Raw genomic sequence first — 922,746 nt, 5'->3', positions numbered from 1 at the left:
CGCTCAATTTAAAGATGAATATAGCCAAGAGGATTTTCATATGATTCTCTCTAATGAGATTCCTTCTAATCAACTATCAAGATGGGAAGACAAGTTTGACCTAATATTAGAAGAAAGAAGGTATGGGGATCTTCCATACACAAATGAAGACACAACGCTTCGGTTATTTTCGCTAACGAATGAGATCAATATCTCGTATGCTTCAGAGGGAGCGTTGCCACAAGAAGCTGGAGAAGTGGCATTATCTCCTGTCTTTGCAAAAGCACAAAACATCGAGGTAGGAGATGAAATCGAAGTAAACGGAGATGCACTGGAAGTAACAGGGTTCGTTTATCTCCCTGACTACATCTATATACTAGAGCGAGAAAGCGATCTTCTTAGTGATCCGAGTACATTTGGGATCGGCGTTACGACAGAACGTACACTCTTATCAGTTGCTGATCAGACCGTCACGCAAGTATTAGGAGATGGTGCTTCTGTTCAAGCAAGAGATTCGTTCAAATCAACCGTTACAGAAGATTACTCCTTACTGAAATGGTTAAATCAAGAGGAGAATCCTCGAATTCAATTTGTAGAATCGGAAATTGAAAGCTCGCAAAAGTTGATTACAACTCTACCTTTATTTATATTAGCTTTATCGGTTCTAATGGTACTTATGATTATGAAGCGCCGTTTAGAAATGCAAAGAAAAGAGATCGGGACGTTAAAAGCACTAGGCTATCGTAATCGTGAACTCATTCGTCATTATATGATGTATGCAGCCTTTATTGGATTGCTAGGCTCTTTGCTCGGTGTGGCAGCAGGTGCTGGATTGTCCATTCCAATAACAGATCTATATTCCAATTACTTTAACTTACCAAGCATTTCTTATTTCGATTGGGACCCTAAAGTCCTTGTCATTGGTTTTGTAATTCCAAATGTTATATTACTCCTTATGACTTACTTTGTGATCCGTAAGCCCTTGCAACAATCCCCCCTTGATCTGTTGCGACCAAAGGATACGGCTGCTGGGAAGAAGTCCATGTTAGAAAGGCTGCCGCTACTCAATAAGGGAAGCTTTATGACACGGTTTCGCACTCGTTTGTTAGCCAGGAGTAAAGCGAGAGCTGTTTATATTTTGTTAGGGGTTATGTTTTCTAGTATTCTTTTAATCTTTGGGGCAACGATGTACAAAGGTATGGATGGTATTGTAGATGCAACCTATAAAGAAATCTTGACCTACAATTACGCTGCTCACTATAAAACATTGCAAGAAGAAACACCGTCCCAAGGGGAAAGCCCATTTACTGCAGCAGAAGCAGAGATTAGCGAAGTGAATGGAGAAAAAATCGATTCAATTGACCAGCAGTCGATGATCTATGGATTAGAGCCTGACACAGACCAAATTCACCTTAAAACTGAAGAAGGTAAGCTGCTCAATTCCAAACTTAAAGAAGGTGTTATCCTGAGCGAACCCTTTGCGAGCGCACTCGGTTTGGCGGAAGGGGATACGATTACTCTAACGAATGCTTACAACTCAAACACCCTTAAGAAAAAAGTACAAGGAATCGCGAGTGTTTATATTGGCTTTTCCATTTATGATGAACGTGGTGAGGTAAATAAGTTTTTAGGGTATCCAGAAGAGGTTTATACAGGAAAATGGACAAATAAAGAGCCGGAAAACTCAGAAAACGTCTTATTTATTGAGAATAAACAAGACATCATTGAAAATTTTGAATCCACATCTGCTTTAACACGGTACTCTGTATTTGGCATTGCGGGCTTCGCATTCTTAATAGGGGTAATTGTCCTAACCCTCATTACGAATCTAATCGTGGAAGAGAATTCACCGTCAATTTCCCTGTTTAAAGTCATGGGCTATACGGATAAAGAAGTTTCTAAGCTTATTATAAATGTCTATACACCAATCGTCTTGATTGGGTTTATCCTGTCTGTCCCAATTGGAATCTTAAGCATTGATCAACTCATGAATTCACTCGTTGAACAGACCGGTTTCGCTATGCCTGTTCACCTGAGTCCCTTAATGATTGGCATGAGTTTGGTTACGATCTTATTCACCTATTACGTATCTTTAACTCTCTCAAGAAGGAAACTAAAAAAGGTTTCCTTACAAGAAGCCCTGAAAAAACAGCAAGATTAATTGCTTTAGCGAGATAAAGGGTGCCAGACACCCTTTTACTAATTAAAGAATGGTTTACAAGGGTGGGGGAGTTTGGTAATATTATAGAAATTATTAAAAGGCTGTGAAGAGAAGAGTAAATCAGCATCATTTCCTAAAGAGAGCTCCGGTTGGTGAAAAGGGGCGGACGTGACTGGTTGAACCAAACCTCTAGAGCTGCGCATGGGAACATTCAGTTGGGATCGTGCGCCAGGTGCTCCTGTTACAGAGCTAGGGTATATGCATTCATACATGTCGTACCCGAAAAGGTTAATATGGAGACATATTAATAAACTGGGGTGGCACCGCGGATTAATTATCGCCCCCAAGATGAGAAATCTTGGGGGTGTTTTTTATGTGCAAAAGTAAACAGATTCATTCTTCCTGAATAATGGTTAGTAGCTTACAACAGGAGGAAATCAAATGAATCACGTCTATCGAAAGCAACGAAAGCACGCTTCTATCATCTTATTAGCAGCGCTTGGAATCTCTGCACTAGGGGATTGGGTTTACCTTATTGCATTAAATCTCATGGTGTTAGACAAAACAGGATCACCGCTTGCTGTTACCTTTTTATATATAGCAAGACCAATTGCTGTTATTGCCACAAATTTATGGGCCGGCAGTATAATTGATCGTATCAATCAGAGAAATATGATGATTGGATTAGACTTTATACGGGGGTTGCTGGTATTGTTGATCCCTTTAACGAACAACCTAACAATAGTCTACGGACTGGTACTAATTATTTATATGGCCAGTGCTATGAGCGAACCGACAGCTTTGTCGTATATAACGAACCTGATTCCGTCAGAGAAGAGGAAACATTTTAATGGATGGAGAAGCTTGCTGGACTCTGGTGGATTTGTGTTAGGACCAGCTATTGCAGGAGCATTATTAGTGGTAGGAGGCTATAAAATTTCGATTATCTTGAATGGAGTTTCTTTTTTGATCGCAGCGTTGCTTATTTTTTATCTCCCTAAACCGAATAAAGAGAGGGATAGTCTCGAAAAACCTTCTTATGAAATGTTTAAAAGAGACTGGAAAGATGTGTGGTCCTTTTCAAGAAACCATCGTTTTATGATGCTAACCTACTTCTTAGTTGGCGTTATAATGGTGTTCGTGGCAGCTATTGATTCTTTGGAAGCTGCTTTCTCTACAAATATAATCATGCTTTCTGAAATAAAATATGGCCTTTTAGTAAGTATTGCTGGGGCTGGGTATGTGATGGGTTCCTTAGTTCTCATCGCGATTTCCCATTTCATTAGTTTTCGAATGATGATTGGTTTAGGAGCTATATTCGTTGGGGCAGGTTATGTGGTGTATAGTTTTTCAAGTGTAATGGGTCAAGCAGCTACTGGATTCTTTATCCTTTCCTTCTTCATGGCTTGGATGCAAACGGGTTTTAATACGTTCGTACAACATTCTATCCCGCCAGATAGAATCGGAAGGGTATCCAGTATATACGGTTGGTTAGAAGCACTCCTCACTATTATGGCAACGATTGTAATTGGCTTTACTGCTGAATTTCTTACGCTACAAGGCTCTGTAATTGTAGCAAGCGTGATATTAGCTGGCCTTTCAACCATTCTTTTCAGTTTGTCTGTGCTTCAGGATAAAAGAAGAAGGGTCTCTCTTTTATATCATTAAACAAAAAGGCTCTCAGTCATGAGAGCCTTTTTGTTTTGGAGAAGGAAGTTCAAATCGTTTCCCGATCGTTATTCCATCCACTAAAGGGATGTCTTGATTCATAATTTTACCTATCGTTTCATTTGTTAAATCGCCTGACTTTTGAACGGTTATACTTCTCGTTAAATAGGTAACCTGTTCCGCACCAATACTTAATGGAGGGTGGGTGCCTATTTTATTGCGAGTGATATAGCTCGGATAAATAAGGGTGACGAAGCGTTCTGATTTTGTTTGATTTCTTATTTCAAGATTAATTGTAAAGGTAACTTTTTCTTCATTTTCGTTTGTAACATGATAAGAAAAGTCTTTAATAGCAATTGGCTCATCAGATTCTTCAACCGCTGAACAAGAAGTAAGGACAACGGCGAAAAGGATGAGTGCCCACAACCATTTTGTGTGCATACATTTAGACTCCAATCATTTGATTCGGTATATTTTGCTCTTTAAGAGCAGCCCGTGTAGCTTATTTATTCATATGAAGTTATGCATCATTTTAAACCGCCATCCTCCCCTGTTTTTATAAGGGAGAGTGAAGCGTAAGTTCAACCTTAGAGAATAGTAAGGAATGAGTCAAGGTTAACGCTATTCTTGGTACATTTTTGTTAGTTTGCACTTCTTATCATAGACAAATCAAGTGCGTCTCATACCAGGTGAAGGCTAGCTCAGAAGTTATTAGAAATTAAGGTTTCCTTGCAAGTAGTATAGGTTGATAATAACCTGTCTCTTTAGCGCTCTTCCAATTGATATTATAGAAGCCGGCTTCTTCTAATAAAGCGGTCAATTCATCTTGTAAGATTGCACGATAATCTGTTGAAAACTGTTTTGTATGCCAGGTGTCTTGCGTTTTATTCATAATAAAGTGGTGGAGGGTATACGTGCGTCCGTCCTCTTTCCAATCCCACAGTTGGAAGACAATTCGATTCCCTTCATTAAGAGACTTAGGAGGAGTAGAGGCAGGCTTTTCTTTTAACAGTTCGTCATAGTTTCTCATTGTAATAACGAGCCATCCCCCTGTCTTCACTTTCTGATAGAATTGTGAAGCTGCCAAACGTAAATCCTCTTCATTTAAGAGATGGGGTAGCGAATTGTCCGCTGAGAGGAGAATGTCAAAGGTACCCTTAATATCTTGATTTAAACGTCGGAAATCAGATATCCCAAAAGAGATAGACGCGTCTCGAGTGAAGGCCTCTTGTTTTGCCCGCTCCACTGCTGCTCTACTAATGTCCGTTGCGGTAACATTATAACCGGAGAGGGCAAGACCAATCGACTGAGTACCGATCCCACACGAACAATCTAATAAGGATGTATCTTTACGATCTTTGATAATCAGTGATGTAAGAAGTTTGCTTAAGGTTTCTCCCTGGTATTGAATGGCTTCATCCCAATCCTTAAAAATCATATGGTAATGTTCTGCTAGTTGATTGTAAAAATCTTCAGCGGATGGGTTCACTGTGCTCACTCCTACTATAAGTTCTTTTGCCATACTCTTTATAGCTTCCACTTAAATTGTAGCATAGTAAAAAGGGGAGTAAATCTATATAGGTTGTTCAGTCATTTTAATAGGCATAAATAAAGGCTTAAAGCATTCCTGCTCTAAGCCTTTTTTGAGTATCTTTCTTAGATATATAGATTTATAGAAGCTGATGCGTTTTTCGGTTCGTTTTCTGGAAGATATGCACAAGGTCCTCGAGCATTCCGCTTGCAGTTGTGGAGGCTCCAGCACCAGGGCCTGCCAATGTGAGCGGTCCAGCCAAGTCGGTATGAATGACCACGCCATTTTGCTCATGGTCAATGGCATAAAGGGGATGATGATGGGTAAGGGCGATAGGCTGAATGGAAGCACGAACATCACCGTCTTTCCATTCAATGGTCGCAATATGCTTTATTTTCTTACCCATGAATGAGGCTTCTTCTATATGATCAGAGCGGATAACATCGATCCCTTCTACAAATACCTCATTCCAGTTTGGCTGTTTGCCATAAATGAGCTCACTGACAATCATAAGTTTATAAAAAGCATCGCGCCCATTTATGTCGTTTGATGGATCGGCCTCTGCGTACCCTTTGTCCTTTGCTTCTTGCAGAGCCTGGTCAAAGGATACCTTGTTTTCTTTCATCCTCGTTAAGATGAAATTTGACGTCCCATTTAGAATCCCTTCAAACCGTTCTACACGATTGACCTGGAGCAGTTGGGAGAGTGTACGAATAATTGGCGTCCCTGCAACTGTGGTAGATTCATATCCTAAGGAAACATCGCATTTTTCTGCTAACTTCTTTAAAGTCTTTCCATGTTTAGCAAACATTTGTTTATTTGCCGTTATTACATGTTTACCACTCTCTATTGCTTTCTTACAGTAACTAAACGCGGGCTCTTCTCCAACGATCGCATCGATCACAACATCAATATCTTGAAGAAAAAGCTCGTTGAAATCTGTTGTAACTAAACTAGAGTGAGGAAACTCCCGTTTTTTAGTTGGATTTTTAACAAGAATACTAGCAATTTCAACAGGTTCTCCTTCTAAAAGATTCTGCAGCCTTTCCTGATGCGATTGAATGGTTTCGGCAAATCCCTTTCCAACTGTTCCGTAGCCGAGCAATCCAACTCGAATTGTCATGATGTACCTCCTTTACTATGCTTTGTTTGATCTGGGAGGATCTTAGGCTTTAACAGGCTCTTCTATATAATTAGGTATACGAACACCGATGGCATCTCTGTATAAATTTTCAGTGCTTAGTAACGTAAGGTTTTGTTCTCTTAGGTAAGTGAGCTGCTCTTCCGTTAATGTCCCTTTGCGATAAGCTACAAGCTTTGTAATGGGACTAATTTGAACCTGACCTTCTTGTTTCTCGGTTACATAGACAATATCAGCTTCAGTACCTGGCCCATCAGTTAGTTTAAACCCAAGACGTGATAGCTTCGAAGATTCATCTTTTGAATTCGGATTCCCTAAAAAGACGATTTTTTTAGGTCGGACGGCTGTTTCATCACGGTATAAACTTGATTGTAAGTAGGAAGAGGCCCCGGATGCTTGAGGGTCCTGGCTTGAGACTCCTGTTGCTTTATAAATCGCTTGTTCTAAATCTTCAATTAGATCCTTCGTTGATTCAATTCCAACTGATAGGCGTATTAAATCTTCTGTAACACCGGTTTTCACTAAATTCTCGTTATTCAATTGCTGATGTGTAGTTGAAGCAGGATGAATGATAAGTGATTTTGCATCTCCTACATTGGCTACATGGGACCACAACTTGATGTGATCAATAGCGCGTTTTCCTTCTTCAAGTCCTCCTTTTATCCCGAATACAACCATCGAGCCTGCGCCCTGATTTAAGTACTTCTGAGCAAGTGAATGGGATGGGTGTGATGGAAGGCCAGGGTAAGAAACCCAACTCACACCAGGATGATTCTCAAGGTAAAGAGCAATTTCTTTTGCATTTTGAACATGACGCTCTATCCGTAAATGTAAGGTTTCTAGTCCTTGTAATAGATGAAAGGCATTGTGTGGACTTAAGCATGCTCCGATATCTCGTAATAATTGAACCCTTAATTTTACCGCGAAGCCTGCTGGACCAACATCTGACCCATATCTAAGTCCATGATAACTTTCATCCGGTTCAGTAAAGCCGGGGAACAATTCATGATTCCAGTCGAAACGTCCTCCATCTACAACTACTCCTCCAATGGATGTTCCATGACCTCCAATCCATTTCGTCGCAGAGTGAACGACAATGTCTGCTCCAAAAGATAAAGGCTTACAAAGGATCGGTGTTGCAAAGGTACTATCCACGATAAGGGGGATGTGATAGTCGTGAGCGATGTCGGCCACTGATTCGATATCTAGTACATGTAAACTTGGGTTTCCAATCACTTCTGCAAAGATGGCTTTTGTTTTTGAAGTAATCGCATCTCGAAATTGCTCTGGGTCTGTACTGTCAACAAAGGTGACATTGATTCCGTATTTCGGGAGAGTGACGGCAAATAAATTGTAAGTACCACCGTATAGGTTCGTGGAGGCAACGATTTCATCACCAGCGCTTGCGATGTTTAAGATAGCAAGGGTGATCGCAGACATACCAGATGAAGTAGCAACGGCTGCTACGCCGTCCTCTAGAAGTGCAACCCTTTGTTCAAATACATCTACTGTTGGATTGCCAAGACGAGTGTAGATGTTTCCGGGTTCTGCAAGGGAAAATAGATTTTTGGCATGTTCTGTGTCGTTAAAGACATAAGAGGTGGTTTGGTAAATGGGAACCGCACGTGAACCTGTCGCTTTATCAGGATGCTGGCCACCGTGTAAACTTACTGTTTCGTTTTCAAATAGATGAGATTTTTGAGTCATAACAATTCCTCCTTGTTTAAGTAAAAGTCTAGGAAAAATTGCCATACAGGTGAGGGGAAGAAGAGGGCATATAAAAACCCTCTTCATAAGAAGAGGGTGTATGTACATTCCTCATCTTATCTTCCAGATCCACAGACCTGTAGGATGTAGCACCACTCAAGCAATATGCTTGAAGGTTGCCGGGCTTCGCAGGGCCTAGTCCCTCCGCCACTCTAGATAAGATATTCGCTTTGTTTTTTAAGCTATGAGCTTGATATGGATTATAGAACAAATCTAAATAAAGGTCAATAAAAATTCGGAACATTTGATTTCTTCTGTTTTTATCCTTTCCTGAACATGAGTCTGCCCTAAAGGGAACAATAGCTTAGTCTGTTCTTTTATGCTTTCCCTTGCTACAATAGGACATAATTCTAAATAGAGTAGGTGAGCCAATTGGGAAAAACGATTTTATTTGATGTAGATGGGGTTTTGTTAAGTGAACATCGATATTTTGATGCTTCGGCATTAACCGTGTGGGAACTTATACATAGTGAGAATTATTTGGGTCTTCAATCAGACCGTTTTCATACAGACGTAACCGAAAGTGAAGTAGGCGATTTGCGCGCAGAAGTTTTCCAGGAAGATGAGGTATTGTACTTAATTAAATCAAAAGGAATCAATGCAAACTGGGACATGGTCTATTTAACATTTTCCTTTCAACTGATTCGTTTGTTAGCTCAGCTAAATGAAGTGAAACCGAAGTACGTTGAGAAAGTGTTCCAAGATATGACGCTTGACCGGCAAGCACTTCAAGAAATTGGGGGAGAGTTGTATAAGGCTGGTATAGAACCAGATTATAAAACATTTGTCCCAGTTATGAAAGATGTTGAAGCGATGCGAGGTGAGTTGCTTACCCATTTAAACCAAATCGCATATGAAATGACAGGTATTGAGACGATGGCTTTCACAAGAAACAGTGCTCTTTGGGAGTTAGGAAGAGAAACCTTCCAGGAATGGTATGTGGGTGAGGACCTAACAGAGAAATCAATCGGAAGGCCACCGTATCAACAAGGGAAAGGTGGATTTGTCCATATTGAAACGCCTCTTGCGACTATGGAGGAATTGGATAACCTGTTTACGAAATTAAAAGATGATGGGTATACGCTCGGAATTGGTACAGGTCGTCCAGCACTAGAAACGGTAGAACCACTTGAAAACTTAGGCATTCTCTCTTACTTTGACCGGAATCGCATGGCTACTGCTTCTGACGTCCTGGAAGCGGAAAAGAAATACGGTGACAAAGCTCCACTCGCGAAGCCGAATCCATTCACCTATATGTTTGCCTGGTTAGGACGGTCGAGTATAGAAGAGGCGCTTGACTATTCATTTACTGAAGAAGAGAAAGATTCAGTGATTATTGTAGGAGATTCCCTCGCAGACGGTCTTGCAGCCCAAAGTCTTGGTTGTCATTTCGTCGCTGTTCTGACAGGATTATCAGGTCAAAAAGCAAGAAAAGAGTTTGAGCAAAATGATCAACACACCATTATAGATAACATTAAAGACCTTCACAAAGTCCTTTAAGATTGGTCTAGAGATCAACTCTTTAGCCCGGTAGAGAATGAACGCGTGCCAGACACCCTTTACTTATTTAACTTAGTAAAGGGTGTCTTTTTTAGTTTATAGATCAACTAGGGGCATGGCCGATTTTAGTTATAGGGAGTGGATGTTGACCATAGGATAGTAGAGGAGGGGATTTGATGGTAGAACTTTTCTTTTGGGCATTGGCAAGCTTTATTATTGTCATGGTGAGTGGAGCATTTGGAATGAGGGAATTGTTTGTCCGTGAACGCTGGTGGTGGCCTTCTGTCACTCTATTATGTGTGGCCCTAATACTTGGAGGGCTATCGGGGTTGATGAGTCTTTTCACTTCACAACTCATAGAATTAGACAAGCCTGCAGTTAGTTTATATTATGCGATACGCACCATATGTATATTAAGTAGTCTAAGTCTCGTAGCTTTCATCATCCTATGGATGAGAGAGGAGAGAGAACGACTGACGTTACCTAAGGGGTTAAGATTAGTAGAGAATAGAAGGCAAAAGAAAGAAGGTGCATCTCAATAGGATGCACCTTCTTTTTTAACAATATTCGTCGTAGGCTTTCGTTAAGTTTGCCACAATCTCTTCCACCTCGTGATCTTCAATCTCTTCACGTGGAATAAAGTGAACGACTTGTCCCTTTTTCATAACGGCCATTGAAGGGGAAGTGGGCTCGTACCCTTCAAAGTACTCTCTCATACGATTTGTGGCTTCACGGTCTTGACCAGCGAAAACCGTTACAATATGGTCAGGGCGTTTCGTGTTTTGTAGAGATTCTTTTGCAGAAGGTCGGGCCAGACCGGCTGCACATCCACAAACTGAATTTACAACGACAAGAGCTGTTCCTTCCATTTCACTTACGAAGGAATCAACCTCTTCAGGGGTAGTCAATTCGGTAAAACCAGCACCCGTAAGTTCGTCTCTCATCGGCTGTGCTACTTGTTTCATGTATTCTTCATATGCGTTCATGTTTAAATTCCTCCTTAAGGTATTCTTACTTCTTTCTTGCCTGAGTCATTTGATGCCACACAGAACCTTTGGCTTCTTCTCCGCCTTCAATACGACGAAGAGCCATTTTGGCTTGCATGCGTACTTCAAATTCTGAATCCTGAATGGCTACTTGTAAAGCAGGAATGGCTGATTCATCACCAAGTTCATATAAAAACATGGCTGCTCGCCAACGGACTAGCTTATTCTTGTCAGATAAAGACTGAATCATCTCTGGCATAGCTTCCTTGAACCCCAAATCTGATAAACAGTCACCAGCTGTACGGCGGACTGTGGTTGATTTATCGTTTAACGCTTTGTATAAATAGGGAAGGACTTCAGGTTCTTCAATCATTCCAAGATAAGCTGTGGCAAGGCGTCGAATCGATGCCTTCTCATCCTCTAATGCTTTATCCAAAACAGGAAGGTCGTTATAGGTTGGGTGCATACGGTCAAGGGCTGCGTAGCGTACTTTCCAATCAGGATGATCTAATGTTTCAAGCGTTACTTGTTTTGCTTCTTCATGACCTGTTTGAAGATCACCTGCACCTTCATCAAAAGCTTGTTCTACTAATGAGGCTAGTCTGTCTTCATCATAACTTGCCGAAAGTTCTTCTGCCACTTCTTGCCCCACTTCTTCTGGGTCTCCGTAACGTGGGTTCTGTTCAACCCATTTACGTTCCATAACCATGTTAGGAGAAGAGGGTGAAGCTTTCATGGCTGCGTTCATAAAGCGTTCAGGCAGGCCAACCCGTTGCTCATTTTCACCTTCTTGTAGTTTAACCTGCATTGGAATTCCGCGGAACATTTGTACATAAACGTTCACTTCTCCAAATGCTTCGGTATTTTGGGCTGTTTCTTCAGTTTGTTCCATCGTTGGTTGTTCTGATGAACCAAATACCGAACGTACTTCAGGTAATATGTTTTCCCAAGGATGTTTCGGATTTCGGTCTAATGCAATAAAGTCCGAAACGTGATATAAACTTTTAACCCCTTCAATTTCGAAAAGTTGCTGAATGTAATCGGGAGCTTCAGATCGATCGTCGTTTCTTTTATAATTACGTGATTCTCCGTCGGCTAGTTGCTCATTCAAATTAATCTTCATTGAATTGGGGCTTGGTGTCGGTTCAATTGACACAATATTCATTTTGTTGTCCCCCTTACACGTATACTCTTTGTTGATTTTAACAAACACGAGCGATGACTTCCATTGTTGCGATTGATTCTTTGAAAACGTCGAATGTTCAATGGGGGAGGAATTTGGGCAAAGAGCGTCGGGAAAAGCAGTACTACATAAAAAAAGAGCTGTTCTAGAAGAATATCCATGTACTCTTCTAGAACAGCTTCTTCACACCAAACCTATAAATCTATGTTTTTAGCTGAGTGGATGTGGTCCACTTGTAGTAATTCGCCTAACACATCTTCAGAAAGGGCTCGATCGATGGTTAACATCATAATCGCTTGACCACCAGCTTGTTTGCGACCTACTTGCATGGTTGCGATGTTGATTTCGTGTTTCCCTAGCAGACTACCAACATGGCCGATAATCCCAGGAACGTCAGTATGCTGGATGTAGAGAAGACGGTCAGTTGGTGCAATATCAATTGTGTACTGATTAACATGAACGATACGCGGTCCAAGCCCATCAAATAGAGTACCAGCTGCACTGTATTCTCCTTCGTCTGTTGTTAAGGAAACGCTTATGAGGCCAGAGTACCCCATACTAGCTGTTGTATTCTCCACAGAGTAGCTTAGACCGTACTGTTTGGCGAGGTGAGTCGCATTGACAATATTCACTTTTTCGCCGAGGTAATGGCTGAGCAATCCTTTTACAAATGTACGGGTTACAAGCTCTGTGTTGAAATCGGTTAAAGTACCTGCATAGCTAATTTTAATATGTTTCGGAGCTTTTTTAGCAAGCTGGATCATCATTTCTCCGAGTTTCTCGCTTAATAGGTAATAAGGTTCTAATGTTCGTCTTGTTTCATCATTCACAGCCGGCATATTAACCGCATTATGGAAAGGTTGATCAGCTAGAACATTTAGAATCTCTTGACTCACATCTTCTGCAACATAAAGTTGTGCTTCAGATGTTGATGCTCCTAAGTGAGGCGTTACAATAACCTCAGGTTTCCCAACAAGGGGGTTATTTGTAGGTGGTTCTTCCTCAAACACATCTAAAGCGGCTCTAGCAACAATTCCTTCGTCAATTGCTTCAAGGAGTGCTTCTTCATCAATAATGCCACCACGGGCACAGTTTACGATGCGCACGCCTTTTTTCATTTTTTGGAATGCGCTTTTATTAATTAAATGATGCGTTTCTTTTATGAGAGGAGTATGCACGGTAATGAAATCAGCATTCTCATAAACGGTATCAAGATCGCCTTTGGTAATTCCGATTTGAGAAGCACGTTCCTCTGTTAGGAAAGGATCATAGCCAATCACACTCATTTGAAAGGCTTTGGCTCTTTTAGCTACTTCTGTACCGATCCGTCCCATTCCGACGATTCCGAGTGTTTTTCCTTTTAGTTCTACACCCTTATAAGTCTTCCGGTCCCAGGTTCCTTCCGTTAATGTCTTGTGAGCTTGGGGAATATTTCTGGCTGAAGCCATTAGCATGGCAAATGTGTGCTCACAAGTTGAAATCGTATTTCCGTTAGGGGCGTTTACGACGATTACACCATGCTCTGTCGCTGCTTCTAAGTCGATTGTGTCCACGCCAACGCCTGCTCGGCCAATCACTTTTAGTTTCGTAGCCCTTTCTAGAATTTCTTTTGTGACTTTTGTTTGGGAACGTACAATCAAGCCATCATATTCTGGAATCGTTTCCTTCAATGCCTCAGGTGAGAGGTCGGTTTTCTGATCGACTTGGACTTGATCTGAATCAAGCAATGCTTTAATTCCATCTTCACTTATTGGATCACTTACTAATACTTTAAACATTTTGTACATACACCTCCTGGGCAGCTTTAACACCTTTACCTAATTCTATTTCGACACCTAGTTGTTTTAATCCCATTTCAATCATGGATAGAGTGGTTAAAATATCTACGGGAGAACAGTAGCCCATATGGCCAATTCTGAATATTTTTCCTTTTAGTTCTTTTTGACCTCCTGCAAGCGTCAACCCAAACTGTTTGGAGAGCAAGCTTCTTAGTTCATCTGGTTTAAACTCAGCCGTTTCTTTAACGGATGTTACAGTAGGGGAAGCATCTTCCTCGCTAGTCAAGAGTGGTAATCCAAGTGCTTTTATACCTGCACGGGTCATATCTTTCATAAGGTGATGGCGTTCGAAGACGTGGTCAAGCGTTTCTTCTTTCATCATCTCACTAACTTCCTTTACTCCTTGGATAAGTGAAACGGCAGGAGTGTAAGGAGTCATACTATTTTCAAGTTGTTTTTGATAAGCTTTTAGATTTAAGTAGAAGGATGGATTTCCATCTGTCAGTTTCGCTTCAGCCCGTTTACTTAAGGAAACGAAAGATAATCCTGGTGGCAGCATCATTGCTTTTTGAGATCCTGTTACAAGGACGTCCAGGTTCCAGTGATCCATGTTTCCTGGGACACCACCAATGCAGCTCACACCATCGACTAAAACGAGCGCTTCACTGTATTGATGAACCTTTTCAGACAGTTCTCCAATAGGGTGCATCACACCAGTTGATGTTTCATTGTACGTTAATAGAACAGCTTTAGCATCAGGATGTTCCTGTAAGGTGTTCTTGAGGTCTTCAGGTGAAACAGAGCGCCCCCATTCAACCTCTAATCGATGGGTAGGATAGCCATTATGCTCACAAATATTTGCGAAGCGGTCACCAAACGCCCCGGCTACGACTACAATTACTTTTTCTCCTTTAGGAACAGTATTGGTCACAGCGGCTTCAAGGGCTGCTGTCCCGCTAGCTGTAAGGGTGTAGACAGGTTGCGTGGTTCCAAAGATTGGTTTTAGACGTTCACTTGTGTCAGCAAAAAGTTGAGCAAATGAGGGGGAGCGATGTCCAATCATTGGTTCGTTCATAGCGTGCTTAACGCGATCTGGTACGGGTGTTGGTCCTGGAGCTCGTAAAAACGTTTGATCTTGTAGCATTTGAAAATCCCTCCTGTATGAATAAAAGAAATAAAAAACGCCCCTTGCTAACAAAATGCTAGCAAGGGGCGTTTGTATAAACGCGGTACCACCCTTTATTAAACGACACTCGTCGTTCTCTCATTGGTAAGATTACCAGTCTGATAACGGTCGACGCCGAGTGTGCCTACTGTAAATTCGGACACTAGTTTAGAAGGGCTACCCATAAATCATGCCGTCGATTTCCACCTGCCACCGACTCTCTGAGGGTCATGAATGTATGTTGGTCTTCATCATTACTTTTCCTTATTTTTTAGAAGTTTAGCACGTTAAATCATTCATGTAAACAGAAAAGTTTTACGATTTTACTTTATTCAGGAGGTTTTGATATAGGAGCGCCCATGTCCTGTGCTAGTAACACAAGGGATTGGTTAATGCGCCAGATGTAGTAGAGTTTATACACAAATATTCGTTTAGATAAATCGTTGTTCTGGTCCGGATATCGCTCAATGCGCTCTCTGTCTTGTTCTAAATCATAAATGATTTGATGTCGTTTTGATTTTAGCATCTCATTAATCGCAGCAATATTATGGGTAACATGAGCCTGGATATGATCAATGGTTTCTTTTAATTCAGCATCCATTTCAGGTTCATTTTCCCTCGTTGCATTCAGATGTTTCGCATAGTAATTCGTAGCTACCAAGATGGTCAGCCACCGTTCTACATCAGATCTTGAGAAGCGTGCCGGGCGTTTACGGATGGATTCGGAATCAACTTTGAATTGGTGAAGAGACTGATCAAGGTCAAAAGCTATTTCAGCAAGGTTATCTGTTGTGCCTTTTCCTTTCAGGCTCATCAAATAGCTTTCGATGTATTGAGATAGCAATTCCAGAAATTCGATGGTGGTATCTGTTACTTTCTCCCGTGTCTTCTTAGGGAATACAAGAGCAGCTGCTGAGAATCCAATATAAGCTCCTAAAAAGGTATCCAACACTCGGGCAAATAATAACTGATAGGTAATGCCCCCAAGTAGTAAATCATAAAGCATGGCAATAATCATCGTAATCCAGAACATAGCCAATGAATAGGAAACGTTAAACAAGTAAAACGCCATAAAGATACATAAAAAGATAAAAGCGACTTGCCATGTGCTATGACCACTTAAAAATAAGGATACTAAAAAGCCTACGATAGCGCCGGCTATAGTTCCGATCGTGCGATCATTTGCTTTTATGAAGGTTCTTCCAACTGTGTCAGTACCCATAAATACTATAAACGCTGATAGTAATATCCAGTACTGATGGGTTGGCGTTAAGGCGTACCCAAGAGCAATCGCAAGGGACCCTGCTAATAACGCTTGAAGAGCTTTCTTCGTGGTTGGCTCAAGTCCTTTAGCTTTCTCTTTCTCTGTTGAATCTTCGGCTGCCTCTTCATCTGCTTCTTGTGGTTGTTCTATGTTTTGATGACGTACTTCATGAAGCTCAAAAGCTCCTTCAATGACATGGTTTGCCATTGTGTTGAGTCGTCGCAACAGGAAAAGCCACTCATCATTTTCCTTTTGATTTACATGTTGAGTTACAGTCCGAAGTTTCTGTACATTTTTTTCTGCTTCTCGGAGTTGTTCTAAAACATGTTGATGTCTGAGAACTTTAACATCTCTTGTAGATTGAATCAGTTGTACTAAGGCATCTTGTACACTACTATGATCAAGCGCTTTATGCTCTTTTAGTTGCTCAATTGTAGGAGTTAACGTTTCCATAAGCATTTGAACATCAAATACGTACAAACGAAGCTGGTTTGCTGTGATTCCTTCCCAAACATCATACGGATTCACATCACCGAGTTGAGCTGAGATATTCCGAGCATATTCATTTAACTTTAATACGTTACGATTTAAATACCTAAGTTCTTTTTCATCTTCATAAGGATGTTGAACAATGTGAATGACCCTGGTGAGGATTAAATTCGTTTGGACGTGGAAGGAAGTCATGCTTCTTTTTAAGATTGTTTCAGGTTTGTTTTTTAATAAGACAAACTTATAGAAGTATGCATAAAATACCCCGATTGCGATCCCGATGAAATAGATTGGTAAATCACCAAATTGCACTCCCAGAATTGTGGAGAAATAGATCGAGATAAAACCAATCATGTTTAATGAGAAATAGCGGGAGCCATAACGAGATAGGTAAAAAGCTAAAAAGACAACGCATAAGATCGCAACATCAGATAGGTGGAAATACGATGAGGTCCAAGCTCCAATGCTAAGCGTCACACTACTTGAAAGAGCGAGGAGGAGCGTTGTAACCTTTTGCTTTTGACTCGTATCGTCAAACACAGCAAAGACACCTAAAAGCCCTACAATTCCCGAGAAGATAGGGACAGTAATTAAACTGTAATCGAGCCAATCCAGTAGGAGGTTTGTAGTGAGTACAGAGGAAATAACGCTTAGGGTGGCCTTTACTGCATTGACTAGTCTCGTCAGACCTGGATCTGCCGCTGTAATTCGTGCAAGCCAATGTAGTAAGGTTTTATAAACTGTCTGTTTCATTTTCATAATGTAATCATAAACGATTCCTAGCGCTTCATCCAATCCAAATGCCTAAAATAGTAGAATTCTATCTATTCTGTGAATTCATTCAAGCTTAAGACTAGGCTGTTACACATAAAACACAAAAAGACATTGAATTGTACAATGTCTTTTTGTGTAAAACCTTTTCGTTAGTCTTCGTCAATTGTAGTCTGAGTTGGATGAGTAGCTTTTTTCATTTCCTCTTTAGACATTACGTTATCTTGCGCTGTAAGGGCATCACTAAAAGGTTTCCCCTTTTGGCTCCCTTGCTTTTTCCCTTGTTTATTCTTGTTTGACATCATGACCACTCCTTTACGCTTATTAGTGTATCTCCTGCTGGGTCGATTATGCTTCAAAGTATAGGTGGTAATGAAAGGCACACCCTTCATTCCATGGATGTTGACAAGTACGACAGAGAAAAGGTGCGTTTAAATACGTTTGTATAGAAAACTCTGACCCGCAATGGCCGCAAAGAATAGCTTTATGGGTGAATAAGGTAGCAGGCCACCGTTTTATTGCATGGTTACAAGCGTTATTATGGCATTGATAGCAAGGATAATAGGTATCACAACAATAGAACTTAATTGCAATCACGTCTTTATCAGAATGGTAATGGACACACCTTGTTTCATGATCGATCACTTGTCCGAATACAGTGGGGGAATCGTTCATTGCGAACATCTCCTTTTTGTTCTAGTGTACTGGAGAGATGGGTTTTTGAAAATCTTTCATCACTACCTTGCATTGTTCACTAGTGTGGAGTATGATGAGTGTAGACGAATAGGAAACATTTTCCTAACTAGTGAATATAATTCAGTACTGAATGTTACTCAGTAGGAGGTGGATCGGTGAACGTTCAATTTAAGAAAGGAGCACTAGAATTATGCGTGCTTGTTATGATTGCATCGAAAGATCAATATGGATATGAACTTGCTCAAAATATATCTACAAAAATTCAAATTGCAGAAGGAACCCTCTATCCTTTACTGCGACGCCTCACCAAAGAAGAGTACTTAAGCACCTACTTTGCCGCTTCTTCAGAAGGACCATCCAGAAAATATTATTCCTTAACACCGAAAGGCTCAGACTACAAAGATTCCCTCATCCAAGATTGGAACGTTTTCACAAGTGCTGTCACAGAGTTAATTGAGGAGGAGAGTAAAAGTGAATAAAGAACAGTTTCTAGAAAAATTAGAAGCACCTCTTAAAAGACTTCCGGATGAAGATCGAAATGAACTTCTTTATGATTATGAAGAACATTTTGAAACAGGAATCATGAAAGGGTATTCGGAAGAAGAGTTGGCGAATCAATTAGGAGATCCAAAGAAGCTTGGGAGAGATTTATTAGCGGAGTATAGAATTGATCAGGCAGAAGATGAGAAATCGGTTAAACATATTTTACAAGCGATCTTCGCCACGATGAGTGTGAGTTTTCTAAATATCATACTCGTTCTTGGTCCTGCTATAGGAGTTTTCAGCCTATATGTTGGTTTATGCTCGGTGGCAATCGGATTGTCAGTAGCACCGCTGCTTTTTATTGGAAGTATGTTCATTGGTAGTGTTGAACCTTTCTTCGTGAACCTATTCCTTTCGATCACACTTGGTAGTGGTGGATTACTGATGGGAATAGCTCTTTTCTATGTTGGAAAATGGCTCTATCAGGCCACACTTTCCTATATTCGTTTTAATATAAGAATTGTAAAGGGGGAGAAAGCAGCGTGAGAACCTTTCTAAGATGGGTGATTCTACTGTTTATCATTGGAATTGTAGGAACCGTTGCGTCGCTTCAAGTTACAGGCGCTTTTACAAAAGAAACCATAGAAGTGTTTGAAGAGAAGTCTTTTAATGGAAGTACGATTGACACATTTCATGTGGATACTTCATCTGCGGATATTTATATTGAACCAAGTGAAGATCAATCCATTTACGTTCAGTGGGGCGGGCATGCAAGTAAAGGGGTGTGGGAAGATTACGAGTTAACGACGAAGGAAGAAGGCAATGAGCTTTCTATTAAGCTTCGCCAAAAAGATCTACTAGGCTTCCAATTTGGTCTGTTACAAAGAGATTTAAAGCTTACCGTAAAAGTACCAGAGAAACTGTATGAAACGATAAATGGATCCTCTTCTTCTGGTGATGTTGTGGTTCTTAAACAGCAAGCGAAACGGTTACAGCTAAAGACAAGTTCAGGAGATATTGAACTTAAAGAAATTACGTCTTCTGAGAAACTTGTTACACGTTCATCAAGCGGGAGCATTTATTTAACAAAGGTGAGTGCCGATCGAATAGATACGGATACAAGCAGCGGGGATGTAATGGGTAAAGGTGTAAATGTGGTAGATATCATCGGAGACTCTTCATCTGGAACGATCGATTATCGCGTTTTAACATTGAAAGGTGATCTTATCCTCAAAACATCAAGTGGGGATGTACATTTAGATTTTGAACAAGTACCGAATTCCTATTCTATAGAGTATCAATCCAGTTCTGGTGATGAACGTGTGAACCTTGATGGGGTTGAATACGATCGTAAGGCAGAACACGAAGTTGTTGGACAAAAAGGAAATGGAGATCAGCGCATTGAAATACACACGAGTTCAGGAGATTTCAGCGCTCAATAACATTAAAATGAATGTGGAAGAAAGAATGGTTAATGATCATAAGAAGATCCTACATGGGACATTTACAGTGGGTTCGAATGTATATGAAAGTGAAATAGGGATAAAAAAGGGCTGACCTTCTTGTTCGACCATCCTTTCTAAGATTCTATCATTCAAGAAGCGGTGAGCCTGATGAAGGATTTATTTTACATTATGAACACTATCTATGTTCGAGCAAACTTTATATCGTGAGCATTGTAACAGGTGATTCCGATCGCCTGTTTTTTTATGAAAATTTTTAGTGAGATTTTAATCTATAGGTTTCTAAAGAAGCTATTTAGGTAAAACAAAAGTTAGGCTGAGACAATCCAGGTCAATTGAAAGTTAGGCACTTTTAGCAACAATAGGACGTTGGCTTATGGCTTTTAGGATCGATAACTTATCCTGAGGGGTTAACATGTTCCAACTAGCAGCTTTAATTTTCATATTGATTCTCCTCCTTTTTGATTGAAAAACAAACAAAAGCAAGGGAAACGATTCAACAGTGCATAAACAACTCTGGTCATTTAGTAGTTTATACCGTCATTTAAACAGAATTAAACAACAAAAATTTCTACAAATTTTGCGACAAAATGGGATTAGCGTCCCAAAAAAGGAGGAATTATATGTGGTTTAAACATCCATTTTTTAAGTACGCAACAGGAACCGTAATTGTTTTGATTGGTCTTTACATCCTTGAACTGTTAGGTTTTTTTGGTCCAATTAAGACGATACTTAAATCGCTCTTTTACCCTATACTCATTGCAGGATTCTTATTTTATATTTTAAGACCGATTGTGTCGAAATTAACGAAAACCAGAATTATGAATAAAACAACTGCTATACTTACTGTGTTTTTATCTATTGCAACCGCTCTTTACGCTTCAATTTATTTCCTTGCTGGTACGATTCAAGAACAGATCAAGAACATCAGCTCTAAGCTTCCGAAGCAGTTAAAGAAATCTGCTGAAGAAGCTCAAAAGACAATCGAAAAGAATGATATGGGTATGGTCTCTGTAGAAAACATACGACAAAAAGTAAGTAGTGGAGCATCCGAAGTCCTTCAATCACTAGGTGATAATGTGATGCAGGTGATCTCAGCTATAACAGGAGCCACTACAGTTTTAGTTATCGTACCTTTCGTCTTATTCTATTTCTTAAAAGATGATCATAAGTTCATACCTTATCTACTACAGTTTATACCTGATCGGCATAATCCTAAGGGGAAAGAAGTGCTGAGAAGAATTAGTGAGACGGTGTCAGCTTATATTACAGGTCAAGTTATTGTAGCACTAGTAGATGGTATTTTGATGTATATTAGTTATTTGATTCTTGGACTTGACTATGCACTAATTCTTGCTATTTTTGTTTCCCTTACAGCGGTTGTTCCTTTCTTCGGTCCGATTATTGGGGTTTTACCAGCTCTTATCGTATCGCTAACTCAGGATCCGGCAATGGCCTTATATGTTATTATTGCTCTTGTAGTTGTTCAGCAATTAGAAGGGAACCTTGTCGCTCCCCTTGTCCTCGGTAAGCGACTTAATATTCACCCGATTACCATTATTTTATTACTCGTTGTAGCTTCAGCCTTATACGGTTTTATTGGAATGCTGATCGCCATACCGCTTTATTCCGTCATTAAAGTCATTTTTAAAACCGTGTCTGAAGAAGTCGACACGGAGTGGTTATTCCGGGATGTTTTTAAAACGAAAAAGTCTTAATCGAAACCAGTCCTTAAAGGGGCTGGTTTTTTTGTGATTAGGTCTCTAGGCCCATCCTCATAAGGTCAATAAATATTTTTCATAATCTAACGTATTCGAGTATCTTGGCACCGAGATAACAGGAAAGGTGCTCGATTTGACCCACAAATTCCCTGTTAGGATTTTACCAGACAAAAAAGTCGAAAATAGTAGTATTTTCCTGATTTTCGGGCATTTTCAAGTAAAATCTTTGGTAATTTGTTATATTCTTATCGAACCATTTAGCGATATTTGACAGAAATGTATAAAAGACTGTTATAGGAAATGGAGGAGGCTTCTTGAATAAAATACAGCTTATTTTGGTCGACACAAATCTTGAATATGCCAATTATATCTCCAGATATGTTCGAACATCAGAAATACATGACAAAGTGAACCTAAGAACCTTTACATCGAAGGAGACGTTAAATCAATTTCTGAAGAAAGACCCGGTCATTCATATTGGGCTTGTGTCTGAAGATGTGTATGCGAAATGGGGGAGCGATTCTTTCGTCCATCAAGCTGATCTCCTTTTCCTTTTAGAGGAAGATACAAGAAACCCTGTAGGGGAACGAGGAGTTTATAAATACCAACCGACTCATCACTTATTCTCCTACATCTTGTCTGTTTATTTCGAGGAGTTCCAGACAAGCTTATCAGCAGGTCATCAGAAAGCGAAGTTACTTTCCTTTCATTCAGCTCTTGGAGGAACAGGCAAAACATCACTTTCAGTTAATCTAAGCAGGCAGCTGACGTTACTAGGTTATAAGGTTTTTTATTTCAATCTAGAACTTGTTAATGGAACTTCGCTCTTTTTTCAATCTCCAGAAGATGAGCATACGATTCAGCTCTATTATTATGCTAAGGAAAAGCCAGAGCTTCTTGGCTCAAAACTTGACCACTTAATTAAACGTGATCCTTATAATGGAGTCGATTATTTCGATGTTGCGGTGAACCCTTTGGAGGTCAAGGAACTGACAGGGGATCATGTCCAAACGATTCTCGATTCTCTCGTGCATTCAGACCGCTATGATTTTATCGTGATGGATCTTGATTCACAGCTTCAATCTCACACAAAAAAGGCGATAGAGGTTTCTGATTTGCTTCTTTGGGTATTAAATATTGATGTTAAAGATTTCCACAAAACAAATCACTCTCTAACCTTTTCTTCACAGCTATATGGAGAGAAGGTCAACCTCGAGGAGAAAACATTTTTCATTCTGAATGGCTATAGTCGTGAATTGCCGGTCGAGTTTGAACGGTTTAATGTCCCTGTTCATGTCAAACTTCCAGAAATGAAAGGATGGAAGAACCTAACGTCAGGACGCCCGGTGACGACAACTTCTATATTTCCACAACACATTCTCCAGCTTATTGTTGAACAGGACGTAGAGGATGGTGTGAGGCTTGGTTGATGAGAAGGTCGTGAAACAACTGATAGTAGAGCTTCGAGAAACGCTTGATTTAATGCACTCCATCTCAAATGAAGAGCTAGTAGAGTACATTGAACAAGCTGTTTTCCAATATGCTCACAAAGAATATATAAAAACAGAAGATATGAAGTGGCTTGTAGACCGTATCTATCATGCTTTCAGAGGATATGATGTTCTTCAGCCTTATATCAATGATCCGACGATTACAGAGATTATGGTAAATAACCATAAAGAAATTTTCATCGAACGGGGCGGGGAGACCGAGAAAGTCGAGACGGCCTTTGAAAGCGAGCAAAAACTTGAAGATATCATTCAAGCGATCGTATCGAAGGTGGACCGTGTGGTTAATGAATCTTCTCCGATTGTCGATGCCAGGCTACAAGATGGGTCCCGTGTTAATGTCGTTTTACCGCCAATTGCATTGGCAGGACCTGTGATGACTATACGTAAATTCCCTGCTAAGCCGCTGACGATTGATGATTTGATTGAGTATGACTCTATTTCCGTTGAGGCATCAGAATTTCTCCATAAGCTTGTCGCCTCTAAATACAATATTTTCATTGGTGGAGGTACAGGGTCTGGTAAAACAACTTTCTTAAATGTGTTATCAAACTTTGTTCCAAAAGAAGAACGTATTATTACAATCGAGGATTCTGCAGAGCTGCAAGTTCAAAGCGTCCCGAACTTAGTAAGTCTAGAAACTCGAAATGCGAATACGGAGGGGCGTGGTGAAATATCAATCAGAGATTTAATTAAAACATCGCTCCGAATGAGGCCGGACCGAATTGTAGTGGGGGAGGTTCGTGGTGCTGAAGCACTTGATATGCTACAGGCCATGAACACAGGCCATGATGGCTCGATCTCTACCGGGCATGCCAACTCAACGAAAGATATGTTAAGCAGGCTCGAGACGATGGTATTAAGCGGAGCTCATCTCCCTGTTGAAGTGATTCGGAAACAAATCAGTTCAGCGATTGATATTATGATTCACCTCGCCCGTCTGAGGGATCATTCCAGGAAAGTTGTCGCGATTAGTGAAATGATAGGGGTTCAAGACGGAGAAATTGTATTAAACCCTTTATATGAATTTATCGAGGAATCAGAAGGACCAGATGGTGAGGTTATAGGTTCTTTACAGCCAACGGGTAATGTGCTTCACAGTGAATCTAAGTTGAAATTAGCCGGGGTTTCCTTGTAATGAGTCACAGGAGGTGAAGTCATGAAGGTTGATAGTATTCTCGTCATTCTACTAATTGCCCTTGTTGGCATCTATATTTGGAAGGTTACGAGTCGTAAACGAAAAGAAAGACAAAATGCCCAGGAAGAAAAACGGCGGAATCAGGAAGAAGAAGCTCTGAAAGAGAAGAAATTTAAGACGCTATTTTATAGTCTGGAGAAGTTTAAACAAGAAGATGATGTTGAATCTAGTCACTTGATTGACTATTCCAAGTACAAACTAAGTCTTAAAGAATTCATCTTTTTCGGTGTACTTGCGTCAATAGTATTCGGAATATTGGGAAAATTGTTCTACGACAGCTATATCATGACTATTTTTTTGGGGGCTTTTGGTCTGGTTTATCCTTTCGCGCAGAAAAAAAAGCTCCTCAGAAAACGTAAAGACAAACTGAGTCTTCAGTTTAAAGAGGCAATTGCAAGCTTATCGTCCTCTTTAGCAGCGGGTCGATCGATTGAGAATAGTTTTATTGAAGTTGTAAATGATTTGAAATTGTTATACCCAGATCCTAACACCTATATCATCCATGAATTTGAAGTGATTAACAGGCGTGTCGAGAATGGAGAAACCATTGAGCGAGCAATTCAGGATTTTAGTAGAAGGTCAGACATCGAAGATATTCAGAATTTCTCAGATATCTTTATTACTTGTAAACGAACGGGTGGAAACCTGGTTGAGGTGATTCGGCGAACCTCAGATATTATTTCAGAGAAGATTGACATTCAACAAGAAGTATCCGTAATGGTAGCGCAGAAGCGGTTTGAGTCGAGGGTATTGAGTATCGCTCCAATTGGAATGATTCTGTTATTGAAATATAGCGCTGGTGACTATATGAAACCCTTATATGAGTGGGAGAATATGGGGCCGATCGTCATGACTGTATGCTTAGGATTATTAGTTCTCTCTTATTGGCTCAGCCAAAAGATAATGAATATTAAGGTGTGAGTCTATGATTGGATTTGGTATAGCGACGCTCGTCATTATAATGATGTATTTTGTTCTTTCCTTGAAAGCTGGCAAGCGGTACAACCGGTTTGTAGAGCAATTTGGAACAGACTTTCAGCTAAATTTTATGGCTCCTGTTTCTTTATATTTGATCGATTACTTTCAAATTATGGAGAGGATGTATGGGCAAATCTCTTTTATCCAGAAGCGGATGATCAGTATACACGGTCATAGACAAGCGCTGATGTATACGAAAATGTATCTGGCCCAGCTTATATCTACCGTTTTGGTTTGCTTATTAGGGAGCACCCTTGTCGCACTCCTTGCTAATGGAGATTTGACACTTTTCATTGCAGGGATGGTCTTTACGATTATGATCCCTTTTGTCCTTGTTCAAAAGCTTAGTAACGAAGAGAAAGAACGGAAGGATCAAATTTTAACCGAACTCCCGGAAGTGGTGAACAAAATTATCCTCCTCGTAAATGCCGGTGAAACGGTTCAGCGAGCGCTCGTTCATTGTGTCTCAAGCACCAAAGATAAAAACTCACCTCTCTATAAAGAATTAAGAGACACCGTAAACAAGTTAACGAGTAATGAACCATTTCATCAGGTGATGAATGATTTGAGTAAGAAGGTCGGGATCCAGGAGGTTTCTATATTCACGACAACGATTCTATTAAACTACCGAAAAGGTGGACAAGATTTAATTCTAGCGCTGCGTGAACTCTCTCAAGACCTGTGGGAGAAAAGGAAAAACATCTCAAAAACAAAAGGGGAGGAAGCTTCTTCTAAATTAGTCTTTCCCCTAATTCTTATATTTATCGCTGTCATGATTATAGTCGGCTATCCGGCGATTACAATCTTGTAGACAGTTAAATTATTTGAAAACATTTAGGAGGTATATACATGGAAACTTTAATGAAATGGGTAACGCAATTTAAAGATGATGAAGAAGGGCTACAGACGCTTGAGATTATGTTGATTATCGCTGTTATTGTCGTGATCGCTCTCTTATTCAGGGATAGCATTATGGGATGGGTCAATGACCTAATCAACTTCGGTGATGAGAACATCAGTGATTTCCAACAAGAATAATAACCTGCTTATCTTGGAGGGATGGTATGAAGAAAGTTATGAAACAGATCCAAACCTTTAAGAAAGACAGGTCGGGAAGTTTCACGATAGAAGCATCTATTATCTTCCCGACGCTTCTTATCCTAACCCTTTGCCTAATTTTTTTCAGTCTAGTGATCTACCAGAAGGCAATGATGCATTACAGCGCTACTACAATAGCTGAGCGAATTGCTTATACGTGGGATAACAGTAAGAAGGATTGGGTGACGGGTGAATTTAAAGCGAGTGATTACACGACTTATGATCCAGGGGATGATGGGCTATATTGGCGCTTTACGGGAAATGACTTCTTAGAACAATTTGGAATTTCTCTTGAAATAGGGGATGGTGGGGTAAAGGCTAAAAAAATTGACCCAGCTCGTATCGGAACCGTGCCCTTTGGAGATCGTCCTTCAATCACTTACGAAAATGGCTTAACTGGTAACTTTGTCAAAGTGAGGCTGATTAGTCCTCTTAATATTCCCTCTTTCACGAAGGATTTATTTGGTATTGATCAGCTTGATGTAACCGCCAAGCGGCGAGTGAATGAGCCGGTGGAATTTATGAGGAATGTGGATTTTGCAGTTTATGCAGTTAACCAAATTAAAAATACTCCAAACTTTAGATCGTTATTCAGTAACTTTAGAAATCAATCTAGTCGGTAATAAAGAGGTGAGAAGACAGTGAGAAGAACATTGCTTCATTTAAAACGAAAGTTCATAAGAGATGAAAGCGGAGCTGTCTCCATCTACTTAATCATAGTAGTCCTGCTGTTATTTATTTTCAATGCAGTTTTTATCGACTTTGCTCGAATAATGGTTGCGGAGCACCAAACAGAGGTAGCTGCAAAAAAATCATTGCGCTCTACATTTTCAGCTTATGATACTGAATTACAGAAGATGGGGATGTACGCCTTTCATGAAGAGAGTGTTTCAGAAGAAGATATTTTTGAAGAAGTATTTAAAAGTAATTTAAACGCTGAAGGGGACTATTTTCACTTTATAGATAATCAATTAGAAGAATATACATTGGAAAGTGACCCCGATAGAACGCTTAGAAACGTCGATGTATTTAAGCATCAGATCTTGGAAGATATGAAATACACGGCCCCTGTGGAATACGGAAAACTTATAACAGAACAGCTTAACCCCGTAGCATGTGCGATGGAGAAAACATCAGAATTTGTGAATATCGCTAGTGAAGTTGATCCGGAATTCACAAAGAGAAGTACAGCAATTAATGACTTAAAAGAAGAACTACGTAAGGCGAACGAAGCACTTTTCCGCATCAAAGACAAAGTAAACGGAAATAAAAGGAGTTATCCTTCTGCATCAGACCTTCAAGATATCCTTGTGAATTTTGATGACTATGAGGATGATACTGAAGGGGAAGATCGACCAGATTTTGAGTCAAACTCAAAAAGTACTGTCAATACAATTGAGAAACAACTGAATATAGCGACTAAATCGTTAAAGAAGGCACAGGACGATTTAGAAGAAGTTATAAAGTTGAATGAAAAAATAGAAAAAGAGATTGATGGATTTAAAGAGAAGAATGACGCCAAGTACGAACGGATGAGATCGAAATGTGCTAGTGCGGATACACAAGGTATGCAAGAGGCAAGTAACAGTGTGGATCAATATGTGATAAAGAAGGCTCCTTTAACGACCTTAGAAGGCAAGATCAAAGATGCACACCAGTATATAGGAGATAAGACTTCCTCTTCAGCACTAGACCGCATCCGCCATCTTGAAGATGTTATGAAGGAAGCATTTCAATCAGAGAGCAAACCACCAAACCTTGCTTCTCTTATAAAAAGTATTAGAGATCCTTATGGAAAATGGAGAAAGACAGTTAATACTATTAATCAAGACTTTACTACCTATATTCCAAAAGAGTATTTTACAGAAAATGATATTGCTGCTGGTAAAAAAGAGAAAGCTAAGGATAAATTTAAGCTAGCAAAAGATATCTTTGAACAAGGGAAAGCAACGTATAAGGATAAAGGAGAATATGATGAATTACAAACTTTATTAGGGAATTACACAGGGTCTAATGCAATTAGCGTTGATGAAATGACTAGCGCTGAGGGGACTTCAAAGGCTGCGGTAAATCAAATGGATGATCTATTTGGTAACTTGAGTGAAATCCTTACAGGTGTGAGGGATGAGGCATATATAAATGAATACATTATGACTAGATTTAAAAGTGTTCAAAATCCAAGTGAATTATCTAGTTGTGGTAACCAAACACCAATGTACAAATGTTTACCAGAAGCATACCTTTATTCCAATAGAGAAGTAGAATACATCATTTATGGATCCCACCAACCTGGGATTAATTATGGTTATGCTTTGACGGAACTATTTTTAACGCGTCTCGCTTTGAACTTGGCGGGGGAATTTTCAAATAATGAAACAGTAAAATTAATCCCTCATCCATGGGCGAAATTTTGGTATGCATTAAGCGTGGCGTTGGAAAAAACTCTGGACAATATGGAAGTTTTAACCTCTGGAGGAGAAGTTTCTTTTGTGGATCTAAACGGTTATAAACCTGATTATTCTATGCTTACTGATTACAAATTTTATTTGAGGATGTTTCTTTTCTTACATCCAGAAGGTAAGAAAATTGCAAGAATACAGGCATCAGTAGATAAGTCTACAAATTCAGATATGTCTAAATTACCTACCTATATAAAGGCTAATGTTGAATCTTCTGTTGATTTATGGTTCTTGCCTGGGATTACCAAATTATTGGGTAGAGCTAATATTGTAAACGGAGATGTTTCAAACGGTAGGTATTATATTGAAACAAAAATTGTTTACTCGTATTAAATGACTAATGGAGGGTTAAATGATGAAAAAGACTATAAAAATAATCGTACTACTGGTATTAATAGCAGTTCTTTCTGCATGTAATAATCAATCTGAAAATGAAACTACAAGTGACGCAAAAGATTCTTCTGATCAAACAACCACACAACCTGATAATGAAGAAAGCAATCAATTAATCGAGATTGGAGAAACCCATAATTTTGAAACCACACTTGGTAGCTACAAAATGAATCTTAAAAATGTCGTCGAAAAAAAAGTAGTGGATAGTGAAGAATCTATGAATGGTGAGTTTATTATTCCTGAATTTAGTATTGAGAACACCGGGGATAAGGCAGTAAAAGTAGAATCTATATTCTCTACTTTTGATATAAAAACACCTTTAATAATGATCAGCCAGACAAGAGTTATTGGAGATCAAAAGGATTGGTGGACTAAGGAAATTCAACCTGGCGAAACTTTGAACGGGAAAGTTTATTATGATATGAAAGCTGGAAAAACCTATGAAATAAAATCCAGATATGTGACAGCGGATATGGAAGGTACTAAAACGCTAGGTTGGAAATTTTCCAATGAGGAAGTAGAAAAGGATGCGGAATAGTTCTTATTAATGTACTTATCTAAGCAAAGGAGGGGGGAGGTCTAATGTTTCGAAATGTGAAAGGAAGTATTACGTTAGAAGCTGCAATGATCTTACCCTTTTTTCTCTTGTTTGTCGTTTTTTTAGCCACCCTTATACGTATTTCTATTGCAGAAATTGGACTCGAAGAATCAGTATCCTCCACTACCCAAACGATAGCAACTCATGCTTACCCGGCGACGTATGTTACTGAAACACCAGCTTCTATCATAGATGACCGTATTAAAGGAGCTACTATGGACTTAATTTCTCTTGAGAATGTTGAAAAATGGTCAGGAAAGTCTTTAAGTGATTTTGGTGTTGGGGAAACGGGCTTGAATGTTATTGAACAGCTTTCACAAGGAGCTATTGAATCTTCGGTTCAAGAGAGTTTTAGAGAGAATGTGCCAGGTTCATTTTTTAATCCAGATGATATAAAAGCTACTGTAGAACTTCCTGCTGATATAAAAGGTATGGTAAGTATTACAGCAGAATACAAGTTGGATATTGTTCTGCCATTTGTCGATCGGACGATTATTCTAAAGAAGAGAGCAACAGAAAGGCTCTGGACTGGAGGCTAATACCTTAAGGAACTAATACATAGATTGGAAGTTTTCGAATAAAGAAGGAAAATAAAGAAAGGTGGGAGTTCATGCGAACCGTTGTCAAAACCTTAATTTTTAGTATGGTTCTAGCTATTCTAGCTTCTGGTTGTAGTGATACGTCAAAAAAAGAGAACGACAATAGCAGTCAAGCGAACCAACAACAAGATAACTCAGAAAAAGTCTCCTCAAGTGAAGACGTTTACTATTCGGTGGGGGAAACCCATCATTTTAAGACGCCGATTGGAAATTATAAAATGACCCTAGATGAGGTAGAGATCACCGATCAAGTAAATGGTGAAAAAGCTGAAACGGGTCGCTTTGTTATTCCTACTTTTACGATTGAAAATACTGGAGATTCAACTATTACTGTAGAAGATGCATTTTCAACATTTGATCTGTTAACGAAAGTTAGTAAGAAAAGCTCAACTATTCAGGTTGGAAATGAGCAATTATTGGCCGGTAACATCGAGTCTGGTGAGACAGAAACTGGCAGAATTTATTATGTTATTAAAGGTGATTCCTATACCTTACAATCGGATTACATTACATCAGATATGAAGAATAGAAGAGTAGGATGGGAATTTACAAACGTTGAAAAAGAAAAGTAATTGTAGGTGAACTCGTTTCCTACCCATCTATTCAAATAAGGAAAGAGCATACAAGCTGGGGTGAGATGATTAGTGGGGATGTATGATGCACTGTTTATAGCATTTATTATTGTAGCGTTTATATGGGATGTGAACTATCACAAACTACCCAACTGGCTAACGGCTATAGGAATGGTGACTGGTTTAATGTATCACCTTCTGACAGGAGGGATTAACGGATTTCTTTTCTCAGGTCTTGGGCTGTTGGTATCTGGGGGCATCTTTTTGCTACTTTATATGTTTAAAGCGATCGGGGCAGGTGATGTAAAGCTATTTGCTGCGATTGGGGCGATTATGGGAATTGAATTTACGCTTTATTTGATGATGTATTCTGTCGTTTACGCAGGTGTCATTGGAATTGTGATCTTGCTCGTGGTCAGGACCCCAATGCAAAGGGTTTTTATACGTTTATATGAAAGAACGATGCGAGTACTACAAAGAAATCCTTCTCAGTTAGATGCCTTTAAGCAAAACAAAAGAACAAGGTTTCCCTTTATGTATGCAGTATTACCAGCTGTTTTAACTACCTATTATTATTTTTTATAAAGCTAATTAAAAGAGAGAACGGAGGGAATAGGTTGAATTCTACGATTTTTGGATACTCGTTTGATTTTAGACAACAAAATGGTCTCCAGTTAGTGTGCTTGGGGAAAGAGGGTCGTCATTTGAAGGAGGAGGACCTGAATGCCCTGCAGATGAAAATGATGCAGTCCAACACTGTCCCTCGTTTATTGCCGGTCAAGGTAGATGAAATGGATCTGCAGTTACGTCTTCACTATGACCTTTCCTCAAAACGGATGCTCACCCCCTATCTACGTGAGAAACGGTTATCATGGAATGATTTCGCCCATCTTTTTATTCATATTATTGAAGCGATCGAAGCGAGTTCTTTATATATGCTTAATCACAACCAGTTTGTTCTTGAACGAGACTTCATCTTTATCGGAAGGGATGTAGGAGACGTTTATCTGACTTATCTTCCTATGAAAGAGTTAGATAGGGAAGGAGATATTTCGGATGATCTTCGTTCCTTATTAAATGAACTGCTTGAAGAATATGAGCATCTTCAGGGTGAAAAACAAGAAGAAGTAAGCCAGTATGTGGCAAGTCCCTCCTATAACTTACAGGGTTTAAAAGAACTCCTGATGTCTATGTCTGTCTATCATGCATTTGATGAAGCGAGAGCTCAAGAATCTAATCATCCATTACAAGATGCTTCCATGAAAGATGGAGAACCAATGAAACCTGAAGATATGAATGAGGTTCATACCGATCGAGATAAAAAGGAGAAGGGGAAGAAAGAAGCATCCAACGTTTCTGACCGTGAGAAGGTGTACTTGTTTGCTGGTTCTGCTTTAGCTATTGCGTTATTTTGGAAGGTTTATCAATCTACTGGTACTTCCCTTTGGTTTTATATAAGCACAATTTCTACGATTCTCATTCCAATACTTGATGGTAGTTATCTCGCATGGCGAAAAGGAATTTTTCAAAGATCTAAAAAAACAAAGAATCCTAAGAAGCCTTCAGAACTTCAGAATGAAGAGGAGCTCTCGGTTCCTTCTATCAGAGAAACAAAGTCTGTTTCGGATGAAAGAGTGGAAGAAGAATTTCAGACAAATCCATTAGGAGAAGAGAATGGGGGATCATACGCTTACCAATCTATTAAAGGCGACATCGTTCCATTCTTAACCGTCCGTCGTAACAATGAAACAGAATCAGTCAATATCAATCGTGATCATTTCGTGATCGGGAGACATCATGAAATGGTTCATCACGTAGAAGATGTTGAGGGTGTTTCGCGTGTCCACGCTGAATTTACAAAGGTAGGAGATCACTACGGGGTGAAAGACTTAGGATCTAAGAATGGAACCTATGTGAATGAGAATCCATTAATTCCTTATAAGGTATATGAATTAAAAGATAACGACAAAGTGATCATTGGAAATAGCACGTTGACCTTCCATCATCCGGAACCTGCGCATGTATGACAATCAAGTGGGTTCTTATAAACGAATCAAGGAATTTAAGAATGAAAGCTCAGCCTCTGTCTCATTAGTCCACACCCCTAATCGGCCAGGGCGCTTCATCCTGAAAATAATGAAAAAAAATCACCCTCTCTCTAAGCAGCTTATAAACGAAGCTGAGAAACTTATCACCATGGATACTCCAGCTATTCCTTCTTTTTACCATATTGATATTGATAAGAGTACAGGGTGGGTTGAAACCCTTCAGGAATACAAAGAGGGAAGCACCCTTTCATCATTTATGAAAGATGCTTCCAGTGATGAACTACTTCAGATTTGCAGGACTTTATGTAAGATTCTTCATGATCTCCATTGTCGCGATCGCCCTATTGTGCATAGAGATCTTTCTCCTTCAAATATTATTGTTTACTCACCAAAAGAGGTATCGCTTATTGATTTTGGGATTAGTGTATTTGAGGAAGAGGACGCTTTCCCTATTGGGACGGAAGGTTTCGCGGCCCCGGAGCAATATGTAAGATCTCAAGGAGACGTTAGAACCGACTTATATGGATTTGGTGCGCTTCTTTGTTATTTGAATGACAAAAGGCTAAAGAATCCAGAAATTCATGCATGGAGCAAGAGATTAACAAGTCCAATAGAAGCACGGTCGGTTTCTCTATGTGAGATTGAGGCTGACCTTCACCGTATTCAAAAGAAAGGAGGGGAGGGCCTGTGGAAGAGCCTATTCAGCTTCAACAAGACGAAAAGAATCGATTCTTAACCGCAATCGTGTTGAAAGAAGATACACATATTGTAGAAACAGAACAGTTAGAAGAACTTAAACGAGGCCTTCCACTATTTCTGCGAGTGGGTGAGATCTATATGGAAGAGGACAGGCTAAAGATAGCGTATGAGACCGATCCAGCTTTTGTCCCACTGAGCTCTAAGCACTCGTCATCAACAGAAGAGAAAAAGGCATCATTAGCCCACCTTTTTCAATTACGAAGGTTAGAGGGATCGCCTTACATCCCTTACATGGACCCAGATAATCTTTTTGTCCATCCTGAACATGGTCTAAAGATTGGTCACAGAGGATTAAGAGAAGTTCTTCCCCCTTCAAACGACGAGGAAGGAGAGCTATTTAAAGCTTTTCAAGCCTGCCTTTTATCCATGTTTTCCTCTTATTCGTTTCATCATATTTTAAGAAAAGGGAGCTCACATCTTACTTGGGATGAATCTAGACTCGCCCAAAGAATGGCTCAAGCAAAACGCCTCGATGAATTAGAAGAGCTTATTAGCCCACCACCTAACTCTAAAGATGATCCTAAACGATCTTCAAAGATAAATCCGTTTATTCTTGCTGGCTCTATGCTTGTGCTAGGATTAGGGATCGGATTCAGCGGAGGCACTTCTGCAGATCAAGACGATAGCAAATCACTAGAATATAGAGAAGAGGTGGAAGAGCTGAAGGGACAGCTTGCTTCACAACAAGCACGTGCCGCTGCTTATCAAGCTTCCTTGCAGAATGACCATGAAAAGGCTATCCGATTATTAGAAGGCTTGCAGAATGTGAACGGGGAAACAGAGGCTCTTCTAGACGGAACCATTAAGTCATTGAGGGAAGCAAATACATTAAAAGATTCTTTAAAAGAAGCTGTCGTAGAGAATTTAGTTTCGCTTCAAACACAAGAGGCCAATCAGGTTATTCTTCAAATAGAGTCCAAATCCCCTAGAGTTATGATGGAAAAGGCATGGATCAATGACGATTATGAAAAGGTGTTAGAGCTTCATAAAAAAGTTAATGGGACGCGCTCAACTTGGCTCGCTGCCAATAGCCATTTCCAATTGAATGAGTATGATCAAGCTGTATCATTAGCGAAAGAAGTAAATGAAGCGGACTTTGCTATTAGGGTTTTAAAAGCTAAAAAGGACCAGGTAGAGTCCGATGAAGGTTTAAGTGAAGAAGAGAAAGAGGAACAACTTTCAAGGATCAATCAACAAATTGAAAACCTTCAATCATGAAAAAAATAAGAGGAAGATCTTCCTCTTATTTTTTATGTCCGCCTTGTAAGCCGTGTTTTGAATTTCGATTTGCACCTCGTTGCATATCTTCCTGACTCTTCGTTTCATCTGTTAATTCCACATTTGTCATACTTTCTGTAGGTGTGGAATTGTTTTTTAAAGCTGCATCTCTAGCTACTTTTCGTTTCGTCATCAGTGTACCCTCCCTTCCTGTCTTTATAGTTTTTACGTTTCCTTATAGATCATTCATTGATTTCAGAACGAATCTTTTTCATCATTTGTTCGTATTGTTCAGGATGGACAAAAACCTCTTTATTCCAATTTTGCTCCACCCATGACACTAACTCTTGCTGAGAATTAAATACTTGCCCACTAGTGTCTGCTGTCCTTATCGTATATACTCCGTTATCTGGGTCCACTGTAACTTGGTTGGGAAAAGCACCTTCATAGGTATGCAGTTCGAATTCCATAGAGAATCCCTCCTTTACTATTAGAAGCGAGTTGGCGATTGAATATTTCAATTTATATAATGAATAGGGGAGATTTTGTTCCGAACAATATTTGTGGTTAAGATCTCCCTAATCAGGGAAACGTTTAATAGAAGCATTATACAACAGGAGGTTAGATCATATGAGTGATAAAAAGCGAAATAGTGAAGATCATCAAATGTCAGAAGCTTTTACAGCGAATAGTAAGTTAAGTCAAGCATTCAATGGTGAAGATCACGAAGATAGAGGGATGGAAGGGGAGAATCTTTCCCAATATTATATGAACAACAATACACCTGCCATTGATATTGATCCTCTAGAGGATAGAGACCACGATACAGAAGATCAGGTTAAGAATAAAGAGTAAAAGCCTCGCCCAATGGCAAGGCTTTTTTTATTCCTCTGTATAGGTATCTCCTTCATGATAAGGAATGTCCCCTAGAATGGACATCATTCCGTCTTCATCTAAGTCTTCTTCATACTCTTCATGTGCTTCATTTGGATAGACTTTGATATTTTTGCCATATAGATCATTTCCTGTGAAGTTTTCGTAATCCTCTACATAACTGATAGGTTCATCTGAATTAATGAACGTATCATCATAATCAGAAATGTCCTGTCCGGAAAAATCGGACGGGGTATCTGAAGTTCCATAACGGGCCACATCTTGCCATGAATCTTCAGAGTCATAAAAGTTAGTCACGGCAGCTTCATCAGAATGCCTTCTAAAGCCAGGTTGAAGAATTTCTTCTTCCACGGGTCTTTCTTCATGTTCTTGTTGACTAGGGCTGTGTTCAATGCAAAATGTTGTGGTAGGTAAAGCATCCAAACGTGCTTGTGGTATATCCTTTCCACAGGCCTCGCATTGCCCATAACGCCCTTCCTCTATTCTCTCTAGAGCATGGTCAATATCTTTAAGCTCTTGTTCTGCATGCTCATTTAAAGCAATATCCTTCTCTCGTTCATAAAGAAACGTAGCTGTATCTCCAGGGTGGTTATCATAGTTGGAGAGTTCGGAGACGGATTCATGATCCGACTCTGATTCTAGATCGTAATGATCATTGTGTTCTAAATGCGTTTCTAACTCTTCTCGTTGTTTCATCAATCTTTTCTGAAATGTATGTTGATCTTCTGATGAAAGCATACGATCCCTCCTAACAAGCGTTATGAGGTTTAGTATTTACGCCTCGATAAGAAATCATGCTGTATATATGTGGGGATTAGAAGAACGCTACGGTATATATGAAAGCGGTCTATAAACTGAAAATTCCGAATTTATGTTTTTTCCTTAACAAATAAGGGTTCAAGGTCTATACTTGTATCCATCAAGAGAAAACGGTTGTTCACCTGAGGAGGACAAAACATGAAAATAGGATTATTACCACGACTTTTAATTGGCATTGCACTAGGAATTATTAGTGGATTAGTACTTCCTCAAACGGGAATAGAATTGTTCGCTACGTTTAATGGTTTGTTTGGGAACTTTCTAAACTTTATTATCCCGCTTATTATCTTATCCTTTATCGCACCTGGAATTGGTGAGTTAGGGAAGGGAGCCGGGAAGCTTGTTGGTTTGACAGCAGGCGTTGCGTATGGTTCTACGATTATTGCTGGTTTATTAGCCTTTGTTGTAGGCAGTAACGTTTTTCCTAACATTTTAACAGTTGGAAGCCTGGACGGGAACTTTGAAAACCCGGAAGAATTTTTAGTAGAAGGATTTTTCACTGTTGATATGCCACCTGTTATGAGTGTAATGACGGCTTTAATACTTGCGTTCGTAATTGGTATAGGACTTGCTTCTATTAAGGGAGATACGCTTCAAAAAGGGTTTGAAGATCTGAGAAGTATTATTGAAAAGGTCATTCAATATGTGATCATTCCATTATTGCCGGTTCACATCTTCGGGATCTTTGCGAATATGACCTATGGTGGGCAAGTAGCAACAATTATGTCTACATTTATTAAAGTATTTGCTATTATTATTGTCTTACACCTTGTCATGCTTACATTACAATATACAGCAGCATCGGCGATTTCGAAGAAAAATGTTGTTACTTCAATTAAAAATATGGTGCCTGCTTACTTCACAGCTCTTGGAACACAATCATCTGCATCAACCATTCCAGTAACACTTCGTCAAACGAAGAAAAACAATGTAAAAGACAAGATTGCAGAATTTGTTGTTCCGCTATGTGCGAATATCCATCTCTCTGGTAGTACGATTACCATTGTAAGTGCTGCTATGGCTGTCATGTTTCTGAACGGGATGGAAGTGACCTTCGCAGAGATCTTCCCATTCATTCTGGCACTTGGACTTACTATGATCGCCGCTCCAGGTGTTCCAGGCGGGGCAGTCATGTCAGCGATTGGTCTTCTTCAGTCTATGCTTGGGTTCAATGATGCTATGCTTTCTCTTATGATTGCACTTTACTTGACTCAAGACAGCTTCGGTACTGCTACAAATGTAACAGGTGATGGGGCTATATCAATTATTGTTGATAAATTGATGGGCAATCAAGTTGAAGACACTCAAACAAACGAACAAAAATCAGCTTAATTATTATAGAAGAAAAAGGTGAAATCAGATCTGATTTCACCTTTTTTTATATCCTCTTTGCTATTTTTTATGATAAGTGAATGGATCTTTACGACTATTTCTCTTAAAGGTAGGAAAGACCTGAGAAGGGAATATGCATCTAATAGGGGACGTGAATGTATCTGAGATTTGCTACACTTAATGTAGAACATAAGGGGGGCGGGAGAATTGATTTTAAATAGTGACCTTATACGAGCTGAAGTGTTAAATCAAGAATTTCATTTATTAAATAGTGGAGCTATTAAAGATTGGTTGCTAAATCAGGACCTTTTATCACAGCGTGATATCGAAGTAACGATCTATTCTTCTGAGTCATTCATAAAGGAACGGGATACTGGTTTTGATGGAACAGCCATTCATTTCTACAGTCCGTCTGCTAGTATAAATGAGTTGTATACGATCTTTAGAGGCAGTGAACATAGGGAAGTGTCAGATTGGAGGCCAAAAGATTGGGTGTATAACTTACTTGGGATCTTTACAGGGCTAGGAAAGACCCAATATGAGGCAGCAAGAGCCTTTAATGAAGAGGTGACCAATCATATCCTAAACCAAACAATCCCACCTCTAAGAAAAATCGGGATGGGATTCTCTTTAGGAGGAAATCTTGTTCAGACTCTTCAACTCATTGAAGCGCCATTTGAGATCGTTTTTACTTATAATGACGCGAAGCCAAGTGTGTATCAATTAGCCTATATTGATACTACCTTTCAACATGAAATCGAACTTCATACGAATCAAGTTTTAGACCCTTTTTCGCTCATTTACCAAATTCCTATAGAGGGCCTTGAGAAACTAGCCCATCGGATATATCCAACCGAAAAAGAATTCATTTATAAACTAAACGTAAACAGCGATCTTTTGTACGCTTTTCATATAGTACCTGGGTTTATGGATGTTGGACATGAGTGTCTATTGAGGGTGAGGAAGGGGCAGCGTTTAAGGGAAGTTTTAGAAGATATCCCTCCAACTTTTTTCAGAACCATCAGAGAAGGTCTTGCCACATATAGCCTCCTTTACGAAACGGAAGGGTTCGACGCTTTATGGGAAGAGATTACGGGTCTAGATGCTAAGACCATCGAAGCTATATTTCGCTCCATTGTTGATTACAGGGAAGATGGATTTCATCCAGGGCTACTAAAAGAATGGTGGAAGATTTACACTCATTTATTTGGAAGTATGGATGAATTATACAATCGTTTACCATTATTTACAACTTTGTTAAGTAGAGTTTGGGAGCATGCTCCTACTTTCCTTCGACTTCTGATGAGTAATAACTATTTAACGGTAGAGGAATACAAACAATGGAATGAAAGTCTTACTGTCATTAGGGGGCATATGGGAGGGGACCTTGATCATGGAATTTTGGAACAAGATCTTTGGCTATCACTTCTTACCTCTTTTAGGCTACTTAAGAAAGTAATGATCCTTTTGTTTGAAGATGTTGTAGCAGGTGTGCAAGCTCATGATTTAGATTCATTAATTTATTACATTAGAAAGTATGATAAAATTTTTTTGTGAAAAGAGTAGATAACTATTGCTAAATGGAAGAATTTACGATACTATTTGATTCATAAGTTGCGAAAACGTTTGCACAAAACGTTTTCATTTTTTACATAATTGTGAAAACGATTCCAGATAGTAGAACTAAGGGGAGTGGGAATATGTCAAAAATAAAGCAATTGCCGATCTTTTCATTTGATTTCTGGCAAAAGTTTGGGAAAGCATTAATGGTTGTAGTGGCTGTAATGCCAGCAGCTGGTATTATGATCTCATTAGGGAAAGCACTTGATATGGTGGTAGATGACCTTGCTTTTATGCAAGCGTTTGCGCGAATTATGGAAGATATCGGTTGGTCCATTATTGGCAACCTGCATATCTTATTTGCAGTTGCAATAGGTGGGTCCTGGGCTAAGGAACGGGCAGGTGGAGCGTTCGCAGCCCTTCTTGCTTTTATCTTTATAAACAGAATTACAGGAGCTATATTTGGTGTTAACTCCGCTATGTTAATTGATGGGGAGCAAACTGTAACATCATTTTTAGGTACAGAAATGCCTGTTGGGGATTATTTTATTAATGTATTAGGTGCTCCTGCACTCAATATGGGAGTATTTGTAGGGATCATTTCAGGTTTCTTAGGGGCTAGTCTTTTTAATAAGTATTATGCATTTGATAAATTGCCTGATGCGTTAGGATTCTTTAATGGGAAACGGTTTGTACCGTTTGTGGTTATGTTAGGGTCAGTTTTTGTTTCATTAGCAATGGCGCTCGTGTGGCCTCCCATTCAAACGGTTCTTAATAACTTTGGTGAATGGATCGCAACATCGAGAGATTCAGCACCAATATTAGCTCCATTTGTTTATGGAGCCATGGAGCGTCTTATGCTACCGTTTGGTTTGCATCACATGTTGACGGTTCCTATAAATTACACCGAATTAGGTGGAACTTACATTATTCAAACGGGTAAAAATATTGGACAGGCTGTAGCAGGTCAGGACCCGTTATGGTTAGCTTGGGCAACTGATTTATACAACTACATGTCTCAAGGAAATATGGAAGCTTATAACGAATTGAAGGAGAATGTGACTCCTGCGAGGTTTAAAGCAGGGCAGGTTGTTACATCAACTGCAGCACTTATCGGAATTGCTCTTGCGATGTACAAAAACGTCGATCAGGATAAGAAAAGTAAGTATAAATCCGTCTTCCTCTCAGCAGGTCTCGCCGTCTTTTTAACAGGCGTAACGGAACCGATTGAATTTATGTTCATGTTCGCTGCACCTCTATTATATGTTGTGTACGCGATTATGACAGGATTGGCTTTTGCTGTAGTGGATCTTGTGGACTTGCGTGTTCACGCATTTGGTATGGTGGAATTGATTACCCGTACACCACTAATGATTAATGCAGGAATTGGGAGAGACCTTATTAACTTTGCTGTGACGTGTCTTGTCTTCTTCGGACTGAATTTCACGATTGCAAATGTTATGATTAAAAAGATGAAATTACCAACTCCTGGACGTAAAGGAAATTATATTGATGACAACCCAGAAGAAAGCAGCGCTAGCTCAGCTGAAGGGGAAGAAGGAGAAGATCTTTCTCAATCAGGTCAAGTCATTGCTTTACTCGGTGGAAAAGAAAATATTTATGAAGTAGATGCGTGTATGACTCGTTTACGTGTAACTGTTAATGATTTAGAGAAAGTGGCAGAAGAGGATCAATGGAAACGAAACGGAGCAATGGGCCTCGTTGTAAAAGATAGAGGTGTACAGGCCATTTACGGTCCTAAAGCGGACGTATTAAAATCTGAGATTCAAACAAAATTAGGAGCTTAATCTATGAAATTACTGACCATTAATGTTCACGCATGGCAAGAAGAGAACCCTCACATGAAGATAAAACAACTTGCATCAAAAATCCATAACAGTAGGTATGATGCGATTGCCCTGCAGGAAGTGAGTCAGCATAAAGAGGCCCCGTATCTTTACAATGATATACGGAGCGACAATTATGGATATTTACTTCAACAAGAGCTCCATAAATTAGGGAGTAAGGATTATGAGCTCGTGTGGGATGTTTCTCATTATGGGTATGATGTGTATGAAGAAGGGATTGCCCTTCTTCTGAGACATCCTATCAATTATTCCGACTCTTTTTACGTTACTGAATCGGAATCGATTGACTATTGGAAATCGCGAAAGATTGTTTCTGTATCATGCACAATAGAAGGCGTGCCAATGACGTTATTTTCTTGTCATCTTGGTTGGTGGGGCGATGAAGAAGAGTCCTATGTTTCACAAGTAGATTCACTATTAAGTTATGTCCAAGGTGACCGCTTAACCTTTTTACTGGGGGATTTTAATGCGTCAGATATGAAACGTGGCGAGGGATATGACTACATAAAGAAATATGGGTGGATCGATACACATGAAGAGGCCGTGGATCAACTTGGGAATGCCACAGTTGAAGGAAATATTGCCGGCTGGGACCACAATAAAGAAGGTATTAAGATTGACCATATCTTCTGTAATCAACCTATTGAAGTACTAAGGTCTGAGATTGTGCTAGATGGAGGCAAAAGCCCGGTCGTGTCTGATCACTTTGGTTTGGAGATCACATGTACGATTGGTAAGGGAAAGAGGGATAAATAATGGAACGAGTATGGTGGAAAGAAGCTGTAGGATATCAGGTTTATCCAAGGAGTTTTCAAGATTCAAACGGCGATGGTATCGGAGACTTAAAAGGGATGATGAGTCGTCTCGATTATTTAAAGGAATTAGGTATTGATTTCATTTGGATTTGTCCAATGTATAAATCTCCTAAAGATGATAACGGTTATGATATATCAGACTACCAGGACATATTGGAAGAATTCGGGACAATGGAAGACTTTGATCAGCTATTACAAGAAGTCCATAAACGTGATATGAAGTTAATTATAGACCTGGTGCTGAATCATACAAGTGACGAACACCCATGGTTTATTGAATCGAAGTCCTCCAAAGATCACCCAAAACGTGACTGGTATATATGGAGAGATCCAAAAGACGGTGCCGAGCCTAATAATTGGGAGAGTATCTTTGGTGGTTCTGCATGGGAGTTCGACGAAGCAACGGGTCAATACTATATGCATTTGTTCTCAAAGAAACAACCGGACCTTAACTGGGAGAATGAAGAAGTGCGTGAAGTCTTATATGATACGGTCAATTGGTGGCTTGATAAAGGGATTGATGGGTTCCGCATTGATGCGATTAGTCACATTAAGAAGCGTACAGGTCTTCCTGATCTTCCGAACCCAGATCATGAAAAGTATGTCTCTTCCTTTGATATGCATATGAATCAGGACGGCATTCATGAATTTCTTCAAGAGTTCAAAGATCGCACTTATAGAAATTATGATGTCATGACGGTAGGCGAAGCAAATGGTGTCAGTGCCGATGAAGCTCATTTATGGGTTGGGGATGAAGGAAAGATGGACATGGTCTTTCAGTTCGAACATTTAGACCTTTGGGATCAAGACGCTGAAGAAAAGTTGGATGTACTTGCGTTAAAAGATGCCTTAACCCGTTGGCAAAAAGGTCTTGAGGGAGATGGATGGAATGCTCTCTTCATTGAAAACCATGATAAGGCCCGAAGTGTTTCTACCTGGGGAAATGATAGTCGTTATTGGCGAGAAAGTGCTACTTCCTTAGCGACCATGTATTTCTTTATGCAAGGCACACCGTTCATTTATCAAGGACAAGAGATTGGTATGACTAATTTCCAGTTTCCTTCTATTGAAGACTTTGATGATGTAGCCGCTAAAAATATGTATCACAATATGATCGAAGAAGGTAAAACCGAACAGGAAGTGATGGATATCCTGTGGAATACCTCACGTGATAATAGCCGGACGCCGATGCAGTGGAGCTCTGAATTAAATGCAGGTTTCACGAGTGGGAGTCCATGGATGAAGATTAATCCAAACTATGAATTGGTTAATGTGGATACCCAAAGGAAAGATCCGGACTCAATTCTGAATTATTATAAAAAGATGATCCAATTGAAGAAGAAGTATGACTTGTTTACGTATGGCACATATGATTTAGTCAATGAGGAAGACCCTCAAATTTATGCCTACACAAGAACGCTAGGGGATGACTACGCGTTAGTTATTGCAAATCTAACAGAAGCCGAAGTCTCTTTTATTCCTCCTATAGCAGTTAATGAAGAAGCTTTGATTCTTAGTAATTATAAATCCGTTCAACATACAGATCAAAACCTCTTGAACTTATCGCCATATGAAGCTCGAGTTTATATTCTCTCTAATTAAATATGGAGCTAGTGAACAAAAGCCTGAAGAAAAAAATTGAATAAACGAAAAAATGAGCGCTCTGATTCCTATCAGAGCGCTCGTTTTCGTTTTATTGATAGATCGTTTTTAAAAGTTCTTCTTTTAGTGGGTCAAATTCATTCTCTTTATGAGTATTTCTTGATACAGATTCTAGGTTGTTAATAAGATAATAGCAATCATTCTCAAATAAGCTACATCCATTCAGACCTTTTACGGTTTGGTAGGCAAACTCCCAAATATCCGGAAGGAATCTTTCGTCCATTCCTTTAGCTAATAAGGATAGCATGGATAAGATTTCAGTAATAATCGTGACGTTGTGATGACTATATTCTCTTATATTAGCGAAGCCTTTGTGTAAGTAAAATTTGAAATCTTCCTGGCAAAGCATCAGACGTAAATGCCCATCCTTATCGTATAGATAAGGAGAGAAATCTGTGACGCTTCCTACTTCTTGCAATAATTCTGTTATCTGGTGAAGGGTATTGGTGACCGTTAAAGGATCATCATTCCCAAGAGCGCGTATAGCAACTTCAGCAAGTTTATTTACGCCGTATTCAAGATCTTGAATTTCCGTTTGTTTTTTACCTAATTCGACTAACTTTAAATAGGTTTTCTTATTAAACTTTTCTTCATCTCCCCAATAGGTGAACAGAGGGGTATTGCACAGCACAAACTCTCCGATACGAGGTTGAAGTGATATAACTAAATCATCTTCTTTCGCTTGGTATATAAGTTTTTGAAAATCGGCTAATTGCAGGTAACCAGAACTTTCGGCAAGAATTACATTTCCTTCTTCAGTAGGTTTTTGAGCTAATGTTTCGTCTGTTGTTTTCCGAAAAGGTTCAATTTCTTTCATTAGCGAACTTTGAATAATCTTCTTAGAATTCTCTTTCATCCGTGAGGTGATGTTATGCACCTGCAGCCAAGTTGTAGTGTGATTAATGAAATAAACGAACGTAATAGCTGCAAGAAAAACGGTTGCAATCGAAAGGAAAGGTATAGCTAAGAGATACTCTACATCATCGTTTGAGACATAGAGGAAGTTTAATAAGACGTATATGAAGCTTCCGTTAAAGATTCCCATTACATGTTGAGTGTTTCTGTCACTTATGTAATTCAATAGCATTTTAGACGAGAATTGTCCGCTGAACGTAGTCAGAGCTACCAGAATAGAGTTAATGGTAAAGGCACTAAGTGTTAACACCCCTCCGACTAATGATCCTAAAAGTGTCTGAGTTGTACTTGCGCTAAATGCTATAAGCTTAGGAAAGTAAGCAGCTAAGTCTAGTTTATAGTCCAGGAAAAAGGTTAAAGCGGATAGGCAGATTGATGCGATAATATACCACATTGGCATAAACCAGAGGGTAGACTGTAGTTCATTCTTTCTTTCGCGTTTAGACATCGTTGCATAACGTTTTATTTGATAGAACATAAATTTAAACTCCTTTAATGGTTATATGTATTCTTTCCTTTATTTCTGCCCAGTTAATCTAAAAAATTTATGTTTGTCTTAAAATATTATAATTATGGAAAAGGTGGAGGGAACCACTAGGTTACAGAATCCATCAAATGTCGCAGTACAAATGATGGACATCTGAATATCTTCTAAATTATTGAATAATCAAACAATTAGGGTATTGAAAAACAAGACCTTTCCATAATCTTCATAAAACCTCTTGAGAAGAAATCAGCAGCCTTGAGACGCCACATTGAGTGAATAAGGACGAATGGAACCGTTTACATAAACTATTTCGCCTCTTTACGCCCCACTTATCCGAAAGCCCTTGCATATATTTTTTGGAATGTTACGATAATCATCGTTGTTACAAAAGCCAAAAGGGAGCGTGTTAAAGTAGTGGCACAAACGATTGCTTTTTTAGGAGCAGGATCTATGGCTGAAGCTATGATCTCAGGAATGGTTCAGTCTAAGCAGGTCACTCCGAATCAAATTATCGTATCAAACCGTAGTAATACCAACCGTTTAAACGAGTTGAAGTATAAATATGGCATTCAAGCCAAGAAACGTGAACAGTTAGATTTTGAAAAGATTGACCTATTTATATTAGCGATGAAACCAAAAGATATTGATTCTGTACTAGAATCATTAAAGCCTCATTTAAACCCACAACAAACCATCATTTCTGTATTAGCAGGAATTTCAACTTCATACATGGAGGATCACTTACCAGAGAAACAACAAGTGATTCGAGTCATGCCAAACACTTCTAGCATGATCGGGGAATCAGCCACGGCTATCGCACCTGGTGCCTATGCCCCTAAAGATCGAATAACCTTCACTAAGACATTAATGGAATCCTTTGGCGAAGCTTACGTCATTGATGAGGATCAAATGGATATTTTCACTGGAATTGCAGGCAGTGGCCCTGCGTACTTCTATAATCTCATGGAACACATTGAACAGGCGGGCCTAGAAGCTGGATTAGATAGTGAAATAGCGAGGTCTATTGGTGCTCAAACCATTCTCGGAGCTGCCAAGATGATTCAGGAAAGAGATGAATCCCCAACTGAATTAAGAGAAAACGTCACATCTCCAAATGGAACAACGGCTGCTGGATTGAAAGCGCTCGACAAGCACAGAGGGGGAGAAGCGATTACGGCTGCCATTAAAGGAGCGGCAACTCGTTCTAAAGAGATGGCGAAACAAATGGAAAAGCCCCCGCTCGCAACCCACTAAAACTGAAACAAACTAAATTGCAGGAGGAACTTATGATCACCGACACCGAATCGAAACGTATTGTCATTAAAATTGGAAGCAGTTCTTTAACAAGTATGCACGGAGAGATTAGTCGCCGAAAACTAGAGAAAATCGTGGATGAAGTCGTCCGTTTGAAAGATGAAGGCCATGAAGTGTTACTAGTATCATCTGGCGCAGTTGCTGCTGGTTATCGGAAACTTGGCTGCTTAGAGCGTCCGACAGATCTTGCTGAGAAGCAGGCTGCAGCATCCATTGGTCAGGGACTTCTCATTGAATCTTATTCTGACTTATTTCTTTCACACGGTTATGTGGGAAGTCAAATTCTAATTACTAGAAGCGACTTCTCTGATGAGGACCGTTATAATAACGCAAGAAGTACAATTAATGTCCTGCTTGATCGAGGGATTATACCAATTGTTAATGAAAACGATACGATTACGATGGATTTTCTTAAATTCGGAGATAACGACACATTATCTGCCAAAGTAGCTGGTTTAGTTGATGCTGATCAACTTATTATTCTTTCAGATATTGATGGACTTTATGATGAAAATCCGAATGATAACCCACATGCAAAACTTGTATCACAAGTTCAGGAAATAACAGATGAAATTGAAGCCTCTGCTGGAGGGTCAGGAAGTTCAGTTGGAACAGGAGGTATGAAATCTAAAATAGATGCCTTTAAGATTGCGATGGCTTCTGGGATCTCTTCATTCCTAGGTAAAGCGTCAACGCAAAATATTGTTTATGACGCGGTTCACCAACAAGCAAAAGGAACGTACTTCACCTCTAAACCAGATACAACAAATCTGGATCAAAAGAAACAATGGATTGCTTTTAATTCAGGACCAGAAGGTGAAGTTATCATAGATATGGTGACGAAGGATACCATTGTGCAGCAAAAGGATAGTTTACATCCCGCTCACATTACGAACGTACAAGGTGATTTTGATAAAGGCGCTGTCGTTCGAGTTATGGATAGTGACGGAGAGGAAGTAGGCCTTGGGGTTGTAAATTATTCTTCGGCAACATTCAAATCTTTCATTGGCCAGCCTATTGATCAGCTTTCTAAATATAAACAACCAGCCGTTGAACGTGAAGACTTCGTATGTCATCTTGATTTTGCCTTACCAGTAAGTGTCTAATAAGCGAGGAGGAATGGATCTATGATTACCAAAGAACAAACGAATGTGGAAGCTCAGGCGATTCAAGCCAAGAAAGCGTCTAAAACGCTCTCTGTATTAACTACAGAGGAAAAAAATAAAGCTTTGTACGCGATTGCTGAACAATTAGAAACAGAATGGCAAGAGATATTAAAAGCAAACGAACGTGATCTTATCAAGGGTCGGGAGAAAGGGTATGAAGATGCTTTTATGGATCGTCTTACTCTCACAAAAGAGCGCATTACAGATTTCGCTAATGGCCTACGTGAAGTTGCTGAGCTTGAGGACCCAACTGGCATTGTTCAATCGGACTGGACACTTGATAACGGTCTTCAGGTACAGAAAGTGACCGTTCCCCTTGGCGTTATCGGAATGATTTATGAAGCCCGTCCAAATGTGACCGTGGATGCTACCGGCCTTGCTTTAAAATCTGGAAATGCCATTGTCCTTAAAGGAGGCTCTTCAGCCCTTGAATCGAACAAAAAGATTGTTGAAGTGATGCAAGAAGGCCTTCAAGATACAAGAATTCCTAGGGACGCTATTCAATTTATTGCAAGTACAGACCGCAAGGCGACGAATGCTTTATTTACAATGAAAGAATATATTGATGTATTAATTCCTCGCGGTGGGGGCTCTTTAATTCAAGCTGTTGTGAACAATGCTACTGTTCCTGTCTTAGAAACTGGGGTTGGGAATTGTCATATTTATATTGATGAAACAGCAGATGTTGAAAAAGCCATTTCCATTCTTATTAATGCTAAAACGGATCGACCTGCTGTGTGTAATGCTGCCGAAACCGTTATTATTCATGAGAACTGGCTTAACAATCATAAAGAGGCACTTGTAGCCTCATTAGAAGAGCATGGCATTGTGGTTCATGGAGATAAATTAGCTGTTGAAGCGATTCCTGGTGCTTCAGAAGCTGTCGAAAAGGACTGGGCTGAAGAATATTTGAGTAAGCACATAGCGATGAAAGTCGTTCGTGATGTTACAGAAGCCATTGAGCACATTGAGATTTACGGCACGAAACACTCTGAAGCGATCATTTCTGAAGATCTTCAAAATGTGGATCTATTTATGAAGCTAGTAGACGCAAGCGCGCTTTATCACAATGCATCAACTCGCTTCACAGATGGAGGCGCACTTGGATTTGGAGCAGAGATTGGTATTTCTACTCAGAAACTCCATGCTCGTGGTCCAATGGGGCTTCCTGCCTTAACGACTATTAAGTACCAAATGAAAGGTACGGGGCAGATTCGTTAAATACTGTTAGCCTTAAGTTTGAGGAAGGGGATCCATTGACCGCAATTGTATTCCCTTTTTGTAAATAACTAATTCTATATGTCCTATTCATTTATAAGATAAATGTTTTCCGTTAACACTATCCTTAAGACAAACGTATGGAGGGATAGGTGTTGAATGGACGATTGATGTACCAAGCACCATGGCATGATATTTGTACAGGTGGGTATAAAATTCGAAAGAAAAATAAAAGACTGATTTCATCTGCCAGGTTCACGAATGAGAACCCAATTTTTCAGACAGACCTTTCCAAATTTCATTATAAGTCGTAAAAAAAGCTAGCCATTAGGTTAGCTTTTTTTTATTTTACCTGTGGGGTCCACCATGACTGTAAGAAAGATCGATCAAAGAAAACGTATTCATAAAATAGATGTAAGAAAATTCAGCCTTTACAAAAAGCGAGAATGGGTCTATTCTTTCTTATTAAGACCGTTTAAAGGAGGAACGACATGAAGCAATTTACATATTCTAAAACGCTCGAACGTCTGCCTGAACAGTTCTTTGCTAAGCTAGTAGATAAAGTGAAAAGAGCAGAAGAAGGTGGTCAGGAAATGATCAATTTAGGCCAGGGAAATCCTGATCAGCCGACTCCTTCATTTGTGACAGAGGCTTTGAAACGTGCGGCGGATAATGAGACCTACCATAAATATTCTCCCTTTAGAGGGTTTTCATTTTTAAAGGAATCGGTAGCCAATTTTTATAAACGCGAGTATGATGTAGACCTTGATCCTGAGAAAGAGGTAGCGGTTCTGTTTGGTAGCAAAACAGGACTTGTGGAGATCAGTCAATGTTTCCTTGATGAAGGGGATACCGCGCTCGTTCCTGATCCTGGTTACCCTGATTATTTGTCAGGGGTGGCGATGGCCAATGCACACACTGAGAGGATGCCGCTCTTAAAGGAAAATGATTTTCTTCCTCGATATGATCAGATTGGGGAGGATACGTTTCATAAAGCGAAGTTGATGTTTTTGAATTACCCTAACAATCCTACATCAGCTACCGCAACAGAATCGTTCTTTGAAGATACAATTGAAATAGCGAACAAGCATGATATATGTGTCGTACACGATTTCGCCTATGGCGCGATTGGATTTGATGGAGAGAAACCACTCAGTTTCTTGCAGGTACCTGGTGCTAAAGACGTGGGTGTAGAAATGTATACGATGAGTAAGACATTTAATATGGCAGGCTGGCGTGTGGCATTCGCTGTTGGGAATCAAAGTGTGATTAGAGCACTTGAACTTGTCCAGGATCACTATTATGTGAGTTTATTTGGTGCGGTGCAAGAGGCTGCTGCAGAAGCACTAGAAAACGGTCAAGAATCAGTAGAGCAATTAGTAAAGCTATATGAAAGTAGAAGGGATTATCTTGTTAAAGGACTGCGGGATATTGGATGGCGAGTTACAGCACCAGAGGGCTCATTCTTTATGTGGCTAGAGGTGCCAAGTGAATTTACTTCTGAATCTTTTGCAGATTACCTTATCGATCAAGTTGGAATCGTTGTAGCTCCAGGGATAGGGTTTGGAGAGAAGGGAGAAGGTTTTGTACGAATAGGGTTGTTAGAAACTGAAGACCGCTTAAAAGAAGCTGTTAAACGCCTCAATACTCTCCCATTTACAAATAATGATTGATGAAACATGCTCACACCCATTTGTGTGAGCATGTTTATGGCTAGTTGATCTTTTAGAAACTTAGTAGCAACTCCGAAAGTTAAATAACCACAAAAAGAAAAACCCTCTTTACGGTAAGGGGTTTCGGGAGTGGCGTTTTTTAACTCGTTTTTTGAACTGTTCTACTTTCTTTTGACATATTCTCAGTTCTTTCCAAGTCTCTGCTCTGTCTAAAAGGTCACGGAGCTTCCTATACTCGATTGATTCTTCATGTGTTAATTTGATTTTAGGCTTCGGGAAAGGGATAACATCTCCCATACTCACATCACCTCACTTCAAGGTTGTCCCTTTAGTGTATGAGGGAGAAGGGAGGAAATATGCTAGGTATTCATACAAAAAAGCAGCCATCATTATCATGGTGGCTGCTTTATGTACTAGTTATGGATGTATCGCTCGAAGATGTTTCCGAAATCTTTAACTGTATATTTTTGTTTACTCTCTACTAACCAGTTAAAAGCAAGCTGATTGATGGATTTGAATTCTTCGAATACGCGGTTATCTTTAATGTCTGTTCGGTTCAACGTGTTAGATGCGTAATCTAGGCTTTGCTTGGTAAACTCATAATAAGTTTCGTTCTCACTCATCACTTCACTGATTTTAAGGAGAGCCTTATATAGGTCTTTTAGTTCTTCAATGTTCTTCTTGTGCACATCAATAGAAAAGGATTGATTCCCCATTGAAAACTTAATCTCAACATCTAAATCTACTGTTCCTGCGGTTTCTAGTGCTACATTTGAAATGGCATGTTTATAATAATCATACCGATGAAGCATTCGTTTCTTGCTGGTCGCACTAGTGCCATCTAAATGAATGAGAGCTTTGTTTGTAAAGCAGTATTCGTCAGCCGCAGATTTAATTAGGAAAAATATTTTTTCATCGTCTTCATGCATGACATAATCGTCTGCATCTACTTTGTCATAATCTTCAGGGGTAATGACCTTTCCGACATCACTTAAACCTAAGGCATCAGATGCTACTTTTTTAAACATCGTTTCACTCCTCTTTCTTATGTCTCTTGCTTTAGTAGCCTACTTCAACAGAAGCATTTACGATATACATGAGGTCGTTTTTGTCCTCTTTTTCTTCTAAATGTATACCACTTGTTGTAAGCATTCCACCGTCCATTACCTCAACGGTGACAGTTCCATAAGGGATAGCGTTGCGAATCTGTTCAAGGTCTAGCTTTTCCTTATCACAAGGGACAGCTAACTTTATATTGACCACCATATTGTCTAAAGATTGTTCTGGTAGAATATTTTTAATGCCCGGCATAGAGTTCGTATGTATGGCGTTTTTAACAGCGCGTACAGATGCTTTTGTTACGTTTTGGCCATGAACATCAACACCCATGCCCGTTTCTATAAACACAAGTTGATTCATAATTATCGCTCCTTTCTTGCTATTAATTTCATTTTAGCACATACGAGCTTCTTTGTGGTCAATCTTACTTTTATGCGATCTGGCTGAATGGAATATGAAAAAGCCGAGCGGTATACCGCTCGGCTGTTAAACAGTGGAATGCGTATAAATTAAGTAGCTCGAAGCTAAATAAATAATTACAATCAAAACGGAAGGGAACATATACGAAAAGGTATTCAAAGGTTTTTTTCTTAAAATGGCATAGAGCGTTAAAGCGATTAAAAGCATTGAACCGATAATTGAGTATACATGCGCTTCATTCCCAGCTTGAAGAAGGGGGCCGTTACGGAAGAATAAGTCTGTACCAGCAAGGATGAGTAAATTGAATAGATTACTACCAAGGATTCCGTTCATCATTAATGAATAGTTGCGTAACCGAATTGCGATAAAGGATGAAACTGCCTCAGGCAGAGATGTACTTGCTGCAATAAGCAAGGAACCGACAAATGTAGAACCGAGTCCACTAATCTTTGCAATTTGATCACCTGTTACAGTGAGAAGACTACCTGCAAGGATTGTACCAATAGCCGCTAGTGCAAAATATAAGATCGCTTGCTGTAAACTAGTAGTTTGAATCCTTTGTACGTGTCTTGCATTTGCTTCTTCAACCGGCTGATTGGCTTCATTAGAGGTGAACTGAGAGATAATTCTAATACCAACAAGGTAAAAGACAATGATGATTAAAGAATCAAGACCAACGCCAAAGAAAGAGTAGGGGAGAGAGATGACGAAAGATAATAAGATGACCATCGACATCAACAGACCAAGGCCTGCTGTAGCTGCGTGCTCGTTTGTAGAGTAACCGAGTAGACGAGACCTACGATAATATAGATCGAATAGGGCTAATATAAGCACATTAAAAAGGTTACTCCCCAATAGGTTACCAAGAGCAAGGTCAGGATTATCAATCGTGACAGCTGTGATACTTGTTGTAATTTCTGGCAAGGATGTTGCCGCACCGAGCAAGAGACCGATCATAGCACCTGTTGCAGCCGATTTCTTTTCAATGATGTCTGCATAAGTCGATAAGTTAACAGCTAGCAAAAATGTTACTAGGGCTGCTATTGTAAATAAAATATAGGTCAATGTAGAGTACACTCCCGTATTGATGATCTAAATTCAAATTAAGAAAGGTGGCTGATATCGTTATAGGTGTTTATTTGCCACATCTCATTCAGATGTTCAATATTGCTAATACATGCGTTCATTAATTTCGTTTTGCCTGAACCGATTTCTCCCTCTGATAGGACGGATAGAATTGCATTGATTACAGCTCCATGTGCAACTAAAAGAACTTTTTGATCTTTATAGTGTTTCTGAATGTCATGTAAGCCATCAAAAATTCTCTTCTGAAATGGATTCCACTCTTCTTGACCTTTGTAGTCCCGGTTGGGGTAGAGAGTGCGAATTTCCTCAAACGTCAATCCTGATCCTTCTCCAAATGCACGTTCCTTAAAATGATCCATCTCCACAAGGCGAATGGACTCATCCATTTGTTCTGAAATAATAGTGGCCGTTTCTTTGGCTCTTGAAAGAGGGCTTGTTATGAACACATCCCATTCCATTCCTTTAAGGTGCAAACCAGCTTCTTTCGCCTGTTTACGTCCTGTGTCGTTTAATGGGATATCCTCTTGGCCCTGGAGGCGAGATTCTTTATTCCAATCTGTTTCACCGTGTCGAACAAGGCATACTGTAGTCAATATATCTAAGTCCCTTCTATAATAAAACTGCTTTCATTGCTTCGTTTAATAGAGTCACTCTTATTGTACAGAAGCGCTCCTTTAGTAGCAATGGAAAACACTCTTGTAAAGAAGGTCAGATAATTTCTCCCTTATAAGTATTTGAAGGAAGTGTTTGGAAATCATAGGCGATTAAGTCTTCTAATGAGTATACAAAGGCTCTACCTGATTCTGCAATCATAAGATTCATTATTGTATCTTTTTCTGTATAGACGATGATTGGAATTCTGTTTGCGTAGGCAAATCCTATTTCCCACATTGTTCCAGAGTCTGGGTAGGGTTTATTCCCGCTATCATGGATCGCAACCATGACGTCGGATTCCAATATATGAATGACATCATTTGAAAACACAGCCTTTTTCCATAGGGGTTCTCCAAATTCGAGTGGTTTGAATTGATTTTTCATGGGAATAAAAACTTCTAAGCCTTTTACATCTTGTAGCACTGCAGCAATATCACGAACTCGTTTACGTTCTTCCTTATTAAAGAATGGGCCTGCGAGAAAAACTTTCATAATATAACCACCTTTAAGAGAGGATTGAAGACATGAGAATAATTGTTGTCTCAGATACACATATGCCGAAAAAAGGGAACGCATTCCCCGAATCCATAAAAGAAGAGTTAAGTAATTCAGACCTTATTATCCATGCTGGTGATTGGAGTAGTTTGGAAGTATACGATCAGCTAGCTTCGTATGGAAAGGTACAAGGGGTCCAGGGAAATATTGAAGAAGAGGAGGTACGAGATCGACTGCCGGAGAAATTAGTTTTGGAGCTCGATGGTTATAAAATTGGAGTTGTACATGGACACGGAGATAAGAAGACAACCGAGAAAAGGGTTGTCGAGGCATTTGAAGGAGAAGAAGTGGATCTTATTATATTTGGTCACTCCCATTTACCTCTAACAAGATGGGTTAAGAAGACTTTATTGTTCAATCCAGGATCTTTAATGGACAAACGTAAACTTCCCTATACCTCCTATGGGATTATTGATACGACTCATGGTCTTGACTGTATGCATAGGTATATTCTATAGAAGATATTACTTAATTTGAATAACGCCCCCCACATAAGGGGGGGCTCGGACTTATTTAAGAAGTTTCTTAATGAGTTTTAACCCATGCTTACGTCCAGGATAGCGAATGGAAAGGTCAAATTTAGTCGTTTGCTTGACAATTCCTTTCGAATGAGTAAAGGCATCAAAGCTTGCTTTGCCATGATAGGTACCAACGCCGCTTTGACCAACACCACCAAATGGTAGGTGGGGGTTAGCAACATGGAAAAGAGTGTCATTGATACAACCTCCGCCAAACGATAGCTTCTCTAAAATCTCTTCTTGTTTTTGTTCATTCTTAGAAAAATAATAAAGAGCCAATGGCTTTTCATGATTTCTCACTTCGTCAATCACTTCATCTAACTGATCAAAGGTTAAGACAGGTAAAATAGGACCAAAAATCTCTTCCTGCATAATGGAATCATCCCATGAAATATGATCTAAGATGGTCGGTTCAATGGCATTTAAATCTGCGTCATGTTCACCGCCTGTTAAAAGCTCGCCGTCGTGTAGATAGTTACATAATCTCTCGTAGTGACGTCGGTTTACAATATGGCTATATTCTTCATTATAAAGAGGGTCCTCACCGTATAGATCCTTAATTGCAGCTTTTAATTTACTCATTAATTCAGGTTTTACAGAGCGATGAACGTATAGGTAATCGGGTGCTATACACGTTTGTCCTGCGTTTGTATATTTCCCCCAGGCGATTCGTTTCGCAGCAAGATCTAAATTCGCATCCTCATCAACAATAGTTGGGCTCTTCCCTCCAAGCTCCAACAGTACAGGAGTTAAGTGCTGGCTTGCTTTTTCCATAACAATCTTTCCAACAGGAACACTTCCCGTAAAGAATATAAGGTCGAAACGCTGCTCGAGTAGTTCCTGACTTACCTCCGCGTCACCTTCTACTACTGTAAAGATAGATGCATCAAACCATTTGCTTACCATTTTCTTTAGAAGGATAGACGTTTCAGGGGTAAGCTCAGAAGGTTTCAGGATAACCGTATTTCCACCTGCAAGGGCTCCAATAACAGGAGCAAGAGCCAATTGAAATGGATAGTTCCATGGAGCGATGATAAGGGTAACACCGTATGGTTCTTTATATAAGTAGCTTTTGGATCCTGCATGTGTAAGAGGTGTTTTGACCTTTTGAGGTTTCATCCAGTCTTTTAAATTTTTTATGGTAGAGGTGATTTCACTATATAAAAACCCAATTTCTGTCGTATAACTTTCAAACTCTGACTTGTGAAGGTCTTTATAGAGCGCCCCGATAATAGCTTCTTCATTTTCTGCAATCATGTTTCTAAGGTTTGTTAACTGTTCTTTCCGAAATGAAAAAGGCTTCGTAGATTCTGTGTAATAAAATGTTCGTTGGTGATGAACCAGTTCTTCGGTATTCATCTTTTCCCTCCTTAATCACGTACTTTAAATTGTTTTAAATCTGCAGCGATGTCTGTATTAGAAAAATAGGTTCTGGCTTCATTTAATAACGAGTTCACGTCTTCATCTTGGTAGCGAGATGAAATGTGGGTCATGATGAGTTGTTTGACCCCACCTTCTTGAGCAATGCGAGCAGCTTGAGCAGTTGTGGAATGATAGTAATTATAAGCTAGTGTTTCCTCGTTTTCAGAGAATGTCGCTTCATGTACTAACACATCAGCATCTTTTACAAATGGAATAAACCGCTCATGAAAGCGTGTGTCGCCAAAGACGCACACTTTCCTGCCTTTTTTAGGAGGGCCTACATAGTCTTCTCGCTCGATCATGGTTCCATCCTCTAACATGACTCTAGGATTGTCTTTGATCTGCTGATAAATGGGGCCTGGTTGAATGCCTGATTTTTGTAATTGTTTAACTAGCAGTTCTCCAGGTTTGTCCTTCTCTTCAAAAGAGTACCCATAGCTTAAAATGCCGTGATCTAATTTTTTACAGGTAATCGTAAATTGATCATCTTCATAAATTTTACCTTCATCTATTTCATGAATCTGCAAGTCATAGGTTAAGCGAGTTGAACTAATAGAAAGGGCGGTTTCTATGAATGCTTTGATACCCCGAGGTCCGTATATTTCTAAAGGAGTTGTTCCCCCTTGAAAAGACCGGCTCCCCAATAGACCTGGTAAACCGAATATATGGTCTCCGTGTAAATGGGTAATAAATATTTTTTCGATCCTTCTCGGTCGTATGGAAGTATTTAAGATTTGGTGTTGAGTAGCTTCTCCGCAATCTATTAACCAGGTTGCGCCTCTTTCTTGCAACAATTGTAAAGCGATACTTGTAACATTTCGTTTCTTAGAGGGTACACCAGCACCTGTTCCTAAAAATATAAATTCCATGATCTTCCTCCTACTCTATACAATGCTTCTCAACCTCTGTTATGAGTTGTTTTAATAGATCAATTCTGTCCTCGATAGTCAGGAAATAATAGCGCTTTGTTCCTTCTTTCTCTATGGATACAATGCCCGCATCTCGCAAGATCTTTAAATGATGGGAGACAGCGGGGCGTGAAAGAGGAGACTTTTCCGCAATTTCATTGACGCTTAATCGTTTAAATTGATCCAGCAGTAAAATAATATCTTGTCTGGCCGTATCTCCTAACGCATGAAAGGTTAGGGTATTCAGGCGAAACAGCTGTTCAAAGTGGGTAGACATATTTCGATTCCTTCTTTCTGTTCGTTAGTTTAAAAGTTTAAACGAAACAGAATACAGAAGCAAGTTTTTTGGAGGTTAGGATTAGCCCGATCCGGTTGTGGAGAATCGCTATCACATTTAAAAAAAGAATTCAAAAATGTTGAATCGTTTCTATGGGGAAGTTCGTCTAATCTATAGAGGAAAATGTAGTAAGGGTGATGGAAGTGAAGAAGTGGTGGTCTATAGGGGTTTTAATCGGTTTATTGTTGCTTTTATCTGCGTGTGGGGATCAAACGTCTTCTGAAAATCTCGCACAATTAAAAGAACACTATCCTACTTTAAAGAATCAATTGAATGAACTGTCACAAGAGCAGTTGGAGCAAATTAAAGTACCTGATTATATTCCTTTTGAAGTGACAGATGTACAAGCAATCACAAGCTCTGAAAATCCTTCTCATATTGAAATTATCTTCACAAATGGTCAACTAAATTTACATGTGATGACAATGAGTCACCAAGGTGAATTGTATACAAGTGATACGGGAATTGACCTTCAGAATGGCGCCCATGCAAAATTCAAAATGAATGAGTTTGGAAACGAATTGCAATGGAGTAAAGAGAGTGAGAGCAGAGCTTATATCGTGAAGTTGATGGCATATCCTCCGAGTCAGCCACAGCAATTCACGAAAGAAGATGTAATTAAAATTGCTAATTCAATGTATAAAATGTAGGTTTGAAAGAAAAAGGAGTATGAAACTAAGTTTCATACTCCTTTTTTACGTAAACGTGAGAGTGGTGATTACAGCCATCCTCTTTTGTATTGCTCAGGACCTTCTAACTCCACACCAAGTTCATCAGCAGCGGCTTTTGGCCAGTATGGGTTGCGAAGCATGGCGCGAGCTACGAAGATTAAATCAGCTCTTTTGTTCCGGATTGCTTCCTCTGCTTGAAGGCCAGAAGTAATCATGCCGACTGCGCCTGTTGCGATATCCGCCTGATTCCGGATTTGGTCTGCATATTGCAACTGATATCCAGGGTAGACCTCAGGTCGAACAGGTACTACACCGCCAGAACTACAGTCAATTAATTCAACTCCAAGTACTTTCATACGTTCAGCATAATAAAGGAAATCTTCCATTTGATTCCCATTTACATCGTGCTCATTCGCAGAAATCCGAACAAATATGGGTCCATCCCAAGTGGTTTTGACTTCTTCGATCACTTCTTCTAAGAATCGAAAACGAGACGCTCGATCTCCACCATACTCATCTGTACGTTTATTTGTGAGAGGGGAAAGAAACTGACTAATTAAATAGCCGTGCGCTCCGTGAAGCTCAATAATATCGAAATGCGCTTCTTTAGAACGTCTCGCTGCTTCTTTAAATGCCTGTATTGTACGTTTAATATCAGAGGTGGTCATTTCATTTGGGGTTTCCATGTCTTCTTTGAAAGGAATCGGACTTGGAGCATATATGTCTTCATCCAAGATCGCTTTTCTTCCTGCGTGCCCTAATTGAATCGCTGATCTGGCTCCGTGACGATGGATCCCTTCATTAATTTGTTGCAAACCTGAAACATGGTCATCACTCCAAATTCCTAAATCCTGAGGGGAGATCCGTCCTTCAGGGAGTATGGCGGTCGCTTCAATCATAATGAGCCCGGCCTGACCAGCAGCGCGGCTCTCGTAGTGGGCTAAATGAAACGGTGCTACAACCCCATCTTCAGTATGAGAAGAGTACATACACATAGGGGACATAGCAATCCGGTTTTTTAATGTAACTTTTCCGAATGTTATGGGGGAAAATAAACTGGATTCCATAGGTAATCCTCCTTTTTGAAAATACAGAACGAGTTCATTATTTCATAATCAAATGATTTTTACATTTTTATTGCTTCGTGCTTTTCCTTTTTCCTCTTAAATCTTTTAAAGAGTAGAACGTTCCCCTCCATTCAATTCCACCGTTCTTAATCGTAATAGTGAGCGCGCGTACGATCGTGTATATAAACAATAAAGCAGAGTAGGGAAGGGTGAGTGCGTATAAGGAATGGTAATGGGTTAGTTTCCTTGTTGTCATCACCATTAATGCAAGCATTAAAAAGATGGCTATTGCACTTAAGCTTCTGTGATCGTTGGATCCTACAATGAATATAACGAAAGGGAGAACTTGAGAAATAAACGTTCCTGAAACAGCAATAAAGCTTAAGGAGTAAGAATAATTCAATCCGGCAAATGTATTCTTTTCAAGTCCTTTTATCGCAGTACTTAAAGAAGGATACCATTCAACAGATAGTTCATCCATTCCAGTCACAAGCCGTTGTCTGTATCCTGAGGATTTCACCAGTTGTCCGAGATAAAGGTCATCGTCCGGCCTGAGTGAAAAAGACTTATGAGTTCCAATTGCCTCGTAAGTGGAGCGGTTCAGCATATTGAATGCTCCGATGCCCATACCTCCTTTATTAGAATAATCCTTGTTTGCTGTCCACGGCCTTTTAAAGAAGCCAAACCCAAACGTGGTCCACTTGATCCGCTTCAAAGAATGAAAGGGCCTGGTTAATAGCGTTGTTAGAAAAGTAAATGTCTCCATCCGTGAATAGTAGAACATCTCCTTTTGCGTGCCTGTACCCTGGTATAGAGCGTGGTTTTTCCCTAACCAGTCTGCAGGCAGTACCTCAATATGAATAGCTTTTATGCGGGAAGGATTGCTTTTTGCCCATTTGTTTATGATAGAACCTGTTTGATCTTGAGAACGATCATTTACCGCTATGATTTCAAAGGGCTCATGAGTTTGATTTATCAAGGATTGTAATGTTTGATCAATCGCCTTTTCTTCATCTTTAGCAGCCAGAATGATGGAGACAAACTGATTTGAATGATGATCCTGGACCTCTTTAAGAGCTTTTATAGATTTCAAGCCTCTCCATCCATCGATTAGGGCATACGTCCAAAAAGCGATCGTCATGATTAAAAGAATTGTCATGTGCCAGCCTCCGATCTATAGATTAAAATCTATCATACTTCTTGGACAATCACGATGCCTGGATCCTCTCTTAGAGCGTATTGGCATTACTTTTCCCAAAATATCCCCTTTTGTATCCAAGAGGTAAAACAAGCTATAATAAGATCGTCAATACAATTACTTAAAAGCGGTGGTAAGAATGATCGTAATGATCGATAACTATGATTCATTTACATATAATTTATTCCAATATATACAGATGGGAGGGTATGAGGTAGTGGTCTATCGAAACGACCAGATCTCTATTGAAGAAATCGAAGCTTTAGAACCAGAAGCAATCGTATTGTCACCAGGCCCTGGTTCTCCTCAAGAAGCCGGGATTTGTACAGATGTTGTTAAACATTTCTTTAGAGTGGTTCCTATTCTTGGGATCTGCCTTGGGCACCAGGTGATCGTAGAAGCTTTCGGAGGGGAAGTAAAAAAAGGAGAACGTCCAATGCATGGTAAAGTCTCTCTTGTATTTCATGATGGAAATGGCATCTATGATGGCATTTCGTCTCCTACTACTGTTACAAGGTATCACTCTTTAGTAGCTCTTGAGGACAGGCTCCCTAAAGAATTAGTAGTGACCTCGCGCTCAAAAGACGGAGCTATTATGGGAGTGCGACACAACGTTTATCCGGTTGAAGGAATTCAATTCCATCCTGAAGCGATCTTAACAAAGAATGGGTACGAAATGTTACAGAACTTTTTTGATGTAAAGGAGGTAGCTCCTTCATGATTAATTTACAATTCGACTTTGAGAATAAAGAAGGTGTCGTCACCCCATCTGTGTTTACGGAGCCTGAATCTGTCATTGAGGCACACACCATTGAAGAAATTGAAGCAGCCTTCTGTAGAATTGAAGAGGCAATTGAAAAAGGTAAATATGTGGCGGGATATATGTCTTATGAAGCAGCGCCAGCTTTTGACAAGCGATTTAAGGTTTCCCTTAATTCTGAGATGCCACTTCTAATGATGGGAGTATTCTCAAAAAAAAGCGAAGTTCCTCTTGAGAGTGGAAGCCTTCAATATAATGTAGCTGAGTGGAAACTCCAATCGGATTACGAGGAATACCAACGTGGTATCCGAACCATTCATGAAGCGATTGAAAAGGGAGATACCTATCAGGTGAACTATACGGCTCGGTTGAAATCACAATTTAATGGAGATGATCTCGCACTTTACCATGTGCTTGCTAAGAATCAACAATCCTCCTATAGTGCTTATTTGCAATTTGACCGTTATTCGATTCTTTCTGCCTCTCCGGAGCTATTCTTCAGAAAAGACAATGAACATATAACCACCAAGCCCATGAAAGGAACTATTAAAAGAGGAAAGACAATGGCTGAAGATCATCAGCTTAAGAGGACACTATCTCAATCAGAGAAAGACCGATCTGAAAATGTAATGATTGTGGACTTGCTACGAAACGACCTGGGGCGGATTGCCACACCTGGTACTGTCAAAGTACCTCGTTTGTTTGATGTAGAAACCTATCCGACAGTCCATCAAATGACCTCTACTATTCAAGGGGAGGTGCCTCGCGATTTACCTTTCTTTGAAATATTCCGTGCTCTGTTTCCGTGTGGTTCCATTACAGGAGCCCCTAAGATTCGTACGATGGATTACATCTCAGCTCTAGAACAATCACCAAGAGACGTATATTGCGGAGCTATTGGAATGTTCACGCCTGAACGGGAAGCCATTTTTAACGTCCCAATCCGCACGGTTTGGATCGATCGTGAAGAGGGGACAGCTACATATGGCGCTGGTGGCGGAATTACTTGGGAGTCTACTTCAAAAGGGGAATTTGACGAACTCTGGGTGAAAGCAAAATTGTTAACAGAGAAGCGGCCTTCCTTTCAACTGCTCGAAACCATTCGGTTAGAAGAGGGAGAGTATTTTTTGATGGACCACCATCTGAAGCGAATGAAAGATAGTGCGATCTATTTTCAATACCCTTGGCCCGAAAGAGAGGTCTCTGAAAAACTTGCAGAAATTAAGGAGTTTAATGGGCGGGGGCTTTATAAGGTAAGGCTTTTAGTCAGTGATGCTGGGGATATAACAGCAGAGGCTGTTCAGGAAGAGGTTATTGAAGCGGTGATGAAGTGTAAGCTAGCTAGCTCGTCTATTAATGAGGAAGATCCGTTCCTTTATCATAAAACAACTCACAGAAGTATGTACAATAAGCATAAGGATCAAGACTTTTTCTCTGTTCTTCTATGGAACACAAAAGGGGAGTTGACTGAATTTCTAATCGGCAATCTCGTGCTCTTTATAGATGGTGAATACGTCACTCCCCCTGTTGAAAGTGGATTACTAGCTGGTACTTATCGGGAATATTTATTAGAAGAAGGCATGATTGGTACCCAGACTCTCTATATGGAAGATTTGAAACGTGCAGATGAGGTCTGGATGATTAATGGTTTGAAAAAATGGGTACAAGTGGAACTTGTTCGATAAAATCTAAGAGATTCTTTATGTTTTTATGGAACAAGATTTCTAATAGACAGGAGTGTGCATATGGATATTATTTGGTGGCTTATTATTGTCATTAGTTTTATTTTTAGTTATGTGGGGTTACTTTACCCTGTATTGCCGAGTCCACTATTTTTATGGATTAGTGTGCTGGTTTATCAATTTGCAATAAATAGCAATGAACTAGGTATCTGGTATTGGATAACGATGGGGGTATTAACCGTGGTGCTCCTCATTTCAGATATTATCATTAACAGTAAAGCGGTCAAACATTACGGAGGGACAAAATGGGGAGAACGAATGGCAGCTATTGGTGTGATTATCGGTTCCTTTATATTCCCTCCGTTTGGCGTCATTCTTGTGCCATTTGTATTCGTTTTTATTACTGAGTATATTCAAAAAGAAGATTTACAAGAAGCGCTTCAATCCTCTAAGGGAGCTATTATTGGATTTCTCGGAGGTACTTTGGCGAAGTTTATCATTCAAACGTTTATTATTGGGTGGTTCGTCTTAAATGTCACCCTGTTCTAAAGGAACTTATCTCATTTGAATTAAGTGTCGTTAACCTATAATATAAAAAATCCTCCCTCCTAACTAAAGAGGTGAGGATTTTTTATATTATATTAGCTTGAGGTAAACAAACCTCCGTTAACATGAATAAATTGACCAGTCATATAAGATGAGTCATCAGAAGCTAGAAGGACGTAGCTTCCTACATGCTCAACAGGTTGCCCGGGACGGCCCATTAAGGTATTGGTGCCAAACTGATCTACTTCTTCTTCAGGGAAAGTGGCTGGTATAAGAGGCGTCCAAATTGGACCTGGTGCAACTCCATTAACGCGTATGCCACGGTTGACAAGTTGTTGAGCCATGGAGCGAGTAAATGCTACAACAGCTCCTTTTGTGGCTGTATAATCAACAAGCTCAGCGTTCCCTGTATACGGATTTATAGAAGCAGTATTAATAATAGCGCTCCCTTGTTTTAAGTGTGGCAGAGCTGCTTTTACCATATGGAACATAGAAAAGATATTGGTCTTAAATGTACTTTCTAATTGTTCTACTGAAATATCTTCAATGTTATCTTTTGGATGTTGTTCAGCTGCATTATTTACTAAAATATCAAGTTGACCAAAAGTATCGACCGTTTTGGCTACAATATCACGACATGTAGCATCATCCCCAACATCTCCAGGTAGTAGCAAAGCTTTAGTACCTTCTGCTTCTACTTTCTTCTTCGTTTCTTCCGCATCCTCGTGCTCATCTAAGTAAGAAATAGCAACATGGGCGCCTTCTTTTGCATAACCAATAGCTACAGATCGACCAATCCCGCTATCTCCGCCTGTTATGAGAGCCACTTTACCTTTTAATTTATTTCCACTCTGATAGTCTTCATCAGCTTGAAGGGGGGAAGGATTCATTTGTGATTCAAACCCTGGCTGGCGTTGTTGTTCTTGTTTGCGAGGGCCATCTTGCATTAAATTATCGCGATTCATATCGGTTCCTCCTTATTATGTTGCTAAACTTTTTTAGGTTCGGAGGTACTATTCCACATGTATCCAGATTCAAACTCTGATAACGGTATCATTTTTTATGAATATGTATGAGGGTGGACCGTCATAGAAAAAAGAAGGCTAAATCTATCATGATTTAGCCTTCTTCAATTAATTCTTAACCCGTGGTGCCCTGTTTAGTAACCTCCGTAACCGTATCCTCCATATCCTCCATATCCCCCATATCCCCCGTAATAAGGGCCAGGGCCATAACCATATCCGTAATACGGTGGATAGTATGGGTATGGACGATAAAATGGGGAAAAGAGCGCACTACCTACGAGACCTCCGACAAGTCCCCCGACAAAAGGTCCTCCAAAAAATGGGCGACCGAATCCAAATGGTCGTCTTCCGACAAAAATTCTTTCATCTGATCTGTATAAATTGTGGTTCCCTTGTGGAAGCACAGGATAAGCATATCCGTTATGATGCATACTACTTCCTCCTCCTTGTTATTTCCTGATTATGATATGCGCCTGATGAGATTTTTGGGTCTTTATTCTAATGGGAAACCTGAAAATAGGCAGATGTCTATGTGTTACACTGGAGACATTCGAGTGGAGGTGGAAGCGGTGAGAGACTTTCATTGTTGTGCTACATGTGTGCATTTTACTGTAGCTAAGGAAAAGGGGAGAGTTAAACGTTTTTGTAAGCGTCTAGGTTACGAAACAGATCCGAGGTGGAAGTTTGATTGCTGGACCCCGAAAGATCATGTTCTGAGGTTAATGAAAAAAGAAGAAAGTAAGAAAGGGATATAAAGAAAGCTCAGAGTTACAGGGTAACTCTGAGCTTTTATTTATCATCATTTGGAGTATGGAATTACATGTTGATAACAGTAACTTTGTCACGTACAACGGAAAGAAGGCTCTCACGGATGCCTTGTACACCAAGACCAGAGGCTTTCACACCTAAGAATGGGAAGTGGTCTGGTCCACGGGATGTTTTACCGTTTAGCTGAACTGTTCCAACTTCTAGTTTATCAGCGATGCTCATCGCGTTGTCGATATTCTTCGTAAAGATACTCGCCTGTAAACCATACTCAGATTCATTAGCGATTTGAATAGCTTCAGACTGACTAGAAACGCGGATAATTGGAAGAACAGGACCAAATGGTTCCTCCCATGCTACACGCATATCTGTTGATACATGATCAAGAAGAGTTGGGTGAAGAAGATTACCTTCACGTGTGTCACCAGAAATAACTGTCGCACCTTGATCTTTCGCATCATCAATAAGACTTTGTACGTAATCAGCGCTCTTATCATCGATTAAAGGGGTCACATCTTTATTATCTTCTGGCATACCTACAGACAGGCTCTTCACTTTATGAGCGATACGATCTACTAGCTCATCAGCTACTTCATCTTGAACAAGTACACGTTTAATCGCTGTACAACGTTGACCAGAGTAACTGTATGCTCCGGCTACAATCTCTTTTGCAGCTTTATCTAGGTCTGCATCTTCAAGGACAATCGCAGGGTCCTTACCGCCTAGTTCAAGTACTAAAGGTACCATTGAGGATAGTTGAGCGATGTGACGACCTGTAGCTGTTCCACCTGTGAAAGAAATCATATCTACTTTAGGGTGTTGAACAAGGAAGTCACCGATCACAGAGCCACGTCCTGTTGCTACGGTTATAAGTTCTTTAGGAAGGCCAGCATCAATTAGAGCTTCTACCATTTTTATACCGCTAATCGCACCTTGAGTGGCTGGTTTAAACACAACGCTATTACCTTGAACAAGGGCTGGTGCAATTTTAGAAGCTGAAAGGTTAACTGGGTAATTGAATGGTCCAATAGCTAAGATTGTTCCAAGCGGTGCTTTTTCAGCTAAACCAACTTTAGAGCGTGAGCCTCCTTTGAAGCCATCTCCGCGCTTCACTTCACCATTTAATCGATAAGCATCTTCGACTGTGTGACGGATATAGTCTACAGTACGCTCTACTTCAGAAACAGAAGATTTTTTGTTTTTTGCAACTTCTTTCATAATTGCTGTACCAATTTCTTCTTTTCGTTCTTCTAGAAGATCAGCCCATTTATTAAGGATTTCTCCACGTTCTTGCACAGAACGTTCAGCCCATTCAGTTTGAGCCTTAGCTGTTGTTTCAATCGAAGTATTTAATTCTTCCTGAGATAAGGAAGGTACGCTCCCGACAAGTTCTTTATTAGAAGGAGAATAAATATCTACTGTCGCTTTTGACTCGCTTACATTCCATTCTCCGTTTAGAAGTGTTTTAATCATTTCATTTGTTGTTGTACTCACGTGTAAAACTCCTTTATGGTTCAGTGTTTACTTCAAATAGTTAAAAAAATTAATAAATCTTTATTAAGATGCTTCACTGTAAGTCATTTTATAATTGATTAAGGAATATTGCAAAACATATACACTGATATATCAATGAAAATGCTTTCTTTTGGGTTTTTGTTAGTAAAATATGTAACATCATTCTAATAAATGTATTGAATGCGTTTTCTGTGGATTTTATAAAAAATTAAAAATAATTAACAAAATGGTTGTAGAGATTTTATACGGAGAGAATGAATGAAATATAAAAATGAGTAAGCCCAAAAAAGGACTCACTCATTAGGATTTGTGTTTATGTAGATATAATTCTTTGTATTCTATAGCAGAATGGGGAACATCTGTAAAAATGCCATCAAGGTTAAGTTTGTAAGAACGCATCAATCTGGAGGGGCGATTGATTGTATAGGTTCTGACTGGAAGCTGTAAACGATCGGCTTCTTTTAATAAACCTTTTGTTAGGGCGGTGTATTTAATGTGTAAAGCATTAGCTTTGGAGTCTTGTATGAGTTGCTGTAGATCTTTAGGGCGTCTGCTTGTTAGACAAGCACATTCTATCTCTTTTGAGATCCGTCTAAACCGTCTGATGCTTTTTGGGTTAAAGCTTGAGATAATCGTTCTGTGCTCGAGTTTATAATGGGTAATCAAGTTGAAAACCTTTTGTTCAATATCTTTATAATCAATGAGGTTGTTCTTTAACTCAATATTCATTACAAGGTTGGTTGATGCGATCCATTGAAGAAATTCCTCTAAGCTAAGAAGCTGTTCTCCTTTATATTTTTCACTAAACCAACTTCCGGCATCAAGTCTTTTTAATTCTTCAAACGTGTAATCTTTTACATATCCAGTACCATCTGTTGTGCGGTGAAGGGTCTCGTCATGAATGAGGACGGGGATATGATCTTTCGTTAGCTGTACATCTGTTTCAACCCCGTCTGCTCCCATCTTTTGTGCCAGTATAAAAGCAGCCATCGTATTTTCCGGAGCCAATCTGCTTGCACCCCTGTGAGCGAATATAAACGTCTTCACATTAGCACCTCCTGAAATAGAGTCCATCTTGATTGTGTTCCATCCCGATATAAAAGTCAATTTAGTTTCTGTAAAAGAATGTATTGTGATAAGATAGCGTAAATATCTGAATAATACATCAATTATAACCCAAGCAGGAATAGGAGTGGGATCATGTCAGATTGGAAAACTAAGAAACAGCTTGTCGATCTGCTCTGCCAATTAGTTGAATACCCAAGTATTACAGGAAGCGAAGCAGAAATTGCGCTAGCTGAACATATTCACCAACGATTTATGGAAAAAGATTATTTTAAAAACCATCCCGACCACGTTAAGCTTCATCCGTTACCTGATGGTAGGCAGCTCGTGACAGCACTTGTAAAACAAGATGAAGCTCAAGATACGGTAATCTTATTAAGTCACTTTGATGTGGTAGGGGTTGATGATTTCGGTTCTAAAAAGCCTCTTGCTTTTTATCCGAGGGGATTAACTGAAGAATATGAGCGAATACGAGAAGAACTCCCCGATGCTATTCAACAAGATATGAAAAGCGGGGAATGGCTGTTTGGGCGAGGAATTATGGATATGAAAGCAGGACTTACGGTTCATATGTCCATGCTAGAGCGTGCTATGGAAGGTGAATTTAAAGGGAATTTACTTCTCTTAACGGTACCTGACGAAGAGGTTAACTCCCTTGGTATGCTTCAAGCTCTCCCAGCCCTTCAAGAAATCAAAAAGCAGGAGAACCTCAACTATAGGGCATGTTTAAACGGAGAACCGATGTTTAGCCAGTATCCTGGTGACCCAGGACAATATGTATATTCAGGCTCAATCGGGAAATTGCTCCCTGGTTTCTTATGTTATGGAAAAGAGACCCATGTGGGAGAACCGTTTGCAGGACTAAACGCTAATTTAATGGTAAGTTACTTATCACAAGAACTGGAGTTAAATGAAGCTTTCATCGAAACAGTGGGGGAAGAAACCACACCACCGCCGATCTCTTTAATGCAGAGAGACTTGAAGGAGGAGTACTCCGTTCAGACACCTCAAGCGGCTGTAGCCATGTATAATGTTCTTTACTTGAAGCAGTCCACGAAAGAGATTCATAAGAAGCTTCTTGAAGCAGCGAATCGAGCAAGTAGCCAGACGACAAAACACTTCAATGCGAAGGCGCGTGCCTTTCTGAATGAAAAGCCGGGCATTCATATACCAGAATTTCCTGTACGTGTCTTTACTTATGATGAATTATATAATGAAGCAGTGGAGCGATACGGGGGAGAAGAGGTTGAGAGGAGGAGGAATCTTCTCATAAGTCAAAGAGAGAAAGGAGACCGAGAGTTTTCAACCCTTCTTGTACAAGAGCTTGCATCGCTATGTAAAGACCTTGCGCCTATGATTGTTCTATTTTACAGTCCACCGTTCTATCCATCTGTCTCGTCTAAAGAAGATGACTATGTTAAGGATACGCTGCAACACGTTAAAGATTACACGAAAGATCAGTTCCAGATTACTCTTGAGGAAGTAGAATTTTTCCCTGGTCTATCAGATCTTAGCTTTATTGGTCCGCCAACCTCAGAGACTAAATTAAATACGTTGTTAGAGAATATGCCGCTTTATGGCAATGGATTTGAATTATCAGATGAACGACTGTCAATGTTTCAAATGCCCATTTTAAACGTCGGGCCAAGAGGGAAAGACCCCCATCAGTGGTCTGAACGACTAGAACTCTCTTATAGCTTCGAACAGCTACCAGAAATCATTTCTGAAACCATTCATACTTTATTGAAAACGCGAAGTTAAAACAATTTTGTGAGGGATGGGGCTCTTACGGATAACGATCTAAGCTTTAAAGAAGCATAAAAAAAGTCCAGCTCAAGCGAGCTGGACTTTAAGTTTATTTCCATAGGTTTCCATCAAAGTAGATGCCTGTGTCTGGACCGATTGGGATACCGGCAACGACCCAAATGATAAGCATGATCAGCCATGCAATGAAGAATGCAATCGAGTATGGAAGCATAGTGGAAATTAAAGTTCCGATTCCAACTCGTTTATCATATTTTTGGGCAAAGGCAATTACAATGGCGAAATACGTCATAAGTGGTGAAATAACGTTTGTCGTTGAATCTGCAATACGATAGATCAAAGTTGTAAATTCCGGGCTGTAGCCGATACGCATCATAATAGGTACGAATACAGGAGCCATAATAGCCCACTTGGCTGATGCGCTACCCATTACTAAGTTGATAAGAGAAGCGACAATAATGAACAGAATCACAACACGGAAATCGTTAATGCCTGTACTATCTAGGAATTCGGCACCTTTAATAGCTAAGATGCGTCCAAGGTTTGTTTTGGCAAAGAATCCAACAAACTGTGCAGCGAAGAACGATAGGACAATAAAGGAACCCATTGTTTCCATCGTTTCATTTAGTTGGTTGGCTACATCTTTATCGTTCTTAATGTTCTTTGTAACAATCCCGTATACAAGTCCTGGAATAAAGAAAGCCAGGAAGATACTTGGTACTAGGTTAAAGAAGAATGGAGACATCAATACATCTTCATTATTTCGTAGTGGAGACCACTCAAATGCGATAAGTAAAGATAGTAAACCTAATGTAACAAGAAGAGAAAGGAATGAAAGAAGAAGTCCTTTTTTCTCGGCCTTTGTTAAGTAGTTAATTTCTTCTTCCACTTCGCCTTTATAATCACCAAGACGAGGTTCAACGAATCGATTCGTTACCCATGTACCTACTACTGTTAATAAAGCAACAGAGGCTAGCATAAAGAAGTAGTTCATAGTGTATTGAATTTCCCCTGCATATTCAGGAAAAGCAGAGTTCTTTACTGCTTCAATGGTTAAATCAGCAAGTAAAGGATCTAGAGCTGTTAATGATAAGTTCGCACTAAAACCTGCAGATACACCCGCGAAGGCGGCTGCTAAACCTGCTAATGGGTGTCGTCCAAGTCCTGCATATAGAACTGCACCTAAAGGCACAAGTACAACGTAACCTGCATCAGCTGCCATACTTGACATAATACCAGCAAACACAAGGGCTGCTGTAATCATTGAACTAGGAACAGAGGTAACAAGTCCACGAAGCATAGCGCTAATTAAGCCAGAGCGCTCTGCTACGCCAATTCCTAGCATTGTTACAAGTACCGTTCCGAGTGGGGCGAAGCCTGTGAAGTTTGTAACGAAGTTTTCAAAGATATATTTTATACCCTCAGACGACATTAAGTTAAAGACAGAAACCGTCTCTCCCTTAATGGGGTCTTCAACCGTAACTCCAAGGGCTGCCATAATCCCTGAGAGGATGATGATCAATCCTGCTAGTATGGCAAAAAGGGTTGCTGGGTGGGGAAGCTTATTCCCGACGCGCTCGATGACGTCAAGCGCCTTCGTAACCCAACCGCGCTTTTGAGTATCCTCCATAGTTGGATCTCCCTTTCTTTTTCTTATGATTTTTCAAACAATTTGCATCGTTAAGAGTACTACAGAATTATAGAAAAACTTCGACAAGATTTAAAGGTTTATTGTAAAATGCGCAATTTGTCGAATATTATAAATAGTGTTAAAAAAGATTTTTCATATTTATGGAAATGAAATATTCCACACCAGGTGTACAAAGAAAAGAAAAGATATGTACTTTAACACGCCAACGTGTTGGTGTGTTAGAGTTTTTCAGCGATGGCTTTTCTTCATTTTTATCGCACTCAAATGGACATATTAAAAACCAGGGGCAAGGCAACGACCGGGAAAATATTTTTATCTTTTCTTTCTTTAACCCTCTTCTAGTCTTTCAAAAAGAGGAGATGTTCATTCCTTTTTTCGTTCTTGATTCATGACAAACTCCATAGAAAGGAGTACAATAGAAGAAAAACTGAATGATCATTCAGTGTTTGGGGGTTCACTATGGTTCAAACAACAGATAAGATCTATCAACTGTCCATTCCAACGCCATTTGCAGTGGGGGATGTGCATACGTATTTACTAAAGGGAGAAACGCTATCTCTAATTGATGCGGGCGTAAAAACAGAAGAAGCTTGGAAAGCGTTAGAATCCCAATTACACGCGATTGGTTACAGTCCTAACGATATTAAACAAGTGATTCTGACACATCACCATCCTGATCACATAGGTTTAGTTGATCGCTTTGAACAATTAGAAGGAGTATATGGTCATGAGGACAATAAAAGATGGCTTGAGAGAGATGAGACGTTTTTAAATCGTTTTCAAACGTTTTTCTATACGTTATATAAGCAGTTTGGGGTAGATCATACTCATGAAGCCTTCTTTAAACATTTGCGTGATCCTCTTAAATATGTGGCGGAGGGCACACTAACTGGCTCGTTAAAAGAAGGAGATCAAATTCCAGGGCATCCAGATTGGTCGGTTATGGAAACCCCTGGGCATGCCGAGAGTCATTTATCGTTTTACAGATCTCTTGACCAGTCGATGTTGTCGGGGGATCATTTGCTTTACCACATTTCTTCCAATCCTTTGTTAGAGCCACCTCGCCTACCTGGTGGTCCGCGTCCTAGGCCGCTTGTCACTTATCAAAAAACATTGGATAAGTGTTTACATATGGATATACGAGAAGTTTATCCTGGTCACGGCCCGGTTTTCACGAATCCTAACGAGTTAATTAAAGAACGTATGAAAAAGCAGGAATACCGGTCTAATAAGGTATATCACATGTTGGAAGAGGGACCTCTCACTCCATTTCAAGTGTGTAAACAGCTATTTCCAAAACACATTGAAAAACAATTTGGTTTAACGATGTCAGAAACCGTCGGGCAACTTGATGTATTGGAAGAGGAAGGGCGCGTTCATGTACACTTAGAAGATGGAGTTTATTATTATGAAGCAAAATAGGTGATAAGTTTGACGCATGTATTAACGAATAAGAAAGTGGTTATTACGGGAGCATCGAGTGGTATTGGAGAACGCATAGCCTGGCATGTAGCTAAAAAGGGTGGTCTACCGATCCTTTTAGCCAGACGAGGAGAACGTTTGAATGAACTCATTGACAGTATAGAGAAGAGCACCGGTGTGAGGGGTTATGCCGCTTCATGTGATTTGGCTAAACGCTCAGATATTGAACGGGCTTTTTCAATGATAAAGGAAAGATTCGGAGTTGTAGATGCCTTAATTAACAATGCAGGGTTTGGTATATTTGAGTCGGTAGAAGAGACGAGTATAGAGCAGTATGAAGCAATGTTTCAAGTGAATGTGTTTGGTCTCATTCAATGTGTGAAAGTAGTGCTTCCTGATTTTGTTGCACAAGGGGGGCATATTGTGAACATCGCCTCTCAGGCTGGTAAGATGTCTACTCCGAAAGCATCTGGCTATGCGGCTTCGAAGCATGCGGTTCTAGGTTTCACAAACGCTCTTCGCTTAGAAGTAAAACCAAAAGGGGTTTATGTAACAGGGGTGAATCTGGGCCCTGTTCGAACAAACTTTTTCGATCAGGCTGATCCTGATGGAGCTTATCAAAAGTCCGTTGAGCGCTTCATGTTAGATCCTGATGTTGTAGCTCAAAAAGTGATCAAGCATTTGTTTACATCTAAGAGAGAAATTAATTTGCCTTCTTGGATGGAAGCCGGTTCAAAGCTTTATCAACTTATGCCTGGACTTACAGAGAAAGTGATGCGCAAACAATTTGAGAAGAAATAAATCCTCACAACTCGTGAGGATTTTTGTTTTATATAAGAAGGGAACTATGTGATGAAGAGTAAATGTCGAAAAAAGGAAAACATCGCCACTTGAAAATGGGAACGAACATTCGCATAATAAGGATAATAGATCATGCGAACAAACATTCGTATTTCGCGGGAGGGTAACTTATGAATGCGGTGATTGATTATCAGTCGTTCCCGGAACGTAGTATTTTGTGTGTGGATATGAAAAGTTTTTATGCTAGTTGCGCCGCCATCATGAAAGGGCTAGATCCAATGAGGGCCCATCTTGCTGTGGTAGCAGATTTAAAGCGCCCGGGAAGTGTGGTGTTGGCAGCTTCGCCAGCGTTAAAGAAAGATTTCGGTATTAAGACAGGGAGTCGTTTATTTGAGATCCCAGATGATCCGAGAATCCATTTAGTGTCTGCACAAATGAGGATTTATCTGCACATCTCAACTGAAATTACCCGCCTTTTTAATCGTTATGTTCCAAAAGAAGCGATTCACACGTACAGTGTTGACGAAAGTTTTCTGGATGTAACGGGAACGGAGAGATTATGGGGAGACGCTAAAGAGGTTGCTCGAATGATCCAACAAGAGTTGTTTGAGACGTTTCACCTCCAATGTGCAATTGGAATCGGGCCAAATATGCTTCTGTCTAAATTATGCCTCGACCTGGAAGCTAAGAAAAATGGGATTGCTCAATGGGAGTATGAAGATGTAAAGAAAAAATTGTGGCCTGTTTCGCCGTTAAGCGAAATGTGGGGGATTGGTTCGCGGATGGAGAAACGGTTAAATCGGTTAGGCATTACAAACGTTGGACAGCTTGCTACATTTCCTCTCGAACAGCTGGAGAAACGCTTTGGGGTGATGGGGAATCAGCTCTACTATCACGCCAATGGGGTAGATCTCTCTGAGCTTGGTGCTCCCATTATGGAAGGGCAGATCAGCTTTGGGAAGAGTCAAATTCTTATGAGGGATTACCCGAACCCGGAAGAAGTGCGCTATGTCATTTTGGAAATGTGTGAAGAGGTGGCAAAGCGTGCACGTGCGTCTCAAAAAGCAGGGCGAACGATTAGTCTTGGGATTGGATATAGTAAAGTTGAGAATGGCGGTGGGTTTCACCGTTCAAGATCCGTCGCATCCCCTACGAATATTACAACAGAGTTATACGATGTATGTATGCAAATTTTTAACGAATTTTATTCTCATCAGACCGTTCGGAAGATTTCGATAAGCCTATCTAATATTACAGAAGACAAAGCGATGCAACTTAGTTTATTTGAACAAGACCGTGATAAAAAGCGTGATCTTGGTTATGTGATGGATGAAATCCGAAACAAATACGGGAACGATGCTCTTCTTAGGGCCGTTTCCTATACGAAGGCTGGTACAGCGAAGCATCGAAGTAAGTTGGTTGGCGGGCATTATGCGGAATAGAGGCGATTCCTTGCTGGATGATACTCCAGCAAGAAACGCATTCTTGTCCTCAATGACTTATGCTTCTATAAAAAGCTGTTTTTCAATAAGCGTTTGCTTAATGGCGGTTTCGTTCCCGCCTTGGACATCGAGTTCTACTGTTTGTCCAGGCTGTAGAGAGACTGCTAACACTCCTAAAAGACTTTTAGCATCCACGACCCAGTGATCTTTTTTTAACAGCACCGTATCCTCGTACTCACTCATTGTGTTTACAAAGAGACTAGCAGATTCGGCGAAAATCGGTTTCTGTACTTGCAGTTTCATTTTTATTCCTCCTCTTGATTCTTAATCGTTTCATTATCATATTTATGCGTTTACCTGGAGATTTCCTTCTTATAAAAGAGTATGATTCAGAGTTTGTACAAGACGCACAATGATTGGTCAATGAATGTGGGCACTTTATACAGATTAGTCAGAAAGGTTGCTCGAGCGGTTATGATTTTATAAGATAGATAAGACAGAAGGTGGTATGATCATGAAATTAACAATTATGAATGAAGCATTAAATCAATTGCGTCAGTTGCAGATGGACCATAAGCCTTATCTGCGCCTTTACTATGACATAGAAGGATGCGGATGTGGTGTGAACGGCGTACGCATTTTGTATTTTACAGATGAAGTGACACAATACGATGAAGTGGTGGAAAATGATAATTATAAGATCATAATAGATGAACAGCAAAAAACCTTTTTCGAACCAGACATGAAGCTAGAATGGACAGGGCGTTTATTCCGCCTTAAAAGTCCAAATGGGATGCTGAATGCTTCATTATCTTCTAGGGTTATTCAAAAAGGAGTGGAGTTTGTTGGGTAAGAAACGTAAACAAGAGGAAGAAGGCACGTTAAAAGATCTGTTACAAGATGATCTTGTAAAACAACTTCAATCGAAGAAAGCGGATTTGAAAAAGCAAGAAGAGCAGCGAAAAGAAGAAGAAAAGCAAAAGCGGATAGAAGAGCGTAAAAAAAGGGAAGCAAACAAAAGTTTTGAGGAATTGCTAAATGAAAGTGAACTTGATTGGAAGAGTTTCAAAAAGTAAAAGGTAAATAAGTGTTTTCATTTGTCAAGATGTGGTATCCTATACGTAGAAAGCATATAATAAAAAACGACCACAGCTGCAACTGTGGTCGTGTGATCTACGTTCTCTCTACTTAAGAGGATCGGCCCATATGAAATAGACCTCTCCTGCATAATCGTGTGAAGGGAGGTCTATTTTTTATGCTTTAAGAGCTCTGTCACAATCTTCACAACAAAGCTAAGAAGCGAAAGGACGAACATACCAAACGAAAACATTACCATAATGACTTGATATGCGTCGATAGGCATCACCCCCTTTCGGATAGGGGTTAGCCGACCACCCTTTTGATGTAGAGAGACAAGATCTTTCCTAATTATACCATACATCCGTCAGTAGTCGTTAGGACATAAGAACGCATGTCTTTTACATCTAAATGGGTCAAAGGAACTTATTCTCGCTAGGAATCCAGTTGAATAGGGGAGAGCTGGTCGGTTTGATCTCCTAATAGGTAAGGATTGGTTTGAATTCAAGGGAAAATGGATAAAACAAGAGAGCAGACTATTTCTGAGGAGGATAACAATGACGACATCATTCACTCAACAATATATAAATGGAACATGGAAACAAGGTTCCAGTGAGAAAATGGTAGAAAATTATAATCCATATTCAAATGAATTACTACAAACCATTCAGTCAGCAAATGAAAAAGATTTAAATGAAGCATATGAGTATGCTGAGAAGGCGCAATCATCCTGGGCTGACGTAAGCCCTGCTGAAAAACAAGCCTACTTCGACCGTTTGCTTCAGGTTATGAATGAAAGAAAAGATGAGATTGTCGACTGGCTTGTAAAAGAATCCGGAAGTACAAAGGTGAAATCACAAGTAGAATTCCAAGCAGCCATGGCGATTGTGAAGGAAGCGAGTTCTTTCCCAACACGCATGGAGGGGACAATCTTACCTTCAAATGTTCCTGGGAAAAACAACTATGTACATCGTTCAGCAAAAGGAGTCATTGGCGTGATTGGCCCTTGGAATTTCCCGTTCCATTTAGCGCTTCGATCTATAGCACCCGCAATTGCCACAGGGAATACAGTTGTCGTGAAACCCGCTTCTGATACACCTGTCACTTCTGGTTTACTTATAGCAGATTTATTCCACGAAGCTGGATTCCCAGAAGGCGTTATCAACGTATTAGTTGGACGAGGATCTGAAATAGGGGATGCATTTGTGGAACATCCGGCAGCTAAATTAATTTCTTTCACAGGCTCAACTGAGGTTGGAAGTCACATCGGAGAATTAGCCGGCAAACATTTGAAAGATACAGCTTTAGAATTAGGAGGCAACAATGCCATGTTAGTGTTGAAAGACGCTGATATTGATCGAGCTGTTCAGGCAGCGGCCTTTGGTAAGTTCTTGCATCAGGGCCAGATTTGCATGTCTCTTAACCGAATTATCATTCACGAAAGCATTTATGATAAATTTACAGAAGCTTTTAAGAATAAAGTGGAGAGTCTAAAAGCAGGAAACCCTGCTGATGACGATACAGTTGTCGGTCCTGTTATTAACGAGGAAGCGATCAAGCGTATTCAGCAAGATGTAGATGAGAGTGTCAGCCAGGGGGCTAAGAAGTTGCTTGGAGGAAAGGTAGAAGGAAATCTGATGCATCCAGTGGTCTTATCTCATGTAACAAACGATATGCCAATCGCTAAGAATGAGATATTTGGTCCAGTGGCGGCTCTTATTAAAGTGAAGGATGAAGAAGAAGCTATTCAAATTGCCAACGATTCTCCTTATGGCTTAAGCGGGTCGATCTTTACAACAGACCGCTATCACGGTATGGAAGTTGCGAAGCGGATTGAAACCGGTATGATTCACATTAATGATCAATCTGTAAACGATGAAGCCCATGTTGCCTTCGGTGGCGAGAAGCAATCAGGTATTGGTCGCTTTGGCGGCGAATGGGCAATTGACAAATTCACAACCGTTAAATGGATCAGTGTCCAATCCGAATATAGAGAATATCCATTTTAACGAAAGTTGAGGATACTACACTAGTTAGTGTCCGCTCCAATTTGCGTTCAACTTCAAATGTTCAGCACTCCTCAAGACCTGCCGCTAATCGGCAGGTCTTATTTTAATGGGGTTAAATGAATATACGGTGGTTTAGGGTGAAGGAAGTGAAACGAGTGTCCAGTGTTAAGAAAGAATTAAGGTAACAAATTCTTGAAATCCCAATTTATTGTAGTAGTATGGGAAGTAAATTGCCCATTGGCAAAATACATAAAAGTTTCTTTATTTTTGAAATAAACGGAACTTTTTGCAACCTGTCCCGTAAATAGGGATAGGAAATCTATTACATTATGAAAATGGAAAGGGATGGAATGATGACAAAACAAACCAAAAAGATGTTTGCAAAAGTTGGAGGAACTACAGTAGCAGCTACTCTATTAACAGCAGGTCTTGCGACGCCTACATACGCTGCAGAGGCTGATCAAAGTCAAGAAGCTATGGACTTGTATTTAGATGCGCAGCAAAACACAAATGATATCCGATGGGAACAAATGCTTAAATACAGTGAAACATCGATTGAGCTTCAAGATCGCTTATTGCGTGAGGCTTACAAGTCTAATTCAAGCTTTTCAATGGGCTTTGACGCAGAAGGGGATGCTGTACAACCTTTCCTTCCGCAAGTACAAATGGCTAAAAATGTTCTTTCAAAGCTAGAATTCGAAACGAAATCAAAAATCGATCCATCGACAAACGAGGCATATGGAGATGTTGACGTAAACTTGAATAACTTTAACATTGCCAGTGCTTACATGTATCAAAATGAAGAGAAGACAGCCCTTAAAGTTCCAAGTCTATATAGGAAGTATTTCAGCTTCCAAAATGACAAGTATGGGGAACTGATTGAGCGATTAGATGGAATGAGTGGAATGCCTGCTCAGGAAACACCTGGTGCGCCCGCAATGGATACGACAGGAATGATGACTTCCTTCCCTAACATTGTTAAAGCGAATGAAACGAATTTCACATTCAATGAGCTAAAGACAATGGGGCAAGATTATTTAAACGTTATTACGGATGAACTTGAAGGGGCGGAATTCTCCCTTGAAGAAGGCGTAGATTATGACGGAGAAACGTATGACAAAGTTTCTGTTCAAATTGATGAAGAAAAAGCTCAGGAAATGATTAAAGCATTGCTAGAAGAACTAAAATCTGATGAGACGTTCTGGAATGCTGTAATGCAACAAATGGAAATGCAAGGCATGCCATCTGATATGAATTCAGAAGAAATGATTATGGCGGATCTTGAGAGAGCCATTGAAAACGTAGACAAATTATCTCTCCCTGAAGGGATTTCAATCGAAGCTTATATCCAGGATAACGTTGTAGAACATGAAATGATTACAATGGACCTGAAAGCAGAAGGTTCTGAAGAAGCCGTAACAGTTGATATGATCGGCAGCTTTAACAAAGAGGGAGAAGATTACGAAGCAAGCGGAGAAATTTCCTTCGGACAAGCTGGTCAAGAGGAAGGGTTTACACTTAGTTATACAGAAGACGGCACATCTCAAACAGATGGACTAGCTGTTGATAATGAATTCCGCTTTGTTGTAGATGCAGTAGAAGATGCGAATGATCTGACGGTAGGACTTAACGTACAGAGCGAGTACACGGAAACAACTTCAAATTCTACATTTGATGTGGTGCTTGAAGGAGACATGTTTGAAGGACAACCAATCCCTGAAATTGGCGGCTATGTAAATACGACGTTAACTAAGGGAAGCGAAGATGAGTATAGTCAAGATACTGACTTAGGACTAGACCTTAACTTTGACAATACTCAAATGGGAAGTGTGATGGCATCTGTTGATTTCAATATGGAGCAAGATGTGACATTCACAGATGACCTTGAGTTCCCTGAAGTAGTTGAGGGGGACAATGCAGTCAATTTAAATGAAGTATCTGATGAAGAACTTCAGAAGATTGGTCAAGATATTCAAAAGAATATGAAGCGTTACAGCAACTTATTTATGCAAATTTTTGGCGAGACTCTTTTTGCTCCTAAAAAGTAATGTATTATAGGGAAAGCTCCTCACATCATGTGAGGAGCTTTTTGTGATTAGCGATGTTTTTGATAAACAATTGGTCGTGTGATTTGCTGTAGTTGAGAATAAACATCTTCTGTTAAAGGGGGAGCTTCTAACATGGATAGGTTTCTTTCCAATTGTTCTACTGAACTAGCTCCAAACACAGCGGTTGCAACAGCTGGGTCTTTCAGAACATATTGCAGTGCTAGGGCTTGAAGAGAACGATCTTCAGAAGAATACCCTAAACTATGTTCAATCATGTGCTTAACTTCATCATGGGAATAGGATAAGTAACCATCAGTGGCTTTCTCCTGTACTTTTTGGAGACCATTGTCACTTAGCATCCCTTTAGCTAATGGGCCCCTGGCAAGTACGCTGATTCTATTTTCGTTAAGCAATTCTAGTATTTCTTCTTCTGGACGACGGTCGAGTAAACTATATTGCATCATAACACTTACGATATTAGATCGTTTTACATATTCTTTAATAACATTTGGTCGAATAGAGGAGATCCCGTAGTAACGGACTAGCCCTTCTTGGACTAATTCGTCAAACGCTGCTATGGTTTCATCAATAGGGTCATCAATTGTCCCGCCGTGAAGTTGATACAGGTCAATGTAATCTGTTCCGAGACGGTGTAAGCTATTCTTAACTGCTTCCTTTATATAGGTTTTAGAAGGGTCCCAATACCAGTCTTCTTGTTCTTTGTTAAAGTGATTCCCTCCCTTTGTTCCGAGTATGACTTGATCACGTCGACCTTTAATTGCTTTTCCAACAATTTCTTCATTGCGGCCGAAGTTATATAAATCTGCTGTATCTAAGTAATTAATTCCTGCATCCAGGGCACGGTCTACAATTTCTGTAGCTTTTGTTTCATCTGTTCCTAGAGTCATGCATCCTAAACCGATCTCTGATACCATCAAATCGGAAGAGCCAAGTTGTCGCTTGTTCAAAATCTATCATCCTTTCTGGCTAGGGTACTTTCATTGTAAAATGGTCTTATGAAAGACTCAACTGTTACACTTTTCCCTAAAATAGGGTAAGTTAAAAGAGAATGTGAATTATATACTATTGGAGGAAATCGATATGAAAAAATTCGAAGAAAAAACGATACATACGGATTCTATTTATAAAGGAAAGGTAATCTCTCTTCAAGTCGACGATGTTTCTTTACCTGATGGGAATACATCAAAAAGGGAATTAATTAAACATCCAGGTGCCGTTGCTATAATTCCTGTTACACAAGAAGGGAAATTGGTCATGGTGGAGCAATACAGAAAGGCGCTAGAGCGCTCACTCGTTGAGATCCCAGCAGGAAAGCTTGAACCAGGAGAAGGTCCTGAGGAAACAGCTAAACGAGAGTTGGAAGAGGAAACAGGTTACACAACAGATAAACTAGAGTTCGTCACTTCTTTCTCTACTTCTCCAGGCTTTGCAGATGAAATTGTTCATGTGTATTTAGCGACAGATCTTAAAAAGGCAGAATCTAAGTTAGACGGAGATGACGATGAATTTGTTGAATTGCTAGAAGTTTCATTAGAAGAAGCTGAACAAATGGAAAGAGATCAAAGAATCTGGGATGCAAAAACAGCTTATGCGCTTCTTTATGTGAAATTAAAAGGATTGATGGTGTAATGAACGCCTATTTTGCAGATCTTCATATACACATCGGAAGAACGATTCATGGAGACCCTGTCAAAATAACGGCATCTGACGAGCTTACTCTCACAAATATTGTCGACCACGCAGCTTACCAAAAAGGGCTGGACATGGTTGGCGTGATTGATAGCCACGTCCCTGCTGTACAATCGGAAATCTTACAGTTGATTGAAGAAGGGAAAGCAGAGGAGCTTTCTGGAGGGGGGATTCGTTATGGCCCTCTTACTCTTATATTAGGTTGCGAAGTAGAGGTGTATGATGAGTATTGTCAGGGGCCTCTTCACGTGTTGTGCTATTTCCCAACACTCGAAGCTATGCAGCGTTTTACCGTATGGCAGAGCGAACGTGTAACAAATATCACATTAAGTTCTCAGCGGATGTATGGGAGTGCACAAGAATTACAGCGCTTTGTAAAGGATGAGGGAGGAATTTTTATTCCGGCCCATATCTTTATTCCTTTCAAAAGCCTATATGGAAAAGGGGTGAAAACATCTCTTGAAGAGGTGTTTGATCCTAAGCTTATTGATGGAGTTGAGCTTGGCCTTAGTGCGGATACGAACATGGCTGAAGGGATTCCAGAACTTGCAGCCTATTCATTTGTTACAAATTCAGATGCTCATTCATTACCAAAGATTGCACGCGAGTACCAGGAAATTTTAATGGAAGATTGTTGTTTTCAAGAATTGGTCTTCGCCCTTCATGAACAAGATGGTAGAAGAATCATTGGCAACTACGGTATGAACCCACTGCTTGGTAAGTATTATACAACGGTTTGTCATATGTGCTTAAAGTCACCGGAACAATGTCTTTGTGAGGAAGCTGTAATGGTGAAGGGAGTAGCTGATCGCATACATGAATTATCGGACGAATATGAAGGACGAAGGAAAAGGCCTCCGTATATTCATCAAATACCACTCGAGTATTTGCCGAAAATTGGTCCTAAAACATTACGTAAGCTAATAGAAGCATTTGGTACAGAAATGACTATCATTCATCATACCTCAATAAATCAATTGAAAGATGTTGTTCCATTGTCAGTAGCTGAGATGATCGTAAAGAATCGTTCTGGAGACGTGAGTGTTGATGCGGGCGGGGGAGGCATGTATGGTCGTATAAAAGTCAGGAAGTAAAAGAAGCGAACGGAGTGGTCTATTTTAAGAGAACCCTTCATAGAATATCTAGTAAATAGAACAGATTGCTAGAAACGGAGGGTTCTCATGTACGCTAAAGGACACGCTGCCTCTCAACATCTTCGGGAAAATGCTAGTATTTATGTCTTTACTAGCTTGTTATTTTTAATAGGAATTGTTTTTGGAGCTGTCATTGTTAATAGTATGAATGTGATCCAGAAGCAGGACTTATTCTTTTATCTAGATCAGTTTTTTGAACAAATGATGGGCGGAACGGTAAGTGATGCTGTGAGTCTGTTGAAGAGCAGTTTCTTTTATCATATGAAATATTTACTTTTAATCTTTATCTTAGGGATGTCCGTTATTGGAATGCCTATCATATGGATTTTGCTATTTATGAAAGGGATTGTCGTTGGTTTCTCAGTAGGGTTTCTGGTGAATCAAATGGGTTGGAAAGGTCTGTTTATGGCAGCAGCCTCTATTGCTCCGCAGAACCTCATAATTATACCTGTTTACATCATGGCAGGTAGCATAGCGATGATTTTTTCATTTACTTTACTTCAAAAACTAATGGCTAAGAAAGGGCATCAACCTCTACTGCCCCCTTTCATGAAATATAGTGCTTTATTTGTCATATTATTTGCTGTATTAAGTGTGGCGTCCATTATTGAATCGTACGTATCTCCGGGGGCGTTAAAAGCTGTGGTTGAGTTTATTTATGGATCATAATATTTTTAGGTGATAATCATTATAAATAATAGATTGTAATGAATATAATTTGACACTTTCTCTATATCTGCTTATAATGAAAGATGGATATACGAGGGAGGGACCAGTCATGGAACAACGCATAGAGAAAATTAAAAAACAGCTCCATTCCCAGAGCTACAAGCTAACGCCACAGCGAGAAGCAACCGTTCGCGTTTTGCTCGAACATGAAGAGGATCATTTGAGTGCAGAAGACGTTTACCTCCTCGTAAAAGAAAAAGCACCTGAAATAGGGCTTGCTACCGTTTATCGTACATTAGAATTACTATCTGAATTAAAGATCGTCGATAAAATCAACTTTGGAGATGGAGTGTCTCGCTACGATTTACGAAAAGAAGGAGCAGAACATTTTCATCATCACTTAGTTTGTGTGGAATGTGGTGCTGTTGAAGAAATTGAAGAAGATCTATTAATTGATGTGGAAAAGCAGGTGGAAAGTGATTGGGGCTTCCAAGTGAAAGATCACAGGCTTACATTTCACGGCATCTGCAAAAAATGCCAGGTCGTTACAGTAAAATCATAACGCGAAAATGCCTTTTTTCCAGTCGGAAGAAAGGTTTTTATTTTGTTAGATTTCTTGATTACCAAGTTTTGTTAAGGATAAGAGAAAAGAGGGTTTCTCAAGCTTGATGTATGCTTGAGAATGAACATGCTCCGTTTTTTTAGAAAACCATGATAATCCGTTCATATCTATTTACAAATGATAAGAAATCGGTTACTTTTATCATGTGTTTCTCTTTTAAACTTTTTCGTATATTTTAGAGAAATTCTGGCATATCTTGTACTAAAGGACATAAGCACTAAAGGAGATGTGCGGATGCATTTAGTACAGTTAATTAAGGATACAATAAAAATCTTTGTGATTTTTACAGCCTGTACCTTGTTATTTTATTTTGGTTTACGGATGATGAATGAGGAATACGAACAAATTCATCGGTACGATGAACCGGAGGGGAAAGCTGTTAAAGTATTTCAATGGGAAGAAGAACAAATTATAGACCGATTATCGATCTTTTTCCGGTTAGGAGAGTAATGGGTCATGGAAAACGAAAAGAAAGATTTTCTTCATTATCTACAAATTGAGCGAGGACTGTCTCGTAACACCCTTATGTCTTACGAAAGAGACCTTACTCAATATGTTACTTTTTTAAAAAATAAAACAGCTCTTTCGGATGTTCGTAAGATTGCTCGTACGCACATTATGCAATACTTACATCATCTAAATGATTTAAATCGTTCTCAATCTACCATTGCTCGCACACTTTCATCGATTAGGGCTTTCCATCAATTTCTTATCCGAGAACAAATCACTCAAGCGGATCCGAGCTTACATATCGAAACGCCTAAGAAAGAAAGAAAGCTTCCTAAGACCTTATCTATGAAAGATGTAGAAGCCTTATTGTCAATGAGAGCAGATGATGCCCTGTCAATTCGAAATAAAGCTATGTTAGAGATGCTCTATGCTACAGGTCTACGAGTTACAGAACTTGTGTCCTTAAAAGTAAGCGACCTTCATTTGACTATGGGGTTTGTGCGCTGTCTTGGTAAAGGTTCAAAAGAGCGCATTATCCCTCTAGGAAACATGGCTAAAAAGTCAATTGAAATCTATCTATCTAGTTCAAGGTCTGAGCTAGTAAAGCAAAACCAAACAGATGAATTGTTCGTCAACCACCATGGGCGACCATTATCAAGACAAGGGTTTTGGAAGATATTGAAAGCGGTTGCGAAGGAAGTGGGAGTCGAAAAAGAGATTACACCTCACACATTGCGTCATTCATTCGCGACACACCTATTAGAAAATGGGGCTGACCTCAGGGCTGTACAAGAAATGCTTGGACATGCTGACATCTCTACCACACAGATATACACACATGTTTCAAAAGCAAGGTTAACAGACATTTATCGCTCTTATCACCCAAGAGCGTAATTTTTTCCAAAAAAATGATGTCTGACATCATACCACCCCTATTGTACTGCATAGATCCGTGCAATAAGGGAATGTAAACATTATAGGAGGGATCGAAGTTATGGAACAATATAAACGTGTATTTTTAATTGTATTAGACTCAGTTGGGATTGGAGAAGCACCTGATGCAGAACAATTTAATGACAAAGGTGCAGATACTTTAGGCCATATCGCTGAGCATATGAAAGGCCTGAGCATGCCGAATATGGGGGGGCTTGGTCTTAGTAATATTCGACCACTTCAAGGTATTGAACCGGCTGAAAAACCAATGGCTCATTACACGAAGATGCAGGAAGCATCTAATGGGAAAGATACGATGACGGGTCATTGGGAAATCATGGGCCTTTACATTGATACACCATTCCGTACATTTGAAGAATTTCCGAAAGAATTGATTAATGAGATTGAAGAAAGAAGCGGACGTAAGGTCATTGGTAATAAACCGGCTTCTGGAACTGCTATTTTAGACGAACTTGGTCCTGAACATTTGGAAACGGGAGCCTTAATTGTTTATACATCTGCTGATTCTGTTATTCAGATTGCAGCTCACGAAGAAGTTGTACCAGTTGATGAGTTGTACGAAATCTGTGAAATGGTTCGTGAATTAACGAAAGACGAAAAGTATATGATTGGACGTGTCATTGCTCGTCCGTTTGTAGGTAAAGAAGGAAACTTTGAAAGAACATCTAACCGCCATGATTACGCATTAAAACCATTTGGTCGCACAGTCATGAATGAGTTGAAAGATGAGAACTATGATGTCATTGCCCTTGGTAAGATCTCAGACATCTATGATGGAGAAGGGGTAACCGAAGAGATTCGTACTAAAGATAACATGGATGGTATGGACAAACTCGTTCAATCTATGGATAAAGACTTTACAGGTCTTAATTTCTTAAATCTTGTGGATTTCGACGCAAAATATGGACACCGCCGCGACCCTCAAGGTTATGGTGAAGCATTAGAAGCTTTTGACCAACGTCTGCCGGAAGTATTAGATAAACTGAACGAAGATGATTTATTAATGATTACAGCAGACCACGGAAATGATCCCATTCACCATGGCACAGATCACACACGTGAACTTGTTCCGCTACTTGTTTACAATAAACAATTTAATGAAGGAAAAGAGCTACCACTTCGTGAAACATTCTCTGATATTGGTGCAACAGTTGCAGAGAACTTTAATATTAAAATGCCTGAATATGGCAAGAGTTTTTTGAAAGACTTAAAGTAAGGGGAGGACATAAGCATGAACGCAGCACAAACAAAAGAAGCAGCACAATTTATTAACGAACAATTATCAAACCAACCAACTTTAGGCATGATCCTAGGTTCAGGGCTAGGAGTATTAGCAGATGAAATTGAAAATGCCGTTACAATTCCTTATAGTGAGATTCCTCATTTCCCCCAATCGACTGTCGCAGGTCACAAGGGACAACTAGTGATTGGTCAACTAGAAGGTAAACAAGTGATCGCTATGCAGGGGCGTTTCCATTACTATGAAGGCTATAATATGAAGCAAGTCACTTTCCCAGTTCGCGTTATGAAAGAACTTGGAGTTAAGTCTTTATTTGTAACAAATGCTGCTGGTGGTATTAATGAAAGCTTTAAGCCAGGGGACCTTATGATTATTACTGACCACATTAACAATATGGGAGATAACCCTCTGATTGGTAAGAATGATGACGAACTTGGCGCTCGTTTCCCTGATATGTCGAAAGCCTATGATGTAGAGCTTACGAATCATGCTAAAGCTTGTGCTGATCGTCTTGGGCTTAAGGTACAAGAGGGCGTCTATGTGGGGAACACAGGTCCATCCTATGAAACCGGCGCAGAGGTTCGTATGCTACGTACTATGGGTGGAGATGCTGTTGGCATGTCCACTGTACCAGAAGTCATTGTAGCGAATCATGCCGGAATGAATGTACTCGGAATCTCTTGTATTTCTAATATGGCAGCGGGCATTTTAGATCAACCTCTAACACACGATGAAGTTATTGAAACTACACAACAAGTAAGAGAAGACTTTTTAAACTTCGTAAAAGAAATTACAAAATCACTTTAAAAGTGTCATGAATACAGGGGGAATTGAAACATGAGAATGTATGATATTATTACTAAAAAACGAGATGGAAAAGCGTTAACACCAGAAGAAATCACATTTTTTATTGAAGGATATACCAATGGTGACATTCCGGACTACCAGGCAAGTGCTTTATGCATGGCTATCTTCTTCCAAGATATGAATGATGAGGAACGTGCCAACCTAACGATGGAAATGGTGAAGAGTGGAGATACCATTGATCTATCTGCTATTGAAGGCATTAAAGTAGATAAGCACTCTACAGGTGGTGTGGGTGATACAACGACACTCATTCTAGGACCACTTGTTGCCTCATTAGATGTACCTGTAGCTAAGATGAGTGGACGAGGACTTGGACATACCGGCGGTACAATTGACAAACTAGAAGCTGTGCCAGGTTTTCATGTGGAAATTGATAAGAGCGAGTTCATTGAACTTGTCAACAAAAATAAAGTATCTGTTATCGGACAAACAGGTAATTTAACACCAGCTGATAAGAAGCTTTATGGTCTTCGCGATGTAACAGCAACCGTTAACTCGATCCCTCTTATCGCAAGTTCCATTATGAGTAAGAAGATCGCTGCTGGTGCAGACGCGATCGTATTAGATGTTAAAACGGGCGCCGGTGCTTTCATGAAGACGTTTGAAGACTCAAAAGCCTTAGCTGAAGCGATGGTGGCAATCGGAAATCGTGTAGGTCGAAACACAATGGCAGTTATTTCTGATATGAGCCAGCCTCTCGGTCGTGCAATCGGAAATGCTTTAGAAGTTCAAGAAGCTATTGATACTCTTAAAGGCCATGGTCCGGAAGATCTGACTGAACTTTGTTTAACCCTTGGTAGCCAAATGGTGGTATTAGCAGGTAAAGCGGATTCTCTAGATGAAGCACGTGAGAAACTTCAAGAGAATATGAATAACGGCAAAGCCCTTGAGAAATTTGCTACTTTCCTTCAATCTCAAGGTGGCGATTCTCGTGTCGTAGAAGATCCTAGCGTAATGGAAGAGGCTACTTATAAAGTAGAGCTTGAAGCGAAGGAATCTGGATATGTAGAAGAAATTGTTGCCGATGAGCTAGGGACCGCGGCTATGATGCTTGGAGCTGGCCGTGCCACGAAAGAATCTGTCATTGATCTTGCGGTAGGCCTTTACTTAAATAAAAAGGTCGGAGACTATGTAGAAGCAGGTGAATCCCTTCTTACGATCCATGCTAATCAAGAGGATATTGAAGATGTGAAGCAAAAACTATATGAGAACATCACCATCTCATCAAATAAAGTTGACGCTCCCACTCTTGTCCACGATATGGTAACAGAGAAGTAAAAAATTATGAAAAGCCCACTGCTGAGGGAGTCATCCCTCCGCAGTGGGCTTTTTTGTGCTTTGCTCTAGTAAAGAGAAGAAGGGTGTCTGACACCATTTAGTTCTTTACTGGGGTAAAGCTTTATTTTTTTGGTTTTCTTGTTATATATTTTCTTGCCTTGGAAAAAATAGCTAACATAAAGATTGGAGGGACCTCTATGAAAAAAATAGGTGTCTGGTTCATGTTGATGACAATGATAATGACAATGTTTGCACCTGCCTCTTATGCGAAAGAAGAGTCAGGTCCTGAGTTAGTAGAAAGTGCGAAGTCCGCTATTCTGTTGGAGCGAGATACAGGCGAGATCCTTTATGAGAAGAACTCTGAGGAGTCACTTCCACCAGCTAGTATGACGAAGATTATGACAATGATCCTTGTAATGGAAGCTCTTGATGAAGGGAAGCTAAAGCTTAATGAGAAAGTCCGTGCGAGTGAATATGCTGCTTCCATGGGAGGATCTCAAATTTTCTTAGAGCCTGGGGAAGAAATGACCGTTGAGGAGCTCTTAAAAGGGGTGGCGGTGGCCTCTGGAAATGATGCCTCTGTAGCATTAGCAGAACGAATTGCTGGAAGTGAATCCGCATTTGTTAAACAAATGAATCAAAAAGTAAAAGAACTAGGACTTAAACATACGAAATTCCAAAACACCACTGGTTTACCAGCTAAAGACCATTACAGTACAGCACATGATATGGCAGTAATGGCAAAAGAATTACTTAAGCACGAAGGGATTACGAAGTACACAAGCATTTACGAAGATTATTTACGTAAAGGAACCGATAATGAGTTTTGGCTAGTAAATACAAATAAACTTGTAAAGTTTTATAACGGTGTGGATGGCCTTAAGACAGGTTTTACAAGAGAAGCCATGTACTGCTTAACAGCAACTGCTAAAAAGGACGATATGAGGGTTATTGCAGTGGTAATGGGAGCAGAAACACCAAAGGACCGGAATTCGGATGTTTCAGCTATGCTTGATTATGCCTTTAACCATTACGAAACAGAATCCCTATATAAACGCCATCAGGCAGTAGATCAGTTGACAAATATACGGGCGGCTAAAACGACAGTGGATGTAGTGACAAGTGAATCCGTCAGTGTATTAAAGAAAAAGGGCCAAAAGATTGAAAATGTTGAGAAGAACCTGGTCTATAAAAAAGATCTAACACTACCGATTCAAAAAGGTGATACCGTTGGAACGCTTACCATTACAAGCAATGGAAAGCCACTCTCTAAAACAGATATTGTGGTAAATGAAACGGTCGAAGAAGCCGGAATATGGACGCTATTTAAACGATCCATGAGCGAGATGGTGAAACAGCGCTAAATTTAAGACCTTTACTCGAAATGCGACTAGTTTTGTCAGGGTGCAGGAAATAGGCATAAAAAAGAAGAAAGACTCATTAACCCATTAACAAGGAGGAAACCCCAGTGAGTCTTTCAGTTCACTTTGAAACAAAACAGCACGTTTTATTGGTTCGCCTGTCTGGCGAACTTGATCATCATGAAGCAGAGAATTTACGTAATGACTGGCAGGACATTTTATCGCGGCAGAACCTGAAGCATGTGATTCTAAATTTAGAATCGTTAAGCTTTATGGATAGTTCAGGACTAGGCGTGATTCTAGGTAGATATAAAGAAGTCAAGCAACAGGGAGGAGAAATGGTGGTTTGTTCCATTTCACCTGCTGTACAAAGGTTATTTGAAATGTCAGGGTTATTCAAAATTATTCGTTTAGAAGAAAACGAGGCGTTTGCACTTGAAACGTTGGGGGTGGCTTCCTAATGAAGAATGAAATGCATATCCAATTCTCGGCCTTAAGTGAAAATGAATCCTTTGCACGTGTTACCGTAGCAGCTTTTATTACACAACTAGACCCTACAATGGATGAACTCACTGAAATTAAAACGGTAGTGTCAGAAGCAGTGACCAACGCCATTATCCATGGTTATGATGGCTATCCAGAAGGACTTGTCCATATTGACTGTGAGATTGCTGAAGGAACCGTTTCGATCTCCATTTGGGATGAGGGTATGGGAATTGAAAACGTAGATGAAGCTAAACAGCCTTTATATACATCAAAGCCAGAGTTAGAGCGATCTGGAATGGGCTTTACCATCATGGAGAACTTTATGGATGAAGTGGATATCACATCAATTCCCGGGGAAGGCACGACAGTTCGATTAGTCAAACACCTAAAAAAAAGCAAAACCTTATGTAATTAAGGGGTCATGCGTATGGATGTGGAACTAAAACAAAACAAAAAACAAGAGCAACTTTCTGATCAACAAGTCAAAGCGTATATTGAATTAAGTCAACAAGGTGATCAAGAGTCACGGAATATCCTTGTTGAAAAGAATATGCGATTAGTTTGGTCCGTTGTACAGCGGTTTCTAAATCGGGGTTATGATCCTGATGACTTATTTCAGATTGGTTGTATTGGTTTATTAAAGTCGGTAGATAAGTTTGATCTTTCCTATGATGTGAAGTTTTCCACTTATGCTGTTCCTATGATTATCGGTGAAATTCAAAGGTTTATACGAGATGATGGTAGTGTTAAGGTCAGCCGTAGTCTCAAGGAAACTGGAAATAAGATTCGTAAGAAAAAAGATGAACTTACCAAAGTATATGGCCGTGCCCCAACTGTTCAAGAACTTGCGAAAGAATTAGATATTTCAGCAGAAGATGTTGTTTTAGCCCAAGAAGCTTCCAAAGCGCCACACTCGATTCATGAAACCGTTTATGAAAATGACGGTGACCCAATCACTCTTTTGGACCAAATCGCTGATCAAGATACAAAGTGGTTTGACAAAATGGCATTAGAAGAAGCAATTCGGTCCTTAGATGAGAGAGAACGTCTCATTATATACTTACGGTATTTTAAAGATCAAACGCAGTCTGACGTAGCAGATAGGCTGGGTATATCACAAGTTCAAGTATCTCGACTTGAGAAAAAAATTCTGGCCTTCATCAAAAATCAGATGAACGAGTAAAAAGGTGTCTCCTCAATATGAGGAGGCACCTTTTTTATGGAAAGTATTTTACAAAAGATGTAAACGCATGATTCGAGGACATGAAACTCATACTATTTATAAACATTTCTTGTTGAGGAGGATGCGAGATGAGCGAGGTCGTTTATATAAGAATGAAGCAAAAAATAAACGGATATCGTCATCAAGTTATTTATTTGTCTGATATTGCGCTCATTTCTGCAAGTACGCGGTTGACAGAGAAATTAAATAACGTCGTCATCCATACCGTTTCAACACAAGATAAAAACATTGTCATTATTGACGTATTTCGTGTGATTTATGAACTTAGTCAAACGTTTAAAGAGCTTGAGTTTCAACCGATGGGGCCTAATCAAACCATCGTCATGATTCCTTCTAAGCGAAAAAAACCTGCGCTACTCTATGTCGTTCTCATCTGGCTTTTACTATTTATAGGAGCTGGTATGGCTATTATGAACTTTCACTTCGATGTCAGTATGGAAGAAGTCCATCAGCACTTGCATTTCTTATTGACAGGGGAACGCATAAAACATCCGCTCTGGCTGCAAGTCCCTTATTCCATTGGTTTAGGGATCGGCATGATTTTATTCTTTAACCACTTATTTAAGAAACGAATTAATGAAGAGCCAAGTCCTCTTGAAATAGAAATGCACAAATACCAGCAAGACTTGGACCAGTACGTTTCTTATCATGAGAACCAAATCAATCAGGATCATAAGAAACATGATTCCACTGATTGAACTATTTGTTGGCCTTGCTGGTGGGCTGGCTGTAGGAGCAGGTTTTGTTGCATTTTTAACAGTGCTTGGTATTATACCGAGACTTATACAATTGAGTAAGAGTGCTATCTATACAAAATGGTATGAAGGAAGCGTTGTATTGGGGGTCTTATCAGGCACATTTTTATCATTTAATGATAGTCCCTTTGGATTTCCAACATTCTTGAGTTCTATATGGGGATTGTTCCATGGGATCTTCATAGGAATGCTGGCGGCAGCACTGACAGAAGTATTAAATGTCTTTCCGATTCTGGCGAGGCGTATTGGAGTAGAACGAAGTCTTTTGTGGTTTCTTATGGCTATTGTTTTAGGGAAAATTACAGGATCATTATTTCAATGGACGATTTTTGTTAAATAAATGAGGTGACCAAAATGAGTGAGAAATTTAATCAACAGCAATACAACAACACGATCAAGGAATACCAGCCAAAGCCAGCGTTATTCAGTAATTGTTTGAAGGCTTTTTTAGTTGGGGGTCTGATTTGTGCATTTGGCCAAGTTCTTACGGAGCTTTATATGAACGTGATGGATGTTTCTGAAAAGGATGCAGGAAACTATACGGTTACAACGCTAATCCTTATTGCATCCCTCCTTACCGGATTTGGTATTTATGATAAGATTGGGCAATTTGCAGGTGCAGGATCCGCTGTACCAGTAACAGGGTTTGCTAATTCGATAACAAGTGCTGCGCTTGAACATAAAAGTGAAGGAATTGTGCTTGGGATTGCAACAAACTTATTTAAATTAGCAGGGTCTGTCATTGTGTTTGGAGTGGTAGCAGCCTATGTTGTAGGGATTGTGCGTTACGTATTTAAACTCATTCTATAGGAGGTGACCTTCATGCGAAAGCAAGGGAAACAATCTTGGGTATATGAAAACCCCATTTATATTAATGCTACGGGTACAGCTGTCGGTCCGAGGGAAGCAAAAGGACCTTTAGCCGGTACTTTTGATAAGAGTTTTGAGAATCTTCATTGTGATGAGGGCAATTGGGAGTTAGCTGAACGAAAACTAATGGAAACAGCCGTACAGTCTTGTCTCAACAAAGGCGAGCTTACGAAGGAACAGGTTGATCTGTTCTTAGCAGGTGATTTGTTAAATCAGAATGTTACCTCTAACTATCTAGCCCGTTCTTTATCCATTCCATTTCTTTGTATGTTCGGTGCTTGTTCAACTTCAATGGAAACGTTAGCTGTAGGAAGTGCTCTTGTAGACGGTGGATTTGCTAATCATGTTGTGGCTGCTGTGAGTAGTCATAATGCAACAGCTGAAAGACAGTTTCGCTATCCAACGGAGTATGGAGGCCAAAAACCAAAGACAGCTACCTCTACAGTAACTGGTGCAGGTGCTGCTCTTGTGAGTAAGAAAAAGTCAAGCATTCGTGTTGAAGCGGCTACTATTGGTAAAGTAATGGATTATGGAGCTAAAGACCCGTTCGATATGGGATCGGCTATGGCTCCTGCGGCTTATGACACCATTAAGACACACTTTGAAGATATGGGCAGACTACCGACGGATTATGACTTGATTGTAACAGGAGACCTATCAGGTGTTGGAAGTCCAATTGTAAAGGACATGTTAAAAGAAGATGGGTACAATATGGAACAAGTTCATAACGATTGTGGACTCATGATTTACAACAGCGATCAGGAAGTTTTTGCTGGAGGAAGTGGTTGTGCATGCTCAGCCGTTGTGACATATGGCCATTTAATTCAGGCACTTGAAAAAGGAAAATATAAGCGCATATTAGTTGTAGCAACTGGAGCCCTAATGAGTCCTACCATGGTTCAACAAAAGGAATCGATTCCAACAATAGCTCACGGCGTCGTATTAATGCGAGAGGAGGAACAATAATGGATTATGTGTGGGCGTTTGTAGTAGGAGGGGCCATTTGTGTTATTGGTCAAATCTTATTAGATGTATTTAAATTAACCCCAGCGCACGTTATGGCTTCCTTTGTAGTATCTGGTGCTGTTCTCGATGGTTTTAATATATACGATAAACTAATTGAATTTGCAGGAGCGGGGGCTACCGTACCGATTACGAGCTTTGGTCATTCCTTGTTACATGGAGCTATGGAACAAGCAGATAAGAATGGGCTGCTTGGTATTGGAATTGGGATCTTTCATTTAACATCCGTTGGAATCGCATCAGCCATTTTGTTTGGCTTCCTTGTCGCCCTTGTATTCAAACCGAAAGGATAGATGCATATGCTTTCAAAACAAGTCATTGTCATTACAGACGGAGATGAATATGCCAGGAACGCTATAGATTATTTGGCAAGAGAAATCGGAGGAACTTCTCTTGCTGAATATTCCGCTAATCCGACGACAGCGTCTTCTGGGGAAATTATTAAAGCGGTTAATAGAGCCAAGGCTGAACCCGTTTATGTTTTATTAGATGACGCAGGAATCCAAGGGGTTGGGCCAGGGGAGCGAGTGTTATTAGATTTAGCCAAGGAGCCTTCGATTGATATTATCGGAGCGATAGCAGTAGCTTCTCATACTCGTTTCCGTGAGTGGTCAAGATTTACATTCGCTATCGATCGGAAAGGGGAAATTGTTGCAGAAGGGGTCGACAAAGAAGGGGAAAGAGAAATGGAAATTGGTCGAATTAGTGGGGATACGGTCTATTCCCTTGATGAATTGGATATTCCTACTGTAGTTGCCATTGGAGATATCGGTAAAATGTATGGCCAAGACGACTTAAAAAAGGGAGTGCCAATAACAAGGAAGGCGATTGAACTGATTTTGGAAAGGGCTGATAAAAATGAAAAAGGGGAGTAGTCAACCGATCTCTTCCAAAATAAAAGAAAATGAGCAATTTCTTAAAGATCGCGTCGGGGTAGGAGTATCATTTGATCTAGGTTTTAGAAAGATTAAAGTATTTGAAAAAGACATTGATATTTACTACTTAACAGGCATGTGTGATACTCAATACATTATTGAACTAATGAAGAAGTTAATTGAGATCAATGATGTTGAACGACATAATAAATCTAAATTATTCTCCATTGTAGAGAATCGATTAGTCCATCAACAAGTGTCAAAAGTAAAAGATCTAGGTGAAGCAACAACCCAGCTGCTGTCAGGATTAATTATCGTATTTATTGATGGATATAGTGAAGCGTTTATAGTAGATGTCCGTATGTACCCTGGACGAACACCTAGTGAGCCTGACACAGAAAAGGTTGTCCGAGGTTCACGGGATGGGTATACAGAGAATATCATCGAGAATACATCACTAACACGCCGACGGGTGAGAGATGAGCGGCTTCGCCACGAAATCTTTCAGGTTGGCGAACGCTCCAAGACCGACGTTTGTATTTCATACTTACAAGATGTTGCTGATCAAGGTTTAATTAAACTTATTAAAGAGGAAATTCAAAGCATTGATATAGATGGGTTATCGATGGCGGATAAAACTGTTGAAGAGTATTTGGTAAGCCAGGGGAAAAATCCTTTCCCGCTTGTACGCTATACAGAAAGACCTGACGTAGCATCTGCTCATTTGTTTGAGGGCCACGTGTTAATTATGGTGGATACATCACCAAGTATGATTATCACACCTACAACATTTTTTCATCATGTGCAACATGCAGAGGAATACCGTCAAGCTCCCATCGTAGGATCATTCGTTCGCTGGATTCGTTATTTGGGAATCTTTATGTCTGTATTCTTATTACCTTTTTGGCTACTCATGGTCGATGATCCAACGTTATTGCCCCAATCGTTAAAGTTTATAGGTCCACACGATGAGAGTAACATCCCTGTATTTGCTCAGTTGTTAATCGCAGATATAGGAATTGAATTTTTGAGGATTGCAGCGATTCACACGCCGACCCCGCTCTCGACGGCAATGGGTCTAATTGCTGCTGTATTGATTGGACAAATTGCCATTGACGTAGGATTGTTTATCCCTGAAGTTATCTTATATGTTTCGATGAGTGCTATTGGCTCATTTGCTACACCTAGTTATGAGCTTAGTGTGGCAAATAAGATCAGTCGAATCACATTATTGTTAATCACAGCTCTATTTGGTATTAAAGGATTTGTTATCGGATTTACCCTCTATGTACTGTTGTTAACAAGAACGAACTCTTTAAATACCCCGTATTTTTGGCCGTTTTTACCGTTTAACTTTGGAGCGCTCATGCAAATCCTTTTCCGTGTAGCTGTTCCTTTAGCGAAGAATCGTCCAAGTATCGTCAAGCCTCAAAACGATTATCGTCAGTCGTAGTTGTTTATTGAATAACAACTTATGATGTGGTAAATTTATTTTAATCTTCTAACGAATGAAAGAAGGCAGCATCATTCTGTCTTCTTTTTCATGGTTTGACGTAGAACGGGAGTGACTTAAATGGAACAGGAAATGAATGAACCCGGACACTTAATGATCGGCGGTGTGGATGCGGTTGAACTTGCTTCAACCTATGGTACACCTTTATTTGTATATGATGTAAATCAAATTAGACGAAATGCTCGGAACTTTGTGGATACCTTCAAGGAGTTAGGAGTTGAAGCTCAGGTCGCGTATGCTTCAAAAGCATTTTCCTCCATAGCCATGCTTCAAGTGGCGAAAGATGAAGGACTTAGTCTAGATGTGGTTTCGCAAGGAGAATTATACACAGCATTAGAAGCATCGTTTCCTCCAGAACGCATTCATTTACATGGAAATAACAAGAGCATTCAGGAATTAGAAATGGCAATCGATCAACAAATCGGTTGCATTGTAATCGACAACTTCTTTGAAATGGAGCTATTACAAGGTTTGTTGGCTGAAAGAAATGCTTCTATGGATGTATTGCTCCGCGTGACTCCAGGAATCGAGGCGCATACACATGATTATATTCTTACTGGGCAAGAAGATTCAAAATTTGGATTTGACTTATGGAACGGTCAAGCTGACAAAGCGGTTCAGTATCTTCTGAAAGATCAAGAACATATGAGCTTAAAAGGGCTACACTGCCATATAGGTTCGCAAATCTTCGAGACAGATGGCTTTATTATGGCTATTAGAAAATTATATGAAGCCTTAGGTGCCTGGAAAGAAACGTATGGCTTTCATCCGGAAGTTCTTAATTTAGGTGGTGGATTCGGCATTAAGTACACAGATTCCGATGAGCCACTCCCATTATCTCATTATGTACATAGATTAGTTAAAGAGGTAAAAGTCCAAGTAGATTCCTATAATTTCACTTTTCCTGAGATTTGGATTGAACCAGGTCGAGCAATAGTTGGTGATGCTGGAGTTACTTTGTATACAATTGGGTCAATAAAGAATATCCCAAATGTACGGACGTATGTGGCTGTCGATGGGGGAATGACCGACAATTTACGACCGGCTCTGTATTCTGCTAAATATGAAGCAGTGGTAGCAAATAAGGTCAATCAAGAGAAACAAACAACGGTTTCTATTGCAGGGAAGTGCTGTGAGTCTGGAGATATGTTAATATGGGATATAGATGTTCCTATAGTGGAGAGTGGAGACCTGCTAGCTACATTTAGCACGGGAGCTTATGGGTATTCCATGAGTAACCATTACAATCGATTTCCTAAATCGGCTGTTGTTTTTGTAGAGGATGGTCATCATCAATTGGTTATTAAACGAGAATCTTATCAGGAAATGACCCGGTTAGATTTGCCATACACTCCCCCCGAAAACGTCTAAAAAACGAAAACATAGAGTAAACAGGAGGAACCATACATGATGAATAAAGGTTCAATTACATTCGAAAACGGTGAAGTGATTCATTTCGATCTATACCCAAATGAAGCACCAGGTACAGTTGAAAACTTTGCCAAATTAGCTAACGAAGGATTTTATAATGGGTTAACATTCCACCGTGTCATTCCAGGGTTCGTAGCTCAAGGAGGCTGTCCTAAAGGAAATGGAACAGGTGGTCCTGGCTACACAATTAAATGTGAGACAGAAGGAAATCCTCACACTCATCAGGCAGGTTCTCTTTCCATGGCGCATGCTGGTAAGGATACAGGCGGAAGCCAGTTCTTTATCGTTCATGAACCACAACCGCATCTAAACGGTGCTCATACTGTGTTTGGTCAAGTAACAGAAGGAATGGATACCGTTTTACGTATTCATCCTGGTGATGTTATGCAAGAAGTGAAAGTTTGGGAAGATTAAGTAGTGGAAAAACTGTTCCATAAAAATGGAACAGTTTTTTTAATGAACTTATATTGTCAACTGCCGCGTTAGTTAATAAACATACTTGCAATCTCTTTAGATGAAAGAGAAAATATGTATAGATTTGGATAGAAGGGGTCTTTTTTAATGGTTGTGTTTTTCAGTTTACTATTCCTCATAGCTCCTTTATGCTTACTTCTCCATGAATGCGGTCATGCCCTATTGGCACGAAGCGCGGGTGCGGAACGTGTAGAGGTTTTTCTAGGGGTGGGGCCGGCTTACCAAATGCAAGTCCATCCTTCATTCTCTATACATATTGCTTCTTTATACTTCTTAGGTGCTATGGCTTCTTATGATAAACAAGATGTTTTTAAGCCTGGTGAACGAATTGCGATTTCTCTAGGTGGACCTCTTTTTAGTTTAGGAGGAGCTGTGCTTTCGTGGGGGAGCTATCTATATTTCCCTCATCCGATTTTATCGTTTATGATCATTTTTAACCTATGGCTTTTTGCTGTGAACTTAATCCCGTTTAAAATTCGAGGTAAACGCTCAGATGGATCTCTGATTCTTCAAGATCTTATAGGGATTCTGAGAAAGAGTTCATAACCTAAGAGATAAAATGGGAAGGGCTTGCATATTTAACGAATGTCGTTATAATAAGGGAGGAGTAAAAAATTGAAGAAAAAGAATTGGATCCTTTTCTCAATTTTACTCGGAGTGAGTTTAATATGGGGCGTGATTTACTGGATCCTATTTGTAATCCAGTAAGTAAAGTTTAGATCGTTGACTAAGCGTTGCCTTTCAAGTAGATTGATAGATTGCTTTTGTTCTTGATTGAATAATACAAGAACAAAAGAGATGAAAAATGAACTTAGTTATTGATGTATTGTACTTTTTTGGATATCAATGATTGGGAAGTTATTTTCATAATGAGGGGTTCATATGTTAATTCGATATAAAAAGAGTTTTGAAAAGATTGCCATGGGTTTGTTATCTTTCATGCCAGAGGAAAAGGACGTAAAGAAATTATTACAAACAATCCGGGAATATGAAAGTAACGACAACTGGCAGTTGTATTTGTGGAAAGAGGAGGACATCTTGGGTGCCATTGGCATTCAATTTGATGACCAATCAAAAGCGGTTATTCAACACTTAACCGTTAATCCTTCTCATCGTAATACCGGGATTGGTAAACAAATGGTGGATGCTGTCAAATATCAGTTAGGGGAACGTTATCATGTGTGTTCTAATGAATACACAGAAACCTTTGTAGACCATTGTGATGCATAATCCGGAAGGAAGCATAAAAAGCCAGCTCCTCTCTTTTTGAGGAAACTGGCTTTTTTCATCGTTTATGATGGAATACCATCTTGCTTATAAATAAAGGGTGGGTATCATTCCTGGATATTGCTACTGACTTGAGCGTCTTTGTGATAAAGCCTCTAAACGTTCATTAATAACATCTGTACGATCTCTCATACTATGTCGATGGATGATTGTCTCATCATGCAGGTCGCTTGGTGTGTTGTATGAGATTCCCCATTCTTTACAACGAAGAGAAGCTGCTTTCTTTAATTCATCAGACATGAGTGGGATCTCCATGCTTTGATAGGGTTGTTCATGTTCAATGCGATAACGAATGGTATCAATCATAGAAAGTAAGGCTTTAGCATCTAATCCATATTCACCTAATTCACCGTAATGATCTGTCAGGATTGCTTCTGCTTTTTGGATCGTTCGTTTAGCACCATTAAAGTTTTCACGTCTATGATGATAAAGGGATACAGCTAACTGGATGAGGCCTACCCATAGTGCGTTTTTATCAAGAGGTTTATCTTCTTTCCAACGTTCTTCAAGTAATTCATGACATTCAAAATAGTCTCTAGTGCCATGGAAATGTGCTAGATAATCAATATAGGCTTGTTCAAACAAAGGGTAGACTCCTTTCAAAAGTGTACATAGCATAAGTGTATCATAGGTGGAAAGGCAGAAGAAAATGAGAAGAATAAGGAAAGAGAGAGCCAACATCTAGCTCCCTCATGAAACGATTAATTAATATAACCAGCTAGCACCAACAATGATCAATAGAATAAACAACACAACGATTAACGCAAATCCGCCACCATAACCGTAACTCATATTGAATTCCTCCTTATTTTCTGTTAACGGATAAATGTTTTTTTGATAACATTTATCTTACGGTATACCTTATGAGAAAATGCCTTATTCTGTATGGGCGTTTGTACCGGTCTCGGAGAATTTTTTCATAATCCAATAAAATGGGGTACTTTGTACGTAATAGAGAGGATTACAATATGAATACAAGCTACACAGTAAAAATTGATGCCTTCGAAGGTCCTCTGGATCTTTTGCTTCATTTGATAAACCGATATGAAATTGATATTTATGATATACCTGTTGCGACCATTACCGAACAGTACATGGCTTATATCCATACCATGCAAAAATTAGAATTGGATGTAGCCAGTGAATATCTTGTAATGGCTGCTACGCTTTTAGCAATTAAAAGTCAGATGCTTCTGCCTAACCAGGAACTTGAAGTAGAAGACGAGGAGTATGAGGAAGAGGACCCACGTGAAGAATTAATGAGACGTTTAATTGAGTACCGAAAATATAAAGAAGCTGCCGATGAATTAAAAGAACGGGAATTAGAAGCCACGCAGATCTATACTCGTCCCCCAATGAATATGGAAGGAGAACAGGAGGAGCAGCAACCCGTGAGCAATTCAGGGAACGTTTCCATTTATGATATGATTGGAGCTATGCAGAAATTGTTTCAACGTAAGAAATGGGAACAGCCATTAGAAACTCGCATACAAAGACAAGAAATTCCGATACAAGATCGTATGAATGAAGTGCGTGATGTGATTACACATTCTCGTGGAGGGGTACGTTTCTTTGAAATGTTCCCATTTCCTACGCGGACTCACATTGTTGTAACCTTTATAGCAATCTTAGAACTTATGAAAAGCAGAGAAGTTTATTGTGAACAATCCAACCACTTCGACGAACTCGTGTTATACAAGATGGAGGAATAGCAACATGGAAATGAATGAATTAAAAGCGATTGTAGAAGGACTTTTATTTGCAGCAGGAGATGAAGGAATGACAAAGAAACAACTTGCTGAAATTATTGATACTGACCCTAATACTGTCGATACGATATTAGAACATCTTAAAGAGGACTACGACCAGCCATCTAGAGGAATATCACTAATGAAGTCCAAAGCTTTCTTTCATCTAACAACGAAACCTGAGCACTCTGCGTATTTTCAACGCCTGAAGGATGCTCCCCACTCTTCTCGCTTATCACAGGCAGCTTTAGAAGCATTAGCCATCATTGCTTATCAACAGCCAATTACCCGAACTGAGGTAGAAGAAATCAGGGGTGTGAAGAGTGAGCGTCCTATTCAAACATTAATTAACCGTTCACTAATTGAAGAACGGGGAAGGAAAGAGGGGAGTGGCCGTGCGATCCTTTATGGTACGACCACCGATTTCTTAACGTATTTTGGTTTAACTTCTATAGAAGAACTCCCGCCACTGCCAGAAGGTGCGGAGCAACTAGATATGGAAGATGAAGCAGACCTATTCTTCGAGTCTTTCCAAGAAACATTTGATGATTCATCTGAACCTTCCTGAACTTAGGAAGGTTCTTTTTTATATAGTTTATTCCTATTACTGGACTTATCCTTTTGAAAATAAGGGGGAGGCAACATAACCTGAGAATCTAGTTAGAAAAAAGGACATTGCATGGGAGTTGTCGAATAAGTATGTACCATAGAAAAACGCTTATTTATTTCTCTATGGGGATGTATTTTTCAGGAATGACCTAAATAAAGGAGGTCTTTACATGAGTAATCAGATGGTTCGTGCACAGATGGAAGAGGTAAAAGATATCTTACAGCAATCTGTAACTGACACGAACGACTACTTAAATCAACAATCCATGGGTGCTATGCTCCTCGAAGAGGGCAGTCATCATAAGGAGTATTATAAGTTACTATTAAAAGCGTTAAGGCGTTTAGAAGTTTTTTGCGATGAAGCTTATGATGCTGTGCAAGTTATTTTAAAATCTGAAAGCTTTCGTAAACCAGCTGCTGAGCGAACGCTTTATGGCATCTATCATCAATGTGTGATGGAGTTTTTCTCACCCAAAGGGGACATATGGTACGAAGATAGCCGCGCTGCATATACGGGGAACAATGCTATAAAATATCATCATGAACCCCCGCAATCCTTTAAGAAGTTAATTGTGAAATTAGAGAAATCATTCCAACAAATGCGAGAAGATCTAGCGTATTATGAAACAGATTATCATACCAAGATGGTAATGAATGAAGACCAAAGAAGCTCCTCTTAACTTAGAGGAGCTTTTCACTTTTTCTGGGCGTGGGGCATACGATACGACGAGGTGATTCGTATGCAAGAGGAAAGAAGACAATACTTACGCTCATTGCTTAATTGGGCAAATGAAGTAGAAAAAAACCTGAAAGAAGCTCCCATTGAAAAAGAAAAGCTTGAGGGATGGATGGATGATTTTGATCAATGGAAGAACATGATTCAAAAAACACTTCAAAAAAATGAAATTACTAAAGAGGATGTAGAGGACGTGGTGCTTGAAGGGGAACGAATCATGTATCATCTTGAGGATCATGTTGAGGATACAAGGCAAAGAGAGCGTGTGCCAATAGGGAAACACAAATTACCTCCTCTTCCTTATGCCTACAACGCCCTTGAACCCTATATCTCAAAAGAAATCATGCGTCTTCATCATGATGTCCATCACAAATCTTATGTAGATGGATTAAATAAAGCAGAAATTGAGTTAGAAAAGCTTCGTAAAAACGGAAAAGATACATTAATTAAGCACTGGCTGAGGGAACAGTCATTTAATGGGTCGGGCCATTTTTTACACACGATCTTTTGGTTTAACATGTCTCCAAATGGAGGAGGAAAGCCTGAAGGGGAACTGTTAAAACAGATTAATCGTGACTTTGGAAGTTTTAAGACTTTTAAGAAGCAATTTACTGATGCTGCTAAATCGGTCGAGGGCGTTGGTTGGGCCTTGTTGGTTTGGGAATTGCGATCAGGAAGATTAGCTATCCAGACAGTAGAAAAACATCAGAACGTATCTCTGTGGGATGTCATTCCGATATTGGCGCTCGATGTATGGGAACATGCTTATTATTTGCAATACCAGAATAAACGAGCTGACTATATTGATAGTTGGTGGAATGTAGTGAATTGGAAGGATGCTTCCAAACGATTTCAGTCCGTGAAAGATTTAAAGTGGAAATTATATTAATTCAAAGTGCTAAGGAGCCAGGAGTAACCTGGCTCTTTTTTTGATTTAGCAATGATTGGGATGCTGAAATGATTCATATGCTTGTCACGCTCGCATATGTTAATACAAAGTTTATGGAATGGGAGGATTCCCCTTGAAGTTAACGAGGATTCTGTTACTTAGTATATGTTTAAGTTTGTTATTATCTCCATTACAAGTGAAGGCGAAACCCTCCGTTTCAGCACGCAATGCCGTGCTAATGGAGCAAGAAACTGGACGAGTTCTTTATGAGAAACAAGCTCATGAAAAAAGGAATATTGCAAGTATTACAAAGATCATGACCGCTATTATTGCAATTGAGTCAGGTATGATGGAAGACACGGTTAAGACATCAAAACGAGCTGTCTATACGGAAGGGTCTTCTATTTATTTAGAAGAAGGTGAAAAGATGAAGCTTGAAGACCTCGTGTATGGTCTTATGCTTCGTTCTGGCAACGATGCTGCCATGGCTATTGCAGAACATGTAGGAGGGAGTATGGAAGGGTTTGTGTACCTTATGAATCAAAAAGCAGAATGGATTGGAATGAAAAATTCTCACTTTGCAAATCCTCATGGGCTAGATGCGGAGGGACATTATTCCACAGCTTATGATATGGCTTTATTAACCAGGTACGCAATGGATAATGAGGTCTATCGAGAGATCGCTGGAACGACTACCTACAAGTCGGATACAAGAACGTATGCTTGGGGGAATAAGAATAAGCTGCTCACAAAGCTTTACGACCATAGTACAGGTGGTAAAACCGGCTTTACGAAGACGGCAGGTCGTACTCTTGTATCAACAGCAGAAAAGAACGGCATGAATTTAATTATGGTTACATTAAATGGACCAGATGATTGGAATGATCACATCCATACGTTTAATTGGGGTTTTGATACTTACAAAATGCGAGATTTGAAAAAAGAAGGAGAGCAATCACTCGGCTCAGATGATAAAATGACGGGCTACATTTGGGATTCTATTAAAGCACCATTGACCGATGAAGAATTTAATGAAGTAAAAGCAACCACTCATATTCAAAAACCTACCGATTATCAGTCTGTTACTCCTATACTAGGTCACACGATCTTTGAAGTGAATGGTGAAGTCATTGCAGAAGCTTCTGTTATGGCTAATCCAGCACCTGAACCAGGGAACAAGGATTTTGCAAGCTCTGTTTTTTCCTTCTTTAAAAACCTAATAGGGGCGAACTAGATGGTTAATCTAATATGGGTTTTTATGGCGGCAGGAGGTATTATCTTCGCAATGTTTAATGGAACAATGACTGATGTGAATGAGGCATTGTTTCAAACAGCTGATGACGCTGTTATGTTAAGCATTAGCTTAATGAGTGTGATGATCTTTTGGCTAGGGCTCATGAAAATTGCTGAAAAGGCGGGGTTACTTGATATGTTATCCCGCTTGTTCCGCCCTCTAATTAAAAGGCTTTTTCCTGATATTCCTGCTGAACACCCTGCTATGGGATATATACTGTCTAATATCTCTGCGAATTTATTCGGTCTTGGGAATGCAGCTACACCTATGGGGATCAAAGCAATGGAAGAGATGAAGAAGTTGCAGCCTGGCAGCGATGAAGCGAGTCGTTCGATGATTACTTTTCTAGCTATTAATACATCCTCTGTAACGTTAATCCCGACTACTGTCATTGCCATACGGATGAAATATGAATCTGTTGCTCCTACTGAAATTGTGGCCACGACGATTGTAGCCACTTTGATTTCTACACTGGGAGCTGTATTGGTGGATCGCTTTTTTTATACGTTACGTGAGAGGAGGGCCAAGTAATGCAGTGGTTAACAACTGTCAGTACATGGATGATCCCCTTGCTCATCTTACTTGTTTTAATTGTTGGGACAATTAAGCAAGTCCCAACCTATGAAACATTCGTAGAAGGAGGGAAAGAGGGGATTAAAATGGCTATTAGTCTTCTACCATTTCTATTAGGAATGATGGTGGCTATAGCTATCTTTAGAGCTTCAGGTGCGATGGAATCGATCGTAGCGCTATTTTCCCCTTTATTACAGCTTGTTGGTGTTCCTTCAGAAATTGTCCCCTTAGCCATGGTGAGGCCTATATCGGGTACAGCAGCTCTTGGGATGACAACTGAAATTATAGGAACACATGGTCCTGATTCTTTCTTGGGGCGACTTGCCTCTACAATGCAAGGAAGTACAGATACAACGCTTTACATTATTACGGTATATTTTGGGGCTGTAGGGATTAAGCGTATGGGGGATGCATTGAAAGTTGGACTAATCGCGGATTTTATTGGTATAATTGCCTCTATCATCGTTGTGTCGATTGTATTTGGCTCATAAAAGCGTTAAGATGAAAATGCGTTAACATCTTCATGTTAGCGCATTTGTTGTGCATTATAAGTCTACATAGTTAGATTGAAAAGGAGTTTGAAAATGGCAGATCATCAAGAAAGATTGCAAAAAGTTATTGCAAAAAGTGGAGTAACTTCAAGAAGAAAAGCAGAAGTTTATATTACAGATGGAAGAGTTAAAGTAAATGGGAAAGTTGTAAGTGAGCTTGGAACCAAAGTAGGGCCTAATGATACGGTAGAAGTAGATGGGGTCCCTCTCGAGAAAGAAGTTCCTGTTTATTACTTGTTATATAAACCTAGAGGCGTAATTTCTAGTGTTAGTGATGACAAAGATCGTAAAGTAGTTACAGACTTTTTACCTGAGGTAAATGAACGCGTGTACCCAGTTGGAAGGCTTGATTATGATACATCTGGGCTGATTATCCTTACAAATGATGGATCATTTGCGCAGTCTCTTATGCACCCTAAGCATCAAATCGATAAAGTATATGTAGCGAAGGTAAAAGGTATACCGACTAAAGAAGAATTGCAGAGTTTAAAACAAGGAATTAAATCAGACGGAGAGTATTTAAAAGCCATTCACACAAAAATGATATCTAGTGATCGAAAGAAAAATACATCGATTATTCAGATGATTCTTCACGAAGGGAAGAACCGTCAAATCCGTCGTATGTTTGAGGCGTTAGGATATCCTGTTGATAAATTGAAGCGTGAACGGTATGGCTTTTTAACAACTCAAGGTCTTCAACCAGGCGAATGCCGGGAACTCACTCCCCATGAAGTGAAATTACTAAAAAAAGCATCAGAATAAAATTGTAACTAAATTTTCAAAGTTTACCACTATGTAAAATGGTATAATGTGCGGGAGGAGTGACAAACATGGCAGATAAGAAGAAAAAAAGACTGATTTTTCGTAGTATCATTTTAGTCGTGCTGGCGATTGCCGTTGGGTTTGCGCTCTATTCCTCCTTTACAGATGGTGAAAAGGCCGTTTTAAAAGAAGGAGACACGGCTCCAAATTTTAAATTGAAAACGGTTAATCATGAAACGGCCGATGCTCTTGCACTTTCTGACTTTAAAGGCAAGGGTGTTATGGTGAACTTTTGGGCTACATACTGTGAACCTTGTAAAGAAGAAATGCCTTATATGGAAGAGTTATATAAGAAATACAAGGATAAAGATGTAGAGATTCTGGCAGTTAATCTCGATCAAAGTGAACTCGTCGTTAAGCGATTCTTAAATGAATACGGAATCACATTTCCAATCGTTCATGATAAAAAAGGCCAAGTTATGGGGGAGTATGGGGTAGGCTACCTACCGGCTAGTTATTTTATTAATCCAGACGGTACCATTGAAAAGAAAATCATTGGACCATTAACGCTCGATCGTCTGGAGGGTTATTTACAAGACATAACACCTGAGTCTTAAACGAGCCAAGGGATAGAGAGGTTTTTACATGAACAAAATCAAATGTGAGTGCGGACACATTAACCCTGAAGGGACCGTTCTCTGTGAAGCTTGTGGGAAACCAGTAGAAGAAAATCAGCACATTGATGGGAATAACAAAAGCAAACTTTTGAACATGAGATATGATGGAAGTGCGAGACGTTCTAAAACATACAACAAAACAATTGTTGATAAGATTTGGAATTTCTTCTCTTCTGTAAAAGTAGGGGTCTGGCTAATTGCCATTACATTAATTGCTTCATCCATTGGAACAATTTTTCCACAGGCGATGAACAATCAGTCTCCTTTACCTCCTGAACAATATTATGAACAGAATTATGGGATGGCAGGCCAGATTTATTACCAGCTTGGGTTTCATGATTTATATGGTTCATGGTGGTATATGATTTTAATAGCCTCGATAGGGGTTTCACTTGTTATCTGTAGTATTGATCGTGTCGTACCCTTATATCGTGCTTTAAAGAAGCAGAAACCAAAACGACACGAAACGTTTTTAAAGAGGCAACGCGTATTTGGAGAAGCAGAGGATGCTTCGAATGAGGACTACCATAGTATTGTAGAAAATTTAAAAAAACGCCGATATAAGGTAACAGAAGAGAACGGGCATGTCCTTGCTGAAAAGGGTCGGTTCTCAAGATGGGGACCTTATGTCAATCACATAGGGTTAATCATTTTCCTTCTAGGTGCCTTACTGCGGTTTGTTCCTTCTATGTATGTCGATGCCAACGTATGGGTTCGAGAAGGCGAAACCAAAATGCTTGAGGGAACTGAAGGCGAGTACTATATCAAGAATGAGGATTTCATTGTTGAGATGTATGATGAAGATGATGAGAGGTATAAAGAAGCCATCAAAAAACAAGGTGGAGCTGTACCGAAAAACTATCAGACAAATGCTGTATTATATGAACGTACAGACGAAGCTCTCCCTGGTGTGGACCCTGAATTGAAAGAAGTAAAGAATGGGGAAATCCGGGTTAATGAACCGTTAAAAATAAATGGATATGCCATTTATCAAACAACTTATCAGTTAAATGAATTTAAAACGATGACCTTTAAATTACATGAGAGAAATGATCCGGAAGAGAAATCTCTTGGAGAGTTTACAGTGGATTTAGTGGATCCGGAACCAGAATATACACTGGATAATGGCTACAGAGTGGAGCTTTATGATTACTACCCTGAGTTCGAAATGAAAGACGGGGTCCCAAGCTCTTTCTCCAAATACCCTAAAGATCCTGCTTTTGTGTTCCATGTTTACCCACCTGGAGAAGATGAACCAGAAGTGAACTTTCTTGCAATAGGGTCTAATTTAGATCCTGGTGGAGAAAATCAATATAAACTTGGAATTGCTGATTTAGAAGTACGAGACGTAACAGGGTTAACCATACGTAAAGACTACACTTTGCCTTTATTAGGTATTGGTGGTGCGATCTTTATGATTGGCGTTATCCAAGGAATGTATTGGAATCATAGACGAATATGGATTCACAGGAGAGAAAAGGGATTTTGGATTGCAGGTCACACGAATAAAAACTGGTTTGGTCTTAAGAAAGATATAGAAAAAGTCTTAGATGGGACGAATGTTAAAGAACCAGAGGACCAGCAGGAGTTAAAAGAGGAGCCCCATAATGGTTCAAAGGGTAAGGAGGAATAAAGTTGGAACTAAGCACAATAAGTAGTAATTTACTCTATGCCGCCTTTTTTCTTTATCTAATCGCTACTTTCTTTTTCGGAGGTACGATTCGTGAGAAAGACGTTAAACAGAAGGTGTCAAAGGCGGGTACTATAGGAATTGGAATAACCATCGTTGGCTTTGTGGCTCAAGTGGGCTACTTTATTACTCGCTGGATTGCTAGCCATCATGCCCCACTTAGTAACTTATTTGAATACACAACGTTCTTCGGCATGATGCTAGTGCTAGCTTTTATTGTTATCTATTTTATCTACCGTTTAAATATTTTAGGGCTATTTGTATTACCAGTAGCTTTATTAGTTATCGCTTATGCAAGCATGTTTCCTAGTGAAATTTCGCCTTTAATTCCAGCGCTTAATACCCACTGGCTGTATATTCATGTTTCTACTGTATCACTTGGACAGGCTATTTTAGCTGTCAGTTTTGCAGCTGGCTTATTGTACTTAATCAAAACCATTGATCAAACCGAAAAGACGAAGAAAACGTCATGGTTAGAATTTATTATTTACACGATCTTTGCCGTAATTGGATTTATTGTGATAACAAGTGGATTCAGATTAGCTGGTTATGAAGCTGCATTTGATGTTCCTCCTAAAGAAGGAATGACTGAAGTAAGCACAGTAGAATATACACTCCCTCCGATTGTAGGTCCTAAAGATGGTACCTTACAAAATAACGGAGGAAGCGGACCTTTATTTGAAGCTCCTTCTTGGATGAAAGGAGAGAAGGCTGCAAGAAAGTTAAATACTATGATTTGGTCCCTTCTTGTAGGCTTAGCCTTATATTGGTTAACAAGGCTATTGTTAAGGAAGCGGGTTGCTGCAGCCATTCAGCCTAAATTAACTCGTGTGAAGCCTTCATTAGTCGATGAAGTGTCCTATCGAGCAGTAGCCATTGGATTTCCTGTCTTTACATTAGGTGGACTGATCTTTGCGATGATCTGGGCGCAAATTGCGTGGAACCGTTTCTGGGGATGGGACCCTAAAGAAGTATGGGCTCTTATAACGTGGTTGTTCTATGCAGTATTCTTACATCTACGTTTAGGTGCAGGTTGGCATGGCGAGAAATCTGCATGGTTAGCCGTAATCGGATTTGCCATTATTATGTTTAACCTAATTGCTGTTAACCTGGTGTTAGCAGGTCTACATTCATACGCTTAAATTGACAAAGGCTGCTAATCATTAAGATTTGTAGCCTTTGTTGTAACACAGATTGAGAGGGGAGAACCATTTATGGACCAAGGTGGAAAAATTTTAGTAGTAGATGATGAGGAACGCATCCGTCGATTAATTAGAATGTATTTAGAAAGAGAAGAATATGAAGTGGTCGAGGCTGAAGACGGAGAAGAAGCCTTAGAGATGGCTGATAAAGATGATTTCGATTTGATCCTTCTTGATTTGATGATGCCTGGAAAAGATGGGATTGAAGTGTGTCAAGAAATTCGAGAGAAAAAGGCCACACCCATAATCATGTTAACCGCTAAAGGGGAAGAGTCCAATCGTGTACAAGGGTTTGAGGCTGGAACAGATGATTATATTGTAAAACCGTTTAGTCCAAGAGAAGTTGTACTACGTGTAAAAGCACTGTTAAGACGCTCTTCTTCCACGAAATTTCTTCAAACGGAAACAGGTGCAAGAGACGTGTTGGTTTTCGATCATTTAACCATTGATAATGATGCTCACCGCGTGAAAGCCGACGGGAAAGATGTGAGTTTGACTCCAAAAGAATATGAACTACTCCTATTCCTTGCGCAGGCACCTGATAAAGTATTTGATCGTGAGCAGCTTTTAAAAGAAGTTTGGCAGTATGAGTTTTTTGGTGATTTGAGAACAGTTGATACTCATGTGAAACGCCTTCGTGAGAAACTAAGTAAAGTATCTAAAGATGCCGCTAAAATGATTGTTACTGTATGGGGCGTCGGATACAAATTTGAGGTAGTTGGTGACTAATGTTTTGGAGGAGTGTAGTAGGTAAGCTTTGGTTTACTATACTACTTTTAGTATCTTTTGTTTTATTTATTTTAACGGTACTGTTACTTGAATTTTTTGAAAGTTATCATGTCTATCAAGCAGAACAAGAATTAATGCAAACCGCTGAAAAGGTTGAGGATATTCTTGATGAATATGAAGAGAGACCTTTGGCTTTATCCATTGCTGAGAAAATTATAGACCCTTCAAGCAGAATTGTTGTGGCTTTTGATGATAAGGATCAATGGATTTCACCTACCTATAAAGAGGACGTGCCAGTTGTTCCGATCAAATGGTTATACGAGGATGAATCGTTATCTACTGTATTTGCATCTAATGAGACAGTTATGAAGGAGGACATTATTCCTGGAACTGACACCCACGTTATGATTGTGGGGATCCCTTTATCAAATGAAGGAGCTGGAATATTTGTTTATCAGTCTCTGGCTTTTGTTGAACAGACTACCTCTCAAACGACGAAAATCATTTTCCTTGGAGCAGGGATAGCTATTATTTTAACTACAATCTTTGCTTTCTTCCTATCGACTCGAATTACCTCGCCTCTTATAAAAATGAGAGAAGGGGCATTTGAATTAGCTAGGGGAGAATTTAATACGAAAGTTCCCATTTTAACGCACGATGAGATTGGGGAACTGGCTATGGCATTTAATCGAATGGGAAGGCAATTAAAATTCCATATTAATGCTTTGAACCAAGAGAAGGAGCAATTATCAGGGATTCTTCGATCGATGGCTGATGGGGTCATCACATTGAACCGTAAAGGGCATATGCTTGTTACAAATCCTCCGGCTGATCAATTTATCGATTCTTGGTTTTATGAACATGAAAATGGACTGCCTAATCATGATCTCTTACCTGGCGAGTTACAGGAAATGCTTGAGGAAGTTATTACGAAAGAAAAAGAGATTATGACCGAGCTCGTCGTACAAGGCCGTAGTTTTGTTGTCATCATGACTCCGCTTTATGACAAAACATATGTCCGGGGTGCAGTGGCTGTTATCCGTGACATGACTGAAGAAAGAAGACTCGATAAACTAAGGAAAGACTTTATAGCGAATGTGTCTCATGAGCTCCGTACACCTATATCCATGTTGCAGGGGTATAGTGAAGCCATTGTGGATGATATTGCGGAATCAAAAGAGGACAAGAATGAATTAGCGCAGATCATTTATGATGAATCCTTGCGAATAGGTAGACTCGTGAATGAGCTTTTAGATTTGGCTCGCATGGAAGCTGGTCATATTCAGTTAAACCGTGAGCTAGTTGATCTCCATGACTACATTGAGCGAATTGTGAAAAAGTTTACAGGTCTTGCGAATGATAAGAACATTACCATTCAAGTTCAGGTAGATGAGGACTTGGGACAAGTCTACTTTGATTACGACCGTATTGAGCAGGTGTTAACAAACCTCCTCGATAATGCCATCCGCCATACCGATCATGATAAGTTAGTCTTTGTAGATGTAGAAAAAGAAGAAGAGGACGTGCAATTTTCAATTCGCGACCAGGGGATTGGTATAGCTGAAGAAGATCTACCATTTGTGTTTGAACGTTTTTATAAAGCGGATAAATCGCGTAAAAGAAGCGAAGGCGGAAAAACGGGGACTGGATTAGGCCTAGCGATTGCCAAAAATATTGTGGAGGCTCATAAAGGTTCTATTTCCGTTCACAGTAAACAAGGGGAAGGAACAACCTTCTTGTTTAGACTTCCAAATATCAACGAATCCTGATTAGAATAGATAGGTTCACCTAAATATTAGACTTCCTTTTTCTAGAATACTGTGCTACGATACAAGCAGATGATAATTTCATATTTTTAATTATGGTGCTCTCACTAGAGAGCTGAATAGGGAATCTGGTTAGAATCCAGAACTGTCCTCGCAACTGTACGTGTGGACGAAAGAGAAATGCCACTTTATATGTTAGATGTAAGGGAAGGCTCTCGAGTAGATCGATACACAAGTCAGTAGACCTGCCATAGTTAACGGTTTCAAAGCTTCGAGGATTGAGCGTTTGAGAGACCTTTCTTGTCTATTGTATAAATAACGAGATTTGTCATGCTCAAAGACTCTTCCAATAAAAGGGAGAGTCTTTTTTATTACGTTTTATGGATTAGGTCACTTCGAAGCTAAGGAACCTCTACATACTAATTCAGAGAGGTTGAGGGTAAAGTGAAACAACTGTTACAACTATTTTTGGTGTCCTTTTTTGTACTAGGAGGTCTTGCAGCATGTGGACAATCCACAGAAGGTGGAAGCAATGGAGATGCAGATAACCAGTCCACGCAAGAAGAACAAGAGCAACAAGTAGAAGTTAAAATCACCAAAAATAACGGGGAAGAAGTTATAAGTGAAAAAGAGGTTGAAATTGAAGACGGTATGACGGTTATGGAAGTCATGGAAGCTAATTTTAATTTAGAGGCTGGAAATGACGGCTTTATCACTGCTATTGAAGGAGTTAGCCCTGAAGATGGAGAGAAAAAGGCTTGGTTTTATACTGTAAATGGGGAAGAAGCAATGGTTGGAGCGAAGGATTATAAATTAGAGGCTGGGGATTCTGTGACATTTGATTTTCATAGCTGGGAGTAAGAAACGATGAACTTATACAGGTTAACGCTGCTTTCATTGCTTGCTTCTCTTGCCACTGTAGGTCGATTTTTATTCAGCTTTTATCCGAATGTCCAGCCTGTGACCGCAATCATTATTATATGTGGAATTTGGTTAGGTCCTTCTTATTCCGTTATCCTTGCCATTTTGACTACAATCTTATCGAATATGTTGCTTGGTATGGGAATATGGACGTTGCCTCAAATTGTGAGTTGGTCTCTTATTGGACTTCTCGCGGGTTTACTAGGGAAATATCGTCATAAGATTCCATTGTATGGATTTGCCTTCTTTGCGGGTATGAGTGGGTATTTCTTTGGATTTATAATGGCCGTTACATATGGCCAGATCGGAAACCATTTCTTTGCCTATTGGTTAACGAGTCTCCCTTTTGATACGTATCATGCGGTTGGAAATGTCGTTTTTATGGTCATCTTGTATCCTGTCTTATCCCGTTTGTTTCAATTATACGAAAAGAAAAATTTTAAATCTTTTAGCAGACCCAATCAGACTTTGAACTGATTGGGTTTTTTATGATTATCGAATTGTTTCGGGAAGACTTTCTTAATTTTTGTTTTATTTGGAAAAAACCTTTGGATTGGGATAATATGGTCTATTCAAAACCTAGAAAATAATTTATAGTATGGTACGGGTGTAACGTATTTACATAAATAACGACTATTGTTATGAACGGGAGGTTCGTGAATGGATTCCGTATTTCAAGATCTTTATGAGAAATATCATAAAGATGTGTTTCAATTTATATTTTATATGGTTAAAAACCGGGAACAAGCTGAGGATCTCGTTCAAGAAGTCTATATAAAAGTAATGAATTCCTATGACCGTTTCAATGGGGATAGTAGTGAAAAGACATGGATGTTTTCAATAGCACGCCATGTTACGATTGATTTCTTCAGAAAGCAAAAGAGAAAGAGAAATCGAATTTTAGAATTCTTTGACTGGGGAGAAAAAGGTCATCTTATTGAAGACGGACAACCAATCCCTGAGGAAATTGCTCTTCAAAATGAAGAAATTCAAAAAATGTATCATTGCTTAGAAAAGTGTACAATGGACCAGAAGACGGTGATTATCTTACGATTTATTCAATCCATGTCCATACAGGAGACTGCTGATATATTAGGGATGACGGTTAGCAAAGTAAAGACCACACAACACAGAGGGATGAAGGCGCTACAATCCCTTATGAATGAGGAATATGAGGAGGGGATCCAGCGTGAAACGAAATAACCATCACAACGATGATTCCATTCAAGATCTCCTGAACCGGATGCCGAGTGTAGAAGACCGGCAAAGCAGTGAAGAATTGTACAGAAAGATATCAACGAAGCGGTTTCAGCATGTACAGAAACGATCCAAACGCAAGAAGGCCCTAACAGCTTGGGGAGCAGGAATAGCTTCACTAGCAGCCATTATTCTCTTTTTCGTCGTTGCTTTCCCTTCTATGCAAATGGATAATGCTCAACACGATACGGCTTCATCTAATGAGTCAATGGACGCAAGTGCTGACCAATCGACAAGTGAAGCTCATGAGTATAAAGAGGCAAAGCTTCAAGAAACAGAAGAGAGCCATCAGTCAAGTGATCAGTCAAAATCAGATATGGGTAACGATAGTGAACAAGGATTTGTTGCCACTGACAGTGCGTTAAGCTCTCAGGTCGTGTATAGAGAGGATAATAAGAAATATGCGACTTTGCCTTTTGCGGATGTGCAAGGACAATATATTATTCCTTTTACATTTCAGTCCGTAAATGATACTCAAACCGTTGAGCAGTTATACAATTCTCTTTCCCCTTCTATTCAAGAAGATTGGGGCGTAATGGAGTATCAGTTTTCCTCTGTTTCGTTTAATATTAACCAAAAAGAACGAATAGTGGTGGCGGGTTTTCCTGAAGATTACGAATTTCCAGGTTCCTCAGCTCAGGAAAACATCTTTTTAAAGTCTTTAAAAGCCATGTTTCGGCCTCTAAACATTCAAACCATTGATCTTCAAACGAATGGTGAACCTGGTGTAGACCTTGGAAATAATTCAGGTCTAAAGCAGATAAAATTGGATGGGATATCTGTATATAAACGGTTTAACTCACCAAATGGGTTGCAGTTGTTTGTGCAGGTACCTATCAATCAAAGTGCGACAGTTGAAGAGGCGTTAAATAAGCTGAAAGTAGATGAACCTAACTTTAATGTGGAAGGAACGATTCCTAAAGAGGTAGAGGTAATGGCAGTAGAAACTACCGGTGATACACTTGAGGTCAACGTTAATGGTGTTGAAGGCTTGGAACAGGCCCGCTACACCTTGTGGATGATTGAATCCATTCTTATGACCGCAAAGGAATTTGGGTACCAAGAGGTCAAGTTTAATGGTTTTCCTTTTGAACGTTTAGGAACATATAACTTCACTAAGTCTCTGCAAGTTCCATTTAGTGTGAATCCCATGCCTGCAAATCAAAGTTACTCTAAATAAAAAAGCTCGCCAAAAGGCGAGCTTTTTTTTATTTATTTTCTTCGTAGCGTGCTAGACAGTCATCAATCAGTTTGTTAGCGGCTTCTACACCTTCATACTCTCCGATTTCAGTTTTCTTACCTTGTAGGTCTTTGTACGTTTGGAAGAAATGAGAAATCTCTGTAAGCTTGTGCTGAGGAAGATCATCTAGTGTATGAATATCTTTAAAGCGAGGATCTTCAGTAGGCACAGCGATCAGTTTCTGATCTTCTTCACCATCATCAATCATGTTTAAGAAACCTAGAATGCGGGATTCAATTACACACCCTGGGAAAGTAGGATTAGTAACGAGAACAAGAGCATCTAGAGGATCACCATCTAATGCTAAAGTGTCATCAATATACCCGTATTCAGCTGGGTAGAACTGTGATGAGAATAGTACTCGATCAAGTTTAAATACACCTTTTTCTTTATCAAATTCATATTTGTTCTGACTTCCTGTTGGAATTTCAATAAACACGTCAATTACTTTATTTTCAGCCATATGAATGCCTCCTTATTCGACAATAGTATGTAAGTTGTTACAGATTTATATTATATCAACATTTAGCTAGGAAGGAAAGGATAGAACGTGTTAAAATAAAGGTATCGACGTATGTTAGGACTGATGATAAATGGACCAACACTCTTTAGTTGAGCAACTTTCACCCAAAGTCAAGCTTGTTCGTGTCGAAAAAGGCTACACACAAGAACGTATGTCTATGATACTCGGTGTATCAAAGAAGACGCTAGTCCAAATTGAAAAAGGACGTATTGAGGCGAGTTGGACAACTTTAGTAGCGATGGTTGCTTTATTCAGAGATAGTGAGGTTATTCAGCATACACTTGGAGATGACCCGCTTGAGGTATTAGAAACGATTGCTCATGATTCAGTAACTAGGTCAAAGCAGCGTACACTCGGAGGGAAAGTATGGTGGACAACTATAGAGGAACACAATAGCTATGTGATACAGCAGAACGTTCTAAGCCAACACTACCGCATTATTGACGAAAGGCACTACCGTTATTTTAGTAGCTTTGATCTTGAGGAAACACGTCAGAAGTTAGCTGAGCTAGGAGAATCCAAATAAAAGATCCCTCCAATAAAGGAAGGGATCTTTTAGGGCAGAAACTATTCGAACTTAAGCGGGTCACCATCAAATGGCTCGTCTTCTACTTTGATGGAGTCTGTTGGGCAACCTTCAAATGCATCTTCCATATCTTCATGAAGGTCCTCCGGAATTTCCGCAGTACCTTTATTGTCGTCTAATATGACAAATGCGATGCCTTCATCATCATAATCATAGATGTCTGGAGCTGCAGCCCCACATGCACCACATGCAATGCACGTTTCTTTGTCAACAATTGTATACTTAGCCATGTCACATACCCTCCTAAAAATTCAAGACCCTGGTATGGATCTTTCTATTACATATATAAGTATCCTTATTTGGAAACATTTTCGCCTCATATCATATTGTAAAGCTACTTTCTTAACATTTCAACAAAAAATCGGCTATTTCACGAGGCAACCTGCGTTTGACTCATCCCTCGACTGAGCGTTTGAATGGGAACTGAAAGGGGATTTCATGTTTACTACTTTATTACTTCACAGCATCCATCAATTAAAAGGGGAAAGAAGTACTTCGGCAATTTTACATATGCTCACTGGGAAGAAATCTTCCCAAACATTTCAGGATGTTTATGCGTATGGCTTATCAACTTTTTTTGGCATTTATCGTACCATAACGCGTGAAGAATTGATGGCCGAATTGAAATCCTTACAAGCAAATCATTATATAGAGACTAAAGGGAAAGAGATCCACTTAACAACGGCTGGAATATCTCATCTCCAAACACATCCTATAGAAAAAACCCCTCTATACTGGTTAAATGGCGCAGAATTTCAACACATGGATCAGTTATTTTGGGGTCGGTTATTAGTATTCGTTCAGACAGCTTCTAATATTGCTTCAGGTCAGCATCAATTTATTCCAGTAGAGGACCATAGTGATATATTGAAATGGGTGAAAATGAAATATCGATCCATCCAAGGGAATTTAAATGAAAATCTGACATTTCTCTATGAAGAGCTTTATGCGTTATTGAAAGAACTTCCAGAATGGGTGGCTGAGTGCACCACCTTAAGATTCTCAAGCCATCACCGATATGGTATGAGTAAAGAACAACTAGCTATTCGATATGACCTTAAGATCCATGATATAACAATTGTGCTGCAAGCTGTAATTCATTATCTTTTACGGCAAATTCTAAAACATCAAGAGCGTTATCCGTATTTATATGGGATATGTGAAGATTTAATTGTTACTTTACCTCTTACACAATCGGCTCAAAAGACATTAGAATGGATTAATAAAGGTCACTCGCTTGATCGGATATCTAAAATTCGAAATTTAAAGATGAGCACGATCCAGGACCATATTGTTGAGATTGCCTTAGTGAATCCGCTATTTAAGATAGATGAATATGTTTCAAAAGAAGCGGCACAGAACATTTCCCACACAGCTAAGGAATTAAACACGAATCGTTTGAAAGCGATTAGAGACCATCTTGATGGAATCTACTCATATTTTGAGATCAGGCTTGTACTAGCCGCTGCACAAGGAGCGTCAAAACATGCAGGACAGACCACTTGAAAAAACACTATATAAACACTTTGGTTATGAGCAATTTAGAGAAGGGCAAAAGGAAATTATTGAGGAATTACTAAATGGCAATGATGTCTTAGGGATATTGCCGACTGGCACTGGTAAATCGATGTGTTATCAATTACCATCTCTTTTATTGGAAGGTACAGTTATTGTTGTAAGCCCCTTAATTTCTTTAATGGTGGATCAAGTTAAGCAGTTAAAACAACAAGGAATGAAACGTGTGGTTGCTATTAATAGCTTTTTAACTCCAATGCAAAAGCAACAGGTTTATGATCACATCAATCACTATAAGTTAATCTATTGTTCACCCGAGATGCTTCAGAATGCTCAGTTTATGCAGACCTTGAAAGAAAAAGTTTCTGTATCCCTATTCGTTGTAGATGAAGCCCATTGCATTTCTCAATGGGGTCATGAATTTCGAACAGATTACTTGAAGCTAGATGATACGCTTAAACAGTTAAATAACCCAACTGTATTGGCTTTAAGTGCTACAGCTCCGGTTCATGTCCAAAACGATATTATGAGACAAATAAACAGACCCGATATGCAGAAACATATCTTTCCTATGGACCGTGAGAATATCGCATTTACAGTTGAACATGTAACTGGAATGGAGGAAAAAATTGAGCGGATTGCTTCTGTTTTAAAGACTCACCCAGTTCCTACAATGATTTACTTCTCCAGTCGTCAGTGGACGGAGAAAGCGGCTTACGAATTAACTCAAGCTACAAGCGGATTAAGGGTTGCCTATTATCATGGTGGAATGGAACAAACAGATCGTTTATTAATCCAACAGCAGTTTATGAATGATCAACTTGATGTTATTTGCTGTACAAGTGCCTTTGGTATGGGGGTTAACAAAAGTAATATACGTCTTGTTATTCATGCTCATATCCCCTCTCAAGTGGAATCCTTCCTTCAGGAAGTGGGACGCGCGGGAAGGGATGGGGAACAAAGTGTGAGCTTAACCTTTTATAGTCCTGGTGATGGGGAAATTCCTAAACGTTTTATAGAATCAGAACTGCCTTCAGCTGAGCTCGTTTCAGATGCTATTCAGTATTTACAAAACATTGCTCAAAATGGCCGTCTGCTTCCTTTGCAACCAGAAGAAATTGAGGAAAGCCTTCAGATTAGCGAAGTTCAATGGCGCTTCTTGGCGTATCAGTTTGAGAAAAACGGTGTAATCAAAGGCAGGAAAGTTGTACATCAAGCAAATTGGGGAGAAGCTTATCATTCTATTGTGGCTTTTATTAAAGAAAGAACCAATATCAAGCAAAATAAGCTAACGGAACTTTTAAATTGGGTTCATTCTAAAGATTGTTTAAGGGCTAGCTTATATCAGTCTTTTCAGTCTTCCTATAAGACTCCAGTTGGTTTTTGTTGTGACCGTTGCGATTTTTCATTTAATTTATGGGAAACAAGCGAAACTCCTGATCGAATGGAACTATTAGGATGGGAAAAGGAGTTGCAGAAGGTCTTTTTGCAAGGAGAATATCAATGAAACAAGCTGAACTAATTCAGAATATGACCGACCGTCAAGTTGTTACTCAACTTTATATTACACAATTGTTGATATTGCTGGTTTCTTTGGGAAGTAGCTTGTATTTGTTCGATGGATATACAGACTGGTATGAATTATTCCAATGGGATCTAAAGGATATTTTCTACTACGGAGGTTCCGCTGCACTTTTTATTTTATTGTTGGATGTTTTACTTATGAAGATCATGCCCAAACGATTTTATGATGACGGAGGCATTAACGAGAAAGTGTTCAGAAATCTTCCCTTAATGGAGATATTTGCACTCACATTTTTCGTAGCTTGCGCAGAAGAGTTGCTCTTTAGAGGCATCATTCAAACAGAGTTTGGCTATTTGGCTGCAAGTATTATTTTTGCCCTTGTGCATATTCGATACCTAAATAAACCGGTATTATTTGTATCTGTTTTAGCTATAAGCTTTTATATTGGATGGATGTATGAGATCACAGGAAATCTATGGGTAACCATATTCGCCCATTTCTTAATCGATCTCGTTTTAGGTATAATGATTCGATATCGTGTAATGAGGTGATTGGGATGGAAGATTCCTTTAGACATAATGATCAGGCGAAAGCTTTGCGGAATAGGATGGACATTGAACGAACAGGCTTTGATAAAGGGCAGTTAGAAGAAACCTCACTAAGTGATACATTGCCCTCAAGGAGTGAAGTACACAAGGGGAAAGCTAAACGTACAAAATGGAGAATGCGTTATCCACTCATACGCTTATTAGTGGTTCTCTTTATTATCATGCTACTCCTTTTGCCGTTATATTATCTCCGGGGGGATACGAGTGAGGATCATCAACTATCTATAAGTACAACAGCAAGAGCTGTGCACAATGTTGAACTTAAAGGACGTTCATCTTTTGATAATCAAGTAGTATATGAAGTGAAGAGCGGAGATACGTTAGAATCGATTGCAGAGAAGTTTTTCGGGGACAAGAGTAAAGTTAGTCTTATTCTTCACGCAAACAAAATGGAAACAGATGATATAGCCCCTGGGTTGAAGATAACCATTCCTAAATAATAAAGGTTCAGAGCTCATCATCTCTGAACCTTTATTTATATTCGTTGACAAAAGAATTGGTAAATGGGGAAGTATTAAAAGAATATTTGTCGATCACGCTCTTCTTTTAAGATTTCCACAGCTTCACGGAATCTTTGAGAATGGATAATTTCTCTTTCACGAAGATACTTTAAGCCATCGTTTAAATCTGGATCATCAGATAAATTAATAATCCATTGGTAAGTAGCCCGTGCTTTTTCCTCTGCTGCAATATCCTCATATAAATCGGCAATTGGGTCACCCTTAGCTGCAATATAGGTTGCTGTCCAAGCAGAACCAGCTGCATTTTCATAATATAGTGCATTTTCGTGATTCGAATAATGGGCTCCTAAACCCGCCGCTTTCATCTGTTCTGGGGTTGCATCTTTCGTTAGTTTATAAACCATTGTTGCAATCATTTCTAAATGAGCAAACTCTTCAGTCCCGATATCTGTTAAGAGACCAACCACTTTGTCTGGAATGGTGTAGCGCTGATTTAAATATCTCAATGCTGCAGAAAGTTCTCCATCTGCTCCTCCGTATTGTTCAATCAAATATTTAGCAAGTTGAGGATTGCAAGTGCTTACTCTAACCGGATATTGTAATTTCTTCTCATAATACCACATGGTGATCCCTCCTTCTTTGTATTAAACCTGCCACGGCCATGGTGCGTTTTTCCAGTTCCATGGATAGCCTGAATAGCTCTCACCATATTGTCTTAACGGTCCATATTGCTGTTCGTATTGTTTTTTTAGGTTTTTGCTTTGTTTTGCAAATTGGTTAAATTGATTAATGGCTTCATAATCGTCGGGGTGAGTATCTAAATACAATGTAAGTTCTACTAAGACAAAGTCCACAGCTTGAATTTCTTCTAGCAACTCATAATAAGCAGGGGGGAGTGGCTGGTTCATTCGTTTTCACTCCTCCCGTCAGGATTGGGGTAAGGACTGTAAAAGGCAGGCCAAAGCGTACCGCAATAAAGTGCTTGCTTAGGACTAAACTGCTCTAAGTTTGGTGGTTGGAAACCAATATAAAGTTGAGGTGGGGTTTGATAGCTTTTAACCCGTATAGGCGGGCAAGGGTCATATGGGCTGATGTATGGCTGATAGTATTTTACCTGGGTGAACATGGTTTTTTCTCCTTTCGATAAGCTGTATTTCATACCATTACTATCTATGGATATTGTGTGAACACTTGTCCTATGACTGAGTTAATCCTCTATGGGAAAGAGGAATTATTGTTTTCCATCTAGAATAAGGATAGTGAGTCATTATTTAAATACATATAGAGGTGAAGCCAATGTTTGTAAAGGGAATTATGAAAGAGGCGCATCAATGCTGGACAGCATCAATGGAAACACCGTTAAAAGACGTCATCAGTAAACTCAATCAACATGATATTCAAGGCATGCCTGTGGTCGTGGAAGGAATCTTTAAAGGAATGGTTTCTAAAGAATTAATTTACAAAAGCTTTTTTGAGAGTAGTTTAACGAAAGAAACCTTTTTAGAGCAGCACAAAGTTGGAGATGTAATGGCTCATGAGGATCTTTACATCACAGAAAGCGATGTTTTTGAGCAAACTCTTACCACTTTTAAAGGATTCCCGATTGTAGCTGTCATTGGACCCAATTCGAAGTTTTTAGGTATTGTTACGAGATATGACATACTAGAACAATTTGAGAGTGCATTTGGAATGAAGAAGAAGGGTGTAAGGATTGCCTTTACATCAGAAGAATCAGAAGGGCGTATTGCTCGATTAGCTGAAATCGTTAAACAATATCATGAAAACATTATCTCTCTTGCTACATTCGATGAAACAGCTAAACTAGCTCGAAGAATTGTCTTAAAAATAGAGAAGAAAGATAATATAGATAAATTTGCAAAAAAACTCGAAAGATCTGGATTTAGAATTCTTGATATAAAAGAAGATTCATAAGGACTAGACCCCTCCTCTTATCCATATACTAGGAAAGAGGAGGGGTTAAATTGTTTGGGGCCATTGTGATAAGTGGAATCGCTTGGATCGCTACGTTTTTTGCAATATATTGGTTGCCATTTGCTAGAATACCGTTTTCATCTGACTTCTTTTTACGTTCCATTTTAGCTCCAGTAGAATTTTTATTAGGGAGTCTATGTTTATTCGTTGCTTGTATGACACACGGATTACTATTTCGGGTCATTTTCACACCAAATGGAAGGAAAGGCATAAAAATATTGTCTTTTTTAGGTTGGTTAAGTCCTCTTATGCTTCTTATCTTTTCTGTGAAAGTCGTCATCCTTCTTTTTAGTATCTCTATCATTTATGGTATCCTTTCTACAGAGCGAACGAAGGAAAAGAAGGCTTACGATCAACAAAGGTCTTTATAATACTCCTTATCTTTTGTGCAAAACATATCCAAAACCCATACATAGTTTACACAACAAAGGTTTTTACTTATAATAAAGGCAAATAGTTTATTGGGGGATAAGGTATGTCCAGCACTCAAGGAAAATACAACATCAAAGCCGTATCAACAATGCTCGGAATCCAATCAGGTACACTTCGAGCTTGGGAGCGGAGATATAAAATGATACGTCCAACGCGCAATGAGGCTGGTCATCGATTATATACAGATGAACATATTAAAGTCCTTAAATGGCTGATTGATAAAGTGAATAGAGGATTTACTATATCCCAGGCCGTTTCATTGCTAGAGAGCAACCAAAGCCAGCAGACGACTATTTCAGAGGAAAATACAACCACAAATGAAAGCCATGTGGAATCAGTATCGGACGAATTATTGGATGCTCTTCTTCGCTTTAATGAGAGGGAAGCCCAAATGAAACTTGATCATGCGTTCAGCCTCTTTACTCCTGAAAAAGTGGCTATCGATATTGTAGGTCCAATTCTAGTGAAAATAGGTGATCTTTGGGAATCGAATGAAATCTCGAGTGTTCATGAGCATTTCGCAAGCAATTTCCTACGATCTAGACTTGGAATGATGTTAGTCTCTATGCCGGCTAACCATATGCAACCTAAAGCCGTTTGTGTGTGTGGACCTAATGAGAGACATGAATTAGGTATCTTGATTTTCAGCCTTTATCTTAAACGTCAGGGGTACGATGTGGTTTATCTTGGTCAAAGTATTGCACCAGGGGACGTGGAAGTAATCGTAAACGAGCTTAAGCCTAAATATCTTTTCTTGTCTTGTACAATGAAAAAGAACATACCCTCGACCGTCCATATTGCAGATGCATTAAAGGAGCGCTATCCTGATTTAGAAATTGGACTTGGTGGCTTTGCCTTGGATACATTACCACATAAAGATAAAGAGCCAGTTAAGCCCTATATTATCGGAAGTACGAGTACAGAATGGGAAGAATGGTTGTCTAATCATTCATAACGACCCGCGTGGATACGCGGGTCTTTTTGTTGCGAGCTTTGAAATGAATAAAATTGTTGTACACTTATCCATTCCAATTTATACTTTAAAAATAGTACCAAAATCAAAGAAAAAACATATACTAATGTAAGGCATCGCACATGCATTCAAAGGGGGACGAATGAATGCGTCTTGAAAGATTATCAAGTAATAAATTTAAAATATTTTTAACCTTTGATGATTTACTCGATCGCGGTATTTCCAAAGAGGATCTGTGGCACGACCTCCCTGCAGTCCATGCATTGTTTCATGATATGATGTATGAGGCTACAGATGAGTTAGGGATTGAACTTGAGGGAACACTTTTGGTTCAGGTTTATCTTATGCAAGCTCAAGGTATGCTGATTGTTGTTACTCAAAGTGACCAGACAGATGAAAATTACGATGAGGACTATATCGAAATGAAAGTAACGCTCGATGAGAGTAAGGAAATGATGTTCACCTTTCACTCATTCGAAGACATTATCCAAGTAGCTCACCATTTATCTCAGTTAGGCATAGAAGGGGGATCAGTCTACTTCATGGATCGTTACTTTATGCAATTAAATGATGAAGATATGGATGAATTGAATCGAGAAGATTTAATCGCGATTCTTTCTGAATTCGGATCCCCAAGTACTGTGACCAGCTATCGTCTTCACGAATATGGAACAACGATTCTTAGAGGCAATGCGGTTCAGGAGATTACAACGTATTTTCAGTAAATGAAAAGATCGGTCCATTAAAGAGGACGGTCTTTTTTTTGTAGATTAGTGAATCCATTAGTGAGTCCTGAGTAGAAAAGTAAAAAATATTTAAGTAAATATTAGAAGGATTCATATGAACATGTTACGATAAAACAGAATAGTAAATATAGGGGGCTCACATAAAGATGTTATTGCAAGAATTCCGAAACCCCCTTATAATGAAATCGCTTACATTATAAAAGGTTTAGTTTTGACCAAAATATTCATTTTCGTGTTTCCATAAGTGCTAAGAAGTTGTATACTAATTTCTGAAGAAATGGAATGTACATTGACTGAACCGAATTTTCATGGGAGGTAAGTTCATGGTAGCCGATAAAGCAGCAGATTCTGCGAATGAAAATCATGACAAATTAGACGTATTAAAATCAACTCAAACTGTAGTGAATAAGGCACTTGATAAATTGGGATATCCGTCCGAAGTGTTTGAATTGCTTAAAGAACCTGTAAGAATGATGACTGTCCGTATACCAGTTCGAATGGACGATGGTTCCATTAAGATCTTTACAGGATACAGAGCACAACATAATGATGCGGTAGGCCCTACTAAAGGTGGCGTGAGATTCCACCCGGATGTAACTGAAAAAGAAGTCAAGGCCCTATCAATCTGGATGAGTTTAAAGGCTGGGATTGTAGACCTTCCGTATGGCGGAGGTAAAGGCGGAATTGTTTGCGATCCACGTGAAATGTCTTTCCGTGAACTAGAAGGACTTAGTCGCGGTTATGTACGAGCTATTAGCCAAATTGTTGGTCCTACTAAAGATATTCCTGCACCTGATGTCTTTACAAATTCTCAAATTATGGCTTGGATGATGGATGAGTATAGTCGTATTGATGAATTTAATAACCCAGGATTTATTACAGGAAAACCTCTTGTTTTAGGTGGATCACATGGTCGTGAATCTGCTACTGCCAAAGGTGTTACAATTTGTATTGAAGAAGCAGCCAAAAAGAAAGATATCGATATCCAAGGAGCGCGTGTCGTCATTCAAGGCTTTGGTAATGCCGGAAGCTTTTTAGCGAAATTTATGCATGATAAAGGTGCAAAAGTTATTGGTATCTCTGATGCTAATGGTGCACTTCATGATCCTGAAGGTCTTGATATAGATTATCTTCTTGATCGTAGAGATAGCTTTGGAACAGTAACGAATCTATTTAAAAATACAATCACGAATCAGCAGTTGCTAGAGTTAGATTGTGATATTCTAGTGCCAGCTGCAATTGAAAACCAGATTACTGAAGAGAATGCATCCAACATTAAAGCAAGCATTGTAGTTGAAGCGGCGAATGGTCCAACTACTTTAGATGGAACACGTATTTTATCAGAACGTGGCATTCTCTTAGTGCCTGATGTGTTAGCTTCTGCTGGAGGCGTGACGGTTTCTTACTTTGAATGGGTACAGAATAACCAAGGGTATTACTGGACAGAAGAGGAAGTAGAAGAGAAGCTTCACAAAGTAATCGTAAAAGGTTTTAATGCAGTGTATAACACTGCTGAAACTCGTCGTATTGATATGCGACTTGCCTCTTATATGGTTGGTGTTAGAAAAATGGCGGAGGCTTCACGCTTCCGTGGATGGATATAGGTTGAATCTTTTGCAAGCATCTCCTATCATTATGTGGGTAGGAGATGTTTTTTTGTTTTGGAAACATGTTAAAGATTATATACGAAAGAACCTTATGATACTTATGTTACGATGATCTGTGTTGTAGATAGAGGAGTGAAGGAAACGTGCAGAAAGAAGATGTAATAATTGTAGGAGCAGGACCATGTGGTTTGTCCACTGCTATTGAGCTTCAAGAAAAAGGGATGAACCCGCTTATTATTGAGAAAGGGAATGTAGTAAATGCCATCTATAATTATCCCACTCACCAAACCTTTTTTAGCTCGAGCGAGAAGTTAGAGATTGGGCGTATGCCATTTATAACAGAGATGAAGAAACCAGTCCGTAATCAAGCATTGGCGTATTATCGGGCAGTTGCTAAACGAAAGGATCTTCGAGTCAATGCATATGAAAAAGTGTTAAACGTGACGAAAGACGATCATACATTTACGCTCTGTTCAAAGCGAAATAATGGAGAAGAAGTTACTTATCAGGCGAATCACATTGTGATTGCTACAGGGTACTACGACCACCCAAATTATATGGGGATACCTGGGGAATCATTAAACAAGGTAAGCCATTATTTCAAAGAGTCTCATCCTTACTTTGATAAGAATGTAGTGGTCATTGGCGGGAAGAACTCTGCTGTAGATGCTACATTAGAACTTGTTAAAGCTGGCGCAAATGTAACGGTGTTATATCGACAGGCCGATTATTCCAAAAGTGTTAAGCCATGGATCCTACCCGAATTTGAAGCTCTTGTGAACAAAGAAGTCATTCAAATGGAATTCAATGCGAACGTAACCGAGATCACGCATGATAAAGTATACTATGAGGTTCATGGACAACAAAAAGATGTGAAGAATGACTTTGTTTTTGCTATGACTGGTTATCACCCTGATCATAGTTTCTTGCGTGAAATGGGTATTACGATTGAAGAAGAGACGGGTCGTCCGGCCTTTAATGAAGAAACAATGGAAACAAATGTGCCTGGCATTTATATTGCAGGAGTAATTGCAGCAGGCTACAACAACAATGAAATTTTCATTGAAAACGGTCGACATCATGGCGAAACAATTGCCGCAGCTATTTGCGGGAAATAATAAAACTAGAAAAGGTTCTGCGAGGTTAGTCGCAGAACCTTTTTATGTATTTGCCTATCATATAGAGTGAATTGCCATCAATCATCTCAAAGACTTTGACTTTTCGCGCAGCTATGAAAAAATATGTACCAATTCTGAGGCATTCTGTGTCATTTCTAAGGCGATCATTAATTTAATGCGTGCTTTTGGTCCTGTTAAACCGTTTGAAAAGACAATTCCCATTTCCTTAAGCCTGCGTCCCCCGCCTTCATATCCATACACATCTTGAGCTATTCCCTGGTAGCACCTCGATACAAGCACAACTGGTATTCCATCATTGATCATTCCTTTTAAAGGTTCAACAATTTGGGGTGGAACATTTCCTTGCCCTAACGCTTCGATCACTAGCCCATCTGGATTTGTTTGGCGAATCGCTTCTACTGTTTCCCGGTCCATACCAGCATAAGTTTTTATAAGTGAGACACGTTTTGTGATTTGTTGGATTGGATACGACTCATGAGATGTTAAGGTATGGTGAAACATGATCCCTGTTTTCGTTACAATACCAATTGGGCCGTATTGCGGACTTTGAAAAGTAGCTACATTACTTGTTGAGGTCTTTGTCACATTCTTTGCGCTATGGATTTCATCGTTCATGACAACCAGTACACCTTTATCTTGTGCTTCGTCAGAGCATGCTACTCGAACGGATGTTAATAAATTATAAAGCCCGTCAGAACCAATTTCATTTGAAGAACGCATCGCTCCAGTCACAATTATGGGTTTACGAGTCTGCAAATAAAGATCTAAAAAATATGCTGTTTCCTCAAGTGTATCTGTTCCGTGAGTAATGACGATGCCATGAATTTCTTCATTCGCTAAACGTTCATGAATCCTTTGCCCTAACTTCAACATGTGTGCAGGAGTCATGTGAGGAGAAGGTAAATGAAAGACGACCTCATCTTCGATTTCGGCTGAAGTGGCTAAGGAAGGAAGCATATCATATAATGGGTGATCTTGTTCTGGCGCCACAGTCCCTGTGTCTTTATCTTCTTTCATGGATATGGTTCCGCCTGTATGTAATACTACAATTTTTTTCAATATGTACACCTTCTTATTTCAAGTATTTTCTTTCCATTATGTTCATGATACGATGAAATAGATTGAATTGAAAGAGGAGGAACGGTCGTGTTTACTATACTCTCAGCAGCAATGGCACCGGGCTTTGCGCTCATGTCGTTTTTTTATTTGAAAGACCGTTTTGACTCTAAGCCTTTTTCGATTGTATTCAGAACGTTCATAATGGGAGCGTTACTAGTGTTCCCAATCATGTTTATTCAGTACGCTTTTGAGACAGAAGGCGTCTTACAATATCCGTTAACAAAGTCCTTTCTCCTATCAGCAGGACTTGAAGAGTTCTTTAAATGGTTTATTTTCTTATATGCTGTCTATAAGCAAGATCACTTTGAAGGTCGCTATGATGGCATCGTTTATGGTGTTTCGATAAGCCTTGGATTTGCGACGGTAGAGAATATTTTGTACTTACTCGCCAATGGGGTTGAACTCGCGTTTTTACGCGCCCTTTATCCCGTCTCCTCCCATGCTTTATTTGGAGTGATTATGGGATATTATATGGGGAAAGGAAAAACGGACATCCACAAGAAATCAATGTATATCATATGGCTTGCCTTAGTGACGCCTGTCTTCCTTCATGGCCTGTACGATTATATCCTAGAAGCTTGGAAATCCACATGGTTATATACGCTTACCCCTTTCATGATTATTTTATGGATGATCGCAATAAGGAAAGTTAAGCAAGCCAATATGGCTTCTGCAGATATTATCCCTATTGAACAAAATAAATGGAAAGCATAACCGAACCCGTTCTATATAGAGCGGGTTTTATTTTTTTCTGCGTAAGTTTAGTGATGTTCAAGTACTTATATGGAACATATTTAAAGGCAACCGCTGACTTTAATGGTCTCTTATGCATAAAAAGCCGATAGTTTCGGAAACTACAGTGCATAAAGACTATTGTTCAGGAGGATATACGAGATATGAAATGGTTGCGAGTGATGTCTATATTATTGATCGCTTTGATATTAACGGTTTCCGTATCATCGAGTGTGGATCAAACATCTCATGCGTTCAGTCCAAGAATCTTGCAAAAGGGGTCAACTGGAGATGATGTGATTGAGTTGCAAGCACGGCTTCAGTATATCGGCTTTTATGAGGGGAAGATTGACGGAGTTTTTGGATGGGGAACTTATTGGGCTCTTCGAAACTTTCAGAAGGAATTCGGTTTAGAGATTGATGGTTTAGCTGGGCAAGAAGTAAAGCAAAAATTGAGAGATGCGACTCAGTATGATAAGCAGTATGTTAAAAAGCAAATTAATTCTGGTAAAGACTTTACGTATTATGGTGGTACTCCGAAGGAACAGCAAACCCAACCTTCTCCGCAGGGAGGTCAGGAAGCAGAAGATACACAGTCTGAACCTACCGCAGTGAATGTTCCATCAGGATATTCACAGAACGATATTCAATTAATGGCGAATGCCGTACATGGTGAAGCACGCGGGGAACCTTATGTAGGGCAAGTGGCTGTTGCGGCAGTTATTTTAAACCGCGTAGAAAGTTCCACTTTCCCAAATAGTGTATCGGGAGTTATTTTTGAACCTAGGGCATTCACGGCTGTGAGTGATGGCCAAATTTGGTTAGAACCTGATGAGACATCTAAAAAAGCGGTTATGGATGCAATGAATGGGTGGGACCCATCACAAAATGCTCTTTATTACTTTAATCCAAATACGGCTACATCCGGTTGGATCTGGAGTCGGCCTCAAATTAAGAAGATTGGTAAACATATCTTTGCTAAATAGTGAAAGGGTGAAACTGATATGATCCGTTGGCTCCTTATTGGGGTGTTAGCTGTTGGGGTGACGGGTACTGCCGTTTGGGGGTACCAGGAACACCAGGAGAAGAATGCTATACTCGTCCAGGCAGAGAACTCCTATCAACGCGCTTTCCACGATTTATCTTATCATACAAATTTATTGCACGATAAAATTGGAACAGTTTTGGCGATGAATACACAAAAGCAGCTATCTCCGCAGTTAGCTGATATTTGGAGAATTACTTCAGAAGCGCATAATGATGTTGGGCAACTCCCTCTAGCATTGCTTCCTTTTAATAAAACAGAAGAATTTCTTGCAAATATTGGAGAGTTTAGTTACAGAACAGCTATAAGGGATTTAAATAAAAATCCACTTACAGATGAAGAGGTAAAGTTGTTAGAAAACCTTTATAAGCAATCAGGCAAAATTGAAAAAGAGCTTCGAAAAGTTCAATACATGGTTCTTAACGATAATCTTCGCTGGATGGATGTCCAGTTAGCATTAGCAAACGATGATAAAGCGGATAATACTATAATTGATGGGTTTAAAACAGTCGAGAAGAATATGGAAGGGTATTCAGAAGGCGACCTTGGCCCAACTTTTACTGGGGCATCTAAAGAAAATCATGAATACCAGTTTTTAAAAGGTGAAAATTTATCTGAAGAGAAAGCCAGAGAAAAGACTAAAAATATTTTCGAAATTCCAAAGGGTGCAAAGGTTACGATGACAAAGAGTGGTGAAGGAGCAGAGGTGCCAACCTATAGTTTATCGTATCGGGGCGATCAGAAGAATGGCTATATGGATATGTCAGTTAAAGGGGGACATCCCATTAGTATACTGGTTGAGAGAAAACTAAAAGAAGCAGAGTTAGGGCTTTATGATGGCGCTGAAAAAGCTAAAGAGTTTCTAGCGCAATACAAATATACAAACATGGAGAATTTCCAGAGTACTCAATACAATCAAGTAGGGGTTTATAATTTCTTGTATGTGCAGGATGGAGTTCGCATTTACCCTGATTCGTTACAAGTTAAAGTAGCCTTAGATAACGGGGATATTCTTGGATTATCTGCACGTGATTTTCTTATGAATCATCATAAGCGTGACTTGGGAGAACCAAAAATATCAGAGAAAGAAGCTAGAAATAGTGTGAATCCGAATGTAGATATTCAAGAGCAGCATATGGCCATAATTGAAAATGACCTGAATGAAGAAGTGCTCTGCTACGAATTTCTTGGTACATTAGGAGAAAGTACCTATCGTATCTTTATTAATGCCAATGATGGAGTAGAAGAAAAGGTTGAAAAATTAAAGCAAGCCGAAATGAAATTTGAATAAAGATGAAGGGAAAGATAGCGTATCTATCTTTCCCTTTTTTATATTTTTTGCCATAATGTGTTATATAAGACCTTAGAACCAGGATTAGGGGAGAGAGGGACATATTTTGATTAAAATAGGCATGCCTTTAACGTTAGAGCCAAAACAAGATAGTGATGAAGAGCCTGAATCATTTCGTTGTAAGCTGGTAGAACAAGATGATCATATGTTCTACATAGATTACCCTATTAATGAGAAAACAGGTCGAACGGGATTTTTCTTCGAAGGCACTCAATTTAAAATCACGTTTGTAGGAGAAGATCAATCCGTATATATGTTTCATACAGAAGTAAAAGAACGCAAGAAACTAAAAATCCCTGTTTTAGCGTTACATAATCCAGGGAAAAAGCACATGATTCGGATTCAACGGCGCCAATATGTTCGAGTAGAAACCGCTGTAGATGTAAGTGTACAAGGGATTAAAGGAAGACAAGATCCATTTACTACCATTAGCTTGGATGTTAGTGGGGGTGGGGCTGCAGTTATCCCTCCTGCAGATCATTCTCTAAAAGAGGACGATCTTGTAGAAACGTGGTTTGTCATACCTCTTTCTTCCGGTGAAACGCACTATATTCAATCAACTTCTAGAATAGTGCGAATCGTTCAGGATAAAGAAACAAAGCGGGATCAACTTTCCCTCGAGTTTATTGATGTTGAGAATCGTGATCGAGAAATCTTAATTCGTTTTTGTTTTGAGCGCCAATTGTTGTTAAGAAGAAGTAAGGTGCAGTAACGTATAAACTCATTGTGAGCGGATACGCTAATATCAAAAAGAGGTCATAGCTCGTGAAACGTTTTGAACAATGGCTCCTAACCCTTGTAGTATTTCATGCTTTCTTATTAATCATCGTTCAAGCTTTAATGCTACATACAGACTTTTCTTTGTATGTTCAGCCTGTTTATGAATATTTTGGGATTGGAAAAAGCCTTGAGACCAATATTGTAGAAACAATAGACCGGATCTTCAGTGATGTGTTATCCTTTTGAAGGATAACTTGCGGTTACATATTATAAGTTCAGGTTTTTTAGCTTTGAGTTTATGCAAGAACAAGAATGCTTTCCTTTTTTAGAGGGGAGCTGTTTTGTATTTTAGCAATTGAAAGAGGGATTAGGATGAAACAAAATATTGCAATAGCTATTGATGGACCAGCGGCTGCCGGAAAGAGTACGGTTGCCAAAATTATAGCTGAGAAATTAACATACGTTTATATAGATACCGGGGCCATGTATCGGGCTCTTACATTTAAAGCGATCCAAGAGGGGATTCCCTTGGAAGAAGAGGAAGCTTTAATGGATCTTCTTGAAAAGACAGTCATCGATCTTCAACAATCAACAGCTGGGCAACAAGTTCTTTTAGACGGGGAAGAAGTTACGTTAGATATTCGAACAGAACAAGTGACAAACCAGGTATCCATTGTAGCGAAGCATGGGAAAGTACGCCATGAAATGGTGAAACGACAAAGAGAGCTAGCTGCCAAACGTGGAGTCGTGATGGATGGTCGAGATATAGGTTCCCACGTTATTCCTGATGCAGAAGTTAAGATCTTTTTAATCGCGTCAGTTCAGGAAAGAGCCGAGCGACGTCATAAAGAAAACAAGGAAAAAGGATTTTCCTCAGATCTGGAGAAATTAAAAGAGGAGATCAGGAGACGCGATCAAATAGATTCTGAACGTGAGGTTTCTCCACTTGTGAAAGCCGACGATGCAGTAGAAATTGATACCACCTCTTTATCTATTAAAGAAGTCGCCGAAAAAATCTTACGTGTTGTTCACGATAAATTAGACAGAGGTGAATAATCATGAGTTTATATGGGGTAGCTAAATCAATTTGCGCAACTATTTTTTATCCTCGCTACCGAATAAAAGTAGAGGGGAAAGAGAACATTCCTGATAAAGGTGCCGTAGTTATATGTTCGAATCATATTTCTAATTTAGATCCTATAATTGTAGGGATTACATCTCCAAGAGATATTTATTTTATGGCCAAAGAGGAATTATTTAAAAATAAAGTTATAGGTGGATTATTAAAACGTATTCATGCTTTTCCAGTCAAAAGAGGCATGAAAGATCGTCAAGCCTTACGTCAAGCAATGGGTGTACTAGACGATAACGAGGTTTTAGGATTGTTCCCAGAGGGGACAAGAAGTAAAACCGGAGAGTTGAAGAAAGGACTAGCAGGGGCTGGTTTTTTCGCTCTTCGTTCCCAGGCAACCGTCATTCCATGTGCGATTGTAGGGTCATATAAAGGGAAAGAACCTTTAAGGGTTATTTACGGGAAACCAGTGCCTATGGCTGAATTAAGAGAGCGAAAGGCTTCATCTCAAGAGGTGACAGATGTTATAATGGGAGATATTCAGAAGCTTTTAGACAAAAAGCGCTAGAGTGCGCCTTTCACTTGACAAAAAGCTTCAAATATTAGAAGTTAGAACCAAGGATTAATTAATGGTTGGTTGTGGCGGAACTGAAGGAGGTCTTTTTAATGGATGAAATGAACCAAGAAATGTCAGAAATGCCGAACGTTTCAGTCGGCGATGTACTCACAGGTAAGGTTGTAAAAGTAGAGGACAAGCAAGTTCTTGTCGATATCGGTTACAAAGTTGAAGGCATCGTTCCCATTAGTGAGCTTTCTAGTTTACATGTAGAGAAAGCCTCTGATGTGGTATCAGAAGGTGACGAGTTAACGCTAAAAGTGAAGAAAATGGATGATGAAGAAATTGTCTTATCTAAGCGTGCGGTAGATGCTGAATCAGCTTGGGAAGACCTTGAAGCAAAATTAGAAAGTGGAGAAATATTCGAAGCTGAAGTTAAAGACATCGTAAAAGGTGGACTTGTAGTTGATGTAGGTCTTCGAGGATTTATTCCTGCTTCTCTTGTTGAAACTTATTACGTGGAAGACTTTAATGATTACAAAGGCAAAACTCTTGCCCTTAAAGTAATTGAGCTTGATCGAGAACAAAACCGCGTAATCCTTTCTCATAGTGCTGTAGTCGAAGATGAAAACGACGCACGCAAGCATGCTTTACTTCAGGACCTTGAAGCAGGTCAAGTATTAGACGGTACTGTTCAGAGACTTACAGATTTCGGAGCTTTCGTTGATATTGGTGGAGTGGATGGCCTTGTCCATATCTCTCAACTTGCCCATGAACACGTGGATAAAGCTTCCGATGTCGTTGAAGAAGGACAACAAATCCAAGTACGTGTTCTTTCTGTAGACCGTGATAATGAAAGAATTTCACTGTCCCTTAAAGATACTCTTCCAGGACCGTGGGATCAGGTTGGAGAAAAAATTAGACCTGGTGACATTCTTGAAGGCAAAGTGCGCCGCTTAGTAAACTTTGGTGCATTCGTTGAGCTTCTTCCTGGTGTAGAGGGGCTAGTGCATATTTCTCAAATATCTAAGCACCATATTGGTACACCACAAGAGGTTCTTGAAGAAGGCCAAGATGTAAAAGTGAAGGTGCTAGACGTAAATGAAGATGAAAAACGTATTTCCCTTAGCATTAAAGAAATCGAAGCTGATCAAGATCGTCAAGAAGTAGAACAGTATACAAAAGATGATGACGGTGGTTTCCAATTAGGGGACTTTATCGGAGATAAACTAAACAAACTAAAATAAACTAAAAATTCGGTGATGTTATTGAGTCGATCAAAAAGAAAATTAGAGCATATCAGACATGCCCTATCTCGTGAAGATCTGGGGATTAATAGCTTTGATGAGATGGAAATTATCCATCAAAGTCTAACAGATATCCATTGGGATGATATCTCATTGCAGACTCAATTAGGCGAACTTACTCTAAGTTCGCCTCTTTTTGTCAATGCGATGACAGGAGGTGGCGGAGAGAAAACGGAGGCGATTAACCGAGACCTTGCTATTGCTGCAAAGGAGACGGGAATTGCACTTGCCGTAGGCTCACAGATGTCTGCCCTTAAAGATGAACGTGAAATGAAAAGTTATCAAGTTGTGAGAGAAGAAAATCCAGATGGGATTGTGTTTGCTAATGTGGGCAGTGAAGCAACGCTTGAACAAGCGAAGCGTGCTGTAGATATGTTAGAAGCCAATGCATTGCAAATTCACTTGAATGTATTGCAGGAACTCATCATGCCTGAAGGAGACCGTGACTTTACTACCCGCTTACAACAAATTGAGGAAATCGTTAAATCGGTCGGGGTCCCTGTCATATTAAAAGAAGTCGGATTTGGTATTTCTCAAGAAACCACGCGTCAATTGAAGGAAATTGGTGTTTCGTATATAGATGTAGGCGGTAAAGGCGGAACTAATTTCTCAAATGTGGAGAATAAACGTAGGAAACAACCTCTTGAATCGTATAATGGTTGGGGAATTCCAACGGTTACTTCTATTAAAGAGGTAAAAAGTGTATTTCCTGAATGTAATGTAATTGCTTCTGGAGGAATGCGTAATGGTTTAGATGGTGCGAAGTCATTCGTTTTAGGCGCAAATGCCTTTGGTATGGCAGGCCAGCTTCTTAGAACTCTAATGAAAGATGATCTAGAAACACTAATTAAAAAAGTGGATCACGTTCATGAGGAGTTTAGGATTGCCATGATGCTACTAGGAGCAAAAGAAACGTATCAATTGGATGGAAAACCTCATATTTATACCGGTTCTACGAAGACATGGCTCGAACAAAGGATTACAACATTTTAATAAAATCATGACCCATTGCCCTATAGGGCAATGGGTTTTTTTATAGCTTTTGATCTTTTCTTGCTTGTTCTGGTGTATCTAAGTACGTACTGCCCTTCGGATGAGTCTCTGTGTCCCGATCACTTTCAACACGTTTTTCTTTCTTTAGCTTCTTTTGCTGACGGTCTTTACCCATGAAAACACCTCCTCTTGGAATGTAGTATTTTCCCTTGCAGAAGAGTTATGCATGATTAGAAATCATGCAAATGACCCATAATGAAAGGAGGGAAGGTGGAAGTCATGGGAGAAGGGCTGATCTTTTATTTTGTAAGCTGGTGCGTTTGGGTGGTGGTTACATTCCTTATGGCTAAGACACGGGAACGTTTTCTTGCTGGTTTATTTCTATTGGTCTTAATTATTAGTTCTAATGAGTCTGTAGCCATTTTTCATTTCCGTTTCAGTCTAACTGCCATCATTATTACTTGCGTTTGCATAGCTATTCTGATTAATAGGAAGAAAGTGGTTTATCCAACCTTTGCTTCTATAATCGTTAGTATTGGATATGCAGGTATGCTTTTATGGGAGACTGTTGTGCCTGTATGGGTAGTGATGCCAAGATTAATTCTATTGTCGCTGTTATGTTATATACTCCTTTATTTTTTAGTGGAGTCCATGATGGTCCGGTTAGCTATTTGGGGGTTTGGTTCAGTGTTTGGAGAGTTTATCTATTCTATGGTTGTGATGGGATACAATGTCAGTGCCCCCATTGGAGATGCAGGTTATTTGGATGTGCTTAGTCTTGTTTCTGTGATCGTAATGTTGAACTCTGCGGTGGCTTCGGTTGCAAGAACATTTGAACAGGCAGTATTGAATCGTGTGAGAAGAAAGGCGGGATTTCGTTCATGAATGAATATACTTATCCCATTATATTTGGGTTAATTATTGGAGTGGGAGTTCGACTCGTGATGTTACGTGCAGATTATCGTCAATACCCTACTTATTTACATGGGAAAGTCATACACATTTCACTCGGGTTTATTGCAGCATCTCTTGGGACTATTGCTGTACCTGCTATTATGGAAATGGAATTTACTGCAGTAACGTTTTTAACGATTGCAGCTTCTCAGTTTAGGGAAGTGAGAAATATGGAGAGGAATACATTGACTGAATTAGATTCTTATGAATTGGTCCCGAGGGGAAATACATATATAGAAGGAATTGCCATTGCTTTTGAAGCCAGGAACTACCTCGTCATCTTTACTTCTTTATTAGCAACGCTTAGCTTCCTTGTATGGAACATATGGGTAGCTCTTTTTGTTTCTCTGATTTGTTATTTCATCGTTCGCAAATTCATGAGTGGGAAGACATTAAAGGATATAGTAGATATCGAATATGTAGACCCTCATTTTGAGGGTGCAGGGTTGTATGTTGATAATATTTATATCATGAACATTGGTCTTCCTCAGAGGCAAAAGGAAATTGGTGAGTACGGGATGGGGTTCGTGTTAACACCTAAAAACTTTAATGTTCGATCCACTATAGCGAATCTTGGCCAACGACAAGCCATTCTACACGATATCTCCATTTCAATGGGCGTTTTCAGAGACAGTGGTACACCGGCACTGGTTCCGTTAATTAAGAGGGATCTGGACGATGGCCGAATCGGAGTTTTTGTTTTACCACAAGAGAGGGATAAAGAAAAAGCAGTAAAAATTATTGGAGCTGTTCCTGTGCTTGAAAATGCTATACGGATGCCGTCAGAATCTAAAGCCAATAAAGAGGAGGGAGATCTTCAATGAAAGTCGAAAAAATGGTGCTCGCAGCCATTACGACGAGTCGTGATAAAGTCGATGGAGGTGCTCCAATCTTTATTTGTGATTCTAAGGAAGAAATGGATAAAGTGGCCGCAAACCTTGAAGCGATACTGGATGGCATCTCTCATGCATTGAGTGACGAGCTCTATATTATCGTTAAACATTAATGAAGTGCTCGGAAGGTGCTCTAATTGTGCTAGAAAAGGATTGTTAGTTTCAAATCCTTCTGCTAAAATGAAAAAGTTAAGAGTAAACCCTTCTTACTTGACAAGAGGGGTTTGCTTCTTCATTTGCAATCGTCGAATTTCAAAGAGCGTTAAGCGTGAAACGCGTTTAAGAAAGACATTGTAAAAATAAGAATATGATAAGAAAGGGTGAACCTTTCATGCGAAAATCTGTAGTAGCTGTAGTCGGTAGACCGAATGTTGGGAAATCCACCATTTTTAACCGATTAGTTGGAGAGCGTATTTCGATTGTTGAAGATACGCCTGGTGTAACACGAGACCGTATTTATGCAGAAGCAGAATGGTTAAATACCACGTTTAATATAATTGATACAGGTGGAATAGAGCAAGGAGACGAGCCTTTACTAGTCAAAATGAGAGGACAAGCTGAGGTTGCAATTGATGAAGCTGATGTTATTGTCTTTATGGTAAATGGCCGTGATGGAATTACAGGGGCAGATGAAGAGGTAGCTAAGCTACTTTATAAATCTAATAAGCCTGTAGTGCTTGCTGTTAATAAAATTGATAATCCTGAGATGAGAGAAAAGATTTATGAATTCTATTCTTTAGGATTCGGTGAGCCATATCCAATCTCTGGTACACACGGACTTGGGCTTGGAGACATGCTTGATGAAGTTGTTAATCATTTCCCTGAACGTGTAGAGGAAGATGAAGATGATGATACAATTCGGTTCAGCTTAATCGGCCGACCGAATGTAGGAAAGTCTTCTCTTGTCAACACAATGCTAGGTGAGGAACGCGTCATCGTAAGCGACATCGAAGGAACAACAAGAGATGCAATTGACACATCCTTTACAAAGGATGATCGCGATTATATCATCATCGATACGGCGGGAATGCGTAAGCGCGGTAAAGTGTATGAAACGACTGAAAAGTATAGTGTAATGAGAGCCCTCAAAGCAATTGAGCGCTCCGATGTAGTCCTTGTAGTTCTAGATGGCGAATCTGGAATTATCGAGCAGGACAAACGCATTGCTGGTTATGCCCATGAAGCAGGTAAAGCTGTTGTCATTGTGGTAAATAAATGGGATGCCGTCGAGCGTGACGATAAAACGATGAAGAAATTTGAGGATAAAGTGCGTCAGGAATTTCAGTTCCTTGATTATGCACCTATCGTCTTCTTATCTGCTAAAACAAAAAAGCGTGTCCATACTTTATTACCTAGTATTTTACAAGCTAGTGAGAATCACACCAAACGCGTACAGACTAATGTGCTGAATGAAGTAATCATGGATGCTTTAGCAATGAATCCGGCACCTTCCTTAAAGGGGCAGAAATTAAAAGTCTTTTACATGTCTCAAGTAGCAGTATCACCGCCAACTTTTGTGGTATTTGTAAATGATCCGGATCTATTGCACTTCTCATATGAACGTTTCTTAGAGAACCGAATTCGTGATGCGTTTGGTTTTGAAGGTACGCCGGTTAAGATTTATGCACGTAGACGAAAATAAGGGGAGAGTGAAGGCATGGCAAATGTAGCCGTATTAGGTGCAGGCAGTTGGGGAACAGCCTTGTCCATTGTGTTAGCCGATAACCACCATGATGTTCGTTTATGGACTCATCGCCCGGAGCAGGCCAATGAAATAAACGACTTACACCAGAATAAGAACTACTTGCAAGAAGTCACCTTACCTGAATCCATTGTGGCTTATACCGACTTAAAGGAAGCTGTTAAAGACGTTACTGCTGTTGTAATGGTCGTTCCTACTAAAGCGATCAGGGACGTTTGTCAACAGTTACAATCCGTTCTTGATCATAAAGTAACGCTTATTCATGCTACTAAGGGAATTGATCCAGATTCTCTAAAGCGGGTCTCTGAAATGATCACAGAAGAGATGAGCGGGGAATACTATGATGATGTCGTTGTTCTTAGTGGTCCATCTCATGCTGAGGAAGTGGGGCTACGACAGCCAACTACTGTAACGGTTTCCTCTGAAACCATGAAAACAGCCGAATTAGCACAAGATTTATTTATAAACGAGAACTTTCGTGTATACACAAATCCGGATGTAGTTGGAGTTGAGTTGGGAGGAGCACTAAAGAATATTATTGCTTTAGGTGCAGGAATCTCAGATGGATTAGGGTACGGCGATAATGCAAAAGCTGCCCTTATAACAAGAGGGCTTGCTGAAATAGCGCGTCTAGGCACATCTATGGGATCAAGTCCTTTAACTTTCGCAGGTTTAACAGGGGTTGGGGATCTTATTGTAACCTGTACGAGCCAGCATAGTCGTAATTACCGTGCTGGATATTTATTAGGTCAAGGTAAAGATCTTGATGATGTATTAGAGCACATGGGAATGGTTGTTGAAGGCGTTCGTACAACAAATGCGGCTTATAAACTATCTCAGCAGCAAGGTGTTGAAATGCCAATTACAGCTGGAATTGAGCAAATTCTATTCCAAGATGCTGAGGCTAAAGATGTTGTCGATCAATTAATGACAAGAGGACGTCGACACGAAATGGAAGACTTATCAAATGTGTTAGGTGATTAATTTCTTATGAATACATCACGCTTACACTTCCTTCGCATATACTGTGTTTGAAAGTTTATTATAAGGAGGAAGTTACGTGAGCGGATTTCAAAAGAAAGCATTTGAGCATCTTCAAAATAAAGCCAACATCTCTCCGGATGAAATTATGAAAGTTGCTGATTCTGTAAAGAATGCAAACTTTAAAGATGAGAAAACTGTTCGTAATCTTGTGAAGCAGTTATCTAAAATGGCGGGCAAGCCTGTCTCTAAAGAAAAAGAAGACAAAATTGTTAAAGCTATTACGAACAATAACATGGATATGAACCAATTAAATCAAATGTTTAAAAAATAGTCACAAATAGGCACTTGAGGATACCAATACATGAATGATTGCATACTATAAAACGCAGCAGGATTTCAACTAGGGTTGTATGTAAAGGGTACTATTTAGTCAAACCGAGGTGAACTCGCCCCATTCACCTCGGTTTTTTGGTGTATAAAAGAATGAAAAGGGTTTCTTGCTAGCATATGGTAAGCTTGTAAGTTGTGGTATAATAAATTTCGTGAAAGTTGACACATGCAAAAGGAGTTGAATTCGTTGTCAAAATCGATGTTAAATATGTATATTTCTTTTGCTGGTATTATATTTATGTTCCTCTCCATTGGCTTGATTTTACTTAGTCGTCATAAGTTAAAGGGGATTTTAAGTGGAATCACTGCATTTTTAGCATACATATTTATGATAGTAGCAGGACTCATTATATTTTATATCGTCTTTAGTGGACCTACATCTTAAGAAGTGGAGGTATGAAGTATGTACATAAAGAAAATGGCGGTGCTCTTGCTGGCAGCGTTCATTTTAACTGGTTGTTTATATCCGGACGATCGTCTTTCTAAGAACCAAACACCAAACCAAGTTCAACTAGAGTCTCTCCAAGCAGCTGTGGATGAATTTAAGAAGAACAACCCTTACGCATTACCAATTAAGACGAGAGACCAAGATACGAATATTTTTCAAAAGTATCCCATTGACTATAAACGCTTGCGAGAAGAAAATCTTATCTCAGAAGCTCCAGGTAATTCGTTTGAACGCGGAGGCGTTTATCAATATGTCATCATTTATGCCGAAGAAGATCCGACTGTGAAAGTGATGGATTTAAGAGCAACGCAAGAACTACAAAAAATTAATAATCGTATCACAGCGTATAGAAATGAGCATCAGTATGCCCCTTACGGAGAACGGATTGCAAAAGATGTTTATAAAATTGATTATGAAAAGATTGGATTAAAACAAAACCCTACTATAAAAAGTCCGTATTCTGAAACTCAACTTCCCGTAGTAATGGATGCAAAAGGAAAAATATATTTAGACTATCGACAAGAACTCTACCAAGCTTTACAGGAGAACGATCACTCTTTCTCAAGTGGTGACGATATTCGATACTTACTTGTACAAGATTCTCCTATCGTGCCGTCCCATTCCCTTCCATATACTGTTAAAAATGGAGAACCAGTCTTTAATGGTGTCGACATAAACAATCCATCTTAAGAAATGAGACCTTTCAACTTGGTTGAAAGGTTTTTTTGTGTTCCTAATGTTGAATGACTTGGCAACTTCTCCGACTCATCCTCTGCTGGGATCATAATCTATAAAATATCTGATCAAAAATACCGTAAAATTTTTGCTTAGCTTTAAAACTATAGCATAATCATCCTTCCGTTTTTATATAGTAACAATAGTAGTAGGTCAAAAGGGATTAACCTTTGGCTGGACTAGATTCTATAGAAGAGGTTTTAAAAACAAGTCATAAAACAGTAGGACAACATCATAGACTTGTAATGCAAAGATTCGTTAGCAATCATCATTTGTTTGTCCAAGCGAAGTAAATGGATCGGGAGGGGATCACTTGGAAAGAGTTGATGTTTTTAAAGATATTTCTAAACGGACAGATGGAGATATTTATTTAGGTGTTGTAGGAGCGGTGAGAACAGGGAAATCCACATTTATCAAAAAGTTTATGGAGCTTGTTGTCCTTCCAAACATCCAAGATGAAGGTGAACGTGCAAGAGCTCAGGATGAACTTCCTCAATCTGCAGCAGGTAAGACGATCATGACAACGGAGCCGAAGTTTGTACCAAATCAGGCCGTTCAAGTACATGTGGACGATGGCTTAGATGTTAATTTTAGAGTTGTAGATTGTGTTGGATATACGGTTGATGGTGCTAAAGGTTATGAAGATGAGAATGGACCAAGAATGATTAATACCCCTTGGTATGAAGAACCCATTCCATTTCACGATGCTGCTGAAATTGGAACAAGAAAAGTTATTACAGAACATTCCACAATCGGTGTAGTTGTAACAACAGATGGGACAATTGGTGAGATTCCAAGAGCAGACTATGTTGAAGCGGAAGAACGTGTTGTGGAAGAATTAAGAGAAGTAGGAAAACCATTTATTATGATTATTAACTCTGTTCGCCCACACCACCAAGATACAGAGGTATTAAGACAAAAACTTCAAGAGAAATATGATATTCCTGTGATATCAATGAGTGTGGAAGGCATGAGAGAAAGTGATGTTTATAATGTGCTTCGAGAAGCATTATATGAATTCCCTGTCCTTGAAGTTAATGTGAATTTACCAAGCTGGGTTATGGTTTTAAACGAAGGTCATTGGCTTCGCAAAAACTACCAAGATGCGATTCAAGATACTGTGAAAGACATTAAAAGATTAAGAGACGTGGACCGAGTAGTCGGACAGTTCTCAGACTACGACTACATTGATAAAGCACAGTTAGCTGGTATGGAAATGGGAGAAGGAGTGGCTGAGATAGATCTCCAAGCTCCTGACTATTTGTACGATCAAGTTCTAAAAGAGATTGTAGGAGAAGAAATTAGAGGGAAAGACCATTTGCTTCAGCTTATGCAAGATTTTGCCCATGCAAAACGTGAGTATGATCAGGTGTCTGAAGCCCTTCAGATGGTAAAACAAACAGGATATGGTATTGCAGCGCCAGCCCTTGAAGACATGTTCTTAGATGAACCGGAAATTATACGTCAAGGATCAAGGTTTGGCGTTCGTCTTAAGGCTGTAGCTCCATCTATTCATATGGTGAAGGTAGATGTTGAGTCTGAATTCGCCCCTATTATTGGAACCGAGAAGCAAAGTGAAGAACTTGTTCGGTACCTGATGCAGGACTTTGAAGAAGACCCACTATCCATTTGGAACTCTGATATATTCGGGCGTTCACTAAGTTCTATTGTGAGGGAAGGTATTGGTGCGAAGCTTGCTTTAATGCCAGAGAATGCTCGATATAAACTTAAAGAAACCCTCGAAAGAATCATCAATGAGGGCAGTGGAGGGCTTATTGCCATCATTTTATAAGCGGTTAACCACCGCTTTTTTTATTTTTTTTAAGAAATTTTTTAGAGGGATTTCATTTCCCTAATACATGTAAAATAGAAATCTTATCCATATGCCCAAAACCCTTTCATATCAAGGGTTTTGGGTTTTGTTTAATAATTCAGAAAAAACAAGGTGGAAGGGAGAAAATGGGCTCGAAGACTTGATGTATCAGCCTTTTTGTTGAAGAAAGTTTGTTGTTTTTATTGAAATCACTCGCATCATCGTTTAATATAAGGCTTGTCATCAAGTTTTCTTGATGCACACACGTATAAAACGTTAAAAAATTGTGCACAAATGTATGTAACATCATGTTACGATCTTGGCACAAAATGATGCGTAACCATTTCCTGGGAGGAGGTGAATAGCATGAACAAGACAGATCTAATCAATGCAGTTGCAGAGAAAAGTGATCTTTCTAAAAAAGATGCTACAAAAGCTGTAGATGCAGTTTTTGATTCAATCACTGAAACACTTAAAGACGGTGATAAAGTACAACTAATTGGTTTTGGTAACTTTGAAGTACGTGAACGTGCGGCTCGTAAAGGTCGTAACCCACAAACTGGTAAAGAAATCGAAATTTCTGCTAGCAAAGTACCAGCATTCAAACCAGGTAAAGCCCTTAAGGATTCCGTTAAGTAATTACATAAAGGGCATAATGAGTAAGGCTGACTCAAGTTATGGGTCAGCCTTATTTTCACATTTATGTAGGAAAAGCTGTTCCTTAACAGTGTTAATGAATTGACACACATGGCAATTTAAGAGATATTAAATAAAGATTAGCTCTAGGAGGATTGAGATGAGCAACCAAAAGTCTAGCGGAGATTTTTTTGTAATAAAGGCTCTTGAAGATGGAGTGAATGTGATTGGCCTTACCAGAGGTACTGATACTCGATTCCATCACTCAGAGAAGCTTGATACCGGAGAAGTCATGATAGCCCAGTTTACAGAGCATACCTCGGCGGTTAAAGTAAGGGGAAAAGCACAGATTCAAACAAGTCACGGCGAGATGAATTCCGAGGCAGAGTGACCTGAACGCTCTGCTTTTTCTTTTATACATATAATCATTTTTAAATAATGGGCACACTATAGTTATTCAAAAATGTGTTGATCCGACCGGATATGCTATAATAGACGACAGTAAGCCGAGATACGGCACGAAAGGCTTTGGGTGATGTCAGTGAAGAATACAAACGTGAATATCGAACATTTAAGAACTAGTATTGAACATCAAATCCAACATCCTTATTTAGCCAAATTTATACCTGAACCCGTAATTTGTGAAGATAAACTAATGTTTCTTACGTCTTTACTAAAAGATACAGACCTTAGTGAAGATAAACAGAAACAATATATAATCTCAACGATGCTAGTACAAATAGCTCTAGATACGCATGAACTTGTGAATTCATCCAAAACGAATGAAGAAGACCATGTAACAAAGAGTCGACAGTTGACCGTATTAGCTGGAGACTATTACAGTGGGCTGTACTATTACCTTTTGTCTAAAATTGAGGATTTACCAATGATTCATACACTAGCTTCTGCTATTAAAGAAATTAATGAATTAAAAATGAAGATTTACAATCAGGATTTTCCATCGATAGCTCAAGTAATGGATGCTTTAAAACAAGTCGAATCATTATTGATTCAACGGGTAGCGGAATTTGTAAATCAACCTGTGATGAATGAGGTGGCGGGGGATTGGTTATTAGCCAAACGATTACAAGATGAAGACCGTCGTTTTCGTAAGCGTGAGAACTCCCCTTTAATTGAATTGTTAATTAAAAGCACGCTCGTTCACCAAAACGGTGCACAAGCTCTCCGAACGATAGAAAAATATATGAAGAAGCAAATGGTTTCAGTTGAGCAGTCTTTAGCACAGTTGCCAGGGAGCTTCAGTTCACTTAAAACGTACCTCCAACATCATATCTATCATTCATTTTATCTGAAACATCAAGCTGTGGAGGAAGGGTAATCAATGGACCAACAAACAAAATCACAACGTGTTCATCATGTATTTGAAAAAATCTATAATCGATATGACGTTATGAATTCCATCATATCGTTTCAGCGTCATAAAGCTTGGCGTAAAGATGTTATGAGTCGTATGAATGTTCAAAAGGGAGAAACAGCTATCGATGTTTGCTGCGGAACAGGAGACTGGACCATTGCTCTTGCTGATAAAGTAAAGGAATCAGGTAAAGTCGTAGGTCTTGATTTTAGCCAGAATATGCTTAGTGTAGGCAAAGAAAAGAAAAATGATCTTAATCTTGATTACGTAGATTTTATTCATGGAGATGCTATGGAACTTCCATATGAAGATAATAGCTTTGATTATGCAACAATCGGGTTTGGATTGCGAAATGTTCCAGACTATTTGCAAGTCCTTAAAGAAATGACTCGAGTTGTTAAACCAGGAGGTATTGTAGTCTGTCTTGAGACTTCTCAGCCTACTGCGTTTGGATTTAGGCAAGCTTACTACTTCTACTTCCAATATATCATGCCAGTTCTTGGTCGTTTATTTGCTAAAAGCTATAACGAATATGCTTGGCTCCATGAATCTGCAAAGGACTTTCCAGGAAGAGTAGAGTTAAAGCGTTTGTTCGAACAAGCAGGATTGAAAGATGTTGAAGTTAAAGGATACACTGGTGGCGTAGCTGCCATGCATCTTGGAACAAAACCATTGAAGTAAGAAAATGATATAAAGGTGACTCCGATGAAATTAGCGATGATCTATCCACACTTAAAACAAGATATTGATAAAATAGAAAAGTCTCTCAACACGACAATTCAAGCTGATCATAGCATCTTAAGAGAAGCTTCTACCCAATTGTTACAAGCAGGAGGAAAACGTATCCGTCCTGTTTTTGTTTTATTAGCAGCTAAGTTTGGTCATTATGATATCGAGAGAATTAAGCATGTAGCAGTAGCGCTAGAGCTTATTCATATGGCATCACTTGTTCATGATGATGTGATTGATGACGCTGAGCTCAGACGGGGCGAGCAGACAATTAAAGCTAAATGGGACAATCGTGTGGCAATGTATACAGGAGACTATATCTTTGCCAGAGCAATTGAGAGCTTATCGACTTTAGAAGACGCTAAAGCCCATCAAATCCTATCCAAAACAATTGTAGAGGTCTGTGTGGGTGAAATAGAGCAAATTAAAGATAAATTTGATTGGGATCAAAACCTCCGTACTTATCTACGTAGAATTAAAAGAAAAACAGCTCTTTTAATTGCTGTAAGCTGTCGCCTTGGTGCAGTAGCAGCTGGAGCTGACGAAAAAGTTGAAAGAGCTTTATTTAAGTATGGCTATTATGTAGGCATGTCTTATCAGATCATCGACGATGTATTAGATTTTACAGCGACAGAAAAGGAATTAGGGAAGCCTGCAGGGAGCGACTTAATGCAAGGGAATATTACACTCCCCGTTCTTTATGCGATGGATCAAGATGAAAGGTTTAAGCAAGAAGTACAAAGCTTATTCCAAAAAGAAGAGGTTACAAAGACTGATATGGCATGGGTAATCGAGAAAATTAAAGAATCTGGAGCGATTGACCAGTCGTTTGCTTTAAGTGAACGTTACCTCAACAAAGCATATGAGGCGCTAGATATCCTTCCCAATCAAAAAGAGAAACAAACCCTTATGAAAATTGCCAAATACATAGGAAAACGTAAATCATAAGAAAACGTTTGCTACTTTTCCGAAAATTTGATAGAATTTCATCTGGTTAAACATTTAAACGCTTTCATAATTCTACATAACTAAGAGGTGGAGAAAATGGAAAAAACGTTCATTATGGTCAAACCAGACGGAGTTCAAAGAAATTTAATCGGGGACATTGTAAGTAGATTTGAAAGAAAAGGATTTAAATTAGCTGGTGGGAAGCTAATGCAAATTCCTTCAAGTCTAGCAGAGGAACATTATGGCGAGCACAAAGAAAAGCCTTTCTTTGGTGAGTTGGTCGAATTCATCACATCTGGTCCTGTTTTTGCAATGGTATGGGAAGGTGAAAACGTAATCGCGACGTCTCGTCAAATGATGGGGAAAACAAATCCATCAGAAGCCTTGCCAGGTACTGTAAGAGGAGACTTTGGTCTTACAGTAGGCAAGAATGTTATACACGGTTCTGACTCTCCGGAGAGCGCTCAGCGCGAGATTGGTCTTTTCTTTAAGGATCAAGAACTTGTTTCTTATGAAAAGAACGATCAGAACTGGCTTTATTAGAATTATCGGTCGATGAAAGTATGATTAAAAAGGGCGTAACCACCTAAGGTTGCGCCTTTTTTTATTCCTTTTAGGGATGACTGAAAGAATGTGTTTACTAGTAGCAGCGGCGAAAGATTGTTTACATTGACATGGCCATTTATTAAGATTAAGAAGATTCATATACATGGGCAATAATGGAGAAGAGGAGAAATATAGGAAATGGCAGAGGACTATCAAGGATTTATTAATCAAGTTAAACGTAAGACTGGGATTGATCTTTCGTTGTATAAAGAAGCACAAATGAAACGCAGGTTAACGACCCTTCGGGATAAACGAGGTTATAAGAGTTTCGATCGTTATTTTCAAGCTCTATCAAAAGATGATGAATTGTTTTTTGAATTTCTTGATCGGATGACGATTAATGTGTCTGAATTCTATCGGAATCAAAAGCGTTGGGAAGTGCTAGAATCAAAATTATTGCCAGATCTAGTCAAAGGTAAGAAATCTTTAAAAGTCTGGAGTGCTGCTTGTTCCACTGGCGAAGAGCCTTATACACTTGCTATGGTATTGAGTCAATTTTTCCCTTTGAAAGACATTCATATATTGGCTACAGATATTGATGAAAATGTAATGTACAGAGCTAAACAAGGAATATATCCTGAACGTTCTTTAAAGGAGGTTCCTCCTCACATTAAATCTAAATATTTTAAGCCAAAAGGCAACTTATTTGAAGTTTCAGAAGACATCAAAAGGGTTGTAACGTTTAAAAAACACAATTTGTTATCTGATGAATATGAATCCCATTTTGACCTGATTATTTGTAGAAATGTTTTGATTTACTTTACTGAGGCAGCTAAAAGTGAAGTGTATAAACGTTTTAGTCATGCCTTAAATAAAGATGGTATTTTATTTGTAGGAAGTACAGAACAAATATTTAATGCACATACATATAATTTCGAGATAGCGGATACGTTTTTTTATAAAAAGAGTTAAGAAAGAGAGAGAAGACGTTTTGAGCTGTAATAAAAAATTCAGACTTTTTTGGATATTTAGATAGATCATACAATTTTTTAATAATGATGAACACAGCACCTATAGGATATGATATAGTAAGACAAAATTCATAAAGTTTAGCTGAGAAAAGGAGAGTTTAGATGAGATATTTAACTGCAGGCGAATCACATGGAAAACAACTTACAACAATCGTAGAAGGGATCCCTTCTCTTATGCCACTACTTTCTGAGGATATAAATGAATCCTTAATACGTAGACAAGGTGGCTATGGGCGTGGTCGCCGTATGCAGATTGAAAAGGACTTGATTAACATTACGGGTGGGGTTAGACATGGTTACACCCTGGGATCCCCTATATCCCTTGTTTTGACGAATGATGATTTCACTCATTGGAGAAACATCATGGGAGAAGACCCAATAGGGGATGATGAAGAAGTTCGTCGTACAATTAGTCGCCCTCGACCTGGCCATGCCGATCTGAATGGAGCTTTAAAGTACGGACACCGAGATATGCGTAATGTGTTAGAACGTTCTTCTGCACGAGAAACAGCTGCTCGAGTAGCTGCGGGTGCTATTGCGAAGAAGCTCCTCGCCGAACTCGACATTAAAATAACAGGTTATGTAAATACAATTGGTGGTATCACAGCTTCTTACGATGAAACACTGTCTATAGAAGAACGACAAGAGATATCTGAAGCTTCTCCTGTAAGAACACTTGATAAAGATGCCGAAGAGAAAATGATGAAGGCAATCGATACAGCCAAGCAAGAAGGAGATTCAATTGGAGGAGTCGTAGAAGTAATGGTAGAAGGTATGCCTGCTGGTATAGGCTCATACGTTCAGTACGATCGGAAAATTGATTCACGTATTGCTGGGAGCGTTGTAAGCATTAATGCCTTTAAGGGTGTTGAATTTGGAGTAGGCTTCCAAGCTGGACACATGAATGGAAGTGAAGTTCATGATGAAATTGCTTGGTCTGAAGATAGAGGATATTACCGTAAGACGAATCGCTTAGGAGGATTTGAAGGCGGTATGACTACAGGTATGCCTTTAATTGTAAAAGGTGTGATGAAACCAATCCCAACACTATATAAACCATTACAAAGTGTTGATATTGATTCAAAAGAGCCGTTTAAAGCTAGTATTGAGCGTTCCGATTCTTGCGCGGTTCCAGCTGCTGCAGTCGTTATGGAACATGTTGTAGCTTGGGAACTTGCTCGCGCATTAACAGAACAATTCCCTCATGATCAGTTCCCTAAATTAAAAGAAAGTTTAGATCAATACAGAGAAGAAATTAGGTGCTTCTAATGGAGCAGTTACATGTTAAACATGAACATGGAAGCTACACCGTTTCTATTGGATCTGGGCTACGCCATACAATATCCGAACACTTGCCTAAATCATATAGGCAAGTGTTCATAATTACAGATAGTAATGTTGCTCCTTTATATATGGATGATGTGAAACAGAGCTTTCCTGAAACTACAGTGGTTACTACTTACGTCGTACCTGCAGGTGAGGAGTCAAAAAGTCTATCTGTATTTTATGATTGTCATACAAAAGCTATTGAATATGGCGTTGATCGTCAATCTTCAATTGTGGCGCTAGGTGGTGGCGTGATTGGAGACCTTGCTGGGTATGTGGCAGCTAGCTATATGAGGGGTGTAGATTATGTGCAAGTCCCAACAACGCTGTTAGCGCATGATAGTAGTGTAGGTGGAAAAGTTGCTATTAACCATGCTCTTGGGAAGAATTTAATAGGCCACTTTTATCAGCCTGTAGCTGTCATATATGATACGGCATCACTTAACACTCTCTCAAAAACAGAGTGGAGATCAGGGATGGCGGAAGTCATAAAACATGCTTGGATTGCACATGATCAAGCATTTTTGGATCAGTGCTACTCCATTGATCATTTTGAAGATGTAGACAAGGATTTATTGAATTCCCTCATTTTGCAAGGAATAGCTGTTAAAGCTAGAATTGTAACAGAGGATGAACGTGAACAAGGTAATCGTCGATTTCTGAATTTTGGCCACACTTTAGCGCACGCCATTGAAGCTGAAATGGGCTATGGGGAGATCACTCACGGGGAAGCCGTGGCCATAGGGATGGATTTCGCTTTAAAAGTGAGTGAGTCTTATTTTGATTGCTCATTGAACCGTATGAATTTCAGAAATTGGATAATGGCTCATGGTTACCCTATTTCCGTCATAAATCACTTAGATCAACATGAATTGTTACATAGAATGACAAGAGATAAGAAGAATGTTAACTCAGAGATAAGAATGGTATTGTTATCCAAACAAGGAAATCCTCAAGTTGTTTCCTTTACAAAAGACGAGATAAGAAATGAATTGAAAGAGTATCACAAAGAGGTGAGTCAAGTTTGATTAGAGGAGTTAGAGGAGCTACAACAGTAAAGCAGAATAGAGCAGAGGAAATTGTGAATCATACTCATTCATTGTTAGAGGAAATGATTGATGAAAATGGAATTGATCCAGAGCAGGTGGCGTCTATTCAAATTTCCACTACAGAAGATTTAAATGCGACATTTCCAGCTAAAGCAGTGCGTAAGATTGAAGGATGGACGTTTGTTCCGGTTATGTGCATGAGGGAAATACCGGTACCCCAATCACTTGAACGATGCATTCGTGTTATGATGCATGTTAATACTGAAATGAATCAAAAAGAGATTCGTCATATCTATCAACATGAAGCAAAACAATTACGTCCGGATCTTATTCAAGAAGAAGGGAAGGGTTTATCATGAGAACAAAACCTATTTTTAACCAATTAAAGCCTTACGTGCCAGGCAAGACAATCGATGAAGTGAAGGAAGCTTACGGATTAGACAGAATTATAAAGTTGGCTTCTAATGAAAATCCATTTGGTTTCTCAAGTCATGTGCAGAAACACCTTGCCGAAGCGGTTACAAATCTCGAGATTTATCCTGATGGATACGCTAGAAAGTTAAGAACAAAACTAGCTGCAGATCTTCAGGTTGATGAAACGAAGTTGATCTTTGGTAATGGGTCTGATGAAATTATGCAAATCATTTGTCGTACGTATCTAGAACCAGGTGCAAATACGGTGATGGCTACCCCAACCTTTCCTCAATACCGACATAATGCGTTGATTGAAGGTGCCGAAGTTCGTGAAGTCCCTCTAATTAACGGGTATCATGACCTGCAAGAAATGCTGAACGTAATAGATGAAGAGACACGTGTCGTTTGGTTATGTAACCCTAACAATCCTACAGGAAACATCTTCACTCAAGATGAGTTCGATACGTTTATGGAGAGATGTCCGGCCCATGTGTTAGTGGTACTCGATGAAGCTTATATGGAGTATGTTTCAAATGAAGCATTTCCAAATGCAGTAGATTCTCTTGGAAAATATGAAAACCTTATAGTTACACGAACATTTTCAAAGGCTTATGGACTTGCTGCTTTAAGGATCGGATATGGAATAGCACGTGAATCTATTATCACAAAGCTAGAGCCGGCTCGTGAACCATTTAATACATCTGTAATAGCTCAGCACGCTGCGATCCTTGCTTTGGAAGATCAGAATTTTATAGAGACTACCTTTGAGCAAAATGTTGAGACTAAGCAAGAGCTAGAAGCCTTTTGCGATAGACTAGGTTTAGAATATTATCCATCTGAAACGAACTTTTTACTCATACACTTACCTATAACAGGAGATGAAATGACAGAGCATCTATTACAGAATGGATTTATTGTCCGTTCCGGCGAAGCTCTTGGAATTCCTCAATCAATTCGCTTAACCATTGGTAAGAAAGAACACATGCAGGAAGTTATGGAAGCAATGGAACGGAAATTAGTGAAGGTGCAAAATAGCTGAGTTATGGAGCATACTACAATCTTTGTAGTAGGTTTAGGGTTAATCGGAGGTTCGATTGCCCTAAACTTACAAAATAATAAGCATTCAACTGTTATCGGCTTTGATGGTAACGCCAAAACACTAGATTACGCCATGCAAAATCAGATTATAGATCAGCAAGTAACATCTTTCGAAGAAGGTGTAAGCCTTGCTGATATCGTTTTCCTAGCTACGCCAACTTCCATCACGCGTTCTTATATCCAACAACTTGAGCAGATGAAATTAAAAAAAGAACTAATTGTTACGGATGTTTGTTCAGTAAAAAAACCTGTTATGGAGACTGCGGAGTCTCTTACCAATCAAAAAGTCGTTTTTGTTGGAGGGCACCCGATGGCTGGGTCGCACAAAAATGGGATTGAAGCTGCTAAAGCCCATCTGTTCGAAAATGCCTATTATTTATTTATTCCAGGCACGCACGCTTGTGAGGAACATGTGTCTAAACTTGAGAAGTTACTAAGCTCAACAAGGAGCTATTTCGTTACTGTCGATGTGGAAGCACATGATCAAATGACAGGAGTCATCTCACATTTTCCGCATTTAATTGCGTCTGCACTAGTGCATCAGGCTCGATCTTGGCATGATACTCATCCTTTTTTACATGAATTAGCTGCTGGAGGGTTTCGAGACATTACACGAATTGCTTCAAGTCATCCGAAAATGTGGAATGATATCTTTTTCCAGAATCGTGAAACGATGATTTCACTCCTTTCTGATTGGATTCACGAGATGGACCACCTAAAATCTTTAGTCGAGACACTAGAACATGATGAACTACATACGTATTTAGAACAGGCGAAGCAGTACCGAGATGGTTTGCCTGTTAAGCAAAAAGGTGCCATCCCTTCCTTTTATGATCTGTACGTAGATATTCATGATCAGCCTGGAGCCCTGTCTGAGGTTACCCATATTGTAGCCCAGGAAACGATTAGTATCGTAAATATCCAAATTCTTGAGATCAGAGAAGGAATTTCAGGAGCGTTACGCTTGAGTTTTCAAACAGCGAAAGACCAAAAACACGCTCAAATGCTCTTGCAATCTAACGGATATGAAGTAACCATTGAATAACAAAGGTAGTGAATATATGAATCAGATGGAAATTAAACCAAGGCCCCATTCTTTAAGGGGAACCCTAAGGGTACCCGGAGACAAGTCCATTTCACATCGGTCTATTATGCTTGGCTCTTTAGCGGAGGGCAAAACCACGGTTAAACATTTCTTAACAGGTGAAGATTGCATAACAACCATTAATGTATTTCGCGCTATGGGGGTCCAAATTCAGCAGAACGATGACGAAGTAACCATTGTTGGAAAAGGGTTGAACGGTCTGTCAGAGGCTGTGGAGCCATTAAATTTAGGGAATTCAGGTACAACCACACGCCTCCTTCTAGGGATACTGGCTGGAATACCGAATCATTATAGTTTATTTGGAGACACTTCTTTGTCTAAACGACCAATGAACCGGGTAGTTGATCCCTTGCGCGAAATGGGTGCAACCATTGATGGTAGAGAACACGGAAATCTCTTGCCTCTAAGTATTAGAGGACAAGCTTTAAAGCCAATCCATTATCGTCTTCCTGTTAATAGTGCTCAAGTGAAGTCAGCCGTCTTACTAGCTGGATTGTTTGCAGAAGGAACAACCACCGTGATGGAACCTGTTAAAACGAGGGATCATACTGAACGTTTATTAGAAGCATTTGGTGTTAAGGTGGTCCGTGAAGATGATTTAATTCATCTTGAGGGAGGTCAAACGTTAACAGGAGTAGACATTGAAGTGCCTGGTGATATCTCATCTGCTGCTTTCTTTATGTGTGCAGCAGCATTGAAAAAAGATAGTGAAGTAACGTTAAAAGATGTAGGATTAAACCCTACACGAACTGGAATTATAGATGTCTTAAAAGATATGGGTGTATCCATGGAGATTAATACTACCCGACACATTGGTGATGAACCGGTTGGCGATATTACCGTAAAGGGCGGAACGTTAAACGGAGCCACTTTGTCTGGGGAACTCATTCCGCGTTTAATAGATGAACTTCCTATCATTGCTCTTCTTGCTTCAAGAGCAGAAGGGAAGACGATTATTAAAGATGCAGAAGAACTGCGGTATAAAGAAACAGACCGAATTAAAGCTGTTGTAGATACACTCAATCAAATGGGAGTTAAAGCAGATGCTACTCAAGATGGCATGGTTATAGAAGGCTCCTCAAATCCTCTTAAGGGTGGCGTGTTTTCTTCTTATCATGATCATCGTATTGGAATGATGGTGGCTGTAGCCTCTTTAGTATGTGAAGAAGAGATCATTTTAGAGAATCCATCTTGTATTTCTATATCCTATCCCAATTTCTTTGAAGATTTAGATTCTCTTTACGTGCAAGCATAATGTAGAAAGTCATAACAACCAATTTGCCTTCATACCTTGTACCAAAAGCTAGTAAAGGGGACAAGTCGTATGGAGGCTTATTGTATAGAGGCAAACCAATGCTTTGCTCAAGGAAAATGGAAACAAGCGTCATTAGGGGTGAGGGATGGGAAATGGATACAACCCTATAAATTAAACAGGGAAACGATGACTATAAATATGGATCGTTTTTGGATCTCCCCTGGTAAGGTTCATATAGACTTACAATTCCCTCTTTATCAAACTGAATTTCAATCGGCTCTTGTCCGGCGTTATATGTTTAGAGGTACCACCTTGCTTATTGTCCAGTGTCCGATTTCATCTTCAAGAAATATGGCTAAAGAATTTCAAATGATGAAGCACCGCTTAGATGGTCTTGGGATCGATTATATGATTGCGCCACTTGTTTCTGTAAATAAACTAACCCCTGAAATGATTCGCTTTTTTGGCAATGAACGAGTTCCTTTTGTGTTGTTTCAAGCAGAGACAAAAGAGGATATTTTAAACAAAATGTGGGGGTGGATTGCGCAGGCTCAGGATCCTTCTTTTATCCCTGTTACACCAGTCGTGAAAAACGAAGGTCCTCTTTCCTATTCGAAATGGCTTCAACTAGCGGAGCATCATAATGTTCGTACATTACCACGCGTATTAGGGGAGTGCCCTTTGACAAAAGAAAATTTAAGGGCGACAGGAATTTACCCATATAAGGGAGAATTTATGTATTCAGGTGATGCAGATTATAACCTTTTTCGTCTTCATACTGAAACACAAATTGATACACCTGATCAAATGTTTTATCATAAAGCTATCCCATGTGTTACAGTGTTACGTGGTCAAATTATTCGTTCTCACACAGAAGTGAACGATCTGGAGGGATATGGAAGGTATTTTAAAGCTTCCATACCGAACCATTTTATGAGTTGATGAAAGGGTGTAGACATGCAAGGCATAGAACAAGCCATTCAATATATGAATGCAGGAAAAACCGAGCAAGCTGTAGAAACATTACGTACGGAGTTATCTCGTGCTGGAGATGAGGAAAAATATACAATAGCAGAAATGTTCATGCAATGGGGAATGGTTGAAGAAGCAAAAGATGTACTAGAAGAACTTAAGCAACGTTACCCAGGAGAACATGAATTAACACTCTTACTTGCAGAGATTTATGTAGACCAAGAAGATGATGAGAAAGCCATCGATCTCTTAAATCAAATTCCAGAAGATAACGAAGAATATTTAGGAGCACTCGTTCAGCTTGCTGACCTTTATCAAGCTCAAGGTCTATTTGAAGTAGCTGAACAAAAGTTACTATTAGCAAAGAATATTTCTCCAAATGAACCAGTTATCGATTTCGCTTTAGGTGAATTGGCGTTCTCAGTGGGGGAATATCAAAAGAGTATTCCATACTACGAGAAAGCTTTACGACGTGATCAGAAGATGGGGGAAACAGATATTACATTACGCCTCGCTGAGGCCTTTGCTATTGAAGGTGACTTTGATCAAGCTCTTGACTATTTCCAAGCTGCTGACGAAATGACACCTGATATTTTATTCCGCTACGGTTTTACGGCTTATCAAGCGAATCGTATTGATATTGCTATTCGAGTATGGAACAAACTTATTGAAGAAGATCCTTTCTATCAATCTGCATATCCGTTGCTTGCTGAGGCCTACGAGGCTGAAGGGATGATTGAAGAGGCATATGATATAGCAAATAAAGGACTTAAGAAAGACGAATTCAATAAGGATCTATTTTATCTAGCAGGTACTTTAGCCTTCAGACTTACGAAGAAACAAGAAGGGTATCAACATATCAGACAATCCTTGTCTATTGACCCTGGTTTTAAAGAAGCTGCTCTATTCTTAGTAGAGCGACTGAAAGAAGATGGGGACTTTGAGGCCATTAAGGATATTTTAGAATATCTCAGTGAAATGAATGAAGAGGAACCTCTTTATAAGTGGTATTTAGCTCAGGCTAATAATGAATTAGAACACTTTAAAGAGGCATTAAATGACTACCAGGAAGCATATAATACCTTTAAAGATGACAGTGACTTCCTGAAAGAGTATGGATATTTCCTTGTAGAAGAAGGAAGAGTGAAGGAAGCACAAAGCGTATTCGAACGTTATCTCACCATTGAACCAACTGATGAAGAAGTAGAAACATTTATGGCCCGTTTGCAGTCTGGTAACGAGGAATAGTATTTCTCTGTTTAAAAAGGAGGGCATAAAAGTGAAAATGCCGGTCTCGGTTGAGGATAAGAAGGAATTTGTTCGTTGGTTTTTGAATCATTTTCAGTTAAAGCGCAGAGAAAGTGTATGGATTTTAAACTATCTGATCAATCATGATTCGATTATGGAGCATGTACACTTTGTGGAAGAAGCAAGATTTTGCCCTAGAGGTATTGTTATATCAACCCATTGTGTTGATGAAGTTCCATTCCGCTTTTATAAGGATCAGATTATGACAACGGATGCAGAGAAATCGTTTCATGATATTCGTTTGAATCGAAATGAACCTGTTTATATCCAACTAAATTTCAGAAATTCTCACCAGAGCGCTCCTTATGCAGCGGTTTTAGAAGAGAACCCTTTTATGCCTCAAGATTACTTTATCACTGAAAAAGATCAGGAATTAGCTGAATTAGTATTGGAAACATCTATATCGAACTACCAAACTCAAAGTTTAAGAACCAAAATTGACCGAGCTTTGGACTGTGGTGATAAAGAAACATTTGAGCGATTGAGTGAGCAATTAAACAATCTTAAAAAAAATGTAACTCCCTAATTTATTAGGGGGTTCTTTTTTTTTAACAAGAATAAATTCTGAAAACATCGACAAATTTGACCATTATGACTTTCGATTTCCTTTACCAAAGTCTATAATGAGGGGGAAGATTCTTCGGAAAGGAGGGATAGCAATGAAATGGAATGGACAGGATGCAATGTTATATTCTCAATCTAAAGAATTTGTCGATACCTGGATTGTACCTTTAATCCCTTATTCTTTAGCAGGTTCAGAGAATGAACTTAAAATGCTTGCAAATCAATCTGAATTGTTAACGTTATTTATGAAGGAAGTTGAAGAAGAATATAGGGGGAGAATTTTTCTATCGCCATCCTATACCTACTTAAAAGAAACACCTGTCTCTAAGGAAATCGAGCGAATAAATGAGTGGACAACAGAAATGAAAGAGCGAGGCTTTAAACATGTCTTGTTCTTTACGTTTGATCAACAGTGGAAAAAGGTAGAGAAGGACTTAGAATCTTCATTAATATGGATGCCTCTTCCTAAAGTCGACGATATACATAATGAAGAGGCTCAAAAAGTTCTTCGATCTCAAATTGAACAAGTAACCGAATTAATTACAGCATATTGGCAAGAATAATTTCTAAAGCGATTTCAATTCCAATATTGACCGTCTAAATAGTTTGCGCTATCATTATAATGTCCTAGTAAACTGTGTGAATATTTACCATGAATGTTGGATCATATTGGATAGAGGGGGGAAAACAATGAGCGATAAAAAACAACCAGTATCCCGCCGTCAGTTTCTGAACTACACGCTAACAGGTGTAGGAGGGTTTATGGCAGCGGCTATGCTTTCGCCGATGGTTCGAATGGCAGTAGATCCAGTTCTTAAACCGAAAGAAGCTGGGGAATTTCACGCAACAGGTACTGAAGTAGCAAACATTACAAAGGAACCGACACGCGTAGATTTCTCTTTCGAACAAAAAGATGCATGGTATGTATCTGAAGTGTCGAAAACAGCATGGGTTTACAAGAATGAAGATGGCGATGTGATTGCGCTTTCACCGATTTGTAAACACTTGGGATGTATTGTGAAGTGGGAAGGTGGCTCGGGACATGAAAACAGGTATTACTGTCCTTGTCACGGGGGTCTTTATGAGAAAAGTGGAGAAAACGTACCTGGTACGCCTCCATTAGCTCCGCTAGATCAATACAAAATCAAAATTCAAGATGGCATGCTGTACTTAGGAGAAATCATTCCAAATAAGGTGGTGTAATTCATGCTTCAAAAACTTTACGATTGGGTGGACGAGCGTGTCGATATTACACCTTTATGGCGTGATATTGCGGATCACGAGGTTCCTGAACACGTGAACCCTGCTCATCACTTTTCAGCATTCGTTTATTGTTTTGGAGGACTCACGTTCTTCGTTACAGTTATTCAAGTTCTATCTGGTATGTTCTTAACCATGTATTATGTGCCAGACATTGAAAACGCATGGGAGTCTGTTTATTACCTTCAAAAAGAGGTAGCTTACGGTCAAATTGTACGCGGTATGCACCACTGGGGTGCTAGTCTCGTAATCGTGATGATGTTCTTACATACATTGCGCGTATTCTTCCAGGGAGCTTATAAAAAGCCTCGTGAATTGAACTGGGTAGTAGGGGTACTTATTTTCTTTGTTATGCTCGGTCTAGGTTTCACAGGTTATCTGCTTCCATGGGATAACAAGGCGTTCTTCGCTACTCAAGTAGGTCTTCAAATTGCTGAACAAACGCCGCTTATCGGTACAGAAGTGAAGACATTACTGGCTGGTGACCCGGATATTGTAGGTGCACAAACGTTAACTCGTTTCTTTGCTATCCACGTATTCTTCCTGCCAGCTGCATTATTCGGATTAATGGCAGCACACTTTGTTATGATTCGTAAACAAGGAATTTCTGGTCCACTATAGGACTTGATTGATGTAAAGGAGGGATCGCTGTGCATAGGGGAAAAGGTATGAAGTTTGTCGGTGACTCACGTGTCCCGGCTGAGAAAAAACCTAATATACCAAAAGACTATTCGGAATACCCGGGTAAAACAGAGGCTTTCTGGCCGAACTTCTTATTGAAAGAATGGCTGGTTGGTGCTGTTTTCCTTATTGGATTTTTAACATTAACGGTTGTAGCTCCATCACCACTTGAGAAATTGGCAGATCCAACAGATGCTGGTTACATTCCGTTGCCAGACTGGTACTTTTTATTCCTTTACCAGTTCTTGAAATACGAATTTGCAAGTGGACCCTATATCGTATTAGGGGCATTTGTAATTCCAGGTCTTGCTTTTGGCGGTCTATTGTTAGCGCCTTTCTTAGACACAGGCAAAGGACGTCGTCCATTTGAGCGCCCAATTGCAAATGCTTTAATGCTAATTGGTTTAGCTGCTACAGTTTTCCTAACTTGGGAAGCAGCAGACCACGTAGATTGGGAACAACGTGCTAAGTCAGGTCAAATTGTTGAAGATGTTGAAATTGACAAATCCGCTGAAGGATACAAGATTTACAGTCAGAACTGTGCGTCTTGTCACGGTGATAATTTAGAAGGTGGAAATGGTCCAACGTTAATCGGTGTTGAGAAATCTGTAGATGAGATTAAAGACATCGCTCAAAACGGAATTGGCGGCATGCCAGCCAACATCTTCCAAGGTTCTGATGAAGAGTTAGATAAACTTGCTAAGTTCATTAAAGGTGTTGGAAATGAAGGAAGCGAATAAATACCTAGTGAGAGGGAGCTGGCTTTTAAGTCAGCTTCTTTTTCTGTTGTGAAGGAGGGAAGACGTGTTTCGATTTTTGTTGACTTATAAACCCTTTGTTTTGTTGCTCTTGGTCATTAATGTATTTGGAACTATTTATGGGTATTGGTGGTATGAAAGCCAAATTGCGATAACTCCTACGATTTTTATACCTTTTGTACCCGATAGTCCAACGGCAAGTTTGTTCTTTTGTATCTTCTTATTCTTTTTCCTGTTGAATAAGAATGTACCTTTAGTAGAGGCGTTAGCGATCATTACCTTATTCAAATATGGTGTGTGGGCAGTCGTTATGAACATTTTGACATTAGTAGTGACTGGTTTTCTACCGTGGCAAGGATATATGTTAATTGCTTCTCATGGAGCAATGGCTATTCAAGGTTTACTTTATGCACCTTACTATAAGATCAAAGTTAGCCACCTAATCATTGCTGGGATCTGGACGTTACACAACGATATCATTGATTATGTATTTGACATGATGCCTATTTATTCACAATTAAATGATTATAGCCAAGAAATTGGCTATTTCACTTTTTGGCTCAGCCTTATTTCAATTGGCATCGCATATGTATTAACGGTACGTAAGAAGCAAAACCCTCGTCATTCCATATAACTACTTGTACTATTTATCTCTACCTTCTCATACATTGAAGCAAGAGTGCTTTTGAGAGGGGATCGTTATGAAACAGATACAAAAGAAAATAGTATGGGGATTACTGATCTGCCTGGGGTTTAGCTTATCTTACTTTGGATCTGCAAATGCTTCCTCTTATTCAGAAGAGTTGAAAGAAACAACGTATCGCTTTTTGCAGTATGTTGAAGAAGGAAGATATGAAGCGGCAGAAGCCACATTAACTAAACTTAGAAGAGAATACAATGTTGATGATACAGAACATATAAGTGTGTTCCAAACCGCTTTAAATGAAGCACAAAGCGCTTTAACAGATCCAAACACTGCTGCTACGGAGAAATACCATAGAAGCCTTACAGTCGTCTTACTATATGAGGCGATGTGGAACAAAGTTGATCCACTCTGGTTAGCATGGAAGGATCATTTGTTAGAGGAAATGAAAGATGGATCAGGAAATTCTGTTTCATGGACAAAAAGCCATCTTGAAGACGTATACCTTTTGTATGAACGTATACTACCTGCTGCAAAAGTTGCGGGGACTGATGAAAGTGTGCGAATTTTAGAATCCCACATGAAAGAACTTCTTACAATGCAGTCTATAACGGAAGAAGAACTTCTCGGTGACCAGCTAAGTGTGTTTGCTCAGGAGGTTAATGAAATTGGGGTGAAGCGTAAAAAGAGCTTGACTGAAGAACCTGGTTTTATTTGGCTAATGGGTTCTGTAGGGAGTTTAATTTCTTTCACATTAATGTATGTAGGTTGGAGAAAATATAAAGGAGAAAAGACGGACTACACCGTTAAAGAAAAAGAGCGGGATAGTTGACTTTCGCGTTACTTTTGACTAAAATTGACCTTAATAAGATCTTTTTGTTAAGGTCGATTACATTAGTGGAGGAATGAAGGATGGGTCAATATTTAATTTATTTGGCTTTAATCATTATCATCCCAATTTGGGCACAAATGAGGGTGAAAAACACCTACAAGCGTTACTCGAAAGTAAGAAATGAATCCAATATGACCGGTGCAGAAGTAGCCCGAAAGATATTAGATGAAAATGGTCTCTATAATGTACAAGTTGAAGAAGTTAAAGGGATGCTTTCAGATCATTATGATCCAAGAAGCAAAGTCGTTCGTTTGTCTTCAGGCAACTATCATGAGCCATCTGCTGCTGCACAGGCAGTAGCTGCACACGAAGTGGGCCATGCTATTCAAGATGCTGAAGCCTACGCGTTCTTAAGGTTTAGACATGCATTAGTTCCAGTGGCAAGTTTCGGTTCAAATGCATCCATCTTTTTAATTATTGCCGGTGCTTTCTTTAGTCAATTCCTTTTAGGTGTTGGAATTGCCTTCTTCGCATTAGCTGTTTTATTCCAATTCGTGACCTTACCAGTTGAGTTTAATGCCTCAAGTCGTGCCATGAATCAACTTGTATCGACAGGGATTATTCGAAATAATGAAGAGCGTCAAACAAAAAAAGTCTTAAATGCAGCAGCATGGACTTATGTAGCGAGTGCTTTAGTTGCACTACTTGAACTACTTCGCCTTGTCTTATTATTCACTGGGATGAATGAAGAATAGGCTGTTCTCAAAAAGCTTGGAGCTTCTGCTCTAAGCTTTTAATTTTAATCTAAGATTGAATAGATCAAAAGCCAGTTGAATGCAAAAAAGGGCGCCAATAAACTTATTGGCGCCCTTTTTGTTATTAACGTTCAATTGGGTTTTTATTTTCATCTAAGGTGAATCCTTCTCCAAGAACATCATGAACAGATGTCACAGCGACAAATGCATGTGGGTCGATAGAGTTAATAATATTTTTCAAACGGACAATTTCATTACGAGCTACAACGCAATAGAGAACATCACGACTTTCTCCTGTGAAGCTTCCTTTTCCAACTAGAATAGTTACACCGCGGTCCATATCTTTCATGATTTTCTCAGATACATCATTAGACCGTTCTGAGATAATTGTAGCTCCTCTGGCAGCATAAGCCCCTTCTTGAATGAAGTCAATTACCCTTGCTCCTACAAATACGGCTACGAGGGTATACATCCCTTGTATGTAATCCAAATAAATTAATACAGAAGACAAGATGACACAAGCGTCAAAAAGGAACATCGTACGTCCCATGCTCCAACCAGCATATTTATGTACGAGTCGCGCAATAATGTCAACACCACCTGTAGTGCCTCCGCTTCTAAAGATAATTCCAAGCCCTACACCAATAAAGACACCCGCCATTAGAGAGGCGATAATCATTTCATCTTGTAAGGCGAATTCTATGTTTTTCGTGAAAATAGGAAGCTCGAACACCCATAAGAATAGGGATACGGCGAATGTGCCAACCAGTGAATAGATTAGAGTAGTTCTCCCGAGGAGTTTCCAACCTAAGAAAAATACAGGTATATTTAAGACCAAGTTCATAATTGCAATATTTAGACCAAAGTGGTCAAGAATAAGTAAGATCCCGGTAAAGCCACCTTCAGCGAGGTCATTTGCCATATTAAAATAGAGGACTCCAAAACTAAAAATTGCTGAACCAAGTAAAATCAATAAGATGTTTTTAATATTAATTACCATCTTCAAATTGTTGCCCCTCCTTTCGTCACACTCCATCCATTATAGACAAACAGTGATAAAGGAGCAATAATAGTGAAAAAAATTTGTCAAAAGCCCGCCTTTTAGCTAACATGAGAAGAGATTACATATGAAAGTACCAGAAATGAGGGTTCACATGAAATTTAACCATAATGCATTAACCACTCAAGAGATGCAAGAACGTGTTGATGCTTATATATCTCAATTTAAAGAAGGGTATTTTTCCCCTTTAAGTATGATGGCCAGGATGACAGAGGAAGTGGGAGAGCTAGCTCGCGAAGTCAATCATTACTACGGGGAAAAGCCGAAAAAAGACTCAGAAGAAAAAAATACAATGGAGGAAGAACTTGGCGATTTGTTATTTGTAATGATGTGCTTTGCTAACTCCTTAGACATTGATATGACCAATAGTTTTGAAACGGTAATGAATAAATTTGAGACAAGAGACCAAAATCGTTGGACGAAAAAGGACCTAGAGGAGGAACATAAAGATGACTAATACATCCGTTATAGTAGCTGGACCAAGAGGGAAAATGGGAAGAGAAGCTGTCAAAATGATTCACAACACAGAGCATTTTACTTTAGTGGCCTGTGTAGATCATAAAAATGGGGGTTTAAAAGTTAAAGATCTAGATGGTTTACCTGATATAGAAGCTCCGATCTTTGAAGATATTGAACAGTGCTTTAATGAAGTAAAAGCTGATGTATTAGTGGACCTTACAACGCCCGAGTTTGGTTATAAACATACAAAATTAGCCTTAGAGAATGGAATTAGACCCGTTGTGGGCACAACTGGATTTACTAAAGAGCAACTTCAAGAATTAGAACAACTCACAGAAGAGAAAGAACTAGGTGTTGTAATTGCCCCGAATTTTGCATTAGGAGCTGTACTTATGATGCAATTCTCTAAATGGGCAGCGAAGTACTTCCCAGATGTGGAAATTATTGAACGCCACCATGATCAAAAGTTAGATGCTCCAAGTGGTACAGCGGTTAAAACAGCCGAATTGATCCAAGAAGTACGTGATAAGAAGCCTCAAGGGCATGAGAATGAAAAGGAAACGCTAGAAGGTGCTCGTGGTGCAGATGTAGACGGTATGCACATTCATAGCGTTCGTTTACCTGGACTTGTCGCTCATCAAGAAGTTATGTTTGGTTCAAGCGGGGAAACATTAACAATTAAACACGACTCTATTAATCGTGAATCCTTTATGACGGGTGTAAAATTATCGATTGAGAAAGTCATGGAACTTAACGCATTTATTTATGGTCTTGAAAACTTATTGGAATAAGGAGTGGGACACTTTGAATATTGCACTAATTGCACATGACCAAAAGAAAGAAGATATGGTTCAATTTACTACGGCCTACCAGCATGTATTAGAAAAACATCAACTATTCGCTACAGGTACAACTGGAACTAAAATAACAGAGGCTACAGGACTATCTCTTCATCGCTTTCAATCGGGGCCACTTGGAGGGGACCAACAAATTGGTGCGTATGTTGCGCAAAACGATATGGATGTCATTATATTTTTCCGTGATCCATTAACCGCTCAGCCTCACGAACCAGACGTGAGCGCGTTGATGAGGTTATGTGATGTTTACCAGATCCCACTTGCAACCAATTTGGCTGCTGCAGAGATTATGGTTAGAGCGATTGAACATGGTGACTTCCATTGGAGAGAAATTATTCACAAGAATAAGCAGCAAGGGTGAAAGATATATGGAAAGAACGAAAATCGGAATTACCTGCTACCCCACGGTAGGTGGATCTGGGGTAATTGCCACAGAGCTTGCAAAACTTTTAGCCGAAAGAGGATATGAGATTCACTTTATCACTTCAAATATCCCCTTTCGACTAAAACGTATTTATCCTAATATTTATTATCACGAAGTGGAAATGACGCATTATCCTGTCTTTCAATATCCACCTTACGATTTGGCTTTAGCGAATAAAATGGCTGAAGTCATTAATCGTGAGAAAATTGATATTTTACATGTACATTACGCTATGCCTCATGCAATCTGTGCCATATTAGCAAAAGAAATGATTAATCATGATGTTAAGATAGTTACAACCCTGCACGGTACAGATATTACGGTTCTAGGTGTAGACCCAAGCTTACAAAACATGATTCGTTTCGGAATTGAGCGATCTGACCGAGTAACAGCTGTGTCGGAGAGTCTTGTGAATCAAACAAAAGATATGCTTCACGTGGAAAGAGATATGGATGTCATTTACAACTTTGTAGATGAACGTGAGTATAGACGGCGAGATGAATCCCACTTAAGAGAAGAATACGGCATTGACGAAGATGATAAAGTCATTATACATATTTCAAATTTTCGCCAAGTAAAACGGGTTCCAGATGTGATCCAATCGTTTAAAACGATACGAGAGCATTCTAAAGCTAAATTACTTTTAGTAGGGGACGGACCTGATTACTATAAAACATGTCAGCTTGTAAATGAACTAGGTCTTAAAGATGATGTATTATTCTTAGGCAAACAAGAAAATGTTTCCGAGCTATTGTCCATTTCTCACTTGAAGCTTCTCTTATCTGAAAAAGAAAGCTTTGGCCTAGTCTTATTAGAGGCTATGGCATGTGGGGTTCCCTGTATTGGAACGAATATTGGTGGAATTCCTGAGGTTATTGTACACAATGAAACAGGTTACATTTGTGAGGTAGGAGATACCGAAGAAATTGCTGATTACGCTATCAGGTTATTATCTAGCAATGAACAGTGGGATAAATTTTCAAAAAATGGGCTAGAACGAGTTCGTGATGAATTTCATTCAGAGACCATCGTAAAGCAATATGAACAAGTATACGCAGATTTAATAGTGGATCGTCTATGAGGAGAAAGTTAGAACAACCCTTTCTAAAGGCACTGCCCGTATTATTTGCTTTAATGAAGCAAGGATATGAAGCCTATTTTGTCGGGGGTTCTGTAAGGGATCATATAATGGGGAGAACGATTGGAGACATTGATATCGCAACGTCTGCTCGTCCGGAACAAGTGCAAGCCTTGTTTGAAAAGGTTATTCCAATTGGAATTGAACATGGCACAGTCGTCGTTCAGTATAAAGGGGATTCTTATGAGGTTACGACTTACCGAGTAGACGGAGACTACAATGATTTTCGTCATCCTGATGAAGTCACCTATGTAGCGACTATAGAGGAGGACCTTTCCAGGAGGGACTTTACAATGAATGCAATGGCTATGGATTTCAATGGGGAAATCATTGACCCCTATAACGGTCAAGATGCCATTCATAACTCTATCATCGAAACAGTCGGAGAGGCTCCAGTTCGCTTTCAGGAAGACCCCCTTCGAATGATGAGAGCTCTTCGTTTTTCAAGCCAACTCGGTTTCACAATTAGTGAAATGACCTTGAATGCCATTATAGAATCTGCCTATTTGCTGGAAAAAATAGCTGTAGAACGAATAGCAATAGAGTTTGATAAACTTGTTAAAGGAGAAAATATCCATTCTTCTTTCGCTCTATTAATTGAGTCCACTTTGGTCTACTACTTGCCAGTATTTAAGAACATCCCATCTCTAACAAAAGTGATCAATAAGCTTCCCTTTCAGCCACTAAAAGGGATCGAGGAAGCAATTGCTATATTTGTGCTCTCTAAACCAGAAGTTGTGGTTTCTACATTTACAACAGAGTGGAAGTGCTCCAATAAAGTAAAAAAGGAAGCAGAACAGCTTGTTAATATCTATATGAAGCGGCATTTCAAACCATTTAAGTGGATCGTCTATCAACTCGGAGAGGATCATTTAGATTCATACCAGAGGCTTTTATCTATTATAGACAATGAAGATGTGTCACTAGAAGTGTTAAAAGAGAATTTTCAGGATCTCCCAATCCATTCTAAGCGTGAGCTTGCCTTATCTGGAAATGATTTAAAAAGCTGGTTCCCCAATTGTAAACCAGGTCCATGGTTAAAAACGTACATGAATCAGATTGAAGAGGACGTTGTGTTAGGAAATGTCCAAAATGATAAAGAAGCGATTGAAATGTGGGTGAAGAAATGGAAACAACACGAGGAAAGCTGATTGAGATATTATCAAATCATCCTGATCAATACCTTTCAGGACAAAAGCTTTCAGAACAATTGAATATTAGTCGACCAGCTGTTTGGAAACATATGAAAGAACTTGAGAAAGATGGTTATGGTATAGAAGCGGCCCCGAGAAAGGGATATAAGATTGTGAACTATCCAGATAAAGTAAGTGAGAATACGTTGTCATGGGGACTTAATACAGCTTGGCTTGGACAGGAAATGATCCATAAACAAAGTGTTACATCGACGCAATTGATTGCTCACCAAGAAGCTCAATTAGGGGCGGCTCATGGTACGCTTATTATTGCTGACGAGCAAACAAGAGGGCGTGGCCGATTAAATCGAACGTGGCATTCTCAAAAAGGGGATGGGATATGGATGAGTATGATTTTGCGTCCGAAATTTGAACCTCACAAGTCCCCTCAAATTACACTTTTAGCTGCAACTGTTTTAGCCGAAGTTTTTAAAAAGCATTGTGGTATAGCCCCTCAGATTAAGTGGCCCAATGATATCCTCACAGAAGGAAAAAAGCTGTCCGGTATTTTGACAGAACTTCAAGCAGAGCATGATCAGATAAATTATATTGTGCTTGGGATCGGGATTAACGTAAATCATAGCTCTGATCAGTTCCCTGAAGATTTAAAAGATCAAGCGACTTCCCTTAAAGTTGAAACGGGACAGGAGTGGGAATTGAAGTCATTGATTCAAAACCTACTAAGTACATTCGAAAAGCGGTACGAAGAGTTTGTGGAAGAAGGCTTTAGAAGTGTGAAACTTCGTTGGGAAGCTTTTGGTTATCGAATTGGGGAGTATGTGACCATCACGACTCATCAGCATGAATGGAATGCTTTAATTATGGGGATCGAACATGATGGAGCCTTAAAAGTGCGAGATGAGGATGGAAAAGAACATGTTCTTTATTCAGCAGAAATTAAGTGGAGAAGGGGAGAAAAGTGATGCTTACCCATACTAAGCTTAAGAAAATGAAAGAAGAAAAGGACCCTATTGTTATGCTGACGGCTTATGATTACCCTTCAGCAAAGTTAGCTGAATCTTCTGGTGTTGACATGATTTTAGTTGGAGATTCTCTTGGGATGGTTGTGCTTGGATATGATTCTACGATCCCTGTTACAGTAGAAGATATGGTTCACCATGGAAAAGCAGTACGTAGAGGCGCTAAGGAAACTTATATGGTGGTGGACATGCCCTTTATGTCCTATCATTCATCCTTATCTGAGACGATGGATAATGCCAAACGACTAATGCAAGAAACGGGTGCTCAAAGTCTAAAACTTGAAGGCGCTGGAGATGTACTACCGGTCATTCACAAACTTACTAAGTCAGGAGTTCCGGTAGTAGCTCATTTAGGATTAACTCCTCAATCGGTAAATGTGTTGGGAGGGTATCGTGTGCAAGGGAAAGATCTAGAAACTGCTGAAACTCTTCTACAGGAAGCAAGGCAGGTAGAAGAGAATGGAGCTATTGCTCTTGTATTGGAATGTGTCCCTCAACAACTAGCCAGAAGGATCCAAGAAGAATTATCAATTCCTGTCATTGGGATAGGGGCAGGTGTGGGCACAGATGGACAGGTGCTGGTCTATCATGATGTAGTGGAATATGGAGTAGAACGTTTGCCGAAATTCGTTAAATCCTATGCTGATCTTAACACTACCATTACAGTTGCGCTAACTTCTTATGTGGAGGATGTGAAAAAGAAGGAATTTCCTGCTGATTCACATAGTTTTCAAATGAAAGAAGAGCTTATTCCGTCTTTATATGGGGGAAGCGGTTCATGAAAGTGATTGAGAAGATAGGTGATATGCAATCTCTTATCAAGGATGAGAAGCTTAAAGGGAACGTGGTAGGGTTTGTTCCAACTATGGGCTACCTTCATGAAGGCCATCAGCAGCTGATGAGAAAAGCTCGTGAAGAGTGCGACATCGTCGTGACAAGTATCTTTGTAAACCCTTTGCAATTCGGGCCTAATGAAGATTTTGATCGATATCCAAGAGATGAAAGACGAGACAAACGTATAGCTGATGAAGAACAAAACGATGTATTGTTTTTTCCCCATGTAAGAGAAATGTATCCAACAAATCAGTCTGTAAAAATGACTGTTCACAGAAGAGTAAACGTAATGTGTGGGAAATCTCGTGAAGGGCATTTTGATGGGGTCGTAACCGTATTAGCTAAGCTTTTTAACATTGTGATGCCTGATCGAGTTTATATGGGAATGAAAGATGCTCAACAAGTTGCAGTGGTGGATGCGTTAATTGAAGATTATAATTTTCCGATTAAGCTCATACCAGTGGAAACGGTTAGAGAAGTAGACCAACTAGCAAAGAGTAGTCGTAATGTATATTTAAGCCCTACAGAGAGGAAAGAAGCTCCTTATCTTTATCAAGCTCTTCTCCATGGGAAATCTCTGATTGAAGAAGGGGAGAGTTCCCCACAAGCTGTTATTGAGGCTGTTTCGTACTTCATTAAAACGAATACCCATGGTAAAATAGACTATGTTGATGTCTTGTCATACCCACAACTTGAACCATTAGATGAGTGTGGGGGAGAGATGATTTTAGCCTTGGCTGTTAATTTTGAAAAAGCTAGGCTAATTGATAATGTTTTAGTGTCAATTCATTAGAGATAATAGGGGGAGAAGAGATGCTTCGCACCATGATGAAATCGAAAATTCATCGGGCCCGTGTTACTGAGGCAAACCTAAACTATGTAGGTAGTATCACAATTGATCAACATATTTTAGATGAAGTTGGAATATTGCCACATGAGCAAGTGCAAATTGTGAATAATAATAATGGAGCTCGTTTAGAGACTTATGTGATACCTGGTGAAAGGCACAGTGGAGTGATCTGTTTAAATGGAGCTGCTGCTCGACTAGTGCAGCCAGGGGATATCGTAATTATCGTATCGTATGGACTTTTAAGTGAAGAAGAATTGGAAACCTTTCAACCCAAAGTGGCCATTATGAATGAGCAGAATGAAATTGAAGAAATGATCGAACAAGAATCGCCATTAACGATCATATAGAGGGTGTCCTGTTCAAGAGGAATGCTCTCCTATACTAGTAGCCCATTTGTACTTCCGATGATCTGGCTACGTATAGGGGCCATCTTCATTTGAATGGGACAGCCTCTTTCTTTTCGATCATAGGAATTCCTTATCTCCTTATAGTGAAAATATAAGATAAGTGACGATGTATTTATTTCAAGTCCTAAAGTAGTTAAGTATATGGAAACATACAAAGGCGCTATATAGAAAGTTTAAGCATGCAGCAAAGTAGGTGAACCAATGGCTAAGTTTGTAGTTGTTGATTTGGAAACAACAGGTCATAGCCCTAAAAAAGGGGATAAAATAATTGAAATTGGTATGGTTACAATTGAAGATGGCGTCATAACTGATCAATATAAATCCTTCATCCATCCTGAACAACCCATACCGAGTTTTATCAGTCAACTAACTGGGATCCAAGATAAGGATGTTCAGGGGGCTCCTTTATTCGATGAAATTGTTGATGATGTGATGTCCAGACTAGAGGGGGCTTATTTTGTTGCCCACCATGTAGAATTTGATCTTGGATTTTTAAATTATGCGATTCAAGAGGTGACAGGTAAGCAGCTGACCATGCCAGTGCTTGATACGGTGGAACTAGCGCGTATCCTTATGCCGCAAGCACCTGGGTACAAATTGGGGCAGTTAGCTGAATATTTTAAAGTCTCACATAAAGACCCACATAGGGCTCTCGCAGATGCTTTTGTTACCGGAGAAATCCTTCTGAAGTTATTACATAAAGCCAAAGGATTGCCGTATGAGACTTTGTCCCACTTACTTCAACTAGAAGGGAAACTGAAAAGCGACGTCAGTGAATTATTACAAGGTGTCGTGAATGAGAAAGCCTTTTCTGTACATGATGATTCTGAAATGGACCTTTATAGAGGAATTGCGGTCAGAAAGCAAGAAGACCCAAATGAAAATAATGATGAACCCCAAGAAGGTTTTGCTCCCTTTTTAGAGCACACATTTAAAGAGAACGGTTACTTGCACAAGTATATGGAGCGGTATGAGGACCGTGAAGGCCAAAGAGAAATGGCTACAACCATTTATGATGCCTTTCAGTCTCATTCTCATGCGTTAATTGAAGCAGAGACAGGAACCGGTAAATCGCTTGGTTATTTAATACCATCTCTTTATGAAGCAGTCATGACAGGAGAAAGAATAGTTGTTAGTACACATACGACTCAATTACAATCTCAGTTAATTGAAAAGGAACTCCCTTTTCTTCAGAAATCTATGCCTTTTTCGTTTAAAGCGGCTCTTTTAAAAGGAAAGCAACATTATCTTAGTTTGAAGAAATTTGAGCATGAGCTTTTTTCACCAACAGCGGATAACTACGATGTGGTGTTAACAAAAGCCATGATTCTAGTGTGGTTAACCGAGACGACAACAGGGGATCGGGATGAGATCCAATTGCCTTCAAGCGGACAGATATTTTGGAGGAAAGTGTCTGCTGAAGCAGAAAATGTTGATCCAAAGTCTTCGTGGTACCGTCTTTCCTTCTATCAACGAGCCAAGAAAAGAGCTCAAAAAGCAAATATTATCGTAACCAACCATTCATTACTGTGTACGGATATTATCCGTTCGAATGGATTGATTTCATCCTATAAAAAAATTATCGTTGATGAGGCTCATCACCTTGAAGCTTCTGCAGCAAAACATTTTGGCTTGAGATTAGACTATATAACCATCCAATATTTAATTAATGAAATGGGCGGAAACCAAAAAGGGGATTGGATGTACAACATGTTATCATCCTACCCAGAGCTATCTATGCGACTTGATTTATCCAAATGGGATCAGTATATGCAAAACATTCGAGAAGAGGCTGATGAACTGTTCCGATATATTTTCTCTTATGTCATTCAGAAGCATAATGCTGAAATTTCTTTAAATGATGTAGGTCGCTTTCAGTATCGATACCAAAAAGAACAAGAAGATCCATCAGCCTGGAGAACGATTGAGGAGATGACTCACCGGGTTTCGTTTTATCTTCGTGATGCCATACAGTTTCTTCATCACTGTAAGCAGTACATTACAATGGCTGAAACGAGTAATGAAGCGATGAGGTGGACAGAAGATATTTCGATGTATATGGAGCGCTTAGAGACAATTATAGACGGGTTACGCATACTGTTGATAGAAGATCAAGCAAACCTTGTGAAATGGATTGAATTAGAAGCTTATGGCGCAAAAAATGCTGTGTTCTTGTACAGTGAACCGATTGAAATAGCTTCTATGTTGGCTGAACATTTCTTTAATAAGAAAGAAAGTGTCATTCTTACTAGTGCTACACTTACGATGAAAGATTCTTTCTCCTTTATGTTAAAACGGTTAGGTTTATCAAAGGAAGAAACCATTCAATATAAAATTCCTTCTCCATTTAAGTATGAGGAACAAGTGCAGCTTCTTATCCCAAATGATTTTCCTAGTGTTAAATATGGGGATCAAGAATCATTTATACACGCGACGTGTGAGGCTATTTATTCTCTCGCTACTGTCACTGAGGGGCGTATGCTTGTATTGTTTACATCCTATGACATGTTGAAGAAGACCTATTATGTGATGAAGGAATTAATGGAACAAGAAGAATTTATGCTAATCGCACAAGGGATATCCAGTGGCAGTCGAACCCGCTTAAAAAAGAATTTTCAAGCATTTGATCGGTCCATTCTATTTGGTACGAGCTCCTTTTGGGAAGGGGTGGATATACCAGGGGAAGATTTAACATCACTTGTCATTGTGCGCCTTCCATTCCAGCCACCTGACCATCCTGTGTATGAAGCTAAGTCTCAAGCTTTAAAAGAATCAGGAAAGAATGCATTCATGGAACTTTCCTTACCAAATGCTGTTCTTCGATTTAAGCAAGGGTTTGGTAGACTAATTCGTTCAAGTTCTGATCGAGGAATTGTATTGGTATGTGACGACCGAATTATGAAAGCGAAATATGGAAAATACTTTTTGGACTCCATTCCTGATTTACCTGTGCATTTCGAAAGTACAACAACGTTGATGAAGAAAGCACAAGACTGGCTATAATAGACTGACGGAAAAAAGCACATCCTAAAGGTGTAGTTTACGTAAGGGTGTGACTAGTATGAGAAGATTACTTATCATGTTCTTCGTCATTTTCTCTATTCATGGACAGCAGGTTGACGCTGAACGGATGATACTGGATAAGAATGAAGCTATATTCGTTTTTCTTTCTCTTCCCGATGGAGAGGCCATGCTTATCCAAACTGGCAGAGGGAAGGATTTTTTGGTTAATACAGCTTCAAAAGCAAGTGAAGAGAAACTATTGGAACAGTTGGCCAATATTGGTGTTGACCAGTTAGACTCCATAATCCTAACGAATCAAGAACCTTCTACATGTGGAAATACTTCAAGAATTGTAGAGAGATATCATGTGGATGCTGTGATTCATGGAATGAGCGAAAAGAAGCTGTGTGCAGAATCAAGTAATCATGCTAAAGAAGTGATTTGGAAAGAGGGAGAGCTGCATGAACTGAATCCTGGATTGTCTGTTCGTGTTTTACCTTCAATAGACGGTAGTGATATGAGCTTATTCTTTATGTATGGGAAGACTTCGCTCATGTATTTAGCCAGCGGAGATATGGAATTAGAGCAAAAAATTGCGAATAGTTATCCGTTAAAAGCAGAGGTTATTAAGATAGCTGATTATGCACGTACACAATCACCAACCCTTCATTTCCTCGAAGAAGTGGATCCTCATGTGGCTATGGTCTATCCGCTTAAAGGGGCACGCCCTAATGAAGGTCTTTTAGAGCGATTACATGAATCGTGGATTGAAGTATATCAATTAAAGAAGACAGGAACGACGACAATTTTTTGTAATCTTGAGGACTATGAAGTATTGTCTTAGAAAAGGCTCACAATAGGTGAGCTTTTTCCCTTTAAATAATGTATTTGTAAAGCCAATGTAACCAGCACATATAAAAGGTAAAAGCCTTCAAAACCTAAAAAAAACTGCACGAATAACTTCGTGCAGCAAGAATGGGTTAGGAAGAAATTTTGAAAAAATGTGTAGCTTATCATCAAATTGTCAATGGATCATTGTTATAATAAAAAGGTGCTTTCCATTGGTGTACCTTTATGATGTGCACTTTCATGGAGAAATATGTGATCCAAAATTTGATAAGCACTAGAAAGAACGATTGACAGACGGAGGGTTATTATGGAGGAACAAAGAGTAGAAGTCATGTCTACGGTTCGGGTTGAGAAATCAAATGACCTGTATAAGATCGTGGATTCATTAAATCGTACTTTAAAAGACCAAAATTTAATGTTTGGATTAGCATTGGATGAGAATGATGAGAATACGGCTGTATTTACCATCTATAGAACATAAGTCGGGCAAACTCCTTTTAGCTTCTGTAATTATTATTACGTTAGTGTTGGGGTATTTAGGATATCTGTATTATGTCATTCAAGATGATAAAACAGCATCTTTTAACCCTTCAAAGGAAATAGCTCAAGCAGAAACATCCTTAACATCCGTAAATTCTGTTTCCCGCTACCATGGAATGCATCAATATGATATAGTAGCAGGCGTGGATGACAATGGAGAGAAGGGTATGGCCTTTATCCCTGTTACAGAAGGAAATGAAAAAGAAGAAGTAATTTATGTAACCGGGCAGGAAATAACTTCTAAGGAGACCATGCAACGACTTTGGAGTGATCAATGCATGAGTTGTACCTTTATTGAAATCAAGCCTGCCATTCATCAGGATGTTCCATTATGGGAGATAACCTATAAAGATGAAGACAACCGTTATGTATTTGACTACTATAAAATGGAGAATGGGAAGCGTTATGAAGTTTTCCGTTTAAAATAACAGACGTATATGAGGAGGGCTTATCGAAATGGAATTGGCAAAACGCGTTCAGACAATAACACCTTCAAGTACACTGGCAATAACAGCAAAAGCTAATGAGCTAAAGGCACAAGGCCATGATGTGATTGGACTTGGTGCAGGTGAGCCTGATTTTAATACACCAGAGCATATCTTACATGCAGCGAGTAAAGCAATGTTTGATGGGAAGACGAAATATACCCCTTCTGGCGGCATCAAAGAACTAAAGCAGGCCATTGTAAACAAGTTTCAGCACGATCAGGGTCTTACATATGAACTTGATCAGGTTATTGTCACTACTGGGGCCAAACACGCCTTATATACACTATTTCAAGTCTTACTAAACGAGGGCGATGAAGTTATTGTTCCAGCTCCTTATTGGGTAAGTTATCCTGAACAAATTAAGTTAGCTGGTGGCAAGCCTGTTATCGTTTCAGCTAAGGAGGAGAATCAATTTAAATTGACTCCGGATGAATTAGAGCAAGCGATTACAGATAAGACAAAGGCCGTCATTATTAATTCCCCGTCTAACCCAACTGGTATGGTTTATTCCAAAGGTGAATTAGAAGCACTTGGGGAAGTATGTGAGCGCCGTGATATCACGATTGTATCAGACGAGATCTATGAAACGCTCATATATGGAGATGAATCTCATACATCAGTAGCACAATTATCTCAAGAATTAAAAGACCGAACAATCATTATTAACGGTGTATCGAAATCACATGCTATGACCGGTTGGAGAATTGGATATGCTGTAGGAAGTAAAAAAGTCATTAAAGCTATGACAAATCTCGCTTCCCATTCAACATCTAATCCTACCTCAGTAGCCCAATACGCAGCTTTAGCAGCCTATACTTCATCTCAAGATGAAGTGGTAAACATGAAAAAGGCTTTTAGTGAACGTTTAGAAAAGCTTTACGGTTGGATAACAGCTATTCCTGGTATAACATGTGTTAAACCGCAGGGAGCGTTTTATTTGTTCCCGAATGTATCAGAAGCTGTTCAAGCTAATGGTTACGATTCAGTAGATGATTGGGTAAAAGCGATTCTAGAAGAAGAAAAAGTTGCACTTGTTCCAGGATCAGGGTTCGGGGCAGACCAAAACGTGCGTTTATCATATGCAACTTCTCTTGATCAATTAGAAGAAGCAGCGAAACGGATTCATCGATTTGTTAAAAAGCATCAATCATAAGTTTTTTGGAGGGAAAGATAGTGAAAACAACAATTTCAGAAGCACATAAACACGTCAATGAAGAAGTTACCATTGGCGCATGGCTAGCAAACAAACGCTCAAGTGGTAAGATTGCCTTCTTACAACTACGCGATGGAACAGGTTTTATACAAGGCGTTGTGGTTAAAGCAGACGTTGAAGAAGAAGCATTTAACCTCGCTAAAAGTGTTACACAAGAGTCATCTTTATACGTTACAGGAAAGATCGTAGAAGATACTCGTTCACCTTTTGGGTACGAAATGCAAGTAAGCTCTTTAGAAATTATTCATGAAGCGGTTGATTATCCAATTACACCGAAAAATCATGGTCCAGAATTCCTTCTAGATCATCGTCATTTATGGTTACGTTCGAAGAAACAACATGCCATTATGAAAGTACGTAACGAAATCATTCGTTCTACTTATGAGTTCTTTAACAATAATGGATACACTAAGATCGATCCACCGATTTTGACTGGGTCATCAGCAGAAGGAACAACAGAGCTATTCCATACGAAATATTTTGAAGAAGATGCTTACCTATCTCAAAGTGGTCAGTTATACATGGAAGCTGCCGCGATGGCATTTGGGAAAGTATTCTCATTTGGTCCTACATTCCGAGCAGAAAAGTCTAAGACGCGTCGTCACTTAATTGAATTTTGGATGATCGAACCTGAAATGGCGTTTATGGACCATAATGATAGCCTTGAAGTACAAGAACAATACGTCTCTCATGTCGTACAGTCCGTTCTTGAAAATTGTAAATTAGAACTTCAGGCTCTTGAGAGAGATACGGAGAAACTTGAAAAAATTCAAGCACCGTTCCCTCGTATTACGTATGATGATGCTATTCAATTACTGAAAGAAAAAGGCTTTGATGATATTGAATGGGGCGAAGATTTCGGAGCTCCTCACGAAACAGCTATAGCAGAAAGCTATGACAAGCCTGTATTCATTACTCATTATCCATTAGATATTAAAGCCTTCTATATGAAACCAGACCCAGAGCGTCAAGACGTTGCGTTGTGCGCTGATCTAATCGCTCCTGAAGGGTACGGTGAAATCATTGGCGGAAGTCAACGTATTGATGATTTAGAGCTTATGGAACAGCGTTATGAAGAACATGGTCTTACAGGTGACGCTTATCAGTGGTATTTAGAGCTTCGTAAATACGGTAGCGTACCTCATTCCGGTTTCGGTCTTGGTTTGGAGCGAACAGTTGCGTGGATTACAGGGATCGAGCACGTTCGAGAAACGATTCCATTCCCTCGCTTATTAAACCGTCTATATCCATAAGGCAATAAGCATACTATTGCGAAAGCTCCCAAACTTTGGGAGCTTTTTCATTCATTGGCTGTCGGTTTAGTGAATAAATCATGTTACAATCAGTGAATGAATCATATCGGTGTAAATAAAGGTAGAGGTGAGCAGGATATTATGAACGGAATTGCAACACTAATGAAAGACCAACTAGCATTGCCTAAACGGTTGTTAACGAATTATAGACAATTGGGTTTAACAGAGAGCGATGTAATGGTGTTGTTACACATTCATCGCTTCCAATCAGAGGGGAATGATTTCCCAACACCTTCAGAACTGTCTGATTTCCTTTCTATCAATGAATACGAGTGTTCCCAGGTGCTAAGGAAATTAATACAAAAAGGGTATTTGAGTATTGAGCAAAGCACTGATGAGCAAGTGCTTAATGAAGTTTATTCATTATACGGTTTATGGGAATCACTTGTTGAAGAGCAAGGGGAAGCCTATCGAACCCAAAATGAGGAACCTGAACAACCAAATATGTTTGTGTTATTTGAACAAGAGTTTGGTCGAGCGTTATCACCGTTTGAAATTGAAACCATTAACATTTGGATTGATGAAGACGCACAGGAACCAGCCCTTATAAAAGCTGCTTTAAGAGAAGCAGTTCTCATGGGGAAATTAAATTTTAAATACATTGACCGTATTTTACGGGAATGGAAGAAAAAAGGGATTCGCTCAGTCCAAGATGCGAGGGAAGCAAGTAAGTCATTCAGGGGTCAGCAAAGTAAACAGAATCAAAATAGTGAGCAAAATAACCAACAAAGAGATGTTTCTATTTATTACAACTGGTTGGATGATGACGCATAGATGGAAGGGGAGAGGATATGCTGAATCAAACGCAGATTAAGACGGTGTTACGAACATTAGAAGATATGTTCCCGCATGCTGATTGTGAACTTGAGCATGACAATCCCTTTGAGTTATTGGTTGCAGTGGTTTTGTCAGCTCAATGTACGGATGCATTGGTGAATAAAGTAACAAAAGACTTGTTCCAAAAATACAAAACTCCAGAAGATTATGTGAACGTCTCGCTTGAAGAACTCCAGCAAGATATTCGTTCCATCGGGCTTTATCGAAATAAGTCTAAAAATATCAGAAAGCTAAGTCAAATGCTGATTGATGAATATGGTGGAGAGGTCCCCCAAACGAAAGAAGAGCTTGAGAAACTTGCAGGCGTTGGAAGGAAAACAGCAAACGTGGTAAGCGCTGTTGCCTTTGGAGAACCCGCTATTGCAGTAGACACACATGTTGAACGTGTATCCAAGCGACTTGGGATTTGTAGGTGGAAGGATTCAGTTCTTGAGGTGGAAAAGACCCTCATGCGTAAAGTACCAAAAGAACAATGGAGCCCGACGCACCACCGCATGATATTCTTTGGGAGATATCATTGTAAAGCTCAGAACCCTCAATGTGAGGTTTGTCCACTGTTAGAACTTTGCAGGGAAGGGCAAAAGAGAATGAAAAAGGCCAATAAAATAAATTCTTAAAAAAAGATCGATCCGTTAGGATCGATCTTTTTGTTACCCATTATTTTCGTTATTTGTTTCTCCTTCATCAGGTTGGTCATCTGTCTGATCTGTATTCGTTTCTTCATCTGAATTCGTTTCTTGATTAGGGTTTTGATCGGATCCACCACCGGATTGACCACCTTCTGTGTCCTCACTCTCTCCTTCATTTTCTTCATTATTACCATTACCATTACCGTTATTGTTTTCATTTCCATTGCCGTTACCGTTACCGTTACCGTTCTCATTATTATTACCATTACCGTTTCCATTATTGTCGTTATTCTCATCGTCATTTCCGTCCAAGCCGTCTAGGAGGTCATTTTCATCCTCATCTGTTGGAATCTCTATTTGCACAGATTGAGGTGAACTAGTGTTTCCATCATTTCGTTCACTGACTGCTATGACTTCAAATGAGTAGGTTTCCCCAGGCTGCGCATTAGGGATATCAATTTTAGTTTCTTTTATGCCTTCTGTAATTGTTTGAGGCTGCGCTCCTTGAGTAGCTCCATTAACCGTAAAGGTAACCGGACGTTTCTTATCTTGTTTATATTTCCATGATAGTGTAATGCTTTGTTTACCTTGATCATAGTTCGCTTGTAAGTTTTGGACAGGGTCTAATTGATCATAAGCTTGAGAGGTATTCGTTGGCTCTGTCCCTTTAACAAATAGCTCGTAGCGAATAAGATTGCTTGGGGTATAATCACTAGGGAGTTTCCCAGGATTAGTACCTGCCTCAACTTTTGATTCTACAACAGATGCTGGCTTTTTAAAGTCAGCGGTTTCCTTACCTTGAGAGATATGACTCATCAATTGTTTAAAGTACTTTTGTGGGATCTTTGTGTCTGGAACTTCTCTTTCCTCTGTTCCATACCCCGTCCATACCGCTATGGTGTAGTTGGTTGTATAACCGGCGAACCATGCGTTCTTATCGTCGTTCGTTGTACCTGTTTTACCGGCGACAGGAAGACCTGGTATGTTAGCAGCAGTACCGGTTCCTGAGGTTACAACATCTTTCATCATATCTGTCACCATATAGGCCGTGTAATCTTTCATAGCAACATTTGATTCTGATTTAAATTCAATCGGCTCACTGCCATCCTGAAATTCAATCCGTTTAACAGAATATGCTTCATTGTGAACCCCTTCGTTCCCGAAGGCACTGTAAGCTTCTGCAAGTTCAAGAGGGGTAACGGTTTGCCCACCCCCGATAGCGTTTGATTCATAAAAGGCTGGTTGAGTAAAGTCAATTCCTAAGCCTTCAGCAAAGGACTGCGCTTTATCAAATCCTACCGCATTTAATGTTTTTACAGCGGGAACGTTAATGGAGTCCGCCAAGGCTTTTCGAATCGACATTTGACCTCTGTGCCCTGTGTAATAGTTTTTAACCTCTTTACTTGAATCGGTCTGATAATAATATTTCTCATCCACTAGCTGGTGGTGAGTGGACCATTTAAGATATTCAATGGCAGGTCCATAATCAATAATCGGTTTAAAGGTTGAACCAGGCTGCGATCCACCATCAATGGCATAATTAAATGTGGCATTGATTCCTTCTGTATTACGTCCACCTGCGATCGCTCTGATGGCGCCCGTTTTCGTGTCTATAACAGCACCGGCTGTTTGCAGTTCTTTATCAGGAAATTTAATTCCATCCTTAAGGAGTTGCTCTGCTTTTTGTTGTGCATTGGGATCTAGTGTTGTGTAAACTTTAAGTCCATCTTCATAAACATTGACATCATCCACTTTCGCTTGAACCTCTTTTAAGACTTGCTCAATGAACGCATCATATGGAATGTTGGTCTCAGTTTGTTTTGAAAGCATGGACTCTACTGTAACGTCTTGGGCTTTCTTAGCTTCTTCTTCTGTTATTTTCTCATGTTGAACCATTAGGTCCAGTACAATATTTTTACGTTTCTGAGCGGCTTCTGGATGCTTATAAGGGTCATAAGCTGCTGGTCGCTGTGGTAGCCCGGCTAATAGTGCTGCCTCTGGTAATGTAAGTTCATTCAGGTCTTTATTAAAATAAAGTTTTGCAGCACTTGCAACTCCATAAGCATTATTAGCATAGTAGATCTTATTTAAATACATCGAAAGGATTTGTTGTTTCGAGTACTTTTGTTCTAGCTTAAGTGCAAGCCATTGTTCCTGTACCTTACGTTCAATCGATTTCTTTGGACTTAGGAAGGAACGCTTTACGACTTGTTGGGTGATCGTACTGGCTCCTTGTGCTCCGAAGCCTTCCGTAATATTAGCATAAATGGCTCCGCCAATTCGCTGAAGATCGATACCAAAATGATCATAAAATCGAACATCTTCTGTTGCGAGGACTGCATTTTCTAATACTTCAGGAATATCTTCATAAGAAATTTTTGTTCGCTTCTGTGTTCCAAGTTCAGCAAACAATTCGTTATTTACATCATATAGCTTAGTAGAATACGGATCTGATAATTTCGCTTCATCTAAATCAGGAGCGCCTTGTACATAGTAAACAAAAAGACCGCCTCCTAGTACAGCTCCTACGATTCCTATGATGAGCAATGTTGTGAATATACGTTTAAATAAGGATTTCTTTCCAGTTTGTTTACTTTGCTTTTGTTGTTTCTTTCTTGCAGCTCGAGATTGGCTATTTTCGGCCATGTCCCATCTTCCTCCGTTCTAAAAGTATAAGTCATCCAACACCTGTAAATAATCTACGCGGATTTTGAACTTAAGTGGAATGATATACCCATGTGTTACGATCTCTTGATAGGGGATCGATTTCCTTCCCCCATCTTTTTGACGTTCCCAATAAGGGAAAAGTTTCTCTGCTGGGAGTAAATAGGTTTCTTCTAACGTAGTAAATCGAATAATTAAAAAACAAATGCCATTATGTTCACAAACTTGTTTCATATGGTCTATTTGATGCTTGTGAATATTTGCGAGTGGGAAGGATGTCTTGTTTTTAGTTTCCTTCGCTTCAAAATCAATATACCTACCCTTGTAAATTCCATTATAGTCCGTTGTTGATGCCTGTTTGAAATACGCTTCTTTGATGACAGCTGCACTTCGTTTTGGGAAATCTACATTAACAATTTGAACAGGTGTAGGTTTTTTGTGAATGACAGCCCGATTTAACGTTAAATACGCTTTATTTGTTTGATTAATGTCTTCTTCTAATGTCATGCCACGATTAGAGAAGTCCGGTTTGGATGAAGGGCGTTTCCTGTTTGAGGAAGAAACGTCGCCTTTTTTTCCGTTTGGATAATTCATGAAATGTGCCCTCCCTGTGCATGATAGTATCATATCAGAAATGATAAAAAAATGAGAACAAAAATGTGAAAAAATCCGTAAATCTCGCTTTTTACCATCTTAAAGAGAGGTGATTCTTTGAATCAAGTGACAACCCCTGCCTTTATCCGATTTATCTTAAATGAAACAAAAGAAGGGAATAAAGATAACATATCCAGGTCAAAGTGCTATCAAAATTTTTACATGGACAATAGGGAGATTCACTGGGCATTCCTTGCGAGCATGGTGTCTAGAAATGCTGGATGGAATATGACTGATTTAAACGTATACCCTATGAGAGGGCTTTTACATGAAGACGTTCGCAAGCAGTTGTTTTTAACGTTTGAAAGAGCGAATTGGCTTATTTTCTCCGATGCCTACCCTCAACTACTTCTCTATAAGAAGTCTAAAGAATGTGGGGAGCCGTTATTTCACTACTTATCCTTACTTGGCGTTTCCCGGTTCATGATTCATGAGTGGACACACTTTTGGCATAATAGAGATAAAGTACGCCTTGTAAAAGCCCTTATTATTAATGAACAAAACGTGATACAAAAGCCTATAATTCAGCACCCATTTTTTAAGAAAAAAGTTTTCCATCAAGTTCCTTATTTATCACAAGATTTTTTCCATTTAAGTGCAGTTTTATTTCCAACTACGAAAGGAAATCTATACGGTGCTTCCGTACATGACTTTACACAGCTCACTAAACGAATATCGCTTGGAAAGAAGCTATATGGATTATTGTTTCATCCTAACTTTTATCCTTTATTTCATCAATTTGCTGTACAAACAGAACCTATAGGCTCAAGGATGGAATATGAGCAATATTTTCTTATGCCTATGTCTAAGACACCCATGCTCCGAACGATGTATCCAATCATCGAACACAAGGATAATATTCGTCAAGATTGGTACATTTCAGGGCGTTCTGTGAAGAAAAAGTGGTGGAAAGAAGAGCACTATAAGATGGGGGCAGATGTTAGTCATCGCTTTTATGCGAAGAAATACGCCCTGTTAGCATATCAGCAGTTAAAGCACCCGCAATAAGAAAAGAGCACCCAAGTAGAGGATGCTCTTTCTTTTTGACGTATTTTATTAAGTAGCTGGACGATTTTCACCGTCTAGTTTTGGGTTGCCGTCACCTTTAAAGTTTTCATTGCGTTGTTTTGGTTCACCATTTTTTAAAGGTTTTTGTGCTTGAGTATTGCGTCCTTTTTTACCCATGCTATCCCTCCTCGACAATAGTTTGTGCGGGATGCTCAAAAACATACGAATGAGGGGGGATTTTGGCGAAAGTCACTTTCTTTGTAGCTTTTCTTCTACTTTTGTCAGACAGAAAGGGATCTTTCTGTGAAAAGAGAATGTCTATATAAACATTCCTTGAGGAGGGTGCCACATGGCGGTAGCGGCTAAGAAAATTGAAATGTTTCAAAAAGGAGTATCAAAGTTTGAATTTGAACAAAATTGGGTTGAACTAATGGACCGTATCGAAATGGTGGACGAGAAGGTTTCGAGAAAAGCTGATGAGGTTGTAATGACAATGGTATTGGCCCATCGTCACGAAATTGAAGATCTTCAGTCTGAATTATATCGTCTGCAAGGTGAAGTAAAGAAACTTCAAAAGGAACAAAAAGGCTCATTATCCGTTCAAAGTGAAACTGGACAAGTTTCTAAACCGGGAAGTTTTTGGCGCCGAATTTTCAAGTGATTGTTGCTCCTTTTCATGTTAGAGTGGATAGGGGAGTGAGACAAAAGTGAATTCGCAATTATTGAAAGATATTTTAAAAATAAAAGAAGAACTTGAAAAACTAAAAGAACAGTTTTTACAATCTGAAAAGCCTGCTCAGAAAAAGGATCGTGCCTTATTTGAACGCGTGAAGACTGAGACATCGCCTCTGTTTAACTTAAATGAACAGTGGGCAACTAAGGCTGAACAATACTTAAAGGAACATCCAGGTGGTGCTGTTCATCCATTACAATTAAAAAATACTCGAGAAAATATAGAACTTGTTATTCTTCACAGTTACTACATTGATGTACCGAAAAAACGTTTCATGGAATTATACAATTCCATTCATTATGTATTAGATCAACTAGTTGAGGGACTAAGAAAAGAAAGCACCGAATAATCGGTGCTCTCTAAAGAGAAGGTGAAGCTATTCTTTAATGGCTCCACCTTTTTTTGTGTGCATATCCATTGCCTTGTCTTCGCCTACTTCCGCGAAACGTTTCGCTGTAAGAGGCTTTTCGTTCTCATGATTCTGGCGTTTTACTTTATAACCTTTACCTCGTCCCATCTTTGTTAACCTCCCTTCGTATTTCATACTTTATTATTTCTAAGGGAACGATGAACTATGCTAGAGGTGTGCAGATCAGAATAAAAAATAAAATCTAATTGAACGAATGAACCGGGGTACACGTTTCATCTATGAAGGGCGAAAAGGGGAGTGGTTATGGACGAAGATATTCTAAGAAAAATAAAGAACAAAGATCAACAAGCCCTCACACAACTATTACAAGATCATTATCAATTTCTTTATAAATATACGGTTCAGTTGACGGGAAATCCTGAAGATGCGAAGGACGTTACTCAAGAAACAATGGTGAAAGTAATCCGGTCGATTCACACTTATGAAAAGAAAGCCAAATTTTCAACTTGGCTCATTCGAATTGCTACGAACGTTTTCTTGGATATGAAGCGTAAGGAAAAAAGAAGAGAACACTATAAGAATGAACGACATGAGGAGGCCTGCTACCAACACAAAGGTATAGAATGGTCCGATACGTTAGAGGTTCTTTCTTCTCTTGAAGATGGTTATCGCATTCCTATTCTGTTAAAGCATTTATATGGTTACGAATATAAAGAAATCGGGAAGATAATGGGGCTAAAGGGTGGCACCGTTAAGTCTAGAGTACATTATGGCATTGAGATCCTCAGAAAGGAGTTGCAAGAAGATGACTAAGAATAGGGAGGGTTCTACTTTTCAACACAGATTGATCCATGAACTCCACGAATATCATGAATCCATAGAAGTGGAGGAGCCTGAGTTTGATCACCTCTTGCATCTTGTGCAAACAGAACAAGAAAAATGGCAGGAACGTATTTGGATAGAGTTGATGTTATTATGGGGGATCTCTGCATTTATTTTAACTTTACTTGCTCTGACATATGTTTATACTCCTCTTATATTTGGCTTATTTCAAGTCGCTGCTATTACCGGCCTTGCTATTTATTTTTATAAAGAAAAAGTAAAGGAGATGCGATATGACCCAAGTTGAACCAACAGAAGTTCCGGTCTTCATGTGGTGTTTAATCGTTCTTCTATTAGTGAGTCAAAGTACGTTTTTGTTCATTCAGGCAAAAAAAATCCATAAGACGCCTTGGTTTTGGGCGATCGTTGGACTTATTCAAGTTCCTATGCCAACTGTTGCTTTTTATTTAATGAAGAAATTGATTTGGGAGAAGAAAAGGTGAGAACTTGATTAATATGATTACGAGCATATCATACAATGCATAGGATGATTGGGGTATTTATCCATATATATAAAGGCACAGAGACCCTTCATGTCTCTGTGCCTTTTCTTACGTTTTTATTTTTCATTTTAATTTAAGATAGTGACTTTTTGCCATTTCGAATTCTGTACAGAATGAGATAAAACGCTGGTAGTAAAAGAAGTGTCAAAATGGTAGAGAATGCAAGACCCGCTACAATGGATACTGCCAGAGGTCTGAATAACACATCTCCACTTACGATAATTGGCACTAAGGCTGCGATTGATGTAAGCGTAGTTAAAATAATCGGACGTATACGAGCTCTACCTGCCTCAATGACAGCAGTGATGATAGACTCTGACGCACGGTAGTTCTGTTCAATGAATTCAATAAGAATGACAGAGTTACGCACTACAATTCCTGATAACGACACAATACCAAGAACAGCCAGGAAGCTCAGTGGCTGATTAGAAATAAAGAGGCCGATAATGGCTCCTGTAATCGCCAAGAACACAGTACTTGTAATCAGTAGTGGCATAAGCAATGAATTGAACTGAATGGCGATCACTAAATAGATTAAGAATAAGATGATCACAAACAGTTTAGATACTTCAATGAAGAATTCCTGCTGAGCATTTGCCTGCCCGCTTGTTGTAAAGGAATAGCCATTAGGCAATGTTTCCTCAAAGTCTGAGACAATTTGATTGGCGTCCTTTTGGAAATCATTTGAACCTTCTTCACCGTAAGCCTTTAAAGTGAGCGTTCTTTCTCCATCCAAATGAGGAATACTTCCGATTTGTTCGGTCTTTTCTTCGGAGATTAATTCATCTAAAGAAACAATTTCTGGTGCTCCATTTTGGTTCGCGGAAGGAGCGGCAATTTGTAAATTACTTAAATTAACTCCTGCTTCATCTCCATCATCTAACAGCACTTTCATAAAATATTTCTCCACTCCGTTGTCGAAAGTGGTTAACGGAATACCGGCACTAGCTGCTTGAATTTGGGAAGATATTTGATCTACGGATAAATTCAAATCTGCCATTTTCTCACGGTCAAGATTATATTCAATATAAGGTTGCTGATCATTCATGTTTAATGTAACGAGTTCAGCTCCATCAAGATCATTAATCTTTCCTTTCAGTTCATTTGATAAACTGAGCAGCTCTTCAATCTCTTCACCCTGAATCTTTACTTCAACAGGTGGACTAGGAGGAGGACCTGAAACAATCGTTTCTAAGAATATCTCAGCATCAGGATATTCCTCGCGTAACGGTTGTTCCCACTCGTTAATAAAACTTGATGCACTTGTTTGACTCTTGTCGACCCTTACTAAGATTTGCCCTGTGTATTCACCGCTTTGTTGTAATCCTGAACTAAATAGATTTGGCATACCGCTTCCAGCGAATACAGCTGTTTCATCAATTTTATTGCTTTTTTCTTGAATGAACTGTTCCATATCATTTAACTGTTCCTGAGTATTATCTAAAGTGGTTTCTTGAGGGTATGTTACCGATATTGTAACTTCCTGTCGATCTGCTTCAGGGAAAAACTCGAATGGAATACGAGTTACGAGTAAGGCTAGGAGGACACATACAAGAAGTCCTGAAAAACCAATGATGAATGGTCGTTTAGTTACTCGTGGAAGAATCCGATTTGCATACGTATCCTCTATACCATTAAATAAGGAGCCTAAAAGTCCCACCTTTTTTGGAGGTTTTTCTTGGTCTTTTCGCTTCCTTCGAATATATTGAACCGTCGGAATAAGTGTTAACGCCATAATAGTTGACGCAATAATGGTTGTAATAAGAGTGGTTGGTAAGGCTCTGATGAAATCTCCGTTTGAACCAGATATGAATGTTAATGGGAAGAAACTAAATATGATCATAAGAGTAGAAGTTATAATTGATACCCTTACTTCTTTCACCCCTTGAATAGTTCCTTGCCACGCACTATCCCCGAGTTGAAATCTCCGTTGGATATTATCATTTACCACAATCGCATCATCAACTAATATACCGATTGCAATAATTATCCCAATAATCGAAATTTGATTTAAGTCTACTCCAACATAAGGGAGTGGAATTAAACCAATTATAACGGAAATTGGAATTGAAATTGACACAAGTATCGCGGATGATACTGGTAATCCAAACAACATAATGATTAATACAGCGACTACAGAAATAGCAAAAGATGTCACGAGGCTTGTAAATACCTCTTCAATAATCGTGCTTTGTGTATAAAAACGATCCACATCTATGTTTGAAGGTAGATCATCGGATAAGAGATTTACTTCTTTAGTAATCTTATCTTGTAAGGCTGATATATTTTGACCTTCATTCGCCAAAATTGTTAGAGAAAGGGAAGGTTTCTCCTTATACGTAATAAGGTCTTCGGTTTCTTTTAAATTAAGAGAGATCGAGCCTACATCACTTAAAAACAGAGGGTCTCCATTACGCTTCTTACCTACTGATAAGGATTCTAGTTCTTTCCAATCCTCTGTCTTATTTAATAGAAGTTGATATTGCTCTCCGTTTTCTTCAGTTGTACCAATAGCGCCTGGAGAAAGCTCCTGGCTTAACGTTTGTGTAATTTGGAATGGAGATAATCCTTGATCGTTAAGGGCTTCTGAATCAAGTTCAACGAGTAATTGTTGCTCTGGTAGCCCTTTTACTTGAACCTGATCCACCCCTGCAATTCCTTCTAATGATTCCTTCCAGCTCTGAACAGAGCCACGAATGTCATAAAGTTCGTTGAAATCTTCAGCAGTCAGGTGGTAGGACGCCACAGCTGACATACGGAAATCGGTTTGAACACTAGGGTCCTGTACATTATCGGGGAATGTCCTCGATACATCAGATACAGTTTGGCGTATCTTTGAAAATACGGTTTGTCGGTTAGCGTCACCGGTTAAAGTGAGAGTAACAGATGAAAATCCAGTTGAAGAAACTGATTCGACACTATCAATTCCAGCTATATCCTCTACACCATCCTCAAAAGGATTAGTAATGGTGCTTTCTACCTCTTTTGGGGTGGCACCAGGGTAAACAGTAGAAATGGTAGCAATGTTTACATTGATCTCAGGTATCTCCCTTTTTGGCAACTGTACATATGTAAAGATGCCTGTAAATACTAATAAAAGTATAAATATCCATACAATCTTACGATATTTTAGTATCCAGTTCATACATTTCCTCCTCATTCTTTTGTCTTAATATATATTACAATATTAACATATGCGACCTCATCCTGTAGGTCAATTGTGAATCGGCTCATTCATGATTTATTTCATGGAAACGCTTTACACCTCGAGGAATATCTCATATAATGATTATCCATTTATCAATTCTTCACACTAGAAAGGGCTGTCGTTTCAGATGAATACAGAACAATTAATTGAACGCGCAAAAGAAGTGAGAAATAAAGCTTATGTGCCATATTCTAAGTTCCCAGTAGGTGCTGCCATTCGAATGAAATCAGGGAAAGTATATGAGGGTTGTAATATTGAGAATGCTGCTTACCCTGTAACGTGTTGTGCTGAACGTGTAGCTATTTTCAAAGCTATTTCAGAAGGGGAAACAGAGTTTGAGGAGCTTGTTGTGGTAGCAGATACCAACAGACCTGTACCACCATGTGGATCTTGTCGCCAAGTCATCAGCGAGTTCTTTACACAGGACACCAATGTTCATACAACAAACTTGGATGGGGAAGTTAAAACGCTAACTGTAGGTGAATTATTACCTTATTCATTTAATCAAGATGACCTAACTAAATAATGGCTCACAAGGAGAGGTTCTTTTTAGAGAACACTCTCCTTTTTAGTATGGTGAGGGTCTATATTAACTGAACTTATGAAAGCTGTGGTTAAATAGGTCAGAAGTAAGGTTTGAAAATTTAGGCTTGTTTATAAAGAGTGTTTAGACAGAATTAGGTATCTGTCATAGTACATGTCTCTCCTTTTTGACATAGGTTATTAGTGAACCTAAGATAAAGAAAGGAGAAATGATTATGCATCACAAGAAAATGTGTCATCCTTGCCAACCTTCAATGGTGAGTCCGGCAAAAACGAATGTTTTTCCTACAAAGCAGTGTGTGAAACACAACTTTTATCAACAAGAGGTAAATAACGTTTATCCAACCCACACAACGAACGTAAATCATGTGAATACAGTCAACAAAAACTTCTTCCCTCAAACTCAGTCAGATGTATTCGAATTTACGGAGCAAAGTGTTAATATGGGTCCAACTTCTCCAACGGGTCCTCAGGGGCCTGGTGGTCAAGTAATGGGCGCTTCAACAGGTCCAATGGGTCAACAAGGACCTGGTGGTCAAGTAATGGGTGCTTCTACTGGGCCGATGGGTCCTGGTATGCAAGGGCCTGGTATGGGTCCAGGTATGGGAATGGGTCCTAAAGGGCCTGGCTGCTGGAGAGATTAATGATCAAATGAGCTGGTTTTCCAGCTCATTCTACATATTAAAGGAGTTGTAGTATGAGAGTGTTGACCGTAACAGGCTATAAACCTATGGAGATGGGGATATTCAAGGTAGATGATCCTAATATTGCCTTTGTTAAGGAAACCTTACGGCGAAGGTTAATCCCTCTGATTGAGGATGGAATTGAGTGGGTTCTGGTCTCTGGACAAATGGGGGTCGAACTCTGGGTATGTGATGTTTTATTTACATTAAAAGAAGAGTATAATGTGCATGTGGGGATATTTCCACCTTTTAATAACCAGGAACAAAGGTGGCCAGAACCACAGCAAGAAGAGTATCGTGTTTTATGTGATCAAGCTGATCATTTTCAACCCCTTTATAACAAAGATTATGAGGGTCCCTATCAGTTTAGAGCCAAAGATCAATGGATGTTAGATAAAAGTGATGGATGTATGATTTTATACGATGAAGAAACAGGCGGAAGTCCGGGATATTTTTTAGAAAAAGCGAAAAACTATCAACAAGATCATGATTACCCAATTTATTATGTAACTCCTTTTGACATTGACGATACTGTACGTGAAATGCAAATGGAAGACCCGAATTACTGGAATCCTTCTTAAAGATTAAATTGACATACATGGTATCATCTGCAAGAATTATGATAAGTGTATAAATCTGAGGTGAGAGAGATGGGTTTAGATCGTATTCAATTGTCAGGAAAAGAAATATTGGATAAAGATTTTAAAACAGGTATACGTGGGTATAATCAAGATGAGGTAGATCAATTCTTAGACGTTATTATCCAAGATTATGAAGCTTTTCATCAGGAGATTGAACGGTTAAAACAAGAAAATGCAAAGCTGAAAAAGCAAGGGGATGTTCCTAAACAACGTGTACGTTCCTCTGAATCAGCACCTGCACAAACAAGACAGACAGGCCAGGTTAACTATGATGTATTGCAACGGTTATCAAACTTAGAAAAGGCTGTTTTTGGGAAGAAGTATGCAGACTCATAGGAATTGGAAAAATATACTTGATGAAGTTCGCAATATTTCATGGTATACTAATTGCAGAAACAGATTGACGTAATGATTAAATCATATTAAGATAATTGAGCGGTTGATGAATGCTTGGGTAATCGCTGCATGACTAATCATGTAGAGGAAAGTCCATGCTCGCACAAGCTGAGATGCTTGTAGTGATCGTGCTTGACGAAACCATAAGTCAAGGTAGTGTTCACACTAACGGCAGGGAAAACACCTACGTCATTAAGATATGGTGTAACTACTTTGAAAGTGCCACAGTGACGAAGTTTGATTGGAAACAATCAAAGTGGAACGAGGTAAACCCCACGAGCGAGCAACCCAAAATTAGGTAGGGGCACTCTTCTGAGGAAATTCAACCAATACGAAGAGACAAGCTTTAAGCTTGTAGATAGATGATTACCACCTTATGTACGAGGTTGACCACCGATTGTAGTACAAAGGTACAGAACATGGCTTACAAAGCATTCATCAGGTCATTCATGTTTATCACAAAACCCTTTCTAAAGCTCGAGCTTAGAAAGGGTTTTTTTATTACGATAAAGGAGTGCTTACGCATGCCGAAACCCAAAAAAATAACGCTGATCGCCACTACTGCGATGGGACTAGAGTCCATTGTTGCTAAAGAAGTAAAGGCGCTAGGCTATGAAGATGTTACAGTAGAAAACGGCCGTGTTCGTTACGAAGCGGATGTAGCTGCTATACCAAGAAGTAACCTATGGTTACGCAGTGCAGATCGTGTGAAATTAGTAATTGGAGAATTTGAAGCGAAAACATTCGATAATTTATTTGAACAAACGAAAGCTCTTCCATGGGAAGATTACATTCCAGAAGATGGATCTGTACCAGTGATTGGTAAATCAGTCAAATCAACCTTATACTCAGTAAGAGATTGTCAGTCAATAGTGAAGAAAGCGATCGTTGAGAGAATGAGGAAAATGTATGGTCTTGCTTCCCGCATTGAGGAATCCGGACCTGAGCATAAAGTCGAGATTGCCATTCATAAAGATCAGGCTCTTCTTACGTTGGATACAAGTGGAGCAGGTCTGCATAAACGGGGTTACAGAACCGGACAGGGTGAAGCTCCACTGAAAGAAACTATGGCTGCTGCATTAGTTCAATTAACGAATTGGCATCCAAATGAGCCTTTTGTCGATCCATTCTGTGGCTCAGGAACCATTCCAATTGAAGCAGCATTAATCGGTCAAAACATCGCACCAGGTTTTAACAGAGAATTTGCCTCGGAATCTTGGGATTTTATCCCCTATAGTCTTTGGGAAAAAGCGTTTAATGAAGCAGAAGAAGCAGCCAATTATGATCAAGAGTTAAACATTACCGGTTTAGACGTTGATGGACGAATGATTGAAACGGCTAAAGCGAATGCTATTGAAGCAGGTCTTGGTGATTTAATTTCGTGGAAACAAATGCAGGTAAAAGATTTCAAACCAAAAGAAAAGAATGGGTACGTTGTTGGGAACCCTCCTTATGGAGAGCGATTAGGGGACAAAGAAGAAGTGGAACAGATGTACAAAGACTTCGGTGTGATTATGCGTGATCATCCTTCTTGGAGTGTTTATGTCATCACATCAAATGAGAAATTCGAGAAACTATATGGTCTTCCTGCCACAAAGAGACGTAAGTTGTATAACGGTTACATTAAAATTGATTATTATCAGTACTTCGGAAAGAAAGAAAGATAAGTATATTTATGTCAGGCTACGCTTAAAAAAGCAAGCCTGGCTTTTTTTAGTAGAGGAGCGTATTTGTTGAAGTTTACTGAATTATTAGTATAATTGTAGGAGATCTACGTTTAGGAAACGGGGAAGAGGAGGAAGGAAATGAGCACAGTACAAACAGAATTACAACCAACTGAGCAACAATTTATGGACTATGTTAAAGAAATTGCCCAATTAGGTGAAGCAATAGGACTGATGGGGTGGGATTTACGTACATACGCACCGAAGAAGGGTGTAGAAGGACGATCAGAGGTCATCGCCACTCTCTCATCAAAAATCCATGAAATGCAAACCTCAGATAAAATGAAAGAGTATATCGATTCTTTAAAAGGCCAAACGGCAAATGATATTGTACAAAAGTCAGTAGAAGAATGTGAGAAGAACTACAATCAAGCAAGAAAGATCCCAACCGACGAATATAAGGAATATGTAGCTTTGCAATCGAAAGCTGAATCAGTCTGGGAAGAAGCTAAAGACAAAAATGATTTCGAGATGTTTAAGCCATATTTAGAAAAAATTGTTGAATTTAACAAGCGATTTGCTGAGTATTGGGGCTATGAAAAACATATTTACAATGCACTGTTAGACAATTTTGAACCTGGAGTTACCGTTGATGTTCTTGATGAAGTATTTCCAGCTGTTCGAAAATCGTTAACTGATTTACTTCAAAAGGTCCAGCAATCAAGTGTAGAAGTGGATGCCTCTGTATTACAAGGTCATTTTCCAAAGGAAAAGCAGCAGGCTTTCAGTCTAGAAATATTAAAGCGTATGGGATATGATTTTGATGCAGGGCGCCTTGATGAGACGGTACACCCATTTGCTACAGGCCTTAATCAGGGAGATGTTCGCGTTACGACGAAATATGACGAAAAAGATTTCCGTACAGCTGTATTTGGTACCATCCATGAAGGTGGTCATGCTTTGTATGAACAAAATATAAGTTCTGAACTGGCCTACACAGCGCTTCAGGGTGGTACATCTATGGGGATCCATGAGTCTCAATCTTTATTCTGGGAGAACTTTGTCTCAAGAACGAAAGCTTTTTGGGAAAATCATTATGACTTATTCCTTGAATATGCACCGGAATCTTTTAAAAATGTTAACTTTGAAGATTTCTTTGCCGCAGTGAACGAGGTTAAGGCTTCATTTATACGGATTGAAGCGGATGAACTAACATATTGTCTTCATATTATGATTCGTTATGAACTTGAGAAAGCTTTAATTAGTGGGGAGATTGAAGTTTCTGATCTTCCTGAACTCTGGAATGACAAGATGGAAGAATACCTAGGTGTTCGACCAACAAGTAATAAAGTTGGGGTACTTCAAGATGTTCATTGGGCAGGGGGCATGTTTGGTTACTTCCCTTCATATGCTTTAGGTTATATGTACGCAGCTCAGTTCCATAACACAATGAAGGATGAAATTGATGTAGAGGGCTCGATTCAAAAAGGTGACTTTACGGTTATTAAGAATTGGCTTACTGAAAATATTCATCAGTACGGTAAAATGAAAAAACCATTAGAGATTCTAGAAGATGTAACGGGTGAAAAGTTAAACGCTGATCATTTAGTTCAGCATCTGTCTGATAAATATAGTAAAGTTTATAATTTCTAATATCTAGCTTTTAATAAAGTTACGTGTGGTTTAGGGTTGATAAACATTTTAAATAATCTAGTGTGACTGGGGAAAATAATGAACCACTCACGCCTAATAAAAAACGGAGGCCTGTGATGGGCCTCCGTTTTTTAATTAGGAATTTCCGATTAATCCTTTAAAGGTTGGTGATCCTGGCGGTGAGTTCTGGATGATATCAATGAAAGGAATTGTATAAGCAAAAGCAATCAGTACGACTGCTATTCCGATCCATAAACGCCAGTTCTCGAAAATCATAGGAGTAGGTTCAGCACCTTCAGCTGTTTCGGCAATAGGGAATTCTTCTACACCTTTAGGAGCGAAGAATGTCATGTAAATAAAGGTGTAAATCATAATGATGATTCCGATAAACAGAATAGTGCCTCCGATCGCTTGACCGTATTGATAACCTATCCATTCTGTAACCTGCTCACTACCGTTATACTCAGAGAAAGCGGAGCGGCGAGGTGCTCCAAGCAAACCTGCAATATGCATAGAACCAGACATGAAAAACATTCCCACTGCCCAAACAATGGTTTGAATAATACCCAACCGGTTCGTTTTTTCATCTAATGTTCTTCCTGTGAGCACAGGAACGAGCCAGTATGAAATACCGAAGAATGTAAGGATAACCGTGGTGGCTAAGGTTAAATGAAAATGACCGGTGACCCAAATCGTATTGTGCACAACAAGGTTTAATTGATTCGAAGCATTGACTAGTCCGCCAGCTCCAGCTGGGATAAAAGCGATCATTCCAATCATTGGAGCAAAGAAGCGAACATCTTTCCAAGGGAGTGCTTTAAACCAACCAAAAAGCGTTGTGAATCCTTTGGCTCTACCTGCTGTTTCAAACGTAGCAAACATACTAAAAGCAGTAAGTAAAGAAGGGATAGCGACAGCGAATGTCAACACTACTTGTATATATTTCCAAAAAGGATCAATACCAGGTTCTAGTAATTGGTGGTGAAATCCTACAGGAATTGAGAACAACAAGAATAAGATGAATGCTAATCGAGCTAAACCGTCACTAAAAATTTTCCCACCGATAATTTTAGGGATGATGCCGTACCAGGCCATATATGCTGGTAATAACCAGAAGTAAACTAATGGGTGACCGAAATACCAAAACAATGTACGACTTAATAGGATATTTATGTCATCTACAATACCTAGTGACCATGGGATAAACTGAATAAGAACAGTTGCTGCAACCCCGATGGTACTGATGAACCAGATTAACATATTAATTACGACCATAAAGGCCAATAGAGGAGATTTTGCTCCTTTATTTGCTTTTTTCCAAGCATACAGTTGATGAAAGTTAACAAAACAAGCAATCCAAGTACCTACTATTACAAGAGTGAGTCCAATATAAAAGATAGGGTGTGCTGCAAGCGGAGCATAAAATGTATATAAGACACTCGCCTTACCCAGAAGGATCATTGTAGCAGCTGCAATTGTTCCGACGACCATGACCCAGAAGGCAATCCAAGCCCAAGCTCTTTCTTTATTACTCATACCGACTGTTTTGCTCATTAAAGAAAATTGGAAACCTATAATAAAGAATGTGGTTAAAACAAGAGCTAAAATAACTCCGTGTACAGTAAGGATTTGGTAATAATCAATTCCGAAGGGTAAAGTGAACTTTCCGGTTCTGACTAAGGTTTGTAATAAACCCATCAAGCCCCCGATTAGAAGAGAAATAAAAGCGACCCACATATGAGCCATGGAAAGTTTTGAATCTTTTTTTGTTAATTGATTTGCGATCATTCGTCATACACCTCCACAGTAGCGGTCATATAATGATGACCGGTTCCACAATATTCATTACATACGAATGTATAAGTACCTGGTTTGTTAAAGGTGGTTTCTACTGTATTGATATAACCAGGTTCTAGCATCATGTTTGCATTTGTTCCAGCTAGTTCAAACCCGTGAACGACATCCTTACTTGTGCCTTGGAACATAACTTCGGATCCAGTTGGGATGCGAATCGTACGGACGACGTTTCCTTCTTCGTCTGTTCCAAAATCATAATTAAAGGCTGAAGCAATTACGTTTACCACGTATTGGTGATCATCTAGCTTTTGTAAACCTAAATTTTCTGTTTTAAATGAGTCGTGAGCTTCTACATTTTGAGGATCAATGGTTGTTAAACAACTAGGAGGCTTTGTACCTTGATAAAAAGCTCCTACTCCTAACATAATTAAAAAGATTAATAATGCTCCTCCTCCAATCAACATCCACATCTTTTCGTATTTGTGTAAATGCATTTTGTTTCCCCCCTTAAACTAGTTAATGTAGCCTTACCGGTTGACGAAGATCCCCCAAACACTAAACCAAGTAACAACTAAGAACGCACCTACAAATAAGACTGCGATAAAAGTACCTTTTAGATCGGATTCCTCAGTTTGTGTTTTCGTTTGTGTATTTGGGTTGTTCAATTGAGTTTTGGCCATTTCTCATTCACTCCTTCCAATTTCCTCCTGATTACTTTTACAGTTTTATCATACTGTATTTTTTTCATTTAGAAACAAGGGAGCGGGGCATTTCACAAATAGTTCAAAACTCTTAAAAAAACCACTTATATCAGCAAGTTTGGCTAAGTTTGTCAATTGTATGGCAGCGATTTCATGAACAATCAGTGACAAAATGACTAGATGATCATGTTTATAAGGCTAAATGGTGATTCGTATTTTAAAATGAACTTTCCTTTTCCACTACGATGGTAGTGGAAAATGGCGTATCTACTTTTGGAAATGTTATACTAATGTGCAGTTATTTAAGAAAGGGAGAGGATTTATGTTTTTGCCAAATTTCCATCTTGAAGGTAAGCTTGCAGCCGTAACAGGAGCAACAAAAGGAATCGGGTATGCGATCGCGATTGCCTATGCTGAAGCGGGTGCAGATCTTATTGTCATTTCTAGAACAGAAGAAGATGTACATAGAGTTTGTCGCGAAATTGAACAATTGGGCAGGAAGGCCTATCCAATTATAGGGAATGTGCAGGATTATAAGGACATTATTAAACAAGTGAAAGAAACTACTCCCTATCAAGACATTCATATCTGGGTCAATAATGCAGGGGTGAACATCCGGAGTGAAGCTTTCGCGGTTACAGAATCAGAATGGGACCAAATCATCCAGACCAACATGAAGAGCGCTTTTTTCCTTGCACAGTTCGCAGGAGAGCAAATGAAAGAAAGAGGAGAAGGTAAAATTGTAAATGTATCCTCTGTTGCAGGCCATGTAGCGCTCCGTACTGGGGTGGTTTATGGGATGACAAAGGCTGCCTTGATTCAAATGACTAAGACACTATCATTAGAGTGGGGGAAGCACAACATCCATGTTAATGCCATTGGCCCTTGGTATTTCCCGACAGCACTAACGGAGAAGCTTCTCGAAGATGAACAATATGTTAAAGAAATTAAAGAGCGTACTCCAATGAGAAGGATTGGTGAGTTAAAAGAACTCGCAGGAGCTGCCGTGTTTTTAGCTTCAGAAGGAAGTAACTATATGACTGGTCAAACCCTGTTTGTAGACGGAGGTATGAGCATTTACGGGTTTTAAATGATAATGTGAAGCGCTAAGAGATGTATCTCTTAGCGCTTTTTTGTCTATGAAATATCCACCTTCATTTGATCATTAAGCAAAGTTTAATTAAGAAGGAAAAGCCACATAAAAAGCGAGTAAATATACGAGCAGGAGGCATGCTAAAAGAAAAATGGAAGAGGGATAATATGGCATGGATCACATCGGTGGGTGTTAGCATTCCGGAATATGAAATTGCACAACGAGATATACAGTCCTTTGTGAAAGAAGTTTTTCCACGTTCTGAACGGGAGATTACCAGACTTTTACCTGTATTTGAAAACGCTGCGGTTGATAAGAGACAATTTGTAGTCCCTAAAGAATGGTTTGGACAACCACATACTTTCCAAGAGCGAAATGAACTGTATGAGGAGAAAGCATTGTCTTATTCCCTAGAAGCTATTGATGATTGCTTAAAAAATAAAACTTTTTTACAAGAGCCAGTCCCCTATGAAGCAATTGACTATATCATTTACGTATCAAGTACCGGGGTTGCCACACCAACCATTGATGCTCGTATAATGAATGAGCGTGAATTTAGAGAAGATGTAAAGCGAGTTCCTTTATGGGGGTTAGGTTGTGCTGGGGGAGGGGCAGGACTTGCGCGAGCTATGGATTTTGCCCACCTCTATCCAGAATCCAATATTTTAGTGGTCTGTGTGGAATTATGTGGTTTGACTTTTCAAAAGAATGATCGAAGAAAAAGTAATTTCATAGGTACTGCGCTATTTGGAGATGGTATCGCTGCTGCATTAGTCGTTGGTGAAAAATCACCTTATGCGTCTAATCGAATCTCTACAGCGCCTCAAATGAATCAATCAAGTTCTAAATTAAAAAAGCACGCTTTGGATGTAATGGGATGGAACGTCAACGAAGATGGCTTTCAAGTCGTATTTGCTAAAAGCATCCCAGTTCTAGTTGAAACTTTTTGGAAAGGCCATGTTGAACAGTTTTTAAGTACAATCCATAAGAAAGAAAGTGATCTCTCCTTCTTTGTTGCTCATCCAGGTGGACAAAAAGTATTGCAAGCGTATCAGGAAGTTTTAAATAGCTCAGAGAAAAAGTTCAGTCACTCATATGAAGTCTTAAAGCAGCATGGAAATATGTCTTCTGCGACCGTCATTCATGTGCTGAAGCGTTGGATGGAAGAATTTCCAAAAGAAGGTACAGCTAGTATTCTGGCTGCATTAGGGCCTGGGTTTAGCTCAGAATTAGTCAGTTTGGAGTGGTTAAAATGAGCGGATGGTTTGTCGTATTATTCGTATTTATCATTGCACAACGACTTATTGAGGTTGCTGTTGCGAAGCGGAATGAAAAGTGGATGTTGCGAAATGGTGCAGTAGAAGTCGCTAGTGATCATTACAAATGGATTGTGGCTGTACATGTTTTATTTTTTGTATCAGTTGGATTAGAAGCGTATGGTAAGGATTTAGTATTATCTGATTGGAAAGGGTTTTTGTTGGGGGCGTTTTTTGTAACGCAGGGATTACGAATCTGGTGTTTAACATCCCTTGGTAGGTTCTGGAACACAAAGATTATTATTTTACCTGGGTCACAGTTAGTAGCAAGAGGTCCCTACAAATGGATGAAGCATCCAAATTACGTAGTAGTTGGTTTGGAATTTATCATTATTCCGCTCCTTTTTAACGCCTATATGTCTGCGGTTTTATTCCCGTTGCTCCATTTAGGTTTAATGAAAATTCGGATTCCTCACGAAGAAAGGGCTCTCACCAAACTTTCAGAATGATTGAAAATATTTCTCATTCTCATTGAAAACTTTTCTAAAGATTGCTATAATCTATTTAGAAATGAAAATCATTATCACTGGAAGTGAGGGGCTAAGATGGTTTTTCTAATAATGGGGATTGTAGTGATTTATTCAATACTAATGGTTGGCATTCTGGCCAAACTTCGTGATGAAAAAGCGTTATACTTAGTTGATTTAATTAAAGGAAAACATACATTACGTTCTGCTGAAGCAAAACAAAGAAAATACGAAGATATACTATCAGCCAGGTAAAGTGCCTGGCTTTTTTATTGTCTCCAATTATTCATAAGGAAAAGTTGAGGCAGCTATATGTTGAGCTAGTGATGATATTTAGATCACATCGTTTTCAAGTGTTATAATAATTTGTATACTATACATATTGAACAAGATAAAAGGAGGGAGATAATTGAATAGTATTTGTTCTATCCATTGGGTAAAGGAACAATCTGCTTCCATACGTTTTGTGGACTGTCGTTTTCACCTCCAGCACCCACAAAAGGGGAAGCAAGAATATGAGCATAGTCATATTCCTAGTGCTATTTATATGGATCTTGAAAAAGATTTGAGTAGTCCCATTCAAGACACAGGGGGGCGACATCCCTTACCGAGTTTAATTGACTTTCAAACTGTTATTCAAAACGCAGGACTTAAGCAGAACGATATAATTGTGGCTTATGATGACCAAAACCACGCCATGGCGTCACGATTCATCTGGATGATGAAATACATGGGTCATAAGCATTCGTATGTATTAAACGGGGGTTGGAATGCCTGGTTAGAAACTGGAATGGAAGTATCCAGAGAAGTGCCAAATTATCCAGTGTCGTCCTTTGAAAGAAACGTTCAAAGAGATATGATAGCTGATCAGGAGTATGTAACGAAGCATATGCATGAACCTAACACCATTATCTTGGACTCCAGGAGCTATGCACGCTATGCGGGGATTGAAGAACCAATAGATAAGAAAGCAGGACACATCCCGTCTGCCCTCAATTCAGAATGGACCAATATTATGAAACCAAATGGAAAGTGGAAATCTAAAGACGAATTGATTGCTCATTTCTCTCAATTTGGAGACCCTGAGAAATGGATCGTTTACTGTGGTTCTGGTGTAACTGCTGTACCAAACGTATTAGCTTTGTATGAAGCTGGATTTCAAGATGTTCACCTTTACGTAGGAAGTTGGAGTGATTGGATAACAAATAGTAATAATCCAATTGAGGCCTGTTAATTAGAATATACATAAAGGATGTAGTACATGCCGCTATCGAAATCGCTTGGGTATTTTATAGAAGATCTTTGGTCAAAAGGTTTTCGATTATCAGATCAAGATATTCACTTTATATATTTCGGCAAAAATTATACAAACTCTGAAGATTGGCTCGTCATCTTTGCTTTAACGGTTACCATTCAGTTTCAAATGAAATTTGATGGAAGTTTTTTTATCGGAGTTTTGGAGTTTTTACATGAAAACCATCCTCGATCAAAGCGAGAAGCTTGGAAGCTAATAGAACAAAAAGGCTTGAATAAAAGGAAAACCCCGCACTCTATCAGCAGATAGGAGTGCGGGGTTTTAGTTTTCGTGTATAGCGGCACGTGCAAGCTCATCCGCTCGCTTATTCTGTTTCTCAGGAATCCATTTTATAAAGAATAAAGGAAATTGACTTCCAAGCTGTTCAGCTTCACGTAATAGTGGCAAGAAACGCTCTTGCTTTGTTTTAGAGTGCTCAATGCAATCAACCACAAGCTTTGAATCAGAACGGACACTAATTATCTCTTCAGGAAACTGTTTAAGGCATATTTCTAAAGCTTTAATGAGCGCTGTGAATTCTGCTTCATGATTAGAGGTTAAGCCAATCGGAAGTGAGTAAGCGTAATGATCTTTACCATTTTTAATGAAGATACCTACACCGCTTGGTCCAGGATCTCCTTTTGAAGCCCCGTCCACGTATACTTCAAGCATAAAAGTCCCTCCATTTCAGAATGACTATTTATGAAATCGCTTTGCGATATAAAGAAAAGGCGTATCGAGCATAGCGACTACAAATTTAATGACATAGGTGGTAGTAAAGATCTCAACCCAAATATTAGTCGGTACCTCTCCTAAGAAAGCAATTAAGGTAAATACTAATGAATCAAGTAGTTGGCTGATCATCGTACTACCATTATTTCGTACCCAAAGAAAACGGTCGTCTGAGAACATACTTTTTAATTTAGAATAAATGAAAACGTCAATATATTGACTGACAATGTATGCGACCAGACTCCCTGCGGCCACCCGTGGTAATAAACCAAAGATGGTTTCTAAAGCTGCCTGAACCTCGCCTCCAACTGGAGTAAACCACTTGACCGCTATTTGCATCATAACCGTCATACTAATAAGCGTGAAAAAACCTAACCATACTGCTTTTTTCGCTTCCTCTTTTCCATACTTCTCATTTAATATATCTGTAGCTAAGAAAACTGTCCCATAAATAATATTACCTAAGGTAGCGGTCAAACCAAACATTTCTATTGTTTTTGTAACCTGAATGTTTGCTACAACAGTAGCCATTCCAATCCAAACAAATAGGCCTTGTTTACCGAATCCCTTATAGATCAGTGTAAGCATGGAAAAATTAATGATAGCAAAAACAATCCATAATAATTCGTTCATATCTTCAATCCTTTCTAGTTTTGATCTCGCAGGAAGTTTCGAACTGCGCTATGCACAACGGTAAACAATTATACGGGTTGTAGAACCGTTTTTCAATATAGGAAGGTGTATCCATTACCAGTTATGGTCTGCGCCTTTTGGATTTTTACCCATAAAAAAGCGACAACTCGTATGAGTTGTCGCTATATTTCATGCGTTTTTGGTTAATTTAGTTTTTTACAACGTTAGCAGCTTGAGGGCCACGGTCGCCTTCTACGATTTCGAAAGAAACGCTTTGACCTTCTTCAAGTGTTTTGAAACCTTCTTCTTGGATTGCAGAGAAGTGTACGAATACATCGTTTCCACCTTCTACTTGGATGAAACCATAACCTTTTTCTGCGTTAAACCATTTTACTGTACCGTTTTGCATTGTAAAATCCTCCTAAAACATTCACGTTTAAACGTGAGACGTGATAATACAAAGTTGATGTAAGAAATACATAAAAAAGGGTAACTCCAGTAGAAATGTAGGATCATCAAATCCCGACCACTTCTATTGAAGTTACCTCGTCTTTCATGATTCCACATCTTCTTTGCTTAGGTCTAATATAGCTTATATTTATAAAGGAAGTCAAGGAGTAATAAGAATTTTTAAAACAAATTGTATTTTCTCAATTCGTTTACCAACTAATTGAATGCTTTCCTTTATTAGAATACCCGTTCTTTGCATTTTTAGTACCATTTCATCTAAACTATAAAAGTATTTACGAAAGGAGTATTATAATGAAAAAAGATATAGAAATTGCGCAAGAAGCTACTATGAAACCAATCGAAGACATCACAAATCAATTAGATCTGGATTACGAAGACTGGGAGCCATATGGTCGATATAAAGCCAAGTTATCAGAATCTCTATTACATAAATTATCCGATCGAAAAGATGGAAAGGTAGTCCTTGTGACAGCGATAAACCCTACACCCGCCGGGGAAGGTAAATCGACTGTTACTGTGGGACTAGGTCAAGCAATGAATCAGTTAAACAAAAGGACTGTTATTGCACTAAGAGAGCCATCTCTTGGGCCGACAATGGGTTTAAAGGGAGGGGCAGCAGGTGGCGGCTACTCCCAAGTATTGCCGATGGAAGATATTAATTTACACTTTACGGGAGACATTCACGCAATTACGAGTGCTAACAATGCGCTGTCAGCCTTTATCGATAATCATATTCACCGAGGGAACGAATTGAACATCGATCCTAGAAAGATTGGTTGGAAGAGAGTTCTTGACCTAAATGATCGAGCATTACGGGAAGTTGTTGTCGGTTTAGGAGGGCCTTTAAAAGGAGTTCCGAGGGAAGATGGATTCAATATTAGTGTAGCTTCAGAAATCATGGCTATTTTATGTCTTGCTTCTGATTTGGAAGATTTGAAGAACCGTTTGGCTCGAATTGTATTTGGTTACACCTATGAAGACAAGCCTGTTACGGTACAACAGCTAGGAATGGAAGGAGCATTAACGCTACTTCTTAAAGAAGCCATTAAACCAAATCTTGTGCAAACTATCGAGAATACGCCTGCTATTGTCCATGGGGGACCTTTTGCAAACATTGCCCACGGTTGTAATAGTGTTATGGCTACTACAATTGCTTCTAAACTAGGTGAATACGTTATCACAGAAGCCGGTTTTGGTGCTGATTTGGGAGCAGAGAAGTTCCTTAATATCAAAACACGAGCTGGGGACTTCACGCCGGATGCGGTCGTTATAGTCGCTACTGTTCGAGCTTTGAAAATGCATGGTGGTGTTCCAAAAGAGGGATTAGGAGAAGAGAATGTTAACGCACTACAAGAGGGAATGTCTAATTTAAAAAAACATATGGAAACGATTGAATCCTTTGGTCTTCCTTTTGTGGTCGCCATTAATCGTTTTCCAACTGATACAGAAGAAGAATTAAATTTTGTAGAGAAGTGGTGTGAAGAGCAGAACGTTCGGGTAGCTCTTACTGAAGTTCATGCTAAAGGTGGCACAGGTGGTCTCGATCTTGCTCGGGCTGTCATGGATACTGTTGATAAGGAGGCTCGTTCCTTCACTTATACGTATGAACTTGAAGATCCGATTGATGAGAAGGTGAGGAAAATTGCCCGGACTGTTTACGGGGCTAAAGATGTCGAGTTTTCCAACCAGGCGAAGAAACAAATGAAATTGTATGATCAGTTGGGTTGGGGGAACCTACCGATCTGTATGGCTAAAACGCAGTATTCTCTTTCTGATGACCCTGCATTACTTGGTCGGCCATCTGACTTTACCATTACCATCAGGGAATTCAGTCCTTCTATTGGAGCGGGCTTTATAGTGGCTCTAACAGGAGATGTTATGACGATGCCTGGTTTACCTAAAGAACCGGCCGCTCTAAAGATGGATGTTGATGCGTCTGGAAAAGCAAAAGGGTTATTTTAATACCCATAATAGAACAACTTCCTGAGATTGTCCCTATACGGGGCAATCTCTTTTCCTTTACAGCTTAAAGAGCCCTTCGTAAAATGAAAATAGAATAGGAGTGAGGGGAATGATGAATGTTTCGATTGGCGTTACGGGTTGGGGAGACCATGATCAACTTTATCCTACAGGTACGAAAAATCATGAGAAATTATCTGCCTATGCTTCGCATTTTCCTGTAGTGGAAATTGATAGTGCGTTTTATGCTATTCAACCTAGACGTAATTACGAGAAATGGGTTAAGGAAACTCCTGATGGTTTCTCATTTGTTGTAAAAGCCTATAATAAAATGACAGGGCATCATAAAGAGAAACTATCGTCAGAAGAAGTACGTGATATGTTTATCGCGTATAAAGATTCCATTCAACCGTTAGTAGATGCCGGGAAACTAAGGTTTGTATTGTTTCAATTTCCACCATGGTTTTCTGTGTCGAAAGAAAATGTTCAGAAACTCCGTGTTATTCGTGAGCTCATGGGAGATTTACCAGTTGCTTTAGAATTTAGAAACCAGACGTGGTACTCTAGTTCTTATAGAGAACAGACACTATCGTTTATGGATGAAAATAATTGGATTCATGGTGTAGTGGATGAACCTCAAGCTGGAGAAGGTTCTGCTCCTACTGTTCTTAGAGCCACACATTCTGAGGAGACACTTGTTCGATTACATGGTCGAAATGTACATGGCTGGAATAAAAATGGCCGAGAAGATTGGAGAGAAGTTCGTTTCTTATACAGATATAACGAAGAAGAGTTGAGCGAATGGAAGAGAAATGTGAAAACATTGTTAGAACAGTGTGAACACGTAACGGTTCTGTTTAATAACAATTCCGGTGGAGACGCTGCTGATAATGCTAAACAATTTATAGATCTGTGCGAGGTCAATTATGACAATTTAAATCCGAGACAAATGGATTTATTCCAGGATTAGGGGGGCTTATGAAGAAGAACACTTTGGAGCAATTATCATCATTTATTTATAATCGTTTTACACATGACGCTACAGGACATGATTATTATCATATGAAGCGGGTTGCTATAACAGGAAAGAGATTAGCTTTACAGGAAGGCGCAGACCCGGTTGTATGTGAGATAGCAGGTTGGTTACATGACGTTATGGATCCGAAGCTGACAGATGACCCTGATCGAGAAAGACAGGTTATAATTGATTTACTTCGATCAATGTACGTTTCCTCAGAGGTTCAAGATCAAATTTTTATAGCGATGGAGAACGTTTCATTTAAAACAGGTCACCAAGTTCCAACCTCACTAGAGGGAAGAATTGTTCAGGATGCAGACCGGTTAGATGCAATGGGAGCGATAGGAGTTGCGCGCGCGTTTGCATATGGAGGGGCAAAGGGACAAGCTATACATAATGAAACATCAGAAAAAACAACAATTCAGCATTTTTATGAGAAGCTTTTAACGTTACAAAGCCTCCTGAATACTGACTCTGCTAGAAAGATCGGTCAACAAAGGCATGATTTTTTAAAATGTTACTTAGACCAATTCTACGAAGAATGGGAATGTAAAAATTAAAAAAAGATGGTTCCTTTTAGCGAATTTGAATTTTGTTTTGAGGCTAATAAAATTGAGGATATATGATATAATGTCTCGGAATAGTTTTAGAGAGAACGAGGTGTCAGTTTTGGAAACAAATGAAAAAGCATACTTAGATATGTGTCGATATATTTTAGAACATGGGGCTCATAAAGGTGACCGTACCGGTACAGGGACCCTGTCCACTTTCGGTTATCAGATGCGCTTTGATCTATCAAAAGGGTTTCCGCTCTTGACGACAAAGCAAGTTCCTTTTCGTCTTATTAAAAGCGAACTTTTATGGTTCTTAAAAGGAGACACGAATATTCGTTATCTCCTCAAGCATAACAATAACATTTGGAACGAATGGCCATTTAAACAGTGGGTAGAAAGTGATGACTACACAGGACCTGATATGACGAATTTTGGTCTGCGAAGTCAACAGGACGATGACTTCCATGAACAGTACAAAGAGCAAATGAATCGTTTCAAAGAACGCATTTTAGAAGATGGTACCTTTGCTGATACATACGGAGATCTTGGGAATGTGTATGGTAAGCAATGGCGTAACTGGGAGTCCTCTCAAGGTCATACGATAGATCAGATTAAGCAGGTCATTCATGATATAAAAACATCCCCTGATTCAAGAAGACTAATTGTATCTGCATGGAACCCTGAAGATATCACGCCAGATCGTGCAGCCTTACCTCCTTGTCATATATTATTCCAGTTCTATGTGGTAAATGGGAAGTTAAGCTGCCAGCTATACCAGCGGAGTGGTGATGTTTTCTTAGGCATTCCTTTTAATATTGCAAGCTACGCCCTACTTACTCATTTAATAGCTGAAGAGTGCGGTCTTGAGGTTGGGGAGTTTATCCATACGATTGGGGATGCTCATATTTATACCAATCACATTGAGCAGATTAAAACTCAACTCTCTCGCGAGATGAGACCACTTCCTTCTTTGAAAATTGAAAAAGAAGGGAAATCGATTTTTGATGTAGAGATCGAAGATATTACACTAGACGGATACGACCCGCACCCCCGTATTAAAGCACCTGTTGCTGTCTAGTTGCTGAGAAGGAGGAAGAACAAATGCTCTCATTTTTAGTCGCAATGGATCGAAATCGCTTAATAGGAAGAGATAATGATTTACCTTGGAGATTGCCTAATGACTTGAAATTTTTTAAATCGGTTTCAACTGGAAAGACCATAATAATGGGTAGGAAAACATTTGAGTCAATGAATGGACCGTTGCCTAATCGAGAAAATGTGGTTCTGACACGAGATGAGGACTTTAAAGCTGAGGGTTGCAAAGTAATCCATAGCTTGGATCCAGTATTTGAATGGAATAAACAAAACCCTGATAAAGAGTACCTCATCATAGGAGGAAGTCACATCTTTGAACAAACTCTTGGTGAGGCAGATCGGATGTATATTACACGAATTGAGGAAGACTTCGTTGGTGACACTTACTTCCCTCCATTTAATAAAGATGAATGGATACTTACGAAAAAAGAGCAAGGTAAACAGGACGATAAGAATCCATACGAATATTACTTCTGTCAATATGACCGAAAGTAAGAATGAAACTCATGCAGGTTGTTGCATGAGTTTTTTTATAAGGAAGAGATCTTTAGTGGACATAAAGGAAGAACGTCTATCTAGAATTATAGATGAAACATAGACAAAACATATAAAAAGGCTTACAATCGAAGACGAAAGACATATTTTTCCCGTGGATATTAGAAATAATTTATCATGGATCTGTTTAGAGTACGGATGTTTGTGAGAAACTTAAAATAATAGATCCAATTAGAAAAAATGCGCAGTTAGAATGACTGCCATTTGGACAAGGGACGGTGAGGACATGTTATCAACAATTGGTATTCCAGGGTTAATCCTGATCCTTGCAATTACACTTATCATTTTTGGGCCCAAAAAGTTACCTGAAATTGGTAAGGCAACAGGGCAGACATTAAAGGAATTTAAGAAATCAGCCCGGGAATTGACGAATGATGAAGATGATCAGACGATCATTGAATCTAAAGGAAATTCTTCTAATCAAGATCAAACATCCCCTAACACTCAACAATAATAAAGACATGGAGTGGTGATTATGTTAGGCTCAATTGGCGTACCTGGTCTTATACTTATTTTAGTGATTGCTCTTGTCATTTTTGGACCTTCTAAACTTCCTGAGGTTGGTAAAGCTGTTGGTAGTTCACTACGTGAATTTAAAAAAGCAACATCAGACCTCACTAGTGGTGATTCTGAAGATTCCAAGAAGATTGATCAAAAGCAAGACAAAAATGCTTAAAGTGTTTGTATAAGGAGATGTAAGGGGCAAAGTCTCTTACATCTTCTTTCATGAAAATGGAATCGACGCTCCCATTTGGAGGTGCAGCAATGGAACACGGACATAATAATTTAGATAAAGAAATGAATGTAACGGAGCACTTAGGGGAACTTCGGAAGCGATTAATTATTACCATCAGTGTTTTTATTCTCTTTTTTATTGGCGGTTTTATTTTTATAGAAGAGATCTTCCAATTCTTTAAACTAGGATTCGAGCAGCGACTGCAGGAGTTAGATAATCAGAACACCACCCTGACCGTTTTAGGGCCATTTGATATATTATGGGTTTATTTAACGTTAGCAAGTGTGATTGCTATCGCCGGTACACTGCCTGTTCTCTGCTTACAAGTGTGGTTGTTTATTAAACCTGCCTTAACACCTAAAGAACAGAAGGTGTCTCTAGCCTATATCCCGGCTATTTTCCTCCTCTTTATTGGAGGATTATGCTTCGGATATTTCATGATTCAACCTTTAATATTTAATTTCCTGGTTTCTTTAGGGGATAACATGTTCACTATGATGTTTACAGCAGATAAGTATTTTAAATTCTTATTAAGAATCACATTACCTTTCGCCATTTTCTTTGAAATTCCAATCATTATGATGTTCTTAACAAGTCTTGGAATTGTTCAACCTGGTTTACTGCGAAAGGTGCGTAAATACGCGTACTTTGTACTCATTATTATAGGAACTATGATTTCTCCTCCGGACTTTATTCTTCAAATTGTAGTGGCAATTCCACTCATTGTTCTCTATGAGGTATCCATCATTCTATCGGGTATCGTAGCTAGAAAACAAGCAAGGAAAACAGAAGAATTCACAACAGAATCATAACAGAAGAAAAGGATACCTTGAGGGTATCTTTTTTCTTTCTAGATTGCTTTTTACAAGACTTCATGTTACAAAAGTAAAAAGCATGATATAGCAAGGGGGAAGAGAATGCGATCGTTTTACCATTTTATGATGACTTTTCGCGGTAAGTTAGTACCTGATGATAAGAGTGGGTTAGCGGACTGGATGTTTGAAGATGCTAACTTCCCGAAACATTCCCATTCTTATGATGAGATAAGCCGTTACTTAGAGTGGAATATACCATTTCCAACTGCATTAAGTGTTTTTGATGAACTGTGGGAAGAGTATCAAATGAATGAAGCAATTTAACGTTTAACGTATAAAAAAACCGCCTTTTGGCGGTTTTTTGCATTAATAAAGGAATGTAGCACCAACAATAATTAACAAAATAAATAAGACAACGATTAGTACGAAATTATTTCCATAGCCACAGCTCATGTGAGGCCCCCCTTTTTCATGGATAGTATTACAATATGGTGAAATAGCGGAGAATGTATGGGCGAATGCGGAGAAAAGGAAATTAATTTGTATTACAATGGAATAGGAAGTGGTTGACGTTACCTCTTCCATTATAATCTTTGAGATGACACTTGATTATTTAGCTCAGTGATATAGAATTTGGTACGATAGTGCAAAGGGAGGTTCATCTATGAAAATTATTCATACTGCGGACTGGCATCTAGGGAAGCTTGTCCATCAATTACATATGACAGAAGACCAAGAATACATTCTTGATCAATTTATAGAGATCGTAAAAAATGAGAAACCAGATGCGGTTATTATTGCAGGAGATTTATATGACCGGGCTGTACCGCCAAAAGAAGCGGTTGATTTATTAAACCGCACACTCATTACGTTAATCTTTGATTTAAATATACCCGTATTAGCGATATCGGGAAACCATGACAGTCCTGACCGTTTAAATTTCGGAAGCCAACTTTTTAAACGACAGCAATTTTATTTGCAAGCAAGATTAGAGGATGCTTTTACACCAGTTCGCCTTTCAGATGAATATGGCGAAGTAAATTTTCATTTAATCCCTTACGTCGAACCTGCAGATGTTAGGAAAGTTCTAGAAGACGATACAATTGAGACCCACCAGCAAGCTATGAAAGCGATTATTGATCATATAACAGAAGATCAGCAGCAAGAAGAACGCCATATATTTGTGGGTCACGCGTTTTTAGCGGGTGGGATGGAATCAGAATCTGAGGAAAGACTGTCCATGCTTGGAGGTGCCCCTTATATTCAGGCTGAGCTCTTCCGAGACTTCTCCTATGTAGCACTTGGACACCTGCATCAACCTCAAAGAGTTCAAGATGAATCGATTCGTTATTCAGGTTCTATATTAAAGTATTCCTTCTCAGAGGCCCGCCATAAAAAAGGGGTAACAGTTGTGGAATTAGACCATGATGGTGTCTCTTCTATCAGACAAGAACCCTTGGTTCCTAAACGAGATATGAGGGTGAAAGAAGGGTATTTACATGATCTTCTTGACGAACATGAAGAAGGTATGGAGGATTACCTGCATATTAAACTGCTTGATGAAGGTCAAATTCTCGATCCTATGGGGAAGCTCAGGAAGAAATATCCTAATGTATTAAGTCTAGAACGCGTAGGGTTAATTGGTAAGGCACATACTGATCAATTATCCAATGTTCAAGAGAGAAAGCAAATGTCTCATATGGAGTTGTTTGAATCCTTCTATAAAGAAGTAAAAGGTAGTGAGATGGATCATCAGAGAAAAGAAGCCATTTCTACTATTATTAACGAAATTCAGGAACAAGAAAGGAACCAATAGTATGCGAGCGATTCAACTAACAATTGAAGCATTTGGGCCATATTCTGATCGGCAGGTGGTCGATTTCACCCAATTAGGTCAAGAAACGGTGTTTCTTATTACAGGGCCTACCGGTGCCGGAAAGACGAGTATATTTGATGCGATGGTTTATGCATTATACGGTCGTGCAAGCGGTAGTGACCGAGATCAAGATACATTAAGAAGTCATTTTGCAGAAGAGGACCAGCAGACGGAAGTTCAGTTTCGCTTCGAACTAAAACAGAACATGTATGAGGTGAAGAGAACCCCTCGGCAATTAAAGAAAAAAGAAAAAGGTGAAGGGTTTACCGAGCAACCCCCGAAAGCTGAATTATATCGAATAAAAGAGGGAGAACATGAGCTTCTTGCTTCGAAGATCAGAGAAGTAAATGAGTCTATTGAAAATATGCTTCATTTAGACTATGAACAATTTCGAAAGATGATTATGATCCCACAGGGTGAGTTTAGACGCCTGATATCAGAGAACAGTAAAGAACGAGAAGAGATCTTACAGAAAATCTTTCAAACGTACGTTTATGAACAAATGACTGATCGTTTAAAAGAGGAGTCAAGAGAGTTAAAAAATGTAATAGAATCCATAGAGGCAAGGGAACAAGAAGAACTCAATCGTTTAGATTGGGATGAGGAAACACGTGATTCTCTATCATCTTCATCTGATGTGCTAACAAAGCTTCAACAAGATATAGAATCTGACGAACGGCACCATCATCATAATAGAGAGATGATTGAGAAAGAACGAAACACGTTAACATCCGCTCGAGAAACTTTTTATGAAAAGAAACAGTTAAAACAATCCTTCCAGAAATTGGTTCAACAAGAGCAAGAAGTCAAACAGCTGGAAAAACAAAAGCCTGAGATGGAAAAGGTCGAGCAAGAAATTGGGGCTGCGATTAAGGCCAGTCGGGTTAAGCCCTATGAAGAACAAGTTGTTCAAAGAAAAGAAGAAAAGAAAAAGCAGCAAGATCAACTCTTTCAAAAAGAAAAAGCACTCCAAAGCCTCAATGAACGCTACCAACAAACCAAAAAAGACTATGAATCCGCCATTTCTAAAGAGGATGAATTAGAGTCATTAAACTTAACCATCCAACAAAAGAAAAAAGATTATGAGAAGCTAGAACATTTTAAAACATTGCAAGAAGATGAGAAATCTCTCAAGAAATCGAAAGAGCAAGTGGAAGCTTCGGTTAAGAAATTAGAAGAACAAATGAAAGAATTAAATGAGAAGTGGCAGAACCTTTCAAAAGAAACAGCCGATTCACAAGGTTTAACGAAGCGGTATTATGAAGTAGAAAATCAGGAAAAAGAATACAAAAATCGACTAGAACAGTTACAAAACCTGATAAATGAAGAAAAAAAGATCCAAACGATGATTCAGTCTTATCACCAATCAAAAAAACGACTCGAGGATGCAAAAAAGGATATTGAGCGTTCAAAAGCTAATTTGAAACAATTAGAACAGACTAACCAACAGAATCAAGCTGTTCGATTGGCGAGCCACTTAAAGAACGGAGAAGCATGTCCAGTTTGTGGATCCTTAGAGCATCCGGATAAAGCAACTACACATAAGACACCCATTTCTGATGAAGAACTTGAGCGAGCGAGTAAACAGCTAGAAGAAGCCGAAGAAAAGCATAGTAAAGAGCAAGAATCATATATTCAAATTAAATCTGATGGACAAACTCAGCGCCAAATAACGGATCAGCTCTCGAATGATCTCGTGGAACATTTAAAAGAGGACCTTATAGACAATAATACTCGGCAAGAACAGTTTCAATTTTGGCAAGAGAAGCAAAAAACTTTACGTTTGGAGAAGGAGTCACTTTCCCGTCAGATTCAACAAATTGAGGGTGCTCGTAAAGAAATGGACGAAGTAAGCCAAATGATTAGTAAGGTGAGTGAAACACTAGAAAGCAGCCGTAAACAACTCTCATCACAACATGATCAGTGGCTAACGGCATCTACAAAGCGAGCTCAAATTGAAGAAGAAGTGTCTGGTATGACTGCTGATATTGAAAGTTTCAAACGTGAGCTATCCAATATGGAGGAAGAGTATCTGAAGAAGCAAAAAGCTTTAAAGGAAACTACGGAAGCTTATCAAAAAGAAAGAGAACAAAAGCAAAAGTTAGAAACAGAAATAGAAGGGCAAAAAAGTTTTTTACAAGAAACAGATCATCATGTCCAAGCAGCTACAGAGTCCTTTGAGAAGTTCTTAATAGAGATGGGCTTTCATTCCGTTGAAGATTATACTCATGCCAAAATGGACACTCACATCGTTGAACAAAAACAAAAAGAAGTAGAGAATTTCCATTCATCCTATAAATCTCTATTAGAAGGTTATGAGACGCTTAAAAAGCAACTTGATCACGAAGTTGAGCCAGACCTTTCTTATTACGAGGAACAGGTAACCTATTCAGAGAAAAGACTTCAGCAACTTAACGAGAGTCAACAAGTATTGCATCTGAAGATTAAGGAACAGAAGAGGATCCATAGTAAATTACAGGACTTACTAGATGAGAAACTAAAGAGTGAACAAAGATATTATTATATTGGAGAGCTATCACAATTAGCTAGAGGTGATAATTCTTATAAATTGTCATTTGAGCGCTATGTACTTTCGGCGTTTTTAGATGAAATTATTCTTCAAGCTAATCTTCGGCTTGATGCAATGACAGAACACCGTTATCAATTGGAACGTAGCAAGGAAAGAGCAAAAGGCGGGGCGCAGAGTGGTCTTGACCTTGAAGTGCTTGACCACTATACCGGCCAAAAACGGTCTGTCAAAACATTATCTGGAGGGGAAGGATTTAAAGCTGCCTTAAGTCTTGCGCTTGGAATGGCGGATGTTGTACAAGCCCATGCAGGGGGTGTTCAATTGGATACCTTATTTATTGATGAAGGCTTTGGCACTCTTGATGAAGTTTCCTTAGAACAGGCGATTGACTGTCTGAAAGATCTCCAAAAAGGAAATCGAATGCTAGGTATTATCTCGCACGTACCTCAGTTAAAACAAGAAATCCCTGCTAAATTACAAATACTTCCTTCTCCTAAAGGGTCTACGTGCCAATTTATCTTCCATTAAATAACTGGAAGTATTTACATCTTAAATTCTGACAATTTCGCGTGATATAGTAATGGATAGAATTAATATTAATCTATTTCCATTATCATTATACGAAATGACAGCGTGAGTACGTTGAGGAGGCCTTTATAATCATGAGAATTGTCACAGCATCAACCCCTGAACAGCATAAGTATGTAAAAGAAATGGTTACATATTTTTTTGAATCCCTCTTTCCTTTTTTCTTCTCTAGTTCTTATAGAGAGGATTTAAAGAACTTCGGAGTCCTTGAGTTAAAAGATCTAGAAGAGTTTTCCCTTAAAGAAATACTAGAGATCACCGCTGCTCTTCAGACATTACAGAGTCTTATGGAATGTATGTCTGAAGAAGGTTCGGAGATGAAACATTCCAAGCAGTTTGAACGAAATACTAAAATTCTGACTAAGCATTCGATTTATTTCCCATTCAACTATGATGACTTCTCGTCAGCCGACGGCGAGTCTCTCTATATGGCAGGTAAGGCTTATAATCAATGGATCATATAGAAATGACTTGTCAAGCACCCGACTCTAAAGTAGGATAAAGGAAAAAGGATAGGGATGGAGGGGATGAGGATGTCTATGCCTCTTTCATTAGAAACAAGGATTATTACTTTTGGTGATGAAAAAAGAGTAGAGGAAAAAGAAAACGTATTTGAACTCTATCTCGATCGGTATTGTTTATTTCCTGTAGATGAATTAGTAGAGGTTTTACGAACTGAGGACTCAGAGCAGACCGGCACGGCTAAAATTGTCGAAATGACTTGGGCCAATGGTCAAACACGATTAGTCTACCGATTAATTTCGTTATATAGCGTCAATTAATGACAGGAAACAAAAACTCATGTAGAATGTTGCGCTTGCCCGGGAAATAGAAAGCATTTCCCTTATGAATTTTCATGAATTTGCCATAAGTCATTCATTCCAGAGGGACTTCTTTCGCTTATACTGAAAGTAGACCAATCATAAATGAGGAGAAAGAAGGGATTCCTATGATGACGGCTATGGTTTTTGGACTGATTCTAAGTGGTAGTTTTGCTCTCATAATCGCGGGAGAGCTAACAACAGATTGAACGATTCCGACATTGAATGCTATACTTCAAAAACAGGTACCCTTATGGTACCTGTTTTTATTTATCTACATAATGCCCGAGGAGAATGGATATGGAAATTTTAAAAAACGATTGGAAAGATGTTTTAGATAGCCAATTTAGACAAGAGTATTATCAGCATTTAAGGGAATTTTTGAAGAGTGAGTATGCCAATAAAATGATTCATCCTCCTATGCATGATATCTTTAATGCTTTGCACTATACGTCCTATAAGGATACAAAGGTCGTCCTATTAGGGCAGGATCCTTATCACGGAGTTGATCAAGCTCACGGATTTAGTTTTTCGGTTAATCCTGGAGTAGCAATCCCTCCCTCTCTCCGTAATATTTATAAAGAGTTAAAGGAGGATGTTGAGATCACCCCTCCAAATCATGGGCACTTACTACATTGGGCTGAACAAGGCGTCCTTCTATTGAATACGGTATTAACTGTAAGGGAAGGTCAAGCTCACTCTCATAAAGGGAAAGGATGGGAAAAGTTTACGAACGCTGTAATTGAAGCGATTAATCAGCGTGAATCCCCGGTTGTGTTTTTATTATGGGGGAAACCTGCTCAACAGAAAATGAATATGATCGATACAACTAAGCATTTGTGTTTAACGGCACCTCACCCGAGTCCTCTGTCTGCCTATAGAGGCTTTTTTGGAAGTCACCATTTCTCTCGAACAAATGAATTTTTAGTACGACAAGGCCTCGATCCTATTGATTGGCAACTTCCACATGATCCCTATTCATCATAATACTGTATGCACTCCTCTAACCATTCTAAACGATTGATTAGAGGAGTTTTTAGTTCTGAATTTATTGAAGGATTGTAGAAACGATTGGCGATCCGACTAAAATTATTAGATTCGCCTACACCTTCCATCCCTTCTTTACGTACATTAGAAGTAGTGAATATAAAAAGGAGGGGAGCCAATGAATCAAGGTATGAGATCATTTGGTCCCGGTAATATACCCCAAGCAGGAAGAATGTTTAATCAAGGCCCTAGATTACCACAAATGCCCCAAAGGTTTGGACCCCAAGGATTTCAAAATCCACTTCCTCGTAATTTTACGGGGTTCAATGGATTTGGAGGCATGCAAGGGTTTCCTGGTATGTCGAATATGGGAGTTCAAGAAGTCGCTAGCCAAGCGCGTGGAGGAGGCGGCCTTCTCTCAAAACTCTTTTCCTCTGGAGGGGGAGGGGGACTTCCGTCATTAGGCGGAGCAGCTCAAGGATTAGCGGGAACTGGCGGTGGAGCTACTGGGATGTTGAATAATGTACAACAAGTGCTGAAAATGGCTCAATCAGCCATGCCAATGGTCCAAGAATATGGGCCGATGGTACGTAACATTCCGACGATGTTTAAGTTAATGAAGATTATGAACGAACCAGATGATGGTGATGAAACAGTAGAATCAGATGACCAACAAGAATCTGATGTTACTCTTAATAAAGAGAATAAAACGAAAAAAGAACCATCTAGCACGGTAGCTAGTCACACTTCCCAAAAAAACTCTAATAAGAAAGAGCCTATTTCAAAACCGTTGTCAGAAGGAAACGGGCCTTCTAAGCCAAGAATGTATATCTAAATAAGCAATTTTCTTGATTTTTCACCTCTTAAAGGAAACAATATAGGATACGATCTATTTGTTTTGATTAGAGGAGGAATGCATCGTGACGAGCAACAATCTTGAGATTGCGACATTTGCGGGTGGCTGTTTTTGGTGTATGGTAGAACCATTTGATCAGCGTCCAGGTATTCATAAAGTGGTCTCCGGTTATACAGGAGGTCACATGGAAAATCCTACGTACATGGATGTTGTTACGGATACAACAGGCCATGTAGAAGCTGTGCAGATTACGTTTGATCCTGAGATATTCCCTTATGAACATCTTTTGCAAGTGTTCTGGCAGCAAATTGATCCAACTGATGCAGGTGGACAGTTTGCAGACCGTGGAGAATCGTATTCAACTGCTATTTTCTATCATAATGAAAGACAGAAAGAATTAGCGTTGAAGTCTAAACATGAATTACAAGAGAGCGGAAAGTTTAAAGCTCCTATTGTAACAGAGATTTTGCCTGCTTCTACTTTCTATACAGCTGAGGAAAAGCACCAAGATTATTATAAAAAACAGCCTTATCACTATAAACGTTATAAACAAGGATCTGGCCGTAAAGATTTTATCGAGACTCATTGGAAGATGGAGAAAGACCCTAACCAACTAAAAGAAACACTCTCACCTATGCAGTATAAAGTGACACAAGAAAATGGAACTGAACCTCCTTTTAGAAATGAGTACTATGATCATGAAGAGGAAGGAATTTATGTCGAAGTTGTCTCTGGTGAACCTTTATTCAGCTCCCGTGACAAATACGATGCTGGTTGTGGTTGGCCAAGTTTTACACGCCCGATTGATTCCTACTTTGTAGAAGAGAACATGGATACTACTCATGGTATGATCCGAACTGAGGTGAGAAGCCGAGCAGGTGATTCACACCTAGGGCATGTTTTTGATGACGGTCCAAAAGAAGAAGGTGGCTTGCGCTATTGTATTAACTCTGCAGCCTTGAAGTTTATTCCAAAACACGAATTAGAACAAAATGGCTATGGATATTTACAATTTCTGTTTAATTAATAGGAACTATAAACCCTCTTTGATTAATATCAGGGAGGGTTTTTGAATAGGGATTTATTGTGCATTGCTCATTTCAGAAAAATGAGTAGTTATTGACATTATCTCGAAATCGAGATAAAATTTTAGTAGATCATGATGGAAAACCATAATTATATTATGTAAACTTAAAGGGTGGGATATGAAAATGAAACATTTATTTAAACAAGGGGAACAAGGGAAGCCGGTTTTTCTTCTTTTACATGGGACAGGTGGAACTGAAGAGGATTTACTTCCTATAGCTGATATGATCGATCCTAAAGCATCTGTGTTATCCGTTAGAGGGCAGGTTAATGAAAATGGGATGTCACGTTTTTTCAAACGTCTACGTGAGGGCGTTTTTGATGAGGAAGACCTTGTCTACCGGACAAATGAGTTGTATCGTTTCCTGGATTGGGCTGCAGAGAAGTATGAATTTGACCGTAAACATGTTGTAGCGATCGGCTATTCAAACGGTGCTAATATAGCGGGGAGTTTACTCTTTCATTATAAGCAAGTTTTATTAGGAGCTATCCTCTTTCATCCTATGGTTCCGCGTAGAGGTGTATCACTTCCGGACATGAGTAATTTACCCATTTTTATTGGAGCAGGAACAAATGACCCTTTATGTAAACCTGAAGAAACAAAAGACCTTAAAGACCTATTAGAAGGGGCTTATGCGAGGGTTCACCTTTATTGGGAGAATAATGGTCACCAGCTGACAGAAGCGGAAGTTTATGAAGCTAAGAAGTGGTATACTAGCATATGAGAGACTTGAGGGTGATGGTTGAAGCTCCAAGGCATTCTTTTTTTGGGGGGTAGTAAATTCATGTTCATTCCTTTTCATCAGCCACTTTACGAAGCTACATTCGTAGAACGACCAAACCGATTTATTCTTCATTGCCGCCTAAGACATTCAAAAGAAGTCGTTAAAGTGCATCTCCCTGATCCTGGCCGATTGAAAGAAGTGCTTCGAGATGAAGCCACGATCTATGTCCAATATAGTGATAAGAAAGACCGCAAAACAAGTTGGTCAGCTGTATTGGCTCAAGACCCCGTTGATGGTGCTCTCATTTCCTTGCAAACAACACTAGCCAATCATCTGATAGAAAAGGCTCTGAAAGAAGAAATGATTGAGCCATTCAAGTCGTTCCTATTTAAGGCTAGAGAATTTACTAAAGGTCATTCAAGGTGGGATTTCTATGTTTCTAAAGGAAATCAACATCATTTAATTGAGGTCAAGAGTGTGTCCTTAGGTTACAAGGGGGAAGGGTTTTTCCCTGATGCCGTTACTAAACGTGGGACGAAGCACGTTACCGAATTAACTTCTATCATTGAAGAAAACGATTGGCATGGGACGATTCTCTTTGTTTGCCAACGGAATGGACTTCATTCTGTGCGTCCTGCTGAACATATTGATCCTTCGTTTACGAAAGCGCTTAAAAATGCTCGTGATAAAGGGGTTCATCTCTTAGCTTATTCTACAACGATTACCCTTGAAGGGATTTATCTGTCAGAAGAGGTACCTGTATTCATATAGGAAAAGATTGAATCAATTGATTGATCTATAGTAAGATAAGAATAGTTGTACATAAAGGAGTTGTCGAAATGATTCATAAAACTTGGTACGAAACAGAAACCATAAAAAAAGTGGAATGCGTGCATGCGGATGCAGAAAAGTACATTGTAGACCGCGTGCTCACACCTGGGAAAATATATGATGTTAAGAATGAAACAGAAGAGTTTATCTTCATTATTGATAATACAGGTCGTATGGGCGGTTTTAAGAAAGACTATTTTAAAGAAGTATAAAAAAAGGACCTCGTTTCGAGGTCCTTTTTTTGTGCCTTTTTTAAGAAGCTTTCAGGTTCACACAAATATTCCAAACAAAAGCTATAATGCCTAAGACCGTTACCGTTGAACCGATAGCTGCTCCCATTCCAAAAGCATCGTTTTCAAGGTAAAGTAATAAGAATAAGGAAATCATCATAATTGGCAATCCAATGTTATGGAGCCAAAAATGAATTTTTCCAGATAGCGATTGCCCTAGTGCCGGAAAATGATAATATAAGATACCTGCTAGTGTTAATGAGGTCCAACCTAATAAGTTCATGTGTACATGTACGGGAGTGAAACGGTAATCATGAGTAATGGACATGATTAATCCTAATACTACTGAGATTAAAAAGTATAAGGCAGAAATCTTTATCAATTTAATAGCCATGTAGCTTCCTCCTTTCTTCTCATACTACTCTATGCCTATGTTGAAGTAGGTCATAATATCCATTTACGTTTTAGGATTTTAAAGAAGGGTAGAGTACTTTTGGAATCACTTAATAGGAGGGATAGCATGATTATAGAAAATGTTCGTATTTATACACCAGATCAGTCCTTTGATCATTCAAAAACGTATTCTTTACATATTGAAAATGGAGTATTTACAAAGATTGAAGAAGGACTAAATGGAGATCCGGATGCAATAGATGGTGAAGGAAAAACGATAGTAGCTGGATTTATTGATTCCCATATGCATTTATTACGCTTTGGATTATTAAAGAAAGAGTTAGATCTTACAGAAGTGACATCTTGGAAAGAGATGAAAAAAGAAGTAGAACAGCATTATAAATCTCTTGAAGACAAAAATTGGATCTTCGGAAAAGGATTTGATGATGCTCAGTTCTCTGATATTGATGATCTTCTTACATCAGATGACCTTAATGAAATTGAAATTGATAAATATATGTACTTTATGCATCATGACCAGCATGAATGTGTTATTAGCCATAAGCTTTTAGAAAGACTTCAAGAGGAAGAGGATTTTTATAAACAACCTGAAGTATTTAAAGAAAGAGATGAAGAAGGTAATCTTACCGGTCGATTTAAGGATACCATGGTACACTTTATTAACTATCACCTCTGGGAACGTTCTATTGAGGACACAAAGAATGCTTTATGTGAAGCGATCCCTTATCTGGTTTCTAACGGGATCACGTCTGTTCATACCGATGACCGAAGCTTTGTCGGTTCATATGATACACTTTGGAAAGCATATGAAGAGGTAGAGGAGCAAGGGGAGCTGCCTATTGAAGCATTCTTGCACCATTACGTATACGATGAGAAAGATCTTGATGATTTTATCAAAGACACCGTTCGACGTACTGGTCAAGGAACAGATCATATCAAAGTAGGATCGATTAAAATCTTTCTAGATGGAACGCAACGTCTTCACACCGCGGCAATGAGACAACCTTATCCAGATGCTCCAGAAACAACGGGTCAATTGATTTACGAACAAGAAGAATTGAATCGTATGATTCGTAAAGCCTCAGAAGCAGGAATGCAAGTAGCGATGCATGCTCTTGGAGATCGAGGGGTGGAATCAGCACTCATTGCTTTAGAACAAGAGGAGGCCAATACATCACAATTGAGGCATCGGATCATCCACGCTCAGACATTAGGAGAAGACTTGTTGAAGCGATTAGGCAAAGTGGGAGCATACATTGAAACGCAACCTACCTTTTTAATGGGTGAATGGGATAAGAAGGATAATTGGAGTCCAGAAGAACTGCTCCCATATTGTGATGCATTTCAGAAAATGCTTCAGCATAATGTTCCGATTACACTAAGTTCTGATGCTCCAATTGGTTCTATTAATCCACTTGACTCTGTATTTGCTGCAGTCAATCGCGTTGATGACAATCATCAACCTGAGGGTGGATGGATGCCTGAAGAGAAGCTCTCAATTCATCAGAGCTTTAAGGCATTTTCAGAAACACCGTCTTATTTGGAATTCCAAGAATCTAGAAAAGGCAGGATTAAAGAAGGTTATCAAGCTGATTTCGTCTTATTAGATGCATTTCCTACAGAAGTAGATCCTCTTCAAATACGTTCGTTATCTGTTGAAGAAACTTGGGCAAAAGGAGAGCGTGTATATCTTCGGAGTAAATAATTAACTATTATAAAGAAACAATGTGATCTAAAAAGGGTCCAGTCAAAATAGACTGGACCCTTTTAAAGTTAGGTTTATGATTCGATTGTTTCTTTCTTTAATTCATCACCTGTTTGAGCAATGTGGTCTTCCCCCCATGTGCATAAGGAAGTTAAGATTGTCTCAAGACTCCATCCGTAGTCAGTTAAGGAGTATTCCACTTTAGGGGGCACTTGATTATAGACTCTTCTTTCTATGATGCCGTCATCTTCAAGTTCTCTTAATTGTTGAGTTAACATTTTTTGAGTAATTTCAGGGATCAGTCGTTTTAACTCGCTTGTTCGTTTTGTTCCATTATCAATTAGGTGACAAAGTATAACAACCTTCCACTTTCCACCAATTACATCCAATGTTGCTTCTACAGGAATATTATATTGCTTCACGGGAACCCTCCTAACAGCTGGTACACAAGTTTTCACCATAATAGTATAACGTTCCTAATAGTGTTCTGCCAAGAATGGTGCATTATGTATGATCTTAAGCTAATTTTTTGTCATAAATTTATTCTTCTTTCATACTTCTAGTTAGCCTACACCTTACTATTCGGTTCAAGCGAGGGTTTTATCTGCCTATGCTTACGCTTAAGTATGCTATTAAACGTGAACAGAGCTACCAGAAAGGACGTTAAAGAATGAATTGGAAAGACCATTATGGCTATAGTCGTATGATTAAAGAAAATCACTTAACAATCGGATTAAATATGCCACTTGAAAATCACGGCAAAGCAATGCCGACGCTTGAAAATCAAGTCGAACGGGTACAACTAGCTGAACAACTCGGATTTACTTCCATATGGTTTCAAGATGTGTTGCTAGAGGATCCTACCTTCCATGACCCCGCAACTGGACAAATTTTGGATAGTTTTATTTATTTAACTTATTTAAGTGCTCATACCCAGTTGATCAACTTCGGGACAGCGGCATCAGTTTTAGCTTTACGTCACCCTGCAAGATTTGCAAAAGATGTGGCCAGTATTGAGAATCTATTACCTGAACGCTTTATGCTCGGCCTTTCATCTGGAGATCGAAGACGAGATTTCGAAGCAATGAATATTCCTATTATGGAAAGAGGGAAGCTGTTCAGAGAGGCTTATGATTATGTTCAACATTTATTATATAAGGACTACGTAAACTTCGACTCTAATTTTGGGAAAATAGAGAACGCAACGCTTGTTCCAAAACCTACTAGGTCCATTCCGATGTTTATAACTGGATACGCTCAGCAGAGTATGGAGTGGGTGGCTGAGCATGGTGATGGATGGATGTTCTACCCTCAATCTATTGAGAAGCAAGAGGCTCTTATAAACCAATACAGGGAACAAGTTGAAAACTTTCATCAAAAAACATTCAAGCCCTTTTTCCAACCAATTGTTTTTGACCTTGCTGAAGATAAAGATCAAGAGCCAGAGAAAATTACCTTAGGTTATCGTATGGGTTCTAAGGCGCTAATTAGGTGGTTAAAGCAACACGAACAAATCGGAGTTAATCACGTTTTGCTATCATTAGCCAATAGTACAAGACCGGCAGAAGAAGTCATTCAAGAGATAGGAGAAGAGGTAATCCCGCACTTCCCACCCCATCATCACTATTAAGGGAAGGTTAGATACTTAACCTTTAAACATAAGACCGCTAAAGAGTTTTTCTCCTTAGCGGTCTTGGTTCATGATCGACTGATTTTAGATTCTCTTTGATTAAAATCAACATCTTTGTAATAAGTATTCTTTACAAGTACATTAGGACCTAAACAAGCTGCAGCTGGGCAGTGGCAATTTAAAGCTTGGGCTAATGAACTTTCATTCCATTTATTATAGGCATCCGGGAGAGAGGTTGTTTGAATATTTCCAAGTGGCGGTTCGTCAGCAAAGTCTGTAACGATTATCTCTCCGCTGAAAATATTAACATTTAATCGAGATCGACCATCTGGGTCATTCCGTACGGTAACATTTTTCTCATTGAACAAACGTTGCTGTAGGGCAAGATCTTCTGAGGAAGTACTACATGGGTAAAATGGCAACGTCCCAAACAGCATCCACATGTCTTCGTTACGATGATCGAGTAATCTCGTAATTCCATCCCGCATCTCTTCTAAATTGAGAGTTTCTAGTCCGCTTGCGAAGTCAACAGGATACATTGGGTGTACTTCGTGTCGCTGGCACCCCATCTCGATGACATGGTCATGTATTTGTTCTAGGTAAGGATAAGTTCGTTTATTTAGCATTGTTTCTGCTGAAACCATTACCCCTTGAGCGGACAATCTCTGTGAATTTTCAACCATTCGTTCAAAATATTCTTTTCGTAATTTCTCAGAAGGTTTTCTTTCCATTCTTGCAAAGCCTGTTGTTATAAACTCCTCAACCGTTCCCCAGTTATGTGAGATATGTAATACATCTAGATAAGGTATAATCGGTTGATATCGTTCGTAAGGAAGCGTTAGATTTGAATTTATTTGAGTACGAGCCCCTCGCTCATGTGCATACTTCAATAGAGGCACTACATACTGTTCCACAGATTTCTTTGACAAAACAGGTTCCCCTCCGGTGATACTAAGTGCGCGCAAATGAGGAATCTCATCCAAACGCTTTTTTAATAGTTCAAACGGTAGGGCATCTGGATCTTTATTTTGTAGCGTGTATCCTACTGCGCAATGATCACACCGCATATTACAAAGATGAGTTGTTGTAAATTCAACATTTGAGAGAATCATCTCTCCATGCTCTGTTACATCCATATAAGCTTCCCAAGGATCATTTTGGGGCGTAATGGGGTGAAGCTTCATGTCTTCCATATATGAAACTCCCTTTCTATATAAAATTAAACACACTAGCTACCATTCTACCACTTATGATCGAGAAAAAGAACCATTGCCAAATTAAGAGTCATCAACAATCGTGTTCTATATTTAAACACTGCTATATATACAATCAATAGATTTATCCAATGTGCTCATAGATCCATCAGATTGAATATTTTTTGTGCGAGAGGGAATGGTGACTAAGTAACCAACAATAGAGGAGGGCTTTTACATGACAGAATTAAAAGGAAAAACAGCGGTAATTACAGGTGCAAGTAGTGGTATAGGTGAATCCATAGCTCAACATTTCGCGAGTGAAGGTGTCAATGTTGTGTTAGCAGCTCGCCGTGAAGACCGTTTACACAATCTGGCGGATTCCTTAAAGAGTAATCATGATATTCAGGTTAAAGTTGTACAAACTGACGTAACCAAGCAAGAAGATATGGAACGATTAGTAAAAGAAACAAAAGATGAATTTAAGACAGTGGACTACTTTGTAAATAATGCAGGTGTAATGCTCCTTTCTTTCTTAAAGAATGATAAAGTAGATGAGTGGGAAAAAATGATTGATGTGAATGTTAAAGGGGTTTTATTTGGCATCCATGCCTCTTTACCTACAATGCTTGAACAAGAAAGTGGCCATATTATTAACGTATCATCAGTTGCAGGCCATGAAGTGTTCCCATCTAGTACGGTATACAGCGCTACTAAATACGCTGTAAAAGCTTTATCTCAAGGCATGGAGAAAGAGCTTTCAAAAACGGGTGTTCGAGTAACCAATATTTCTCCAGGTGCCGTTTCTACTGAACTTCCTGAGCACATTACCGATGAAGAAGTATTAGAGATGTTCAAGGATAGAGGGGACCGTATTACGTTAGAAGCTGATGATATTGCCCGTTCTGTTGTTTATGCGGCATCACAGCCTAACTATGTGAATGTAAACGAAGTAATCGTTCGACCAATGCAGAAGAAAAGTAAATAAAAAGAAAATGCTGCCCTCTTGTGGGCAGCATTTTTATTACCGAATTTCAAACGTCGAATACGTTTCAGTTGGAGCGAGTTCTTCTATTGTAAAATCGGATATCTTTGCGTATGGGCTAGGTCCATGCTTAATGGCTTCAGTAAATGATTGTATCTTTTCTTCATCACCCTGGGCATCTATTTCAACCGTACCATTCGATTTATTCTTCACCCAACCATACACGTCACATTCATGAGCTTTCTGTTGAGCTGAATACCTAAATCCAACTCCTTGTACCCGACCTTCTATAATCATATGAACCCTCTTCATCTAAATCACCTCATATCTGTAAGCTAATAGAACCATTTCCTTTTATGAGGTGGTTTAAACTAAGATCATCAGCTTTGTTCTCCGTAAATTTCATCATAAGCGGCTTGGGCAGCCTCTTCGCTAGTGAAAAGGGCATCATTTTCTTCAATTAGATGATAAGTTTCATGTAAAAATAGGGCGTTTTGTTCAGGGTTATGAGGATGAGGTACGATCTCAGCTTGCTTAATATTCATCACTGTAGGTGTGTGTGGATTCCTGTAGAGTACAAACACTTCATCTCCAGATTTTATCTCTTTAGGGTCAATCATATCCATAACTATCCCACCTTTCATGTAGTTATATATAGTTTATATAGAAGAGGGAAATCTACTCATACAATTTAGAAGCTAAATTTTTCTAATGTTATTAGTTAACATAATGTGATTATGGTTTACTAATTTCCGGAAGAGTTTACAGAGTTGTATTTAGGGTAATTTTTTAACGTTACATCCAGTTTTACTATGTTACATAGTGAGAGGGGTTACCTTATGAATGAGGAAAATCTATATACCTTTAAAGCTCGGGACCAAACCTATCTTCAGTACTATTTTTATGGGGAGAATAGTAAAGAGAAACCTACAATTGTTTTTATACATGGAATCACTGCAGAATTGCATCACATTCAACAATTTGCCTTAAAAATTAAAACTGAAGTAAATGTAATTATTCCACTATTACGAGGCTATGATCCGACACTAAAAAGGGGAGATCTATATTACATTGGTCAATACGACGATGACTTAGAGGATTTGGAAATATATCTTAGAGAGGGAGGGATCCACAATCTATATTGGGTCGGTCACTCAATGGGGTGTGGCAATTTATATAGGTATTTAGAAAAAGGATGTAGCAAAGGTACGGGGATTATTTTCTTATCACCATTTTTTCATCCTTCATTACCGGTTTATAGATTCAATCAACAGTCAGATCAAGAAGAAGATCAGTTGTTTGAAGTAAAGTTTTACAAATCGATTATCCTTTACACACTTCATCGCTTTAAAATAGGCTTGTTAAATAGAGCAAAGATTGCTACCATCCCTGACGATTTTCACCAAGATCGAAAGCTTACTCTAAGTTTTCGACTATTATTTTCTCGTTTTCCAGTGGAAAATAATCTTAAATCATTACACAATTCCAAGCTACCACTGTTTATGATGATTGGAGAAGAAGATGAGATAACAGATTCTTCAAAAATGTGTGATTTATGGAGAGATATAACAAATCACCCCTTTACTGTCGAGCAAGGAGAAGATCATAATTCTATAATTTCAAGTGACAATACCATTATAAAAGTTAAAAATTGGATAAAAGATATTCAAGAAAGTTGAATTACGTTATCATAAAAATATTATGTTAACTTAATTGCTACCTATTGAAACTTAGTAGTAACTCCGATATTAAAAACAATATGATCACACCATTCGCTATGCAGCTAAACTCAATATAAATAAGAGCTCTAACACAGGAAGGAAAGCTAAAAGAATTAAATTTAAAACGTGGGGAAGCTATTTTGATAACTTTGCCACGTTTTTGACGTTATCAAATACTTGGAGAATTATCAAAAAGCTAATTGTGTATATGAAGAAATTTCTGACAATAATAGGTGCCAATGATCTAAGTATGATTAATCATGGTAACTTTATCATACTTAGTAGTAACTCCGAATAATAAAAAAACAAATCGTTCAACAAACAATTGGAAGCGCTTTCAAAATCGGTTATAATGAGACAAATTCAGTTTATGGAGAGGGGACAAAATGATGGAGAATACATTAGACCTACCAAAAGACAAGAAGCCTTATTCTGAAAATGATTTGGGAAGAACAGATATACTTCCTAGTTATAGAGTAGATCTTAGAAACTATAATGAAAAAGAGTATAACAAGTTTGTTAAAATGAATCGAATTAACAATTGGGCAATGGTGAGCTGGAAGGAAGTAGGAAGACCATTTGAAGTAAAAAAGTATTCCAGTGATCGGCTATTGTATGAAAAAGAAAAAGGGAAGGAAATAAGACCATTCACATCATGGAAGTACTTTAACAAAGCGTTTCATGAATGGTTTATTAAGGATGTTCCCACAGAGATGAAAGAGCAGAAGCAAGCATTCATAGCAAGTCTAAAAACCTTTAACCCTAATCAAATTAGAAAGACCATAGGAGAACTAGCTAAAATACAATTATGGAATTATGCTCACCGAATACAAGATGGAGTGTGGGATCCGAGAGGAAAAAGAGCTCTATTTGAAGGTTTAGACATTTCTAAGCCGCGGATTTTATTTCTCGGGGCAGCTGAAGGCTATGAGGCCATGCAGCTTGCAGCAATGTATCCTGGTGCTGAGATTACTATGGTTGATTACGATGAATATTGCAAGAGTACTCGTTTTGAAGAATTCCCGAAAACGTATCCTTTTTTAGGGGAAAATCAATCAACAGGCCATCAGAAAGTTTATTATAAAGATGATTTCACAATCGATTATGTAGTCGATGATATCAGGAATCTGCCATATGGAAAGGAATTTGATATCGTTTTATCTGTAGGCTTATTAGAACATTTTCCTGATGCCTACAAGCCTGAAGTCATGGAATGGCATCGGAAATTTTTAAAACCTAATGGGTATGCAATTATGACGACACCAAGGAAGCAGTTACGTTCTAAGCTTTACTATAACGTTATGGCAGATGTGATGAATCATACGTACCGTGAACTAATGACAATAGAACAAATGGGATTGTACGTATATGAAAATGGCTTTGATATAAAACAACACGGATATATAAAAGTTCACAATGGAATTGTTGCCAAACCGAGATAAAAAAAATCCACCCTTTAGGGTGGATTTTTAAGTTTCTATAAAGCGTATGAGGTACGAGCAAACTTGAGCGCAATGAACCAACTAATACTTAGTAGCAACTCCGAACAATAAAAAATATAAAAACCAAACAAACATGATAACAAAAATTCAAAGATAAAGGTGAATATATTAATATCTACTAAATTTTCAAACATTTTTATCTGGATAGTTATTTATTCATTTATAGGATAATCCATTAAGTCAATTTCTTCTCCTACACGCATAGCCATTGCTTGATTACGTTCTCGAGCGACGGGTTTGGCTCGTGATTTCTCGGAAACTTGAATGGATCCTTTATTTAGAAGCTGTTTAATTTCTATAAAAAATGTTGGAGCACCATCATCTTTTAGTGATCCACTTAATACGCGTAAGTTATTGTTAGAGGCTCTTGTAACTTCTGAATCCTGCCATACTATAGCACCGTCATACATATCATCATTGTAAAGGTCTGCAAAATTCATCGCTTCAATAATTGCTTCTACGGAAGTATGGTAAGCATTCGGGCTGCCAATGTATGTTTTAAGTTGTCCATCATATACAAGGGGACGATAAACAATCGATGTATGATTCGAGGTCATTTCTTCCATCCTTTAACTTGTTGTTAGTGTTAGTATGTTCCTTTACTCAAAACCTATACATTCTACACAAGATTAAATTGACAGACTAAGAGGGGAAGCTTACGATTGTGATAAGTAACAGGGTGCATAAGATTGGGGGATTAGTATGATTTTTGTTGAAAACGTTACAAAAACGTTCTCTAATGGTAAAGGAATCTTTGATGTTTCATTTACAGTAGAGGAAGGAGATATATTTGGTTTTCTCGGTCCTAATGGTGCTGGTAAATCTACAACAATACGACAACTGATGGGATTTATGAAGCCTGATAATGGAAAACTCTTCATTTCTAAATACGACTGTTGGAAAGATACTTCTACCATACAGAAATTTGTTGGTTACCTTCCTGGTGAAATTGCCCTTATTGAGAAGATGAAAGGGAATGATTTTCTTAATATGCTAGAAGAGATGAAGGGATTCAGAGGTACCTCAAGAAAGGATGCACTGATCGATCGTTTTCAATTTGATCCATCCGTTCAGATTCGCAAAATGTCGAAAGGGATGAAGCAGAAGGTGGGGATCGTGGCCGCATTTATGCACGATCCTTCTCTTTATATATTAGATGAACCAACATCGGGGCTTGACCCATTTATGCAAAAGGAGTTCCTGGATTTGTTGGGTGAAGAACAAGGTAGAGGAAAAACCATTTTAATGAGCTCGCACTATTTCCCTGAAGTAGAGCGTACATGCAATCGAGCATCCATCATTAAAGAAGGGAAAATCGTTCGGACAGATTCTATGAGAGACCTGCGTTCTTTGCAGACAAAGAAAATTGAAGTTGCGTTTAAAGATGAACAAGAAGCATGCGCTTATGCAGATCACTACCCTGATCAAGTAGAAAGCAGGTCCGGCAATCGAATCGTAATTCCGATAAAGGGAACGTATGAAGCTTTCATAGCTTCCCTTCAAGGGCGTTCCGTCACCAATATGGAGGTAGAAACTCAAACCCTCGAAGAAGTTTTTATGGATATTTATGATCAAAACCATACACCTTCCGACTTGAAGGGGGATGAACAATGAGTCTATATTTAAGAATGTTGCGACTCCATTTAATGAGTATTACAGCCTTTTCTTTTATATCAGCCCTTTATATGCTCTTAATTATTTGGATCTTCCCCACATTTGCAGATAAAATGGATGTTATGAATGAATTAATATCAAGTATGCCTGCTGGTTTCATACAGGCCTTTGGTTTAGAAGCTGGAATGGGAAGTCTTGGAGAGTTTTTATCGAGCAAATACTATGAGATGATTTATATTATCATCTTATCGATTTATAGTATTACAATTACAAATCAATTAATCGCTCAGTTTATAGACCGTGGCTCTATGGCTTATTTACTGGCTACACCTTTTTCAAGAACGAAAGTAGCTCTTATTCAGTTTTCGGTATTCCTTACTGGTTTACTTGTTATAATGATCGTTACAACAGTTACCGGTTTATGGGGGCAAAATAGTTTAATTTTGAGCACCAATCAAATGGATGTTCAAGCATTCATAGAAGTCAATCTACTGGGTACCTTGTTGTTTTTTGCTATTGGAAGCATTAATTTTCTTTTGTCCTGTTCTTTCAATGACGAAAAAAGGGCTTTGGGGTTAGCATCCTTTGTAATCTTTCTTATGTATGGGTTTGATATCGTTGCAAAATTAACGGAGAAATTAAGTTGGTTAGAGTACGCTTCCATTTTCTCGTTCTTCCAGGCAAGTGACATATTAAGAAGTGGGTCAGCTTCTGTCTATTCTTATATAGGTTTAATCATTATTGGATTGATCACTCTTAGTGCTTCAATTTGGATCTTTAAGAAAAGGGACCTTCCTTTATAGGATTACAACCTTTATCACCTTTCGTTAAAAAAGCGCCTAGCTTATGCTGGGCGCTTTTTGTTTATAGAAAAAATTATTTCATAAAATGACCGCCTATCTTAACAGCGGCATGATCCTTGAATTTCCGCTTGCGACGTAGGTAATTGTCTGTTGTAGAAGAAGATTCATGATCAAGTAAATCTTGAATGGCTTTTAAATCAGCACCTTTGGATAAATAATAAGCAGCTGTATAATGCCTGCACGTATGTGGAGTGATTTTGAATTTAATTGGATTTGATGTTTTGGCATAACGTTCTTGGCGATCTAAGCGTTGTTGTATAAATGGAAATACATGTCGTAGCCTTTCGATCTGTTTTGTAAATTCATTACTTAAGTATTTGAAGTTATAGTGTTCACCGTTTGGTTTAGGGAATAAAGGGGTTTCATCACCATCCAACGTCCCGGAAAAACCTCGCCTCATTCTGAACTCACTAATTACCTCTAGGACCTCATCAAATAGAGGAACCTCCCGCAACTTGCTTCGTTTCCCAATAACAGAAACAAAATGAAGTCCAACATCAGGCTGATAGAAAATTTCCGACCACTTAGCTTCTGTAAATTCTTGAATACGGAGTCCAGTCGAAACCAATGTATACAACATTGTATACATGTAAAAATCGTTCTTTTGGAAGTATTTCAGAAGCTCTTCAACTTCTTCCTCATAAAAGTCTCTATTTACAAGTTGTTCTTTCTTTACGGATATTCGTTTCATACTTTTTGTAAGATCATTGTTTACGATATCCCGATTATGTAAATAAGATAAGAATTGACTTACAACTGTACTTTTGCGACGTAGCGTGGTTGGGCGATAAGAGAGGCTTTCTAAGTGCAGTTGAAAACGTCCTAAATCTTCATGGTGAATAGTTTGAATCGTATGGCCTTGCTCTCGTATGTACTCAATAAACTGACGAATATCACGGAAGTACTCCTTAAGCGTAGAGGTTTTACGACGAGAACCGAGTGTAGGATCATCATGTAGAAATAAATAAAGAAGTAATTCATCCGGAACGTCTTGCCAGGGAATATCCCTAAATCCGATTTGAATAATTTTATGGTACAAATCAGGAGAACTCCAATCGATGTGTTGAGATGTAATCTGTTGCATGGAATGTATGGTTATTTGATTATTCATAATATTCTCCCTCTATAATAGAATTACAAAACCAAAAGTTTCTATCTAAACCATAACATATGATATTGTAATAAACCTAGAAAAATTGCTTATTATTCTATATTCAATAACAAAAACATAAATTATAATGGATTAGATTAGTATTTTATATTTTTGTTAGAGAGGGAGCGATTAGATGTATCTATCAATTGAGCAAGTAGCCAAAAAATTACATAAATCAGAGAGGCAAGTTCGATACATGATTCAGCAAGAGCGAATCATGCCTGTGAATCCAGATACTTACAAAAGAGATGGTGGTTATCGATTTAAGGAAGAAGAGATCTACGCTATTCAACGAATGGATGAAGCGAATGGCTTGAGTGTTAAGGATGCAGCGAAACGCGCGGGCATTACACCTCAGTACTTAATGCAGTTTGTGAAAAAAGGGGACGTACAAAGTTTTATTAAAGTGATCGGGAAACAAAAGAGACGGTTCTTTAAATTGGAAGAAATTGAACGATTTAAAGACCGCTTACAGGAACGAACTGTGTCGAATCGAGAAGGGGATTATGGGGCTAAGGTGCAACTAATTTCGCGAGAAGTCCGTATTTTTGATAAAATCCGTGTGAACGGCGTCATGGCGCGGGTTATAAGCACATCGCCTCTTAAAGTTTTGATGAATAATGGGAAAGAGATCCATATAAGGGAATCCATACAAGGTGAGGGGGATTGGCCAGATAGAAATTATATAAAATACAAAGGGTTTGCAGAATTATCCATACCCATTCCGCGTAACATGGATCACCCGGTTTATGACTTGTTATACAAAATGATTCACCAACTTGGGAAAAGGAACATACAGATCTATGAAACAAATCTTGGAGATTATTATGTTCGCTGTCGATTAGGAGAATTGAACATTACAGAAGAAGAGTATCACCTCTTGCTTCGTTATAAAGAGAAAGGAGAAATTGATTATAACCGCCTAACAGGTCAGGCTCTGCTGCTGTCAGGTATTTCTACGGTTACAATTGATCTTCCAACTAATATTGTAAAACGATATCAACAGGAGTCTGAAGACATTGGCCTGAAAATGGAAGAGGTCATGATAAAAGCCCTGCGCCGATATTTGTGAATGGGGGCAGGATATTAGACCTATTTAGTCAAAATACTTACTAGATAATAAAAAGGGGGGAGTTTATGTTTTGGAATGAACTATCCAAGGAATGGAAGCTTTGCTTTGAACTAGCCTGGGACTCCTATAAAGAAGGATCCAAGCCAATTGCTGCTTTAATTACAAACGAGAAAGGAGAAATCATTTCAACAGGAAAGTGTGCTGTCCATTCACAGCTAGCAGGTGAATGTATTAGTTGTAATGAAATTGCTCATGCAGAAATAAATGCACTCTTACAAATCGATAACCGAGTACATACATATCGGGCTCCTTACACTCTTTATTCCACACTTGAACCTTGCCCGCTCTGCATGAGTGCGTTGTATATGTCAGGTATAAAGAACTTAAAATATGCGGCTAAAGATACCTATGGGGGAAGTGAGAATCTTTTAGGCGCCACCCCTTATCTTAGTCGTAAGCAAATAAGAGTAGAAGGCCCTGTAGCAAGTATTGAAGAAGTATCTATCATCTTAAATGCGGTTTTTGACATCGAACATAACCCTGACAAATTATTTTTTGTGGAAGATATGAAATACCAATATCCTGAAGCCATAACCATTGCGGAAGAGCTTGCTAAAACGGGGGCTTTACGACTGAACAAACATTTACCTTTTGAACTAGCATTTGATTTAATTTTGCGAACTTTTTTAGTGATTGATTAGCTCGTTTTTTCAATTGTTTTAGTATTGGAGCCGGGTGCATCCTTGATGATGTGGTGTATACCTGGCTTTTTTGCGTGAACAGAAATGGAAGAGATGTTAAAATCATGTTAAGACTGTCAAAAGAGGACCGCTTTAAGTACAATGAAGAAAGATCAGCTTAGTAAAGGAGTTACCGGAATCATGACAACAGAACAGTACCAAGATTCGTTACACCCATTAGCTAGTCTATATAAACAATTTATGATGTATGAAGCGCACGTAACTGCAAAGAAAGCGCTTGATTTATTAGAAAAGCAGCAAAACCAAGAACTTGTTATTGGATTTGCTGGTCATTTCTCGGCAGGTAAATCAACGATGATTAATACACTTCTTGGTGAGGAACTTTTGCCCTCAAGTCCAATTCCGACCAGCGCCAACCTTGTTAAAGTGAAAAAGGGGGAGGGGTATGCGCGTGTTTACTTTAATGAAGAAGATCCGGTTGAATACCTTGAACCATATGATATAGAACGGATTCAACAGTTTTGCAAAGACGGCGATTCAATTAAAGAACTAGAATTGGCGAAAAAAGACTCTCATTTACCTGAAAATGTTAGCATACTGGATACTCCTGGGATCGATTCATCCAATGATGCTGACCGGATCATGACCGAATCAGCTCTTCATATTGTTGACGCACTGTTTTATGTGATGGACTATAATCACGTTCAATCTGAGGTGAATTTAGCTTTTTTATCTGAAATGCAAGAAAGAGGGAAGCCCCTTTATATTGTAGTGAATCAAATTGATAAACACGACGAAGCTGAACTAAATTTTTCATCATTCAAAGATAGTGTTTATGAGTCTCTACGTAATTGGGGTATTGAAGCTGAGGCTGTATATTTCACAACTCTCATCAGTCCTGAACATTCTAATAATCAATTTGAAATGGTAAGAGCCACATTGGAAAATTTAATGGAAGAGAAAGGTTCTTTCATACAACAAACTATAACTCATTCCATGGATACACTAATTAAAGAGTACATTCAACTGCAAAATGAAAATACAAGAGAAGAGCGAGAGTCCCTTACTAACTTAATCAATACGTACAATAGTGATAAAAATCAAACCTCTTTGACGGAGGAAATCACTGAAGCAGAAGCTCTTCCAGATAAGGCAGAGGACTCTTTGCGAGAGAGGATTGATCAGTCCTTACGTAATGCAACCCTAATGCCTTATGAGGTAAGGGAAAAAGCTCGTTCCTTTATTGAATCTCAACAATCAGGTTTTAAAGTGGGGGTTTTCTTCACAAAAGCAAAAACTGAGGAAGCCCAGAAACTAAGGTTGGAACAATTTCATGTCGATCTGTCTGAACAGGCTAAGGCAAAGCTAGAGTGGCCTGTAAGAAAAGCGCTCGTGGAAACAGCAAAATCGTATAATATAACGGACGAGGCCATATTGCAACGTTTTGAGAATTTCTCCTTCTCTTTTTCGTCTCAGGTGCTTCAAGATGCTATACAAAAAGGAGCAGGATCCGGAGGGGATTATGTTCTCCAATACTCAGAAGATGTATCTAGAGAAATAAAGCGACTCGCAAAAAGCGAGGCACTCAAGTTGTGGGAGGATGCTTCAGGATATTTAGATAAGGAAAAAGAGTATCAACTTGAAGAGCTTAAAGCAGAACAGGCCTCTAAAGAACAATTTACGTACTATAAAGAGAAGCTAAATTCCATTGAAGAAGATATTCACAACAAGAATAAAAACCTCAAGGAAATCCAAACTGGCAACCGGGACCTAGAGGGTGCGCTCGATGATGCGACTGCAGCTTTATTTAAACAAGAGCAGCAGGTACGCAAAAATGTAAAGCTCCCTGCAAAAGAAGTTGCAAATAAGGAGAAGGTTCAATCAATCGAAGAGAACTTAAGCGCTCAGCAAGAAATGGACTATACAGTAGAGGAAACCATGAAACGACTAAACGAAACATCGGAAGCATTACAGCCATTACCCGGATTCGAAACATTGCAGCAAGATTTAGTGGAGAGAAAACAGCGACTTCAGTCCAGACATTATACTGTGGCTTTATTTGGGGCATTTTCAGCTGGGAAATCTTCGTTTGCCAATGCTTTATTAGGGGAAGGTGTATTACCCGTTTCTCCTAATCCTACAACAGCAACCATAAATAAGATCCTCCCGGTATCAGAACACTTTCCGCATGGAAGCGTTCGTGTCAAAGTAAAAGAAAACTCAGATTTGAAAGAGGACTTATCTTACGCAACGGATCAGTATAGCGATCAATTCCAAACAATTGAACAATTGGTGGATTGGATAGAAGAAGACCATAGTCGAATCTCTTTCATTACACCCGATCAAAAAAGATGGTCTTTCCTCCATGCTGTAGTGAATGGGTACACATACATGAAGAATCACTTTGGAGGAACTCTGGAAGTTGGGATCGATGAATTTAAAGAATTTGTCGCAAATGAAGAAAGGTCTTGCTTCATAGAATGGATGGAATTGTATTATGATTGCAATATCACAAGAGAAGGGATTACATTGGTGGACACACCAGGAGCTGACTCTGTGAACGCGCGTCATACGGAAACTTCTTTCGAGTATATTAAGGAAGCGGATGCCATACTGTTTGTAACCTATTATAATCATGCCTTTTCTGGTGCAGACCGCGACTTTCTTCTTCAGCTAGGTCGAGTGAAGGATGCTTTTAGTATGGATAAGATGTTCTTTATTGTAAATGCTGCTGATCTTGCGAAAACGAAAGATGAACTTAATCTCGTAACGGATTATGTGAAGGAACAATTACTTCAGTACGGAATTCGTATGCCGCGTTTATTCCCGGTTTCTAGTAAAATGGCGCTTGAAGAGCAATCAGGAGAAACAAAAATGGAAACCGTAACCGGGGAATCAGGGATTCATGATTTTGAGGTATCCTTCCAAGAATTCATCAATCAAGAACTCGTGACACTGCTTATTAATGCTGCTTTTTCTGACATGGAACGTGCAAAGAATACGATTGAGCAATATATTCGTACCGCTTCATTAGACCAAAGAGAAAAAGAAGAGAAGAAAAACCAATACCAAAGAGAAAAGGATGATCTTTTAACTCAAATTAATCATTCTGAGAAAGTCCGTTACCGAAAAAGTATTGAAAACAAGATTACGAAACAAACCTATTATGTTCAAGAGCGCCTATCCTTAGCCTTCTCTGATTTATTCAAACAATCATTTAACCCTGCAGTTATAAAAGGCAGTGGCAAAGAAGCAAAAGCAGCTTTAGAGAAAAGCTTTAATCAATTAAAAGAAACTATGGAACATGAACTTCTTCAGGAGTTAAGGGCTGTAACGATTCGGCTAGAAACTTTTACAAACAGCATAGCGAAAGAATGGAAAGAAGATCTTGAAGAGAAATGTAATCGAGATATTGCATCTATTTCATTTCCTTATTTAGATGATGGGAAGATTGATACCCCGTCGATCCAGAAACATCTTACAATCACGGTTAAAGATAAAGAAGTCGAACGTGCTCTTGGTATGTTTAAGAACACGAAAACGTTCTTCGAACAAAATGAAAAAGAACAAATGAAAGACGTTCTGTATGGAAATATAAAACCGAAAATAGATACCGCTATCACCGCAAATACTGAGTCTATGATTCGTTATTATCTTTCAGAATGGGATAGAGCCACAGAAGCTTACCAGGAGAAAGTGAAGAGAAGCATTGAAGAATACTACGAAGGATTAATGAACTCACTTAAAGACGACGTCAATCTTGATGTATTAAAGAATACAAAGGAACAGATTGAACAATCTATTCTTTAGTAAGGTAGCATACCAAAGATTGCACCAAAAAAAGGCAGCCATTGTAGGCTGCCTTTTTTTATTATACTTTCTTTTCGATTTCAGCATCTTTTTTCAGTTTATCAACAAGCTTTTTCTCTTGTTCACGTTGTTTTTGTTTTTTAATAGAATTTTTAATTTGATCTTTTACTTCTTTTAGCTCCGGAACTTCTTGTTCGCTTCCTTCGCTACTTTCAGCTATTTTATCGTATTGTTTTTGGATTTCTTCGTCTGTTACTTTTACTTCTTCAGTGTTTTCAGTAACAAATTTGTCAATCATCATTTGCGTGCGAAGTTGGTCTTTAACTTCTTCTTTAGAAATTTCTTCTTGTTCTAAAAGCTTGTTAAACTGCTCTTCTCCACCATTTTGCTTGATAAGGTTATCAAGGTCTTTTTGAACTTCTTCATCAGACACACTTACATCTGAAGCTTCAGCCTCTTGTTTCACGATTTCTAAATTAATAAGCTGAGTTAAAATAGAATCTTTCATTTGATTTAACTGCTCATCTTTAAGTTCCATCCCTTGTTGTTTCGCCATTTGCTTCTGTTGCTCAATAGAATCATTTAGGCGAGACATTGGAATTTCTTTCCCGTTAACAACGGCAGCAACGTCACCTTCAGCTTTTTTGTCATTGTTTTCAGAACTTTTTTCTTCTTTCTTTTCGTTATCTTGAGTTTCTTCTGTCGTTTCAGTATCTTTAGAGTCATTATCATTAGAGCCTTCGTCGCTACTAGAGCACCCTACGATTCCTACGGAAAGGACAAGGCCAGATAGCAATGTGGCCAGTTTTTTCTTGAATGTCAAAAGAACATCTCCCTTGCTGAAAATTCAATTCTGTTAGACTGTATCATACCACAAAGTCTCTTGTAAAATACATCCTCTTATAATGAGGCTTGTTCACTGTTTAAATGTCAATTTAAAGTCATGTTTGGGAACTATTTCACATAGGCATTAGTGAAGGTGGATATACAAGGGGGAAACTAAATATGAATCCATACCAATATAGTCAGTATGAACAAAGCCTTATTCAAAATGCATCCATGTATGAATTGCTTTCAAATTACTACAAATATATAGATCCTAATAAACATATGATGTACTACATGAAACATTATGAATGTATGCGCCAATTAACAGGAATGCACCGTACTGCTGAAGAGCAAAGAAGCCAACAATCACAATCAAATCAACAAACGATGTCTTATATAAGGGTACTACATGCTTCACCCAATGCGCCAAATGTAGACGTATATGTAAATGGACAAAAACTTTTGCAAAACGTAGCTTTCAAACAGGTCAGTCAATACGTTCCTGTCATGGCAGGAGATTACCGTATTAAAATTACCCCAACCGGTAAAACTGAAGCGGTACTGACGAAAGATATAAGGGTAGAGCCAGGGCAAGCTTATACAGTTGCCGCTGCTGGAAATGTGGAAGAACTAACGCTAGTCCCATACGTTGATGACACGACATCCGTTCAGGGTCAAGCAAAAGCACGCTTTATACATTTGTCTCCAGATGCCCCGCGAGTTGATATAGCGGTTAAAGGAGGGGATGTTCTGTTTCCGAATGTTGGCTTTAAAGAAGCCACCAACTACGTAACTTTACCTCCAACTCAAGTTGATCTGGAAGTAAGACCTGCTGGCACTAAACAAGTGGTTTTAACAATCCCCGGGGTCTCATTAGAAGGGAATAATGTTTATAACGCAGTAGCTGTAGGATATGCAAATGGAGAGCCTTCCTTAGAAGCCATATTTATATAAAAGAGAAAAACCCTTTTTATAAGGGTTTTTCTCTTTTTTAGGCTTTTCTTATAAAAGAAAGGGGTCTTTAATAGGAAATATTCCATTAAAGAGATTAAATTGTAGAAAGTTGTTTGAAAATTTAATATACTTAGAGTTGCGAAATAATAAAGGAGGAAAAGAAATGACCAAAACGTCTTATGACTTAACTTGGGATTTAGATATAATTTTTGAAGGCGGGAGTGATTCAGAGGCCTTCAAACAATACTTACATACTCTGAATGAAAACCTTAATGAATTATCATCAAAGGTAGACAACTTTAGAAGCCCTAAGACGGCTCAAGAAGTTGAGCCATTAGTGGATGTTATTAAACACCTAGAAACCGTAACGAAACAAATGAGAGAAAGTGGCGCTTTTATTAGTTGTTTGTCTGCACAAAATGTTGATGATAAAAAAGCCGGCCTCCTAAGAGCTCAAGTTAGCCAATTGGGGGCTCGATTCTCAACTTCCATGACACAAATGGACCAAAAGCTAGCAGAAGTCCAGGAAGATGTTTGGGAAGAGTTATTAACCTCATCTCAGCTAAATAGTCTCGAATATGTTTTGAATGAAAAGAGAAAGAGAGCTAACGAAAATTTACCTCTTGAACAAGAAGCTATTATTAACGACTTAAGTATTGATGGATATCATGCTTGGGGACAAATGTACAACACCATCGTAGGGAAAATGAGTGTTGAGGTAGAAGAAAACGGTGAAACTCACAACTTGTCTGTGGGCCAGGCTTCCAATAAATTAAGTGCAGCCGACCGTAATGTCCGACAAACGGTGTTTCATAAACTACAAAATGCTTGGACAGACCAACAAGACCTATTTGGAGAAACTATTAATCACTTATCTGGTTTTCGACTGCAGACATATAAACACAGGGGCTGGGACCATGTGCTGAAAGAACCACTAGACATTAACCGCATGAGTGAAAAAACACTAGATACAATGTGGTCTTCTATCACGAAATATAAAGGAACATTCGTGAAGTACCTTGAACGAAAGGCTCATTTACTCGGCCTAGAGAAACTAAACTGGTATGATGTAGGTGCTCCGATAACGAATGATGAAAAGACGGTCACGTATGATGAAGGGGCAAAATTTATCGTCGATCAATTTAACCAATTTGGTCCAAAAATGGCTTCTTTTGCAGAGATGGCCTTCGAAAAGCGATGGATCGAAGCTGAAGATCGGAGCGGTAAGCGTCCAGGTGGATTTTGTACTAGCTTCCCTGACAGTAAACAAACCCGTATTTTTATGACATATTCAGGGACAGCATCAAACGTAGCTACGTTAGCGCACGAACTTGGTCATGCATTCCATCAGCATGTTATGGATGATGTACACCCTTTAAATCAACGATATGCTATGAACGTAGCTGAAACAGCTTCCACCTTTGCTGAGATGATTGTCGCGGATGCTGCTGTTAAAAATGCAGAAACGGATCAAGAGCGACTTTCTCTTTTAGAAGATAAAGTGAATCGAAGCGTTGCTTTCTTTATGAACATTCATGCCCGCTTCTTATTTGAAACCAGATTTTATGATGAACGGAAAGAGGGACTTGTATCAGTTGAAAGACTGAACACATTAATGGAAGAAGCTCAAAAAGAAGCCTTCTGCGACGCTCTTGGAGAGTATGATCCTCACATGTGGGCCTCAAAACTTCATTTTCACATTACAGGTGTTCCGTTTTACAACTTCCCTTACACATTTGGATACCTATTTAGCCTTGGGATTTATGCGAAGGCTTTAGAAGAAGGGAGCGATTTTGAAGAGAAATATATTGATTTATTGAAAGATACAGGGAGTATGAGGGTGGAAGATCTTGCGAAGAAGCACCTTAATGTTGATCTTGAACAGCCCGAATTCTGGGAAAATGCGATTAAATTATGTGTAGCTGATGTAGAGGAATTCCTACGTCTAAGTGAATAGCAAGTTTTGCGGGAATGATGCTGGTACAAGCCTCATTCCCGCTATAAAAGAAATAAAATGAAATGGTTCCACTTATTCGCTTGACTTATGGTGAGGAAGGGAGTATCATGAAATTAATGAAGAAGACAACAGAATATAACTCGAATGCATAAAGACATCATTAGAACCATAAGATAAGTAATGAGTTACGATTTGAAAGATACTCCGATTCACATATTAGAAAGAGTATTAATTCACATTAGTACTTTTTCTAATATGTGATTTTTTATTACTTAATAAAAGTAACATATTAGAAATTAGTAATGGAGGTTTTCTCTAATGAAAACAGGTACAGTAAAATGGTTTAACGCAGAAAAAGGTTTTGGCTTCATCGAAGTACAAGGTGAAGACGATGTATTCGTACACTTCAGTGCGATCAACGAAGAAGGCTTCAAGTCTCTTGAAGAAGGCCAAAGCGTTGAATTTGAAGTAACAGAAGGTAACCGTGGACCACAAGCGGCTAACGTAACTAAATTATAAGAATTAAAAAGCTACCTCCAAAGGTAGCTTTTTATATATACTTTCTCTAAGTTTCAGTTCTCTAAAAGATGAAGGTATGGGAAAAGCAAGTGAACCATCATTTGTTTTTCTAATATAAGTCTTTTCCAAGGAGGCGTTTAGTAGATGGCATTTGGTAAAAAGAAACAAGAAGAGATCAAGAAGCAGGACCTGAAAATTTGGGAATGCTCCTCTGAAGATTGCAATGCATGGATGAGGGATAACTTTAAGTCTGAAGAAACCCCTACGTGTCCAATTTGCAAGAGCAAAATGGTGACATCTGTAAAAGAACTACAAGTCGTAGAGAATAACAGCGCTAAATGGAATTGATGATCCATAGAGGACCTCACAAATCGTGAGGTCTTTTTTTGTGCATGAGATAAAATGAATTTTCTTGCAATTGAAGGGGTAGATACGCTATCGTGTGTACAAATGGTATCGGGAGGTCTTTATGTGAATTTACACGTCGCTATACTTCAAATTGATATTACATACGGTGACCCTGTTAAAAATCAGAATTACATCGAATGGAAGATGGGTCAAACAGAAGCACTTCAAGATATAGATGTTGTGGTTATGCCTGAGCTTTGGAATACAGGGTATGACCTCACAAGATTAGATGAAATTGCGGACCCGCTTGGTGAAAATAGCCAACAATTTCTCTCTCAATTAGCCAAAAGGTACAGCGTAAATATTGTGGGTGGATCTGTAGCGAAGATAGAAAAAGGGAAAGCCACAAATACCATGTATGTGTTTAATAAAAATGGAGAATTACAATTAGAATATAGCAAAGCTCATTTGTTCCAACTTATGGATGAACATAAATATTTAAGTGCCGGGAGCGATAAGAGTCATTTTGATATTGAAGGTTATCCTAGCTCAGGATTTATTTGTTATGATATTCGCTTCCCGGAATGGATGAGGACCCACACGATAAATGGGAGTGAAATTTTATTTGTTGTAGCTCAATGGCCAACTCCACGTATTGATCATTGGAGAAGTCTCCTAATTAGCCGTGCAATTGAAAATCAATGTTATGTTGTTGCATGTAACCGCGTAGGTAGCGACCCTAAGAATTCTTTTGGTGGTCATTCAATCATAGTGAACCCGTGGGGGGAAGTCATAACTGAAGCAGGGGACCAGGAAATGATTCTTGAAGCTGAACTTGATATGAGTATTGTAGAAGGGATACGTACCCAGATCCCTATATTTCAAGACCGACGTACTGACTTATATGAATAATGATGAATTCTTCTAAAAGAAGCGAGTCCTAGAGGGACTCGCTTCTTTACGTTTGATATTGTTTCATAAACTTTCGATCGATGCGGTTTTTTAACTTCCATGCCAATTTGCCTTTATAGGACCATTTTCCGTAAAGAAGGAATCCTTCTTTTTCGCCGACTGACATAATTGCAAGCCATTTTTTCTGCGGGATATAATGACTTCCATCTCCAGTAGATAAAAAACCTTTAATGTTTTCCCATAGAATTGGAGCTTGACGAATGGCAAAAACGCCGTTTTTAGGAAGTTCCGGATGCTCAGATAGGCTAATGCAGTCTCCGGCTCCAAATATTGAAGGGTGTTTTTTTACTTGGAGAGTGGATTCTACTTGTAAATAACCTTTATTATCAGTGGGAAGTTTGGATTGTTCAAATACGCCGGGGGCTTTTGGGCCGGCTAGCCAAAGGGCATCCGTGTATTCGAGAGCATCTCCCTGGTCCATATATATATGATTCTTAGTCATTTTCGTAACATGACTGTCTTTAAGAATCGTAATTCCTTTCCTCGCGACTATTTGCTCCACTTTCCGTGAAATATCTTTTGTTTCACCAGAAAGCAATCGATTCGAGCCGCTTATGATTGTTACATCTTTCCCCTTATTATGTTTTTCTCTCCACGATTGCAATGATAATGCTAGTTCAACCCCTGCAATACCACCACCCACTATTGAGAGGTGCTCTGCATGCCTTACCTCATCAACCATTTGAGGGAAGTGATAGTTTGGTTTAATACGTCTAGCGTATTCTTTAACTCCTTCTAAATCTGTGCTTGCCGTAAGGGACCCAATGTCAAAGGACGCCACATCATACGATAGAACACTCCCTTGATCTGTGAGTAATATTTTTTGTTTCGCATCTATAGAGACAACAAACTCTTCTTTAAATTCTACAGAAGCTTGTTCACACAACCCTGGGAGGTACACGCTGATATCTTCTTCTGAATATAACCCCTCAGCGTATCCTGAGAACATACCTGAATAGTATTGATAGGGAGCGGGGGATAGGAGAGTCACCTCGACATCTTCCAGGGATTCTTTACGAAGTTGATTTATTATATGTAAATGGGCATGTCCAGCTCCTATTAAGAATAATTGCTTCATAGTTCTATTTTCATTCCTCCTCTTCTTATGTTCACACTATATCAGATATTAATTAAGGGAACCAATACGAGGACCCTAAAAAAATATACCCCTAGGGGTTGACGTTTTGTATCATTCGTATTAATATACCCATATAGGTATTAAACAAAAACCACTTGGAGGTATGAATATGAGTACAACAGTATTAGATGTAAAAGGTATGGCATGCCCAATGCCAATTATTAAAACAAAAAAATCCATCCAGGAACTTAACTCTGGAGATGTTTTAGAAGTACAAACAACAGACCAAGGTGCTGTTGCAGATTTATCTGCTTGGGCAAAATCTGGCGGACACGAAGTAGTAGACCACAAAGAAGAAGACGGAGTTATTACATTCTGGATTCGTAAGGGATAATAAAAGACAGAGGGGAGTTTTTTCACTCCCTTCTATACCCCTACTTGTATTAGTATGAAGGAGGAGTTAATCAATGTCTACAACCAAAAAGACAAACATCATTTTATTTAGTGGTGATTACGATAAAGCTATGGCGGCCTATATTATTGCAAATGGAGCAGCTGCTTACGACCATGAAGTTACAATCTTCCATACGTTCTGGGGATTAAATGCTCTTCGTAAAGATGAACAGGTTGAGGTTCAAAAAGGATTCCTAGAGAAAATGTTTGGCAAAATGATGCCTCGTGGAGCAGACAAAATGGGGCTTTCTAATATGAACATGGCTGGAATCGGACCTAAAATGATTAAGAAAGTAATGAAGAAGCACAATACCACTTCTTTACCAGCTCTAATTGAAATGGCTCAAATGCAAGAGATTAACCTTGTAGCATGTCAAATGACTATGGATCTTCTTGGATTCCAAAGAGAAGAACTTTTAGATGATATTACCTATGCAGGTGTGGCAGCTTATTTAGCAGATGCAGAAGAAGGAAACGTGAACTTATTTATCTAATTATAATTTTTCTCGTCCGATTAAAAGATCAGCTCCCAATCTTTTTTAGAAGGAATGTATAAGATCGGGGACTGATCTTTTTATTGGGTGTTAATTATTCAGCAAGAAGAAGCATGGGAGGCTGAAAAGATATGGATTTTTCTTTTATAATCACAATATTTCTCATTGGTTTCGCGGGGTCATTTGTATCTGGAATGGTTGGAATAGGTGGCTCAATCATTAAATATCCAATGTTATTATATATACCACCTTTATTAGGGTTCACAGCTTTTACAGCTCATGAAGTCTCCGGTATCAGTGCCGTTCAAGTCTTTTTTGCTACAATCGGCGGTGTTTGGGCATATCGTAAAGGTGGTTACTTAAATAAATCTCTTATTGCCTACATGGGAGTAAGCATTCTTATTGGTAGTTTTATAGGTGGATATGGATCTAGGCTAATGTCAGATACTGGTGTTAATTTAGTGTATGGACTGCTGGCTACAATAGCCGCTATCATGATGTTTATCCCTAAAAAAGGGATCGACGATGAGAATATGAATGAAGTTACATTTCCTAAAGCATTAGCGTCTATTCTTGCCTTTGTAACAGGAATTGGCGCAGGGATTGTTGGTGCAGCCGGTGCATTTATTTTAGTACCAATCATGCTGGTAGTTCTGAAGATTCCTACACGAATGACCATTGCTAGCTCTCTGGCTATTACATTTATTTCATCAATTGGTGCAACAGTTGGTAAGATTACTACAGGGCAAGTTGAGTACGGACCGGCAGCTATCATGATTGTCGCAAGTCTTCTCGCTTCACCTCTTGGTGCAAATGCTGCTAAAAAAATAAACACAAAAGTACTTCAAACGATCTTAGCCGTTTTAATTTTAGGAAGTGCGGTTAAAATCTGGTTAGAATTCTTTGGAGTGTAAATAATGGAGGAGACAATGTTCATTTAGAGCTTGTCTCCTTTTTCTCGTTGAACCACTATCTATATTGCGTTTACAGTGATATAATCACGATGGTACCATTTAAATATTGGAGGAATACAACCCATATGCTTAATGTAAATAATGTTAGTTTACGATTTGGCGATCAGAAGTTATTCGAAGACGTCAATATAAAATTCACAGCAGGAAACTGTTACGGTTTAATCGGTGCAAATGGCGCTGGTAAATCAACGTTTCTTAAAATCCTTTCCGGCGAGATTGAATCCCAGTCTGGAGATGTTTCATTAGCATCTAATCATCGTATGGCTGTATTGAAACAGAACCACTTTGAATATGAAGAATATGAAGTAATGCAAGTTGTAATGATGGGGTATAAGCGTCTTTATGAAGTAATGCAGGAAAAAAATGAAATTTATATGAAAGCAGATTTCACTGAAGAAGATGGTATGCGTGCAGCAGAACTAGAAGGTGAATTCGCTGAAATGAATGGTTGGGAAGCAGAATCAGATGCAGCAAGATTACTAACGGGTCTTGGTATTACTGAAGAACTTCACACCAAAAAAATGGCGGACCTAACAGGTTCTGAGAAAGTAAAAGTACTTTTAGCTCAAGCACTATTTGGAAATCCGGATGTTCTACTTCTGGATGAGCCTACCAACCACCTTGACCTGCGTGCGATTCAGTGGCTTGAAGAGTTTTTAATTAACTTTGAAGGTACAGTTATCGTGGTTTCTCACGACCGTCACTTCTTAAACAGTGTATGTACTCACATTGCTGACCTTGACTTTGGTAAAATTAATGTCTATGTAGGTAACTACGACTTCTGGTATGAATCCAGTCAGTTAGCTCAAAAGTTAGCAAAAGAAGAGAACAAAAAGAAAGAACAAAAAGCAAAAGAACTAAAAGAATTTATTCAGCGATTTAGCGCGAATAAATCTAAATCTAAACAGGCTACTTCACGTAAGAAACTACTTGATAAAATATCACTTGATGACATTCAACCATCAAGTCGTCGTTATCCTTATGTTGCCTTTAAGCCTGACCGTGAAATTGGTAATGACCTTCTTACTGTAGAAGGGCTTACAAAAACCATTGACGGTGTGAAAGTACTAGATAATGTATCTTTCACTATGAATAAAGACGATAAAATTGCGCTTGTAGGCGATAATGAAATTGCCAAAACAACACTATTTAAAATCATTATGGGAGAAATGGAAGCAGATGAAGGGACGTACAAATGGGGAGTAACCACTTCTCAGAGCTATTTCCCGAAAGATAACTCTGCATTCTTCCAAAACGATGATCAAACTCTAGTCGACTGGTTACGTCAATATTCACCAGAAGATCAGACAGAAACGTTCCTTCGCAGTTTCTTAGGACGTATGCTATTCTCCGGTGAAGAAGTGAAGAAAAAACCAAGCGTGTTATCTGGGGGAGAAAAAGTACGCTGTATGCTTTCTAAGATGATGCTAAGCGGATCAAACGTTCTTCTATTAGATGAACCAACAAACCACTTAGACCTTGAATCCATCACTGCTTTAAACGAAGGGCTTACAAACTTCAAAGGGTCCATGCTTTTCACTTCTCATGACCATCAGTTCATTGATACGATTGCAAACCGAATTATTGAAATCACACCAAATGGTCTAATCGACAAATATATGACGTATGACGAGTATATTAACGATGAGAAAGTAGAACAGCAGCGTAAAGAATTAATGCAAACATCATAAACTTATCTAAAGCCTGGAATATAATATTCCAGGCTTTTTTACATACAAATTGACTAATCTAACACGTAGCCGATTCTGCAACAATATGTGGCACATTGTACCTATTTTAAGAGATGAGAGGTTTCTTATCTTTCCTAAGCGGGGATTGTACAGTATCAATTCAATTAAAGGAGAGGTTATAATGGCAGGTGCGATGAATGACGCGAAGCGTGCTGCTAGACGAACCGAGCAAAAAGCGAACCAGGCTAGTCAGGATGTAAAACCTTGGGTTCGGGGATTTGCACGTTTCGGGTACACAGCCAAAGGCGCCGTTTATGTTTTACTAGGAATCTTATCTTTAATGGCTGCACTAGGTGTTAGCGGAGGAAAAACAACAGGAACAAAAGGTGCTTTAGCCACAATTGCTAGCAAACCTTATGGAAATATCATTCTATGGATCACAGCAGTAGGATTAATTGGATATGTAATGTGGAGAATTATACAGGTAGTGAAAGACCCTGAACACGAAGGGAAAGATACATCAGGTATTGGTAAACGAATTGCTTACTTAATTAGTGGGATCATTTACGGAGCACTAGCTTATAAGGCCATATCACTGGCATCAAGCTCTTTGGGTTCTTCCGGTGGATCTTCAGGTAATTCAAAACAAAGTTTAATTGCGAAAGTTTTATCTCAGCCAACTGGACAATGGATTATTGGAGCAGTGGGTGTCGTCATAATTGGATATGGACTTTATGAAATGTACAAAGGGTTCACGGAGAAATTTAAGAAAGAATTTAAATTTGGTGAAATGAATCAAGGTGAAAAGAAACTTGTTCGACGTACAGGCAAATATGGTCTCTTAGCAAGAGGTGTTGTGATGCTAATCATCGGATATTTCTTTATCCAAATGGCTATGACAGCCAGTTCACAACAAGCAACTGGACTCGATGCTGCGTTAGGAGAATTAGCCTCTCAACCTTATGGTAGATGGTTATTAGGTATCGTTTCTCTTGGCCTTGCATTATTTGGTGTATTCCAGATCTTAAAAGGGAAAAATCGTCACTTAAAGATTTCTTAAATAATAACGAGAGACTCCTCTATTACTGGGGAGTCTTTTTTTTGTTTTCATTTAAAGAAAAAATATGGTTTTACAAGGATAGGGTTTCCAGTACAATAGTAGGAGAAACCTCAGGGAGAAGGGGGCCTATAATGGAATCAATGTTAGCTTCCTATAGTCCGATTTTATTTTTAATTGCTATTTTACTTACCTTAATGACCTCATATACTGCTTTAGATCTATTTACGTTATATAAAACATCTGAACGGAATGGTCAGTTTCTATTTATAGGTGGAATGATTTCAATGGGAATTGGGATCTGGGTTATGAACTTTCTAACCATGCTATCTTCTGATTCATATAATGTGATGAATAATCAAGTTCCGCTGACTATTTTGTCCGTTGGATTAGGGATCACGTTTGCTGGAATCGCGTTTTATTTTGTTACAAATCACTCCGAGAAAGTAATGTATTTATTTCTGGGAAGTTTTTTCTTAACGATGGGGGTGTTCGCAACCCATGTGACAGGGATGTACACATTAAAATCATCTGTTTATTACCAGCCATTTATTCTCAGTTGGTCGTTAATCCTTCTATATGGATCTTTTCTATTAGCATTATGGATTTTATTTTACTATAAGAACTTAATTTATTCTAAAAACCCTTGGTTAAAACCCATTAGTTCCATCATTATTACAGGAGCAATTGTAGAAGGGTATTTCTTATTATCGAAATCAGTTTCCTTTGAGGAAGCCGTCATTACAAATGGTTTACCCGTTACTGGTAATCATTCTTTCTCTGTCTATTTCTTGTTATTTATGTCGGTATTAATCATTGCAGGAGTGCTCGTCTCTAGTACCTTATTAAATACAAGATTAGCATCAAAAGATACGTATGTTAGAGATATCACATTTGCTCTTGATCAATCATCCATTGTAGCCATAACAGACTCGAAAGGTATCATTACATATGTGAATCAAAAATTTTGTGAGATATCTGGTTATAAAGAAGATGAACTTATTGGTCAAGATCATAGCCTAATAAGTTCTGGGTATCATTCAAAAGATTTCTTTAAAGAACTTTGGAAAACGATAGGAACAGGACAGGTGTGGAAGGGAGAAATTAAAAACCAAGCGAAAGACGGGTCCTACTATTGGGTAGATACCACAATTGTTCCCTTTCTGAATGCTAAAGGAAAACCCTATCAGTATATAGCCATTCGATCAAATATTACCACAAGGAAAGAAGCAGAGCACCAACTTCGAAACGCGCTTAAAGAAGTACAAGATATTGAGTTTGCATTAAACCAATCAACGATTGTGGCTATTACAGATGAAAAAGGTAAAATCAAAACGGTAAATGATAAGTTCTGTGAAATATCTGGCTATACACGTGGAGAGCTAATCGGGGAAGATCATCGCATTTTGAATTCTTCCTATCATCCATCTCAGTTCTTCAAACAACTATGGAAGTCAATTGGCACAGGCCATGTTTGGAGAGGTGAAATTAGGAACAAAAAGAAAGATGGGACATTTTATTGGGTTGATACAACAATCATTCCGTTCATGAACGAAAGTGGAAAACCGTATCAATACTTATCCATTCGCAATGATATTACAGAGCGCAAAAAGACAGAAGAAGTGTTGCATCGACAAGATAAATTAGCAGCAGTAGGTCAACTAGCTGCAGGAGTTGCACACGAGATACGGAACCCCCTTACTTCAATGAGAGGGTATGCCGAATATCTTCAATTAGACGAGGAGGATCTTAATAGGAGAGATCTGCTCGATATTATTGTTGATGAAATTGAAAGGGTCAACGTCATTGTTGAAGAGTTTATGGTCTTATCAAAGCCGAGAGCCGTTCATTTAGAGGAAAAGAGAATAACCCCAATTATCCAAAACGTCTTATCATTATTAAATTATCAGGCCCGAAAAAATAAAGTATCCTTACAATTCCAAGAACCGAACGAGTCACCACTCCTTCATTGTGACGAGGACAGATTAAAACAAGTGTTTTTAAATCTTGTGAAAAATGGAATTGAAGCCAATGAACCTGGCGGTGAAGTAACGATCTTTATGGAATCATCAGACGAATTCTTAACGATATATGTACGTGATACAGGGGAAGGCATCCCAGAACATCAATTGAAACAGCTTGGGGAACCATTCTATACAACAAAAGAAAACGGGAACGGGTTGGGATTAATGATGACTTATAAAATCATTGAAAGTCATAACGGATCCATACGTGTAGAGAGTAAAAAAGGTCAAGGAACAACTTTCATTGTTTCGCTTCCAGTTCTAAGGGAAAATTGATTGTGAGTAAAAAAAGGAACGACTTCGTCGTTCTTTTTTTATTATTGAAAATCATGAACTTTTACCTTTTCATAGAGCCTAAAAACCGATATGATAACTAGTGCCACCGACATAAACGTTGTCGATTGGGGAGATTTTATGGTGATAAATCTCCAACATAAAAAGAGGAGGGACCTATGTGAAAAACAATAGTAGTGATCCCAGGTATAAAATCGCTCATCGCGAAGCTTTAATTGGAGTCGGTTTAGCCTTAATTAATTTTATATGGTGGTTTGCTTTTGCATACGGACTAGGGGACCGTTCTCCTGAAGATTATACGTATATACTTGGTTTACCCTCGTGGTTTGTTTATAGCTGCATAGGTGGATTCATTTTGATGGCTGTACTTGTTACATTTGTGGTAACCGTGTGGTTTAAAGAAGTTCCTTTCGATCAAGAGGAAGGAGGACAAGAATGAATCTGTCTGTCATTATTCCATTATTACTATTTTTAGTTGTCATTTTTATGATTGGATTATGGAGCAGTCGGGAGCTACATGCTTCTAATACTTTCTTAGAAGATTATTTTCTTGGTGGCCGTCAGCTAGGCGGATTTATCCTAGCTATGACAATGACCGCTACATACGGAAGTGCAAGCAGTTTTGTTGGAGGGCCTGGTGTAGCATATACCCAAGGGCTTGGCTGGGTTTTGCTTGCTATGAGTCAAGTGGCAACAGGATATTTTGTACTCATGATACTCGGAAAGAAATTTGCGATTATGTCAAGAAAATACAATGCCGTTACGCTAATCGATTTCCTAAAGGAAAGGTACCAAAGTAAATGGGTTGTGATTACTTCAGCCTTAAGTATCATCATTTTCTTATTTTCTGCCATGGCTGCCCAATGGGTAGGTGGAGCTAGGCTTATTGAATCCATTACAGGCCTGTCCTACACGAGTGCTCTTTTCTTATTCGCTTTATCTGTGTTGGTCTATGTCATTATTGGAGGATTCCGAGCCGTTGCCCTTACGGATACCGTTCAAGGAATTGTGATGTTCTTTGGGACTCTCATACTTCTTATAGCGACGATCATTGCAGGAGGAGGGGTTCCTTCCATTGTGGCTGACTTATCGGCAGAAAATCCTAACTTATTAACTCCTTATGGAGCTAATCTTGATCTAAGTCCGAGCTATGTATCCTCTTTTTGGATACTAGTGGGCGTGGGTGTCGTAGGGTTGCCACAGGTTACCGTTAGAGCTATGTCGTATAAAAGTTCTAAAGCTATGCATCGTGCGCTAATTATCGGAACGATTGTTGTAGGCTTTATCATGTTAAACATGCATTTAATAGGTGTGTTTGCACGACCTATCCTTCCAGGGATTGAAGTCGGAGACAAAGTTATGCCACTTATTGCGCAAGAAGTGCTTCCTCCTTGGTTAGCGGGAATCGTACTTGCAGCTCCAATGGCTGCCATTATGTCTACAGTGGATTCCTTATTACTTCTCGTCAGTTCAGCCATTGTTAAAGATGTCTACTTAAATTATATAAAACCAGAAGCAAGTAATCATAAGGTTAAACAGTTAAGTATTACCATCACTGCTGTTCTCGGGATCCTGGTATTTTTAATGGCGTTAAATCCTCCTGATCTTCTAATTTGGTTAAATCTGTTCGCGTTTGGTGGATTAGAAGCTGTATTCATATGGCCAGTCGTTCTGGGATTGTACTGGTCGAAAGGGAACAAGTACGGAGCATTAGCTTCTATGCTAGTAGGGATCAGTTCATATATTGCTATCGATCAATGGACAAGCTCCCCACTGTTTGGTATGCATACTGTTGTGATGCCAGTACTTTTATCATTAGTGATTTACATTCTTGTCAGTTTATTTACTCAACAGAAGACCAATGAAAACCTTCTATAAGTAATATAAATAACCCCATGACTTTTTAAAGTTATGGGGTTATCTCATTTAACTTTTTTTCATAACCTTTACCAATTAACACATACTAAGCAGGGGCCAAATAAGACCCCTATTCCATATATGAGGTGAATCTTTTATGACAAGAGGACAAAGTAAAAAAGGGAAAAACAAAAATAAAACACGTGATCTTTCTCAAACACCGAAGCATGACATTGTTGAAGACGGACGCGATGTAGAATTCTCACAAGAATTCGCAGATGAGGCGGATCGTAAAGCGCAAGAGCGCTCAAAAGAAGCAGACCAACGTGCGAAACATCATAATGAATAATGGTTAAACGTAAAGGCTGTTCCATAGCGGAACAGCCTTTTTATTTACTATTTAGGAAGCACTTTAGAGCGTGTTAAGAAACGCACGCCTTCTGGTCCCTCTAATGAAAACATACCCCCACGTCCTTCTACAACATCGATGATCAGCTGAGTATGTTTCCAATACTCATATTGTTTTTTGTTCATATAGAAAGGGCAACCTCCAATGTCACCTAGATGGACATCCGATTTTCCGATTAAAAAATCTCCTTCCGGGTAACACATGGGGGAGCTGCCATCACAACATCCACCTGACTGATGAAATAAAAGAGGGCCATGTTTGGCTTTTAACTTTTCAATAAGTTCAAGAGCCTCTTCTGTTGCTAGCACTTGTTCCATTTTAATAAAATCCTAATTTCTTCGGACTATAACTCACGAGCATATTTTTAGTTTGTTGGTAATGGGAAAGCATCATTTTGTGATTTTCACGCCCAATTCCTGACATTTTATATCCTCCAAACGCTGCATGAGCAGGGTAGGCATGGTAACAATTCGTCCACACACGACCCGCTTCAATCCCACGCCCAAATTGATAAGCGGTATTAATATTTCGCGTCCATACCCCTGCGCCTAATCCATATAGCGTATCATTGGCAATGTTCATCGCTTCTTCCTCAGATTTAAATGTCGTAACGGAAACGACTGGACCAAAAATTTCTTCCTGGAAGACTCTCATATCATTTGATCCTTTAAAGATAGTTGGATTTACGAAGTAACCTTCACTTAAGTCACCTTCTAATGTATTTCTAGATCCACCAATGAGACATTCAGCACCCTCTTCCTTGCCGATTTCCAAATAAGAAAGGATCTTTTCAAGCTGTTCACTAGAGGCTTGTGCCCCCATCATGGTTTCCGTATCCAGAGGATTTCCTTGTTTGATGGACTTAACCCTTTCAATTGCTCGCTCCATAAACTCATCATAGATAGACTCATCGATCAGGGCTCGAGAAGGGCACGTACAGACTTCTCCTTGATTTAAAGCAAACATGATAAATCCTTCAATGGCTTTATCCAGGAAATCATCATCTTTATCCATTACATCTTTAAAGAAGATATTTGGAGATTTACCACCTAATTCAAGTGTAACAGGAATGATATTTTGTGAAGCGTACTGCATAATTAATCGCCCTGTAGTCGTTTCTCCGGTGAAAGCAATTTTTGAAATTCGGTCACTTTGAGCAAGAGGTTTACCTGCTTCTACACCGAATCCGTTTACTATATTCACAACTCCTGGCGGAAGAATATCTTCAATTAACTCCATTAATACCATAATAGAAGCCGGGGTTTGTTCAGCTGGCTTCAATACGACGCAATTCCCAGCGGCTAATGCAGGAGCCAGTTTCCATGTAGCCATTAAGATAGGGAAGTTCCAAGGGATGATTTGCCCAACCACACCAAGTGGCTCATGGAAATGATAGGCAATGGTATCCCCGTCTACTTCACCAATTGAGCCTTCTTGAGCACGAATACATCCTGCAAAGTAACGGAAGTGGTCCACCGCTAATGGGAGATCGGCAGCGAGAGTTTCACGAACCGCTTTCCCATTATCCCATGTTTCTGCTACGGCTAACATCTCTAGGTTATCTTCCATTCGATCAGCTATTTTATTTAAAAGATTTGCTCGTTCTGTCGTTGATGTTTCTCCCCATGATTTCTTCGCTTCATCAGCTGCATCAATTGCCAGGTTGATATCATCTTCCGTCGATCGTGCTACTTCACAGAAGACTTGACCATTAACGGGGCTGACATTTTTGAAGTATTCACCACCAGATGGGGCTGTCCACTTTCCACCAATATAATTCTCATACCGTTCTTTAAATGTAACCTTTGAATTCTGTTCACCTGGATTTGCATAAATCATTATAATTGCCTCCTTAAGTGTATGTACGCTATTGATAGCGCTTTCAAATAATTGAACGACCACTCGGTATAGCTAATAGAGCATTCGTTATTTATATTCTAAATTTTCAGACTAATAGATGCAAGTAAAAAACACTTTACCCTCATCATTGCATTCAAGTAGTGAATCATGTTAAATAGGAAGGGAACTACATGTTAGGAGGACGATCCTTTTTGAGACTACAAGGAAAAAAAGTTATTCAGATTGTAAGTGATGAATTTGAAGACCTTGAACTATGGTATCCTGTTCTACGTTTACGTGAAGAAGGAGCAGAGGTTCATATTGCAGGGGAAAAAGCGAATGAACAATATACAGGGAAATATGGTGTTCCCATTACATCAGATTGTTCTTTCGAAGAGGTAGAAGCTAGTAATTATGATGCAATCCTTGTACCAGGTGGATGGTCCCCGGATAAACTTCGTCGATATGACTCGATTCTTAAAATGGTACAAAGTATGAATGAAGATAAGAAAGTCATCGGCCAAATCTGCCATGCAGGCTGGGTCTTAATTTCTGCGAATATCCTAAATGGCAAACGTGTTACGAGTACACCAGGTATTAAGGATGATATGATGAATGCCGGAGCTGAATGGGTGAATGAAGCTGTGACAGTTGATGGTCATTTGGTATCAAGCCGCAGGCCACCTGACTTACCTGACTATATGAGAGAATATATCCGTGTATTAGAAGAGCAATAAATAAACAAAACGCTTAGACTATGTCTAAGCGTTTTTTTATGTGTGATGCACGGGAATTATATATCTCTGTGAGGACATTTTGGTTTCGGTTCTTCATAAGGATTTGATTGGTATAGGAAGTTAGGGCTCTTCACAGTGTTATCATAGGATTGGTGAAAAATATGAGTAGACGCAGGGGAAATTGGTGGGATTAACCACGTCCAGTCTCCTGTAATGGATCGACCACACCCTCTCTCTTTTTCTTCAAATCGTTTAAATTGACTAGCTGCCGTGTGATGATCGACAATGCTGACACCTTCTTCTTTAAAAGAGTGAAGGACAGCCGTATTTAATTCGAGTAATGCGCGATCCTTCCAGAGAGACCGATTCCTTTTTGTACTCAAGCCCATTCTTGTTGCTATTTCTGGCAACAAGTCATAGCGAAATTCATCAGCCAAATTCCTCGCACCAATCTCAGTTTCCATATACCACCCATTAAAAGGGGCAGCTACATATTCAATGCCTCCAATTTCAAGCATCATATCTGAAATGATAGGTACCGCATACCACTTTAATTGTAAATCTTGAAACCATTCATAATCAGGATGCCTTAGAGGTACCTCTTTCACAAGAGAAAGGGGGACTTCATACCAAACCGGCTTCTTGCCTTTGACCTCTATGACCCAGGGTAAAAGGTCAAAGGCTGTATGGTTCCCTTGCCAACCAATGGATTGGCAATAGTCTGTGAAAGAAAGGGAAGCGGGGTCCCCAATAATACCATCTTCCCCTTGGTAACCTGCATATCGTAAAAGTTGGTGATTTAAAATACGGACAGGGTCTTCTTCTAACTTTCGCGGCTTGAAAACGGATATAGTAGAACGGATTTTCCCTTCATTTGTGGCATAGTCCAAATGGTGACATAGAGCTTGATAGACTTCATCTGCAGAAGAGATATTACGATAATCAAATACTTGTAATGAATCCCAAAACAACCTTCCGATACATCGATTGCTTTGACGCCAGGCCATCTTTGCTCCATACTCTAGTTCTTCAAATGTATGATCATAATGGCCGGTACGGGCGATGTCATAATGTATTTCGCTTAAGCGATCCTGCATTTCTTTATCAGTTCTGCCTAATTCACCATAGCATCTATGTATAAATTGTTCTGCTTCTTGATATAGCTTCTTGTTCACTCACTTATACCTCCGCTAGATGTCTTTTATGCTGATTGTACCATACCTACAATCTTGTACATAAACCCTTTCGCTTGTGAAAAAACTATCTCTAACAACGACCGAGGAGATGAAAAGATGACTAAGTTTCGATTAGGGTACGTAGCTATGAGTGTTCATGTCCAGAATGCGTCCCCGTCTCAAACGATGACTTATCGCCAGTTTTCTGCTTTACAAGACAGAGAAGCTGCAATTCGGAAGCTTGAACGCATTGCTGAGTCTAATCTTGAGAACACATTAAGGTTGTTAAAACATTCAGCCGCTTCTGGTATCACCTTTTTCCGCATGAGTTCTCGCCTGATTCCTCTCGCAACTCATGAGGAGTTATCGGATTGGAATTACATCCAGCCTTTAAAAGAGCACCTAACGGCTATTGGACAGTTTGCTACTGAAAAGGACATGAGAATTGATTTTCACCCTGATCATTTCGTGGTATTAAATAGTCCTGATCAACACAATTTTAAATTTTCACTACTCGTTTTAAAGTACCATTATCGATTGCTTCACGCTATGGGCATTGATCCAACCCATCGCTGCGTGCTGCATCTTGGCGGAGGTTATCAGAATAAAGAAAAAGCATTGGAACAATTTATAGAGAATTGGGCTTATGTACCATCTGGAATTCAGAAAATGGTGATGTTAGAGAATGACGATAAGATATTTACTATGGAAGATTGCTTATATGTTTGTGAGAAGCTCAATATACCGTTCATCTTTGACCTTCATCACCACATGGCCAATCACGTTGAATCAGACTGGACAAAGCAGTGGGAGAGGGTTATTCAAACATGGGAACACTCTTCTTTACCAATAAAGATGCATATATCGAGCCCTAAAAGTTCAAAGGATTTTAAAAGTCATGCGGATCTTGTGGACTATAACATGTTCAAGACGTTTGTGGAATATGTATCGGGTTCAACCAATCAAATTGATTGTATGATAGAAGCCAAACAAAAGGATGAAGCGTTATTTACACTAAGTCGTCAACTTGAAGAGGATCCTGAGATTGTCATGTCTACACCTTCTACTTTTACAATAAGTAAATGATGAGAAACAAGCGGCTCACATGTGATTAAAATTTATAGTTAAAGGGAATAGCCGAGGGAAGTGGAGGGATGAGACATGTCAGAAGACAAACAAGTTAACGATGAAGCACAAACAGATGAAGAACAGGAAGATAAGAATATAGGGACCACAATTGAATCCAGGACGAATCCAGATCGTCCGGGGAGGCAGTTCTACATACCTTCTCAAATTGTTAGTGAATTTGCTCAAAAGGGAAAAGATCACCTTTCAAAACCTTTTCGATCTCAATTTATCCTTGCTTTAACAGCAGGTTCATTTATGACATTTGGTGCACTATTTTCCATTCTTTTGGCCATTGAAGTTGAAGTAAAAGGTTTTTATCATCTTCTTTCAGGCTTTGGTTTTGCAGCAGGGTACGCAATGGTGTTTATATCAGGTTCCGTTCTTTTTACAGAAGTAAATGTTCTACTGCCAACTTATGTCTTTAATGCTATGGAAAAACAAAAAAATATTTTAAAATTTTGGCTTTCTGCTTATATAGGAAACATCATAGGGGCGCTATTTGTGGCCGTATTAATTCAGTTATCTTCATCTCTATCTGATTCCTTTTACACCGAGTTGTCCATGTACTTAGATAAGAAAATGAAGTTTCTTGATCATGGATGGGTTGGATGGTTTCAGATTATCGTTTCAGGGATTCTTGCCAACTGGTTAATTGGTATGGCCGCTTTCTTAACAACATCAGCCAGAGATTTAACAGGGAAAATACTTGGTACCACATTACCTGTCGTTTTGTTCGTAGCCGGTAACTTCCAGCACAGTGCAGCGAACATGGGATATTTCAGTATGGGGATATTAGCTTCTGACCAGTATGAATGGTACGAATTCTTATTCTTAAATCTAATCCCAGCAAGTATTGGGAATATTATAGGCGGAGCGATATTCGTATCCCTAATATTCTCATACGCCTATAAGGACGATATTCAAACCGCTTTAAATAAGAAGGACTAGTCAAACAGAGGACAGTTTACGAACTGTCCTCTTTATAATTGAGCAAACGACTCGAAATATAATTGATTGTATAGGAAAATGCTATAGAAGTACTAAAGAGTTAGGAGAGACCTATAGTGAAACTTAGCGTATTAGACCAAGCTCCCATTTCAAAAGGAAGCACACCAGAACAAACCTTATCCAATACACTTGAGCTGGCTCAATTTACTGAGTCACTTGGCTATTTTCGATACTGGGTTGCTGAGCACCACAATACAAATGGACTTGCCAGCACATCACCTGAAATATTAATAGCTCGAATTGCATCCGTAACGAAAACCATTCGAGTGGGGTCAGGCGGGGTTTTATTGCCTCAATACAGCCCATTAAAGGTAGCTGAAAATTTTAAAATGCTTGAAGCTATGTTTCCTGGTCGTATTGATCTTGGCCTTGGACGTTCCCCGGGTGGTGGCCAAAAGACTCGTTTAGCTCTCACAGACGGAACTCAAAAAATGCTCAGTGCTTTCTCAAGACAAGTAAAAGACCTTCATGGATACTTATATAACACATTACCTGACGATCACCCTTATAAAGGAGTCATTGCTACCCCAGAAACAACTTCCAACCCACAAACATGGGTTTTAGGTTTATCAGAACGAGGTGCTAAACATGCTGCGATTAATGGTACTGGTTTCACATTTGGTCATTTCATTAGTCCGGCGCATTCTTCAGAAGCGATTTCTACTTATTTAGAACGATTCAGGCCATCTCCAGAAAGACAGGACCCATTTATCAATGCTTGTGTGTTTGTAGTCTGTGCACCTACACATGAGGAAGCGGAAGAATTAGCTTTAAGTCAGGATATGTGGTTACTTCAAGTGGAAAAAGGGATCGAAACAAGAGTTCCTTCTGTCCAGGAAGTTAAAGAACACACCTTTACGCAAGAAGAACTTCGAAAGGTTGAGCAAAATAGGAAGAGAGCTGTCATTGGTACCCCCAATGAAGTGAAAGAAAGGTTAGAAACTCTTGCGGCCGAATATCAAGCATCTGAACTATTGCTCATAACAAATATTTACGATTTCGAGAAGAAAAAACAATCCTATAAACTTATAGCGGAAGCTTTTAACCAGTAAACGGAAAGAGAACAATCTTTCCGTTTTTTTATGCCTTCCCCCTTAAAACTCTTAATAGTGAAGAATATGTTACTATTAATAGATGAAAGAAATCAGAATTGCATCATTCTTTAATTGAAAAAGGGGACATGTAAATCATGAGTTCAGACAAAATGTATGACTTAATAGGAGTTGGGGTTGGCCCGTTTAATTTAAGTATGGCTGCTTTGTTAGAGGATCACCCTGAGGTCGATGCTTTATTTTTCGAACAACGATCATCGTTTGATTGGCATCCGGGGATGTTAATTGAAGGTACCAAAATGCAAGTACCTTTTATAGCCGACTTAGTGACGATGGCGAATCCAAAAAGCCATTATTCCTTTTTAAATTACATTAATGAACAAGGAAGAATGTATCCGTTTTATTTCCTGCAGCGCTTAGATATTCCAAGAAGAGAGTATAACGATTATTGCCAATGGGTTGCAAAACAAATAAATGCATGCCAGTTCTCAAGCAGGGTTGATGACGTTCGCTACATAGAAGACAATGAAACGTATTTCGAATTAAATGTGATTGATACAGAAACTGGAGACAAAAGCGTGTATAAAACTAAGCATATTCTTTTAGGTACAGGCAGTTCACCAGTAATGCCTGATTCATTCGATCGGTTACCGAAAGAAGATGTCTTCCATACAGCACACTTCAAGGATCATTTAGAACGATGTAGAACTGCAAGGTCTATTACTGTAATTGGATCTGGACAAAGTGCTGCTGAAGCATTCAGAGAATTATTAAAAGAACAAAGAGAGCATAAGTTTCGCCTCGATTGGATTACGCGTTCGCCTGGATTTGCCTCAATGGAAGAATCAAAATTAAGCCTTGAACACTTTTCACCTGATTATGTAGACTACTTCTACAATCTTCCTCAATCAAAAAAAGACGAAGTGTTTGCAACACAAGGACTATATTATAAAGGGATTAGTACCCATACGGTTACGGATATATATGATCTTCTGTATGAATATTCCGTCGGGGGTGAAGTGCTCGATGTAGGGCTGCAAGTCTTGACTGAGGTAGATGGGATTCATCAGAAAGCTGAAGGGGAAGGATACGAGATAGCTTGCACTCATCATCAAGAAGGAACATCTTTCATTCATGAAACAGAAGTGGTCATTACAGCTACTGGCTATAAACCTTATGTACCGGCGTTTATAAATTCCCTTCAAGATTTAATACAATGGGATGATCAAGGTCGTTACAAAGTAAAGGCAGATTACCGAGTGGAAAAAACAAAAGAGGTAAAGAATGAGATCTATGTGCATAGCGGCATTTCTCATACTCACGGTGTCGGTTCAACAAACCTTGGATTGGCCGTCCATCGTAACAAAATGATTATCAATCATCTGTTAGACAAAGAAGCATATCCTATACCAGATCAGAATGTATTCCAAAACTTCAAGCCTCAATCCTAGATAGACAAAAGAACACATACCACTTAAGAAAAGGTATGTGTTTTTTTATTATCTCCCTAAATTCTCCCACAATGAGTAGAAGTAGTAGATCTCTTGAATAATCGCTTCCTTATCTTGTATTCGTATACTTCCTTCAATTTTAGCAATTACCCCGGCAATGTCTAGCATGTATTCCCGTTCAGCACTAAATTGAATGCGATTGACGACCTTTTTCCATGCTTTCGCTGTATAATCCACTTCTTCTTGCGCCTTTTCCCACTCTTCACCTTTTGTATAATCTTCTAATTTCTGAAAGGACTCAAAGACTCGATCCTGCTCTCCAAATGGCTGTTTCAACCAGAATCCTCCGGTCATAATGACAATAAAGATCGCTAATGTCAAAATAGGGATTGCATATAAAAAAAATCGATTCATGCCTTATTCACCTCACCTTAATAAGGACCTGGATAATCGCTAATATCTTCTTCTTCTCCAACCTTTTCTTCATATAAATCTACATATAACTCTCCGTTCGGTAGATAAAGTGCGTAAAAGACTGATTCTATTCGATGAATTCCTTTCTTCTCCAACTCCTGTTCAATCCATTCTTTCGTAACATTTTTCTGCTCAAGGTTTTGAAGGATGAGCTTCCCTTCCTGGATTAATTCCGTAGCTATCCCACTTTTACTCTTTGAAATGTTTAAATCGGAAGGAGTCACAGGAAGGTATTGAGGTTTAGGCAGTACCGACAGCTTTCCATTAACCTCAATCAAGGCGAATTCAACATCTGTAATATTAAATACACCTCTTTGCCTTAAAAGCATCATAAGCTCTCCAACTTTTATACGCATTTTTTTCAGGTTATCTTCTAGAATCTTCCCATCCTTCACCACGACAGTCGGTTCCCCTTCTAAAACCTTACCGATATAACGATTCTTCATTGAAATAATTTGTAGAACTCCCGTTAATAGGGCATACCCCGTTAATCCGACCCAATGCCCCCATGTAGTAGCGGATAGATCAGTGGCTAAATTAGCTGCAATGGAACCAATTGTAATGCCATTGATATAATCAAAGAAAGTCAGTTGTCCTACTTCTTGCTTTCCAAGTACACGTGTGAAAATAAGTAGCGTAAAGAATGAAAAGATTACCCTCACAACTACGACAAGTGTTTCATCGATCATAAATAAATCCTCCTGAAGGATCAGTATTCCTTTTATCTTCTACGTTATTATAAGATCTATGCTTCCGAATCGATAAAAAAAGCACCCTAGGATCGGGTGCTGTAAGCTGAGGTTATGTTATGTATTGAATCAGAAGCTGCCGGAATTTTTCTCGGTCTTTTGACGTAAGTGCTTTTGGCCCTTTCGTTCGCTTGCCACTCTTTCTGGCCTGGGCACTGGCATGACGGGTAATTAAAAGCCGATCAATATTATCATGAGTATAAGCAAAGCCACTGTGGTGAAGAACAATGCAGCCTTTTGAAAGCGCCAATGAAGCGAGACCGTAATCTTGAGTAATAATCAGATCACCTTTTTGAGCTAATTGCATAATTCGGTAATCTGCCGCTTCAGCTCCAGTATCTACATAAATGGTGTCAACACCAGGGGGCTCCTCTTTATTTGAATAGTGGGAAAAGCTCTTCACAAGTGTTACATCCAAGCTTTGTTTTCTGGCTTCCTCAATTATGATTTCTTTAACAGGGCAGGCATCTGCATCGACGTATATATGCATACCCACACCTCCTTTCAAGGGGGTCAGTAAAGTATTTAAAGTAAGGGACTAAAAAGCTTTCTCAAGATATGCTATAATGGACGAATCTAGGAAAGGAAGTAGGCTAACGAATGACAGAATTACAAGTAGGTACAACACAAACGTTTACCGTTTCAAGAGTAATTGAAACAGGCTACGTGTTGGGCCTTAATGATCAGGAAGTACTATTGCATACAAATGAAGCTGCAAAGGAATTGGAAGTCGGTGAAGACGTCCTCGTATTCCTTTATCATACGAAAAAAGGGACCATGGCTGCAACTATGTCTATTCCAACTATATCCTTTGAGCGATATGATTGGGTAGAAGTAAAAGAAGCTGTTAGGCGCTTAGGTGTCTTTGTGGACATTGGCATTAGCAAAGATATCCTCGTTTCAGAGGATGACCTTCCTCTATTTGAACAAGTTTGGCCACAAGCTGGCGACAAATTGTTCGTGTGTTTATCGAAAGACCAAAAAGGACGTTTACTAGCTAAACCCGCCACTGAAAACGTAATGGAAGGATATAGCGAACCAGCTCCAGAGTCCGTACTCCATCAGTTTATAAGCGGTCATATTTACCGTTCCACTAAAGTAGGATCTTTCCTAATGACAGAAGAAGGATACCGTGGTTTTATTCATTATTCTGAGCGAAAAGAAGAACCTCGTTTAGGCGAATGGGTAAAAGGGCGAGTGATTGATGTCAAAAGCGTTGGTTCCATTAACGTTTCCCTACGCCCTGTAAAAGAAGAGGCTCTAGGTCAGGACGCTGAAGATATTCTTGCCTTCATGAACGAGCGCGGAGGGAAAATGTTCTTCACAGATAAGAGTGATCCAGAAGAGATTCGCGACACGTTCGATATTAGTAAAGCTGCGTTTAAGCGCGCTCTTGGACGTCTATTAAAACAAGGTAAAATTGAACAAAACGACGGCTTAACCACTTTAAAAGATTCAGAATAAAAATGACGCCCTATAGGGCGTCATTTTTATATACATTCGTTTCTGATAACCGCACAAGCGCTATGAACAATGTTCCTATAAGAAGGAAAGCTGTAAATAGTAGAGCATTTCCTATTCCGAAATAGTCTGCTATTATTCCACCTGTTAACGCTCCGACTGCATATCCACTATCACGCCAAAATCGATAAACCCCAAGAGAAGTCGCACGCCATGTTGGGGATGCTACATCGCTTATACTAGCAATTAAAGTAGGATAGACGAGTGCAGTTCCAATTCCTAACAAGAGTGATGCGATTAACCAGAGGGAAAAATGATTTCCATACAATATACCTAATAGTCCAGCAATTTGAAGGATAACTCCTGAAATGATAAGCCATTTCCGACCCCATTTATCACTTAAAGGGCCGGTAACTAGTTGAAAGATTCCCCAACTAGCAGGGTAGATTGCTATCACCAAACTCATTTGACTCCCTGTTAAAGGAGTTGTAGCGAAGAATAATGGGAACAACCCCCAAGCCACACCGTCTTTAAAGTTTGTCATTAAACCAATGATGCTTGAAGTGGATAGGTTCCGATTTAGAAAAGAAGTTTTAAGGAATACATGTTTAAAAGAAGGTTTCCCCGCTGATTTTGTTGCAGGAATTGACTGCATATCTTTTATGAGAATAGATAAGATCAGTCCTATACCTGCAATAAGAAAACCGATTAGGAATGGTTCAGGTCTTGTGGAATACCTTGCCATCATGTAACCAGAGAATAAAGCTGTTAGAGATAAACCCATATAGCCTGCAAATTCGTTCATCCCGACTGCAATTCCTTTTTGATTGTCCTTAGCCAAATCAATCTTCATATTAACAGTCATAGACCAGGTCAGTCCCTGACTTAATCCTAAAAGGACATTGGCTAAAATGATGATCCACCAGACGTCAGCTATGATTATAAGACAGGGAACAAAGCTTGCAACGATCCACCCGATAATCAATAAGGACTTCCGACCAAACCGATCTGCCAATTGACCTGCTATTAAATTCATTAAAGCTTTGGTCAAACCGAAAGATATGATAAAAGCTAATGATGCCGTTACAGAAGCTATACCAAACTCCTCTTTGGCTAGAACAGGTAAAACCGTTCTCTCTAAGCCTACCATAGACCCCACAAATACGTTTATACACACTAGTGTTATAAAAGTCATTAAGTTTTGACGAATCCCTTTATTTTGGATAACCTCCACACCTCCCCATACGGGTATATGTATAAAATATATCAATCTAAGAAAAGGGAATCAATGATTGTATAAACAAAAAAGAGTAGTGGAACGAAACCACTACTCTTTTTTATCACGTTTATGAATCTCTTCTGTTACCACAAACGCTAAATCATCATTTCCGTATAAGGATAAAACACCGAGAAGGGTTTGGTCCGGAATCGATTCAGCTTCATCTTTAGATACAGTTAGATCAATCCCTTGTTGAAGGGAGGGGTTATCCTTTTGGTCTGGATAGGCTCTAAAATATAATTCTTTAGGATCTAAGTCGTGGTTCACGCACCATTGTGCAAATACAAGAATCATCATTTGTTCATCTTGTTGAAAGTTTTTTATAATTTGTTCTTCTAAATCCTTTTTTTCCATATGTGTGACTCCTTTACTCCAATCAATAGGTCTATTATATCGAGAAAAGGGGCAGGCATACAATCATGAATTTTTAGGCTTTCACCCATCATGAGCCTTTTTCATATGCTAGGGGTATCCATTGAAAGAGGGGGATTTAATGAGTTCAATACATCATCACTACTATGCTTCTGGTCATACAGCTGAAGGGTATTATCGACTTACTGACTCAGTATTGAAAGAAATAAGCAATTGCTATGTTTTAACGGGTGGTCCTGGAACTGGAAAGTCCACTTTCATCCAATCAGTCGCAGAAGAATTGAAAAATAGCGATCATCACTTGGAATATCTCCACGCGCCTTCTGAACCAGGAAGTCTTGATGGGTTAATTATACGTAACCACAATGTAGCTTTAGTGGATGAACAGCTTATAAAGGATACTGATATCGAACATATGAAGGAAAAGCATTTTATCCATTTAAGTGAAGGACTAGATCCAGAACGATTGTCTGAGAATAAAAAAACCATTATTGCTCTTACGAAACAAATTCAGCAGCTAACAGAACAGGCTTATCAAACGTTCCATGCCTCTTTACGCGCTCATGATGACCTTGAAGATATTTATATTTCTTCTATGAATTTTAATGAAGCGAATCTTCTTACGAACGAACTAATTGAACTTTTTTATGGAAAGGAAGACGTATTTAAAGCTCCCAAGATTGAGCATCGTTTCCTTGGAGCCGCAACACCTGAAGGCGCAAAAGATTTTATACAACAGCTCACTCAAAATGTTCAAAAGCGATATTTTATAAAAGGGCGTGCAGGTTCAGGGAAATCTACAATGCTTAAAAAGATCGCTACAGCCGGGGAACAAAAAGGGTATGACGTAGAAATTTATCACTGTGGCTTCGATCCTAACAGTCTTGATATGATTATTCTTCGGGAGCTTGGGATAGCTATCTTTGATTCTACAGCTCCTCATGAATACTTTCCAGACCGGGAAACTGATGAAATTATCGATGTTTACAAAAGGTGCATAACAGAAGGAACAGATGAAACGTTTACAGATGAAATTGCAGAAGCAACGAAGCGTTATAAGGATAAAATGACAGAAGCTATATCAACACTAAAGGATGCTAAGCATGCTCGAGACGAGTTAAAGGCGATCTACTCGAAAGCGATGGATTATTCCCTTGTGAATCAAACAAAAGATAAATGGCTTTCCGATTTCCTACAGTCTTAAAGACCCTCTACGGGTCTTTTTTTATTGAGTCATACTTATTATACTCTTATTGAAAGGGGTGGGAACTTCCATGACACAGAACATGAATCAATTATTAAAACAAATTCCCTTATTCTCTAAACTCGAAGATAGAGATTTAAGTATTCTGAGCACAATTACGACGAAGCGGCTCTATCATAAGAAAGAGATAGTCTTTATGGAAGGTGAAGAACGTGAGGCTGTTTATTTTATTGCTAAAGGTGTCATAAAAACATCTAAATCAGATTTTAATGGAAAAGAGCACATTATCAACTTCCTCCAGGCGGGAGAGATGTTCCCTCACGTAGGTTTTTTTGAAGAAACACCTTATCCTGCTACAGCTGAAGCATTAGAGGAAACAGAACTTTATATCATTCGTATTCAGGATTTTGATCAACTCATGCTGGATCACCCGAATATTGCTGTTCAAGTCATGAAGATTATGGGACAGAAGCTATCCTTACTTACAGAGCGAATCCGAGAGCTCTCAACAAAGGACGTAAGACATCGAGTTATTGCAACGTTAATACGCCTAGGTGAAGAATCAGGAACGAACGGAATAGACCAACCAGTCTCCATTACTATTCCACTTACCAATACGAACCTTGCCAATATGGTCGGATCTACTCGCGAAAGCATCAACCGAGTGCTAAATGAATTGAAGAAGAATGATCTCCTAACGGTAAGCCGTTCATCAATCGAGATCGTAAGCCTATCTGCCTTAAAATCTTCTCTATATCGAAAATGAGTCACAACATTGTCAAAAGAAATGTGATGTATATCACTAAAAAACGTAATTTAATTATTTACAATGTACATATAGAAAAAAATATTACTTAATTCGGAGGTTTTAGTCATGCTTACTACCGAACAAAAATCCATAATCAAGTCAACCGCTCCTATTCTTAAAGAGAGAGGCACGGAAATTACATCCCGATTCTACCAGCAATTGTTCACTTCTCACCCTGAACTATTAAATTTGTTTAATCAAACGAATCAAAAGAAAGGGAGACAACAAACTGCTTTAGCAGGCGCAGTTTATGCAGCGGCGGAAAACATCGATCAACTTGAAGATATTCTTCCAGTTGTAAAACAGATCGGCCATAAACATCGCAGTATCGGAGTACGACCTGAGCACTACCCTATTGTAGGAGAGCATTTACTACTAGCCATGAAAGAAGTTCTTGGTAGCGACGCTACAGATGATGTCTTAGAGGCGTGGAAAGAAGCTTACGGAGTCATTGCTAGCGTGTTCATCGAGGTTGAAGAAGAGATGTATCAGGATGCATCTATCCAACAGGGAGGTTGGGAAGGATTTAAACCATTTAGAGTTACTCATAAGGTAACAGAAAGCAATGCGATTACTTCTTTCTACTTGGAACCCGTTGACGGAAACGTCTTACCATCATTTTCACCAGGGCAGTATATTAGTGTGCAATTGCAAATCGAAGGCGAAACCTATACCCACATTCGTCAATATAGTCTATCTGATGCACCAAATCAAAACTATTTCCGCATCAGTGTTAAAAAAGAAAGTGATCATGATCCAGAAGGAATTGTTTCTAATCATCTACATGAGCGAGTAGAGGTGGGTGATGAAATTCCTGTTAGCGCACCGGCAGGCGATTTTGTCCTGAGTACCAAAGATGAAACACCGCTTGTACTGATTAGCGGTGGCGTTGGATTAACACCCCTACTTAGTATGTTAAAAACAGTGGTACATCTGCAACCAGAACGAAGAGTTACCTTTATTCACGCTGCACGTAATAGCCAGCTTCACGCCCTCAAAGGTGAAGTAACGGATCTTGTGAAGCAAATCGAGACCATCCAAAATTATACGATTTATTCTGATCCTACAGAGCAAGATGAGCAATCTGTAGACACTTATACAGGTCACATTACGTTAGAATGGTTGCAAGAGATACTTCCGCATAATCAAATGGAATTCTATTTCTGTGGACCAACTGGTTTTATGAACGCTGTATATAGTGCATTACAGGGCTGGAACGTTCCTGAAGACCGAATGCACTATGAGTTCTTTGGTCCAGCCAAATCACTAGAAACTATTAATGAAGGCTAAATATTCTTTACTATTTTAAGAACTGGGAGTATGCTCTCAGTTCTTTTTTTGTTTTGATGCAAATTCAGTGAAGTCTATTGAATATTGTCATCAACCACTTCTTCTCATAAAAGCTGAATTGCTAGACCACCATTGAATATAGTTGCACCAAATTCTCGCTTTCGTTATGATGAAAAGGGGTTTTTATAAAAAGGAAAACATTATACTCCTGTAGTAGACCATCTAGCATTATGTTCTTTCCTTACTTTCTCTCCTAAAGAAATAGTACATATTAACGATAAAAGGGTGTATTCAAATGAGTTCAGAAAGTAAACAAACACATTCAAGTAAAAAGATTTTTGTTTTAGGAGGGGATGGGTTTTGTGGCTGGCCTACAAGCCTTCATCTTTCTAATATCGGTCATGAAGTGGTCATCATCGATAACCTTTCAAGACGTAATATTGATAACGAATTAGAAGCGGATTCATTGACCCCTATTAAACCGATGGGGACCAGGATAAAGGCATGGGAAGAAATTTCTGGGAACACAATTGGATTCCATAACATAGACATTGCAGAAGATTATGATCATTTCCTTGATGTTCTAGTCTCAGAACAGCCGGATGCGATTGTTCACTTCGCTGAGCAGCGTTCAGCTCCCTATTCTATGAAATCACCAAAACACAAACGTTACACAGTTAATAACAACATTAACGCTACGCATAACGTTTTGTGTGCAATTGTAGAATCAGGCTTAGACACACACCTGGTTCACCTTGGAACAATGGGTGTATATGGATACGGGACAGCAGGTATGAAGATTCCGGAAGGGTACCTTGATGTAGAGGTGAAAACTGAAGAAGGAGAAAGAATTGCACAACAAATTCTTTATCCAACAAACCCTGGTTCTGTATATCATATGACCAAAACACAAGATCAACTCTTGTTCCAATACTATAATAAGAATGACTCTATACGTATTACTGACCTTCATCAAGGGATTGTATGGGGGACAAATACGGTTGAAACCAATATGGATGAACGTCTCATTAATCGTTTTGATTATGACGGAGATTATGGTACTGTATTAAATCGTTTCCTCATGCAGGCTGCGGTTGGCTATCCAATTACGGTTCATGGAACAGGTGGACAGACAAGGGCATTTATTCACATCCAGGACACAGTCCGTTGTATTGAACTAGCCATAGAAAACGCTCCATCCCGCGGTGATCGAGTTATGATCTTTAACCAAATGACAGAAACGCATCGCGTTAACGATTTAGCCAAATTAATCAGTGAGATGACTAATGGCGACATCGCATACGTTTCAAATCCTCGTAAGGAAGCAGCTGAAAATGACCTTCACGTGAAAAACGATCTCTTCTTATCGAAAGGATTAAACCCAACTACGTTAAATACAGGTCTTCTACAGGAAGTAACTGAAGTAGCTGGTAAATATGCTCACCGTGCTGATTACTCAAAGATACCAGCAACTAGTACATGGACGAAAGAACAACAACCTGGTATCCCTGAAACAAATAAAGAATTAAACTAATACAGTTACCGCAAGCCTTCAGATGATTCTGGAGGCTTTTTTAATTCTATAAATAATTTTTTAGGGAAAAGTTTAACATACTTTTTTCCTTGGCTACACGTGTGAATACCTTAATGAAGTTAGGTCATTCATAAGAAACTTTCCGCATTTTATAAATTTATTAGGGATTAGATAATAAGAATTTTTTGTATGGAATTTTTTTCAAAAAAGTTCCTTGTTTTTATTTCTTAGTGCAAGAGTTTATGCCATAAAGATAAATAATTAAAATATTCTGAATTCATGGAGGTGTTGGCTAAAGTAACAAACGAAAGTATGCATTTGTTTGGCCAGATCTTAAAAATAAGGGAGACTAGAGCATGGAAAATACGGTTTGGTCTTTATTGCCCCCACTCTTAGCCATTGTCATGGTGTTATTAACAAAGCGTGTGTTGGTGTCTCTGGCATTTGGAATTATAGCTGCTTCGTTTTTACTAGCACAGTTCAGTATATTCGAAACGTTTGCTCTTATTTGGGAAGCTTTTTCAGGTGTATTTGTAGACGGTGGAGCACTTAATACTTGGAATGTGTTCATCTTGTCATTTGTATTAATGCTCGGAGTCATCACAGCATTCATTAGTATGATGGGAGGGGCTCGTGCATTTGGTGAATGGATGATTAAAAGGGTTAAATCGCGCGCAGGAGCTCAAATCATGACCGCTATTTTAGGCATAGTCATCTTTATTGATGATTACTTTAATAGCCTCACCGTTGGGCAAGTTGCGAAACCAATAACGGATCAACACAGAATCTCAAGGGCAAAACTCTCCTATATTATAGACTCTACAGCGGCACCGGTGTGTGTAGTGGCTCCTATATCTAGTTGGGGAGCTTATATCATTGGTGTTTTAGGAAGTATTCTGGTGGCTCAAGGGATAACAGATTTCTCAGCTTTTAGTGCATTTCTGCAAATTATCCCAATGAACTTGTATGTATGGGCTGCTCTTGGATTGGTTTTCGTAATCGCCATAAAAAATGCGGATTTTGGTCCAATGAGCGTCCATGAGAAACGAGCGTTGCAGACCGGTCAAGTGACTGATCCATCTCACAAAGAAGTTGTAGACGCAGAGGATAAGCTTCCAATCAGTCAGAACGGAAAAGTGCGCGACTTATTTTTACCCCTTATACTTCTTTTCGCTGCCACAATAGCTGCCATTATATTCACAGGTGTTCGAGCAACCACAGAGAATATGACTCTCATTAATATTTTTGGTAATGCAGATGTCCCTCTAAGTTTATTGGTAGGAGGGATAACGGGGCTATTATTCACATTCATTCTGTATTTTAGACAGCATTCAAAAGATCAGTTGGGTTCCGGTGCTTCAATTTTACTTGGTGTCAAAGAAGGTTTACGTTCTATGCTGCCTAGTGTTGGCATCTTAATCATGGCATGGATGATCGTCTCTCTTATTGATCAACTTGGAACTGGGACGTTCCTTGCTGAAATCGTGAAAGGGGCGAATATAAGTAGCAGTCTTTTGCCAGCTATTCTATTTGTATTTGCCGGTGTAATTGCTTTTTCAACCGGTACTTCTTGGGGATCATTTGGGTTGCTTCTTCCTATAGCCGGTCAAATCGCAGCATCAACCGATATTAATTTAATTCTTCCGATGCTCGCAGCTGTTCTTGCTGGAGCTGTAATGGGTGATCACTGCTCTCCAATCTCTGACACAACCATTCTTTCTTCTACAGGCGCTAATTGCCACCATATGGACCATGTAACGACACAAATTCCATATGCTCTTACTGCGGCTGGTATATCTTTAATTGGTTATATCATTCTAGGACTTACAAGTAGCGTATGGTTAGGGTTAGGTACCGTTTTCTTAGGCTTAATAGTTGTGTATGTCCTTTTAAAACCTGATTCTCAATCTATGACAACGAATCAAGATAAAGAAGCAATCGCTAAATAGGTCCGCTCTCGATTTGATTTCATTGTCATTGTATTTCTCTTATCCTCATATAATGAAATGGCGTTTCAATTATTGAAATGATAAAGGGGATGATTCTTCGTATGACATTTGCATCTGATCAGGTGAATAGTTTGCCCCCGTATTTATTCTCAGTATTTTATAAGAAGAAGAAGGCTTTAGAGGCGCAGGGGGTAGATGTAATTGATTTAGGAATTGGAGCCCCTGATTTAGAGACACCTTCCTTTATCATTGATCGAATGACAGAAGAAGTGAGGAAACCTGAAAACCACAAATATTCCCCCTACAGTGGGATTATGGAGTTTAAACAAGCCGTTGCATCTTTTTATAAAAGATATCATGGTGTCTCTTTGAATCCAGAAACTGAAATTCTCACTCTTATTGGATCGAAGGAAGGATTAGCAAACGTAATAAGGTCCGTTGTAAACCCTGGTGATGGTGTTCTTCTCCCCGACCCAGGATATCCAGTTTATCAATCTGCGGTCCACTTAGCCTATGGAAAAACAATCCCTTTGCCACTTAACCCGGCAGATGGATATGCACCCATGTATGAGAAATTGTCGCGTGATGATTTACGTAAGGCTAAGATGATGCTTCTAAACTACCCGGGCAATCCGACAGGAGCTACAGCAGAGTATAGCACTTTTTCGAAAGCGCTTACATTTTCTGAGGAACATTCTCTTTGCCTTGTTCATGATGCGGCCTATAGTCTCGTAACTTTTGGGAGTTATAAAGCCCCAAGCCTTCTTCAGGTCCCTGGGGCTAAAGAACAAGGTCTGGAATTTGGCTCCCTATCTAAAAGTTTCAACATGACCGGGTGGCGGATCGGCTATGTAGCCGGTAATAAAGATTTAATTCAGGCCATGTCTGTTATTAAAAGCAATACAGATACGAGTCAGTTCATCCCTATACAACAAGCTGGAGCCACAGCGTTAAACAGTGATTTAAGTACAGTGAGAGCGAATAACAGAACTTATGAACAACGTTTAGAGAACCTTCTTCCAGTTTTAAAAGAACTAAACATAGAAGCAGAAAAACCAAGAGGAACATTTTTTGTATGGGCAAAAGTTCCAAAAGGATACACCTCAGAGAGTTTTGCAGAAAAGCTTCTAACAGATGCTGGTGTTATTGTCACCCCAGGTCACGCGTTTGGAGTACGAGGGGAAGGGTATTTTCGCATTTCTCTTTGTGTGCCCACAGATCGTTTATATGAAGCGGTCCAAAGAATGAAATCTCTTTCGTGGGAGGTGGAGGGATGACAGCCATGGATACGAACCACAGGCAATCTGCAGTATCAAGTGCACGAGCTATTGTAGAGTGTATTAAAATCGAAGGAATTAAGCACGTTTTCTGTGTACCTGGAGAAAGTTACTTACCTGTTATGGATGCCATCTATGATGAGGATACCATACAACTTATATCTACTCGCCATGAAGGAGGAGCCTCCTTCATGGCGGAAGGCTATGCAAAAGCAAGCGGGAAACCTGGAGTGGTAATGGCCACAAGAGGAGTGGGTGGTTCAAATTTAACGATCGGTGTCCATACAGCCTTTCAAGATTCAACTCCCATGGTAGTCTTTCTTGGTCAGGTTCATAGTGCTTTTAGAGGTCGTGAGGGATTTCAAGAAGTTGATCTCGATCGGTATTTTAGCCACATTGCAAAGTGGACCGTAGAAATTCGTGATGCAAAACGCGTTCCTGAACTCGTCCAACGAGCGTTCAGAGTAGCTCAAACGGGAAGACCAGGTCCAGTCGTGATCTCACTTCCGGAAGATCTACTTGTTCAAGATGCCGTGATGACATATGGACCACCAGTACAGAAACCAAAACCCGCTCCATCTAGAGATGAGATCCTAGCTGTCGAGAATATCCTTACATCTTCCAAGCGTCCATTAATTATAGCAGGTGGTGGTGTAAAAGCTTCAGGTGCTGAATACTTATTAGAACGATTCACTGAGAAGCATCACATCCCGGTCATGGCTGCTTTTAGAAGACATGACGTTGTGCGGAACGATCATCCTCTATATTGCGGACATCTCGGTCTAGGGACCCCGGCTTCCTTGTTAGATACCGTTAAAGATGCTGATGTAATCATCGCGCTAGGTACTCGATTATCAGAGGTCACCACCCAAGACTATACCATTATTACAGATGACAAAAAGCTTGTGCATTTGGATATCGACTTCGATTCAATCGGAAAGACCTATCAACCTGATGTGGGCATTTTAACAGATATCAAAGAGGGATTACTCGCTCTCTCCACAATGGAACTGTCTAAGCATTGGAGCGACTGGGGAAGAGAACGGCGTAAAATCTACGAAGCTGTGACTAAAGACTACTATTCAGAAAAATCGGATTCGTTCCATAGACAGATTATCACTAGCTTACAAAATCAACTTCCAAAAGATGCGATCCTAACGAATGATGCCGGAAACTTTGCTGGATGGCTTCATCTATTTTATCAGTTTTTGGAAACCAATACCTATGTAGGTCCTACATCTGGGGCAATGGGATATGGAATGCCAGCCGCACTCGGGGCTAAATTAGCTCAGCCAAGTCGTAAAGTTGTCTCTTTGTCCGGTGATGGAGGGTTTATGATGACGATGCAAGAGATTGAAACGGCTGTACGATACAAGATTCCTATCCTATCCCTTGTATTTAACAATAAAATGTATGGAACGATTAGGATGCATCAAGAAATCCATTACCCGAATAAACCGATTGGAACAGACCTTGGTCAGGTTTCCTTTACTGAGATAGCCATCTCTCTTGGAGCAAAGAGCTATTATGTTCGTACAATAGAAGAATTCGATATAGCGTTAAAAGAGGCGCTTCATTGTAATCAGCCAGTTGTGATTGAAATAGAAACGGATCCAAATCAAATATCTGTTTCCAAAACGATTGATGAACTGCGAGAACGTTAAACTTGAGCGTTATGGACTTCATTGTTCCATTAACCATATTAAAACCATTCTAAGGAGGTTTTTTACATGACAAAAACACTCATCCAAGAAGAAAAATTAATGAACTTTATTAACGGAAACTGGGTGAATTCTTCGACGAACCAATTCAAAGAAGTCAAGAATCCAGCAAATTTGGAAACACTCGTCAGGGTTCCTTTATCAAGCGAAGCGGACGTCGATGAAGCTGTTCAAACGGCTAAAAAAGCTCAAAAAGAATGGGCACTTGTACCAGCACCTCAACGAGCAGAAGTCTTGTATCGAGTAGGGTTACTCATGAAAGAGCGTAAAGAAGATCTTTCGCAAATCCTGACAATGGAAAATGGAAAAGTAATTGAAGAAGCGCGCGGAGAAGTTCAAGAAGGAATTGACATGGCCTTTTATATGGCTGGTGAAGGTCGACGATTATTTGGGCAAACCACTCCTTCTGAGTTAAAAGACAAATTCGCAATGAGCGTTCGCTCTCCAATCGGTGTGGTGGGGATTATTACACCGTGGAATTTCCCTATAGCTATCGCGACTTGGAAGTCATTCCCAGCCATTGTAGCTGGAAATGCCGTGGTGTGGAAACCTGCAACAGAAACGCCATTAATGGCTTATGAACTTGCTAAGATCTTTGAAGAAGCTGGATTGCCAAAAGGCGTGTTGAATGTGGTTTTCGGTTCAGGATCAGGGGTTGGGGATGCGATGGTGCATCATAAGGATATACGAGTCATTTCCTTTACAGGGTCCAATGATGTCGGAAGAGATATCGCCGCTAAATGTGGTCAGCAATTAAAGAAAGTCTCTCTCGAAATGGGAGGTAAGAATGCTGTAATTGTAATGGATGATGCCGACTTATCCCTGGCTACAGAAGGAATTCTTTGGAGTGCGTTTGGAACAAGCGGACAGCGGTGTACAGCTTGCAGCCGTGTGATTGTGCACGAAGATGTAAAAGAACGGTTGGAAGAACGCCTCCTTGCAGAAATGGAGAAGCTTACAATCGGAAACGGGCTTGATGAAAATATTAAAGTTGGACCTATTATCAACGAGGGTGGACTTGAGAAAATTAAAGAATACATCAAGATTGGCCAGGATGAAGGGGCTAAATTATTGGCAGGAGGCTATTCCCTTGACCAAGGGGAATATAGAAATGGAAACTACTTTGCTCCAACTTTGTTCACCGATGCAACACCTGATATGCGTATTGCACAAGAAGAAATTTTTGGTCCTGTGGTCTCATTAATTCCTGTTAAGAGTTTTGAGGAAGCCATAGAAGTCAATAACGGAGTCGAGTATGGATTATCGAGTTCTGTTTTCACGCGAGATGTTAACCGTGTGTTTGCGGCTCAACGTGATTTAGATACAGGGATCGTTTACGTTAACGCCGGTACTACTGGAGCTGAAATTCATTTGCCATTTGGTGGGACGAAGGGAACTGGAAATGGACATCGAGATTCAGGGGTTGCGGCGCTAGATGTCTTTACTGAGTGGAAAGCTGTCTACGTTGACTATAGTGGTAAGCTCCAACGTGCACAAATTGACGTTGACTAATTCTTAAAGGGGGACTTGGGTCTATGAAAATAGGTGTGCTAGGTTCAGGTTTAATGGGTAAAGAAGCAGCGCGTGATTTGACACAAAATCCATCTGTAACAGAGGTAGGTCTTGCGGATATTGACCTTGAGCGAGCAGAAGCTGTTTGCAGAGGGTTAGGTTCTACTAAGATGAAAGCTTACCAAGTAGATGCAAGTAATGCAGATGAATTAAGAGCATATATGAGACAATTTGATGTCATTATTAATGCGTTGTTCTATTCATTTAATGAAAGAGTTGCTCAAACCGCGATTGAAGTAGGTGTGAGCTCCGTTGATTTAGGGGGGCATATTGGGAGCGTAACTGATAATGTGCTTCTCATGAATGAGGACGCCATCACAGCGGGCGTGACAATCATTCCAGATTTAGGTGTAGCACCAGGAATGATTAATATTCTTTCAGGATACGGCGTGAGCAAACTAGATCAGGCGGAATCGATTCGTTTATTTGTGGGAGGGATCCCTGTAAAGCCAGAAGCACCCCTTGAATACAATCACGTTTTTTCTATGGAAGGTTTACTAGACCATTATACAGACCCTTCCACGATTATCCGAAATGGATCGAAACTACAAGTGGAATCTTTAACAGAAGTGGAGCGCCTCTATTTTGATAAATTCGGTCCACTTGAAGCTTTCCATACGTCAGGAGGGACATCAACGCTCCTTCAGTCTTATCCTACTATTCACGACCTTGAGTATAAAACGATTCGCTACCCGGGTCATGCAGAGAAAATGAAGCTACTGGTTGACCTTAACTTAACGAAAAATGATTTTGAAGTTGAGGTAAATGGAGTTAAGGTGAAACCTAGAGAAGTTCTTCTTAAGACGATTGATCCAATTGTAGATTTAAAAGATAAAGATGATGCTGTTCTGTTAAGAGTCCAGGTAAGCGGTGTGAAAGATGGACAGAAAATGTCGTATGAGTATGAAATGGTAACGTATAAAGACCGATCAAATAATGTAACAGCCATGGCTAGAGCCACTGCGAATACAATCTCTGTTGTCGCTCAATTAATTGGTAGCAAACAGATCACTAAAAGAGGTGTTCATCCTCCAGAGAAGATTGTTCCAGGAGATATCTATATTAAAGAAATGGCTAAACGGGGTGTGGAGATAAAAGAAAACAGGATTATCCAACCTTCCCAAGTACAAATTTAACTTCTAAATAAGAGGAGGGATCTATTGATCCCTCCTCTTTCAAACCAATTATGTCTTGAGCATGAGGTCACGGCCTATAAAGGAGACCGAAAATGAACCAGAGTGTGTTGAAAGCTTTGAAACTTCTAGACTACTTTACAGAAGAAACACCGGAATTAACCCTACGGGAACTAACAACCAAATCAAATATCCCAAAGCCAACGGTTTACCGTTTGCTAGTTTCTTTAGAACAAGCAGGGTTTCTCATGAAAACAAAAGAATCAGAACATGATAGCCGGTATCGTCTTGGTATAAAGTTAATGGAACTCGGGTATCGTGTAGCAGATCAGATTGAGTTAAGAAGAATAGCAAAGCCTTACATGGAGCAATTAGCTCAAGAAATTAATGAAGTTATCCACTTAGTCATCGTGAATGAGGACAAAGCCACCTATATTGAGAAAGTAGATTCAAATCGAGCCCTTCGTTTATATACGAAAATTGGTAAAAATGCACCGCTGTATTTAGGTTCAGGCCCTAAACTTCTCCTTGCGTACTTACCGCCATCAAGACAGGAGAAAGTGTTGAATGAATCCTCTTTGTCTCCTATAGCTAATTTACCTCCAATCGATAAAGAAACCTTAAAAAGAGAGTTGAAAATCATTCGAGAGCAAGGGTATGCCATTAGTAAAGGCGAACAAGATCATGATACGACCGGAATCTCTTATCCCATCTATAATTATAAACATGAAGTCGTTGCCTCTCTGGCAGTAAGCGGGTTATCCAATCACTTTGAGGGGAAGAACTTAACGGTCATTAAAGAGGCGACAGAAAGAATTGCGCACCAAGTTTCAAGGAGTATAGGCTATTAAGATCATTAGTGGAGGTATATATGAAAACCTATTTCATTGCAGGTCATGCAAGGCTCCCCGCTGGAATGGCTGCTCAAAACATGTATGATGTCTTAACTATTACGGCAGAAGTCGATGGTACCTATGGGGTAATTCTTGAAGCAAACTGCACGTTAGCCACAGAGCATGGGCGCCAATTTATTGGTCAACTTCTTAAAGGGTTTAGTTTAAGGCATTCCCTTGATGAGCCCATTGAAGAGATACGTGCTTACTATTTAGGGAAAGCAAGCAATGCACTTATTTCTGCTTTGAAAGATCTTCACAAACAATACGGACTTAAACATGACTAAGCATTCATAGGTAAGATCTATGAATGCTTTTAAACATGCTATACAAAAATAAGCAAGTGATCACTAAACGATCATTCATGAATGGCTGTTGAAATATACTTCAAATTCACATATTCATGGATCCCTTGTGATCCACCTTCTTTTCCAACCCCAGATTGTTTAATTCCTCCAAATGGAGCCTCAGCCACTGCTGGAAAAACATCGTTTATTCCAACGATTCCATAAGCAAGTGATTCTGACACTCTCGTTGCTCGGCTTAAATTTTCTGTGAACAGATAGGCAGCCAGACCATAATCGGTATCATTGGCTTTTTGAATGACTTCCTCTTCATCTGTAAATGACTGCAAGGGAAGAAGAGGACCAAATGTTTCTGCTGACATAACGTCCATTTGATCCGTTGCATCTTTCAACAGGGTAGGAGAGTAGAAATGACCCTTAAGACCTGTCGATAACGGTCCTCCTCCGACTAACACTTTTGCTCCCTTATGAAGAGCGTCTTCTAATTGAGCTTGAACTTTGTCTAATGCTTGACGGTGGATGAGAGGACCTAAGTCTATTTCATCCTTCAACCCATTACCTGGTCTTAATTGGTTAAGTTTTTCCTTCAGTAATTCCGTGAATTCATCCATTATGTCTTCATGTACATAAACACGATTTGCGCAAATACAAGTCTGGCCACTGTTTCGAAATTTACTAGCTATGGTTTGGGTAGCAGCCCGTTTTAAGTCTGCGTCTTCAAATACTAGAATAGGTGCGTGACCGCCAAGTTCAAGAGATAGTTTCTTTACGGTGTCAGCACTTCCTCGCATTAAATGTTTCCCAACATCTGTGGAACCAGTAAAGGTGAGCAAACGTACTTCTTTACTTTTCATTAGAACGGCACCAATTTCTTCTGCATCACCTGTGACCAGATTAACCACGCCTGGTGGGACTCCGGCTTCATCCAAAATAGTAATAAGTTCAATCGCCGACAAAGGTGTTTCCGGAGCAGGTTTAAGTACGACTGTGCATCCAGCAGCAAGAGCGGGTGCAACTTTTCTCGCTATCATGGATGATGGAAAGTTCCAAGGCGTAATCGCAGCAATCACACCAACTGGTTGGGGGATGACATGGAGCCTTTTCCCAGGGAGAGAAGAGGGGATCCACTCACCATATAAACGATTGGCTTCTTCTGCATACCATAGAAAAAAACTAGCAGAAGCACGAATTTCTCCCTTCGCTTCTTTTAGAGGTTTTCCTTGTTCAAGTGTTAAAATCGTAGCCAGCTCGTCAAGACGCTCTAACAGTAATTCATGAACGCGATATAAGATCCTTGATCGTTCGCGAGCTGTCTTTTTCGACCATTCGGGAAAGGAGAGCGAAGCGGATTGTATGGCTTTTTGAGTTTCTATTCGTCCTCCAAAGGATACATCAGTCAGTTTCTCAAGGGTAGCAGGATTCATGACACTAGCGGTCTTTCCTGATTCTGAACCTTCCCATTTCCCATCGATATAAATAGAATGGTGGTAATGCTTCAATTCTGTCATAAACATCGCCTCCTAATCTTCAAATGGCCATTTCGGCAGCATATGATCAAGGGATTTATCTTTACGATAACCAAGCACATAATCTGCTTGCATCAAAGTATGAATTTCTCTGGTCCCTTCATAAATGACAGGAGCTTTTGAATTGCGCAGGTATCGTTCAACAGGGTACTCATTTGAATAACCATACGCTCCGTGGATTTGAACAGCATCATCCGCAGCTTTATTAGCAAAATCGCATGCTTGCCATTTAGCGAGAGAGGTTTCCCTCGTGTTCCGTTTGCCACTATTTTTTAATTCACCTGCTTTCCATACAAGTAAGCGGCTCATCTGCAGACCAGCTTCCATATTGGCAATCATTTGTTTCACCAACTGATGTTTCCCAATTTCTTTTCCAAATGTCTGACGTTCATGACAATAATCCACACTCGCTTCTAGGCACGCCATAATTTGACCACAAGCTCCAGCAGCAACAGTAAATCGTCCATTGTCGAGAGCGGACATGGCAATTTTAAAACCATCTCCCTCTTTTCCAACAAGATTCTCTTTAGGGACCCGCATATCATCAAAGAATAATTCTCCAGTGTTTCCGGCCCTGATTCCAAGTTTCCCTTTTGTTGCTTTAGAAGAAAAGCCTTGCATCGTCCTTTCTACTATAAAACAAGAAATCCCATGATGACTTCTCTCTTTATCTGTATAGGCAAAAACTAAGAAGTGATCAGCAGTGTCACAAAGAGAAATCCAGGTTTTTTGACCATTTAAAACATACTCATTGCCATCTAGCTTTGCTGTCGTCTGTAACGAGGCTACATCAGATCCTGCACCTGGTTCTGTTAAACCAAATGCTCCAACTTTTTCTCCTTTTGCTTGTGGGATCAGATATTTTTCTTTTTGCGCTTCAGTTCCCCACTGAAGGAGAGTCATACTATTCAAACCGGTGTGAACAGAGACTGCAGTTCGAAAAGCGGTATCTCCTCGTTCAAGCTCCTCGCAAACGATTGCTAGTGAGTTATAATCCATCCCACTACCACCGTATTTCGAAGGAATGCACACTCCCATAAGACCAAGCTCTGAAATTTTCTTCAAGGTGTCCGTGTCAAAATGTCCTTTAGCATCCCATTCATCTATATAGGGCATGATTTCCTGATCAACAAAGGAACGAACAGTTTTTTGAAGCATGGATTGTTCTTCAGTGAGTTCAAAATTCATCGTAAGCATCTCCTTATATGGATTGATTATTTTTCATGCGTTCTAAATCATCTTGAGTATAGCCTAACGCGGAAAGGACTTCCGCTGTATGTTCTCCTGGTTCAGGTGGATGGCGAGTTAAAGAAGTAGGTGTTCTTGAAAGCTTCAAAGGACTACCAATCATTTTGATGAGTCCGGCCTTCGGATGATGCGCACTTACAAACATTTCTCGGGCTTGTAGTTGAGGATCTTGTATGAGTTCATCAACTGTTTGTATCGGTCCAAACGGAACGTCCTCTTTGTGACATAAATCTTTCCAGTAAGCGGTTGAGTGTGTAGAGAACCGTTTCTGCAATAGAGGAACGAGTTCCTTGCGATGAGCCACACGGTCAGGATTTGTCGCAAACCGTGGATCCCAAGCCAGTTCCGGCATATCCATTAGCTTACATAAAGACTTAAACTGTCGGTCATTCCCTACTGCTATCACCATCTCACCATCAGAAGAGCAAAACGTTTGATAAGGTACAATATTCGCATGATGATTGCCTAAACGTTCAGGAACCTGACCTGACATTAAATAATTGCTACCAATATTAATGAGAGAGGAGACGGCTGAATCATATAAAGAAAGATCAACCATTTGACCTTCACCAGATGTCACTCTCTCTAAAAGAGCGCTTTGTATACCGATACAGGCATATAACCCTGTTAGAACATCTGTTATGGCAATCCCTAGCTTTTGAGGACCGGAATCGGTGTCTCCTGTGATACTCATAAGACCACTCATGGCCTGGATAATAAAGTCATAGCCAGGCAGATGCTTAAAGGGGCCTGTTTCTCCAAATCCAGTAATCGAACAATACACAATACGCGGGTTTATTTCTTTTAATGCATCATAATCCAGACCTAATCGTTTCATTGTCCCAGTTTTAAAGTTATGCATGACTACATCGCTAGTTTCTACTAATTTTTTTATAATTTCTGAGCCCTTTGGCGATTTTAAATCAACCGTGATGCTCTTTTTATTACGGTTGGCACAAAGATAATAAGCACTTACGCCTTCTTGAAAGGGAGGACCCCACTTTCTTGTGTCGTCACTGCCACCTGGGGCTTCTACTTTAATCACTTCAGCTCCAAGATCTCCAAGAATCATGGAACAGTAGGGACCGGCTAATACTCGCGTAAGATCGACTACTCGAATCCCATCTAAAGAAGTGCTCACATTGGATCACGCTCCTTCTAATAAATAAAAAAAGCCAGTTTGAAGAGACACATGAATATGTGCACGTTCAAACTGGCTTTTTACTTGCTGGACCCCGTCCTGGAGGAGGCAGGAGAGCAAGATTAACAGTTGTTTCATATTCAATTTAGAGGGTAGGAAAAGCTTTATGCCTGTTTATGCCTGGGATGGGCTTAGAGGCAATAGTATGATTCCTTCTTTAAATTTTATAATATTCTGACAAAAAAGTAAATCACTTTTTTCTTGCTTGAAAAAGGTCCACATAAGTCATTTAAAGGGAGTTAGGCATCAAAAGTTTGTTATCTTCTTTAAAGTGATATAATAATAAAGGGCAACTACTAAAAATAAACTAACTTTGTTGTAGATAAGAAAGGTGTTAAAAGAATGATTGAACATGTTGTATTATTTAAGTTTAACGATCAAACGACTGATGAACAGAAAAATGAAGCTATCCAAAAGTTAACTTCACTTAAAAATAAAATTCCTGGTATCGTAGATCTGCAAGCGGGAGTAAATTTCTCCGACCGTAGCAAAGGGTACGAACTAGGACTCACCGTTCGCTTTGAAGATCAGGAAGCCCTTGAGCAATATGGACCTCATGAGGAGCACCAAAAAGTAGTTTCATACTTAAAAGAGATTGGAATGTCTGACATTCTGGCACTGGATTTCGAACTATAAAGATTTTAAAAGTACGCTTCTTATAGAAGCGTACTTTTTTATGTATATAAAGCGAAGAAAGGCTTTTCAATGGACTCAAAGAACGTATGTTTGTATAATAAATATAAATTTCTATTGTTTGATGAAGAATGATAAATAAAGGGGAGGACATGCGTATGCCTCGTAAGCCCGGCATTACTGACGATTATATGATAACACTGTACAAAAAGGGGACTTCATTTAAAGTTATGAAGGAGATTTCCGGCTTATCTGATCGTGCTATACGCAATATTCTATACAAACACAAAATTGAAATGAACCGTGAACAATACTCTGGTCAGCCTAGAAAATATAGTGTCAACGAGCATTTCTTTAAAACGTGGACTCATGAAATGGCCTGGGTTTTGGGGTTATTTGTTACGGATGGATGTGTCAATCAGACGAATAGTATTTCTTTTGCGCAGAAAGATGAAAGAATACTTCGTATGATAGCAAAGCATATGGACGCAGAAAATAACATTATTCCGCCTTCTTCTACCAGAAATATATCCACCCTTATAATAAACTCCAAGATACTTAAAAACGATTTAAAAAATTTAGGAATATTATCGAATAAATCACGCACTGTAAAGTTCCCTGAGGTTCCAGATGTATACTTACCTTCTTTTGTGAGAGGGGTTATTGATGGGGATGGGTGGGTACAGAAAACAGGCTATGTTATGAATGTAACAAGTGCCAGTAATAAGTTTGCCTTAGAATTACTTAAAGTATTTCAAAAATGGAAATTAAGATCCGAAATAAAAACCGAGACAACGAAGAATGGAAAAGAAATTTACCGAATCTGGGTAAAGGGGAAGGAAACTCTCCCTGAATTAGCAAATATTATATATAATAATGCTGGTGAAAGTTATGTCTATATTAAAAGGGAACGCATGACCATTCATAGTGGTCCAAAATCGAATCAAATAGATTTTAGCTAAAAGAACTTGAATGGGGGAAATTTTAAATAATGTGGAAATCAGTTGATGGAAGACTCGTACAAGCTACTGATAATTCGAGAGTTAAATTCAGAACCAACATTAGTAAAACAGTGCTCAATAATTTAAAAAAGATGGCAGATGATCACAACACACATGTAAATTATTTATTAGAAAGTGGCCTAAGAAATCTCCTGGAACAAGGGGAAATTATGTACAGCAAAGAATCCAGACCTAAAGATCGTGTTCAATATAAAACTACATACAACCAAGAGCTATTAGAATCTACAAAAGATTTTGCTAAAAAGCATGACTTAAGGACAAACGATATTATTGAATTTAGTGTTCAATTTATTGATATTAATAAGAGCAAGGATAGGGCACATAGATATAGGATAGAAAAGTAATTTTCTATCCTATTCAATTAACGCCCCGGACATAATATATATTATCGGTAGCAATATATAAAACAATAATCTCATCTCAAAACCTAAGTATACTCTTGATATTGAGATGAGATTTGTTTTTTTAATTTTTATCTTGATTATTATTTCATAATTTTTTGGGTTGAAAAACTAATTTAAGTTAACCAGTACCCAAATTTATTCCTTTTTTTAATTGATCCGATTTGTAGATGCCTTCAATAATTTGAATAATGGATTGACCGTATTGCCCATTTCCACACGTTTCATCTCGAATCCTTTTCATCATATCTTCTAATTGTAAAATAAATGGATCGGGGAATTTTGGGACTTTTAATGTCAGCTCGTTTCCATCGTGGCTAACGAACACCCCTTCACCCATTTCTATTTTGACCATTCCTCGTTTAAAAATTAATTCTGTGCGCTGCGTTGGAATAACCGTAAAACCTGACATTGAAATCGTGACAGGCACTCCGTCACTCGTTTCTAAATAGACCGTTCCACTTCCTTCTACATCCGTTTGTTGCTGTGGATCTGGATAATGGAGATTTGCTTTAATGTATGAAAATGTAGACTGTGTAAGCCACTGGATTTTGTCGATGGAATGTGCACCGAGATTCATTAGAATCCCCCCTCCCGCCTTTTTCTTTTCTAAGAACCATTTAGGGCGATCAGGATGGAAATACGAGACGTGCCTGGCATCGTTCACCATTAATAGCGGACCTAAATCATGGGTATCTATATAATTTTTCGCTACTATATTTTCCGCCAAATAGTGTTGGGTATGGGCAACCATAAGCTTTACTCCACTAGCCTTTACACACTCTCTAATTTCTTGGCACTCTTCTGAAGTTAAAGCCATGGGTTTTTCCAATAAAATATGACAGTCTTCTTTTGCAGCAAAAATAGTTGCCTCTTTATGCAGAAAATGCGGAAGAGTATTGATGACGAGATCCGGAGCTTCTTTCACAATCATTTCCTGGTAGGCGCTATATCCTTTAACTCCGTATTGTGAAGCGATTTTCATTGCTTTATTAGAATCAATATCTGCAACAGCTAAAAGCTTTAGTTCAGGAAATTTACTTATTGCTTCTAGATGATGCTTAGCAATAATACCAACTCCTATTACACATACAGATAAATTCATAGGCTATGCTCCTAACTCTTTCAATAGATGTCTTAGAAGTAATAAATCTTCTTCTGCATGTGAGAGAAGATCCCTTGGGTTCTCTTCACCTGTAGCTACACCCTCCGTAAATTCTATGGAATAGGTCCCATAAAACTGCAGACGATCGATTTCCTTTAAACGCTCTTTTACAAACCTTTCTGAAGCTCGTAATCGATGAAACCTTTCCTGGTTGTATAAACTAATGTGAGCATGTGTAATGGTTGACCCGAAATAGGTAAACCATTCCTCTATATTTAAATGAAGTTGTAAGGGGTGGATGATAATCTTTACTCGTTCAGAACCAATCTGATCTAGAAGAGCGTATGCGACTTCTGGGTCTTCCATAATCGTCCCTGCATGGCATTCGCAGAGGAGCTGGCAAGTATTCGGCAATTGCTTCAGCATCTCCTTAATGTGGGTGACATACATTTCTTTGTTCTCTATAGAGCTCCCGAGATTAAATTTCACACCCTTGCATCGAAGCTGGTGGGCCATATGAGCAATGTTGTCCCTCTCTTGTTCCCAACCATCTTCAAATTTGATATACGTATTAAATAGACTTACAGGGAAGTTCTCATCCTTAATTTTTTCCTTTTCTTGAGGAGAAGATTTTGCATAATGATTTTGCCATAATTCTAAACCATCAAAGCCCGCCTCATTTATAGTAGATATCCATTCACTCACAAGGATCGAAGGGTTTTGACCTTCTTCCCACCGATTCTTTTCAAGTAATACAGTATTTAAGAATACGTTCGTCATCGTCTCTCCCTTTCTTTACGAAAGATAGCTACAATTGGATAGAATCTCCTCCTGGCATTGGTGCAGATCGATTCTAAAGATCATTCTAGGTCGTCCTCGTTGATTAGATTGCTCTTCCCCAATAACTATAGCAATCTGATTTTCTTCAAGGTTTGATAAGATTCTTCTGGCACTACGTAATGTAACAGAAAATCCTTTAGCTAATTCTGCGGCTGTTAAGGTGTTTTTTCCGTTGGCATAACATAAGCATTGCAAACGGTGAAGTGTTTTGGCACTTACTCCAAGCCCTTTTATAGATGAGAAAGTTCCCTGATGTTCGTACCGTATGGTGTCACTCACATAAAGCTTCCTTGATTTCGAATATTCTGGTATTTCTTTAATGAGGTGATTTATAGAGCGCGTTATACATTGACTGGTAGGGATGATCAGTCTGACAGGTATCCTTTGTTTCTCTAACCTTGTTTTAATATAAGGATCACAGGTGACAATACATTGTGCCTCTTGGTTCTTCCATAGATCTATGTGGCGCTTAAGGATTTGATCTCTACTCTCTTCTTTATATTCTGTTATAAGGATTCTTTCGTCTTTTAACTCTTCTGCTATGCTCTTTAGATCCATATCTTTAACGTCAATACTTATAGAATAGGAATTAGAAGGGGTTAATCGTTGTTCATAGCTACATTTGAACAAGGTTGAATAAAGGGCTATTTCTGTATAGGAAAGTGTAAAGACAGGTGTATGATCCATAGCTTTAGATAAGGTATGCGAAGGAATAATTGGATTAGCTAATAGAATGGCTTGGTAATTGCTTACGTTTTCTAACGTTGAAAGATCAGTCAAGGGGATTAATGACACGTCCGGGAAACATGTTGCTAAAGCTAACACTTTCTCTGTAACTTCATTGCAGCCTACTACTAAGACATTTATGTTCACCAGGTTCACCTCTTCCTTTCCTGCACTTCTTACTTGAGTCCCGAAGAGCTTGCCCCTTTAACAAAGTATTTCTCAGCTAATAAAAACACAATTAGTATAGGTAATAACGACATAAGAGCGGCAGCAACTAAATATTGTTCCTGACCAAACCATGCTCCAGACATGGATAATATACCGATTGGTAACGTGAATTTATCCTCCGATGATAAATAAATGACAGGAGCCATAATCTCATTCCATTTGGTCATAAATGTAAAAATCGTTAAAGTAGCTAATTGTGGCTTGCACATCGGTAAATATACTTTCCAAAATGTTTGAAATGGATTACACCCATCTAATTTAGCTGCCTCATCGTATTCTTTTGGTATCGAAAGAAAAGCTTGCCGCATCAAGAAGACCCCAAAAGGCTGAGCTAACCATTCTAGAATCCACAGAGGAACAAGCGTATCGACGAGTCCCATTTGATTGAAGATCATAAATTGCGGAATGATCATGACAACGGGTGGGATCATGAGTGTTCCTAGAACCATAACAAATAATGAGTTCTTAAAAGGAAAATCTAAACGAGCAAATGCATAAGCGACCATGGAACAAGACAGTAGTGCCCCAGCAACCGAGAGAACGGTTACAATAAGACTGTTCCAGGCATACGTATCCATGGAGGTCATCTTCCACACTTCGATATAATTCTGCCACTGGAATGGATTTGGAATCCACTCCACCGGTATCGCGGTATATTGTTTGTAGGACTTCAATGAATTAAGTGCAGCACTAACAAGCGGAGTCAGCATGATCAAAGAACTAAACAGAATGACTATATAGCTTATGGCTTTTCTCTTTTTGTATCGACTAAACATTATGAACACCCCAACCTTACAGTCTATTTCTCATAATACACCCATTTATTTTGCAACTTTAATTGAATCATTGTAATGCCGAACAAAATGATAAACAGCACCCACGCAATTGCAGAAGCATAGCCCATTTTCAGGAACGAAAATCCTTGCTGGAAAAGATATAGCATAAGAACCATACTGGCGTTATTCGGTCCTCCAGCCGATGTTACATCGCCTAAATGGCTAGTCATAACGTAGATCTGTTCGAAAGATTGAAAGGTTGTTATGGTCGTTAAGACTAAGACTAGAAAAGTGGTCCCTGATATCAAGGGAACGGTTACATGTCTGAATTTCTTCCAGATCCCTGCTCCTTCTATTTCAGCTGCCTCATATAAATCCTCAGGGACATTCTGTAACCCAGCTAAGAAGATGATCATCATATAACCAACGCCTTTCCACACCGCAACAGCTACAAGAACCGGTATAATTAGCGCCTCATCACTCAACCATTGTTGGGGCTTCTCCCCTAACTTTAAAAGGATTGTATTAGCAAGACCGAACCTGGGGTTTAGGATTGCATCTGCAACGTATAGAACAACAGTCCAGGAGCAGATCACAGGGATAAAATGGGCAATTCTAAAAAATTTCAATCCTTTTAAACTCTGATTTAGAGCAACAGCAAGGAGCAAAGCAAGAATCGTTTGTGCAGGGACAAACAAAAGCGTGAAATATAATGTATTCCAAAGAGCTTTGTGGAACACAGGGTCTTGAACAAGGGTAGTATAGTTTTCTATACCAATCCATTCAGGAGGATTCAACATGTCATATTTTGAGAAACTAAAATACAAGGAAGCGACTAAAGGAAATAATAAGAAAACCAAGAACTGAAGAAGGTACGGGGATACCATCAGGAATCCCCATCTCCCTTCTGTTGAAAGCTTTCGTTTACGATCATTCAGATCTTTCTTTTTACGTGCAAGTTTTGGCATATAGGACACACTTTCTTCTATAATTTTTTATTATTTCTTATAAAAATCCTCCAAAACTTTCGTTACTTCTTTGTCAGCTTGTTTTAACGCCTCTTCAACACTTGTTTCATTTAAAAATGCTCGGTTAATGTTATCGTTAAACTTTTGGAGCCACTCTGACCAAACCGCATTTGTATCAAGAGTCCCGGCAAATTCAAAGCTATCTAAAAAGGCTTGCTTGTTAATCTTGTTCTCTCCAGAATTTAAGAATAAATCTGAATTCGCAACGGACTTTTTGACCGGTACCGCTTCCCCTAATTCTGCCCATTCCTTTTGAACATCATCTTCTGTAACCCAGAATTTCACCCATTCCCAGGCAGCTTCTGCTTTCGCATCTGAACTATTGTTATTTACGATCCATGAGTTTGCAATAACAGGAGCAAATCGCTTACCATCAGGACCCTTTGGTAATACAGAGACATCATAATTAATTCCTGTCTCATTCGCTGCTAATACGCGGGCGTAGATTCCAATTCTCATGGCTGCTGTCCCACTAGGGAAAGGAGACATAGGACTTTGGAAACTTTGTAAATCTGAAGGGTCTGTTAAGATTCCTTTTTCCATCCCTTCTACCATCCACTTAACCGCTTCTTCATTCTCAGGAGAGTCTATGACAGAATTCTTTAACTCCTCATCCAATACGCCACCACCGAATGATTTAAGGACAGGCATCCAACCTTCTGTAATATTAAAGAATGTCATTCCGTATTGGTTTACAGCATCCTCATTAAATTTAGAATCCGTCGCACGATTTCCTTCTGCATCAATCGTTAGCTTGGCAGCCGCTTCTTGTAGATCTTCCCACGACCAATCATCATCCGGGTAGTCTACACCTGCTTCATCAAACATATCCTTGTTATAAAAAAGAGCTCCTATCTGAATCCCTTGAGGAACCGCAAAATATTTTCCGTTAGCATCTTTATTAAAGTCGAGTCCATAGTACTCATCTTTGTTTAAATCTCTTTCAATCCATTCTGATACATCTTTAGCCGCTCCTCGCTCTGCATACTTTGATACAAGCACGCCATCTGATAACCAAACATCAGGAGCGTTATTCCCAGCAATCTGTGTGTCTAATTTCTGAAAGAACTGCGAATAAGGAGCGTTCTGTGTTTTCACTTTTATATTTGGATGTTTCTCTTCAAATTGATCAATAAGCTCTTCCATTTTCTCATCAGCACTTCCTGAAGAATAATAGCCTAATGTGATTTCTACCTTTTCATCTGAATCTTTACCGTCTGAACTAGACTCATTACTGCAACCTACAAGTCCTAAAGTTAAAACCATAGAAAATAAAAGAAATAGGCCAAGCTTACATGAACGATTCATTCTGTATCCCCCTTTTTTGTTAACGCTTACACTATCATCATAGTCTTAGTCCTCTCTAATCAGAATGGGCATTGATTTGATTTGTTGTGTTTTTTTCAACGACTTAAGAAATGAGTAAATCATACGTAAAGGATGAATTGCCTTTGAAAAATCTCTTCCATAAGAGGTCGATTCAAACGAAATTGCTATGGGTCATTATCGTCTTTGTCTGCACACCTTTACTTGTCTTTGGTTACGTTTGGTATAACAAAACAACTAGCACGATAGAAGACAATTCCGTAAGGTCCAGTCAACAATTGCTTAAACAAACAAAAGAATATCTTTCCTTTTACTTAGCAGATTTAAAGAAAGCCACCACTCCGCTTCTGACCAACGCTTCTATTCAAAATTACTTGAAGTCAAACAAAGAGCCTCATACACGTTTTGATCAGTATGTGGAAACAAAGAAGGTTCAAGAAGAAGCACTTGGACAAATTATTAAAGGTCGTTCTGATGTTTTCGGAATGTCGTTAGTCAGTAGGAATGGGGATCAAGAACATAACTATACAAATGTGAAACAATTTATTGATATGAAGCGGATTGAGAAGAGAAATAAAGAGTTATGGAGAACAAAAGAACAATATAAAAGCTACGAAATGTTAGGACTTGAGTTCTATCAATCTACCCCTACTCTGACAGTTGTCCAAAAAATATATGACCAAAATACGTACGATACGATTGGTTTACTTGTGATTGACCTTCACCTTAATCAAACCGCTTCAATTCTAAATGAAATTACAAACGATCATTTTGATCAAATTTGGTTAGTCGATGAAGACCACAACATTCTCTACAATCCTGATTCGAAAGAGTTAGGAGAAACGTTTACCTATGATCTAACATCCAAGCAGCCATTTATAATTAATAAAAATCAGCCGAAAACATTAATGGTGTATGAACCCCTAAAGGATCCGAACTGGACGATTGTGGCAAGCGTCCCTCTAGAAACTACGATGAGTCACCTGATGGATCTCAGAAACTACACTATTTGGATTGGCCTAGCACTAGTAGGTCTCGCCATCCTTTTTGTTGGAGGTTTTTCCTTTACGTTAACCTATTCCCTGAAGCACCTTCAGATCCTCATGAGACAAGTTTCTGCAGGGCAATTTCCAAAGCAAGAACCACGTCCCTTAGCTTTGTATCACCATGATGAGATTAGTGAGTTATATACTAGTTTTTACAAGATGACTGAAAAGCTCTCAGCCCTCATTCAAGAGATTCGCCTTTCTAAACTAAAAGAACAAGAGTTATTACTTAAGACAAAAGAAGCTGAGCTACAAGCGATGCAATCTCAAATTAACCCTCACTTCTTATACAACACGCTAGAAATTATTAATTCTTACGCCATTATTGAGGACCAGATGGAGATTAGCCGTATGACGACCTCTCTTGCTGATATGTTTCGGTATAACGTAAGCAACACGAAGAAAGTAGTCTCTCTTCGGGAAGAACTACAACATATAAAAGCCTATTTCAATATTCAATTGGAGCGTTTTGAGGACTTAGAGGTTTATATAGATGTAGATGATTCACTTACTTCTGACATTCAAACCTCCCGTTTAACCCTTCAACCTCTCATTGAGAATGCTTTCTTACATGGCTATGAAGAGCATGCACTAGAACCGACCTTTATAGGAATTACAGGAGCTAAGACCCACGAGGGATATCTTTTAGCGATTGAAGACCATGGTAGAGGAATGTCACCAGAAATCTTGGATATCTATAACACTGCGTTCACTCACCATAAAGAGCCTTCTCTTGAATATAGGACAACGAGAAGAATTGGAATGATGAATGTGCATAAAAGGATCGTCACAGAATTTGGTCATCCATATGGTTTGTTCATACACAAATCTGATTCAACTGGCACTGTTGTTACCATTCACTTGCCTTATCTCACAAATGAACAGTAAGGAGGCGTGATGATGTATAAGGTGTTAATAGTAGATGATGAGAAATTAATTAAAAGAAGCCTATCAGCCTTACTTAAAAAACATAGCACTGGATTTCAACTTGTCGGAGAAGCCAAAGACGGTGAGGAAGCGCTCGAGCTTGTTCAAATGCACCATCCTCACCTAATTATCACAGACATTCGAATGCCTAAACTAAACGGGTTAGACTTTATTCAAAAAGCTAGATCCTTAAATCAGCAGATCAAATTTATGATCTTATCAGGGTATGATGAATTCACCTATGCCCAACAAGCTCTCAGGTATGGGGTGAATGACTTTCTTTTAAAACCGATAAAACCTGAACTATTTCTAACCGCCTTAGAAACTGTCCGTAATGAAATCGAACTAGAATCCCCTTCAAAGGCAGAACGGCAAGAGCAGCTCAGTTTCATCACGTTAACAGCAGAAGATATTAGTCATCTTATATGGATGCTTGAAGAACAAGAACTCGTTAGCAAAGTTAAAGAAACTCATGCCTACCTACTGCAAAAACATACAACACAGCTTACTATGAAGGGCTTCTATGAAGACCTTGTTACTTATGTATCAAGTACGCTTGAGAAACGGGTGAAAGAGATGAAAAATGTCATCATTCCTGAAATAACGTTCCCATACGGATCTGATGAGCTTCATAATCGTTTCCTAACGTACTGCCAGGAATGGATGATTCTTTTAAAACAGGTAAGGAACATTGGCCATAAGACTACAATTCTGAATGGTGTTGACTATATAAACACTCATTTTGCTGACCATGCTCTGACCCTTCAGAAGGTGGCAACCATTGTGGGGATGTCCCCTTCTTATTTCAGCATGGAATTTAAGAAGGAAATGGGAGAGAGCTATAAATGCTATGTAACAAAACTTCGTATAGAGAAAGCGAAGACTTTATTAAAGAATCCTCTGTCCAAAAGTTATGATATAGCGGAGTCTGTTGGTTATGGGGATTACCCTCACTTTACGAAAACATTTAAAAAGTCTACAGGGTATACCCCTACGCAGTTCAGGAAGCGTTTTGGAATCGATTAAAAAGGTTGCCTCTACTATTTTGAGGCAACCTTTTTTTCTAACGATGAAATTCAAGCGAAGGGGCATAAGTATTTTCTTTACTGTGTATCGGCACAAGACGGTCTGAGCGTTGATCATCTGATAGTCGAAACGTTGCCGAGTCAACATCTGCAAAACCCTGTCCCCATTCGGTTAGGTCAAATTGGTACCACCCTTTACCTGATACAAGTACCCCCCCTAAATATTCAAACTGGTCAGCATCTGGTCGTGTATTCCACGTCAAATCTTCTTCGTTCCACTCTTGATTAACAGCACCATAAATCGAAATCGGAACAGAAGAAACCTGAGAATCCCCAACATCACGATCCACATAAAATTTCAGAATTAAACTATTAGCATCTGAAAGAAAGGCTTTTTCCTCTTTAAACTGAATGAGAGATTGACGATTGTAATTCAGAATGGATTCTTCCACCCCTTTTACTTCTAAAAGACGTTCATTCCCATAGTTATTATCCCCGTAAGAATCACTTCGAATATAGGTATCTTGTTTAGGGATGAATATATCATAAGACCAAGTTGTTACTAATTGTGTCGGAGAATCCAAAGAGGAAGCCCAATAATAACCGTCAGCGGTAATCGCATTGATTTTAAATCCGATCTTGCCATTCTCGCTCGGCAACATTTCTGACGAAAACGTAATAGTACCCTCTTCATCAGTCTTTCCGCTTACCACTTTACCGCTCATATATTCATACCTTCCGCTGATAGTCGCTACAATAGGATCAGCAGTGCTTGAATCGATTACAGTTAGATTCATGTGCCCTTTCCCATCTGAATACGAGATGGAGGCTTCCTTGATTGCTAATGGCTTTAGTGAAGTTGTAGACGTGGTAGCAGAGGTCACAGAAGATATAGGGCCTTGATTTCCATTTACATCAACCGCTGCTACTTTGTAATAATACGTTGTATCTGAGAGTAAGCCTTTATCGACAAAGGAAAGACCTCTGCTAGTCCCGGCTATGAAGTTATCCCCTGGTGTAAAATCCCGGGTTTTACCACGGTAAACCCTATAATGTTCAATCTCTGAGTTATCATAGGCTCTTCCATAATCTATCACGATGGATTGATAGCTCTCAGCAGTAGCATTCGGCTGTCGTTCGACTTCTGAAGGAGCTTCTGTATCTGGTGGAGCCTTCCATAATACTCCATATTCACTCCATTCTGAAGGTAATTCCCTTATGGTGTCATAATGATGTAGGGCGATTCCACCATAAGAAGAATAGCCATTCATAGCCTCTGATACTTTCGTAAGTTCTTCCTCCATATAGGTGCGTCCTTCTTCTCTAAATGTTATAAGTTCTGGGTCCCCTCCATCTGCAATATCTTTCGTCTCAGCACCAATGACAACGGAATAAGGCTTATGAATCGACTCCGCATACTCCATTTCACCACGTGCCTTCTCAATCATTCCATTTGACCCTTCTGCAAAATCACGATAATCCATAATGGATATATAATCGAGCAAATCTTGAATATGCTGTGATAACCATTTGGTCTCTTCCTTTCCTTTTTCCAAACGAGGACCCCAGGTAATATTCTCAGCATAGGGCGAAGAATCATACCAGTTTGGTATAGCTGCCCCAATAAATAGACTAGAATCAGCAGATTGCTTTATGTGCATTATTTTTTCTAATAGATCTAAATATTGAATCTGTAATGACGGAGCTTCTGTTTTAAACTCTGAGGCAATATAAGGTTCGATATCTATATTGATCCCATCAAATTGTTCATCCTGATTAGATGCAAGGTTATAGTTAATAATGGTTTCTACCTCTCTTATGGCTGTATTGTGATACTGTTCAAAAGCTCCGAAATGAGGTGGTTTGGTTCCACCTGCTATAAGCGCATGAACGGCAAATCCTTGTTTATGGGCCCAAGAGACAAAGTCACGAACCCGCTCTCGTTCATCCTCAAGCATATCGATCCCATAATAGCGATCTACTCCTAAATAGAGAGTTGTTATAGCATCCTGGTTAAAAGTAGAAGTATCTTTAGCGAAGGCTTCCAATACGTGGCGTGATCCTTCGTTGTAAATTAAGTTGTACGAAGCATTTTCCCAGATCCACATGGCTCGATCTTGCTTCTCGACTTTAGTGTAAACCAATCGCCCATTCCCGGTTCTCGGATATACCGTACGACTCACTCCAGTATTCCCCTCTGAATCCACTGCTTTTGCTTCTATGCTGTACGTAAGATCTCTTTCAGAAGGAAGGGTTAGATGATAAGAATAAACGCCATTTTGCTTTTTGGTCGGGAGCCATTCTTCTCCATTCACTCTGATTGAAACGGCTTCTATATTATTTTTTCCTGAAGCATCAACTGTTACTTTTGTGTTCTTGGTTAGAGTAGTATCCGATTGAGGAGTTAAGATCGATACTGTAGGTAGGTTAGCCTTTTTATTATCAACTGAAAGCATAAGCGGCTCCGACCATGCTGAATATCTCGTCATCGTACTGGTTCCTTTTACAACGATTTCGATATCCCCATCAAGAGTAGTTGTATCAAGATCATAGAACCATTCACCTTTTTCAGTTGACTCAGGCAACATTTCGGCCTTGTATTCCCCCATACCATTAATGATTACATCGAGGTCTGAGACTTGTGTATAAGACCCTATAATCCTCGTTACCCCTATAGGAATAACATCGCCATTTTGGTGTGAAGTAATCGTAATTGTAGATTGAGCATACCCACTTTGAGGAATAACACATAAGAAGATTATAAAAAGGACAAAATGGACGAGCAATACAATCAGTCTTCGCGGCACCCAATTTCCCATAACTTAACCACCTTCTTCTTTTTTTAGAATATAAAGAACCATACATTCACCACCTTTATGATGAATGTATGGTTTATAAATGGGTAATAGACTGACCGTAATACGTCCTTATTACACTTTAACAATCCACTTCCTCTTACCTACTTCCTCTTCTTTTACTAAAAGCACCTCGCCTGTCATATGTTCATTTCCAAACTGAAAGCTATTCGGGCCTGAATGGGAGATAAGGGCGTAATGAGTATCTTCTTCGACTTTGATTTCTAAAGCTGTGACATCTGCCTTTTTAAAAGGTTCTCCAAACGTATTTCGCACTTCAATTTCTTTGAAAAATATATTAAGAGGTTGAGAGTATTTATATGGAATAAATACGGTGATCATACGTGTTGTGCCTGAACCAATGGCTTCAAATACTAGTTTTGTAGACGGTTGTTTTTCATTATAGTGACGGGAGATCCAGCAAGCTTCTTCCGTTAAATTAGCTCCCGTAAGTGATTGAATCATGAGTCCGGATAAATTCTCGGTTTTACATATAGCTTTTGAGTGTTCCGTTTCTGTCTGAATCGTTAATTTTTCGCTTAGATGAAAATGCTGAGCAAAATGATGTTGCTTGTTAGAATGAAATTCATCCACAACGATCCAATAATAAGGTTTAACAAACAATACCTTTCTCATAACCTGGACAGGATCTGCTAATGTTCTATACCCATCATGACCGCATTGAACGTAGTCAAAGTCTTCACAACTCTTCCAATATGATTGGGTAGGCCTAGCGATCCGGCCCCATTCCCATGAGTCTATATATTCCGATATGGATGTATGGTCAACGATGGTTGTATTATGTTGGATTGATTCTTTAAAATACCTTCTCTCCCGCCCCTCCATATAGGTGTACCTCCCAGTATCAACCAGCATATCCTCACCAAACACACTCATTTCAAGATGCAAGAAATCATCATGACCATGAGCTTGTATGATATCCATATGCCCTCCATCGAACAAACAATAATGACTATCCCTTGACCATCCCGTTCTCATGATCGAATAGCCACTTTGCGGTAAATGAATAGAAGCTTTCGAAGGAGGGTGAGATTTGAGTTTTTGGAAAGCTGAGATCCCTTCGCCCCCATAATACCAAGCACTCTCAAAATCTAGTTGACGGTAAGACTGATGCTTGAGGTCACCTCGCTGAAAGAATACCGCTCCGCGACCTAACAGATCACGTATATCCGTATGGTCACTATCACTTATCATGGGTTGATGTCCTGAAGGTTTAACTATGGATAAAGATGCCTGAAATAGTTGTTCAAGCGACTTTTCACAGATAGAAGGTAAAGAAACATCATTCAACTTAGCTAACAAAAGGGGTTCAAATAGACAATGAAGAACTTCATGGTGATACATAGGACTTTGCTCATTGTGCATACCATCTTCAAAGATTTGCAACTGACACATGTTAGCTAATCGTTCAGAAGCCAAGTTGAGCCACTTCTTTGCTTCAGGAAACTCCGGAAACAATAAAGCAATTTGAAACAGCCCATTAGTTTCTAAAAAACCCCAGTTACTCTGAGCATCGTGTGCGGTATATGCCATACTTAAATAGGTTCCATGCAGGTAAACCGCTTCTTTAAATTGATGATTATCTTCAGTCGTCCACTGCGCCGATTCCTTAATACAATGGTAACCTTTCAGCCAGTTAGTGATGCGTATACCGCTGTCGAGTTTACGCCACGTATCCTTAACATTGAAGGCACGTATTTTACTTTCATAGATTTCATCTACTGATAATGGGTTTTGTGAGATCCAATCATCCAACAGCGCCTTATATGCCGTTACGTATTTCTCATCGCCTGTTAACCAGTAGGACTGCCCTAACTCAGCCATGAAGCGGCTTCGATTTAAGTTAACTGTCCATTCGAAGTCACCTTGAAATCTATAAGTCCAATCGACCTTGTCAGGAAAAGAAACCGGTGTCTCGCATCGCTCCATATCCCATCGATGAGTAAAGATAAAGGTTTGATTACACGCAAGATCTGAACGTTGAATGACCTCTTTCGTTTCTTCTGGCCATCTTGTTTGGCAGAAGGTTATTATTTCCTCACGATCGTCCTCCTCATAAAAAAACCTCTTTTTCAACAGATCACCTCCTTTGCTGATTAGATAGCCACTCTTGTAAATGCTCTTGAACAAAACCATCATCTGTAAGATGTGAATATTCCCTATAAATACGGTCAATTTGCTCGAATTGGTTCGGACTTAGCACATCGTGATCACGTAAACACGTATTCTCTGAAAGCAATCCTTGCCTTCTTAAGACTTCGTTTATACCTGCAATACAACCCTTAAATTGATGAGCAACATCAAATAAAGCAGCATTGCTATCTGTAACTTGAGAAGCGGTTGTCAGCATAGATTCTGGGATAACCGACCGTTCTCGAATTTGTTTGATCTCTTCAAACAATTGGACCGCTTTTGAGGTCCATACGGCCCAATGACCTAACAAACCACCCACAATTCTTTTCTCCACTAATTCTCCTTCAACCGTAAATTTGTAATTGGTAAGTAAATCGACTACAATATTGTCATCATTTCCTGTATAAAGGGCAATTTCTTGACGTCTCTTGGAATGACAAACGGCTCTTATAACATCTATAGTCTGATAACGATTGAAAGGAGCCATCTTAATGGCACAAACCCCCTCTATATCAGCAAATTGCTCCCAAAACCCATAAGAAAATATCCTTCCGCCTACAGAGGATTGAAGATAAAACCCACAGACAGGAATGACTTCTGCAATAGCTCTGATCCTTACTAGATGTTCCTCTTCTGTTAAATCGAGGCCTCCCATACTGACAAGCCCTATATCATAACCTAGTTCTTTCGCGAACGTTGCTTCCTTAAGGGCTTGACTCGTTTGGCCACAAATTCCTGCAATCTTCAAAAAAGGCCGCTTCAGATTTCTATACTCGACTTGTTCTTTAGCTAATGTTAGAACTCTTTCATACAAATTAAATTCAGGACATCGTATTTCAAACTGCGTAGTATGAACCCCTACTGCGATACCACCTGCACCGCTATCAATATAATAATTGGTTAACGCTCGTTGCCTGACTTCATCTAGTTTTTTCTGTTTTGATAAAGCTAGAGGATGTGCTGGTATAACCGTGCCACTTTGCAACAATGCCCACTGTTCCTTCGTAAATCGTTCATCCACTTAATATTTCCCCTCCCTCTCTTGAAAGTGTGTAGGTTTATCAATAACTTCCCCATTATGCAAAATCCACTCGGCTGTCCATTCAATCATTTCAAGCATCGTTACCTGCGGATAACCAAACCACTTATGAGCTTTAGACGCATTACTTAACAAAGCAGTGTCTTGCTCCTGCCCTGTAAAAATAGGAGTTACGTTAAACATGGTGCCGAATTGCTCTGCAACCCAGCGAATTGACAGGGTTTCTGGACCAGTGACATTTAAGACCTCAGGTGGTGTGCTGCAATAAAGCAATGACCTAATCGCCATTTCATTCGCATCGCCTTGCCAGATCACATTGACGTGCCCCATTGTAATGTCAATTGGTTTCCCTTCTTTAACCGCTTTCGCAATCTCAAGAAGCACGCCATAACGGAGGTCAATAGCATAATTAAGACGAAAATGAAGTTGAGGGATATTATACTTATAGGAGTAATAGCTCCATATCCTCTCTCGACCAAGACAAGATTGAGCATACTCTCCCACAGGGCCCGTTGAATCTTCTTCTGTTGCCCCTCCCTCCTTAACAGATGAGAAGGGATACACATTCCCCGTAGAAAAAGACACAATACGAGAATCTTTAAATTTCTCTGCAATTCGACCAGGCAAATAAGCATTCATAGCCCAGGTGAAATGTTCGTGGCCGGTTGTACCAAACTTATGACCAACCATGTAAATAATATTTTTCACATTAGGCAACTGATCGAGTTGACGTTCGTCTAAAAGGTCTGCTGCAATTGTCTCTATACCACATGCTTCAAGCTCCTGTTGAAGGGATCCTTTAGTAAAACGAGATACCGCATAAATTTTTTTCGGATGAGGAAGCTGATCCACGGCATTTTTAGCAAGCTTCGCAAGTGTAGGACCCATTTTCCCTCCTACACCGAGTATCATAATGTCGCCATTTATTCGAGAGAGGTCTTTCACTAACTTCTCCGATGGCGCGCACATTTTCTGTTCTAAATCAAAAATGGTTCTCACTGTCTACCTGCCCCCTTCTCAATGAAAGTTGTACTTACCCCTATCCTATGAGAAGCCGGGCATAGGAACTATGTCTTTAATAGGACCTTAAATTCGCCTTTTGATATTGCGAACAAATGTTCTTATTGGTGGTTATAAGCATTTTCTTCATTAATGTATAAATAAGATATTTTTTCTTTCTATCTTACATAATTGCTTTACTAAACTCGGTCTCACTCTTCTTATAGTTGAATTTTTATACAAAAAATACGTATTTAATGAGCTTTTTATCGGGGTCTCCATTCATTTATTGTTTTAATTATGCAAAAACACCCATTTTTCCCCCATGTTCATTTTTATACTTATAAAGGGTTATTTTTACTCTGCATTTTCGTTTCCTCATAAACGTAAAAAAGCAGATCAAGGAAGAGAACGAGTCTTCTCCTTTGATCTGCTTTTTATATCACGTCATTTTTCTATCTATAAATGCTTGATAACTCTTGCTGGATTTCCCCCAATAACTACATTATCAGGCACATCTTTTGTCACAACAGCGCCAGACCCGATGACTACATTATGATCGATTGTAACGCCTGGATTAATAATAGCATTCGCTCCAACCCATACGTTATCCTTTATTGTAACAGGCATCCCGTATTCAAGCCCCGCATTTCGTTTTATTGGATCTAGGGGATGGGTAGCAGTGAGAATTCTGACACCAGGAGCTAATAAACAGTTCTTCCCTATGGTTATAGGACAGACATCTAAAATAATACAGTCAAAATTTGCGTAAAAATCTTCACCGACATAAATGTTGTAGCCATAATCACACCTAAATGTAGGTTCTATGTAAATATTCTCTCCTGTAGAACCGAAGAGCGCTCTTAATAAGCTCGTACGTCTTTCAGGTTCTACTTCTGTTGACTGATTAAATAACCTCGTTAACTCTCTCGCATTCAAGCGATCCTTCATTAATTCTTCATCACTTGCATCATATAAATCTCCCGCAAGCATCTTTTGCTTCTCTGACAACAACATCGTGATCCCCCCACTTTTAGTAAAATGGAGAGCCTTCATTAAGAAGACTCTCCATTATCCTTTCAATTCGCTTGTTTCATTTTAACAGCACCTAAAACTTGCTCGTAATATTCTAACAATTGTTCAGATGGCTTTGTCCAGCTGAATTTCTCAGCTTCTTTACGGGCATTCTCCCGAAGTTGTTGCATAAGCTCGACATCCTCTAGCTTCTCCACAGCTTCAATTAAGCTATCGGTGTCTTCATTTTCAAATAAGAGTCCAGTACGTCCATCTTCTACTTGTTCCATTGTCGGACCGCTCTTAGCAGCAATTACAGGTAAGCCTGAAGCCATTGCTTCGAGAATAACTAACCCTAGTGTTTCTGTGACAGATGGGAAGATAAAGGCATCTGCTGAGGCAAAAGCCTGATTCAGCTCGTCACCGTGCAAGAAGCCTGTGAAAAGCGCCGTTGTGCCTTCAAATGTTTTCTCAACCTGTTCACGGGCTGGCCCATCCCCTACAATAGCTAACCTTACGTCATCCCGTTGTTCGAGAAGTGGCTTTAGCTTATGAATCTCTTTCTCTGCAGCAAGTCTTCCAACGAACACGAGTAACTTCTTGTGGGGTTCGCCACCTGTGAGACGGTTTCTCATTTCCTGACTGTAATGATCAGGCGAGTAACGGTCCACGGCAACGCCTCTTTTCCAGACATGGACATTATGAAACCCTTCTTCATCTAACTCATCTTTTACAGCTTGTGACGTACAAAGGTTTAGGTCTGCCTGATTATGAAGACGTTTGAAATGCCACCATAAAAGAGGTTTAAATGCATACAGTTTATAGTAATCCAGATATTTTGGTACGTGTGTATGGTAGGAGGCTAACAACGGAATGTTTAATTCCTTCGCATATTTCACCCCTGATACCCCCACTAGAGCAGGATTTACCACATGAACGATGTCTGGATTATGTTTTTGCAGTAACGTTTTAACGACTTTATTTGGCAAGGAGAAAGGACGATACTTATAGAACGGAAGAGTCGTTGTCTTCACACCTTCGACGATAGCCCCCTCATATTCATAAACCCCTAAATCAGGAGCAATGACAACAACTTCATGCTGCTGATTTCTTAGGTATTTAATAGCTTCTTTAAGCCTAGTTACCACTCCATCCGTGGAAGGTAAAAAGGTTTCTGTTACAATTGCGATTTTCACGCTGGCATACTCCTTTATTTCTCAGTTAAGTTTTAAGTTTTCCATAACCTATACGTTTTACTCTTATGTACTACTATATAAGACCAAGGTTCCCGGTCTCCAAGTTCTTTTTATCATACCAGTAATCTAACGAACTTTTCACTCATGAGCCCTTAAAGTTCTGTTAAAACGATGTAAGTAATATAAATGGGCTGTAAATTAGATAGACTTTTGCCGCACATATTGTACCATATTTCGTGCAATTTCACAGTTCACAACTAGTGATTTCTCTACACTTATCATTTCAGAAAACAGAAACATTTCATAATATTCTTAAATAGGTTGACACGTTTTTCCACGGGACCGTATAATATAACGCATATAATTCCGATTAATCTTATAAGAATTAAAGAAAAGGGCTGAGCAAATGTACTTAGAACTCAATCATGTATCAAAATCATTTCCGCACGAAGAAAATGGAAGCTGGGAGGTATTCTCTGATATCAATTTATCCATCGAAGAGCACAACTTTGTTTCGATTCTTGGTCCTTCCGGTTGTGGGAAGTCAACCCTTCTTTCCATGGTAGCTGGTCTTGAGTCGATTACAGACGGCTCCATCCTATTAGATCAGCAACCGGTCTCTAAGCCAGGCCCTGATCGTGGTATGGTTTTTCAGCAACCCGCCTTATTTCCATGGTTAAATGTGTTGGAAAATGTAAAGTTCTCTTTGAAACACCTATCAAAAAAAGAACAGACTGAAACAGCTAAGAAATATTTGCAAATGGTGCATCTTAGTCGTTTTACACAAGCTTATCCTCATGAGCTTTCAGGAGGAATGCAGCAAAGAGTAGCTATCGCGAGAGCTCTGGCGATGGATCCTAAGGTTTTGCTTATGGATGAACCATTCGGGGCGCTAGATGAGCAAACCAGACACATATTGCACGATGAATTGCTAAGAATCTGGTCTGAAGATCAAAAGACGATCCTGTTTGTGACTCACTCGATCTCTGAAGCTATAAAATTGTCAGACCGTATCATTGTAATGGGAACACGTCCAGGTCGTATTATAGAAGACCTTTCTGTAGATCTCCAACGCCCAAGAGAACGGGCCAATCCAGACGTAATTAAGTTAGAACAACACGTAATGGGATTATTAGAAGGTGAAATTAACAAAGTTTTAAAGGAAGAATTACAATGAAAATATTTTTAAAACGGCTTTTATTTCTAGTAGCGGTAGTCGCCTTGTGGCAAGGTGTTTATTCATCGGGGGTCTTTCCTGATATTGCATTTCCACCTCCCATTGATGTGTACTTTGCATTAATTGAAGGATTTAAGGATGGATCATTAACGAAAGCTTTATTAGCAAGTTTCAAACATTTATTATACGGATTGCCTGTCAGCATCATCCTTGGAACAGCGATTGGAGTTTTGCTTGCTAAATCCAAACAGGCGGATGAGACAGCAGGCATGTACTTAATTGCATTACAAAGTATTCCAAGTATTGCATGGGTTCCCTTGTCATTATTACTGTTTGGATTTAATGAAATGGCTGTCATTTTTGTTGTTGTCATAGGCGGGATTTTTGTGATGGCACTAAATACAAGAACCGCTCTCCGAAACGTACCTTCTTCTTTTAAAAAAGCAGCGAGGACGATGGGGGTCAATGGTTTAGAACTATTCTTTAAAGTCGAGATTCCAGCGTCTGTTCCCCATTTTATGACGGGGATTCGTCTCGCATGGGCATTTAGCTGGCGTGCTCTCATGGCTGGTGAGTTGTTAAGCAATGGACCTGGACTTGGGTACTCGCTGACGTATGCATTTGACTTTGCAAGAGTTGACGTCGTAATGGCGATCATTCTGATTATAGGGATTATTGGTTCCACAGTGGATCATTTAGTCTTCTCTAAACTAGAGAAATCCGTTATGAAGCGATGGGGACTTTTATAAAAATTTTAAGGGGTGGAGAACATGAAGAAACGTTTATCGGTATTCATAATTGCATTACTTGCGGTCGTCTTAACGGCTTGTGGAAGTAAATCAACATCAGGCTCGACACCAGAAGAAATCGTGATTGGCTACTTTCCTAACATAAATCACGTTGCGGGTATGGTAGCCGAAGAGAAAGATTTTTATGAAGAAACATTACCAGATGGGACTGAGGTAAGCTATAAATACTTCCCGGACGGATCAAGTTTTATGACAGCCATTGAAACAGGTGAAATTCATGGAGGCCTTGTTGGACCAGGACCTGCTATGAATCACTTCACCAATGGAGCGGATATTAATATTGTAGCTGCTGGTTCTACAGGCGGTACTGTTATAATGGCTCGTAAAGACTCAGGTATAAACTCTCCAGAAGATATTCAAGGAAAGACTTTCATATCTCCTCGCGTTGGTTGTACTCATGACGTTCAGTTTGAAACATTAATGATGAGAGAGTTCGGCATGAAGTCAGATCGTCTTAATGGGGACATGAAACATGTTACAGGTAAACCTGCCACATATGCCCAACAATTTGCAAATGGCAAAGTCGATGTAGCAACCGTACCAGAACCTTGGGCCTCTTACATTGAAGAAGAAGGTTATGGAAAAGTATTAATTGATACGAAAAATGTAGCGTATGGGGAAACCCTCCCAGCTGCTGTATTTGTTACATCTGGGGAACTGGTTAAAGATAACAAGGAATTGGTTCAAAAATTAGTAGATGGACATAAAAAAGCAACAGAATATATACAAGATAATCCGGACGAATCCAAAACGATTGCGATTAATAAGATAAAAGAAATTACTGAACAAGAATTGTCTCGCACAGTGATCGATAGCGCTTGGGAACGCATCACTTTCACGTATGATATCAACCCAGATTATCTGCAAGCATTCGCAAACTCTTCTTATGATCTGGAATTCTTAAAAGAACAGCCAGACCTAGAAGGATTAGTTGATAAAAGTTTTATAGAGTAATGAAAAAACCTTGGGAACTGCAGAGTTGTTCTCAAGGTTTTTTGTTACACTTTTTGAATATTCTGAGTTACTACTAAGTATAAAATATGGTATACTAGTATTGTAGATGTTGGTAACAAACTTATTTTCTACCAAAAGGGGTGTCGTTTGGATGTCACACAAAAATAATCCAAAGAAGTTTGCTCTTAATATGTCTGCCGCTCAGTTTACTAAGTTTTATATTTTGCATTTGTTACACAAACGGACGTCTCTGATTAGCGAGCATTTTAAAGAAGAGTTTAGTAAGTTAACAGGTAACTGGCAGCCAGCTCCATCTACTTTGCTTGATACGCTTCACGATATGACAGAAGAAGGATTGTTACAGCGGCGTGAAGATTACAAATCCCTGGAGAAGAAACGACAAAAAGTATACTGGTACCGTGTTACGGAACAAGGATCTGAAGAATTCGAAGTCATGAAAAAACATTATAAAATCCTATTTGATGAGCAAATCCATATTTTAAAACGTATTATGAATGAAGTTTATCAATAATAAAAACCGCTTCCCTTAAGGGAAGCGGTTTTTATTATTGGCTATGATTCACCGTTCTATTTTACTTTTTGATCAAATTGATTCTGCTCCTCATGGTGAGTGGTGCGAAGGAAAGCAACAAAGCATAACGCAGCTATAATGGACCCCATTACTAACAATATGGTTCCCGTAATGGGAGGTTGTTGAAAAGGAAGTAGCTCTGTTACGTCAACCATGAACAAATGCAATTCCTGCGGAGTTCCAATATTTCTTCCGGAGGTTTGAAAAAAGTCAATTCCCTTTAGTAAGAGATACAATCCTAAAAACAATCCACAACCAAAAACGATACGTCGTTTCACTGGACTTGTTATGACTTACCCCTCCTTGATCGGTGATGTGTGCTGATTCATAAACTTCTCAACTACATCAAAATCATTAAACACGACCTTTGATCCATCTACTTCCTGAAAATCTTCATTTCCCCGGCCTGCTATCAGAATGATATCTCTCGGTTCGGCCATACGGAGCGCCCTGTGTATGGCTTCTTCTCGATCTTCTATAATTTCATAGTCTCCCGGGGCTTTCATTCCTTCTTCTACTTCAGCTACGATCCTAGAGGGATCTTCTGAGCGAGGGTTATCTGAGGTGATTATCACATAATCACTCCACCTAGAAGCAATCTCACCCATGACAGCTCTTTTTCCTCTATCGCGTTCTCCTCCACAACCAAAAACAACAAATACATTTCCCTTTTTAATAGGAGATAAATTTAATAAGACCTTCTCCAATTTTTCAGGGGTATTGGCATGGTCAACCATTACGGTAAATCCCTCAGGGGAATGGATGGTTTGCAGGCGTCCGTCTGGTCTTCTCACATGTTTTAATGCCTCTACAATGTCATCAATCTCTAGACCTAAATGGAGAGAACAGCTAATGGCTGCTAAGGTATTTGATACTGTGAAAGCCCCTTTTATTGGTACGTATACTTCATTTTGGAATTCTTTATGTGTAAGTTGAAACGTTACTCCGTTTTCATTATCTTTAATATGGGTAGCAACTAAGTCTGCCTCTTTATTATTGATTCCGTAGGTTTCATAGCACCCGTTAGTAGCCGCAATAAACTCAGATATATACGGGTCATCAGCATTCAAGATCGAATAAGGGCACATCGGGAATAAGGAAAGCTTACTTTCTTTATAATCATCAAATGCCCCCTGATCCTCAAGATGGTCTTCTGATAAATTTGTAAAAATCCCAACATCAAATTGACATTCTAATACTCGTTTATTCTTCAGCCCTAGTGAAGAGACCTCCATAATAACATCTGTCACACTTTGATCGCGCATGGCTGCAAAAGATGCTTGCAGGTCTACTGTTTCCGGTGTTGTAGGAGTTGTACGGTACGCGTTCATCTCCGTATTGTTAATACGGTCCCCAAGCGTTCCGACAGTCCCTACTTTTCTTCCTGAATGTTGTAAGATCGACGAAATCAGATGGGATACAGATGTTTTCCCACTTGTTCCTGTCACCCCTACTAAACGAAAGCTTTGGGATGGATGACTATAGAATTGACTGGCGATAACAGGAAGTACATTTCTTGTATTCTCAACCTGAATCACTGTCATATCCTTAGGAACAAATTCAAGACCAACTTGTTTTTGAATAATAATGGCGACAGCACCCTTCATAACAGCTTGGGCAATATAGTCGTGTCCGTCTCGTTTTGTTCCTTCAAGACAGATAAACAAGGAATCTTGCTGGATTAAACCTGAATGATAGGCAACAGATTCAATGGTTACGTGAACATCCCCTTGTAGAATTTTGTAGTCAACGTTGTTTAATATTGTTTGTAATTCCATTTATAGAACCTCCATAAGGGTCAGTTTTAATCATGTCAGAAGAGTCCCTGATGTGCTTGTCAATTCTATCGTCATTTCAATATTTAGCGCAATAAAGAAGTGCTTAAACCGGATATACGCCATGCTTTCGCTCAGTAAACTGTAAACGTTTCGTTTCATAGGAAGAGAAACGTGTAATTAGTTCTGCTCGTAATCGATTAGGATCTACAATATCATCAACTACCATTTCAGAACCAAGGCGATAAATATCAATATTCTCTTTATATTCTTCTTGTTTTTCTTTTATGAATTGAGGACGTTCTTCTTCTGATAACTCTGCTATCTTATTCGCATATACAGCATTAACTGCTGCTTCTGGTCCCATAACAGCAATTTGAGCACTTGGAAGAGCTAGACAACAGTCTGGTTCGAAAGCAGGACCAGCCATAGCATATAAACCTGCACCATAAGCTTTTCGAACAATAACTGAGATTTTAGGTACCGTTGCTTCGCTCATAGCCGAAATCATTTTCGCCCCGTGACGAATGATCCCTGCTTTTTCTACGCGGGTGCCTATCATAAACCCTGGAATATCCGCCAAGAATAATAGTGAGATATGGAAGGCATCGCATAGATTAATAAATTTAGCGGCCTTATCTGCTGAGTCGTGAAACAACACGCCGCCTTTCATACGCGGCTGGTTCGCTATAATACCAACCGGTTTTCCATTCATCCGGGCTAGTCCAGTAATCAGTTCCCTTGCGAATAACTTCTTAATCTCACAAAACGAATCTTCATCAATCAAGTGATCAATTAATGTATACATATCAAATGGAGCGTTTTGGTTTTCTGGTATCAATTCTTTGATAGTTTGATCATGAGGTTTAACAGGTAGCGGTTCCTTTGATGGCGCAGCGGTTCTGAAATTTTGTGGGAAGTAGCTTAAATAATTTCGCGCATAATCGATCGCTTCTTGTTCACTTTTAGCTAATACATCCCCGCATCCAGATTCAGAACAATGCATCTTAGCCCCACCCATTTCTTCGAGGCTCACTTTTTCACCAATCACTTTCTCAGCCATTCGTGGTGAACCTAAATACATAGATGCATTCCCTTCTACCATCACCACAATGTCACAAAAAGCAGGAATATATGCGCCCCCTGCAGCAGATGGACCGAAGAGTAAACAAACTTGAGGCACACGTCCTGAAAGTTTTACCTGATTATAAAAGATTCTCCCTGCTCCACGTCTGCCTGGAAACATTTCAACTTGATCGGTAATTCTTGCGCCAGCTGAATCAACGAGATAAAGCATAGGGACTTCGAGCTTTTCCGCTGTTTCCTGAATACGAATAATTTTCTCAACTGTCCGAGCTCCCCAAGAACCAGCTTTTACCGTTGAATCATTTGCCATTACACAAACGGTCTCACCGTTAATTTTCCCTAAACCTGTAACCACACCGTCTGCCGGAAGAGATCCGTCTTGACAATTCGCAAAGAAAGCATCTTCTATATCCATTCCGTCATCAAATAATAACTCCAATCGCTCTCGAACAAATAGCTTTCCTTTTTCGGCATTTTTTTGATGGTACTTTTCAAGACCACCTTTTTTTATGCCATCGACTTTGTCTTGAAATGTCTGATCATATTTTGTTGTCATATAGATCCTCCTTTTTTATTTGCCTCTATAATTTGGGGAACGTTTCTCCCTGAAAGCATTTAATCCTTCCATTCGGTCCTCAGTCGGAATGGTTTGCTTGTAGCACAGGGACTCGATAGATAGACCAGTATCCTTATCTGTATTTATCCCTAAATCAATCGCTCGCTTAGCTTCTTTAAGGGCAATCGGGGCATTACTTGCGATTCTTCTCGCAAGCTCTCTCGTTTCTTCCTCTAATTTAGCAAAAGGAACAACTCTCTCAGCCATACCTATTTGACCAGCTTCTACAGAAGAAATCCGACGAGCGCTAAAAATTAATTCCTTAGCCTTTCCAACTCCTATTAAGCGAGGCAGGCGTTGAGTACCTCCCGCTCCTGGTATAATACCTAGTGATGTTTCGGTTAAGCCCATTTTGGTATCATCCCTTACGAATCGTATATCACAAGCGAGCGCTAGTTCTAAGCCACCTCCGAAAGCAACACCATTTATAGAAGCAATCGTTGGAATTTCAAGAGATTCAAATTCTTTAATGCATCGTCCTATTTTATGTACGGTTTCGACCACTTGTTGATCATTCATACCTCGTCTTTCTTTTAAATCCGCTCCCGCACAAAAGGCCTTGTCCCCGCTTCCTTTCACAATGACACATCTTACTTCACTTGATTTTTTTATTTCATTCAAACATTGTAAGAAATCATCCATCAATTCATGAGAGAATGCATTAGCAGCCTCCGGTCTGTCTAAGGTAATTTCATACACGTAATCTTCCACTACTTGTAAGACTACTGATTTCTTCAAGCATGAATCCCTCCACTTCTGACCAGTTGCATATGATGACTTGGCAAAGGACGGTCCACAACACCCTGAATCCACTCCCCAGATTTCAGGAGCTTATGAAGGTCAATTCCTGTATGAATGCCCATTTCTTCGAGCATGTATAATAGATCATCTGTAGCCAGATTACCTGAAGCTCCCTTGGCATAAGGACAACCTCCAAGACCACCAAGAGAACTATCAAACGTTGTAAAGCCTAATTGCAATGCCGTTAGAACGTTAGCTAAGGCAGTCCCCCTTGTATTATGAAAATGCAGGGCTAACTGGTCTTTTGAGAAGTGTTGACTTAACGAAGTAAGCACTTGTTCTACTTGGAGAGGGTTTGCTACTCCGATTGTATCTCCAATCGAGCATTCATCGATCCCCATTTCAAATAATCTCTGGCATACAGATAAGACTTGATCTACTTCTACGTTGCCATCATAAGGACAACCAAATGCTGTGGATACATATGCTCTTACTGTTTTCCCTTCTTCTTTCGCCGTTTGAACCACAGGTGAGAGGACAGGATAAGTTTCAGAAATAGATTTATTAATATTCTTACGATTATGCGCTTCAGAAGCGGACATGAAAATAGAGACTTCATCAATATCCGCTTCTAGCGCTCGCTCTAACCCTTTCTCATTAGGTACCAGAGCTGCATATGTTACTCCTTCTTTTCGATTAATTCGTTTAGCTACGTCTACTGCATCACCAAGTTGCGGAATCCATTTTGGGTGAACAAAGGAAGTAATTTCTACATAAGAAAGGCCTGTTTCTGACAATTGATTAATCCACTCAATCTTCTCCACAGTTGAGACATGTTCTTTTTCGTTTTGCAACCCGTCTCTAGGTCCAACTTCTTTAACTTTTACTTCATTTGGTAAATTCATTAGAATCCCCTTCCTTTTATTCAAGAATGGCTACAACATCCCCCTCATTGACAAACTCTCCCTCTTGGACCTTCAGTTCTTTTACTGTTCCATCATCATCTGTAGCGATGGGGATTTCCATTTTCATTGATTCTAAGATCAAGAGATCCTGACCGGATGTAACCTGATCTCCTTCTGCCACTACAATTTTCCATACACTTCCTGCCATGTTTGCCTTAACTTCTGTCATTTTGCTTCCTCCTTTAGATAATAATCTTCTACAAAACTAGTGGTATAATTACCGCGTTTAAATACTTCATGATTCAGCACTGTTCTCAGCATAGGGAGGTTTGTTTTAATACCTTCAACTTCATATTGGCTTAAAGCATAAGACATTCTTTCTATTGCTTCCTCTCTTGTTTCCCCCCACGTAATGCATTTTGCGATCATAGGATCATAGAAGGGAGATACAAAGCTCTTCGAGTGAACAGCCAACTCATGTCTAATGTGATCCCCAACTGGTAGTTGCAAATTGTTCATTTGTCCAGGTGCAGGGTAAAACGTCTTCGGATCTTCTGCGTAAACTCGGACCTCTATGGCATGGCCATGAATCGTTAATTCGTTTTGCTTATATCGCAACGCCTCGCCTGAAGCAATGCGAATCTGCTCTTCCACTAAATCAAAGCCGGTAATTTCTTCTGTTACAGGGTGTTCAACTTGAAGGCGCGTGTTCATTTCAAGGAAGTAAAATTGTTGATTATCATCCACCAAAAATTCAACTGTACCTGCATTTTGATACCCGAGTGCTTGAACGGCTTTAAGTGCTGCCTCACCCATTTTGACTCTTGTTTCTTCTGAGATATAAGGAGAAGGTGCTTCCTCCACAACTTTTTGGTGCCTCCGCTGTACAGAACATTCCCGCTCAAAAAGGTATATAGCATGGCCTTTCTGATCAGCCAATACTTGAATCTCTACGTGATGGGGATTTACAATTTTCTTTTCTAAAAACATCGTCCCATCCCCAAAAAACATTTGCGCTCGCTTAGCGTTACTTTCATAGGCCTTTCTTAATTCCTCATCATTTGTGACCACTTGCATTCCGATGCCGCCACCACCAGCAGACGCTTTTAGCATAATAGGATACCCAATTTCAGAAGCGGCTTTGACAGCTGCATCAGCATCTTTCGTTGACGAAGACGTACCAGGAATAACGGGAACTAAGGCATCCTTCATCATCCTTCTCGCTTCCACTTTACTTCCCATACTCCTGATTACATCGCTTGTGGGACCAATAAAGGTTATACCTTCTGACTGGATTCGCTCTGCAAAATCGCCATTTTCACTTAGTAACCCATAACCTGGGTGAATGGCATCAACCCTTGCTTTTTTAGCGATCTCAATAACTTTATCTACTTGTAAGTAACTCTCATGAACTCTTGACCCACCAAGAGGAAAGGCTTCATCTGCTTCCTTAACATACGGACTATCCTCATCTGGTTCGGAATAAATCGCTACGGTTTGAATATTCAAGCGCTTACATGTTCGGATAATGCGAGAAGCGATTTCTCCTCGATTAGCAATAAGTAGTTTCGAGAACATCTTAGATTCCTCCATTCAAATTAAGTTTGATTTTGGATGAGATGAAGTGCATTTTCGCGCAAAATATATTTTTGGATTTTACCACTCGCTGTCATCGGGTATTCTGATACAAATTCTATATACTTTGGTATCTTGTGACGAGAGATTTCCCCGTGGCAAAATGTTTTGAGCTCCTCTTTCGAAAGCTCTCTACCTTCCTTCAAAATAACCCACGCCATGAGTTCTTCTCCATATTTTTCATCAGGTACTCCGATGACCTGAACATCTAACACATCTCCATGAGTGTATAAGAACTCTTCTACCTCTCTTGGGTAGATGTTCTCACCCCCGCGAATAATCATATCCTTAATTCTTCCGGTGATCTCCACATATCCTTCTTCATCCATTACAGCTATATCACCAGTATGAAGCCATCCTTCCTCATCAATAGCGGCAAAAGTAGCTTCCTTATTCTTGTAATACCCTTCCATCACTAAATACCCTCTTGTACAAAGTTCGCCAGGCACCAAAGCTTGTACTTCCTCACTAGTTGCCGGGTCAATGACTTTGACTTCCACGTTTGGGTGAGCTCTTCCAACAGACCCTACCCTTCTTTCAATTGGGTCATCCGTTGTAGTTTGGGTGATTACAGGGGAAGATTCAGTCTGGCCATATGCAATCGTAATTTCACTGGCCCCCATTTTATGAATGACTTTTTTCATAACTTCCATAGGACATGTTGATCCTGCCATAATACCTGTGCGTAAATGAGGAAACTTAAAATCTGAAAAATCAGGATGATTGAGTTCTGCTATAAACATTGTCGGCACCCCATGAAGCGCCGTACATTGTTCATCTTGAACCGCCCGCATCACAGCCACAGGTTCGAATTGTTCTAAAATAACCATTGTGCTCCCTTTAGAGACGGCTGCCATTGTACCAAGCACACAGCCAAAACAATGAAAGAATGGGACGGGTATGCACAATCGATCATCCTCAGTTAACTTCATCGCATCTGCTACTTGGTTCCCGTTATTTACAATATTGTAATGGGAAAGCATAACCCCTTTAGGGAAGCCAGTTGTACCAGATGTATATTGCATATTGATAACGTCTTTATGGGATAAAGAAAGTTTACGCTGCTTGAGCTGCTCAGAGGTTATACGCTTTCCTTCTTCCATAATTTCTTTCCATGTATACATTGAAGACTCATTCCGGTCATTAAGAATGATTATATTTTTTAGATGAGGTAAATTAGGGCTATAGAGTTTACCCTTACCAGAATGACCGAGTTCAGGACAGATTTGCTTTAAAATATCTACGTAAGAAGTACCTTTATACTCCTCAGCCAATATTAGAGTCGTTGCATCAGATTGCTTCAATAAATATTCGAGCTCTCGTGCTTGATAATTAGTATTAACTGTGACGAGAACCGCACCCATCTTAGCTGTAGCAAATTGAGAGATAAGCCATTCTGGTTTATTGTCTGCCCAAATGGCAACATGCTCACCCTTTTGAATACCTAAACTCATAAAACCTTTTGCGGCTGCATCTGTTAGGCTATCAAATTCACGATATGTTTTTCGGATCCCAAGCTCCGGATAAACGAAAGCTTCATGCTCAGGATGAGCACTCGCTTTATCCTCCAGCAATTCTCCAACCGTCTTTTCTAATAAGGGCATTGTTTACCTGCCTCCTCTATAAATTTAGTAAATCGTACACTAACACCCTAACTGACGACTAATGACCAGACGTTGGATCTCAGATGTTCCTTCTCCTATCTCTAATAACTTCGCATCACGTAAATAACGTTCTACCTCGTACTCACGCATATATCCATAACCACCATGAATCTGGATGGCTTGATTCGCTGACCGGAAAGCGGTTTCAGAAGCAAACAACTTAGCATAAGCAGATTCTTTCGTGAAAGGCTTTTTCTGGTCTTTAAGCCAAGCTGCTTTAAGAACAATGTTTCTTGCTAATTCTACTTCCATTGCCATATCTGCTAACTTAAATTGAATGGCTTGAAAGTTTGAGATTGGTTGACCAAACTGTTTCCGCTCCTTTGCATAAGCTAATGCTTTATCGAGGGAAGCTTGTGCGATTCCTACAGCTAGAGCAGCAATTGAAATCCGACCTCCATCTAATGTGTGCAAAAATTGCTTAAAACCTTTTGAAGGATCACCTAAAATATTCTCCTTTGGAACACGAACATCCTCCAAGATTATCTCAGATGTATTTGATGCTCTAACTCCCATCTTGTCATAATTACTTGAGATTTTAAGACCTGGTGTATCTGTCGGAACAAGAAAAGCAGATATAATGTTTTTTCCTCTACTATCTTTACCAGAAACAGCCGTTACGGTTAACGTCTTAGCGTACCCTGCATTAGTAATCCAAGATTTCTCTCCATTAATCACAAATTCATTTCCATCCTGAATCGCCCTTGTTTGAGTTCCTCCAGCATCGCTCCCGGCATTAGGCTCTGTAAGCCCAAACGAAGCAAGTGCTTCCCCTTTCGCTAGTGGCACCAAAAACTCTTTCTTATGTTCTTCTGTTCCAAAGTAATAGATTGGACTTGAACCAAGGGATACAGCTGCAGCATAACTCAACCCAGTTCCTCCGCAGACGCGGCCTATTTCCTCAACAGCCAGAGCATAAGTAATCGTATCTCCACCAGACCCTCCATATTCTTCAGGGAAAGGAATGCCTAACATACCGAGTTCACCCATCTGATCAAAAATATCTTTAGCAAACGTGGAAGTCTTATCGAGTTCTACGGCCCTTGGAGCAATGACCTCTTGTGCAAATTCCCTAACCATTTTCTGTGTCATTTCTTGCTCTTTACTTAATTCGAAATTCATTCCATCTACTCCTTTATCTTTTTTAATTGACCGACCGCTTAGTCGGTACAATTCACATGTAAGCGCTTTATAAAATTCTGAAAAAAATAGAATTCTATAACTTTAAAAGACTTTGATCTGGTTCTTTTAAAACAGAATGCAAGATTAAATCTACGTAGATGTTCGCAATCTCATCGATACTTTTTTCTCCATCCTTCTTGTACCATTTGTAGGTCCAGTTCACCATGCCAAGGATCGACATACCCGTAATCACAACTGGTAGTTCCTTTCTGAAATCACCAGTCTGCTGACCTTTTTCAATAACAGAGAATAAAAGCTCTTTAAATTCATTTCGTTTCTCTTTAATTCGTTCTTCATAATGCGGTTTTAAGTACGTGCTTTCTTGGTAGAAGACATAAATATGTGGCTTGTATAGATCGAATACTTTTACGAAGGATGTGATCATCTCTTGAAGTTGCTCTGTGGGATAGTGGTAGGTTTGCTTCGCTACATGTGCTTTCTCTAAAACATATGTAATGAAGGTATCGTGTATCACATATAACAATTCATCTTTGGATTCAAAGTGGTGATAAAATCCTCCCTTTGAAGCCTTGCAATGCTCAACAATTTGATTGACTGTTACACCGTGATAGCCATCTTTCTCGAATAAAACGAGCGCTGCATCGATTATTCTGTCTTTTAACTCTTTCATAGATCATCTACTTTCTATTATTTTTTCATTTACATCATAGCACAAAATTCTGAATAATTGAAATACTCTTTGGTTTGGTTTATTATTTTTTTGTTCGGAGTTGCTACTAAGTATAAGGAAGTGTTAATGGGGATTTCTTCATGTTATAGTTTGGATTTAATTACCATATAGTGTAATAAATGGTTAAAAGGGGTGTTAGAGGTGCCCAAGAAGATCTTATTCTTTGGAGACTTTGGTATCGACGATGTCATTGCCTTACTATATGCTCGAATGGAGCCTTCTATTGAAATTGTCGGTCTCGTTACAGGCTATGGAAACATTTCAGAACATAACGCTGAAAACAATGCTCTTTTCTTGCGTGCGTTAACGAAAGCAGAATCTTCGATTGATATTATTCGAGGAGCCTATAAACCTTATACTGGAGCCTTTCCCATTTACCCTAAGGACATCCATGGAGAGTTTGGATTAGGTCCTCTCTCGCCTTATTCATCCGACATTCAGAATAAGCGTATTCACGAGTATTCAAAAGCAGTCGACATCATTAAACGATACCGTAATGAGTTAACGATTGTAAATGTAGGCAGACTTTCTTCCCTTTCCTCAATGTTTGTGCTCTATCCTGAAATAGCTGAAATGATCGAGGATATTTATGTGATGGGAGGCGCATTTCACACCCCAGGAAATGTCACGCCAGTGGCAGAAGCGAATATATATGGGGATCCCTATGCTGCAAATCTCGTATTTACAGTCCGAAAAAAAGTAAAAATTATACCCTTAAATGTCACAAACTTTGCTATTCTCACTTCAAATATGATCCACACCATTAAAGATTTCTGCAAAGACCCTATGATTGGCTCTGTTCTCGTAGAAATATTTGACTATTACTACACGTATTATCAGAAATCAAACGCTACCCATTCACAAACCGGAGCTCCTATTCATGACCTTCTTGTTTTATGGGCTGCTCTCCATCCAGGATCCATATCTTACATAGAAGCTCCTGTTACAGTAGTAGTTGAAAAAGGAGAAGCTTATGGGCAAACCATCGTAGATTTACGTCTAGGTAATAAAAAGGAAGATTATCCTCTCCAACATATTGCAATGAAATTTGATTATGAAGCCTTCATAAATTCAATAATGAAAGCTTTCATAGAATCTAATCAGTAAAAAAGGACTCTAAAGTAAATCCCTTTAGAGTCCTCTCCTTTCATCTATGATGGTTCTTCTTCCGTATCAAACACTTTCTCATAGTCGGCTTCTCTCCATACTGCCACGACTTGACCATATTCATCCTGGTCAATAACAAATGACCCATTACTATATCTGTCACTCGCTTTGAAGGAACCTGCGTTAATCTCTTGAACCGTTCCATTTTCTGTTTCAAGGAAAAGGATTTCTTGACCTTGAGTAAGTTGTAAACCTACGACACGATGAGGATTGTTCTTCAGTTCCCTTAACATAACTACACCACGTTTTGCGCGAGAAGACTTTTCAAATTCTTTTAGCCTCATCCGCTTCACTGCACCCCTTTGAGTAGCAAGAAGGACTGATGGATCACTGTTCTCTTCAAAAACTTTACCTGCTACAATTTCTTCATCCTCTTTTAATGCCATAGCTTTAACACCAGCTGCACGTTGACCGATAATTTTCACTTCTGATTCATGATACCAGAGCCCATATCCCGTATTAGTAGCAAGGAAAACGTCCTGATGGCCGTCTGTTACATGTACATCCACCACTTCGTCTTCTCCTTTACAATTAATAGCTACTAGTGGTTTCGAATAACGTTGTGCTTGGTAAAGAGATATTTCGCTTCGCTTGATCATTCCTGCTTTGGTCACAAATAAGAAGTATTTTGCTTCTTGAAAATCTCTAATTGGCACAGCTCGGATGATTCGCTCATCTTTTTCAACAGTAATTAAATTGGCAATATGCTGTCCAAGATCTTTCCAACGGATATCTGGTAACCCATGGATTGGAAGATAGAGGTAATTACCTTTATTGGTAAATAGAAGGATGGTGTCGGTTGTATTGACTTCGAATAACCCGAGGAGACGATCTCCCTCTTTCATGGCAAAGTCTTCTCCTCCTGAAGCTGCATAGGAACGTAGGCTTGTACGTTTAATATAACCTGCTTGCGTAACAGATACGAGAATATCTTCGCTAGGGACTGTTACTTCAGGGTTAATATCTAATTTTTCGATTTCGTCTTCAATAACAGTTAGACGGTCTGTATGATATTTCTTTTTCATAGAAGCCAGGTCTTTTTTAATAACCTTAAGTAGTTTCTTTTCATCTGCAAGAATTGCTTCTAACTCACTAATTCGTTTATTTAATTCCTCTGCTTCCGTTTGAAGAGATGTTATATCTGTATTCGTTAATCGATACAATTGCAAGTTTACGATGGCTTCTGATTGAGGTTCAGTAAACCCGAACGCTTCCATAAGTCTCTTCTTTGCATCTTGTTTATCACTTGAAGAACGAATGGTTGATATCACTTCATCTAGAATCGATATCGCTTTAATTAAACCCTCTACTATATGAGCTCTTTCTTTTGCTTTTCGTAACTCAAATTCAGATTGCCGCGTTACTACATCCCTTTGGTGAGCTATATACGCATCAAGAATCCCTTTAAGACTCATTAACTTAGGGGTTTTGTCATGGATCGCAACCATGTTGAAATTATAGCTGATTTGCAGATCGGTAGCTTTATAAAGATACTTTAATATCCCTTCACTATCTACTTCTTTTTTCAACTCAATAACAATGCGTAATCCTGTACGGTCCGTTTCATCTCGAACTTCAGCAATGCCCTCGACTTTTTTGTCTATTCGCAGTTCATCCATTTTCTTAACAAGATTAGCCTTATTTACCTCATAAGGGATCTCATCTATTACAATTTGTTCGCGATTACCACGTAACTGCTCAATAACAGCGCGGCCACGAACAACCACTTTTCCTTTTCCTGTTTCATAAGCTTTCTTAATTCCATCTACACCCTGTATAATACCACCTGTTGGGAAATCAGGACCTTTCATAACAGCCATTAGATCATCTACAGAAGCTTCCGGACGATCGATCTTCATCATGACGGCGTCAATCACTTCACTTAAGTTATGAGGAGGGATTTCTGTTGCATACCCTGCTGAGATACCTGTAGAACCATTAACCAATAAGTTAGGAAATTTAGCTGGGAGTACAACAGGTTCAGCGATTGTATCATCAAAGTTTGGGATGTAATCCACTGTCTCCTGATCAATATCTCGAAGTAGTTCAGAAGCCATACTAGAAAGCCTTGCTTCTGTATAACGCATGGCAGCCGGGGGATCTCCATCCACACTCCCATTGTTTCCGTGCATCTCCACTAATAGGTTTCGAAGCTTCCAGTCCTGACTAAGTCGAACCATCGCGTCATAAACGGACGTATCACCGTGAGGGTGATAGTTACCGATAACCGTACCAACTGTTTTGGCTGCTTTACGGTATGGTTTATCATGGGTATTCTTTTCCTGATGCATCGCATATAAAATACGACGTTGAACAGGCTTCAAACCATCGCGCGCATCAGGAAGCGCGCGATCCTGTATAATATATTTACTATAACGACCAAACCGGTCACCTAATACTTCTTCTAATGGCAAATCCATATACTGTTCTGACTGAGACAAAAGGTGAACCTCCTACTCTATTGCAATTTATCATTCTCTAAAATATTACTTTGTTCTTCTAATCCAAAGGCTACGTGAGATTCGATCCACTTCCTGCGCGGCTCTACTTTATCACCCATAAGAGTGGTAATACGACGCTCAGCTTGAGCTAAATCATCAATTGTTACACGGATCAGGGTTCTTGATTCAGGGTTCATCGTTGTTTCCCAAAGCTGATCAGCGTTCATCTCACCAAGACCTTTATATCGCTGAATGGTATACCCGTTTTTAAACTCTTTTAACACTTGCTGCATTTCATCTTCTTCCCATGCATATCGTGTCTTTTCTTTTTTCCCTTTTCCTTTAGAAATTTTATATAAAGGTGGAAGAGCAATATAGATTTTACCTTCTTTCACGAGTTCTTGCATATAACGGTAGAAAAATGTTAAGAGCAATACTTGAATATGGGCACCATCGGTATCAGCGTCCGTCATAATAATGATTTTGTCGTATTGACAATCATTGATATCAAAATCCGAGCCAACCCCTGCTCCAATGGTATGGATAATCGTTGAAATCTCTTCATTCTTTAGGATATCCTGAAGTTTTGCTTTCTCTGTATTAATGACCTTGCCTCGTAAAGGAAGAATAGCCTGGAATCTTCTATCCCGTCCCTGCTTAGCAGAACCACCAGCAGAGTCACCCTCAACGAGATACAGTTCATTTTTCTGAGCATTTTTAGATTGAGCTGGTGTTAACTTTCCACTCAGTAACGTTTCTTTTCGTTTTTTCTTCTTTCCTGATCTCGCATCTTCCCTAGCTTTTCGAGCGGCCTCGCGTGCCTCCTTCGCTTTAATAGCTTTACGGATAAGCATCGTTGCCACATCAGGATTTTCTTCTAAGAAATACGATAATTTTTCTGCTACAACCGCATCCACAGCACTTCTAGCTTCAGACGTTCCTAATTTACTCTTCGTTTGTCCTTCAAACTGAAGTTTCTCTTCAGGGATTCGAACGGAAATAACCGCTGTGAACCCTTCCCTGATATCATTACCATCTAGGTTCTTATCTTTTTCTTTCAAGAGTCCTGTTTTCCTGGCATGATCATTAAATATTCTTGTTATAGCCGTTTTAGCCCCTGATTCATGTGTTCCACCATCCCTTGTACGGACGTTGTTCACAAATGAGAGCATACTTTCAGCGTACCCATCATTAAACTGAAAACCAAAATCGATTTCAATTTCATCTTGAGTCCCTTCAAATGCTACTACAGGATGAAGTGTATCTTTTTCTTCATTCAAGTAGGTTACAAACGACTCTAGTCCATCAGGATACTGATAGCTTTCCTTTTGGTCTTCCTGACGTTTATCATCTAGAACAATTTCCATTCCTTTTAGTAAAAATGCAGCTTCTCGCAGGCGTTCTGACAAAGTTTCGAAATTGAACGTTGTCATAGAGAAAATCTCAGAATCAGGTTTAAAGTGAATAACAGTTCCACTTTTTCTTGTTGCCCCTTTATTCTCAAGCGACGTGACAGGTTTACCACCATTTTCAAAACGTTGATAATACGTTTGTCCATCACGATAAATGGTCACTTCAAGCCATTCTGATAACGCATTCACAACAGAGGCCCCTACACCATGCAGGCCACCACTTGTCTTATAACCGCCTTGTCCGAACTTACCACCAGCATGAAGCACGGTAAGTATGACTTCAGGGGTGGGCTTACCAAGTCGGTGCATCCCCGTAGGCATACCACGCCCTTCGTCACGTACTGATACACTTTGATCTTTATGGATGGTCACCGTAATTCGGTTCCCATAACCCGCTAACGCTTCGTCAACGGCATTATCAACTATTTCATATACTAGGTGATGAAGCCCGCGATGGTCTGTGCTTCCTATGTACATACCAGGTCGCTTTCTAACTGCTTCTAACCCCTCTAGTACTTGTATTGAATCATCATTATATTGAGTAGAATTCTTAGCCAATCTATTTGTACTCCTTTCAATGCTCTTACATCTATAATAGAACGGATGTTCGTTTTTGTAAATAAGAGCACGGGCAAAGCGCCTGTCTTTTATTTTAGCGGTTTCTACAATTTAATCAAATAACCTTTTTCCACGAAAAGAAAAAAATCCCTGCAAGAACAGGGATTTTCTCTCTTATTACCTTCCTATTGTAACAGAATGGGCAACTTTAATACAGAGGTCCATTAGCACTGTCATACCTTGTTCACTCAAATAACGAAAGGTGTCTTCATCCTGGACACCTTGCTGAGCCCAAAAAACCTTTGCTTCAGTCTGAACAGCTTCTCTGGCCACCTCAGGCAAAAATTCTGAGCGCCTGAAGACATTAATCAAGTCAAAAGGTTCCTCGATTTCACTCAAAGAAGAAACCGCTCGTTCGCCTAGTGATTCTTCGATCGTTGGATTTACAGGAATGATTCTATAGCCCGCATCCTGCATAGCTTTTGAAACTTGATAAGATGTACGTTCAGGACGATCCGATAAACCAACTACGGCAATCGTTTTTGTTTGACTTAAGATATCTTTAATCTCTTCATTAGAAGGATTTCGCATAGTAAGATCTCCCTTCTTTAGTCAATATACCCGTTATCCTTTAAGAAATTACGTGCAACTTGATAAGGATCTTCATCTTCAAAGTCTACTTTATAGTTCATTTCCTGCATTTGTTGTTTAGTAATGTTACCACCCAACTGATTTAGGATATCTCGAATTTCAGGATATTGATCCAATGTGGATTGTTTTACCAAAGGAGCCCCTTGATATGGCGGGAAAATATTCTCCGGGTCTTCTAAGACCTTAAGATTATAAGCAACCATATAGCCGGCAGTTGCATAAGCATCAATGACTTGTACATCGCCTTCTTTTATTGCGGTCTGGCGAACCCCAGGTTCCATCGTTTTAACATTTAGATCTAACCCATACTCTTCTTGCATTCCTACATACCCGTCATACCGATCATTAAACTCAAGAGTGAAACCAGCGGTGACTTTATCTTCTGCTACTTTAAGATCGCCAATCGATTCAAGGCCATATTGCTCAGCTATTTCTTGAGTAGTAGCTACAGCATACGTGTTGTTGTATTCCATCGGCTCAAGAAGAACCATATTTTCCGCTTCTTTAATCCCGTCCCTGGCTTGTTCATATACCTCTTGCTTCACATTACTTTCGGCTTGCTCTCCTAAAAGTGTAGTGATAACAGTTCCTGTAAATTCAGGATAAATATCAAGGTCGCCGCCTTTTAATGCTTCAAACACATAATCAGTTTTACCGAAATTTGGTTTTGTTTCAACCGACAAATCGGTTTCTTCTTCAATTAAGACTTTGTACATATTCATTAGGATTGCTGGTTCTGCTCCAATTTTACCACCAATTACGAGGTCTGCTTTATCATCCCCATTCACAATGAAAGGAATGGTTACAATTAATAATGATGCAATAAGAATCGTTGCTAAAGACCTGAATCCAGACTTTGCAGACGTTCGTTCGAATAACCTGAGTATATTATCAAGTAAAATTGCCAGGAGAGCTGCAGGTATAGCGCCAAGTAGAATCAATGGGATATCTCCACCGCGGTTTATGCCTAGTAGAATTAACTCTCCCAATCCTCCTGCGCCGATTAAGGCTGCAATGGTTGCCGTTCCCACAATAAGCACCATAGATGTTCTGATACCAGCCATAATAACAGGCATAGCAAGTGGCAACTCGACTCGAGCCAGCCTTCTGAATGAGCTCATCCCCATTCCTTTAGCAGCTTCAATGAGCGCTTTATCTACTTCATTGATTCCTGTATAGGTGTTTCTTAGAATCGGAAGTAAAGCATAAGCAGATAAGGCGTATATAGCAGGCTTAAATCCTATACCCACAATAGGGATTAAAAACGCCAGTATGGCTAAACTGGGTATCGTTTGTAAAATAGCTGTAACCGTAATGATGGGTTCAGCAATTCTTTTTGTTCGTGTTAATAAAAGCCCAAGTGGTACAGCAATTAAGATCGCGATCAATAATGATATAATCGATAGCTGTAAATGCTCCCATATGCTTTGCCAAAACATATCTTGCCTGTCTAGAAAGGTTGCTTTTAACTCACTCATTGGTGAATCACCCCGTTTTCAAGCTTTGTTTGTTGCTGAAGGTAAGCAACAATATCACGGTGTGATAGGGTACCGATTAATCGTTTATCTTTTACAACCGGCAATATACTAGTTTCATACTCATCAAATATAGGAGTCGCTTTCCGTAAATGAGTATCATTTTGTAAGGAAGGTAAATCTATAAACATTCCGTTTTGAATAGCCCCTTTATACTGCTGGTCTTCTCCTTGAATGATATATGTCCCTTCCTTTGGGTAATGCGAACTTTCTGTAATGATATAATTCTTTGAAGTATCTACCATAACGTCTACAGCGGTTTGCCATGGAGACTTTCTTTCTCCGACAAAATTTCGTACAAAGTCTGTTTGAGGATTTAAAATAAGATCCTGAGGGGTTGAGATTTGCACGACTTCCCCTTTGTCCATTAGACAAACCCTGTCACCTAATGCAAGTGCTTCATCAATATCATGCGTTACAAAAACAATTGTCTTTTGAATTTCCTGCTGAAGCTTCTGTATGTCAGCTTGCAATTGCTCACGACTAATCGGATCAAGAGCACTAAACGGCTCATCCATTAAGATGATGTCAGGATCTGCTGCAAGAGCTCTAATAACTCCCACTCTTTGTTGTTGACCACCAGATAACTCACTAGGCTTTCGTGTTTTATATGTATGGGGATCTAATCCTACCATCTCCATTAATTCATTCGTTCGCTTCTCTAGATCTTTCTTCTTCCAGTTTTTCATTTCAGGAACAACTGCAATATTCTCTTCAATCGTCATATGTGGAAAGAGAGCAATTTCTTGCAACACATACCCTATATTCCACCTTAATTCATGAATATTATATTCTCGTATATCCTTGTCATTAATTTTTATTACACCGGATGTTGGTTCAATGAGACGGTTTATCATTTTCATAGACGTGGTTTTCCCACAACCACTGGGCCCTATTAAGGTGACAAACTCCCCTTTTTCCACACGGAACGAAACATCTTTTACAGCTTCTGTTCCGTCAGGGAATGTCTTTTGAACTTTGTCAAATTCAATCATCCTTTTCCCCCTTGCTTTCGAACAATTTATTATTTTATAAAAACTTATTCCCATCATATATGAAACAAGGCAGGAATGCGAAACATCCCGCCTGTTCAATGTGCTCTATTCTTTTTCAATCATCTTTCGCTTCTTAAGTGCCTTTTCAATCGTTTGAAATGCTTCATCCGTTGCAAACGTTTGACTCCAGGTTGCGAGTCCCGCCAGTTGATATTGATGAACCAATAGAGCACGTTTTTGTAGTGAGGTTTCGTTCTCTAACCACATTTTATACGTGATGTCCTCTTCTGAATATTGAACGTAATCTTGACCTGTTCCAGGATCATAAGAGGGTTCTACTTGATACTCTTCTATCCATTCATTAGCTTCTTCCATAGACATAGCCTCTGAACTTACTTCTACTGATCCATCTTCTGTCATTTCTTCTTTCCATAACCGTGTATATAAAGGAGCTCCTAAAATGAGTTGTTCATGAGGGATTTCTTCAAGAATTCTTTCAAGACCATTCTCCACCCAGGGCAAACTACTAACACTTCCAGCCACAGAAGAACTTCCCCAATGTTCATCATAAGCCATAACCATTATATAGTCCGCTGCTTCAGCTAATTCCTTCCGTTCATAAAACTTAGACCATTGTGCACTACCAGATATAAAGGATACATCTACTGACACAACCAACCCCTCTTTATGAGCTAGAGGTGTAAGTTCCCTGATGAACTGAGTTAGATTGGCCCCATCTGTCTCATAAACATTTTCAAAGTCGATATTAAAACCATTTAAACGATAAATCTCAGCAAAATAAAGAAGCTGTTCGATCATTGACTTTCGCTTTTCAAAACTATTCAGGGCTTCTTTCGTAATATCTGGATCAAACCCATTAGAAAAAAGAGCCCATATGGAATACCCTTTATCTTTAGCATTCTTCACATAACTTTCAGAAGCGATGTTACGAATTTCCCCTTCTCCATTTTGGAGAGTAAACCATGTCGGAGAGATGACTTGGACTCCTGGCATAGCCTCTAATGGATCATTCGTTGCAAGCTGATCCCAAGTTACATGAACGGGCCATTCTAATGAAGGAGTGAACGGATTTTTAGCCTCTTCCACATCCACAGTAATGCGCTTTGGCTCTTCTATAGAAATCGCTGAAGTTTTTACATAGCCTCCAACTCCATCTTCAGTTCGAACGAAATAATACCCTTCTTCTTCAGTCTCAATGGTCACCATTTCCTCCCTTTTTAGTTCAGATACATAAGAAGATGTAACGGTTGGTTCTGTTCTGACTCTTCTCTCATCTGCACCTTCAGCTGTAACCGCTCCTTGCTGAAGGATTTGCTCATTTTCGTATAAGGAAACGGCTGTTGTATTATCATGGTACTCAATCTGGACAGGATAGACCTCACTCATCCAATCGCTTGATACATACACGTTTCCTTGATCAGTTTTTACTGCTGGGAAAGAGAGTTGAGTTGATTCATTGTTTATATAATATTGTTTCGTATTGCTTGGCATTTGATAGACTTTCTCTTGAGTAGTCACGATAACCGATCTGGAACTTTCATCATAGTGGAGTTCACTATCAATATACTCTTTAACAAAGTCAAAAGATAAATAGATCCCGTCCTCATACAAAACTTCCCCTGTGTATTTTTTCCCCTTAAAAATTAATGGATATTGAGTATTAAAATAGTCCGTCTTTTCATTTGACGGAAATGGATAGAGAAGCCAAAAGACTGCAAAAGAAAAAAACAGAAAAACTGCAAGTCCTCCTATCATCCAGGGCATCCTCTGTTTTGCTTTTGTGTATGTATGGGTGCGTGCCATTTCTTTTCCCCTCCCTCCTTCTATCCTATAAGAAGAACAAAAAGATGAAAATAGTTTCAATAAAAATAGAATAGTTGTTCTTTCTACCTCTTCTTTCTGATAAAATATAAAAAGCATTAAGAGCGAATGGTAAAGGAGTTTTCGTATGAGTTATGCTTTATTTGCAATCATTGCTTATATAATTGGTTCAATTCCATCAGGTCTCATTGTTGGTAAGCTAGGGTATAATATTGATATTCGTGAACACGGTAGCGGAAACTTAGGCGGAACAAACACATTCCGAGTCCTTGGTACAAAAGCAGGACTCATCGTTACGATCTCAGATATATTAAAAGGGACGATTGCTGCTCGAATTCCATGGATGTTTGATGCGGATATTAATCTATTAATCATTGGAATTTTTGCTGTTATTGGTCACATGTATCCCATTTTCGCAAAATTTAAAGGTGGTAAGGCTGTTGCTACTTCAGGTGGTGTCATTTTAGCAGTTGAACCTATTCTCTTTGGTGTTATGCTTTTAACATTCTTCATTATGTTAAAAATCAGCAAGTATGTTTCTTTATCTTCAATGGTTACTGGAATTGTTACAGTCATTATGTCCATAATTCTTGGTCATGTTGGTCTAATTATAGTAACCAGTATTTTGACAGCATTTGTCATATACCGCCACAGATCGAATATTAAACGTATTATGGATAAAACTGAACCTAAAATTAAATGGATGTAATTGTTAAAACGCCTCGGATGAGGCGTTTTTTCTTTTAGGTATTAATTGTTCGGAGTTGCTACTAAGTATAAATAAGTAGTAATATCTGAGGTGTTCCCCGCCTTTTCGAGATATACGTTTGCTAAAATAGCAAGGTATTAAGCAGATTCTTCTGTAATCGGAGTTGCTACTATGTAGATAAAACAAGGGTGCTCCGCATCGGAGCACCCTTGTTTTATCTAATAACCAAAAGACCAATCTATATCGCTAGTGAACTGAACGGGAACCATCAGCTCAATATTCCCTGTTTGATTGCATTCTTTCTCGTAACCACCTTGTTGTTTCCATTGGTCGAACGTTTCTTTTTTTATATCTTCAAGTACAATGACTTTTTCAGTTTGTGTTTGTAGTACAGCTGTTCCTTTCATAGGTGCCACCTTCTTTCCTCGTTTCATAGTGCGAATCTATTTTAGTTAATTTTATTCATGTTGCCAACCGGTGGAACCATATTTGAAATTTTTTGATTTTAGAAAACGCATTCTTGATTTCCCAACCCTGGGCTATTTGTAGTAAAATAGAATTTATATGTAAAGAGTATAGAAAGAACGTTTCCTGAGCCGATCTAGACCCTATTGACTGAGTATTAAAATTGAACTTACGAATCCGTTTCTTGTATACTTTTAATAGCTCTATTTAGAAGCTGAAAGGAGTCACTGCTATGAACCAGACAAATATTAATACAAAAAAACAGCTACCTTCTAAAGAAGACCGACATAAATTATTTGGTTCTGTGGATCCGGGGCCACGTACAAAACCCGTAGAAAAAGATGAGATGGCAGACCTTCAAAATTCTCGCAAAGATTTCTTATTTGATCTTGATGCAGTTGGAATTTCTAACGTTAAACATCCTATCCGTATATATAGTTCAAAAAAACCAGAAATGCAGACCACGATTGGGACCTTCCGTTTCGCATCTAAAATTGGGAAAGGAAGCAAAGGGACTAATATGAGTCGCTTTACTGAGCAATTAGACCGCTATCATAATGATGGCTTTGCCGTCGATATTACGACTTTGAAAAAATTCACGAAAGAATTAGCTCAACGTTTAAAACAAGATGATGCCGAAGTAGAAGTTTCCTATCCATGGTTTTTCGAACGGAAGGGTCCTTTCTCTGATTTAGCAGGGATGAATCACGCAGATGCAACGATGAAAGTCTCTTACCATAATAGAACCGGGTATGATGTAGAAGTAGCACTTACAGGTAAAATCACTACCCTATGCCCTTGTTCTAAAGAAATAAGCGAATACTCTGCGCACAATCAGCGTGGGAATGTAACGATGTCTGTTCGATTAACAGATGATTTCGATGAGAATGATCTGGATTGGAAAGAAGCACTACTTGAAGCAGCAGAATCAAATGCATCCGCCCGTATTCATCCTGTCCTTAAACGGCCTGATGAAAAAGCGGTAACGGAGCAAGCTTATGAGAATCCACGCTTTGTAGAAGATATTGTCCGTTTAGTTGCGGCTGATCTATATGAACTTTCTTTTGTAGAACGTTTTTATGTAGCTTGTCGTAATGAAGAGTCCATTCACCTGCATGATGCAATTGCTGAAGTGACCTACGATAAAACGGTAGAATAGCTGTAATAAGGATGAGTTGTATGAAAACCATTTTCTTGTGGATCATTCGCTTTTACCAAAAGGCCATTTCCCCGTTAAAACCAGCTCCTACTTGTCGCTTTTATCCGACATGTTCCCAATATGGTGTTGAAGCTATTACAAGATTTGGAGCAATAAAGGGTGGATGGTTAACAGTAAAACGAATTGCCAAGTGTCACCCCTTTCATCCAGGGGGTTTTGACTATGTTCCAGAAAAGAAACAAAAAAAATAGACAAGAGCAGAGAGCTCTTGTCTATTTTTTGTATTAATTAAACCTTTTCTTAAACATGTAAATTCCTAACCCTAATAGTGCTAAGCTCATCCCTGTAAGATAGACTAAAGGGAGGGTATTTTGAAAGAGTGAATGATCATAGAGTACTACACCTTTCAGTGCATTCATTGCATGATAAATAGGCGTTATGTTTGCTAGAGTTAAAAGAATTTGATTTTGGACAATTTCTATCGGCCAATAGGCCCCTCCAAGCATAGCAAAACTCACAGCAACCACTGGTGTTATGGCGCTTAACTGTTGCATTGTCCTCGAAAGACTACAAAGAATCATTCCATAAGCCATCGTAGCAAGAACATACAAGGCAATAATAATTCCTACACTTATTATCTGATCTCCCCAATCAATTCCAAAAACATATTGGCCAATCGTGACAAGAATAATGACTTGTATAAACCCAATCAGAAAGCTATACAAGAAGTTCGCACTATAGATCTGAATAGTCCGAACGGGGGACACCCCTAACCTGGTCATAATCCCCTTTTGGCGGTCTTCAATCATTTCTCCTAAAGAAAAAATGATTGTGTACATAGTAAAGAATAACGTAAACCCAACAAGAGCTTGAAAGGTAGTATCATAGACCACTTCTTGTTCTTCGTTAATTACTTTTTTATCCACCGATATTATTGGCTCCTCAAGCTCACCGCTAACATACTGATAAACAGCCTCTTCCTTCTGTTCTGGTTTAGCCAAGGCAGATAAAATCTCTTGAGCGACCTGGTGCTCATTCGCCACCTTCATTGTTACTTCCCTGACCGCTTGTTCAATCGCTTGGATGGTTGAAGTATCTGCCGTTCGGTATATTTGTAAGGACAAGTCTTGTAAATCATTATTAAAGATTCCTTTTTCAGGTACAAGCACAGCTTCTACACGACCATCATATAATTTTTCTTCAATCTCATCCTTATTCAATTCCGTTATGAGCAAATTCTCATGTTTGTAAAGTTCCTTAACCCAGTCTTTTGAGAGTGGATTTTCCTTTTCTACTACAAGACCAACAGAATATGCACTACGACTGCCTGACATGGAGAAAAAGAAGGTGAATATGATAGGCAGGATCATCATGGTAATGAGTATCCCTTTGTGTTTTCGTAGTGATATCAATCTCACCCATAATAAAGCCTTCATGAGAACACCTCCTTATTTCGACGAATGATTATGAATGCCAATAGTAAGAAAATGAACCCATTTATCCAAATGGCTAGTATGGAGCTTTGAAGGCCTTCAAAACCATATCCTTGCATGATCTTTAGAAGTCCATCTAACGCAGCACCATTGATAATCGATTGACCTATAAAACGGATACTTTCAGGCATAATTGATAATTGTATAAAGCTCCCTCCCAACATAGCCATAAAAGGAATGACTACACTTTGAAACAGATCAGTTAATCGGTTTTCCTTGTATGTTAAGGCAAGTGCGCTAAACACAACACCTAAACAACCAACTGCAATTGAGGTAGAAACCATAAGGATACCAAGTGGCAATAGGGCGCCTAGCTTCATACCAAACAATATTTTTGAGAAAGTAAATAAAAATAGGAATTGTCCAAACACAAATATACTGGTTGAAATTAATTTACCCGCTAGAACTTTATAAGGTGATTCTCCAATCACACGTATTCGGTTAAACATATTTGTACGAACTTCATCCTTCATATATATCGCCGTATATGACGCCACATAGAGCATAAACATAACGGCCATCCCTACTGTATAATATTGAATACCAGATATAGAATCTAAGCCGTCTATAGAAGCTCTGGACAATTTAATTCGATTTCCCCCCTCACTGTTAGCCTCGAAAGAGTCTTGCATCTTTGTTGCCGTTATGGCAGGGGAGAGGCCCTCTTCAGCTAAAAAACGCATCGTTCCCTCTTTTTGTACAACAAGCGAAGTCAGTTGTGTCGTGTAGCCTTCTACAATACTGGCTATAATTTCACTTTGTAAGGCCTGATCAGGATTCTGCCATAGATCTACTTGAAGATCAGATTGATTTGAAAGCAATAATGCATCAACCACATTTTGGTTAAAAGATGCTGGAAAAGAAATGAAAGAAGTTAATTCGCCATTTTGTAACCGTTCTTTTCCTTCCTCTTCAGATTCAATCTCTTCAATATGAATAAAAGATTTCAATTCTTCTCCTTTAAGAACTTCTTCTTTAAATAAAGCAACAAAGTCATTTGGTGGATCAGAAGGCGTAAATTCTTCAGGCATTCCTTCTATATTCCAAGTAGCAGGTTCACTCTGATCAAACACTCCTAAGGAGATTGTATCGATTTCTCCTGAACCATCCATCATCTTCCCAATAGACAAACCTAATAGCGCTGTCAGCAATGCAGGCATGAATAATACAATTAAGAGAGCTTTCGGATCCTTTAACATACGCTTCCAATCCTTATGTGCATGTATCCACATAGTCACCCTCCTATTCATCCCTTAACGAACGGCCAGTAAGATGCAAGAACACATCTTCTAACCTCGGCTTTTTCACTTGAATATGATAAATATGTACTTGATATTCTTTGGCCAATCGAAATATATCCGGTAGTACGTCCGCCTGTTTCTTCACTGATAGCATGTAAGCATCTTCAATGAATTCAATCAATTCAACTGCTACAAGTTCCATTAATTCTTTTTCAAAACGTTCATCTCTTGTTTCCACTTTCATTTCAATATGATCTTGGTGTTGGATGAGTTGAATTAACTCCTCTTTCGTACCCTCGGCGATAATATGACCATGGTCCAATATCAAGATCCGATCACATATGGCTTCGACCTCCTCCATATAGTGGGTGGTGTACAAAACCGACATTCCTTTTTTATTAAGTTCCTTTACCATCTCTAATATGTGATTTCTGGATTGAGGGTCAATGCCTACGGTAGGTTCATCCATAATAAGAAAGTCTGGTCCGTGAATAAGAGCAGAGGCTATGTTCAATCGTCGTTTCATCCCACCTGAAAATTCATTCACTTTTGACTTTGCACGATCAACCAACCCTACGTACTCAAGAGCTTGATGGATCTTCTCTTTTCTTTCTTTTCTTGGGATATTGTACACTTTGGCGAAAAATTGAAGATTTTCAAGAGCTGTAAATTCAGGATAAAGGGCAATTTCCTGGGGTACATAACCTAATTTAGATCGAATCGTATCAGGCTTCTCTATAACAGAATCCCCTTCATAAAAGATTTCCCCTTTTGTCGGTTTCAAAAGAGAAGCAATCATGGAGATCGTTGTAGATTTCCCTGCCCCATTTGGCCCAAGAAGCCCTAAAATTTCTCCCTTTCTAATCTCGAAACTTATATCATTTACAACCGTATGCCTTTTAAATTCTTTGTGTAGTTTATGTGCCTCAATTAAATGCATTTTTAGTTTTCACTTCCTCTCGAGTTTAACCGATTATATAGTTCTCTTTATTTGAAACCTACCCTTTATTGTATTACGATGAATATTAAGACAATACCTGCAAGGAGTTGAAAATATGAAATTAAAAGTTCAAGAAGAAGCAGCACAATGGTATAAGGATGAATTAGAACTCGAACAGAACGATTCCTTACGCTTCTTTGTTCGATATGGTGGTGTTGGAGGCCTCCAGCCAGGAATGTCCCTTGGCGTACGTCCGGATGAACCTGCCGAGCCTATAGCAGAGGACCAACAAGAGGGAATTCGTTTCTATGTAGAACAAGAAGATGCGTGGTATTTTGATGATTATAACGTAACGGTTAAATATGACCCTGATACACAAGAACCTGATTTCGACTATTATCAAGAAGACAGTGAATAAAAAAATGCCAGGATGGTCATTCATCCTGGCATTTTTTTATTCATTTTTTTACAAATCAAAACGATTAATGTGTTCATACAAACCTTCGTGATTTAGAATTTCTTTTTGGGTATCTCCCATTAAATCAAAATGAGGAAACCTAGGGTCGTTATGAATCCATTCGGGTTTCAAACCGTATTGACTCCCCCATCGTTTTAATTTCTGAAGGTTCATACACCCTACTTTTGTGACGGTTTTTACATCAGGAAACCGGTTATCATACCAATAATGAGTAAGAAAGGCAATTTCCCCTGCCTTCACACGCCTCTTCCATTCATCAACTTCATGACGTCTTAAACCAAAGGCCACCTTATTCTTCCCCTTTAGCACTTAGATAAGCCTCATGCCAATCTGGGAAGAAACGACGAATGGAAACAGGTTTAAAGCTATCCTTCTTTACACAAACATGCTTTGTGGTACCTGTTACAGCTATTTCACCTTCTGGAGTCTGTATTTCATATCCATAGGTAACCCGAATGCCATCATAATAATCTAGCCATGTATGAACACGTGCCGTCTGACCATATCGTAGTGGTTGTTTGAACTGGATATTTGCATCCACGACAGGCGACACAACCCCACTTTCTTCCATTTCGTGATATTGAAACCCTAATTCTTCAATAAATGCGGTTCGACCTAGCTCAAACCAAACAAGGTAATTAGCATGATAAACAACTCCCATTTGATCTGTTTCCTGGTATCGTACTTTTACATCTGTTGTTGTCATCATCCTATTTCTCTCCCTTTCATTGCATTCCAAGCCAATTCTAGATCAGGTTTGGATAATACATCATAATAGCCTTCTTCATCTTGTTCATCAATTCTTAGAGCTTGATATTGAATAGCTTCATCAACCAAGTTCTTAACATAACGCCCATTCCCATCGATGGAGTGTGTCTCATAAACATCGTCTAAGAAGGATAACGCATCTGGTTCTATTACGTATTTATGAGTGCTTGCTTGATATTTTGTCATTTCTACTAGTTCTCTTGGACTATAATCAGGGAAATGTAGAAACTTCTTAAACCTAGAAGAAAGTCCTGGATTACTTTGGATAAGAGAAGACATTTCCCTCTTATAACCAGCTAATATCACCACAAGATTCTCATTGTGTTTGGTCATCTCATCTACTAGTGTATCGATTGCTTCTTTACCGAAGTCATTTGATCCAGATTGGAAAAGTGAATAGGCTTCATCGATAAATAGAACTCCACCTAAAGCTTCCCGTATTTTCTTTTTAGTCTTAATGGACGTCTGACCAACATAACCTGCAACAAGATCACTCCTGGATGCAACGATTACATGCCCTCGCTTTAATAAGCCACACTCTTTTAAAATATCAGCATAGATATGAGCTACTGTCGTTTTTCCTGTACCTGGGTTACCGGAGAAAACAGCATGCAATTGTATAGGTACGGACGGGAGCCCTTTATCTTCCCTCTTCCTTTGTAACCTGACAAAAGATGAGAGCTTTTTCACTTCATCTTTAACTGGTTTTAAGCCGATAAGTTGCTCAAGTCGTTCCATTGGTGATTTGTTATCTTCCTCAGGTGAATCCGGTGAAGAAAAGTCTTTCTCTTCGATACGCATGAGGTCAATTTTTGATTCATGATCAGCTTGATCGGACTCACTAGCTCCTTTTTGGAATATGGTCTGTAACACTATATTCCTAACCGCTCTTGCATTCCCAAACGTATCATCTACTTGTTGCTTATCAATTGAACGTTCTAAATTCTGGACCGCTTTTTCTGTAAAGAAATAGTCGTTTTCGAGGGCAGTTTGTTCACCAATTTCTATTAATTCTGGAATGGAATAGTTAGGAAGGTGGACATGATTTTGCTCCGGAAAGCGACTGCGAAGACCAGGATTTCCCCAAAGGAATTGCCTCATCTCGTCAGGATATCCCGCTAATATAACAGCAAATTTATCTCCGTATTCCTTACTTGTCATAGCTGACACAAGCGTGTCAATGACCGCTTGCCCATAATCATTGCCTGTTTGTCCTTCACGCTGAAGACTGTAGGCTTCATCTATAAAGAGAATACCCCCGATAGCTTGTTGTACATAGTTCATTGTATTTTCCTCTGTTTGCCCAACATACGAACCTACAAGGTGTGAACGGTTGACCTCAATCACATCCCTAGTATCGAGCAAACCAAGATCATAATAAATATTGGCAAGGAGTCTTGCTATCGTCGTTTTTCCTGTACCTGGATTTCCTGTAATAATCATGTGCAGCTCAGGTTCATCAACCATCTGAAAACCGATATCTTTTCGGTATTGCTGGTACTTCAAATAATGATAATAACGGTGGATATAGGATTTCACTTCTGAAAGACCAACCATACTATCTAACTGTTTTAAGGGGTCTTTGCCTTTATGATCATCTTCTGTCCCCGGCAAGAATTTTTCCAATTCATTTGTTAATTGATCGAGCTCTCTTAACAGCTGGTTAATCCTCATAATGGAAACATGGTTAAATCCATTCGTCTCATTGCGTTTATGTGGACCAATTTCTTGGATTAACTCATTAAACAGATATTGACCTTTTTCAAATAAAGTCTGAACGGGAGTTTCTTTCCCTTCTCCTGAATAACTAAATTCTGTGGACCACTTTTCTTCGAGTGGTTCAACCTTCTCAAGAATCTGTTGTAACTTCTTTCTTTTTACTGATTGATGATCCGTTTCATGTAAAGCATAATTTTTAAATGTATGACCTTCTAACATCTGTAAGTGTGTTCGGACATTTAGGAGCTCTTGTAATTCCAACACGACTGAATCATTTTCAGCTGTACTCTTAGCTTTTGAAATAAATTCTTCTGCAATCTTATCATGATTCATGATTGTTCGGTTAAGTCGATGATATGCGATAAGGCTATATAAACGACTTACAATTAACGCATCTATATGGGCATGCCCATTTTCGTAATCATTAATATATCGTAACGCTTCCGTTTCTTTTAGCGGAGGATGAGCGCTTAAGGTCGTCCAGTTCTGTATATTATTCTTTCGTTCATTATCAATCGTCATGTCATCATCCTTACTATACGTAATCCATTAACATATTGTATCATAAGTAAGCCTATCACGTTGATGATGATGTTTTGGCCATATGAAATGCCTTATATAGTGAAGATTAATGCGATTATACTAACCGTGACTGCTTAATAAGCTTGTCCGTACATTCTTTTAAAAAAAGAGCGCCCTAAATTGGGCGCTCTTTTTACTGATCTTGCTTGTGTTTAGCTTCATCTTTTATTTCATTGCGGAAAGATGCAATGGATTCTTCACGACGTTTATTTTTAGCCATAATCTTTTGTTTCTCTTCTTCTGAGGAGAACTGCATCGTTTCATGAGCAGCTTCTAAATTGTGAATAGTATTTTGGACCATTTCTTGAAGCTTTTCAACATTGTCACTACGATCGTCAGGATTCGCATATCGTTGGTTGTTTTTACCCATATCGATTCCTCCCTATTTCTTCCCTTTAGTTTGGATGACTTTCGGTTTATGTGCATTTTGCATTTGCATTTGTTTACCTTTGTTACTTCCAGCTTCTCTAGGTTGTGTTCCTGGATGACTGGGAACAAAGTGCTTTGAATCCTTTTTTGGATTACCCATAATGTAGCCACATCCTTTCTGAGGTTACATGGCTTAGTGTGTGCCCAAGGGCTAATTCTATACAAAAAACAGATAGCCCTTTGGACTATCTGTTTAACGTATCATTCATTCGCTTTTCAATTCTTTCCTCAATTTGATTCATTAAATGCTCGTCTTCAATGATTTTTCGTCGGTTTTCTTGTATAAGTTCTTCAAAAGTAGGTTTTTTCTTACGTGGCATGACCCTTCACTCCTTTATTATCTCAGTAGCTTAAGGATCGGCTGAATTGTCAGAAAATATACCTAAATTACTTTAATTTATCTTTCATTTTTTTCATAAAATCGTAATCCATCGCACCAATATAGGATTTACTCTGGATTTTACCATCTGACCCAATAAAATAAGTCGTTGGATAAGCAGGTATACGATATCGATTGGCTGCATTTCGCTCACGGTCTAGATAAATCGGAAAGGTGAATCCCTCATTATGAACGTATGAAGTTACATCTTTCACACTTTTTTCAGTAGAGGTTACGTTTACTGCCATGATTTCTACTTCATCTCCAAATTCCTCATAGAATTTTTCCATTTCTGGCATCTCTACTCGGCATGGAGGACACCATGTTGCCCAAAAATTCAAGAAGACTTTCTTGCCTTTTAGATCCGACAACTTCTTTTCTTCACCTTCGAACGTTGTTACTGTAAAATCAGGAGCATACTCCCCAACCTTTAGTCCTTCAGGTCCATTGGGAGGTTGCATGGCCGTCCCATCTTCATTATTTAATGTGACAGCCTCTCCTCCTTCTTGGTCATCCTGTAGTACGTTGACAATAGCGAAAGCAAACAAACCAAGAATAATGAGACCCCCAACAATTCGTTTAATCATTTACTACCACGCCCTTTACTAATTACATAATCAAGATAGAATAAACCGAATAAGAAGACAAAAGAAATCCACACCATCACATCATCCACCATAAGGGTGGTAAACATTACTTTGTAAGCAACCCAACCTCCAAGTGCCAATTGGACATAGTGTATTAAAGATCGGAACTGGTGAAGATGTGTTGCCCATACATAGGATAATGAGAGAGCTATAAAATATCCTGATAGCCACAATGGTGCTTTATAAATGGTTAATGCTAATGTAAAAACCGATTGGGTGAGTCCTATCCACATGAAGTGGCCCGCCATCCATAAACTAACAGAGTAAAGAACAGGGAGTCCTATTCTATGGATGGACTTAACGTAGATTAGAAAAGATAATCCGATTCCGATTCCCATCCCGAGTCTTCCACCATTTAAGAAAAGGATTCGTTCTGGAGAGTGAGCGACCTCCAAGGGGTGTATAAGGACATAGCTGAATTTCCAGACTATCGCTATTAACAAAAGGGACTGTAGCCATTCATTGGCGTAAATAGAACTCTTCTCATTGTTACGGATAGTATTTAAAATGATGATCCAAATATAGGCTAAGATAGCCCCAATCCCCCATATGATATATGTACTTTGAAGGACTATTGGACCTATTGAAATAGAAGGAATAGACATATCTGTTCTCCTAAATAGTCGTATTATTATCTATACTAATTTGGAGCAAGCCTTATGTAAAGAATATACCCCACAACGTAAAAGAATTGTCAAAATTAGCTATGAATTTGATTGAACCTACAAGAAATTGGACAAACTTATATGACGTCCCTTCCACTATATAATTATACATAAAAGAAGCAGTCACACATTGTGTAACTGCTTCTTACCTATTACTTACTTAGAAGCCATTTTGTCACGAAGAACCTTTTGAAGGATACCACCATTACGGTAGTAATCAATTTCAACAGGGCTATCAAATCGTGCAATGACATTAAATTCAGTCTTGTTTCCTTTATCATCTGTAGCAACCACTTTCACTTCATCGTGTGGTTGAACAGATTCATCAATCTCAATATTAAAGGTTTCTTGACCTGTTAAGCCTAATGAATCTGCACTATCTCCAGATTTAAATTGAAGTGGTAGAACCCCCATCATAACAAGGTTTGAGCGGTGAATACGCTCAAAGCTTTCAGCTATAACGGTTTTAATACCTAAAAGATTCGTACCTTTAGCAGCCCAGTCACGAGAACTTCCCATGCCATAGTCTTTACCAGCTACCACAAGTAATGGTGTTCCATCTTGTTGATATTTCATTGCTGCATCGTAAATAGGCATAACGTCGCCAGTTGGCCAATAGGTTGTATAGCCACCTTCTGTACCAGGAGCTAATTGGTTACGGATACGGATATTAGCAAACGTACCACGCATCATAACTTCATGATTTCCTCGGCGAGAACCGTAGGAGTTAAAGTTTCTTGGAGATACACCCTTATCTTGCAAATACTGTCCAGCTGGCATATCTTTTGCGATTGCACCTGCTGGGGAAATATGGTCAGTTGTAACCGAATCCCCAAACTTACCAACCATGCGTAGGTTATTTAGGCTCTTAACAGACTCAAGGTCTTTTGAAAGCCCTTCAAAGAAAGGTGGGTTTTGAATGTACGTTGAGTCCTCGTTCCAATCATAGAGAGGCTCATCTGTAGTTTCAATCTTATTCCATTTTTCGTTTGAATCAAATACATTTTCATATTCTTTACGGAAGATTTCAGGATTAACATTTTTATCAATCTCTGTTTTGATCTCTTCAATAGATGGCCAGATATCATTAAAGTAAACAGGTTTTCCTTCTTTATCTTTGCCAATCGGATCATTTTTAAGGTCAACATCAACTGTGCCTGCTAACGCATACGCAACGACAAGTGGTGGCGAAGCTAGATAGTTCGCTTTCACAAGAGGATGAATACGACCTTCAAAGTTTCGGTTACCTGAAAGGACAGAAGATACAGTTAGATCATTCTGTGCGATAGCTTCTTCGATTTCTTCTGCAAGTGGACCAGAGTTACCGATACAAGTTGTACAACCATAACCTACAAGGTTAAAGCCAAGATGCTGAAGGTATTCCATTAATCCTGAGTCTTCTAAGTATCTTGTTACAACTTTAGAACCTGGTGCAAGGGATGTTTTAACGTACTCTGGTACTTCTAAGCCTTTTTCTACAGCTTTCTTAGCTACAAGACCTGCTCCTAGCATAACGTGTGGGTTAGAAGTATTCGTACAAGACGTAATCGCTGCAATTGCCACAGATCCCGTTTTCATTGTAGAAGATTTACCATTTGGATGTTCAATCGTTACTTCTTTTTCCTTTTCTTTCGCAGATAAGCCAAAGCCTTGATTTCCTTCTGGTGCAGTTAATGCATGGTTAAAGGAATCCTTCATTTCGGATAAAGGAATTAAATCTTGAGGACGTTTAGGTCCAGACAAATTAGGCTCTAATTCTGATAAGTCAATTTCCACAAGGTCAGTGAATTCAGGATCGGCAAATTCAGGAGAATAGAATAAGTTGTTTTCTTTACAATATTGCTCTACAACCTTAATTTGCTCGTCGCTGCGACCTGTTAAGCGTAAGTATTCAAGAGATTCTTCATCTACTGGGAAGAAACCACAAGTAGCGCCGTACTCTGGAGCCATATTCGAAATAGTAGCTCGGTCAGCTAGTGGCATGTCTTTTAGTCCAGGCCCGAAGAATTCTACAAACTTCCCAACTACATTTTTCTCACGAAGTTTTTGTGTGACTTTAAGTGCTAAGTCAGTAGCTGTTGTCCCTTGTGGGAAACCACCTGTTAACTTCACACCGATTACTTCGGGAGCTGGGAAATAAGAAGGTTGTCCAAGCATTCCAGCTTCCGCTTCAATGCCTCCAACACCCCAACCTAATACACCTAGACCGTTAATCATCGTAGTATGGGAGTCTGTTCCCACTAATGTATCAGGGTATGTCTCATATTCACCGTTTTCGTTTTCTAAAGCGTGAACCACATTAGCAATGTATTCCAAGTTAACCTGGTGAACAATACCCGTTGCTGGTGGAACAGCTTCATAGTTATCAAAGGCTTTCTTAGCCCAATTTAGAAATTCATAACGCTCTTTATTACGCTCAAATTCTAATTCCATATTTACTTGAAGGGCATCCTGTGTACCGTACTTATCAACTTGTACAGAGTGGTCGATAACAAGGTCTACAGGCACTTCAGGGTTGATTTTATCCGGGCTGCCCCCCATGTCGACCATTGCTTTACGTAATGAAGCAAGGTCTACTACTGCAGGAACACCTGTAAAGTCCTGAAGGATAACGCGTGACGGCTTGAAAGGTACGTCTACGCTTTCAGAATCTTTTTCTCCCCATTTTGCGAGTTTTTCTACATGTTCTTTTTGAATGACTTCGCCATCATATTGGCGTAATACTGATTCAAGTAAGACGCGGATGGAATATGGAAGACGGGAAATCTTTCCGTATCCAGCTTCCTCAAGCGCTTTTAACTGATAGTAGTTGTACGTTTTTCCGTTGAGTTCAAATTGCTTGCGTGCATTGTAAGCATCATTTACTGCCATAATCCTTTACCCCCTCAATGATAATGAAATCGTTAAACAAATTGCTCTGTTTCAACGATCCCCCATTGTTTGACTTCCAATTAAGAATTGAAAGAAAAATTCTGCAACTATCATTTTAAATGAAAACGATTTATAAGTAAAATATTTCGTCGAATTTTTCCTCATAATAAGAATGGAGGTGAAAAATATGAGTCAAAAACGTAAAGCGAACCATGTAAGACCAGGTATGAATGATGCTTCTGCACAAGGACAAGGTGCTGGATACAACGAGGAAACACCACAGCATCCATTAAGCGCAGAGGAACGTCAGAACAACAAAAAGCGTAAAAAGAATCAATAGCATAGTTTCATCACAAAAAAAGTGTCCCAACCCGTGAGGGAAGGACACTTTCTTAATTCTCTAATTCCGCTATAATTTGACTTAACTGATCCTGGTATTGCTTAAGTTGATCATACTGATGCTCGCTTGCTACTTCTAATGCTTTATCGATTTGTTGGTAGGCCTCATTCACCTCTTGAGTTAAATGCGCCAGTTCCTTTCCATAATCCGCCTGATCTACAGATTGTAAACGGGTTTCATTTGCATCAATTGCTTGCTGGTATCCTTGTTGAGCAGCTTGAAAAGCCTGTTGCTTATTTTTGTGATACGGCATAGTTCCACTCCTTATAGTGATTTCATCGTTAGTGTATGTACATTTGCTTTTTCCATACCTTCACTTGTATAAATCACCGATAAACATCAAATTCTAAATATGAAAGGAGAGATGATCATGTCTGGTAAACCAAAAGGTCCCAAACAACAAGATCGCGTTTCACTTCCAAAAGGCCCTAAACAACCCTACGGGGAGCCCACTAGCGGGTCTCATAAGGTAAAAAACAGGAATCATTCGCGTCAGAAGAACCACTCTTCTCATGATATGTAATATAAAAAAGGACCAAAACATCGTTGTTTTGGTCCCCTTGCTATTTGCTCTTTTCATTTTGTAACAATTGGGCTGCTTGGGATAATAAAGAGGTGTAATAAGAGAACTCCTCATCCTGCTCATATGAGAGCATGAATTCTTTCATCCAGATAAAACAATCTTCTAACAGTTTTGTTTCGATCCCTCTACTCGTTAAAACAGTATCAACCCACTCTGTGTAATCTAAAAAAATGACATCCATCTTCATTGGCCAAGTTGATTCGAGGTGTTCTAAATGATAAAGAGTATCCTGTTTAATGTGAGCAAGTTTTATGTCATCATAATATACCATTAGTTCTGGATAATGAATGAGATAACGCTCATACACATGTTCGACTATTTCCTCTTTTATTTCTTGTCTAATCAAACCATTCCCTCCTTAAGTATCAAACCCTTAGATATCGACAACTTGTTCAAACTTTCTATTTGATGTTCAGCTCAGGTAGAGAGGTAAACGAATACGGAATATACTCCCTTTTGGTTCATTATTTAAAATGGTCAAGCTCCCATCATGCTTCTCTAAGATTTGATTTGTAATCATCAGTCCAAGCCCGGTGCCATTTTTCTTCGTTGTAAAGAATGGCTCCTTTATCTTTTCTATTAAATGTTCAGGAATACCAGGCCCTTCGTCTATAACATCCATGCAAGCATCCCCATTTCGTTCATAAATATCAATGGAAACAGTCCCTCCACTGTCACTCATCACTTCAATTGCATTTTTTATGATATTAATAAACACTTGCTTAATTTGTGAACGATCGCAATAGACTTTTAACCACTCTTCTTGTTTAATTTCTATATCTACGTTATGTAAGTGCGCCTGTGTTTCCATAAGCTTACATACATCTTTCATTAGAGAAACTACAGATTCTTCTTTAGGATCATTCGTCATAGGCTTTGAAATAAACAAGAGTTCTGATGTGATGTTTTCTATTTTGTCAATTTCCTCTCCCATTATTGAATAATACTCGTCTTTACCCTCAATTCCTGCTTCAAGAAGCTGCAAAAAACCTTTCAAAGAAGTGAGAGGGTTACGAATTTCATGGGCAATACCGGCTGCTAGTTGACCCGCAACAGACATTTTCTCTGAACGAATCATCATTTCTTCCGCTTCTTTCCTATCAGAAATATCCCTGATAACCGCAATGACAACATCATCTCTTGTTTTTGGATCATATACAGAAGAGGAGACAACCTCTACCCAAATGTATGTTCCTGAACGATGTTTTACTTGCACTTCTGAGGTAACAAGGTCTCCTTTTTCATTCTTTCGAAGAGACTTCATTAAACGTATTTTATCTTGAGGAGATACGTAATCCAATATATATGTACCTAATAGTGCATCTTTTGTATACCCGATTAATCTCTTAGAGGAAGCGGTAACATATTGAATAGCTCCTTGGTGATCACACACACTGATTAAATCAAATCCATGTAAATCAATCCACCTTTGGAATACAGGTGGAAGATCAGCCAATGAAGTATAAGATACCCAATACGGATCTTTATAATGATAGTCTGTTGGGGATTGCTCTGATTTCTCTTTCATCCTACCTGCCCTCCTCTTCCTTACAACACATAATAACATTTTATCCCACAAAATTAACATCGTTCAAGAAAAGTACTTAAAAAACTTCAAATAATTAGTAATTATGATAGCTGATGACAAATATTCTCTGTTCTTTGACATTCTATTCTCCAGCAGATGATTTATTCCTGTCGATTATCCAAAATGAGGTATAAAATCATCAGGCGTATTGAATCCTAATAAGAGCTGTCTTATACTAGTAATAGGTATGATTACAACGGAAAAGGTGATTGCATGAACTCTACCTTTGCTTTATTTATTCTTGGATGGACCGTCGTTATGGTAGCTCTATTAGCGATAGGTGGCTACTTTATGTTTCGTAAATTCTTAAAGCGCTTACCTAAAGAAGACGGGAAATCTATCATTGACTGGGAAGAACATTACATTGAAGAAACTTTACACATGTGGAATGACGAACAAAAAGCATTCCTAGAAGAACTTGTAACACCGGTACCAGAATTATTCCGAGATGTAGCCAAACAAAAAATTGCAGCTAGAATTGCCCAGGTTGCTCTTCAAAAAAAAGCTAAAACGATTACTCAGGATATCATCATAGAAGGTTATATTCTTGCCACACCCAAAAGGGATCATAAATTTTTGAAAAAGACCCTCCACGAAAAAAATATCGATGTTCAACCGTATCAACCTTTGTTTGAACAATCCTAACCCACATAAAAGCCTGCAACGTAAAGTTGCAGGCTTTTATGAGTTTGAAGCATTCCATTTCTTATTCACTTGTGAAGGTAGCTCTTTTCGTAAACGAAGGTATTTAAACAACATAGCGATACGCCATGTTAAAATCATCCCAAATGCAAGAAGAAAGAACATACCACTCGTTTCCCCGAGAGAAACCGTTTGTCCAATGATTAATTTTAATATAATCCTTAAAATAAGCAATCCAAATAGAATAAACACAAAAGCTTTTGAGGGCTTTAAATAAATGTTATCTTTTCGGATCTCAAATGTGGACGTCTTAATTAAAAATAAAGAGAAAAATACTCCTACTGAAAAGGCCTCTAATACTTGCATCCACTCCACCCTAAAGGGCTCAAACACAAACATAAAAGCCCCTGTACTCATAAAGAAGGGTGGTAAAATTATTTTTTTAACCGATGCAGGCCTCCTTGAAGCCCTCATCCGAATGAATATCATTGTAGTCGCCATTAAGGCTGCTCCTACGGTACTGGCTATTGCCCAAAACATGAAATCAACCCTCTTCGAATGTCTTAATCTTATGTATTAGCTTGACGCTATTTATAGTACCCGGTTGATCGCGTCAAGGACTCTTGTTTCATCGAAGGGTTTCACGATGAAGTCCTTAGCCCCTTTCTCTATCGCTTCAACGACCATCTTTTGCTGACCCATTGCAGAGCACATAATGATTTTAGCGGATGGTTGAGAGGATAAGATGGAATCGACTGCTTCAAGTCCATTCATTTCAGGCATTGTAATGTCCATTGTAACTAAATCAGGACTAAGCTTATGAAATAAATCAATAGCTTCTCTCCCATCTTCTGCTTCACCTATGACGGTGTGATTTCCTTTTTCTATAATCGTTCCGAGTGTCATCCTCATAAATTTAGCATCATCGACAATTAATATGTTAGCCAAAGATGTCCCCCCTTGCACAATAAAGCTTATTGATCGTTGGCAATCGATAAAATAATGGTTAACGTGATTCCCACAACCGTTAAATACACACCTAAATCAAATAACATCGCTGTAGCTAATTCCATTTCGCCGAAAATAGGTACATGATGTAAGTGAGCAAATGTTTGACTCATAAATGGCTCATCAAATAAAAAGGAGCCGGATCCTGTTAGAACAGCAATCAATAATCCTACAGGTATAAGGTAGCGGAAATTAATAGGGATGATCTTATTCACTTGATCATAGCCATATGTCATATACATTAATACAATTGCCGCTGCTGTCATTAATCCTCCAATAAATCCTCCTCCAGGAGCATTATGCCCTGCTAAGAAGAGGTAAATAGAAAATGCCAACAAGATAAAAGCAATCAATATTGTTGTGGTTCGCAGTATTAAGTCGTTTGTTCGCATTATGTCTTCTCCTTTTTCAAACATACTTCTATCATAATATAAATGTAGCTTAAATGCCATCCTCGATTAGAAACCACTAAAGCCAAACAGACTCGCAAGATAAGACGTTAATTTTGTCATTAAGTCAAAGAATAAGAAGATCCCCATAAAAATCATCACATATCCACCGATCTTAACGATGCGAGCACTGTGTTGTTTAATCCAATTCATGCGTCCTATAAAGAAAGAAAGGATTAAAAATGGAACTGAGAAACCAAGTGAATATGTAATTAAGTAAAGCATACCACTCTCAGGATTTTGGGCTGCCAAGGTTAAAACACTTGCCAGAATAGGACCTGTACAAGGGGTCCACCCCATTGAAAACGCCATACCAATAAGAAGTGAGCCAGCATAGCCCCCAGGACGGTTCTTAAAGGTAATTTTACGATCTTTCATCAGAAATTCAAAATTAAACACTCCAATAATGACAAATCCAAAGAAGATGATTAAAATCGCGCCTAATTGCCTAATCAAATCCTGATATTGGTAAAAGAACTCCCCAATAAACGAAGTTGAATAACCAAGAAGGATAAAAATACTTGAAAAACCAATTAGAAAGAGAACCGTATGTAAAATACTTCTCCTATCAAGCATAGCATTCTCTGATTTCAATTCATTTACACTCATTCCTGTAATATAAGAGAGGAATGCCGGATATAAAGGCAATACACAGGGAGAGATAAAAGATAAAAAACCTGCTCCGAATGTCAAAAACAAATTAAGATCCATGTTAAAGCTCCTTTAATAATGGTTTCGATTAAGATAACTCTTCCACTTCCATTGTAAACAATTACATTTTGAAACTCTATCCTTCGCTATATTTAATAAATGACAAAATTGTGATTAAAAATTGAACAAATTGTGAATATAATGTATATTAAATTTATTCAAGGGAACCTTTAAAAAGAGGAGGACTACTGTATGGTACGGATTACGGCTTCCCTGCTTGCAAGTATGATCTTGTTGATTGTCCAATCTACCATCATTGTGGCTATAAAACCTTATGACACGATCGTTTACCATGACATGTCCTTGTTAGCTGGTGTTCTTACAATTAATTTTGTTTGGTCATTTGCTATATTGACTCAGCTAAAAAACTGGATCACTACTCATTACAATGAGAGAGATTCAAAGCTTCACAACCACTAATCCATAATAAAATCCTTCTCTTACACGGTAAGAGAAGGATTTTTTGTGCGTTTCGAAGTTTATTTTTGTTGTTGGTTATTCATAGCACGCATCATCTGATTAATTTTCTTCTGCGATGGCTTTTGTCCCATCTGCATCATCAATGTACGCAACATTTGTTCATTAATCGGTGGGTTTTTCTTTAAGTAGTTCATCATGTACTTTCTGGCAATAAAGAAGCCTAGTGCTACGCCAGCAAGTAACGTTACAATGGCAATAACAATTACCCAAACAATGGACATCGTACAAATTTCCTCCTTCATGTTGTCTCTCAAACATTATAGTAAATTGAGAAGGAGAATACAATAGCAGGCTAGAGAATCGCTTCCTTTTTAATAGGCGCAATCCATCCATATTGGCGCATATCCTCATCCATAATAAAAAATGAATGATTAAATGTTCGCAGCGTTTCAAATATTATGGTTTCCGCCTGATGAAGGCTCTCTGCTGTGATTCGCACCTCTCTGTCGCTCATTTGCGTTAACCTGATGTTTTGTCCTTTACATTGAATAATGAATGACATCTTATTTTTATAATAGGTCATTTCAACCGGTTTACGATTTTTCTCCGTGACGTAGTGGACTAACATATCTAGCGGAATGGGCTTTGTAACATACTGAAACTGTGTGCTTGATAGCGTCTGATCAGGGTTGTATTTCCATTCTTTCAAAAAATCAAATAACACATTGGTCTTATGAAAATAGTGGCTTGAAAATTCGTCCTTAATCCAAAATAAAGCATATTCACGCATAGCATGTCCCCCTTGTTAGAGACATTCTACCCGATCTGGAAGAAATTATGTGTCTAATTTCGTCAGCCAACTTGCGAAAGTTTTGTCGAATTCACAAATTGATATGCTTACTTCCGTACCAAGTCTCAGTAGCCACTACTTGTTCCAGTCGTCGTTTTGAAGAAATAGAAGAAAAACCTGTAAAAGAAAGTCTTTTACAGGTTTTTTATTGTTTTTACTTAAGCAGTTGTTCTACACGGCTCACTACATTATCGACAGTAAATCCGTATTCTTCCATCACTTGATCTCCTGGAGCTGATGCACCGAACGTGTCAATGCCTAACACATCTCCTTCAAGACCTACATAACGCTCCCAACCAAATGGAGAAGCCATTTCGATTGCTAGTCGAGCTTTTACGGTACTTGGAAGCACTTCTTCTTTATATTCTTTACTCTGTGCATTGAAACGATCCCAAGAAGGCATGCTTACGACACTCGCTTCAATACCCTTCTCACGAAGACTCTCTTGAGCGCGAACGGCAAGTTGTACTTCAGAGCCAGAGGCTAACAGAAGGCAATCTGCTTCCTCTTTGTTAGCAGGACTTACTACATATGCACCTTTTTTCACACCTTCATAACTTGTACCTTCAAGAGTAGGTAGTCCTTGACGTGTTAATACAAGGGCAGACGGAGTTGAGTTTGATTCAAGAGACAGGCGCCAAGCTGCTTCCGTTTCGATCCCGTCAGCAGGACGTACAACGGATAAACCTGGCATAGCACGTAGGGATGGCAGTTGCTCAATTGGTTCGTGTGTTGGGCCATCTTCCCCGACAGCGATAGAGTCATGAGTAAATACATACGTAACAGGTACCCCCATTAAAGCAGATAGGCGAACCGCTGGGCGTAAGTAATCACTAAAGACGAAGAATGTACCACCGTACACTTTTAGTCCACCATGAAGTGCCATACCATTCAATGCAGATGCCATCGCAAATTCACGTACACCAAACCAGATGTTACGTCCAGCATAGTTGTTACGAGAGAAATCTTCTTCTCCACTTACACTCGTTTTATTAGATCCCGCAAGGTCAGCACTTCCACCGAAGAAGTTTGGAACAGTCTTAGACAATGCGTTAATCATCTCACCAGAAGATGCACGAGTTGCCAGCTTATCTTCACCTGGTGTGTATTGAGGAAGCTCACTGTCCCAATTAGAAGGAAGTTCATCGTTTATCGCACGAGTAAATTCTTCTCCAAGTTCAGGGTAAGCTTCTTTGTATTGTTGGACTAATTCATTCCATTTTTGTTCTGCTTCAGCACCACGTGCTTGAACTTTTGTTTCGAAGTCCTGGTATACTTCTGAAGGTACATGGAATGGTTCGTGTCCCCATTTATAGTGTTCTTTAGTTAGGTTCGCTTCATCTTCACCTAAAGGAGCACCGTGAGAGGCAGACTTCCCTGATTTATTAGGTGAACCATAGCCAATAACTGTTTTCACTTCAATTAGAGTAGGTTGATCCGTATTCGATTTTGCCTCTTCAATAGATTGGCGAAGAGTAGCAGTATCATTACCATCTTCAACTCGGATTACTTGCCAACCATACGCTTTAAAGCGATCCTCTACAGACTCTGAGAAGGAACGGTTTAGGTCACCATCTAATGAAATATCGTTAGAATCATAAAGAACAACTAATTTCCCAAGACCTAAGTGTGCCGCTAAGGATGCAGCTTCTTGTGAAACACCCTCCATTAAGTCTCCATCACCACAAATTGAGTACGTATAATGATCAACTACGTTGAAGTTGTCTTTATTATATTTAGCACTTAGATGAGCTTCTGCCATCGCCATACCTACAGCCATTGCAACCCCTTGACCTAATGGGCCAGTAGTCGCCTCAACTCCATCTGTGTGACCAAATTCCGGGTGGCCTGGTGTTTTTGATCCCCACTGACGGAAATTTTTAAGATCATCGATTGTTACATTATAGCCAGAAAGGTGAAGTAAGCTATATAGAAGCATTGAACCATGACCTGCGGATAGTACAAAGCGGTCACGATTAAACCAACTTGAGTTTTTAGGGTTTTGTTGCATGAATTCAGTCCAAAGTGTATAAGCCATTGGAGCTGCCCCCATTGGCATACCTGGGTGTCCTGAATTCGCTTTCTCTACCGCATCGATTGAGAGAGTGCGGATTGTATTAATAGATTGCTGTTCTGTTTGATGTGTCATACAATTGCTCCTTTCCATTTCGCTTAATGCGAACTATGTACAGTCTAAATACTATAATGAAATCGTTTAAGTGACAAGCATTCCAAGAAAAAGAGTCGAAAATTCTTTGTCTACACCAGCTTAAATTGCGTATAGAATGTCATTCTTATTCATATTTTGGCACTTAGTGGGAAAATATTGCATTAGGTTACAAATCCTATACAAAAGAAAAAACACACGAAGTGCCTTCGTGTGTTTACATTAATGTTTTTTATTACGTTCTTGTTCTTGCTTTAATTTGTCAGGTGTTACATCGTTACCTTCAGGGTCTACTACTTTCATTCCTTTTAGCTGACTCTTAAAGGAATTACGGAAGTTCTTCAGGTACTCCTGACGTAATTTTTGTTGTTCTTTTTGTTCAGTCATGGATAAGCCTTGTTGTTTGGATTTATGAGATAATTCGTTAATTCGGTTTAATTTATCTTGAGAAATCATTTATATGCTCCTTTACTTGTTGGAATCCAAGTAAAAAAGGCAAGGGTCCCATAAGGATGCTTGCCTTTCTACTATTTATATCGTAACGCGTTTAGGCTTTGTTTTCAAGTGAAACGAATTCTTTGTAACGCCTATGTACTGTAGCCTTAGATACATCAAATCCCATTCCTCTAAGGGTGGCTGCTATTTCTTCAAACGTCAAATTGTTCGATCGAAGACGAACAACCTCCTCGATCGGAAAGTCTTTTCTCTCTCGCCCTTGTGCTAGATGCTGATTAGAGAGGTTAGCAGCAGGATTATATCCTTTATCCACCGCACGCCTCATACCACGCTTAATCTTAATGTTATGTATTTTCCTTTGATATTCCTCTACAATTCCTACAATTTGCAAAACCATGGAGTCTGATTCAGAAAGTGTAAGCACTCCGTGGTGAGAAACAGCATAAACAGGGACTTCAAGTTTAGTAAGTTGATGAAACAAGGCAATTTTTGTATTCCCCCGCCCAAGCCTTGTCTCATCCTGGATTAGTAGCACATCCGCTTCTTCGTTTGCTAATATTTCTAAAACTTCTAAGATCCCATCTCGTTCTATATCATACCCGCTTGCCTGCTCTTCTATTGTTTTATGGATTTCAAATCCGTGTTTAGTAGCCAATTCTTCTAGTTCGATTCGTTGCCGTTTTAAAGACGAAACTTGTGCTTCCTTTTCTGTGCTGACGCGACAATAGATGATTGCTTTCATAGAATCTCCTTTTTTCTCTATCATATAGCGGTGTCCCTATTTAAGTAAAGCCTAACTTAAGAGTAACCCAATATACATAAAGGCTAAGCCGCCTGCAAATAACAAGAAATATACTATGTCTAGTTTTGATAGATTTTGAAACATATTCATCGCCTCCAGAAAATAAGAACTTTTGTTCGTGTCTACACATCATTATATACGAACATTCGTTCTTGTCAACACATTTGCGAACGAATGTTTGTATATCGTTTCCTATCATGGTATAATGACGGTAATAAATGATATGTACGAGGTGTAAAGAATATGACGAAACTATCAAAAAGGCAGGAAGCAATACTAGATTTCATTAAAAACCGTGTACTAGAAAAAGGCTATCCACCTTCTGTAAGAGAGATTGGTGAGGCTGTAGGACTAGCATCTAGTTCAACCGTTCACGGACATTTGTCAAGACTAGAGAAAAAAGGCTATATCAGAAGAGACCCTACTAAACCAAGAGCTATTGAAGTATTAGAGTTAGAAGAAGATGCCATCACTACCATTCCTAAAGGAGAAGCAACGTATGCTCCTGTAATAGGTAAAGTTACAGCAGGTATGCCAATTACAGCTATTGAAAACATTGAAGAGTATGTTCCTCTACCTGATACGCTTGCCGCACAAGATGACGATATATTCGTTCTTGTGGTGCAAGGTGAAAGTATGATTGAAGCTGGAATCTTAGACGGGGATATGGTCATTGTACGACGTCAGCAAACAGCACAAAACGGTGATATTGTAGTGGCTATGACTGAAGATGATGAGGCTACGGTCAAACGTTTCTTTAAAGAATCAAATCACATTCGCTTGCAGCCTGAAAATGCTACAATGGATCCAATAATTGTTCAAAATGTAAGCATTCTTGGAAAAGTTGTCGGATTATATCGCCATATTCACTAAACTCAATATAAATACGGAAACATTGAAAAAAGCATCGAATGATTATCATTCGATGCTTTTTCTTATATCACTATTAATAAATATCTGTTTGATCATTTTGTCTGTAAATTTTTTTGTAACAAGATGAGTATGTTAAAAAATAAAAACCCTCAACACCAATGGCATCAAGGGTTTTCAATCTTAGTAAGTTGATAAATACTGTTCGCGCTCCCATGGGTGAACCTGTGTACGGAACATATCCCATTCGATTTCTTTCGCTTCAATGAAGTGTTCAAATAAATGTTCGCCTAATGCTTTCACCATTATTTCGTCCTTTTTAAGCAATTCTAATGCATCAGAAAGGGTTGCCGGCAAGTCTTGAACACCGTGTTTTACTCGTTCTTCTTTATCCATTACATAAATATTTCGATCAACTGGGGTTGGAGCTTTCAAGCCGTTCTCGACACCATCTAGTCCAGCAGCTAATAGGACAGCCATAGCCAGGTATGGGTTCGCAGAAGGATCTACACTACGAACTTCTATACGAGTACTTAACCCTCGAGAAGCTGGGATACGAATCAATGGACTGCGGTTTTGACCAGACCACGCTACATAACATGGAGCTTCATATCCTGGAACTAAGCGTTTGTAAGAGTTAACAGTCGGATTCGTCACAGCTGTGAAATTCGTAGCATGCTTCACAATGCCCGCGATGAACTGATAAGCTGTTTGACTCAATTGCTGATCGCCCTTTTCATCAAAGAAAGAATTTCCCCCGTCTTTGAATAAGGACATGTTACAGTGCATTCCTGAGCCGTTCACACCAAAGAGTGGTTTAGGCATAAAGGTAGCATGTAAACCGTGTTTACGAGCTATTGTTTTAACGACGAGTTTAAACGTTTGGATATCATCGCAGTGCTTTAATGCATCTGCGTATTTAAAGTCGATTTCATGCTGACCTGGGGCCACTTCGTGATGAGACGCTTCTATCTCAAAGCCCATCTCCTCTAACTCAAGAACAATATCACGGCGACAATTTTCACCAAGGTCAGTTGGCGCTAAATCAAAGTAACCGCCACGGTCGTTTAATTCCATAGTTGGTTCGCCTTTTTCATCTAACTTAAATAGGAAAAATTCAGGTTCTGTACCAAGATTAAAAGCAGAGAAGCCAAGCTCTTCCATTTTCTTTAAGTTACGCTTTAAATTATAGCGAGGACAACCTTCAAATGGGGTACCATCCGGATTATAAATATCACAAATAAAGCGGGCTACTTTCCCTTTCTCAGATGTCCATGGAAATACAACAAACGTATCAAGATCAGGATACAAAAGCATATCCGATTCTTCAATGCGAACAAATCCTTCAATGGAAGATCCATCAAACATCATTTGGTTATCGAGTGCTTTATCAAGCTGACTAAATGGAATTTCTACGTTTTTAATAGTTCCTAATAAGTCAGTGAATTGCAATCGAATAAATTTAACGTTCTCTTCCTGGATCTTCTCCAGGATCTGGTCCTTAGTTAATTTAGCTGCCATAAGCGACTTTCTCCTCCCAGTGTACTTTAGTTTATATTAATGGAAGAATCGTGATAATTCTCCCTGACGCAACGATGATTTACCAAAACGGTTTGCTTGAAATAATTCATTTTTAAGCATTTTTCGTAATTCTTTCTCAGATAATTCTTCTCTTACCTCCTGAATTTCTTCTTCAGAGTATTCAGTTTGAGGTTGAGGTTGTTGAGGCTGCATCGATAACACTTGCTTAATACCAGCAAGATTAACCCCTTTTTCAATTAACGATTTAATTTCTAATAAACGATCAACATCATTGAACGAAAATAAACGTCGATTTCCATCGGAGCGAACAGGATGAATCAAATCATGTTCTTCGTAGTACCGGATCTGTCGCGCAGAAAGGTCAGTAAGTGATTTTACAATCCCTATTGGGAATAGAGGCATCGATCTTCGTAGTTCATCATTCATGATTTAGCCCTCCTTATCGTTACGTTTATTTATATTTATTGTATGTAATGATTCAAATTCTGTCAACACATGTTAGCTTTTTTTACATATTAAAAAAAGCCCTTATGGCGCAAATGAAAACCCATACATAATACCGGGTTACCTTTGAATAACTATAGCCTGGCTTCCCATCTGTTTAAAGGCTTTTTCAAATTGCGAACGATTAACTTTTTGATTCTTTTTTCCATATGGATTATTAATATAAACAGAATCATCCGTATAACCTGTAATGACCACACTGTGAACACTGAAGGTTACATCTATGGCACCTTGAGGCGTAAGCCAAGTTCTAAAATTGCTTACAGGTTGAAACCGGGTAGTTGTAATAATCCAAACAGGCATTCCTTGATTTACATATTCGTATAGTTCAGAAGGATTACTCCCTGTTACATCTTGGGCACGATCACCGACATAACGTTTAGCAAGCTTCACAACCGGTCCGTGATAAGCAGATAAGCCTGGTCCATTTTCCATGTCCCCCACAAACCCTAGATTAGGATTTCCTTTCATACCATTCGAATAGGTTAAAGGAACCCGACTAATTTCTTCAGCTAATTTATTCTTACTCACGTTTATACCATGGTAATGTAACATCATCGCTAAACTTGTTACTTCACACCCGTTGTAAAGTCTAGGCTCATCCATTTGATTTAACAATGGAACATCCATTGGATTCGTAAACTCTTCACCTTTATATAACATCTTATCAGGGACTGATTTACCAACAACATAATGATCCATCCCATTTGCTTGAACTCGATTAATCGGTAGCTCTGTGATATCATCAATTGCATTTATAGGAATAAACATTTCCCCGTCTAGCTCTTTAATCCGGTCACTCATATACTGATCTCCATCTTTCAAGCGAATGACCTCATAGTCTCCTCTGTACAACACATTCCGTCCATTGTATAGTTTTAAAGGTCTTGCACCTTTATCAAGTTGAATGGTTACGTACCCATTCTGATTCTTAAAAATCCATCCAAGCTGTTTTGAAAGTGTTTTGATAGATACATAGATTGTCTCGTTCACTTGATAGACAGAAGGGCTCTCTATCCTTTTGCCGTTTATGTACAATTGTTCCTTTGTAAGAGAAAGATCTTCAAAATCAGACCTTTCAGTAACCGTAAAACTCATTTGTGTGACTGACTGAGATACTGTCCCTTTATTTGACTTTATGTTATCGCTAATTGTGAGCTTGTATTTCTGACCAGGTTCATAGCCACCCTTAGGAGGAATAACCGTTACATGGTTTTGAACAACTTTAAACGATACTGGAATCTTTTCTTCCTCAGAATCTGTTACATAAATGGTTTCACCCGTGATCGTGTCTTTATCTATTGTTGTATTGAAAAAAATAGACCACTGATGATCAGGATGTATGCGATTTTTATCCTCCATGATGGTAAAACCAGAATTCTCCGCGGCTACAAAAGACGGGAAAAATAAAAATGATAATAGAATGATACTAAATCCCAAAGCAATTGACCTCAACTAAAACCCTCTCCCTTACATACTAATTTATTATTGTTCATTTGATCCCCTTAATACTTAGGATTCCATTTCATCTTATGAATTAAAAGGAACCTCAACTTAACACCTAAAAACAAAGCCCCTATAATAAGGATATAGGGGCTTATCTCTGAAGACATTCTATCATGTTAATGCCACTAAACGCTCCACAGCCATTTTAATCGCAATCTTAACATGCGCATAAGTAAGACCACCCTGAACAAAGGCCGTATAAGGAGCTCTAATTGGCCCATCAGCTGTTAATTCAAGACTTCCTCCTTGTACGAAGGTTCCAGCCGCCATGATGACGTCATGCTCATACCCCGGCATATAACTTGGATATGGCGTTACATGTGAATTAATAGGTGAGGCCTTTTGGATCTCCTGGCAAAATGCTATCATTTGTTCGGCTGTCTCAAACGTTACGGATTGGATTAAATCGGTACGCTTTGCTAAATAATGAGGAGTTGTTGCGAACCCTAGCTTCTCTAAGAAACGAGAGGTAAAGACAGCCCCTTTCATTGCTTCCCCTACAACATGAGGGGCCAGAAACAGTCCCTGATACATCTCTTGCAGACTATGTAAGGTAGCACCAGTCTCTTTACCTAGACCAGGGGCTGTTAAACGATAGGCACATTGTTCAACAAGATCAGCTCTTCCTGCAATATATCCCCCTGTTCTTGCTAATCCCCCGCCCGGGTTCTTAATAAGAGAACCGGCAATGAGGTCGGCTCCAACATGAATGGGTTCTTGTTCTTCAGCAAACTCCCCGTAACAATTATCAACAAAGACGATTATTTCAGGATTTATGCCTTTAACATACTCTATCATTTCTTTAATTTCTGCTATCGTAAATGACGGGCGTGCTGCGTACCCTTTTGAACGCTGTATTCCGATTACTTTAGTATGGGGCGTAATCGCTCTTTGAACTTCTTCATAATTGACAGAACCATTATTTAGAAGGTTGACCTGGTTATACCCGATATGAAAATCTTTTAAAGACCCATTACCAGAACCACGTACCCCTACAATCTCTTCTAACGTGTCGTAAGGAGCTCCTGTAATATAAAGAAGTTCATTTCCAGGCCTTAACAAGCCAAACAATGAAATCGTAATGGCATGGGTACCAGATACGATTTGAGGTCGTACGAGAGCATCTTCCCCTCCGAAAACCTCTGCATAAACTTGCTCCAATTTATCTCTCCCCATATCGTCATATCCATAGCCTGTTGTCGGATTGAAATGGGAATCGCTCACCTGCTGATTTCTAAAAGCCCTTAAGACCCGTTCCTGATTATACTCAGCTAGACCATTTATAGATTGGTGAATATCTTTAATATCCTGCTCTGTTTCTACTGCTAATTGTTCTAATTCGTGTTTGTTCATGTTTTACTCTTGTTCCCCTTTATGATTGTTCTTCTTTAGTTGATGGTAAAGCGGATGATCAGCATCGATCCACCCCTTCACAAAGTATTTTTCATCGTCTTCAAGGAAATCGCGTTCCTTGACAATCGAACTAGATTCAACGCGATGAAGGAAATCGCTTTTAGAGGCGTGAATGTACGTCTGAAATGGTTCCCATTCTTCTATGATAACTTCTTCAATTTTATCTAAAAGACGCTTCAAATCAATAGGATCATGGGCACTGATAGTTACAGCTGGCATGGTTGCAGGAAAGAAGTTGTCACTTAAAAGATCTCGCTTATTATAAACGGTTAGCATTGGTAACTGATCTGCTTCTAAATCTTTCAACAGCTTATGCACCGTTTTCTCGTGTTGAATATGATCCGGGTGAGAAGCATCAACTAAATGCAAAATAAAATCAGCTTCTGTCACTTCTTCCAATGTAGAACGAAAAGCTGCAATAAGTGTAGTTGGCAAATCTTGAATAAACCCAACTGTATCAGATAGAAGAGATCTGAAACCTGAAGGAAGTTGAATTTGACGGGTGAGAGGATCTAGTGTCGCAAATAATTGGTCCTCTTCAAATGATTCACTGTTTGTCAATCGGTTGAAAAGCGTTGATTTGCCCGCATTTGTATATCCTACTACAGCAATCTGGAAAGCACGATTTTCTTTACGACGTTTCCTATATTGGTTTCGTTGACTCACTACTTGATCTAAACGGGATTTAATATCATCGATGCGGCGCCTAATATGACGACGGTCCGTTTCAAGCTTGGTCTCACCAGGTCCACGTGTACCAATTCCTCCACCAAGCCGGGACATGTTCTTCCCTTGTCCATAAATACGGGGAAGCATGTACTGAAGCTGAGCAAGCTCAACTTGTAGTTTCCCTTCCTTTGTATTCGCCCTTCTAGCAAATATATCAAGGATTAACTGCGTACGATCAATGATTCCCACGTCTAGGTAATCAGCTAATTTACTCATTTGGCCTGGAGCTAGTTCATCATTGAATATAACCAGTTCAATTTCATTTATCTCAATATAATCCTTTATTTCTTGTAATTTCCCTTCCCCTATGTAGAGAGCAGGGTGTATTTTATTTCGCTTTTGAATAAATATTTTATGTACCTGGCCATGAGCGGTTTCTGTTAAAGACTGTAACTCTTCAATGGATGAATGAAATCGCTCTTGATCATTACCTGGTAATTCGCAAGCTACTATGACTGCTTGTTCCATAACGACATCCCTCACCTTTCTAATCGTGCTCCTATCATAACACAGACCTTATTCTAAAGCGAAAAGTGCTCCCTGAAACGGCCAAAGGAGCCCCTCGAGTTCGAGGAGCTTGCTAAGTCTTTGTTTGAAAAATTAAATCCTGGCCAGTAATCTGCATGAGTTCAGCTGGTGTAAATCGATTCTGTTTCATTATTCTCATCGCTTGCTTACGTATAGATTGTTCAATCACATTTCGAATGTAACGACCGTTTGAAAAACCGCTTCCTCTTTGTTGTTGCATTCGAATTAAGTGATCTTTTAGTTTCCATTCCGCATCTTTAGAGAATTCATATTCTCGTTCTGATGCCATTTGTTTCGCTATGGTCATAAGTTCATCAATCGAATAATCTTTAAAGTCTAAAATAATCGGAAATCTTGACTGTAACCCAGGATTTAAACGTAGGAAACGATCCATTTCGTCCGGATACCCTGCAAGAATTAAGATAAAGTCATTATGATGGTCTTCCATATGCTTCACTAATGTATCAATGGCTTCTTTCCCAAAATCTTTTTCCCCACCGCGGGCAAGAGAGTAGGCTTCATCAATAAACAAAACCCCTCCCATAGCTTTTTTGACAAGGTCTCTCGTTTTTTGAGCAGTATGCCCAATATACTCTCCTACAAGATCTGCACGTTCTGCTTCAATAAAGTGACCTTTAGAAAGCACATTCATTTCATGAAAAAGCTCGGAAATTTTACGCGCTACCGTTGTTTTACCTGTTCCTGGATTCCCTTTAAATAACATATGAAGAACTTGCTTAGAAGGTTTAAGACCTGCTTCTTCTCTTTTCTGATTCACATAAATACTTGCATAAATTTCTTTTACTGTAGATTTCAAATGGTCGAGGCCGATAAAATCTTCAAATTGTGTTTCAATCTTTTGAAAAGGGTTTGCTGTATAAGAAGTTGCTGCGATTTCCCTAGATTCAACTGCTTGATGTTCCCGATCATGAAACATAATATTGATCTGACCATTCTTTTTATAGGTCACTTGCGTATCCAATAGGATCACCCCTTATTCATAGACAGTATACGCAATTATGAGATGGGGTGTGACAAATGCCTATTAACTAACGCCAATAAAAAAAGCAGACTCCTAAATAAGAGTCCGCCTTTCAATTATTCTTTATCTAGCGTAATGGTCTTTGATGGAGCAAATGTAGAAATCGCATGCTTGAAAATTAATTGTTGCTTCCCGTCTGTTTCTAACATGACGGTGAAATTATCGAAAGCTTTAACGACTCCTCGAAGTTGGAAACCGTTAAGCAAAAAGACAGTTACTTGAACATGTTCCTTACGTAGAGTATTTAAAAATTGATCTTGGATATTCACTGTTTGGGCCATGAATCTTCCTCCTCTTTTCTATCTGTGCTTACTATACTTCTATATTTGATTCAGCTTTCCTGCTAAATCATTTAAAATTTCTTCAAACTTTTCTGCAGCGGTTTCCACCGTAACCTCATACCAATCCACGTCCATTTTATTACGGAAATATGTAAGTTGACGTTTTGCATAGCGTCGAGAATTCTGTTTGAGATTTTGAACGGATTCCTCTAGTGATTGTTCATTTTTCACATAAGGGACTAACTCTTTATACCCTATCGCTTTCATACTTTGGGCGTTTTCATACCCTAGTTTGACAAGACGGTCTACTTCATCGAGGAGCCCTTCTTCAATCATTGAATCTACACGAGTGTTAATTCGATTATAAAGCATCTCACGCTCCATATTTAACCCAATTAATATAGGATTGTAAGGCGATGTGGGTTGCTGAGCTTCCTGGTATTCACTCATCGTCATACCCGTTAATTCATAAACCTCTAGCGCCCTTATAACTCGACGTATATTGTTCGGATGAATCTTTGAAGCTTGTTCAGGATCGATCTGTCTCAGTCGATCAAAGAAAGGTTCAACACCTTCTTCTTCTATCCTTTTCTCCATACGCTCCCTAAACTCATCATCTCGTGCCGTTTGAGAAAATTGAAAATCATATAAGACAGACTGAATATATAAACCTGTCCCTCCAGCGATAATCGGCAGCTTTCCCTTTTCAGCAATCTTTTTTATGTAATCCGTTACCTTCTCTTGGAACTCAGCCGCAGAGAAATCGTCCCAAGGCTCCTTAATATCAATCATGTGATGGGGGATTTCTTCCATCTCAGCCTTTGTAACCTTTGCAGTTCCAATATCCATCCCTTTGTAGATTTGCATTGAATCACCGCTTATTATTTCCCCATTAAAACGTTTTGCTATCTCAATGCTCAGAGAGGTTTTCCCAACAGCGGTTGGTCCAACTATCGCTACAACTGGTTGCTTCATTAATAATGCCTCACTTTTTAACGAACAATCGTTCCTTGTAGTAAATTGCTATCGTTATTATACATGTTCTGTTTGAGAAAAGAAAGCCGCGTTTCTATCCACTTTGAATCTGTCTAAAAGGGTAAAAATGAATAGTGGCTAGTCTGGAGCTATATAAAAAACGGACTGAACCCCTTTTGAGGGTTCAGTCCTTGTAAAAGGAAAATTACATGACCCTTTTAAACATCTTTTCCATTTCATATTCAGAAAAATGAACGATGATCGGGCGACCATGAGGGCACGTAAACGGATCAGTAGATTCTCGCAAGTCGTCAAGCAGCCGCTTCATATCCTCATGATTCAAATAATGATTGGCTTTAATAGATCGTTTACAGCTCATTAAAATGGCCGCTTCTTCTCTAAGGTTAGTAATATTTACTTTACGTTCGTCTAATACTTGATCAATCATTTCTTCTATGACTTCTTGTTCATGACCTTTAGGAAACCATTGAGGATGGGAGCGAACAATAAATGTCTGCTCTCCAAAAGATTCTAGAAATAACCCTACTTCATGAAGCTCTTCTAGATTTTCCTGTATCAAAATGGCTTCAGGCTTCGTAACGTCAAATGTCATGGGCATCAGCAATTCCTGCACTTCATTTGTTGTCTCCCCTAATTTATCACGGAAAAACTCATATTTAATGCGTTCCTGTGCAGCATGCTGGTCAATAATGTAAAGCCCCTTTTCATTTTGAGCAAGTATATACGTTCCATGCAACTGCCCAATCGGGTATAAGATCGGGACACGTGCTGTGGGTTCTGCTACAGGTTCCTCACCTTCTCTTACTAAAGGTTGGTCTTCTGTTGAATCTCTATCCACCACAGGGGATGTGGCCTGTTTCACAATTTCTGCATAGTCAGGCTGGCCACTTTCTTTCATCCATTCTGGCTCTTCTCTTACAGTGCTAGAATTAACCGGTGAAGCAGCGGGTTCCGCAATTACCGGAGCTGGCCGTTCATCAAACGAAAAGGATTCTTGAACGGAAGGGTCTTTTTCTTTGGCGCGCTTTGGTTTTTGCTCCACTTCCGGGATCAGGGTTTCTTTACGAAATACACTCGTAACTGCCTCTTGTACGGCATCAAAAAGTTCTTTTTCTTTACTGAAACGCACTTCTAACTTAGCTGGATGAACGTTAACATCGACAAGATAAGGGTCCATTTCAATTTGTAGGACGACTAATGGGTAACGTCCTATAGGAAGGAGTGTATGATACCCTTGTAGTACTGCTTTATTCACAGCAGGGTTTCTAATATAACGGCCGTTTACAATCGTAGACATGTAGTTTCTGGAAGCTCTCGTAATTTCAGGTTTTGCAATATACCCGGTAATCGTAAAATCGAGCGTCTTCGCCTCTATAGGAATCATTTTCTTGGCCGTGGACATTCCGTAAATTTGTGCAATGACCTGTAGGATATCTCCTCTTCCCGTAGTTTGAAAGAGGCGTTTTCCATTGTGGTAACATTCAAAACGAACCCCCGGGTGAGAGAGGGCCATCCGATTCATTACGTCTGTAATATGCCCTAATTCCGTATGAATGGTTTTCATATACTTCAACCTGGCCGGTGTATTAAAGAACAACTCATCAACGGTAATTTCCGTCCCTTGCCTGGCGTCACTTTTATCTTTCTCTTTTAAAGCTCCTCCTTCTAAATAAAGCTTCGTTCCAGCCGCTTCGCCTGTTGAAGATTTAACAGTTAAACGACTGACAGCTGCAATACTTGCCAAAGCTTCTCCTCGGAATCCAAGTGTTTTTACTCGGAAGAGCTCATTTTCATGAGTAATTTTACTTGTAGCATGACGTAAAAATGCTCGTTCGCTATCTTCTTCACTCATGCCTTTCCCATTATCCATGATCTTAATTTTGGAGAGCCCGGCTTCCTCTAGCTCGACTTTCACCCACGTACTTCCTGCATCGATACTGTTTTCTACCAGTTCTTTCACGACAGATGAAGGGCGTTCTACTACTTCACCTGCTGCGATCTTATTGGCTAAGGCATCAGGCATTTGATGAATGGTCGCCACTTTCGCTCCCCCTTTCCTACCTCTTCAATTGCTTTTGCAATGTGTAAAGATGATTCATTGCTTCAATCGGGTTCAACTCTAACAGATCTAGTTCTGATAACTGTTTTAACACTTCATCTTGAACAGAAGTTCTTTCAGGCTGTCGCTTCTTCTCTTGGACAGAGACTGGTTCTTCTTTAAATAAAGATAATTGCTCGTCTGGTTCATCTACGATTTCTTTATTTGAGACAGTTGACGATTCCGCATTTGAACCGCCCTCTAATTGAGCAAGGATTTGATTCGCGCGATCGATCAAACCATCTGGCAATTCCGCAAGCTGAGCTACATGAATACCATAACTTTGATCAGCAGCCCCGTCTTGAATCTGGTGGAGGAACACGACCCGACCTTCGTATTCTTCTGCTCTTACATGGACATTTTTTAAATGGTTCAATGGATCTTCAAGGGCTGTCAATTCGTGATAGTGAGTTGAAAACATGGTTTTAGCATGGATGTTATGATGAATATGCTCCACAATTGCCTGCGCTAAAGCCATTCCATCATAAGTGCTTGTCCCTCTTCCTATTTCATCAAGCAAAATCAAGCTTTTGTTTGTAGCGCGTGTTAAAGCATGTTTAGCTTCTAACATTTCGACCATGAAAGTACTTTGGCCTGAGACAAGGTCATCTGCTGCGCCAATTCTAGTAAAAATTTGATCAAAGATCGGCAGTTTAGCAGCTTCACATGGCACGAAGCAACCAATTTGAGCCATAATAGCCGTTAGCGCTAATTGGCGCATATAGGTGCTCTTACCACTCATATTAGGTCCAGTGATCAGTAGTATGTCTGTATCTTCAGGCATTTCTACATTATTTGGTACAAACGTATCGTTTTGCATAACTTTCTCAACCACCGGGTGGCGACCTTTTTCAATTGAAACTTCTCTGTCCTCTACAAGAGTTGGTCTTGTGTATTGATACTCCTCACTCACTGTCGCAAACCCTTGAAGAACATCAATCGCACTAATTTGTTCGGCTAGCTTTTGAAGTGGACGAATAAACGCCTTAACCTGGTCGCGAACCTCAATAAACAGATCATACTCAAGTTCTACACTTTTTTCCTGTGCTTCTAGTATAAGCGTTTCTTTTTCTTTCAACTCTGGTGTGATATACCTTTCAGCATTAGCGAGTGTCTGCTTTCTTTCATATCTCCCTTCAGGAAGAAGATGAATATTAGCTTTTGTTACCTCAATGTAATACCCAAACACTCGGTTATAGCCAATCTTCAGCTTACTGATGCCCGTTTCTTGACGCTCTTTTCGCTCCAGTTCAGCAATCCATTGCTTCCCGTTCCTTGCTGCATCCCGGTACTCATCTAACTGATTGTTGTACCCATCTTTAATGAGACCTCCTTCTTTAACAGTAATAGGAGGCGCATCCATAATGCTTTTTTCTAAAAGATCATGCACTTCATCAAGGGGCTCCAATTGTTCAGCAAGGGCTTTTAGTTCCTGTTTTTCAAAAGAAGAAAGCAAGGCCTTAATTTCAGGGACACGTCCTATAGAGTGTTTAAGCTGGACTAGATCACGTGCATTTACATTTCCATATGCTACTCTACCGGCAAGTCGTTCTAAATCATATACAGACTTTAAAGATTCTCGAAGAGTTTCTCTTTCAAAGAACTGTTCCATGAATCCTTCCACCTGATTATAACGTTCCTCAATGCTCTCCTTCTGAAGAAGAGGGCGCTCAACCCATTTCTTTAGCATACGGGCTCCCATAGATGTCACTGTTTTATCAAGCACCCAAAGGAGACTACCTTTCTTTCCTTGCTTACGAATGGTTTCCATAAGCTCAAGGTTTCGTTTGGAATACATATCAAGCGTCATGTATTCTTTCAATTGGATTTGATAGACGGGTTTCAAGTGGTCTAAGGATCGTTTCTGGGTGTCTTGTATATAGTTAAACAACTGGCCAAATCCAGTTACAAGGCGGTCATCTTGTAAGTTTTCAACAAGAGGTTGAAAACTTTCCGGAATCATGGTTCTCTCTTGTATTGAGATGGTTACACCAAGACGGTCTTGCAATGCTTTTTGTTGTCCCTCTTCAAAATGAGGCGGAATGATAATTTCTTTAACAGGACGGTTAAAGAGTTCACTAAGCACGCCATCAAACCCATCTTCAAGTAATGCGATGCTATTCTCGCCTGTTGTTAAGTCATTATAGGCTACAACAAAAGTGTTGTTATTAAATGGGGTTATAGAGGCTAAATAGTTGTTCTCATCTTCAGAGAGCATTGCCCCTTCCATAACGGTACCAGGCGTAACAAGTTGTACAACTTCTCTTTTCACGACGCCTTTGGCTGTTTTAGGGTCTTCCACCTGCTCACAGATCGCGACTTTATATCCTTTTTCAATTAACGTTTTAATATAATTAGCAGAAGAATGGTAAGGTACTCCGCACATCGGAATATTTCCTCCATCACGACTTGTGAGTGTGATCTCTAATTCCTGAGCGGCTTTGGTTGCATCTTCATTAAATAATTCATAAAAATCACCTAAACGGAAAAATAAAAAGGCATCTTTATACTGTGCCTTAATTTGCAAATATTGCTGCATCATTGGTGTTTGCTTTGCCATAAAGAATCCTCCACGAACTAAATTCAATTACAACATATTATAGCACATCAACCACCAATAGAACGACCAAATCCTATTGGAAACCTAACACTCTATCACTATAAAGGATGAAAGTGTGTCTGACACCCTTTCATCCTTTATAGCAAAAAAGACCTGACATTTGTCAGGTCTTTGTGTGGAGCTACTCTTCCTCATCTTGTGCGAGAAAGTCTGGATTCACATGTGAGAAGTCATCACTTGAGACATCATATCCCCAGTCATCTTCATCACATACACACCCATCCGGGTCGACTTTGACACAAATCTTTGTCTCGCCAATTACTTCCACAATGAATTCTCTTTCCACATCTACGATAATCTTATGTCCTTGGTGCGCTATGCGCGCTTCTAAACAATTTGGCTGTTGCACGACACGGGCTATAACTTCAAAGTCACAGTCCAAACAGTTCTCATCTTTGATAGATAACGGAACCTTATCGCAGTAATGTACTTTTTCTGTAACGACTTCTGTCTTTGTATTATCGCTGTACGAATACCATACATTGATTTCGTAACTACCAGAAACCTCAACGTAATCGCCCTTTTTCTTTGCATTATAAATGTGGTTGATTACCCAGCATCCTAGAATGCTTGTTGGGCGATGAGATGGTGTTACAGTATTTGTATCTTGGATAAACTTTCTACCCTTACCACATACCGCTTTTGTAATAATCTCACGATACTCCTGATCAAATAACGACATGAGAGCCCAACCTCCTCCTTCTTTGTTCATTCACATACTATGCGAGACATTCGCCCGAAGTGCACAGATCATAAAGATAAATCAATAATCATGGCAGTTTGAAACTTTAGTTCCTACTTCATTCTATGCATGAGCCTAGAAAAATGTACGAAAAGTTTTTTAGAGCCAAAAAAAAAGAGCGCTCTTCATTTGAGAGCACTCTCTTTCCTTTATTGTTTAGTGATCACAAGACCCACCTGATTTAGCAGCGGAACCTGTAGTACCTTCTAACAAATCCCCACCAGTATCACGGATGATTTGATTGGTCACTTCGTTAGCAATCGTATTTGTCACACTCTGCAAGAAATCATTAACAGATGTTTGTGTTTGTTTGAATTCTTCTACAACAGGAATTGCATCCAGTTCAGCTTGTAGGCGATCAATTTCTTTTTCTACTTTCTTTTGAGCTTCTGTTTTTTCATAGTATTGAAAGTTCACCGCTTGCTTTTGAAGCGACTTGATACGGTTAATGTGTTCCTGAACCTTTTTATTTTCATTTAATTTCGCTTCTACTTCCTTAAAACGCGAAATCTCTGGGGTTTCTACTATTTGATGAGCTAATGCTTTCGCTTGTTGGATGACTTCACTTCGTGTATAAGTTGCCAATTATTTCACCTCTACTGCTTCGATCATTTCTCCGTCCAATGACCAAGTCTTGGCTTTCGTTACCCTTACAGGCACAATCTGACCAATTATGGATTTAGGACCACGGAAATTAACGAGCTTATTTTTATCAGTATGTCCAGCTAGTACATCAGGGTTATTTTTACTTTCCCCTTCCACTAGAACATGGACAATTTCATCTTCATATTTCTTCATGGCTTGAGCGGATTGATGATTAATGACTGCATTCAATCGCTGTAAGCGCTCTTTCTTGACTTCCATAGGGACATTGTCCTGCATTTTCGCAGCAGGCGTACCTTCACGTGGAGAATAAATAAACGTATAGGCCCCCTCAAACCCAACTTCTTCGACAAGGGTTAAGGTTTCCTGGAATTGCTCTTCCGTTTCATTTGGAAAACCTACGATAATATCTGTCGTTAACGTTGCATTCGGCATCGCTGTACGAATCTTATCTACTAGTTCAAGGTAACGCTCCCGCGTATACTTACGTGCCATAATCTTTAAGACATCAGAACTTCCTGATTGAACAGGTAAGTGAATGTGATCAAGCAAGTTCCCCCCTTGAGCTAATACTTCGATTAATCGATCATCAAAGTCACGAGGGTGAGAAGTCGTAAAGCGTACACGAGGAATATCAATCTTATGAATCTCATTCATTAAGTCACCAAGACCATAAGTCATATCCTCAAAATCTTTTCCATACGCGTTTACGTTTTGGCCGAGCAAAGTGACTTCTTTATAACCCTGGGCAGCCAGTTGGCGAACTTCCTGAATAATATCTTCAGGTAGACGACTACGTTCCTTCCCTCGTGTATAAGGAACAATACAGTATGTACAGAACTTATCACACCCATACATAATATTGACCCAAGCTTTTATGTTTCCTTTACGCTCCCGAGGCAGGTTTTCTACAATGTCCCCTTCTTTAGACCATACCTCAACAACCATCTCTTTTCCAAAGAGTGCTTCTTTCACCAGGTAAGGAAGGCGATGAATATTATGTGTACCGAATATTAAATCTATAAATTGATGCTTTTGTAAAATACGGTTAACCACGGATTCCTCTTGCGACATGCACCCACATACCCCTAAAAGCAAGTCTGGTTTCTCTCGCTTCAAGGATTTCAAGTGCCCGATCTCACCAAACACCTTATTTTCAGCATTTTCACGAATCGCACATGTATTAAGTAAAATAATATCCGCTTCTTTTTGATCGCTTGTAGATTCATAGCCCATATCCGTAAGTATACCAGCCATCACTTCTGTATCATGTTCATTCATTTGGCAACCATAAGTTCGAATGAGAAATTTTTTGCCGTTCCCCAAACCTTTAAGGTCTTCTGGGATTTCGAAATCATAATGGACACTCACATCTTCTTTCCCACGTTTCTTAGCGCTTTTCAAAGATGGTGGTTGATAGGTGGTTTCAAAATATTTAGCAAAATCTTCTGTAGTCTTCTCTTTTAAAGGTTTATCCTTAGCAGTCTTGTCCTGTTCAGGCTGTTGAATGGAACCCATTTCTTTGCGTTGTTGTTCATTCATTCAGAGAACTCCTTTCACACTGTCTCTAATTGTAATATTATATCAGTCTCTGACCTTAAAATAAAAGAAAATTTCGTGAACATATGTAGAAATGAATGAAGAAAAGCCCTTCCCCGTTAAAGGAAGAGCATTATCAACAGCGAATGGTTCGGTCATGGCTTACAAAAGGCCAAGTGTCTTCCCAGCACGTCCAAAAGCATCCAGCGCTTCTTGAAGCTCTTCTTTTGAATGCTCCGCAGTCACAATAGTGCGGATACGCCCTTTGCCTTTAGGTACAGTCGGGAAAACAATCCCTTGAGCAAACACGCCTTCATTAAATAACTCATCAGAGAACTTATGGGTTAGCGCATCATCCCCGATCATGACAGGTGTAACTGGTGTTTCACTAATGCCCGTATCAAAACCCATTTCCTTCAAACCATCTTTAAAGAATTTTGTGTTATCCCAAAGTTTCTCGATCAATTGAGGTTCCTCAAGCAAAACATCGATTGCTGCATCACACGCCGCTGTTACAGCAGGTGGATGAGATGTACTAAACAAGAAAGGACGTCCTTTATGAATTAGATACTCTTTTAAGGTCTGAGAAGTGGCTACATACCCTCCCAGGACACCAATGGCTTTACTTAGTGTTCCCACCTGAATATGAACACGACCATCAAGACCAAAATGGTTAACCGTTCCTCGTCCATTTTCACCAAGTACCCCACTAGCATGAGCGTCGTCCACCATGATAAGGGCATTATACTTCTCAGCAAGTTCTACAATTTCAGGTAAAGGAGCAATGTTTCCATCCATTGAAAAAACACCATCTGTTACCACAAGGCGGGTGCGATAATCACTTGACTCCTTCAACTTGTCTTCAAGTGATTGCATGTCCACGTGCTTATAGATTTTTCTGGCTGCTTTTGTTAAGCGAATTCCATCAATGATAGAAGCATGATTCAGTTCATCTGAAATTACAACATCTTCCTCATTTAGCATAGAAGATAAAACTCCCTGGTTGGTTGTAAATCCAGATTGAAATACTAGAGCTGCTTCCGTATGTTTAAACTTAGCTAACTTCCGCTCGTACTCTTCGTGCATAGAAAGTGTCCCTGCAATGGTTCGAACGGATCCAGTTCCAACACCATAATCTCTAACAGCTTCTTCTGCAGCTTCTTTAAGTCTTGGATGTGACGTTAATCCAAGATAATTGTTCGAGGAAAGTTGGATGACATCTTTCCCTTTAATCATAACTCGTGAACCTTGAGCAGATTCCAGAGGGATTAGTTCTCTGAATGTCCCTTGATCTTTCATTTCTTCTAATTCGTTTTGTAAATATTCAAATCCCTTCATATAGCGAAACCCTCCTAAAGTTTATGGATGCAGTACAACTTTACCGCATTTACCCTCATTCATTAATTCAAAGCCCTTCTCGAATTCTTCAATCGGTAAGTGGTGAGTAAGTATAGGACTTACATCTACTTGTTCTGATTGCAATAAGCGAGAAACTTGTTGCCATGTTTCAAACATCTTCCGTCCTGTAATTCCTTGTACATGTATCCCTTTAAAGACCACATCATTTGTAATGTCAATATGTACTGGTTTTACCGGAAGACTGAGAATCGAAACTCTCCCGCCATTCGTAACCATTTTGAACCCCTGGTCCATTGCGACAGGGTGACCGCTCATTTCACAAACAACATCTACTCCATGTCCATCTGTGAGGTCTTTAGCTTTCTTAACGGGGTCTTCTTTCCCTGAATGAACAGTAACGCTTGCCCCCATCTTTTCAGCCAGCTCTAAACGATAAGGATTTACATCAAAGGCTAATACAAGGGAGGCTCCTGCAGCCTTCGCCACGCCTACAGCCATAAGTCCAATCGGCCCACATCCAATAATCGCGATCGTTTTACCAGCCACATCACCATTTAAAACCGTATGTACTGCATTCCCCATCGGTTCTTGTATAGATGCCATATCGACAGGCATATCCACCGGGTTCTTCCACATGTTCTCTTCAGGTAAGGCGACGTACTCAGCAAAACAGCCTTGTGTATCGACTCCAATAATTTTTGTGTTTTCACAAATATGAAATTGTCCTGTTAAACATTGTGGACACTGATGACAGACAATATGCGTCTCTGCACTTACATAGTCACCAACCTGGACTTTCGTTACTTTTTCTCCAACTTCGACTACTTCTCCTGCAAACTCGTGCCCAAATACATAGGGTGGCTTTACTCGACTTTCTGACCATTCATCCCAATTGTAAATATGGACATCTGTCCCACAAATCGATGTTGCCTTCACTTTAATCAAAACGTCCAAGTCTCCGACTTCCGGGATGTCAACTTCTGTTAATTCCGCTCCTGGTTCTCTCTTGTGTTTCATAATCGCTTTCATTTTTCCATTCATGACGAACACTAACCCCCTCTAAAAACTCCTTATAATACTATTAATATCACAATTCAAGATATTAATCTAGCATATTTTATTTTGGTGTTCACATGAAACGGACAAATGCACACGATAAGAAAACGCTTTCAATGAAAATGTTTTTAAATCAACGATTTCAGCCTTATATCTTCCTCGGAAAAGTTCGAATAAAATTCTCATAACATACCTTTTTCACTGTCTCCCCCTTAAAATGGGTGGTAACCATTTGCGATATGAATGATTCATAATCTGTATAATCTTCAAGACCTGTAACCACTTTATCAGTACCATCAAAATCAGATCCAAACCCTAATGAATTTTCACCGCCGAGGTTGATGATATGTTTCATGTGACGAACCACATCTTTCCGAAACGCTTCAAGAGACAAATTTAAAAACTCTGTCACGTAGGTTACACCAATAAAAGCCCTCTTCTCAATAAGCGCCCTCAATTGTGCATCATCCAGGTTTCTCGGATGGGGAGCAACAGCATATGCGTTAGAGTGGCTAGCCATTGGATACTCCGCAAGTTGTATCGCATCCCAAAAACCCTTATAAGAAACATGGGATACATCGGTCCAAATTCTCTCCTGATTTAAATAATAAACAACTTCCTTCCCGAAATCAGTTAGACCTGCACCTCTAGACTCACCTACTCCGTCAGCTACAGCATTGCCTTGATTCCACGTTAATCCCACTGCTCTTACCCCTAATTGAATTAAGGTTTTCAAGCGACTGATCTGATCACTAATAGGATGACACCCTTCAAGCGTTAAAACCGCACCCCTTTCATTCGGTGCTAGTGATAAGATATCTTCTTGGTTTTTCACCCACACAATCTCTTTATAAGGATCAATGATTCGTTCTTTAAACAACTGAACCATTTCTAAAGCCACATCAAACTGCGCAGCACCTGCAACCGTTTCTGGGACGAATATCGCAAAACACTGAACTTTAACAGGTGACCTCATCCATTTTTCAAAGTTTACTTGTAAATCAGAACTATTGAAGAAAGAGCGTTCAGGGTTCTCCCACAACTTCCATAACACATCACAATGAGCATCAATAATCATGTTGGTCCTCCTTGTTGTCTTTATAAACGAGACAAAATAAAAATAGGGCTCTCTTAAGAGAATCCTGATACAATCTGCAGATTGATCTAGAAGTATTCCTAAGCGAGCCCTATTTAATTACTAGTAGGAAAATGGTTTCAAGCATATAAAAGGGGTGTCCCAAAAAAAGATAGGGGACACCCTTATTGAGTTATCTTGGCTCAACTATAAGTTTAATAGCCGTACGTTCTTCCTCGTCAATCATAATATCCGTAAAGGCAGGGATACAAATCAGATCAACACCACTCGGAGCCACGAATCCTCGAGCGATTGCTACCGCTTTCACGGCCTGATTTAGAGCACCAGCGCCGATAGCCTGAATTTCTGCTGAGCCGCGTTCTCTTAGCACGTTCGCAAGTGCACCTGCTACAGAATTAGGGTTCGATTTTGCTGAAACTTTTAATATTTCCACTACTAGTTCCTCCTTCGTAACCTAAGATTCTTCCATTTCTACTATATTCATGGAGTTGAAAAGTTATTCCCTCCTATTATGAACGAATTTTTCTAAAAATTCAAATAATCAGTTAAAAAATGGATGATCATCGTTAATTAGAATTCGTTCAACTTTACGCGCCTTACCGGAGGAGGCATCCACATCAACAAGGAATGCACTTAATTGTGTTCTTCCCGTTTTTGGAACTTCGAAACGTACTGGTAAATTTGTAAGAAATTTCTTTATTACCGCTTCTTTTTCTGTTCCTAGTATTTCATCATAAGGCCCGGTCATCCCCACGTCTGTGATATAAGCTGTTCCATCTGATAGAATACGATCGTCTGCCGTTTGTACGTGCGTATGAGTTCCTACAACTGCGCTCACTCGCCCATTCAAATACCAGGCGAGCGCTTGCTTTTCTGAAGTCGCTTCAGCATGGAAATCTACAAAAATTAGATTTGTTCGTTTCTTAGCCTCTTTAACTAGTTCATCCGCTTTCTTAAATGGATCATCTAGCGGTGGCATGAATGTTCTACCTTGCAAGTTGATAATAGCTAACTCTACTCCGTTATCTTTTACATACATGATGCCATCACCAGGGGTGCCCTCTGGGAAATTAGCAGGGCGGATCATCTTATCCGCATCATCAATAAAATCAAAAATTTCTTTTTTATCCCAAGCGTGATTACCTAGCGTAACGGCCTGAGCGCCAAGCTCAATAAACTTCTGATAAATTTTATGATTAATTCCCTTACCTGAAGCGGCATTCTCTCCATTGATAATGGTAAAATGCGGCTGATAAGCGTTTTTTAATTTAGGTAAGTAATCTTCTACCATCTGACGGCCCGGTGAGCCCACTACATCTCCAACGAATAATATTTTCATGTTTAGTCCCTCTCTTGTTTCATTTGTTTCAGTAGTACACAGTCTTCAATATCCTTCAACTAACTGTGTGGCTGTTTTTAGTATTATACATAGGTTTATCCATAAAATAAAGCGACCCTGAGGGCCGCTTTATTATTTAGCATATTCAACTGCTCTTGTTTCACGAACAACGGTTACTTTTATATGACCTGGATAATCCAACTCACCTTCTATACGGTTACGAATATCTCTGGCAAGTTGAACAGATTTTAGATCATCAATCTCTTCTGGTTTCACCATAATACGAACTTCTCGTCCAGCTTGAATGGCAAAGGATTTCTCTACCCCGTCATAGGACTCAGAAATCTCTTCAAGCTTCTCTAAGCGTTTAATATAGTTCTCGAGTGTTTCACTACGTGCTCCAGGACGAGCGGCAGACAGAGCATCCGCTGCTGCTACAAGGACAGAAATAACAGACGTAGGCTCTTCGTCTCCGTGGTGTGAAGCAATCGCATTAATGACGGTATCATTTTCATTATATTTCTTCGCTAATTCTACACCAATTTCAACGTGACTACCTTCTACTTCATGGTCAATCGCCTTACCAATATCATGTAGCAATCCTGCACGTCGAGCTAACGTTTCATCTTCTCCTAGCTCCGCAGCTAACAGTCCAGATAAGTAAGCAACCTCTGTAGAGTGTTTCAATACATTTTGACCGTAACTTGTACGATATTTCAAACGGCCTAATATTTTCACAAGGTCTGGGTGTAATCCGTGAACGCCTACTTCAAACGTAGTCTGTTCACCAACTTCACGGATAAACTCATCAACTTCTCGACGTGATTTTTCGACCATTTCTTCGATTCGTGCTGGGTGAATTCGTCCATCTTGAACTAGTTTCTCAAGCGCATTACGCGCAATTTCTCTTCTAACTGGATCAAATCCAGAAAGAATTACAGCTTCTGGGGTATCATCAATTATAAGATCAATTCCCGTGAGTGTTTCAAGAGTACGGATATTACGCCCTTCACGACCTATAATCCGGCCTTTCATTTCATCGTTCGGTAAGTTTACAACGGAGACCGTTGTTTCAGCAACGTGGTCAGCAGCACAACGTTGAAGAGCAAGTGAAAGGATATTCTTCGCTTTCTTGTCCGCTTCTTCTTTAGCACGGTTTTCTGCTTCTTTAATCATAAGTGCTGATTCATGAGCAACTTCCTGTTCCACACGTTCTAATATAACCTGCTTCGCTTGATCGGTAGTGTATCCTGAAATGCGCTCAAGCTCAGTTTGTTGCTGCTTTTTCATGTCATCCACTTTGCTTTCCGTTTCTTCAATTTGTTGTTGTTTTTCAGTTAATGATTCTTCTTTCTTCTCTAAGGTTAGTTCACGCTTATCAAGCGTTTCACTTTTCCGATCCAGATTCTCTTCCTTTTGCATCAAACGGCTTTCTTGCTTCTGAAGCTCTGTACGTCTTTCGCGAATTTCTTTTTCGGCTTCTTGACGAAGTTGGTGATTCTCTTCTTTCGCTTCAAGAAGGGCTTCCTTCTTGGCTGCATCTGCATTTCGATGACCTTCTTCTACAATTTGCTTCGCCAAATCTTCAGCACTAGAAATCTTCGCTTCCGCAATGGACTTCCGAACCCAATAACCAACAACATAAGCGATGATGACGAAAAGCAAAATGAGGATGATTGTAGTTACGTTATCCATACCATTCACCTCCTCTTGCTTTTTCACTTTTTACCATACATGTTTGTCGGCATGTACATGTTTGTTTCATTTTCATTTTCATTTTCGTTTTTAAAGATTCAAAACATTTCGTATAAAGTTAAGAAAAATGAAAATTATACATATTAATTTTAAGCTTGACTACGTGTATTGTCAAGGAAGCGTCCAATTTCTCCCTCTATTTCATTCATTCTCTAACATATTCACTCACGTAATAGAGAAAAAGTAGGGATCAGCCCTCCTCATTACACACCTTCTAAAGAGACGCTTATAAGAAACTATGGCATTATGTAGGAAAAAATCCTGCAAAAATGCAGGATTTTTCTTGACGATCTATTTATTACACATCTAGCGTATCTTGATTTTTGGTTTCTTCAGCACCTTCTGGATCATCATACATATCATAGTGCTGACGAATCTTAGTGTTAATTTCATTATAACGGTCTGGATTTTCTTTTAGGTAAGCTTTTGCATTTTCACGACCTTGACCCATTCGTTCATCGTTATAAGAATACCATGAACCACTTTTAGTAATTATATCAAGATCAGTACCAATATCGATAAGCTCGCCTTCCTTAGAAATTCCTTCACCATACATGATATCTACTTCAGCTTGCCTGAACGGAGGAGCTACTTTGTTCTTCACGACTTTAATCTTCGTTTTGTTTCCGACCATTTCATTTCCTTGTTTCAACGTTTCAGCTCGGCGCACCTCTAATCGTACTGATGAATAGAACTTAAGAGCACGACCACCTGGAGTTGTTTCAGGGTTACCAAACATAACCCCTACTTTCTCACGGATTTGGTTAATAAACATAGCTGTTGTTTTCGACTTGTTAATCGCACCGCCAAGTTTACGAAGAGCTTGGGACATAAGACGAGCTTGAAGACCTACGTGAGAGTCTCCCATTTCGCCTTCAATTTCAGCTTTAGGAACTAAGGCTGCTACTGAGTCAATAACGATGATATCAATTGCTCCACTTCGAACTAGTGCTTCCGCAATTTCAAGTGCTTGTTCCCCGGTGTCAGGTTGAGATAGCAACAGATTCTCGATATCGACACCTAAGGCACGTGCATAAACCGGATCAAGCGCATGTTCAGCGTCGATGAAAGCAGCTTGTCCACCTTGACGCTGTGCCTCAGCTATGGCATGAAGGGCTACTGTTGTTTTACCAGAGGATTCTGGTCCATACACTTCTACAATACGGCCGCGAGGATAGCCACCTACCCCAAGAGCCACATCCAGTGCTAGAGAACCACTTGGTACTGTATTTATTTTCATTTCGGCTTGTTCGCCCAATTTCATAATGGAACCCTTACCGAATTGTTTTTCTATTTGACGAAGAGCCATATCTAACGCTTGTTTACGATCGCTCACTTTGTTTCCCCCTTACGAATTAACTACTCCTATCATAACGCGTTTTCGATCATTTGCCAACAAAAATGCGAATAAATGTTCCCTATTTTTATGAAGGTGTTCTTGTTTGAAATTTAACTATTCCCTCTTCAAATGTCTATTTTCCCAAATACCGCACAAGAGAAATTACGATTTTAATAAATAATATAAAAGTTCAAATCCTTTTTTCACACTACGGTGTCTTATCATATCACGATCACCATTAAAGTGAAAACATTTAACAATCGGTTGGTTGTCATCAACATAAATACCAATATAAACCGTTCCGACTTCTTTCCCTTCTGAAGCTGTTGGACCAGCTACACCTGTAAAACTAATCCCGATATCAGAACGAAGTTTTTCTGTAATATTTACAGCCATAGACAAGGCGCACGCTTCCGATACTGCCCCGTATTCTTCTAGAACAAGGCTTGGGATATCTAATACATTTTCTTTCGCTTCATTGGAATAGGCCACAATTCCACCCTTACATATGGAAGAAGCCCCTTCAAATGAAACGATATTATCAACGAATCGACCACCAGTTAAACTCTCAGCAGCACTTATTGATAAATTATTTTCTTTAAGTAACTCCATAACTTTGCTTTGAATACTGTCATCATCTGTTCCATAAAAGTACTCGCCGACGCGTTCTTTAATTTCTCGTTCAGCTTTTTCAATAAGAGATACTGCAACTTGCTCGTCATCTGCTCTCGCTGTAAGACGAAGTCCTACCTCTCCAGCACTGGCTAAAGGGGCGATTGTAGGGTTGGTTTGTCCATCTATTAAGTCTTTTAAATCATGTTCGAGCTGAGATTCTCCAATTCCGATAAAACGTAACATGCGAGATTTGATGGTTTGATTAATGGAAAAATGCTTCTCTATATACTTAAATCCATCATCTTGTAGGATCGCTTTCATTTCTCGGGGCACGCCCGGGAGAAACACCCATAATGTATCACCATCTTGAACGGCGAAGCCTGGCGCCATACCTACACGATTACTTAGAAGAACCCCACCTTCGATAATACGCGCCTGACGCTTATTATTCGGCGTCATTTGCTGATTATTTCGAGCATAGTAAGATTCGATTGAAGCTAATGCTTCATCATCCTGCACAATTTCTTTTCCCATGACTTTAGCGGCTGCTTCGCGAGTTAGATCATCATCAGTAGGGCCTAATCCTCCCGTAATGATAACAAGATCAGAACGTTCTGCCGACTCTTTAAACTGAGATTGGAGCCTGTTCAAATTATCTCCTACAACTGTATGATAAAATACTCCAACCCCTCTGTTTGCTAATTCTTGAGAAACCCATTGAGCATTGGAATTTACAATTTGACCCAAAAGCAACTCTGTTCCAACTGCAATAATCTCACCTTTTACGAGTTGTGTCATAATTATTTAGATCCTTTCATTACGTGCCAGTTCTTCATAAAGTACTCAACACCTGACACGACTGTAATTATCATAGCTAAATATAACGCTATCGTACCAAACGGGAAACCTATATAGGAAAACGGAAAATTATGAAGCAAGAGAGCAGAAGCGGCAATAATCTGAATCCACGTTTTTAATTTACCCATTTGCCCTGCCGCAAGTACAATTCCTTCTCCAGCAGCTACTAAACGTAAACCTGTTACCGCAAATTCCCTGCTAATAATTAAGATCACAATCCACGCCGCTGCAAGATCTAATTCCACGAGTGATATGAGCGCAGCTGATACGAGTAATTTGTCTGCAAGGGGATCCAAAAATTTACCTAAATTCGTTACCAAATTATATTTCCGGGCATAGTATCCATCAACCCAGTCCGTTACAGAAGCTACTATAAATAAAATAGCTGCAATTAAATGGGAAACGGGCAATTCGCTCTCTCCAATATCAAGAGTCCCCCAATTAAAAGGAACAGATAACAAGATCATAAAAATAGGAATCATCAAAATCCTTGAAATCGTAATTTTATTCGGTATATTCATCTTCACTAGACCTCCAATAGTCTCTCTTAATCAAATATAAAATACAAGAAGGGAGCCCCATCGTCAAGATGACTCCCTTCTGGTGTTATTCTGCTGAAGCTTTCATTAAACGAATTTTTTGTACGTCTTGAACGTCTGGAGAAATCGGATATTTTAGATCCTGACCATTTACCTTAAGTTTAACTCCTGGCGTGCGACCAATATTAATTGTCGCTTCTTTTTGTCCGCTCAGGTCTACCTCCTGGCCATCTTTGATGCCATTCTCCATAAAAATGATACTTCCTGAAGCATCACGAATGTCTACGTAACTTGTAGAACCATTTACTGTTGAAAAAGTGACCTTCATTTCATCGGCGTTCTTAAGCTCATAAACAGATATTGGTGTCGTCCCATTTGATGGTTTACCTTTTTCCTTCAATACAAGCTCTTGCTTCGGTTCTTCTTTGGCTTTTTCTGCTTCATCAGCTTTTTGCTCATCTTTACTTTCATCCGTTTTATCTTCCTTTGGCTGATCGGTTGAAGAGTTATCCGATTGATCATCTCCCGATTTTTTCTCGCCCTCATCTTGCTTTTGATCTTCATCGCTTTGTGCATCATCGGATCGTTCATACATATCCACTGTATCGTCTTCTTGCTGAGGCTGGTTTCCATTATCTCCTTCAGAACCCATGGATTTCTGATAGAAGAAGAGAGCTGTAGCAAGAATACCGACAATAAGTAAAATAATTATTAACTTCGGTAAAAAGGACATAAATGCCGAATTTTTACCTGAGGAGGATTCATCTTTATGCCTTTGAAGACGGGTATATTGAATATACTCTTCCTCACTTGAGGAGGGCAGCTCACCTTTATGCTCTTCCATTAACGCTTCCGGGTCTAAACCGACCGCTTCTGCATACTGACGTATAAAAGCTCTTGTGTAGAACTTACCTGGCATAATGCTGAAATTCCCTTTTTCAATCGCTTGTAAATAACGAGTTTGAATTTTCGTTTCGTTTTGCACATCTTCAAGGGACATGTTTTGTGATTCTCTTGCTTCCTTTAATCTAGCACCTATTTCCATTGCATAACACCTTCCATCTTAAAAATCAAACATGGAAAAGCCGTCTTTTTGATCTAAGTCTGGCTTGTCGACTGTTTCATATGTAATTTCTTCATTCTCGTCATTTCTAAGCTCAAGAATATAATCAAAATCGTCCAGTTTGTATTCTGTTTCTCGTACGAGCATATCAGGATGCTCAACAACCTTTGTTGCAGGTAAACGCATAATCTCACGTACCAATTGCCAGTGGCGTTCATTTGCTCGCCGTGTAGACACAATCCCATCTAGAATATAAACATTATCAGAAGAATACTCATCTTCAATCAATTGACTGCGTATCGTCTGCTTTAACAATGTACTAGAGACAAACAACCACTTTTTATTAGCAGATACACTAGCTGCGACAATGGACTCTGTCTTCCCAACTCGTGGCATCCCTCTAATTCCAATAAGTTTATGTTCCTCTTTCTTAAATAGCTCTGCCATGAAATCAACTAACAAACCAAGGTCTTCACGCACAAAACGAAACGTTTTCTTATCATCAATATCGCTATGTATATATCTGCCATGCCTAACAGCTAAACGGTCCCGCAGTTTAGGACGACGAAATTTCGTAATGCTAATCGTATCCATTGTTTCAAGTATGGATCTTAAGCGATTAATCTGCTCATCGTTTTTACAAAGCAAAAGCATTCCTCGTCTGGAATCCTCAACCCCATTTATTGTAATAATATTAATGGAAAGCATTCCTAAAAGTGAGGAGATATCTCCTAATAAACCAGGTCGGTTAACCTGAATTTCATATTCTAAGTACCACTCTTTCTTTTCCATATCACAACTCCTTCCTAGCCATATTTCTTCTATAAAAAGACCGAGTCAAGTCACTCGATTGATCCATAAACTTTTCCAATTCAAGTTTTTTGAATACTATTACTATCATAAATGATTTTCAAATATTAGAAAAGGATATAATGTCTTGATTTCTGAAACGTTTCGTATTGCCTTTACTCATCTATTCCTATACGTACCCAAACCACCGGTTAATCAATCATTTTTCCTTAAAATCAACCATCAGCCATATACCAATTTTACTCAAAAAAAAAAAAAAAAAAATAAGAGGGGATCCCCCCCTCTTATTACTTGGTGCCGTTATTATGAACTAACTTCACCATCATGTTTGCAATAGCGTGTTGTTCTTCTTTAGAAGCAACACTCCACAGATCACGAAGAACTGCTTCCTGATCATTCTTTGCATCCACTTGGTTTGCTAAGTAATCGCCTACTTCATAAGCTAATTCTGATACGGCACGGTCATCTAACCCATCGCCTTCAGCTTGATGGAGACGATCCCCTAGAAAGTCTTTCCATGAACCCCAGTTATCTAATACAGACATGGTTTTTCCTCCTTCATATGACTCGTTCTTACATTGTTATCATTTGTGATGAAGGAAAGAATTATTCATCTGCTTAGCGAAAATCAACCATTCCAAGCGCCATTCACATTTATTATTTCTCCTTGGATATAAGAAGCGCCTGAACCAACTAAAAAATGAACGGTATTTGCTATATCTCCGGGTTCACCAAGTCTACCTAACGGGATATCTTCTTCTATATCAATCAATTCCTCATCTGAGAGCTGATTATTCATGCTTGTACGAATAAAACCTGGTCTTATCCCATTTACGTGTACGCCTGATCTCCCAACTTCTTTAGCGAGGGATTTCACGAAGCTATCTTGAGCACCCTTTACGGAAGAATAAACAACCTCACAGCTCGCTCCTACTTCTCCCCATATAGAAGAGATCAAAATAATGTGTCCGCTTCTTTTTTTAATCATATCAGGAAGTAGTTTTTGGGAAATTAACCAGGGTGACTTCACATGAATCGCTAATACATCATTCATTTCATTAACTGTTACATCTTGGAAGAGCTTAACAAGACTCGTTCCGCTCGCAACTACAAGAGCATCTACTGAAAAAGCAATTTGATCAAGCATATTTAAAACCGAAGCTTCTTGACGCAGGTCTCCTTGGACTGTCTGCAAAACGGACCCATCAGGAAGATTCTTGCATAATTGGTCAATGGCTTCATGATTGGTTTGATAATGCAAAATAAGACCGTAGCCGGACCCGGCAAGCTTTTTAGCAATAGCTTGCCCGATCCCTCCACTAGCCCCAAGTATGAAACATGTTTTCATAATGCATTCCTTTTATGAATCAGAAGAACGTACTTCACAAACAGCGATACGGTCTTCTGAAATCCAGTTTTGAATATGGTCTTCAACATCTTTCTTTGTTAGCTTTTCAATTTCAGGTAGTACCTGGAAGAGGTCGATACCTAAGTGACGGTATTGCACAAAAGTTGTAGCAATAAATTCCAAAGAGTTCATAGAACGTAAGAACTGTCCAATTCGTTTCTTCTTCATACGTTCAAATTCTTCATCAGTTAGTTCTCTTTCTTTAAGTTCATGAAGCATTTCTTTCACTCGTTTTTGGAATTCTTCAGGTTGACGAGTGTTCCCGCCTAAAATCGTGAAACCAAACGTTTTATGAAGATGAGTTTCAAATGAGAAGCTATCATCCACTAGATCTTCCTTGTATAGCTTCTCAAAGTATTCACCGCTTTTAGAGAAGAAATGATCTAACACCATACTTTTTATCATATCCGTTTGGAGGAACGTGTCTTTTGTTAGACTGGATGTATCTTCTTTAACACCAACTAAACATTTCGATACAGACACAGGCATTTCAATGACTTTATGTTTTTCAGCTACTTCATTCGGTTCCTCAGGATAGGAACGCTTAATTTCTTCTTGTGGAGCAAACGATTTTGCATTTTGGTTTTTTTCAATCTGCTCCATCATGCTTTCAGGATCAAAATTACCAGCTAAGAAAAACGTCATATTCGAGGGATGATAAAACGTTTCATAACATGTATAAAGGTCTTCTTTCGTGATTTCCTGAATGGAATCAACTGTTCCTGCTATATCGATCTTTACAGGATGGTTCTCAAATAAACTCTGGATTGTACCGAAGAACGACCTCCAGTCAGGCTGATCATCATACATACGAATTTCTTGAGCAATGATTCCTTTTTCTTTTTCAACGGATTCATCCGAGAAATAAGGATCCTGCACAAAATCAAGAAGCGTTTGTACGTTTTCTTCTATTTGACTTGTTGCCGAGAATAAGTATGCCGTGCTTGTGAATGATGTGAACGCATTTGGAGAGGCACCTTGTTTTGTGAAATCCTGAAATACATCACGATCTTCTTTTTCAAAAAGTTTGTGTTCCAAAAAGTGAGCGATCCCTTCTGGAACTGTAACCTGCTCATCCTTACCAAGTGGTGTAAACGTTTGGTCAATGGAGCCATATTCGGTTGTAAAAACTGCAAATGTTTTTGCCATTTCTCGTTTAGGTAATAAATAGACTTCTAAGCCGTTATCAAGCTTTTTGGAATAAAGTGTTTCTTGTATTTGTTCATAGTGTGTTTTTTTCATTATTCATTTCCCCCTTCTTCTTTCGTTAAGAAGTAGACGGTATCTAACGCTACTTTCTTTGCCACTTGTAATACATCTTCATGAGTCACACGCTCAACATTTTGTATAATATCCTCAGGGGTTACAGAGGCTCCTGATAACACTTGATGATACATTAATTCAATGAGCCCATGTTGATTGTCCATTGTCTCACGTAGTTGATTAATTACCAGTTTCTTCGTTTCTTGAACGTCTTCTTCAGAAAACTCGCCTGCTTTCATAGCTTCCATCTGTTTTTCAATAATGTCCTTTGCTTGGTCATAGTCGTTTGGATCAATTCCAGAAAAGACAAGAAGGAGCCCTTTGTGACTTTCAAAGCGTGAAGCGGCATAATAAGCCAGGCTATGTTTTTCGCGTACGTTCATAAACAATTTCGAAGACGGAAACCCGCCAAATATTCCATTAAAAACTTGCAAAGCATAGTAGTCCTCATCCCCATACCGTATGGAGGTACGATAACCAAGGTGAAGTTTTCCTTGTTGAATATTTTGATGTTCAATGATTTCTTTAACTTCAGATGGGGCGGCTTGTTGCGTCGTTCCATTTTTCGAACGTTCCGGGTTGTTAGAACGTTTAATGGTAGCACTAACAAGTTGCTTAACATCCTCAGGGTTTAAATTTCCTTGTACATAGATATCCATATCATCTGACTCAAGCATTTCTTTATAGTAAGCATAAAGATTCTCGGCATTAATGTCTTTAAGGTCTTCCTCATACCCATGAACATGGAATCGATATGGTTCTTCTTTACACATTTCGTCAATTAGACGTGTGTTGGCATAACTCATTTTATCGTCTTTCAACGACTTGAGCTTTTGGGTAAGCGTTTGTTTCTCACGATTAACAATGGTAGAATCAAGCTCTTTCCCATCTACTTTAGGATGAAAAATCATTTCATTCATAAGATCAAGCCCTTGCTTTAGCAAAGATTCATCTGCTGAAAGCATTTCATCATTTGGGATTTCCATTCGAAACGTCATAACGTGGTCCTCCCCTTTTTTAGAAGAATCCACACTTAATACAGCGCCATATAAGCTATCTAAAGCCGTGCGAAAAGCCCGAGCAGAAGGGTAGTTGCTTGTCGCCTGTTGGAGTACATACGGCAACAACGCCCTCTTTGTTATTCCCTCTCGATTGAGCGGGGCTTTTAATTTAACTGCAATTGTATTTGTTTTATATTTCTTCGTAGGGATCATGTGTAACTGGTATCCCTCTTGTTTAAATACATGTTCTTCAATGTTTGACATCGGACTTCCTCCTTCTTGAGTCACACTTGTTATGGTTAGCTTATCTTAATGTATGAAAAACTATCCAATAGTTTAAGTATTCTTTGATTGTAACGTGTTTTCATTTAGAATGCGAATAATGAGAAATGTGGATCACACGCAAAAACACCGCCCCTATTCTTAACTAAGAAAAGAGCGGTGTAGTCAATTACTTTACAATCGATTTCATCTCAGTATCAGCTTTTAAATCCTTATCCCTGTCTAATAAACTTACAGTTACAAAAACAATCGCCGACAAAGGTAATGAATACATCAAGGGGTCAATATGTGTCCATGGGAATGCCAGCAATGCATCTTTCCCAAATATAGCACTTGATAACCCAATCACCCCTGACTCTTTCACATGAAGAAACAAAAACCCTAATATACTGACTGAGAATCCTGTTATTATACTAAAAATAGCCCCGTTCTTAGAAGCCTTTTTCCAAAATAATGCCCCCATTAGAGTAGGGAGGAAACCAGCTGCACATATTCCAAACCAAAATGCCGTCGCTCTCGCAATGACACCTCCAGGTAATACATACGCCAGACCAATTGCAGCCAACATTCCAATCACTACTCCGATCCGCGTCATGCTGTGCCCATTTTTCCCTCTCTTAACACCGAGTGTTTTCATAATATCTTCACCAAAAGCAGAAGCTTGTAAGTGCACCAATGAACTAATAGTGGAGATCGTTGCTGACAATAAGGTCAACGTAAATAAATAGATAAACCACTCTGGCATTAGACTATTAATAAACTTTGGAATAACTAAATCAGAATTCCCTCCTGCTGCTGCAATGGAGAGTTGCCCTGTGGTTTCAACAAAATAAACATTACTCAATGGCCCAATGATAAATGCAGCACCCGTCATGAAGAAGATGAATAACCCTCCAATTAAAACAGATCGATATAAAGCTCTGTCATCTTTAACTGTCATACATCGCATCATTAACTGAGGCTGTGCTAAAACACCGATCCCTACACCCATAATAATGGTACTTACAAGCGTCCACCAAAGAGGGCTTCCTAAAACCGGCATACTCGTCCAACCTTGGTGCCCGCCAGCACTCAGTGAATCCGGGACCATATCTTTCAAAGCTGTTAAGGCTGCATGGCCATCAACGACACCACCAACAGACTGATAAGTAACAACTAGAAGAATCACCATTCCAACTAGCATAATCACAGCTCCAAATGCATCCGTGTACATCACAGCTTTAATACCACCGCTAATAACATATAAAGCAATAATTGCAGCCAAAATAAAAAGGGATAAGTTAAAATTCAGCGATAAAGATTCCTGTAGGAAACGTCCCCCTCCAATTAATACAATACTCGTATAAGCCGGCATAAAGATGAAGATCATAGCACCGGAAAAAACGGTAATAAATTTTGAATTAAACCGCTTACCCAATAAGGACGGAAAGGTAGAAGCGTCGAGTTCGAGGGATAATCTCCTAATACGAGTGCCAAACACAGCAAACGCAACAAATATCCCTAACACAATGTTTAAAAATGCTAACCATAGAAGGCCCATACCAAAAACAGAGCCTACTCCACCAAATCCTACTAAGGCAGACGTACTAATAAATGTAGCCCCATAAGAAAGAGCCATAACGATAGGGTTGATGTTTCTTCCACCCAGTAAATAATCTGATTCTGTTACCGTCTTTTTATAACCATAGTAAGCCAATCCCGACATTACACCAATATAAGCAATGCAAAGAGGGATTAAAATAGACATATTCATTCCTAATTCCCTCCTTTATTCCACATTAATGCTCCATAAATGACACATCCAACCGTAGACAGTACTGTCAAAACCCAAATAACAGCAATTGAAACACTCTCCATACCTAACAAAGATTTCCCCTCCCCTAAAAGAAAACGCTTACAAAAGATCTCAATCCTTCTCTTACGCAAACGTCTTCTGCCTTATTATTTTTCTGAATATTCACATATTAATGTACCATGTCCAGTTAGCCTTTAAAAATACTTTATACGTCTTATAACCATATGTAATAGGTATACGACTAAAGGAGGATTTAGCTGTATGAACTCTTTTTCATTATTTCTTACATCTTTTCGGAGTTACTACTAAGTTTTTATACGATATCTTTATAGATGCGAATCTCTCATTAACTTTTAAATTCGTTATTTTGATATTAATAAGACTGGCACATCTTAACCCAAAAAAGCACCCTAAAGATCTTGATCTTTAGGGTGCTTGACTGCTAGTTCTTATTACTAAACTTTTTGAAATTTTATCGACTACCTTTAATATAAGGAGTTCCGATTGCTTTAGGCGCTTCTGCCCGCCCAATAAATCCAGCTAAGGCAAGAATCGTTAAAACGTAAGGTGCTATTAATAGGAAAACAGACGGAATACTTTCTAATAAAGGAATTCCAGCTGCCACATCGCTTAAGCTTTGAGCGAAACCAAAGAAGAACGCCGCTCCCATTGCGCCTAAAGGATGCCACTTTCCAAAGATCATAGCCGCAAGTGCCATAAATCCTTGCCCGCTAATCGTAGCCCCGGAGAAGTTACCTGTAATCGTCAAAGCGAAGACTCCCCCACCAAGACCAGCGAAAACTCCAGATAAGATGACGCCAATATAACGTGTACGGTACACGTTAATTCCGTTGGTGTCTGCTGCCATAGGGTGTTCCCCTACTGAACGAAGACGAAGTCCAAATGGCGTTTTAAAAATCACGAACCACACTACAAACGCAAGAATAACTGCAAGGTATGAGGTAATATGGTGAGTGAAAAACATTTCTCCTATAATAGGGATATCACTTAAAAGAGGAATGTCTTGTGTATAAATGGGCTGCGAAACTTGACCCGTTTGACCTGCTCCGTAAAGTTCTTGAACTAAGAATAAAGAAACTCCAAGAGCTAGGAAATTAATAGCTACGCCACTAACGACCTGGTCTGCCCTAAATGAAACGGAGGCAACGGCATGAATAATCGCGAAGAGCCCTGACACAATAGCTGCTAATAAAAGGGAGACATAAGGTGTTAAACTACCAAGCGTATCAGCCAACATTAAGTTGCTGACAATAGCCGTGAAAGCACCCATCACCATCAAGCCCTCTAAACCAATATTAACCACGCCTGCACGTTCACTAAATACCCCGCCTAGGGCTGTTAAAATAAGAGGAGCAGCGTAAAAGATCGTAACAGGAATAATCGCTAGTAAAATATCTATGATATTCATTTATTTTTCCTCCCTTTTAACACGTGTTAACGCCCAGCGAATAATATAGCCTGATGCTACAAAGAAAATAATTAGTGCAACAATAATATCAACTAACTCTTTCGGTATATTGGCAACAAGGGGCATGCTTCCAGCTCCATTTTTCAATGTCCCAAATAAGAAAGCTCCAAACACAGACCCTAGAGCTGTGTTACCACCTAAGAGCGCTACGGCAATTCCATCAAATCCGATATTTGTAAAACTTGATTGGACAAACATATTTCCATATGTACCAAGACCTTGCATGGCTCCGGCCACCCCAGCAAATGAACCAGAAATTAAGAAAGAATACACAATATTACGATTCACATTCATACCGGCATAATTAGAAGCATTCTGGTTAAACCCTACGGAACGTAGTTCATATCCTTTAGTGGTTTTTTCTAATATAAACCACATCACAAAAGCAAGTAATAAAGCAATAACTGCCCCCCAATGGAGACGAGAACCTGTTAAATCATAAAACAGCTGTGAAGATAACGATGCTGAATCCGCTACTCGGTCCGTACTATCCAAACGATCAGTTAACACATTACGTATTAATGCGTTACATGTATATAAAGCGATATAGTTCATCATAATCGAAACGATTACTTCATGAACGCCAAAACGTGCTTTTAAAAATCCAGGAACAAATCCCCATAACGCACCAGCTACCGCCGCTGCTAATATGGCAAGAGGAAGATGGATAATCATAGGAGCTTCAAAGGAAATACCAACCCAAACAGAAGCTAACCATCCTACAAATACCTGACCTTCTACACCGATATTAAACAATCCAGTTCTAAAAGCAAACGCAACTGCTATTCCCGATAATATTAAAGGGGCAACCTTTACAATGGTTTCGCCAGTAAAATAGGAATTCCCAAAAGCACCTTCGTATAGGGCGGAATATCCATCTATAGGATTATAGCCGAAGCATAGCATAATGATAGCACCAGCTAATAACCCAAGAATGACTGAAATAATCGGGATTAAAACATTAATAAATCTCTGGTTTGAGAGCATTAGCTTTCACCTGCTTTCTCTTCTACTTGACTACCTGCCATTAATAACCCTAACTCTTGTTCTGTCGTTTCTTCAGGACGAACATTAGCTACGATTTGCCCATCAAACATAATGGCTATTCGATCACTTACATTCATAATCTCTTCTAGTTCAAAGGATAAAAGCAAGACGGCCTTGCCTTTGTCCCGCTCCTCAATCAACTTCTTATGAATGAATTCAATCGCCCCAACATCTAAACCACGAGTCGGTTGTGCAGCAATTAATAAGTCCGGGGAACGGTCCACTTCCCGTCCAATAATAGCTTTTTGCTGATTACCACCAGACAATGCTCTTGCAGGGGTGTGTTCACTCGGTGTACGGACGTCGTATTCTTTAATTAATTTATTTGCTTGTTTATAAATCTCTTTATAATTTAAAATTCCCATAGAAGAGTAGGGTTTTTGATAATAGTTTTGTAGAACCATGTTTTCTCCAATTGGAAAATCAAGTACAAGACCAAACTTATGACGGTCTTGAGGGATATGCGCTACCCCAGATTCTGTTACTTTTCTAGGTTTAAAATGAGTTATGTCTTCATTATTTAATAGAATAGAACCTGATTCTACCTTTCTAAGACCAGCTATCGCTTCAATAAGTTCACTTTGACCGTTACCATCTACCCCAGCTATACCAACGATTTCTCCTGCTTTAACGTCAAGCTGTAATCCTTTTACCATCTCAGCACCACGTGAATCTTTAACTCTAAGATCGGAAATCTTGAGTACATCTCCTTCAGGATGAGCAGGAGTCTTTTCTGTACTAAAGCTAACTTCCCGACCAACCATTAATGATGCAAGTTCTGTTGTAGACGTTTCGCTAACATCGACAGTGCCAATACCTTGACCCTTACGAATAACCGTACATCGATCACATACTTCCATGATTTCTTTTAGTTTGTGTGTAATTAGAATAATAGATTTCCCTTCTTGAATAAGGGTTTTCATAATTTCTATTAATTCATGAATTTCCTGAGGTGTTAAGACCGCTGTTGGCTCGTCTAATATAAGGATATCAGCCCCGCGATAAAGGGTTTTCAAGATCTCCACACGTTGCTGCATTCCAACAGAGATATCTTTAATTTTAGCTGTTGGATCAACTTTCAACCCATAACGTTCTGAAATTTCTTGTACTTCTGCCTCAGCCTTCTTTATGTCTACAGTTCCTGATTTTTTCGGTTCAGAACCTAAAATGATATTTTCTGTAACGCTAAAAGTATCAACAAGCATAAAGTGCTGGTGCACCATTCCAATCCCTAAGTCGTTAGCAATGTTAGGATTCGTGATCTTAACCGGCTTGCCATTAACTCGAATTTCACCTTTTTCAGGTTGATATAACCCAAAAAGAACGTTCATTAAAGTAGATTTTCCTGCACCATTTTCACCCAAGAGTGCATGGATTTCTCCTTTTTTAACTTGAAGATTAATATTATCATTCGCTACAATCCCTGGAAATTCTTTTCGAATGTTTAACATTTCAATAACATAGTCCACTTTATTCACTCCCCCACTTCCATTAGAAAACACGATATCCTTAAATGAATATCGACCCTCTCCTCATGTTCGTCCTAAAACAAACATGTGATTAAAATCAGCAAATGAAAAGGGCCGGTCATCGGATGTCCTTTTCATTTGATGACTTTTTATTAAACGAGGTACAAAAGAGGCTGACTTTCGTAAAAAGATCAGCCTCTTTCGACCCATTCTTATTTCTTACAAGTTGTTTACGTAAGTTTCAAGTTCGTCACGATCTTTTGGAACTTCTACTTCGCCACTTGTAATTTTATCTTTCCATTCTTTAACAGCTTCTTTGATCTCATCAGTGTACGCTTCTTCGTTTGTTTCAGCAACGCTTACTGCGTCATCACTAAGACCATAAGCAATTTGTTCGCCACCAGGGAATTCACCATTCATAGCTTGTTTCGCAACGTCCGCTACAGCGATGTCCACACGTTTGATCATAGATGTAAACGTTACGTTATTGTCGCCAACTTGACCTTCTTCATACTGGTCACGGTCAACACCAATTACCCAAACATCTTCATCTGGATTACTTTGTTTGATGTCTTTAGCCTGGTTAAATACTCCAACACCTGTACCACCAGAAGCGTGGTAGATGACGTCGATTCCACTGTTATACATGTTACTAGCAATTGATTTACCTTTTGCTGGTTGATCAAATCCACCTGCATATTGTACTTCTACTTCGATATCAGGGTTAACGGATTTTGCACCGGCTACGAAGCCTGCTTCGAACTTATTAATAAGGAAACCATCTACTCCACCAACAAACCCAATTTTATCTGTTTTTGTTTTCTTAGCAGCCGCAACACCTACTAGGAATGAACCTTGGTGTTCTTTAAACGTGATGCTTGCAACGTTTGGCTGTTCAACAACATCGTCCACGATAGAAAAATGAGTGTCTGGATTTTGTTTAGCTACATTTTCAATATCATCATGTAACTTATAACCAATTCCATAAACTAAGTTATATCCTTGTTGTACAAGACGATTTAAGTTTGGAGAATAATCAGTTGCTTCATTAGATTGTAAGTATGTGTACTCTTTTCCTTCTTCAAAGTTGTTATCTTCTCCGAACTGCTTAAGACCTTCCCATGCTGATTGGTTAAACGACTTATCGTCTACTCCACCAACATCTGTAACCATAGCAACTGTGAAATCACTATTTCCACCAGATGCATCTTCTGAGGAATCTCCGCCAGAATCAGTGTCTGTCTCTTCTGTATCCTCATTATCAGAACCGCTGTCTGAATCTGTTGAAGCATCATCATCTGAACCACACGCAGCTAACATCATGCCAAGCGCCATTAATAGCGCTAATAATAAAATACGACTTTGTTTCAAATTCATTACCCCCTACGAATTTAAAAAGATTAATAGAATACCAATTATCAAACAAAACGTTTCCCCTTCGGACTCACCACCTCCTTAAATAATCACCCTAAATGTAAGCCCTTACACTCTTTTTCGCAAAACGTGGAATCCAAACGTGTCGGCCCGGAAGTAATTACTCGAATACAATACAGGCTCATCTTCCGTTGTATAATGCATTTGCTTTAACAATAAGAGTGGTTGATCTGGCTCACAATTTAATATTGTAGAGATTCGTTCCTGGTATCCTACTGGTTCAATGAAGGTTACAGCATAACTCACAACTTTTTCACTATACTCTTCCAAAAGCTGAAACATAGAATCTTCTTTATGGACATGTTCTAAAGGAATCAGCCCTTTTGGAATTTTGTCGACACAGTAGACTACCGGTTCTCCGTCGGCTGTTCTGACTCGTTCGACTTTTGCGAATGTTTCGACATGAAAAGGATAAAATTTTTTAACGTCCTCTTCGGTCGCTTCTAACATCTCAGTTGATAAGTACTGACTTCCGGGTTTCATGCCGCCTCTTTCAATCATTTCTGTTACACTAAATAATTCTTCTATACCAGATGAGAAGATTGGTTTAGCGTTAACAAATGTTCCAACTCCGTGACGTCTTGTTACAATGTTCTCTTCCTCTAGTATGCGAAGAGCCTCACGTAATGTCGCCCTGGATACACCTAATAACTTCGATAACTGGAATTCAGAGGGGAGTTTTTCCCTTTCTTTGTATCTCCCATTATCAATATCTTTCTTAATCTGATCGATGACTTGTAAATATAAATGGCGTGTATCTGTTCTTATACTCATATGTAGTTCACTCCAAGCGTTTCCTCTTTTAAGAGATCTGACATCTGACGTTCGACTCATCATATTCGAGATTAATATAACACTTTTATGAGCATAAATAAATAGAATTCTACTATTTTTATCAAAATGTCCTCTTTTCTGACAAAACTAAATATTCAGTTAACGATTGATCACACTGGCATACAAGAGGGTAAACGCTTTCTAGATGCTGTATGACATAAAAAAAAGAAAGACACAATAGTGTCTTTCTTTAAGAAGATATTTCCTCTGAAGATTGTGATACAAGAACCTCTCTCGGTTTACTTCCCTCATATGGTCCTACAATACGCCGATCTTCCATAGCATCAATTAATCTTGCTGCACGAGTATAACCTATTCGGAACCTTCGTTGTAACATAGACACACTTGCGCTTTGCATTTCTAACACTAAAGCTACAGCATCCTCATATAAATCATCATCCACTTCTTGCTTTACTTCACTTTCTTCTTCAGGAATCATTTCTTCCTCATATTGTGCTTTTTGCTGTTCGACACAATGTTCCACAATCCTTTCTACTTCTTCATCAGAAAGGAAAGCCCCTTGAACACGAGTCGGTTTTGAAGAACCAACAGGAATAAATAACATATCTCCCCGGCCGAGTAACTTTTCCGCCCCGCCTGAATCTAAAATAGTACGAGAATCCGTTTGTGAAGATACACTGAACGCAATCCGAGAAGGGATATTTGCTTTTATGACACCTGTAATGACATCTACAGAAGGGCGCTGCGTGGCGATAATTAAATGAATGCCAGCAGCACGAGCCATTTGCGCTAAGCGTGTTATCGCATCTTCCACTTCGTTTGATGCAACCATCATTAAGTCTGCCAGTTCATCTACAAGTACTACAATATAAGGCAGCTGAGGTTGGGTTTCTTCACTTTCAGCGTTATGTTTTCGAATGTGTTCATTGTAACCTTCTATATTTCTTGTCCCGGTATCTGAGAACAATTCATATCTTCTTTCCATTTCTGACACAACTTTTTTAAGTGCACGTGAAGCTTTCTTAGGGTCCGTAACAACAGGAGCTAACAAATGCGGTATTCCATTATATACATTCAGCTCTACTTTTTTCGGATCAATCATCATCATTTTTACTTCATGAGGTTTAGCTCTCATTAAAATACTAGTAATAATTCCGTTTATACACACACTCTTACCACTTCCTGTAGCACCCGCTACTAATAAGTGTGGCATTTTGTTTAATTCAGAAACTATAGCATCACCTGAGATATCTCGCCCTAGGCCAAATAATAGTTTAGAATCTGATTGGTGTTGCTGAGGCTCTAACACCTCTCTTAAACTTACCATAGCTACTTCTTGGTTTGGCACTTCAATACCTACGGCAGATTTCCCCGGTATCGGGGCTTCAATACGAATATCCTTCGCTGCAAGAGCCAAAGCAAGATCATCATGTAAGTTCACAATCTTACTTACTTTTACTCCTACATCAGGATAGACTTCATATTTTGTTACTGATGGCCCTACATGAACTTTGGTTACTTTTGCTTTAACACCAAAACTGTGAAAAGTTTGTTCTAATTTTTTTACTGTAGCTTGAATTTTAGAACGTTCTTGTTGTTGCGTATTTTTTGTGGGTTCAGCTAATAAATTCAAAGATGGCAATTGGTAATCAACGTTTTCCACCTCTGTAAGGGGTAATGATTCAGCTAACCCCTCCTCTTCCGATTTGATGTCTTGAGGACTTTCTTTTGCAGGTTTCTTCTCTTGTGGTTCTTCTTGTTTATAAGCGTTATCCGTAAAGTCCTGAATAATAGGCGAGGAGGTACTTTCTTCTTGTTCAGGAGGTTGAGAAGAAGTTTGTTTACCCTCATTTCCATATTCAATTGGAGCTTCTTCTTTCTCTTCGTCTTGCTTATCTTTTTGGCGCTTTTCTTTATATTGTTCTCTTTGGTCCTTAACAGAAGTCCATTGGTTATTCATGAAGCTTTTCCCTTTATCGAGTGCACTTTTCAACAGATCGCCAAGAGAAATTTCTGTTAAAAAGAGCACCCCAACGATCATGGCAAAGACAGAAACAATCTTTGCACCCGTCGGAGCAAATAAGTAATAGGTAAAAGCAAACAAACTCCCACCAATTAAACCTCCCCCCAATTGTGAAGAGGAAACCTTTCCTTGAATGTAAGCCTGGAAATGGTTCCAGGTAACTTTCAGGATAGACGGTTCAACATTATCCTTCATTACCGCTTCAAAAGTCTGTACATGAGTTAATAATAATATCGCAGCAAACAAAATGTAAAAGCCTACAAAGCGTTTATGTATAAACATAGGCCATTTACGCTGCACCATTAAGTAAATTCCCACTACAAATAAGAATAAAGAGACGATAAAATACCATATACCAAAAAAGAATTGAAATAAGTGCTCTAAACTATTTGGAATAGCGCCACCTGATATAGCACTAGCTCCACTACCAAAAACGGATAAGAATATAAATAAAAGCCCAATGAGCTCAAATTTAACCTGATCTTTTACTTGTGTTTTCTGTTGTTTTTTCTTTTGACGTTTCTTCGCCATTTTTTCACCATCTTTCAAACTAAGGATCTTTAGATATACAATGTCCTTCTTAGCTACAATACTATTTCTCATAAGAGAACAAGAAATCCTGCAACAGCACTCGTTACAGGATTTCTGTTCCAAAGAATGCCTCCTATGGATAAGCAATCCTTCAGTCTATATTATAGCATAAACAATAGCGAACAAATATACCCGTTCCTTAGGACAATAGACCATTTGTAAGGATAGTACCTGGCACATATTGTTGATCGAGGTAATCTTGTGGATCTGTAGATAATAACTGAACTAGTTGATAGGATCCATCATCGAGTTGCTCGACTCTGCACATTTTCCCATTAACTGTCATCGTCATGTGCTTCTCATAACTCATGGCATCATCCTCAATGATGTCGTAATCACTTAGCGGGGTGTAGTGAATCATTGAATCACCTGCTCATCTTGCTTCTTCTTTTCTGATATTAGTTCATTTAGTTTTTTCATGGCGTGGCTAACTCCGCCTACAGCATCAATTAATCCACATTCTACAGCATCGTCACCAATAACGTTCGTCCCAATATCTCTTGTTAGATTGCCTTTAGCAAACATTAAATCCTTGAACTTTTCTTCTGTCACATTGGAGTGATGAGTGACGAAGTTAATCACTCGTTCCTGCATCTTGTCTAAGTATTCAAACGTCTGAGGTACTCCAATGACAAGACCCGTTAAACGTATAGGATGGATCGTCATTGTGGCTGTTTCCGCTATAAACGAGTAGTTTGTGGCAACTGCAATTGGAACGCCTATTGAATGTCCTCCACCTAGTACAATAGAAACAGATGGTTTAGATAAAGAAGCAATCATCTCCGATATAGCAAGACCCGCTTCTACGTCGCCTCCCACTGTATTTAAAAGAACAATAACTCCTTCAATTTTAGGATTTTGTTCAATCGCAATAATTTGCGGTATTAGGTGCTCGTATTTCGTTGTTTTATTCTTAGGAGGAAGCTGCACATGTCCCTCTACCTGACCAATAATAGGTAAAATGTGTATATTTGAATCCGGCGCCGTTGGTACATTCGACTGACCTAGCTGCTGAATTTTCTGCATCAAAGAGGATTGTGAATTTTGATTCTGGTCCTGTTCTTGATCTTGGTCTTGCCCCTTTTTAGGTGTATCTTCATTTCCCATAATAAATCGCTCCTTTCATGATTATTCCTAGTATGAGCGAATGGAAAAAGAAGCATGCACGCTTTAATGAGAACAAAATGATAAAAGTTTTATCAAGTGGATATTCAAACGTGGTTATTTAGATAACTTTTTACTTCGTGTGATGATTCAAGATTGGATTCCTCTCGTTTAGTTAAAAAAGCTCCCTGACTCTAGGCCAGGGAGCTTTTGTCTATTATTATTTTTGGAAAGGTGCTAGCGCTTCTGATAAGCGATTACGCTCCTCTGCTGTGAGAGGAATAAGCGGAAGGCGAACGCCCCCTACATCTAACCCTTTCATTTGAAGTGCTGTCTTTACAGGTGTTGGCGATGGCGCCATAAAGCATGCATTCATGACCGGTAATAGCTGCTGGTGAAGCGCTGCTGCTTTCACAGAGTCACCTTCACGCAGTTCATGAATCATTTCTTGCATTTCGTTTCCAACAACATGGGCAGAAACGGATACAATTCCATTTGCACCGATCGCGACAGAAGGAAGCGTTAAGCTATCTTCACCACTGTAGACACTAAAATCGTCGCTTGTTTTAGAAATCAACTCTGTCATCGCATCTAAGTCACCACTTGCGTCTTTAACAGATACAATGTTGTCGACTGTCGATAGGCGTACGATGGTGTCTACATCCATATTCACAACAGAACGCCCAGGAATATTATAAAGCATTACAGGAAGGGAGGTTTCTTTAGCGATTGAGCTAAAGTGTTGGTAAAGACCTTCCTGGCTAGGTTTGTTGTAATAAGGGGCTACTAGCATAATTCCATCTACGCCCGTTTGTTCTGCTTTTTTCGTTAACTCTATAGAAGCGTGTGTATTGTTGCTACCAGTACCCGCAATGACTGGAACACGATGGTCTACCACGCTTACAACATGTTTACATAGTGCAATTTTTTCTTCTGCCGTTAGTGTGGGTGATTCGCCTGTTGTCCCGGCGATTACAAGACCATCAGAGCCATTATCGATTAAGTAGTTGACGAGCTGCGTTGTTTTCTCAAGATCTAGGTTGCCACGATTGTCAAAAGGAGTCACCATGGCTGTCATAATGTTTCCAAAGTTCATAAACGAATGCTCCTTTCTTAATTATTCGTTTAATTGTAGTTCAAATGTTTTATGAAGAGCATTAACCGCTTCTTTTAGGTCCTCCTCTTTTACAAGGACCCATATGGTAGTATGACTATCTGCTGATTGTAAAATTTGAACACCGGCTGTTGTAAGGGTGTGAACAATTCTTGCAGCAATACCTGGTACCCCTGTAATGCCTGCACCTACTGTAGAAACTTTGGCACAGTTGTGGGTAATTTCAGGCTCATACCCTAATGCTTCTAATATTTCTCTAGCTTTGGTCGTATAAACATCCGGTATGGTGTAAACGACACCTTTTGGAGAAATATTAATAAAGTCTACAGATATTCCTGCTTCAGCCATTGATTTAAAGACCTCTGACTGAAGTTGGTATGGCTCATCTTTAGCAAATACTTTAATTTGTGCAATACCAGACAGATGTGCAATCCCTGTTACAGGACGATCAGGAATGTCCTTACCTCTTCCATCATGTCTCGATTGCGTTACAAGAGTCCCAAATTCATCTGAATAGGTAGAGCGAACTCGAATTGGTACTTTCGCTTGCATAGCAATTTCGACTGCCCTTGGGTGTATAACTTTAGCTCCTTGATAAGCCAAATTTACAATCTCGTTATAAGTCATGACCTTTAAAGGTCTTGCTGTCTCCACAATTCTTGGATCCGCTGTCATAATCCCTTCTACATCCGTAAAGATATCAATATATTCAGCTTCAAGAGCCGCTCCAAGAGCTGCAGCGGATGTATCGCTCCCTCCCCGGCCAATCGTTGTAATATCACCTGATTCCGTTTGTCCCTGGAATCCTGCCACCACAACGACATCAGAGTATTGAAGCTCTTGGGTAATACGCTCAGGGTTCATTGCACGGATTTTTGCTTCGGTAAAGTCATTGCTCGTAACAAAACCAGCCTGAGCTCCGGTTAAAGCAACGGAACTAACGCCAACATTTTGCAACTCATTCGAGAATACGACTGAAGAGATGACTTCCCCGCAAGAAGTCAATAAGTCTTGTTCTCGTTTTGAAGAACGAGTATGAGGAAAATCGATCAGTTCTAAAAGACTGTCTGTTGCATAAGGATCGCCTTTACGTCCCATCGCAGATACAACAACGACTACTTTATAACCTTCTGCCCGAGCCTTTTGAACATGGGCAATCGCTTTTTCACGACTCTGTTCATCCTTTACCGAAGTGCCTCCAAATTTTTGAACTAAAATCTTCATACGGACACCTCTAATTTACTAATTCTTGTTGTACCACCTTTTATGGCTTCATAAAGCGATATAAAGGTGTTTTCTTAAGTTTTATGAGGGCTCAACAAGCTTAAGACGGCAGTCAACGTGGCTTTGCTTCGCTTTCTGCCGCCCTTCTCATGAGTCTAGCTTACTTGTTTAGCCATTGATTTTTCACTAAACTCTCTGCAATCTGCACAGAGTTCCATGCTGCCCCCTTAAGTAGGTTATCAGAAACAACCCACATATGGAAGCCACGAGATTGATCTAAGTCTTTGCGAATGCGCCCAACAAATACATCGCGTTTGCCCTCAGCACTTTGCGGTGTAGGGTATACTTGATTTGTTGGATCATCTTCTAATACCAATCCAGGCGCATTGGCAATTGCTTCTTTCAACGCTTCAACGGTAACATCCTTTTGATCTACCTCAATATAAACACTTTCGGCGTGTGAAGTAAAGAATGGAAGTCGAACACAAGTTGCCGCTACTGGAAGTTCACTCATGTGCATGATTTTCTTCGTTTCATTAATCATTTTCATTTCTTCGAATGTATATCCATTATCCTGAAATTTATCAATTTGAGGAAGGGCATTGAAGGCAATTGGATAATGATGCTCATCTCCGCCAACTGGTAAAATCTCAGCCTTCATTTCTTCACCATTTAGATAAGCTTCTGACTGAGCTCGCAATTCATCATTGGCCTGATTACCAGCACCAGAAACTGCTTGATAGGTCGACACAATAACGCGATTTAAGCCGTATAAATTACGGATTGGTTCAAGAGCTGCCACCATTTGGATAGTGGAACAGTTTGGGTTCGCAATAATACCATTGTGATTAGCAATGTCTTCATTATTCACTTCTGGTACGACAAGCGGTACATCTGGATCCATGCGATAAGCACTTGTGTTATCAACCACAACCGCTCCTCTTTTAACCGCTTCAGGTGCTAATGATTTTGAAATAGATCCGCCTGCTGAGAATAGAGCGATATCCACTCCTTCAAAACTCTCAGGTGTTGCTTCTTGCACGGTTATTTCTGTATCTTGAAAGCGCACACGTTTTCCAGCTGAGCGCTTAGATGACAACAACGTTAAGGTTTCAATTGGGAAATTACGATCGGCTAATGTTTCGATCATCTTTTCTCCTACTGCCCCTGTTGCTCCGACAACTGCTACATGATATTTTTTGGTTTCGACCATAGTATGTTCTCCCTTCGTCCTTACGTTTTCTCTATATCTATAAAAAGATTAATTTATATTCTACCACAACCTCAAATCCTCAAGATACCTAAATCTATTACGATCTTTCAATTATTACAGGTTGGACCTGCTTATATTCCAGTGCTGCTTCAATTGTTTCCACGAGTGAATCCATACGAGCTACCATGGAATTTGGTTTTTTTACTGGATCATCCTGCCCATACGGTACAAAGAAGATATTCTTTGTTGCCATAAGCCTCATTAAATTGACTCCATTCAACCCTAAAGCGTCATTGGTGGAAATCGCTAATACCACAGGACTTTGATTTCTCAGTGTAGCCTTTGCGGCCATGAGTACAGGACTATCTGTTAAAGCATTTGCCATTTTACTCATAGAATTTCCGGTTAACGGAGCAATAACCATACAATCTAGAGGGCGCTTAGGACCAAGTGGCTCAGCCTCAGGTATAGTTGAAATCAATTTCTCTCCTGTGATCTCCTCTATTTTCTTCAAGTGTTCAGCTGCTTCACCGAAATACGTATCTGTTTTTTGAACTGTATAAGACACAACAGGTACCACAGTAGCCCCAAGATCCATCAGCTTTTGCATTTGCGGAAAAACTTCTGAATAGGTACAATGTGATCCCGTTAAACCAAAACCAATTGTTTTCCCCTTAAGTGACATACTTTATGAACTCCCTTCACCTAATTTTTCTATAATAATCTGAGTCACCACATTCGCCAAAATATTACCTGCCGTCTTTGGAGCCACTATCCCAGGTAAGCCAGGCGCCAAAAGGGCTTTTACACCTCGCTTTTCAGCATAGCGAAAATCTGTCCCCCCAGGTTTTGATGCCAAATCAATGATCAATGTGTGCGTAGGCATGGTTTGTATGACACTCGCTGTCACAACATGAGCTGGAATTGTATTAATCACAATATCGCTATCTTGCGTATGTTGTTTGATGTCCTTCATGGGAAACGGAGTGAGTCCCATTTCGGATATACGAGCAAGATCCTCAGACTTTCTAGCACCTACCTTGACATGAGCCCCAAGAGCAGCAAACACCCTTGCCACACTCATTCCGACCCTTCCTAGCCCAAGGACCGTAACTTTAGAAGAATGAATAGTAAAGTCCGTATGTTGGATGGCCATCATGATAGTGCCTTCCACAGTGGGAATTGAGTTAAAAATCGCAACATCATTTCGATCAAATAAAGGAATTAAAGTCCTCTTCGTTTCTTCTGCAATACCAGTTAAATATTTATTTGTTATCCCAGTAAAGATTAAGCAATGTTTAGGTGTCTTCATTAACCATTCCTTAGTTAATGAAAGGGATTGATTTGAAAAAATCGTATCAATTTTCCCATCTGAATTTGTTCCTGGCACTGGTAGAATGACTGCATCAAGATTACTCGGGTCCACTTCATCGAAATCGACTTGTTTGGCACCCGTAAATCCATGATCCAGTTGATCGAAACCTGTTAGAATTAAGGTCGCATCCCATTCACTGAGCCTGCGAATTACCTCTAATTGCCTCGCATCTCCACCTAAAATTCCAATTGTATATCCAGTTAGCATTCCATTCACCTCGCCTTGCAAGGAATTATATCTCGTGATTCTCTCCTATCCTATGAGGGGTGAAATCGAATGGTGAATGTCTTATGTAAAACATCTTTGTTTCCAAAATGTCAGTGCCTTTTCAGTGATCCTTAAAAATAAAAAACCACTCCTGAGTATAAAAACTCAAGGAGTGGTTCTTTACATATATCTAATGTTTGAGTGTTACTCTTTTGGGTCGATGATAATCATGTCATCTCCGATTTTTTGTATGTCAGACCACCGAAGTTTAACCTCATCGCCTTCTTTCTTCATCCCAAACCATTTATAATTGGGGATGATGAAGGAATGGATGTTTCCGGTGTTTGGATCGATTTCTAGATCCGTTTGTCCTAAAACGCCAAGCCTAGAACCGTGTCTGACGTCTACGATCTCTTTCCCACTTAGTTCACGATATCTCATTTTCATCGCTCCTTTATACATGTGTATGTGTATATGGAACATGGTATGAGCTACCTATTCTTCAATCGGTGAAATGATGGAAGATGAATGTTGGCCTTTAAATACAGCTTTTAGCACGTGATCCACAGAATCATGAGTTACACTGTCAATTTGTGTGACCATTTCATCTAATGTTCGGTGACGACCAAGCATGAGCTCATTCTTACCATTTCGACTCATTCGGCTGTTTGTACTTTCAAGACCAAGCATAATACTACCTTTTAATTGCTCTTTACTATTTTCTAACTCTTTATTCGTTAACCCATCACGAATAAATTCATTTACTGTCTGGTCAATAGTTTCTTGAAGAACGCCAAGTTGGTCTTTGCCTGTGCCACCATAAATCGTTAACAACCCACTGTCCGCGTGGGAACTATGGTAAGAAAAGATAGAATAAGCTAAGCCTCGTTGTTCCCGTACTTCCTGGAATAATCGAGAACTCATACTTCCGCCTAGAACGTTATTCAATACAACTAAACTGAATACGCGATCATCGCCAATTGGAAGACCATCGTAGCCCAGACAAAGATGAGCTTGCTCTGTGTCTTTCTTACGGCGAATCGCTCCCGTTTGAAAGACAGGCTTTTCAAATGGATCTGGTGTGTGATTACTTTGATAAGAGCCAAAGTGATCCTCAACTTCTTTAAAGAAAGACTCATCCACATTACCTGCTACAGAAACAACGACATTTTCTGGGATATATTGCTGATCTAAATAAGACCGCAGCGATTCCGGTGCAAACGACTTTAGCGTATCTTCCGTACCTAGGATTGGATATCCTAACGGATGATTGCCGTATGTAGCTTGCGCTAACAGATCATGTACAATGTCATCCGGAGTATCTTCATACATCTTAATCTCTTCAAGAACTACTTTCTTCTCACGATCCATTTCTGTTTCGTCGAAAGTGGAATTAAAGAACATATCAGATAAAATATCTAATGCTTTTTTAGCATGAGTATCTAACACTTTCGCATAGTAACACGTGTATTCCTTTGAAGTGAATGCATTCACTTGACCACCTATAGAATCGAAGCTCTCAGCTATATCACGCGCAGAACGCGTTTTAGTACCCTTAAAGAACATATGTTCAATAAAATGGGAGACCCCATTGTTGTGCTCATTTTCATTTCTTGATCCTGTTTTCACCCATACTCCGATAGTAACAGAACGGACATTTGGGATTTCCTCCAATACAATTCTTAGTCCATTGGAGCAAGTATATTTTTTTACCAAAGGTCATCCTCCTAAATTTAGCGCTTGTTTGATGGAACGTTACTGTAACCGCTCTTCATCTAACATTCTGCTGACTGTATCTATTGTATAGCCTTTTTGTTTAATTTTCAAAATCAGGTTGTTTAATCCACTTTGAACCGAGGTTGTTGGATGCATTAAAACAAATGAACCGCCTTCTAATTTATTCATTACCCTATTTACCATTACCTCTGGAGCTGGTTTTTTCCAATCTATTGTATCAACGGTCCATAGAATCGTCTCCATCCCTAACTCATCAGCATGTTTAACAACCTCATCTGTCCAGCTTCCGCTTGGGGGGGCAAACCACTTTGGCTTCTCTCCGGTAATAGCTTGAAGAATATCATTTGTTTGTTTGATTTGCTTTTGAATTTCTTCAGAAGAGATTTTCGCCATATCTGGATGATTATACGCATGATTGCCTATTTCATGACCTTCATCTTTAATCATCTTGACCAGGTCTACATTTTTATTCGCCCATTTCCCCTCTATAAAAAATGTAGCTTTAACATTATTCTTTTTCAGTATGTTTAAGATATCAGGAATATATTCCTCTCCCCATGAAACGTTAATATTTAAAGAAACCACATGTTTATCTGGGTGACCTCTAAATATGGGAGCTGCAGGCAAATCCTCTAGAGAAACTTCCGGTTTTATTTGTTTATAAACCAGTTCCTTTTCTACAAACTTCCCCTTTTTCTTCATCTTTTTATAAGATTTCTCCACGTCTACCACGATCCCATTAAGTCCAGGCATCTTCTTCCACACTTGATGAATCACTGCATTTTGAGCAGGTTTTTCATATTCTTTAGCCTTCTCCTCAATTTCTTGATAGAGCTTATTATCTGTATTCGAAACAGGTGTTGCTTGACTTTTCATGCTCATCAAATAAGAAGAGGAATAAGGATTCTCAAACGCCTTATAAGAAACAAGCACCATACAAACAAACACCACAATCGGCACAAACCGCCTCATCACCACCACTCCCCTCTACCACAACCTATGTAGAGAAAGGACAAGGTAGAACAGAAAAGCGCAGGCGACTGCTTAGCCCCGTACGCATAAGCAAGCTGACAGAAGTACGCGTAGCGGACTGTAGTCAGATTGCTTATGACGCTAGGGGCTAGGAGCCGGAGCTAGACATCAACCGAAAAGCGCAGGCGGGGTGCCAAGGGCCGTACGCATAAGCAAGCTGGCGGAAGTACGCGTAGCGGTCTGTAGTCAGCTTGCTTATGACGCTAGGCCCTCCCCGCCGGAGCTAGACACTACCAGAAATGCCCTGTCAAAGTACTCTTCAAATTCACTGCAAAAACCTATATTATAAATGAATCAATTATTTATGTATAAAAAAAGAAACTGGCTTGCCAGCTCCTTTTTGCTAAACTACTCTGTAGCTTCTTGTTGTTTCTTTTGTTCAATTAGAACGTCTTTATGAGAAAGGTTGACGCGACCCTGGTTATCGATTTCTTTAACCTTAACCTTCAACTGGTCTCCAATAGCTACAACGTCTTCTACTTTTCCAACACGTTCTTCAGCTAATTGAGAGATGTGGACTAATCCATCTTTCCCTTTAAATAGTTCAACGAAAGCACCGAATTTCTCGATACGTTTAACAGTACCCAAGTAAATTTCGCCAACTTCAACTTCTCGAACAAGGTCTTCGATAATTTGTTTTGCATTACGGTTTGCTTCTGCATCTGTAGAAGAGATGAAGATTTTCCCGTCTTGTTCAATATCGATTTTAACGCCTGTCTCTTCGATAATCTTGTTGATTTGTTTACCACTTGGTCCGATAACGTCACGAATCTTATCAGGCTTAATAGCCATTGTAAGGATTTTCGGAGCGTATGCAGAAAGCTCTTCTCTTGGTTGCTCGATTGTAGCCATCATGCTATCAAGAATTTCTTTACGCCCAGCTTTCGCTTGTGTAAGAGCATCTTCTAAGATAGAGCGAGATAGTCCTTCAATCTTAATATCCATTTGTAGAGCAGTTACACCTTTTTCGGTACCTGCTACTTTAAAGTCCATATCTCCAAGGAAGTCTTCCATACCTTGAATATCAGTAAGAACAGTATAATCCTCACCAGATTTAACAAGACCCATTGCAATACCTGCTACAGGTGCTTTGATCGGAACACCAGCATCCATCATCGCGAGGGTACTTGCACAGATACTTGCTTGTGATGTAGAACCATTAGATTCTAGAACTTCAGAAACAAGGCGTACTGTGTAAGGGAAATCTTCTTCAGAAGGTACAACTTTTTCAAGAGCACGTTCACCGAGGGCACCATGACCAATTTCACGACGTCCCGGTCCACGCATAGGTCCTGTTTCACCTACACTAAAATGTGGGAAGTTATAATGGTGCATGAATCGTTTTGATTCCTCTAAATCAAGACCATCAAGAATTTGCACATCGCCTAATGCTCCCAATGTACAGATACTTAGTGCTTGAGTTTGTCCACGTGTGAATAGCCCTGAACCGTGTGTACGAGGAAGAATCCCAACGCGAGAGGATAAAGGACGAATCTCTTCTGGTTTACGGCCATCTGGACGTACCTTTTCCTTCGTGATTAAACGGCGCACTTCTTCTTTTACAATTTTATCAAGTACAGATTTAACTTGACCTAATTTTTCACTTTCTTCTTCTGACTCTTCATACTCAGCAATAACATTGTTTTTAACTTCAGTGATTGCTTCATCACGCGCATGCTTTTCTTCTGTTTGAATGGCTTTAATTAGAGCGTCTTTTGCTTTTCCTTCTACTTCTGCAACAATATCCGCGTCTAGTTCGAATAACGTAACTTCACGCTTCTCTTTGCCAACAGCAGCAATTACTTCTTCTTGGAAAGCTACAAGGCGTTTAATCTCTTCATGACCAAACATAATTGCTTCTAACATGACCTCTTCAGGTACTTCGTCTGCACCTGCTTCTACCATGTTCACTGCATCTTTTGTTCCTGCTACAGTTAACTGAATGTCGCTATTTTCTTGTTGTTCAATTGTTGGATTAATGATAAACTCTCCATCAACTCGCCCGACAATTACACCAGCTACTGGGCCATTGAAAGGTAAATCTGAAATAGATAATGAAAGGGATGAACCTAGCATAGCCGCCATTTCAGATGAACAATCCTGATCCACACTCATTACTGTGCTAATAACTTGAACCTCATTACGAAAGCCGTCAGGGAACAACGGGCGGATTGGACGGTCAATTAGACGAGAAGCAAGAACTGCCTTCTCACTAGGACGTCCTTCACGCTTAATAAAGCCACCTGGGATTTTACCGACAGCATATAATCTCTCTTCATAGTTCACAGTAAGAGGGAAAAACGGCAAGTCTTTTGGTTCTTTAGATCCTGTTGCGGTTGCTAAAACAGATGTGTCTCCGTATTGCACCATACATGCTCCACTTGCTTGTTTCGCTAACTCTCCAATTTCAATACGTAAAGGACGGCCAGCAATTTCAGTGGAGAATACTTGTTTTTCTTCTGCCATTTGTATGTTAACACCTCTCATACTCGATCTTATATTCTGATTCTTATTGTGCATAAGATTCCTCTTATGTATTAATTTTAGCTATAGAAAAAGCGGGAAATCATCCCGCTTTTTACTACTTAACGACGTAGGCCTAGTTCTTTAATTAATTCACGGTAACGAGTTACATCTTTGTTACGTAAATAGTTTAAAAGGTTACGACGTTTACCTACCATTTTTAGAAGACCACGACGAGAGTGGTGATCTTGCTTATGAGTACGTAAATGCTCGTTTAATTTTGTAATCTTTTCAGTAAGGACAGCGATTTGAACCTCAGCGGATCCAGTATCGTTATCATGTGTCTTGAACTTACTAATGATTTCATTCTTACGTTCTTGTGTGATAGCCATCCTATTCACCTCCTAAAATGTTTTCGAACCCCAATCCCCTAGCAAGCGTCGGTGATTTCGACTTGCCAAGCGATGGTTCCTGTGCCATATGCAGCACAACTATTAATGTACATGTTTTCATGAAAAAATGCAAGGGAAAGCCATAATTCTACGCAAAAAAGTTACGAATTTCAGCTTCATCTTTCTGTAATTGATGAATTAGATGATCTACACCGTTAAATTTAACTTCATCCCGGATGAAAGCATGCCATTCGACTTCTAGCTGATCTCCATATAAATCTCCCTCATAATCGAAGAGGTTTATTTCAACGGATAGAACCTTTGTATCTTGAAAAGTTGGTTTGTATCCAATGTTAGCCATTCCAAAATAGGAGGAACCTCTATGCTCAACCTTGACAGCATACACGCCCACCTTAGGCAATAGGTATTCTTCAGAAACATCAAGATTTGCTGTAGGAAAGCCGATAGTACGTCCCCTTTGGTCACCTGTTATGACTGTACCTCGAACTCTGTAAGGGCGCCCGAGAAGTTCATTAGCTAGATCGATATTTCCCTCTCGAATGGATTGCCTGATCAGGGTGGAACTAATTTTTTTATTATGATCCGTTACTTTTGATACAACCGTTTGAGAAAGGGCGTCACCTCCGTGAGCAGGAAGAGTTTCCATTGTCCCTTTCCCCATCTTACCGTATGAAAAATCAAAGCCCGCTACAACATGAGAAACATTCAGACCGATAAAATAATGATTCACAAATTCTTGAGGCAACAAACCTGCTAAATCTTTATTAAAGGTTACGAGATAGACACGATCGATACCTAAATCTTCAAGAACCTTTATTTTATCCTCCAAGGGAGTTATATATTGTACATGCTGCGTTTCTTTCTTTAAGACAACAGATGGATGAGGATGAAAAGTCATAACAGCACTCGTTCGACCCGTTTCATCGGCTATTTGCTTTGCTGTGCGAATTACCTCCTGATGTCCACGATGAACCCCATCAAAATACCCTACAGCCATTACGGTATCAGGAAGATCATCCTGATGTAGTGTGTGGGGATGTTGTAGTTCAAATATTTCCATTTCCTCTCACCCTCTTTTCCTAACACGTTTCACTCGTATTGAAATACTCGCACTGGCTTAATTAAATGTGGTTTCGTTGGGTGTATTTGATAAATCGCCAGCAATTTACCTTCCTCATTTACCATACCGAATGGATTTGTTTCAGGCAATCTTGAAGGCTTAGGGAAAACCATTCCGTGATAAACTTGATCTTCTTTACCTTGTTCTATCTGTAATTGCCCTAGGTGTTTAATCCCTCTTTCTAACGGTTGAAACAATTGATCAAGATTTCCTTCATCCCTCGATTGCTCAATTTGTTCAAAAGTGAAAGATTCCTTCGCCGTAAAAGAACCAGAAGCTGTACGAACTAAAGAAGACATGTGAGCTGGATACCCTAGTGCTTTTCCAATATCCACACAAAGTGTGCGAATATACGTTCCTTTTGAACATGTGATGTTAATGGTAAACGAAGCCGTACCATCGTTGTATGAAACCTCATCTGATGTGAGGGCTATATCGTAGATCTGAACCGTCCTCTCAGGCCTTTCTACTTCAATTCCTTCTCTTGCATATTCATACAAGCGTTTTCCATCAACTCGAACTGCTGAATACATAGGAGGGATCTGAGTAATCGTTCCTGTAAAAGATTTTAATACATTTTTAATATCTGAAAGGTGTATGTCTTCAACAACGCTTTCTTCAATCACTGCCCCCGTTTGGTCTTCTGTCTCTGTTGCTTTCCCTATCGTTACTGTAGCCTTGTAGACTTTTTCAGATTCTGTAACGTAAGACGATATTTTGGTAGCCATGCCTACACACATTGGCAGAACTCCTTCAACGTCTGGGTCAAGGGTACCTGTATGACCTACCTTTTTTGTGCGTAAGATCCCTCTCATCTTCATTACACAATCATGAGATGTCATGCCTTTTGGTTTCCATAAAGGGATAATTCCATTCATTATAACGCCCCCTTACTGTATTCTTTCAATATGTAGGTTTATAACAAATAAAAGGGTCTCCCTTAAAGGGACAGTTCCCCTTATACATAGATACCGTATCATTTCCTTTGGTATCCACATTCTTTGGGAAGCAGCCCCCTTGTGGGACACCCTCTAAAAGACTTTATTCGTTTGTATCGTTTAAGTCTTGTAAGATGGTTTCGATACGATTACCGTACTCAACAGCCTCATCAAACTCAAACATAATTTCAGGCGTCTTGCGAAGGCGTATTCTTCGTCCGATTTCAGAACGAATAAACCCTTTCGCTTTGGCAAGACCAATCAAGGTATCCTGTTTCTGCTTATCATCACCTAAAACAGAAATATACACTTTAGCTTGCTGCAAATCACCTGTTACCTTTACTTCTGTGACAGTAACAAAGCCAATGCGAGGATCTTTAATCTTCCGACTAATAATATCCCCTAGTTCTTTCTTCATTTGTTCACCGACACGGTTTGCTCTTAAATCACTCATTTTTTCACCTCTTTGTTCGGAGGGAGGGCTACAACCATTCCAAATTTGTTGTGGTACGTTCAATTTCTGGGAAGGAGTCAATCATGGCTAATACTCGATTGATCTCCTTTTCAGCCTGGACTTTGTCACTTGAAACCGTAACAAAGCCAAGGCCAGTTCGTTGCCAAACATCTTGATGATCCAATTCTGCTACAGCAACATTGTACTCATTATGTGCTCTTGTCAAAATACGCCGTAAAACGGAACGCTTTTCTTTTAAAGAATGAGCATCATAAATGAGACATTCTACCTCTACAGACGCAATCATTTGCGTTCGATTTCCTGCATTTCAAAGGCTTCAATAACGTCACCTTCACGGATATCATTGTAGTTTTTGATAGTGATACCACATTCATACCCTTTTTGAACTGTTTTCGCATCATCTTTGTAACGTTTTAGAGCGTCAATTTCACCTTCATATTGGACAATACCATCACGAATAAGGCGAACGCCACCGTCGCGTTTAATAACACCTTCGGTAACGTAACTTCCGGCAATTGTACCAACTTTAGAAACCTTAAAGATTTCGCGGACTTCAGCTTGACCAACAATTTTCTCTTCGAATTCAGGATCAAGAAGCCCCTTCATTGCGCTTTCGATCTCTTCCATTACCTTATAGATAATGCGATGAAGGCGAATGTCTACATCCTCAGATTCTGCTGTACGCTTAGCATTAACATCTGGACGTACATTAAATCCAATGACAATTGCGTTTGAAGCAGATGCAAGGATAATATCTGATTCTGTAATCGCACCTACACCAGTATGAATGATCTTAACCTTTACTCCCTCTACATCAATTTGTTGCAAGGAAGAAGCAAGTGCTTCTGCAGAACCTTGAACGTCTGCTTTAATGATAATATTAATTTCTTTCATATCACCTTGTTTAATTTGTTCAAATAAATCATCAAGGCTAACTTTTGCTTTCTCACCACGGTTCTCTTCAATCATTCGTTGTTGACGTGCCTCACCTACTTGGCGCGCTTTCTTCTCATCATCAAATGCAACGAAACGATCTCCTGCTTGTGGTACACCATTAAGTCCAGTGATTTCAACTGGTGTTGAAGGAGGAGCTATTTTTACGCGACGTCCTAAATCATTTACCATCGCACGCACACGTCCAAACGTATTTCCAACTACGATAGGGTCTCCTACATTTAACGTACCGTTTTGAACTAATAAGGTTGCAACAGAACCGCGACCTTTATCAAGCTCTGCTTCAATTACTGTCCCCATTGCTAAACGGTTAGGGTTTGCTTTTAATTCTTCAACTTCTGAAACTAGAACAATCATCTCAAGAAGATCGTCAATTCCTTCACCTTTTACAGCTGAAAGATGAACAAAAATGGTTTCTCCACCGTACTCTTCAGGAACTAAATTGTGTTCCATAAGTTCCTGTTTTACGCGATCTGGATTTGCGCCTTCTTTATCCATCTTATTCACTGCTACGATGATTGGAACTTCTGCAGCTTGAGCGTGATTGATCGCTTCAATGGTTTGAGGCATAACGCCATCATCAGCTGCTACTACTAATATCGCAATGTCCGTTACTTGAGCACCGCGAGAACGCATGCTTGTGAATGCTGCGTGACCTGGGGTATCAAGGAACGTAATTTTCTTATCATTTTCTTCTACTTGGTAAGCACCAATGTGCTGCGTGATTCCTCCAGCTTCCCCTGCTGTTACTTTCGTTTTACGAATGGAATCAAGAAGCGTTGTTTTACCGTGGTCAACGTGTCCCATAATGGTTACAACAGATGGGCGTTCTATTAAATCAGCAGGATCATCATCAGAAATATAGTTCTCGAAATCAGTTTCGTCTACTACAATTTCCTCTTCTGCCTTCACACCATACTCGTCACAGATTAACACAATTGTATCTGCATCTAAGTCCTGGTTTTTAGTAGCCATTACACCTGATAACATTAATTTCTTAATGATCTCAGATGATTCTCTTGATAGTTTCTCTGCCAGTTCTGCAACTGTAAGGCTACCCGTATACGTAATTTTCTCAGGTAGCTGAGGTTTCTTAGCTTGCGGGCGTTGCTGTTGATTATTACGGTTTTGACCGCCACGGTTATTTCGCTTGTTATTTTGGGTTTGCTTTTTGTTGTTGTTTTTATTGTTTTTATTCATACGATTATCCTGATCTTTCTCACGTTTTTTCTGACCGCCACCCTTTTGATTGTTGGATGGTTTGGCAGAACCTTGTGAGTTATTTTGTTTCTTTTCTGCTCCCTTTGCTTGAGGGTTCTGGTCACTTTCACCTTTATTATACATACCATCCAGACGCGTCTTTGTTTCGTCTGAAATAGTTGACATATGGTTTGTGACCTCTATATTCATATTTTGTAATTTCGTTAATACATCTTTACTGGTTACATTTTTCTCTTTGGCATATTCATAAACACGCATTTTCGTCATACGTTCACCCCCGAATAGATTCATCGAGCATCGATGTGATTTTCGTAGCGAAACCACGATCGGTAATAGCCAGGGCTACTCTGCCTGATTTCCCTATTGCACTAGATAATGTGTCCCGATCAACGACTTCACGAAAAGGGATATTATAAAAGCTACATTTATCTTTTAGCTTCTTTTTTGTGTTCATCCCCGTATCGTTAGCTATTAAAACCAGGCAGGCTCGTTTTCGTTGTATATCACGAACGATGGCTTCTTCACCTAAAGTGCATTTACCGGCTCGAAATGCTAGTCCAATCATATTGAGGAATTTCTGATTCATGCTAATCCTCTTGTACCATTTCTAAAAGTTGATCATAAAGTTCCTGGTCAACTTTTGTTTTTAAATGGTGGGACAATATACTTTTTTCTCGAGCGGTCTGAATGACTTCTGCATCCTTGGTTAAATAAGCTCCTCGGCCGTTCTTCTTTCCGGTTTCATCGATAAAAACTTCCCCGTCTTTATTCCTTACGACACGAATTAGCTGTTGTTTAGGTAGCATTTCCTTGGTAACTACGCATTTTCTTAATGGTGTTTTTTTGTTCTTAGCCATTTCGAGTCCTCCTTATTCAAATAGATCTTCGTCTACTTCAGAATAAGTGTCCTCTTGATGTTCACCAGGTGTAATCGTGCCATCTTCTACAGCGTCCGATTCACTCTTGATGTCAATTTTCCATCCTGTCAATTTAGCAGCAAGACGCGCATTTTGTCCACGCTTTCCGATCGCTAGAGACAGCTGGTGATCTGGAACAACGACTGTTGTTGCCTTTTCTTCTTCATTTACAAGAACCTCAACAACTTTTGCCGGGCTCAAAGCATTAGATACAAATACGACTGGGTCCTCTGACCACTGGACAATATCAATTTTCTCGCCCTTTAGCTCATTTACGATTGCTTGTACCCTTTGTCCGCGCTGCCCCACACAAGAGCCAACTGGATCGATTTCTGGGTCAGGTGCGTGAACGGAAATCTTAGAACGATCTCCAGCTTCACGAGAGACAGATTTAATCTCTACAGTTCCATCATAAATCTCAGGTACTTCCATCTCAAATAAACGCTTAAGTAAACCCGGGTGAGTACGGGAAACGTAAATATGAGGACCTTTATTGGTGTTTTCAACTTTTGTTACAAATACTTTTATACGATCATGAACATGATATTCCTCTGTAGGCATCTGTTCCCCTACCGGAAGACGAGCTTCAACTTTTCCTAAGTTAATGTACGTAAAACGCGCATCCTTACGTTGAATAATTCCTGTCATCACATCTTCTTCACGATCAATATATTCACTAAAGATAACACCGCGTTCAGCTTCGCGCACACGTTGAGTTACAACCTGTTTGGCAGCTTGTGCTGCAATACGACCAAAGTCTTTTGGTGTTACTTCAATTTCAATTACGTCATCGACATCGTAGTTTGGGTCGATTTTTTTCGCTTCATCCAGAGAAATTTCTTGTTGTGGATCCATTGATTCATCTACAACAATTTTGCGGGCATATACATGCATACCACCGCTTGTTTCATCCAGATCAACGCGAACGTTTGTCGCTGATTTAAAATTCTTCTTATATGCTGAAATAAGGGCTGCTTCTAATGCTTCCATTAGAAGATCTTTATCTATCCCTTTTTCTTTCTCTAAGTAATGAATGGCATCAAAAAGCTCACTACTCACCGTTTCTTCCCCCTTTAATTAAAACTGACAGCTAGTCTTGCTTTTGCAATGTTGTCAAACGGTATTTCGATTGTTTTCTTACGTGTTTTGATTGTTACTTCTACAGAAGCTGTATCATTTTCAAAGGATAGTAAACGTCCTTCAAACTCTTTTTCACCATCAACATGTTCATATACTTTCACATTCACATTATGACCTACATGGTTTTCAAAGTCTTTTCTTTTCTTTAACGGGCGTTCAGCACCAGGTGATGATACCTCTAAAAAGTAAGGGAAGGTAATGGGATCTTCAGCATCAAGTTTTTCGCTTAATTGCTCACTAACCTGGCCGCATTCTTCAATATCAACCCCACCCTCTTTATCAACATATACTCGCAGAAAATAGTTTTTCCCTTCTTGTTCAAACTCAATGTCTACGAGCTCAAGGTTCATATCTTCAAGGATTGGTTGAATGAGTTCTTCAGTGATTTCCGTTACATTCTGGCTTCCCAATGGAATTCCCTCCTTTTTGAATACTAATCAGATAAGCCGATACGCTAAAATTCCCTGCTGAGACAGCAGGGAATTGGTTCGGCGGTCAAATTCGGAAGTAATACGAAAGAGTGGGTTGCCCCACTCTTTTACTCTCATACGTATCTTCTGTCATACCAACAAAAATATACCACACACACGAAATTTTAGCAAGTCTCGTTTAGAACAGGGATAACTGGTTTTTATCCGGCAATCCTTGTAAACACCCATGATCATCAAGGTACTCTAAGACTGTTTTCGAAATTCGACTCCGCTCTCGGAGGTCCTCTTTAGATAAGAATTCTCCGTCTTCTCGCGCTTTAACAATATTGATGGCTGCGTTTGTTCCTAATCCATCAATGGAGTTAAATGGCGGGATGAGGGTATCCCCATCTACAAGAAACTCGCTTGCTGCAGAACGATATAGATCTACCTTTTGGAAGGAGAATCCACGTTCTTGCATTTCAAGAGAAAGTTCTAAAACGGTTAATAAACTTTTTTCTTTCGGTGTAGCGTCGAGACCTTTTCCGTTGATCTCTTTGATACGTGCTCGAACCGCTTCAGAACCTTTCACCATTGTATCGATGTCAAAGTCACTCGCACGTACAGTGTTATAAGCTGCATAAAAATAAATCGGATGGTGAACTTTGAAATAAGCAATGCGTACTGCCATAAGAACATAGGCTGCAGCGTGGGCTTTAGGGAACATGTATTTAATCTTTTTACAAGACTCAATATACCAATCTGGTACACCATGTTTTTTCATTTCTTCAATCCACTCAGGTTTAAGGCCACGTCCCTTACGAACAAACTCCATAATGGTAAAGGCTGTAGGGGCCTCTAGTCCCTTGTGCATCAAATAAACCATAATATCATCACGGCACCCAATTACTTCAGAAAGAGTACAGATTCCGTCACTAATAAGCTGATCGGCATTGTTTAGCCAGACATCCGTTCCGTGGGATAAACCTGAAATAATGACAAGTTCTGCGAAGGTAGATGGCTTCGTATCCTCTAACATTTGGCGCACAAAGCGAGTACCAAATTCAGGTACACCTAGTGTTCCTGTCTTACACATAATTTGATCAGGTTCAACGCCTAAAACCTGTGGTCCGCTAAAGATTTTCATCACTTCTTCATCGTCAGTCGGAATCGTCTTAGGGTCAATCCCACTCAAGTCTTGTAGCATACGAATTACTGTAGGATCATCATGCCCTAGGATATCAAGCTTTAATAAATTATCGTGAATAGAATGGAAGTCAAAGTGTGTCGTCATCCATTCAGATGATTGATCGTCTGCTGGATACTGAATCGGCGTAAAATCATAAATGTCTTGGTCATCAGGGACAACAATGATCCCCCCTGGGTGCTGTCCGGTTGTTCGTTTAACCCCAGTGCATCCTTGTACTAACCGATCTACTTCTGCATTTTTATACTGAAGCTCATGATCGCTTGCATAGCCTTTTACAAACCCGTACGCTGTTTTCTCTGCTACTGTACCAATTGTACCTGCACGGAATACCTTATCTTCACCAAACAGCACTTTCGTATAATTGTGTGCACGTGGTTGATATTCACCAGAGAAGTTTAAGTCAATATCAGGTACTTTATCTCCTTTAAATCCAAGGAACGTCTCAAAGGGAATGTCTTGTCCATCTTTCTTATATGGAATCTCGCAATCCGGACAATCTTTCTCTGGTAAATCAAAACCTGAACCAACCGAACCATCTGTAAAGAATTCTGATTTCTGACAAGCCGTACACACATAGTGAGGTGGCAAAGGATTTACTTCCGTAATATCTGTCATCGTAGCTACGAATGATGAACCTACTGAACCACGAGACCCGACTAGGTACCCATCATCTAAGGATTTCGTTACAAGTTTTTGTGAAATCAAATAGATTACCGCAAATCCGTTACCAATAATACTATCGAGCTCTTTTTCGATACGTTTTTCGACAAGTTCAGGTATTGGATCTCCGTAAATACTTCTAGCCTTGTTATACGTCATTTCACGCATTTCATCGTTCGCCCCGTCAATATTTGGAGTATACAAATCGTCCTTTACGGGTTTGATCTCTTCAATTGAATCAGCTATGTGCTGAGAGTTGGTTACCACCACCCTCTTCGCTGTTTCTTCATCTAAGAAGGAGAAGTCATCAAGCATTTCATTTGTGGTTTTAAAATGAACATCTGGTTGCGTCTGTCGATTAAGTGGATTACCACTTTGGGACCCAATAAGGATTTTACGGTAAATCTTCTCGTGAGGGTCTACGTAATGGGTATTGCCTGTTGCTACCACGGGCTTTTCTAGGCGGTCAGCCATATTGATTAAGTTCTTTAAAATGTCATATAAATGGGCTTCATTCCGTACAAGGTCCTTCTCGATTAAATGATAGTAGTTTGAAGGCGGCTGCACTTCAATATAGTCATAAAACTCAGCCACTTTCTCTGCTTCATCCTGTGACTTCTGCATCATGGCTTCAAATACTTCACCCTTGTCACAACCGCTACCAATTAAAATTCCTTCACGGTATTTCTTTAGCACAGAACGAGGAATTCGGGGTACCCGGTAGAAATAATTCACAAGGGACATGGAAACAAGTTTGTAAATATTCTTAAGACCCGTAGGATTCTGAGCCAAAAGAATAGCATGGGATGGGCGAGAACGCTGATAAGCATTTCCTTCCCCCATAAATTTGTTTAAATCCATATGGTTATGAATATCTTTTTTCTGCGCCTCTTTTAACAGCTTCCATAACAAATACCCTGTTGCTTCCGCATCATAGATGGCACGGTGGTGTTGCGTAAGTTCAATATCGAACTGTTTACATAAGGTATTAAGACGGTGATTTTTTAACTGTGGCACAACTAGACGTGCAAGTTCTAACGTATCAATAACAGGATTAGAAGCTTTCTCATACCCGATTTTTTGCAAACCAGCATTTAAAAAGCCCATGTCAAAGCTTGCGTTATGGGCTACGAGTATAGAATCACCCATCCATTTATGAAAATCTTTAAATACCTCATCAGGGTCAGGGGCATCTTTAACCATATCATCTGTAATCCCTGTTAAATCTGTTGTGGTTTGGCTTAATGGTTCATGTGGGTTAGCAAAGGATTCAAATCGATCAATGATCTCGCCTTCTTTAATCTTAACCGCTGCTAGTTCAATTACAGTATCATAAATAGCCGATAACCCTGTAGTTTCAACGTCAAAAACGACGTATTCATCTGTTGCCAGATCACGATCCTGTTCTTCATAAGCAATCGGCACACCATCATCTACAATATTCGCTTCTAAACCATAAAGAACCTTAACTCCATGCTTGCTACCAGCACCATAGGCTTCAGGATAAGATTGTACGACTGCGTGATCTGTTATAGCAATAGCTTTATGCCCCCAATTGGCTGCTTGCTCAATTAATCTAGAAGCAGAAACGGTAGAATCCATTTGACTCATTGTTGTATGAGCATGGAGTTCAACTCTTTTTTCTCCTTCTGGAGCTTCATCTTTTCGAACCACTGGCTTTACTTCATTAATGTCAGACCCCATCATCGTTAGCTCATTTGTGTAGTTGTCTGTTTGAACTCGCCCTTTTGCTTTGATCCACATTCCTTTTTTCAAGCGCTGGAATTTCTCTTCGTCATCATCTCGACGTGAGAACATTTTCACTTGAATAGAGTCTGTGTAGTCGGTCATTTTAGCCATTAGTAAATGACGACCTGAGCGTAGCTCTCGAATTTCTACATCAAACACATACCCTTGAATAACCATCGTATTTTCTTCTTCTTGAATAGACTCAATCTTATCAGGAACATCTTTAATGTTATAACCAATAAGAAGTGGCCCATCATGAAGGACTTCATCATCATCTTTATCTTTCGCACGTTGTTCCTTTTCTTGAATCGCTTTTTGAACAATGTCTTTATCTTCTTGTTTCTTCTGTTGTTTGAATTGCTCAAGTGCTTCCTCAGAAGAACTCACTTCAACCGTTAACACATACAGAGAAGCCCCTACACGATTACAAAACGCCTGGAAAGGTTCACTTAATCGACGCTTTAAAGCATGAGCTTCAGCATCATTCCGTGCATGCAAAACCAATTTGTTTCCTTCAATTTTTGGGCGCTGTTCATGAAGGAGGTCTTTATAGGCAGGAGATAGATCAGGTATTGATTTAACAAAGTGCATCCAGTAATCACAAATGCTGTCTTCATCTAATTTCTTTTCGCCTGTTTCAATTGACCATGTAATCGTAGCTATATGATGAAAAGCTTCATACAACTTCGAAGTGAACACAGCGTATACCTCTGGTGGTAACACGGTTGGAATATAAAAGTAAAAGTGCCATTCCTTTGTTGGTTTGTGCACGGATAGTTTTGTTAACTTGCTATCTTGAAAATGGGCATTCACAAGATCTTCTGGCATTTCGATTTGCTTTAGGAGCAACTGCATTTTTTCTAATTGCGAAAGGTCCATGCTACATATCCTCCCCTTCATAAGCAAAGAGAGGTACCTTCGCTGACGAAGGTACCTATTTTCCACTTACAATTCTTTTAATAGTGCTTCAATATGTTCAACTAGTTCACTTTCGTGTACCTCGGCTTGTTCGCCTGTTACACGAATTTTACTTTCTACGACACCTTCATCGGCACGTTTACCTACTGTAATCCGAAGTGGTATACCAATAAGGTCGCTATCAGCAAATTTAACACCTGCACGCTCTTTTCGATCATCATATAAAACCTCAATGCCTTTCTCTTTTAGAGTAGCATAAAGACGTTCAGCTAATTCTTTTTGTTCGTCTTTTTTCACATTAAGGGCTAAAAGATGAACGTGATATGGAGCCACTTGCTTTGGCCAAGTAATCCCAGCATCATCATGATACTGCTCAACAATAGAGGCTAGTGTACGAGATACACCAATACCGTAACAACCCATGATAAGTGTTTGGTTCTTCCCGTTCTCATCTAGGAAGTTTGCTCCCATTTTCTCTGCGTAAAACTGGCCTAACTTGAATACGTGTCCCACTTCAATTCCTTTGGCAAATTGAATTGTGCCTTCACCATCTGGAGAAGGATCTCCTTCTTGTATAAAGCGAAGGTCAGCATAATGAGTCACTTCAAAATCATGGCCTGGTGTGACATTTTTAAAGTGGAAACCATCTTCATTAGCTCCACAAGTAGCATTTACAAGACTCTTCACAGCATTGTCAGCCACGATCTCTACTGTTTCTGATGCGCCTACAGGACCTAATGAGCCAAAACCAGCACCAATGGCTGCTTTCACTTCTTCTTCAGAAGCAAGATCAATTAAGCTAGCATCATATAGATTCTTTAACTTCACATCGTTTACTTCATGATCACCGCGGGTTAGAACCATAACTAACTTTTCATCGTCTAGCTTGAACATAATCGCTTTAATTCCTTCTTCAAGAGAATGTCCAAGAGCTTCCGCAGCTTCTGCCATTGTCTTACAATTAGGAGTTGCTATCTTTTCCCGATCTTTTGGTTGCTCAGAAGACGGCTCATATGAAGTTACGACAGGAGCCATTTCTATATTGGCCGCATAATTACTTTGATCCGAATATGCAATTGTATCTTCCCCAACTTCTGATAGCACCATAAATTCATGAGTATCTTTACCACCCATGGCACCAGAATCAGCTATAACAGCACGGAAGTTTAATCCAAGACGTGTGAAGATGTTTTTATAAGCTCTAAAAATACGCTCATAGGCCTGATCAAGACTTTCTTGTGTGCTGTGGAAAGAGTAAGCATCCTTCATTAGGAATTCTCTTCCTCGAAGTAACCCAAAACGAGGGCGTTTTTCATCACGGAACTTTGATTGAATTTGATAAACCGTTAATGGTAATTGTTTATAACTTTTCACTTCATCGCGAATGATGGCTGTTACTTCTTCTTCATGAGTAGCACCAAGGGCAAATTCACGATTGTGGCGATCATGCATACGCATTAACTCAGGGCCGAATGTATTCCAACGCCCTGTTTCTTTCCAGTGTTCAGCTGGTTGAAGGGCTGTCATATTCATTTCCATTGCGCCCGCATTTTCCATTTCTTCTCGAACTACTGCCTCTACTTTTCGTAGCACTTTTGTACCTGCTGGTAAAAAGGAATATATACCAGAAGCTACTTTTCGGATGAAACCGGCACGAACTAATAATTGATGACTTTTAATCTCTGCATCAGCAGGATTTTCACGTAGGGTAGGTAAGAGCATTTCACTCTGTTTCATCCTAATTCACCTCGTCTCTCTATTTACTTATAAAAATAATCGTTGAATATCATTCCATGTTACAACAATCATGAGTAACATGAGAAGTGCAAAACCAATGAAATGGACAATGGCTTCTTTCTGCGGTTCAATTGGCTTCCCTCTTACTGCTTCTACACCAACGAATAGAAGGCGTCCTCCATCGAGGGCTGGAAGAGGAACCAAATTAATAATCCCAAGGTTAATACTTAACATAGCGATCCATGGCAAGTAATTAGCCCAGCTCATACTCACAACTTCATCTGTTGCATTGTAAATTCCCACGGGTCCAGATAACTGATCAATCGATAATTGACCTGTAACCAGTTGCCCTAGATTCGTCAAAATCATTGTAGTGATTTCATATGTTTTTGTAAAACCATAGGTTGCGAGAGTGGTCATGGATTTTTCTTTGGGTTGGAATACACCAATTTTTCCGACTTCTTCACCATTTCGTTCCATTACGCCTGTCTTAACAGGAACCATTAAGTTCTCTCCGTCGCGTACAATGGATAGTTCTACCGTTTCATTAGGTTTTTCTTGAATAATTTCAACAAACTCAACCCATGTTCCAACGTTCTCACCACCAACTGCAGCTACTTTATCCCCCTGCTGTAACCCAGCTTCTTGAGCAGGACCATCTTCTGTTAACTTACCTAGTGTAGAGTCATTAGAAGGGACCCCTTGAATCATAGCGAGCAGATAGAAGATGACAATCGCAAGTAAGAAGTTCATCATAGGCCCAGCAAACAACTGCATGGCCCGCTGTGGAACCGTCTTCGATGCAAATTGGCGATCATAAGGAGCGATTTGAGTTTCTTTCTCATCCATGACAAACAGAGCATCTGGTTCAACATCAAAAATGAGTTTTTCATCTTCATCAATCTCATAACCCTGAATCATAAGCTTATGATCTAAATCAGCTTGTTCAACCTCAATCACTCTTGCATTAGGATATTTCGATTTGTTATTCACAATAATCCGGTTTACCTTACCAGCTTGGCTGAATTCAAGCCCAATATGGTGTCCTGGTTTTAATTCCACAATTTCAGGGTCTTCCCCTGCAACGCGAACATACCCACCAATAGGTAATAATCGGATTGTATAGAGCGTTTCGTTCTTCATGAATGAAAAGATCTTTGGTCCAAATCCTATTGCAAACTCACGAGCTAACATACCTGCACGCTTAGCAAATATCAAGTGACCTAGTTCATGTACAAAAACAAGCAATCCAAACATGAATATAAATGCTAATATAGTCGGCAAAAATAGCACCTACCTTTTATTTTACGTAAGATTTAACTCTTGCTCGTGTTTCCTGATCAACCTCTACAATTGTTTCAAGAGAAGGCCTTTCAATTAACTCATGTTCGCTGAGTGCACGTTCGATCAGCGATTCAATCCTAAGGAAATCAATATCCCCTTCTAAAAAGAGCGCTACCGCCTGCTCATTAGCCGCATTAAGTACAGTAGGCATTGTTCCTCCGGCTCTTCCAGCTTCATAGGCCATACGTAGACATGGAAAACGTTCAAAGTCCATTTCTTCAAAATGGAGTTTGCCTATTTCTACTAAGTTTAACGTTTTCGTATCTTTCATTTCAAGTCGATTTGGATAAGTCAGCGCGTACTGAATGGGCACACGCATATCCGGGGTACCTAATTGAGCCATTACGCTTTTATCATTAAATTCAACCATGGAGTGAATGACGCTTTCACGATGCTGAATAACATCAATATCGTCATAAGGGATATCAAATAGCCAGTGCGCTTCAATAACTTCAAGCCCTTTATTCATCATTGTTGCTGAATCAATTGTAATTTTTGCGCCCATGCTCCAATTCGGATGATTAAGAGCGTCCTCAACGGTAACACCCTCAAGCTCAGACCTCGCCTTATCTCTGAAGCTCCCTCCTGAAGCCGTGAGGGTAAGCTTATGAATGTCCGAATGGTTCTCTCCATTTAAACATTGATAAATCGCTGAATGTTCGCTGTCTACAGGAAGGATATCGACACCGTTTCTTTTGGCTGCTTCCATTACTAAGTGTCCAGCTGTTACGAGCGTTTCTTTATTCGCAAGCGCTACTTGCTTACGGGACTCAATCGCTCCAAGGGTTGCTTCTAGCCCCACACTTCCCATTACAGCATTCACTAACACATCTACATGGTCATGAGTGGCAATCTCCTTCATGGCAACAGAACCTACTAATACGTCAGCTTGTACGTTTGCTTCGATAAGCTCAGCCTTTGTTTCTTCACTTTGAACGACTATAATCTCCGGATCAAATTCTCTTATTAATGGCAAAGCTTTTTCTACATTCCGGCGAAAAGCCATCGCAAATAGATTAAACTCTTCGGGGTGGTTACGGATGACATCAGTCGTTTGAATACCGATTGAACCAGTAGCCCCTAGTAAAGCAATATGTTTCATCATACACGCTCCTATGCTAATTTAATCCTATGATATAAATTGGATAAAATGCAGAATGGGCAGCACAAATATCAAGCTATCAAAACGATCTAACACGCCTCCATGTCCAGGTAGTAACTTCCCTGAATCCTTAACGGAATAATGGCGCTTATAAGCTGATTCAACTAGATCTCCAATCTGACCAAACACAGCTATGAGGACCGCTCCGGCAATCACAACAAACATAGACTTGTCGAGTGGAACGAGTAGTTGGAACACCACAGCGACCACACAGGCCAACAAAATGCCTCCCAAAGAGCCTTCAATTGTTTTCTTAGGACTAATTTGTGGCCATAACTTTCGTTTGCCCAAAAATTTCCCGAAAAAGAAAGCACCTGTATCGGTTGCCCAGATTAGCAACAATGTAAAAAATACATAGTGAACGCCAAAATCCTCTACATTTCTTGTCGCAATTAAATAGTAAAAGCCCATTCCAACATACACAGCAGAAAGCAGTAAAAACCCTGTTTCATCAAATGTGAATTTGTTCTTCACAAGTACTGTGTACCCAAGCAAGATAAACACAGCTAGTAGAGTGAATTCTGCTTTTGTCATATCTACGACCCCTGAGAATGTCTCTTCAGGAGCTAATAGTACCCATAGATGGACAAACGAAATGACTCCTGGAAAGGAGATAGGCGAAATTCGTCTCATTCTCATTAATTCTGCAAGACCAATTGTTGCGAACCCATAAATAAGGATCACAAACGGAAGTTGACCAAAGAAAAATATAGGAATGATTAACAAGCCAAATATAATCGCCGTAACGATTCGTTGTTTCATAACAATTTCAACACCTTATACCCCTCCATAACGTCGCTTTCGTTTCTGATAATCATGGAGAGCTTTTTCGAATTGACCTTCATCAAAGTCAGGCCATAACACTTCTGTAAACCAAAATTCAGCATAGGCAAGCTGCCATAACAAGTAATTGCTTAAGCGTTGTTCTCCACTCGTGCGAATGAGCAGGTCAGGATCTGGTAATGTATGTGTGTAAAGGTGAGATTCAATCATCTCCTCTGAGATGATTGAAGGATCTTCATTTTCATCTATTACATCTTTTGCTACCTGACGCACCGCTTGTACAATTTCGTCACGGCCCCCATAGTTAAGCGCAAAGTTCAAAATGAGGCCAGTATTACGTTTGGTCTGATCTTTTGCATTTTCAACAGCTTTTTTGGTATGTGGGGGAAGCTTTTCAATATGCCCTATGGTCTGAACTCTGACATTATTCTCAATCAATTCTGGTAAATATGTATTGAGAAACTCATCAGGTAATTTCATAATAAATTCTACTTCGTTTTTAGGCCGTTTCCAATTTTCTGTAGAAAACGCATAAAGAGTGAGGACGCCTACATTTAAATCCGTTGCCCGTCGAACGATTTTTTTTACTACGTTCATTCCTTCTTTATGGCCAGCAACCCGTGGTAGTCCACGCTTCTTTGCCCATCTTCCGTTTCCGTCCATAATAATGGCAACGTGCCTTGGAATATTAGTACGATCTAGTTGTATTGATTCTGACGATGCCTTTTTCTTGAAAAAAGGAAGTTTTAGTACCATACGAGATCCTCCATTACGGGGCGTTAATAGTATGTGTATAGAAAAATGTGGCTTTCGCTTTGAAGCGAAAGCCAATCATTTGCCTACCTTGACTAGCTAAAAAATGAAAAACCCCCTTCTAATAAGAGGGTTCATCATTCATTGTACAAGGAAACACATTAAACTTCCATGATTTCTTCTTCTTTAGTCTTCGCAACTTTATCAATCTCACCGATGTTTTTATCCGTTTCTTTTTGAACATCATCTTGATAGCTGCGCAGTTCATCTTCTGTAATGTCACCGTCTTTTTCAAGCTTTTTCAGTTGATCATTTGAATCACGACGCACATTACGGACTTGGACTTTTGCTTCTTCTGTATATTTCTTCACGACTTTAACAAGGTCCTTACGACGTTGTTCGTTAAGAGCCGGAATATTAATACGCACGATGTTACCATCACTAGATGGCGAAAGACCTAGATCAGCTTTTTGAATAGCTTTTTCAATCTCACTGATTGAAGACTTATCAAATGGAGTGATAACGAGCATACGTGCTTCTGGAGCAGAGATCGTTGCTAATTGATTCAATGGTACAACAGCACCATAGTAATCGACTTTTACACCATCAAGGATGGATGGGTTCGCACGACCTGCACGAACTGTAGCTAATTGACGTGTAAAGGCGCGTACGGCTTCTTCCATTTGTTCTTTTGTTTGTTGTAATACTGTTTTAGGCATGTTATTTCCCCCTCACAATAGTTCCTATTTGATCGCCAAGAACGGCTTTTTTAATATTTCCTTCTTCCGTAATCGAGAATACTAGAAGTGGAATGTCATTGTCCATGCATAAGGAAGAGGCTGTAGAATCCATAACCCCTAATCCCTCATTTAGAACATCAAGATAAGATAGCTCTTCGTATTTTTTCGCATCTTTATTTTGCTTCGGATCATCATTATAAACGCCGTCTACGTTGTTTTTAGCCATTAAGATGACATCTGCTTCAATCTCAGCAGCACGCAATGCCGCGGTAGTATCGGTAGAGAAATACGGATTTCCTGTACCAGCAGCAAAAATGACCACTCGTTTTTTCTCAAGATGACGAATTGCCTTACGGCGAATATATGGTTCAGCTACTTGTCGCATTTCAATAGACGTTTGAACGCGTGTAGGAATTCCAATATTCTCAAGACTGTCTTGCATGGCTAAAGAATTCATAACAGTAGCCAGCATCCCCATATAGTCAGCTGTCGCACGATCCATGCCAACTTCGCTGCCTACTTTCCCACGCCAAATGTTTCCGCCACCAACAACAACTGCGACTTCAACACCTAACTCAGAAATTTCCTTAACCTGGCGAGCCACGGATTGAATAACAGCAGGATCGATTCCGTATCCTTCTTCACCGCTTAACGCTTCACCACTCAACTTTAATACAACACGACGATAGTGAGCTGTTGTCATAATAACCTCCATATCACATTTATGTAAGCTTTTGAAAATAGGGAACACCACGTGTCCCCTATTCCACTTAAGCTATCATATTTTTATTTATTTACTTGGTTCATTACTTCTTCAGCGAAGTTTTCTTCTTTCTTCTCCATGCCTTCGCCTACTTCGTAACGTACAAAGCCTTTAATGGAAGCACCTTTTTCAGATACATATTGCTTAACTTTTTGGTCTGGGTCTTTAACAAATGCTTGCTCAGTAAGAACAATACCTTCGTAGAATTTGTTTAGACGGCCTTCAACCATTTTTTCTACGATATGCTCAGGCTTACCTTCGTTAAGCGCCTCTTTCTTAAGCACTTCACGCTCGCCGTTTATTTCCTCTTCAGGAACTTCGTCACGAGTTACATAACGAGGGTTAACAGCAGCTGCGTGCATAGCAATATCTTTCGCTACAGCTTCATCAGTTGTACCTTCAAGAACAGATAGTACACCAATACGACCACCCATGTGAGTGTAAGCACCGAATGCATCGTTATCACCTTTTGTGACGATTTCGAAACGACGAAGAGAAATTTTCTCTCCGATTTTTGCTACCTGAGAAGTGATGTAATCTTGAAGAGAATCACCTTCACCGTGAAGTGGTTGCTCAAGAGCTTCTTCAACAGTTGCTGGTTGTTGCTTCACAAGATGCTGACCTAGCTCAGAAAGCATTGCTTTGAACTGATCGTTCTTTGTAACGAAGTCAGTTTCAGCGTTTAATTCAAAGATTACAGCAGTATTTCCGTCTACTTCGATGGAAGCAGAACCTTCTGCAGCGATACGATCTGCTTTCTTCGCAGCTTTAGAAATACCTTTTTCGCGTAACCATTCAACCGCTTTTTCCATATCACCATCAGTTTCAGTAAGGGCTTTTTTACAATCCATCATACCCGCGCCCGTTTGTTCGCGTAGTTCTTTAACCTGTTTTGCTGTTACAGCCATTATAAAATCCTCCTTAAATGTTCGATATTATGTTTCAAAGAAAAGCAAAAGCAACGCTAATCACTCTGCTTCTCATTAAAGAACGAATACCATTCCTATGTTTTCTTTAAAAAAGGTGATAAAAGGTTAATCCCTCTTATCACCTTTCAAACCTTCCTTATTCAGCAGCTGTTTCTGCTTCTTCAGCTTGAACTTCTTCAGTTTCTTCACCTTGTTTAGCTTCAAGAACAGCGTCTGCCATCTTAGAAGTAAGAAGTTTAACAGCGCGAATTGCGTCATCGTTCGCAGGGATAACATAGTCGATTTCGTCTGGATCACAGTTAGTGTCAACGATACCAACGATCGGAATGTTTAATTTGTGAGCTTCCGCTACAGCGATGCGCTCTTTACGTGGGTCGATAATGAACATTACGTCCGGAAGACTTTCCATATTTTTAATACCGCCAAGGAATTTAACAAGACGTTCTTTTTCTTTAAGAAGTTCTACAACTTCTTTTTTAGGAAGTACGTCGAATGTACCGTCTTCTTCCATACGCTCGATATCTTTAAGACGAGCAATACGTTTACGGATTGTTTGGAAGTTCGTAAGTGTTCCACCTAACCAACGTTGGTTGATGTAGTACTGACCAGCACGAGTTGCTTCTTCCTTAACGGATTCTTGTGCTTGCTTTTTAGTACCAACGAAAAGGACGTTACCGCCGTTAGCCGCTACTTCCTTAACGTAGTTAAATGCTTCATCTACCTTCTTAACTGTTTTCTGAAGGTCGATGATGTAAATGCCGTTACGCTCCGTGAAGATGTATTTTTTCATCTTTGGATTCCAACGACGAGTTTGGTGTCCGAAATGAACACCAGCTTCTAAAAGCTGTTTCATAGAAATTACTGACATGATGTTTCCTCCTAATGGTTATTTGTTATCCTCCGCCTGTCTCATCTTCATTACGGAACTCATTACATGAGCACCACCCGCATGAATCGACAAGCGTGTGTACTAACACCAAAAATAAATATATCATACGACACCATTCCAAGCAAGAATAATTATGACATTCTTAATTGAAATTTCAGCGTAAGTTCAATTTCTGTTGTGCCACGGTCTAAACGCTTTGCAATTTGCTCCACAGTAGCCCCTTGTTTATACATTTGTAGGATACGTGACTCTATCGAAGGTTGATAATCGACTTGTTCCTCTGGCAAGGGTGGTTTATATTCAACTGGCATCTCCGCAGGTAACGAATCCTCCTCAGCTTCTTTGAAAGTGACTGGTTCAGAGGTTGGATGATCCTGTTGCTTTTTCGTTTCTTGAGGGGCATTGTAACGTTCTTCTTGGACCCGAACCCTCTCCCCATTCTCACCATTTTCTTCTAATTTATTCAGTAGACGCTCATTTTCCTCTTTTATTTCAAGCAAGTATGCTGTGAAGGTGTCTTCTATCTCTTTAGCAACTTGAGCCTGTCGCTTTTCGATTTCCTTTGCCTTTGAAACTCTCAAGGAGAGAAGTACAATTGCCACTAGTAGAATACCATGTAATAAAAAACTAATGACCAGTAAATAGGTAGTCATGGTTGTCCCCCCTTAACTAAAAGCCCTTGTTGTTTTATTCCTCCATACTGCGTATCAACACTTCTCCATTATGAAAAACAGATTTTACATTGGTAAAGTTCCTGATTTCTTTTCGCTTGTATTTCCCAAAGGAGACGGTCACATTAGCAAATAGTGTACCGTGGGTAATAAAGTATGCTTCTTCCCCACCCTCATAATCTGGAACAAGCTCTTTTAATTCTTCTTTTACCAGCTGCAATCTATTGTAGGCTTGTTCATAAGAGTTACGTTGACGTAAGAGAGTGATTCTCTCTTTTGCACTTAATCCCGTTTTCTCTTGTTTCTCATGCAATTTGTCTCCGATTAACGAGAGTTTATGTAAGGTGTCCATTAACCCAACTTGCTCTTGTTCAAGCTCTTGTTGCAATTCTATAAGCTTTTTATTAGAACCTACATAAATAGAAGTAGGGGTATTCATTTTATTTCCTACATCTTTGGCTTCAATCGAAGACCCTGAAGATAGAGCACCACCTATGATATTACCTTTTTGACAATATATATGTTTTCTTGCTACGACTTCACTATGTATAATCGAATTTTCAACAAACACGTCCCGCGATGCTTCAATCTTCCCCTGATTTATATATCCACATTTCACATCCGTGCCTGCTTGTACCCATCCCTTCCCATGACCAGCTATGCCTTCAGATATATATACAGATCCTCCGGCTTCAACGCTTGAACCTTCTAAAAGTCCCGTAATGGTCACATCTCCTGTCGCTTTAATGGAATACCCTGTTGGTACATTTCCACGTATCGACACGCTACCTACAAAATCAATATTCCCTGTTCTCATCGTAACATCCCCAGGAACTTCATATAGAGGATAGACATGAACACTTCTGTCTCCTACGGAAATTTGGCCATCGGATGTAGCGTACATCCTTTGTTCTCTCTTGTTCCATTCGACATTTTGACCCGGACGGAGAACAACGGAACGCCCGGGTTTAGGAGGCACCTCTTCACCTGTTATGGTCATCCCAGAACGTCCATCCGTTGGTTGAGTTATAGTAAGCAAGGGATCACCAGCGTGAACCGATGGTATTCTGATTACATCTCGAAAGTTCACATTGCTTTTTCCTTCATAGGAGAAAGAACGAGAAAGTTCCTTTTCATATTGGACCCTCCCGTCCACTCCATCTTCAGAGGGGGTCCCTGCTGCTACCACAAGAGGAAACGCCACCTCTTCAGCACCTGAAACAACAAGCTGGAGATGGTCTTCTCTCAAGCCAGAACGAACTCCATATTCTAATAAAGTTTCTAACAGATCGTCTTTTGAGAAAGAGAGTTCTGTATGATATGCCTTTTTCAATAAAAGAGTGGCCGACATTTTGTCAGGGGTGATTTGCACCCCAAAATAATCTGAAAAACCTTCAATGATCCCCATTTACTCACCCCCATCTTACATGCTTATCGTATCTTTCAGCACATTTCTTAGCTTAAATAATGCACGTGCATGGATTTGCGAGATTCGTGATGTAGTTAAGCTCATAACATGACCGATCTCTGTTAGCGTTAGCTCTTCTTGATAAAACAAGCTCACTACTAGTTGTTCTTTTTCATTTAATTGCTGGATCCCTTGAGCTAAATCCTGATAGTTCTCCTCTTTAACCAGTTGATCATGGGGGGTGGGTGTGTTTTGATCGGGCAAGGAGTATCCTATACCCTCTTTATGCTCATCTTTTGTATCTTTTGGCTTCTCTTCAATAGATAAAAGATTCGCAAACACGGTATCTTTCATTACAGAATCTACTTCCTGTTCGGATACCCCTAACCTATCTGCCACCTCTTTTGAAGTTGCTTCTCTTTGAAGCTGCTGCTCTAATTGATCTGCCGCTTGCTCAATCCTCTTCGATTTATCACGGATGGAACGAGGCAGCCAATCTTCTTTTCGAAGTCCATCCATAATGGCACCTCTAACCCGAAAAGAAGCATACGTATCAAATTTTAAATCACGAGTGACATCAAATTTTTCAAGCGCATCATAAAGTCCGATTAATCCTAAACTCCTGATATCTTCTTTACTGACACTTTGAGGTAGATGAGCAGCAATTCGTTGCACATGATACATGACAAGGTGCATATATCTCTTTACAAGCTCATCGCCAGCCTCTACATCTCGTTCATTGTGCCATTGCTCCCATAGAATTTCTTCTTGAGGAGCCGAATTGTTGGTCATAGATACCCTCCTCATTGTTCTTATAGCTGCTTCTTATTCTTCTTCATTTAATAAAGCCCGCACCATATCTGATGTTTGCTTAATTTGGTCTTCTGATTGTTCACCCTGCTTTCCTTCTTCCCTTTCGCTTGTTTCCTGTAACGTTTCATCGGTAGCATCTTCAAATGCCACCTCTTCTTTTGATCCATTAGAATTGGATACAAGGGCCATTCCCATTACCCTTCTAAAAAGATACATAAATAAATAGAAGACCAAGAAAACAACCCCTACTTTTATAGAAGTAGTTGAGGTTGTATGACCTGAATAGGATAGGCTTAAAGTAAGTATTGCTCCTAGGATAGCAAAGAGGAGATTCCATAATATCGAACCAACCATCAAATTTCTGTCACACCTTTATTTACTGTTCTAATTTGCATTATTCCACTTGAAGGATCAAATTCTATCGTACGTCCATTACTTCCTCCGCAATCTTCTGCTACAACAGGAATGCTGCACGATTTCAACTGTTTTTTCACGGCTTCTAGATTACGGGGACCGATACGCATCATATCATTGTTTGAAAACTGAAACATTTGAGCCCCTCCTGCAAGCTTAGCTTTAAATGAACGGCCTCCTTCTTCTTTCAACAGTTCCATTAAGAGCGGAATAGCTGTATCCGCATATTTCGCCTCTTTCATACGTTCTCCCTTAGCCATCGTCGAATCGGGGAGCATAATGTGGGCCATACCTGCTAATTTCGCTCGTAAATCATAGATAACTACCCCTATACATGAACCTAACCCAGAAGTTCGAATCACATTTGGTTCGCGAACTACATTGAAGTCAGCGATCCCCACCTTCACAACCTGTTCACGACTCATTAGAAGATACTCCAAGAGATGCGAAAATCGTTTCAAATGAAGCCGGATCAGGGAGCAAGAAAAAGTGACCTTTCACTTCTTCCTCTTGATATTCTTCATCTACAAACGTAGTGTCAATAACAATGGCATAATCACTAACCTGTGACAGCTCTAGTAACCCGAAGCTAAGTACTGCGCCAACCATGTCAATTGCTATAGATGGCACAGATGGGTAAAGGGATAACTGGGTAAAATCTGACATAGAAGATAAATAGGATCCTGATAAAATATTCCCTAATTCTTGTACGGATGATAGAGACAATTCCGAATATGGTGGTGCGTTAAAATCAAATTCCTGCTCCCCTGTCATATGCCTCACAAAGCGACTGGCTTGGCCTGGTGACATGATAAAGAACATATTCCCAGGAGCATCTCCTTCGATACGAAGGAAAACGGAAACGATCGTACGTTCCGCTCCTCCTACTATATCCATAACTTCATCAAAACCTACGACTCTTACAGATGGTACTTTCATGTCAATTTTTCGTTGCAGTAGTTTGGATAAGGATGTGGCCGCATTACCCGCCCCTATATTTCCGATTTCTTTTAAAACATCTAAATGATAAGAAGTAAATTGTTCTTCAAATTTCATCTGCTTTTAACCTTCAATAGACTGCAACTGTCTTATTTCTTGTTCAGAAAGCACTTCTTCTAAATTTAAGAGAATCAGAAGTCGGCGGTCCAACTTTGCCACTCCGCTTATGTAATCAGCATCTACTGTTCCAACTACTTCTGGTGGAGGCTCAATGGTTCCACTTGGAATATCAATGACATCATTAGCCGAATCCACCACAAGCCCAACCTCCATATCATCAAGGTGCACGATAATAATTCTGGTACTCTCATCGTAAGAAGTACCTTCAATACCAAAGCGCTCCCGCAAATCTATAATGGGTGTGACCACCCCTCTTAGGTTCATCACACCTTTTACGAAAGAAACAGTCCGTGGCACACGTGTAATCGGCATCATTCTTTCAATCGAACCAACTCGTCCTACAGGGACTCCGTATTCTTCATTTTGTAATTGGAACACAATTACTTTCACGTCTTCTGCATGATTTTCCATTGCCCTTTACCCCCTTATTTAATAAGTGCATTGCTATCGATAATAAGCGCAACTTGACCATCGCCAAGAATAGTGGCTCCCGAAATGGCGAATACGTTCTGGAGATAGTTTCCGAGCGATTTGAGAACAACCTCTTGTTGCCCTATGAACGAATCTACAACAAGCCCAGCCATCTTCTCTCCCTTACGTACGATTACGATTGAATAATAGTCACCCTTCTCAGTTTCTTGAGGCACTTCAAACACATCCTCAAGGGACACAAGAGGAACCACGCGTCCTCTGAAGTCAATTACTTGTTTATTATGAGCATGCATAATATCTTCTTTCTTTACAATTGCCGTTTCAATTATCGATGAGAGAGGAACAGCGTATTTTTCTTGTTGTACCTCAACCAACATAACGGAAATGATTGATAACGTCAGAGGTAATTGAATAGAAAAAACAGAACCCTGATCAGGTGCAGAATCAATGGTTATAGAACCACCAAGTGATTCAATTGTGTTCTTCACAACGTCCAATCCAACACCTCGCCCTGAGACGTCCGAGATTTTATCAGCAGTCGAGAACCCGCTAGACATAATAAAATCAAAGACCTGCTGATCGGTTAAACTAGATGCCTGCTCGGCGGTGACAAGCCCATTATTCATTGCTTTTTGAAGAACCTTATCCCTATTGATTCCTCCGCCATCATCAGAAATCTCTATGAAGACGTGGTTACCACTATGATAAGCCTGGAGTTTAAGGTTCCCTTCCTCTGGTTTTCCTTTTTCCACACGACTTTCTGGTGTCTCAATGCCGTGGTCAAGAGAATTTCTGATTAAGTGAACGAGCGGGTCTCCAATCTCGTCAATAACAGTTCGATCAAGCTCTGTTTCAGCTCCTTCGACAACGAGGTTCACCTTCTTATTTAAATCTCTTGCTAATTGACGCACCATTCGAGGGAATCGGTTAAATACTTGTTCAACAGGAACCATACGCATATTGAGGATAATATTCTGTAGATCCCCAGAAATACGGGACATGCGCTCAACTGTTTCTTGAAGTTCTGAATGGTTTAAATCTGTAGAAATTTGCTCTAAGCGCCCTCGATCAATTACGAGCTCTTCAAATAAGTTCATTAACACATCTAACCGGTCAATGTTTACCCGTATGGTTTTGCTTTGAGCCGCCTTTTGGGGTGTGTTTTCGTTCGTTTTTTGGGCTTCGGAAGTAGTTGACTTTTCCTTCACAGCAACTGCTACAGACGCATTTTCAATACTCTCTTTTGTCTCTTGCTCAGAGGACACATTATTTAATTCTTTTGATTCTGCTGAATTAGCAGTTACATAGTCTTCAGCAGTTACTTGTACGACATGAACAGTGTCAATTTCTGAAACTTTTAATATACGAGCTTTAATATCTTCTTTCTCATGAGTTGAAAGTAGAAGAACTTTAAATTCTAAATCGAAATTCTCTTCCTCTAACTGATCAACTGAAGGAGCTGATTGAGCCACTTCCCCTACTTGTTCTAACACTTCAAACACCATGTATACCCTTGCGCCTTTCAACATGCAATCCTGTGTTAAGGTAACGGTAATTTCATAATTTGAGAACCCTTGTTCAGCAGATTCCATTAATAACGTCCGTTGAAATTCATCCAAGATAAGTTGATTTGGATGATCATGTGAATGGTTTTCTTCCATCTGTGAAACCGCCTCGGATTTTTGGACCGAAGTTGGGGTTTCCCCTTTTTCGATTCGTTCAAGTTTTTCCACAACTTCCTTAACATCCCGCTCTCCTTGACCACCACTTGCGATATCACCTACCATGGCCTCTAAATCATCTACACCATCGAAAATAATATCTAATAAGTCACTGTCTACGTGAATTTTATGATTTCGAATGAGGTCTAAAACATTTTCCATCTTATGGGTTAGATTTGCTAAATCCTGATAATTCATTGTAGCTGACATACCTTTTAATGTATGAGCAGCCCGAAAAATCTCCTGGACAATACTTAAGTCTTCTGGATTCTTCTCTAGCTTCAGCAGAGAATCATTCACAGTTTGTAGATGCTCTTTGCTTTCTTCAATAAAAACCTCTAAATATTGGCTCATTTCCATATAACCTTCACCCCTTATGTCCGCCTATCCTTTTCATGAGGGCTAGGCTGATCTCATTTACATGTACAATTTCATCCACTAAATTAGTTAGAATTGCTGCTTTAGGCATTCCAAATACAATGGATGATTCTTCTGACTCTGCGATCACAGTTACAGCATGGCTAGATGCTTTTAACCGCTCTACACCTAGTGCTCCATCTGAACCCATCCCAGTCATAACAACCGCAATCATACTAAGCGGTTGCAAGTGAGCAATAGAGTTAAACAGTACATCTACTGCTGGTCTGTGACCTTTATTAGCCTCTGCCTGATCTAGGTGAATAGTTAAATTCGTTTGTTGCTGTTGAATATTCATGTGGTAGTCTCCAGGAGCTATGTACGCAACACCAGGTTTGAGGACCTCTTGATGCTCAGCTTCTTTAACCGAAATCTTACACAAACGATTAAGTCGAAGCGCAAGAGATTGAGTAAATCCAGGAGGCATGTGCTGAACGATTACAATCGGTGCAGGGAAGTTTCCTGGCAGCGCTGTAAGAACTTGCTGTAGAGCACGAGGCCCCCCTGTGGAAGTTCCTATCGCTACTAAATCTTGCTTGCTTTTTGAATAAGCAAATCGATTTGGATGAATCGTCTTTACCGGAGGTTGCTGCGCTTTTTGAACCTCTCTTAAATTCGCCCTTGAAGCTGCTATGACTTTCCCTACAATTTGTTCAGCTATGGACTCTATGTTTAAAGAAATGGCACCAGAAGGCTTTTCAATAAAATCAACTGCGCCGTATTCCATAGCTTTTAAAGTGCTCTCCCCACCACTTTTAGTCATACTAGATAACATAACCACAGGAAGTGGGTGATTTTTCATTATCTCTTTTAAACAGGTTAGACCATCCATTTTAGGCATTTCTACATCGAGTGTTATGATGTCCGGAGATAACTGTTGTACCTTAAGAAGTCCGTCTTCTCCGTTCCTTGCTGTTCCAACTACCGTAATCCGATGATCTGCTTCGAGAATATCCCGAATCATTTTTCTCATAAAGGCAGAATCATCGACAACCAATACTCGAATGGTGTTCATATTCGATCTACCTTTCTAATAAAGAATGCTTTAGCCGGGATAAGAATGAACGCTTTGGTTGCGCGATCGAACTTCCATCTCCGATATAATCATGAACAATATCTTTCAACGCTTTACTCACTGATGCTTTATCGTTATACATGGTATAAGGTACTTGAGCTGTGACAGCTTTTACTACCGTTCGGTCATCTGGCAGAATCCCGAGGGGATAAACAGTACGGTCTAAAAACTTCTCTGCTACAGATTGTAATCGGTGAAGCGTTTCCTGACCGGATTTTTTAGAGAAAGAACGATTGACAACAACCCGAATCGGTAGCTCCTTTGTCCTTTGATCAATGTGCTTCATCATGGCATAAGCATCCGTTAAAGAAGTGGGCTCTGGGGTTGTCACGACAATACATTCGTTACTCGCAAGGATAAAGTGAACTCCTTCACGGGTAATCCCTGCACCCATATCAAAAAGAATATAATCATAACTTTGCATCAGCTTCTCTAATTGATCAAAGAAATAGTCCATACGCCCATCATGAAAATTAAAAATGGTAGATAACCCTGACCCTCCCGCAATATAAGAAAGGGATTTAGGTCCTTCTTCAATAATGTCATAGATTGATAAATTGTTTTCGAACATGTCTACGATGGATCTTTTCGGAGTCAGCCCCATTAGGATATCAATGTTTCCCATGCCAATATCAAGATCAAATAACAGCACTCGTTTTCCCTTATCGGCTAACGAGAGGCCGAAGTTAAGAGCGAAGTTCGATTTACCGACGCCCCCTTTTCCACTCGTAACCGCTATTGTTTTCGCTTCATTTGAAGACTGAATATGTTTTAGCTTTTCACGGAGGTTGGATGCTTGATCATTCATCGGAAAGACCTCCTACGAACCGAGAAACTATTCGCTCAGGAGATGCTTCTCGAATGTCGTCTGGCACATTCTGTCCATCCGTTAGATAAGCCGCCCCGATATGATATTTCATCATCATATTAATCATTGCTCCATAATGAGCTGTTTCATCTACTTTTGTGAAGATTAGCCGCTTTATAGGAACACCGTTAAACTGTTGATAGATCGCTTCAATATCTTTCGCTTTACTCGTTATCGATAAAACAAGATACGTTTCTACTTCTTCCTCGAAATCTACTATTTCCTTTAATTCCCGGACGTAATTTTCATCTTTAAAGTTTCGTCCCGCCGTATCAACCAACACAACATCGCAGTCAGAAAATTTTTCTTTGGCATTCTTATAATCATTGAGGTTATAAGCTACCTCTACTGGTACGTCTAATATCTTTGCGTAAGTCTTCAATTGATCAATAGCAGCAATCCGGAACGTGTCTGTCGTGATGAAGGCCACTTTCTTTCGATGATTCAAAACACAATCCGCTGCAATTTTTGCAATAGAAGTTGTTTTCCCGACACCGGTAGGCCCAACAAGATGAATGTATTTCTTCTTAAAATCAATTCCCCCAAATGGAATTCCTTCAAGTTCTGAAAAGAGACGATCTTTTAGCCACTCTCGAGCTGTTTCAAGATCAATATCTCCCTTTGCAATGTAGTAATGTTCTACCAGCGGATCAATCAGACGCTTGGCTATATGCTCTGATACTTCGTGATTGATTAGGTGAGTGTAAAGCTTATGAAGAACCCCAGGATACAAAACAGAACTATTCGTTGGTTGATTTTTCATTAATTTCTTCAATTCTTGCAATTCTTCATACACATTCTGGCTCGGCTTGATTTGTTTCGACTCCGAAACTTCTTTGTTTATCTTTTCTGTAGTTGGTGCGGCATGGTTTTGTTGAGTTCGCTTTGGTTCAGGGTCAATAGCCGCAACCACCTCAATAGATTTCTTCTTAAACATTCCCAGGAAGCCGCCTTCGTGAACTTCTTTAGAATTCAAGATCACCGCATCTGTTCCTAACTCATTCCGGACCTTTTTCATGACCTCAGGCATAGTGGGTGCCCGGTATTTCTTTACCTTCATGCTACGTTCACCTCCCCAACACTTTGTACCTCTATACTTGGTTCTAATTCGTTATATGACAGAACCGCAACTTGAGGCAAGAAGCGTTCTAATAGTTGTTTCACATACATTCTTGTGGCAGGTGAACACAATACTATTGGCGTTTCTTCCTGCAAGGAGAGTTGTTCAACCTGGCTTGCTACAGACTGAACAATTTGTTGTTGTGTTTCTGGGTCTAGCGCAAGGTAGCTGCCATGTTCTGTTTGTTGAACATGTTCAGCTATTGTCTTTTCTACTCTTCCTGAAACGGTAATGACTTTCAGTCCATTTTGACCTGCTGAATATTGATGTGTAATTTGGGTCGCTAATGATTGTCTGGCGTATTCAGCAAGAAGCTCTGTATCATTCGTCATTTTCCCAAAGTCTGCGAGCGTTTCAAAAATAACAGGTAAGTTTTTAATCGAAACGTTCTCACGTAGTAACTTCCCAAGCACTTTTTGGACCTCACCAACAGAGAGAGGTTCAGGCGTGACCTCATCTACTAAAATCGGGTAAGATTCCTTCAAATGATCGATGAGCTGTTTCGTTTCTTGTCTTCCTAATAGTTGATGGGCATACTGCTTTATGACTTCGGTTATATGGGTGGACACCACAGAAGGAGGATCTACAACAGTATAACCAAACATCTCCGCATCTTCTTTAACCTCTTCAGCTATCCATTTTGCAGGCAAACCGAATGCAGGTTCTTGAGTATCAATACCTTCTACACTATCTTCTTCAACGCCTGGGCTCATAGCCAAGTAATGATCAAGGAGAAGCTCCCCTTTTGCTACCTCGTTTCCTTTGATTTTCAAACGGTACTCATTTGGATTTAACTGAATATTATCTCTTATCCTCACAACAGGGATAACGAGCCCTAATTCAATGGCAAGTTGACGACGGATCATAACAATTCGATCCAGTAAATCCCCGCCTTGATTCGTATCTGCAAGAGGGATTAACGCGTACCCAAATTCAAATTCAATAGGGTCGGTAGAGATCAAACTCACAACGTTCTCCGGAGACTTCATATCAGAACTTTCTTGTTCTGTTTCTTCTTCAGGATCAGGTTCTTGGTCTAACGCTACATCCCTCGATAACCAGTAACCTCCGAATGCTAAAACACCTGCTATAAAAGTCGTGATCAGTATTGGAATTGGTGTCAAACCAAGCATAAAGATCGTTGCTGCTGCAATGTATAGAAGTTTTGGATATCTTAATAGCTGGGTGGAGACGTCTGTTCCGAGATTTCCTTCAGATGCAACTCGTGTAACTACAATACCTGTGGCAGTGGAAATAAGTAAGGCCGGAATTTGGCTGACTAATCCATCTCCAACTGTTAGCCTCATGTATGTATCAATAGCTTCAGAGAATCCGTACCCTTTTTGAGTCATCCCGATAATAAGTCCAAAAATAATATTAATTAAAACGATTATGATACCTGCAATGGCGTCCCCTTTTACGAACTTACTAGCACCATCCATTGCACCGTAGAAATCTGCTTCATTTTCAATTTTTTCTCTTCGCATTTTAGCTTGTTGTTCAGAAATTAAACCTGCATTTAAATCAGCATCGATACTCATTTGCTTACCTGGCATGGCGTCTAATGTAAATCTTGCAGCCACTTCTGATACACGCTCAGCCCCTTTTGTAATGACAAGAAACTGAATAATGACTAGAATGGCAAAAATGACAAAACCAACAAGGGCACTATTGCCGGTTACAAATGTTCCAAACGTTGAAACCACTCCTCCAGCTTCTGCGTTCGCTAAGATGGAACGAGTCGTGGATACGTTTAATCCCAACCTGAATAACGTCAGTAATAATAGGAGGGATGGAAATATAGAAAACTGTAACGCTTCTGTTGTATTCATTGCCACTAAAATGACAATTAAAGCTAATGTAATATTAATGAGTATAAATATACTTAAGAGTACAGGTGGCATTGGAATCACTAACATGACGATGATTAGGATAACACCAACCAATACCGATAAGTCTCTTATGGCCATGAATTTCTCTCCCTACTGTTACGCTTTCTTTTGCAGTTTATAGACGTAAGCTAGAATTTCAGCAACCGCTTGGTAAAATTCTTCCCCAATAGGTTGGTCGATTTCAGATCGATCATATAATGCTCTTGCTAACGGTCGATTCTCAACGGTTGTCACGTCATGCGCTTTGGCAATTTCTTTTATCTTTAAAGCAACATAATCGACACCCTTAGCAACAACATAAGGGGCTTGTGCCTTGTCCTCATCGTATTTTATCGCAATGGCAAAGTGGGTGGGGTTTGTAATAACTACATCCGCTTCCGGCACTTCACTCATCATTCGCTGCTGTGACATCTGTCGTTGACGTTCTTTAATCTTGGATTTAATTTGAGGATCCCCTTCAATATTTTTGTGCTCATCTTTCAAATCTTGCTTGGACATTCGAATATTTTTCTCGTAATCATACCGCTGGTAAATGTAATCAATACTTGATAACAAAAGCAGTAATAGAGAAGCAGCCAGTCCCATTATGACAGTGGTTTGCCCGAAAAAACTAACAGCACTCTCCACACTTTTTTGAGACATTTCTAATAAATCGCCCCGTCTGATCCATAACACCGTAAATGTAACTGTACCTATAAAGCCAATCTTCAACAAAGACTTCAACAATTCAACCAGTGCTCGTGCTGCGAAGATCTTTTTTGCTCCTTGTATGGGGTTTAACTTCTTTAAATCCATCTTCAATGGTTCTCCGGTAAATAAGAACCCAATTTGCAAATAATTCGCTGCAAGCCCCGCCACGATTGCCGCCCCCATAAGTGGAGCTACTGTAATGGCCATCTCCATTGTTACTTGTAGTAACATTTGATGAACAGTTTGCTCTGTGACTTCCCATGTTATGTATTCTTGAAAAGTATGCCTGTACAAACGCGTAAACCGATCTCTTAAAAAACCACCAATGACTAACATCACTAAAAAAACCGTAAAGAGCAATATAGCCGTGTTCACATCCTGGCTTTTTGCAACTTGTCCTTTCTTCCGGGAGTCCTCACGCTTTTTAGGTGTTGCTTTCTCAGTCTTTTCTCCAGAGAAATACTGAAGATCCAACCGTAATTTGTTCACCATTTAAGCCCCTCCCATCAGTGACATTAGATCTCTCATCGTGACAAGCATGAATTCAAATAAATTCTCTACAAGTATCGAGAACATTCCAAACGATATAATAATAACCACGAAACTCACAAAGATTTTAAGCGGTAACCCAACAACAAATACATTTAGCTGAGGCACTGTTCTGGCTATGATCCCTAAAGCCACATCAACCAAAAACAAACAACCCACAACAGGCATCGCCATTTGAAAGGCTACGATAAACATTTTATTAAAGGTAAAGACCACAAACTCTGCAATGGAACCTTCTCCAAAAGGAATCGAAACCTGGTTCATAGGGATCACCTCGTAACTGTAAAAAACCCCATCAATTAAAAGGTGGTGACCATTTACTGCGAGTAAAAATAACAATGTAAATGTATAAAGGTATTGACCAATTAACGGACTTTGCACGCCAGTTTGAGGGTCAATGACATTCGCAATAGCAAAACCCATTTGAAAATCGATAAAACCTCCTGCAATTTGAATGGCTGCTAAAATCAAGTAAGCTATAAAACCTACTAGCAACCCTACCAGAGCCTCTTTTAGAATAAGCAGGATAAATGTCTCATCAAGAAGAATCACAGGCACATCGATTGTGAAATACATTAAAAGAGCTAAAAATGCACTAAATCCTATTTTATGCTGAGTAGGCATGTTTCGGTATGAAAATAGCGGCAGCGTAACAAAGAACGCGGTGACTCGCATAAAGATTAATAAAAGTCCAGGCACTTTGGAAAGGTCAATTAAACTAATCATACCTACCCTACAAACTGATTTAAGTTCTCAAAGATTGTGGCTGTAAATTCCACCATTCTCGTTAACATCCAAGGTCCAAAGAAGACAAGGCCACCCATCACAGCCACTATTTTAGGGATAAAGGCAAGGGTCTGTTCTTGAATCTGAGTTGTTGCCTGGAAGATGGAAACAAGTAACCCTACTGATAAAGCTAATATAAGCAATGGACCTGTTATCGTTAAGACGGTTACGACGCCTTTCTCAGCTAGTGATATAACGAACTGACTATTCATTTAAGATCTCCTCCTGTTGTTAAAAACCTTCTAGTAGCGACTGCATAATCAAGTACCAACCATCCACAAGAACAAAAAGCAGGATCTTAAATGGAAGTGAGATCATGACAGGAGGCAACATCATCATCCCCATTGACATGAGAATACTTGCTACAGCCATATCAATTACAAGAAAGGGAACAAAAATCATAAACCCCATCTGAAACGCCGTCTTTAACTCGCTAATAGCAAAGGCCGGAACCATCGTTGTTAACGGTATGTCCTGAACAGTCTCTGGCTTCTCCATTTGAGCATAATTCATAAACAAGGCAAGATCTTTCTCTCTTGTATGTTTAGCCATGAATGACTTCATAGGTACACTGGCATTCTCGTAAGCTTCCTCTAATGAGATCTCCTCATTGAACAAAGGGGTAAGGGCCTCTTCATTTACTTCTTGAAGGGTAGGCGCCATTACAAAAAATGACAAAAACAATGCAAGACCCACTAATACCTGATTTGGAGGCATCTGTTGTGTGGCAAGGGACGTACGAACGAATGACAAAACAATAATAATTCGCGTAAAACTTGTCATCAAAACTAAAATTCCAGGAGCAATGGATAAGACGGTTAGCACCAACAGAAGTTTTACAGATGTTGCTACGTTTGTTGGATCTGAGTCTGCAAATAGATTAATAAATTCATTCATTTGAATCCTCTTTCTTTCTCTTTTCCGCTTCTACAAGCTGCTTCCTTCGCTCCTTTAAAGAAGATAGTTCAGTTTGAAATAATTTTTGAAACGATTGATCGTTATATGATTTTTCTTCATCCTTACCAGAAGCCTTTTTTTGAGGCAATAATTGTTTAATAAAGGATGGAGAAAAGCTCTGAACGTCCGGCTCTTTCTTCTTCGTCAACTCGTTTATTGTGTGCTCATCCTTGATCTCTGTAACTAATTCAACATTTTCTCCTACTCCAACTGCATATACTTGTTGTCCTATGCGAACAATTTGCAATGATTTGTTCTGTCCAAGAGGGACTCCCCCAAGATTCTCCATCGCTTTTGAAGGATGAATGCTTTTGTTTCGCTTATTCATAAACTTTAAAAGTATATAAATTAAAAAGATAATAAAGGCTAGAGCCAATATGAGTTTAATCAAATCTAACAGCATCGACCCTTCAGAAGAAGCAGGCGAAGAAGAGGGGATAGATTGTTCCTCTTCTTCAACATCTTTAGATGAACCATAATCCCCACATCCTTCAAGGGCCGGATTTTCTAAGCAAGTTTCTACACTTGGTTGTGCAGAAATAGTCGTTGATGATGGCCAAAAAGCCGTTATGATGATGAGGGCGCTCACCCATATGAATAACTGCTTACTCATAGTTCCTCCCTTTTATGCTAAAGCCTTATTTATAGCCTCAAGCACTCGGTCTGCTTGAAATGGTTTCACAATGAAGTCTTTCGCTCCCGCTTGTATGGCATCTATGACCATCGCTTGTTGCCCCATTGCGGAACACATAATAATCTTGGCATCCCCGTTAAGGCCTTTAATTTCTTTTAGTGCACTAATCCCATCCATTTCAGGCATTGTAATATCCATAGTGACAAGGTCTGGCTGTAATTCTTTATACTTATCGACAGCTTCACTTCCGTCTTGAGCTTCACCCACAACGTCAAACCCGTTCTTTGTTAAAATATCCTTGATCATCATTCTCATAAATGCTGCATCGTCTACAATTAAAATTTTGCTAGCCATACATATCCTCCTAGTAACAATCTATTGTAATTTTTTCAGCCGTTCTTGCTGGCTAAGTATTTCTGTAACACGAACCCCAAAGTTTTCGTCAATCACAACCACTTCTCCTTGTGCAATGGGTTTATCATTCACAAGAATATCTACAGGTTCCCCTGCTAATTTATCAAGCTCTACAATCGAACCTGAAGATAGTTCCAAGATGTCTTTAATCGTTCGTTTTGTACGCCCAAGTTCCACTGTTACTTTAAGCGGAATATCCATCAGCATATCTAAATTACGCTTTTCCTGATCCTGCAAAGATGGAGGCTCAAATTGACTAAATACGGCTTGTTGAACCTGGCTTGAATCTTCTTCTCTCATGCCCCCCATGTATTGCGTTTCTCGAGGTTGAGCCGGTTCCTGTGATGGGGCCACATTGTGCTGTACTTGAGAAGGTTCTGTTCTTGCCGAGGCAGTATGATCTTGTTGCGCTGCTTGATCACTTTCTACTCTTTCCGCATTTTGTTTTGGCTCTTGCTGTGGTTCTGCTTCTTGTAACAGTTCTTCATCACCTGAAGGAGGATTCAACAGTTGGTCCACAAGGTCTTTAGCAAATTCGATCGGCAAGACTTGCATAATCTTTGAATCAATTAACTCCCCAACTTTAAGTTGGAAACTAACATTCACAAGATCTTCATCTGGAATTTGCTCTGTTCCTTCTCCTTCTTTTACATGCAATAAATCAATACTTGGTGGAGAAATATCCACTCGTTTATTAAAGACTGTCGACATGCTCGTGGCTGCTGAACCCATCATTTGATTCATGGCTTCTTGTACAGCGCTCAAATGAATTTCATTCATTTCTTCAGATGGTGATGTCCCATCCCCTCCAAGCATCAAATCCGCAATAATAGCAGCATCACTTTGTTGAATCACTAACAGATTCATTCCTGAGAATCCTTCTGTATATTCGACTTGAATGGCTACATTCGGTTCAGGAAATTCATCCGCTAGATTTGACCTCTTTATAATTGAAATCGACGGCGTCGTTATATCCACCTTTTGCATTAACAGACTCGATAGTGCTGTAGCAGAGCTTCCAAACGAAATATTTCCGATCTCCCCTAGTGCATCTTGTTCTAAAGAAGTTAAATACTCGTCATTAGATGGTTGGTCATCGTTTGAACCGCCCGTATCGGCTGTTCCATTTAACAGGGCATCAATTTCATCCTGTGAAAGCATATCATCACTCATCATCGTCGTCCCCCCCTCGGTATTCGTCTAATATTTGGACAGCTACTTTCTTTTTCACCTGTCCAGGCTGTGCTAGGAATTTAACTTCTTCATCAACTTTAATTTTCATAGGATCCTCAATTAACTGATCTAACCGAATCACATCATCTTTAGCAAGATGATACAGTTCATCAACAGTAATCCGAGACTCACCTAATATGGCTTTTACATCCACTTCTGCTTTCTGGATTGTTTTTGAGAGGGACTGGTACTCCTCAGGGCTTGTTTCATTAGGCGTTTGGGTTTGCATCCAGTAGTGAACAGAAAGTTTTGGAATAATCGGCTCTAACACCACATGTGGAATACAGATGTTAATCATGCCTGAGGATTCCCCGATTTCTGTATTTAAGGATATAACAACAACCGTTTCATTAGGAGAAACCATTTGAAGAAACTGAGGGTTTACCTCAAACTCTTCAAGCTCTGGATTTATATCGACCACAGAACTCCACGCTTCTTGAAGGTTATCAATCGCTTTTTCAAAAAGCTGAGACATCAAGTTCGTTTCAATTTCTGTAAGGCTTTCCACTTTATTAACACTGACGCCTTTCCCCCCAAGAACTCTATCAAGCATAGCGTAAGCAATGTTTGGGTTGGCTTCTAGTAGAATTCGTCCATCTAAAGGCTCGACGGAAAAGACGTTTAAAATCGTCATTTTTGGAATCGATCTTATAAACTCTTCGTAAGGAATTTGATCTACTGAGGCAACAGAGATATGAATATAGGTTCTTAACTGAGCCGAAAAATAAGTCGTGAGTAGCCGAGCAAAATTTTCATGGATCCTCGCTAAACTGCGAATCTGATCTTTAGAAAATCGTAACGCCCTTTTAAAATCATAAGCTCGTACTTTTCGTTCTTTTTCTTCCTTTTTTAAATCATCTGCGTCCATTTCTCCAGTTGATATGGCGGATAATAGTGCATCGATCTCATTTTGAGAGAGAACTTCTTCTGCCAAAACGTCACCTCCAATCAGGTGCAATCATTCGTATTATTGTAAAACTTTCTTAATGGTGTAGACTTCTGTAACTTTACCTTCTGTCATTAATTCGTTAAGGCGGGTCTTAATCATCGCTTCGAGGTTTTCAACACCCGTTTTAAATTCTTTTTCATCCATAGGGGATAGTTCTTTAATTAAGATGTTCTTAAGCTGGAAGTCCCGCTTTTCTAATTCCTCTTTAGCATCTTTACTCTCTGTTACAATTCTAAATTGAATCCGGACAAAACGATCATCTTTTAAGTCAGTCGTAATCTCGTCTGTTTCAATGGAATAGTCACGCAACTCATCGATCGTCGGCTCTCCACTTGCTTGACTACTAGAGTTTAAGATTAAGATAAGGGCAACGACGCCTCCGACCGTAATGACAACCAGGCTAATGACCATAGCTTTAAGTATTTTTGGATTCAAGTTAGGATCCCTCCTTTTCCTGGACACTAATACTTGCAAGTCCAATCTGCCTGTAAAATTGTTTGGTTAATGTAATGACTTCCTCTTCTTTCTCTCGAACAAGAAGCTTCCGGCCACTACTTAATGTAATTGTCGTATCTGGATGAGCTTGAATTTGTTCTATGTAAATCGCATTTAATGTAAACGACTCACCGTTTAATCGAGTTAATGAAATCATTATGTATAAGGGAGCCCTTAAAAAGCGGCTCCCAGCCTCCCTTTTCTAGTCAGGTTGTCTAGTTTATCGCTTCAAGTTAACGAGTTCTTGTAAGATCTCATCAGATGTCGTAATAATACGGGTATTCGCCTGGAAACCACGCTGTGCTGTAATCATTTCTGTGAACTCTTCTGCAAGGTCAACGTTGGACATTTCTAGGGAGCCTGAAACGATTGAAGCTGCTCCATTTTGACCAGGCGCCACTAAATCTGCCGGTTTGTCAAAAAATTCACCAGCTGTACTACCATCACCGTCTTCATCAGCGACGAGCAAACCAGCATTATTTGAATTAATAAACTCATTTGCACCAACTTTCTGAAGTCCAGCAGGGTTAGAAAACTTAGCTACTTTAATTTGGCCAGCAGCTAGCGTATTTCCTCCCGCTACGTAATTTACAGTACCATCAGACTGTATACTAAAACTTTCAGCAGTAGGAGGAATTTGTATTCTACCCTTTTCAACCAAAGTTCCTGTTGTGCTTCCGGGATCAGGATCAGGATAGCCCTCTGTAGAGCCTAATAAATATTTACCAGAACCATTTACAATAAAACCTTCTTGGTCAAGATAAAAATTCCCAGCTCTTGTAAACGAAATATCAGCATTAGTAAAGTCGCCGAAATCTTCCCCGCCACTATTCTGTCCAAGCGCAAACATCCCATCGCCTTCTAACGACAAATCAAGGGGGCGATTTGTTGTTTGGCGATTACCTTGAGTGTGAATATTATCAATGGAACCTAATTGGGATCCAAGACCAACTTGGGAAGGGTTAATTCCCCCTCGAAAAGGTGTAGCTGTTCCACCATTGTCAGTTGTGATAGGACCTTCAGCCGCAGATAGGTTCTGACTCATCATATCTTCAAACGTCACGCGCCCTTTTTTATACCCTGACGTATTTACATTGGCAATGTTGTTTCCGATTGTATCTAACTTCGTTTGCATACCTTTCATACCGGAGATCCCGGCGTACATTGAACGTAACATATTTCGTTCATCCCTTTCGTTTTTAGGTAGATTAATAGATTTGCCGCTTCAGTCATTCCGCGGCGTATAGGCCTCCCGAAGGTCCAACCTAGTCTTCCATCACAATCGTTCCATTAATGTTCGTAAATACTTGTGAAGTCGCTTCTTTTTTATTCATGGCTGTAATAACCGTGTTGTTTTTTGTACTGACCACAAGTGCCTTATCCTTCATTAACACAAGGGAATCTGTTACCCCTTTATGTTTCGCTTCCTTCATACGGTTTGCCATCGCTTCCCATTCTGCATCAGATATGTGGAGATTTCTCTCTTGTAATCGCTGCTTGGCGTGTTTGCTCAGCTTTATTCCAGAAAGTTCCTGGCGAAGCGCATCTTGAAAGCCGCCTTCTTTTACGGATGATGCTTTTTTCTTACTCGGAATGGTTAGCGGATGAGTGTGTAACGACTGGATTCTTGGATCCATGTTACCTCCTTCTTTCTATAGATCTTATACAGATTCATCTTCTTTCCCATTAACAGTAGTGCCCACTTCTTGTTGATCAGCGACCCTTTTAATACGTTCTGTTGAAATCGTTTGTCCATTGGAAAGTTCCAGTTCTATAGCGTCTTGTTTTTTTGTAACAGCTAGCACCTTACTCGTTTCAGCACCTGTAACGGTCCCATTTTCATTTACAATCTCGTAGGAAACTTGTTTACCAATCATCGAACTGTACTTGACGATCGGAGCGAAATTCTGGGCTTGTGATAGTTTCTCGATAGCAGAAGACATGTTTGTCATTTGCTCAAGCGTCGAGAAACTCGTCATTTGAGAAATAAATTCTTTATCTTTCATAGGACTTGTCGGATCCTGATTTTGGAGTTGGGTCATCAGGATTTTTAGGAAGTCATCTTTCCCTAACATGCTGTTACTTCCTGCATCAACTGTGCGTGTTTGTTGCTGTGACTTTAAATAAAGCGATGGATCAATACTAGTCATTGTCATCACCTACACCTTTTCATTCATTAATACATCGTGAAAACGAATGGATTCCTCTTCTTCATTTTCAGTTACATTCTGTTCTTGTTCCTGTTGTGGTCTTTCATCCTCTTTATGATCTTGTTCTTTATCAAATGTGAAAGACTGATCTGCCTGAATCGTTACATCTTGCTTTTCAACCTGTACTTGGTTTGGTGAAAACATATGACGTAGCTGATTCATGTTTCCTTCAAGCATATCTTTTGCTGCCTGTGTCGTAACCATGATCTTAACCATCATTTCTCCATTTTGCTGCGTCATTTTCACCATCATATCCCCTAACGAACCGGGGTTGAGTTTAATAGACAATTGAGATCCTGCTTTGTTCATTGAAAAGCGACTTCGGCTCATCACTTTCTGAAATTCCTCTATGAGCTGTTTTTGCATCGTTTGATCGCTTTGAGTATTTGGGCTTAATTTAATTACCATTTGTTCTTGTTTAGACATCACCATGCTGTCATTAGCACTAGTAAATGAGGTTGGTTTAAGACTTGCGTCTGCTATTGAATCGTTTTTATCTCCCATTCGGTTCCATGCATTTTGAATCCACTTACCGAATTCTTTAGTAGTGACACTGGCATTGTGGGTATACTGGTTTTTGACAGATAAATCTGAACGCTTCCTTAGATTTTCTAATGCATGTTCAAAACCCATTACCGCCTTTGAATTTTTTAATTGTTCCAACGAGGGTTTAATTTCAGAAAAACTCGTTTGCCCACTCTTATCCATTTTAAGCAATTGCTCTGCAATGGAATGAAGTTCTTTATAAATAGCTGATGCTTTCAAGGTGTTATCTGAAATATGACTTTCCCTCAACTGATTAAGCTTTTGTAAGGTGTTTTTCAGATTTGAAGCTATTATTCTCAAGCTCTCACTATTAACTTTTGACTCATCTACAGAATTAAATACAGGATTTAGCTGTCCCTCTAGACTAAAAGCGGATATTAATGAATTTTCTTTTGATGTATTGAATTCTTGTAAAATAGTAATTAAATCGGTGGTAATATTTTCAATCTTTTTTTGCATTTCTCTCAATTGAACGTTTTCCACATTATTGCCATTAGAGTTTGCTAGCCAACCATCTAGCGCCACCAATTGTTCTATAGAGGACTCTAAAGATTCAGCTGGGTCTTCATTAAAACCTGACTTTGGTTGAAGCATTTCTTTCAAAGAATTGAGAATAATGCTAATGTCATCACTAGCAGCCAAGGTCTTAATATTACTCTTCGCTTTTTTTGATAACACTTCCCAATTTGCACTACCTTTTACGCCTTTAATAATATCCTCAAAAGCCACTTCATCATTATTGCTTGATTGTAGAATAGTTTGAAGGTCGTTTAGGAGAGATTTTAACTCTTTATCTAAACTAGATAACTTTGTTTCTTTATCCAATATTTCTCTAATATTTTTATAAAGAGGTTTCCCATCTCCCTCCTTGGTAACATTAGCAAGTACAGCTTCTAACTTATTTGTAAAAGCTGAGGAAGGCGGTGGGGAATTTTTTGTAGGTTTACTGTTCACCTTAACACCCAATTGCTGGAGCAATGCTACATTTCCATTCACAATTTCACCCCCTTTCAAAATTTAAATTCTCACCTACTCATAAGAGCGCTCGTTATAGTAGCAGCTAGTTCAGGGTCTAAAGCTGCTAACACTTTCCCCCGTTCATCATTCGGTAATTTTTCCAATAGATTAACAGATGCCACCTGATCAAGTTTAGAAACGATTGCCGCCGCTTCTTCAGGATCCATGTTTTTGAATGACGAGGAAAGGTTGGATAATACTTCTTCTTTATTCTTGTCTGACATGTTTTTATCATTTAATTGATTCGTAAGCTTCTCAATCTCGTTGTTAAGCTCATTAATCTTTTGATCTTTCACAGTCAATTGCGATTGTAACTCTTCTAATTGAGCATTTTGGTCCTCTATTGTGGCTTCTAATTCCACCGTTTGATCTCCTTGGTTTTCTTCAGTTTCTTGGTTTACCATTGTAGAGATAACGGGTATATCATTTGTGAACTGTTTTGTTTTCTCAAAAATATTTACTCCTGCCACCGTCATAATGATCAGAGCTACAGTTATAGCTAGGATAAGCGGAATTAGGATGACAAACACAAACCACTGGAATTTACTCGATTTTTGTTTTGGCTCTTCTAAACTAGCCATTGTCTTACACCTAATTTCCTTGATTAATATATTGTTGGACTGATATTTCATCCATCATCTGTTTCTCAAACGTTTGAACTTTTATTTGCTGTTGTTCAACTTTACGATTAATCAACAATTCGTATTTTTTGTATTCAATATGTGATTCAGAGAGCATGCCTTGCTTATCATTCATGTTATTTCTCGCCTCTTGAACCACTTGCTGAACTTCTTCAATTTGCTGCGATAGTTGCTCGATATATGCATGATGACTATGTAACGCGGTAATACTTAAACCTTTCTGAACTTCTGCTTCATAATAAGCTTCTGCATTTTCTTTCTTTTTCAACAATTGATACAAACGCGTGGCTACATCTTCAAACTGATCCATGGAATCTTGATAATTCTTTTGAGCCACATGTTTATCTTGTTCTTTCAAATCTAACAATTTATGAAAAGTACTTAAGCTTGTCATGACGATCCACCCCTCCCTACTGTTTGGATCAGTTGCCTTATGGCCTCTTCGTTTTGGACAGGTTCATGTGTTCCTTGTTTTAAAAAGGAAATCAGTTGAGGATGATATTGAATGGCTTCATCCACTTCTCTCGAACTTCCTTTTCGGTATGCTCCGATCTGGATGAGTTCTTGATTCTCTTCGTATGTGGCTAATAGACTCCTCATCCTTTCAGCAGCATCTAAATGCTCCTGCTCTGCAACGTGGTTCATAACACGACTGATGGATTTCAAGACATTTATGGCTGGAAACTGACCTTGTTCAGCTAGTTTCCGATCTAAAACAAAGTGACCATCTAATATTCCTCGTACTGTATCTGCAATCGGTTCATTTAAATCATCACCATCAACTAAAACAGTATAGAAAGCTGTAATGGAACCGTTCTTATTGGTTCCTGTTCTTTCAAGTAACTTCGGTAAAATGGCAAATACAGAGGGCGTGTATCCTTTTGTGGTAGGTGGTTCTCCAGTTGCTAACCCCACTTCCCGCTGAGCCATAGCCACCCTCGTTACGGAGTCCATCATTAAATTCACATCAAACCCTAAATCACGAAAGTATTCACTTATGGCCGTAGCTGTGTAAGCTCCTTTTATCCGCATCAATGCAGGCTGATCGGATGTTGCTACTACAACGATTGATTTCTTTAATCCTTCTTCACCTAGATCCCGCTCAATAAATTCTCGAACCTCACGACCACGTTCTCCGATCAGGGCAATAACATTAATATCCGCTCCACTATTTCGAGCAATCATCCCCATGAGTGTACTTTTTCCAACTCCACTACCAGCAAATATTCCAACACGCTGACCTTTTCCAACGGTTAATAGCGTATCGATTGATCGCACTCCTACTTGTATTGGTTCTTCGATTGGAGGCCTTGACAGAGGGTTTGGAGGAGATTGATCTGTCGGATAAGGTCTTAATCCTTTTAAAGAGGAGGACTCATACATCGACCTACCTAAAGAATCCAATACACTACCAATCATTCCTCTTCCGACCTTGACTTGAAGAGGTTCGCCGGTTGCTTCTACTAAACAACCTGGAGCAATATCTGTAATTTCTGAGTAAGGCATAAGAAGTACTTTCTCTTCCGTGAACCCTACCACTTCTGCAAGGATTGTCTCTCCTCTTTTAGGGCTTGAATGAATCACTACAACTTCTCCGACACTCGCCTCTGGACCCTTTGATTCAATCATTAAACCCACAACTCGAATAATCTTCCCGTAGCGCTTATACGTCTCAAGCTCGTCTATTGAATGAAGCAATTCTCTGACTCTCACTTATTCAGCCTCCTCTAGCAGGCGAAATAGTTTGGTTCTTAACTCTTCCAGTTGACTATCAATACTCACATCCACTCTTCCATAAGAAGACTCCATGTAACATTGGAACGGTTGTAAGTTTGTCTTAGGATAAATCGTTAGTTCTGCCTGGTGGTCCAGAATAAGCTGGAGCTCGGACTTTTGTGCAAGCACCTCTTCGTATTGGTCAGGATGTACATAAATTCGAAGCTCATCTGTATTATTTCCTTCATCAATGACCGCCCTCACAATAGGGAGAAAAGTTTCTGGACGTTCAGTTAAAGTCTGATTCATGATTTTTGAAGCAGCTTTCAAACTTAAGTGAAGGATAGTTTCTTCACTATCTGCAATCTTCGCATAATAATCCTGAGTGGCTTGATCTATGATGGTATGAGCTTTTTCAATAAGACTTTCGTATTGTTTAAAAGCATCTTGTTCACCAGACTCAAACCCTTTATTAAAAGCATCTTCCTTTGTTGCTTGTTCGAGTTTGACCTTTTCTTCCTCCCAGTCATTTTGCAGGGATTTAATTTTTTCTTGTGTTTCTTTTAAAAGACGGTCAGACTTTTCTTCTGCTTCCCGAACTATTTGATCAGCATAATCTTTTTGTTGATTTGCTTCTTCCATAACGGAATCTGCTAGCTTAGAAGATTGTTCGGAAGCTTCGCTTTGAGGCTTCGGGCGAACGGGTTTTATCCCAATTACACGCCCTTTATTCTCCGGGTTAAACAATGATATCGTCACCTCCGCCACGAGCAATGACGATCTCCCCTACCTCTTCTAACCTTCTAATGATGGACACAATCCGGGTTTGTGATTCTTCTACCTCACGTAGTCGCACAGGACCCATATATTCCATTTCTTCTTGGAAGGTTTCACTCATGCGAGAGGACATATTTTTAAATACAACTTCTTTAACTTCTTCACTAGCAACTTTTAGAGATAGCATGAGGTCCTCATTATCTACATCACGAATGACACGTTGAATGGCTCGATTATCAAGGGTGACAATATCTTCAAATACGAACATCCGTTTCTTAATTTCTTCTGCTAGTTCAGGATCTTGAATTTCAAGGGAATCTAAAATCGTGCGCTCAGTACTCCGGTCAACACCATTAAGAACGTTCACAACCGCTTCTACCCCACCTGTTTGGGTATAATCCTGTGTAACAGTAGTAGAGAGCTTTCTTTCAAGAATCTGCTCCACTTCATTGATCACTTCTGGTGATGTGGAGTCCATGATTGCAATTCTTCTTGCTATATCTGCCTGCATTTCCTGAGGAAGCTCAGACAAAATTTGAGCAGACTGCTCTGAATCCAAATAAGACAAAATTAACGCAATCGTTTGAGGATGCTCATTTTGAATAAAGTTTAGAATTTGGGAAGGGTCTGCTTTTCTCGCAAAATCAAACGGCTTAACTTGAAGAGATGATGTTAACCGATTGATAATCGCTGAAGCCTCTTTATCACCAAGGGCTTTTTCTAGAACTGTTTTCGCATAGCCGATTCCCCCTTGAGAAATATAGTCCTGCGCTAAAGCGATCTGATGGAATTGATCTAAAATCTCTTCCTTTTGATTCGGTTCTACTTTTTTTACAGAAGAAATTTCTAAGGTCAACTTCTCAATTTCTTCTTCTGTTAAATGTTTATATACTTGGGCAGAAACATCTGGACCTAAGGATATGAGGAGAACGGCTGCTTTTTGTCTACCTGTTAGTCCTGTTTTTTGCTTTGCCATATGTACTCACTCCTAATCTTCTGCGATCCATGAACGTAATAATTTCGCGAAGTCTTCTGGTTTTTCTTTCGCCATACGTTCGAGTTGCTTACGTCTTACTGAACTTTCCGTCTCTTCAGGTTCCTCCATAGCAGGGACCTCTACTGGAGTTCGCTCTCGTTCCACATAGTTTTCGGCTTCTAAATCTTGTTGCTTTCTTCTTCTGGATAGAACCCAAATTAAGCTTGCAACAACAACGAGTAAAATTCCTCCTGCTATATATACCCAAACCGGAATAGTAGGGGAAGGTTCCGAATTAAATTCCGGCTTACCATTGAATTCCTGAAACACGATCGAAACTTTATTCTCTGGTTCAACCGGACCAAATTCTTGATCAATACTCGTTGATACAATAGAACTCAATATAGATGTAATACTCTCAGAAAGAGTAGCTTGTTCAGCTGCTGAAAGCTGTTGAATGGCGCCATTTTCCGCGCTATCTTTATTCTGGTCAACTGCTACCTGTATACCTAGATCTCTAATTTTATATGGAGATTCTACGATATTTCTCTGAATTCGGTTAAATTCATTATTGATCGTCTCTTTCATCATTTCATAATCGCCGTTTGTCCCCTCTTCACCATCACCTTGATAAGTTGGGACATCGTTTCCATTATTCACAGTTCCCCCTGCGTTTACATCACCAGGGTCACCTGTATATGTTTCTGTGATACGTTCGACGCTAACCGGCAATCCTTCTTCGCCATCTTCTGCAGGTTGTACAAGGTTTTCTGTGCGATTTTCCTGTGTGAAATCGACATCAGCTGTGACGGACACCATTACTTTATCTTGTCCCATCATCATGCCTAGCATCTGCTGAACTCTTCTTTGAATATCATTTTGGATATCATCTTTAACCGATTGTTGATACTCATAAGATTGACCTGAGGCTATTGAACTAGATTTTTTTGGGTCAAAATACTTAAAGTTTTGGTCCATAATGGCGATATTATCTGTAGGGAGATTTGGTATCGCCTTAGAAACGAGGTGATATAACGATTGGATTTGATCTTCTTTTAGTTGATAACCTTTATTTACGTTCACAACGATGGAAGCTGAAGCTGTCTGTTTCTCTTCACCTACGAAGATCTTTTCCTCTGGCATATTAATCATGACTTTTGCATTTTCGATTCCTTCAATTTGCTTCATCAAGTTAGACAATTCGGTTTGCATAGCATCAATTTTCATGACGCCAAACTCATTATCCGTCATCCCCCAAGAAGTGTTATCACTGAAGAATCCGTAGTCAATGCTTCCACTATCAGGTAGACCCTGGGCAGCTAAATCGACCAATAACCCATCTACTGAAGTTTCGGGAACCATTACCGTCGTTCCTTGATTTCCTAACTCATATTTAACTCCTCTAGCATCTAACTCCTCTTTAATTTGCCCTACTTCCTGGACGGATAAATCATTGTAAAGAGGCACAAGTTTCGGATTAGAAGCAAAAAGGCTTGCTCCAACAATTAAAGCGATCAGACTGATAACAGCTCCAACCATCAGAATTTTTTGAGGCAAACTTCGCCCTTTCCAAAATTCGCTAGATTTTTCTTTATAATATTGTAGCTTTTCTCTCATAATAGCCCCCGTGCTAAACATCATCTAAACCGTTTGGTAAATCATGTGTAATCGTTGTTGAATGTAGTAATGATGTTGATTGATTATACTTGCATTCTCATAATCTCCTTGTATGCATCTACCGCTTTACCTTGTACTTCTACAGCCGTTTGCAATGTAATACTAGCTTTTTTGGCTGTAATCATTACGTCATGGAGATTATCTATTTCACCTTTAGCAAGTTGTTCGGTTTTTAAATTAGATTGGACTTGGGCATCATTAACGCTATGTATAGCATTTTTCAAACTAGTAGCAAATGCCGATTGAGCCTCGTTAGGCGAAATTTTCTTTTGCATTTGGGATGTTTGTAAATTTACTTGTCCTGCCTGTAGAGCAATTGGATCCATAAGAATCTCCCTCTCTTTAAAAGTCTTTAACGTCCAATTTCTAACGCTTTCATAAGCATGCTTTTACTCGCATTCATCGCGGTAACATTTGCTTCATAGGACCTGGTTGTACTCATTAAGTCGACCATTTCCTTTAAAGGGTCGACGTTCGGCATCGCCACATAACCATTTTCATTTGCATCAGGGTGATTAGGGTTAAACACCATTTTAAAAGGAGAATCATCCTTCTGGATCTCAGACACTTCGACTCCTTCAGCAGGGGTACTACTTGCTCCCATAGCCATTTGTAAATGAGACTGAAATGTTTCTCCTTTAGGTTGAAACTCCACCATTTTTCTTCTGTAAGGCTGCCACTGGCCATCTTCTGTCTGACTGGCCCTTGTTGTTTCCGCATTTGCTAGATTAGATGAAATTACGTCCATTCTTAATCGTTGAGCCGTTAGTGCACTGGCACTCGCGTTAAATGAATTAAAGATCCCCATGATTATCTCCCACCTTTAATAACAGACTCTAAGCTTCTAAATTTACCGTTCAAGCGATCCACTAGTGCCTGATAATAGATTTGATTTTTAGCAAGGTCTGACATTTCCTGATCAACGTCAACATTATTTCCATTATGATTGTATTCAGTATTCCTGTTTAAAGTAACAGAAAAAGGGGAAGAACCAGTAGAAGAAAAAGGAATATGTTTACTGTTGGTTCTTTTAGCATCGAACGAACCCATTTCCTGACTTAGTACATTTTTAAACTGTACATCTTTGGCTTTATAGTTTGGAGTATCTACATTTGCGATGTTATTAGATATTGTTTTGTTCTTAAGTGAGGCATAATCCATGGATTGTTGTAACGTTTGGATTGTTCCACCGAACATGGACATCGAAATCCCTCCTTTAGGTTTCAAAAATAAGTATCCAGACCTACATAATGCTAATTGTAAGAAAACGTCGAATTTTTGTCTATAAGATGGATTCCCTATTTATGCAATTTTTAGTATGTATTTTAAAGTTTTCCAGGTCCAAAAGACCTATTTATTAGTCCTTAAGTCCTATGTTTTGATTCGTAAGTGTCTTTTTGCCTTTTTAACTTACATCCATATACCATTATGACACAGCTTCAAAAGAAAGAAAATGTCGAAAAAGGGAATTTTACTTTATCTAAACAAATTTTGCGTATGAATACAAAAAAAACCAGGCCGTCTAAGGCCTGGTTCATACTATACCTAATAACAACTATTTTAGTTTAAGCGCATATTCTGCAATTCGACAAGGAATTTGTTGTTCAATACTTTGATATACGTACCTTTCATTCCTAGGGAACGGGACTCAATTACACCAGCACTCTCTAGCTTACGTAGAGCATTGACGATAACAGAGCGAGTAATTCCTACACGATCTGCAATTTTACTAGCAACGAGCAATCCTTCATTACCTTCTAATTCCTCAAAGATGTGTTCAATTGCCTCTAACTCACTGTAAGATAATGAGCTGATTGCCATTTGAACAACCGCTTTACTTCTAGCTTCCATTTCAATCTCTTCTGTTTTCTCATGAAGGATTTCCATACCTACTACTGTAGCACCGTACTCGCCTAGAAGAAGATCGTCATCATTGAAACTTTCTGTTAAACGACTTAGGATAAGAGTTCCAATGCGCTCTCCGCCTCCAATAATGGGTACAACAGTCGTTAGACCTTGTTGGAATAATTCACGATTCTCCACCGGAAAAGCGGTTAGAGGATGATCAATGTTTAAGTTAGGTGTCGTTTCATTAATAGAGAATAGGTTTTGCGTATATTCTTCTGGAAACTGACGTTCAGCTAACATACTTTTCATGCGATCATTTTCAATTTCTTGTTTAATAGCGAAACCTAACAGTTTACCTCTTCGACTTACGATATAAGTGTTCGCTCCGATAGCATCACGAAGTGTCTCAGACATATCGTTAAAGTTTACCGATTTACCTGTTGTTTTCTGTAGCATTGAGTTAATATTGCGTGCGCGATCTAATAATTTCATATTGATCCTCCTGTTCTGTGTGTCTATAAAATAAATTGACTCAAGTCTTTATTCTTTGCAATAGATGCTAATTTGTCATCTACATAAGCTTTTGTAATTTCGATGGTTTCCATATGAACATCAGGAGCCTCAAATGAGAGATCTTCCAATAGTTTCTCTAAAATGGTGTGTAATCGGCGAGCACCGATGTTATCCGTTTCCTGGTTCACTTCAAAAGCAACTTCTGCTAATCTGGTAACAGCTTCGTCAGAAAATTCCACATTTATACCTTCTGTTTCAAGTAAAGCTTTATATTGCTTTAACAATGCGTTAGATGGTTCAGTGAGAATGTTCACAAAATCCTCTACAGTTAGCTTCTCAAGTTCAACACGGATAGGGAAACGCCCCTGTAATTCAGGGATCAGATCAGATGGTTTAGACATATGGAACGCTCCTGCTGCTACAAATAGAATGTGATCCGTTTTTACCGGGCCATGCTTAGTCACAACTGTGGATCCTTCAACAATTGGTAAGATATCCCGTTGGACCCCTTCTCTTGAAACATTACCAGAAGACTGCTCGTTACCTCCAGCTACCTTATCAATTTCATCCACAAAAATCATGCCGTTTTGCTCTACACGGTCGACAGCTTCTTGAGAAACTTCGTCCATATCAATCAATTTTTGGGCTTCATCCTGAGTAAGCACTTTACGAGCATCTTTCACGGAGAGGCGACGCTTTTTAGTCTTTTTAGGCATGAACTGACTGAAAGCATCTTGCATATTCATCCCCATTTGTTCCATACCCGAGCCTTGCAACATATCAAACATAGAAGACTGCTGTTCTTCTACTTCGATGGTAATCATCGTATCTTCCAACTCGCCCATTGACAGCTTATGGGCAGCTTGCTTTCGTTTTTGCTCAACGTTTTGTTCTTCAGAGCGGTCTTCGTTTTGCTGCTGGTCATCCTGACCAGAGAAAAACATTTCTAAAGGATTCTTAAAATTGTTTTGCTTTTTCTTTTTAGGAACTAAGTACTCAACAATGCGTTGATTCGCTCGCTCTTCAGCTTTACTTTTAACCTGCTCCATCTTTTCTTCTTTCACCATACGGACAGCCGTTTCCATAAGGTCTCTAACCATGGATTCAACGTCACGACCCACGTAACCTACTTCTGTAAATTTCGTAGCTTCAACTTTTACGAAAGGAGCGCCTACAAGTTTGGCTAGCCTACGGGCGATTTCCGTTTTCCCTACTCCTGTAGGTCCCATCATCAAGATATTCTTAGGTACGATTTCATCTTTTAATTTATCATCCAATTGCATACGACGGTACCGATTACGAAGCGCAACTGCTACTGCTTTCTTAGCATTATTCTGACCAATGATATATTGATCTAAGCGTTCAACAATTTGTCTTGGCGTTAAGTTTTCACTCATCGATAAAGACCTCCCTTAGTCCTCGAGCACTTCTAATACGATTTCACTATTCGTATATACACAAATTTCGCCTGCTATTTCCAATGCTGCTTTAGCAATCTCTTCTGCATTTTTCTCAGGTGCGTAACGTTTTAGAGCTCGGCCTGCACTTAGTGCATAATGACCTCCAGACCCAATTGCAATTACTCCATCATCTGGTTCAATCACTTCACCTGTACCTGAAACTAGAAATAGGTCGTCTTTGTTCATAACAATTAACATCGCTTCAAGTTTGCGTAGTACTTTATCACTTCGCCACTCTTTTGCTAGCTCTACAGCTGCACGTGCCAAGTTTCCATTATACGCCTCAAGCTTTGCCTCGAATTTCTCAAACAACGTAAAAGCATCAGCTACGGATCCTGCAAATCCAGCAAGGACTTGCCCCTTAAATAATCTACGAACTTTCTTTGCTTTATGTTTCATTACAACTGCATTTCCAAATGTAACTTGCCCATCACCGCTCATCGCGCATTGTCCATTATGTTGAACAGCGAAAATTGTGGTTGCATGAAATTGTTGTTCCAAAAACTCCACCTCATTCCAATTATTCATCCTTGCCTGCTCTTGGATGGCTATTCATATAGATCTTTTTTAAATGATCTTTTGTTACGTGTGTATAAATTTGAGTAGAAGTAAGGTGCTCATGCCCTAACAGTTCTTGCACAGAGCGTAAATCTGCCCCTTCATTTAACATATGCGTGGCAAAAGAATGTCTCAGCATATGAGGATGGACATGTATGGTTAAAGCAGCCTTCTCTACCATTTTACTTAAGACGGATCGTACTCCGCGATCTGTTAAAGGAGTTCCTTTAGCGTTTAACCAAATGGCTTCTGTTTCAGTTCCAGACTTCTGTATTAACGAGTTTCTTCCATTATAAATGTAGTATCTTAAAGCTTCTTTAGCAAAGCTCCCAAATGGAATGTATCTTTCCTTTCTACCCTTACCTCTAACAAGGATTGTACCTAGCTCAAGGTCTATATCAGCAAGAGTACAGGAGACGCATTCACTCACACGCATGCCTGTCGCATACAACAACTCAAGTAAAGCCTGATTTCTCTGACCAAGTGGTTCCTCAGTATTACTTACCTGAAATAACTTCTCTAGCTCCTCTTCATATAGAAAAGAAGGGATAGGGTTTTCTTGTTTTGGTAGTGACACATTTAAGAAAGGATTCGACTCTACAAGTCCTTCCCTTTCTAAGAAACGATAAAACGATCGCAAACTTGAAAGCTTTCTCGATACAGATCTCCGAGAGAGCTTCTGGTCATAGAGTTCTGTTAAAAAGACTCTAATAATGGGATAATCCACTTCTCTCCAACATAGACCCCCTTCTCTTTTTAAGAATTCACGAAAGGAATAGAGATCACTTTGGTAAAAGTGGATCGTATATGATGAAGCATTCTTTTCAATTTGTAAGTATTCCGTAAATAAGTCTATTTGACGCTGGTTATTATCCATCTGCTCACCTCACATAAGGCGCTTAAATATTAACACAGTTAATATACCTTATGCAATCAATTTTACTTAATTGTAACAAAATTCTGAATTGTTCCTAATTCAGTATAAAATATCATTGCTAGCATTTCCAAGCTGAAGAGCAAATATACTAATTTCTGTCAAGTATATTCCCTTACCACTCAACGATTATAGCTTGCTGGGTTACTAGTGTCAATTAAAATTATGTGAAGGAATGATTAACAAAATATAAAGAGAACTTGAGAAGATCAAAAAAAGCATAAGGGGCTAGCCCCTTATGCTTACTGCTGGAGTTCTTCTTTATAGTCACATTCTGAACACTGTACTTGCGTTCCTTTTTTCGCTTTCTTTTCTACTAGCATGGAATCGCACTTAGGACATGGTCGACTGATCGGCTTATCCCAAGAGATGAATTCACACTCAGGATATCGATCACAGCCATAAAAGGTACGTTTCTTTTTGCTTTTACGCTCCACAACGTTCCCTTCTTTACAACGTGGGCATTTTACCCCGATTTCTTTCAGGATAGGTTTCGTATTTCGACACTCCGGAAAGTTGGAGCACGCCAGAAACTTACCATATCGCCCCATTTTATAAACCATTTCATGACCACATTCCTCGCAATCAATTCCGGCTGGTTCATCTTTAATCTCGATTTCTTCCATCTCTTTCTCGGCAGTGGTGAGGCGCTTTTCAAAGTCTTTATAGAAATCATCGATGATTTGGACCCACTCTTTATTGCCTTCTTCAACCGCGTCAAGATTGCCTTCCATTTGAACGGTGAAATCAACATTAATGATTTCAGGGAAATACTCTTTCAACAATTCGATCACGATTTCACCTAGTTCAGTAGGGACAAACCGTTTATTATCTAAACTAACATATCCTCTTCGCTGAATCGTGTCCAGGGTAGGAGCATAAGTGGACGGACGCCCAATTCCCATTTCTTCCAATGTTCGTACAAGACGGGCCTCAGTGTAGCGTGGAGGTGGCTGAGTGAAATGTTGATTCGGTTGAATAGTGTCAGCCTTAACCGTTGTCCCTTCTTCCATATCTGGTAGAATTTTATCTTCTTCTTTCTTATTATCATCATTGCCCTCGACATAGACACGCATAAACCCTTTAAACTTAACTTTTGAACCTGTGGCTCTGAACTCTACACCTTCATTCAGTAGATGAACGGTCATCGTATCAAGAACTGCGGAAGCCATTTGACTCGCTACGAACCGCTCCCAAATTAGTTTATACAAGCGATACTGATCTCTTGATAAATATTCTTTCATAGCCTTAGGTGTACGTAACGAAGAGGTAGGGCGGATAGCTTCGTGTGCATCTTGAGCGTTTTGAGATTTCTGTGATTTCTTTTGGTTTCCTGATCCAAGGTAATCTTTTCCGTATTGCTCTTCAATATACCCAGCAGCCTCATCCTTCGCCGTTTGGGAAATACGAGTAGAGTCTGTACGCATATAGGTGATCAAACCTACTGTACCTTCTTTTTTGCTAAGCTGAATCCCTTCATATAATTGCTGTGCTAACATCATCGTTTTCTTTGCTCGGAAATTTAATTTTCGTGCTGCTTCTTGTTGTAGAGATGATGTAGTAAAAGGGGAAGCTGGATTACGACGACGTTCTCTTTTATTCACCTTATCCACTCTGAAATCTTCCCCGCTCATTTGGGTGAGGATGTTATCCACTTCTTCTTTGGAACTGAGCTTTTGTTTCTTTCCATCTATTCCATAGAAAGCTCCTTCAAATTGTTCAGCATCCTTGACAAAGCTACCATCAATGGACCAGTACTCTTCAGGTTCGAAGCTTTTAATTTCATTTTCACGGTCCATAATCATTTTGACAGCTACGGATTGTACCCGACCTGCACTAAGGCCTTTTTTGACCTTTTTCCATAATAACGGGCTGATATTGTAACCGACTAAACGATCTAATACGCGTCTTGCTTGCTGAGCATTAACTAAATCCATGTCGATCGTACGTGGATGCTTAAAGGATTCTTTAATTGCATCCTTTGTAATCTCATTAAATACAACTCGACACTGGGATGTCTCATCCATGTTTAAACTGTGAGCTAAGTGCCAGGCAATGGCTTCCCCTTCTCTATCGGGGTCGGCTGCGAGATAGACTTTTTTAGCCTTTTTTGCAGCTGTTTTAATTTCTTTCAATACAGGGCCTTTCCCTCTGATGGTAATGTATTTAGGTTTATAATCTTCTTCTACATCTACACCCATTTGACTTTTAGGCAAGTCAATTACATGACCCATAGATGCTTTTACCGTGTACTTTTTTCCTAAATATTTTTCAATTGTTTTTGCTTTTGCTGGTGATTCTACAATAACAAGATAATCTGCCATATAGTATCCTCCTAGATGAGGTTATTCTTTTATTTCATATATTTTATGTGTAAACGTTTGTTTTAAATTAAATCTTCCCTATTATTAAATACTTCTTATTCATTTGTCAAACAAATTATAGAAACGAAACCAGTAGAAAAAGTAGAAAATATAGATTTTATAACAGATTTCGACACTAATTTCGCTTCAATCCATTCCATTCTTCTAGAATATCATAGGCATTTTGAACTAATTTCGCACCATCTTGAATCATTTTATGACATCCACTGGAAAAATCATCTAACACCGAGCCTGGTAGTGCGAATACCTCTCTTCCCTGTTCTAAAGCTTGATCCACTGTAATTAACGTTCCACTTCGTTCTTTTGCCTCTACTACCAAGGTGCCAAAGCTCATACCACTTATCACTCGATTTCGTTCTGGGAAGTGCCATTTCTTTGGGGGTGTATGGGGAGCGTATTCAGATAGGAGGAGATGGCGGTGAGCTAGTGTTTCCATCAGAGATCGGTTGTGCTCAGGGTAACAATGATCGAAACCAAAACCTAATACCCCAATGGTGCTGCCACCTAATTCATTCGTTATTTCATGAGCGTAGGAGTCAATTCCATCGGCCATACCACTTATCACTGTAAAACCATGATCGATTAAAGGCGGTAGTACTTTTTTTACTTTTGCTTTAGCGTTGTTGGAACATTTACGAGTTCCTACTATACTAATGTACGCTTCTTGTTTCAAAAGGTTTAAGTTCCCCTTAGCATACAGAAGTAAGGGGGCGTCTGGGACGGAGCGTAAAGAAAGTGGGTAGTCAGAATGCCAAATAGGCAGAATAACGCTATCTGAAAGGTTCTTTAAAAGCTGCTTGCGATTCGTCGATGAATGAAGATGATCTAAGAAAGTTTTGGCTCTTTTAGGGGATAATTTAAATGTTGAGGTTAGATCGTGAAGGGAGAGGGAGAAGACAAATTGAAGGGTTGAATCTACTTGTAAGAAGGTACGAATCAATGAGCGACTTGTCCCTTTTGTTTGATGAAGAAGAGCTAAACGCAATGATTTTGGATCCACGTGTACACATCCTTTTCCTTGATAGGGGAAAAGGTGCCCCTGTAGAAAGGAGCACCTTTAATTAAACTTTAGTGAGTCTTGCATTTATCGTAAATGTTATTTTCTTTTAATACATTGATGAGCGTTTCACCCATTACAGCCGGTGTTTCGGCTACTTGTATGCCGCACTCATTCATAACTTTAATTTTTTCTTCTGCAGTCCCTTTACCACCAGAAATAATGGCACCTGCGTGTCCCATACGTTTTCCTGGAGGTGCAGTGCGACCACCGATAAAGCCGACAACTGGCTTATCCATATTTTCTTTAACAAACTGAGCAGCTTCCTCTTCGGCTGTGCCGCCAATTTCACCTATCATAATCACACCATGGGTATCTGGGTCATCCTGAAAAGCTTGCAAGACATCAATGAAATCTGTACCGTTTACTGGGTCCCCACCGATTCCTACTGCTGTCGATTGACCGATACCAGCTTCTGAAAGCTGATGTACCGCTTCATATGTTAACGTTCCACTTCTTGATACTACACCAATATGTCCTTTTTTATGAATGTAACCTGGCATAATACCAATCTTACATTCTTCTGGTGTAATAACTCCAGGACAGTTTGGTCCAACTAGACGAGTTTTCTTACCTTCCATATAACGCTTCACTTTTACCATATCAATAACCGGGATATGCTCTGTAATACAAATCACTAAGTCAAGCTCAGCATCAACAGCCTCCATGATTGCATCAGCAGCGAAAGCAGCTGGTACATACACAACGGATGCCGTAGCTCCAGTTTGTTCAGTAGCTTCTTCTACCGTATTAAAGACAGGTACTCCTTCGACTTCAGTTCCGCCTTTTTTAGGAGTTACCCCACCTACGATCTGGGTACCGTACTCAAGCATTTGTTTCGTATGGAAAAGGGCAGTAGACCCTGTAATACCTTGCACAATTACTTTTGTATCTTTATTAATATATACACTCATTTTCGTCCGTCCTTTCTTATTTTACTAGTTCTACAATTTTCTGTGCTGCTTCAGCCATAGATTCTGATGCAACGATATTCAGACCTGATTCATCAAGGATCTTCTTACCTTGTTCAACGTTTGTTCCTTCTAGACGAACTACGAGTGGAATTTCAAGCCCAACTTCTTTCGTTGCTGCAACGACACCTTCAGCAATGACGTCACACTTCATAATTCCGCCGAAGATATTCACAAGAATTCCTTTTACACTATTGTCGGACAAAATGATTTTGAAAGCTTCTGTTACCTTTTCAGTTGTAGCGCCTCCCCCAACGTCAAGGAAGTTAGCGGGTTCGCCGCCGTAGTGTTTAATAGTATCCATTGTCGCCATAGCAAGGCCTGCTCCATTAACCATGCAGCCGATGTTACCATCTAAAGCAATGTAGCTTAGATCGTATTTAGAAGCTTCAATTTCTTTTGGATCTTCTTCATCTAAATCACGAAGTTCAAATACATCTTTTTGGCGGAATAAAGCGTTATCATCAAAGTTTAACTTCGCATCTAACGCCATCACCTGGCCATCACCTGTTGTAACTAATGGGTTAATCTCTGCAATTGAACAATCTTTTTCAACAAATACTTGATAAAGACCCATCATAAATTTAACTGCTTTCCCTAATAGTTCATCAGGGATGTTAATGTTAAAAGCTAAACGACGTGCTTGATAAGGCATTAAACCTGCTACCGGATCAATCACTTCTTTGAAAATTTTCTCCGGCGTTTCTGCGGCAACTTCTTCGATTTCAGTACCGCCTTCTTCTGAAGCCATCATCGTTACACGAGAAGTGGCACGGTCTAATACAATCCCTACGTAATATTCTTTTTGAATATCACAGCCTTCTTCGATGAGTAAGCGCTTAACTTCTTTCCCTTCAGGACCCGTTTGATGAGTCACAAGCTGCTTGCCTAAAATTTCATCAGCGTATGTACGGACTTCATCTATATTTTTGGCAACTTTAACTCCACCAGCTTTTCCGCGACCTCCTGCGTGGATTTGTGCCTTTACGACAGATACATCTGTGCTTAAGCCTTTAGCGGCTTCTACAGCTTCGTCTACAGAAAATGCAACGGTCCCGTTAGGAACGGCAACGCCGTAGCTACGTAAAATTTCTTTTCCTTGATACTCATGAATGTTCATGTTCCATCCTCCCATCAAAATGTCACTGCATGACCATTGTATAAAAAATATGTGTGAATTGTCTACAAATTCATTCAGTATCTCCAAAAAAATTAAGAATATACCGACAAAATTCGCTGTTTTCTCGCTGTTTAAGTTAATAAAAATATTAACTTTTTCTTTTAGCTACGAATTACATTTCAGTATTTTTTAAAGAAAAATTGACTTGTTGCAAAAAAAAGAAGCACTCTGACAAAAAGACCAGAGTGTTTCTTGTAAGTAATTATTTAGCTTTCAACTGCTTATCTAATTGATAAACATAAGCAAATACTTCGGCTACGGCTTGATATAACTCTTCAGGGATCGTCTCATTGATGTCTAATTCACCCAACAACTTTACAAGGGTAGGATCTTCTTGGATGGGAACTTGATGACTGTGAGCTTTTTCAATAATATTTGTTGCTATATCTCCCTTACCTTTCGCAACAACCTTGGGGGCACTTGACTCCTCTTCATCATAACTTAAAGCTACCGCTTCTTTTCTCTTGTTCGTTTCACTCATATTTTTAAATCGAAGCCTCCTTTTTGCCTCGTTTGGGCTTGTTGGCGTTCTGATTGAGCATAGACAGGTTGAGAGGGTTTAATTTCTTTATGTCGTACTGTAGATAGGTGGTAATTTAGTTCTAGCAGCCCCTTTTCTAGAGAGGGTTTAAACGCTTGTATAACATTCTCAATTTCCTGATTTTCCGTAAACAAGGTAAGTTGAACGACACGCTTTTGAACTTTCATATCAATGATCGTTTCTTTTAATGACTGAAGTTCAAGATAAAATAAAATATGGCAATAATCCGGATCGATTTCTCCATTTTCTTTCTTATTCCCATCTACATCCATCGTAACGTCTTGTTCGATCCCAAACCATTCTCCAGGCATCTGCACATTAAAATGAATGGATTGGTCTGACTCTTGCATCATAATGGGGACAGCATTTAAATGATTGAGTACAGTTTGTAGCCGGTCCATGATAGGGGAGGAAGCGCTATCTTGCATCGCTTGAAGGATGCTTCCCTTTAAAGTACTTTGGCTAACTTCTCCTTTTTGAGCCAACTGATGCTCATAGTTCAGCCCACTTAACTGGGTAAAACTCTTTAACTTGATCAAAAACTCATCTTTCATAGGCAGGGATCTTTCTCCCATTTCAGTTAGACTATGACGTAACCATTCCACTAATTTTACCGTCTCCTCCCCATTCAGTTGCTGATTCATAAGATGGGTTAGGGATTTTGCGGCTTGTTGCAATCCTGAAGGATTCTCTTTTAGGACTTGCAGAGGATTAGAACTTTCAATTAATGTATTGATTGCCTGTATTGTAGACGGACTAGCTCCGGTTCTGTTTAACATTGCCCTCAAGGACCCGAAGACCCCCGCGTCTTTCAGGGCAGAAGTTAACTGCGTAAGCCGCTGAGCAAGCTTTGTATCTACCGGGTTCGATTCTTCTCCCCCCGTCATTCGCTCTAGCACATTTGTGAATTGATGAATGAGCTGTTTGTTCCCTTTTGACATCGATAGCTGCTCTTGAAAGACGTTTAACAGTTGTTCAGCCCATTTCCCTGAACTTTCTGTTTTAAAGACTAATGAAGAGTGCCTCTCAACTTGATTGAACGACAATTCTTCAGAAATTAGCCCAGCACGCTGTAAGAGCTGAAAAGACGTTTTCTGCTCTCCTTGAGTACCGTTTAGAAACGTCCCCCTCACTACATCTGACAAAGGACGTTCAGGATCTGATCTTCCGAGAATTTGCTGCAACTGGTAGCCAAGAGACGATTTTTGTTGTCCATTTTGATTCTTTAAATCGTTTGCTATAGATTGCAAAGCAGATGTTAATGAAGAGGAGGATACATTCCTTTCATAAAACGCTTGAAAGATGGAAGATTTGATAGGGAGACGCCTTGACATCATTTCTAATAACGTCTCCCTCACCTTTACTTCTCCGCCTGATTTCTCTAATAGTTGGAGCGCTTCTTTAACATCTTGATTCGTAAAAGGAATATCTTTTTGCATTAAATTGGACACAAAATCTAGTTGAGTTTTTGAAGGGCTTGAAATGCCTAACTTCTTAAAGTATTGGGTAGGGGTCTGTAGGGCCTTTCCCTTTTCTCCCTCCATTACTTTGAGTCGTAGTAAAGGCGAAATGCTCTGCACCTGAAATACATAGCGCTCATTAGCGGAGAGAGAAGCTTCTAACTGAGCATTCAACTGCTTCCCACCGATTTGAATGAGCGCCTTGTGTTGTGGATACAGTTTAAGTACTTTTCCCCCTACGATCTGTCCTTGTTTTAACGATTCACCTTGTTGAGTGACCTGACTCACATTCTTTAACTGTGTCAGCAATTGGGATGCAGATAAAGAAGGCATATCCATCATCTCCTTTTATTGTGAGGAACGAACAAATTCTTTAACGGGTGCAAACGATTTTCGGTGATGTGGAGTAATTCCATACTGTCTGAGTGCTTCTACATGATTCTTCGTTCCATAACCCGCATTATGGCTAAATTCATATGACGGGAACGTTTGATGGAGTTCGTTCATATATCTGTCTCTAGTCACTTTAGCAATGACACTTGCCGCAGCTATGGAAATACTACGCTGATCTCCTTTTGGAAATGCATCGACTGGAGCTTTTGTATCTGTTAAGGGCAGAGCATCAATTAACAATTGGTCAGGCTCTGGATTTAACGCGTCAATGGCTCTGTGCATCGCTAGTTTTGTAGCCTCATATATATTAATTTCATCGATGGTTTCACTCGAGACAATCCCAACCCCATAAGAAATGGAGTGGGTTCTAATATAGTCAAAGAATAAATCTTTCTGCGTTTCAGAAAGTGCTTTAGAATCATATAACCCTTCTAAGTAAAAGGATTCGGGTAAAATAACAGCAGCGGCTACTACAGGGCCAGCTATCGGACCCCTTCCTGCTTCATCCACTCCAGCAATTAATTTCTTACCTTGTGATGTATAGTACTTCTCAAATTCTTTCATAGATTCAAATTGATCTTTAAGAGCTTGCTTTTTCGCGAGTTGTTTCTCGTATTGGTAAACTAGTTTCTGAACACCTTTTCGTTCATCAGTTTGGTACATCTCTAGTTCCTGCTGGGTACAGCCTTTTGTAAATAGTTTCTCTTTTATCGTTGCAATCGTTTCTCTCCCCATTATGATTCCTCGTTTCTTTAATATCGGTTCTCTTTATATTGTTTGAAGGATTTATAGTTTTTTTCCATACAAAAAGCTGACCCCCATTGCGAGAAAGTCAGCTTATTTTTAGTGTATCATATCTGGTGTTTCTAATGTGATACGACCTGTTTTTGCCGAACGTAAATCGCGAATGATGACATCAGCGACTTTATCATAATTAATCTTTCCGCCACTTTCTAAGCAGCCTCTCTTTGTTCCTATGTGGTCGAATACCTCTCCCATATCCTCAATGTCAGAAGATACACCATATCGATCATTCAGGAGATTCGGATAATGCTCTTGCAAGAACCGAATAAAGAAGGCAGCAACATCTGGAATCGGCAGGATATTATCTTTGATCGTACCGATCGTAGCCAAACGATAACCCACTATTTCTTCTTCAAACTTGGGCCATAAGATTCCTGGTGTATCTAGAAGTTCGAAATCTTTCTTCACTTTAATCCACTGCTGAGCAGTAGTAACACCAGGGCGATCCCCGGTCTTTGTTATTTTCTTCTGAGCAAGGCGATTAATAAGTGTAGACTTCCCTACGTTTGGTATTCCAATAATCATCGCCCGGGCAGGCCGAGGGCGAACCCCTTTTTTCTTTAAGCGCTCAAGTTTCTCTTGCCCCATGTCCTTCGCTTTTTGAATGACTTGTTGGACATCCTTTTTATCATCTACATTTACAGCAATAGCTGAAATACCTTGACCTTCGTACCAACTGATCCATTTGTTTGTGATGTTTTCATCAGCCAAGTCTTTTTTCATAAGCAACACCATTTTTGGCTTTTGTTGAAGCACTTGGTGCAACATAGGGTTCTGAGAAGAGTACGGAGCACGTGCATCTACTAATTCAATGACAAAGTCAACAAGCTTTAATTTCTCTTCTACTTGTCGCTTGGCTTTAGCCATATGGCCTGGAAACCATTGTATCGTCATATTCATCATCCTTTATCAATCTACAAAACCAAATCGTTCCATTGGCCAATATATAAACCGTGTTTCTCCTACAATCCGATCGATTGGAATTAACCCAAGCATTCGGCTATCTGTAGAATTATTTCGATTATCCCCAAGGACTAATACATGGTTCTCAGGAATGGTTTTGTAATTTCCTTTAATATCTTGTAAGCGAAAATCAAACGTATACGATTGATTTTCCGAAAGTCGATCTAATCTTTCTTGCAGGAACGGTTCCTCAATGGGGTCTCCGTTCACGTACAAAGTGTCATCCTTATATTCAATATGATCGCCGGGAAGTCCAATAACTCGTTTAATATAATCCTTAGTTTCCGTTGCATGAAACACCACAATATCGAATCGGCTTGGTTCACCAACTAAATAACTGAACTTATTCACAATCATGTGGTCACCATTTTCTAGCGTAGGAAGCATAGAGGGCCCGTCCACGACGATTGGAGCAAATAAAAATACGCGGATGACTATTGCTAAAATGGCTGCAACGATCAACGCTTTTATCCAATCAAGCCATTCATTTCTTCTCTTCGTCATCCAGCTTCCCTCCACTATGTATAACTCGTCTGTTAGGATCCATTATAGAACAAAAAGGAGCCTGTCTAAACAAGCTCCTTTCTTTCGTGTTCATCTTAGCGAATTTCTTTAATGCGTGCAGCTTTACCACGTAGGTTACGTAGGTAGTAAAGTTTAGCACGACGTACTTTACCACGACGAACAACTTCAAGTTTATCAACGCGTGGAGAGTGTACTGGGAACGTACGTTCAACACCAACGCCAGAAGAGATTTTACGTACAGTGAATGTTTCGGAGATGCCTCCGCCACGGCGCTTAATTACAACACCTTCAAACACCTGGATACGTTCGCGAGTTCCTTCAACAACTTTAACGTGAACTTTTACAGTGTCACCAGCTTTGAAACGTGGAAGATCTTCGCGTAGCTGTTCTTTAGTAATTTCTTGGATTAAATTTTGCATCCTATTTCACTCCTTCTTCACCAATGCTCTTACCTGGATTAACCTGGTAGCGGAACATCGTAATTCGACTTAAACGAAACGCTTAAGCACAAGTTTTAATATAGCATAATTAAAGTGCTGATGCAATAAGCATTCAGTCATTCTGCCATTCTTTTAACCATTCTTTCTCTTGGTCTGATAAGCTTCTTTGTTCTATAAGGTCTTTTCTTCTTTCATACGTTCGCTTTAATGACTGCTTATGACGCCACTCGTCGATCTTCGCATGATTCCCCGAGAACAATACTTCAGGAACCTCCATCCCACGAAAATTGCGAGGTCTCGTGTAATGGGGATGTTCTAAGAGTCCATTTGAGAAGGAATCTTCCGGAGCAGAAGAAGCATTTCCTAACACACCTGGGAGAAGGCGTACCACGCTGTCCATCACAACCATAGCACCGAGTTCTCCTCCTGTTAAAACGTAATCCCCTATAGAGATTTCATCGGTTACGACATGCTCTCTTATCCGTTCATCATAGCCTTCGTAATGACCACATAAGAAGATTAGATGCTCTTCTTGTGCTAATTCCTCAGCCTTAGCCTGCGTATGAGGCTCACCTTGAGGACACATTAAAATGACACGAGGTTTCTTTCCCTGTTGATCTTTAATCGCTTCAACCGCGTCAAAGATTGGCTGAGGAGACAGAACCATTCCAGCTCCTCCACCATAAGGTGTGTCATCTACTTTTAGGTGTTTACTTTCGGTGTAATCTCGAAAATTCACCGTTTCATATGAAAAAGCATTAGATTCTTGAGCTTTTTTCATGATAGATGTATTAAGCACCCCACTGAACATTTCAGGAAACAACGTTAAAATATCAATATGCATTAGTCTAGCAGCCCTTCCATTGGTTCAATTGTAATCGTCTTGTGGGTAATATCTACTTCTGTTACAACCTGCTCAATGTAAGGAATAAGAGCATCCTTTTGTTGAGGACGACCTACCACCCATACATCATTTCCACCAGGACTTAGAATCTCTTTCACAGTTCCCACTACATTTCCATCAGCTGTCTTTACAGTGCATCCAATAACTTCGTGGTAATAAAATTCCCCTTCATCCAGAGGAGTCTGCTGCTCTTTCGTAATCGCTAACGTACCGCCTTTTAACGATTCAACCTCATTTAACGAACTGTACTCCTCAAAATGAAGAAGGTGAAAGGATTTATGCATACGGTGTCCTTTAATTGTTAATAAGAGAGGGGTGTCCTGTTTTGATTGAGGAACCCAATATACTTGGTTACCTGGTTCAAAGCGCTCTTCAAAATCTGTAACTTGAATGACGCGAATCTCACCGCGCACACCATGTGTATTTACAACCTTACCTATTGTATATAATTCTTTATCCATTCACATCACCTATTTATCGATTCGAATAACTTTACCATCCTGTACAACAATAGCGCCTTCGTTCATCACATCATCCCAAGTATCCCCTACAGAAAGTTCTACAAGAGACTCTACGTCGCCATCTTCGATTTCACTACCTAATGGTAGGATTTCTAGCTGTTCGAGCTGGTATTCAAGCCATCGAATGTTTTCTTTTCTTTTATCAATCTCACGATTAAAACGTTTTGCCACTTCTTCGCGCGAAACATTTTGCTTCATTTCAATCTTACGTTTTTCAAAAGAAAGCTGCTGACACTCCTGGTCAAGCCTCTTCTTTCTCTTTTCAAATTCTTGCTGAAGTGTTTCCTTACTGGCCTCTGTAAGAACCCGTTTTACTGATACTCGCTTAATGATTTGCATCTCATTCGCTCCTAAACGTAAACGGCTCTTCTCTTTTAAAAGTCCCAGAAAGAAGAGCAAGTTACATACAAAAGTTTTAACCTAGTAAAAAAGGGAAAGGTGGCCCCTCTCCCTTTTTACATAATATCTAAATAAATTCGCTTTTTGGAATTCGATCCTGCCGCATAAACAACGGTTCGGATGGCCTTAGCCACTCGCCCATGTCTTCCTATTACCTTACCGACATCATCTTTGTGAACAGATAAGTGATACGTAAGCTTACGTTCTTCTTCTTTCTCTGTAACGACAACATCATCTGGATAATCAACTAGTGGACGTACAATGGTTTCAATTAAGGCTTTCACGTTATCACACTACTTTACTTTTGAGTTTTTTGTGCGTGAAACTTCTCCATGATGCCTTGTGTTGAGAATAGGTTGCGAACTGTGTCAGATGGTTTTGCACCTTCTGTCATCCAGTTAAGAGCTTTCTCTTCGTTCACTGTAACCTCTGTTGGGTTAGCTGTTGGATTGTACGTTCCGATCTCTTCGATGAAACGACCATCACGTGGTGAACGAGAATCTGCTACTACTATACGATAGAATGGGTTACGCTTAGAACCCATGCGCTTTAGGCGAATTTTTACTGCCATATTAAATACCTCCATATTTTCAAATGCTTATTTTTACTTAACACAATTTTAGATTTTAGCAGAGAACTACGAGTGTGTAAAGGGGTTTTGCATTACATATTATAAAAAGCGGAAACAGTTTGGTCAAAACCGTACGGATAAGGGAGCCCACTACGGTGAGGTTCCCTCACCGTAGTGGGATAGCTTATCTCGCTAGGTTCTATCTGTTGGAGCTGGATTTCAGCTCTCAGCATGGCTAAAGAGAAAAGCATTGAAGGGAGTTATAACTCTACACTTCCCAACATGCTTCACACACCTCAGTATGGTTAAGATGAGCTTGGCACTTTTCGCCATGTTCAGCTCCGGCGGGGAGGAGCTAGCGCGATAAGCAATCGACTTGCAGTGACTAACGTCACTTCCAATCGCTTGCTTATCCGTACGCCCCTGTTCACCCCGCCTGCGCTTTTCGAGATGTCCAGCTCCGGCTCCTAGCCCCTAGCGTCATAAGCCATTCAACTACAGTGGTTTTCAACCACTTTCGTTGCTTGGCTTATGCGTACGGCGCTAAGCAGTCGCCTACGCTTTTCATTTTACATAAACGGTAATTTAAATCCACCTTTACCTTTTTTGCCTTTTTGGTTCGTCATCTGCTTCATCATTTTCTTCATGTCGTTGAACTGTTTTAATAAACGGTTCACTTCGGATACGTTTCGGCCGGAGCCTTTTGCAATTCGTTTTTTACGGCTTGCGTTCATGATACTTGGATCATTTCGTTCGGCTTTCGTCATGGATTGAATGATGGCTTCAATGTGATTTAATTGTTTGTCATCAATATTCGCATTTTTCAAGCCTTTCATCTTATCCGCACCTGGAATCATACCGATGAGTTCATCAAGGGGCCCCATATTACGGACTTGACCCATTTGCTCTAAGAAGTCATCCAATGTAAAGGACGCGTCACGCATTTTCTGCTCGAGCTCTTTCGCCTGGTCTTCATTAACCTCAGATTGAGCTTTTTCAATCAGCGTTAAAACGTCTCCCATACCTAATATACGAGATGCCATTCGTTCAGGGTAGAATGCTTCGAGTTGGTCAAGTTTTTCACCCATACCAGCAAACTTAATCGGTTTATCCGTTACAGCTTTGATGGACAATGCAGCACCACCACGGGTGTCACCATCTAATTTAGTAAGCACAACACCGGTTACATCAAGTTGCTCATTAAAGGATTCTGCTACATTTACAGCGTCTTGACCTGTCATGGCATCCACAACAAGGAAGACTTCATCTGGCTTCACGTTTGAGTGAATTTCTTTTAACTCACCCATAAGGTTCTCATCAATGTGAAGACGACCAGCTGTATCAATAATGACATAATCATTATGATTTTCTTTAGCTTGGGCAATTGCTTCATTAGCAATATCTACTGGGTTTGCTTCTGTCCCTTTAGAGAAAACAGGCATATCCAGCTGACTACCAAGAGTCTCTAATTGATTGATGGCAGCAGGTCGATAGACGTCGGCTGCTACTAGTAAAGGATTTCTGTTGTGATTTTTACGAAGATGATTTGCAAGTTTACCGGTAGTCGTCGTTTTACCAGCACCCTGGAGACCTACCATCATAATGACCGTAGGAGGACGATTCGCCACAGCAATCTTGCTCTGGTCGCCTCCCATAAGTTCTGTAAGTTCTTCTTTTACAACTTTGATGACTTGTTGACCTGGAGTTAAACTTTGCATAACTTCTTGTCCAACCGCACGTTCTTTGACGCGTTTTACAAAGTCTTTTACAACTTTAAAGTTAACGTCTGCTTCAAGAAGTGCAAGGCGGACTTCACGGGTCATTTCTTTTACGTCTGCTTCGGTTACCTTACCTTTGCCTTTGATCTTCTGGATCGAATTCTGCAGTCGGTCGGCTAAACCTTCAAATGCCATATAAGCCGCCCTCCTAATCTAAATTCTCAAGCGTCTCGATGATACCTAAGGCATCATCAGACCCTTTTTGAACGGATTCTTTCAATTGCTTTAACAACTGTTGTCGTTTTTCGAAACGATCATATAAATCTAACTTCTGTTCATATTCTTCAAGCATCGTTTCTGTTCGCTTAATGTTATCATATACAGCTTGACGACTGACGTTAAAAGTCTCTGAAATCTCACCAAGAGAATAATCCTCAAGATAATAATATTCCATGTAACTTCGTTGTTTGTCTGTCAGCAATTCTTGGTAAAAATCAAACAAATAGTTCATGCGTGTTGTTTTCTCAAGCAAAGTAAGCACTCCTTGTTAAGTGAAATGCCTTTACATATACAAATAGTACAAAATAAAGGTGTGGTCTGTCAAGCTAACTTCGATGAATTATTCTTGTTCTGACTCTTCAAGCATATCAGCAAAGAGACCATAAACGAAAGCATGGGCATCAAAGGATTGAAGATCTGTTACTTTCTCTCCAAGGCCTACAAACTTTACGGGAATGTCTAGTTCGTTACGGATCGCCATAACAATTCCACCCTTGGCTGTACCGTCAAGCTTTGTCAGCACAATACCCGACACGTTCGTTGCCTCAGAGAACGTCTTCGCTTGACTCAAGGCATTTTGACCTGTGGTGGCATCAAGAACAAGCAACGATTCGTGAGGGGCTCCTGGAATTTCCCGTTCAATCACACGTTTCACTTTTGAAAGCTCATTCATTAAATTTACTTTATTCTGTAAACGACCAGCGGTGTCACACAATAGTACATCCGCTCCCTTAGACTTAGCGGACTGAATGCCGTCATAAATAACAGCAGCAGGATCGCTTCCTTCACTATGCCGAACTACAGGTACACCTACGCGTTCGCCCCATACCTCTAGTTGTTCGATAGCACCAGCTCGGAAGGTGTCACCAGCAGCCATGACCACGTTCTTCCCTTGCTGTTTAAGCCTATGGGCCATTTTTCCGATTGTAGTGGTCTTCCCTACTCCATTTACACCAACGAATAATAGAACGGTAAGTCCATCTTGATTGAAAGTGATTTCTTCAATTTCCTCATCGTCATCACCATAATAAATATCCACAAGTTTCTCTGAAATAACTTCCCTTACTTCCCTTGTGTCTTTAATATTGCGACGTTTTACTTCCATTTTTAACTCGTCAATCAGATCCATCACTGTATTTACACCAACGTCAGCAGAAATTAGAATCTCCTCTAATTCTTCGAAGAAGTCCTCATCTACTGTACGATAACGAGCCACTAGATCATTTACCTTAGTAGCAAAAGAATTACGTGTTTTAGCTAAACCTTTTTTAAACTTAGTAGAAATGCTCTCTTTTTCACCTTCTTCAAAGGCTTGCTCTTCTTGTGTCTGCTGAACGGCCTCTTCCTCTTCAACAGGAGATTCAGTGACTTCCTCTGTATACTCTTCCTCGATTACAGATGCAGGAACATCTTCTTCCTCCTTGTCATGGATCTCTTCTTCTGATTGATCTTGAGGTTCTTCCGAGTGCTCTTCTTCGTCTTTCTTCTCAGGGTGTTCCTGGTTAAGTTCATCTTCTTTCACAAATTTCTCTTTTAATTTCTTAAAAAATCCCATCTTTAAACTTCCTTTCTACGATCGCTGAATTAGTTCCTTTGTCTCTTCTAAACGAACGGAAACAAGCTTAGATACTCCCGATTCTTGCATGGTCACTCCATACAACACATCTGATTCTTCCATTGTTCCTTTACGGTGAGTGATGACAATAAACTGCGTTTTAGCACTAAAACGCTTAAGGTATTGAGCAAACCGAGTAACATTGGCTTCATCAAGTGCTGCCTCTACCTCATCTAGCACACAGAACGGGACAGGGCGTACTTGTAAAATCGCAAATAATAACGCAATAGCCGTAAGAGCTCGCTCTCCACCTGATAATAGGCCTAAATGCTGCAATTTCTTACCTGGTGGCTGAGCTACAATTTCAATTCCTGTCTCTAAAATATTTTCAGGGTCCGTCATACGAAGATCTGCACGACCTCCACCAAATAGATCTTTGAAAACATGGGTAAACTCTTCACGGATTTGCACAAAGGTACTCTCAAACCGGCGCTCCATCTCACCGTCCATTTCATAGATAACTTCATAGAGCGTTTCTTTAGCCTCAAGTAAATCTGCTTGTTGATCGGTCAAGAATGTATGACGTTCCTTAATACGGTCATATTCTTCAATTGCTCCGATATTAACTGTACCAAGCTCGTCAATAGCTAAACGAATTAGTTTCACTTGGCGTTTTGTCGCTTCAATGTCCTCAACTTCCGGATAGGTTGATTTTGCCTTCTCATAAGAAAGCATATATTCAGTCCGGAGGTGATCAATTCGGTTTTCAAGCTCTACGTCCAAGCGATTGGCTTTGACTTCTTTGTCTTGAATATCTTGTACCAGAGATTGGTGGATGCGTTTATTTTCTTTAAGTTCGAGTTCTGTATCATGAATCGCGTCAGATCGATTACCTCGCTCTTCACGTTTCGTTTGGATTTGTTCTGATTTTTCTTCTTTTTGCTGCCGTTTTGATTCGATTTGTACGTCAATCTCTTCTTCTGTCTCTTTAGAATCAGCAATGTCTTTTAAGTGATCCAGCTGAGATTGCTGCTCTTTTAGTGAGGTTTGAACGTCTTTCAACTGAGCAAGAAGGTCTTCGGTTTTCTCTTGTTGATTTCTTACCTGAGCTTGCTGTTCTGCATATTCAATCTGTAATTGGTTTAAGTCTTGTTGTAATTGATCATAGCTTGCCTTTTGGGTGGTTTGCTGTTCAGTTAACTGATCAATTTCTTTTTGAATGCGAACAAGCTTCTCTTCAATTTCCTCTAACTCATTGGTTAAGTGTTTGTTCCGTTCATGGAGGGAAGTGCGATCATCGTCGAATTGAGCCTTATCTTGATCGTAAAGAGAAAGCTGGTCATTCAAATTCTGTTCTTGTAATTCAACCTCACGTAAACGCCCCTGACTTGCTTGCTCTTCCATTCTTGAAGACTCAAGTTGCTTTTCTAGCGTTGTACGCTTTTCTTTCTTCTCTTGAATTTGATTCTTGAGATCCATAACGGCTCGTTCATACCCAGCACTTCTATGTTCAAATTGTGTGAGCTTTTCTTTTAAATCTTGAAGTTCCTGATCTCTTGTGAACAAGGACTGGTTGTTCTTTTTTTGAGCACCACCTGTCATAGACCCGCCTGGATTCACCACGTCACCTTCAAGAGTTACGACTCGAAAGCGGCGTCCTGTTGCCTTTGCAATTTCATTCGCATCTTTTAAGGTTTCAGCTATAATGACATGTCCCATCAAATGCTGAATAGCTTTAGCATAGACATCGTTATAGGTAACTAGTTCAGAAGCCACACCTACATAACCACTTAAACCTTTTAGCATACCCAGTTTTTCGTTAGGAATAAATTTAGCTTGGATCGTTGGCAAAGGAAGAAATGTTGCGCGTCCTTTATTGTTTTGCTTCAACCAGTTGATGGTTTTACGCGCACTAGCCTCATCTTCCATTACAATATGCTGCGCTTGACCTCCAAGTGTCGTTTCAATAGCAGTAACATAATCTTTAGGGATGTCTATTAATTCAGCAACTGCGCCTTTCACACCTTTTAGTTCTCCAGATTCACGTGCTTTTAAAACTTCTTTTACTCCCTGGAAGAATCCTGCAAAGTCTTCTTTCAGATCCTCAAGCATTTCTTTCTTTGAGCGTAACTTTTCCAGGTGCTGATAACCTTGATAAAGTTTAGACTGCTTTTCCTGATACTCTTTTTCTTCACGCTCGAGTTCTTTTTTGAGTTGTTTTAAGCTTTCTTCTTGTTCGCTTCTCTTAGAGGAAAGGGAGTCTCGTTCTTGTTGCAACGTACCCTTTTGCTTCTGAAGCGCATCACGTTCATCAACAAGGTTCTTAAACTTACCTTCTAAGCGTGTTGTTTTGACATCATGCTGTTCCAACTGCTGAGTAATGGATTGTCGTTCATTACGTTTAGCTGCTTGTTGATTAAGTTGTTCAATATAATCACTCTTCAAGCTTTCAATTTTATCTTCCTGATTTCCATCTAATTGAGCTAGTTGTTGTCTCACATGATTAAGTTTATCTTTTGTTGTATTGGCTTCTTGTGTGAAACGATCTAATTTCGACTGTTCTTCACTATGTTGATGGTGTAATGTATCCACACGTTCTGAAAGCCTTGTAACATCCTCTTCAAGTTTGGAACGATTCTCCGTATAATGCTTCTGGCGTTCACTAAAGAGTTCTTTCTTTCCTTCTAAATTTTCTAGTTCTTGCGTTAATGTAAGAAGGGATTCCTGAAGCTTTTCTATACTTTGATCAATCTCCTGCACCTTAGCCCTTTCTTCTTCCACATTAGCTTCTTGTGTTGTAGTAAGGGCACGAAGTTCCTTCTCACGAGCTTTCTGAGTTTCTAAATCTTGCAAGAGTGCTTCCCAATCAGAATGAATGGATTCAATCTCGGCAACCATTAGGGAGACCTCGTGATTCTCAAGTTCTTCTTTCTTTTCTAGATAATCTTTGGCAATCGCAGCCTGTTCCTTAAGGGGCTCTAATTGTCCTTCAATTTCATATATAATGTCTTCTACACGATTTAAGTTTTCTTGGGTCTCAGCTAACTTATATTCAGCTTTTTGTTTTCGTTTCTTGTACTTCAGAACTCCAGCTGCTTCTTCGAAAATCGCCCGTCGTTCTTCAGCCTTAGAACTTAAGATCTCTTCAACCTTCCCTTGTGAGATAATAGAGAAAGCTTCACGACCAAGTCCAGAATCCATAAACAAGTCAATAATATCTTTCAAGCGGCAAGACTGTTTATTGATAAGAAATTCACTTTCACCAGAACGATACACTCTTCTAGTGACAGACACTTCCTGATAATCAAGCGGAAGTGTTTGATCTTCATTATCTAGCGTTAAAGTAACTTCTGCAAAATTAAGCGGTTTACGGGAATCACTACCCTGAAAAATAATATCCTCCATTTTAGAACCACGAAGGGATCTGGCTGATTGCTCACCCAATACCCAACGTATTGCATCTGTGATATTACTTTTCCCGCTTCCGTTCGGACCTACTACTGATGTGACGCCTGGCACAAAATCGACAGTGATCCGTTCGGCAAACGATTTAAATCCTACTGTATCTAAACGTTTGAGGAACATGTTGATTTCCTCCTATGTAAAACTATTTTTTGTATTTCTGCGATGAATAATTTCAATTTCAACTCATTTATTTTATCATAAACTATATGGTGTTAGAAGAAAGCATTCTAGTAATGACCAAAGAGGAGAGATTTTTATGGATTTAAGTAACCCGACAAATGAAAATTTAGTGTTTATGATTAACACATTAGCTGAACAACTTCAGGTAGTGAACCGAGGTTTAATGGACCCAGAGGACTACGATATTCAGCATTATGATGATATTAAAGATATGTACGACATGGTCCAAATGAAAAAAGGCCAACTAAGCGTATCCGAACTCCAAGCTGTCGTAGGTGAACTAGGTAAATACCGGGTAAAAGCATAATGTGTAGACAAGCCTTTTAAGAAGGCTTGTCTTTTTTATTCTCTCCTATAAAAAAGCTGCCAGCAATAGCCGACAGCTTCTTGATCAAACCTCTATATCGAAAGCACTGAGCGCTTCCTTTGCAGCATTTTGTTCCGCTTCTTTCTTCGTTCGCCCTATACCAATACCTGAGCGATCACCTTGGATGAACACATGTGCAATAAACTCACGATTATGAGCAGGACCTCTTTCTTCCACAATCTCATACTCTATGATGCCATTACGTTCTCTTTGGACAACTTCTTGCAATTGGCTTTTATAATCCATCGCATGCGAAAAAGCACCTTTATGAATTTTAGGATAGACAAATTCTTCAAGAAATCGAATAACAGTCTGGAAGCCTTGATCCAAATAAATAGCTCCAATAAACGCTTCAAATACGTCTGCTAGAAGTGCAGGACGCTCGCGACCACCTGTCATCTCTTCTCCTTTGCCTAAGAAGATCAGGTCACTGAAATGTAAATCATTTGCGAAACGAACGAGTGATGCTTCACAAACAATTGAAGCGCGATATTTCGTTAATTCGCCTTCAGTCATCTCTGGATGTTTACGGTATAGATATTGTGATATTGCTAATTCTAGTACCGCATCCCCTAAAAATTCTAATCGTTCATTGTCGTCATATTCTCGGGTGCGATGCTCATTCACATAAGATGAATGGGTGAAAGCCTGTTCTAGTAACTTTTTACTTTGAAAGCTTATCCCTATCTTATCTTGAAACTTCGTAAAATCCACTGTCTCATGCCACCTATTCTTATTATTAGAATTACATACAGAGAAAGTCTCGCATCTTGCGAGACTTTCTAACTCTATTGTTATTTGCTGTTTATGTAATTCACAGCATCGCCTACTGTCTCAATTTTCTCTGCATCTTCATCAGAGATCTCCATGTCGAACTCATCTTCAAGTTCCATAACAAGCTCAACCACATCTAGTGAGTCTGCTTCTAGGTCATCTTTAAAGGAAGCTTCCATGGTTACTTTTGAGTCGTCTACATCTAGACGTTCAACAACTATGCCTTTTACTCGTTCAAATACATCTGCCATCGTTGTTCACCTCCCTTCAGTAATTATAGAAGATTTTGCTTTAAAATACTAGGTCATGACACAATTTTATTTGAGGATCTTAATAAATTTACATAACCATTCCGCCATCTACATGAAGGGTTTGACCTGTCATATAATTGGCATCATCAGAGGCTAAGAAACGAACTACTTTTGCAATATCCTCACCTTGACCCAAACGAGCCAATGGAATCATGGATTGCATACTTCCTACTTGATCGTCCGTGAGCTCATCTGTCATATCCGTTTCAATAAAACCAGGTGCTACTGCGTTCACAAGGATGTTGCGGGCAGCCAATTCTTTAGCTGATGTCTTTGTCAATCCAATAACCCCAGCTTTTGCCGCTACATAATTAGCCTGACCTGGATTTCCACTCACACCTACAACAGAAGCGATGTTTATGATTTTACCACCTTTTTGCTTCATCATCGGTCGTGTAACGGCCTTAGTAGTCAGAAATACACCTTTAAGATTTGTATCAATAACCTGATCGAATTCTTCTTCTTTCATACGCATAAGAAGGTTATCCCGGGTGATTCCAGCGTTATTCACTAAAATATCAATACGACCATACGTTTCGGTAACCTGTTTTACCATCGCTTTAACTTCTTCTTCAGAAGAAACATTCGCTTGAATTTTAATACCCTCAGCTCCAAGTGAGGTAATCTCATCAACTACATCCTGAGCTTTTTGTTCACTTCCTGCATAGTTCACGGCTACTTTCGCACCCTTTCGTGCTAGTTCTAAAGCTATAGCACGTCCAATTCCGCGAGATGCACCCGTTACAAGAGCCACTTTTCCCTCAAGCATATGTTAGTCCTCCTTATACCATTCCAGAAAAGCCTCCAGGCTTTCTGGGTCTTGAATATTAAATGTTTTCATTCGTCGGTTCACCTTACGGATTAAACCGCTTAGAACTTTTCCATTCCCTACTTCTACAAATGCATCAATTTCTTGGTCCATCATGTATTGAATAGTTTCTTCAAACCGAACCGGAGAATAGAGCTGTTCAACGAGTAAATTAAAAATCTTTTCCTGATCTTGTACGGGCTGGGCTGTAACATTTGCTACGACTGGAATTGTCGCATCTTGTAAGGAAGCATGGCCGAGCTCTTTAGAAAACTGTTCACTAGCCGGTTTCATTAAACGTGAATGGAAAGGTCCACTTACGTTTAATGGTAACGCACGCTTTGCTCCTTCTTCTTTCAAGCGTTCACATGCCTTATCAACGCCCTCTTTAGAGCCAGAGATGACAATTTGACCTGGGCAGTTATAGTTAGCAACCTCTACAACCTCTCCTTGATCACGAATTTCAGTTGTCACTCGTTCAATTGCCTCTACATCTAAACCGAGAACAGCGGCCATCGATCCTTGTCCTGCTGGTACAGCTTGTTCCATAAGCTGCCCTCTTTTTTGAACTAATGTTAGAGCTTCCTCTTGAGACATTGTTCCTGCTGCAACGTGAGCGCTATACTCTCCTAAACTGTGTCCTGCAACAAGTTCTGCCTGTACTCCTTTGTCTTCTAAGAGCTTGACAATGGCTGTACTTAGTAATAAAAGAGCAGGTTGAGCATTTTCAGTTTTCGTTAATGTTTCATCCGGACCCTCTAGCATGTATTGGCTAAGGGGCACTCCTAGACGCTTATCCGCTTGGTAGAATTGCTCTCTTACACTTTCATATTGATCATAGAACGCCTTTCCCATACCAACTTCTTGAGAACCTTGTCCCGGAAAGACAAAAGCTATTCTTTTCATTGATCATCACCCTTATCCCAGTCCATATTCTGGACCGTTTCTTGTATTGATTGATTCACACGATTTTCTACCATATGGCAAGCTTGCTTAGTTGCATTAAAGACAGCTCTCGCGTCTGAAGAACCGTGGGCTTTGATAACGGGCGCGGCTAAGCCAAATAACCCAGCACCACCATATTCGGAATAATCGAGTTTACTCTTTAAGCCTCTTAAGTCTTCTTTGGCTAGTCCGGCAGCAAGTTTTGTCTTCCAATTTGACATAAAGGTATCTTTAATCATGGCAAACATCGACATAGCTGTGCCTTCAATGGTCTTCAATGTGACATTACCCGTGAAACCATCTGCTACCACCACATCAGCAACACCATTTAATAAATCACGAGCCTCTACATTCCCGACGAAATGTATCGGTGCGTCTTTTAATTGGGCAAAGGCTTTCTTAACCAAATCATTTCCTTTCCCGTCTTCTGTTCCAACATTTAAAAGGCCGACCCTAGGAGAAGTAATGCCTCTGACCTGTTCAGCATATACAGAGCCCATAACGGCATACTGAACAAGGTGATTAGGTTTTGCGTCAACGTTTGCTCCTACATCAAGAAGTAAAAATCCTTTACCGTCTACAGTAGGGAGGGTTGGGCTTAACGCTGGTCGGTCAATTCCTTTAATTCGACCAACTACGAATAGTCCGGCACTCATTAAAGCACCTGTATTACCAGCAGATACACAAGCATCCGCCCTTCCTTCTTTTACTTCCTTGGCCATTAGTACCATCGAGGCGTTCTTCTTACGCCTTACAGCACGAACAGGTTCATCCTCTGAAGTAATCATTTCGTCAGTATGTACAACCTTAATAGACGGATGGTCTTCGTTCATGAACGAACGAATCTTTCCCTCGTTGCCAAACAAGGTAATTTCAAGATTGTCTATATGGTTAACAGCTTCTATTGCTCCAAGCACGATTTCTTTAGGAGCATGGTCTCCTCCCATTGCATCAATCGCTAATTTCATGGTTAGACCTCTCCTTTTTCGTCATTTGAACGGTACATAACAAAAACGCCTGAAAAAACGGTTTCCTGGTCGACTACACTTTCAACCTCAACGATTGTTCGACCTTTGTCATCGTTCCCTTTTACCAGGGCTTTGGCTACAACGCGTTCGCCTTGTTTTACCTGTCTTGTAAAGCGAATTTCAGATTTAGCTGTTAAAGCGAGTTCATCATTAATGACTGCAACAGCTAAAGAGTTCGCCTGTGCAAATAAATGGTGTCCTCTTGCAATTCGATTACGCGAGAACACATGTTCATCTCTTATATCTAATATCGAAATGGCTTTCTGGTCAAGCTCTAAGTCAACCACTTCTCCAATAACTTCTTCTAACGGTAGTGCCCTAACCGTTTCATTCCATTGGTAAGTTGCAACGGATTTTATTCGTTCACGAAGTTCAGGAATTGAAAGCTCCATACGATCTAAACGAATCGTCTGGATACTCACCCCATATTTCTTGGCTAATTCCTCATCTGTAATGAACGGAGTTTGCTCTATTGTTTCCTTAAGGCGCTGTTGACGCTCTCTTTTCGACAACTTCATCTCTATACACCGTCCAATTATGACTAGGTACTAATAGTAATATATAATACCTCCCTATCTTATGCAAGGGTTGTTTCATTAATCCAACACTTCGCCTTTTAAAATGGGGTCATTCATTAAAATATCAAACAACGGCTTTAGAGAAGGGTCCTCTTTAAAGTGATCTTCTTCTATCATTTTCTGAGCATCTTGCCTTGCTGTTTCTAACGCGCGGTAATCATGAACCATATCGGCCACTTTAAACTCAGGCACGCCACTTTGCTTTCTCCCAAAGAAGTCTCCAGGCCCTCTAAGTTTTAAATCATGCTCAGACAGTTCAAATCCATTCGTGGTTTCACACATGATCCTCATCCGTTCTTTCCCGACATCCCCTTTTGGATCAGCAAGCAGGATGCAATAACTCTGATGGCTCCCACGGCCAACTCGCCCTCTAAGCTGGTGCAGCTGCGATAATCCAAACCGATCAGCATCATAGATAAGCATAACCGTAGCGTTGGGAACGTTCACACCTACCTCAACTACTGTTGTGGAAACGAGAACTTGGACCTCGTTATTCGCATATTGCTTCATCACATCTTCTTTTTCTTCAGCTGTTAGGCGTCCATGCATGAGCCCCACACGAACGGTAGATGGGAAATATGCTGTTAACTGATGATATAGATCCACGGCATTTTGTATATCAAGCTTGTCCGATTCCTCAATTAAAGGACTAATGACGTAGGCTTGGCGTCCTTCGTCCACCTCTTTTTGAATAAAGGTTAGCACGCGGTCAAGCATTTGGTCTTTCACCCAATACGTCTCTACCGCTTTCCGCCCGGCTGGCATTTCATCAATTACGGAAACATCCATATCTCCAAAGGCTGTAATCGCAAGTGTTCGAGGGATCGGTGTAGCTGTCATAAATAGTACGTCAGGCATTAATCCTTTGTCTCTCAACGTCCTACGCTGCTCCACTCCGAAGCGATGCTGTTCATCAATAATCGCAAGTCCAAGGTCACTAAAGACGACTTCTTCTTGAATTAAAGCGTGGGTCCCTATAATAATGTCTGCTTCATGATTTGCAATTTGTGCAACGATTTCTCTACGTCGTTTCCCCTTCACACTACCGGTAAGCAGGACAACATTGGCTTGATCACCAAACAATTCTTGAAGTGATTCGTGATGCTGTTCAGCCAGGATTTCTGTCGGGACCATAAGAGAACCTTGTTTCCCAGAGGTTATTGTTGCATATAAAGCAATAGCTGCTACAGCTGTTTTACCAGACCCAACATCCCCTTGTAATAATCGATTCATTCGATAAGGCGAACTCATATCTTTCAAAATTTCTTTAAGGCTTTTAGATTGTGCTCCTGTTAGCTTAAATGGCAAATCATTCGTAAATTCGGCGACTTTTTCCTTATCAAAGGCTTGAGCATTGCCCGTTGTAGCTTCCCGTTTGATTTTCCTTAAAAGTTGCATTTTCAATTGGAATAACAAAAATTCCTCATATATAAATCGACGTTTTGCATGTTTTAACATGACCCGGCTTTCAGGAAAGTGCATGCCGTTTAAGGCCTGAGCACGTTCTGGTAACTTATAAGCCTCAAGGTACGACGAAGGTAAGATCTCATCTATGTACGAGCCATATTGATCAACAGCTGTTTTCATCCATTTTTTAAAAGTCGGCATTTTCATATTCCCTTTTAATGAATAAACAGGCTGAATGGGTGTATTTGATTTGGCTCTTCCTTTGTAATACTGACTCACTGTTATTTGCAAGCGATGTTGGTCCCACTTTCCCGTAACCGTAACTGTATCACCAGGCTGGAGCTGTTTCTTAGCAAATGCACGATTAAACATGACGGCTTTTACTGCAAACTGCTCTACTTGTAACGTAATTGTTAAGCGTGATTTCTTCTTTCCAAAAAAGGTAAGGGAAGGTTCTCCTACAACCTCCCCTTCAATCGTAGCTTTTTCATCGTGTACAAGTTCGGTTAACGGCTTTACCTCGTGAACATCATAACGAAAAGGAAAATAAAACAGGAAATCTTCAATTGTGAAGATTCCCATTTCATTTAACGTTTCTCCTGTCTTTTCTCCCACACCCGACAATTGTAAAACCGATTGTTGTAACACTTGCCTCACTCACTTTTTAAGTTTATTCCATATACCTTAGCTTCTAATTCACGTCCAGTAGGTGTAGCTGCTAAACCACCTTGAGCCGTTTCTCTAAGAGCTACAGGCATTGTTTGACCAATCTTATACATCGCATCAATAACTTCATCACAAGGTATGCGACTAGTTACCCCTGCTAATGCCATATCTGCAGCAACAACTGCGTTTGAAGCACCCATAGCATTACGTTTCACACATGGGACCTCAACAAGACCCGCAACAGGATCACACACTAACCCTAGCATATTCTTAAGGGTAATCGCCATTGCCTCAGCCGATTGAGCAGGTGTTCCTCCTGCCATTTCAACAATGGCAGCCGCCGCCATGCCCGCAGCAGAACCAACTTCAGCCTGGCAACCACCTGCAGCGCCTGAAATGGATGCGTTATTGGCTACAACAAACCCAAAAGCCCCGGATGTAAATAGGTACCTGACCATTTGTTCACGCGTCGGCTTTAATTGATTTTTCACAGCAAAAAGAGTACCCGGTACGCAGCCGGCACTTCCGGCTGTTGGTGTTGCACAGATTGTCCCCATCGCCGCATTCACTTCATTCGTAGCAACAGCTTTACTCACGGCATCCATAAGCAGATTCCCAGAAAGCGGGGTATGATTTTGTATATAGTTTTGAATCAGCACGGCATCTCCACCTGTAAGGCCAGAATGAGATCGTACTCCTTTTAACCCTTCTTCCACAGCATCTTCCATAACTTTCAGATTCTCTTCCATTTGCCCAAAGACTTCTTCCCGGGAACGTTCACGTACAGCCATTTCCTGCTGAATCATAAGTTCTGAGATCGAAACCCCTTCACTTTCACATCTTTCAATTAACTCCGCTACATTTCGAAATAAAATTTTCACTACCAATTCCTCCTCTTATCTATTAATCAACGACTTTCGCTACCTGTAAGATATGGTCACAACTCTCAAGCTCTCTTAAGAGATCATCGCTCACATTCTGGTCGACTTCTATAACCATTAGCGCTTCTTTCCCCATTTCTTTCCTTGACACTTCCATATGCCCAATATTAATTTCATGTTTAGCAAGGGTCTGGGTAACAGAAGCAATAGAGCCAAAGCGATCATTATGCATAACCAAAATAGCGGGATGGTTACCAGAGAGTCTTAATTCAAAGCCATTTAATTCTGTTATTTCCGCTTTCCCTCCACCAATGGAGATTCCGACTAACTCAAGGTCTCCTTGCTCATCACCAATTCGAACCCGAGCCGTATTAGGGTGGTCTGTATGAGCATCTTCTACTTCAAAACGCACCTTAATCCCCTTTTCTTTCGCAAGATCGAGAGATGTACTAATTCGAGTATCCCACGTTTCAAAATCAAGTACTCCCCCAACTATGGCCACGTCTGTTCCATGGCCTTTATACGTTTTTGCGAAAGAACCATACAAATGAACGGTCACCCATTTGGGCTCACGACCAAACAATGTTCGAGCCACTCTTCCAATACGAGCAGCTCCAGCAGTGTGGGAACTTGAAGGGCCTATCATAACAGGCCCAATAATATCAAAAACGGATTTAAACTTCATTTGTACCACCATCCTATCATTCATTTTTTATTTATAAGTTTTACACCTAGAGATGTAAGCGCATTCAATACTTGAGAGATTTTGAGATCAGACGATTCTATTATAACAAAAATAAACGCGTTCGAGTATGAAGAGTAGTTGATAAAATAAACAGACTTCCCTATAATTATAATTTGTGGATTATGTACGTCATAATCGGGTGGGAGAGGGCAATTTCATATTGAGGGGTTTACATGAAACAACAAAACCCTGGATTACAAGAAGCAAAAACATCCTTAAAAACCGAGATGATGGCAGGTCTTATTGGCTATTTAACTACCGTTTATATAGTAGCTGTTAACGGTTCGATCCTAAGTGAAGCGGGTATCAGTTATCAAGCCGGTATGATCGCGACTATTTTAGCCAGCTTTGTAGGTTGCTTAATCATTGGATTCTTTGCGAATGCACCGATGATTCTCATTCCTGGAATGGGAGTAAATGCTTTATTCGCTTATTCCATTGTCCAAGGTGGTGGACTTTCTTTCCAAGAAGGTTTAGGCGTCGTACTTGTTTCATCCGTCCTTTTCATCATAATTGCGCTAACGAAGCTTGGTTCATGGCTCCAAGAGGCCATACCAGATTCTTTAAAACACGCGATTACAGTCGGTTTAGGCTTATTTTTGACGTTTATCGGTTTAGAAAAAGGCGGTTTGATTACACAAGGCGAACATTCTTTGATCGAATTAGGTCATTTCACTTCCCCAACCGTGCTAGTTAGTTTGCTAACTCTAGCAGCAGGGATTTTCCTTTTCATTAAAAATGTTCCCGGCCATTTTCTGTTAACAATGGGATTTGGAACCGCACTAGCCTATTTCTTCGGAATTTTAGATGGAGGCACAACGAGCATTGTATGGGACGCAGAATGGATGTTCCTCCCATCATTTTCAGCTATTGATGAACTCGCTTTTTGGTTAGGTGTCTTTCCACTAACGATCGTTCTTGTATTTGAAAATATGGGACTTATCAATGGACAGCTTTCCATGGCCGGGGATATGAGCAAGTTCAAACGCTCATTTCAATCAACGGCTTTCTCGGCATTTACATGCGCTTTCTTTGGAACTTCCCCAACAGTTTCTTCAGCAGAAAGCGCCGCAACGATTGCATCAAATGGCCGAACTGGTAAAGCAGCCATCACAACAGGTCTATTGTTTTTGCTTACCCTTGGACTAATCCCGTTTATATCATGGATTCCTTCCATGGCCATTAGCCCTATTTTAATTATTGTAGGTGCACTAATGGTTCAAAACGTCCGTCATATTGCCTTCGATGATTTAACAGAAGCCATGCCTGCCTTTTTAATCATTGTGATGATTCCGTTTACGAATAGCATCGCAGATGGAATGGCATTTGGCTTTATCGCTTACCCTATCGTTAAAATGGCAAGCGGACAAAGAAATAAGGTTACTCTTCCTGTAGTTATTATTGCAGGTATGTTCTTAACCGAATTTATTATTAAAGCATTAGGGTTATAAATAAGCCTTCTGAATGCAAATAAAGAGCATTGAACCCCTTTTCGGTTCAATGCTCTTTTAATTTTTAGGTTCTGTTATATTAGTGTTGTTATTTTATAGGATTGTTCAATACCCAAAGCTGAGATATTTAAGTTTAGATGGGGCCGTCTTCACTGACTAGTGCTTAGGGTGTATGGGGAAGCGAGTGATTTCCCGAACCACCTTACGCTCAGACTAACGCTAACGGAAACATACTCACTTTCCGGCACTCCATATTAGGGACTAAAATGTAACGTGTAAAAAATCAACAACCAACTTTAACACAGCCAATTTTTAAGAACCTCCATATAAATGGCATAAGTAAAATAAAAAGCAGTCCGATTGAAGAGCCACGCGTCTTGCTCCCTTCCATCGAACTACTTCATCTTCTTCAACCTCTTATTCAACAGAGAAAATAAAGGAATAGATCGGTTGATTACCCTTATAAACTTCTACTTCGAGGTCCTCAAAGTTTTCTTCTAAGAAGCTTTCAAGCGCCTCTACTTCTTCTGAAGTGGCGTCCTCACCTTGCAGGATGGTGAGAATTTCATCTTCTTCTTCATCAATCATGTCTCGAAGAAGTTGTTTTGCAGCTTCAAGTTTATCCTGATGGGTAGAAGAAATGCTACTTTCTAAAATGCCCATGAAATTCCCTTTTTCAATCGTCATTCCATCAATCTGGGTGTCACGTACAGCATACGTTAACTGACCTGTTTTAACGGAATTAGCAGCTTCCTTCATTCCTTCTTGATTATCTTCAATCGATTGTTCCGGATGGAAGGCAAGCAGTGCACTCATACCTTGTGGAACCGTCTTTGTCGGAACCACGACAACATGATCATCAGCAAGCTCCGCAGCTTGTTCAGCTGCCATTACGATATTCTTGTTATTCGGTAGTACGATGACTTTTTTCGCATGTGCTTCTTCAATTGCATTTGTAATGTCTTGTGTACTTGGATTCATAGTTTGTCCACCTTCAATGACAACAGTAGCTCCAAGACTTTCAAACATTTCTTTAATGCCACTACCCATCGCAACGGTTACAATCGCGAAGTCAGCCTTTTCTTTCTTCACAGGCTGTTCTTTCTTTTGTTCACCTACAATAGAAGTGTGCTGTTCACGCATATTCTCAATCTTCATATTCACAAGACTTCCGTAACGTTGTCCTAGTGTTAAGGCGTCACCTGGTGTTTCAGCATGCACATGGACTTTGATGAGTTCTTCATCAGAAACTACAAGCAACGAATCACCAAGTTTGCTTAAGTCTTGTCTGAATGCTTCTTCATCATAAGGGTGTTGAGATAATTTCTCTTGTTCGAATTTCACCATAAATTCAGTACAGTAACCAAATTCAATTTCATCTGTACTCATATAGTCCTGAGCAAGTTTATGGTGTTCGGCATTAACCATATCATTCATAGTTGGTCCGGCTTCGTTTGTAGCTGGCAATTCCTCACCTTTTAAATTAGCTAGGAATCCTTCATAGATCGTAACTAGACCTTGGCCACCACTATCCACTACTCCAACTTCTTTCAGAACAGGTAATAGCTCTGGAGTACGCTTTAAGGAAGATTTTGCGTGGTTAATCATCTCTTCCATAAAGACTACAATGTCTTCTTCCTGCTCCGCAATTTTGTAAGCGGCTTCAGCAGAATCTTTAGCAACGGTAAGGATCGTTCCTTCTACAGGTTTCATTACGGCTTTATAAGCAGTCTTAACACCCTGGTTCATTGCTTCTGCAAAGTCAACTGTTGTAATGGTTTCTTTATCTTCAATAGCTTTCGAAAAACCTCTGAAAAGTTGGGATAAGATAACACCTGAATTTCCGCGTGCCCCCATCAACAAACCTTTCGCTAAGCTTTTTGCTACTTCACCGACATGGTCAGCTTGTACATTCCTTACTTCATTCGCTCCTGATGTCATTGATAAATTCATATTTGTACCTGTATCTCCATCTGGAACAGGGAATACATTAAGAGCGTCGATCATATTCGCATTGTTTGTTAAATGGTTTGCTCCGGAGAGCACCATTTCTGCAAACGTTGCTCCATCTAACGTCCTTATCGTCACTCCGACTTCCTCCTTCATCATCCACTAACTTGTCAATTAATCATTTGAAACACGCACACCCTGAACGTAAATATTTACAGAGTCTACGGACAAGCCAACTGTTTTATTTAATGTATATTTCACTTGTGATTGTACATTAGAGGCAACCTCTGAAATCTTTGTTCCATAGCTTACGATAATATACATATCAATATGTGTTTCTTCTTCTTCCTGACGCACGATTACTCCGCGAGCGAAGTTTTCTTTTCGCAGTATTTCAGTAAGGCCATCTTTAATTTGATTCTTTGAAGCCATACCTACAATTCCGTAACATTCTACAGCTGCACCACCTGCAACGGTAGCAATGACTTCGTTTGTAATGGTTACATGACCAAAATTTGTATTTAAATCAATGGACATATTGGATCCTCCTTCGTTCTCTTCCATACTTAACGTCATTTTACTATAACGAGACTGAATTTAAAAGTACTGGTTGTCTGGAAGAAATCCGACACAAATTGCAAAAAACTACACAAAAAGAAAAGCTTCTTGTGTAAAAGCTCATGAAAACCCTATTTAACAATGGACGAAAACATTTTATCTGTCAAGTGACTTTTCTTGATATATTTCGTCAAACCTGTTGAAATCTTCATGGCTGTATGATAAATTAAATAAGTATTTGAAGATATACATGAAAGCTTTAGTGCAAGTAGGAGGGAAAATTATGAGTCGTAAATGTGTCGTTACAGGCCGTAAAACAACTACTGGAAACAACCGTTCACACGCTATGAACGCTAGTAAACGTCAATTTAAATCAAACGTACAAAAAGTACGTGTTATGATCGATGGTAAACCTCAAAAAGTTTACGTTTCAACACGTGCTCTTAAATCCGGTAAAATCCAACGCGTTTAATCGCTACCCATTTTACCATACAAAAAAAGCACCCTTCGGGGTGCTTTTTTTGTATTTCACAGATAAAGGATTACAACGAATAAGAACATTTTAGACGCCGTACGCCGTTAGTCTTTTTTGAAGGTACCTATGATGACGCGCACGAAACCACCAATGAAGCGTGGGAGTTTAATGGTATAAAATTTCAACTGGTCCCCCTCCTCTAACATACAATGACCTTTCATAGCCTTAGGACTTCCTGGATTCACTTAGTACATCTCGGCTCTTTATTAGTAATAGTATGCCATGCTCAAATGAAAAAGTACCTTTTTCTGAAATAAGCTTATTCGACACACACAGCGTAGAGCCCCATGGAACATAGGCATTTTCTAAAGGATAATAAAAACCGCCTAGTGTTAATCCACGTACTTCAGGAGTGAATGGGATAAAAGAAATATTGGGGTAATCAGGGTCATTGAAAACCTCATGCCTTCCTGGTGATTTACATTCAACCCAATTTCCTTTATCAATCACAACTCCCTTGATCCCCTGATTCTCAAGAGGTGCAAGAATCTGCAAATTAGTTAAAGCATGATCAAGCCTTCCCCCAGTAACTCCAAAGAAATAAATAACCTCCGCTTCCAAGGATAAAGCTTTACGAACTGCAATCTCTAAATCCGTCTCATCTTTTTCAGCAGGGTGTTTAGTAAATTCCTTTGATGAATGTTTAATTTCTTCTAACTCTTCTTTCGATACAGAATCAAAGTCTCCAACGGCATAATCAGGGGAGATGCCTTCATTCACAAGGGTGATAGCTCCGCGATCTGCCCCAATCCAAGTAAGTTCCTCTTCCTTATATCGGTGTAACGCAGGGATATGTTCACCTGGCCCTCCCCCAACAATTGCGATTCCTTTCATGATTACACCCTTTCTACAGTCTATGAAAAAAGGCTGAGCCCATTCCTAAAGGGTCAGCCTTTTTTATCGACTTGTTCATTTTAATCGAAGTCAGGAAATGCCTCATCCCGACCACGTAAGAAAAGAATTAAACGCGAGAAGCCAACAACGCTTGAATGGCTTCGCCTCGATCTTCTTTATTAAAAACTGCACTTCCAGCCACAAGAACATCTGCCCCTGCTTCTACACACGTGTTGGCTGTCCCTTCTTTAACTCCGCCATCAACTTCAATTTCAAAGTGATAGCCATTCTCTCCTCGAAGGCTTGCTACTTCTTTAATCTTAGGAACCACACTTTCAATGAACTTCTGACCGCCAAAACCAGGGTTTACAGTCATAAGAAGAACTAAGTCAACATCTGCTAGAACCGGTTTAATCATCTCTACAGGAGTAGCTGGATTAATGACAACCCCAGCCTTGACTCCTTCTGACTTAATTAGCTGGATGGTGCGATGGAGGTGCGGACAAGCCTCCTGATGAACTGAGATAATATCTGCTCCAGCTGAAGCAAACTGAGCAATATACTGGTCAGGATTCTCAATCATTAAATGAACATCAAGCGGCAAGTTCGTATGTGGTTTAATCGCGTCTACAATGAGTGGTCCGATTGTAATATTTGGAACAAAATGACCATCCATTACGTCCACGTGTACATACTCGGCTCCACCTTTTTCTATATCTTTGATTTCTTCTCCTAACTTTGCAAAGTCAGCAGATAATATCGATGGTGCAATTTTCGTCATAACTTAATACCTCGGCTTCCTATTTTGTATTTCTTCTAAGAACTGTAAGTAATGTTCATAGCGGTAAGTTGGAATTTCACCTTCTTCTACGGCTGCTTTAACTGCACATTTTGGCTCTTTATTGTGTAAACATCCTCGAAATTTGCAATATTCACCGTGCTCACGCATTTCAGGAAAACAATCCGGCAATTCGTCATATTCTAATTCTTGAAACTCAAGAGAGCTAAACCCTGGAGTATCTGCAATTAATCCTCCATACATTTCGATTAATTCAACATGACGGGTCGTGTGCTTCCCTCGTCCAAGGCTCCTAGAAATATCATTTGTTTCAAGATCAAGATGGGGCTTAAGGGAATTTAACATGGAAGACTTTCCAACTCCTGATTGCCCTGCGATGACGGTTGTTTTCCCTTCCAAATATGGGGTAATATCTTGTAAACCATCTTCCTCTTTTGAGGAGCCAATAATTACGGTATACCCTAACTTCTCATAGTCCCTTTTATAAGAGGCTAATTTCTCGAGCTCTTCTTCATCTACAAGATCCGTCTTTGTTAATACAATAATAGGGGTAATATTTTTGGATTCGATCAGCACCAGGAAACGGTCCATTAAAATGGTTCGAAATTCTGGCTCTACAACAGAAGCTACGATCATAGCCTGGTCAATATTTGAGATAGGAGGACGGACTAATTCATTCTTTCTTTCGTCTATATCTAGAATATAGCCTTCTTCATTCTCATCCATCTCAAAAGAAACGTTATCTCCCACTAGTGGAGTGATCTTTCGCTTACGAAAGTTCCCTCTTCCTTTACATGGATAAACAGAATTTCCATCCTGCACATAATAAAAGCCACTGAGCGCTTTTACAATTTTGCCCTTTAACATCTATTCAGCTTCACCTTCTTCATAGGATACTTCTTCTTTTTTCACCGTATCACCGTCTACGTCTACTCTGTAAGTAGCGGGTGAACCTTGTTTCACCCGTAATGGGATCGTGAATGTTTTCGTTTTCGTAATTGTCTCATCAATATATGGCGTATCCATCGTTTCATTTTCATCATCGATATAGATTTTAACCGTTTTCTCAACAGGGGCTTGTGGTTGTTCATTCTGCTCGCCTTGCCCCCCGTTGTCTTCCCCGGTAGTACCTTCTGACTGATCGTCATCTTGAGTAGAATTTTGTTCGACTTCTACCGTATATTCCTTCGTTATAGTCTTATATGAAGGGGGCTCTTGTCCTTTTGAAACCCATACTTTCACGGTTGAGCCTACCACAACTTCTTGATTAGCAGAGGGCTCTTGTCGAATAATTTGACCTTTAGGAACCGATGTACTAAACTCTTGCCCAGCTTCTTCTAGCTTAAGTTTATCTCCTAAAGTTGACTTGGCTTCCTCTATAGAGCTTCCTGTCACGCCCGGAACATCAATTTCTTCTGGACCACTACTAACCCTAAACACGACAGGTGTTTCTTCTGGAAGAACCATTTCCCCTGCTATTGGATTAGCATTAGAAATAATCATACCTTCTTCGTATTCAGATGAATTCTCGAAGTTTGGATAAATATTTTTGTACCCTTTCTCCTCTAATTCTTTCTTAGTTTCCTCGTAAGATGATCCTGCGTAATCCTTAAATTCTTCTTTCTCCTTGCCTAAACTAGAGTAAACCGTTATTTCAGAACCTTCCTTTACGGTTGAACCAGCTTCCGGTTCGGTCCGAATGACCTTTCCTTCTTCTACTTCATTAGAATTCACACCTTCACGGTTAACTTTCAAGTTAAGCTCCATTAGCTGACTAAGGGCTTCCTCGTACTCCAACCCGCTTACATCCGTCACTTCAACGTCATCCGGTATCATGAATGCCGGAATAAGAAATAAGGCCAAGACCCCTGCTCCAATTAAAGTGAATAAAATTCCAAAGACCCACCCTTTCCACTTCCGCTTTTTCTTTGACGGCTGCTTTTCGGGGGATTCGGGCTCAGAGTTAGCTCTAACTTCCGTATGGTCGGTCTGGTGTATAATAGTATCCTCTGTTCGTTCAGATTGATAAGCATCATTCGTAATAATTGGAATTGCTTTAGTGACTTCTTCATCATCGTCTAAAGGAACCGAAAATTTAGGCTCATCTTGCCTTTCAGGAAGCATGGCTGTTTCGATGTCTTCATCGATTTCTGATATTTCTCCGTACCTATGAAAAGGGTCTTTCGCCGTTGCCTTTAATACAATATTCTCCACACTTTGAGGCACGTTTGGATTCCATCTTTTCATGGAAGGGGTCTCACTCTGCAAGTGTTTCAAAGCTATGGAAACAGGCGATTGCCCAGAAAATGGGAGGCGTCCCGTAAGCATTTCGAACAAGACAATTCCAATAGAATAGATATCAGACTTTTTGGTCGCCATACCCCCTCTTGCTTGTTCAGGGGACAGGTAATGAACCGAACCTAAAACGGAGTTGGTTTGCGTTAATGATGTCGCACTTAAAGCCATCGCAATACCGAAATCCGTCACTTTTACTTGTTTGTATTCATCAATTAATATATTTTGAGGTTTAATATCTCTGTGTACAATATGATTATCATGAGCATGGGTAATGGCGGCTGTAATTTGTTTCGTAATATCAAGAGATTCTTGAACATCGAGGGGGCCATATGACTGTATGTACTGCTTTAATGTCATCCCATCTACATACTCCATTACCATATAATAGATATGTTCTTCTTCACCCACATCATATATGTTAACTATATTAGGATGTGACAAACTCGTTGCAGAATGCGCTTCTCTTCGAAACCTGGCTATAAATTCGTCATCGTTAGCGTATTCTAAACGAAGTACTTTGATAGCTACGTCACGGTTCAGGATTGTATCTCGCCCTAAATAGACGTTCGCCATCCCTCCGCCACCAATCGTTTCTTTAATCTCATAACGATCATTCAAGAGATGTCCATTAAGCATTAAGACACACCCTCTTCCGCTGGTGCATCATGATGAACGAGCACTAACGAAATATTATCTTCTCCCCCGCGCTCATTTGCAATGGTTACAAGTTTTTCAGCCGCTTTCTCAAGAGGGAGGGGTTCTTGTACAAACTCAACAAGCTCCTCATCTGCCATTTTATTAGATAATCCATCTGAACAAAGTAACAACTTATCGTCTTCTTCCCAGATGACTGTATTAATGTCTACACTCGTTTCGGACTCTGTACCAAGCGCTTTTAATAAAACGTTTTTTCTTGGATGGTGTTCAGCATCTTCTTTAGAAATTTGACCGGCTCTTACAAGTTCATTAACCAAAGAGTGATCTTCAGTTATTTGCTTAAAGCCAAACTCATTAGAAAGATAGCAGCGGCTATCTCCAATATGAGCAACAGAAACGAATTCTTGTGTACAAATAGCTGCCACAATGGTTGTGCCCATCCCTTTGCATTCTTCATGATTTAGAGCATATTGGAATAATTCTTGGTTCACACTTTTAACAGTCTCTTGCAGCCAACTTTCTGCTTCTTCTGCTGTAGAGATTGGTTGAGCATCAAACCACTTGTTATGTAAAGAAGTCGTTGCAATATTACTTGCTACGTCTCCAGCTCTATGCCCACCCATCCCGTCTGCTACGACGGCTAACACCTGACTATGTTGGTTAAAGAAAATTCCCCCAGCATCCTCATTATGGCTCCGGACTTGTCCTTTGTCCGTTAAAAAATAACCATTCATGGGTTTCACCTCGTCTCTAAATTAAAACTGAATACGATAGAAGCTAATGAAGGCTTCTATCCGTTTTTAATTCCCGTTCATTACTTGTCAGTTTACCATTCTTAAAATGAGAAGTCTTTAAACTGACTACCCATTTTCATCCAACACATAAACTTTTAGCAGAAGCGCTTCATCCAGAAAGCATTTCTACGAATCTCTATTGTTGCATTATCATCTTTTACAAAAAATTCCCCTTTTGAGTACCTCTTAATCATAGGTACCCAAAAAGAGTCGAAATATTTTTATAATACTTCTTATTGTTTGCGCTTAAGGCGTGTTAAGAAGAACCCATCCGTATCAAAGTCTTGAGGGAAAAGTTGAAGGCCCCATTCACTGATACCAGGGAGATCCTTACATTCTTCAGGTAATTCATTAAAGAAAGCTTTGTCCACTTCAAAATCAGGATGACGGCTTAAAAAAGATTGGATGACTTCTTCGTTCTCCTGCCGATCTACCGTACAAGTGCTATATACTAGTGTACCATGTTTTTTCATTAATGCGCTGACGGATTCAAGAAGCTCTTTTTGAATAGCAGATAATGAATCAATATCGTCTTCTGTTTTCGAATATTTAATGTCTGGTTTACCCCTAACAACACCAAGGCCAGAACACGGAGCATCTAATAGTACCCTGTCAAACGATTCAGCCCCGATTAACTCAGGAAGGTGTCTCGCATCTGCCTGGGCTGTGGAGATATTCGTTAACCCTAGCTGGTTCGCCTTTTCTGCTACGAGCTTTACTTTCTTCTTGTGAAGATCAAAAGAAGCTACCTGACCTGTATTGTTCATCTTCTCAGCTATATGAGTCGATTTCCCACCAGGAGCACTACAAGAATCAAGCACATGCATGCCCTCTTCTAGGTTCATCATTTCAGCGACAAGCATTGAACTTTCATCTTGAACGGTTACGCCGCCCTCTTTAAAAATGGAGTGGTGTAGAATGTTACCTGAGAAAATGATAATCCCTTGCGGAGAAAGAATCGATTCTTCGCAGTCAAATCCATCTTCTTTTAGCGTCTCCATCACTTGATCTCTTGAGAAACGTGTTGTATTCACACGAACAGACATTGTCGGTCTTTCGAGATTCTGTCGGCACATTTTAGCCGTTTCTTCAAGGCCATACATGTCACTCCAACGTTTGACCATCCATTTGGGGTGACTTGTTTCAATGGCAACTCGTTCAATAGGGTCATCAATCTGATCAAGAGAGGGCACTCCCTTTCTTTGAAGGTTTCTGAGCACTCCATTTACCATTGAAACAATGCCCTTATGTCCGCGTTTCTTCGCAATCTCGACGGCTTCATGAATAATAGCATGGTCCGGCACACGCTCTAAGTAAACCATCTGATAACAGGACATATAAAGAAGCCAAAGCACCCAAGGTTTTAACTTCTTCTTATTCTTGACAAATGGTGTGATGTAGTAATCTAACGTATCCTTTCGTTGGATCGTGCCGTAAACAATTTCCGTTAATAAAGAGGTATCTCGATCGGAGAGACCTCTTTTTTCGATTGTTTGATGAATTAAAAGATGGCTATATCCCCCATTTTCACCAACACGACTTACAATATCTAATGCTGCGTTTCTAAGAGCCATTTCACTCATTTTCTTCACCTAGTAGGTCCCCTTTTTGAAGGGATTGACCTGCCCCTCTTAGAAAGTCACCTGCACTCATTCGTTTTTTCCCAGAAGGTTGGATATCTGTTAATTTAATTCCCATGCCGTTTCCGCAAACGACTACAAATCCATCTTCATCTAAACGAACTACTTCCCCTGGCTTTCCAGCAAAATTGTCTTGAACTTTAACTCCCCACCAAACTTTCATGGGCTTACCGTTCCAAGTTGTAAACGCTACAGGCCATGGGTGTAACCCGCGTATGTGATTGTAAACCGTCTCCGCATCTTGATTCCAATTAATACGTTCTTGCTCACGTTTTATATTAGAAGCAAACGTTACCTGACTTTCATCCTGTTTAACAGGCGTGATCTTACCATCCAGTAATTCAGGTAATGTGTCGTGCAAGAGTGCTGCCCCCACTTCTGAAAGCTTATCGTGAAGGGTACCAACGTGGTCTTCCTCTTCAATCGCTACTGTACGCTTTGAAAGAATGTCCCCTGCATCTAGGGCTTCTACCATATACATAATAGTGACACCAGTTTCTTTCTTACCTTCAAGTATAGAGTAGTGGATCGGCGCTCCTCCTCTTAGTTCAGGGAGAATCGATGCATGGACGTTTATACAGCCATACTCCGGCACCTCTAATAATTCTTTTGGTAAGATTTGACCAAATGCAGCTGTGACAATAAGGTCTGGATTATACTCTAATACATCTTTATATTCATGCTTGATCTTTTCAGGCTGAAGAACAGGAATATGGTGCCGCTCTGCTTCTACTTTAACAGGTGGTGGCGTCATTTCCCTCTTTCTCCCTTTCGGTCGGTCTGGCTGGGTGACTACAGCCACCACATTATATTGATCTGCAATTAATTGTTGTAAAACGGGTACAGCAAAATCAGGCGTCCCCATAAATACGATACGCTTCATTTCAACATCTCCTTTCTTACATTAGCTGGTACGGTTGAAAATCGATTGTGAGCTGCAAATCCTTTTGTTGAATAGCGTCCTCATATATTTGAAATAGTCGATTCATGACCTTGTGTAATGTAGGTTCATCTCTATATTTTATCATGCATTGATATCGATATCTATCTTTGATCCTGGTCAGCGGTGATGGTGTAGGACCTAAAATAATCGCTTGATCCGATAGGTGATCACGCAAGAATTGCACCATCTTCTGCGTTACATCCATTGTGTACAAATGGTTAGGATGAGATACAGTTAAAAGGGTCAAAAAGTAATAAGGAGGATAACGGAACGTTTTCCTCATTTTCATTTCCTTCTTATAGAAAGCTTCGAAATCATACTGACTTGCCATTTCAATACTGTAGTGCTCAGGTGTATAACTCTGGACAATAACCTCACCAGGTAGCGTATGTCTTCCGGCACGGCCACTAACCTGAGTTAATAACTGAAACGTTTTCTCTGAGGAGCGAAAGTCAGGAAGGTGTAGCAATGAGTCTGCAGCTAAAACGCCAACAAGGGTTACGTTGCCAAAGTCCAACCCCTTAGCAATCATTTGAGTCCCTAATAAAACATCCGCTTCCTTCTCCGCGAATTTCGTTAACAATCTTTCATGTGAACCTTTTCGACGAGTTGTATCTACATCCATTCGAATAATTCTGACCTCAGGTATGAGTTGTTGGAGAGACTCCTCTACTTTTTGAGTTCCAGTACCGAAGTAGCGAATGGTATCACTCTCACAGCTCGGACATGTCTTTGGCATAGGCTCTTCATGGGAACAATAATGGCACTTTAATCGTTCTGCTTTCCTGTGATATGTCAAAGCAATATCACAATGAGGGCATTCTTTGACCTCTCCGCAATCTCGGCACATGACAAATGTAGAATACCCACGTCTATTTAGAAAGAGCACGACCTGCTCCCCTTTTTGAATGCGGTCTTCTATTTTCTCTCGAAGCTTAATTGAGAACATCGACCGATTTCCAGCATGGAGTTCCTCTCTCATGTCGACAAGCTCGACTTCTGGCATGCTGGCATTGTTCATTCGCTTTTTCAATGTCAGAAGTTGATAGACATCTTTTTGTGCCCTTGCGAACGATTCGAGGGTTGGAGTCGCACTTCCTAGTACAACAGGGCAATTATGATACTTTCCTCGCTCAATGGCTACATCCCTGGCGTGGTATCTCGGATAGTCTTCTTGCTTATAACTAGATTCGTGTTCCTCATCAATAATAATAATGCCGATCTTCTCAAAAGGGGCAAATATAGCGGAGCGAGCCCCCACAGCTACCTGCACCTCTTTTCGTTGAATCTTTCTCCACTCATCAAACTTTTCACCTGCAGATAAGGCACTATGTAGTACGGCCACTCTTGAACCAAAACGTCCTTTAAAACGCTCTACCATTTGAGGGGTAAGGGCAATTTCAGGGACAAGTACAATGGCTTCACGACCTTCATCGAGCACCTGTTGAATGGACTGAAGATACACTTCTGTCTTACCGCTCCCCGTTACACCGTGAAGAAGAAAGGGCACATGTCGTTTCTCCTCAATTGAAGCGAGAACAGGTTCAATAGCTTCTTGCTGCTCCTCAGTTAAGGGAAAAGGCTGGGTCCTTTCATACTCTCTTTGTTCATAAGGATCACGATACACTTCTTTTGAAACAGTCTTCAAAATTCCTTTTTCAAGCAATGGCTTTAAAGAGGCTCTTGTTGTCTTCAATTCTTCTAGTAAAGCTTTTTGCAAAATTTCATCCGGATAATCAATAAAATATGCAAGTATTAAACGTTGTTTCTTAGCTTGTTTAGGAGTGTCATGATAGATCTCTTCTAAGTGATGCGGAGGCACAGCAGGCACAATATACATTTCTTTTTTCTTTGTTTCTTTGCCCTTTACTTTGTAATGAACCTCTACGACGCCTTCTTGAATATACTTTTGAAGCTTAGAATACGTCATAGGAGAAGCTTCAATTTCTTCATAAGGGATAACGCCTCTTCCCCCAAATAAAGGATCTAATTCTTCTGGTATAGAATCTTGTTCAGCCAAAAGCCAGAGCTCTTTCTCATACTTCGCTTTCAGCAATTGAGGGAGCATAGCTTGGTAAGCTGAAACATAGAAGCAAAGCGTTGACTCTGAGATCCACCTGCCAAGTTGTATAAGTTCAGGGGTTAAGACTGGTGTTAAATCCATCACATCTTGTATATATTTTAAGCGGCTAAAACTGGTCTGATCTGTCACCTGTAAGACAAACCCCATGATCTTTCGCGGCCCAAAAGGTATAATGACGCGCATACCAGGAGTTACGACACCCATAAGGTGCTCTGGTATTTTATAATCAAATGGACGATTGGTTTGACTTGTAGGCACATCTACAATGACTCGTGCAATATTCACTTCTGACCATCCTTTAGCTCATCTGACACCTGAATTAAAATTTTGTGCGCTACGTCTTCTTTTGATTGAAGAGGAAGGCTCCATTCTAACCCATGTTTATTTAAGTAAGTTACGACGTTTGTGTCTGCACCAAAACCAGCTCCTGCTTCAGCTACATTGTTCACAACAATCGCATCCGCATTCTTTTTAGCGAGCTTTTGCTTCCCGTAATGTATCGGTTCATTGGTTTCTGCTGCAAATCCAACTACAAATTGATCCGTTTTAACCTTCCCAATCTCACCTAAAATGTCTTTAGTACGCTCCATCTCAATCGATAAAGGCCCTTCTTTTTTCTTCATCTTTTGATCATGAAACACAGCAGGACGATAATCAGCTACAGCGGCAGTCTTAATGACAACATCTACATTGTCTAGTTCTTTCATAACCGCTTCATACATTTCTTGAGCTGACTCGGTCTGAATAACCTTTATACCACTAGGTGGATCAATTGTCACAGGGCCTGAGACAAGGATGACGTTAGCTCCAAGCTCTCTAGCTTTTTGCGCAAATGCATAACCCATTTTTCCTGTTGAAAAGTTTGTAAAGAACCGGACAGGGTCCACCCTTTCACGCGTTGGTCCCGCTGTAACGAGAACCTTCTTACCTTTAAGGGGAAGTGAGAGACTTTCTTGCTGCTCCAATACTGAGACAATGGTTTCAGGTTCTTCTAATCGACCCTTCCCAACATACCCACAAGCTAAATAACCTTCACCAGGTTCTATAAAACGATAGCCATATGTTTCGAGTTTTTTTAAATTGTTTTGAACAGCGGGGTGGGCATACATATGCACGTTCATAGCGGGTGCTACATACACAGGAGCCTCACTTGCTAATAAGGTTGTCGTAAGCATGTCATCAGCTATCCCATTTGCAACTTTCCCTATAAGATTGGCTGTAGCAGGGGCAAGAATTATCAAATCAGCCCAATCGGCTACATCAATATGTGAGATTTGTTCAGGAATCTTTTCATCAAATGTATCAGTATAAACCGGATTTCGTGACAATGCCTGAAACGTTAAAGGCGTGACGAACTCTGTTGCACTGCTTGTCATAATGACGGTGACATCTGCACCCGCTTGGACAAGTTTACTCGTTAAAGCACAAGCTTTATAAGCCGCTATACCACCTGAGACACCTAAGACAACCTTCTTTCCTTTAAGCATGATTACCCATCCTTCCCATCTACATAAAAATAACAACCTTAGTAAGGTTGTTATTCTTCGTGTTTATAATGAAGTTTGCCTTCTTTAATTTCTTCAAGTGCAATCCCCACGTATTTCTTTGAATCAAAAGAGTCAATTAAATACTTGTTTGTTTCTTGCATTTGACGTGCTCGTCGAGCTGAAATCGTTACTAACGTATACTTTGAATTAATGGATTCCATAAGAGAATCAATGGATGGTTCTAACATCATGAATCATCACGCTCCAATGCTTGTTTGTATTGTTTAGCTACTCGATCTCGCTTGCAGTGTTCACTTCTTACAATGGACTGAACGGTATCTACCGCACGATCAATTTGATCGTTGACTACTACATAATCGTAATAATCCATCATTTCAATTTCTTCTTTTGCTGCTGCTAAACGATTTCGAACCAATTCTTCTGTTTCTGTACCGCGACTAATAATGCGGTCTTTTAATTCCTCAAGACTTGGTGGGATTAAGAATACAAAAACTCCTTGAGGGAAGTTTTCTTTCACCTGTAATGCGCCCTGGACTTCAATTTCAAGGAATACATCATTACCAGCTTCAAGTTGTTGTTCAACATAATCTTTCGGCGTTCCATAATAATTTCCCACGTACTGAGCATATTCAATCAACTTTTTATTCTCGATTAGCGTTTCAAATTCCTCTTTACTCTTAAAGAAGTAATCAACACCATCTACTTCCCCTTCTCGTGGAGATCTGGTTGTCATCGAAATAGAATATTTCAGATCTGTATCCTTTTCAAAAAGAGACTTCCTTACTGTCCCCTTTCCAACTCCGGAAGGACCGGACAAAATAAATAAAATCCCTTTCTCGTCTATCACAATAAAGCTCCTACCCTTCTTCTGACATATCGTCATGACTTGTAACGCGTCCACCCACAGTTTCAGGTTGAACAGCTGATAACACAACATGATCGCTGTCAGTAATAATTACCGCACGCGTCCTGCGGCCGTATGTAGCATCTACCAATTTATTATTATCCCGAGCAACGGTTATAATTCTTTTGATTGGCGCTGATTCTGGTGACACGATGGAAATGATACGGTTTGCGGAAACTACGTTACCAAACCCAATATTGATTAGTCGTAAGCTCAATGTGGCTCCTCCTTCATCATCTAAAAACCATTCAATAGTACATATGAATACTATAATTATATGAAAAATTTTATGATAAACTCAATCATTATTCAACATTTTGTACTTGTTCTTTTATTTTTTCTATTTCACTCTTTAATAATACTACCCATTCACTAATTTTTGAATCCGTTGATTTAGAGCCTATTGTATTGGTTTCCCTGTTCATTTCTTGAACGATGAAATCAAGTTTGCGTCCGATGGAATCGTCTACATCTAAAGTTGTAACAAACTGATCAGTGTGACTATACAAACGCGTAATTTCTTCTGCTATATCACCTTTTTCAGCTAGTAACCCTACTTCATGGAGGAGTCGTGATTCCTCTAATGGAAGGGCTTGTTGAGCATATTCTTCAATTCTTGATTTAATACGCTCCTGTGTTTCTTGTACAACTAATGGTCTTCGACTTCTTAAATCTTCCACAATCGTAGCGACCTTATTCAAGCGGTCCTTAAGGTCCTCTTGTAAGGCCTCTCCTTCTCTCACACGCATTGAAACCACTTTCTCAGCAGCTTCATTCACACATGAAAGAATAACTGATTCCATACGGTCTTCGTGTTCCTCTAACTCTTGAATAGTAAACAGATCTTCGAGCTTCGTCAAGACATTTACCGAAATTTCTTCTTGTAAACCATATCGTTCTTTCGCTTCTTTTAATTGCTGTATGTATTGATCGAGTAGCTCCCAGTCTGTTTTCACTTGACGTTTTGTAAGCGCATTTCCTTCAATCGTAATAAATAATTCAACACGTCCTCTTATGAAAGGATGCTGTAATGCTTTTTTGATTTTCTCTTCAAGATAAAGGAGAGACCTTGGCATCTTAGGGGTAATATCTAAAAAACGATGATTTACCGTCTTTATTTCAACTGTAATGCTCGTTTCTTGGATTGTCCTACTACTTCTTCCATAGCCAGTCATACTTCTAACCATACCATCCCACCTCTTATTAAAGATTATATCCTATTCTAACATACCCAAGACACGTTAAAAGAACTAAGGTGTATCTATAATAAAAACTGCCCCTTTAAAAAGGAGCAGTTCTGACTACTATTTAGTGAGCCGGGAAAAATACTAGCTGAATCGCAAACAAAATACCGAATAAATATAAAAGCCAAGAAACATCTTTTCCTTTACCACTTACTACCTTTAATAATGGGTACGTTATAAAGCCCATTGCAATACCTGTGGCAATGCTTGAAGTAAGAGGCATTGTTAAGATTATAATAAAGCTTGGGAAGGCTTCATCAAAGCTTTTCCAGTCGACTCTTGATAATCCTTCCATCATAAAACAACCTACAATGATAAGGACTGGTGCTGTAATAGCAGAAACTCCAGAGATGGCTTGAATAAATGGAGAGAAGAACATCGAAAGGAAGAACAACCCTGCAATGACTAGAGAGGTTAATCCTGTTCGTCCTCCAGCAGCTACACCTGAGGTTGATTCAACATAAGCGGTAGAAGGGCTTGAGCCAAATGTAGAGCCAACCGTTGTAGCAATGGCGTCTGCCATTAGCGCAGGTCTAGCTTTAGGCATTTTCCCATCTTTCATAAATCCTGCCTGTTCTGCTACTCCAACTAACGTTCCTGTCGTATCAAAGATTGTAACTAATAAAAAGGCAAACACAACAGCATATAGTCCCTCAGTAAAGACCCCGGCAATATCCATTTCGAAGAATACTGGCGTTGGTGGCATAGACATAAATCCATTAAACTGAAGCTGATTGGTAAAGTACGCAATGATGGCTGTAATGACAATCCCATAAAAGAGAGCCCCTTTTACATTTCGGGCCATTAAGATCAGCGTGATAAATAATCCTGCAATGGATAATAGCGTATTTGGCGCTTGAAGGTTACCAAGGGTTAAAAGTCCCGCTTCTCCTCCATCAACAATAATCCCACTAAACTGAAGGCCTAAAAAGGCAATAAACAAACCAATTCCAGAAGTGATTCCAAATTTTAGTGAATTAGGAATAGCTTCAATTAATTTCTCGCGTAAACTTGTAAAACTAAGTAAAAGGAAAATAACACCTGCAATAAACACAGCCCCAAAAACGATGGTGTACGATAATCCATATTTTGTGACGACCGTAACAAAATAGGCATTTAACCCCATCCCTGGTGCGATGGCGATTGGGTAATTTGCGAGTAATGCCATAAGCAGCGTTCCGACTAGAGCTGAAATAATAGTAGCCATAAACACTTGTCCAGATGGCACACCAGCATTTCCAAGGATAACTGGATTGACAAATATAATATAAACCATTGTGAGGAATGTGGTAATCCCTGCATTGATTTCTGTTCGGACCGTAGTTCCATTTTCATTTAATTTAAAAAAACGATTCAACATCTTTCACCTGCTTTTACGAATGATAATAACAAACATTGATAATAATATTCGTTTTTTAGATATATTTCAATACAAAATCTTAATTTCCCTCATAATTTTATTAGTAAAGTGTGATTATAGGGGCCCTATATAGCTTTGCTAAAGTCTTTATGAACTAGTGTAACCTTATTTACATTATTACTTCATCGTTCCCCAGGAATAAAAAAAACATAAAAAGCATTCTTCTAAAGAAGAATGCTTTCTAACTATTTTATGCTATTTTTTAGAAAACCCCCACAAAAACGTCGGGATTGCTCCTAAAGCAGTAATAAACAGCCAATCCCTTATAGGAAGGTCCATTGTATGGAAGACCTCGTGAAGTGGATCATAATAAATGACCACAAGCATGAGCAATACTGAAGATAAAACGGCCCCTAGTAAATACAGATTAGAAAAAGGATTTCGGGCAAAGACTGAGCGTTCACTTCTGCAATCAAAAACATGAATAAGTTGAGCGACGACTAACGTGCTAAAAGCCACCGTTTGTGCATATAGCAACCTTTCCGGATTTCCCTGGTAGGCCATCATAAAGGCGATTAGTGTAACAATTCCAATCATAAATCCCCTTGAAATGATTTTAAAGCCAAGTCCTCTTGCAAAAACTCCTTCTCCAGGGCTTCGTGGAGGTCGTTTCATTACATTACGTTCTGATTGATCTAATCCAAGTGCCATAGCCGGCAACCCGTCTGTAACAAGATTCACCCATAGAATCTGAACAGGTACTAATGGTAATGGGAGCGCAAGAAACATCGCAAAAAGCATCACTAAAATCTCTCCCACATTTGAAGCTAGCAAATACCGAATGAATTTGCGTATATTCTCATAAATGTTTCTGCCTTCTTGAATGGCTGAACGAATGGTTGCAAAGTTATCGTCTAGAAGAACAAGAGAAGAAGCTTCTTTCGCAACGTCTGTTCCGCTCTGCCCCATTGATATGCCGATATCACTAGCTTTAATGGCAGGAGCATCATTTACTCCATCCCCCGTCATAGCAACGACATGGCCTCGATTTTGAAACGCATTCACAATTCTCAATTTATGGTGAGGAGTTACACGTGCAAATACGTATGTTTCATCAATAATAGCCTCTAATTGATCGTCACTCATTGAAGATAACTGAGCCCCTTCTACAACTCGTCCACCTTCAGGCATTAATTCGAGATCCCTGGCAATCGCATGGGCTGTTTTAGCATGGTCTCCTGTAATCATCACGGTTTTAATGCCAGCTTGACGGCAGTCATCTATGGCCCGCTTCACTTCTTTACGAGGAGGATCAATGATCCCGGTTATCCCCATGAAGGTCAGATCTTTTTCAAGTTCAAAGTTATTGTATGATTGACCTTTTTTTAGCGTTTTATAGCAAATGGCAATTGTACGAAGGGCCTGATTAGTCATTGTACTAAGAATATTTTCAACTTCTCTTTCATCCTTAGGTTTTAACGGGCGTTGCCCACTTGAAGAATAAATGGATGTACTGCGAGGTAATAATACATCCGGCGCACCTTTGACGATAACGACACGTTCCCCGTTCTGATGCTCTGCAATTACCGTCATACGCTTTCGATCTGAATCAAAAGGGATTTCGTATGTGACCTTCCATTCCTTCATTTGTTCTTCTGTTATCCCTGCCTTATATCCGACAACTTTTAAAGCCCCTTCTGTCGGATCTCCATCCACCAAATATCGATCATCCCGCTTCAAGATACTGGCGTGGTTACAGAGCGACCCGTATAAAAGCATACGATTAATCCCCGGAATTTCCCTCACGTTGGTTTCAATATCCCGTTCAAAAAATGCACCAAACGGATCATACCCTTCGCCTGTCACGTACAAATGATCCTCTATCGTACTTACTTGCTTTACAGTCATTTGATTTTCTGTCATCGTTCCCGTCTTGTCTGAACAGATAACGGAGGCGCAGCCTAACGTTTCAACAGCTGACAACTTCCTGACAATTGCCTTTTTCTTAATCATCCGTTGAACTCCAAGTGACAACGCAACTGTAACAATGGCAGGCAGCCCTTCTGGAATGGCGGCAACCGCTAAAGAGACACCAGCTAAAAACATTTCATATAATGGGTGCCCACGATAAACGCCTACAACGACAACAAACGCTGTTAACAAAAGGGCAGTAAAGATCAGAATCTTCCCTAGTTCAGCCAACTTTCGCTCAAGAGGCGTTGGCTTTCTCGATGTTTGAACGAGCAACGAAGCGATCTGTCCCATTGCCGTTTTCATACCAGTCCCTACCACAACTCCAACCCCGCTGCCCCTAGTTACGAGTGTTCCTGAAAAAGCCATATTTGCCTGATCCCCAAGTTCAAGTGTTTCATCCATTAAGTGATTTTCATGCTTAAGCACTGGAAGTGACTCACCTGTTAAAGAAGATTCCTCCACCTCGAGCCCACTCGTCTTGATTAATCGAAGATCTGCACTCAAACGATCTCCACTTGTGACTTTTACGATATCTCCCATTACAAGATCTGCAGAAGGAACCTTAATCCAGCTCCCATCCCTCAATACTTGAGCATGAGGGGCAGAAAGTTCCTTTAGTTTAGATAGTGACTTCTCCGCCTTCTGTTCCTGAAAAAAACCAAGTACTGCGTTCACAAACACTATAGCCATAATGGCAACCGCATCCACATATTCCCCGAGTAATCCCGAAATGAGAGTGGCTGCTAGAAGGACAAGAACCATGAAATCCTGAAACTGGCGGAAAAATAACAACAGAACATTGATTGATTTTCCCTCTTCTAACTTATTGGGACCAAGCTTTTTCAAGCGGCTCTCTGCTTGCTTTGAAGAGAGTCCCTTGTCCATATTTACATCTAGCTTCTCCGCTAGATTCTCAGCACTATATTGATACCAATTCACGTAACATTCCTCCTGAAAGTGATGAGTCTATGCTATATCTATTCAGACTCGTCCAAAAAAATGCTATAATCGGTATATTGTGAGGTGATTACCATGTCTTTTGATGGCGTTGTCACCCGGGCAGTCACACACGAATTAATGGAAATGTTAACTCCCGGACGAATTATGAAGATCTATCAGCCAACGCAAACCGAACTTATTGTCACGATTCGTAGCAAAGGAAAAAACCACAGTCTCTTACTCTCAGCACACCCTTCCTACGCTCGAATACATGTGACAGAAGATACGTATCAAAATCCAAAAGAACCGCCAATGTTTTGTATGCTTCTCCGCAAGCACTTAGTCGGTGGATTTATTGAGTCCATCGAACAGCTTGAAATGGAGCGCGTCATTCAAATCAAAGTCCGTGGAAAAGACGAAATTGGTGATGAAACAACCAAAACTCTCGTGATGGAAATCATGGGTAAGCATAGTAATATTATTTTAGTTGATCAGGAACGAGACATGATTTTAGACAGCATTAAACACGTCTCTCCTTCTCAAAGCAGCTACCGTACAGTGCTACCAGGTCACTCGTACCGCCGGCCTCCTGATCAAGGAAAGACAAACCCACTTACTCTAGAACCAGAAGTCTTTGTGAAAAAACTAGACTTTAATTCTGGGCGTATGGATAAACAAATCATGGGCATTCTCATGGGCTTTTCACCTATGATTGCGACAGAGATTAATTATAGAGCTCGTCTCGGCTCCGCTTCTACTTATCAGGCAACATTTAGTCGTATTCAAGAGCAGCTCATCCAACATGATTATACGCCTCAGTTATTTAGAGGACAGAAGGAACAATTTTACGTTCTTCCTTTAGAATCTATTCAAGCTGAAACAGAAACGTATAACACAGTCAGTGAACTTCTTGATGCCTACTATAGCGGGAAAGCAGAACGAGACCGTGTCAAGCAGCAAGCTGGTGATCTTGCTCGTTTTATGAAGAATGAACGTGATAAAAACATTCGTAAAATCAAAAAACATGAAGAAACCCTTCAAAAAGCCGAAAAAGCAGATGAATTTCAGCGGCAAGGAGAACTATTGACGGCTCATATGCATCTTGTTAAACAAGGGGATGCGTCCGTCACAGTCGTTGATTATTACGACCCAGAACAAGGGGAACGAACGATTGAGTTAAACCCTAATAAAACTCCGAGTGAAAACGCACAAAGTTACTTTGCTACCTATTCAAAGATGAAAAAATCTAAAGAAGTTGTGCAAACAGAAATCGAAAAAGCAAAAGAAGAAATTGCTTACTTCGATCAACTTATCCAACAAATTGAATCAGCCCGTGAAGAGGATGTTGAGGAAATAAGAGAAGAGCTACGTGAAGAAGGCTATATGAAAGCAAAACCACAAAAGAAGAAAAAGAAACCACAAGCACCTAAGCCTGAAACGTATATATCAACTGATGGCACAACCATCCTAGTCGGAAAGAACAACAAGCAAAATGAATATGTAACCACGCGCATGGCTAACCGCAATGACTATTGGTTACACACGAAAGATATCCCTGGGTCACATGTGGTGATCAGAAGTGAGGATCCGAGTGATGAGACACTGCAAGAAGCAGCTTTACTCGCTGCCTATTTCAGTAAATCGAAGGCTTCCTCTTCTGTCCCAGTAGATTACACGTTGATCCGTCATGTTAAGAAACCAAACGGGGCTAAGCCTGGTTTTGTTACCTATGACAATCAGAAGACACTTTTTGTTACACCGGATGAAGCGTTTATTCGTACTATGAAAAACAATCAATCAGACGCATAAAAAAAGGACGAAATCTGCTGGATTTCGTCCTTTTTCTTTATTAATCAATAAGCCCAAAAGATGCCTACAAATAAAGCAATGGCTCCGAAGTATGTTAAAAAAGCATACAACCACTCTCTTTTTTGTCCTCGTCCAATTAAAAGAACATTAAGGACACCAAATAGCGTAAGTGAAATGATGAGGCTCAATAGAGCTTTAATATTGAAAATCGGAGCCGCCATTGATAGGAAGATCCAAAAGTAGAGGTATAAGTAACACGTAAACACACCAAGCACAGCATTGCTACTCATTACTGTTGCTTGCTTTTTAAAAGACATGTCATCACGACCCTTTATGTGTACATTTGACATGATTGTACAACGGAAGGTTCATGCTGACAAGAGCATTTACCCTTGGTAATTATATGAAAAAGCTTCAGGGTCTTGATTCCACTCTCGTAAACGAGCATAGCTTTCCTCCGCCACTTTCTCTTCCTCCTTCATCACCTGAAGTAAGTAAGGAAATGTCGTTAATGATTGATAGGAAAGGTCAGCATCCCGAAATGCCTCTACTGCTTTTTGTAGTTCATAGGAGAATAAGGCTAAGACACCTGTAACGTTGATCCCCTCTTTTTGAAGAGCCTGTGCAGCAGCGATCGAGCTTTTCCCGGTCGAGATCAAATCTTCGATGACGATCGCATTTTGTCCAGCTTCCATACTTCCTTCAATTTGATTCCCTTTGCCATGACCTTTCGCTTTATCTCTTACATATACCATAGGAAGACCCAGACATTCTGCTACCCAAGCCGCATGAGGAATCCCCGCTGTTGCACATCCTGCTATAAGATCTGTGTCTGGGTAATCTTCCCGTATCTTCTCCGCTAAGGATTGAGCAATCTCTTTTCTTAACCGGACATCACTCATCACGAGTCGATTATCACAATAAACAGGAGACAATATGCCAGATGTCCATTTAAAAGGATCTTCTGGACTAAATTGGAGAGCCTCGATTTCAAATAATCGCTTTGCAAGTTGTTTATTACTTAACATATGTCCACTCCTCACTAAATAATCGATACATTTCTACAGGCTTATCTGCTTTTGTAATCCCTCTTCCAACGACGATGGAGTCAACCCCAAGCTCTCTGGCCCTGCTTGGTGTGACGACCCGCTTCTGATCATGATGAGGTCCCGCTTTCAAACGAATTCCAGGACAAAGAAGGTAGAAAGAATCAGGTAAAGCTTGACGTATTGCACTTACCTCATGGGCGGAGCAAACAACACCATCTGCACCGGACCGGTGGGCCATTTTCGCATAGTTTACCACGGTTTCTTCAAGCGTCAGGGAGATTCCAAGCTCTTCATGTAACATGCTTTCTGTTGTAGAGGTGAGTTGAGTTACTGCTAAAAGAAGCGGAGGAGTTTCTCCTATCCTTGTTCCTTCTAGTAAACCTTTCTTTGCGGCTTGTATCATTTCAGAGCCTCCAGCGGCATGAACATTTACTACATCCACCCCTAAAGAAGCCAGGTTTTTCATAGCTGATTGAACAGTGTTTGGGATGTCATGCAATTTTAAATCAAGAAAGATCGCATGCCCCTGCTCTTTTAATACGCGCACAATTTCTGCACCTTCTTTGTAAAAAAGCTCCATGCCTACTTTGACAGGTACGCCTTCGAGTCCTTGTTCTTTAATAAAGGAGAGAGCTTGCCCTCCTGATGGAAAGTCAAGAGCCAGATAAAGAGGTTTCATTTTGTCTAAAACTCCTTCCAACACAATCTGTAACCGATTCATATCCATACGCTTCTAGAGCTTCAGGCAATTGCTCAATCAACTCTGGGCACACTAAAGGGTTTTGAAAATTCGCCGTCCCTACAGCTACTGCACTCGCGCCTGCTAGTAAGAATTCCAACACATCTTCCACGCACGCAACGCCACCCATACCAATAATTGGAATATTAACAGCCTGACTAACCTGATAAACCATCCGGATCGCTACAGGTTTAATAGAAGGTCCTGATAAACCTCCTGTCCCATTCGCTAAAACAGGTCTCCCTGTTGTTAGATCAAGCTTCATCCCTACAAGAGTGTTAATCATGGATAAACCATCTGCACCAGCTTCTTCTACAGCCTTTGCCATCGCAACAATATCACCCGTGTTTGGAGACAACTTTACATATACCGGCACCTGACTAACACGTTTCACAGCTCTTGTTAATGAAGCAGCTAGCGCAGGGTCTGTTCCAAAGTGTATTCCACCCTCTTTCACGTTAGGGCAGGATATGTTCAGCTCTATGGCGTTCACTTTTGAATGAGCAGAGATTTCTTTTGCCACTTCAACATACTCTTCTTCAGAACTTCCGGCTACGTTCGCAAGGATTGGCGTATCAAATTGTTCAAGAAACTGTAGTTCCTCTTCCATTATGCGCGTGACGCCGGGGTTTTGTAGTCCAATGGCATTGAGCATCCCACCGGATGTTTCCGCTACTCGAGGTGTGGCATTGCCGTATCGACTCTCTTTTGTCGCAGCTTTAATCGTAATGGCCCCTAGCTCATTTAAGTCATAAAATTCGCTGAATTCGCGACCGAAACCAAAACAACCAGATGCAGGCAGGATTGGATTTTTAAGCTCCAACCCTGGTAAAGATACGCGTAAATCCATTACAATACCACCTCTCCAGCAGGAAATACAGGACCATCCTGACAAATTTTCCGATATCCTTTCACGTCTTCAGGGTCCTTCGCTTCGCACACACAAGCAAAACACGCTCCAACTCCACAACCCATGCGCTCTTCAAGGGAAATATATCCCGGAATCTGAAAGGAGTCAGAGACCCCTTTTAGCATAGGCTTAGGACCACAGCTATAAAAGCGAGACACCGATGAATCTAGTTCATTCAGTAGCTCTGTCACTCTTCCTTTATAGCCATAGCTCCCATCATCCGTTGTAATCATTGTTTCCCCAAGCTGACGGAATTCGTCTTCATAAAAGATCTGGCTTATGTTTTGGAATCCTAAAATAGAAGTAACCGTATTTCCTTGCTCGACAAGTTTTCTTCCGAGATAGTAAAGGGGAGGTACGCCTACGCCACCACCGATTAAAACGATATGCTCATCTTGCACCTTATCAATGGGAAATCCATTTCCACGAGGCCCGAGGACATCTACGATTTCACCTGGTTGTTTTTGTGATAGCCATTTTGTACCATGACCGACAATTTTATAAATGACTGTGACAATGTGATGGTCAACATTTGCAATGGAAAGGGGTCTCCTCAATACATGAGAAGTCCCGTCCCCTACTTTTATATGGAGGAACTGTCCTGGTTGCTTCATCGTATTGACGAAGCGACCAGTCAGTTTGATTTCAAATGTGTTCTCGGCTATCTGCTTGTTTTGAAGAATATGCATGTCATCTTTTTTTAACATGTAGCGACCACCTTTTGTTTAGACGTCTTAGGCATCGATTGAGCTGTAAAGGTCATCGACTCTATAACTCGTAAGATGGCTGATGCCGTATCAAGAGATGTCAGGCAAGGTAAACCGTGCTCAACAGCCTCACGACGTATACGGAACCCGTCTTTACGTGTTTGTTTCCCAGTGGTGAGCGTATTAATAACCATGTGAACTTGCCCTTTTTGTACCACATCCAACACGGTTTGTTTCTCCGAGCCGATCTTAGCCACTTTCGTTACAGGAAGACCTTCTTCTTCGAGGGTAGATCCCGTCCCTTCTGTTGCATATAGCTCGAAACCTAGCTGGTGGAACCTTTCTGCAAGTTCTAGAAGTTCTTCTTTATCTTTATCAGCCACCGTCATGAGCACAGCTCCATTACGAGGGACTTCGATTCCTGAAGCAGTCAAACCTTTATACAGGGCTTTCTCAAGCGTGACATCCCGACCAAGCACTTCCCCAGTCGATTTCATTTCGGGTCCAAGGTAGGTATCTACACTTCGAAGTTTTTCAAATGAGAATACGGGAACCTTTACAAAAACTTCATTCGGTTCTTTTAGGATCCCGTTTGTAAAGCCTAACTCCTTCAAAGTTGATCCTACGATTAATTGAGTAGAAAGTTTAGCCATCGTGACACCTGTAATCTTACTAAGGAACGGTACTGTTCGGCTTGCTCTTGGATTTACTTCTAGTACATACACTTCATTGTTGTGAAGCACCAATTGAATGTTAATTAACCCAACGATTCCGAGTTCCCGGGCGATACGGGTTGTATATTCTACACATTTCTTTTTAATGTCCTCACTAATACGTTGGGTTGGGTAAACAGCAATCGAGTCCCCTGAGTGTACACCTGCTCGTTCGATGTGTTCCATGACCCCCGGGATGACGACGGTCTCTCCATCACTTATTGCATCCACTTCGATTTCAATCCCTGTCATATACGTATCGATTAGAACAGGGTGGTCTTTGTGTACTTTTACCGCTTCTTCTATATACCTCTCTAGTTCAAACTGATCGTGCACAATTTCCATTGCTCGTCCTCCAAGGACATAGGATGGACGGACAACTAGGGGGAATCCTAGCGTTTCGGAAGCTTGCATCGCTTCTTGTGCTGATGTTGCACAAATCCCTTTCGGCTGAGGAATACCTAGTTTAGATAGAGTATATTCAAATTTATCCCGGTCCTCAGAACGATCGATTGCCTCAAGAGAAGTTCCTAGTATTTGGACCCCTCTTCTCGCTAAACCATCTGCTAGGTTAATAGCCGTTTGCCCACCAAACTGTACGATAACCCCCTTTGGTTTCTCTAATTCAACCACATGCATGACATCTTCTAATGTAAGGGGTTCAAAGTAAAGTTTGTCAGAGATACTAAAATCGGTTGATACGGTCTCAGGATTATTATTCATAATGATGGCTTCATATCCTGCTTCTTTTAGAGCCAGGACTGAGTGCACGGTAGCATAATCAAATTCAACGCCTTGACCGATTCGGATAGGCCCGGAACCAAGAACGAGGATCTTCTCACGATCTAATCGCTTAGATTCATTTTCCTCTTCATATGAGCTGTAGAAATAAGGTGTGGTGGATTCAAACTCAGCTGCACATGTATCTACCATCTTATAGACTGGCATAATGCTTTCGTTCATACGGTAGTTGTATACCTCATCTTCTGTTGTATTCCATACTCTTGCCAACGCAGTGTCTGAAACGCCTTTTTCTTTAGCCTTTTTCAGTAAAGATGGATTCCAAGGTTCAAGAGCCAATTGCTTTTCTAATTGGATCATCCCCTCAAACTTCTCCACAAAGAAAGGATCGATTTTGGTGTGGTGGACGATCTCTTCTTTGCTCATTCCCCTTCTGAAAGCTTCGCCAATGATAAAGAGGCGCTCATCATCTGCTTTAATAAGTCGTTCAATGATTTCTTCTTCCCCTAGGTCTTTCATGTCCTCTAGATACAATTCCTCTGTGCCAATCTCAAGAGAACGAACTGCTTTAAGCATGGATTCTTCAAAGTTTCGTCCAACCGCCATCACTTCTCCTGTGGCCTTCATTTGCGTGCCTAAGATACGGTGGCCTTTTATGAACTTATCAAATGGCCATCGAGGGATCTTTGAGACCACATAGTCAAGAGCTGGCTCAAATAGGGCGTAAGACGTTTCTGTAACAGGATTTTTTATCTCATCAAGCGTAAGACCCACTGCAATCTTGGCTGCAATCTTCGCGATTGGGTATCCCGTTGCTTTCGATGCAAGAGCTGAAGAACGACTCACCCTTGGGTTCACTTCAATGATGTAGTAGTCAAAGCTATATGGATCAAGTGCCAGCTGGACGTTACAGCCCCCTTCAATCTCTAAAGCACGGATAATTTTCAGAGAAACATTTCGAAGCATCTGATACTCTCGGTCACTTAATGTCTGACTCGGCGCTACTACAATGGAATCTCCGGTGTGGATTCCTACAGGATCCACATTTTCCATATTACAAACAACAATGGCATGGTCGTTGTGGTCTCGCATGACTTCATATTCAATTTCTTTAAATCCTGCTATGTTCTTCTCAATAAGACATTGATTAACCGGTGAGAGCTGAAGGCCGGAATGGGCAATGGTTTCAAGATCTTGTCTTGAGTAGCACATTCCGCCTCCTGCACCTCCCATTGTGTAAGCGGGGCGTACAATTACGGGGTAACCAATTTCATCGGCAAACTCTAATGCCGCATCTACTGTACTCACAATTGTGCTCTCTGGCACAGGCTCATTTAGCTCATACATAAGTGATCGGAACTTCTCTCTATCCTCAGCTTGTTGAATGGCGTCTAGTGACGTTCCTAATAGTTCCACATTGAAATCACGTAATACACCTGCTTCGTCAAGCTGCACCGCCATGTTCAATCCAGTTTGCCCACCTAATGTTGGCAGAAGGGCATCTGGTTTCTCTTTCCGAATAATCTTAGCCAGGAATTCGACGGTTAAAGGCTCCATATACACTTCATCCGCTATCGTCTCATCTGTCATAATTGTAGCTGGATTTGAGTTTGCTAGAATGACTTCATAACCTTCTTCTTTTAACGACTGGCATGCCTGCGTACCAGAGTAGTCGAACTCAGCTGCTTGACCTATTGTAATGGGGCCAGACCCGATCACTAGTATTTTATTTATATCTGTACGCTTTGGCATACAACTCGCTCCCTTCTTTTGTCACGTTTTACCGCTAGTAAAAACTCATCAAATAATCCGTTTGAATCCTCAGGACCTGGTGCACTCTCTGGATGATACTGGACAGAAAAGGCTGAAAAGTTTGGATGAAAGAGTCCTTCAACTGTTCCATCGTTCAGCGCATATTGACTAATTTGTAATTCGGTTTCTTTAATTGAATCCTCTTCGACCGCATATCCGTGGTTTTGACTAGTCATGTATACACGGCCTGTTGCGATATCTTTTACCGGGTGATTTGAACCTCTGTGTCCAAATTTCATCTTGCTCGTATCTGCACCACAAGCCAGTGCAAAGAGCTGGTGGCCGAGACATATCCCAAACAAAGGAATTCTTCCAAGCAATCCCTGCACCATCTCCACAGCTTCTGGTACATCCTTTGGATCCCCAGGCCCGTTTGAGAGCATGACGCCATCTGGTTTTAACTGCATAATTTCTTCTGCTGTTGTGTTATAAGGAACAACCGTTACATGACTGTTTCGCTTTGTAAATTCCCTTAAGATTCCGTGCTTCATCCCAAAGTCTACAAGTACGATACGCTCTCCACGACCTGGAACGACGTAAGGCTTAACGGTGGAAACCTTTTTCACTTGATCCGTGCTGAACTGCTCATCGCGTAAGGATGCTGCCACTTCTTCAGGAGACTCCTCCACGGAGGCGAAAGCTCCCTTCATCGTCCCGAACTCACGAATTTTCTTAGTTAATTTACGTGTATCAACACCAGTGATGCCTGGAATGCCTCTAGCTTTCAGATAATCATGGATAGTATCTTCAGAGCGAAAATTACTAGGGTGAGAACAAGCTTCTTTCACAATCAGCCCGCTAACAGATGGATTAATCGTTTCGAAGTCTTCGCGGTTGATCCCATAGTTTCCGATAAGAGGATAGGTTAAGGTGACGATTTGACCACAATATGATGGATCGGAAAGAATTTCTTGATACCCTGTCATTCCTGTATTAAAGACGACCTCCCCACTTGTAAGAATGTCACTTCCAAGTGCTTCACCTACAAAAGTTGTTCCGTCTTCAAGAATTAGTTGTCGTTTCATATAAGTCCTCCCCTTTCCAAATCACTTCTCCATCAACCATGGTTAATTCAACCTCACCTGTTATGTCCCAACCATCAAAAGGCGTATTCGTCCCTTTCGATGCAAAAACTCTTTTGTCTATCACACCTGCTTTATCTGGATCTAACAGTACCAAGTCAGCTGGAGCTCCTTCTTTAAGAGTGCCATACGTCAACCCAAACACTCGAGCGGGCTTTACACTCATCCAATCGACTAATTGGCCAAGAGTAAAGCGTCCTGTTTTCACAAAATAAGTGTTTAAGAGAGAGAATGCCGTTTCAAGCCCAACAATCCCAAATGGCGCACTTAGAAAACCGCCGTTTTTCTCTTCTTCGGTATGGGGTGCATGGTCTGTGGCAATAAAATCAATCGTTCCATCTTCTAATCCTTCTATAAGGGCTAACTGATCTTCTTTAGCTCGGAGAGGAGGATTCATTTTAAAGAGCGCATCGTCTCCTGGTATATCCTCTTCTGTTAAAAGAAGATGATGTGGGGTAACTTCAGCCGTTACAGGAATTCCAGCCCTTTTAGCGTCACGGATGACACGCACCGATTCTTTCGTACTTACATGACAGACATGGTAGTGACAGCCCGTAGCTTCCGCGAGCAAGACATCTCGAGCGATTTGAACAGATTCACATATAGAAGGAATTCCAGGAAGATTTAATTCTTCACTTCTTCTCCCATTGTGCATCACGCCACCTTGAATTAGATTATTGTCCTCACAGTGTGCTACAACAGCCATATTCAATGCAGATGCTTGTTTCATTGCTTCTAGCATCATATTTGCCGATTGCACGCCAACTCCATCATCTGTGAAGGCAAAAGCGCCAAGTTCTTTTAGCGTCTTCATATCCACTAACTCAGATCCAAGCTGTCTTGTGGTTATAGAAGCATATGGCAAGACCCTGACCGCAGCATCGGTTTTAATTTTGTCGTTTAAGGCGTTCATATGTTTATCACAATCTGGAACCGGTCTTGTATTAGGCATGGCACATACCGTAGTGAAGCCCCCTCGAGCTGCGGCTCTTGTCCCGGTTTCTATCGTCTCTTTCGCCTCGCCACCTGGCTCACGTAAATGGATGTGTACATCTACAAATCCTGGGGCAACTATTTTTCCTTTACCATCTATAATTTGATCTGCCTCTATCTCTTCAGTTGTAAATCCTTGAATCGTGTTTCCCTCGATGATTAGGTTTGTCTTTTCATTACTTTGTAAGGTGTGTATGTTCTTCAGTAGTGTACGCATCCAATTCTCCTCCTTCTTGTAATGCCGCTTGTAACATGGCCATTCTTACATAAACGCCGTTCTCCATTTGAGTAAAAATACGTGAGCGTTTTGTTTCTACTAATTCATCTTCCATTTCAACTCCTCTGTTCACAGGAGCGGGATGTAAGATAATACTCTCTCGTTTCATTCGCCTTTCACGAGCAAGTGTGAGCCCGTGCTCTTCTAGATAATGGGACTGATTCACTTGTTTGGCATGTCGTTCATTCTGAATACGTAAAAGCATCAGAGCATCCGCTTGTTCGACAGCCTGATCAATCTGTATATAAGGAAAAGGAAGGGTGTTGTCTTTCCATTCGTCTGGACCTGACAAACTCACCTCAGCCCCTAATCGATGCAAAGCATAAGCATTCGAACGGGCTACACGGCTATGTTTGACATCTCCAGAAATTACGACGTGCACATTTTCAAACGTTCCAAACTCTTCATAAATGGTGTACAGATCTAGTAAACACTGTGATGGATGCTCCCCCTTTCCATCCCCGCCGTTTAAGATCGGGATGGACACCCCGTTAACAAGCTCATGGTAGTATCCTTCTTTAGGATGGCGGATCACTACGGCTGAAGCACCTATTGCCTGGGCTGTTCGAACCGTATCGTAAAGCGTTTCACCTTTTTGTAAACTTGAACTTTCTGGAGAAAAATCTAGCACATTGAAACCTAAGCGTTTCTCAGCAACTTCGAAACTCATTTTAGTCCTTGTACTAGGTTCAAAGAATAGATTGGCTACAAATGTAGGTCTATCCTGAACTATGGGAACTTGCTTCCCTTTCCATTCTTTCGCTCGTGTTAACACCCCATAGATTTCCTCATTTGATAAATCATTCATGGTAAGAATATGTTTCATGCCTCTTTCCCCTTTCTTAAATCGGAAAAGGTATAAAAAAACCAGCATCCCTGATAAGGATGCTGGTTAAACTGGGTCCGTGATTTGTTAAAAAAGCGCACGAAACACAGATCGAACCTTTTCACCCTTAGAAACCTCTCTGGACTTCTTTAAAAAGTGCTAAATGTCGACTTAGGCAGCTGAATCATCTGATTTTTCAGCTTCTGTTTGCTCTTCTGTTTTGAACATGTTGCCATTTCCATAGGCTGATTCTCTACCTGGTAAAAAGAGATTTAAGATCACACCTACAATCGTTGCTAGTGCCATTGAGGAGACTTCGAAATCAGCGATTTGAATTTTCGCTCCTCCGACACCGATGACTAAAATTACTGAGGAAATAATTAAGTTTCGTTTATCACCCAGGTCAATGTTGTTATCAATCAACATCCGTAAGCCACTTGAGGCTATGATTCCGAAAAGTAAGATGGAGACTCCGCCCATAACTGCTGATGGGATGGCACCTATTACCTCAGTTACAATTCCGATAAATCCGAAGAAGATAGCCGTTACTGCTGCTCCTCCTATAACAAAGACACTAAATACTTTCGTTATGGCTAGTACACCAATGTTTTCTCCGTAAGTGGTATTTGGGGGGCCTCCTAAACATGAAGCAAGGACAGTGGCGATCCCGTCACCGGCGATCGAGCGATGGAGTCCTGGCTTTTCTAAGAAGTTCTGACCTACCACTTTCGAGAGGACCATTTGATCTCCAATGTGTTCAGCGATAGTTACAAAAGCAATCGGCACCATAATAAGAGCAATTTCTGCAAACGGGACTGATCCAGGCGTAAAGTCTACAAATGGCACCGTAAAGTCGGGCATTTGAAACACACTGCCAAGAAAGCTTACCAAGCCTGTCGCTGAGGTGATTTGATTCCATTCCGCAGCAATTCCGCTCGTATCCACTACCCCTTGTGTTAAAGCGAACAAGTAGCCACCTGTAATTCCGAAGAGTACAGGTATAATATTCATAAATCCTTTAAAGAACAGTGATGCTATAATCGTTAAGCCAAGAGTTACTGCGGCGATCATCATAAATGTTAAAGAATAATTTCCTTCACTGTCGTTCATGGCCATATCAACTGCTGTTGATGCTAACCCAAGCCCAATAACGATAATAACAGGACCTACTACTACAGGAGGTAAGATCTTCATAATCCACTTCGTACCAAACCCTTTAATCAGTAATGCTACAACTCCGTACACTAGACCGGCCATCAAGCTTCCCATCATAATCCCTGGCACACCTGCTGCCTGGTCCGCTGCTATAATGGGAGGTATAAAGGCGAAGCTAGAACCAAGATAAGCTGGTATTCTTCCTTTTGTGATCGCCATATAGGCAAGGGTTCCTACACCACTTGATACCAGTGCAACAGCCGGAGACAACCCTGTAAGAAATGGGACCAAAATGGTGGCTCCAAACATCGCGAATAAATGCTGCAGACTTAATGCGATCCATTTCGGTATGCTTGGCACTTCCCTTACTCCTAAATTAACTTGATTCTTTTTCATAAATAAGCCTCCTCTTTCATGAACACGTATTTTAGCTATAAAAAAAACCTCTTCGCGAAAGCTCGCAAAGAGGTAGACGTGTCCTGAATATACACGTTCCCTATTCATTGCGACCTTTCGAGCCTCTCTGGACTTCATTTAAAGGTCTTCTATTTTTACTTTGTAAAAATACTTACTTCATCCACTTCATCTGATTCTAAGAGTTGCACTCCAATAACTTCTTCCTGAGAAGTAGGAACATTTTTGCCAACATAATCTGCACGAATCGGCAATTCACGGTGACCACGGTCTACGAGTACAGCTAATTGTACTTGTGAAGGTCTGCCATAATCCATAATCGCATCCATTGCAGCTCGAACCGTCCTTCCGGTATAAAGCACATCATCGACAAGAATCACTTTCTTATTTGTTAAGTCCGTATTAACGTGTGTACCCTTAATTGTAGGATCCGCTTGATCTTCTGATTTTGAAAGATCATCTCTGTAAAGGGTAATATCTACTTCACCAATCGGTACGTCGACCCCTTCAATTTGAGAGATCTTATCTGCAAGTCGTTTGGCTAATGGAACCCCTCTTGTTTTGATTCCAACCAGGACAAGACCCTCTACCCCTTTATTCTTCTCAAGAATTTCATGGGCAACTCGTGTAAGGCCTCGCCGGATGGCTGCTTCATCTAATACGAGTGCTTTCTTTTCCATGTTGACTATTCCCTCCTGTACTAACCAGGTACGCAAAAAATCCCCTTCTACCGTGGTAGAAGGGGATTTAGATAGACGTATGTCTATTGAGACATACTACACTCATCCGTACCCTTCTCAGCCTCACGGGACTGTTTTAAAGGTCTATATTCTAGTTACATATTATTGCATAGGTTCGTGAATACGTCAACCTATTTCGTAAGATCAACAAGCACTTGTTCTAATTCTACCGGTAGTTCTGAATTGAAATGGAGGTACTCCCCTGTTGAAGGGTGGGTAAACCCTAGTTCCTTCGCGTGAAGTGCTTGTCCATTTAAATCGAGCGTTTTTCGAGGACCGTATTTCGGATCACCTACAATAGGATGTTCAATATAGTTCATATGAACACGAATTTGATGAGTACGGCCTGTTTCTAGCACACATTCTACTAGAGTATGCTCTTCAAAGCGATCTAATACCTTAAAGTGTGTAACCGCATTTTTACCACCTTCAACAACCCCCATCTTCTGGCGGTCTTTTGGGTCTCTTCCAATAGGAGCATCAATCGTTCCGTATTCGTGATGAATTACGCCTGAAACAAGCGCCACATACTTACGCTCTACACTTTTATCGGAAAGCTGCTCGGCTAGTGAGGTATGAGCTTTGTCATTCTTAGCAACCATTAACAACCCGCTTGTATCTTTATCAATGCGGTGAACAATGCCAGGCCGCATAACTCCATTAATGCCCGATAAATCCTGGCAATGGTACAACAAAGCATTTACGAGGGTGCCACTATTATGACCCGCAGATGGATGGACAACCATACCTTTAGGTTTATTGACTACGATTACATCTTGATCCTCATAAACAATATCAAGGGGGATATCTTCTGCTAGCACTTCCATTGGCTCAGGTTCAGGAACTTCCCATGATAATAAATCCCCTTCCTGACATTTATAGTTACTTTTCTGATAAGAATCATTTACGGTAACATGTTGATCCTTTATCCAAACTTGTACTTGAGCACGTGAAGCGTCTTCGCTCAAGGCTGTTAGGACTTTATCTAATCTCTCATTATGTTCATTTGATGTTATTGTGTAGGAATTTAAACTCATTTTGCGCTTCCTTTCTTCCGTTCATCTAAAATTGTAGCAATAAAGACAAGACCGACACCAACGACAAGAGATGAATCCGCTACATTGAATATCGGAAAGTCATAGCTACCTATATATACATCTAGAAAATCGACGACCTCTTTTCGGAAAATCCGATCAATAAAGTTTCCAATAGCACCGCCTAAGATAAGTGCAAGTGACAGGCCGAGTATAGGATTTCCTTTCGCATATTTCTGAATATAATACACCACAAAGGCGATTACAAACGCTGTTATAATATAGAAAAACCAAAGCTGGCCTTCTAACATACCCCAAGCTGCCCCTTTATTACGATGAGACGTAATATAAAATACATTTTCAATTACCGGGATGCTTTCAAGCAATTTCATTTGCGTTTCAATTACCCATTTTGTTGCTTGGTCAATAAGAATAATAACAACCGCTAACATGTAATACCACAAGACTTGTTCCTCCGTTCTAGACAGACTATTCCTTTAGCATTTTACCATACTTCCTTCAAACATGCCCGAAAATCATAAACAGTAAAGTAAAGTTTAGCACCTAATAGATGCGAATAAATAGAAAACCTGTCTCTACCCAAAGGTAAAGACAGGTCTTATTTAAACTCTTATGCTTCATAGTGTTCTTCTACAACAGAAGCACAGCGTGGGCAAAGTTCAGGATGAGCTTCACTTGCTCCAATTTCTTCTGATACCACCCAGCAACGCTGGCACTTCTCTCCAGAATGAGCTTTCACTAGAACAGATACATGGTCATATTCCTTGGCTTCTGAAACTGTTTCTGCCACTTCAGCACCTGAAACGATTAATAACTGTTCTAAATGATTGATGCTTTCTAGGAGCTGCTTCGTTTGTTCATCTTTCGGAACGATCGTTACATGAGCTTCTAGTGATTTACCAATTACTTTTTCAGCACGCGCTTCCTCTAATGCTTTTAATACATCATCACGTACTCCCATGAAGTGATCCCATTTTGCTTTTAAGGCTTCATGATTATGAACGCTTTGAACTTCTGGTAAGTCAGTTAATTGCACACTCTCTTCTTCTACACCTGGGATATGCTGATAAACCTCATCTGCTGTATGAGAAAGGATTGGGGAAAGAAGTTTTGTAAGAGATGTTACGATTTCGTAATACACGGTTTGGATACTACGTCGGCGCACATCATCTTTTGCTTCAATATATAGAATGTCTTTCGCAAAATCCAGGTAGAATGAGCTTAAATCAATTGTACAGAAATTATGAACGGCATGATAGATCGTAGAGAACTCATACTCGTCATATGCTTTTCTCACCGTGCTTGTAAGCTCTTGCAGGCGAAGGTACATATAACGGTCTACCTCTTGAAGGTTTTCTTGCTCCACATAATTAGTGTTCGGATCAAAGTCATGTAAGTTTCCTAGTAAGAAACGGAAAGTGTTACGAATTTTACGGTAGACTTCTGATACTTGTTTTAAAATATCATCTGATATGCGAACATCAGCCTGATAGTCTGCGCTTGCGACCCAAAGGCGAAGGATATCAGCACCAAGTTGCTTCATAACCTTATCTGGCACCACAACGTTCCCTACGGATTTACTCATTTTACGACCTTGTCCATCAAGAGCAAATCCATGGCTAAGGATGCCTTTAAATGGAGCTTTGCCTGTTACAGCAACCGACGTAGAAAGAGAAGAGTTGAACCAACCTCTATACTGGTCAGAACCCTCTAAATAGAGGTCTGCTGGTCTCGCTAAATCTTCACGTTCATGAAGAACAGCTTGATGAGAAGAACCACTATCAAACCATACATCCATAATATCCTGCTCTTTTGTAAAGGTTCCGTTTGGACTGTGCTCTGACGTAAATCCTTCCGGAAGTAAATCTTTTGCTTCGCGCTCAAACCAAACGTTTGAACCATGTTCACGGAACAAATCGGAAACATGTTGAATGGTTTCTGGTGTAATAATTGGTGTCCCGTCTTCACCGTAAAATACGGGAATTGGTACTCCCCATGCACGCTGACGAGAGATACACCAATCTTCACGATCACGAACCATGTTGTAAAGACGTGTTTCGCCCCATGCTGGTGTCCATTTTGTTTGTTTAATTTCTTCTAAAATTTCTTCTCGGAAATCTTTAATAGAAGCAAACCACTGGCTTGTAGCACGGAAGATCGTTGGCTTCTTCGTACGCCAGTCATGTGGATAGGAGTGAGTAATAAATGTTAAGTCTAGTAATGCTCCCACTTCTTTTAATTTCTCTGTAATATCTTTATTCGCTGCATCATAGAATAGGCCTTCATACCCTGGTGCCTCATCTGTGAAATAACCTTTCTCATCAACAGGGCAAAGAACGTCAAGTCCGTATTGTTTACCAACCCAAAAGTCATCTTCCCCGTGTCCTGGCGCTGTGTGTACACAACCCGTACCAGCATCTGTTGTTACGTGTTCTCCTAATACAACAAGGGAGGTGCGATCATATAAAGGATGCTTTGCTTCTACTCGTTCTAGCTCACTACCTTTATATGTTTTTACAATTTCAGGGTTTGACCATTCTAATGCTTCTGCTACTTCATCTATTAACTTCTCAGCTATAATGTAGTGATGGTTATCTACTTTTACTTTGACATAGTTAAGATCAGGATGCACAGCTATCCCCTGATTCGCTGGAATCGTCCAAGGCGTTGTTGTCCAAATGATGAACGTTTCGTCCCCATCTAAAACACCATTCGTCTCCTGTACATCGAATCCTACGTAAATGGATGCCGAACGTTTGTCTTGATATTCAATTTCAGCTTCTGCTAGCGCAGACTCTGATGAAGGGCTCCAGTAGACCGGCTTTTTCCCTTTATAGATATAGCCTTTGTTAGCCATTGTACCAAAGACTTCAATTTGAGCCGCTTCATAGTCTTTGTTTAACGTAATATATGGATTGTCCCAATCTCCACGTACTCCTAGCTGTTTGAACTGAGTGCGCTGATTATCAACTTGCTTTAACGCATACTCCGCACATTTTTCACGGAATTCAGCAACCGTCATTTTCTTTCGGTTTACTTTCTTCTTCGCTAGCGCCTGTTCAATCGGTAAGCCGTGTGTGTCCCACCCTGGTACATAAGGAGCATGGAAACCAGCCATTGATTTATAGCGAACGATAAAGTCTTTTAATACTTTATTAAGTGCGTGTCCCATATGAAGATCTCCATTGGCATATGGAGGTCCATCATGAAGAACGAAGAGCGGACGACCTTTTGTACGCTCCTGCACTTTTTCATACATATTCATTTCTTCCCATTGTTGTTGCATCTTAGGCTCACGATTCGGAAGGTTCCCTCGCATCGGAAACGCAGTCTTAGGCATGAGCAGGGTTTCTTTATAATTCATATAACCCGTTCCTCCTTCATAAGTTCAGCATAGTCAAGTTGACTCAGGCTGATACCCTTTTGAACACAAAAAAGACCTTCTCATCCCAGAAGGGACGAGAAGGTCTCGCGGTACCACCCTTATAGATTAAAAGACACGTATGTCCTAGAAAATCCACTCTGATTCGTAACGTGAATAAAACGCCTCTATTTACATCGAAAATCAATAAAGGTACTCGAGGGTGATGTTCCAAAATAATTTCTGACTCAGGCTTCCACCATCCCTGATTCGCTTTTTCAGACTCATTATTTCGTACTGTCCCTGTCATCATATATGTGTATATGGATGTAGTTCTGTTAATGAATTATATGTAAAAATAGCTTTAGCGTCAAGAGTTATTTTGAGCCAGCTCTTTTTCATATTCCGTTTCTTCTTCGATCTCCACATCAAACAGTTCATCCCAGTCATCAGTATCTAACATATCAAGCTGAGCTTCTACCATCATTTTCAAACGAGTGCGGAAAACCTTTGCTTGTTTCTTTAATTCTTCAACTTCAAGAGAAATTCTGCGGGACTTCGATAAAGCTTCATTAATAATCCGATCAGCATTTTTCTCTGCTTCTTTTACGATTAGCTTTGATTCTTTATTGGCATGGCCTTTTACCTCTTCAGCCGTCTCTTGAGCCACAAGAATCGATTTATTTAACGTTTCTTCTATATTACTAAAGTGACCAAGCTTCTCGTCAAGCTGGCTAACTTTCTCTTCTAAATTCTTCTTTTCACGGATGACTAATTCATAATCTTTAATAATCTGATCGAGAAATTCATTGACCTCATCTTCGTCATATCCTCTGAATCCACGCGTAAACTCTTTGTTATGAATGTCCAATGGTGTAAGTGCCACAGGGGCCACCTCCTTATATAAATAAACATACGTATTTCTTTGGTAAAAACATTTTCGACAAAACCTCTCGAATTCCTTCTTGTTTCGAGAAGTATTTATGTAAACTTTATCTTTAAACGTTTATAGAGCTGTGGAACTAATCTTTATTTTAACACAGCCGTCACGATTCGCCATTTATCTTTTTTTGTTTTTCCTTCGATTTCTTTTACGACACTCCGCCCTTTACCCCTTAATGAGATCAGATCTCCAGTTTCAAGAGTAAAAGAAGGATCCTCAACGGTTCGAAAGTTTACTTTCACGGCTCCTTTATCTATAAATAAAGAGGCCTTTTGTCTTGAAATGTTATAAATCTCTTTCACCATAACATCTAATCGTAGTGATGAAACAGTGCCAGATTGCTCTTGCCAGTGATCTTGTGTTTCAAGGACTTCCTTAAACGGTCGTTCTTCAAAGGCCACCCCTGCTTTTTTCACTCCTGTCAGATTCATTTTCACGTAATCTGCTATCTCACTAGCCAGAAGGATTTGAATATATGAATCCGTGACGATTAAATCCCCTAATTTACTACGCTTAATCCCTAACGACATAAAAGCTCCAAGAACATCACGATGCTCTAATGTAACAAATTTGCTCGGATAACTCGCTTGAAGTAATGTAATTCCAAAATCGCCTTCTTCTGGCGATTCATAATAAGGGGCTAAAAGGAGTCTTTTTCTCTCTGCGTTTTCATATCCCCCGAAGTCTTTTAATACAAACTCATCATTATGACCTATTATGGAGCGAAATATGTACTGTTCACGTGGGTCTAGGAAATCACTAACTCTTCTCTCATACCGAGATGCAACCTCATCCTGCCATGATAGCACTTGGTCAATGAAGGGTTGTTCTTCTTTACGAAAGTGTTGATATATATCCATCCATTTCACCTCTATAAAATAAGGATGCCTCAAAAGACTTCATCTTCTCTAAAAATCTAGAGAAAAGCCCTTTGCAGACATCCCATAACTGTTAGACTCTTTGTTTAAATTACACTAAAATATCATACAATACGGGCAAACCGTAGAGTTGAGCAATATTTAGAGCGAATATGGCCACAATAGGCGAAATATCTATCATCCCAAGGGGTGGAATAATCTTACGGAATGGCTCAAGATACGGCTCGCAAATCGCGCTTAAAAAGCGACCAATAGATGAATCTCGTGCACCCGGAAACCAGGACATCAAGATATACCCAATTAGCGCATAGAAGTATGCAGATAGCGCGAAGCTTAAAAATTCAAAAATGATCCCTATCAAATTGTCTACCACCTTTTCTCGTATTCATCGTCACTAGCAAACATTTCAGAAATGTTGCCAGAAACATCTACATTATCAGGCGTGCACAAGAAAGTTTGTGAGCCTAGCTTTTGCATATCCCCACCTATAGCATAAACGGTTCCACTCAAAAAATCTACAATCCGTTTTGCCTGGTGATGGTCAACTCGCTGCAAATTAATAACGACTGCTTTTCGATTGACTAGGTTATCAGCAATCTCTTGAGCTTCATTATACGTTCTTGGTTCGAGTAATACAACTTTTGACGCAGGTTGAACACTCTTTAAGCTAACAACGTTTTGTTTCTTCTCTTCTTTTGTTTGTGGCTCACGTTGCTGAGCTTGAGATCTTGGATCTCTCTCCTCTTCTTCCTCATCAACGTATTCATATTCGTACTCATAGTCATCTTCTAAAGCAAAGATTTTTTTTACATTTTTCATGAATCCCATGAATATTCACCTCTTTTATTGATCCTCGCGACCGACTAGTTTAGAACCAATTCGTACATGGGTCGCTCCTTCTTCAATCGCAATCTGATAGTCGTTACTCATTCCCATGGATAATCCATGACAAGGAGCATGAGAAAAGCCTTTTGCTTCAACTTTTTCTTTTAACTGACGGAGTTGTCTAAAAGTAGAACGTAAGACTTCTTCCTCCTCTGTATGAGGTGCCATTGTCATTAATCCTTCAACAACAATGTTGTCATAATCTTTTATCTTATCGATGAAAGGAATGACTTCCTCAGGAGATAAACCATGTTTAGACTCTTCTCCACTTACATTAACCTGTACAAAGCAAGAGATCTTCCGATTAGCTCTCTTATGAATCTCTTTAGCTAACGACATTCTGTCTAAAGAATGTATGGATGTAATGGTATCGACCACCTGTTTGACTTTTCTTGATTGTAAAGATCCAATAAAATGCCACTTTGCCCGAGAACCGATGGATTCGTATTTACTTTCTAACCCTTCAGCTCGATTCTCACCGAGATGGATTATTCCTGCGTTTACTGCTTCTTGAGCACGTTCTGTTGAAACGTATTTTGTTACGGCTATAACTGTAACTTCAGAGGATACCCGCCCGCTTTTCTTACAGGCTTTCTCGATCTCCTCTGTTACAGTCTCGACATTTTTCTTGATATCCACGAAAAAATGTCTCCTTTCTTACTTTTTAAATCCAATAAACCCTAACATTCTTCCTGTCTTCCCAGCATCTCTTCTATGAGAAAAGAATAAGTGGCTGTTCTGATATGTACAATACTCCGAAATTTCAATATGGTCTTCATCAATTCCTGCCTGCATTAGTAATTCCTTATGCATATGTTGGAGGGATAGTAAATACTTTCCGCTGTCTCGATTGATTACTGTCGGTTCAGAACGAAATTGTTCAGGGATTTGATCCATAACCGTATTATCTACTTCGTAAGCATCTCCTCCGATTGATGGACCAACTGCCACTCGGATATGCTTTCGGTCTGCACCGTTTTTTTCTAATGCTTGGACCATTTTAGGCCCCATACTCGCAACGGTCCCCCGCCAACCAGCATGAGCAATCCCTACCCAATTATTCACAGGGTCAAAGAAAAATAAGGGTACGCAATCTGCATAAAAAGCAGTTAAAAGAATATTAGGCACATTTGTGATAAGGCCATCACAGTCTGGAATGGCTGTTTCCCTTGACGTTGCCCCTTTCCCTATATCCTTCTTTGTTACACGTTTAATCTCTGTCTTATGGACTTGTTCACCGCCGACCCATGATTCCAACGGGAAATCTAATAACTCGGCAAGGGTTTCTCTATTTTTACGTATCGTGTCTTGATGGTCCGGTACGTGCCAGGCTAAATTAAAAGAATCAAAAGGAGGCTCCCCTGTACCACCTATACGTGTCGTAAGGCCCACAGTTAGTTCAGGGTGAGGATACGTCCACTTCGTTAATTCCAAATAAGAAGGATGTGTATGATGAAAGCTCTCCATGCCTATACCTCCAAAAATAATGGTTTCATATATTTTATCACATTCTTCGGGAAAATTCTTGAGAGAATCCGCTTATTCTGGCTTTTCTGGAGGATATAATGCTGGACGTGTTACATTTTTTACGAGGATGACATCCTCACCGATCGTTAGAATGGAACTCCACGGAATGACCATTTCATCATCTTTACCGAACAACCCCATCATTTTACCTTTAGTTCCTACCACAATGGCAAGCAATTTCCCTTTGTCTACATCAATTTCTAAATCCGTCATATGACCAATCTTCTGGCCATTTTCAACAGAAATAATTTCTTTAACTTGCAACTCCGATATTGTTACCATATAGGTCACCACCTTTTATAGCTATTTTATGCTCCCTCATACCGAATCTTCACTAGAATATATAGTTGACCCACGTCCTTTTATAACCTTCAAGCAATAGAAAAGGTCTAAGCACCCATTTTGTGCTTAGACCCATTCTTTTAATCATACATTTGTTTGTTCATTTCTTTAATAGCTGCTTTCTCAAGACGTGAGACCTGAGCTTGTGAGATGCCTATTTCATCAGCAACCTCCATTTGCGTTTTCCCTTGGAAAAAGCGCTTGTTTAAGATCATTTTCTCACGGTCGTTTAACCTTCTCATTCCTTCTTGCAAGGCAATCTCGTCGATCCAAATGGAATCCTTATTCTTCTCATCACTTAATTGATCCATCACAAAGATCGGGTCGCCCCCATCGTTGTAAATAGGTTCAAAAAGTGAAACAGGATCTTGAATCGCATCGAGTGCAAACACAACATCTGAATGGGGAACCCCCATTTCCTCAGCAATCTCCATTGGTGTTGGTTCTTTAGACGTTTTACTCATTAGCTTCTCTCTTACCTGTAAAGCTTTGTAAGCAATGTCCCTTAATGAACGCGATACGCGAATCGGATTATTATCCCGTAAGTATCGTCTAATTTCGCCAATAATCATTGGTACAGCATAGGTTGAGAATTTAACATTTTGACCCAAATCAAAATTATCTATGGATTTCATAAGTCCAATACAACCAACTTGGAAAAGATCATCCACGTATTCTCCTCGATTATTAAAGCGCTGAATTACGCTCAGCACAAGACGTAAGTTTCCATTCACTAATACTTCTCTGGCACTTTCGTCTCCTGCTTGCATTTGCGTAAATAGCTTACGCATTTCATCATTTTTAAGTACCGGTAATTTTGATGTATCGACTCCGCAAATTTCAACTTTATGTCGTGTCAAATCTATACCCTCCTCAGTGGAGTTGCTGTCAAAAAACAGTATCTCCGGGCGGGGGAAAATTATGCATGCGTGTCCAATCGTAATCAGAACCAAACTACATTTCACCAGAGTATATCGGCCTTTAATCCAATGGATCAGCCGATTTAAGCTCAATGTTTCTATGTATGAAATAATTTTTTCTTTATATGTGAGAGTCCGCTTCTAATTAAATGTTGATGGGCCTGTAGGAATATCACTCGATTAGATTCCATATAATCATATTCGTAGCAATGGCTTCAGACGAGAACGACTAGCTATTCAATACACTTTCATTAAGTGGTGACTGATATTCTTTGTCCTGCTCATACAAAAAAGAGGGATGAAATCCGTTAGATTTCATCCCTCTAGAACCACTTTAAACCATTTTATTAAACTCTTTTTTCAATCTGCGGATAATTTTCTTTTCTAACCTTGAAATGTATGACTGAGATATACCCAGCATGTCAGCTACATCTTTTTGAGTGCGTTCTTCTTCTCCAACTAACCCAAAGCGCAAGCCCATTATTTGTTTTTCTCGATCATTTAACTGCTCCAACGCTTTTAACAGCAATTTCTTATCAACACTTGCTTCTAAATCTTTCGTAATGATATCCTCATCCGTCCCTAGTACATCCGATAAGAGCAGTTCATTGCCATCCCAATCAATGTTTAAGGGTTCATCAAATGATACTTCACTCCGGATTTTATTATTTCTTCTTAAGTACATGAGGATCTCATTTTCTATACACCTTGAAGCATATGTGGCTAATTTAATTTTCTTTTCAGGATTAAAAGTGTTTACGGCCTTTATAAGACCTATCGTTCCTATACTAATTAAGTCCTCAATATTAATCCCAGTATTCTCGAATTTACGTGCAATATAAACAACCAATCTAAGATTTCGTTCGATAAGGATCGCTCTTGCAGCTTGATCCCCCTTCGTCAGTTTCTGTAATAGTTCCGCTTCCTCTTCCTTACTTAAGGGTGGCGGAAGTGCCTCGTTTCCTCCAATATAATAAACTTCGTCCGTTTTCCAACCCAGCTTGTATAAAAGCTTATACCACCATAATTGAATCTTAAATTTCCATTTCCTCATCGTTCTCCTCCCCTTTTTGTAAAGCATTATGCAGAATCAACAGCAATGGACTTAAGCAAATGTGGATGCAGTAAGCATTGATAACTTTCATCAGGGGATAGTTGTCCAAATTGAATTCCTATTAACACTCTGTTCACCGTTGTAGGGTTACCTTCAAGTATTAAACTGATCCAATCTGGCTTTAGCACTAGCATAAACTGACTCGCTCCCCCAACCCCTTGATAGGGCACGATCCTAAAACGGTCGCTCCATCCCTCAGGGATCCTTTCAAAATCCAAAGTTTCTTGCACCTTTTGAATATTTAACCACTCCTCTTCACTAAACCAACCCTTCATAATAGACTCATCACAAATAATGACAGGCTGTTTTGTAATAGGATCAACAAGCTGATTCCCGCTATCTACGAAAGAAAGAAGCTGTTGGACCTTGTTGTTAATGGATATGGAAACAGGAAGAATTTCATCGTATTTGATTTGTTGTACAACGAGTTGATCTAGTCTCCGTTTAGAAAATACCCATACAAAAGGAAATCCAATAAGTACAAATAACCAGCTAATTCCATCGCCAAATCCAGTTTGATACGTAACAATGACGCCGCTAGAAACGAAAATTTGTTCGTTTAATAAATAATAGAGTCCAAATAATCCCCCACCAATGGAGAAGGTTACAAAATAGAATAAAAAAAGTCTTCTCGCAAACAATCTTATATTCCGGTAACCAAAAGAAGTAAAAATAATAAGTAGCGAAAACAGCCCTTTTCCAGCAGGGGTCGCCCATAAAGAAGACGGATAAAATAAATTCAATGGAACGAGCAGGGAAGCAACGATAGCACCTAGCGCTAAACGATACCTCGGGCTCCTTGACTTCGATAAACTGTGTGTCAGGAGTAAGATCATCCAATCCAGGAAAAAGTTCAGAAGCCAAACAGCGTCCAAATAAATGGTCAACATTTCATCCCTTTCTCTTAGGAATTTTATCTGTTGAAAATTAGTATAGAAGAGATAGATAAAGAAGTCTGTCATATTATGAGAGGAAGATAAAACTTATTTTTATAGATTTAAGCAGGTTTTGTCGGATGGAAATGTTGGAGGAGAAACTGAAAACTAAATCATACTTTTTTCACTATATGAGAAAAGCAATACGTCTAGATAGGAGACCATTTGCTCTTAATGAGAGGAAAGGTGTGTATGGGGAACGACTCGCTTTCCACGGGCGAGCTGTCGAGCCTCCTCAATCGCTACGCTCATTCCGGGGTCTCGTCTATCTCTCTTTCCCGTAGGAGTCTCCCCGTTCCCCATACACCCCTTATCAAAATTGGAAAACAGCCCCTGTAGCTGAATCTAGTGTTGATTCAACCTCCCGACTAATTATTCCGTTTTCCGTTCCTTCTATTTATGGCAAAGGTGGTTCGGGAAATTGCGAGACTCCTGTGGCAAGAGGAGCCTAGGGGAGACCCCACAGAGAGCGCAAGCGAACGAGGAGGCTTCCCAGCTCGCCACGGAAAGGGAGTGATTTCCCGTACCACCTTACGCCCCAACTAAATCGAACGGAAACATTCTCTCATTAAAAAAGCCTACAGCTAAATGCTGTAGGCTTTTTGGGTTATTGTCTTCTGTTTCGGTTACGATTTCTAAGGAAGGTTGGAATGTCCAACGTGTCCTCTTCTTGTTGAGGCTTATAGCCTTGAGAAGATTGTTGCTGCTGATGTTGAGTAGAAGCTGGTGCTTCTCGTCTTGGTTCAGGGCGTTTCTTCTCTTGTTGTTGCGGTTGTTGGTTATTTAAACCAGGTCGTGCTTGTGGCTTATTCCCTTGTAATTGACTTTCGTCAAAACCAGTTGCAATAACTGTAACAACAATTTCATCCTTTAAGTTCTCGTTAATTACGGAACCAAAGATTACGTTTACCTCTTGATCTGCTGCAGAGGTTACGATATCTGCTGCTTCTTGAACTTCATAAAGGCTCAAGTTCGCTCCACCAGTGATATTCATAAGAACCCCATGAGCTCCATCAATGGATGTTTCAAGTAGCGGAGAAGAAATTGCTTTTTTCGCAGCTTCTGCAGCTCGACTTTCCCCTGTAGCAATACCAATTCCCATAAGGGCAGAACCTTTGTCAGCCATAATTGTCTTTACGTCGGCAAAGTCTACGTTTATGAGACCAGGTACAGCGATTAAGTCAGAGATACCTTGTACACCTTGACGTAATACGTTATCCGCTTCACGGAACGCTTCAAGCATTGGTGTATTCTTATCCACAATTTCTAAAAGACGATCATTTGGGATAACAATAAGTGTGTCCACGTTACTCTTTAAAGAGTCGATACCGCCCGTAGCTTGTGTAGAGCGTTTACGTCCTTCAAAAGTAAATGGTCGTGTTACAACACCTACCGTTAAGGCACCTAATTCTTTCGCAACTTGCGCGATGACTGGAGCAGCACCCGTACCGGTACCTCCGCCCATTCCTGCAGTTACGAAGACCATGTCAGCACCTTGAAGGGCTTCCTCTAACTGTTCTTTACTTTCTTCTGCGGCTTTGCGACCTACTTCCGGGTTCGCCCCAGCCCCTAAACCTCGCGTTAATTTATTACCAATTTGCATTTTCACTTCAGCTTTAGATAAGTTTAACGCTTGTGCATCCGTGTTCACTGCAATAAACTCAACACCTTGTACACCATGTTCAATCATACGGTTTACAGCGTTACTACCGCCTCCACCTACACCAATAACTTTTATGGTGGCTAATTGATCCGTGCTCGTATCAAACTCTAACATTTTCCGTTCCTCCCACTTTGCAAGATTCCAAGATTCTGTATCTAGTACGATTTAAACTTCGATAGGATGGATGTTTAATCGAAGAAATATTTGATTAGATTGGCAACTTTTGATTCTTTTTGTTTCTTTGGTTCAGGCTTTTCTGTCTGTTGACTCTGTTGACTTTTTTGTTTCTTAACTTTAGGTTGTTCTGTCTCCTCAAGAGTCACAGATGGGAATAGCTCTTTGCCTTGTATTTTCGCATTATGATAAGCAAATTGCAATATTCCTACGCCTGAAGTGAATTGTGGTTCACGAACCCCAATATAATCAGGTATTGCGATCCTCACATTCGTTTGGAAGCAATCCTGAGCTAAATCCGCACATCCTGGCATACCGACTAACCCACCAGTTAGCACATATCCACCTGGCAATTCCCGGTATCCCATGCGTCTTAATTCTCGCTCAGCGTATGCATAAATTTCTTCTAATCGTGCTTCAATCATATCAGATATCTGTAATTGATTAAATGATTGTTTCCGGTCACTCCCAATTATGGAAACTTCAAATGTTTCTTCTTCCTGGGCATCATCGAAGAATGCATGACCATAATTGAGTTTAACATCTTCTGCTTCTTCGGTTGAAGTTCTCATACCGATGGACAAGTCTTTCGTGACATTATCTCCACCTAGTGAAATGACACTTGTATTCTGTAAGAAGCCTTGTTCAAAAACAGAAATCGTCGTGCAACCGCCACCAATATCAAGAAGAGCGACTCCAAGGTTTTTCTCATCTTTCGATAAAGCAACTGCTCCTGAAGCTAACGGTTGCAGACATATATCGAGAACTTCTAAGTTTGCGCGTTCTACGCACTTCAAGATGTTATGTAGAACCGTTTTTGAACAAGTGATGATTGTACCTTCCATCTCAAGACGAACTCCAATCATACCTCGAGGATCAGTAATCTCATCTAGACCATCGACAATAAATTGTTTTGGAATCACATCAACAATTTCACGTTCAGGTGGAACTGAAATAACTTGCGCTGCATCAATAACTCTCGCAATGTCTTCATTTCCAATCTCACGGTTTTCGCTCTGCACAGCTACAACCCCGTGACAAGGCTGAAGTTGAATATGGCTACCATTAATACCAACAACCACCCGGTTAATCTGCATTCCGACCATTCGTTCCGCTTGTTCTACAGCATTGCGTATGGATTGGACCGTTTGATCTATGTCTACAATGGCACCTTTTTTCATCCCATTAGAGGCTGCTGTGCCAACACCTATAATATTTAACGAATCATTCATTACTTCGCCTATGATTACTTTGATTTTTGATGTACCTATATCAAGGCTGACAAGTATATCATTGTTGTTCAAATCCAAGGCACCTCCTAAACTAAGGCATCTGATTAGTTCACATATTACCGAATGTTAAGCGTAATGGCAATTCCTTTCCGGCTACTTCTTTTAATTTAATCTGTTTGTAAAAGAAACCGGATCTCTATTCCCACTGCTTAATTTCAGTACGAACCTTCAGAAACTATTTACCTTATTCAACAAAAATAAGATAATTTCCTTTTATTTTCTTTCGTTTTTTTCAATTTCCTTCTTATTACTCCTGCGGTCTACTATGTAGCGCCGAATAATGGCTATATTTTGAAATAACCTTACTCCAAACGCGAATACAGCAGCTAAGTATAAATCAACACCTAGCTGGACACCAAGAAAAGCCAAGAAAGCGGCTAATAATACATTAAAGAAGAAACCAGAAACAAATACAGTTTGATCAAACTTCTTTTCTAAATGGGCTCTGATTCCACCAAGTAATGTATCAAACGCTGCTAATACGGCTATTGAGAGATAGTTTGCATACTCTTCAGGAACTCTAAGATCTGAGATCAGACCTAAACTAATGCCTACAATTAAGAACAATACCGGTAACCACATTATGTTTCACCTGTTTCTGTAGCATCTTCTGTTTCAAGATATTGAAGATCAGGGGTCTGTTCGTACTCAGGTAGTGTTAGATTCTCATGGACTTCCATAGATACAGACAAGTTCTCAATCACAAATATCTCAAGCACATCACTTACTTCCATGTAGTTCATTAACTTCTCAGGATCTTCTGATAAAACGTTAATCTTTACGGGAAGAGGTGGAACAGGGTGATTATTCACATAAGTAGTCCCATTCACATCACGGATTGGAGATAAATTTGTGATTCTTTCTTGTCCAATGGAAATATCGCTAGCCCCGTACGTGTTCAATTCGTTTACGAGCTGATGTAACAAAGATGGGGAGATCGTTGGGTAAGTTTCTGCATACTCCAAATCTTGAAAGATTGGTTCTACAGTAAGCATGACCCCAGCCCCTTTTACTTCAGTAAGACCAGCTTTACGTTTTAATTTATTCAGAGACTGATTTAACGTTTCTACCTTTTCAAAGTTAGACTGACCTTCATATTGAGCAATCATTCTATTTAATTCTCGTTCTTTAGAGAGTAAGTCTTGCTGAGTCTTTTGCTGCTTTTGCAATTCGGTTCGAACTTCCCATAGATCACGGGTGTCCCTAACTTTTGGCTCTTGAGTTGTTTGGAACTGTATGGCAATCATAAAACCGACTAAAGCAAATATGAAGGAGAAAATGATTTTACTTCGAGCATTCATACCCATCACCTCTCCCCTGCAAGGCGAGCATCCATTTTAATGATATCTTGCTTTTGGGTAGAGACTTCTACGTTGTCACTTACAAGTTGATCAACGACTCCACCTTCTAAAGTCAAGCTTGGCATTAACACATCAGGGTTACCAATCGCCGTGATTACAAACGGCGCGGGGTGTTGAACTCCATCTACAGAGATAACTGGACCAACACAAGCAATATAGGAATCTCTATAGAGCCTTTGGCCATTTATCGCAACTGCATTCGCTCCTGCTGATAGTAATTCGTTTACTACTTTGTGAATGTGACTATCGTGAACGATATATTGATTGACATTTTCTTCTGAGGGTATGTAATCTGCATCCTTAAGCTGAATTTCAACACCTTTACCTTTTACCGGAAGTTCCCCTGTTAATTTTTGAAGTGTCTGTTTGTCTTGCACATAATCACTTACCGTTTGCTCTTGATTAGCTAATTGATCTTCCATCTTTTGAATTTCAGCCTTTTTTGCTTCAATATCTTCTCGAATGGATTGGTTTTCTTTTTCAATGTTAATCAATTGCTGTCGGTAGTAATAATCTTTTTCAAGTTGCTTATCAGTAAGCTGGTAGACTTGCGGGTCTTGGTTGGTTTGCTGATAGCTAAACGCAACCAAGAAACCTGATACAAATAACACAAGGGAGAAAATAACGTGTCTACCGGTTAGCCTCATCGCTTTCTTCCCCTTCTTTCTCTTGTTGTGGATATTCTTCGAAATAAGCACCAACATCGATATGGATAATCCCTCTTTGTCCAGGCTCTAGCTGAGAAACAATAGAAGGATAGGATCGCATGTTTTGAGAAAAATTCCGAATCGAAGCCTCCACTTCAAATCCATCATTCATATACAAATGAATTTTATAAGGATTCTTATCACTTGGGGTCCACTGTACCTCCGAAATTAACTGAGTAACACTTGAAGGCAACTGCTGCATTTCTCTTGTCATTTCTTCCAAGTAAGTCTGACGCTGAAATCCAATTAATAAAGGAGCATCACCACGGGGGGTTTTTAACTTTTGATCGGTGAGCTCTTTACCCGTTTCAAGAATCGGATAATAACTGCCTTCCCGCTCAACGTACCCTACTCTCTGGTACTCCTCTATCGTCATTTCAACAGTGGAAGGGAATTGCTTGTCTACTTGAACACCACTTATTTCCTCATGTTGTTCCACTTTTTCTGCTACTGCCTGTCGGTCTACTTTCCAATAGTTATCCTCTCCAGGAGTCAGTCCACTTAATGAGAGAATTGTATCCCGATCAACATGATCGTTTCCGCTCAGCTCAATAGACTTTACCTGACTTAAGGAAGACTGTAAGTAAATGATTATCGCAATAAGCAAAAAGAAAAAAGACAAGTACATAATCAAGCGTCGATTCGACTTCTTTCTTCGTGATTCTTTTAATTTTGGAATGCGATCTTCAATAGAAACGATTTTCTTTTCAGCCATGGAAAATTCCCCTGCCCGGTGGTTTCAATTACATAAGGAAACGGCACGATAAACGCCGCTATTATGCATAGGAAAATTATATCACAAATCACTTGATTTTTCGTGATTTTTCTGTATCTATGTGCCAACAATTTCTTCTTTTCGTATAAATCCACATGATACCTATCTGTGATTAGGTTGCAATTGAAATTCAGCCTCTACACATATACCCGATTCATTACCTTATAAAACTAATGTGTAGCAAGAGAATTCAAAACCTTTTACTTTAAAGACAGTTCGGTTCAATTTCAATTAAACTGGGGGTCGGAGCACATATGGCCGACGTGGATTGAACATTTTTAATAGGATATTTGGTTCTTAAGGAGAAGGAAGATTAGCACAGAAAAATACCAGCATTTCATAAAAGCTACCTCCAACAAAAAAAGGCCACCCATTACCGGACGGCCCTTCTTTTATAATTTTGCATATCGACTGATATTTAGTAAAATCCCGACAGAACATAACGTTAATGTGAGGGAAGATCCTCCGTAGCTTAAGAATGGAAGCGTGATTCCCGTTACTGGCATTAGCCCTGTTACAACACTTATGTTAATCATGACCTGGATTGTAATCATCCCAACAATCCCTAGTGCTAGTAAGCTACCGAACGTGTCCGGTGCACCCAGAGCGACACGGATGCCCCTCCACAATAAGAGAAAGAATAGCAATAAGACAAAGGTTCCGCCAATAAATCCAAGTTCTTCAGCCAGAATTGCAAAGATAAAATCCGTTTGGGGTTCAGGAAGATAATAAAACTTTTGTAAACTTTGCCCGAGCCCAAGCCCCATTAATCCTCCTGGTCCAATGGCATATAGGGACTGAATAATTTGAAACCCAGCCCCCAGTGGATCTTCCCACGGGTTTAAAAAGGCAGTTATTCGTTGCATACGATAAGGAGCTGAAATGATAAGCCCTGCAAAACCTGCTAGCCCAAGAACACCAAGGCCAACAAAATGTGCAATGCGAGCGCCGGAAACGAAAATCATAAGCATACAAGTTCCAACTAACACGACACCAGTCCCTAAGTCTGGCTGTAGCATAATAAACCCGAACGCTACCATTACAAGCGAGAGTGATGGCATAAACCCTTTTGTAAAAGATGTGATCTTCTTTTGGTGATCAGCAAGATACCGTGCTAAGAAGATAATCAATCCAAGCTTCATAAATTCAGAAGGTTGTATGCTAAACGCTCCAACTCCAATCCAGCTTCGCGCGCCACCTCTAACCATACCTACACCTGGTATTAATACAGCAATTAACAGGATAAAGCATACGATTAAGAGCGTTTTAGAACTATTCCTCCACGTCAGATAAGGAATATTCATAAATCCAAACATCGCTACAATACCAGCACCAGCAAACAAAAGTTGGCGTTTAGCAAAGAAGAATGAATCATCAAATTTGTAGGTCGCCCATATGGCCGATGCACTATAGACCATAATAACGCCTATTAATAGTAATGAGAAAATCGCTACAATCAGCAGTAAATCAGGTGCTTTGTGCAACTGTTTAGTTCGACTTTGCAACATAAAAAAGGCCCCCTTGGTTCCAGCAGAACGTTGGGGGCCGTTAATGGTTTATGGTAAGACAAGCCCCCTACTCTAATGTATGCACGGCTTCCACAAACATGTTTCCTCTTTCTTCAAAAGTTTTATATTGATCCCAGCTTGCACAAGCTGGAGAAAGAAGGATAACGTCTTGTTCAGCAGAGATACGATAAGCTTTTTCAGCTGCTTGCTTTACATTATCGACCATAAAAATTGTCTCTATTCCATTTTGGTTGCCAAAATCACGAAGCTTTTGTGCTGTTTCTCCGAACACTACCATTGCTTTAACATTTTTCATATAAGGGACAAGTCCTTCAAAAGACTGCCCTCTGTCTAATCCACCTGCAAGCCATATGGTAGGATTCTGAAAAGCTCCAAGTGCCTTTTGGGTCGCTAAAACATTTGTCGCTTTGGAATCATTAAAGAAACGTCGTTGTCTTACTTCCTTTACATATTGAAGGCGGTGCTTAACGCCTGTGAAGGTTGAAAGTACTTCACGAATTCCTTCTAAAGTGGCGCCCGCTAATAAAGCAGCAGCCACTGCAGCCATTGTATTCTCGAGGTTGTGTTCCCCTTCTAGAATGACCTCATTACGTTTAATAACTAAAGTATCTTTGTAGTAAATAGAATCCTCGTCACACCATACTCCATCTGGCTGTTTAGAGCAAAGAGAAAAAGGTACCTTTTTAGCTTGTATCTGTTCTGAAAGCTTGAGCACTTCTGTGTGGTCAGCATTAAAGATCGCATAATCCTCTGAAGTCTGGTTTCTAAAGATATTCGCTTTTGATTGCCCATAATGCTCCATAGTCTTATGGTAATCCAAATGAGCTTCATAGAGATTTAAAAACACAGATATCTCAGGTTTAAAGGTTTCTGTTCCAAGCAGTTGAAATGAGCTTAACTCCATAACCATGGTTTCGTCGGATGTTGTATGTTGAGCTACTTCACAAGATACTTTACCAATATTACCGGCGAGAGCTACAGGCCTTTTACTTTTCTCAATCATTTCATAAACAAGTGTGGTTGTGGTAGTCTTGCCGTTTGACCCTGTGATCGCCACAATTGGACCTTTATGGAGCATATAGGCTAATTCAACCTCTGTAACCACCGGGATTCCCTTTTCTAAGGCAGCTTCTACAACGGGGTTGTGATAGGGGATGCCAGGGTTTTTCACCACGTAGTCTACGCCATCGAGTACACTTAGTGGGTGGCCGCCTGTAACCACTTCAATACCTTCATTGTGAAGCGTCTGAGCTTCTGTGTTATCTTCGAATGCCTGCTGGTCATTTACCCGTACTGAAATGCCACTCTTATGAAGCAGTTTAGCAGCTGCTGCACCAGACTTTGCAAGCCCTAGTACGAGCACTTGATTATATGGAAATGATGTTAACTTATTCAATTGACCCACACCTCAATATAAATGCCTAACGCGGCAAATAGTAATCCTACAAGCCAAAACGTGGTGACAACGCGCCATTCTGACCATCCCATAAGCTCGTAGTGGTGGTGAAGTGGGCTCATTTTGAACACACGTTTTCCTCTTGTCTTAAATGAAATAACCTGGATAATAACAGATAATGTTTCAAGGACGAATACGCCCCCAATAATGACTAGTAAAATTTCTAACTTTGTTAAGATAGCGATTGCTCCAATAGCGCCTCCAAGGGCTAAAGAACCCGTATCGCCCATAAATACTTTTGCAGGATGGGCATTAAAGACAAGAAATCCTAGTAAAGACCCTACAATTGCCAGGGTAAATACTGCAATCTCAAACTGCGGATGTCCATGCCATGCCAGTATACCAAAAGCCCCAAACGCTAATGCAGCCGTTCCGGCAAGCAGGCCGTCTAGCCCATCAGTCAGATTCACAGCATTTGATGATCCTACAAGCATAAATACAATTAATAGCGCATATCCCCAACCAAGATCAACTTGGAAGTCTGTTCCAGGGAAGCCGATGTAGGTAGGGAAATCATGACGTCTTAAAATAATGTAAAAAACAGCCGCAATAATTAATTGACCTGCCATCTTTTGTTTGGAAGTTAATCCAAGATTTCGCTTCAAGGCGACTTTAATAAAATCATCTAAGAATCCTAAAAGGCCATAGCCAATTAAAACAAATAACAATAAGAAGACTTCAAAGTTCATAGGATCCGGATTGAACTTTGAGGTCATCACCAACGTAGTAATTGAAGCTGCTACTAAAATCATTAATCCTCCCATTGTAGGAGTCCCGGATTTCTTTTGGTGAGATTTTGGACCTTCATCTCGAATAGATTGACCAAATTTCAAACGACGTAAGAATGGTATAAATATAGGTGAGATGAGGACGGTAATTAAAAAGGCTATTGCCATAGTGATTAATAGTACTTGTTCGTTCATTGTGCTCCTCCTTTAAATCTGTAAACCGTCCGCTTAAATCTTTATTCTGTGAATTCCTCAACAAAACTTTCAAAAGCCATTAAGCGAGAAGCTTTTAATAAAACAATGGTTCCTTCTTGCAACATCGGTTGCACAAGTGCTGCAGCCTCTTCTTTAGATGAGAAAGAATACGTATCTACATCTTTATGGTGGCTTCTCACTTCTTCTGCAATGACGCTTGAAGCATCCCCAACTGTAATGAGGACATCAACAGAAGAGTCAATCGCCTTTGCAACAGAGCGATGCATTTCTTCACTTTGTGCCCCTAGTTCAAATATATCCCCTAAAATGAGAATCTTGCGTGAATATTGATTTAATTCTTTAATAACTTCAATAGAGGCACGCATAGAAGTCGGAGAGGCATTATAAGCATCATTTACAATGTGAGCCCCATTCTTTCCTTCTATCAGTTCAAAGCGCATGCCTGTTAACGTCATTTCGTTTAACCCTTTCTGTATATCAGAAGGATCCATCCCTAGAAGAGACCCAATCTTAATGGCGAAGCTGGCGTTTTTCACATTATGTTTACCTAAGAGATGAATCGTGTAAGATTCATTCTCATTTATTGCAAAACTCGTAGAGGCACCACTCATTTGAATATCTGAAAGCACATATTTATTCTTTTGATCAAACCCACATGACAGCACCCCTTCTCTCGTGTGTAGAGGGGCTAATAAAGGTTCGTCACCATCTAGTAAAAGCGTACCTCCTTCACGAAGCCCTGCTAATATTTCAGATTTGGCTTGTGCGATCCCTTCTCTTGAGCCTAAAAACTCAATGTGAGATTCACCTATATTTGTAATGACAGCAAAATCAGGTTCAGCAATGAAGGAAAGGTTCTCAATTTCTCCGAAATGATTCATTCCCATCTCTAATACAAGCACCTCTGTTGTCGCTGGCATGGATAAGATGGTAAGAGGTAAACCAATGTGATTATTAAAGTTTCCACTTGTTTTATGTGTTTCAAACGACGGGGCTAAGACAGCAGCAATAAAATCTTTCGTTGTTGTCTTTCCGTTTGAGCCGGTCACACCAATGACTTTAGGATTAATTTCTTTCCTATAAATATGAGCGAGCTGTTGCAAGCCAATAATGGTATCATCGACAAAGAACAATGGGAAATCTGTTGGCACAAAGCCCGGAACTTCCACACTTTGATCCCATAATGCCGCAACCGCCCCACCTTCAATGGCATCTTTTAAAAACTCATGCCCATCAAAGCGATCTCCCCGTATTGGGACAAATAATCCTTTATCTGTTTTTTTGCGCGTATCTGTAAATACGTTTCTTATTTCGATTGTTTCAGAGGCAACCCCTCTGGCTGAGGGGAAATGCTTGTGAATCCAATTGGTGGTTATATTCATTAGTCGCGATAACTCCTTTGTGTTCTGTCATTAATACATTCAGCAGCTACTTCGCGATCGTCAAAGTGATGGGTCACACCATTTATTTCTTGATAAGGTTCATGCCCTTTCCCGGCGATTAGAACCACATCCCCATCCTTCGCCTGTTCAATGGCATACTGAATAGCCTCTTTCCGATTCACAATCGTCTTAAAAGTGCCTTCTTCTACTCCGCTTTCCATGTCGCGAAGAATCGATTCCGGGTCTTCACTTCTCGGATTATCTGATGTGAAAATGGCTTCTGTGGCATAATTCACAGCCACCTTGGCCATCAGAGGTCTCTTCGTTCGATCCCTGTCTCCCCCGCAACCTACAACAACGTAGATTTTCTTCTTAGCGAAAGATTGAATTGTTTCTAATACATTTTCTAAGGAATCTGGTGTGTGAGCATAATCCACAATAACCCCATATTCCTGGCCAGCGAGAACAGGCTCAAATCGCCCACTTACTCCTTTGGTAGTTGAGAGGGCCTCTTGTATGGTTTCAAGGTCCACACCTGCCACCCATGCCGCACTGGCAGCTGCTAACATATTATATACGCTAAATTTCCCGATTAACGGACTAGTAATTTCTTTATCACCAGACGGTGTACATAACGTAAAGGTTGTTCCACTAGCAGATAGTTTTACATCCTTAGCTGTGATATCCCCTTTATGATCCATGCTATATGTAAGAACTTCTTGAGATGTGCTATTACAAAAGGCTTCATAATAAGGATCATCTCGATTAACTATACCGTATTTAGGTTTAGTGGCATCGTATCCGTTTCCAAGTTGGGCAAATAAGAGTGATTTGGCACGTAAGTAATCATCCATGTCTTTATGGTAGTCCAGATGATCTTGACTTAAATTAGTAAATACTGCGATATCAAAATCAGCTCCGTGCACTCTTCCTAAATCAAGCGCGTGAGAGGAGACTTCCATGACTGCCGTATCTACTCCTTCATTTACCATTTCAGCAAAATGTTTCTGCAAAAATAAAGAATCGGGGGTCGTATTTTTAACCTGGTACTCTTTATCCCCGATTTTCATTTGTATGGTACCGACCAAGCCGGTTTTATCTTTATGCTGCTTGAAAATGGCTTCAACCAGATAAGAAGTTGATGTTTTTCCATTTGTCCCGGTAATTCCAATCAGCTGGAATTTTTGGGTTGGGTTATGATAATAAGCGTTAGCTAACTTTGCCATAGTTCGGGAAGTATCCCTCACAAGTATGACGGGGACTGAAACATCCAGAGGACGGTCTGCTACAATGGCAGCAGCCCCTTTCTCCTCAGCTTGTTTGGCATAATCATGGCCATCCACTGTAAAACCATTTATACAAATAAATAAATGACCATGGGTTACTTGTCTTGAATCCATTTCTATTCCAGTAACCGTTACATGGTTGATGTCCTTTGTAGTTTGATAGACGCGTAGTGTCTTTAGTAATTGACTTAGCTTCATGTAAGGACTCCTTACTATTAGATTTTCAACGTATATTATAGCAGACAAGGCCCCGGTTCGCGATTGTTGTTTAATGAGAATGATCCGAATGATCAACCTCCGGAGCTTCCTCTGCTAAAAATAGTCGAATTTTTGAACCTTCTTCTACTTTCGTTCCTTCTTTAGGTGCTTGATCTACAATATAATTACCAGTTCCACTCGTTTCAATAGAAAGGTTCACCATATACTGGGTTAACTCCTTCTTTTCAAGTCCAATTAAATCCGGGACCTCAACAAGCGGTTGATCAGGCCATTGCACTTCTTTCTCAAGCCCATCTTCTCTAGGTTTTACACCCATTGCTCTTAAACTGTCACCCATAATATTCCCTACAATTGGAGCAGCTACGACCCCACCAAATTGGACGGTATTTTTAGGGTTGTCAATTGCTAAATAAACGACAAGTTCTGGATCATCAGCAGGTGCGAAGCCGATGAAAGATACAATATGGTTGTCTGTCATATAACGACCATCAGGACCCACTTTTTGAGCTGTTCCCGTTTTCCCGCCAACTCTATACCCTTCTACATATGCGCCCTTACCTGTCCCTAAAGCAACAACACTCTCAAGTGCTTCCCTTACTTTTGAGGAGGTTTCTTCAGAAATGACACGTTTCTTAAGCGTTGGTTCTGTTTGATCTACAGCCTCCCCAGTAATGGGGTTCACCCACTCTTTCGCAATGTAAGGCTCATACAAATATCCTCCATTTACAGCAGCAGCCACAGCTGTAACTTGCTGGATCGGAGTAACAGAAACCCCTTGGCCGAAAGCTGTTGTCGCTAATTCAACAGGTCCAACTTGTTCTTCCCTGAATAAAATACCATTTCCTTCTCCTTGAAGATCAATCCCTGTTTTGGTACCAAAGCCAAAATCTTTAATATAGCTGAACAATCGCTCTTTCCCCAGTTCCTGGCCTAAGGTTACAAACCCTGGGTTACAAGAGTTCTGTACCACTTCTAAATAGGTCTGACTTCCATGACCCCCGCGCTTCCAACAACGGAGTCGTGCCCCATCTACTTCAATGGAGCCACTATCATGGAAATGGTCATTTTCTAAATCTACAAGCCCTTCCTCTAAAGAAGAGGCCAGCGTAATAATTTTAAACGTAGACCCAGGCTCATATGAACTCCAGATCGGAAGGTTACGATTATAGACTTCTTGAGGAACATTTTGATAATTTTCCGGGTTAAAAGTGGGACGGCTAGACATAGCAAGAATCTCGCCAGTATCAGGATCCATTGCAATAGCAATGGCACCATCCGGATTATACTTTGCTTCAGCGTTATCTAGCTCTCTTTCAATAATCGTTTGGACGCGATCATCAATTGTAAGCTTTAAGTTATACCCGTCTTGAGGGGGTTCGTAAACATCAGCGATATTTGGAAGCCGGCCCCCTTTTGCATCAGAGAAAAACGAAAGCTGCCCTTCTTCACCTTTAAGCTGTTCATCATAATACAACTCAAGCCCCATTAACCCTTGATTATCAATCCCACTAAACCCTAATACATGGGAAAGATACTCCCCTTTCGGATAATGGCGCTTGAAATCTTCAGCAATGTAAACACCATCTAAATTCAGTGCTCTGATGGCATCTGCTTTTTCTTCTGAAATTTTTCTACCTTCAGGATGGAGTCGTTCAATCATACTTACTTTAGTCACATGTTCGTATGCTTTATCCACTGGCATATCGAGAATTTTCGCTAATTGTTCCGCCGTTTTCTGAGGGTTCTTAATCTGACGGGGTACGACCATGACAGATGGAGCAGATACATTCTCAGCCAACACAACTCCATTGCGATCTAAAATATCGCCACGCTCCGGTTCAAAAGGAATGTCACGACTCCATAAATTTTTCGCCTTGTCCATCAACTGATCGCCCATGACAAATTGCACATACCCTAAACGGGTTACAATAATAGCTAGTACAACACCTGCCAAAAGAAAAACAGTGACCAATCGTTTTCGTAACGTCACATTGGATACTCGTTTCATGGTACATCTCCTTTACGTCCATGGTATGCTTGTATCCATTTTATGAGTTCAGAAAAACGATTAGAACACTGTCTTTGCTACGCTTTATTCTTCATTCTCATCTGTTGAGTTCTCTTGTTCTTGATCAGATGGAGCTTCTGAAGAGTCCTGGTCGGATTCTTCTCCTTGCATCGACCGCTCTGTTTGTTCTTCAAGCGTTTGGTCAGATGGCTCCTCATTAGGGCCTGTTAATTCCACTACAAGGTATCCACCCTTTTTAATGGTAGCCCCAGCTGCAACGCTTTGTTTTCTAACAAAACCATTCCCAACGGAATCGATCTCTACATCCATTACATCACCAAATCGTAACACATCCCGCAGAGCCCAACCTGACATATCAGGCATCTTAGCGGAGTCAGAGGTTACTAGGAACACCTTTTCATTAGAGACCACTTTCGTCCCTCCACGAGGGAACATCTCTTTTACTTTCGTTCCATCACCCAATACAACAGGAGTTAGTCCATTTTTTGTAATGGCTTGTTTGGCTTTTGCAACAGAGTCACCGTTATAGTCCTTGAGGGTTTTAGAATCTACAGAGAGCTCTTCTTTATTTTCCGTCGGTTTAATGTTCATATAGTGAAGACTATTTTCCATCACCGTTTTGAAAATATAAGAACTTGGTTCTGCTTCATATTCAGTTGGTTCAAGGTCTGGTTGCTTCACTGAGACATACATCATAAGTTCAGGGTCTTCTTTTGGTGCCATGCCGAGGAATGACAAATAGTAATTTCCATGTCCCGCTAAGTACCCCCCAGTTTCAGAGTTTGGAATTTGGGCTGTACCGGTCTTACCAGCTACAGAGTAATTAGCTAGGTTATAGAAATTAACTCCTGTACCATGTTCACCAGTCACAACATTTCCCATTAAGTCCCGCATTTTTTTGGCGGTATCTTTACTAATTGGCTCTCCCGCAACTTTAGGTTCTTTCTTCTCGAGCACATCCCCTGACGAAGGGTCTGTTACTTGGGAAATTACATAAGGCTGCATCATTTTACCGTTGTTAGCAACTGACGTGGCTGCCTTCATTTGTTGAATTGGAGTAAATGTTGATCCTTGTCCAAATGCAGTTGTAATAACTTCACTATCCCATTTGTAAACAATTTTACCGGCTTGTTCGCCAGGAAGATCAATTCCAGTCTTTTGATCAAGGCCGAATGCTTGCAAGTAATCCATGTATGTTTCAGGACCCATTACTTCCCAAACTAATTTAGCAGCCGCCACGTTTGAGGAACGTTCAAACCCTTCATCATAGTCAATGGTGCCCCAACCCTTACCATAGTTATGGTCACGGATCTTATCACCACGATCATTATACACATATTCACCTGACATGTACGTATCAGAGCCATTATATACACCAGCTTCCATTGCAGCAGCATAGGTAAAGATCTTCATAGTAGACCCAGGTTCATATGGTGAGGCAATGACATCATTGTACCAGTTGCCAATATCCTGCCTCTTGTTTGGATCAAAACTCGGCCTATTTCCCATAGCCAGTACTTCACCGGTTTTCGGATCCATAACTATGGCTATAATTTTCTCAGGATTATATTCCTTCACCACATGGTTCATCGCATCTTCTAGGAAAGTCTGGATTTTCTGATCAATCGTCAGGGTCACATTCGCCCCGTCTTCAGGCTTTTGAAAGACTTCTTCAGGGTTTAGTAGTTTCATATTGTACTTATCCCGTTTATAAGAGATGGAACCATCTGTTTCAGAAAGATAATCATCCATCTGTTCTTCGATTCCCATCATACCTTCAATTTCATCATTTTCCCCTTGATTTTGTGCAAACCCTAACACATGAGAGGCAAACATGCCATTTGGGTAATACCGCTTGGCTTCTTGTTTAAATCGAATACCAGGCAAGTCAAGTTCTTCAATATCTTCACGGGTTTCTTGAGAAAGGTAACGTCCATTTGCTCCAAATTCAACTTGGAAAGGACCCTCTTTATTTAGACGATCATATACATAAGACTCTTCTAAACCTAAAATAGGAGCCAACTGTTCAGCCGTTTTTTTCGGATCCTCAACATGTAACGGCTCCTTTGAATCTTTAGAATACTCTTCATCAACAATCGCATACACACTATAGGTAGGACGGTCATAAGCAAGTGTCATTCCATTTCGATCGAGGATCTTGCCTCGGTCGGCTTCAATTGTATAGGAACTTGTCCGCTTTTGATCCGCCCAATCCTGAAGAGATACTCCTTCAATTTCACCTGTCGCTTGTATATAAGCGAAACGACCGAAGATAATCGTGAAGACTAACATAAACCCAAGCATGTAGAGCTTCGCCATTCGGTGAGTTGTTCGATTTTTCTTCATAAATCTCTTGTCCCCTTATTCGTTACCGGAAACGGATTTAGCTTGTTTAACTTTCGACTGACGGATTTCAAGACCATTTTCCTTCGCAATTTCCATAATACGCTCAGGATTAGACAGTTCTTTAATCTTATATTGAAGATTTTCATTTTCAAGTTGTTGATCGGTTATGTTCGTGTCTAAACGTTGCATATCCCGGTTCATTTGATCAATAGACGAGGAGTAAGATACCACAACGACACTGAATAGGATTGCAAGGCTACTAACCACTGTGTATAAAAACTTCTCACCAGGTGTGATCCATCGCTTTTTATGTACCTGGACCTTTACCTGCTTTTGGCTCTGGCTTTGCTCTGTTGTTTCATGTTGGTGCAATTGTTTCGCTTTTTCTGCACTCATTCATTATTCCACCCTTCCCATGGACGTATTTTTTTAACAACTCTTAATTTCGCAGATCGAGCTCTTCGGTTATCTTCTAATTCTTCTTCACTTGGAGTAATTGGTTTTCGATTGACTAACTCAAACGGTGGCTTTTGGTCCTCAGGAATAATTGGAATACTTTTAGGTAAAGGTGGATTACTACTCCACTCTTTAAAGGTTTGTTTACAAATACGATCCTCTAACGAATGGAACGTAATGACTGCAATTCTGCCATCAATCGCTACCATTTCAGCCGCTTGCTTTAAAGCATCTTCAAAGGCACCTAACTCATCATTCACTGCAATGCGTACAGCCTGAAAGATTCTTTTAGCCGGATGGCCGCCTTTTCGCCTTGCAGGTGCCGGAATAGCTTCTTTAATTATGTCCACCAGGTGTGTGGTGGTTTCAATTGGCGACTCTTCCCTTTTCTTCTCAATACCTCTGGCAATTTGTTTTGAGAATTTCTCTTCTCCGTATTTGAAGAATATACGCACAAGGTCATTGTAATCCCACTCATTAATGACTTCATAAGCACTAAGTGGCTGTTCCCTATTCATTCTCATGTCTAAACGTGCATCTTGATGATAACTAAACCCTCTCTCGTCTTCATCGAGTTGTGGAGAGGATACCCCAAGATCAAATGCAATTCCATCTACTTCCTCAATTCCAAGGTCCAATAAGGACTGCTTCAGTTCCCGAAAGTTCGCATGTACAAAGGTAATACGGTCAGCATAAGGGGCTAAGCGTTCTTTAGCTGCTTTAAGAGCTACCTCATCCTGATCAAAAGCTATCAGGCGGCCTCCTTCAGTTAGTTGAGCAGCAATGCGCTCACTGTGTCCCCCGCCTCCGAGTGTGCAATCTACATAGATACCATTCGGCTGAACATCTAATCCAGTGACGGTTTCTTCCTTTAATACTGTAATATGGTCAAACATACTTTCATTCCTTTTCTGTTAGATTCTCTGGTTGTTATATTATTTGCTAAATATCAAAATCCATCATGTTCTCAGCGATTTCTGCAAAAGAATCTTCAGATTCCTCAAAATACGTTTCCCAATCGTCTTTAGCCCAGAACTCGACTCGATTGGAAACCCCGATTACAATCACTTCTTTCTCAAGCGCTGCATAGCTTCTGAGTGGTGCAGGGATATTGATTCTCCCTTGTTTATCCACTTCACACTCTACGGCACCAGAAAAGAAGAATCGAGTAAAAGCTCGAGCATCTTTTTTCGTGAGTGGGAGTTTCTTTAATTTCTCTTCTATCACTTTCCATTCAGAAAGGGGGTATGCAAATACACATTTATCTAGGCCACGTGTTATGACAAAGCTCTCCCCTAAGCCTTCTCGGAACTTAGAAGGGACAATGATTCGGCCTTTTGCATCTATATTGTGTTGATATTCTCCCATAAACATATAGATAGCCCCACTTTCTCACACAAGCGTACCACATCCCACCACTTTCCTCCACTTTAACTTAAATATTCTTTCAGAACAAAAAAAATCCTGCCTTATTGGCAGGATTTCTAAATAAATTTAATTATTTTTCAACTATTTCACTAAAATCACTCCACAGCTCACATAAACGGTTTCCTTACATGAATATAACATGATGAGCTTTACGCCAATCATACTCTACAGTAAGGAGCTGTTTCGGCAAGCCTGGGCCGTGGTCATTGGCAAACGGCAAGATGTTCCAAATTCTTTCCTGCAAACCACCTTCTGGGTGAATGCGTAAATCAATTTGATCGAATACTTCTAGCTCACGACCATGTTTCTCTTCAAGAGCATCAGCCATTCTTTCTTGCAAGAACTCTACATCCCTAAACAAGTAAAAGAGGTTTTTCTCAGCAATTTGACCGATGTCATCCCGAATTTCATGCGCTTTTTCCTTCAGAGGGCGATGCGCTCTTTCTATCGCACGCTTCACTTCATCAGCTAACTCTTCGATCGGAGGATAGCTTTGCATAGCAATCCACTTGCTCTTATCCTCGGTCACACCCTCATTCACAGCCTTTTCTATATCGATAAGATGACGACGAAGCCATTTCTCATTCTGACGATCAAGCAGGGTCATAGATAAACGAGGCATGACCGGTGGCATTTGTATGTTGAGTGCTTCAAAGACAGGCTTAAGCGCTGACCAATATCCAACTTCCCCAGGTCCCGCGATAAAGGTAAGTGATGGCAGGACAAGGTCCTGCATTAAAGGTCTCGTGACAACATTGTTACTTAGAAGGTGAGGTTCTGTTTCTGCAATATGGAGAAGCTCTTCTTCACTAAAACAACATTCATCTTTTTTACCGCGCCAATTTCCTTCTTCATCTTTCATTAAAAGAGTACGTTCCCCGTTCCACTTATAAAATAGATGTCCATCCTCTACTTCAGCTTCTAAGTTAACAGAGTAACCTTGTTGAGCTGTTAAATGAAGTGACCGAACCACACCTTCACTGATTTCAGGCTGTTTTCTTATCATTTCCTGAAAATAACCGCTCTCAAGTTGGCGTAAGTCTTTATGCTGAGCATCCATTAGAATAAGACCTTCTTCTTTGAAGAAGTAATGAGTTAGTCGAGCAAATAAATCTACAAATGTAACAGATCGTTTAAGCTCTCCCTTAATTAAGTCATATAAGTGATTGGTATGTTCACTCTCCCTTAAGCCCATAAACAATCGATCTATCCATGTTTGGATAGCCTCTTGATCCATCTCCATTTCTGAAACTGCTTCTTTTTTCATTTGTTTTTGAAGAATTTTATGCTTCTTCATTCGCGGGGATTGTGGCATATATATATGATTGATTTCATCAAAATCATGATCCTCACCTGCAATCCAGAAGACAGGAAGTACAGGACGACCAAGCGCTTCTTCTTGTTCTTTAGCCATAACGATAATCGAAACGATTTTGTTAATCGTATATAGAGGACCTGTCAGCAATCCAGCCTGTTGGCCACCTACAACCACAACACTTTGAGGATCTCTTAGTCGTTCGATATTAGAGACTGTTGCTTCACTGGCTCCCCACTCTTCATTCACACGCTGAAGATGGTCTGCAAGAGCATCTCGTTGGAAATGACGTTCTTCTAATTCTGCAACTCGCCTTTCATACTCTTCTTGTTTGTATGGGTTGTAATGAAATTTATTTAATAGCTCCTCATGCTGAGCACGATAATGTTGGATAAATTTATTCTGTGATGGTAATTCAATGGGTTGGATCCGCATGGATAACCTTCTCCTTTTTCAATAAGTTCTATGTATTCCTCTCGTATTGTATCGAAAAGACGAAGGGATTTCACTTAAAAGGCATCATAAAGTCATAAGCCTATTGGCCAGCCCATAAATCGTCAAAGATATGTGCAAGCCTGCAAATAACAGAAAACTGAAACGCCAAAATCCTTTAAATGCTTTTCTGAATTCAATCTCATCTCTTACCTTCCATTGTAAATAGATAAAAAGACTAAGTAAAAGAAGAAGTAAAATAAAAACATAACTAATATAAGATCGCTCAAAAATGACAAATAAAGCCGCCGGCACAGCTAAAACATAAATAACTGTCATACTGTTTACTGTCATGTGCAAGGATTTCTTTTTATTCTTTACTGTTTTCCTCATGATTAGGTATACAATTATTGTAAGAGGAATTGGCATAGTAATTAAGATCGCTGCAAGATAGGCAATCACCTGGTTCACATGTTCTCCCTCCTTCTGATTTGTCCTATTCCCTTTAGTCCTTCATAGACGAAGGATGTATAAGGGAGGTCTTGTTTGCACTTCTCCAATATATATCCAGAGATTCCTTCGATTTCTGTTTCCCTTTGGTGTAATACATCCGCTAGCATTGAAGATCGGTTCCACTTCGTTTGCTCCATTATGTGAGTGACACGTTCAAATTGACGATCACCATCTGTTTTCAAAAGAGCCATACAAGCTTCTTCGCATAGCCGTTTCGCTATATTTAAAAGATAAGGGTTTTCGAGAATCTCTCCGTTCCTTATGTTAAATAATGCTGTTATTGGGTTAATCACGGCGTTCACAATGAGTTTATTAGATAATACTTCAAACCAATCTTCTTCAAATACATACGAAAACTCCTTAGAATCTAGCTGGTCTTTAATCCATAAGGCTTGTCTTCTTTCCATATTCACCGCTGCGATTCGGGTCAGTCCCAATCCTGTATGCAAAACACCTCTGTCAGATGTTTTTCGTACGCCATGTTCTACAACACCTACAGCCGACGGGTTCGGCATGTTAACAGCCAGGTCCACGTGTCCCATTCCGTTCTGAAGAAACAAGACAGGAGATGTCACTTTCTTTTCAGCCATTAATGCTACCACTTCATCAACATGAGTTTGCTTCGTTGCAAGAATAACCAAATCGAAGAAATGATGTAAACGCGTCACATCTTCTATATGAATGGTACGGGAGGTGTGCTCCTCTCCCACCTGAATACCTTCTCTTCTGATAAGCTCTATCTGGTCTTGTCTCCGAGCATATAGGGTTACTTTATGTCCTCTTTCTTGAGTTTTAATTGCGTACAATAACCCAACAGCTCCAGCCCCAATTATAGCTACTTTCAACCTATTCACCCACTTTTGCTTCTTCTCTTCTTTTCTTTATACAACAAGAGGCGAAAATCCTCCTATTTGCTCATTTTAGCAAATATTCTTTCTCTGGTCTTTAGGATAAAGGGAGTTTTGAGCGAATACGCTGGACCTCGAGCCACTTTTGCAGGACACATCTCTCCTGAATGGCACAGCGCCATCTACTTAAATGGCAATAAAGGAAACACAAATCATTTAATTCAGAAAATTTTTATATTATAATAGAGATGTGTGATTATGGTTTTAAGGGGGACTTTATAATGATGGATACCATACAAGTTCAAAAACTAGTGGTTAATTTTAAAACGTTAGAAGAATTTAAACGATTTAAAGAATACGGAAATCAAGAGCTTTCAATGTTAGAGGACCTGCAAAGTAACATAATCGAAAATGATAGCGTTTCACCGTTTTATGGGATTTATTATGGAAACGCTTTAGTAGCTCGCATGAGTCTTTATCAGGTTTCTTCACGCTATGACGACTACTTTCAACCCGCCCAAGATTATTTAGAGCTTTGGAAGCTCGAGGTTCTGCCAGATTACCGAAAAAAAGGCTACGGCAAGAAACTTGTAGATTTCGCTAAAAGCTTTGAACTTCCAATCAAAACGAATCCTCGCATCAATTCTCACGGTTTTTGGGAGAAGATGGGCTTCCAAAAAGCTAAATATGATATGGAACGAGATTTAGGGGAAAACCCTCTTATCTGGACACCTGCTGGCGTATCAGAAAAAAACCCTTCTTAAATCAATAGTGCTGAGAGCAGAAAAAAGGCTGATCACATAACGGATCAGCCTTTTTCTTTCGGAATTTGCACCCATTGCCAAAGTTTCCCCATCTCTTCCCATGCTTGATGATATCGTTTAACCTGATCCTTCAACTTTTGGTTTTCCTCATAGAGTTGAGAAAGTTCTTGTTTGTGAGGCTCAGGTTTTGCTCCAGAAACATTTTGCCTCATGGTTTCTAGAAATGAGATGGCGTCATCAATGGAAAATGCGGAGGCGATAGACTCCTCGGCAGAGGCCACCTCTTCTTTTCCAACCCCGCCTCTTTTTCTTTCTTCTTTCGCTAATTGAATCCCTTTTGAATATCGTTTACGCACAGTCGCATTCCAACGAAACCCACAAGCCGCCGAAGTGCGTGATAGCTTCCTAGCCACCTCTTCAAACGCTTCTAACTGCGTCTTCCCAAGCCGGATATAACGGAGAACCGTTTCAGCTAGTAAAACATCTTCATCCTGTGTCCAAGCATCCTGCCTCGTAGCATTCATTCTATCCCTCCTATCACGTGTAATAAAAATGTATGCAACTAATAGGAGAGATAGACTAGGGAATTAAGAAAAGCGCAGGGGGCTTGGTCAGAGGCGTAAGGATAAGACAGGACATGGAAGTGAGCTTGCTCACTGTAATGGCATGTCTTATCTCTCTAGCCTCTAGCCCCCGGAGCTAGACATTAGAAAAGCGAAGGCGACTGTTTAGCCTTCAAGGAAGCTCGACTAAGATCGCCACGTCCTGTGGCAACGTCGAACGACCCCACTTCCTGTGGGGCCGCATAAGCAAGATGCCGTAAGTTCGCAGAGCGGACTGTAGGCATCTTGCTTATGACGCTAGGGGCTAGGAGCCGGAGCTAGACATTAAGAAAAGCGCAGGGGGGCTTGGCCAGAGGCGTAAGGATAAGACAGGACATGGAAGTGAGCTTGCTCACTGTAATGGCATGTCTTATCTCTCTAGCCTCTAGCCCCCGAAGCTAGACATTAGAAAAGCACAGGGAGCTTGGTCAGAGGCGTAAGGATAAGACAGGACATGGAAGTGAGCTTGCTCACTGTAATGGCATGTCTTATCTCTCTAACCTCTAGCCCCCGAAGCTAGACACTAGAAAAGCGCAGGCGGGGTGGTCAGGAATCAGTGTATTTTAAAAAGAATTACGATTTCTGAAATCTTTCGACCGCTTCCTTATGAGCCTCATTCCCCCATAGATTTGAACAACGCCTCACTTCATCATCCATATCAGCAGAAAGAGATAACGGGATCTGTTGCTTCACATATTGCTGTTTGAAATGGATCAATTGGTCTAAATTTTTCTGCAAAAATGGTTGCAGAATGTGATCGATATCTTCAGCCAACGTATCCTCATGAATGATCCCTTGAAGCCACCCCAGCTGTATAGCTTCTTCTGTAGAATATACCCGAGATTGGACCAGCATCTCATAGGCTTTTAAAGGATGGATCCGTTGATAGAGCATCGCTCCTCCGCCCCATCCCGGTGAGATTCCTAATTTTCCTTGAACAAATCCAATCGTACTTCCTTCTGTTGCATATCTGAAGTCACAAGCAGTAGCCAGTTCACAACCACCGCCTCTGGTGTGACCGTTTAGTAACGCAATCGTAGGAACTGGGAAACGAGATAACTCATACAGCACTTCTTTCATTGGATACAATGCACTAAATGCTTCTTGGGAGGACAAATCTGCATGAAAATCATTCAAATCTCCCCCTGCACAGAACGTCTCGGTTCCCGCACCTGTAATAACTAACGCTTTTAACTCTAAATTACGAGCATCTCTAATTAACCTCTGAAGCTCTTCAATCATATCAAAGGAAAGAGCATTTCGTCGCTCAGGCCGATAAAGGGTTATCATGCCATACCCTTGTTCATATAAATCCCACTTAACATATTCGCTCATATCATTTCCCCTTTTCTCTGTCCATCTACTTTTATTGTACCAAACTATTGACGTTAAACGGTTTTAAAATAGGACAATTCCGAATGCAGACCCTTTCGCAAACAACCGAGATATAATCAATCAGTACGCCATCGAGGTCGGTCTACGTAAGAAAATAGCACAAAAAAAGAAGCGTCTCTACGAGACACTCCTTTTTTTGAACATACTATTGTTCAACCACTTGTTTACCATTGTACTGTCCGCAAGATTTGCAAACATGGTGTTGTTTAGTGTATTCACCGCAGTTTTGGCATTCTACCATTCCTGGTACGTGAAGTTTCTTGTGAGTACGACGTTGGTTTTTAACCTTTTTTGAAGTTCTACGCTTTGGTACTGCCATGTGTTACACCTCCTTCATGCACGATCCAGATTGTATGTGATGGATCTCTTACTCTTTGTTATCATCTAAAAATTGTTGAAGCTTTGCAAGGCGAGGATCCACCTTTTCTTCTTGCTTCTCCTCTGTGATTAACTGCCAGCCCTGCCCTTCAGAAAGAGCATCGTCAAGCACCTCATCATCAGCGAACACTTGCAAAGGAACCTCCAATATTACATTTTCCTTGATATAAGGCGTTAAGTCAAGAACTTCTCCAGCAATTTCATGGATCTCATCTTCACCTTCCTGGTGATAAGGAGATAAGGAGAATACTTCTACCGCATCAAAGGAAAATGGATAGTTTACATCCGCTAATGTACGAGCACAAGGGAGCGTCATCGTTCCAGATACTGCAAAACGAAAGGTTACCGTATCTCCATTACGAGTGGCTTCACCTTTAACATGTACATCAGGAATTGAACGGATGTCATTCGGCATTTCTTCTAATTCAGAAATGTCAACGCGATCATCAAACGTTACCGGTTCAAGATCTGCTGCTTTTAATTTTTGTAAAGCAAATTTCATTCTAATCACCTCAAGGCAACAAGAGTTATTTTAAAAGGAAATAGACAATTTGTCAACATTTTTTCTTTACAGCCATATTGCCGTTCATTATTTCGCTTTTATAGTCTTTTCACTATGCCACAACTTAAAGAGTGACGCAAGTAATGGCGATGAAAAGCTTATTTATATTGATTTCGCTTCCCGCATTCGGTAGTTTATAATCATAGTCAATTCTTTCAAGAACGGAAAACACAATTAGAAAGAGGGGAACGCCATGAAATCGTGCGGACTTATTGTCGAGTATAACCCTTTCCACTTTGGTCATTTATATCACTTACAGCAATCAAAGGAAGCATCCGGAGCAGATTGTATGATCGCCGTCATGAGTGGAAATTTTCTTCAAAGAGGGGAACCTGCCATTATTGACAAGTGGCACCGAACTGAAATCGCCCTCTCACAGGGCGTTGATGTTGTATTAGAGCTGCCCTATGTGTTTGCTGTACAAAACAGTGACTTATTTGCAAAAGGCTCTGTTCTCACCCTTTCAGAAATAGGAGTTGATACCATATGCTTTGGGAGTGAACAGGGGGATATCTCGCCTTTTTTGAAAGCTTATGAGCATGTGAACGCGCATGAAACGTCCTACAAGGAATCCCTCCACCAATACTTAGATCAAGGCTTCTCTTTTCCAGAAGCAAGCCGGCACGCATATGAGGCAATTGGTTTATCGAATCACGCCATTGACCTCTCACAACCGAATAACATATTAGGATACAGCTATACGAAGACCATACTTGATCATGACTTATCCATCACTCCTATGACGATTAAACGGACTCAAAGCGGTTATCACGATGAGACGATTACTCATCAGATTGCTAGTGCAACAAGTATAAGAAAATCCATTCTAGAAGGAAAAGAGATGACAAAAGAAGCTGAAGGCTCATTACCCGGGTCTTCAATAGAAAAATTAATGGAATACAAGCAAAAAGCAACTGGATGGCATGATTGGGAGCGCTACTTTCCATTACTCCAATATAAGCTTACTACCCTCTCCCCTGAAGAAATTAGATCCTTTCATGGTGTGGAGGAGGGTCTTGAACACCGCTTGCTGCATACAATTAAAGAAGCAACAAATTTCTCGGAGTGGATGACTCTACTAAAAACAAAACGGTACACATGGACACGACTTCAGCGAACGATTACTCATATTTTGACTCATACTAAAAAACAAGAAATCGAGCCTATCCTTCAGCTGAACCAGTTGCCTTATGTGCGTTTATTAGGCATGTCAGAAACTGGTCGATCCTACATTCGGCAACAAAAGAAAAAAATGGGTGTACCAATCCTTCCAAATGTGCAGTCAGGAAACCATGAATTTGTTACAATAGAGGAGCGTTCTGTGGACGCCTATTTGTCTTGTCTGCCAGCAGAACAAAAGAAACGCCTGCGCAAAAGAGAATTAGGCCCACCAGTAATGCCGCATATGTGAAACATTCCTTATTGATTGATCGTCTAAAAGTTAAAGGGGGAATGAGGTTGCGCAAACTGTTACGATGGTTCAGCATTACGTTTCTTGCGCTGTTTATTATCGTGGGATCTATTGGATTTGCATTTAAAGATACACTGTTTCAAGAAGGAAATCCTATCCCCGTCATCAGCGGCATCGTGCAGCTTAAATTTGGCGACAAACCTTATGTGCAGATTGATTCAGAATCAGAGAGCTACATCACACCACACACCCCGGTGGAGGGCGACTATTATTACATCGTCAAAACCTTTATGGGCGAAAAAGGATGGGCTTTCCTTGAGCAAGATGGAACAGACCTGATTTTCTCTAAAGGAAATGATCAAACAACCGTGGAAACACGGATGTACACTTCTGATTATTACATTTTTTCAATCAGCCAGAGTAACGCCACGACATAGCAAAGAAAGCTGAACATCAAAATATTGGCCAGTAAACTCTAAATGTCAAAAGGGCTCCAAATTGTATCTTATTGTACAATTTGGAGCCCTTTGTAGTGTTTTTTATTTACCCTTAGGTTCTAAGTCTTTCAAGTACTCTAAAGCGTCCTCAAACGTATCGACAGGCACAATTTTCATATCTGTCCCGATGTCTTCAGCCGTCTTCTTGGCAACCTCATAATTAGAGCCTTCTTTTCCTCCTTCATTTGGAGCAAAGAAAATTTCAATCCCTTCGTCATCAGAAGCCACAACTTTCTTATCAATGCCACCAATTCTTCCAACTTTACCTTCAATTGAAATCTCACCTGTACCAGCAACTTGGTACCCTTTTGTTATATCGTTTTCTGTTAGTTGATCATACATCTCTAAAGAGAACATGAGTCCAGCACTTGGGCCTCCGATTTCACCACTCTTGAATTTCACAGGAGGATCCACTTCTACACTCCTCTTGGTTGCAAGCCCAATTCCCATAATAGCTCGATTTTCTTCAGGGTGTTTTCCTAAAGAGACCGTTTTCGTCATTTCCTTACCACTTCGAACAAAGGTTACCTCTACGCTATCTCCGACTTCAAGAGGTGAAATAAGCTCAATTAACCCCTCAGATTCTTTAATTGGTGTTCCATTCACCTCAGTAATTCGATCCCCAACCTCGAGTTTCCCCTCAGCAGGCATCCCATCTTCTACACGCATAACGATCACACCATCACTTTTAATCGTAACATCTTTCCCTGCAGCCCTATATGCAACCACCTGAGCCGCTTCTTGAGAAGATGCCATCACTTGAATTTGAGCATGGTGATACTCTTCCTGATCTACTCCTTCAGGGAAGATGTCTTCAATATCGTAAACTTGATGATAAGGAAGAATTTTGGCAATTACATACCTAATAGGTGTAGCGGGTCCACCACTAACGGTAACTAAGTGCATTTCTCCTTCACTGTCATAAGCTCCCTCAACTTGTACAATAGGATTTAAATCATCAGCCGATCCCGGCTGATAAATATAATAGGGTAAACGGTACTGCGCTAAGAAAAAAGCGAGTACCACTACAATGGCAAAGACTATAAAATACCTTTTATTCTGCTTCATTTTCTGGCTCCTTCCAATGCTCTATATACGTTCGAATCGACTTAATATGCAGGTTGGCCTCTTTCTCTCCTTCATTCACAATCTCCTCTATATCTGTAAAAGCTCGTGAACTATATTTTTTGATGTCTGGTTTTAACATGAAATCTGCATTAAGATCGATCTGGCTCAGCAATTCCTCTTGCATGATTTCAATACTTTGAATAATAACATCATAAATGGATTGAACCTCATTACTACCATCGAAATGAGCACAATCCACACCAATTACAATATCTGCCCCCATCTCTCTTGCTACTGAAATGGGAACACGGTCCACAACTCCGCCGTCAACCAATAACCGATCCCCTATCTTCTCTGGAACAAATATTCCTGGGATTGAGATACTCGCTCTTACGGCATTTGCTGTATTGCCCTCTTTAAAGATCACTTTCTCGCCTGTTTTTAAATCGGTCGCAATAACTGCGAAGGGGATTTTTAGGTCTTCTATGTTTTTTCTGTGGGTAAACAAGCTTATATACTCTTTAATTCTCTTACCTTGAATAAACCCCATTTTAGGGACGGTAAAGTCTAAGTAATACTTGCGCTTAAATGTTCTAGCTAGTTTATACAGTTGATCCATATCCTGACCAGCACAATACAAGGATCCAACGAGCGCACCCATACTACTACCGGCGATGAGGTCTACTTGAATCCCTGCATCATGAAGTGCTTTCAATACACCAAGATGCGCAAAACCTCTCGCGCCCCCAGAACCTAAGGCTAATCCAATAACAGGTCTCTTCACCTTAAGCCCCCCCTTTTCTCGCCATTCTTTTCTTATTTTATGGCATAAAACCCTTTCACATGAGCGTATAGTGGTATAGAAACGCTTGTACTTTGTATGTATATGTTATGAACATTTTACTATTTCCAAAAAGAGAAGTACAGTCGGCCAATTTGTAGGGGGCTTTTTATGAAATCTCAAGTGAAATCACTCGCACTTGCTTTACTGGCATTGTTTTTAGCCTTTTCCCTAATCCGGTTCCCGGACCAAGCATTAGAAGCATCGATCCGTGGATTGAACATGTGGTGGGAAATTGTATTCCCTTCCCTTCTCCCCTTTTTTATAACGGCTGAACTATTAATCGGTTTTGGGGTGGTTCGATTTATCGGGATTCTCTTTGAACCCATCATGAGACCCATATTTAAAGTGCCTGGAGTAGGCAGCTTCGTATGGGCTATGGGAATGGCAAGCGGATATCCTTCAGGGGCTAAGTTAACAGCAAGGTTAAGACAAGAGAAACAATTGACCCGCATAGAAGCAGAGCGACTTGTTTCATTTACTAATGCCTCCAACCCTCTCTTTATATTCGGAGCTGTATCCGTAGGCTTCTTTCACGACCCTACATTAGGCGTTTTACTTGCAGCATGTCACTATGTAGGTAATACGCTTGTTGGTATTTGCATGCGCTTTTATGGTCGTGAGAACCCCGCTGAAGAAGAAGGAAACGAAACCCGTGAAAAAATCACGTTAAAGAAAGCCTTTCAAGCTCTCCACCAATCCAGGTTAGAGGAACCACGCCCTTTCGGGAAATTCTTCGGAGATGCTGTTTTATCTTCCATCCAGACCTTACTGATGATTGGCGGGTTTATTATAATGTTTTCCGTATTTAATAAATTACTCTTCCTTGTAGGAATCACACCTATTATTGCCGGGGCAATAGGTATCCTATTCCAAATGCTAACTCTGCCACAAGAGTTGACCATCCCATTTATATCCGGGCTTTTCGAAATTACGTTAGGATCCCAAATGACAGCACAAGCGGAGAACGCAGTACTTTTACAACAAGTAATCTGCGTGAGCTTTATCCTTGCCTTTAATGGTTTTTCTGTGCAAGCACAAGTTGCCAGCATTCTAGCAGATACAGATATACGATTTAGACCTTATTTCTTGGCTCGTATATTACACGGACTATTTGCAGCCATGTTAAGTGTCTTATTATTCATCCCACTATACGTCGATCGTCAAGCCTTTGAATCGAATGAGTCACCTGTTTGGATAAGGTTAAGTCAACATGAAAGTTTCTGGTCAGAACTCTTTGAAAAACTCGTTTCGATCGGTCCCTTATTAACGATTGGCTCCTTAGCTATGGCTAGTCTGATATTGTATAGAAGAATGATAAAAAAATAGCCCGGCTAACAAAATGTTAGAGGGCTATTTTTTATACTTCCCTTTTAAAGCTTCTTCAACCTGTGGAGGGACAAGTTCAGATACATCACCGTGATATTTAGAAACTTCTTTCATAATGCTTGAACTTAAGAAAGAATATTGATTGTTAGTCATGACAAAAAACGTTTCAATTGAATCATTGAGCTTACGGTTCATTGCGGTAATCTGCATTTCATATTCAAAATCACTCACCGCTCGTAAGCCTCTTAACACCACATTGGCACCTTTTTCCTCAGCATAATCAATCAGTAGCCCACTACTCGAATCGACTGTTACATTGTTAAGATGACTCGTCACTTCTTGAATCATTTCGATACGTTCTTCAACAGAAAACAGTGGGGATTTTGCACGATTATGAAATACAGCTACTGTAACATGATCAAAGATCTTTGCCCCACGTTCTATTATATCAAGATGGCCATATGTAATTGGATCAAAGCTCCCTGGACAGATTGCTAATGTCGCCATACTCTTCCTCCTCTACTCTTGTTTATAAAGGCTAATTGAAATAATACTTGAATATGTTTCATGTCGGAAGCATGTGAAAGAACCGAATGAATCTGGTAATGATTGTTCCGAAGAGTGCTCACACACGATAACGGTTTCTTCATTCACCACATTATGCTCAACCAGAGAATCCACAAGCTCTTCGTATGAGAACTTCTCATAAGGAGGGTCTAAAAAGACTAACCGGAATGATAAGCCTCTCTTTCCTGCTGCTTTAATTGCTCGGTACGCATCGTTCTTATAAACTTCAGCATAGTCTTGTAGCTTTAATGTCTTCAAATTCTCGTAGATTGTGGCAATCGCTTTAGGGTGCTTATCTACAAAAATCGCTTGATCCATCCCTCTGCTTAATGCCTCTATCCCTAAGCCTCCGCTTCCTGCAAACAAGTCCAGGCATGCTCCGCCTTCAAAATAAGGACCAATCATTTGAAATAGAGCTTCTTTTACTTTATCTGTCGTAGGGCGTGTCAACCGGTTGGGTACAGGTTGAAGTTGACGCCCTTTATGTTCTCCAGCAATTACGCGCATAGAGTCAACACCTTTCTCTAACCATTTCGTACATAATCCTACCATAAACAATCTTAAAGAGGAAACTCACAAGTCCCCTTCCACATCCCTACTTCTTCCCTTTCTAAAAGTTTTCGAAAGATCACTTTAATATTTTTCAAACTCAGAGTATAAATGGAACGTAAACCGCTCATACTGTGTAAAGAGCGGTTAGGAGTTCTCCTAATCGTTCCCGAAGACGGAGAAGACTTACGTTTCCCCATAAGTTCTTCCTCCGGTTTCTCCTCTCCCTTTGCCTTTTTGATTTGATGTGAATTAAATCAAAAAAGGTGCCTGCAGACCATGAATGTGTCTGCAGGCTTTTTTTAATTTCGAATATAGAGGTTATTCGAATCTTCTTGAACATGAATTCCAAGAATCTCTTTCATGTATCGTTCTTTTATATAAACTTCGCCATTTAATTGGAATAACACATCACTAGCAATGCCAAATGACTCTTCATTCTCAATAAATGTTTGTTTCCCAAGGGTAAACCTCCACGTATCCTCCCCTTTTCTCACGATATAAATGCCTTCACCCGGAATTCCTGTTACATCTATATGTAAGACCTCGGCCAAGCCACCGAGTGGGAAAGATCGGTTTTTGTTCATCAAGATAGGGTCCCACGCCACATCATTACGCTCCCCATTTATTACAATGGGTTTCGTTTCATAATAGAATAAAGAAACAAAAGGCTTTTCCTTTTCTTTGTTTTTTTGAAAAAATGTCGTTTCCAACCCCTCAACCTCACTGAGACTCTGGTCCAAATTAGCTACTAGGGTACCTTTTCTTTTTTTAGAAATGCTATTTAAAAACGCGTCTTTTTCCTCTGCTGATAGTTCAGCATCGAGTGCTTGTTTCACCTTTTCACCTTTTTCTGAATCAGGCTCAGTGGAAGTTGCATAAGCAACAATCGATTCAATCAACCATCTCTCTTCATCAGGTATGTCGTAGTTGCTTGTAACGAGCATACGATACCAAGCTTTTTCAACGTTTTCCAAGCTAAAGGATGGGATGGACAAAACGCCTTTAGAACCATCAGGAACATCCCTACCCACTAACAGAATGAGAGGTTGATCAGATAACGACCTATATAATTTTTCTGTATTATTCAAATTTTGTTCTGAGAGTTTTTTATTAGAGTAGATTGTTAGAGAGCCCCGAGTTTGTTCCACATAGCCTTTCGTATCTATAACATAAAGGGGAAAGTGATCCGTTTTCTGAGCTTCCCATTTATAGTAATCAATAGTTGATTTTTTTATAACCGCTTCTTTCTTAGCAGGACTGAACCATGTCCAATGAGATGGTTGCTTTTCCGCAAGTGAAACCTTCATATTCATTGGTATGTAGGAATCCTTCTGTTTTATCTTCATAAACCAATGACTACCAAACGCCTGCTCGGCTTCGCCTGATGAGATTCGGTAAGTAAAATGGAGTTTTTTATTAGAAGAAACCGTAACGTTTATAGAAGAAGACGTTTCCTCCATTAAACAAGATTCCCCCTCCTCGTATACACACTCCATATCCTCGGCACCATTTGGAACAACGAGGATATAGGTTCCTTCATTGATTCCTTTAATGGTTTGCTCAATATCCGTTCCAGACGGGGAATGAGTAATCGTAATAGAGGATGCTGGTGGATCCCCTGATTCTTCTGTTGAGGCAGGACCGTATGTATACATACTCCACTGATAGAGAACAAGGAGAATGAGTAAAAAGATTAGTGGGGTTGTGTAAAGTAACGCTTTCCTGATCATTGTTGGTAACTCCTCTTTACATTTGTAACTATCCAACCTCTTTATTTTTTGCTACAGTATCAGAAGAGATTACTATAAAAGAGGTGGCCATATGATTCAACGTTTTATCGAACTAGGGCAAGGATACTCAGACTTATATGAGTTACTTGCATTAAGTCGCAGCATGCCTGAAAGAGTGCAACATGTAATGGCATTTCACACAACAACAGGAAATGAAAAACGAACCTCGCTTGCTGTTGTCATGAAGCCGACAACTCCAGGGAACTTCCAACCTCTGTATATCTGCCGCGAAGGAGTCCCTTATCCTCACGAAACGCCTAATAAGCGTTTCGATCTGTTTAAAAACTTAGCAGAAGAGCTTGAGAAAGACATAATAGAACTCACCGTACAACCTAGTCAGATCTTCGGTGAGAAAGAGTTATTTTATCAGCATCTTATAGGGATACTACGAATGAACCGCTACATTGCTCCTATGAGTTAATCATGAAAAAGAGCACGGGACCATCATCCCATGCTCTTTTTATATACTACCATATTTGTAATCATATTCTTTCGCCTTGTCTGGCTTTGAATTTTCATATTCAGTTCGAATAAAAGGTTTATAAGAAGGTTCTACCTTAGAAATGTAATGAAGTTTGGAAAGTTTTGTCATCACGTCTTCTATTTCGTCTTGATTGACGTATAAAAGAGCATACTTATGTTTCTTCGATGCATGTACTAAATGACCATAACGTTTAATTTGGCGGATATTTTTCATATGTTGAAACCATATGACTATTCCTTGTCTTTTTGTAAACATAGGGCATCCTCTTTCATTTGTAGTTTGAAATCAGTTTAGCAAATATTGAGAAAAGGTTCAATCATTGAATGAACATCTTTCCATATGAGGAGGTAGTAGGATGACAGAAGTAGAAAAGGCTTGGGAACTTTTTTTGGACACTTTAAATGCTGAATCATGTGTTCACTTGAGTTATAAAAAAATCATCGCAGGCTTGCCTTTTGTTTATGTATTTTCAACTTCAGAGAAGATGAATCGACCTAAAGTTGAAGAAAGCTTAAAGAGGGCCGCTGCTACAGCCATGAAAGGAAAGCGCCTCACCCTCTCTATGACATACGTCCGAGAGTATGAAGCGCTTTATGTGTATCGTGTCCGTTTCCTTGTGCCACAACAAAAGATGTTTTGTTGCGGAAACATGTGCACAGACTGTATTCGATTTCAGTAAAACAGGTTAAGAACAGCCACAGCCGCCACCACTGCCACAGCCACAGCCACTGCCCGTATCCTGAAAGACTGCACCGTCTTTAGGAACTTTAATCTGGGGACTGATGCTTCCAGCAATGATCTGACTCAGTTCATCAAGTAGCTTCTGAAGCTCACGTTCTGCTACTTTGTAGGCTGCCACATAATCATTCATATCCATATCACGTTTCTTCTGACGTACCGCCTTCATAATTTGGTTGTAGTCAGGATGATATCGACCGAATCGCTCAACCTCTTCATACTGGATTTTACTATCTTGAAAAGCTCGGATCAGGCGTTGGGCCTCTCGATCCCGCTCCATATCTTGTTTAGCTTGGAGGTATCTTTCATATACGTCTGAACCTGATACCAACTTCCCTAACTGTTCACTTTGATCCAGGATTTCTACTGTCTCCGAAGTAGCTAGCAAGTAAATCACCTCCACTTGCTATTTTACCAAATTCTTTTAGAAATACGAAATATTTATGAACTTTTTTTATTCTTTCATTGCCTGAGCCATTTGCATAAGCATTTGGACCATTTGAAGTTGATTTGTCATTCGCTCCATTTTTTGAGTCGTCGTCTTCCCAAAGTAATATTTCGCTTCCTCTTCCATCCCAACAAGTACACTTGGGTCACGGGTAATTTTGCGATACCATTTAGGATTTTGCCTAATAAAATGAACAAGATCTGGACGATTATTTAGATATTGATAGACACCAGGTTGCATAGAATCACCTCTCAATCACGTCCAAAACCAAACGGGGATCTTTTAGGCGTATTTCCTTTACTTGGATTTGTCTTTTTCATATCTTGAAATTGCCCTACAAGATTTTGAATGTTTGATATTGCTCCATTTAATTGTTGAATATGGCCTTGCACTTTATTTAAATCCACATTTTCAATCATATTCATAAACTGACCCATCATTTCTTTATTTTTCCCAGAATCATTATCTTCCTCTTGCTCTTGCTCCACATCCTGAGTGTTGGCTTTTTGTTGTTCTGTTGGTTGATTGAACTGCTCCCAATAAGGATCCTCTTCACCTAGTAATACCCATTTTTCATAATAAGGCTGCCAACTCTCTCCTTTTTGGCGAACTTCCTGAATTAATTTAGGATAACGGCCCACAAACTCTTTGAACTCAGCAACAGAAGGGTGTAATTGTGAACTCATACTGAACCACCTCACCTTATGTTCTCTTTTATGGTCAGTATATGAGTAAGTAAACGCTTTTGTGTATATGCCTAATAAGGCTCTTCAAGGAAATTTTGTGTGTAATAGTAACGATAGACCCCCACTCCAAGGTGTGTGTACCCTTCATTAAGCAATGCTTCACGGTGTCCCTCACTATTTAGCCATCCTTCTACTACAGCTGGTCCATCCGGGTATTGAGCTGCGATGTTTTCACCAGCTGAGGCATATTGAATATCCCCCTTTTTCAACCGTTCCTTAAGACCTTCCCCACTCAAAGAAATATGAGAAAAATAATTGCGCTCAGCCATATCTTTACTATGCTGATAGGCGACTCCTGCAGTTAGTTCATCCCAAACGAGTTTATCCACTCCGAACCTGCTACGTAACTGGTTTGAGATGGCATAAATTTGCTGCTCTGTACCTTTCTCTATCTCCTTCCACTCACTTTCTAATAAAAGAGGTAATTCAGGTAGCTGACCAGTATAAGAAACATCATAAGGTCGATGGAGAAGAAGGATTTTATTGTTCATCACCCGAACAGAAGATAACTGATTTGTACTCTCATCAAAATAAAGTTGAATAACCTCTGAATCATTCATCTTTGAGAGAGGCCTTTGCTTAAAGTCTTCTTCGGTTAGGGTGAAGAGAAAAGACCCTTCTTCTGTTTTAATCTCAACTTCTTTTTCAAGTGTTAATTTCTCCTCTATTTCTTTCCTTGATTGACCAATCTTGATCGTATCAAGGTCTAATGAGGGGCCAATACCGAACGCAGCCACCACTTCATCATTCTCTATTCCAATCTGATAGTAATTTACAGAAGTACTATAGATCCACCACGTATACCCATAAGGTGTAGGGTCTTTACGTTCGGCTTTTCCAAATTCATTCTCAATTTCTCTCCCAGTCTTTCCAATAAGGTGCTGTAAAGAAGAAGAAGAAGAGGCTTTAGGTGGTTCAATGCTTTCTGAAATAACAGAGATCGATTCGCGTTCATCACCACCCTCTCCACTATAGTTAGAAAGTGAAAGTTCTCCTGGTGGATCCGCTCTTTCTCTCCATTCTCTTGAACCTATCACAGTACTAACGATCACTAATATAAGAAAGAGTACAACTGTTAATCTTTGATTCATATTCTCACGCCTTTCTACCACTGATACTTCAGTATAATAGAGAACATAAGTAAATATGATAGAAATCATAGAACACTACCTCGAATGAACGGAACTCCTGATGGCCCGTTAAGGTAAAATAAAAAGGCCCCATACATGTCATGGGACCTTCTAACTTATTAATGAAGTTCAGGGCGCTCTGAGATTTCCTCTAAGGCATGACCTGCTGCTTCGTTCGATTTTTGATCTAACGAAAGATCTCCAAGAGAGACGATACCAACAAGTTTACCGCTTTCTACAACTGGCAAACGACGAATTTGCTTATCCGCCATTACATCTCCAGCTTCTTTCACAGACGTTTCAGGAGTCACGGATACCATGTGATCGCTCATCACCTTTTGAATGGCTGTAGAGCCTGAATGCTTCCCTGCATATCCTCTTATAACAAGATCACGATCCGTTACCATTCCTAGAAGATTCTGCTGGTTATCACATACAGGGATGGACCCTACATTTCGCTCTTTCATTTTAGTAGCCGCTTCATACAAAGTATCATCTGCTGTACAACATGCTACATCTGTTGTCATAATATCTCTTACTGATTTCATCCATATCTCCTCCGTACCATTTATTATTGGATGGACTGTGACTCATCCCATATTTTAATGTTTCCTAAACCGCACATATCTTGCATGAAACATTGTAGGAATTGGATTTGACTAAAGGAGATTCTACATAAGCAACATTTTAATAGGGAAATAATTGCAAGTTGAGCAAGTTTTTTATATGATTAAGTAAGAACACGTTTACATAAAGACATGATGCGAGGTGGAACACATGAGAATTGAAGGTAAAGGTATCGAAGGCGCAATCGTAGAACTGAAGAAATTGGATCACTTGATGAAGAAGGCTGGTTTTGTCAGAGGTGGTCAGTGGGACTATGAACGAGTAACCTATGACTATAAAATCAACACGGCTACTAAGGGCCAGACGTATTACTTACGAGTACAAGGTTACGCTCTTGAAGGCGATGTCGATAAGCAGGATGCTACTATGCAGTTGTTAACCCCACTTCTAGGAAAACATTACTATCCTCACGGTGTAGAATACGGGGATGGAGAAGATTTTCCTGATACGCTTGTAGACAAGAGCAATAAGCTTTTAGATCGCGTTAAAGATATGATTGACGAATTTCAAAATGAGCACCTGCTCGATCGTGCTAAGAAACTCATTGACCAATATCAATTTGACGGTGCAAAAGAAATGCTTGAAAAGTACCAAAAAAATAATTAATGGAGACAGACTGTTAACGAGATCGACCGTTAGCAGTCTTTTCCTTATTTTTTTGAATGTAGACAATCGGATGATTCGGGCTATTTTGCTCCATATGGGAACGTTCTCTTAGTAGATCTCTAATGTCTCCTAAGATTTGATCTGTGGTTTCTTCTTGAAACTGAACCTGACCTTTAGCTTTCCCTCGAAGTCTAAAAATGACTTTTAGAAATAAGAAAATAGCGAATGTGATGATAAAAAAATCGACTGCCGATTGTAAAAATGCACCATACTGAATGTAAACCGTCCCTTTACCTAGCGCAAATTGGATATGCAATGCTTGGAGGTTAACGCCTCCCATCAATAAACCCACTACAGGCATAACAACATCATCTACAAGGGATTCAATGATTTTTCCGAAGGCGCCTCCAATTACAACAGCTATGGATAGATCCAGTACATTCCCTTTCGTAGCAAAAGCCTTAAACTCTTTCCACATGGACAATCCCCCTTCTCGTTTCATCGTATGTTCCAAAGCAATAATACATGATTCTTATTTAAGGTTTTTAACTGTTCAAAAGGAGAGGTTCATGCTATATTTTCATTATGAGAGTGTTGATTGAAAGGAGCTTCTGAAAGTAAATTGTTCCGTTATATGAGTAAAAGACATTGGGTTCTAATTTTTCTAACCGTTATCTTATTAATTGGTGCTTACTTTATATTACCTGTATCATTGCCACTCCTATTGGCTTTCTTTACAGCGCTATTTTTAAACCCATTGGTAAGGTGGTTACAGTACAAATTTCGCTTTAAGCGGAAGCTTTCTGTGATTATTGTTTACATCACATTTCTAATTGTCATCGGGCTGGCCGGCTCATTATTAGTAACCAAAGCCGTTACGCAAGTTATTAATGTGGCAAATAATGCACCTGCCTATTTCGAACAGATCGAGGAATTCTTTGATGAATGGGCAAAAGACACTAATCAATTCGTAGAACGTTTCCCTGTTACAGTAGTAGATGAAGTAAATGGGACCTTGAAAGAGAAGTTCGATACATACACAGAAGAATACAAAGTGGACGACCAACTGAAGAAGATAGGAAATTTCCTCGCTGAAATTCCTAACTATTTAGTAAGTTTCTTAGTGTATTTAATCGCGCTGTTCTTATTTATGTTAGAAATTCCAAAGCTCAAGGCCAAGGCGTACGAACACATGACTTCTGAAACAGCTGAAAAGGTCCGCTTTATGAATAGCCGTCTTTCCTATGTTGTTTTCGGATTTCTGAAAGCTCAATTTCTAGTTAGTATTATTATCTTTGTAGTATCCTTACTAGGGTTACTGTACATTTCGCCTAAAGTGGCTGTATTAATGTCGCTTATCATTTGGGCAATTGATTTCATACCCATTATAGGATCAATCGCAGTACTTGGTCCATGGGCTTTGTATGCTTTTATTGTGGGCGATCTCGCAATGGGAACAGAATTATCTATATTAGCCGTTGTTCTTCTGGCCATACGCCGTACTGTTGAACCGAAAGTAATGGGACGCCATATTGGATTATCACCTTTAGCCACACTGATCGCCATGTATTTAGGCTTAAAACTAATCGGGGTATTAGGTTTCTTCATTGGGCCATTTATTGTGATTGCGTTCAACTCAGCGAAAGAAGCCGGTATCATTAAATTTAACTACAAGATTTAATAAGAAGAATAGAAAAGGACTTTATCCATAAAAAAGGTGTTATGGCTTCTATAGCCACAACACCTTTTTTTGGTTACTAAACGGTTTATCTTTGCCAAGACGTTTTCTTATGCGCTTCAAATACAATTAACCCGTCTTGTTCACCAGTACGTTTGAACCCATTCGCTTCTAAAACCTTACATGATGGCACATTTTGTGATGTACACCTTGCAGCAATTGTTTCAACACCATCTTGGGAGAATGCCCAATGAACCATAGAGTCAATAGCCTCTTTGGCATATCCTTGGTTTCTATGAATATTGGAGATAAAATATCCGATCTCTACCACCCCGTCAACGGGTTTCCCTTTAAAACCAATATCCCCGATTACCATATCCTTATGTTTATGTAAGATAATCCAAGGGCCAAAACCAAACTCTTCCCCATCATTTTCTAAAGCCTCTACATATATAGGCAACATGGCTTTTAAACCATCATCTGGCCATAACGAATCATACTTCACCTTTAGCCAGTCGGGGTAACTCTCTGGACTGACCATGAGCTGCTGAGCTTGGGATATGGTGATTGGTGTCATAATCAATCGCTGATTCTCTATATTCATTGTGTTTCCACCTTTCAAATTAGTCGGAAATCATTCAGGTCCATTATGTATGTAACTGCTTCTTCCTTTACTACTCTTACCTTTTCTTTCAGTATCTTAAACCAAATCCCGTGTTTTTACTAATGTATTTTAATGGAGTGACCTAAAACATAACAAAAGCCTTCTATCTATAGTCCTTAGATAGAAGGCTTTTGTTAAAATCCTAATATTGCTTTAAACATGCTGGTCGTTTCTCCGCCCTTATAAAACACATACAGGAGTAAATAAACAGCCACTCCAGTAACTGCAGTAAAGAACCAGATCACGCTTGTGATAGGTCCAATTTTACGGTGTTTGCTTATATTGCGCTTAAAGGCCAATACGAGTGTAACAATTCCAAATACTCCCCCTGTTGTTGCTAAGATAATATGAAAGATTAAAAACAACGTATAATAAATCTTAATATCATCCGGGCCACCAAAGCTTGTGTTTCCTACAAAGATTGTTCTAGAAAGGTAGATAATAAAGAAAATGAGCGCGCTTACAGCACCCGCAATCATAACCTGCTTATGCGCGACAACCTTTCCCTTAGCAATCAGAACCCATCCGATTGCAATAAAAATGGCACTAATGACGATAAAAGACGTACTAATCGTCGGTAATATTGGCAACATCATCAATTCCCCCCATACTCCTCAATTGAACACTCTATCTATTATTATGTATAAATAAACTCCTCTCTCTAGAAGAGGAGTTATCATTAGTTTGACTCACTTGGTAATGGATCAATACTTGTACTCTCTTTGTTGAACCAAGAGAAGAAAATAATCGCTAGAATCGTGCCATACACAATTTCTTGCGTAATCTTCATAATAATTCCACCTGTAGCCTGATCCTCTCTTATAGACATCGGCGAAAAGATTTCAGGACCACCTAAAGATAGACCATCGAGTACTCCTGGTGGAACACAAAGGGACATCGCCTGAGCCCAGGAAGATGGGTCGCTATAAGTGCTATAAAGGGCAGTCTCTGCGAATATGATCAGCCCACAAGCAGGTGTGATAAGTACACCATTGGCAAAAATGTATCCGATCTTCAGTAATGGTGAAAGTTTATCTAGTTCTTTTAAAGGAGCGAAGATTGGAAGCCATACTAAAAATGCTGTAATAAGTATAACAGTGGTCACAACTGCGTGTGCAGTCGCATTGGATTTAGTGAAATCAAATACAACAGGTATATGGTATAGCGAAAACAGCCCGTTAAAAAGCAACAACGCAATAAGCGGCTTTGATAAAAGATACAACACATTCTTTAAAACCGGCACCGAAAATACTTTCTCCCACATCCAAGAAGGCAATCCTTTAATGATTAAAATCGGAAACACTAAATAATATAAAGCCATTTGGATCATATGGGCGGTGAATATGATATGCCCTAAGAGATCAACAGGTGATCCTTTTATAGCATAAAGGAGAGCTAGTCCAATATAAAACATACTTTGCTCGGAAGCAGTAGGTTTTTCATAATCCCCGAAACGCTTTCTTAAGGGACCTGTAAGGAGAAAATATAAAACACCTAAAGCTAGGACAAACATAAGGTAATACGGACTCCACAAAGCCCTAAACCCAAAAATTTGTATTTCTAACCACATTCATCTCACTCCATGTCTCTGTCTTTGATGGATAACTTACCACCATTATATCGTATTTTGGACTGAAAACCCACGCCGTTCTCACCTGAAGATTGACAAGAGTTTGACAAATTCGTGAAACCACCTCTTCTAGCCCTTTTTGGTTAAGGAATTGAGTGGAGAAAAGGGAGATCCCCTAAATTATAGAGGAGTTTATTCCCTCCATTCTTTTCACCAAAAAAAGGTTGGAGAGGAATTTCCTCTCCAACCTCCTTCCTTTTACCACCAAACAATCGTAACCATGGTAATGACCGTTAACAGGGCTACAAATACTCCAGAGTATAAGAAAAGCGCTGGTAAACCGTGTCCTTTATGGTACATATGCATAAAGTAGTAAAGTTGAAACCCAACCTGTACGCATGCCAGAAGAATAATGACCGGTATGGTAAACAGCGGGTCATATTCTGCGATAACCATACCAAACGCTACAAGCGTAAAGATGATCATTAAGGCGAAAGTAATGAGCTGGTACTTCATTTCTTCTTTGTTCTTTTGTTTGTAAAACTCATAACTTGTGGAATTGGTGTTATTCGCCATAGATTAGCCCCCCAATTTTCCCATTAGGTACACAACTGTAAAGATGAATACCCAAACTACGTCAATAAAGTGCCAGTAAAGGCTCGCAATATAAAACTTAGGTGCATTATACAAGTTAAGACCACGTTTAGCGTTACGAATCATAATCGTAAGGATCCACAACAATCCGAACAACACGTGACCACCATGGAATCCAACGAGTGCATAGAAAGCTGAACCAAATGCATCTGATCGGAACGTATGGTTTTCATGCACGATGTACTCATAGAACTCATAGATCTCGCAGCCAAGGAATGAAAACCCTAGTAAAACTGTAATTCCTAACCAGAGCTGCATCTTTTTGAAGTCTAAGTTTTTCATATGGTAAATCGCATATACACTTGTTAAAGAACTGGTCAAAAGGATGATCGTCATAATAAAGACGAGTTCAAGACCAAATAATTCAGCAGGACCTGGCCCATTTGTATTCGATGCTTCCCCGTTTAGAGCTAAATAGGTCCCGAATAAACTTGCAAATAATACAGTTTCTCCACCTAGGAAAAACCAAAATCCTAAAAATTTATTTTTTCCTTCTAGGGTGGCTTTTTCAGGTTCGTGTGGGCTTTGCCCTGGCTTTAGTCTTTGTAGTTGGTCGCTACTCATTCAGAACCAGCCCCCTTTTCTAGATCTTCTTTATGAATATGGTAGCCGAGGTCATCTTTAACAGATCGAACAAACATAGATCCTAGTGTAATCAACATACCTACAAACACTAATCCTAACCATTTGCTGTCGTCTACCTGGTAAATGAAACCAAATCCTGCAATAAATAAACCTAAGGACATAACAAATGGAATAAAGGAATTATTCGGCATATGAATGTCTCCAAGTGGCTCGGCAGGTGTCATTTTTCCGTTACCTTGTCGCTTTTCAATCCATAGAGGGTCAAGTCCGCGAACAAGAGGAGTTTGAGTAAAGTTATAGAACGGCGGTGGTGATGGAATTGACCACTCTAGTGTTCGACCATCCCACGGGTCTCCGCTTACTTTCTCACCTTTCACAGACGTCACAATAACATTGTAAAGGAAAATGACAGCACCAATGGCCATTAAAACAGCACCAATCGTACTCACCAAGTTTCCTAAATCAAGATTCTGATCAGGTAAGAACTTCCAGTAACGACGTGGCATTCCCATTAATCCTAAGAAGTGCTGGATAAAGAATGTTAAATGGAAACCAATAAAGAATGGCCAAAAGGCAAGCTTACCTAATTTCTCACTTAACATCGTACCGAAGAATTTAGGCCACCAGTAATGAAGCCCCGCAAATACTCCAAATACTACCCCACCTACGATAACGTAGTGGAAGTGAGCTACAACAAAATACGTATCATGATACTGATAGTCAGCAGCAGCTGCTGCAAGCATAACCCCGCCAAATCCACCAAGTGTGAAGGAAGGGATAAAGGCTACGGTCCAAAGCATAGGCGTAGTCATCCGTATGCTTCCGCCCCACATTGTAAATAACCAGTTAAAGATCTTAATACCAGTTGGAACGGCAATGGCCATGGTTGCAATAGCAAAGATCGAGTTGGCAACTGGACCTAAACCAGTTGTAAACATGTGGTGCGCCCATACCATAAATCCTAAGAAACCAATTAAAACCGTCGCAAATACCATTGCGGAATAACCGAATAATCGTTTCTTAGAGAAAGTTGAAATAATATCACTAAACAATCCAAAGATCGGTAAGACCAGAATATAAACTTCTGGGTGACCAAAGATCCAGAACAGATGCTCCCAGATGACGTGGTTTCCTCCCATTTGTGGGTCAAAGAAGTTGGCCCCGAACATACGGTCGAACATCATTAAGAATAATCCCACTGTTAAAGCTGGGAATGCGAAAAGAATAAGTACACTCGTAACAAATGCTGTCCACGTAAATAGTGGCATACGCATATATGTCATACCTGGTGCACGCATATTTACAATCGTTACAAGGAAGTTAATCCCCCCGATTAGCGTACCCGCACCAGCAATTTGAAGACCCATTACATAGTAATCAACCCCGTGTCCCGGAGAAGTTGTGGACAATGGTGCATAAGCTGTCCACCCTGCATCAGGTGCACCTGTGAACCAGGAAATGTTCAGTAAAACGCCTCCAAAAAAGAAGAGCCAAAAACCTAATGAGTTTAAAAATGGAAATGCTACGTCACGTGCTCCGATTTGTAATGGAACAGCAATATTCATCAATGCAAAGATCAATGGCATCGCTGCTAAGAAAATCATCGTTGTTCCGTGCATGGTAATCAGCTGGTTATACATTCCAGCAGAGACAAAATCATTGTCAGGCACAGCAAGCTGAATTCGAATCAGCATTGCTTCTAATCCACCCGCAAGGAAGAAAATACCACCAGCAATTAGGTAAAGGATCGCAATTTTCTTGTGATCCACTGTGGTCAAGTAATCCCATAGGGTAGCGCCAAAGCCTTTCTTTTGCGCAGTAGCTGTACTCACGCTACGACCTCCCTTTTCTCTCTATTCTTGTGCTTCAGCATCCTCAGGTGTAATATCTGAAGGATTCAGCTGTAATAAGTAATCCGCCAGTTGATCTGCTTCTTCAGAAGTTAACGGATTTTTAGCCTCTGTATTCCCGTATTTACCTGTCATCTTATTACCCGGTTTTATTTCTTCCGGATGTTGAAGCCACTTAATAAGATTTTGTTTGTTGTTGTCTAAGATACCAGCAATCTTAACGCGCGAAGCGAAGTTTGTAAGATTTGGCCCTACTCCAGCTGGTGCAGACCCGATGGCATGACAGCCAATACAGCTGTTATTAAACAACTCTTTACCGGCTTGTGCCGATTCAGATTCAGGCGTAGCGTCAGTATCTACATTTTTCATGTCTTCTGCCCACTGATCAAATTCCTCAGGACTTACGGCTATGACTTTAAAGCTCATAAGCGAGTGGGATGGACCACATAGCTCAGCACACTTACCGTAGTAAACGCCTTCTTCGTATGCATTAATCCACATTTCATTTACGTTACCATCTCCAGGGTTTGTATCCATCTTCCCAGAGATCGATGGAACCCAGAACGAGTGAATAACGTCACTTGCTGCTAATTTTAAGTATACGCGCTCCCCTGTAGGGATATAGAGATCTTGACTTGTTTGAATCTCAAGACCGTTATAATTATAATGCCACCAATACTGCTTACCTGTAACTTCAATCGTTACAGCATCTTCTTTGTCCTCTTCTGACGGTGTTGTGTCAGCGAGCATAAATGTTTTTTGAACAGTTGGTACTGCTAATACTACTAAAAGTAAAATCGGAACAACTGTCCATAACAATTCAAGAAACTTGTTTCCTTCAGTTTGCTTAGGAATATAGTCTTGATTGTCATCTTTCTGACGATAGCGAATCAATACAAAGAAATAGATCGCCATAACAATGACCCCAACGACGACCATTATGATAACGCTTAACATCATCAGGTCATAAATGACATCAGCGCCTTCACCCTTAGGTTCGAGAGCTGTTAGGTTAGGTAACCCACAACCCGATAGGGTCAGCAACATGATGCCAAAAAGGAACAGAACGCGAGACTTTCCCATCCATCCTTTCATTAAAGATACCTCTCTTTCTCTTTTTAATATTGCAAATTTTTATTATTAAGAATCAGGAAAACTCGTTAAGAGTTTTCCTGATCAACTTAAAAAGGGTTAGGCAATGTAACAACAATCATCGCTACAAATAGAATGGTCAAATAATTTAAAGAGTAAACAAACATCCATGTAGCCCATTTCATATCATTCTTCATAAAGAAGCCTGCTACCCCTATGGCAAACCATCCAATACTAAGTAAGGCTGCGATCACCATGAAGACTGTCCCTAGAGAATGTAAATAGAACGGGAATGGTAATAAACATGCTGTGTATATAACAATTTGGCGTTTTGTAATGGAGAAACCGTGGACAACTGGAAGCATTGGAATGCCGGCCTGACGGTACTCTTCTGTTTTCTTCATAGCAAGTGCTAAGAAGTGAGGTGTCTGCCAAATAAACATAACAAAAAATAATCCCCATGCTACTGGATGTAATCCAGGGTCAACAGCAGCCCAGCCAATTAAAGGCGGAACAGCCCCAGAGAAACTACCAATAACCGTATTCAATGTGTATCTTCTCTTCGACCACATTGTGTAAAGCACCACATAAGTAAACCAACCGAAAGCTCCGATTAAAGCAGCTACCCAAGTGGTAAACAATAAAAAGAGAAGCCCTAGTGAAGTAACGGAAATCCCCATAATCAGAATATGCTTCAATGAAATCGTCCCCGTTACAGTAGGTCGACTTTGGGTTCGAGACATTACTTTGTCAATATCCCGATCGTAATAGTTATTAATAATGCAGCCACCTGCTATGACAAACGCGACCCCAATCATAGACATCAGGAATGCTTGCCAGTGGTCAATGAATTGTGACCCTGTAAAATGGACTGCCAGCCAAAATCCTGCAAATGCAGTCATTAGGTTTGAATTTATAATTCCAATCTTTATCAATGAGAGGATATCTGCCCATAAGGATGAAGTTGATTCATCTCTAGCTGGACGATTCATCACTTGTGTTGTTGATTCAACAGTTCTTGGATTGTTCATCGTTCTTCGTATTCCTCCTTCAACCTTCCCTCACCAATCGTTCATATTTACTTAGTATAAACAAACTCCATTCATTTTAAAGGAGGGCGTGTTATAAAACTTCTTTTATGAACGCAATGATTCTAAACATTCCATCCTATTGTATCATGGAATAGATTTTCTATCTATTTAATCAGAGATATTTTAAGTTGTGAAATATCTGTGAACACCCCTCTGATCAGACTTATAAAACAAGATTTCTGTTTTAGAATAAGACAACTTGATTAGTGGTGAAGAATGAGAAATCTCCGGGAACAAATCCCCTATTTATTTCTAGCAAACAACCGTTTACATTGCAAGCACTTTTTGACAATTGTTGATAAAATATCAAAACAATTGGCTACTGAACTCTAAAGGAAAGACAGTTTCCTTATAGGTATGACTAGCTTACACCGATCACATACTTTGACCAAAGATAATCTATCTAAACTCTGCTTTCTAAGGAGTCTAAAACGCCAGACATTTAATAACAAGAAGAATCATGGTAGTATAGAGTTTGTGTCGATTTGGTGAACATTACGAACGATAATTGCACTTATTTTTTCGTTTATATTAATATAGATATGTTCCACTAAATATACAGAGAGGTGGAGAAATGATTAAATTACTAAAATGGCTTTCCGTTCTGTCGTCTCTTGGAATGCTATTCGTCTTAATAGGTGGCGCACTAGTTACGAAAACGGAGTCAGGCATGGGGTGCGGAAGAAGCTGGCCGCTATGTCATGGTCAAATTATCCCATCAAACATAACCCCAGAATTAATTATTGAAATGGCTCACAGACTCGTATCCGGCGGAGTCGGACTTTTTGTATTAGTGTTATCCATATTAGCATGGAGATATATAGGACACATCCGAGAAACTAAATTACTTGCATTCTTATCCATCTTTTTCTTAGTTGCCCAAGGATTAATCGGAGCAGCTGCAGTTAAATTTGGACAATCCGATTTTGTATTAGCGATGCATTTTGGGATCTCATTGATTTCGTTTGCATCCATTTTCTTATTAACCTTATTGATTTTTGAGATTGATAGGAAATTTGATGCTGACTCCTTATACATTGACCGAGGGTTACGTGTTCAATTTTACAGTTTAGCTATTTACACATTAGTAGTGGTTTATACAGGAGCATTGGTACGTCACGTCGGAGCAAGCGTTGTATGTTCTGGCTGGCCATTCTGTGATAATAGCAGCCCTCTTGCATTCGGTTCATTCAATATGTATGAGTGGGTTCAAATGGGACACCGCTTTGCAGCAGGCTTAATATTTGTATGGGTCGCTTATCTATTTGTCAGAATAAGAAAGCAATATAAGTCAAAAGGTGTCATGAGATCTGGCTGGAACCTTGCCCTCATCCTAATGATTCTGCAGGTGTTCTTAGGAGCAATGATTATAGTGACACAGCTCAATCTCTTTATCGCTCTTTTACACGCTCTAGTGATTGCTTGCTTCTTTAGTCTATTGACTTACTTTATCTTGCTTTCTTCACGTAGTGCGAAATACGATAAAACAAAATAATAATTAGTTGGAACAAAAAAGTCCGTAGGGAGGATCCCTACGGACTTTTTATTATGATTTATTCAAATTCAATTAGGAGATCTCCAACATGGATGGCTTCTCCGTTTTTAACATAAATATCTTTAATCTTACCATCAAACGGAGCTTGAACCGTCGTTTCCATCTTCATGGCTTCTGTAATCATGAGATGGTCCCCTTTCTTCACGGTTTCTCCTTTATTAGAAATAACATTCACTACCGTACCAGGCATCGTGGCACCAATATGTTTTGGATTTTGTTTATCTACTTGAGGACGCGCCTCAACAGATGCTTTAATGTTTTGGTCCTTTATCACTACTTCACGAGGTTGTCCATTTAGTTCAAAATATACAACCCTAGTAGCATCAGGTTGGGCTTCACCAATGGAAACAAGTTTCACAATCAGCGTTTTACCTTGTTCAATCTCAACCTCAATCTCTTCGCCTAGTCTCATACCATAGAAGAAAGTCAGAGTATCTAATACCGACATATCTCCGTATTGCTCGTAAAACTGGTGATAGTCCATGAAAACTTTAGGGTAAAGAGCATAGCTGATCATATCGAAGCTTGTTACTTGTCGATCTAGTTTTTGGAATAGATTTTCTTTTAGATCTTTAAAATCAACAGGTTCTAGGAGTTCTCCCGGTCGAACTGATAGAGGTTCTTTCCCTTTTAAGATGATACGTTGAAGCTCCTGTGGGAAGCCCTGGTATGGCTGACCCAGGTAGCCTTGGAAGAATTCCAGAACAGAATCAGGGAAATCGATTGATTCACCTTTTTCATATATGTCATCTTCTGTTAAATCATTTTGAACCATAAAGAGAGCCATATCCCCTACTACCTTAGACGAAGGGGTTACTTTTACAATATCTCCGAACATGTCATTTACACGACGATACATGTGTTTTACTTCATCCCATCGTGATTCAAGGCCTACCGCTTTCGCTTGTTGTTGAAGATTACTGTACTGCCCTCCTGGCATTTCATGCTCATACACCTCAGAGTGAGGAGCCATCATGCCACTTTCAAAGTCCTGATAATACTTTCTTATATCCTGCCAATAGTGTCCTAATTCTTCATAAGCTTGAACATCAATGTCAGGCTTGCGTTCGTTTCCTTCTAAAGCATAGTATAAACTACTCGCACTAGGCTGTGAGGTTAATCCCGCCATCGTACTTGCAGCCACGTCCACCACATCTACGCCGGCCTCAATCGCACGAGCGTATGTGAATATCCCATTTCCACTTGTATCATGAGTGTGTAGATGGATTGGGATCGTAACCGTTTCTTTTAAAGCAGAAATAAGTTGATAAGCAGCCTCCGGTTTCATGACTCCTGCCATGTCTTTAATGGCTAGGATATGTGCACCCGCTTCTTCTAACTCTTTTGCAAGGCTTGTGTAATAAGCAAGATCATATTTAGGGCGTGATGGATCTAATATATCCCCGGTATAACACATGGCTGCTTCTGCAATCTTGCCTGTTTCTCTAACAGCTTCAATAGCTAACTTCATACCTTCTACCCAGTTCAAGCTGTCGAAGATACGGAATACATCGATTCCTGCTTGAGCACTCTTTTCTACAAATTCTTTAATTACATTATCAGGATAGTTCTTATATCCGACCGCATTACTTGCACGAAGTAACATTTGGAATAGCATATTTGGCATTTTTTCACGCATGTTCAATAATCGCTTCCAAGGATCTTCTTTTAAGAATCGATAGGATACATCAAAGGTAGCCCCGCCCCACATCTCTACTGAGAATAAGTTAGGCAGCAAACGTGCTGTTGGTTCCGCGATATGTTCAAGGTCTTTCCCTCTGACACGGGTTGCCAATAAAGATTGGTGAGCGTCTCTGAATGTAGTATCTGTATATAGAACTTCTTTTCGATTCTTAAGCCATTCCGCAACAGCCTCAGGACCTTGTTCGTCAAGCAATTGCTTAGTCCCAGACGGGAAAGGTTCTGAATGTTTTACAACAGGCTCTCGTGGTCTTGGTAAGGCTGGTTTCTTCCGATGGGAGGTGCCTTCAAAACCATTAACCGTTGTAGCACCAATGTATGAAAGCATTTTTGTTCCCCTGTCCTTACGTTTAGGGAAAACAAACAGTTCAGGTGACTGATCAATAAATGTTGTGTTGTATTCACCTGACAGGAAATTATTATGCAAGATTACGTTCTCAAGGAACGGAATATTCGTCTTAATACCCCTGATTCTAAATTCTCGCAAATTACGCACCATCTTATGAGCCGCTTGGTCAAAGCTTAATGCCCATGTGGAAACTTTTACGAGCAAGGAATCATAATACGGGGAGATGACTGCACCCTGAAATCCGTTTCCTGCATCCAGTCGCACTCCAAATCCACCACCAGATCGATAAGCCATAATTTTTCCTGTATCAGGCATGAAATTATTTAGCGGATCTTCTGTTGTGACGCGTGACTGAATCGCATATCCGTGGGTACGAATGTCATCCTGCTTTGGAATATTAATCGGTTTCTCAAACAAGTTATATCCTTCTGCAATCATAATTTGAGCTTGAACGATATCGATTCCCGTTATTAATTCAGTGATGGTATGCTCCACTTGGACACGAGGATTTACTTCGATAAAGAAAAATTCGTCTCCAGAAACTAAAAACTCTACAGTTCCAGCATTTAAGTAAGAAACGTTGTCCATTAATTTAACAGCAGCCTCACACATTCTCTCTCGAATGTCATTATGTAAGGAAACGCTCGGAGCAACTTCTACTACTTTTTGATGTCGACGCTGAACAGAACAGTCACGCTCATATAAATGAACGATATTTCCATCGGCATCTCCAAGAATTTGAACTTCTATATGTTTTGGATTTTCTACTAACTTTTCTACATAGACATCATCATTTCCAAAAGCAGCTTTTGCTTCAGAACGAGCCCGATCATATCCATCCTGAAGAGCCGCCTCACTGCGGACGATTCTCATACCGCGTCCACCGCCTCCAAGGGCCGCTTTAATCATAATGGGATAGCCGTGTTGACGCCCAAACGCTTTTACCTCTTCAATATCAGCAACAGGACCATCTGTTCCAGGAATTACAGGGATATCCGCCTGTATGGCCTGGTATCTTGCTTTCACCTTATCGCCAAACATATTTAAATGTTCACTAGTCGGTCCGATAAACGTAATGCCTTCTTCTTCACACCGTCTAGCAAAATGAATATTTTCAGACAAGAAACCATAACCAGGGTGGATGGCATCAACGCCTACACTTTTGGCAATTTCAATAATACCTTCGATGTCGAGGTAGGCATCAATTGGCTTTTTCCCTTCGCCTACAATATATGCTTCATCTGCCTTATACCGGTGATAGGATCCACTATCCTCTTTCGAATATACAGCTACAGTTCTGATATCTAACTCCGTACATGCACGGAATACGCGGATCGCAATTTCACCGCGATTCGCTACTAATACCTTATTGATTTTCTTTCGTTCGCCCATTGTCTTCCTCCCCTTGCTTTTCTTTGTTGTAATGTAGGTACTTGATTAGCAGAATGATCTTCTTCTGTTACAGTCTTGTTATAAACCTTTGGTTGGTCCTGCATTCGTACCTGTCTAGCTATATTATTTAAAATTCCCATAGAGGCCAATAAGACCACTAAAGAAGAACCTCCATAACTTACAAATGGCAGCGGAACTCCTGTAATAGGGAGAAGTCCACTAACAGCGCCAAGATTAATAATCGTTTGAATTCCTACCATCGAAGAAATTCCTATGGCTAAAAGACTGCCAAATGCGTCTGTACACTTTCTCGCTATAAACAAACCTCTAAGAACAATAATCGTTAAAAGACCAAGGCCGAGCAATACGCCCAAAAGGCCTAATTCTTCAGCAATAACCGCCATAATAAAATCTGTATGAGGCTCAAGAAGATAACCAAGCTTTTGAACACCTTGTCCTAAGCCGTCCCCACTTAAACCACCAGTACCAATGGCTATATAGGATTGAATTAAGTGATACCCATCATCTGCTGGATCCGAAAACGGTTCGTACGCCCCTGTAAAGCGAGCAACACGTTCGGAATCCGTTACGACAGAGGTTAGTATAAAGATCGAAATCAACGCCCCACCTAGTACAGTTAGCATCCCTATAATTTTTGGATGAATACCTGCACTCAAAAATACAGTAGCGGCAATAAGTCCGATAATAGAAGCTGTCCCCACATCAGGCTGCCAAATGATTAAACCAAGGATAAGAAACGTAATAAACATGGGTGGTATTACGCCCCTTTTAAAGCTGGATAATCGATCTTGCTTCTTCGCAAGTGCAGAAGCGAGGTACATAATGAGACCTACTTTTGCTAGTTCTGCTGGCTGTATTCGAATAGGTCCTAATACAAGCCAAGAGTAGGCACCATTTACATAATCGCCAAGAGGCGACCATACTAAAGCTAATAAAATGGCAACACCAAATAAAATAATTGGCATCCATTTTTGATATTTCTGATAGGGGAAAAATACAGTAAAAGCGAAAGCTACCATTCCGATCGCACACCACACTAATTGTTTATTTAAGTAGTGATCGGGAGAATAGCCCCACTTCGCAACGGCATAAACCATTGATGCACTATAAATCATAACGACTCCAAAAGCAGTTAAGATCAGCGGTGTAAAGATTAAAGTGAAATCAAAGTTTTTCCATAATTTTTTCATTGTTGTCCATCCTTATGTAATTGGTTTTGACCCCTTATATTTTTTTACTAGATTAAAGCACCAAATTCCTTCTTGGCAAGGAAAATATCTTTCATAATTAATCTCTTTCTCATTTATATCAATCCCCACCTCCTTTTTCCTCCTACTCTTTGCCTAGATAGTAAAAAAACTCAAATGTTCACCAGAGGGGTGAAATTTGAGTTTATTGTTCAGGACTTTTGAGACGCTTCATGAAGAGCATTCATTTCTTGTTCTAAATTCTCCAGAAGCTTCTTCCCATCCTCTTCCCTTATTAAATTCAAGCGGACAGCGAAATCAATCTCTCGTGATAGTCCGAACATTTGAGTATCTAGAACCTCTTCATATAGAGGACACTGCGGCATGGTTAGGTTATCCATCTGAACTTTGATGAGTTTTGCTATTTTATCCGCATCAGCCTTAAGAAGGGCGTAGGCTTGTTGGCGATGATCGATCGCGACTTCTGATGACACGTTAATCCCCTCCGATTAAAACAGACTTTCTTCTATTTATATTATAGGTTAAGGGACAAAAATGCAAGGAAAGTTCAGAAAGATAACATCGATTTTTGTACTAAAAAATTGATAGCTCTAATCGGCTTGAAAGCATCTCTAATAATTGCATTCCAACCACGCTGTTCCCTTTTTCATCAAGAGCAGGGCCAAATACCGCAATTCCTCCAAAGTCTTTCACAGAGCCCATCACAGCTCCTGACACACCACTCTTAGCAGGTATCCCAACTCGAATCGCAAAAGAGCCAGAAGCATCATACATTCCACAAGTCACCATAAAGGTTTTGCAAATGCGAGCTAGTTGCTTAGGGATAATTTGACGCCCAGACTCCATATCTTTTCCTTCATTGGCAAACACAGCTCCAATTCGTGCAAGCTGCTTAATATTCACTTCAATGGCACACTGTTTGGTGTATGTGTCTAACAACTCTTCAATAGACCCCTCAATAACATGATGTTGTTTCATGAAGAAAGCTAAAGATCGGTTCAAATAAGCGGTTTCAAATTCTGAATTCGCTATTTCTTGATCATAGCCTATACTGTGATCATTTGTCATTTCGTGTACAAAGGAGAGTAAACGACCTACTTTCTCGTCTGGAGTGTCCCCTTCTATCATATTCGTAACAGCCAGAGCCCCGGCATTAATCATGGGGTTTAAAGGTTTGGAAGGGTTAGTGGTTTCAAGCTTCGCAATGGAATGAAACGGATCCCCACTTGGTTCTTTACCTACTCTGGCAAATACATAATCCTCCCCCTGGTCCATCAAAGCTAGCGCTAGTGCTAATACTTTTGAGATACTTTGAATGGTAAATGTATTTTGAATCTTCCCTGCTCCTACGCATTCTCCATCCAAGTGATAAATACCAATCGCAATGTTTTCACGATCTTGTTTTTCTAGCGCCGGAATATAATCGGCCACTTTTCCTAATTGCGTAAATGTCCGCACATGTTCTATCCATTCATCCACCATTTCCTGGTTCACTTTTTTCTGCATTTAAAAACCTCCTTAGTGCATGATTGAATGAAGTTCGTTATACTAGGTTCAGAATCTTTTTACATTGAAGGGTGGTCTACCATTGATCATACAATTAACAGGAAACGTAAACTACAGCATAACACTAGACCCTACGGTTTGGATTTTCGATGACCGCAAAGTAGCTTTTGAGGAAGCGTTCACATTTCAAACCACTAAAGAAGCATCTGAAGAAGATGAAATTAAGAAAGCTTCACAGTTCTGGGACCGGGAAGTATACCAACAGAAACTTGATCCTCCTGTAAATAAAAGCATTTCACGTTATGATAAGAAAAAGATCCTTGAGGGTACTTATGTTATGCCCATTCATCACTTTTTAAAAAACGCTGAAATTAATAACGACGCTAAAAAAGCTTTACTTGTGACTGATACTGGCGAAACAGCCATTACTCTTGATGAATTAAATCAATCCCTCTTTTTATTTTCACAAGATGGCAAGCCTTTAAACCAAAAAGGCCCCGTACATGTGTATTTCCAAGATGGTTCAAACAAAGACGAACCTGTAAAAGGGGTTCAAAAAATCGTCATCGATTAATAGCAAGCAAAAAAGACCCGGTTCTATAGGACCGGGTCTTTCTTTATAAGAAATCTGCTGATAATTGAGCTAAAGGAGAACGCTCACCTTTAACTAATTTTACATGACCACTTAAATTTTGATCCTTGAATTTTTCCACTACATGGATCAAACCATTATTAAATTCATCTAAATAAGGATGATCGATTTGATGGGGATCACCCAACAGAACGACCTTACTGCCTTCGCCTATTCTAGTTAAGATTGTCTTCACTTCGTGTTTGGTTAGATTTTGGGCTTCATCAATTAGGATTAATTGCTCCGGAATGCTTCTCCCTCGTATATACGTTAACGCTTCCACTTGAATAGAACCAATACCTGATAGAATTTGATCTAGTTCTCCTGGTTTCTTTACATCAAACAAATATTCGAGATTGTCGTAAATAGGTTGCATCCACGGCCTTAACTTCTCCTCTTTCTCCCCTGGCAAATAGCCTAAATCTTTACCAAGAGGTACAATCGGACGAGCAACAAGGAGCTTCTTGTAAAAACCATAATCCTCAATTTGCATAAGTCCCGCCGCTAAAGCAAGCAATGTTTTACCTGTACCAGCTTTTCCAATCATGGTAACTAGAGGAATGTCTCTTCTCAACAGCAATTCAAGCGCCATGACTTGTTGAGCATTTCTCGGCCTAATGCCCCAAGCTTGTTCGTTTTGAAACCTGCACTTCTGCAGAACACTTTCATGGTGCTTTACAATCCCGATAGCAGAATGAGAAGGATTGGCTCGGTTTTTTAAAATCATAAATTCATTTGGATGCAAGGAAGCAAGCAACTCTTTAGACAGGGTTAATTCTCCAGTTTGAAAGAATAAGTTAATCTCATCTTCGTTTACATAAAGCTCCTGAAATCCATTCAGAATTGTGTCTTCATTAACAGCTCTTTCACTAAGAAAATCCTCTGCCACGAGGCCAATTGCATCTGCTTTAATGCGCATTAACATATCTTTTGAAACTAATACGACTTGTCTTCCCTCATTCTTCTCTGTCTCTTCAAGATGAAGATTGAGGGTCACCGCTAAAATCCGGTTATCATTTGTACGCTCCATAAACACTTCTTCAAGCTTCGAAAAAGACCTGTGATTCAATTCAACCCGAAGTTTCCCGCCGCTTTCAAGCCTTACTCCTTCATGTAGTTTCCCCATTACTCGTAACCGGTCCATAATTCTTGAAACTTCCCTGGCATTCCGCCCAACTTCATCCATATTACGTTTTTTCGAATCCACTTCTTCCAGCACAATAGCCGGAATGACAACTTCATGATGATCAAAGGTATAAATTGATCTCGGATCTTGCAGTAAAACATTTGTATCTAGCACATAAATTTTGTCCATTCAGCCGCCTCCTGAGAATTAGTCTACATTGTTTGGCAAGGCTTCCTAGTACCACTATATGCTTGTATGTATAAAGTTAGACGAACTTCAAAATATAACAACAAATAAAGGAGTGAGAACTATGAAATTCATCATCGTGGTGGGTTTAGCTATTGCCTTAACCGCCTGTCAATCCAATAACCAAGAAAGCTTGCCTCAACAAGAAAACCAAAGCCCTACCATCCAAGTCCAAGACTCTGATCCCGCTCCAAAGGAAAAGATGAGTAATCGTAAACGTTCCAAACATCTAGCAAACGTTGCCAATGAAGTCCCGGATGTTCATAAAGCCACAGCTGTGGTCGCCGGCCCTTATGTAGTCGTGGCCATCGATGTTGACAAGTCACTAGACAGATCAAGAGTAGGTGCCATTAAATATTCTGTAGCAGAGGCATTAAAGAAAGATCCTTACGGTAAAGATGCCGTCGTTATAGCAGATGCTGATGGTTATGAACGCGTCAAACAAATGGGTATAAAGATAAGGCAAGGGCACCCCATTCAAGGTATCACAGATGAATTATCCGCCATTGTAGGGAGATATATGCCTGAAGTGCCAGTCCCAGATAAGAAGCCGACAGAACCTGACCAAGATAAAGAAAAATTGCCAGCCCAAAAGGAAAGAGAGCTTGAACAAATTCAAGACGATCAATCGAACAATTATAAAGACAAAAAAACACCTAAATCTGATTAAGATTTAGGTGTTTTGCTTTTCTAATTCTTTTTCTTTCTCTTGTAATTCGTTATAATACTGAACTCCAAATTGAGATCCTTCGTCGACCATCTTTGTGTTTTCAGTATGATCAAATTCAGGCACTCCAGCCTTTTCTACAGGCAGATCACGATCGTCTTCTTTTTGGATAGAATTTTGTACAGTAGTGGTTAATGATTTAGCACGTTCTTTTAACTCATTACGTTTTTTCTCATCTCTAAGTACGTACATTGCAGCACCTGCACCAGCAGCTGTGACTGCAGAATAAATCCAACGTTTCTTCATCTTATCATCCTTTCAACGTGTTCTAGTAAACCTTTTCCCATAAAAAGTTATATCTAAACAACCTATATATTTTATACCTTTTTTTGTTTTATTATTGTTCCAAACGGCCCCACTTCTTACAATTTTTCGAACATCTGTTAGAACAATAGGAATGAACGTGTTATAATACAAAAGCAAAGAGAGAAAAATTGAGGTGAAACCGATGCGTGTAAAATGTGTATTATGCGATGATGTCCAATCGATTGACGGAAACTCTTTGCAAGCGAAGCGTATGCGTAACAGAAGAATTCATACGTATATGTGCCCCTCCTGCAATGATCGTATTGGCAAAAAGACAAATGAAAGAAAAGCAACTGGCAATTTTAAATTGTATAGAGAGCCGAAGAATGACGAAAGTTTAATATAAAGAAAAAAGCCTGCACATTGTGCAGGCTTTTTTCTATTTAAGAGGCTCCTGTTTCTCGGCCTTTTCGCTCATTGTGTAAGCGAACTCGATAAACACCTAACACTAGTGATGAGACGAATAACCCTTCTGCTATAGGAAGAGATAAACCTAGTGGCACCGTTAAAATGGTACAACCAGCCGCAAGTACGGCGTAAATAACAGCAGACTTAAGGATCGGTAACTTTTTAGCAAATCCCAATTTATACGTTACGATGGCTAATCCAAGAATAATCAAATATAAGAACAATACGCTCCTGATTGCAAGAGCTACCTCACTATCATTATTCAAGTCAATCTCTCCACCTAACCCTCGAAAAAGAAAACTCGCCACTGGCGAAAGGTCATTAGGAATTTGGAGAATACTATTCGCTTCTTTCATTGGTGCTTCCCCCTATTTTTTCGAAACATAGATCTGTTTCTATCATACTAAATCTTCCCATCACCTGCCACCCTCTTAATGGATTCGTTTTCAAAAGATTAAAAATGCGGTAAACTAGGAACTAGTATGCAAACATGAGGTGAAACATATGAAAAATCTAAACATCCCGCTATTCTTTTTAGCCCTTTTAGCTGTCTTTTGTTTTATGTTAGTTGGAGTAGCAATTGGCTACCGTTCTATTATCTTTTCTATCTTTTTCCTATTATTAGGTTTCTGTGTGATGGGATTTGGGTTCATGGTGAAGCGAAAGCAACGAAATCAGCAGGCCTAACATAATTAAAGAACGACGAAAAAAAGCTCAAGACCCTCCTTAAACATCAGAGGTTACTTGAGCTTTTGTAAATCGATTGAGGGCTTTTTCAGAAACGTTCACGGTTGGTCCAATTAATAGGATCGCAATACCAGTACCGACCCCTACAGGCCCTCCGATTAGTATAGAGATTACTAAAAGAACGAGACTTACAATCGTTTTAGACATCCCTAAACTAAAGCCCGTTAGCTTATGAACGACCATCATCGCTCCGTCTACCGGGTTATAAGCAAAATGACTACGAACATACATCGCTACTCCTAAGCCTAATAAAAGAATACCTATTATCAGAAGTACGTATGCCGTCAATCCATGACTAACTTCCAGATTGCTAAAAACCCCACTAAGCCAAAAGTCAATTCCGATTCCTGTTACAACCGCAGTTCCAAGAGCCAACAAGTCCGGTTTCTCGCGCAATAAAAATGCATTCAAGCACACAAGCAAGAATCCGTTAATAATTTCCCAGCTTCCTGTTGAGAGTCCAACAGCCTCAGATAACCCTACATTTAAAGAATCAAAAGGCATCGTCCCTAAATCAGCTATAATCGTAAGACTGATGCCAAGTGTCATGATTCATAAACCTATAAAATAAAACAAAACTCTTTTCACCCGAGATCCCCCCTACATAAACATGCTTATTTCTTTAATTCAATATGCTTATCAATGATCTCACTATGAATCGCGCGATTTGAAGCTATAATGGAGTTGGTCTTAAGCATATTGACTTCTGATCCATCAGCTTTGGTGGTTATACCCCCTACTTCATTTAAAAGGACGATTCCAGCCGCCACATCCCAAGGGGCTAAGCGCATCGTTACGTAAGCATCCATATTCCCTTCTACTACATAGGCAAATTCTAGAGCAGCAGATCCATAAGAGCGTGTCCCTCTTACTTTTCTAACTAATTCTTGAATGCCCTCTTTGTTGACACGAGGGTTCTCCGTTGTCCAAAATGCATTCAGTCCAACAATAGATTGTTCCAATAAAACATCTGAGGAAAGTTCAGCGAGCTTTTGATCATTTTTGTAGGCCCCTTCTCCTCGTTTTGCTTGGAACAGAACATCCCCCATCACATCGTATATAAATCCAATCTCTCCTACTCCATCTTTATAAATCCCAACCGAAATAGCGAAATTCTGCTTCTGATGAACGAAATTCATCGTTCCATCAATTGGATCTACAATCCATACCACTCCATTTAGGTCTTCTAATTCATCGCCGAATCCTTCTTCTCCAAGCACTCGGTGGTCCGGATAGGTTTCTCGAATGTTTTTAGCGAAAAACTGTTCCGTTTGCTGATCAATTTCTGTTACAAGATCATCCGGAGTAGATTTGGTCTCAATGACAAATGGTTCGTGCATCTTGGTTCGAATTCGTTCTCCTGCTTCTAAAATCCACTGTTTAGCCTGATCAAAAATGAGTTGTTTTTGTTGGTCATTCATGCGAGTCGAACTCCTTCTATTAGTTATGTCTTTTCCATGCTATCAAATTTCTGGCATTCCTTCATCTTTTTCACATTATATTAAGACGTTGATGACTTGTACCGAAATGGGTTAGGAAGAGTTTTTTGGATAAGGGTAATCTGGATCTTAAAAACCCTTTAACAGAAAACGTAAAAAAGAACGAGCGGGAAACTCGTTCCTGAAAGGTTTATGAAACTTGAAGGTGAATCCATTCTTTTCTTAATTGCTCTAAACGTTCTTTAGACTCTTTTACCTGCACTTCATCCTGGTCTTCCATTGCCTCAAATAATGTCATTAGCTCGTAATCGATCTCCATCTTTACCACAGGCAATCGTTCCATCACTTCCCTTTTACGCAAGCTATCCATTACTCGTTTCATTCCTAACTCCTCCTAGAGAGCTCTTTTAGTATATATATGTGAAAACCTTTAGATATGACAAATGTTTTATTACTTTTATTTAACCAAAAAGCGCCCGATTTAAACCTAAACCGTGCAGTTAGGCCCTTGAACAGATCTATGATAGAATTTTAAAGTATATCGCCTATGAATAAAGAAAGGAGTCCTAATATGACAAATTTTAATGGATTTACCGAACAAGATTTTGACGTTTTCACTATTGATGGACTTGAAGATCGTATGAAGGCATTAAAAAGTGAGGTATCGCCAAAATTAGAAGCCATTGCTGAAGAGCTAGCTCCCACTTTAACCGCTCTTACAGGTGATGAAATGCACGTACACGTAGCGAAACACGCTAGAAGAACAACAAATCCACCAAATGACACGTGGGCAGCTCTTGCAAGTAGTAAAAGAGGCTACAAAAAGCTTCCCCATTTTCAAATCGGATTGTGGGAAAGCCATGTGTTTATTTGGTTTGCTATGATTTACGAAAGCCCTATAAAAGAAGATTATGCTCACGTACTTAAAAAACACCAAGAGGAAGTTCGAGATCATATCCCTGCGGATTTCGTATGGTCAAAAGATCACACTAAACCTTCAGCGACTCCGAACAAAGACTTTAGTGAGGAACAATTCACGCAATTGTTAGACCGTCTTCATTCAGTAAAGAAAGCGGAGATTCTTTGTGGTATCCATATAGACCGAAATGATGTTATCCTTAAAGATCGGGATGCGTTCTTAAATAAATGTGAAGAAACATTCAATACCCTTTCTTATTTATACCAGCTAACAAAAGAAATTGGTTAGAGGTTTAAAGAAGCAGAAAGTTGTCAAAGCTTTTGATTAGTTTCAAACATACGCCTGATTTAGGCGTTTTTTCATGCATCTATGCATTAAACTTATGTAAATTATCCCTGTGAACACGATTAGCACCGTGATATATGTTATAATAATTTAGTTCAATGAGAACGCCATTCGAACTATAGAGGAGAGTATTAAGGAATGAATGTAAGACAAGACCTTAGAAATATTGCTATTATCGCCCACGTTGACCACGGAAAAACTACTTTAGTGGACCAAATGCTTCACTACTCTGGTACCTTCCGCGATAACGAACACGTAGACGATCGTGCAATGGATTCCAATGATCTTGAGAAAGAGCGCGGAATCACAATTTTAGCGAAAAACACAGCCATTTCATATAACGATACGCACATCAACATTCTAGATACACCAGGCCACGCCGACTTTGGTGGCGAAGTGGAACGGATCATGAAAATGGTAGACGGTGTACTACTTGTTGTTGATGCCTATGAAGGGTGCATGCCTCAAACTCGCTTCGTATTGAAGAAAGCACTTGAGCAAAAATTAACTCCAGTGGTTGTATTAAATAAAATTGATCGTCCAAATGCCCGTCCTGAAGAAGTAGTCGATGAAGTATTAGACTTATTCATCGAACTAGGTGCAGATGAAGATCAACTTGAATTCCCTGTTGTTTACGCTTCTGCCCTTCAAGGTACTTCAGGTTTAGAACCAGAAGACCAACAAGAAACAATGGACCCTGTTTTCACAACGATTATGGAAAACATTCCTGCTCCAGTAGATAACTCTGATGAAGGTTTACAATTCCAAATCACATTACTAGACTATAACGAATATGTAGGTCGTATTGGTGTTGGACGTGTGTTCCGAGGAAGCATTGCAGTTGGACAACCTGTTTCCCTTATGAAGAAAGATGGGTCCGTTCAGAACTTCCGTATTTCCAAGCTATATGGTTTCATTGGCTTGAAACGTGTTGAGATTCAAGAAGCAAAAGCAGGTGACATTGTCGCAGTAGCTGGTCTTGAAGGAATTAACGTCGGAGAAACGGTAACAAGCCAGGATGCTCCTGAAGCGTTACCAATCCCTCGTATTGATGAACCTACTCTACAAATGACTTTCTTAGTAAACAACAGTCCATTTGCTGGTAAAGAAGGTAAATTCATCACAGCACGTAAGATTGAAGAACGTCTTCTTACACAACTTGAAACAGACGTTAGTCTACGTGTTCAAGAAACAGAATCCCCAGATAAGTGGGTTGTTAGTGGACGCGGTGAGCTTCACTTATCTATCCTTATCGAGAACATGCGCCGTGAGGGATATGAGCTACAGATTTCAAAACCTCAGGTTATCATTAAAGAAGTTGACGGCGTGAAGTGTGAACCAATGGAACGCGTACAGGTAGACGTACCAGAGGATTACCAGGGTACAGTAATGGAATCCCTTGGCTATCGTAAAGGTGAAATGCTAGACATGATGAACGATGGTAACGGTCAAGTTCGCTTAGAGTTCAAAGTACCTTCCCGTGGTTTAATCGGTTATGCAACTGAGTTTATGTCTCAAACTCGTGGTTACGGAATTCTTAACCATACATTTGATGGCTATGAGCCTGTTGTTGAAGGTACTGTTGGCGGTCGCCGCCGAGGAGTACTTGTTGCTCTTGAAAATGGTAAAGCTTCTACCTACGGCATTATGCAGCTAGAAGATCGTGGTACTATTTTCGTTGAGCCTACAACTGATGTATACGCAGGTATGATCGTTGGAGAGCACAACCGTGAAAACGACCTAACTGTTAACATCACAAAAGAGAAACACCTGACAAACATTCGTTCTGCAAATAAAGACCAAACGAATACCATTAAAGGTGTGCGTAAAATGACGCTTGAAGAAGCAATCCAATATCTTGATGATGACGAGTTCTGTGAAGTAACTCCAGAAAATGTTCGTCTTCGTAAAAAGATCTTGAACAAAAACGAGCGCGAAAAAGCTAAAAAATCAGGTAAGTAAATGATAAAAAGGCTGTTCCACTAGGAACAGCCTTTTTATTTAATTGAATGATCTGTTTAAAGATCAAACCTCGTTATCGTTCTTATTTCCCTACTAAAGCTTAACGACTTCACCCTCTGACGTATTGCGCGCCTGCTTTATCGTTTTATAAAGAGAATATCCTGACTGTTTTTCAAACTCAGACCCAAGCGTTTTCTCCTCACTCTTAGAAGGAACGATTTGCTTAAATCGACTATAAGCATGCATTAAATCTTCCCTTTTAACACCAGATTCATTTGCTTTTTCAACTAAATGATAAAAATTCACAACATCGATAATTTCCTCAGTATTCCAATGCTCTGTATCTAACGGATAATTATAATCTGTGCTCATGATATCTCTCCTTACTATTTCCAATCGTTTCGTATTTGGTTTGCTTCTTCTATGATTCTTCTGATTAATTCATCTACAGTAGGAATATCTTTAATCCTCCCTACTACTTGGCCTGCCCAACCGAACCCTTTATCAGAATGCCCTTCATAAATATAGCGTCTGTTTGCTTCCCCGCCGATATACGATTTTAACACGCTTATACCAGGATCGTCTTGCTCAAGTTTCAGAATTTCTTCTGTCCAAGGGTTAAGGAGGGCTCTTCCAGGAGTTCCGAGAGATCGTTTAATGACTACAGTTGCTTGCTCATCTCCATCGAGAATGGCTTGTTTGTAAGATGGATGAGCATGCCGGCATTCTTCCGTTGCGATAAAGCGAGTTCCCATTTCAATTCCCTCTGCTCCTAGAGCAAGAGCAGCCATTAACCCTCTTCCGTCCCCTATCCCCCCTGATGCTATAACAGGGATTGAGACTGCATCAACCACCTGAGGAGTGAGAACCATCGTACCCACATCTCCTCTTCCAAGATGCCCCCCACCTTCTTGACCAACTACCATAACAGCATCTGCACCAAGTTGTTCTGCTTTAACTGCTTGGCGCTTTGCAGCCACTAGAACCAACGTTTTTATACGATGTGGTTTCACCATATCGATCACTGGTTTAGGATTCCCACCTGTTATGGAAATAACAGGGACTTCTTCTTCAATAGCAACGTTCACCATGTGTTCAAATGGTCTCCCGTGTTGACCAATTGCGAAGTTTACTCCAAAAGGCTGATCTGTCATTTGTTTAACCTTATGTATTTCCTTTCTCAGCTCTTCCGGCGACCCTAAACTCATGGCCGTTATTTGACCGAGCCCCCCCGCATTGGAAACAGCTGCAGCGAGTTCGGAATAGGCTAAATAAGCTAATCCTCCTTGAACAATGGGATATTTGATGTTTAGCAAGTGTGTTACTCGAGTATCAAACATGGTTTCCCCTCCTTGTCAATATCTATAACCTTTTTTATTATCGTATCAGAAATTGTTTTTTTGTGTGAGTATCTAGCTTTTCTCCCCCTCTTTTGCTATACTTTCTTTGCTTTATTAAACGATTAAGAGGTGTTGTATTTGTCCCAACAGCGCACGCCCTTATTTACAGGGCTATTAAACCACGCTAAACGAAAACCTGTTCAATTCCATATTCCAGGTCATAAGACCGGTAAGGGAATGAACAAAGAGTTCCGCGAATTTTTAGGCGACCAGGCTCTATCTATTGATTTAATTAACATTAGTCCTTTAGATGACCTTCATCATCCTCATGGGATGATTAAAGAAGCACAAGCCCTTGCAGCTGAAGCCTTTGGTGCGGACCATACTTTCTTCTCCGTTCAAGGAACAAGCGGAGCTATTATGGCCATGATTATGTCAGTTTGTCACCCTGGTGATAAAATTATCGTTCCAAGGAATGTGCATAAATCTGTAACATCAGCAATTATTTTCTCAGGTGCTACTCCAGTATTTATACACCCTGAACTTGATAACAATTTAGGCATCTCTCACGGAATTACACCTGAAGCTGTGCAAAAGGCACTAAAAGCACATCCTGACTCAAAGGGTGTGTTCGTTATAAATCCAACTTATTTTGGGATTTCTGCAGACTTGCAAAGAATTGTTGAAATTGCCCATTCTTATGAGGTACCCGTTTTAGTAGACGAAGCACACGGAGTTCACATCCATTTCCATGAAGAGCTACCTTTGTCTGCTATGCAGGCTGGTGCTGATATGGCAGCCACGAGCGTTCATAAACTCGGGGGCTCCTTGACCCAAAGTTCTGTGCTCAATTTAAAATCCAGCTTCGTGACGCCTGAACGGGTCCAATCTGTTCTTTCTATGTTGACTACGACATCTACATCTTATATTCTGCTCGCATCTTTAGATGCAGCTAGAAAACATTTAGCCATTAACGGACGCAACCTTATGGAAGAAACAATTAGACTTTCGAACATGACCAGAGATCGCATAAATACCATCCCACATCTTCATTGTGTAGGAAATGAAATTATCGGTAGTAATGCCACGTTTGATTACGATCCTACTAAGCTCATCATCTCCGTAAAGCAATTAGGAATAACAGGATATGACGTAGAAGTTTGGTTAAGAGAGCGTTACAATATCGAAGTCGAACTTTCTGACTTATATAATATTCTTTGCATTGTAACACCTGGAGACACAGAAGAAGAAACAGGTATTTTAATTCACGCTCTTCAGTCTCTCTCTGACGAATTTGGAGTAAAGAACAAAAACGAGAACCCCCTTCAAGTTGAGGTTCCTGAGATACCAGTCCTTGCCCTCTCTCCAAGGGATGCTTTTTACGCTGATACAGAAATTGTTTCTCTTGACGAATCAGTCGGGAGAATCAGTGCAGAGTTCGTAATGGTCTATCCCCCTGGGATTCCAATATGGCTCCCTGGTGAAATCATTACAAAAGAAAACATACAATATATTCATTCTAATATGGATGCAGGACTCCCAGTACAAGGGCCTGAAGATGAAACACTAGAAACCATCCGTGTCATAAAAGAACATAAGGCTTTTAGATAAATATAAACAAAAAGCAGAGACCGAAATCAGTTGTGATTTCGGCCTCTGCTTTCTATTGTTCTATGGTAATTAGAGTTGAACCTATGGTCTTTCTCTTTTACAACCTACTCTTCTTCATGGCAGGTCGTACATGTACCGTAAAGAGTCGACACCTTCTCATCATCAAAGTGATCAATTATTCCCTGACAGTCTTGGCAAACGATTGTACCCATTGATTATCCAACCCCTTTGTTAGCGTTTTCATTTAACTTAACTATATTATAGTATGACACATAGAAGAAATCAACCCCTAATTAGTGTGTCATATTATAATTTTAGTAACACTATTTAAATTAAGAATTTCCCCCTTCCATTGTAACGAAGATTCCTCGCCTTTCTTATTAAAACTATACGCTTTGCAAGGAATAAATATAGCTTGTCTTTAAAAAAATATAGAGGAAATCCTTATAATTTCACACAGCTATTAACTAAAGCTTACACATATTAAGGGAATAAACAAAAGAAGCCTTCCAAGGAAGACTTCTTAACTAAACGCTATTCGCCTGGTGTTTGAATTTCCGCCGGGTTCACAAACCCGTATCCTTTGTCCTTCAACCCTTTTACTATGTCGCCAAGAGCATTAGAGGTCCACTCACGATCATGCATAAGTAAGTTTGATCCACTTCCGAGTAATGGAGTGTTTAACATAATATCTGTGATGGCATCTTTCGTCATATAATCCGCTTTGAAATCATATCCGAAACTCCAGTTCATCAACACCATACCTTCTTCCTCTACAACCTGCTTGGCATAATCTGTGTTGACTCCATGGGGAGCTCGGAAGAACTTCGGTCGTTCCCCAATAATCTCTTCAATCTTATTATTTAACGAAACAATTTCTTCGCGCTGTTTAGCCTGCCCTACATCGTCTAACTTCTGATGATGATAAGTATGGTTTCCTATGGCGAAGCCCATATCATGAATCTGCTTCAAGATTTCCTGCTTTTCTTCTGTCTCAAGAAAATGGCCATTTACAAAGAAAATCGCTGATGCATTATGTTCTTTAAGGGTCTTAGCCATTTCAAGAGCATGTTCGTCCGGAGCATCGTCAATGGTAAGAAGTACAACTTCACTGTTTACGTTTTCTTGCCCTTCTAGAGGGACTACAGACCAAACATCATTAATTTTGTACTTTGGCTCAATTGGCTCCTCTGTAGCCACTTCATCTTCTGTCTGTTCTTGCTCTTCATCGGTAGTCGTTTCTTGATCCGTGGAAGTATCAGTTTCTTTAGATGAGTTGCTTTCTTCAGCGTTCTCACTTTCTTCGTCCATATTGTCCTCATTGTTCGTGTTGTCTTCTTCTTGCGTTTCCTGTTCATTAGCTGAATCTTCTTCTGTTTTACCGTTTGTTTCATCCTGAGCACAAGCGGCTAAACTAAAGATGGAAACAAGAAAAACAACCATTACCCATTTTTTCATGTTTCTTTCCCCCTATATATGTAATAACATGGTGCACATTACCATTATAATAAAGACATTACCCATATCCTATTGTTTTTTAACAAAAACATCTTTTAAAATAAAGATTAGGACTTTGTTCCTTCAAAAAAAGTTGATAAGGTGAGATTCATGGTTTCTTTATTGAAAAAATTCAATATCTTAGGTAGTCGTACATTAAAGACAGGAATTTCTGTCTTTGTAACAGCATTTATTTGTTTATTGTTTAATCTTCCGGTTACATTTGCAGTTATTACTGCGATTGTAACAATCGAGAACACAGCTGCTGACTCCATTAAGAAAGCACTGGTTCGGTTTCCCGCTTCTGCCATAGGCGCTCTTTTAGCGGCCCTTTCTTTTGGATTAGTCGGTCAGAACGCTTTAACTTTTGCTTTAGCTGCAACTCTTACAATTGCAGTTTGTTATCGATTGAAATTATATGATGGTATACTAGTCGCCACTATTACGGCTGTTGCCATGATACCTGATTTCGATAGTCATTATATTGTATCCTTTTTCACGAGACTTGGCACAACCTCAATCGGCATTGTAGTCTCAAGTGTTGTGAACTTTTTCCTTCTTCCTCCAGATTATTCGAAAATGATCTACAGAAACGTAGAAAATTTATTCTGTCAGGCAGCAGATATCTTGGATAATACCCTGCAGACATGTATGGATAAGCAATCTGAAGAAAGTCGTAAAATGCAAAGGGCATACAGACAATTAACATTCAAATTAGAGAAAACTTATCAGCTTTCTCAATTCCAGCGTGAAGAGTGGAAATACCACAAACATTCAAAGCAAGATATGCAAGCTTTCCAATATGCCCAAAAGAAACTGAATATGTTGCAGCAAATCGTATATCATTTAGGAAACTTACAGTATGTTAATTTAAACGTGAATGCCTTTAGTAAAGATGAAAAATCCTTAATCTTGAGTATCATTTCTTCGATGGCGGAAATATTAAGAACACCATCACATGAAATGACAGATGACCACTTTAAACAAATTGAAGCATTAGACCGAGAATTTTGGCAATGGAAAGAAGAGCATATTGAGCAAAACTCAAAATATCGTCACCACTTTCCTCCTCAAACCATTGTCATTTATGAATTGCTTTGTCTTCATGATGTGTTAGAGGAATTAGAGGAAGTCTCTAGGCATAAGTATCCTTTAATCCAGCTTCAGGAATAAGTGTTTAATTGGTTCATCAGGTCATTCCTTGCTGCTTAGCGAGGAAATCCTGAAAGGAATGAGAAACTTCAATGAAAAACGTCACAAAGGTATTTTTCCTTTCTATTGGTGTAGCCATCTTATTCATCATATGGGGAGTTATCCCGAAAGAAACACTACCCAATTACAACTTAAATGCAGTAACCAGTAACATCCAAGGGTTTTTAGTTGAGAAATTTGGTTGGTTCTATTTGCTATCATCGACAGGATTTTTAATCTTTGCGATTTTCCTGATCTTCTCGAAGTATGGAAATATTAAACTCGGCAAAGATCACGATGAACCAGAGTATCCATATATCACCTGGTTCGCGATGCTATTTAGTGCAGGAATGGGAATTGGACTTATATTCTGGGGAGCTGCAGAACCTATATCCCATTTTCACAACCCACCGATCTCGGACCCTGAAACACCAGCTGCTGCTAGAGAAGCATTACGGTACAGCTTCTTCCATTGGGGTCTTCACCCATGGGGAATTTATGCTGTCATTGCTTTGGCTTTGGCCTACTTCCAATTTAGAAAGGAAGCACCGGGCTTGATTAGCTCCATTCTAACCCCACTGCTTGGGGAAAAAAGGACGAGTGGAGCTTTAGGGACGTTTGTGGATTTTATTGCCGTATTCGCCACCATATTTGGTGTGGCAACTTCGCTTGGGTTTGGGGCAAAGCAAATTTCAGGTGGAGTTACCTACATGATAGACGGTTTAGAAGACACCTTCTTGGTTCAACTCATTATTATTTTAATTGTAACCTTTCTATATATGATTTCAGCCCAAACAGGTTTAAACAAAGGAATTAAGTATTTAAGTAATACCAATATTGTTCTGGCAATTGCTTTAATGCTCTTCCTTCTGTTTGCGGGTCCGACTAATTTTATTATGGACCTATTTACAACTACATTCGGTAGTTACTTGCAAAACCTACCTTCTATGAGTTTCAAACTTAGTCCATTTGAACAAAATTCGTGGACTCAAGATTGGACAATCTTCTACTGGGCATGGTGGATTGCTTGGGCACCATTTGTGGGTACATTTATAGCACGCGTTTCAAAAGGGCGTACTGTGCGAGAATTTATTTTAGGTGTGTTACTCGTTCCAACTATTTTTGGCGCCTTATGGTTCTCTGTATTTGGAGGTACAGCCATTAACTTAGAATTTTTCCATGATGCTAAGATTAACGAATTAGTAGCCGAAAACGGCTCCGAAGTTGCGTTATTTAGCGTACTCGATCAAGTTCCACTGGGTGGCATCATGTCTGTTATTGCGATCTTACTGATTAGTACGTTCTTTATAACATCAGCAGACTCCGCTACATTTGTGTTAGGAATGCAGACGACTAATGGAGATCTCCATCCTTCTAATCAGGTGAAGTTTATATGGGGAATCGTACAATCGACTTCAGCTGCTGTATTACTATGGCAAGGCGGTTTAGGCGCTCTGCAGACTGCATCCATCATCGCGGCGTTCCCTTTTGCTATGATTATGATCTTGATGGTCTTTTCTCTTTTGAAATCATTTAAAGAAGAAGCTCAGCGTTATCCATTAACCAGGCAAAAGAGAAAACCAAAACAAGATAACTAACCACTCAAATACGCTCATAATATCCAAGGTCTACCCTACTCCCACGTAAAGTGAAACAGAACACTAATGTAAAAAAGAAGCCTAAATCGAAGTTTCGATTTAGGCTTCTTTTAGATTCTTTACAAAACCGTGATCCAGGAATATAGCATATGTCCACCTGTAATTAAGGCAAAGCTAAGAATGACATGTGGCAGGCTTTCTTTTTTAGAAATATGATACCTTTTCAAGAGTTGGGTGATGACCACTAAAAATAAGCCAAAGAGAATAACTTGAAACATCCAATGATCTTTCTTTGAAATGTGAATGACAAGTAAGTACCCACTCCAGAATATAAAAAGAATATTATATAAAAACCAATACTTCCTACTCAAACCTCTCCACCCCCTACCCGGACATGCTTTATTACAATATATGTCGCAGGAAAGACGAGTATTTTTCATTTATGTAACATTTAGATAACATCAGGGGAATTGTAAAGAATGTCTGATACAATAAACTCAACAAAATAGCATGTAGGTAGGTGAAGCATGTCTTGAGCATCAAGTGGCTCCCATTGGCATTTGTATTAGTCCTATTTACTGGCTCTTGTACGGACCAAAAGGATTCATCCATAGATATATATAAGATGAATCCTAAAGATGATTTTGAGGTTTTCTTTTACTCAAATCAGTCTACTATAGAGCTAGAAGAAGAATATATTAACGCACTTTTAGAATTAAAATTATCAAGAAGGGAAGATACCTCCCCCATAACTTTAACCAAAACAGCTTCAACCACTGAGGCTAAAGAGCGAAAAAGGATTCAGCAATATCCTGCACTAGTCATACAGAAAGAAGGAAATACACTAGCAACGGTTTCTGGAAAAAAAGCTAAACACGACATTCTTAAAGTCTTAAATGATTCCATGAATACACGCCCCCCTTCCTAAAAACGTTACCAATTCGGTAACGTTTTTCTTTTTATTTTCTTTAACTCTATCCAACAACAGGAAGCCTAAATACGCTTCATTGAACTTTTCCCTAAAACAAAATAAACCTAAAAAAACCCTGACCAAAATGGTCAGGGTTTTAATATATGAAAATTAAACTGTGTGAATTGGTTTACCAAGAGCCACTTCTGCAGCTTCCATAGAGATCTCACCAAGAGTTGGGTGAGCATGGATTGTAAGAGCTAAGTCTTCTGCAGTCATGCCTGTCTCGATCGCTAAGCCTAGCTCAGCAATCATGTCACTAGCGTTAGCACCAGCGATTTGAGCACCAATTACAAGACCGTCATCTTTACGTGTTACAAGTTTCAAGAAGCCATCTGTGTTATTAAGAGAAAGCGCGCGACCGTTCGCAGCGAATGGGAACTTGGCAGCTTTCACGTCATAACCAGCGTCTTTTGCTTCTTGCTCTGTATAACCAACGCTTGCAAGTTCTGGTTCAGAGAACACAACAGCTGGGATACCATGGTAATCAATTTCTGCTGCATGACCACTGATTGCTTCAGCTGCAATCTTACCTTCGTAAGATGCTTTGTGAGCAAGTGGAGGTCCAGCAACGATATCACCGATAGCGTAGATGTTGTCTACATTAGAACGACACTGCTTATCAATTTTGATTAAACCTTTATCGTCCATTTCCACACCAGCTTGTTCTAAGCCAAGCTCGTCTGTGTTAGGTTTACGACCTACTGTTACAAGAACGTAGTCAGCATCAACTGTTTGAGTTTCACCTTTAGCTTCGTAACTTACTTTTACGCCGCTATCTGTTTCCTCAACACCTTGAGCCATAGCATTTGTAACGATGTTAACACCCTTGTTCTTAAGGTTCTTTTTAACAAGCTGACGCATTTGTTTTTCGAAACCTAGAAGAATGTCGTCTTGACCTTCAAGGATTGTAACTTCTGTACCGAAGTTTGCATATGCAGTACCAAGTTCAGTACCGATATACCCACCACCGATAACAACCATTTTCTCAGGAATCTCATCAAGGTTAAGAGCACCTGTGGAATGGATAACACGTTCGCTGTATTTGAATGTAGGAAGCTCGATCGGACGAGAACCTGTTGCAATAATACAGTTGTTGAACGTATACGTTTGAGCATTCTTTTCGTCCATTACACGTACAGTGTTTTTGTCTACGAAGAATACTTCACCTTTTACGATGTCTACTTTGTTACCTTTAAGAAGGCTTTCAACACCGCTAGTCAGTTTGTTTACAACTTGGCCTTTCCACTCTTGGACTTTAGAGAAATCAACAGAAACATTTTCTGTTTTAATTCCCATTTCGTCAGCACCTTGAGCGTGCTCATAGCGGTGACCAGCTTGGATAAGTGCTTTAGAAGGGATACACCCAACGTTTAAACACACACCACCAAGATTACCTTTGTCTACGATTGTTACGTTTTGACCTTCTTGAGCGGCACGGATCGCAGCTACATAGCCACCAGGTCCAGCACCGACAACAAGTGTGTCAAGTTCGATTGGAAAATCTCCTACTACCATACGATTACGCCTCCATCATGATTAGTTGTGGATCGTTCAGTAAACGTTTGATTTGGTTCATTGCATTCTGTGCAGTTGCACCATCGATTAGACGGTGGTCAAAGCTTAGAGATAAAGCAAGAACCGGAGCTACGACTACTTCGCCATCTTTAACAACTGGTTTTTCTGCAATACGGCCAATACCAAGGATTGCAACTTCTGGGTGGTTGATAACTGGAGTGAACCACTGACCACCAGCAGAACCAATGTTAGTGATTGTGCAAGAAGCGCCTTTCATCTCCTCACCTGATAGTTTACCATCACGTGCTTTTCCTGCCAATTCATTGATTTCAGAAGAAATACCAAAGATTGACTTACGGTCAGCATCTTTAACAACTGGTACTACAAGACCTTTGTCTGTGTCTGCAGCAATACCGATGTTGTAGTAATGCTTATGCACGATTTCTTGAGTTTCATCATCAAGAGAAGTATTTAGAATTGGATACTTCTTAAGTGTAGAAACTAGCGCACGTACAACATATGGAAGATACGTAAGTTTGATATCTTGATCTGCAGCAACTTGTTTGAACTTCTTACGGTGAGCAACTAGCTCAGTTACGTCAACTTCGTCCATAAGCGTAACGTGAGGAGCTGTTTGCTTAGAGTTAACCATTGCTTTAGAGATCGCTTTACGCATACCACTCATTTTCTCACGAGTTTCTGGATACTGACCCTGAGGTGCAGCCTGAGCTTGAGTTCCTGCTTCTTCTTGAGCTGGAGTTTCGTCTGCTTCTGCTGCTTCAGTCGCTTGACCGCCGTTTAGATAAGCATCAATGTCTTCTTTAAGCACACGACTGTTTTTACCAGACCCAGATACTTTCGCGATGTTTACGTTGTTTTCACGAGCGTATTTACGAACAGATGGCATTGCAATAACGCGCTTGTCGCTTGCTTCGTCATCTTGTGCAGCTGGTTCTTGTCCTTGATCGTTTTGAGCAGATTCTTCTTTAGGAGCCTCTTCTTGCTTCTCCTCTTCTTTAGAACCTTCATCAGAACCACCCGTGTTGTCTTCATAACCAGGTGCGTCAAATGTAATAATAACCGTACCTACAGTTGTAACTTCACCTTCGTCAACGTGAACGTCTGTTACCGTACCATCAACTGGAGAAGGGATTTCTACAACTGCTTTATCGTTTTGGACTTCGCAAAGAACATCGTCTTCTTTAACTTCGTCACCTTTTTTTACAAACCATTTTGCGATTTCGCCTTCGTGGATACCTTCACCGATATCCGGTAGCTTAAATTCGTAAGCCATTATGATTCCCTCCTATCGTGGGTTGGATTAAAAGTTCATTACTGTGTTTACTTTGTCAAGGATGTCATTATGGTTTGGTAACCAAACTTCCTCAGCTGAAGAGAATGGATAAACTGTGTCAGGTGCTGCAACACGTAGAACTGGAGCTTCTAGGTGTAGAATCGCACGCTCTTGAATTTCAGAAGCTACTTGTGCAGCGATACCCGCTTGCTTTTGAGCTTCTTGAATCACTACAACACGGTTTGTTTTCTCAACGGATTCGATGATTGTTTCATAATCTACTGGGCTTACTGTACGTAAGTCAATTACTTCAGCGTCTACGCCGTCTTTTTCTAACTGTTCAGCTGCTTTAAGTGCAGAGTGAACCATAGCACCGTATGCTACTAGAGTAACGTCTTTACCTTCACGTTTAACGTCAGCTTTTCCAAGATCAATCGTGTACGCTTCTTCAGGTACTTCCCCACGGAATGAACGGTAAAGTTTCATATGCTCAAGGAAGATAACTGGATCATTGTCACGAATAGACTGAATCAGAAGTCCTTTCGCATCATATGGAGTTGATGGGATAACAACTTTTAGTCCAGGCTGTTGTGCCATAAGTCCTTCTAAAGAGTCTGCGTGTAGTTCAGGTGTGTGTACACCACCACCGAATGGAGAACGGATCGTTACAGGCATGTTATAAGAATTACCAGAACGGTAACGGTAGCGTGCCATTTGACCGCTAATTGCGTCCATTACTTCAAATACGAAACCAAAGAACTGAATCTCAGGTACCGGGCGGAAACCTTGAAGTGCAAGACCAATTGACATACCGCCAATACCAGACTCGGCTAGTGGTGTGTCAAATACGCGATCTTCGCCAAAGTCAGCTTGAAGACCTTCAGTCGCACGGAATACTCCGCCGTTTTGACCAACGTCTTCACCGAAGATTAGCACGTTTTCATCATTTTTAAGCTCTGTGCGCATTGCATCAGTAATAGCTTGGATCATTGTCATTTGTGCCATGGCTTACTTCGACTCCTTTTCTTTATATTCTTCCATTTGATCTTGTAAGTTCTGTGGAAGTTCTTCATGCATTAGAGAAATAAGGTCAGTAACCTTTTGTTTAGGTTGCTCGTCTGCTTTCTTAATAGCAGCTTTGATTTCTTCTTTTGCGTTTTCAATTACTTCGTTTTCTTTCTCTTCAGACCATAGGTCTTTAGATTCTAAGAATTTACGGAAGCGAACTAATGGGTCTTTCTTTTCCCATTCGTTTTCTTCATCTTCAACACGGTAACGAGTAGGATCGTCACCAGCCATTGTGTGTGGACCATAACGGTACGTTAATGTTTCGATAAGAGTCGGACCTTCGCCGTTAATTGCACGCTCACGAGCATCTTGTGTAGCTTTATAAACAGCAAGTACGTCCATACCGTCAACCTGCACACCTTCAATACCTGCAGCAACAGCTTTTTGAGCAATTGTTTGAGCAGCAGACTGCTTTTCAACAGGGACTGAGATTGCATAGCGGTTGTTCTGTACGATGAAGATTGCAGGAGCACCAAATGCACCAGCAAAGTTCATACCTTCATAGAAGTCACCTTGAGAAGCACCACCGTCACCTGTGTACGTTACAGCAACGTTTTTCTTACCGCGCTTCTTCATACCTAGTGCAACACCAGCAGTTTGTGTGATTTGAGCACCGATGATGATTTGAGGGCTTACTGCATTAACATCGCCCATTTGGTTACCGTGGAAATGACCACGAGAGAATAGGAATGCTTGGTAAAGTGGAAGGCCATGCCAGATTAACTGAGGCACATCACGATATCCTGGTAGTAAGAAGTCTTCTTTCTCCATAGCAAAGTGACTTCCTAATTGAGAAGCCTCCTGTCCAGCTGTTGGAGCGTAGAATCCTAAGCGACCTTGACGGTTTAACGCAATAGAGCGTTGGTCAAGAATACGAGTGTACACCATACGGCGCATTAACTCTTGTAAATCTTCATCCGAAAGTTCAGGCATAGCGTCTTGGTTAACAACTTCGCCGTCTTCGTTTAAGATTTGAAACGTTTCAAATTGGTTTTCAACATTTTCGATCGTTCGTTTCAAAGTTCTTCACCTCTTCCTTTCTTATCCAATATTAAAATTTACTTTTATTAGCTTTCCCAAAAGCTAAAAAAATGTGTACCGAATTTGCTCTTATAATGTTTACCCTCGCAACGAGGAACATAATCGTTTTATAGCAGCTTAAATAAGTATCTGTTTCATACGTCTGGCAAAAAGTAATGGTACAACTTTTTCAACACTTAGTAGTTTAGCTCATGAATAACTATTTCGTCAAACACTTTGTTCCCACTACCGAATAATTCGATTTTTAACTATAAACGAATTTTATTAAACCAAATGCTCCCATATCTGTATCAGTTTTATTTTATCACTGTATCAATAACAGTTTCTTGCATTCCTTTTAAGGTTTACGCTCCTGCTCCTTTAATGGCATAGAAAAAGCTGTCCTTATAAGGACAGCTTATTGTTCGTCTTTCTGATCTTCATCTGATTGATTGTCGCTTGATTCTTTATCTTGTTTTTCTTCTGAAGAATCATCAGACGAGTCAGATGGTTGTTCATCTTCTGAGGAAGACTGATCAAAATCGATATTTAGATCGGCTACTTCGTAAAACTCTTTTTTCAATTCGTTATACTCTTTTGTTAGTTTGTTAAATTGATCGTTTTTCTCGATAACCGTTTCATAACTCTTGTTGATCTTGTTAACTTGTTCTTCTAGTTTCTCTTGTGTAAGTTCTTTGTCTTGGAACATGGTATAAAGTTCTTGATCAAGCTTGTTGGATTCTTCATATGCATTATAGAATTCCTGATAAGCTTCGTAGCGTTTGTTGAACGCATCTACCATCTCTTTTGCCTTCTGTTGAGCTTCTTCAGCCTCCAGGTCTTCAATAAGAGATTCTACATTATCGAATTCTTCCTTAGCTGACTCTATACTTTCTTTCTCAACTTCAAGCTTTTCCTGACGTTGTTCAACAACCGACAACGCTTCTTCGGATAATTCTTTGATCTTGTCAAAGTCTTTCATACCAAGGTTAATAATTTTGTTGTAAAGTTCAGTTTCTTGTTGCTCAAGCTGAACTAGTGGATCTTGCTGGTCCTCAAACGCATCTTCTAATGTCACAGCTTGTTCTAGATGGTCATATATTTTTTCAGCAGCAGATGGACCATTATTACACGCAGTGAGAAGGACAGCAGATAATAACAATACAGAGATTAATTTTCCTAAGCGCAATGTGTATTTCCTCCTTAAGGCGTTTCATTCTCCCGGAATTGGAAGAATCTTCACCAGTATATCATATTCATTAAGCAAAAAGTTACAAAACTGTTACAACTATGCATAGAATCTTATAGAATGATTCTTTGGTACTTTATGCAGTAATTAAGTAATCATGCCTCTGATGATGCTAAAGTTCCATAGTACCCTTTAAATGTGGTACACTATACATTATGAACAAGCTAGAAAGGATTGTGTAAAATCTTATGATAACGATGGATGATATTGTTCGCGAAGGACACCCGGTTCTACGCGAAGTAGCAGATGAGGTTACATTACCTCCTACTGAAGAAGAACAAAAAACGTTAGAAGAAATGCTTCAATTTATAAAAAACAGTCAAGATGATGAGCTTGCAGCACAATATAACTTACGCGCTGGCGTTGGACTTGCTGCACCGCAGATTAATGTAGCCAAAAGAATGTTAGCCGTCCACTTCACGGATTTCGATGATAAACTGTACAGCTACGGTCTTTTTAATCCAAGGATTGTTAGCCACTCTGTTGAAAAAGCATACTTATCATCAGGTGAAGGATGTCTATCCGTTGATCGCGACGTGCCAGGTTACGTTCCACGTTATGCACGAATCACCGTAAAAGGTACGGACCTTGAAGGCAATGAAGTGAAACTTCGTCTTCGTGGAATGGCATCAATCGTATTCCAACATGAAATCGATCATTTAAATGGCATTATGTTTTATGATCATATTAATAAAGATAACCCATTCCAGGAGCCGGAAAACGCATCTGTTATTGATTCATAATAGAATGGTGCGTTACCAACCTATTACAACAACCCTATAAGTGACTGCTCATAAACGTCCTGGAACTTTTCAGGGCGTTTTTTTACTAGAATAACTACCTTTCCATGTAATCCCCGTCTCATGTAAAATTAAACCCTTTTCATAACAAAGGGATGATCTGAACTATAATCATCAACTAAAACAAAAAGAAGCACCTTGTTAAAGGTGCTTCCACTCATTCATCTTCTAATAATCCAACTAACCTAAACCCATGAGATAGCCCATTTTCATCAACATTTTTCGTCACATAATTTGCTACAGCTTTTATCTCGTCTGAAGCGTTGCCCATAGCAATTCCATTTGCTACAAACCCTAGCATTTCACGGTCGTTTAAGCCATCTCCAAATGCGTACGTGTGCTGTTGGTCTACGCCTAACGCATTCATGAAATGCTTGATTCCTTCTGCTTTGGAACCGCCCTCTGGAATCACATCAATAGAATAATCATGCCATCTAATAAAATCTAGCTGACGAGGTTCTTCCTTGTACCTATCTTCTTCACCATGCTTACAAAATAGCAGGGCTTGATAAATGGATTTGCCTTTATAAAATTCGGGATCGATTTCAGGATAAGGTAACTTCAAGCTTCCAATACTATCGGTAATGTGCGTGTGATCACTTTCAGATGCTCTCATACCCGCTTCGTTCAAGAATACCATTGGGTGTCCCGATTGAATGGCTTGATCATACAGCGCCTCTAACTCCCCCTCTAGTAAAGGGTTCTCATAGATTACGTTCCCTTCATGGACCACATATTGACCATTAAAACTAATATAGGAATGAATTCCGAGCTCTTCTCTTAAATCTGCAAACATAAATGGAGCTCGCCCTGTTGCAATAGCTACCTCTATCCCTTTTTGCTGCAGCAGTGCTATAGACTTCTTCGTTTCTTCAGGGATTTTTTTATTATGATCGACAATGGTGCCATCAATGTCAAGAAACACGAGTTTGTTGCTCATGATGTTTCCCCCTTTGCTTTTTCCTCTTTTCTTGAGCCAAATATACGCCCATTAATACGAAAGCTAGACCAACCACCATACTTACCTTGATTCTCTCCTCCAGAAAAATAGATCCCCATAACAAAGCTGTGACAGGCACAAGATAGGTAACCATAGTAGCAAATTCAGCAGAACCTTTTTGGATCAGGTAATAGAAAATGTAAATACCCAGGCCAGATCCAAATGCTCCAAGACCTATTAATGAACCAAAAATAGACGGGGTGGTGACTAAACTCCAATTCATAGTACCACTAATACTAGTAAATATGAATGCGTACATAGCAGAGAAGGTTAACGTAATAGCGGCTACAGTTACTGCCGATACATCATTTAGATTTTTCTTTATGTACTGAGATGAAAATCCGTAGCAGATGGCAGCTACTATCATGGTAAGTGTACCGGCTAATCCATTTCGAACAAAACCGACCTCTCCCGGGTCCACAAGCACCATGATTCCAATGAAACCAATAGCAATGCCAAACCATTGCCTCCCTCTGATCCGAACTCCAAAGAATAGTAATCCTATGAGTCCCGCCCATAATGGCGTTGTTGCATTTAAGACAGATGCCAAACTCGACGTGATGGAGGTTTCACTTAAAGCAATAAGCCCCCATGGTAAAGCATTATTCGTAAGACCAACTAAAAGGAGCGACCCCCAAGGAAGCTTCGACAATGTTTGCTTGCCTTCAAAAGCATAAATCCCCCACAACACGACAGCACCAAATGTACATCTCCAGAAGACCACTTCCCATACAGACATAGATGAGACCAGCACTTTAATAAATAGAAAAGATGTTCCCCATATAAGGGAAAGAGTAAATAACCCTACATACAATCTTTTCATCTTTCTCCCCCTCCCTAAACCCTTTAAATGTAAAGGAATATTCACCCAATTTCAATCGATTAAAATAATCTCTGAAAAACACCCGTAAAGAACTATTTTATAGAGCATACTACGGAAAAGAATAAGAAAAAGTAAAATTCTCTTTAACCTATCTATTCAATTCTCGCTTAAAAGGTACTATACTAGAGACAAGAGGGATATGGTCGGCTAAACGTTTTTTTACAGCTTTTCTTCGTATAAGGAAAGGAGTTGTATGACATAATGTTAAAACGTTTGAAGAAAAAGCTTAGAAATCGTTGGAAAGATATCTTGAGTCGAAAATTATATGCTTAAGCTTTCACTTTATGATGCGGTGGATTACTACAATCTCTTAGCTAAAACATTCTATTGTTACCATATAGGTGCAAAACGTGCTATTATATTTACAGGACAAGAATACGGAAATTACTAGGAAGTTAGGAGAGATTTATAATTATGATCTTTAAAGTATTATTTCAAGAAAGGGCTGAAGAAGCTCCTGTTCGAGAACGAACCAAGAGTCTCTATGTAGAAGCAGAAACAGAACGTGAAGTACGAACAAAACTGGCCGATCGCAATATCAATATTGAATATGTTCAAGTGTTAAATGAAGAGCACTTAGAATATGAACAACAATCTGAAGATTTCCAAGTGGAGAATCTTTAACTCATGAAATTTGTTAAAAACGACCAAACCGCTGTATTTGCACTAGGCGGTCTAGGTGAGATCGGTAAAAATACGTACGGCGTGCAATTCCAAGACGAGATCATCCTGATCGATGCAGGAATTAAGTTTCCTGAGGATGAGCTTCTAGGAATTGACTACGTTATCCCAGACTACACTTACTTAGTGCAAAACCAAGATAAAATTAAAGGGTTATTCATTACCCACGGCCACGAAGACCACATAGGCGGGATTCCATATTTGCTTCGCGAATTAAATATCCCGATCTACGGTGGCAAATTAGCGATCGGATTAATTAAGAACAAGTTAGAAGAGCATGGTCTTTTACGAAATGCGAAACTTCATACCATCCAAGAGGATGAAATCGTTAAATTCCGTAAAACGTCTGTGACATTCTTCCGTACGACTCACAGTATTCCTGACTCCTATGGTATCGTTGTAAAAACCCCTCCAGGGAACGTTGTTCACACTGGAGATTTCAAGTTCGACTTTACGCCTGTGGGCGAGCCTGCAAATCTGCAAAAGATGGCAGAGATCGGAAAAGAAGGCGTGCTTTGCCTTTTATCTGACAGTACAAACAGTGAAATCCCTGATTTCACACTATCTGAAAGTCGCGTAGGCGAAAGCATTAACGATATCTTTACGAAAGTAAAAGGTCGTGTAATCTTTGCAACCTTCGCTTCGAACATCCACAGGCTACAACAAGTTGTAGAAGCATCCGTTCAACATAATCGTAAAGTAGCTGTTTTTGGACGTAGTATGGAATCCTCTATTAATATTGGAATAGAATTAGGCTATATTAACGCTCCAAAAGATACGTTTGTAGAGCCATCACAAATTAATCGTCTTCCTGCACATGAAGTTACGATTCTATGTACGGGTTCTCAAGGTGAGCCAATGGCTGCATTATCACGTATCGCAAACGGCACACACCGCCAGATTCAAATTATGCCAGGAGACACTGTAGTATTCTCCTCTTCCCCTATTCCAGGGAACACCGTAAGTGTAAGTCGTGTTATTAACATGCTATATCGTGCTGGTGCAGAAGTTATTCATGGTCCATTAAATGACATCCATACCTCTGGTCATGGTGGTCAGCAAGAGCAAAAACTCATGCTGCGTTTAATTCAACCGAAATTCTTCATGCCAATCCACGGAGAATTCCGAATGCAGAAACAGCACGCTAAATTAGCTCAAGAAATCGGAATGGACCCAAGTGATTGCTTTATCGCAGACAACGGTGATGTTCTTGCCCTTGGTAAAGATAATGCTATGATCGCTGGTAAAATTCCATCTGGCTCAATCTATGTAGATGGCAGCGGAATCGGTGATATTGGTAACATCGTTCTTCGCGATCGACGCATCCTTTCTGAAGAAGGACTTGTAATAGTTGTCGTAAGCATTAATATGAAAGAATTCAAAATTGCTTCAGGACCTGACATCATATCCCGCGGGTTCGTTTACATGAGAGAATCAGAAGACCTTATCAACGAAGCTCAAAAAATTGTTTCTAAGCATCTTGATAAAGTTATGGAACGACGCACAACTCAGTGGTCTGAGATTAAGAACGAAATCACAGACACCATCGCGCCATTCCTTTACGAGAAAACGAAGCGTAAACCAATGGTCTTACCTATCATTATGGAAGTGTAAGATCCCCTCTTAAACGGTTTATAATAAACCAATTATGTCATACAACAGCCCCCATCCTTTTGGATGGGGGCTTTCTTTATATAATCCGAGAAAACATATATCCAAATATCAACAAAAAAGTACAGAGCTATGTAAGCTCTGTACTTTTTTAAACCCTTAATTCAATAAGCGTTTCGCTCCTGTTTTCAAAGGAGGAAGTTCAATTTTTCCGCTTTCAAAGAATTCTTTAATTAAATACTCCGTGTAGTGAACGGCTTGTTCATACCCAATATTACCTGGTAAAGGAGCCTGATCTTCAATAGTTACATCGATAATCGCTGGCTTATCAGATAAAAACGCTTTTTGCATAGCCGGTTCAAGGTCTTCTCGTTTATCAACACGATAGCCTTCACCACCACAGCTCTCTGCAAACTTAGCGAAGTCCATATCACCAAGTTCTGTCGCATAATGAAGATGACCCATGGCCTCTTGTTCATATTGAATCATCCCGATCTTACTATTATTCAGGACGATCACTTTGAGTGGAAGCTTATACTTCACAGCTGTAATAAAGTCTTGCATGTTCATCGCAAAACCACCGTCTCCACAGATCGCAATGGATTGACGATCCGGATAAGCCATTTGACCAGCAATAGCTCCAGGTAGCCCACATCCCATCGTAGCTAGCCAACCTGAAATAATCATTTTCTGACGAACCATTGATAGATACCTAGCGACCCAAACCGTAACATTTCCTACATCACTTGAAATAATAGCGTCCTCAGGCATCACTTTCTCTAATTCATACATTACTTGAGGGCCGTTTATAGGATCTGTATGTTCACGCTTTTGCATTTGCATGCTAATGCGCCATTTCTCCATTTGCTTTTGATATTTTTCTAAATGATCCTGATTGTCTTTTGTTTCAATATGATCATTTAACCAGTGCAATGTATCAGCCGTTCGTCCTGCCAAACCAATTTGCACAGGATAGTGTTTCCCGATTTTACTCGGGTCAACATCAATCTGAATGGCTTTCGTATTTTTAGGAAGAAAATCTCGGTAAGGGAACGATGTACCGATGAGTAATAGTAAATCAGCTTCCATAATAGCATTATAGGCTGGCTGAGTCCCAATCTGTCCATGTTGCCCCATGCATAGTGGATGATTGTCTGGCAGAACTCCTTTTGCAAGCAACGACAGGATAACCGGTGAGTGAATCGTTTCCGCAAATTTCACTAATTCATCCTGAGCATGTGCCGCCCCTTTACCTGCCAGGATAACAGGTTTTTTAGATTGGGCTATCGCCTCTTTCGCTTCCATAAGAGACTTTTCAGAAGGAAAAACTTCAGTTTTCGCATGCACAGGAGAAGTTAGCTTCTCTTCATATTTTTGCTTTACAGCAGAAAGATCATCTGGAATCACTAGTACGGACACACCGTTGTTAACATAGGCTTCCCTTAGAGCTTGGTTGACCAAATCAGGTAATTGTTCCGCACTCTGAACACGTTTATTAAATACAGCCACTCCGTCAAACATACGCTCTAGATTCTCTTCTTGGAAAGCACCTGTACCTACTTCATCACTTGGTACTTGTCCAACTAAAGCAAGGACAGGAGCCCGGTCAGCTTTGGCATCATAAAGGCCATTTACCAAGTGAGCAGCACCAGGGCCCCCAATGGATAAGCAAACTCCAATATTGCCTGTTAACTTGGCATAGGATGATGCTGCAAGTGCTCCTACTTCTTCGTGACGTACTTGAATGAATTTCAGGTCTTCCTGACGACTTCTGAGATCATCCATTAGTTCGTTTATGGAATCACCAGGCATTCCATAAATATGGTCGATCCCCCAATCATCTATAAGTAAATTTGTAACGATTTCTCCAGTTCTCTTTGCGAACATAGCGATTCATCCTTTCTAAGTACAGTACCTTTATGCTATGCCCGTTATGAGGATATAAGAAACTTTTTTATGATAAAAAAAAGACAGCACTCCAGATAAGAGTGCCATCCTCTTCAAAATTTTTATGATCATTAGTCATCGTCTTCGACCACAAGGTTTTTCTCAAAACGAGAGATATCCTTATCTTCTCCGATAATGATTAGAACATCTCCTTCTAAAATAACTTCTGAAGCAAGTGGAGATACATTAATTTCTTTGTTGCGTTTAATACCTACAACGTTACATCCATAACGAGCACGGATATCTAAGTCAACAAGCGTATTGCCAATCATTTTCTCGCCTGCTTTCACTTCCACAACAGAATGGTCATCAGATAACTCCAAATAATCCAAGACGTTATTCGATATGATGTTATGAGCAATCCGTTTCCCCATATCCCGCTCAGGGTGAACAACCTGGTCTGCCCCGATTTTATTTAAAACTTTTTCATGGTAGTCGTTTTGAGCCTTTACAGTGATCTTCTTAATTCCAAGTTCTTTCAACATCAGTGTGCTAAGAATACTTGCTTGAATATTGTCACCAATCGCAACGATGACGTGATCTATATTTCGTATTCCAAGTTCTTTTAATACGTTCTCATCTGTTGAATCAGCTATGACGGCGTGAGAGGCGATATCTTTGTATTCATTCACCTTATCTTCATCGACGTCTATCGCCAATACTTCCATTCCTTCACGGCTTAGTTCTTTACAAATACTACCGCCAAATCGACCCAGGCCAATTACAGCATACTCTTTCTTCATGCCAGTTCCCCCAATCTTTCACTTTACCTTTCATCATATTACCACACAACGTTTAATAAAAGAAAGATTGTGTAGATGAGTAAAGAAAGAAATGGATCAATGGGTAAAACTGTCTCATAAAAAAGGACGAAACCGGTTTGATTTCGTCCTTCATGTAAAGCATTATTTCTTCCCCTTCACATACTCTGCATCAAATAAAAACATACGCATGAGCATGATTAAGGAAGGTATGAGCAATAACAGTCCAGCAATAAAGACAATCACTAATGCCAGACCCATTGTTTCATTCGTAACCGAACTTTCAATAGTAATAAAAGGTTCTAATAGATATGGTAGATGCCCTGCTCCATAACCGAAAAAGGCAAAGAAGAATTGAAACATCACAAATATAAACGCTAGTCCATATCGTTTTTGTTGATAGATCAATAATAGCGCGCCTAAGAAAAAAGCTACACTTAAACCAAACATCCACCACAAATCAAGCATATTTTCAAAGTGGCGATGGTTATGCTGGCTCATTGCAATGAAGGTCGTTAAACTTGCAATGATTGTAGGAGAACCCCAGAACAGGGTGTATTTCCTCATCAATTCAAGCGCAGGTTGATCATTTGCTTTTGAAGCATAAAAAGTTAAAAATGCTGCACTAATAAACAAAACAGATACAATCGCTAAAAAGACAACGCTCCATGAATATGGACTTGTTAACAATTCACCCGTTAATAGGCGTACCCCATTATCCGTTTCCTCTATAAAGCCACCTTCTGAGATGGTCATAGCTGTTGAGAGTGAGGCCGGAATGAGTAATCCTGTGGCGCCATATAAAAACATGAAGACATTACTCTTTTTAGACCCATAGTTTTCAAAAGCGTAAAATGATCCTCGAATAGCTAATAACACAATGGCAATACTACCAGGTATAAGAAGGGACTGACCAAAATAATAGGCTGAATCAGGGAAGAAACCGACGAGCCCCACGAAAAAGAAGACAAAGAACACGTTCGTAACTTCCCATACAGGTGATAAATAGCGACTAATAAGTTGGTTAATGATGTGGTCTTGTTTGGTGACTTTCGCATAATAAGCAAAGAAACCTGCCCCAAAATCCACAGATGCTACGATTAGATAACCATATAAAAAGATCCATAAGACTGTGATCCCAATCATTTCATAGCTCATTTAAGATCCCCACCTTTCTCTACCTGAGGATACCGTTTTTCTAACTCAAGTTCGGCAGGATTGTGTTTGAACATTTTCCTTAGTACAGATACAGCCCCTATACCAAGAACGATATATAAAGCTAAGAATAATAAGAACATCCACCCAACATTAGGAGAGGTAGTTGCTCCTTCTGCTACCTTCATAAATCCTCTCAGAATCCATGGTTGACGACCAACTTCTGCAAAGATCCAACCAAATTCCACTGCTAACATCGCTCCTGGACCATTAATGACAATCAACCAAAGTATCCATTTGTTGTGTTGATTCCATTTCTTAATCTTAGTTAATAGCAGATACAAGAACGATACTCCTAAGGCATACATGCCAAGCATCACCATTAAATCAAACATATAGTGAATCCAAAGTGGTGGTGTTTCATCTTCAGGAAACTCATTTAGTCCTGTTACTTCACTATCAAAAGATCCGTGTGCTAAAAAGCTCAAGGCATTTGGTAATCGAATAGCATTTTGTACTTCATTATCCTCATTTAAGGTACCAAATACAACCAGGTCTGCTTTCTCTTCTGTTTCAAAGTGCCATTCAGCAGCAGCTAATTTCTCTGGTTGTTCATCTGCAAGGAATTTAGCAGACAAATCCCCCGCCACTGCTGTCATGATCGCGAATATAAAAGTCGCTACCATCGTAAGCTTTAAAGCTTTTTTATGATAAGCTGACGACTTCTTCTTTAAAATAGCAAAAGCAGCGATCGCTGCTAATATGGCAGCTGACGTTAAGTAGCTTGATGTCACCACGTGGAACACCTTTGTTGGTGTAGCCGGATTGAACATCGCTGCAAGTGGATCAACGGAGGTTAACGTTCTGCCTTCTAATTCAAACCCTTGAGGTGTATTCATAAAAGCATTGACCGTTGTAATAAAGAAGGCCGACATGGTCGATCCGATAATAACAGGTATAGAGAGTAACCAGTGATAGATCGGATTCTTAAAACGATCCCACGTATATAAATAAGCCCCTAAGAATATAGCTTCAAAGAAAAAAGCAAAGGTTTCCATAAACAGTGGCAGAGCAATGACATTTCCCGCAACTTGCATAAAGCTAGGCCACAATAATGAAAGCTGTAATCCAATAGCTGTCCCCGTTACAACCCCGACAGCTACTGTAATCGTAAATCCTCGTGTCCAACGTCTTGCAAGCAGCGTGTAGTTAGGGTCTTTCTTTTTAATTCCCACAAATTCCGCAATCGAAATCATAACAGGAATCCCGACACCTACCGTGGCAAAAATAATATGGAAAACCAGAGTTAAGCTTGTTAACATCCGGCTCATCATGGCACTATCTAATTCCATTGTGCCTGACCCCCTTCATGTATTAAACCATTTGGTTCATTTATCGTTATGGGCTCTTTACCCTATTTCCAATGTAGTTATAGTATAAACCCTCATTCATTTTCTTTGGGAATGTACGAATGACAGTTTTGTGACATATTTCACAAACTCATTTATTAAGAGTGATCTCCATAAAAAAACTCTAACCTAATGAGGTTAGAGTTTCTTTGTTACATAGCATCGAGCATCTGGAATTGTGTTTTAACGAGCTCAAAGTATTCCCCTTTGAGCTCCATTAACTCACTATGATTGCCTTGTTCTAAAATACGTCCATGCTCTAGCACAATAATATTGTCAGAATCACGAATCGTAGATAGACGGTGAGCAATTATAATGGCTGTTCGCCCTTTTAATAATCGGTTCAATGCGTTTTGAATTTTCACTTCTGTCTCTGTATCAATGGACGAAGTTGCTTCGTCTAATATCAAGATTTTCGGATCCGCTAGTAAAGCACGCGCAAAGGATAACAGTTGACGCTCTCCGGCAGAAAGAATATTCCCACGCTCTTCTACCTCTGTTTCATAACCATTAGCGAGACGTTGAATGAAATCATCCGCACCTACTACTTTAGCAGATTCCATGACTTCTTCATCTGTAGCATCAGGGCGTCCAAAGCGAATGTTCTCCATAATCGTACCAGAGAAGATAAACGTATCTTGAAGAACGACACTAATTTGCTGACGCACACTGTTTAACTTAACGTTTCTTAAGTCATTTCCATCGATCTTAACTGATCCATCAGTAGGATCGTAAAAGCGGCTAATCAGATTAGCGATTGTGGACTTCCCGCTTCCTGTATGACCTACAAGCGCTACAGTTTGACCTTGCTTAATCTCTAGGGAAATATCATGTAAGGCTACACGATCCTCATCATATGAGAAACGAACATGATCAAATTCAACATGACCTTTCATATCTGGCAGTTCTACTGCGTCTTTCCGATCTTCTACATTCGGTTCTTCATCTAAGAATTCAAAGATTCGTTCTGAGGCAGCCATGGCCATAAGTAGTTGATTATACATCTGTCCGAGTCTTGAAATAGGCTCCCAAAACATTCCTAAAAACGTAGAGAACGTAACAAATGTACCAACCGTTATCTGGTCGTTAATAATTAAAAATGCACCATATGAGATCAGGATGACCGTACCAACCGCATTACTCATCTCAACGAACGGTCGGAACATAGCACTTTTCTTCGTGGCATTCCGCCATGATTCAAAGTTATCACTATTTACCCCATTAAAATATTCCGTGTTTTCTTTCTCCTGAGAGAATGATTGGGTAATGCGAATCCCCTGAATGCTTTCATTTAAGTGAGAGTTTAGACGGGATTGCTGAATTCGTACATCTTGCCATGAGCGCCTGATGTTTCGGCGTAGTTTTGTTGAAATAAAAACCATGATTGGCAAGATGACCATGATTGCTAGTGCAAGTTTAGGACTTAATACAAGCAAGATCACGACAATCCCTACTAATGTAACAACATCCATTAAGAGGTTAATGATTCCGTTTGTAAAAAGCTCTTGTAATGAATTGATATCATTCATAATTCGAACAAGAATGGAACCTGCTGATCGATTATCAAAGAACTTGTGTGACAATCGTTGGACGTGTGAGAATAAGTGCTTCCTTAAATCATAAATGACGTTCTGTCCTAATATATTCACCCATTTAATCCGTAACGTATTCCCTATAAAACTTAATATATATAAAATAGAGATACCGATTACGAGTTGAATAAGTAAATTGGTATTTTCCTCTTCAATTGCAAGATCAATCGCAACTTTACCAATTAATACAGGTACAATCAGTCTTACGATCGTTGATATAAACATAGCAATGATCGCGGCAGGGAGCAGTTTTTTTGAGTATGGCTTTAGATACTCTAGCATTCTCCCCATCTGCTGCCAGTTAAAAGGCTTTTCAATGGCCTGATCTTGCGTATATTTAAAACGCTCGAGATGAGGACTTTTATATTCTTGTTTCGGTGCTTTCGCCATGTCTCTCCCCCCTTATCCTTGATTAGAAGCTTGAAGAATCGCTTCTTTATCCTGGTATTGAATATCATAGATCCGTTGATATGGACCTCCGTTGTCTAACAGTTCGTCATGGACTCCACGCTCGACTATTCGACCGTCTTCTAGTACTAGAATCTCATCCGCGTGTTTTAAAGAGGAAATACGGTGCGCAATGATAAAGGTAGTGCGGCCTTCCATAACCTCTTTTAATGCTTTTTGGATTTGAAGTTCTGTCTCCATATCAACAGCAGACGTTGCATCATCGAGTACAAGAATACTCGGATCAATTAAAATCGCACGAGCAATGGCTACACGTTGCTTCTGACCACCTGAGAGCCCCATGCCTCGCTCCCCTAGCAATGTATCGTATCCATTTGGCATTTCTAGAATAAAGTCATGGGCTTGTGCCCTTTTTGCTGCATCAATAATATCCTCCATTGACGCTTCTGGATTCCCATAAGCAATATTCTCTTTAATGGTAGTTGAGAATAAGAAGGACTCTTGTAAAACAAATCCGATATTACTTCTTAATTCTTTAAGCCCGTAATTTTGAACAGGTCTTCCATCTACTAATACCTGGCCTTTTTCCGGCTCATAAAAGCGAGTGATCAGTTGGGTAATACTCGTTTTCCCTGAACCTGTGGCTCCGATTAATCCAACGGTCTTCCCTGGAGGTGCATCAAAGCTAATATCTTTCAAGGCCGAATCATCATCTTCTTCATAAGATAATGTCACGTCCTTAAAGGTCACATGCCCGTTCAGACGTTTTTGACGGATGGCCTCTGGAATTTCTTGAATATCCTCCGATGCCTCTAGAATCTCTAATAAACGTTCCCCTGAAGCTTTGGATTGAGAGAATAAGTTAATTACGAACCCAAAGTTCATAAGAGGTCCTAAGATGTACCAGATCAAGTTGAAGAAGGCGACAAGGACACCAATTGTCACTTCATCCTGAATATACAGATATCCACCAAATCCAAGTAAGGCTACTACACTTATATTCCCGATAAATTCCATTAACGGGAAGTACTTAGCCCATATATTTGAGGTGGACAAGTAATTTTGACGGTAATCATCATTCTTATCCGTGAATCGACCAACCTCAAAGTCTTCTCGTGACAATGATTTCACCGTATTCATGCCACTGATATTCTCCTGAACACGAGTATTCAAGCGACCAAATGCCTTCCGTATTCCTCTGAAAGCTGGGTGGACGCGTTTATCAAAGCGATAAACCACCACCGCTAAAAACGGCATCGATGCCATCGTGACTAATGCAAGTGGAATGGAGTAATAGAACATGACGCTTAAGCTAATGACAATTAAAGATACAATTCGAATAAATTCCGAAAATCCGAATGATAAAAAGAAACGAAAAGCCTCAACATCCGCTGTCAGACGAGACATCAAATCCCCTGTTCGCGCATTATCATAATATCGAAATGGTAAACGTTGAAGTTTCTTATATAGACCATCACGTAACGTGTAAACCGATTTAATACCAAACAAATCTCCTAAGTATTGTTGAATATAAGTCGCTACTCCTTTTAATAGCATAAGTCCAAAGAAAATAGCAGCTAAATATGGTATAAGATTATATCGTTCAGGTTTAACGATATCATCTATGGTGTACTTCAGTACGATTGGATAGACAACCGTAACCCCTGTTACAATTAGCAGAAATAATAAGGAAATAAAGAAATATCGCTTGAATGGCAAGTAATACATTTTTAACTTTTTAAACGTATCCAAATTGACCCCTCCTTTTTGATGTAAAATTTTTCACGTACATATAAATATATCGGGATCCGAAATAAATTTCCACCCATTTGACTTATTTTTTTGAAAATTTTTATTTCAATCTCCGTCCTTACCCTCCTCCTCCCTTAGATCTTGTTTCTCAACTAAAAAGATCGAGTCATTAACTCTTGACTTAGGCCAAGTGAGAATAGAGGCTCAATTGAACCACTTTCTATTTGATGGAATCTACCACCTTAAGGTATGATAGAAAACGTATTAAAAAAATTGTACTGTTTATATCGAAAGGAGTATACGATGTCTGATTTTCTAAATGATATTGACTTTGTCAATATAGCAACTATTGCCATGAAAATTGTACTTGTCTTACTTGTGTACTTAATTATTTCTCCGATTGGAAAGAAGCTTATCCAACGCTCTCTTTATAAAGCGGGAAATAACCAAAAGCTAACGGAAGCTAGAGCGAAGACATTAGAAAAGCTCATGATTAATATTTACTCTTACGTATTAGGTTTTATCCTTATTGCAACAATCTTTGGCCTTCTAAGTATTGACCTTGCTCCATTAATTGCTGGTGCTGGAATCATTGGTCTGGCTATTGGTTTCGGAGCTCAAGGGCTTGTGAGTGATGTCGTTACGGGTTTCTTCCTATTATTAGAGAAGCAAGTTGAAGTGGACGAATATGTAACAGCTGGTGGTATGAATGGCGTAGTCGAAGAGATTGGTCTACGTACAACAAAGATCAGAAGCTTTGATGGTACATTAAACTTTGTACCAAACCGTCATATCTCTACGGTTAGCAACCATTCACGTGGAAACATGCGTGCGCTTGTTGATATTGGAATTGCATATGATGAGAATATCGATGAAGCTATGGTGGTTCTTCAAAAAGTATGCGATGAGTTTGCTCAAAACGATGAACGTTTCAAAGATGGTCCGAATGTTTTGGGCGTTCAGAGTCTTGGCTCTTCTGACGTTGTTCTTCGCGTCTTAGGTCAAACGGAAAATATGCAACAATGGGCTGTAGAACGTGACCTACGTAAACGAATGAAAGAAGCACTAGATGAAGCAGGAATTGAAATTCCTTTCCCACATCAAGTTTATATTGAGAAAAAAGAAAGCTAATCCAAAAAGGGAATGAGCAAATTGCTCATTCCCTTTCTATTTTCCATAGCTCAATTTTTTGTATATGAGAGTCTTCCATATCCTTTACTTTTAACCTATAACCACTTACATCAATCTCTGTTCCTTCTTCTGCATTGATATTTTGAGTCAGCATCCACCCGGAAATCGTATTAACTTCATCGTGCTCAAGATCAAGATCAAAATAATCGTTCACGTCTTGAATGGACATTTTCCCATCTAATAATTTATGACCGTTCTCAAGTGTATCCATCGGCAACTCTTCTTCGTAATCAAATTCGTCCCGAATCTCACCAACGATTTCTTCTAAGATATCTTCTACTGTCACAATACCAGAGGTACCTCCATACTCATCAACAAGTACAGCTAAGTGAATATGATCCTTTTGCATTTTTAGAAGCAAATCTCTTAGCGGCACATTTTCGAAAATCTTCGGGACAGGACGTACGTAGGATAATATATCACTCGATTCATCACAGTCGTCATAGAATAGTTCTTTCATATGAATAACTCCGACGATATCATCTTTATCTTCGTTAATAACAGGGTATCTCGTGTACCGCTCGTCTCGCATAATTTCCATGTTATCTTTCATCGAGTCATTAATATCAACGACGACGACTTCCGTCCTTGGAACCATAATCTCTCGCGCAGTCCTGTTATCAAATTCAAAGATCCGATCCACGTATTTATATTCAGTTTGCGTAATTTCCCCCTGCTCATAACTTTCTGAAAGTATGTGGCGCAATTCATCTTCTGAATGTACTTCATCTGATTCATTAGCAGAAGCAAATCCAAGCATCCTCGTTAAAATGTTCGCACTCCCATTTAGTAACCATATAAAGGGGAACATAATTTTATGAAACCAAATGAGCGGCTTAGCGACAATAAGCGTAACCGCTTCTGCTTTTTGAATGGCTATCGTTTTTGGAGCGAGCTCCCCAAGAACAACATGCAAGAATGTAATAATGAAAAAGGCAATTGCAAAAGAGACCGTATGACTTAAAGCCTCAGGTATAGGAAACTGTTCAATAATTGGGTGCAACAGCTTATCAACGGTCGGCTCACCCAACCAACCAAGACCTAAAGAAGTGATCGTAATACCAAGTTGACAGGCGGATAGATAGTCATCTAAATGATCTAATAAGTACAGAACAGACTCTGCCTTTTTGTCATCTTCTTTTACTCTTGATTCAATCTTAGATCTTCGTACCTTTACAATAGAAAATTCACTAATAACAAAAAAGGCCGTTAATACAATCAGTAGTGCAACTAACAATAAATTCAATGTAATCATTAGAACTCTCCCTTTACAGCGTCATCTCCTATCACGAAACTCTACCCCAAGAATAAGAAGAGAAAACTCCGCGAGTCATGAGGTAAAAAAAATAGCTGAGCCACAAAAGTGGCTCAGCTATTTTCTATTGTTGCTGGCCGCGAGCGTCTACTGCTTGACATACCTCATCCGCTGTCATTCCGTTTGCATTAATAACAGATCCTTGCATAGCTGCATCCGCCATGCCCATCACGTTTTTATCTTGACCGGAAATAACACAGCAGTCACAGCCTTGTGTATCCTGCTCACTTTTAAGTTCAACAGTATCGTGACCTTTTGATTGTAACGCTTCACGTACGTCAGAAAGGGTACCTTCTACACCAATTCGTGCCAAAGTAACCCACCTCCTTTTTAGTTAGGAACGAGTCCTTCAAGGAGTAGTGTGTCCACAAGGAAGATTGGTATACGCACACCTTTATAGAGACCTTAGCGTACGTTCTACAACGTTTACTCCTACTTCAAGAGCCTCTTCCTTAGGCTCTAACCGTCCATTATGCAAGCCATATTCTGAATCAACACCAAGCCAAAACATAAAGCCAGGGATCTCTTTTAACATATAACCGAAGTCTTCCCCTGTCATAGCCGCTTTTGATTCTACAAATGTATAGCCAAGATCCTCGACGATCTGTTGAAAAGGCTCTATATAAGCCCCATGATTATTTACTTGATAATAATTTGAACCATAGTCAATAGAGATTTCACAATCATGACTGAATTCAATCCCTTTAGCCAAGTCTTCAATCTTCTTCTTCAAAAGATCCATTGTATCAGCTTTAAACGTTCTCATCGTTCCTTCTAGCCGAGCCGTTTCCGCTATTCCGTTTTGGACCGTTCCTCCTGTAATCTTACCAATCGTCACAACGGCTGAATCCAATGGATCAACAGCTCGTGAAACGATGGATTGCGCCTGAACCGTATATTGGCTCGCTGCAAGCACCATATCTCTTGTTAAATGAGGATAGGCAGCATGACCACCTTTTCCTTTAAAGTCAATATACAACTCGCTCGTATTAGCAAATAACAACCCTTCTTTAGTTGCAACGCTTCCTACTGGATGCTCAGGAGCAATATGAAGAGCAAAGATTTCGTCTGGCCACCACGACTTCATCTCTTCACTTTGAAGCATTGGCAGAGCTCCGCCTGGATTTTCCTCTGCAGGTTGAAATAGAAATAATACATGTTCACGAGCCGGGGATTTTGCTAATCGAGCAAGGCTACCAAGGGCGATCGTCATGTGGAAATCGTGTCCACATGCATGCATCTGACCTTCATGAGTGGAAGCAAAAGGATACCCCGTTTCTTCTACAATCGGCAATCCATCTATATCAGCCCGGTAAGCAATCGTTTTTGAGGGATCAGTTCCTCGTACTTTAACCAGAAGTCCCGTCCGCCACTTTTTCACCTCAATATGATCCTGTGGCAACTCCTCGATAAAGTTTAATAAATATTCTTGCGTTTTTGTTTCCTGGAATCCAAGCTCAGGGATTTTATGTAGGTCTCTTCGCGTCTCTTTTAAAGCTTCACTATTCATCTGTTGTCACCTCTTTAAAAATGAGGCCCTCCAAAGGGGAGAGCCTCATCATCATCATATTAGTTATCTAGTTTACGCAATTCTTGCTTAATTTCTGTTTTCCCTTTAGTTTGTTCATCAATTTCCTTGATGACTTTAGCAGGAGTTCCGGCTACAACAGTGTTTGGAGGAACATCTTGTGTAACGATTGAACCTGCAGCTACAACAGAGCCTTTTCCTACTGTTACACCTTCAAGAATGACAGCGTTCGCTCCCACTACAACTTCATCTTCTACGACTACCGGCTTTGCAGAAGGTGGTTCAATAACTCCAGCTAGCACAGCTCCCGCTCCGATGTGACAGTTCTTACCAACTGTAGCACGGCCACCAAGAACAACGTTCATGTCGATCATTGTTCCTTCACCTACTACAGAACCGATATTAATCGCAGCTCCAAGCATAATGACTGCTCCGTCTCCAATTTCAACCTGATCGCGAATAATGGCACCAGGCTCAATACGAGCATTCACATTCTTAAGGTCAAGCGTTGGAATAGCAGAGTTACGACGATCATTTTCAACGACGTAATCTTCAATTGAACCTTTGTTGCTTAGAAGGGCAGGTTCAACGTCTTTCCATTCACCGAAAAGAACGCCTGTTTCATTATCAACGAAGGCTTTAACCGTTTCGCCAAAATCAATTGACTTTAGGTTATCCCCTTTAATATATACTTTCACTGGTGTAGATTTTTTACTATTTGAAATAAACGAAATAATTTCGTTTGCATCCATCATTTCCATGGCTTGCGCCTCCTTTATGTAGTACAACGTTATTTTATTACTTTATCAGACTCAAGAAGGGGTGACAAGGCATTACGTTTTTTTACCTTTTGGAAGGAAGAATATGAACAAAAAGGACAGGATAGCTAGTCCTAAAAGTCCTACATATACTTGATGCAGTCCAATCGTTAATGCTTCTTGAAGTGCCGATTGAGTCGAAGAGGAAAGAGAAGCACGTTCATCAGCATCTAAAAGTTGGTTAACGGTTTGTAATGATATGTTACCCCCCATATTCTTATTCTGAATGGTAGTATGAACCACGCTATTTAGAACTCCGCCTAAAACAGCTGCTCCGATTGCACTCCCAATGTTGCGCATAAACATATTAGAAGCCGTAGCAATGCCTCGTGTCTTCCAATCGACAGTACTTTGAATCGAAACAATAAACGATGTGGTGGACATCCCCATTCCTACGCCAATAAAGAAAGACCCTGCTGCCGCCCATAAAGGACCTTTATCTGGCGTTAATAGAAAGAAGAAAATGCCCCCTATTACAAGAGCCCCTCCTCCTATCATTGAGGTAGCACGAAAGCCAATCTTTAAAAGCAAGCGCCCGGCAATCATAGACGATATAGGCCATCCAATTGACATGGTGGTTAAAGTAAACCCGGCAACTGTTGCCGATTTCCCCATAACCCCTTGCACAAAAGCCGGAAGGTAACTCGAGACCCCTATAAGAATCATTCCTGTCGTAAGAGAAGTAATATTAGCAATAGTAATGGAGCGATACCCCCAAATGGAAAAAGGCATCATAGGGTCAGGAGCACGCTTTTCCTGAAGATAAAACCCGATTGAACAAAGAATAAATATGGACAGAAGCCCTATCGCAAGCGGAGAATTCCACTCGATTCCTACTCCTCCTTCTACAAGAAGGAACATTAATGAAGCAATGCCGACCATAAGAAGAGCTGAACCAGGAAAATCTATAGAATGACGCTTTTTCTCCACGTTTTCATGAAAGAAGAAAACCACACCGATTATAGCCAAAATGCCGAGTGGGAGGTTCATCCAAAACACATAACGCCAGTTCAATACGTCTACAAAAAAGCCACCAAGTGCTGGACCTGTCACGGCAGATATCCCCCAAACACTTGAAAGATACCCTTGGATTTGGGCTCGTTCTTCTTTTGTATAAATATCTCCAACTATAGTGGACGCAATCGGCATAAGGGCCCCTGCCCCAATGCCTTGAAGGAATCGATATATAATAAGGGTAGTCATCGAAGTAGCAAATCCACATAACAATGATCCTACTAAAAATAAACTGATTCCTATAAGGAAAATAGGCTTTCGCCCAAACAAATCGGAAAGCTTACCAAATATTAAAACTGTACTCGCATTTGTCAATAAATACGCTGAGAACACCCAGCTGTAGAGAGAGAAACCTCCGAGTGCTGCCACGATACTAGGCATGGCTGTTGAAACGATAGTAGCTTCAATCGCTGAAAGAAACATAGCAAGCATAATAGATGCGAGTACAAGAGGTCTATTTGATTTCTTTTGACTTGATTCAATTGATGCAGTTGAATTCATCGTTCCCTCCTCCTCTGGTATAGGCATACTTACTTCGCAGCCATATCTGCTTTTTATTACATGAAGTATAAAATGGAGGTGTCCTCAATAAGAGAACACCTCCGAATGTTACATTTTATTATTATATGTGTGAAAGTGTTTATTTAATGGTTTTAAGATGGCTCTTCTTGTTAGGATCCCGTCAAAATAACCCTCATCGTCCGCCACGCAAACAAATGGATGGTTAACCACTTCTCCTAAAGCTTTTGAAAAGCTATCCTCTTTCTTTAAACACGGTATATCTGTATTCATCACTTCTTCTACGCGTACAGAAGATAGCTTATCGAGCTCAAATTGCTCTACTCCAAGCATATTCTCAATAATAATGGTTTTACTTATAGTTCCTTGCAATCGGTATTTCGCATCTAGTACAGGAACGGCAGAATATCCTGATTTCACCAGGACCAACAGGGCGTGTTCTAATGGATTACCTCCTTGAACATGAGCCACGATTTCTGATGGAATCATTAAGTCTCCGACATGGTATTTTTCTAATTCTTCTCTTTGCAAACTAATCATACGTTCGTACACTCCTTCTTGTTCACACACGGAGGAGTAAGCAATTGTTAAATGCTCTATCAATCCCGAAAATTATTATAACACACTCTATAAGAAAACGATAACATAACTTACACCTCTTGATCCCATTCAAGTTTTGAAATACGCCATCCCTCATCTGTTCTAGAGATCGTAATAATTCTTTGGATCTTGCTTTCTCCCATTAATTCTGATGATTTTTGTTTGTCTTCCTTCACTACAATCCTATCTTTTTGTTTCTCAATCACAGAAAAACCTTCTATATTCTTCGGAATGATATAAGGAGAGAAATCCGTCGTACCAAATTGAAAAACATCTCCGTCCATAATAAGATGCTCCACAAATACCGTCATCATGCTATCTTTAGTAAACCATTTAATAAATTCACTTCGGATCTCACTATAAGTAGATTGCTTGCTAGCATACTCTGCCTGGACTTGATGGGCTTCTTTGAGAATACGTTTCCATTCGACGTCTGATTCCTGACCTGCTTGTACGGTTTTAAATGACACAAATGCGATCACCACTGCAAACATTAATCCGAACAATACAAACTTCCTCATACCCCGTCCTCCCTTAAATTAAACAGAGACGTACCTGATTTGAATCTCATCACAGCACGCCCCGCTTCACCTACTATTCTTTCTCTTTTGGATTATTGTGTACTTCAATTTGAATCGGCTTTAGCTTATCGTGACCACATGTAGGACATTTGTATTGGTCAGTAGATAAAGAACAGCAATGATTACAGTGGTAATGCATAGACATCCCTCTCTTTATTGGTTATCTTCATTCTATCAATATAGCCTATGCAATTGAGGTAGATTCGTTCGTAAAATCCCCCCACCCATAGACAAGCCTCCCTACGCTTTTCATAAAAAGACCCAAATAATGGTGATGATTGACGAAGAAGTCCTACAAAGTAAAAAGAATTGAAAAATGAAGCATATTTTGCAAGATTACGGGGAAACAATATCGTACATTCCGAATACATCTAAGAAGATAGGATGTTAATATGAACATATGATCATATAACTTCAAGGGGTGATGTCATTGAATGAGCATAAAAACGAAATGGACTATTATCCGCCTGATGATCACGTTTTCCATTTATTAAACCAGGCAATCGAACACGCTCAACATATTTAAATAGGAGGATTTCTAATGGGACACTCTCACGATGGTCATAGCCACGGGCACGACCACTCACATGGCGCTAACAAAACCGCCTTAATGTGGAGTTTCATTCTTATATTTGGTTTTATGATTGTAGAAGTTGTTGGAGGTATCATAACGAATAGTCTCGCTTTACTTTCAGATGCGGGTCACATGTTAAGTGATGCAGCAGCCCTTGGCCTTAGTTTAGTAGCATTTAAAGTAGGAGAACGGTCTGCTACAAAAGCGAAGACATACGGCTACAAACGATTCGAGATTTTGGCCGCTTTCTTAAACGGGGTAACATTAATCGTTATCTCTCTATATATATTCTGGGAAGCTTACAACCGTTTTTTAGATCCACCTAATGTCAGTATGGGAATGATGATTGTTGCTTTCATAGGGTTAGTGGTAAACATCCTCGTTGCCTGGATCCTTATGAGAGGGGATACAGAAGAAAATCTAAACCTTAGAAGTGCTTTCTTACACGTGTTAGGGGATCTGCTTGGCTCTATCGGTGCAATTATCGCAGGTATTCTTATTTATTTCTTCAACTGGAATATTGCCGATCCCATTGCAAGTGTTCTCGTAGCCTTACTTATCATTACAAGTGGGTACCGCATTGCAAAAGATTCTTTCCACGTTTTAATGGAAGGAAAACCTGAAGGAATAAACGTAGAAAAAGTCCATGAAGATTTAAAAGGACTCGCAAACGTAGTGGATGTTCATGACCTCCACATCTGGTCTATCACCAATGAATTCCCAGCCCTAACCTGTCATCTAGTCGTGGACAAGGAATGTGAACGTGACCTATTACTCCAGAAGGCAGTAGGGCTATTAAAGAGCGAGCACGAAATCACTCACTCTACCATTCAAATAGAAAGTCAATCTGTGCTCCCCCATGAAAAAGATGATTGCTGTAATTAAAACCAGCAACTGAAGAATGAAAAAAAGGAGCTTGGAAAATTCCAAGCTCCTTTTTATGTGTAGATCGAACTTAAGAGTATCAGATCAGCAAGGACTCATTGTCATATATATAAGCATACTTAATATCTATAAATATGTAATGATGGGCCGATAATGGGAAACTAAAGGTACGAATCATTTCTCTTGTTTCAATATCTGAATAAAGCTCAGAAAGCCTCCCTTTATTCCACAACCTCATTTGTACCATATTCTCTAAAAAGTACGGTCGAAATGCCCAATTCGTTCCGAGGATATCGATCTCTTTGACCCAATCTTCTTCCCTTTTTCTAAAGTTTGAAGAAATTTGACGCCCATTGCTGTCACATACGTACATCCGAAAACTTTCTTCATCAAAATACCCGGTCACCCTCTCTAAGAAAGAGTCCACTCGTTTCGGTCCATCCCAGTGATCCAACAATCCCCTCACTCTCTGATCCCAACGAAGAACATGAGCAAGGCGTTCCTCTATTAGATTCTTCTCTCGTTTAATAAAGCCATCCACTTGCTCTTTAATAAGGGGCTGCTGGCTGAATGGTTCTAGAAACGAAAATGAAGGTCGTGCCAAATAGAACCCTTGATAATAACGTCCCCCATGTTTCCAGGCATAATATAACTGATATGAATCTTCGATATTCTCGAATAGTAGCGCTGCCCCAATCCTTCTTGCAAGCATAGAAAGAGAATAAATGATGTCCTGGTACCCACTAGAGTCGACCCCTGAAAGGATCTTTGAATCAACTTTAAGAATATGGGGTTCTAATTGGCGTAACCGATCTAAATTCGAGCTCTTCGCGCCCACATGGTCAACAGCAATTTGGATCCCGTATGTTTTATAGTAAAGCAATAAATGGTTCAACATTTCAAAATCTTCATCAAAATCATGTTCTGTGATTTCAAGAACTATCCGACTCATGTCAAAACCTTTGTCCTCATAATCGTGCAAGGTGGACAATAAGGGTTCACCATTTTCAAGCATAAGCTGTTTGGCATTTCGGTTAATGAATAGATTGCCTTTCATATCATGTTCAACCATATCCCCAATAGCCATTTGCAGAATATATTGATCTACCTCTAATTTAAAATCCTCTGGTACCTGAGCATCATGGAAAAATGTCCCTAAACTGACCCATTCTCCTTCATGCCAGTATCTCCCTAACACTTCATATCCGATGATATCGTGCTTTACAGCAGAGAAAACAGGCTGATACACAGGTTTGACTCTTTCTAAATGACTGACTACATCTAACGGATCCACGCGCGCATCCCTCCTGGTTCTTCCAATTACGTCTTCATTCATTTCTTTATTGTACTATTTTATCGGAATTCTAGGAAAAGATATAGGCAGTTTTAAAAGTTTTCCCTCGAAGCCATCTGCGGATAGCGTGAGGTTTTAAAGCCCCTTCACGCACGACCATTGAAATCCGATCAACGTTTAGCTAGGTGCAAGAAAAGTAAAGATTTTCTTTATTAAGAGAGAAAGATTTGGTAGAAAAGGTTAAAAAGCGTTATAATTAAAGAAATTAAGAATGAGGTAGGTTCTGAATGTGGAAACACATACGTATACAAAGCGAGAAGAAATTGTAAATGCTGTCACACACGGTATTGGTGTTTTACTAAGTATTGCTGCTTTAGTGTTGTTGGTTGTAAATGCCTCCATGAACGGAAATGCTTGGCAGATCGTATCGGTATCCATTTATGGTGCAACGATGATCTTCTTGTATTTTTCCTCAACTATGGTCCATGGCATGCCAGATGGAAAATGGAAAGATCTATTTGAGATTTTCGACCACGCTGCCATCTACTTATTTATCGCAGGCACATATACTCCATTGTTACTTGTAGTATTGCGAGGTCCTTTAGGATGGACGTTATTCGGAATTGTATGGGGTATTGCGATCTTTGGAGTCGTGTTTAAGGTTTTCTTTGTGAAGAAATTTGTAGTCCTATCAACTGTATTTTATGTTTTGATGGGTTGGATTATCGTTCTAGCATGGAACCCTCTTGCTACAAAATTAGCTTTTGGAGGCTTAGTCCTTTTAGTGGTAGGCGGTGTCCTTTACTCGGTGGGTACAATCTTTTACGTGTGGAGAAGCTTCACGTTTCATCATGCAGTCTGGCACCTATTCGTATTGGCCGGTTCTGCCATGCATTTCTTCACGATTTTCTATTATGTATTATAAAAAAAGAGACAACTCCCTATAGGGAATTGTCTCTTTACTTATGTGTCTATTCAATCCTGAGAAGCCCACTCATTTAAAATGGGAACTTATTTAACCATTGTCCTCCGTCTAAAGTAACCACTTCTCCATTCATATAAGACGCTTTATCAGAAAGGATAAAGTTGGCTAACTCTGCTATTTCTTCTGGTTGTCCAAGACGCTTTAAGGGTACAGATTCTAAAGTTCGTTTTGCGGCTTCTTCTGATTCAAATAACTTATCAGCACCACCTGTTCGTTCGATTGGGCCTGGGGCAATGGCGTTTGTACGTATTCCATACTTGTATCCCCACTCTACAGCGAGCGTTCGTGTAATGGATAAAACACCTGACTTGGCAGCTGCCGAGTGGATGACACCAGCTCCAGCGTCCCATGCATATGTAGCAACCATATTTAAGATATTTCCCTTTGTTCCTTCTTTCATCCAGTAATCCCCAGCTGCCTTACAACAATAAAAGGTACCATTTAAAACGATATCAATGACCGAATTCCAGCCATTCACAGATAATTTTTCAGCAGGGCAAATAAAGTTTCCAGCAGCATTGTTAACAAGATGATCGAGACCACCGTAAGTTTGAACTGTTTCTTCCACCATTCTCTCTACATCCTCTGGCTTCCTCACATCCATGACAATCGTGTGAACGTTCCCATCTGTGTTCTTTACAATGTCAGCTTTTGCTTCGTTCAGCCGCTCCTGGTTCCGGCCTGTAATAACCACATTGGCTCCTTCTGCTGCAAATTTCTGAGCCATATACTTCCCCATACCACTTGATCCACCTGTCACAATGACAACTTCATCTTTCATGAGCCATTCCTCCTTTGCATATAAATTCTTTACACACCCATGAAAACCCTTTCAAACCATTCTAATTTTTCAATTTCATTTCATATATTGAAATGAACGATATGAATGATTAAGACATGCTATAATGCTACTATCCCTTAACGGGAATGAAATGGATAAAAGGCGTGAACGAATTATGTCAAAACCTATCACTCGTCGAACATTCATGAAGCGCCTTTTCGGAAGCGTTTTAGGTTTGTTTGGTATCGGAGGGGGCACTTATTATTACGCTCGGTACGTTGAGCCATCTATGCTTACCGTCCAAGAAGAGACCATCTCTTCTGCAAAGATCCCCGCCTCTTTTCATAATAAAAAGATTTTACAATTTAGCGATACGCATATTGGATTCCACTATGATTTGGGACAATTCCAGCAACTTATAGAATCGATTCAATCTCACGAGCCTGACCTTTTATTATTTACAGGGGATCTTATTGATGCACCTGACAAGGAAACAACTCTAACTTTTGAAAAAGTTGCCGCTATATTAAGTAAGCTAGAAGCACCTATGGGTAAGTATTGGATTTACGGAAACCATGACCATGGGGGTTATGGCACAGAAGTAATTGCCAACACGATGAAGGAAGCTGGATTTACACTGCTCCAAAATAATCAAGCTTTAATTGACAATTCAGGAGAGCAGATTCTCTTAGCAGGCCTTGATGACGTCATGTTGGGGAAACCTAATATTGAGAAAGCCCTTGGAGGAAATAACGATGAGCTCTTTACCATCCTCCTTTGTCATGAGCCTGATTATGCTGAATCAGTTAAGCACTACAAGGTGGATGTACAGCTTTCAGGCCACAGTCATGGAGGACAAGTACAAATCCCCTTCTTAGGCCACCTGGTTACACCTCCTTTAGCAGAACGATACGTGGAGGGGTGGTATTCTATTGGTGCCTTTCCTCTATCTTTATATGTAAGTCGCGGAATTGGAACAACCAGGGAACCATACCGATTCTTATGCCGTCCTGAATACACGATTCATACATTAAAACAAACGTAGGCTGCTTTCTGTTGAAAGCAGCCTTATTCCATTTAAATACAGGCTCACAACTCCTTACCTTTTCATAGACTGATTAAAGAGTCTAGAGTGAAAGGAGAGTCCACTATGCACCATTATCCTGCTGCCTATAATCAAGGGGTCTACCGAAATAATAACGGAAGTCATCAAAACGATGAACGTTTTATAGGACCATTTTTTCCATTTCTGACAGGATTAGCGGTAGCTCCATTATTTTACGGAGCATTTAGACCGCCATTCTTCTATCCACCTTACCCATACTATCCGCCATACCCTTGTCGTCCATTTGGGTGCCGTCCCTTCTACCGCCCATTTTATTAAGAGATAGTCGTTTCACGAAATGTTCATAGCTTCCCTTCTTTGCTTCATGTTAAAATATTCTGTAGATATATAATAGAGGCACAATGGGGGATGGGATATGAAACGATATACAACTGGAGCTATACTTCTGCTCATGATGGTTTTATTAGCAGCCTGCTCTAATTCAAAAGATTATGAGGGAGATTTCTCTTATGATGTAGAAGATTTCGAATTTACAAACCAAGACGGGGAAACCGTTTCAAAAGAAGATCTAGAAGGAGATTTTTGGGTCGCAGATATGATCTTTACAAACTGCACAGATGCTTGCCCCAATATGACTAATAATATGGCTCGCTTACAAACAATGGTTGAGGAAGCTGGATTAAAAGATGACGTAAACTTCGTTTCTTTCTCCATTGATCCAGAATATGACTCACCAGAAGTGTTAAAGGACTTTGCAGGTAAATTCGAAGCCGACCTCTCTAACTGGCATTTCCTAACAGGCTATGAACCTGAAACGATTAAAGAGTTCTCAGTTAAATCATTTAAATCTATGGTAGAAAAAATCCCAAGACAGGATGCTCCTGAGGGCCAAGTAGATTACAATTTCGCTCATTCATCAAGAATGTATATTATTACACCAGAGGGTGAAGCGATTAAGAGCTATATTGGCACCGACTTTAATAACATGGAGCCTATACTTGAAGATTTAAAAAACTATATTCAATAGCAGAAATGAGAGTCTTCTTCATTAAGAGGACTCTCATCATTTTTTAAATTTGCTTTTTAAGATCAGCTTTTGTACGATGGTAGTAGTTAAGAAAAAGGAGGAAGTTTTTTGAAAAATGAAGTAAAACATTCTTCTACTCAGGAAATTGCAGAAGCGTTATATGTCGTTAACCGCCATGCCAAAACAGCACCAGACCCAAGACATTTATACACGCTTAAGAAAAAAGCAATTCAGCAATTAATCACTCAGAAGCAAGCCAAAAAGATCGGCCTCCACTATTCCGACCACCCGAAATATAGCCATCAGCATTCCACCCTTTTGGTACAAGTTGCTAATTATTATTTCCATATCCCCCCGCGAAAAGAAGACTTCCAAGCGCTTAAGCACTTAGGAAACATCGATCAATCCTATCGAAACCCCAAACCAAGTCTTTCTTTAACAAGAGCGAAAAAGGTGCTCTATCGCTATTTAAATTGGGAGGAAGATTATAGTGATAAAGAGCCGAATTATAAGAAACAGACGAAGTCGCCTTATCGCAATCCCCACTATGCACCATGGGGACAACTAGTTTCATGGAATCAAAAAGATCGACGAAGATAAAACCGATTGAAACGTTTCATCTTTCTCAAGGAAAGGAATTCCTGTAGTAAGGAGGGATGGAACGTGAATGAAATGAAAAATTTTATGTATGAGCTCTATCAGTTTATGAAATGGTCTGAGGAAATGAAAGATGCCTATGAACGTCTAAGTGAAGAGGAAAAAATTCTTGTGAATAAACATACCCCTTTCACAGAAACGCCTAGGGAGCTCAATAAAGAGGTTACAAAATGGTACGAAAGCATGCATGAAAAAGTTACCTATTAAATTGAAATTTTCATCCATAAAAAAAATCGGCTACTCGCCGATTTTTTTAGTGTTTATCCTCCGCCCCAAATCATCTAGGGCTATAAGTAAAAAATTATCCAAAGCGATACTACTTACAAAATTAACTGATCGATCTTTTTAACAAGCTCGACAATTTCAGGCTTTGATATTTGATCGTTAGCCCCCACTATTTCCCCTTTATGTCTTAAATCATCTGTAATAAGCGACGAGAATATAATTACAGGGATCTGTTGCATGTTAGGGTCCTCTTTAACTTGCTTTGTAAAATGGTGGCCATCCATACGAGGCATTTCAATATCCGTTATGATAAGCTGATATTCCTCTTCTACAGCTTTCCCCTCTTCTACAAGACCCAAAAGATGGTCAATTGCTTCCTTCCCATCCTCAAATGAACGTATGTTTTCATAGCCTGCTTCTCCAAGAGTTTCTTCTAACATAGCTCTTAACATAGCAGAGTCTTCAGCTATCAAGATTCGTTTCTGTGATCTTTCTCTGACCCCTAGCGTTTTCATTTGATCTACGTTGATACTAGAATCCGGGTTGATATCAGCTACCATTTTTTCAAAATCTAACATCAGGAGCATCTCAGTTTCTCGTTTAATGACTCCTGTGATTTGTGTTTCTAACCCTTGATACATCTTACCTGGTTTCTCAATATTTTCCCATGAGATGCGATGAATTTGCGTAACGGTATGTACATGGAAGACGATCTTGGTTTTATTAAACTCTGCTAGAATAAATTTATCTAACTCTGGTTGATCAGAAGGAGGAAAACCTAGTGCATGAGCCACATCAACAACCGGAACTACCTCTCCTCTAATTTCAATAATTCCTTCAACGGATTGATGAGCATGAGGAACTTTGGTAACAGGAACCGGATTCAGAATTTCTTTGACTTTAATGACATTGATTCCGAATTTGTTCTGTCCTACTCCAAATTCTACGACCTCTAACTCATTTGTTCCACTTTCTAATAAGATCCCTTTATCATACGTTTCCACTAAAAAACCTCCTCAAAATATGGTAAACCTTCCTCTATTATAGAAGGAACCCCAATATTTTCATAGGCACTTCTTGTTAAAACGTCGCATGTTCCCATTCAGATTAAAATATCTTTCCTCCTAGTGGTGTAAATAAGAGGATTTCGTAATATAAAAAGACGAAACCTTAAAAGGCTTCGTCTACAAAACGGGTACAATAGCACCTTAACTCTTAGTCATTTCGAATGAAGTAATATACAATTAGCCCAATAAAAGGGAATATAATTGTTAATATTAATACAACAATCGCATATTCTTTACTTTTCCCTTTGCGTTGCGCATCTCTATATGCCCAAATACTCGTTATAATATTTAATACAAATAGTGCGATCGATACAAAAGCTATAATACCTAAAAATAATCCAGCTATCCCTAATCCAGTTGCTGCGCCTAACATGGGATCTCCTCCTTTTCATTCATACCATATGTACGGTTACATCGAGTACAACGTTTCACTTATTTTGTACCCCGCACACCATATCATTCAAACAAAAAGGAGGACATACCTCTATACACTCTTAGGTTTTTGTTTTTTGTGTTGTTTAATATACGTCACCAATCGCTCTGTAGCAAAGGTCACAACTACAAACCCTCCGAAACAAATGAGAGCAAGAGCGCCATTCGATACATCACGAACTTCAACTTCCCCTGTTCCGCTAACCCCTTGATATACTTCATAAAATGCAAGTATAAAGAGCACCACTAATGCAGCTAGAACATAGCTTAATAACCTATCCCACTTTAATAAGATCATCCAGTAAATGATGGGACGAACGATATTGTAGAATAAGATAATTAAAACCATTGCGAAAAAAAAGTGTAAGTGCTGATCGGTTATACCAAGTGGTGCTAACTGTGAATCTTTAATAAGCCAATCAAACGTTAAGAAACCTTCCATTCTTTTACCTCCTGCCCTTTGATGCTACAAGTATCGTCATGAAGGGTGATGATTATACGTTACTAGAATCTAAAGAAATGGCCCCAACCTGCACCCTTCGCCTTCTTCTAGAGAACAGACAAAAAAATGGGCAAAATCGCAATTGATTTTGCCCATCCACTCTTTTATTATAAATAAAGCCTATTTCATTTCATCGAAACTGAACGAGCAGAAGACGTTAAAAAATCTTGCAAGGCCTCATATTGACTTTCGGCTTCCTCGTACCCTTGTTGGTACAAGGCATGTAATTTGTCACGATTCCTTTCGATTCGACTTACAGCCAGTGGCTTTTTAGGTTGAATAATAAAGGCATTTCCTTGTTCTACAAGATCATCTACTTGTTCGACCGTTTTATTATATCGTTCGTGCCTATTTTCAAGTGCCTGAGTTAAATTTGGATAATCTTTAAATTTACGTTTCATAAGCCAGGAGAATTTCATCTTATCTTTTCGATATCCAGGATTCCGTGTGGAAATCACCACGTGCTTTGTATTCCCTTCTTGAAGAGAAGCCGAAATAGGAATTGGATCCGCAATTCCTCCATCCAACAGTTGCTTGCCTTCGTGATGGATCATAGGGGCGATAAAAGGCAAGGAACTCGAAGCACGGATCAATGATAGTAATGTAGGTCCGTCTTCAAAGAAATCATAGTACATTGGCAATCCGGTATGGACATCTGTAGTACCGACCACGAATTTCGTCTTTTTAGAATGTTGAAAGAAGCCGTCATAATCAAATGGTACAAGTTCATTAGGAAGTTTATTAAAGATGAAGTCCATCCCGAATAGCTCTCGTTTCGTAATCGCACGCTTATAGGATATGTATTCAGGGTGCCCTCCATACTCTACTAACACTTTGTAATTGCGTCCCTTTTGCCTTGCGACATACGATGTACCGTTACAAGCTCCGGCTGATGCCCCAACCACGTAAGGAAAGTGGAGATCCGCGTCTAGGAAAAAGTCTAAAACTCCAGCTGTATAAGCACCTCTCATGCCCCCACCTTCTAACACTAACCCTGTTTGCTCCATACTCGATCTCCCCTTTCGAACGTTTCCGTTATGGATCAATTATAACAATTTAACTCATGAAAATAAAAAAATTGATACACCTAAAGTAGCATACATAAGTATGCATTTGGATTTCCTTCAACCGTGTGAAACATGTTATGATGATGATTAAAACGTTCATCGTAGGACGTCTTTATGAATACCGGAGGTGACAACAGTGCATCATTTAATTAATCCGCACTTACAATCAATACAAATTTCAGGGATCCGAAAGTTTTTTAACATGGTTTCAGGGAAAGAAGGAGTTGTCTCATTAACCATTGGGCAGCCTGACTTCCCAACGCCTCAGCATATTAAACAAGCTGGCATCGAAGCCATACAACATAACCAAACATCTTATACCCATAACGCTGGTATGTTACCTCTTCGAGAAGCTATCTCCCAATTTGCTGATCAAGAATATGGTCTTTCCTACCAACCTGAAACAGAAATCATTACCACTGTAGGGGCTTCACAAGCCATTGATCTTACATTCAGAACCATTTTAACTCCAGGAGATGAAGTCATTCTGCCTGCCCCTATTTACCCAGGGTATGAACCGTGTATCCGTCTTGCAGGTGGACATCCTGTTCATGTAGATACAACTCACACAGATTTTAAATTAACAGTGGATATATTAGATCAACATATTACTGATAAGACAAAATGCATTGTGCTTCCTTATCCATCTAATCCGACAGGAGCCACTTTGAATAGAGAAGAAGTTCAAGCCCTCGCAGACTATTTAGAAAACCGCGATATATTTGTTCTTTCTGATGAAATTTATAGCCAGTTAACCTACGATGAACCACATACATCGATTGCCAGATTTAAAGGAATGAAAGACAAAACCATCGTTATTAACGGCGTATCAAAATCTCATTCTATGACCGGTTGGAGAATTGGTTATACGTTAGCTCCTGAATGGCTTTCAAAAGAAATGCTAAAAGTTCATCAGTATAACGTATCTTGCCCTACTTCTATTAGTCAACACGCTGCCCTCAGGGCCATCAAAGATGGAAAAGCAGACACAGAGGCCATGCGTACAGAATACAAAGAGCGTTTAGATTACGTGTATAGTCGTCTTACAAAAATGGGAGTTCCTTGTACAAAACCTGGTGGCGCTTTTTATGTATTCCCCTATTTCCCTGGTCTTAAAGAAAGCTCATTTAATTTTGGTCTAGATCTGGTGGAAAAAGCAAAGCTAGCCCTGGTTCCAGGAGATGCTTTCTCTTCATACGGGCAAGGTTACATGCGAATATCTTATGCCTATAACATCGATACATTGAAAGAAGCTTTAGACCGATTAGAGGAATACTTGACAGAAACTGCGCTCATAAACAATTAAATCTGAGGCATCCTAAAATTGAGGTGATTAAACATGAGCCATCAAAAACGACGTAAAGAGCGTGCTCTACGCCAAAGAAAAGAAAAACAAAGTCCACATGGCAAAGTTAAAAGCTTCGAGGAACTCAGTGAGGAACAAAATCAAGATAAGAAATAAAAAAACAGTAGGCGCTCGCCTACTGTTTTTATTTTTGATTTGCATTTTGTTTATGATAGGTATTGATTAATTCGTCTAATTCATGGCTGAGTTTTAATGATTCCTCACTCGTTAACCCCTGGCTTTCCGCAACTATAATCATACGCTCTCGTACTCCTTCAATTCGATCTAACAATTGAACTTTCGTTAATAAGCAAGCAACCACAACTCCCACCCTCTCTTCCATCCTTGACGTTTTCAATCGATGGCAGATTAAACGATTCCACCATCCCTATCTAGCGCAAAAATGTTACATATTGACATGCACGGAACTATTTACTACCACATATTGTATCTGAACTCATTATGGCAAACAAATGATCCCCTGTAAAGGAAATCGCAAAATAAGACAAAATCTATCAGAACCTCCTGTCATACTCATTGGTCTTTGGCAATTTTCGACAAATATTCCTATTGCTATTTTCATAGAATCTTTTTATAATTTGATTAGTTTTGGTTTTACGAATGAATTAGAGAAAGAGAAGATGAAGATGAACATGATTTCATTTCAGCCATACCGAACAATTGGTTTGCCAGGTATTACGTATATTAAGCCCGAACATACGTTTAAGGAAGCAGATAAGATTAAAGACGCAGACCTGATTTTATTCCCAGAGAAATGGCAGTTGCCTATGATTGTGCATGCTTGGAATAAGGCTATATTCCCTAGTTACGAAACCATTGTACTAGGTCATAATAAAGTCGATATGACCCGTGCCATTCAAGCTGCTTTTCCCCATGCGTTTCCCTATACGGAAATTCATGCCAATACGGATGAAAAAGCTCAGGAAATTATTGAGACCTTTGGATTCCCCTTTGTTGGGAAAGAGCCCAGGAATTCAATGGGGAACGGTGTGTATCTTATTACAGATTTGGAGTCCTTCCATCATTACAGGGCTCAAACGGATACCCTTTATGTACAAGAATGGCTCGAAACAGATCGTGAAATAAGAGTATGTATGGTAGGCACTACGATTACAGCCAGCTATTGGAAAGTTGCAGAACATGGACAATTTCATCATAATATCGCCAGAGGTGGCCATATCGAATACGATGCGATTCCTAAAGAAGTGATCGAACTCGTTAAACAGGTATGTCATACCTTCAACATTAATTATGCTGGCTTTGATGTCTTGCTTATCGAAGGAAGACCTTATATTTTAGAATTTAATGTTCTTTTCGGAAACCAGGGTCTTACCCAAAGTGGCATCGAACCTGAACGAGAGATGTATCGATATCTAACGAGTACTTTTCTTAAACCATCTCCAACATTACCTAGTGGAGACAAACATATTTCATAATACAAACAAAAAAGCATTCTTCCGAGGCTAAAGCTGAATAAGAGTGCTTTTCCATTTTACTTCAAGGGGAGATTCTATGTATTTTAAACGAAATGAACCATTCCGATACACGTTCGGGACTCCTGTTATGGGACAAGTAAAGAACCCTGAAGCAGAAAACAAAGTTGACATGAAAATTTGGGATATCAGTCAGCATGGAATGCGCATTGAACTATTACAATCGTTTCAGACAAAGGAAAACGATACCGTCCATGTCTTTTTCACCCTTCTTGATCAAGAGTTTTCAGCAGTCGGGACTGTGAAGTGGGTAAAATCGATTGCGGGAGTGCCTCAAGTAGGAATTGATTTAGATACCGATTCTACGTGGAGACAAACGCTCGTGCAAACCTTAAAACAATATGCTAAAAATCATATCTAAACCTTTCCATTTTTATGATACCATGGAGTAAGAAGTTCTCAGCAGGAGACGAAAGGAAGATCACTTTTGAAGAATAAAATCTTAAAGGAAATATTAGACTGGACAAAGGCCATTGGATTTGCCCTTATACTCGCATTTGCGATACGGCATTTTGTGTTTGCCACATCCATTGTAGAGGGAACCAGTATGGATCCTACTTTAGAAGATGGCGAGCGTGTTATGTATAATAAGTTCGTTTATTTAGTAGGTGAACCTGAACGAGGAGACATTGTGATCATCCAACGTCCAACCAAAAACTATGTAAAACGTATCATCGGTTTGCCTGGTGATACGGTTGAAGTAACTGAAGATCACACTTTATATGTAAATGGTGAGAAAGTAGAACAAGATTACCTCAATCAACAAGCTATTCAAGGAACTCGAGCTTTTCCTGAAAAGGAAGTTCCTGAAGATGAATATTTCGTAATGGGAGATAATCGGATTGTTTCTAAAGATAGCCGTAATGGACTTGGCTTTATTAACCATGATGAAGTCATCGGACGATCAGAATTGGTCATTTACCCATTTGATGAATTTAACTGGACACGCTAATGAATGTAAGAAAGCCCCTTCGATTTGTCGAAGGGGCTTTCGTTTATTTTAACCATGATCAAAAATGCAAAATCCAATATTCACTAGCAGGATCACTAAGGATACAATTCCAAACACCACTTCAAACATTTCACCCATTCAATCCACCCCCTAATATGTACGTTCATTTGTATTTTATCAGAAAATGCCATAAAATATTTATTTTTTCAAACAAAAATTTGTCAGCTTACCAAGATGGACAGGATTATCATAATCGAATTTCAAAAATATGGGTGATCTTAACAAAAACATTATGATAAACTACTAGTATCAATGATCGATGTACGAAAGCTGGTGAAAACATGGCCTTTTGCCCCTATTGCGGGACTAGAATTCATCCAGATGAAAGCTACTGCGTCTCATGTGGAAGACAGATTCCAGAAGACATTCATATGAGATCTGGAAACGAACACAATACCTTTAATATATGGTGGGCATTGCCCTTGGCTGTACTCCTTTTCTCCCTTCTATTAACAGGCGGCTCGTATTGGTTTATTGATCACCAATCTGCAAAGGCTCAAGAAAAGCTTGAAGAAGGAGAAGAATTAGCATTAAAGGGCAAATTTGATTCTGCACTCCATCATTTTGATGAAGCAATCGAATTATCTTATCAGTTCCCTGCAGCCAAACAAAATAAACAATACATGGAACTTGCCATAAAGATTGAGTCGTTATTAGATGAAGCCAAGTATCAAATATCCAAAAAGGAATATCAGGAAGCTCTTAAAGTGATTGATCAAGCTGAAAGTCAATTGAAGAATATGGACGGAGAACTGGTACGAAACCTTATTGAAAATATTGTTACACTTCGAAATAAAGCAAAGTTATATCAAATACAAGATAACGTCGAACAGGATTCATCCATATCGTATTTAAAAAGTGTACTTTGGCAAATTGAAGACATACAAAATGATGAAGCTCAGTCTATGGCTTCATCGGTACAGGAGCAAATTATCTCCCATGCTTTCTCTAATGCTAATAAGCATTTAAAGCAAAATCAATTTTCAGAAGCCAGAAGTTACGTGGAGGAAGGGTTACGCTTTGCACCTGAAAGTAAAAAACTTCAAAGTTTAAGGACAACCATTGAAAAGGAAAAGACAGCATTTGAAACAGCCCAGCAAAATCGAATTGAGCAAGCAATGGTTGCAGCCGAAGAAGAACAAAAGAAGAATAAAAATGATGCAGTTGAAGTTGCGACGATTAAGGCAACATTAGATGATCAGAATCACCTTGTTGTTCAAGGAAAGTTAAAAAGCGTCGCTACAGTACCGATTAACTCTGTTTCTCTATCCTACAACCTTCTTAACTCAGAAGGAGAAATCATGGAGACAAATGAAGTATATGTATATCCTGATACATTATATCCAGATGAAACAGGACAGTTTGAGTTTACACATTATGATGTGGAACAAGTCCTTAAGGTTAAAATCAGTAAAGTAAAATGGTTTCTACACTAACAAAGAATAAGGGTGAGAAGATGAATAAACATCCTAAACGACTCCCAATCACCTTTACGGTTTTTATCGTTATCGTGACCTCCATATCCCTAGTATGGATTTATCAAACAATTTATCAGACGCCTATTGGAAAAAAGAGTGCATTGGCGCAAGAGGTAACAGGAAGCGATCAGCCTAAAAAAGTTGATTTAAAAACATTAATCCATGAATCTGAAAAAAGTGTTGTGCAAATAGAAGCTTCCGGCAGTAAGGGTAAGAGTATTGGTTCTGGCTTTGTCTTCAATCAAAAAGGCGATGTGATCACCAATGCCCATGTCATAAAAGACTACGAAACTGTGTTTATAAAAACGACAGATGCAAGAATGTATCCTGCAGCGGTAATCGGAGTAGGGAAAGATACAGATATTGCACTTCTACGTGTCCCTCAGCTCTCCAACCGCACACCGATGCAAATGGATCTTCAAGAGATCGGAGAAATTGGAGATGAAATTATAGCAATTGGAAGCCCTCTTGGATTACAAACCACCGTTACAATGGGAACCATTTCAGGTACTGATCGGGAATTTACAATTGATGGCTTCTCCTATCAGGATGCTTATCAAATTTCTGCGCCTATTACCCATGGGAATAGCGGCGGTCCCTTAATTCATAAAGATACTGGAAAAGTCATAGCCATCAACTCGGCAGGAGCTGAACAGGGCTCAATTGGCTTCAGTTTGCCTATTCAAAATGTGAAAGACCGTTTAGATAAATGGTCCAAGGAAGCAGATTCTAAAGACTTGACTTACACAAATTCGATTAAAACCCGTGACCTAACGCATGCCCAATTAAAGGAAGATGCAAAATACCTAGTCAATTACTTTCACGAAAGCATCCTGATGCGCGACTACATTAGCGCCTATTCCATGCTAGGAAGTGAATGGCAATCTAAGAAGACGTATCAGGAATTTCGTGATCAATACATTCATACCATCGACATAGATTTAACCGATCTAACCTTTGATGTAAACGATAAGAATCAAGTAAATGTAAGCTTTACTGCAAAAGAAACCGTGCATAATGAAAAGCAGGAGACTACATCTAAAACCTATCAGGGATCATTTTTAATTGGTTATGAGAATGATCAGTTTAAATTGTTAAAAGGAAATCGGGAATAAAAGTAATAAGGGAAAATGCAAGCGGAGGGTCACCTGCTAAGAGTAAGGTAGCTTTCCGCTTACTCTTTTGTTTGTTCCTCATCTCCCCCCTTGTCACACATTAGACATAAAGCCTTGAACAGTTTGTGAATCAATTCACAAACTTATTCCTCAAATGCCATAAAGTGATATAGTATAAGTGTAAAGAAAATCACTCACCAAAAGCCGGCGAATCCCGAGTGAACAACTAAAAATGAATGGTACTCTTTAGTACCAAAGGAGTGGTTCTTATGTTCAACAAAGTATTGCGTGAGAACAACATTGTAGCGGCACTTTTAACTATTATTCGAGTTTATTTAGGGTACACTTGGTTTATGGCAGGTTTTCATAAATTAACCGGGCCTAGTTTTGATGCAAATGGCTTCTTGCAAGGTGCTGTTGGGAAAGCAACTGGCGATCATCCTGCCGTTCAAGGCTGGTGGGCTGCGTTTCTAGATACGATCGCTATTCCGAACAGTGGATTGTTTAGCTTCCTTGTTATGTGGGGTGAGATCCTAGTAGGAGCTGCTCTTATACTTGGTATTTTCACCACATTCGCAGCCCTAATGGGAATTACAATGAACTTTGCTTTCTTGCTAAGTGGTACAACAAGCACAAATCCACAAATGGTTCTACTGACTATTTTCATTCTAGTTGCTGGGTATAATGCTGGTAAATATGGTTTAGATCGATATGTCATTCCATTTCTCCGCAAAAATGTTGAGAAAAAAATACATCACAAACCAGCGGAGGCCTTTCGGTAATATAAATAACGCCAGGTCACTCTAGTGACCTGGCGTTTCTTAAATGGACGATCCAAAAAGGCGTTTTCTCATTTTCTGTATACATACAAAGCGTCCACACATTTGGCTTCGTTACAAACCCTTCAAAGGCCACTCTATTTCCTGAACCAGAATGAGTGAGATCAAGAGGCAAATCCATCGGTGCATAAAGGAGGAGTGGATCTAGTGTATCCCTAAGGTGAAGATTAGGGTTTAATTCATCTCCATACCGAGCTTTCACCACAACCGGCTCTACTTCACTATTGAGGTGGATAAATTGAAAATAAGTTTCTCCTTCAGGTGGAATCTTTGATGGAAGAGGAAAAAGGCACACTGCTTCTGAGTCCTTATAGGGGTATACAAGATGCAAGGAAGGAGCATCCATTTTCTCGCTTCTTTTCTTTATCATTTGATACTCACCGCTCTTTAAGCACACATCATGAGTAAGATCTACTCTTCTACACGTCAAATTTAAAAAAATTGAGGAAGCGCAGTCGTGCTCTATGGTTGTTTCTTTAAATAAAGCCATAGAAACCCTCCAATCATGATCCCTGTTGCTTAAACCAAGATGAAAACATATAGGATGTACTCCCCTTTTGCTTAGCGGCATATAAAGCTTCGTCTGCTTTCTTTAGAATCTCAGCCTCAGTCTCAGCATCGTCTGGAGCCATCGCAACTCCAATGCTAAACCCAAAATGGATCTGTTGCCCGCCCACTTCTAAGGGCTTCTTCATAGTATCTATTACTCGGTTTGCAATCTTTTCAAGTTGTTCGTGGGATTCAATATCTGGAAGTAAGATGGCAAATTCGTCTCCACCAATACGAGAAACGAGGTCTTCTTCTCGTATGATGGAAAGGAGTCTTTTAGAAAGCGAGATTAACAGTTCGTCTCCAATGTCATGACCATGCGTATCATTGATCTTTTTAAATCCATTTCCATCTAAATACATGATTCCAAATTTATAGTGATCCGAACGCTTCACGCGAGCAATAGCTTTGTGAAGAAATTCTTCAAAGACTCTTCTGTTGGTTAGACCTGTTAAATAATCCGTATAGGCCATTTCTTTTAAAGATTGCTCCGCTTCTTTTCTCTTTGTAATATCCCGGGCAGTAAAGATGATTTTCGACACCTCTCCTCCCTCATCTAGAACCGGCTTCACACTCGCTTCCATCCAAATCGAATTCCCTTTGGATGGAATCATGCGATATTCGATCCGTTCGCTTTGCCTCTTTTGAATAGAGTATTGCAGTAATCTTTTCACTTCCTCTTGATCCTCTGAATACACGTATTCATATAAACTCCCCCCGATCATACGGAAGGGGCCGATCCCTAGAACAATTTCATGTGATGGAGATGCATACGTGATCGTCCCATCACGGTCTAGCATTTGAATCAAGTCCTGTGTATTGTTCGCAATTAATCGGTAGCGTTCTTGTGATTCTGACAAAGCTTGCTTTGCCATTTTCTCTTTCGTAATATCTTGGATAAACGCCACAACAGCCACTTGTTCACCTGATTCATCAGGCAAGGTTGTGAAGTTAGTCGAAATCCATACAGAGGTCCCATCTTTCCGTTTCCACTTAGAAGAAAACCGGGATATATTTTGACCTTTATTAAGTAATTCAAAGTGAGATCGAATGGATGATTGCAGGTCTGGCTGCAGCGTTTCCAATTTAACATCCATCAATTCTTCTTTACTGTAGCCAAACATTTGATAAAAGGCATGATTAACATTTAAAATATGCTGATCCATATCAAACATGACTAATGCCTCTTCTGTGTTATCAATGTACGATCGAAATAATCGATCTACATGCCGAACTTCAGTCGTTTTTATGGATAAATGACTTAAATTTCTTGTAATTCCAATAATGTGGGTAATTTTATTTTCTTCATTAAAAACTGGGTATAAAAACGTCTCTGCCTTGAATTGTCCATTTGGCAAAATCACATAATCAGAATAAGTAACTGAAGCATGGGTGTTAAACGTCTTATCATATTGTTTCTGTAAAAAATTCGCATCCTCTGAATTCATACATTCATGAATGGACGAGCCTATGTAATAAGATGATAGCCTGGCTAAGTCCATAGCTGCTTCATTCATATATTCGTAGAGATACTGTTGTTTTGTTTCCTTCTTCACTACTTTCATAACAAAGACTCCATCTGTTAACACTTTAGCAAATTCCTTAAGCGTTACAAGCTGTGAAGTGTGAAAGTTTTGAAGGAATTTTTCCATGCAAATCCCTCGCTCTATTCAAACCATTTTCTTCGATTTACTCTTACTTAATCATATCATAATTGTTAAGGATCCCATAGACAACACTCTCATTGCTCTCTTGGACGATTAGGGAAAGCATAAAAGTTCTACAGAACAGACCTTTTATAATACAATCAAATTAACATCTTTAGTAAAACTATATGAAGAAAGGGAAACGAACATGTAGAGTTTGTTTCAAGGGAGGAATTTAGATTTGGTTTGGATATTTCGTTTCTTTGTATTTTGGTATGTGTGTGGGTTCATTCTCTTAAGTTTTGACCTCATCCCACCCGCTTTAGAGTGGGCGAACGCTGTTTTCTTAATTGTGGCAGGGAGTATCGGAGGAATTTACTTCGTTAAGCGATTCGGGGGAATAATCGGCTCTTTATATAGTCTGTTTATCGTTGCCTTTTCCATCGCTGTGGAACATTTCGGCGTTCAATATCATTTATGGTTTGGGAGTTACCATTATGAACAAGACTTCGGCCCCATGATAAGCGGTGTACCGATCACGATTGGATTTGCATGGTTAATGGTTATAGCGGGATCGCATGAGATTGCCAGAGTCATTGCTCCACAAGGGAAATCGTTTTTCCTTTTATTCCTACTAACCGGGAGCTTACTTGCTGTATCGATTGATCTCATATTAGATCCGGTTGCTTATCATGTAAAAGAGTATTGGATTTGGGATGAACCGGGTATGTATTATAGCATCCCTTTTTCTAATTTTATGGGATGGTTTTTCTTAAGTCTTTTGTTCCACCTCATCGGCTATCCAGCTATTGTGAAAAGCCAATCAGAACCCCGCTGGGAATTCCGTATGTTCTTAGTGTTTGAAGGGGTACAAGGAATGTTCGTGTGGCTTGCCATTCTTGGACAGCTTTGGTTTGCATCTATAGTGGTAGGGTCTGTGATGTTCTTTACCATCACATTTTACATAAAGAAAAGGAGAAGTCTATGATACCCGCTAATAAAAGTTCTTTTTGGGAATGGGGATTTCACTTGGTGTTAAAACGAATGTTTCGGTTTCACTTCAATCATTTACACTATACAGGTCCCCTCCCTGCTTCACCAAATCACACCCTGTTTCTTGTAAACCATAGCGCTTGGTGGGATCCATTAATTATCTTTCTATTAAACAAGCATCTCCTAAAGGCGGATGGCTATGGAATGATGCACGAAGAAGGCGTTAAATCCTTTCCTATTTTTAAGCGAATTGGTACCTTCTCAATTAATCGTTCAAACCCTAAAGACGTAATTGCATCCTTAAACTATGCAAAAGACTTATTAGATAACGAAAAAGCAGTATGGATGTTCCCACAAGGAGAAGAACGCCCGCTTGAAATTCGTCCGCTTGGGTTTCAGCCAGGGGCTTCTTACCTTATCGAAAAAACGAAACAAATCCAAGTGATCCCTGTTTCCCTTTACTATACATTTGAAGGCACAAGAAAACCAAATGTCTATGTGAAACTAGGACAAAATCTCATGCCAAGCTTTGGTAATGAGCAAAACAGACGGCAACGAACAAAACATGTAGAGAAACTGTGTACAGATCAATTAGAAGAATTAAAACGTGAAGTAATCGAAAAACATCAATTTCACACACTCTTCTAAAAGGGGGATTCTCTTGTCCATTTACATACTCGGATTCATTGGGTTACAAACGATAGCCCTTCTCTGGATCCTTTTTAATAGCGCCTTTATAAAACCATTCGTTATCTCAGAGTCAAGTACACCAAAACCATTTGTCTCTGTGCTCATTCCGATGCGAAACGAAGAGAGAAATATTGAGGAGCTTATTCATTCTCTTCAAACACTCAGCTATTCATCTTTTGAGTGTATTTTATTAGATGACCAATCATCCGATCAAACTCGCCTTCTCACAGAAAGAGCCATTCAAAATGATCCCAGGTTCTCTCTTATAGAAGGCCAGCCATTACCAGAAGGGTGGAATGGGAAAGTCCATGGCTGTCATCAGCTGAGTCAATTTGCTGAAGGGGATCTTCTCTTGTTTATTGATGCTGATGTTCGACTAGCTCCGGATACGATTGAACGAACGATTTCTACAATGGCCAAGCATGATGCTGGTATGATCAGCGGGTTTCCTCATTACGGCGATCGCAGTCACTTATCTCAATTACTCGTAACGCTGCAACATTTTGTGGTGTATGCCCATCTCCCAACGATCATAGCCAATAAAACTAAGCTTCCTTCCTTCACGGCTGCATGTGGTGGGTTTATTGCCTTCACTAAAGAAGCTTATGAATCAATTGGAGGTCATGCATCCGTTCATTCTTCTCTTTTAGAGGATGTTCATTTAGCACGTGTCACAAAAAAGAATGGGTTTAAAATGCTCCTTGTCAATATCTCCTCTCATGTTACATGTTATATGTACGAGTCCATTCAAGAAGCTATTGAAGGATTTACGAAAAATATCTTTATTGGCATCAATAAATCGAAAGTGATTGCTTTTTTCCTTATTTGTTGGTATACCCTAATGTATATCGTTCCGACTCCACTATTTGTATATAGCATTTGGAGCGGGAATAGTATGCTCTCCCTCCCTCTCCTTATAAGCATAGCGCAAAAGGTTTGGGTCGATTATAAGAATGGGACTCTACTCCGTTATAGTCTCTTCATGCCTTTGTCAGCGTTATTATTCGTATTCGTCTTAGCACGATCTATGTACACTTCTATAACAGGAAAAGCCTATACATGGAAAGGAAGGTCTTACTCATGAAGAATATTGTGATCGTAGGGGGAGGGTTAGCTGGTCTTTCCGCTGCCATTCACCTTGCTTCTGAGGGGCATCAAGTGAAAGTATTTGAGAAGAATGAGCATTTTGGTGGGAAAATGAAATCCATTGATTTAGGGAGTTACCATTTCGACTTTGGACCAAATACCATTACAATGCCCCAAGTGTTTATAGAAACAATTAAAAAAGCCGGATTAAATCCTGCCGATTATATTTCCTTTAAGAAGATAGAACATCATACAAGAAATGTCTTTCCTGATGGTTTTGTATTCGACCTCTCTTCTTCTTCTTCATTCATGAAGGAACAACTAAAGAAGTTAGACCCTAAAGGCTCATCTAGATACCCTGAATTTCTAAAAAAAATCGAAAGCTTGTATACGTTGTCTCATAAGTACTTTTTGCACCGTACGTTTGAAAGCTTTAGAGATTATTTATCTCCTTCCTTAGGAAGAGCTCTTTTAAAAGTAAGACCTAATCAGACGATGCATGACTTCTTTCATACATACTTTGAAAATCCAAAAACGATTCAGGCCCTGGATCGCTACGCCACCTATATCGGCTCGAACCCTTACGTCGCCCCTGCTACATTTGCAATGATCGCTTATTTGGAACTGGTTGAAGGCGTATACTATGTTGAAGGCGGAAATACAAAAATCGCCGATGCCTTTGTACAAGCTGCTCTTCACCTTGGGGTAGAGCTTTTTGGCCACAAAATGGTAAGTAGAATCGAAACATCTGGCGGGGAAGCGTCTGGGGTTTACCTTGAATCAGGAGAATTTATACATGCAGATGAGATTATTATTAACGGCGACCTCTTAAAAGCTTATCCAAACCTAGTAAAAGAAGAAGACCGCCCCTCTTTCACAAATAAGAGGGTTAGAGAGTATGAACCTTCTATATCAGGGTTTGTCATATTAGCAGGACTTGATGGAAAGATGGAACAACTCCACCATCACCACCTTTTCTTCTCAAACAATTACAAAAAGGAATTTACACAGCTACAAAACGGAGAATATCCTGGTGACCCTACCATCTATATTTGCACTTCTTCTAAAAGTGATCCTACTGTCTCTCCAAACGGAGATAACTGTTTTATATTAGTCAATGCACCCGCAACAGGAAAAGACCGGGTACCTATTGATCCTGAAGCTTACAAAGAAGTGATTTATAAAAAACTAGAACGCTTCGGACTTTCTATAAGGGAAAAGATTCAGGTCGAGAAAATCTATACACCTGAGGATTTACGTGTAGACTTTGGTGCTTTTAGAGGATCTATATACGGGCCAGCGGCCAATAAGAAAAAAGACGCCTTCCTGCGGCCCTTTAATCGATCACAAGACATTAAAAACGTTTGGTTTGCCGGAGGAAGTACTCATCCTGGTGGCGGAAGCCCTATGGTTGTTCTTAGTGGGCAAAACGTGGCTAGGGCCATTCATAACAAACATTCATAAAGTGAATAATTTATATGAGCCTAAAAAGGCGTAAACCAAAATTGGTTTACGCCTTTAATAGTTGAATATCTGATAGAATACCCTTTTTCACGTCATCACTTACAAAATTCCGTTCATTAAATACTTGATAATGATTGTCGCGAATCGAAGGTAGGATCGCTTTATATAAATAAGCCGCTCCTTTTACTGGGGTTCTTGAATAGAGCGGGTATTCATGAATCGTTTCTAGAGCTCTTGCGTAATACATTTCTGCTTTCATCGCTAGATGCTCCCATATTTCAATAAAGGCTTCATTTATTTCATGCTCCCGCAGTTGTTCATAAGAATAACCGTACGTGTTAAGTAGTGTTGTAGGAATATAGAGGCGTTCTCTTTCTAAGTCTTCCCCAATATCTCTTAAAATGTTCGTCAATTGCATCCCTTTTCCTAGATCAATCGCACCTTGCCTTAATACCGCTTCTTTGCCAGGTGCTAAAACAGGCAACAACATAAGCCCTACTGTGCTAGCGACTTGATAACAATACGTTAACAGTTCATCCTCAGTCTCTACCACGTGAGGATCAATATCTTTCCGTTGTCCATCAATCATTTCCTGAAAGGGAATAGGGTCCATAGTGAACGAAGAGAAAACATCTTCTAAAGCGACCCACATGGGATCATCTTCTGGCACTTCTCCTTGTAAAAAGTTATGAAATTGTCTTTCAAATTCATCCAACTCTTTCTTTGGAGCACTTCCTTCATCTACTATATCATCGACTTTTCTACAAAAGGCGTATATCGCCCAGACGGCTCTTTTTTGCTTTTTTGGCAATAAAGAGAAGGCTTTAGAGAACGTTTTCGAATGCGTTTCTATAATGGTTTTACAATGGGAGTATGCGTTATTAACATTTATCAACCTTCGACCACCTCACTTACGTTGTAGTATACCATATGATGATCTTTTAGGTAATTAGAAAGAAGTTTGGCACCTTGCATAACGATTGGAACACCACCCCCTGGATGGATCGATGCACCTACTGCATAGACATTGTCTACTTCATAGGGCTTAAGTTGTGGACGGAATACACCTGATTGGAACAGAGTAGGGGCAATTCCAAAGCTCCCTCCTCCAAACAACCCTTCTCTCATAGATTCTTTCGGTGTTTTTATCTTGATCCACTCAATATGATCACGTAACCCCGGGTAGCCTCTCGCTTCTAAGTGGTCTAATACCATCTCGGTAAATGATTCTCTATGATTCTCCCAATCTAATTCCTCTCCTGAAGGCACCGGTACTAATGTATATAGAACCCCTTTACCCTCAGGGGCCAGAGAATCATCTACTAATGATGGATGAAAGGTATAAATGGAAGGGTCCTCAGGCAATTTCTTATGTTGGAACACATCTGCCATATGCTGGTCAAAGTTATCACTCATAATAAATTTGTGAATAGACGGTTGATCATAGTTACGATCTAATCCCATATAAACAAGAAAACAACCAGATGATGGAGTATAAGAGCGGTTCAACTTCTTCTCTTTTGGAAGAAGTTCATCCATAATAGGAAAGTCCCCATTCAGCACGATATCATCAAATGCTTTCCAATCACCATTCACAACAATTCCATCACAATGTCGATTTCGCACCCCTACATGTTCCACTGTGCTACCTGTCTTTAAGGTGACGCCACGCTCCTTGAGTTTTCCGATTAAAATATCAACTAAACTAGCATATCCACCCTTCAAGTACCAAATACCATGTTCGTGTTCGCTATAGGATACAAGAGAGTAAAGCGCAGGAGACTCTGCTGGATGCCCACCAATATAAAGTGTCTGGAGGGCGTACGTATTTTGGAGTTGTTCACTCTTAAAGTAACTTTTCATCATTTTCTTTACGTGTTGATAGGCTCTAAGTTTTACAAGCATTTGAATATTTTTAGGGGTGAAGAACTGTCGTTTCTTTACAAATTGTTGCTCCAAAAAATGCTGTTGACCCATATGAAATCGCCATTTCATATCTTGAATAAACCGTTCAAACCCTTCACCATCTCCAGGATAAAGGCGTTCAATTTCCTGCTTCTGTTTCTCAATATCTCGAAACTTCAACATTTGTTCACCATTTGTATAATCAACCGAATAAAGAGGGTCACAAGCAACAAGGGGAATCTCTTCTCTTGTAATGCCCCCCTCTTCTAAGATGGAGAGAAGCATCTCAGGCAAGAGCACAATCGTTGGCCCTTCATCCACCTTATAGCCCTCGTGCTCAACAAACTGGAGACGTCCTCCGAAATGGTCTTTTTGTTCGTATATAGTAATATCGTAGTTTTGATCTTTAGAAAGTAAAAGAGCTGTTACAAGCCCTCCTACACCTCCTCCTACGATTGCCAGGCTTCTAGTCATGCTTGTTTCACCTCCTCTGTTTCTGCTAACCAATTCGCTGTAATACGTGCGGATTCTAATATAGTCGGGAGTCCACTTCCAGGATGGGTTCCTCCTCCTACGATCCAGCAGTGATTTAATTCATTAAAGCGATTATGCGGTCTGAAGTACATCATCTGAGACAGTTGGTGCCCAAGATTAAATGTAGCCCCTCGGTAAACATTGTAGTCTTGCTCCCATCCCTTAGGGGTTAAGATCTTTTCTTCTTCGATTTGATCTTCAGTAATGGTAATACCGCCTTTATCCTTTAGCACATCTAAGACAAGATCTCTAAATGTTTCTTTCTCCTCGTCCCAGTCAATTTCTGAGAAATTGTTCGGCACAGGGGCTAATACGTAAAGGGCTGTTTTCCCTTTCGGAGCTAAGGTCGGATCTGTGATGGAAGCGTTATGAACATAAATAGATGGGTCATCTGAGAGGTCAAGAGACTTTGTAATCTCTTCAACATTCTTCTTATAATCATCCGAAAATATAATGCTGTGATGCGGAAGATTTATCTCCCCATCAATGCCTAAATACATCATGAAAGTGGAACAGCTGTATTTCTTTTTTTCCAGATTCTCGCTCTTATATTTCTTAAGAGCAGTTTGATCCACAAGCTGATCCATTGCCTGAGCAAAATCTGCATTTACAATAACCTCATCAGCCTCAACAACTTCTCCGTCTTCAAGTTGCAAGCCTGTTACATTTTTGCCGTTCGTCATTAATCGGGACACGCCTCGATCTAAATGAATGTGACCTCCGTATTCCTCAATCACTTTTGCCATGGCTTCAGATATTTGGTTCACCCCACCAATTGGGTGAAACACACCGTATTCGTGTTCCATATAAGAAAGGATTGAAAAAGCGCCTGGACACTCCCACGGAGACATCCCTAAGTATTTGGCCTGAAATGTGAACGCAAGCTTTAGTCGCTCATCGTCAAAATATTGAGATAAAACATCATAGAGTGACTTCCCTAATGCTAAATGAGGAAGAGCTTTTAAGGTTCTCGGTCGTACATAATCTATAAGTCGATGGTGACGATTTTGAAGCATTGGCATTAAAGCATTCATACGTTTTCTCGTTTCATTCATAAAACGATGGTAGCCCTCTTCACTGCCGGGAAATTGTTGGCTCAGTTCTGACGTCATCCGTTCAGGATCTCGGTACATTGTTACCTGTTGATCCTCAAATATAAGATCATACATTGGATCGAGTTCGACTAAATCCATGTAGTCATGAAGGTTTCGACCCGCAGCTTGAAATAACTCTTCTAATATATGGGGCATGCTGAAAAATGTAGGTCCCACATCAAACTGATAGTCTCCTAGTTTTAATTTTGCATTTCTACCTCCAACAACGCTATGTTTCTCATACACATGAACGTCATATCCTTTCGCTGTTAAGAGCATTGCTGAAGCCAAACCTCCTGGCCCGGCGCCTATAATGGCTATTTTTTTCATATCTTCACCCACCGTTATACATTTATTGTACATTCATTATACAACCAATTCCCTAGAACCGCAATTTTAAACTGTTTCATTATGAAAATTGGGCCTGAACACTACTCTCTTTCTACCTTAGAAACAGAATCACTCGGTATTTCCCCTTCTTCTCAGCCACTTATGGTAAAATTTGATTAGGAAAAATTTAGAGGAGTGTCCGTATAATGAACGTAATGGTTTCTACTTTGAACGCAAAATATATTCATACATCCCTTTCTATTCGTTATCTAAAAGCAGCTGCTCAACCCGAATATGATGTTAAGATGCGCGAGTTCACAATTAACGATCCTGCCCTTTCAATTGCTAGTTCTATATATGAAGAAGCCCCTGATGTCGTGGGTTTTAGTTGCTACATTTGGAATATAGAAGAAACCATACCAGTCTTGTCGATCTTGAAAAAAGTAATGCCTCATGTCGTTATTGTCTTAGGCGGACCCGAAGTAAGCTATGATAGCGACTATTGGATGGATCGCATTCAAGAAGTCGACATTATCGTTCGGGGAGAAGGGGAGCAAACGTTTAAGAAGGTCTTGAATGCCGTTGAAGCAAACACCCCTCTTCACAGCATTCCGGGTTTAACATTTAGAGACCAAGGTGAGGTTCATGAAACAGGACCTTCACCCAAGTTTCCGTTAAATGAAATTCCTTCACCCTTTCGATTTGAAGAAGACCAAAAAGATTTATCGAAACGTATAACTTATGTAGAAACAAGTAGAGGGTGCCCGTTCACTTGCCAGTTCTGTCTATCCTCGATAGAATTTGGAGTTCGATACTTCGATATTGAGAGAATGAAGGACGAAATCACCTATTTGATGGATCATGGGGCTAAAACGATTAAATTTCTTGATCGGACGTTTAATATTAATCGAAAGTATGCACTAGAAATGTTCGACTTTTTGATTCATAATCATCGGCCAGGAACAGTCTTCCAGTTTGAGATTACGGCTGACATTATGAGGCCTGAAGTCTTAACGTTTATTAATGAGAATGCTCCTGCAGGCCTATTCCGTTTTGAAATAGGCGTTCAGTCTACTAATGATCAGACAAACGAATTAATCAAACGAAAACAAAATTTCAAGAAATTAGAACGAACAATTACTATGGTCCGCGAAGGTGGAAAAGTTGTTCAACATCTCGACTTGATTGCCGGATTGCCTGAGGAAGATTATACATCCTTTAGACAAACCTTTAACGATGTATTTCGAATGAAGCCTGAGGAGTTACAATTAGGCTTTTTAAAGATGTTGAGAGGAACAGGACTCAGAAGAGATGCACATAAGTGGGAATATGAATTTATGGATCATTCACCTTATGAGATGCTTTCAAACCATGTTTTATCATTTTCAGAGGTTACAGCGATTAAACGAGTCGAAGATATCTTAGAGAAGTATTGGAATAAGCATTTTATGGACCATACGGTGCACTATGTGACAAACGAAGTATTTGAGAGTCCTTTTGACTTCTTCCAATCTTTCGGTGAATATTGGCACGACAAAAAGTGGAATAAAATCGGTCACCAGTTAACAGATCTATTCAACCGCTTATATGAATTTATACAAATAAAAGCACCTCAACACATTGAGGTTGTAAAAGGTCTTATGAACCTGGACTATTACGGGAATTTCAATCAAAAGCCAAGAACCACTTGGCATCAAGATGATTGGAGTAAACAAGAAAAACAACAAATGTACAATGAAATTTGGGACAACCTCAATCACAAAGAAAGGTTCACAAAACGAGATCTCCATAAACACTCAATGATTGACCCTGTCCCATTCCATGTACATCATTATTTAAAAACTGGAAAAATCGTAAATCATTCCGATCTTTTAGTAGCCTACTATAGTCCTAATGAAAAGCAAATGCAATTCTTATCCGCTTCTCCAAAGAGCAATTCTTACACAATCTAGGCATACGTCCATACGAATTCAGCTCTTATCACATATATATAGAACTAGATAGGAGGTGATTTGGATGTATTGTTGCGGATATGGCCAGGGTGGCTACGGCTACGGAGGCGGCTTTGCGCTGATCGTTGTACTTTTCATCCTTCTAATCATCGTTGGTGCAGCGTTTTACTGCTAGTTCCTTATAAAAAAGGCAGTCCAATACGGGACTGCCTTTTTTTGCGTTAAACGGTTAGTTTTTGAAACATGGTATTAAGATGTGCCGGAGGTAGAGGTTTGCTATAGAAGAAACCTTGCATTTCATCACAGCTCTCATTCTTCAGGAAAGTCAGCTGCTCTTCTGTTTCCACACCCTCGGCAATGACTTTCATATCCAATGAATGAGACATATGAATAATCGATTTTACAATCGCCTCGTTTTGTTTACGATTTTGTATAAATACCTTATCAATCTTCAATTTATTTACAGGGAATCGGCTCAGATACTTTAAAGAAGAATAGCCAGTACCAAAGTCATCAATGGAAACATAAACACCTAAGTCCCTCAGACCTTCGAGCGTTTGTATAATATCCTCTTCATTACTCATCGCCATACTCTCGGTAATTTCTAATTCCAGATACGATGGATCTAGCCCTGTTTTCTCAAGAATAGACGCCACCCGGTCCACAAGATCATTTTGATGAAATTGTTTAGCTGATAAGTTCACCCCGACTATGATTGGATTGTACCCTTCATCTTGCCATTGTTTGTTCTGACGACAAGCCTCATACATGACCCATTCACCAATTTCTAGTATTAATCCCGTCTTTTCAGCCAGGGGGATAAACGTACCTGGTGAGATAAACCCTTCCTTAGGATGATTCCAGCGCAGCAACGCTTCCACCCCAACTATACTCCCCGTTACAATGTTCTTCTGAGGTTGGTAGTGTAACTCAAATTGGCCCTCTTTCAATGCCTTCCGTAACTCTGTTTCCATTGTTAAGATCGTCTTAAAATCTTTAGAAATAGAAGATTCAAACATTTTATAATCATTTCTGTAGTGCTCTTTAATAACATTCATAGCGGAATCGGCATGTTTAATTAACTCGTTTGCATCCCTTCCGTCTTCAGGATACAAGCTAATTCCAATACTTACAGACGTAAATAACTCAAAATCATCGATTTGAATAGGATCTTGGAATTGATTAATGATGTCTTGAGCAAGTATTTCTGCTTTATCTTTTGAGGTCACATGACGTTGAAGAATTAAGAATTCATCCCCGCCCATACGAGCGAGAAAGGTTTGTTCATTCTGCAAACCTTTTAACCGAAGGGCACAAGACTGAAGCAACTTATCTCCAAAAACGTACCCCATTGTGTCATTAATTTGCTTAAAGTAATCAATATCCATAAAGTAAACCGCGAACATTTCCCCAGATTCATAAGCCTGGTCAATCACACTCATTAGTTCTTGCAAAAAATATGTACGATTCGGTAAGTCGGTTAATTCATCATAATAAGCCATAAACTCAATCCGCTTTTCATTTTCTACTCGCTCTGTAATATCACGAATAACAGCACCGCGTAAGAGTTTATTATGATATGGATAAGGGTGAGCCATGACTTCTAAGTGAATGCGGCTTCCTCCTTTTGAGATTGCTGTTATCTCATAAGGTTCTTTTGGAATGGTGTTAATCGTCTCTCTCAGAAACTTATAATGGTTAGGGTCTACGATGTCAAATACACTCTTTTGCAGCAGTTCTTCACTTTCATAACCTAAAATAGTTGCAAATGTATCATCACATTCCACAATCATTCCTTTATCATGTAGAACGATTCCTTCAAGACTCGAATCCATTAATTGGCCCAACTGTTTCTTTAAATCACTAATGGGTTCATAAAAAGAGGAAGAATGAAACATTATACAATAAAGCTTTCGGTTATTCTCCTTTACACCAATCATTTTCGCTTGCAACTGGCGTGCTGATCCGTCACATACCTCTGTCGATACATAAACACCTTCTTGCTCTTTTAAGTGCTCAAAATCTAAATAGGAAAAGATCGATAGGTGCCCGCCCGGAAGATCCAGGAGATCTTTAGCTGCTTGATTCCCCTCTACGATCTCGCCATCCTCATCCACAAAAAGGAGCGCCTCCTGGAAATGATCCAGGAGCTCCAAGTGAACGGGAAGGGTTGACTGACTTGATGGGTTTGACATGTCGTATTCCTCCCAAAACTAATCCCTGCAATTTAGGACTATCCAATAATAATTCGCTCTGTAGGATAGTGATAGTTTCCTTTTTTCTCTTCATTTTTAAAGGTAAATAGGAACGAGAGAATTCCAATTCTTCCTATAAACATTAGCGCCATTAAGACTACTTTACTAACGGTTGTTAAATAAGGTGTAATTCCTAATGACAATCCCGTTGTTCCAAAAGCTGAACTCACTTCAAAAAAGATTTGCGTTAAACTGAAATCTTCTGCAATTGTTAATATAATGACGGCGGTAAAAACAGACATGGCTGCAAACATCGTTACAACTACTGCTTTTATTAAATCGTCATCATGAACTTCTCTTCTAAAAATACGAATCCGGTGTTGCCCCCGGGCATATGTCAGCAGGAATATAATAACGAGCGCAAATGAAGTTGTTCGCATACCGCCCCCTACACTACTCGGGGAAGCCCCTATAATCATAAGTACGGACATAAAAATATGCGTTTGCTCTGTAAACATATTGACATCCATTGTCGACAGACCAGCACTCCGCGTTGTAACGGATTGGAACAATGCATAGAATAAAATCTCGTGCCATGATTTATCAGCAAAGAAGTAGTTCATTTCAAGTAATATAATGACTAACGTCCCTACGATAATTAAGGCAAGAAATGTAAATGTAGTTAGCTTTGTAAATAGCGAAAATCTCATGAATTTCCTTTCCTCACTAGAAGCAAAAAGATGCTCTCTTACTTCAATCAGAACAGGAAAACCGATGGCACCTAGAACAATTAATCCCATGTGGATGAACTGAACGAAATAATCATCCTTATAAGGGATAAGAGATTGCCCTGTTATATCAAAACCTGCATTCGTCGTGGCACTTATAGAAGCGAAGAGACCTTGATAGAATGCTTCGTACCAGGTAGGAAAATACTGCATAAAGTAAACGCCTAAGATAATAAATCCTAAAAATTCTATAATAAAAATTAAATATAAAATCTGCTTAATTAAACGCACCATACCTTGGAACGTCGTTTGATTATGGTCTGTCATGATTAGCCTTCGCTCTTTAAGACCAATCTTTTTACCTAGTAAAATCCAAATCATCGTTCCCAGCGTCATAATTCCGATACCACCAAACTGCAAAACAAAAGCGAGTAGAAATACGCCTGTTACACTAAATGTCTCGGAGATATCTACCACACTGAGCCCTGTCACTGAAACAGCGCTAACGGCCGTAAAAACAAGATCAATAAACGGAATTGTAACTCCGTCTTGATGGGCGACAGGAAGTCCTAACAATATACATGCCGTTAAGACAGCAAATCCGTAAAATAAAACAATGATTTGAACGGGAGATAAGTTGTTGAGCCAACGTAAGCTGTGATGCCTGATCCACATTCAAATTTCTCCTTTTCTTACAAGAATCCCTTCTAAAACCAGCAATTCATTCTATTATACCAATACGAAAAGGAGAATTCTTTCTTTATATCGGTTAATTTGTTGGTTTTTGAAGAATTCCTATTCTTTTTTAAAATATAATATAGTTTAAACTACTTTCTTATTTATTATAATGTCTGTACAAACCTTATCTACTTTTATCATGATCAGAGCATACTTATTTATAGCCACAAATATAGGAAGCGCTGACATTATCCTAAGAAATAATAGCATCTATTATTGTAGCTGTTTTATATGCTACATCAAGTACCTTAGAGGAATTTAAAATTTTCACAAAAAATACCCACTAAAGCAGTGGGTATCCTATTCCTATTATACAGAGTTTTCAGCCTCAGCCTGTTCTACTCTATTTTTAAATTCATTCAGCAGTTCTTCTCCCTGGTAGCCTTCTTCTATCAACCGTCGGAGCATATGCTCTACTTGATCTTTCTTATGATCAACAATGGTGCCCATAAATAGTACGTTAAAGTGCTCCCCAATTTCATTTACATCAAGAACTTTAACTAAGAAAACAGCAGGGTGATTTGTACTTTTCGTAATTTTAGCTTCTAATACCATTTCTTCTTCGTTTTGTTGGTAATGTTCGAACTCTTCAAAATACTGCTTGTCCAAATACGCTTCTATAATCCAACGGTTCTGATCATCTTCTCGATTTATTATCAAACCATCAATAAGAGGGATCGACCTTTTTTGGATATCCTCTCCACTTTCCTTGAGGATATTTAATTTTATCAGTTTAAAAGTTTTCAATAATAGACCTCCTTTCTTTCACATTCCAGGTAATAAATGATATGTATCAACTCTTAAATATCTATTGGCCTAAAGAACTTCTTCTTACTAGTAACATAACAAATATCTCATTCTTTTTCCATAGAAAGGGGTAGTCGAACTTGTGTGCAAGATTACCTAAGGAAGACCCAACAAAAAAGATGCTCTATTGACGGAGCACCTCATTTGTCTATTACCCTGATTGTTCTTCAGGGTACTGGTCGTTTGCCAGCACACGATCAACCTTTAGATCCAATTGATGGAGCTGCCTGATAGCCTCACTGATCTCCATCTGTTTATAATGATGCATCCCTTTTGGTTGCTCGTCTTTATTATCAGCCAGTGTGACCACTTCTTGTAAAGGAGTCTGTTTGCCATCTAATTCAAACGGTAAATAGGAGTCCGTATGGAGCAAAATGGCTACAGATATTTGCTTTGCGGCGACACGGTTTTCTCCCAATCTTATTAAAAGTTTATGAGCCCGCTCAGCGCCTTTTATAGCATGAATATCATTTTGACGATAATCGTCGTAATCCCATTCTCCATCATTGTTATACCATTCATAATGTCCAATATCATGAAGAAGCGCAGCTTTCGATGCTTGATCAACGTCCACTCCTCTTTCTAGCGCCAGTTCGTAAGCATAATGAGCTGCGGTTACAGCATGATGGACACCTGAACGCCGAAGGTATTTCCGAGTGATATGGTGTTTAAATAAATCGACTAATGTTACTTTTCTCATCGCAATCCCTCCGATTGTTTTCAGAATAATATACCACACGTTTAGGGTTCGGACAATTCCTTGTATTATTTTTTTACCTAAATACAGACGCGATAAACAAATACTTCGTTTAAGGAAAGAACAGTGAAGGTATTATAGGAATGTAGTAGTTAGAACGAGGAGATGAAAAACGTGGAGTATTATTTCAAAAAAGACACAGTGGTTATTACTGGAGCTAGTAATGGTATAGGAAAGTCTTTAGCTCATGCATATGCGAAAGAAGATGCAAATGTGATTGTACTAGATAATGATAAAGGAAATGGCGAGAAACTTGTTAATGAAATTTGCGATGAAGAAGGAAGCGCTTCTTATTATTTTTGCGACGTACGAGACGAATCTTCTATTCGCTCAAGCTTTGCCTCCATATTAGAAGACGGGCACCGTCCTACCATCTTAATCAACAATGCCGGAGTAAGCCGTTTTACAAATTTCTTCGAGATGTCAGTATCTGAATGGGATGACGTCCAGGCTACCAATTTACGCAGTGTCTTTATCGTTTCTCAAGTCATAGCGACCTATTGGAGAGATCAGGGGATACATGGAAGAATCGTAAACATGGCCTCTACTAGGGGAACAATGGCAGAACCTCATACAGAAGCGTATGGAGCTTCAAAGGGAGGCATATTAGCTTTAACATATACAATGGCCATGTCTTTAAGTGATTATCAAATTCGAGTAAATGCCATTAGTCCTGGGTGGATTCAAACGACCCATTATGATGAGCTTCGCGACATTGATCATAATCAGCACCCATCTAAGCGGGTAGGGCATCCTGATGATATCGTCAAAGCTTGCTTCTACTTAACAGATAAAGAGAATTCATTTGTAATGGGAGAAAATTTAGTCGTAGATGGTGGAATGACTAGAAAAATGATTTACGAGCATTAATCAAGAGTCCGGGAGTCTCCCGGGCTTTTTATCATCCTTATAAGTCCTTGGACAACCAGGTAAAATGACCTATTTCATTTCTTTTTAAGTTTTAACTAAGGGATGGAGGGTATTCAAAAACTAAGAACAGAAAATAAACAAGTAGAGGTGAAAACCTTGGAGCAGCTTACATCGTACCAAGTACAGTTCAAACAACGGATTGACATGGAAGAAGTCATGAATATTTATCATTTCATAGTAGACAGTTCGTACGATTTATACTTATATCAAGATCATTTAATTGCAGACGCTAGCAACCTACCTAAATTACTCTCATTCTTTTTCTACTACGATACAGACCGTCCATTTGTCATGATCCTTGATGGGAAAGACGTCACATACGCATACAATAAAATAATGTCTATTTGTGAAGAACCAATTGAGAACTGTGTCGTGCGCAGGTTTCATGAAGCCAATCCTGATCAGGCTATTTTGGTATAACAAAAGAAAGAGGGGAGAAATCATTCATATGATTTTTCCCCTCTTTCCTTTGTTTGGTGTATCCCTCGCGTTTAGCTCCTTTTGTTTTGAACTCCAAAAAATCCTACAATGACAAGAATGATGCTTAAGAGAGCTATAACAAAAAAGGCTTGATTCTCTGTGAAAAAGTCAATCGACATCTTCTCTTGAACCCGGTGGGATAATGGCTCTTTTAAAGGCTCAGAACGATTCTCTTTATAAATGATATGTTCTACAGTGTCCCCTCCAGAGCTTGATTCCCACTTTCCTGCTGCAGGATCTAACCAAATCTTGATCACGTCGCCAACAGCAATGTCCATGGCTTTGCCACCGGCATACTGATTCCTTTGCCACGTGGGAATATAGCGATAAAAGACATCTACAGTAGATGGGTCTGATAATTTAGATTCCCCTTTGGTGATCTCCTGAACGGAAAGAGTCATAACCCTGTCTTGCTTATATAAATCTCCCTTAGATTGATCCTTTATAAGTCGATCTTTTACTACTTCTCCCTTAAGAGCCACTGAGGACTCTCTTTTTATTTCTTTAATCTCCTCAGGAGAGACCGCTGCAAATGCCACATACGAATGAAGGGTTAAGCAACAAACACATAAAACCACCCACATCCACTTCCTATTTATAGCCCACATTAAGCTGCGCCCCCCTTTTTACATAACCATATATCTATAAACGAGAAGAATCAACCTTTCTATAAGACAACAAAAAAAGACACCCCTTCTTTTGCAGGGGCAAAAGAAAAGCTATCCTTTTCACTAATGGGTATGCCCTGGTACCATTTCAGGGACAGGTAAATGTAAGAGGGAAACAGCCCCACCCATCAAGCTCATTAAGAGCAAAAGAGCAATAGGATGATAAAACCAAGCCATATAACGATGGGAAACCTTTAGATTATAAATCAGTAACAACCCAAAGCTAAACGTAATAAGAGTTCCAACTCTATAGAGTATTTCCCATTCGGCCACGGGTACCATACCGCTCAGCATACCTCCCATCATCCCTCCCATAATGGCTTGCATGCCGCTGTGTAATACACGTTCTGGATCAGGATGTTGAAACAAAAACGGCACCAACAGCCCCGCGCTCATTCCTATTAGCATGGATAATAACAAATGGTGTACAACAAAATAGGAGGTCATACCTAAGTAAATACTTAAAAACATCGCAACAGCATACATGATAGATCCTTTATTGTTATTGCTAATACGATAGAGAAGAGATAAACCTATTACTCCAATGATCAAACTCGTCCAAACTAGACCGAGACTCGCACTCATCCCCGTCCCTCCTTCGTCATTATTATATGTGAACGGAGAAAAGAACATGTTCAAATTCATAAGACGAACCTATAACTGCGTATAGTACGGTAAACAGAATGTGGAGAGAAGGGGTACCATGGATTGGAAGATGTATGCTTTTATCTTTAGTACTACGTTGAGCGAACATTGGTATTACTCCAGAATCCCTAAAGTTTATTATTTTTCATTCACCAAAAACTCAACTAAACCGTGATCCTCCCCTAGTTACTACGACTAAATAGAGTAACAGAAGGAAAAGTTAGGACAGAGGTGAACTCCACCCTCCACTTCTGTCCTTGTGAGATCTACATCTTCATAAGAGTCAGAAGACTCGTTAAACAACGCTCAACCCAAGTAGCGTTTCGCTTATATTTCATCGGATCTTTACGCACATATGGCTTCTCCGGTTTTCTTTGGTCAATTAAATCTCGGATCTCATGCTCTGTTAATACCATTAAGACCACATCCTTATTCTAAAATTATCCACCAAACGTTTTTGTATCAGATGGTAATTTTATTATAAAGACATTCTGCATTCTTCTTAACGGCACAACGCATGAATAGGCCTCATCCTGCAGACGGAACTTTCTCTACGCCCTAAGTGAAAATATGTCCACAAAAAAGCAGGCTCCAAACTAGAGCCCGCTTTCCTTACTATAGTGTCGTTGACGGTTCGTCCATTTTTAATCAAACCAACCTTTTCGTTTGAACCATAAAAACATAATGATAGCGATGACGAACATAATAGCTAATACAACAAAATAAGCATACTTTTCATCAAGTTCAGGCATGTAGGCAAAGTTCATCCCATATACCCCAACGATAAAGGTAAGTGGCATAAAGATGGTCGATATGACGGTTAGAATTTGCATCGTACGATTGGTTTCGTGTGAATTAAGTGACATGTAGCTGTCACGTATATCCTGTGTCATTTCCCGATTCGATTCAATAAGTTCAGATACCTTTAAAAGATGATCATAAATATCGGAAAAGTATTCCTTACGCTCCCTGACCCCGTCCAGTCTGTGAGAACTTAATATTCGATACATCAAATCTCTCATAGGATGAACAGTTTGACGCATCGATAATAAATCTGCCCTCGTATCAAATAATTGCTCAAGTAATGTCTCCATTGATAATTCCTTCGTATTATCTTCAATATCGTTAATATGGTCTTCAATGGCATAGACAATGGGGAAGTAATTATCTACAACTTTATCAAAAATCTGATGAAGCACATGAAATTCATCCCAACTCTTAAAGGAGCGTTCCCTTAATAACCGATTCCACACCTGTTCGAGCTCTGGGCAAACGTGTTTATGATACGTCACAATATACCCATCTCCATTAAATAAATCCACTTCTTCTTTCTCAAGCGTCTTTGCATTCAAGGCGTGCATAACGAAAAAAGTGTGCTCGTCATAATAATCTAATTTTGGGCGTTGTAAATTATGTATACAATCTTCAATCGCCAACGGGTGAAATTGGAAGACCGTGTCCAACTTTTGGGTTTCACTTGGCGTGGGTTCTGAAAAATCCACCCAGTACCACATAATCCCCTCTTCTGATAAATTTTCTAGAGGGAGATCTGTATGTAATTGCTGGTCTTCTGTGATCGCTATTGTCCTGATCATATGGACCGTTCCTCTCCTAATCGATTCCTATCCACTGATATAATTTCACATTTTGCCACTCATCAAACTTATTTCCGACTTCTTTTAATGTTCCGATATGGGTAAACTGAAATTTCTCGTGTAACCTCTCACTCGTTTCGTTCCCCTCTGTTATAAGTGAAATAATTGAGTGAAATTGATAATCCTTTGCTTTTTCCAACAATGCTTTCATTAATCCATGACCAATTCCGTAACCTCTATAGTCTCGGTTCACATAAAGAGAGAGTTCAGCCGTGGTCTGATAGGCAAGCTTGTCATTATAGGGGGATAAATAAGCATACCCTGCCACTTCTTCTTCCCATTCGGCAACAAGGATAGGATAAATACCATGAAGGTTAGAAAACCATTTTTCTTTATCCTCGAGGCTTTTTTCTTCTAGGTCGAAGATTGCGGTAGAGTTTCTGATCGCATCATTTTCAATATTATTAATGTAGGATAGATCTTTATGTTCTGCATTCCGTATCCACATGTAGGAGTCACCTGCCTTTTTTTCATCTTATCACAGCAGAAAGAAAAAGAAGACCCTAAAAGATATCTTACACCGTCTCCGCTTTCAAGAGGTACGATTCTTTTATGGGCCCTTTATCATAAAATGTTCCACCAATGGATACATGAAATTTTTAATAGGCCCTTTTTGTAAAGCGCAATAAGCCAATAAAAAAGAACACTATGGAAGTACCCCCTATAATATAGACAAGCTGTTCATAAGGGATAAAACTTGAATCATTCTCTGCAGTGAAAAACATAGCTAAGATCGGCTGTGACCATGGATACCAGGGGCCATACGTTTGTGATTGAGCAATTAAGATAGCAGGTAAGGTTAATACGACATTCACTCCCATGGCTCCAGCAAAACTCTTCCAAGCCGAAGAGACCCACAATTGCAGCATGATAAGAGGAATTGCGGATAAATAGCCGCCAATATACCCTCTCAAAAGGATCTCTCCTGGCAATAAGCCTCCATACCCTTTTATATAGCCCATAATTAGATAACAAGCGAACATAAGAAGTTGTATAAGTGCTACTAAAAGAAGAGCCACCATTGCTTTTGCTATATATACATGGTACCTTTTCAAAGGTTGTACAAGCCACGCTTTCCAACTGCTTTCATCATGATCCAACTTACATATGTAAGCTGCGATTAAACATGCCAATAAAGGCAGCAAATATTGCCCATGTAACAGAGCTTGCTTAATGTACAACGATTCCCACTCCGTATTAGGTGGAGATGGGAGGTTGTAAAACCAAGCAAAAAGACTCGTCAACATTGGGGCCGCCACTAGGATCGTGATGATATTCGTATGTTTTAATTTCTTAAATTCTCCACGCATTGCTTTTCCAATCATCCGTTCACATCCTCCCTCGCAAATAAAAGACTAGCTAAGATTATAAGACATACCCCTGTAGCGATTCCTAAAGGGACATTTAAAGAAGATGAAACCCACTCATCTGGCAGCATCGGCCATGAGCTAGGACTCCACGCTGGACCTACTCCCATCACGGCAAGAGAAAGAATACCTACTCCAATGACCACACCTTGATTTTTGTAATGAACAGCAAGATAAATGAAGACAGCGAAAAACGGCAGTGCTGCCAAGTAAGGGAAAAAGGTGAAACGAAGAAGTTCAACCCATGGTATGGCTGTTCCAAACTGCAACAGAATTCCTAATCCGGCGGTCCCTAAAGCCAATAAAACACAAGAGAGTAGTAAGAGAATGAATCCCATCACCCCTTTTGAAAGGTAAACATGTGTTTTCTTTACCGGAGTACTTAATAGTTGCTTCCAAGCCCCTGCCCTATGCTCCATCCCCCCTATAAGAGACGTAATAAGAGCCATTCCAATTACAATGACAGCAATAGAAAAATAATACACTTCCTGAATTAATCCTGACCATATATCATCTTTATACATCGTGTTTGTCATATAGTCATACCGAAGACCAAAATTTAAGGATTGAACGAGCACTACCCCTAAGGGGCCGAGCACGACGAAGACCCAAATCCAACTTCTCTTCAATTTCTTGAAATCACTGATTAAGAGCTTCTTGAACATCCCTTACTCCCCCTTTTCGAACCACATCTAAGAAAATATCTTCTAGAGATTTATGGTGATCTTGAATGCGGTAAACGGGTATATCATTCCTAATAAAACTCGTTATTAAGGAGGCCATCTTCGTGTCATCCACCTCTTCTATTACCAACTGTTCCTGATCAATCCTAACAGGCACACCTTGAGCCAAGGCCACCTTTCTTGCATGCTCCATCTGACCAACCCGCAATCTGACCTCACCCGTGGCCCGTTTTCTCAAAACCTCTATTCGATCTTGAAAGATCAGTTTCCCTTTAGAAATGATTCCTACGTAATCGGCCATCTGATCGATCTCAGCTAATAGATGACTTGAAACAAGTATCGTAATGCCACGTTTCTTTACCAGTTCGTTAATTAAAGAACGTATTTCTTGAATTCCCTGAGGGTCAAGCCCGTTTGTTGGCTCATCGAGAATGAGTAATTCCGGATCCCCAAGTAGCGCAATGGCGATACCAAGACGCTGCTTCATACCTAGAGAATATTGCTTAACTTTCTTCTTCATGGCATAGGTAAGTCCTACAAGCTCAAGCACTTCTTTGACTCTTTCTTTCGGCACTTCAAGAAGGGTACGATAAACTTCTAAATTCTCTACCGCATTCAAATGTCCATAATAGGAAGGGTTCTCCACAAGCGAACCCACCTTTCCCAATAGTTCCACTCGGTTCTTTAAAAAAGGCTTATTAAACATCATAACTTCTCCATAGGTTGGTTTGATTAACCCTAATAACATCCGGATCGTGGTGGTTTTCCCTGCTCCATTTGGTCCTAAAAATCCATAAATAGAGCCTTTTGGAATTTGCAATTGAATGTTGTCCACTGCATGTTCCTGCTTATACGTTTTCGTTAACCTTATCGTTTCGACTATATACTCCATTCGAATCACCTCACCATTCATTGTAAAGGTCTACGTTTAAACGTAAGGAAGGGTAAGGTTAAATTCTGTTTAAATTAAAAGGCTCTGTTATAGTTTAGTGTTGTTATTTTATAGGCTCGTTCAATATCCAAAGCTGAGACATTTGAGTGTAGATGGGGCCGTCTTTATTGACTAGTGCTTGGGGTGTCTGGGGAACGACTCGCTTTCAGGTGCTGCTGATTAGGGACTTATATGTAACGTTTAAAAAATCAACATCAGTTTTAACAGAGCACTTGGGTTCATATAAACCCCTATATACGAAATACTTCGAGCAAATGGTTTTAATCCAAACGGAGATCTATACCTTTGTGGAGTCCTTTTATGCCTCGAAATTCAAAAAACGCTTTCTAAATGATTGGAAATTTTATACGATACTTAATAGAAAGGAGTTTATAAATGGCAATGATTTTATACATAGAAGATGAAAAAGAAATTGGTGAATGGGTGAAAGGTGCACTTGAGGAGAGTGGTCACAATGTTCAATGGTTCACTTCTGGTGAAGGGATTGAAGATCAAATCGGTGAGGCAAGTTTGGTTTTACTCGATGTTATGCTGCCTGGCTTAGATGGGTTTACTATTGGAAAAAGAATAAAAAAACATAACCCGGAACTTCCCATCATGATGCTGACAGCACGATCAGCCGTTGATGACAAAGTATATGGACTCCAGTTTGCTGATGATTACATGGTTAAACCTTTCCATCTAGAAGAGCTCCTGGCCAGAATGGATGTGCTATTTCGCAGATTCGGAGCGAGTTCAAACCAATCTCTTATCCTAGGTGACATCGAAGTCAACTTACATACAAATCAGCTGCTTCATAAACCATCCAACAAAGAAATTATACTATCGGGCAAACAGTATAAGATTTTTTTCTATCTCGTTCAGCACCTGAACCAAATATTAACCAAAGAACAGATTTATGAGGCAATATGGGGAGAACGTTACTTGGACGGTGATAAATCACTAATGGTACATATGCGGCATTTAAGAGAGAAAATCGAAAAAGATCCAAGCCATCCACAAATCGTTCAAACGATACGCGGAATTGGTTACAGGGTGAAAGGATGAAGAAGCAGAAGAAAAAACAAACAAGTTCCTCCCTATTACGTAGATACATATTAATTCTACTGATCGGGATCACCCTTTTTCAAATTACACTACCTCTTTTGTTCGTTGTTTTTGAAGTGGGCTTTAATCAGTTTGGTTGGACGGAACCTAATCATTACAGAGGAGATAAGCTTGAGGCCATGTGGCATGAGCAAGCTGAGGATCTTTCTGTCGAGGAAGTTCCTCAAGCTTTAGAGGAGGTTCATAAGAATTATCCTAATGCCTCTTTATTCTGGATCGATCAACAAGGACGTTTCAAAGACCCTATACAAGTAGAAGAGGGCCTCTACCCTGAAGTATGGAGCGTTCCTCAGACTGTTGAATTTATGAAAGAAAGCTTTGATGGAGACCCATTTACAACCGTAGCTTATATAGGCAGTACCAAAATGGATGGATTTATGGTTTTTCAAATCTCTCGTGAGTACTTAGATTCTCCATTAAGTCGCGTTGAATCCGAATACCGCTTCTGGTTTACAGGGATTGGTTTAGGAAGTATTTTCTTAACGTTTCTCATTCTTTCCTTGCTCTTTTTCCTGCGCCTCAGAAGACGTCTGATACATCTTCAACAAGCCATGACAATGGATGAAGGAGCTATGATTCCAAATCCAGTTGAAGTTAAAAAACGTGATGAAATAGGGCTATTAGAAGAATCATTTAACAATATGGTCTACAAATTAAAAGAAAGTCAAAGGAATGAACAAGAAGAAGAATCGCTAAGGAGAGACTTGATCGCCAACCTTTCTCATGACTTACGCACTCCCTTAACCACACTAAGAGGCCAAATTTATGGTTTACAAAAAGAAGTCACAACTGAGAAAGGAAATCAATTAATTGCATTAGCTGATGGAAAGATTACTTTTTTAGGTGAACTAATTGAGAATTTACAATCCTACACGCTTTTATCTGCACACCGCTTCCCGCATCATCCTAAAGAAATTGAACTCACAGCTTTAACACGTCAATCCTTGGCATCCTGGTACGATACGCTGGAGAATGAGGGATTTCAAATTGATATTCACGTAACGGACCATCCGATGTATACCACTCTTGATCCAACATGGTTCCAACGGATTTTAGACAATGTGATACAAAATGTTTTAAGACATGCGAGTGAAGGAAAATACATTCAATTCACATTAGCTCACAGCGATAATTACGGGCATCTATCTGTGGCTGATCACGGAAAGGGGATGGAACAAAACAGCTCTTCTACTAAAGGTTCGGGCATCGGCTTGACCATTATTTCCCTCATGACACAGAAATCTGATATTGCCTGGGAAATCGAGTCTTCCCCTTCAGGAACCATTCAACACTTTACGTTTCACGTAAACGAAAAAAGGAGCTAATCTTCATTAGCTCCTTTTTTAAGAAATCATTTGTACTTGTATTTTATGTCCTTCTTGGTCTTTAAAACAAAAGGATTCTCCTGGTACTTCCTCTTCTATTTCGACTCCTGACTGTCGAAGAGATTGTAGATCTTCTTCAAGGTTTGTGGATCCTAGTGTGAACGGATGTTCAATGACGTTATGAAGGTCACTTGGAATCTCTACAAGTGTGATCCCAAGATGATCAAGCGTTAATGCACGCATTTCCCCATACATTGGAGTGTCAAATGAAAAATCATATAACTGCTCTGCTTTTAGATGGGTCTTATACCAAAGAGATGCATCCTCTAAGCTTCTTACCGGGAGAAAGTACCCTCCTAGTTTTGTAACAGGATGGGCGGCTTTGGCATCCTCTTCCCAGCCGACTATTCCAATCTGAATGTTATTCGGATCGGTTACCTCATAACAAAGCATATCAAAAAAGTCATCAATATCTGTTAACTTGGCTCCTTTTAAGAATAAGTCTCTATGTAAGTGCTGAGGTTCGTACACATTAATATTAAAAGGGCTGAACGGGTATTCTTGTGTCACTTTACTTTCATAAAAAACTAAATCGGCACCTTCGGCAAATGAAATGGTCACTTCCCCTTGATCGCCTTTAGCCTCTAGTTGTAAATGATTTTTGTACCATTCTTTCGTCTCCTTCAAGTCTTTACACGGTATCCTTATTGAGTTAAGTTGTTTTATTGCCATACTATTCACCTCTCCAGTTTCTTACCCGTTTCTAAACAAGATAAACCATCTAAACTTCCTTGTTTAATTAACTGAATTTTATAACAATTATACACCCTTCTAAGAGAAATGAAAACCATTCTAAATGAATCGTATATAAAAGCTCGCATTTGAAAAACTATAACTGGAGGTGTTTAAACTGGAGCATATTAAAGCACTCGGGATTAAATGGGTCATCTTAATTGCAGCTGTCTTCCCTATATACGGCGTGATTGCTGGAGCTTCCTTAATCAATGTGTTCCTTATTACTTTTGTATTACTGGGAATCACGTATGTGATAGGAGATTTATTTATATTAAGACGCTTTGGTCTACTCGTTACCTCCGTTGCCGATCTCGCTTTAACATTTTCGATTCTTTACCTTTTCGGCAATGTAATCAACGGCATTACGACTCAAACCGTACTCCCTGCCATTGCAGGAGCTGGGTTTATTGTGACTTTTGAGACATTTTTTCATATTTATATGGAAAACCGTGTATTGCACCTTGGATCTCACGTGTATGACAGACGTCGCCAACTACTCGTTCCTAAAAAGTTACGCGTAGAGGCATCAGAGGAACTATTCCCCTATGAAGCACAAAGAAAAGAAGCTCAAAAAGAAGATACCCATCACCCTGAAGAATAAAATGGCAGCCAGATCATTCTGGCTGCTTCTTTTTAATTGCTATTGAATTCATTTCCATACTCTAAATGGTATGCTTCTTCGTTTGTAAAACTTCTTTCCCCTTTATTGATCGCTTCTATCTTCTGTGTTCTCGTGGATTCTTTATCATTTATCTTACGCTCATAAGGAGAGACAAATCCTTGTTCATTGAACTGTGAATAAGACTTCATCCATTCTGTAAGGACCACCCCTTTTCCTTTATATAAATCCGCTTCATTATTGGAGGTAAACGTGTAGTGCTGGTCCACCACAATCGTAAGCCCCTCTGTGGTGAAGATCACTTCAACGGGGATATTGGTATTGCCTACAGAAGGTTTCTGATCATGCGTAATAGCGGTATATGAATAGGAAATGTCGTCTTCTATTTCTGGAAGCCAATACGATTCTTCTACTTCCTCTGCCAGTTGCGGGCCACTTGAGATGTGGGAACGGTGAATACAAGAATCTACGATATGCTTAAAGGTAAAAGCCTTGTCTTCTACAAAATCGATATAGGGTTGAATCCATAGGCTAGGGTTAAGTAATAGAGCTTCGGCTTCACTAATAATCATATAAGAAAGTTGACCCGTACTCGGTCGAATAAATTGATAGACCTCTCCTCCGTCCGAAAGTTCTCCCACTTGTATAGATTCTACATACCTTCCCCAATCCTGCATGCCTCCTTTTACGTAGAGGAGGTCGAGGTCATATTCCTGTTCTATTCTCTCAGCTTCTTCTATAGATGTCTTCTGATCTTCACCTATATAGATATATTCTGCCTCTTTGTCTTTCAAGCGCTCTATTGTAATCTCGCCTTTATGTAAAACCTTCACCGGAAAAGCCAACTCTTCTGAATAATCATGGTGACGTCCATCAATTATTATAATGTTTTGCTGTTGTTTTAACCTTTTGAATAGTTGGTGCGATGGTATTGAGTGAGCCATATCATCCCTCCACGCTCATTTTTTCCTTCTTATTGTGGCAAACCTTCACATTCCTATACCTCGAGATACATATGTTTCCCAACTTATCTAAGTTTAAAAGACAAATTATTTTAGGGGATTCCATAAAAAAGGCGGGAATCTAAACGATTCCCGCCCTTAATCATCTATTCAGTTCAACAGCTGTGACTTATTTGTCTACGCTACCTTCCCAAGCTAGCATACCGCCATCCATATTGATCACATTATATCCGTTTTCTTCTAAGAAAGCTGTTGCTTTTCCGCTACGACCACCGGAACGACAAACCATTACATACTCCTTGTCCTTATCCAGCTCATCTTTACGCTCATCTAGAGATCCTAAAGGAATATGCTTTGCTCCTGGAATTTTTCCTTCTTCTACTTCCTCAGGTTCACGAACATCAACAATGTTAATGTTTTCGCCACCTTCTACTTTTTTACGAACTTCTTCTGGTGTGATATTTTTCATAATTAATTCCTCCTTAAGATTATTTCCAGGCGTTCAAACCGCCACGAATGTTTGTAATGTGAGTAAATCCTTGCTTTTTTAAAACTCGAGCTGCAGCCATACTGCGCGTTCCACTTTGACAAAGTAAAACGACTTCTTTTGACTGATCTAACTGGCTCGACTGTGCCTTCAAGGACTGAAGAGGAAGATTGGTAAACCCTCTTATCTGATTTCTATTATACTCCCCAGGGGTACGTACATCAACAAATTGACTTTGCTTTTTCTTACTTTTCAATTTATCCTGAGCTTGCGCTGGAGAGATTTGTTCAACACCCTTAGGTGGTATGATCGTTTTACTTATGAAGTATACCGCTACAGCAATCAATAATACTGTAATAATTGTATCCAAGTGATCCTCCCCTTCGCTCTTTTTAACCCCTATGGGTATATTCTAATAGGAGGGGGAGTATTCGTCAATCCCTTTCTTATTTCGTTGCTACGATATAGTATACTTCATCATTCAAGTGACCCACCTCTACATCAAAGCCTTCTTCAGCTACCCGTTCAGCCAGCTCGTTGGAGGCGATACGGTGATCTTTAGGCGGACCTTGCTCTCCGTCAACCTTTTCCCAATCTAAGATCAGAAGACGGCTATGTTCCATTAGAATTCGATGAATTTCACGAAGTGTCTGATGTAAATCGGGTACCTCATGCAAAACAAAAGCCGTTACTGCACGGTGAAATGAAGCATCAGGAAGATTCAAAGCATCTAGGCTGCTTTTCATACGTTCAACATTGGTAATGCCTTCTCCTTCAGCTCTAGATGCTAACAGTTCTAGCATTTCAAATTGAAGGTCGACGGCGGTTACCCGATCCTTGGTCTCTTTCGCAATCGGTAGTGTTAAATACCCATTCCCAGCTCCCAAATCGGCTACCTTCTCTTCACCTGTTAATTGAAGGAGCTCCAACACTCTCTCTACTGGAACTGTGTTTTGTCGACTTGGATCTACCAGTTTCTCCGCTTTTTTTGGATCAAATACCTCTCCTGCCATTATTATGCACTCCTTTATCTATTTACAATCGATTTTAAGTCGTTACTTATGTAGTTTTACCAAATTTTAAGCGAACCTAAACATGAACCAAACGATCAAAGCCAAAATGAAAAAGGATAAATCCCAACGGATTTATCCCTTACCTATTAAAGTCTATTTTTCCTTCGCAGTCTCTTTCTCACAGATTTGCTTATTATCATAATGTAGAACATGACAGGTGCAGCTACGAAGGTAACGGCCTGGTCTGTTATCAGATTTTGAGAATATAAAAGCATTAACGTTGCTAAAATGGTCAAAGCACCTAAATCAATCCATTCATACCACTTCATCTTGCTCACCCATTTTTTATTTATGGTATGTGAGCTTTTGGATTTTGGTACTACTATCCTCTACTAACTGCTTTCTTAGCCGAAACTGCCGCAAAGGTAATCGTAATCGCACATGCAATGGTAATGGCAATGAACCCCTTCGCAATATCCCAGAACTGCCACCCATCAATTAAAACCGTTCGCATACTTTCAAAGATATACGTGGTCGGATTAATCGTAGCAGCAACTTTTAACCAGGATGATTCAATTAATTCATAAGGGACAAATGTTGTACTCAGAAAGATTAACGGGAAAAAGATAAGAGTACCTGCCTGGGCGGCTTGAGCATTTTTGGTTTTCAAAGCAATGCCAGCTGAATACCCAGCAAAAGCTAACCCCCAACCTACTGCTAAGAGGAGAACGACCAGAACACCTAAAAACCCAGTTGCTACTTCAAGCCCCATGATAAAGGCTACAATTAAGATCAGGATCGTTTGCACAAATAATTGCAACATGCCAGCAATAATAGGACCAAGCACAATCGAAAGTCTTGAGGCTGGTGTGAGTAATAAGCGTGAGAAGAAGCCATTTTCAATATCTTTTACAATACCCTGGCCGGCTCCCCCCGCCCCTCCAATGGCAGCTGACACTACGGAAACAGGTAAAATAAAGGCCAAATAATTTGCTCCCTCGAAAGCCGGTAGCTGTGAAATGCCACTCAGTCCGCTTTCATAGACTAATAAAAAGAACGTTGAAATAAGTAAATTAGGTATAAAAGAAAAGGGGCTCCGGAGAGTCGTGAGTACACTACGCTTAGATAAAACCCATATATCCTTAACTAATCCATTACCCATGTTCAACCTCTCCTCTCTTTTTCTCTCCTTCAGCTGTGATTTTAAGGAAAATATCATCTAGAGTAGGAGAATTTACATTAATGGACTGTACGGTTATCTCTTCCTGGTCTAAAACCCGTACTACCTCCATCAATCGTTTCGTTCCGTCCTGAACATACATATTTAATTCTGCCGCCCTTCGGACCAGGTCAGCATCTGGCATGTGGTGCTTAATGGCCTTTTCTGCTTCATTCGCTTCATTGTCCCCTGCAAACGTCATCGCAATGATATCGTTCCCTATTTGAGCTTTTAACTCTTGCGGTGTCCCTGTAGCTACAATCTCTCCATCATCAATAATTGAAATGCGATCGGCCAATGTATCTGCTTCTTCTAAGTATTGTGTGGTTAGAAAAATAGTCGTTCCTTCTTCTTTATTCAGACGCTCTAAATAATCCCAAATGCTCTTCCTATTTGAAGGATCAAGTCCTGTGGTGGGTTCATCGAGAAACAGAATCTTAGGTTTATTCACAAGCGTTAAGGCAAGATCTAGTCTCCTCCTCATCCCTCCTGAGTAATTGCCACAAATCCGATCGGCCGCTTCAACGAGCTGCACTACTTCTAGTAGTTCATCTGTCCTTGATTTTGATTCCTGTTTGGTAAATCCGAAGATTCTACATTGCAGCTCCAACATTTCTCTACCTGTTAAACTGGGATCAATTCCTGTTTCCTGTAAAGCTACCCCGATATGTTCACGCACCCCTTTTGGATTTGTAAGAACATCTTGTTCAGCAACATACACCTTACCAGCTGACGGGGAGATTAAAGTGGTAACGATCTGGACCGTTGTTGATTTACCTGCTCCATTTGGTCCTAAAAAGGCAAAGAATTCCCCTTCTTCCACAGAAAAGCTAACATCCTTCACAGCTTTTACATTGCCTTTCTTAAAGGTTTTAGATAGATGTTCAACATAAATCGTTCCTTTTACCATATCCATGAACCCCTTTCCTGACTTAAGTACTATATTCCCTTTCCAATACTTCTTTCCTTCTTTTTTTATCATTACACAAATGAATGCTCTATGAATTATGGTTGTAACGTTTAGAAGGAAAAATAAAGGGGTAAGTTTACCTTAATAGGTGATAGATAGAAAGGATTGACTGAATATGGAAAGCGCATTCCAACTGTTTATATACTTAGCTGTAATCATGAACAGCTTAATCGGCATAATCAGCTTTAAGAAAAGCCAACATCTTTTCGTACTGTACACAGGTTTTATTGCAATTGCGTTAAGTATGGCTTTAGCTTGGACATTCGGACCGCTTGTCTTCGCAATCGGTACCATTCAAGTATTCTATGGGATTATTCACATTCAATCTCAAAAAGCAACAGAATAGAAAAGGGTGCCCATTTTTGGACACCCAACCCCTTAATTATTTAGACTTTCTTACTCGCTTCTCAATAAACCAACATAAATCCTCTACGGTTTTAAAGTATTGAAACTCTTCTCCATAAGGAACTTCATCTAGCCCATTCCCTGGTAAATCCCAATAATTCATTAGTTCACCGAAAGATGATCTAAATCGGTCACTCTCCCCTTGAAACACATATGATAGCGGTGTTTTTGTATTTATATTTTCCACCGGTTTCTCATATTCTTTTTGTAGGTTTTCATTCACATATTTCACTACGGTTAAATAGATTTCGTAAATGACTCCCTTATTCCCTGCAGATTTCTTTAAATCTTTTCTCGCTCGTCTAGTTTCAAAATCGATCAATTCCCCCATTAGTAATCCTCACCTTTATTTAGAACTAAGCAAAAGTGTAAGTGTACAGTTTCCCTGACAAGCGTCTGAACTATAACAACTCCTCTACAATGATTAGACAATAATCCTACGAATCCTGAAAGTATAAGCAAATGTTAATGTTATTTCGATAAAACGATAGTGTTCTGGTACTTAGCTTTTAGAAGAGGGTACTGAGTGAAGAATCTGCAGATGGTTGTTTCCAGGGGAAAAACGGAAACGCTGTCTGTAAGGGAAGTAATAAAGAGGATTCTACTATTATCCTAACACAAACCCAGGATACTTTTAACTACTATATCATTAGTTTCCTATTTTATGTAACCCGTCTAAGGATAATATTTGTGTTTTCTTAATATAGATTTTAAAATTATTCAAAAAATAAATTTTTACACTTATTGGGTGGATTCCATTAAAGCATCAAACAAATTTTTTGAAGTGTTCATTCCTAAAGATGTACTATAAATGTAAAATGTTAAACTTGAAGGAGTTCTAAATCATGAATCAAACAATCCATACGCTTCTTAACCATCGTTCAATCCGATCCTTTACAAATGAAGTGTTAACTGAAGACCAAATAAACACTATTGTAGAAGCAGCTCAGATGGCTTCAACGTCCAGCTACATGCAAGCTTACACCATCATAGGTGTGACAGATCCAGAGAAAAAGCAAGAGTTGGCGGAAATAACAGGTCAATCGTATGTAAAAGATAACGGACATTTGTTTATATTCTGCGCTGACTTGTACCGCCATGGCATACTAGCCTCCGACCTACAGAAGCAAGATATGCTACCAAACATTGAGAATACAGAACATTTTCTCGTTTCTGCGGTAGACGCTTCACTAGCTGCCCAAAATGCAGCGGTTGCATCTGAATCTATGGGGCTTGGTATGTGCTACATTGGAAGCATTCGAAATAACATTAAGCGCGTTGATCAGCTATTACAATTGCCAGAACACGTTATACCATTATTCGGCATGGTGGTTGGCTATCCTGACAAACAGCCAGAACAAAAACCTCGTCTTCCTAAACGCGCGGTTTATCATGTAAATGAATATAATAAAAACCAAACAGAAGAGCTTCGTTCTTTTGACCATACTATTCAAGACTACTATAAGAGCCGGAAGCAAAATTCACGCCTCGACTCTTGGACCGATCAGATGATTCGTCGTTTTAGCCACCCCATGCGAATGGATGTTAATGAATTTGTGCAATCCAAGGGGATGAACAAACGTTAATCTGCTCTTCTATCTATTTCAACGGGTTTGATACAATAGGGGAAAACGATTAAAGGTAGGATAAGATGGATCAACTTATAGATGAAATTAGGCAAGCTCAACGCATTACTGTTTTAACAGGAGCTGGTGTTAGTACAGCAAGTGGAATCCCCGATTTCCGCTCCTCTAATGGCATATGGACAGAAGATGGATCAAGGGAATATTACATGTCCTCTGACTATTTTAGGCACGACCCTCAAGATTTTTGGACAAAGTACAAGGATATTTTCCAACTTAAACTTCTGGGTTCCTATCACCCAAATGAGGTGCATCGATTTCTCTCCAATTTAGAAACACTGGGGAAAGAAGTTACGGTGATTACGCAAAATGTAGACGGGCTCCATCAAAGAGCCGGCTCCTCTAAGGTCATTGAATACCACGGTTCTCTAACCACTTCCACTTGTCCTGCATGTGGGAGCATCTATGACGCGGACTATATAAACAGTTCTCAGGTCCCCATTTGCGAAAGGGAGACGTGCCAAACGGTATTGAAACCAGATATCGTGCTATTTGGAGACGCCATCACTGAGCATGATCGGGCAGAAGCCATTATTGACAAGGCCGACCTTGTTCTCGTGCTTGGAACATCTCTACTTGTCATGCCGTTTAATTTCTTACCAGAGTATGCTTGGACTAGGAAAATTCCTACAGCACTTATAAATAGAGAAGCCACTCCAAAAGATCGCTTATTTCATTATGTGATTCATAATGACCTAATCGATGTTATCCAACACTTTGAAGATCAAATTATAAAAAACCAGCCGCTTAAATAAGCGGCTGGTTTTTCAACTTTAACATAGCCTTCTAGCTAAGAAGCATCTTTCGCCATGTCAAACTTCTTAATAAGCGGCTTAATAGTAAGCCCTTGAACGACTAGGGAGAAGAGAACAACAGAGAATGTGAGAAGAAGCACTTCTTCTCTACCGTCAAAATCTGCAGGGAGACTTAAGGCTAAAGCGATCGATAAACTTCCTCGGAGGCCTCCCCAATTTAAAAGAAAACGTTCTTTCTGACTAAGATGAGAAATATAGCTTGTTGCGGTGTATAGGGCAATCGAACGTCCAATAAGCACAATGAGAATGGCTAAGACTATAATGCCCCACATGCCTGTAAAATCAATTTCTCGAATTTCAATCCCAACCATTAAAAAGATAATCGAATTAGCCAAGAGAGTAATGGTATCCCAAAAGGTGTTAATATTAACTCTCGTTTCTTCTGACATCCCCACTTTCTTTCCATAGCTTCCGAATAATAATCCACCAATCACAACAGCAATAACTCCTGATACGTTAAAGTGCTCTGCAATGAAATAACTACCGAAGAATAAAAGCATGGAAAATGCAATTTCAAGTGGATAGTCATCAAATATGCGTATAACTTGTGAAAAGATGAATCCAATTACTAAACCAACTAGCGCTCCCCCGATCGCAAACTTTAAGAATAAGAAGACACCCTCTCCAATTCCTGCAGCTCCCATATCCATATATGTGAGCAGGTAAATCGATGAAATTTTAAAGAGAACGACAGCAATCCCATCATTAAATAAGGACTCACCTTCCATGATGGTCGACATTTTTTCAGGTACACCAAGTTCCTTAAAAATAGAGATTACGCTTATTGGGTCTGTAGCACTCATTAAAGCTGCAAAAGTAAAAGCGACAACAATCGGTAATCCTAACAAGAAATATACACTAAAACCTATCACTATAAATGAAATAAAGGTCCCTAAAAAAGCCAGAGATAAAACCGTTTTCTTCAATCGAAACAGATGATGAAATGGCATTTTCAATGTAGCATCACCTAATAAGATAGGTAAGAAAAGGGAAATGATAATGGCTTGAAACACTTCAGATTGTGTTATGTACGACTCCGCTTCTTCAATAATAGGGATTTCTGTCATCCCTAATAATACTCCCACTAGTACTAAAGCAATTGAATAGGGTTCTTTAATCAGTTTTGCAATTCCAATCACCGTAATTGAAATAGCAAGTAATACTAAAATTTGAATAAATACTTCATGAAACCCGTGCATTGACGTAGCCTCCATCCACTTCTATTTGATTCTAATGTTATGATTAGCTTTACCTTACTCGGAAATCTGATGCACACTCCTTACAAGAATACCCTCTTTACCATTGTCCATAACTTTCCTGTCCTCATTTATAAAGAAATACTTGGTCTAGTCACAGAAAATCGGCTGATCCTACTAGAATCAGCCGAATACATTACGGTTGGAGAATTAATGGTTCTCCTTTTGGTGTAGTTAAGCTTGTTTCGTGATAATCACCCTTCACCCAGTCTTCCCGTTGGTCATGGTACCAAGGACTTCTGAAATGTCCGGATTGCCCTGGGCCTACGATATGAGAGCCTTTCGTAAAATCAGAACCATCCAATACAAAACGCCAGGAAGCTCCGTGATTGACGATACCCGTTTCTTCATTATAGCTTGCAGCCATCACCGTCACCCTACTTCCGCCTACTGGAATAGGATCCTCACTATTAAAGAATCGGTCTAGAAAACTTATAGAGGATAATGGATGTTTAAATGCCACCTGGTGATAGTGCCCCCATTCCCACTCGTCTATTTTCTCACCATATTGTTCCGTTAAAGAACGGACGGTTTCCTGAAATGTTTCTTGAACTAACACCTCCATTCCTCCTTGCTCCTCAACCCACTTTACATTCTTTCCCTTATGAGCTTTCCGCAATAACTCATCCGTTGTTTGGCCTTTCCCTTTAAACAATGGATCCATGGATTCAGGAAGATCCTCGTATAGTCGGTCTGTTAGGGTCTTCATCCACGTGTGAAAGAGAAGAGGTTGAGATTGCTTTGCATCATCTACGAAGTCCCAAGCCTGGAGCCGTTCCACAGCTTCTTTCTCTCTCGTTGAAAGATTGTCAGTATTCATATATTCCATAAACATCGGCACAAACTCTTTGGCTTGCAGATTCATTTGATCCATTTGAAGCTTTTTCATATCTTCTGCGGTTGCATTTTTTGTCTTTTCAAGTACTTCTTCAATACGCTTATAACGGTAGGGTTGTGCCCAATTATTAGATAGATGATAAGGGTACTCTTCTCCTATCACTTTATTGTTGGCAGTCGCAATAAATCCTTTATCCGGATTGATGACTGTTGGCAATTCGTCAAATGGGATGAACCCATTCCAATCATTCTCTTTCTCCCATCCCTCTAATGGCAATAAGGCATCTTCACCCTCTTTATAGATCGGGATTTTGCCATTGGCTTTATATGCAATGGTCCCATCCTTACTGGCAAAGACAAAATTCTGAGCCGGTACTAGAAACTTCTCTAGACCTTTTTCAAATTCTCCCCAGTTTGAAGCTTTGTTCATAAGAAGAATGGCCTCTAGCTCTGTGGAAGAATCGAGCGCTGTCCACCTTAGGGATAAAACGGTATCTTTTCCACTCTCTTCAGCAAACTCAGAGATGATCGGACCATGTCTCGTTTCAACCACCTTATACTGAATTGAGTCTTTATCTTTGATATCAATCGTTTCCTTATAGATGGTCGCCTTTTCGTATTTCCCTTCATATAAAAACTCATTTTCATCTTTTGGGTTTCGCTTTTCAAGATAAAGCTGCTGGACATCCGGTCCTGTGTTGGTAACTCCCCATGCAATGTCTTGGTTATGTCCTAAAATAATACCAGGAATACCGGCAAAAATGACGCCACTCACTTGATACTCAGGTGAATCAAGCACCATCTGTAACCAGATAGACGGGGTAGCAAGGCCCAAATGAGGGTCATCAGCGAGCAGAGGGGAACCAGACGCTGTTCGTTCTCCGCTCACAACCCAGTTATTGCTTCCATTAAAGGCATGCGGAATGACAGCACCTTCAAAACTTGAAGCGATATCAAGTTCATCACTTTTAATAATCGTTGGAGCCTTTTCCGGATAGGTTGAAAACAATTCAAGAGCCTGATCCTCCGGATAATGTTGTAGCAAATAATAGTGAAAGGCCTGTCTCTCCCAATGTCCTCCAAGATCAAACGCCATATATTTTCCTATCGTTAGTGAATCAATAGGCGTCCAAAGTTCCGGCGCTCCTCCAAGCAGAGTGAATTCGATCGGTAGCGCTTTTTCATTCTTTGCTTGTTCTATATAAGCATTCACCCCTTCTGCATACCACTCCATCACTTGCTTAGCTTCTTCCGTGTATGCTTGATACGACTTTTCGGCAGCCCTTCTCAGTCCCAATGTTCTAAAATATTTATCCTGGTTTAATGCATCTTCACCAGCCACTTCACTTAGTCTTCCGGAGGCTTGTCTCCTTGCCATATCCATTTGAAACAAACGATCTTGTGCCTGGACATATCCTTGAGCCATGAAAAGATCCTGCGTGTTGTTTGCTTCAATATGAGGCACACCACTCTTATCCCGGGTTACATACACAGTATCTTTTAAACCAGGTACCGAAATGCTTCCCTCAGTTTGAGGTAAACTCCGGTTTATGTAACCGTTTACAAAAATAAGCACCCCAATCCCTATACCAAGGAGAAGAACAAGAAGGATCAAACAAACTTTCTGCCATCTTTTTAAAGATTTCTTTCTCTTCTGTTCTGACACAACTTCCATTTCCCATACCCCCTCTTTATACCTATTATAATACGAATATTCTGTCATTTGTAAGATATATGCAAAAATAGCCTTAACGGGTTAGGCGTTAAGGCCGTTTTGAACATTTATTGTAAGGAATCTAATAACAATTCCCAGTCATCCATTGAAAATGTAACGTTCGTCGAGACTGCGTATACATAATCTCCCTTTTCCCACATAACGTAGTCCCCCTGTCTACCATCCCCATTCATATGAAAGAGCTGACCATTCAAATTGAACTCCTTCATCGTCGAGGAGGAAGGTGAAGGGAGTTCATCTTTCACATCCTTCGGGGCTTGTTCAAACGTCATTTTTCCTTCTGGATAACGGATAAAGGTTTGTCTTGTGATGAAAGAATTTTCCTGAACTTTTTTATACCCCATACTAATTCGTTCAAAGGAGTCCGGTAGTACATTGAAGGTGGAAATCGGTGCTTCCACGTGTTCTTCTAACTCTTTAACAGTGTCTACATACGTCATAGCCTCCGGAAAAGCGACCGTTTCTTGTGTAAAGGCCCCCTCTGGAATAATGAATTCTTTTGCTCTTGTAAGACCTGCCCAACTAAGTATAAGAAATAAAAGTAAGCACACTATAAGTAATGAGCTTTGAGACACTCTAATCATGATAGAAACCTCCTCATATAGCTAGTACTACTTTATTCACGTAGCCTTCCATTTATGAAGAGATTCCGAGTGAAGCACATTGATTGTCAAACTAATGAAGCATCCTTTATATTAGATACATACCAACCAGTTGGTTTCTAGAAAGGGGGTTCTTTTATGAATAAAGGAACCTTAGCTAAAGAAGAGATTGTATCCATCGCTGCAGATGTGATTCGTTCCAAAGGTTATCAAGCTACATCTGTTAACGATATATTAGTGGCTGGAGATATTGGCAAAGGAAAGTTCTTTCATTACTTTAAGACTAAACACGATTTAGGGATTGCTGTTGTAGATCGCTATATTGATACTTGGAAAACCAATATGATTGAAGGCATTCTTCAAACAGATTCCTCTGCTGATTTACGAATTCAGCACATGCTTGAAGAAACAATTGAATCTTTTCAAGACTCCAATGTTCGAAAAGGTTGTCCTTTCGGGAATCTAGCTATCGAAATGAGCGAACATGATGCATCTTTTAGAAAGCGCATTGAATCCTTTTTCCATGAATGGGCGTTAGCTCTTAGTGAGACATTAATGGAAGCAGAACTTGCCACTCCTAAAGATGCTTACGAATACGCAGAGCATATCATTAGTTCTATTGAAGGCTCGATCTTAATGGCGAAAGTAAAGCAAACGTCTAAGCCAATTGAAAATACCATTTTTCATTTAAAGAAAACATTATTTCATTAAAGGAGAATTTCACATGTCTACTATTCAAATGAGAGTTAAAGCAAATGCAGAAGGTGCAAAGGTAGAAGCAAAAGCGAAAAAGCATACCATTATTATTGATGAACCAGAACAACAAGGTGGCACCGACCAAGGTGCGAATCCACTTGAAACCCTACTAGCTGCCCTAGCAGGCTGCGAGAACGCAGTTGCTAATATGGTGGCGAATGAAATGAACTTTGACCTTCAAGGGATTGAATTCGAAATTCGTGGCGAATTAGACCCCCGCGGTATGATGGGAACAGAAGGCGTACGCCGTCACTTCCAAACCGTTACAGTAAATGCTCAGGTTAAAACAAGTGAGTCTGATGAACGCATTCAAGAATTAAAAGATAAAACAGATGATCGCTGTCCTGTTTTCCAAACCCTATACAATGCGGATGTAAATATGGTCGCAAACTGGACCAAAGCATAAAAACACGACTAAATTCAGGCACGCTCAGTAAGCTATGAGCGTGCTTTTTTTCATCTATTGGGACAGCCTATCTGCATGATTAGTCACGAATAGAAGAGGGTAAACTTCGTGAAGAGTAGCTAAAGCTACGAACCTATGGAGGTGAAAAAATGGAATTCACGCACGTTAGCAATACAGGAATAGAAACTTCACGAATCGGACTAGGAACTTGGGCCATTGGTGGCTGGATGTGGGGTGGCACAGATGAAAACCAATCCATAAAAACCATCCACGCCGCTTTAGATAAAGGCGTTAATCTCATTGACACCGCTCCGGTATATGGCTTCGGTCGTTCTGAAGAAATTGTCGGTAAAGCCGTTCAACAATATGGAGGTCGTGAGAATATCACGCTCGCAACGAAGGTTGCCATGAATTGGAAAGACGAGCAAGTTTACCGTGATGCATCTAAAGAACGCATTCACAAAGAAATTGACGATTCATTACGTCGACTTCAAACGGATTACATTGATGTTTACCAAGTACATTGGCCAGACCCAACCGTCCCGATTGAAGAAACAGCAGAAGCCCTTTATTACTTATATAAACAAGGCAAAATCCGATCCATTGGTGTGAGTAATTTCTCTCCAGAACAAATGGATACGTTCCGTGAAGCGGCTCCGCTTCATACGGTTCAGCCCCCTTACAACATGTTTGAAAGAGGGATTGAAGAAGACATTCTCCCCTATGTTCAGGAGCATGGCCTTCATACATTGTTATATGGTAGCTTATGCCGAGGATTGTTAACCGGTAAAATGTCTAAGGATAGTCAATTTGATGGCGATGACCTAAGAAATAACGATCCTAAATTCCAGCAACCTCGTTTCGAGCAATATCTCAATGCCGTACAAGAGCTAGACCAATTAGCCCAGAATCGATTTGACAAACGCATTATCCACCTGGCTCTTCGATTTATATTAGATCAACCTGGTACAGGCACTGCCCTATGGGGTGGTCGGAAACCAGAACAAATGGATCCGATTGAAGAAGTAATGGACTTTAAAATTGATGAAGAAACCCAGAAAGACATTGATGAAATATTAGTTAAAAATATTAAAGATCCTGTAGGACCTGAGTTCATGGCTCCTCCTACAAGGAAAGATCTATAAAAGGGTTCAACCCCCCTCGATTATCGAGGGGGTTTTTCTACGCTCATTCACACTTACGTATTTTTTTAGTCATCTATCCCCTTCACCGTATTCAAGATCAATGGTTAATCCAAAATCACTTAAATAATGATGAGCATCCATTTCCGTTGTATGGAGATGAATGTCTTTTTCCACTGGAAAATTATAATAGGTTTGTTTAAAGGTATGATGATCTATACGTCTTTCCACCCGATCATGTTCATAGCGATTCCCATCACCATCCGTTATCCAGAACGTACTCGCTTGTGTGGCTTCATCTTCCCCTTTGACGGTGTAGGTAATGGTTACATTCTCACCTTCTCTTTCTACACTATCTACATTCAACTGCCCCATCTCGCCTTGAGACAATGTTACAGGTTCTCCAGTCCATTTCTTACTCCTAAACACCACAGGTTCAACCGCTTCCTCTGAAGTTGGGATTTCCATAAGGTATGGTCGTATACTTAACGTTTCTGGTAATTGTTCTCTGTATGGTTCTAGATCAACGGTATACTTACCACTAACTTTTCCATCTTCTGATCCAATAGAATGGCTACTTGCTCCGATCCCCCTTAACACTTTCCCGTTTTCATCTTCTACAACAAAATCAAGATGCTGATTGTTTTGGATGATCTTTGAGTCTTCAGGGGTAAGCATTTGGAACTGAATTCTAGTGGAGGTTGATGTAAAGCTTACCGTACTATAATGAATGTGATCCTCCCCACTTTTGAAACTTTTATTAATCGGCATAACCTTTGAGTTCCCCTTTTTGATAACAGGTAAGTCTACTTGCCACTCAGATCCATTCGCTTCACCGCTAAGTGTAAGCAAGAATTCATGAGGGAGTTCTTCTTGGGTTCTAATCGACATGGTCTCACCGTAAACGCCTTCTTCGATCTTCTGACCCCCCGCCCCGATTCCGTAGTTGTCTAATGGTTCTCCGTCTACGAGAACATCAGGCATCCCTGGCAGGACCAATTTGTTCAGATGATCTGACATATTTAAGTAGCTAATATATATACTGTTTCCATCATATAAGGTTTCTGTAAAGATAATGGTTTGATCTCCTATGTTCACTTGCTCCCCTGTTGAAACTGTTAACCCGCCTTGTTGCCCACTTTTCTCTCCTAACCCGCCTACTTTCTCCATTACAGAGCCTACAAAAGGTACATCCTTCAGGGAATCGGCAATTGTTGTAGACACCGAAGAGCTGTTAATCAAAATGCCTGTTGCTACTACAGCGGCTGTTATGCCATACAACCACTTTTTCTTTCCTGTTTTCTTGTTCGGCAGGGATTTTAATGTAGATTCCATTCGCTTCTCAACAGACTCTGGCAATTCTTTATTCACTTCTTCATCTAATAGGTGTTCCCACTTTTCCATGATGTTTCCTCCTCCCTGACTTGTACTCGTGCTCTCTTTTTTGCCCTGCGTAACTTTGTTTTAATTGTATTCTCTGGAACCTCCATTACGTGGGCCATATCTCTTATCGTAAAGTCTTTTATGTAGAACAATTGAAGAACGAGGGCATCTTCTTCGGTCAAATGAGAGAGTAACTCTTTCACTTCAATCCGATCAAACCCTCTCTCTACAAACGCTTCTTCATGAACCTTATCTAATGAAACAATTTTCTTTTGTTTTCGAATAATGGCATAACATTCATTCATCACGATCCGAATGAGCCAAGTCTTAAAATACTTTGGTTCTTTCAGCGTGTGAATGGAGTGAAAAGCTTTTAAAATAGCTTCTTGTAAAGCATCCGCACAATCTTCATCTTGTTTTAAAATAGTTTTCGAGACACGATACATCGTGGTTTTATACTCTCTGATTAATGCCTCAAAAGATGCTTTATTCCCTTTCCTGGCTCGCTTTACTTCTTTTATTAGGTTCACACGGCTTCCCTCTTTCTTTCAAACTCATAGGTTAGAGTCGTAAGTGACAAGAAAAGTTTCACTAGAGTTATTTTTCACCTTACCATACGACGTGGCCTGGTACCTCTTGAGCATTGCAATAATAAATAGTGAAAAAAGATGAACTGTATTCTTCCTATACGTCGTCGAAATTGTTTGCTAGAGTGAATGTATACAGCGATAAAGGAGAACAACTATGAGAAACATTTTTAAGATACTAGTGTTGTTTATAATAATGGTGGGAACAGCTTGCAGTCCTCAAAACGAAACCATGCAAGAAACCAAAACAGAAACTACTACTTCCTCTTCTACAGGAGAAAATCAAACGAAACAAGAAGCAACCGTCCTTCGTGTGGTAGACGGAGATACTTTGTCTGTCTCGATAGAGGGGAAGAAAGAGACGATTCGATTGTTACTTATTGATACGCCAGAAACCAAGCATCCTGACTTGCCTGTCCAGCCCTTTGGGCCAGAAGCGAGTCAATACGCTAAAGAGCTTCTTACAAATGAAGAAGTGATGCTTGAATGGGGAACAACGAAACGAGATAAATACGATCGCTTACTCGCATACGTATACATAGATGGTACGCTTTATAATAAGGATATTATTGAACAAGGCCTTGCACGTGTAGCTTACGTATATCCCCCAAACGATAAATATGTAGACACATTACGCGATGCTGAACAACAAGCCAAGAAGAAGAAGAAGGGGATATGGAGTTTGGAAGGGTATGTGACGGAGGATGGTTTTAACTCCGAGATGACCATCAAGAAGAGCCCAACTCCTAGTAAAAACAATTCCACTGAATCTAATAATCTTTTATATGATCCAAACGGGGCCGATCGAGATTGTGGGGATTTTAGTAAACAAAGCCAGGCTCAAGCATTTTTCGAAGCCGCAGGAGGTCCTTCAAAAGACCCCCACCGGTTGGACCGAGACGGGGACGGGGTTGTCTGTGAAACCTTACCATAATAAGTTGAAGTGTTCCATATAAAGCGGCTTAGGAGCCCGTTATACTTAATGCGTGCTAACACTCAAATTTAATAGCGCATAAAAAAGCGATCCGCCTCTATTAGACGGATCGCTTTTTTCGCTTGATCAAAATGAAGTCAAACTAAGCTCTTCTTGCAGCTTGCTGTATAGGATCCCAAACACTGTTAAAAGGAGGTGCATAAGAAAGGTCAAGATCGACAAGTTCATCCACGGTCATCGAGTGGTATAGAGCCGTGGCTACTACATCAATCCGTTTATCGACCCCTTCTTTACCAATAATTTGAGCTCCTAATAACGCACGCGTCTGATCATTATAGACGAGTTTTACTTTCATAGGATCTTCTTTTGAATAGTATCCTGCAGCGTGCGATGAATCAATGGTTACAGAGGTGTTAGAGAAATGAAGCGCTTCTGCTTCCCTCTCTGATAAACCTGTTTTCCCAAGATTTATATCAAAGAATTTAATAATAGACGAACCTACAATTCCTTTAAAAGTAGTAGGTTGATTAATCATATTCAAACCTGCAACTCTTCCTTGTTTATTCGCATGAGTCCCAAGAGGGATATAATCTGATTTTTGCTTAAGGCGGTGATATTGTGTAGCGCAATCTCCCGCTGCATAAATGTCCTTGATCGTACTCTCCATATATGCATTCACTTCAATGGCACCCTGAACACTCGTGAAAATACCCGTACCTTGTAAAAAGGATGTGTTTGGCGTTACCCCAACAGCTACGAGGACTAGGTCTGTCGCATGTTCACCATGGTCGGTTACAACACACCTTACACGACCTTTATCATTGGTTTTGAAACCTTCTACTGATTCCTTAAATGTCAGCTTCACGTTTTGTTTGGTCGCTTCCTCATGGATAAGGGCACTCATATCCTCATCGAAAATCTTGGCGAGCCGTTCGCCACGTTCGATAATTTGAACGTTTTTCCCAATGTCAGAAAGGGTTTCAGCCATTTCAAGACCGATGTATCCCCCACCGATAATCGTCACATTCTTGATATTCTCATTTATGTAATCCATTATTTTTTCCGCATCGGGTATGGTTTTTAGGGTGTAAATCCCTTCTGATTCAATGCCTTCCCACGGCGGACAATTCGGATTCGCGCCTGTTGCGACAAGAAGTCGATCATAATGATCTTCGAACTGTTCTCCAGTATGATAATTGGTTCCATACACCATTTTTTTCTCACAATCCACACTTGTTACTTCATGTAGCGTATGTGTTTTAATTCCATACTTCTCCTGAAACGTTTCAGGTGTTCTGGCAATAAGGTCCTCAGTGGATTCCACTATGCCATTAATGGTATAGGGTAACCCGCACTGCCCATAAGAATAGGTTTCTCCCTTTTCGTACGTAACGATTTCATTTCCTTCACTATTTCGTACAATTTGCATCGCGGCACTCATTCCTGCCGCATCTCCCCCGATAATGATGTATTTCATCCTAACACCTCTTTTTATACTGTTATATCTTCTATGTTCCTCTATTAGCTTTTCCATAAACCCGATGTGGTATAGCTAAATAAAGAGTTTGTTAGAATAAAAAACCCTGCTCAAAAGGAGCAGGGTTTTGTTTAGTTAATATTTAGGGTCAGCGACTTTTACTAACTGCTTTCCTAAGTTCTTCCCTTGGAACAGACCAAAGAATGCATCAGGAATGTTTTCGAAGCCATCTGTTATTGTTTCTTCATATTTTAATTTTCCTTCAGAAAGCCATTTTGCAAGGTCTTGAACGCCTTCATCAAAGCGGTCTGCATAGTCCCCTACGATAAACGCTTGAATCTTAGCACGAGCTTTAAGGAGTTTTGGTTGTACGCGTGTACCTAAGTCAGCATCTGTACGGTTGTAAGACGAAATAGCTCCACAAAGCGGTACACGTGCGAAGGAGTTTAACAAGTTAAGAACAGCGTCAGAAATTTCGCCTCCGACGTTATCGAAATATACATCAACGCCATTAGGGCATAGACCAGATAGAGCTTCTTGTACATCATCAACGGTCTTATAGTTAACCCCTGCATCAAAACCTAATTCCTCAGTAATATAGTTTACTTTTTCATCAGAACCAGCAATCCCTACTACGTGTGCACCTTTTAGTTTTGCGATTTGACCGACAATCATACCAACAGCACCAGCTGCACCAGACACCACAACAGTCTCGCCTTCTTTCGGCTCTCCAATATCAAGTAAGCCAAAGTAAGCTGTTAAACCTGTCATGCCTAATACGCCAAGATAAGCTGATAAGGGAGCTTGTTCTCCATCAATTTTGCGAACTTGACTTCCAGGAACGGTGTTAAAATAACGCCAGCCAAGAAAGCCTGTTACTTTATCACCTGGTTTGAACTGATCATCTTCTGACTCGACTATTTCTCCCACAACTGTACCATTAATGGTTTCGTTAAGAGGGAACGGCTGCGTGTATGATTTCTGATCACTCATCCGGCCGCGCATATAAGGGTCTACAGAAATATATAAGCTTCGAATTACGACTTCTCCCTTTTGAGGAGATTTAATTTCTACATCTTCATAAGTGAAATTTTCATGAGTAGGCATCCCTTCAGGACGCTTTGCTAAAACGATTTGTTGATTTTCTGTTGTCATAATAAAAAATGCTCCTTCCATTTAGCACCTTGAATTTTTAACATAGCAAATCATCATCTTGAAGATCAACTTATTCGACTTATGGGTGTTCATCTATGGTGAGCTTAATAGTATCCGCAATTTAATGCTTCACCAATCAGTTACTCACAACACCCAAACCTCTACCGAAAAAGTATTTATAACCTTCCACATGATATAGTTCACCTTACTTCTTATTTTAAAACCTTTTCTAGAGCACTACGGTAGCTGGAAAGAGATAAGAATATCCATATTAATAAATTAAGGAAACTAAAAAAAGGATCATCCTACAAAAGTGATGATCCCTCTCTTTTAATCTTTATGTTTTCCAAGAAACGCTCCATATCTTTAGAAGACTCAATGACATGAATTGTTTTATGGCGAGCTGCTTTATGTAATTGTTCGTTTAACTTCGGACGTTTATCCCTTCTAAAGTTCCACACATATTTGATAAACTCCCAATCCAGCTTTTCTTCACACCCTTCCGTCATATCAGGTCTCGTCTGATTTCGATTCAAAAAATACCTCTTCAAGATTCGGTAAAGACAAACCTTTCTTGGTGGATCAATCCATATGACAGTATCTGCTTTCTCCAATCGTACACCAAGGGTCCCTCCATAATTCCCATCAATTATCCAAGATGCTTGATTCATAACCTCTTCCTGTAAAGCGATGAACTCATCACGTTCCCTCATCACCCATCCAGGTAACCAAAATAACTGATCTAAGTGGTATACCTCCTCGTTTACAAGCCTTCCAAGTCGCTTAGAAAACGTCGACTTTCCAGCACCGGGACTCCCTATCACAATCACCCGCTTCATAAAACCCCTCCCACTGTAATAGTTTACCATATCAAAGGGTGTCAGACACCCTTTAGCACACTAGCGAATCAACGCGTGTCTGACACGCTTTATCTTGGTAATGGCACGACGTGTTGCTTTACTTTGTTACAGGGAGTTTCTATAATAGATGCAAGTTAGATAGGAGGTTCTTATGGATAGTCGTCATTTACGATATTTCGCAGAGGTTGCTCGCTTAAAGAGTTTTACAAAGGCTTCCCATTCTCTAAAGCTTTCCCAACCTGCATTAAGTAAAATGATCCGTAACCTTGAGGAAGAACTTGATGTTACGCTCATTGATCGTTCTAAAAAACAAATTACATTAACAGATTCAGGAGAACTTGTTTATCAACAAGCTCAGCGTGTACTTGGGGTTATGGATGATTTGACGAGTTCCCTATACGATATGGTGCACTTAAAGAAAGGAACAGTAGAGTTTGGCTTACCGCCTTTAATAGGTACACTGTTCTTCCCAGAGCTAATCGCCCAATTTAGAAATCAGTTTCCTGGTATCTCGATTAAGATTACAGAATATGGAGCAAAGAGAATTGAAAAAAGCCTTGAAGAAGGTCACGTTGATGTGGCTGTAGCGGTTGCACCGATCGATGAAACGATCTTTAAAGCTTATCCATTTAATGAAGAAACAATGGAAGTTGTCCTGCCTACAGATCACCGCTTAGCTAGCAAAGATACGGTTGAACTTTCAGAACTAGCCGAGGAGAAATTCATTTTATTCCAAGAAGACTTCGCGATGCATGACATCATTCAAGACTATTGTCAGTCTGTTGGATTCTCTCCACAGATTGAGCTTGAAAGTTCACAGTGGGATTTTATTGTAGAGATGGTAAAAGCTCATATCGGTATCGCCATCATGCCAAAGTCCATCTGCGAGAAAATTATCGCCACAGAGGTCAAAAGCATCCCAGTAGTCAACCCAAGTGTTCCTTGGACATTGGCTTTAATCGTTAAACAAGACCGATATTTACCCTATGCAGCCAGGGAATTTATCCAATTTGTACGTGCATCTAAATCATAACTTTTAGTTATGATTCAAATAAGAAATATGTATTTTCATTATGCAATCTAGCATCCTATAATGAAAGTACGTCAACAGCATGAATAAGATTAGATCCCAACCTGTCTTTTTCATGAAAGGTTCTCCCAAACCTTTGACTCCCAAAAGCTTTCAAAATCAAAAAGATCATTCTTGAAAAGAGCCCTTCCCAAGGCTCTTTTCGCATGTTCAGGGGGTGTAAGCATTTACAAGTCCTTTATGAAACTCGTATTACAATTTTTGCTCATAAATGTATTTTTCTTTATAGGAGTAGCCATACAGCAGCTTACACAGTTCCCAATACCGGGAAGTATCTTCGGGTTAGTCTTTCTTTTTCTTGCCCTTCACTTCGGCTTAGTCAAGTTGGAATGGGTTGAGGAAGCTGGTAAATGGCTTCTTGCTGAACTTCTGCTCTTTTTCATTCCTGCTGCGGTCGGTATTGTTCAATATCCAGAAATGGCTGGGTGGAATGGATTCCAGATCCTTCTGATTATTTTAGTTAGTACGATTTTAGTAATGGGCATTACTGGCTTTGTCGCCGATTTTCTTTCCAAACGAAGAAAGGAAGATGAGCAATGATCTACCTAATTGCAACCATTCTTATTTATATTATTAGTAAACGTTTATATAAAAAATATCCAAAAGCTTATTTAACGCCACTGCTTGTTGTACCTGTTGTCTTAGTGGCTTTACTAGTTTTATTCGATATCCCTTTTCAACATTATGAAAACGGAACAAGTATCATTAGCTACTTCTTAGGACCTGCCACAGTAGCATTTGCAATTCCTATTTACAAACACTTTGAACTGATCAAGAAATTCATGGTAGAAATTCTATCAAGCATTGTAGCTGGTTCTGTGGTCGCTGTGGTTTCGAGCTTTTTCTTAGGATACCTGATTCACTTAAGTGGAAGCTTTATGACAAGCATTATGCCAAGGTCTATTACAACCCCTATTGCGATGGAAGTCTCTGAGACCATTGGCGGTGTACCCGCTTTAACAGCTGCCTTTGTAGTAGCAACAGGCATTATAGGCTCTATTGTAGGTCCCCATGTGATTAAAATGTTTTCCTTACAATCACCTGTAGCCCGCGGTGTCTCTTTCGGTGTGGCCGCACATGGCGCCGGAACGTCGAAGGCATTTGAACTCGGGGATCAGGAAGGTACTTTTTCTAGCCTCTCCATGATTATCGCTGCAGGTGTTACACTTGTTTGGGGAAACACATGGATTCCACATTTCCAACACTTTTTCATTCAATAACAAAAAAGAACCCGTTTGCTTCAGAAGCAAACGGGTTCTTTTTGATTTTCGTTATCCCTATTTCTTTCCTGCTTTAAGATCAGCCGAGAATGATTTCAACAAGCCCCATGTCATAATTAGCAAGATTATCGTAAGCGGCAATCCAGTTATGATCGTAGCGGCTTGAAGACCATCCACTCCTCCTGACCACATCAGGATCGCTGCAACGGCTACCATTACAATTCCCCATGCTAATTTCACAAAGAATGGTGGGTTCAAGCTACCATTATGCGTCTGCATTCCAAGAACAAACGTAGCAGAGTCTGCTGAAGTCACAAAGAATGTCAAGATAAGAAGAACGGATACTCCTGATAGAATAAAGCTAAAGTTCATCTGTTCAAACACAAAGAATAAAGCCGTTTCTAAGCTCTGACCAGCCACATCAATTCCTTGAATGTGATCGTAGAAAATTCCCGCGCTACCAAACATACCAAACCAAAGTGCACAGACAATGGATGGCGCGATAATAACAGCGACAAGGAACTCACGAACTGAACGACCTCTTGAAACCCGAGCAATAAATGTACTTACAAAAGGTGTCCAAGAAATCCACCATGCCCAGTAGAAGATTGTCCAATCTTTTACCCACTGATTATTCTCCTGTTGGAATGGTGAGAATCGAAGCCCCATGCTTGGAAGGTTCTGAATATATGAACCAAAAGTAGTCGAGAACGTCTCAAGCATGAATTGAGTAGGACCAAGGAATAAAAAGGAAAAAAACAAGATAACGGCTAATATCAAGTTTGCATTACTTAAATAACGTATTCCTTTAGATAACCCGCTCGCTGCTGATGTAATAAATAAGACCGTTGTGATACCCATAATGACAAGTTGCACGCCAAAATTATTTGGAATTTCAAATAAGAAATTCAATCCTCCATTAATCTGCTGCGCACCAATTCCTAGTGATATAGCAACTCCAAAGAGGGTTGCAAAAACAGCGATGATATCAACGACCATTCCGATGGGACCGTTTGCACGATCACCTATCACAGGCCTTAGTGTCACACTCATTAATCCAGGCATATCTTTCTTAAACTTATAATAAGCTAGCGCAAGTGCTACAATAGCGTAGATGGCCCATGCGTGAAAACCCCAGTGAAGATACGTATAACGCAATCCTACTTTTGCTGATTCGATCGTATTGGCATCTCCGAATGGAGGCTTGGAGTAGTGTGATACAGGTTCTGATACACCATAAAACAGTAATCCTATTCCCATACCAGCACTAAAGAGCATAGCGAACCAAGTTGATGTACTATATTCTGGTTCTTCTCCTTCTTTACCTAATTTAATCTTTCCATACTTACTAAAAGCAATGACCAAAGCGATGACAAAGAAGAATGTAGTAGCTAATTGATAGAACCAACCAAATTGATCAAGCACAAAGCTTTTACCAGCACTCATGACGTTAAACATTTGATCGGGTAGTATAGCTCCCCAAAGTACAAATGCAACCCCTATGGTTAATGAAATCCAAAACATTTTCGTGAAACTCTTCACGTATTTTCCTCCTCTTTTAGTGGACGCTCCATTATTCTCCGAGCGCAGGAGAGTTTATGTAGCTAAAGAATCGTTTCCCTCTCCCATAAATGAATCTCTAATAACTAATCCCTTTTTTACAACGTTTCAAACCTTTACGTAACTAGAACACCTTTCACCGCCCTATTCAGGATAAAATGATAAAATATTCCTTTTTTCGACTCATTTCGCCCTTTCATTAGTTTCATATGTTACAATAGGCTCTCAGAAATTTCAAATTTTAATATGGAATAGGTGAACAGCATGAGGTTAACACGTTGGAGTTTTGACCGTAAAAATAGAATACGAGGGTATTTTGATAAGTTTCCAAACTCAACAATCTATTTCAGAAGAATTAGACGATATTATAGTGTTTATACATTAGATTGGAACGAGGAAGATCCAATGGTGACTATGGAAGATCGTGAGGAAATGCAGCGATTGTTAAACGAGGAAATCGGAAGGCTAGAAGCTTATAAAAACAGAAAATCGCGAGAACACATTTAAGTTCTCGCGATTTTTAACTTCTTCTTACAGAGCTCTATTGTCATTAGATTGTGGAGTTTGAATAGAAGACGTCGTTGGAGCTGTTTGCTCTTCTTCCTCATAAGAGTTTGTTAACTCTTCTTTAGCTTCTGCTGCCTTTTCACCGACATCCTTTAATTCCTCGCCCGTTTCTTTAACGGTAGACACAATTTCTTCTGATTCTTCTTTCACATCTTGCATTTGCTTGGCCAGGTCTTTCCCCTGATCATTAATAATGCTTTGAATTTGGTTAACCGCTTCTTTCGTAGCCGTAGCCGTACGCTGGATTCGGTCTACAAGATCATCTTTTGTACCTTGCGGATCCTCTTTAACGGTTGAAACGTAACTACTTACTGATTCCTTTGTAGAAGAAGATTTTTCTTTAAGGGAGTTTCTAGTGTCACGGTTTATTAGTGTAACCGCTCCTCCTACTAATGCTCCGATTGCCATATAGAATGTAACTTTTCCTAATCCACTTTTTTGATTCGCCATATTCATTCTCCTTTGTGTAATCGATTATTGTTGTTGATTGGTTTGTTCTAGTGCATTTTTCATTGCTTTCTTACGTTTCGTTAAGAAATAACTAAACGCAATAGCACCGTATAACCCGCGCAAGTTTTCTTCATTTACGACGGTCCTGCCGTCACTAGTATTCTTCTTCAAGGAAGAAGTCATATCGACTAATGAGGAAGTTAACTTTCTAGATGACTCCCCCACATCGCCGATTATGTAAAACAAGGGACTAAGCGTGCGAATCTTCTCATTCACATCTGCTAGGGTATCTTTGCTTTGCCCTAATACTTCTGCTGTTTGATTCATCACTCCATCAAGTTGTTCAGGTAATTTCTTAACCGTTTCGTCGACCCCATTTAACACGTGAGCTAAATTATTAAGGGTACGCGCCACAAAGATCGAAATGATCGCAAAAGCGATTCCTATAATAAGTACTCCAATTCCTACTAACGTCAAGCTTATTCACCTCTTTCCATTATACTTGTGTTTGCTGTTTGGTCATCTTCCACTTTTGATAAAGAGACATAGCTGTCGTGCCCCAATGATAGGCTTCCGTCACTTTAACGGAATGATCGGCTGTATAAGTCCTTAATGTACTTGGGACCCCTTCAATCGATCGATTTAATTGAATAAGGGAAGAACCTAGACCATGTAATGAGTGAAAAACAGGAGTAAGAGCATCTGTCTTCTCTTTTACATCGTCTACAATGAGATGAGTTTCCTGAACCATCTCTTCTGTTTCTTTTGTAATACCGTGAAGTTGTTGTTCTACTTCAGAAAGTGTGTTCCCTAAGTCATCCATAGACTTCGATACTGACGAAAGCAGTTTCGCAAGGTAAATGGCTAATATGGCAAAGGAAACAGAAACAATTAATATACCAATATAAAGATAAATCATCATCCCTATCCTCCCTTCTCTACGTTTTACCACAACACTCTCTTATCAAAACACATTCTTTTAATCTTGACGATTAAAATGTTTTCCAAAAGGGGATGGAATATGTACAGATAGGTACAAAATGTAAGGAGGATACACTTTGAAGTCATTTATGAGTTATATAAAAGAACTTAAAAACAAATTTCTAGAAAACAATACACCAATACTGGCTGCTGCACAAGCTTATTATTATCTGTTAGCAATCGTCCCTCTACTTATTTTAATGCTCTCGATCCTTCCATACTTACAGATTGATCCCGATCAAGCGATCGATTTTATGGGAAGTATGATTCCAGACGAGACCATGAGCATATTTAAAGAACAGATTATCAGCCTAGTGGACTCTCCTAAAGGAGGATTATTGACTGTTGGTATTATCGGTACCCTTTGGTCTGCCTCCTCTGGCGTCATGGCTTTTATAAAATCTGCTAACTTGGCTTATGATGTAGAAGAAACAAGGTCCTTCATTAAAGTCCGATTATTATCGATTATTCTCACTCTTGGTATGATTATCGCCATTGCTGTTGCACTTATTCTGCCTGTATTTGGTGATTTAATTATTCAGGGGATTAACGAAGCCCTACAGCTACCTGAACAATCCGTATTATTGTTCCAGTTTCTTAGGTGGGCGATTGGAATACTCGTCATGACTGGTATTTTAATGGCTTTATATCATTTTGCACCGAATAAAAGCTATCCATTTAAACACATTTTACCCGGGGCGATGATTACAGCGATACTCTGGCAAGTGATATCCCTTGCATTCTCTTTCTATGTAAGCAACTTTGGTAACTACTCCGCTACTTATGGTAGTTTAGGTGGCATTATTATCTTACTACTGTGGTTCTTCCTTACAGGCTTGATCCTTATGATTGGCGCTGAAATCAATGTCATCTATCATAAGAGGCACTCGAGCTCTTCAACAGATTCCACTTTCTCAGCATAAATAGAGCCCGGTCTTGAATCATCGGTTATTCAAGATCGGGCTACGTTTTTCTATATGTTGTTGATTTCTTACACTCACTTATACTTCCGGACATTCGTAACACTCATCAGCTTGAAATGTAATATTCTCAATAGCAAAAGGCGTCTTTCCATCGAGTGCAAGAAAGGCAGCAATCGATAATAGAGCGAGATCTAATTCAAAGCCTGCCATTTGACTATTCCCTAAAAATCCAATTGTTAGTTTCAATTGCGTAATCGAGAGCAGCATGAGCACAGCCACCACAGAAGCTACCACTCGAACTTTAAACCCAATCATCAAGAGGATCCCTCCCATAACTTCGATAACGCCAATTGAATATAGCAACGACATGGGAATCGTTAATGTCTCGAGAGCAATCGAGGTATTCCCCATCCCAATTTTAAATTTCGTAAGACCATGAATAAACACGGTAAAGCCTAAGAACAGACGCAAAAATAATACGCCTAGTTGTTGATGTTTATGCTTCATTCTACTCACCCTTTCTAAATACAAACGTACGATTCCTAACCAACTTACTTTATGTAACCTATTATAATCATGTAACCATGATACCACAAGTAATTTGTTTACGATAAGTAACAGAGTTACGATAAGAAATAAATTATGGTACACTATAGTTGAAGGAGAGATCGATGTGGAAGACTCTAGTTTATGCCCAAGATTTGAAAAAGCTGTCGGAATCATTAGCCAGCGCTGGAATGCACTTATTATTTATCAATTATTAGCTGGGCCGCAGCGAAACCATGAAATTAAAGACGCGATTGGAATTAGTGGACGTTTGCTATCTGAACGATTGAAAGATTTGGAAGCTGAAGGCATTATTAACCGAGAGGTATATGCTGAAACTCCTGTAAGAATTGAGTATTCTCTAACAGAAATGGGACATTCTTTAAAACCTTTAATGAGGGATATTAAAGCATGGGCCGATGAGTGGTTGGACATCCCAGATCAAAAACAGTGTGAAAAGTAATCCCCCAGACCTAACATATCGAGGCCATTTTGAAAAAAGGATGGAATCCTGACTCGGATTCCATCCTTTTTTCTTTTTCCTATATTTTTTATTGGTTTTGTGACTGCTTCCGAGCGAAGATGGCTGTTCCTGCTAACATCGCTAGCACAGAAAGAATAATCCAAGTGAAGTCGTTGGAAGCTTGAGAGCCGCCCATCCCTGTATCAGGCATTTCTGAAGGCATATCAGCTTGGAACTTCTCTGGTTGGTGATTGACGAAACCAGAAGATAATGCTTTGGCTGCTCCAAACATGTGACCATAGGATTCACGAAGCGTCTCGTACGCCATATCGTAATCTTCATCAGCATATTGATCAAAGGTTGTAATCAGGTAATCAACATGACTTTGTAAGTTTTTCGCCAATGTTTCCGATTTTAATTCACCTTCTGTTGCTTTCTCCAAGAACATGGAGAAGTCCTGGCGATATTGATCGAGAGCATCTAGCGCTTGTTGTTTCTTCTCCTTATCCTCTGCACCTGTAGCTTTTACATAGTCAACAAAGTGTCCGATATGATTCGTCCACATCTTCTTAAATTGTTGCCCAGCTTCTTCTCCGTATATTGAACTGATCGCAGCAGCCAGGTCATCTGTATTGTTATTTAACGCTTCCGTTGAAGCCTTAAAATCATCTGAGCCGTCAATTCCGTTCTGCATGGCCATCATAGCAAGTCCAGCGTGTTCAGACATGAGGTGGTCAAGTGTTGAACGAAGATCTGCTGCTGGCGTTACTGCTTTCGTTCCATTAAATTTGTCCGGATATTGGTCTACAATGGCACTCGAAAGTCCTTTACTTACCCCGTACATATGTTCAATTGCTTTTCGTTCATATTCGTAAGCTTTCTCATAGTCACCAGCTACATAACTATCAAATGCTCCGATTAGTTGTTTGACATGCATTTGTAAGCCTTCTGCAAGCTTACCTGCTTCTAATCGTTCCCCTGTCGCTGTTTCTAAGAACTGAGAGAAATCTTTACGATAGTCGTTTAATTCTTGAATGGCTGCTTCTTTTGCTTCAGCATCATCATTTCCTGTTGCTTTCACATAATCAACGAAATAGCCAATATGGTCGGACCACATTTGTTTGAATTGATCTCCTGCTTCTTCCCCATATACAGAACCGATCGCTTTTGATAAATCTTCGGTATTACTGCTTAACGCATTGGCGGATGCCTCAAAATCTGAAGCCCCTTCTGCTCCTTTTCTCATCGTTTCAACTGCTAAATAAGCATGTTCACTTAACAGACGGTCTAAAGATGCTCTTAGTTCAACGGCCTCTGTCATAACAGTTGGTTTAGATTGACTATGTTCATCCGCATTCACAATGCTCGCCGTGGTTGGTAGTAGTAAAGAGAAACTTAAAGGGACAGTTACAAGTGCTTTTTTCATATTCATTCTTAGATCCACTCCTCTTTGTTTTGATTATTCACTAAGCTATCGAGGCGGATCTTCATTTGGATCACCTTTTTTTAAAAAAAGTTATAGATATAAGAAAAACCGCTCGAAAATGAACTCGAGCGGTTGGTTAAATCTCTTGATTTCTTTAGTCTTCTTCACCCTCATAACTAAGCATAAGTAAAGATTGGTCGGGATCATCTTATCTGCTAGAGTGCCCCTTCAAATAGCGGTGCGATAACCGTGTACACCGAGAAGACAAAGACAACGTAAAACGTTTTAGAACGCACTCTTCCTCTTAACAAACGCTGTTTCCCCTCTGATCTCCTGTGCTTGAAGATTGAATAAAGACAAAATAAGGATAAAGAAATCCCGAACCACACTTTCCCAATATTGCCCATGTAAGAAATGCCAGCTTGTTCATAAATAAAACGAAGACCGTACTCACTTACTAAGATGCCAATAGCAATGAATAGAAACAATTCTCCTATGGTCACAGCGTACCCTTTTACAATTTCCAAACTTCCCCCTCCAATCACCTCCACCTTAACATAAATTTCCATTTAATACTAAATAAAATAGACCTGGATCTACACAGACCCAGGTCTTCTCTCTATAACTCTGAAGATACGATAATGTCCCCTTGAGGAGTCTTGCTCGTAGCGTCTGGTTCTTTTGTTATGGCAATGGTATCAAAATCGCCTTGAGCTTCTAAACGACTTAATGAGAAGGCTACAGCTCCTTCCCCATTTTGATTGGTCACAAAGCTCCCCGCTCGGTATGGAGTCTCTCCATTAATGAGCCATACTTGGTACACTTCATCTCCCTGTAAACGTCCCATCTGCTGAGCTTCTACTACAAGAGTCATATTATCTTGTTGTTTAATAATCGAAGCCGAAGCCAACGCCTCTTGTTGCCCAGACAACGTTACTTTCTTTGATACTTCATCGATACTTTCTTCGACATTTGACGTTGCTCCATCTTCAGTTGCCAAGAAGGAATAAACATTTCCAGATAGGGACAACAACAATCCAGCCGCTAGTAGCGTAGTCCAAGGTTTCTTGACACGTTTTTCCTGTTTATGAGTCGTGAGCGATGCTACATTTTCCTCTTTATACTCTTCTTTATGCGCTACATTCGTATCTGTTTCTATTTGTTCCCCCTCAAAAACATTCGCTAACACCCTGCTTTTCATTTCTTTCGGGGGCTCTACTGGTTCTGATGCATATGGCAATTCTTCCATAAGACTTTCCATTTCTTCTACTTCCTCACGACATTCGTCACACTCTTCTAAATGGGCTTCAAATGCACGTTTTTCTTCCCCTTGTAGTTCTCCGCTTATATAGTCAATTAATCGGTCGCATTGTTTAGGCATCACTCACACCCCCCTTCTCTTCGATGGTGGCCAGCTCTTTTTTTAGTCTTTTTAAAGCTAGCCTAATTCGACTCTTCACCGTACCTAAAGATACATCTAAACCTTCCGCAATTCGTTGTTGGGTCCAGCCTTTAAAGTAAAATAATGTGACAATTTTCTTCTGTTCTTTCGGAAGTTGCTTCATAGCTTGCCTGATCATACTTCCTCTCTCTTTCCATTCCACGAGGTCCTCAACAGAAGGCTCCTGTTCATTTGTTGCATCCCACTCTTCATCTAAAGCATAATTTTGATTTTCTTTTTTACGTAACACATCAATAGCCGTATATCTGGCTACTGTAATGATCCATGATGAGAATTTCCCTTTCGCCTCATCGTATGTTGCCTTTTGTGTCCAAATTTTTATAAAGACTTCTTGCATAACTTCTTCCGACATCTCCTTTTGCCCGCAAGTCTTATAGGCAAAGGAGTAGAGTAACTTTTCGTATTTATCATAGATCTCTTCGAGCGCTTGTTTATCGCCTTCTAAGACCTTTAGATAAAGATCATAGTCCCGCTCCTTCATACCATTCTCCTTTAACGATCAATAATATCCATATCATAGCATACTGAGTGGGGCCGGGAGTAATTATGGGAATGGAAGCTATAAAGAAATCGAATCAATTCCCTTTTCAGATCACTTTTAAACCAAAAAAGTCACCTTTTTATAAGGTGACTTTTCTATCTATCTATTAATTGTTTAACACATCAAGCAATACTTCTAAATTATGGTTCATTAAACTAAAGTAATCCTCATCTGCCTCTAAGTCTTCTTTTGTGAGGACAGACAAATTGTGAATTCGCTTCAGATCTGCATTCATTTCTTTTTGAATAACAGATGCCACTTTAGGTGTTACATTTTGTTCGAACAGAATAGTATTGATATTATTTTTCTTTGACTTTTCTATAATAGTCTCTAATTGCTTCTGTGATGGCTCATTTGTAGGTGACAACCCTGATATGGCAATCTGCTCAATCCCATACGCTTTTTCCCAGTACCCATAAGCTGCATGAGAAACTAGTATTTTATTAGAATCAGCTGATTCTAATTTTGAGTGGAACGTTTGATCTAATTCAGTTAGTTCTTCCTTCAAATCTTCGAAATTAGCTTCAAAATCTTCTTTAGAATCCGGATCTAATTCTACTAGTTGGTCTTTAATGTTCTCCGCTAATGTAATGGCCCGTATTGGATCAAGCCACACGTGAGGATCCTCATCCCCATGGTCATGACCTTCATGGCCTTCTTCTTTATGACTTTCACCTTCATGTTCATCTTTATCCTCATCCTCATGACCATGCTCTTCGTGACTTTCTTCTGTATGGTTTTCACTCTCCTGAGTCTCCTCGGCGTGATCATGTACATGAGTTAATAACTCAACCCCATTTGAAGCTTCTAAGATTTGAACCCCTTCATCTTCGATTGATTCTGAGATTTTAGTGGCATAGGCTTCTAAGTTGGCCCCGTTGTAAATAAAGGCATCTGCCTTTGCTAGTTCCACCATCATCTTAGTCGTTGGCTCAAATGTATGAGGATTCGCCCCTGCTGGTAAGATTGACTCTACTTCAACATGTTCTCCGCCAATTCTCTCCACAAAATCTTGTAATGGATATAAAGTGGTATAGATTTTTAGTTTACCAGATTCTTCTTTCCCTTCTCCTGATGCGCTTTTCCCCTCTCCATTTCCACAAGCTGCAAGAACCAGTAACAGAATAATGGAACCCCATGTAAAAATTCGTTTATGCATCTATAGTTCCTCCTGACCTTTTTATGTATATGAACAAGATACATCATATCGTAACGATTACGTTTTGTAAATAGTAATCGTTACGTTTTAATGAACCCTTTCAGTAAAATAAAAAACAGAGCCTCTAGGGGCTCTGTTTTAAACACATGAAGGGCATTTTCCATACACTTCAAACTTATGATTTTCAATCTGATGTCCAGGTAGTGTAGATACCACATCTTCAACCGGACACAAGTTAATCGGGCTCGTCTTACCACAGCTTGTGCAAATAAAATGATGGTGGTGTCCGTGCGTATCACAATGAAACCGAAAATGCTTTTCTCCGTCAAGCGTTGTCGTTTCTAAAATTCCAATTTCAGCAAGCGTATATAAATTTCGATAAACAGTATCATAACTGGCACCCGGGAAATCGAGACGGAAGACTTCAAAAAGATCTTTAACAGACACGTAAGCATCATATTGATCAAATAAATCTAATAATTTCTTACGTTGCTTCGTATGTTTATACCCATGATCCTTTAATACATTGAGAGCTTTAGTGGAATTCATTCTATCATCCCTTTATAGCAACTTCCTTCCTATTATAAGTCATCAAAAGGAAACTGTACATGGATGTGCAAACGAGTCAATTATCTCATCACGCCCCCACCGGAAATTTTCATAGATTCTCCTACAATATTCTCCGCAGCTTCACTCAGTAAAAACAGAATAGAGTTTGCTACTTCTTCCGGTTGTGTAATACGGCCAGAAGGAAGACCTTGTTCAGCGACTTCAAGTTGTTCTTCGAAGCTTCTTCCTTCGCGTTCTCCCATAGAAGCAATCGAGTTTCTTCCCATTTCTGTATCTACAAATCCAGGGCACACAGCATTCACTCGTATATTGTGTTCAATCGCTTCGTGAGCAAATGATTGAGTAAAGGCCGTTATTGCAAATTTTGATCCACTATATGCCGTGTTTCCATACGTACCCCGAAGCCCTGATAAAGATGAGAGGTTTACAATAGCCCCTGCTTTCTTCTTTTTCATCTTTTCATATACTCCCTGGGTGAATAAGACTGTGGAGAAGAAGTTTAACTCCATTGTAGAACGTAGCTCTTCCTCTGAGAGGTCTTCCAACGTCCCACCGCCTGTTTTACCAGCTGAATTAACCAATCCGTCCACTGGTCCAATCTCTTGTACAGCTTCTTCTATGATCCGTTCCCGGTCTTCACGTTTATTTAAATCAGCAGGAACACTTAAGACATGAGCGCGACCATCAAGTGCGATGCATTCGTCTTTCAATTGATAGAGTGTTTCAGAATTCCGCCCCGTGATCGTAATGGCAGCACCAGCTTGCACCGCTGCTTTAGCAGTTTCATAGCCGATTCCACCCGTGGCTCCTGTAATGATGATATGCTTTCCTAGTAAAGCGTCTTGTGCGAAAATGGTCATCGTTTTCCTCCTCAGATATGGTCCTACCTATTTAACCTATTTCATAGGAATTTAAACGCAAGTGTATCCTTTCTCTCGAGCTGGGCCTTGAACTATCCTACCTAACCTAAGAATTTCAACACTAAACTAAATCCTCATAAAAAAAGCTGTCCCTAAAGTATGTGACTACTCTAGAGACAGCTTCGTTTAATAAGAATAAAGGTATTTCTTTTCATCTTTAGCAGAATTCGAGGAGGGCAGCATCAATTCTTGATCCAACGATACAATTTGAAAAGAATAGCGTTCATAGCTCCCTAAGTCTTTGAGTGCATTTACAAAACGTTTGGCGGCTCCAAAATCATTAAAAACGAGATCCTGATTGTCTGTACTTTGAAAAGTAATCTTCGTCATTTGATTATAGTATGCAATAACTTTGAACCTCATGGGAAGTCGCCTCCTCAAAGGTAATTCTTCTACCTTTTCATCTATTATCCGCCAAAAATTCTGAAAATTCAATACGTACAGCGCGATTTTCTTCAGTCTTAATACAAAACGACATAATCCGACATAATTTGGCGTTATTTTTCAATCCCCTTGTCTTGTACACGTACTCCTTGAAAAGATTGATCTCGGTGTAGCCCATAAAAGCCAGCAAACGAGACAATAATAAAAATGCCCCCCGCAATACTTCCCATTACAGGAGAAGGATAGAGAGTCAGCATAATCCCAGTAACAAACATTGACATTCCCATCACCACATTTGATACCATATCAAACAATGAATAAACAGGTCCCTGACTCTCTTTAGGCAGTTGCTTCATAAGGATCGTATCCATTGCCCCTTTCCCAATCCCTCCACTTAAAGAAATAAATGAAAAAAGAAGCAATGCATAGTGAAATCCATTTACCTGACTTAACAGAATTTGAAACAGCCCTTCCATAAAAATGGTTACGATAGCAAAAGGCATTAAAACGTTTTTCTTCCCAATTGGAAACCACATACTTAAAACAAGCCCTAATCCTAGAGCTCCATAAAAGAGGCCAATTCCTATATCCCCCATTTGAAAGCGTTGATACGCATACACACTTATAAGCACATTAAAAATTCCATCAGCTGCTGAGATCGAAGCTTCTATCAAAAACAATTTGCGGAATAAAGAATGCTCCATTGTTACTTTCCATCCACATTTTATAACAGAAAGCACCGTTTCTTTTGAAGATGAGATGATGACTTTGGTTTCATGCAACGTTAAAAGAATGAGAGCAGCTAACAAAAAGGTAAACGCATTTATAATAAACACGAGCTGCGGACTAAAAAGATAGGATACTACCCCACCCACTGCAGACCCCATAATTAAAACAATTCCTAGTAGAACTTGCTCTAGTTTGTTTACACGCAGTAAATCTTCCTTATCCATATGTCGCGATAGATAGGTGCGTCTGACAGGTTGATAGATGGCTTCTGAACCCGCTAAAAGAAACAGAACCGTATACACAATCCATAGATCCTTGGAGCCATCTACCAGCAATAAAGATAAAGCAAACAAAATTCTCACAAGATCGGTAACCACCATGATTCTCTTTAAAGAGAAAACAGTCGAAAGCCATCCTCCTAATGGGGAGAAGAATAAGTAAGGAATAATTCGAATCGCCAGTGCACCTCCCACCGCGACACCTGAACCAGTAATCGACAAAACCATCGCTAACACAGCTACTTGGTTAAAACGATCTCCTATTCCATTAATGATTCCTGCAGTAAAAACTTTTCTATACGATTGTTTTAAACGTTTATGCACCAATTCTCCCCCTTTACTAATTAGATATATATCGAATTAGTTGCGATAGAAAAAGAGTGCTTCTTAAAAAGCACTCTTAAAATTGTAGCGGCCACATTTCCTTAGGATTAAGTTCATACTGATTATTCTCACGATACATAAAATGATTCATTACCCACTCACGTCGAATGGTTGCATAATCTTCGTGGAATTCCTTAATATACTCATTAATTTCTTTCTCTTCATACAGTCTCCCTGTCTCTATACCTCGGATCATATAAGCCAAGACTACGAGCTTCTTCTTTCGTTGGCTCGGAATTTGCTTAAGCGTTCCTTGAGGAGTAAAGAAATTCTTCACGATGGATAGCTTATCTTTCTCTTCAACTTGCATATCAGGTCGCACATTTGTCACCTCCCCGATTTGTAAAATGGCGTTGGCGCTATATTCTAGCTTTTTCTGATCCAAATAAAAGTAAATCGTATTTTTATCTCTACGTTGATAAACAATTCCTATTTGCTTCAACTTTCCTACGTGATGTGTGATGGTTGGTGGCTTTAATCCTAACTTATTGGCAATCGCTTGCCCGTGCAGGGGACCTTGTTTAAGAAGGGAGATAATTCGTATCCTCGTAGGGTCTCCTACCACCTTATGAAAGTGGACCACTTTATCTAATTGCATCATGAAACCTCCATATTCGATGAATATCTAATTAGATAGTAACCTAATCTCCAAGTTTTGTAAACCGGAAATTAGGAATTGTTTCTTCTTATTAAAATAAGACATTATAAAAGAGGACAAGCCAATGGCTCCCCCTCTTCTCAATAAGCTAAATAATTATTTTGAAAAACGCTCGATCAATTGCTCTAGCTGGTTGGCTACAGATCGTTCTCCTTTTGATAGATCTGTATTCGAAAGATGGGTTCGAACATGACTTTCATCTGCATCTAGCGCTTCAGCCAGCAACCCTCCAAGCCCTTTAGCACGGCGGTCCACTTCTAACACAATCTCTACGCCATCGTCTTGCGGGAAGAACACCGCTTCAAGTTCATCAAGGTCCCCGCTGAAGCGACCTCCAGGGAGAAATTCAAATTCTTGAACAATATGGCCACGTCGTGCTTCTTCCATTTCCACTTTGCGTAACGAAAAGCCTAGTTCATGTTGTAATGCGGTCAAAATCGTCTGAACCGATTCAGAAGGGTCCACATGGATAAAATCTCGGTCTTTAGGATCGACAGCCATCGGAATATCTAATCCTGTTTGGAACCAGATTGGTAGACGGCCAAAACTTGCAGGTGTATTTAAAGGAAGAGTGAAAGAAAAGTCAATTTCTTTATCCTCCCCTTCTTTTAATGTGAAAGATTCCGCAATGTTAAAACGATGAATGATTTCTTCCTCGCGTACTTTACGATCGTCCACCTCTTTCACTACTTCAGTCATAAGGAATAAATGAATCCGATCGATTTGTTGCTCTGCATTTCCACCTTTCATCACAACCTTGCCTCGAACTTCTTCACCGGCTGCGAAACGCTCCTTTTCTAATTGTGTATCTACTTTAGCTGCCCCTACCCCAAGACTTGCCATAAATTTCTTAAACATCTCCATCATCCTTTCTAATCCTATTTGATACTTTCTTTACGTATCCTCATTCTCTAACGTTTCAAAAATAACGGATGCATTTATTTTATCATCCAACCTCTTATGTAAAGAACATTTGTTGATGAATCAGAAAAAAAAGGGGGTGAGTCATAAGCTCCCCCTTTTTCTTTTATCACCAGAATAGAATTCCAAACACGGTTGCAACACATAAACCAATTATAACGGGGATGAAGTTTTTCCGGACAAGTTCCATAACAGATACCCCGCAGAAACCGGCGATTGCAATAATCGACGACCAGGCAATGATCGTTCCTCCTCCCGTCCAGATCGACCCCATCTGCCCAATTGCTGCAAGGGTGCCAGCATCTATTCCGGAAGTAGCCATCGCGCCGGCTAAGGCCCCGGTTAATGGCAATCCAGAGAACCCAGAACCATCAAGTCCTGTAATAATCCCAATTAATAATATACTAAAGGCTACAAGAAATGAACTTTGCGGCAAGAAATCTTGGGTGGATTGAACTAGGTCAAATAAGAAGGCTGGTGGAGCTGCATCCCCTAATGAGAGAATACTTCCTGCAAAGTCTGAACTACCTAAGAAGAAGAAACCTGCAATGGGTATAACAGGCCCCATCGCCTTAAAGGCGAATACAAACCCATCTGTAATATGCTCTGTGATGTAATCAAGTGAATGGTGGCGCCCAAATGCCACCGTTGCTAACAAGAGCAAGATGACAGCGACGCCCCCAATAAAGGCCGCTCCATCCCCTCCTTCTAGCCCTCCCATTCGTCCTGATCCTAACTTAGTCGTGATCATGAAGACCATTACCCCTAGCATGGATAGTGGCACAAGGACGGCGAATAGTTTGCTCCATGTACTAATATCTTGATTCTTCGCTTCCCTTTTAGACTGATCTCCCGCCCCAAGACCTTGTAAAGCTCTGACTTCTAATTCGTTTTGACCATCAAGGGGAGATCTTATACTAGATCGGTACATCATATAAGCCATCCCTAAAGCAATGACCCCTGTAATAATCGATAAGATAAACGCTTTATCTACCACTTCACTCGTATTAATTCCAGCAGCAGTTGCAGAGAGTCCAGGTGCTACTTGCATAATATAATCGGAAGACAGCGCCATCCCTTGACCCGCAAGCGCAACCGCCATAGCAGCTAACATCGCTGGCAATCCAGCTCGAACAGCAGCCGGTACGAGTAAAGCACAGATTAGTGGGACTGCAGGCGTAGGCCAGAAAAACAATGATATGACATAGGTGACACCTGCTAAAACAAAGTAGGCGATATGTCCATTGGTCATAACCCTTTGTATAGGTATAATCATTCGACGATCTGCCCCTAGATCACTTAAAGCCTGCAAGAGGGCTACCATAAACGTAATAATCAAGAAGATATTAAATAATTCTTTAGCAGCAACTAAGTTTGCGTTAAATACAGACGTAAATCCGCCTATTACACTCCCTTTATACACCCAGGCAACTAAAAACGTCCCGAGTAACGTCGGCAACACAACCCCTTTTCGAAACATCATCGTGGCTATAATGGCAAACGTTATGATTCCGTACAACCAATGCGTAACGGTTAATTCCATTTCAGGATCACCATCCTTTTCTTCTACACATCGTGTGTGTGCTAATACACTATGCACGAATGCCCAGAGAGGTGTGTGAGTCCTGATACTTCAATAGAAAAAGGCTGCACAAAAATGTGCAGCCTTTTTCATCTCTTTTATCTCTATATATAGTCGTCTCTTTTTAGCCAATCCAAACGTAATTTCTCTAATTGTCTTTATCGTTCTTGGAATAGGTGAGCATCACTCTTACCAAAAGTGAACCTTCACCCACACGGCCTATGTCTAGTAAGATCAAGGATTTGATCGAGTATGTTTCCCCGATCGGTTCTTTCGAAGTGTTGATGGTGGTTTTCGGAAGAACCCTTATACTCGAGTCAAATAAGGTAAGTTTGATACTTAAGTAAGTGTTGATTTGTTTACCACTCATTGATCTTATCTATAATGTAGCAGGTTATTCCTTTTAATTCAAAATAAAAATGGTACTTTAGACCAATTTTAACCCCCTTTAAGACATGAGGAGGGGCATTTCAAACATGAAATCATACCATTTAAAGCAATTTCCCATAAAAAAACGACCATAAAGAGACAGATGTCCTAGACATCTGTCATTCATAAATGTCCTTAGATTTGTTTACGAAGAAAGAAACTCGCCTTTACAAGACGAGTTTCTACAATCTTCTTTTATTAACTTTCATCAAGTAGCCATGCACGTATGCTTTGAGAAGAATTCACTTACAAGAAATTGTTCATTAGGTGTTGGATGCGCTGAATGTTTTGTTTTGATATTTGGGCTGGTTCTTCATAGCCATGAAAGTACACAAGATAGCTCTTTCCAGAAGTTTGGATTCTCGAAATTCGCTCCAAGTTAATAATAAACGACCGATGGGACTGAACAAACTTATCATCGAGGTACTCCATGAAATACTCCAATGTTTCAGGAGATGAGTATTGTTCATACGACGTATGTATAACCGCTTTTCGATCACTCTTCTCAATAAATAAAATATCATCAATTTGAACGTAATACAGGGAACGATTGAAACGAATAGGTATTCGTTGATATTCCCGTTGCTTAGGCTCTTCTTGTGAATCATTTTTAAGATGACGCAAGCTTTTTTTGGCTCTCTCTAATGCAAGAAGCAGACGATTAATTTGAATAGGCTTCATGACATAATCCACCGCATTTAAATTGAATGCTTCTACAGCAAATGTGTCATATGCAGTTGTAAAAATAAATTGAAGATCCGATTTTACTTCCTTGCAAGCACGAATGGCTTCGTTCCCTTTTTGCTTCGGCATCTCAATATCACATAAAACCAGGTCAGGTTCACTAAGAATAACCTTCTCTACTAGCTGCTCTCCATCTGTCGCTTCATCTATAACCTCAAACGCATCTCCTGCGATCTTCTCAACCATTTGTTTCAAAAGTTTACGTGAAGCATCTTGATCATCTGCTATTAATACTCGGTATTTCATTTTTTACATCATCCTATTAAGACAAGTTTCCTAATAATTAGTATACGATAAAGCTACCATTTTGTTTAGGCATAAACAAATAAAAAAATTCTTTTCTTATACCACCTTACAGAAGTGAAAAAAGCAGTTGAGCTTATGCTCAACTGCTTTTAAGTGTCTTGGTCAGCGTCTTTAAATAGGTGTGTTTCAACCATCTTCATAAACTTCCCTACCTGAATAGGTTTTGTTAGGTAATCGTCAAAACCAGCAACAAGTCCTTTCTCTATATCTCGAGGCATAGCGTTCGCACTTATAGCCACCACTGGTAGGTCTTTCGTTTCTTTTAATTCTTTTAGGCGGGACAAGACTGTGAATCCATCAATACCTGGTAAGTTGAGGTCAATCAGGATAAGATCAGGCTCATGAGCTTGCGCCAGGTCAATTCCCATCTCCCCTGTTGTCGAAGAAATCAGTTCAATTTGTTCATACGTCTCAAGAATTCGTCTGACTAAATTCAAGTTAGCAGGATTATCTTCTACATATAACACTTTCTTCTGACCTTCAAATTGCAAAATAGGAGAAATTTGGGAATCTTCCCAGTGACCGGTTAATTGTTCGTTCATCTCCACTAAAGGAAGTTCAATCCAAAATGTACTTCCTTTGTCAGATTCGCTTATTACTGAAATCGAACCATTCATTAAGGATATGAGCTGTTTGGACAAGGTTAAACCTATACCGGTTCCTTCCACGATATCGTCACTTGGAACTCTGGTAAACGGTTCAAAAATAGATTCTATTTCATCTTCCGCTATTCCAATCCCTGTATCTTGAACAGAGAAAGAAACTTGCCCTTCTTGGACGTAGCATGAAAACGTAATTTCTCCACCTTCTCGATTGTATTTAACAGCATTGGACATTAAATTGAGGAGCACTTGTTTCAACCTGGTCCGATCAGCATATACAAATTGGTGTTTACAAGGTGAATCAGCGCCAATTAGCTTAATTCCTCTTTTATTAGCAAGAGGTTGCGTAATACTCATCACTTCGTCAATAACGGGGGCGATCTCAACGGGCTCTATTGAGATCGATAGTTTCCCTGACTCTACTCTGGCTAAATCTAATATATCGTTAATAATCGTGAGCAGATGATTACCCGCTTTAATAATTTCTTCCACGCTTTCATCTTGTGTTGCACTTAACGTATGGTCCGTATCATATTGAAGGAGCTGCGCAAATCCGAGTATGGCATTCATAGGTGTACGTAATTCGTGACTCATACTGGATAGAAAATCAGATTTCGCTTGACTTGCACGCTCTGCTTCCTCTTTCGCATCCCGGAGTGATTTCTCCATTTCTTTCAATGGGGTAATATCTCTTGCTGTGAGCACAAACTGTTGATAGTCACCTGTTGCATCAATAATGGGCGCTATTCTACCTTGGAACCATCTTTTCCCACTCAATGTATCAATGACATATTCAATATTTTCAGCTTTTCCAGTTTCACTCACTGACTCAATCGTTTCCATGAATACCCTTGATTCTTCTTCTGAAAAAACTTGACTAATCGTCATTTTGAGGAGTTCGTTCCTCGGTTTAGAAAGCTTCCCCTCATCATTCGTCCAAACATTCAAATAGGTACCGTCCCGGTCTAGTTGCATCACTACATCGTCAATGGACATCACAAGCGCTCTGAGATCTCCTTCTTTAGAACGGACCTCTTCTTGTGCTTCCCTCAATGCTTTATTCGACATACCAAGGTTTTGGCCCATTTCAATAATGCTCTTAGAGGTTTCATCAAGCTCTTTTATATCAAAAGCTCTCCTTCGTTGATAGTAATTGCCTTGCCCTATATCCGTTACCATCTCATTCATTTCAACAAGAGGTTTTGATATGGTCTGGCTAACGTATCGCGAATTTCGGTATAAAAGGACAAAGAAGATTATATAGAACAGAATAAGTCCCACAATCATAAGAGCTCCGATTTGAACTAATTTCTGATTCATTGTGTACACATCTTTATAGATGGCCGACTCATCTACAAATATTAAATACCGCCAACCTGTTCCTTCAACAGTAGACCAGGCTGCTAGTTTTTTCTCACCTTTCCAATCCATTGTGATTAACCCGTCTTCCTGACCGACTAACACGGTCGCTAAAGACTTTGTATGAGAGTGGTTAAACATGTTAAATGGACCTGGCTTAAAGACATCCCCTTTATAGGTTCCATCATATTGATGATCTGTCAGTTCTTCAATTCCTAACAAATCTTCACCTTTTTCAGTTAAAGCGAGAATTTCTGCATCGTCTTGAACGAGCATGCCCACCCCTTCCCACGGAAGATCAAGATCTAGGATGTCCTCTGCAATTGTTCGAATTGTTACGTCAATCCCTACAACACCTTCGAGGCGATCTCCGATATAGACAGGTGCTATCGAAGATGAAACCCAATCATTCCTTGCTGGGTCTAGGTAAGCGGTTGTCCATAACTGGTTGCGCTCTTTATTAAGGTCCTCCATAGCTCTTCTGTAGAACAAGAAGTCAGGTATATAAAGGTCTGCATCAAACATGCCTTCCATTCCGTCTACAAAAGGATAAATAATATTAAGGGAATCATACGTATTGAAATAAATAGAAGCCGCTAGAGGCTGTGATTCATAGATGTGGGCCATTAAATCTTGCTTTCTTAGTAACTGAGCTATTTTTCCTTCATCTTGCTTTTCTAAGTTACTGTAGAAAATGCCAGCTCCACCGTCTGGGCGATCCTTATCTGTATATAGAACACCTTCATCTGTTTGTTTTAAACGATTCTGATCAACACCATCCATCTCGGCAGGTTCCTTCAGGGTCCCTTTTATTTCGTCCCTATACATTTCTGTAGCATTAGAGATTGACTGAACATGGTTAGAGACTACTTCTGCTTCTCTCGAGGCAGACTCCTTCATATCATCTTCAGCTTCATCTTTAATCATATCTACCATTTCATTTTTTGACCATTCGTTGGCTACAAAGTAGATCCCTACAAACGCAATCTCTACTACGAGCAAAGGGATTAAAGCAACTTTTAAAAAGTTATTCCAAACCCATCGTGTTAACGAATAGGTCGAGTGGTCCTTAAACTTCATCAACATAAACTCCTAACTACTGTTCATCTACTTTATGTATCTTTACAATTATGACGATTCTTATTGATATACAGTCTTTTCCTATTGTAAGATGTTTTTTCAACAGAGACGAGTTTTCTCATTCCTTTTCAGCCCTATTATACCTGAATTCAGGAAGAAATGATGACCTTTCAAGCTATAAAACGTACCTCACACTACAATATAATAGGAATAGCGACAAAAAAAGCCCTTCTGTCAGCAGAAGGGCTTTTCTTCTATTTACATTTTTACAATCGTACGTCCTTTAACTTTGTTTTGAAGGATATCTTCAAGCGTCTGAGGAAGTTGTTCTAAAGAAATCTCATTCTCAATTTCATTCATTTGATCTGGTTTCAGATCAGTAGCCAGGCGATCCCAAACTTGTTTACGCATTTCCATCGGACAATATACCGAGTCAATTCCTAGAAGGTCTACACCTCGTAAAATGAACGGCATCACCGTTGTCGGAACTTCTACACCAGCTGTTAGGCCACTCACAGCTACAGAACCACCATATTGAATAGATGCCAACACACTCGCAAGTGGTTTACCCCCAACAGGATCTACAGCAGCCGCCCATGTTTGCTTTTGAAGTGGGCGCACTTTTTCAGGCGTTACTTCTTCGCGTGAAATCACTTCTTTTGCTCCAATTGATTTCAAGTAATCATGCTCTGATTCTTTTCCGGTAGAACCGACTACGTGATATCCTTTCTTTGCAAGCATTGCTACAGCCATACTTCCAACGCCCCCAGTCGCACCGCTCACAAGGACGGGTCCATCATCTGGTGTTAACCCATTTTGTTCTAAGCGGTGGACGGATAATGCAGCTGTGAATCCGGCTGTACCAAATGTCATCGCCTCGCGGAGTGACATCCCTTCAGGTAATGGAACGACCCAATCACCGGGAACACGTGCATATTCACTGAATCCTCCGTCGTGAGCCACGCCAAGCTCATAGCTTGTTACAATAACGTGATCTCCTTCTTTATAACGATCATCATTTGAAGATGTAACCTTACCTGCTAAATCAATACCAGGAACAATCGGATAATCCCGCACAACTTTCGCTTTCGCATTCGTTGCTAAACCATCTTTATAATTCACACTGGAATAAGCAACTTCTATAGTCACATCCCCTTCAGGTAAATCTGATTCTTCTCTTTCAACGACTTTTGTTGTGACCTTCTCTTCTTCTTTCATAGCTAATAAAGCACGGAATGTCATAAAATAATTCCTCCTCTATTGAAATCAATAAATTAGATCTTCTTTATTTACATTTTTATTCTGACTGGTCAAATTAAATATGTCAAAGGATTTGTCCCATTGGTATAATTTTTATACAATAGACCTATTACACGTGATTCGGAGGTTCCTATGAAAAAGCGAGAACAACAACGAAGAGAACAATTACTGCAAGCCACATTTGAAGCAGTAGCCGATAAAGGATATAGCACCGTGACTTTGCAAGATATCTCCACTTATGCCGGCGTCAGTAAAGGCGTAACAAATTATTATTTCAAGAACAAAGAAGATGTATTTGCTAACCTTTTAGAATGGTTAACTCAGAAAATTTACCAAAAAGAAGCAAGCGCTGTTCAAGAAGCTGAGTCAGCCGAGGAAAAACTACAAGCTTATGTGAATGCTGTTTTTGTTGGTCCAAAAGAAAACGATCAGTTTTATAAGGTCTATTTAGATTTTTTGTCTTATGTACCTAAAATACCCCGTTTTCAAGAAATCAATCAGCATTTCTATTCCAATTGCTTTGAAATTGGAAAGTCCATTATTCTAAGAGGAAAGGAAGAAGGGATCTTTCTAAGCGTTAATTCCGACCAAGGAGCCAAAGCCATCCGAAGTCTAATTGATGGCTGTATTTTACAATGGCTTATGGCAGGAGACCATCAGCTACACGAGTATTACAAAACACTATGTTCTGAGTCTATTTACCGGTTATTAAACGACTAAAAAGCAGAAAAGACCTCCTTATCGGAAGTCTCTTCTGCTTTTCCTTTCTTGTATGCGAACTTGTGAACGTAGCTCTTCAATTTCAGCTACAAGCCCTGCAATCATCTCATCGCTCTTTCGAAGTTCTTCCCCGAGCATCTTAATCGTTTCTTCTTCCCATTGAAATGGATCTCCATTTTTAGGGGTTACAGGTAATTCGTAGTATTCCTGTCCCGCTTCATTCTCATCTTGGCTTAAGTGAATCACAACTCGACAGTGGTCATCACCAGTGGCAATTCGTCGCTCAAGATGGACTTTAGAGTATCCAAAATGACGAGATGCGACCCCTCCAAATACACTAGAAGTCATCTGACACAAATGAGGAGCATCTTTGACCATTTCTCCAAATGGGCATTTTATTCCTTTTACAACGATACGCTCAGGCGTAACTTCTTCTATTTCAAAATGTCCTCCGATGTCGTTTTTAATAGCAAGAATGACATTCACATACTGATCTACAGATCGCGTGGATTTGTCATCTACATAATGTCCTTCAAGCCATTCACCTGTACGGATTCCTAATTGTTTAATATATTCTTCAGCCTGTGCACCTACAGCCTTTTCATGTATTGATGCATATTGAGTAAGTAGTTTAGAGAGAAATGTTTGCGCTGTTAATGTCTGTTTTTGACTCATATGTTAATTTCCCCCTTTTAAAAGATACATTCCACATACACCTTTACCCTCTTCTAGAAAAAACGAACCTATTTTTTGCAATTAATATATTAGATTCCTAATTTACTCATTTATCACTAGAAAGAACATCTTGTTATTTCATATTAAGATCTACTAATCAAGTATTCCCTTTCACGACTTGCTTTCCTCAAACACGGCCTTTTCAAACTCTATATTAAAACAAAAGCGTGCCGCAGATCGTCTTTTCTCTCTGCGACACGCCTTTTTATCTTGAACCTGTTATGAGTTACACAGATTTCGCGGTTTGGGACCCGCCAAAACGGAGCAACTTCGGCTGTTTATATAAAATGATATTCAATATGACTGCACTAATAATAAACGATGGCAGCATATAACCAATATTATAGGTTAAGGAATAGTACCAGACTGCTGTGCCTTCTGGCGCAAAGGAAGAGAAGAACACAATCCCACCTATAAAGTGACTCATAAACCGAAGTGCACTTCCAAGTAATGTGCCCATTACAATATAAACTGTGAACGACTTTGCATGACCATCCCGAACAGCTTTAAGCGCTGGCTTAGAAAAGATTCCTGCTATACCAACCACAGCATAAGCAAGAGGATAGTCCATCACATATTGGACAGGGTGGACTATAAATGGATTAATCAATGAATTAAAAATCCCCACTAAAAGTCCTGTTGTAACGCCACCTTTTAACCCCCATCGATAAGCCATAAAGAAAATAGGAACCATGGCAAAGGCAATGGATCCGCCTTGGACCCACAACGGAATAGTTAAAAACGGTAAACTTAAAACTGCACCTAGAGCCGCAAACATCGCTACCTCTACTAAAAATAAAATCGGACTATGTTTCATCTGAATCGCCTCCCTAAAATAAAAATGCACACAAAAAAAGCAATGCAAGGGAGAGCTTTAAGATGGATAGTCCGTTTGCATTGCGCCATCACTAAAGCCACATCCCTACGCTAGTACTAACTAACAGGTTCAGAGGGTCAGAACGAATCGTTCAATCTCAGCCTAGCGGCTCCCCTTGTGGTCTTCTTACGTATGCTTTTTTTGTTACTTCCTATTATAGGGGAACATCACAAAGGACTCAAGTAATCATATGAAGATAAATACATTTTTTATCCAATATTTTCATAATTTTGTGGTATACTAGTAAATGGTATCCAAACCACTCTCCTATTCTACTTTTCCCAAACCCTTTCCCCAAACACCCGTTCTTCTATCGTTTCCACGCTTGATTTGCACAAATCCTCATTTAAACCTTTCAAAACCCGTGCCCATTCTCCTATTTTTCTCTAAAAGCGATTCCTTTTACGCCCTCCCCTTCCCTATCAATCTTTTATTGTCCCAAAGAAATTCTTTTAGACCCGTTATACAATAGAGTCAACTATTTAAGGAGGGATTCTATTGAAACGATTGGTCATTGCACTACTTAGCTTTATGTTCGTCTTATCTTTATCCATAGGACCAAGCAAAATTTCGGCTCAGCCGTCAGAGAAACCCCAAGACTATTTAATTGGGTTTAAGGCTGGGGTCGATCACAAAGAAGTATCTACCATTCATAAGGTTGGCGGAAAAGTGAAGCATCAATTCAAGTATATGAATGTTGTTCAGGCAAAACTCCCCCCTAAAGCTGTAGAAGCTCTTAAGAAGAATCCAAATGTTGCTTATATTGAAGAAGATGCTAACGTACAAGCTTACGGGCAGACAACCCCGTGGGGCATTCCCGCAATCAATGCTGACGATGTTCAAGCAAGCGGGAATTCTGGTAGCGGAATTAAAGTAGCAGTATTAGACAGCGGAATCAGCGCTAGTCATGAAGATTTACAAGTAGCAGGTGGCGCAAGTTTCGTAGATGGTGAACCGGACCCATTTAATGATGGAAACGGTCACGGTACACACGTAGCTGGCACAATTGCAGGTGTCAACAATTCCCTTGGTGTCATCGGGGTAGCCCCATCAGCTGAACTTTATGCTGTTAAGGTATTAAACAGCAGCGGCAGTGGTTCTTACAGCGGAATCGCAAAAGGGATTGAATGGGCCGTCGACAACAACATTGACGTTGTAAATATGAGTTTAGGCGGAAGCCGTGGCTCAACAACATTAGAACAAGCAATGGATCAAGCTTACCAACAAGGTGTTTTGTTAATAGCCGCGGCTGGAAATGAAGGATCTAAAGGAAAAAAGAATACCATCGGATATCCAGCTAAATACGCATCTGTTGTTGCTGTTGGAGCAGTAGATGAAAGCTTGAACCGTGCCTCTTTTTCTTCCGTTGGTGAAGAATTAGAAGTAATGGCACCAGGAGCTAATATTTACAGTACACTACCAGGCAATACTTACGGCTCTTATAACGGAACGTCAATGGCGTCCCCGCATGTAGCCGGTGCTGCAGCACTCATTTTAGCTGAGGACAGCTCTCTTACTAACCAAGAAGTGCGCAGCTTACTAAATAGTACCACAACGCCTTTAGGCGATGCTTTCTATTACGGGAATGGACTCATTAACGTACAGGAAGCAGTAAATGCAGCTACTACTACTTTTGCAGTAGCACAATAAATGAACTTTCCCCTTCGTTCCCCGGCCATGCCGGGGATTTTTTTGTGTTCCATAATCCTTATAGCTAAGAATTTTTAGTAGTAAAGGGCCGATACGATTGATGAGTGCTTGGGCTTGCCCAGGGTCAACTCGCTCTCCTAGATTGAAATGTGCAAGCTTGGTGCCTAGGACCGTACGGATAAGACAGCTTTTTGGAAAAGGCGTTTAGCCTTTGGAAAAAAGATGACTTATCGCGCTAGGTCCTCCACGCTGGAACTGAACTGGCTCTTCTGCCCACGGGAGTTTAGCAGTTTCCAAGCCCACCTTTGCCATATTTGGATGAACGGCAACATGCATTATGCGGAGAGGTCACCTCACACAATTCGTGCCTCAAGGCCGTTCACCCCCTATGTAGTCAGGGCTTGTTCGGGGACTGCGAGACTCCTACGGGGGAAAGAGCCTAGGGGAGACCCCACAGAGAGCGAATGCGAACGAGGAGTCTTCCCAGCTCCCCCTCGGAAAGCGAGTTGTCCCCGAACAAGCCCGAGCACTCATAAAATATAACGGCCCATATGGATCACATCCATAACCAACAACTAGAAGCCTAAATGGAAATGCATATACCTTTACAAAGGATAATAAGAAGCATAATATGAATCTTGGTGTTTTTAATCGAATAGACAACAAAGCAGAATCCTGCTACCGACAAGAACATCAGAGGAGGACTCTTATGACTCAAAAAAAATCACCTATATGGACGAAAAGCTTTTTATTTATTTCCTTAAGCAATTTTTTCTTATTTCTTACCTTCTATGCTCTTTTAACCACATTACCGATATATGTGACCGATGATCTAAACGGCTCCGAGTCTCAGGCTGGTTTAATCGTTACGCTTTTCTTACTTTCAGCTATTCTGGTAAGGCCTTTTTCTGGAAAGTTATTAGAAGACTTTGGGAAGAAAAGAATGCTTTTGATTAGTTTGTTGTTATTTATGCTCACTACATTCGTATATGTAGCGGCTACAAGTTTTTATTTATTATTAGCGCTTCGATTTTTCCATGGGATTTGGTTTGCAATCGCCACAACTGCTGCAGGTGCTATTGCGGCGGATATTACTCCAGATAGTCGTCGCGGTGAGGGGCTTGGATACTTTGCAATGTCAATGAATCTCGCAGTAGTGGCAGGTCCATTCCTAGCCTTAACCCTATTAAATTGGCTTAGCTTCTCAACGCTCTTCATAATACTCGGTGCTTTACTCGCCGGTGCTCTTCTATTCACTAGTTTAGTATCCGCACCAGCAACAGAAGCTCCTTCAAGTAAGAAGAAGTTAAGCTTTCATGATTTATTTGAAGTAAAAGCTTTACCGATTGCGCTTGTAGGAAGTTTATTAGCTTTCTCCTACTCAAGTGTCATTTCATATATATCTATCTATACGAAATCACTTGGATTACTAGAAGCAGCTAGTTTCTTCTTTGCCGTATTCGCCATTGCTATGCTAGTCTCTAGACCCTTTGTAGGCCGACTATTTGACTCTAGAGGACCAAGCATTGTGATTTATCCGTCGCTCGTTCTATTTGCACTTGGTTTGCTTACGTTAAGTATTACAGATTCATCCTTTATGCTATTGCTCTCAGCTACATTCATTGGTCTTGGCTATGGTAGCCTTGTCCCTTGCTTCCAAACGTTAGCCATTCAATCTGCCGACCATCACAGAAGTGGACATGCAACAGCGACATTCTTCACATTATTTGATACAGGTATCGCCACCGGCTCCTATGTATTAGGCATAGTAGTGTCGCTACTTGGATATCATTCGTTATATTTTATAATGGGATTATTCGTTTTCGTTGTGATGTACCTTTATAAAGTTATGACGAATAAAAAAGCAACACGACTAAGATCGCAATCGACCGTGCACTCCTCTTAATCGCGTTGAGGTAAATCGTTTGAATTTGACAGATATTCACTTTTGATCAGAGGAATAGCTCATACAAAAAGCCCCGAACTCAACCAGAGTCCGGGGCTTTACTACTTAAATGTCTGTTAATTCAATTGTGCAAGGTTCTGGCTCTTCGTCTAATGCCTGCGCAGTAAACCCACCTATTGCTGAAAAAGCGATCGCCCCAATAGCTAAAGCTGAAATCATCCATTTTTTCATACTTTCCCACTCTCCCTTAGGTAATTGATAATTTTTTATGTGATTCATTAGCCAGAGTCAAGTAATAACAAGCATCCTTATACCTCTTGTGTTTCTGCAAGCACTCAGCAAGCAGTTCACAGTAGAGTCCGATATAGAATTGGTTTTCATTATCGATAAAATAAGGAATGACTGTTTCCCTTAAATAATGCTCCAGACTAATGAGATCCTCTAAGACCCGGTATTTATACACCTGAAAATAATATCGAAGGATTTGAAAATCCTCTTGTTGATTGATCATCATTAAGCCTCGATCAATCCATTCTAATGCTCTTCCTTGATCACCTAAGGCGTAAAGAGACTCCACAATAGAAGCAATACTCGTTAATTTCCCTTTACTATTCTTATTCTCCTTATAGATCAAGCTCTTCTGAAAATAATCAATTGCTTTCTCATGATGAGAAAGAGCAGCGTGCAAGGAACCTAAATTATGATAGGCGATTCCTTTTAAATAGGAACTTTGCAGGTTACCAGCAGCTTTGACAGCTAGCTGAAAGCACTGATCCGCTTGCTCAAATTGGCGAGTACGCTTATAACAAATCCCAAGTAAAATTTGACAATCTCCACTACGTTTAAAATCAAATTGAACTGTATATAAATTTAGTGCCAACCTTGCATAATGAAGAGCCAGTGTCACATTTTGCAAAGAGGACTCATTGATCGCGGTCACGAAATACAAATCAGCTCTTTCACTATCACTTAATGTGTTCTGATATCCGATTGCCAACGCTTTCTTGTAATATTGCTGGGCTTCCTGATACCTTTCTTGAACATGGTGGTAGAGACCATAAAACTTCATATAATAGTAATGATGTTTCTCTTCAAATAAATCTTGCATCCTTTCTAATCGGTCCATGAGAACCGGCACTTCTGAAAGGTGGCGCATATGGAGATGATAGCGAACTTCATAGAGTTTAAATAATGACAAGGTACTCGGAGTGGAGAGTGTGCTTAATTTTTGCTTTAATTTCACATATTGCTCAGTCGCCTGGTCCGTTTCCCTTTGTAAAATAACGGTGTACCATTCTTGCAGTTCTTGTTCAAGGACCCCTTCATCTAGTTCTTCTTCAAGCGTTTCTACGGGGATATTCAATCGATTAAAGAGTAATTGAACAATTTCATCACTTGATTTGGTCAGCCCGTTCTCAATCTTACTTAAATAGGAGATTGAACAAATTCCCTGAGCTGTTTCCTCAAGCGTGCGGTTTTGGTTCAGCCGATGTAACTTTATCGTTTTCCCAACTTCAGAACCTTTCAATGTAAAGATCAACTCTCTCTCTGAAGAAGCACTTACTCTTTACTAGAGCATATGCTTCCTATCTCTCTCATACTCCTCTCACACCTCTCTTTATTTTTGGGAAAACCTAGAAGAAAAGACTGATAAAATCACCCTTTTGTCCCTTTATTTTCCCAAGCATATAAATGAGTATAGGATGTAAGTTAGACCCATCATAAATAAAAATTAGAAATATATCAATATTCTGATAATTTTCGATTCTTAAGTAGCAGGAAATTAAGACCAATTTTCACACATTAACTTAACAAACCACACCCATTGACCTAAATGAGCGCACATTCATTAGTCCATTGGACCCTACCCTCTCAAACGTCCTTAAAACTCTTATGTTTTACTTATTTACAGCCTGGGTAAATAACAAATAGAGATAAAATACTGAACTAAAAAGAGCCTCCTTGGAATGAAACCAAAGAGACTCTTAAACCGTCATACTAGTAAAGATTTAGTTACTTATTATATTGAAAAAGAGTGTCGTGTAAGGCTGTTGCAAATTCCGCACGAGAAGCTCGCTCATCGTACCCATCTTGTTTCATTTCGTCTGGGTTTCCACCTGTAACTTCTAATGCATTCTTAATCATAATTGCCATTTGCCCATGTGTAATGAATTCATCCGGTTTGAACAGTCCATTGTTAAAACCGTGAATAATGCCAAGTTCTTTCATTGCCGCAATTTGGCTAGCAAAGGTATGGCCAGCACTCACATCAGAAAACGGCTCTTGATTACTTGCCTCAAAACCAATGATATTGTTAATTAATGCAGCTGCTTGTCCTCTTGTAACAGGTTGGTCAGGCTTGAACGTTCCATCACGGTAGCCATTAATGATTTCATTCTCCACCAATTCTTTGATTGCTGTATAAGCTTCATTATTCTCATCTAAGTCATCAAATAATGCATTAACATCGAAGTTTTCAACTCGGCGCGCTGTTGCATACTTCGGACCCCAATAAGAATTATTCAATGATACGACGTCCACCCCTTTACTTGAAGTCGCACTAATGAAGTTATTATTTCCTACATAAATTCCCACATGAGAGATTCCTCTCTTGTAAGTATTTTTGAAAAATATTAAATCACCAGGTTTTAAGTTGCTTTTACTTACAGCTTCCCCTACAGTAGCCTGACTTCCTGTCGTACGTGGAATTGAAATGCCTACTTTATTATATACATACTGAGTATACCCAGAGCAGTCAAATCCGCTTGCGCTCTGTCCTCCAAAGACGTATGGTACCCCCATATGTGTTCTAGCTACGCTTAACAACTTGTCCGAATTGGTTGCAGCTCCTACTACAGATGCACTACTGAATGTGAACATAACGGCCATTCCACAAGCAATGATCTTTTTCAACATATTCCCCACTCCATCTTTTTCTAGTATCGTCTGTTTTTTCTACTAGGACCATTCTAACAAAAGATTGTTCGTCATAAAGTTACGGTTATATTACAATTTGTTTTCATATAAGTCATATTTTTCACATAACTCTTACAAAAACCATCCAAATGTTTCACAATACCTCTACAGGGAAGTGAAAAAGTGGAATAATAATGAAGGAGGAACTTTACAATGAAACCTTTTGTACGAGAGTACCAGAATGACGAAAAGCTTCAAAATGACGTCCAGAAATTAGCGGATAATGGTGTTACAAAGGATCATATCTATTTAATGACTCACGATGATGACCGCACTGAACGCCTCGCAGACAATACCGACGCAAATACCGTTGGAATAAACGAAATGAATATGGGAGAGATTGTCGGCAACCTTTTCAACAAAAAAGGTGACGAGCTACGTAATAAATTACAAGACCTCGGATTTTCTCAACACGAAGCTGAAACATACGAAGAACACTTAGATGAGGGAAAAGTCCTATTAATGGTTACAGATTCTCAAGACATTCAAAATATTATTTAAGAGATCATCCCAGTGTCCCATACACTGGGATTTTTGTTTTCCTTATAAGGGAAGGGATACAGAAAACATCTAAAAAGGTTGGACTTTTCTTGTATATCCATTGACAGTGCCCTTCTAAGTAAGTAAACTTAATCATTGCATGTAAAACAAAAAATGAATACTCCTTCTTATCACGAGAGGCGGAGGGACTGGCCCTACGATGTCTCGGCAGCGGGCTCATTTCATATGAGTGCTGTGCCAAATCCAGCAAGGTTAACACTTGATAGATGAGAAGAGGAGCTCGTATAGATTGCCCTCTTCTGATTAAGAAGGGGCATTTTTTATTGGACATGGATGAGTAGAACCCAACACACTCGACAAACTACCAAGAAAGAGGTGCAGCAACATGAATACCAACAAAGGAAATCCACTCGCCCTGTTACCCTTAGGGATCTTCTTAGTCATCTTTGTAGGTTCAGGTATCATTACAGGTGATTTCTATTATATTTCTATCTTGATTCCGGCTTTACTTGCAGCTATTGTAGCGATCCTGCAAAATCGTAAAAAACCTACGTTTGAAAAAGTTGAGCAGTTTGCCAAAGGGGCAGGCCATCCTGACATTATGATTATGGTCTTTATCTTTATACTAGCAGGCGCGTTCTCTTCTGTTGCCAATAGCATAGGAGCCGTTGACTCCACTGTAAACTTGGCTTTAACCTATTTACCTGAGAATTTAATCATTGTAGGAGTCTTTATCATCGCGGGCTTTATTTCCCTCTCTATGGGAACTTCAGTCGGGACCATTAGTGCTCTTGCTCCCATTGCTGTTGGAATTAGCGCTGAAACGGAATTCTCCGCTGCGTTATCATTAGCAGCTGTTGTTGGAGGGGCGATGTTTGGAGACAACCTATCCATCATTTCAGACACAACCATTGCAGCTGTTCGCACGCAAAAGACAGAGATGAAAGATAAATTTAAAACGAATTTCTTTATCGTTCTCCCAGCCGCGATTCTTACCATCATTCTGTTAATTGTACTCACATCTGGTGGCGAATCTTCTGTGAATCCAGACAGCTTTAATGGATTGAAGGTCATCCCGTATATTGGTGTACTCATTGGTGCATTAGCCGGACTTAATGTTATGGCTGTATTAATTGGAGGGATCCTTTTATCTGGTGTCATTGGAGGAATAAGCGGCGACTATTCACTTGATGCCTTCATGACCAATATTACATCTGGGATTAACTCGATGTCTGAATTAATCTTTCTTACAATTATCATTGGTGGAATAGTCGCCATGATTAACCAAAACGGCGGAATCCAGTTCCTCCTTCACACATTAACCAAAGGCATTCGATCTAAAAAAGGTGCCGAAGGAAGTATTGCAGGGCTAGTCGCGACTACAAACCTTGCAACAGCAAATAATACCATCGCCATTATTACAACCGGTCAACTAGCTAAAAATGTAGCAGATGAATACGAGATCGACTCAAGAAAATCGGCAAGCTTGCTTGATATATTCTCTTGTACCGTTCAAGGCTTAATTCCTTATGGAGCTCAGCTGTTAACTGCAGCGCAGATTGGAGAGCTATCGCCTATCGAACTGCTTCCTTACTCTTTCTATCCGATCTTAATTGCGGTATCAGGAATTGTAGCCATTCTAGTTGGATTCCCAAGATTTAAAAAAGCAGCTGCATAATGAAAGAGTCAGGATGTAATAAACATCCTGACTCTTTTTATTTCTACTCCCATAAAGTGAATGATAAACTTTACATAATGATTCGAACCAAGGATGTTAGAAACCCCTTTATCATAGGCCGCAAAAAAGGTTTCAAAAAAATTATAAAAAATTTCATTAAAAGTGAATCCCGTTGTGGAAACGTTCCGTCTTATTATTGAACGCACCCACAACCGAAGGATACATGGAATGAAAGGATGAACCAGGATGGGAGAAAAGGCTGCAATGGAAAAGCCCCCTTCTCGCCAAAACGACTCACTAAATTTACTAGAGATGGATTCAACAGAAGCTTTAGAAAAGATTATGGATGAGTATGGTGATGACGTGAAGCGCTTTGTTTACACCTATGTTAAGAATAGCGCAGATACAGATGATATCACGCAGGAAACGTTTCTGACGGTGTATAAGAAGTTACACACGTTTCAAAGCAAATCATCCTTACGAACTTGGATCTTTTCTATAGCCATCAATAAGAGTAAAGATTATTTGAGAAGTTTCCATACGAGGCATGACAACCTCTTTCAAAAGATCAAATCGTTTATTACAGAGACACAGGACGATTTAACACCTGAAACATTAGTTATGCGTGATGATGAATCCAGTGAGTTAATAAACCAGATCTTGAAACTTCCTCTTAAATACCGTGAAGTACTCATCCTTTATTATTTTAATGAATTTTCCATTAGAGAGATCTCTCAATCTTTGAATCAAAAAGAATCCAGTGTTAAAACCCGTTTAAATCGTGCCAGAAAGAAATTAGCTGAGCTATTGAATGAGGCAAGTCTCCAAAGGAGTGATCAATGATGAGTGTGGATCGGCAATTACAGGACTTGAAAGAGGACTATCACAACCACATTCCAACCTCCTTCACAGAGAAGGATAAACAACGCGTCTTTCAAGCGATTAGTCATGAAACGCAGCCTGAAAAACCTAAAATGAAACATTATTTGTTTAAGCCTGCTGCGATGACCGTGTATGCGACAGTTGTTCTACTTGTGGGCGGCGTAACTGTAACGCAACTTGAACCGTATAGTTCAAGTCCTTCAACGGAAACACCTGAAACATTTGACTCTGCCGGAGGAGGTTCCAATCCTGTCTCTGACAGTCAAAACAAAGCCATGATCTCCAAAGAAATCTCAACAGACTTTGAAGTAGGAGATCAAATAAACGGTATGATCCTTCAGGATATACAACCAAACTCCCTTTCTTTCAGCGGAGAAAAGGTGTTATCTGGACATATCGTTACAAAAGAGGGTACACCAGATCAATATCTGTTTCATATAAGTGATTTAACCAAAAGGGAACTGCCTTTAACAGAGGACCATGAGGGTGTACTGCTCCTCTCGTTAGAGAACGATACCCAGTTCCAAGATTTGTTGGAGAAAGCTGCTGCAGATGAGTCATTTGTAAAGTTTATTACCTCCAATTACAGCTACCAAAGTGGTGAAGCTGGAGCTGATGCCAGCCGATCCATTACAGTAGCGGGAGTCATCTTGAACGGTGAGTACCATGTGGTGACTCCCAAGAAGTAAGTTAGTTCCTCCCAATTTTAATAAATGAAATGCTGTTGCTCCGGTTTGCGATAAGGCCGGAGCATTTTTTTGTTCAAATCTCCATTTCTTCTGCTTCCTATCCCCCGTGAAATTGAAAACCCCCAGGCATGAGCCTGAGGGTTTTGCTTAATAGCGATCTTCATTTAATGTGGGTTCAATTTCCAAATACTTCAGCAAACTTACCGCCGCTTCTGCTTTCGTGATCGATTCGTTTGGCTCAAACGCTCCATCTTTTCCGCTCATTAATCCAAGTCGAGTGGCAAGAGCTACATGGCCTTCATATTCCATTTCAGATTCATCTGAGAAATCTGCTTCGAAAATTCCTTCTTTACTTGCAAGGTTGTCATAACCTAGTGCCTTAACAAGAAGCTTCGCGACATATTCACGCTCTGCTTCTTTTTCAGGATAGAATTTTTCCTCGTCTCCGTCGAGGAAACCTCTCTCTATTGCCGTCGTTAAATAGCGGTACAATTCAGTACCTTTCTCTACATCCTCAAATGGCACCTCATCACGTGAGCTGTAATAATAATCGTCAAAGCCTAGCCCCTTCATCATCAGCTCAATCACATCGGCCCGGGACAGAACTTCATCTGGATTTACTTTTCCATCTTCTACTTCAATCATATTATATTCGACTAACGTGCGGAGAGCTTGTTCAGCTGGATGTCCCTCTATATCTGTTACCTCTTTAGTATTTTCTACCACAGGTTCCATCGTCTGTTCATCAATCCAAACACCCTTCGTTGCGTCAAAGAATCTAGGAGACGTATAGAAGCCTGCATCAAGAGATGGTTGGTAGACAAGCATCGCTTCATCTTTATCATTATTTTCTTCTTTCTCCTCTTTCTCATCGAAAGGAGTGAAGTACTGAAGTTTTAAATCGTACTTATCAAGTAAAGTCTCTTTTGCTTCTTCTTTAGAGATGGCCTTATCTTGGTCTGGGAACTGAACGTCATCCCATTGTAAATTGTAACCGATGACTTCTCCTGTATCAGCCGCTACCGATACATTCACACCTTGATTTTGTACTGGTAGATCGTTTACCTGACGTTCAAAGTTTACGTTATACGATACAACTTTTTCGTCTTCCCCACTTTTTCGTTCATGAGGGGTGGAAACATGAATCTGATCGAGTTTAGATGGGGCTACTTCTTTGACGAACGAAATGGCAGTTTCTTTTGCTTTTTCTTTTGTCGTGTTGACTTCAAAGTCTTCTGGAACGCCTTCATAATACTCATATTGACGATTATCATAATTGAGTATTTCACCTGTCGTAGCGTCTACTGCAACATGGACTCCGGTTGGACCATAGTTTCTTTCCCCAGTATCTCTCCATTCAAAGCGCCATGTTGGATTTTCATTCGATCTATAGTTGTTCTCATCGTAATTCGAGAAAGCCAGTTCGTAGCCATCAGGAAGATCAACAAATGCTTTTACTTTCTTCATGGCTTCTTCTTGGCTTAACTCTTCTTCTAATTCTTGTAATGGTTCTGCTTCTTCAGCTACAGGTTCTTCTGATACCGCGTACTTATCTTTGTCACTTTCGTCTATTTCACTTAAAGGAGTCCCTTCGTGATTAATCCATTCACCTGTTTGAGCATCAATCTGACTTAGTCCATAATTTTCTAAGCCATCTTTCTTCGTTGGTACGTAGGTTAAATACGCTTTGACATCATCACCAGCACGAGCGGAGTAATGATTCACCCCATAACGAAGCTCTACGTCAAAATCCTCTTTGAAGAGTTCAAATGCTTTCTCTTTCGTAAGAACATTTTTCACTTCTTCAAACTTGTCCACTTCATCCCATCGATAATAAATGTCTGTTACGTCTCCATTTCCACTCACCGTCACATCAATGGAATTATTCGGGTAGGAAACGCCATTTACGAGTTGATTAAACTCAACACGATACTGATAAGTTCGACGGAAGTTTTCAGTACTACGCTCTTCGCTTCTTTCATTAAGCTTCAGCTCACCAATCTGATCGGAGTAACGTTCTTCTATGTAGGACTGAGCAATACTTGTTGCTTTCTCAAAATCTACTTTAGGAGGGAATGTGCGCTCTGATTGATCGGATTCTCTGTGAATATTCATCCGTATCACATCACCTGTATCAGCGTTGACATTGACCGAAATATGCTCAAAGTTCTTTCCTTGCTTCGACCAATTAATCTCCCATTCTTTTACTTGTTCCCGTCCGTTAAAATGGGAGTCAAAACGAACATCTTCCTGTTCAAAATCCTCGGCAACTTTAACAAAGTCTTTTGCAATTTTTACTGCTTCGTCTCTCGTAATATCCGCTTCTTTCATTGCCTCTTGTAAGGCTGCCGTTTTCATATTTTCCACTTTCACATCTGAGCTTGTGTCTGCCCATACAGGTGTAACCCCTCCTGCTAATAAGGCTGTACATAAGGCTCCGGTTATCCATTTTTTCTTCATGCATCTCTCCCTTTCTTATAAGGCCCACTTGTAACCTATGAAAGTACAAAGAAGATGATGATCTATTCTTAAGGTGACGGTCTGATTCTACTAAGCTACATTAGGCATAAATTTTGCTTCATTAGTATAGACGAAACAGATATCCATATGGTTCCAATTTTTCCATCATTTTAGGTGAAATAGTAATAAAGAACTAGTTCATCTAGGGGGTTCATTATTAAATATTTCCTAACTCCCCATAGAAAAAGCACAAAGCCTTTAGACTTTGTGCTTTCCATTACGAATTCGAGTTCTTAATAAAAGTTTATTACATGGCAAAGCTTTTAGTGTAAATAAATAGAAGCGTTAAAAACATCATCGCCATTAGGGGTATAGCAAACCATCTGATCATTGTATTCATTACAAATCACGCTTCTTAAATGAGTAGAGTGCTAACATAAGAGCGATAAACCCGTACACGATCGTATAAACAATCATAACGTTATTCGGAGCTGAAGCGCTCGCAAACATCCCTTGTTGAGCTAGACTAACCGGATTATCCGCTGTATCGAACAAGAAAACGGTCATTTTTCGGTACATCGCATCGACCGGAAAAACGAGGCTTGAGATAATCCCTATATTAACTAGAGCTGCTTTCTCCATCACCGTACCGATTTGTTCGATAAACCCGCCAATAAAAGCTGATCCATACATGATAATTAAGACTATTCCGGCATTTAATGTCGTCATACGACTGCTTAACATGACACCGAGCAGGACAAGAACGATCGGTTGAAGGATGTAAGTCAAGATGGCTTTCCCAATTTGGAGGCTTGAGAACGAAAGGGACATCGCCTCTCCGCCAATTCCTTGATGAATGAGTAGGATGCCTGCGAATAATAGAATCGCGTAGGCAATAAGTAATCCTCCAAGTCCGATAACTTTGCCTAGTAGAAACTGTGTACGCGTGATCGGCCGCATCAGCCACGTATCGATCTGATGACTGTCGATTTCACTCGCAATGGCGCTAACGCTAGAAAGAATCGACAGCAAGGCCACAATAAACGATGAGAAATACAGACCAACACTCAACAATTGTGAAGAAAAGAGTTGTTGTTGCATCATTTGGTTTACACCCATCCCTCCTCCCCACGATGTGTTATTCCAATCTTTCACAGCATAGTGAATAGCAACTCCGTATAACACAAGGAAAAGGAGGGTCATAATCATCGTAATAAGAAAGATTCGTTTTGATATGATCTCTTTAAATGTTAATTTAGCGATCGTCCACATAGCTCTGCTCCTTTTCATTCACCCAGTACATAAATACATCCTCCAAATGGGGGATGACAGGTGTTACTTCGTAGATCGGAAGCTTGTGGGTACCGAGATAATGAACCAGTTTAGGAATATCGTCTTCCTTCCTCAATTGATAAATGGCTTTTGAACGCCCATCTATCACTTCCTTCGCTTCAACCTGATGAACGAAATCCGGGTATTCCATGCTCGTTAATGACGCATCTTTAGAAGAGGTAATCTCCACCTTCGCTTCAACTAACATCAGTTCACGCCATTTCCCCTGAACGATTAATTCGCTATTATGTACAATGGATACGTGATCACAAACGGATTCTACCTCATTTAGTAAGTGGCTATTGAGAAAGACCGTTTTCCCTTGGTCTCTTAAATGAAGCATTAAATCACGCACATCTTTTCGCCCAATCGGGTCTAGAGCTGATGTCGGCTCATCTAAAAAGATGACCTTAGGATCATTCATTAATGCACAGGCAAGGCCAATTCTCTGCGCCATGCCTTTTGAGTATCCTTTAATTTTCTTATGATCACGCCCCGTCATACCAACGAGATCAATCACTTCTTCTATTCGTTTCTTTCTTTCGCGAACAGGCACCTTACAAAGTTCTGCATGACTCTCAAGCAATTTTCTCCCTGTCAGCCAATCTGGGTACCGAAACAATTCAGGTAAGTATCCAACACGTTCTCTAGACTTTGATGTGCCTATCGGTTCTCCTAAAAGCTTCCCTTCTCCGCTTGTTGGCGTAAGAAGTCCTAACATCGTTCTGACGAATGTGCTTTTCCCCGCTCCATTAGGGCCAAGAAATCCATAGACCATGCCTTCTTCTACATCTAAAGTAACCTCTCGTATACCGCCCTGGCCATTATACGTTTTCGTAAGCCCTTTTGCTTCAATCACATTCATAATAGTCTCTCCTCTCAACACACGAACAAAAGGGACTGCATAAGCAGCCCATTTTGTTATTGTGCTAATTCGTTTGCAATTGATTGTAGTTCATTACTCTCCACGCGAGCTTCCGTACCATCTTGCTTGTGAACCGTATAGGTTTCTAAGACATGGATCTTATCACCTTTTTGCCACATTATGAGGGAATGTTGTTGACCGGTGACCATAAATCCTTTCTCTCCAGCAATGGTGATCTCATCTAACGTTTCGCCTTCATCTTGAACATAAGGTAAAGGTAACGTCTCCTCAATGCTTTGAATTTGCTGGATTTGTCTTTTTACATCATTCGGAACAAACGGAAGCTCTAGCAGTGTATCTTTCAATTCATCAACAGATGCTCCTTCAGGAACTGTAAACGTAGGTGCGTCGACTTTGGAATAACTAATATTTCCGCTATCGTTTGAGAAGTTGTATTCTTTCCTTTCACCTACATGTAGCGAAAAGGTTTCACCATCCAAACGTTTATCAAACTGCTCATCAACGCCAAACTGAGTTAATAAGTTGTTCGCCTTATCGACATCAAGATTAAAGCCAAGTTCATATCCTGGTGAGAGATGCATGCCTTCAAAATTATAGTCGTTGATGGTTTCTACCTCGTATCCAGCGGCCTTAACTTCTTCTACATTTGAAAAGCGAGCGTGTTCACTGTATCCATTAAAGTCTTGTGTTAGATCTGAAATTTTAATTTCTCCGAGTCCCTTCAAATCATAGGTCCCTTCCTTTTCCTGACTCAACCAACGATCTACTTCATGCATATCCTCTTGGGTTAGTTTCACCATTTCAACCTGGTTGACACGGAACATGGATAAGAACTGATCGGCTGCGACTTGAACTTGCGGGAAAGCAAGAGATCCAAAAATGGTCGCGGCTACGACACCTGAGGCAACCAAACGTTTTGTTTTCGCTGTCATTTTCGACACTCCTTTATGTTTAACGGGTTCTGTTTCAATAGAGGTTGGCTGATTAGCACTTTCCTCCTTTTGGCCTTTAACATTGATCTTTTTCTCAAATGTACGCCAGGCTACGTCTACATCCACTTCTAAACTTGAGTCTTGTAAGGAAAGATCTAGTTCTAAATCAAGCGCCTGTAACATCTCTAGTTCTTCCCGGCATGAAGGGCAAGATTCTAAATGTTGCATAACCGTTTTCTTCTCATCACGGGTCAGCTCGTCATCAAGATAAGCTTGCAAGGTCCCATTTTCAATACACCTCATCCTGATCGTCTCCTTTCATTTCTGAGTAGATGTGTTTAAATCGTTTCTTAGCCCGGGCGATTAATGTCCCAACAGATGTACGCTCCACTTGAGCGATTTGTGAAATTTCCTCGTACCGATAGCCTGAAAACTTCATCATCAAGAGAAGTTGATCCCTCTCGTTTAATTGAGCTAACGCTTCTTTCACTTCATTTCGATCTTCCTTGTTCATATAAGTCTCTTCCACAGAAGAGATAACGTCTTTACTATAGGTGGCTTGCTTCTCTGCTTTTTTCATTTGTCTTTTCTCAGTTCGTATGTAGTTATAAGATAAACGAACTGCCACGGTCATTAACCAGGCAGGAATTGATTGAATCCCTTCCCAGTCCTCATGATATAACTTAAGAAACACTTCTTGTGCGATTTCCTCAGCGGTTTGTTGATCCTGAACGACTTTCATCACTTTACGAACGACATTCGGGTAATATTGTTTAAATAATTGTTGAAACTGAGCTTCTGTTGGCTCAGAAATAGTTGAATAGCTTGAGTCAGACAATTGCGCTCTCACCTCCAAAGCGGCCCCTCCTTTCGAACAGCTTTCACTATAGAGACACCAGATTTTCTCGTTTTGTGACAGGTATGTAGAGAAAAGTTTATAAAAACCGTTTCCTTTCTATCTTAAATCAACATTCATAAAAAAGCTCCCTCCTACTGAATAGGAGAGAGCCCGTATGTTATAGCTGCTTTTGTTTCATAAATTCCAGAACCTCTAAATCCAGTTTCCCATGTTCAAGCGCTCGTTCTTCGAAATTTTCTCGATGGAGAAATGAGGTGAACGCTTTGTACATAATGGAATCAACAACATAAACAGTTGGTAAGTAGCCTAGACGTTTTAATTGTTTCAATAACTCTTCTTTCACTTCCCCTTCAATGGAAACGACATTTTCTTCTTTCGTAGCTCCGAAATAGAGTTGTTGCAAATGATAAATTCTCACAAGCTCATGAATCGGCTCATCATGCTCATCTACACGAAGGTCAATAAACCGGTCATTAAACCCTCCATAGCCTCCATTCTTCTTCACTACAAGTAGCGCTGCAGATTGCTTCCCTCGCTTATCTCCACCAGCCATTTGACCTGCCTGAAGTGACTGTAGTAAACGATCTGCTAAAGAGCCATCTGCCTTTTCGAATGTCGTAGCCATTTCCTTCACGGTTTCTTCACTTACTAAAATATTGCCTTGAACCGCATAATGAGGACCTGTTTGCCCACCAGCCCACTCATAGCAGTTCTCCCCTGTAAAAGTTGCTGCTTCACCTTTAGCATCGACAATTCCTACTTGTCGAAGTTCTCTTTCGGAATCGTCCTCTGTAAGCTTTCGAACAACTTCTTCAGGGGTATATCCCTCTTCTAATAACTGAAGACCCTCTGGACCATAAGAAGGGTTTGCAAGCGATTGCGTTGCAACAGCCCCCACATCCGCTTTTGCCCAGGGTACAACAGAGCCAGAACCTAAGAATTTAGACTGAACGGCAACGCCTAGTTCTCCTGTTTCAGGATCGTGACCCACAATTGAAAATGTTGCAACAATAGGGTTAGAGACTCTGTTCATCTTTACTTCTCCCCTTTTCGTACATTTAAATTAATCTAACTATAATAAAATGTATACTTACGGATCAAGTATATTTATTAAATATTATGTAAATTTGTAGCCTACTTGGTAATTCATTAAACATTTGATTGGGTTGTTGGTTTTCTAAAAACTTGGCTCTGTTATAGTTTAGTGTTGTTATTTTAAAGGCTTTTTCAATACCAAAAGCTGAGACATTGAAGTGTAGATGGGGCCGTCTTTATTGACTAGTGCTTGGGGTGTCTGGGGAACGACTCGCTTTCCGCGGGCGAGCTGTCGAGCCTCCTCGGGCAAAAATCGTGCCCTGCGGGGTCTCGTCGACCTCTTTCTCCCGCAGGAGTCTCCCCGTTCCCCAGACACCCCTTATCTAAGTTTGATGAGACGGCCCTCCAGCTGGGTCATCGCTTAGATTCAACTCTATCTTCTAATATGGCATGTTTCCGTTCTTCTAAATATGGAAAAGGTTGTGCGGGAAATTGTGAGACTCCTGCGGCAGAAGGACCCAGTCTAGTTCCAGCGAGGAGGCTTTTAAGGGAATAATGAAGTTCGACTAAGACCGTCACGTCAATCGCCAACGTCGAACGACCCCACCTCGTGCGGGGCCGCGGAAAGCGAGTGATTTCCCGAACCACCTTACGCTCAGGTTAACGCGGAAACATTCTCACTTTCCGGTGCTCCATATTAGGGACTTATATATGTAACATGTAAAAATCAACAAACAACTTTAACAGATCCAAAAACTTAAAAGGGCATTGTGCACGAAAGAGCCTGAAGCATTTTTTGCTTCAGGCTCTTTCGTTTAATCTTTTGTCTCATCCGAATGATCTTTGTCTTTTTCTTCATCTTCGAAATGTGCATCAACGGGACCTTTTTGTTTCTCTTCTCTCTTTTTCTTCCGCTTCAGACGCTGTACAATTTTCTTATAATTGAGTGCGAACGTCTTCGGTTCATAATGTTCAGAAGCGCGAATGTCTTCTGATGAAGCTCTCATAAACGACCACGCGAGCATAATCATGATGAACAATAAAGGAAAACCTCCGACAATCGCAGCTGTCTGTAACGTCCCAAGCCCACCAAGAAACATGAGCACTAAAGGCATAAGGCAAAGGGCAAATGCCCAGAACAAACGATTCCAGCGAAGTGGCTCGTCTTCTACTTCCTTCTGGACAACAGAAGCCAAGATATAAGAACTAGAGTCAAATGTAGTGGCCAGGAAGATAATAGCCAAGATCGTAAAAATAAAAATCATAAACCAAGCTAGAGGAAGCTGTCCGATTATCTCGATAATAGCCTGAGGGGCACCTTCATTATTCAGCACGTTAATAACGTCAAATTCACCTGTAAGCTGCATATGCAGACCATAGTTTCCGATAATTCCAAAGAACAAAATACTTCCAATCGTTCCATATATAATCGTCCCTAGAATCATTTGACGAATAGAACGGCCTCTTGAGATCTTTGCCACGAATAACCCTACAAAAGGAGCGTACACGAGCCACCAGGCCCAGTAGAAGACAGTCCATGATTCAGGAAAGCTTGTTTTCTCATAGGGTCCAAGGGCATTGTAAGGTTCTGTCCATGTACTCATATGGAAGAAGTTATCGAGTAATAATCCAAGACTATTGGTCGTTGTCTCAGCCATAAACCTCGTAGGCCCAAATAAAAATACAAATGCTAATAAGAAAATGGATAACCACAAGTTAAGGTCACTTAAAATTTTGATCCCTTTCTTCAAGCCGCTATATGCACTAATCGCGAAGATAAGTGTAACAATGGCAAGAATAGCGGTCTTCATAACCATATTAACCGGGATTCCTGTAATTTCATTGATTCCTTCAGCAATCATAGGAGTACCTAAAGCGAGCGTAGTCCCCGCTCCTCCAAGTAGCCCAAACATAAATAAGATATCTATTGCTGTACCGACTGGCCCATTTGCCAAGTTACCAATTAATGGGCGTGTCGCCTCACTTACTTTTAATACCGGCTTCTTACGAACATAGTAGAAATACGCCATCGGTAAGGCAGGAAGTGTGTAAATAGCCCAAGCAATCGGCCCCCAGTGAAAGATGCCATACGTACTTGCCCAAGCGATTGCCTCCTTTGTACCTGGTTCAATCCCAAATGGAGGTCCTTGATAATAATACGCCCACTCAATCGTTCCCCAATACAAAATACTGGATCCAATTCCAGCACAGAAAAGCATTCCCGCCCAGGAAAAGTTGTTGAATTCTGGCTTTTCATCTGCTTCTCCTAGCTTTACTCGACCATTATCACTAAATGCGACATAAATTAAGAAGAAAAAGATTCCTAATCCAACCAATAAGTACAGAACCCCGAAATTGGTTGTTACAAAGGTGTTAGCCTGATTGACATACTCAGCCCCCTTATCAGGGAAGAGGATTAAAGGAATGGTTACGAGCAGTAAAAGGATGAAAGCTCCAAGAAACGTAGGCCAATCGATGATACCTTTTTTCATAGTTGTGTCTCCTTTGATGTAGGTTTACTTTCCCTATTCTTTGTCGTCATCTTCAACATGGGTTTCATCTGGTCCCTTTTTATCTTTCTTTTTCTTACGGACCTTTTTGACGTCCTCAAAATCAATATGGATGGCTTTTGGTTCATACTCCCCCGCATCTTGGATATCCCACGTGGAGGCTTTCATGAACGAAATGGCCAGCAGGATCATGATAAAGATGAGTGGAAACCCTCCTACAATACTTGCTGTTTGAAGAGCGGATAGCCCACCTAAAAACATGAGTACTAGAGGCATTAAACAAAGAGCAAATGCCCAGAATAAACGATTCCATCTTAAAGGCTCTCCTTCTACTTCATTCTGAACAACAGATGCCAGAATGTAAGAACTTGAATCAAAGGTAGTAGCCAAAAAGATCACAGACAGAATCGTAAACAAAGCCACCATTACAAACGATAGAGGCAGACTTCCAATCACATCGATAATCGCTTTAGCCGGCTCATTATTTTCAAGAACGGAAATAACGTCGAACTCTCCCGTAAGCTGCATGTGCAAACCAAAGTTCCCAATGACACCAAAAAACAATATACTCCCAGTCGAACCGTAGGCAATTGTTCCAAGAACCATTTGCTTTAAGGTTCTTCCTCTTGAGATCTTAGCGACAAACAGCCCTACAAACGGAGCATATACAAGCCACCAGGCCCAGTAAAAAATAGTCCAGCTCTCAGGAAAACCTGTTCGCTCATATGGCCCTAAGCTGTTGTATGGTTCTGTCCAGGTACTCATTCTAAAGAAATTATCAAAGATCAATCCAATACTATTAAAGGTGGTCTCTGCAATAAACTGTGTTGGGCCGAACACAAATACAAAAGCAATCAGGAAGATCGAGCCCCATAAGTTAATATCACTTAACACTTTAATCCCTTTGTTCAATCCTACATACGCACTTACTGCGAAGATGGTTGTACAGACAAGTAAAACGATTGTTTTGACAAGTAAACTAACCTGTATGCCAAATAAATTCTCTAATCCATAAGCAATCATTGGCGTACCAAGAGCAAGCGTTGTCGCGGCCCCTCCGATCAGACCGAACATGAAGAGAATATCAATCAGATTACCAATTGGAGTATCAGCTAATTTACCAATGACAGGCCGTGTCGCTTCGCTTATTTTTAAAACTGGCTTCTTACGAACGTAGTAAAAGTAAGCGATCGTTAAAGCTGGCAGGGAATACATCCCCCATGCTATAGGACCCCAGTGGAACATACCGTAAGAACTCGCCCATAAAATCGCTTCTTCTGTCCCTTGTTCAATTCCAAAAGGAGGACTCTGGTAGTAGTAGGCCCACTCAATCGTTGACCAGTAAAGAATACTCGCACCAATACCAGCGCAAAAGATCATACCAGCCCAAGAGAAATTATTAAACTCTGGTTCTTCATCTATATCCCCTAACTTGATCTTGCCTTTCTCGCTGAACGAAACATAAAGCATAAAGAATAAGATTCCAAGACCAGCAATTAAGTAAACAACACCAAGCCTTCTGGTCATAAACTCATTAGCTATGTTCACTACATTGTTCCCTGCCTCTGGAAACACCACTAGCGGGACCGAAACCGCTAATAATAAAATCAGTGCCCCAATAAACGTTGGCCAATCAATTAACTTGAATTTCATGTGTACGCTCTCCTTTTCGTAACTGTATGCCATTAGCTTGAGCGAAGGAGATAATTTTATTCTCGCTATTAATCGAGAACGAGTTTCATTCTCAAAAATTATCGAAGAATGGTTTACACATACCTACCACCGTGTTACCTTATCATGTGGAAGGAAAAAAGCTTTCCTATAGAAGGATTTTCAACGAACGAATCGATTTACGCCATTTGCTTGCAGTCAAAGCCATTTAACCTTCAGGGAGCATGATGGCTTTTTTTCATGCCTTCTAATGAATGTGAAGGAGGAACTTATATGAATAACATCATCAGATCATTGGTAGCGCCCCTTATTGCTCTTGGAATCCTTGGACTTGGGATGACTCCAGTTCACGCTGAAAAGCAGGATACGAAAGATAACCAATTAACAGAACAAGAAGAAATAGCTGTTCAAAGCGTTTCTCTTCCGATAAAAGAAATAAAAGTCGATAAAAAAGATACTAACTTTGCCCGCTATGAAGAGGAAGACAAAGAAGTCCCTTCAAACGTTAAACGTACGGTTCAAGTAGAAGCTACAGCGTATACAGCTCATTGTGATGGCTGCAGCGGAATAACAAAAACAGGAATTAATCTACTCGAAAACCCTAACAAAAAAGTCATTGCTGTTGACCCATCTGTTATCCCACTAGGTTCTGAAGTTTATGTAGAAGGGTACGGTCGAGCTATCGCTGGTGATATCGGCAGTGCGATTCAAGGCAACCGCGTTGATTTATATATGAAAAAGAATAGCGACGCTTTGGATTATGGTCGTCGCCAAAACGTAAACGTGCATATCCTTAGCTCATAAAAAACTCCCCTTACCGGGGAGTTTTTTTACATAGTTCCACTTATTGAACCCATCCTATCTTTAGGAGGTGCACGATGAAAAAACATCAAAATCAAAAGAATCAGCCTAACTTCAATGAACTAAATGACCGCTTCATTGGTGAAACACCAGATCAACCTTCTCTATCCATGAGAACAGATCTAGACCCTAAAGATGTTACAAAAGACAACCCCTATTTCGATGAGACGAAAGAACATACACAAGAAGAGATGGAGAAGTTTAAGAAGTTTTTTCAATAACGTAAGTAGTGTGCTCTGGCGCCCCATAGGGCCAGCTTACAAAGAGACTTTCTAGCTCCAAAAAGGAAAGCGAGTTATCCCCCCTAGCACTCACCAAACGGAGGCGGCGCCTAATTTTAAGGAACAAAGAAACCCGCCAAAAAGGCGGGTTTCTTGTTACTCTATAATTTGTAGTTCTTTTGGATAGTTGGTTAGGGTTTCAAATCCGTCTTCTGTGATAAGCACATCATCTTCAATACGAACGCCACCAACGTTAGGGTCATATATGCCTGGCTCAAGTGTATACGTCATTCCCACTTTAAGCTGTTGATCATTTAAGTGACTCATTGACGGGAATTCGTGTACGTTTATACCAAGGCCGTGACCGATGCGGTGGGGGAATAATTTTCCGTAACCCGCTTTCTCAATCACATCACGTGCTACTTGATCCAAGTCCCCAATTCTCGTACCTGGCTTACTTATATCAAGCGAGGCGTGTTGTGCTGCTAATACTGTTTCGTATATAGTCCGCTGCTCATCTGAAACCGATCCATATGCAAAGGTTCTTGTAATATCTGATGTGTATCCTTCTAAGACTACACCTAAATCAAACAAGACAAAGTCCCCTTTTTGTAGTTGACGATCTCCAGGGTTCCCATGAGGCTGCCCTGATTTCTCACCGAAAAGGACCATTGTAGAGAAGGACATCTCGCGAATTCCTTTTTTCTTTAGTTCGTACTCAATCTTCGCTAAGACTTCCATTTCTGTTACGCCTTCACGGAGAGCCTCAACACCTACTTTCACACCGTAGTCTGCCATCTCAGCCGCACGGCGCATGACTTCAATCTCACCCTCATCTTTCTCAAGGCGCATATGATTAATAGTTTCTTCTACTGATACAGGAGAAGCTCCATTAAATAAACGAAGAAGAGACTGGCTTCTGCCGTAAGTTAAAACATCCTCTTCAAAGGCTACCTTTTCCACTGGTTTGATCTCACGATTGGTAAGAGCATCCTTCACTAATGCCCATGGGTCTTCGTGATCTGCATAGCCAAGCACTTCATAAGGCCAACCTGCATCTTTCACTTGCCCTGCTTCCATTCCTGGAACGACAAAAATGGGTTCTGCATCTTGAAACACAAACAGTCCCATTAAACGTTCGTGAGGATCTGTGTGAAAGTCTGTAAGATAAAAGACATTTTCTGTAGAGTTGAAGAAAGAGACATCTACTGACTCTTTCTTCATCCATTGGGTTAATTGTTGTAATCGTTGTTTCATTTTTTCACTCTCCCTAAGCTGATTGCGCAAGGTCAGACGTTTGTTTGTTGTTTGTGCTAAGCGTAACTACAATTAAGAATAGAATAGCCACCGGTACAGCAATGACCACACTGTTTAAATCAAATGGCTTCTGTAGAACGACTTCCCAAATAAGCGTAGAACTTACACCAGCTATCATAGAGGAGATCCCCCCTGCTGCTGTCACACGTTTCCAGAAGAATACAGCCAGCACAGCTGGTGTAATTCCTGCTCCGTAAACGGTGTAAGCATACATTTGAACAGCTAGTACACTTGGGAAGTACGTGATAATGACAAAGGCAAACACTCCTAAGAAGACGATAAAACCTTTTGTCACGCGGAGTTGTTTCTCATCAGACGCTTGCGGATTGATATAGTTTCTATATATATCATACGTTAGATTTGTCGCTGCTGAAAGTAAATAGGAATTTCCGGTTGTAATAATAAACGAAGCCGCTGCAGCTAACAAGATTCCACCAATAGCGATTGGCATTACAGTCGTCGTGGCCATAAGGGCCATGCCAGGATCGATATTCGGGAATAACGACCGGGATGCAAAGGCAATCAATGAGATAGCTGGTGAAATTACCAGCATAGCAATTAACCAACCGATCTGTGCTTTTTTAGACGATCGATCGCTTTTTGAGGAGGCTAATCGTTGGTACATATTTTGGTCTCCTAATAATAAGAAAAGAGACGGTAGTAAGTAACCAAGTAGTTGAATCGTTGATAGTCCACCCGTTTGCTCCATGTGAGACTTAGGTACATTTGCAACAATCTCTTCCCAGCCACCTGCAATTACAAAGATTGTAGGAACTGTAATGAGTAAACCTCCTACCATTAGAAATCCACTCAATGCATCTGTTTGAGAAACAGAGCGTAATCCTCCGATCATCGCAAGGAAAATAATTAGTGCTGCACCGATCATCGTCCCTGTTTCAACGGTCATGCCTGTCGTTAAGTTCAGAATAAACCCGAACCCTTTCATCTGATAGGATACAATTCCTACATAAGCAAGTATTATAATGACACTTGCTATATTTCTAGCGAGCTTACCGTATTTTGCTTCTAAAATTCCTGATACCGTATATTTACCGAAAGCACGGATTTTAGGTGCTACAATGTAAAGCATAATAATTCCAAATAGTGTTGGTGCCATTAGCATAAGCGATGGTTTAATTCCATAGCTGAATGCCATCGAAGTTTCTCCTCCAGAGATACTTCCGCTCCCTGTCCAAGTAGCGAGCAGGGTTCCCATTAATACAAACGGTCCCAGGCTTTTCCCGGCGAGCACGAAGTCCTCAGCTCCAGAGACTTTCTTTGACATAAATACCCCAATACCTATCATAAGTAGGGCGTATAATCCAATAAACCATAATAATGTTGGATCTTGTTGTAGTTCCATAAGTTTAGTTTCCTCTCCTGTACAATCAATTTGATTTGACTAAATCTGCTAGCTTAAAGCGTATACTTACGCGCGCTACTCATGTGAACTCTGTGGAAATGAAAAAAATGCTGTTTTCTGATCCGGATCTTTAGAAAACAAAACGAAGATGAATAATTAGAGGGACCAGTAGAACTGATCAAAGTGGTACTCTTGCTTATGTCTTCGCTTCACATAAGAACAATTGCTAACTAATTTATCATAATAATAGAAAAATCAAAAATGGCTTTATGATAGCGATTTTACAGGATATTTGCTTACTTTCGCCCTATTCCATTTATTTACACAGGCGTTGCTTTCATTCAATATGCGTAATCTAGAAGTTTTTTTACTGATAGAAATATTCTGAAATATAATTGTGAAATAAAAATGCATTTGATTCTAAATACCTATAGAAAATAAACGATTATAGACCTTTTCGACTATTTCAACCTCCCCCTCTCCTCCATGTTACATAACTGTCATGTTTGTCTTCTGATTGTCTTGTAAATGTCACGGTTCTTTAATAGGGTTTCAGGAGTAGACCTGCTATACTCATCTCAGTTACTAAAGGAGGATGATTGATGAAACACTTACTTATGACGACAATCTCCACGTTCCTCATTGCCTTTATGTTTACTAGTTTCTTCATTTCTAATAATCAAGTTGTACAAGCCCAATCAATGGATCCTAATTCAACAGACAGAACTTATGAATCTCATACTATAAATAAAGAAATTACACTACAGAAGAAAGAAGCAACACCATGCTTCTTACAGAAACCAGCTTCAACACATGCCCTTTCCAAAAAAGAGAAAGCTATTACAACTAAGAAGACATATTCAAAAGAAGTTACAGTTGAAGCGACCGCCTACACAGCTCAATGTGAGGGATGCAGTGGGATAACAAGAACCGGCATTAATTTGTTAAAGAATCCAAATCTTAAGGTGATTGCTGTTGACCCTAATGTAATCCCATTAGGTACAAAAGTATATATAGAAGGATATGGGACAGCAGTGGCAGGAGATATCGGAAGCGCGATTAAAGGAAACCGGATTGATATCTATATGAAGGACAGGAAAGATGCTTTAGATTATGGAAGAAGAACCATTACCATTAAAATCATTTCTTAGTAGCCAGAGAGGACACTACCGTCCTCTCTTTTTACGTTTAATCACACAAAAAAACACCCTTCTGTTGAACGGTGGTCTGGTGAAATCAAATTATGTAAAAGAAAGTGCCTGCTTGATCTTATACTGAAATAATGAGCAAGATGTAACTTTCTATGAATCGAGTTCATTGCTACACAGGCACTTCTTTAATTTTCGTAAGCATGAATGTAGAATCCTTCCCTATTGGTTACTTATTTTCTCTTTTTCTTTTTTGCTCTGGCTCCCATCTTACCTTTTTTAGCAGCGTTTGTGTTCTGAGTTGTTGTGTTGCTAGCTGTTAGCTCTTGGCTGTTTTGATAATCTTTCTCGAATAATTCACGAGCTTTTGAAAACATGATGGTCATTGTGTGACCCTCCTTATTAATTTCTTACAAAAGCATTTCCCTGCATTTCCAGAGCTAAAACTTCCGTTTACAATTTTCATTGTACTCTCCATAACCTACGTTTGTAAATGAAAAAACTACATTTTTATTAATAATCATTTTAAACTGTACAGATTATACGACGTGTATAATCTGATTTTTTTACCCTGCTTAATCCCTATCATTTCAACGGTTTAAAGTACTTTCTCATTCTGTAATATTTTTGACACATTCGATCGAATCTATTCTCAATTAGAGGTATGTTTTTCTGCATTAAAGCAGTAAAGATTCGGTTAGATTTATAGCGTTTTTTCGTAAAAAATTAAAAGAACCTGTTATCCAAATTATAACAGGTTCTTCCATTTTTATAATTGAATGGTTTTAGGGTCTTCCCCTTCTACATTCATTAATCTAATTTGAGTGGGCTGAATGTCTAGAACGATATAATCTGGATCTTCAGGGCCTTTAAACCAATGCTTCATATAATCGTTCCATAACTTTTCTTTTAGTTCTTTAGAATCGTTAATAACAGCCTTACCTTCGACTTCAATGTAAGGATCCTTAAAGCCGTCTCCATCATACCCTAACAAAATGTGCACGTATGGATTGTTTTCAATTTCCTCTGCTTTGTGAGTATCCTTATCTGTTGCTGTATACAAATGCAACTCTTCATTATGGAAAGTCATATAACGGGAATGAGGTTTATTTTGTTGAACAGTAGCAAGTGTTCCAATTTTATGATGGTCTAATACTTCTAAAATTTTGTCTTTTGCCTGTTGATCATTCATTTCTCAAGACTCCCTTCATCATTTGTTTCTTAGCTAGTGTTCCTGATTTTTCTTTAATTTAAACAAATCAATTGGCTGTTCTGGAATCTTTTATCCTATATTGCACACCCTAACGGAAAATACACAGATAAGGAGTGTCAAAATGAGATTTCTACTTTCCCGCCGTTTTCGAATTGGTTTAATTGTTTTTAGCTTTATCGTTTTCTTAGCAAGCTCACTCATTAACGCCCAAACCCCTCCAGCTGATTATGGAGCAAAGGGGGCTTTAAAAGCTCCTCGTATAACTTACGAGGAGGCATTACAATATGCTATTGAAGATGAATACCTTGCCCAAGAGCGATACAAACTTGTGATACAAAAATATGGTCAAGTCTTCCCGTTTCCTAAAATTCAAACAGCTGAAAAAAAGCATATAGAAGCATTAGAACGTTTATATAACCAAACCGATATAGAGATTCCCACAAATAAGGCAAAGGACTATGTAGGAATGCCTTCTTCTATAAAAGTTGCATTACAACAAGCCGTTCAAGCTGAAATTGACAATATTGCCATGTATAACCGCTTCCTAGAAATCAAGAATCTACCTCCAAATGCGAAAAAGGTCTTCACCAATTTAAGAGACGCCTCTAAGAAACATCTTGTAGCTTTTAATTTCGGTCTCTCTCAACAGCAATAGAAAAACGGACGAGCTTCTATTTAGAACTCGTCCGTTTTTCTATTTCTTTAAAATACACTTCATATGTTCTTTTTACGATGCGGTAAAGCTCTCTATTTGAGAGAAAACGATCAGGTTGAAATGTTCCATCCCTATATCCTTCCACAATACCTATATGCTCGAGTGCATTTATCCGCTTAGCCCTTTGATCATCCATTTGGATATCTTTAAAATCTCCAACTTCTTTTACACCTGTTCCAAAAATTTGCGCAAGGATCATGGTAAATTCTCCTCTTTGCATATTACTTTTCCGCTGATCAGGAGTGAATGGCTCCATTATGCCAAGCTGCTTCAAACCTACGACCGTTTCATATAGAGGATCTGAGCGATCAAGCGAAGTTGTAACGAGGCTTGTCTCTTCCATCTGTGGAATGAACGTACCTAATACCAACAGAGCTTCTTCGTAAGGAACGGGCTTGTCTTCTTCTGTTATGTCAATTCCTACTTTCCTAAAAAGTAAACTTACGCGGTTTTCAAGAAGGAGATCTGCGCGAACAGAACTGTAGGTTGTGGCCTTTTTTAGGTTCAGCTGATTCGTAAATGCTTTGGCTACTTGATCATGCCAATGCTGGGTCGGGATGGTTTCGTATGAATGGGTAGGGTCTTCTCCAACTTCGGAATATGGAACAAAGTGAAAGCCTTGTTCATGAACGACCGTTTCCAACATTCTGTTTGCTTGGTTAATAAATTCATCCAAGGACTCTTCCTCCTGAGCATATACGCTTGAGAAAATGGGAGCATACCCGACTACATACACCTGATTTGATGATGTTTCTTTCTTAATTTCAAGAAGGATAGCTTCAATCGTTTCCCTTAATTTCAGAATCTCAGACATACTTGGCTCAAAAGCGACAAGTTGTCCTTGTTCGTTCAACTCCACATAATTCAATAAATCTTGACGCCCGATCGATAAGGTGATCAGATCGGCTTCCTCTATCGATTCAACGTTTTCATTCTCTATTGCATGCAGTAACGCTTCAGAGGTATAACTTTTACCTAGAAGATCAGTTGAAATCGTTACAGTGGAATGGTGTTGCTTTAACGTCTCAGCAATTAAATCTACATAACTCACTCCAAAAGAACGCCCAGAGATCGCTCCCATCGTTCCTTCATCCCCTATCGCTACATACCGAAGAGCCTCATCCTCTTCAGCCCAAATCATTTCTTCTGTAACACCACATACCAATACTAAAACACATATCATTATGACCCACTTACGCATACTCCCGTGCTCCCTTCTAGTAAACTATACGAAGGGAAATATAGATAAAGAACCAGAAGCTGGCTATAAAACTACTATTTATACTCTATTTTTTTATGGTAATTTTGTCACATTTTGTCGAATTGATGATATAGTAGTGATAGGTAATATAGGGGATTTATTCCTATTTAATAGCGTAGGTAGACGAATCTGTTACAGCCTGCTTTTGTTACGATTCCATCCCCTATATAGTCATAATTTAAAGAAGAAGGATGTTTGTTGCATGTTTAGTGTTATGTTAGTGGATGATTCTAAGCTCACCAGGTGTTTCCTACGAGACCAGCTTGCTAACTCTAACTATCATGTTATAGCTGAGGCTGCTGATGGCCTTGAAGCTATAGAGTTGTTTCGATTACACAAGCCGGATATTACGATCTTAGATATTATTATTCCGTATTATTGTGGTATGAGCTGCTTACGTAAGATGATAGAAATCAATTCAGACAGTAAAATCGTTATGTGCTCCTCGATCGGTCAGCACTTTCATATTCAAGAAGCTCTTCATATCGGAGCGATTGATTATATTATTAAACCTCATTTTAATGAGTTAAAGAAAGTATTGGACAAAGCAATCGCCTCTTTTGTGTAAGGAAGTTCCGTCCACTTGATCTGAGCGTTAATGTGGATAGGGCCGTTTACGGTTAATGAGAGCTAGGGAGGTCTGGGGAACGACTCGCTTTCCGCAGGCGAGCTGTCGAGCCTCCTCCCTCACTCCGTTCCGTCCGGGGTCTCGTCGACCTCTTTCTCCTGCAGGAGTCTCCCGATTCCCCAGCCCTCCCTTATCAAAAACAGTAGAAACGACCCGCAGCTAGAACAAGAGTTGTGAATCAACACCCCTCCTTAATAGAGCCATTCTATTATTTTTTCGATTCTCTTCTATTAAATTGTGAGTTGACATTCTCTAATGTTAAAGATGCGGTTGTTGGGATGGTCCAATCTGCTTGGTCTAAGTAAGGAGCTGTTCCTACTCCAATTGAGAACATAGGAGTGGATCGAATGGCTTCTAAACCTGCTTCTCCGTCTTCAATCGCCACGCAATTCTCATAGGGTACGCCTAGGCGGTCTGCGGCTGTTTCGAAGATTTCAGGATCTGGTTTTCCTTTCTTTAATGACTTTGGATCCATAATGACGTCAAAAAACGTAGTGAGTCCTAACTGTTTCAATACAAACTGAGCATTGGAGCTAGCAGAGGCTAGAGCCATTGGAATCCCCGCTTGTGATAACTCTTGAATAAATCTGTAAATGCCAGGCATCGCATCTTCTTCAGTTAGTTGAGCGATCAACTCTTGATAATTACGGTTTTTCCACTCCCCTAGCTCGATCTTCTCTTCCTCCGTGAAAACCTTACCAGAACGTTTTACAATCATGTCGATTAATTCCATACGCGGTCTTCCCTGATAGGCAAGGTTATCGGCTTCTGTGAATGGAACACCAAGCTCATTTATAACCGGTAACGTTGCTTTATAATAGAGTGGAACGGTATCGACTATTACACCGTCCAAATCAAAGATTACTGCTTTACATGTCATAGGCCAGACTCCTTTACGATCAATCGTTTTTCTTGAAGAAGCGTACAGCATCGATAGAAGAAACGCAAGAGAAAAAGCTACGCGTCTTTTTAGAGGCGCGTAGCTTTTTATTACATTTCATCCATCTTTGTAAAGAACTCTTCTAACGTTAGATCATTTTCGTGAATAAGGGTCGCATATTCTTTTCCTATATACCTAAAATGCCACGGCTCATACTGGTAACCCGTAATAGATTCTTTGCCTTTTGGATACCGAAGGATAAAACCATATTCATAAGCATGGGCTTGTAACCATTCCCCCGCTTCTGTCTGACCGAAGCGTTGGACTAAACCATAGTTTACAGCCGGTGAGGTCACATCCATCGTCAATCCTGTTTGATGTTCACTTGTGCCTGGCGGGGCCACCACTTTCGCTGCAGCCTCTCTTCCGGACTCTTCTACTTCTGCTTGAAAAAGAAAATCTTGACGATCAAAGGACCTGTATCCCGAGACGGCTAAAATACTGTATCCCTCTCCTTCCGCGGCTTGAAACATTCTTTCTAACTGCTCTGCCGCTTCAGGTCGCATATAACTTTTATTCAAATCCTGATCACCAAATACAAATGGAACGTCGGGCCTTGTTAAATCAGGTGTATAATCAGCCGGTAACACGTTTGATTTGTTCACGAGCACCAGTTGATTCTCTGGGTTTGTGATGGTTGGTGTCCCATCAGCCCGATCTAGATTATTAAAATACTTCGACTCGAGAAACCATGTTCCATTTTTCAACTCATTTGGCTGAATACGCAGCCTCTCCATAATACCGGTTTTAGAAGTGTACTGGAGTGTTACTGTATATTCATCGTACGTATATATCTCTTCATACTTCCCATCGTTCATTTGAGTCTGATCAGGTGATGGGATTCTTTGATGAACATAAGTGGGCGTGATCTCTTCATTCATGGGTTCATAGTTCAATTCTCTCATCAATCGAGGCTTTTCTTGTTCAAATACGTATATACACTTGCCATATTCAGCTTCTATCCGTTCTCCTATGCGTTCTTTACGCACCGGCTCTCCTTCACGTTCAACAATCTTTTCTAACGTAATCCCTTGGTCCATCGTTGCAAAGCAGTGATGAACCTTACCGTTTGAAGCGTGAGTTAACCAAGATCCACCAAAAGCTGGTTCAATGTATTTCGGATCTATCGCTCGAGCTAGCATAACGGAGAAATTTTGACGGTTTGTTGATTCATCTTGATGATATTTCTGATCGGGATACCCAATAGCAATTCGATTAGAAACGACTATCCTTATGTATGTTTCTTCTTCTGCTACATCTCGTAAATCAACTGTATTAGATCCCATCTCTAAGTTAAATGCTTTTGCTAAGACAATAGCCATTTCTCCTCGAGTAATGTCCCTCCTCCCTTCAAAATAACCATCCGGAGTCCCTTGAAAGACCCCTTCGTCTACTGCTGTAGCAATATAACGATACCCCCGGTCTTCGGGGTTTACATCTTTCAAACCTGGATCAGGTCGATTATCCATAGAAAGCTCTAAAGCACGAACTAACATCATCGTTACTTGAAGTCGTGTGACGTCCTGAGATGATTTAAATTCACCATCTTCATATCCATGAATAATCCCTTGGTCCGCTAAGTATTGAATTTCATTATATCCACGCGTCTCTTCTGATAAATCCGGAAAATCCACTGCACTCAGGACGCTTCTTTTGAAAGGAAAGAGAATGAGTACAGATAAAAACATAAAACATACCCCTACTTTGAACATGCCTTTCACATTTAGTCCCCCTTGCATTGTGTTATTCACACAGTTCCCTAATGAAGGGGAGTAAAACGTAAACTTAGACTTATAGAAGGTAAGAAAAAAATAACTTCATCCACCAAGTCGCTTATCGCATTAATGTAGCTGCGTACTTTCTCTCTCTAGGTCCATCGAATTCACAGAAATATATGCCTTGCCACGTTCCAAGCACAAGCTTACCTTCAGAAATGATGACCATTTCAGACGAGCCGACCGTACTCGTTTTCAAATGAGAAGCTGTATTGCCTTCACCATGAAGATCCTTTGGATGATTCCATGGGAATACTTCATCTAACCGCCGCAAAAAATCCGTTTTCACATCAGGATCTGCGTTCTCATTTACCGTGATTCCAGCAGTAGTATGCATAGATGTAATAACTACGACACCTTCCTCAACCCCTTCAGTCTTGATCCAATCTTCTACTTCTGAAGTAATATCAATCATTTGATCGTGCTCTGTTGTTCTTACTGTAAATGTTTTCATAACTTCCACACTCCTTTCTTGTTATGTTTCCGTTTTTATAAGAAAGAAACCTCTCATTTTCAATGCGTATAAAGTGTTAATTTGCTCTACTGTGATGAAAATGTCCTTTTGAAACATTCGTTTTATGCCCTTCCTCACATACTTTTTTTAAGAGCCAAGTTTTTTAATTTACAAATCAATCAATTCATATTATTATACGTAAAGGATTTAATTCACAGTAAATTGATAAGAATTGGTGGTGTAATAAAGATGGAAACAGCAACTGTTAAAAATCGCCCCTTTACAACCGTCACATCCACACTTAACCCGGTACAAAAACCGCTTGTGACGTTAGGGATTCTAGTTTCTATTATTCTATTTATAACATCCGTCTCGATTGCGGGATGGACACAAGGTGTTCTTTATATTATTGGGATGGCGCTAGGGTTAACGCTTCTCCATGCCCGGTTTGGATTCACTTCAGCATTCAGACGTTTAACTTCCGTAGGAAACGTGCAAGGATTACAAGCTCATATGGTGATGCTTGCTGTTGCAACTACTTTGTTTGCCATTATTTTGGCGACAGGATTTAGCTTTACAGGTGTGACGCCGAGCGGATATGTTTCCCCCGTTGGAATAAGCGTTATTTTTGGTTCTTTCTTGTTTGGAATTGGGATGCAACTTGGTAACGGTTGTGCCTCTGGTACGCTTTATAACGTTGGAGGAGGGAAAGCTTCTCTATTTATAACGTTAATTGGATTTATTGCAGGATCAGCACTTGGTGCTTATCACCTTCCTTGGTGGACAAGTGAAACGATGCCTTCTTTAGGCGCTATATCCCTGGCAGAGTCAACTGGATTCGGCTACTTTGGAGGCTGGTTGTTCCAAATCATACTATTTGCAGGAATTTATGGTCTAACCGTACGATACGCTCGCAAGAAAAATCCCCCGCAAATGAAACCACTTCCTACAGTTAAAGGGTGGAAGAAGCTTGTGCGTGGTTCTTGGCCTCTACTTTTTGCAGCTGTTGTGCTAGCAATTTTAAACGCACTTACGCTTACTGTACGTGGTAATCCTTGGGGCATTACATCTGCCTTTGCCCTATGGGGTTCTAAAGTTCTTATGGCTCTCGGTGTCAACGTAAGCAGCTGGGGATACTGGGCTGGGAGTACAGATCAATTAACAAGCAGTGTCTTTCTTGATTCAACTAGCGTTATGAACTTCGGTATTATTCTAGGTGCCTTTATCGCTGCTGCCGCTCAAGGTTCCTTTAAACCACAGCGATTTAAACCTGGCATTTTCTTCGCTTCCATCGTTGGTGGCATTATGATGGGGTACGGTGCCCGCCTTGCATTTGGATGTAATATCGGCGCTTACTTTGGCGGCATTGCTTCAATGAGCCTGCACGGCTGGGTTTGGATGATTATGGCCCTTGCTGGTACATTCTTAGCTCTCTTTATCCGTCCACTGTTCGGATTAAAGAACCCTGATCCTAATGATTCTATGTGTTAATTTAAAAGAGCTATCCCCCAGGGTTAGCTCTTTTCTTATGTGTTCTAAGGGTTAGGGAACATCCTCAATAAGGATGCCCACACTATTACTTCAAAGTACCTTAGGCACTAAAAAGTGCGTACTGTTAAAACCTTCGTTTTCATGACAAAATAGAACTGATTACGATTTTTATAGGAGGTCCTACTTATGAAAGCATTGCTGTTAGAAGGTAAAAATCAATGGCAAGATATGAAAGTAGGCGAGATCGATACGCCTGTTCCTCAAAAAGGGGAAATCCTTGTTCGAAATAAAGCGGCTGGCCTAAACCCAGTTGATTATAAAACGGCCACAAATGGCCTTCCTGCTTGGGAGTATCCTCATGTTCTTGGTGTGGATGCAGCTGGGATTGTAGAAGAAGTCGGTGAAGGTGTCACAACGGTACAAAAGGGAGATCGGGTCGTCTATCACGGCAACATGTCGAAAAAAGGTACGTTTGCGGAGTATACGGTGACACCTGCACACACGGTTTCTATTCTTCCGGAAACTATTTCGTTTGAAAACGGAGCAGCTGTCCCATGTGCAGGTTACACAGCGTATCAAGCCCTGTTCCGTAAAATGCACATCCAACCAGGTCAGACGATTTTAATCCATGCTGGTGCAGGTGGTGTAGGCGGATTTGCCATCCAACTTGCGAAACAAGCTGGTCTCACCGTCATCACTACAGCTTCTGCTTCTAACCATGCGCTTGTAAAATCACTTGGAGCAGATTATGCGATCGATTATAAACAAGACGATTTCGTTGAAAAAACGTTAGAAATCACAAATGGCAAGGGAGTCCACGCTGTACTCGACACCGTTGGCCGAGAGAACGCAACAAAATCGCTTGATACGATTCAATTTAACGGACAAATAGCCTTTATTGCAGGTCCTCCTGATATCTCAAGTGCATTAGATTTCACAAAATCATTTTCCTTCCATCAAATTGCCTTAGGTGGTGCTCATCTGGTAGATAATGTGGAGGAACAACAAGATCTTGCTTTAATGGGGCAAGAAATGTTCCAACTGATTGAAGAAGGATCCATTTCAACGTTACTTGAGAAAGTGGTTTCTCTTAAAGAGGTTCCACAAGCATTAGTAGACCTATCTGAACGTCATGTAACAGGTAAGATTGTCGCAAAGATTTAACAAAAAAGGTCAGCCTTCTGGGCTGACCTTGTTAAAGTTGCTTTAACTTTTTTAGAATGATCGTTTCTAATGTACTCCAAGGCATCAGTGCTTTTGCCTTCACTAGAGCCTTTACCCCTTTTCCTACTGGGTAACGTAACGCTTTAAGAGAACCTTTGTTGGCGAGAGCGGTGATAAGATCTGCTACTTCCTTTGGATTACCGAGGGAGTCTTTTCCATTTTTTAACTCTTTTTCAATGCTTTCCATGTAGGAGTAATAAGGAGAATCCTCTTGAAGGGAACGTTCAGTTACGACACGTCCTGAGGTCCAGATGTTTGTCTCATAAGATCCAGGCTCTACTAAAGCAACATCAATCCCAAATGGCTTTACTTCAAGGCGCAAACTTTCACTATAGCCTTCTAGTGCATATTTAGAGGAGACATAAGGTGATAGGCCTGGGAATCCAAACACGCCACTGATGCTACTAACATTGATGATTTTTCCGAATCCTTGTCGCCTCATAGTTGGAAGGACCGCTTGGGTAATACCCATGACTCCAAATACATTTGTCTCGAACTGATCTCTGTATTCTTCGATTTTGATTTCCTCACTAAAGCCCCCAAGTGCATATCCAGCGTTATTCACCAGAACATCACATCGTCCTACCTTCTCTATATAATACTTAAAGTCACGGATCGATTCTTCTTTCGCTACATCTAAAGGAACGGGGATTATTTGTTTGTACCATTTCTCATTTTGATAAGAATCGAATACAGACACTTTTTCCATATTTCTCATGGCAGCAAGGACGACATATCCCTGTTTAGCCAAATTCATTGTAGTCAAAGAACCAAACCCACCTGATGCTCCGGTTACAACAGCTACTCTACCTTTTACCATACACAATCTCCCCTTTCCATTCTAAAGAAAGAGAGAGGTAGTATTCCCTCTCTCTTAGTGCACTTACGGATTCATCATATCCGTCACTTTTCCAGTTTTCTGGTCAACATAGTACCAACCTTTTGTGGCTGTATGAGAATTGCCCTCCTGCTCAACTAGTTCATAAACGTGAACAAGATACTTCCCACTCTCTTCATGATCCACTTCTACTTTCACTGAATCGCTTGAGCTGATATTTAGATAGTCACGTACAGCAAGCACGGCTTGTTGTTCGCCAGTTTGATTGGCGGAAGATGCTTCTTGATTTAGCTGCTTGTTCTTAATCTCATCTACCACCCACTGAGTACCATCATGAATCAGCTTATACGTGATCTTAGTACTTCCAGCCATATCATCTGAACGGGTTTGTGCAACATGGTAGGTCCTATCATCAATTCGCTCAACTGTAACTGGCTGGCTCGCTTCTAGGAAAGTCGGAGAACTAGACGGAACGACATACAGTGTTCCATTTTCCTGGCGTATGTAATAAGACATCAGTTCGTCTGCCAATGGCTCAGACATAGCTGTCCTGAATTCTCTTTCAATTGCTTGAAGAGAAGTATAGTCTTGTATTTTTAACTGATCATCTGTGTTGTTAATCACATCGAAGAAAGCTCTCTTATATTCCACCACGACCGCTTTCGCTTCTTGTTCTGTTAAATCAGCAGGAATCTGTTTGGTCGGTTTTGTATTCTCTGTAGATTGTTCCTTATTGTTATCTGATTCACTTTTCTGAGAATCGTCTTTCTTATCTGAAGTTTGTTCTTCTGATTCTTCTTTCTGGTCATTCGATTCTTTCTCTTGGTCTTTCTCTTCTTGTGTATCAACATTTTCGCTTTCTTTACTCTTTTCTGTATCCTCAACATTTGTTGAAGGATCTTCTTTCGGATCCTCTTCTTGACTTGCATCAGAGGTGCACCCTGTTAATACAATCATAAGGGCGATCCCAGCTACCCACATTGTTTTCATGTTCTCCATTCTCTCCTTTACCTACCTTCTAAATAAAAACAGAGGCGAGCCCATCGCCTCCTGTTTTTTTATCCAAAGAATAAGTCCAGTATGTTTCCACCTGTTGAAGCTTGTTTATTATAGAACTCAGAGTATCCGCAGTTTTTGCAGTAAATGACTAAGAATTTGTTATTCTGAACATCAAACATCTTCGCAAGCCCCGCTCCTGTCATTGCTACTTCCTTTTGACCTGCATCTGTACTTCCACACTTAAGACAACCTTTATCACTCATATAGCTGCACTCCTTTATTTTAAATATCGTCTACTCTTATGTACGAATAGAATAGAAGATGGTTTCAAATTTTTATTCCCTTGTTCCTGTTCCGAATCGGGATGGGCCGTTACTTTTGATGTGTGCTGGGGTTTGTTCGGGGACAACTCGCTTTCCTGCGGGGAGCTGGGAAGCCTCCTCGTTCGCTTTGCTCTCTGCGGGGTCTCCCCTAGGCTCCTTACCCCGCGGGAGTCTCGCAGTCCCCGAACAAACCCTAGCTATAAAGGGGAACGGCCCCGTTGCTCGAATTACAAGAGCTTTCTTCTCCCAAGGTGGCTTTTTGCATACACCCAAATACGGCAAAGGCGGGCCTGGAAACTGCGAGACTCCCGTGGGCAGAAGAGCCAGTCTAGTTCCAGCGTGGAGGACCGCCTTAAACCCACTTTAAGCAAAACAGCCATTTCCCTTAAACAACACACAGTAACAAAAAAGCCTTAGGGGAAAGATCCCTTAAGGCTTCCTCGTTAGATTGAACTTTTCAGATTACTATCACGGTGGTGACGATCCATCGCAAGGTGAAGCAGTTGGTTAATAAGCTCCGGATACGAAACGCCAGTTAAATCCCATAGCTTTGGATACATACTAATTTTCGTAAAGCCAGGGAGTGTGTTTACTTCATTGACAACAAGGGACCCATTTTCCTTTAAGAAAAAGTCCACTCGCGCTAATCCTTCGCACTCAAGTGCCTGAAAAGCCTCTACTGCCGCTTCACGAACACGGTCTGTTGTATGATCATCAAGTTTAGCAGGCAGCTCTAACAGGGCACCTGTTTCACTAATGTACTTGGTATCATACGAATAGAAGTCGTCCCCCTGTGGCAATATTTCTCCTGGTACAGACGCCTTCGGATGATCATTTCCTAGAACAGCTACTTCAATTTCACGTCCGTTAACCGCTTCTTCTATAATTAATTTCGTGTCATATTGAAATGCTTCTTCAATCGCATCGTAGAATTCTTGCTCATTCCGGACTTTACTTACACCAACAGATGAGCCTTGATTAGCAGGTTTCACAAACATCGGTAGCCCTAAGCGCTCTTCAACGGCTTCAAAGGAAATATCAGGCTTTTGAGGTTGTTTAAACGTGACCCAGTCTGCCACTTTAATATCGGCATCGCGAAGTAAGCGTTTGGCGATGTCTTTATCCATACAGACCGCAGAACTAAGCACATTCGGGCCTACGTAAGGAATATTAGCCAGGCGAAGCATGCCTTGCATACTACCATCTTCCCCTAACGTTCCGTGAACAATCGGGAACACAACGTCTAACTCGTCTAGGCTCTCTACGGTAGAAGTACGTATAAGTTGGTCATGATCTTGCCCTGGAACAAGCGCAATTCCTTCGTTTGTTTTATTTAAAGCAATGTGCTTTGGATCATTTTCGTTCAATAAATAGTGACTTGGTTCACTTAAATGCCACTGTCCTTCTTTATCGATTCCGATAAGCGTTACGTTATATTTGTCTTTGTCGATCGCGTCAACGATATTTTTTGCTGATTGTAAGGATACTTCGTGTTCTGAGGATTTTCCCCCGAAGATTACCCCAACGTTTAGTTTATCACTCATCAAAATCGCTCCCTTTTCTAAAGTTTCCTTCATTTATTCTATTCTCTGTACTGAGCGGATATGTAACTAGGCTCTCCTCCATTATATCCTATAAAGGTCCCGAAACATGAGATGCCAGTTTAAATGGTAAGAAAGAAGACGGAACAACACTGTAGCTCCAAATAGAGCATATAATTGAACCGTACTCTGATAATCTACTAATCCAAGTGCTAATAATACACCAGCCATCATTGCCCACACCGCATAAATTTCCTTATGTAAAACCATAGGCCTTCTTTGCGCTAATACATCACGCGCAACTCCTCCGCCAACGCCAGTAATAATAGCTGAAAAGACAACAGCGCCAAACGGAAGTTCTGCTTCTAGTGCAAACATCGCACCCTGGACAGCAAACGCTGATAAACCAATGGCGTCTAAGTATACATTCCACCGATCCCAGAACATGACCCAGGATTTCGGAAAGAAATAAACTACTGCTATAGTTCCAAGGGCCACATATAGAAACATACCCTGTTCCCATACATGTACAACATCAATTTGCAAAAATATATTTCGAGCAATCCCCCCCACAAACGGCGGTGCTAGCCCTAAAATAAATACCCCAAATATATCATATCGCTCACTTAACGCCACAATTGCCCCACTAAAGGCAAAGGCGGCAACAGCGATGATATTAACAATCTCCCATGCCATTCACCTAAATCTCCTCTCCCAAACGTACCTCAATCATAGAAAAACCCTATTAAAAATTCAATAAAAACTTTCGGATTAAGAAGGATCATTTTATCGATTCTTAAGAAGGTGATAAGAATGGCATGAATAAATTGTCTATTTTGCCTAACTTGATACATCCACTTAAATCGTACTGGCCTTACAAAAAGGGGATCTCTAAGCTCTTTTTTTCTTACGCTTTAGTCCCAAACACCATCCATTCATCAATAGAGAAGGACTGCAGTCTATCCTTTTCTACTTTCATTTGATAGTAATCTCTGAGTTCCTGATCTGCTCCGACCATCAGTTGATGAATCTCTTCCCTCTCTTGTTCATCTTCTACCATACGGCAGACCCATTCATGAAACGGAAGGGTTTTCTTTCGTAAAGACTGTTTCTTTATTGTAAGGTTTGAGCGTTCCAACAGCATTTCCCATTCAGAAATCGGAAGTGCCCGTTGGTGGCTATGATCTCTTTTTTTCTCAAAATGATTATAAAAATCTTCCTTCTTCTTATCTTCAGGAGACACATTATCAATAAGTACAAAAGCTCCCCCGGGTTTCAACACTCTCCCCACCTCTTGAACGAAGCGATCAGGATTCGGAAAATGGTGTGCTGCAATACGGCACGTCACTACATCAAATGAATGATCTAAAAAAGGTAGATCCTCAGCATCGGCTAACACGGCTTCAATGTTTTCATGGAGGGATAAAAAGGAAGCTGCTGCTTGAAGCATGGATTTCGTCAAATCGCTCACGATTACCCCTTTTACGTGAGGAGCTAACTGATTCGCAACATGCCCACCACCAGTTGCAATATCAAGCACTTTCCATGACCGCTTCGGCTCGAGCCATTCCACCATCAAAGAAAGATCTTCTCCTTTTGCGTGGGTCGTACTTGTCACATAACGCTCTGCATTTCTTCCAAACTGTTCTTGCACATCTCGTTTTACGTTCATCATCATTCCTCCTTTGTCTCCTACTTCTATCCTATTCGATCTTTCGCATTAGGAATAATACTAAGTTATAATAGTAAGCAATAAGAAAAACTTATCGATCAAGGAGGGAATTCTATGAAGCTAGAAGATTATGAACTTCTCATTCACCTTTCGACCATCGGAACGGTTAGGGGGACAGCTAAGCATTTATATGTTTCTCAGCCAGCTATCACCCAGCGTCTCCGATACATCGAAACACACTTTCAACACCCCATTTTTGTCAGAACGTCTAAAAAGCTCCTCTTAACCCCTGTCGGAGAACAAGTGGTAAAGCATGCAAAGGAAGTCGTAGAACGTGAGAATGGATTACACGCTCATCTTCAATCGTTAGGGGACCAGGTTTCAGGGACGTTATCTATCGGAGCCTCCTCTGTAGTCAGTCAACAATTTCTGCCTAGCCTCTTAGAAACCTACACATCCCTTTATCCAGATGTCAAAATAGATCTTGTCACAGGGTTAAGTGAGGACCTCAGGAATCCTGATCAAAACTTCCATGTTCGCCTGATTCGAGGAAAACCGATGAAAGACGGGGAAAGCCTTCATCTATTGAGTGATCCCCTTTATTTGTATGACACGAAGCCTTTTTCTTCGGAAAAAGAACGTCCTCTTATTGCATTTAAGAGCGATTCTACCTTCCATCACTTAGTGGATGAGTGGTTTCTGACACAATCTGCCTTTAAGCCAAACAAGAGCATTCAAGTCGACCAAATTGAAACTTGTAAGCAGTTTATGATGAAAGGTCTTGGAATGGCGGTTCTTCCGAAAAGTGTCGCTTCAGAAGAACTTCATCAATACCCACACCTCCCATTAACACTGAATGACCAACCCCTAACTAGAGAAACGTGGCTTTGTTTTCAGAAGAACGCCCGCGACCTCCCTCAGGTAGACCGTTTTATTCAGCTTGTTCAAGAGGCTACTTTTATGTAGAAAACCTAACCTTACATAAAAAAGGCAGCCCCTTTTTGAGGCTACCTTTGTATGATTTAAATATCTTTTTTAGAAATATACCAGTCAATGTATTCGATGCCTTCTTCTTGTGCTCGCTTGGCTGCATCTTCTTGTGTTTTTGGAGGAGATACGACTGCTTTGTCTCCTTCTGTCCAGTTAGCCGGTGTGGAAACGCCGTGCTCATCTGTTGTTTGAAGAGCTTTAACAAGGCGAAGAATCTCTTGCATATTACGCCCTGTCGTTAAAGGATAATAGATAATCGAACGAATCTTCTGTTTGTCATCAATGACAAACACAGCGCGACTCGTTTCGACTTGGCTTTCACCAGGCATAATCATACCGTACTTCATAGCTACTTGCTTGTCCAAATCTGCGATGACAGGGAATTCGATTGTCGTGTTAAAGTTTTCTTCAATGCTTCTAATCCATGCAATATGAGATGGAACACTATCTACACTTAAACCAAGCAGCTCAGTGTTTCGGTCTTTAAGTTCAGGATAGATCTCCTGAAAAGCGACAAATTCTGTTGTACATACTGGGGTAAAATCAGATGGGTGCGAAAATAGCACAAGCCATTTTCCTTTATAATCTTCAAGACTCAAGTTCCCCTGACTTGTAGCTGCCTGGAAAGAGGGTGCATCATCGCCAATTCTAGGCATTGTGTACGTTTGTTCTTGATTTTCTTGTTCCATAATGTAAAACCTCCTTGAATATGATTACAACCACTTTACTCATTCCTCATGAACATCTACTTAAACCTAGATCTCCAAATATAAACATTTATACCTATACACCTACCCCTATATAGAGAGTGTGCTTTCCTTTAGAAAAGAAATCTATTACACTGGACCTATACAACTTCGAGAAAGGTCGATTGGTGCATGAAATCTACAACACGCTTTTTCTGGACACTTGCTCTTGCATTCGTATTAGGAATATTTACATCCGCATTAGAGGCTCCTATGTGGGTCAACTTCGTCGGAGTCGTCATCATCGTTATAATCATGTCGCTCATTTCTAATCGAATGAATCAAAGAGAACAATAAAAAAACGAGTAGGAAATCACGCTGATTTCCTGCTCGTTTTTTGTTTCTAATAGGTCGAAAAGCCGTTATGGATTTACTAAACGATTAATATTTTTAAACTCAAGCTCATTGAATTTATCCTGCATACGTCCTTCATTAATCGAAAGTACGGCATCTTCAAGGGAGCATGTGACATCGACTTCGCAATGAATTCGAGCTAATTTCCTGGATAAATGGAGCATATCCAAGTCTTGTTCGATCTTTGTGCGCTGCCCTTTTGTCAAGGTTTCCATATTCTCAAGCAGCTCTTCGATGGTTTCGTGCTTTTGCAATAGTTTTAAAGCTGTTTTCTCGCCAATTCCCTTCACGCCAGGGTAATTGTCGCTGCTATCTCCCATTAAGGCTTTTAGGTCAATCATTTGCTGGGGTGAGATGCCTTTCTCTTCGAAGAAGGTTCCATGCTCATACTCTGCAAAGTTCCCATACCCTTTCTTCATGAGAACGACTTTTACGTTGTCTTTAAGAAGTTGTAACGTATCCTGATCTCCCGTAAGAATTAACACTTCATGATCCTCGCTATAGACGTGAGCAAGCGTGCCCATCAGATCATCTGCTTCATACCCTGTAATCCCTACATTCGGAATATCCATAGCGGCTGTTACCTCTTTAACAAGCTCAAATTGCGGAATTAGTTCTACCGGTGCTTCCCCGCGATTTGCTTTGTATTCTGGGTAGAGGTCATTTCGAAACGTATGGCTCCCCATATCCCAACAGCAAATTACATGACTAGGTTTATATTCATTCATAGCGGCAAACAAATGTTTTACAAATCCATAGACTGCATTTGTCGGCACTCCCTTGCTGTTCACCATATAATATCCACTCATTGCTGTTGCGTAAAAGGCGCGGAATAAAAGAGCCATTCCGTCTACAAGCAATACTTTATTTTTTTCCATTTATCCGTACTCCTTTTTCATCACTTTCTATTTCCCTAGTATAACAAATATTCTAGAGTCTATGGACTAGCACCTGGTGGAAATCACGCTAGCATAATGTAAGCCCTTGTTACATATTGTACAGTAACACCATGAGCGTAGGAGGGGGTTATGTGAGGGTCCCTGTCATACCAGTCCTTCTGTTTCTGATCTATGTATCTCTCCTTGGAAACCACATCTTTCAAAGTTTCGTTTTTCATGAAGCAGAAGCCCAAGTTGAACAGCAGCTATTCCCTTATTTATGGGATGAGGGAAATTTAATGGAATATAAAGAACCTGGAGAAGGTTCTTTTTTTATTTTCTTATAAGAACGGAAAACGCTTTAGACCTTTAACGCAAAGAAGCGTGTCAGACACCCTTTATCGCTGTGAAGCACTGACTGGTGTCTGGCACGCTTTATTCCTTTATCACGCTATAGCAAGAGATAAGCTATAGGGGTTACAATAATAAGAGTGAGTATGGTTCGTTCAAACCATATTATAATCATTTTAGGAATGGATAATGGTATTTCAGTTGAAAGAATACAAGGAATTAATGCTGAGAAAAATATAATGGATGAAATCGAAACGACTCCTACAATAAATTTAGATACTAGTACTGCTTCCCCCATCATTAAGGCAGGTAAGAACATCTCTGCAATTTCTACAGCCGATGCTTTAGCTACCAGCATTGCATCAGGAATTTGAAGCAAGGATGTGATTGGATAGAAAATCATACCGATCCAATCAAATACAAGCGTAAATTCAGCTAAAACTAGTCCTAATAAGCCTACTGACATGATTGAAGGCAAGATACTCATTGTCATTACAAATCCATCTCTAAAGTTCTCGCTAATGTTCTTCGATAGAGATTTGGATTGATTAGCTGCACTCATAGCTTCTTTCCAAGCGGCAACAAAATAATTCCCTTTGACTCTTTGCTCAGGCTTACCTTCAGGGATCGCATATTCTTCACTGATTCTACTTATAGGCCATATCCTCACGGTAATAGCGGTTACAAGAAAAGTAACAAAAAGCGTAACCCAAAAATAAGTGTTCCAAATCTCCATTAAACCTAGAGTCCTTGCTACGACAATCATAAATGTTGCAGATACAGTAGAAAACCCTGTGGCTATTATAGCCGCTTCTTTTTTCGTATATTTGCCTTCCTTATATACTCGATTTGTAATTAATAACCCGATAGAATAACTGCCTACAAATGAAGCTACTGCATCTATTGCAGAACGACCTGGCGTTTTCCACAGAGGCCGCATAACTGGCTGCAATAGCACTCCTATGAATTCCAATAATCCAAATCCTACAATTAAAGCTAGGAATACAGCTCCTATTGGTACTAGAAGGCTAACGGGTATAACTAGTTTATTAAACAGAAACGGCCCCATATTTGGTGCCATAAGCCAACTCGGCCCTGCATCAAATACAATGAAACCTGCTACGATCAATCCTCCTACCTTGAATACAGACAAACCTATTTCAACATTATTCTTGTTCCAAGTATTCTTTAAAAATGGATAGAATGCTCCCAATAAAATAACTAGTAACGCATAATAAGGGACAATTGCAGAAAAGGCTTGCTGGATCCATCCAACTAAATGGTCCAAAGGAATGGTGCTATTGTTATTAATCGTAACGGGAACAAAAAACATGAAAATGCCTATTAAACTATATACAAAAAACCTAAATACATTACCTTTTGAGTTTACTACTAACTCCGTATTTTTATTGGAAGTTTGAAGATTCGTATTCCCCAATTTCTCTTTCCCCCTTATATTAAATTGAATATTCAGAAAATATTCCATATAGATTATCCTCTGTGAGACTACTCTTTAAGCGTGTCAGACACCCTTTCGTGCTGTGAAGCACTGACGGGTGTCTGGCACGCTTTTGTTCACTAAAGCATTCATGTGTTTCTCATTGTCATGCCTGTTAGGAAGGAGAGCATGGTGTGGACGGCGGCTTTTACGGTGAAGTCTGCCACGTCTTTTGTCGGGTCTAGGCAGACGATGTCCATTGCTTTGATGTGCGGGGATTTCCCGGCTAGTGTGACAGCTTCAAATAGCTCATCGGTTCGCATTCCCCCTGGTGTTGCGGCTGGAGCTGCAGGACCTTGGGTTATATCGAGTACATCCATGTCGACGGTCATATAGATGCGATCGACTTTTTGCGAGAGTTCTGTTATCGCTTCTGTCACTACCGACTCGATTCCTTTTGTCCTTGCTTCTCTCATCGTTACATAATTCAAGCCTACCTGATCGGCATAAGTTTTAAGTGATTTTCCATTAAAGAAGCCATGCAGACCAATATTGTACACATCTTCCCCTTTTATGGTCCCGCTCTCAATCAAATTCCTTACAGGCGTTCCATTCGCGGGTCCAAATGTTTCTAAGTCCCTCAAGTCAAAGTGCGTATCAAATTGCAGGAGTCCTATCCGCTCTTCAGGCTCGGCTCGTTTCATTCCTTTAATGAGCATCGCTGTAATGGAATGATCTCCTCCAAGCGTCAATGGAAGCGTATGCGGGTGCACCTTACGCCCTGCTTCCATTGCTTCTGTAATGTGCTTGTGGCAAGTTTCTATATCCGTTACGTGCTGCCTTGTATCACCAAGGTCCATCACGGTTAAGGTGGAAAGATCTCTATCATAATCAATGTTATAGGTCGAAAACGACTTCCAGGCTCTCCGCATCGCATCTGGATTCTCACTTGCAGCGGAGGCACTGATTGAGGACCGGCTGAGCGGCACTCCGAGCAAGGTCACATCCACCGAGCTCCAGTCCACTTCCCCGTCTTCTGGTATCGTTTTAATCCACTCATGAACTTTTGGATCCTCAGCTGTTGCCCTGTTCCATTTAAAAGAAGGCCGCTCGAGCTGTGGATACGGGTAGTCTCTCATAGAAGAGCACCCTCCTTTACAACCACCTTTCCAGATTTAATAACCGTATCTGTATGGTTGACCCCGTAGCGATACTGTAGCTGCATAAAGTTCGGGGTATTATGGATCACAACATCCGCTTGTCTCCCCTCTTGTAAACAACCCGCTACATTACCACGTCGAATCGCATGAGCTGCATTTACAGTAGCTGCGTTTAACACTTCAGCAGGCGTCATGCCCATCTTTAAGCAGCCAAGATTCATAATTAGAGGAAGAGAAACGGTTGGAGAAGAACCTGGATTGCAATCCGTCGACAACGCTACCGGCACACCAGCATCAATCATACCGCGTCCATTTGCGCTATCAGCCATTAAGAAAAAGGCTGTTCCAGGTAACAGTACACCTATTACGCCGCGGTCTGCCATTTGCCGGACCCCTTCATCAGAAGCACGTAGCAAATGATCAGCCGAAACAGCCCCGACTTCAGCGGCAAGTTCTGCTCCTTTGTAGGGTTCAATTTCATCAGCATGAATCTTAGGATAAAGCCCATATTCTTTTCCAGCTTCTAAAATCCGCTTAGTCTGCTCAGGGGTAAAAACTCCGCGTTCACAGAAGACATCGTTAAATTCCGCTAGTCCGGATTGAGCTACTTCAGGAAGCATCTCATTGATAACGAGATCAACAAATGCATCCTTATCTTCTTTATACTCAGGAGGAACCACGTGGGCTCCCATAAACGTACTGACAAGGTCGACCGGGTGATGTTCGTTTAACTGACGGGCCACTTGAAGTTGCCTCATCTCCACTTCTAAATTCATCCCATAGCCACTCTTCGCTTCTACTGTCGTAACTCCGTGTAGAAGAAACTGATTCAGTCTTTCAAAACTTGCCTCATATAATTCCTCTTCACTCGCTCCCCGGGTGGCTTTTGTCGTCGCATGGATCCCACCGCCTGCATTCATAATGTCCATATATGTCTTTCCGTTTAACCGCATATCAAATTCATTTTCCCTTGTACCTGCGTGAACAAGGTGCGTATGAGGGTCCACAAGACCTGGCGTCACAAGCTTTCCTCTCGCGTCAATGACCTCCGCCTCATCTACACGGCTTCCAAACTCCTTCATTAATTGGTCATCGTGTGCGACTCGTTTGATCTTGCCGTCCTCAATCCACACGCTCCCATTTTCGATTACGTTTAGTTCATTCATTGCTGACTTAGTCAAAGGGGCTCCTGTATCTTTCGGAGCACCAACCACCTGACTAGCACGTCGGATATAAATTGGTTTCATGTCTGCTCCTCCTTCTACTGATCTAGCATTGGAATGTGTACGCCTTTTTCTTTAGCTGTTTGAATAGCGAGATCATACCCTGCATCTGCATGGCGCGCTATACCCATTCCAGGGTCTGTTGTTAGGACACGTTCTAATCTCGCTTCGGCCTCTTTCGTTCCATCCGCGACAATCACCATACCTGCATGAATGGAGTACCCCATTCCAACTCCTCCACCGTGATGGACAGATACCCAGCTCGCTCCTCCAACACTATTAATCATCGCATTCAAAATTGGCCAGTCTGCTACTGCATCGCTCCCATCCTTCATCCCTTCAGTTTCCCGGTTAGGAGAGGCAACAGAACCTGAGTCAAGGTGATCCCGTCCAATGACGATTGGGGCTTTTAATTCTCCCCTTCTGACCATATCGTTGATGATCTTGCCAAACTTAGCCCGTTCACCGTACCCTAGCCAGCAAATCCTTGAAGGGAGGCCTTGAAACTGAATCTTTTCCTGAGCCATTTTAATCCAGTTACACAAGTGCTTATTGTCACTGAACTCTCGTAGTATGACTTCATCTGTCTTATAAATGTCTTCAGGATCGCCTGATAGTGCCACCCATCTGAAAGGGCCTTTCCCTTCACAGAATTGTGGACGAATATAAGCCGGAACAAATCCAGGAAAATCAAATGCGTTCTCAATGCCTTCTTCTTTTGCTACTTGCCTGATGTTATTCCCGTAATCAAACGTTACAGCACCCTTTTGCTGCATACGAAGCATAGCTTCCACATGTTTGGCCATTGCCTTTTTAGAGGCAGTAACGTATGTCTTAGGGTCAGATGCTCTCCACGAATTAGCTTCTTCAAGCGAGGTTCCTTCTGGCACATAACCATTTAACGGGTCATGGGCTGATGTCTGGTCAGTTAAGACGTCTGGTATGAAGGAACGTTCAAGCATAATCGGAAGAAGTTCACAAGCATTACCAAGAAGACCTATCGAAAGGGCCTCTCCTTTCTTCTTCGCTTCTTCAGCCTTCTGGACTGCTTCATCCAATGTTTCAACCATCGTATCGACATAGCCTGTATCCAGACGTTTTTGAATCCTTGAACGATCCACTTCAATCGCAATACAGACGCCGCCATTTAATGTTACAGCTAGAGGCTGAGCTCCTCCCATGCCCCCAAGTCCTGCAGTAACCGTAATGGTCCCTTGTAAAGAGCCACCGAAATGTTGCTTAGCAGCTTCTGCGAACGTTTCATAGGTTCCCTGCACGATTCCCTGACTACCAATATAAATCCAGCTACCTGCTGTCATTTGTCCATACATCATAAGCCCCTTTTGATCAAGCTCATGGAAGTGTTCCCAATTTGCCCAAGCTGGTACTAGGTTTGAATTTGCTAGCAACACGCGTGGTGCATCTTGATGGGATTTAAATACAGCGACAGGCTTACCTGACTGGATAAGCATCGTTTCATCGTTCTCTAATTGTTGGAGTGTTTTGATAATGGCTTGAAAAGATTCCTGATTCCTGGCCGCTTTGCCGATCCCTCCATATACGACAAGATCCTCAGGCCGTTCTGCCACTTCTGGATCCAAATTGTTCAAAAGCATGCGTAAAGCTGCTTCCTGGATCCATCCTTTTGTATGAAGTGTTGTACCTTTTGGACTTTTAAGTGGCTGATTTCCTTTTAGTAGTTCCATATCGATCACCCTTTTTCACTTAATTTTCTGTCTACTTACACTATACCGAATGGAAAAAGCAGTTAGAATGACGAAACAACACAAAAAAATACACATACATTAGGTGTATGTGTATCTCCTTCTCCCATATTTATCGCATGAATGATCGATTCATTAGGTTATGATCTAAACTTTTGATTACGAAAGACTTTGGGGCTCACCCCAGTTGCCTCTTTAAACTTTCGGCTAAAATGATTGGACTGTGAGAACCCTACCTGTTCTGCGATTTGTTGAATAGGTTCTCTTGAAGCGCCTAATAAACGCTTAGCCTCATTAATCCGAATGTCCAAAAGCAGTTTTCGATAAGACTGCTTCTTACGGTCTTTTATAAGAGAACTGATATAAGAAGGATTTCGATTCACCGATGCTGCCACTTCCTCAAGGGATAAATCAGGGTTTCCGAAGTTTGACTTTATGTAGGTTAAACAACTCTCCACGACGTCATAGTAATCGAGACGTTCCCCGTCTACCTCTTCTACAACATAGCTTATAAACAATAACATGTCCTGAACAATCTTATACAACAGTCTGTCATGTAAAATCGATTGAAAGACCCCCTGATACTGTTCCTCTATAGAAGGGTCCAAGTGAAGATGGTGCGTTTTCATATAACGTCTGACGTGAGCTAATATACTCGTTAAACGCGTTTTCAATAAACCTGGATCCGGGTATGGAGCAGTCATGTTAAGGAAGGATTGATACATCCAGTCTCTCATTCGTTGTTGATCTCCAAGCATTAGCATATCTTCCCACTCAGCTTGTTCTTCGGGGCTCAGAAAAGGGTCAATGGAGCGCCAACTAACTTGTTCTCTGGGTTCTGATACGTGCTGGAATCCTGTATAAAAGAAAAGCTCGATCCCTTTTTTCACATCCTGATACTGGTGATAAATACCTCGATCTTGAAGATCCGCTGCAGGAAAAGCTATACCTATAGAAGCTTGAGAGGTTTCGTGCCAATCTCTCAAGAAACGCCGAGCTTCGTTTACAACTTGAGACCGGTCCAAAGAAGGGTAAAGACATGCCATTCGCTGGCTTAACGGCAAAATCGTCACAGGTTGTTGAAAGGGATAGGCCTGCAAAGAATGGTGAAGTGATCTAAGAGAGTTAGTTTGATCTGGTTGCACTAAAAATAGTGTATAGGTTTCTTTATGAATAGATGCCTCTTCCACAAAGAGCTCATGATAAAAGAAATAATCATCTTTCTCCTGTACTGGATCCTTAATAGAACGCTCTGGCTCAAGCTTTATCAGACTTTTCTTTAATAGACCTTGGAGCTGAGCTGGGGAAAGAGGTTTCACCAGCAGTTGTTCAACATGGAGCTGAATCCCTTCCATTGCACGAGCAAATGTTGCTTCTGTTGTTGTAACAATGACCTTTTGAACATAGTCACCAAGACGCCATTTGAGATCTTCAAACGTGTTTCGCGGGACCATATCAAGCTCGAGTATGACGACGTCCGGTCGTTCGGATTCCAACATGGCAATTGTTTCTTCCACAGTACTAGCGAGGAGTACCGTCGAAAATGGCAGAGAAGACGACGTTACGAGCCATCTTATTCCTAGTCTTTCATTCTCATCCCGATCTGCAATCAACAATTTCATCGTCTTCCCTCCTTATTTATTTTTCTCTACATCAAAGAAAACTCTTAATCTTGTCCAAAACTTTCCTCTAAAAAGGATACGATTCCGTCCATAAATCCATCTGCTAATGGGAGTTTAGGATCTTCATATGTTTTCAAGTTTTCTGATTCCTCTTTCGGTGCTTTCTTTAATACATGATTCATTCCATCTATTAAAAGGAGCTCAGCATCAGGTTGTGCAGCAGACAACAATTCCGCTTCTTCTGGCGGTACTTGAAGGTCATGAGTCCCGTTGACAATTAGTGTGGGCATTGTGAGTTCACGTATTTGTTCAGCTGGGTCATACTTCATCCAGGACTTTAAGAATGGTTGAGTAGAGGGCTTGAATGTTGAGGTCAAGGGTTCTTCTATATCTTCAACCACCTCTCCGTTTTGGATCGATTGAACGATGCCCTGGCTCTTCTGATAAAGATTGTCAGGCAATGCCCGCTCTAGCTGATCGAGCAGCACATGATCAAACGGTCTTCCTGGCCCTGCCACAGATATGTAGGCATCTATATCAGAGTCTTCAGCCGCCATCATTCCAACAAGCGAACCTTGACTATGACCAAGAACTGCGATATTAGTAAACTGCTCATCTTTCTTCAGAAGTTCGATCCACATACCTGCATCTTTAACAAAACGCTCAAATCGGAGATCCGATTCATTGACGAGGCTCGCATTTTTCCCAGCCCCTCTTTTATCGTACCGTAGGCTCGCGATTCCCTCTTCCTTAAGCGCTTCAGCGATTTTTAAAAGACTATCATTCTTTCCAGGGATCATGGCAGAGTTCCCGTCTCGTGTAGTTGGGCCAGACCCTGGAATAATGAGTACAACAGGGTATTCCGATTGTTCATCAGGGGTCATAAGCGCACCTTGTAATTTCCCCTCTTCGGTATCAATTGATAAAAACGTATCCTTTGATGGGGTTTCTTGCTTAGCTGTTTTTTCACCCTTTTCAAGTGTAAAAGGGAAGCTTTGACCTGACTGCGTAAAAGTACCCGTAATCTTTCCTTCTTCTATTGAACCCTTAAAGGGCATAGGGGTGCCAGATAAAGCCATTTCAAACGTAACCTCGTTTTCATTTAGGGAGATATTGGTTAAAGGGAAATCTTCAATCTGTTGTCTTGGAATATCTATATTCCCCGTTAACTCTTCCTCCTTATCAAACTCAACAATGATTTGCAGAGGTTGATCTGGCACCTCGATCGCTCCGTTCCATGTGCCAACCAAGTCCTCCTTTTCATAAGTCTTTTCAGGCTCTTGTTCAGGGGGTTCTTCTTTCGTCCCTTCTTCATCTGAGCACGCCACAAGGGTTATGAACAAGAGTGACATGAGTCCAATCCATACTTTTTTCATTTCTATATTCCTCCCAATTACGTTACTTCTACAAATTCTCGTAATAAATGGTTCATCATCTCGGGTTTTTCAATGAAGCTCCAGTGTCCACACTCATCCAGGCGAATGTACTGAGCGTGAGGTAACACATGCTTCATTGTTTTTTGGGTCTTCTCGGGCGACAAGAGGTCATGACTCCCTTGAACGATCCGTATTGGGATAGACTGAAGTTCATCACGAAACGGGCGAAGATTATAGTGCTTTACAAGGTCTTGTCCGATTTGTTCGTTTACCTTCTTATGAATCCCAAAAGGTTTTTTACGGATTAAAGAAGACTCATCATACACATAATAGGGTTCAATTAACTTTATTACTTCATCGGAGTGTCCTTTACGGTCATGGTATAAAAACTTCAACCGATCTTGAAGATTCATACGCTTAAGTAATTGTTTAGGAAATTCTTTGTAGCCTCTTGCATCAACACCTATCGCTGCTGTTAGAAATAGTTTCTTTACACGGGCTGGATAGGTGCTGGCATATTGCAAGGCGAGGACAGATCCCCATGACTCCCCTACAAGGGTGAGGCGTTCAAGTCCCCACACTTTACGTAATGCTTCGAGGGTTTCCACCTCTTCTTCCATGGTATAGGAAGAATCGGTATCATCGGACCGACCACATCCTCTTTGATCATATAAATAAAGCTCGTAATCTTCTGACAAGGGTTCGATGTGCGGTAAAAAAACGCGGTGACTTGCACCGGGACCACCATGTAAAAAAACGATCGGCTCACCAGAACCAAAACGCTTCGTATAAATATTACACCCTCTTACATGTTCAAATTGCTTCAACATCTCTCATTCCCACTTTCACTTTTGATCATAAGAACGAAGCCACTCCACAGCAAAATCTACGCTCGGCTTCATATGAAATAATTTCGAATCAGCAGACCCAATTTTTCCTTTCGTAATGGCAATCTGCTTCTCTAGGTTTTGCCCAATTCCTTCAAACAACTCTTCACGATAGACGATATCTTCATAGAGTGCAAAAACGCGTTCATCTTGAACAAGTATAGGTGCTCCTTTTTGAACTTTTTTCTGATAAGGGATGCGATATTCTGCGAGATGAAAAGCTGTCGCAGTATCGTACCCTGTTCCGATAAAGAGAAGGTGAGCTTCTTGGTCATACAACTTCCTAAGGGGAGAAGATTCACCTAATCCGTTATGTAAAGAATGATTCGCCATCAAAAAATCGGCCTCACGACCCCAAGCTACAAACGAAACAGCTGGATGATTACTCCGCTTCACGCCTTTAAAGGAACGAAATACCTCAACAATCTGCCCCATACCTGATGTGGGGGTTGTGTCAGGATCAAAAGGAGGCATCGTGTTTCGAATCGTTTCCCACCAATCTTCTGGTACAGGAGGATTCTCCCATTCTGCAGGATCTGATAACACACCCGACTGAGCAGGCATTACGATCGTCCCCTTAGATGTGACCACATCCATAAGCGCTTGAACAACCGCAACAGCCCCTCCACTTGTCCAACCTATTTCCGATAAAGAAGAATGCACGAGTACCGTCATTCCCTCACAAACTCCCATATCTCGTAAATCGTTCGTTAACGTTTCCCTCGTACGGGGTTCTATCGTTTGCGAGATAATCCCTTGTTCACTCACATGCATCATACTCCTCCATTATAAATATCCATTATTTTCTCACAATTCATGCTAAAACAAAAGCGGAAGTGCCCGTTTAGCAACGTATAGACTGGACTGAACCATCGGAAGATCAAGGAAACACGGGGAGCCCTTAGGCGATCCGATGTTGACTGATCGACCAGAGGTGCGGGAAGTCTACTAGTTGCTGGGCACTGGAGCTGGATGAAAACAAAAGCGGAAGTGCCCGTTTAGCAACGTATAGACTGGACTGAACCGCCGGAAGATCAAGGAAACACGGTGAGAACTTTAGTTTATTGGAATACAGCTCACTATTCTTTAGAATACTGCTCTGTTTACAAGAACAGCAAAAGGGTAAACCAAAAGAAAAACAACTATTTATAAAGTTTATATAGGAGGTAACCTCTTTGATCTTTCAAGGAACTAAACCATCAGATTTCTCTAAACGATCGATCATTATTATTTTAATTGGGTTCGTCATTATTGGGCTAGCTGTTTACTTATTCGCTCAACTCGCAGAAGACGTAATCGAGGAGGAAAAGTTCGCTTTTGACCAACTTGTAACAGACTGGGTACAAGGCATACAAGCTCCATGGCTTGGGACCTTCTTTGGATGGGTGACAGAGCTCGGGTCCGTTATGTTTTTATCCATAGCTTCTGTATTATTTGCTTTGTTTATTTTCTTTTTCACAAAGAAAAGTCGCTGGGTCATCGTTTATTTTGCTATTAACATGCTCGGTATCAGTTTACTCACTAAGGTTTTAAAACTTATTTTCGAAAGACAGCGGCCTGAGGTTCTTGCTCAGTATGATGGCACAGGATTCAGCTTCCCAAGTGGGCACTCCACAGGGTCTATCGTCTTCTACGGATTTATGATTTATATGGTTTCAACTACTGGGTGGAAAAAGTCCATTCGCTACATTATAAATATCTTGTTAGGAGCCCTCATCTTCTTAATCGGATTTAGCCGAGTTTACCTTGGAGTTCACTTTCCAACGGACATTCTAGCAGGCTTTGCTTTCGGAGTTTCCTGGTTGTTTGTATGTATTTATGCTTTAGAATTAACCCTTTGGCGTCAAAGGAGAAGACAAAAGAAAGCCTAAATAAAAACGACACTCTCAATGGAGAGTGTCGTTTTTATTATGAGGATTTTTTCAAGTCCTTAATTTCTTCTTTAAGCTGATCGACATCATATTTCTTGCCAACAGATTTCTTAATTAGGAGTCCAAGAGATACCATAACAAGAAGGATAATCCCTAATGTTATAAGGTTTTCAAGCTTCAGAGATAATAGACTTGAACCAAAAAAACCAAACATTAATGATCCTGGAATCGTACCAACAAACGTTGCTAGTAAGAACTTTAATAAGTTCACTTTAGTTTTGGCGCAAATGTACGTAATAAAATCAAAATTTAAACCAGGAATCAAACGAATAAATAAGACAGATTTAAATCCATGTTCCTCTAAATCGTTCTTCAGTGCTTTTAAGTTCTCTTGCCCTTCCTCTTTTAAGTGAAGTTCTTTAAAGAAATACTTCATAGCAATGAAAGACGTGAGAGCTCCTAGTGTCGTCCCTATAATAATATAAATCGTACCATTGATATGACCAAACATGATTCCACATGAGATCGCGATAATGGATAAAGGGACAAGGGTAAATGGGCGAACAGCAAAGATCAGTAGGAAGATAAAGGGAGCCCAAAATCCGAATTGACTCACCCACTCTTCTATTTGTTTAGGCTTTATGTGAAACACATAGTGATTAAGCGCAACAATGATTCCAGCTGCTACGAGTACGATACCTATTTGGATGACTACACTTTTTACTTTGGGATGCATAAGATCGACCTTTCTCTTGTATACGACTTAAATGAGTACGTATAAAGGTAATCCCCTAGTGTAGTCCTAATTAAACTCTCTCCTATCCTTTATTCCTATGGATGATAGCGGTAATGAGCAAGAGACACGCGATTATTTTGCACACAAACGCCTTCTTGTTCGAGAGAATCTTTCTGGGTAAAAGAGGACTCTTCTCCGCTCACTACTATTTCTCCTTTCGCATTCACGACACGGTGCCAAGGCAAGTCTTCCTTTTGACTCATGGAGTGAAGAATACGGGCAACTTGCCTGGCTGCCCGTTTATTTCCCGCTTCTTCTGCTACCTGTCCATAGGTCATAACGCGCCCCTCTGGAATTTGTTTCAAAACTTTCAATACTGATTCTGTAAATGGTTGCACGAATGATCACCTCTTTCTATCGAAGTCTGGCTGAAATAGTAGATGCCCTCCGTAACAGGGTCCAGTTTGGCAAGAATAACACTAAACTTAGGATCAGGATCGAAGTATATCGGATCTCGAAGTCCTGACCTTTCATGGATGAGAGAAAATCAACGATGATGCTTCGCGATTCAGGCAGCATAAACAAAAAGAAAACACCAATGATGGTGGACACTCCTCCGATCATTCCAAACCGATAAAAGACAGAGCCTAAGACGAAACCAAGTGAAATCACGAGGAAATTGACCAGAGCAACAAGCCACAATTCATTCAGGATAGTTTCTTGAATAGGAAGATAATCAAATGCTGTATAATTGGCAATGTTTGTTAGGTTTGCGACATCTATGAACGCATTCATGATATGCTGAATGATGAAAACCATGATCGAAATAGCTAAAGAAAACACACCTGTAAATAAAGCTCCGCCGAGTATATACTGATTTCTTGTTATCCCCATTTTAATAAGGAACGGGAACGTCTCACGCGTCATATTAAATCCACAAATAAACGAGAACCAAAGCGTAATGACACTAAGGAATACATAAATGGTCGTTCCTTCGGCCACTAGGGAGATCCCAGCAAGTACGATCAGGCTCGCCGACATAATAGAGAAAAACACCATAAACGAAAAGCGGTAATCCACAATCAGATAATAAAGAACAGCTCTCAAATCTTTAAGCATACGCTTTTCCCCCTTCCATGTTCGTCAGGTGAACCATGACATCCTGAATGGTGCTTCGTTCAGCTTCTAATCCGAGCGACTTCGCTTCATCTAATGAGATATATTCTCCGTAAAGAATCGCGGTTTTCATTCCCATCATGCTCTTTTCTTCAATGACCTGTTTCCCTTTAGCAAATTCATCTACCACGGAAGACTTTCCACTTACTTTGATGCTTTTTTGGACCATGTTTTCTGCTGGTTGCTGAAGAAGCACTCTGCCATCTTTTAGAACAATAACTTCTTCGAATAACTGACTTACTTCATCTATTAGGTGAGTGGACAGTATGATCGTCCGAGGATACTCCTCATACTCTTCTAACAAGACGTCATAAAACATATACCGAGCTGATGCATCAAGACCGATGTAAGGTTCATCAAAAATCGTAACTTTAGCTCTACTCGCTAAACCAATAATAATACCAAGTGCTGATTCCATCCCTTTTGAGAGTCCTTTAGTACTTTGATTAGTTCGTAAAGAGAAGGTTTGTAATAAACGATCGGCTGTTTCATGACTCCAACTAGGATAAAACATTGCCGCAACCTTCAAAACGTCTTTTACTTTTAACCGTCTTTTAAAATTACTGCTTTCATTGATCAGACACAGATTACGCAGGACGTCTCGATTATTAAAAGGGGAATCCCCTCCTATTCTTACATCACCACTTGTCGGAAGAATGTGCCCCGCCAGAAGCTGCATGAGGGTCGTCTTCCCCGCCCCATTCTTGCCTAGCAATCCATAAATCTTATTTTCTTCAAACTGAACAGTAACTCCATCCAATGCTGTTGTTGACCCAAATTTTTTTGTTACATTTTGAAAGTCTACGTTCATTACGATTCCTCCTCTTGTAAAAGCTCTTGAAGCTCTTCAACGGTTATGCCGATCTTCATGGCTTCATTACGTAACGGAACGATGTAATCGTGGAAGAAATCTCTTTTCCGTTTTTGTAAGACAATCTTTCTGGCCCCTTCTGTTACGAACATGCCAATCCCTCTCTTCTTATAGATCACACCTTCATCTACTAATAAGTTTATGCCTTTTGCTGCTGTGGCTGGATTAATTTGATAGAATTTAGCAATTTCATTTGTCGACGGCACCCGATCTCCTTCAGGTAGCGATTCTTCAAGGATGCTCGATTCAATCTTCTCAGCAATCTGTTGAAAGATCGGTTTATCGACGGCTAATTCACGATCCATGTATTCACCTTCTTTGTTGGTTCATTACTTATGTAACTAACCATATAACTAAACGACCTTCCCGTCAAGAAAATTTAGGAAATAAAATAAACCCAATTTTCTAGATGACTAGAAAATTGGGCTTTTTAAGCTTTGTTTTTATTTTTTTACTATGCCATAGAGGGCCATATCCCGGAAAGCACCTTTCATGTACATATGCTCCTGCAGTACTCCTTCAAGCTTCATGCCAATCTTTTGGAGGACGCGTTGGGACTGAAGATTTTCCACAAGAACTTGTGCTGTAACCTTATGTAAGTTCATTTCTTCAAACCCAAATTGTACGACTCTTTTTGCCGCTTCTGTGGTATAACCTTTCCCCCAGTAATCACTCGATAAGGCATACCCAATCTCTCCATTCCTGTGAGATTCACGCCAGGAGACATAATCAATTGTTCCGATCATTTTCCCTGAATCTTTCTCAATCATAGCCCAGGGTGATAGTCGTTCTCCTCTTTCTGAACTAAGAATAAAATGCAAAAATTCATCGGTATCTTCAATAGACTCATGTGTGGACCATGGAACAAAACGAGACACCTCATCACGTGAGGCGTATTCGAAGAGATCCTCCTTGTCCCCATGTGTTAAAGGCCGCAGTATTAGCCTTTCTGTTTCAAGCGTAGGCAAATGACGTTGTAGCTCCTGCTTATTCATCCCTCTCCCCCCAACTCTTTTCTAGTAGTCTACCACAACCCAAAACATCAGACGACCCTTGGCCCCTCCCTTTACCTCTATAAAGAACAAACGCGTGTCAGACACCCTTTAGCGCGTTAGTGGAACAGTTGGTGTCTGACACGCTTTAGTACAGTAGTGAAACACCGCGTGTCTGGCACGCTTTCATGCAGTAGTGTGTTAATGAGTGGTTGAATAGAAAAAAGGCAGCTCGGGTTGTGAGCTGCCTTTTGGTGGTGAATATTATTTTGTTCCTTTTTTCCAGCTTTCATCTATGAGCATTTTGCCTGGCCATGTGTAGGCTAAGATACCACCGTCAGCTGTGATGTCTTCTCCTGTTACGTAAGATGCATCATCTGACGCGAGGAAAAGGGCGACAGATGCCATCTCACTTGGATCACCTAAGCGGCCCATAGGGGTCACCCACTTTTGCGCTTCACGGAATTCCTGCCCTTCTTCCTGCTCTTTTGAACCTGCTAATTTATCAATTAAAGGTGTTTCAATTGTGCCTGGTGAAATGGAATTGACGCGAATCCCTTCACGAGCATAGTCAATCGCCATTGCTCTAGTGAAGTTTGTAATTCCACCTTTAGCTGCATTATAACCCGAACGGTCTAAATCTGCTGCCTGGCCTGACATTGAGGAAGTATTAATAATAGATCCTCCATCTTCAAGCATTAATGGAATGAGGAATTTACTTGCTAAGAACGTGCCACGTAAATCAACGTTGATGATCTTATCAAATAATTCAATTGGGTATTCATGGACTTTACCCCCTTCTTGGTCTACGCCAGCGTTATTGAAGAGGATATCAATTTTTTTGTATTTCTCTTTCATTTGATCGGCAAATGATTGAACACTATCGACACTTGATACATCTAAGTAATATGCTTCTGCTTTGCCTCCATTATCCTCAATTTCAGCCACGGTGTTTTCGATTCCTTCCTGATCCACATCAGCACAAATGACTGTAGCGCCTTCTTCTGAGAATCGTTTAGCAGTGGCTTGACCAATTCCTGTTGCTGCTCCTGTAATAATCGCAATCTTATCTTGTAATCGAGTCACTCAAAAAACCTCCTGTATGAATTCTATTCACCTATACCTTTTATCAATATTTTTAAAACATCTTGAGTGTCTCGAATTAAAAATAAGGCGTTATCATATTTCTTCCTTTCTAAAGAGGAATCATTTGGTATAATAGGACTATCTACCCTGTATTCTGAGGAGGCTTCTTGCCGTTGTTTCAAACGTTTCAACGTAAAATGCTTATTAACTATATAATCGGTTCTTTCATCGCCGTATTTGGCGTCGGAAGTATGTTTATTTTTCATACATTACATTTATCCTCTGTAGAAATGGGATACTTGTTAATCATCATGACGGTGTCTGTAACCATCATGCTTTACAGTGAATTCTTACTCTACCACAAACATGCTACACCAATTAGGAAGGTGTTTTTTAAACAACAAAGAGCTACAGAAGCCGAGTTACAACTTGCTTACAGGACAGCTCACCGTTTTCCTGTTCTGACTGTCCAACGGATTCTAGGCCCGCATTTGTTAGGGTTTTCAGTACCTGCCTCTCTCCTGGCAATCGTGCTCATTATTTTAGGTGTTGTGAACCTGCCTCTTTATTACATTGGATTAGCCTGGTGCGGTGCCGTTTTGATTGCTTTAATGCACGCCATGATTGAATTTTTCTTAACCTATCGTTCGATTCGTCCGATCCTTCAATACTTAACAACAGAAAGTCAGAGAAACTACGGGATCACTCTAAGCATTGATCAAAGAAATCAACTCAGCATGCGCGCCAAACTTCTAGGTAGTGCCGTTTTCACGGCTTTGTTCCCTGTACTCTTGTTTGTATTAGCCTCTCAAATTCGTTTCGCAGAAAATGGGAATCAAATGCTTTCAAACTATTGGAGTTGGGCTTCTCTAATTGTGAGTGTAGTCTTGATTGTTTCATTAGCTGGCGCGATCTTATTATTTAAAAACATCCAACATCCTATAGAGGAGTTGCAAGAACGCTTTGACAACGTTTATCAAGGACACTTTGAATCCATGGAAAACTTATACGATGATGAGTTCTCGCACCTTGTAAACGGATTTAATCATATGGTAGCTGGCATTAAAGAACGAGATGAAAAAAATGACAAATTAATTGAAAGTTTCTTTACTGTTTTTGCTGCAACACTAGATGCCCGCGACCCTTATACAGCTGGACATTCTGAACGGGTTGCTGATTATTCAGTTCGTATAGCGAAACGGGCTGGTTTTTCCTCTGACCAAATAGAAATGTTACGTAAATCTGCTCTATTGCATGACATCGGAAAAATTGGTGTCCGAGACCACGTTCTTCTGAAGGAAGGAAAACTAACGGAGGAGGAATTTTCTAAAATCCAAGAACATCCTGTCATTGGGTATAACATATTACAGCAAGTCGGCTTGCCTAAAGACCTTCTCCCTGTCTTGCCGGGCGTGCGGTCCCACCATGAACGATTTGATGGAAAAGGCTATCCGGACCAACTCTCCGGTGAGAACATTCCTGTATTCGGACGGTTAATGGCTGTCGCTGATGCGTATGACGCGATGACTTCCGACCGCCCTTATCGTAAAGGAATGCCTGAAGAGAAAGCACTGACCATTATCGAAGAAGGTAGCGGAACCCAGTGGGACCCCTATTTTGCTTCTCTTTTCTTAGAAGAAATGAATTCTTCTGTATCTATAAGGGAAATAGCCGCTTCAAAAGATTAGCTCGCAGTGTCGTCTGCGAGCTTTTTTTGGTATGTGCTTATTTCTTGTGTTGATCATTGATTTGTTGTTGAGCCATCTTAACTAGCTCACGGACCATTTTACCACCCATGTTCCCCCCAACTTTCCCTGCTTCCTTAGACGTTAAATCCCCATTGTACCCTTTCTTGAGAGGGACGCCTTGTTCTTTTGCTACTTCGAATTTTGCCTCTTCAGGATTGTTGGAATGAGAGAGCTTGGCTTTTAAAGCATCAAGACCCTGTCTTGCTTCTGGTACTAATAACTTATTTCGTCGAGCCATTGTTTTAACCTCCTTTCTCATTTGGTATGCCTCTATCTTCCCCTCTTATGTATAGGAACAGTTCCCACTTTCATTGAAAATGATTAGGCACATCTTCATTCCTTTTGAATGTAATACAGTAGAACCAACATGAAGGGGAATGAATATGTCTAAAATGAGGCTCATACCGTTTACAATGCAGGAAGTATTACAAAGAAACGAAGAAGCGCCCCGAGGCGTGGAGATGATTGGCGCTCAGACACTGTGGGAGGAAGGCTACGAAGGAGACGGGTCTGTAATAGCGGTGATTGACTCAGGGTGCCAGATCGACCACCCTGATTTAGAGGCTTCCATTATCGACTGGCACAATTTCACAAGTGGGAGTCGTAGAGATGTGACAGATGAGAATGGTCATGGAACCCACGTAGCTGGTACCATTGCCGCTTCCCTCAATGAATACGGGGTGGCTGGTGTTGCTCCTAAATCCAAACTGCTTATATTAAAAGCATTTGATCAAAACGGAGAAACGTCTTATCAAACCATTATTCAAGCCATTCAGTATGCGACCAAGTGGCGCGGACCACGAGGAGAACGAGTCCGAATTATATCCATGTCGTTCGGAGGAAAAAGAGACTATTCCTTGCTACACAAATCGATTCAGCGGGCTGTTCAACAAGACATCCTCGTGGTGTGTGCTGCAGGAAATGAGGGGGATGGCAATGCCAGAACCACAGAACGCATGTATCCAGGTTTTTATAAAGAAGTTGTCCAGGTGGGGGCTGTTAATTATGAAGGCCAGATGGCTGATTTCACCAATACCAATGATGAAATCGACCTTGTTGCGCCTGGTGTAGACATCTTATCCACTTACCCTGGAAATCAATACGCGCGACTTTCAGGAACTTCTATGGCAACGCCTCACGTAGCGGGCGCTGCAGCGCTACTTCTTGAAAAAGGGAATAAAGAATTCGAACGGACCCTTACTGAGCCGGAACTCTTCGCTTTAGTTGTTAAACACACACGGGATCTTGGTCTGTCTAAAAGCACCGAGGGGAATGGTTTAATTGATTTAAGAGGGTAAGAGAGCGACTCTTTCTTACTAAAAAATCAGCCCAGGTTCCATTTCCCGGGCAATCTTTCGACAAGAAAATGTGTATGTTCACTAATGAAGTCGAACCGTTGATCTTTCTACTCTGGTTCAGCACCATAAAAAAGTCAGCTCCTGAATGGAGCTGACTTTTGATCGTTAGGCTTTTTCTTTTGTCCAGTTAATCAGACCGCCTTTTAACATCATATCGACTTGACGATAGGATAAAGTGTGACGGAGCTTCACGGTTTGATCTTTTCCTTTAATGGTAGCTGTAAGGTCTTGACCATTTTGCAAGGCGTCGCGCAGACCATTAAATTGAATCACATCACCTTGCTCTAATTTCTCAGCCTCTTCGCTTTCTGAGAAGGTTAGTGGAAGTACGCCAAAGTTCACAAGGTTTTGCCAGTGAATGCGCGCAAAGTCTTGAACAATTGCTACTCTTAAACCAAGGTAACGAGGGGCGAGTGCAGCGTGTTCACGGCTAGATCCTTGCCCGTAGTTATAGCCGCCGACGATGGCGTGGCCTCCTTTTTCTTTCGTATCCATGGCACGGTCATAATACGTATCATCGACAATTTCGAAAGTAAACTTACTGATCTCTGGCAGATTACTTCGATATGGCAATACGCGCGCGCCTCCTGCTAAGATTTCATCCGTTGAGATGTTATCTCCCATCTTAAGCAAAATAGGGAGTTCAAGCTGGTCTGGCAATTCATCCATTTCTGGTATGGAGGCAATGTTTGGTCCTTTAACGAGCTCAACTGATTTTGCCTCGTCTTCTGGTAATGGATATTCAAGTAAACTTGTATCCACAGTTGGTTGCGCTGGCTCCTCAACCTTCGGATACTCTCCTAGGTCGAGAGGGTCTACGATCTTTCCGTAAAGCGCTGAAGCCGCAGCTGTTTCTGGACTACATAAGAATACGCTGTCTTCTTTCGTACCAGAACGCCCTGGGAAGTTACGCGGTGTCGTACGAAGACTGTTTCGCCCTGTAGCCGGTGCTTGTCCCATACCAATACATCCGTTACAACCCGCTTGGTGCAAGCGACCGCCACTTGATAAGAGACTTGCGATATGATTATCCTTCACAAGGTCTTGAAGCATTTGGCGAGATGTGGGGTTAAGGTCGAATGATACGCCTTGAGCGATCGATTTCCCCTTCACGATCTCAGCAGCAATTGCGAAATCACGATAACCCGGGTTGGCTGAGGAACCGATATAGGATTGATAAATCGGCTCTCCTGCTACTTCACGAACCGGTACAACATTTCCTGGACTAGACGGTTTCGCAATTAACGGTTCAAGTTCTGAAAGGTTAATGGTTTCGTGCAGATCATATTCGGCATCGTTATCCGCGATAAGTTCTTTCCAGTCCTCTTCTCGTTCTTGTCGTTTTAAGTAATTCTTCACCACTTCGTCTGATGGGAATACAGTTCCCGTTGCTCCGAGTTCAGCTCCCATATTTGCGATAACGTGGCGGTCCATAGCAGATAACTCTTTCAAACCTGGTCCATAATATTCAATCACTTTGCCAACTCCACCTTTTACATCATGACGGCGCAGCATTTCAAGAATAACATCTTTGGCACTGACCCAATCAGGCAGTTCTCCTTTAACATAAACACCCCATACCTCAGGCATTTTTACGTAAAATGGCTCACCGGCAATCGCCATAGCTACATCAATTCCGCCTGCTCCCATCGCAAGCATTCCCATACAGCCATTCGCACACGTATGACTGTCTGATCCGAGCAGTGTTTGCCCTGGTTTAGCCAGACGTTGCATATGAACAGGGTGACTCACTCCATTTCCGGGTCTGCTGAAATGAAGCCCAAAACGCTGTGCAGCGCTTTCTAGAAATAGGTGGTCATCTGGGTTCTTACTGTCTTCTTGAATTAAGTTATGATCCACATATTGAGCAGAAGCTTCCGTTTTGCGGTAATCAAGTCCCATGGCTTCTAACTCAAGCATAACCATTGTTCCTGTTGCATCCTGTGTAAGAGTTTGGTCAATCTTAAGTCCGATTTCTTCGCCGGGTGTCATTTCACCCTTTACAAGATGGTCCTGAATTAATTTTTGGGTTACATTGTATCCCATCGTTGGCCTCCTTCGTTTACTTGTCCCTATTCTTCTAAATTTTCTATTTACTCTTTACCCCGTAATCGGAAGCATCAATCTAAACATTCTCTAAAAATTAACAAAACCTCCACTTTACTGGCATATTTTTTGTTCATATCTTAAAAATTCCAACAAAAAAAAGCTCCCCTACTGGGAGCTTTTTATTATCGTTATGATTCCGTCATTTGCTGTGGTTCTCGTACAATATCATTCATCAGAGAATCCAGAAAGTCCGTCATAAAAGCAGGAGAATTTCTCTTAATCTGCTCTCCAATATCGACTACATCAATTCCTTCGATTTGATGAACTTCATGGAGGAAACTTCTCAAGCCATCAACTGTCGGAACGCTTAGAGCGTATTGTACAATGTCTTCGATAAGCTGACTCCGAAATGCGTGGCGTTCTAAATGATCTCCTATGGACTGATGAAGAAGTTGAAGGTGCTCTAGCGTTAAAGGCACCACTTTTTGGTCTTCCCCTTTTCCTACGGCAATTTGATAATCCCCGTTAAAAGAGAAGGTAATATGTAAGGAGTTATGGATCGAATCCGTATAATCCTCAAATACTCTCATAAATGCTTCTAAATGCATATCTTACCCACCTTTTCTTCCTTAAGCGCCTAGTCCATGACCGCCTTTCACCTTAATAGCACACAAAAAACTGCTTCCACCCGAAAGCAGCTTCTTAATTGTTGTACCATTTGACTTTTTGACGCAATACCTCAAGTACAATTTCATCAAACAACGTCCACCAAACATGCATGCCGCTGCTTTCTGGATGGAGTGCCTGGAAGTATTTCGATCCGCGTATTAATACAACGTTTGAGTTGGCTTTTGCCTTCTTCCAGAATTGCCACTCCTTTAAGATCCATGACCACACTTCTTCCTCATCCTGTTTCCAGTCAAAGCGCATTAATTCGTAAAGCCCCTCTGCCTTCATTGGGTCCCAATTCTTTACTTTAGGCTCTTTCAGCCCATTATGCCTTTCAGCGTAATCTACGAGTTCTTCATCAAATCTTGCACTCAACATTTGAATAAAAGAAATCCGCTCCATCTATGTCACCCACTTTCGATGTCCTTGCTATTTGAACCATTACCCCAACAGGATATTCACCCAAACAATTATCCCTATTTTAACTGATAATAAAACCTATTACCAAAAAAAGCAACCCCCCGCAAAAAATCCCATCCCTACGGCCCCAAAGGCTTTATCACGTTAACGCACTACACGGTGTCAGACACCCTTTCGTGCTCTAAAGCACTGACGGGTGTCTGACACGCTATCTTACTTTACTACATTAAAGTGAGCGAATATAAGAAACCCTCTGGCTGATAGGCCAGAGGGTTTGGGTTCTTTAGAATAATGGTAAGTTGGCTAAGTTATTCGTTGGGTCTCCGTCTGGTTCGCTTCGCAGATGTTCTTCGTTGTCCTTACCACGAATAAGGTTCACATGTTCAATTTGACCATCTCGCGCCATTTGTTGCGCTTCTTTATAGCCTACAACTTGTCCTGATGATAATTTCATCTCTACGATTGAACCTTCGTTATTCTTTCGGACTGCTACGATTTTTTCACTCATCTACATCGCCTCCTACTTCTAGTATGAGGCAATTCACGCTCGATTATGAGTCTTTAACGAATGGAGATTTCTCTTCTGCAGGGATAAATTTGGTAAAATAAGCACCTAATAGAATAAAAATCAGCGTAAGCGTCCAGCTCACGATCCCTAGCTTGTCCATGTGAGCCGCCACCAAATTGACTAACGCGGTAGCATACAAACTAATCGAAGACAAATAACTCTTAAATCCACCGATTTTTCCATATTTCCTTTTCCGTCTAATTGCTCGGAAAATCGTAATAACAATACTGACAATGAGGGCTATCCATAATAAAGTTGTGATCATAACAACGCTCCATATATTCATAATTTCACTTTCATTTTAGCACGATGCATCTGTTCCTTGTATGAAAAAGCCTCCACCAATGCGGGGGAGGGCCATTTCAAATTATAGAGTAATCTGTTCTTGTGCGTAGGATTGCATTTTTGCATAGGCGTGATTTTCCATCTCAAATAACGTTCGGTCTTTCATTTCTTTAACCTCGCCTGAAGCTACATCGAGTTGTACGGTTGACTGATAGACGTATGTTGCATTTCCACGCAGTTTAATTACATAATCATCTCCGTCTTTTAAAGCCGTACAAATCACGAATCCACCTCGATTAAAGACAAAGATCTCTTCATTCAACTGATTCATCTCTACAATAACCGTTGTAAGTGCTGAAGCTGACATGGCTGTGCCACATGCGTTGGTCAGTCCTACACCACGCTCATACGTACGAACAAAAATCTTCTGGTCTCCTAATGGCTGGACGTAGCTTACATTCACACCATTTGGGAGCAACTCTTTATCCTGATTCGCAACTTTCCCTAACCAAGATAAGTTCTCATCATGTATTTCAGGTACCACCGTAATTAAGTGTGGATTCGGTACACTTAACGCTGTAAATGTCAGATCCTTAGACAATACAGGGATCGGTTGTTCTATGTGAATTTGATGCGCTGATTTCAGCGGAAGAGATGCTGCATCGAATGAGACCGGTTCAATGTTAACCTCAAAGGAAGGAATATCTTCATACATTTCTTCTTTCTTCACAACAGGTAAGTTTGCTTCAGGGGTTTCAATCACAACCTCATCTTTCCCCAGTTTCTCGGTTACGTAACGCGCCACACAACGTAGACCGTTCCCGCACATTTCCGCTTCTGATCCGTCTGGATTAAACATTCGCATCTGTGCTTCCGCCACATCGCTCGGTAGGACGAACAATATTCCATCCGCTCCCACAATGCTGTTACGGTCACAAAGAGATTTCGCAATGGCGACCCTGTCCTCCTCTGAAAAAGCGTAAGCTCCAGTCATTTCATCTATTAACACAAAATCATTGTTCGACCCATGACACTTTAAAATTTCAATATTCACTCCAAAACACTCCTTCACAGTTAACTACATTACCCTTTATTTTCACCCACTCATAGCTAATTTTCAAGAGATACCTCCCGCTCAACACCATTCTATCACACGTTAAAGCGATGAAGGGTGTCAGACACCCGTCTGTTCTTTAACGCACGAAAGAGTGTCTGGCACGAAAAGGAGATTCCGTTCGTATGGTTGGTGTGGTACAATGGAAGTGCTTTCATCGTGTATGAGATTTTATGTAAGGAGGTCATGTCGGTGGTAGGAGTTATTGTTGTCTGCCTGATTATCATGATCGCTGTATTAGCTCTCACAATGGCCACAATTTCAGCTGGCTATAACCATAAAGAAACGGTCGATCCTTTGCCGGACAATCCATACGAAGATCATACCAATCAAGACACAACGCACAATACTTGATTATCACTGCCTCCTTATCCCTAAAATGGAGGCTTTTTTATTATATATATGGGCATGAAACCGAACGTTTCAGGGAAAACCACCTGCAAAGGAGGCGTCCCCAATGACTTGGAAAAATCCACTCGCAAACAACCTTCAATGGTCAAGTGACATATCCAATAAAGAAGCAAAACAAAAAGTAGCCACTCGTCTAGCCGAACGCGTAAAAGACGGAGATATTATTGGCGTTGGATCAGGCTCTACCGCTTTTCTTGCCATCCAATCGATTGCCAAGAAAATAAAGGAAGAAAATTTGAAGATACTAGCTATTCCAACCTCACATGAGGTCGCCCTAACGTGCAGTATCCTCGGCATACCAACTACTTCTCTTGCTTCTGCAAAACCAGATTGGGCATTCGACGGAGCTGACGAAGTAGATCCTCACAACCACCTTATTAAAGGGCGAGGCGGAGCGATGTTCCATGAGAAGCTTGTGATTGCTAGCAGCAATGAAACCTATATTCTTGTGGATCATTCAAAATTCGTTGAAAAGTTAGGATCGAAACATCCTGTGCCTCTTGAAGTAGACCCAAGAGCCGTACACTTAGTTGAAACCTGTCTTGAGTCTTTCGAGGTGTCATCCGTTGACCTGCGCATGGCACAGTCTAAAGATGGCCCCGTTCTAACTGAGGCAGGTCATATCATTTTAGACGTTCGCTTTAATCATATTGAACCAGGACTAGAAAAAGAGCTTTCTTCCATCCCCGGTGTCATTGAATCTGGTTTATTTCAAGGGTATAACATCAATCTTATGTCCTGAGGACAAAAAAGCGCTTTGCTCGCAGCAAAGCGCTTTTTCCTTTACTCTATTTCAATTTTTCTGCCTCTTCTTTTTGGAAACGAAACCTCGAGTACACCATCTTTGTGTTTGGCTTTCATATCCCTGACGATAATATTTTCCGGAAGAGCGATTGTTCTTTCAAAGTGTGATTTAGATTGTCTGAAATACCCTGTTGTGGATTCTTTGATGGATTCACTTTGATCTACAACAATACGCAAACTTTGGTCATATAATTCAATATCAATATCCTCTTTTCTGACACCCGGCAGCTCAACCCACACTGTAAAAGCTTTCTTTGTATCATCTACTCTTACCCCAGATCCCCGTTGAAACGAATCGGTGAAGAAATCATCAATCGCTTCTAAAAAAGATCGATTGGGGTTAATCTGAAATAAATCGTCGAACATGCTTTTCCCACGAGTCGGTTTATTTGATTGACTCATATCCAAACTCCTCCCTACAAGACTTCTATGCTTTAGCCTATGCAGGAAAGGAAAAAGTGACTAGACACTTGCCCCAGATTATAAAAAAGAGCACCTTTTTTAAGGTGCTCCGCTATCCTTATTCATTTGCTGCTTCATCTACAGCTTGTTCTAATTCTTCAAAAGTAGCGCCTTCAAAGACTTCACCGTCTACAACAATCGTAGGGGTTTGATGAACATTTAGATCAGAGGCCAATTCACGGTCAGTAGATACCGCATCTTCCCCTGCTCCATCCTGATATGCTGAAACAACCTGTTCGACTTTCTCTTCATCATCTACGACCGAACTCAAAGCTTCTTCAAGATATTGATCTGTAAAGATGCCAGCCTCTTGAATACGCTCGCCCATAATATACTCGTGATACTCTACAAATGTTTCAGATCCTAATTCCTGAAACACCGCTTCACCGAAGCGAGCAGCCTTATTAGAGTCTCCGATTATCGGTAGGTTCACTAAATAGAGCTTCGCTTTTCCGCTATCAATAAGCTTCTGCTTGATTTCAGGAATAGCTACCTCCTGGTAATCTTGACAGTGGGGGCATAAATAATCGTAAAACTCTATCATCGAAACGGGAGCATCTTCCTCCCCAATAAATGGTTGATCTTCATAAGAAATAGCGCCTCCTGAGCCACCATCCATTTGTCGATCAACAATCACAATGATAATGACGGCAGCTGCGATAATACCGATCATCCAATAAATCCAAGCGTTGCTACTTTTTTGTTTGGTTTTCGCCATGTTTTATCACCCTTCTTAGTCTCACATATATCTCAATCTATGTATTTTGTTCTAGTAGGCTCGAAGCTATTATAGGAACACTTTTATAAAAGAGTCAAGATATCGTACTTCCCCATAAAAGTTTAAAAGAAGCGCGTCCCTTTCATTCACTCTTCTTTTCAACAATTGTGTGACATTTCATCCCATAAAGAGTGCTCCGTATAGAAGCGATCCAGCAATGACAAAAGCCGGATGAACGTTCAACCTTTCAAGCAACACATAACTAGCTGAGATTAAAAAGATCGTATGGAACGTCCCTCCTCCTTGAAAGGAGGTAACGAAGAAATTAAACGCGATCACACCTAAAAGCACCGCAATCGTCGGACGTACGTAGAGTGTCATTCGCTTCACTTTCGGAGAATCTTTGTATTTATACAACAACCCTAACAACGCAATCATTAAAATAAGGGAAGGAGCCACAGCTGCAAATACACCTACAGTCGCACCAAGCACTCCACCTACTTCAAAACCGATATATCCAGCCATCTTTGTTGCGATTGGTCCAGGCAACGCATTCCCCATCGCAAGAACTTCACTGAATTCATTAACCGTTAACCAGCCATAACGACCCACCACTTCATTTTCAACAAGTGGAATCGATGCAGGCCCCCCTCCATATCCCAGTACTCCTGGAATAAAGAAAGCTAAGAAAATCTGCCAGTAGATCATGATGCGTCCCCCTCTTTCTTGTCTTTTCTAAAGATCGCAAGGATCAGGAGACCCGCAATAATAATACCAGGATGAACACCAAGAGCTTCCATCAACAAGCCCGTCACTAGTGCCATCAGAAGCGTAGCTATCCAACCAAGACCACTCTTCGATTTCTTTAAAAACTGCCACGTTAATACGGCTAACATAACTCCGACCACCGGCACAACCGCCTCTGTCATCCCTTGCACCCACGCCTGATCTTTTACAGATGAGAGCGAAGTTAACAGAATAATCATCAAAATAATGGTTGGGACCATAACGGCAAAGGTTGCGTTCAACATTCCCCGAATGCCTTGCACACGATAGCCAATATAACCAGCTAACTTTGTAGCCACCGGTCCAGGAAGTGTATTTGCAAGAGCCAGCAGATCAGAGAACTCATCCTCATTCATCCACTTATACTTGTCCACTACTTCTTTATGCACAAGCGGAATCGAAGCCGGGCCACCGCCGTATCCTAATATACCTACTCGAAAAAATGCTAGAAAAATATGTACTGCTTTCATAGCGTGATCCTTTCTATGTGTAATCTTCCTTTCGAATGTTAGAGAGGTTTCCGTTAACTTTAATTTAGGTTAAGGTGGCCCTGGAAATCACTCGCTTTCCGCGGGCGAGCTGTCGAGCCTCCTCGGGCAAAGTTCATGCCCTGCGGGGTCTCGTCGACCTCTTACTCCCGCAGGAGTCTCGCAATTTCCAGGGCCACCTTTGCCGTATGGAGAGGAACGGAAACACGCAATAATTCGGAAGTAAAGGCTAAAAAAATGCGCTTGTTCGAAGTCCGTTCACCACCTTTTGGCGGGGCATACTCGGGGACAGCGAGACTCCCGCGGGGTAAGGAGCCTAGGGGAGACCCCGCAGAGAGCATAGCGAACGAGGAGACTCCCCAGCTCCCCGCAGGAAAGCGAGTTGTCCCCGAGTATGCCCAATCTTTTTTATAGTAACGGACTAACCCCATCATAAACAAACTAAAAAAACAAAAGAAGAGGCAACTTTGCCTCTTCTCTATTTTACCAGGCTGAGATGGTTCCGTCAGTCCTTGCTTCAGTACCGCCTTGCAAGATGCCTGTATCAGGGTTTCGCCAAATGATCTGCCCCCGACCAAATCCAGCTCCATCAAGGGCGACTTTAATGTTGTGCCCTTTTCTAGCCAGGATTTGAGCGATGGCATTCGGGAATTGGGGCTCAACCATGACTGTCTTTCCTTCCATCCACTGCCAGCGCGGGGCATCTAGAGCTGCCTGGGGGTTGAGGTGGAAGTCTATGGTATTCATGACCACCTGCAGATGACCCTGGGGCTGCATAAAGCCTCCCATCACGCCAAATGGTCCGACTGGCTCGTCTCCTTTTGTCAGGAAGCCTGGGATAATGGTGTGATACGTCCGTTTGCCTCCTTGAAGGGCATTATCATGTTCTGGGTCCATAGAGAAGTTATGACCACGGTTTTGAAGGGCAATCCCTGTTCCAGGTACAACTAAACCTGACCCAAATCCCATGTAGTTACTCTGAATAAAGGATACCATATTTCCTTCGTTGTCCGCTGTTGCCAGATATACGGTTCCCCCTTTAGGAGGCGTTCCTGCTTCAGGCATGATGGCTTCTTCACCAATTAGCTTGCGGCGCTCATCTGCATACGCTTTTGACAAAAGGTCTTCTACGGATACAGACATTTCACCCTCTTCTGTCACGTACTTTTGTGTATCCACAAACGCAAGCTTCATGGCCTCAATCATTTTATGATACGTCTCCGGTGATTCTTTCTCAGTGAGATCGTAATCCTCTAGTGTACGAAGGGCCATAAGCGCTGCCAGCCCCTGGCCGTTTGGCGGGATCTCCCATACATCGTAACCGCGGTAATTTACTTTAATTGGATCGACCCACTCAGGTTTGAAACTTTCAAGATCTTCTTTTCTTAAAAAACCACCGTACTCTTTTGAGAAAGCATCCATCTTTTCAGCTAGCTCCCCGTGGTAGAAGCTTTCAGCCTGTGTTTCAGCAATGGAGCGTAGCGTTTCCGCGTGTCCTTTAGATTTCCACAATTCACCGATCTCAGGAGCTCTTCCATCTGGAGCAAAGGTGTCGAACCAGTATGTAAATTCTTCATCTGTTAGCGTTTCTTTAAATTTCTTATAGGCCCCTTGCCAGAACTTCCCTAACACCGGTGAGATCGGAAAACCTTTTTCCGCATACTGAATGGCCGGTTCTAATACATCTTTAAACGGCAATTTACCAAATCGCTTTGAAAGCTCTGCCCAACCAGCTGGGACGCCTGGAACGGTTACAGGTACAAAACCAAATGGAGGAATCTCCTCATAGCCCTTCCCTTTAACAGCCTCAATCGATATCCCTTTTGGCGCTGGTCCGCTTGCGTTTAACCCGTGCAATTCCCCTTTGGTCCATACAAGAGCAAAGGCATCTCCCCCAATTCCATTTGAAGTGGGTTCAACGACTGTTAAGCAAGCCGCAGTGGCAATGGCAGCATCAATTGCATTACCACCTTGTTTCATAATATCTAACCCAGCCTGTGATGCGAGTGGCTGAGACGTAGCTACCATTCCATTTTGAGCAAATGTTGTCATACGTTGTGAAACGTATGGATAGTGATTGTAATCGGTTGTCATCGTAAATCCACCTTCCCCATGCTAATAACAATTCTGCCTTCATTATAAAGACTCTTCTGACAATTTTCTATTGTTTTAGACAAATTAATTAGACAACCGAAATAATTTATAAAGGATAATTGTGTTACAGATTCTTTTTCAAGCACATGTCCCTGAAAATTCGAATATACTGTAAATAGCACCGACAAATCTGAATTTGAGGTGAATTGATTATGGAATACTCCACCTTTTACAATCAGTCCAAACAACATATGTCGATCGAAGACGTTCTTCAATCTATCGAATCCTTTATCGCACAAGACCCCGCGAATCAGTACCGCTTATCGATTGGTACCGACTCCCACGTTCACAAAAGCCACACCCGCTTCATTACGGCGATTCACATCCATCGGATCGGCAAAGGGGCCTGGGGAGCTCTTAGAAACCACACGGTAACAAGAAAGATTATGAGTTTAAAAGAAAAGATCTCCATTGAGACATGGCTGAGTCAGGAGATTGCTTTCCACTTCACGCCTGAATACTTAGCGGGTCTCGGACAACTCTTAGCTCCATATGAAAAAGAAGGCGCATCTCTTCAATTTGAAATCCATCTTGATATCGGCACAAAAGGACGTAGTAAAGATTTGATTAAAGATATGACAGAACGGATTGATGCGATGGGGATTGATGTGAAAATTAAGCCAGATTCCTATGCCGCATCAAGCTACGCCAATCGTTATACCAAATAAATGAGTTCTATATAAGCTTCCTTATATAGAAGTAGAGATATTAAGCTGGAAGGGACCGTTGCATTTGATGAGTGGATGGGGGTGTTCTGTGACAACTCGCTTTCCGCGGCGAGCTGGGAAGCCTCCTCGTTCGCTTTCGCTCTCTGTGGGGTCTTCCCTAGGCTCCTATTGCCGCAGGAGTCTCGCCGTCCCCGAACACCCCCTGCCATTAAAAAGATAAACGGTCCTGTTTTCTTAGCAGGAGAATTCATATCTCCCAAGATGGCACGAACCAAGAGGCTCACCAGCCCCTCATAGGAAAATGAGTAATTTTCTAGCTTTGTCACTCTATAAATCGATTACAAACACTTCTCGTTAAAGGAGAGAAAACGATGAGAGCTACTGGTACGAATACGATTACGGGATTGATATTTGTCATAACGGGGATTGTTATTCTTCTTGCTAACCTTGGTATTATACCGATCCCAAGTACGGCTGAGGCTTGGCCGGCTTTTATTTTGCTCCCTGCAGTGGGTTTTCACGTTGGGTTTTTCTTGTCGGGACGGAAGAGTGAGTTAGCCGGGCTTCTTGTTCCTGGTGGTATTTTGTTGATCATTAGTCTATTGTTCTTCTTTGAAACAGCTACGGGATTTGCTTATTCTGCTTATACGTGGCCCGTTTACCTCCTTGCTCCTGCTTTTGGGTTATTTGAACTCTGGTATTTTGGCAAGCGTGAGAAAGGATTGCTGATTCCTGTTAGTATCCTGACTGGGATTGCGGTCTTTTCCTGGGGGGAAATGGTCGCTTCTGCAGTCGGTCGATTATGGCCTGTGATCTTTATCCTAATTGGATTGTACCTTCTGTTTGGACAGAGGAGTAAAAAGAAGAATGATAAAAAAAGCATGTAGCCGTTAGAGCTACATGCTTTTTCCAATTCTATTCAACTCGAATCTTTGCTTCACCGTTTAAATATCTGGGGTAGGAGCTCACTTCAAATGTTAACGGGGATTCGTAGTCTTGTTGTTTGATACTAAATACATATTGAAGCCCCCACTAGCACTAAACATGGAAAGCCCTATTCCCAAATCAATCAATAAGAAGGATTTTCCACCCTTTTTGTCGTAATGAGCATATATCTTCTGATTCTAACATGAAGATAGAAGCGTAGATTGAAAGGGTATAGACAATACAGCATGGAAAGAAAAGGTGTGTGAAACTATGAAACGGATACTATTCTTCGTTGTAGCCATTTTTCTACTGAGTTCTACCGTGATCAACACGGTTCAGGCATCACCGAACGGCGGAAAAGGAATAAACGAAAAGTTAGGCGTTCCTATTGTCGTGTACGGAGAAACATTAACAGATGAGCAGGAAGAAGAAGTCAGAAACCAATTAAATGTAGAGAACCGTGACGCTGTTGATGAATACAGCGTGAATGGGCAGGATATTGCGAACTATATTGGAGGTAATCCAAACTCGAGGATGTATTCTTCCGTCAAAATTACCCCTGAAGAAGAAGGGTCGGGGTTAAATGTAAACATCATTACACCAGATAACATTACGCAAGTGACGAAAGAAATGTATAAAAACGCCCTCCTAACGGCCGGGGTAACGGATGCGACTGTTGACGTCGCCTCTCCTGTTCAGGTGAGCGGTCATTCTGCGTTGACTGGTATTTATAAGGCTTATGATGTTAATGGTGCGAAACTCGATTCAGATCGAATGAAAGTGGCAAGTGAGGAGCTCGATGTAGCAACTAAACTCGCAGAAGAAGCGGGGATCGATAAAGAGAAAGTTAGCCAGCTTATCTCTGAAATTAAGAAAGAGATTGCTAAACAAAACCCTGTAACAAGAGAGGAAGTTGAGCAGATTGTCAAAGACCAGCTCGATTCTCTAAACATCAACTTGAATCCTCAAGATGTGGAACGACTCACCAATCTGTTTGATCAAATCCGTAAACTCAATATTAACTTCGATGACGTCCAGAAGCAGTTAGAAGACATTGCAGCAAGTGCCAAGGATCTCTTAAACGATGAAGGATTCTGGAATAGCATCGCTTCGTTCTTCGAAAGAATCTTAACGGCGATTAGTGAATTGATTCAATCGTTATTGAATGCAATTAGGAGTATCTTCGCATAAACGACAAAAGGACGCTTATAAGGCGTCCTTTTTTCTTTATGCTCTCATAATCATGACGGACTTGCCATCCAATCAGGTGTAACGCCGTCCCCTTCAATAACAATAGCCGTAAGCCCTTTTTCAGAACGGGTTTCATGTTTCTCTCCTTTATTCCAAAACACCGCTTCTCCTTCTGAGATCGAAATGAATTCCCGCTCTTCCCCGCAGACGGTCCCTTCCCCTTTCACGACGAGAAGAAGTTGATTGACAACAGCGGGGTGATAGCCAATGCTTCCCCCAACCTGTAAGTACATACAAGTGATATGTGTCTTCTCCTCGGTTATTGCAATTTTCGACATAATAAAGTCGGATCCAAATTCCGTAATTGGATTTCCGACTCGTTCATCAAATCGAAACCATTCCATACCATCTCCCCTTAATCATCAATGAGGGTATCCTCTACTGCCTTCATCACATCATAAGCATCATCACTCCGATTAGACGGGACAGCAAGGGTAATTCTTTTGTTTGGGTAAAAAGCAGAATGGAAACTCACACCAGGATCATAACCCATAACATGGTATTTGTACGTTTGATTCTCTCTTTTATGAATCCATAAGCCGTATCCATAATAGACGCCTTCCCTCACTTCCACATGAGGAGTCAGCATCGTCTCTAACGTTTCTTCGCTGCATAAAGCCCCACTTAAAAGGGCTTCCCACATTTTCCCCATGTCAGGAGCTGTCACATATGCGCCTCCATCGGCTCCGCCCACGACCGGAATTGAGTACTGATTCGTTTTCCAGGAACCATCATCTAATTCTACATATCCGTAAGCTACATTGCTTGGCAGTTGATCTAGCGCAAAGTAGCCAGAAGAATCCATACCAGCTGGTTTAAACACATTTTGAACAATATAATCCCGGAACTTCATACCGGTCTTTGCTTCTATTATGAGCCCTAATAAGATAAATCCTGCATTGTTGTAATGAAAGTCATCGCCAGGTTGAAATTTCATTCTTCCTTTTTCAAACAGTGGTAAGAAATCTTCTAAATTTCGAAGGCAATACATAGGCGTCGTTTTCCATAATGCTTCAAAGTCATCCATTTCATCCTCATCAAAATAATCCGCAACACCGGAAGTATGGGTAAGAAGATGATGAATGGTAACCCCTTCATCAAAGTACGGGAATGTGACATCCACGGAGTCGCTTAGCTTTGAATAAAAGGAGATCAAGCCTTGGTCTACGAGCTGGCAAATCGCAATGGCTGTAAACAGCTTACAACCAGAGGCAATGCGAAAGCGAGTCTCGATTGTATTCTTCCTTTCTTCCGAACGATCCGCATCCCCTCCCGCTGCCTCAAAAAGAACCTCATCCCCTTGCTTAATATAAATCGATCCAGAGAAGTGATTTCGTATCATAAGATCCTCAAGAGTTTGTCGAATTTCCACTGCTGATTGATTCATATCGATTCACCTCATTTTTTACAATTTTCTACAAAACAATCCTCTCTATATGTTCAAGATTAAGAAAGGATATCCTTCATGTTTAGAAAGGAATTGGGAATAAATTCACAAACTGGACAAAAAAAGCAGCCTAAAAAGGCTGCTTTTTCTTATGTCTTTTTGATTAACAGATAAATAAAGTAAGGGGCGCCAATGAGCGCTGTCATAATACCTGCAGGAATCCCTTCTGGGTCTAATACATTCCGTCCAATGGTATCTGCGATTAATAAGAGAAGCCCCCCTAACAGAATCGATACTGGAATGTAAGCTTCTGCTCGTTTACCTACGAGAGCTTTTGCCAGGTGAGGAGCCAGAAGTCCGATAAAGGCAATTCCGCCCGTTACAGAAACGGAGGCAGCTGCTAACGCAACGGCTGTGATGAGGAGGGTGACGCGTTCTTTCTCAATCGACACCCCTGCCCCAATGGCCACTGGTTCACTTAAGCTCAGCAGATTCATGCGACTCGCTTTATAAATGGTATAAGGAATGAGCACCAAAAGCCATGGTAATATCGCCAGCACAAAGGAAAAGTCCGTCCCCCATATATTGCCTGCTAACCAGTTTGCAATAAAGTCAACTTTCTTCCTCTCAGCAGAAGAAATCAGAATAATCATGGCTCCTGATAAAGCCATCGCGAAGCCAATCCCAACGAGGACGAGACGGACAGGCTGAAATCCTACGTTTTTCTGATAAGAGAAAAGATAAATAAGGGCTGACGTCACAATTGCACCGATAAAACCGACTAAAGGTATCATGTACACAAATGTCCCCACCTGTAAGGGGAAATACAAAAAGTATACAGCAATGCCTAGGCCAGCACCTGCATTAATACCAATAATACCAGGGTCAGCTAAGTCATTTTGCGTAATGCTTTGTAAAATAGCCCCTGATAAGGCCAACGCCATACCAGCTAGAACGGTAATCGCAATTCTCGGCAGGCGCACAGAAAAGATGACAAACGACTCCTTAAAGGTTCCTCCCCCCATAAAAGTAGGCAGGATACGATCAAAGGAAACCGAAGAATATCCAAGACCTGTGGCTATAAAGGCGGTCACGAACACGGAAATGATAAGAAAAAGCAAAGTCAATCGTTGTTTGCGTATTTGTTTTGGATGAATCATGAGAACGTGCGACCTCCTTTCTTTACAATCACTAAGAAGAAAGGCAGTCCAAGTAGTGCAATAATAGCTGCTACTGGGGTTTCATAAGGAGCGTTGATCGTCCGTCCTGCCGTGTCAGCAATGAGCATAAAAGCGGACCCAACAAAGATGGACATTGGAAGGATTAACCGGTAATCCGTCCCGACCATCGCTCTCACCATATGCGGAATCATCAACCCAATAAAGACCATATTCCCTACTAAAGCAACAGCGGCCCCAGCCAATATGACGACAACAGCAAAGAGAGCGAGCTTAATAAACGTTACTTTCTGACCTAATCCGACAGCGAGTTCTTCGTTTAAACTAAGAATGGTGAGTTGTTTCGATAAGACGAGAGCCACAACAACCCCGAGGATGATAAATGGAATAATAAATTGCAACTGACTCCACGAAGTTCCCATCAGCCCCCCGGCTGTCCACATTGTAATATCTTTTGAAACGTGAAAATATAAGCCAATAAATTCTCCGATCGCTGTTAAAAAGGCTGAAACAGCTGCTCCTGCTAAAACGATTCGAAAAGGAGAGAATCCCCCTCTTTTCATCGAGCCGATCCCCATCACGAGACCTGCCCCAATCGCAGCCCCCATAAAGCACGCGACGGTAATCCATATGTAATTGGCACCTGGAATAAGGGCAAGCGCAATTGCTAAGGCCATATTGGCGCCTGAAGTTAAGCCTAAAAGCCCAGGGTCTGCAAGAGGATTCTTCGTTAAACCTTGCATAATAGCCCCTGATACAGCAAGCGCTGCACCTACTGCAATAGCACCTACTTCACGAGGGATACGAATTTCAGATAATAAAAGTGTGGCTTCATTTTCAACATTTGTCGTAAACGTCAACAAAATATCATGAAACGTAAGATCCGCTGCCCCAAGGCGCAGAGCGAGTATAAAGGAGAGACCACAAAGGGCAATCCCCGTAATGAGTTGAATAGGAAAGGATTGTTTTTTCATTGTCATCATCTTTCTTATGTAGATTGTAAAAAAAGAGGATCAGGGGATGATCCTCTCTTCCTATTATTCTCCTAAAAAGGCTTCTTTAAAGTAATCTAGCTGATAATCTAGTGTGTTAGGGTCGTTGAAATAGAACGCTTTAGCATCAACTTCAAATACTTGATCGTTCTTTACAGCAGGAATATTTTGATACGTTTTCGTTTCCTGGAACGAGTTATCTTGTTCACTGTTCTTACTAAAGATCATATAGTCCCCAGCATATTCAGGAAGAACTTCAGGCGAAATCGCATAGTAACCTGGTTCAAGCGCCATTTCTTTCACTTTCTCAGGCATTTTCAGTCCCATTGCCTGATAGAGAATCTCCGTACCTCGTCCCCAGTTATCACCGAACACATAGATTTGCTTATCGAATTTCTCAATGACTGAAACGGTAGCATCTTCACCAATCTTGTCTTTGATTTTCTCTCCTGTTTCTTGAGCACGTTTCTCAAAGTCTTCTACCCAATCGCGTGCTTTTTCTTCTTTATTTACAAGCTTTCCGATCTCAATATGCTGCTCTAGATAATCAGCTTTCCCATACGTATAGGTTACAGTTGGGGCAATTTCTTTTAACTTATCAATATTCTTCGTAGTCGATAATCCAATAATAAGATCAGGATCCATTTCGATAATCTTCTCCAGGTTATCAGCCGTTACAGCCTCTACCCCTTCAAGCTCTTCCTGGAATCGTGGATTGTTCTTCGACCAAGAATCAACACCAACCAAATTCACATCAAGGTTAATCAAGTTCCCAGCAAATGAGGATAAGACGATGACACGCTCAGGATTTTTCGGAACCTCAACAGGCCCATTTTCAGATTGGTATGTAAACGTCCCTGAACCTGCCTCCTCATTATTCGTTTCACTTTCCTCTGTGTTTCCTCCAGCACTATTTGAGCAAGCACTAAGAACAAGCGCCAGCATAAGAAGCAGCGTGAGTTGAATCTTCTTCATTTTGTTGTTCTCCCTTCCATAAGTTATAAGTTATACACATTGGTTTATGTGTTCTTGGATCCTTCCCAATCTCGGCATCAATATGAAATACGTCTCTTAAGACATCTCGCTGTATGACCTCTTCAGGACTCCCAGCTTTCACAATCTCCCCGTCCTTCATGGCTACAATATAATCAGCGAAACGAGCCGCTTGATTCAAGTCATGGAGGACCATAACAATGGTACGTCCTTCTTCCTGATTAAGCTTTTGTAATAGTTCAAGCACCTCAAGCTGATGAGCCATGTCAAGATAAGTCGTTGGTTCATCGAGAAAAATCATATCCGTTTCCTGCGCGAGTGACATCGCAATCCAAACCCGTTGCCGCTGCCCACCGGATAATGAATCGACCGCCTGGTATTTAAACGGTGTGGTCCCCGTCACTTCAAGAGCCCATTCAATCATTTCCATGTCCCGCTTATTCAAACGACCGAACCCTTTCTGATAAGGGAAACGACCATAAGAAACGAGTTCACCTACTGTTAACCCGCTAGCTCCTTCAGGATTTTGAGGCAATATCGCGAGCTTACGAGCCAGTTCTTTCGTATTTTGGCGTGCAATGCTTTCCCCGTCGATCATAATTGAGCCAGACTGATGAGAAAGGATGCGCGTCATCGCTTTTAGAAGTGTCGACTTCCCGCAACCGTTTGACCCAATAATTGTGGTCACTTGCTGATCGGGAATCTCTACATCTAAATCCTTTACAATTGTCTTTTCTCCGTATCCCACATTCACGTTTTCCGTATAGAGGCGAGTCATATGTACCCTCCTAATTTTCAAAATGTGCACATTTTGAGTTGATAACGATTATCATTACCAGTACAATGTAACTATAATGGGAATGAGAATCGATGTCAACTAGAACTTTATTCTGTTAAAAAGAGGAGTGGCACTATGCAAAACGCGGAATGTTTTGACGTTACGATTATTGGTGGTGGACCCGCTGGGCTCTATTCCGCCTTCTACAGCGGCTTACGTGAATTGAAAACCAAGATCATTGAATTTCAGCCTCAGCTTGGAGGCAAGGTTCATGTCTATCCTGAGAAAATTGTATGGGATGTTGGAGGATTGCTCCCTACTCCTGGTGAGAAACTTATTGAGAATCTAGTCAAACAAGGTCTTTCATTTGACCCAGAGGTTGTATTAGGAGAAAAGGTAGAATCGATACATAAAAATGAAGACGGTCTATTCGAACTAACCGTTTCTTCTGGTGCTATTCATTTGTCCAAAACGGTCATTGTAGCCGTAGGCAGTGGCATTTTAAAACCTCAAAAGCTTCAGATCGAAGGGGCCGAGCGTTTTGAAGTCTCAAACCTTCACTACACTATTCAGTCGTTAAAAGAATTTAAAGATAAAACGGTCCTCATATCAGGAGGCGGAAACTCTGCTATTGATTGGGCGAACGAATTGACCCCTATTGCTAAGAAAGTCTTCGTCTCTTATCGAAAAGGGGAACTAAAAGGCCACGAAGCCCAAGTGTCCCAACTACTTGAAAGCGACGCTACCTGCTTGTTTCATACTGAAATCACAAAGCTTTGTACACAGGATGGGCACCACATTGAAACCGTCGAACTTCTCGATCATAAAAGCGGAGAGTCATATGCGGTTCCTGTAGATGAAGTCCTCATCAATCATGGATTTGACCAAGATGCTTCTCTCCTTGACCACAGCCAGGTCGGAGTTGAACGAACCAATCATTATTACATTGCAGGAAACGAAAATAGTGAATCATCTGTCCCGGGGTTGTACGCCGCTGGTGACATTTTAGCTCACGACGGCAAGCTCAATCTCATTGCCGGAGCGTTTCAAGATGCCGCCAATGCAGTCAATAAAGCAAAGCAATATATTGAACCTGATGCAACAGCTAAGGGAATGGTGTCGTCTCATAATGCGGTCTTTAAAGAAAAGAATAAGGAAATTGTGGAGAGTCTTGTGCGGTAGCTTTTTTGGGAGAGGTGTGTTTAGAGGGGGATGGCATGGAGATGGTAGTAGCTCGAGTTTCAGGCGTTCTGGCTCTTGTTGCTAGGCGGGCGGCGGCTCAAGTTCGGGCGTTCTGGCTCAAGTTCTTGCTGCTAGCCGGGCGGTGGCTCAAGTTCGGTCGTTCTGACTCAAGTTCTAGCTGGTAGCCGGGCGGCGGCTCAAGTTTAGGTTGTACTGACTCAAAGACAGGGGCTACTGGCTCCACTTTTTACGATAGTGGCTCATGAACGTTTTTTAACAGCTCATGTTTGCTGTTACTGGCTCAAGTTCGTGGAGTACGGCTCATAATGAGGATTTCTGGCTCAAGTCCCGGGCGTTCTGGCTCAAGCTCTAGCTGCTAGCCGGGCGGCGGCTCAAGTTTAGGTTGTACTGACTCAAAGATAGGGGCTACTGGCTCCACTTTTTACGATAGTGGCTCATGAACGTTTTTTGACAGCTCATGTTTGCTGTTACTGGCTCAAGTTCGTGGAGTACGGCTCATAATGAGGATTTCTGGCTCAAGCCCCGAGCGTTACGGCTCAAGTTCCACCTGCTTCGCCCCCATCGGCTGACTCAGGTTCAACCCCCCAGCCGCTACCCAGCTTTACACATAAAAAGACCCGGCATGTAGCCAGGTCCTAGCGAATCATATGAACAAACGAGCGCAAGACGCGGGCGGTTAACCCCCATATTACATGGTCGTTGTACTGATAGAAATATTCCTCGTACTTCCGAGCTTGCCATTCATAGTCTTCCCCGTTAGAAATAAGGTGGTACGGGAAATCACTTTCTGGCTTGATCTCCATTTGGACATAATGAACACTCGGATCATTTTCTAGGAAAAACTCAAGAGGAACGGTGAAGATTTCCGCCACTTCATCTGGATTCGGTTGAAGCTCTTTCTCATCACAGTGAAGCAAACCAGCGTAGGCTTCAATTTTCATCCCAAACGGGGAGATCATTTGCCCCAATGAGTATACATCCGTCATGGTCCCTGGGCGAACGCCAAGTTCTTCTGAAGCTTCACGGACCGCTGTGTGCTTCGGCCCCCGATCGTTCTGATCCATTTTTCCACCTGGGAAACACACCTCTCCAGGCTGTCGCCTCATCGTGTGGGAACGAACTTCAAACAACAGGTGGAGTTCGCCTTCTTTTTCAATAATCGGGAGAAATAGGGAGTATTTTTTCATAGCCTCTTCTCCAAGGATGCCAGGGGTGTGTTGGTCCAGCTTCTGTCTGATGCTTTTCTGATTCATGGATTCACCCCTTTCTTTTCTTTCTACTATATCAGTTTTTCATGTAAAACCCTTGATCGGTGATTGAAAGCTGCCAAAAAAGGCGAAAGCCTATTTCGGCTTTCACCCTTTAGATAGCGAGGACCACCATAAAGGCTACCGCTATTAACCCAAGTGTCGTGCCGGTCACTTTTTTACCGCCATTCCCGCGGAAAAAGCTTGCTACTAACACGAAATATACGACCGTAGCAACGACTATCGAGATCAATCCTTCAACGATATAATGCATTTTGTAATGGGAATAGTAGGCCAGAAAATAAAGAATCCACGATAGGATCCCAACCCCACCAATTATGTATAGAAATGAGCGATCTTTCATCGTATTCACGTCCTTATCCAGTCTCTTCTTTACTCTCGTTATTGTACCCATTTTCCTCCCCTATGTCCATTATCGGCTGAGGATCTCCCACACTTGGCTGGAATCAGACATGGGTCGGGTGGGAACAAACAAGATCGCACTGTCTTCATTAAAATGAAGGCGAGGTTCATAAAGCCACTCCATTTCTGACAGTTGAGAACGAAGCTCTTTTTTAACCCTTCCAAAATCATTCGTGTCATAAAAAATAATGAGTTCCCCTTCTTCAGAAGAATAATGAGCTTCACGTGAAGAGACTAAATTAAAGGGAGACTTTCCTGATAAGGGGGACCGTTCTAATTCAATGCCCGCTTCTTCAAATGTATCCACCACTTTATGTACCTCAGGGTCTTCGGTGGTTTGACAAGCTGCCAAGACTAAACAGAAAAACAATGCAATAAAACGCATATCCATCCCCCTCTCTTTTACAGACGATATAAAACTCTAAAATGTTACACGTCACATCTGTGAGATCCCATAAAGTAAATAGCAAAACAGAATGCTAAAGGTGGAAAAACAACTGAGCAAAATAGCTACGAATCGATTATGATTCACTTCCCGGAGAGCGCTGATGTTCCCGAAAATGCCTGCGGATAAGCTGAAGGCAGGGAAAAGAATCTCAACGAATCGTTCAGGTATATAGGAGTATCCATTAGCCATAAAGAAAACCACATGCAAACCTAGTAATGTACAGCTCAACAGCGTCAACTTCTTTGGGACAGGCCCGATTCCCCTTTCTTGAACGGTTTCAACAAGAATATGAAACACAATGGTTGCAACGACAATGATTAGGATGAGAAATACAATCGAGAGACCCATCATTCAATGCACATCCTTTCCTCCTTTCGGGTCTAGCTCGATTAAAAGGGGTGTTCTTCTGGCATTTGTTCGAATACTTTCCAGTTTCCATTCATAACCGAGGTGTAATCCTTCATCACAATAAAATTCTTCAAACGATCACCATCGCTTGTTTGGATGAAGTACGTGTCGGAACCTCTGTAGTCCACATCAACAATCTTTAATCCCTTTAAGGCTTTGTCTGAAGTGATGACACGTTGAACAGCGTTTGTTTCATTAAATTCGAGGATCACATTATACGGACCAAAAATCGTTATCCCTACTAGAAGCGCAAGGAGAATAATTCCCTTCACTACCTTTTTTCTCAATTAAAACTCCCCCTTTGTGCACAATTCAAATTGATTTACCAAATCGTTCCTTAAACGCACAATGTTATTATAAACAGATAATTATTTATTGTAAATCAATAAATTTAACTTTATAATAGAAAGTATCACAGAATAAAACGAGGTGCATTATGACACGAGGAACGACGATTTTTTTGAAAATATCCCTGATTTTATTCGGAATCATTGTAATTTCTTTAAGCTTATTCGCGCTGCCGCGTTTAGCCCGTGACGCAGTCGAATCATTTCCTGAATTCAGCTATTTGCAGTACCCTGTATTAGTGGGTGTGAACGGGACGGTTGTTCCCTTTGTAATGGCGCTTGTTCAGGCTTATCAACTTTTACAGCTAATTGAAGAGAAAACAGCTTTCTCAGAACGGGCTGTTGAGTTATTACGAAAGATAAAATACAACGCCCTCATTATTGTTGGGGTATATGTGATTGGAATGGTTGTTTTAATGACCCAAAGCGCGCTTCATCCTGGAGTAGCTTTAATGGGGCTTTCGATTATTTTTGCATCCTTAATCATCTCCGTCTTTTCTACCGTCCTTCAAGAGCTTCTTAAAAAGGCAACAGAGATTAAAACAGAGAACGACCTAACAGTTTGAGGTGAATCTACATGGCGATTATTATCAACATTGATGTGATGCTCGCAAAGCGAAAGATGAGTGTAACAGAACTATCGGAGCGGGTCGGGATCACAATGGCGAATATGTCGATTTTAAAAAATGGTAAAGCGAAAGCGATCAGGGTGACGACGCTTGATGCGATTTGCAAAGCGCTTGATTGTCAGCCCGGGGATATACTGGAGTATAGAGATGACGAAATGGAATAGAAAAAGAGCCACTCTAATGAGTGGCTCTTCTGCATTATGTAAGAAAACGAAGCAAAAATTCGAGGTCCTCAGGAAAGGATAGCGGGAGAGTCTTAAGATCTTCACGGGACTTCCAGTCAATGTCTAAAATTAGTCCATCCGGGTCCTGAATCCTCCTCGTTCCACCGATGACTTCTGCTTTAAAATAATGGACCTCAAAGTGAATCGACTTATAGCACCCCTTTTTCACTTTGAGCTCTTCAACGACTTCTACTTGATAACCAGTTTCTTCATTGATTTCTCGTTTACAACAGTCTCTAAAAGATTCCCCTCCTTCTACACCACCAGATGGCACGGTCCATTTCTTATCTTCTTCTGGTTTTCCTTGGAGCACCATTAGTATTTCATTATCCTCATTCACACAAACTCCAGATGCACCGACCCATTGGTTCACCATTCTCCCTCCTTCCATATTCGCTCTGCTGACCTGCTCTCGATATTGATTCTGTACACATCCGGATTACTCAATTTTTTCCATTCTCCAAATCCAAAGTTTTCAATGTATTCTCCGAGAATTAACGACATTAAATTTCCATGGGTGACGAGAAGAACGGCTTCCTCATCCTGCTGCATCCGTTCATCTATAACAGCCTTCGCTCGTTCGGTAGCAGCATGACTAGACTCTCCCCCGCTATAGGCTAAATTTTTATCAGAGTAGGTTCGCTCTAATTTCTCCAGCCAATCTGACAGAGGTCTGTCGCTTAACTCGCGCTCTTTTAACCTATGGTCCTCTTCAATCGCCACCCCTCTTTCTGCTGCTAGTGGTTCTATGGATTGAATAGCACGTTTAAAAGGACTTGAGATGATCCGGTCCACTCTCTTTTGTTGAAAGAATGAGCGTAATGCTAGGGCTTCTGCCTGTCCTTCCGCAGTCAGTGGCGCTTCTGATTCTTGTCCTTGTGCCTTACAGTGACGTACGATATATAATTGTTTGACCATGCTCCCTCTCCTTTCTGTATAACTTACTTCTTCCTCCCCCCTACGATAACCTCCAAATTTATGTAATGAACCCACCTATTTCTAGTACCAACTTCTCCATACAAAAGACGGAGATCGTGTGTGTTGGGCTTTAGACAAGCAAGACTTTCCATCCATTCTGCTAGTGAATAAGGACGAAATCGTTCTTTTGCGAAAGGTGTTTCACAAGAAAAGAAAGAAGAGTACGCATACAGACTTAAAGGAGGAATGATCAATGAAACGAAAACTCGCTACTCTTACGTTAGCAGGAGCTTTACTCACCACAACAGGACTCACAGCCAACACCAGTACCATTTTTGCCGGAACAAATGGACCAAACGGACCGAACTATAACGGCAATGAAACCATTCAAAATGAGCGACTTCATTCGTATGAAGAAATGTCTGACCTTCTTCATAAACTTGATCAAAAATCAGAAGCGTTACAACTAGAAGTGTATGGACAGTCGGTTAAGGACCGGGATCTTTACTTGGCGAAGTTTGGGATGAACGAGGATAATCCGACGATTCTATTCCTTACTCAACAACATGGCAACGAAACTTTAACAACAGAAGGTGCCCTAAAGCTCATTAAATACTTAACGAACAATAGTAAAGAAGTAAAACATATCATAGAAAACGTCAATATCCTTGTTGCTCCAAGACTAAATGTGGATGGTGCTGAGGGAGATGTAAACTTCTCATTAGATGATTACGTCTCTGGTACACACACAAGATATAACGCCAATGGTGTGGATTTAAACCGGGATCACGTTGATCGTGAACAACCAGAAACGAAAGCTCTTCATGAAAACGTATTGCAAAAGTATAGCCCAGATTACATGATTGACCTTCACCATCAAGGTACCCAAACGACGCTTGGTGACACGGGTGAGCTCGTATCCGGTTCAATATTATATCCAACCAATGCTGAGGTAGATGAAGAAGTCAGAGAACAATCTAAGAAACTGGGAGCGGTAGTTTACAATGCCGTTGACTCAAAAGGATACGGCCTCCTTTCGAAATATCCAGGTGGAGACGCCCAAACCATTAGCCGAAACGGTCTGGCTGCAGAATATGGAATATCCACCCTTCTATTTGAAATGAGAGGCATGGCGGACCATTATCGTGAGGATTATGTGTTAGGCCAAAAGAGCAATGGATATTTAATTCAGCAAGCTGTTGTGGCCATGAAAGCGACCCTTGAAGCCCTCGCTGATGATTCATTAGAATCTACTGACGCTTCCTTCTGGGATACGCTGCCTGAGAGCAATTATTCTGGAGAGTAAAAAAGATAGAACAAAGAGCCCCATTCTTATAAGAATGGGGCTCTTTTTCCATCTATTATTATTTTAAGAATACATGATCTCCAATAACCGTTGTAACTTCTTTTTCACTTAAATAGTCACTCTGAGCTTTGTCAGGATTATAGAAAAATAGAGATTCGTTGTCATAGCCCTGGTAAGCTAGAGCTTCTTTTACAGCGCGCTTGGACTCAGCGCTTGCTGGTTGTTTAATGGTTCCATTTAATACAGGGGAGAACTGAATCCCATCGTGAATAACACCATGAATGGAATCAGGGAATAGATCACTTTCAACACGGTTTAAGACGACTGTTGCAACGGCAACTTTCCCTGCATAGCTCTCACCCTTAGCTTCCGCTTCCACAAGACGACTCAATAAGTCGCGTTCATAATCGTCAGGAACGACAGGAAGTTTCAACTGCTCTCCTGGTTGAATTACAGAAGTTTCTTTATCATTCATCTCTTGAAGCTGCTTTGAGGAGACTCCGTATTTTGTCGCAATTTTATAAAATGATTCGCCCTTTTGGACGGTATGAGTATTGGCATGTGCTTCACTTTGGCCTGGGAATGAAAATGCAAAAATGGAACAAGCGATCATCCCGATTAATCCAAATTTCTTTAACACGTCGCATCGACCTCCAGTGCTTTATTTTCTGATATCAACGTAACACATGGCTAGAACGATTTTCACTATTAATTGTTGGCAACACTGGAAGAGTTCGGTGCTTACTCAAGTAAGGGAACCCCTCTCCCACAAACTGCATAGTGTATAGGAATATTTGTTTCAGGAGGGATCCGATGTATTATCAACATACAGGCTGGCGGGAAGACTGGGCCACCCCGCAATACCAGACATTGGTAGACCCATTCGTAATCAGACGCCTCCAAACCGTTGTTGGAAAAGAATTGATTATCGAAACTACTAAAGATACAACACGAGGAACCTTAACAGAAGTACAGCCAGATCATATCGTGCTTCAAATAGGAGATTCCACCTTTTTCATACGTATCCAGCAGATCGTATCGATTATGCCTTTATAGGTAAAGCCATTCCATACACAAAAAAAAGCCTCTTAATTAGAGGCTTTTTTGCGTTACAAGATGGCTATTTCATTAAGCTGTCCGCAAGAAAGAAGCGATGATCGAAAGGCTGCCATAGACCAAAAAGGTTAACGCATATCCAATACCACCTATTAATCCACCAGCCGCAATGGATCCGATCACTTGACCGATTGATAGCATTAAGAACGGCACCCCGATACCAAGGGAAGCGTTCGAGGAGAAAACACGGATGCCCCAGACGATAAGGAGTCCACACATAAACAGGTTGGCAATGCCGAATAAAGCCGCTGCGGTATAGGCTAAGAAAAGATCCTCAGGAGCTACTGCTAGAAGAATGGGAGCAATCCCCATCATGATTCCAAATATCGTATAGGCTGCTTGCAAGCCAATCTTCTCAATGACAGCGCCTCCCAGCCCGCTTAGCGTTCCAAATAAACCAATGACGATCCAAAAAAGAGAGAGTTCTAGATTTGTATAATCACCGGAGACTTCAATATAAGAACGAGAAAATGTCCAGAAGCAAGCACTTGAGGCTCCCATTAAAATCGATCCTATAACAATGGAAGGACTCCCTTTTAGCCCTCTTAGCGATAAGCGACCTTGTTCAAATCGAAGCGAAGATTCTTCTTTAGGAATGATCCTGTAATTCCAGATCAACACGAGAAATGCAATGGCTGCATAAATCGCATAAGTCATGCGCCAATGAGGCGTTAACAGAATGGCTGCTGCCCCTGTCACCACAATTCCAATACTCGTACCAGCGTTAATCCAAGTATTGGCTTTTCCTTGTAAAGGCTCTTTAATCCACAAGGCGATCGCTGCTCCATAAGGGGGTGACACGAGCCCTGTACTGCCCCCTGCTAAGAGCACACCGATTCCAAGGGCCCACTCTGACCTTGCCCCGCTAATAATCAGTAGTCCACATAACGCAAATGAACCGGCGAGCAGAATCATTTGCCTTGGACCTTTCCTCGACGTCATGACCGTCGAATAGAGGATGGTAAAGCAGTATGCGAGATAAAATAATGAAGAAATAATACCAGATACTAGATCTGACATGCCGAAGGTGGCATGAATGTTTGGAAGTAATAAACCATAGCTATAGCGGGCCAGGCCATACGTAACCGCGATCATCGTTACACCGGGAAAAACGAGTTTCGTAAATTTCATAATTCATTCCACCTTTCTTTAAATTTAGATAGAACGTTCTTTCTACTTTTGTGTAAAAAGATACGCTCACCAAATGGGCAAGCAGATCAACGCAGTCACGCTTTGTATTCGATTGAGTTTAGCCTATAGGAAAAACGGTACCCAAGGTTCGGATGCCGTTTTTTTAATGGTAAGTATCTAGTAATCGTTTTGTCATGGTGATGGCGTGTGCGGTTGCTTGCTCCGAATCTGTTATTTGTGTCATGGAGGTCGCACCTTCTAGAATCAATAGGAATTGATAAGAGAAATCTTTGTGCTCCTTAATTCCAATGCTTTCTCCAAGGTCTTCAAAAAAACGGAGTAGCTTGTCTTTATGATCACGGGCAATTTGGGCAATCTCTGGATTAGTCTCTGAGTACACTTCAATGGCTCTTAAAAACATACAGCCTTGATAGGAGACTTCTTTTAGAAATTGTCCGTGTTGTTTCGCTAATTCAATAAAGGGTGTTTCTGTATGTTCATCCACCGTATCCATATACGCCCAATACCGCTCCTCACGGTTTCTGATCGACTCCTCGACTAACTTATCTTTTGAAGAGAAGTGATTATAAAGGGTCATCGTTGCGACATTGGCTTCTTGTATAATTTGTTTCAGACCAACCCCATGAAATCCGTAATCGTAAAATAATTGTTCTGCTACGTTTAAGAGTTGTTTCCTCTTCTTACTCAATGGCAAACCTCCAGTTTAGATAGAACGTTCATTCTACTTTGAATTTAGCACGGTAGAGGTGCTAAGTCAAAGGTAAAATTACATAAATAAGACTTTGCTAAGAGAGAATGTTTTCGTTTGCTTTAAGGTGGGCGTAAGGCGGGCTTGGAAACCACTCACTTTCCTGTCGGGGAGTTATGGATTAACGAAAACATGCCATGTGAGTATGAGAGCTCTCTTCTTTCGTGCCTCAGAGCTGCCTCTCCTTATAGCCTGGGTTTGCTCGGTGGCAGCGAGACTCCCGCGGGGGAAAGAGCCTAGGGGAGACCCCACAGAGAGCGGTAGCGAACGAGGAGGCTCCCCATCTCCCCGCAGGAAAGCGAGTTGTCCCCGAGCAAACCCAAGCACTCATCAAACACAGGCGGCTCCATCTAAGTAACATATATCAGCTCCAAAGAGTGGAAAAAAATACACATGCGGTCTAGGACCGCATGTGTATACAAACTTACTTCTCTACATAAGAATCGATATATTCTTTTACAACCTCAAACACATATTCCTGATTAGCGCTAGCTGTTTCAGGGTTATACTGTCCACCATTTGTTTTATTATTAGAAAGAATGCGAATACCTAAGAAAGGAACATCATACGCTTTTGCGATTTGAGCCCCTGCTGCTCCTTCCATCTCTTCTACAGATGTGCCGTAATTTTCGTGGAACCATTGAATGCGGTCGACTTCATTATTCCATACATCCGCAGACCCAATCGTTCCTTCAACGACTTTTCCTTCTGTATGGACATCTTTAACCGCTTTTGCTGCGGCAAGAAGATCTTCGTCCCCTTCAAAGAATCGAGCTTTCTCCGCATCAGGGTCCTCTCCTGCACTTCCTTCAGAAGCCATTAAGTCCATTGGAATCCAGTTCGTTGGCTTGATTCCTTCTCCGTCCGCTCGGTCTCCTGTCTTAAGAGAGCCAATGTTTGTCGTTTTTTCACCTAACACAATATCAAATACATTCAAATTCGGATCGTGTCCTCCTGAAGTACCCTGATTAATAATCGCTGCAGGGTTATAAAGTTCGATTGCTACGGCAGTTGCAGCAGCTGTGTTTTCCATTCCTTTACCTGTTTTCGCAACGATGACAGGATATCCATCAAGCTTTCCTTTATAAAATACAAATGTGCCGGATGTTTCTTCTTCCACATCTGATAGTTTATCGGCGAAGTTTTCCGCTTCAATTGGCATCGGACCCTGAACCAGAATCGGTTGAACCTCTTCTTCAGATGTTTGTGATTCTGCCGTGGAACTACATCCTGCCAGTAAGATAAGACATAATGTTGCAATGATGGCTACTTGTTTTGTGAATACGTTTTGCTTCATGTTACATCGCTCCTTTTGAGAAATCTAGTTGTCGCCTAAACCTTTTACCGATTCCCTCGTCATTCGATCAGGGTCTTATTTTTCTCCATAAAAAAGGTCTGGAAGGTAGAATCCTTTCTACCTTCCAGACCAGCAAAGTTAAAGTATGAGAAACCTATACAAACGTCATTGTAGTGTTTCTTATGAACAGCAACATAGATGAAGCTGTCCATGGCTATACTTCAACCCGTAGTCTAGTTCTTTCAATGGGAACCAGGTAGAAACGCTCAGACCGTATTACTGAGAATATACGAGTGATAAAATTTTTAGGTGGTTACAAGGTAACTGTAACAGAAGAATTAAATCGATTCAATCAAAATCACGAATGTTTTTTATTACCAAAACTAAAATGTTCGTCTTTTCAGGGACCTACTTTTCTTGATCGTCACTCACCAAATCAACTCTACGTATTCTGGGTGGTCAATAAAGGGATTTCGATTTCCTTGATAGGCTGAAAAAATGATTTCGTTTCGATTTTGTTCAAATGAATCTACTGGATCACTTTCATGCCATTCTTTCAAGGTCGAGAGCTTCCCGAGCGTTGGCCCGCTTGTACCAACGGCATCCGCTATCTCTAAGTCCAATTCACCGCTGTCTCCTTCATAGCGTACTGCCATATAAAAGATCATTCGAGCCACGTCCCCTTTCACTTCATCACGCGGCTCCCATGAATCTGAATCGTAATAGGTATCCGGGGCTTCTGAATGCAATGAGCCACCATTGTCAAAATCCAAGTTGCCCCTGGTCGAATTAACAGAAACATCCGTAGGGCGTAAGTGATGCAGATCGGTCCCTGCACCTCTACGGGTTCCGAAGTCACCGTGAGATTTAGCCCAGACGTGCTCGCGGTTCCACTCATCCACAAGGCCGCCGTTTTCATTTTTTGAAATAGAGGCTCCTTTGTACAGGAGCAAGACGTTGCTTGCATTCCCCGGGTCTTCATCGGTTTGACGAAGCGCATCCCACACGTCGTCATAGGATAATTCCTTATGATCATCAATAATCCTGTGAAGCTCTTCTTTTAAAGATTCTCCTTCCAAGCCTTCAGCAGATTCGTAATAATCATTTGAGTCACCTTCCTCATCGGAACCATTCGGAATAGAAGCCGAGCCACATCCACTTAATAAGAGCACGATGCCAATCCACCAGACGTTCCACCTCTTCATATCCATCCCCCTCTATACTAGAAATTGTACTTAATGAATAGTTTCTTTTTCACCTATGGATTCCCCTCTAACTCAATTAATCTCACTCCAAAATTTTTAACAGGCATTACGCAAGCTCTTTTTACGTTCAATGAGAGCGAACAATGAAAATGACGCTTACATGAGAAAATCTATTGCATAGCACCTCATTTTTATGTAAATTAGCTAAGTATGTTTAATAGGAGGTATCATCATGAATGAACAACAAACAACGCAAAAGGTCCAAGTAGCAACGGCCGATCCATCTGCTATCGGGCTGTTTGGCCTTGCCATGGTAACGCTTGTCGCATCATCCGCTAAATTAGGCTGGACTGACGGCGTCTCATTTGTCTTGCCATGGGCCATATTCTTAGGAGGGATCGCACAGCTCATCGCGAGTTCTCTGGATGCTAAACACAACAATACATTCGGAACCACTGCTTTTGGAGCTTTTGGCTTATTCTGGCTTGGTGTGGGAACTTCGTGGTTAATTGATTTTGGCGTTTTCGGCGAAGCAGCAGCGGCAGCGGTAGACCCTAATCAGCTAGGGATGGCTTACATTGGATACTTAATCTTTAGTGTCTTTATGACGATTGGCGCTATGGAAACTCATAAAGTCTTGTTCTTTATCTTCGTCTTTATTGATTTCTTATTTATTGGACTATCTTTCTCTACTCTAGGCATTATGCCTGAAGGGATGCACACCCTAGCAGCGATTGCAGAATTCTGCATCGCCCTCTTAAGCTTCTACGGTTCCGCTGCAAGTGTCTTAAACACACACTTCGGCCGCGTAACCTTACCAGTAGGAAAGCCATTTGGTATCTTCAAAGACTAAACCACGGTGTCTGACACCCTGCAAGTCTTTACAGCACGAAAGCGTGTCTGACACCCAGCTGTACTTCACAGCGCAAAAGGGTGTCTGGCACGCTTTATTCTTTCACTGCGGTAAAGGGCGGGGTTGTTTTTTTGGGTGAGACGTGTCAGACTGGGTATAGTTTATTAGAATGCGTGGTGATACACATGATTGAAATTAAGACATCAAGTCTCTCTGATGGAGAGTATAACAGAGGCGTTTTCGCTACGCGTGATATTGAGAAGCGTGAACTAATCCACGAAGCCCCGGTCATACCTTATCCAAATGAAGACCATGAGCATATTGAGAAAACGCTCCTGGCTGACTATGCCTTTGAATATGGAGCGAATCACACGGCCCTTCTTTTAGGGTACGGAATGCTGTTTAACCACTCGTATCAACCGAATTCAAATTACGTCATTAATTTTGATAACGATACGTTCGAGTTTTACGCTTACACGGATATTAAAGCTGGTGAGGAAATTCTCATTAACTATAACGGATTCGTCGATGACCAAGAACTTCTTTGGTTCGATAAAGAATAATCTTTTGATACGCCCTTAATCAGGGCGTATTTTTTATTTCCCCAACCACTTTATCTCTCATTAAAGCATCCTTCCCGGTCACTCATCCACGGGTTTATCCTTCCATTATGAGGGAAATAGTTCACTAGCTATGCAACTAAAAGGAGTGTTAGGATGTCACATTTTATTGAAGTAGAATCTGGAGTAAAGCTTTTTGTAGAAGATATTGGCGAAGGACAGCCCATCGTCTTCATCCACGGATGGCCTTTAAATCATAAGATGTTTGAATACCAAATGAATGAACTTCCACAGAAAGGCTACCGCTTTATCGGCATTGATCTGCGTGGATTTGGACAATCTGATAAACCGGCATTTGGCTATGACTACGATACACTCGCTCACGATATAAAAGTGGTTGTGGAAACGTTAGAACTTAAAAACTTCTTCCTGGCCGGCTTTTCCATGGGCGGACCAATTAGCATCCAATACGCAACGAAACACGCCAACGATCAACTAGCCCAGCTTATTCTAATCGGAGCCGCTGCCCCTAGCTTCACGGCTCGGGACGGATTCCAGCACGGTATGCCGCAAGAAGAAGTAGACGGTCTGATCAATGCTTTCCAAAATGATCGACCAAAAGCCTTAAAAGACTTTGGCGGTAACTTCTTTCATAAAGCAACCTCAGCACCATTTGACGAATGGTTCTTCCATTTAGGATTAGAAGCCAGTTCCCATGCAACGATAGAGACAGCCAAATCCTTAAGAGATGAAGACCTCAGGCACGTGTTAGAGTACGTAAACGTGCCAACCCTTATCATGCACGGTGAGGATGACAACATTTGTGATTATGCCTTCTCCGAAATTTTACACAATGAAATTAAGGACTCCACGTTCGTTTCATTTGAAATTAGCGGACATGGCCTTGTTTACGATGAGCGCGAAAAATGTAATGAAGAGCTCTTAAAGCTCCTAAAATAACCCTGTTAAACAGCAAAAGAACTTCCTCTTAAGGAAGTTCTTCTTTTTTTGATGGAGAATGAATGAACGTTTAAGGATCCTTCCTTAATTCAAGTTGTAATACACTTACTTCACGTTCAAGATGATCCACTTTCTCCTGTAGTTCTTTACGAGGTTGTGTGACTCTTCGAATTAGCATAAGGACAATTCCTACAACACCTAGTATGATACCAAGCGCGGCCACCATATTGATTAGATAAAAACTGATTATCTTCCCCACCCCCATGTTTAGCAAAAGTCCACTTAAGCTTTAATGGAAAATATTACATACCACTACCTTACCATATGTAATATAGTATGAGAACCTTCTCCCTCCTGCCGCTCTAAAAACACTCTTATGCATGGTCCTCCCCATCTATGGGTATACATAGAACGATCAAGGAGGCGTGATGCTTTGAAAAAATCGTGGATTATGAAACAAGATTGGAATGACCTGATATTTATCCATTGGCCCGTTAAAGTCGACGATCTTAGGCCACATGTGCCAGATTGTTTCGATATCGATACATACGAAGGCTGGGCTTGGATTGCCATCGTCCCCTTCCAAATGAAAAACATCCAGCTAAGAGGACTTCCACCAGTCCCTGGTTTTAATCAGTTACTTGAACTTAACGTCAGAACCTATGTAACCTATAATGGCGAACCTGGCGTTTATTTTTATACGTTAGATGCAAATCACCTCATAGGCGTTGGCATAGCCAGGTATGTGTTTGGCTTAAATTACGTAACGGCTAGGATGTCTCTCGATCAGCAAGATGGCACGTACCATTTCCTAAGCCGCAGAACCCATACTGGATACCCTCCGGCTCATTTTCATGCTCGCTACAAGCCTGTATCTCCAGTACTCAGAACTCAACCCGGGTCTTTAATGTATTGGCTCACAGAACGCTATGCCCTTTGGGTGAACCGTGGGAAACGAATCTATAAGGGTCCGATTTTTCATCAAAACTGGCAGTTGCAGAAGGCTGAAGTGGAGATGCCTATAAATGACCTGACAGATTTTCTCCCTTCTTCTGTGTTTGACCGAAAACCCGTAGCGTACTTCTCAAAAAATCTCCATACCAGTATCTTCCCGTTCGAGCGTTACCAATAAATCGATGTTCTGAATTCACTCCCCCTTTCATTTACTAATAAAGACAAGCTAAATGAAAGGGTATCGTTATGTTTCCTACCATGATTAGTTCCATTATTCTGGGATTATCGATTGCGGCGCCTATTGGCCCCATCAACATTGAAATTGTGAAGCGAGGTTTGCTTTATGGATTCTGGCCCGCTTTTTTAGTCGGGCTTGGCGGGATGAGCTCTGATCTTTTATTGATGGCTGCAATGTTCTTTGGGCTATCACAGGTTTTAACGATGGTTTGGGTCAAGATTACCTTAATGGGACTGGGTTGTTTTATTCTGATCCACTCTGGCTGGGTCAATTTATTTGCAAGCGTTGTCCCAAACGAAGCAAAAGAGAGCGTTCATCGCCAATCGGTTCAAGTCAGACGGAGATCGTATATTACAGGATTAACCATAGCCGGAACGAATCCAATGAATTTATTATTTTGGATTAGTATTTATGGGTCTGTACTAAGCTCTAGTTTCCAACAGGACAATCAGCTCCAAGCCTTCCTTACAAGTAGTTTAGTGTTTGTGGGAATTGGGCTTTGGAATCTAAATCTCGCCTTAACCGTGCATTTCAGTCGTATACTGATGAACCAAGCTGTTATGCGAAGCATTTGTATTATCGCAAGTCTTGTTTTAATTGGTTTTGGCATTTATTTCGGGTACCAGTGTGCTGTGCTGGTGTTTCAAATTATTTAAAAAGGCGCCTCCCTTTTTATAAAGGAGACGCCTTTTTTTACGTAAGTGGACTTAATTGTTTCTTTTGGTTGACAGCAAATGAAAAGTAGAGCATTGAACCAATCATGATGCGAACCACTCGAATTGGAACATGATCGTACCTTGCCTGTATATGATCAATGGCTTGTTTCTTAATAAAAGCTGGCATTTCATCATCAATGTGCTTAAGCAATTGTTGCTTGTTGATCGTCAGAAAAATCTCATAGTGTCCGTTGTCGGCTTTAATGTCTTCTTTTGTAAAAAGCCTCATTGTTTCTGTTTCACCTCTCCTGAAAAATAAATCTTCTTCTTATCGTTACCCATATCACAGCAAGATAATCCTAATAATATGCATAAATGGGCTTTGGGTGAGAGATTTCCCAAAGGATGTGATGATAACATGACAAAACGTTTAAAGGAAAGACTAAAAAGGTAAAAAGATAAAGAAGCTCCTAAATCAATCTGGAGTAAGGTCTATCATTATATTACTATACAAAAGCAGGTGATTAATAATGGCAGCATATACAGAAGAAGAAATTCAACACTCCCTACAGGATGTGCCTGAATGGGAACGGAAAGACGGTTCAATCGAAAGAACCTTTACGTTTAACGAATACTTAGATGGCATTCAGTTTGTGAACAAATTAGCCGCAATCGCTGAAGAAAAAGACCACCATCCTTACATTGGAGTCGATTATGGGAAGGTAACCGTTTCTCTTACATCCCACGACGTCAAAGGCCTATCCGCCAGAGACTTCGACCTCGCCCAGCGCTACGACGAAGCCTATACGAACTTAGAATCCTAAACTCGTTTTAGCGCTTTAAAGAATTGATGCGTGTCTGACACGCTTTAGTACTCTACAGCACTGATAGGTGTCTGGCACGCTTTAACACATGAAAGAACCGCATGGCTTAGGTTAGCCCATGCGGTTCTTGTTTATTTTAGTTGACCTTTGTAAATATCTGTTTTCTTAATGTTGAGGTTAAGGTCTTTGGCTAGCTTTTTCATTTTCTTCTCTTCGTCAGGAGTTACAATCGTAATAACTGTACCCTCTGAAGAACCAAGGCGTCCAGTCCGACCTGCACGGTGAGTGTACTCCGTTTCTTTTGGAGGATCCACGTTGATAATATAATTAATATCAGGTAAATCAATTCCACGGGCAGCAACATCTGTTGCTAGTACGAGTCTGTATTCATTTCGACGGAATTTCTTTAGAACCTGCGCACGTTGTTGCTTCTTCGTATCCCCGTGAAGGGTACCTACATCAACCCCGCGATAATCAAGCTTCTCAGCAAACACCGTTAAGTTCCCAATGTCCCGCATGAACGCAAGACCTTTGAACCCTTTTAAATAAACAAGTTTACGAAGAGTGTCTGCTTTCTTGCGGCCTTCACTTACGATGTAATAATGATCTACCTCTGGCTGTTCTGTTTCTTTATCTTCAACCTTCAGCACTTCAGGTTCTTGCATAAGGCTACGAGCATCTTCTACCGCTGTTTCAGAAAGGGTAGCCGAGAAAACAAGCAGCTGGCGTTCTTTAAGCGTCGGCTTAATAATGCTACGGATCGTTTTCATATGTTCTGGTACGAGCAGCTGATCTCCTTCATCTAGGACGATTGTTTTCACTTCATGCATTTTCAGCTTCTTCTTCTCAATCAGCTCATTAACACGCCCAGGTGTCCCAACAATGATATGAGGTTTCTTTTTCAGTTTCTCGAGCTGACGCTTCACATTCGCACCCCCGATCAGGGATGTACTTTTGATGCCACTTCCTTCCGTCCACTTTCGTACTTCATCGAAAATCTGCATCACAAGTTCTTGCGAGGAAGCTAAAATGACGACTTGAGCCTGCTTAGCCTCTGGATCAATCTTTTGTAAAACAGGCAATAGATAGGCTAACGTCTTCCCACTCCCTGTTGGTGCTTCTGCTATGACATCTTTACCTTCCACAATTAAAGGCGCTGTTTCGTTCTGAACGGCAGTGGCTCGAGAAAACCCTGCTTTGTTCCATGCATCCTTTATGAAAGGTTTCAAGCTTTCAAAAAATGGTGATTGTTGTTCCATTATACAAATCCTTTCTACTCTACCGCTCTTACGGTTACTTGTTCTATTATAGCCGTTACAAGGCAGTGCTATCTACATTTTTCGTGAATAAGAAGTGGAAAGAAGGGTTTTTGTAAGAAATAACTGTATTAAATGACTTTGGATCTTTATTTGCTTGGATTCTTTTCTGCATTTCGAGTGCGTTTTAGACACTTAGACGTCTGTTTCTACACTGCTGGGTAACCTTTCTTCAGTGCACGGCTCTATTACTACAGTTCGAATGCGCTTTACACACTCGAGAGCTGCTTTCGGCATTCCAGGTTGTCATTCTACATACCGCTGCCCCTTTCTACAATTTCGGTCCGCTTTATTCACTCCACCCTCGCTTTCTTCAGTCCTCAGCTACTTTTCTTCATTCCACCTCTCTCTTTCTTCATTCCAACTCCACTTTACACATTCACGAGCTGCTTTCGACACTCCAGGCTGTCTTTCTTCATTCCGCTGCTCCTTTCTACAGTTCAGATCAGCTTTATTCACTCCACCCTCGCTTTCTTCAGTCCTCAGCTACCTTTCTTCATTCCGCCTCTCTCTTTCTTCATTCCGCTGCTCCTTTCTACACTCCACCCTCGCTTTCTACACCCAAACCCCACTTTCGACACCCCACTAAAAAAATAAGAAAAAAAGAAATAAAATCTTTACTTCAACACCGTTTTATACTCCCTCCACACAAGCCAAATCCCCAGAAAAACCCTCTTACTTTTTTTCTTTATTTTCTCGATTTCTTCTCGTTTTTCCCAAGCTCAACGCTCTCAACGATGTAAGCGTTTTCTAATAATCTGATTTATCACACTTGTCAGAAAAGTTGGTAAATAGCTGTTGACCTTGCCTTATTTTCGGCTTATGATTATCCATAATTTAAATCATTCATTGAAAAACAGATCAACATTTTCTCGAGTGATTCATGAACCTATTGCCCCTTGTTTCAATTTAAAAAATTCGATGAAGCAATCGGGCTATATTTTCACCATTCATACTTTACTGAGTTTAAGCATTAATACATTAAAGGGAAGGAGTGTAAGTATGAGCAGTCAATGGATTTTCCTAAACGGCCAATTTGTTAAAAAAGAAGAGGCGGTCGTTTCAGTCTACGACCATGGATTTTTATATGGAGACGGGGTGTTCGAAGGGATTAGAGCCTATAGCGGCAACATCTTCAAACTCGACGAACACGTGAACCGCCTTTATGACTCCGCGAAGTCAATCTTGCTTGAGTTACCATACGAAAAGGAGGAATTTAAGCAAGTCATTGTCGATACAATCCGTCAAAACGAATTGTCTGACGCGTATATCCGAGTTGTTGTATCACGCGGACCTGGCAACCTTGGCTTAGATCCAGCAAGCTGCCCTACACCACGCGTTGTGATCATCGCAGAAGCACTCGCGCTTTTCCCTAAGGAATTATATGAACGAGGTTTACGCCTTGGATCCGTTGCTTCTAGACGCAATCGACCAGACGTACTAAGTCCACAAGTAAAATCATTGAATTACTTAAATAATATCCTAGTGAAATTAGAAGCGAACCAAGCCGGTGTAGACGAAGCTCTTATGCTAAACGACCAAGGTTACGTAACAGAAGGATCAGCCGATAATATCTTTATTGTGAAAAACGGCACGATCTATACCCCACCTGTTTATCTCGGAGCTTTAGAAGGTGTAACGCGAAATGCGATTATCGACCTTGCCGAGGAACATGGATATGAACTCAAACAAGAACCTTTCACACGCCACGATGTTTATGTGGCTGATGAGGTCTTCTTAACAGGAACAGCTGCTGAGGTAATCGCTGTTGTGGACGTCGACAAACGACAGATTGGGAACGGATTGCCTGGTGAAGTCACCAACCACATGCTCCAATTATTCCGTGAACTTGTCGTACGTGACGGTGTTCAGTGTTATCCAGAGAATAAAAAAGATGTAGCTGTTAGTTAGGAGGTACCCATCATGAGAAGTGACATGATCAAAGTTGGAATCGACCGCGCTCCCCACCGCTCTTTATTACATGCAGCCGGGGTGCACACAAGAGATCTTGAGAAACCATTTATCGGTGTTTGTAACTCTTATATTGATATCATTCCAGGGCACAAACACTTAAATAAATTCGCAGAGGTTGTAAAAGAAGCCATTCGAGAAGCTGGTGGTATTCCATTTGAATTTAACACGATCGGTGTTGATGATGGTATCGCCATGGGACACATTGGAATGCGTTACTCCCTTCCAAGCCGTGAGATTATTGCCGATAGTGCTGAAACCGTCATTAATGCTCACTGGTTTGATGGAGTGTTCTTCATTCCAAACTGTGACAAGATCACACCTGGAATGCTGATGGCATCCATGCGCACGAACGTTCCTTCTGTTTTCGTAACAGGTGGACCGATGGAAGCCGGGGTATCTTCAAGTGGTGATCCCCTCTCTCTTGTATCGGTTTTCGAAGGCGTTGGAGCCTACAACCAAGGAAAGATGAGCCAAGCTGAGTTAGCCGAGTTAGAAACATCTGCCTGCCCGACTTGCGGATCATGCTCAGGCATGTTTACCGCCAATTCCATGAACTCTCTGATGGAAATGCTAGGTGTAACGGTACCTGGTAACGCTACAATTGTAGCCACATCAGATGAGCGTCATCGTCTTATTAAAGAGGCAGCGCATCATTTAGTAGACCTAGTGAAGAAGGACATTCGTCCAAGAGATATCGCGACAGAGAAAGCGTTCGACGATGCGTTTGCATTGGATATGGCAATGGGAGGTTCTACAAACACAGTCCTTCACACACTAGCCATCGCCCATGAAGCAGGCGTTGATTATGATTTGAGCCGAGTGAATAGCATAGCCGAGAAAACGCCATATTTGGCCAAGATTAGCCCAGCATCAGATTACTCTATGCAAGACGTTCACAATGCAGGTGGCCTCAGTGCCATCATCCGTGAACTGTGTCAGATTGAAGGATTGATTGATCGCGACCGGGTTACCATTACCGGAAAATCCGTTTACGAAAACGTAAAAGACGCTGAGATCTTAAATAAAGATGTTATTAGGGAAAAAGAGAACCCGTATAGCCCAGTCGGAGGCTTATCGATCCTCTACGGAAATCTTGCCCCTGATGGTGGCGTCATTAAAGTTGGTGCCGTTGATCCTTCCATTAAGCAGTTTAACGGGAAAGCGATCGTCTTTAACTCACAAGATGAAGCGCAGGCTGGAATTGATGACGGAACGGTCCAAGCAGGTCACGTGGTCGTCATTCGATATGAAGGGCCAAAAGGCGGACCTGGCATGCCAGAGATGCTTGCCCCTACCTCAGCCATTGCGGGTCGAGGCTTAGATAAAGATGTCGCTTTAATTACAGACGGACGCTTTTCAGGCGCAACGCGCGGTATATCAATCGGTCACGTTTCACCTGAAGCTGCTGAAGGTGGTCCGATCGGCTTAGTCGCTGACGGGGATCCAATTCAGATTGACCTCGAAGCAAGAACGATTAAACTTTTTGTAGAAGACGATGTGTTAGAAGAACGAAGAGCGGCATGGGAAAAGCCCCCTAGTAAAATCGATGGTCGTGGCTACCTTGCCAAATACCAGAAGCTCGTTACTTCCGCAAATACAGGCGGAATCATGAAAGTATAAAAAGTGGATATCGACAAATCTGCGACGGGAATAAAGGAGTAAGAACCTGTATTCACAGAGAGCCGGGGTTGCTGGAAGCCCGGAAATACACCTTACTCTGACATCCTCCCTGAGTGCTTGGCTGAACGACCCAGTTTAGTAGGCTCAAGTCAGGTGTACAATGAGCACCTGTTATCGAAAGAGACGAAGAACATCCTCTTGTTCTACGTCTCGTAAGGCAGCACGTTACACAGCTGCGAAATCAGGGTGGTACCGCGAAAAGAACCATTTCGCCCCTAACTCTTCACAACACGTGAAGTTTATATGGGGTGGGATGGTTTTTATTATGGAAAAAAGTGAATCACTAGCTAAGCTAGTTTGAATAAACAAGATCACATGAAATGGAGGGATTACAGGTGAAGGTAGAAGCAAAACAGCAGGCACAGCAACCAACTGAGTCTTTTGCAGCCGCTCCAAAAACTGGAGCAGACCTTCTCGTTGACACACTCGTACAAGTAGGTGTTGATACGTTATTTGGGTATCCGGGAGGGGCCGTTTTACCAATTTATGATGCGATATACCGAGCAGGAGATGCATTTAATCATATTCTCTCCCGCCACGAACAAGGTTCGATCCATGCAGCTGAAGGCTACGCTCGCGTTTCAGGCAAACCTGGCGTTGTCATCGCCACTTCTGGACCAGGAGCTACCAACTTAATTACCGGGATCGCTGATGCGATGATGGATTCTCTCCCACTCGTCGTGTTCACAGGTCAAGTAGGCAGCGGAGTAATTGGAACAGATGCTTTCCAGGAAGCAGACGTTATGGGGATTACCACTCCAATTACAAAACACAACTACCAGGTTCAATCTTTAAGCGACCTCCCTCGTATTGTGAAAGAAGCGTTCCATATTGCTTCTACTGGTCGACCTGGTCCTGTTGTCGTCGATATTCCAAAAGATATCTCATCAAGCACGGCAGAAGAGTCTTATGATACGACCTTCTTCCTGCAAGGATATCAGCCGACGGTCAAACCGAATCCACTTCAGCTAACGAAATTAAAAGAAGCGTTGGCCCATGCTAAAAAACCAGTCATTCTTGCTGGAGCAGGTGTTATTCACGCGGGGGCATCGGAAGAATTGAAGAATTTTGCTGAGAAGCATGCCCTTCCTGTAACCACTACCCTTTTGGGACTTGGCAGCTTCCCTGGTGAGAACGAATTAAGCCTTGGGATGGCTGGGATGCACGGAACGTATTCCGCTAATATGGCGCTTTACGATTGCGACCTTCTCATTAATGTCGGTGCCAGGTTTGATGACCGCCTGACCGGAAATTTAAATCACTTTGCTCCAAAAGCAACAGTGGCTCACGTGGATATCGATCCTGCTGAGATCGGGAAAAACGTGAAAACGCACATTCCTATCGTGGCAGATGCGAAGAAAGCCCTGATGGAACTTGAGAAGATGGACGTGGAGATGAAGAATCACGGAGATTGGCTAAAAGAGGTATCCGGAAACAAAGCGAACTTCCCTCTTTGGTTCGATAATCCTGAAGAAGAAATGGTGCCACAATGGCTCATCTCAGCTCTTCATAGAGTTACAGAAGGAAACGCGATCGTCACAACAGATGTGGGGCAACACCAAATGTGGGCCGCACAGTATTATTCCTTTAACAAACCGAATCGCTGGGTCACATCAGGTGGTCTTGGCACAATGGGCTTTGGCTTCCCCGCTGCAATCGGCGCCCAAATCGCCTCCCCTGACGAACCTGTTGTTGCGATTGTCGGAGATGGCGGATTCCAAATGACACTGCAAGAGCTGTCTGTCTTAAAAGAACAGAACCTACCCGTCAAAATTATTATCGTAAACAACGGTGCACTCGGCATGGTTCGTCAGTGGCAAGAGAAATTTTATGAAGAGCGATTCTCTCAATCCCTCCTTCAATCACAGCCAGACTTTGTGAAACTTGCTGAAAGTTACGGCATTCGAGGAGAACTTGTCCAGTCACAAGACGAATTGTCTCAAATCTTGGCTGATGTGTTTGATTACGATGGTCCCGTACTGATGGACTGCCGCGTTCTACAGCAAGAAAATGTCTATCCAATGATCGCCCCAGGAAAAGGGCTACACGAAATGATTGGGGTGAAACGATGAAACGGATCATTACAGCAACCGTCCAAAACAGAAGCGGCGTTTTAAACCGTGTGACGGGGCTCCTCCACAAACGACAATTTAATATCGAAAGCATTTCCGTTGGTCGTACGGAAACTGAAGGCATATCGAAAATGACATTTGTTGTGGATGTCGAGGATAGCCAAAAGCTTGAACAATTAACGAAGCAGCTGAACAAACAAATCGATGTGCTAAAGGTATCAGACATTACCGATAAAGCGATCGTAGCTCGGGAGCTTGCGTTAATTAAAGTAGGCAGCACCATTCAAACCCGCAACGAAATCCAAACGATTATTGAACCTTTCCGTGCCACCGTCATCGACGTCAGTAAAGAAAGCATGACGGTTCAGGTTACTGGAAAATCAGATAAAGTGGAAGCGCTCATTGACCTCCTCCGCCCTTACGGTGTGAAGGAATTAGCGCGAACTGGGCTTACGGCTTTCTTACGAGGGCAGCAGCCCCAAGTCGCAGAGTTCACTCCACAATCCCTGCTACAGTAAAGGGCTTAGGAATTTTTACACCTTCATTAGTTTGAATATTCAATCAATAGATCAAAAATCAGAGAGGATGGATTGAAAATGGCAGAAGTACTTTACAATCAGAACATTAACGAAGAGGTTTTAAAAAGCAAAAAGGTAGCAGTCGTAGGTTATGGCTCTCAAGGTCATGCTCACGCTCAAAACCTTAAAGAAAGCGGATTTGACGTAGTCGTTGGTCTTCGCCCAGGTAAGTCTTGGGAGAAAGCAGAACAAGACGGCGTTAAAGTAAAACGCGTTGCTGACGCTGTTAAGGAAGCCGATGTTGTGATGGTGCTTCTACCTGATGAACATCAACCTTCAGTATACGAAGAAGAGATCAAACCAAATCTGGACGCAGGAAATGCTCTTGTGTTCGCCCACGGTTTTAACGTTCATTTCAACCAAGTGGTACCTCCAGAAGACGTGGATGTGTTCCTTGTCGCACCAAAAGGACCAGGTCATCTTGTGAGACGCACATTTGAAGAAGGTGCTGGGGTCCCTGCCCTATACGGTGTTTACCAAGATCACACCGGTCAGGCTGAGAAACTTGCTCAAGCGTATGCAAAAGGGATTGGCGCTGGGCGTGCAGGTGTTCTTCAAACAAGCTTCCAGGAAGAAACAGAAACGGATCTATTCGGTGAGCAAGCGGTCCTTTGCGGTGGCCTTACTAGCCTTGTAAAAGCTGGTTTTGAAACGTTAACAGAAGCAGGCTACCAGCCGGAAGTGGCATACTTCGAATGTATGCACGAGCTTAAGCTAATCGTTGACCTTATGTATGAAGGTGGTCTTGAAGGCATGCGTTACTCCATCTCCGATACAGCACAATGGGGTGACTTCGTCTCAGGCCCTCGCGTGGTGAACGAAGATACGAAAGCTCGCATGAAAGACGTTCTGACGGATATTCAAACCGGCGAATTTGCTAAAGGATGGATTTTAGAGAACCAGGTAAACCGTCCTCAATTCAACGCGATCAATGTAAAAGAAAACCAACATCAAATTGAACAGGTTGGAAAGGAGTTACGTGAGTTAATGCCTTTTGTTAAAGAGCAGGCCAAATCTAAAAAAGAAAAGGAAGTGGTCGCAAATGGCGCACGTTAACGTCTTTGATACAACACTAAGAGATGGTGAACAGTCCCCTGGAGTCAATTTGAACAAACTAGAGAAACTAGAGATCGCCAAGCAACTTGAAAAACTGGGTGTAGATATTATGGAAGCGGGCTTCCCCGCTTCCTCCCAAAATGAGTTTGAATCGGTTCAAGAGATTGCTAGAACAGTTAAGAACAGCTCAGTGACGGGTCTTGCTCGTGCGAAGAAATCAGATATTGATACAGCCTGGGAGGCGTTAAAAGACGCATCAGAACCTCGTCTTCACGTTTTCTTAGCCACCTCCCCTATTCACATGACACATAAGCTTAAGAAAACGCCAGACGAAGTCATTGAAACCGCTGTTGAAATGGTGCGCTACGCAAGAGAACGATTCCCTCAAGTAGAATGGTCAGCTGAGGATGCGTGCCGATCTGATCGTGATTTCCTTGTTCGAATTATCGAGCAGGTCATCGACGCCGGAGCAACCGTTATTAATCTACCAGATACCGTTGGGTACACTACTCCATACGAATACGGAGAACTTTTCCGATATGTGAAAGAAAACGTTCCTAACATTGAAAAGGTTTCACTCTCCGCTCATTGTCATGACGATCTTGGCATGGCGGTGGCAAATTCGCTCGCTGCTATTGAAAATGGTGCGACTCAGATTGAAGGAACGATTAACGGAATCGGAGAACGTGCAGGAAATGCATCGATTGAAGAAGTCGCTGTAGCTCTTCAAATTCGCAACAATTTCTATGAACATTCTACAAATCTTGTCTTAAATGAAATTAAGCGTACGAGTGACCTCGTCAGCAAGTTTACAGGAATGGCCGTTCCTGGCAATAAAGCCATCGTAGGTAAGAATGCATTCGCCCATGAATCTGGCATTCATCAGGATGGCATGATGAAGAACGCATCTACCTATGAGATTATCACACCGGAAATGGTCGGGATTGGAGCTAGCAACATGGTGCTTGGAAAACATTCAGGCCGCCATGCTTTCGAAGATAAAGTGAAGTCCCTTGGCTATGACCTTTCTGACGAGAAGCTGAAAGAAGCGTTTAAAGCCTTTAAGAGTTTGACAGACCGTAAGAAAGACGTAACGGACGAAGACTTGTTTACGATTCTCACTGATGTTCAAACCGACTCATCGGATGCAGCTAAATATAAATTAGAAGCATTCCAAGTTCAATATAGCTCAGCGAATATCCCTACTGCAACGGTTGCCATGACTACGCCTGAGTATACGCGAGTTGAAACCGCCGGTACGGGTCAGGGAAGCGTTGAAGCCATCTATAACACGCTTGAAGCGTTGATCCATGAAGATATTCACTTAGAAGATTACCGCTTAAGTTCAGTTGGCGAAGGACGCGACGCCCTAGCAGAAGTCCATGTGAGACTAACGGTTAACGGAACGGCGGCAAGCGGCCGCGGGGCTGCTCAAGACGTTCTTGAAGCATCAGCGAACGCATTTCTAAACGCCGTCAATCGCGTCATTTTGAATCAACAACTACTAAACAAACAATCTGCGCCCGTATAAGGAGGTTCTACTATTGGAAAAACAAATCGTATTGTTGCCTGGTGATGGCATTGGTCAAGAAGTCATCGAATCAGCAAAGAAAGTATTAGAGTCCGTTACAGAACGTTTCCACCATACATTCACCTATCATACACACGATATTGGCGGAGCTGCCATTGATAAGCACGGGACTCCCCTTCCAGACGATACCGTTCGCGCTTGCCAGCAATCTGATGCTGTTTTACTAGGAGCCGTTGGCGGACCAAAGTGGGACCAGAATCCTTCTCACCTTCGCCCGGAAAAAGGACTCCTTGGCATCCGCAAGCAGCTTGGTCTTTTCGCGAACCTTCGTCCGATCAAAGGGTTCGATCAACTCCTTCACGCGTCTCCTCTAAAGCATGAAGTTGTGGCCGGTAGTGACCTACTGATTGTACGGGAACTGACAGGCGGGCTTTATTTCGGTACACCGAGTGAACGTCGACAGAATGGAAAAGAGGTCGTCGACACGCTCCATTATAAGCGAGAAGAAATTGAGAGAATCGTAGATAATGCATTCCAGAGCGCTCGCTTACGACGGAAGCACCTTACAAGTGTTGATAAAGCGAACGTCTTAGAATCTAGTAAAGTCTGGCGCGAAGTGGTTGAAGAGAAAAAGGCAGACTACCCAGATGTTGAGGTGGAACACCTGCTAGTTGATGCAGCAGCCATGAAGCTTATTACAAACCCTAAACAGTTTGATGTTATCGTCACAGAGAACATGTTCGGAGATATTTTGAGTGATGAAGCTTCTGTATTAACTGGATCCTTAGGCATGCTCCCTTCTGCTAGTCTCAGAGAAGACGGTGTGGGGTTATACGAACCCGTACACGGCTCAGCACCAGACATTGCGGGGAAAGGCGTTGCTAACCCACTTGCGATGATCCTCTCGACTGCGCTTATGCTTCGCCATTCATTTGGACTTGACCAAGAAGCAGCGGTCATTGAAGAAGCGGTCCAACAAGTACTGGAGGATGGCTACTGCACAGGCGATTTAGACGTAAAAGGCGGAAAAGTAGTCGGCACAAAAGAAATGACTCGCTTAGTACTAGAGCGAGTGACTGAACAAGATGCAACCCATAGTATTATGACCTGTTACGTCTAAGGAGTTGGACGTAAGGAGACTCCCTCCATTACGTCCTCTCCCCTATTTTTTCATAAAGGAGTGAGACCATGACCCAGCCCCAAACAATCGTTGAAAAGATTTGGGATCAACATGTTGTCCATCAAAACAAAGGAAAGCCAGACTTACTCTATATCGATCTGCATTTAATCCATGAAGTTACATCACCTCAAGCGTTTGAGGGACTGCGCATGAACGGTCGTTCCGTTCGTCGCCCTGAACGCACATACGCGACGATGGACCATAACGTACCGACACGTGAACGTCACATCATTAAAGATGCTGTCTCTAAGAAACAAATGGAGACGTTAAAACAAAACTGCGATGAATTCGGCATTCGATTAGCCGACATCGATCACCCGGACCAGGGCATCGTTCACGTAATCGGACCTGAGCTTGGTCTTACTCAGCCAGGCAAAACAATCGTTTGCGGAGATAGCCACACTTCCACGCATGGGGCCTTTGGCGCTTTAGCATTTGGTATCGGAACAAGTGAAGTGGAACACGTATTAGCCACACAAACCCTTTGGCAAGCATCTCCGAAGACACTAAATGTGAAAGTGAACGGAGAACTTGGCACAGGGGTTACGGCAAAAGACCTGATCCTTGCTGTGATTGGAAAATACGGCGTCCGCTTTGGCACTGGATATGTGATTGAATATACAGGTGAAGCCATTCGCTCCCTTTCGATGGAACAACGAATGACCGTCTGTAACATGTCCATTGAAGCCGGTGCCAGAGCTGGATTAATCAGCCCGGATGACACGACAGTTGAGTACCTTCGAGGCAAACGCCACGTGCCAGATGGCCAGGCTTTTGAAGAAGCTGCAGCAGCATGGAAGGCCCTTGCAACAGATGAAGGAGCCACTTATGACCATACCCTTGAAATTGATGCCTCTGAAATCGAACCACAGGTGACATGGGGAACAAACCCAGGAATGTGTTTACCGGTTTCAGCATCTGTACCAGATCCAGCTGAAGCTCAAACAGACAATGAGCGCTCAGAGATTGAACACGCTCTACAGTACATGGATTTAAAACCGAATCAGCCGATTTCAGACATTCCAATCGAACACGTTTTCATTGGATCTTGTACCAATTCACGCTTAAGTGATCTCGAAAAAGCAGCTGAAATTGTGCGCGGCAAAACGGTTCATTCATCCGTAACAGCCATCGTTGTACCCGGCTCTCAGTCGGTTAAGCAACAAGCTGAAGCTAAAGGACTGGATGTAATCTTTAAACAAGCCGGATTCGAATGGCGCGATGCCGGTTGCAGCATGTGTCTCGCCATGAATGATGACGTGATCCCACCAGGTGAACGCTGCGCTTCCACGTCTAACCGTAACTTCGAAGGACGACAAGGAACCGACGCACGCACTCACCTGGTAAGCCCAGAAATGGCCGCAGCAGCAGCCATCACAGGCCACTTCACAGACGTCCGCCAATTCACAAACGCATTACAGCACTAAAGGGTGCCTGACACCATTTACTGCACTAAAGCAACACAGCGCGTCTGACACCATTCATCACGCTAAAGCAATAAAGGGGGATTAAGACAATGGAACCGATTCGGAAGCATGAAGGGTTGGTTTATCCGTTAAACCGATCGAATGTCGATACAGACCAAATTATACCGAAGCAATTCTTAAAGCGGATTGAACGACAAGGGTTCGGCCAGTTCCTCTTCTATAACTGGCGCTTTCAGGCTGATGGCACACCGAAGCCTGATTTCACACTAAACTCCCCTAAATACGACGGGGCTTCTGTTCTAGTTGCAGGTGAGAACTTCGGCTGTGGCTCATCTCGTGAGCACGCTCCGTGGGCGCTTGAAGATTATGGCTTTAAAGTCATTCTTGCCCCGAGCTTTGCTGACATCTTCTTTAACAACTGTGTGAAGAACGGCATTCTCGCTGTCACACTTCCAGAAGAAGAGATTAAACAGCTCATTCAAAAAGCAGAAAATGAAACGTACCATTTGACCGCTGACCTTGAAAATCAGGTTATTTACGACAATGAAGGATTTAAGACGTCGTTTGAAGTCAATGAGTACCAAAAAGAAATGTTGATCAATGGGTGGGATGACATTTCCGTCACCCTCACCCATGAAAATAAGATCAAGCAATATGAATCTAACAAAGTAGGAGTGTGAAGACATTGGGAATTGCTTAACAGGAACCAAAATCACGGAGGCGATGGAACATCTTAAAGACGTGGTCCACCGCACCCCCTTAACCACATCAACATCAATCAACGAACGAACAGGAAAACAAGTCTATTTCAAGATGGAAAACATGCAAAAAACAGGCGCATTTAAAGTTCGAGGGGCTAGCTTTAAAGTTTCTCAATTAACAAACGAGGAAGCAAAGCGTGGTGTCATCGCTGCCTCTGCAGGAAATCATGCACAAGGTGTCGCCTTAGCTGCCTCTAAACGCGGGATTAAAGCAAAAATCTTTATGCCTGAAGGGACACCCCAGGCTAAAGTGAGGGCAACAGAAAGCTACGGAGCAGAAATTGTCTTAACCGGCGAATCCTTCCAAGAGTCCTTCGAGGCTGCTTGTGAGGACCAACGCCAGAATGGCAGCGTCTTTATTCATCCTTTCGATGATTATGACGTGATGGCCGGTCAGGGTACGATTGCTCTTGAAATGCTTGAACAAAATCCATCCCTTGATACGCTAATTGTCCCAATTGGAGGTGGTGGACTGATTAGTGGCGTGGCTGTAGCAGCAAAATCTGTTAAGCCGTCAATCAAAATTATCGGCGTACAGTCTAGAGGCGCAAGTGCCATGTACAATCAGTATTACAAACAAGGCCCTTCCACCTTAAAAAGTGTTTCCACCATTGCAGATGGAATCGCCGTGAAGAAACCTGGAGAAAACACGTTCCCACTCATCAAGAAATATGTTGATGAGATCGTAACCGTATCTGAAACACACATCGCCGATGCCATCGTGACGATGCTCGAGCGAAACAAGTCCCTTGTAGAAGGAGCCGGAGCCTCTGCACTTGCAGCGTTACTTGCCCACGGCTCTCACATCCATTCGAATCAAACAGGCATTATCGTAAGTGGAGGCAACATGGACCTCGCCCGATTACCGATGATTCAGGAACTGAGCCAACAACCTGAACCAAGCCCTGTGCCAAACGCTCACAAAAGCTCCCCTTTTGTAGCATCTTGAAAGCTATAACAAAAGCGGAAGCGCCCGGTTAGCGCCGTATAGACTGGACTGAACCGGCGATGAGATCTAGGAAACACGGTGAGCCACCGGCGAATCGATGTTGACTGATCGACCAGAGGTGAGGGAAGTCTACTAGGTGCTGGGCGCTGGAGCTGGATGAACAAAAGCGGAAGCGCCCGGTCAGCACCGTATAGACTGGACTGAACCGGCGATGAGATCTAGGAAACAAGGGAAAGAGCCCATGCCTTATTGGTATGGGCTCATTTTTAGTGAAGTCGTGACAGGCCTATGTTGATCTGTAACCTTTTGAAGAGCTTTTCACCATAAAAGGTCACAGATTCCCTCTATCCGTTACCTTTCATGAGTCACACTTCGTCAAAAGGGCATAGATTCTTCCCCTCTCTTCCCTTTTAAGTACTAATTCCACAAAAAAGGTCACAGATCAAGCTCTTCTCTTCCTTTTTGAAGCTTCACCCCATGTAAAAGGTTATAGATCTATCCATGGTAACCATTAAGCTCTCCGTATACTCAACCGCTCCCCTACTCTCGAAAGCACAAACCACCCAAGAAAAGCCCCTGAAAGACTGCTTACGAAAAACGGTGGTAAAAACGCAAGAGCTCCAACAGAAGTCCCCATAACTACTTTGGCATACAGAACGGCAAAGAGCGCCCCGATCACACCTGAGCCCACTACTTCGCCTAGTACGGCCAACCCTTTTTTCTTCGAGACCTTATATAAAATACCTGCCAAGAAGGCACCGATCATTCCTCCTGGAAAAGCAAGGAGTGTCCCGAGTCCTAAGAGAACACGTAAAACGCCAATCATAAACGCAATCGCTACGGCCGGTATAGGTCCAAGCGTTACCGCAGCTAGCACATTGACAACGTGTTGGACAGGGTAGGCTTTAGCTACTCCAGCCGGAAACCATAACATTTGTGCCCCTAGTGTTCCAATCGCAACAAAGATAGCCATGGTCGTGATCATTCTTGTTTTGTTCATCCATTTCTCTCCCTTTCTGACAAGGGGAAACAAAAAAGCCAGATCTATAATAGACCTGACTTCGAATGGTAGAGTATACAGACGTGTCGCCTGACTACTTCCCTCCGCTGGTATGACCCAGATCAGGTTCGTAAGAGTCAGAAAGCTCGCTTGCTCTCCTCTCAGCCCATTCAGGCTCCCCTAGTAGTTTCATAATGTATTAAACTTTGTTAATCAGATTAACACAAACTTCCACCTTTGCAAATCTTTTTTATGAATGGTCGTTCTTTGTGAATGTATGTTTCTTTTCAGTTATATCAGTATTAAGTATTGGTTCGCTGGTTTTACTTCCCCCTCTCCCATTAAGGCATGTTTCCGTTCTTCTTTTTTTTCGTAAAGGTGGTCCGTGAAACTGCGAGACTCCTGTGGGAGAAAGAGGTCGACGAGACCCCGGACTGAACGAAGTGATGGAGGAGGCTCGACAGCTCGCCCGCGGAAAGGGAGTAGTTTCACGGACCACCTTACTCTCAATTACATTAACGGAAACATTTCTGAATCTCCCCCTACCAATTTCTATCACAGTAGACAATCCAAGGAAACCTATGTTAAGGTAACGGTACAATATAGGAAGTCCACTAGGGGCGCCCATTTTTTTGGCTGAGATAAGGAGTCATCCTTGGTCCCTTTGAACCTGATCTGGTTAGTACCAGCGAAGGGAAGTGGAGTCGGTTGGATTTATCTATATATGATTTTGAGAGCGTCCATTTGTTGTACTCTCTTAATCTATACTTTCGTAAACCCAAAAACCGCTCCAGTTCTAAGGAGCGGTTTTTTTATATTTATCCCCCAACCCCCTCCCTCCTCACTACCTGGTTCACTTCCTATAAATAAAAAACCAGGAGGAACAATCATGTCATTTACTGAACAACTTCGTCACGACGCACACCCTATTTTCGAAGCAATTTTCAACCATCCGTTCGTAAAAGGAATCGGAGAAGGCAACTTGCCAAAAGAAGCTGTCGCTCACTATGTTAAGGCAGATGCAGAATACCTTCATGCCTTCATGAATGTGTACGGCACTGCGATCTCGAAGTGCACGGACAAGGAGGACATTGCGTTTTTCAAAGAAAATATTGAATTTGTCCTTCATAGCGAAATCCATCCACACCATAATCTTTGCACATATATCAACACGCCCTATGAAGATTTACAAGGATACCCTCTGCCTCCTACGGCTGATCATTATATTAAACATATGAAAACGACTGCCCATGAAGGAACACTTGGTGAGATTCTGGCAGTGCTCCTTCCATGCCCTTGGACGTACCTTGAAATTGGACATTACCTGATGGATCACGTTCAGCCAACACCGGAGCACCCGTTCTATGAATGGATTACGTTTTATGTAAACGATGAAATCCAAGATACGACAAACCAACTGCGCAGTAAATTAGACGCTTGGGCAGAAACTGCTTCACCAAGGGAGAAGAAAGCGATGAAAGATGCCTTTATTAAGAGCTGTCAATTGGAATGGGCGTTTTGGGAAATGGCCTACCGCCAGGAAACGTGGCCGACATCTGCTATTAAAGAGGTGACCCGTCATGCGTAGCGTAAAAGGAGCTCTAACGATTGCCGGCACAGATCCAAGCGGTGGTGCTGGCATACAGGCCGATCTGAAAACATTTCAGGAACTAGATGTGTATGGCATGTCTGTGATCACTTCAGTCGTTGCCCAAAACACGATGGGCGTTAGAGGGGTTCGTCATTTAGAAGCAGATTTTATCAAGCAACAGCTTGAAGCTGTCACAGACGACATGCCTGTGCAAGCTGTCAAAACAGGGATGATTGCAAATGCCAAGATGATTGAAACGATAGCCAATCATTTACGCCCCCTTCACCTCCCCCTTTGTGTGGATCCTGTTATGATCGCTCAAAGCGGTGATGCACTAGTGGATGACAAAGCGCTTCAAACCATGCGGGATCAATTGCTTCCCCTCGCAACAATCGTTACGCCAAACATCCCTGAAGCGGAAGCATTAACCGGGAATAGCGTGAAATCTGAGGAAGACCGGAAAGAGGCAGCGAAGAGAATCGTGCATGAATTTGGCTCTTCTGCGGTTGTGATTAAAGGGGGGCATTTGAACGGAGAAGCGACTGATCTCTTCTACGACGGGACGAGGTTCGAAACGTTTACATCCCCCCGCTTTGAGACAAAGCATACCCACGGGACAGGGTGCACCTTTGCTGCGGCCATCACAGCTGAGCTCGCAAAAGGGGAAAGTCTGAAGGAAGCCGTTAAAACAGCGAAGTCCTTCATCACGCTTGCCATCCACCATACGCTTGAGATCGGTCAAGGCCAGGGCCCTACAAACCACTGGGCTTATAAAGAAACCATTCGGAAAGGAGAATATGTGTAATGTCTTATTTACAAAAACTGAGGGAAACGACGCCACTCATTCATAATCTGACGAATGAAGTGGTGATGAACTTTACTGCTAATGGGTTATATGCCATTGGGGCAGCGCCTGTTATGTCAAAAGCATTAGATGAAGTTTCTGATATGGCAACCATCACAAACGGGGTTCTTTTAAACATCGGTACCCTTACTTCAAGCGACGTTGAAGCGATGTTTCTTGCAGGAAAAGCCGCAAATAAAAAAGGAATTCCGGTTGTCCTTGACCCAGTAGCTGCTGGCGCTACCTCGTATCGCCTTGAAACATGTCATAAACTTCTTGAAGAACTTGATATTACAGCGATCCGCGGAAATGCAGGTGAGATTGCCGCATTAATCGGTGATGAACAGTGGGCATCACGAGGTGTAGACGCTAGAGGCAATGGAGATGTCGTAAGCCTCGCACAAAAAGCTGCAGCCACCTTCCGTACCCTTATTGTGCTGACTGGCGAAACGGACGTGATTGCTTCTGAGGATGAAACGGTGGTATGCCGAAACGGGACACCTCTCCTTGGGTCCGTGACAGGTACAGGATGCTTGTTTAGTTCTGTGCTGACTGCCTTCCTCACCCTTGAAGGCCCAGCAATTGAAAAGGCAACAGAAGCGATTAGAACGTATACCGTCGCAAGTGAAATGGCCGCAGAACACCCACAGGTGAAAGGCCCTGGAACGCTTCATCCTTATTTTCTTGATGCGTTATATGCGATTACTCCTGAGGATGTCGAAAAGAGACTAGTCCGATGAAGAAAGAAGATTTAAAGCTCTACTTCATTATGGGTAGTCAAGACGCTACACGGGACCCACGGATGATTTTACAAGATGCCATTAAGGGTGGAATCACCTGCTTTCAATTTCGTGAAAAAGGTCCAGGATGCGCATCAGGAGCAGCAAAAGTAAAATTAGCGCAAGATTTGAGAAGGATCTGCCTGGAAAATGGGATTCCTTTTATCGTCAACGATGATGTAGAGCTTGCTCTTACGTTAGACGCTGATGGGATCCACGTTGGTCAAGATGTTATGGATATCCATGAGGTTATAGAGAGGTGTAAAGATATGTGGGTCGGCCTTTCTGTTACTTCGGTTCAGGAAGCGATAAGTGCCCCTCTTCTATCGATCGATTACCTGGGTGTCGGTCCAATCTATCAGACTTCTACGAAGAAAGATGCGAAATCACCGATTGGGTTAGACGGTTTAAGGGAGATTCGGAACAACGTGAAGACCTTCCCGGTTGTGGCGATTGGAGGAATCAACGCTTCTAATCTGAAAGAAGTTGTAGAAGCAGGAGCAGACGGAGGCTCTTTCATCTCTTCGATTACAGCTTATGATGATGCTACAAAAGCCGCCAGGGAGCTTTATAATGCTATTATGTAACTTAAGCCAGGGTCCTGCCCTGGCTTTTTTGAATAGAGAACTTCCCCACTTTGCCGAAGTGTAAATTTTCTAATATTTTTGTCTATTTTTAGTTGATTTTGTATAAGATTGGTCGATAAAAAAGATGGTAGGATTTTTTACCTAGCCACGAAGGATATAAAGGAGACTTAAGATGGAGATTTTATAAAATCATACGAAAGGGTGTGCCACTTGAAGATCTCAAAGTTAGTGAAAGTTATTGGCTTTACAGTTTCAGTTCTTGGTGTCATTGGACTTATCTGCTTATCATTACTCTTTGTAAGCATCAGTAGCCGAACAGAAGCTGTCGACCAACAAATGAAGTTTCAAAACCTTGGACTACAAGTTCAGGAAGCATCAGATTACTTAACCAATCAAGTACGGATTTATTCTCAGTACGGAGACCCTCAAAACCTCGAAAACTACAACACAGAAGTTGAAAAGACTAAGCGCAGAGAAAAGGCGTTAACTGAACTCTCTTCCTATAATATCCCTAAGGACATTATGGCGAACGTAGAGAAAGCCACAGAACAATCCAATGAGTTAGCTAAAGTAGAGGACAAAGCGATTTCGTTTGTAGAAACGAGCAATATGGAAATGGCACAAATGAAAGTGTTCGACCAAAACTACCAAAGGAAGAAAGCGGATATTGATGAGAATCTAGCTACGTTTCAAGAAGAACTTATGGCGCTTGGCGCTCGTAACGCAGCGGATGCAAAACAACAGATGGATTTATTCTTATACTTAACGATTGGATCCGTTGGACTAATGGTTTTATTAAGTATTACTACATATATGACGCTGTATCGTCGCATTAAACCGTTAGGAAAAGTGACGCACTTGGCTAAGGAAGTTGCTCAGGGGCGTTTAGATTCTGAAGATGTTCAACATAAGTCAAAAGATGAGATCGGTATGCTAACGAAAGCGGTGAACGGGATGAAAAATGACCTCCGTTCGATGATATCTAACATTGCTGAGGTCTCCTCTACTGTAACGAAGCAAAGCGAAGAGTTTACTCAATCCTCTTTTGAAGTAAAAGAAGGTAGTGAACAAATCGCCGTTACGATGGAAGAATTATCTTCAGGAGCTGAAACGCAAGCTACGAGCTCCTCTCGCCTAGCGGTCATGATGGATCACCTTCTTCAGGAAATCACACAAGCTCATGCAAGCGGCGAAACGATTTCAAAGACCTCCGGAAATATATTAACGATGACAAAAGAAGGGTCTGACCTGATGAATCAGTCCGTTGATCAGATGAAGCGGATCGACAGCATTGTGAAGACATCGGTCGAAAGTGTCAGAGGGTTAGATACTCAATCGAAAGAAATCTCTAAACTTGTTCAGGTGATTCGGGATATTGCTGAACAGACGAATCTTTTATCATTAAACGCTGCCATTGAAGCGGCTCGTGCAGGTGAGCATGGGAAAGGATTTGCGGTCGTTGCCGATGAGGTTCGGAAATTAGCGGAACAAGTGTCCCATTCTGTTGTGGAAATTACTAGCATCGTTGGGACGATTCAAACTGAATCCTCCACCGTTGTTCAGTCCCTTGAACAAGGCTACGCAGAGGTTGATAAAGGGTCGAAACAAATTGAGGTAACGGGCAAAACGTTTGAAAATATTTATCAGTCCGTTACAGATATGACGTCAAACATTCAGCAAGTTACAACGACGTTAACCGAGATTGTGGATAATAGCCAGGAGATGAATCATTCGATTGAAGAGATTGCTTCGGTGTCAGAAGAATCAGCTGCAGGGGTCGAGCAGGCTGCGGCTTCTGCGCAGCAGTCTAGTAGTTCTATGGAAGAGATTTCTCATCGTTCTAAGGAACTTGCTGAGCTTTCTGAGCGTTTAGATGGCGAAGTGAAGCGGTTTACGTTTTAGGGGACGGGGCCGTTACGTTGAAAAGTGCTTGGGCTTGCCCGGGGACCACTCGCTTTCCTGCGGGGAGCTGGGAAGCCTCCTCGTTCGCTATCGCTCACTGCGGGGTCTCCCCTAGGCTCCTTACCCCGCGGGAGTCTCGCAGTCTACGGGCAAGCCCTGACTAAAATTGCATAACGGCCCCCAGCTAATTAGATGCTCCTGCGAAAAGACAGGCTTCAGAGATCCCACAAGGAGTGAAACATCTTAGGAAACGAGTGTTTTCAAAAGACCACCTTTTCTACCCTTTAGCGAACAAGTAAAAAAACACTTAAGCCTCATGCTTAAGTGTTTTTTATTTACAAGAAATCTTTTGATCGTCTTCTTTTATTAATTCATCCAATTTTTGAATCAGTAGATCAATGTCTTCTTTCGTAATTCGGTTTTGTGTGTCGTTTTCCATGTGTGATCGATTCCTTATGTGTTCATGTTTGGTGACTGATTTGTAAATGCAATGTCAGTCAAATTGCCTATTCTAGTATATAAAATACCATATTCGGGACTCTTTTACTATCATTTTATTCTCTTGATGTGTTTCTTCGTTAAACCTTAGGGCGATGGATGAACGCTTACCTGATGCGCTGGTTGAAATAGCTGATTCCTTATAGTGAATTTGGATGTAGATCAAAAGGAAGCCCTACCTAAGTATAAGTAGGGCTTCCTTTTTGTTTTATAAAGAACGTTTAAGAATATCTAGAACACTACTGTGGTCCATTTCTTTATACGTTCCAACGCCTGGTTTTATGAATGTCTTCTCCACGATGGCTTTAAAGTGGCGTTCATCAATACTATAATCACTTAATCGGTTTGGGGCCCCGATTGAATTCCAGAACGCGCGTAAAGCCTTCGCACCTTCTCGGGCTACCTCTATCTCCTCTTTCCCCTCAGGGGATACACCCAAGACATTGACAGCGAGCTGTTTCACACGTGAAGGATCTTCTTCAAGCACATGGTCTAGCCAGTTTGGGAAAAGAACCGCAAGTCCTCCTCCATGAGGGATATCATAGACCGCACTTAATGCGTGTTCAATACGATGCGTGGCCCAGTCTCCCCCATCTGTTCCATTTGAGAGCGTTCCATTAAACGCCGTCGTGCTCACATACATCATCGTTTCCCGGTGTTCAAAGGACTGAGGGTTCTCTACTAGATTCGGTCCTGTTTCCATAGCTGTTCGTAACAATGATTCAATAAATCCATCAATCATGGGTGTATTCGGTGTGCGATGGAAGTAGTGCTCAAGCGCATGTGACATACTATCCACGATTCCATAGACCGTTTGATCCTGGGGGACAGAGAGGGTGTAAGAAGGATCTAAGATTGAGAAAGTTGGATAGACATGAGACGAACTCCATCCGATTTTATCTTTTGACTCCCAGTTTGTAATAACAGAGACTGGATTCATCTCTGAACCTGTGGCAGCTAAGGTAAGCACTGTTCCAAACGGAAGGGCTGATTCGATGGGAGCTTTTTGAGTGAAGAGATCCCAGGCTTCTCCTTCATAATTGGCAGCAGCTGAAATGCCTTTCGTGCAGTCGATCACACTACCTCCTCCTACAGCTAGAAGGTAGTTGATTCCTTCCTCTTTACAGATCTCAACCCCTTTTTCCACTGTCGCTAATCGGGGATTCGGTTCTACACCCGCTAATTCAAAAACGGTGGCATGAATGGCGTTGAGCTGTTTGATCGCTTCCTTATAGACACCGTTACGTTTAATACTTCCCCCTCCATAAACAAGGAGCACTCGACTTTCTTTTGCAATTTCTTTTGTTATATATTCAATTTGTCCTTTTCCAAAGTACAGTTTAGTTGGATTGTGTTGTAAAAATGTATGCATTTCGATCACCTCACCCGAAATCATACCACGGGCTTAAGCGATCCGTTATGCAGTGTTTTCTATAATGGGTATCAAAAAAGATGATGCCCCTATCCCGCTTCTTCTGTAATCAGACTTAATAACTCTTTTATCGGAGGTGTAATCCACTTTTTCTTCTGATAAACGAGTTGAGTCCAAAGCGTCAGTTTCTCATGATGAAAGGGCAGTGAGATGAGTTTCTGATCTTTTAGTTCTTGTTCAATCGTAATTCTCGGAAGGAGAGCGATCCCAAGGCCATCTGCTACACATTGCTTGATTGCTTCTAAGCTTGTAAAAGAAATAACAGGTCCTATTTCTACCCCTTCTTCACGAAGCAAGTCTTCAAGAAGCGTGCGATAGGAACAGCCTTGTTCTGTTAAAATGAGTGTTTCTTTCCCTAGTGCTTCAAGATCCACCTCTTCCTCTGCCAGGGCATGTCCAGGTGGTGCAATAACTACTAGCTCTTCCTCCCGGATCGGAATGGTAGTGAGGCTCGGATGATTGATATACCGATCTAGCAGAATGGCCACGTCAAAATTTGCTTCTACGGTACCTTGCTTTAAATTCGGACAGAGTCCTGCTTCAAGTTGAATGATAAGATCAGGATGCCTGGTTTTTAACGATTTAATATATGGCGTGATAAAGTAAGCGGCCAGTGATTCTACCGTACCAATCCGGATCGTCCCTCTTACGGAAGTCTCTTCAGACAGACGCATCTTTGCCTCGTCTAGAAGATCGGTCACTTGTTTTGTATAATGGAGCAGCTCCTCCCCAGATGTGGTGAGGCGCATCCGTTGACCGACTCGTTCAAACAATTTCACGCCGTAGTGATCCTCTAATTTCTTGATATGTGTCGTCACGCTTGATTGCGCATAGCCAAGCACTTCTCCTGTCTTTGTATAACTGCCTGTCTTGGCTACTTCATGAAACGTTTCTATATAGTTCAGATCCATACTGGCCCTCCATCAATATTTTTAATAATAAGTATCATCTATTATAGATAACGTTGATAGAAGAAACAATGATACACTTTCATCATGGAGGGGTGAGAAGGATGAAAATTTTAACGATTCTCGGTAGTTCGAGACGCGAGGGAAATACAGAGTACCTCGTAAGAAAAATTGTGGACGGCGTGCAACACACAGAGCTATTTCTAGGAGATTATAAACTCGATCCTATTATTGATGAGCGACACCGTGAAGGCGGTTTTAACGAAACACATGATGACTATGAATCCGTCTTAGAGCAGTTACTGGCTCATGATATTATTGTGTTTGCAACACCCGTTTATTGGTTTGGCATGTCTGCACAAATGAAAGTTTTCTTTGATCGCTGGAGTCAATATTTAAGAGATGAACGCTTTAATATGAAAGCAGCTTTGCAGAATAAGCAAGCTTACGTTGTTACGACTGGAGGAAGCAATCCTCACATTACCGCTCTTCCTCTCATTCAGCAGTTTGGTCATATTTTTGATTTTGTCGGGATGACCTATAAAGACTATATGATTGGGAATGCGGTGAAGCCAGGAGAAGTAAAAGAGGATATTTTGGCTTTACAGAAAGCCAAACAATGGAATGAACACTTTAAAACGTTGATATAAATAAGCCTTTTCCCTTATTTGGGAAAGGCTTATTTTTTATATCATTTCTTTTCTTTCCAAACGTGTGCCTAGTGCTTCCATAAGTCCTTGTGGATCTTTCAGTTGACTCAACATAATGTTATACATGGGATACCCCATCTTTACGTTCATATTGGACAGACGCTTCACTTTCTGTGGCATTTGTTTCGCATAGCGCTCTTCGTCTGCTAACTGTAGTCCTAAGAATCGATTGCGATGGATTTCATACGGAATTACGTCCACAATATCTTCATAAGGGATATGGACCGCTTCATCCCTTGTTACATATAACGTTACTTGTTCATCTGTCAGAATCACATATGGTTTCGTATTGGTCGCCTTTTTGATATAAACGCCTCCACAAATGAGCAGAACGAGTGAAGCGAGTAGAACTAAGGATCCGATGAAGAGTTCGTTATCTGTAAAAGCAAAATAAGAAACGAACGCACAACCGATCCCGATTAAGAAACATAGAACAGTTAAGGAAACGAGTTTCCCCTTAGAATAATAGAAAGTCATCTCTTTCAAAATCTCCTCACACCTCTCCTGGAATGTTTTGGATTAATCTCATTATCCATACCCCATTTCGCCAAAAGAAAACCCGGAAGAGATACGAATCTCTACCGGGCTATCAGTACATTCAGATATTTCATTCGCGCTTTAAAGCACAGACGCGTGTCAGACACCCTTTCGTTCTTTACCGCACTGATTGGTGTCTGGCACGCTTTCGTCCACCACCGCACTGAAGGGTGTCTGACACCCTTTACTTCTCTGCCGCATGAACGCGTGTTTGGCATGCTTTTGTACGGTAAGGTTAGTCGAGGAGGTGGCAGGCGGCGGTGTGGCCTGTGGTTTCGGCTGTTTGGAGTTGTGGTGTTTCGTTTACACAGCGTTCCCATGCGAAAGGACAGCGGGTATGGAAGGGACAGCCTGATGGTGGATTGGACGGGCTTGGCAGGTCTCCTTCAAGGACAATCCGCTCCCTCTTCGCTCTTGGGTCTGGTACGGGCACGGCGGAAAGAAGCGCTCTTGTGTACGGGTGCTGTGGATTTTGAATAATGGATTCGCGATCCCCGACCTCAACGAGCTTTCCTAAATACATAACGCCGATTCGGTCTGAGATGAAGTCAACTACACTTAAGTCATGCGCAATGAATAAGTAGGTTAAGTCGAATTCATCCTGCAGATCCTTCAACAAATTCAATACCTGAGACTGAATGGACACATCTAAAGCTGACACGGGTTCATCGGCAATAATCAACTTCGGTCTCACAGCAAGCGCTCTGGCAATTCCGATGCGCTGCCTTTGACCCCCGCTAAATTCATGAGGATAACGCCCGGCAACTTTTCGAGGTAACCCGACTGTATCAAGCAGTTCATATACCCTCGCATCAATCCCGTTTTCAGTCTCCATTTCATGAACGATTAACGGCTCAGCAATAATATCTCGCACTGTCATTCTTGGATTCAGGGAAGCATAAGGATCCTGGAAGATCATTTGAAAATCTTTTCGAGCTTTCTTTAACTCTCTCCCTGATAACTGATCCATCCGTTGACCATCAAAGGTGATCGTCCCTTCTGTCTCCTCAAGCATTCGCATGATCATTCGACCGGTTGTCGATTTCCCACAACCCGACTCCCCCACAAGCCCAAATGTTTCACCAGGCTTGATATCAAAGGAGATGCCATCGACGGCTTTCACAACCTGTTTGGAACTTTTGCTAAACCCTTTTTGACTGACAAAGTGCTTCTTCAGTCCTTCCACTTTCAGTAATGGCTCGCTCATTCTGTAGCCTCCTCTCGTTCATGCAGCCAGCAACGGTTCTGACCATCAAATAATGGCGGTTCCTCTTCCCAGCAATGATCCATAACAAACGGACAACGGTTGGCGAACTTACACCCTTTAGGACGGTCCTCAACAGTAGGCACCTGACCTTGAATAGATGCTAAGCGATCCTCTTTTGCCCCAAGCTTTGGAATGGATCCTAGTAACCCTTTCGTATACGGGTGCTTCGGATTTTCGAAGATTTCATACACCGTTCCCTGTTCAACGATTCGACCTGAATACATCACAGCGACCCGGTCACACATCTCAGCAATGACGCCTAAATCGTGTGTGATAAAGAGGATCGACGTGTCGTGCTCCTTACGCATGTTGCGCATAACATCTAAGATTTGGGCCTGAATCGTTACATCAAGAGCAGTTGTGGGTTCATCCGCGATCAGAACTTTCGGATCACAAGACATGGCCATCGCAATCATCACACGCTGGCGCATACCACCTGAGAGCTGGTGAGGGTATTCCGTCATGATTTCCTCAGCACGGGGTATGCCTACTTGGTTCAGCATATGAACCGCATGCTTACGGGCATCGGCACCGCTTATTCGTTGATGCTCACGAATCGCTTCGACAAGCTGCTTCCCTATTTTTAAGACAGGGTTTAAGGATGTCATAGGTTCCTGGAAAATCATCGAAATGTCATTCCCGCGAACTTTTCGCTTCTGACGATCTGTGAATTTCAATAAATCTTTTCCTTCAAAAAGGATTTCTCCACCCGTTACTTCTCCTGGCGTCTCATCGAGGAGTTGCATAACGGATAAGGAGGTTACACTTTTTCCACTTCCGGATTCACCGACGAGACCCACAATTTCACCAGGGTAAAGGGATAAATCAATGCCCTCCACCGCCGGAATGGTTTCGCCGTCAACGCGGAAGCTAGTGTAAAGTTGTTGAATCGATAAGATTGGTTCTGTCATAGCACTTCTCTCCCTTCGCTACGGCCTAATCTCGTATTTTCGGATCGAGCGCATCACGCAGTCCGTCCCCTAGTAAATTAAAGGCAAGCACGGTCAGGAAGATCGCAAGCCCTGGGAAAAACGTAACGTGTGGCGCATTATTTAAATAATCGCGACCATTACTTAGCATCGCTCCCCATTCAGGTGTTGACGGGTCTGCACCAAGCCCTAAGAAACTAAGACCTGCTGCAATTAAGATCGCGGACCCGATACGCATTGTAAAGTACACAATGAGTGTCGATACGGTACCTGGGAAGATGTGTTTCATAATGACGCGGAAGTGTGAGGACCCGATCGATTGAGTCGCTTCCACATAGAGCGTTGATTTAATCGCAAGCGTGCTGCTCCGTATGATGCGGGCAAAGACCGGCACACTGAAAATAGCAACGGCCATCACGACATTAAAGAGCCCTGGGCCTAATATGGCAATAATCCCAATCGCAAGAAGCATCCCCGGAAAAGCAAGTAAAACGTCCATGACACGCATAATCGCACTATCGATCCACTTGCCAAAATAGCCGCTAATAATACCTAAAATTGTGCCCAGCAAGGCACCAATAAAGACAGATGATAACCCCACGGAAAGGGAGATCCACGCTCCGTGCAAGATCCGACTGAAGATATCTCTTCCGAAGTCATCCGTCCCGGCTAAGTGTTCCCAAGATGGCCCAGATAATAGGTTGTCATAATCATATTCTTGTGGTCCATAAGGAGCGATCCACGGGCCGAGTATGGCTATAATGAATAATAGGAGTAAAAAGATTCCCGCAGCAAAGGACACTTTCTGTTTCTTAAATGATTTAAAGAACTGCCCGAACGGTGTTACTTTTTTCTCTTCCTGTTCTTCAGGTTTCTTCGCTGCTTCCGCCATTACGATCCCTCCTCATATCGAATTTTTGGATTTAAGAATCCGTATAACAGATCTACTAAAAGGTTAATGAGTAAAAACTCAAGGGAGAATAAAAGAATCTCAGACTGGATCACCGGATAATCCCGTGCAGTAATCGAGTTAATGAGCAATCGGCCAAGACCCGGCCAGCTAAAGATCGTCTCTGTAATAATGGATCCACTTAACAAGAAACCAAACTGTAAACCAGACATTGTCACAACCGGGATTAATGCATTCCTTACAGCATGCCGGTTAATGACTTTATATTCAGTCAGGCCTTTCGAGCGTCCCGTACGTATATAGTCTTCTTTTAACACATCCATTAAAGAGGACCTTGTGAAACGGGCAATGATCGCTGCCACACCAGCTCCTAGAGTAAAGGACGGAAGGATATAGGTCTCAATTCCGCCAATGCCCCCTGTTGGGAACCATCCTAGCTGAACAGAGAACAGTTGAATCATCATAAGACCAAGCCAAAAGGATGGAATCGATACGCCTGATACGGCAAGAAACATAGATAAGTGATCTGGCCACTTGTTTCGTTTAACCGCTGAAATGACACCGATTAACAGTCCAAAAATGAGCGCCCAGGCCATACTGGCTAACGTCAGGCTGAGTGTTGGTCCGAATCGTTCCAACAGCATATCTAAGACTGGGCGTCCTGTTACGATCGATTGACCAAGGTCCCCCTGAAACAAGTTCCCCATATAATCAAAATATTGCTGATAAAGCGGCTGATCTAAGCCATACTTTTCGCGGATATTCTCAATTTCTTCAATCGTTGCATCCGTCCCTGCGATTAGTCTGGCCGGGTCGCCTGGAATTAAATGAACGAACATGAAGGCAATAATAGAAATAACAAATAAAAGCGGAATCATTCCAAGTATCCGCTTCACGCTATACTTCAGCATGAGCTCCCTCCTTTTTTAGGTGATTAAGCAATGAAAGAGGCTGAGCTCATCGCTCAACCTCTCCCGGTTATTCTGATACGATTTCTGCTTGTTTTAAGTCCATTACACCAGAAGGAAGCATCGTTAATCCGTTTACGTAATCTTGCTTTCCATAAAGAAGATCTGGTACAGCAAGAGGAACCCAAGGTGCTTCGTCCCAGATGATTTCTTGTGCTTCTGCGTAATATTCACCGCGCTTCTCGTCATCAGCCGTGGATAATCCTTTTTGAAGAAGCTCATCCACTTTTTCATTCTTATAGTAAGCTGTGTTGTAGGCATCTGGTGGGAATGAGTTGCTGCTAAATAGCGGACGCATACCCCAGTCAGCATCAGCTGTAGATGGAGACCAACCTCCATTGTATAGCTCTAGCTCAGCGTCTTCAGGGTTATCAACACCCCAGATCTTATCGCCTAACGTTCCACCTTCCATTGGTACCACGTTTAACGTGACACCGACTTCGCTTAACTGTTGTTTATAGAATGACATCATTTTTTGCTTTAACGAGCTTGTACCGCCCCAAATAGTTGTTTCAAAGCCATCTGGATAACCTGCTTCTGCAAGTAATTCCTTCGCTTTCTCAGGATCGTACTCATACACTTCTTGTTCTTCATAGTGCTGTGTATTTGGCGCAATCACAGATTTCGTTGTAGACGCATAGCCATCGTACACAACTTTGATATACGCTTCTTTGTCGATTGCATAGTTCAATGCTTTACGAACCTTTGGATTCGTAAATGGTTCTTTCATCGTGTTCATAGAGAAATACTTCACAACAAGAGATGGTTTCGTTTCAATGGAAACCCCGTCTTCTTCTTTAAGTGTCTCAACCTGGTTCGGTGCTACAGGGAATGCGAAATCCGCTTCGCCTGTTTGAAGCATCGCTACGCGTGATCCACTTTCAGGTACCGGTTTGAACTTAATTTGGTCAACTTTCGGTACTCCTTCTTCGCGGTAATCTTCATTCTTCTTAACCGTCAGATGATCGCCGCTTTTCCATTCAACAAATTCAAAAGGTCCAGTACCCGCTGGGTTACGAGCCAGGTCTTGATTGCTTTGTTCTAGTGCTTTCGGGCTGATCATCGCAGCTGCTGGGTGCGCGAAGTTATTCGGCATAGCGCCAAATGGTTCTTTCAGCGTAACTTTCACTTCATATTCACTAAGTACTTCTGTCTTCTCAACAAGTTCAAATAAAGAGGCGCGACGAAGCTGGCTCTCAGGATTGGATAAACGATCGATGTTCGCTTTTACCGCTTCTGCATTAAAAGGAGCCCCGTCGTGGAATTTGATTCCTTCTTTTAATGTAAAAGTAAATTCAGTTGAATCTTCATTCGCACTATAGTCTTTCGCTAAGACTGGTACGATATTTAAATCTTCATCAAATCCAAGTAAGCCTTCGTAAATGGCAGACTGTGCTGAATAAGATTGGTTGTCGTTCGTGTCATGCGGGTCTAAACTTGTAAAGTTGCTCTCCACCGCAATCGTTAATCCTTCTTCACTAGAAGGGGGCGTTGCTTTTTCATTATTTTTAGAAGATGTGTCCTCTTCAGAATCTCCGCCGTTGCTGCAACCAGCCACAACAAGTACGAGGGCAAGAGATAGGACTGTAAGTAACCGTGATAATTTCACCAATAAACTCCCCTTTTAAATTTTTTAATTGAATTTAGACCATTTCACTAGCTATACTATAATGGCATGCAATTCTTATCAAATTACTTGGATTTTATAACAGAAATAGTTCACTGTCAAAAAATAAATATTAAAACTTTAACAAAAAGGAGTTTCCTTTCCTATGAAACCACTTATCGGAATATCTGGAAGTATTATAATTGACCAAGGCGGCCGCTTCCCTGGTTATGACCGCGCCTACGTTAACAATGACTATGTTCAATCCGTATTACGAGCAGGAGGTGTGCCTTTTATTCTCCCTGTATTAGAGGATGATGAAGCCGTCACAGCTCAAGCGGCTGCGATGGATGGTCTTGTTCTTTCTGGAGGCCAAGATGTAAATCCATTACTCTATAATGAAGAACCAAGACCAAAACAAGGCTCCCCGTTCCCAGAGCGTGACCATTCAGAAGCCATTCTCGCTAAAGAAATGATTCGTCAGGGTAAGCCTGTATTTGCGATCTGCCGCGGAGTGCAAATCTTGAACGTAACGTACGGGGGCTCCCTCTACCAAGATGTCTCCTATATGGATCAGGAGCCATTAAAGCACGATCAGTACAATAAACCTTGGCAAGAATCTCATACCATCACAACAGAGCCTGACAGTGTGATGCGCGAACAATTCGGTGAAACAACTATCACAAACTCCTTCCACCACCAGGCCATCAAAGACGTTGCGCCAGGCTTTAAAGCGACAGCCTATGCAGCAGACGGAGTGGTTGAAGCCATAGAGAAAGAAGACACTCAAAGCTTCGTGATCGGTGTGCAATGGCACGCAGAAATGATGACTTCTAAGCATGAGCGCATGCAACAATTATTCGATCGATTCGTCAGAGAAGTCATTAACGTAAAAAAATTCTGATATCTTATTGCATGAACGATTATTTTTTTGTATAGTATAGAGAAAATTAAATCAAACACTTTCTTATTTCTTATTCAGAGAAGCCGAGGGATCTGGTCCGTAGACGCTTCAGCAACCTATCGTACACGATGTGGTGCTCCTTCCAGCAAGTGACGAGTCACTTGAAAGATAAGAAGAAGTGCACCTTACCCGCAAAAGGCTCTTCTTCTGAAGAGCCTTTTTCTAATGCGTTTACGCACTAAAGCACTGACGCGTGTCAGACACGCTTTTGCTCGTTAAAGCAGTGAATGGTGTCTGACACGCTTTCTTACACTAAAGCAGTGACGGGTGTCTGGCACGCTTTACTATACTAAAGGAGATGATAAATGTGAGACGATATGAAATTGAAACGGAATTTGCGCAAACTGGAAACCGAAGTGAGAGTATAACAGGGACGGTCAATCCTCCCCTTTATTTATCAACGGCCTACCGTCATCCTGGGGTTGGTCAATCAATGGGCTATGATTACGTACGAACAGGAAATCCGACTCGTAATCTATTAGAAGATAAAATTGCGGAGCTAGAGAGCGGACGAGAAGGGTTTGCATTCAGTTCAGGAATGGCTGCTATCCAGGCGATTTTCTCCATCTATGAACCTGGAGATCATTTCATTGTGACACAAGACGTCTACGGAGGTTCTTATCGTTTATTTGAAACGCATTTCAAGAAGTTTGGACTTTCTTTCTCCTATGTCCAAGGAAATGGCAGAAAGGAATTTGAAGCCTGTATCCAGTCAAATACAAAAGGCATTTTCATCGAATCACCAACAAATCCTCTTATGCATCAAATTAATATAGAAGAAATCGCTCAGCTTACAAACGAGCGGGACCTTCATTTAATTGTAGATAACACGTTTTATACCCCGTATATCCAGCGCCCTATTGAACTTGGAGCAGATATCGTGATCCACAGTGCAACGAAATACATAGGAGGACACAACGATTGTCTGGCAGGACTTGTCGTCGCCGAAAGTGAAGAGGTATGCACTTCTCTACGTTTAGAACAAAATGGTTCAGGCGCGGTGTTGTCCCCATTTGACAGCTGGCTTTTAATACGAGGCCTTAAAACCCTGCCTCTCCGCATGAAGCAACAGGAACAAAATGCGAAAGAGCTTGTTCAATTTCTCTCCGAACATTCACTAATAGCGGATGTATTATACCCTGGTCGCGGCGGAATGATCTCCTTCCGTGTCACAGAGGAAGCGCTCGCTCCTAAACTACTAGAATACTTTGAGCTTATTACATTTGCTGAGAGCCTTGGTGGGGTGGAAACGTTTATTACCTATCCGGCTACCCAAACCCATGCGGATATCCCAGAAGACGTGCGCACCAGTTACGGCGTCTGCAACCGGCTTCTTCGCCTATCTGTTGGAATCGAATCCATTGAAGATCTCACGGCAGACTTCGCACATGCACTCGACCACGCAAACCAAAGCCTAAGCACCACCAACTAAACCACACTGGTGTCAGACACGCGTCATTCTGATAAAGCAATAAAGCGTGTCTGACACCATTCCTTTCTCTAAAGCATTAAAGGGTGTCTGACACGCTTTATTAGGGTTAAATGTTACCAATAATCGTTGTGGTGATTTCTGTAATAAAGGAAGGGTAATCGATATCGAGTAGTATTTCACAATAGTTATTGAAGGTTTCATTTACCTGGGGTTGGTCCCTGAAATCTGCTACGCTGACCCCTGTGGTTAAGTAAGAAGACTCTTCTACGGTCACATTCCGCTTCACACTTTTAAATAATGATGGGTTCGAAACGTAAACTATTGTTAATAAATCATGCATGGGGGCACCGTTCAAAGAAGGGTGTTGTTTTTGATAAAAAGCATAATACGGTTCATAGAGTTTACCTATCAGAGAGCCAATTTCCGTTACGGATTCACTGACGATATTCTCTACGATATACGGTGTAATAACCCCTTTCATTGAAGCGTTTAAAGGACAGAGAACGATTTTATCAGGTCCTGTATTCTCTAACACTACATTTGCAGCCACGGGATCACCAAAGAAATTGGCCTCCGCATAAGGCGTAACATTTCCAGGTACTAAAAACGCTCCTCCCATAATGACCACCCTTGAGGTCCTCTGCATCCTTTCAGGTGAAATAATGTAAGCCATAGCCAAGGAGGTAAGGCGTCCCATGTTAACAATAACAAGGTCCTCTGTTTCATCAATAATTTCAAACACCTTATCAAAATTATAAAAAGTAAATTCCTCAATCTCTGTCTCTATATTACCTAAGCCACTAATCCCATGGATCTCTTCATAATAAGTAGGCTCATCCCCGGCAAATGCCCGCGAAGCCCCACTGATTAAAGGGACACTTACCTTATTCAACTGTTTTAACACATAATAAGCGTTACGAGTTACTTTTTCTTTTGATACATTCCCGAAGCCTGCCACAACCCCCACAACTCGAATTTCAGGGTGATTAAATGCGTAAAGAAGCGCGAACGTATCATCCACGCCGATATCGGTAAAGATCAGCACATTTTTCAACAGACCATCCCCATTCCCTGCCCAATGCGTTTCATCTTTTTTCACTTTATGCTTTCGTATAAAAATTGTGATAAAAACGCTTTCATAAACATATTCCTAACATTTTTTCAAGTAGGCAAATAGAACCATTTTATACAAAAACTCATATGTTTATGTTTCTAATATACCTTTTAAGGAAATGAGAGGATTAAGTTATTATTTCAAATAAAGGATGGATGCGTTATGCAACAATCAGGACTTTGGCTTACAATTGTATCTTGTATTTTATTCATGGCATTAGTTGCTTACATATCTTACAGGAAAACAAAAGGTAGCACATCCGATTCTGCAGGGTATTTCCTAGCAGGACGAGGATTAACCGGAACCGTTATCGCAGGTTCATTACTTTTAACCAATCTCTCTGCAGAACAACTTGTCGGTTTAAATGGACAAGCCTTCCGAGCAAATTTAACGAACATGGCGTGGGAAGTCACCGCCGCCTTTGCGATCGTTCTACTCGCTCTCTATCTCTTACCTAAATACATGAATGCAAATATCACAACGTTACCAGAATTCCTAAGTAAACGATTTGATGAAGGCGTACGCCGGTATACAGTCATCCTCTTTATGTTAGGGTATGTATTTGTAACTATTCCTTCTATGCTATATTCTGGTGCGCTTGCGGTATTAAAACTGTTTGATGTTCCTTCATTATTAAACTTATCTTACACCCAATCCGTTTGGCTTGTGATTTGGGTTATCGGAATCATCGGAGCTATTTACGCCATCTTTGGTGGTTTGAAAGCCGTTGCGGTATCCGATACGATCAATGGAATCGGTCTCTTAATTGTCGGCGCAATTGTGCCAATATTGGGAATAATTTCACTAGGAAACGGTGAATTCTTAAGCGGGGTTGAGACCCTTACGACAGAGAATGCAGATAAGTTAAACGCAATTGGGGGTCCAGATGATTCTGTACCATTTGGCACAATCTTCTCTGGTCTTCTGTTCGCTAACATGTTCTACTGGGCAACAAACCAGTATGTTATTCAGCGTACACTTGGAGCCGGAAGCTTAAAAGAAGGACAAAAAGGGGTAATCTTCTCTGGGTTCTTCAAACTTCTAGTTCCGTTCTTTATGATGATCCCAGGCGTCATCGCTTTCCATCAGTACGGCGGTGAATTAAAATCAGTAGACTTAGCTTATCCGACACTCGTAGCAAATGTCCTTCCTTCTTACATGAATGGCTTTTTCTTAGCTGTGTTACTTGGAGCTGTATTAAGTTCCTTTAACTCTCTATTAAACAGTGCATCTACGATGTTTGCTTTTGACATTTATAAGACGAGTATTAATAAAAATGCAACAGATCAACAAATGATTCGAGTGAGTAAATGGGTTGGAACGCTAATCGCTTTAGCAACGTTCTTCATCTCTCCGATGCTCTTAAATGCACCAAACGGGCTATGGGATCTAATTCGTAAGTTTACCGGATTCTTTAACATTCCGATTATCACCATTGTCTTAATGGGTGTGTTAACAAAACGAATCCCAGCCCTAGCAGCAAAAGTCGTAGTGATCTTCCACGTATTTGCTTATTACATGATGGTATGGGGCTTCGAACAACTCTTTGGTTTAACCGTATCCATACACTTCATCCATATCTATGGCATCTTATTCGCCACAGAACTTGCGATGATGCTTATTATCGGCTATGTTAAGCCAAGAAGAACAGCTTATCAAATGCCTCACAACCCTAGTGTTGAAATGACACCTTGGAAATATGCCATGCCGACTTCGATCTTCTTGTTCGCATGCGTCGGTCAAACGTATATTGTGTTCTCCCCTATCGGAGTAGCATACACTGAAGGAATCGTTTCCTCTTACTTCTGGCCAGCCACAGGGGTGTTGGCCCTACTGACAGTTGTCTGCATATTGTTTAGCTTACGAAGCTGGAATGAGAAGTATATGAAATCAAGTTCGTTTGGTTCCCTTCGCCAAAAAGGGAAAAACCTTAAGGAACAATGGGGATCATCCTCTTCTAGTGACCAGGTTTATCCTTCTCAAAATAGCAACGAAGTGTAAAAAGAGTGCTGATCCGAATAGGATCAGCACTCTTTTTGGTTGGATCTGTTTGGGTAGGACCGTTACGATTGATGAGTGCTTGGGGTTGCTCGGGGACTACTCGCTTTCCTGCGGGGAGCTGGGAAGCCTCCTCAATCGCTACGCGCTTTCCGGGGTCTCCCCTAGGCTCCTTACCCCGCGGGAGTCTCGCAGTCCCCGAGCAACCCCCTAACTTAAGGAAACGAACGGCCCCGCAATCTCAAGCATGTTGCCGTTAATCTCTTAATCACAAAGGTGGGCCTAGAAACCACGTACCACAGGAAATTGAGTAATTTCCCGAACCTCCTTGCGCTCAACTAAAATTCCGGAAACAACCATACCCACTTTTATTTAGACAAAGGCGATGCATCTGTATAAGAAGCACTCGCATCTTCTTTCCTACTTAGGTAGATGCCAACGGTTAATAGAATAGCAGCGATCAGAAAGATATACATACCAGTTGAAGCAAGGTTAACTTGTTGGCCTAGTATGTTGCCCGTCTTACTCATCATAAAGGCTACAATCGAGACAATTCCCCCGACCGCACTAATATATCCGGCCATACGCCCGATCTTGTTTCCTTTAAGGGCCTGGTATACCGGATAAATAAAGAAGACTAATAAAATGTATCCTTGTTGCTGAAAGCCATTAGCTGACAAAATGCCAAGGTCAACCCACGTAAAGAATAATGAAAGAATAGCCATTGCAGATGCTAATAAAATGAGTTTATTCCCTTTACTTAAATGATTCCACATCCCGCCTCATCTCCTATCGTTTTAGTTCCTTTTGCCCATTATACCCGCTATTTACATAAATTACAAAACCTCCTTCCCTATTATTCTAGACGTTTTAATAGGGTACAACCGTACATTTCAGTAGATACAGAGACAAACCCCTATACCAAAAACCTTTATCCACATATTCTATTACTACCTTCGGGTAATTTATGTTAAGGAGTTGAGTTTATGAGTTGTGGAAAATCTTATAACGATTCTTGTGTATGTGATAAAGTAAGAAAGATCGCAGACGCACAAGATACAGTTGATCAAAACTGTTGTGATAGCGGGTCATGTCACCGTGCTATTCAAGACTTAGTATCTCCTACTGGTGGTAACGGTGCAGATACTGTTCCATTCATGCTTCTTTGTGGATGTGACAACACATTTGCTGGATTACTTCCTTACTTCGGTTGGGGCATTTATAAGTACAGCGATGGTTGTTCAGGTCCAATCCCTTCACCGTTCTTTCGTGTGAAGAAATTCGTTGACGGGAAACGATGCTGTGCCATCTTAGAACTTCTGTATCCAGAATTATGTGGTTCAATCTTCAAATACGAAAACTTCTACCGCACAGGTGTATGTATTGAAGTAGACTTAAGCAAATTCACAGGAATCACATGCTTCCACCCAGTAGCAGCCTTGAATGCAAACGATGATACAGTTGCTGCAGGTCTTGAAACAGTTCAACAATTAAAATCTGATCCAAGCATGATGGGCGCTATCTCATCAGCTGAATAACCCAATCCCCATTTTTCTCCTTTCTTTAAAGTCGGAATAAGGCAAACCCCACCCAGGTTTGCCTCTTTTTTATGCGCTAAAGCACTAATGGGTGTCTGACACCCTGCTTTGCGTTAAAGCACTAACGGGTGTCTGACACGCTCCTTTACGCTAAAGCGCTAAATGGTGTCTGACACGCGTCGGTGCTTTACAGTAAAAAAGCCTGCCCCAAGTGGGACAGGCTTTGTCTTATACGGTTTCTCTTGTGTCTTGGTTCTTCCACATAAATTTGCCGGTATATCCATATATAAGGGCAATAATGATGGAGACGAAACTCATCCACATAAATGGTAGATAGGAAAACGTTGAAATACCAAGGGTTGCAGCCATGTAAATTCCGTTATCTGACCAAGGGACCATGCTTGAAGTCATCGTTCCCCCTACTTCTGTGTTACGAGATAATGTATCACGGCGATACCCTAAGGAATCATAGCTTCTTTCCATAATCTTTGGCGTTAAGATCAATGAAACATACATTGCACAGCCAAATACATTTGAGAAGAAGCCTACAAGAAGCGTTGAAGATGTTAAGCTTCCTGCCGATTGAATCTTATGAATAAAGGCATCCATAATGACCTGAAGGACTCCGATCTTCTCAAGCAGTCCACCAAATCCTAAACCAAAGATAATAACAACGATTGACCCTAGCATACCACTAATACCACCACCAGCTAACAGATCATTAATAAAATCAATGTCTGTTGTGATATTAAAACCACTGTAGGCTGTACTAATCGCGTCAGCAAGACCCATGCCTTGGAATCCGATCGCCCACACAATTCCGAGTAACGCACCAAATGAAATCGTAGGAATCGATGGCTTCTTCATAACAAGTAAACCAATCACGACGACAGCCGGAAGCAGCATCAAGCCGTTGATATTAAATACATCTGTTAATGAACCCATAATCGAATTCACTTTATCAAGATCCGCTTCACCACCGCCGTACATAAACCCTGCAATGGTAAATAGAATACCTGTAATAATGAACGCCGGTACATCTAAATACAGCATCGACTTGACGTGTTGAATAACGTTTACTTTCGACATAGAGGCTGTAAGAACTGTACTATCTGATAATGGAGATAGTTTATCTCCGAAATAAGCACCAGACAGAATCGCACCTGCCACCATCGGTAGTGGCATACCCAGTCCTTCACCAATTCCCATCATTGCGATACCAGCTGTACCAACTGTCCCCCAGGACGTCCCAGTTGCAAGAGCTGTAACAGAACAAATCACAAGCGTAGCTAACAGGAAGATCGAAGGATTAATAAACTCAAGTCCAAAATAGATCAATGTCGGCACAACACCACCAGCGATCCATGTTCCAACTAACGCTCCAACCGCCAAGAGAATCAGGACGGCTTCAAGACCATTTGAAATCCCTTTGATCATCGCAGCTTGTAAGTCATCGTACGTATAACCAACCATTAATCCTAAGCCAATGACAACAAATAATGAAATAAATAATGCCAATTGGATCGGTAATTCATAAATTGTAAATGAAAATACAATCGCCAAAAAGACGACTAAAACACTCATGACCTCTAGCAAAGAGGGCAATCTTGCTTGACCCATATTCAACCTCCTCCACAAAAAAAGCCGATCCCCGTTAAAGGACGGCAATTGTGTATAAAAATTCACTTATATCGAGGAATTATATCATAAGTTCCACTTGTAAGAACCGGTTTTTTTAATAAAAAAAGATTTTTATCATTGAAAACACTTTCATATAACAGCATTTATTTCCATCCTCCGAGAAAAATAAGAGAAAAAATGAAATTTTCAGAAAAAGGGTTGTTTCTGCATAACAATCCGTATAGAATACGTCTTACATTCAATTTTCGAGAGGAGGCTAGGCGATGGTTACATTTCTTGCATCCATCATATTACTACTTTTAGGTTATTTCGTTTATGCAAAGGTGGTGGAACGAATTTTTGGGATCAACGATGATGCCAAAACCCCTGCCTACACAAATAACGACGGCCTTGACTATAAGCCCATGAGCTGGTGGAAAGCGAGTTTAATTCAACTGTTAAACATCGCCGGCCTTGGACCTATATTCGGCGCAATCATGGGAGCCCTTTATGGCCCCGTTGCTTTTATCTGGATCGTAGTGGGATCCATCTTTGCAGGAGCTGTTCACGATTATTTCTCAGGCATGCTTTCCATTCGACATAACGGAGCGCAGTACCCAACACTCGTTGGAAAATACTTAGGAAAATACGCTCGTTCAATCATTAACCTTTTATCAATTGGACTTATGATTCTAGTTGCTGCAGCCTTCACAGCAGGCCCAGCCCAGCTGATGGCTAAAGTGACCCCATTAGGATTTATGGCTTCTTTACTTGTAATCTTTGCTTATTTCTTAATCGCGGCTGTTCTTCCGGTAGACAAGATTATCGGAAAAGTTTATCCAATTTTTGGGGCGATTCTAATCTTTATGGCGGTTTCAATCGGAATCGGATTATTCTTCTTTGATAATCCAATCCCTAACCTAACGCTTGAGAATATGCACCCGAACAAAGGAGAAACGCCGATTTGGCCGCTTCTTATGGTGACCGTCTCTTGTGGTGCTATCTCAGGTTTTCATAGCACACAAAGCCCGATCCTTGCACGCACGCTAAAGAAAGAAAGTGAAGGACGAAAAGTATTCTTTGGTGCTATGATCGCTGAAGGCGTGATTGCTCTCATCTGGGCTGCTGCCGGTATGACGTTCTTCGGCAGTACAGGTTCTCTTCAGGCAGCTCTTGACGCTGGTGGAGCTGCAGGGGTTGTGAATGAAATCAGTCAATCTACCCTTGGTGCATTTGGTGGCGTTCTTGCTGTTATTGGAGTGATTATTCTACCTGTCACTACAGGAGACACAGCGCTTCGCTCATCCCGTATGATGCTGGCTGATCTAATCGGTCGAATGCGAAAGAAAGAAATTTCGGGTAAGCTAAACATGTTCTTCTTACTCATTCCAGTAGCAATCCCGACATTCTTCTTAACGCAAATTGATTACACATTCTTATGGCGTTATGTAGGCTGGTCGAATCAGGTGGTTGCAACGGTAATGCTTTGGACAGCTGCTATGTACTTGCTTCATAACCAGAAGTTCCACTGGATCTGTTCGGTGCCCGCCCTCTTCATGACGGCCGTTGTAAGTATCTATATCTTCTTCGCACCAGAAGGATTTGGTCTTTCTTACAACACATCAATGATCTTAGGATCGATCGTTTGGCTGATGGTTGCAACATGGTTTGTGATTCAACTTCTCAAGCCACGTATCGCTAAACCAGCTGTCAATATGAACACAAAAGCAAGTTAATCAATCTAAAAAGGGCCAGAGATCTAATCAAGATCTCTGGCCCTTTTGATATCAACATTAAGGCAACAAATCAGAAAGCGGAACAATATTGGCTTTACTCTTAAAGATCGGGATAAATTCATTCAAAACAGAAACCATTTTCGTTCCGGCAATACCCACATGACCAATCGCAATCAAATCCTTCTCTGTGACCAACTCTTCCTCTATTTTTCTAGCCTGTTTCTTCATATGATCAAGAGAATAAACGTGGTCCAAAAAGATCTCATTTTCTAAATAAGGCACGCCGAGTTCTTCTGCTAGTTCTGGGATAACGCTTTTCCCTGTCGTTTTACTGTCAAGATAATAGAGCCCGTGCTTCTTACATTCTTCTAGTACGATTCTCATTACACGCTCACTGGCTGTTGCCTTTGAGCCCATATGATGATTCATACCAACCGCGTGGGGAACAGCGTGAATCGCGTCATGTACTCTCTTCCTGATTTCTTTATCGGATAGATCCGTTGTAATCGCTCCCGGGCCAAGCCAGCTCTTCTTCCCTTTCATAGGCTCCATTGGCATATGAACAATCACTTCATGACCTAGATAAAACGCACGCTCTGCATCTTCAGCTGTCGTTGGCATAAATGGCATAACCGCAACAGTGAGGGAAGCTGGTAATTCTAACATTTCATCTGATCCGCCCATGTTATTGCCGAAATCATCGATGACAATGGCAAGCTCCCTCTTATCCTCTGCCTTACCAAAAGACATAAAGCCTGCCCATCCCACTAAAAAAGCTAACCCACATAGCAATCCCTTTTTCATAACCATCTCGCCTTTCAAGGTGTAGTGCCCTTATCTTTTGCGAGACGAACGATTACCATTCACTTTGGAACAGGATTTGCCCTCATCAGCACATCCACTAAATGGGCAGCGCTCATGTCTTCCTTCTTTCCAGCTCGTTCTACCCCCAGTTTCATCTGGAGCAAGCATCCTGGGTTCGTAGTAACAATCGTTTCAGGATCACGGGCACAAACGTCCTTCATTTTTACATCTAAGATCTCCATCGACTCCTCGTAGTTTACAATGTTGTATACACCAGCAGAACCACAGCAAAAATCAGGACGCTCCAGTTCCTTAAACGTAATACCGGGAACTTTTTCAAGGAGGTTGAGAGGAGGTTCTTTCACCTTTTGGACATTGGTCATGTGACAAGAAGGCTGATAGGTGACAACCTCATTCACTGACTCCGTAAATTGAAGACCATCAAGTTCGACTAAAACCTCTGAGATATCTTTTACTTTCCGAACAAAAGAAAGAGCACGCTCCTCCCACTCAGAACCTTCTTCAAACAGTTTGTGATATTCCACTAAACGAGCCCCGCAGCCCCCTGCATTGTTGACGATATAGTCGATGGAGCCTTGTTCAAACGCTTGGATATTTTGCTTCGCCAGTTCAACAGATGTATCGATTTGACCGGAATGGGCCTGGAGCGCACCACAGCACGTTTGACCATCGAGCACGAGCACCTCAGCTCCACTCCGTTTTAACAATTCGATCGTCTTCTCATTCGTACGCCAAAATAAACCATCCATAATACACCCTATAAAAAAGGCCACCGTCATCTTTTTCGGTCCGTCAGCAGCATAAGCCTTCTTCCTCTGCCGTCGTTCTTTAGGAGATGGCAGATCAGGGATTACCTTCTCAAATTGCTCAAGTGGAGTGGGCGCGACTTTCGTTAAATGAAGACGCTCTGCAACCCGCTGTAATCCTGAGGCTTGATACAACCAGGTCGCCTCTCCTAATCGGTTCATCCATCCTTTTGAAGGAAAGAAGGATTCAAACAAAAAGCTCTCTAAACGTTCTGTCCGACGTGGCTTCTCCGTATTTTCTTCAATGACTTCTTTGGCCCCTTCCAAAATAGTCCCGTATTGCACATCCGTCGGACATACGGTGGTACAGGCCATGCATCCAAGACACTTTTCAATTGGATTTTGAAGTTCTTCGATACCGATCTTCTCTTCAGCTACCATCTTCACAAGGTTAATACGCCCTCTCGGGGAATGGGTCTCCCTTTCCATCGTCTCATATGTAGGGCAAACGGGCAGGCAGTAGCCACACTGCACACAATCAAACGTTAAATCATAGCCAATCTTTTTCTGGAGCTCTGCTACATTACTCATCTCGTAACACCAACTTCTGGCCCTCTTCCGGAAAGATCTTACCAGGGTTCATGATGCCATTTGGGTCCCAGGCGTCCTTCATACGCTTCAACATAGACACGCCGACTTTTCCAAGCTCCCGTTCCATAAACGGAGCTTTCATGGTTCCGATGCCGTGTTCTCCTGACAACGTCCCACCAAGTTCAATAGCCGCTTCAAAAATGGCCTCTACCGCGTCTTCCACACGCTTCATCTCTTCCTGGTCCCGCTGGTCACACAGCACATTCGGATGCAAATTGCCATCGCCTGCATGTCCAAACACCACAATCTCAACGTTGTGCTTCTCTTTAATACCACGGAGCCGTTCAATCATTTCTGGAATTTTACTTCTTGGCACCGTCGCATCTTCTGATACTTTCGTTGGTTTAATCTGAGCAATCGCAGGTGATACCTGTTTCCGCGCATGCCACATTTCTTGGGCTTCTTCCTTCGATTGAGCAATCTTCGTTTCCCTTGCTCCGATGTCTTCCATGACATCTTGAACGAGTTTTGCTTCGACTTCTAACGCTTCTGGATGCCCATCAAGCTCAACAAGGACCACCGCTTCAGCATCTGTTGGCAAACCAGAAGGGTAAAAGGATTCAACAGCTCGTATACACGCCTTATCCATAAACTCCATCTTAGACGGCAGCACACCTGAGGTTAGCGTTTTCGAAATCGCTTGCCCCGCGAGACGTACTTCATCAAACACCGCCATTAATGTCTGGACCTCAGGAGGTTTCGGGACGAGCTTAAGGGTTGCTTCTGTAATAACCCCAAGCGTTCCCTCTGATCCGACGAGCAGCTTTGTCATATCAATGCCTGTTACGTTTTTAATCGTGCCACCACCTGTCCGAATCACCTCTCCCTCAGGCGTTACAACTTCAAGGCCAAGCACGAAATCTTTCGTCACTCCGTACTTTAACCCCCGGGGCCCTCCTGAATTCTCCGCTAAATTGCCACCAATCGTAGCCACATGGGCACTGCTCGGGTCAGGTGGATACATCAGCCCGTGTTTCGCTGCTTCCTCATCAATACGAGCCGTTAACACACTGGGGCTCACGACAACCGTCAGATCATCTGCTTTCACCTCAATCTCCCGTGGCCACTGGGAGATGTCTAATACAATACCACCATGAACGGGAAGGGGGCCTCCACTCAGACACGTTCCCTGCCCTCTTGTGTAGACAGGGACCTTCCACCGGTTGGCTACCTTTAATACATGGACGACTTCTTCTTTGTCTTTTGCTTGCACGACCGCCTCTGGGATGTATTGACCAAAGGAGGCATCGAAGCTATAGCTAGACCGATCTGCGAGGTCTGTTAATACTCTGCCAGCAGGGAGCTGGCTCTTGATTTCATCTATCCAGTCACTCATACCAATTCCTCCCTTATGTAACGACTTTTTTACAGTCGTTAATTGATTGAGATGTACCACTTATATGGCTTTCTTTCTGAGATGAGAGATGTTTCCGTTAGCTTTAGTCTGAGCGTAAGAAGGGCCTGGAAACCACTCGCTTTCCTGTGGGGAGCTGGTGAGCCTCCTCAGCCGGCAGAGCCGGCCTCCGGGGTCTCACCTAGGCTCTTCTGCCCACGGGAGTCTCGCAGTTTCCAGGCCCTTCTTTTCCAAAATTGAGGTAAACGGAAACGCGTTTTATAATGTAACTTTAAGATGACTGTGCGTGGGTCCGTTAACATCATATTTTCAAGGCTTACTCGCGGACCACCCGAGGGGTAAGAAGCCTAGCAGAAAAGAGGTCCAAGCACTTTCCCAGCATCGGACCCTCCCCCCTCTGTCTTGAAACACGCTTAAACAAACCTATGTAAAAAGAAGAGCACTCCACCTGCTCTTCTTTCATCGTTTCTATTCTTCTAATACCCGAACAACCGGTAAAAAAATCCTGAATCCCATTCATCTTAAATCGTAAAAAAGACCACACATATCCCGTTAAGGAGAAATGTGTGGTCAATTGAGCGCAAATTACATATTCACTTCCGCATACAATACTCGCTCGCCTGTGCGATCTTGATGGATCTTGTCGACAAGGAGGGTGATGAACAAACGGTTAGATGGTTTCTGTTGAAATACGTGCTCGGGGCATTCTAGCCACTGACTGAATAAGGTGGCGCTTCCTCGTTTCCAAGCTTGTTCAATGGCATGACGAATAGCCCTTTCAACACGGCTTGACGTGGTTCCGTAGGAATTTGCAATTTCCGGATAAAGGGATTTGGTCATCTTCTGCAAGTAAATATGATCCTCAAAAACAAGCGTAGCTGCTTTTTGAATATATTTGTAACCCTTTATGTGTGAAGGAACGCCGATTCGTTGTAAATAGTGGATAATGAGCCCACTTAACGGTACGCCTTCTAATTCTTCGGTTTCCTGATGACTTACTGGATTATGTTTAAGACGATCGACCTCGTCTTCTAATTCTCTTACTTTCGTTTTCAACCCTTGCATATCGTATAGTAACTGTTGAACAACGGTACGAATTTGATTTTCTGTCATAATCTAACCCTTTCTAACCTCATAATGGACTAGTCCAAATGTTTCAGATAAAAAGAACCACAGATTTCCTCAATGTTCCAACTATCAAAACTCTCCTCATTTTACCATAGATTATGTAAGTAGAGTGTTGTTTTTCCATTAAAAATGAAAATCTACACTTTCTCCTACATTTAATTCTTCTTCTTTTTTCTATACGATTGATTATGACAAAAGTTTCAGAATAATGAAATCTTAGACCGCACCTACTACTTGCAAACAAAAAAAGAGCTCTTAGTGAGCTCTTTTTTCCGTACTAGTTAAGCAAAATAAACAACGATCGATGCTACTTTTCCGTCTCGTATGGCTTGTGCATGAGGCTGGCCAATTTCTTGCCCCTCTACCGTTACGCGTTGTCCATCTTTATATATAATCTTGCTGGACTGAATCGTCGCACCTTTTTCGCCAAATGTATCTTTTCGTTCTGGGTTACGGTAGGTCACCCGTGTGTGGCCTAAGAAGGTAAAGGAAACCTCACCATCATCCGTGAATAGCTCACCCTGAAGAATAGGATTTAGGGCTAAGTGCAGTTCACCAGCACGCATGTAGAAAGGACCTTCCCCCATCATCATATACTTCCACATACTAAGAAATTCTGCTGTTGATCCACTCAGTCTCGCCACGAAACCTTGCCCGTGAGTGTTTGGATCGGGGTTGACTGAACTTGCGATAAAGGAAGAGTTCTCAAGAGGACTTCTTCCATACTCAGCCGGATCTAAAAACGGCACAAGGCTACTCTTCATCTCTTCATAATAGGCATCATATAAACCAGCTTTTAATAACGAAAGCAAGTATTTATAAGACATGTGAAGGAAGACGGATTCACGCTCAAGCCAACCAGGAGTAAACGCCTTAATTCGGCCAATCTCATTGGACTGTCCTTCTAAGCTTACAGACGTTTTAAACATATGAATTCCTCTGTCATAAAGGTCACTTTGTTTAACCTGATGATGAATCTCTTTACGGTCATCGATCACTTTCATCGCCCGGGCAGGACCTTCTAGGAATGTTGGCAGCACATGTGTCTTCCATTCCAGGACCTCTGCACGATTATATCCATCTTGCCCTTCAACCGTGTTAAAGTTGATCGCTTCATAGTAGAAGTACGTAGGATAAAGACCTTCTCCCCATTCCTTAGCCTTCTCCATACCATGATCGACTTTATTCATAAAGCGACGGAAGACGGATAGAAGCTTTGCCCCACCCATCGTTTCTTCCTGTCCTTCAAGGCCAAAATGAATCGATTCACGATAATGCTCTCGTAATGTAGCAACGCCATCCCAATAAGCGAAGTCTGATACTTCTTGGTTCTCCCATTGTTGAACCAAACGGTCGACTCCTTTAAGAAGGGTGGTCATTTCAACCGGTAGACGAAGATCCTGTTCCATCTTCTCTAATGAAGGAATGATAAAGGCGAGAAGCCTTTTTAGTTCGAACGTTTCACTCATCCCTGAACCAACAAGACCAGGCAGCCCGTTTAAGGCATCGTTCCATCCTGGCTTATTTGCTTCCATCTCTACGCCCATTCCCTCTGGGTCTAGTAGCGAGAATTTGTTAAGCGCAAGAGAGATGAGTTTCTCCATTAACGACGTTTCGTAAATCGTTCCTTTACCATAATCCGTTCTTAACCAATTCGTATCATTTAGACTGACTCCAAGATGAGCTTCTTTCTTCTCATCCTCTTGGATAGCGCCGTATTGGCGGACTCCTTTTGGCGTGACCACGTACTTCTCACGTCTTGGCGCAATACGCACTGGACTATCGAAGTAGCGATAGCGTTTGTCTTCATAAAGAAGTTGATCCATTTTGTCTGGGTAGATCGCTTTAAAGTTTTCGATTAGATCCATATTATAAGTCCAGTGGTCGACCCAGTAGCCTTCTCCGAAGCTCGCTTCCATTCTTTGCTCAGCATGACTTAATACGAATGTGAAGATCTCCTCCACCGTTCCTTTTAAAGAAACCTTTTCATCTTGTAAGAAGGTCATGACTTTGCCCGGAGTGAAGGGTTGTGATAGGAGCGTTTCAAATTCGTCCTGATAAGAATATACGGCTCCTTCTACAACGGTCCCAAGATTTTCTTCATGAATTTCAAATTGGCATCCTTCTACTAATAATGGATTGTAGCCATCAGCCTGGATAAAGTTCATAAACATACGTACGTTAAAGGAACCTACCTTCGGATTGAAGTACAGATCGTTTCGACGATTCTGGTTCATATCTCTAAAGTTACCGTTCCCTTGCGAGTAGTATTCCGGAGCAATCTTAAAGAAGTTATAATCTCTCTCTAAGTCCCCATGTTTTCTGGAGTACACATGATAGATAAACCCATCTGCCCCGTTGTCTAACACAAGAGGAAGACCGCCTCTTAAAAAATTATCCAAGTAGCTTTGGCGGCAATATTGGTCAAACGCTTTCGAAGATGTCTTCGTATCGATCGCATCCGTCAAACCCTCAACAAGTTCCATGGCCATTTGTTCCTTCTCATCTAAGAAACGTTTTTGAACGAGTGTATCGACTTTACGGTCAATCTTTGAAGCATCTGATACGTTTCCTATAATGGTATCAAGAGAGACTGAACCATTTCCCTCCACCTCGCGCGTTAATGCAGTAAATCCACAAGGCACCTTGTTTTTTGGATACTGATCAGTAGATAGAAGCTCATCCGTAGAATGGCTTAGGAAGCGTTCAGGATGGAGAAGGGATTGATCACTGCCAAAGATCACATTCGCATCCACAATTGGCGGTAATAATACCTCATCATCAGAGAACGACATGTAAAAGTGACCGCCCTCAATTTCTCTGACCTCCGCTTCATCTTCCATACTGGCACGCACTTTGTAAAAAGGCACCCGCTTCTCTAAGTTAAACACTTCCATCCAGCTTCGTGTAAGGTTTCCGACTTCTTTATAAGCGGCGTTTGTGACACCATACGTGAGGATCTCTGGTAAACCATCGAGCAGTTCAATCTCTCGCTTATCCTCTCTGAGATTCACAATGTCCACTCGTCGCACGAGAGCAGCGAAATCCTCTCCAGGCATCGTAAAGTAGGTCACGTTTACTTGAAGGTCATAACCATGGTGGATTTCCTGGATCCTGAGACCATTCGCTTCTACGGTCATTTTGCGCTCGATTGTTTCCTCATCGACTCTTGGAGAGAAGGGTTCATAAACCTCTCCCTCGCATTTGATAAAAGTTCGAAACCCTGTATTTGTCACATTTTTATACGCAATAGAGGCAGGGGAGAATTCCATAATAGGATGGTCCTTATCCTGAATTCCGAAGCTACAAATCCCCTGGCCACGGTTCACATAAAACGCCCACATCGGAATTCCGTCTACCCCAGCTATTCCAGGCAGGAAGCTTGAGAATGGCTTGGCCCGGTCAAACTGGCGAATCTCAAACCGATCCTCTTCGTCAAAACGATAGGATACTCCTTTAACTCCGTCTTTTACCCCTTCCATAAAACACCCTCCTAACATGATTTATTCCCAAATGTACGTCGCAATTGAATGAGGAGAAAGCTCTGCGTTAAATCCTTCCTCATCTCTTTGTACCGTAAAGTTCGCCTTATCGTCCGTTTCATTCATCACAACCATTACAAGTGACCCGTCCTCATTCAAGAAGGCTGTCGACTGCAGGGAAGGATTGTTGATCTCTAAGCCTACCCGAACAGCACCCGGGCGTATGTATTTACTAAAGTGACCGATATAATAGAAAGAACTGTTGTAATGAACCTCTCCTGTTTTTGTATCTGCGATAATCGGGGCGTCACAAAGATTGCCTACATGGTTCGGACCGCCTTCCTCATTCAGGACCATATTCCAGTCGATGTATCCTTCTGTCCAATTGTTTAAGTCCCCAATCATATTGCGGCCATAGCGTTCACCTGTAAACCACTCCCCAAGCTTCACGCCACCTTCCTGGCACCCTTCTGTAAACAGCAAATGTTTGTCCGGAAAGCGTTCATGAACCTCTCCTACGTTTTCAAATGCTTCACTGACATACCAGTGGAACCCTGTTCCCCACACATATTTCGCTGCTTCTGGATCTTCTAAAATCGTCGAAGCCCGCTCTACCATAATGTCACGATTGTGATCCCATATGAGTAACTTCAAGTCTTCCAACCCTTCACGGACAAGCGTAGGCCCAAGGTTTTCTTTAATAAAATCACGCTCTTCTTCGCTCGTATAAATGCAAGAATCCCAGACCTGCACAGCGGCTGGCTCATTCTGAACAGATAATCCCCAGATATCAACGCCCGCTTCACGGAAAGCATGAACAAACTTCGCATAATATTTTGCCCACGTATCCTTGTACTGTGGCAAAAGCTTCCCGCCATTATTCATCTCACCATTTGTCTTCATCCATGCCGGAGGACTCCACGGTGAGGCCAAAAGCTTAATCTCTCCACCTTTTTCAGCCATGGCATCCTTAATGAGAGGCAGCACCCATTTATGTTCTCGTTCAATAGAAAACGTAGATAGCTCTTCATCCCCATCTTCTACGTATGTATAATTACCAAGAGCAAAATCACAGCTATGGATTGCCACTCTTCCAATCGTATAACCAAGTCCCTCACGCTCGTGAAAATAACTGCGAATCACTTCCTCGCGTTTCTCTGGTGAGATCTGGCTTAGGGTATAAGCTGCTGCTTCTGTAAACGCTCCTCCAAACCCAAGAATCTGCTGGTAACGTTTAGTTGTCTGAACCTGTAAATCTCCTTCCTTTACAGAAAGGAGAGGGAGAGTCCCCCGTTCGGTTAACCTCTCCCCTTTATCTCTTGACGTTATAATTTCACGAATCTGCGTCATGAGTTCTCCTCCTTATATGGTGCGTGCCCGCACAATTTCAGTGTATCGTTTCGCACTGTCTTTGACATATCGTTTCTGCGTTTTAAAATCAACATACGTAATTCCAAAGCGCTTATCGTAACCAAATGCCCATTCGAAGTTATCAAGCAGGGACCACAGATAGTACCCTTGGATTCCCATTCCTTCTTCATTTAACGCTGCAATCGTTTCAAGGTGTTGTTCTACGTAACTTTTACGCCCTTCATCCTTCACCGTTCCATCCTCTTCTAACTGATCATCAAACGCTGCGCCGTTCTCGGTAATAAAGATCGGCAACCTTGTGTAATCCTCACGAACCCGGTAGATCAGCTCTCTGAACTCATTAGGAGAGATGTCCCATCCCATACCCGTCTTTGGATAATCAGACTCGGCATGCTGGTATAAAAATGGGTGATCGGCTGAAGCTTCGATTAGAGCACGGTTATAGAAATTAATTCCGAAGAAATCACACGGAATCGATATCAGTTCCAAATCGCCATCATGGATAAAGTCGAAATCACAGCCATTCTTACCATAAAGCGCCTTCATATCTTCCGGATAACTTCCTTTAAATACCGGGTCAAGGAACCAACGATTCAGGTATCCGTCGAAATGTTGAGCTGCTGTATAATCCATCTCTTCTACACTTGCAGGATAGACCGGTGAAAGGTTTAAGGTAATTCCAATCGGCTTATCTTTTTTCAACGTTTCTTTATAATACTGAACGGCCATGCCGTGAGACAGAAGGAGATGGTGAGCAACCTGAATCGCTTCTTGCAGGTTCTGATGCCCTGGTGCATGCACTCCTTCATAGTATCCTAGCATTGCTACACACCATGGCTCATTGTGTGTAATCCACATATCGACCACATCATCAAGTTCCTCGAAGCATTTCTCTGCAAATTCCATAAACCAGTTGATGCTCTCGCGATTCGTCCAGCCACCTTTTTCGTACGCCCATTGAGGCAAGTCCCAGTGATAAAGCGTGACAAAAGGACGAATGCCTTCTTCCTTTAAGCGTGTAGCTAATCGTTTATAAAACGCCATCCCTTCAGGATTGTACTGCCCTTCATGTGGGAAAACCCGAGGCCAGGCAATCGAAAAACGGTACGAATCGACCCCAAGGCTTTTAATAATTTCAATGTCTTCTTCAAAACGGTTATAGTGATCACACGCAACATCGCCTGTGTCTCCGTTATTAACTTTGCCTGGTGTTAAAGAGAACGTATCCCAGATAGACGGGGTACGACCTGCCTCATTGACGGCTCCTTCAATTTGATAGGAAGATGTCGCTGTTCCAAAAATAAAATCCTCTTTAAATCGCTGCATAGTGAAACCCCTCTTCTTTATCCTTTAATTGATCCTGCTGAAATACTGCTGATGATATATTTAGAGAAGAATAGAAACGCGACCATAATCGGTACAACAGAAATCGCAATTCCTAAATACATTGATCCTAAGTTTGTCGCTACTTGTGAACCTTTCAAGAATCCCATCAGTACAGGGAGCGTATATTTCTCTGGTGAGAACAAGACAACAAGCGGTACGATATAGTTGTTCCAAGATCCAATAAATGTGAAGATCGACATTGTCGCAACCGCTGGCATCATAATCGGTAGAGCCACTGTATGGAAAATCTTTAATTCGCCTGCTCCGTCCATACGAGCCGCTTCAAGTAAAGAAGGGTGAAGCGTCGTAGATAAGTACTGACGAAGGAAGAACACAACAAATGGACTCGCAATCGCTGGTACAATTAACGGAATGTACGTATCAAGCGTTCCAATCGCATTGTTAAGCTCATAGAATCCAATTAACCCTAGTTGCCCAGGAACCATCATCATAAGAAGCATGAAGATGAATAATAGATTCTTTCCTTTAAATTCATAAACCGCAAATCCAAATGCCGTTAAAGCAGAGAAGTAACCACTTAATACAGTAACGGACACCGAAACAATCAAGCTGTTCTTAAAGCCGTTCCAAATGTTCACATAATCCATCATCGTCCGGTAGTTCTCTATAAGGGCACTCCCTGGAAGGAACGAGAATCCACCTAAAATGTCTTGGTTTTCACGGGTTGCGTTAATGATCATCATATAGAAAGGAACGATGCTGATAATCGTTAGTAAGATCAACAGGGTGTAGATCGCCTTTCTGGAGAAACTTCTTTTTTTCTTTACCCCTTGTTTTTTAACGGGCACGTTTAATGACTTTTTCTCAGTTTTCATCTCGTTACCCCTCTTTCTTCTCGTTAGTTCGATACATAGATCGGAATGTTACTACAGAGAACAACACAGTGATGAGGAACAATGCATAAGCAATTGTTGCTGCATATCCGTAGTTGTTATAGCGGAATGCTTGGTTATACAGATAGAGAACCATGGTATTCAAGGATCCCTCAGGTGCCCCGAGCCCATCTGTGATTAACATCGGTAAGTCAAATAGCTGCAATCCACCAATTAGTGAAGTAATCATGACATAAAGCATAATCGGTTTTAATAGAGGCAGCGTTATATGTACAAATGTCTGCCATCTGTTCGCTCCATCAATAAGAGCTGCTTCATATAGTTCACCAGGAATGCCTGACACCCCGGCCATTAGAACGATAAAAGTATACCCAAACCACATCCACGTTAAGATCAGCGCGACTGATATTTGAGCGGTTGCCGGTTCGTTCAACCAATTAATAGGATCAGAGATAAGACCAATTTTCATTAAGAACATATTGATCGAACCATGCTGCCAATCAAGCATAATGTTAAATAAAATCGCAACCGAGCTAATCGTAATCAAGTTCGGTAGGTAAAACACAGCCCGAAAGAATCCGATCCCTTTAATGCGGTATCGTAAATCGGAGAACAGTGCTGCCAGGAATAACGCAATTCCAAGTTGTAACGCAAAGTTTAATCCCCAAATCTTCCACGTATTAATAAAAGCTTCTAAAAAGTAGCCATCCGTTAAGATGCGTGTATAGTTCTCGAGTCCAATGAACTCCGGTTTTCCATACCCTTCATACTTCGTAAACGTGTAATAAAAGGTCAGCAAAACAGGATAAATATTAAAAACGAGAAAGATCGCGAAAAATGGTGCGATGAAATAATATCCCTTATGATTCAGCTTCTTCATTGGAATCCCTCTCTCTATCAGACTATCAGCATAAACCCTCTTTAATAGAAAAGAGGCGGGCGCAGGTCCACTTGGGAGACTGGACCACCTCTTCTATCCTTGCTCTTTATGGTGTCTTAATGTCCGGATAAGCATTTTTCACTTGCTTGTAGAACTCTTCAAGTGCTTCTTCTTTCGATTTCTTATCATCGACGTACTCAATGACCTGACCACCAAGCAATGTATCTAACTGCTGGTCATACTTCGTTACGACCCCTGGCTCAATCTTCTTCGCCTGCTCTAGGAAGAATGTGTAGTTATTCTGTCCATTTAAGAATGGCTCGCTGAAGTCGTCTTTGATCTTCTCGTTAACAGGTTTATAAGATAAAACGTCACCTGTTTCTTTCGCCCAATCTGTTAAGAATTCTTCATCATGCGTCATCATTTGAACAAAGTCCCAAGCTAAATCTTTCTTCTCAGAACCGCTGTAAATTCCGATCCAAGTTCCACCCCAGAAGTATGGTACTGGACCCGTTGTTACACCCCAGTCGCCTTCTGTGCCTTCAGCGTTAGGCTTTAACACACTGTGAAGACCCCAAGTTGGTAGCGCGTAAGAGAATACTTCCGTTTTGTCACTTGCATTTTCATCTACTTCTTCCCATCCGCCGTTATAAGCGATCGGACCGCTCATAGAAGCGTTCCAAGATGGAGACCATTCTGGAGCAAATGCTGTATAATCTTTCTCTCTTAATTTCTTCGCGTGATCAAAATAGTTCAGTTTCGCATCTGTCATAATCAATTCATTGTCTTCATTTACCCAAGGCTGTGGATCTTCACCTTTAGCAAACCAACGAATCGCACCTTCATCAGGGAACAAGCGGTAGCCTTCTTCTTTTAGCTGCTCGCCCACTTCAAATAGTCCGTCCCAAGAAGACATCATCTCACCTAACTGATCTGGATCATCTGTACCAAGCACTTCTTTCGCGATGCTACGTTTGTAGAAAATACCACCTGGTGTCGTCTGCCAAGATAGCGCTTTCACGTTACCTTCAGAATCTTTCCCTAAATCGTAAACATAATCAATGTAGTCGCCTTCCCACTCATCCGCATTGTAAGGCTCTTGAGATAAGTTTTCCCAGTAGTCACGATCTGTCCACTGCTTTAAGAATGCAACTTCTCCTGTAAATACGTCAGGAGCTCCTACTCCACTTTCCAACACTGGCTTTAACTTAGTAGGATAATCGGCAATCGGAACAATGGTAAGTTCAACTTTTACCCCGTTCTTCTCTTCAAATGTTTTGATCGGCTCTTTCAATTCATCCGTAAACGACCAAACCTTTAACACGTCATCATCTTTATCCGATGATGCAGACCCTGAATCAGAACATCCAGCAAGCAATCCTACTCCCAACATCAATGCCAACAACAATGACCAGCTCTTCTTCATCTTACTACCCCCTATAAAGATTTTATTAAAAAGGTACCAGGACCTTCTCCTAACAATTCCGAAACCGGTTTCGGATGCGGTAAAAAAATATAAATGCGACTTTTCTCGAAACCGCTTTCGTAAATCTTAAAAAAATATAAGTTCAACCCTTGCCCGAAACCGCTTTCGTTTTCGTGTACAAAATGCTTTTAATGAACTCATTAAAAGCACTGCTTGCTTAGGCAACAGGTCCAGAACTCTTTCGAACAATCAACTCGACTGGAACTTGGATACATCCAATATATTTATCTTTACAATCGATTTGCTTCAATAGTAGTTTCGCAGATTCTTCCCCGATTTGATCGGTTCGCTGCCTGATCGTCGTTAAAGCGGGATACGTATATTTGGCAAGTTCGATATCATCGAATCCAACCACTGATAGATCATCTGGCACCCTCAGGTTATGCTCGTGAATCTCATTAATCGCCCCAAGCGCCAAGTTATCCCCCGCCGCATAGACGGCAGTTGGCCTTTCTTCTAACTCAAGCAATGACCTCATCGCTTTCTGGCCACCTTCGATCGAGAAGTAATCTCCGTTTACAACGTATTCATTCGGCAACCCAAGATTCAAAGCTTTCACAGCTTGCAAGAATCCTTTTTTCCGCTGCTCCCCTGCAAACGTTGACTCATGCCCGGCAATATGGGCAATTCTTCGATGTCCTAGGTCATATAAATGCTGCACGGCAAGTTTACTTCCTTCATAATTATCGGAGTAAACCACACTCGATTGATCACTACTCATATCGATGACCACCGTCGGAATCGAATCATTCATCAATTCCTTCACTTGCTCATCCTCATACGTCGAGCAAACAATCACAACACCATCAACGCCTCGATAACGAAAATGTTCTAAGTAACTCTTCCTCTGATTGCTAATGTTCCTTGATACAAACAGAAGATCATATCCTTCTACTTCTACATACTGTCTAAAACTCTCAATCACTGCATTAAAGAACGGATGCTTGACCCCAATCCCTAACGACTCTACGAATACTACGCCGATCGTCCAGGATTTCTTTGTTGTCAATGTCCTTGCATGGGAGTTTGGTAGATAATCCATCTCCTCTACAGCAGCCTGAATCGCTTTCTTCGTTTTCTCACTAACATCAGAATAATTGTTCAATACTTTCGATACGGTTGTGACAGAAAATCCTGTCTTCTTAGCAATGTCATAGATCGTAACCATAAGGTCCACCTCTTACTTTCGAAAGCGCTTTCGTTGCTTTCATTATAACCATCCCCTTCTTAGAAAAGCAACCTATTTTTTGAAAATTTTTAAGTTTATTTTTTGATTGGTGTTTAGGCTTTTGTATGGCGGGGTAAGTGAGATAGTTTTATAGATTTGGCCCAAAAGGAAAGCTCTATCTTAGCTCGACTTCTTGTGAGCTTTGCCTGTATTTGTGTGATCGCCCGGCGCCCCGGGCGGAGGGGCTTGAGCCGGTTTTGCTCTTACTTGAGTTGTTTTGCTCCTACTTAAGCCGCCTTCCATGAACTTGAGCTGTTGATCTTCCTCTTGAGCTGTCATTTTTCCTGCTTGAGCCGTTACTCGCTGAACTTAAGCCAGTTCCACTACCTCTTGAGCCGTTGTGACTCTACTTAAGCCGTTCTCGTCCAGCTTGAGCCGTTGCGTCCCGAACTTGAGCCGCCCGCCCCAGCTGCGCTCAGTCGCCTGATCGCCCGGCGCCCCGGGCGGCGGGGCTTGAGTCGGTTCCCCTCTCACTTGAGCCATGCTCACTCCACTTGAGCCGCCTGCCACGTACTTGAGCCGTTGATCTTCCTCTTGAGCTGTCATTTTTCCTGCTTGAGCCATTACTCGCTGAACTTAAGCCAGTTCCACTACCTCTTGAGCCGTGCTCGTCCCGCTCGAGCCGTTACGTCCCGAACTTGAGCCGTCCACCCCAGCTGCGCTCAGCCGCCTGATCGCCCGGCGCCCCGGGCGGCGGGGCTTGAGCCGGTTCCCCTCTCACTTGAGCCATGCTCACTCCACTTGAGCCGTCTGCCACGAACTTGAGCCGTTGATCTTCCTCTTGAGCTGTCATTTTCCCCTCTTGAGCCGTTACTCGCTGAACTTAAGCCAGTTCCACTACCTCTTGAGCCGCCCATCCCGAACTTAAGCCGCTTCTCCCACTTGAGCCGTCCAGCACCGAACTTGAGCCGTCGCACCTCAACTCGGGCCGCGCTTCTCCCACTTGAGCCGTCCGCCGACCCAAACTCACCCCATCCTCCCAAAACAAAAAAAGCAGCCCCATCCATTCAAGGGACTGCTTCCACTAAATCTTCTATTTAACCGCTTCTGCCTGAACGTCTGAAGACTCTTCCTGCTCAGGGGCAGCACGCTGCACAAATAACGTGACGATAAAGGCTGCGATTGCGAAGAAGAAGACGATCCAGTAAACGAGCTCCACTCCGGAAACTAAGGCTTCTGCTTGAGTACCGGCTGTGGTTGGATTTGCTGCTCCTTCGAGATACGCATTTTTACGGGAAGTCATGATTCCGATGAATACAGAAATCCCGATTGCGCCTGAGACAGGTTGTAACGTATTCATAATCGCCGTTCCGTGCGGGTACAGATGTTTCGGCAATTGATTTAAACCGTTTGTCTGTGCTGGCATCATGATCGCAGATACAGAAAGCATCAGAAGAAGGTAGCAGACGACTATGTAAGGAATCGATGTATCTAGACCGATACGGCTGTAGGCAAACATCGTTCCGCTTAACACAATCGTAGCTGGAATCATCAGCTTTCTTGGCCCGAATTTATCAAATAGTTTCCCCATGATCGGTGACATAAGACCGTTTAGCAGAGCACCTGGTAACAAGACAAGGCCTGCCGTCGCTGCTTCAAGTCCTAATGCTCCTTGCATATACATCGGTAGGATGATTTCTGAGGAGAACATGGAGACCATGATAATAACAAACATCGTTAGTCCGAGTGTGAACATCGGATAACGGAATACGCGAACGTCTAGAATCGGTTCGTCTAGCTTCAGCTGTCTGATGGTAAACAAAATCAGCGCAACGACTCCGATGATAATCGAAAGGTAAACTTTCGGAGCAAGGAAGCCTGCGTCTCCTTCTCCTGCTAAGCTAAATCCTAACACGACGCCGCCGAAACCGATCGTTGATAGGACAATGGAGAATAGATCTAACTTTGGCTTAGTCACTTCTCCTACATTTCGAAGGAACTTAAGGGCGAAAGCAATGGAGAATAGCGCAAACGGAATAACCGTGATGAATAAATATCTCCAGCCCAGGTGTTCAACGATGATACCTGAAAGCGTTGGGCCGATCGCCGGTGCGAACATAATGACAAGCCCGACCGTTCCCATCACCGCACCGCGCCGTTCCGGTGGGAAGATTAACAAGAACGTATTGAAGATGATCGGGATCAGGATTCCTGTTCCGACCGCTTGTAACAAACGTCCCGCCAACAAAACAGCGAACGTAGGAGCGATCGCACAAATGGCCGTACCAATCGTGAAGATCGTCATCGTTCCAATAAACATTTTTCTTGTCGTAAATGATTGAATTAATAATGCCGAAATCGGAGTCATAATTCCCATGACAAGCATAAACCCTGTCGCCATCCATTGTACCGTTGGCTCAGATATTGAGAAACGATCCATGAGTGTCGTCAGGGCAATGTTGAGTAACGTTTCATTTAATATCGCAAAAAACGCCCCGATAATCAGCGTGATCATCACGGGCATGACTTTAAAATTCGGATCATTGGCCAGAAACTCATAGCGCTCGTTTTGTTTCGTTTCGTCCATGATGTCGTGTCTCCTTTATTCGAATAGATTCCAAGTTGTTATTGTAACCTATTTTGATACTTTTGTGTTCCCTCACGCCTTCACAGAACTAAAAATTTTATCAGTCTAAGCTGTGGTTACTTTCAACCCAACAATCCCGATTACAATCATTGAAATAAACAAGAGTCTGAGCCATTCTTTTGATTCACGGAAGAAGATCATTCCGATTACAACCGTCCCAATTGAACCGATCCCGGTCCAGACACCATACGCTGTTCCAATTGGAAGTGTCTCAATGGCTTTTGATAACAAATAAAAGTTAATCACACCTGCCACGAGCATTAAGAAGACGTACCCTTTCTTCTTAAACCCATCGGTCATCTTCAAAAATGTCACGCCTGAAACTTCTGCTATCCCTGCAAAAATTAACTGAATCCATGCCATTAGTGGCTCACCTCACTTCCTTCTGTCTCTTCTTTCTCGGTCACTTTAAGCCCTAATATTCCTGTTAATAGAATGAGAATGAAGAACACTTTCATCACACTGACCAATTCTGGATTCATTATAAATTCAACCGTCACAGCACCGACCGTACCGATCCCTGTAAAGACGGCGTAGGCTGTACCTACTGAAATAAATTCCATCGCTTTCGAGAAAATAAAAAAACTTATCACAAGCAGAATAACCGTTGCCACACTGGGGACCAGTACGGTGAATCCCTCTGATTGCTTCATCGTAAAGATCCAAATGATTTCAAGAAGTCCAGCTACAATTACATATGTCCAACCCATTAGTCCCCCTCCTTCTCTATTGGAGCAAACGCACGCCACGTCATGGCTTTAACCGCTTCTACCCGCTTATTAAATTCGGCCTCATCATAATAGCTGTACTCGACAAAGAGGCCATCTAGGACACAATTAATCATGGCAACGCCTGTCTCTCCATCCACTTCTCTTATTTCTCCTGAGTGAATCGCTGCGTCTAAATCCATTTTGATCATCTCGTTAAATTCTTCTTCATATTCGAGTAGCTTGGCTTTTAGTCCCTCTTTAAACGCTTCAGGAGGAAACATCGTCATCCGTCTCCACAGATTCGCATTAACATCTTTCTCTTTATAGAACTGAACATGCTGATCCATCATAAAGTGAAATCGCTCACGGAACGGAAGGTGTTCAACATCTTTCATCCCTCGCGATAACTTCGCAATTTCTTCCTGGTAGGCACCGTCAATGACGGCCCAGAATATCTCTTCTTTATTTTTAAAATGTGAATAAATCGAAGCCTTCTTCATGCCGACCCGCTCTGCCAATTCTGAAAGAGCCGTTCCCTCATAACCTTTGTTCGAGAACAAATACAGGGCTTCAGTTAAAATTTTATCTTTACTCATTGTGAACCTCCTCGCTACCTAACGTTCGGTAGTTAAATTATATCTAGTTCCTTTATTTCGGTCAACCCTCTCCTATTAAAGGTTTAGATTAGAGACGAATCGGTTAACACCTTAAAGATACAATATCCTAAAAAAAGGACGTACATGCTTATGACACAGCTACTCGTGAACCACATCCCTTCAACTTTGATGCACATCACAACAGCAATGGTTTTGACTCACCTTCTTTTCTATAAGAAAGAAATGTCGTACAAAAGGCGTCTATTAATGGTCGTATCTGGTGCTGTTATTGTCCTTTTAATCGATGTACCGAAATTAATGGACATAATCTTCACCCATTCCCTTTTCTTCTTACCCATCACGAGTTTCATCATCGCCCTTTTGGTCAAAAAGATCTTCCCTTTTTCCCTTATCAGGAGATGGATCGGGCTCGGGGTCGTTCTTCTCTTAGCGGGTATTGGAGTAGATTATCTCGGCAACGGTGCCCACCTTTTCTATCCGCTACATAAGCAAAATGTGGCGTATTCGGTTATCAAAAGGGACCTATGGCTTCTTGGCGGCATGATGTTACTCACCCTTTTCTCCTTATCTCAAAAGCTCTATGGGTGGAAATGGGTGTGGAGTGGACTTCTCATTCTAGTCCTTCTGTTAGGCGGAAAAGTGTACACGAAACACCAGCTAGAGAAGACCTTAGATGAACGGTATGAGGAAGAAAACATTATCCGGATCACCACCGAACCGATTCCTTACGTAGGATACAAGTGGCGATTCACGCTTTATTCTCAAGATCAGATCACGTACGGGAAAGCTGTCGGTGGCGACATTTCAGAATTACATGAATAAAAAAAGCCACTCTTCTTGAACAAAAGAGTGGCTTACCTTTTGGCTTTATTTAATGACCATAACCGGTGCGTCCACGCGCTTAACCACTTTGTGGCTGACGCTACCTAGGATCATTTCTTGAAGGGCGTTATGGCCGCGGCTTCCGATCACGACGCAATCGTAGTTGTTGTCGTTTGCGAAGTTAACGATTGTTGGGCCTGGTTCGCCGTGAAGGATATTTGTTTCAAATGAAACGCCTTCTTGTTCTAATACTTCCTGCACGGCTCTTGTTTTTTCTTTTCGTTTTAAATCGATCTCATACTCCGTCATATTGTGGAGCACGTCTTCTTTTGATTTGTTTCCGTCTATCACAAAAACAATATCAACTGTTCCGCCGAACTGATTGGCTAAAGCTGACGCATGCTTGGCAGAACGCACGGAGTGTTCAGATCCATCTGTTGCGAGTAAGATTCGTTTGTACATTGGATTCACCCTTCTCGTTTACTAGTTTAATGATTAGACCTTCCCCCATGCTAGCAGTCCTTTAGAGCCGGCGTAAATGATAGACTCTCAGCCATTACACAAAAAAGCCCGGGGTTTACCCCCAGGCCGATTCTAACGCTTCGTTAAAAAGGAAGCACCGCTTGTCCATTGATCGTAACTGTCTTGTTCGTACGTATGAATAAACCCGTAGCGATGGGCCAGGCCTGAACTTCTCTCCCATTCTTTAAATGCAACAGTAAACACTTGAACGCCTTGCTTGTCCTTAATCTTTTGTAACTGCTGGATCTTATTTTGAGCCCATTCGTCCTGGCTTACAATCGAGTGATCAAAGCTCTCCCACATAATTCCGTCCACATAAGGAGCTGTCGCTTCCGCAAGCGTATCAAAGCCCCAATTTTGCACGATGGGAAGATTCTTGTACTGCTCCTTAATTTTCTTTAAGAATGAGACCATAGCAGCTCGCTGCTTCTTTAAGATATCCGGCTTGTCCCAAAATTCATTATCGATATCTCCGACTGTATCTAAGAAAAGGCCGTCAAATTGTTTCCCTATTATATGTTGATTGATTTCTTTATGAACGATCGCTTGATAATGCTTAGAGGTAAAATCCATTAAGTAAGACTTCCACTCTGGGTAAAAAACCTTCTTCCCGTTTCTCTTGTAAAAGTCTTCTTCTTTTAATTCCTTCATTAATGCTTGATTCCATTCCGCTATTTCCATCGTAGTGATGTAACCAAGTACCATGGTTCCGGCAGATTGAATGCGCTGAATCTGTTCTTTTCTATAATGATAAGGTTCTAGTATGACTAGATCATATGCTTTCATTTCGTTGATAACCTCAGGCGTAGGCGCGCCGTAAAAGATCTGATACGTTTCAATCCCTTTAAAGGGCTGGTTCATTTCTTCACCTTCTTTTGCTAAAGATGGCACGGCAAATCCTAGCGACAGAGATACTAATAGAAGACAAACGACAACCTTTTTCATTAATAATCCCTCCGTAAATATACGTGAGGGATGGGTGGCTTCGCAGACTGGCGATCGGTACGGATTTCCGTCGACGACCCATGTCTTTGCGCCCTTGCCTTTCGACAGGTTTGCCCATCACCAAGTATAATGTTTTGATCTACTTCTATTTTATGTCATAATAGACAATTGCACAATTTAGAACACCCTACAAATTGACTCAAAATTATGATAGTTCACTTGCTGGTTGTTTACAGCGCGCAAATGGACTACTATAGGAATAGCGATTTTTTTAAAAGGAGTTTACAATATATGAAACAATCCATTTACGGATTAACGTTTGACCAACTGACGGATTGGATTTTGGAACATGGTGAGAAGAAGTTCCGCGCCAAGCAAGTATGGGACTGGCTGTACCAAAAGCGCGTAACGGAATTCTCTCAAATGAAAAACGTCAACCAGTCTTTGATTGATCTGTTAGACGAACATTTCACCCTCGGAACACTGGCTGAAGAGATCAAACAGGAATCTCAGGACGGTACGATTAAATTTCTATTTAAACTTGAAGATGGCAACGTTATTGAGACTGTTCTTATGCGTTTCAACTACGGTCTTTCTGTTTGTGTAACGACACAGGTTGGCTGTAACATCGGGTGCTCCTTCTGCGCAAGCGGAATCCTGAGTAAGAGCCGTGACCTAACAAGCGGCGAGATTGTTGAGCAGATTATGCAGGTTCAGCACCACCTTGACCGCCAAGGGAAAGATGAGCGTGTAAGCCACATCGTCGTAATGGGAATTGGTGAACCGTTTGATAACTATGACCACCTAATGGACTTCCTAAGAGTCGTAAACGATCAGAAAGGTCTTTCTATCGGAGCTCGTCACATTACGGTCTCAACAAGTGGAATTGCACCGAAAATGTACGACTTTGCTGACGAAGGCATTCAAGTGAACTTAGCGCTATCAATTCACGCTCCAAATAATGACCTGCGCTCTAAGATTATGAAGATCAACAAAGCGTACCCGTTAGAGAAACTCATGCCTGCTATTGATTATTATCTAGAGAAGACGAACCGTCGTATTACGTTTGAGTATATCTTACTGAAAGATGTAAACGACCATAAAGAAGAAGCTGAACAGCTCGCGAACCTGCTGAAGGATAAACGTCATCTATCGTACGTGAACTTAATCCCGTACAACCCGGTAGCCGACCACCCTTACGACCGCAGTGAGAAAGAAGCGATCCTTACGTTCTATCAAACACTTATGGACCGCGGCATCAAATGCGGAGTTCGTACAGAGCACGGAACAGATATTGACGCAGCTTGTGGTCAGCTTCGCAGTAAGCAGATCGAGAAAGAAAAAGCACGTAAAAAGAAAAAACTTCAAAACAGTTAATGACACGAGGCCTTTAGTGCCTCGTGTTTTCATTTGCATTTTTGTTGACGAATGACACTCTGTCATATATAGTAGATCAAGTGCTTATGTGACACATTGTCACATGCGTGTGCAAGGAGGAGAAATATGCCGAAACCAACGTTTTATAACTTAAACGAAGAGAAAAGGGAAACGTTAATCGAGGCCGCCAAAGAAGAGTTTTCGAGAGTCTCTCTATATGACGCCTCCATATCAAATATTTTGAAGAAAGCCTGTATTCCAAGAGGCAGCTTCTATCAATATTTCGAAGATAAAGAAGATGCATTCTTTTACTTGTTAAATGAACATGCAAAAGATCAGCATGAACACTTCCTTCAGTGCTTGAAAACGCAAGATGGGGATTTATTTAAGGCGATGGCCGATTTATTTCAAACTGCGCTCGAACAGTCACAAGAAGAAGGACAGAACAACTATCTTCGGAATGTGCTGTTAAATAAAAACTATAAGATCGAGAAAGAAGTAACGAAGTACATTCGTAAGGAATCAAACGATTCTAGATTCACACAAGTGAGCCAGCTCGTAGATCTAGAAGGGTTAAATATTAAAAGCTCAGAACAGCTCTTCCACATCTTTGAAATTGTGATTGCGATCACCTTCCATAACCTGGTTCAGTGCATTGCAAATGATTACACACAAGAAGAAGCCATGGATAAATATCAAAAAGAAATCCGCATGATTCAAACTGGTCTTTGAGGATAAATTTCACTAAAAAGAAAGAAGGGAATACCGTGGACAACACGAAAGAAAACACTCAACAAGAAGAACCTATCAATAAAGTCCCGCTCATTATCGTGCTCTTATCGGGTGCATTCGCGGCCATTTTAAACCAAACCCTGCTTGCCACCGCACTGCCTAACATCATGGCAGACCTAAACTTAGAAGCGAGTACAGCTCAGTGGCTGACAACCATCTTCATGCTTGTAAACGGCGTTATGATTCCGATCACCGCCTTTTTAATTGGACGATTTACAACAAGAGGTCTCTTCCTAACAGCAATGGGCCTCTTCGCTCTTGGTACGTTAATCTGTGCCATCGCACCAAACTTCCCGCTATTAATGGTGGGACGGATCCTGCAGGCATCTGGGGCCGGAATCATTATACCTCTAATGCAGACGATCTTGTTTATGATCTTCCCAATCGAAAAACGCGGAGCTGCCATGGGAATGTTTGGCCTTGTCATTTCATTCGCTCCGGCGATCGGCCCGACTCTTTCAGGCTGGTTAGTGGATCAATACCCATGGAGAAGCTTATTTTATGTCATCTTACCGATTGTCATTATTGATTTCATTATTGCGTACTTTATCCTTAAAAACGTTACAAAACAGACGTTCCCTAAACTAGATGTTCTATCTATTATTTTATCAACAGCAGGTTTTGGCGGTATTCTTTACGCATTCAGTATTGCTGGTGGTGAACAAGGTTGGGGGAACTCACAAGTTTCTATTTCCATGGTCATTGGGGCTCTTAGTCTAACGTGGTTCATTTTGCGTCAAAGACGATTACACGAGCCAATCCTTGAATTTAGAGTCTTTCAATACAAAACGTTCACGCTCACAACAGCGCTTGGTATGGTTGTATTTATTGCCTTGATCGGTGCTTCTACCGTATTACCGTTATATATGCAACAAATGCTTGACTTTACGGCGTTAGAGTCTGGTTTAATGCTACTGCCTGGTGCTCTCATTATGGGCTTTAGTAACCCAATTACAGGACGTTTATTTGATAAATTTGGCGCGAAATGGTTGGCCATTATCGGGCTAATTATTCTGGTGGTTACAACATTTATGTTTACGAATTTAACCTCCGAGACATCCTTTATGTATCTAACCGTGGTGAATGCTTTCCGTATGTTAAGTGTTGCGCTTGTGATGATGCCAGTTACAACAGCTGGAATCAACCAACTTCCAGAACACCTCATCTCACACGGTACAGCGATGAATAACACAATGCGCCAAGTATCAGGTGCTGTCGGAACCGCTCTACTCGTTACGGTAATGAGTACAGCAGCTCGTCCAAGTAATGGAATTGAAGGGCTCGTACACGGCGTTAACGTTTCCTTCATCGTAGCTGGGATCTCAGCTATTATAGGACTTGTGTTGTCATTCTTTATTAAACGACCTAGTGAGTTAACGGCTTATAGAGTATAAGGAAAACCCCGAACTGTCTTTTTGACGGTTCGGGGTTTTTTGGTGGGGTTCTAGGGGGGGGAACTGATGCTTGGGGCGGGCGTTCCGATGCTTTGGGGCGGCGTTCCGACGCTTCGGGCGGGCGTTCCGATGCTTTGGTGTGGCGTTCGGACGCTTGGGGCGGGCGTGCCGATGCTTCGGGCGGGCGTTCCGACGCTTTGGGGCGGCGTTCGGACGCTTCGGGCGGGCGTTCCGACGCTTCGGGCGGGCGTTCCGACGCTTTTTGGCGGCGTCCGGACGCTTCGGGCGGGCGTTCCGGCGCTTTTTGGCGGCGTCCGGACGCTTCGGGCGGGCGTTCCGATGCTTAGGGCGGGCGTTCCGATGCTTTGGGGCGGGGTTCCGACGCTTGGGTCGGGCGTTCCGATGCTTTGGGGCGGCGTCCGGACACTTCGGGCGGGCGTTCCGACACTTTCTTCCGCTGTCCTGACACTTAAGACGCCCATCCCGACTCTTCAACCCAGCGTCCGGACACTCAAGCCAATCATCCCGCCCCCCCCCCTCTCCCACTCCTACAGAATCGCAGCTCTTTTACCCGTTTAGCTCCCAGTCAAACCACCGGCCATGACCATCTGTTTCACCAACAACTTCATGTGTCTCTACTCCTCCAATAATCGAATCAATATGAAGACGACGGTCGTTCATATTGTTATAGATATGAAACACATCGCGCTTCTCCCCTATAGCTCTAACGTGTTTCAGGAGTTCTCTTTTCTTTGTTTCAGGCAGTTGATTGGCAACGTGGGTGTGAAAGATGCATAGTGTCGTATTGGATGGTGTAAGGTTTGCTTGTTCTTGTAAGAGCGTGATGCCGTCTCCTTCGACTAGCGGAGGAGGAGATTTTATAAGCTCACGTGCGGCTTGTTCGAATTGTTGGCGTCGTTCGTGATGTTCAGGCCAGATAAGAGCTTTAAGCCAAAGCCTTTCTTCTTCATTTGTGATATCACTAATGTGCACATCTAATCCCACTCTTGCATGAACAGGTGGACTGCTTTTTAAAAGGGCTGGTTTATTTCCGTGGCGGACTTTTGCGGATAAGTAAAGTCTGGCCTCTTCATTGCCTACCCATTCATCTTCCCCATACGAATAAGCGTACTGATCAAACAATAGCTGTAAGCCTGCACTTGTGCCGATTTCGATGAGCGATAACGGAGTAGCTGTCCGTTTATAAATTTCACAGAAGACAGGATATAAATAAGCACAACGACGCACTTCATTTGTCTGGACGCGCTTTTCTTGCAATAGATCAATCAATGCTTCTCGATAGTCCATGCAAAAGGCTCGAAACACAGGATACACCTCTTCAACAGGCTCTGGTTCATCTGCAATGCTTGGATAAAAAGATTGCAATGCCTTCCCTTCTTCGTTTAACAATAAATAATGGACAGCACCAAAAAGTAAATTTGGTACTGGTTGTCCAACATTTGCGTGAGTAGCTAAATCTAAGAGATCCTCATCTTCTGCAATTTTTCTTGCAAGATGAGCGTATAGTGGGCTTGATCCATCACATTCTTGGTCTGCAAATTCGGTAAACCGTGTAGCTAACTGATTCATAATGGTCCTCCTCTACGAAATAGATGTAATCTGCCCTTTTAAATTATCACAAAAGGAAAAATGTGTAACACAAAAAGCCCCCGATGGATTCACCGGAGGTTCATACTTCGATTAAACAAACGAAGACAGGTACTCCCTTTAATACTCTTCCTCATCCGCAGTAATTTTCAGCCACCCAACAAACAATACGACTGGTAAAATCACCATGGAGAATCGGAGTATATAAAATTCTGTTAGTAAGCTAAAAATAATGATTGGCATTCCGATCATTATCGCAAGAGATGAAAATTTTGTGTAGCGAATCGACTGTTCTGAGATCTCGGGTTCCTCTTTATACATCCACCTCTGCCCCATCAGAACGCTCTCCTCAGGCTCGTAGTACGACCAAAGTAAGCAACCGTATAACGGAATCATGAATACGATACTGATAAATCCTTCAACCATGATTGAACCTCCCGTTTTAAAAATCCTGTACTCTTCCATACGATCCTAATAGGGAAAACGTTCCAAATTTAGCAAAAAAGTACCCTCAGCAAAAGCTAAGGGTACACTCTCGATATAAAAATAGGAGTCACGATAAAGGCTTCTACGTTTACCTCACCTTTATTTAACAATGGATTTGTAGCCGGAATACGTAGCTAGGAAGTAGCCTCCGTAAACGACCACGATAACGCCTGCTGTCATAAAGGATGGCAGAAGGACGCTTGTTTGACCCGCTGCAAGGAGGGCATCGTTGACCACTTTAATGCCGAATATTGAATGGACGATCGCGAGCGCCAAGGGCATCATGAAGTAAATAAATACTTGCCTAAAGATCGACTGGTGAATACCTTTTTGCGTTACGCCAATCTTTTTTAACATGGAGTAGCGCTCCATATTCTCACTTGCTTCTGATAATTGTTGCAGCGCAAGGATGGCAGCACTTGAAATCAGGAACACAATGCCAAGATAAACCCCGATATACACGACAACCGTTGAGGTCCCTGTTGATTGCTCATAGGCTTCTGTTTTTGTCATGCCGAGGACGTACGTGGGGATATCCTCTTGTGCGTTTAAGGCGGCATGAATCTCAGGAATCTCTTGGTCAGCAACCTCTTGTTTTCCTTCCTCATATTGCACATTAATCGTGACTGAGAACGGGGAGAGTTGTTCTGCCTCTTCATCTGGTAATACTGCTGTCATAAACTCTGTAGCTACCCCATCGGTTTTCGTTGAAACAACGCGCAGGCCTTCTTCAGCCACCGGGAAGGTTTCTCCTTTTATCTCAATCTGTGCATGTTCATTCGCGAACCGTTTAATCGGTTCTGTAAGATCAGTGCGATTTGTTAGAAGAAGCACCTCTTCCCCCTCAAGGGAGACGGGTTCTTCGCCTTGCATGCTAACTAGTTTCTCATAATCAGATCGTTTGATCACCTCAAGGTCCACTCCACGCTCCTGATCCAAGAATGTAGCAGCTGCGCCTGAGGCATAAGGCTGTAGATAGCTTCTGATACCCTGATCAGTTCGGTATCGATTATAAATAATCGTTTCGCCGTACTGATCGAGATCCATTTCTGTAAACAGAGAGTTTAGCTCATCAACTTCTCCGAGTCCTACAAAACCATAAAATGTAGCATCATACGGAGTCGTTTCGTCCAAATCTTTCTCTAAGCTTTCTTTCAAACTAAAGCCTGTTGATAACACCCCAATGGTAAAGAAGAGCATTAAGCAAATGATGGTCATAGAGATAAACGTTGAGTTTACCTTACTGTTGATCTGACGCAGCACGAACATATTGATGTGATGGTAGTAAAGTTTCTCGTTCTTCTTCAGCACCTTCAAGAGGAATCCTGACAAGGAGAAGAAGAATAGGAATGTCCCAACCGCACCAAGGCCGATACTCGTCCACATCAGCGTTGTATCGTGAAACAGGCCATACTTTAGCATAATGCCGTAAGCTACACCTAATAGAATAATGGAAAGGACAAAGACACTAATGGCCGTTGATGTTTTTCTGATCTTCATTTTCTGATTCTTCTTAGAAGCTGTCAGTAAATCGATCAATTTGTATCGGCTCATGATAACTACATTAAAGATCATAACGATAAAGAAAATGATGCCGAAATAAAGGATTGTCTTTAGCATCGCAGCAGTTGAGAAGACAAATTCATAAGCGTTCATATCGACCTTAAATAAAGCAGCCGTCAGAACGGATAACCCTTGTGACAGAAGCGTGCCAAGCCCGAGTCCGACAGCTAGAGAGATTAACCCAATAAGGAAAGTCTCCATAACAAGGATCCTCGAGATATGATACTTACTCATCCCGAGCGTCATGTACATACCTAGCTCTTTCTGGCGTCTTTTAATTAAGAACCGGTTAGCAAAGAGAATTAAAAAAGCGAGCACGACAGAGATAAAGACTGAAATCGCACCCATAATCCGCATCAGTTCATCGATCATATTCGACTGCGTATCGGACAAATCGAGCATCGCTTTCTGCGCTGAGATCGAATTAAAACTATAGAAGAGGCAGACCGCAAAAGTGATCGTTAAGAAATAGATCGCATAATCTTTGAAACTCCGTCTCACATTACGTAAGGAAAGTTTAAAATACATCGTCTGCGTCACCTCCGAGCAAGGTCACAACTTCCATAATTTTATTAAAAAACTCTTTTCTCGTGTCTGTCCCTTTTACTAGTTCATTAAAGATCTGACCGTCTTTAATAAATAAAATACGGTTCGCATAGCTTGCGGTGAACGCGTCATGGGTGACCATTAGAATCGTTGTCTTTAAGTCCTGATTCAGTTTCTCAAAGGACTCTAACAGTAGACGCGAAGACTTTGAATCAAGCGCTCCTGTCGGCTCATCAGCAAGCACTAGAGACGGATTCGTCACAATCGCCCTCGCAGAAGCAACGCGCTGCTTTTGACCACCGGACATCTCATAAGGAAACTTGTTTAACACCGACGAAATCTCTAATTTCTCTGCTGTTGTTTGTACCTTTGAAGCAATGTTAGAGGGCTTCTCTCCTTGAATCGTAAGAGCCAGCGCAATATTTTCAAAGGCTGTCAGCGTATCAAGTAGGTTGAAATCCTGAAAGATAAACCCTAGCTCGTCGCGACGGAATTTCTCCAGGTGTTTCTTCTTAAGCTTCGTAATATCTTGCCCATTGATCGTTATATTGCCCGTTGTGACGGTATCAATCGTAGAAATACAGTTCAGAAGCGTCGTTTTCCCGCTTCCTGAGGGTCCCATAATGCCCACAAAGTCCCCTTTCTCTACATCAAATGATAAGTCGTCGATTGCCTTTGTGACATTCCCCTTATTTCCGAAATACTTTTCAATATGTGAAGCATGCAAGATCGATGGCATCATAATCTCTCCCTTGTTGATTTCTGTGTCTATCATACAACCAGATCCCCAAGGATACCTATTGCTTTATATGACAAGAACCTTACACTTTTGTAAGGTTTCGTTGCCATACGAATCCTTTGAGACGACAAAAATGGAACCGCTCGATTACGATTCCATTAAGAACACTTTGCTTTTGGGGAAGATGAGATGCACCTTTGTCCCTTTCCCTTGCTCTGATTCAAGCTTCAAGCCTAAATGCAATTTATCAGCCAGGCGTTTACATAAATAGAGTCCCATACCTGTAGATTTGCTATACATCCGCCCATTCTCTCCTGTAAATCCTTTGTCAAACACACGACTGATATCCCGTTCTGAAATGCCGATTCCGTTATCTTCAAGCGTGAGAACGAGGCTGTTCTCTTGATGAGTCGTGTAGACCTTTAAGAACGGTTGATCAGAACGGATGTATTTCGTTGCATTGACAACGATCTGGTTCAACATAAACTCTACCCACTTTATGTCACTGTAGACCGTCTCATCCATTTCACCAATCTCTAACGAAATGCGGTTGTAAATAAACGCCTTCGCATTGCGCTTTGCAACCTTGTGAATGACTTCTTTTAAAGGGAACTCGCGTATCATATAATCTTCGCTGACATACCGACTTCTCGCGAAATATAACACCTGCTCGACAAAGCGTTCCGTTTTATCCAGCTCTTCTAAAATGCCTTGGTCGACATTCCGGTTCTGCCCCATCAATTTCGCCGACGCAATGGGCGTTTTAATCTCATGCACCCACATTTCGATATAATCCTGGTATTCCTCTTCTTCACGCTTGTAGAAGTTCACATGCTCATGCATCTGCTTGTATGCATCCTGAAACACATCGTGCACAATTTTCCCTTCTAAAAAAGAAGGCCGCTTAATTAACTCAGGCAACAGGTATTTCTTATCGAGAGACGCCTGCGCTTCAGCGAGCTCCTGGTAATACGTTCTCTTCTTAAGATAGTCGATCGCATACGAGAGCAGTAAAGGAACAAACCAAGCAAGACCCACAACAGCAATAAGACCAGGGCTCACGCGAATTTTCCAAAGAATGATACAAAAAACAGCGAAAAGAAAGAGATTCGTGACCAGGAAGACAAGCTTTTCCTTTATGTACGATTGAATATTCATGTTAGAACGTACCCCAGTCCTCTTCTCGTTTCAATTGGATTTCTCATACCAATCTGTTCGATCTTCTTCCGTAGGCGCGTCATATTAACCGACAGCGTATTATCATCTACAAAAATTTCAGATGACCATAAATACTCCATCAGCTGTTCTCTTGAAACAATGGTCCCCTTGTTCTCCATCATATAATGCAAGATTTGCAGTTCATTCTTCGTCAGGATCTGCTCTAGTCCTTGATAGCGAATAATCCCTTTGGCGACATCAAGCTCCATCCCTTCGTTCTGAAGCGTATGCGAACTCTGATTGGCATAGGCACGTTTCAACACGGCCTCGATTCGGGCCATAAGAATTTGCAGATTGTACGGCTTCGTCACGAAATCATCCGCTCCAAGATTCATACTCATTAACTCGTCCATTTCATTATCACGACTCGTGACGATAATGATCGGGACGTTTGATTGCTTTCGAATCTCCCGGCTAAGTGTATATCCATCAATGTATGGAAGATTAATATCTAGCAAAATCAGATCCGGATTGGCCTCTTGCACAGAAGGAAGGACACGCTGGAAGTCCGTGACTGCATCTACACGGTACCCCATATTGCCCACGTACTCCTGAAGCTCTTCTCGGATTCGTACTTCATCTTCTATGATTAAAATGTGATAAGGATTCATCTTCACCACTACCCTATTCCTAAAATTTCTTCTATGTAGAATATATAGAAAATCCGAAACTTACACAAACGTCTTTTATATAGAAAGGAACGTAAGACCTGACCCACTACTAAAAAAAGCACCCTCAGCAGAAGCCAAGGGTACTCCCTCTATTTTAAAATAAAAACATTCCTGCAATGCTTGCAGACAACAAGTTCGCAAGTGTCGCAGCAATAACCGCACGAAGTCCAAGATTGGCTACGTCTTTACGACGGTCTGGCGCCATTCCGCCCAACGCACCGATCTGCACGCCAATTCCTGACAGACTTCCGAAGCCTGTTAGAGCAAAAGTCGTTACGATCTCCGCTTTCGCACTTAGCTCACCCTTCACCTGGGCAAGACTGTCGAAGGCCACGAATTCATTCGTAACAATCTTCTGTCCAATGAAACTAGCAGCACGAGCCGCTTCATCCCACGGCACTCCTATTACAAAGGCAAGAGGTGCGAACACATAGCCTAACAGTTTCTCAAGGGTGATGGTGATCCCAACTACATCACCAGCCCAGCCAAGAATTCCATTTAATAAAGCGAGCAATGCAATAAATGAAAGGAGAATGGCGCCGATATTAACGGCAAGCTTAAGCCCTGTAATAGCACCATTTGCGATCGCATCGAATATGTTCGTCGTGTCACTTTCTTCTGGTGCCACTTCCTCCACTAATTCTTGTTTCGCCTCTGTTTCTGGTACAAATAACTTCGCAAGAACAAGCGCTGCAGGCGCGGCCATAAACGAGGCAGCGAGCAAGTACTCCACCTGAATGCCAAGGAGTGAATACCCTACGAGTGTTGAGCCGGCAATCGACGTGAAACCACCTGTCATCACAGCAAAGAGTTCTGATCTTGAAATCGTTGAGATAAACGGACGTATCAGCAGCGGAGCCTCTGTTTGCCCGACAAAAATATTCCCCGCTGCATTGATACTTTCAACCTTCGTCGTACCAAGTACTTTCGATAAGAATCCACCAATTAGCATAATTAATTTCTGCATAATCCCAAGGTGATACAAGACAGCAATAAGTGAACTAAAGAAGATAATGGTTGGCAATACTTGAAACGCAAACATCATTCCTATTCCCTCATGATTAATAAGAGGTCCGTATAGGAATTCAATTCCTTTTGTTGTATATCCGATTAAGTTATTGACAGCCCCGGACATATGCTGTAATATATTCTGTCCCCAACTTGTTTCGAATACGAGGAAAGCGAACAAGAGTTGAATACCCAGACCACCCAACACGGTCCGCCAATTGATCGCTTTCCGATTCGTAGAAAATAAAATCGCAATTAAGAAGATGGTAAGCATACCACCGATTCCCCAAAGTATGTTGTTCATGATGTTCTTCCCTCTTTCTAATCTTTCAAATGCATAAGTCCAATTTTAAAATCACATTTAAACAAATTACCACCATCCGAATGAGATTTCAAACCCTTTTTAAAACGTGCAATCGCTTACGGTTCCAAGAAGCCACTCGCGGCGCGCATAAAAAAATGCTTCACGGTAAACCGTGAAGCATTTTTTCTTGTTTTATTTAGTTGGGCGTGTTTTCTAATCGTGGTGGTGCGGGATCTAGATGTTGGGCATGCGGTTCTCGACGTCCCAGCGCGGATTCTAGACGTCGGCGGCGCTTTTCTCGACATGCCAGCGCGGATTCTAGACGTCGGCGGTGCTTTTCTCGACGTGCCAGCGCGGATTCTAGACGTCGGCGGTACGGTTCTCGACGTCCCAGCGCGGATTCTAGACGTCGGCGGTGCTTTTCTCGACATGCCAGCGCGGATTCTAGACGTCGGGCTTGCGGTTCTCGACGTGCGAACGAGAATTCTAGACGTCGGCGGTGCTTTTCTCGACGTCAAAACCCGGAATCTAGACGTCATCCCCTAATCTAATTTAAACCGTCTTCCGAAAACGGTAATCCTGATCGAAATAGGCGTTTACTACATCCATTTCTGAATAAGGAACTCGTTCGTCCCCTATAATCTGATAGCCTCCAAAGCCGATTCCGGTTAGAAGTACCAGGTCTCCTGGTTCTGCCAGGTCAAAGGCATGATGGATCGCGTCTTCGCGGTGAAGTTTTGAATGAATAGTAGGTGCATGTGGTTGCTTGAAGCCTTTTAACACATCATTCACGACCTCTTGGCGATCGGCATGGCCAGGCTGATCCACACTTACGATGATCTCATCCCCTATGCCTTCAGCGACCTCCGCCATTTGCGGGCGCTTCTTCGGATCCCTTAGACCTACTCCTGTAATCATTACAATTAACTTTCGGTGCGGAACTTGCTGCACAGTATTCAACACAGTCGCTAGTGCGTCCGGTGTATGAGCGTAATCGAGGACAATCTGGAAAGGCGCCTCATTCTGCACAAGCTGATAACGTCCTTCAGGACAAGTAATGCCCCATACCTCAGATAAAATCTCCTGAAGAGGATAGCCCATCTGGTAACAAGCCGCTATCGCAGCAAGTAAATTAGACACATTATACTCTCCAAAAATAGGTGCATCTACGCGATAATGAAGATCATCAAAGATGAGGGTGAAGGACGTCCCTTCGATTGTCGTGCGTATTTTATCTGCCCGGAAGTCAGCTGCTTCGTGCGTTCCATAGGTCATCAGGGAACCATCGAAACGCTCAATTAAAGAAGGTGACATTACCGGATCGTCGAGGTTTACTACGGCCCTTTTCGCCTGATCAAATAATTTCATTTTCGCTTCTTTATAGGCTTCCATTGTTCCATGAAATTCGAGGTGTTCAGGTGTCAGGTTTGTATGCACGGCTACATTGAAATCAATGCCGGCTAGGCGCTTCTGTTCAATCGCAATAGAAGTCGACTCAATAACCGCGGCTTTCAAATCACGCTGCTTGAAATAATCTAATACACGGTGAATATCCGGTGCTTCAGGAGTCGTTGGCACGGTTTGTTTAAAATCGGTTTTCTGTTGATCATCCCAAATGCCAGCTGTTCCAAGACAGCCTGTTTTACAAGATAGATTATTAAGCAGGGAATGTATAAATGTTGATACCGTCGTCTTCCCATTTGTTCCCGTTACCCCGATGGTGTATAACGATTCTGACGGAGAACCGAAAACAGCAGAGGAAACCTGAGCAAGAGCCAATCGGCTATCTTCCACCTTAATAAAACTAACAGAAGCGTATTTCTCAGAGTATGTACGTAGTCGTTCTAAATCTGTACCAATAATGGTCTTTGCTCCATTATGAATAGCTTGTTCTATAAAAAGGTGCCCATTGTGGTGCTCGCCGGCTATACACACAAACGCATCTTGATTTTGAATTTCGCGTGAATCATAAGTAACAGAGGAAATAACCTGGGATTCAGGGCCCCAAACGGTTCCATTTACTAGGTCCTCAAGCAGGTAATCGTTACTGTTCATGTCATCATCCTTTTACAATTATTTACTTCATCGTACTAAAGTGTTGCTTCTTCTCTCCCATTCCCTATAAAAATCTTGGTAAACATTTCTTAGCCTATTCATGCGGAAAAGAGGTTTATAAGTAGGTATTGAGTGGAAAATAGTGGGATGAAATATGTAATTTGAGAGGAGAGATTTTTCTATGAAACTACAGGATAAAGTAGCTGTTGTAACGGGAGGTTATACGGGAATTGGTGAGGCCGCAGTAAGAGACTTCTGTAAGAATGGAGCGAAAGTCGTCATTGCAGATGTAAATGAATGCGGAGAAGAGCTCGCAGGAGAACTGAACAATGAAGGGTATAAAACACGCTTTATTAAGACGGATGTTACAAAAGAAGAAGACATTAAGAACCTCGTTAACCAAACGGTGGATCAGTTTGGTTCTCTTGATATCTTATTTGCCAATGCCGGAATCGGAGATGCCACACCCGCACACGAATTGTCCTATGATTCATGGAAGAACTTAATGGATGTAAACATGAACGGCGTGTTCTTGGCTAACAAATATGCAATCGATCAAATGCTGAAACAAGAATCCGGAGGAGCGATCATTAATAACGCATCCATCCTTGGTCATGTAGGTCAACCAAACGTCACCTCCTATGCTGCCGCAAAAGGTGGCGTCGTCAACCTGACCCGCTCTCTCGGCGTGACGTACGCCCAAAACAAGATTCGTGTAAACGCCGTATGTCCTGGCTATGTAGAAACAGCCATCCTTGAAAATGCAGATGAAGACATGCGAAAAGGCTTAGTCAGCGCCCACCCAATCGGTCGCCTAGGCCAGCCTGAAGAAATCGCCAAAGCCGTCAGCTTCCTAGCAAGCGACGACGCCTCCTTCATGGTCGGAGCCAACCTCCTTGTAGACGGAGGATACACTGCGCAGTAGTAACAAAAGCGCAAGCCACCCGGGTAGCCCCGTATAGACTGGACCGTACCGCAGTGAGATAAAGGAAACACGGTGAGCCAGCGGCGAATCGATGTTGACTTATCGACCGGCGGTAAGGGAAGTCTACTAGGGGCTGGGTGGCTGGAGCTAGATGTCATCAAAAGCGCAAGCCACCCGGTTAGCCCCGTATAGGCTGGACCGTACCACAGTAAGATAAAGGAAACACGGTGAGCCAGCGGCGAATCGATGTTGACTTATCGACCGGCGGTAAGGGAAGTCTACTAGGGGCTGGGTGGCTGGAGCTAGATGTCATCAAAAGCGCAAGCCACCCGGGTAGCCCCGTATAGACTGGATCGTACCGCAGTGAGATAAAGGAAACTACAAAAAGGTCCGCCTCCCAATTCAGGAGACGGACCTTTTTTACTATGATCAAATCGTTAGCTAAAGAAAAAAACTTCCGAAATGGTTCCTTTCTTATGTATACATTCAGGAATACTCAGGATCTTCACTAGATGTATATGTCCATACAGCAAGCCCAATAAAGCCAAATAGAATATATAGATCGGCTATGTTAAAAATCCCTGACCGACCTTCAATATGAATAAAATCTATAACATGACCTAAAAACAAGCGATCTATGAAATTTCCAATACCTCCACTTAACACGAGAATGAAAGCTGCGTTTCGAAGGAGTCTCTTTGAATGATGAGGCACACTCCACCAAAGGAAAATACAGCTGATGATGATGACTTGCATCGGAATAATCACCCAGGAAACAGAACGTAATCGTCCACCTGATATGCCTTCATTGTATAGAAGATTCCATTCCAGCCATCCAGGAATAACCTGAATGACTTCATCAAGGTCTAACCGAGCATCCATCCACCGCTTAACACCAATGTCTAGCGCAACAAGCATCAGTATTACCACTATTCGCTTCACAATACACATTCTCCTCTATAACACTTCACCGTACGAACGCGTGTCAGACACGCGTCAGCTCTTTACATCACTAAAGGGTGTCTGGCACGCGTTTATACTTTACACTATTAAAGCTTGGTTTCTCAAGGAAAAGGGAGCTGATTAGGAATTTCCCTATCCATACAAAACCCTAAGCGGATCCGCTTAGGGTTTTGTATGGGCTACTCTTTATGAACAACATAACCAGCCGCTTTATCGGTAAGAGAAAATCCCTTCTGCAACTTCCGAAGAAAGCCTTGTTTCTCTAACGACTTCAGCGCCTTCATCGCATCTTTCTCTTGCCACTCGTTCATCGCTCCAAATTGCAGAGCCTCATCTAACTTTTCAGAACGGATCTTGTTCGTGGCCTTGCCAATTAGAACCTGGGTAATGGTATGAGCGGGATAGATGCCGCTGTAGTCATGCACAAATTGGAGCACCTGCTCCACCTCGCCCCAGTAAAGGGGATGTTTATTCACTCTGGTGAACTCTTCCTCCTGCGTCATCTCGTTCTCCTCAAGGAAAGCTCGTAACGATTCTTTAAGGCGCTCAAGTTCTCTTCGAACATCCTTCCTGAGGAGCTCCTCCCACTCTTCTACCCGTTTCAGCATCGAGATAGAAGGAAGGTTTACATAGGAGAGCCAAACAAGGTCTGAGGAATGTTCACCCTCAGGCATGTGCGTCGCTTCTATCGCCTCAAATAGGTCAATCCAAGGGCTATCAGGCTGCCCCTCTTTCTTTATAGGCAGTGACTCCACTTTTTGGAGCAGGACCTTTAAGTTTTGCCATTCTTCTAAGTAAAGATAAGCTTTTTGACGGATTTTGCCGAGTCGTTGAATCTTATCTATCACAAGCTCATTATTCGCTGTAATGTCATTGAATTGGCGTTCGATGGTGTGGATGCGCTTCTTCGCTTTCTCGAGGTCAAACTCTTCTTCTAGTCGCAATACGTCCTCTTTTAGGTAGACGTGGTAATCGCACACTTCACAATAGAGCTCCAACTCTTCCTTTTCAGAATGGATGTAAAGATCTTTCTCATGGTGACAGGATGCCCCTTCAGACCAGAGCCATTCGGATGGGATTGAACGGAATGGTCTCATCACAATTTCCACACGGTGGCGCCAGAAAGAAATATCTTCAGGGTACTTTAGCTGAGATAAGAGGTTCGATCGGTTCATCGCTTCCACGGCCTTGAGTTCCTCTTTTTTCCCGTGAGCAAATTGAACAAGGGAATGCTCTTCAAACCGCTCTTCTAGTGTATGAACCCATTCCGCTTCTGTCTTCCAAGACAAGTGAGCGCAATAGAGGTATTGTTGAAATAAACGTTCGACATGCGCCTCTAGCTGTTGATTCGACATCATCGAAATCTTTGTCTCAAATAGGTACTCTTTATGGATCGGGATGCCGTGCTCTTTAGGGAAGGTGCGAAACAGAAACAATTCTGGTTTCACGACCCCACCAAGATACAAGTCCCCTTCTTTATCAAGCAGAACAGGCAACACGCCTTGTCCCTCTGTTTGTAAAAATTGCCTGAGGTGTTTGATCTCCTCTTTTGATCGGCCCTCTACGATCTTCTCTACCATCGTATGAATCCGAGAGAGAGATTCTTTTCGAACTTTATTCGGAATCGATCGCACTCCTTTATTCTTCTTCCCACCAGGGAAAAACACCAGATACGGAAAATCCTCGTGCGTATAAGCAAGGTCTCGTAGCGCCATCAGTCATCACCCAACTCATTTAATGTAGTGAACCGCTCTAATCGAACGATTATTACTGAACACTTTACAACAAAAATGGGGCGAACAAAAGTTTGAAACAGTCGATCTCTTTCATCTTCTTCGTGAAGGGCACCAAAAAAAGCCCCCAGCAAGGAGGCTTTTACGATCTGATTATGATTTCCACGTCTGTGTGAACGTCAACTTCACTCGCTTAGATTTTAAGAAATAAGGAATCCAGATACATGCACCAATAATGGCGCCAAATAGTTGAGGGTAAAGTTGCCCATAGGCTATTTGACCGAATTCTGACTCCTGCAGGATAGCGAATGCAACCGTATTATCAATGACAATCAGAACCAGAGCAATTATATAAAAATAGATCATCAGCTTCGGTACTAACCGATGCTTCTTGAAGAACATCACAGCCAAGAAGATGGTAAAGCCGAGCAACAGAATCTGGACGATTGATTCTACGATAATGGTTGTGCCAAGAAACGGCGCATATAGATCTGTTCCTTTGGTTGTAATTTCGCTCCATGTTTCCTCTTCAAATAAAGGCAGGAATGTCGTAAAGATCTTGATGACATTGCCAACAATCGAAAATATAAGACCCATTGCAACGAGAATGAGCCAGCCATTAATATGATCATATTCTTCTAAAGTAGTATCTGGAGTCGTATTTGTATCCATTTGTCGATCCTCCTATGTAGTTAGCCCTTCACTATTTCTTCGATCCGCTTTTTAAGATGATGATCACCCGTGTAAAGCAAATAGTTCTGTTCCGTGGTCTTCAACAGGTACCTTTCCGTTGTCGCGTAAGGAAACCCCATCCTAAGAGCTTGAACATCTTTGCCTCCGTAGGTCTCATCACTCACCACTTCTAAAATGTGAGCCTTTGGAATCTTCACTTCACTTAGCATCCATTTTAAAACGACCATTCCATCTTTCTCTTTCACCCTGAGACCGATCATCATGACTCCTCCGTTTCATATTTCCCTTATAATAATTTTACGATCAAGTATAGGGTGACGTTTCACTTTTTCGGTATTTTTACCACTAAAATCCATGTAGTTTTATATAGAAAAGGAAGTGAATGAAGGACATAAAAAACCAACCCTTATTTCTCATAATACAGAAATAAAGGTTGGTCATCTCAACTCCCAACAATCTACATATCCATCGGCGACAATGTTCTTCCCATCTCAAGATACGTCTTCAAATTACTCAAAATTGCAGGCCAGCCGTTATTCAGTCCATAAAACGTATCCTCTTGTTCACTAATGTCCGTACTCAAAAGATTTTCATGGGTTAGCGTTAATTTAACCGTATCATTGACTTCTTTCATCTTAAACGTTACGACTAATGGTACTTCTCTTTCCATGTCTTCAACGTGGTGCCATGTATACGAAAGCTTTTCAAAGGGATCGCACGTTTTAATAACCCCTTCCACATCCAGCTCCCCGTCACTTCTGTAATAGGTAATGGAAGCTCCTTCCTGCCAGTCTGCATGTACTGCACAGCCGAAGAAATATTGCTTCGTATGCTCTGCATTCGTCAAAGCTTCCCAAAGTTTCTCTTTCGTTGTCAGTATATATGTTGTGTAAATAAAAGAGTTCTGGTTTTGCATATTACATCCTCCCTGATCTAGTGGATTTATTGAACCATTCCTTTCTACCTTCT

At 40.4% G+C, this 922,746-nt stretch carries 942 protein-coding genes, 1 other RNA gene, 4 pseudogenes, 9 riboswitches and 3 other annotated features (1 of these 959 running past the window's edge); of the genes and pseudogenes, 382 read left to right on the top strand and 565 right to left on the bottom strand.

Annotated features, from left to right (window positions below):
• A protein-coding gene (locus LQ226_RS05320; RefSeq protein WP_231416816.1) for an ABC transporter permease crosses the window boundary here: on the top strand, positions 1-2,140 show its 3' portion. The gene continues 137 nt to the left of window position 1, outside the view; 2,140 of the gene's 2,277 nt are visible here — the last part of the coding sequence; the start codon falls outside the window, past its left edge; the stop codon is at positions 2,138-2,140.
• 94 nt (positions 2,141-2,234) lie between these two features.
• Positions 2,235-2,488: a binding site (T-box leader), on the top strand.
• A 93-nt stretch (positions 2,489-2,581) separates the two neighbouring features.
• Positions 2,582-3,808 (top strand): MFS transporter, encoded by a 1,227-nt coding sequence (locus LQ226_RS05315; protein ID WP_231416815.1) that lies wholly within the window; start codon positions 2,582-2,584, stop codon positions 3,806-3,808.
• A gap of 12 nt (positions 3,809-3,820) precedes the next feature.
• On the opposite strand, the gene LQ226_RS05310 is transcribed toward LQ226_RS05315, so the two are convergent.
• The 4 genes from LQ226_RS05310 to LQ226_RS05295 all read right to left on the bottom strand — a co-directional run bounded on the left by LQ226_RS05310 (position 3,821) and on the right by LQ226_RS05295 (position 8,187).
• Positions 3,821-4,249: a hypothetical protein gene (locus tag LQ226_RS05310; protein ID WP_231416814.1), complete on the bottom strand. Its 429-nt coding sequence runs from the start codon at positions 4,247-4,249 to the stop codon at positions 3,821-3,823.
• Positions 4,250-4,526: 277 nt separating this feature from the next.
• Positions 4,527-5,330, bottom strand: coding sequence for a class I SAM-dependent methyltransferase (locus LQ226_RS05305; RefSeq protein ID WP_231416813.1), 804 nt, complete (start codon positions 5,328-5,330; stop codon positions 4,527-4,529).
• A gap of 148 nt (positions 5,331-5,478) precedes the next feature.
• Positions 5,479-6,462, bottom strand: a complete 984-nt coding sequence (locus LQ226_RS05300) for a homoserine dehydrogenase (protein WP_231416812.1) — start codon at positions 6,460-6,462, stop codon at positions 5,479-5,481.
• A gap of 42 nt (positions 6,463-6,504) precedes the next feature.
• Positions 6,505-8,187, bottom strand: coding sequence for an O-acetylhomoserine aminocarboxypropyltransferase/cysteine synthase family protein (locus LQ226_RS05295; RefSeq protein ID WP_231416811.1), 1,683 nt, complete (start codon positions 8,185-8,187; stop codon positions 6,505-6,507).
• A 113-nt stretch (positions 8,188-8,300) separates the two neighbouring features.
• A riboswitch (SAM riboswitch) is annotated at positions 8,301-8,410 on the bottom strand.
• A 209-nt stretch (positions 8,411-8,619) separates the two neighbouring features.
• Between LQ226_RS05295 and LQ226_RS05290 the strand changes: the two genes are divergently transcribed.
• Together LQ226_RS05290 and LQ226_RS05285 are read left to right on the top strand one after the other, a co-directional pair.
• Positions 8,620-9,747 (top strand): HAD family hydrolase, encoded by a 1,128-nt coding sequence (locus LQ226_RS05290; RefSeq protein WP_231416810.1) that lies wholly within the window; start codon positions 8,620-8,622, stop codon positions 9,745-9,747.
• A 176-nt stretch (positions 9,748-9,923) separates the two neighbouring features.
• Entirely contained in the window at positions 9,924-10,289 is a 366-nt protein-coding gene (locus LQ226_RS05285) for a hypothetical protein (RefSeq protein WP_231416809.1), read from the top strand.
• A 15-nt stretch (positions 10,290-10,304) separates the two neighbouring features.
• On the opposite strand, the gene LQ226_RS05280 is transcribed toward LQ226_RS05285, so the two are convergent.
• The 7 genes from LQ226_RS05280 to LQ226_RS05250 all read right to left on the bottom strand — a co-directional run bounded on the left by LQ226_RS05280 (position 10,305) and on the right by LQ226_RS05250 (position 18,058).
• A complete protein-coding gene (locus LQ226_RS05280) occupies positions 10,305-10,733 on the bottom strand; it encodes a BrxA/BrxB family bacilliredoxin (RefSeq protein WP_231416808.1) in 429 nt (142 codons plus the stop codon).
• Positions 10,734-10,758: 25 nt separating this feature from the next.
• A complete protein-coding gene (locus LQ226_RS05275) occupies positions 10,759-11,898 on the bottom strand; it encodes a conserved virulence factor C family protein (protein ID WP_231416807.1) in 1,140 nt (379 codons plus the stop codon).
• A 212-nt stretch (positions 11,899-12,110) separates the two neighbouring features.
• A complete protein-coding gene (gene serA, locus LQ226_RS05270; RefSeq protein WP_231416806.1) occupies positions 12,111-13,694 on the bottom strand; it encodes a phosphoglycerate dehydrogenase in 1,584 nt (527 codons plus the stop codon).
• Positions 13,687-14,838 (bottom strand): pyridoxal-phosphate-dependent aminotransferase family protein, encoded by a 1,152-nt coding sequence (locus LQ226_RS05265; RefSeq protein ID WP_231416805.1) that lies wholly within the window; start codon positions 14,836-14,838, stop codon positions 13,687-13,689. Before LQ226_RS05265 ends, serA begins: the two co-directional genes overlap by 8 nt.
• Before the next feature lie 61 nt (positions 14,839-14,899).
• Positions 14,900-15,123, bottom strand: a binding site (T-box leader).
• A gap of 64 nt (positions 15,124-15,187) precedes the next feature.
• Complete coding sequence (locus LQ226_RS05260) at positions 15,188-17,407, bottom strand: FUSC family protein (protein WP_231416804.1); 2,220 nt, start codon at positions 17,405-17,407, stop codon at positions 15,188-15,190.
• A 128-nt stretch (positions 17,408-17,535) separates the two neighbouring features.
• Positions 17,536-17,688 (bottom strand): hypothetical protein, encoded by a 153-nt coding sequence (locus LQ226_RS05255; protein ID WP_231416803.1) that lies wholly within the window; start codon positions 17,686-17,688, stop codon positions 17,536-17,538.
• 43 nt (positions 17,689-17,731) lie between these two features.
• Entirely contained in the window at positions 17,732-18,058 is a 327-nt protein-coding gene (locus LQ226_RS05250) for a CHY zinc finger protein (RefSeq protein WP_231416802.1), read from the bottom strand.
• Between the two features lie 176 nt (positions 18,059-18,234).
• On the opposite strand from LQ226_RS05250, the gene LQ226_RS05245 reads away from it, so the two are divergent.
• The 18 genes from LQ226_RS05245 (at position 18,235) to LQ226_RS05160 (ending at position 35,174) form a co-directional block, all read left to right on the top strand.
• Positions 18,235-18,558 carry a PadR family transcriptional regulator gene (locus tag LQ226_RS05245; protein WP_231416801.1) on the top strand — a complete coding sequence of 108 codons (324 nt, stop codon included), beginning with the start codon at positions 18,235-18,237 and terminating at the stop codon, positions 18,556-18,558.
• Positions 18,551-19,108, top strand: a complete 558-nt coding sequence (locus LQ226_RS05240) for an HAAS signaling domain-containing protein (protein WP_231416800.1) — start codon at positions 18,551-18,553, stop codon at positions 19,106-19,108. The genes LQ226_RS05245 and LQ226_RS05240 overlap by 8 nt, the downstream gene beginning before the upstream one ends.
• A complete protein-coding gene (locus LQ226_RS05235; protein WP_231416799.1) occupies positions 19,105-20,004 on the top strand; it encodes a DUF4097 family beta strand repeat-containing protein in 900 nt (299 codons plus the stop codon). Before LQ226_RS05240 ends, LQ226_RS05235 begins: the two co-directional genes overlap by 4 nt.
• Positions 20,005-20,648: 644 nt before the next feature.
• Positions 20,649-21,743 carry an AI-2E family transporter gene (locus LQ226_RS05230; protein ID WP_231416798.1) on the top strand — a complete coding sequence of 365 codons (1,095 nt, stop codon included), beginning with the start codon at positions 20,649-20,651 and terminating at the stop codon, positions 21,741-21,743.
• A 317-nt stretch (positions 21,744-22,060) separates the two neighbouring features.
• Positions 22,061-23,176: an AAA family ATPase gene (locus LQ226_RS05225; RefSeq protein WP_231416797.1), complete on the top strand. Its 1,116-nt coding sequence runs from the start codon at positions 22,061-22,063 to the stop codon at positions 23,174-23,176.
• Positions 23,169-24,392: a TadA family conjugal transfer-associated ATPase gene (locus LQ226_RS05220; protein WP_284526488.1), complete on the top strand. Its 1,224-nt coding sequence runs from the start codon at positions 23,169-23,171 to the stop codon at positions 24,390-24,392. The genes LQ226_RS05225 and LQ226_RS05220 overlap by 8 nt, the downstream gene beginning before the upstream one ends.
• A 21-nt stretch (positions 24,393-24,413) precedes the next feature.
• Complete coding sequence (locus LQ226_RS05215) at positions 24,414-25,373, top strand: type II secretion system F family protein (RefSeq protein WP_231416796.1); 960 nt, start codon at positions 24,414-24,416, stop codon at positions 25,371-25,373.
• Positions 25,374-25,377: 4 nt separating this feature from the next.
• Complete coding sequence (locus LQ226_RS05210) at positions 25,378-26,241, top strand: type II secretion system F family protein (RefSeq protein ID WP_231416795.1); 864 nt, start codon at positions 25,378-25,380, stop codon at positions 26,239-26,241.
• A 38-nt stretch (positions 26,242-26,279) separates the two neighbouring features.
• The gene (locus tag LQ226_RS05205) at positions 26,280-26,468 is read left to right on the top strand and encodes a Flp1 family type IVb pilin (RefSeq protein WP_231416794.1); all 189 of its coding nucleotides are present in this window, start codon (positions 26,280-26,282) and stop codon (positions 26,466-26,468) included.
• A 26-nt stretch (positions 26,469-26,494) separates the two neighbouring features.
• Entirely contained in the window at positions 26,495-27,151 is a 657-nt protein-coding gene (locus LQ226_RS05200) for a TadE/TadG family type IV pilus assembly protein (protein ID WP_231416793.1), read from the top strand.
• An 18-nt stretch (positions 27,152-27,169) separates the two neighbouring features.
• Entirely contained in the window at positions 27,170-29,320 is a 2,151-nt protein-coding gene (locus tag LQ226_RS21115) for a DUF5702 domain-containing protein (RefSeq protein WP_231416792.1), read from the top strand.
• A gap of 19 nt (positions 29,321-29,339) precedes the next feature.
• Positions 29,340-29,918 (top strand): DUF4352 domain-containing protein, encoded by a 579-nt coding sequence (locus tag LQ226_RS05190; protein ID WP_231416791.1) that lies wholly within the window; start codon positions 29,340-29,342, stop codon positions 29,916-29,918.
• A 44-nt stretch (positions 29,919-29,962) separates the two neighbouring features.
• Positions 29,963-30,517 (top strand): hypothetical protein, encoded by a 555-nt coding sequence (locus LQ226_RS05185; protein ID WP_231416790.1) that lies wholly within the window; start codon positions 29,963-29,965, stop codon positions 30,515-30,517.
• Positions 30,518-30,588: 71 nt separating this feature from the next.
• Positions 30,589-31,149 (top strand): DUF4352 domain-containing protein, encoded by a 561-nt coding sequence (locus LQ226_RS05180; RefSeq protein WP_231416789.1) that lies wholly within the window; start codon positions 30,589-30,591, stop codon positions 31,147-31,149.
• A gap of 78 nt (positions 31,150-31,227) precedes the next feature.
• A complete protein-coding gene (locus LQ226_RS05175) occupies positions 31,228-31,734 on the top strand; it encodes an A24 family peptidase (protein WP_231417575.1) in 507 nt (168 codons plus the stop codon).
• Positions 31,735-31,766: 32 nt separating this feature from the next.
• Positions 31,767-33,176 (top strand): DUF6382 and FHA domain-containing protein, encoded by a 1,410-nt coding sequence (locus LQ226_RS05170; RefSeq protein WP_231416788.1) that lies wholly within the window; start codon positions 31,767-31,769, stop codon positions 33,174-33,176.
• Positions 33,169-33,933 (top strand): serine/threonine protein kinase, encoded by a 765-nt coding sequence (locus tag LQ226_RS05165; protein ID WP_255687449.1) that lies wholly within the window; start codon positions 33,169-33,171, stop codon positions 33,931-33,933. The genes LQ226_RS05170 and LQ226_RS05165 overlap by 8 nt, the downstream gene beginning before the upstream one ends.
• Complete coding sequence (locus LQ226_RS05160) at positions 33,885-35,174, top strand: type VII secretion protein EssB/YukC (protein ID WP_231416786.1); 1,290 nt, start codon at positions 33,885-33,887, stop codon at positions 35,172-35,174. Before LQ226_RS05165 ends, LQ226_RS05160 begins: the two co-directional genes overlap by 49 nt.
• Before the next feature lie 25 nt (positions 35,175-35,199).
• Here the strand turns inward: LQ226_RS05160 and LQ226_RS05155 are convergent, their stop codons facing one another.
• Both LQ226_RS05155 and LQ226_RS05150 read right to left on the bottom strand, forming a co-directional pair.
• Positions 35,200-35,367 carry a hypothetical protein gene (locus LQ226_RS05155; RefSeq protein ID WP_231416785.1) on the bottom strand — a complete coding sequence of 56 codons (168 nt, stop codon included), beginning with the start codon at positions 35,365-35,367 and terminating at the stop codon, positions 35,200-35,202.
• A gap of 49 nt (positions 35,368-35,416) precedes the next feature.
• A complete protein-coding gene (locus tag LQ226_RS05150; protein WP_231416784.1) occupies positions 35,417-35,644 on the bottom strand; it encodes a hypothetical protein in 228 nt (75 codons plus the stop codon).
• Positions 35,645-35,804: 160 nt separating this feature from the next.
• On the opposite strand from LQ226_RS05150, the gene LQ226_RS05145 reads away from it, so the two are divergent.
• A complete protein-coding gene (locus LQ226_RS05145) occupies positions 35,805-36,029 on the top strand; it encodes a hypothetical protein (protein WP_231416783.1) in 225 nt (74 codons plus the stop codon).
• Between the two features lie 27 nt (positions 36,030-36,056).
• On the opposite strand, the gene LQ226_RS05140 is transcribed toward LQ226_RS05145, so the two are convergent.
• Positions 36,057-36,806, bottom strand: a complete 750-nt coding sequence (locus tag LQ226_RS05140; RefSeq protein WP_231416782.1) for a TraR/DksA C4-type zinc finger protein — start codon at positions 36,804-36,806, stop codon at positions 36,057-36,059.
• Positions 36,807-37,025: 219 nt separating this feature from the next.
• Between LQ226_RS05140 and LQ226_RS05135 the strand changes: the two genes are divergently transcribed.
• The 5 genes from LQ226_RS05135 to LQ226_RS05115 all read left to right on the top strand — a co-directional run bounded on the left by LQ226_RS05135 (position 37,026) and on the right by LQ226_RS05115 (position 44,064).
• A complete protein-coding gene (locus LQ226_RS05135; RefSeq protein WP_231416781.1) occupies positions 37,026-38,219 on the top strand; it encodes a dicarboxylate/amino acid:cation symporter in 1,194 nt (397 codons plus the stop codon).
• A 207-nt stretch (positions 38,220-38,426) separates the two neighbouring features.
• Positions 38,427-39,776: a DUF6792 domain-containing protein gene (locus LQ226_RS05130; protein WP_231416780.1), complete on the top strand. Its 1,350-nt coding sequence runs from the start codon at positions 38,427-38,429 to the stop codon at positions 39,774-39,776.
• 161 nt (positions 39,777-39,937) lie between these two features.
• A complete protein-coding gene (locus LQ226_RS05125; RefSeq protein WP_231417574.1) occupies positions 39,938-41,587 on the top strand; it encodes a PTS transporter subunit IIBC in 1,650 nt (549 codons plus the stop codon).
• Between the two features lie 3 nt (positions 41,588-41,590).
• A complete protein-coding gene (locus tag LQ226_RS05120; RefSeq protein WP_231416779.1) occupies positions 41,591-42,403 on the top strand; it encodes an endonuclease/exonuclease/phosphatase family protein in 813 nt (270 codons plus the stop codon).
• Positions 42,403-44,064, top strand: a complete 1,662-nt coding sequence (locus LQ226_RS05115) for a glycoside hydrolase family 13 protein (RefSeq protein WP_231416778.1) — start codon at positions 42,403-42,405, stop codon at positions 44,062-44,064. The genes LQ226_RS05120 and LQ226_RS05115 overlap by 1 nt, the downstream gene beginning before the upstream one ends.
• Positions 44,065-44,155: 91 nt before the next feature.
• On the opposite strand, the gene LQ226_RS05110 is transcribed toward LQ226_RS05115, so the two are convergent.
• Complete coding sequence (locus LQ226_RS05110) at positions 44,156-45,517, bottom strand: DUF2254 domain-containing protein (RefSeq protein WP_231416777.1); 1,362 nt, start codon at positions 45,515-45,517, stop codon at positions 44,156-44,158.
• A gap of 423 nt (positions 45,518-45,940) precedes the next feature.
• On the opposite strand from LQ226_RS05110, the gene proC reads away from it, so the two are divergent.
• The 4 genes from proC to LQ226_RS05090 all read left to right on the top strand — a co-directional run bounded on the left by proC (position 45,941) and on the right by LQ226_RS05090 (position 50,897).
• Positions 45,941-46,780: a pyrroline-5-carboxylate reductase gene (gene proC, locus LQ226_RS05105; protein ID WP_284526487.1), complete on the top strand. Its 840-nt coding sequence runs from the start codon at positions 45,941-45,943 to the stop codon at positions 46,778-46,780.
• A 32-nt stretch (positions 46,781-46,812) separates the two neighbouring features.
• Positions 46,813-47,946: a glutamate 5-kinase gene (proB, locus tag LQ226_RS05100; RefSeq protein WP_231416776.1), complete on the top strand. Its 1,134-nt coding sequence runs from the start codon at positions 46,813-46,815 to the stop codon at positions 47,944-47,946.
• A gap of 21 nt (positions 47,947-47,967) precedes the next feature.
• The gene (locus LQ226_RS05095) at positions 47,968-49,227 is read left to right on the top strand and encodes a glutamate-5-semialdehyde dehydrogenase (RefSeq protein ID WP_231416775.1); all 1,260 of its coding nucleotides are present in this window, start codon (positions 47,968-47,970) and stop codon (positions 49,225-49,227) included.
• A gap of 488 nt (positions 49,228-49,715) precedes the next feature.
• Positions 49,716-50,897: a pyridoxal phosphate-dependent aminotransferase gene (locus LQ226_RS05090; RefSeq protein WP_231416774.1), complete on the top strand. Its 1,182-nt coding sequence runs from the start codon at positions 49,716-49,718 to the stop codon at positions 50,895-50,897.
• 413 nt (positions 50,898-51,310) lie between these two features.
• On the opposite strand, the gene LQ226_RS05085 is transcribed toward LQ226_RS05090, so the two are convergent.
• The 5 genes from LQ226_RS05085 to LQ226_RS05065 all read right to left on the bottom strand — a co-directional run bounded on the left by LQ226_RS05085 (position 51,311) and on the right by LQ226_RS05065 (position 54,608).
• Entirely contained in the window at positions 51,311-51,925 is a 615-nt protein-coding gene (locus LQ226_RS05085; RefSeq protein WP_231416773.1) for a PH domain-containing protein, read from the bottom strand.
• A 31-nt stretch (positions 51,926-51,956) separates the two neighbouring features.
• On the bottom strand, positions 51,957-52,316 hold the full coding sequence (locus LQ226_RS05080; protein ID WP_231416772.1) for a Lin0512 family protein: 360 nt from the start codon (positions 52,314-52,316) through the stop codon (positions 51,957-51,959).
• 126 nt (positions 52,317-52,442) lie between these two features.
• Positions 52,443-53,441, bottom strand: a complete 999-nt coding sequence (locus tag LQ226_RS05075; protein ID WP_231416771.1) for a sodium:calcium antiporter — start codon at positions 53,439-53,441, stop codon at positions 52,443-52,445.
• 38 nt (positions 53,442-53,479) lie between these two features.
• Positions 53,480-54,055 carry a histidine phosphatase family protein gene (locus LQ226_RS05070; protein ID WP_231416770.1) on the bottom strand — a complete coding sequence of 192 codons (576 nt, stop codon included), beginning with the start codon at positions 54,053-54,055 and terminating at the stop codon, positions 53,480-53,482.
• A gap of 115 nt (positions 54,056-54,170) precedes the next feature.
• Positions 54,171-54,608: a nucleoside 2-deoxyribosyltransferase gene (locus tag LQ226_RS05065; protein WP_231416769.1), complete on the bottom strand. Its 438-nt coding sequence runs from the start codon at positions 54,606-54,608 to the stop codon at positions 54,171-54,173.
• A gap of 32 nt (positions 54,609-54,640) precedes the next feature.
• On the opposite strand from LQ226_RS05065, the gene LQ226_RS05060 reads away from it, so the two are divergent.
• Entirely contained in the window at positions 54,641-55,129 is a 489-nt protein-coding gene (locus tag LQ226_RS05060) for a metallophosphoesterase family protein (RefSeq protein WP_231416768.1), read from the top strand.
• Between the two features lie 51 nt (positions 55,130-55,180).
• On the opposite strand, the gene LQ226_RS05055 is transcribed toward LQ226_RS05060, so the two are convergent.
• The 3 genes from LQ226_RS05055 to LQ226_RS05045 are packed head-to-tail and all read right to left on the bottom strand — an operon-like array spanning position 55,181 to position 57,796.
• Positions 55,181-56,548, bottom strand: a complete 1,368-nt coding sequence (locus LQ226_RS05055) for an aldehyde dehydrogenase (RefSeq protein WP_231416767.1) — start codon at positions 56,546-56,548, stop codon at positions 55,181-55,183.
• A gap of 11 nt (positions 56,549-56,559) precedes the next feature.
• Positions 56,560-57,480: a ribonuclease Z gene (rnz, locus tag LQ226_RS05050; RefSeq protein ID WP_231416766.1), complete on the bottom strand. Its 921-nt coding sequence runs from the start codon at positions 57,478-57,480 to the stop codon at positions 56,560-56,562.
• A gap of 10 nt (positions 57,481-57,490) precedes the next feature.
• Positions 57,491-57,796, bottom strand: coding sequence for an ArsR/SmtB family transcription factor (locus LQ226_RS05045; protein ID WP_231416765.1), 306 nt, complete (start codon positions 57,794-57,796; stop codon positions 57,491-57,493).
• Positions 57,797-57,999: 203 nt separating this feature from the next.
• Between LQ226_RS05045 and LQ226_RS05040 the strand changes: the two genes are divergently transcribed.
• The gene (locus LQ226_RS05040) at positions 58,000-58,506 is read left to right on the top strand and encodes a hypothetical protein (RefSeq protein WP_231416764.1); all 507 of its coding nucleotides are present in this window, start codon (positions 58,000-58,002) and stop codon (positions 58,504-58,506) included.
• Positions 58,507-58,574: 68 nt separating this feature from the next.
• Here the strand turns inward: LQ226_RS05040 and namA are convergent, their stop codons facing one another.
• Positions 58,575-59,594, bottom strand: coding sequence for an NADPH dehydrogenase NamA (gene namA, locus LQ226_RS05035; protein ID WP_231416763.1), 1,020 nt, complete (start codon positions 59,592-59,594; stop codon positions 58,575-58,577).
• 67 nt (positions 59,595-59,661) lie between these two features.
• Entirely contained in the window at positions 59,662-60,753 is a 1,092-nt protein-coding gene (locus tag LQ226_RS21240; protein WP_231416762.1) for a glycosyltransferase family 2 protein, read from the bottom strand.
• A 178-nt stretch (positions 60,754-60,931) separates the two neighbouring features.
• Here LQ226_RS21240 and LQ226_RS05025 point away from each other — a divergent pair, with 178 nt between their 5' ends.
• The 3 genes from LQ226_RS05025 to LQ226_RS05015 are packed head-to-tail and all read left to right on the top strand — an operon-like array spanning position 60,932 to position 63,783.
• Complete coding sequence (locus tag LQ226_RS05025) at positions 60,932-61,513, top strand: anthranilate synthase component II (RefSeq protein WP_231416761.1); 582 nt, start codon at positions 60,932-60,934, stop codon at positions 61,511-61,513.
• Complete coding sequence (pabB, locus tag LQ226_RS05020) at positions 61,510-63,237, top strand: aminodeoxychorismate synthase component I (protein ID WP_231416760.1); 1,728 nt, start codon at positions 61,510-61,512, stop codon at positions 63,235-63,237. Before LQ226_RS05025 ends, pabB begins: the two co-directional genes overlap by 4 nt.
• Before the next feature lie 60 nt (positions 63,238-63,297).
• Positions 63,298-63,783 (top strand): DUF456 domain-containing protein, encoded by a 486-nt coding sequence (locus LQ226_RS05015; protein ID WP_231416759.1) that lies wholly within the window; start codon positions 63,298-63,300, stop codon positions 63,781-63,783.
• Positions 63,784-63,875: 92 nt separating this feature from the next.
• Here LQ226_RS05015 and LQ226_RS05010 read toward each other — a convergent pair whose 3' ends face one another.
• The 4 genes from LQ226_RS05010 to LQ226_RS04990 all read right to left on the bottom strand — a co-directional run bounded on the left by LQ226_RS05010 (position 63,876) and on the right by LQ226_RS04990 (position 68,132).
• Entirely contained in the window at positions 63,876-64,745 is an 870-nt protein-coding gene (locus LQ226_RS05010; protein WP_231416758.1) for an SDR family oxidoreductase, read from the bottom strand.
• Between the two features lie 194 nt (positions 64,746-64,939).
• On the bottom strand, positions 64,940-65,236 hold the full coding sequence (locus LQ226_RS05005; protein WP_231416757.1) for a hypothetical protein: 297 nt from the start codon (positions 65,234-65,236) through the stop codon (positions 64,940-64,942).
• A 385-nt stretch (positions 65,237-65,621) separates the two neighbouring features.
• The gene (locus tag LQ226_RS04995) at positions 65,622-67,043 is read right to left on the bottom strand and encodes an NADP-dependent glyceraldehyde-3-phosphate dehydrogenase (protein WP_231417572.1); all 1,422 of its coding nucleotides are present in this window, start codon (positions 67,041-67,043) and stop codon (positions 65,622-65,624) included.
• Between the two features lie 342 nt (positions 67,044-67,385).
• Positions 67,386-68,132: a glycerophosphodiester phosphodiesterase gene (locus LQ226_RS04990; protein WP_231416755.1), complete on the bottom strand. Its 747-nt coding sequence runs from the start codon at positions 68,130-68,132 to the stop codon at positions 67,386-67,388.
• A 153-nt stretch (positions 68,133-68,285) separates the two neighbouring features.
• Between LQ226_RS04990 and LQ226_RS04985 the strand changes: the two genes are divergently transcribed.
• Positions 68,286-69,911 (top strand): M20/M25/M40 family metallo-hydrolase, encoded by a 1,626-nt coding sequence (locus tag LQ226_RS04985; RefSeq protein ID WP_231416754.1) that lies wholly within the window; start codon positions 68,286-68,288, stop codon positions 69,909-69,911.
• Positions 69,912-70,005: 94 nt separating this feature from the next.
• On the opposite strand, the gene LQ226_RS04980 is transcribed toward LQ226_RS04985, so the two are convergent.
• Entirely contained in the window at positions 70,006-71,544 is a 1,539-nt protein-coding gene (locus tag LQ226_RS04980) for an AbgT family transporter (protein WP_231416753.1), read from the bottom strand.
• Between the two features lie 161 nt (positions 71,545-71,705).
• Between LQ226_RS04980 and LQ226_RS04975 the strand changes: the two genes are divergently transcribed.
• The 4 genes from LQ226_RS04975 to LQ226_RS04960 all read left to right on the top strand — a co-directional run bounded on the left by LQ226_RS04975 (position 71,706) and on the right by LQ226_RS04960 (position 75,230).
• Complete coding sequence (locus tag LQ226_RS04975) at positions 71,706-71,957, top strand: hypothetical protein (RefSeq protein ID WP_231416752.1); 252 nt, start codon at positions 71,706-71,708, stop codon at positions 71,955-71,957.
• A 67-nt stretch (positions 71,958-72,024) separates the two neighbouring features.
• Positions 72,025-72,987, top strand: coding sequence for an MBL fold metallo-hydrolase (locus tag LQ226_RS04970; RefSeq protein ID WP_231416751.1), 963 nt, complete (start codon positions 72,025-72,027; stop codon positions 72,985-72,987).
• A gap of 9 nt (positions 72,988-72,996) precedes the next feature.
• Positions 72,997-73,788 (top strand): SDR family NAD(P)-dependent oxidoreductase, encoded by a 792-nt coding sequence (locus tag LQ226_RS04965; protein ID WP_231417571.1) that lies wholly within the window; start codon positions 72,997-72,999, stop codon positions 73,786-73,788.
• Positions 73,789-73,958: 170 nt separating this feature from the next.
• On the top strand, positions 73,959-75,230 hold the full coding sequence (locus tag LQ226_RS04960; RefSeq protein ID WP_231416750.1) for a DNA polymerase IV: 1,272 nt from the start codon (positions 73,959-73,961) through the stop codon (positions 75,228-75,230).
• Positions 75,231-75,287: 57 nt separating this feature from the next.
• Here the strand turns inward: LQ226_RS04960 and LQ226_RS04955 are convergent, their stop codons facing one another.
• A complete protein-coding gene (locus tag LQ226_RS04955) occupies positions 75,288-75,533 on the bottom strand; it encodes an HPr family phosphocarrier protein (RefSeq protein ID WP_231416749.1) in 246 nt (81 codons plus the stop codon).
• A 211-nt stretch (positions 75,534-75,744) separates the two neighbouring features.
• Here LQ226_RS04955 and LQ226_RS04950 point away from each other — a divergent pair, with 211 nt between their 5' ends.
• Positions 75,745-76,083, top strand: a complete 339-nt coding sequence (locus LQ226_RS04950; RefSeq protein WP_231416748.1) for an iron-sulfur cluster biosynthesis family protein — start codon at positions 75,745-75,747, stop codon at positions 76,081-76,083.
• Positions 76,076-76,306: a YqkE family protein gene (locus tag LQ226_RS04945; protein ID WP_231416747.1), complete on the top strand. Its 231-nt coding sequence runs from the start codon at positions 76,076-76,078 to the stop codon at positions 76,304-76,306. Before LQ226_RS04950 ends, LQ226_RS04945 begins: the two co-directional genes overlap by 8 nt.
• Before the next feature lie 170 nt (positions 76,307-76,476).
• Here LQ226_RS04945 and LQ226_RS20895 read toward each other — a convergent pair whose 3' ends face one another.
• A complete protein-coding gene (locus tag LQ226_RS20895) occupies positions 76,477-76,593 on the bottom strand; it encodes a putative holin-like toxin (protein ID WP_255687396.1) in 117 nt (38 codons plus the stop codon).
• Positions 76,594-76,864: 271 nt separating this feature from the next.
• On the opposite strand from LQ226_RS20895, the gene LQ226_RS04935 reads away from it, so the two are divergent.
• Together LQ226_RS04935 and LQ226_RS04930 are read left to right on the top strand one after the other, a co-directional pair.
• Positions 76,865-78,316 (top strand): aldehyde dehydrogenase family protein, encoded by a 1,452-nt coding sequence (locus LQ226_RS04935; RefSeq protein WP_231416746.1) that lies wholly within the window; start codon positions 76,865-76,867, stop codon positions 78,314-78,316.
• A gap of 350 nt (positions 78,317-78,666) precedes the next feature.
• On the top strand, positions 78,667-80,364 hold the full coding sequence (locus tag LQ226_RS04930; protein WP_231416745.1) for a DUF6583 family protein: 1,698 nt from the start codon (positions 78,667-78,669) through the stop codon (positions 80,362-80,364).
• Positions 80,365-80,411: 47 nt separating this feature from the next.
• Here LQ226_RS04930 and LQ226_RS04925 read toward each other — a convergent pair whose 3' ends face one another.
• Complete coding sequence (locus LQ226_RS04925; RefSeq protein WP_231416744.1) at positions 80,412-81,332, bottom strand: aldo/keto reductase; 921 nt, start codon at positions 81,330-81,332, stop codon at positions 80,412-80,414.
• Between the two features lie 133 nt (positions 81,333-81,465).
• On the opposite strand from LQ226_RS04925, the gene LQ226_RS04920 reads away from it, so the two are divergent.
• The 24 genes from LQ226_RS04920 (at position 81,466) to LQ226_RS04805 (ending at position 100,569) form a co-directional block, all read left to right on the top strand.
• Complete coding sequence (locus tag LQ226_RS04920) at positions 81,466-82,014, top strand: NUDIX domain-containing protein (RefSeq protein WP_231416743.1); 549 nt, start codon at positions 81,466-81,468, stop codon at positions 82,012-82,014.
• Entirely contained in the window at positions 82,014-83,168 is a 1,155-nt protein-coding gene (locus tag LQ226_RS04915; protein WP_231416742.1) for an endonuclease Q family protein, read from the top strand. Before LQ226_RS04920 ends, LQ226_RS04915 begins: the two co-directional genes overlap by 1 nt.
• 87 nt (positions 83,169-83,255) lie before the next feature.
• Positions 83,256-83,897, top strand: coding sequence for a stage II sporulation protein M (gene spoIIM / locus LQ226_RS04910; protein ID WP_231416741.1), 642 nt, complete (start codon positions 83,256-83,258; stop codon positions 83,895-83,897).
• Positions 83,898-84,006: 109 nt separating this feature from the next.
• Complete coding sequence (gene fur / locus LQ226_RS04905) at positions 84,007-84,459, top strand: ferric iron uptake transcriptional regulator (RefSeq protein ID WP_188650436.1); 453 nt, start codon at positions 84,007-84,009, stop codon at positions 84,457-84,459.
• A gap of 294 nt (positions 84,460-84,753) precedes the next feature.
• Complete coding sequence (locus tag LQ226_RS04900) at positions 84,754-84,969, top strand: YqzK family protein (RefSeq protein WP_231416740.1); 216 nt, start codon at positions 84,754-84,756, stop codon at positions 84,967-84,969.
• Positions 84,970-84,975: 6 nt separating this feature from the next.
• On the top strand, positions 84,976-85,863 hold the full coding sequence (gene xerD / locus LQ226_RS04895) for a site-specific tyrosine recombinase XerD (RefSeq protein WP_231416739.1): 888 nt from the start codon (positions 84,976-84,978) through the stop codon (positions 85,861-85,863).
• 100 nt (positions 85,864-85,963) lie between these two features.
• The gene (gene deoB / locus LQ226_RS04890; protein WP_231416738.1) at positions 85,964-87,139 is read left to right on the top strand and encodes a phosphopentomutase; all 1,176 of its coding nucleotides are present in this window, start codon (positions 85,964-85,966) and stop codon (positions 87,137-87,139) included.
• Positions 87,140-87,154: 15 nt separating this feature from the next.
• Positions 87,155-87,970 carry a purine-nucleoside phosphorylase gene (locus LQ226_RS04885; protein ID WP_231416737.1) on the top strand — a complete coding sequence of 272 codons (816 nt, stop codon included), beginning with the start codon at positions 87,155-87,157 and terminating at the stop codon, positions 87,968-87,970.
• A 30-nt stretch (positions 87,971-88,000) separates the two neighbouring features.
• Positions 88,001-89,308, top strand: a complete 1,308-nt coding sequence (locus LQ226_RS04880; protein WP_231416736.1) for a pyrimidine-nucleoside phosphorylase — start codon at positions 88,001-88,003, stop codon at positions 89,306-89,308.
• Between the two features lie 197 nt (positions 89,309-89,505).
• A complete protein-coding gene (locus LQ226_RS04875; RefSeq protein ID WP_231416735.1) occupies positions 89,506-90,672 on the top strand; it encodes a D-alanyl-D-alanine carboxypeptidase family protein in 1,167 nt (388 codons plus the stop codon).
• A gap of 104 nt (positions 90,673-90,776) precedes the next feature.
• Positions 90,777-91,130 carry an anti-sigma F factor antagonist gene (gene spoIIAA, locus LQ226_RS04870; protein WP_231416734.1) on the top strand — a complete coding sequence of 118 codons (354 nt, stop codon included), beginning with the start codon at positions 90,777-90,779 and terminating at the stop codon, positions 91,128-91,130.
• Positions 91,130-91,570 (top strand): anti-sigma F factor, encoded by a 441-nt coding sequence (spoIIAB, locus tag LQ226_RS04865; protein WP_231416733.1) that lies wholly within the window; start codon positions 91,130-91,132, stop codon positions 91,568-91,570. The genes spoIIAA and spoIIAB overlap by 1 nt, the downstream gene beginning before the upstream one ends.
• A 12-nt stretch (positions 91,571-91,582) precedes the next feature.
• A complete protein-coding gene (gene sigF / locus LQ226_RS04860; RefSeq protein WP_231416732.1) occupies positions 91,583-92,338 on the top strand; it encodes an RNA polymerase sporulation sigma factor SigF in 756 nt (251 codons plus the stop codon).
• Positions 92,339-92,466: 128 nt separating this feature from the next.
• The gene (locus LQ226_RS04855; protein ID WP_231416731.1) at positions 92,467-93,096 is read left to right on the top strand and encodes a stage V sporulation protein AA; all 630 of its coding nucleotides are present in this window, start codon (positions 92,467-92,469) and stop codon (positions 93,094-93,096) included.
• The gene (locus LQ226_RS04850; protein ID WP_231416730.1) at positions 93,080-93,493 is read left to right on the top strand and encodes a stage V sporulation protein AB; all 414 of its coding nucleotides are present in this window, start codon (positions 93,080-93,082) and stop codon (positions 93,491-93,493) included. Before LQ226_RS04855 ends, LQ226_RS04850 begins: the two co-directional genes overlap by 17 nt.
• Positions 93,494-93,507: 14 nt before the next feature.
• Positions 93,508-93,963, top strand: coding sequence for a stage V sporulation protein AC (gene spoVAC / locus LQ226_RS04845; RefSeq protein WP_231416729.1), 456 nt, complete (start codon positions 93,508-93,510; stop codon positions 93,961-93,963).
• A gap of 12 nt (positions 93,964-93,975) precedes the next feature.
• On the top strand, positions 93,976-94,989 hold the full coding sequence (gene spoVAD / locus LQ226_RS04840; RefSeq protein ID WP_231416728.1) for a stage V sporulation protein AD: 1,014 nt from the start codon (positions 93,976-93,978) through the stop codon (positions 94,987-94,989).
• Positions 94,989-95,339 (top strand): stage V sporulation protein AE, encoded by a 351-nt coding sequence (gene spoVAE, locus LQ226_RS04835; protein WP_231416727.1) that lies wholly within the window; start codon positions 94,989-94,991, stop codon positions 95,337-95,339. Before spoVAD ends, spoVAE begins: the two co-directional genes overlap by 1 nt.
• 6 nt (positions 95,340-95,345) lie before the next feature.
• Positions 95,346-95,921 (top strand): stage V sporulation protein SpoVABEA, encoded by a 576-nt coding sequence (spoVAEA, locus tag LQ226_RS04830; protein ID WP_231416726.1) that lies wholly within the window; start codon positions 95,346-95,348, stop codon positions 95,919-95,921.
• A complete protein-coding gene (locus LQ226_RS04825) occupies positions 95,905-97,374 on the top strand; it encodes a spore germination protein (protein ID WP_231416725.1) in 1,470 nt (489 codons plus the stop codon). The genes spoVAEA and LQ226_RS04825 overlap by 17 nt, the downstream gene beginning before the upstream one ends.
• A gap of 120 nt (positions 97,375-97,494) precedes the next feature.
• A complete protein-coding gene (lysA, locus tag LQ226_RS04820) occupies positions 97,495-98,805 on the top strand; it encodes a diaminopimelate decarboxylase (RefSeq protein ID WP_231416724.1) in 1,311 nt (436 codons plus the stop codon).
• A gap of 39 nt (positions 98,806-98,844) precedes the next feature.
• Positions 98,845-99,279, top strand: coding sequence for a peptidylprolyl isomerase (locus LQ226_RS04815; protein ID WP_231417570.1), 435 nt, complete (start codon positions 98,845-98,847; stop codon positions 99,277-99,279).
• Between the two features lie 147 nt (positions 99,280-99,426).
• Positions 99,427-99,885: a site-2 protease family protein gene (locus LQ226_RS04810; RefSeq protein ID WP_231416723.1), complete on the top strand. Its 459-nt coding sequence runs from the start codon at positions 99,427-99,429 to the stop codon at positions 99,883-99,885.
• Positions 99,886-100,221: 336 nt separating this feature from the next.
• Positions 100,222-100,569 (top strand): GNAT family N-acetyltransferase, encoded by a 348-nt coding sequence (locus LQ226_RS04805; RefSeq protein ID WP_231416722.1) that lies wholly within the window; start codon positions 100,222-100,224, stop codon positions 100,567-100,569.
• Between the two features lie 120 nt (positions 100,570-100,689).
• On the opposite strand, the gene LQ226_RS04800 is transcribed toward LQ226_RS04805, so the two are convergent.
• Entirely contained in the window at positions 100,690-101,211 is a 522-nt protein-coding gene (locus tag LQ226_RS04800; RefSeq protein ID WP_231416721.1) for a DUF309 domain-containing protein, read from the bottom strand.
• Positions 101,212-101,331: 120 nt separating this feature from the next.
• The gene (locus LQ226_RS04795) at positions 101,332-101,418 is read right to left on the bottom strand and encodes a YjcZ family sporulation protein (protein ID WP_036779535.1); all 87 of its coding nucleotides are present in this window, start codon (positions 101,416-101,418) and stop codon (positions 101,332-101,334) included.
• A 176-nt stretch (positions 101,419-101,594) separates the two neighbouring features.
• On the opposite strand from LQ226_RS04795, the gene LQ226_RS04790 reads away from it, so the two are divergent.
• The 17 genes from LQ226_RS04790 (at position 101,595) to LQ226_RS04710 (ending at position 117,210) form a co-directional block, all read left to right on the top strand.
• The gene (locus LQ226_RS04790) at positions 101,595-102,338 is read left to right on the top strand and encodes a segregation/condensation protein A (protein WP_231416720.1); all 744 of its coding nucleotides are present in this window, start codon (positions 101,595-101,597) and stop codon (positions 102,336-102,338) included.
• A gap of 4 nt (positions 102,339-102,342) precedes the next feature.
• Positions 102,343-102,942 carry an SMC-Scp complex subunit ScpB gene (gene scpB / locus LQ226_RS04785; protein WP_231416719.1) on the top strand — a complete coding sequence of 200 codons (600 nt, stop codon included), beginning with the start codon at positions 102,343-102,345 and terminating at the stop codon, positions 102,940-102,942.
• Between the two features lie 211 nt (positions 102,943-103,153).
• The gene (locus LQ226_RS04780; RefSeq protein ID WP_231416718.1) at positions 103,154-103,663 is read left to right on the top strand and encodes a DUF3907 family protein; all 510 of its coding nucleotides are present in this window, start codon (positions 103,154-103,156) and stop codon (positions 103,661-103,663) included.
• Between the two features lie 60 nt (positions 103,664-103,723).
• The gene (locus tag LQ226_RS04775; RefSeq protein WP_231416717.1) at positions 103,724-104,608 is read left to right on the top strand and encodes a superoxide dismutase; all 885 of its coding nucleotides are present in this window, start codon (positions 103,724-103,726) and stop codon (positions 104,606-104,608) included.
• 133 nt (positions 104,609-104,741) lie between these two features.
• The gene (locus LQ226_RS04770; RefSeq protein WP_284526484.1) at positions 104,742-105,842 is read left to right on the top strand and encodes a D-alanyl-D-alanine carboxypeptidase family protein; all 1,101 of its coding nucleotides are present in this window, start codon (positions 104,742-104,744) and stop codon (positions 105,840-105,842) included.
• Positions 105,843-106,433 carry a nucleoside recognition domain-containing protein gene (locus tag LQ226_RS04765; RefSeq protein WP_231416715.1) on the top strand — a complete coding sequence of 197 codons (591 nt, stop codon included), beginning with the start codon at positions 105,843-105,845 and terminating at the stop codon, positions 106,431-106,433.
• Positions 106,433-106,966: a spore maturation protein gene (locus LQ226_RS04760; protein ID WP_231416714.1), complete on the top strand. Its 534-nt coding sequence runs from the start codon at positions 106,433-106,435 to the stop codon at positions 106,964-106,966. Before LQ226_RS04765 ends, LQ226_RS04760 begins: the two co-directional genes overlap by 1 nt.
• A 93-nt stretch (positions 106,967-107,059) precedes the next feature.
• Complete coding sequence (locus LQ226_RS04755) at positions 107,060-107,788, top strand: pseudouridine synthase (protein ID WP_231416713.1); 729 nt, start codon at positions 107,060-107,062, stop codon at positions 107,786-107,788.
• Between the two features lie 68 nt (positions 107,789-107,856).
• On the top strand, positions 107,857-108,405 hold the full coding sequence (gene resA / locus LQ226_RS04750; protein ID WP_231416712.1) for a thiol-disulfide oxidoreductase ResA: 549 nt from the start codon (positions 107,857-107,859) through the stop codon (positions 108,403-108,405).
• Between the two features lie 28 nt (positions 108,406-108,433).
• Complete coding sequence (gene resB / locus LQ226_RS04745) at positions 108,434-110,098, top strand: cytochrome c biogenesis protein ResB (protein ID WP_231416711.1); 1,665 nt, start codon at positions 108,434-108,436, stop codon at positions 110,096-110,098.
• A gap of 2 nt (positions 110,099-110,100) precedes the next feature.
• Entirely contained in the window at positions 110,101-111,297 is a 1,197-nt protein-coding gene (ccsB, locus tag LQ226_RS04740; RefSeq protein ID WP_231416710.1) for a c-type cytochrome biogenesis protein CcsB, read from the top strand.
• 72 nt (positions 111,298-111,369) lie between these two features.
• The gene (locus tag LQ226_RS04735) at positions 111,370-112,086 is read left to right on the top strand and encodes a response regulator (RefSeq protein WP_231416709.1); all 717 of its coding nucleotides are present in this window, start codon (positions 111,370-111,372) and stop codon (positions 112,084-112,086) included.
• Positions 112,086-113,855 carry an ATP-binding protein gene (locus tag LQ226_RS04730; protein ID WP_231416708.1) on the top strand — a complete coding sequence of 590 codons (1,770 nt, stop codon included), beginning with the start codon at positions 112,086-112,088 and terminating at the stop codon, positions 113,853-113,855. The genes LQ226_RS04735 and LQ226_RS04730 overlap by 1 nt, the downstream gene beginning before the upstream one ends.
• Before the next feature lie 76 nt (positions 113,856-113,931).
• Positions 113,932-114,119, top strand: a riboswitch (cobalamin riboswitch).
• 177 nt (positions 114,120-114,296) lie between these two features.
• Positions 114,297-114,713 carry a DUF4430 domain-containing protein gene (locus tag LQ226_RS04725; protein WP_231416707.1) on the top strand — a complete coding sequence of 139 codons (417 nt, stop codon included), beginning with the start codon at positions 114,297-114,299 and terminating at the stop codon, positions 114,711-114,713.
• 6 nt (positions 114,714-114,719) lie between these two features.
• On the top strand, positions 114,720-115,250 hold the full coding sequence (locus tag LQ226_RS04720) for an ECF transporter S component (protein ID WP_231416706.1): 531 nt from the start codon (positions 114,720-114,722) through the stop codon (positions 115,248-115,250).
• 183 nt (positions 115,251-115,433) lie between these two features.
• Entirely contained in the window at positions 115,434-115,976 is a 543-nt protein-coding gene (gene sigX / locus LQ226_RS04715; RefSeq protein WP_231416705.1) for an RNA polymerase sigma factor SigX, read from the top strand.
• The gene (locus LQ226_RS04710; RefSeq protein ID WP_231416704.1) at positions 115,963-117,210 is read left to right on the top strand and encodes a hypothetical protein; all 1,248 of its coding nucleotides are present in this window, start codon (positions 115,963-115,965) and stop codon (positions 117,208-117,210) included. The genes sigX and LQ226_RS04710 overlap by 14 nt, the downstream gene beginning before the upstream one ends.
• 28 nt (positions 117,211-117,238) lie before the next feature.
• Here the strand turns inward: LQ226_RS04710 and LQ226_RS04705 are convergent, their stop codons facing one another.
• Positions 117,239-117,733 carry an inorganic diphosphatase gene (locus LQ226_RS04705; protein ID WP_231416703.1) on the bottom strand — a complete coding sequence of 165 codons (495 nt, stop codon included), beginning with the start codon at positions 117,731-117,733 and terminating at the stop codon, positions 117,239-117,241.
• Between the two features lie 130 nt (positions 117,734-117,863).
• Here LQ226_RS04705 and LQ226_RS04700 point away from each other — a divergent pair, with 130 nt between their 5' ends.
• Entirely contained in the window at positions 117,864-118,319 is a 456-nt protein-coding gene (locus tag LQ226_RS04700) for a helix-turn-helix transcriptional regulator (RefSeq protein WP_231416702.1), read from the top strand.
• A gap of 41 nt (positions 118,320-118,360) precedes the next feature.
• Here LQ226_RS04700 and LQ226_RS04695 read toward each other — a convergent pair whose 3' ends face one another.
• The gene (locus tag LQ226_RS04695; protein ID WP_231416701.1) at positions 118,361-118,609 is read right to left on the bottom strand and encodes a ferredoxin; all 249 of its coding nucleotides are present in this window, start codon (positions 118,607-118,609) and stop codon (positions 118,361-118,363) included.
• Positions 118,610-118,817: 208 nt separating this feature from the next.
• Between LQ226_RS04695 and LQ226_RS04690 the strand changes: the two genes are divergently transcribed.
• From LQ226_RS04690 to LQ226_RS04675, 4 genes are read left to right on the top strand one after another with little or no spacing between them, the layout of a single operon-like run.
• Positions 118,818-119,885 carry a YpbB family protein gene (locus tag LQ226_RS04690; protein ID WP_231416700.1) on the top strand — a complete coding sequence of 356 codons (1,068 nt, stop codon included), beginning with the start codon at positions 118,818-118,820 and terminating at the stop codon, positions 119,883-119,885.
• Complete coding sequence (locus tag LQ226_RS04685; protein WP_231416699.1) at positions 119,866-121,401, top strand: RecQ family ATP-dependent DNA helicase; 1,536 nt, start codon at positions 119,866-119,868, stop codon at positions 121,399-121,401. Before LQ226_RS04690 ends, LQ226_RS04685 begins: the two co-directional genes overlap by 20 nt.
• The gene (locus tag LQ226_RS04680; RefSeq protein WP_231416698.1) at positions 121,398-121,970 is read left to right on the top strand and encodes a CPBP family intramembrane glutamic endopeptidase; all 573 of its coding nucleotides are present in this window, start codon (positions 121,398-121,400) and stop codon (positions 121,968-121,970) included. Before LQ226_RS04685 ends, LQ226_RS04680 begins: the two co-directional genes overlap by 4 nt.
• Positions 121,971-121,975: 5 nt before the next feature.
• Positions 121,976-122,467, top strand: a complete 492-nt coding sequence (locus tag LQ226_RS04675) for a LysM peptidoglycan-binding domain-containing protein (RefSeq protein WP_231416697.1) — start codon at positions 121,976-121,978, stop codon at positions 122,465-122,467.
• Positions 122,468-122,541: 74 nt separating this feature from the next.
• Here the strand turns inward: LQ226_RS04675 and LQ226_RS04670 are convergent, their stop codons facing one another.
• Genes LQ226_RS04670 through LQ226_RS04660 form a run of 3 tightly spaced genes read right to left on the bottom strand, consistent with a single transcriptional unit; the run spans position 122,542 to position 123,614 of the window.
• On the bottom strand, positions 122,542-123,111 hold the full coding sequence (locus tag LQ226_RS04670) for a manganese catalase family protein (RefSeq protein WP_231416696.1): 570 nt from the start codon (positions 123,109-123,111) through the stop codon (positions 122,542-122,544).
• A gap of 21 nt (positions 123,112-123,132) precedes the next feature.
• Positions 123,133-123,396 (bottom strand): spore coat protein CotJB, encoded by a 264-nt coding sequence (locus tag LQ226_RS04665; RefSeq protein ID WP_231416695.1) that lies wholly within the window; start codon positions 123,394-123,396, stop codon positions 123,133-123,135.
• The gene (locus tag LQ226_RS04660; RefSeq protein ID WP_231416694.1) at positions 123,393-123,614 is read right to left on the bottom strand and encodes a spore coat associated protein CotJA; all 222 of its coding nucleotides are present in this window, start codon (positions 123,612-123,614) and stop codon (positions 123,393-123,395) included. The genes LQ226_RS04665 and LQ226_RS04660 overlap by 4 nt, the downstream gene beginning before the upstream one ends.
• Positions 123,615-123,784: 170 nt before the next feature.
• Between LQ226_RS04660 and LQ226_RS04655 the strand changes: the two genes are divergently transcribed.
• Positions 123,785-124,420 carry a CBS domain-containing protein gene (locus LQ226_RS04655; RefSeq protein ID WP_231416693.1) on the top strand — a complete coding sequence of 212 codons (636 nt, stop codon included), beginning with the start codon at positions 123,785-123,787 and terminating at the stop codon, positions 124,418-124,420.
• A 28-nt stretch (positions 124,421-124,448) separates the two neighbouring features.
• Here LQ226_RS04655 and LQ226_RS04650 read toward each other — a convergent pair whose 3' ends face one another.
• Positions 124,449-124,760, bottom strand: coding sequence for a hypothetical protein (locus LQ226_RS04650; RefSeq protein ID WP_231416692.1), 312 nt, complete (start codon positions 124,758-124,760; stop codon positions 124,449-124,451).
• A 195-nt stretch (positions 124,761-124,955) separates the two neighbouring features.
• Between LQ226_RS04650 and LQ226_RS04645 the strand changes: the two genes are divergently transcribed.
• The 4 genes from LQ226_RS04645 to LQ226_RS04630 all read left to right on the top strand — a co-directional run bounded on the left by LQ226_RS04645 (position 124,956) and on the right by LQ226_RS04630 (position 129,356).
• Positions 124,956-125,867 carry a MerR family transcriptional regulator gene (locus tag LQ226_RS04645; protein ID WP_231416691.1) on the top strand — a complete coding sequence of 304 codons (912 nt, stop codon included), beginning with the start codon at positions 124,956-124,958 and terminating at the stop codon, positions 125,865-125,867.
• Positions 125,868-126,031: 164 nt separating this feature from the next.
• Positions 126,032-126,610, top strand: coding sequence for a genetic competence negative regulator (locus tag LQ226_RS04640; RefSeq protein ID WP_231416690.1), 579 nt, complete (start codon positions 126,032-126,034; stop codon positions 126,608-126,610).
• A 344-nt stretch (positions 126,611-126,954) separates the two neighbouring features.
• Positions 126,955-128,235: a Glu/Leu/Phe/Val family dehydrogenase gene (locus LQ226_RS04635; RefSeq protein ID WP_231416689.1), complete on the top strand. Its 1,281-nt coding sequence runs from the start codon at positions 126,955-126,957 to the stop codon at positions 128,233-128,235.
• Between the two features lie 146 nt (positions 128,236-128,381).
• Positions 128,382-129,356, top strand: a complete 975-nt coding sequence (locus LQ226_RS04630) for a YpdA family putative bacillithiol disulfide reductase (protein ID WP_231416688.1) — start codon at positions 128,382-128,384, stop codon at positions 129,354-129,356.
• Between the two features lie 111 nt (positions 129,357-129,467).
• Here the strand turns inward: LQ226_RS04630 and LQ226_RS04625 are convergent, their stop codons facing one another.
• Complete coding sequence (locus tag LQ226_RS04625; protein ID WP_231416687.1) at positions 129,468-130,436, bottom strand: asparaginase; 969 nt, start codon at positions 130,434-130,436, stop codon at positions 129,468-129,470.
• Between the two features lie 87 nt (positions 130,437-130,523).
• Here LQ226_RS04625 and prsW point away from each other — a divergent pair, with 87 nt between their 5' ends.
• The 9 genes from prsW (at position 130,524) to fni (ending at position 138,272) form a co-directional block, all read left to right on the top strand.
• Positions 130,524-131,210, top strand: coding sequence for a glutamic-type intramembrane protease PrsW (prsW, locus tag LQ226_RS04620; RefSeq protein WP_231416686.1), 687 nt, complete (start codon positions 130,524-130,526; stop codon positions 131,208-131,210).
• A 182-nt stretch (positions 131,211-131,392) separates the two neighbouring features.
• Positions 131,393-132,214, top strand: coding sequence for a spore cortex-lytic enzyme (gene sleB / locus LQ226_RS04615; protein ID WP_231416685.1), 822 nt, complete (start codon positions 131,393-131,395; stop codon positions 132,212-132,214).
• Positions 132,215-132,232: 18 nt separating this feature from the next.
• A complete protein-coding gene (gene ypeB / locus LQ226_RS04610) occupies positions 132,233-133,564 on the top strand; it encodes a germination protein YpeB (RefSeq protein ID WP_231416683.1) in 1,332 nt (443 codons plus the stop codon).
• Positions 133,565-133,685: 121 nt separating this feature from the next.
• Entirely contained in the window at positions 133,686-134,336 is a 651-nt protein-coding gene (locus tag LQ226_RS04605; RefSeq protein ID WP_231416681.1) for a flagellar brake protein, read from the top strand.
• Between the two features lie 53 nt (positions 134,337-134,389).
• On the top strand, positions 134,390-134,590 hold the full coding sequence (locus tag LQ226_RS04600; protein ID WP_231416680.1) for a DUF5359 family protein: 201 nt from the start codon (positions 134,390-134,392) through the stop codon (positions 134,588-134,590).
• A gap of 126 nt (positions 134,591-134,716) precedes the next feature.
• Complete coding sequence (cmk, locus tag LQ226_RS04595) at positions 134,717-135,400, top strand: (d)CMP kinase (RefSeq protein ID WP_231416678.1); 684 nt, start codon at positions 134,717-134,719, stop codon at positions 135,398-135,400.
• A gap of 2 nt (positions 135,401-135,402) precedes the next feature.
• Positions 135,403-135,984 (top strand): lysophospholipid acyltransferase family protein, encoded by a 582-nt coding sequence (locus LQ226_RS04590; protein WP_231416677.1) that lies wholly within the window; start codon positions 135,403-135,405, stop codon positions 135,982-135,984.
• A 98-nt stretch (positions 135,985-136,082) separates the two neighbouring features.
• Positions 136,083-137,219, top strand: a complete 1,137-nt coding sequence (rpsA, locus tag LQ226_RS04585; protein ID WP_231416676.1) for a 30S ribosomal protein S1 — start codon at positions 136,083-136,085, stop codon at positions 137,217-137,219.
• 15 nt (positions 137,220-137,234) lie between these two features.
• Entirely contained in the window at positions 137,235-138,272 is a 1,038-nt protein-coding gene (gene fni / locus LQ226_RS04580) for a type 2 isopentenyl-diphosphate Delta-isomerase (RefSeq protein ID WP_354665942.1), read from the top strand.
• A gap of 40 nt (positions 138,273-138,312) precedes the next feature.
• Here the strand turns inward: fni and LQ226_RS04575 are convergent, their stop codons facing one another.
• Positions 138,313-138,447: a YpzI family protein gene (locus LQ226_RS04575; RefSeq protein ID WP_231416672.1), complete on the bottom strand. Its 135-nt coding sequence runs from the start codon at positions 138,445-138,447 to the stop codon at positions 138,313-138,315.
• An 80-nt stretch (positions 138,448-138,527) separates the two neighbouring features.
• Between LQ226_RS04575 and LQ226_RS04570 the strand changes: the two genes are divergently transcribed.
• The 32 genes from LQ226_RS04570 to LQ226_RS04415 all read left to right on the top strand — a co-directional run bounded on the left by LQ226_RS04570 (position 138,528) and on the right by LQ226_RS04415 (position 165,476).
• Complete coding sequence (locus LQ226_RS04570) at positions 138,528-139,157, top strand: YphA family membrane protein (RefSeq protein ID WP_231416670.1); 630 nt, start codon at positions 138,528-138,530, stop codon at positions 139,155-139,157.
• Entirely contained in the window at positions 139,154-140,050 is an 897-nt protein-coding gene (locus LQ226_RS04565) for a YIEGIA family protein (RefSeq protein WP_231416669.1), read from the top strand. Before LQ226_RS04570 ends, LQ226_RS04565 begins: the two co-directional genes overlap by 4 nt.
• Positions 140,047-140,232, top strand: a complete 186-nt coding sequence (locus tag LQ226_RS04560; protein ID WP_231416667.1) for a capping complex subunit for YIEGIA — start codon at positions 140,047-140,049, stop codon at positions 140,230-140,232. Before LQ226_RS04565 ends, LQ226_RS04560 begins: the two co-directional genes overlap by 4 nt.
• A 218-nt stretch (positions 140,233-140,450) precedes the next feature.
• Positions 140,451-141,761 (top strand): ribosome biogenesis GTPase Der, encoded by a 1,311-nt coding sequence (der, locus tag LQ226_RS04555; protein ID WP_231416665.1) that lies wholly within the window; start codon positions 140,451-140,453, stop codon positions 141,759-141,761.
• A gap of 15 nt (positions 141,762-141,776) precedes the next feature.
• Positions 141,777-142,805, top strand: coding sequence for an NAD(P)H-dependent glycerol-3-phosphate dehydrogenase (locus LQ226_RS04550; protein ID WP_231416663.1), 1,029 nt, complete (start codon positions 141,777-141,779; stop codon positions 142,803-142,805).
• A gap of 76 nt (positions 142,806-142,881) precedes the next feature.
• Positions 142,882-143,136 carry a stage VI sporulation protein F gene (locus LQ226_RS04545; protein WP_036779430.1) on the top strand — a complete coding sequence of 85 codons (255 nt, stop codon included), beginning with the start codon at positions 142,882-142,884 and terminating at the stop codon, positions 143,134-143,136.
• A gap of 246 nt (positions 143,137-143,382) precedes the next feature.
• Complete coding sequence (locus LQ226_RS04540) at positions 143,383-143,580, top strand: DUF2768 domain-containing protein (RefSeq protein ID WP_231416661.1); 198 nt, start codon at positions 143,383-143,385, stop codon at positions 143,578-143,580.
• Between the two features lie 18 nt (positions 143,581-143,598).
• Complete coding sequence (locus LQ226_RS04535; RefSeq protein ID WP_231416660.1) at positions 143,599-144,333, top strand: hypothetical protein; 735 nt, start codon at positions 143,599-143,601, stop codon at positions 144,331-144,333.
• 358 nt (positions 144,334-144,691) lie between these two features.
• On the top strand, positions 144,692-146,170 hold the full coding sequence (gene spoIVA / locus LQ226_RS04530; RefSeq protein WP_231416658.1) for a stage IV sporulation protein A: 1,479 nt from the start codon (positions 144,692-144,694) through the stop codon (positions 146,168-146,170).
• Between the two features lie 387 nt (positions 146,171-146,557).
• On the top strand, positions 146,558-146,830 hold the full coding sequence (locus LQ226_RS04525) for an HU family DNA-binding protein (protein WP_231416656.1): 273 nt from the start codon (positions 146,558-146,560) through the stop codon (positions 146,828-146,830).
• Positions 146,831-146,987: 157 nt separating this feature from the next.
• Positions 146,988-147,218 carry a trp RNA-binding attenuation protein MtrB gene (mtrB, locus tag LQ226_RS04520; protein WP_231416654.1) on the top strand — a complete coding sequence of 77 codons (231 nt, stop codon included), beginning with the start codon at positions 146,988-146,990 and terminating at the stop codon, positions 147,216-147,218.
• 165 nt (positions 147,219-147,383) lie between these two features.
• A complete protein-coding gene (locus LQ226_RS04515) occupies positions 147,384-148,166 on the top strand; it encodes a heptaprenyl diphosphate synthase component 1 (RefSeq protein ID WP_231416653.1) in 783 nt (260 codons plus the stop codon).
• A gap of 3 nt (positions 148,167-148,169) precedes the next feature.
• Complete coding sequence (locus tag LQ226_RS04510) at positions 148,170-148,883, top strand: demethylmenaquinone methyltransferase (RefSeq protein ID WP_231416651.1); 714 nt, start codon at positions 148,170-148,172, stop codon at positions 148,881-148,883.
• A 24-nt stretch (positions 148,884-148,907) separates the two neighbouring features.
• Positions 148,908-149,879 (top strand): heptaprenyl diphosphate synthase component II, encoded by a 972-nt coding sequence (gene hepT, locus LQ226_RS04505; protein ID WP_231416650.1) that lies wholly within the window; start codon positions 148,908-148,910, stop codon positions 149,877-149,879.
• Between the two features lie 96 nt (positions 149,880-149,975).
• Positions 149,976-150,422 carry a nucleoside-diphosphate kinase gene (ndk, locus tag LQ226_RS04500; protein WP_231416649.1) on the top strand — a complete coding sequence of 149 codons (447 nt, stop codon included), beginning with the start codon at positions 149,976-149,978 and terminating at the stop codon, positions 150,420-150,422.
• Positions 150,423-150,623: 201 nt separating this feature from the next.
• Positions 150,624-151,397, top strand: coding sequence for a CheR family methyltransferase (locus LQ226_RS04495; protein WP_231416647.1), 774 nt, complete (start codon positions 150,624-150,626; stop codon positions 151,395-151,397).
• A gap of 161 nt (positions 151,398-151,558) precedes the next feature.
• Complete coding sequence (gene aroC / locus LQ226_RS04490; protein WP_231416646.1) at positions 151,559-152,725, top strand: chorismate synthase; 1,167 nt, start codon at positions 151,559-151,561, stop codon at positions 152,723-152,725.
• On the top strand, positions 152,725-153,810 hold the full coding sequence (gene aroB, locus LQ226_RS04485) for a 3-dehydroquinate synthase (protein ID WP_231416644.1): 1,086 nt from the start codon (positions 152,725-152,727) through the stop codon (positions 153,808-153,810). Before aroC ends, aroB begins: the two co-directional genes overlap by 1 nt.
• Positions 153,807-154,190, top strand: coding sequence for a chorismate mutase (gene aroH, locus LQ226_RS04480; protein WP_231416642.1), 384 nt, complete (start codon positions 153,807-153,809; stop codon positions 154,188-154,190). The genes aroB and aroH overlap by 4 nt, the downstream gene beginning before the upstream one ends.
• Positions 154,187-155,284, top strand: coding sequence for a histidinol-phosphate transaminase (gene hisC / locus LQ226_RS04475; protein WP_231416641.1), 1,098 nt, complete (start codon positions 154,187-154,189; stop codon positions 155,282-155,284). The genes aroH and hisC overlap by 4 nt, the downstream gene beginning before the upstream one ends.
• Positions 155,285-155,287: 3 nt before the next feature.
• Complete coding sequence (locus LQ226_RS04470; RefSeq protein ID WP_231416640.1) at positions 155,288-156,388, top strand: prephenate dehydrogenase; 1,101 nt, start codon at positions 155,288-155,290, stop codon at positions 156,386-156,388.
• Between the two features lie 16 nt (positions 156,389-156,404).
• The gene (gene aroA / locus LQ226_RS04465) at positions 156,405-157,703 is read left to right on the top strand and encodes a 3-phosphoshikimate 1-carboxyvinyltransferase (protein ID WP_231416639.1); all 1,299 of its coding nucleotides are present in this window, start codon (positions 156,405-156,407) and stop codon (positions 157,701-157,703) included.
• Between the two features lie 69 nt (positions 157,704-157,772).
• Entirely contained in the window at positions 157,773-158,645 is an 873-nt protein-coding gene (locus LQ226_RS04460) for a hypothetical protein (RefSeq protein ID WP_231416638.1), read from the top strand.
• Between the two features lie 15 nt (positions 158,646-158,660).
• The gene (locus LQ226_RS04455) at positions 158,661-159,923 is read left to right on the top strand and encodes a tetratricopeptide repeat protein (RefSeq protein ID WP_231416636.1); all 1,263 of its coding nucleotides are present in this window, start codon (positions 158,661-158,663) and stop codon (positions 159,921-159,923) included.
• A 31-nt stretch (positions 159,924-159,954) separates the two neighbouring features.
• The gene (locus tag LQ226_RS04450) at positions 159,955-160,509 is read left to right on the top strand and encodes a ReoY family proteolytic degradation factor (RefSeq protein ID WP_231416635.1); all 555 of its coding nucleotides are present in this window, start codon (positions 159,955-159,957) and stop codon (positions 160,507-160,509) included.
• Positions 160,510-160,642: 133 nt separating this feature from the next.
• Positions 160,643-161,110, top strand: coding sequence for a DUF2487 family protein (locus LQ226_RS04445; RefSeq protein ID WP_231416634.1), 468 nt, complete (start codon positions 160,643-160,645; stop codon positions 161,108-161,110).
• Between the two features lie 127 nt (positions 161,111-161,237).
• Positions 161,238-161,750, top strand: coding sequence for a Rieske (2Fe-2S) protein (locus tag LQ226_RS04440; protein WP_231416633.1), 513 nt, complete (start codon positions 161,238-161,240; stop codon positions 161,748-161,750).
• Positions 161,751-161,753: 3 nt separating this feature from the next.
• Positions 161,754-162,428: a menaquinol-cytochrome c reductase cytochrome b subunit gene (qcrB, locus tag LQ226_RS04435; RefSeq protein WP_036779379.1), complete on the top strand. Its 675-nt coding sequence runs from the start codon at positions 161,754-161,756 to the stop codon at positions 162,426-162,428.
• A gap of 29 nt (positions 162,429-162,457) precedes the next feature.
• The gene (locus LQ226_RS04430; RefSeq protein WP_231416632.1) at positions 162,458-163,228 is read left to right on the top strand and encodes a menaquinol-cytochrome c reductase cytochrome b/c subunit; all 771 of its coding nucleotides are present in this window, start codon (positions 162,458-162,460) and stop codon (positions 163,226-163,228) included.
• A 64-nt stretch (positions 163,229-163,292) separates the two neighbouring features.
• Positions 163,293-163,880, top strand: coding sequence for a lipoprotein heptaprenylglyceryl N-acetyltransferase LhaT (lhaT, locus tag LQ226_RS04425; protein ID WP_231416630.1), 588 nt, complete (start codon positions 163,293-163,295; stop codon positions 163,878-163,880).
• A gap of 67 nt (positions 163,881-163,947) precedes the next feature.
• The gene (locus LQ226_RS04420; RefSeq protein ID WP_231416628.1) at positions 163,948-164,721 is read left to right on the top strand and encodes a sporulation protein YpjB; all 774 of its coding nucleotides are present in this window, start codon (positions 163,948-163,950) and stop codon (positions 164,719-164,721) included.
• Positions 164,722-164,801: 80 nt separating this feature from the next.
• The gene (locus tag LQ226_RS04415) at positions 164,802-165,476 is read left to right on the top strand and encodes a zinc metallopeptidase (RefSeq protein ID WP_231416627.1); all 675 of its coding nucleotides are present in this window, start codon (positions 164,802-164,804) and stop codon (positions 165,474-165,476) included.
• Positions 165,477-165,600: 124 nt separating this feature from the next.
• Here LQ226_RS04415 and LQ226_RS04410 read toward each other — a convergent pair whose 3' ends face one another.
• Complete coding sequence (locus LQ226_RS04410; RefSeq protein ID WP_370635476.1) at positions 165,601-166,476, bottom strand: YitT family protein; 876 nt, start codon at positions 166,474-166,476, stop codon at positions 165,601-165,603.
• 154 nt (positions 166,477-166,630) lie between these two features.
• On the opposite strand from LQ226_RS04410, the gene LQ226_RS04405 reads away from it, so the two are divergent.
• The 17 genes from LQ226_RS04405 to nth all read left to right on the top strand — a co-directional run bounded on the left by LQ226_RS04405 (position 166,631) and on the right by nth (position 182,538).
• Complete coding sequence (locus LQ226_RS04405; RefSeq protein WP_231416625.1) at positions 166,631-166,993, top strand: nucleotide pyrophosphohydrolase; 363 nt, start codon at positions 166,631-166,633, stop codon at positions 166,991-166,993.
• Complete coding sequence (gene dapB, locus LQ226_RS04400) at positions 166,986-167,786, top strand: 4-hydroxy-tetrahydrodipicolinate reductase (protein WP_231416624.1); 801 nt, start codon at positions 166,986-166,988, stop codon at positions 167,784-167,786. Before LQ226_RS04405 ends, dapB begins: the two co-directional genes overlap by 8 nt.
• A gap of 13 nt (positions 167,787-167,799) precedes the next feature.
• Entirely contained in the window at positions 167,800-168,213 is a 414-nt protein-coding gene (mgsA, locus tag LQ226_RS04395) for a methylglyoxal synthase (protein WP_231416623.1), read from the top strand.
• 7 nt (positions 168,214-168,220) lie between these two features.
• Positions 168,221-169,357: an N-acetyl-alpha-D-glucosaminyl L-malate synthase BshA gene (gene bshA / locus LQ226_RS04390; protein WP_231416622.1), complete on the top strand. Its 1,137-nt coding sequence runs from the start codon at positions 168,221-168,223 to the stop codon at positions 169,355-169,357.
• A complete protein-coding gene (locus LQ226_RS04385; RefSeq protein ID WP_231416621.1) occupies positions 169,354-170,565 on the top strand; it encodes a CCA tRNA nucleotidyltransferase in 1,212 nt (403 codons plus the stop codon). The genes bshA and LQ226_RS04385 overlap by 4 nt, the downstream gene beginning before the upstream one ends.
• On the top strand, positions 170,541-171,530 hold the full coding sequence (locus LQ226_RS04380; RefSeq protein WP_231416620.1) for a biotin--[acetyl-CoA-carboxylase] ligase: 990 nt from the start codon (positions 170,541-170,543) through the stop codon (positions 171,528-171,530). The genes LQ226_RS04385 and LQ226_RS04380 overlap by 25 nt, the downstream gene beginning before the upstream one ends.
• Entirely contained in the window at positions 171,530-172,369 is an 840-nt protein-coding gene (gene panB / locus LQ226_RS04375; protein ID WP_231416618.1) for a 3-methyl-2-oxobutanoate hydroxymethyltransferase, read from the top strand. Before LQ226_RS04380 ends, panB begins: the two co-directional genes overlap by 1 nt.
• A complete protein-coding gene (gene panC, locus LQ226_RS04370; RefSeq protein ID WP_231416617.1) occupies positions 172,366-173,214 on the top strand; it encodes a pantoate--beta-alanine ligase in 849 nt (282 codons plus the stop codon). Before panB ends, panC begins: the two co-directional genes overlap by 4 nt.
• A 20-nt stretch (positions 173,215-173,234) precedes the next feature.
• Positions 173,235-173,618, top strand: a complete 384-nt coding sequence (panD, locus tag LQ226_RS04365; protein ID WP_231416615.1) for an aspartate 1-decarboxylase — start codon at positions 173,235-173,237, stop codon at positions 173,616-173,618.
• Between the two features lie 261 nt (positions 173,619-173,879).
• Positions 173,880-176,681 carry an ATP-dependent DNA helicase DinG gene (dinG, locus tag LQ226_RS04360; protein ID WP_231416614.1) on the top strand — a complete coding sequence of 934 codons (2,802 nt, stop codon included), beginning with the start codon at positions 173,880-173,882 and terminating at the stop codon, positions 176,679-176,681.
• 58 nt (positions 176,682-176,739) lie between these two features.
• Positions 176,740-177,525, top strand: coding sequence for a ComEC/Rec2 family competence protein (locus LQ226_RS04355; protein WP_231416612.1), 786 nt, complete (start codon positions 176,740-176,742; stop codon positions 177,523-177,525).
• A gap of 312 nt (positions 177,526-177,837) precedes the next feature.
• Positions 177,838-178,011, top strand: a complete 174-nt coding sequence (locus tag LQ226_RS04350; protein WP_231416610.1) for a YpmA family protein — start codon at positions 177,838-177,840, stop codon at positions 178,009-178,011.
• The gene (locus tag LQ226_RS04345; RefSeq protein WP_231416608.1) at positions 177,971-178,498 is read left to right on the top strand and encodes a cell wall elongation regulator TseB-like domain-containing protein; all 528 of its coding nucleotides are present in this window, start codon (positions 177,971-177,973) and stop codon (positions 178,496-178,498) included. The genes LQ226_RS04350 and LQ226_RS04345 overlap by 41 nt, the downstream gene beginning before the upstream one ends.
• A gap of 28 nt (positions 178,499-178,526) precedes the next feature.
• Positions 178,527-179,711 (top strand): pyridoxal phosphate-dependent aminotransferase, encoded by a 1,185-nt coding sequence (locus LQ226_RS04340; protein WP_231416607.1) that lies wholly within the window; start codon positions 178,527-178,529, stop codon positions 179,709-179,711.
• Between the two features lie 20 nt (positions 179,712-179,731).
• The gene (gene asnS / locus LQ226_RS04335) at positions 179,732-181,024 is read left to right on the top strand and encodes an asparagine--tRNA ligase (protein WP_231416606.1); all 1,293 of its coding nucleotides are present in this window, start codon (positions 179,732-179,734) and stop codon (positions 181,022-181,024) included.
• A 96-nt stretch (positions 181,025-181,120) separates the two neighbouring features.
• Positions 181,121-181,858 (top strand): DnaD domain-containing protein, encoded by a 738-nt coding sequence (locus tag LQ226_RS04330; protein ID WP_354665905.1) that lies wholly within the window; start codon positions 181,121-181,123, stop codon positions 181,856-181,858.
• Positions 181,859-181,875: 17 nt separating this feature from the next.
• On the top strand, positions 181,876-182,538 hold the full coding sequence (nth, locus tag LQ226_RS04325) for an endonuclease III (RefSeq protein ID WP_231416605.1): 663 nt from the start codon (positions 181,876-181,878) through the stop codon (positions 182,536-182,538).
• Between the two features lie 33 nt (positions 182,539-182,571).
• Here nth and LQ226_RS04320 read toward each other — a convergent pair whose 3' ends face one another.
• Together LQ226_RS04320 and recU are read right to left on the bottom strand one after the other, a co-directional pair.
• The gene (locus tag LQ226_RS04320) at positions 182,572-185,196 is read right to left on the bottom strand and encodes a PBP1A family penicillin-binding protein (RefSeq protein WP_231416604.1); all 2,625 of its coding nucleotides are present in this window, start codon (positions 185,194-185,196) and stop codon (positions 182,572-182,574) included.
• Between the two features lie 18 nt (positions 185,197-185,214).
• Complete coding sequence (gene recU / locus LQ226_RS04315; protein ID WP_231416603.1) at positions 185,215-185,808, bottom strand: Holliday junction resolvase RecU; 594 nt, start codon at positions 185,806-185,808, stop codon at positions 185,215-185,217.
• A 126-nt stretch (positions 185,809-185,934) separates the two neighbouring features.
• Between recU and LQ226_RS04310 the strand changes: the two genes are divergently transcribed.
• Positions 185,935-186,876: a DUF2515 family protein gene (locus tag LQ226_RS04310; protein ID WP_231417568.1), complete on the top strand. Its 942-nt coding sequence runs from the start codon at positions 185,935-185,937 to the stop codon at positions 186,874-186,876.
• A gap of 48 nt (positions 186,877-186,924) precedes the next feature.
• On the opposite strand, the gene LQ226_RS20890 is transcribed toward LQ226_RS04310, so the two are convergent.
• Positions 186,925-187,053: a hypothetical protein gene (locus LQ226_RS20890; protein ID WP_255687230.1), complete on the bottom strand. Its 129-nt coding sequence runs from the start codon at positions 187,051-187,053 to the stop codon at positions 186,925-186,927.
• Positions 187,054-187,225: 172 nt separating this feature from the next.
• Between LQ226_RS20890 and LQ226_RS04305 the strand changes: the two genes are divergently transcribed.
• Together LQ226_RS04305 and LQ226_RS04300 are read left to right on the top strand one after the other, a co-directional pair.
• Entirely contained in the window at positions 187,226-187,537 is a 312-nt protein-coding gene (locus tag LQ226_RS04305; protein WP_231416602.1) for a hypothetical protein, read from the top strand.
• Positions 187,538-187,583: 46 nt separating this feature from the next.
• Positions 187,584-187,958, top strand: a complete 375-nt coding sequence (locus tag LQ226_RS04300) for a DUF1798 family protein (RefSeq protein WP_231416601.1) — start codon at positions 187,584-187,586, stop codon at positions 187,956-187,958.
• 27 nt (positions 187,959-187,985) lie between these two features.
• Here LQ226_RS04300 and LQ226_RS04295 read toward each other — a convergent pair whose 3' ends face one another.
• Complete coding sequence (locus tag LQ226_RS04295; protein WP_231416599.1) at positions 187,986-188,126, bottom strand: hypothetical protein; 141 nt, start codon at positions 188,124-188,126, stop codon at positions 187,986-187,988.
• A gap of 156 nt (positions 188,127-188,282) precedes the next feature.
• Here LQ226_RS04295 and sigY point away from each other — a divergent pair, with 156 nt between their 5' ends.
• The 3 genes from sigY to LQ226_RS04280 are packed head-to-tail and all read left to right on the top strand — an operon-like array spanning position 188,283 to position 189,304.
• Entirely contained in the window at positions 188,283-188,792 is a 510-nt protein-coding gene (sigY, locus tag LQ226_RS04290; protein WP_231416598.1) for an RNA polymerase sigma factor SigY, read from the top strand.
• Entirely contained in the window at positions 188,785-189,108 is a 324-nt protein-coding gene (locus LQ226_RS04285) for a DUF5345 family protein (protein ID WP_231416597.1), read from the top strand. Before sigY ends, LQ226_RS04285 begins: the two co-directional genes overlap by 8 nt.
• Complete coding sequence (locus LQ226_RS04280; RefSeq protein WP_231416595.1) at positions 189,095-189,304, top strand: sigma-Y antisigma factor component; 210 nt, start codon at positions 189,095-189,097, stop codon at positions 189,302-189,304. Before LQ226_RS04285 ends, LQ226_RS04280 begins: the two co-directional genes overlap by 14 nt.
• Before the next feature lie 133 nt (positions 189,305-189,437).
• Here LQ226_RS04280 and LQ226_RS04275 read toward each other — a convergent pair whose 3' ends face one another.
• Positions 189,438-192,509, bottom strand: coding sequence for an efflux RND transporter permease subunit (locus LQ226_RS04275; RefSeq protein WP_231416593.1), 3,072 nt, complete (start codon positions 192,507-192,509; stop codon positions 189,438-189,440).
• 190 nt (positions 192,510-192,699) lie between these two features.
• On the opposite strand from LQ226_RS04275, the gene LQ226_RS04270 reads away from it, so the two are divergent.
• The 7 genes from LQ226_RS04270 (at position 192,700) to LQ226_RS04240 (ending at position 198,152) form a co-directional block, all read left to right on the top strand.
• Positions 192,700-193,098 carry a cytidine deaminase gene (locus LQ226_RS04270; protein WP_231416592.1) on the top strand — a complete coding sequence of 133 codons (399 nt, stop codon included), beginning with the start codon at positions 192,700-192,702 and terminating at the stop codon, positions 193,096-193,098.
• 232 nt (positions 193,099-193,330) lie between these two features.
• On the top strand, positions 193,331-193,759 hold the full coding sequence (locus tag LQ226_RS04265) for a CotD family spore coat protein (RefSeq protein ID WP_284526481.1): 429 nt from the start codon (positions 193,331-193,333) through the stop codon (positions 193,757-193,759).
• 53 nt (positions 193,760-193,812) lie between these two features.
• Positions 193,813-194,379, top strand: a complete 567-nt coding sequence (locus tag LQ226_RS04260) for an SLOG family protein (protein ID WP_231416591.1) — start codon at positions 193,813-193,815, stop codon at positions 194,377-194,379.
• A 69-nt stretch (positions 194,380-194,448) separates the two neighbouring features.
• Positions 194,449-194,775, top strand: coding sequence for a cell division regulator GpsB (gpsB, locus tag LQ226_RS04255; protein ID WP_231416590.1), 327 nt, complete (start codon positions 194,449-194,451; stop codon positions 194,773-194,775).
• Positions 194,776-194,885: 110 nt separating this feature from the next.
• Positions 194,886-195,267: RNase P RNA component class B (gene rnpB / locus LQ226_RS04250), an RNA gene on the top strand.
• 92 nt (positions 195,268-195,359) lie between these two features.
• On the top strand, positions 195,360-196,502 hold the full coding sequence (locus LQ226_RS04245; protein ID WP_231416589.1) for a THUMP domain-containing class I SAM-dependent RNA methyltransferase: 1,143 nt from the start codon (positions 195,360-195,362) through the stop codon (positions 196,500-196,502).
• A gap of 138 nt (positions 196,503-196,640) precedes the next feature.
• On the top strand, positions 196,641-198,152 hold the full coding sequence (locus LQ226_RS04240; RefSeq protein ID WP_231416588.1) for a carboxypeptidase M32: 1,512 nt from the start codon (positions 196,641-196,643) through the stop codon (positions 198,150-198,152).
• Between the two features lie 135 nt (positions 198,153-198,287).
• Here the strand turns inward: LQ226_RS04240 and LQ226_RS04235 are convergent, their stop codons facing one another.
• Genes LQ226_RS04235 through LQ226_RS04225 form a run of 3 tightly spaced genes read right to left on the bottom strand, consistent with a single transcriptional unit; the run spans position 198,288 to position 200,629 of the window.
• The gene (locus LQ226_RS04235) at positions 198,288-199,940 is read right to left on the bottom strand and encodes a b(o/a)3-type cytochrome-c oxidase subunit 1 (RefSeq protein WP_231416587.1); all 1,653 of its coding nucleotides are present in this window, start codon (positions 199,938-199,940) and stop codon (positions 198,288-198,290) included.
• Positions 199,937-200,443: a cytochrome c oxidase subunit II gene (locus LQ226_RS04230; RefSeq protein ID WP_231416585.1), complete on the bottom strand. Its 507-nt coding sequence runs from the start codon at positions 200,441-200,443 to the stop codon at positions 199,937-199,939. Before LQ226_RS04230 ends, LQ226_RS04235 begins: the two co-directional genes overlap by 4 nt.
• 33 nt (positions 200,444-200,476) lie before the next feature.
• Complete coding sequence (locus LQ226_RS04225; RefSeq protein WP_231416583.1) at positions 200,477-200,629, bottom strand: cytochrome c oxidase subunit 2A; 153 nt, start codon at positions 200,627-200,629, stop codon at positions 200,477-200,479.
• 343 nt (positions 200,630-200,972) lie between these two features.
• On the opposite strand from LQ226_RS04225, the gene LQ226_RS04220 reads away from it, so the two are divergent.
• The 6 genes from LQ226_RS04220 to LQ226_RS04195 all read left to right on the top strand — a co-directional run bounded on the left by LQ226_RS04220 (position 200,973) and on the right by LQ226_RS04195 (position 205,090).
• On the top strand, positions 200,973-201,740 hold the full coding sequence (locus tag LQ226_RS04220; RefSeq protein ID WP_231416581.1) for an SDR family NAD(P)-dependent oxidoreductase: 768 nt from the start codon (positions 200,973-200,975) through the stop codon (positions 201,738-201,740).
• Between the two features lie 170 nt (positions 201,741-201,910).
• On the top strand, positions 201,911-202,999 hold the full coding sequence (locus LQ226_RS04215) for a type III polyketide synthase (RefSeq protein ID WP_231416579.1): 1,089 nt from the start codon (positions 201,911-201,913) through the stop codon (positions 202,997-202,999).
• Positions 202,996-203,508 carry an isoprenylcysteine carboxyl methyltransferase family protein gene (locus LQ226_RS04210; protein ID WP_231416577.1) on the top strand — a complete coding sequence of 171 codons (513 nt, stop codon included), beginning with the start codon at positions 202,996-202,998 and terminating at the stop codon, positions 203,506-203,508. Before LQ226_RS04215 ends, LQ226_RS04210 begins: the two co-directional genes overlap by 4 nt.
• A gap of 123 nt (positions 203,509-203,631) precedes the next feature.
• Positions 203,632-203,781, top strand: coding sequence for a hypothetical protein (locus LQ226_RS04205; RefSeq protein WP_231416576.1), 150 nt, complete (start codon positions 203,632-203,634; stop codon positions 203,779-203,781).
• 154 nt (positions 203,782-203,935) lie between these two features.
• Entirely contained in the window at positions 203,936-204,760 is an 825-nt protein-coding gene (locus tag LQ226_RS04200; RefSeq protein WP_231416575.1) for a sulfurtransferase, read from the top strand.
• A 27-nt stretch (positions 204,761-204,787) separates the two neighbouring features.
• Entirely contained in the window at positions 204,788-205,090 is a 303-nt protein-coding gene (locus LQ226_RS04195) for a DUF6123 family protein (RefSeq protein ID WP_231416574.1), read from the top strand.
• A gap of 12 nt (positions 205,091-205,102) precedes the next feature.
• Here the strand turns inward: LQ226_RS04195 and LQ226_RS04190 are convergent, their stop codons facing one another.
• From LQ226_RS04190 to LQ226_RS04180, 3 genes are all read right to left on the bottom strand, one after another.
• Positions 205,103-205,492, bottom strand: a complete 390-nt coding sequence (locus LQ226_RS04190; RefSeq protein WP_231416573.1) for a ribonuclease HI family protein — start codon at positions 205,490-205,492, stop codon at positions 205,103-205,105.
• A 24-nt stretch (positions 205,493-205,516) separates the two neighbouring features.
• Complete coding sequence (locus LQ226_RS04185) at positions 205,517-206,185, bottom strand: queuosine precursor transporter (RefSeq protein ID WP_231416572.1); 669 nt, start codon at positions 206,183-206,185, stop codon at positions 205,517-205,519.
• A 208-nt stretch (positions 206,186-206,393) separates the two neighbouring features.
• Positions 206,394-206,594 carry a cold-shock protein gene (locus LQ226_RS04180; RefSeq protein ID WP_036779253.1) on the bottom strand — a complete coding sequence of 67 codons (201 nt, stop codon included), beginning with the start codon at positions 206,592-206,594 and terminating at the stop codon, positions 206,394-206,396.
• Positions 206,595-206,947: 353 nt separating this feature from the next.
• Between LQ226_RS04180 and LQ226_RS04175 the strand changes: the two genes are divergently transcribed.
• From LQ226_RS04175 to LQ226_RS04135, 9 genes are all read left to right on the top strand, one after another.
• Entirely contained in the window at positions 206,948-208,618 is a 1,671-nt protein-coding gene (locus LQ226_RS04175) for a formate--tetrahydrofolate ligase (RefSeq protein ID WP_231416571.1), read from the top strand.
• A 109-nt stretch (positions 208,619-208,727) separates the two neighbouring features.
• Positions 208,728-209,585, top strand: a complete 858-nt coding sequence (locus LQ226_RS04170) for a DUF72 domain-containing protein (protein WP_231416570.1) — start codon at positions 208,728-208,730, stop codon at positions 209,583-209,585.
• Between the two features lie 8 nt (positions 209,586-209,593).
• The gene (locus tag LQ226_RS04165; protein WP_231416569.1) at positions 209,594-210,193 is read left to right on the top strand and encodes an HD domain-containing protein; all 600 of its coding nucleotides are present in this window, start codon (positions 209,594-209,596) and stop codon (positions 210,191-210,193) included.
• 109 nt (positions 210,194-210,302) lie between these two features.
• Positions 210,303-211,265, top strand: coding sequence for a thymidylate synthase (locus LQ226_RS04160; RefSeq protein WP_370635431.1), 963 nt, complete (start codon positions 210,303-210,305; stop codon positions 211,263-211,265).
• A 23-nt stretch (positions 211,266-211,288) separates the two neighbouring features.
• On the top strand, positions 211,289-211,777 hold the full coding sequence (locus LQ226_RS04155; protein WP_231416567.1) for a dihydrofolate reductase: 489 nt from the start codon (positions 211,289-211,291) through the stop codon (positions 211,775-211,777).
• Positions 211,778-212,063: 286 nt separating this feature from the next.
• On the top strand, positions 212,064-212,291 hold the full coding sequence (tatA, locus tag LQ226_RS04150; protein ID WP_231417567.1) for a twin-arginine translocase TatA/TatE family subunit: 228 nt from the start codon (positions 212,064-212,066) through the stop codon (positions 212,289-212,291).
• A gap of 21 nt (positions 212,292-212,312) precedes the next feature.
• A complete protein-coding gene (locus LQ226_RS04145; RefSeq protein WP_231416565.1) occupies positions 212,313-212,513 on the top strand; it encodes a twin-arginine translocase TatA/TatE family subunit in 201 nt (66 codons plus the stop codon).
• Between the two features lie 89 nt (positions 212,514-212,602).
• Positions 212,603-213,385, top strand: a complete 783-nt coding sequence (gene tatC / locus LQ226_RS04140) for a twin-arginine translocase subunit TatC (RefSeq protein WP_231416564.1) — start codon at positions 212,603-212,605, stop codon at positions 213,383-213,385.
• 105 nt (positions 213,386-213,490) lie between these two features.
• Complete coding sequence (locus LQ226_RS04135; protein WP_231416563.1) at positions 213,491-213,712, top strand: YozE family protein; 222 nt, start codon at positions 213,491-213,493, stop codon at positions 213,710-213,712.
• Between the two features lie 42 nt (positions 213,713-213,754).
• Here LQ226_RS04135 and LQ226_RS04130 read toward each other — a convergent pair whose 3' ends face one another.
• Positions 213,755-213,841, bottom strand: coding sequence for a YjcZ family sporulation protein (locus tag LQ226_RS04130; protein WP_231417566.1), 87 nt, complete (start codon positions 213,839-213,841; stop codon positions 213,755-213,757).
• A 211-nt stretch (positions 213,842-214,052) separates the two neighbouring features.
• Here LQ226_RS04130 and LQ226_RS04125 point away from each other — a divergent pair, with 211 nt between their 5' ends.
• The 10 genes from LQ226_RS04125 (at position 214,053) to LQ226_RS04080 (ending at position 223,900) form a co-directional block, all read left to right on the top strand.
• Positions 214,053-215,204: an exonuclease SbcCD subunit D gene (locus tag LQ226_RS04125; protein WP_231416562.1), complete on the top strand. Its 1,152-nt coding sequence runs from the start codon at positions 214,053-214,055 to the stop codon at positions 215,202-215,204.
• Complete coding sequence (locus LQ226_RS04120) at positions 215,128-218,322, top strand: AAA family ATPase (RefSeq protein ID WP_231416560.1); 3,195 nt, start codon at positions 215,128-215,130, stop codon at positions 218,320-218,322. Before LQ226_RS04125 ends, LQ226_RS04120 begins: the two co-directional genes overlap by 77 nt.
• A 134-nt stretch (positions 218,323-218,456) precedes the next feature.
• Positions 218,457-218,846: a DUF5365 family protein gene (locus LQ226_RS04115; protein WP_231416559.1), complete on the top strand. Its 390-nt coding sequence runs from the start codon at positions 218,457-218,459 to the stop codon at positions 218,844-218,846.
• A 69-nt stretch (positions 218,847-218,915) separates the two neighbouring features.
• Positions 218,916-219,164: a DUF2584 family protein gene (locus LQ226_RS04110; RefSeq protein WP_231416557.1), complete on the top strand. Its 249-nt coding sequence runs from the start codon at positions 218,916-218,918 to the stop codon at positions 219,162-219,164.
• A gap of 339 nt (positions 219,165-219,503) precedes the next feature.
• Positions 219,504-220,190: a uracil-DNA glycosylase gene (locus tag LQ226_RS04105; protein ID WP_231416555.1), complete on the top strand. Its 687-nt coding sequence runs from the start codon at positions 219,504-219,506 to the stop codon at positions 220,188-220,190.
• 178 nt (positions 220,191-220,368) lie between these two features.
• Entirely contained in the window at positions 220,369-221,025 is a 657-nt protein-coding gene (gene vrrA / locus LQ226_RS04100; RefSeq protein WP_231416554.1) for a VrrA/YqfQ family protein, read from the top strand.
• 85 nt (positions 221,026-221,110) lie between these two features.
• A complete protein-coding gene (gene msrA, locus LQ226_RS04095) occupies positions 221,111-222,073 on the top strand; it encodes a peptide-methionine (S)-S-oxide reductase MsrA (protein ID WP_284526480.1) in 963 nt (320 codons plus the stop codon).
• A 184-nt stretch (positions 222,074-222,257) separates the two neighbouring features.
• The gene (locus tag LQ226_RS04090) at positions 222,258-222,857 is read left to right on the top strand and encodes an alpha/beta hydrolase (protein WP_231416553.1); all 600 of its coding nucleotides are present in this window, start codon (positions 222,258-222,260) and stop codon (positions 222,855-222,857) included.
• A 60-nt stretch (positions 222,858-222,917) separates the two neighbouring features.
• Positions 222,918-223,628 carry a DNA/RNA nuclease SfsA gene (sfsA, locus tag LQ226_RS04085; protein ID WP_231416552.1) on the top strand — a complete coding sequence of 237 codons (711 nt, stop codon included), beginning with the start codon at positions 222,918-222,920 and terminating at the stop codon, positions 223,626-223,628.
• Positions 223,629-223,696: 68 nt separating this feature from the next.
• Complete coding sequence (locus LQ226_RS04080) at positions 223,697-223,900, top strand: DUF6501 family protein (protein ID WP_231416551.1); 204 nt, start codon at positions 223,697-223,699, stop codon at positions 223,898-223,900.
• Between the two features lie 40 nt (positions 223,901-223,940).
• Here LQ226_RS04080 and LQ226_RS04075 read toward each other — a convergent pair whose 3' ends face one another.
• Positions 223,941-224,312, bottom strand: a complete 372-nt coding sequence (locus LQ226_RS04075) for a cbb3-type cytochrome c oxidase subunit I (protein WP_231416550.1) — start codon at positions 224,310-224,312, stop codon at positions 223,941-223,943.
• 126 nt (positions 224,313-224,438) lie between these two features.
• Here LQ226_RS04075 and LQ226_RS04070 point away from each other — a divergent pair, with 126 nt between their 5' ends.
• Positions 224,439-226,037, top strand: a complete 1,599-nt coding sequence (locus LQ226_RS04070) for an amidohydrolase (RefSeq protein ID WP_231416549.1) — start codon at positions 224,439-224,441, stop codon at positions 226,035-226,037.
• A 74-nt stretch (positions 226,038-226,111) separates the two neighbouring features.
• Here the strand turns inward: LQ226_RS04070 and LQ226_RS04065 are convergent, their stop codons facing one another.
• Positions 226,112-226,459 carry a winged helix-turn-helix transcriptional regulator gene (locus LQ226_RS04065; protein WP_231416548.1) on the bottom strand — a complete coding sequence of 116 codons (348 nt, stop codon included), beginning with the start codon at positions 226,457-226,459 and terminating at the stop codon, positions 226,112-226,114.
• Positions 226,460-226,707: 248 nt separating this feature from the next.
• Here LQ226_RS04065 and LQ226_RS04060 point away from each other — a divergent pair, with 248 nt between their 5' ends.
• Complete coding sequence (locus tag LQ226_RS04060; protein ID WP_231416547.1) at positions 226,708-227,667, top strand: TIGR03571 family LLM class oxidoreductase; 960 nt, start codon at positions 226,708-226,710, stop codon at positions 227,665-227,667.
• 68 nt (positions 227,668-227,735) lie between these two features.
• On the opposite strand, the gene yfkAB is transcribed toward LQ226_RS04060, so the two are convergent.
• Entirely contained in the window at positions 227,736-228,860 is a 1,125-nt protein-coding gene (yfkAB, locus tag LQ226_RS04055; protein WP_231416546.1) for a radical SAM/CxCxxxxC motif protein YfkAB, read from the bottom strand.
• A 238-nt stretch (positions 228,861-229,098) separates the two neighbouring features.
• Between yfkAB and LQ226_RS04050 the strand changes: the two genes are divergently transcribed.
• Positions 229,099-229,848, top strand: coding sequence for an SDR family oxidoreductase (locus LQ226_RS04050; protein ID WP_231416545.1), 750 nt, complete (start codon positions 229,099-229,101; stop codon positions 229,846-229,848).
• Between the two features lie 36 nt (positions 229,849-229,884).
• Here the strand turns inward: LQ226_RS04050 and LQ226_RS04045 are convergent, their stop codons facing one another.
• Positions 229,885-230,157 (bottom strand): acylphosphatase, encoded by a 273-nt coding sequence (locus tag LQ226_RS04045; protein ID WP_231416544.1) that lies wholly within the window; start codon positions 230,155-230,157, stop codon positions 229,885-229,887.
• A 68-nt stretch (positions 230,158-230,225) separates the two neighbouring features.
• On the bottom strand, positions 230,226-230,471 hold the full coding sequence (locus LQ226_RS04040) for a transcriptional regulator SplA domain-containing protein (RefSeq protein ID WP_231416543.1): 246 nt from the start codon (positions 230,469-230,471) through the stop codon (positions 230,226-230,228).
• Between the two features lie 213 nt (positions 230,472-230,684).
• On the opposite strand from LQ226_RS04040, the gene LQ226_RS04035 reads away from it, so the two are divergent.
• Together LQ226_RS04035 and LQ226_RS04030 are read left to right on the top strand one after the other, a co-directional pair.
• Positions 230,685-231,524, top strand: a complete 840-nt coding sequence (locus LQ226_RS04035) for an alpha/beta hydrolase (protein WP_231416542.1) — start codon at positions 230,685-230,687, stop codon at positions 231,522-231,524.
• A 428-nt stretch (positions 231,525-231,952) separates the two neighbouring features.
• Positions 231,953-233,008, top strand: a complete 1,056-nt coding sequence (locus tag LQ226_RS04030) for a class I SAM-dependent methyltransferase (RefSeq protein ID WP_231416541.1) — start codon at positions 231,953-231,955, stop codon at positions 233,006-233,008.
• Between the two features lie 212 nt (positions 233,009-233,220).
• Here the strand turns inward: LQ226_RS04030 and LQ226_RS04025 are convergent, their stop codons facing one another.
• A complete protein-coding gene (locus LQ226_RS04025; RefSeq protein WP_231416540.1) occupies positions 233,221-233,625 on the bottom strand; it encodes a hypothetical protein in 405 nt (134 codons plus the stop codon).
• 145 nt (positions 233,626-233,770) lie between these two features.
• On the opposite strand from LQ226_RS04025, the gene LQ226_RS04020 reads away from it, so the two are divergent.
• Both LQ226_RS04020 and LQ226_RS04015 read left to right on the top strand, forming a co-directional pair.
• Entirely contained in the window at positions 233,771-234,682 is a 912-nt protein-coding gene (locus LQ226_RS04020) for an ABC transporter ATP-binding protein (RefSeq protein WP_231416539.1), read from the top strand.
• Positions 234,679-235,485 (top strand): ABC transporter permease subunit, encoded by an 807-nt coding sequence (locus LQ226_RS04015; RefSeq protein ID WP_231416538.1) that lies wholly within the window; start codon positions 234,679-234,681, stop codon positions 235,483-235,485. Before LQ226_RS04020 ends, LQ226_RS04015 begins: the two co-directional genes overlap by 4 nt.
• 73 nt (positions 235,486-235,558) lie before the next feature.
• Here LQ226_RS04015 and LQ226_RS04010 read toward each other — a convergent pair whose 3' ends face one another.
• Positions 235,559-236,656, bottom strand: a complete 1,098-nt coding sequence (locus LQ226_RS04010) for a tyrosine-type recombinase/integrase (RefSeq protein ID WP_231416537.1) — start codon at positions 236,654-236,656, stop codon at positions 235,559-235,561.
• A 175-nt stretch (positions 236,657-236,831) separates the two neighbouring features.
• Between LQ226_RS04010 and LQ226_RS04005 the strand changes: the two genes are divergently transcribed.
• The 3 genes from LQ226_RS04005 (at position 236,832) to LQ226_RS03995 (ending at position 242,281) form a co-directional block, all read left to right on the top strand.
• Complete coding sequence (locus LQ226_RS04005) at positions 236,832-237,770, top strand: helix-turn-helix domain-containing protein (RefSeq protein WP_231416536.1); 939 nt, start codon at positions 236,832-236,834, stop codon at positions 237,768-237,770.
• Between the two features lie 65 nt (positions 237,771-237,835).
• On the top strand, positions 237,836-238,471 hold the full coding sequence (locus tag LQ226_RS04000) for a nucleoside deaminase (protein ID WP_231416535.1): 636 nt from the start codon (positions 237,836-237,838) through the stop codon (positions 238,469-238,471).
• Between the two features lie 141 nt (positions 238,472-238,612).
• Entirely contained in the window at positions 238,613-242,281 is a 3,669-nt protein-coding gene (locus LQ226_RS03995) for a dynamin family protein (protein ID WP_231416534.1), read from the top strand.
• A gap of 61 nt (positions 242,282-242,342) precedes the next feature.
• Here LQ226_RS03995 and LQ226_RS03990 read toward each other — a convergent pair whose 3' ends face one another.
• Entirely contained in the window at positions 242,343-243,104 is a 762-nt protein-coding gene (locus tag LQ226_RS03990; protein WP_231416533.1) for a SurA N-terminal domain-containing protein, read from the bottom strand.
• A 182-nt stretch (positions 243,105-243,286) separates the two neighbouring features.
• On the opposite strand from LQ226_RS03990, the gene LQ226_RS03985 reads away from it, so the two are divergent.
• The 5 genes from LQ226_RS03985 (at position 243,287) to LQ226_RS03965 (ending at position 247,799) form a co-directional block, all read left to right on the top strand.
• On the top strand, positions 243,287-244,063 hold the full coding sequence (locus LQ226_RS03985; protein ID WP_231416532.1) for a DUF4397 domain-containing protein: 777 nt from the start codon (positions 243,287-243,289) through the stop codon (positions 244,061-244,063).
• Positions 244,064-244,226: 163 nt separating this feature from the next.
• Complete coding sequence (locus LQ226_RS03980) at positions 244,227-246,020, top strand: M3 family oligoendopeptidase (RefSeq protein ID WP_231416531.1); 1,794 nt, start codon at positions 244,227-244,229, stop codon at positions 246,018-246,020.
• A gap of 318 nt (positions 246,021-246,338) precedes the next feature.
• A complete protein-coding gene (locus tag LQ226_RS03975) occupies positions 246,339-246,539 on the top strand; it encodes a cold-shock protein (protein WP_036779154.1) in 201 nt (66 codons plus the stop codon).
• Positions 246,540-246,683: 144 nt separating this feature from the next.
• Positions 246,684-246,887 (top strand): cold-inducible protein YdjO-related protein, encoded by a 204-nt coding sequence (locus LQ226_RS03970; protein ID WP_036779151.1) that lies wholly within the window; start codon positions 246,684-246,686, stop codon positions 246,885-246,887.
• Positions 246,888-247,010: 123 nt separating this feature from the next.
• A complete protein-coding gene (locus LQ226_RS03965) occupies positions 247,011-247,799 on the top strand; it encodes a carbon-nitrogen family hydrolase (RefSeq protein WP_231416530.1) in 789 nt (262 codons plus the stop codon).
• A 46-nt stretch (positions 247,800-247,845) separates the two neighbouring features.
• Here the strand turns inward: LQ226_RS03965 and LQ226_RS03960 are convergent, their stop codons facing one another.
• Positions 247,846-248,937 (bottom strand): FAD-dependent oxidoreductase, encoded by a 1,092-nt coding sequence (locus tag LQ226_RS03960; protein ID WP_231416529.1) that lies wholly within the window; start codon positions 248,935-248,937, stop codon positions 247,846-247,848.
• A 169-nt stretch (positions 248,938-249,106) separates the two neighbouring features.
• Here LQ226_RS03960 and LQ226_RS03955 point away from each other — a divergent pair, with 169 nt between their 5' ends.
• From LQ226_RS03955 to LQ226_RS03915, 9 genes are all read left to right on the top strand, one after another.
• Complete coding sequence (locus LQ226_RS03955) at positions 249,107-249,331, top strand: sulfurtransferase TusA family protein (RefSeq protein WP_370635429.1); 225 nt, start codon at positions 249,107-249,109, stop codon at positions 249,329-249,331.
• 73 nt (positions 249,332-249,404) lie between these two features.
• The gene (locus LQ226_RS03950; RefSeq protein WP_231416527.1) at positions 249,405-249,884 is read left to right on the top strand and encodes a DsrE/DsrF/DrsH-like family protein; all 480 of its coding nucleotides are present in this window, start codon (positions 249,405-249,407) and stop codon (positions 249,882-249,884) included.
• Positions 249,885-250,015: 131 nt separating this feature from the next.
• Positions 250,016-250,798 (top strand): sulfite exporter TauE/SafE family protein, encoded by a 783-nt coding sequence (locus LQ226_RS03945; protein ID WP_231416526.1) that lies wholly within the window; start codon positions 250,016-250,018, stop codon positions 250,796-250,798.
• Positions 250,799-250,923: 125 nt separating this feature from the next.
• A complete protein-coding gene (locus LQ226_RS03940) occupies positions 250,924-252,549 on the top strand; it encodes an ABC-F family ATP-binding cassette domain-containing protein (RefSeq protein ID WP_231416525.1) in 1,626 nt (541 codons plus the stop codon).
• 181 nt (positions 252,550-252,730) lie between these two features.
• Positions 252,731-253,609: a DUF1206 domain-containing protein gene (locus LQ226_RS03935; RefSeq protein ID WP_231416524.1), complete on the top strand. Its 879-nt coding sequence runs from the start codon at positions 252,731-252,733 to the stop codon at positions 253,607-253,609.
• Positions 253,610-253,740: 131 nt separating this feature from the next.
• Positions 253,741-255,906 (top strand): PAS domain S-box protein, encoded by a 2,166-nt coding sequence (locus tag LQ226_RS03930; protein WP_231416523.1) that lies wholly within the window; start codon positions 253,741-253,743, stop codon positions 255,904-255,906.
• A gap of 178 nt (positions 255,907-256,084) precedes the next feature.
• Positions 256,085-256,363, top strand: coding sequence for a YhdT family protein (locus LQ226_RS03925; RefSeq protein WP_231416522.1), 279 nt, complete (start codon positions 256,085-256,087; stop codon positions 256,361-256,363).
• Positions 256,360-257,802, top strand: coding sequence for a sodium/pantothenate symporter (gene panF, locus LQ226_RS03920; protein ID WP_231416521.1), 1,443 nt, complete (start codon positions 256,360-256,362; stop codon positions 257,800-257,802). The genes LQ226_RS03925 and panF overlap by 4 nt, the downstream gene beginning before the upstream one ends.
• Positions 257,803-257,938: 136 nt before the next feature.
• On the top strand, positions 257,939-258,130 hold the full coding sequence (locus tag LQ226_RS03915) for a YfhD family protein (protein WP_231416520.1): 192 nt from the start codon (positions 257,939-257,941) through the stop codon (positions 258,128-258,130).
• 47 nt (positions 258,131-258,177) lie between these two features.
• Here the strand turns inward: LQ226_RS03915 and LQ226_RS03910 are convergent, their stop codons facing one another.
• A complete protein-coding gene (locus tag LQ226_RS03910) occupies positions 258,178-258,507 on the bottom strand; it encodes a DUF779 domain-containing protein (protein ID WP_231416519.1) in 330 nt (109 codons plus the stop codon).
• Position 258,508: 1 nt separating this feature from the next.
• Positions 258,509-260,029: an aldehyde dehydrogenase gene (gene adh / locus LQ226_RS03905; protein ID WP_231416518.1), complete on the bottom strand. Its 1,521-nt coding sequence runs from the start codon at positions 260,027-260,029 to the stop codon at positions 258,509-258,511.
• Between the two features lie 212 nt (positions 260,030-260,241).
• Between adh and LQ226_RS03900 the strand changes: the two genes are divergently transcribed.
• Positions 260,242-260,766 (top strand): type 1 glutamine amidotransferase domain-containing protein, encoded by a 525-nt coding sequence (locus LQ226_RS03900; RefSeq protein ID WP_231416517.1) that lies wholly within the window; start codon positions 260,242-260,244, stop codon positions 260,764-260,766.
• Positions 260,767-260,822: 56 nt separating this feature from the next.
• On the opposite strand, the gene LQ226_RS03895 is transcribed toward LQ226_RS03900, so the two are convergent.
• Positions 260,823-261,941 carry a nitric oxide synthase oxygenase gene (locus LQ226_RS03895; RefSeq protein ID WP_231416516.1) on the bottom strand — a complete coding sequence of 373 codons (1,119 nt, stop codon included), beginning with the start codon at positions 261,939-261,941 and terminating at the stop codon, positions 260,823-260,825.
• Between the two features lie 117 nt (positions 261,942-262,058).
• Here LQ226_RS03895 and uvsE point away from each other — a divergent pair, with 117 nt between their 5' ends.
• The 4 genes from uvsE (at position 262,059) to LQ226_RS03875 (ending at position 266,580) form a co-directional block, all read left to right on the top strand.
• Positions 262,059-263,027, top strand: coding sequence for a UV DNA damage repair endonuclease UvsE (gene uvsE, locus LQ226_RS03890; RefSeq protein ID WP_231416515.1), 969 nt, complete (start codon positions 262,059-262,061; stop codon positions 263,025-263,027).
• Positions 263,028-263,102: 75 nt separating this feature from the next.
• The gene (locus tag LQ226_RS03885) at positions 263,103-264,017 is read left to right on the top strand and encodes a formate/nitrite transporter family protein (RefSeq protein ID WP_231416514.1); all 915 of its coding nucleotides are present in this window, start codon (positions 263,103-263,105) and stop codon (positions 264,015-264,017) included.
• 113 nt (positions 264,018-264,130) lie between these two features.
• Positions 264,131-265,129 carry an LLM class flavin-dependent oxidoreductase gene (locus LQ226_RS03880; protein WP_284526995.1) on the top strand — a complete coding sequence of 333 codons (999 nt, stop codon included), beginning with the start codon at positions 264,131-264,133 and terminating at the stop codon, positions 265,127-265,129.
• Between the two features lie 137 nt (positions 265,130-265,266).
• On the top strand, positions 265,267-266,580 hold the full coding sequence (locus tag LQ226_RS03875; protein ID WP_231416512.1) for a lysine N(6)-hydroxylase/L-ornithine N(5)-oxygenase family protein: 1,314 nt from the start codon (positions 265,267-265,269) through the stop codon (positions 266,578-266,580).
• 48 nt (positions 266,581-266,628) lie between these two features.
• Here the strand turns inward: LQ226_RS03875 and LQ226_RS03870 are convergent, their stop codons facing one another.
• The 3 genes from LQ226_RS03870 to LQ226_RS03860 form a co-directional block, all read right to left on the bottom strand.
• The gene (locus LQ226_RS03870) at positions 266,629-266,994 is read right to left on the bottom strand and encodes a DUF4363 family protein (protein ID WP_231416511.1); all 366 of its coding nucleotides are present in this window, start codon (positions 266,992-266,994) and stop codon (positions 266,629-266,631) included.
• Positions 266,995-267,011: 17 nt separating this feature from the next.
• The gene (locus tag LQ226_RS03865; RefSeq protein ID WP_231416510.1) at positions 267,012-267,743 is read right to left on the bottom strand and encodes a YetF domain-containing protein; all 732 of its coding nucleotides are present in this window, start codon (positions 267,741-267,743) and stop codon (positions 267,012-267,014) included.
• Positions 267,744-267,855: 112 nt separating this feature from the next.
• A complete protein-coding gene (locus LQ226_RS03860) occupies positions 267,856-268,293 on the bottom strand; it encodes a YaiI/YqxD family protein (protein ID WP_231416509.1) in 438 nt (145 codons plus the stop codon).
• 110 nt (positions 268,294-268,403) lie between these two features.
• Here LQ226_RS03860 and LQ226_RS03855 point away from each other — a divergent pair, with 110 nt between their 5' ends.
• Positions 268,404-269,267, top strand: a complete 864-nt coding sequence (locus tag LQ226_RS03855; protein ID WP_231416508.1) for a CvfB family protein — start codon at positions 268,404-268,406, stop codon at positions 269,265-269,267.
• A gap of 10 nt (positions 269,268-269,277) precedes the next feature.
• Here the strand turns inward: LQ226_RS03855 and LQ226_RS03850 are convergent, their stop codons facing one another.
• Positions 269,278-270,459, bottom strand: a complete 1,182-nt coding sequence (locus tag LQ226_RS03850) for an MFS transporter (protein WP_231416507.1) — start codon at positions 270,457-270,459, stop codon at positions 269,278-269,280.
• 132 nt (positions 270,460-270,591) lie between these two features.
• The gene (locus tag LQ226_RS03845; protein ID WP_231416506.1) at positions 270,592-270,897 is read right to left on the bottom strand and encodes a hypothetical protein; all 306 of its coding nucleotides are present in this window, start codon (positions 270,895-270,897) and stop codon (positions 270,592-270,594) included.
• Between the two features lie 139 nt (positions 270,898-271,036).
• On the opposite strand from LQ226_RS03845, the gene LQ226_RS03840 reads away from it, so the two are divergent.
• The 11 genes from LQ226_RS03840 (at position 271,037) to LQ226_RS03790 (ending at position 284,583) form a co-directional block, all read left to right on the top strand.
• Entirely contained in the window at positions 271,037-272,119 is a 1,083-nt protein-coding gene (locus LQ226_RS03840; protein WP_231416505.1) for a PRK06851 family protein, read from the top strand.
• 82 nt (positions 272,120-272,201) lie between these two features.
• The gene (locus tag LQ226_RS03835) at positions 272,202-272,885 is read left to right on the top strand and encodes a Crp/Fnr family transcriptional regulator (RefSeq protein WP_231416504.1); all 684 of its coding nucleotides are present in this window, start codon (positions 272,202-272,204) and stop codon (positions 272,883-272,885) included.
• A gap of 108 nt (positions 272,886-272,993) precedes the next feature.
• Positions 272,994-274,217, top strand: coding sequence for an NO-inducible flavohemoprotein (hmpA, locus tag LQ226_RS03830; RefSeq protein ID WP_231416503.1), 1,224 nt, complete (start codon positions 272,994-272,996; stop codon positions 274,215-274,217).
• Between the two features lie 295 nt (positions 274,218-274,512).
• A complete protein-coding gene (locus LQ226_RS03825) occupies positions 274,513-275,751 on the top strand; it encodes an NAD-dependent epimerase/dehydratase family protein (RefSeq protein ID WP_231416502.1) in 1,239 nt (412 codons plus the stop codon).
• Between the two features lie 356 nt (positions 275,752-276,107).
• Positions 276,108-277,700, top strand: coding sequence for a Na+/H+ antiporter NhaC family protein (locus LQ226_RS03820; protein WP_231416501.1), 1,593 nt, complete (start codon positions 276,108-276,110; stop codon positions 277,698-277,700).
• A 101-nt stretch (positions 277,701-277,801) separates the two neighbouring features.
• Entirely contained in the window at positions 277,802-278,977 is a 1,176-nt protein-coding gene (locus LQ226_RS03815; RefSeq protein WP_231416500.1) for an aminotransferase class I/II-fold pyridoxal phosphate-dependent enzyme, read from the top strand.
• Positions 278,974-280,641: a thiamine pyrophosphate-dependent enzyme gene (locus LQ226_RS03810; RefSeq protein ID WP_231416499.1), complete on the top strand. Its 1,668-nt coding sequence runs from the start codon at positions 278,974-278,976 to the stop codon at positions 280,639-280,641. The genes LQ226_RS03815 and LQ226_RS03810 overlap by 4 nt, the downstream gene beginning before the upstream one ends.
• Before the next feature lie 66 nt (positions 280,642-280,707).
• Complete coding sequence (locus tag LQ226_RS03805; protein WP_231416498.1) at positions 280,708-282,210, top strand: aldehyde dehydrogenase family protein; 1,503 nt, start codon at positions 280,708-280,710, stop codon at positions 282,208-282,210.
• Between the two features lie 23 nt (positions 282,211-282,233).
• Positions 282,234-283,406, top strand: coding sequence for a saccharopine dehydrogenase family protein (locus LQ226_RS03800; protein WP_231416497.1), 1,173 nt, complete (start codon positions 282,234-282,236; stop codon positions 283,404-283,406).
• A 92-nt stretch (positions 283,407-283,498) separates the two neighbouring features.
• On the top strand, positions 283,499-284,254 hold the full coding sequence (locus LQ226_RS03795; RefSeq protein ID WP_231416496.1) for an IclR family transcriptional regulator: 756 nt from the start codon (positions 283,499-283,501) through the stop codon (positions 284,252-284,254).
• A gap of 20 nt (positions 284,255-284,274) precedes the next feature.
• On the top strand, positions 284,275-284,583 hold the full coding sequence (locus LQ226_RS03790) for a DUF3870 domain-containing protein (protein WP_231416495.1): 309 nt from the start codon (positions 284,275-284,277) through the stop codon (positions 284,581-284,583).
• A gap of 71 nt (positions 284,584-284,654) precedes the next feature.
• Here the strand turns inward: LQ226_RS03790 and LQ226_RS03785 are convergent, their stop codons facing one another.
• From LQ226_RS03785 to LQ226_RS03775, 3 genes are read right to left on the bottom strand one after another with little or no spacing between them, the layout of a single operon-like run.
• A complete protein-coding gene (locus LQ226_RS03785) occupies positions 284,655-286,109 on the bottom strand; it encodes an NAD-dependent succinate-semialdehyde dehydrogenase (RefSeq protein WP_231416494.1) in 1,455 nt (484 codons plus the stop codon).
• 12 nt (positions 286,110-286,121) lie between these two features.
• On the bottom strand, positions 286,122-287,315 hold the full coding sequence (locus LQ226_RS03780) for an acyl-CoA dehydrogenase family protein (RefSeq protein ID WP_231416493.1): 1,194 nt from the start codon (positions 287,313-287,315) through the stop codon (positions 286,122-286,124).
• 13 nt (positions 287,316-287,328) lie between these two features.
• Positions 287,329-288,516 (bottom strand): CaiB/BaiF CoA transferase family protein, encoded by a 1,188-nt coding sequence (locus tag LQ226_RS03775; RefSeq protein ID WP_231416492.1) that lies wholly within the window; start codon positions 288,514-288,516, stop codon positions 287,329-287,331.
• 402 nt (positions 288,517-288,918) lie between these two features.
• Here LQ226_RS03775 and LQ226_RS03770 point away from each other — a divergent pair, with 402 nt between their 5' ends.
• From LQ226_RS03770 to LQ226_RS03760, 3 genes are all read left to right on the top strand, one after another.
• Entirely contained in the window at positions 288,919-289,212 is a 294-nt protein-coding gene (locus LQ226_RS03770) for a Dabb family protein (protein ID WP_231416491.1), read from the top strand.
• A 155-nt stretch (positions 289,213-289,367) separates the two neighbouring features.
• Entirely contained in the window at positions 289,368-290,171 is an 804-nt protein-coding gene (locus tag LQ226_RS03765) for an LAGLIDADG family homing endonuclease (protein WP_231416490.1), read from the top strand.
• A 29-nt stretch (positions 290,172-290,200) separates the two neighbouring features.
• Positions 290,201-290,575 carry an rRNA methyltransferase gene (locus LQ226_RS03760; protein WP_231416489.1) on the top strand — a complete coding sequence of 125 codons (375 nt, stop codon included), beginning with the start codon at positions 290,201-290,203 and terminating at the stop codon, positions 290,573-290,575.
• Positions 290,576-290,753: 178 nt separating this feature from the next.
• Here the strand turns inward: LQ226_RS03760 and LQ226_RS03755 are convergent, their stop codons facing one another.
• The 6 genes from LQ226_RS03755 to LQ226_RS03730 are packed head-to-tail and all read right to left on the bottom strand — an operon-like array spanning position 290,754 to position 296,643.
• Complete coding sequence (locus tag LQ226_RS03755; protein WP_231416488.1) at positions 290,754-291,737, bottom strand: Gfo/Idh/MocA family protein; 984 nt, start codon at positions 291,735-291,737, stop codon at positions 290,754-290,756.
• Positions 291,738-291,740: 3 nt separating this feature from the next.
• A complete protein-coding gene (locus tag LQ226_RS03750) occupies positions 291,741-292,517 on the bottom strand; it encodes a sugar phosphate isomerase/epimerase family protein (protein WP_231416487.1) in 777 nt (258 codons plus the stop codon).
• 15 nt (positions 292,518-292,532) lie between these two features.
• Positions 292,533-293,450, bottom strand: a complete 918-nt coding sequence (locus LQ226_RS03745; RefSeq protein WP_231416486.1) for a helix-turn-helix domain-containing protein — start codon at positions 293,448-293,450, stop codon at positions 292,533-292,535.
• Positions 293,451-293,479: 29 nt separating this feature from the next.
• Positions 293,480-294,307: a carbohydrate ABC transporter permease gene (locus tag LQ226_RS03740; RefSeq protein ID WP_231416485.1), complete on the bottom strand. Its 828-nt coding sequence runs from the start codon at positions 294,305-294,307 to the stop codon at positions 293,480-293,482.
• Between the two features lie 23 nt (positions 294,308-294,330).
• Positions 294,331-295,275: a carbohydrate ABC transporter permease gene (locus tag LQ226_RS03735; RefSeq protein ID WP_231416484.1), complete on the bottom strand. Its 945-nt coding sequence runs from the start codon at positions 295,273-295,275 to the stop codon at positions 294,331-294,333.
• Positions 295,276-295,305: 30 nt separating this feature from the next.
• Positions 295,306-296,643 (bottom strand): ABC transporter substrate-binding protein, encoded by a 1,338-nt coding sequence (locus LQ226_RS03730; RefSeq protein WP_231416483.1) that lies wholly within the window; start codon positions 296,641-296,643, stop codon positions 295,306-295,308.
• 143 nt (positions 296,644-296,786) lie between these two features.
• Between LQ226_RS03730 and LQ226_RS03725 the strand changes: the two genes are divergently transcribed.
• Together LQ226_RS03725 and LQ226_RS03720 are read left to right on the top strand one after the other, a co-directional pair.
• Positions 296,787-298,595: a sensor histidine kinase gene (locus tag LQ226_RS03725; protein WP_231416482.1), complete on the top strand. Its 1,809-nt coding sequence runs from the start codon at positions 296,787-296,789 to the stop codon at positions 298,593-298,595.
• 9 nt (positions 298,596-298,604) lie between these two features.
• The gene (locus LQ226_RS03720) at positions 298,605-299,660 is read left to right on the top strand and encodes a response regulator transcription factor (RefSeq protein ID WP_231416481.1); all 1,056 of its coding nucleotides are present in this window, start codon (positions 298,605-298,607) and stop codon (positions 299,658-299,660) included.
• A gap of 37 nt (positions 299,661-299,697) precedes the next feature.
• Here the strand turns inward: LQ226_RS03720 and LQ226_RS03715 are convergent, their stop codons facing one another.
• From LQ226_RS03715 to LQ226_RS03690, 6 genes are all read right to left on the bottom strand, one after another.
• Positions 299,698-302,478, bottom strand: coding sequence for a CBM96 family carbohydrate-binding protein (locus tag LQ226_RS03715; protein ID WP_231416480.1), 2,781 nt, complete (start codon positions 302,476-302,478; stop codon positions 299,698-299,700).
• Positions 302,479-302,589: 111 nt separating this feature from the next.
• A complete protein-coding gene (locus LQ226_RS03710) occupies positions 302,590-304,611 on the bottom strand; it encodes an alginate lyase family protein (protein ID WP_231416479.1) in 2,022 nt (673 codons plus the stop codon).
• Between the two features lie 4 nt (positions 304,612-304,615).
• Positions 304,616-305,689 (bottom strand): dihydrodipicolinate synthase family protein, encoded by a 1,074-nt coding sequence (locus LQ226_RS03705; protein ID WP_231416478.1) that lies wholly within the window; start codon positions 305,687-305,689, stop codon positions 304,616-304,618.
• Positions 305,690-306,706, bottom strand: coding sequence for an NAD-dependent epimerase/dehydratase family protein (locus LQ226_RS03700; protein ID WP_231416477.1), 1,017 nt, complete (start codon positions 306,704-306,706; stop codon positions 305,690-305,692).
• A gap of 459 nt (positions 306,707-307,165) precedes the next feature.
• Complete coding sequence (locus tag LQ226_RS03695) at positions 307,166-307,720, bottom strand: sugar O-acetyltransferase (protein WP_231417564.1); 555 nt, start codon at positions 307,718-307,720, stop codon at positions 307,166-307,168.
• Between the two features lie 65 nt (positions 307,721-307,785).
• The gene (locus tag LQ226_RS03690) at positions 307,786-308,916 is read right to left on the bottom strand and encodes a glycosyltransferase family 4 protein (protein ID WP_231416476.1); all 1,131 of its coding nucleotides are present in this window, start codon (positions 308,914-308,916) and stop codon (positions 307,786-307,788) included.
• A 406-nt stretch (positions 308,917-309,322) separates the two neighbouring features.
• Between LQ226_RS03690 and LQ226_RS03685 the strand changes: the two genes are divergently transcribed.
• From LQ226_RS03685 to LQ226_RS03670, 4 genes are all read left to right on the top strand, one after another.
• Positions 309,323-310,093, top strand: coding sequence for an ABC transporter ATP-binding protein (locus LQ226_RS03685; protein WP_231416475.1), 771 nt, complete (start codon positions 309,323-309,325; stop codon positions 310,091-310,093).
• Positions 310,090-310,842, top strand: coding sequence for an ABC transporter permease (locus LQ226_RS03680; protein ID WP_231416474.1), 753 nt, complete (start codon positions 310,090-310,092; stop codon positions 310,840-310,842). The genes LQ226_RS03685 and LQ226_RS03680 overlap by 4 nt, the downstream gene beginning before the upstream one ends.
• Positions 310,843-310,863: 21 nt before the next feature.
• Positions 310,864-311,856, top strand: coding sequence for an ABC transporter substrate-binding protein (locus tag LQ226_RS03675; RefSeq protein ID WP_231416473.1), 993 nt, complete (start codon positions 310,864-310,866; stop codon positions 311,854-311,856).
• Positions 311,857-312,007: 151 nt separating this feature from the next.
• Complete coding sequence (locus LQ226_RS03670) at positions 312,008-312,388, top strand: PadR family transcriptional regulator (protein WP_231416472.1); 381 nt, start codon at positions 312,008-312,010, stop codon at positions 312,386-312,388.
• 56 nt (positions 312,389-312,444) lie between these two features.
• Here the strand turns inward: LQ226_RS03670 and LQ226_RS03665 are convergent, their stop codons facing one another.
• The 10 genes from LQ226_RS03665 to LQ226_RS03620 all read right to left on the bottom strand — a co-directional run bounded on the left by LQ226_RS03665 (position 312,445) and on the right by LQ226_RS03620 (position 322,683).
• Positions 312,445-312,603 (bottom strand): hypothetical protein, encoded by a 159-nt coding sequence (locus LQ226_RS03665; RefSeq protein ID WP_231416471.1) that lies wholly within the window; start codon positions 312,601-312,603, stop codon positions 312,445-312,447.
• Positions 312,604-312,741: 138 nt separating this feature from the next.
• On the bottom strand, positions 312,742-314,226 hold the full coding sequence (locus LQ226_RS03660) for a UDP-N-acetylmuramoyl-L-alanyl-D-glutamate--2,6-diaminopimelate ligase (RefSeq protein ID WP_231416470.1): 1,485 nt from the start codon (positions 314,224-314,226) through the stop codon (positions 312,742-312,744).
• A 103-nt stretch (positions 314,227-314,329) separates the two neighbouring features.
• The gene (locus LQ226_RS03655) at positions 314,330-315,865 is read right to left on the bottom strand and encodes an acyl-CoA carboxylase subunit beta (RefSeq protein ID WP_231416469.1); all 1,536 of its coding nucleotides are present in this window, start codon (positions 315,863-315,865) and stop codon (positions 314,330-314,332) included.
• 15 nt (positions 315,866-315,880) lie between these two features.
• On the bottom strand, positions 315,881-316,663 hold the full coding sequence (locus LQ226_RS03650; protein ID WP_231416468.1) for an enoyl-CoA hydratase: 783 nt from the start codon (positions 316,661-316,663) through the stop codon (positions 315,881-315,883).
• Complete coding sequence (locus tag LQ226_RS03645) at positions 316,660-317,571, bottom strand: hydroxymethylglutaryl-CoA lyase (RefSeq protein ID WP_231416467.1); 912 nt, start codon at positions 317,569-317,571, stop codon at positions 316,660-316,662. Before LQ226_RS03645 ends, LQ226_RS03650 begins: the two co-directional genes overlap by 4 nt.
• A gap of 16 nt (positions 317,572-317,587) precedes the next feature.
• A complete protein-coding gene (locus LQ226_RS03640) occupies positions 317,588-317,800 on the bottom strand; it encodes an acetyl-CoA carboxylase biotin carboxyl carrier protein subunit (protein ID WP_231416466.1) in 213 nt (70 codons plus the stop codon).
• On the bottom strand, positions 317,797-319,149 hold the full coding sequence (locus LQ226_RS03635; protein WP_231416465.1) for an acetyl-CoA carboxylase biotin carboxylase subunit: 1,353 nt from the start codon (positions 319,147-319,149) through the stop codon (positions 317,797-317,799). Before LQ226_RS03635 ends, LQ226_RS03640 begins: the two co-directional genes overlap by 4 nt.
• 20 nt (positions 319,150-319,169) lie before the next feature.
• Entirely contained in the window at positions 319,170-320,810 is a 1,641-nt protein-coding gene (locus tag LQ226_RS03630) for an AMP-binding protein (RefSeq protein ID WP_231416464.1), read from the bottom strand.
• A gap of 39 nt (positions 320,811-320,849) precedes the next feature.
• Entirely contained in the window at positions 320,850-321,992 is a 1,143-nt protein-coding gene (locus tag LQ226_RS03625; protein WP_231416463.1) for an acyl-CoA dehydrogenase, read from the bottom strand.
• 94 nt (positions 321,993-322,086) lie between these two features.
• Positions 322,087-322,683, bottom strand: a complete 597-nt coding sequence (locus LQ226_RS03620; RefSeq protein WP_231416462.1) for a TetR/AcrR family transcriptional regulator — start codon at positions 322,681-322,683, stop codon at positions 322,087-322,089.
• A gap of 201 nt (positions 322,684-322,884) precedes the next feature.
• Here LQ226_RS03620 and LQ226_RS03615 point away from each other — a divergent pair, with 201 nt between their 5' ends.
• Positions 322,885-323,850 (top strand): nucleoside hydrolase, encoded by a 966-nt coding sequence (locus tag LQ226_RS03615; RefSeq protein WP_231416461.1) that lies wholly within the window; start codon positions 322,885-322,887, stop codon positions 323,848-323,850.
• 44 nt (positions 323,851-323,894) lie between these two features.
• Here LQ226_RS03615 and parC read toward each other — a convergent pair whose 3' ends face one another.
• The 6 genes from parC to LQ226_RS03585 all read right to left on the bottom strand — a co-directional run bounded on the left by parC (position 323,895) and on the right by LQ226_RS03585 (position 333,326).
• Entirely contained in the window at positions 323,895-326,351 is a 2,457-nt protein-coding gene (gene parC / locus LQ226_RS03610; RefSeq protein WP_231416460.1) for a DNA topoisomerase IV subunit A, read from the bottom strand.
• 17 nt (positions 326,352-326,368) lie between these two features.
• On the bottom strand, positions 326,369-328,321 hold the full coding sequence (parE, locus tag LQ226_RS03605; protein WP_231416459.1) for a DNA topoisomerase IV subunit B: 1,953 nt from the start codon (positions 328,319-328,321) through the stop codon (positions 326,369-326,371).
• Between the two features lie 177 nt (positions 328,322-328,498).
• Positions 328,499-328,912, bottom strand: coding sequence for a CoA-binding protein (locus LQ226_RS03600; RefSeq protein WP_231416458.1), 414 nt, complete (start codon positions 328,910-328,912; stop codon positions 328,499-328,501).
• Between the two features lie 17 nt (positions 328,913-328,929).
• Positions 328,930-330,450 carry an ABC transporter permease/substrate-binding protein gene (locus tag LQ226_RS03595; RefSeq protein WP_231416457.1) on the bottom strand — a complete coding sequence of 507 codons (1,521 nt, stop codon included), beginning with the start codon at positions 330,448-330,450 and terminating at the stop codon, positions 328,930-328,932.
• Positions 330,447-331,502, bottom strand: coding sequence for an ABC transporter ATP-binding protein (locus tag LQ226_RS03590; RefSeq protein WP_231416456.1), 1,056 nt, complete (start codon positions 331,500-331,502; stop codon positions 330,447-330,449). The genes LQ226_RS03595 and LQ226_RS03590 overlap by 4 nt, the downstream gene beginning before the upstream one ends.
• A gap of 105 nt (positions 331,503-331,607) precedes the next feature.
• Positions 331,608-333,326 carry a glycosyl hydrolase family 18 protein gene (locus LQ226_RS03585; protein ID WP_231416455.1) on the bottom strand — a complete coding sequence of 573 codons (1,719 nt, stop codon included), beginning with the start codon at positions 333,324-333,326 and terminating at the stop codon, positions 331,608-331,610.
• Between the two features lie 145 nt (positions 333,327-333,471).
• On the opposite strand from LQ226_RS03585, the gene plsY reads away from it, so the two are divergent.
• Entirely contained in the window at positions 333,472-334,053 is a 582-nt protein-coding gene (plsY, locus tag LQ226_RS03580; protein WP_231416454.1) for a glycerol-3-phosphate 1-O-acyltransferase PlsY, read from the top strand.
• 218 nt (positions 334,054-334,271) lie between these two features.
• Here the strand turns inward: plsY and LQ226_RS03575 are convergent, their stop codons facing one another.
• The gene (locus tag LQ226_RS03575; RefSeq protein WP_231416453.1) at positions 334,272-334,460 is read right to left on the bottom strand and encodes a hypothetical protein; all 189 of its coding nucleotides are present in this window, start codon (positions 334,458-334,460) and stop codon (positions 334,272-334,274) included.
• Between the two features lie 290 nt (positions 334,461-334,750).
• Between LQ226_RS03575 and folE2 the strand changes: the two genes are divergently transcribed.
• Both folE2 and yidD read left to right on the top strand, forming a co-directional pair.
• Entirely contained in the window at positions 334,751-335,677 is a 927-nt protein-coding gene (gene folE2, locus LQ226_RS03570; protein ID WP_231416452.1) for a GTP cyclohydrolase FolE2, read from the top strand.
• A gap of 20 nt (positions 335,678-335,697) precedes the next feature.
• Entirely contained in the window at positions 335,698-335,928 is a 231-nt protein-coding gene (yidD, locus tag LQ226_RS03565) for a membrane protein insertion efficiency factor YidD (RefSeq protein ID WP_231416451.1), read from the top strand.
• Between the two features lie 33 nt (positions 335,929-335,961).
• Here yidD and LQ226_RS03560 read toward each other — a convergent pair whose 3' ends face one another.
• The 3 genes from LQ226_RS03560 to LQ226_RS03550 are packed head-to-tail and all read right to left on the bottom strand — an operon-like array spanning position 335,962 to position 339,351.
• Positions 335,962-337,113 (bottom strand): ABC transporter permease, encoded by a 1,152-nt coding sequence (locus LQ226_RS03560; protein ID WP_231416450.1) that lies wholly within the window; start codon positions 337,111-337,113, stop codon positions 335,962-335,964.
• Positions 337,110-338,402 (bottom strand): ABC transporter permease, encoded by a 1,293-nt coding sequence (locus LQ226_RS03555; RefSeq protein WP_231416449.1) that lies wholly within the window; start codon positions 338,400-338,402, stop codon positions 337,110-337,112. Before LQ226_RS03555 ends, LQ226_RS03560 begins: the two co-directional genes overlap by 4 nt.
• 10 nt (positions 338,403-338,412) lie before the next feature.
• Complete coding sequence (locus LQ226_RS03550) at positions 338,413-339,351, bottom strand: ABC transporter ATP-binding protein (RefSeq protein ID WP_231416448.1); 939 nt, start codon at positions 339,349-339,351, stop codon at positions 338,413-338,415.
• Positions 339,352-339,466: 115 nt separating this feature from the next.
• On the opposite strand from LQ226_RS03550, the gene LQ226_RS03545 reads away from it, so the two are divergent.
• Entirely contained in the window at positions 339,467-339,769 is a 303-nt protein-coding gene (locus LQ226_RS03545) for a HesB/YadR/YfhF family protein (protein WP_231416447.1), read from the top strand.
• A gap of 48 nt (positions 339,770-339,817) precedes the next feature.
• On the opposite strand, the gene LQ226_RS03540 is transcribed toward LQ226_RS03545, so the two are convergent.
• The 9 genes from LQ226_RS03540 to acnA all read right to left on the bottom strand — a co-directional run bounded on the left by LQ226_RS03540 (position 339,818) and on the right by acnA (position 347,889).
• Positions 339,818-340,117, bottom strand: coding sequence for a hypothetical protein (locus LQ226_RS03540; protein WP_231416446.1), 300 nt, complete (start codon positions 340,115-340,117; stop codon positions 339,818-339,820).
• A gap of 1 nt (position 340,118) precedes the next feature.
• Positions 340,119-340,538, bottom strand: coding sequence for an acyl-CoA thioesterase (locus tag LQ226_RS03535; RefSeq protein ID WP_231416445.1), 420 nt, complete (start codon positions 340,536-340,538; stop codon positions 340,119-340,121).
• Positions 340,535-342,838 carry an AAA family ATPase gene (locus LQ226_RS03530; RefSeq protein ID WP_231416444.1) on the bottom strand — a complete coding sequence of 768 codons (2,304 nt, stop codon included), beginning with the start codon at positions 342,836-342,838 and terminating at the stop codon, positions 340,535-340,537. The genes LQ226_RS03535 and LQ226_RS03530 overlap by 4 nt, the downstream gene beginning before the upstream one ends.
• A 193-nt stretch (positions 342,839-343,031) precedes the next feature.
• Entirely contained in the window at positions 343,032-343,268 is a 237-nt protein-coding gene (tlp, locus tag LQ226_RS03525) for a small acid-soluble spore protein Tlp (RefSeq protein ID WP_231416443.1), read from the bottom strand.
• 12 nt (positions 343,269-343,280) lie between these two features.
• Entirely contained in the window at positions 343,281-343,427 is a 147-nt protein-coding gene (locus LQ226_RS03520) for an acid-soluble spore protein N (RefSeq protein WP_036778950.1), read from the bottom strand.
• An 85-nt stretch (positions 343,428-343,512) separates the two neighbouring features.
• A complete protein-coding gene (locus LQ226_RS03515) occupies positions 343,513-343,647 on the bottom strand; it encodes an FbpB family small basic protein (protein ID WP_231416442.1) in 135 nt (44 codons plus the stop codon).
• Positions 343,648-343,714: 67 nt separating this feature from the next.
• A complete protein-coding gene (locus tag LQ226_RS03510; protein WP_231416441.1) occupies positions 343,715-344,293 on the bottom strand; it encodes a redoxin domain-containing protein in 579 nt (192 codons plus the stop codon).
• Complete coding sequence (locus LQ226_RS03505; RefSeq protein WP_231416440.1) at positions 344,290-344,958, bottom strand: hypothetical protein; 669 nt, start codon at positions 344,956-344,958, stop codon at positions 344,290-344,292. The genes LQ226_RS03510 and LQ226_RS03505 overlap by 4 nt, the downstream gene beginning before the upstream one ends.
• A 216-nt stretch (positions 344,959-345,174) precedes the next feature.
• Complete coding sequence (acnA, locus tag LQ226_RS03500; RefSeq protein ID WP_231416439.1) at positions 345,175-347,889, bottom strand: aconitate hydratase AcnA; 2,715 nt, start codon at positions 347,887-347,889, stop codon at positions 345,175-345,177.
• 187 nt (positions 347,890-348,076) lie between these two features.
• Between acnA and sspO the strand changes: the two genes are divergently transcribed.
• The gene (sspO, locus tag LQ226_RS03495) at positions 348,077-348,229 is read left to right on the top strand and encodes a small acid-soluble spore protein O (RefSeq protein WP_036778946.1); all 153 of its coding nucleotides are present in this window, start codon (positions 348,077-348,079) and stop codon (positions 348,227-348,229) included.
• A gap of 52 nt (positions 348,230-348,281) precedes the next feature.
• Here the strand turns inward: sspO and LQ226_RS03490 are convergent, their stop codons facing one another.
• Positions 348,282-348,542, bottom strand: a complete 261-nt coding sequence (locus LQ226_RS03490) for a hypothetical protein (protein WP_231416438.1) — start codon at positions 348,540-348,542, stop codon at positions 348,282-348,284.
• 99 nt (positions 348,543-348,641) lie between these two features.
• Here LQ226_RS03490 and LQ226_RS03485 point away from each other — a divergent pair, with 99 nt between their 5' ends.
• A complete protein-coding gene (locus tag LQ226_RS03485) occupies positions 348,642-348,812 on the top strand; it encodes a small acid-soluble spore protein P (protein WP_370635425.1) in 171 nt (56 codons plus the stop codon).
• Positions 348,813-348,852: 40 nt separating this feature from the next.
• Here LQ226_RS03485 and LQ226_RS03480 read toward each other — a convergent pair whose 3' ends face one another.
• Entirely contained in the window at positions 348,853-349,218 is a 366-nt protein-coding gene (locus tag LQ226_RS03480; protein ID WP_231416436.1) for a hypothetical protein, read from the bottom strand.
• A 66-nt stretch (positions 349,219-349,284) separates the two neighbouring features.
• Positions 349,285-350,400, bottom strand: coding sequence for an ATP-binding protein (locus tag LQ226_RS03475; RefSeq protein WP_231416435.1), 1,116 nt, complete (start codon positions 350,398-350,400; stop codon positions 349,285-349,287).
• A 273-nt stretch (positions 350,401-350,673) separates the two neighbouring features.
• Between LQ226_RS03475 and LQ226_RS03470 the strand changes: the two genes are divergently transcribed.
• Positions 350,674-351,105, top strand: a complete 432-nt coding sequence (locus LQ226_RS03470) for a DUF2621 domain-containing protein (RefSeq protein ID WP_231416434.1) — start codon at positions 350,674-350,676, stop codon at positions 351,103-351,105.
• Between the two features lie 36 nt (positions 351,106-351,141).
• On the opposite strand, the gene LQ226_RS03465 is transcribed toward LQ226_RS03470, so the two are convergent.
• From LQ226_RS03465 to LQ226_RS03450, 4 genes are all read right to left on the bottom strand, one after another.
• Positions 351,142-351,642, bottom strand: coding sequence for a CcdC family protein (locus LQ226_RS03465; protein WP_231416433.1), 501 nt, complete (start codon positions 351,640-351,642; stop codon positions 351,142-351,144).
• Between the two features lie 51 nt (positions 351,643-351,693).
• Positions 351,694-352,050, bottom strand: coding sequence for a response regulator (locus LQ226_RS03460; RefSeq protein WP_255687024.1), 357 nt, complete (start codon positions 352,048-352,050; stop codon positions 351,694-351,696).
• Positions 352,051-352,076: 26 nt separating this feature from the next.
• Positions 352,077-352,505 carry a Na(+)/H(+) antiporter subunit B gene (locus tag LQ226_RS03455; protein ID WP_231417562.1) on the bottom strand — a complete coding sequence of 143 codons (429 nt, stop codon included), beginning with the start codon at positions 352,503-352,505 and terminating at the stop codon, positions 352,077-352,079.
• 63 nt (positions 352,506-352,568) lie between these two features.
• Complete coding sequence (locus LQ226_RS03450; RefSeq protein ID WP_231416432.1) at positions 352,569-353,270, bottom strand: cytochrome c biogenesis CcdA family protein; 702 nt, start codon at positions 353,268-353,270, stop codon at positions 352,569-352,571.
• A 192-nt stretch (positions 353,271-353,462) separates the two neighbouring features.
• Here LQ226_RS03450 and LQ226_RS03445 point away from each other — a divergent pair, with 192 nt between their 5' ends.
• Positions 353,463-353,690, top strand: a complete 228-nt coding sequence (locus LQ226_RS03445) for a hypothetical protein (protein ID WP_231416431.1) — start codon at positions 353,463-353,465, stop codon at positions 353,688-353,690.
• A gap of 59 nt (positions 353,691-353,749) precedes the next feature.
• On the opposite strand, the gene LQ226_RS03440 is transcribed toward LQ226_RS03445, so the two are convergent.
• The 5 genes from LQ226_RS03440 to LQ226_RS03420 all read right to left on the bottom strand — a co-directional run bounded on the left by LQ226_RS03440 (position 353,750) and on the right by LQ226_RS03420 (position 357,905).
• The gene (locus LQ226_RS03440; protein WP_231416430.1) at positions 353,750-353,971 is read right to left on the bottom strand and encodes a YneF family protein; all 222 of its coding nucleotides are present in this window, start codon (positions 353,969-353,971) and stop codon (positions 353,750-353,752) included.
• A gap of 71 nt (positions 353,972-354,042) precedes the next feature.
• Complete coding sequence (gene sirA, locus LQ226_RS03435; protein ID WP_231416429.1) at positions 354,043-354,480, bottom strand: sporulation inhibitor of replication protein SirA; 438 nt, start codon at positions 354,478-354,480, stop codon at positions 354,043-354,045.
• 214 nt (positions 354,481-354,694) lie between these two features.
• On the bottom strand, positions 354,695-356,689 hold the full coding sequence (gene tkt, locus LQ226_RS03430) for a transketolase (protein WP_231416428.1): 1,995 nt from the start codon (positions 356,687-356,689) through the stop codon (positions 354,695-354,697).
• A gap of 240 nt (positions 356,690-356,929) precedes the next feature.
• Positions 356,930-357,163 carry a DUF896 domain-containing protein gene (locus LQ226_RS03425; RefSeq protein WP_231416427.1) on the bottom strand — a complete coding sequence of 78 codons (234 nt, stop codon included), beginning with the start codon at positions 357,161-357,163 and terminating at the stop codon, positions 356,930-356,932.
• Between the two features lie 91 nt (positions 357,164-357,254).
• A complete protein-coding gene (locus LQ226_RS03420; protein WP_231416426.1) occupies positions 357,255-357,905 on the bottom strand; it encodes a YneB family resolvase-like protein in 651 nt (216 codons plus the stop codon).
• A 303-nt stretch (positions 357,906-358,208) separates the two neighbouring features.
• Between LQ226_RS03420 and lexA the strand changes: the two genes are divergently transcribed.
• Positions 358,209-358,838 (top strand): transcriptional repressor LexA, encoded by a 630-nt coding sequence (gene lexA, locus LQ226_RS03415; RefSeq protein WP_231416425.1) that lies wholly within the window; start codon positions 358,209-358,211, stop codon positions 358,836-358,838.
• A 180-nt stretch (positions 358,839-359,018) separates the two neighbouring features.
• Here lexA and glnA read toward each other — a convergent pair whose 3' ends face one another.
• The 126 genes and pseudogenes from glnA to smc all read right to left on the bottom strand — a co-directional run bounded on the left by glnA (position 359,019) and on the right by smc (position 487,878).
• The gene (glnA, locus tag LQ226_RS03410) at positions 359,019-360,356 is read right to left on the bottom strand and encodes a type I glutamate--ammonia ligase (RefSeq protein ID WP_231416424.1); all 1,338 of its coding nucleotides are present in this window, start codon (positions 360,354-360,356) and stop codon (positions 359,019-359,021) included.
• 36 nt (positions 360,357-360,392) lie between these two features.
• Entirely contained in the window at positions 360,393-360,803 is a 411-nt protein-coding gene (locus LQ226_RS03405) for a MerR family transcriptional regulator (RefSeq protein ID WP_231416423.1), read from the bottom strand.
• A 138-nt stretch (positions 360,804-360,941) separates the two neighbouring features.
• Entirely contained in the window at positions 360,942-361,583 is a 642-nt protein-coding gene (locus LQ226_RS03400) for a C39 family peptidase (RefSeq protein WP_370635475.1), read from the bottom strand.
• 396 nt (positions 361,584-361,979) lie between these two features.
• A pseudogene (locus LQ226_RS03395) lies at positions 361,980-362,243 on the bottom strand (Ig-like domain-containing protein); the annotation flags it as partial.
• Positions 362,244-362,498: 255 nt separating this feature from the next.
• Entirely contained in the window at positions 362,499-363,740 is a 1,242-nt protein-coding gene (locus LQ226_RS03390; protein WP_231416422.1) for a methionine gamma-lyase family protein, read from the bottom strand.
• A gap of 3 nt (positions 363,741-363,743) precedes the next feature.
• Positions 363,744-364,997, bottom strand: coding sequence for a GTPase HflX (gene hflX, locus LQ226_RS03385; protein ID WP_231416421.1), 1,254 nt, complete (start codon positions 364,995-364,997; stop codon positions 363,744-363,746).
• Positions 364,998-365,109: 112 nt separating this feature from the next.
• Positions 365,110-366,039 (bottom strand): stage V sporulation protein K, encoded by a 930-nt coding sequence (spoVK, locus tag LQ226_RS03380; RefSeq protein WP_370635423.1) that lies wholly within the window; start codon positions 366,037-366,039, stop codon positions 365,110-365,112.
• 116 nt (positions 366,040-366,155) lie between these two features.
• A complete protein-coding gene (hfq, locus tag LQ226_RS03375) occupies positions 366,156-366,380 on the bottom strand; it encodes an RNA chaperone Hfq (RefSeq protein WP_036778891.1) in 225 nt (74 codons plus the stop codon).
• A 39-nt stretch (positions 366,381-366,419) separates the two neighbouring features.
• Positions 366,420-367,355 carry a tRNA (adenosine(37)-N6)-dimethylallyltransferase MiaA gene (gene miaA, locus LQ226_RS03370; protein ID WP_231416420.1) on the bottom strand — a complete coding sequence of 312 codons (936 nt, stop codon included), beginning with the start codon at positions 367,353-367,355 and terminating at the stop codon, positions 366,420-366,422.
• Positions 367,356-367,560: 205 nt separating this feature from the next.
• On the bottom strand, positions 367,561-369,399 hold the full coding sequence (gene mutL, locus LQ226_RS03365; protein ID WP_370635474.1) for a DNA mismatch repair endonuclease MutL: 1,839 nt from the start codon (positions 369,397-369,399) through the stop codon (positions 367,561-367,563).
• A gap of 34 nt (positions 369,400-369,433) precedes the next feature.
• The gene (gene mutS, locus LQ226_RS03360; protein ID WP_231416418.1) at positions 369,434-372,034 is read right to left on the bottom strand and encodes a DNA mismatch repair protein MutS; all 2,601 of its coding nucleotides are present in this window, start codon (positions 372,032-372,034) and stop codon (positions 369,434-369,436) included.
• Between the two features lie 181 nt (positions 372,035-372,215).
• Positions 372,216-372,776, bottom strand: coding sequence for an outer spore coat protein CotE (gene cotE, locus LQ226_RS03355; RefSeq protein ID WP_036778884.1), 561 nt, complete (start codon positions 372,774-372,776; stop codon positions 372,216-372,218).
• Between the two features lie 216 nt (positions 372,777-372,992).
• Positions 372,993-373,421 (bottom strand): YlbF/YmcA family competence regulator, encoded by a 429-nt coding sequence (locus LQ226_RS03350; protein ID WP_231416417.1) that lies wholly within the window; start codon positions 373,419-373,421, stop codon positions 372,993-372,995.
• Complete coding sequence (miaB, locus tag LQ226_RS03345) at positions 373,422-374,981, bottom strand: tRNA (N6-isopentenyl adenosine(37)-C2)-methylthiotransferase MiaB (RefSeq protein WP_231416416.1); 1,560 nt, start codon at positions 374,979-374,981, stop codon at positions 373,422-373,424.
• Positions 374,982-375,140: 159 nt separating this feature from the next.
• The gene (locus LQ226_RS03340; RefSeq protein ID WP_231416415.1) at positions 375,141-376,316 is read right to left on the bottom strand and encodes a glycine C-acetyltransferase; all 1,176 of its coding nucleotides are present in this window, start codon (positions 376,314-376,316) and stop codon (positions 375,141-375,143) included.
• 21 nt (positions 376,317-376,337) lie between these two features.
• A complete protein-coding gene (gene tdh, locus LQ226_RS03335; protein WP_231416414.1) occupies positions 376,338-377,378 on the bottom strand; it encodes an L-threonine 3-dehydrogenase in 1,041 nt (346 codons plus the stop codon).
• 163 nt (positions 377,379-377,541) lie between these two features.
• Entirely contained in the window at positions 377,542-378,471 is a 930-nt protein-coding gene (locus tag LQ226_RS03330; protein WP_231416413.1) for a dipeptidase, read from the bottom strand.
• A 190-nt stretch (positions 378,472-378,661) separates the two neighbouring features.
• Positions 378,662-378,922, bottom strand: coding sequence for a stage V sporulation protein SpoVS (gene spoVS / locus LQ226_RS03325; protein WP_036778868.1), 261 nt, complete (start codon positions 378,920-378,922; stop codon positions 378,662-378,664).
• Positions 378,923-379,030: 108 nt separating this feature from the next.
• Positions 379,031-379,828: a TIGR00282 family metallophosphoesterase gene (locus tag LQ226_RS03320; RefSeq protein ID WP_231416412.1), complete on the bottom strand. Its 798-nt coding sequence runs from the start codon at positions 379,826-379,828 to the stop codon at positions 379,031-379,033.
• Between the two features lie 132 nt (positions 379,829-379,960).
• Positions 379,961-381,523, bottom strand: a complete 1,563-nt coding sequence (gene rny / locus LQ226_RS03315; RefSeq protein ID WP_231416411.1) for a ribonuclease Y — start codon at positions 381,521-381,523, stop codon at positions 379,961-379,963.
• A 358-nt stretch (positions 381,524-381,881) separates the two neighbouring features.
• The gene (gene recA, locus LQ226_RS03310; RefSeq protein WP_284526986.1) at positions 381,882-382,919 is read right to left on the bottom strand and encodes a recombinase RecA; all 1,038 of its coding nucleotides are present in this window, start codon (positions 382,917-382,919) and stop codon (positions 381,882-381,884) included.
• A 165-nt stretch (positions 382,920-383,084) separates the two neighbouring features.
• Positions 383,085-384,335 (bottom strand): competence/damage-inducible protein A, encoded by a 1,251-nt coding sequence (locus LQ226_RS03305; RefSeq protein ID WP_231416410.1) that lies wholly within the window; start codon positions 384,333-384,335, stop codon positions 383,085-383,087.
• A 2-nt stretch (positions 384,336-384,337) separates the two neighbouring features.
• On the bottom strand, positions 384,338-384,916 hold the full coding sequence (pgsA, locus tag LQ226_RS03300; protein ID WP_231416409.1) for a CDP-diacylglycerol--glycerol-3-phosphate 3-phosphatidyltransferase: 579 nt from the start codon (positions 384,914-384,916) through the stop codon (positions 384,338-384,340).
• Positions 384,917-385,001: 85 nt separating this feature from the next.
• Positions 385,002-385,979, bottom strand: coding sequence for a helix-turn-helix domain-containing protein (locus LQ226_RS03295; RefSeq protein ID WP_231416408.1), 978 nt, complete (start codon positions 385,977-385,979; stop codon positions 385,002-385,004).
• Between the two features lie 18 nt (positions 385,980-385,997).
• Positions 385,998-386,789, bottom strand: a complete 792-nt coding sequence (locus tag LQ226_RS03290) for a DUF3388 domain-containing protein (protein WP_231416407.1) — start codon at positions 386,787-386,789, stop codon at positions 385,998-386,000.
• Between the two features lie 305 nt (positions 386,790-387,094).
• Positions 387,095-387,352 (bottom strand): DUF3243 domain-containing protein, encoded by a 258-nt coding sequence (locus LQ226_RS03285; protein WP_188649856.1) that lies wholly within the window; start codon positions 387,350-387,352, stop codon positions 387,095-387,097.
• An 83-nt stretch (positions 387,353-387,435) separates the two neighbouring features.
• Positions 387,436-388,155, bottom strand: coding sequence for an elongation factor P 5-aminopentanone reductase (gene ymfI, locus LQ226_RS03280; RefSeq protein ID WP_231416406.1), 720 nt, complete (start codon positions 388,153-388,155; stop codon positions 387,436-387,438).
• A gap of 12 nt (positions 388,156-388,167) precedes the next feature.
• Positions 388,168-389,457 carry an EF-P 5-aminopentanol modification-associated protein YfmH gene (gene yfmH, locus LQ226_RS03275; RefSeq protein ID WP_231416405.1) on the bottom strand — a complete coding sequence of 430 codons (1,290 nt, stop codon included), beginning with the start codon at positions 389,455-389,457 and terminating at the stop codon, positions 388,168-388,170.
• Positions 389,457-390,743 (bottom strand): EF-P 5-aminopentanol modification-associated protein YfmF, encoded by a 1,287-nt coding sequence (yfmF, locus tag LQ226_RS03270; RefSeq protein ID WP_231416404.1) that lies wholly within the window; start codon positions 390,741-390,743, stop codon positions 389,457-389,459. The genes yfmH and yfmF overlap by 1 nt, the downstream gene beginning before the upstream one ends.
• A gap of 187 nt (positions 390,744-390,930) precedes the next feature.
• Positions 390,931-392,514: a sodium:solute symporter family protein gene (locus LQ226_RS03265; protein WP_231416403.1), complete on the bottom strand. Its 1,584-nt coding sequence runs from the start codon at positions 392,512-392,514 to the stop codon at positions 390,931-390,933.
• Between the two features lie 2 nt (positions 392,515-392,516).
• Positions 392,517-392,618, bottom strand: coding sequence for a symporter small accessory protein (locus tag LQ226_RS21100; RefSeq protein ID WP_354665941.1), 102 nt, complete (start codon positions 392,616-392,618; stop codon positions 392,517-392,519).
• A 410-nt stretch (positions 392,619-393,028) separates the two neighbouring features.
• A complete protein-coding gene (locus LQ226_RS03260) occupies positions 393,029-393,985 on the bottom strand; it encodes an ABC transporter permease (protein ID WP_231416402.1) in 957 nt (318 codons plus the stop codon).
• On the bottom strand, positions 393,986-395,032 hold the full coding sequence (locus LQ226_RS03255) for an ABC transporter permease (RefSeq protein WP_231416401.1): 1,047 nt from the start codon (positions 395,030-395,032) through the stop codon (positions 393,986-393,988).
• The gene (locus tag LQ226_RS03250; protein WP_231416400.1) at positions 395,032-396,561 is read right to left on the bottom strand and encodes an ABC transporter ATP-binding protein; all 1,530 of its coding nucleotides are present in this window, start codon (positions 396,559-396,561) and stop codon (positions 395,032-395,034) included. Before LQ226_RS03250 ends, LQ226_RS03255 begins: the two co-directional genes overlap by 1 nt.
• Before the next feature lie 219 nt (positions 396,562-396,780).
• Complete coding sequence (locus LQ226_RS03245) at positions 396,781-397,938, bottom strand: BMP family lipoprotein (protein ID WP_231416399.1); 1,158 nt, start codon at positions 397,936-397,938, stop codon at positions 396,781-396,783.
• 105 nt (positions 397,939-398,043) lie between these two features.
• A complete protein-coding gene (locus LQ226_RS03240; protein ID WP_231416398.1) occupies positions 398,044-398,769 on the bottom strand; it encodes a GntR family transcriptional regulator in 726 nt (241 codons plus the stop codon).
• A gap of 250 nt (positions 398,770-399,019) precedes the next feature.
• The gene (locus LQ226_RS03235; RefSeq protein WP_231417559.1) at positions 399,020-401,344 is read right to left on the bottom strand and encodes a DNA translocase FtsK; all 2,325 of its coding nucleotides are present in this window, start codon (positions 401,342-401,344) and stop codon (positions 399,020-399,022) included.
• A gap of 199 nt (positions 401,345-401,543) precedes the next feature.
• Positions 401,544-401,765, bottom strand: coding sequence for a YlzJ-like family protein (locus tag LQ226_RS03230; RefSeq protein WP_231416397.1), 222 nt, complete (start codon positions 401,763-401,765; stop codon positions 401,544-401,546).
• On the bottom strand, positions 401,762-402,511 hold the full coding sequence (locus tag LQ226_RS03225; protein ID WP_370635420.1) for a ClpP family protease: 750 nt from the start codon (positions 402,509-402,511) through the stop codon (positions 401,762-401,764). The genes LQ226_RS03230 and LQ226_RS03225 overlap by 4 nt, the downstream gene beginning before the upstream one ends.
• 217 nt (positions 402,512-402,728) lie before the next feature.
• On the bottom strand, positions 402,729-403,604 hold the full coding sequence (dapA, locus tag LQ226_RS03220) for a 4-hydroxy-tetrahydrodipicolinate synthase (RefSeq protein WP_231416396.1): 876 nt from the start codon (positions 403,602-403,604) through the stop codon (positions 402,729-402,731).
• Positions 403,605-403,625: 21 nt separating this feature from the next.
• Positions 403,626-404,846 carry an aspartate kinase gene (gene dapG / locus LQ226_RS03215; protein ID WP_231416395.1) on the bottom strand — a complete coding sequence of 407 codons (1,221 nt, stop codon included), beginning with the start codon at positions 404,844-404,846 and terminating at the stop codon, positions 403,626-403,628.
• A 160-nt stretch (positions 404,847-405,006) separates the two neighbouring features.
• Positions 405,007-406,059: an aspartate-semialdehyde dehydrogenase gene (gene asd, locus LQ226_RS03210; protein WP_231416394.1), complete on the bottom strand. Its 1,053-nt coding sequence runs from the start codon at positions 406,057-406,059 to the stop codon at positions 405,007-405,009.
• 97 nt (positions 406,060-406,156) lie between these two features.
• Positions 406,157-406,744 carry a dipicolinate synthase subunit B gene (locus tag LQ226_RS03205; RefSeq protein ID WP_231416393.1) on the bottom strand — a complete coding sequence of 196 codons (588 nt, stop codon included), beginning with the start codon at positions 406,742-406,744 and terminating at the stop codon, positions 406,157-406,159.
• Positions 406,745-406,747: 3 nt separating this feature from the next.
• Positions 406,748-407,641 (bottom strand): dipicolinic acid synthetase subunit A, encoded by an 894-nt coding sequence (gene dpaA / locus LQ226_RS03200; protein WP_231417557.1) that lies wholly within the window; start codon positions 407,639-407,641, stop codon positions 406,748-406,750.
• A gap of 204 nt (positions 407,642-407,845) precedes the next feature.
• Positions 407,846-408,082, bottom strand: a complete 237-nt coding sequence (locus LQ226_RS03195; RefSeq protein WP_231416392.1) for a YlmC/YmxH family sporulation protein — start codon at positions 408,080-408,082, stop codon at positions 407,846-407,848.
• 54 nt (positions 408,083-408,136) lie between these two features.
• Positions 408,137-409,357, bottom strand: a complete 1,221-nt coding sequence (locus tag LQ226_RS03190; protein ID WP_231416391.1) for a M16 family metallopeptidase — start codon at positions 409,355-409,357, stop codon at positions 408,137-408,139.
• Positions 409,358-409,396: 39 nt separating this feature from the next.
• The gene (locus LQ226_RS03185; protein WP_231416390.1) at positions 409,397-410,350 is read right to left on the bottom strand and encodes a polysaccharide deacetylase family protein; all 954 of its coding nucleotides are present in this window, start codon (positions 410,348-410,350) and stop codon (positions 409,397-409,399) included.
• A gap of 408 nt (positions 410,351-410,758) precedes the next feature.
• Entirely contained in the window at positions 410,759-412,876 is a 2,118-nt protein-coding gene (locus tag LQ226_RS03180; protein ID WP_231416389.1) for a polyribonucleotide nucleotidyltransferase, read from the bottom strand.
• Positions 412,877-412,995: 119 nt separating this feature from the next.
• Entirely contained in the window at positions 412,996-413,265 is a 270-nt protein-coding gene (rpsO, locus tag LQ226_RS03175; RefSeq protein ID WP_231416388.1) for a 30S ribosomal protein S15, read from the bottom strand.
• 148 nt (positions 413,266-413,413) lie between these two features.
• Positions 413,414-414,346 carry a bifunctional riboflavin kinase/FAD synthetase gene (gene ribF, locus LQ226_RS03170; RefSeq protein ID WP_231416387.1) on the bottom strand — a complete coding sequence of 311 codons (933 nt, stop codon included), beginning with the start codon at positions 414,344-414,346 and terminating at the stop codon, positions 413,414-413,416.
• A 29-nt stretch (positions 414,347-414,375) separates the two neighbouring features.
• Positions 414,376-415,284, bottom strand: a complete 909-nt coding sequence (gene truB, locus LQ226_RS03165; RefSeq protein ID WP_231416386.1) for a tRNA pseudouridine(55) synthase TruB — start codon at positions 415,282-415,284, stop codon at positions 414,376-414,378.
• A 163-nt stretch (positions 415,285-415,447) separates the two neighbouring features.
• A complete protein-coding gene (gene rbfA, locus LQ226_RS03160; RefSeq protein ID WP_231416385.1) occupies positions 415,448-415,798 on the bottom strand; it encodes a 30S ribosome-binding factor RbfA in 351 nt (116 codons plus the stop codon).
• A gap of 28 nt (positions 415,799-415,826) precedes the next feature.
• A complete protein-coding gene (locus LQ226_RS03155) occupies positions 415,827-416,105 on the bottom strand; it encodes a DUF503 domain-containing protein (protein WP_231416384.1) in 279 nt (92 codons plus the stop codon).
• On the bottom strand, positions 416,102-418,261 hold the full coding sequence (infB, locus tag LQ226_RS03150) for a translation initiation factor IF-2 (protein ID WP_231416383.1): 2,160 nt from the start codon (positions 418,259-418,261) through the stop codon (positions 416,102-416,104). Before infB ends, LQ226_RS03155 begins: the two co-directional genes overlap by 4 nt.
• Positions 418,262-418,265: 4 nt before the next feature.
• A complete protein-coding gene (locus tag LQ226_RS03145) occupies positions 418,266-418,580 on the bottom strand; it encodes a L7Ae/L30e/S12e/Gadd45 family ribosomal protein (protein ID WP_231416382.1) in 315 nt (104 codons plus the stop codon).
• Position 418,581: 1 nt separating this feature from the next.
• Positions 418,582-418,851 carry an RNase P modulator RnpM gene (rnpM, locus tag LQ226_RS03140; RefSeq protein WP_231416381.1) on the bottom strand — a complete coding sequence of 90 codons (270 nt, stop codon included), beginning with the start codon at positions 418,849-418,851 and terminating at the stop codon, positions 418,582-418,584.
• A gap of 12 nt (positions 418,852-418,863) precedes the next feature.
• Positions 418,864-419,970, bottom strand: a complete 1,107-nt coding sequence (nusA, locus tag LQ226_RS03135) for a transcription termination factor NusA (protein WP_231416380.1) — start codon at positions 419,968-419,970, stop codon at positions 418,864-418,866.
• Positions 419,971-419,984: 14 nt separating this feature from the next.
• The gene (rimP, locus tag LQ226_RS03130; RefSeq protein WP_255686924.1) at positions 419,985-420,461 is read right to left on the bottom strand and encodes a ribosome maturation factor RimP; all 477 of its coding nucleotides are present in this window, start codon (positions 420,459-420,461) and stop codon (positions 419,985-419,987) included.
• Positions 420,462-420,660: 199 nt separating this feature from the next.
• Entirely contained in the window at positions 420,661-424,959 is a 4,299-nt protein-coding gene (locus LQ226_RS03125) for a PolC-type DNA polymerase III (RefSeq protein ID WP_231416379.1), read from the bottom strand.
• 66 nt (positions 424,960-425,025) lie between these two features.
• The gene (locus LQ226_RS03120) at positions 425,026-426,735 is read right to left on the bottom strand and encodes a proline--tRNA ligase (protein ID WP_231416378.1); all 1,710 of its coding nucleotides are present in this window, start codon (positions 426,733-426,735) and stop codon (positions 425,026-425,028) included.
• A 27-nt stretch (positions 426,736-426,762) separates the two neighbouring features.
• Positions 426,763-428,019, bottom strand: a complete 1,257-nt coding sequence (gene rseP, locus LQ226_RS03115; RefSeq protein WP_231416377.1) for an RIP metalloprotease RseP — start codon at positions 428,017-428,019, stop codon at positions 426,763-426,765.
• Positions 428,020-428,035: 16 nt separating this feature from the next.
• Positions 428,036-429,181, bottom strand: coding sequence for a 1-deoxy-D-xylulose-5-phosphate reductoisomerase (gene dxr, locus LQ226_RS03110; protein ID WP_231417555.1), 1,146 nt, complete (start codon positions 429,179-429,181; stop codon positions 428,036-428,038).
• A 27-nt stretch (positions 429,182-429,208) separates the two neighbouring features.
• Positions 429,209-430,003, bottom strand: coding sequence for a phosphatidate cytidylyltransferase (locus LQ226_RS03105; RefSeq protein ID WP_231416376.1), 795 nt, complete (start codon positions 430,001-430,003; stop codon positions 429,209-429,211).
• Positions 430,004-430,018: 15 nt separating this feature from the next.
• Positions 430,019-430,780: an undecaprenyl pyrophosphate synthase gene (locus LQ226_RS03100; RefSeq protein WP_231416375.1), complete on the bottom strand. Its 762-nt coding sequence runs from the start codon at positions 430,778-430,780 to the stop codon at positions 430,019-430,021.
• Between the two features lie 158 nt (positions 430,781-430,938).
• Positions 430,939-431,496, bottom strand: a complete 558-nt coding sequence (gene frr / locus LQ226_RS03095) for a ribosome recycling factor (RefSeq protein WP_231416374.1) — start codon at positions 431,494-431,496, stop codon at positions 430,939-430,941.
• A 1-nt stretch (position 431,497) separates the two neighbouring features.
• Complete coding sequence (gene pyrH / locus LQ226_RS03090; protein WP_231416373.1) at positions 431,498-432,220, bottom strand: UMP kinase; 723 nt, start codon at positions 432,218-432,220, stop codon at positions 431,498-431,500.
• Positions 432,221-432,303: 83 nt separating this feature from the next.
• Positions 432,304-433,197 (bottom strand): annotated as a pseudogene (gene tsf, locus LQ226_RS03085) (translation elongation factor Ts); the annotation flags it as partial.
• Positions 433,198-433,345: 148 nt separating this feature from the next.
• Positions 433,346-434,077 (bottom strand): 30S ribosomal protein S2, encoded by a 732-nt coding sequence (gene rpsB / locus LQ226_RS03080; RefSeq protein ID WP_036778753.1) that lies wholly within the window; start codon positions 434,075-434,077, stop codon positions 433,346-433,348.
• 152 nt (positions 434,078-434,229) lie between these two features.
• A complete protein-coding gene (locus LQ226_RS03075) occupies positions 434,230-434,751 on the bottom strand; it encodes a DUF6115 domain-containing protein (RefSeq protein ID WP_231416371.1) in 522 nt (173 codons plus the stop codon).
• Positions 434,752-434,785: 34 nt separating this feature from the next.
• On the bottom strand, positions 434,786-436,177 hold the full coding sequence (locus LQ226_RS03070; protein WP_231416370.1) for a flagellar assembly protein A: 1,392 nt from the start codon (positions 436,175-436,177) through the stop codon (positions 434,786-434,788).
• A 15-nt stretch (positions 436,178-436,192) separates the two neighbouring features.
• Positions 436,193-436,969, bottom strand: a complete 777-nt coding sequence (locus tag LQ226_RS03065; protein ID WP_231416369.1) for a FliA/WhiG family RNA polymerase sigma factor — start codon at positions 436,967-436,969, stop codon at positions 436,193-436,195.
• Positions 436,970-437,002: 33 nt separating this feature from the next.
• A complete protein-coding gene (locus tag LQ226_RS03060; RefSeq protein WP_231416368.1) occupies positions 437,003-437,206 on the bottom strand; it encodes a hypothetical protein in 204 nt (67 codons plus the stop codon).
• Positions 437,207-437,343: 137 nt separating this feature from the next.
• Positions 437,344-437,829, bottom strand: coding sequence for a chemotaxis protein CheD (locus LQ226_RS03055; protein WP_231416367.1), 486 nt, complete (start codon positions 437,827-437,829; stop codon positions 437,344-437,346).
• Positions 437,819-438,460, bottom strand: a complete 642-nt coding sequence (locus LQ226_RS03050; RefSeq protein ID WP_231416366.1) for a chemotaxis protein CheC — start codon at positions 438,458-438,460, stop codon at positions 437,819-437,821. The genes LQ226_RS03055 and LQ226_RS03050 overlap by 11 nt, the downstream gene beginning before the upstream one ends.
• 6 nt (positions 438,461-438,466) lie before the next feature.
• The gene (locus tag LQ226_RS03045; protein WP_231416365.1) at positions 438,467-438,934 is read right to left on the bottom strand and encodes a chemotaxis protein CheW; all 468 of its coding nucleotides are present in this window, start codon (positions 438,932-438,934) and stop codon (positions 438,467-438,469) included.
• Positions 438,935-438,948: 14 nt separating this feature from the next.
• Positions 438,949-441,036, bottom strand: a complete 2,088-nt coding sequence (locus LQ226_RS03040) for a chemotaxis protein CheA (protein ID WP_231416364.1) — start codon at positions 441,034-441,036, stop codon at positions 438,949-438,951.
• 7 nt (positions 441,037-441,043) lie between these two features.
• Complete coding sequence (locus tag LQ226_RS03035; protein WP_231416363.1) at positions 441,044-442,108, bottom strand: protein-glutamate methylesterase/protein-glutamine glutaminase; 1,065 nt, start codon at positions 442,106-442,108, stop codon at positions 441,044-441,046.
• A gap of 7 nt (positions 442,109-442,115) precedes the next feature.
• Positions 442,116-442,976 (bottom strand): MinD/ParA family protein, encoded by an 861-nt coding sequence (locus tag LQ226_RS03030; RefSeq protein WP_231416362.1) that lies wholly within the window; start codon positions 442,974-442,976, stop codon positions 442,116-442,118.
• On the bottom strand, positions 442,969-444,096 hold the full coding sequence (gene flhF / locus LQ226_RS03025) for a flagellar biosynthesis GTPase FlhF (protein WP_231416361.1): 1,128 nt from the start codon (positions 444,094-444,096) through the stop codon (positions 442,969-442,971). The genes LQ226_RS03030 and flhF overlap by 8 nt, the downstream gene beginning before the upstream one ends.
• On the bottom strand, positions 444,093-446,126 hold the full coding sequence (gene flhA, locus LQ226_RS03020; protein ID WP_231416360.1) for a flagellar biosynthesis protein FlhA: 2,034 nt from the start codon (positions 446,124-446,126) through the stop codon (positions 444,093-444,095). The genes flhF and flhA overlap by 4 nt, the downstream gene beginning before the upstream one ends.
• A gap of 18 nt (positions 446,127-446,144) precedes the next feature.
• Entirely contained in the window at positions 446,145-447,230 is a 1,086-nt protein-coding gene (gene flhB / locus LQ226_RS03015) for a flagellar biosynthesis protein FlhB (RefSeq protein ID WP_231416359.1), read from the bottom strand.
• Positions 447,231-448,013 carry a flagellar biosynthetic protein FliR gene (gene fliR, locus LQ226_RS03010; RefSeq protein ID WP_231416358.1) on the bottom strand — a complete coding sequence of 261 codons (783 nt, stop codon included), beginning with the start codon at positions 448,011-448,013 and terminating at the stop codon, positions 447,231-447,233.
• 2 nt (positions 448,014-448,015) lie between these two features.
• Positions 448,016-448,285 (bottom strand): flagellar biosynthesis protein FliQ, encoded by a 270-nt coding sequence (fliQ, locus tag LQ226_RS03005; protein WP_036778720.1) that lies wholly within the window; start codon positions 448,283-448,285, stop codon positions 448,016-448,018.
• A gap of 19 nt (positions 448,286-448,304) precedes the next feature.
• Positions 448,305-448,970, bottom strand: a complete 666-nt coding sequence (fliP, locus tag LQ226_RS03000) for a flagellar type III secretion system pore protein FliP (RefSeq protein ID WP_231416357.1) — start codon at positions 448,968-448,970, stop codon at positions 448,305-448,307.
• A complete protein-coding gene (locus LQ226_RS02995; RefSeq protein WP_231416356.1) occupies positions 448,963-449,643 on the bottom strand; it encodes a flagellar biosynthetic protein FliO in 681 nt (226 codons plus the stop codon). Before LQ226_RS02995 ends, fliP begins: the two co-directional genes overlap by 8 nt.
• Before the next feature lie 12 nt (positions 449,644-449,655).
• Positions 449,656-450,018, bottom strand: coding sequence for a response regulator (locus LQ226_RS02990; protein ID WP_231416355.1), 363 nt, complete (start codon positions 450,016-450,018; stop codon positions 449,656-449,658).
• Between the two features lie 21 nt (positions 450,019-450,039).
• The gene (gene fliY, locus LQ226_RS02985) at positions 450,040-451,254 is read right to left on the bottom strand and encodes a flagellar motor switch phosphatase FliY (protein WP_231416354.1); all 1,215 of its coding nucleotides are present in this window, start codon (positions 451,252-451,254) and stop codon (positions 450,040-450,042) included.
• Entirely contained in the window at positions 451,244-452,245 is a 1,002-nt protein-coding gene (gene fliM, locus LQ226_RS02980; protein WP_231416353.1) for a flagellar motor switch protein FliM, read from the bottom strand. The genes fliY and fliM overlap by 11 nt, the downstream gene beginning before the upstream one ends.
• Positions 452,246-452,278: 33 nt before the next feature.
• Complete coding sequence (gene fliL, locus LQ226_RS02975) at positions 452,279-452,695, bottom strand: flagellar basal body-associated protein FliL (RefSeq protein ID WP_231416352.1); 417 nt, start codon at positions 452,693-452,695, stop codon at positions 452,279-452,281.
• Position 452,696: 1 nt separating this feature from the next.
• Positions 452,697-452,912: a flagellar FlbD family protein gene (locus LQ226_RS02970; protein WP_231416351.1), complete on the bottom strand. Its 216-nt coding sequence runs from the start codon at positions 452,910-452,912 to the stop codon at positions 452,697-452,699.
• 63 nt (positions 452,913-452,975) lie between these two features.
• Positions 452,976-453,932: a flagellar hook-basal body complex protein gene (locus tag LQ226_RS02965; RefSeq protein WP_231416350.1), complete on the bottom strand. Its 957-nt coding sequence runs from the start codon at positions 453,930-453,932 to the stop codon at positions 452,976-452,978.
• Between the two features lie 88 nt (positions 453,933-454,020).
• Positions 454,021-454,392 (bottom strand): TIGR02530 family flagellar biosynthesis protein, encoded by a 372-nt coding sequence (locus LQ226_RS02960; RefSeq protein WP_231416349.1) that lies wholly within the window; start codon positions 454,390-454,392, stop codon positions 454,021-454,023.
• A 24-nt stretch (positions 454,393-454,416) separates the two neighbouring features.
• Positions 454,417-454,905, bottom strand: coding sequence for a flagellar hook assembly protein FlgD (flgD, locus tag LQ226_RS02955; protein WP_231416348.1), 489 nt, complete (start codon positions 454,903-454,905; stop codon positions 454,417-454,419).
• Positions 454,906-454,914: 9 nt separating this feature from the next.
• Positions 454,915-456,507 (bottom strand): flagellar hook-length control protein FliK, encoded by a 1,593-nt coding sequence (locus LQ226_RS21095; protein ID WP_231416347.1) that lies wholly within the window; start codon positions 456,505-456,507, stop codon positions 454,915-454,917.
• A 29-nt stretch (positions 456,508-456,536) separates the two neighbouring features.
• A complete protein-coding gene (locus LQ226_RS02945) occupies positions 456,537-457,109 on the bottom strand; it encodes a MotE family protein (RefSeq protein WP_231416346.1) in 573 nt (190 codons plus the stop codon).
• A 10-nt stretch (positions 457,110-457,119) separates the two neighbouring features.
• Entirely contained in the window at positions 457,120-457,563 is a 444-nt protein-coding gene (fliJ, locus tag LQ226_RS02940; RefSeq protein ID WP_231416345.1) for a flagellar export protein FliJ, read from the bottom strand.
• Entirely contained in the window at positions 457,560-458,882 is a 1,323-nt protein-coding gene (gene fliI, locus LQ226_RS02935; protein ID WP_231416344.1) for a flagellar protein export ATPase FliI, read from the bottom strand. The genes fliJ and fliI overlap by 4 nt, the downstream gene beginning before the upstream one ends.
• Positions 458,883-459,644 carry a flagellar assembly protein FliH gene (gene fliH, locus LQ226_RS02930; protein ID WP_231416343.1) on the bottom strand — a complete coding sequence of 254 codons (762 nt, stop codon included), beginning with the start codon at positions 459,642-459,644 and terminating at the stop codon, positions 458,883-458,885.
• The gene (fliG, locus tag LQ226_RS02925; RefSeq protein WP_231416342.1) at positions 459,625-460,638 is read right to left on the bottom strand and encodes a flagellar motor switch protein FliG; all 1,014 of its coding nucleotides are present in this window, start codon (positions 460,636-460,638) and stop codon (positions 459,625-459,627) included. The genes fliH and fliG overlap by 20 nt, the downstream gene beginning before the upstream one ends.
• 12 nt (positions 460,639-460,650) lie before the next feature.
• The gene (gene fliF, locus LQ226_RS02920; protein WP_231416341.1) at positions 460,651-462,255 is read right to left on the bottom strand and encodes a flagellar basal-body MS-ring/collar protein FliF; all 1,605 of its coding nucleotides are present in this window, start codon (positions 462,253-462,255) and stop codon (positions 460,651-460,653) included.
• 83 nt (positions 462,256-462,338) lie between these two features.
• Positions 462,339-462,590: a flagellar hook-basal body complex protein FliE gene (gene fliE, locus LQ226_RS02915; protein ID WP_483313512.1), complete on the bottom strand. Its 252-nt coding sequence runs from the start codon at positions 462,588-462,590 to the stop codon at positions 462,339-462,341.
• A 77-nt stretch (positions 462,591-462,667) separates the two neighbouring features.
• A complete protein-coding gene (flgC, locus tag LQ226_RS02910; RefSeq protein WP_231416339.1) occupies positions 462,668-463,123 on the bottom strand; it encodes a flagellar basal body rod protein FlgC in 456 nt (151 codons plus the stop codon).
• A 2-nt stretch (positions 463,124-463,125) separates the two neighbouring features.
• The gene (gene flgB, locus LQ226_RS02905) at positions 463,126-463,518 is read right to left on the bottom strand and encodes a flagellar basal body rod protein FlgB (RefSeq protein ID WP_231416338.1); all 393 of its coding nucleotides are present in this window, start codon (positions 463,516-463,518) and stop codon (positions 463,126-463,128) included.
• Positions 463,519-463,875: 357 nt separating this feature from the next.
• Positions 463,876-464,655, bottom strand: a complete 780-nt coding sequence (codY, locus tag LQ226_RS02900) for a GTP-sensing pleiotropic transcriptional regulator CodY (protein WP_231416337.1) — start codon at positions 464,653-464,655, stop codon at positions 463,876-463,878.
• Positions 464,656-464,678: 23 nt separating this feature from the next.
• The gene (gene hslU, locus LQ226_RS02895; protein WP_231416336.1) at positions 464,679-466,073 is read right to left on the bottom strand and encodes an ATP-dependent protease ATPase subunit HslU; all 1,395 of its coding nucleotides are present in this window, start codon (positions 466,071-466,073) and stop codon (positions 464,679-464,681) included.
• Between the two features lie 15 nt (positions 466,074-466,088).
• Positions 466,089-466,664: an ATP-dependent protease subunit HslV gene (gene hslV, locus LQ226_RS02890; protein ID WP_231416335.1), complete on the bottom strand. Its 576-nt coding sequence runs from the start codon at positions 466,662-466,664 to the stop codon at positions 466,089-466,091.
• The gene (gene xerC / locus LQ226_RS02885; protein ID WP_231416334.1) at positions 466,657-467,571 is read right to left on the bottom strand and encodes a tyrosine recombinase XerC; all 915 of its coding nucleotides are present in this window, start codon (positions 467,569-467,571) and stop codon (positions 466,657-466,659) included. Before xerC ends, hslV begins: the two co-directional genes overlap by 8 nt.
• Before the next feature lie 299 nt (positions 467,572-467,870).
• Positions 467,871-469,952, bottom strand: coding sequence for a type I DNA topoisomerase (topA, locus tag LQ226_RS02880; protein WP_231416333.1), 2,082 nt, complete (start codon positions 469,950-469,952; stop codon positions 467,871-467,873).
• Between the two features lie 175 nt (positions 469,953-470,127).
• Positions 470,128-471,012 carry a DNA-processing protein DprA gene (gene dprA / locus LQ226_RS02875; protein WP_231416332.1) on the bottom strand — a complete coding sequence of 295 codons (885 nt, stop codon included), beginning with the start codon at positions 471,010-471,012 and terminating at the stop codon, positions 470,128-470,130.
• 68 nt (positions 471,013-471,080) lie between these two features.
• On the bottom strand, positions 471,081-471,983 hold the full coding sequence (gene sucD / locus LQ226_RS02870) for a succinate--CoA ligase subunit alpha (RefSeq protein ID WP_231416331.1): 903 nt from the start codon (positions 471,981-471,983) through the stop codon (positions 471,081-471,083).
• A 16-nt stretch (positions 471,984-471,999) separates the two neighbouring features.
• Positions 472,000-473,160, bottom strand: coding sequence for an ADP-forming succinate--CoA ligase subunit beta (sucC, locus tag LQ226_RS02865; protein WP_231416330.1), 1,161 nt, complete (start codon positions 473,158-473,160; stop codon positions 472,000-472,002).
• 262 nt (positions 473,161-473,422) lie between these two features.
• Positions 473,423-473,701: an EscU/YscU/HrcU family type III secretion system export apparatus switch protein gene (locus LQ226_RS02860; protein WP_231416329.1), complete on the bottom strand. Its 279-nt coding sequence runs from the start codon at positions 473,699-473,701 to the stop codon at positions 473,423-473,425.
• Positions 473,698-475,554: a hypothetical protein gene (locus LQ226_RS02855; protein WP_231416328.1), complete on the bottom strand. Its 1,857-nt coding sequence runs from the start codon at positions 475,552-475,554 to the stop codon at positions 473,698-473,700. The genes LQ226_RS02860 and LQ226_RS02855 overlap by 4 nt, the downstream gene beginning before the upstream one ends.
• 15 nt (positions 475,555-475,569) lie before the next feature.
• Complete coding sequence (locus LQ226_RS02850) at positions 475,570-476,349, bottom strand: ribonuclease HII (RefSeq protein ID WP_231416327.1); 780 nt, start codon at positions 476,347-476,349, stop codon at positions 475,570-475,572.
• A 108-nt stretch (positions 476,350-476,457) separates the two neighbouring features.
• Positions 476,458-477,312: a ribosome biogenesis GTPase YlqF gene (gene ylqF / locus LQ226_RS02845; RefSeq protein WP_231416326.1), complete on the bottom strand. Its 855-nt coding sequence runs from the start codon at positions 477,310-477,312 to the stop codon at positions 476,458-476,460.
• Positions 477,313-477,327: 15 nt separating this feature from the next.
• Entirely contained in the window at positions 477,328-477,885 is a 558-nt protein-coding gene (lepB, locus tag LQ226_RS02840) for a signal peptidase I (protein WP_231416325.1), read from the bottom strand.
• Positions 477,886-477,980: 95 nt separating this feature from the next.
• A complete protein-coding gene (gene rplS, locus LQ226_RS02835) occupies positions 477,981-478,325 on the bottom strand; it encodes a 50S ribosomal protein L19 (protein ID WP_231416324.1) in 345 nt (114 codons plus the stop codon).
• Positions 478,326-478,458: 133 nt separating this feature from the next.
• The gene (gene trmD, locus LQ226_RS02830) at positions 478,459-479,190 is read right to left on the bottom strand and encodes a tRNA (guanosine(37)-N1)-methyltransferase TrmD (protein WP_231416323.1); all 732 of its coding nucleotides are present in this window, start codon (positions 479,188-479,190) and stop codon (positions 478,459-478,461) included.
• A complete protein-coding gene (gene rimM, locus LQ226_RS02825) occupies positions 479,190-479,711 on the bottom strand; it encodes a ribosome maturation factor RimM (protein WP_231416322.1) in 522 nt (173 codons plus the stop codon). Before rimM ends, trmD begins: the two co-directional genes overlap by 1 nt.
• Before the next feature lie 9 nt (positions 479,712-479,720).
• Positions 479,721-480,110, bottom strand: coding sequence for a YlqD family protein (locus LQ226_RS02820; RefSeq protein ID WP_231416321.1), 390 nt, complete (start codon positions 480,108-480,110; stop codon positions 479,721-479,723).
• A gap of 116 nt (positions 480,111-480,226) precedes the next feature.
• Positions 480,227-480,454: a KH domain-containing protein gene (locus tag LQ226_RS02815; protein WP_231416320.1), complete on the bottom strand. Its 228-nt coding sequence runs from the start codon at positions 480,452-480,454 to the stop codon at positions 480,227-480,229.
• Between the two features lie 14 nt (positions 480,455-480,468).
• Positions 480,469-480,741 (bottom strand): 30S ribosomal protein S16, encoded by a 273-nt coding sequence (rpsP, locus tag LQ226_RS02810; protein ID WP_231416319.1) that lies wholly within the window; start codon positions 480,739-480,741, stop codon positions 480,469-480,471.
• Between the two features lie 569 nt (positions 480,742-481,310).
• The gene (ffh, locus tag LQ226_RS02805) at positions 481,311-482,654 is read right to left on the bottom strand and encodes a signal recognition particle protein (protein WP_231416318.1); all 1,344 of its coding nucleotides are present in this window, start codon (positions 482,652-482,654) and stop codon (positions 481,311-481,313) included.
• Positions 482,655-482,667: 13 nt separating this feature from the next.
• Positions 482,668-482,991 (bottom strand): putative DNA-binding protein, encoded by a 324-nt coding sequence (locus LQ226_RS02800; protein WP_231416317.1) that lies wholly within the window; start codon positions 482,989-482,991, stop codon positions 482,668-482,670.
• An 87-nt stretch (positions 482,992-483,078) separates the two neighbouring features.
• Complete coding sequence (gene ftsY, locus LQ226_RS02795; protein ID WP_231416316.1) at positions 483,079-484,293, bottom strand: signal recognition particle-docking protein FtsY; 1,215 nt, start codon at positions 484,291-484,293, stop codon at positions 483,079-483,081.
• 15 nt (positions 484,294-484,308) lie between these two features.
• Positions 484,309-487,878, bottom strand: coding sequence for a chromosome segregation protein SMC (gene smc / locus LQ226_RS02790; RefSeq protein WP_231416315.1), 3,570 nt, complete (start codon positions 487,876-487,878; stop codon positions 484,309-484,311).
• Between the two features lie 136 nt (positions 487,879-488,014).
• On the opposite strand from smc, the gene LQ226_RS02785 reads away from it, so the two are divergent.
• Positions 488,015-488,245 carry a DUF1128 domain-containing protein gene (locus LQ226_RS02785; RefSeq protein ID WP_231416314.1) on the top strand — a complete coding sequence of 77 codons (231 nt, stop codon included), beginning with the start codon at positions 488,015-488,017 and terminating at the stop codon, positions 488,243-488,245.
• A gap of 84 nt (positions 488,246-488,329) precedes the next feature.
• Here the strand turns inward: LQ226_RS02785 and rnc are convergent, their stop codons facing one another.
• The 9 genes from rnc to sdaAB all read right to left on the bottom strand — a co-directional run bounded on the left by rnc (position 488,330) and on the right by sdaAB (position 496,388).
• Positions 488,330-489,019 carry a ribonuclease III gene (gene rnc / locus LQ226_RS02780; protein ID WP_231416313.1) on the bottom strand — a complete coding sequence of 230 codons (690 nt, stop codon included), beginning with the start codon at positions 489,017-489,019 and terminating at the stop codon, positions 488,330-488,332.
• Between the two features lie 80 nt (positions 489,020-489,099).
• Positions 489,100-489,330, bottom strand: coding sequence for an acyl carrier protein (acpP, locus tag LQ226_RS02775; RefSeq protein WP_036778618.1), 231 nt, complete (start codon positions 489,328-489,330; stop codon positions 489,100-489,102).
• Positions 489,331-489,418: 88 nt separating this feature from the next.
• Positions 489,419-490,159, bottom strand: coding sequence for a 3-oxoacyl-[acyl-carrier-protein] reductase (gene fabG, locus LQ226_RS02770; RefSeq protein ID WP_231416312.1), 741 nt, complete (start codon positions 490,157-490,159; stop codon positions 489,419-489,421).
• Between the two features lie 3 nt (positions 490,160-490,162).
• Positions 490,163-491,104 carry an ACP S-malonyltransferase gene (gene fabD / locus LQ226_RS02765; protein ID WP_231416311.1) on the bottom strand — a complete coding sequence of 314 codons (942 nt, stop codon included), beginning with the start codon at positions 491,102-491,104 and terminating at the stop codon, positions 490,163-490,165.
• Positions 491,101-492,111: a phosphate acyltransferase PlsX gene (gene plsX / locus LQ226_RS02760; protein WP_231416310.1), complete on the bottom strand. Its 1,011-nt coding sequence runs from the start codon at positions 492,109-492,111 to the stop codon at positions 491,101-491,103. The genes fabD and plsX overlap by 4 nt, the downstream gene beginning before the upstream one ends.
• A gap of 2 nt (positions 492,112-492,113) precedes the next feature.
• A complete protein-coding gene (fapR, locus tag LQ226_RS02755; protein ID WP_231416309.1) occupies positions 492,114-492,689 on the bottom strand; it encodes a transcription factor FapR in 576 nt (191 codons plus the stop codon).
• 78 nt (positions 492,690-492,767) lie between these two features.
• Positions 492,768-494,813, bottom strand: coding sequence for an ATP-dependent DNA helicase RecG (recG, locus tag LQ226_RS02750; RefSeq protein ID WP_370635418.1), 2,046 nt, complete (start codon positions 494,811-494,813; stop codon positions 492,768-492,770).
• The gene (gene sdaAA / locus LQ226_RS02745) at positions 494,810-495,697 is read right to left on the bottom strand and encodes an L-serine ammonia-lyase, iron-sulfur-dependent, subunit alpha (RefSeq protein WP_231417553.1); all 888 of its coding nucleotides are present in this window, start codon (positions 495,695-495,697) and stop codon (positions 494,810-494,812) included. Before sdaAA ends, recG begins: the two co-directional genes overlap by 4 nt.
• Positions 495,698-495,725: 28 nt before the next feature.
• On the bottom strand, positions 495,726-496,388 hold the full coding sequence (sdaAB, locus tag LQ226_RS02740) for an L-serine ammonia-lyase, iron-sulfur-dependent subunit beta (RefSeq protein ID WP_231416308.1): 663 nt from the start codon (positions 496,386-496,388) through the stop codon (positions 495,726-495,728).
• Between the two features lie 233 nt (positions 496,389-496,621).
• Here sdaAB and LQ226_RS02735 point away from each other — a divergent pair, with 233 nt between their 5' ends.
• Positions 496,622-497,899 carry an NCS2 family permease gene (locus tag LQ226_RS02735; RefSeq protein WP_231416307.1) on the top strand — a complete coding sequence of 426 codons (1,278 nt, stop codon included), beginning with the start codon at positions 496,622-496,624 and terminating at the stop codon, positions 497,897-497,899.
• Positions 497,900-498,316: 417 nt separating this feature from the next.
• Here the strand turns inward: LQ226_RS02735 and LQ226_RS02730 are convergent, their stop codons facing one another.
• Both LQ226_RS02730 and LQ226_RS02725 read right to left on the bottom strand, forming a co-directional pair.
• Positions 498,317-499,987 carry a DAK2 domain-containing protein gene (locus LQ226_RS02730; RefSeq protein ID WP_231416306.1) on the bottom strand — a complete coding sequence of 557 codons (1,671 nt, stop codon included), beginning with the start codon at positions 499,985-499,987 and terminating at the stop codon, positions 498,317-498,319.
• A 36-nt stretch (positions 499,988-500,023) separates the two neighbouring features.
• Positions 500,024-500,386 (bottom strand): Asp23/Gls24 family envelope stress response protein, encoded by a 363-nt coding sequence (locus LQ226_RS02725; protein WP_188656032.1) that lies wholly within the window; start codon positions 500,384-500,386, stop codon positions 500,024-500,026.
• A 304-nt stretch (positions 500,387-500,690) separates the two neighbouring features.
• Between LQ226_RS02725 and rpmB the strand changes: the two genes are divergently transcribed.
• A complete protein-coding gene (gene rpmB / locus LQ226_RS02720) occupies positions 500,691-500,879 on the top strand; it encodes a 50S ribosomal protein L28 (RefSeq protein WP_231416305.1) in 189 nt (62 codons plus the stop codon).
• Positions 500,880-500,986: 107 nt separating this feature from the next.
• Here rpmB and spoVM read toward each other — a convergent pair whose 3' ends face one another.
• From spoVM to LQ226_RS02640, 16 genes are all read right to left on the bottom strand, one after another.
• On the bottom strand, positions 500,987-501,067 hold the full coding sequence (gene spoVM / locus LQ226_RS02715; protein WP_019376515.1) for a stage V sporulation protein SpoVM: 81 nt from the start codon (positions 501,065-501,067) through the stop codon (positions 500,987-500,989).
• A 40-nt stretch (positions 501,068-501,107) separates the two neighbouring features.
• The gene (locus tag LQ226_RS02710) at positions 501,108-501,776 is read right to left on the bottom strand and encodes a thiamine diphosphokinase (protein WP_231416304.1); all 669 of its coding nucleotides are present in this window, start codon (positions 501,774-501,776) and stop codon (positions 501,108-501,110) included.
• 127 nt (positions 501,777-501,903) lie between these two features.
• The gene (rpe, locus tag LQ226_RS02705) at positions 501,904-502,557 is read right to left on the bottom strand and encodes a ribulose-phosphate 3-epimerase (RefSeq protein ID WP_231416303.1); all 654 of its coding nucleotides are present in this window, start codon (positions 502,555-502,557) and stop codon (positions 501,904-501,906) included.
• Between the two features lie 3 nt (positions 502,558-502,560).
• A complete protein-coding gene (gene rsgA, locus LQ226_RS02700; protein ID WP_231416302.1) occupies positions 502,561-503,442 on the bottom strand; it encodes a ribosome small subunit-dependent GTPase A in 882 nt (293 codons plus the stop codon).
• Positions 503,443-505,509: a Stk1 family PASTA domain-containing Ser/Thr kinase gene (pknB, locus tag LQ226_RS02695; RefSeq protein ID WP_231416301.1), complete on the bottom strand. Its 2,067-nt coding sequence runs from the start codon at positions 505,507-505,509 to the stop codon at positions 503,443-503,445.
• On the bottom strand, positions 505,509-506,264 hold the full coding sequence (locus LQ226_RS02690; protein WP_231416300.1) for a Stp1/IreP family PP2C-type Ser/Thr phosphatase: 756 nt from the start codon (positions 506,262-506,264) through the stop codon (positions 505,509-505,511). The genes pknB and LQ226_RS02690 overlap by 1 nt, the downstream gene beginning before the upstream one ends.
• 293 nt (positions 506,265-506,557) lie before the next feature.
• Positions 506,558-507,907, bottom strand: a complete 1,350-nt coding sequence (rsmB, locus tag LQ226_RS02685; RefSeq protein ID WP_231417552.1) for a 16S rRNA (cytosine(967)-C(5))-methyltransferase RsmB — start codon at positions 507,905-507,907, stop codon at positions 506,558-506,560.
• A complete protein-coding gene (gene fmt / locus LQ226_RS02680) occupies positions 507,900-508,847 on the bottom strand; it encodes a methionyl-tRNA formyltransferase (RefSeq protein ID WP_231416299.1) in 948 nt (315 codons plus the stop codon). The genes rsmB and fmt overlap by 8 nt, the downstream gene beginning before the upstream one ends.
• A 16-nt stretch (positions 508,848-508,863) precedes the next feature.
• Positions 508,864-511,275: a primosomal protein N' gene (gene priA / locus LQ226_RS02675; protein WP_231416298.1), complete on the bottom strand. Its 2,412-nt coding sequence runs from the start codon at positions 511,273-511,275 to the stop codon at positions 508,864-508,866.
• A complete protein-coding gene (gene coaBC / locus LQ226_RS02670) occupies positions 511,272-512,477 on the bottom strand; it encodes a bifunctional phosphopantothenoylcysteine decarboxylase/phosphopantothenate--cysteine ligase CoaBC (protein ID WP_231416297.1) in 1,206 nt (401 codons plus the stop codon). Before coaBC ends, priA begins: the two co-directional genes overlap by 4 nt.
• A gap of 50 nt (positions 512,478-512,527) precedes the next feature.
• Entirely contained in the window at positions 512,528-512,728 is a 201-nt protein-coding gene (gene rpoZ, locus LQ226_RS02665) for a DNA-directed RNA polymerase subunit omega (RefSeq protein WP_231416296.1), read from the bottom strand.
• The gene (gene gmk / locus LQ226_RS02660; protein WP_231416295.1) at positions 512,725-513,345 is read right to left on the bottom strand and encodes a guanylate kinase; all 621 of its coding nucleotides are present in this window, start codon (positions 513,343-513,345) and stop codon (positions 512,725-512,727) included. Before gmk ends, rpoZ begins: the two co-directional genes overlap by 4 nt.
• Positions 513,346-513,355: 10 nt before the next feature.
• Positions 513,356-513,619: an extracellular matrix/biofilm regulator RemA gene (remA, locus tag LQ226_RS02655; RefSeq protein WP_036778562.1), complete on the bottom strand. Its 264-nt coding sequence runs from the start codon at positions 513,617-513,619 to the stop codon at positions 513,356-513,358.
• A gap of 88 nt (positions 513,620-513,707) precedes the next feature.
• Positions 513,708-514,589 (bottom strand): YicC/YloC family endoribonuclease, encoded by an 882-nt coding sequence (locus LQ226_RS02650; protein ID WP_231416294.1) that lies wholly within the window; start codon positions 514,587-514,589, stop codon positions 513,708-513,710.
• A gap of 121 nt (positions 514,590-514,710) precedes the next feature.
• Positions 514,711-516,006, bottom strand: a complete 1,296-nt coding sequence (locus LQ226_RS02645) for an NCS2 family permease (protein WP_231416293.1) — start codon at positions 516,004-516,006, stop codon at positions 514,711-514,713.
• A 255-nt stretch (positions 516,007-516,261) separates the two neighbouring features.
• Positions 516,262-518,919, bottom strand: coding sequence for a calcium-translocating P-type ATPase, SERCA-type (locus tag LQ226_RS02640; protein WP_231416292.1), 2,658 nt, complete (start codon positions 518,917-518,919; stop codon positions 516,262-516,264).
• Positions 518,920-519,012: 93 nt separating this feature from the next.
• Here LQ226_RS02640 and LQ226_RS02635 point away from each other — a divergent pair, with 93 nt between their 5' ends.
• The gene (locus tag LQ226_RS02635) at positions 519,013-520,728 is read left to right on the top strand and encodes an Rqc2 family fibronectin-binding protein (protein ID WP_231417551.1); all 1,716 of its coding nucleotides are present in this window, start codon (positions 519,013-519,015) and stop codon (positions 520,726-520,728) included.
• 44 nt (positions 520,729-520,772) lie between these two features.
• On the opposite strand, the gene LQ226_RS02630 is transcribed toward LQ226_RS02635, so the two are convergent.
• The 43 genes from LQ226_RS02630 to LQ226_RS02420 all read right to left on the bottom strand — a co-directional run bounded on the left by LQ226_RS02630 (position 520,773) and on the right by LQ226_RS02420 (position 566,998).
• Positions 520,773-521,078 carry a hypothetical protein gene (locus LQ226_RS02630; RefSeq protein ID WP_231416291.1) on the bottom strand — a complete coding sequence of 102 codons (306 nt, stop codon included), beginning with the start codon at positions 521,076-521,078 and terminating at the stop codon, positions 520,773-520,775.
• 36 nt (positions 521,079-521,114) lie between these two features.
• Positions 521,115-521,756 (bottom strand): orotate phosphoribosyltransferase, encoded by a 642-nt coding sequence (gene pyrE, locus LQ226_RS02625; RefSeq protein ID WP_231416290.1) that lies wholly within the window; start codon positions 521,754-521,756, stop codon positions 521,115-521,117.
• The gene (pyrF, locus tag LQ226_RS02620; protein WP_231416289.1) at positions 521,746-522,456 is read right to left on the bottom strand and encodes an orotidine-5'-phosphate decarboxylase; all 711 of its coding nucleotides are present in this window, start codon (positions 522,454-522,456) and stop codon (positions 521,746-521,748) included. The genes pyrE and pyrF overlap by 11 nt, the downstream gene beginning before the upstream one ends.
• The gene (locus LQ226_RS02615) at positions 522,431-523,366 is read right to left on the bottom strand and encodes a dihydroorotate dehydrogenase (RefSeq protein ID WP_231416288.1); all 936 of its coding nucleotides are present in this window, start codon (positions 523,364-523,366) and stop codon (positions 522,431-522,433) included. The genes pyrF and LQ226_RS02615 overlap by 26 nt, the downstream gene beginning before the upstream one ends.
• Entirely contained in the window at positions 523,366-524,133 is a 768-nt protein-coding gene (locus LQ226_RS02610; RefSeq protein WP_231416287.1) for a dihydroorotate dehydrogenase electron transfer subunit, read from the bottom strand. Before LQ226_RS02610 ends, LQ226_RS02615 begins: the two co-directional genes overlap by 1 nt.
• Entirely contained in the window at positions 524,127-527,339 is a 3,213-nt protein-coding gene (carB, locus tag LQ226_RS02605) for a carbamoyl-phosphate synthase large subunit (protein WP_231416286.1), read from the bottom strand. Before carB ends, LQ226_RS02610 begins: the two co-directional genes overlap by 7 nt.
• The gene (locus tag LQ226_RS02600) at positions 527,318-528,424 is read right to left on the bottom strand and encodes a carbamoyl phosphate synthase small subunit (RefSeq protein ID WP_231416285.1); all 1,107 of its coding nucleotides are present in this window, start codon (positions 528,422-528,424) and stop codon (positions 527,318-527,320) included. Before LQ226_RS02600 ends, carB begins: the two co-directional genes overlap by 22 nt.
• Positions 528,402-529,691 (bottom strand): dihydroorotase, encoded by a 1,290-nt coding sequence (locus tag LQ226_RS02595; protein WP_231416284.1) that lies wholly within the window; start codon positions 529,689-529,691, stop codon positions 528,402-528,404. The genes LQ226_RS02600 and LQ226_RS02595 overlap by 23 nt, the downstream gene beginning before the upstream one ends.
• Positions 529,651-530,577 (bottom strand): aspartate carbamoyltransferase catalytic subunit, encoded by a 927-nt coding sequence (locus LQ226_RS02590; RefSeq protein ID WP_231416283.1) that lies wholly within the window; start codon positions 530,575-530,577, stop codon positions 529,651-529,653. Before LQ226_RS02590 ends, LQ226_RS02595 begins: the two co-directional genes overlap by 41 nt.
• A 171-nt stretch (positions 530,578-530,748) precedes the next feature.
• A complete protein-coding gene (locus tag LQ226_RS02585) occupies positions 530,749-532,128 on the bottom strand; it encodes a solute carrier family 23 protein (RefSeq protein WP_231416282.1) in 1,380 nt (459 codons plus the stop codon).
• Positions 532,129-532,283: 155 nt separating this feature from the next.
• Entirely contained in the window at positions 532,284-532,826 is a 543-nt protein-coding gene (gene pyrR, locus LQ226_RS02580) for a bifunctional pyr operon transcriptional regulator/uracil phosphoribosyltransferase PyrR (RefSeq protein WP_231416281.1), read from the bottom strand.
• A 191-nt stretch (positions 532,827-533,017) separates the two neighbouring features.
• Complete coding sequence (locus LQ226_RS02575; protein WP_231416280.1) at positions 533,018-533,923, bottom strand: RluA family pseudouridine synthase; 906 nt, start codon at positions 533,921-533,923, stop codon at positions 533,018-533,020.
• Positions 533,920-534,384, bottom strand: a complete 465-nt coding sequence (gene lspA, locus LQ226_RS02570) for a signal peptidase II (RefSeq protein WP_231416279.1) — start codon at positions 534,382-534,384, stop codon at positions 533,920-533,922. The genes LQ226_RS02575 and lspA (LQ226_RS02570) overlap by 4 nt, the downstream gene beginning before the upstream one ends.
• A gap of 167 nt (positions 534,385-534,551) precedes the next feature.
• Entirely contained in the window at positions 534,552-537,305 is a 2,754-nt protein-coding gene (ileS, locus tag LQ226_RS02565; RefSeq protein ID WP_231416278.1) for an isoleucine--tRNA ligase, read from the bottom strand.
• An 87-nt stretch (positions 537,306-537,392) separates the two neighbouring features.
• Positions 537,393-537,621: a binding site (T-box leader), on the bottom strand.
• A gap of 51 nt (positions 537,622-537,672) precedes the next feature.
• Complete coding sequence (locus LQ226_RS02560) at positions 537,673-538,188, bottom strand: DivIVA domain-containing protein (protein WP_231416277.1); 516 nt, start codon at positions 538,186-538,188, stop codon at positions 537,673-537,675.
• Between the two features lie 143 nt (positions 538,189-538,331).
• Positions 538,332-539,105, bottom strand: a complete 774-nt coding sequence (locus tag LQ226_RS02555; protein WP_231416276.1) for a YlmH family RNA-binding protein — start codon at positions 539,103-539,105, stop codon at positions 538,332-538,334.
• 109 nt (positions 539,106-539,214) lie between these two features.
• The gene (locus LQ226_RS02550; protein WP_036779778.1) at positions 539,215-539,481 is read right to left on the bottom strand and encodes a YggT family protein; all 267 of its coding nucleotides are present in this window, start codon (positions 539,479-539,481) and stop codon (positions 539,215-539,217) included.
• A gap of 8 nt (positions 539,482-539,489) precedes the next feature.
• On the bottom strand, positions 539,490-539,951 hold the full coding sequence (locus LQ226_RS02545; protein ID WP_436663107.1) for a cell division protein SepF: 462 nt from the start codon (positions 539,949-539,951) through the stop codon (positions 539,490-539,492).
• A gap of 15 nt (positions 539,952-539,966) precedes the next feature.
• A complete protein-coding gene (locus LQ226_RS02540; RefSeq protein ID WP_231416274.1) occupies positions 539,967-540,647 on the bottom strand; it encodes a YggS family pyridoxal phosphate-dependent enzyme in 681 nt (226 codons plus the stop codon).
• 18 nt (positions 540,648-540,665) lie between these two features.
• Entirely contained in the window at positions 540,666-541,475 is an 810-nt protein-coding gene (gene pgeF / locus LQ226_RS02535; RefSeq protein ID WP_231416273.1) for a peptidoglycan editing factor PgeF, read from the bottom strand.
• Positions 541,476-541,547: 72 nt separating this feature from the next.
• Positions 541,548-541,817, bottom strand: a complete 270-nt coding sequence (locus tag LQ226_RS02530; RefSeq protein WP_231416272.1) for a YlmC/YmxH family sporulation protein — start codon at positions 541,815-541,817, stop codon at positions 541,548-541,550.
• A 140-nt stretch (positions 541,818-541,957) separates the two neighbouring features.
• Entirely contained in the window at positions 541,958-542,797 is an 840-nt protein-coding gene (gene sigG / locus LQ226_RS02525; protein ID WP_370635472.1) for an RNA polymerase sporulation sigma factor SigG, read from the bottom strand.
• 334 nt (positions 542,798-543,131) lie between these two features.
• Positions 543,132-543,851: an RNA polymerase sporulation sigma factor SigE gene (sigE, locus tag LQ226_RS02520; protein ID WP_231416271.1), complete on the bottom strand. Its 720-nt coding sequence runs from the start codon at positions 543,849-543,851 to the stop codon at positions 543,132-543,134.
• 26 nt (positions 543,852-543,877) lie between these two features.
• A complete protein-coding gene (gene spoIIGA / locus LQ226_RS02515; RefSeq protein ID WP_231416270.1) occupies positions 543,878-544,801 on the bottom strand; it encodes a sigma-E processing peptidase SpoIIGA in 924 nt (307 codons plus the stop codon).
• Positions 544,802-545,453: 652 nt separating this feature from the next.
• Positions 545,454-546,623 (bottom strand): cell division protein FtsZ, encoded by a 1,170-nt coding sequence (gene ftsZ / locus LQ226_RS02510; RefSeq protein ID WP_231416269.1) that lies wholly within the window; start codon positions 546,621-546,623, stop codon positions 545,454-545,456.
• Between the two features lie 74 nt (positions 546,624-546,697).
• Positions 546,698-547,987 (bottom strand): cell division protein FtsA, encoded by a 1,290-nt coding sequence (gene ftsA / locus LQ226_RS02505; protein ID WP_231416268.1) that lies wholly within the window; start codon positions 547,985-547,987, stop codon positions 546,698-546,700.
• A gap of 201 nt (positions 547,988-548,188) precedes the next feature.
• Complete coding sequence (locus LQ226_RS02500; RefSeq protein WP_231416267.1) at positions 548,189-548,557, bottom strand: small basic family protein; 369 nt, start codon at positions 548,555-548,557, stop codon at positions 548,189-548,191.
• Positions 548,557-549,276: a DUF881 domain-containing protein gene (locus tag LQ226_RS02495; RefSeq protein ID WP_231416266.1), complete on the bottom strand. Its 720-nt coding sequence runs from the start codon at positions 549,274-549,276 to the stop codon at positions 548,557-548,559. Before LQ226_RS02495 ends, LQ226_RS02500 begins: the two co-directional genes overlap by 1 nt.
• 5 nt (positions 549,277-549,281) lie before the next feature.
• Positions 549,282-549,983, bottom strand: coding sequence for a DUF881 domain-containing protein (locus LQ226_RS02490; RefSeq protein WP_231416265.1), 702 nt, complete (start codon positions 549,981-549,983; stop codon positions 549,282-549,284).
• Positions 549,967-550,758, bottom strand: a complete 792-nt coding sequence (locus LQ226_RS02485) for a cell division protein FtsQ/DivIB (RefSeq protein ID WP_231416264.1) — start codon at positions 550,756-550,758, stop codon at positions 549,967-549,969. The genes LQ226_RS02490 and LQ226_RS02485 overlap by 17 nt, the downstream gene beginning before the upstream one ends.
• A 452-nt stretch (positions 550,759-551,210) precedes the next feature.
• Positions 551,211-552,326, bottom strand: coding sequence for a stage V sporulation protein E (gene spoVE, locus LQ226_RS02480; protein WP_231416263.1), 1,116 nt, complete (start codon positions 552,324-552,326; stop codon positions 551,211-551,213).
• A 67-nt stretch (positions 552,327-552,393) separates the two neighbouring features.
• The gene (gene murD, locus LQ226_RS02475) at positions 552,394-553,743 is read right to left on the bottom strand and encodes a UDP-N-acetylmuramoyl-L-alanine--D-glutamate ligase (protein WP_231416262.1); all 1,350 of its coding nucleotides are present in this window, start codon (positions 553,741-553,743) and stop codon (positions 552,394-552,396) included.
• Positions 553,740-554,726 carry a phospho-N-acetylmuramoyl-pentapeptide-transferase gene (gene mraY / locus LQ226_RS02470; protein ID WP_231416261.1) on the bottom strand — a complete coding sequence of 329 codons (987 nt, stop codon included), beginning with the start codon at positions 554,724-554,726 and terminating at the stop codon, positions 553,740-553,742. The genes murD and mraY overlap by 4 nt, the downstream gene beginning before the upstream one ends.
• Before the next feature lie 41 nt (positions 554,727-554,767).
• Positions 554,768-556,129: a UDP-N-acetylmuramoyl-tripeptide--D-alanyl-D-alanine ligase gene (locus LQ226_RS02465; RefSeq protein ID WP_231416260.1), complete on the bottom strand. Its 1,362-nt coding sequence runs from the start codon at positions 556,127-556,129 to the stop codon at positions 554,768-554,770.
• Complete coding sequence (locus LQ226_RS02460; RefSeq protein ID WP_231416259.1) at positions 556,129-557,613, bottom strand: UDP-N-acetylmuramoyl-L-alanyl-D-glutamate--2,6-diaminopimelate ligase; 1,485 nt, start codon at positions 557,611-557,613, stop codon at positions 556,129-556,131. The genes LQ226_RS02465 and LQ226_RS02460 overlap by 1 nt, the downstream gene beginning before the upstream one ends.
• 70 nt (positions 557,614-557,683) lie before the next feature.
• Positions 557,684-559,642: a stage V sporulation protein D gene (locus tag LQ226_RS02455; RefSeq protein WP_231416258.1), complete on the bottom strand. Its 1,959-nt coding sequence runs from the start codon at positions 559,640-559,642 to the stop codon at positions 557,684-557,686.
• 84 nt (positions 559,643-559,726) lie between these two features.
• The gene (locus LQ226_RS02450; RefSeq protein WP_231416257.1) at positions 559,727-562,009 is read right to left on the bottom strand and encodes a penicillin-binding protein; all 2,283 of its coding nucleotides are present in this window, start codon (positions 562,007-562,009) and stop codon (positions 559,727-559,729) included.
• A gap of 15 nt (positions 562,010-562,024) precedes the next feature.
• Complete coding sequence (ftsL, locus tag LQ226_RS02445) at positions 562,025-562,405, bottom strand: cell division protein FtsL (RefSeq protein ID WP_231416256.1); 381 nt, start codon at positions 562,403-562,405, stop codon at positions 562,025-562,027.
• Complete coding sequence (gene rsmH / locus LQ226_RS02440; RefSeq protein ID WP_231416255.1) at positions 562,402-563,361, bottom strand: 16S rRNA (cytosine(1402)-N(4))-methyltransferase RsmH; 960 nt, start codon at positions 563,359-563,361, stop codon at positions 562,402-562,404. Before rsmH ends, ftsL begins: the two co-directional genes overlap by 4 nt.
• 46 nt (positions 563,362-563,407) lie before the next feature.
• The gene (gene mraZ / locus LQ226_RS02435) at positions 563,408-563,839 is read right to left on the bottom strand and encodes a division/cell wall cluster transcriptional repressor MraZ (RefSeq protein ID WP_231416254.1); all 432 of its coding nucleotides are present in this window, start codon (positions 563,837-563,839) and stop codon (positions 563,408-563,410) included.
• A gap of 178 nt (positions 563,840-564,017) precedes the next feature.
• Positions 564,018-565,643, bottom strand: a complete 1,626-nt coding sequence (gene bshC / locus LQ226_RS02430) for a bacillithiol biosynthesis cysteine-adding enzyme BshC (RefSeq protein WP_231416253.1) — start codon at positions 565,641-565,643, stop codon at positions 564,018-564,020.
• An 84-nt stretch (positions 565,644-565,727) separates the two neighbouring features.
• Positions 565,728-566,111 carry a DUF3397 domain-containing protein gene (locus LQ226_RS02425; RefSeq protein ID WP_231416252.1) on the bottom strand — a complete coding sequence of 128 codons (384 nt, stop codon included), beginning with the start codon at positions 566,109-566,111 and terminating at the stop codon, positions 565,728-565,730.
• Positions 566,108-566,998, bottom strand: coding sequence for a 2-dehydropantoate 2-reductase (locus LQ226_RS02420; RefSeq protein WP_231416251.1), 891 nt, complete (start codon positions 566,996-566,998; stop codon positions 566,108-566,110). Before LQ226_RS02420 ends, LQ226_RS02425 begins: the two co-directional genes overlap by 4 nt.
• Before the next feature lie 287 nt (positions 566,999-567,285).
• On the opposite strand from LQ226_RS02420, the gene LQ226_RS02415 reads away from it, so the two are divergent.
• Positions 567,286-567,765 carry an N-acetyltransferase gene (locus tag LQ226_RS02415; RefSeq protein WP_231417550.1) on the top strand — a complete coding sequence of 160 codons (480 nt, stop codon included), beginning with the start codon at positions 567,286-567,288 and terminating at the stop codon, positions 567,763-567,765.
• A gap of 44 nt (positions 567,766-567,809) precedes the next feature.
• On the opposite strand, the gene LQ226_RS02410 is transcribed toward LQ226_RS02415, so the two are convergent.
• From LQ226_RS02410 to LQ226_RS02395, 4 genes are all read right to left on the bottom strand, one after another.
• The gene (locus LQ226_RS02410) at positions 567,810-568,289 is read right to left on the bottom strand and encodes an RsfA family transcriptional regulator (protein ID WP_231416250.1); all 480 of its coding nucleotides are present in this window, start codon (positions 568,287-568,289) and stop codon (positions 567,810-567,812) included.
• 651 nt (positions 568,290-568,940) lie between these two features.
• Entirely contained in the window at positions 568,941-569,702 is a 762-nt protein-coding gene (locus LQ226_RS02405) for an enoyl-CoA hydratase/isomerase family protein (protein WP_231416249.1), read from the bottom strand.
• A gap of 205 nt (positions 569,703-569,907) precedes the next feature.
• Positions 569,908-570,081 (bottom strand): 50S ribosomal protein L32, encoded by a 174-nt coding sequence (rpmF, locus tag LQ226_RS02400; RefSeq protein WP_188654864.1) that lies wholly within the window; start codon positions 570,079-570,081, stop codon positions 569,908-569,910.
• 48 nt (positions 570,082-570,129) lie between these two features.
• Positions 570,130-570,642 carry a YceD family protein gene (locus LQ226_RS02395; RefSeq protein WP_231416248.1) on the bottom strand — a complete coding sequence of 171 codons (513 nt, stop codon included), beginning with the start codon at positions 570,640-570,642 and terminating at the stop codon, positions 570,130-570,132.
• Between the two features lie 253 nt (positions 570,643-570,895).
• On the opposite strand from LQ226_RS02395, the gene LQ226_RS02390 reads away from it, so the two are divergent.
• Positions 570,896-572,113: a nucleotidyltransferase gene (locus LQ226_RS02390; RefSeq protein ID WP_231416247.1), complete on the top strand. Its 1,218-nt coding sequence runs from the start codon at positions 570,896-570,898 to the stop codon at positions 572,111-572,113.
• A gap of 47 nt (positions 572,114-572,160) precedes the next feature.
• Entirely contained in the window at positions 572,161-572,550 is a 390-nt protein-coding gene (locus LQ226_RS02385; RefSeq protein ID WP_231416246.1) for a hypothetical protein, read from the top strand.
• 102 nt (positions 572,551-572,652) lie between these two features.
• Here LQ226_RS02385 and LQ226_RS02380 read toward each other — a convergent pair whose 3' ends face one another.
• Positions 572,653-573,678, bottom strand: coding sequence for a SepM family pheromone-processing serine protease (locus LQ226_RS02380; protein ID WP_231416245.1), 1,026 nt, complete (start codon positions 573,676-573,678; stop codon positions 572,653-572,655).
• Positions 573,665-574,462 carry a patatin-like phospholipase family protein gene (locus tag LQ226_RS02375; protein ID WP_231416244.1) on the bottom strand — a complete coding sequence of 266 codons (798 nt, stop codon included), beginning with the start codon at positions 574,460-574,462 and terminating at the stop codon, positions 573,665-573,667. The genes LQ226_RS02380 and LQ226_RS02375 overlap by 14 nt, the downstream gene beginning before the upstream one ends.
• Before the next feature lie 168 nt (positions 574,463-574,630).
• Here LQ226_RS02375 and ylbJ point away from each other — a divergent pair, with 168 nt between their 5' ends.
• Positions 574,631-575,848: a sporulation integral membrane protein YlbJ gene (gene ylbJ, locus LQ226_RS02370; protein ID WP_231416243.1), complete on the top strand. Its 1,218-nt coding sequence runs from the start codon at positions 574,631-574,633 to the stop codon at positions 575,846-575,848.
• Between the two features lie 24 nt (positions 575,849-575,872).
• On the opposite strand, the gene coaD is transcribed toward ylbJ, so the two are convergent.
• The 3 genes from coaD to LQ226_RS02355 all read right to left on the bottom strand — a co-directional run bounded on the left by coaD (position 575,873) and on the right by LQ226_RS02355 (position 578,697).
• Positions 575,873-576,355, bottom strand: a complete 483-nt coding sequence (gene coaD, locus LQ226_RS02365; RefSeq protein ID WP_231416242.1) for a pantetheine-phosphate adenylyltransferase — start codon at positions 576,353-576,355, stop codon at positions 575,873-575,875.
• Between the two features lie 12 nt (positions 576,356-576,367).
• Positions 576,368-576,967, bottom strand: a complete 600-nt coding sequence (gene rsmD / locus LQ226_RS02360) for a 16S rRNA (guanine(966)-N(2))-methyltransferase RsmD (RefSeq protein ID WP_255686793.1) — start codon at positions 576,965-576,967, stop codon at positions 576,368-576,370.
• A gap of 299 nt (positions 576,968-577,266) precedes the next feature.
• Positions 577,267-578,697 carry a copper amine oxidase N-terminal domain-containing protein gene (locus LQ226_RS02355; RefSeq protein WP_231416241.1) on the bottom strand — a complete coding sequence of 477 codons (1,431 nt, stop codon included), beginning with the start codon at positions 578,695-578,697 and terminating at the stop codon, positions 577,267-577,269.
• A gap of 91 nt (positions 578,698-578,788) precedes the next feature.
• Here LQ226_RS02355 and LQ226_RS02350 point away from each other — a divergent pair, with 91 nt between their 5' ends.
• Positions 578,789-579,178: a DUF7147 family protein gene (locus LQ226_RS02350; protein ID WP_231416240.1), complete on the top strand. Its 390-nt coding sequence runs from the start codon at positions 578,789-578,791 to the stop codon at positions 579,176-579,178.
• A gap of 39 nt (positions 579,179-579,217) precedes the next feature.
• On the opposite strand, the gene LQ226_RS02345 is transcribed toward LQ226_RS02350, so the two are convergent.
• Positions 579,218-579,496, bottom strand: a complete 279-nt coding sequence (locus LQ226_RS02345) for a YlbG family protein (protein WP_231416239.1) — start codon at positions 579,494-579,496, stop codon at positions 579,218-579,220.
• Between the two features lie 100 nt (positions 579,497-579,596).
• Here LQ226_RS02345 and LQ226_RS02340 point away from each other — a divergent pair, with 100 nt between their 5' ends.
• Positions 579,597-579,920: a hypothetical protein gene (locus LQ226_RS02340; RefSeq protein ID WP_231416238.1), complete on the top strand. Its 324-nt coding sequence runs from the start codon at positions 579,597-579,599 to the stop codon at positions 579,918-579,920.
• 6 nt (positions 579,921-579,926) lie between these two features.
• Here the strand turns inward: LQ226_RS02340 and LQ226_RS02335 are convergent, their stop codons facing one another.
• The 5 genes from LQ226_RS02335 to LQ226_RS02315 form a co-directional block, all read right to left on the bottom strand.
• On the bottom strand, positions 579,927-580,367 hold the full coding sequence (locus LQ226_RS02335; RefSeq protein WP_231416237.1) for a YlbF/YmcA family competence regulator: 441 nt from the start codon (positions 580,365-580,367) through the stop codon (positions 579,927-579,929).
• A gap of 66 nt (positions 580,368-580,433) precedes the next feature.
• Complete coding sequence (locus LQ226_RS02330; protein ID WP_231416236.1) at positions 580,434-580,667, bottom strand: YlbE-like family protein; 234 nt, start codon at positions 580,665-580,667, stop codon at positions 580,434-580,436.
• An 11-nt stretch (positions 580,668-580,678) separates the two neighbouring features.
• Positions 580,679-581,113, bottom strand: a complete 435-nt coding sequence (gene ylbD / locus LQ226_RS02325) for a YlbD family protein (RefSeq protein ID WP_231416235.1) — start codon at positions 581,111-581,113, stop codon at positions 580,679-580,681.
• 71 nt (positions 581,114-581,184) lie between these two features.
• Entirely contained in the window at positions 581,185-582,264 is a 1,080-nt protein-coding gene (locus LQ226_RS02320) for a CAP domain-containing protein (protein ID WP_231416234.1), read from the bottom strand.
• 158 nt (positions 582,265-582,422) lie between these two features.
• Positions 582,423-582,851, bottom strand: a complete 429-nt coding sequence (locus LQ226_RS02315; protein WP_231416233.1) for a CBS domain-containing protein — start codon at positions 582,849-582,851, stop codon at positions 582,423-582,425.
• Between the two features lie 229 nt (positions 582,852-583,080).
• Between LQ226_RS02315 and LQ226_RS02310 the strand changes: the two genes are divergently transcribed.
• Complete coding sequence (locus LQ226_RS02310) at positions 583,081-583,536, top strand: YugN family protein (RefSeq protein WP_354665936.1); 456 nt, start codon at positions 583,081-583,083, stop codon at positions 583,534-583,536.
• A 94-nt stretch (positions 583,537-583,630) separates the two neighbouring features.
• Here the strand turns inward: LQ226_RS02310 and mscL are convergent.
• Positions 583,631-584,014, bottom strand: a pseudogene (mscL, locus tag LQ226_RS02305) (large conductance mechanosensitive channel protein MscL); the annotation flags it as partial.
• Positions 584,015-584,170: 156 nt separating this feature from the next.
• Here mscL and ytvI point away from each other — a divergent pair.
• Positions 584,171-585,217, top strand: a complete 1,047-nt coding sequence (gene ytvI / locus LQ226_RS02300) for a sporulation integral membrane protein YtvI (RefSeq protein WP_231416231.1) — start codon at positions 584,171-584,173, stop codon at positions 585,215-585,217.
• An 85-nt stretch (positions 585,218-585,302) separates the two neighbouring features.
• Here ytvI and LQ226_RS02295 read toward each other — a convergent pair whose 3' ends face one another.
• The 8 genes from LQ226_RS02295 to cyoE form a co-directional block, all read right to left on the bottom strand.
• A complete protein-coding gene (locus LQ226_RS02295; protein ID WP_231416230.1) occupies positions 585,303-585,818 on the bottom strand; it encodes a GNAT family N-acetyltransferase in 516 nt (171 codons plus the stop codon).
• A 194-nt stretch (positions 585,819-586,012) separates the two neighbouring features.
• Positions 586,013-586,474 carry a DUF420 domain-containing protein gene (locus LQ226_RS02290; RefSeq protein ID WP_231416229.1) on the bottom strand — a complete coding sequence of 154 codons (462 nt, stop codon included), beginning with the start codon at positions 586,472-586,474 and terminating at the stop codon, positions 586,013-586,015.
• An 83-nt stretch (positions 586,475-586,557) separates the two neighbouring features.
• Positions 586,558-587,448 carry a cytochrome c oxidase assembly factor CtaG gene (gene ctaG, locus LQ226_RS02285; RefSeq protein ID WP_231416228.1) on the bottom strand — a complete coding sequence of 297 codons (891 nt, stop codon included), beginning with the start codon at positions 587,446-587,448 and terminating at the stop codon, positions 586,558-586,560.
• 258 nt (positions 587,449-587,706) lie between these two features.
• A complete protein-coding gene (gene ctaF / locus LQ226_RS02280; protein WP_231416227.1) occupies positions 587,707-588,024 on the bottom strand; it encodes a cytochrome c oxidase subunit IVB in 318 nt (105 codons plus the stop codon).
• A gap of 3 nt (positions 588,025-588,027) precedes the next feature.
• A complete protein-coding gene (locus LQ226_RS02275; RefSeq protein WP_231416226.1) occupies positions 588,028-588,666 on the bottom strand; it encodes a cytochrome (ubi)quinol oxidase subunit III in 639 nt (212 codons plus the stop codon).
• On the bottom strand, positions 588,663-590,519 hold the full coding sequence (ctaD, locus tag LQ226_RS02270; RefSeq protein WP_231416225.1) for a cytochrome c oxidase subunit I: 1,857 nt from the start codon (positions 590,517-590,519) through the stop codon (positions 588,663-588,665). Before ctaD ends, LQ226_RS02275 begins: the two co-directional genes overlap by 4 nt.
• 21 nt (positions 590,520-590,540) lie before the next feature.
• Entirely contained in the window at positions 590,541-591,632 is a 1,092-nt protein-coding gene (coxB, locus tag LQ226_RS02265; protein WP_231416224.1) for a cytochrome c oxidase subunit II, read from the bottom strand.
• A gap of 86 nt (positions 591,633-591,718) precedes the next feature.
• Entirely contained in the window at positions 591,719-592,660 is a 942-nt protein-coding gene (gene cyoE / locus LQ226_RS02260; protein ID WP_284526975.1) for a heme o synthase, read from the bottom strand.
• Between the two features lie 634 nt (positions 592,661-593,294).
• Here cyoE and LQ226_RS02255 point away from each other — a divergent pair.
• The gene (locus tag LQ226_RS02255; protein ID WP_231416223.1) at positions 593,295-594,215 is read left to right on the top strand and encodes a COX15/CtaA family protein; all 921 of its coding nucleotides are present in this window, start codon (positions 593,295-593,297) and stop codon (positions 594,213-594,215) included.
• Between the two features lie 58 nt (positions 594,216-594,273).
• Here the strand turns inward: LQ226_RS02255 and pyc are convergent, their stop codons facing one another.
• The 4 genes from pyc to glsA all read right to left on the bottom strand — a co-directional run bounded on the left by pyc (position 594,274) and on the right by glsA (position 600,452).
• Positions 594,274-597,717: a pyruvate carboxylase gene (gene pyc / locus LQ226_RS02250; protein ID WP_231416222.1), complete on the bottom strand. Its 3,444-nt coding sequence runs from the start codon at positions 597,715-597,717 to the stop codon at positions 594,274-594,276.
• Positions 597,684-598,928: a putative lipid II flippase FtsW gene (ftsW, locus tag LQ226_RS02245; RefSeq protein WP_231416221.1), complete on the bottom strand. Its 1,245-nt coding sequence runs from the start codon at positions 598,926-598,928 to the stop codon at positions 597,684-597,686. The genes pyc and ftsW overlap by 34 nt, the downstream gene beginning before the upstream one ends.
• Positions 598,929-599,137: 209 nt before the next feature.
• A complete protein-coding gene (locus LQ226_RS02240; RefSeq protein WP_036780890.1) occupies positions 599,138-599,419 on the bottom strand; it encodes an Fpa/YlaN family protein in 282 nt (93 codons plus the stop codon).
• Positions 599,420-599,519: 100 nt separating this feature from the next.
• Positions 599,520-600,452: a glutaminase A gene (glsA, locus tag LQ226_RS02235; RefSeq protein ID WP_231416220.1), complete on the bottom strand. Its 933-nt coding sequence runs from the start codon at positions 600,450-600,452 to the stop codon at positions 599,520-599,522.
• An 82-nt stretch (positions 600,453-600,534) separates the two neighbouring features.
• Between glsA and LQ226_RS02230 the strand changes: the two genes are divergently transcribed.
• Positions 600,535-601,026: a hypothetical protein gene (locus tag LQ226_RS02230; protein WP_231416219.1), complete on the top strand. Its 492-nt coding sequence runs from the start codon at positions 600,535-600,537 to the stop codon at positions 601,024-601,026.
• A gap of 43 nt (positions 601,027-601,069) precedes the next feature.
• Here the strand turns inward: LQ226_RS02230 and LQ226_RS02225 are convergent, their stop codons facing one another.
• The gene (locus tag LQ226_RS02225; protein ID WP_231416218.1) at positions 601,070-602,398 is read right to left on the bottom strand and encodes a PhoH family protein; all 1,329 of its coding nucleotides are present in this window, start codon (positions 602,396-602,398) and stop codon (positions 601,070-601,072) included.
• 121 nt (positions 602,399-602,519) lie between these two features.
• Here LQ226_RS02225 and LQ226_RS02220 point away from each other — a divergent pair, with 121 nt between their 5' ends.
• Positions 602,520-603,125 (top strand): YhcN/YlaJ family sporulation lipoprotein, encoded by a 606-nt coding sequence (locus LQ226_RS02220; protein ID WP_231416217.1) that lies wholly within the window; start codon positions 602,520-602,522, stop codon positions 603,123-603,125.
• 3 nt (positions 603,126-603,128) lie between these two features.
• On the opposite strand, the gene LQ226_RS02215 is transcribed toward LQ226_RS02220, so the two are convergent.
• Positions 603,129-603,428 (bottom strand): hypothetical protein, encoded by a 300-nt coding sequence (locus tag LQ226_RS02215; RefSeq protein WP_231416216.1) that lies wholly within the window; start codon positions 603,426-603,428, stop codon positions 603,129-603,131.
• A 202-nt stretch (positions 603,429-603,630) separates the two neighbouring features.
• Here LQ226_RS02215 and LQ226_RS02210 point away from each other — a divergent pair, with 202 nt between their 5' ends.
• On the top strand, positions 603,631-603,834 hold the full coding sequence (locus LQ226_RS02210) for a YlaI family protein (protein ID WP_231416215.1): 204 nt from the start codon (positions 603,631-603,633) through the stop codon (positions 603,832-603,834).
• Positions 603,835-603,871: 37 nt separating this feature from the next.
• Here LQ226_RS02210 and LQ226_RS02205 read toward each other — a convergent pair whose 3' ends face one another.
• Positions 603,872-604,252, bottom strand: coding sequence for a YlaH-like family protein (locus LQ226_RS02205; RefSeq protein WP_231416214.1), 381 nt, complete (start codon positions 604,250-604,252; stop codon positions 603,872-603,874).
• A gap of 148 nt (positions 604,253-604,400) precedes the next feature.
• Between LQ226_RS02205 and LQ226_RS02200 the strand changes: the two genes are divergently transcribed.
• The gene (locus tag LQ226_RS02200) at positions 604,401-604,583 is read left to right on the top strand and encodes a DUF5325 family protein (protein WP_231416213.1); all 183 of its coding nucleotides are present in this window, start codon (positions 604,401-604,403) and stop codon (positions 604,581-604,583) included.
• 39 nt (positions 604,584-604,622) lie between these two features.
• Here LQ226_RS02200 and LQ226_RS02195 read toward each other — a convergent pair whose 3' ends face one another.
• The 3 genes from LQ226_RS02195 to LQ226_RS02185 all read right to left on the bottom strand — a co-directional run bounded on the left by LQ226_RS02195 (position 604,623) and on the right by LQ226_RS02185 (position 606,464).
• Positions 604,623-605,192 carry a YczE/YyaS/YitT family protein gene (locus tag LQ226_RS02195; protein WP_231416212.1) on the bottom strand — a complete coding sequence of 190 codons (570 nt, stop codon included), beginning with the start codon at positions 605,190-605,192 and terminating at the stop codon, positions 604,623-604,625.
• Positions 605,193-605,257: 65 nt separating this feature from the next.
• Positions 605,258-606,064, bottom strand: a complete 807-nt coding sequence (locus LQ226_RS02190) for an inositol monophosphatase family protein (protein WP_231416211.1) — start codon at positions 606,062-606,064, stop codon at positions 605,258-605,260.
• Positions 606,065-606,272: 208 nt separating this feature from the next.
• Entirely contained in the window at positions 606,273-606,464 is a 192-nt protein-coding gene (locus tag LQ226_RS02185; protein ID WP_231416210.1) for a hypothetical protein, read from the bottom strand.
• Between the two features lie 189 nt (positions 606,465-606,653).
• On the opposite strand from LQ226_RS02185, the gene LQ226_RS02180 reads away from it, so the two are divergent.
• Both LQ226_RS02180 and typA read left to right on the top strand, forming a co-directional pair.
• Positions 606,654-607,289, top strand: a complete 636-nt coding sequence (locus LQ226_RS02180) for a YktB family protein (protein ID WP_231416209.1) — start codon at positions 606,654-606,656, stop codon at positions 607,287-607,289.
• Between the two features lie 195 nt (positions 607,290-607,484).
• Positions 607,485-609,308 carry a translational GTPase TypA gene (typA, locus tag LQ226_RS02175; protein WP_231416208.1) on the top strand — a complete coding sequence of 608 codons (1,824 nt, stop codon included), beginning with the start codon at positions 607,485-607,487 and terminating at the stop codon, positions 609,306-609,308.
• 93 nt (positions 609,309-609,401) lie between these two features.
• Here typA and LQ226_RS02170 read toward each other — a convergent pair whose 3' ends face one another.
• Together LQ226_RS02170 and LQ226_RS02165 are read right to left on the bottom strand one after the other, a co-directional pair.
• Positions 609,402-609,680, bottom strand: a complete 279-nt coding sequence (locus LQ226_RS02170) for a UPF0223 family protein (RefSeq protein WP_231416207.1) — start codon at positions 609,678-609,680, stop codon at positions 609,402-609,404.
• 14 nt (positions 609,681-609,694) lie between these two features.
• On the bottom strand, positions 609,695-610,648 hold the full coding sequence (locus tag LQ226_RS02165; protein WP_231416206.1) for an NAD(P)H-dependent flavin oxidoreductase: 954 nt from the start codon (positions 610,646-610,648) through the stop codon (positions 609,695-609,697).
• Between the two features lie 138 nt (positions 610,649-610,786).
• On the opposite strand from LQ226_RS02165, the gene LQ226_RS02160 reads away from it, so the two are divergent.
• Positions 610,787-612,259, top strand: a complete 1,473-nt coding sequence (locus tag LQ226_RS02160) for an aminotransferase class I/II-fold pyridoxal phosphate-dependent enzyme (protein ID WP_231416205.1) — start codon at positions 610,787-610,789, stop codon at positions 612,257-612,259.
• Positions 612,260-612,363: 104 nt separating this feature from the next.
• On the opposite strand, the gene LQ226_RS02155 is transcribed toward LQ226_RS02160, so the two are convergent.
• Together LQ226_RS02155 and LQ226_RS02150 are read right to left on the bottom strand one after the other, a co-directional pair.
• A complete protein-coding gene (locus tag LQ226_RS02155; protein ID WP_231416204.1) occupies positions 612,364-612,471 on the bottom strand; it encodes a GapA-binding peptide SR1P in 108 nt (35 codons plus the stop codon).
• 322 nt (positions 612,472-612,793) lie between these two features.
• Positions 612,794-613,717: a polysaccharide deacetylase family protein gene (locus LQ226_RS02150; RefSeq protein WP_231416203.1), complete on the bottom strand. Its 924-nt coding sequence runs from the start codon at positions 613,715-613,717 to the stop codon at positions 612,794-612,796.
• Positions 613,718-613,879: 162 nt separating this feature from the next.
• Here LQ226_RS02150 and LQ226_RS02145 point away from each other — a divergent pair, with 162 nt between their 5' ends.
• Entirely contained in the window at positions 613,880-614,929 is a 1,050-nt protein-coding gene (locus LQ226_RS02145) for an FUSC family protein (RefSeq protein ID WP_231416202.1), read from the top strand.
• 71 nt (positions 614,930-615,000) lie between these two features.
• A complete protein-coding gene (locus LQ226_RS02140) occupies positions 615,001-616,545 on the top strand; it encodes a glycine betaine uptake BCCT transporter (RefSeq protein WP_231416201.1) in 1,545 nt (514 codons plus the stop codon).
• Between the two features lie 119 nt (positions 616,546-616,664).
• On the opposite strand, the gene LQ226_RS02135 is transcribed toward LQ226_RS02140, so the two are convergent.
• Positions 616,665-616,916 carry a hypothetical protein gene (locus LQ226_RS02135; protein ID WP_231416200.1) on the bottom strand — a complete coding sequence of 84 codons (252 nt, stop codon included), beginning with the start codon at positions 616,914-616,916 and terminating at the stop codon, positions 616,665-616,667.
• A 161-nt stretch (positions 616,917-617,077) separates the two neighbouring features.
• On the opposite strand from LQ226_RS02135, the gene LQ226_RS02130 reads away from it, so the two are divergent.
• Positions 617,078-617,473: a hypothetical protein gene (locus LQ226_RS02130; RefSeq protein WP_231416199.1), complete on the top strand. Its 396-nt coding sequence runs from the start codon at positions 617,078-617,080 to the stop codon at positions 617,471-617,473.
• 153 nt (positions 617,474-617,626) lie between these two features.
• On the opposite strand, the gene lpdA is transcribed toward LQ226_RS02130, so the two are convergent.
• From lpdA to LQ226_RS02105, 5 genes are all read right to left on the bottom strand, one after another.
• Positions 617,627-619,033 carry a dihydrolipoyl dehydrogenase gene (gene lpdA, locus LQ226_RS02125; protein ID WP_231416198.1) on the bottom strand — a complete coding sequence of 469 codons (1,407 nt, stop codon included), beginning with the start codon at positions 619,031-619,033 and terminating at the stop codon, positions 617,627-617,629.
• A 4-nt stretch (positions 619,034-619,037) separates the two neighbouring features.
• Positions 619,038-620,327, bottom strand: coding sequence for a dihydrolipoamide acetyltransferase family protein (locus LQ226_RS02120; RefSeq protein ID WP_231416197.1), 1,290 nt, complete (start codon positions 620,325-620,327; stop codon positions 619,038-619,040).
• 27 nt (positions 620,328-620,354) lie between these two features.
• On the bottom strand, positions 620,355-621,332 hold the full coding sequence (locus tag LQ226_RS02115) for an alpha-ketoacid dehydrogenase subunit beta (RefSeq protein WP_231416196.1): 978 nt from the start codon (positions 621,330-621,332) through the stop codon (positions 620,355-620,357).
• A gap of 3 nt (positions 621,333-621,335) precedes the next feature.
• Complete coding sequence (pdhA, locus tag LQ226_RS02110; protein ID WP_231416195.1) at positions 621,336-622,415, bottom strand: pyruvate dehydrogenase (acetyl-transferring) E1 component subunit alpha; 1,080 nt, start codon at positions 622,413-622,415, stop codon at positions 621,336-621,338.
• A 418-nt stretch (positions 622,416-622,833) separates the two neighbouring features.
• Positions 622,834-623,604 carry a YkyA family protein gene (locus LQ226_RS02105; RefSeq protein ID WP_231416194.1) on the bottom strand — a complete coding sequence of 257 codons (771 nt, stop codon included), beginning with the start codon at positions 623,602-623,604 and terminating at the stop codon, positions 622,834-622,836.
• A gap of 248 nt (positions 623,605-623,852) precedes the next feature.
• Here LQ226_RS02105 and def point away from each other — a divergent pair, with 248 nt between their 5' ends.
• On the top strand, positions 623,853-624,407 hold the full coding sequence (gene def, locus LQ226_RS02100) for a peptide deformylase (protein WP_231416193.1): 555 nt from the start codon (positions 623,853-623,855) through the stop codon (positions 624,405-624,407).
• Between the two features lie 214 nt (positions 624,408-624,621).
• On the opposite strand, the gene LQ226_RS02095 is transcribed toward def, so the two are convergent.
• On the bottom strand, positions 624,622-625,404 hold the full coding sequence (locus LQ226_RS02095; RefSeq protein WP_231416192.1) for a Cof-type HAD-IIB family hydrolase: 783 nt from the start codon (positions 625,402-625,404) through the stop codon (positions 624,622-624,624).
• A complete protein-coding gene (locus LQ226_RS02090; RefSeq protein WP_231416191.1) occupies positions 625,379-626,287 on the bottom strand; it encodes a DMT family transporter in 909 nt (302 codons plus the stop codon). The genes LQ226_RS02095 and LQ226_RS02090 overlap by 26 nt, the downstream gene beginning before the upstream one ends.
• A 474-nt stretch (positions 626,288-626,761) precedes the next feature.
• On the opposite strand from LQ226_RS02090, the gene LQ226_RS02085 reads away from it, so the two are divergent.
• On the top strand, positions 626,762-626,971 hold the full coding sequence (locus LQ226_RS02085) for a DNA-dependent RNA polymerase subunit epsilon (protein ID WP_231416190.1): 210 nt from the start codon (positions 626,762-626,764) through the stop codon (positions 626,969-626,971).
• 3 nt (positions 626,972-626,974) lie between these two features.
• Positions 626,975-628,642, top strand: a complete 1,668-nt coding sequence (gene rnjA, locus LQ226_RS02080) for a ribonuclease J1 (protein WP_231416189.1) — start codon at positions 626,975-626,977, stop codon at positions 628,640-628,642.
• 156 nt (positions 628,643-628,798) lie between these two features.
• Here rnjA and LQ226_RS02075 read toward each other — a convergent pair whose 3' ends face one another.
• From LQ226_RS02075 to LQ226_RS02050, 6 genes are all read right to left on the bottom strand, one after another.
• Complete coding sequence (locus LQ226_RS02075; RefSeq protein ID WP_231416188.1) at positions 628,799-630,526, bottom strand: pyruvate oxidase; 1,728 nt, start codon at positions 630,524-630,526, stop codon at positions 628,799-628,801.
• 131 nt (positions 630,527-630,657) lie between these two features.
• A complete protein-coding gene (locus LQ226_RS02070; protein ID WP_231416187.1) occupies positions 630,658-631,329 on the bottom strand; it encodes a potassium channel family protein in 672 nt (223 codons plus the stop codon).
• 162 nt (positions 631,330-631,491) lie between these two features.
• On the bottom strand, positions 631,492-632,505 hold the full coding sequence (locus LQ226_RS02065) for a cytochrome d ubiquinol oxidase subunit II (RefSeq protein ID WP_231416186.1): 1,014 nt from the start codon (positions 632,503-632,505) through the stop codon (positions 631,492-631,494).
• Entirely contained in the window at positions 632,502-633,854 is a 1,353-nt protein-coding gene (locus LQ226_RS02060) for a cytochrome ubiquinol oxidase subunit I (RefSeq protein ID WP_231416185.1), read from the bottom strand. Before LQ226_RS02060 ends, LQ226_RS02065 begins: the two co-directional genes overlap by 4 nt.
• Before the next feature lie 209 nt (positions 633,855-634,063).
• On the bottom strand, positions 634,064-635,893 hold the full coding sequence (locus tag LQ226_RS02055; protein ID WP_231416184.1) for an ABC transporter ATP-binding protein: 1,830 nt from the start codon (positions 635,891-635,893) through the stop codon (positions 634,064-634,066).
• Between the two features lie 12 nt (positions 635,894-635,905).
• Complete coding sequence (locus LQ226_RS02050) at positions 635,906-637,663, bottom strand: ABC transporter ATP-binding protein (RefSeq protein WP_231416183.1); 1,758 nt, start codon at positions 637,661-637,663, stop codon at positions 635,906-635,908.
• A 303-nt stretch (positions 637,664-637,966) separates the two neighbouring features.
• Between LQ226_RS02050 and LQ226_RS02045 the strand changes: the two genes are divergently transcribed.
• Positions 637,967-638,794, top strand: coding sequence for a mechanosensitive ion channel family protein (locus LQ226_RS02045; RefSeq protein ID WP_231416182.1), 828 nt, complete (start codon positions 637,967-637,969; stop codon positions 638,792-638,794).
• Positions 638,795-638,819: 25 nt separating this feature from the next.
• Here LQ226_RS02045 and LQ226_RS02040 read toward each other — a convergent pair whose 3' ends face one another.
• The 7 genes from LQ226_RS02040 to LQ226_RS02010 form a co-directional block, all read right to left on the bottom strand.
• Positions 638,820-640,109, bottom strand: a complete 1,290-nt coding sequence (locus tag LQ226_RS02040) for a hemolysin family protein (RefSeq protein ID WP_231416181.1) — start codon at positions 640,107-640,109, stop codon at positions 638,820-638,822.
• A 124-nt stretch (positions 640,110-640,233) separates the two neighbouring features.
• A complete protein-coding gene (locus LQ226_RS02035; RefSeq protein ID WP_231416180.1) occupies positions 640,234-640,482 on the bottom strand; it encodes a YkuS family protein in 249 nt (82 codons plus the stop codon).
• Between the two features lie 81 nt (positions 640,483-640,563).
• The gene (locus tag LQ226_RS02030) at positions 640,564-641,679 is read right to left on the bottom strand and encodes an N-acetyldiaminopimelate deacetylase (protein WP_231416179.1); all 1,116 of its coding nucleotides are present in this window, start codon (positions 641,677-641,679) and stop codon (positions 640,564-640,566) included.
• Positions 641,680-641,738: 59 nt separating this feature from the next.
• Positions 641,739-642,458: a 2,3,4,5-tetrahydropyridine-2,6-dicarboxylate N-acetyltransferase gene (gene dapD, locus LQ226_RS02025; RefSeq protein WP_231416178.1), complete on the bottom strand. Its 720-nt coding sequence runs from the start codon at positions 642,456-642,458 to the stop codon at positions 641,739-641,741.
• A 72-nt stretch (positions 642,459-642,530) separates the two neighbouring features.
• Positions 642,531-644,030 (bottom strand): MDR family MFS transporter, encoded by a 1,500-nt coding sequence (locus tag LQ226_RS02020; protein ID WP_231416177.1) that lies wholly within the window; start codon positions 644,028-644,030, stop codon positions 642,531-642,533.
• Between the two features lie 108 nt (positions 644,031-644,138).
• On the bottom strand, positions 644,139-644,588 hold the full coding sequence (cbpB, locus tag LQ226_RS02015) for a cyclic-di-AMP-binding protein CbpB (protein ID WP_231416176.1): 450 nt from the start codon (positions 644,586-644,588) through the stop codon (positions 644,139-644,141).
• A gap of 110 nt (positions 644,589-644,698) precedes the next feature.
• A complete protein-coding gene (locus LQ226_RS02010) occupies positions 644,699-645,169 on the bottom strand; it encodes a DUF3993 domain-containing protein (protein WP_231416175.1) in 471 nt (156 codons plus the stop codon).
• 601 nt (positions 645,170-645,770) lie between these two features.
• Here LQ226_RS02010 and LQ226_RS02005 point away from each other — a divergent pair.
• Entirely contained in the window at positions 645,771-646,688 is a 918-nt protein-coding gene (locus LQ226_RS02005) for a cation diffusion facilitator family transporter (protein ID WP_231416174.1), read from the top strand.
• 79 nt (positions 646,689-646,767) lie between these two features.
• Here LQ226_RS02005 and LQ226_RS02000 read toward each other — a convergent pair whose 3' ends face one another.
• The gene (locus LQ226_RS02000; protein WP_231416173.1) at positions 646,768-647,982 is read right to left on the bottom strand and encodes an EAL domain-containing protein; all 1,215 of its coding nucleotides are present in this window, start codon (positions 647,980-647,982) and stop codon (positions 646,768-646,770) included.
• Positions 647,983-648,271: 289 nt separating this feature from the next.
• On the opposite strand from LQ226_RS02000, the gene trhA reads away from it, so the two are divergent.
• Positions 648,272-648,907 carry a PAQR family membrane homeostasis protein TrhA gene (trhA, locus tag LQ226_RS01995; protein ID WP_231416172.1) on the top strand — a complete coding sequence of 212 codons (636 nt, stop codon included), beginning with the start codon at positions 648,272-648,274 and terminating at the stop codon, positions 648,905-648,907.
• 73 nt (positions 648,908-648,980) lie between these two features.
• Here trhA and fadH read toward each other — a convergent pair whose 3' ends face one another.
• Complete coding sequence (gene fadH / locus LQ226_RS01990) at positions 648,981-649,748, bottom strand: 2,4-dienoyl-CoA reductase (RefSeq protein WP_231416171.1); 768 nt, start codon at positions 649,746-649,748, stop codon at positions 648,981-648,983.
• A gap of 175 nt (positions 649,749-649,923) precedes the next feature.
• Between fadH and LQ226_RS01985 the strand changes: the two genes are divergently transcribed.
• From LQ226_RS01985 to LQ226_RS01965, 5 genes are all read left to right on the top strand, one after another.
• Positions 649,924-650,793 (top strand): metallophosphoesterase, encoded by an 870-nt coding sequence (locus LQ226_RS01985; RefSeq protein ID WP_231416170.1) that lies wholly within the window; start codon positions 649,924-649,926, stop codon positions 650,791-650,793.
• Between the two features lie 105 nt (positions 650,794-650,898).
• A complete protein-coding gene (locus tag LQ226_RS01980) occupies positions 650,899-651,132 on the top strand; it encodes a hypothetical protein (protein WP_231416169.1) in 234 nt (77 codons plus the stop codon).
• Positions 651,133-651,229: 97 nt separating this feature from the next.
• A complete protein-coding gene (locus LQ226_RS01975) occupies positions 651,230-651,841 on the top strand; it encodes an SCO family protein (protein ID WP_231416168.1) in 612 nt (203 codons plus the stop codon).
• 108 nt (positions 651,842-651,949) lie between these two features.
• On the top strand, positions 651,950-652,441 hold the full coding sequence (locus LQ226_RS01970; RefSeq protein WP_231416167.1) for a YkyB family protein: 492 nt from the start codon (positions 651,950-651,952) through the stop codon (positions 652,439-652,441).
• A gap of 63 nt (positions 652,442-652,504) precedes the next feature.
• Positions 652,505-652,705, top strand: coding sequence for a hypothetical protein (locus LQ226_RS01965; RefSeq protein ID WP_231416166.1), 201 nt, complete (start codon positions 652,505-652,507; stop codon positions 652,703-652,705).
• A gap of 113 nt (positions 652,706-652,818) precedes the next feature.
• Here the strand turns inward: LQ226_RS01965 and LQ226_RS01960 are convergent, their stop codons facing one another.
• The 4 genes from LQ226_RS01960 to LQ226_RS01945 all read right to left on the bottom strand — a co-directional run bounded on the left by LQ226_RS01960 (position 652,819) and on the right by LQ226_RS01945 (position 655,731).
• Entirely contained in the window at positions 652,819-653,727 is a 909-nt protein-coding gene (locus LQ226_RS01960; RefSeq protein ID WP_231416165.1) for a chemotaxis protein, read from the bottom strand.
• A gap of 211 nt (positions 653,728-653,938) precedes the next feature.
• A complete protein-coding gene (locus tag LQ226_RS01955; protein WP_231416164.1) occupies positions 653,939-654,163 on the bottom strand; it encodes a PLDc N-terminal domain-containing protein in 225 nt (74 codons plus the stop codon).
• Between the two features lie 111 nt (positions 654,164-654,274).
• Positions 654,275-654,664: a hypothetical protein gene (locus tag LQ226_RS01950; protein ID WP_231416163.1), complete on the bottom strand. Its 390-nt coding sequence runs from the start codon at positions 654,662-654,664 to the stop codon at positions 654,275-654,277.
• A gap of 185 nt (positions 654,665-654,849) precedes the next feature.
• Positions 654,850-655,731, bottom strand: a complete 882-nt coding sequence (locus LQ226_RS01945; RefSeq protein WP_231416162.1) for a patatin-like phospholipase family protein — start codon at positions 655,729-655,731, stop codon at positions 654,850-654,852.
• Between the two features lie 196 nt (positions 655,732-655,927).
• On the opposite strand from LQ226_RS01945, the gene LQ226_RS01940 reads away from it, so the two are divergent.
• Positions 655,928-657,097 (top strand): aminotransferase A, encoded by a 1,170-nt coding sequence (locus LQ226_RS01940; protein ID WP_231416161.1) that lies wholly within the window; start codon positions 655,928-655,930, stop codon positions 657,095-657,097.
• Between the two features lie 33 nt (positions 657,098-657,130).
• Positions 657,131-657,253, top strand: coding sequence for a DUF6254 family protein (locus LQ226_RS01935; RefSeq protein WP_231416160.1), 123 nt, complete (start codon positions 657,131-657,133; stop codon positions 657,251-657,253).
• Positions 657,254-657,281: 28 nt separating this feature from the next.
• Here LQ226_RS01935 and LQ226_RS01930 read toward each other — a convergent pair whose 3' ends face one another.
• Positions 657,282-657,494, bottom strand: coding sequence for an aspartyl-phosphate phosphatase Spo0E family protein (locus LQ226_RS01930; protein WP_231416159.1), 213 nt, complete (start codon positions 657,492-657,494; stop codon positions 657,282-657,284).
• Positions 657,495-657,735: 241 nt separating this feature from the next.
• Between LQ226_RS01930 and LQ226_RS01925 the strand changes: the two genes are divergently transcribed.
• The 6 genes from LQ226_RS01925 (at position 657,736) to LQ226_RS01900 (ending at position 663,037) form a co-directional block, all read left to right on the top strand.
• Positions 657,736-658,593 (top strand): ATP-grasp domain-containing protein, encoded by an 858-nt coding sequence (locus LQ226_RS01925; protein ID WP_231416158.1) that lies wholly within the window; start codon positions 657,736-657,738, stop codon positions 658,591-658,593.
• A gap of 76 nt (positions 658,594-658,669) precedes the next feature.
• Positions 658,670-659,011: a PilZ domain-containing protein gene (locus tag LQ226_RS01920; RefSeq protein WP_231416157.1), complete on the top strand. Its 342-nt coding sequence runs from the start codon at positions 658,670-658,672 to the stop codon at positions 659,009-659,011.
• A gap of 66 nt (positions 659,012-659,077) precedes the next feature.
• Positions 659,078-659,602 carry a signal peptidase I gene (gene lepB, locus LQ226_RS01915; protein WP_231416156.1) on the top strand — a complete coding sequence of 175 codons (525 nt, stop codon included), beginning with the start codon at positions 659,078-659,080 and terminating at the stop codon, positions 659,600-659,602.
• Between the two features lie 431 nt (positions 659,603-660,033).
• Positions 660,034-661,098: a zinc ribbon domain-containing protein gene (locus tag LQ226_RS01910; RefSeq protein ID WP_231416155.1), complete on the top strand. Its 1,065-nt coding sequence runs from the start codon at positions 660,034-660,036 to the stop codon at positions 661,096-661,098.
• A gap of 20 nt (positions 661,099-661,118) precedes the next feature.
• Positions 661,119-662,255, top strand: a complete 1,137-nt coding sequence (locus LQ226_RS01905) for a S1C family serine protease (protein ID WP_231416154.1) — start codon at positions 661,119-661,121, stop codon at positions 662,253-662,255.
• 269 nt (positions 662,256-662,524) lie between these two features.
• Entirely contained in the window at positions 662,525-663,037 is a 513-nt protein-coding gene (locus LQ226_RS01900) for a DoxX family protein (RefSeq protein WP_231416153.1), read from the top strand.
• Positions 663,038-663,053: 16 nt separating this feature from the next.
• Here the strand turns inward: LQ226_RS01900 and LQ226_RS01895 are convergent, their stop codons facing one another.
• Together LQ226_RS01895 and LQ226_RS01890 are read right to left on the bottom strand one after the other, a co-directional pair.
• Positions 663,054-663,584 carry a hypothetical protein gene (locus LQ226_RS01895; RefSeq protein ID WP_231416152.1) on the bottom strand — a complete coding sequence of 177 codons (531 nt, stop codon included), beginning with the start codon at positions 663,582-663,584 and terminating at the stop codon, positions 663,054-663,056.
• Positions 663,585-663,597: 13 nt separating this feature from the next.
• Positions 663,598-665,295, bottom strand: a complete 1,698-nt coding sequence (locus LQ226_RS01890; RefSeq protein WP_231416151.1) for a sensor domain-containing protein — start codon at positions 665,293-665,295, stop codon at positions 663,598-663,600.
• A 235-nt stretch (positions 665,296-665,530) separates the two neighbouring features.
• Here LQ226_RS01890 and LQ226_RS01885 point away from each other — a divergent pair, with 235 nt between their 5' ends.
• From LQ226_RS01885 to LQ226_RS01870, 4 genes are read left to right on the top strand one after another with little or no spacing between them, the layout of a single operon-like run.
• A complete protein-coding gene (locus LQ226_RS01885) occupies positions 665,531-666,277 on the top strand; it encodes a carotenoid biosynthesis protein (RefSeq protein WP_231416150.1) in 747 nt (248 codons plus the stop codon).
• Positions 666,278-666,321: 44 nt separating this feature from the next.
• Complete coding sequence (locus LQ226_RS01880; protein WP_231416149.1) at positions 666,322-666,930, top strand: lysophospholipid acyltransferase family protein; 609 nt, start codon at positions 666,322-666,324, stop codon at positions 666,928-666,930.
• A 13-nt stretch (positions 666,931-666,943) separates the two neighbouring features.
• Positions 666,944-668,056, top strand: a complete 1,113-nt coding sequence (locus LQ226_RS01875; RefSeq protein ID WP_231416148.1) for a glycosyltransferase family 2 protein — start codon at positions 666,944-666,946, stop codon at positions 668,054-668,056.
• The gene (locus LQ226_RS01870; RefSeq protein WP_231416147.1) at positions 668,053-669,522 is read left to right on the top strand and encodes a phytoene desaturase family protein; all 1,470 of its coding nucleotides are present in this window, start codon (positions 668,053-668,055) and stop codon (positions 669,520-669,522) included. Before LQ226_RS01875 ends, LQ226_RS01870 begins: the two co-directional genes overlap by 4 nt.
• Positions 669,523-669,568: 46 nt before the next feature.
• Here LQ226_RS01870 and LQ226_RS01865 read toward each other — a convergent pair whose 3' ends face one another.
• From LQ226_RS01865 to LQ226_RS01855, 3 genes are read right to left on the bottom strand one after another with little or no spacing between them, the layout of a single operon-like run.
• Entirely contained in the window at positions 669,569-670,417 is an 849-nt protein-coding gene (locus tag LQ226_RS01865; RefSeq protein WP_231416146.1) for a phytoene/squalene synthase family protein, read from the bottom strand.
• A complete protein-coding gene (locus tag LQ226_RS01860; protein ID WP_231416145.1) occupies positions 670,414-671,901 on the bottom strand; it encodes a phytoene desaturase family protein in 1,488 nt (495 codons plus the stop codon). The genes LQ226_RS01865 and LQ226_RS01860 overlap by 4 nt, the downstream gene beginning before the upstream one ends.
• Positions 671,898-673,385: a phytoene desaturase family protein gene (locus LQ226_RS01855; protein WP_231416144.1), complete on the bottom strand. Its 1,488-nt coding sequence runs from the start codon at positions 673,383-673,385 to the stop codon at positions 671,898-671,900. The genes LQ226_RS01860 and LQ226_RS01855 overlap by 4 nt, the downstream gene beginning before the upstream one ends.
• Before the next feature lie 206 nt (positions 673,386-673,591).
• Here LQ226_RS01855 and LQ226_RS01850 point away from each other — a divergent pair, with 206 nt between their 5' ends.
• Positions 673,592-675,337: a B12-binding domain-containing radical SAM protein gene (locus LQ226_RS01850; RefSeq protein WP_231416143.1), complete on the top strand. Its 1,746-nt coding sequence runs from the start codon at positions 673,592-673,594 to the stop codon at positions 675,335-675,337.
• 64 nt (positions 675,338-675,401) lie between these two features.
• A complete protein-coding gene (locus LQ226_RS01845; RefSeq protein WP_231416142.1) occupies positions 675,402-675,512 on the top strand; it encodes a YjcZ family sporulation protein in 111 nt (36 codons plus the stop codon).
• A 46-nt stretch (positions 675,513-675,558) separates the two neighbouring features.
• Here the strand turns inward: LQ226_RS01845 and LQ226_RS01840 are convergent, their stop codons facing one another.
• From LQ226_RS01840 to LQ226_RS01825, 4 genes are all read right to left on the bottom strand, one after another.
• The gene (locus LQ226_RS01840; protein WP_231416141.1) at positions 675,559-677,532 is read right to left on the bottom strand and encodes a sensor domain-containing protein; all 1,974 of its coding nucleotides are present in this window, start codon (positions 677,530-677,532) and stop codon (positions 675,559-675,561) included.
• 38 nt (positions 677,533-677,570) lie between these two features.
• Positions 677,571-678,935, bottom strand: coding sequence for a TrkH family potassium uptake protein (locus tag LQ226_RS01835; RefSeq protein ID WP_231416140.1), 1,365 nt, complete (start codon positions 678,933-678,935; stop codon positions 677,571-677,573).
• A 372-nt stretch (positions 678,936-679,307) separates the two neighbouring features.
• Complete coding sequence (locus LQ226_RS01830) at positions 679,308-679,745, bottom strand: YwpF-like family protein (protein ID WP_231416139.1); 438 nt, start codon at positions 679,743-679,745, stop codon at positions 679,308-679,310.
• A gap of 211 nt (positions 679,746-679,956) precedes the next feature.
• The gene (locus LQ226_RS01825; RefSeq protein ID WP_231417547.1) at positions 679,957-680,505 is read right to left on the bottom strand and encodes an HD domain-containing protein; all 549 of its coding nucleotides are present in this window, start codon (positions 680,503-680,505) and stop codon (positions 679,957-679,959) included.
• A 171-nt stretch (positions 680,506-680,676) separates the two neighbouring features.
• On the opposite strand from LQ226_RS01825, the gene LQ226_RS01820 reads away from it, so the two are divergent.
• Together LQ226_RS01820 and LQ226_RS01815 are read left to right on the top strand one after the other, a co-directional pair.
• Positions 680,677-681,432: an SDR family NAD(P)-dependent oxidoreductase gene (locus LQ226_RS01820; protein WP_231416138.1), complete on the top strand. Its 756-nt coding sequence runs from the start codon at positions 680,677-680,679 to the stop codon at positions 681,430-681,432.
• A gap of 156 nt (positions 681,433-681,588) precedes the next feature.
• A complete protein-coding gene (locus LQ226_RS01815) occupies positions 681,589-681,912 on the top strand; it encodes a hypothetical protein (protein ID WP_231416137.1) in 324 nt (107 codons plus the stop codon).
• 71 nt (positions 681,913-681,983) lie between these two features.
• Here LQ226_RS01815 and LQ226_RS01810 read toward each other — a convergent pair whose 3' ends face one another.
• The 8 genes from LQ226_RS01810 to LQ226_RS01775 all read right to left on the bottom strand — a co-directional run bounded on the left by LQ226_RS01810 (position 681,984) and on the right by LQ226_RS01775 (position 687,882).
• Positions 681,984-682,580: a hypothetical protein gene (locus tag LQ226_RS01810; protein ID WP_231416136.1), complete on the bottom strand. Its 597-nt coding sequence runs from the start codon at positions 682,578-682,580 to the stop codon at positions 681,984-681,986.
• Positions 682,581-682,703: 123 nt separating this feature from the next.
• A complete protein-coding gene (locus LQ226_RS01805; RefSeq protein WP_231416134.1) occupies positions 682,704-683,225 on the bottom strand; it encodes a hypothetical protein in 522 nt (173 codons plus the stop codon).
• Positions 683,226-683,551: 326 nt separating this feature from the next.
• Entirely contained in the window at positions 683,552-683,701 is a 150-nt protein-coding gene (locus tag LQ226_RS01800) for a hypothetical protein (RefSeq protein WP_231416132.1), read from the bottom strand.
• A 228-nt stretch (positions 683,702-683,929) separates the two neighbouring features.
• Positions 683,930-684,880 (bottom strand): magnesium/cobalt transporter CorA, encoded by a 951-nt coding sequence (gene corA / locus LQ226_RS01795; protein ID WP_231416130.1) that lies wholly within the window; start codon positions 684,878-684,880, stop codon positions 683,930-683,932.
• Between the two features lie 16 nt (positions 684,881-684,896).
• A complete protein-coding gene (locus LQ226_RS01790; protein WP_231416128.1) occupies positions 684,897-685,388 on the bottom strand; it encodes a GNAT family N-acetyltransferase in 492 nt (163 codons plus the stop codon).
• A gap of 151 nt (positions 685,389-685,539) precedes the next feature.
• A complete protein-coding gene (locus LQ226_RS01785; RefSeq protein ID WP_231416126.1) occupies positions 685,540-686,265 on the bottom strand; it encodes an ABC transporter permease in 726 nt (241 codons plus the stop codon).
• Complete coding sequence (locus LQ226_RS01780) at positions 686,262-686,972, bottom strand: ABC transporter permease (protein WP_231416125.1); 711 nt, start codon at positions 686,970-686,972, stop codon at positions 686,262-686,264. Before LQ226_RS01780 ends, LQ226_RS01785 begins: the two co-directional genes overlap by 4 nt.
• Positions 686,947-687,882 (bottom strand): ABC transporter ATP-binding protein, encoded by a 936-nt coding sequence (locus tag LQ226_RS01775; protein WP_231416123.1) that lies wholly within the window; start codon positions 687,880-687,882, stop codon positions 686,947-686,949. The genes LQ226_RS01780 and LQ226_RS01775 overlap by 26 nt, the downstream gene beginning before the upstream one ends.
• Before the next feature lie 435 nt (positions 687,883-688,317).
• Between LQ226_RS01775 and LQ226_RS01770 the strand changes: the two genes are divergently transcribed.
• Positions 688,318-688,989, top strand: a complete 672-nt coding sequence (locus tag LQ226_RS01770; RefSeq protein ID WP_231416121.1) for a response regulator transcription factor — start codon at positions 688,318-688,320, stop codon at positions 688,987-688,989.
• The gene (locus tag LQ226_RS01765) at positions 688,986-690,374 is read left to right on the top strand and encodes a HAMP domain-containing sensor histidine kinase (RefSeq protein ID WP_231416119.1); all 1,389 of its coding nucleotides are present in this window, start codon (positions 688,986-688,988) and stop codon (positions 690,372-690,374) included. Before LQ226_RS01770 ends, LQ226_RS01765 begins: the two co-directional genes overlap by 4 nt.
• Before the next feature lie 18 nt (positions 690,375-690,392).
• Here the strand turns inward: LQ226_RS01765 and LQ226_RS01760 are convergent, their stop codons facing one another.
• Positions 690,393-691,106, bottom strand: a complete 714-nt coding sequence (locus tag LQ226_RS01760) for a VOC family protein (protein WP_231416118.1) — start codon at positions 691,104-691,106, stop codon at positions 690,393-690,395.
• Between the two features lie 169 nt (positions 691,107-691,275).
• Between LQ226_RS01760 and LQ226_RS01755 the strand changes: the two genes are divergently transcribed.
• Entirely contained in the window at positions 691,276-691,770 is a 495-nt protein-coding gene (locus LQ226_RS01755; RefSeq protein WP_231416116.1) for a DUF2512 family protein, read from the top strand.
• A gap of 32 nt (positions 691,771-691,802) precedes the next feature.
• Here the strand turns inward: LQ226_RS01755 and LQ226_RS01750 are convergent, their stop codons facing one another.
• The 6 genes from LQ226_RS01750 to LQ226_RS01725 all read right to left on the bottom strand — a co-directional run bounded on the left by LQ226_RS01750 (position 691,803) and on the right by LQ226_RS01725 (position 696,385).
• Positions 691,803-692,732 (bottom strand): MBL fold metallo-hydrolase, encoded by a 930-nt coding sequence (locus LQ226_RS01750; protein WP_231416115.1) that lies wholly within the window; start codon positions 692,730-692,732, stop codon positions 691,803-691,805.
• A 187-nt stretch (positions 692,733-692,919) separates the two neighbouring features.
• Positions 692,920-693,219: a rhodanese-like domain-containing protein gene (locus LQ226_RS01745; RefSeq protein WP_231416113.1), complete on the bottom strand. Its 300-nt coding sequence runs from the start codon at positions 693,217-693,219 to the stop codon at positions 692,920-692,922.
• A gap of 19 nt (positions 693,220-693,238) precedes the next feature.
• Positions 693,239-693,607 carry a rhodanese-like domain-containing protein gene (locus LQ226_RS01740; RefSeq protein WP_231416111.1) on the bottom strand — a complete coding sequence of 123 codons (369 nt, stop codon included), beginning with the start codon at positions 693,605-693,607 and terminating at the stop codon, positions 693,239-693,241.
• A 76-nt stretch (positions 693,608-693,683) separates the two neighbouring features.
• A complete protein-coding gene (locus tag LQ226_RS01735; RefSeq protein ID WP_231416110.1) occupies positions 693,684-694,250 on the bottom strand; it encodes a class I SAM-dependent methyltransferase in 567 nt (188 codons plus the stop codon).
• Positions 694,251-694,632: 382 nt separating this feature from the next.
• Positions 694,633-695,412 (bottom strand): ABC transporter permease, encoded by a 780-nt coding sequence (locus LQ226_RS01730; protein ID WP_231416108.1) that lies wholly within the window; start codon positions 695,410-695,412, stop codon positions 694,633-694,635.
• Positions 695,405-696,385 (bottom strand): ATP-binding cassette domain-containing protein, encoded by a 981-nt coding sequence (locus LQ226_RS01725; protein ID WP_231416107.1) that lies wholly within the window; start codon positions 696,383-696,385, stop codon positions 695,405-695,407. Before LQ226_RS01725 ends, LQ226_RS01730 begins: the two co-directional genes overlap by 8 nt.
• A 169-nt stretch (positions 696,386-696,554) precedes the next feature.
• On the opposite strand from LQ226_RS01725, the gene LQ226_RS01720 reads away from it, so the two are divergent.
• Positions 696,555-696,785: a hypothetical protein gene (locus LQ226_RS01720; RefSeq protein ID WP_231416105.1), complete on the top strand. Its 231-nt coding sequence runs from the start codon at positions 696,555-696,557 to the stop codon at positions 696,783-696,785.
• A gap of 36 nt (positions 696,786-696,821) precedes the next feature.
• Here the strand turns inward: LQ226_RS01720 and LQ226_RS01715 are convergent, their stop codons facing one another.
• Positions 696,822-697,175, bottom strand: a complete 354-nt coding sequence (locus tag LQ226_RS01715) for a hypothetical protein (protein WP_231416104.1) — start codon at positions 697,173-697,175, stop codon at positions 696,822-696,824.
• A 514-nt stretch (positions 697,176-697,689) separates the two neighbouring features.
• Between LQ226_RS01715 and nfsA the strand changes: the two genes are divergently transcribed.
• Together nfsA and LQ226_RS01705 are read left to right on the top strand one after the other, a co-directional pair.
• A complete protein-coding gene (nfsA, locus tag LQ226_RS01710; RefSeq protein WP_231416102.1) occupies positions 697,690-698,430 on the top strand; it encodes an oxygen-insensitive NADPH nitroreductase in 741 nt (246 codons plus the stop codon).
• Positions 698,431-698,495: 65 nt separating this feature from the next.
• Complete coding sequence (locus LQ226_RS01705) at positions 698,496-699,242, top strand: NAD-dependent protein deacylase (RefSeq protein WP_231416100.1); 747 nt, start codon at positions 698,496-698,498, stop codon at positions 699,240-699,242.
• Between the two features lie 35 nt (positions 699,243-699,277).
• On the opposite strand, the gene LQ226_RS01700 is transcribed toward LQ226_RS01705, so the two are convergent.
• The 3 genes from LQ226_RS01700 to LQ226_RS01690 all read right to left on the bottom strand — a co-directional run bounded on the left by LQ226_RS01700 (position 699,278) and on the right by LQ226_RS01690 (position 703,714).
• Positions 699,278-700,501, bottom strand: coding sequence for a cation:proton antiporter (locus LQ226_RS01700; protein ID WP_231416099.1), 1,224 nt, complete (start codon positions 700,499-700,501; stop codon positions 699,278-699,280).
• Between the two features lie 193 nt (positions 700,502-700,694).
• Complete coding sequence (locus LQ226_RS01695) at positions 700,695-703,070, bottom strand: penicillin acylase family protein (protein ID WP_231416097.1); 2,376 nt, start codon at positions 703,068-703,070, stop codon at positions 700,695-700,697.
• Between the two features lie 107 nt (positions 703,071-703,177).
• Positions 703,178-703,714: a hypothetical protein gene (locus LQ226_RS01690; RefSeq protein WP_231416095.1), complete on the bottom strand. Its 537-nt coding sequence runs from the start codon at positions 703,712-703,714 to the stop codon at positions 703,178-703,180.
• A gap of 156 nt (positions 703,715-703,870) precedes the next feature.
• Here LQ226_RS01690 and LQ226_RS01685 point away from each other — a divergent pair, with 156 nt between their 5' ends.
• The 3 genes from LQ226_RS01685 to LQ226_RS01675 all read left to right on the top strand — a co-directional run bounded on the left by LQ226_RS01685 (position 703,871) and on the right by LQ226_RS01675 (position 706,039).
• Positions 703,871-704,443 carry a TetR/AcrR family transcriptional regulator gene (locus LQ226_RS01685; RefSeq protein WP_231416093.1) on the top strand — a complete coding sequence of 191 codons (573 nt, stop codon included), beginning with the start codon at positions 703,871-703,873 and terminating at the stop codon, positions 704,441-704,443.
• Positions 704,444-704,456: 13 nt separating this feature from the next.
• Positions 704,457-704,894, top strand: coding sequence for an OsmC family protein (locus LQ226_RS01680; protein ID WP_231416092.1), 438 nt, complete (start codon positions 704,457-704,459; stop codon positions 704,892-704,894).
• Positions 704,895-705,043: 149 nt separating this feature from the next.
• On the top strand, positions 705,044-706,039 hold the full coding sequence (locus LQ226_RS01675; RefSeq protein WP_231416090.1) for an aldo/keto reductase: 996 nt from the start codon (positions 705,044-705,046) through the stop codon (positions 706,037-706,039).
• Between the two features lie 69 nt (positions 706,040-706,108).
• Here the strand turns inward: LQ226_RS01675 and LQ226_RS01670 are convergent, their stop codons facing one another.
• Both LQ226_RS01670 and LQ226_RS01665 read right to left on the bottom strand, forming a co-directional pair.
• Positions 706,109-707,440 carry a DUF4179 domain-containing protein gene (locus tag LQ226_RS01670; RefSeq protein WP_231416089.1) on the bottom strand — a complete coding sequence of 444 codons (1,332 nt, stop codon included), beginning with the start codon at positions 707,438-707,440 and terminating at the stop codon, positions 706,109-706,111.
• The gene (locus tag LQ226_RS01665) at positions 707,416-707,949 is read right to left on the bottom strand and encodes a sigma-70 family RNA polymerase sigma factor (protein WP_231416087.1); all 534 of its coding nucleotides are present in this window, start codon (positions 707,947-707,949) and stop codon (positions 707,416-707,418) included. Before LQ226_RS01665 ends, LQ226_RS01670 begins: the two co-directional genes overlap by 25 nt.
• Before the next feature lie 214 nt (positions 707,950-708,163).
• Between LQ226_RS01665 and LQ226_RS01660 the strand changes: the two genes are divergently transcribed.
• Positions 708,164-708,940: a thermonuclease family protein gene (locus LQ226_RS01660; RefSeq protein ID WP_231416086.1), complete on the top strand. Its 777-nt coding sequence runs from the start codon at positions 708,164-708,166 to the stop codon at positions 708,938-708,940.
• A gap of 142 nt (positions 708,941-709,082) precedes the next feature.
• Here the strand turns inward: LQ226_RS01660 and LQ226_RS01655 are convergent, their stop codons facing one another.
• From LQ226_RS01655 to LQ226_RS01645, 3 genes are all read right to left on the bottom strand, one after another.
• The gene (locus LQ226_RS01655) at positions 709,083-710,417 is read right to left on the bottom strand and encodes an FAD-dependent oxidoreductase (RefSeq protein ID WP_231416085.1); all 1,335 of its coding nucleotides are present in this window, start codon (positions 710,415-710,417) and stop codon (positions 709,083-709,085) included.
• A 135-nt stretch (positions 710,418-710,552) separates the two neighbouring features.
• Complete coding sequence (locus LQ226_RS01650; protein WP_231416083.1) at positions 710,553-711,572, bottom strand: NADP-dependent oxidoreductase; 1,020 nt, start codon at positions 711,570-711,572, stop codon at positions 710,553-710,555.
• Positions 711,573-711,877: 305 nt separating this feature from the next.
• Positions 711,878-712,411 (bottom strand): DNA topology modulation protein, encoded by a 534-nt coding sequence (locus tag LQ226_RS01645; protein ID WP_231416081.1) that lies wholly within the window; start codon positions 712,409-712,411, stop codon positions 711,878-711,880.
• A 172-nt stretch (positions 712,412-712,583) separates the two neighbouring features.
• Here LQ226_RS01645 and LQ226_RS01640 point away from each other — a divergent pair, with 172 nt between their 5' ends.
• The 3 genes from LQ226_RS01640 to LQ226_RS01630 all read left to right on the top strand — a co-directional run bounded on the left by LQ226_RS01640 (position 712,584) and on the right by LQ226_RS01630 (position 714,742).
• On the top strand, positions 712,584-713,465 hold the full coding sequence (locus LQ226_RS01640; protein WP_231416079.1) for a LysR family transcriptional regulator: 882 nt from the start codon (positions 712,584-712,586) through the stop codon (positions 713,463-713,465).
• 237 nt (positions 713,466-713,702) lie between these two features.
• Positions 713,703-714,062: a CidA/LrgA family protein gene (locus LQ226_RS01635; protein WP_231416077.1), complete on the top strand. Its 360-nt coding sequence runs from the start codon at positions 713,703-713,705 to the stop codon at positions 714,060-714,062.
• Entirely contained in the window at positions 714,059-714,742 is a 684-nt protein-coding gene (locus LQ226_RS01630) for an LrgB family protein (protein ID WP_231416076.1), read from the top strand. Before LQ226_RS01635 ends, LQ226_RS01630 begins: the two co-directional genes overlap by 4 nt.
• A 57-nt stretch (positions 714,743-714,799) precedes the next feature.
• On the opposite strand, the gene LQ226_RS01625 is transcribed toward LQ226_RS01630, so the two are convergent.
• Positions 714,800-716,284, bottom strand: coding sequence for a BCCT family transporter (locus LQ226_RS01625; protein ID WP_231416074.1), 1,485 nt, complete (start codon positions 716,282-716,284; stop codon positions 714,800-714,802).
• 282 nt (positions 716,285-716,566) lie between these two features.
• Between LQ226_RS01625 and LQ226_RS01620 the strand changes: the two genes are divergently transcribed.
• Positions 716,567-716,809: a hypothetical protein gene (locus LQ226_RS01620; RefSeq protein WP_231416073.1), complete on the top strand. Its 243-nt coding sequence runs from the start codon at positions 716,567-716,569 to the stop codon at positions 716,807-716,809.
• Between the two features lie 24 nt (positions 716,810-716,833).
• On the opposite strand, the gene LQ226_RS01615 is transcribed toward LQ226_RS01620, so the two are convergent.
• The 3 genes from LQ226_RS01615 to LQ226_RS01605 are packed head-to-tail and all read right to left on the bottom strand — an operon-like array spanning position 716,834 to position 718,241.
• Positions 716,834-717,319: a hypothetical protein gene (locus LQ226_RS01615; protein WP_231416071.1), complete on the bottom strand. Its 486-nt coding sequence runs from the start codon at positions 717,317-717,319 to the stop codon at positions 716,834-716,836.
• 24 nt (positions 717,320-717,343) lie between these two features.
• Positions 717,344-717,796: a DUF948 domain-containing protein gene (locus LQ226_RS01610; RefSeq protein ID WP_231416069.1), complete on the bottom strand. Its 453-nt coding sequence runs from the start codon at positions 717,794-717,796 to the stop codon at positions 717,344-717,346.
• A 19-nt stretch (positions 717,797-717,815) separates the two neighbouring features.
• The gene (locus tag LQ226_RS01605; protein ID WP_231416067.1) at positions 717,816-718,241 is read right to left on the bottom strand and encodes a DUF948 domain-containing protein; all 426 of its coding nucleotides are present in this window, start codon (positions 718,239-718,241) and stop codon (positions 717,816-717,818) included.
• Between the two features lie 136 nt (positions 718,242-718,377).
• Between LQ226_RS01605 and LQ226_RS01600 the strand changes: the two genes are divergently transcribed.
• The gene (locus LQ226_RS01600; protein ID WP_231416065.1) at positions 718,378-719,223 is read left to right on the top strand and encodes a YihY/virulence factor BrkB family protein; all 846 of its coding nucleotides are present in this window, start codon (positions 718,378-718,380) and stop codon (positions 719,221-719,223) included.
• Between the two features lie 78 nt (positions 719,224-719,301).
• Here LQ226_RS01600 and LQ226_RS01595 read toward each other — a convergent pair whose 3' ends face one another.
• On the bottom strand, positions 719,302-719,730 hold the full coding sequence (locus LQ226_RS01595; RefSeq protein ID WP_231416063.1) for a DoxX family protein: 429 nt from the start codon (positions 719,728-719,730) through the stop codon (positions 719,302-719,304).
• 166 nt (positions 719,731-719,896) lie between these two features.
• Here LQ226_RS01595 and LQ226_RS01590 point away from each other — a divergent pair, with 166 nt between their 5' ends.
• Complete coding sequence (locus tag LQ226_RS01590; RefSeq protein WP_231416062.1) at positions 719,897-720,232, top strand: winged helix-turn-helix transcriptional regulator; 336 nt, start codon at positions 719,897-719,899, stop codon at positions 720,230-720,232.
• Between the two features lie 88 nt (positions 720,233-720,320).
• Here LQ226_RS01590 and LQ226_RS01585 read toward each other — a convergent pair whose 3' ends face one another.
• From LQ226_RS01585 to LQ226_RS01510, 16 genes are all read right to left on the bottom strand, one after another.
• Positions 720,321-721,664: a copper amine oxidase gene (locus LQ226_RS01585; RefSeq protein ID WP_231416060.1), complete on the bottom strand. Its 1,344-nt coding sequence runs from the start codon at positions 721,662-721,664 to the stop codon at positions 720,321-720,323.
• Between the two features lie 209 nt (positions 721,665-721,873).
• The gene (locus LQ226_RS01580) at positions 721,874-722,185 is read right to left on the bottom strand and encodes a hypothetical protein (protein ID WP_231416059.1); all 312 of its coding nucleotides are present in this window, start codon (positions 722,183-722,185) and stop codon (positions 721,874-721,876) included.
• Positions 722,186-722,277: 92 nt separating this feature from the next.
• On the bottom strand, positions 722,278-723,039 hold the full coding sequence (locus tag LQ226_RS01575) for an anti-sigma factor (RefSeq protein ID WP_231416057.1): 762 nt from the start codon (positions 723,037-723,039) through the stop codon (positions 722,278-722,280).
• On the bottom strand, positions 723,032-723,601 hold the full coding sequence (locus tag LQ226_RS01570) for an RNA polymerase sigma factor (RefSeq protein ID WP_231416055.1): 570 nt from the start codon (positions 723,599-723,601) through the stop codon (positions 723,032-723,034). The genes LQ226_RS01575 and LQ226_RS01570 overlap by 8 nt, the downstream gene beginning before the upstream one ends.
• 166 nt (positions 723,602-723,767) lie before the next feature.
• Positions 723,768-724,820, bottom strand: a complete 1,053-nt coding sequence (locus LQ226_RS01565) for a metal ABC transporter solute-binding protein, Zn/Mn family (protein WP_231416054.1) — start codon at positions 724,818-724,820, stop codon at positions 723,768-723,770.
• Positions 724,821-724,958: 138 nt separating this feature from the next.
• Positions 724,959-725,369 carry a Fur family transcriptional regulator gene (locus tag LQ226_RS01560; protein WP_231416053.1) on the bottom strand — a complete coding sequence of 137 codons (411 nt, stop codon included), beginning with the start codon at positions 725,367-725,369 and terminating at the stop codon, positions 724,959-724,961.
• Between the two features lie 80 nt (positions 725,370-725,449).
• A complete protein-coding gene (locus tag LQ226_RS01555; protein WP_231416052.1) occupies positions 725,450-726,250 on the bottom strand; it encodes an SDR family NAD(P)-dependent oxidoreductase in 801 nt (266 codons plus the stop codon).
• A gap of 186 nt (positions 726,251-726,436) precedes the next feature.
• On the bottom strand, positions 726,437-726,673 hold the full coding sequence (locus LQ226_RS01550; RefSeq protein ID WP_231416050.1) for a hypothetical protein: 237 nt from the start codon (positions 726,671-726,673) through the stop codon (positions 726,437-726,439).
• 134 nt (positions 726,674-726,807) lie between these two features.
• Positions 726,808-728,025 carry an MFS transporter gene (locus LQ226_RS01545; RefSeq protein WP_231416048.1) on the bottom strand — a complete coding sequence of 406 codons (1,218 nt, stop codon included), beginning with the start codon at positions 728,023-728,025 and terminating at the stop codon, positions 726,808-726,810.
• Positions 728,026-728,101: 76 nt separating this feature from the next.
• A complete protein-coding gene (locus LQ226_RS01540; RefSeq protein WP_231417546.1) occupies positions 728,102-728,683 on the bottom strand; it encodes a DUF2087 domain-containing protein in 582 nt (193 codons plus the stop codon).
• A gap of 156 nt (positions 728,684-728,839) precedes the next feature.
• Positions 728,840-729,601, bottom strand: a complete 762-nt coding sequence (locus tag LQ226_RS01535; protein WP_231416047.1) for a sporulation protein — start codon at positions 729,599-729,601, stop codon at positions 728,840-728,842.
• 172 nt (positions 729,602-729,773) lie between these two features.
• Entirely contained in the window at positions 729,774-731,207 is a 1,434-nt protein-coding gene (locus LQ226_RS01530) for a hypothetical protein (protein WP_231416045.1), read from the bottom strand.
• 187 nt (positions 731,208-731,394) lie between these two features.
• A complete protein-coding gene (locus tag LQ226_RS01525) occupies positions 731,395-731,616 on the bottom strand; it encodes a hypothetical protein (protein ID WP_231416044.1) in 222 nt (73 codons plus the stop codon).
• A 305-nt stretch (positions 731,617-731,921) separates the two neighbouring features.
• Entirely contained in the window at positions 731,922-732,665 is a 744-nt protein-coding gene (locus tag LQ226_RS01520; protein WP_231416043.1) for a LytR/AlgR family response regulator transcription factor, read from the bottom strand.
• Between the two features lie 149 nt (positions 732,666-732,814).
• The gene (locus LQ226_RS01515) at positions 732,815-735,766 is read right to left on the bottom strand and encodes a hybrid sensor histidine kinase/response regulator (RefSeq protein ID WP_231416041.1); all 2,952 of its coding nucleotides are present in this window, start codon (positions 735,764-735,766) and stop codon (positions 732,815-732,817) included.
• Between the two features lie 258 nt (positions 735,767-736,024).
• On the bottom strand, positions 736,025-737,008 hold the full coding sequence (locus tag LQ226_RS01510; protein ID WP_255686767.1) for an NADPH:quinone oxidoreductase family protein: 984 nt from the start codon (positions 737,006-737,008) through the stop codon (positions 736,025-736,027).
• A 150-nt stretch (positions 737,009-737,158) separates the two neighbouring features.
• Here LQ226_RS01510 and LQ226_RS01505 point away from each other — a divergent pair, with 150 nt between their 5' ends.
• Positions 737,159-737,746 (top strand): TetR/AcrR family transcriptional regulator, encoded by a 588-nt coding sequence (locus LQ226_RS01505; protein WP_231416040.1) that lies wholly within the window; start codon positions 737,159-737,161, stop codon positions 737,744-737,746.
• 18 nt (positions 737,747-737,764) lie between these two features.
• Here LQ226_RS01505 and LQ226_RS01500 read toward each other — a convergent pair whose 3' ends face one another.
• Together LQ226_RS01500 and thiT are read right to left on the bottom strand one after the other, a co-directional pair.
• Positions 737,765-738,421: a methanogen output domain 1-containing protein gene (locus LQ226_RS01500; protein WP_231416038.1), complete on the bottom strand. Its 657-nt coding sequence runs from the start codon at positions 738,419-738,421 to the stop codon at positions 737,765-737,767.
• A 286-nt stretch (positions 738,422-738,707) separates the two neighbouring features.
• Positions 738,708-739,298 carry an energy-coupled thiamine transporter ThiT gene (thiT, locus tag LQ226_RS01495; protein WP_231416037.1) on the bottom strand — a complete coding sequence of 197 codons (591 nt, stop codon included), beginning with the start codon at positions 739,296-739,298 and terminating at the stop codon, positions 738,708-738,710.
• 85 nt (positions 739,299-739,383) lie between these two features.
• Positions 739,384-739,484, bottom strand: a riboswitch (TPP riboswitch).
• Between the two features lie 366 nt (positions 739,485-739,850).
• On the opposite strand from thiT, the gene LQ226_RS01490 reads away from it, so the two are divergent.
• Complete coding sequence (locus tag LQ226_RS01490; protein WP_231417544.1) at positions 739,851-741,008, top strand: S8 family peptidase; 1,158 nt, start codon at positions 739,851-739,853, stop codon at positions 741,006-741,008.
• Between the two features lie 631 nt (positions 741,009-741,639).
• Positions 741,640-742,914: an MFS transporter gene (locus tag LQ226_RS01485; RefSeq protein WP_354665934.1), complete on the top strand. Its 1,275-nt coding sequence runs from the start codon at positions 741,640-741,642 to the stop codon at positions 742,912-742,914.
• A gap of 105 nt (positions 742,915-743,019) precedes the next feature.
• Here the strand turns inward: LQ226_RS01485 and LQ226_RS01480 are convergent, their stop codons facing one another.
• The 3 genes from LQ226_RS01480 to LQ226_RS01470 form a co-directional block, all read right to left on the bottom strand.
• Complete coding sequence (locus LQ226_RS01480) at positions 743,020-743,193, bottom strand: hypothetical protein (protein ID WP_231416034.1); 174 nt, start codon at positions 743,191-743,193, stop codon at positions 743,020-743,022.
• On the bottom strand, positions 743,162-744,442 hold the full coding sequence (locus LQ226_RS01475; protein ID WP_231416033.1) for a helix-turn-helix domain-containing protein: 1,281 nt from the start codon (positions 744,440-744,442) through the stop codon (positions 743,162-743,164). The genes LQ226_RS01480 and LQ226_RS01475 overlap by 32 nt, the downstream gene beginning before the upstream one ends.
• A 485-nt stretch (positions 744,443-744,927) precedes the next feature.
• Positions 744,928-745,830, bottom strand: coding sequence for a C40 family peptidase (locus LQ226_RS01470; protein WP_231416031.1), 903 nt, complete (start codon positions 745,828-745,830; stop codon positions 744,928-744,930).
• Between the two features lie 213 nt (positions 745,831-746,043).
• Between LQ226_RS01470 and LQ226_RS01465 the strand changes: the two genes are divergently transcribed.
• The 4 genes from LQ226_RS01465 (at position 746,044) to LQ226_RS01450 (ending at position 749,640) form a co-directional block, all read left to right on the top strand.
• Entirely contained in the window at positions 746,044-746,391 is a 348-nt protein-coding gene (locus LQ226_RS01465) for a YflT domain-containing protein (RefSeq protein WP_231416030.1), read from the top strand.
• Positions 746,392-746,555: 164 nt separating this feature from the next.
• A riboswitch (SAM riboswitch) is annotated at positions 746,556-746,664 on the top strand.
• Positions 746,665-746,776: 112 nt separating this feature from the next.
• Entirely contained in the window at positions 746,777-748,069 is a 1,293-nt protein-coding gene (locus tag LQ226_RS01460; protein ID WP_231416028.1) for a Na+/H+ antiporter NhaC family protein, read from the top strand.
• A gap of 246 nt (positions 748,070-748,315) precedes the next feature.
• Positions 748,316-748,912: a sigma-70 family RNA polymerase sigma factor gene (locus LQ226_RS01455; RefSeq protein WP_231416026.1), complete on the top strand. Its 597-nt coding sequence runs from the start codon at positions 748,316-748,318 to the stop codon at positions 748,910-748,912.
• A complete protein-coding gene (locus tag LQ226_RS01450; RefSeq protein ID WP_231416024.1) occupies positions 748,909-749,640 on the top strand; it encodes a hypothetical protein in 732 nt (243 codons plus the stop codon). Before LQ226_RS01455 ends, LQ226_RS01450 begins: the two co-directional genes overlap by 4 nt.
• Positions 749,641-749,787: 147 nt before the next feature.
• Here LQ226_RS01450 and LQ226_RS01445 read toward each other — a convergent pair whose 3' ends face one another.
• From LQ226_RS01445 to LQ226_RS01410, 8 genes are all read right to left on the bottom strand, one after another.
• A complete protein-coding gene (locus LQ226_RS01445; protein WP_231416022.1) occupies positions 749,788-752,100 on the bottom strand; it encodes an S-layer homology domain-containing protein in 2,313 nt (770 codons plus the stop codon).
• Positions 752,101-752,499: 399 nt separating this feature from the next.
• Complete coding sequence (locus LQ226_RS01440) at positions 752,500-753,372, bottom strand: ABC transporter permease subunit (protein ID WP_231416020.1); 873 nt, start codon at positions 753,370-753,372, stop codon at positions 752,500-752,502.
• A complete protein-coding gene (locus LQ226_RS01435) occupies positions 753,356-754,297 on the bottom strand; it encodes an ABC transporter ATP-binding protein (RefSeq protein ID WP_231416019.1) in 942 nt (313 codons plus the stop codon). The genes LQ226_RS01440 and LQ226_RS01435 overlap by 17 nt, the downstream gene beginning before the upstream one ends.
• A 56-nt stretch (positions 754,298-754,353) precedes the next feature.
• Positions 754,354-755,553 (bottom strand): anti-sigma factor family protein, encoded by a 1,200-nt coding sequence (locus LQ226_RS01430; protein WP_231416017.1) that lies wholly within the window; start codon positions 755,551-755,553, stop codon positions 754,354-754,356.
• Positions 755,540-756,100 carry an RNA polymerase sigma factor SigX gene (locus LQ226_RS01425; protein WP_231417543.1) on the bottom strand — a complete coding sequence of 187 codons (561 nt, stop codon included), beginning with the start codon at positions 756,098-756,100 and terminating at the stop codon, positions 755,540-755,542. The genes LQ226_RS01430 and LQ226_RS01425 overlap by 14 nt, the downstream gene beginning before the upstream one ends.
• A gap of 166 nt (positions 756,101-756,266) precedes the next feature.
• Positions 756,267-757,142 (bottom strand): DUF1028 domain-containing protein, encoded by an 876-nt coding sequence (locus LQ226_RS01420; protein ID WP_231416015.1) that lies wholly within the window; start codon positions 757,140-757,142, stop codon positions 756,267-756,269.
• Between the two features lie 817 nt (positions 757,143-757,959).
• Positions 757,960-759,636, bottom strand: a complete 1,677-nt coding sequence (locus tag LQ226_RS01415) for a BCCT family transporter (protein ID WP_231416012.1) — start codon at positions 759,634-759,636, stop codon at positions 757,960-757,962.
• Positions 759,637-759,669: 33 nt separating this feature from the next.
• Positions 759,670-761,307, bottom strand: coding sequence for a BCCT family transporter (locus LQ226_RS01410; RefSeq protein WP_231416011.1), 1,638 nt, complete (start codon positions 761,305-761,307; stop codon positions 759,670-759,672).
• A 291-nt stretch (positions 761,308-761,598) separates the two neighbouring features.
• Between LQ226_RS01410 and LQ226_RS21090 the strand changes: the two genes are divergently transcribed.
• Together LQ226_RS21090 and LQ226_RS01400 are read left to right on the top strand one after the other, a co-directional pair.
• Positions 761,599-762,129: a 3D domain-containing protein gene (locus LQ226_RS21090; protein WP_370635414.1), complete on the top strand. Its 531-nt coding sequence runs from the start codon at positions 761,599-761,601 to the stop codon at positions 762,127-762,129.
• A gap of 74 nt (positions 762,130-762,203) precedes the next feature.
• Complete coding sequence (locus LQ226_RS01400) at positions 762,204-762,407, top strand: hypothetical protein (protein ID WP_231416009.1); 204 nt, start codon at positions 762,204-762,206, stop codon at positions 762,405-762,407.
• A gap of 156 nt (positions 762,408-762,563) precedes the next feature.
• On the opposite strand, the gene LQ226_RS01395 is transcribed toward LQ226_RS01400, so the two are convergent.
• Positions 762,564-763,664 (bottom strand): M24 family metallopeptidase, encoded by a 1,101-nt coding sequence (locus tag LQ226_RS01395; protein ID WP_231416007.1) that lies wholly within the window; start codon positions 763,662-763,664, stop codon positions 762,564-762,566.
• A gap of 13 nt (positions 763,665-763,677) precedes the next feature.
• Complete coding sequence (locus LQ226_RS01390; protein WP_231416006.1) at positions 763,678-765,087, bottom strand: sodium:solute symporter family protein; 1,410 nt, start codon at positions 765,085-765,087, stop codon at positions 763,678-763,680.
• Positions 765,088-765,689: 602 nt separating this feature from the next.
• On the opposite strand from LQ226_RS01390, the gene LQ226_RS21085 reads away from it, so the two are divergent.
• Positions 765,690-766,238 (top strand): 3D domain-containing protein, encoded by a 549-nt coding sequence (locus tag LQ226_RS21085; RefSeq protein WP_354665933.1) that lies wholly within the window; start codon positions 765,690-765,692, stop codon positions 766,236-766,238.
• Between the two features lie 230 nt (positions 766,239-766,468).
• On the opposite strand, the gene LQ226_RS01380 is transcribed toward LQ226_RS21085, so the two are convergent.
• Both LQ226_RS01380 and LQ226_RS01375 read right to left on the bottom strand, forming a co-directional pair.
• Positions 766,469-766,621, bottom strand: a complete 153-nt coding sequence (locus LQ226_RS01380; RefSeq protein ID WP_231416004.1) for a hypothetical protein — start codon at positions 766,619-766,621, stop codon at positions 766,469-766,471.
• 383 nt (positions 766,622-767,004) lie between these two features.
• Complete coding sequence (locus tag LQ226_RS01375) at positions 767,005-767,427, bottom strand: pyridoxamine 5'-phosphate oxidase family protein (RefSeq protein WP_231416003.1); 423 nt, start codon at positions 767,425-767,427, stop codon at positions 767,005-767,007.
• A 142-nt stretch (positions 767,428-767,569) separates the two neighbouring features.
• On the opposite strand from LQ226_RS01375, the gene LQ226_RS01370 reads away from it, so the two are divergent.
• On the top strand, positions 767,570-768,103 hold the full coding sequence (locus LQ226_RS01370) for a ferritin-like domain-containing protein (protein ID WP_231416001.1): 534 nt from the start codon (positions 767,570-767,572) through the stop codon (positions 768,101-768,103).
• Between the two features lie 16 nt (positions 768,104-768,119).
• Here LQ226_RS01370 and LQ226_RS01365 read toward each other — a convergent pair whose 3' ends face one another.
• Positions 768,120-769,364: an S-layer homology domain-containing protein gene (locus tag LQ226_RS01365; protein ID WP_231416000.1), complete on the bottom strand. Its 1,245-nt coding sequence runs from the start codon at positions 769,362-769,364 to the stop codon at positions 768,120-768,122.
• Positions 769,365-769,626: 262 nt separating this feature from the next.
• Between LQ226_RS01365 and LQ226_RS01360 the strand changes: the two genes are divergently transcribed.
• On the top strand, positions 769,627-769,992 hold the full coding sequence (locus LQ226_RS01360; RefSeq protein ID WP_231415998.1) for a response regulator: 366 nt from the start codon (positions 769,627-769,629) through the stop codon (positions 769,990-769,992).
• Between the two features lie 268 nt (positions 769,993-770,260).
• On the opposite strand, the gene pgmB is transcribed toward LQ226_RS01360, so the two are convergent.
• From pgmB to LQ226_RS01345, 3 genes are all read right to left on the bottom strand, one after another.
• Entirely contained in the window at positions 770,261-770,932 is a 672-nt protein-coding gene (gene pgmB / locus LQ226_RS01355; RefSeq protein WP_231415996.1) for a beta-phosphoglucomutase, read from the bottom strand.
• 110 nt (positions 770,933-771,042) lie between these two features.
• The gene (locus LQ226_RS01350; RefSeq protein ID WP_231417542.1) at positions 771,043-772,704 is read right to left on the bottom strand and encodes a D-alanyl-D-alanine carboxypeptidase family protein; all 1,662 of its coding nucleotides are present in this window, start codon (positions 772,702-772,704) and stop codon (positions 771,043-771,045) included.
• 121 nt (positions 772,705-772,825) lie between these two features.
• Positions 772,826-773,221 carry a secondary thiamine-phosphate synthase enzyme YjbQ gene (locus tag LQ226_RS01345; RefSeq protein ID WP_231415994.1) on the bottom strand — a complete coding sequence of 132 codons (396 nt, stop codon included), beginning with the start codon at positions 773,219-773,221 and terminating at the stop codon, positions 772,826-772,828.
• A 249-nt stretch (positions 773,222-773,470) separates the two neighbouring features.
• Between LQ226_RS01345 and LQ226_RS01340 the strand changes: the two genes are divergently transcribed.
• Both LQ226_RS01340 and LQ226_RS01335 read left to right on the top strand, forming a co-directional pair.
• A complete protein-coding gene (locus LQ226_RS01340; protein ID WP_231415993.1) occupies positions 773,471-774,712 on the top strand; it encodes a YeeE/YedE family protein in 1,242 nt (413 codons plus the stop codon).
• Positions 774,713-774,898: 186 nt separating this feature from the next.
• Positions 774,899-775,876, top strand: a complete 978-nt coding sequence (locus tag LQ226_RS01335) for a zinc-binding dehydrogenase (protein WP_231415991.1) — start codon at positions 774,899-774,901, stop codon at positions 775,874-775,876.
• Between the two features lie 31 nt (positions 775,877-775,907).
• Here LQ226_RS01335 and LQ226_RS01330 read toward each other — a convergent pair whose 3' ends face one another.
• The 6 genes from LQ226_RS01330 to LQ226_RS01305 form a co-directional block, all read right to left on the bottom strand.
• Positions 775,908-776,756, bottom strand: a complete 849-nt coding sequence (locus LQ226_RS01330; RefSeq protein WP_231415990.1) for an SDR family oxidoreductase — start codon at positions 776,754-776,756, stop codon at positions 775,908-775,910.
• 63 nt (positions 776,757-776,819) lie between these two features.
• Positions 776,820-777,764, bottom strand: a complete 945-nt coding sequence (locus LQ226_RS01325) for a hypothetical protein (RefSeq protein ID WP_231415989.1) — start codon at positions 777,762-777,764, stop codon at positions 776,820-776,822.
• A 68-nt stretch (positions 777,765-777,832) separates the two neighbouring features.
• Positions 777,833-778,036: a zinc ribbon domain-containing protein gene (locus LQ226_RS01320; RefSeq protein WP_231415987.1), complete on the bottom strand. Its 204-nt coding sequence runs from the start codon at positions 778,034-778,036 to the stop codon at positions 777,833-777,835.
• A gap of 503 nt (positions 778,037-778,539) precedes the next feature.
• A complete protein-coding gene (gene ddlA, locus LQ226_RS01315; protein WP_231415985.1) occupies positions 778,540-779,640 on the bottom strand; it encodes a D-alanine--D-alanine ligase in 1,101 nt (366 codons plus the stop codon).
• 81 nt (positions 779,641-779,721) lie between these two features.
• Positions 779,722-780,333, bottom strand: coding sequence for a trimeric intracellular cation channel family protein (locus tag LQ226_RS01310; protein ID WP_231415983.1), 612 nt, complete (start codon positions 780,331-780,333; stop codon positions 779,722-779,724).
• A gap of 211 nt (positions 780,334-780,544) precedes the next feature.
• A complete protein-coding gene (locus LQ226_RS01305) occupies positions 780,545-781,315 on the bottom strand; it encodes a class I SAM-dependent methyltransferase (protein ID WP_354665932.1) in 771 nt (256 codons plus the stop codon).
• Positions 781,316-781,423: 108 nt separating this feature from the next.
• Here LQ226_RS01305 and LQ226_RS01300 point away from each other — a divergent pair, with 108 nt between their 5' ends.
• Positions 781,424-782,275: a LysR family transcriptional regulator gene (locus LQ226_RS01300; protein WP_231415982.1), complete on the top strand. Its 852-nt coding sequence runs from the start codon at positions 781,424-781,426 to the stop codon at positions 782,273-782,275.
• 56 nt (positions 782,276-782,331) lie between these two features.
• Here the strand turns inward: LQ226_RS01300 and LQ226_RS01295 are convergent, their stop codons facing one another.
• Positions 782,332-782,988: a peroxiredoxin gene (locus LQ226_RS01295; RefSeq protein WP_231415980.1), complete on the bottom strand. Its 657-nt coding sequence runs from the start codon at positions 782,986-782,988 to the stop codon at positions 782,332-782,334.
• Between the two features lie 189 nt (positions 782,989-783,177).
• Here LQ226_RS01295 and LQ226_RS01290 point away from each other — a divergent pair, with 189 nt between their 5' ends.
• Positions 783,178-783,342 (top strand): hypothetical protein, encoded by a 165-nt coding sequence (locus LQ226_RS01290; protein WP_231415979.1) that lies wholly within the window; start codon positions 783,178-783,180, stop codon positions 783,340-783,342.
• A gap of 65 nt (positions 783,343-783,407) precedes the next feature.
• Here the strand turns inward: LQ226_RS01290 and LQ226_RS01285 are convergent, their stop codons facing one another.
• Complete coding sequence (locus tag LQ226_RS01285) at positions 783,408-784,277, bottom strand: 5'-3' exonuclease (RefSeq protein WP_231415977.1); 870 nt, start codon at positions 784,275-784,277, stop codon at positions 783,408-783,410.
• A gap of 152 nt (positions 784,278-784,429) precedes the next feature.
• On the opposite strand from LQ226_RS01285, the gene LQ226_RS01280 reads away from it, so the two are divergent.
• Entirely contained in the window at positions 784,430-784,624 is a 195-nt protein-coding gene (locus tag LQ226_RS01280) for a hypothetical protein (RefSeq protein WP_231415975.1), read from the top strand.
• A gap of 104 nt (positions 784,625-784,728) precedes the next feature.
• On the opposite strand, the gene LQ226_RS01275 is transcribed toward LQ226_RS01280, so the two are convergent.
• From LQ226_RS01275 to LQ226_RS01240, 8 genes are all read right to left on the bottom strand, one after another.
• Positions 784,729-786,114 (bottom strand): YjiH family protein, encoded by a 1,386-nt coding sequence (locus tag LQ226_RS01275; protein WP_284526950.1) that lies wholly within the window; start codon positions 786,112-786,114, stop codon positions 784,729-784,731.
• A 101-nt stretch (positions 786,115-786,215) separates the two neighbouring features.
• On the bottom strand, positions 786,216-787,205 hold the full coding sequence (locus LQ226_RS01270; RefSeq protein WP_231415972.1) for an agmatinase family protein: 990 nt from the start codon (positions 787,203-787,205) through the stop codon (positions 786,216-786,218).
• A complete protein-coding gene (gene hutI, locus LQ226_RS01265) occupies positions 787,202-788,473 on the bottom strand; it encodes an imidazolonepropionase (protein WP_231415971.1) in 1,272 nt (423 codons plus the stop codon). Before hutI ends, LQ226_RS01270 begins: the two co-directional genes overlap by 4 nt.
• 14 nt (positions 788,474-788,487) lie before the next feature.
• The gene (gene hutU / locus LQ226_RS01260) at positions 788,488-790,155 is read right to left on the bottom strand and encodes a urocanate hydratase (RefSeq protein ID WP_231415969.1); all 1,668 of its coding nucleotides are present in this window, start codon (positions 790,153-790,155) and stop codon (positions 788,488-788,490) included.
• Positions 790,156-790,313: 158 nt separating this feature from the next.
• On the bottom strand, positions 790,314-791,795 hold the full coding sequence (locus LQ226_RS01255; protein WP_231415967.1) for a helix-turn-helix domain-containing protein: 1,482 nt from the start codon (positions 791,793-791,795) through the stop codon (positions 790,314-790,316).
• Positions 791,796-791,839: 44 nt separating this feature from the next.
• Positions 791,840-793,171 (bottom strand): alpha/beta hydrolase family protein, encoded by a 1,332-nt coding sequence (locus LQ226_RS01250; protein WP_231415966.1) that lies wholly within the window; start codon positions 793,169-793,171, stop codon positions 791,840-791,842.
• A 17-nt stretch (positions 793,172-793,188) separates the two neighbouring features.
• Positions 793,189-794,001: an alpha/beta fold hydrolase gene (locus LQ226_RS01245; RefSeq protein WP_231415965.1), complete on the bottom strand. Its 813-nt coding sequence runs from the start codon at positions 793,999-794,001 to the stop codon at positions 793,189-793,191.
• A gap of 15 nt (positions 794,002-794,016) precedes the next feature.
• Positions 794,017-794,826: an AAC(3) family N-acetyltransferase gene (locus LQ226_RS01240; RefSeq protein ID WP_370635413.1), complete on the bottom strand. Its 810-nt coding sequence runs from the start codon at positions 794,824-794,826 to the stop codon at positions 794,017-794,019.
• Positions 794,827-795,233: 407 nt separating this feature from the next.
• Here LQ226_RS01240 and LQ226_RS01235 point away from each other — a divergent pair, with 407 nt between their 5' ends.
• Positions 795,234-795,929 carry a phosphatase PAP2 family protein gene (locus LQ226_RS01235; protein ID WP_231415963.1) on the top strand — a complete coding sequence of 232 codons (696 nt, stop codon included), beginning with the start codon at positions 795,234-795,236 and terminating at the stop codon, positions 795,927-795,929.
• Between the two features lie 37 nt (positions 795,930-795,966).
• On the opposite strand, the gene LQ226_RS01230 is transcribed toward LQ226_RS01235, so the two are convergent.
• The 7 genes from LQ226_RS01230 to LQ226_RS01200 all read right to left on the bottom strand — a co-directional run bounded on the left by LQ226_RS01230 (position 795,967) and on the right by LQ226_RS01200 (position 800,790).
• The gene (locus LQ226_RS01230) at positions 795,967-796,665 is read right to left on the bottom strand and encodes a TVP38/TMEM64 family protein (RefSeq protein ID WP_231415962.1); all 699 of its coding nucleotides are present in this window, start codon (positions 796,663-796,665) and stop codon (positions 795,967-795,969) included.
• 95 nt (positions 796,666-796,760) lie between these two features.
• Entirely contained in the window at positions 796,761-797,063 is a 303-nt protein-coding gene (locus tag LQ226_RS01225; RefSeq protein WP_231415961.1) for an MGMT family protein, read from the bottom strand.
• Between the two features lie 16 nt (positions 797,064-797,079).
• Complete coding sequence (locus tag LQ226_RS01220) at positions 797,080-797,784, bottom strand: hypothetical protein (RefSeq protein WP_231415960.1); 705 nt, start codon at positions 797,782-797,784, stop codon at positions 797,080-797,082.
• Complete coding sequence (locus tag LQ226_RS01215) at positions 797,777-798,652, bottom strand: ABC transporter ATP-binding protein (RefSeq protein ID WP_231415958.1); 876 nt, start codon at positions 798,650-798,652, stop codon at positions 797,777-797,779. The genes LQ226_RS01220 and LQ226_RS01215 overlap by 8 nt, the downstream gene beginning before the upstream one ends.
• Positions 798,652-799,017: a GntR family transcriptional regulator gene (locus LQ226_RS01210; RefSeq protein WP_231415957.1), complete on the bottom strand. Its 366-nt coding sequence runs from the start codon at positions 799,015-799,017 to the stop codon at positions 798,652-798,654. The genes LQ226_RS01215 and LQ226_RS01210 overlap by 1 nt, the downstream gene beginning before the upstream one ends.
• 138 nt (positions 799,018-799,155) lie before the next feature.
• A complete protein-coding gene (locus LQ226_RS01205) occupies positions 799,156-799,707 on the bottom strand; it encodes a GNAT family N-acetyltransferase (protein ID WP_231415955.1) in 552 nt (183 codons plus the stop codon).
• A gap of 261 nt (positions 799,708-799,968) precedes the next feature.
• Complete coding sequence (locus LQ226_RS01200; RefSeq protein ID WP_231415954.1) at positions 799,969-800,790, bottom strand: SDR family oxidoreductase; 822 nt, start codon at positions 800,788-800,790, stop codon at positions 799,969-799,971.
• A 173-nt stretch (positions 800,791-800,963) separates the two neighbouring features.
• Here LQ226_RS01200 and LQ226_RS01195 point away from each other — a divergent pair, with 173 nt between their 5' ends.
• A complete protein-coding gene (locus tag LQ226_RS01195) occupies positions 800,964-802,478 on the top strand; it encodes an HD domain-containing phosphohydrolase (RefSeq protein WP_354665931.1) in 1,515 nt (504 codons plus the stop codon).
• Between the two features lie 37 nt (positions 802,479-802,515).
• Here LQ226_RS01195 and LQ226_RS01190 read toward each other — a convergent pair whose 3' ends face one another.
• On the bottom strand, positions 802,516-802,776 hold the full coding sequence (locus tag LQ226_RS01190; RefSeq protein WP_231415951.1) for an alpha/beta-type small acid-soluble spore protein: 261 nt from the start codon (positions 802,774-802,776) through the stop codon (positions 802,516-802,518).
• A gap of 145 nt (positions 802,777-802,921) precedes the next feature.
• Between LQ226_RS01190 and LQ226_RS01185 the strand changes: the two genes are divergently transcribed.
• Complete coding sequence (locus LQ226_RS01185; protein WP_231415949.1) at positions 802,922-803,836, top strand: S8 family peptidase; 915 nt, start codon at positions 802,922-802,924, stop codon at positions 803,834-803,836.
• 165 nt (positions 803,837-804,001) lie between these two features.
• Here the strand turns inward: LQ226_RS01185 and LQ226_RS01180 are convergent, their stop codons facing one another.
• From LQ226_RS01180 to dapF, 6 genes are all read right to left on the bottom strand, one after another.
• The gene (locus LQ226_RS01180) at positions 804,002-805,942 is read right to left on the bottom strand and encodes an aconitate hydratase (protein WP_231415948.1); all 1,941 of its coding nucleotides are present in this window, start codon (positions 805,940-805,942) and stop codon (positions 804,002-804,004) included.
• A 191-nt stretch (positions 805,943-806,133) separates the two neighbouring features.
• Entirely contained in the window at positions 806,134-806,553 is a 420-nt protein-coding gene (locus LQ226_RS01175; protein WP_231415947.1) for a hypothetical protein, read from the bottom strand.
• 94 nt (positions 806,554-806,647) lie between these two features.
• Complete coding sequence (locus LQ226_RS01170) at positions 806,648-807,016, bottom strand: hypothetical protein (protein WP_231415945.1); 369 nt, start codon at positions 807,014-807,016, stop codon at positions 806,648-806,650.
• 301 nt (positions 807,017-807,317) lie between these two features.
• Positions 807,318-807,542 carry a DUF3892 domain-containing protein gene (locus LQ226_RS01165; RefSeq protein WP_231415944.1) on the bottom strand — a complete coding sequence of 75 codons (225 nt, stop codon included), beginning with the start codon at positions 807,540-807,542 and terminating at the stop codon, positions 807,318-807,320.
• Between the two features lie 43 nt (positions 807,543-807,585).
• Positions 807,586-807,867 carry a hypothetical protein gene (locus LQ226_RS01160; protein WP_231415942.1) on the bottom strand — a complete coding sequence of 94 codons (282 nt, stop codon included), beginning with the start codon at positions 807,865-807,867 and terminating at the stop codon, positions 807,586-807,588.
• 102 nt (positions 807,868-807,969) lie between these two features.
• Positions 807,970-808,941, bottom strand: a complete 972-nt coding sequence (dapF, locus tag LQ226_RS01155; RefSeq protein ID WP_231415940.1) for a diaminopimelate epimerase — start codon at positions 808,939-808,941, stop codon at positions 807,970-807,972.
• A gap of 252 nt (positions 808,942-809,193) precedes the next feature.
• On the opposite strand from dapF, the gene ytzI reads away from it, so the two are divergent.
• Together ytzI and rpiA are read left to right on the top strand one after the other, a co-directional pair.
• The gene (gene ytzI, locus LQ226_RS01150; protein ID WP_370635412.1) at positions 809,194-809,355 is read left to right on the top strand and encodes a YtzI protein; all 162 of its coding nucleotides are present in this window, start codon (positions 809,194-809,196) and stop codon (positions 809,353-809,355) included.
• 103 nt (positions 809,356-809,458) lie between these two features.
• Entirely contained in the window at positions 809,459-810,154 is a 696-nt protein-coding gene (gene rpiA, locus LQ226_RS01145; RefSeq protein WP_231415938.1) for a ribose 5-phosphate isomerase A, read from the top strand.
• 41 nt (positions 810,155-810,195) lie between these two features.
• Here the strand turns inward: rpiA and LQ226_RS01140 are convergent, their stop codons facing one another.
• From LQ226_RS01140 to ggt, 5 genes are all read right to left on the bottom strand, one after another.
• Positions 810,196-810,618, bottom strand: coding sequence for an Hsp20/alpha crystallin family protein (locus LQ226_RS01140; RefSeq protein ID WP_231415937.1), 423 nt, complete (start codon positions 810,616-810,618; stop codon positions 810,196-810,198).
• 118 nt (positions 810,619-810,736) lie between these two features.
• Positions 810,737-811,396: a DsbA family protein gene (locus LQ226_RS01135; RefSeq protein WP_231415936.1), complete on the bottom strand. Its 660-nt coding sequence runs from the start codon at positions 811,394-811,396 to the stop codon at positions 810,737-810,739.
• A gap of 177 nt (positions 811,397-811,573) precedes the next feature.
• Positions 811,574-812,104, bottom strand: coding sequence for a chromate transporter (locus LQ226_RS01130; protein ID WP_231415935.1), 531 nt, complete (start codon positions 812,102-812,104; stop codon positions 811,574-811,576).
• Positions 812,101-812,652 (bottom strand): chromate transporter, encoded by a 552-nt coding sequence (locus tag LQ226_RS01125; protein ID WP_231415934.1) that lies wholly within the window; start codon positions 812,650-812,652, stop codon positions 812,101-812,103. Before LQ226_RS01125 ends, LQ226_RS01130 begins: the two co-directional genes overlap by 4 nt.
• A gap of 501 nt (positions 812,653-813,153) precedes the next feature.
• A complete protein-coding gene (ggt, locus tag LQ226_RS01120) occupies positions 813,154-814,764 on the bottom strand; it encodes a gamma-glutamyltransferase (RefSeq protein ID WP_231415933.1) in 1,611 nt (536 codons plus the stop codon).
• A 212-nt stretch (positions 814,765-814,976) separates the two neighbouring features.
• On the opposite strand from ggt, the gene LQ226_RS01115 reads away from it, so the two are divergent.
• From LQ226_RS01115 to LQ226_RS01105, 3 genes are all read left to right on the top strand, one after another.
• The gene (locus LQ226_RS01115; RefSeq protein WP_231415932.1) at positions 814,977-815,492 is read left to right on the top strand and encodes a ribonuclease H-like YkuK family protein; all 516 of its coding nucleotides are present in this window, start codon (positions 814,977-814,979) and stop codon (positions 815,490-815,492) included.
• Positions 815,493-815,863: 371 nt separating this feature from the next.
• Complete coding sequence (locus LQ226_RS01110; protein ID WP_231415931.1) at positions 815,864-816,379, top strand: LiaF transmembrane domain-containing protein; 516 nt, start codon at positions 815,864-815,866, stop codon at positions 816,377-816,379.
• Positions 816,380-816,689: 310 nt separating this feature from the next.
• A complete protein-coding gene (locus tag LQ226_RS01105; protein ID WP_231415930.1) occupies positions 816,690-817,610 on the top strand; it encodes a DUF1002 domain-containing protein in 921 nt (306 codons plus the stop codon).
• A gap of 50 nt (positions 817,611-817,660) precedes the next feature.
• On the opposite strand, the gene LQ226_RS01100 is transcribed toward LQ226_RS01105, so the two are convergent.
• The 6 genes from LQ226_RS01100 to LQ226_RS01075 all read right to left on the bottom strand — a co-directional run bounded on the left by LQ226_RS01100 (position 817,661) and on the right by LQ226_RS01075 (position 822,998).
• Positions 817,661-818,014, bottom strand: a complete 354-nt coding sequence (locus LQ226_RS01100; protein WP_231415929.1) for a cupin domain-containing protein — start codon at positions 818,012-818,014, stop codon at positions 817,661-817,663.
• A gap of 11 nt (positions 818,015-818,025) precedes the next feature.
• Complete coding sequence (locus LQ226_RS01095; protein ID WP_231415928.1) at positions 818,026-819,057, bottom strand: serine hydrolase domain-containing protein; 1,032 nt, start codon at positions 819,055-819,057, stop codon at positions 818,026-818,028.
• A gap of 149 nt (positions 819,058-819,206) precedes the next feature.
• On the bottom strand, positions 819,207-820,217 hold the full coding sequence (locus LQ226_RS01090) for a FecCD family ABC transporter permease (RefSeq protein WP_231415927.1): 1,011 nt from the start codon (positions 820,215-820,217) through the stop codon (positions 819,207-819,209).
• Entirely contained in the window at positions 820,214-821,218 is a 1,005-nt protein-coding gene (locus LQ226_RS01085; RefSeq protein WP_370635411.1) for a FecCD family ABC transporter permease, read from the bottom strand. Before LQ226_RS01085 ends, LQ226_RS01090 begins: the two co-directional genes overlap by 4 nt.
• 54 nt (positions 821,219-821,272) lie before the next feature.
• Positions 821,273-822,202, bottom strand: coding sequence for an iron-hydroxamate ABC transporter substrate-binding protein (locus LQ226_RS01080; RefSeq protein WP_231415926.1), 930 nt, complete (start codon positions 822,200-822,202; stop codon positions 821,273-821,275).
• Positions 822,153-822,998, bottom strand: a complete 846-nt coding sequence (locus LQ226_RS01075) for an ABC transporter ATP-binding protein (RefSeq protein WP_231415925.1) — start codon at positions 822,996-822,998, stop codon at positions 822,153-822,155. Before LQ226_RS01075 ends, LQ226_RS01080 begins: the two co-directional genes overlap by 50 nt.
• 135 nt (positions 822,999-823,133) lie before the next feature.
• Between LQ226_RS01075 and LQ226_RS01070 the strand changes: the two genes are divergently transcribed.
• The gene (locus LQ226_RS01070) at positions 823,134-824,180 is read left to right on the top strand and encodes an NAD(P)/FAD-dependent oxidoreductase (RefSeq protein WP_231415924.1); all 1,047 of its coding nucleotides are present in this window, start codon (positions 823,134-823,136) and stop codon (positions 824,178-824,180) included.
• A 41-nt stretch (positions 824,181-824,221) separates the two neighbouring features.
• Positions 824,222-824,365 (top strand): hypothetical protein, encoded by a 144-nt coding sequence (locus LQ226_RS01065; protein ID WP_231415923.1) that lies wholly within the window; start codon positions 824,222-824,224, stop codon positions 824,363-824,365.
• 471 nt (positions 824,366-824,836) lie between these two features.
• Here LQ226_RS01065 and LQ226_RS01060 read toward each other — a convergent pair whose 3' ends face one another.
• From LQ226_RS01060 to LQ226_RS01040, 5 genes are all read right to left on the bottom strand, one after another.
• On the bottom strand, positions 824,837-825,454 hold the full coding sequence (locus LQ226_RS01060) for an NUDIX hydrolase (RefSeq protein WP_231415922.1): 618 nt from the start codon (positions 825,452-825,454) through the stop codon (positions 824,837-824,839).
• Positions 825,455-825,563: 109 nt separating this feature from the next.
• On the bottom strand, positions 825,564-825,863 hold the full coding sequence (locus LQ226_RS01055) for a hypothetical protein (RefSeq protein ID WP_231415921.1): 300 nt from the start codon (positions 825,861-825,863) through the stop codon (positions 825,564-825,566).
• Between the two features lie 18 nt (positions 825,864-825,881).
• Entirely contained in the window at positions 825,882-826,256 is a 375-nt protein-coding gene (locus LQ226_RS01050) for a hypothetical protein (protein ID WP_231415920.1), read from the bottom strand.
• 51 nt (positions 826,257-826,307) lie between these two features.
• Positions 826,308-826,670, bottom strand: coding sequence for a hypothetical protein (locus LQ226_RS01045; RefSeq protein ID WP_231415918.1), 363 nt, complete (start codon positions 826,668-826,670; stop codon positions 826,308-826,310).
• A 38-nt stretch (positions 826,671-826,708) separates the two neighbouring features.
• Positions 826,709-827,014, bottom strand: a complete 306-nt coding sequence (locus tag LQ226_RS01040; RefSeq protein WP_231415916.1) for a hypothetical protein — start codon at positions 827,012-827,014, stop codon at positions 826,709-826,711.
• 149 nt (positions 827,015-827,163) lie between these two features.
• Between LQ226_RS01040 and LQ226_RS01035 the strand changes: the two genes are divergently transcribed.
• Together LQ226_RS01035 and LQ226_RS01030 are read left to right on the top strand one after the other, a co-directional pair.
• A complete protein-coding gene (locus tag LQ226_RS01035) occupies positions 827,164-827,640 on the top strand; it encodes a DUF2975 domain-containing protein (RefSeq protein WP_231415914.1) in 477 nt (158 codons plus the stop codon).
• 11 nt (positions 827,641-827,651) lie between these two features.
• Complete coding sequence (locus LQ226_RS01030) at positions 827,652-827,867, top strand: helix-turn-helix domain-containing protein (protein WP_231415913.1); 216 nt, start codon at positions 827,652-827,654, stop codon at positions 827,865-827,867.
• Positions 827,868-827,901: 34 nt separating this feature from the next.
• Here the strand turns inward: LQ226_RS01030 and LQ226_RS01025 are convergent, their stop codons facing one another.
• Entirely contained in the window at positions 827,902-828,303 is a 402-nt protein-coding gene (locus LQ226_RS01025) for an NUDIX hydrolase (protein WP_255686753.1), read from the bottom strand.
• Positions 828,297-828,845: a histidine phosphatase family protein gene (locus tag LQ226_RS01020; protein WP_231415911.1), complete on the bottom strand. Its 549-nt coding sequence runs from the start codon at positions 828,843-828,845 to the stop codon at positions 828,297-828,299. Before LQ226_RS01020 ends, LQ226_RS01025 begins: the two co-directional genes overlap by 7 nt.
• 253 nt (positions 828,846-829,098) lie before the next feature.
• On the opposite strand from LQ226_RS01020, the gene LQ226_RS01015 reads away from it, so the two are divergent.
• Positions 829,099-830,151, top strand: a complete 1,053-nt coding sequence (locus tag LQ226_RS01015; RefSeq protein WP_231415910.1) for a M14 family zinc carboxypeptidase — start codon at positions 829,099-829,101, stop codon at positions 830,149-830,151.
• 58 nt (positions 830,152-830,209) lie between these two features.
• On the opposite strand, the gene LQ226_RS01010 is transcribed toward LQ226_RS01015, so the two are convergent.
• Positions 830,210-830,791 carry a cell wall hydrolase gene (locus LQ226_RS01010; RefSeq protein ID WP_231415908.1) on the bottom strand — a complete coding sequence of 194 codons (582 nt, stop codon included), beginning with the start codon at positions 830,789-830,791 and terminating at the stop codon, positions 830,210-830,212.
• Between the two features lie 173 nt (positions 830,792-830,964).
• On the opposite strand from LQ226_RS01010, the gene LQ226_RS01005 reads away from it, so the two are divergent.
• Complete coding sequence (locus LQ226_RS01005; protein ID WP_231415907.1) at positions 830,965-831,207, top strand: YuzF family protein; 243 nt, start codon at positions 830,965-830,967, stop codon at positions 831,205-831,207.
• A gap of 72 nt (positions 831,208-831,279) precedes the next feature.
• Here the strand turns inward: LQ226_RS01005 and LQ226_RS01000 are convergent, their stop codons facing one another.
• The 4 genes and pseudogenes from LQ226_RS01000 to LQ226_RS00985 all read right to left on the bottom strand — a co-directional run.
• On the bottom strand, positions 831,280-832,398 hold the full coding sequence (locus LQ226_RS01000) for an MFS transporter (RefSeq protein ID WP_231415905.1): 1,119 nt from the start codon (positions 832,396-832,398) through the stop codon (positions 831,280-831,282).
• A 163-nt stretch (positions 832,399-832,561) separates the two neighbouring features.
• A complete protein-coding gene (locus LQ226_RS00995; protein ID WP_231415903.1) occupies positions 832,562-833,107 on the bottom strand; it encodes a TetR/AcrR family transcriptional regulator in 546 nt (181 codons plus the stop codon).
• A 484-nt stretch (positions 833,108-833,591) separates the two neighbouring features.
• A complete protein-coding gene (locus LQ226_RS00990; protein WP_231415901.1) occupies positions 833,592-834,464 on the bottom strand; it encodes a 5'-methylthioadenosine/S-adenosylhomocysteine nucleosidase in 873 nt (290 codons plus the stop codon).
• A 209-nt stretch (positions 834,465-834,673) separates the two neighbouring features.
• Positions 834,674-834,777, bottom strand: a riboswitch (purine riboswitch).
• Between the two features lie 115 nt (positions 834,778-834,892).
• Positions 834,893-835,564, bottom strand: a pseudogene (locus LQ226_RS00985) (endonuclease I family protein); the annotation flags it as partial.
• Between the two features lie 337 nt (positions 835,565-835,901).
• On the opposite strand from LQ226_RS00985, the gene LQ226_RS00980 reads away from it, so the two are divergent.
• The 3 genes from LQ226_RS00980 to LQ226_RS00970 all read left to right on the top strand — a co-directional run bounded on the left by LQ226_RS00980 (position 835,902) and on the right by LQ226_RS00970 (position 838,042).
• Positions 835,902-836,522, top strand: coding sequence for an acetate uptake transporter (locus LQ226_RS00980; protein WP_231415899.1), 621 nt, complete (start codon positions 835,902-835,904; stop codon positions 836,520-836,522).
• Positions 836,523-836,707: 185 nt separating this feature from the next.
• Positions 836,708-837,085: an SET domain-containing protein gene (locus LQ226_RS00975; protein WP_036781392.1), complete on the top strand. Its 378-nt coding sequence runs from the start codon at positions 836,708-836,710 to the stop codon at positions 837,083-837,085.
• Positions 837,086-837,238: 153 nt separating this feature from the next.
• A complete protein-coding gene (locus LQ226_RS00970) occupies positions 837,239-838,042 on the top strand; it encodes an alpha/beta fold hydrolase (protein WP_231415897.1) in 804 nt (267 codons plus the stop codon).
• Positions 838,043-838,112: 70 nt separating this feature from the next.
• Here the strand turns inward: LQ226_RS00970 and LQ226_RS00965 are convergent, their stop codons facing one another.
• Entirely contained in the window at positions 838,113-838,301 is a 189-nt protein-coding gene (locus tag LQ226_RS00965; protein WP_231415895.1) for a hypothetical protein, read from the bottom strand.
• Between the two features lie 174 nt (positions 838,302-838,475).
• Here LQ226_RS00965 and LQ226_RS00960 point away from each other — a divergent pair, with 174 nt between their 5' ends.
• Positions 838,476-839,174 (top strand): YqjF family protein, encoded by a 699-nt coding sequence (locus tag LQ226_RS00960; protein WP_231415894.1) that lies wholly within the window; start codon positions 838,476-838,478, stop codon positions 839,172-839,174.
• A gap of 80 nt (positions 839,175-839,254) precedes the next feature.
• Entirely contained in the window at positions 839,255-839,890 is a 636-nt protein-coding gene (locus LQ226_RS00955; protein WP_231415892.1) for a LysE family transporter, read from the top strand.
• A 37-nt stretch (positions 839,891-839,927) separates the two neighbouring features.
• Here the strand turns inward: LQ226_RS00955 and LQ226_RS00950 are convergent, their stop codons facing one another.
• Positions 839,928-840,179, bottom strand: a complete 252-nt coding sequence (locus tag LQ226_RS00950; protein ID WP_231415891.1) for a hypothetical protein — start codon at positions 840,177-840,179, stop codon at positions 839,928-839,930.
• A gap of 241 nt (positions 840,180-840,420) precedes the next feature.
• Between LQ226_RS00950 and LQ226_RS00945 the strand changes: the two genes are divergently transcribed.
• Entirely contained in the window at positions 840,421-840,714 is a 294-nt protein-coding gene (locus LQ226_RS00945) for a 4a-hydroxytetrahydrobiopterin dehydratase (protein WP_231415890.1), read from the top strand.
• Positions 840,715-840,845: 131 nt separating this feature from the next.
• Here LQ226_RS00945 and LQ226_RS00940 read toward each other — a convergent pair whose 3' ends face one another.
• Both LQ226_RS00940 and LQ226_RS20880 read right to left on the bottom strand, forming a co-directional pair.
• Entirely contained in the window at positions 840,846-841,973 is a 1,128-nt protein-coding gene (locus LQ226_RS00940) for a DEAD/DEAH box helicase (protein WP_231415888.1), read from the bottom strand.
• A 381-nt stretch (positions 841,974-842,354) separates the two neighbouring features.
• Positions 842,355-842,489 carry a hypothetical protein gene (locus tag LQ226_RS20880; RefSeq protein ID WP_255686752.1) on the bottom strand — a complete coding sequence of 45 codons (135 nt, stop codon included), beginning with the start codon at positions 842,487-842,489 and terminating at the stop codon, positions 842,355-842,357.
• Positions 842,490-843,032: 543 nt separating this feature from the next.
• Here LQ226_RS20880 and ilvE point away from each other — a divergent pair.
• From ilvE to ilvA, 10 genes are all read left to right on the top strand, one after another.
• A complete protein-coding gene (gene ilvE / locus LQ226_RS00935) occupies positions 843,033-843,941 on the top strand; it encodes a branched-chain-amino-acid transaminase (RefSeq protein ID WP_231415886.1) in 909 nt (302 codons plus the stop codon).
• A gap of 12 nt (positions 843,942-843,953) precedes the next feature.
• Complete coding sequence (ilvD, locus tag LQ226_RS00930) at positions 843,954-845,624, top strand: dihydroxy-acid dehydratase (RefSeq protein ID WP_231415885.1); 1,671 nt, start codon at positions 843,954-843,956, stop codon at positions 845,622-845,624.
• 395 nt (positions 845,625-846,019) lie between these two features.
• A complete protein-coding gene (gene ilvB, locus LQ226_RS00925) occupies positions 846,020-847,756 on the top strand; it encodes a biosynthetic-type acetolactate synthase large subunit (RefSeq protein WP_231415883.1) in 1,737 nt (578 codons plus the stop codon).
• Positions 847,753-848,274 carry an acetolactate synthase small subunit gene (gene ilvN, locus LQ226_RS00920; protein ID WP_231415882.1) on the top strand — a complete coding sequence of 174 codons (522 nt, stop codon included), beginning with the start codon at positions 847,753-847,755 and terminating at the stop codon, positions 848,272-848,274. Before ilvB ends, ilvN begins: the two co-directional genes overlap by 4 nt.
• Before the next feature lie 78 nt (positions 848,275-848,352).
• The gene (gene ilvC, locus LQ226_RS00915) at positions 848,353-849,390 is read left to right on the top strand and encodes a ketol-acid reductoisomerase (RefSeq protein ID WP_231415880.1); all 1,038 of its coding nucleotides are present in this window, start codon (positions 848,353-848,355) and stop codon (positions 849,388-849,390) included.
• Positions 849,377-850,921 carry a 2-isopropylmalate synthase gene (locus LQ226_RS00910; protein ID WP_231415878.1) on the top strand — a complete coding sequence of 515 codons (1,545 nt, stop codon included), beginning with the start codon at positions 849,377-849,379 and terminating at the stop codon, positions 850,919-850,921. The genes ilvC and LQ226_RS00910 overlap by 14 nt, the downstream gene beginning before the upstream one ends.
• Before the next feature lie 13 nt (positions 850,922-850,934).
• On the top strand, positions 850,935-852,041 hold the full coding sequence (gene leuB / locus LQ226_RS00905; RefSeq protein ID WP_231415877.1) for a 3-isopropylmalate dehydrogenase: 1,107 nt from the start codon (positions 850,935-850,937) through the stop codon (positions 852,039-852,041).
• A gap of 68 nt (positions 852,042-852,109) precedes the next feature.
• On the top strand, positions 852,110-853,528 hold the full coding sequence (gene leuC / locus LQ226_RS00900) for a 3-isopropylmalate dehydratase large subunit (protein ID WP_231415874.1): 1,419 nt from the start codon (positions 852,110-852,112) through the stop codon (positions 853,526-853,528).
• An 89-nt stretch (positions 853,529-853,617) separates the two neighbouring features.
• On the top strand, positions 853,618-854,208 hold the full coding sequence (leuD, locus tag LQ226_RS00895) for a 3-isopropylmalate dehydratase small subunit (RefSeq protein WP_231415872.1): 591 nt from the start codon (positions 853,618-853,620) through the stop codon (positions 854,206-854,208).
• Between the two features lie 43 nt (positions 854,209-854,251).
• Entirely contained in the window at positions 854,252-855,238 is a 987-nt protein-coding gene (gene ilvA / locus LQ226_RS00890; RefSeq protein ID WP_231415871.1) for a threonine ammonia-lyase, read from the top strand.
• A gap of 511 nt (positions 855,239-855,749) precedes the next feature.
• Here the strand turns inward: ilvA and thiW are convergent.
• Complete coding sequence (gene thiW, locus LQ226_RS00885) at positions 855,750-856,238, bottom strand: energy coupling factor transporter S component ThiW (RefSeq protein WP_231415869.1); 489 nt, start codon at positions 856,236-856,238, stop codon at positions 855,750-855,752.
• 82 nt (positions 856,239-856,320) lie between these two features.
• A riboswitch (TPP riboswitch) is annotated at positions 856,321-856,430 on the bottom strand.
• A gap of 414 nt (positions 856,431-856,844) precedes the next feature.
• Positions 856,845-856,952, top strand: a riboswitch (TPP riboswitch).
• Between the two features lie 175 nt (positions 856,953-857,127).
• On the opposite strand from thiW, the gene tenA reads away from it, so the two are divergent.
• From tenA to LQ226_RS00860, 5 genes are all read left to right on the top strand, one after another.
• A complete protein-coding gene (tenA, locus tag LQ226_RS00880; RefSeq protein WP_231415866.1) occupies positions 857,128-857,826 on the top strand; it encodes a thiaminase II in 699 nt (232 codons plus the stop codon).
• Positions 857,819-858,634 carry a bifunctional hydroxymethylpyrimidine kinase/phosphomethylpyrimidine kinase gene (gene thiD / locus LQ226_RS00875; RefSeq protein ID WP_231415864.1) on the top strand — a complete coding sequence of 272 codons (816 nt, stop codon included), beginning with the start codon at positions 857,819-857,821 and terminating at the stop codon, positions 858,632-858,634. The genes tenA and thiD overlap by 8 nt, the downstream gene beginning before the upstream one ends.
• Positions 858,634-859,413, top strand: a complete 780-nt coding sequence (thiM, locus tag LQ226_RS00870; protein WP_231415863.1) for a hydroxyethylthiazole kinase — start codon at positions 858,634-858,636, stop codon at positions 859,411-859,413. Before thiD ends, thiM begins: the two co-directional genes overlap by 1 nt.
• Entirely contained in the window at positions 859,410-860,039 is a 630-nt protein-coding gene (gene thiE, locus LQ226_RS00865) for a thiamine phosphate synthase (RefSeq protein ID WP_231415861.1), read from the top strand. Before thiM ends, thiE begins: the two co-directional genes overlap by 4 nt.
• A 210-nt stretch (positions 860,040-860,249) precedes the next feature.
• The gene (locus LQ226_RS00860) at positions 860,250-861,941 is read left to right on the top strand and encodes a methyl-accepting chemotaxis protein (protein WP_231415860.1); all 1,692 of its coding nucleotides are present in this window, start codon (positions 860,250-860,252) and stop codon (positions 861,939-861,941) included.
• 706 nt (positions 861,942-862,647) lie between these two features.
• Here LQ226_RS00860 and LQ226_RS00855 read toward each other — a convergent pair.
• Positions 862,648-863,811: an iron-containing alcohol dehydrogenase gene (locus tag LQ226_RS00855; RefSeq protein WP_231415859.1), complete on the bottom strand. Its 1,164-nt coding sequence runs from the start codon at positions 863,809-863,811 to the stop codon at positions 862,648-862,650.
• An 89-nt stretch (positions 863,812-863,900) separates the two neighbouring features.
• Positions 863,901-864,782 carry a LysR family transcriptional regulator gene (locus LQ226_RS00850; RefSeq protein WP_231415858.1) on the bottom strand — a complete coding sequence of 294 codons (882 nt, stop codon included), beginning with the start codon at positions 864,780-864,782 and terminating at the stop codon, positions 863,901-863,903.
• 101 nt (positions 864,783-864,883) lie between these two features.
• Here LQ226_RS00850 and LQ226_RS00845 point away from each other — a divergent pair, with 101 nt between their 5' ends.
• Complete coding sequence (locus LQ226_RS00845) at positions 864,884-865,429, top strand: flavodoxin family protein (protein WP_231415856.1); 546 nt, start codon at positions 864,884-864,886, stop codon at positions 865,427-865,429.
• 36 nt (positions 865,430-865,465) lie between these two features.
• Here the strand turns inward: LQ226_RS00845 and LQ226_RS00840 are convergent, their stop codons facing one another.
• From LQ226_RS00840 to LQ226_RS00815, 6 genes are all read right to left on the bottom strand, one after another.
• The gene (locus tag LQ226_RS00840; protein WP_284526993.1) at positions 865,466-865,966 is read right to left on the bottom strand and encodes an STM3941 family protein; all 501 of its coding nucleotides are present in this window, start codon (positions 865,964-865,966) and stop codon (positions 865,466-865,468) included.
• Between the two features lie 295 nt (positions 865,967-866,261).
• Positions 866,262-867,233, bottom strand: coding sequence for an ABC transporter ATP-binding protein (locus tag LQ226_RS00835; RefSeq protein ID WP_231415851.1), 972 nt, complete (start codon positions 867,231-867,233; stop codon positions 866,262-866,264).
• Complete coding sequence (locus tag LQ226_RS00830) at positions 867,230-868,204, bottom strand: ABC transporter ATP-binding protein (protein WP_231415849.1); 975 nt, start codon at positions 868,202-868,204, stop codon at positions 867,230-867,232. Before LQ226_RS00830 ends, LQ226_RS00835 begins: the two co-directional genes overlap by 4 nt.
• Before the next feature lie 25 nt (positions 868,205-868,229).
• Positions 868,230-869,114 (bottom strand): ABC transporter permease subunit, encoded by an 885-nt coding sequence (locus LQ226_RS00825; protein ID WP_231415847.1) that lies wholly within the window; start codon positions 869,112-869,114, stop codon positions 868,230-868,232.
• Positions 869,114-870,043, bottom strand: a complete 930-nt coding sequence (gene nikB, locus LQ226_RS00820; protein ID WP_231415845.1) for a nickel ABC transporter permease — start codon at positions 870,041-870,043, stop codon at positions 869,114-869,116. The genes LQ226_RS00825 and nikB overlap by 1 nt, the downstream gene beginning before the upstream one ends.
• 67 nt (positions 870,044-870,110) lie before the next feature.
• Entirely contained in the window at positions 870,111-871,709 is a 1,599-nt protein-coding gene (locus tag LQ226_RS00815; RefSeq protein ID WP_231415843.1) for a glutathione ABC transporter substrate-binding protein, read from the bottom strand.
• A gap of 163 nt (positions 871,710-871,872) precedes the next feature.
• Between LQ226_RS00815 and LQ226_RS00810 the strand changes: the two genes are divergently transcribed.
• Positions 871,873-872,610 (top strand): gamma-glutamyl-gamma-aminobutyrate hydrolase family protein, encoded by a 738-nt coding sequence (locus LQ226_RS00810; RefSeq protein WP_231415841.1) that lies wholly within the window; start codon positions 871,873-871,875, stop codon positions 872,608-872,610.
• A 67-nt stretch (positions 872,611-872,677) separates the two neighbouring features.
• A riboswitch (SAM riboswitch) is annotated at positions 872,678-872,785 on the top strand.
• 192 nt (positions 872,786-872,977) lie between these two features.
• Entirely contained in the window at positions 872,978-874,102 is a 1,125-nt protein-coding gene (locus tag LQ226_RS00805) for an aminotransferase class I/II-fold pyridoxal phosphate-dependent enzyme (RefSeq protein WP_370635410.1), read from the top strand.
• A gap of 106 nt (positions 874,103-874,208) precedes the next feature.
• Here the strand turns inward: LQ226_RS00805 and LQ226_RS00800 are convergent, their stop codons facing one another.
• A complete protein-coding gene (locus LQ226_RS00800) occupies positions 874,209-875,201 on the bottom strand; it encodes a nucleoside hydrolase (RefSeq protein ID WP_231415837.1) in 993 nt (330 codons plus the stop codon).
• Positions 875,202-875,378: 177 nt separating this feature from the next.
• Between LQ226_RS00800 and LQ226_RS00795 the strand changes: the two genes are divergently transcribed.
• Positions 875,379-877,217 (top strand): solute:sodium symporter family transporter, encoded by a 1,839-nt coding sequence (locus LQ226_RS00795; RefSeq protein WP_231415835.1) that lies wholly within the window; start codon positions 875,379-875,381, stop codon positions 877,215-877,217.
• Positions 877,218-877,582: 365 nt separating this feature from the next.
• On the opposite strand, the gene LQ226_RS00790 is transcribed toward LQ226_RS00795, so the two are convergent.
• Complete coding sequence (locus LQ226_RS00790; RefSeq protein ID WP_231415833.1) at positions 877,583-877,990, bottom strand: hypothetical protein; 408 nt, start codon at positions 877,988-877,990, stop codon at positions 877,583-877,585.
• Positions 877,991-878,200: 210 nt separating this feature from the next.
• Between LQ226_RS00790 and LQ226_RS00785 the strand changes: the two genes are divergently transcribed.
• Positions 878,201-878,752: a CotY/CotZ family spore coat protein gene (locus tag LQ226_RS00785; protein ID WP_231415832.1), complete on the top strand. Its 552-nt coding sequence runs from the start codon at positions 878,201-878,203 to the stop codon at positions 878,750-878,752.
• A 228-nt stretch (positions 878,753-878,980) separates the two neighbouring features.
• Here LQ226_RS00785 and nhaC read toward each other — a convergent pair whose 3' ends face one another.
• Positions 878,981-880,372 carry a Na+/H+ antiporter NhaC gene (nhaC, locus tag LQ226_RS00780; protein WP_231415830.1) on the bottom strand — a complete coding sequence of 464 codons (1,392 nt, stop codon included), beginning with the start codon at positions 880,370-880,372 and terminating at the stop codon, positions 878,981-878,983.
• Positions 880,373-880,656: 284 nt separating this feature from the next.
• On the opposite strand from nhaC, the gene LQ226_RS00775 reads away from it, so the two are divergent.
• On the top strand, positions 880,657-882,108 hold the full coding sequence (locus LQ226_RS00775) for a carbon starvation CstA family protein (RefSeq protein WP_231415828.1): 1,452 nt from the start codon (positions 880,657-880,659) through the stop codon (positions 882,106-882,108).
• A 57-nt stretch (positions 882,109-882,165) separates the two neighbouring features.
• Here the strand turns inward: LQ226_RS00775 and LQ226_RS00770 are convergent, their stop codons facing one another.
• The 15 genes from LQ226_RS00770 to LQ226_RS00700 form a co-directional block, all read right to left on the bottom strand.
• The gene (locus LQ226_RS00770) at positions 882,166-882,858 is read right to left on the bottom strand and encodes a divergent polysaccharide deacetylase family protein (RefSeq protein WP_370635471.1); all 693 of its coding nucleotides are present in this window, start codon (positions 882,856-882,858) and stop codon (positions 882,166-882,168) included.
• Between the two features lie 113 nt (positions 882,859-882,971).
• Complete coding sequence (locus tag LQ226_RS00765; protein WP_231415824.1) at positions 882,972-884,270, bottom strand: (Fe-S)-binding protein; 1,299 nt, start codon at positions 884,268-884,270, stop codon at positions 882,972-882,974.
• Complete coding sequence (locus tag LQ226_RS00760; RefSeq protein ID WP_231415823.1) at positions 884,263-885,666, bottom strand: FAD-binding oxidoreductase; 1,404 nt, start codon at positions 885,664-885,666, stop codon at positions 884,263-884,265. Before LQ226_RS00760 ends, LQ226_RS00765 begins: the two co-directional genes overlap by 8 nt.
• A 603-nt stretch (positions 885,667-886,269) precedes the next feature.
• Positions 886,270-886,797: a sporulation initiation factor Spo0A C-terminal domain-containing protein gene (locus LQ226_RS00755; RefSeq protein WP_231415821.1), complete on the bottom strand. Its 528-nt coding sequence runs from the start codon at positions 886,795-886,797 to the stop codon at positions 886,270-886,272.
• Between the two features lie 296 nt (positions 886,798-887,093).
• On the bottom strand, positions 887,094-890,294 hold the full coding sequence (locus LQ226_RS00750) for a cellobiose phosphorylase (RefSeq protein WP_231415820.1): 3,201 nt from the start codon (positions 890,292-890,294) through the stop codon (positions 887,094-887,096).
• Between the two features lie 21 nt (positions 890,295-890,315).
• Positions 890,316-891,644 (bottom strand): glycoside hydrolase family 30 protein, encoded by a 1,329-nt coding sequence (locus LQ226_RS00745; RefSeq protein ID WP_231415818.1) that lies wholly within the window; start codon positions 891,642-891,644, stop codon positions 890,316-890,318.
• A gap of 12 nt (positions 891,645-891,656) precedes the next feature.
• A complete protein-coding gene (locus LQ226_RS00740) occupies positions 891,657-892,991 on the bottom strand; it encodes a GH1 family beta-glucosidase (protein WP_231415817.1) in 1,335 nt (444 codons plus the stop codon).
• A 17-nt stretch (positions 892,992-893,008) separates the two neighbouring features.
• Positions 893,009-893,887, bottom strand: a complete 879-nt coding sequence (locus LQ226_RS00735; protein WP_231415815.1) for a carbohydrate ABC transporter permease — start codon at positions 893,885-893,887, stop codon at positions 893,009-893,011.
• Between the two features lie 4 nt (positions 893,888-893,891).
• A complete protein-coding gene (locus LQ226_RS00730; protein WP_231415813.1) occupies positions 893,892-894,785 on the bottom strand; it encodes a carbohydrate ABC transporter permease in 894 nt (297 codons plus the stop codon).
• A gap of 106 nt (positions 894,786-894,891) precedes the next feature.
• Positions 894,892-896,211, bottom strand: a complete 1,320-nt coding sequence (locus tag LQ226_RS00725) for an ABC transporter substrate-binding protein (protein WP_231415812.1) — start codon at positions 896,209-896,211, stop codon at positions 894,892-894,894.
• 217 nt (positions 896,212-896,428) lie between these two features.
• Positions 896,429-897,439, bottom strand: coding sequence for a LacI family DNA-binding transcriptional regulator (locus LQ226_RS00720; RefSeq protein ID WP_231415810.1), 1,011 nt, complete (start codon positions 897,437-897,439; stop codon positions 896,429-896,431).
• Between the two features lie 1,093 nt (positions 897,440-898,532).
• The gene (locus LQ226_RS00715; protein ID WP_231415808.1) at positions 898,533-900,026 is read right to left on the bottom strand and encodes an MDR family MFS transporter; all 1,494 of its coding nucleotides are present in this window, start codon (positions 900,024-900,026) and stop codon (positions 898,533-898,535) included.
• Positions 900,027-900,131: 105 nt separating this feature from the next.
• Positions 900,132-900,449 (bottom strand): DMT family transporter, encoded by a 318-nt coding sequence (locus LQ226_RS00710; RefSeq protein ID WP_231415806.1) that lies wholly within the window; start codon positions 900,447-900,449, stop codon positions 900,132-900,134.
• Positions 900,449-900,796, bottom strand: a complete 348-nt coding sequence (locus LQ226_RS00705) for a DMT family transporter (RefSeq protein ID WP_231415804.1) — start codon at positions 900,794-900,796, stop codon at positions 900,449-900,451. Before LQ226_RS00705 ends, LQ226_RS00710 begins: the two co-directional genes overlap by 1 nt.
• Entirely contained in the window at positions 900,796-901,392 is a 597-nt protein-coding gene (locus LQ226_RS00700) for a TetR/AcrR family transcriptional regulator (protein ID WP_231415802.1), read from the bottom strand. The genes LQ226_RS00705 and LQ226_RS00700 overlap by 1 nt, the downstream gene beginning before the upstream one ends.
• A 150-nt stretch (positions 901,393-901,542) precedes the next feature.
• On the opposite strand from LQ226_RS00700, the gene LQ226_RS00695 reads away from it, so the two are divergent.
• The gene (locus LQ226_RS00695; protein WP_231415801.1) at positions 901,543-902,235 is read left to right on the top strand and encodes a metal-dependent hydrolase; all 693 of its coding nucleotides are present in this window, start codon (positions 901,543-901,545) and stop codon (positions 902,233-902,235) included.
• Positions 902,236-902,280: 45 nt separating this feature from the next.
• On the opposite strand, the gene LQ226_RS00690 is transcribed toward LQ226_RS00695, so the two are convergent.
• Positions 902,281-902,697 (bottom strand): universal stress protein, encoded by a 417-nt coding sequence (locus tag LQ226_RS00690; RefSeq protein WP_231415800.1) that lies wholly within the window; start codon positions 902,695-902,697, stop codon positions 902,281-902,283.
• 132 nt (positions 902,698-902,829) lie between these two features.
• Positions 902,830-903,702 (bottom strand): glycoside hydrolase family 191 protein, encoded by an 873-nt coding sequence (locus LQ226_RS00685; protein WP_231415799.1) that lies wholly within the window; start codon positions 903,700-903,702, stop codon positions 902,830-902,832.
• Between the two features lie 38 nt (positions 903,703-903,740).
• Positions 903,741-903,827, bottom strand: a riboswitch (cyclic di-GMP riboswitch).
• Positions 903,828-903,993: 166 nt separating this feature from the next.
• Here LQ226_RS00685 and rlmN point away from each other — a divergent pair.
• From rlmN to LQ226_RS00670, 3 genes are all read left to right on the top strand, one after another.
• Positions 903,994-905,079, top strand: coding sequence for a dual-specificity RNA methyltransferase RlmN (gene rlmN, locus LQ226_RS00680; protein WP_231415798.1), 1,086 nt, complete (start codon positions 903,994-903,996; stop codon positions 905,077-905,079).
• A 126-nt stretch (positions 905,080-905,205) separates the two neighbouring features.
• Entirely contained in the window at positions 905,206-905,811 is a 606-nt protein-coding gene (locus LQ226_RS00675) for a TetR/AcrR family transcriptional regulator (RefSeq protein ID WP_231415797.1), read from the top strand.
• Between the two features lie 35 nt (positions 905,812-905,846).
• On the top strand, positions 905,847-907,265 hold the full coding sequence (locus tag LQ226_RS00670) for an MDR family MFS transporter (RefSeq protein WP_231415796.1): 1,419 nt from the start codon (positions 905,847-905,849) through the stop codon (positions 907,263-907,265).
• A gap of 567 nt (positions 907,266-907,832) precedes the next feature.
• Here LQ226_RS00670 and LQ226_RS00665 read toward each other — a convergent pair.
• From LQ226_RS00665 to LQ226_RS00630, 8 genes are all read right to left on the bottom strand, one after another.
• On the bottom strand, positions 907,833-908,855 hold the full coding sequence (locus LQ226_RS00665) for a DUF2332 domain-containing protein (RefSeq protein ID WP_231415795.1): 1,023 nt from the start codon (positions 908,853-908,855) through the stop codon (positions 907,833-907,835).
• Positions 908,856-908,993: 138 nt separating this feature from the next.
• Positions 908,994-909,299, bottom strand: coding sequence for a hypothetical protein (locus LQ226_RS00660; RefSeq protein ID WP_231415794.1), 306 nt, complete (start codon positions 909,297-909,299; stop codon positions 908,994-908,996).
• 159 nt (positions 909,300-909,458) lie between these two features.
• Complete coding sequence (locus LQ226_RS00655) at positions 909,459-911,450, bottom strand: FtsX-like permease family protein (protein WP_231415793.1); 1,992 nt, start codon at positions 911,448-911,450, stop codon at positions 909,459-909,461.
• Positions 911,440-912,207: an ABC transporter ATP-binding protein gene (locus tag LQ226_RS00650; RefSeq protein WP_231417537.1), complete on the bottom strand. Its 768-nt coding sequence runs from the start codon at positions 912,205-912,207 to the stop codon at positions 911,440-911,442. Before LQ226_RS00650 ends, LQ226_RS00655 begins: the two co-directional genes overlap by 11 nt.
• 147 nt (positions 912,208-912,354) lie before the next feature.
• A complete protein-coding gene (locus tag LQ226_RS00645; protein ID WP_231415792.1) occupies positions 912,355-913,365 on the bottom strand; it encodes a sensor histidine kinase in 1,011 nt (336 codons plus the stop codon).
• Complete coding sequence (locus tag LQ226_RS00640; protein ID WP_231415791.1) at positions 913,362-914,036, bottom strand: response regulator transcription factor; 675 nt, start codon at positions 914,034-914,036, stop codon at positions 913,362-913,364. Before LQ226_RS00640 ends, LQ226_RS00645 begins: the two co-directional genes overlap by 4 nt.
• Before the next feature lie 154 nt (positions 914,037-914,190).
• Positions 914,191-915,408 (bottom strand): NupC/NupG family nucleoside CNT transporter, encoded by a 1,218-nt coding sequence (locus LQ226_RS00635; RefSeq protein ID WP_231415790.1) that lies wholly within the window; start codon positions 915,406-915,408, stop codon positions 914,191-914,193.
• A 552-nt stretch (positions 915,409-915,960) separates the two neighbouring features.
• Positions 915,961-917,463, bottom strand: coding sequence for a UDP-N-acetylmuramoyl-L-alanyl-D-glutamate--2,6-diaminopimelate ligase (locus LQ226_RS00630; RefSeq protein WP_231415789.1), 1,503 nt, complete (start codon positions 917,461-917,463; stop codon positions 915,961-915,963).
• A gap of 181 nt (positions 917,464-917,644) precedes the next feature.
• Between LQ226_RS00630 and LQ226_RS00625 the strand changes: the two genes are divergently transcribed.
• Positions 917,645-918,388: an SDR family NAD(P)-dependent oxidoreductase gene (locus LQ226_RS00625; RefSeq protein ID WP_231415788.1), complete on the top strand. Its 744-nt coding sequence runs from the start codon at positions 917,645-917,647 to the stop codon at positions 918,386-918,388.
• Positions 918,389-918,874: 486 nt separating this feature from the next.
• Here LQ226_RS00625 and lspA (LQ226_RS00620) read toward each other — a convergent pair whose 3' ends face one another.
• The 5 genes from lspA (LQ226_RS00620) to LQ226_RS00600 form a co-directional block, all read right to left on the bottom strand.
• Entirely contained in the window at positions 918,875-919,330 is a 456-nt protein-coding gene (gene lspA, locus LQ226_RS00620) for a signal peptidase II (RefSeq protein WP_231415787.1), read from the bottom strand.
• A gap of 200 nt (positions 919,331-919,530) precedes the next feature.
• The gene (locus tag LQ226_RS00615; RefSeq protein ID WP_231415786.1) at positions 919,531-921,066 is read right to left on the bottom strand and encodes an RQC-minor-2 family DNA-binding protein; all 1,536 of its coding nucleotides are present in this window, start codon (positions 921,064-921,066) and stop codon (positions 919,531-919,533) included.
• A gap of 171 nt (positions 921,067-921,237) precedes the next feature.
• The gene (locus tag LQ226_RS00610) at positions 921,238-921,756 is read right to left on the bottom strand and encodes a DUF2569 domain-containing protein (RefSeq protein ID WP_231415785.1); all 519 of its coding nucleotides are present in this window, start codon (positions 921,754-921,756) and stop codon (positions 921,238-921,240) included.
• Between the two features lie 20 nt (positions 921,757-921,776).
• The gene (locus LQ226_RS00605) at positions 921,777-922,040 is read right to left on the bottom strand and encodes a SunI/YnzG family protein (protein ID WP_231415784.1); all 264 of its coding nucleotides are present in this window, start codon (positions 922,038-922,040) and stop codon (positions 921,777-921,779) included.
• 194 nt (positions 922,041-922,234) lie between these two features.
• On the bottom strand, positions 922,235-922,693 hold the full coding sequence (locus LQ226_RS00600; protein ID WP_231415783.1) for an SRPBCC family protein: 459 nt from the start codon (positions 922,691-922,693) through the stop codon (positions 922,235-922,237).
• Between the last annotated feature and the right edge of the window lie 53 nt (positions 922,694-922,746).

This window comes from Pontibacillus sp. HN14, assembly GCF_021129245.1.
Lineage (GTDB): Bacteria > Bacillota > Bacilli > Bacillales > BH030062 > Pontibacillus.
Note: the sequence above shows the minus strand (reverse complement) of the source record. Positions and strands in the feature narration are given on the sequence as shown.

Bases quoted from the DNA above. Each gene is read 5' to 3' on its own strand.
- LQ226_RS03855 (WP_231416508.1), top strand. From the start codon at position 268,404: ATGACAGAATTACAAGTAGGTACAACACAAACGTTTACCGTTTCAAGA.
- LQ226_RS04000 (WP_231416535.1), top strand. From the start codon at position 237,836: ATGTTTTGGAATGAACTATCCAAGGAATGGAAGCTTTGCTTTGAACTA.
- LQ226_RS04110 (WP_231416557.1), top strand. From the start codon at position 218,916: ATGTCTATGCCTCTTTCATTAGAAACAAGGATTATTACTTTTGGTGAT.
- gpsB (WP_231416590.1), top strand. From the start codon at position 194,449: ATGGGTTTAGATCGTATTCAATTGTCAGGAAAAGAAATATTGGATAAA.
- LQ226_RS01660 (WP_231416086.1), top strand. From the start codon at position 708,164: ATGAGAAACATTTTTAAGATACTAGTGTTGTTTATAATAATGGTGGGA.
- pknB (WP_231416301.1), bottom strand. From the start codon at position 505,509: ATGCTTAATGGACATCTCTTGAATGATCGTTATGAGATTAAAGAAACG.
- sigF (WP_231416732.1), top strand. From the start codon at position 91,583: ATGGATGTGGAACTAAAACAAAACAAAAAACAAGAGCAACTTTCTGAT.
- LQ226_RS04045 (WP_231416544.1), bottom strand. From the start codon at position 230,157: ATGAAGAGGGTTCATATGATTATAGAAGGTCGGGTACAAGGAGTTGGA.
- LQ226_RS02075 (WP_231416188.1), bottom strand. From the start codon at position 630,526: ATGTTCGCAAAGAGAACTGGAGAAATCGTTACAAATTTACTTATAGAT.
- yidD (WP_231416451.1), top strand. From the start codon at position 335,698: ATGAAAACCATTTTCTTGTGGATCATTCGCTTTTACCAAAAGGCCATT.
- rsmB (WP_231417552.1), bottom strand. From the start codon at position 507,907: ATGAGTGAAATGGCTCTTAGAAACGCAGCATTAGATATTGTAAGTCGT.
- LQ226_RS05010 (WP_231416758.1), bottom strand. From the start codon at position 64,745: ATGAATCGCGATAATTTAATGCAAGATGGCCCTCGCAAACAAGAACAA.
- LQ226_RS03860 (WP_231416509.1), bottom strand. From the start codon at position 268,293: ATGCATATATACGTCGATGCAGATGCCTGCCCTGTTAAAGAAATCATA.
- LQ226_RS04915 (WP_231416742.1), top strand. From the start codon at position 82,014: ATGAACGCCTATTTTGCAGATCTTCATATACACATCGGAAGAACGATT.
- LQ226_RS00775 (WP_231415828.1), top strand. From the start codon at position 880,657: ATGGTTACATTTCTTGCATCCATCATATTACTACTTTTAGGTTATTTC.
- tkt (WP_231416428.1), bottom strand. From the start codon at position 356,689: ATGACACATCAAACAGAACAGCAATCTATTAATACAATCCGCACTCTC.
- LQ226_RS04825 (WP_231416725.1), top strand. From the start codon at position 95,905: ATGAAAAAGGGGAGTAGTCAACCGATCTCTTCCAAAATAAAAGAAAAT.
- spoIIM (WP_231416741.1), top strand. From the start codon at position 83,256: ATGTACGCTAAAGGACACGCTGCCTCTCAACATCTTCGGGAAAATGCT.
- LQ226_RS01750 (WP_231416115.1), bottom strand. From the start codon at position 692,732: ATGGCTCACTCAATACCATCGCACCAACTATTCAAAAGGTTAAAACAA.
- LQ226_RS02860 (WP_231416329.1), bottom strand. From the start codon at position 473,701: ATGAGTGAAACGAACAAGAGAAAAGAAGCGGTAGCTTTAAGTTATGAT.
- LQ226_RS04075 (WP_231416550.1), bottom strand. From the start codon at position 224,312: ATGGCTATTAAATTGATAAAGATTTCTGCCTTATACTTTTTAATCTCA.
- yfmF (WP_231416404.1), bottom strand. From the start codon at position 390,743: ATGTCAAACATTGAAGAACATGTATTTAAACAAGAGGGATACCAGTTA.
- LQ226_RS04920 (WP_231416743.1), top strand. From the start codon at position 81,466: ATGAAAAAATTCGAAGAAAAAACGATACATACGGATTCTATTTATAAA.
- LQ226_RS00910 (WP_231415878.1), top strand. From the start codon at position 849,377: ATGGCGCACGTTAACGTCTTTGATACAACACTAAGAGATGGTGAACAG.
- LQ226_RS02990 (WP_231416355.1), bottom strand. From the start codon at position 450,018: ATGGCTAGCAAAATTTTAATTGTAGACGATGCAGCATTTATGAGAATG.
- LQ226_RS03180 (WP_231416389.1), bottom strand. From the start codon at position 412,876: ATGGCAGAAGAAAAACAAGTATTCTCCACTGAAATTGCTGGCCGTCCT.
- LQ226_RS02355 (WP_231416241.1), bottom strand. From the start codon at position 578,697: ATGATCAGGAAAGCGTTACTTTACACAACCCCACTAATCTTTTTACTC.
- ribF (WP_231416387.1), bottom strand. From the start codon at position 414,346: ATGGAAATATTTGAACTACAACATCCCCACACACTACATCAGGATGAT.
- flgD (WP_231416348.1), bottom strand. From the start codon at position 454,905: ATGACTAGTATTGATCCATCGCTTTATTTAAAGTCACAGCAACAAACA.
- LQ226_RS01230 (WP_231415962.1), bottom strand. From the start codon at position 796,665: ATGCATCCCAAAGTAAAAAGTGTAGTCATCCAAATAGGTATCGTACTC.
- LQ226_RS03485 (WP_370635425.1), top strand. From the start codon at position 348,642: ATGAAAGGAGAGATGATCATGTCTGGTAAACCAAAAGGTCCCAAACAA.
- coaD (WP_231416242.1), bottom strand. From the start codon at position 576,355: ATGGCGACATTAGCAATCTGTCCAGGGAGCTTTGATCCAATTACATAT.
- LQ226_RS01935 (WP_231416160.1), top strand. From the start codon at position 657,131: ATGAGCCATCAAAAACGACGTAAAGAGCGTGCTCTACGCCAAAGAAAA.
- LQ226_RS03850 (WP_231416507.1), bottom strand. From the start codon at position 270,459: ATGACTTTTATAACACTAGTGTGTATAAACGTATTTGTGGGGTCTATG.
- LQ226_RS05305 (WP_231416813.1), bottom strand. From the start codon at position 5,330: ATGGCAAAAGAACTTATAGTAGGAGTGAGCACAGTGAACCCATCCGCT.
- pgeF (WP_231416273.1), bottom strand. From the start codon at position 541,475: ATGGAGAGCTTTCATCATACACATCCTTCTTATTTGGAATTAACGAAG.
- nth (WP_231416605.1), top strand. From the start codon at position 181,876: ATGCTGAATCAAACGCAGATTAAGACGGTGTTACGAACATTAGAAGAT.
- LQ226_RS03100 (WP_231416375.1), bottom strand. From the start codon at position 430,780: ATGGTACTAAAACTTCCTTTTTTCAAGAAAAAGGCATCGTCAGAATCA.
- LQ226_RS04185 (WP_231416572.1), bottom strand. From the start codon at position 206,185: ATGAACGAATTATTATGGATTGTTTTTGCTATCATTAATTTTTCCATG.
- rimM (WP_231416322.1), bottom strand. From the start codon at position 479,711: ATGGATAAAGAATTATATACAATAGGTAAGGTTGTAAATACACATGGT.
- LQ226_RS01000 (WP_231415905.1), bottom strand. From the start codon at position 832,398: ATGAAATTTACGAAACTCGTTTTTCCCGGTGTAACGATGATCGCGGTT.
- LQ226_RS02055 (WP_231416184.1), bottom strand. From the start codon at position 635,893: ATGGCGAAAGCACCGAAACAAGAATATAAAAGTCCTCATCTCGAGCGT.
- LQ226_RS04355 (WP_231416612.1), top strand. From the start codon at position 176,740: ATGAGAAGATTACTTATCATGTTCTTCGTCATTTTCTCTATTCATGGA.
- ylqF (WP_231416326.1), bottom strand. From the start codon at position 477,312: ATGACGATACAATGGTTTCCAGGCCATATGGCTAAAGCCAAGCGACAA.
- folE2 (WP_231416452.1), top strand. From the start codon at position 334,751: ATGAACCAGACAAATATTAATACAAAAAAACAGCTACCTTCTAAAGAA.
- LQ226_RS02185 (WP_231416210.1), bottom strand. From the start codon at position 606,464: ATGAAACGAGTAATGGATAGCTTGCGTAAAAGGGAAGTGATGGAACGA.
- LQ226_RS04350 (WP_231416610.1), top strand. From the start codon at position 177,838: ATGGAGGAACAAAGAGTAGAAGTCATGTCTACGGTTCGGGTTGAGAAA.
- LQ226_RS02225 (WP_231416218.1), bottom strand. From the start codon at position 602,398: ATGGACAAAATTTATGTGCTAGATACAAATGTTTTACTGCAAGATCCG.
- rsmD (WP_255686793.1), bottom strand. From the start codon at position 576,967: ATGGTAGGATTATGTACGAAATGGTTAGAGAAAGGTGTTGACTCTATG.
- LQ226_RS05140 (WP_231416782.1), bottom strand. From the start codon at position 36,806: ATGCTTTCATCAGAAGATCAACATACATTTCAGAAAAGATTGATGAAA.
- LQ226_RS04650 (WP_231416692.1), bottom strand. From the start codon at position 124,760: ATGACGACTTTCACAGAAAAGATAAGAAGCATAAGAGGACTTAACCAA.
- LQ226_RS04050 (WP_231416545.1), top strand. From the start codon at position 229,099: ATGACAGAATTAAAAGGAAAAACAGCGGTAATTACAGGTGCAAGTAGT.
- LQ226_RS03870 (WP_231416511.1), bottom strand. From the start codon at position 266,994: ATGAATCGATTTTTTTTATATGCAATCCCTATTTTGACATTAGCGATC.
- LQ226_RS00945 (WP_231415890.1), top strand. From the start codon at position 840,421: ATGGCAGCATATACAGAAGAAGAAATTCAACACTCCCTACAGGATGTG.
- LQ226_RS05310 (WP_231416814.1), bottom strand. From the start codon at position 4,249: ATGCACACAAAATGGTTGTGGGCACTCATCCTTTTCGCCGTTGTCCTT.
- LQ226_RS02315 (WP_231416233.1), bottom strand. From the start codon at position 582,851: ATGAAATCAGTAAGAGATATTATGACAACAGATGTAGCATGTTGTACA.
- LQ226_RS03680 (WP_231416474.1), top strand. From the start codon at position 310,090: ATGAAAATATTTTTAAAACGGCTTTTATTTCTAGTAGCGGTAGTCGCC.
- LQ226_RS00685 (WP_231415799.1), bottom strand. From the start codon at position 903,702: ATGAAAAAGGTTGTCGTTTGTCTTCTATTAGTATCTCTGTCGCTAGGA.
- spoIIGA (WP_231416270.1), bottom strand. From the start codon at position 544,801: ATGTTGACCATTTATTTGGACGCTGTTTGGCTTCTGAACTTTTTCCTG.
- panB (WP_231416618.1), top strand. From the start codon at position 171,530: ATGCTTACCCATACTAAGCTTAAGAAAATGAAAGAAGAAAAGGACCCT.
- ytvI (WP_231416231.1), top strand. From the start codon at position 584,171: ATGAGTAAAAGACATTGGGTTCTAATTTTTCTAACCGTTATCTTATTA.
- aroA (WP_231416639.1), top strand. From the start codon at position 156,405: ATGAATCAGATGGAAATTAAACCAAGGCCCCATTCTTTAAGGGGAACC.
- LQ226_RS01105 (WP_231415930.1), top strand. From the start codon at position 816,690: ATGAAACGGATACTATTCTTCGTTGTAGCCATTTTTCTACTGAGTTCT.
- LQ226_RS21085 (WP_354665933.1), top strand. From the start codon at position 765,690: ATGAAACACTTACTTATGACGACAATCTCCACGTTCCTCATTGCCTTT.
- LQ226_RS01070 (WP_231415924.1), top strand. From the start codon at position 823,134: ATGCAAAACGCGGAATGTTTTGACGTTACGATTATTGGTGGTGGACCC.
- LQ226_RS02070 (WP_231416187.1), bottom strand. From the start codon at position 631,329: ATGAAGAAAGAGTATGCTGTAATTGGCCTGGGTCGATTTGGCGGTAGT.
- ilvD (WP_231415885.1), top strand. From the start codon at position 843,954: ATGAGAAGTGACATGATCAAAGTTGGAATCGACCGCGCTCCCCACCGC.
- LQ226_RS05230 (WP_231416798.1), top strand. From the start codon at position 20,649: ATGTGGTTTAAACATCCATTTTTTAAGTACGCAACAGGAACCGTAATT.
- LQ226_RS04980 (WP_231416753.1), bottom strand. From the start codon at position 71,544: ATGGAGGATACTCAAAAGCGCGGTTGGGTTACGAAGGCGCTTGACGTC.
- LQ226_RS01035 (WP_231415914.1), top strand. From the start codon at position 827,164: ATGACACGAGGAACGACGATTTTTTTGAAAATATCCCTGATTTTATTC.
- LQ226_RS01060 (WP_231415922.1), bottom strand. From the start codon at position 825,454: ATGAATCAGAAAAGCATCAGACAGAAGCTGGACCAACACACCCCTGGC.
- hmpA (WP_231416503.1), top strand. From the start codon at position 272,994: ATGCTTACTACCGAACAAAAATCCATAATCAAGTCAACCGCTCCTATT.
- LQ226_RS01450 (WP_231416024.1), top strand. From the start codon at position 748,909: ATGATGAGTGTGGATCGGCAATTACAGGACTTGAAAGAGGACTATCAC.
- LQ226_RS20895 (WP_255687396.1), bottom strand. From the start codon at position 76,593: ATGCCTATCGACGCATATCAAGTCATTATGGTAATGTTTTCGTTTGGT.
- LQ226_RS03765 (WP_231416490.1), top strand. From the start codon at position 289,368: ATGCCTCGTAAGCCCGGCATTACTGACGATTATATGATAACACTGTAC.
- nikB (WP_231415845.1), bottom strand. From the start codon at position 870,043: ATGCTGAAGTATAGCGTGAAGCGGATACTTGGAATGATTCCGCTTTTA.
- LQ226_RS01110 (WP_231415931.1), top strand. From the start codon at position 815,864: ATGAGAGCTACTGGTACGAATACGATTACGGGATTGATATTTGTCATA.
- LQ226_RS04735 (WP_231416709.1), top strand. From the start codon at position 111,370: ATGGACCAAGGTGGAAAAATTTTAGTAGTAGATGATGAGGAACGCATC.
- LQ226_RS01215 (WP_231415958.1), bottom strand. From the start codon at position 798,652: ATGAACGTAGACTTTCAAAATGTAACAAAAAAATTTGGGTCAACAACA.
- fmt (WP_231416299.1), bottom strand. From the start codon at position 508,847: ATGAAGCGTATCGTATTTATGGGGACGCCTGATTTTGCTGTACCCGTT.
- LQ226_RS04985 (WP_231416754.1), top strand. From the start codon at position 68,286: ATGTCAGATTGGAAAACTAAGAAACAGCTTGTCGATCTGCTCTGCCAA.
- LQ226_RS04960 (WP_231416750.1), top strand. From the start codon at position 73,959: ATGAATGCGGTGATTGATTATCAGTCGTTCCCGGAACGTAGTATTTTG.
- LQ226_RS05065 (WP_231416769.1), bottom strand. From the start codon at position 54,608: ATGAAAGTTTTTCTCGCAGGCCCATTCTTTAATAAGGAAGAACGTAAA.
- LQ226_RS02180 (WP_231416209.1), top strand. From the start codon at position 606,654: ATGACAAATTTTAATGGATTTACCGAACAAGATTTTGACGTTTTCACT.
- LQ226_RS03805 (WP_231416498.1), top strand. From the start codon at position 280,708: ATGACAAAAACACTCATCCAAGAAGAAAAATTAATGAACTTTATTAAC.
- LQ226_RS00630 (WP_231415789.1), bottom strand. From the start codon at position 917,463: ATGAACAGTAACGATTACCTGCTTGAGGACCTAGTAAATGGAACCGTT.
- LQ226_RS01920 (WP_231416157.1), top strand. From the start codon at position 658,670: ATGTATTTTAAACGAAATGAACCATTCCGATACACGTTCGGGACTCCT.
- LQ226_RS00760 (WP_231415823.1), bottom strand. From the start codon at position 885,666: ATGAGTGACTGGATAGATGAAATCAAGAGCCAGCTCCCTGCTGGCAGA.
- dapG (WP_231416395.1), bottom strand. From the start codon at position 404,846: ATGAAGATTTTAGTTCAAAAATTTGGAGGCACTTCGGTAAAGGATGAA.
- LQ226_RS04510 (WP_231416651.1), top strand. From the start codon at position 148,170: ATGGACCAACAAACAAAATCACAACGTGTTCATCATGTATTTGAAAAA.
- LQ226_RS03625 (WP_231416463.1), bottom strand. From the start codon at position 321,992: ATGAATTTCGAATTAAGTAAAGAGCAAGAAATGACACAGAAAATGGTT.
- spoVAEA (WP_231416726.1), top strand. From the start codon at position 95,346: ATGCTTTCAAAACAAGTCATTGTCATTACAGACGGAGATGAATATGCC.
- LQ226_RS01115 (WP_231415932.1), top strand. From the start codon at position 814,977: ATGGAATACTCCACCTTTTACAATCAGTCCAAACAACATATGTCGATC.
- rlmN (WP_231415798.1), top strand. From the start codon at position 903,994: ATGAAACAATCCATTTACGGATTAACGTTTGACCAACTGACGGATTGG.
- LQ226_RS00705 (WP_231415804.1), bottom strand. From the start codon at position 900,796: ATGGGTTGGACATATGTAATTGTAGCTGGACTTCTTGAAATCATTTGG.
- LQ226_RS04270 (WP_231416592.1), top strand. From the start codon at position 192,700: ATGAATACAGAACAATTAATTGAACGCGCAAAAGAAGTGAGAAATAAA.
- LQ226_RS01730 (WP_231416108.1), bottom strand. From the start codon at position 695,412: ATGGGTAATGGATTAGTTAAGGATATATGGGTTTTATCTAAGCGTAGT.
- LQ226_RS04690 (WP_231416700.1), top strand. From the start codon at position 118,818: ATGTTTACTACTTTATTACTTCACAGCATCCATCAATTAAAAGGGGAA.
- fliF (WP_231416341.1), bottom strand. From the start codon at position 462,255: ATGAGAGAAAAGCTACAATATTATAAAGAAAAATCTAGCGAATTTTGG.
- ilvA (WP_231415871.1), top strand. From the start codon at position 854,252: ATGGAACATCTTAAAGACGTGGTCCACCGCACCCCCTTAACCACATCA.
- LQ226_RS02150 (WP_231416203.1), bottom strand. From the start codon at position 613,717: ATGAAAAAATGGGTAATGGTTGTTTTTCTTGTTTCCATCTTTAGTTTA.
- LQ226_RS01505 (WP_231416040.1), top strand. From the start codon at position 737,159: ATGAAAAAGCGAGAACAACAACGAAGAGAACAATTACTGCAAGCCACA.
- LQ226_RS03040 (WP_231416364.1), bottom strand. From the start codon at position 441,036: ATGGAAATGAGCCAATATTTAGAGGTTTTTATTGAAGAAAGCAAAGAG.
- LQ226_RS01395 (WP_231416007.1), bottom strand. From the start codon at position 763,664: ATGAAACAACGATTACAACAATTAACCCAATGGATGAAGAAAGAGTCA.
- pabB (WP_231416760.1), top strand. From the start codon at position 61,510: ATGATTAATTTACAATTCGACTTTGAGAATAAAGAAGGTGTCGTCACC.
- ggt (WP_231415933.1), bottom strand. From the start codon at position 814,764: ATGACAACCGATTACAATCACTATCCATACGTTTCACAACGTATGACA.
- LQ226_RS02645 (WP_231416293.1), bottom strand. From the start codon at position 516,006: ATGTTGAATCGTTTTTTTAAATTAAATGAAAATGGAACTACGGTCCGA.
- LQ226_RS02320 (WP_231416234.1), bottom strand. From the start codon at position 582,264: ATGAATCAAAGATTAACAGTTGTACTCTTTCTTATATTAGTGATCGTT.
- lepB (WP_231416325.1), bottom strand. From the start codon at position 477,885: ATGACGAAGAGAAGAAATGAATGGCTTGATTGGATAAAAGCGTTGATC.
- LQ226_RS01335 (WP_231415991.1), top strand. From the start codon at position 774,899: ATGAAAGCATTGCTGTTAGAAGGTAAAAATCAATGGCAAGATATGAAA.
- sfsA (WP_231416552.1), top strand. From the start codon at position 222,918: ATGTTCATTCCTTTTCATCAGCCACTTTACGAAGCTACATTCGTAGAA.
- hslV (WP_231416335.1), bottom strand. From the start codon at position 466,664: ATGAATAATTGGAATGAGGTGGAGTTTTTGGAACAACAATTTCATGCA.
- LQ226_RS02295 (WP_231416230.1), bottom strand. From the start codon at position 585,818: ATGAATATAGAGAATCAGCGATTGATTATGACACCAATCACCATATCC.
- LQ226_RS04850 (WP_231416730.1), top strand. From the start codon at position 93,080: ATGATTCCACTGATTGAACTATTTGTTGGCCTTGCTGGTGGGCTGGCT.
- LQ226_RS01910 (WP_231416155.1), top strand. From the start codon at position 660,034: ATGAGATCTGGAAACGAACACAATACCTTTAATATATGGTGGGCATTG.
- LQ226_RS05155 (WP_231416785.1), bottom strand. From the start codon at position 35,367: ATGACGAAACGAAAAGTAGCTAGAGATGCAGCTTTAAAAAACAATTCC.
- LQ226_RS01980 (WP_231416169.1), top strand. From the start codon at position 650,899: ATGCACCATTATCCTGCTGCCTATAATCAAGGGGTCTACCGAAATAAT.
- cyoE (WP_284526975.1), bottom strand. From the start codon at position 592,660: ATGAACAATCCAAGAACTGTTGAATCAACAACACAAGTGATGAATCGT.
- LQ226_RS03780 (WP_231416493.1), bottom strand. From the start codon at position 287,315: ATGAATTTTGAACTCACTGAAGAACAATCCATGCTTCAAAAAACTGTT.
- thiT (WP_231416037.1), bottom strand. From the start codon at position 739,298: ATGAAACATAGTCCGATTTTATTTTTAGTAGAGGTAGCGATGTTTGCG.
- tatA (WP_231417567.1), top strand. From the start codon at position 212,064: ATGTTATCAACAATTGGTATTCCAGGGTTAATCCTGATCCTTGCAATT.
- LQ226_RS01210 (WP_231415957.1), bottom strand. From the start codon at position 799,017: ATGGATCGTGAATTAGCCGTCGATAAACCGATCTTTCAACAGATTGCT.
- LQ226_RS05135 (WP_231416781.1), top strand. From the start codon at position 37,026: ATGAAAATAGGATTATTACCACGACTTTTAATTGGCATTGCACTAGGA.
- LQ226_RS05265 (WP_231416805.1), bottom strand. From the start codon at position 14,838: ATGCTACAAGATCAAACGTTTTTACGAGCTCCAGGACCAACACCCGTA.
- dapD (WP_231416178.1), bottom strand. From the start codon at position 642,458: ATGGAAATGATGGATGCAAACGAAATTATTTCGTTTATTTCAAATAGT.
- LQ226_RS04790 (WP_231416720.1), top strand. From the start codon at position 101,595: ATGAATACAAGCTACACAGTAAAAATTGATGCCTTCGAAGGTCCTCTG.
- LQ226_RS05210 (WP_231416795.1), top strand. From the start codon at position 25,378: ATGATTGGATTTGGTATAGCGACGCTCGTCATTATAATGATGTATTTT.
- LQ226_RS03125 (WP_231416379.1), bottom strand. From the start codon at position 424,959: ATGGACCTTTCGCAATTAGAAAAAATGCAGTTGCTCCTAAAGCAAATC.
- LQ226_RS01485 (WP_354665934.1), top strand. From the start codon at position 741,640: ATGAATCTTGGTGTTTTTAATCGAATAGACAACAAAGCAGAATCCTGC.
- LQ226_RS05295 (WP_231416811.1), bottom strand. From the start codon at position 8,187: ATGACTCAAAAATCTCATCTATTTGAAAACGAAACAGTAAGTTTACAC.
- fni (WP_354665942.1), top strand. From the start codon at position 137,235: ATGTTATTGAGTCGATCAAAAAGAAAATTAGAGCATATCAGACATGCC.
- LQ226_RS02855 (WP_231416328.1), bottom strand. From the start codon at position 475,554: ATGCCTTCTTTATCTGCATCCCAATTGCTGACACAGTTAAAGAATGTG.
- LQ226_RS01895 (WP_231416152.1), bottom strand. From the start codon at position 663,584: ATGGCTTTATTTAAAGAAACAACCATAGAGCACGACTGCGCTTCCTCA.
- LQ226_RS01415 (WP_231416012.1), bottom strand. From the start codon at position 759,636: ATGAAAAAAGGTATCATCGATTGGCCTACGTTTCTTGGAGCTTTCATC.
- LQ226_RS01085 (WP_370635411.1), bottom strand. From the start codon at position 821,218: ATGATGACAATGAAAAAACAATCCTTTCCTATTCAACTCATTACGGGG.
- LQ226_RS02155 (WP_231416204.1), bottom strand. From the start codon at position 612,471: ATGGGTACAATCGTTTGCCAAGACTGTCAGGGAATAATTGATCACTTT.
- ftsZ (WP_231416269.1), bottom strand. From the start codon at position 546,623: ATGTTAGAGTTTGATACGAGCACGGATCAATTAGCCACCATAAAAGTT.
- nfsA (WP_231416102.1), top strand. From the start codon at position 697,690: ATGAATCAAACAATCCATACGCTTCTTAACCATCGTTCAATCCGATCC.
- glnA (WP_231416424.1), bottom strand. From the start codon at position 360,356: ATGGCAGCTAAATTAACTAAGGACCAGATCCTGGAGAAGATCCAGGAA.
- LQ226_RS04005 (WP_231416536.1), top strand. From the start codon at position 236,832: ATGTATCTATCAATTGAGCAAGTAGCCAAAAAATTACATAAATCAGAG.
- fliP (WP_231416357.1), bottom strand. From the start codon at position 448,970: ATGAATGAATTTATTAATCTATTTGCAGACTCAGATCCAACAAACGTA.
- LQ226_RS04145 (WP_231416565.1), top strand. From the start codon at position 212,313: ATGTTAGGCTCAATTGGCGTACCTGGTCTTATACTTATTTTAGTGATT.
- LQ226_RS02200 (WP_231416213.1), top strand. From the start codon at position 604,401: ATGAAAAATCTAAACATCCCGCTATTCTTTTTAGCCCTTTTAGCTGTC.
- LQ226_RS03470 (WP_231416434.1), top strand. From the start codon at position 350,674: ATGAACTCTACCTTTGCTTTATTTATTCTTGGATGGACCGTCGTTATG.
- LQ226_RS03840 (WP_231416505.1), top strand. From the start codon at position 271,037: ATGAGTTCAATACATCATCACTACTATGCTTCTGGTCATACAGCTGAA.
- LQ226_RS01305 (WP_354665932.1), bottom strand. From the start codon at position 781,315: ATGATGATGAACGTAAAACGAGATGTGCAAGAACAGTTTGGAAGAAAT.
- trmD (WP_231416323.1), bottom strand. From the start codon at position 479,190: ATGCATATTGATATTTTAACGTTGTTTCCTGAAATGTTCAGTGGGGTG.
- LQ226_RS01945 (WP_231416162.1), bottom strand. From the start codon at position 655,731: ATGGAGCAAACAGGGTTAGTGTTAGAAGGTGGGGGCATGAGAGGTGCT.
- LQ226_RS00970 (WP_231415897.1), top strand. From the start codon at position 837,239: ATGTCACATTTTATTGAAGTAGAATCTGGAGTAAAGCTTTTTGTAGAA.
- LQ226_RS04445 (WP_231416634.1), top strand. From the start codon at position 160,643: ATGAAATGGAATGGACAGGATGCAATGTTATATTCTCAATCTAAAGAA.
- LQ226_RS04605 (WP_231416681.1), top strand. From the start codon at position 133,686: ATGCCTTTAACGTTAGAGCCAAAACAAGATAGTGATGAAGAGCCTGAA.
- LQ226_RS03670 (WP_231416472.1), top strand. From the start codon at position 312,008: ATGTCACACAAAAATAATCCAAAGAAGTTTGCTCTTAATATGTCTGCC.
- LQ226_RS01585 (WP_231416060.1), bottom strand. From the start codon at position 721,664: ATGAATATGAAAAAAGCACTTGTAACTGTCCCTTTAAGTTTCTCTTTA.
- LQ226_RS02615 (WP_231416288.1), bottom strand. From the start codon at position 523,366: ATGGATTTACGCGTATCTTTACCAGGGTTGGAGCTTAAAAATCCAATC.
- LQ226_RS01140 (WP_231415937.1), bottom strand. From the start codon at position 810,618: ATGAGTCAATCAAATAAACCGACTCGTGGGAAAAGCATGTTCGACGAT.
- hepT (WP_231416650.1), top strand. From the start codon at position 148,908: ATGAAATTAGCGATGATCTATCCACACTTAAAACAAGATATTGATAAA.
- LQ226_RS01620 (WP_231416073.1), top strand. From the start codon at position 716,567: ATGAGGTTAACACGTTGGAGTTTTGACCGTAAAAATAGAATACGAGGG.
- LQ226_RS01165 (WP_231415944.1), bottom strand. From the start codon at position 807,542: ATGAGTGAAAAAATCGTAGCAGTCCGAAAGAATAACGAAGGTTCAATC.
- LQ226_RS03060 (WP_231416368.1), bottom strand. From the start codon at position 437,206: ATGTATCTTTTTAGAAGGGTAATGGGAATGGCCCTTGTATCCAATTCT.
- LQ226_RS05300 (WP_231416812.1), bottom strand. From the start codon at position 6,462: ATGACAATTCGAGTTGGATTGCTCGGCTACGGAACAGTTGGAAAGGGA.
- LQ226_RS02220 (WP_231416217.1), top strand. From the start codon at position 602,520: ATGAAATTCATCATCGTGGTGGGTTTAGCTATTGCCTTAACCGCCTGT.
- LQ226_RS04885 (WP_231416737.1), top strand. From the start codon at position 87,155: ATGAACGCAGCACAAACAAAAGAAGCAGCACAATTTATTAACGAACAA.
- LQ226_RS03260 (WP_231416402.1), bottom strand. From the start codon at position 393,985: ATGAATATCATAGATATTTTACTAGCGATTATTCCTGTTACGATCTTT.
- LQ226_RS04225 (WP_231416583.1), bottom strand. From the start codon at position 200,629: ATGGCCAAAACTCAATTGAACAACCCAAATACACAAACGAAAACACAA.
- flhB (WP_231416359.1), bottom strand. From the start codon at position 447,230: ATGGTGAACAAATTACGGTTGGATCTTCAGTATTTCTCTGGAGAAAAG.
- LQ226_RS03330 (WP_231416413.1), bottom strand. From the start codon at position 378,471: ATGATTATTGATGCTCATTGTGATGTGTTATGGAAGTTGTGGGAGAAC.
- LQ226_RS04655 (WP_231416693.1), top strand. From the start codon at position 123,785: ATGTTTGTAAAGGGAATTATGAAAGAGGCGCATCAATGCTGGACAGCA.
- LQ226_RS03955 (WP_370635429.1), top strand. From the start codon at position 249,107: ATGAGTACAACAGTATTAGATGTAAAAGGTATGGCATGCCCAATGCCA.
- proB (WP_231416776.1), top strand. From the start codon at position 46,813: ATGATCACCGACACCGAATCGAAACGTATTGTCATTAAAATTGGAAGC.
- LQ226_RS01535 (WP_231416047.1), bottom strand. From the start codon at position 729,601: ATGTTTAAGAAATTTATGGCAAGTCTTGGGGTAGGGGCAGCTAAAGTA.
- LQ226_RS01520 (WP_231416043.1), bottom strand. From the start codon at position 732,665: ATGAAATACCGAGTATTAATAGCAGATGATCAAGATGCTTCACGTAAA.
- LQ226_RS01715 (WP_231416104.1), bottom strand. From the start codon at position 697,175: ATGGGGGAATTGATCGATTTTGAAACTAGACGAGCGAGAAAAGATTTA.
- xerC (WP_231416334.1), bottom strand. From the start codon at position 467,571: ATGGATAATAACCAGCGTCAAATAGACTTATTTACGGAATACTTACAA.
- LQ226_RS01255 (WP_231415967.1), bottom strand. From the start codon at position 791,795: ATGAAATTGTTGATTGCAGATCGGGATGAGAATGAAAGACTAGGAATA.
- sucC (WP_231416330.1), bottom strand. From the start codon at position 473,160: ATGAACATTCATGAGTATCAAGGAAAAGAAATTTTACGTAGCTACGGC.
- LQ226_RS03655 (WP_231416469.1), bottom strand. From the start codon at position 315,865: ATGACAACAAAATATGATCAGACATTTCAAGACAAAGTCGATGGCATA.
- LQ226_RS01835 (WP_231416140.1), bottom strand. From the start codon at position 678,935: ATGTGGATCAGGCATCACAGCTTACGTTGGCTCAACAACTTATCTCCC.
- LQ226_RS04035 (WP_231416542.1), top strand. From the start codon at position 230,685: ATGAATGAGGAAAATCTATATACCTTTAAAGCTCGGGACCAAACCTAT.
- LQ226_RS03845 (WP_231416506.1), bottom strand. From the start codon at position 270,897: ATGGAAAAAAAGGATTTAGAAGAACAAATTATAAAAAACTTTCAACAA.
- LQ226_RS02575 (WP_231416280.1), bottom strand. From the start codon at position 533,923: ATGAGTTTAAATTCCTACACAATAACATCAAATGAACATAATGAGAGA.
- LQ226_RS04705 (WP_231416703.1), bottom strand. From the start codon at position 117,733: ATGGCTGAAAATAAAGTAATTGACGTGTTTATTGAAATTCCAACAGGA.
- LQ226_RS02820 (WP_231416321.1), bottom strand. From the start codon at position 480,110: ATGCAAATCATTAAGCGAGTATCAGTAAAACGGGTTCTTACAGAGGCC.
- ylbD (WP_231416235.1), bottom strand. From the start codon at position 581,113: ATGAGTTCACAATTACACCCTTCTGTTGCTGAGTTCAAAGAGTTTGTG.
- LQ226_RS04685 (WP_231416699.1), top strand. From the start codon at position 119,866: ATGCAGGACAGACCACTTGAAAAAACACTATATAAACACTTTGGTTAT.
- LQ226_RS01250 (WP_231415966.1), bottom strand. From the start codon at position 793,171: ATGAAAAAAGTATGGATTGGACTCATGTCACTCTTGTTCATAACCCTT.
- LQ226_RS03730 (WP_231416483.1), bottom strand. From the start codon at position 296,643: ATGAATCGTTCATGTAAGCTTGGCCTATTTCTTTTATTTTCTATGGTT.
- fur (WP_188650436.1), top strand. From the start codon at position 84,007: ATGGAACAACGCATAGAGAAAATTAAAAAACAGCTCCATTCCCAGAGC.
- LQ226_RS03195 (WP_231416392.1), bottom strand. From the start codon at position 408,082: ATGAGATATCGTGAACTAAGTGGGAAAGAGATCGTAGACGTCAGACAC.
- LQ226_RS04635 (WP_231416689.1), top strand. From the start codon at position 126,955: ATGGTAGCCGATAAAGCAGCAGATTCTGCGAATGAAAATCATGACAAA.
- LQ226_RS03985 (WP_231416532.1), top strand. From the start codon at position 243,287: ATGAATCCATACCAATATAGTCAGTATGAACAAAGCCTTATTCAAAAT.
- LQ226_RS04460 (WP_231416638.1), top strand. From the start codon at position 157,773: ATGGAGGCTTATTGTATAGAGGCAAACCAATGCTTTGCTCAAGGAAAA.
- LQ226_RS04775 (WP_231416717.1), top strand. From the start codon at position 103,724: ATGCAAGAGGAAAGAAGACAATACTTACGCTCATTGCTTAATTGGGCA.
- LQ226_RS03155 (WP_231416384.1), bottom strand. From the start codon at position 416,105: ATGATTGCGTCTGTAGAGGTAGAATGTCTCATTTATGATGCTCATTCT.
- LQ226_RS01680 (WP_231416092.1), top strand. From the start codon at position 704,457: ATGTCTACTATTCAAATGAGAGTTAAAGCAAATGCAGAAGGTGCAAAG.
- LQ226_RS01365 (WP_231416000.1), bottom strand. From the start codon at position 769,364: ATGCGTAAGTGGGTCATAATGATATGTGTTTTAGTATTGGTATGTGGT.
- rnjA (WP_231416189.1), top strand. From the start codon at position 626,975: ATGAAATTTGTTAAAAACGACCAAACCGCTGTATTTGCACTAGGCGGT.
- LQ226_RS00755 (WP_231415821.1), bottom strand. From the start codon at position 886,797: ATGACAGAAAATCAAATTCGTACCGTTGTTCAACAGTTACTATACGAT.
- LQ226_RS02005 (WP_231416174.1), top strand. From the start codon at position 645,771: ATGGGACACTCTCACGATGGTCATAGCCACGGGCACGACCACTCACAT.
- LQ226_RS01375 (WP_231416003.1), bottom strand. From the start codon at position 767,427: ATGAATGATCAACAGGCAAAAGACAAAATTTTAGAAGTATTAGACCAT.
- LQ226_RS00715 (WP_231415808.1), bottom strand. From the start codon at position 900,026: ATGGACGAAACGAAACAAAACGAGCGCTATGAGTTTCTGGCCAATGAT.
- LQ226_RS03980 (WP_231416531.1), top strand. From the start codon at position 244,227: ATGACCAAAACGTCTTATGACTTAACTTGGGATTTAGATATAATTTTT.
- LQ226_RS03575 (WP_231416453.1), bottom strand. From the start codon at position 334,460: ATGAAAGGAACAGCTGTACTACAAACACAAACTGAAAAAGTCATTGTA.
- LQ226_RS00855 (WP_231415859.1), bottom strand. From the start codon at position 863,811: ATGCATACATTTTTACAACACAATCCAACTAAACTGTACTTTGGAAAA.
- LQ226_RS01700 (WP_231416099.1), bottom strand. From the start codon at position 700,501: ATGCACGGGTTTCATGAAGTATTTATTCAAATTTTAGTATTACTTGCT.
- dinG (WP_231416614.1), top strand. From the start codon at position 173,880: ATGGCTAAGTTTGTAGTTGTTGATTTGGAAACAACAGGTCATAGCCCT.
- dxr (WP_231417555.1), bottom strand. From the start codon at position 429,181: ATGAAACATATTGCTTTACTAGGGGCTACTGGTTCAATCGGTATTCAA.
- LQ226_RS03035 (WP_231416363.1), bottom strand. From the start codon at position 442,108: ATGAACACCATTCGAGTATTGGTTGTCGATGATTCTGCCTTTATGAGA.
- LQ226_RS04405 (WP_231416625.1), top strand. From the start codon at position 166,631: ATGAAATTTAACCATAATGCATTAACCACTCAAGAGATGCAAGAACGT.
- rpe (WP_231416303.1), bottom strand. From the start codon at position 502,557: ATGACGAAAATTGCACCATCGATATTATCTGCTGACTTTGCAAAGTTA.
- flgC (WP_231416339.1), bottom strand. From the start codon at position 463,123: ATGGGGATCTTTAATTCATTTAACGCGAGTGCCAGTGCACTAACGGCT.
- LQ226_RS01525 (WP_231416044.1), bottom strand. From the start codon at position 731,616: ATGAGTGGTAAACAAATCAACACTTACTTAAGTATCAAACTTACCTTA.
- LQ226_RS01360 (WP_231415998.1), top strand. From the start codon at position 769,627: ATGTTTAGTGTTATGTTAGTGGATGATTCTAAGCTCACCAGGTGTTTC.
- thiD (WP_231415864.1), top strand. From the start codon at position 857,819: ATGCGTAGCGTAAAAGGAGCTCTAACGATTGCCGGCACAGATCCAAGC.
- LQ226_RS00650 (WP_231417537.1), bottom strand. From the start codon at position 912,207: ATGCCATCGATCTTGCATGCTTCACATATTGAAAAGTATTTCGGAAAT.
- LQ226_RS02380 (WP_231416245.1), bottom strand. From the start codon at position 573,678: ATGAAGCAGAATAAAAGGTATTTTATAGTCTTTGCCATTGTAGTGGTA.
- LQ226_RS04090 (WP_231416553.1), top strand. From the start codon at position 222,258: ATGAAACATTTATTTAAACAAGGGGAACAAGGGAAGCCGGTTTTTCTT.
- LQ226_RS03770 (WP_231416491.1), top strand. From the start codon at position 288,919: ATGATTGAACATGTTGTATTATTTAAGTTTAACGATCAAACGACTGAT.
- sirA (WP_231416429.1), bottom strand. From the start codon at position 354,480: ATGCGTGAATATGCTTTATTTTGGATTAAGGACGAATTTTCAAGCCAC.
- smc (WP_231416315.1), bottom strand. From the start codon at position 487,878: ATGTTCCTCAAACGTTTAGATACAGTAGGATTTAAATCGTTTGCCGAA.
- LQ226_RS01760 (WP_231416118.1), bottom strand. From the start codon at position 691,106: ATGGCAATAAAACAACTTAACTCAATAAGGATACCGTGTAAAGACTTG.
- LQ226_RS02205 (WP_231416214.1), bottom strand. From the start codon at position 604,252: ATGAAAGAAGCGAATAGTATTCTCCAAATTCCTAATGACCTTTCGCCA.
- LQ226_RS03810 (WP_231416499.1), top strand. From the start codon at position 278,974: ATGACAGCCATGGATACGAACCACAGGCAATCTGCAGTATCAAGTGCA.
- LQ226_RS01900 (WP_231416153.1), top strand. From the start codon at position 662,525: ATGTTCAACAAAGTATTGCGTGAGAACAACATTGTAGCGGCACTTTTA.
- LQ226_RS01615 (WP_231416071.1), bottom strand. From the start codon at position 717,319: ATGGCGAATCAAAAAAGTGGATTAGGAAAAGTTACATTCTATATGGCA.
- LQ226_RS00770 (WP_370635471.1), bottom strand. From the start codon at position 882,858: ATGTCTTTTGGTAAGGCAGAGGATAAGAGGGAGCTTGCCATTGTCATC.
- LQ226_RS01345 (WP_231415994.1), bottom strand. From the start codon at position 773,221: ATGAAAACATTTACAGTAAGAACAACAGAGCACGATCAAATGATTGAT.
- LQ226_RS01800 (WP_231416132.1), bottom strand. From the start codon at position 683,701: ATGGTATTAACAGAGCATGAGATCCGAGATTTAATTGACCAAAGAAAA.
- LQ226_RS04280 (WP_231416595.1), top strand. From the start codon at position 189,095: ATGACCCAAGTTGAACCAACAGAAGTTCCGGTCTTCATGTGGTGTTTA.
- LQ226_RS03660 (WP_231416470.1), bottom strand. From the start codon at position 314,226: ATGGAATTACAAACAATATTAAACAACGTTGACTACAAAATTCTACAA.
- LQ226_RS01530 (WP_231416045.1), bottom strand. From the start codon at position 731,207: ATGGAATTAACCGTTACGCATTGGTTGTACGGAATCATAACGTTTGCC.
- LQ226_RS02965 (WP_231416350.1), bottom strand. From the start codon at position 453,932: ATGTTACGTTCAATGTACGCCGGGATCTCCGGTATGAAAGGTATGCAA.
- rpmF (WP_188654864.1), bottom strand. From the start codon at position 570,081: ATGGCAGTACCAAAGCGTAGAACTTCAAAAAAGGTTAAAAACCAACGT.
- LQ226_RS01825 (WP_231417547.1), bottom strand. From the start codon at position 680,505: ATGAGAAAAGTAACATTAGTCGATTTATTTAAACACCATATCACTCGG.
- tatC (WP_231416564.1), top strand. From the start codon at position 212,603: ATGGAACACGGACATAATAATTTAGATAAAGAAATGAATGTAACGGAG.
- LQ226_RS00990 (WP_231415901.1), bottom strand. From the start codon at position 834,464: ATGAAGCAAAACGTATTCACAAAACAAGTAGCCATCATTGCAACATTA.
- LQ226_RS04880 (WP_231416736.1), top strand. From the start codon at position 88,001: ATGAGAATGTATGATATTATTACTAAAAAACGAGATGGAAAAGCGTTA.
- LQ226_RS21090 (WP_370635414.1), top strand. From the start codon at position 761,599: ATGAATAACATCATCAGATCATTGGTAGCGCCCCTTATTGCTCTTGGA.
- LQ226_RS05165 (WP_255687449.1), top strand. From the start codon at position 33,169: ATGTATGACAATCAAGTGGGTTCTTATAAACGAATCAAGGAATTTAAG.
- LQ226_RS03265 (WP_231416403.1), bottom strand. From the start codon at position 392,514: ATGAATATGTCTATTTTAATCCCTCTTTGCATTGCTTATATTGGTGTA.
- LQ226_RS04215 (WP_231416579.1), top strand. From the start codon at position 201,911: ATGGCATGGATCACATCGGTGGGTGTTAGCATTCCGGAATATGAAATT.
- LQ226_RS01440 (WP_231416020.1), bottom strand. From the start codon at position 753,372: ATGTGGACGATCGCTAAATTAACATTTAAAGAGATCATATCAAAACGA.
- LQ226_RS01330 (WP_231415990.1), bottom strand. From the start codon at position 776,756: ATGGTAAAAGGTAGAGTAGCTGTTGTAACCGGAGCATCAGGTGGGTTT.
- topA (WP_231416333.1), bottom strand. From the start codon at position 469,952: ATGGCAGATTATCTTGTTATTGTAGAATCACCAGCAAAAGCAAAAACA.
- LQ226_RS04720 (WP_231416706.1), top strand. From the start codon at position 114,720: ATGAACTTATACAGGTTAACGCTGCTTTCATTGCTTGCTTCTCTTGCC.
- LQ226_RS02530 (WP_231416272.1), bottom strand. From the start codon at position 541,817: ATGGTAACAATATCGGAGTTGCAAGTTAAAGAAATTATTTCTGTTGAA.
- LQ226_RS03620 (WP_231416462.1), bottom strand. From the start codon at position 322,683: ATGAAAGAGTTAAAAGACAGAATAATCGATGCAGCGCTCGTTTTATTC.
- dapB (WP_231416624.1), top strand. From the start codon at position 166,986: ATGACTAATACATCCGTTATAGTAGCTGGACCAAGAGGGAAAATGGGA.
- LQ226_RS02040 (WP_231416181.1), bottom strand. From the start codon at position 640,109: ATGATTACATTGAATTTATTGTTAGTTGCACTACTGATTGTATTAACG.
- LQ226_RS02500 (WP_231416267.1), bottom strand. From the start codon at position 548,557: ATGTGGTTACCGGTATTGTTCTTAATTGTAGGCATTAGTTTAGGTCTG.
- LQ226_RS04930 (WP_231416745.1), top strand. From the start codon at position 78,667: ATGATGACAAAACAAACCAAAAAGATGTTTGCAAAAGTTGGAGGAACT.
- LQ226_RS01005 (WP_231415907.1), top strand. From the start codon at position 830,965: ATGTATTATCAACATACAGGCTGGCGGGAAGACTGGGCCACCCCGCAA.
- LQ226_RS01370 (WP_231416001.1), top strand. From the start codon at position 767,570: ATGAGATTTCTACTTTCCCGCCGTTTTCGAATTGGTTTAATTGTTTTT.
- thiE (WP_231415861.1), top strand. From the start codon at position 859,410: ATGAAGAAAGAAGATTTAAAGCTCTACTTCATTATGGGTAGTCAAGAC.
- LQ226_RS04165 (WP_231416569.1), top strand. From the start codon at position 209,594: ATGAAGAAGAACACTTTGGAGCAATTATCATCATTTATTTATAATCGT.
- LQ226_RS03045 (WP_231416365.1), bottom strand. From the start codon at position 438,934: ATGGAAAATCATGCAGAAGACGTGAAAGTAATTGTGTTCCAATTACAA.
- LQ226_RS03975 (WP_036779154.1), top strand. From the start codon at position 246,339: ATGAAAACAGGTACAGTAAAATGGTTTAACGCAGAAAAAGGTTTTGGC.
- LQ226_RS21240 (WP_231416762.1), bottom strand. From the start codon at position 60,753: ATGACAATTCTTTTAATCATGACGATCGCTTTTTGGACGTATGCCCTA.
- LQ226_RS05180 (WP_231416789.1), top strand. From the start codon at position 30,589: ATGCGAACCGTTGTCAAAACCTTAATTTTTAGTATGGTTCTAGCTATT.
- LQ226_RS02725 (WP_188656032.1), bottom strand. From the start codon at position 500,386: ATGTCCATTGATTTAAATACAAATTTTGGTCATGTAACCATTACAAAC.
- LQ226_RS02610 (WP_231416287.1), bottom strand. From the start codon at position 524,133: ATGTTAAAAAAAGATGACATGCATATTCTTCAAAACAAGCAGATAGCC.
- resB (WP_231416711.1), top strand. From the start codon at position 108,434: ATGAACAAAATCAAATGTGAGTGCGGACACATTAACCCTGAAGGGACC.
- LQ226_RS03225 (WP_370635420.1), bottom strand. From the start codon at position 402,511: ATGGGAAATGAAGATACACCTAAAAAGGGGCAAGACCAAGATCAAGAA.
- LQ226_RS04025 (WP_231416540.1), bottom strand. From the start codon at position 233,625: ATGACCTCGAATCATACATCGATTGTTTATCGTCCCCTTGTATATGAT.
- LQ226_RS02455 (WP_231416258.1), bottom strand. From the start codon at position 559,642: ATGAAACGAGTATCCAATGTGACGTTACGAAAACGATTGGTCACTGTT.
- LQ226_RS03875 (WP_231416512.1), top strand. From the start codon at position 265,267: ATGAGTTCAGACAAAATGTATGACTTAATAGGAGTTGGGGTTGGCCCG.
- LQ226_RS04170 (WP_231416570.1), top strand. From the start codon at position 208,728: ATGATGAATGTTTCGATTGGCGTTACGGGTTGGGGAGACCATGATCAA.
- truB (WP_231416386.1), bottom strand. From the start codon at position 415,284: ATGAATGGAATTATCCCTTTATGGAAACCAAAAGGCATGACATCTCAT.
- LQ226_RS03475 (WP_231416435.1), bottom strand. From the start codon at position 350,400: ATGAAAGAGAAATCAGAGCAATCCCCAACAGACTATCATTATAAAGAT.
- LQ226_RS04970 (WP_231416751.1), top strand. From the start codon at position 72,025: ATGGTTCAAACAACAGATAAGATCTATCAACTGTCCATTCCAACGCCA.
- LQ226_RS01655 (WP_231416085.1), bottom strand. From the start codon at position 710,417: ATGAAATACATCATTATCGGGGGAGATGCGGCAGGAATGAGTGCCGCG.
- LQ226_RS03645 (WP_231416467.1), bottom strand. From the start codon at position 317,571: ATGAATTTACCAAATGAAGTAAAAGTTAAAGAAGTTGGACCTAGAGAC.
- LQ226_RS03390 (WP_231416422.1), bottom strand. From the start codon at position 363,740: ATGAACAAACACGAATTAGAACAATTAGCAGTAGAAACAGAGCAGGAT.
- LQ226_RS02195 (WP_231416212.1), bottom strand. From the start codon at position 605,192: ATGACACTTGGCATCAGTCTTACGATTATAGCTGATTTAGGGACGATG.
- LQ226_RS04305 (WP_231416602.1), top strand. From the start codon at position 187,226: ATGGCGGTAGCGGCTAAGAAAATTGAAATGTTTCAAAAAGGAGTATCA.
- LQ226_RS02415 (WP_231417550.1), top strand. From the start codon at position 567,286: ATGGATACCATACAAGTTCAAAAACTAGTGGTTAATTTTAAAACGTTA.
- LQ226_RS00690 (WP_231415800.1), bottom strand. From the start codon at position 902,697: ATGTACAAACGAATCTTACTCGCAACAGATGGATCTGAACACTCCGTG.
- ftsW (WP_231416221.1), bottom strand. From the start codon at position 598,928: ATGAAAAAATTATGGAAAAACTTTGATTTCACTTTAATCTTTACACCG.
- LQ226_RS04495 (WP_231416647.1), top strand. From the start codon at position 150,624: ATGGCAGAGGACTATCAAGGATTTATTAATCAAGTTAAACGTAAGACT.
- LQ226_RS05280 (WP_231416808.1), bottom strand. From the start codon at position 10,733: ATGAACGCATATGAAGAATACATGAAACAAGTAGCACAGCCGATGAGA.
- LQ226_RS04855 (WP_231416731.1), top strand. From the start codon at position 92,467: ATGAGCGAGGTCGTTTATATAAGAATGAAGCAAAAAATAAACGGATAT.
- LQ226_RS04195 (WP_231416574.1), top strand. From the start codon at position 204,788: ATGCCGCTATCGAAATCGCTTGGGTATTTTATAGAAGATCTTTGGTCA.
- LQ226_RS00725 (WP_231415812.1), bottom strand. From the start codon at position 896,211: ATGAAGAAGAGCTGGTCATTGTTGTTGGCATTGATGTTGGGAGTAGGA.
- LQ226_RS01775 (WP_231416123.1), bottom strand. From the start codon at position 687,882: ATGGAGTATATAGTCGAAACGATAAGGTTAACGAAAACGTATAAGCAG.
- LQ226_RS04275 (WP_231416593.1), bottom strand. From the start codon at position 192,509: ATGAACTGGATACTAAAATATCGTAAGATTGTATGGATATTTATACTT.
- LQ226_RS03295 (WP_231416408.1), bottom strand. From the start codon at position 385,979: ATGGAAATAGGTGCTAGATTAAAGGAAGCAAGAGAATCACAAAACATG.
- LQ226_RS03535 (WP_231416445.1), bottom strand. From the start codon at position 340,538: ATGATGACAACAACAGATGTAAAAGTACGATACCAGGAAACAGATCAA.
- LQ226_RS03865 (WP_231416510.1), bottom strand. From the start codon at position 267,743: ATGATCGATGAAACACTTGTCGTAGTTGTGAGGGTAATCTTTTCATTC.
- LQ226_RS00720 (WP_231415810.1), bottom strand. From the start codon at position 897,439: ATGGTTACGATCTATGACATTGCTAAGAAGACAGGATTTTCTGTCACA.
- yfkAB (WP_231416546.1), bottom strand. From the start codon at position 228,860: ATGGAAGACATGAAGCTTCACCCCATTACGCCCCAAAATGATCCTTGG.
- LQ226_RS04235 (WP_231416587.1), bottom strand. From the start codon at position 199,940: ATGATCGCAAATCAATTAACAAAAAAAGATTCAAAACTTTCCATGGCT.
- LQ226_RS05115 (WP_231416778.1), top strand. From the start codon at position 42,403: ATGGAACGAGTATGGTGGAAAGAAGCTGTAGGATATCAGGTTTATCCA.
- lysA (WP_231416724.1), top strand. From the start codon at position 97,495: ATGGAACAGGAAATGAATGAACCCGGACACTTAATGATCGGCGGTGTG.
- LQ226_RS02485 (WP_231416264.1), bottom strand. From the start codon at position 550,758: ATGGCTGAAAAGAAAATCGTTTCTATTGAAGATCGCATTCCAAAATTA.
- LQ226_RS03755 (WP_231416488.1), bottom strand. From the start codon at position 291,737: ATGAATTTATCTGTATGTGTAATAGGAGTTGGTATTATTGCTAAGCAT.
- LQ226_RS05015 (WP_231416759.1), top strand. From the start codon at position 63,298: ATGGATATTATTTGGTGGCTTATTATTGTCATTAGTTTTATTTTTAGT.
- LQ226_RS04670 (WP_231416696.1), bottom strand. From the start codon at position 123,111: ATGTGGTATTATGAGAAGAAATTACAATATCCGGTTAGAGTAAGCACT.
- LQ226_RS04155 (WP_231416567.1), top strand. From the start codon at position 211,289: ATGCTCTCATTTTTAGTCGCAATGGATCGAAATCGCTTAATAGGAAGA.
- fadH (WP_231416171.1), bottom strand. From the start codon at position 649,748: ATGAAAGATGAAGTTGTCATTGTGACAGGTGGATCAAGTGGTATGGGG.
- LQ226_RS03245 (WP_231416399.1), bottom strand. From the start codon at position 397,938: ATGAATTTGAAACAAAGTCGTATTTTATTATTAGCGCTATTAATGGCG.
- LQ226_RS01030 (WP_231415913.1), top strand. From the start codon at position 827,652: ATGGCGATTATTATCAACATTGATGTGATGCTCGCAAAGCGAAAGATG.
- LQ226_RS04805 (WP_231416722.1), top strand. From the start codon at position 100,222: ATGTTAATTCGATATAAAAAGAGTTTTGAAAAGATTGCCATGGGTTTG.
- LQ226_RS01090 (WP_231415927.1), bottom strand. From the start codon at position 820,217: ATGATTCATCCAAAACAAATACGCAAACAACGATTGACTTTGCTTTTT.
- LQ226_RS04135 (WP_231416563.1), top strand. From the start codon at position 213,491: ATGCGATCGTTTTACCATTTTATGATGACTTTTCGCGGTAAGTTAGTA.
- LQ226_RS05215 (WP_231416796.1), top strand. From the start codon at position 24,414: ATGAAGGTTGATAGTATTCTCGTCATTCTACTAATTGCCCTTGTTGGC.
- LQ226_RS02390 (WP_231416247.1), top strand. From the start codon at position 570,896: ATGAAATCGTGCGGACTTATTGTCGAGTATAACCCTTTCCACTTTGGT.
- LQ226_RS01125 (WP_231415934.1), bottom strand. From the start codon at position 812,652: ATGAAAGCAGTACATATTTTTCTAGCATTTTTTCGAGTAGGTATATTA.
- LQ226_RS03825 (WP_231416502.1), top strand. From the start codon at position 274,513: ATGAGTTCAGAAAGTAAACAAACACATTCAAGTAAAAAGATTTTTGTT.
- LQ226_RS02635 (WP_231417551.1), top strand. From the start codon at position 519,013: ATGTCTTTTGATGGCGTTGTCACCCGGGCAGTCACACACGAATTAATG.
- LQ226_RS03550 (WP_231416448.1), bottom strand. From the start codon at position 339,351: ATGCATTTAATTGAGGCACATAAACTACACAAAGAATTTAAAAGGCAT.
- pgmB (WP_231415996.1), bottom strand. From the start codon at position 770,932: ATGACATGTAAAGCAGTAATCTTTGATTTGGACGGTGTAATAGTCGAT.
- LQ226_RS01705 (WP_231416100.1), top strand. From the start codon at position 698,496: ATGGATCAACTTATAGATGAAATTAGGCAAGCTCAACGCATTACTGTT.
- LQ226_RS03405 (WP_231416423.1), bottom strand. From the start codon at position 360,803: ATGAATGATGAACTACGAAGATCGATGCCTCTATTCCCAATAGGGATT.
- thiW (WP_231415869.1), bottom strand. From the start codon at position 856,238: ATGAACAAAACAAGAATGATCACGACCATGGCTATCTTTGTTGCGATT.
- LQ226_RS04420 (WP_231416628.1), top strand. From the start codon at position 163,948: ATGAAACAGATACAAAAGAAAATAGTATGGGGATTACTGATCTGCCTG.
- der (WP_231416665.1), top strand. From the start codon at position 140,451: ATGCGAAAATCTGTAGTAGCTGTAGTCGGTAGACCGAATGTTGGGAAA.
- LQ226_RS03595 (WP_231416457.1), bottom strand. From the start codon at position 330,450: ATGAGTGAGTTAAAAGCAACCTTTCTAGACAGGCAAGATATGTTTTGG.
- LQ226_RS03305 (WP_231416410.1), bottom strand. From the start codon at position 384,335: ATGACACAACTCGTAAAAGGTGAGATTATTGCAGTTGGAACAGAGTTG.
- LQ226_RS05110 (WP_231416777.1), bottom strand. From the start codon at position 45,517: ATGTTCTATCAAATAAAACGTTATGCAACGATGTCTAAACGCGAAAGA.
- ypeB (WP_231416683.1), top strand. From the start codon at position 132,233: ATGATCCGTTGGCTCCTTATTGGGGTGTTAGCTGTTGGGGTGACGGGT.
- LQ226_RS01860 (WP_231416145.1), bottom strand. From the start codon at position 671,901: ATGACTAGAAGCCTGGCAATCGTAGGAGGAGGTGTAGGAGGGCTTGTA.
- LQ226_RS02345 (WP_231416239.1), bottom strand. From the start codon at position 579,496: ATGTTTACAAAAAGACAAGGAATAGTCATATGGTTTCAACATATGAAA.
- LQ226_RS00840 (WP_284526993.1), bottom strand. From the start codon at position 865,966: ATGACTTTCTATTATTCTAAGGGGAAACTCGTTTCCTTAACTGTTCTA.
- LQ226_RS03320 (WP_231416412.1), bottom strand. From the start codon at position 379,828: ATGAAAATATTATTCGTTGGAGATGTAGTGGGCTCACCGGGCCGTCAG.
- LQ226_RS04995 (WP_231417572.1), bottom strand. From the start codon at position 67,043: ATGATTAAAACACTTCTAAACGGAGAATGGAATGTAAGCGAGTCAAAA.
- tlp (WP_231416443.1), bottom strand. From the start codon at position 343,268: ATGGGTAAAAACAACCAACGATATGCGAATCCTGACGATCGTAGTGAC.
- LQ226_RS05145 (WP_231416783.1), top strand. From the start codon at position 35,805: ATGAGTGATAAAAAGCGAAATAGTGAAGATCATCAAATGTCAGAAGCT.
- miaB (WP_231416416.1), bottom strand. From the start codon at position 374,981: ATGAATGAACAACAACGCAAAGAAATGGGTTCCATTCAACAGCCTGAA.
- LQ226_RS05085 (WP_231416773.1), bottom strand. From the start codon at position 51,925: ATGTTTAAAAAAGTAGCATCTGATGCCTTAGGTTTAAGTGATGTCGGA.
- LQ226_RS04415 (WP_231416627.1), top strand. From the start codon at position 164,802: ATGGGTCAATATTTAATTTATTTGGCTTTAATCATTATCATCCCAATT.
- LQ226_RS00795 (WP_231415835.1), top strand. From the start codon at position 875,379: ATGCAACAATCAGGACTTTGGCTTACAATTGTATCTTGTATTTTATTC.
- LQ226_RS01045 (WP_231415918.1), bottom strand. From the start codon at position 826,670: ATGATGGGTCTCTCGATTGTATTTCTCATCCTAATCATTGTCGTTGCA.
- LQ226_RS01220 (WP_231415960.1), bottom strand. From the start codon at position 797,784: ATGCTTAAAGATTTGAGAGCTGTTCTTTATTATCTGATTGTGGATTAC.
- LQ226_RS01055 (WP_231415921.1), bottom strand. From the start codon at position 825,863: ATGGGTACAATAACGAGAGTAAAGAAGAGACTGGATAAGGACGTGAAT.
- fabD (WP_231416311.1), bottom strand. From the start codon at position 491,104: ATGAAAAGAATAGCTTTTGTCTTTCCGGGACAAGGTTCTCAAGAAGTT.
- LQ226_RS01640 (WP_231416079.1), top strand. From the start codon at position 712,584: ATGGATAGTCGTCATTTACGATATTTCGCAGAGGTTGCTCGCTTAAAG.
- infB (WP_231416383.1), bottom strand. From the start codon at position 418,261: ATGACGAAAATGCGTGTTTATGAATATGCCAAAGAGAAAAATGTAACC.
- sigX (WP_231416705.1), top strand. From the start codon at position 115,434: ATGGATTCCGTATTTCAAGATCTTTATGAGAAATATCATAAAGATGTG.
- lpdA (WP_231416198.1), bottom strand. From the start codon at position 619,033: ATGGTAGTAGGAGATTTTCCAATCGAACTTGACACACTTGTTGTCGGT.
- LQ226_RS04560 (WP_231416667.1), top strand. From the start codon at position 140,047: ATGAAAGTCGAAAAAATGGTGCTCGCAGCCATTACGACGAGTCGTGAT.
- LQ226_RS01295 (WP_231415980.1), bottom strand. From the start codon at position 782,988: ATGGAACAAGAAAATCAAGAACAAACGTACACAATGCCTAGAATTGGC.
- LQ226_RS01080 (WP_231415926.1), bottom strand. From the start codon at position 822,202: ATGAAGAAGATTCAACTCACGCTGCTTCTTATGCTGGCGCTTGTTCTT.
- LQ226_RS00940 (WP_231415888.1), bottom strand. From the start codon at position 841,973: ATGGAACAACAATCACCATTTTTTGAAAGCTTGAAACCTTTCATAAAG.
- ftsY (WP_231416316.1), bottom strand. From the start codon at position 484,293: ATGGGATTTTTTAAGAAATTAAAAGAGAAATTTGTGAAAGAAGATGAA.
- yfmH (WP_231416405.1), bottom strand. From the start codon at position 389,457: ATGAAAAAAACACACTATGAACAAATACAAGAAACACTTTATTCCAAA.
- rpmB (WP_231416305.1), top strand. From the start codon at position 500,691: ATGAGTCGTAAATGTGTCGTTACAGGCCGTAAAACAACTACTGGAAAC.
- LQ226_RS02115 (WP_231416196.1), bottom strand. From the start codon at position 621,332: ATGGCACAAATGACAATGATCCAAGCTATTACTGATGCAATGCGCACA.
- LQ226_RS01725 (WP_231416107.1), bottom strand. From the start codon at position 696,385: ATGGATATGGTAAAAGGAACGATTTATGTTGAACATCTATCTAAAACC.
- LQ226_RS02735 (WP_231416307.1), top strand. From the start codon at position 496,622: ATGAAACAACAAAACCCTGGATTACAAGAAGCAAAAACATCCTTAAAA.
- LQ226_RS03185 (WP_231416390.1), bottom strand. From the start codon at position 410,350: ATGAGGCGGTTTGTGCCGATTGTGGTGTTTGTTTGTATGGTGCTTGTT.
- LQ226_RS02710 (WP_231416304.1), bottom strand. From the start codon at position 501,776: ATGAAAGGAATCGCAATTGTTGGGGGAGGGCCAGGTGAACATATCCCT.
- LQ226_RS03545 (WP_231416447.1), top strand. From the start codon at position 339,467: ATGAAATTAAAAGTTCAAGAAGAAGCAGCACAATGGTATAAGGATGAA.
- LQ226_RS03510 (WP_231416441.1), bottom strand. From the start codon at position 344,293: ATGATTAAACGAATTGTTGGGGGTCTCATTATTCTTGGTTTGTTTGCT.
- LQ226_RS01310 (WP_231415983.1), bottom strand. From the start codon at position 780,333: ATGGCATGGGAGATTGTTAATATCATCGCTGTTGCCGCCTTTGCCTTT.
- LQ226_RS04015 (WP_231416538.1), top strand. From the start codon at position 234,679: ATGAGTCTATATTTAAGAATGTTGCGACTCCATTTAATGAGTATTACA.
- LQ226_RS00835 (WP_231415851.1), bottom strand. From the start codon at position 867,233: ATGAGCGAGCCATTACTGAAAGTGGAAGGACTGAAGAAGCACTTTGTC.
- fliY (WP_231416354.1), bottom strand. From the start codon at position 451,254: ATGATGAGTGATGATATGCTTTCACAGGATGAAATTGATGCCCTGTTA.
- LQ226_RS01290 (WP_231415979.1), top strand. From the start codon at position 783,178: ATGAAATCTACAACACGCTTTTTCTGGACACTTGCTCTTGCATTCGTA.
- flhA (WP_231416360.1), bottom strand. From the start codon at position 446,126: ATGGCCATAAGAGACTTATCGGTATTGGTTGGTGTTATCCTAATCATC.
- ddlA (WP_231415985.1), bottom strand. From the start codon at position 779,640: ATGAGTGATAAACTAAACGTTGGGGTAATCTTCGGGGGAAAATCCTCA.
- LQ226_RS03735 (WP_231416484.1), bottom strand. From the start codon at position 295,275: ATGCCAAAACTTGCACGTAAAAAGAAAGATCTGAATGATCGTAAACGA.
- LQ226_RS01470 (WP_231416031.1), bottom strand. From the start codon at position 745,830: ATGTTGAAAAAGATCATTGCTTGTGGAATGGCCGTTATGTTCACATTC.
- hutI (WP_231415971.1), bottom strand. From the start codon at position 788,473: ATGAAACCAATTTATATCCGACGTGCTAGTCAGGTGGTTGGTGCTCCG.
- rpsP (WP_231416319.1), bottom strand. From the start codon at position 480,741: ATGGCAGTAAAAATTCGCCTAAAGCGCATGGGTTCTAAGCGTAACCCA.
- LQ226_RS05090 (WP_231416774.1), top strand. From the start codon at position 49,716: ATGAAGCAATTTACATATTCTAAAACGCTCGAACGTCTGCCTGAACAG.
- hisC (WP_231416641.1), top strand. From the start codon at position 154,187: ATGAGAACAAAACCTATTTTTAACCAATTAAAGCCTTACGTGCCAGGC.
- rpoZ (WP_231416296.1), bottom strand. From the start codon at position 512,728: ATGATGTTAGAACCATCCATTGATTCTCTTATGGAATCCATTAATTCA.
- spoVAC (WP_231416729.1), top strand. From the start codon at position 93,508: ATGAGTGAGAAATTTAATCAACAGCAATACAACAACACGATCAAGGAA.
- LQ226_RS01645 (WP_231416081.1), bottom strand. From the start codon at position 712,411: ATGAAGCGGGTGATTGTGATAGGGAGTCCCGGTGCTGGAAAGTCGACG.
- LQ226_RS02630 (WP_231416291.1), bottom strand. From the start codon at position 521,078: ATGTCAAATGTACACATAAAGGGTCGTGATGACATGTCTTTTAAAAAG.
- pyrH (WP_231416373.1), bottom strand. From the start codon at position 432,220: ATGACAACAGCTCACTATCGTCGTGTTGTATTAAAGTTGAGTGGTGAA.
- LQ226_RS04440 (WP_231416633.1), top strand. From the start codon at position 161,238: ATGAGCGATAAAAAACAACCAGTATCCCGCCGTCAGTTTCTGAACTAC.
- LQ226_RS05285 (WP_231416809.1), top strand. From the start codon at position 9,924: ATGGTAGAACTTTTCTTTTGGGCATTGGCAAGCTTTATTATTGTCATG.
- LQ226_RS03515 (WP_231416442.1), bottom strand. From the start codon at position 343,647: ATGCCACGTAAGAAAAAACCTACTTTTGAAGAACTTATACAAGAAAAC.
- serA (WP_231416806.1), bottom strand. From the start codon at position 13,694: ATGTTTAAAGTATTAGTAAGTGATCCAATAAGTGAAGATGGAATTAAA.
- LQ226_RS01065 (WP_231415923.1), top strand. From the start codon at position 824,222: ATGGTAGTAGCTCGAGTTTCAGGCGTTCTGGCTCTTGTTGCTAGGCGG.
- deoB (WP_231416738.1), top strand. From the start codon at position 85,964: ATGGAACAATATAAACGTGTATTTTTAATTGTATTAGACTCAGTTGGG.
- LQ226_RS01185 (WP_231415949.1), top strand. From the start codon at position 802,922: ATGTCTAAAATGAGGCTCATACCGTTTACAATGCAGGAAGTATTACAA.
- LQ226_RS04935 (WP_231416746.1), top strand. From the start codon at position 76,865: ATGACGACATCATTCACTCAACAATATATAAATGGAACATGGAAACAA.
- LQ226_RS02465 (WP_231416260.1), bottom strand. From the start codon at position 556,129: ATGAATATAACCACCAATTGGATTCACAAGCATTTCCCCTCAGCCAGA.
- LQ226_RS03400 (WP_370635475.1), bottom strand. From the start codon at position 361,583: ATGGATCATTATGTTGTTGGTAAATCAGTCCCTGATAAGATGTTATAT.
- LQ226_RS02275 (WP_231416226.1), bottom strand. From the start codon at position 588,666: ATGAGTAGCGACCAACTACAAAGACTAAAGCCAGGGCAAAGCCCACAC.
- LQ226_RS01420 (WP_231416015.1), bottom strand. From the start codon at position 757,142: ATGAACAGAGTCTCTAACCCTATTGTTGCAACATTTTCAATTGTGGGT.
- LQ226_RS01025 (WP_255686753.1), bottom strand. From the start codon at position 828,303: ATGGTGAACCAATGGGTCGGTGCATCTGGAGTTTGTGTGAATGAGGAT.
- LQ226_RS01275 (WP_284526950.1), bottom strand. From the start codon at position 786,114: ATGGAATATTTTCTGAATATTCAATTTAATATAAGGGGGAAAGAGAAA.
- LQ226_RS01510 (WP_255686767.1), bottom strand. From the start codon at position 737,008: ATGACATTCCGTGCTTTATTAGCTATGAAAGAAGAAGAGAAGGTCACA.
- fabG (WP_231416312.1), bottom strand. From the start codon at position 490,159: ATGCTTGAGGGAAAAGTGGCTCTTGTAACGGGTGCATCTCGCGGAATT.
- fliQ (WP_036778720.1), bottom strand. From the start codon at position 448,285: ATGAATAGTCAGTTCGTTATATCACTAGCTGAGAAAGGCGTCGTAACC.
- LQ226_RS01565 (WP_231416054.1), bottom strand. From the start codon at position 724,820: ATGCATAAACGAATTTTTACATGGGGTTCCATTATTCTGTTACTGGTT.
- pyc (WP_231416222.1), bottom strand. From the start codon at position 597,717: ATGGGCGAACGAAAGAAAATCAATAAGGTATTAGTAGCGAATCGCGGT.
- dpaA (WP_231417557.1), bottom strand. From the start codon at position 407,641: ATGCTAACTGGATATACAATTGGAATTTTAGGTGGAGATGCGAGGCAA.
- LQ226_RS01460 (WP_231416028.1), top strand. From the start codon at position 746,777: ATGAATACCAACAAAGGAAATCCACTCGCCCTGTTACCCTTAGGGATC.
- LQ226_RS01570 (WP_231416055.1), bottom strand. From the start codon at position 723,601: ATGAAGGAGCGGGACTATGATCTTTATCTAAAGGTCTTAGAAGGCGAT.
- ymfI (WP_231416406.1), bottom strand. From the start codon at position 388,155: ATGAAAACATGTTTCATACTTGGGGCTAGTGGAGGGATCGGGCAAGCT.
- LQ226_RS00675 (WP_231415797.1), top strand. From the start codon at position 905,206: ATGCCGAAACCAACGTTTTATAACTTAAACGAAGAGAAAAGGGAAACG.
- LQ226_RS03105 (WP_231416376.1), bottom strand. From the start codon at position 430,003: ATGAAACAACGAATCGTTACGGCGATTATATTTGGCTTGTTAATCATT.
- LQ226_RS03790 (WP_231416495.1), top strand. From the start codon at position 284,275: ATGAAAACCTATTTCATTGCAGGTCATGCAAGGCTCCCCGCTGGAATG.
- LQ226_RS03945 (WP_231416526.1), top strand. From the start codon at position 250,016: ATGGATTTTTCTTTTATAATCACAATATTTCTCATTGGTTTCGCGGGG.
- LQ226_RS03675 (WP_231416473.1), top strand. From the start codon at position 310,864: ATGAAGAAACGTTTATCGGTATTCATAATTGCATTACTTGCGGTCGTC.
- LQ226_RS04455 (WP_231416636.1), top strand. From the start codon at position 158,661: ATGCAAGGCATAGAACAAGCCATTCAATATATGAATGCAGGAAAAACC.
- cmk (WP_231416678.1), top strand. From the start codon at position 134,717: ATGAAACAAAATATTGCAATAGCTATTGATGGACCAGCGGCTGCCGGA.
- LQ226_RS04795 (WP_036779535.1), bottom strand. From the start codon at position 101,418: ATGAGTTACGGTTATGGTGGCGGATTTGCGTTAATCGTTGTGTTGTTT.
- LQ226_RS00635 (WP_231415790.1), bottom strand. From the start codon at position 915,408: ATGAACAACATACTTTGGGGAATCGGTGGTATGCTTACCATCTTCTTA.
- LQ226_RS04665 (WP_231416695.1), bottom strand. From the start codon at position 123,396: ATGAACCAGCCACTCCCCCCTGCTTATTATGAGTTGCTAGAAGAAATT.
- LQ226_RS01790 (WP_231416128.1), bottom strand. From the start codon at position 685,388: ATGTGGATACGGAATGCAGAACATAAAGATCTATCCTACATTAATAAT.
- LQ226_RS00695 (WP_231415801.1), top strand. From the start codon at position 901,543: ATGACACAGCTACTCGTGAACCACATCCCTTCAACTTTGATGCACATC.
- uvsE (WP_231416515.1), top strand. From the start codon at position 262,059: ATGACTAAGTTTCGATTAGGGTACGTAGCTATGAGTGTTCATGTCCAG.
- LQ226_RS03930 (WP_231416523.1), top strand. From the start codon at position 253,741: ATGGAATCAATGTTAGCTTCCTATAGTCCGATTTTATTTTTAATTGCT.
- LQ226_RS03970 (WP_036779151.1), top strand. From the start codon at position 246,684: ATGGCATTTGGTAAAAAGAAACAAGAAGAGATCAAGAAGCAGGACCTG.
- LQ226_RS02290 (WP_231416229.1), bottom strand. From the start codon at position 586,474: ATGATGTTGCCAATATTACCGACGATTAGTACGTCTTTTATCGTCATT.
- LQ226_RS01175 (WP_231415947.1), bottom strand. From the start codon at position 806,553: ATGCATTTAGAAGCATTTATGAGAGTATTTGAGGATTATACGGATTCG.
- LQ226_RS04295 (WP_231416599.1), bottom strand. From the start codon at position 188,126: ATGGGACGAGGTAAAGGTTATAAAGTAAAACGCCAGAATCATGAGAAC.
- LQ226_RS04780 (WP_231416718.1), top strand. From the start codon at position 103,154: ATGAGTAATCAGATGGTTCGTGCACAGATGGAAGAGGTAAAAGATATC.
- LQ226_RS00735 (WP_231415815.1), bottom strand. From the start codon at position 893,887: ATGAAAACTGAGAAAAAGTCATTAAACGTGCCCGTTAAAAAACAAGGG.
- sucD (WP_231416331.1), bottom strand. From the start codon at position 471,983: ATGAGTGTATATATTAATAAAGATACAAAAGTAATTGTGCAAGGTATT.
- LQ226_RS02945 (WP_231416346.1), bottom strand. From the start codon at position 457,109: ATGGCTAGTTTAGAAGAGCCAAAACAAAAATCGAGTAAATTCCAGTGG.
- LQ226_RS03760 (WP_231416489.1), top strand. From the start codon at position 290,201: ATGTGGAAATCAGTTGATGGAAGACTCGTACAAGCTACTGATAATTCG.
- LQ226_RS01190 (WP_231415951.1), bottom strand. From the start codon at position 802,776: ATGGCTCGACGAAATAAGTTATTAGTACCAGAAGCAAGACAGGGTCTT.
- LQ226_RS01785 (WP_231416126.1), bottom strand. From the start codon at position 686,265: ATGATTGGAAAAGCAATGCGTGGAGAATTTAAGAAATTAAAACATACG.
- LQ226_RS03555 (WP_231416449.1), bottom strand. From the start codon at position 338,402: ATGTGGATACATGCACATAAGGATTGGAAGCGTATGTTAAAGGATCCG.
- hfq (WP_036778891.1), bottom strand. From the start codon at position 366,380: ATGGCCCAAACAGTGAATATCCAAGATCAATTTTTAAATACTCTACGT.
- LQ226_RS01650 (WP_231416083.1), bottom strand. From the start codon at position 711,572: ATGACAACAGAAAATCAACAAATCGTTTTAGCAAAGCGTCCTGAAGGG.
- LQ226_RS05120 (WP_231416779.1), top strand. From the start codon at position 41,591: ATGAAATTACTGACCATTAATGTTCACGCATGGCAAGAAGAGAACCCT.
- LQ226_RS02140 (WP_231416201.1), top strand. From the start codon at position 615,001: ATGAAAAACGTCACAAAGGTATTTTTCCTTTCTATTGGTGTAGCCATC.
- LQ226_RS01205 (WP_231415955.1), bottom strand. From the start codon at position 799,707: ATGAATAAGCAGGAGCTACAACGTCATTTGCCTACGCTTGAAACAGAA.
- ileS (WP_231416278.1), bottom strand. From the start codon at position 537,305: ATGAATTATAAAGAAACCCTGCTCATGCCTAAGACTGCGTTTCCGATG.
- LQ226_RS00625 (WP_231415788.1), top strand. From the start codon at position 917,645: ATGAAACTACAGGATAAAGTAGCTGTTGTAACGGGAGGTTATACGGGA.
- LQ226_RS02255 (WP_231416223.1), top strand. From the start codon at position 593,295: ATGATTAAATTACTAAAATGGCTTTCCGTTCTGTCGTCTCTTGGAATG.
- LQ226_RS02010 (WP_231416175.1), bottom strand. From the start codon at position 645,169: ATGAGGAAGTTTGTATTGTTCGGATTAATGTTTGCAGTGGTGATCGCA.
- LQ226_RS01850 (WP_231416143.1), top strand. From the start codon at position 673,592: ATGAACGTAATGGTTTCTACTTTGAACGCAAAATATATTCATACATCC.
- LQ226_RS02340 (WP_231416238.1), top strand. From the start codon at position 579,597: ATGACAGAAGTAGAAAAGGCTTGGGAACTTTTTTTGGACACTTTAAAT.
- LQ226_RS02600 (WP_231416285.1), bottom strand. From the start codon at position 528,424: ATGAAACGACAACTAATTCTTGAAGACGGAACAACTTTTGTAGGTGAA.
- typA (WP_231416208.1), top strand. From the start codon at position 607,485: ATGAATGTAAGACAAGACCTTAGAAATATTGCTATTATCGCCCACGTT.
- LQ226_RS00615 (WP_231415786.1), bottom strand. From the start codon at position 921,066: ATGGCGCTACGAGACCTTGCTTATACGCACGAGGATTTTCCGTATCTG.
- LQ226_RS00950 (WP_231415891.1), bottom strand. From the start codon at position 840,179: ATGAGGCTTTTTACAAAAGAAGACATTAAAGCCGACAACGGACACTAT.
- LQ226_RS01745 (WP_231416113.1), bottom strand. From the start codon at position 693,219: ATGAAAAATATCACACCAGAAGAAGTTCGTAAAAAAGTAGAAGGTGGC.
- LQ226_RS03600 (WP_231416458.1), bottom strand. From the start codon at position 328,912: ATGCGAAATCCTTCTAATGAAGAGATTAAAGATATCTTAAGTCAAACA.
- LQ226_RS03590 (WP_231416456.1), bottom strand. From the start codon at position 331,502: ATGATTGAATTTGACAAAGTTCAAAAGACATTCCCTGACGGAACAGAA.
- LQ226_RS04340 (WP_231416607.1), top strand. From the start codon at position 178,527: ATGGAATTGGCAAAACGCGTTCAGACAATAACACCTTCAAGTACACTG.
- cotE (WP_036778884.1), bottom strand. From the start codon at position 372,776: ATGTCGTTATTTGATCAGGAGTATCGTGAGATTATTACAAAAGCGGTA.
- LQ226_RS20890 (WP_255687230.1), bottom strand. From the start codon at position 187,053: ATGGGTAAAAAAGGACGCAATACTCAAGCACAAAAACCTTTAAAAAAT.
- LQ226_RS03750 (WP_231416487.1), bottom strand. From the start codon at position 292,517: ATGACGAACGTATTCTTAAATACTGTATTACTTGAAAAGAATCGGTGG.
- LQ226_RS03740 (WP_231416485.1), bottom strand. From the start codon at position 294,307: ATGTTTAGTCGATACAAAAAGAGAAAAGCCATAAGCTATATAGTCATT.
- ylbJ (WP_231416243.1), top strand. From the start codon at position 574,631: ATGAAATCTCAAGTGAAATCACTCGCACTTGCTTTACTGGCATTGTTT.
- LQ226_RS02545 (WP_436663107.1), bottom strand. From the start codon at position 539,951: ATGGGATTCATGAAAAATGTAAAAAAAATCTTTGCTTTAGAAGATGAC.
- LQ226_RS01870 (WP_231416147.1), top strand. From the start codon at position 668,053: ATGAAGAATATTGTGATCGTAGGGGGAGGGTTAGCTGGTCTTTCCGCT.
- LQ226_RS00750 (WP_231415820.1), bottom strand. From the start codon at position 890,294: ATGGAAGGGGTAAAAGACGGAGTTAAAGGAGTATCCTATCGTTTTGAC.
- LQ226_RS00955 (WP_231415892.1), top strand. From the start codon at position 839,255: ATGATTAGTTCCATTATTCTGGGATTATCGATTGCGGCGCCTATTGGC.
- LQ226_RS03120 (WP_231416378.1), bottom strand. From the start codon at position 426,735: ATGAAACAGAGTGAAATGCTCTTACCTACCCTACGTGAAAATCCTGCT.
- LQ226_RS00610 (WP_231415785.1), bottom strand. From the start codon at position 921,756: ATGGATACAAATACGACTCCAGATACTACTTTAGAAGAATATGATCAT.
- mraZ (WP_231416254.1), bottom strand. From the start codon at position 563,839: ATGTTTATGGGAGAATATCAACACAATATAGATGCAAAAGGCCGAATC.
- LQ226_RS02690 (WP_231416300.1), bottom strand. From the start codon at position 506,264: ATGAATGGTTATTTTTTAACGGACAAAGGACAAGTCCGGAGCCATAAT.
- LQ226_RS03640 (WP_231416466.1), bottom strand. From the start codon at position 317,800: ATGACAGAAGTTAAGGCAAACATGGCAGGAAGTGTATGGAAAATTGTA.
- LQ226_RS01325 (WP_231415989.1), bottom strand. From the start codon at position 777,764: ATGAAAACAATGTGGGTAGCTGGGATCGCCCTTATGATTGTATTAACA.
- asd (WP_231416394.1), bottom strand. From the start codon at position 406,059: ATGGTCGAAACCAAAAAATATCATGTAGCAGTTGTCGGAGCAACAGGG.
- LQ226_RS02650 (WP_231416294.1), bottom strand. From the start codon at position 514,589: ATGGTTAGAAGTATGACTGGCTATGGAAGAAGTAGTAGGACAATCCAA.
- LQ226_RS05315 (WP_231416815.1), top strand. From the start codon at position 2,582: ATGAATCACGTCTATCGAAAGCAACGAAAGCACGCTTCTATCATCTTA.
- def (WP_231416193.1), top strand. From the start codon at position 623,853: ATGATAACGATGGATGATATTGTTCGCGAAGGACACCCGGTTCTACGC.
- LQ226_RS00765 (WP_231415824.1), bottom strand. From the start codon at position 884,270: ATGAGTAATGTAGCAGAGCTCCAGAAAAAGATTGGCTATGATTTAACG.
- LQ226_RS01810 (WP_231416136.1), bottom strand. From the start codon at position 682,580: ATGTGGGCTATAAATAGGAAGTGGATGTGGGTGGTTTTATGTGTTTGT.
- LQ226_RS02095 (WP_231416192.1), bottom strand. From the start codon at position 625,404: ATGAGCAACAAACTCGTGTTTCTTGACATTGATGGCACCATTGTCGAT.
- rsgA (WP_231416302.1), bottom strand. From the start codon at position 503,442: ATGTTAAAGGGCAAAATTGTAAAAGCGCTCAGTGGCTTTTATTATGTG.
- nhaC (WP_231415830.1), bottom strand. From the start codon at position 880,372: ATGGGTCAAGCAAGATTGCCCTCTTTGCTAGAGGTCATGAGTGTTTTA.
- LQ226_RS03340 (WP_231416415.1), bottom strand. From the start codon at position 376,316: ATGAAGGGATTTGAATATTTACAAAACGAATTAGAAGAAATGAAAGAT.
- LQ226_RS03145 (WP_231416382.1), bottom strand. From the start codon at position 418,580: ATGAATCAGAAATTCCTCAATATGATTGGACTAGCATTTCGAGCCGGT.
- LQ226_RS04645 (WP_231416691.1), top strand. From the start codon at position 124,956: ATGTCCAGCACTCAAGGAAAATACAACATCAAAGCCGTATCAACAATG.
- bshA (WP_231416622.1), top strand. From the start codon at position 168,221: ATGGAAAGAACGAAAATCGGAATTACCTGCTACCCCACGGTAGGTGGA.
- hflX (WP_231416421.1), bottom strand. From the start codon at position 364,997: ATGGAACAAGCAGTCATAGTAGCTTGCGAATTACCAGGTAATGATCAA.
- LQ226_RS03505 (WP_231416440.1), bottom strand. From the start codon at position 344,958: ATGTCTATTCCTTCTATTTCAATAGGTCCAATAGTCCTTCAAAGTACA.
- LQ226_RS02450 (WP_231416257.1), bottom strand. From the start codon at position 562,009: ATGAAGAAAAATCGAACAACTCACCGAATGGCGAAGCTCTACATGCTT.
- LQ226_RS00810 (WP_231415841.1), top strand. From the start codon at position 871,873: ATGAAACCACTTATCGGAATATCTGGAAGTATTATAATTGACCAAGGC.
- LQ226_RS03785 (WP_231416494.1), bottom strand. From the start codon at position 286,109: ATGACAGAATTGAAGCATTACCACCATTCTATTTATATCGATGGGAAA.
- LQ226_RS02490 (WP_231416265.1), bottom strand. From the start codon at position 549,983: ATGAGGCTAACCGGTAGACACGTTATTTTCTCCCTTGTGTTATTTGTA.
- mtrB (WP_231416654.1), top strand. From the start codon at position 146,988: ATGAGCAACCAAAAGTCTAGCGGAGATTTTTTTGTAATAAAGGCTCTT.
- ctaG (WP_231416228.1), bottom strand. From the start codon at position 587,448: ATGTGGTTAGAAATACAAATTTTTGGGTTTAGGGCTTTGTGGAGTCCG.
- LQ226_RS01765 (WP_231416119.1), top strand. From the start codon at position 688,986: ATGAAGAAGCAGAAGAAAAAACAAACAAGTTCCTCCCTATTACGTAGA.
- rplS (WP_231416324.1), bottom strand. From the start codon at position 478,325: ATGCAAAATTTAATCCAAGAAATTACTAAAGAACAGCTACGCGAAGAT.
- LQ226_RS04660 (WP_231416694.1), bottom strand. From the start codon at position 123,614: ATGTTCACCCAGGTAAAATACTATCAGCCATACATCAGCCCATATGAC.
- LQ226_RS00710 (WP_231415806.1), bottom strand. From the start codon at position 900,449: ATGGCATGGATTCAGTTAATTTTTGCAGGGATAGCAGAAGTTTCAGGC.
- LQ226_RS03205 (WP_231416393.1), bottom strand. From the start codon at position 406,744: ATGTCACTTAAGGGGAAAACAATTGGTTTTGGTTTAACGGGATCACAT.
- LQ226_RS02060 (WP_231416185.1), bottom strand. From the start codon at position 633,854: ATGGAATTAGATAGTGCCATGATGAGCCGGATGTTAACAAGCTTAACT.
- LQ226_RS01635 (WP_231416077.1), top strand. From the start codon at position 713,703: ATGAAACTCGTATTACAATTTTTGCTCATAAATGTATTTTTCTTTATA.
- LQ226_RS02190 (WP_231416211.1), bottom strand. From the start codon at position 606,064: ATGAATGACCAACAAAAACAACTCATTTTTGATCAGGCTAAACAGTGG.
- LQ226_RS01270 (WP_231415972.1), bottom strand. From the start codon at position 787,205: ATGAGAGACTACCCGTATCCACAGCTCGAGCGGCCTTCTTTTAAATGG.
- LQ226_RS02350 (WP_231416240.1), top strand. From the start codon at position 578,789: ATGATTCAACGTTTTATCGAACTAGGGCAAGGATACTCAGACTTATAT.
- LQ226_RS01015 (WP_231415910.1), top strand. From the start codon at position 829,099: ATGAAACGAAAACTCGCTACTCTTACGTTAGCAGGAGCTTTACTCACC.
- LQ226_RS04210 (WP_231416577.1), top strand. From the start codon at position 202,996: ATGAGCGGATGGTTTGTCGTATTATTCGTATTTATCATTGCACAACGA.
- LQ226_RS03255 (WP_231416401.1), bottom strand. From the start codon at position 395,032: ATGCTCTCAAACCAGAGATTTATTAATGTTTTAATCCCGATTATTTCA.
- LQ226_RS01480 (WP_231416034.1), bottom strand. From the start codon at position 743,193: ATGAATCACATAAAAAATTATCAATTACCTAAGGGAGAGTGGGAAAGT.
- sleB (WP_231416685.1), top strand. From the start codon at position 131,393: ATGAAATGGTTGCGAGTGATGTCTATATTATTGATCGCTTTGATATTA.
- LQ226_RS00845 (WP_231415856.1), top strand. From the start codon at position 864,884: ATGAAAATTTTAACGATTCTCGGTAGTTCGAGACGCGAGGGAAATACA.
- LQ226_RS02210 (WP_231416215.1), top strand. From the start codon at position 603,631: ATGCGTGTAAAATGTGTATTATGCGATGATGTCCAATCGATTGACGGA.
- mutS (WP_231416418.1), bottom strand. From the start codon at position 372,034: ATGGCAAAGCAAACACCAATGATGCAGCAATATTTGCAAATTAAGGCA.
- LQ226_RS04525 (WP_231416656.1), top strand. From the start codon at position 146,558: ATGAACAAGACAGATCTAATCAATGCAGTTGCAGAGAAAAGTGATCTT.
- LQ226_RS02960 (WP_231416349.1), bottom strand. From the start codon at position 454,392: ATGGATCCAAGAATCCAGTCGTTACACACTCATCCGCTAACCATTCCG.
- LQ226_RS02590 (WP_231416283.1), bottom strand. From the start codon at position 530,577: ATGAAACATATTCTTACCATGAATGATTTATCAAATGAGGAAATCTAT.
- pgsA (WP_231416409.1), bottom strand. From the start codon at position 384,916: ATGAATATACCGAATAAAATTACGATTTCAAGGATTTTGATGATTCCT.
- LQ226_RS02970 (WP_231416351.1), bottom strand. From the start codon at position 452,912: ATGATTTCATTAACTCGATTAAACGGTGAGTCGTTTACATTAAATGCG.
- LQ226_RS01955 (WP_231416164.1), bottom strand. From the start codon at position 654,163: ATGTTAGGCGCAGCAACTGGATTAGGGATAGCTGGATTATTTTTAGGT.
- LQ226_RS21100 (WP_354665941.1), bottom strand. From the start codon at position 392,618: ATGGAGAGTGTTTCAATTGCTGTTATTTGGGTTTTGACAGTACTGTCT.
- LQ226_RS04535 (WP_231416660.1), top strand. From the start codon at position 143,599: ATGTACATAAAGAAAATGGCGGTGCTCTTGCTGGCAGCGTTCATTTTA.
- LQ226_RS03585 (WP_231416455.1), bottom strand. From the start codon at position 333,326: ATGGCACGCACCCATACATACACAAAAGCAAAACAGAGGATGCCCTGG.
- namA (WP_231416763.1), bottom strand. From the start codon at position 59,594: ATGGAATCCAGTTTATTTTCCCCCATAACATTCGGAAAAGTTACATTA.
- LQ226_RS02585 (WP_231416282.1), bottom strand. From the start codon at position 532,128: ATGAAAAAGAATCAAGTTAATTTAGGAGTAAGGGAAGTGCCAAGCATA.
- LQ226_RS01595 (WP_231416063.1), bottom strand. From the start codon at position 719,730: ATGAAGCATAAACATCAACAACTAGGCGTATTATTTTTGCGTCTGTTC.
- rnz (WP_231416766.1), bottom strand. From the start codon at position 57,480: ATGGAATTTATATTTTTAGGAACAGGTGCTGGTGTACCCTCTAAGAAA.
- LQ226_RS02995 (WP_231416356.1), bottom strand. From the start codon at position 449,643: ATGAGTAAGCAGTTATTCATATGGGTGAGCGCCCTCATCATCATAACG.
- LQ226_RS05205 (WP_231416794.1), top strand. From the start codon at position 26,280: ATGGAAACTTTAATGAAATGGGTAACGCAATTTAAAGATGATGAAGAA.
- LQ226_RS04590 (WP_231416677.1), top strand. From the start codon at position 135,403: ATGAGTTTATATGGGGTAGCTAAATCAATTTGCGCAACTATTTTTTAT.
- LQ226_RS00975 (WP_036781392.1), top strand. From the start codon at position 836,708: ATGATTGAAATTAAGACATCAAGTCTCTCTGATGGAGAGTATAACAGA.
- scpB (WP_231416719.1), top strand. From the start codon at position 102,343: ATGGAAATGAATGAATTAAAAGCGATTGTAGAAGGACTTTTATTTGCA.
- hslU (WP_231416336.1), bottom strand. From the start codon at position 466,073: ATGAGTGAAAACTTAACGCCAAGACAAATTGTTGAACGCTTAGATCAA.
- leuC (WP_231415874.1), top strand. From the start codon at position 852,110: ATGACCCAGCCCCAAACAATCGTTGAAAAGATTTGGGATCAACATGTT.
- fapR (WP_231416309.1), bottom strand. From the start codon at position 492,689: ATGAAGTTGTCGAAAAGAGAGCGTCAACAGCGCCTTAAGGAAACAATA.
- LQ226_RS01430 (WP_231416017.1), bottom strand. From the start codon at position 755,553: ATGAGGTGTATTGAAAATGGGACCTTGCAAGCTTATCTTGATGACGAG.
- LQ226_RS03070 (WP_231416370.1), bottom strand. From the start codon at position 436,177: ATGGGGATCATTGAAGGTTTTTCAGATTATTTTGGGGTGCAAATCACC.
- rsmH (WP_231416255.1), bottom strand. From the start codon at position 563,361: ATGTTTGACCATATTACAGTATTAAAGGAAGAAACCGTCACTGGATTA.
- LQ226_RS01550 (WP_231416050.1), bottom strand. From the start codon at position 726,673: ATGAGGTTCAAAGTTATTGCATACTATAATCAAATGACGAAGATTACT.
- LQ226_RS01160 (WP_231415942.1), bottom strand. From the start codon at position 807,867: ATGATCACAACTTTATTATGGATAGCCCTCATTGTCAGTATTGTTATT.
- coxB (WP_231416224.1), bottom strand. From the start codon at position 591,632: ATGAAAGGATGGATGGGAAAGTCTCGCGTTCTGTTCCTTTTTGGCATC.
- LQ226_RS02395 (WP_231416248.1), bottom strand. From the start codon at position 570,642: ATGAAATTTGCTTTACAAAAATTAAAAGCAGCAGATCTTGAACCGGTA.
- LQ226_RS03285 (WP_188649856.1), bottom strand. From the start codon at position 387,352: ATGTCTGTATTAGATAACTGGGGTTCATGGAAAGACTTTCTAGGGGAT.
- sspO (WP_036778946.1), top strand. From the start codon at position 348,077: ATGAGTCAAAAACGTAAAGCGAACCATGTAAGACCAGGTATGAATGAT.
- LQ226_RS01100 (WP_231415929.1), bottom strand. From the start codon at position 818,014: ATGGAATGGTTTCGATTTGATGAACGAGTCGGAAATCCAATTACGGAA.
- LQ226_RS04575 (WP_231416672.1), bottom strand. From the start codon at position 138,447: ATGGGTAAAGACCGTCAGCAAAAGAAGCTAAAGAAAGAAAAACGTGTT.
- LQ226_RS01130 (WP_231415935.1), bottom strand. From the start codon at position 812,104: ATGATCTACTGGCAGATTTTCTTAGCTTTCTTTATTCCAGGAGTACTG.
- LQ226_RS02850 (WP_231416327.1), bottom strand. From the start codon at position 476,349: ATGGGGAGAGAAACGATTGCAACGATAAAAGAGAAACTATTTACAAAA.
- LQ226_RS00655 (WP_231415793.1), bottom strand. From the start codon at position 911,450: ATGTATTTTAAACTTTCCTTACGTAATGTGAGACGGAGTTTCAAAGAT.
- ilvE (WP_231415886.1), top strand. From the start codon at position 843,033: ATGAGCAGTCAATGGATTTTCCTAAACGGCCAATTTGTTAAAAAAGAA.
- LQ226_RS01560 (WP_231416053.1), bottom strand. From the start codon at position 725,369: ATGAATTCCACTAAAGCTCTCAATGTATTAAAGGATCATGGGTATAAA.
- LQ226_RS02085 (WP_231416190.1), top strand. From the start codon at position 626,762: ATGATCTTTAAAGTATTATTTCAAGAAAGGGCTGAAGAAGCTCCTGTT.
- LQ226_RS04130 (WP_231417566.1), bottom strand. From the start codon at position 213,841: ATGAGCTGTGGCTATGGAAATAATTTCGTACTAATCGTTGTCTTATTT.
- LQ226_RS01855 (WP_231416144.1), bottom strand. From the start codon at position 673,385: ATGAAAAAAATAGCCATTATAGGCGCCGGGCCAGGAGGTTTGGCTTCA.
- glsA (WP_231416220.1), bottom strand. From the start codon at position 600,452: ATGCAGAAAAAAGTGAACCAGGAAATGGTGGATGAATGGATAGAACAT.
- LQ226_RS01410 (WP_231416011.1), bottom strand. From the start codon at position 761,307: ATGAAATTCAAGTTAATTGATTGGCCAACGTTTATTGGGGCACTGATT.
- pyrF (WP_231416289.1), bottom strand. From the start codon at position 522,456: ATGAAACCTCTTTATCTGGCTCTTGACTTTCCATCAGGAGGGCAAGCT.
- LQ226_RS01605 (WP_231416067.1), bottom strand. From the start codon at position 718,241: ATGATGATTTATCTTTATATTGGTATATTAATTGTTTCTGTTTCCTTT.
- LQ226_RS03630 (WP_231416464.1), bottom strand. From the start codon at position 320,810: ATGCCCTTATTAGAAAAGACGGTTGGAGAATTGCTGGAGGATAAAGCG.
- LQ226_RS03950 (WP_231416527.1), top strand. From the start codon at position 249,405: ATGTCTACAACCAAAAAGACAAACATCATTTTATTTAGTGGTGATTAC.
- dapA (WP_231416396.1), bottom strand. From the start codon at position 403,604: ATGAACTTTGGAAACATTATGACAGCCATGGTGACTCCTTTTGACAAT.
- miaA (WP_231416420.1), bottom strand. From the start codon at position 367,355: ATGAAGCAACCAGTTGTAGCGATAGTTGGACCAACCGCTGTTGGGAAA.
- LQ226_RS02090 (WP_231416191.1), bottom strand. From the start codon at position 626,287: ATGAAAAGATTGTATGTAGGGTTATTTACTCTTTCCCTTATATGGGGA.
- LQ226_RS04105 (WP_231416555.1), top strand. From the start codon at position 219,504: ATGGAAATTTTAAAAAACGATTGGAAAGATGTTTTAGATAGCCAATTT.
- flgB (WP_231416338.1), bottom strand. From the start codon at position 463,518: ATGTCCATGTTCGGTGGAACAATCCAAACGTTACAACAATCCATGGAT.
- LQ226_RS03835 (WP_231416504.1), top strand. From the start codon at position 272,202: ATGAATCAATTATTAAAACAAATTCCCTTATTCTCTAAACTCGAAGAT.
- LQ226_RS04730 (WP_231416708.1), top strand. From the start codon at position 112,086: ATGTTTTGGAGGAGTGTAGTAGGTAAGCTTTGGTTTACTATACTACTT.
- pyrE (WP_231416290.1), bottom strand. From the start codon at position 521,756: ATGTTAAGTAATAAACAACTTGCAAAGCGATTATTTGAAATCGAGGCT.
- rpsB (WP_036778753.1), bottom strand. From the start codon at position 434,077: ATGTCAGTAATTTCTATGAAACAGCTTTTAGAAGCTGGTGTTCATTTC.
- LQ226_RS03235 (WP_231417559.1), bottom strand. From the start codon at position 401,344: ATGGCGAAGAAACGTCAAAAGAAAAAACAACAGAAAACACAAGTAAAA.
- fliR (WP_231416358.1), bottom strand. From the start codon at position 448,013: ATGATTAGTTTAATTGACCTTTCCAAAGTGCCTGGACTTTTATTAATC.
- sdaAB (WP_231416308.1), bottom strand. From the start codon at position 496,388: ATGAAGTTTAAATCCGTTTTTGATATTATTGGGCCTGTTATGATAGGC.
- ilvN (WP_231415882.1), top strand. From the start codon at position 847,753: ATGAAACGGATCATTACAGCAACCGTCCAAAACAGAAGCGGCGTTTTA.
- LQ226_RS05200 (WP_231416793.1), top strand. From the start codon at position 26,495: ATGAAGAAAGTTATGAAACAGATCCAAACCTTTAAGAAAGACAGGTCG.
- LQ226_RS01500 (WP_231416038.1), bottom strand. From the start codon at position 738,421: ATGAGTCAAAAACAGACATTAACAGCGCAAACATTTCTCTCTAAACTA.
- LQ226_RS01285 (WP_231415977.1), bottom strand. From the start codon at position 784,277: ATGGAAAAAAATAAAGTATTGCTTGTAGACGGAATGGCTCTTTTATTC.
- LQ226_RS04640 (WP_231416690.1), top strand. From the start codon at position 126,032: ATGCGTCTTGAAAGATTATCAAGTAATAAATTTAAAATATTTTTAACC.
- LQ226_RS01675 (WP_231416090.1), top strand. From the start codon at position 705,044: ATGGAATTCACGCACGTTAGCAATACAGGAATAGAAACTTCACGAATC.
- LQ226_RS04765 (WP_231416715.1), top strand. From the start codon at position 105,843: ATGGTTAATCTAATATGGGTTTTTATGGCGGCAGGAGGTATTATCTTC.
- LQ226_RS01975 (WP_231416168.1), top strand. From the start codon at position 651,230: ATGAAACGATATACAACTGGAGCTATACTTCTGCTCATGATGGTTTTA.
- LQ226_RS05275 (WP_231416807.1), bottom strand. From the start codon at position 11,898: ATGAATATTGTGTCAATTGAACCGACACCAAGCCCCAATTCAATGAAG.
- LQ226_RS01340 (WP_231415993.1), top strand. From the start codon at position 773,471: ATGGAAACAGCAACTGTTAAAAATCGCCCCTTTACAACCGTCACATCC.
- ftsL (WP_231416256.1), bottom strand. From the start codon at position 562,405: ATGAGTGCAGAAAAAGCGAAACAATTGCACCAACATGAAACAACAGAG.
- LQ226_RS02595 (WP_231416284.1), bottom strand. From the start codon at position 529,691: ATGCGTACACTACTGAAGAACATACACACCTTACAAAGTAATGAAAAG.
- ctaF (WP_231416227.1), bottom strand. From the start codon at position 588,024: ATGGCGAATAACACCAATTCCACAAGTTATGAGTTTTACAAACAAAAG.
- LQ226_RS01905 (WP_231416154.1), top strand. From the start codon at position 661,119: ATGAATAAACATCCTAAACGACTCCCAATCACCTTTACGGTTTTTATC.
- LQ226_RS04810 (WP_231416723.1), top strand. From the start codon at position 99,427: ATGGTTGTGTTTTTCAGTTTACTATTCCTCATAGCTCCTTTATGCTTA.
- LQ226_RS03560 (WP_231416450.1), bottom strand. From the start codon at position 337,113: ATGAAGGCTTTATTATGGGTGAGATTGATATCACTACGAAAACACAAA.
- LQ226_RS03065 (WP_231416369.1), bottom strand. From the start codon at position 436,969: ATGACCAACAATTCGGCTCCTCAAGAAGAAATTCTATGGGAGCAATGG.
- LQ226_RS00600 (WP_231415783.1), bottom strand. From the start codon at position 922,693: ATGCAAAACCAGAACTCTTTTATTTACACAACATATATACTGACAACG.
- LQ226_RS01445 (WP_231416022.1), bottom strand. From the start codon at position 752,100: ATGAAGAAAAAATGGATAACCGGAGCCTTATGTACAGCCTTATTAGCA.
- LQ226_RS01020 (WP_231415911.1), bottom strand. From the start codon at position 828,845: ATGGTCAAACAATTATATATCGTACGTCACTGTAAGGCACAAGGACAA.
- LQ226_RS03290 (WP_231416407.1), bottom strand. From the start codon at position 386,789: ATGGAAAAGAAAGAGTGGTACTTAGAATATGAAATTCAGGTTAACCGA.
- LQ226_RS03800 (WP_231416497.1), top strand. From the start codon at position 282,234: ATGAAAATAGGTGTGCTAGGTTCAGGTTTAATGGGTAAAGAAGCAGCG.
- LQ226_RS01950 (WP_231416163.1), bottom strand. From the start codon at position 654,664: ATGGAAGGTTTCTTAACGTTTGATTGGCTTATTAAAGATTCACAGTTA.
- LQ226_RS04695 (WP_231416701.1), bottom strand. From the start codon at position 118,609: ATGGCTAAGTATACAATTGTTGACAAAGAAACGTGCATTGCATGTGGT.
- LQ226_RS02495 (WP_231416266.1), bottom strand. From the start codon at position 549,276: ATGAATGCTCGAAGTAAAATCATTTTCTCCTTCATATTTGCTTTAGTC.
- LQ226_RS03820 (WP_231416501.1), top strand. From the start codon at position 276,108: ATGGAAAATACGGTTTGGTCTTTATTGCCCCCACTCTTAGCCATTGTC.
- LQ226_RS04060 (WP_231416547.1), top strand. From the start codon at position 226,708: ATGAATTGGAAAGACCATTATGGCTATAGTCGTATGATTAAAGAAAAT.
- LQ226_RS01720 (WP_231416105.1), top strand. From the start codon at position 696,555: ATGGAAAGCGCATTCCAACTGTTTATATACTTAGCTGTAATCATGAAC.
- LQ226_RS03940 (WP_231416525.1), top strand. From the start codon at position 250,924: ATGCTTAATGTAAATAATGTTAGTTTACGATTTGGCGATCAGAAGTTA.
- LQ226_RS01685 (WP_231416093.1), top strand. From the start codon at position 703,871: ATGAATAAAGGAACCTTAGCTAAAGAAGAGATTGTATCCATCGCTGCA.
- LQ226_RS05190 (WP_231416791.1), top strand. From the start codon at position 29,340: ATGATGAAAAAGACTATAAAAATAATCGTACTACTGGTATTAATAGCA.
- LQ226_RS00830 (WP_231415849.1), bottom strand. From the start codon at position 868,204: ATGACAGAACCAATCTTATCGATTCAACAACTTTACACTAGCTTCCGC.
- LQ226_RS04040 (WP_231416543.1), bottom strand. From the start codon at position 230,471: ATGGATATGATTGACCCTAAAGAGATAAAATCTGGAGATGAAGTGTTT.
- LQ226_RS04125 (WP_231416562.1), top strand. From the start codon at position 214,053: ATGAAAATTATTCATACTGCGGACTGGCATCTAGGGAAGCTTGTCCAT.
- aroB (WP_231416644.1), top strand. From the start codon at position 152,725: ATGGAGCAGTTACATGTTAAACATGAACATGGAAGCTACACCGTTTCT.
- panC (WP_231416617.1), top strand. From the start codon at position 172,366: ATGAAAGTGATTGAGAAGATAGGTGATATGCAATCTCTTATCAAGGAT.
- LQ226_RS04330 (WP_354665905.1), top strand. From the start codon at position 181,121: ATGAATCATATCGGTGTAAATAAAGGTAGAGGTGAGCAGGATATTATG.
- LQ226_RS04875 (WP_231416735.1), top strand. From the start codon at position 89,506: ATGAAAAAAATAGGTGTCTGGTTCATGTTGATGACAATGATAATGACA.
- LQ226_RS01890 (WP_231416151.1), bottom strand. From the start codon at position 665,295: ATGGAAAAATTCCTTCAAAACTTTCACACTTCACAGCTTGTAACGCTT.
- LQ226_RS00790 (WP_231415833.1), bottom strand. From the start codon at position 877,990: ATGTGGAATCATTTAAGTAAAGGGAATAAACTCATTTTATTAGCATCT.
- LQ226_RS04760 (WP_231416714.1), top strand. From the start codon at position 106,433: ATGCAGTGGTTAACAACTGTCAGTACATGGATGATCCCCTTGCTCATC.
- LQ226_RS04190 (WP_231416573.1), bottom strand. From the start codon at position 205,492: ATGCTTGAAGTATACGTGGACGGGGCTTCAAAAGGAGATCCTGGACCA.
- LQ226_RS04030 (WP_231416541.1), top strand. From the start codon at position 231,953: ATGATGGAGAATACATTAGACCTACCAAAAGACAAGAAGCCTTATTCT.
- LQ226_RS03665 (WP_231416471.1), bottom strand. From the start codon at position 312,603: ATGGTTGACGTAACAGAGCTACTTCCTTTTCAACAACCTCCCATTACG.
- LQ226_RS03995 (WP_231416534.1), top strand. From the start codon at position 238,613: ATGAAGAAAGATCAGCTTAGTAAAGGAGTTACCGGAATCATGACAACA.
- LQ226_RS03030 (WP_231416362.1), bottom strand. From the start codon at position 442,976: ATGAATGATCAAGCATCCAACCTCCGTGAAAAGCTAAAACATATTCAG.
- coaBC (WP_231416297.1), bottom strand. From the start codon at position 512,477: ATGCTTAAAGGAAAGAAGGTTGTCTTAGGTGTCTCAGGTGGTATAGCG.
- mraY (WP_231416261.1), bottom strand. From the start codon at position 554,726: ATGAACGAACAAGTACTATTAATCACTATGGCAATAGCCTTTTTAATT.
- panF (WP_231416521.1), top strand. From the start codon at position 256,360: ATGAATCTGTCTGTCATTATTCCATTATTACTATTTTTAGTTGTCATT.
- LQ226_RS03230 (WP_231416397.1), bottom strand. From the start codon at position 401,765: ATGATTCACTACACCCCGCTAAGTGATTACGACATCATTGAGGATGAT.
- LQ226_RS05055 (WP_231416767.1), bottom strand. From the start codon at position 56,548: ATGAATACCGAAGAACTGGTTCATCACCAACGAACATTTTATTACACA.
- LQ226_RS01575 (WP_231416057.1), bottom strand. From the start codon at position 723,039: ATGCCTAAACAATGCGACCGATTAATTGACTATATAAGCGGAGAACTA.
- LQ226_RS05185 (WP_231416790.1), top strand. From the start codon at position 29,963: ATGTTTCGAAATGTGAAAGGAAGTATTACGTTAGAAGCTGCAATGATC.
- LQ226_RS02310 (WP_354665936.1), top strand. From the start codon at position 583,081: ATGAGAATTGAAGGTAAAGGTATCGAAGGCGCAATCGTAGAACTGAAG.
- LQ226_RS03715 (WP_231416480.1), bottom strand. From the start codon at position 302,478: ATGGGAAATTGGGTGCCGCGAAGACTGATTGTATTGCTCGTCCATTTT.
- LQ226_RS03885 (WP_231416514.1), top strand. From the start codon at position 263,103: ATGTCAGAAGACAAACAAGTTAACGATGAAGCACAAACAGATGAAGAA.
- LQ226_RS03935 (WP_231416524.1), top strand. From the start codon at position 252,731: ATGGCAGGTGCGATGAATGACGCGAAGCGTGCTGCTAGACGAACCGAG.
- adh (WP_231416518.1), bottom strand. From the start codon at position 260,029: ATGATTTATGCAAATCCAGGTGAACAGAATTCAAAGGTTACATTTAAA.
- LQ226_RS04700 (WP_231416702.1), top strand. From the start codon at position 117,864: ATGGACCAACACTCTTTAGTTGAGCAACTTTCACCCAAAGTCAAGCTT.
- LQ226_RS00745 (WP_231415818.1), bottom strand. From the start codon at position 891,644: ATGACGCAGATTCGTGAAATTATAACGTCAAGAGATAAAGGGGAGAGG.
- LQ226_RS03420 (WP_231416426.1), bottom strand. From the start codon at position 357,905: ATGAAAGCAATCATCTATTGTCGCGTCAGCACAGAAAAGGAAGCACAA.
- LQ226_RS04550 (WP_231416663.1), top strand. From the start codon at position 141,777: ATGGCAAATGTAGCCGTATTAGGTGCAGGCAGTTGGGGAACAGCCTTG.
- LQ226_RS04345 (WP_231416608.1), top strand. From the start codon at position 177,971: ATGATGAGAATACGGCTGTATTTACCATCTATAGAACATAAGTCGGGC.
- LQ226_RS02170 (WP_231416207.1), bottom strand. From the start codon at position 609,680: ATGAGCACAGATTATAATTATCCGTTAGATACAGAGCATTGGAATACT.
- LQ226_RS03910 (WP_231416519.1), bottom strand. From the start codon at position 258,507: ATGGAACAAGTGCTAGCAACAGAAGAGGCTCTTGAACTTATTGAAAAG.
- LQ226_RS04230 (WP_231416585.1), bottom strand. From the start codon at position 200,443: ATGCATTTACACAAATACGAAAAGATGTGGATGTTGATTGGAGGAGGA.
- LQ226_RS01985 (WP_231416170.1), top strand. From the start codon at position 649,924: ATGTCAAAACCTATCACTCGTCGAACATTCATGAAGCGCCTTTTCGGA.
- lexA (WP_231416425.1), top strand. From the start codon at position 358,209: ATGACGAAACTATCAAAAAGGCAGGAAGCAATACTAGATTTCATTAAA.
- LQ226_RS02020 (WP_231416177.1), bottom strand. From the start codon at position 644,030: ATGAATTCAACTGCATCAATTGAATCAAGTCAAAAGAAATCAAATAGA.
- tenA (WP_231415866.1), top strand. From the start codon at position 857,128: ATGTCATTTACTGAACAACTTCGTCACGACGCACACCCTATTTTCGAA.
- spoIIAB (WP_231416733.1), top strand. From the start codon at position 91,130: ATGAAGAATGAAATGCATATCCAATTCTCGGCCTTAAGTGAAAATGAA.
- LQ226_RS04320 (WP_231416604.1), bottom strand. From the start codon at position 185,196: ATGGCCGAAAATAGCCAATCTCGAGCTGCAAGAAAGAAACAACAAAAG.
- LQ226_RS01390 (WP_231416006.1), bottom strand. From the start codon at position 765,087: ATGGAACTACAACAAGATCCAACATTATTATGGTTTATTGGATTATAC.
- LQ226_RS03720 (WP_231416481.1), top strand. From the start codon at position 298,605: ATGATGTATAAGGTGTTAATAGTAGATGATGAGAAATTAATTAAAAGA.
- LQ226_RS01135 (WP_231415936.1), bottom strand. From the start codon at position 811,396: ATGGCGAAAACCAAACAAAAAAGTAGCAACGCTTGGATTTATTGGATG.
- LQ226_RS01320 (WP_231415987.1), bottom strand. From the start codon at position 778,036: ATGAGTGATAAAGGTTGTCTTAAGTGTGGAAGTACAGATGCAGGTCAA.
- qcrB (WP_036779379.1), top strand. From the start codon at position 161,754: ATGCTTCAAAAACTTTACGATTGGGTGGACGAGCGTGTCGATATTACA.
- LQ226_RS04675 (WP_231416697.1), top strand. From the start codon at position 121,976: ATGGAAGATTCCTTTAGACATAATGATCAGGCGAAAGCTTTGCGGAAT.
- LQ226_RS04265 (WP_284526481.1), top strand. From the start codon at position 193,331: ATGCATCACAAGAAAATGTGTCATCCTTGCCAACCTTCAATGGTGAGT.
- LQ226_RS03075 (WP_231416371.1), bottom strand. From the start codon at position 434,751: ATGACTACCTATTTACTGGTCATTAGTTTTTTATTACATGGTATTCTA.
- LQ226_RS03055 (WP_231416367.1), bottom strand. From the start codon at position 437,829: ATGAGTCGTGAACAGGTTGTGAAGGTGGGGATCGCTGACTTCAATGTA.
- LQ226_RS04010 (WP_231416537.1), bottom strand. From the start codon at position 236,656: ATGAATAATCAAATAACCATACATTCCATGCAACAGATTACATCTCAA.
- LQ226_RS05080 (WP_231416772.1), bottom strand. From the start codon at position 52,316: ATGAATCAACTTGTGTTTATAGAAACGGGCATGGGTGTTGATGTTCAT.
- LQ226_RS00730 (WP_231415813.1), bottom strand. From the start codon at position 894,785: ATGAAGAAGCTGAATCATAAGGGATATTATTTCATCGCACCATTTTTC.
- LQ226_RS02120 (WP_231416197.1), bottom strand. From the start codon at position 620,327: ATGGCTTACGAATTTAAGCTACCGGATATCGGTGAAGGTATCCACGAA.
- LQ226_RS05045 (WP_231416765.1), bottom strand. From the start codon at position 57,796: ATGTCTACCCACTTTGAACAGCTGTTTCGCCTGAATACCCTAACCTTT.
- LQ226_RS05095 (WP_231416775.1), top strand. From the start codon at position 47,968: ATGATTACCAAAGAACAAACGAATGTGGAAGCTCAGGCGATTCAAGCC.
- LQ226_RS03635 (WP_231416465.1), bottom strand. From the start codon at position 319,149: ATGTTCTCGAAACTACTTATTGCTAATCGAGGAGAAATCGCTTCTCGC.
- LQ226_RS02165 (WP_231416206.1), bottom strand. From the start codon at position 610,648: ATGTTTGATACTCGAGTAACACACTTGCTAAACATCAAATATCCCATT.
- sigY (WP_231416598.1), top strand. From the start codon at position 188,283: ATGGACGAAGATATTCTAAGAAAAATAAAGAACAAAGATCAACAAGCC.
- LQ226_RS05175 (WP_231417575.1), top strand. From the start codon at position 31,228: ATGTATGATGCACTGTTTATAGCATTTATTATTGTAGCGTTTATATGG.
- LQ226_RS00825 (WP_231415847.1), bottom strand. From the start codon at position 869,114: ATGGCGGAAGCAGCGAAGAAACCTGAAGAACAGGAAGAGAAAAAAGTA.
- acnA (WP_231416439.1), bottom strand. From the start codon at position 347,889: ATGGCAGTAAATGATGCTTACAATGCACGCAAGCAATTTGAACTCAAC.
- LQ226_RS04680 (WP_231416698.1), top strand. From the start codon at position 121,398: ATGAAACAAGCTGAACTAATTCAGAATATGACCGACCGTCAAGTTGTT.
- LQ226_RS01555 (WP_231416052.1), bottom strand. From the start codon at position 726,250: ATGACCATTTTCGCACAAGACGCTTTACTAGGAAAGCATATCATCATT.
- cbpB (WP_231416176.1), bottom strand. From the start codon at position 644,588: ATGATTAGTTTGCAAAGAGAAGAATTAGAAAAATACCATGTCGGAGAC.
- LQ226_RS01075 (WP_231415925.1), bottom strand. From the start codon at position 822,998: ATGACTCGCCTCTATACGGAAAACGTGAATGTGGGATACGGAGAAAAG.
- LQ226_RS03490 (WP_231416438.1), bottom strand. From the start codon at position 348,542: ATGCCGTATCACAAAAATAAGCAACAGGCTTTTCAAGCTGCTCAACAA.
- LQ226_RS02065 (WP_231416186.1), bottom strand. From the start codon at position 632,505: ATGAGCTATGAAATGATTGGGATCACAGTCTTATGGATCTTTTTATAT.
- LQ226_RS01050 (WP_231415920.1), bottom strand. From the start codon at position 826,256: ATGCGTTTTATTGCATTGTTTTTCTGTTTAGTCTTGGCAGCTTGTCAA.
- LQ226_RS04240 (WP_231416588.1), top strand. From the start codon at position 196,641: ATGAGCACAGTACAAACAGAATTACAACCAACTGAGCAACAATTTATG.
- LQ226_RS03795 (WP_231416496.1), top strand. From the start codon at position 283,499: ATGAACCAGAGTGTGTTGAAAGCTTTGAAACTTCTAGACTACTTTACA.
- LQ226_RS00645 (WP_231415792.1), bottom strand. From the start codon at position 913,365: ATGAATATTCAATCGTACATAAAGGAAAAGCTTGTCTTCCTGGTCACG.
- rbfA (WP_231416385.1), bottom strand. From the start codon at position 415,798: ATGAGTGATTTAAGAGCAAACCGTGTCGGTGAACAAATGAAGAAAGAA.
- aroC (WP_231416646.1), top strand. From the start codon at position 151,559: ATGAGATATTTAACTGCAGGCGAATCACATGGAAAACAACTTACAACA.
- LQ226_RS03815 (WP_231416500.1), top strand. From the start codon at position 277,802: ATGACATTTGCATCTGATCAGGTGAATAGTTTGCCCCCGTATTTATTC.
- LQ226_RS05250 (WP_231416802.1), bottom strand. From the start codon at position 18,058: ATGAACGATTCCCCCACTGTATTCGGACAAGTGATCGATCATGAAACA.
- recU (WP_231416603.1), bottom strand. From the start codon at position 185,808: ATGAATTATCCAAACGGAAAAAAAGGCGACGTTTCTTCCTCAAACAGG.
- LQ226_RS03530 (WP_231416444.1), bottom strand. From the start codon at position 342,838: ATGACGATTGATAATGAACGAAAGAATAATATACAGAACTGGACGACC.
- bshC (WP_231416253.1), bottom strand. From the start codon at position 565,643: ATGCGGATCCAACCCATTGAATTACCATCACAGAATAAATTTATCCAA.
- panD (WP_231416615.1), top strand. From the start codon at position 173,235: ATGCTTCGCACCATGATGAAATCGAAAATTCATCGGGCCCGTGTTACT.
- LQ226_RS01170 (WP_231415945.1), bottom strand. From the start codon at position 807,016: ATGGAGCGGATTTCTTTTATTCAAATGTTGAGTGCAAGATTTGATGAA.
- LQ226_RS04955 (WP_231416749.1), bottom strand. From the start codon at position 75,533: ATGAAACTGCAAGTACAGAAACCGATTTTCGCCGAATCTGCTAGTCTC.
- LQ226_RS01840 (WP_231416141.1), bottom strand. From the start codon at position 677,532: ATGTCAAACCCATCAAGTCAGTCAACCCTTCCCGTTCACTTGGAGCTC.
- LQ226_RS04565 (WP_231416669.1), top strand. From the start codon at position 139,154: ATGAATGAATATACTTATCCCATTATATTTGGGTTAATTATTGGAGTG.
- rny (WP_231416411.1), bottom strand. From the start codon at position 381,523: ATGGATAACGTAACTACAATCATCCTCATTTTGCTTTTCGTCATCATC.
- LQ226_RS00850 (WP_231415858.1), bottom strand. From the start codon at position 864,782: ATGGATCTGAACTATATAGAAACGTTTCATGAAGTAGCCAAGACAGGC.
- LQ226_RS05060 (WP_231416768.1), top strand. From the start codon at position 54,641: ATGAGAATAATTGTTGTCTCAGATACACATATGCCGAAAAAAGGGAAC.
- LQ226_RS01300 (WP_231415982.1), top strand. From the start codon at position 781,424: ATGAAGCTAGAAGATTATGAACTTCTCATTCACCTTTCGACCATCGGA.
- LQ226_RS04080 (WP_231416551.1), top strand. From the start codon at position 223,697: ATGATTCATAAAACTTGGTACGAAACAGAAACCATAAAAAAAGTGGAA.
- thiM (WP_231415863.1), top strand. From the start codon at position 858,634: ATGTCTTATTTACAAAAACTGAGGGAAACGACGCCACTCATTCATAAT.
- LQ226_RS00785 (WP_231415832.1), top strand. From the start codon at position 878,201: ATGAGTTGTGGAAAATCTTATAACGATTCTTGTGTATGTGATAAAGTA.
- corA (WP_231416130.1), bottom strand. From the start codon at position 684,880: ATGATCAGGACAATAGCGATCACAGAAGACCAGCAATTACATACAGAT.
- ilvC (WP_231415880.1), top strand. From the start codon at position 848,353: ATGGCAGAAGTACTTTACAATCAGAACATTAACGAAGAGGTTTTAAAA.
- LQ226_RS00740 (WP_231415817.1), bottom strand. From the start codon at position 892,991: ATGCAGCGATTTAAAGAGGATTTTATTTTTGGAACAGCGACATCTTCC.
- LQ226_RS01770 (WP_231416121.1), top strand. From the start codon at position 688,318: ATGGCAATGATTTTATACATAGAAGATGAAAAAGAAATTGGTGAATGG.
- spoVE (WP_231416263.1), bottom strand. From the start codon at position 552,326: ATGTTGCAAAGTCGAACTAAACAGTTGCACAAAGCACCTGATTTACTG.
- LQ226_RS02405 (WP_231416249.1), bottom strand. From the start codon at position 569,702: ATGAGCGAATATGTTAAGTGGGATTTATATGAACAAGGGTATGGCATG.
- tdh (WP_231416414.1), bottom strand. From the start codon at position 377,378: ATGAATGGAAAAATGAAAGCGATTATGAAACACAAGAGAGAACCAGGA.
- LQ226_RS00980 (WP_231415899.1), top strand. From the start codon at position 835,902: ATGAATGAACAACAAACAACGCAAAAGGTCCAAGTAGCAACGGCCGAT.
- spoVAE (WP_231416727.1), top strand. From the start codon at position 94,989: ATGGATTATGTGTGGGCGTTTGTAGTAGGAGGGGCCATTTGTGTTATT.
- LQ226_RS04975 (WP_231416752.1), top strand. From the start codon at position 71,706: ATGGAAATGAAATATTCCACACCAGGTGTACAAAGAAAAGAAAAGATA.
- LQ226_RS04950 (WP_231416748.1), top strand. From the start codon at position 75,745: ATGAAATTAACAATTATGAATGAAGCATTAAATCAATTGCGTCAGTTG.
- LQ226_RS03240 (WP_231416398.1), bottom strand. From the start codon at position 398,769: ATGAGTATAAGAACAGATACACGCCATTTATATTTACAAGTCATCGAT.
- plsY (WP_231416454.1), top strand. From the start codon at position 333,472: ATGAGTTATGCTTTATTTGCAATCATTGCTTATATAATTGGTTCAATT.
- LQ226_RS00640 (WP_231415791.1), bottom strand. From the start codon at position 914,036: ATGAATCCTTATCACATTTTAATCATAGAAGATGAAGTACGAATCCGA.
- LQ226_RS03425 (WP_231416427.1), bottom strand. From the start codon at position 357,163: ATGATTTCTCAAGATAAATTAAACCGAATTAACGAATTATCTCATAAA.
- carB (WP_231416286.1), bottom strand. From the start codon at position 527,339: ATGCCAAAGCGTACAGATATAAATAAAATACTAGTGATCGGGTCTGGC.
- rpiA (WP_231415938.1), top strand. From the start codon at position 809,459: ATGACTTGGAAAAATCCACTCGCAAACAACCTTCAATGGTCAAGTGAC.
- mutL (WP_370635474.1), bottom strand. From the start codon at position 369,399: ATGCCTGATGCCTTAGCCAATAAGATCGCAGCAGGTGAAGTAGTAGAA.
- LQ226_RS01435 (WP_231416019.1), bottom strand. From the start codon at position 754,297: ATGAATGTGATTGAAGCAAAAGGGCTTACGAAAACGTATAATGGCCAG.
- LQ226_RS02045 (WP_231416182.1), top strand. From the start codon at position 637,967: ATGTCTGATTTTCTAAATGATATTGACTTTGTCAATATAGCAACTATT.
- LQ226_RS04815 (WP_231417570.1), top strand. From the start codon at position 98,845: ATGAATAAAGGTTCAATTACATTCGAAAACGGTGAAGTGATTCATTTC.
- LQ226_RS01180 (WP_231415948.1), bottom strand. From the start codon at position 805,942: ATGGGATACAATGTAACCCAAAAATTAATTCAGGACCATCTTGTAAAG.
- plsX (WP_231416310.1), bottom strand. From the start codon at position 492,111: ATGAAATTAGCGATTGATGCAATGGGAGGAGACCATGCTCCTAAAGAA.
- LQ226_RS03685 (WP_231416475.1), top strand. From the start codon at position 309,323: ATGTACTTAGAACTCAATCATGTATCAAAATCATTTCCGCACGAAGAA.
- LQ226_RS02410 (WP_231416250.1), bottom strand. From the start codon at position 568,289: ATGAATGCTACGAGGCAGGATGCTTGGACACAGGATGAAGATGTTTTA.
- LQ226_RS02555 (WP_231416276.1), bottom strand. From the start codon at position 539,105: ATGGATATATATCAACACTTTCGTAAAGAAGAACAACCCTTCATTGAC.
- LQ226_RS05255 (WP_231416803.1), bottom strand. From the start codon at position 17,688: ATGATGTCAAACAAGAATAAACAAGGGAAAAAGCAAGGGAGCCAAAAG.
- LQ226_RS01690 (WP_231416095.1), bottom strand. From the start codon at position 703,714: ATGATTAGAGTGTCTCAAAGCTCATTACTTATAGTGTGCTTACTTTTA.
- LQ226_RS03450 (WP_231416432.1), bottom strand. From the start codon at position 353,270: ATGGATCTTAATTTGTTTTTGACATTCGGAGCAGGTTTTTTATCTTTT.
- leuD (WP_231415872.1), top strand. From the start codon at position 853,618: ATGGAACCGATTCGGAAGCATGAAGGGTTGGTTTATCCGTTAAACCGA.
- LQ226_RS00700 (WP_231415802.1), bottom strand. From the start codon at position 901,392: ATGAGTAAAGATAAAATTTTAACTGAAGCCCTGTATTTGTTCTCGAAC.
- LQ226_RS01695 (WP_231416097.1), bottom strand. From the start codon at position 703,070: ATGGAAGTTGTGTCAGAACAGAAGAGAAAGAAATCTTTAAAAAGATGG.
- LQ226_RS00605 (WP_231415784.1), bottom strand. From the start codon at position 922,040: ATGATGATCGGTCTCAGGGTGAAAGAGAAAGATGGAATGGTCGTTTTA.
- LQ226_RS01540 (WP_231417546.1), bottom strand. From the start codon at position 728,683: ATGCAATTAGATAAAGTGGTCCACTTTCATAAGGTGGTAGGAGACCCT.
- LQ226_RS05025 (WP_231416761.1), top strand. From the start codon at position 60,932: ATGATCGTAATGATCGATAACTATGATTCATTTACATATAATTTATTC.
- LQ226_RS02460 (WP_231416259.1), bottom strand. From the start codon at position 557,613: ATGAAGCTAAGTCAATTACTAAAGACACTACGCGTCTATCAAACTACA.
- LQ226_RS04245 (WP_231416589.1), top strand. From the start codon at position 195,360: ATGCCGAAACCCAAAAAAATAACGCTGATCGCCACTACTGCGATGGGA.
- LQ226_RS04410 (WP_370635476.1), bottom strand. From the start codon at position 166,476: ATGGTAATTAATATTAAAAACATCTTATTGATTTTACTTGGTTCAGCA.
- rpsO (WP_231416388.1), bottom strand. From the start codon at position 413,265: ATGGCTATCACACAAGAACGTAAGAATGAAATCATTAGTAAGTTCAAG.
- LQ226_RS01465 (WP_231416030.1), top strand. From the start codon at position 746,044: ATGAAACCTTTTGTACGAGAGTACCAGAATGACGAAAAGCTTCAAAAT.
- LQ226_RS04180 (WP_036779253.1), bottom strand. From the start codon at position 206,594: ATGCAAAACGGTACAGTAAAATGGTTTAACGCAGAAAAAGGTTATGGT.
- LQ226_RS01380 (WP_231416004.1), bottom strand. From the start codon at position 766,621: ATGACCATCATGTTTTCAAAAGCTCGTGAATTATTCGAGAAAGATTAT.
- LQ226_RS03520 (WP_036778950.1), bottom strand. From the start codon at position 343,427: ATGGGTAATCCAAAAAAGGATTCAAAGCACTTTGTTCCCAGTCATCCA.
- rnpM (WP_231416381.1), bottom strand. From the start codon at position 418,851: ATGGCTAAGAACAAAAAAACACCATTAAGAAAATGCGTAGTTACCAAG.
- LQ226_RS01630 (WP_231416076.1), top strand. From the start codon at position 714,059: ATGATCTACCTAATTGCAACCATTCTTATTTATATTATTAGTAAACGT.
- LQ226_RS01805 (WP_231416134.1), bottom strand. From the start codon at position 683,225: ATGAGTGCGAGTCTCGGTCTAGTTTGGACGAGTTTGATCATTGGAGTA.
- acpP (WP_036778618.1), bottom strand. From the start codon at position 489,330: ATGGCAGATGTATTTGAACGAGTAAAAGGCATAGTTGTTGAACGTCTA.
- LQ226_RS00665 (WP_231415795.1), bottom strand. From the start codon at position 908,855: ATGAATCAGTTAGCTACACGGTTTACCGAATTTGCAGACCAAGAATGT.
- LQ226_RS01350 (WP_231417542.1), bottom strand. From the start codon at position 772,704: ATGTTCAAAGTAGGGGTATGTTTTATGTTTTTATCTGTACTCATTCTC.
- flhF (WP_231416361.1), bottom strand. From the start codon at position 444,096: ATGAAGGTAAAGAAATACCGGGCACCCACTATGCCTGAGGTCATGAAA.
- LQ226_RS01780 (WP_231416125.1), bottom strand. From the start codon at position 686,972: ATGTTCAAGAAGCTCTTAATCAGTGATTTCAAGAAATTGAAGAGAAGT.
- LQ226_RS04570 (WP_231416670.1), top strand. From the start codon at position 138,528: ATGAAAGGAGGGAAGGTGGAAGTCATGGGAGAAGGGCTGATCTTTTAT.
- LQ226_RS03050 (WP_231416366.1), bottom strand. From the start codon at position 438,460: ATGAAATTTGAAGAACAATTTACTTCTTATCATTTAGATGTTTTAAAA.
- LQ226_RS01400 (WP_231416009.1), top strand. From the start codon at position 762,204: ATGAAAAAACATCAAAATCAAAAGAATCAGCCTAACTTCAATGAACTA.
- LQ226_RS01095 (WP_231415928.1), bottom strand. From the start codon at position 819,057: ATGAATCAATCAGCAGTGGAAATTCGACAAACTCTTGAGGATCTTATG.
- LQ226_RS04115 (WP_231416559.1), top strand. From the start codon at position 218,457: ATGAGAATTGTCACAGCATCAACCCCTGAACAGCATAAGTATGTAAAA.
- pyrR (WP_231416281.1), bottom strand. From the start codon at position 532,826: ATGGAAAAGAAAGCACTCGTATTAGATGAAGCAGCCATCCGGCGAGGC.
- hutU (WP_231415969.1), bottom strand. From the start codon at position 790,155: ATGGAACTACTAAAAGGAAATCAGCCACTTAAAAGTCCAAAAGGTACA.
- fliJ (WP_231416345.1), bottom strand. From the start codon at position 457,563: ATGACAAGCTTAAGTACTTTTCATAAATTGTTAGATTTGAAAGAACAA.
- fliE (WP_483313512.1), bottom strand. From the start codon at position 462,590: ATGCAAAAGAAAATTTCGCCTAACGAGGCTCAATCGGCATTTGCTACT.
- LQ226_RS01455 (WP_231416026.1), top strand. From the start codon at position 748,316: ATGGGAGAAAAGGCTGCAATGGAAAAGCCCCCTTCTCGCCAAAACGAC.
- frr (WP_231416374.1), bottom strand. From the start codon at position 431,496: ATGCCTAAAACAGTATTACAACAAACAAAAGAACAAATGGAAGAAGCC.
- fliG (WP_231416342.1), bottom strand. From the start codon at position 460,638: ATGGCAAAGCAAAAAACAGGACTAACAGGTAGACAAAAAGCAGCCGTT.
- LQ226_RS01670 (WP_231416089.1), bottom strand. From the start codon at position 707,440: ATGGAAAAGTGGGAACACCTATTAGATGAAGAAGTGAATAAAGAATTG.
- LQ226_RS01845 (WP_231416142.1), top strand. From the start codon at position 675,402: ATGTATTGTTGCGGATATGGCCAGGGTGGCTACGGCTACGGAGGCGGC.
- LQ226_RS05150 (WP_231416784.1), bottom strand. From the start codon at position 35,644: ATGGAATTCGAACTGCATACCTATGAAGGTGCTTTTCCCAACCAAGTT.
- xerD (WP_231416739.1), top strand. From the start codon at position 84,976: ATGGAAAACGAAAAGAAAGATTTTCTTCATTATCTACAAATTGAGCGA.
- rpsA (WP_231416676.1), top strand. From the start codon at position 136,083: ATGGATGAAATGAACCAAGAAATGTCAGAAATGCCGAACGTTTCAGTC.
- codY (WP_231416337.1), bottom strand. From the start codon at position 464,655: ATGAAATTATTAGATCGCGCACGCAATATTAACTCAATGCTACAGAAA.
- LQ226_RS03445 (WP_231416431.1), top strand. From the start codon at position 353,463: ATGGTACGGATTACGGCTTCCCTGCTTGCAAGTATGATCTTGTTGATT.
- LQ226_RS04385 (WP_231416621.1), top strand. From the start codon at position 169,354: ATGAGGAGAAAGTTAGAACAACCCTTTCTAAAGGCACTGCCCGTATTA.
- LQ226_RS04470 (WP_231416640.1), top strand. From the start codon at position 155,288: ATGGAGCATACTACAATCTTTGTAGTAGGTTTAGGGTTAATCGGAGGT.
- LQ226_RS04285 (WP_231416597.1), top strand. From the start codon at position 188,785: ATGACTAAGAATAGGGAGGGTTCTACTTTTCAACACAGATTGATCCAT.
- LQ226_RS04380 (WP_231416620.1), top strand. From the start codon at position 170,541: ATGGAAACAACACGAGGAAAGCTGATTGAGATATTATCAAATCATCCT.
- LQ226_RS01245 (WP_231415965.1), bottom strand. From the start codon at position 794,001: ATGTTGAAGCAATTTGAACATGTAAGAGGGTGTAATATTTATACGAAG.
- LQ226_RS04260 (WP_231416591.1), top strand. From the start codon at position 193,813: ATGAGAGTGTTGACCGTAACAGGCTATAAACCTATGGAGATGGGGATA.
- LQ226_RS00660 (WP_231415794.1), bottom strand. From the start codon at position 909,299: ATGGTTGAAGGATTTATCAGTATCGTATTCATGATTCCGTTATACGGT.
- LQ226_RS03440 (WP_231416430.1), bottom strand. From the start codon at position 353,971: ATGTCCATTGTTTGGGTAATTGTTATTGCCATTGTAACGTTACTTGCT.
- LQ226_RS03465 (WP_231416433.1), bottom strand. From the start codon at position 351,642: ATGTTTTGGGCAATAGCCAGTACCGTAGGAGCAGCCTTAATGGCGACT.
- LQ226_RS01515 (WP_231416041.1), bottom strand. From the start codon at position 735,766: ATGAAGTTTAAGGACCACTCGACCTATTCGTTAACACGATGGGTTTGG.
- LQ226_RS04020 (WP_231416539.1), top strand. From the start codon at position 233,771: ATGATTTTTGTTGAAAACGTTACAAAAACGTTCTCTAATGGTAAAGGA.
- ffh (WP_231416318.1), bottom strand. From the start codon at position 482,654: ATGGCATTTGAAGGTTTAGCCGACCGACTGCAGAATTCGATCCAGAAG.
- LQ226_RS04070 (WP_231416549.1), top strand. From the start codon at position 224,439: ATGATTATAGAAAATGTTCGTATTTATACACCAGATCAGTCCTTTGAT.
- LQ226_RS03915 (WP_231416520.1), top strand. From the start codon at position 257,939: ATGACAAGAGGACAAAGTAAAAAAGGGAAAAACAAAAATAAAACACGT.
- LQ226_RS04755 (WP_231416713.1), top strand. From the start codon at position 107,060: ATGGCAGATCATCAAGAAAGATTGCAAAAAGTTATTGCAAAAAGTGGA.
- LQ226_RS04220 (WP_231416581.1), top strand. From the start codon at position 200,973: ATGTTTTTGCCAAATTTCCATCTTGAAGGTAAGCTTGCAGCCGTAACA.
- LQ226_RS02785 (WP_231416314.1), top strand. From the start codon at position 488,015: ATGGATTTAAGTAACCCGACAAATGAAAATTTAGTGTTTATGATTAAC.
- resA (WP_231416712.1), top strand. From the start codon at position 107,857: ATGGCAGATAAGAAGAAAAAAAGACTGATTTTTCGTAGTATCATTTTA.
- LQ226_RS02030 (WP_231416179.1), bottom strand. From the start codon at position 641,679: ATGAATAGTGAAGCTTTAAAAGAGACGCGAAGAGACCTACATAAAATC.
- LQ226_RS02215 (WP_231416216.1), bottom strand. From the start codon at position 603,428: ATGAAGAAACGTTGGATTTATTCTGCAGTCACAGCTGCTGGTGCAGGT.
- LQ226_RS04175 (WP_231416571.1), top strand. From the start codon at position 206,948: ATGAAAAAAGATATAGAAATTGCGCAAGAAGCTACTATGAAACCAATC.
- ndk (WP_231416649.1), top strand. From the start codon at position 149,976: ATGGAAAAAACGTTCATTATGGTCAAACCAGACGGAGTTCAAAGAAAT.
- LQ226_RS05005 (WP_231416757.1), bottom strand. From the start codon at position 65,236: ATGCATCATAACGGATATGCTTATCCTGTGCTTCCACAAGGGAACCAC.
- LQ226_RS01735 (WP_231416110.1), bottom strand. From the start codon at position 694,250: ATGGCAGGAGAGGTATTTGATCCAAAAAAAGCGGAGAAACTGGTAGAT.
- vrrA (WP_231416554.1), top strand. From the start codon at position 220,369: ATGAATCAAGGTATGAGATCATTTGGTCCCGGTAATATACCCCAAGCA.
- LQ226_RS02330 (WP_231416236.1), bottom strand. From the start codon at position 580,667: ATGCAACCTGGTGTCTATCAATATCTAAATAATCGTCCAGATCTTGTT.
- spoVAD (WP_231416728.1), top strand. From the start codon at position 93,976: ATGCGAAAGCAAGGGAAACAATCTTGGGTATATGAAAACCCCATTTAT.
- sigE (WP_231416271.1), bottom strand. From the start codon at position 543,851: ATGAGGAAATGGAAATTTAAGATTCAATTATGGTGGTATAAGCTTTTA.
- LQ226_RS04900 (WP_231416740.1), top strand. From the start codon at position 84,754: ATGCATTTAGTACAGTTAATTAAGGATACAATAAAAATCTTTGTGATT.
- LQ226_RS03960 (WP_231416529.1), bottom strand. From the start codon at position 248,937: ATGAAGCAATTATTCTTAATAGGAGCTGGACATGCCCATTTACATATA.